Raw genomic sequence first — 922,746 nt, 5'->3', positions numbered from 1 at the left:
GGCTTAAAAATGGCTAGATATTATGAAGAGGTTTTTTATGATTAAAGGGGTTATTTTTGATTTGGATAATACGCTTTATGATGATAGAATTTACATTTACGAGATGTTTAAAATTTTTGCTAAAAGATATGAAATTTCATTTGAAAAAATGAAAGAAATTTTCACGGATGAGATGAGATTAAAAAGTATCGATATTTTTGGCGATATTCTAAAAAGACTTAATATTTATTCCAAAAAAGCACACGATGAGATGTTTGAGATATATGAAAATTTAAATTGTTTGCTATCTTTAAATGACGATAGTGTTGAAATTTTAGAATTTTTGCAAAATAGAGGCGTGAAAATGGCAATTGTAACAAATGGCGTTGTCGGTGTGCAAAAAAATAAGATTAAAGTTCTTAATGTGAAAAAATATATAAAAAATATTGTTTATGCAAGAGAATTTGGAAAAGAGTGTGAAAAACCTCATCCAAAGTCATTTTTAAAAGCAGTTGAAATGCTAAATTTAAATCCAGATGAGGTGATTTTTATAGGCGATAATCCATTAACCGATATAAAAGGGGCAAAAAGTGCTGGAATTTTGGCATATAGATTGTTAAATGGACATATGGCTCTATTTGATTGCGATGAATGTAATAATATAAAGAGTTTGCTAGAAGTGAAAAATTTAATAGGATAAAAGATGAAAAAGAAAGTTTTAGCAATCACTGGAATTCGTTCAGAATACGATATATTGTATCCTGTGCTGGAAGAGTTGCAAAACAATGAAAATTTCAGCTTAAAGCTTGTTGTGACGGGTGCTCATTTGTCTGATTGGCATGGATATAGTTTGAAAAATATTCAAGATGACGGCTTTGAAATATGCGAAAAAATCGATTATTTACTGATGACAAACAGAATTATTCAGCGTTCAAAAGGCGTTGGGCTGTTGATTTGCGCACTAACTCAAAGTGTGGAGCGAGAAGATCCAGATATTTTGCTTTTTGTAGGCGATAGAGAAGAGAGTATTGCAACTTGCATTGTTGGTAATTATATGGGCAAATTGGTCGCGCATATTGGAGGAGGCGATGTTGTATTTGGCAATGCTGATGATCCTATTCGAATGGCTTGCAGCAAATTGGCACATATTCATTTTACTACCGCACAGGAATATGCAAATAATTTAAAAAAACTGGGCGAAGAGGAATTTCGAATCTGTTTTAGTGGAAATCCTGCGTTAAATAATATTCTTAAAACTAAAACATTGAGCAAAAAAGAGATTGAGAAATTTTTGCAATTTGAAATTTCTGATTATATTGTTGTTTTGCAACACCCTTTATCATCGGAAATTAGCAGTGCTTATGAGCAAATGAGTGTTACAATCAAGGCTGTAAGCGAATTTGCAAGAGAGAAAAATTTGCAAGTTGTAGGCATATATCCAAATACAGATCCGGGATCATATGATATTTTAAGAGCAATTAAAGAAAATTCAAATCAAAATGTGCAGTTTTTTAAAACCTTGCCACGAAAAATTTTCGTAAATTTGATGAGAAATGCAAAAGCTTTGGTAGGAAATTCAAGTATGGGAATTTTAGAAGCCCCGCTTTATAAACTCCCTGTTGTCAATGTAGGAAATAGACAAAAAGGGCGATTAAATGCGGGAAATGTAGAATTTGTTTCGCATAATATTAATGAAATCAAAAATGCTTTGCAAAAGGCTTGTTTTGATGAAAATTATAGGCAATTTGTAGCAAAACTAATCAATCCTTACGGAGATGGATATGCACATAAAAAGATTGTGGAATTTCTAAGTAAGGTTGATTTAAGTGATAAAAAATGGTATGTTAAAGAAAAATTGGTATGAATAAAATTTTAGTTATTAGTGTTCATCCTGACGATGAGACTCTTGGTTGTGGCGGAACATTGCTAAAACATAAAAAAAATGGCGATGAAATTTATTGGCTTATTTGCACACGGATGAATCAAAATAATATTTATTATAAAACAAGACAGCAAGAGATTAAGGCGGTCGAAAATGCTTATAAATTTGATGGTGTTTATAATCTTTGTTTAGAAACAGCAAGAGTTGATGAATATCCAATGACTCAATTAATAGAGAAAATTTCTGCCATTATTTGCGAGATAAAGCCAAATATAGTTTATTTGCCATTTTTGGGTGATGTGCATTCAGATCATAGAAAAATTTTTGAAGCGTCATTTAGCTGCTTGAAAACTTTTCGGTATTCTTTTGTCAAGAAAATATATATGATGGAGATTGTAAGCGAAACGGAATTTGCACCTGCTTTAACACACAGTAGCTTTATTCCTAATGTTTTTAGCAATATTGATCAATTTTTTGAAAAAAAGTGTGAAATTTTAAGAATATATTCCAGCGAAATAAAGGATTTTCCATTTCCAAGAAGTATAGAAAATGTAGAAGCGTTGGCCAAATTTAGAGGCTCAATGTGCTCAGCTAAATTTGCTGAGAGTTTTATGTTATTAAAGGAAATTTTATGATTAATGCTGATGATATGAGCTTAAAAGCCGATTGCACTATAAAACAAGCGTTAAAAGTTATCAATAAAGGTGCGTCAAAGATCGCTATAATTGTGGATGAGAAAAAGAGATTGATTGGCACTTTAACTGATGGAGATATAAGAAGAGCGCTTTTAAATGGAGCAGATTTAGATAGCCCAATTGAGCCAATATTTTATAAAAATCCTACTTTTGCAAGAGTTGGCGATTCGCAAGAACAAATTTTAAAACTTGCACTTTCAAAACATCTATATCAAATACCTATAATTGATGAAAATGGCACTCTACTTGGTCTAAAAAAGATTGAAGAGCTTGTAAAACCCAAAAACAAAATAAATCAAGTGATTTTGATGGTTGGAGGACTTGGAAGCAGACTTAGGCCGCTAACAGAGAGTATTCCAAAACCTATGCTTAAAGTCGGTTCAAAGCCGATTTTGCAAATTATAATAGAGAGATTTGTTAAGCAAGGCTATACAAATATAACGCTTTGCACAGGATATAAAAGCGAAGTGATTGAAGATTTTTTCCAAAATGGCGAGAAATTCGGTGCAAAGATTGATTATGTCAAAGAAGATAAGCGACTGGGTACAGCAGGAGCACTTGGAATTTTAAAATATATACCAAAAGAGCCATTTTTCGTGATGAATGGCGATATTTTAAGCGAGGTAAATTTTGATTCAATGCTTGAAAAACATATGAAAAAAAATGCACTAGCAACAATGGGAACGAGAGAATTTGAGTATCAGGTGCCTTATGGAGTGATTGAGGAAAAAGATGATTATATTATTCAAATAAGCGAAAAGCCGTTGGAAAAATATTGTGTGAGCGCTGGAATTTACATTTTAGATCCAAAATGTCTATCTTTCGTGGATAAAAATAGTTATCTTGATATGCCAAATCTCTTTTTAAAGCTGATTAATGAAAATTTAAAAACTTCTGTGTATAAAATCGACGGATATTGGATTGATATTGGACGACACGAAGAGTATGAAAGGGCTAATATCGATGTATAAAAATAGAACTTTTTTAGCCATAATTCCTGCTAGAAGTGGAAGCAAGGGCTTGGTTGGTAAAAACATTAAAATTTTATGCCAAAAACCGCTTATAGCGTGGAGTATTGAAGCAGGAAAAAAGAGTAAATATTTAGATGAGATTGTTCTTAGCACAAATAGCCGGGAGATTGCTCAAATTGCCAATAAATTTGGAGCAAAAACACCTTTTTTAAGACCTGAAAATTTATCACAAGATGATTCTACAACATTTGATGCATTAAAACATACTATTTTGTTTTACAAAAATGAACTTGGCAAAGAATTTGATTATACCGTGCTTTTAGAACCCACTTCGCCTTTAAGAACAGCTGATGATATTGATAAAGCTATTGAAATTTTAGTAAATAGCGATATTGCAGATTCTATTGTAGGTGTTTGCAAGACAGAAAGCCAACATCCCGCTTTTTTGGTTAAAAAAGACGATAAAGGCTTTATTAGCGGATATGAAAACAAAGATATGAAAGTGCTTAGAAGACAAGATATCGATGATGTCTATTTTTTCGAAGGCACGATCTATGTATCAAAAACTGATGTTTTGTTAGAAAAAAAGAGTTTTTATCATGAAAAAACATTGGGATATGAGGTTGAAAAATTTAAATCGTTAGAGATCGATGATATTGATGATTTTATCATGGTTGAAGCGTTGATGAAAGCAAAAGGATACAAATGAGATATCAAGAAAGATTGTTAAAGGCAATTCCAGGCGGTGCGCACACATATTCAAGAGGTTATGATCAATTTCCAAGCAATGCACCTGAAATTTTAAAACGTGGCAAAGGTGCGTATGTGTATGATCACAACGATAATGAACTTTTAGATTATGCAATGGCACTTAGAGCTGTAAATATCGGTTATAGCGATGAAAGAGTTAATAAAGCTGCAATCAAACAGATTGAAAATGGCAATAATCTTAGCAGACCGTCGCTAATCGAGCTTGAAGCGGCTGAAACTTTCATAGATATGATTGATTGTGTGGATATGGTTAAATTCACCAAAAATGGCTCAACAGCTACTAGTGCAGCGGTAAAACTAAGTAGAGCTTATACGGGTAGAAATTTGATTGCCAGATGTTTTGAAAATCCGTTTTTTAGTTACGATGATTGGTTTATAGGAAGCACTGTTGTTAAGCGTGGTGTTCCAAAAAATATTCAAGATGACACTTTATTGTTTAATTATAATAATATTGAGTCGTTAGAAATGCTTTTTAATAAACACAAAGATAAAATAGCTTGTGTGATTTTAGAACCCGCATCTACACATCATCCAGAAAATAATTTTTTGCAGCAGGTTAGAGAAATTTGCACTAAATTTGGTGCTGTGTTGATTTTTGATGAGATGATTACAGGTTTTAGATGGCACATTAAAGGGGCTCAGCACTATTATTCGGTGAAGCCTGATTTATGCACATTTGGCAAAGCTATGGCAAACGGTTTTTCGGTAGCGGCAATTGGCGGAAAAAGAGAGATAATGCAACTTGGCAGCATTGAGTTTAAAGGCACTGAGAGAGTATTTTTACTATCGACTACGCATGGAGCCGAGATGAGCTCACTTGGGGCTTTTGTAGAAACGATGAAAATTTTAAAAAAAGATAATGTAATCGATCATATGTGGAAATTTGGTAAAAAGCTTATGGATATGTTAAACGCTTTATCAAAAGATTTCGGTTTAGAGAAAAATTTTGTAGTAAGTGGAATTGAGTGCAGTCCATATTTTTTGACATTTGATAGAAAGGGCGAAATTTCCTTGGAGCTTAGAACCATTTTCATTCAAGAGATGATAAAATCAAAGGTTTTAATGCCATACATAGCATTATCACATTCGCACGGCGAAAAAGAGTTAGAAATCACCGAAAACGCTGCGATAAAAGCGCTTGAAATTTACAAAAAAGCGTTAAATGAGGGTTATGAAAAATATCTTATGGGTGAAGCAATTAAGCCTGTGTTTAGAAAATTTAATTAAAGGAGAAAATATGCAACATTTTGACGAGTATCAAAAATTTTTGAAAGCTAATGCAAAGCAGAATGATTTGTATTATAGAAAATCAGCTATCACAAAAACGGAGCAACAAAAATTTTTAGAAAAGTTACTATCAAATAACAAGCATTTTTCAGGCAAGTTAGAGATAGCGGATATTGCTTGTGGGGGGGGGGGGGGGGAGTTTGAGTTATTGGCTTAGCAAGAAAAACGCATTATCAAATTTCACATTGGTCGATTATTTAGAGGATGCAATATCCATATCAAAAGAGATAAACCGTGAAAATTCGGATAGATTTTCTTTTTATGTTGGAAATATATATGACTTAAAGATTGATAAAAAATTTGATTTTGTATTTTGTTGGCAAGCTTTAATGTGTTTGGATAGAGCCGAAAAAGCTTTAAATGAGCTTATCGATATAACCAAAGATGGTGGATTTATATATATTAGTTCGCTTTTTAATGTAGATTTTGATGTTGATATATATTCAAGATGTTTGGATCACACGACACCAGCAGGTAGAGAAAATGTTTATTGTAACTACAACACATATTCTCTTAAAACAATTTCTAATTGGCTTGAAAATAAAGTGAGCCATTTTAAGGTGCATAAATTTGATACAAATGTAGATTTTGACTACAAAGGCAGAGGTCTTGGGACTTTTTGTGAAAAAATTTTAAAAAACAAAAGTGTTCAAAGGATACAAATTTCGGGTGGAATGCTGATGAATTGGGGAATTTTAGAAATTCAAAAATAGTAGATTAAGGAGGCAAATTGAGCATAGAAATCATACGGCTAAAAGATGATGAAAAATTGTTTTTTATAAGGTGGAATGAGTATTTAAATAGCCATCATTGTAGCGTAAAATTTATGCCAAAATATATTGAAATTTTGAAATTTGCTTCAAATTTGCTTATTCGTGATGAAAGCTTCGTAGTGATACAAAACAATAGCTGTGCGGGAATTTGCTTTTTACCGATAGAAAAAAATCAAAACTTGATTCAAATTTCCCTGGGGGGGGCTTTAGTTTTGCACCACTTGGAGAATCAAAGAAAATTTATGATCTTATCTTCGCTGAAATTTTTGAAATTTCAAAGAGATTAAATGTGAGTAAGATTATGTTTTGCATTGATATGCTTGCTTATACGATGCGTTTTAATTTGCTTATAAAATATGGATTTATAGACACAAGTGCCAATACTTGCGTGGCAAAACTTGATGAAAGCAAAGAAAATCGTTGGCGAGAGATAAAAGGAAATTACAAAACTTTAATCAACAGGGTTTTAAAAAATAGCGATTTTGAAATTGTTATAATGAATGATAAAAACCAAGATTACGCAATTCATGAAAATTACAGACTGCTTCATGAGAAATGTTCAGGTAGACAAACCAGAGGTAAAATGAGTTTTGATAGACAATATGAGCTTTTAAAAGATGGATTTGCGACTATAATTGCTTTGAAATTTAAAGGGAAATTTATTGGAATGTGCTATTTTATGCACCATTTTGATAGCGTTGTATATTTTAGCGGTGCCGATGATCCAGATTATAATGATAAAAAACTTACCATTTATCATCCGATTTTATGGAGTGCGAATGAGTATTTTTCAAAGCTTGGATATAAGGTTATGGAATTTGGCCAGCCTTGCGAATATAGCGAGATTGTAGGATTTATGAATTATTGCGATACAAAGCAGACAAATATAGGATATTTTAAGCGTGGAATGGGTGCAAAAATGGTAAGTTTTTACAAGGCAATCAAATATTTTGATCAAAATTTACTATTAAATGATATTGAAAATTTCAAAAATATTGTCGCAAAAGGAGTTGAATGATTTTAGAGTATGATAATGTAACACTTATAAGCTATGATGAAGAGATAAATAATATTAGTCTTAGAGATAAATATTACTCGTGGCTTATGGATAGTGATGTGAATATTTTTTTTGGCTCTCATAATTTAAATAGTTATGAAAGCAAAGAAGCGTTAATGAATGCTTCGTTTGAGCGATTTACAAAAAAAGAGTGTCAAGGATTTTTTGTCAAAAATAGTGATGAATTTGTAGGAACTGTGCGAGTTTCGGTTGATTTTAAAAATAGATATTCAGATATTGGTATAATGATAGGAGAGAAAAATCTTTGGGGGCAGGGGATTGGAACAAAGGCATTTAAAATTGCTACACGATATGCATTTGAAAACTTAAAACTCCACTGCGTCTCAGCTGCAACGCTTGAAATCAATGCTAGAATGAAAAGAGTCTTTGAAAAACTGGGTTTTAAACATGATGGATTGTTAAGGGATGTTGTGATTATCAATGATAATTTTGTTAGTAATAATAAATATTCAATACTTGAAAATGAGTATGAAGCATTAAAAAATATCTGGTTTGGGTAGGAAAAATGTTAAAAGATAAAGTTATAGTAATAACAGGCGGAGCAGGAAAGCTTGGAAAAGAATTTGTAAAATCTGTTGCGATGAATGAAGCAGTGGCAATTATTGCTGATATTGACGAAAATTTGGCAATCAATGTAAAAAATAACATTTTAAAAGAGATTGAAAATGTGAAAAATGATAGTAAAACAGAGCCAAAAACTGCTAAAATTGACACAATAAAGCTTGATATAACTTCAAAAGATAGTTTGAATCTAGCTATTGAAACATTGCATAATAAATATAAGAAGATTGATGCATTGGTCAATAATGCTTATCCAAGAACGAAAAATTGGGGCAAAAAAGCGTTTTTTGAGCTAGATTATGATGATATTGCAAAAAATTTGAGTATGCATTTGGGTGGATATATTTTAACTTCGCAAGAATTTGCAAGATATTTTAAGAATCAAGGCTTTGGCAATATTGTTTCCATTTCGTCGATTATGGGTGTTTATGCGCCGAAATTTGAAAACTATATTGGCACAAATATGCAAAGTCCAATCGAATATAGTGTCATAAAAGCGGGAATTATTCATATGAGCAGATATTTGGGGAAGTTTTTAAAAGATACAGGAATTCGCTCAAATGTGATAGCTCCCGGGGGAATTTTAGAAAATCAGCCTGAGAGCTTTTTAAAGGCGTATAGGAAATGTTGTGTTAGCAAAGGTATGCTTGATGCAAAGGATTTATGCGGAACGCTAATATATCTTTTAAGTGATTTAAGTGAGTTTGTGAGCGGTCAAACAATCATAGTTGATGATGGCTGGGGATTGTAAGAAGTTGTAAAAGGTGTTGAAATTTAGCTGATTTTATGACGATTTATTCTGCTTTCAAAAGTGTGAACTTTAAAAATTTAAATTTTTAAAGCTTTTTTAATTTATGGAAATTTAATGAAATTCATATAAATTTCATAGCGATTTTAAAAGTTTTAAATATCGCTGTTTTGTTTTACCATCAAAAACTTTATCTCTTGCCATTTTGTTCCAATCATCGCTAAAATCGATATTTGTGTCGATTAATTTTTTAATGGTTTCTTTGGTTAAATTTCTATCATATAAATTCCACATTGATTTATACAGCTTAAAAAACTCAATACTGTCATCGCCCCAAAACCATAAATTCAAGGTTTTTACTCCACAAAAAATCGCCCAAATAGCCGTGCTTGAATTGCCATGTATAAAAATATCGCCAATTGGTAAAAAGTCCATCAAATTTTCATCAGCAATTACACAAGGAAATTTCTGCTGCCAATGTGCGTAATTTGCAATATTCATCACAGGATGTAGAGAGATGATGAGTTGGATATTGTTTTGAATAATTGAGTTGATAATAAACTCATTATCAGCCAAACATTCATCAAAACTAGAGCAACCATGCTCATAAAGTTGTTGAGCTGCGAAAATGGCAATTTTTCTATCATCAAGATGATATTTTTGCTTAAATTTCTCTTTGATGGTAAATCTGTTTTGGTAAGATTTATGGAGATTATCCAAATTGATATCGCCTAAAATTTCAACTTTTTTCATATCAATTTCTTTTACTTTTGAGTAGTGAAATTTGGTAATTTCATTATCCAAGATTACAATATCATTCGTGCCACATCCTGTAAAAAATGGATTTTTACTAAGAAATTTATGATATGAGTATTGAGCTTGAATGATAAAAGCTGGAAAATAAAAATGCTCTTCATATTTTTGTGTACCGTAGTTTGAAAATTTTTTGAAAGTATAGTTTTGATATTTACAAAGATTCGATTTTTCCCAATATTTTGAATTATGAAACATTGGCAAAGTGTAATATCCTGAAAGATATAGATATGGTAAAATTATAGGAATATTATGCTTTTTAGCAAAAATTATGCTACCTATAAAGTAGCGAAAGGTTCTATCATCATGCGGTATTAACGCTTTGAAATGATGCTTTTTATAGATTTTAGAGGTGATTTTATGCTCATTTATAAAATAGCCGATATGAACATATTTTAATGCTATTTGAGCTAAGCTAAATTTTACATATTTTGATAAAAAGGTTTGCATTTTTGATAGTATTTTAAAGCTCAAATTTGCTTTATCGGCAAAATATATTTTAGCAAAGCTTTGCGTATCGGTTTGCTCTATTTTTTTGAAATTTTTGGATGTTGTAAGGATTAAAATTTCAAACTCTTTTGATAGAAATTTTATGAGCGGATAGAAATTTTTTATTCTATCGGGATGGAAACAAAAAAGTATTGTTTGCTTCATAATAATTTTTCTATCTCTTTTTCTATTAATTTACACGAATTATATTTTAAATTTTCAAACATTATTTTTTTAATTTTCTCTCTTTCTTTTTTATACCCGTCATTTTGTAAATTTTTAAGTATTAGTTCTTCTAATTCAACTTGATTATATGCTTTATCACCCGGAGAATAAGAAAAGTAGTCCAAGCAAGTTCCACCTTCGCTTAAAACCCATTCATCGTAATCATATGGAAAAAATACAATTGGTTTATCTACAAACAAAAAGTCAAAATACATAGAACTATAATCAGCAATCATCATATCACAATATGGCATTATTGGATAAATATCCATATTTGCTGGATAAATAATAATATTTTCAAAATTCCTATCTTTTGCTTTGTATGTATTTAAATCATCTCGTAATTTTTCTGCTATAAACGGGTGCATTTTTATGATAAATTTTATATTTTCTAATTTGCAAAATTTATCAAGAATTTCATAATCAAGCGGGTTTTTATTAAAAGTATTTGCTCTGTGCGTTGGGGTGTATATGATATATCTAAACTTATGAGTTTTAATGTCATTTAGTAAATTTAAATCTACATTGAAAATTTCACATTTAAACTTTCTTAAAATATCATTTCTAGGGTATCCAGAAGTTATTATTTTTTCATAATTATAAAATTTTGAAAAGCTATATTTACTTACAAAATGTGAAGTAGAAAGCATTAAAGAGTATTTTATAACTTTATAATCCGCTAAAATTCCTAATGTTTCTATAGTAATACCATGCCATAACTGAACACATTTTCCTATTTTCAGTGCTTTTATAAGAAACGGAGCTGTAGGTGTTTGATCTATCACTTTGACTTTACAACTAAGAGCTTGTTCTACAAATTCTTCACTATCGCACCATATTACATCAAATCCTGCTTTTTTATACAACTCATAATCTCTTTTGTTATAGGTGGCTAAATGGATTTTTAAGTGTGAGTTTTGTAGAAAATATAAATATAAATATTTGATATTTAAATCAATGAATTGAAAACCTATAAATAAAATTTCATCTTTTAATTTTGGTATTTTTTCATCTAAAATTTTTGATACACGCACAAATGGTAGCTCTTGTGGCGTGCTATTAAGCTTGTATTCTTTATACTTGTTTAAATATGCACATAAAATTTTATCTTTTGAAATTTTATGTATACAATAGTCATATATTTCTTTTTCGTGATTAGATGAATAAATCACAATATAATCAAATTCTTTTACATCATCTAAATTTATGCTAGAAATCCCATGTAAGCACTTTTTACTTGTATCTATGAATCCCAAAATCTCAACGTTTTCTATTTTTAAATAACTTTTAAATGCTATACTAGAATCAGAAAGTGGATAAATGTATATTTTTTTATTTTTTAGACTGTTTAAATTTATCATTGTTTTTTATAAACAAAGAAATGGCAAGTTTTTAAACTCACATCGACAAATTTTTTTACAATTTCATCTAAAAGCATAGGATTTGCCTTGATTTCATCTCTTTTTTTATCTCCAAATACGTTAAAAAACTTATTTAAATGATACATATTATAGCCGTAATTTCTGTATGATTTTATAAAATAAGGTTTAAAAATTCCAGTTTCGTAAAACTTAAAATTTCTATAATATGCCACATAGTTTTTGGATTTATAATCCTCTTCGCCAATAATTTTAGTGCTTTCACGCATTAACAAATACCCCCCCCCATTTAGCAAATTTAAGAGCTTTTCAAACATTAGCTCAACATCGCATTCTGGTGAATACATAAACATATCACTTGCAAAAACAAAGTCATATTTTTGGTTTTCTTCAAAAGCGTTTTTGCGCTCAAATTTTAAGTTTTTTGTCTTATTTTCGGCGATATTTTTTTCTATGCACTTTTTAGACATATCTACACCCTTTACGCTTTTAAAAATACTTGCTAAAAATCTACTAGTATCGCCATTTCCACAACCAAGTTCTAAGGCTGTATTTTTGTTTTTGCAATGTTTATTTATTATATTTTTAATAAGTTTGCATTCATATGGAAATCTAAGTTCGCGTATTTTTACATCATCTGTAATATATCCACCATCGGCGTAGTTTTCATAAGCTTTTTGCCAAAAACTATTTATTATAAATTTCTCCGTTTCTGTTGTATCTATTGTTTGGCTATCAAAATATAGATGAATTTTATCTTGTAATGTCTTGTATTCGCTATCTAGAGATTTTTTTAACTCATCTATCTCATCTATTCGCTTTTTTGCTTCTATTAGTTCTTTATTTATATTATCCATTATTTTGTCCGTATATATAAATATATTGAGATCTTTGCTCGTGAAGTGGAAAATTTTTGCTATATTTTTCTATTAGTAATGGATTTTTTAAAAACTCTTCTTGGAGTTGTGGAAATGCATTGAAAAGTTTTTTTCTATAGTAAAGCAAATAGCTATGAGAACGAAATTTTCCTACAAAAAAGTCTTTAAAAATTCCTCGTGTGTAGAAATCTTTATTTCTATAATACGCTACATAATGTCTTGATTTGTGATACTCTTTACCGCTATTTTTCACGCTTTCTCTCATAAGCAATACCCCCCCCCCGGATTTATAATACTTAAAAATCCTTCGAAAATAGCTTTTAAATTTTTATCTTGAGAATACATCATAATGTCACTTGCAAAAACTAGATTATATCCGGAGCCGCTTATATATTTTTTAGCATTTTTTGCATCATCGCAAAAGTATTTAACATTTTTCAATTTGTTATTTTTATTTGCAACATTTACGCCATTTTTTGATAAATCAATACCAATTACATTTTTAAATTTTTTAGCTAAAATTTCTGTAATGATCCCATTTCCGCAACCTATCTCAAGAGCAGTATCAAAGTTATTGCAATATTTTTGCAAAATTTTTGGAAAAAATATTTCGTAATAAAGCTTATAAGCTTTTTGAAAATATGTTGGAGTTTTGTTTTTATAAGAATTTTGCCAATATCTATTTATTATGTAGTTTTCACACTCATCTGTATCATAAATACTATCTAGATAAAGATGAATTTCATCAATTAAAGCAGTTTTTTTATCTTTCAATCTTTCTAAAATTTTCTCTTTATCTTTTAAATTTTCATCTAAAATTTCTATAACTTCGTTTGAAATATCACTGTTTTTAGTAAAATTTTCTATTAATTCATCTATTTTAAAACTAAGTTCGATTTTATTTATTAGTTCTTGATTTAGCTTATCCATTTTTGTCCTTTAAATAGTTTTGAATTCTTTCATAATCTTCTATATAATCAACTTCTGCCCAAAATACACCCTTAATATCCTTGATAAAAACCGGTTTTTTATTTATATTTCTATAAAACACATCTTCCCACCAATAACCGTGTTTTTGTTCGCTTATGAGTTTATCTAAATTTTGCTTGAAAAAACATATATCTTTTTTTGAAATTTTTGCAATACCTACATATTCGCCACTAGTTTCATCTTCATTTAATTCTTTGCCATATTTTGTTAGCTTACCATCTTGCCAAGCAAATTTATAATCAGCTTCTTTAATACGCGTAGAATCAGCTAAGAAAAGCGGACTTTCATCGCTGTTAAGTAAAATTTCTAGTCCTTTTTTCTCTATAAAAACATCAGCATTCATCAAAATCAAATCATCGTTTTCATCTAAAAAATCCTTTGCAAAATATGCAGAAGCTATTGAATTTGTGATATCATAAAAATTATTTTTAAAATGAGTAAATTTAAATCCATCAAGTGCTTTTAAAATATAATTTTGTGCGTATCCTGTAACAATGCCAATATCTTTTATATCAAGTTTATTTAACAATTCAAAAGTGTAGCGTATTAGTGGTTTGTTTTTGATATAAACACAACATTTTGGCTGTCCGCTTAAATGCCTTGAAATTCTACTTCCAATGCCTGCTGCCATAAGTAAAACTCTCATTTTTTTCCTTTAAAATATTCATTTAAGCATTCGATTAAAAATTTCATATCTTTTTTACTTAAATTTCCTAAATGTCCAACTCTTATTAATTTTTCTTTTAAATTTCCTCCACTTGGTGTAAGAGTTACATTATATAGTTTTTCAAATTTTTTAACAAATTCAAAAGCACTTTCTTGATTAGTTATTTCTACTGCACTCATTGCATTTGATGGAAATTTAGAGTAAAGTTTTAGTGGTAAATCTTTTATATGATTTCTAAAATACTTAGCTAAATTACTAGCTTTTTTATTAAAATACAATATACCTTTTTTATCTATCTCTCTTAATCTTTCAAGTAGCTGATAAATAATACAAATAGGCGGAGTAAATGGAGTTTGACCTCGTTTTATATCGTTTAGATAATTTTTAAAATCCATATAAAAGCTATCGCAAGGTATTAAATTTTCTATATAATTTTTGCTAAGTATGATTATACAAAGCCCAGGAGGTAGTGCTAAACCTTTGTTAGAGCTTATGATAATGGCATCTATTTGCTGTTTTGTCATATCTATTTCATCTGCCATAAATGCAGATATTGCATCTACGCAAAAAAGCATTTTATTTTTTTTGCAAAACTCACCAATGCTTTTTAGATCATATGCTCTACCTATAGTAGTTTCGTGAGCATTTGTAAATAATGCTTTACAATTTTTATCTATTGTATCAAAATTTATATTTTCATCTAATCTTAATTTAATCTCACTGAAATTTATACTTTTTTGTTTGCAAATTTTGGCAAATCGTTCGCCAAATCCACCACCGTTTATTATAGAGGCTTTTTGGTTTTTCTCTATTATATTTATGAGTGTTGCTTCCATGCCCAAAGTACCGCTACCACCTATAAACACAACATCACTGCCATTTGGAGCATTTAGTAATTTTAAAATCAGTTTTTTGCATTCAAACATAATTTTTGAAAATTCGCCATTTCTAAAATACATTGGTTGAGTCGAACCTATTTTTAACACTTTTTTGCTCATCATTACGGGACCTGGTGTAAAAAGTAGTTTTTTCATTGTTTTAATACCTCTATAATCCTTTGACTAGATTTGTCATCTTTAAATTTAAACAATTTATCTGCCAAAATTTTTCTCTTATCTTTAAAATCATCATTGCCGTTTAATGTTTTAATTATTTTTTCGTGTAGCTCTATTTGATTAAAAGCTTTTTCTCCAGGGCTGTAATCATCAAACTCATAAATATATCCGTGAGCCATTTTTGAGCATTTTCCATGGTCATAAAGATAAAATAAAAGCGGTTTGTTTAAAAGTAAAAAATCATAATAAACAGAAGAGTAATCCCCTGCCAAAATATCTGCAAATTTAAGTAATGGATATATATCTCCTTGTGCGTCATGAAATAAAATATGATGAAATTTAGCACTTTTTAAAAACTCATCACAATGCGAATATACAAACGGATGAAATTTAATGATGAAAAATATATCATTTTTTATTAAAAAACTATCTAATAAATCAAAGTCAAGATTTAAATTTTCAATCTGTGTTTTTTGTGAGTTAAAATCGCTTTCTCTCCAAGTTGGCATATATATGATGATTTTTTTATTATTTTGTTTTGTTTCTTTTATAAAATTAAATAGTTTTTTGTCTGTAAATATAAGATCTTTTTCATCATATTTTTCTTTTAATAAAATGTCATTTCTAGGATATCCTAAATCTAAAAAATTTTTTGCTAAAAAAACTTTACTAAAACCGGTTTTGCTTACAAATTCGCTTGTCGATAAAAAATAATCGTATGTGATATCTGTTAGTAAATTCATATGTTCTAATGGGATTCCATGCCACATTTGCAGTGTTTTTTGGTTTTTTGATTTTAAATTTAATATATGCGAGTTATTGCCTTGATCAACTATGATAAATTTTGCTTTTGCAAGTTTTATATATGCTTGCATACTATCTAGTTTTAATGCTTTAAATCCTTTTTGTTTTAACTCATATATCTGGCTTTTGTTATTTGAGAGCATAAAGCAATCAATGTTTTTATCACACATTGTAAGATAAAGAAATTTATTATTTCCATTAATAAAATTTTTAGATATAAATACATAACTACGTCTTGAAAAATTATCATAAAATTTAGCTAAGTTTTTGAAAATAAATTCTCTAAAAAATTGACTTAAATGGGATATTTTTTCAAATTTAATTTTAAAGTAATTTAAGAAAACATACTCATTATCTATATTTTTAACTTTTAGAATTCTTTTTTTTACGCTTTTATAGTCTTTGTATATATCTTCAAAATGATTTGGAGAATGTATCAAAATATAATCAAATTTACTATTTTTAATATCATCAAATTTAAATATATCTTTACCTATTTGATTTTTATCTATAAAGCCTAAAAATTCTGCATTTTTATATTTGTCTAATAGTTTTTTTCGTAAAACATCACTTGTTTTTGAATACGGAGATATATAAATTTTTTTATTTTGAAACAAAAATAACCTTTAAATTTTTATTGCATTATGCTAAAACAATATCGTTAAAAAATAAAAATACTTTAATTATTTAAGAAAAAATAAAAATTAATTTTATTTTTCATATTCCTGCTCTTTGTATAACTTCATACATTATCTCAGCTCTAACCCAATCTTCCATAGTATCGATATCTTGCACGAGATAGCGTGGTAAGATGATAGGAATGCTATCTTTTCCAAAGAAAATATCTGATGAGGTTTTCTTAAGGTTAGTCCAGTAAAATTGTCCAGCATCTTGATAAGCTGGTTCTAAATCCTGACTTCGTGAGCTAAAATACTCTTTAAAAAACATTTCACATCTCTCATCTTGTGTTATTTTAAATGTTCGCTGAATTGGAAAAGGCATAGAAGTGCATGAAAACGCACTACAAGCGTCGGAATTTTTGAGTTTTTCATAAGCAATTTTAAGATATTTTAGTTGTAAAAATGGCGTTGTTGCATACATTGTGCAGACAAAATCCACATTTTTCCCCTGTTGTTTTAAGAAATTTAAGGCGTGTGTTGTAGCATATCCTGATGGTGTAAAATCATCGCTTAATTCTTTTGGACGCATAAAAGGCACACTTGCACCGAAATTTATGGCAACTTGTGAAATTTCTTTATCGTCTGTAGAGACTATTACCTCATCAAAAAGTTTTGAGTTTATGGCGTTTTTTATACTATAAGCAATGATAGGCTGTCCGTGAAAATTTTTAATATTTTTCTTTGGTATCCGCTTGCTTCCGCCCCTAGCAGGGATTATACATACATTCATTTTTAACCCAACGCAAAAACAAACTAAACTTTAGCGATTTGAATACCACCCCAAGCTATCACAGCAGCAAAACCGATTAGCAAAATTAGAGATACATATAACATTATAGCATTCCTTTCATTTGTTTCAAAATAATAACAGAATGAACCAATAAACACATAAAAATAATAGCCAAAATAATTATAGCCAAAGAAATTGAAAAATTTCCAAAGCCACTATTTTTATCAAAATTTACAAAAAACATAACCAATCAAACCAGCATTTAAAATTATTAAAGTTGTTAAAAACGGTTTAATAAAATCTAGTTTAATTTTTAAAAATTCCCAATTATATTTTCTGTCATCACTCATTTAAATTAACTTTTTTTATTGAAATTAAATCGAAAATTTGTTAAAAATCAACAAACAATGAAAGTTATAATCATACTTTCATTGTTTATTTTGCATTGTTGATCAAATTTCTAAACCTTAAATTTCCCAAGCTCATTATCAAGTTTAGAAGTCATATTTGATAGATGTTCACTAGCACTTGCTATCTCTTCAACACTTCTAGCATTTGCACTAGCAATTGAATCAACTTCTTTTACTTTATCCATAATCTTTTTAATACTATCAGAAACTTCTTTATACTCTTTTATACTATTTAAGTTAGAGTTAATGCTTTCTTGAATGATAATAGTATTTTTACTTACTACATCTTCTAAGCTTTTAGCATTTTCAGAAACATCTGTTATATTTTTAGTAGATTCTTCCATTTGAGAGCTTGCATCATTAACTGATTGAACTACTAAATTTATAGTTGTATTTATCTCATCTAAACTCTTTTGAGTTTTTTCTGCCAGTTTTCTAACTTCATCAGCAACTACAGCAAATCCTCTTCCTGCTTCTCCTGCTCTTGCAGCTTCAATAGCAGCATTTAATGCTAAAAGATTTGTTTGATCTGATATATCATTTATAACAGTTAAAACAGTTTTAACTTCTTCAGTGTTTCTACTTGTTTGATTTAGTTTTTGAGATAGTTCAATTTCTTTTTGAGCAATACCGCTTAATATATAGTTTAGTTTTACCATATCATTTTTTATAGATTCAAGACTATCATTTGCTTTTGATAACTCTTTTGAATTTGTTTCAGCATTTTCAACTGATACACTAATATCTTGTATTATCTTTTCGCCATCTTTTGTTACGTTATTTACTACAGCACTCTCTTCTTCAACTTTTTTACCAACTGCAAGTGAAGTTTGAGATAGTTCATTTGCAACAGAAGCGTTTTCAGAACTTGTTGCTTTTGAATTTACTATGAGTGTTTGAATTTTTTGTATAAATGTATTTACATCTTTGCCAATCTTAGCTATTTCATCTTTTCCTGTTATATTAACTCTTTTTGTTAAATCACCCTCTCCAACTGCTAAATCTTTTATCATTAGTCCTAAGCGGTTTAGGGGTTTGAAAAGAATAAATAATAAAAATATAATTACAGCTAAAGATATAATTATAAACACAACACTTAATATAAGTAAGCTTCTAAATGTTGCATCTATTTCTTTATAAGCCGTCTTTTCAGATATTGCAGCAGCAACTTTCCATCCTGTTTTTTCTAGTGTATTATATACCATAATTTTTTCTTGATTAGCTAGAGAATAATGAATTATACCTTTACTATTTGCATATATCTCATTTATGGTTGATTTTAGCTCAGGATAAGTTTGTGCTAGTTTTTTGCCAACCACTTTTTCATCAGGATAGCCCAAAACTAAACCATTTTTATCTAAGAAATACAGCCCACCGCCTTCTATTTTATTTTCTTTAGAAATTTTTACTAATCTATCGAGTTTTATATCTGTTCCAACAACGCCTATAAATTTACCATCTTTTATTATAGGAGCTGTTATTGATATCACAAAAACATTTAATTCTTCATCAATATATGGGTCTATTATTATTGATTTATTTGCTGATTTGGTTTTTGTATACCAAGCTTTTTGGGCTGGTTTATAACTTTCATCAGGAATCCAACCAGAGCCATCAATCATCTTGTTATTTTCATAAGCAGCATACACATCGTGTGAGCCTGTTGCATCCATGCCTGCATTTAAAAATCTCATAATCTCATCTGTTTGATTACTATCAAATTTAGCTATTTGCTTAGCAAGAGCTTGTGTTGTATTGCTTATAGAACCTAACCAATCATCAAGCTCATTAATACGAGTAAGAACATTTGAATTTAGTTATTTGCTGTCATATGTTCTTTTGTATTTGAATAGCTAAGAAAACTAAATATTCCATAGCCAAGTATAAGTAAAACGCTTATAGTGGCATAAATTTTTTGTTTGAAACCCATTTAAAACCCTTTTTTAATGATTATTACAATATTTTATTATAGCAAAAAATAAGCATATAATGCAAATTCTTATTCTATAACATTTGGAAAATCAAATACTATTTTGCCATTTTTTATAGTTTTAACTGCACTACCTTTTAATTTTTTGCCAAAAAGAGGAGAATTTGTAGATTTTGATTTGTTTAAATTTTCATCATAGATATATTCTAAATTTGGATCTATTATAGTAATATCGGCTAAGAAATTTGGAGCTATTTTCCCTTTGTTTTTTATACGCAAAATTTTAGCAGCATTAGTGCTAGTAAGCTCTACAAATTTTTGCATACTAATCACACCTTCTTCAACTAATTTTAAAGTAAGCGGAATTAGCGTTTGAAGCCCAAGTATGCCAAAAGGAGCTTTATCAAATTCTATAAATTTATCGTCCCAACTATGTGGTGCGTGATCTGTTGCTATGACATCTATCAAGCCACTTTTTAAACCATTTTTAATACTAATTATATCTTCATTTGTGCGAAGTGGAGGAGACATTTTAAAGGCAGTATTATAGTCGTAAAGCTCTTCTTCACTAAAAGTAAAGTGATGAGGTGTAACTTCACAGGTTACATTTATACCCTCATTTTTAGCCATTTGTATAAGTTTTAGCGACCAAGCAGAACTCACATGAGCCACATGGATATGACCGCCTGTTAATTTTGCAAGAAGCAAATCCCTTGATATCATTATCTCTTCTTGCTCTTTTGGCATACCTTTTAATCCAAGTTTAGCTGCAACTTTGCCTTCATTCATAACGCCATGCCTACAAAGTGAGCAATCTTCAGAGTGATTTATGACAAAAGATCCAAAGTGCGCCGAGTATTCAAGAGCTGAGCGCATAACTAAGCTACTGCTAACCGGCAATCCATCGTCGCTAAATGCAACCGCTCCAGCTTCTATCATATCGCCCATTTCTACTATCGCATCGCCATTAAAACCTTTTGATATGGCGCCTATTGGAAGCAAGTCTATGAGTCCTCTTGCTTTAGCTTTTGCTATCATTTGTCTTGTAATGGATGCGTTGTCATTTATGGGCGTTGTGTTTGCCATACACATAGCCGTAGTTACGCCACCAGCAATAGCTGTTTCAGAGCAACTTATAATGTCGTCTTTGTATTCCTGCCCGGGGTCTCTAAAATGAGTATGCATATCAATTAGCCCAGGCACAACAAAAAGTCCGCTTGCGTCTATGGTTTTATCAGCTATTTTTTCTTCATTTGTGATTTGAGATATAATCTCGTCTTCTAGTAATATATTGGCTTTTATTGTCTCATCGCTATTTACTATAACTGCATTTTTTATAAGGGTTTTCATCATTTGCCTTTGTATCTGTTTTGATCAAGTGTGCTAAGTATAGCCATTCTTATAGCAACGCCGTTTTCAACTTGGTTTAAAATATGTGAAAATCTTTTATCATCGGCTACATTGCTATCAACTTCAACGCCGCGGTTTATCGGTCCTGGATGAAGTATCATAAGACCATCTTTTGCGTGTTGCATTTTTTTCTTTGTTAATCCAAAATATTTTGAATACTCTCTAATGGATGGAAATTTAGCACTTCCATCTTGTCTTTCGAGCTGAATTCTAAGCATTATTAAAACATCGCTTCTCTCAATAGCTTCTTCCATACTTTTGCAAATTTGGCAGCCTAGTGCTTCCATGCCTTGAGGCATCATTATAGGAGGGGCGAAAATTTTTAATTTTATGCCAAGTGTTTGCATCGCCCAAATGTTTGATCTTGCAACTCTACTATGGAAAACATCGCCTATTATGGCTACTGTTAAATTATCTAAATTTCCTCTTTGTTCTCTTATAGTATAAAGATCAAGAAGTGCTTGTGATGGGTGTTCGTTTAATCCATCTCCTGCATTTACTACGCAAACATCGGTATTTTCTGCTATAAACTTAGCTACGCCAGAGCAATCATGACGCACTACGAAAATATCACTTCTCATAGCTTCAAGGTTTTTTATAGTATCAATTAGTGTTTCACCCTTTTTGGTGCTACTATTTGAGCCTACGAAATTTATAGCGTCCGCTCCAAGTCTTTTCGCGGCTATTTCAAAAGAGGTTCTAGTTCGCGTTGAGTTTTCAAAAAAAACATTTATAACTGTTTTTCCAACAAGCAAATTATCTTTTTTATTTGGTTGTTTGTTTAAATTTTTAAATTTATCAGCTAAATTTAAAAAAGAAAATATATCTTCTTTTGTAAGGTTTTGTGTGCTTATGAGATCTTTTTGTGTGTAGGTCATTTTTAACCTCGTAAAATGGATTTAGCAATTTTATTATATTTCTGCTTAAAAAAATTTTAAGTTTATAAATTTATTAAATTTGATACAATTAAACTAATTGATAAATTTAAATTTACTAAAAGGATTAACTATGATAAATGAAAAAAGATTTAAAGAGAATTTTGATGAAATTTCTAAATTTGGTGCTTTAGATGGTGGCGGTTTAACTAGACTTGCTTTTAGTAATGAGGATAAAAATGCAAGAGAATTTTTAATAAATTTGATGAAAAATGCTGGATTAAAAGTAAGGATAGATACAGTTGGAAATATTTTTGCTAAATTTGATAATGTTATAGATCCAAATTTACCTGCAGTAAGCGTTGGATCGCATATAGATAGTGTTCCAAAGGGTGGATTTTATGATGGAACTTTGGGCGTTATGGCAGGACTTGAGGCTATTATGAGTATAAAAGAAAGTGGCATTAAAATTAAAAGACCACTTGAGCTTATAGTTTTTGTTTGTGAAGAATCGAGTAGATTTAAAATGGCAACAATTGGAAGTAAAATAGTAAGTGGAAAACTTAGTCTTGATAGAGTTAAAGAATTAAAAGATGATAATGAAATTTCAGTTTTTCAAGCTATGAAAAATTTCGGTTTAATGCCTGAAAATTTACAAAAATCTATTTTAAAAGATAACACATATAAAAGTTATATAGAACTTCATATAGAGCAAGGTAGAGTGCTTGAGCAAAAAGGTTTTAGTGTTGGCATAGTTACTGGTATAGCAGCACCGATTCGTTTTGAGCTAAATATAAAAGCAAGAGCCGATCATAGTGGTGCAACACCTATGGATATGAGAAATGATGCTTTAATTGCGGCTAGTCATATCATTTTAAAAGCACAAGAACTTGCAAAAAAAGAAAAAACAGCAGTAGCGACTGTTGGATATATAAGAGTAATTCCTGGGGCTTTAAATGTAGTTCCAGGAGAAGTTGTAATGGGTGTTGACATTAGAGATATAGACGAATTAACATTAGGCTTGGTAAATGAAAATTTAAGAGCTTATATAAAAAGTTTGTCTAAAGAGTTAAATTTTAGTTATGATATCAAAGAATTAGCATATGACAAACCTGTAAAACTTGATGATGATATGATAAATTTACTTTATGAAAATGCAAAAAACTTAGAAATAAATTCGCTTAAAATGCCAAGTGGAGCAGGGCATGATGCTATGCATTTAAAAGGCATTGCAAAGAGTGTTGGAATGATTTTTGTTCCTTGTAAAGATGGTATAAGTCATAACATAAATGAGAGCATAAATTTTGAAGATGCTATAAAAGGGGCAAAAATACTAGAAAAAACAATGTTAGATCTAGCTAGTGAGTGAAATTGTGTTTTATAAAATTTGATTGTAAATATTATATAATATTTCATAGTTTTTGCAATTTTATTTTAAATATTATTTTTAGAATTTTTGAATAATTTAATATTTTATTTCATTGTTTAAAAATTCTATTCTTAAAAACTCTTTTAAACCTTCTTTTGATAAACTATTTTCTGCAAGTTTTATAACGATGTTTTCCATTTTTTTAAAATAATCTTTATTAAAGTTAATTCCATTTAATTTAGCAAAATACATAACTTATATGAATTGCTGTTCTTTTATTTCCATCTAAAAATGGATGAAATTTTACACAAGCAAAAATTAAATGTGTAATTTTGTCTATAAAATTTGGATGAAAATCATCATTTTGAATTTAATCTAATGCCGAAATTAAATAACTAATGCTTTGTTTGTTATATCCTTTTATGCCGCCAATTTCATCAATGATTGAATTATGAATTTTTTCTACAAAATAAATGTCAAAATATTGCATTATTTATCTTTTAGTCTTTTAAAGACAGCCCTAATTTCTGGATCTTTTAATTCTTGCAAACTTTCTTGATATAATTTATCAAGGACATCTTTACTTGCCATTTTTGATTTAAGATTATTAGCGGTTTTTAATAAAATTTGAGCTATTTCAATCAAATCTTCCCTATCATTTGGTAATTCAAAATGAAAAGTTGTTGTATTCACAAATACTCCTTAATATTTTTGTAACTTTAATATCATTTAAAGTTACAAATATTATATAGCTATAGTTTTAATGAGTATCAAAAATTTTTTGAATTTCATTTGTGTTTTGAGTTTTGCTTAATGCTAGCATTAGCAATACTCGTGCTTTTTGCGGATTAAGGTTATCAGCTGTAATAAAGTTAAATTTTTTATCATTAATTACCGAGTTTTGACTAGTTGAACCACTTCCAACCCTTGAGCTTCTTACGACTGCTATTGCGTTTTTGCTAGCTTTAGCTAAAGCATCCCAAACTATTTTTGATGGATTTCCATTTCCCATACCAGCAAGAATTATACCCTTTGATCCGCTATCAATTGCAGTTTTTATAAATTTATCACTATCTCCTGCGTAAGCATAGATGATATCAACTTGTGGTAGTTTATCTAGTTTCATAATGTCAAAATCTGAATTTATTGTATGTTTTTTATTAAATTCGCTTGTAAATTCTACTTTTGCGTAATTAACTGAGCCTATTTTACCAAAATTCAGTGATTTAAAAGTTGCAACATCGCTTGTATTTGTTTTGGTAACATCCCTAGCTTGGTGAATTTCATTATTCATAACAACCATAACTCCTCTTGCAAAACTATTTTTATCGCTTGCAACACCAACAGCATTGTATAAATTTAAAACCCCATCAGCACTCATGGCTGTTGCTGGTCTCATAGCACCAACCAATACAACAGGTTTTTTGCTTTTTATTGTTAAATTTAAAAAATACGCCGTTTCTTCCATAGTATCTGTTCCGTGAGTTACCACAATCCCATCAACATCGTCTCTATTTAGTAGTGTATTTATTTTTTTAGCAAGATTTAGCCAAATTTCTGGATTCATATTTGTAGATGGTATATTTATAAATTGTTCACCTTTTACATTTGCTAAATTTTTTATTTCAGGAACGGCACTTATTAGCTGTTCTACGCCTATGGTTCCGGCTTTGTATTCTTTGTCGGTATTGCTTTTAGCAACTCCTGCTATAGTGCCACCAGTTGCTAGTATATAGACATTTGGTTTTGCAAAACCACCAACGCATAATAATAAAATAAGTAGAAATTTACGCATTTGTCATCCTTTTGTTTTTATGTTATAGCATATGGTTGGATTATATTATATAAAAATTAAAAAAATCTTAATTTTAAAAATATTACTTTTATTTAAGATTTAAAACTATATAATGAGTTAAATAGTCAATAAAAAAGGAGGAATGAGATGGATAAGATTGCAAATATGGTTTTAAGTTTAAAAGATGAAATGATTAAAACTCGTAGATTTTTTCATTCACATCCAGAGACTGGTTTTTTTACTTTTTTTACTACAGCTGTTATTGCAGATAAGTTAAGCAAACTTGGTTATAAACTAAAAATGGGTAGAGAGGTTGTAAAGCCTGATGCTAGGCAAGGTCTTGGCACAAAAGAGGCATGCAAAGAAGCTATAAAAAGAGCAAAAAATTTGCTAAACGATAATCAAATCAAATACCTAGATGTTATGGAAGATGGTTTAACTGGCTTAGTGGCTGAGATTGATACTGGCAGAAGTGGAAAACTTGTCGCATTTAGATTTGATATAGATGGCGTTGATGTTACTGAAAGTAACGATGATAATCATAGACCATTTAAAGAAGGTTTTTGTTCTGATATAAAAGGAATTACTCATGCTTGCGGTCATGATTCTCACATTACTATGGGACTAACTTTAGCAAAATTAATAGCTGAGAATTTAGATGATTTTAGCGGTAAATTTAGGTTTATTTTCCAAACAGCAGAAGAGGGCACAAGAGGAGCTGTAGCTATGGAAAAAGCTGGTGTTTGTGATGGCATAGATTTCTTACTTGGTGCTCATATGGGATTTCAAGCCGATAAAATAGGATCTATAATTTGTGGCGGCAATAAACTTCTAGCTACAACTAAATTTGATGTAACGATAAATGGAGTTTCTGCTCACGCAGCAGGAGCACCACAAGATGGTAAAAACGCTCTTCTTGCAGCTTCACAGATGGCCCTTAATATGCACGGAATTACTCGTCATTCTAGCGGTGTAACTCGTGTAAATGTCGGTGTTTTGCGTGCAGGAGAAGGTAGAAATGTAATAGCGCCAAACGGGTATTTAGCTTGTGAAACAAGGGGCGAAACAACTGAACTTAATGAATTTATGTTTGCTAGATGTAAAGATATCATAAAGGGTGTAAGTGAAATTTATGGAGTTAGCAGTGATATAAAAATCACAGGTGGCACAGCAGGTGGCGATACAGATAAAGAAGTAAGTAGTATGATTTATGAACTTGCTAAAACTTCGCCTTTTATCACTGGAGAGATTATAAAAGAAAAAGATTTTGGTGCTTGTGAAGATTTTGCTCATTTTATGCATAGTGTTCAAAAAAATGGTGGAAAAAGTGGATATATGATGATAGGAACAGATCTTAAAGCGGGTCATCATAACTCTAAATTTGATATAAATGAAGACTCTATGCTTGCTGGAGTTGATATGTTTTTAAGAGCTAGTTATAAGCTAAATTCAAAATAAGGGAAACATTATGAAAAGAGCTTTGCTTTTTAGTGCTTCAAGTTACCAAGATAGCGGATATCTCAGGCATTGTAAAAATCCTATAAAAGATTTTTTAGGCGATGATTATAAAGAAGAGATTCTTTTTATCCCATATGCTGGTGTTAGAAGGACAAATGATGAGTATGAAGAAAAGGTAATAGATAGATTAAAAACTAAAAATATTAAGTCTATTCACCGCTATGAGGATAAAAAAGCAGCCATAAGAGGGGCTAAAACTATCGCAGTTGGTGGTGGAAATACCTTTATGCTTATGCATGAGCTTTATAAATTTGATTTACTTGATGAGATAAGAGACGCTGTGGAAAATGGGGCAAATTATTTTGGTTGGTCAGCCGGTGCAAATATAGCTGGAAAAACTATGATGACGACAAATGATATGCCTATAATTATGCCAAAAAGCTTTGATACACTAGGAATTTTTCCATATCAGATAAATCCGCATTTCATAAGCGGCAAAATTTCTGGACACAATGGAGAAAGCAGAGAAGAAAGGTTGGAAGAGTTTTTGATAGCAAATCCTAGCGAGATAATCTATGCTTTACCGGAAGGAACTTGGCTTGAGATAAATAATGGTGAGTGTAAAATTTGTGGTTTAGCAGAAGAAATTTATAAATTTGAGTATCAAAAAGATGTTCAAATTTTAAAAGTTGGTGAGAAATTTAAAATTTAATAATTTAAAATAAAAGGAGTTTTTATGGAGTCTTTAAAACTATTTTTATCGCTTGTTGGTATATTTGCAGTTGTTTTCCTGCTTATTAAAAAACGCGATACAAAGACTGTTTTAATAGGTGTTGGATTGATACTTTGTGTGATTTGTTTGCAGCCAATGAGCGCATTTGCGGCTTTTACAAAATCAATGACAAATGCAAATTTGATAAAGGCAATATGTGCTAGTATGGGTTTTGCCTATGTTATGAAAGTTACAAAATGCGATCAGCATTTAGTGGCTGTTCTTACAAAACCTATTAAAAACTTGGGATTTTTTTTAATTCCATTAGCTACAATTTTGACATATTTTATAAATATTGCCATTCCATCAGCTGCTGGGTGTTCTGCTGCTGTTGGTGCAACTTTGATACCGCTTTTGATGGCTTCAGGCGTTCGCCCTTCTATGGCTGCAGCTTCAGTTCTTGCTGGAACTTTTGGTTCAGTTTTAAGTCCAGGAGCTTCACATAATATTTATGTAACGGATTTGGTTGTAAAGTCTGGGAATGCAGCTTATACAGTTCAAGATGTTATAAAGGTTCAGATGCCTAATGCCTTTGTTTCTCTTGTAATAGTTGTTATTTGTATTTCTTTAATGGCGATAATTTTAAAAGATTATGATAAAACCAAAGATTATACAATTAAAACTAATGGTAAAGACGATGCAATTAATAAAGCTAATCCTCTTTATGCTTTGATGCCTATAATTCCACTTGCAATTTTGGTAATTGGTGGAACAGACTTAAGTGATACTCAGTTTTTAAAATGGACAAAGATGGGCGTTGCTGAAGCAATGATTTTGGGTGCTATTATATCTATTTTTGCTACATGGACAGATCCTCAAAAAATCACAAAAGAGTTTTTTAATGGTATGGGAAGTGCATATGCGGAAATAATGGGTATTATTATAGCTGCTGGTGTTTTTGTTGCTGGACTTAAGGCTTGTGGAGCTATAGATTGGGTTATAGAGTTTTTAAAACATGAACAAACTTATGTTAAATTTGGTGGAACTTTTATACCATTTATCATGGGTGTTGTTACAGGATCAGGTGATGCTGCAACTATGGCGTTTAATACCGCCATTACAGTTCATGCAGCTGATCTTGGTTTTGCACAAGATAAACTCGGAATGGCAGCTGAGATAGCAGGAAGCCTTGGAAGAAGCGCTTCTCCGATAGCTGGAGCTTGTATAGTTTGTGCAGGAATTGCAATGGCAAATCCAGTCGAACTTGCAAAAAGAACATTTTTAGGAATGCTTATTTCAACAGCTGTTATAGCATTTTTTATACTTTAAAAAGGATAAATTTTGGATATAGTGCAGAGATTTTTGAACTATACAAAGATAAATACTACTACAAATAGACAAAATGGTGCAGATGGCGTAATGCCATCTAATCTTGCTGAACTAGAACTTGCTAAGCTTATAAAAAGTGAATTAGAGAATTTGGGTATAAAAAATATTAGCTTAAATGAAAAATCTATTTTGATAGCAAAAATCCCAACAAATTCTAAAAAATCTCTGCCAAGCATCGCATTTTTTGCTCATCTTGATACCAGTGCAGAACAAAGCGGAGATACAAAAGCAAAGATAGTTTCAAATTATCAAGGTGGCGATATAGCTTTAAATGATAAAATCAGTTTAAAGGTAAGTGAAAATGCTGAACTAAAAAATTATATCGGAGATGACATCATAACAACTGATGGCACTAGTTTGCTTGGAGCTGACGATAAGGCGGCTATTGCTGCTATTGTGGATATGGCTGAGTATTTTTGCTTAAATCAAGATATAGAGCATGGAGAGATAGTAATATGCTTTTTACCAGATGAAGAGCAGGGCTTAAGAGGGGCAAAAGCTCTTGATGCAAAAGATATCGGTGCTGATTTCGGTTATTGTTTGGATTGTTGCGAAATAGGCGAGTTTATATATGAAAACTGGAATGCCGGGGATTGCGAGATAGAATTTACTGGTGTTTCAGCTCATCCAATGAATGCCAAAGGTAAGCTCATAAACTCTCTTTTGATGGCTCACAAGTTTATTTCACTTTTACCAAGTGGGGAAGCACCAGAATATACGCAAAATAAAGAAGGGTATTTTTGGGTAAAAGGGTTAAGTGGGAATAGTGCCAAAACTATTTTAAAATTAGATATTAGAGAGTTTGATGAAGCCAAGTATTATCAAAGAATGCAATTTTTGCAAACTATGGCTGATTATTTTAACAAAATTTATGACAATAGAGTAAAAATTACTTTAAATGATAGATACAAAAATGTTTTTAATTATCTAAGTTTAGATCATATGGCTATAAATTTGCCGCTTCAAGCTTTTAAAAATTTAGGAATATCGCCAAAGATAAAGCCTATGCGTGGTGGATATGATGGTGCTGTAATTTCTCAAAAAGGAATTGCTACTCCAAATTTATTTACAGGCGGACATAATTTTCACTCTATTTACGAGTATTTACCTGTAAATTCTCTAAAAATGGCTAGTGAAGTTATAAAAGAGATTGTAAAGTTAGCTGCTAATGGATAAAATTTATTATTTATAATGAAATTATTAAATTTATAAAATAATGTTTAAATATTGTTATATTTTTGTTTCCTAGTAAATTTGCTAAATTTGTATAAATTTGGTATAATTATATATTTAAATTTACTAGGAGAATAAATGGCAAATTTAGATACTACAGCTTTCCAAAAAGAGGTTGATGAAAATGCTTTTTTAGTTTCAAAAACTGATACACAAGGTCGCATAACATATTGCAATGAGCCTTTTTTAAAGATAGTTGCAACAACTGAGAAAAATTTGCTTGGCAAACCTCACAACATAATAAGACACCCAGATATGCCAAGAGTTGTTTTTAAAATTTTGTGGGAGCATATAACAAAGCAAAATGAAGTTTTTGCTTATGTCAAAAATAGAAGTTTTGATAATTCTTATTACTGGGTTTTTGCAAATATCACAGCCTCAGTTGATCAAAGTGGAAAAACTATAGGTTATTACTCTGTTAGAAGAAAGCCAAACAAAAAAGCATTAGATATCATAATTCCTCTTTATAAAGAGCTTTTAAATGCTGAAAAATCTGGCGGAATGGAAGAATCGCAAAAGCTTTTGGATAGCATACTTGCACAAAAAAAATTAAACTATGATGAGTTTGTAAATAACCTACAAAGACTATAAAGGAAAAATATGTTTTTTAAGAAAATACCTTATTATGGTGAAATTTTAAATGTTATAGAATCAGCTAGAAATGGCATTTTAGAGCCTAGGATAACAGGTATTGATCAAAAAGAACCAATGGCAAAGATAGCAAATGGAATAAATGATGTTTTAGATCAAATGGAAGCTTTGCAAAGAGAGATGTCAACTTGCGTAGATCACGCAAATAAGGGTATAACATATAGAAATATTTTTCAAGATGGATTTAGGGGACTTTTTAAGAAAAATGCCATTTTTATGAAAGATGGAATTGATGGAATTACTGCTGGTATAAAAGGTAAAACTAGGGGCATTTTATCTGAGAAATTTGAGCAACTTGGAAATGGAAATAAAGGAATAGATGATATTCAAAAAGATTTAAATTTAAGTATAAAAGAGCTTAGCGATATGGCAAATATAGCCGATGATACTGCAAATAATGCAAATAAAACTATGGTTGATTTAGATAGCTTAAATAAAAATGTAATCTCTCTTACAGATCTTATAAATAACTCTACTCAAGAAATACGCGCTTTGGCAACTAAAACAAATGAAATTTCAACTATCATAGAGCTGATACAAGATATCGCAGAACAGACAAATTTACTATCTTTAAATGCTGCCATTGAAGCTGCAAGAGCAGGTGAGGCTGGTAGAGGATTTGCTGTGGTTGCTGATGAGGTTAGAAAATTAGCTGAAAATACTCAAAATGCTATAGTCGAGATTGGTTCTAGTATAAAAGAGTTGCAAGAAAAAACAAATGGTTTAAATGAAAATGCCTCTAAGATAGATAAAATAGCACAAAATGCTAATGAAAGTGTTGGTAAATTTAAAGACACGATGGATAAATTCAATGTAGATGCTAACAAAACATCGAAAAATTCAAGATATGTCGAGGATAAGATTCTTAGTATAATAGCAAAAATTTCTCACATAATTTATAAGGTAAAGGCGTATTCTAGTGTAGTAAATGAATCAGATAAATTAGATGAATTACAAAGCATTTCTAATAGCATAAAAGCGTGGTATTTTCAAGATTGTAAAGATAAATTTGGTAATACTGAAACTTATGTAAAACTACAAACTCCTATAGAGAATTTTATCTCTTTAATAGATCAAAATTTAAATGATGCTAAAAACGGATATAGTGATAAAAACATAAATATGTTTGTAGATAAATTTGAAAAAGTTGAAGCTCTAAATAGCGAAATATTTAAACTTTATAATCAAATGGTAGAAGAAAAAACTCATGGTTAATTTTTATCTCTTTTTCTTTAATGTAATATAAAATCTATTTTCCTAGGCTAAATTTTACCATTGTTTTAGCAAGATCAAGTGTTGCATCTACAAATAAATCTTTTTTCTTGCAATATGGTAGAAGTAGAGGTATTTCGGTACAAGCCGCAATATATACATCTGCTTGTATGCAATCAATAGTATCATTAAAAAGTTTAACATACTCAGTAGTTTTATTTGCTTTTACGCCTTTATATATACAATCCATTATATTTTGCATATTTTCATTACTTATTTTAACACATTCATATCCAGCAGAAATTAGATTATCTTCATAAATTTTAGCCTTTGTTGTGCCTGTTGTGGCAATAACTGCTATTTTTTTAGCATTTGGAAATTCAACCTTTATAGAATCTACTGCATTTTTTGCGATGTGGACTAAATTTATACCAGTTTCATCTACTAATTTTTTTGCAAAAAAATGAGCGGTATTACAAGCCATACATATAGCTTCGCACCCAGCTTGTTTTAGTCTCAATGCGCTTTCTTTTAGATATGGGTATGGATTTTCTTTGTTATCAAGTATGTATGCAGTTCTATCTGGAATTTGAGGGTAATTATCTATAACGATTGGGATATTATCTTGATCTTTGTTAGCGTTTGTTAGCTTAACTATCTTTTCATAAATATCTATCGTTGCAAGTGGCCCCATGCCACCGATGATACCAATTCGTTTCATTTTAATGAACTTTTTAAGGGAGAGTTACCTCCCCTTAAATTTTAAAGTAAAACAGGTGCTAGTATAAAACCAAATGCAACAGAAAATGCAATGGCTAAAATACCAGGTAAGAAGAATGGGTGATTAAATACATATTTACCAATTCTTGTTGTTCCAGTATCATCCATTTGAACAGCACCTAAAAGTGTAGGGTATGTCGGCAAAACAAACAAAGCTGAAACAGCAGCAAATGAAGCTACTAATATGTAAGCATCTCCGTTATTTGTAGCACTCATTCCAAGAGCGACAATTACTGTTGGGATTAACGCTTTTGCAGTTGCTGCTTGTGAGTATAAAAGCATACTAGCAAAAAATAGCGCAACAGATAGTAAAGCAGGATACTCTTTAACTAAGTTTCCAGCAAAGTCCTTTATCTCTTGTGTGTGATTTGAAACAAAAGTATCGCCAAGCCATGCAACTCCAAGAACACAAATGCAAGCAGTCATACCACTTCTAAATGTGCTTTGAAGAGGAACTTTGTTGATGTCAATCTTACAAAACATAACAATTAATGCACCAATTGTTAGCATTATACTCATAATAGCACCATCTCTTGGTAATTTAACATTTTCTATCAATGCAAATTGCGGGCTAATGGCTGATGCATAAAAAACAACTACAATAACACCAATTAAGAAAATAATTACGGATGTTTTTGCACCTTTTGGAAGTTCTTTATAGCTTCCTTCCATTTTAGGAGCTTCTATTAAGCCTTTGTTTAACCTATCAAGATAAACCGGATCACTATCAAGTTTTAAATTCCAAAATAAGTTCATTATAAGTGCAGTTACCATGCAACCTAAAAATGTTGTAGGAATCCAAATTGCAAGTAAAATAGGATATGAAATTCCTAGTCCACCAAGTGCTTTATCTCCAGCCATAAATATAACAGCGGCAGACACTGGACTTGCAGTGATGGCAATTTGTGAAGCAACAACGCCAATGCTAAGTGGAACAGATGGTTTAATATTTTGACCTTTAGCAACTTCTGTAATAACTGGTATCATAGAAAATGCAGTGTGTCCAGTTCCAGCAAAGATTGTCAAAAAGTATGTAACTGTCGGTGCTAAAAAATTTATATATTTTGGATTTTTACGCAAAATTTTCTCAGCTATTTGAACCAAATAGTCTAAACCCCCGGCAACTTGCATAGCACCAATTGCTGAGATAACAGAAGCTATGATTAAAATAACATCCCAAGGAATACTTCCAGCTTTTAATCCAAGCCCAACTGATAAAATTATAACGCCAATTCCGCCAGCATAACCTATGCCTATTCCTCCAAGTTTTACACCTAAAATATCGCTCCAAGTAAGACGATAATTTCTAAAATAAGTGAAACATCCATTATTTATTTCTCCTTTTAAAAGCACGAAATTTAAATTTCGTGCCATATATTAATAATTATTTACCTGTATGATCCATATGTGGATTTAACATACTTTTTGGATCTAAAAGTTTATCAACTTCCTCTTTTGTTAAAAGTCCTCTTTCAATCGCAATATCTCCAACAGATTTTCCTGTTTTCAATGCTTCTTTTGCAATACTTGCTGAGTTTTCATAACCAATAACCGGATTAAATGCTGTTACTATACCAACTGATCCAAGAACTGATTTTAAGCAAGCTTCTGGTTTAGCTTCTAAGTGTTTGATTGCTTTATCAGCAAGTGTATTCATAGCATTTTCAAGTATTGTTATAGAGTTAAACAATCCATAAGCAATACCAGGCTCAAATGCATTTAACTCAAATTCACCTCTTTCAGAGCAAAGCATTATAGTTACATCGTTTCCTATAACTTCATAGCAAGCTTCGCCTACAACTTCACAAATTACAGGATTTACCTTTCCTGGCATAATTGAACTACCTGGTTGCATTTTTGGAAGCTCAATTTCACCTAATCCGCATCTTGGACCTGAGTTCATTAATCTTAAGTCGTTTGCAATTTTGCTTAGTCTAACCGCAGCTGTTTTTAAAGCCCCACTTACTTGTACAAAATCTGCTGTATCTTGTGTAGCAGCTATGAAATCATCAGCCGGTTTAAATTCGCTTCCTACTATTTCAGTTAGTTTTTTATGAACTACTTTTTTATAATCAGGATGGCAGTTAATACCTGTTCCTATAGCCGTTGCACCCATATTTAAGTATGACATATACTCTCTTGCTTTTGTGATTTGTTCTATACTACTTTTTATGTAAGTTGAAAATGCGTTAAATGTATTGCCAAGAGTTGTAGGAACAGCGTCTTCTAGCTCTGTTCTTCCCATCTTAATCATATCTTTATAATCTTTTGCTTTTTTATCTAGTTCGTCTTGCAAATGTTTCATAGCATTAAGAAGATCTGTTAATTTTGCATAAGCTGCTACTTTTATGGAGCTTGGATAAGTATCGTTTGTGCTTTGACCTAAGTTTGTATGATCGTTTGGATGAAGATATTTATACTCACCTTTTTTATGTCCCATACTTTCTAGTGCAACATTTGTGATAACTTCATTGGCATTCATATTTGTAGAGGTTCCAGCTCCACCTTGAATCATATCAACTACGAATTGATCACTAAATTCACCAGCTATTATTCTATCTGCAGCTTTAGCTATCGCATCGGCTTTATTGGCATCTAAGACTCCAACTTCTTTATTTGCTAAAGCTGCTGCTTTTTTAATTTGAGCAAAAGCTTTTACAAAAAATGGATAATCTCCAAATGTTCTTCCTGTCATATGGAAGTTATCAACTGCTCTAAAAGTTTGAACTCCATAATAAAACTTGTCATCGATTTCTAGTTCACCTATGAAATCGTGCTCTTTTCTTGTTGCCACGGTTTTCTCCTTGTATTAGTTTTGTTTATGTGTGAATTATACATCATAAAATATAAATATAAAATTAAAGAATTGATTTGAATTATTTAAGATTTTATAAGAAAGTAACAGTATTATAATCGTATGTAAATTCTAAATTTAGAACTATGATAGAAGAAAATATTATAATTTTTTATAACAATACAATTAATATGCTTAAAATAAACATAATATTTATAAGTAATTTTGTAGATATTTTAAATACTAATTACCCAAATTTTGGGTAATTAGTTTAAAAGGCAGTTTAGTCAAAATTTAAATTTTTAACTTTTTCATCTATTTTTAATAATTCAGCAGAAGGCTTACTAGCTGTTGGAGCTTTATGTGAAGTAATTTGCTCAGGAGTTGCAGGCTTATCAGCTATTTTTGTTAAATTTATGCTTACGCCATATTTTGAAAGTGCGTTTGCTAAATCAATTTGACCTTGTCTTGCGTATTCTTGGCATTGACCTATTATCCTAGCTGCTTCTTCTGGTGCATGGAATCCATAACTATTTTCACTAAATGCAAAATCCCATCTGATGTGAGCTTTTCTATGCATTTTTAGCGCATCTTTTAATACTTCACTAATAGCAGCTTTTTGCTCATCTGGATTTAAATTTACAAATTCAGAATGTTTAGCAAGTTCCCCTCTACCTGTTTTAATGTCTGCAATAAGTGATAAAAGAGAGTTTTCGCAATTTCTTAATTCATGAGCGTGGCGATTTTGTATAAATTCAATTCTACTAATAAGCTCTTTTTCATCTTGCATATGACAAGTTTTACAGCTTGCTGTGATATTTGCATAAGGGGTTTGAACCGTGTGATTTGTAACTTTCATAGCACCAACTCTTTCATAAGGCATATGGCAATCTGCACAACTTACGCCATTTCTTGCGTGAATTCCTGATGAGCTAAGTTCTGCTTCAGGATGTTGCATTTTTATTATAGATGCATCTGTTTGTTTGTGTTTATAATCAAATTTAAAACTTCCATTTTCAAAAGCTTCATCATAGTATTCATCAAACATTTCTATTTTAAATGGTTTGTCTTTTGGCCATTTTGACCATGGGAAAGTTAGAGTTGAGTCTTTTCCTTGGAAGTAGTATTCGACATGACATTGCATACAAACATAGCTTCTCATCTCAGCCCTGGTTGCTTTTAAGCCGGTTTTTACATCAGCTTCATAGCCTCTTTGAACCATTGCATTTACAAATGCAGGTCTTGTAACCCTTAAACTCATATCATCAGGATTATGACAATCAGCACAGCTACTTCCTAAATGTGAGCCTTTGATTGCATCTTCGCCGTGTTTGTTTGCAACCATTTTCATAACATCAAAGTATGGCATTGAGTTCATTTTTGTCCAAGCTGCTTTTTTTATCGCACCATTTTCTTTATCTACATCAAAAAAGCCCATTGGTCTATTTGCTGCTTCAACCGGATTTTCACTTAAATGATAATCAGGGTCATTTATGATAGCTGTTAAATGTCCTGTATGACAGTTAACACAGGCGCCTGGCTGCCCTTTAAATTTAGGAAGACCATGAGAGTTTAAATACCCTTTATCGTTTCTTTTTGTTTCTATTTGATCTATTTGTGAGTAGTAATGCAATCTTGGTCTATTGTAATCAACTGCAAAAGCATATCCATCCCAAAAAACAGTTGCAGCTGGCCATCTTATAAGTTTGCTATATGGCATAGAACCGGCAAACGGTGTCTCAAAGTTGATATCTCTCATAGCTATAAAACTATCAAATTGTGAAGGAAAATTTTTGCCCCATTTTTCTATATCTGGATCTAAGTCGCTAACTTTATGAAGCATCATAGGGTATTGTCTTTCTTCTGCTTTTTTCTCGCCAATATCTGCAAAAAGAGCAAACATAGCACCGCCTAATATAACTGCGATTAAAAACGCAATTGTAAAAAGTATTCCATTTTTTTTCATTTTATCTCCTAAATTTTTTATTAGTAATTGTGTGCATGACCAGCTGATCTATGGCAACTTACGCAGTTAAGCGGCTCATTTCCAGGAGCATCTGCTTTCATAGTTGCATCTATAGAATGTGCGGCATACTCTTTGTGACATGACATACAGTTGTTTTGTATGATTTTCTTGCTTTTTGGTGTTGCACTAAAAGAAACAGGATTATCTTTAAATGTAACAGCGTATCCGTGATGAAGCCCACTTTCTGCTTTCATCATCCATTTTCCTATGAAATCATGCGGAACATGACAATCATTACAGGTTGCGACATGTTGATGTCCACCTTTCATCCAGCTTTCATATACTTGATTCATAACATGGCAGTTTTTACAGGCTGCTGGATCATTACTCATATATGAAAATCCTTTGGCATACACAAATGTAAAAAGCCCATGTCCTATAACCACTCCAAAACTTATAACAAGAATTAAAATGGCAAAAAAAGATGGGCAGTTTTTGATTTTTTCTACTATACTCAAAAAACCTCCTTTGTAGATTTTTATTAATTTTGTATTGTATTATAATTTATTATAAAATTAATTGATATTAATCAATATTTTTTAAATTTAAACAACTAACAATGTAAATTTGCGATTAAATACAATATTTATAACAAAAATTGTAAAATTATAGTTTTTATTTTTAAGGAATTTAATGTTTCGTTCGTTTTTTGCAAATAAAAAGTGGTTATTCTGGTCTTATGGCGGTGGATTATTGCTTGTAATTCTTCTTTATGCACAAGTTCAGTGTAATGTAATGATAAATGAATGGTATAAAGACTTTTATGATATGATGCAAAATATCTCTAAACATACTATTGATGAGTATTGGGCACAGGTTAGAAGGTTTTTGTATATTGCAATGCCGTATGTTATAATCGCTACTTTGACTCAGTATTTTACAAGCATATACACTTTTAAGTGGCGTGAAGCTATGACATTTGATTATATAAATGAGTGGAGGGGTATAAAAAAAGATATAGAAGGCTCATCACAGCGTATTCAAGAAGATATTTATAGATTTGCAAAAATTGTAGAAAGCTTAGGTCTTATTTTTATAAAAGCTGTTATGACTTTAATAGCTTTTTTGCCTATACTTTGGCATTTAAGCGATGGACTTAATCTTCCCATATTTGGAGATACAAAAGGTTCTTTGGTTTGGCTTGCTTTGATTGTCTCAATTGGCGGTATAGTCGTATCTTGGTTTGTTGGTATCAAACTTCCAGGACTTGAATATAATAACCAAAAAGTAGAAGCAGCATTTAGAAAAGAGCTTGTTTATGCAGAAGATGATAAGAAAAATTATGGAGATATAAGCACATTAACCGAGCTTTTTACCGGACTTAGATTTAATTACCATAGGTTATTTTTGCATTATGGATATTTTAATATTTGGCTTTATTCTTTTGAGCAATTCATGGTTATAGTTCCACATCTTTTTATGGGAACTTCGCTTTTTAGCGGTGCTATAACTCTTGGTATTTTGATACAAGTTTCAAATGCGTTTTCGCAAGTTAGAGAAAGTTTTTCTATATTAGTAAGAAATTGGACAACTATAACAGAATTAAGGTCAATTCATAAAAGGCTTAAAGAATTTGAGTATAATATCAATTATAAACGATAATTTAATAAAAAATATTTGCTAAAGCTTTAAAATGTTAAAATATGAAAATTTGAAAATTTTAGGAACAAAATTATGAAAAAACTTATCATTGTTTTGCCATTTTTGATTTTATTATTTGTCGGATGCAGTAGTTCTACCAGTGCTGGAATGGTTGGTAGTGATAGAAAACAGTTATTTTTAATAAGCGAAAATGAGATGAATCAAGGTGCTAATCAAGCTTACTCAAAAGTTCTTCAAGATGCAAAATCAAAAAATGTATTGAACAATAATAATCTTACAACAAAAAGAGTAAGAGGTATAGCAAATAATTTAATATCTCAAGTTGGAGTTTTTAGGAAAGATGCGTTAAATTGGGATTGGCAAGTAAATGTTATAAATCAACCGATTTTAAATGCATGGTGTATGCCTGGTGGAAAAATAGTTGTTTATGATGGAATCATTACAAAGCTAAATTTGGATGATGATGAACTTGCTGCAATTATAGGTCATGAGATGTCTCATGCACTAAGAGAACATAGTAGAGAACAAGCAAGCAGGGATAGGATAAAACAACTTGGAATTTTTGCTATATCTCAATTTAGTGGAATTGGCGGAAATTTAGCAAATGTTGCAGCCCAGTATACTTTTGTCTTACCTTTTTCAAGGGAAAATGAAGTTGAAGCCGATAGAATGGGCATAGAACTTGCTGCAAGGGCTGGATATGATCCAAATGGTGCTGTTAGGTTGTGGCAAAAAATGGTTGCGGCTAGTAGCTCATCTCAGCCAGAGTTTTTATCAACTCATCCATCTCCGCAAAGCAGGATAGAGGATTTAAAAATAATAGCTAAAAAAATAGAGCCAATTTATAAGGCTAATAAAAGATGATAATATGTCAAAAATAAATAAATTTGTTATAACAAACCCAGAGTTATGTGTAGCTTGTAATGCTTGTATGAAAACTTGCGTAAAAAATGCTTATATCAGAGGAAGACTAGCTAAAAGTAGATTAGATGTTTTAACGCTTGATAGTGGGAAAATGCCAAATCAATGTAGGCAGTGTGATGATGCACCATGTGCAAATGTATGCCCAACTTCAACTCTTCGCATAGTAAATAACTGCGTTGAGGTTCATGAAGAACTTTGTATAGGTTGTAAGCTTTGTACTATAGCCTGTCCTTATGGGGCTATAGAAATAAATGGCGAAATTCAGCCATCTATCAAAGATGAGGCAGAGGTAAATTTGGAAGTTGGCTGTGTTAGTGGTTTAAAAAGTATAGCTTTAAAATGTGATTTGTGTAGTGGAAGAGATGATGGTCCAGCGTGTGTGGAAATTTGTCCAAAAGGGGCTTTAGTTTTTGTAGATCCTATAAACGCTGAGGCCAAATTTGGTAAAAAATTAAAAGCCGATATGAGTGGGTTTTTAAAGAAAATACTTCCGGATATTGATATACAAAATATACCAGTGGTAGAGCCAAAAAAGCCTAAGGTTGTAAAAGAAGCAACTGAAAATAAACCAGAAGAGCCTACTAAAAACAATAATGGAGAAAACTAATGCAAAATATATATTTACTACTTTTTTGTATTTCTATAGTATCGATTTTACTATATAAAAAACCATTATTATCTCAAAAAATAGGCTTTTTTGCAACAGCTTTAGTAACACTGTATGGTGCGATATATTTTTTTATAAATTTAAATCAAGTTATGAGTTTCGAACTTTGTGGAAAATTCATATCAAATCCCAAATTTAGACTAGAACCGCTTGGAAATTTCTTTAGTTTTGTTATATGCTTGATATCTTTTGCTGTATCGTTATATAGTATAGAATATGCTAAAAGTTATGTAAAAAAAGCAAATTTAGCGGTATTTACATCTTTATATAGTGCTTTTGTGTTATCAATGCTTTTGGTTGTAGCCAGTGATGGAGTTTTTTCATTTATGCTTTTATGGGAGCTAATGACGCTGATTTCTGCATTTTTGATTATGATAAATGAACAAAAAGATTCTTCAAGAAGTGTTATGATATATCTTGGTATATCTCAAATAGGTGCATTTTGTTTGATGATGGCACTTATTATAATGGGAAGTTTGGCTGGAACTTTCGAGTTTTCTAAATTTGGAAATTTAGAATTATCAACTTTTTCTTGTTTTGGTATTTTTATTTTACTTTTTATAGGATGTGCTTCAAAAGCCGGTCTTTGGCCTTTTCATGTTTGGCTTCCTTTAGCTCATCCAGCAGCACCATCAAACATCTCTGCTTTAATGAGCGGAATTATGATAAAAGTTCCGCTTTTTGCATTTATTAAATTTACATTAATGCTTCCTATATCAACTTATTTTGCATATATGTTAATATTTTTTGGAGCCATAGGCGCTGTTTTTAGTGTATTATATGCTGTATTTTCAAACTATTATAAAGTAGTTACTGCTTATAGTTCATCAGAAAATATCGGTATAATTTTTCTAGGTATTGGGGTAAGTTATTATGGGATTAGCCAAAATTTACCTTATGTAACTTTGATTGGTTTGATAGGTGTGCTTTTTCATATATTAAACCATAGTGTTTTTAAGTCACTTATATTTATGCTTTGTGGAAATATCTACCATGCAACGCATTCAAAAGATATGAATGATCTTGGCGGTCTTGGTAAAAAAATGCCAGTTAGTGCAACACTGTTTTTTATAGCCACACTTTGTGTTTGTGCAGTGCCGCCATTTAATGGCTTTGCAAGTGAGTGGATAATATATAAAAGTTTTATAGCAAGCGGTGCAAATAATGGCATTGGAGTTAGGTTTTTCTCAATGCTTGGTATAGTTGGATTGGGTATTGCTGGAGCACTTGCTATAATGGCATTTTCTAAAACTTTTGGAGTGATATTTTTAGGGTATGCCAGAAATGAAAATATAGCTCAAAATGCAAGAGAAGTTGGCAAGATAATGCTTTTTCCGCTTATACTTTTAGCCATTATAGCGATTTGTCTAGGTGTATTTATGATAGATGTTGTAAAAATACTTTTAGATGTTGTGGATTTTAGTATAAATTTAGGTGTAGAAAATTTATCAACAAAAGATTTTGTATTATTGCCGCTATTTTTAGTAGTATTATCTATATTTTGCATAATCCCATTTTTGCTTTTTGTGATATTAAAAGCAAACAATTCCCCACATAGAATATGCAAACCATGGGCTTGTGGTTTTATTTATAATAAATCAATGCAAACAAACTCAGATTCATTTACAGGAGATCTTAAAAAAGCACTTAGATTTTTATTTAAAAATAAGCGTGAAATTGAGATGGACGGATACTTTTCTAGGGTTAAATACACAAGTAAAATGTATGATTTAATATGGGATAATGCATATAATCCTGTTATTAAATTTTGTGTATTAGTAGCTGATAAGATCGGTATATTTCAAAATGGCAGAACAAATTTATATGCTGTTTATATACTCTTGTATCTTTGTTTGATGGTTGTTTTTGTGTATCACTATTTGTAAGGAAAAATATGGATTTTTTATTAATACTTTTACAACTTTTTAGTGCATTTTTAGTAGCGCCTTTATTTGATGGAATAGCTAGGAAACTTAGGGCTAAATTTCAATCCCGTATAGGACCAAATATCTTTCAAACATATTATGATATTTTAAAGTTGGCAAAAAGGGGCAGAACAAAACCAGAATGCTCAAGTTTGATATATCAAATTTCACCATATTTACTCTTTTTATCAAGCGCAATGATGTTTTGTTTATTGCCTGTTACTTATGGAGCTGATTCATATTTTGCCCGTATTTCAGATGTTTTGCTTTTTATATATCTTGCAGCTATGTTTAGATTTATTTTTATAATATCTGGTATAGATACTGGAAATGCTTTTGGGGCAGTTGGTTCAAGCAGAGAAGCTACCATTGGGGTATATTCTGAATGCATAGTTATAATGTGTCTTATTGTTGTAATGCTTGGCATTGGAACTTCAAATTTAGTAGAAATTTCAAATGCGATTAGAGCTGGTGAGTATGGATATTTCATACCATCTTTTGCTATAGCTTCAACTGCATTTATATGGATGATGTATGTTGAAACAGGCAGAAAACCTTATGATTTAGCAGAAGCAGAGCAAGAACTTCAAGAAGGAGTTTTAGGCGAATACAGCGGAAAAGACCTTTCTATAATGGGACTTTCTTTAATGCTTAAGCAGTTTAGTATGCTCGGGCTTTTTCTTGTTATTTTTGAGCCTTGGAATTTTGATAATCCGATATTAGCTCTGATAGTTTTTATATTGGAGATTGGAATTTTATATGTTTTAGTTGTTTTTATAGATAACTTTGGACCAAGATTTACTATGAGTAAGGGTGTGAGAAAAACTCTTATTTTTCCATTTGCGATAGCTTGTAGTGCTATTTTTTGTTTTATACTTGGAGTTTAGAATGGTAAATTTAATAAATATTTTAGCCATATTAATGATGATAACGAGCTTTTGTGTATTTAGCTTAAGAAAATATAATCAAAGTATAAAAATGTATGCTTTTCAAACGCTTATACTTGTTAGTATATTTGTATGTTTATATTTTAAATACGATGCAAAAGAACTTATAATATGGGCAATAACAGCATTTTTTATAAAAGTAGTTTTTGTTCCATGGTTTTTACTAAGACTTGTTAAAAGAATTGGCGTTATAAATGAAGTTGAGCCAGTGGGTGGATTTTTTATATCGCCAATCATCGCTCTTAGTTTTTCTTTGGCAGTTTCTATGATGTTATATAAGGTTTTCATGGAGTTTTCTATATTTAAAGAAAGTATTTCTATGTTTGGAGCATCTTTTATATTTATGATAGGCGTTTTTGGTTTTATACTAAGAAATTCTTTTATAAAGCAGATTTTGTCTTATTGTTTATTTGAAAATGGAATTCATCTTAGTCTAGCGCTTATGGCGTATAATGCCCATGAGATAGTTGAAGTTGGGATTTTAACAGATGCTGTATTTGCAGTCGTAATAATGGGAATTTTGGCTAAGAGGTATTACAAAATATATGAAACGCTTGATACATCTAAAGCTATAAATTTAAAAGGTTGATAAATGAATATTTTAGTTTTGATTTTGATTTTACCAGTGATATTTGGTGTAACTATGTTTTTTTCGCCTTTAAATTTTAAAGTTTTACAAAATTTACATATAGCATTTAATACTTTGATATCGGCTTTTTTATTATGTGCGGTTGGACTTGTTGTAAAAAATGACTATATTTCTTATTTTAATGAGTTTTTATTTTTAGATTCTCTTGGAGCTATATTTTTATCTTTGATTGCAATAACTGGCTTTTTAGTTAATCTTTACATGAGCTCATATATGAAATGGGAGATTGAAGCTGAGCATATAACATTACGCCAGTTAAAAAACTACTTTTCACTTACTTTTATTTTTACTTTCACAATGACTTTAAGTGTAGTTTGTAACAATATCGCATTTATGTGGGCAGCTATTGAGGCAACAACTCTATCTTCTGTATTTTTAGTTGCTGTAAATAAAGATAAAAAATCAACTGAAAGTGGATATAAATACATAGTAATATGCAGTATAGGACTAGCATTTGCACTTTATGCGACAATTTTGCTTTATTGTGCTGGCAACAATAACATTAGCGGCGATAGTATGCTTTTTACAAATTTACTTGAAAATGCTGAAAATTTAAATCAAGACGCACTTAAACTTATTTTTATATTTGCATTAATTGGCTTTGGAACAAAAGCCGGTCTTGTCCCAACTCATACTTGGCTTCCAGATGTCCATGCACAAGGGCCTGCACCAACTTCTGCTTTGTTATCTGGAATTTTATTAAAATGTGCAATGCTTGGTCTCATAAAGTATTATGCAATTGTTGGAAAAGGCATTGGATTTGATTTCGTGCAAACTATAATGGTTGTTTCTGGTCTTATTACACTTTTTGTTGCAGGATTTTTTCTTATACGTCAACACGATGTAAAAAGAATGTTTGCTTATCACTCTATAGTTCATATGGGCGTTATCGCATTTGGTCTTGGAGTGGGTAGTTTTATAGGTATATTTGCAGCTATTTTTCACTGCATGGCACATAGTTTTACAAAGGCTTTAGCGTTTTGCGTAACTGGAAATATGGCAAAAATTTATGGAACAAAAGATATGACTAAGATGGGCTCGATGATAAAAATAGCTCCACTTACAACTGTTTTGTTTGGTATATCAATATGCTCTTTGGTTGGTGTACCAGGATTTGCTATTTTTGTTAGTGAGTTTTGGATATTTAAAGCAGCTGCTTTAAATTCGCAATACATTTTAATGATTCTTTTTGCGATTGCTTTAGCTATTATTTTTATTGCAGATTTTTCGCACTTTTTTCTAGCTAGTTTTGGTAAGGTAAATGGCGAGGTAAAATATGCAAAAGAGATGACATTGGCTGAAAATTTACCACTTATTTTACTTGCTTTGCTAGTAATATCTTTTGGTATATGGCAGTTCGATGTTTTTATAGAACTAATAAATAACAGCGTAAAAATAATAATGCGTTAAGGAAATTTGATGAAATGTGATAAATTTATACAAGCACTAGAAACAAGAGTAAAAATTTTAGAGGTAACAAGACAATGCGAAGATCAAGTTACTGCTTTGGTAGAACTTAATGATTTGCCAGAAGCTGTTAGATTTATGTATTATGATATGGGCGGTTATCTTTCAACAATGGTTGCAAATGATGAGAGGTCTATAAACAAAAACTACGCTTTATATTATGCTCTTTCTATCGAGGGCGGAAAAATGAGCGATGAAGACGAAATAGCACAAGATGAGAAATGTTTTGTAACTATAAAAGCTTTAGTGCCACCTGAAAATCCAACTTATCCAAGTGTAACTCCATTTGTTCCAGCTTGTGTTTGGTATGAAAGAGAAGCTTATGATATGTTTGGGCTTGTTGCCGAGGGACTTCCTGATAAAAGAAGACTTGTTTTAAGCGATGATTGGCCAAATGATCTTTTTCCGCTTAGAAAAGATTCTATGGATTATAGATACAGACCTGATATGTTGGAACATCAAAATGAACCAGAATACGAGTTTTTAAGACCACAAGGTGCAAATGTTACTGATATTCCTCTTGGTCCGCTTCATGTTACGGCTGATGAACCAGGGCATTTTAGACTTTTTTGTGATGGAGATATGATAGTAGATGCTGATTATAGGTTGTTTTATCAACATCGCGGTATGGAAAAACTAGCAGAAAATAGAATGAATTATGATCAAATGGGTTATCTTGCCGAGAGAGTTTGTGGAATTTGTGGTTACGCACATGCAATAGCGTGTATTGAAGCTGCTGAAAAAGCTATAAATTTAGAAATTCCAGCTCGTGCTCAAGCTATAAGAGTTATATGTTCTGAGATAGAAAGACTTCATTCTCATCTTTTAAATATAGGCTTAGCCTGTGAGGTAACAGGAAACTATACGGCTTTTATGCATATATTTAGAATTCGTGAGTATTCTATGAAATTAGCAGAACTTGTAACTGGCGGTAGAAAAACTTATGGTAGTGTTGTAATGGGTGGTTTAAGACGCGACATAACTGGTGTAGAAATAAAAGAAAGCCTTAAAATTTTACAAACCATAGATACTCAAGTTGATGAAATTTGGGATGCTGTAATGGATGATAAAAGGCAGATAAAACGCTGGAAAGGTGTTGGTATACTTGATAAGCAAATAGCAAGAGATTTTTCAGCAGTTGGTCCAAATATAAGAGGAAGTGGCATAAAAAGAGACACCAGATACGATCATCCATATGATTTTTTTAAGAAAATTAAATTTGATGTAGCAGTTGAGCATGGTGGAGATGTTCTTTCAAGGCTTACTGTTAGATATAAAGAGCTAAAAAGCTCAGTTAGTATAATACGCCAGTGTTTTGAGCTAATGCCGCAAACTGCTATTATTGAAGATCCTAAACTTAGAATAAAACCTGAAAATTATGCACTAGCTTATGTTGAGGCACCAAGGGGTGAAAATGTTCATTGGATTATGCAAGGAAGTGCTCAAAAGGTGTATCGTTGGAGATGTAGGGCTGCAACTTATAACAATTGGCCAAGTTTGAGATTTCAGTTTCATGGGAATACAATAGCAGATGCTGCTCTTATAGTCTGTAGTTTGGATCCTTGTTATTCTTGCACAGAAAGAATAACTTTAGTAGATATAAAAACACATAAAACAAAGATTTTGACAAACAAAGATTTAAAAGAATTTTGTAAAACTTTAAAAAATAATCCTTTAAAGGATTTAAGATGATGAAACTTCTTGATATAACAGAAAAATATGGAAAAAGCACTCATAAATATCCATTTGAACCATATGAAGTAGCAAATAATTTTCGCGGAAGACCGCTTTATAAGTATGAGATTTGCATAGGTTGTGCAGCTTGCGGTATAGCTTGTCCGCCAAATGCTATAACCATAAAACTCAATAATGATAAAACAAAATTGATATGGGAATTTAATTGTGCTAGGTGTATATTTTGTGGTCGTTGCGATGAGGTTTGTCCAACTGGAGCTATAAGGCTTAGTGATGAGTTTGAATTGGCTGTTAAATTTGATAAATCAGCTTTAATTCAAAGAGGTGAACTTGAAGTAGAGTGTTGTGAAAAATGCGGTAAAGTTTTTAGCACAAAAAGACTTGTTGAGTATAGTTTTTTAAGACTTAGTAAAGCAAATTTAACACCAAAAAGGTTAGAAGATGCAAAAATGTATTTACACATATGTCCAGAATGTAAAAAAAATATGACTGTTGATAATTTTACTAAAACAAATGGAGCAGAGGTAAAATGAAAATTTATGAAGTTCCTCAAAATATAAAAGATGCAAATGCTCTTGAAGATAAATTAAAACTTCTTAAAATAATTGGTAGAAGTTTTAGCGTTTTTAGGATAGATTGTGGTAGTTGCAATGGCTGTGAAATAGAAACATTTGCTGCAATTACGCCTATGTGGGATCCTGAGAGATTTGGTTTTAAGCTAGTTGCAAATCCAAGACATGCAGATATTTTGCTATGTTCTGGTCCTGTTACAAGGCAGATGTATTACCCGCTTTTGCGAGCTTATGAGGCTGCTCCTGATCCAAAACTTGTAGTCGCTCTTGGTGCTTGTGGTTCAAGTGGCGGTATATTTTATGATTGTTATAGTGTTTTAAGCGGCGTTGATAAGATAATTCCTGTTGATGTTTATATACCAGGCTGTCCGCCACATCCTGCTAGTATTATTTATGGCTTAACTTCGGCTCTTGGTGTAATGGATCAAAAACTAAAAAAAATTAGTTTTGAAAAAGAAGAAAAAATGCCTTTAATTGTTGAAGATTCTGTGCTTGATAATATACTTTTTGAAAGAGATTTGTTGGTTCATGCAAAAAGGTTGATGAGTTATATTTTTGGTAGAAAGCTTTATGATAAGTATTTAGATGCTATAAAAGATAGTAAAGACCCAAAAGATCCAAAAGAAACAAAAAAATCTATCATAAAAGCAATGCAAAACGAAGAAGATCCTAGATATGCTGAGTGCTTGGGTATATTGCACAATGAAGTTTATATAAAATACATATCTTGCGAAGATGAAGACAAAATAGAGCTAAATAGTGCATTTGGTGCAGAAAAATGGTAGAAGTTCATAAACTTACAAAAAGACATCTTGATGGAGAAAAGATAAATACTAGTAAAGCTTCTCAGATAAAAATTTTTTCTACATGCATAGGACATGGTGTTGGAACTATAGATTTTAGTGAAAAAATTTTAGAAATAAGCGATGAGGAATATGAAAAAATTTTAAATTCGCCAAATGAATACATTAAATTTAAGATAGGAAATTTAAGTAGATATTTTGAAATTGAAATTTTTCCTGAACATGCTAAAAGACTTGTTGAAAATATGATAGATTGTAAATTTAAAGAAATTTTATCAAATTTACATGAAGGTTATTTGGTTTTAAGAAAAGATTTTGTTGGTATAAAACATACAAATTCTGGTTTTTAATTGCTAAATATTTTGTTTTAAATTTCTAAAATAAGTATAAATTATAAAAAATTTGATATAATAGTCGAAATTTTTTCAAAAAGGATGTTTAATTGGACCCCGAACACTCGGTTTTAATGTTAATATTAGCTGGAGTATTCATACTTATGAATGCTTTTTTTGTTCTTTCTGAGTTTGCTATAGTAAAAGTTCGTAAAACACGCTTAGAAGAACTTATAAAAAACAAAAACTCAAATGCAAAACTTGCCTATGAAATAACTAGATCTTTAGATACATATTTAAGTGCTACGCAGCTTGGTATTACTCTTAGCTCACTTGCCTTAGGTTGGATTGGTGAACCAGCAGTTTCAAGACTTATAGAAGGACCTCTTAAGGAATATTTTGGATTAGAAGGCGTGGTGGTTCATAGCGCTTCTTTTATTATCGCATTTACATTTATCACACTTTGCCATGTAGTTCTTGGCGAACTTGTTCCAAAATCAATAGCAATAGCACAAGCAGAAAAAGCTACTTTGTTTGTTGCAAAACCTCTACATATGTTTTGGATTGTTTTTTCTCCTGTTATCAAAATTTTTGATTTTTGCTCTAGTGTTATACTTAGAATTCTTGGCGTTAGAAGACCAAAAGAAAATGAAATAGCACATTCTGAAGAAGAGATAAAAAGTATCGTTAGTGAGAGTTTTAAAGGCGGTGTTATAGACTCAATGGAGAGCGAGATTATAAAAAATGCGTTTGATTTTAGTGATACTGTTGCAAAGGAGATAATGACGCCTAGAAAAGATATGGTTTGTTTAAATAAACAGAAAAGCTATGAAGAAAATTTAAAGGCAATAGCTGAGTTTAAATACACTCGCTATCCATATATAGATGGTAGCAAAGATGTAGTTTTGGGAATGATACATGTTAGAGATATTTTGCAAAAAGGCATCATTCCAAACAATAAAATTGACTTTGATTCTATAGTTAGAAAATTTCTTATCGTTCCAGAAAGCTCATCTATATCAAAAATTTTAGTTATGATGAATAAAGAAAGAATTTCGGCATCTTTAGTTATCGATGAGTATGGCGGAACTGCTGGGCTTCTTACAATGGAAGATATTATTGAAGAGTTAGTTGGCGATATAAACGATGAGCATGATGATAAAAATTTAAATTATAAAAAAATTAGCGATGAGATTTATGAATTTAACGGAAGATATGAGATTGAAGATATAGAAGAGTTGCTAGATATTAAGTTTGATGATGATTTAGAACAACTTACGATAGGCGGATATGTAACAAGCTTATTTGAAAGATTGCCTATGGTTGGTGATAAAATAGAAGATATTAATTGTATGTATGAGATAACAAAAATGGAACAAAACAGCGTAAAAACTGTAAAAGTTACTAAAAAAATTTATGAAGATGATGAGGATAATTAATAGTATCCCAAGCACAAAGTATCTGAAATTTTGATACGCTTTTCAAATGGAGTAGGTGAGAAAAATTTGCATTTTTCTATGTATATTATGAAGTTATAGTTTAAATTTAAATCATCATAAAATTTTTTTAAATTTACAAATTTAATTCCAGATATTTCGGATATTTCAAGCATATCATAAATTTTAGATCCATTTGATTTTGTTAAATGAGAACTTGGCAATCCAGTAAAAGAACAAAATGTACTAGAAAGCACAAGCCCATCTAAATTTGTGCATTTTTGTACCGCACTTATGTATTTTTGCGGTATACTCTCTTTTAGTAAAAAAGAAACTCTTGAGTTTTCAAATTTTCCTACCACTATATTTTTCCAAAAAAGATAAGCATTTGATGATATGTTGGCTATCTTTGAAAATTCTGTATTTAATATATATCCATTTAGAAAATTATTTGGTGCTATTGTGATTTTTAACATTTTATTCCTTAAAGATTTAATAATTTTACAAGATATGTCATTAAATTTGTTTGAAATTATATTTATAAATAAATGATAAAATCAAATAAAATCTAATTAATAAGGAGCTTGTTATGGATATAAAAAATGCTATAAAATTTAGACATGCTTGTAAAATTTTTGATGAAAATAAAAAGATAAAAGCTGAGGATTTTGATTCTATAATAGAATCAGCAAGACTTAGTCCATCTTCTTTGGGGATGGAACACTGGGATTTATTGCTAGTTGAAAATAAAGAAATCAGGGAAAAATTAAAAATTGAATGCTGGAATCAAGCTCAGATTACAACTGCTTCGCATCTACTGGTAGTTTATGCAAAAATTTCAGATCTCAAACCAGGAAGTGAATATATAAAAGATATGATTTCAAGAAGAGTTGATAAAAACAGAGAACAACACGAACAATATATAACTAAAATTGAAGGTTTTATAAAAAGCAATGTTGGTCTTAGCGATGATAAAATATTTGCTTGGAGCAAAGCCCAGTGTTTTCTTGCGTGTGAAAATATGATGTTAATGGCAGCAACCTTGGGCATAGATAGTTGCCCGATAGAAGGTTGGTTTAGTGAAGAAAATTTACATAAAATTTTAAACAATAACTCAAAAGATAGGCGTATAGCTATGTTGCTTACTTTTGGATATAGACTAAATCAACAAAAACCAAAAATTCGTAGAAGTAAAGATGAAATTTTAAGCATTGTTTAATGTTGAGAGTTTAAAATTATGCAGATATGTATAATAAATTAAATATAAATTTGTATTTTAAAAAATTTTAAAATACAAATTTTCTACATTTTTCAACAATAATTTTATAAATTTATAATTTCTCTACTTTTTTCAGCTCCCTTTAAGCAATATTTCTATACAATTCAATTTCCGCTTCACAGAAAAACCTTTTAATCCTAAAAGATCTTTTTTTGTTGTTAAGTGTGTTTTTTAAATTAATATTGTTAAACATTTTTAGTCAATCTTTGAAATCTAAACAAGTGATCGATTGAGCCATCTACTTTTAGGCTTTCTTTGGAAAGTAAAAAGTAGTAAAAAATATAATTATTAATAATAAAGATTAAAAATCAAATTATTAAAAAATAAAAAGTTTTTAGATTAAAACTTCATAGTTATAGTTAGTGATTTACTTAAAGTTGTTAGGTTTAATTAAACCTTAATTTTATGATTTATTTAAAGCGTAGCTTTTAATAAATCTTTATAACTTTAGGTGGGTCAAGGGAGTGTTTACACTCCCTGTCGCAAAGATTAGCTTTGCTAATCTGCGAAGTAAATATGGAGAGTTTGATCCTGGCTCAGAGTGAACGCTGGCGGCGTGCCTAATACATGCAAGTCGAACGATGAAGTCCTAGCTTGCTAGGATGGATTAGTGGCGCACGGGTGAGTAATGTATAGCTAATCTGCCCCATAGAGAGGAACAACACTTAGAAATGAGTGCTAATACCTCATACTCCAATTATACATAAGTTTAATTGGGAAATGTAGCTCTTAATAATATATATCAAAGATAATTTATAAATAAAAAGTTATAAATATAACAATAAGCTTTTTTGAAGCTTTATATTAATAAAGCGAAAAAAAAGCAAAGCAGTTAGATTTAATAAATTTTTATAGCATTTAAAAATACAAAAGACTTAATTTTTAAATCTAAATATAAATTATTACTAATATTTTTAATAGTCATTTAGAAATATCTTAATATATATTATTAAGAGCTTTCGCTATGGGATGAGGCTATATTGTATCAGCTAGTTGGTAAGGTAATGGCTTACCAAGGCTATGACGCATAACTGGTCTGAGAGGATGATCAGTCACACTGGAACTGAGACACGGTCCAGACTCCTACGGGAGGCAGCAGTAGGGAATATTGCTCAATGGGGGAAACCCTGAAGCAGCAACGCCGCGTGGAGGATGACACTTTTCGGAGCGTAAACTCCTTTTCTTTGGGAAGAATAATGACGGTACCAAAGGAATAAGCACCGGCTAACTCCGTGCCAGCAGCCGCGGTAATACGGAGGGTGCAAGCGTTACTCGGAATCACTGGGCGTAAAGGACGCGTAGGTGGATAGATAAGTCTCTTGTGAAATCTAGTAGCTTAACTACTAAACTGCTTGGGAAACTATCTATCTAGAGTAAGGGAGAGGCAGATGGAATTCTTGGTGTAGGGGTAAAATCCGTAGATATCAAGAGGAATACTTATTGCGAAGGCGATCTGCTAGAACTTAACTGACACTAATGCGTGAAAGCGTGGGGAGCAAACAGGATTAGATACCCTGGTAGTCCACGCCCTAAACGATGTATACTGGTTGTTGCTGTGCTAGTCATGGCAGTAATCCACCTAACGGATTAAGTATACCGCCTGGGGAGTACGGTCGCAAGATTAAAACTCAAAGGAATAGACGGGGACCCGCACAAGCGGTGGAGCATGTGGTTTAATTCGAAGATACGCGAAGAACCTTACCCGGACTTGATATCTAACAAATCATCTAGAGATAGAAGAGTGTCTGCTTGCAGAAATGTTAAGACAGGTGCTGCACGGCTGTCGTCAGCTCGTGTCGTGAGATGTTGGGTTAAGTCCCGCAACGAGCGCAACCCACGTGTTTAGTTGCTAACAGTTAGGCTGAGCACTCTAAACAGACTGCCTTCGTAAGGAGGAGGAAGGTGTGGACGACGTCAAGTCATCATGGCCCTTATGTCCGGGGCGACACACGTGCTACAATGGCATATACAATAAGACGCAATATCGCGAGATGGAGCAAATCTATAAAATATGTCCCAGTTCGGATTGGAGTCTGCAACTCGACTCCATGAAGCCGGAATCGCTAGTAATCGTAGATCAGCCATGCTACGGTGAATACGTTCCCGGGTCTTGTACTCACCGCCCGTCACACCATGGGAGTTGATTTCACTCGAAGCCCAAATACCAAATTGGTTATGGTCCACAGTGGAATCAGCGACTGGGGTGAAGTCGTAACAAGGTAACCGTAGGAGAACCTGCGGTTGGATCACCTCCTTTCTAGAGTACAATGAATATTTCTCACAAAATATTCATCAAAGGAAAATTTTAGATTAGTATATAAACTAATCTACTCAATCATCCTTGTTTAGTTTTCAGAGATTGATGTTAATAAAGATATATAGTGCTAAAAAGAAATTATATAATTTAGATTTTACTTAAATAAAAAATAAAAGAATAATTTATTTTATTGTTTAAAGCTATCTAAAACAGAATATGTGAGCTTTATTCCGTTATCTATTCTCAGTTTTGCATAATATGTATTGGGGAATTAGCTCAGCTGGGAGAGTGTGGGCTTTGCACAATAAAAAGCAAACTGCTTTGCTTTTTAAGTGATTACTGTTGTGAGCAGAGCGAACCAGTAAGCATACTGCGTGCAATTTAGTTTATTTGCATAATAATATATATAAAGACGGGGAATTAGCTCAGCTGGGAGAGCGCCTGCTTTGCACGCAGGAGGTCAGCGGTTCGATCCCGCTATTCTCCACCATTCAGATAACATAATTAATCAAATATCCGTTATCCGTAAAGGGCCTATAGCTCAGCTGGTTAGAGTGCACCCCTGATAAGGGTGAGGTCATAAGTTCAAGTCTTATTAGGCCCACCATTATATCATTAATTAATTTTTTTAGTGCATTGTTGTAATAAAAATGTTTATCATAATAAATATAAATTTAAACTAAGCTTACTTTTAGTTAAGAGCTTAAATACATAAGTCATTAGCTAAAACATTATGGTTTTTATCAAGTAAGTTTATTTTAGATTTTATAATCTAAATGTTATTTAATTTACCATTGTTAAAAGTCACAAACAAGTTTTAATAAAATAAAACAATTTTACAGGACCTTGTTAAAGCTTTAATTATATTGATTACAAAAAAGCAAGCTTTTAGATTTATCTGTTATCTAAATTTAAAAGTTTAAAGATTATGTCACGGTATATAAAGAGTTAAAACTTATCTTTATATATTATTAATCTCTTTCCGTCTTAAATCATATATAATTAAACATTGTAAAATAATTAAATTTAAGCTTTGCTATTTAATTAATAGATAAAGTTTTAAATTAAGATATTAACTATAAAATCAAATTTAAATCTTTTTACAAAAAAGTAGAAAAGTATTAATATAACTATTTTATCTTTAACAAGGAAGTGATGCAAATTAGAATATAAAAACAAAATTCTAAAAATACTTTGCAAGAGCAATAAAACATAAATTATTAATAAAATTATTTGCGAATACACCTTAATTTATGATTTATTTAAAGCGTAGCTTTTAATAAATCTTTATAACTTTAGGTGGGTCAAGGGAGTGTTTACACTTCCTTTCGTAAAGAGCAGCTTTGTTGCTCTTCGAAGTCAAAGTAATAAAAAGGTAAGCTACTAAGAGCAAATGGTGGATGCCTTGGCTGGTAGAGGCGATGAAGGACGTACTAGACTGCGATAAGCTATGGGGAGCTGTCAAGAAGCTTTGATCCATAGATTTCCGAATGGGGCAACCCAGTGTATAGTGATATACACTACCTATATGGAGCGAACGTGGGGAATTGAAACATCTTAGTACCCACAGGAAAAGAAATCAAAAGAGATTACGCTAGTAGCGGCGAGCGAACGCGTAAGAGGGCAAACCACTAGTTTACTAGTGGGGTTGTAGGACTGCATAAAAGACTAAAACATGATAGTAAAACAATCTGGAAAGATTGAGCATAGAGGGTGATACTCCCGTATACGAAATCATCTTTTTACTTAGCAGTATCCTGAGTAGGGCGAGGCACGTGAAACCTTGTCTGAATCTGGGAAGACCACTTTCCAACCCTAAATACTACTACTAGACCGATAGTGCACAAGTACCGTGAGGGAAAGGTGAAAAGAACTGAGGTGATCAGAGTGAAATAGAACCTGAAACCATTTGCTTACAATCATTCAGAGCACGATTCTTTATGACGTGTGATGGACTGCCTTTTGCATAATGAGCCTGCGAGTTGTGGTGTCTGGCAAGGTTAAGGAAACCCGGAGCCGTAGCGAAAGCGAGTCTTAATAGGGCGTTTAGTCAGATGCTGCAGACCCGAAACGATGTGATCTATCCATGAGCAGGTTGAAACCGGTGTAAAAACCGGCGGAGGACCGAACCCGCTGACGTTGAAAAGTCTTGGGATGACTTGTGGATAGGGGTGAAAGGCCAATCAAACATCGTGATAGCTGGTTCTCTCCGAAATATATTGAGGTATAGCGTTGTGTCGTAACTATAAGGGGTAGAGCACTGAATGGGCTAGGGCGTATACCAATGTACCAAACCCTATCAAACTCCGAATACTTATAGTGTAATCACAGCAGTCAGGCGGCGAGTGATAAAATCCGTCGTCAAGAGGGGAACAACCCAGACTACCGACTAAGGTCCCCAAATCTTATTTAAGTGGAAAACGATGTGAAGTTACTGAAACAACCAGGAGGTTGGCTTAGAAGCAGCCATCCTTTAAAGATAGCGTAATAGCTCACTGGTCTAGTGATTTTGCGCGGAAAATATAACGGGGCTAAAATAAGTACCGAAGTCGTAGGCTTGATTTATCAAGCGGTAGGAGAGCGTTGCATTCAGCGTTGAAGGTGTACCGGTAAGGAGCGCTGGAGCGGATGCAAGTGAGCATGCAGGCATGAGTAGCGATAATTAATGTGAGAATCATTAACGCCGTAAACCCAAGGTTTCCTACGCGATGCTCGTCATCGTAGGGTTAGTCGGGTCCTAAGCAAAGTCCGAAAGGGGTATGCGATGGAAAATTGGTTAATATTCCAATACCTTTGATTATGTGCGATGGAAGGACGCTTAAAGCTAGTGGGGCTAACTGATGGAATAGTTAGTCTAAGGATGTAGGTTGAGTTATAGGCAAATCCGTAACTCTTTATCTGAAATCTTAAAGGCTTACAAAACTCTTCGGAGTAGCGTAAGAACCCATGATGCTATCGAGCCAAGAAAAGTTTCTAAGTTTAGTAATCAAAGCCCGTACCGTAAACCGACACAGGTGGGTGGGATGAGTATTCTAAGGCGCGTGGAAGAACTCTCTTTAAGGAACTCTGCAAAATAGCACCGTATCTTCGGTATAAGGTGTGCCTACCAGGGTGTTAAAGCCCTAGAGGTTACAACAAAGAGTCCCTCCCGACTGTTTACCAAAAACACAGCACTCTGCTAACTCGTAAGAGGATGTATAGGGTGTGACGCCTGCCCGGTGCTCGAAGGTTAATTGATGGGGTTAGCATTAGCGAAGCTCTTGATCGAAGCCCGAGTAAACGGCGGCCGTAACTATAACGGTCCTAAGGTAGCGAAATTCCTTGTCGATTAAATATCGACCTGCATGAATGGCGTAACGAGATGGGAGCTGTCTCAAAGAGGGATCCAGTGAAATTGTAGTGGAGGTGAAAATTCCTCCTACCCGCGGCAAGACGGAAAGACCCCGTGGACCTTTACTATAGCTTGACACTGCTACTTGGATAAAAATGCGCAGGATAGGTGGGAGGCTTTGATCCATAGATTTTGGTTTATGGTGAGCCATTGTTGAGATACCACTCTTTTTTATTTGGGTAGCTAACTAGCATGAGTTATCCTCATGTAGGACAATGTCTGGTGGGTAGTTTGACTGGGGCGGTCGCCTCCCAAAATGTAACGGAGGCTTACAAAGGTTAGTTCAGAACGGTTGGAAATCGTTCGTAGAGTATAAAGGCATAAACTAGCTTAACTGTGAGGCATACAAGCCGAGCAGAGACGAAAGTCGGTCTTAGTGATCCGGTGGTTCTGTGTGGAAGGGCCATCGCTCAAAGGATAAAAGGTACCCCGGGGATAACAGGCTGATCTCCCCCAAGAGCTCACATCGACGGGGAGGTTTGGCACCTCGATGTCGGCTCATCGCATCCTGGGGCTGGAGCAGGTCCCAAGGGTATGGCTGTTCGCCATTTAAAGCGGTACGCGAGCTGGGTTCAGAACGTCGTGAGACAGTTCGGTCCCTATCTGCCGTGGGCGTAAGAAGATTGAGGAGAGTTGACCCTAGTACGAGAGGACCGGGTCGAACCAACCACTGGTGTATGGGTTGTTCTGCCAAGAGCATCGCCCAGTAGCTAAGTTGGGATGTGATAAGAGCTGAAAGCATCTAAGCTCGAAGCCAACTCCAAGATGAATCTTCTTTTAAGAGCTCTTATAGACTATAAGTTTGATAGGCTGGATGTGTAAGTGATGTAAGTCATTTAGCTGACCAGTACTAATAGCTCGTTTGCTTATCTTTAATATTTTTGTTTGTCTTTTTTCTACTAAACGGCGTCAGATCGTTCTGCGGTCATTACCTTTATGGTAACTCCCTTGAACTTATTTGTCTTCCTTGTTTAGCGAAAAAATACCTCCAAAAATACATAATAACTATACAAATAAATAGTTAAAATTAAGCATCACTTCCTTGTTAAGGATAAAATTTAATAATGATTTAGCTTAGTGTAAGAACAATTGTATAAAAGCTTGATTAGATTTTTGCATTCATTACCATTAAGGTAACTCACTTAAAACTAATCAACATTTTATAAGCCTTACATCTAATCACAAATCAAGTTATACTAGAAAGATATAGAAGTGAAATATCTTTTAATCCTTAATAAGTAAAAAGTTTTACATATTAAAACTTAGACTTTTAACAATTTATTTAACAGTGTTTAATAAGAATACTTTAATAGTCTATATTATATACGACTATTTTTAATTTAGATAAGGAAAGCGAATAATAAAAATAAATGAGCATACTTTATAGCGTATGTGAATGAGTTTTTTATGAGCTTGATGTAAGTATAAATTAAAAAGAGAAAGTATTTTTATTTAACACTGCTTTGTGGCTATACAGATATGGAAACGCCTTGCCCCATCTCGAACCAAGAAGCTAAGCATATCATGGCTGATGATACTCTCCCTTACTGGGATGTGGAAAAGTAAGTCGCTGCAAAGCGTGTTAATAATTATTCTACAAATATTTCTTAATTTTATCCACATTTATTTATATTAAAATGATTAAATGAATTTAATATTTCTTTATATGATAATTCGTATTTAAATTAAATATAATTTACTTTTATTACTGTTTGTTTCAAGATTGTTTTATTGATTATAAATAATTATAAATTATATAATATTTATAAATTTATAATTATCTTTTATAGTATTTATAACTTTAAATTTATTTATAGTATTTAATACTAATATATTAAATTTAAATATATGATATAAATAGTTGGTTGGATATTTTTTATAAATGCATTATTCTTGTATAATAAATTTATTTATAGTATTTAATTACTAATATATTAAATTTAAATATATGATATAAAATAGTTGTTATTTTTAGTAAAATCAATTAGTATAAATTTAATCTTTTAAGAACCACTATAAAAATATCTTGCTAGTGATATATCTTTTTTATTCATAATATATAGCGACATTTAAAATGAGGAATATATTCCATTTAATGCGTTTTTAAATCTACATATAAATTAGTCTAAATATATAATAAAATTATAGGTATTTTTATAAAAGTTTGTTTATATAAGAGTAATTACAAGTAAAAACCACATAAATACCCATCAAAACAAAACAATAGTTTTTAATAAAAATATAAATTAAAATAAATTTAATCTTTTAAGTTTATATATTTTTATTAGTGCTTTATTGTAAAGTTTAAAGTTTTATATCTTTGTCATTATAAAACTATATGTATTATTTTATCTTGTATGATTACTCCTACAAAAACATTTATAAAATATCTTTTTAAATTTAGATTATTTTATCTTTTTATTAAAATCTTTTTCATACATATATTTTATCTTGGTGTTTGTATAAAAATAAATTTTAAAATTAGTGTTGTTGTTTATAGTGTAAATTTATAGTTGGTAGTGTGTTGGGATGTGGTATTATATTTCTTTATATGTTTTTAGTGTGGAAATTATGAAGTGTCATTTGAATTTATTTTTATAAATATACCGATATTACGCACTTTGTTTGTTATAAATTTATGTAAATATTTTTTATGGTTTTTTAAGCATTTTTTCATAATGTCTGAAATATTTTCTTTTTAGTATTGGCTACTTTGGTTTCGGCTATAAGTTTATTTGCACTTGATATAAACAAAGCAAGTGTGGAGGATTTAGAAAAGATAAAAGGTATAAGCAAAGAAAAAGCAGAAGCTATAGTTAAATATAGACAAGAAAAAGGTGGGATTAAAAACATCAATGAGCTTAAAAATGTAAAAGGCGTTGGAGAACAAAGTATTTTAAATATAAAAAATAATGTTGTTGATAAAAAAGCTTCAAACAAACATAAAAAAATAGATAAAAAAACAAAAAAGGACAAAAAAAAGTTAGCAAAAAATCCGACAAAATTTTACATAAAACTACAAAAAAGTAGATAAAATTAAATTTATAGCACTATTTAGCTTTATAAATAGTGCTTTTATTTTTAAATAAATATTTTTCACACAAAGTAAATAAAAATTCATAAATTTAAAATTACAAATTTATTTTTATTTGTTAATCTTTACATATAAATTTATAAAATTTTAAGCATAAAAAATGATTTTTTATGTTATCATTCATTTACCAAAAAATTTTTTAAGGAGATTTCTATGAAATTAACTAAACTTAGTTTAGCGGTTATGATTGCACTAGGTGCATTTTCTGTATCAGCTTCAGCTATCCCACTAGAAGATGCTATAAAAGATGTTGATGTTAGCGGATATTTAAGATATCGTTATACACATGATGATGAAGAACATTCTGAAGATCAATCAACAGGTACTCATGAATATAAAGCAATCGTAAACTTTAAAGCTGCTTTAGATGATAATTTCTTTGCAGTTGTTGGTTTGCAGTATCTATCTAAAGATGGTTCTGGTGATCAACATGATCAAAATAACTGGAATGCTCAAAGCGATGATAATGGTAATAATGAATTTAGAGTTAGACAAGCATTGTTAGGATATACAATAGGCAATACTACTATCATGGCTGGTCGTCAAGAAGTTGGTGCATTTTTCACTGATGATATGATAGGCGATGGTATCAAAATTCTTAACCAAGACATAGAAGGCTTAACTCTTGCAGCTATTGCATTTGATAACCTAGATAATGATGATGATATTGGAACTTTAGATTATAAAACTAATGAACACAATTTGTATGGTGTAGCAGCGATAGGTTCTTATGATCCTGTTGCATTCCAACTATGGTATGCATCACTTATAGATGTAGCTGATCTTTTTGCAGCTGAGTTAGCACTTAACTTTGATTTAGACCCAGTAACACTTGGTATAAAAGCACAATACGCTTTCTCATCAGTTGACGGTGATTTAGAAAACTTAACAAATGGAGCTGCTGATGACGGTCAATTCTATGCTGGTGAGTTAACTGTAGAAGTAGCTGGCTTTGATGCAAGTGCTGGTTATATATATTATGAAGCAGATTCAAAAGATAAAGTTGGCGTAATCTCTTATGAAGATCAAGGCTCATTTATAAGCCCAGGTGAAGAGCTACTTGATTATACTTTAATTTCTGGTGAAAATCAATTCTGGTTTGTTACAGCTGGATATACATTCTTTGATAAGTTTAGAATTGGTGGAGAGTATATAGATGGTAAAAACGAAACAAATGTAGGCGATCAAGATCAAACTGAATGGGTTGCTAGAGCTGATTACAAGTATAGTAAAAATCTTAAATTTAAAACATGGTACTCACAAGTTAATTACGATGGACGCGGTGTAGATTACGATGATAATAGATTTAGATTTGAGGCTAAATACTCATTTTAATTTTATGATGAGCGAACTTTCGCTCATCTTTTTTTCTTAAATTTCTAAACTTTTTCTTTCATTTTTTACAATACTAGCCAACAAAAACATAAAATTTTAACAATAAAAATATGATATAATTATAAAAATAATTTAATAAAAGGATATTTATGTTTTTGAATTCTAAAAAATCTCAAAATTCCACCGAGTTAGAACTGTTAAAAAAAGAAAATGATTTACTAAAAACTGAAATAGAAAATTTGAAATATAAACTAAATAGTTGCGAGACAAATAAAGATAGTACAAAAGTAGTAGATAACACTAAACAAAAGGCATTAGATCTCCTTATAGCAAGTTACTCAGATGGTATAAATTTCTTACAAGGAACCATGGAAGAAAATCTTGTTATGTTAAATAGTATGAATGAGTTAAACAACGAAACTTTTAGTAAAACTAAAATTCTTACAGAGGAAATAAGTTATATAAATGAGTCTATGCAAAAAGTTGAAGCAACTAGTGGCGAGCTTCAAAATAGCTCTCATTCATTAAACGAAAGCGTTGGTGCCATAGTAGAGATTATAAATTTGATAAAAGATATATCCGATCAAACAAACCTTCTTGCACTAAATGCTGCCATCGAAGCAGCAAGAGCTGGTGAACATGGTAGAGGATTTGCTGTGGTTGCTGATGAAGTTAGAAAACTAGCTGAAAGAACACAAAAAGCAACCGGTGAAGTTGAAGTGAATATAAATCAACTAAAACAAAACTCTAATACAATGTATGAGATGAGTGAGAAATTTAGAGAGCTTTCTGGAAATGTTACTCAAAGACTTGATGAGTTTCATAAAAATATAGAAGATGTAAATAACAACACAAACGATACTATAAATAAAGCTACAAATATTACTAATGAGATTAGTATAAGTAATGGCAAGATAGATCATATCAACTTAAAACTTAGTGCTTATAAAGCGTTTTTATACAACGATATACAACAGATTCCGGACCATACAAGCTGTAAATTTGGAAAATGGTTTGGCGAACAAGTTAGAGCTATATTAAAAGATAATCATGACATAGTAAAAAAAGTAGCATTCCAACACGAAAATGTCCATAATGGTCTTTTAAAGGCTGTAAATATATTTGCAAACGAGGCATCTAAAAATAAGGAAGAGGGTATAAAGATTATGGAAGATGTTGAAAATTCAAGTAAAGTTGGATTTGAAATGCTTTTAAATGCAGTTAAAAAAGTAAGAAAATAATTATTTATATTTAAATTTAAGTTTTATATGGTTATTATCATAACTTGTGATAAATTTTATAAAAATAAAACTATTTTGGAGAAAAAGTATGGATATTTATAGTAAGCTTCTTGGTGGAGTTATAATGGATGTTACAGATGTACAGCAAGCAAAAATAGCACAAGATGCTGGTGCTGTTGCTGTTATGGCACTTGAAAGAGTTCCTGCTGATATAAGAGCAGCTGGCGGTGTATCTAGGATGAGTGATCCAAAAATGATAGAAGATATCATGAAAGCTGTAAGCATTCCAGTGATGGCAAAAGTTAGGATAGGTCATTTTGTAGAAGCTCAAGTTTTAGAGAGTTTGGGTATAGATTTTATAGATGAGTCTGAGGTTTTAAGTCCCGCTGATGATGCTAATCATATAGATAAAAAAATATTTAAAACACCTTTTGTTTGTGGTGCTAGAAATTTAGGCGAAGCATTAAGGCGTGTTAGTGAAGGTGCTAAAATGATACGAACAAAAGGTGAAGCTGGAACAGGTGATGTTGTCCAAGCTGTTAAACACTTAAGACAAATAATGGGCGAAATATCGCATGTAGCTGCCTTGAGTGAGGATGAATTATATAGTGCTGCAAAAGAGTATGGTGCTAGTATAGAGCTTATTAGATATGTTTATGAAAATAAAAAACTTCCAGTTTTAAATTTTTCAGCAGGCGGTGTTGCAACTCCAGCAGATGCTGCACTTATGAGACAACTTGGGGCAGAGGGCGTATTTGTAGGAAGCGGTATATTTAAATCAGGTAATCCTGCAAAAAGGGCAAATGCTATAGTTAAAGCTGTGGCGAATTATAATAATCCAGACGTTATACTGGAAGTTTCTAAGGAACTTGGTGAAGCTATGGTTGGCATAAACGAGGAAGAAATTAAGACTATTATGTCTTTAAGATAATTATCATGCAAGCTTAGGCTTGCATAATTTTTGTTTAAAATACTAAATTATAAATAATAACTACAATTAAAATACTTTTACATGATGAATTTTAATGTATTTGATTTTTTAAGCTTAAAATTATATTATTTAAGCTTTGTTTTGATAACATTAAACTTTTAATTTTAAAAAATATGGATATTTGTTTATGAATGATAAATTTAGTCGCATAGGGTTTATTTTAGCTGTTGCTGGAAGTGCTGTAGGGCTTGGAAATGCTTGGAAATTTCCGACATTGGTTGGACAAAACGGCGGAAGTGCATTTGTGTGCTTGTATCTTTTGCTTACACTTTGCGTTGGATTTGTTATATTTTTAGCAGAGCTTAGCATTGGAAAATTAAGCGGGAAAGATCCCGTAAATGCATATAAGGCTTTAAGCAGTGAAAAAAGTTCTTGGAAATTTGTTGGCTTTAGTATGCTTGGTGCGATTTTGATAGTTAGTTTTTATAGTATTATTATCGGTTGGACTGTTTATTATGTGTATTTGAGTTTTTTTTCGCTTCCAAGCGATATACAAAGCAGCAAAATTGTTTTTGAAAATTTACTTACAAATGGCTTATTTTCTCAATTTATTAGTTTTAGTATAGTTTTTGTTTGCATTTTTCTTGTTGTTTCAAGAGGTGTAAAAAACGGCATAGAAAAATTAAATGTTTGGATGATGCCAACACTTTTTATCATACTTGTCTTAATGCTAATTTACTCATTTACAATGAATGGATTTATGGATGCTTTTAAATTTCTGTTTTTACCAGATTTTAGCAAACTTGGCGTGAGTGCTGTTTTACAAGCTTTGGGTCTAGCATTTTTTAGCCTTTCTATAGGTGCAGGTTCTGTTATAACTTATAGTGCTAGTTTGAATGATAATACAAATTTCGTTTCTAGCACTTTATACATTATACTTATAAATATTTTAATCGGTCTTATGATGGGGCTTGTTGTATTTACTTTCATTTTTGAGTTTAATGCCGATGTTTCACAAGGTCCAGGACTTATATTTATATCTTTAACTACGCTTTTTGCAAAACTTGGGATAATTGGAAATATTTTAGCGATAATGTTTTTTATAGCACTGTTTTTTGCTGGATTAACAAGTGCTGTTTCTATGGTAGAACCATTTGCTTTTTATCTTATTAATACTTACAAAATGCAAAGAAAAAATGCACTTATTTTAATAGGTCTCATAGTTTATTTGCTTTCTAGTATGTGTATTTTGTCTTATTATACCGCTACGAGTGATAAATTTAGCTTTTTTGATATGAGTTTTTTTGATATTTTGGATTATTTAGCGTCTAATATAATAATGCCTCTTGGTGGATTTTTCGCTGCGATTTTTGTAGGTTATGTTATCAAAAGAGATACAATAAAGAAATTTTTGGGAAAATACTTAAAAGGTGTGTATTTTGAAATTTGGTATTTCTTTTTAAGATTTGTTTCGCCTTTTGCTGTTATTGTGATAATGGCTTATGAGCTGTTTTTCAAAAAAATGATAGGATAAAATATGAATGAGAAATTTAGTCGCATAGGGTTTATTTTAGCTGTTGCAGGAAGTGCTGTAGGACTTGGAAATGCTTGGAAATTTCCAACTTTGGTCGGACAAAACGGCGGAAGTGCATTTATACTTTTGTATCTTATCTTAACGCTTAGTGTGAGTTTTGTGATATTTTTAGCAGAAATTGTAATAGGTAGATTATCAGAAAGCGATGCAGTAAATGCATTTAGAAAACTAGCTCCAAACAATAAGGAAAAATGGAAATTTGCTGGATTTTTTATGATAGGGGCTTTGCTTATTTACTCTTTTTATTCGGTTGTTATGGGCTGGATTTTAAAATACACAGTTACTATCGTAGTTTATTTGCCAAAAAATATCGATGAGAGTGGGGCTACATTTAATGCTTTACTTGGTAATGATTTTTTTGTATCTTTTATATGCTTTACGATTTGCTCTTTGGTTTCATTTTATATAGTTTCAAAAGGTGTAAAAAATGGCATAGAAAAACTAAATGTTTGGATGATGCCAGCACTTTTTATATTGCTTTTGCTTATGGTTGCTTATTCGCTTAGTTATGATGGATTTTTAAAAAGCTTGTCATTTTTGTTGGTTCCAGATTTTTCGGCTTTAAATAAAGATAGTGTTTTATCTGCACTTGGACTTGCATTTTTTACACTTTCTCTTGGCGTAACAACGATAATAACATACGCTGCAAGTTTGCCAGAAAAAACAAATATATTAACATCGAGTTTGAGTATAGTTTTTATAAACATTTTAATAGGTATAATGATGGGACTTGTTGTTTTTACATTTATATTTGAGTTTAATGCAGATCCATCGCAACAAGGTCCTGGACTTATTTTCATCTCTTTGACCGTGCTTTTTGCAAAACTTGGAATAATTGGAAATATTTTAGCTTTTGCATTTTTCCTTTCTTTGCTTTTTGCTGCTATAACTTCTGCTATATCGATGATAGAGCCAAGCATATATTATCTTGTAAATTCTCACAATATGACGCGTAAAAATGCAATTATTGCTATTTTTATATTTACATATATTTTGGGTGTTTTTTGTATTTTAGGGTATTATAGTAAAACGGCTGATGTTTTTAGCTTATTTGGAAAGAGTTTTTTTGATATATTAGATTATTTAACATCAAATATCATGATGCCATTAAGCGGCATAGTAACTTCTATATTTGTTGGATTTGTAATGAAAAAAGGTCCGATTGAGATTTTGTTAAGACCTTATATGGGAAAAAAACTTTTTAATATTTGGTATGTTTTGCTTAGATATGTTGCACCCTTTGCAGTGCTTGTTATAATGATAAATCAAGTGTTTTTTTCTTAGCCATGAATGATAAATTTACTCGTTTAGGTTTTATACTCTCAGTTGCAGGCGGTGCTGTAGGACTTGGCAATGCTTGGAAATTTCCAACTTTAGTAGGACAAAACGGCGGTTTTGCCTTTGTATTGTTATATCTTGTGCTTACTTTGAGCATAGGTTTTAGTATATTTTTAGCAGAAATGGCTATGGGAAGGCTTAGCGGAAAAGATCCGGTAAATTCGTATAAAAACTTAGCTCCGTCGCATTTAAAAAACTGGAAATATGCCGGTTTTACAATGCTTGGTGGAATTTTTGTTTTGTCTTTTTATCTTGTGATAATGGGATGGGTCATAAGATACATTTTTATATCTTTTAGTGCCCTACCTCAAGATATAGAGACATCTGGCAAACTTTTTGGCAATTTTATAACAAATGATTTGAATGGAAATTTGTTTTTTTATTTTTTAGCCTTTTTTAGCACTTTAGCAGTAGTTTCAAAAGGTATAAAAAGCGGCATAGAAAAACTAAATGTTTATGTAATGCCAACTCTTTTTATACTGCTTTTAGCAATGCTTATTTACTCATTTAGTATGGAAGGTTTTAGCAAGGCTTTTGTTTTTCTTTTTAAGCCAGATTTTTCTAAAATAACTTTTGATGTCGTTTTGACGGCTCTTGGACTTGCGTTTTTTACACTTTGTGTTGGCATCGGATGTATTACAACTTACGCAGCTTCTCTAGAAGATGATACAAATTTAGTAAAAAGTTCCATTAGTATAGTTTTTATAAATATTTTAATCGGTCTTATGATGGGGCTTATAGTTTTTACATTTGTTTTTGAATTTAACGCAGATCCATCTACTCAGGGTGCGGGACTTGTTTTTGTTAGTTTGATGACACTTTTTGCAAAAATTGGCATAATTGGAAATGTCTTAGCGGTAACTTTTTTCGTGTCATTGTATTTTGCAGGAATCACAAGTGCAGTTTCTATGATAGAGCCGTTTGTGTTTTATCTAATAAACGAATATAAAATTTCTCGCCTTAAAGCTTTAAGTTTTTGTGGTGTTTTGATTATATTTTTAAGCACTTTGTGTATTTTATCTATGCACTCTTCTTTTGGTGCTAAATTTACATTTTTTGATAAAAGTTTCTTTGATATTTTGGATTTTGTTAGTTCAAATTTAATGCTACCTTTGGGTGCATTTTTAACTGCAATTTTTGTTGGCTATATAATGGATAAAAATAAAATTTATAATCTATATAAAAAAGATATGAGTGGATTTTGGTTTAAAATTTGGTATAACTTTTTAAGATATATTGCACCAGTTTGCGTTGTTGTTATAGTTGTAAAACAGATATTTTTTAGCTAAATAATAACAACTTCTGTTTGAAGCAAAACACCAAATTTCTCGTAAGTTAGCTTTTTTGCCAGATTGATAAGGTGCATTGCTTCTTCATACGATCCGCCACCATAGTTGATTAAAAAATTTGCGTGTTTTTCGCTAAAACCGCAATTTCCGTATCTATAGCCTTTTAATCCAGAAAGTTCTATCAGTCTTCCTGCACTATCGTTTGGAGGATTTTTAAAACAACTTCCAAAACTATATCCTTTTGGTTGATTTGATCTTTTTGATGCTATATTTTTGCAAATTTCGTTATCAAATCCACTAATAGCATTAAAATTTGCTTCAAAAATGATACCCTTTATATCGCTTTTTCTATATTCAAATTTGATATCATCTTTGTTAAAAATGCTTAAATTTGTTTTTAAATTTATTAGATTATCGGATATATTGTATCCACAAAGTCCAGCATTCATTATAAGAAGTCCGCCAAGAGTTCCAGGGATCCCAGCTAAAAACTCAAAACCTTTGATGTTGTGTTGTTTTGTAAAATTGTAAATTTTAGCACTTTTGGTTTTTGCTCCAATTCTTAAAATACCATTTTCAAATTTAATAAAATTAAATTTATTATCTAAAATTCCGAGTTTTGGTGGATTTGGCGATACTAAAATATTATTTGCACCGCCTATCATAATGCCGCTAAATTTAGATTTTTCATCTACTATTTCAACTTCGCAAGTAGAGCCTATACGAACAGAGCTAAATTTAGAAAAGTCGATTATTTTTTTCAAAATATAAACTTAGGTATGAAGTTAAACATATTTGTAGTAAAGTCTATCATCATATTCATCATCCAAGGCATTGTAAATACGATAACAATAACAACTAAAATTATTTTCGGTACAAAACTTAGCGTCATTTCATTTATTTGCGTGGTTGCTTGAAAAATACTTATGGTAAGACCGGCTATAAGACCGGCTAAAAGCATGGGAAGCGATAGATATAAAGCTATTTTAAATGTTTCTATTCCAAGTTTTATGAGTGTTGATTCCATATTTACGAGTTCCTAATATTTTCATAATCTGTTGGTATTAAATAATCATTTATATCTATTAGCTTATGGAAAAAATTAGCCCTAAAACCAAGCTCAAAAAGCTTATTTGCTGCTTTTAGTTGAAGTTCATTCATGCTAATAGACTCGGCATTTGCATAAAGACCAAGATATTTTTCAAGTTTTATCTCATCAACTCTTATCATATTTCTTTGCATTAACATGGATGATAATGTTTTTGCATTATCGTGGGCTACTTTTACAGCTTTTGTAAGCGTTTTTTCGCACTCTATAGCATCAACTAGCGGCATACTTCTTCTTAAAGCCATACAACCTAAAGGAAAAGGCAAATTTCCGCCACTTAGTTCATTCCAAATATCCCAAAGTTCTCTTTCAACACAAAGTGAGCTATCAAATTCTAAAATACTTTCATGTATCAAAACTCCAGCGTCAACTTCGCCATTTAAAACTGCATTTTCTATATCTAAAAAATTCTTATAAATAATTTTTGCTTGTGGGTATGCTATGCGAAAAATAAGTGCATTGCTTGTATTTTCTCCACTTAATGCAACCTTGAAGTTTTTCTTTAAGCTAACACCTTTTTTCTTTATAAGTTTTGGTCCATATCCATCTCCAAAACTTACAGCACATCTTAACATTGCATAATCATCGGCTATTTTTGGATACAAGCCAAAACTAATAGCTGTCGCATCATATGTTCCTTTGATAGCTTCAACATTTAATGTTTCTATATCAAGAGCTATATTTTTAAAGCTAAGCGTTTTGCTAGTAACCCAGCCAAATTTGATAGCCATATACATAAAAATATCATCAGCATCTGGAGAGTGTGCTACACTTATGTTTTTTTTCAAAATCAGTCCTTTTTATAAGATTTTACCATAAAAAGTCATAAAAATAAATAAGGTAAAATTAGAAATATTTTTTTATAGAAGCTTTATAAATTTATAAAAATTTATTTTTCTTGACTTTTGAAAATTATTTTTATATAATTGCAACTTTCTTAGTTGTTTTATGGTCGCTTAGCTCAGTTGGTAGAGCGCCACCCTTACAAGGTGGATGTCATAAGTTCGAGTCTTATAGCGACCACCATATCATTATATTAGGTGCAGCGGTAGTTCAGCTGGTTAGAATGCCGCCCTGTCACGGCGGAGGTCGCGAGTTCGAGCCTCGTCCGCTGCGCCACTACAAGTCTCGTTAGCTCAGCTGGTAGAGCATATCACTCTTAATGATGTGGCCGTAGGTTCGAACCCTACACGGGACACTCGGCTCCTTCGTCTAATGGTTAGGACGCTGGCCTCTCACGCCTGCAATACGAGTTCGAATCTCGTAGGAGTCACCATTTGATAAAATCCATACGTTAAAATAAATCACATGTTTGATTAAATTTAGTTTATACTTATTTAAGCTTAATAATAAAAAAAAATGTTAAAATATTGCATTATATATTAAAATAAGAAAGTTTATTATGATTAGTGATGAGAAAATACTTATAGTAGATGACAATAAAACTTTGGCTAAACTTATAGCTAGAAAAATGCAAAGTATTGTTGGTTTGAGTGTTGATGTTGCATATGATTTTGCTGAGGCTAGAGATTTAATGGATGATAATAAAAACTACTTTCTAGCACTGCTTGATTTAAATTTACCAGATGCTCCTTATGGCGAAATAGTTGATTATGCTATATCAAAAGGTATCTTGGTTATAGTTTTAACCGGAAGCACAGATGAGGAAACTAAAAAAACATTTATAGAAAAAAATATAGTTGATTATGTTTATAAGGGTGATAAACATAATGTTGATTATATTTTTGATACAGTAAATAGACTTTATAGAAACAGAAAGTATAAAGTTATGGTTGTTGATGATTCAATTCCTACTAGAAATATGATGAAAACCATTTTATCATCTCAACTTTTTAAGGTTTTTGCAGCAGCTCATGGCGAAGAAGCTATGGCGTATTTTGAGGACAACCCTGATATCAAATTGGTTTTAACTGATTATAATATGCCAGTAATGAATGGAATGGAGCTTACGCAAAATCTTAGAGAAAAACATGATAAAAACTCATTAATAATTCTAGCATTAACAAGCGAAAGTTCGGTTGCATCAGATTTTCTTAAGCGTGGTGCAAATGACTTTATCACAAAACCATTTAGCAAAGATGAGCTTGTTTGCAGGATAAATAACAACCTTGATGCTATGGAAAATATCTATAAGATTCTTGATCTTGCAAATAAAGATTTTTTAACAGGACTTTATAATAGAAGATATTTTTATGATGATATGGATAAATATAGACATGATTTTCCACTTCAAAGCTTTGCTGTATCTATGATAGATATTGATCATTTTAAAAAAGTAAATGATACCTATGGGCACGATGTTGGAGATGTAGTTATAAAAACTTTGGCAAAAGTTTTACTAAACAATACAAAAGGAAGTGATCTTGTATCAAGATTTGGCGGAGAAGAGTTTTGTGTTGTTTTAAGAAATATAACTAAAGAAGACGCTGCAAAAATGTTTGTTAAGATTCGTGCAGCCGTAGCTAACGAGTTGGTAAAAATCAAAGATTATGAGATAAGATTTACAATTTCAATCGGTTTTTGTATGAATGATGATAATTTAGATATTGATGAGCTTTTAGATAAGGCAGATGAGGCTTTATATAGAGCCAAAGAGGGTGGAAGAAATAGGGTAGAAATGGCATGATAATAGACACGCATTGTCATTTGGATGATGAATCTTTTGATAAAGATTTAGATGCTGTTATACAAAAAGCCTTTAATAATGGTGTAAAAAGTGTGATAATACCGGGAGCTGATTTACAAGATTTGCCAAAAGCAAGAGATATTGCTCATAGATATGAAAATGTATTTTTTGCAGCAGGAATTCATCCTTATCATATAGATAATTTTGATATTGAAATTTTAAAGGAATTTTTAAAAGATAGTAAATGTATAGCTGTTGGTGAATGCGGTTTGGATTATTTTAGATTGCCAAAAGATGAGCAAGAAAAAGAAAATATAAAGTCATTGCAAAAGCGATATTTTGGCTATCAAATAGAACTTGCAATGGATTTAAACAAACCTTTGATTATACATGCAAGAGAGGCTAATGAAGATATTTACCAAACTTTGCTAAAATACAAAGTTGATTTTAAAAAGGTGGTTTTACATTGTTTTAATGCTTCTTTATTATTGCTATCTTTAGCAAAATATGGAGCCTATTTTGGTATAGGTGGCGTTTTAACATTTAAAAATGCTAAAAATTTGGTTAAAATTTTAAGCGATATTCCACTTGAAAATTTATTAATAGAAACAGATGCCCCTTATTTGACACCAGAGCCTCATAGAGGGACTAGAAATGAGCCAGTTTATACTAAATATGTAGCTAGTAAAATGGCTGAAATTTTAAATATGGATGTAAATGAGATAGAAGAAATTACGACTAAAAATTCAAAAAAACTATTTAAAGAGTTAAATAGTGTGGTATAAGGAGAATCATGAGACGCATAATGGCTGTACTATTATGTTTTATTTTTACAACTCAACTTTTTGGCTATGCTAAAAGTAGTTATATAAATCAAATCAAAGTTCTTAAAGAATTAGATATTGATACAAGATATGCAAGCGATCCGATATTTTTATCGATTAAAGAAAATATCACTACAAGCGATAAAAAGGAATTTATAGATATTATCCAAGATGGATATAGTTATATACCAATGCTTAAAAAAATCATAGATGAAGCAGATATTCCCCACTCATTTTTATATCTTGCAATGGTGGAATCGGGTCTTTCCAATCATGCAAAATCAAATGCAAGTGCTGTTGGTATGTGGCAGTTTATGCAAGAAACTGCAAGGCTTTATGGATTAAAAATAGACAAATATGTAGATGAAAGAAAAGATCCAATAGCTGCTACAAAAGCTGCAATTTCATATCTAAAAGATTTAAAAGGTAAATTTGGTAAATGGTATTTAGCAGCCATAGCTTATAACTGTGGCGAAGGTAGGCTTGGAAGAGCCATAAAAACAGCTGGAAGCGATGATTTAACAACACTTCTAGATCCGCAAAAAAAATATCTTCCATTAGAAACAAGAATGTTTATAAGAAAAATTCTCTCAGCTGCTTATATAGCGGAGGACAATGACTTTATAATTTCAAATAATTCAGCTTTATTAAATAGACCAAATAAAATAAATGTTACCAAGGTTATTGTTCCTGGCGGAACACCATTATCGCAGATAAGTGATAGTATCGGGCTTAGTTTAAATAAAATGAAAATTTACAACCCTCATTTAAAAAACGATATTACTCCGCCAAATACAAAAAATTACTATGTTTATATACCTGCAAATAAACAAGGGCTTTTTGCTAATAACTTTGATCCTAAAAAACAAATCAAAAAAAATATATATGTAGTAAAAAATGGCGATACTATTAGCGGTATAGCAAGTAGATTTAATACAGATTCTAGGACGATAAAAGACATTAATTCTTTAAAAACAGATAAATTATCTATAAATCAAGAGTTGATAGTGCCTGCTTTGGCAGTTAAAAATGCAAAAGAAATTTCTAAAAAAAATTATATTATACAAAAAGGTGATACGCTTTCTGGCATAGCTCAAAAATTTTCAGTTAGCGTAAAAAATTTAAAAAGTGTGAATAATATAGCTAGTTCAAATTTACGCATTGGAGAAAAAATTGTTATACCATAAATACTCGCTTATAAGCATAGTTATATGTCTAGTGTTTAGCGGGTGTTCCATGGGTGCACCTATTGTTTCGCCATCTAGAAATGATGGAGGAGTTATTATTAACTCACCAAATATGCATAGAGCTACCATGAGACCATATAAGGTTAATGGAAAAACATATTATCCGACTATTGTAAATGTTGGGGACATAGCAAGCGGTATTGCTAGTTGGTATGGACCTGATTTTCATGGTAAAAAAACATCCAATGGCGAAATTTATAATATGTATTCAATGACCGCAGCACATAAAACTTTGCCGATGAATACTGTTGTAAGAGTTACAAATTTAAGCAATTCTAAAGAGGTAGTCGTTAGGATAAATGATAGAGGACCTTTTGTTCAAAATAGGATTATAGATCTTTCCAAGAGTGCTGCAAGTAAGATAAATATGATAGCAACAGGCACTGCTCCTGTAAAAGTTGAAGTTATAGGATTTAACGGAGCTGTCAATACTGCATCTAAGTCCGTACCTGTTAGCTTTGAGGGCGGAAATTTTATGGTTCAAATTGGTGCATTTAGAAACATAGAAGGTGCAAGAGTATATGAGAGAAATTATCATGGTTCTGATGGATATAAAACGGTTGTAAAAACATATCGATTAGATAATAAGCCTATCCATAGAGTATTTTTAACTGGATTTAGAAGCGAAGATGAAGCGAGAGATTATGCAAAATCAGGCAAGATAGATGGAGCTTTTATAGTTAGAGAGTAGTATAAAATGATACAAAAATCAAGAAAAACCAAAGAAACAGATATAAGTATAGAACTTGAAATTTATGGGACTGGTAAGCATGATATAGACACTGGTATAGGTTTTTTTGATCATATGCTTAGTTCTTTTGCAAAACACTCTTTATTTGACCTTAAAATCAAAGCTAATGGTGATTTGAATGTTGATTTTCATCATACTGTTGAAGATGTAGGAATTTTGCTTGGAGAATGCCTAAAAGATAGTATTTATCCTCTTAATGGCGTAGAAAGATTTGGCGATAGTATAATAACCATGGATGAAGCTGCCATTAGTGTTGCTATTGATCTTTGCAATAGATTTTATTTAGTGTATGAAAGTATTGATAGTGGCAAAGTAGGCGATTTTGATATAGAGCTTGTTTGTGAGTTTTTTAGATCATTTAGTTTAAATGCTAGTATAAATTTACATATAGTAAAGCTAAGAGGAAGTAATTCTCATCATATCATAGAAGCTAGTTTTAAAGCCGTTGGTGTTGCATTAAGAAGGGCTTTGGTTAAAAACTCTAGAGTTGAAATTCCAAGCACAAAAGGCGTTTTATGATAGAGATTGTTTTTTTAGATGTTGATGGTTGTTTGACAGATGGAAAGATAATATATTCTCCACACGGCGAAATAAAAGAATTTGATGTAAAAGATGGTTTTGGCATAGAGGGCTGGTTAAAGCTGGGTAAAAAAGTAGCAATCATAACAAAAAGAAATTCTCCAAGAGTTGAAGAAAGAGCACGAGATCTTAAGATTAGTTATGTTTTTCAAGGTGTAAAAGATAAGCTAAAAACAGCTGAAGAAATTTTAAAAAAAGAAAATTTAAGTCTAGAAAATGCAGCTGCTATAGGCGATGATTATAATGATCAAGTTTTGTTAAGTAAAGTTAAAAGAAGTTTTAAGCCAAACGATGCTACAAATGGACTTCTTGTTCAAACTACTTTAACTCACAATGGTGGCAATGGTGCCATAAGAGAGATGATAGAAATATTAATGAAAGAAAATGGCATTTTTGAAGATTGGGTTAAAGTGTGGTAATAAAAATATTTTATTTTGTCATAGCACTTTTTAGTGTTTCAATGGCTCTTATTGCTTTTCAAAGTCCGTATTTAAAACAAATTTCTAAAATTGAAGTAGGCATTGCTGATATGCAAATGAATGGAGTTAAAAACTACGAGATAAATTCCAGCGGTATAAACGGACTTTATGAGGCAACAAAAGCTCTTAGAATAAATGACGATGATTATTTTTATGATTTCAAAGGAAAAATTCTAAGGGATGATACTGTGCATAATCTTCGTTCAGATGAAGGGATTTACAAGAAAGATGAGATTGTTTTCAAAAAAAATGCTTTTTATGAAAATAGCAATAATTTAAATTTTTCATCCCAAGAGATTATTTATGATATCAAAAATGGAATTGTAAAAAGCGATGTTGATTTTGTCGCCACACAAAATAAGGATAAAATTATCGGCAAAAGTGTAAAATACGATACCAAAAATAAGCAAATTTATGCAAAGGGTGTGCATTCATGGATAAATTTAAAATAAAAATCGCTTTTTTTACTATTTTGTTTTCTTCTATACTGTTTGCAGAACAAGTTGAGGTAACTGCTGACAATTTCTTTGCAGATGAGAAGAATTTTTATAGCGATTTAAAAGGAAATGTTGTTGTAAAAAAGGGCGATTACGATACGCTTTGGGCAGATAGCGTTAGAATAACATTTAATGAAAAAAAAGAACCCATCAAATACTTTGCCAAAGGCAATGCTAAATTTAAAGTTTTAGTAAATGAAAAACACTACGATGGAAATGCTGATGAACTAACCTATATACCTCAAAAACAGCTTTACATCATGGATGGAAAAGCTTATTTGCATGAAGAAGAAACCGATAAAAAGGTTTATGGTAATATCATAGAAGTAAATCAGATAAATGGAACTTATGAAGTAAAAAGTAAAGATAAAAAGCCAGTTAGAATGATTTTTCAAGTTGAGGATAAAAAGTGATAAAAGTAGCTGATGCTAAATTTATAACTTCATGTGTAAATTTAGAAAGCTCTCCTGAATTTTCTACAAGTGAAATTGTATTTTTAGGGCGTTCAAATGTTGGCAAAAGCAGTTTTATAAATGCTATTGCTTGCAACAAATCTTTAGCAAAAAGTTCATCAACTCCAGGTAAAACTAGACTTATAAATTTTTTCGATATTACATTTATGGATTTACAAGATAAATTCAGCCTTATTTTCGTAGATTTACCAGGATTTGGTTACGCAAAAGTTTCTAAAAAAGAGCAAGAAATTTGGAAAAAAAACTTAGATAAATTTTTAAATTTTAGAACCCAAATAAGACTTTTTGTCCATCTTATAGACTCAAGGCATATTGGTTTGGAATCTGATATAAATTTAAAAAATTATATAAATAAATTTAAAAGAGCTGATCAAGAATTCATAACATTTTATACTAAATGCGATAAATTAAATCAAAGTGAAAAAAGTGCTATTTTAAAATATGATAAAAATGCACATTTAGTATCTGTTTTAAAAGGCATTGGCATAGATGAAGCTAGGCAAATCATCGTAGATAGGAGCTTAAATTTGTGATTTTTTATAAAAAAGCTCTTTTAAAAGATATTTCTAGTATGCAAGATCTTGTTAAAATCGAAGTTGAAAAAGGCATTATACTTCCAAGAAATAAAGATGAAGTAGCAACAAATATCCGCTCTTACACTTTATGTTTTGAAGATGATACTTTGGCTGGATATGGTGCTTTACATATTCATAGTGATTTTTTAGCAGAAGTTAGAAGTTTGGTAGTATCTAAAGATTATAGAAATAGAGGTGTTGGTAGTGAAATTGTAAAAAAACTTTTAGCAGAAGCGAAATTTTATGGTGTAAAAAATGTTATGACGCTTACTTATAGAGATAAGTTTTTTATAAATTTAGGTTTTAAAATTATAGATAAATCAGAAATTCCTATGCAAAAAATTTGGGCTGATTGTATAAAATGTAAGCATTTTCCTATATGCGACGAAATAGCACTTATTTATCAAATATAAAATATATAATAAGTGTTTTAACACTTTTTTTATATCAAGTTTTTACCGTAATTATGCCATTACCACCGCTTATAGGCGTTGTTTTTTGTTATATGATAGTTATGCTTTTAAAAAAAGAAAAAACCCTTGGTAATCTTGGTAAAGATTGGTATGTTTGCATACTTTATCTGTTTTTTGTAGAGCAAATTCACGGATTTTACCTTTTTTCTATATTGATAGCATTTTTGCTTTTTTATAATTTTTTATTAGACTGGTTGCTAATAAATATGAAATATAGATCATTGATTTTAGTTGTAATAACGACTGGATCATATATTTGCATACTTTTAATAAATGAACTTTTTGCATATATGCAAAATAGCCAAGATTTTTTAAACTTTAACAAAGAGTATTTTGTTTTTATTGGTATAGAATCTTTTATATCTATATTTTTATTTCGTGAGAAAATATTATGAGAATGCGTCTTATTTTTGGGATAATTACTATTTTTTGGATTATTTTGCTTACGAGAATTTACTATTTATCTATAAAATCAAATAAATATTATGAAGAAATAGCAGAACAAAATGCAGTAAAAACTGAACTAATAGCACCAGTTAGAGGCAATATTTATGATATAAAAGGTAGACCCCTTGCTGTAAATAGACTTGGCTTTTCTATATCTATAAAACCGCATATAAGTAATAAAGAAGAGATTTTAGATGATGAGATAAATGCTATAGTTTCTTTATTTGGTGATTTAAATGCTACGAAAATCAAAAAAGATTATAAAAAAAATGATTCCCCTTATAATCAAGATTTTATAGAAGTTGTAGATTTTATAGATTATGATGCGATGCTTCCACACTTTGCCAAATTAGTTCTAAGGCATAATTTGCTTATAAAGCCGGCTTCGAAGCGACACTATCCTAATGATAACATAGCTTCACATGTTATAGGATATGTTGGTAGAGCAAATTTGGATGATTACAATAACGATCCTATGACAAAACTTACAAACTACACAGGTAGAAATGGTGTAGAAAGGTATTATAACTCTGTATTGCAAGGAATAAACGGAGAAAGAAAGACAAAGGTTACCGCACTAAATAAAGAAGTTGAGGAAATTTCATATACAAAGCCAAGAAGCCAAGATATAAAGCTTACAATAGATCTTGATTTGCAAAAATACATATATGAAAATTTTGAACATAGAGCCGGTGCTATAATTGTTATGGATTTAAATGATGGAGCTATTTTATCGGCAGTAAGTTTTCCAGAATACAATCTAAATCCTTTTGTAACTGGAATTAGTTATGAGCAGTGGAATAATATAGTAAATAGTCTAGATCACCCCTTTACAAATAAGTTGGTAAATGGTCTTTATCCACCAGCATCAACTATAAAAATGGCTAGTGCAATGGCATTTTTAGATAGTGGAAAAATGACAAAAGATGATGGATTTTTTTGTAGTGGAAGTTTTGAGTTAGGTGGGCGTAAATTTAGATGCTGGAAGAGTTCTGGACATGGATTTGTGAATTTAAATGATGCGATAAAATATAGTTGCGATGATTATTTTTACAAAGGAAGCTTTAAAGTTGGTATAGATGAAATGGTGCCTATATATGAAAAATTTGGTTTTGGTTACAAAACTAATGTTGATTTGCCAAACGAATTTGTTGGAACTGTGCCTAGTAGAAGTTGGAAAAAGCAAAAAACAGGGGAGAGCTGGTATCAAGGCGATACGCTTATTACATCTATTGGACAGGGTAGTTTTCTTGTAACTCCTATGCAAATGGCTAAATTTATAGGAGCGCTTGCAACAAATAAAAATATAACGCCTCATTTCTTAGATTCTATAGATGGACAAAAAGTCAAATTTGAAGTTACTGATTTATTTATAGATCCTAAAAAAATACAAAATTTATCGTATGTTAAAAAGGCTATGAAAGATGTTGCAAATAGCGAAGGTGGAACTGCTCTTAGGGTTTTATCTCAAAGTAATGTAACTCTTGGAACAAAAACGGGAACAGCTCAAGTTGTGGGTATTCCACAAAGCGAAAAAGTTCGTATGAAAGAAGCCGATATGGAATACTATCAAAGGTCTCACGCTTGGATGACAACATTTGGACCTTACGAAGAGCCAAAATACGCGGTAATTGTCTTAGTAGAACATGGTCAAAGTGGCGGTAGAGCAGGTGGACCAATAACTGTTAAAATATTTAATAAACTAGTAGAAATGGGTTATATAGATAAGAAATTTTTAAAGCAAAATCAAAAAAAATAGATTTAATTTTTATCTTTTATAGGATTAAAACAAATTTTAGGATAAAATAATAAGTCTTAATATAAAAATTTAGGAAAAGAATATGGATATAAGAAAAGAATTTTTGGATTATTTTAAAAATAAAGGACATGAGGTTATACCTAGCTCACCTCTAGTTCCAGATGATGCAACACTTCTTTTTACAAATGCAGGAATGGTGCCTTTTAAGAGTATTTTTACAGGCGAGGTGCCTAGACCAAATCCGCCAATTCGTACAAGTTGTCAAACATGCATAAGAGCAGGCGGAAAGCATAATGATTTGGATAATGTAGGATATACTGCAAGACACCATACTTTTTTTGAAATGCTTGGAAATTTTAGCTTTGGAGAGTATTTTAAGAATGAAGTTATACCATATGCTTGGGAATTTATAACAGAAGTTTTAAAACTTCCAAAAGAAAAACTCTATGTTACTGTCCATGAAAAAGATGATGAAGCTTATGAAATTTGGTCTAAATATATCCAAAAAGATAGAATTTATAAATTTGGCGATAAAGATAACTTTTGGGCTATGGGAGAAACCGGACCGTGTGGACCTTGTAGCGAGATTTTTTATGATCAAGGGCGAGAGCATTTTAATACGAGCGAAGATTATATGGGTGGAGATGGCGATAGATTTTTAGAAATTTGGAACCTTGTTTTTATGCAATTTGAACGCTCAAGTGATGGCTCTTTAAAACCGCTTCCAAAACCAAGCATAGATACAGGTATGGGCTTAGAGAGAATTACTGCTATTAAAGAAGGAGTATTTAGCAACTACGATACATCGATATTTATGCCTATTATAAATGAAGTTGCAAAGTTATGTTCTAAAAAATACGAGTATAAAAGTGGAGCAAGTTATAGGGTTATAAGCGATCACATAAGATCTGTTGTATTTTTGCTAGCTCAAGGCGTAAATTTTGATAAAGAGGGAAGAGGATATGTTTTAAGAAGAATATTAAGAAGGGCATTAAGGCACGGATATCTTCTTGGTATAAAAGAGCCTTTTATGTATAAACTCGTAGATATTGTTGTTAAGCTTATGGGAGAGCATTATTCATACTTAAAAGATAAAAGCGAAATTGTAAAAGAACAGATAAAACTCGAAGAAGAGAGATTTTTAAGCACTATAGCATCTGGTCTTGAGCTGTTTAATGATGAATTAAAAAATACTAAAAATATTTTTAGTGGCGAAGTTGCATTTAAACTATACGACACTTATGGTTTTCCGCTAGATCTTACTATAGATATGCTAAGAGAAAAAAACATTAGTGTTGATGAGAAAAAATTTGATGAGCTTATGAGCGAACAACGCAAAAAAGCCAAAGCTAGTTGGAAAGGTAGTGGTGATAAGGCTATAGAAAGCGGAGATTTTAAAGTATTGCTTGAGAAATTTGGAGAAAACGAATTTGTTGGTTATGAAAAAACGATAAATAAAACAGAAATTTTAGCACTACTTGATGAAAATTTTAAATTGATAGATGAATTAAAACCAAACACAAGCGGTTGGATTATGCTTAAGCAAACACCATTTTACGCACAAAGTGGCGGACAATGCGGTGACAAAGGAATTATAAATAATCAAAATGAAGTTATTGACACTCAAAAATTCTTTGGGTTAAATTTAAGTTTTGTTAATTCAAAAAATACTCTTAAAGTTGGAGATGAGGTGGAGTGCAAGGTTGATGTAATAAGAGATGAAATAGCAAGACATCATAGTGCAACACATCTTCTTCACGCAGCATTAAAAAAAGTTTTAGGTAGCCATGTTACACAAGCTGGAAGTAGCGTGGAAGCTAATAGGCTTAGGTTTGATTTTTCTCACTCAAAAGCTATGAGTAGCGAAGAAATAAGACAAGTTGAGGATATGGTAAATTTAGTTATATCCAGTAAAGAGGATGTAAAAACCGAGATTATGGATTTAGAGGATGCTAAAAATAGCGGCGCTACAGCTCTTTTTGGTGAAAAATATGATCAAAAAGTAAGAGTTTTAAGTATAGGAAATTTTAGCAAGGAGCTTTGCGGTGGAACTCATGTTAAAAATGTCAGTGAAATAGGCATGTTTTTAATATTAAAAGAAAGCGGAGTAAGTTCTGGAGTAAGAAGAATAGAAGCTGTGTGTTCAAAAAGTGCTTTTGAGTTCATTAAAAATTTAAGAAAAGACTATTCAGAGGTTTGCGAAACGCTAAAAACAAGTTCTCCTATAATTTCCATAGAAAAATTAAAAGACGAAATAAAATCATTAAAATCACAAATAAGTGCAATGTCAAATTCAAGCGCCTTAGTTATCGATGATATAAATGGCGTAAAAGTTGTTGTTAGCGATTTTGAAGGCGATATAAAAGAAAAAATAGATGAAGTAAAAAACAGATATGAAAAAGTTGTAATTTTACTTGGAAATAAAAAAGATGATAAGATAAATTTAGCAGCCGGTGTTAAAAATGCTCCGATAAAAGCTGGAGAGCTTGTTAGAAATGTTGCTAAAATTTTGGGCGGCGGCGGCGGCGGTCGTGATGATTTTGCAACTGCCGGTGGAAAAGATATATTAAAGATTAATGATGCTTATGAGTATGCAAAATCTTTTATAAAAGAGAAATTAAATTGATAGATATAGCCTTTGCAAAATTAGAAAATATAGCTCCTTTTTTGCATATTTTGTCAGTTGCTATTTTTTTGGGTGTAAATATAAATGGATGGCTTGGTGCTAAATTTGTTTTTAGACGATTTGTTATAAATGAGGATAACGTGGATCTTGTTTTTTGTGCTATTGAAAAATTTGCTATAATTGTGTGTTTGTCTATGTTGATAATTTTATTAAGCGGATTTTTTTTAATTAATAACAATGTATTAAAAATGGCAGATCCTATGCTCGAAGCTATCATAGCTACGAAATTTGCAATTTTTTTATTTGTTTTAATAAATTTATGTTATATGGCTTTTAGGTTTAAAAAATCGCTTAATGCGAAAAAACGGCAAGATTATTTAGAAGTAAGAGAAAATTTGGTTATCATTTTTAGATATTTCACTCCATTAAATATTGTTTGTATGTGTTTTGCGATATTTTTGGGAATAAATTTTAGGAATTTATAGATGTTAACGCTTGCATCTTCATCTCAAACAAGAGCTGAAATTTTAAGGGCAAATGGTATTAGTTTTAATCAAATAAAATTAAATTTTAAAGAAGAAGTAGAGCGTGTTGGCACTCCTTCAAAATATGTTTTAGATGTTGTAAAATCCAAACAAAAAGAATTTTTTGATATTTATCCAGATATGCAAAATGTTTTGTTTGCTGATAGCATAGTTAGCATTGAAGATAAAATTTTTGGTAAAGCAAAATATGAAAAAGATGCTCTAGATATGCTTCTTGCGCAAAGTGGAAACATTGTGAGTGTTTTTAGTGCAATGCTGTTTTGCTCTCAAAAATTTGAGATGATTAGTGTAAATGAGACTAAATTTGAATTTTTGAAATTTGAAGAAAATGATTTAAATTTTTATTTACAAAGTAATGAGTGGCAAGGAAAAGCAGGGGCTATGATGATAGAAGGATTTAATAAAAAATATATAAAAAGTTACTCTGGTTATTTAAGTAATGCAAGAGGGCTTTGTGTGGAAATTTTAAAGGCATTTTTATGAGATATATTTTTGGAATTTTATTTGCTTGTTTTGTGGCTTTGGCTTTATTTCTTGGAAAATTATATAGTGATATTCACTTTGAGGCATATAGCATAATTGATTATAATCCAAGATTAACTACTCAAATTTATGATAGAAACGGCGAACTTATAGCAAATGTATTTGATGATGAAAATAGATTGTATGTGGATTATAAAGATATACCCGGTAGAATCATAGAAGCACTTGTTGCGATAGAAGATACATCTTTTTTTGAACACGGGGGTATAAATATAGAAGCTATTTTTAGGGCTTTGATAAAAGATATAAAAGCCATGAAATTAGTTGAGGGTGCATCAACAATTACTCAACAGCTTATAAAGAATGTCGCACTTAGTCCAGAAAAAAAGATTATAAGAAAAATAAAAGAAGCAGTTCTTGCATATGAAGTAGAAAACAAGCTTACAAAAGAGCAAATTTTAGAAAGATATCTAAATCATGTTTATTTTGGGCACGGGTATTATGGTATCAAAACTGCTGCAAATGGGTATTTTAGAAAAACTTTAGATGAACTAACATTAAAAGAAATTTCAATGCTTGTTGGTATGCCAAAAGCACCAAGTGCGTATGATCCAACAAAACATATGGATTTAGCTCTTTCTCGCGCCAATAGTGTAGTTAGTAGGATGTATGATTTGGGTTGGATAAACAAAAATGAGTATGAGATAGCTTTGGCAGAAGAACCTAAGGTATATGATGATACGCTCAGTAAAAATAGAGCACCTTATGTTGTTGATGAAGTTATAAAAGAAGCGTCGCTTTATTTTTCAGATATACGAACTGGCGGTTATATCATACAAACGAGCATTGATTTACAAGCTCAAGATAAGGCAGTAGAGGCGTTAAGATTTGGTTATAATGAAATTTTAAAAAGAGATAAAGATGCAAATAGTACTGTTTTAAATGGTGCATTAATAGCAACTCATCCACAAAGTGGCGATATATTGGCTTTGGTTGGCGGAGTTGATTATAATAAAAGCAACTATAATCGTGCCACTCAAGCTACTAGACAGCTTGGTTCTAGTTTTAAACCTTTTATTTATCAATTAGCTTTAAATTTAGGATATTCGCCTATGAGTAAGATTCCTGATGTGGCAAGAGTTTTTGAAAATGCAAATGCTGGTGAAGATTGGACTCCTAAAAATTATGGTAACAAATATAAAGGATTTATAACTTTAAAAGAGGCTTTGAGGGATTCAAGAAACTTAGCAACTATAAATTTACTAAACCAAATAGGTTTAGATGTAGCGTATCAAAAACTTACAGAACTTGGTTTTAGCGGTATATCTCAAGATTTATCAATAGCTCTTGGTAGTTTTGGTGTATCGCCTCTAGAAGCTTCCAAATTTTATTCTATGTTTCCAAATTTAGGAGAGATTGTTGAACCAAAACTGATTAGAAAAGTTACAAATAAATTTGGTATAACTAAAATTTATGATTCAAAAAGAGCTTTTATAATGGAACCTGAACAAGCATATCTTATGGTTGATATGCTTAAAACTGTTGTAAATGAAGGAACAGGTAGAAGAGCAAGAGTTGATGGAGTAGAAATAGGCGGTAAAACGGGAACTACAAATAACAATGTAGATGCTTGGTTTTGCGGATTTGCACCAGAGCTTGCTGTGATGGTTTGGTATGGAAATGATAACAATACTCCAATGAAAAAATTCGAAGGTGGAGCTAGAACTTCTGGACCTGTATTTAAAAAATTTGTTGAGGATTACAAAAAATTAAATCCAGATATGAAAACTAAGTTTGTAAAACCAGATGGTGTAAAAAGTATGATGTATCAAGGAAAGGAAGAATTTTATACAGATAAGTCTCCTCTTCCAAATTCATCTCAAATGGATAACTTGAATATGCAAGAAAGCGAAGGATTGATATTTTAAAGTAATATATAAAGCTCTTTTAAGGCTTTTTTATCTATTATTTTTATTGTTTCTTTTTGTATTTCTATTAGTTTGCTTTTTTTAAATTTAGATAGAATTCTAGACAGTGTTTCTGGGGTGATGTTTAGCATTGTTGCTATTTGTATATTTTTAAGCATTGAAAAAATTTCCAAATTTTCTACTAACTGTTTTGCAACTTTGGCTTCTGCATTGAGTATTATTTCGTTGTGTATAACCTCATTCATTATTTTGAGTTTTTGACTAAGTGATTTTATCATACCTAAAGATATATTTTCATCGCTTAAACACTCTTTTTTAAAAAAATCAAATTCTATTTTTACTACTTCAGAATTAGCCGCAAATTTAGCACTAGCAGGATAAGGAATTCCTTCTAAAGTTGCAATTTCTGCTATGAATGATGGTGCTAAAATATTATGCAAAAAAATTTCACTTCCATTTTGCTTGGTTTTAAAAATCCGTATTTCGCCTTTTATAAGAAGGTGAAGCCATTTTGGCTCCTCTCCTTCTATAAAAAGCAAATCTCCATTTTTATATTTTTTGATAATACTTGCATTTTCTATTTTTTTAATTTTTTGTTTATCAACATATTTAAAAAAAGATATTTTTTCTAGCATTATTTTTTCAACAAATCCCTTATTTCTGTCAGTAAAACTATATCTTCTTTTGGTGCTGGTTGTGTGTTTTCTTTTTTCTCATCTTGTTTTCTTATTTTATTCATAGCTTTTATTGCTATAAAAATTGCAAATGCTATAATTAAAAAATCAATTATGGTTTGTATGAATGAGCCGTAATTTAGCGTAACAGCAGGCGCTGTTCCAACAGCTTCTTTTAAAACAATATTCATATGACTAAAATTTACTCCCCCTGTTAATATCCCCATAACAGGCATTATCACATCTGAAACCAAAGATGAAACAATTTTTCCAAATGCTGCACCTATCACTACACCAACTGCCATATCAACAACATTGCCTTTCATGGCAAATTCTTTAAATTCCTTTATAAAACTCATTTTTTTCCTTTATTTTTGAGATCTTTTTTGAACTTCTTTTATAAAATACTTAGCATTTTCAACAGGGATATCTGGTAAAATTCCGTGCCCAAGATTAAATATGTGAGGTCTGTTTTTCATAATACATAAAATTTCATCAATGCCTTGCGAAATACTTTCTTTGCTATAAAGTCTGCATGGCTCCATATTTCCTTGAAGTGTAAATTTAGAAGATAGTGTATCCCTAGCGTTTTTTAAAGGCGTGCTCCAATCAACGCCAAAAACATCAAAATTTCCATCAATTTTTTCTAAATAACCGCTAATGCCTTTTGGAAATACAATTACGGCAATATGCGGATATTTTTGTTTAATATAAGAAGCTATTTCGTTTATGTATTTAAAGCCAAATTCAAAATATTTATCCATTTCAAGAGCATTTGCCCAGCTATCGAAAATTTGTACAGCATTTGCACCAGCTTTTATCTGTTCTTCTAAATATAATTTTAAAACTTCTGTTAATTGTGATAAAATTTTATGTAAAAACTCAGGATTTGTGTATAAAAGTTTTTTGCATATGTTATAAGTTTTGCTGCCTTTACCCTCTATCATATAAGTTGCAATTGTCCAAGGAGCACCGCAAAATCCTATCAAAGCTTTATCTTTAGGTAGTTTTTCTCTAGTTAACTTTATAGCATCATAAACATAATTTAGATTTTTTATAGCTTTTTGTGAATCTAATTTGTTTAAATCCTCATTAGTTTGTATTCTTTTTTCAAAAACAGGACCTTCGCCACTTATAAAATTTAAATCCATGCCCATTTCAAGCGGAATAACTAAAATATCGCTAAAAATGATTGCAGCATCAACTCCTAGCATATCAACTGGTTGAAGCGTAACTTCACTGGCTTTTTTATAATCTTTGCATAGGGATAAGAAATCACCAGCTTCTTTTCTAACTTTCATGTATTCTGGTAGGTATCTACCCGCTTGTCTCATCATCCAAATAGGAGTATATGGGGTTGGTTTTTTAAAGCAAGCATCTATAAAAATCATATTTCACCTTTTTTAATTTTATTATACTTGTTTTTGATAAATTTAATATATTATTGTGTTGATATTCTATAAGAATTTAGAGCTGATTAAAATTAATTCCACCAAATTTAAGCAAAGCACTTCCCCAAGTAAATCCACCTCCAAAAGCATCTAAAAGTAGTAAATTTCCATTTTGGATTTTGCCTTCTTCATAAGCATCGTTTATCGCCATAGGAATCGAAGCTGCACTTGTATTGCCGTATTTATGAACAGTTATAATGCTTTTTTCATCATTTATATTAAGCTTATCTTTAACTGCTTGAATTATTCTTAAATTTGCTTGATGAGGTATGAAAAAATCAATATCATCACTTGTAAGATTGTTTTTTTCTAAAATATTTATAACATCATTTGTTAGTGTATTTACCGCAACTTTAAATACTTCGTTTCCTTTCATATGAATGAAATTTAATCTATTTTGTATGGTATTTGGATTTGCTGGATTTAAACTCCCGCAACCTGGAATCATTAAAAGCTCTCTTTTTGAGCCATCACTTCCTAAATGAACATCTATAATCTCGTTTTCATCTCTAGCTGATATGACAGCAGCCCCTGCACCATCGCCAAATAAAATGCAAGTTGTTCTATCGCTCCAGTCTATAAACGAACTAATTTTTTCAGCACCAATTATCAAGATATTTTTTGCACAATTGCTTTGTATAAAAGATTTTGCTATGTTTAATAGATATATAAAACCTGAGCAAGCTGCACTTATATCAAAAGCTGGAATGTTTATCAAGCCAAGCTTTGATGCTATCACGCAAGCGGTTGATGGCATACAAAGATAATCTGGCGTAAAAGTAGCACAAATTAACATATCTATATCTTTTATGTCAAGTCCAGAGCGATTTACTGCGATTTTTGCAGCTTCATATCCAAGATCAGATGTAGACATATTTTTAGCAATTCTGCGTTCTTTTATACCAGTTCTTTTTGTTATCCACTCATCGCTGGTTTCAACCATTTTTTCTAAATCAAAATTATTTAGGATTGTATTTGGAGCATAAGCCCCTATAGATATCATTGAGGCTTTTTTCATATTGTATTATTGCTTTGCGAAATAAGCAAGTTCATTTTCTATAGTGTTATTTATCTTAGAATCTGAAAATTTAATTGCTTGAAATATAGCATTTTTTATAGCCTTTGGGCTGCTTTTGCCGTGGCTTATAATAACGCAGTTTTTAACACCGATTAAAGGTGCACCGCCATATTCGTCATAATCAACTAATCTTTTAATATTTTTAAACACTTTTTTCATTAAAAATGCACCTATTATAGATATGAAAGATTCTTTGATATTTGTTTTAATGATTTTAGTCATAGCACTAGCTACGCCTTCGCTTGTTTTAAGCACTAAGTTACCGATAAATCCATCGCAAACCACAACATCTACACTTCCATCAAAAATTTGTCCGCCTTCAACATTTCCGATAAAAGAATCAAGGTTTTTTAAAAGCAAAAAAGCTTCTTTTGTTACATCATTTCCCTTACTTTCTTCTTCTCCGTTGCTTAAAAGACCTATTTTTGGTGATTGTATCCCTAAAATCTCTTTAGCGTAAGCTTCGCCCATTACGGCAAATTGAAAAAGATGTTCTGCTTTGCAATCAACATTAGCTCCAACATCAAGCATAAGCGTTTTTTTATTGTTTTGACTTGGCATAAGTGTTGCTATAGCAGGTCTAAGAACATTTTTTAACCTACCTATCCTAAGTGTTGCTAAGCTCATTGTAGCTCCACTATGTCCAGCTGAAACAACTCCGTCGCATTCGCCATTTTTTAAGAGCTCTATAGCTTTATATATGGTAGTTTCTTTGTTTTTTATGGCATCAGTTGCATGACTTGCCATAGAAAACATCTCATTTGCTTGAATATAAGTAATATTATTTGAAAAACGATCCGGTATCATTTTTTCAATTTCTTGTCTATCGCCAACTAAAATGGCATTAAAACTTTTTTCTTCTAAAGCTTGTAAAACACCATTTATAATTGGCTCACAACCAAAATCACCGCCCATTGCATCGATAGCAACACGAACCATATATTAGTATTCTCCCGTTGTTTTGTTTGCTCTATGTGGTATTTTCCAACTGCCGTCTTTATCTTTAACGGGAATTGGAAGATTTACCTTATAGTGAGTTCTGCGTTTTGCTGCACGAGTTTTACTCACTCTTCTTTTAGGTACTGCCATTTTTTATCTCCTTTACTAAATTTTACATTTTTCACAGTAAAAACAGTCGCTTTTATATGACTCTATTTCACTGGTTATTATCTCATCTAAATTTATATTTCCATCAAAAAACTCAATGACATCATCAAGTTTTCCATCTTCGTCTTTATAGTATCCATTGCTTAAAATTAAACTCAAATCATAATCTAAACGAAGCATTATGTCATCACCGCATCTACTACATATATACGGTAAATTGCCTTTTATATGGGCATCACAATTTACTAAATTTGCACCAATTTTCTTTAAATTTCCGCTTAATTTTATATCTTCTTTTTTAAATTCAAACGGATAATCGTTTTTATTTATTGTAGAAAATGCAATTTTCATTATTTTTTTAGCAAATCTCTCTATTTGAAAAGAAAAATGATATTTCTATAGCGGCATTTTCTAAACTATCGCTTCCATGAACTGCATTTGCATCTATACTATCTGCAAAATCAGCTCTAATTGTTCCATTTTCAGCTTTTTTAGGATCAGTTGCTCCCATTAATTCTCTATTTTTAGCAACAGCATTTTCTCCTTCTAAAACCATAACAACAACTGGACCGCTTGTCATAAATTTAACAAGCTCGCCATAAAAAGGTCTATCTTTATGAACTATATAAAAATTTTTAGCATCTTCTTCGCTAAGTTTAAGTTTTTTTGCTGCTGCAATCCTTAAACCATTGCTTTCAAATCTATCAATAATTTTACCAATAACACCTTTTTTAACTGCGTCAGGTTTTATAATAGATAAGGTTTTTTGCATGTTTATCCTTTAATTACAATAAAAAATAATTTTAAAGATTATATCAAAAAAAAGTAAAAAATAAAAGTAGGCTCATTTTATGCCTACTTTTTGATAATTATGAAAGATTATTGAACTACAGGAGTAGAACCATTTCTCATATCTGCAGATATTTCACTTCTGCTAGGTTGACCATCAACTGGTGCATCCCAAACTATACAGCCGTCTGTTGGACATGCTGATGCACAGGCTGGTTGATCATTGTGACCTACGCACTCTACACATTTATCTGGATATACATAATAAATATCTTCACCTTTTGGGTTATCGCTATCATCAACTATAGCTTCAACTGGACACTCATCTATGCAAGAGCCACAAGCTATGCATATATCAGTAATTTTTACCGCCATTTTTTCTCCTTAATAATAATTTATATGGGTTTATAACTATACCAAAAATATATTAAATTTGATATAAATAATGTGAAATAGTTGTAAATTTTATATACTATGAAAATTTATAAGTAAACTTACAGATAAACTGGCTAAAATTCACAGATTTTTATTTTAATGTATCTCAAGGAAAATTTATGACAAGTTCAACACAATACAATTTTAGATTAAAAGACTCACTTTTAGGGGCACAATTTTTATTTGTTGCTTTTGGAGCTTTGGTTTTGATGCCGATTTTAACGGGGCTAGATACAAGCGTTGCTCTTTTTACAGCTGGAATTGGAACTCTTATTTTTCAATTTGTTTGTCGCAAAAAAATCGTTCCTATTTTTTTGGCATCAAGCTTTGCTTTTATTGCACCAATTAGTTTTGGTATATCCAAATGGGGATTAAGTGCTACAATGGGAGCTGTATTTTTTGCAGGACTTGCATATAGTGCTTTTAGTTTTGTTGTGAAGTATAAGGGCTATGAGTTTATACAAAAGATTTTACCTCCAATAGTTGTTGGTCCTGTTATAATGACAATAGGTCTTGTCCTTAGTCCAGCTGCTGTAAGTATGGCAACTCCATCAGGAGAGGCACTAAAAATATATCAAATTTTAAATCCAAATTTTAGCACAAATGATGCTATGATTATAGCTGGAGTTTCTCTTTTGGTAACTCTTATGTGTATAGTTTTTGCAAAAGGTATGTTAAAACTCATTCCAATTTTGTGTGGCATAGCAGCTGGATATATAATGTCTATGTTTTATGGGATTATTGATTTTTCTGTTGTAAAAAATGCCCCTTGGTTCAGTGTGCCAAATTTTGTATTTCCTACATTTCATCTTGATGCTATTTTGTATATGATACCTGTTATAATTGCCCCCATAATTGAGCATATTGGCAATGTTATAGCAATTAGCAATGTTACAAAAGAAGATTTTACCAAAAATCCAGGACTTGAAAAAACTCTTCTTGGTGATGGTATTGCAACTAGCGTGGCAGCACTTCTTGCAGGACCACCTTGTACAACTTATGCCGAAGTAACAGGAGCTGTTCGCTTAACTAGAGCTTTTAATCCTGCTATTATGACATGGTCTGCGATAGTAGCAATAATGTTAGCTTTTGTAGGAAAGCTTGGGGCATTGATATCTAGTGTGCCTTCTTGTGTTTTAGGTGGCATTATGATACTGCTTTTTGGAATAATAGCAAGTGTTGGCATGGAAAGTCTTATAAAAAACAAGGTTGATATGGATAATCCAAGAAATATGATTATAATAGCTCTTGTTTTAGTTCCTGCGCTTGGCGGTATGGTGCTTGATTTAGGTTTTGCTAGTTTTTCTCAAATCGGACTTGGGGCTATTATCGGAGTTGTTTTAAATTTAGTTTTACCTCATAAAAAAGTTCAAGATTAGTAAATTTGCGTTTTAACGCAAATTTACTCTACATACAATATATAATCTTCATACCCCATATCTTTCATCTTTTCAACAGGAATAAACTCCAAACTAGCACCATTTATACAATATCTTAGTCCACCTTTTTCTTTTATACCATCATCAAAAACATGCCCAAGATGGGAATTACCGAGTTTAGAACTAACTTCTGTTCTTTGCATTCCATGAGTTAAATCTTCATTGTATTTTATGACATCTGTAGTTATTGGTTTTGAAAAACTCGGCCAGCCGCACCCTGCATCAAATTTGTCTTTAGAGCTAAAAAGAGGTTGTTTTGTTACAATATCTACATATATGCCTTTTTTATTAAATTTATCAAATTTAGAACTAAATGGCACTTCTGTTTGTTTATACTGCGTAACATTGTATTGCAGTTCACTTAAAGAGTTTTTTATCTCATCTTGACTTGGTTTTTTAAATTTACCAGCATAAAGAGGTTTTGAAGATAAACTTAAATTTATATGACAATATCCGCTAGGATTTTTATCCAAATAATCTTGATGGTAATCTTCTGCTAGTATAAAATTTTCAAGTTTTTGAACTTCTACTGCTATTTTTTCTTGGTATTTTCTTTGCTCTTGATTAATAAAGTCTATTATATATTTTTTCATACTTTCGTCAGTGTAGTAAATTCCGCTTCTATACTGTCTTCCGATATCATTTCCTTGTTTGTTTATGGATATGGGGTCTATAATTCTAAAATAATGAGCCAAAATTTCAATCAAACTAATAACATTTTCATCAAATTTAATTTTTAATGTTTCTGCGTGATCGCTTTTTGATAATTCTTGATATGAAGTTTGTGAAGTTTTTCCATTTGCATAACCGACATCTGTTTGCAAAATCCCCGGTATTTTTTTAAAATATCCTTCCATTCCCCAAAAGCAACCTCCTGCTAGGTATATTTCTTTTTGGTTTTGCATATTTTCTCCTTTGATTTCTTTTGCATTTGCAATTAGCATAAAAAATATGCCAAAAACTAATAATATTTTTTTCATATTTACTCCTTTAAGTAAGCAAATTTGCGATAAATTTTAAATTAAAACTATTAATAAAGAAGATGAGTTTTGTAAATAGTGGCGAATTTGCCACCATTTTAGTTTATTCTTTAACTGTTTTGTATCCGTGAGATATAAGTTTATCCATACCACCTTTTAAATTTGTTACATCGTTTATACCATTTTCTTGTAACAATTTAGCAGCCATTTCGCCCCTTCTACCACTTTTACAAATTACATAGATCGGTCTAGATAAATTTATCCTACTAGCTTTTACTTTTTCTATAAAGTTTTCATCTATGGTTTTTCTATCGTCTTTTGTAAGAGAGATTTTATAAGCACCTTTGATAGTTCCAGTATCCTTCCATTCAGCTGGTGTTCTAGTGTCTATTATCTGCATATCTTCTGTGATATTTGATGGTTCCATATCTAATTGTTTAACTCCTGCGTTTAAAGATATTATAGCTGCGAATAAAAAAATTAAAATTTTTTTCATCCATTTTCTCCTTTTAAAAATATTTTGAAAATTATATCATAGTGCGTATTAAAAATTTCGCAATACTATGTTTAATTTTGTGAGTATTTTGTTTTTATCTATAACTCTTTTTTGTGGTGGAAGTTTGGTAAAATTATGATTTGTTTGTAAAAAGTTTTGTAAATAATAGTTATTTTTATATCCTAAATTTTCAAGATATTGTGCCATTTGAGAAATATCATTTTCGTTTATAAAATCAGTATGAATTGTCGTTCTAACTTCAAATTTAAAGTCAATTTTTATGAGATATTGCAGTGTTTTTTCAAATTTATAATATAAATTTGATTTTGTAATTTCTTTAAATATATCAATGTGTGCTTTAAAATCAAGCGCAATGTAATCTATAAGATTTTCATCCAAGGCTTGTTTTATGATGTCTAAATTTGTGCCGTTTGTATCAACTTTAAGCTTATAACCTAGGTTTTTAACATTTCTACAAAGTGTTAAAAAATCTCTACAAAGCGTGCATTCACCGCCACTAAACACAACTCCGCTTAATTTTCCAACTCTTGATTTTAAAAAATTTAAAAACTCATCATTTGTTATTTTGCCTTGATTTAAAACCGCATCTATGTTGTAGCAGTAGATACAACGCATATTGCATCTACCAAACCAAACTATACAAGCAAGTTCGTCTTGATAGTCTGTTGTGGTAAATTTAGTAATTTCATAAATTTGATTCATAATTTATGCTGTTTTTTGTTCCTTTTTATCGCATTTTTCTACGAATTGAACACGCTCTTTATGCTCTCCTTTTTTACCTAAATTAAAGCTCTCAACCGGTCTTAAATATCCCATAACTCTTGTATAAACTACACATTTTGTTCTTTTTGATTCTAACTCTTTTGGAAATTCCATTTTATGCTCCTTTTTGATTTTTTTTATATTCATTTAGTAACTCTTCATCACAATACGGGCAGTATTCATGCTCTCCAGAAATATATCCGTGCTTATGACAAACGCTAAATATCGGGGTTATTGTAATATAAGGAAGTTTGTAATTTGTTACTATATTTTTTACAAGCATTTTACAAGCCTCAGCCGAACTTAACTTTTCTTTCATATATAAGTGAAAAACGGTTCCGCCTGTGTAGCTTGATTGAAGTTCATCTTGCAAATCAAGTGCTTCAAACGGATCGTCTCCAAAATACGCAGGAAGTTGTGTCGAGTTTGTATAATAAATATTATCGCCACTTCCAGCTTGCAATATATCATCATATCTTTTTTTATCTTCTTTTGCAAAGCGATAAGTTGTCCCCTCAGCAGGAGTTGCTTCGAGATTATAAAGATTTCCCGTGCTTTCTTGAAAAGAGCGGATTTTGTCTCTTAAATGTTCTATAATTTCAGTAGCAAATTTAACTCCAAATTTAGTTGCAATGTTTTCTTTATCATTGCTAAAATTTCTTATCATTTCATTTGCGCCATTTATACCTATGGTGCTAAAATGGTTGTTGAAATTTTTAAGATATCTTGCTGTGTATGGATAAAGCCCTCTATCATACATTTCTTTTATAAATTTACGCTTTTTCTCAAGTGTGCTTTTTGCAAGTTCTAAAAGCTTATCTAAATTTTCATAAAGTGCCTTTTTATCATTTTTATAAAGATAGCCAAGACGGGCTAAATTTATCGTTACAACGCCAATTGATCCAGTCATTTCAGCTGAACCAAAAAGTCCCCCACCTCTTTTTAGCAGTTCTCTTAAATCGAGTTGAAGTCTGCAACACATTGAGCGGACTGCACCTGGTTTATAGGCTTTTTCATTTTCTATTTTGTTTCCATTTTCATCTATGATATATTGGCTTCCGATAAAATTTTGAAAGTAACTCGAGCCCATTTTAGCAGTATTTTCAAACAACACTTTAGCCACTGGGCTATCCCAGTCAAAATCTTGTGTTAAATTTACAGTTGGTATAGGAAAAGTAAAAGGTTGAGAGCATTTATCTCCTTTTGTTAAAACCTCATAAAATGCTATGTTTATGCGATCCATTTCGCTTTGAAAATCGCCATAAGTCATATCGATTAATTTATCTCTGCCTCGTTCTTTTGCTTTTTTTATAAGAATTTCATCATCTAAGCCTTTAAAAAGATGTTCGTTTTGGCTTGTTGGAATTTGATCTTTTAAGTCATCTGGACAAGTTAAATCTATCGTAACATTTGTAAATGGACTTTGCCCCCATCTTGCTGGCACATTTAGATTGAAAACAAAACTAGTAATAGCTTTTTTTATCTCTCTATCTGTTAAATTATCTCTAAAAACATAAGGTGCAAGATATGTATCAAAACTTGAAAATGCCTGTGCTCCTGCCCATTCGCTTTGTAAAATTCCAAGAAAATTTGCCATTTGATAAAGTGCTTCTCTAAAATGATGAGGTGATTTGCTTTCAACTCTTCCTCTAACGCCATTAAAACCTTCGTTTAACAATGCTCTTAAGCTCCATCCTGCACAATATCCAGTAAGGCAGTCTAAATCGTGGATATGATAATCCCCATTTCTATGAGCTAATCCCTCTTCTTTGCTATAAACACTATCAAGCCAGTAGTTTGCTATGACTTTTCCAGCGGTGTTGTTTATAAGCCCTGCGTTTGAGTAGCTTGCGTTTGAATTTGCTAAAATTCTCCAATCATGTTTTCCTATATATTCGTTTATGGTTTGAGTTGAGTTTATGTATGTTGTGTCTTCATTTAATCCTAAAATTTGCTCTCTTTGCATTTTATGAGTATGGCGATATAGCATAAAACTTTTTAAAACATTGAAATGTTGGCGTTCAAATAGCTTTTTTTCTATCAAATCTTGTATATCTTCAACCGCTGTTATCTCTTTTGATGCTATTTCATCGATAACGCCGTAAAATACTTTTTTATCATACTCTTCATTTTCGCTTTCAAATGCTTTTTTTATAGCATCTTCTATCTTGTATGATAAAAATAGCTCTTCTTTTCCATCTCTTTTTAAAATTTTTTTCATTATGTAACCTCAAAATTGTGATTTTGGATTATATCATTTGTGAAGTTTAAACTTACTTAAACAAATTTAGAGTTAAACGATATAAATTATCAATAAAAATAAAAAAGTTATATTTTAAAGGTTTTTTTATAAATATATTTAATATACTAAATTAAGGGATTTTATAAATAAAAATTAAAATTTATCTAGCAAAAATATAAAATAAATAAATTAATATAATTTTTTAAGATTATTTGTTAAATTTATGAGCATTTTATAATCTTACTGTTTAGATATTTTATTTGCTTTATTGCTAATTTGCTATGTAAGATTTTAATTTATTTTAAAACAAATAGATTTTTTATACAACATAGTATATAAATTTGGAAAGTTATATTTGGTAGCTTAGAGATTTATTTTTTTTGGTATTGCTTAGCCATTAACAGCAGCATATTTTGCTATTCAATTAGCCATAATATCGAAGGCCATTATTTACAATATCAAAGCTTTTAAATCATAAAGACATAAAACAAACGATGAGATATGCAAAGCTAAACAAAGATAACGAACTTAATGAAGTTATAAAAATATTTAATCAAATTTAGCTATCATAAAACTAATTTTTATATAATTAAATAAAAAAAGGGGCGGTAATGCAAAGCATAATAATACAGGCAAATAAGGGCTTTTTAGATGAAGCCATAAAACTGCTTAAAAACTTAGCAAAAGAACAAAACCAAGAGTTAAATATAAATGAGTATTTAGGCGATTATTTAGAACATAATTTACCGATTTTAAGCGATGATGAAATTTACAACGAAGTGAAAAAAAGAAGTAAAGCTATACACAGCAGAAGGGCTAAGCTTTTAAGCCACGATGAAGTAAAGCAAAGCATTAAAAATCACATTTTAGGGCTTTAAATTTGCTAGTTTATACATAGCAGTTTTATGGTGAGCTAGAAAGCATAACGGACTTTATAAAAAAAGATAGTATAAATAGAGCCTTAAAATTTAGTGATGATTTATTTCTAAAACTTGAAAACATTCCATATTATCCGTTAGCTTATCCAAAATATAAAGATGATGAAAATGTAAGAAAACTAATTTTTAAAGGTTATGTAATACCATTTGAAATTTTAAAAGACGATATTTATATTTTAGGCATTTTTAAAAATAATTTATGGACTGGAAAAAAGAGCTAAATTTAAAGTTGCTACTTTAAGTTAAAAATAGAGTAAATGGTGTCAAGAGAGAGACTTGAACTCTCGACCTCCGGCTTATGAGACCAGCGCTCTAACCAGCTGAGCTACCTTGACACACAATAAATAAATAGAATTGACGATTTTATCAAACATAAGCTTATAAATTTATAAATTATTTTGATTATTGCTTCAAAATTTACAAATTTAAAAAATTTAATATATTTTCATACCAAAAAACCGAAGTTTTTAACTAAATATTAAGCTAAATATAATAAAATTACTAAATTTTGACACTAGGTAAAATATGAATAAATTTATGCAAGTTTTAAAAGATATCAACGAACTTATAGTTTTTAAGCACTCTGTATTTGTGTTGCCATTCATTTTTATGTCAATGATTGTGGCTTCTAAGATAGATAATGGCACAATGTGGTTTGGCATAAAACTTTTTATATTAGGAACGCTTTGTGCTGTAACTGCAAGAAATTTTGCGATGGCTACAAATAGATATCTTGATGAGGATATAGATAGACCAAATCCCAGATGTGCAAATAGACCAAGTGTTGATGGAAGAATTGGCAAAAAAAATTTAATTATTTTTATAGTTTTTAACGCCTTTGCTTTTATTTTTATAGCATACTTCATAAATGATTTAGCATTTAAACTCTCCTTTCCTATACTTATAGCACTTGGCGGATATTCTTTTTTTAAACGATTTAGTTCGCTTGCTCATGTGGTTTTGGGACTTTGTGAAGGATTAGCACCCATTGCTGGAGTTGTTGCTGTAAGTGCTGATATACCACTTTGGAGCGTTTTGCTTTGTTTTGGCGTATCATTTTGGGTTGCTGGATTTGATGTGCTTTATTCGCTTCAAGATATTGATTATGACAAAAAAACCGGACTTTTTAGCATACCATCAAGATATGGAGTAGAGGCTTCTATGTTTATATCTGCTATGTTTCACTTTATAACTATTATATTTTGGTTATTGTTTGCATGGTCTGCTAATCTTGGCGGATGGGCGTATTTTGGTATCATTTTGAGTGCTTTTATACTTTTTAAAGAGCATCAGATTGTAAGAAAAGATTTTAGCAAGATAGATAAAGCATTTTTCACACTAAATGGATATCTTGGCATAATGTTGTTTATTTTTATTTGGATAGATTTATGGACGATGTAAGATTAGTAGACGCTTTTTTTGATATCAAATTTGATAAATTTGAAAAAAATAAAACAGCATTTATGGAAGAATTTGATACCTTATCAAAAGATAGTATTGATCCGATAAATGAGTGGATTAGACATCAAAAAGCAAATGGTAATGCCGATGAAACTGATAAAATTTTGCTAAAACTTATTGTAGAATTACATAAAAAAGTAGATATGCTTTATAAAAAATTAGACGGAAATCACGCCGATACTTATTTAAATTTAACCGATAAAAGTCATATAATTTCTATAGGATATGGATATTTTAAGATAAAAGATGAAAAATTTGATATAAATAATAAATATTATGGCAGGATATTTTTGCCAGTATTTCCTAAAAGAGAAGTTCCTGTAGTATTTATAGCAAAAAGCAAAAGTATAGCTAGCATTGATAAAATGAGCTTTAGCGATGAAAAAGATTGGGATAGTTATGTCTCTCAAAGAGAGCGAGAGTTAATACGCGAAATGAAAGGCGTTGTATGATAGAAATCACAGCATTTATAGCATTTGGCATTGTTTTGCTAATAGTTATAGCACTTTCTTATATGAAAGATTCTGAAATGACTAGAAAATTTTCAAAATATGAAAAAATTTTAGATAGTTTAATGAAAGAAAACCATGCTATAAAAAAACAACTTCAAACTCTTGAAATAACAGCTTCGTTGCCCAAAGAAACTGAAGATTTACAAAATATCGAAGAAAGACTTGCATTAAAAATACAATCTGAGATAAATGATAAAATCATACCCGTGATTAACTCTATACAAAACATAGAACAAGCTATAGAAAATTTTCAATCAGAGCAACAAGATAGAATTTACGATCTTGAAGAAAGAACAAAAAGTATAACTAAAATTTCTCCGCCAAACAATGGAAGCGATGAAGAAAAAATAGTATCACTTTATAATAACGGATTAAGCGTTGAGAGTATTGCGAAAGATTTACAATTAAGTGTAGGCAAAGTAAATTTGATACTAAAAATCAGAGGTCTTTTGCGTACATAAATTAGGAAAATTATGATAGATAAATATGGAAGAAAAATAAATTATTTAAGAGTTTCAGTTACTAGTAGGTGTAATTTTAGATGCAAATATTGTATGCCTACAAAGCCATTTGAGTGGCAGCCAAAAGAGAATTTACTTAGTTTTGAAGAGTTGTTTTTGTTTGTAAAAGTAGCCATAGATGAGGGTATTGATAAGATAAGGATAACTGGCGGTGAACCTCTTGTTAGGCAAGATGTGGATAAATTTATAGCTATGATAAATGACTATAAAAAAGGACTTGATCTTGCAATGACTACAAACGGGTATTTTTTAAAAGATAAAGCAGCCCTACTTAAAAATGCTGGATTAAAAAGGTTAAATATTTCGCTTGATACACTAAATCCCAAAAAAGCTAAATTTATATCACAAAAAGATATCTTAGGCAATGTTTTGCAAGGTATAGAAGCTGGAGTTGAAAATGGTTTTCAAATCAAGTTAAATACAGTTGCATTAAAAGGAATAAATGATGATGAATTGATTGATTTAATCAATTTTGCTAAATCAAAAAATGCTCAAATAAGATTTATAGAATATATGGAAAATACACACGGAAGCAGCGAGATAAATGGTTTAGATAAAAATGAGATTTTAAACATAATTTCTAAAAAACATTTTATAAAAGAACTTCAAAAAGAACCAAATTCGCCATCTTCACTTTTTGAGTTAGAAGATGGTTATAAGTTTGGTATAATCGCACCCCATAAACACGACTTTTGCCAAAGCTGCAATCGTATTAGATTAAGTGCTGAGGGCTTGCTTATACCTTGTTTGTATTTTGATGATGCACTTAGCATAAAAAAAGCTGTTAAAGATAGAGATATAGTCGCTGCTAGCGAGATTTTACGAAATGTTATAAACAATAAGCCAGAAAAAAATAAGTGGGGCGAAGATACTAATGAAATTTCAAATCGTGCTTTTTACGAGACGGGCGGTTAATGTTAAGCTTAGTTGAGAGTTTTATAAGTATCCAAGGCGAGGGCAAATACTCTGGAAAATACGCACTTTTTGTAAGATTTGCTGGGTGCAACCTTAGATGCACAGGCTTTGGTGTAAATTTAAAATCCCTAAAAACAGGTGAAATTTTAGTAGGTTGTGATACCATAAAAGCTGTTGAAACTTCGCATTTTTCATATCAAAATATTTCAAATTTACAAGAGCTACTAAATCTAAGTGTTGCAAAAATTCCAATAAATTTAAAACCTATTGTAGTAATTACTGGTGGCGAGCCATTAATTCATCATAAAAATCATATTTTTTGTGAATTTATAAATTATCTTCTTAATCATAAATTTGAAGTGCATTTTGAGACAAATGGCAGTGTTTTTGTTGATTTTGATAAATTTAGCTTTTTAAAAAGTTGTATTTTTTGTGTAAGTATAAAGCTATCAAATAGTGGAGAAATCAGGCAAAATCGTATAAATTTAGATGCTCTTAGAGCTATAAAGAAAAATGCAAAAGATAGTTTTTATAAATTTGTTTTAAATGCAAAAGATATATCAAATTTAAGTAAAGAGATAAAAGAAATTTTAGACATTGTGCCAAATGAAGTTTATTGTATGCCAATGGGTGCAACACAAACTGAGATTATTTCAAACGCAGCCAAAGTTTGTGATTTTTGTATAAAAAATGGGTATAATTACACAGACAGGCTTCATATCAGGCTTTGGAATGATAAAGAGGGAGTTTAATGATAATAAGAAAGATATTTGATTTTGAAAATGCTCACATTGTAAGATTTTGTAGTTCAAAAAGATGTAAGACAAGCATACACGGGCATTCTTATAAATGCGAGGTTTTGCTTGAGTCAAATTTTTTAGACAATGCTGGTATGGTTTATGATTTTGGATTAATGAAAGATGGCATAAAAACTATTGTAGATAGCTTTGATCATGCAACTACGCTTTATAACAAAGATGATGAAAATTATATAAAAGATATGAAAAAACATTCAAAAAGATGGATAGAAATACCGCAAAATCCAAGTGCAGAGCAGTTTTGCAGGATATTTTTTGTGCTAATTGACAAACTTTTATCGCTAAGTTTAATGAATAATGGAGAGAAAAATGTTAAACTTCATAGCATTATAGTTCACGAAACTGCAACTAGCTACGCGCAGTGTTTTAGAGATGATGCATATAATGAAAATATGGGTAAAATAGAGCTTGAAGATATTAAATTTTCGCCAGATATAATCGATGAATGGGAAGATAAATTATTGTTTGAAAAGATTAAAGCTGGTAAAATTATACAAACAAAAAAAGAGTGCTAAATGAGAAAAATATTTTTATTTCTTATGTTTATATTTTTTTTAACCGCTTGTAGTGATGAGCCAAAGGAAATTATGGATAGAAATTTTACGGATCCGCCAAGTGATGTTCCAATTGGCATTAATGAAAATAAGCCAAATATAGATTTGCAAAATCCACCAGAGCCAGTAGCAGAGCAGTAATGGAGCTTTTTTATACAACAAGCTATAAAATGCATATTGGTTTTATTTGCGTGATTTTAGTCGCCATATTTGTTCATTTTTTGCTTATAAATTATAAAGTAGGCGATGTCAGATACGCCATTAGGCTTCGCAATTTTTTCCCATTTTACTATACAATGCTTACGCTTATAGCTTTAAGCGGTTTTAACATGGCTTCTGTGCTTAAATTTGATATCAGCTATAATTCTTATATTATGATTTTATCAGTTTTTTTGCTTATTGGACTTGGGATTTACGAGTTTAAAATGTTAAAAAAAACAATAAAAACAAAAAGTTTTATCGAGTTTAGAAAAAAGGCAAATATAAAAGTCTGTTTAGATTTGCTCATAATATTATTTGCGAGTGTGATTTAATGCAGTTTTTATACTCAAATGATGCTTGTAATGATAGTATAATCATAAAAGACGATCAATTTTTACATCTAAAAGCAAGAAGAGTAAAGATTGGCGATGAAATAAACATTAGAAATTTAAAAGATGAGTTAAATTATGTTTATGAAATTTCTCAAATTTCCAAAAAAAATATGCTTTTAAATTTAAAAAGCTCTCAAAAAGTTTCAAATTTAGTATCAAATCTAAGCATAGCTTGGAGTATAGTTGATATAAAAATAGTAGAAAAAACTTTGCCGTATTTAAATGAAATGGGGTTAAAAAAGCTTATTTTGGTTTATGCTGAATTTTCTCAAAAAAATTTCAAATTTGACATAAACAGATGTGAAAGAATTTTGATATCATCTTGTGAGCAATGTGGCAGAAATTTACCCCTAGAAATAGAAATTTATCCTAGTATTGAAAAAATGCTTGAAAAATATAAAAATATCACAAGGATTGATTTTAATGGGGAAAGTTTAAATTTACAAAAAGATATAAACGAGATACTATTTATCGGTCCAGAAGGTGGTTTTTCAAAAAATGATATAGAAAAAATTCCAAAAAGTCATTCGCTAAATTCAAATTTCATTTTGCGTTCACAAACTGCTATTATAGGCATTGTAGGAAAGCTGCTTTTATAAATTTGATTTTTTATTAAATTTATTATATAATAAAAGCTTTGAAAAAATGATACCCTAAGGAAATTATACAATGAAAAAAGAAATACACCCTGAATATGTTGAATGCAAAGTTACTTGTGCTTGTGGAAACAGCTTTACTACTATGTCAAATAAAAGCGAGATGAGAGTAGATATTTGCTCGGCTTGTCACCCATTCTTTACAGGCAGCGAGAAGATAGTTGATTCTGCTGGTAGAGTTGATAAGTTTAAGAAAAAATATAACATGAAATAATGCTCTATTTTGTTCCTACTCCAATAGGCAATTTAGATGACATTTCATCTCACGCTTTGGATATTTTGAAAAGGTGTGAGATTTTAATCTGCGAAGATACTCGTGTTAGCAAATCTTTAATCAATTTACTAAATCAAAAATATCAAATTTCCATCTCTCCTGATAGATTTTATTCACTTCATACGCATAATAGTGATGAGTTTTTTAGAAATGTAAATATTGATATATTTGACAAAATTTGTGTCTATGTGAGCGATGCTGGAATGCCATGCATTAGTGATCCTGGAATTGAACTTGTTAAATTTGCTCAAAAAAATTCTATACCTTATGAAGTGATAAGTGGCTCAAATGCTGCTCTTTTAGCTGTTGCAGCGAGCGGTATGGTTGAAAAAGAATGGATATTTATAGGTTTTTTACCAAATACATCAAGAAATAGAATTGTCGCTTTACAAAATACACTAAATTTACCTTATCCAAGCGTTATATATGAATCCCCGCAAAGAATTTTTTCACTTATTGAAGATATATCAAAAATAGACCCAAATAGAGAAATTTTTGCTATCAAAGAAGCCACAAAAAAATTTGAAACCAAATTTAAAGGTATTGCTATAAATTTACTAAATGATTTAAAAAATGCAAATTTAAAAGGCGAATGGTGCATTGTTGTAAATGGTAGTGATGGCATTACTCATTCAAACATAACTCAAGATGATATTTTAAGTCTTAATATAGCTCCAAAAATCAAAGCAAAACTTCTTTCTAAAATAACTGGCGAAAACGCAAAAAAAATATATGAAAAAATAATAAAATAAGCTATTTTTTACACATTTTTAGGTAATATTTAATCCATGATTATTTATGGAAAACAGCTTTTTTTACATATTTTAAGCAATAAAAAAGATATAATAAAATGTGTTTATTTGGCAAAAGAGTGCGATAAAGGTATCTTTAATCAAATAATTAAAGCAAATTTAGAAGTAAAAAGAGCGGATTTTAAAAAAGCTCAAGCATTAGCTAGAGGCGGGAATCATCAAGGTTTTTTGGCTGAAGTTGAGGATTTTGTTTTTTGTGATATATCAGAAGTTAAAAAATTTGACAAGATAGTGATTTTATACGGACTTAGCGATGTTGGAAATATAGGTGCCATCATAAGAACTGCTTATGCTCTTGGTATGCAAGCTGTTGTGATAGTATCAAAAAGTGTAGCCATGGAAGGTATTATTAGAACAAGTAGCGGTGCAGCTTATGAAATACCTATTTGTGTTTGTAAAGATGGGCTTAGTTTGATAAATGAGCTAAAACAGAGCGGATTTAGTGTTTATTCTACCGCAAGTGGCGGAGAAGATGTTAAAAATATTAAATTTGAAACAAAAACAGCATTGATTATGGGGAGTGAAGGTGAGGGAATCCCAAAAAAAGTTATATCAAAATCTGATAAATGCCTTGGGATTTGTATGAAAAATAGTTTTGATTCTCTAAATGTAAGTGCAGCTTTTGCAATAATATGCTATAGGATTATGAATGAATAACATAAATATGTTAAAAGAAATAGGCTTAAAAGAGGTAGCTAGAAAAACTCACATTGAGTTAAAATACTTAGAAGCAATTATGGAAAAAGATTTTCAAGCTTTATGTAGGAAAAATGTTAAAGGTTATGTGAAAATCTTGTCTAGAGAGTATGATATAGATTTTGAAAGTTGGATGAAAGAGTATGAAGAATACTCTCTTGCAAATACTCAAGATATATCTCAAACACCTTTTGTTTCGCCAAAAATTCCAGCATATAGGCAAAAAGATAAGTCTAACTCAACTTCTTTAATGATTTTTATAGTTATTTTGGTTGTGTTTTTAGCATGGTTTTTTGATGCTGCAAAATATCTAAGCATGATACCAAATATGTTAAACGATGAAAACAGAAGCGTTGTTTATTCAGATTCAAAAGTTGTAGAAAATGTAGAAAAAACTATCATAGACGATAATAATACCAAAAATATAATTGAAGTAAATGCTAGTTTAGTCGATGAAAATTTAACAATTTTTGATAAAAATAGCTCCACTTTGGTAAATTTAGATGAGAATATATCTTTAAATTCTATAGAAAATAGTATAAAAAAAGATGAAAATGCATCAAATTTAGATAAAAATAGTTCTTTTGCTAGTATGATTTCAAGCAAAATGCAAAAAGTTATTATAAAACCACAAAAATCCATTTGGATAGGCACAATAAATCTTGATAATGGTGCTAAAAAAACGATTACTACAAATAAAGATTATGAAGTGGATATGAGTAAACCACAACTTATTTTAACAGGGCATGGCGATTTTAGTATTGATATTGATGGTGAAAACAGACCATCGGGTACTAGTGTTTCTACTAGATTTTTAGTTAAAGATGGAGAGTTTAAGTCTATTAGTGCTGATGAATTTATGAGTATGAATAAAGGTAAAGCGTGGTAAAAAAGTTCATTTTTTTTGTAAGCATTTTATTTTTGTCTATTTATGCTTATGCAACCGATGTTACGATTAGATTTACGCTAGATACTAAAGCAACGCCGCTGTTTGCAAGACAAATTAATGACAGCTTAGAAAGTCTAGGATATAGTTTTGTTTTAATCAAAAATTTTCAAAACTCACAAAATGGCTCGGTTTTAGAAGTTTTTTTAGAAACTAATCATCCTTTTGATGGAACAGCTTTGTTAAATGAGCTAAAAAAACGCAATATTATCATATTGGATAGTAAAACAAGCAATGGATATTATCTGTATTCTTTAAGTTTATCAAAAAGTATTTTGCAAACTAATCAATATGAAAAAAATAAATTAATCGAACTTCAAAGACCACTTGAAGATTATGTGGTTGATATAAGAAATTCTCAAAGCATAGAAATAATGGCAAAACCAGGAGATAACTGGTTTGTTAATGTTAAAATTTTAGATGAAGATATGAATTTGATATCTGCTCAAACAAGGGATAAGCCTCTTAGGTCATTTACTTTGCCAATACCGCAAAATGCTTATTATATAGTTATAAGCGATGCAAAAAATTTAGAAAATATAAAGCGTGGATTAAATATTTATATTCATTCAAGATAATAAAGGAAAAAATATGTTTGATGAAATTCGTTTTAATAGAATAGAAAGACTTCCAAACTATGTTTTTGCTGAAGTTAATGAAATCAAGATGGCTGCTCGTAGAAATGGCGAGGATATTATAGATTTTTCCATGGGAAATCCTTCTGGTAGAACACCTGATCACATTGTTCAAAAACTTTGCGAAAGTGCATTGAAAGATAAAACTCATGGATATTCTGTTAGTCAGGGAATTTATAAGCTTAGATTAGCTTGTTCAAACTGGTATAAAAGAAGTTATGATGTTGATTTAGACCCACAAACAGAGATAGTCGCTACCATGGGAAGCAAAGAGGGCTTCGTGCATCTAGTTACTGCGATAATTAATCCAGGCGATGTTGCCGTTGTACCAGATCCTGCTTATCCTATACACACTCAAGCATTTATAATTGCTGGTGGTAATGTTGCTAAAATGCCTCTTATTTATACTGATGATTTAAAACTTGATGAAGATAAATTTTTTCAAGATTTGCAAAAAACTTTTGATGAAAGCATACCAAAACCAAAATATGTTGTTGTAAATTTTCCTCACAATCCAACTACTGTCACTGTTGAAAAAAGTTTCTATGAAAGACTTGTGGCTATGGCTAAAAAAGAGAGATTTTATATCATTAGTGATATTGCATATGCTGAGCTTGCATTTGATGGATATAAAGCCCCTTCTATTTTTGAGGTCGATGGCGCTAAAGATGTGGCAGTTGAGGCTTATACTCTTTCAAAAACTTATAATATGGCAGGTTGGAGAGTCGGATTTATTTGTGGAAATAAAAAATTAATTGCCGCTCTTAAAAAAATAAAATCATGGCTAGATTATGGTATGTTTACGCCTATTCAGGTTGCTGCAACTGTGGCTCTTGATGGACCGCAAGAGTGCGTGGAAGAGATAAGAGAACAATATATAAAAAGAAGAGATGTTTTGCTTGAAGCGTTTGATAATGCTGGTTGGAGTATGCAAAAACCTAGAGCATCTATGTTTGTATGGGCAAAAATCCCACAAAATCTTAATTTAAAAAGTATGGAATTTTCAAAAGAGCTTATTACAAAAGCAGGGGTTGCAGTAAGCCCAGGGATTGGTTTTGGTGTAGCTGGTGATGATTATGTTAGAATTGCACTTATAGAAAATGAAAATAGAATTCGTCAAGCTGCAAGAAATGTAAAAAAATATTTTAAAGAACTTCTATGAATGTAGCAATACTTGGTGTTGGAACAGTTGGCTGTGAGGTTGCCAATACTCTTATAAAAAATAAGCAAGTTATATCTGCTAGAGCAGGAGTTGAAATCACCCCTGTTATCGGTGTAGTTAAAAATTTAGATAAAAATAGAAATGTAAATATACCTTTAAGTGATGACTTAAATGCCGTTATAGCTAGAGATGATATAGATGTTTTTGTGGAATTAATGGGCGGCATAGATGAGCCTTATAATATAATTAGTAAAATTTTAAAAAACAAAAAGCCGGTTGTTACGGCAAATAAAGCAATGCTTGCTTATCACAGATATAAGCTTCAAAATTTAGCAGGAGATACTCATTTTGGTTATGAGGCTAGTGTTGCTGGTGGGATACCTATTATAAAAGTTTTAAGAGAAGGACTTAGTGCTAATCATATACAAAAAATTGTAGGCATAATGAATGGAACTAGTAATTATATACTTACAAATATGATGCAAAAAGGTTTTCATTTTGATGAAATACTTAAAAAAGCACAAGAATTAGGATACGCAGAAGCGGATCCAACTTTCGATATAGGTGGATTTGACGCAGCTCATAAGCTTTTGATACTAGCAAGCATTGCTTATGGAGTTCATGGCGATCCAGAAGATATTTTGATAGAAGGTATAGAAAATATAACTCTTGATGATATTTATTTTGCAAATGAGTTTGAGTTTGTGATAAAATTAATCTGCGTTGCAAAAAGAAATGGCAATAATGTTGAGCTTAGAGTTCATCCAGCTTTAATTGATAAAAACAATATGATTGCCAAAGTTGATGGCGTTATGAATGGTGTTAGTGTTTTTGGAGATGTTGTTGGAGAGACTATGTATTATGGTCCAGGAGCCGGTGGAAAGGCAACTGCAAGTGCAGTTATAAGTGATCTTATAGATATAGCTACAAATAGTTCAAGACCTATGCTAGGGTATAAAAAATCTCTAGAGGGTGTAAATTTAAAACTCATAGATAGTAATGATATAAGAACGAAATATTATTTTAGATTAAAAGTTGAGGATAATATAGGCGTTTTAGCAAAAATAACAAATATTATGAGCCAAAACAATCTCTCAATAGACACATTTTTACAAAAGCCAAAAAAAGAAGATGAAGATGTTGCAACGCTATTTTTTATAACTCATACTAGTTTGGAAAGAGATGTTAAAAAAGTTTTTTCAATTTTAGAAAAAGAAAGCTATATCAAAGCTAAACCATTTATGATTAGGATAGAAAGTTAGCTTGGGACTAAAAGAGTATATTTTTGGTTTTGATAGTGAAGATAATGCTGTTAGTTTTTTAAAAAAAGAGTCTTTTGATATAGTTTGTAGAAATTATAAAACAAAAGTTGGTGAGATAGATATAATCGCTAAAAAAGATGATATCTATCATTTTATTGAAGTAAAAGCTACAGCTGGCAACTATGAGGCTTTATATCGCATTACTAAAAGTAAATATAATAAAATTTTAAAGGCTATAAATTTATATATACAAAAACATAATATTGCTAATGATTTTCAAGTTGATGTGATAATAATACAGAAAAATCAAATAGATTTTATACAAAATGTTAGTGTTTGATTTAATATTTTTTTAGTATAATGGCATACAAATAAATTTAGGAGAAAATAATGGGAAAATACATAGAATTAGATGCTTCAAATTTTGATGAAGTAAAAAGTGGTGTTGCTTTAGTTGATTTTTGGGCTCCGTGGTGCGGACCTTGCAGGATGCTTGCTCCAGTTATAGAAGAGTTGGCTGCTGATTTTGAAGGAAAAGCTAAAGTTTGTAAAGTAAATACTGATGAAGCTCAAGATTTGGCTGCTCAATATGGCATAAGATCAATCCCTACAATACTATTTTTCAAAGATGGTGAATTAAAAGATCAAGTTATAGGAGCACAATCAAAACAAGCTTTAAGCGATAAGCTAAACGCACTATTGTAATTTAGGTTTTAGATATGCTTGATTTGGCAATTATTGGTGGAGGACCAGCTGGGCTTAGTGCAGGACTCTATGCAACTCGCGGTGGGCTAAAAAATGTTATTATGTTTGACAAAGGAATGCCCGGAGGTCAGATAACATCTAGTTCTGAGCTAGAGAATTATCCAGGAGTCGCACAAGTTCAAAACGGAATGGATTTTATGACACCTTGGATAGAGCAGTCTCAACGTTTTGGGCTAAAGCACGAAATGGCTTTAGTTGAAAGAGTAATCAAAAACGATGACAAAACATTTAGCGTTATTTTAGAGGGCAATAAAGAAGTAAAAGCTAAAACTGTGATTGTTTGTACTGGTGCTGTTCCTAAAAAAGTTGGTTGTAAGGGCGAAGATGAGTTTTTTGGCAGAGGCGTAAGCACATGTGCAACTTGCGATGGTTTTTTTTATAAAAATAAAGAAGTAGTTGTAGTTGGTGGCGGAGATACGGCATTAGAAGAAGCACTTTACTTAGCAAATATATGTTCAAAAGTTTATCTAGTTCATAGAAGAGATGCTTTTAGAGCCGCGCCAGTTACTGTGGAAAAAGTAAAGAAAAATCAAAAAATAGAGTTAGTTTTAAATGGCGTTGTTGATGAGATAAAAGGCGATAAAAGCGGCGTTACAGATGTCATTGTTAAATTTAATGATGGAAAAACTAGAGATATAAAAGTTCCTGGTATTTTTACCTTTGTTGGACTTAATGTAAATAATGATGTTTTAAAGCAAACTGATGGATCTTATCTATGTGATATAAGTAAAAATAACGAAGTTATAGTGGATTTGAAAATGAAAACATCCATCGAGGGTCTGTTTGCTGCTGGCGATATCAGAATAGATGCTCCTCGTCAAGTTGTGTGTGCTGCAAGTGACGGTGCTATAGCTGGACTTGGTGCGATTTCATACATAGAAATGCTTCATTAAAAAATTTACTAAAACAGCTATAAAAAAGTTGTTTTAGTAAAACACTTAAATTTAATTTTTATAATTTTCAATAAAACTTCATTATCTTTTAATTATGGTTTATAAATTTGTTATTTATAATATGCTACAATCATACAAATTTATTAGGAGAGAATATGCAAAACAAAGTAATATCAATGTTTTATGAGTTAAAAGATGCAAATACAAAAGATATTTTAGAATCCAATTTTAATCATCAAGAGATATCGTTTCTTACAGGCAGAGGTCATATTATCGAGGCTTTAGAAAAAGAAGTTTGTAAAATGGGCATAGGCGAAGAAAAACTTATAAACATAAAAGCAGTTGACGCAGCTGGAGAATATGATGATAAGGCACTTCAAGAGATAGATAAAGAGCAATTTGCCGGTATAGATTTACATGAAGGCATGGAGCTTTTTGGAGAAGGAGAGGACGGCACAACTGCTAGAGTTATTGTAAAAAATATAGGCGAAAAAACAGTGATAGTTGATTTTAATCATCCATACGCTGGCAAGGATTTGGAATTTAATGTAAAAATTACTGATATTAGAGATGCTACGGAGGATGAAATTTTAACAGGTAATGTTGCTAATGCTCATGTTTGTTCTTGTGGCGGACATAGCCATGAAAAAGATCACAAATGTTGTGGCGGCGGACATCATCACGAACACGAATGCTGCGGTGGTCACCATCATGAAAAAGACCATGAATGCTGCGGCGGACATAAACACGATAAATAATTTTTAGGTATTTTTATGGATAAAATAGGATTTATTTTCCCAGGACAAGGCTCTCAAAAACCGGGAATGGGCTTTGATATATATGAAGAATTTAGTGTAGCAAGAGAACTTTTAGACACTAGCAGTGATTTATGTAAGATAGATTTTAAAAAATTGCTTTTTAGTGAAAATGAAAATTTAAATATAAGCGAATTTACACAACCTGCTATTGTGCTCAATTCATTTATGATATTACTTGCTTTGCAAGAGCGACTAAATTTAAAACAAAGCCTTGGTTTGGGACATTCTTTAGGAGAATTTGCTGCTCTTGGTGCAAATGGCGCAATAGAGTTAAGAGAAGTTATAAGATTGGTAAATTTGCGTGGTAAATTTATGCAAGAAGCTTGTTCTGGTAAAGATGCCTCAATGATGGTTGTTTTGGATTTAGATGATGAAAAGGTAGAGCAAATTTGCGATAATGCTAGGAAAGATGGAGCACAAATTTGGGCAGCTAACTACAACTGCAATGGACAAATAGTAATAGCTGGATTAAAAAAAGACCTTGCAAATGCTGAAACTGTTTTCAAAGAAGCTGGAGCAAAAAGAGCAATGCTTTTAAATATGAGTGTTGCCAGCCATTGTCCAATTTTAAATTTAGCTTGTGATAAATTAGTAAATGAGATAGAGCCAATCATAAAAAATAGTTTTTTAAAAGTTATTTCAAATGTTAGCTCTAAGTCTTATAATACAAAAAATGAAGCCCTTGTTTTGCTAAAAGAGCAATTAGTAAAACCAGTTTTATACAAACAAAGTATACAAAATATAGAAAACGAAGTAGATTTTTTTGTAGAAATTGGATCTAGTGTTTTAAAAGGAATGAATAAAAAAATCACACAAAAGCCAACTTATGCTATTTTTGATATAAAATCGCTTGATGAATTTTGTAAAATAATGGAGGAGAAATAAGTGAAAATAGCTATTCTTGGAGCAATGGAGGAGGAAATTTTTCCATTATTGCAAACGCTTAAATATGATGTAATTTCTCATGGTAATAATAAATTTTATATAGCAAACTATAAAAATCACGAATTAATTATTGCTTATTCTAAAATAGGCAAAGTAAATTCATCTCTAAGTGCAACCATAATGATAGAAAAATTTGGGGCTGAAATTTTGCTTTTTACAGGTGTTGCAGGAGCTTTAAATGAAGATTTGAAAATAGGCGATATACTTTATGCTACATCACTTGTTCAGCATGATTTGGATATAACGGCTTTTGGTCATCCATATGGATATGTTCCAGGAATTGATGTTTTTTCTAAAAGCGATGTTAGACTAAATGCACTAGCAAACGATGTTGCTAGGAAACTTGGGATAAATTTAATGAGTGGAATTATAGCAAGTGGGGATCAGTTTGTATGCAGTAAAGAAAGAAAAGAGTGGATAAAAGAAACATTTAAAGCTGATGCAGTAGAGATGGAGGGTGCATCAGTTGCTCTTGTTTGTGTATCGCTTGGGGTACCATTTTTTATACTTCGTGCTATAAGTGATGAGGCTAGCGGTGGAGCTGAATTTGATTTTGATAAATTTTTAGTTGAGAGTGCGAAAAATAGTGCAGATTTTATTTTAAAAATGGTTGACATGATATGATTGAAATTTCAAAAAATCTTTTGAGACAAGTTGGTAGAACAAATGCAAAATACAGTATGTTTGAAGACGGAGATAAGATTTTACTTGGATTAAGTGGTGGCAAAGATAGTTTGGCATTAGCTCATATAATGAAGCATTTTTGTAGCGTTAGTCCAGTAAAATGGGAATTTAAGGCTGTAACGCTAAGCTATGGAATGGGTGAAGATTTTTCATATCTTATAAATCATTGTAAAGAGCATGGGATTGAACATGAGATTATAGATAGTTCTATATTTGAAATTTCAAAAGATAAAATACGCAAAAATTCAAGCTTTTGTAGTTTTTTTTCAAGAATGAGAAGAGGGCATCTTTATACTTATGCATTAAATGGCGGATACAATAAACTTGCAATTGCTCATCATTTAGATGATGCAGCAGAGAGTTTTTTTATGAATTTTACATACAATGGTGCTTTAAGAACTCTTGCTCCAAAATACACAGCTAAAAATGGTTTAGTGCTCATAAGACCACTTATAGAAGTAAGAGAGAGACAGCTTAGAGATAATGCTATTAGAAATTCACTTCAAGTTATAGGAGATGAGGCTTGTCCTGCTATGAGATTTGATGTAAAAATGCCGCACGCAAGATATGAAACAAAACAACTTCTTTCAAATTTAGAAAAAGAAAATCCAAAATTTTTTACTAGTTTAAAGACAGCTTTTACAAATATACATAAAGAAACTTTTTTTGAATAAATCCCCGTATTTAGGGGATTTGTCATATTAGTTGTTGCAACTACAACTACAACCGCAGCTTCCGCTTCCATTTAAAGATTTTTTGATAGCTTCATAATCAGGCTCTGTTGTAACTTCTGAAACTAACTCTTTGTGAATTATTTTGCCATCTTTCCCAACTACAAATATTGCTCTAGCACAAAGTCCAGCTAACGGACCATCTTTCATCAAAATACCATATGCATTTGCAAAATCTTTATTTCTAAAATCACTTCCAACTGTTAGATTTTCTATGCCTTCAGTTGAGCAAAATCTACCCATAGCAAAAGGAAGATCCATTGATATAACTGTTAATTTTACACCTTCTTGATTTGCTGCGTTTTGATTAAATTTTCTTGTTTCAGTAGCACAAACACCAGTATCTAAAGAAGGAACTGCTATCAAAATTTGCACTTTATCGCTTGATCCGCCAACTTTTATTGGCTTTAAATCTTGACCAACTACTTCAACAACTGGAGCCATATCGCCAATGCTAATATTTTCACCTTGCAAATTAACTGTTGAGCCTTGAAATGTAACTGTAGACATTTTTTCTCCTATAAAATTAAAATTTAAAAAATTTTATCAAAATAAGATGAATAAACTCTTAATATAAAATTATGATTTTTTTGTAACAACTATACTTTTGCTTAGTAAGTCGTGCAGACATAGTTTATCTTTTCTAAAAAAGCATATTAAAAGCCCAAAAATACTCATTCCTGATATTAAAAAACAAATATATCTAAAAATGGATTTTAAAAAAGACACTTTTTTTCCGCTGATTGCATCTATAAGATAGATATCTTGTGCTCTATATCCAGGAGATTGGGCTGATTTTGCAAAAAAAATGGATATTATGATACCATACATAGCCCAATCAATTGATATGGCAAGTTGATTTTGTCTAAAAGCGTCTTTTCCATCTAAAAAAATATAAGCAGTTATGTATAAAATCGGCATTGATATCAAAAACATATCTATAAAAAATGCCTTTATCCTATCTATCGGGTTTGCTATTATAACTTTTGTTTTAGACACTTAGTTTCCACGACTACCGGGTTTTATAGCAATACTGCCATTTTTGCATAAAGGGCAATTTTGTGGTTCATAAATTTCAAAATCAAAATTTCCAAGAGTGAAAAATGGCTTATCAAATGGAAGTTTGCAATTATCTTTTCTTTTGTTTTTTAAATTTGTAACTTCACAAAATCCACGATTTGCCAAAGCTGCAAATCCAACAACAATGCCGCCAAGATTTTCTATAACTTTTGCACTTTCTAATGCTGAGCCGCCAGTTGTGACGATATCTTCGCATATGATAAATTTTTCGCCTTTTTTTACCTCAAAGCCTCTTCTTAGGCACATAACTTTTTCAACTCTTTCTGTAAATATAAATCTTTTTTTGCCAGATCTTGCCAGTTCATATCCTGCCAAAATACCACCAATTGCAGGAGAGCAAACTGAGTCAAATTCTATACCATATTTTTTTATTATCAAAAAAAGTTCATCAGCTAATTTACCTGCAAGCATAGGATTTTCAAGCACTTTCGCACTTTGAAGATAAAACTCAGAGTGATTTCCGCTAGTTAGTAAAAAATGTCCTTGCAAAAATGCACCACAATCTTGATAAATTTGCTTTATATCCATAACTTATACCTTTAAAAGTTCGCTTTCTTTATCTTTTACCAGAGAATCAATCTTATTTGAATAGTTATCTGTTATCTTTTGGACTTCATCATATGCTTTTTTAATTCCATCTTCTGGAACTGATTTTTCTTTTTCTAGTTTTTTTATATCATCATTTGCGTCTTTTCTTATATTTCTAATACTAATTTTTGCTTTTTCACCCATGGCTTTTGCCTGTTTTGCGTTTTTTTCACGCTCTTCTTTTGTCATAGGAGGGAAAAATAATTTCACGCATTCTCCGTCATTATTTGGATTTACGCCTATATTTGCAGCCTGTATTGCAGCTGTTATAGTTTTTAACATAGGTTTTTCCCATGGAGTTATTGTTATTGTTGTCGCATCTGTTGCTAAAACTGTAGCTACTTGATTTAATGGCGTTGGATTGCCGTAGTAATCAACAAAAATTCCATCAACTATACTTATGTTGACTTTACCTGTTCTTAGTGTGTGAAAATCTTTTTTTAAAGCTTCTATGGCTTTATCGCTAAGATTTTTTTGATTTTCATAAATTTCATTTAACATATTTATCCTTTATGATGAAGTTTGTATTTTCTTTTTTGCCTGCTTTTAATATTATTTTAAATTTATCTTTTTTTATAGGTTTATTTAATGTGAAATTTAACGTCCCGTCTATTATATCAACATTTTTCCAACCATACCCACTTATAAAAAGTTTTGCTTTTTTTATATTTTTATCACTTAAATTAGCTTTTATATCGTCTATAAAACCATTTTTTGGAAAATTTAGCGGCTTTGTCCAATTTACATCTAAATATTCTATGGCTAACATTACATCTTGTTTTGTTTCATCATTAAAAGATGATCTATCTAATATAATATTTTTTGTTTGAGAAAAAACCGCTCCATAATTTTGAGTTAATATACATTCAAACCCATTTTCTTTTGCTATTTGATTAACCCTATTACTATAGTATCCATATGGATATGATATACATTTTGGTCTGTATCCTAGATTTTTTTCAAAAAAATTAATTGCTTTGGTAAAATCTTTTTTTATCTCGTCATTACTCATATTTACCAAATTTGCATGAGAATATCCATGTAGTTGTATATTTCCAAATTTAGATATCTCTTTTATCATATCTTTTGTCAAAAAGTCGCCATAATTGCTTTCTATAGCTTTTATATAGATAAATAAAGTAAATGGATAGTTGTATTTTTTAAAAATTTCAAGACCGTTGTTATAAAAACTTTTATAACCATCATCTATTGTAAGGACAACCCAGTTATTAGGGACTGGCTGACCGCTATTTATAGTAAGAAGCAGTTTTTCAAGCGGTACTACTTCGTAATTATGTTTTTTTAAGTATTCAAAGTTTTGTATAAGTTTTTTTGTGCTTATATTTGTACTTTGATATCTATAATCATCAAATCTATGGTAATTAAAAATATGTGCATCGCCATAAATAAAATTTACAAAAAACAGCAATACACATATATAACGCATAGTTTTACTTAGTTTGATTTGTATCTTTTGGTGTTGCTGGTACTGAATTTACAGGTACTTCTGGTATCAAGCTAGAGTTATTTTCGATATTTTTTTGTGGGGTAACAATATTTTTGCTATCAACTCTATCTAAAACTGATTTATTTGAAGTTTTATTATACATATAGCCTAAAGCAAGTGTGTTTATGATAAAAAGAACGCCAAGAAAAAAAGTAAATTTAGCCAAAAATCCAGCCGGACCTTTTGCACCAAAAAGACTTTCATTGCTTCCGCTATATGCACCAAGTCCTATAGAAGAGCTTTTTTGTAGTAATACTGTTATGGTTAGAATTATAACTATTACAAATTGAAAAATAAGCAGTATAGTTTCCACTAAATAATCCTTAAATATATAAAATTAAGGGATAGATTATATAATATTTTTAATAAAATTATGGTTAAACTTTTTTGTGATTAAAATAAGTTGGAGTATAAATTCCAACTTATTTAATTTTTTAGTCATTGTTATTAAATATACCTAAAATTTGAAGAAGTGCAACAAAAAGATTTATGATATCAAGATATAATGCAACTGCCCCAAGTATAGGAGAATCATAGTTCCCTCTTATAATGTTTTGTGTATCATAAAGTATATAAGCACTAAATAATATAGCACAAACAGAAGCTATGACTATTTGAAGCATAGGGCTTTGCATGAAAATATTTATAATCATAGCAACAAACACTACAATAAGGGTTATAAATAACATTTTGCCCATTGAACTAAAATCTTTTTTTGTATTAAATGCAAATATGCTAAGACCACCAAAAGCAACTGTTGTAAGCAAGAAAGCTTGAGTTATAACTGAGCCCATTCCAGCAGCAAGGTAAAAATTTAATGTCGGTGCTAGTGTAAAGCCAGAAACAAATGTAAATGCAAAAAGCAAAATTACTGCCAAAGTTGGATTTTTCTTAGCAAACATTAAACCTACTAAAAGACCTATTTCTAAAATAAGCATCCATAAAGAAGGTCCAACACCCATACTCATACCAACATATGCACCAGCTGTGGCTGCAAGCAGAGACGCAGCTAAAAATTGATATGTTTTTTTGATAAATTCACTTCTGCTACTTTGCAGACTTTGACTTTGCGAGTAGCTATTGCTAGCTTCATTCTCGATATAGTTTCTATCATATAAACTCATCTAAATCTCCTTTTTTATTTTTGCCCAAATTTAACCAAATTTATATAAATAAAACATAAATTGTATGTTTTAGAAACAAAAAAATTATAATATTTATCAAATTTATATTTTGCTATAATCTCTAATTTTAAATTTATACAATTATGATTAAGGAAATTTATGAACGAGCAAATTTTTATAAATAATTCACTTTTTGATGGTGTTAATGAATTTATGGAAAATGGATATTTAGAACATAAAGATCTTTTTGTAAGTTTAAGCTCAATGCAAACACCGCACACGCTTTTTATAGGTTGCTCTGATTCTAGAGTTGTGCCAAGTTTGATAACAAGTTCTAAACCAGGCGAACTTTTTGTTGTTAGAAATATTGCAAATATAGTTCCTCCTTATAGATTAAGTGATGAATTTTTGGCTACAACTTCAGCTATAGAATATGCGATAAATGTTTTTGATTTAAAAAATATTGTTATATGTGGGCATAGTAATTGCGGTGGCTGTGAAGCACTTTACTATGATAAGAGTAAATTTGAAAATATTCCAAATGTTAGAAAATGGCTTGAGATATTATCTCCTATAAAACACGCTGTATCGGAAGTTTATGGAGATAATGTCTCAAAAAGAAGCTGGGTAACAGAGAGATTAAATATAATTAACTCAATTGATAATATACTCACATTTCCTACCCTTAAAGAGAAATTTGAATCTGGCAAAATAAATATACATGGTTGGCACTATATCATAGAGACAGGAGAAATTTTCGAGTATGATTTTAATTCTAAACAATTTAAATTTATAGGTGAAAATGATAAATCAAATGATAAATAAACTTTTTGTTGTATTTTTTCTGTTTTTTATATCGCTTCATGGGGCTAGTTCAAACGAGCTTCAACAAAGTATAGATGAAACACTTTTAAGTGTGGATGAAAATGATACTAAAAAGGCTGTAGAAAAGATAGCAAGCAAGTTGGTAAATTTAAGCAAAGCTAAAAAAGATGGTAATCAAACACTTGAAATAGCAGAACTTGTAGCTCAAAAAATAGTTGATGAAAATATATCAGATATCAAAACAGATAGCAAAAAATCGTTGAGTTTTTTGGTTAATGATATTAAAAATTTAAATTATCAAATCAAAATTTTACAAGATAGAAATGCAAGCATTGATGATTTAAATAGTTTAAAAAAAGATAAAATAAAATTATTTGAAAAAATTCCATCTGCCATAACAAATCAAAAGATATCTTATGAACAACTTTTAAATTATATTGATATTAGAAAACAGATTGCTTATAAGCTAGAGAAATATCCTAAAAAATCAAAAGAATATATGGTAGCTAGGATGGATTATTATAATATAGAAATAGGAGAAATTTTTTATACAGCTTTGTTAAAAATAGAAAAAATGTATATAAATAGAAGTAGTAAAAAAGATATATCTAATGTGATTCAAAAAGCCATATTATCTTTACAAACTAAAGATTATATAGAAATAAAAGAAGTATATGAAAAACTAGATAAAGATGTATTGCTTGATATAGGAAGTAATTTTCAAGCACTTAGAATAAATCAAGAAACTTATATGGAAATATTTGATTATTTGCTTGAAAATATCTCAATTTTAGAAAGCAGTTTTGTTTTTAATTTTTTAAATTTAAAAAACACGCTTAATTACATAAACTCAAAAATAAATTTAGCGCCTTATGGCATAAATTCAGGAAAAACAATCTTTATAGTTGTCATAACGTTACTATTTTACTCTTTAAGAAGAGTGTTAGCAAAGATACTATTGTTTATTTTTGAAAAAGTATTTTTAAAACAAAAAAGCGGTTCAGAGGCACTTAGAATACAAGCTGTAAATACCATAAAAAAGCCTATGGGAATTTTGCTTATCGCATATGCGATAGATATTTGTATAGATATGGTTTATTATCCTTCTCCTGTTCCTGCTATTTTTTATAAGATATTTTCTATAACTTATATAATATTTTATGCATGGTTGATAACTGGTATACTAGACGGTTATGGGATGATACTTTTTAGCAAAATAGCTAAAAAAAGTAATAGAAAAGAGGTTATAAATTTAATTATAAAAATAGCTTATATAATGATATTTATTATAGCTATTCTTCTTATGTTAAACAGCATTGGTTTTGATGTTTCTACCATCATAGCCTCACTTGGAATTGGCGGTTTAGCCATAGCTCTTGCAACAAAAGACATAATAGCTAACTTTTTCGCATCTATAATGGTAATTTTTGATAACTCTTTTTCGCAAGGTGATTCTGTGGTAATTGGTGGCAATATAGAAGGGACTATTGTTGAAACAGGGCTTAGAAAAACAGCAATTAGAACATCTGATAACTCTCTTTTATATGTTCCAAACTCAAAAATAATAGATAGCACAATAAGAAATTGGAATAGAAGAACTGTTGGCAGACTTGTTACAATGACACTAAATATTAGTTATGAAACAACACTTTTTGATGTTGAAAAATGTATAAAAGATATAGAAAATTTGATAGTAAATCATCCACAAACATCAACTAATATAAATGATGTGGTAAATGATGAATATGATTTTTTAAAATATCGTAAAAATATGATTTCAGTAGATGATTTGGCTGGATATAAAAGTGGATATTATGTTTGGTTGGATGATTTGAATGATAGCGGAATTGTTGTAAAGATTGAATTTTTTACAATACCTATAAATAAAAATGATTATATTAAAGTAAAACAAGATATAATATTAAAAATTTTAAATATAATTGAGACAAATGGTTTAAAACTTACTACAAAATATGTAAGTTAAAATTTAAAACATAAGGACGTAATAATGTATAATGAAAATAGCGAATATAATGAAGATGAGTTTGTAGATAACGAAGATTTTGATTTTGATTACGATGAAAATAGTGGTAATGGTTCGTTTTTATATGATGAGGGTGATTATAGCTATGACGATGAGGATGAAGAAGAGGATTATTGATACAATAATTTGATTATTTAAAATATATTTATATTGTAATTAAATTATAGTTTTGATATAATATATTATTTAATTTTAAAGAGGCAAAATGTTACCTACTTGGGAAGATTCTTATAGTATAAATAACGAAAGTATAGATGCTCAGCATAAAAAACTTTTTGAACTTGCCGCTGTTGCTTATAACCTAGAAAATAAATATGTTTCAAAACAGCAAATAAAAGATGTTTTGAATGGTTTTTTTGAGTATATGAAAATTCATTTTTCAGATGAAGAAGAATATATGCTTTCCATAGGATATCCTAAATTAGATGAGCATAAAAAAATTCATAGCTATATAATTCAAAGTATGGTTCGCCTTATTAGCAAAATTCATAATACAAATGATATGAAAGAGCAGCTTAGTGTAATTGCTAAAAAATGGCTACTAGAACATATTTTGCAAGAGGATATGAAAATAGAATCTTGGAGACGAAAAGCTACTTTTGCCACTTCGCAAGAATCAAAAACTACAAAACAAGATGATAAATTTTGCTATGTTTGTTCTTGTAAAAGTCGTTTTGTTACAGCCGAGATTCATGAAAAAATCAAATGCGGAGCTAAATTTGTTTGTAAAAAATGTGGCGAAGTCATAGTTTATATGCCAAATAAAAATTAACTATTTTTTTGTATATTTTGTAAATATCTATAAATACTAGATTCTGATATTTCCATATATTTAGCAACTTTTGGTATGGAGTTTTTTACATTAAAAATACCTTTTTCGTATAGCTTTATTATACATGCTATACGCTGTTTAGGTTTTAGTTTATGTGTGTCTTGAGGGCTTATATTTAATATATTTTCTATTATTTCTTCTAAACTTTCATTTAATTGTTCAACGGCTTCTTCTATTATCACCTTTGATTCTTTTGGATCTAAATTCCCAAGTTTTAAAATTTCATTAGAAAGTGTTTCAAATTTACTCGTATCATGATTTATACACAACATTCCAACTAAATTTTCACCATTTTTTATAAATAAAGTTGATCCGGTTATATTCTGGTTTAATTTGCTTTTTGCTTTATAATTTGTTATATAATCAGTCTCTAGGTATTTTTTTGACTGCATTAACTCAAGTGCAAATCCGGTAATCGGTGAGTTTGTACTTCTTCCACTTATATGAGAATTGGATATAGCTGCGATGTTTGCTCCTGGTTTGTTGATATCATGGAGTATAACTTCATAATTGCTTCCTAGCGCTTCTGCAAGGAATTTAACGATTGATCTCTTAATTCTTCTGTCATTTTGCAACCTTTTTTTGATAAAATTATATCAAACTTTATTACAAAAAGACACATTTTTGTAAAATTTAATAAATATTTATTATATTTAATAAAAAGTAAAGGTTTAAAAAGACATAATTTAAGTCTGAAAAGCTATAGTTCTGTAAATTAGCGTATATACCGCTATTTGATTTACTATAAGTGTTTAATTTATACATAAAGGTTTAAAATATGCAAAGTAATCTTACTTGGAATAAGTTCGATAAGCGTTGGATGTTCTCTTTGTTTGGAACTGCTGTTGGCGCAGGTATTTTATACTTGCCAATTAAAGCTGGAACAGGTGGTTTTTGGCCAGTTGTAGTGATGTGTTTTATCATTTTTCCAATGGTATATTTAAGTCATAGAGCGCTTAGTCGTTTTGTTTGTCAAGCAGAAGGAAGTGATCATGATATTACTTACGCAGCTGAGGAGTATTTTGGTAGAAAGATAAGCGTATTTATATCTGTGCTTTACTTTTTTGCTATTTTTCCAATTTGTTTAGCGTATTGTGTAGGTATCACAAATACATTTGAAAGTTTTATTTTTAATCAACTTTTACCACTTTTGGATTCAAACTCAGCTATGCATACTTTCATAAGCTCAATGTATGCAACAAGTACAAATGAATTTGGAAGAGTTATAGGAAATCTTACTCCATTTTATAGAGCTATTTTTGCTTTTGTTTTAGTTAGCACATTTATGTTAATTATGCTTTTTAGCGAAGAGTTTATAACTAGAGTTTGTGAGCTTTTAGTTTATCCTTTGTGTGCTATTTTGTTAGTTTTTTCTTTGTATTTAATACCTCAGTGGAATTTTGAGAGTTTTAGTGCCATACCTGATGCTAGTAAGTTTTTTATGGTTGTTTGGTTAACACTTCCTGTTTTGGTATTTTCATTTAATCACTCTCCTGCGATTTCAACTTTTTCACTAAGTGTAAAAAGAGAGTATCCAGATAATCCAGTTGAAAAAGCAAATCAAATTTTACTAAGAACTTCTATAATGCTTTTAACTTTTGTTATGTTTTTTGTAATGAGCTGTTCTTTATCTTTAACGCCAGCTGAATTTGCTGATGCAAGAGCGCAAAATATCCCAATTCTATCATATTTTGCAAATAAACTTGATAATCCGTTGATATCTTATGGTGGTCCGGCAGTTGCATTTTTAGCTATCGCGAGTTCGTTTTTTGGGCACTATTTTGGTGCAAGAGAAGGGTGCTATGGAATAGTAAGAAAATGTGCAAAATTAAGCGGAAATGAAAATCCAAATATGAAAAAAATAGCTGTTATTTCTACTGCTGTAATGTATATAATAATGCTTTTTACAGCTTATGAAAATCCAAGCGTTTTAGGTTTCATAGAAAATTTAGGAGGACCAATTATCGCAGCTATTTTATTTATAATGCCGATGATTGCTATCTATACAGTTTCAAAACTTAAAAAGTTCCAAAACAAAGCTTTAGATGCTTTTGTTTTTATAACTGGACTTTTAACTATAATAACAGTTATTTTTACATTTTAAGGATAAAATTTGAGCAATTTAAATATTTTTAAGATAGGAGTTGGTCCATCGTCTTCTCATACTCTTGGACCACTTATTGCTGGAAATTTATTTTGCAAACTTATAGAAGATAAGCTAGATTTAATCGATAAAATCAAAATAGATTTATATGGCTCTTTGTCGCTAACTGGCAAAGGGCATTTAACTGATAAAGCTCTTTTATGGGGACTTAGTGGTTTAGAGCCAAAAACTATAAATTCATCTGCGCAAGAAGATATTAATAACAGAGCTTTGAACGATGGAGTTTTGAAACTATGTGATAAAAAACAGATATCCTTTGATTACAATAAAGATATTGTTTTTCACAAAGATTTTTTACCGCTTCATGAAAATGGTCTAGTAATTAGTGCTTATAGTAATGGTAGTTTAGTAGAAGAAAAAACATATTATTCTATCGGTGGCGGTTTTGTTATGAGTAAAGTTGAGCTTGAGATATATCTAAAAGATGGCAAAAAAGAAGAAAAATTGCCAGATGGTTTTATGAGTATAAATAATGCCAAAGATGCTTTAGAAATATGCAGTAAAAATGGATGGAATTTGGCAAAACTATCTTTAGAGTATGAGCTTCAATTCCACTCGCTTCAAGAGATAAAAGAGTATTGTTTGGAAATTTGGGATGTAATGCAAGAAGCATTTGCAGCTGGTATAAATCCAAAAAGTCTAGATTTACCAGGAAATTTAAAGCTTCATAGAAGAGCAAAAGGGCTTTACGAAAGACTTTATGCAAGCGATGATCCAATGGCTATACTTGATTATGTATCTTTATATGCTATAGCTATAGCCGAAGAAAACGCAAGTGGAGCCAAGGTAGTAACCGCTCCTACAAATGGTGCTTGTGCTGTGGTTCCAGCCGTAATGCTATATCTTAAGAATCACACCAAAATTTTTAGTGAAGAAAAAGCTATAGAGTTTTTACTAACTGCCATGCTAATAGGCTCATTTTATAAAAAAAATGCTTCTATAAGTGGTGCTGAGGCTGGTTGTCAAGCTGAGATAGGAAGTGCAAGTTCAATGGCTGCTGCTGCTATGGCAACTGTTAGTGGCGGAAGTGCTATCGTAGCTTGTAGTGCTGCTGAAATAGCAATGGAACACCATTTAGGTCTTACTTGTGATCCTGTTGATGGACTTGTGCAAATTCCTTGTATAGAAAGAAATGCTTTTGGTGCTATAAAAGCGATTTCTGCTGCTAAAATGTCACTAACAAGAAAAAGCACACCTAGAGTTGGACTTGATGATGTTATAAAGACTATGTATGAAACTGGTAAAGATATGAACTCAAAATACCGCGAAACATCTCTTGGCGGTCTTGCTATAAATGTTAAAAGTGTTTGCTAGACACTTTTTTAGATAAAAGAAGCATTTTGCTTCTTTTATCTTTTTAAGCTTCAATCTAATAAAAAATAATTTTGGAACATATTTTGCTTTTATACTTTTAATAAAATTATATAAAAGGATAAAACTATGATGAGATCACTTTGGTCCGGAGTATCTGGACTTGGAGCACACCAAATAGCAATGGATGTTGAAGGACACAACATAGCAAATGTTAGTACGACAGGATATAAATACTCAAGAGCAAATTTTGAAGATATGATGAGTCAAACATCTAAGATTGCAACAGGTCCTCAAGGCGATCTTGGAGGTACAAATAGTATGCAAGTTGGGCTTGGAACAAGTGTTACAAGTGTTACAAAAATTTTTAAACAAGGCTCAGTTCAAACTACAGAAAAATTAACAGATGTTGCTATACAAGGCGATGGATTTTTTATAGTTAGTGGCGATGGCGGCTATACTCAAAAATATACTAGAAATGGCGACTTTCTTTTTGATAAATATGGAAATTTTGTTAATAATGCTGGTTATATTGTGCAAGGTTGGATGAGAGATGAAGAAACAGGCAAAATAGATTCAACAAGTCAAGTGAAAAATATAATTGTAAAACCCGATCTTACAATGCCAGCAAAGGCAACAACTAAGCTTGATATAGCAGCTACTCTAAATACTGGAGATAATATAGGTGATGAAAAAATTCCTATTTATGAGTTAGATTCATTTCGTGGATATACAGATAGAAATGGTGATGGAAAGGCTGAAGGCAAAGCTGAATTACATGATGAAAATATAGACGATGCTTTTAAAAATACCAAAAATAGCGATTATAAATTAGTAGAAAAAGCAGTAGATATGGGCATACTTCACAATCAAAAAGGACAAGCTTATAATCTAAGAGAGGGTCAAGGTATATGGGTTAGTTATGCCACAGCTAAAACGCAACCAATTGATATAGATGCTATTGATCCCGTAAATGGTTCTGGTTTTGATGTAACTATAAATGAAACACAAATAAAAGGAACAGTAAATAGTATAGCAGATCTTGCAAGGCTTATAAATGGGCATTCTCAAGAAACTGGGGTTAAAGCTGTGGTGATAAATGGTTCTCAAATACAACTAGCAAACCAAAATGATTTAGGAACTACAGATAAAACAAAAAATATCAAAATTACAGATGTTAACGAAGGTCTTGGTATAGAGGAAAACAAGATTATAACAGCTTATCAATATAAATACACAACTGCACAAATTGGCACATATAAAGATCCAAAAGCAGATCCAAAATTGCCATCAAGCACTATAGCTGCTGGAAAAGATGCTTATGATGATAAAGCGGAAAGATTTTTTCATTCTACGGACGACTTAAGACACGCTATGCAAGAAGATGCTAGAGTAAATGTTGATTATAATGGAGAAGATGGAAAAACCGATGATGATAAAAATATGGGAGTAGAAGTATCTGTAAACAAAGAAGGTCAGTTTGAAATAAAAAATAAATTTACAGATAATCCTGATAAGTCGGGTAAAGCAATGAATTTATATATAACAGGTTTAACAGATCCTGCAAATAATATAGGAGAAAATATAAGATTTACAGAAGTTATGTCTCCAATGAGGGGAGCATTAAATGCAAACGATTATCCAAAGACTACTCAAGCCAGTTATATATCGGCTCATAGCACCACAACTCCTATTTATGATTCTCTTGGCGGAACAAAAGATATAAAATTTGACTTTATTAAGGAAGGTTATGCTGATAATGGCGGAACTAGATGGAAAATTATTATTCAAGTACCAGAACCAGCAAAAATAAACTTTTCTAGCAATACAACGCTTCCATCAAATTTGGTTGTAGGCGAAGTTACATTTAATCCAGATGGAACACTTGCAACATATTATCCTACTAGCATTCAATATAGTTCAAATAACGGTTCTATTGGAGGACAACCGATTTTATTAGATCTTGGAACAGCCGGTGATTCAGATGGTCTTGTGGCTCATGATGCAAAATCACATACCAAATTTTTTACTCAAGATGGTTATAAGGGCGGAGATTTAGATGGTATAAAGATAGATGAATCTGGAACTATCATAGGTAGCTTTACAAATGGTCGCAGTCTTGGTCTTGCTAAGATTGCTATGGCTAAATTTATAAATAATGAGGGTCTAACAAGCGAGGGCGGAACTCTATTTTCCGTTTCTCCAAACTCAGGGGAAGCTATCATAGGTGAGGCTATAACTGCAGGTAGAGGAAAAATTCAATCAAGTGCGTTAGAGATGAGTAATGTTGATTTAAGTAGGGCTTTGACAAATCTTATTGTTATACAAAGAGGTTTCCAAGCAAGTTCTAAAACCATCACTACAAGTGATCAAATGTTAAATACCTTACTTCAATTAAAACAATAATCTAATATCATAAATATAAAAGGGATTGCCAAAAGGCTATCCCTTTTTGTTATTTTATAAAATCTTTTAGTGTGTATTCTCTCAAAATATTTAAATTTGTAACAGAAATTCTTTAGCTTTTTGGTAATCTTGCGGTGTGTTGATGTTAAAAAACTCATTATTATTTTTAAAATATAATGTTTTTGCATTGCATTTTTGTCTTAAAAAGCCTATTTTGTGTATATTGTTTTCATATAATTCTTTTGCAATACTAGCAACTTTTGAATGAAAAAATCCACATAAAGAGTGCGTAAATTCATCATCTCTTGGGTTTATTATGTCTGAATTTTGCAAATTTTCATAAAGCAAATTTATAGTTTGTATGCTTATAAAGGGCATATCTGCTGGAACTATGAAAATATACTCATCTTTAAAATTTGAAAGTATTTGCCATAGTGCTCCCATTGGAGAAAAGTTTTCAAATTTATCTTCTATGGTTTTAAATTTATCTGAAAATTTATGGTTTTTTGAGCTGATATAAATGTTTTGAAAAATTTTATCAAATTTGCTTACTTCAAAATCAACTAAAGTTTCAAATTCCCCAAAAGGAAGCTTTGTTTTATCGCTTCCCATTCTTGAGCTTTTTCCACCTGCTAATATAACGCAATGTTTAAACATTTTTACAAATCTCTTGGATCTGCTATTTTCCCTGCTATTGCAGAAGCTGCGGCAACTGCTGAGTTTGCAAGGTAAATTTCGCTAGTTCTATCGCCCATTCTACCTATGAAATTTCTGTTTGTTGTAGCAACGCAGCGTTCATTTTTAGCTAAAATACCCATATACCCACCAAGACATGCTCCACATGTTGGATTGCTTACTAATGCTCCAGCGTTTATAAAAATTTCTATTAGCCCTTCTTTTTCTGCTTCTCTTGCGATTTGTTGTGTTGCTGGAGTTATGATAAGTCTTGTTTTTTGTGCGACTTTTTTTCCTTTTAAGATTTGTGCGGCTATCCTTAAATCGCTTAAGCGACCATTTGTACAGCTTCCAATGAAAACTTGATCTACACTTAGATTATCTTTTTTTGCAACGCTTATGCTTTTGCCATTGCTTGGCAAATGCGGATATGCTACTATTGGTTCAAGTTTGCTTACATCTATGTTTAAAATTTTTTCGTATACGGCGTCTTTATCCGAGTAGAAAAATTTTGGCTCTCTTGCTAAATTTTTATCTTTTAAAAATTCTTTTGTTATATTATCAGCTGCGATAATTCCATTTTTTGCTCCAGCTTCTATAGCCATATTGCAAAGCGAAAATCTATCATCCATACTTAGCTCTTTTATACTATCGCCACAAAACTCTAATGTTTTATAAAGTGCCCCATCAACGCCAATTTGTCTTATAACTTCAAGTATGAGATCTTTTCCATAAACGAATTTTGGTAACTTTGCGCTAAAAATAACTTTTATACTAGATGGAATTCTAAACCAATTTTTACCACTAATCATTGCAAATGCAATGTCGGTTGAGCCCATGCCTGTTGAAAATGCACCAAGTGCACCGTGCGTACAGGTGTGTGAATCGGCTCCTATTATAACATCTCCTGGCACAACTAAACCTTTTTGTGGCAAAAGAGCGTGTTCAATACCCATATCTTTTTCATCAAAAAAGTTTTTAAGATTGTGTTTGTAAGCAAAGTCTCTATTTATTTTTGCTTGATTTGCTGAGGCTATATCTTTTGGCGGTATGAAGTGGTCTAATACTATGCTAAAACCATCTGGGTTTGCAAGTTTTTTTGCACCGCTTTTTTCAAAAGCTTTTATTGAAATTGGCGTTGTTATATCGTTTCCTATAACCATATCTATGGGGCATTCTATGATTTGTCCCGCATAAACTTCATAACCTACATGATCTGAAAATATTTTTTCTGTGATTGTTTGTGGCATAGCATTTCCTTGTAAATTTTAATAAGATTGTATCAAAAAACGGCTAAATTTGCTATAATGAATGTTATGAAGTATTCAAATTTAACACAGATTGCAAGTTTTCTTACTAAATTTAAAAAAATAACAAAGATAAAAAGAATTCAAGATAATATTATATTTATCAGATTTGATAATAATTTTGAACTCATTTTTGATTTAAGTAAAGATATTTCTAGTATATATCAAAATCCAAATTTAATCTTTCAAAAAGAATACAAAGCTCCTTTTGATACTATTTTGAAAAAGCGTTTTACCGGGGCTGATATAGTAGATATTTTTGTGCCAAAAAATAATAGAATTTTAGTTTTTAAAACAATTTATAGCGGTTCATATAAAGCATTAAAAAGCTATCTTGTTATGGAATTTACAGGTCGCTTTACAAATGTCATAATAACTGATGAAAATGATATTATTTTAGAAGCATTAAGGCACCATGAAAATGATTTTAGATCAATAAAAGTTGGTAAAAAATTGCTACCACTTGAACCATTTTTGATAAAAGAAAAATCATGTGAAAAGATAGAGAATTTCGATGATTTTTTTAAAAACGAGTTTTCCAAAATAGTTGATAATAAATTTAGTCAAATTAAGCAGATAAAAATTTCTCAGATTAGTAAAAAGATAGAAAATTTACTTGGTAGTTTAAATGAGCTGGAAAATAAAGATGATTTGTTGGCTCAAAGTGAAATTTATAGCAAAAACGCTACACTTCTTTTGGCAAATTTAAGTATGTTAAATGATTATGATAGAAATATAAATTTAATAGATTTTAATGGCAAGGTTGTATCCTTAAATTTAGAAGAAAGTCCAAAAAATAGTGCAAATTCATTTTGGAACAGATCAAAAAAGCTAAAGCAAAAAGCCCAGGGCATTGATATAGAAAGAAAAAATTTAAATGAAAAAATAGCTTTTTATGAAAATTTGCTTTCGCTTATAAACTCAGCAAAATCAGTAGTAGAGCTTGAGATAATTTATCCAAAAGCAAAAAATGTAAAAAAAGTTGATACAATGTCTTTAGATGTGCAAAATTTCTATATCGATGAGTTTAAAATAAGTGTTGGTAAAAATCAAAAAGGCAATGCGAATTTACTAAAAAATGCATCAAAAAATGATTTTTGGTTTCATTTAAAAGATATTCCAAGTGCCCATGTTATAGTAAAAACAAACAAAAAAATAATGAGCGATGAAGTTATATATTTTGCTGGTCAGATATGTGTAAATTTTAGCACTAAAAATCCAGGAAATTATCAAGTTGATTATACAAAAAGAGAAAATGTAAAAATCATCAAAGATTCTCATGTAAATTATATCAATTATAAGACGATATACATAAATAAGGAGTAGTTTTATAAAGGAGTTAAAATGCCTGTATCAGCGATAGGAAGCACAATATATGTAAATCAAAATATGGGAGTTGCAGCTTCAACTCAAAACGATTTTCAAGCAAGACTTGATGCACAAAATTTAGCTATGCTTGAAGCAACAAATAAAGATAAAAAAGAAGTTGAAGAAGTTAGACCCGCTGAAGAGATATATAAAATAGATCCAGAGCGTGAGCATGAAAAAAAACACGCTGATGCACAAGAAGAAGCTCAAGAAGAGGCACAAAAAACTCAAAATAAGGATGAAAATAAAGAAGAAAACGACCTAGAAGAAGAGTTAGATGATTCTATAGAAGGACAAATTTTAGATATAAAAATATAAGTAAATTTTAGCTATAATTTACAAAAAGGAGAGTTATGAATAGTAAAATTTACACAGGAATCATTCTTTTTGCTTTACTGATTTTAGTATGCGTTTTAGATATTTTTATTATAAATTTTTTATTGTTTGGTGTAGTTATTTACTTTGCTTTTTTAGAATCTTTAAAACTTTTTGATATTAAAAACAGAAATTTAGTCTATTTGGCATTAGCTTTTTATCTTTTTGTCTTTATTTTTAGCTCAAATGATGAAGTAAATTTTATATCTCCAAAACTAATTGGTTGTTATATGCTAGTTTTAGCTTCGTTTGTGGCTTATTTTAAGGTGGAAAATTTAAAAATACTATATCCATTTTTATATCCACTTGCACCATTTCTTATAATGTTTGATATATATATTTCCTTTGGTATAAATTATATATTTTATATGCTATTTACAGCTATTGTATGCGATAGTGGTGCGTATTTTGTAGGTAAAAAATTTGGTAAAACATCTTTTTCTAAGAGCTCTCCAAATAAAACCTTAGAAGGCGTTATGGGCGGAGTTGTTCTTGCTAGTATTGGTGGAGCTTTGATTTCATATAATTTGTTTGATTTTGTGTTTATTAAAGCCATTTTGGTTAGTTTTTTAATAGCCATTTTTGGAGTATTTGGCGATCTTTTTGAAAGTTATATAAAGCGGATTGCTGGTGTAAAAGATAGTGGGGATATTTTCCCAGGTCATGGTGGAATGTTAGATAGGATTGATGCGTATTTGTTTGCTAGTGTTGCAATGTATTTGGTTTTAGTATGATTATACTTGGTTCAACTGGAAGCATAGGCACAAATGCTTTAAATTTAGCAAGAAAACATAATATAAAAATTTCAGCCTTAAGTTGTGCTAAAAATTATAAAATTCTAAATAAGCAAATAGATGAATTTAAGCCCAAATTTGTCTGCATAGAAGATAAAAATTTAAAATCTTTCGTTAATCATGATAAAGTTTTTTGTGGCAAAGATGGCTTACTGGATATGATAAATGAATGTGATGATGATATAGCTATAAATTCTATAGTTGGTTTTGCAGGACTTATGCCAAGTTATACTTTGCAAAAAAGTGGTAAAAAACTAGCACTAGCAAATAAAGAAAGCTTAGTAGCCGGCGGTAAATTTTTAGATGCATTAGCTATAAATCCTATAGATAGCGAACATTTTGGACTTAAATTTTTGCTTAGTTGTCCACATAAGATAAAAGAACTTGTCATAACTGCAAGCGGAGGTGCGTTTTATAAAACTCCATTAAAAGCTTTAAAAAATGTTACGCCAAGTGACGCACTAAAACATCCAAACTGGGATATGGGTGCTAAGATAACTATAGATAGTGCAACTATGGCAAATAAACTTTTTGAAGTTATGGAAGCTTTTTGGCTTTTTGGCATAAAAAATATAAATGCCATAATAGAGCCAAATTCTATTATCCACGCCCTAGTTAATTTTAAAGATGGCTCAACTACAGCTCATATATCAAAAACAGATATGATTTTAGCCATAGCTCATGCTATTTTTGAAGATAAAGTTCCGCAAGTTTTAGAAAATGTTGATTTGCTAAAACTAAAAAGCATTAAATTTAAAAAAATAAATTTTAAAAAATATCCAATATTTTCGCTAAAAGATGAGGTTTTAAAAAATCCAGATTTAGGTGTTATTATAAATGGGGCAAATGAAATCGGTGTTTATGCATTTTTGGATAAAAAATGTTCTTTTTTGGATATTTCAAAGGTTATTTTTAATTCGCTTGATAAATTTACAAATATTAAAACAAACAATATAGAAGATGTGGTTTTTTTAGACAGTGAAGTTAGAAAATTTGCGAAAGAAAACTTACAAAAAAGATGATATTGTAATTTTCGCTAGGTTTTGCAAAAAAGTCTTGCTTTGATCGTTTATTGGTATTATGGTATCGCAATGCTTGATAGGGATAAGTAATTTATTTTTAAATTTTCTTATTAGTTAGTGTTTTTAAATCATCGCTTTTAAATATCGTTTTAGCAAATTCTAAATTTTGTTGATTATTTTCTAAGATATTTTTAATTAATTTTTTTAATATTCTATTTTAAAATTTCAAGACTGAGTGTCTATGAAAGTAGGTCAAAGTTTGGTTAAATTAAATCTTTATTTTTATCCACACTTACGCATTAGTGTAAAATCCATCATTTCTAGTTTAAAATTTCTATTTTAAATATCTAAATTATCTTACAAGTAATACGCTCATCTTTGATACTAAATTTCTTGTAAAAGTATTATTTTTATTTTCAACGATATTTATGCATTTAATTATTAAAATTCACACATATTTAAATTAATTATCTTAAAGTTGTATAATTGGCGTGAGTAAGTTTAAATTTAAAATGAAAATTTTTATAAATAGTTAAAAACTAGCTTTATAATATTTTAAAAGGAGAATTTTGACACAAGAAAATATTGCTAAAATGAATAATTTTAGTCAAAATAAAACACCATTTATCGCACTTTTGAGCTACGATGAGCCTGAAAATGATATAGTTTGCAAACTTAGTGAGGCTAAAAATTTTGGCGTGAAATTTAAATTTAACGCCAAAAAAAAGCGAACAATTTCATATAAAATGAAAAAATTCTCGTTGAAATTTAAAGCTTACAAAACTGCCTTTAACAAGGTGCAAAAATATATGCGTTTAGGGCATTGCTATCTTGCTAATTTGTGCTTTGCAACGCCATTTCACACAAATTTAAGCCCTAAAACAATCTATAAACACTCGACCGCTCCGCTTAAAATTATGTTAAAAAACCGCTTTATTTGCTTTACTCCAGAGCTTTTTGTCAAAATCAAAAATCGCAAAATTTCAACCTATCCGATGAAAGGCACAATTGACGCCAAAATCCCAATGGCACGCGAAATTTTGCTAAATGACAAAAAAGAGTTGTCTGAGCAAGCAATGATAACTGATCTTATGCGAAATGACTTAAATATGGTCTCTAGTGCAGTGCAAGTGGAAAAATTTCGCTATTTTAGCAAGATTAAAACAAAACGAGGCGAAATTTTACAAACAAGCACTAAAATTTCAGGGCGTCTAAGTGAGCATTTTTCACAAAATTTTGGTGATTTGTTTGAGAAAATTTTACCAGCTGGCTCTATTACTGGTGCCCCAAAAATGCGAGTTTGCGAGATTTTACGCGAAGTTGAGTGTGAAAAAAGAGGTTTTTATACTGGTGTTTTTGTGCATTTTGATGGACGAGTTTTGCGAAGTTTTGTTTTGATTAGATTTGTTGAAATTTCGCCAAGTGGTTTGAAATTTTTTAGTGGCGGTGGAATTACACTTGAAAGCACCGCAAGAAAGGAGTTTGATGAGCTTATCAAAAAAGCCTATTTTACTTTTTGAGACAATAAAAGTGCAAAATTTTGAGGCTAAAAATTTGGAATTTCACATAAAAAGAGCTCAAAACTCAGTTCGCGAAAACTTGAAATTTGACTTTAATGAAGTGATAAAAGTGCCTAATAATGGACTTTTTAGAACAAAAATTATCTATGATGAGCTTGGGAATTTTATAAGTAGTGAAAATTTTAGCTACAAAGCTAGAAATTTTAGTAGTTTCAAGGTTTTAAAAAGCAAAATTTCTTACGAGAGAAAATTTTTAGATCGAAGCGAGATTAATGAACTTTTCTTGCAAAAAGGCGATTGTAGTGATATTATTGTGGATAAAAATGGTGTTTTAACGGACACTTCAATAGCAAATATCGCAATTTTTTTGCATGGCATTTGGATAACACCAAAATCGCCACTTTTAAAAGGCACAACTCGCGAGAGACTTTTGCAAATCGGCTTTTTAAAGGAACTAGATTTCGGCATAAGCGAGCTTTTAAAGGCTGATAAATTCGCAATCTTAAATGCAATGTTAGGATTTTTTGAAATCAAAAATGCAAAATTTGAAATTAACTAAATTTTAAAATCCCCTCATTGCGAGAAAATTTTCTAGGCAAATTTTAGTGATAATCCATATCTTTAACAAAAATTTATTTATAAACTTTACAAAATTTTATATGGATTGTTTTGATTTTACTTTGCAAATCTCGCAATGACACAGTATTTACTGCAAACACAAATTAAATTTTAAAAAATTCTCTAAATTTTTGTCATACTTTGTAAAAATAGCTTTTTTGATAAAACTAAATGCCACAAGCTGGAAATTTTGCGAGAGATTGTCGAAATTAACCATCTAGTCTTTGCTAAAATTTCAAAATCATACTAAATTTATAGATAAAAAATTAGGCATTAAATTTTATAAAATAGCAAAAGATAGGCTTAAATTTAAAAAGCTATTTTTAATAACAATATCTAAAAACGCAAAATAGTATATTTTAAATTTACATGCCAAAATCTTTTGCATAAACCAAAATTAAGTATATTAAAATAACCAAAAGACAGCGGACATTTTCGCTACTATTTTCTCTAATTTTATTTTAATATACATTTAAAACCAAATTTAAATTACTCAAAATTTGGTTTTATTAAATTTACCCAATTAGCTATTCTTTCATCTGTTTTATCGTTTTCATTATCTATATCTAGTGCAAGTCCTATAAATTTATTATCTATAACAGCACTGCTTTCATCAAAATTATATTCGCTAGTATCGGTTTGCCCAACTATATTTGCTCCTTTTTCTTTAAAAGTTTCATATAATATTCCCATTGCATTGCAAAATGTATCACTATAGCTTTGTGAATCTCCAGTGCCAAAAAAGGCTGTTGTTTTACCATTAATCTCTAGGCTATCAAAATCAAAACTCTCCCAATCATCTTGAAGTTCCCCGTCATTCCAGGTTGATGAGCCAATTATCAATTTATCAAAAGCATTTATATCACTAGGCTTGATATCGCTTACATTTACTACTTTGCATTCAAGCCCTAGTTCATTTGCGATTTTGTTTGCAACATCTTCTGTATTACCAAGAGTTGAGCCATAAATTATTCCTATCATCTTTTTTCCTTTATTTTAAGATTTGTAAGTGTATATGGCACTATTTTTACGCCCATATAATCACTATTTTGTGCTTTTATTTCTATATGTTTTCTAAAACTTAAATTTCGCGGACAAACTATATATAAATTTTGTAAATTCTGATCTTTTTTTATATCCAAAGCCTTGGCAATATCACATTTTAAAGAATTTAAATTATTTATATCAACTTTTTTATAATTTGTCATTATGCCTAATTTTTCATCTCCATTTTCTATAATTATCAAAGAATTTTTGCAATACACTTTTTTATCTGCATTTTTTGATACAATTTTTCCATGAACAAAATCTCTAAATATTAAATCGAAATTATATTCATTGTGTATAAGTTCTGAGTAAATTTGTGCAGCTTTTAATTTTGGTAAACCAATTGTATTTTTTAATTTTTTGAAATTTTTGGTTTTATATGCTTGTATTATCAAATTTGATTGCAAGCATATATCTTTTGCTTGCGTAAATTTTAGATTTTTTGGATACAAAAGATCATTGGCGTAATGCTCCAAACTTTCCTTTAAGGTTGCAAATTTTGTATAATAAGCCGGCACTTTGCTTTGTGTGGCATAATTATACAAAAAAAGTTTATCACTCATTGCAGTTCTCGCATTCTTTGTTTAAACCAAAGATTTTACAATATTCGCAATAAACATGACTTACGCTTCTTTTTGCACAAACTACTGGAATTTTGCGTTTTTTTGCTTCAGATTTTATTTTTTTCATAGTGTTATGATTTAAAAAACTCGTAAGCATTACCACACAATCTGTTTTAGTTGGAATTGGTTTTCTATTTACTCTGTTTTCATTTCTTGCATCCCAGTGTTCTATCTTATCTGCTCCTAAGTTGTTTAAAACAGCTTTTATTGGCGTTATTTCGTCTGCACCAACTACCAAAACTGACATTTTATCTCCTTTGTATTTGATAATCGTTATTATAAAATACAAAAACTAAATTTATAATTAAACTGATAATAAATATCAAATAACTAAATTATAGCTATTTGCCTAAATGTGATATAATCAAAATAAAAATTTGGATGATATTTTTATGAAAAAGCTATTAGTATCGTGCTTAGAGCCTTCTGCAAATTTGCATTTTAAAGAGGTTTTGAAGTATTTAGAAAATTATGAATTAAAAGGTATTTTTGACCCTAAATTTGGAAATCCTTATATGAGAAGTGAAGAGTTTTCGGCAATGGGTTTTGTAGAAATTGTGCCGCTTATCTTTAAAGCAAAAAAAGCTATCAAAGAGATGGTAAAGCTTGCTAAAGAATGTGATCATGTGTTGTTAATTGATTCGCCTGCTTTTAATATTCCTTTAGCAAAAGCTATAAAAGAAGCCGAAATAAAAACTAAAATAACATACTACATTTTGCCACAAGTTTGGGCATGGAAGCCAAAAAGAGTTAAAAAAGTTGAAGCATATTGCGATAACTTGGCTTCTATTTTACCTTTTGACAATCAGTTTTATACTCGCAGTATTTATGTGGGACATCCGCTTTTAGATGAGATAAATGTGTTTAAAGATAAAGATAAACATTGTAATCAAATAGCATTTTTACCGGGTTCTAGAAGATCTGAAATAAAGCGTTTAATGCCTATTTTTAAAGAGTGTGCAAAAAGTATAAAGTCTAAAAAAGTTCTTTGTGTGCCGCATTTTTACGAAAATAAAGTTGATGAAATTTATGGCGATGTGAGCGAGTTTAGTGTCCAAAGTGGCACTACTGAGATTTTGAAAAATAGCGATTTTGCATTTATTTGCTCTGGAACAGCAACGCTTGAATCAGCACTCATAGGCACTCCTTTTGTGTTGTGCTACAAAGCAAAATCTATAGACGTTTTTATAGCAAAACTTTTTGTAAAGCTAAATCACATTGGGCTTGCAAATATATTTTTTGATTTTATGGGAAAAGAGCAGCTAAATGACGAGTTTATCCAAGATGAAGTAAATGCTAGAAATTTATTAAATTCTTATAAAAATTACAATTTAGATAAATTTATAACAGCATCTAAAGAATTAAGGGAATATTTGCAAAATGGAAGTGCAAAAAATGTAGCAAATTTGATAAATACTTAAAATTTTAAAATCAAATGATATAATAAAACTAAAAAAGGAAAAATTATGACAGAACCAATGACTGCATATGGTTATGAGAAAATTACAGCAGAACTTAAAGATTTAAAAAATGTTCAAAGACCACAAATTGTAAAAGAAATAGACATAGCAAGAAGCCACGGCGATTTAAAAGAAAATGCAGAATATCATGCAGCAAAAGAAAAACAAGCTTTTATAGATGCAAAGATTGCAGAACTTAGCGACATTATAAGTAGAGCAAATGTTATAGATCCTAGCACGTATTCACATGATAGCATTAAATTTGGCTCAAGTGTTAGAATTTTGGATGTAGAAACTGAGCTTGAAAAACATTATACGATAGTTGGCATTAGTGAAAGTGATATTTCTAAAGGATTGATATCCATAAATACTCCTTTAGCAAAACAGCTAATTGGTAAAAAAGAAGGCGATGAGATAACACTTCATTTGCCAAATGGAACAAGCGATGTAGAGATTTTAGAAGTTTGTTATAAGCCTATAAAATTTGAGGATTAAAAATGAAATTTAGAGCTGGTATTATCGGAGTTAGTGGTTATACTGGATTAGAGCTTATTAAAATTTTGCTAAATCATCCAAATTTTGAAATTTCTTATTTGGCTGCTTCTAGTGCTAGTAAAACAGATGAAATTTTTCCACTACTTGATGGCATTTTAGATATGGATATAGAAGTAGCAGATCCAAAGATAGTTGCAAAAAAATGTGATATAGTTTTTTTAGCTCTTCCGCACGAAAAATCTATGTATTTTACCAAAGAGCTTTTATCTTTTAAAGATGTAAAAGTTGTGGATTTATCGGCTGATTATAGGCTTAGTTTAGAGCTTTATGAGAAAAATTATACAGCTCACATTGATAAAGATGGCTTAAAACAAGCGGTTTATGGTTTGGTTGAATTAAATAAAGAAAAGATAAAAACTGCTAGAATAGTTGCAAATCCTGGTTGTTATCCTATTGCTTCGCTTTTAGCCATAGCACCTTTTATAAATTTTATAGATACTAAATTTGGAGTTATAATAGATGCAAAAAGCGGCGTAAGTGGGGCTGGAAAAAGCCTTAAAACTACAAGTCATTTTTGCTCTGTTAATGAAAATATCAATGCCTATAATCCTTTTAAACATAGACATGCAGATGAGATAAAAGAGCGTATTGAAATGCTTTTAAATTCTCAAATTTCGCTTCATTTCATCCCCCATCTTGTCCCGATTACAAGGGGAATGCTTGTAAGTGTTTATGTGAATTTAAAACAAGACATAGACGAAAAAGAAATTTTAAGAGAGTTTTATAAAAACGCACCATTTATTAGGGTAAAAAATGAACCAGTTGTCGTAAAAAATGTAGTTGGAACGCATTTTTGCGATATTTTTGCACAAAAACATGAAAATTTACTTTTTATAAACTCAGCCATAGATAATTTACTAAAAGGTGCAAGCTCTCAAGCTATTGCTAATGCAAATTTAATGTTTGGATTTGATGAAAGTCTTGGACTTCCAAAAATCGCATATGGATTATGAGATAAAAGATGGAGCTATTTTTGTAGCAGATGTTCACATAAATAGTTCAAGAAAGGAATTTATCCGTGTTTTAGAAGATATTTATAGTGGCAAGATAAAGACTAAACAGCTTTTTTTGCTTGGAGATATTTTTGATTTTCTTTCCGATTATGCCGATTTTACCCAGAGTTTTTATGTTTATGAGATAAATTTGATAAATGAAATTTCAAAAACTACTCAAATATTTTTTTTCGAAGGAAATCATGATTTTAATCTTAAAAGAATATTTCCAAATGTTGTAGTTTTTGATATATATTCTCAGCCTGTAAAGTTTAAAGATATCAATAAAAACGATGTTTTGATTGCGCATGGTGATAAGTTTTTACCATTTGTAAGTGCTTATTTGCTTTTAATTCTTAGAAATAAATATTTTTTGACTTTTTTAAATTTTATTGATAGAAAGATTAAATTTAAGATATCAAAATCTATTTTAAAAAGTCAAAATAGTAAAAATTTAGCATATAAAATTAATGATTTTAAATCCGTTTTAATACCTAAAATTCATCATTATAATGCAAATTTAATTATCGAAGGACACTATCATCAAGGCGAAGAACTGATTATTGAAAATAAAAGATATATAAATTTATCTAGTTTTGCGTGTGACCAAAGATACTTTATAGTAGAATACGACTCAAACAAACAATTAAATCTAAGGGGCCATAATGTTTGATAATAGTTCTAAAATGGGCTCTAGTGAGATGGAGCTTGTTGATTTTCGAATCATGAAACAAGGCGAAAAAGGTCCTTATGAGGGAATTTATGGCGTTAATGTAGCCAAAGTTCGTGAAATCATAAAGATGCCAAATCTCACCGAGTTACCTGGAGTTCCAGAATATATAGATGGAATTTTTGATCTAAGAGGTGTTGTTATACCTGTTGTAAACCTTTCAAAATGGATGAATGTAAAAGTTCCAGATGATCTCAAGATAAAACCAAGAGTAATTATCACTGAATTTAGTGATATTCTTATAGGTTTTATAGTTCATGAAGCTAAGAGAATTCGTAGAATTAGTTGGGAAAATATAGAACCTGCAAGTTTTTCATCAGAAGGCGGTGCTTTTGAAAAAGGTAAGATTACAGGTGTTACCAAGATAGAAAATGATGAAGTTTTGCTTATACTAGACCTTGAAAGCATAGTTGAAGAGCTTGGCATATATTCTCCAAAAATGAACTTTAATATAGAAAAAAGAGATATGCTGGATGGATTGTGCTTAATTTTAGATGATAGTTCAACTGCTAGAAAACTTTTAAGAGATTCACTTGAAAAAATGGGTCTTAAAGTAATTGAAGCTAAAGATGGCGTAGATGGTATACAAAAGATGGAAGATCTTTATGAGGCTTATGGGGATGATTTAGAAAAAAATCTCAAAATCATAGTTAGTGATATAGAGATGCCTTTAATGGATGGATATCATTTTGCTTCAAAATTAAAAAATAACGATAAGTTTAAAAATATACCAATTATTTTTAACTCTTCATTAAATAATGAGCAAAGTATTGCTCAAGGTGAGCAAGCCGGTGCTGATGCTTATTTGACTAAATTTGATGCTACTATTCTTTGTAAAGAAGTTTTAAGAGTAGTAAATAAACATAAAAATACTGCTAAATAGGAGAAAACAATGGATGATATGCAAGAAATATTAGAAGATTTTCTCGTTGAAGCATTTGAGCTAGTTGAACAAATAGATCACGATCTTGTAGAGCTTGAGGCTAATCCTGAGGATTTAGAGCTTTTAAATAGAATTTTCCGAGTTGCGCATACAGTAAAAGGTAGTTCGTCTTTTTTAAATTTTGATATATTAACAAGACTTACTCATCATATGGAGGATGTTTTAAATAAAGCTAGAAGAGGCGAGTTAAAAATAACTCCAGATGTTATGGATGTTGTTTTAGAATCAGTTGATGATATGAAAAATCTTTTAGGATCTATTAGAGATAATGGAAATGATACTGCAATAGGACTTGATATAACTGATGTTTGCTCTAGATTGGATCAAATTTCGGGTGGAGATGGTTCTGCTCCAGTGTCTCCTAAAAAAGAGGAAGAAAAACCAAAAGAAGAAGAAAAGGTAGAAGAGCCTGCAAAAGAGGAGCCAGAAGAAGAAGTGGATGTAAATTCTCTTAGTGAATCTGAAGTTGAAGCCGAGATAGAAAGACTTCTTAAAGTTAGAAAGGAAGAAGATAAAGCTAGAAGAGCTCAGAAAAAGGATAATCCTGCTCCAGCTCCTAAGCCAAAACCAGCTCCTAAGCCAGAGAATAAAGACTCTGATTCAAAAGCTGTAGCAGCAAGTAGTTCTACTCAAATGGAACAAACAATTAGAGTTGAAGTTAAAAGACTAGATAATCTAATGAGTCTTATTGGGGAGCTTGTATTAGGCAAAAATAGACTTATTAAGATTTATGAAGATGTAAGTGAAAGATATGACGGAGAGCAATTTTTAGAGGAGTTAAACCAAGTAGTTGCGGCACTTTCTATAGTAACAACTGATATTCAGCTTGCTGTTATGAAAACAAGAATGCTTCCTATAGCAAAAGTATTTAATAAATTCCCTAGAATGGTAAGGGATTTAAGCAGGGATTTGAATAAACAAATAGATTTAGAAATAAGCGGCGAAGAAACAGAGCTTGATAAATCAATAGTTGAAGTTATTGGCGATCCTTTAGTTCACATAATTAGAAATTCTTGCGATCACGGTATAGAAAGCCCAGAAGCTCGTTTGGCAGCTGGTAAACCAGAAAAAGGTGTCATTCAGTTAAAAGCTTATAGCGAAGGCAATAATATAGTTGTAGAAATAGCCGATGATGGTAAAGGAATGGATCCTGATGTATTAAAAGCAAAATGTATGGAAAAAGGATTGATTACAGAAAGAGAAGCCGATGCTATGAGTAACAAAGAAGCATTTGGTCTTATCTTTAAGCCAGGATTTTCAACAGCAGCGCAAGTTACTAATGTTTCAGGAAGAGGCGTTGGAATGGATGTTGTTAAAACCAACATCGAGAAATTAAACGGTATCATAGATATAGATAGTGAATTTGGGCGAGGAACTGTTTTAAAACTAAAAATTCCTCTTACTTTAGCGATTATTCAATCATTACTTGTTGGTTCACAAGAAGAAACATATGCACTTCCTTTGGCTAGTGTTTTAGAAACAGTTCGTGTACCTCTTGACGATATTTATACAATTGAGGGTAAAAATGTTTTAAGACTTAGAGATGAGGTTATATCTCTTGTTAGACTTTCTGATTTATTTAATGTTAAAAAAGTATTTGATGGCGGAGAGCAAACCTATGTAGTTGTCATAGGTGTAGTGGAGAGTAAGATAGGTATCATTGTAGATAATTTAATAGGACAAGAAGAGGTTGTTATTAAGTCTTTAGGTAACTATTTACAAAATATCAAAGGAATAGCAGGGGCAACCATTAGAGGTGATGGTAAGGTAACTCTTATTGTGGATGTTGGAACTATAATGGATATGGCTAAAGATATTAAAATAGACATAAAAGCTGATATTGAAAGTAGCTCTGAAGCTTCTAAAAAAGAAAAACCAAGTGATTATGTTGTTTTAGTAGTAGATGATTCTAAGATGGATAGAAATATTATGAAAAAATCACTTGAACCAATTGGTGTTAGCATTATAGAAGCGGCAAACGGAGTTGATGCATTAAATATTATAAAGACTAGTGAAAAAGTTATTGATGCTGTGCTTATAGATATTGAGATGCCTAGAATGGATGGTTATACTCTTGCTGGTGAGATTAGAAAATATTCTAAATACAAATTCTTACCTCTTATTGCTGTTACTTCAAGAACAAGTAAAACCGATAGACTAAGAGGTGTTGAGGTTGGCATGACTGAGTATATAACAAAGCCATATTCTTCTGAATATTTAGAAAATGTTGTTAGAAAAAACTTAAATATGGAGTAGAGCTATGAGTGATAAATTAAATCAAGTTTTACAGAAACAAAAGAAACAAATAACTGATCCTGCTCAAATAGACAGAGAAGATGAGGTTATACAATTAGTTGGCTTTATAGTTGGGCAAGAAGAGTATGCTGTTCCTATATTAGATATAAAAGAAATTATAAAACCTCTTGATTATACCAGAGTTCCAAGTGTGCCAGATTATATTTTAGGAGTTTTTAATCTTAGAGGAACCGTAATTCCTCTTATAGATTTAAGAATTAAATTTAATTTACCACCTACAAAAGCTACTGATCATACTCGTTTTATCATTATGAAAAATGAAGAAGATATGGCTGGCTTTTTGATAGATAGTTTAACTCAAGCTATAAGAATTAAAAAAAATAGAATAGATACCCCACCAGAAACTCTTTTAAAAGAAAAAGGTGGAATGATATATGGAATAGGAAAAAGAGATAATAATATCTTAACGATATTAAAAGTTGATTCACTTTTAAAGCGTGAGTTTTAGTATGATAAAGCTTTGTGTATGTGATTTTGATTCTACATTAATGGATGGGGAAACAATAACATATTTTGCACAAGCTGTTGGAGCTAGTAAGGAAGTTGGAGATATTACAAAAGAAGCAATGGCTGGTAAAATAGACTTTTATGAAAGTTTTACAAAAAGAGCTTCTTTTTTGAAAGGTATGAAGGAAGATGAGGCAAAAAAAATAGCTTCAAATCTTCCTTTCATAACAGGAGCAAGAGAACTTATCTCGTATCTAAAATCAAAAGGTATAAAGGTTGTAGTTTTTAGTGGCGGGTATCATTTAGCTACAGATATAGCCAAAGAAAAATTAGGTTTTGATGCAAGTTTTGCAAACTATCTTCAAGTAAAAGATGGCATTATTACCGGAAAAGCTGGCGGAGAAATGATGTTTGGATACTCAAAAGGTGTCATGTTAAAAGAGCTTAAATCTTTGATGAATTTACAAAAAGATGAAGTTATGTGTGTTGGAGATGGTGCAAATGATTTATCTATGTTTAAAGAAGCTGGGCTTACATTTGCTTTTTGTGCGAATGAAATTTTAAGAAAAGAAGCAACGCATTGCATTGATATAAAAGATTTGCGAGAAATCATTAAATTTATTAAATAAAAGGTATTTTGTGTATAAAAATAACAATATCAATTTTTCACTATGGTGCGATTTTTTGCAAAGAGATTTTATAAATGGTGAGTTTAAAGAACTTATATCTTCAGACACTATAAATGGTGCTACTAGTAATCCTACGATATTTAAAAATGCTTTTTGCAATTCTAGTGATTATGAAAATGTCATAAAAAGTTGCAAATTTAAACACCCAAAAACTGTTTATGAGATTTTAGCCACACAAGATATAAGACTTGCTGCAGAAAAATTGCTGAAAAATTATGCAAATAATGATGATGGATTTGTTAGTATAGAAGTCGATCCTTGTCTATACGATGATGCCGAGGGTAGCTTTAAAGAGGGTAAAAATTTATATTCTACAATAGGTATGCCAAATGTTATGATTAAAATTCCAGCCACAAAAGCCGGATTTGAGGCTATGAATGAACTTATGAAAAAAGGAATAAATATAAATGCAACTCTTGTATTTTCGCCACAACAAGCACTGGATTGTTTGGATTCTTTTGAAAATGCAACTAACGAGTTTATAAAAAGATTTCCCAAAGCCAATCTTCCACAAGCTGTTATAAGTGTTTTTGTAAGTAGATTTGATAGGCTTTTAGATACTAAAATGAGTGAAAAATCACTGCCAACTTCTCAAATAGGCATAATGAACGCATCAAAAATTTACAATACAATACAAAAGAAAAATTTACCAAATGTTAAAACACTTTTTGCAAGCACAGGTGTAAAAGGAGATAGTTTGCATAAGGCTTATTATGTAAAAGAACTTTTGTATAAAAATTCAATAAATACAGCACCTCTTGAAACTATCAAAGCTTTTGGAGATGTTCATTTTGAAGAAAAAAGCCCATTGAGTGATGATAGTATAGATAAATTTTTTGATGTTGTAAAAAAAGCTGATATAGATATGACTAAAGTTTATAAAGATCTTTTAAACGATGGCATATCATCTTTTGTAAAATCATTTGAAGATATTATGAGTGATTTAAAGAAAAAAATATAGGCTAGCAATGAGCAGTAAATTTGTTGATATAAATGAACTAGATTATAAACAAAGAGATAGGCTTAATGTTTATTTGAAAAAATTAGTTAGTGACAATGGAAGTGATCTTCATTTTAAATCAGGTTCGGTTGTAAGAGGGAGATTTAATGGAAAAATTAAACCAATGTCAGATGAAATTTTTTCACAAAAAGATGGATTAACGCTTGCCAAAGAACTGCTTAGAACCCGTTTTGACGAACTTGTTGAAAAAAAAAGTGTGGATTTTACGTATACGATAAATGAAGATTATAGGTTTCGTGTAAATATATTTTTTCAAATGGATGGAGTGTCAGCTGTTTTTAGAACTATACCAAAAATTCTACCAACTATAGAAAAATTGGATTTGCCGCCTGTTGTAAAAGACATTTGCGATAATATAAAAAGAGGAATCATACTAGTTACTGGAGCTACGGGAAGCGGCAAAACAACAACTTTGGCTAGTATTATCAATAGAATAAATAAGCAAGATAGTTCGCATATAATTACAATTGAAGATCCAATAGAATTTGTTTATAAAGATGATAAGTGTATAGTAAATCAACGCTCAATAGGTCAAGATGCTACGAGTTTTAAAGATGCGCTAAGGGCTGCACTAAGAGAAGATCCAGATGTTATTTTGGTTGGCGAGATGAGAGATTTAGAAACAATAGAAATAGCTATAAATGCAGCTGAAACCGGTCATCTTGTTTTATCAACGCTTCATACTTTGGACGCAAAAGAAACTATAAATCGTGTTATATCGATGTTTCCTATAGAAGAACAAGAAAGAATAAGAATGAGCTTTGCTTCGGTTTTAGGGGCTATAATATCACAAAGACTTATACCAACAAAAGACTCTAAAAGAGTTGCCGCTGTTGAAATTCTTATAAATAATCATCGTGTAAAAGAAAAAATTCTTGATAAAAAAGATCAAGAAATTTATGATGTTATAAAAGAAAGCAAAAATACTCTTGGAATGCAAACTTTTGATCAGCATTTACTTGATCTGTTTAACGCTGGAGTTATAACAGAAGAATCAGCTTTAGAAAATTCTACAAAAAGAGATAATCTTAAAATTTTACTTAAAAATGCAAAACTTGCTAAAGTTAGTTCTAATTTATATACGAATGATAAAGAATCTATTAAAGAAGCTTATGAAAAAGCTGGATATTCTCTTCCTAAAATAAAATCAACTTCTGATGATTAAAAATTAAATTTATAAAATATTAAATGTTTTTTAGATAGAATCATAGTTTATTTTTATTTTATATCAAGGAAAAATGATGTTAGAAGGTATTGTTAGAGAGAGTATCGATAAAAAGTCTACTAAGACTTTAAGAAGAGATGGTTATCTAATTGCCAATATTTATGGCAAGGGATTAGAAAATATTAACGCGGCTTTTAAAGTAAATGATTTTATAAAAGAGCTTCGTTCTAAAGATAAGCTTGCCTTTGAAGTAAAAGTTGGCTCTAAAACTTTGAAAGTTGTTGTTGTTGATTATCAAAAACATCCAGTTACTAATGAGCTTAAACATGTTGATTTAAAAGTTGTTTTAGACGGCGTTGAGTCAAAATACTTAATACCTATAAAAATTTCAGGAACACCGATAGGTCTTAAAAATAAAGGTGTTTTGGTAAATTATAAAAGAAAACTAGCTGTTAAATGTGTTGGTGAAAATTTACCAAATTCATTTGATTTAGATGTAAGTGATCTTGATGTTAATGATAATATTTTAGTTAAAGATGTTAAAATTCCTGATGGTGTTACTATGCTAGAAAGTGCTAATATCGCAATAGTTGGAGTAACAACAGCTAATTAAGGATAAATTTTGATCTTAATAGCAGGACTTGGAAATCCGGGTATTGAGTATGCTAATACAAGGCATAATATAGGATTTATGGTAATAGATGCTATTTTAGATGAATTAGATTGCGAAAAGATATCAAATACAAAATTTAAAGGCGAACTTTATAAAAAAGGTTCGCTTCTTTTTTTAAAACCTATGACTTTTATGAACCTTTCTGGGCAAAGCGTAAGTGCTGTTAAAAATTTTTATAAAATAGATAGAGTAATTGTTATACATGATGATTTGGATCTTAAGCTTGGAAGGCTTAAATTTAAAAATGGTGGAAGCAGTGGTGGACACAACGGCATTAAATCAATAGACACATCCATAGGAATAAATTACGATAGGATTAGAGTTGGAATAGGAAGTGAGCTTAAAAAAGACACAATAGATTTTGTTTTGGGAAAATTTTCTCAAAAAGAACAAGAGTGTGTAAAAAAGATTATTTCCATAACAAAAGATGCCGTTTTAGAGTTTGTTAATCAAGATATAGATAAAATATCTCAAAAATACTCTTCAAAAAAAGGCTTTTGCGATTGAAAATTTATGCTAAACATATAGCTTATGTATATTTTAAATATTTTTTGATTATATTTATAGCTTTAGAGCTATTTTATGCCGGTATAGATATTTTAACAAATTTAAAAAGATTTCCAGAAAGTGCAAATTTACAGCTTATATACTTTTTTCTTACAACTTTGATTGCCCTAAATTATATTTTACCACTTAGTCTTGTTTTTGCTTTTATTGCTACATATTTTAATATGATAAGAAATAATGAACTTGTAAGTTTTTATGCTCTTGGTATAGATAAAAATAGGGTTATCATGCCTACTTTTTTAGTAGCATTGATTGTTACTTGTAGCTATATAGCTTTAAATTTTACAAATTTTACCTACATAAAAGAGTATAGAAAAAACATCGCATCATCATCTTTTATGCCTCAAAATTTAGATGAAAAATTTGTAAAGTATGATGGAAAATATATTTATATAAGTAGGTTAAATCCTATAACTAATGATGCTAAGATTATTAATATTTTTGATGTAAATGATACAAAGCTTTTAAGCATAGTTTCTGCTAGTAGCGGTAAATTTGATGGAAAAATATGGAATTTAGAGGATGTAAATATAACAAATTTACCATCAAATTTAGAATTTATGGCAAAAGGTTTTGAAGTGCAACATTTAGAAAATTTAGAAACACTTAAAAAATTTAGACCAAAAACTATAGAAAATATTTATGAAAGCGACACACCGTATTCCATAAATGACGCACTAGATGCGATAAAAACATTTAAAAATGAAGGTATAAATATAAACTCACTCAAAGTTTCTTTGTATAATTCCATATTTTTTCCTCTTTTTGCACCTATAATGGTGCTTATATTTTACTACTTTTTACCATCTACATATAGGTTTTTCAATCTTGCTTTGCTTGGTTTTATTTTTGTTGTTGCAACGCTTTGTTGTTGGGGAGTATTGTATGTTTTGATTAGATTTTCTCAAAATGGCGTTATACTTGCAGAACTAGGCGTAGTTTTACCTATATTTTTACTATTTTTATTTGCCATAAAACTTTATTTTTCAAATCGTTAAAACTCTTTTTTATATAAAATTAAGTATAATCTCTAAATTTAAAAAGGGTAATTATGGATTTTATAAATTTAGCAAAAGTTTACAAAACACCGCTTTATGTCTATGATTTTGATATGATTGAGCAAAAGTATCTTTCTTTAAAAAACTCTTTTAGTGCTAGAAAGTCGTTACTTTGTTATGCTGTAAAAGCAAATTCAAATTTAAGTGTGCTTAAATTTTTGGCTAATCTTGGAGCTGGATTTGATTGTGTTTCTATAGGTGAGGTAAAAAGAGCATTATTAGCTGGTGCAAAAAACTATCAGATAATTTTTAGTGGCGTTGGAAAAAATGATGATGAAATAAAAGAAGCACTAAATTTAGACATACTTATGTTAAATTTAGAAAGTGAAGCTGAGTTTTATAGAGTTGAAAAAATAGCCCAAGAACTTGGTAAAAAGGCTAGAATTTCAGTTAGAGTAAATCCAAATATAGATCCAAAAACTCATCCTTATATTTCAACTGGATTAAATGAAAATAAATTTGGTGTTGAGATAGAAGTTGCAAAAAAGATATATCTAAAAGCTAAATCTTCGCCTTTTATAGAGCCAATTGGGATTCATTTTCATATCGGTTCACAATTAACCGATATTAAGCCAATTTATGATGCTTGTAATGTTGTTTCAAAGCTTTTAAGGGAGTTAATAGCACTTGAAATAGACATAAGATTTTTTGATGTAGGTGGTGGCATAGGCATAGTTTATGATAATGAAATTACCATAAAACCTTATGATTACGCACAAGCCATACTTAGCACACTTAGTGGACTTGATGTTACTGTGGTGTGTGAGCCTGGACGATATATCGTTGGAGAAAGTGGATATTTTGTAAGTTCTGTATTGTATGAAAAAGTAAATAAAACAAAGAGATTTATTATAGTTGATGGTGCTATGAATGATCTTGTAAGACCTAGTTTGTATAATGCTTATCACAAAGTTACTCACATATCTTTAGAAAATAAAAATGAAGAGAAGAGTGTTTGTGATATAGTTGGACCAATTTGCGAAAGCGGAGATTTTCTTGCTAAGAGTGTAGAAATTAGCAAAACAAATAGAGGCGATTTGCTTGTTTTTAGTTCAGCTGGTGCATATGGATTTAGTATGTCGAGTAATTATAATACTAGAAACAGGGCAGCAGAAGTTGGAATTTATAATGGCAAAGATAAGCTCATAAGAAAAAGAGAGAGTTTTGAGTATCAAATAGCATTAGAAAAAGAGTGTTTATAGAAGGAAAAAATGCAAAATATTGATGATTTACGCTCACAAATTGATAAATTAGATGATCAAATATTAGAATGTTTAAATCAAAGAATGACCCATGTTAAAAAAATTGGCGAGTTAAAAAAATCAAGCGGAACAAATATATATAGACCAGAACGCGAAAAAGCAATTTTAAGCCGTTTGTATAATCAAAATAGCGGTCCTTTAAACAAAGAAGCAATTGAAGCAATTTATTTTGAAATTTTTGGTGTTTCTAGAAATTTAGAAATGCCTCAAAGGGTTGCTTTTTTGGGTCCTGATGGAACATATTCACATCAAGCTGCTGAAAGTAGGTTTGGTGCAATGAGTTCTTATACGCCACTTGCTACGATTGATGCTGTTTTTACAGAGATTATCAACAAAGAAGCAAAATACGGAGTTGTTCCAGTTGAAAACAATACAGAAGGTGCAGTTGGGCTTACTCTTGATTGTTTGGGTAAATTTGATACTATAAAAATAGTATCAGAACTTTATATGGATATCCACCACTCTTTTGTTAGTTTAAATGAAAATTTTAAAAAAATAAATAAAATTTATTCTCACCCACAAGCTTATAATCAATGTTTAAAATTTTTAGAAAGCCATAATCTAAGCGATGTAGAATTTATCCCTTCAAAATCTACTGCAATGGCAGCAAAGATGGCTTTAGAAGATGAAAATAGTGCGGCAATTTGCTCAAAAATAGCAGCTAAAATTTACAATATCCCAGCTATTTTTGAGACCATAGAAGATAATTGTGCAAACAAAACTAGATTTTTAATTTTAAGCGATTTTAAGGCACTTCGCGGTGAACACAATAAAACTTCTATTTTAGTTAATGCAGATCATAGACCAGGCGGACTTGTTGATTTGCTTTCGATATTTAGAAACGAGGATATAAATTTAACAAAACTTGAAAGTAGACCTATGAAAAATAAAGATTTTAAAACTATATTTTTTATAGATTTTGAGGGATATATAGATGATGATAGGGTTCAAAGTGCTTTTGATCTTGCATTAAAAAGGGGTCATGACATTAAGTGGCTTGGAAGTTATATAAATGGAGAAATACAGTGAAATTTAATAAACATTTGCAAAATATATCAAACTATGAAGCAGGAAAACCAATAGAACTTGTTGTAAGGGAATTTGGCGTAAAAAATGACGATGTTTTAAAATTAGCTAGTAATGAAAATCCTTTAGGATGTTCCAAAAAAGTTCAAAGAGCTATCAAAGATTGTGCTAAAAATGCAAGTCTTTATCCTGATGATAGTATGTTTGAACTAAAAGAAAAACTTGCCAAAAAATATGAAGTTAAAACCCAAAATATCATAATAGGCTCAGGAAGTGATCAGACTATTGAGTTTGCAATGCATGCTAAAGCAAATGAAAATAGTGCTATTTTAGTTGCAGGAACAACTTTTGCAATGTATGAAATTTATGCTTCTCATGTTGGTGCGAAAGTCTATAAAACAAACTCTAAAAATCATAATTTAGCTGAGTTCGAAGAGCTTTATAATAAACATAAAGAAGAAATTTCTATAATATTTCTTTGCATTCCAAACAATCCGCTTGGAGAGTGTTTGGATGCTAAAGATGTTTATGATTTTATATCTAAAATAGACGAAGATACCTTGGTTGTTATTGATGGAGCTTATCAGGAGTTTGCTAGTTTTAAAGATAGCAATAAACACATAAATGTAAAAAAACTCATAAATGATTTTAAAAATACAATGTATATGGGAACTTTTTCAAAAGCATATGGACTTGGTGGAATGAGGGTTGGATATGCCGTGTCTTCACAAAGTATTATAAAAGAGTTATCTAAATTAAGAGTTCCTTTTAACATAACTACGCTTAGTTTAAAAGCTGCAATTGTGGCATTGGACGATGATAAATTTATACAAAAGACTCTTAAAAATAATTTTTCTCAAATGAAAAAATTTGAGAAATTTGCACTCAAACACGGGATTGATTATATAAAAAGTTACACAAATTTTATAACTTATATTTTCAAAGACAAAAATGCTACAGAAATTTCACAAAACTTGTTAAAAAAAGGTATAATTTTAAGAGATTTAAAAAATTATGGAATGAATGCTATTAGAATTACTATTGGCAAACCAAAAGATAATATTAGAGTTTTTAAAGAATTAGAAAAATTAATTTAAGTAAAGCGTATATATGGATTTTAAAGCTATTGTAAATCAGATTGGAAAATTATATCAAAATCTTACTTTAAGACAAAGAATAGTAGCTGCAGGCTCTATCGTTGTAGTTATAGGATTTTTGGTATTTTTAAGTATATACAAATCATCTCAAAGTAGTAATACTTATGATGGATATAGTGTTTTATTTGAAAATATTTCTCCAAGTGATTCTGCACTTATTCTTCAGCAGTTAAATGCAGACAAAGTTCCATATAAACTTCATAATGAAAGCACTATTTTAGTTCCTAATGATAAAGTTTATCAAGAAAGAATAGCAATTGCTAGTCTTGGTATCCCAAAAGATAGTAAGGTTGGTTTTGAAATTTTTGATAAACAACAATTTGGTGCAACAGATGAAGAGCAAAGAGTAAAATATCAAAGGGCATTAGAAGGCGAACTTGCAAGGACTATTGAAGGTTTAGCACCCATAGAAGCAGCAACTGTTCATATAGCTTTGCCAAAAGATAGTGTTTTTACTAAGCGTCAAGTTCAACCATCAGCTTCTGTGCTTTTAAATGTAAGACAAAATTCAAAACTTACCAGCAAACAGATATCTGGTATAAAAAATTTAATCGCAGCTTCGGTTCCAAATTTAAATGCAGAAAATGTTAAGCTTGTAGATCAAGATGGAACCCCTCTTGGTATTGAAGAAGGGGTAATAGACGATGAACTTATTTCTAAACAAATAAAATATAAAAAAGATTTTGAAAGTTCTTATGAGAGAAAAATAATAAATGTTTTATCCCCCATAGTTGGTGGAGATAATAAAGTCGTAGCAAAAGTTACAATCGATTTTGATTTTGCTAGAGAAGATTCTCAAAGTGAAGTTTATGATCCAAACTCAGTTGCTAGAAGTGAGCAAAATATAGAAGAAAAAAGAGAGGGAAAAGCACCAAAAGAAGTTGGAGGAGTTCCAGGAGCAGTTAGTAATATAGGTCCAGTAGAAGGTTTGGAAGACAATCAAAAAACAGAACTTTATACAAAGAGTTCAGCTACTACAAATTATGAAATTTCTAAAAAAATTACTAAAGTTTTAGGAGAATTTGCCACTATAAAAAGAGTAAGTGTAGCTGTTGTTGTTGATGGAAAATATGAGTATAAAAAAGATGAAAATGGAAATCCAACCAAAGAAATAGAATATGTTTCTTTACCTCAAAATGAACTAACTGCTATAAATAATATAGTAAAACAAGCAGTTGGTTATAATCAAGAAAGAGGAGATGAGGTTACAGTTAGTAATTTTCAGTTTAAAGAGCCAACTACAACTAAAACGCCGGCAAATACAATCGCTAGATTTTATGAGTTATACTTAAGTCCTTTTACTGCGCTTGTAAAATATCTATTGGCTGCTTTAGTTCTTTATATTTTTTACAAAAAAATTATTGTTCCATTTTCCGAAAAAATGCTTGAAGAACAGATTGAAGAATATGAGCCTACCAAAGAAGATTTGGGTCTAATGGATATACAAGAAGACACAGAAGATACTTTAGAGAAGTTTAAAGCTGCAAAACAAAAAGTTGAAGAACAACTTGGATTAAGAGATGGAAATCTTAACGAAGAGGAGCTAAAATATGATATACTTCTTGAGAAAATGCAAACTATTGTAAGCTCTAAATCCGAAGAGATTGCTACATTGCTTCAAGAGTTGGTAAATAATGATGGGGAAATCATGTCTTCTATAAGTAAGGATACTTGATGGTAAAACTCACTGAACAACAAAAGGCTTTGTATAATGACCTTTCTATGGCTGAAAAAATAGCGATTTTATTAATTCAACTTGGCGAGGAGCCAACTGCTCTTATTTTTTCACATATGGAAATAGAAACTATAACTGAAATTTCTAGATATATAGCAACTTCTAAAAGTATTGATAGGCAAATAGCTGCGGCTGTTTTAGAGGAATTTTATGCTTTAATGCAATCAAATCAATATATGAAAACAGGCGGTATAGAGTATGCAAAAGAGATACTTTATAAAACCTTTGGTCCTGAAATAGCACAAAAAATTCTTGATAAACTTTCTAAAAGCATGGAATCAACGAAATCATTTTCATATCTTGAAAAGATTAAACCACAGCAAATTGCTGATTTTATCACAAAAGAACATCCTCAAACGATAGCTTTAATTTTGGCTCATATGGATGTAACAAGTGCTGCTGAGACGCTTAATTATTTTGATGATGAATTAAGAGGCGAGGTGGTTTTAAGAATGGCAAATTTAGGCGATATCAGCCCATCTGTGATAAAAAGAGTTTCAACTGTATTAGAAAGCAAACTAGCCTCTCTTACATCTTATAAAGTTGAAGTTGGTGGTCCAAGAGCTGTTGCTGAGGTATTAAATAGACTTGGACAAAAAGCAAGCAAAACTACTATTGAAAAGATTGAGCAAGCAGATACAGAACTTGCTTCAACCATCAAAGATCTTATGTTTACATTTGAAGATATTACAAATCTTAATGCAAATGCTATAAGAGAAATTTTAAAAGTTGTTGATAAGAAAATTTTAATGATAGGGCTTAAAGGTTCTGGTGAAGCTTTAAAAGAAAAATTCCTTCAAAATATGAGTCAAAGAGCAAGTGAAGCGTTTCTTGAAGAGATGGGATTTTTAGGTGCAGTTAGACTTAAAGATGTTGAAGAAGCTCAAAGAAAAGTTGTAGAACAAGTTCAAGTTTTAGCTTCTCAAGGTGTGTTCCAAATAGGCGAACAAGATGAGATGATAGAATGATATCAAATACAGTAATTTCAAATTCAGTTGCACCATCGCATAATATCGAATCATATAGATTTAAAGTTATTGGATCAAATTTAGAAGAAGAGCAAAAAACAAGTAACAAAAAAGAAGAAAATAGTGAAAATATAGCCCCAATAGAGAGCAAAACTATACAAAATGAAGAGATTGTAGAAGTTAGTTCTCAAACAGAAAATACGCCAAAACAAAACCCATTAGAAGAAGCTCATAGTAGCTTTATAGAAGAGCTTTTGAAGAGAACAGATGAGCTTAGTGGAAATATTATAAAACTTCAAATGCAAATAGAAAATCAAGAAAAAGAATTTGAAAAAAGACTTGATAGTGAAATTTCAAGGGCTAAAGAAGATGCACAAAAAGAAGGTTATGAAAAAGCAAAATCAGAATTTGACATTAAATTTGATGAACTTAATGCAAAATATCTAAGTTCTATCTCAAAACTTGAAAGCGAATGTCAAAATTTACAAAATTTTTTGACTACAAATGAAAATGAACTAAGCTTAGCTGCTATTGACATAGCAAAAGAAGTTATACAAAAAGAGGTAAATGCAAACTCATCTGTAGTCGCACAAAATCTTGCAAAAGCTCTTATGAAAGATATAAAAGATGCTACTCATATAGAGTTAAAGGTAAATCCAAAAGATTTTGAGTTAATGCAAAATTTAGCCAAAGAAGATGCGAAGATAAAAATAACTTCAGATGATGCGATTAGTCCCGGCGGAGTTGTCCTTTTAAGCGATGTTGGAAATTTAGATGCTACGCTTCAAAATAGATTAATGAATGTAAAAAAGATAATTGGTGATTAGTTATGATAGAAAATTTTAAAAATTTAAACACAGAAGAGTTAGAAGAATTAGCATTTGATATAAGAAAAAAAATAGTTGAAGTAGTTAGTAAAAATGGTGGTCATCTAAGCTCAAATTTGGGTGCTGTAGAACTTACTTTGGCAATGCATTATGTTTTTGATCCAAGTATAAATCCTTTTATTTTTGATGTAAGTCATCAAAGTTATACACATAAACTTCTTACTAGAAATTGGAGTGAGTTTGAAACATTAAGACAATTTGGCGGCATTAGCGGCTACACAAAACCAAGTGAAAGTAATAAAGACTATTTCATAGCAGGTCATAGTTCAACTTCTATATCTTTAGTTGTTGGAGTCTGTAAAGCAATAAAACTAAAAAAAGAATTTAAACTCCCAATAGCACTCATAGGAGATGGTGCTTTAAGTGGCGGCATGGCTTATGAGGCATTAAATGAGCTAGGAGATAGAAAATATCCCTGTGTTATTATACTAAATGATAACGAAATGAGTATAAGTAAGCCAATAGGAGCACTTAGTAAATATCTTTCTCAGATGATGGCAGGGCAGTTTTATCAGAAATTTAAAGGTCGCATAAATCAGCTTTTAAGCTATGTGCCGCAAGGTGCTGCTTATATGGCTAAGAAATTTGAAGAGGGTTTTAGGCTTATAACTCCTGGTATGTTTTTTGAAGAACTTGGACTTGAATACATCGGACCAGTTGATGGACATAATCTAAAAGATTTGATTTCTGCCCTAGAAGTTGCTAAAAGTATGAATAAGCCAGTTATAGTTCATGCTCAAACTTTAAAAGGCAAAGGATACGAAAAAGCCGAGGGGCATTATGAAAATTGGCATGGTGTCGGACCTTTTGATATACAAAGCGGTGAGTTTATAAAAAAAGAATCAAATAAAAATGCAACAAAAATTTATAGTGAAAATTTGATGGATCTTGCCTTAAAACATGATAATGTAGTAGGAGTTACCGCTGCTATGCCAACAGGAACTGGGCTTGAGCCTTTGATACAGAGATTTCCTGATAGATTTTGGGATGTAGCCATAGCAGAGCAACACGCAGTAACTTCAATGTCAGCTATGGCAAAAGAAGGTTTTAAGCCATATATCACGATATATTCTACATTTTTGCAGCGTGCTTATGATCAGATTATACATGATTGTGCTATTTTAAATACAAATGTTGTTTTTGCAATAGACAGAGCTGGAATTGTCGGAGAAGATGGCGAAACTCATCAAGGTGCTTTTGATATAAGCTATCTAAATGCTATCCCAAATATAACGATTTTTGCACCAAGAGATGAAAAAAGCTTTAAATTTGTTATTGATTATTCATATGAGCATAAAGGCGTTTGTGCGTTTAGATATCCGCGTGGAGCTTTTATTTTGCAAGATGAATTTGAGCCTAAAAAGATACAGTATGCCAAAGGCGAAATTTTATGCAACGGAAATTCAAATGTAGCTTTTATAGGCTATGGTAATGGTGTTGGAAAAGCTTACAAGGTAGCACAAAATTTAAAAAACGAATTTAAACCAACGCTAGTAGATCTTGTTTTTGCAAAGCCTCTTGATAAAGAGCTTTTGGTAAATTTAGCACAAAATCATAAAATTTGGTATATTTTTAGCGATAGTGCAAAAAGTGGAGGTATCGGCTCAATTTTGGCAACATTTTTACAAGAAAATGAAATAAAAGATGTCTGTATAGTTAGTTTTGAGTATGATGATAAATTTATAACTCATGGCAATACAAATTTAGTGGAAAAATCATTGCAAATAGATGTGGAGTCACTGTCTACAAAAATTCTAAAAGAAAAAAAATATCAACTAATATAAACTTCTTTTAAATAAAATAATATATAATAATTTCAAAAAATTTAAGGAGATGCTATGGATCACATTTCATTATTGAAAAAATTTGATTTAAAGGCAACACCACAAAGACTTTGTGTTTTGAGTGTTTTAAGTGAGCATAAACACCCAAATATAGATGAGCTTTATGAAAGCATTAAAAACTATTATCCATCTATATCTTTGGCAACTGTTTATAAAAATTTAGCAACACTTATGGATAAAGGCTTGGTAGTTGAGGTTAATATGCCAAATCAAAAAACAAAATATGATATCTATGAATATCCGCATATTCATATAGTTTGTGAAAATTGCGGTCATGTTGAAGATATGATTTTTGAAGATGGATCAATGGAAAATTTTCAAAAAAATTTGGAGCAAAAGCTTTCAAATTTTGTAGAAAAGTTTAATGTAGTAGCTAGTGTAAAAACTTGCAAACATTGTTCTTGATTTGATATTTTAAGCACTATTTTGCTAAAATTAATCAAAATTTTGCAAGGATAGTGCTGTGGTTCTAGAAATAGAGCGTAAATTTCTTATAGATAGCGAAATTATTTTAGATGAGTTTACGCTTGATGATATAAATTTTCAACTTTTAAAAGTTGAGCAATTCTACACGCAAATAACTAAATTTGATGAAAGAAGATATCGAAAAAGCTCTAAGAGTTACTTTTTTACATACAAAAAAGGCAAAGGTATTTCAAGAGTTGAAAACGAACATGAAATAACCAAAAAAGAGTTTAAACGAGCAAAAGAGCTTATGCTTGGAAGCCTTATTAGTAAAGATAGATATCTTTTTAAAATAAATAATTTACCTTGCAATATAGACATTTATAGTGGCGATTTATCAGGGCTTATTGTTTTGGAAATAGAGTTTCTTACTATAGATGACGCTAATAATTTTAAAATTCCAAATTTTTTACAAAAACATATTTTAAAAGAGATTACTTATGAAGATGAGTATAAAAATAAAAATTTAGCTCTTTTTGGAAATCCTGATGCTGGTTTTGATGTAGAAAAAAGTATGGATATTTTAGATAAAGTAAGCCCACTTCTTCAAAATTTAGTTTTTCCAGACAGTATTAATGCAATGGATGGTGTAAGAGTTAGTTTTTATTATCTTTTTAAATTGATACAGCATTATAAAAATGATTATTTAAAAACATTTAATGATGAATCAATGCATCAATTTAGAGTAAATTTAAGAAAAAGTAGATCACTTTTAAAGCTTATAGGCTCTGTTTTTGATCAAGATATTACTAAGCATTTTTGCGATGAGTTTAAAAAACTAGCAAATTCTACAAATAAGATTAGAGATATCGATGTTTTTTTAAATTTTATAGATAATTCAGATGAATATGAGACCCATAAGGCCATTTTGAGAAATAGTAAAAATAGGCAAATTACCCAGTTTAAACAAATTTTAGAAGATAGTGAAATTTTATTTGAAGAGTGGAGTATGCTGCTAAGAGAAAATAGTGATTTTTATAAAGGTATAAATCACGATAAAAAACTAAAAAAACTTGTATCAAAAGCTCTTAGAATTCAAATGGTGAAGTTGCAAAAAAGACTATTTAATCTTAATAGCGATTGCAAAAATTCGTATTTTCATAAAATTAGAATAGAATTTAAGAAATTCAGATATTTAGCTGATATGTATAAGAGTTTTTATAAGGATGAGAAGTTATTAAATTGTATTTTAAAATCAAAAGAAGCACAAGAGCTTTTTGGAAATCTTCAAGATAGAGATGTTTGGTTATCGATGATAGACGAATTAGAAAATCACGATAATAACGATTTATCTGAGTTAAAATCTAAATTTAAAAAAGATATTATAAATTTAAGAGATGAAATACTTAGAAAAAAAGACAAACTTAGAAAAAGATTTTTAAAAAGTTCAAAGATAATTAAAATTTACACATAAAGAAAGTTAATGGAAAAGCAAAAAGAAATCGTTGAAATGTTTAATGAAATAGCACCAACTTATGATAAAGCAAATAGAGTCATAAGTTTTGGTATAGATACAAGTTGGCGTAAAAATGCGTGTAAGATAGTGTTAAAAAAAATAGATAAAAAAGATATAAATATCATAGATGTTGCTTGTGGAACTGGCGATATGATGGGTATCTGGGAAGATATTTCTAAGAAATTTGGTATTAAAATAAACGATATGATTGGCATTGATCCAAGTGTTGGAATGCTTAATGTAGCAAAAAATAAATTTCCAAATTATAAATTTATAACAGCAAAAGCCGATGATACTACACTTGATTCAAATTTTGGAGATATTTTAAGCATAAGTTATGGTATAAGAAATGTAGTTCAAAGAAAAGAAGCTTTAAGCGAGTTTAATAGAGTTTTAAAAAGTGGCGGCTATCTTGTAGTTTTGGAATTTACTAAAAGAAAACATGGTGGTTTGATACCATTTTTTAGAGATTTTTATATAGCAAATATTTTGCCTACGCTTGGTGGAATGATATCTAAAAATAAAAAAGCATATGAGTATCTTCCAAATTCAATCAGCAATTTTTTAGATAAAGAGAGCTTCAAAGATGAGCTTAGTGAGGCTGGTTTTGAGTTAGAGCTTACAAAAGGGTATAGTTTTGATGTTTGCACTCTTTTTGTTGCTAAAAAGATAAAAGATATATAAAATGCTTAGCGTTAGCGAGTTAAACGAGCAGGCAAAATCGCTTCTTGAAACCAACTTTTCATCTATAGAAGTTGAGGGCGAAATTTCAAGACTAACAAGACACTCATCAGGTCATTGGTATTTTACTCTAAAAGACGAAAAAGCCAGCATTTCTGCAACGATGTTTAAATTTGATAATGTAAAAGTAAAATTTACTCCAATTGAGGGTATAAAAATTGTAGCTAGTGGTAAGATTACGCTGTTTTCGCCAAGCGGCACATATCAAATAAATTTAAAATCTATGCGTCCAAGCGGCGAGGGTGAGTTAGAACTTGCTTTTAAACAGCTAAAAGATAAACTAGAAAAAGAGGGTTTATTTGATATTTCTCATAAAAAACCACTTCCAAAATATCCAAAGAAAATAGCGATAATAACATCAAAAACAAGTGCTGCACTTCAAGATATGCTAAAAATTGCAAAAAGTAGATGGCAATTCGTAAAAATAAGCGTATTTGATTCTTTAACTCAGGGCGAAAATGCACCAAATGATCTCATAAAAGCTCTCATGAAAGCTGATAGTATAGGATATGATACTCTTATAATTGCAAGAGGTGGTGGGAGTAGAGAGGATCTTTGGTGTTTTAATGATGAGGGCTTAGCAAGGTGTATTTATGCACTAAAAACACCTATTATAAGTGCTATCGGACATGAGATTGATTTTAGCATAAGCGATTTTGTAAGCGATCATAGAAGTCCAACGCCAAGTGCTGCTATGATGGATCTGCTTCCAAGTATTGATGAAATTATGCAACTACTTGATAAAAAAGAGGATGTGTTAGAAAATCTTATAAATTATAAATTGCAAAATGCCATTTCGCTACTTAATCTAAAAAAAAGCTTATTTTTAAACTCAAATTTAAAACAAAAACTATCTATATATAATCAAAATTTAGAACATATTAAATTTAAGCTGAAAAATTTTATAAATATGAATATTTCTAATTCATTAAATAAGATTGAAAATTTACAAAATATTTTTAAAGAAAAAGAGAATTTTTTTGCTAAAACAAAAAATTTAGTAGAAATACGAAAAAACGGCGAACTTATGTCTTTAGAAGAACTTAAAAAAGATGACATTATAACTATTTATTCGCAAAATTTCTCAAAAGATGCAAAAATAATAAATTAAATTTGGAGGATTGATTATGAGGGCTTTAAATTTTAATGCAGGACCAAGTTGTATTCCCTTAGAAGTTTTAGAATATGCGAAAAATGAATTTAGCGATTTTAATGGATGTGGCAGTTCTATAATGGAACTTAGCCATAGAAGCAAAACATTTGAGCAAGTTTTAGACTCAGCCATATCAAATGTAAAAGAGCTTTATAATATAAGTGATGATTTTGCTGTGTTATTTTTACAAGGTGGTGGTAGTTTGCAGTTTGCACAAGTTCCTATGAATTTATATAATGGCGGTGTTGCCCAGTATGTAGATACTGGCACTTGGACTAGTAAAGCTATAAAAGAAGCACAAATTCAAGGCATAAACTGCGAAGTTGTAGCAACTAGCGAGGATGCTAAATTTAACTATATTCCAAAATTTAGTTTTAGCGACAATGCTGATTATGCGTATATTTGCTCAAATAATACAATTCATGGAACACAATACCAAGAACTTCCAAAGACAAAGTGTCCGCTAGTTGTGGATAGTTCAAGCGATCTTTTAAGCAGGGATGTTGATTTTAGCAATATCGGGCTTTTTTTTGGAGGAGCTCAAAAAAATGCAGGACCATCTGGCGTAACTCTTGTTATAATTAGAAAAGATTTAGCAGATCGCGTAAAATCTAGTGTTCCAACTATGCTTCGCTACTTAACTCATATTAAAAATAATTCACTTTACAATACGCCAAATACATTTGGAATTTATATGTTTGATCTTGTTACAAAGTGGATTAAAAAACAGGGCGGTTTGGCAAAAATAAATGAGTATAATGTTAAAAAAGCAAGTGTATTGTATGAATTTATAGACGCAAATAGCGATTTTTACAAGCCTTTTGCAAGAAAAAATTCTAGATCTTTAATGAATGTTACATTTAATCTAAAAAGTGAAGAGTTAGAAAAAAGATTTGTAGAGATGTCTCAAAAAGAAAATATGATAGGCTTAAAAGGTCATAGGAGTTTAGGCGGCATAAGAGCGTCTATATATAATGCTGTTAGTTTAGAAGATGTAAAAGCTCTAGTTTCATTTATGGATGAGTTTGCTAGGAAAAACGGATAAAATCTTTTGCAAAAAGTGGCAGAGCTAGAAAGTTAAAACCTTGATTTTCTAAATTTGTGCTAAATTCAAGCAAGCTTGCAAATGCGTTTTGTGTGAGCTTGCACTCCACTACACAGCCGTTTTGGTTGAAAGTTTTGTTTGTAATTTGTAAATTTTCTTTCTCAAAAAAATACTCAAATTTGCGTGTTAGAATAAATGGTATGAAAAATATACAATCATCTTTTATCTCAAAAGGTATCAAATTTGCACCATTTATAGCCAAATTTACACTTGTTGAATATGCTCTTACTAAACCGCCAGTTCCAAGCTTTATACCGCCAAAATATCTTACTACAAAAACACCGCAGTTTATTAAATTTGCTCCACGCAAAGCATTTAGGCTAGGTGGGCCACTTGTTCCTTTTGGCTCACCATCATCACTTTGATTTTCTACGATTTGAAAAAATTCATTATAATGTCTATATGCCCAAACTATATGAACGGCTTTTGGATGTTCTAATTTTAGTTTTTCATGGAGTGTTTTAAATTCATCAAACGGGCATAGATAGGAGATAAAAGTGGATTTTTTTATCTCCTGCTTTGCTGTGAAAATTTCATTTATGGATTGCAAATACGATTTTACTCTTTTCTATCTTTTGCATCAGCTGTAAATAGCTGTTTATCCATAAGTTTAAAGTCATTTATAAATTTTTGTCCCTCATCGCTTGTTATCCAATTTGCAAATTCTTTTGCATTTTCCTCGTCGGCTTTAGGACATTTTTCCGGATTTACATTTATAACTGAGTAGAAATTTTTAAGATTATTATCGCCTTCGTTTAGAAGTACAAGTGGTGGATTTCCTTTATGTTGTGCTTCGTATTTTATGAAAGTTCCACGATCTGTTAATGTTACACCCTTTTGTTCTGCTGCTATATTTATAGTTGCGAGCATACCTTGACCGGTTTGTTTATACCAAGACTCTTTTTCTGGGACATTTGATATAGATTTTTTCCATATATCTAGCTCTTTATTGTGTGTTCCGCTCTTATCGCCTCTGCTATAAAAAGGAATTTTATCTTTTTGTATAATTTCAAAAACCTCTTTTAAGCTTTTGCCTTTAAATTTATCTACTAAAGATTTATCGCCTATTAGCACATAATCATTATACATAACCGGTTTTCTATCAACACCATAGCCATCTTTTACAAACTCTTTTTCTAATTTTGGCGAATGAACAAAAAGCACATCAACATCGCAGTTTTTACCCATTTCAAGAGCTTTTCCTGTGCCAACTGCTGTCCATTTTAAATCAACACCTGTTTTTGCTTTATAGATAGGATACAAAGCATCTAGCAAACCTGTGTCATCTGTGCTTGTTGTGGTTGCCATAACTAGATTATTATCTTTTGCATAGAGCGAACCAGCCATAAGCATAGCGATACCAAATGTTAAAATTTTACTTTTCATATACATCCTTTTAATAAAATTTTTAAAATTGTATCATTTGCTTATAAATGCATAGACAACAAATATGTATTTTAAGCATATTTTTGTTAAACTTAAAATAAAAATTAAGGCAGTATTTTGGGTTTTATATTAGATGGTATCGTGCAGGCTTTTGTTTTGCTTTATAGTGGAAACGAAGAGACATATTCGGCCATAAATGCAACTCTTATAACTTCTAGTATCTCTATAGTTTTTTCATTGCTTATAGGTATGCCAATAGGCTTTTGTTTGGGATTTTACAAATTTAAAGGTGCTAAAACTTTAAAACTTCTTAGTGATACAGCTCTAGCTATGCCAACAGTTGCTATCGGGCTTATCTTATATGCTTTTATATCAAGTAGAGGTCCTTTTGGTTTTATGGGTCTTTTATTTACACTAAAAGCTGTAATTTTGGGGCAAATTTTCTTATCTTTACCAATTATCATTTCGCTAACTGCAAGTGTTGTAGAAAATATGGATAAAAAGCATCTATTAACCATAAAAAGTTATCAATTAAGTTCTTTTAAGCAAGTTTTAACCGTGCTTTACGAACTTAGATACTCTTTGATGGTTGTAGTTGCTACTGCTTATGGCAGAATAGTAGCTGAAGTTGGTGTAGCTATGATGGTTGGTGGAAACATTAAATGGTTTACAAGAACCATAACAACAGCAGTTTCACTAGAGACAAATAAAGGCGAGTTTGCTATGGGAATAGCTCTTAGTATGGTGCTTATCGCTATGGCTTTTGGTGTAAATTTAGCCATACATGCTTTTAAAAGATTTGATAAATGATACTAAAAAATATAACTCAAATTTATAAAAATCAAAAAGTTTTAAATATTTCAAATTTAAATATAAATGAAAGCAATATTACCGGACTTCTTGGTTCAAATGGAAGTGGCAAAAGCACACTTTTACGCATACTTTCGCACATAGAAAATCCAGTTAGTGGCGAAATAAAAAGTAACCTTGATAAAAAAGATATATCCATTCTTTTGCCAGAGCCGATGCTTTTAAAAAGAAGCGTAAAACAAAATTTCATTTTTGCACTAAAAGCTTATGATGACATCAAAGATAGCTATGATGAGAGAATTTCTATGGCTCTTAGTATGGTTGGACTTGATTCTAGCTTTTTAAACAAAAAACATTATGAGTTAAGCAGCGGACAGACAACAAGACTTGCTTTTGCGATTCTTATCGCTACAAGGCGTAAATTTATGCTTTTAGATGAACCGACAAACAGCATAGATCTTATGTCTTCTAAGCTTTTTGCAAAATCTATAAAAACATTAAATAAAGATTATGGATGTGGATTTGTAATAGCAAGTCACGATGAAAAATGGCTTAGTGAAATTTGCGATGAAAATGTGTTTTTGTATAAAGGAAGTGTTAGTAAATTTGAGCTTAAAAATATTTTTAATTGCGAAAATTCTCTTATAAATTTTGGTTCAAATTTAAATATAACTTTACCAGATGATTTTAAAAATGCATCAAAAGTCGCACTAAATCCTGCTAAAATAATCATAACTAAGGATAATTTGTCTTATGAAGGTTTTTTGCACTCGCTTTCTGTTATAAGCAATAAAAGATTTTTAATAAAGATAAAATTTGGAGATTATCTTTTAAAAACGGTTGTAAAAATACAAGACTTTCCAAATTTAAAAGTTGGTGATAAAATTAATTTTTATATAGATAAAAGTGGCTTTTTGGCACTAGAATAAAGGAAAATGATGAAAATAGCATTAAGTATCGCAGGATCTGATAGTGGCGGTGGTGCTGGTATTCAAGCTGATTTAAAAACTTTTGAGGAACTTGGAGTTTTTGGAACGAGTGTTATAACGGCAATTACGGCACAAAATACACTTGGAGTAAGTCATATTTATGAGGTAAGTTTGCAAAGTATAGAAGAGCAGCTAAAAGCTGTTTTATCGGATTTAAGGCCAAATGCCATAAAAACTGGAATGCTTTTTGATAGTAATATTATAAATTTAGTTTATGAGAATTTAAAAAATCAAAATATCCCGCTTGTTTGTGATTGTGTAATGGTGGCAAAAGGTGGAGCGAAGCTTTTAAAAGACTATGCTATAAGTGCTTTGATTTCTAAGCTTATACCGATTTGTGAGCTAATCACGCCAAATATCCCTGAGGCTGAAATTATTTCAAATTTTAAAATAACAGATGAAAAAGATATGATAAAAGCTGGATTAAATATCCAAAAAATTGGCGTTAAAAGTGTGTTGATGAAAGGCGGTCATTTAAGTAGCAATGATGCTTTTGATATCTTAATAGATGAAGATAAAATTTATAAATTAACATCGCCAAGAATAGATACAAAAAATACCCATGGAACTGGTTGTACTTACTCAGCTGCTATAACTGCGAGTTTGGCTGATGGTTTGAATATGCTAAAAAGTGCCATTAGAGCAAAAGCTTTTGTGTATGAAGCTATAAAAAATGATTTGCATTTAGGTAGTGGACATGGGCCCACAAATCACTTTGCTTATGTTAAAAATGGACAAAAAAACACTGAAATAAAAGTTGAAAATTTATAAAGGATACAAGTTTGATAATAAAAGAAGATAAGAAAAAAGTTCGCAATGCACTTTTTATGAATATTGTTCTTAGTGTTGTTGGTTTAGTGGTTTTTATATTGGAGTATGGAAACATAGGCTTATTTGTGTTTTTAGTTGGTTTAGTTGGTGTATTTTTTTGTGCCAAGAAAATGCTGTTTAGTAATAATTTTTTGAGAGTTGATGAAGATGGATTTTTTATAAAAAATGGCAAAAAAGAGCAGAAATTTAACTTCAAAGATATAGAAAAAATAGGCATAAAAACAATAGAAAAAAATAAAAATATACAGGTTTTAAATTTTGTTTTTAATAAAAATTATAAGATAGAGGATAAATTTAGCTTTTTAAGGTTTTATAATGACAAAGAAGCGACTTTACCAAACATATATGAAAAATCATTTTATGAGATTGAGAAAATTTTAAGAGATAAATTTAGAGAGTTTGTATGAATATTTTTTAAAACTTTTCTAATTAATTTTGAAAATTCATTAATTTTGACTCTTTTAAATCTTTTGGTAAATAATCCAACCAATTTTCTAATCCTTTAATTTGATTTTCGCTTAATGTGTAATTTTTTCTTAAATAAGATATTAAGCTAGTAATAAATTTAACTCCATTTGTCTTTTGATTTTGCTCTAAATAGTTTAGCGTTCGTTTTAATATAAACTCATAAGCATAACATGTTCTTAGATTATATAAGGACAGTTTGCTGTTTCTTTGTTTAGCTCTTTTTTCTATGTTTATTATGTGATTTATATCTTTATCATCAAGATTGCCATCTCTTATATATTTATCATAATATTTTTTGAGTGGTTCATAAGATAGGTTATATTCAATAAGTTTTTCTTGCCTAAGAATTATATATGTAATAGCATTTGATTTATCATGGTTAAATTTATTTCTATTTCCAGTGTGAGTTTTATTTATAGAATTTTCATTTGCAGTCATAGATATTAAAGATGTTGTAAGATCTGGTATTTTAGATAAATCCACATTTAAATATTTATCTACGTAATATTTACTTGCATAATATGTATTTCCATTATCATCTTTTAAATAGTATGCTTTCCCTGAAGTTAATTTTTTGCCATAGTGATATGATTTTGTATATTCTGGCACAAAATCTTTTTTTACTACTATCATTTGTTTTCCTTAAATATATTAAAATTATATTGCAGTTTTATTTTATATATTTCAAATGTAAATTTTCATAATAATTAGGCGTATTCCGCCTAATTTAAACCTCATATCTTTCGCCAGGCTTCATCTCTATCATTTCCCAAGGTAAGCCTTGTATCATTAGCTCATCCATAAATGGTTTTGCATCAAATTCTTCCATATTAAACACACCTTTACCGCTCCATTTTTTTGTAGCTATCATTTTAGCTCCTATCATAGCAGGAACTCCTGTTGTATAACTAACTCCTTGAGCTCCAGTTTCAGCGTAACACTCTTGGTGGTCGCAGACATTATAGATATAAACTTGTCTTTCTTTGCCATCTTTTATACCACGAATTACGCAGCCTATGTTAGTTTTACCTTTTGTTCTTGCTCCTAGGCTTGCAGGATCTGGTAAAAGTGTCTTTAAAAACTGAATCGGAACTATTTTCATGCCATTGTGCTCAACTTCGTCAATTCTAAGCATTCCTACATTTTCAAGGCATTTCATATGCGTTAAATAACTTTGCCCAAATGTCATAAAAAAGCGGATTTGTTTAAGTCCTTTTATGTTTTTGCTAAGGCTTTCTAGCTCTTCGTGATAAAGTAAATAACTATCTTTCACGCCAACTTTAGGATAATCCCATTTAAACATTATCTCCATAGGTTTTGTCTCAACCCAGCCTTTTTCTTTTTGCCAGTAGCGTCCATTTGCTGAAACTTCGCGTAAATTTATCTCTGGATTAAAGTTTGTTGCAAATGCGTATCCATGGTCTCCTGCGTTGCAGTCTAAGATATCAATGTAGTTGATTTCATCAAAAAGGTATTGTGATGCATAAGCACAAAAAACATTTGTTACCCCTGGATCAAAACCGCTTCCAAGTAATCCCATAATGCCAGCTTTTTTAAACTCATCATCTTTTGCCCATTGTAATTTGTACTCAAATTTAGCCTCATCAGGATGCTCGTAGTTTGCTGTATCTATATAGTGAATTTTAGCTTTTATACACGCATCCATTAGTGTTAAATCTTGATATGGAAGTGCTACATTTAGCAAAATTTCGGCACCTGTTTTTTTTATGAGTTCTACAACAGCGTTTGTATCATCAGCGTCAATCGCAGCTGTATCTATCATAACTCCTAAACGCTCTTTTATAAATTTAGCTATCTCATCGCACTTGCTTTTTGTTCTACTTGCTAGGGTGATTTTAGTAAAAGTTTCTTTATTCATCGCAGCTTTTATGGTTGCAACTCTGCTAACTCCACCAGCTCCGATTATTAGTAAATTTGACATTTTAACTCCTTTAAATTTAAAAAGCATTTTAACAAATTTATATTAAAGCTTGGAAACTTTTTAAGACATTAATAAAAATTTATTATTTTTTCTTTTAAATTTGGACAAAAATGGTGCAAATAATGCACCATAAAACTAAATTTATTTTTCCCAAATTCCAGTTTTTATTTTTTCTTTTAAATTTGGATATTTATTTATATCAAATTCCGGATTCTTACCAGCTTTTACCTGCTCTTCAAAGTCTTTTAAAAGCAAAAATGCAGCAGGAGAGAGAAGCAAAATACTAATTAAGTTCGTAAATGCCATAATTCCCATAGAAGCATCAGCCATATTCCATACTAGCGGTAGTTCTTGTATAGAGCCAAAATAAACCATAGCTAAAACCAATATTCTAAATGATATCATTATAAATTTATTATTTTTTATGAATTGAACATTGCTTTCAGCATACGCATAATTTCCGACAATTGATGAAAAACAAAATAGAAGTATTATAATGGCTAAAAAAGAAGAACCATAACTTCCTATCCCAGCTTCTAACGCCATTTGTGTAAGCTCCGCTCCTGTTGCGTCTGTTGTTCCATAAACACCACTTAGAAGTATGATAAATGCGGTGCATGAACAAATTATTATAGTATCTACAAATACTCCAAGCATTTGTATTAACCCTTGATTTGCAGGATGATAAGCATCGCTTGCTGCTGCGGCATTTGGAACAGAGCCCATACCAGCTTCATTTGAAAAAAGACCTCTTTTAATTCCTTGCATCATAGAAACCGTAAATACGCCAATAGCTCCTCCGCCAGCAGCTTTAAAATTAAATGCTTCTGATACTATAAGATAGATAACTTTTGGAACCATAGTTATATTTGTTATAATCATATAAATAACTGCTAAAAGATATAAAATAGCCATTATGGGAACGATTTTCTCTGCAACTTTGGCAACTCTTTTTATTCCACCAAATATGATAGGTGCAACTATCAAAACTAATCCTATGCCAACATACTGCGCATTCCATCCCCATGCTTTATGTGTAGCTGCAACCATTGTATTTGATTGAACTGCATTGAAAACAAAGCCAAATGCCAAGATTAAACTTAGTGCAAATACAATACCAAGCCATTTTTGTCCAAGCCCAATTGTTATGTAATATGCCGGTCCACCGCGGTAACTACCATCTTTATTTTGAACTTTGTAAAGCTGACCTAGGCTTGATTCTATAAATGCGGAACTCATTCCGATTAATGCGGTTATCCACATCCAAAAAATAGCCCCAGGACCGCCTATAACTAAAGCTATGGCAACGCCTGCTATATTTCCAGTACCAACTCTACTAGCTAGTCCTGTGGCAAAGGCTTGAAATGGGCTAATAGCATCATCTGATGCCCTTTTGCCAACTTTCATTCTAATCATACTTTCTTTAAAATGTCGAAATTGAACAAATTTAGTTTTTAGTGTAAAATAAATTCCCGCTCCAAGCAAGACATATACAAGTATAGTCCATATATATGCATTTATTGTATCTACAACCAATTTAAGAATTTCAATCATAAGTCCCCTTAATAACTATATTTTAAAACATAATTTTAATAAAATTATAATAAACATTTTATTTTATATAGTATTTATAGTTTCAAATTTATAAATATTTAATTTTATAAAAAGCTATAATTATAAATATATCTAAATTACCATGAGTTTAAAATCTAATTTTATAATATTATTGTATTTTGATTATCAATTTTTAAGGGCTAATTTAATATAATAAATATCATTAAGTAATGAGGATAAGATGTTAAGCTTACAAAAAATAAAACCACTTACTAAAAAGTTTTTAGAAGATTCAAATTTTACTTGGCATACAGACCCAGATAACACACCATATATAAGTGATGAGATTGTTGGAGTTAGCCAGAGTGAAGCAAATGCTTACTATGAAGCTGCAAATGAGCTTTATGATATGTTTGTAGCCGGTGCAGAATATGTCATAGAAAATAATCTTTTTCATGAGTTAGGAATTCCATTTAATCTTATAGACATCATAAAAGATAGCTGGAGTAATGATGTTCATTGGCATTTATATGGTAGATTTGACTTTGCTGGGGGACTTGATGGAAAGCCAATAAAACTACTCGAATTTAACGCAGATACTCCAACTTCACTTTTTGAAACTACTATTATTCAATGGGCAATGTTAAAATATAATAGTATGAATGAAATGGAGCAGTTTAACGACATTTACGAGGCTATAAAAGAGAATTTTAAAAGATTAATAACTCTTAGTGATGATACGAGCGAATTTAGCAAATATTATGATGGATGGAAAATACTTTTTAGCTCAATTGCTGGAAGCAATGAAGATGAACAGACCGTGAAGTTGCTACAAAATATGGCCGATGAGGCTGGATTTCATACTAAATTTGCTTATGTTGATGAGGTTGGATTTAGCGATGAAGAAGGCATATTTTTAGGAGATGAGGGGTTTGAGTATTGGTTTAAATTAATTCCTTGGGAAGAAATAGCGATAAATGAAGGAGAACTTGCACTCATACTAAAAAATATTATAAAAAATCAAAAAGCTATCATTTTAAATCCTGCTTATACTTTACTTTTTCAAAGTAAGGCTATGATGAAGATTTTGTGGGATTTGTATCCTAATCATCCACTTTTACTTGAAACATCTTTTGAGCCACTAAACAAAAAACAAGTAGCAAAGCCATTTTTAGGCAGAGAGGGTGCAAATATAAGCATTTTAGATGAAAATGCTAAAGTTATAGAAAGTAAAGATGGGGATTATGCTAATCAAAACAAAATTTATCAAGAATTTTATGAGTTAAATAAAGATGAAAAAGATCAAAACTATCAAGCCGGTCTGTTTTTCGCTTATGAGGGGTGTGGGCTTGGTTTTAGAAGAGGTGGTAATATCATAGATAATTACTCAAAATTTGTAGGACATTTTATAAAGGAGTAAAGATGAAGATAGTATGTTTAGACGCTGATACTCTTGGTGATATTGACTTGAGTAAATTTAATGATTTTGGTGAATTTGTTACATATGGCATAACATCTGATAGCCAAAGGCTAGAAAGATTAAAAGATGCTGATATTGTTTTGACAAATAAAGTTATTATCGATAAATATATAATGGATAATACTAACTTAAAACTTATTTGTGTTACTGCAACCGGAACAAACAATATTGATATGGAGTATGCAAAAACTAAAGGCATAGCTGTAAAAAATGTAGCAGGATACTCTACAAATGCAGTCGTTCAGCAAGTATTTGCTTCGCTTTTTTATCTAACAAATAAAATGAGATATTATGATGATTGGGTAAAATCAGGCGAATGGATAAAAAGTCCGATTTTTACAAATGTTTCTAAAAATATTTATGAGATCAATCCAAAAAGATTTGGTGTTATAGGTCTTGGAACTATTGGTTTGCAAGTTGCTAGGATTGCAAAAGCTTTTGGTTGCGATGTTGTGTATTATTCAACTAGCGGCAAAAACAACTCTACTGAGTTTCCTAGTGTTAGTTTAGACGCACTTTTAAAAACTTGCGATATAGTTTCTATACATTGTGCATTAAATGATAAAACCAAAAATTTAATAGATACAAATGAGTTAGAAAAGTTAAAAGATGGTGCTATTATAATGAATTTTGGAAGAGGCGGTATCGTAAATGAAACAGCTTTATCTAAAATACTAGATGAAAGAGAAATTTATGCAGCACTAGATGTATTAGAAAAAGAGCCGATGAGTGCAGATAATCCATTTATAAAAGTAAAAAATAGAGATAGATTTGTGATAACTCCGCACATAGCTTGGGCTACTTATGATGCTAGAGTAAAACTTATGGATTTAGTTTATAAAAATATACAAGATTTTTTAAAGGCATAAAATGGCAAGCGAACATAGTTTTGATGTGAGTGCTAGTGTTGATATGATGGAAGTTAAAAATGCTATAGAGATATCTAAAAAAGAGATTGCTTCTAGGTATGATTTTAAGGGAGTTGTAGCTGAGATAAATTTAAATGAAAAAGATAAAACCATAACTCTTTTAACATCAAGTGACAATAAAATAGACGCTCTTAAAGATATTTTGATATCAAAACTCATAAAAAGAGATATACCATCAAGTGCATTAAAAGATGGTAAAAAAGAGAGTGCAAGTGGTTCAAATGTTCGTTTAGTTATGTCTATAAATGATACTATAGATCAAGAAAATGCTAAAAAAATCACAAAAGTTATAAAAGATTCTAAACTTAAAGTAAATTCATCTATAAGGGGCGATGAAATACGCGTTGTTGGGAAATCTATAGATGATTTGCAAGAGTGTATAAGATTGATTCGCTCGCTAAATTTAGAACTTCCTATAAGTTTTAAAAATCTTAAATAGCTTTAGTTTTATACTCTTATTAAAGATGTATTTTAGTTTAAATTTATAATAAAATATTAAAATACATCTAAAATTATTTTAAAAATTTAGAAGGTAAAGAATGGGATTTATGAATATAGGTAAAGAGTTTGCTATAAATTATGCTCACAATAAAATGCAAAAAGCACTTTATAATGGGCTAAATATCGATATGCTAGACAAACCTTTACAAAAGACTCCAAAAGAAAATATTAATTATATGCTTTATATGCATGTGCCATTTTGTCACACATTTTGTCCATATTGCTCTTTTCACAAATATCGCTATGATGAAGAAGTATCAAAAAAGTATTTTATAAATTTAAGAAAAGAGATGCAAACTATAAAAGATAAAGGTTTTGATTTTAGCTCTTTGTATGTTGGTGGCGGAACTACTCTTATAAATGAAGATGAGCTTTTAAAAACTCTTGAAATGGCTAAACAACTTTTTAACATAAAAACAGTTTCTTGCGAGAGCGATCCAAGCCATATTTCGCCACAAAGTTTGCAAAAATTTGTAGGTATCATAGATAGACTTAGTGTTGGAGTGCAGAGTTTTGATAATGAAATATTAAAAAAAGTCGCAAGATATGAAAAATTTGGCTCAAAAGATGTTTTGATTGAAAAGCTAAATAAGGCAGTTGGAATTTTGCCGATTCTTAGCATAGATTTGATATTTAATTTACCTTTTCAAACTGAGGAAATTTTAAGAGAAGATATAAGGATTGTAAAAAGCATAAATCCAGAGCAATTTACATTTTATCCACTTATGAAATCGCCCCTTACTAGAGATTCCATCGCAAAAACACTTGGTGTTAGCAATGAAGATAATGAGTATAAGTTTTATAAGATTATTTGTGAGGAATTTAAAGATTTGCACAAAAGCAATGCATGGGCGTTTTCAAAACAAAAATATGATATGAATGATGAATATGTTGGTTCAAACCACGAGTATGTGGGTATTGGCAGCGGTGCTTTTAGTTTTTTAAACGGAGAACTTTTGATAAATGCTTTTGATTTAAATGATTATGGTAATTTTATAAACTCAAATACTCAGCCGGTTATAGCAAAATGCAGTTTTAATAAAAAAGATAAGATAAGATATCTGTTTTTAACAGAGCTGTTTGATGGAAGTATAAATATAAGTAAATTTAACAAAGCAAACGATACTTTCTTAACAAAAGAGCTTTTTATGGAGTTATTTCTTTTAAAACTTGTAAATGCTATATATGAAAAAGATGGAATGATTTATGTTACAGAATTTGGAAGTTACTTATGTTTGGTTTTAATGAAAGAATTTTATACCGGTATGGATAAAGTTAGAGCAACTTTTAAAGATAACAATAAAATAAAAAATGTAAAAACTCTAAGGATAATGGAACAAGCTGACGCTCCTATACAAAATGTCGCAAATGTTTAATGCGACATTTTTAAATCCAAGTTACAACTTCGTTTAGATTTTTTCTTAGTTTTGGTTTATCGCTTGTTGGGCTACCGTATCCAAGGGCAATTAATAAAACAGTGTTAAAAGTATCGTTAAATTTAAAAAACTCATTTGCTTTTTTGACATCAAATCCGCCTATAATGCAACTTTGAACGCCTTTAGAATAAGCGATATTTACTAAATTTGCACAAGCTAAATAGCATTGAAGTGCTGAGTAATGATTTATCTCTTCTTTGCTCATAGTATGAAATCTTTGTCCAAAAATATCCAAAACTTTTTTAAATTTTTCTTTATCTTGCTGTTTTCTAGCTATTATATTTTGCAAATACTCATCTTTTTGCTTAATATCGTTTCTTGAAACTATTGCAATGATATGGGAGGAATTTTTCACATGCTCTTGATCTTTTGCGATTTTTCCTAGCTCAAGTATATCATCTTGTTTGCTAACTACCATAAAATGCCACGGCTCTAAACCAAGAGAGCTTGGAGATAGTCTTGTAAGATCTAAAATTTCGTTTATTAGCTTATCGTCTATTTTTCTTTTTTCAAAAACTCTACAAGAATATCTTTGTTGAATGATTTCATCTATAGTCATTTAATATCCTTTTTTATTATTGTTTTTGTAATTTTATCATAAATAAAACAATAAAAAGAAGCCGTTTTATACTAAATTGAGCAAATTTTATGTAAAATAAACAACATTATCTATTTAGGAAAGTTATATGCTTGGAATGAGTTTTTCTGAAATTTTAGTTATAGCTTTGATTGCCGTTTTGGTTTTAGGACCAGATAAGTTACCAAAAGCAATGGTAGAGATAGCTAAATTTTTAAAATTTTTTAAAAAGAGTATAAATGATGCAAAAGCTAGTTTTGATCAAGAGATTAAGATAGCTGAGTTAAAAGCTGATGCACAAAAATATAAAGACAGCTTAAATGACGCAAAAAACAAAGTTAGAAAAAAACTTACATTTGAAGAGCTTGAAGAGTTGAAAAACGGCGTAAAAGATATATCTGATGAATTTAATAGTGCTAAAAATATAGTAAATGAAAATGTTGCAAATTTATCAAATTTACAAGAAAATACGACAAATTTAAAATCACAAGATAAAAAAGAGGATTAAGTATGTTTGAAGATCTTAAACCTCATTTAATAGAACTTAGAAAAAGATTGTTTATAAGCTGTTCGTCCATTTTTGTAATGTTTTTTGTATGTTTTTCGTTTTGGAACCCGATCCTTTCTTGGATGACTGCGCCATTAGTTAAAATTTTGCCCCAAGGCAGTGATATTATATTTACTCAGGTTCAAGAGCCGTTTTTTACAGCTATGAAAGTTTCGTTTTTTGCAGGACTTGTAGTTTCTATGCCTATAATTTTTTGGCAATTTTGGCTTTTTGTATCCCCTGGTCTTTATGATAATGAGAAAAAATATGTCTTGCCATTTGTTTTTTTTGCTACGTTTTTCTTTATAGCAGGATCTAGTTTTTGTTACTATGTGGTAATACCGATAGGGTTTAAATTTCTTATAAATTTTGGCGGACAACTTTTTACAGCACTTCCTAGCATTGGCGAATATGTCGGATTTTTTACAAAACTAATTGTTGCATTTGGGATATCTTTTGAACTGCCTGTTGTTACATTTTTCTTAGCAAAAATTGGTCTTGTTGATTATAAAGCTTTGCTTGGATTTTTTAGATATGCAATTATTATAATATTTGTTTTTGCAGCTATTGTTACACCGCCAGATGTTATAAGTCAAATTCTTATGGCTCTACCGCTTGTTTTATTGTATGTTCTTTCTATACTTGTTGTAAAATGGACATGTAAAACTACTCAAAACGAGACTGCTGATGATGAACAAAAAGATGGTGAAAATTTAGATGATTGATTTATTAAAAACATCTAGTTATGATTATTTTTTGCCACAAGAGTTTATAGCAAAAGAGCCAGTTTTACCAAGAGAAAATGCGAAAATGCTTGTTTATGATAGAAAAAAAGACACTATTTTGCATAAACATGTAAAGGATTTGCCAGAAATTTTGCCAGAGTGTTCTATTGTTTTTAATGATACAAAGGTTGTAAAAGCAAGGGCTTATGGTGTAAAAAGTAGCGGCGGAAAAGTAGAAATACTTCTTAATGCACCGCTTATAAATGGAAATTTTGGTGCGTATATCAAAGGTAGGGTAAAAGTTGGTAGTGAGATTGCATTAAGCGATAGCTTTAAATTTATAGTTAAATCACTTTTTGATGATGGTTTGAGAGAAGTTGAGTTTTATTTGAAAGATAAAAAATTAAATACAACTGAAGTTTTTAATGAGATGGATTGTATAGGGCATGTGCCTATCCCTCCATACATCAAAAGAGATGATAATAAAAATGACGAAATTTGGTATCAAAGTATTTTTGCAAAATACCAAGGTGCTGTTGCGGCTCCAACTGCATCTTTGCATTTTAGTAGTGAGCTTGTTGATAAGCTTAAAATAAACTACGATATTTACACACTTACTTTACATGTTGGAGCAGGAACTTTTAAGGGTATAGAAAGCGAGGATATAACAAAACATAAAATGCACGAAGAGTGGTATCATCTTCCGCAAAATACTATAAATTTGATAAACTCAACGGATAAAATTTTAGGCATTGGAACAACTGTTACTAGGGTGATTGAGGATTTTGCTAGAAATGGTAGGAGTAGTGGGGTTTGTGAGTTATTTTTAAATCCTTTTAATAAACCAATTAGACAAGATTATCTTCTTACAAATTTCCACCTTCCAAAATCAACTCTTATAATGCTGGTTTGTAGTTTTATAGGGTTTGAAAAAACTATGGAAATTTATGATATAGCCATAAAAAATAACTATAGATTTTATTCTTATGGTGATTGTATGTTAGTTTTATAGGAGCAAGTAAGATGCGTTATGTGTTTGTATTATTTACAAGTTTTGTTATGCTTTTTAGCGAAGAAAATGTATCTTTGCAAATTGTAGATAATTATATAGATATTTTTTATCTAGTTTTTATGACATTTTGCTTCATTGTCCTTGTATTTATGGTTAAATTTTTAAAAAATGAATTTAAAAAAATAAATGATATTAAAGCAGAAAATAAAACAAATTCCAGCATAAAAAATGAGAATTTTTTAGCATCTAATAATGAAAATATTTTTAATTTAAATTTTCAACAAAGAAAATATGCCATAAATAAAACAGTATCAAACATAAATATATTCTCAAGATTAAGTCACGCTTCTAGGGCTATTTTTGATTGTTCTTTTAAAAACAGATCTGTTGTAATCTTTGATTTTGATGATAGTCTTGATAAAAAATACAATGTTAATTCACAATGTTTTATACAATCTCTTGTATCTTGTATAAAGTTTTTTTACAAGAATTTAAAGAAAATACAATAATTGTAGAGTTTTTTCCTATAAGTCAAGGAGCTAGTGCTGTAAATTTTGAGTTAAAGATATCTTCAAATTCTATTTTAGATATTGATTTGTATGAAAAATTAAAATTTATTATTCACAAAAAAAATATGCTAAACATTGGTAGATTTAAATTTATTTATGAAATGAATAAATATATAGATCAGCTAGGCTGGAGTGTTAAATGTGAAAATGTAAATAATTTTAGTATATGTTTTAATGGGTTTTTAAAACTAGGATATAACGATGATGATACAAATAAAACTTATAGTGATAAATTTAAAAATTTAAGCTCTGTATTGTTATGTAATAATTTAACATTAAAAAATATTATCATAAAACAAGTAGAAAAATTTCATATGGATATTAAGCCTTGTGAGAATTGGGAAATTTTAAACGAACATATAAAAAGTAGGATATATTTACCTGCTATAGTTTTTATTTATATTGATGATTATAACGGCATTAGCGATGAAATGTATCAAAGTTTGCAAGAAAATAAAAAGAAAAAGAATTTTGTCATTGTATTTTTCATAGGCAATAGAAATCAGATAAATCGTGATTTGCAAATAGGCGATTTTTTTATAACTTCGCCATATACAATAAATACTTTAAAAAATGTTTTAGATTTATCTTACGGGGGGGGGGTAAAAGAGGAAAAATTATATTTTAGTGTTTAATAATAGAAAATTTAACTAGATATTTTGTAGTAAAATATATGGTAATTTATAATTTATTTTATATATCTTATATCTAGTTGATTGTATTATTTATTTTTTTAATGTTATATCTAATACAATAAAGTTTATATGAAATTTCTCATATTAAAGACATAAAATAAGATAATTTTTGTATAACTGTTTGAATTAATTTTGGATTTTTACTATGTTTATTGTATAGAGGAAATTAGGTTTTTGATATAGTTCAAATAAGAAAGATGGAGTATTGTCAGATTTAACAAAATTTATAAAATCAAGTTCGATTTATTTTTTTGGAAGTATTTTAAATAAACTCATAGCTTTTTTTATGCTTCCTTTGTATACTAAATATCTAAGTCCTAGTGATTACGGTGAGTATGATTTAAGCTTGGTTTATGTAAATCTTTTTATAGGTATATGTTTTATAGATATTTATATAGCAGTTATGAAATTTTTGCTTGATGATAGCTATAAAAATATAAAAAATTACAAAGAAAAAGTTTTATTTGCTGGGTTTATTGTTTTTTTGATTTGTTTAATTTTTTATATATTTAGCTTTTATATGTTTTTAAATATTTTAAATGTTAAATTTATGAATTCGCTCATTATATTAGGGATTATAATGTATATTCATACTATATATAGTTATATTTGTAGAGCTTATGGATTAAATTACATATTTGTATTTAGCGGAGTATTGTCTACTATAATTGGGGTTATTTTAAATTTAATTTTTTTAATACATTTTAAATTAGGCTATATTTCTTTAATATACGCTTCTATCATAAGTATTATTTTTGCTATTTTAATGATGGAAATAAATGTAAAAGTTTTTTTAAAGTTAAGGATTGGTTTTGGGGATTTTACCTTTGTAAAACCGATGTTTTATTACTCTATTCCTTTGATTTCTCTTGCATTTAGCTACTGGTTTGCTGAGTTTTATGGTAAATTTTGTATTTATAAAAGTATAGGCCTAACAGAAAATGGATATTATGCTATTGCTTTAAAATTTTCTATGCTTTTAATGCTTTTGATAAATTGTTTTAAAATGGCTTGGCAAGAAGTAAATTTCTCAAAAATTTTAGATCAAAATTTAATGGGCAAGTATTATACAAAAGCTATTAATGAGTATATTAAATTTTTATTATTTGGTTCTAGTTTTTTAATAATTGCAATTAAAATTATATTTCCATTTATAGTAAATAGTAGCTATTATGAGGCTTTTATCTATATCCCAGCTTGTTTGATGGTTTGTATTTGTGTTGGGGTTTATGAGTTTATATCAAATATTATAAATAAGATTAATTATAATAAATATCTACCTAAAATAAGCTTTATTTATTTATTTATAAATATAATTTTTGTGACTTTTATGGTAGAAAAAATAGGCATTTTTGCTATTATTTTTGCATTTATTTTAGAATATATAGTTGCTTGTGCAATGCTTATAATTTTGATTAAAAAAGAATTTATAATAAAAATAAGATTTATAAACATTTTATATATTTTAATATTTATAATTACTTCTTATGCGTGCTATGTTTCAAATTTAGTTTTTATAGCTATAAATTTCTTTTTCTTAGTGCTTTTTTATGCTTATGTTTATAAAGATATACTAAAAAATAAAAAGAGAGTTTTATGAAAAAAATCAATATTTTATGCGTTATAGGTCTTATGAATACAGGAGGAGTAGAAAGTGTTATGATGAATTATTATGAAAGATTTGATAAAACTAAATTTAGTATCACTTTTTTAACATCAAGTAACTCCAAGGATATACCTTATGGGTGGCTAGATAAAAATGGTATAGAGATAATTGTAGTTGATGTGTTTAAAAATAAAATCAAGACATTTTTTACATTTATAGAAATTTTTAAAAGACTTAATATAGATATTATTCACTCTAATGTTTCAAATTTATTTATATTTTTAGCTGCTTTTTTGTGTCGTGTAAAAGTTAGAGTAATTCATTCACATCTTTTCATGGAAAATAAATATAAAACAATAAAAAATAAAATAAATATATATACCACTAATCATCTTGCAACTACTTATATAGCATGTGGTAAAGCAGCTGGCAGAGATATGTTTGCAAATAAGGACTTTACTTATGTAAAAAACGCCATAAATATAAATAAATTTATTTTTAATGCCAAAGAAAAATATGAAATTAGTAAAAAACTAAATTTAGACGGCATGATTGTATTTGGATGTGTAGCTAGATTTGAAGAGCAAAAAAATCATAAATTTCTTCTTCAAGTCTTTAATTGTATAAATCACTATATTCAAAATTCGCATTTGCTTTTAGTAGGAGATGGAATTTTAAGACAAGATTTAGAAAAACAAGCAAAAGAGTTAAATTTAATACAGAATATAAGTTTTGTAGGAAATGTTGTAAATCCAGAAATTTATTATAGTGCGATGGATTGTTTTTTACTTACAAGCTTTTTTGAGGGTTTTCCAGTTGTCTTAGTAGAGGCTCAAACAAACGGTTTAAAATGCTTTGTAAGTGATAAAGTTTCACGAGAGGTTAAAATTTTAGATAGTTTTGAGTTTGTATCGCTTAATTACGATTCTAAATTTTGGGCTAAAAAAATATTATTTTCATATAAAACAACTAAATTTAAAAGATATGAGAATTCGGTTGAAAAGATAAAGCAGCAAGGTTTTGATATAGACATTGAGTCTAAAAGATTGCAAGATTTATATTTGGAGTTGATAAAATGAACAATTACAATGTTTTTATAATTGTTACAATTTATAATGTTAAAAATACATTCAAATTATGAAGTATTTTAAATAATTATAAAATTTATGAAAAAGTGGGGTAAAAATATGCATTTTAAAATCATTGTTGTGATTTCTACAATTAATTTAAAAGATTACAAAGAATTAGTAAAGAGAATGAATTTACAAACTGATTGCATTATTATAAATCAAACAAATTATGATAAAAAGGAAAAATATAAATTTGATGATTTTAACATAAAAATTATTTCTGTTAATAAAAAAGGTCTTAGCAAAAGTAGAAATTTGGGTTTTGAATATATTAAAGATTCTGATATAGTTTATTTTGCAGATGATAACTTTGTTTTTTGTGATAACTATAAGCAGAAAATAGTTAATGCTTATACAAAATTTAAATATTTGGACGGTATTTGTTTTAGCGTAAAAAGAGGTAATTTATTAAAAAAATTAAACGGAAAATTAAACTATCTTAATTCATTTAAAATTTTTACTCCACAAATAACTTTTAAAACTAATTTTTTAATGAACAATAATATTAAATTTGATGAAAGATTTGGAAGCGGAAGCAGATTTGGAAGTGGAGAGGAAAATATACTTTTATTTGAATGTTTAGATAAAAAAGCTAATATATATGGAAGTGATGAAGTTTTAGGAATAAAAACAGATTTTCGCCCATCAACTTGGTTTAATGGTTATAATAGAGATTTTTTGTTTAATCGCGGAGCTATTTTTACTAGAATGAGTAAAAAATACTCTTTTTTGTTAATACTGCAATTTTCTATTCGCAAATATAAGTTATATTCAAAAGAAAATATTGGATTTTTTGAAGCTTTAAAACATATGTTAAAAGGCAGAAAATATTTTTTGGAGTTGGACAGTGAATGATTTGGTTTCAGTAATTATGCCATCTTATGGTTCGGAAAAATTCATAGAAGAGGCTATAAAATCAGTTTTGTTTCAGACTTATGATAATTACGAACTTATCATAATAGACGATTGTTCGCCAGATAATTCGAATAAGATTATAGAAGAATATATAAAAAAATATAATAAAATAAAATTTATAAAATTAGAAAAGAATTCTGGTTCGGCTATTGCTAGAAATAAAGGGATAAAAGCCGCAAAAGGTAGATACATAGCTTTTTTAGATGCCGATGATTTATGGTTATCAAATAAATTAGAAGCTCAAGTAAAATTTATGCAAGATAATAATTTGGTTTTTACCTACTCATCTTATAACCTTATAGATGAAAAAGGTGAGTATTTGGGTAAGTTTACAATAAAGCCTAAAATTTCTTACAATTCTATACTTAAAACTTGCGATATAGGCTGCTCAACAGCTATATATGATACTAAAAAACTTAGTAAAATTTATATGCCATTAGATGCTCATAAAAGAGAAGATTATGCTACTTGGTTAAAGATATTAAAATTAGTAAATAATACTAATGGTTTGTTAGATATAACAGCATCTTATAGATTATATAATAAATCACTTTCTTCTAATAAGTTTCATATGGCTATTTGTCAATGGAAAATTTATAGGAAATTTGAAAAATTAAATTTATTAACAAGCACATATTATTTTTTAAATTATGCTTTAAATGGCTTTTTAAAGTATAAAAAAACAAATAAATAGTTTACATAAATACCTAAAATTTACTAAAACAAATCCACTTAGTTTTAAATTCCTCCTGAAATTATCTGTGAAATATATGGATTTATACCTATATTTAAGCATATTTTTAAAGTTATAAAATTTAGAGTGCAAGCCATAAGCATAGAGACTATAAATTTTATAAACTCTACTTTGCTTTTAGATTTGCTCTTAAAAGTAAAAACTTTATTCATCACATAAGAAAAAAACTATACCAACCAAATACCCACTTAAATTTGAAATCTCTGGGCTTACACCTAAAAACATAAGCCCAAAAATTATACCAAAACCAACAATCGTGTTTAAAACTCCAACTAATAGGTATTTAATTAATTTTGTATCTAGCATTATTTAAATTCAATTACAAAACAATTATTATCATATTTGGTTATTTTATGCATAGCTGTATCCATACTATCAACTATTTTATTTGTATCATTAAAGCAAGATTTATAGTAATAATTTCCTTTTAATCCAAGAATCCTAAAGTTATTTATAGTTGTCCAAACCCAACTAGGTCTTAAATTTTGAAATTTGAGTGAATTTATAATAGGAAAGCTTTTCTTACTATTTTCAGTTACAGGAGAATTACCCACACCTTTTATAATTTGGACACTAAATTTACCATCAATCGGGGCTAGTTTATTCAAATCACTATACATAAGTTTAATTCTTATTTGAGAATACTCTTCTTGAGCTCTTAAAGCATTACCGTATGAATTTGCCTGAATTATCAAAAAATAAGCACTAAAGCATACAAAAATTTTAGATAAATTTATAAATTTAAAATTTAAAGAGTATATAAAAATAATAGCAACCACAACTCCTATACCATTATAAGCCCTTGTTGCTGTAAGTGGCTTTTCTAAAATCAAATAAGCCCCTTGACTTAATGAGACACTTAAAATTATAAAAGCAAAGCCCAAGCTTAAGGCGTTAAATTTATTTATTTTTGCTTTTTTAAAGATAGATATTAAGAAAAACAAAACTAAAATATAAAAAATATATTCAAATGTTGTATCATTTATAACTTCTTGGTATCTTGATAAATTATGTTTTATATTATTTAAAAAACCTTGCATTAAGTTTTCTTTTATTGCTCCACTAGATACATAACCATTAACTTCTGTAAGAATTATAAATTTATAGATAAACATAGAGACTGCATAGGATATAGCAAATAAAAAGCTATTTTTAACAATATTAATTTTCTTATTTTTATTTATAAACATTATCAAAATTACAAACATCGAGAGTATTAAATATACAGAATTTGCACTCTGGTAGGTATTTAAAGTTATTAAAACCGATAGAACCGAAACTATAAAAAATGTAAATTTCTTTTTTAAAAATAAAAATGGAATTATCGGCGAAATCAAAGCAAGTGCCATAAATGGACTATCAAATTTATAGCTCATATTTTCTAAGAAAAACGGACTAAGCCCAAGTGGAATTGAGGCCAATAAGCCAAAATAACTCTGTTTTTTATTTATAATTTTTACAAGCACCATTGAACCAAATGATAAAAGAGCCATTGCAATTAGCTGAGTAATTGGTGAAATATCTGTATTTCTATGTAAATTTAAATGAATAAGTTTTGATAAATTTTCACTTAAGTATCTTGAAAAATTTAAAAATCCAATATAGCCATCTTGGGCTCTTCCTAAATCATCTATATAATAAACATCAGCTAAAATCAGCCCAAAATACCCCAAAAAATAGATAAAATAAACAAACCCAAAATATTTCCAAAAATCTTTTTCACCAAAGAAATTTCGCCAAACAGTTATAAAATATATCCACTCACTTTTTAAAAATTTAGTTATTTTAAAGCTCTTTAATTTCGCTACAACATAGTCTGTATCAATAGTTATTTTCATTTCTTATCCTTAGAATTATCTAAAATTTCATCTATTATATAGTGTGGTCTTTTCTTAACTTCTTCGTAAATTCTAGCTATATACTCTCCAACCACTCCTAAAACTATGAGTTCAATGCCACCTAAAAATAGCATGATAGTTATAAGTGAAGGATATCCTATCAAAGTATCTAAAACTATATAAATTCCATAAATTCCAGCAATCAAGCTTATAATAAGCCCAACCCAAAAAGCAAGTTTAAGTGGCTTTGTAGAAAAGCTAATTATTCCTTCTACTGCGTATTTAAAAAGTCCTAAAAAAACTCCAGCTAGTTTCGACAGCTGCTCTTTTTTCATACTCATACTCTAAGCAAACTCTATCAAAACCAACCCACTCAAACATCATTTTGCTAAATCTATGGTATTCATTCATTTTAACTAGCTCATCAACCACAACCCTATCCATAAGTCTAAAATCTCTAACGCCTGATTCTAATTTCACATCTGATAGTAAATTTGAGATTTTATTAGTTTTTCATCGGTTCTTTTATTTCTCTTTGCATAAATAATTTTAGCTTCTTTATTAAACCAAATTTGATACATCTTTTTTATCAAATTTGGCGGGTCTTGCAAATCAACATCCATTAAAACTACAGCTTTTCCTTTTGATGCTTTTAAACCAGCTAAAATTCCAGCCTCTTTGCCAAAGTTCCTAGCAAATTTGATTAAATTTACATTTTTGTCTAAATTTCTAAGAGTTTTTACAGTTTCGCTAGTCCTGTCTTTACTGCCATCATCTATAAATATAAACTCATAAGTTAAACTTTTATCTATTTTATCTTTGATTTCATTTATAACTTTGATAACTTCATCGTAAAAAATTGATATGCTTTTTTCTTCGTTAAAGCACGGAACGATTATCGAGAGAGAAAAGACGACTGTACCGAATTATTGGATAAATTTGCATATTTAAATCCCTTTTCTTTTTATCATAATTGCTATAGTTTTAAATATAGTTTTTATTTCAAGCCATAGCGACCAGTGTTTTATGTAGTATAAATCATACATTAGTTTTTGCTTGGTATCATAAATATTTGCACCATATGGATAATTTACTTGTGCCCACCCAGTTATACCAGGTTTTACTATATGGCGTTCATTATAATACGGAATTTCTTTTTCATATTCTTTTACGAGTATACTCCATTCTGCTCTTGGGCCTATTAAGTGCATATCGCCTTTTAAGACATTTATAGCTTGTGGAATTTCATCAACTCTAGTTTTTCTCAAAATCTTACCAAAAGGAAAAATTCTATCGTCATTTCCTTTAGTGTATTTTTCAAAGTATGAGTTTTTATGCATAGTTCTAAATTTATAACATTTAAAAGTTTTTAAGTTTTTACCAACCCTATCTTGCAAAAAATATATCTCTCCAGGACTTTCTTCTTCTATTTTTTTCTTTACATAAAATTTTAAGAAAAAATTTATACTATATAAAATCCCACCACATACCAAGTCTACACATCTTTTTATACTATACTCAAATGTATTATATGGTTTTATATCCATTAAAAATTCCAAATTTTTACTATCATCTGGAATGTACAATTTTTCTAAATGTCTTTCTAAAAGTTTTTGTATAGATATGATGTGTAAAGGTTTTCTTCTATATCTAAATTGTAATAGAGTTAAAAATTTTATCATCTTTTTATCTATATCATAATCGCTATTTATGACTAAATATTTATAGTATTTATCTTTTAATAAATTTTTAATTTCTTTTCTGGTTATAGCAGAGCTTTCTCTAGTAGCATAGTATTTTAAAAATTTTATATCTTTGAATTTTTTATTTAGTTTTTTTAACTCAAGTTCATTAAATTTATACTTATCTCCAAGAATTATCAAGACTAAGCCTAGTTTATAAAGTCATTCATAAAAATTATCAATGTAGCAAAGGCGAGATTAACTCATCGCCTTGTTTAAAATTTCTTCAGCTTTTTTTACATCTTCGAAATTTTTAACTTTAACCCATTTGTTTGGCTCAAGCATTTTATATGTTTCAAAGAAATTTTTTATTTTATTTAGTGTCGCTTTTGGTAAATCATCAATAGATTTTATATCATCATATCTTGGATCTATCTTGCTAACAGGCACTGCTAAAAGCTTTTCATCCATCCCCGCTTCATCTTCCATCACAAGAACTCCTATCAAACGGCAAGGTATCACACTTCCTGCTTGAAGCGGATATTCGTTTAATACAAGTATATCAGCAGGATCGCCATCATCTGCTAGAGTATTTGGCACAAAGCCATAGTTTGCTGGATAAAACATAGCCGAGTATAAAACTCTATCAACGCAAACTGCACCGCTGTCCTTGTCTATTTCGTATTTTATGTTTGAACCATAAGGTATCTCTATAACAGCATTTATCTTATCTGGATTTGATCCTGGTTTTATTTTTGAAATATCCATTTTATTTTTATTCCTTTAAATTTACATTTTTTTCATTATTTGAGATACTATTATCTCATTTATTTCGCTAACTATCTCTTCTATGGTTCTTTCACCATTTACCGTGTAAAAAACGCTTTGAGATTTATAAAAATCTCGTATCTCGTCTATAGGTTCAAGATAAACTCTCATTCTATTTTTAAACACCTCTTCATTATCATCAGCACCTCTTGCTCTTCCTAGCACTCTTTCTTTTGCAATCTCTTCGCTAACTTCAACTTCTATAACAGAATTTAGTTTTATTTCCCCATCTGTTTTTATAACTTTATCAAGCTCTTTCATCTGCTCTACGCTTCTTGGATATCCATCTATTAAGATAAAATCTTTTGGAGATTTTTTTATAGCAGAAACTATTGTGTTTATAACTACATTTAAAGGAACTAGATTCCCGTTGCTTATATAGCCATCTATCTCTTTTCCAAGTTCGCTTCCACTTGCAACCTCGGCTCTTAAAAGATCTCCAGTTGAGTAGTGCTCTACGCTTTGATTCATCTTTGCTATCAAGCTAGCATCTGTTGTTTTGCCGCTTCCTGGTGCTCCAATGATTAAAAATAAATTTTTCATTTATTATCCTTTTTGTTTAATTTTAATCCAAGTTCACGCAACTGCTCGCTCGTAACTACGCTAGGTGCTTTTGTTAAAGGACATTGTGCTTTTTGTGTCTTAGGAAATGCTATAACTTCACGGATACTATTTGATTTTGTAACAAGCATCATAAGTCTATCAAAACCTATCGCAATACCACCATGTGGAGGAGCACCAAAACTTAATGCATCAAGCAAGAAGCCAAATTTCTCTTTTTGCTCATCTGGTGATATTTTTAGTAGATTAAATACTTTTTCTTGTATGTCGGCTTTGTGAATTCTTATGCTTCCGCCACCAAGTTCTATACCATTTAATACAACATCATAAGCTATCGATGTGATATCTTCGATATCTTCTTCATCCACATTGTTTGGCATTGTAAATGGATGGTGCATTGCTGAGTAAGAGCCATCATCGTTTTGTTCAAACATAGGGAAATCAACAACCCATAGAAATTCTAGTTTATTTTTGTCTATAAGTCCAAGTTGATCAGCTAAAAATAATCTAAATCTTCCCATATAATCAAGAACTATCTTTTTCTTTCCTGCTCCAAAAAATACTACATCGCCAACTTTTAGTTCACATCTTTTCATAATCTCATCAAGATCACTTTGTTCAAAGAATTTAACAAGCGGACCTTTTAAGCCATCTTCTTTAACCTGGAAAAATGCTAGTCCTTGTGCTCCAAATTTACGCACAAATTCTTCAAATCCTTGCATTTGCCTTTTGCTAAAAATATTATCGCCATTTTCTACTTTTATTGCTTTTATGCGATTTTTCTTTTTGTCTTTTGCTAGAGAGCTAAAAATTTCGTTATTTGATCTTTCAAAGATATCATCTACATCAACAAGAGGCATATCAAATCTAAGATCTGGTTTATCACTACCATAGGTTTCAGTTGCAACTTTATATGTCATCTTTCTAAATGGTGTTTGTATATCATAGCCACATGATTTGAATATATCTTTTAAAACAGCTTCGCCAACTTTCATTACATCTTCTTGTGTATTAAAGCTCATTTCTATGTCTATTTGAGTAAATTCAGGCTGACGATCTGCCCTTAAATCCTCATCTCTAAAACATTTTGCTATTTGAAAATATTTATCAAACCCAGAACACATTAAAAGCTGTTTGAAAAGTTGCGGACTTTGCGGAAGTGCATAAAACTCACCTGGATGAACTCTGCTTGGAACAAGGTAATCTCTCGCACCTTCTGGCGTAGCACGAGTTAATATCGGTGTTTCAACTTCTACAAAACCAAGTCTATCAAGAGAATTTCTTGCAGCTATTGCAGCACTTGAACGCATTTTAAATTTATTAAAACTCTCAGTCGTTCTAAGATCTAAAAATCTGTATTTAAGCCTTGTTTCTTCTCCGACATTGCTATCTCCTATAACAAACGGAAGTGGCGCACTTGGATTTTCGACTATAAGTTTAGTTACTATAACTTCTATTTCACCTGTTTTTAGCTTCGGATTTGCCAACCCTTCGCCTCTTGCTCTAACTTTTCCTTTTGCTCTTAAAACAAACTCATTTCTAACACTATTTGCTATTTCGTAAGATTCTTTACTATCTGCTGGATCGCAAACAAGCTGCAAAAGTCCGCTTCTATCTCTTAAATCTATAAAGATAACTCCGCCATGATCACGGTATGAATTTACCCAACCGCAAACATCGACCTCTTTTCCGATGTCATCTCTTGATAAATCGGTACAATAATGACTTCTCATTAAGATTCCTTTTTATTTTATAAAACTAGTTATTATATTAAAACTTTGCTTTTACTTAGATAAGTTTATAAATTTTTATGTTAAAATTGATTTTATGGAAAAAGAAAAAATTAATCATAAAAATATAAAAAATATTGGCATTGTTGCAAAAAATCATGAAGATATAAAACAAAATATAAATCATATTTCACAAATTTTAAATTTATATGGTGTAAATACTATACTTGAAACCGAGAGCGCAAAATTATTAAATTTAAAAGGACAAAGCTTATTAAAACTAGCTAAAACTTGCGATATGATAATCTCCCTTGGTGGCGATGGCACACTACTTGGCGTTTGTAGAAAAATAGTAGATTTTAATACTCCAATTATAGGAATTTATGCTGGAAATTTAGGATTCTTAACAGATGTTAATATGGCAAATACAAAAGAATTTTTTGCTGATTTTTTTGATGGTAAATTTGAAGTTCAGCGTCCATATTTACTTGATATTAATTTAAAAAAAGATGAAAAAATTCTAAATAAAATTGCATTTAATGATGTAGTTTTGGTTCGCTCAAAGATAAAATCTATAGCAAAAATCGATGCTTTTTTGCACGATAAACATTTTAATTCATATTTTGGCGATGGCGTTATCGTAAGTTCTCCCATAGGCTCAACTGCTTATAATATGAGTGCAGGAGGATCTATAATTTATCCACTTTGCAATGTTTTTAGTATCACGCCAATATGTTCTCACTCGCTAACCCAACGCTCTTTGATACTTCCAAAAGAAGCAGAAATTTCGTTTAAAAGTAGAGATAATGTCGTTGTTGTAATAGATGGACAAGATGTTTATGAGATGAGTGATTATGATGAGGTTAGTGTAAAATTAAGTGATAAAAGAGTAAATTTGATAAAAAGCGTTAAAGCTGATTATTTTGACATTTTAAAAGAAAAGCTAAGATGGGGTCATAATGATTGAGAGATTGTATATAAAAGATTGTTTAACATTTAATGAAGTTGATCTTAAATTTAGTAGTGGTTTAAATGTTTTTACAGGCGTAAGCGGTGCTGGAAAGTCCGTGCTTTTTAACGCATTTTTAGGTGTATTTGGTCTAAAAGATAGTGAAGCAAAATTAGCTGAAGCAAATGTTGATTATAAATTTGATATGATGGAGTTTGGATTAGAAAATGATGAAATAAACTCTTTTAAGATGTTAAAAGATAAAAGCGTGAGATTTTTCATAAACTCACAACTTGTTTCAAAAAAAAATGTAGCTAGCATTGCAAAAGAACATATAAAATATCTAAATGCGAAAGAAAATGGCGAATTTGAAAATGATAAATTGCTTGAAGTGTTAGACACTATTTGTATAAAAAAAGACTTAAAATACAAAGAAATTCTAGCAAATTTTAAAGTAAATTACGAAGAGTATTCAAAAATTTTAAAAGAGTTAAACAAGATAGAACTTGAAGAAAGTAAAATAGAAGAGTTAAAAGAGTTTGCTAAATTTGAGATATCTAAGATAGATGAAATTTCGCCAAAAATAGGCGAATATGATGAGCTTATGGAAATCAAAAAAAAGCTTAGTAAAAAAGATAAGATAATAGAGTTTTGGAACAAGGCTGAGAATATTTTTAATTACGAAAGTGCTGTTGTTGAAGCGCTTAGATTAAGCGATAAAGATAGTGCGTTTTTTGAAGATAGTATGAATGAACTTAGAAATATTAAAGAGAGTTTAAATTTAAATGAACTTGATGATATTGATATAGAGCATATTTTAGATAGGATTGAGTTATTAAGCTCTTTAAATCGCAGATATGGAAGTATAGAAGAAGCTTTAAATGTGCTTGAAAAGCGAAAACAAGAGTTGGCTCATTATGAAGATATTAGCTTTGAAAAAGAAAATCTTCAAAAAAAATTAAAGAGTGCAAAAAATGTAGTTGATGAGTTGGCATTGCAAATTTCTAAAGCTAGAAAATCTAGTTTAGATGAGTTTGTAAGTGTTTTAAATGATTTTTTATCAAAGCTTTATATGAATGAAGTTAGCGTAAGTATAGAGCAAAAAGAGCTTGATGATAGCGGATTAGATGAAGTTTTGATAGAGCATAGCGGGGTTGATATAAAAAAGCTTAGTAGCGGTGAAACAAATCGTTTAAGGCTTGCCTTTATTGCTCTTAGATGTGTTGTTACAAAAAAAGGAGATGGTGTTATTTTGCTTGATGAAATAGATGCAAATTTAAGCGGAAAAGAAGCTATGAGTATAGCAAATGTGCTAAATGAGCTATCTTGTTTTTATCAGATTTTTGCAATCTCTCATCAGCCGCAACTTTCAAGCAGAGCAGATACACATTTTGTTGTAGAAAAAAATGGCGAAATTTCAAGCGTTTATGAGATAAAAGACGATGAAAAAGCAAAAGAGTTAGCTAGAATGATAAGTGGCGAAAATATAAGCAAAGAAGCTATGGATTTTGCTGCAAAAATGCTTAATGAGAAATAGGTATAAAAAGAAGTTTTGATATCTCTTTTGATATTAAATCCTCAAAATCATTCATAGCTTCTTTAGTGTCATTATAGTTGCTTGAGTAGTCTAAATTTGTGGTGAAAGTTTTTGATTTATCATTGTTATTTTTAATTTGTATAAGCAAACTTGAGCTAGCTTCATATAAGTTACTAAATGATGTATCAAAATTATCGTTTTTTGTTATATTACCCAAAACATATCCAACTTCTATCTCCTTTTGTCTATATCCGTGATTACCAAATCCAATGCCAACATTTACATATCCTCCGCTTGTTTTTGGTATCGGTGTTTGTTTAAAGTAATTTATAGTAAGTTTTATATCTATGCTAGAATTATTTTCATTTGATAGAGTAAGTCCATTGTTTTGTAAGGCTTGTATTATTTTTTTATCAAGAGAGCTAAAAGTTCCGCTATAATTATCAAATTTAATGTTGAAATTTCTGTTTTTTGGGATAATGTCGATATCAAATTTATTTGTATAAATAATCTCGGATCCAATTAAACTAGAAAATACAAATAATACAATAAAGCAAATTTTTAGCATTAAAATTCTAGGAAATGAAGTATCTGATTGCTTATCTTATCTGCAAATTTAGCCATTATCGTGCTTGTTGAGTATACACCTCTATCGCTTTGTAAATTTAAATTTGTTGAGTAATCCCGTAAATTTTTTAGTTTTATAAGTAAAGAAACTTGTGCTTCATAAATGTAGCTTGTATCGTTATACTCATATGGATTGTCATAATCATAAAAATGTCCGAAACCACCATAAAATCTCCTCATACCAAAACCAAAACCCATATAAACATTTGGATCTTTTACATATATCCTTTTAAAGTCAGTTAAATCGCCATAAATTGCATAATCACTACTAGTTGGATCTTGCGATATCTCATATCCATTGTTTTGCAGCGTGTATTCTATGTTTTTTGTTATATTGTTTTCAACATTTATAGAATTATTAAATTTAATATAAACTTTTTTACCCTCAGGTTTTTGTGTTATTATTAAAGGCTCAGTAGTTTTTAAATGCACAGTAGGGGTTGTCGATGCACAAGCTGTAAAAAATAGTAATAAAAAAAACAAATAAATAGTCTTTTTCATATCGGTTTCCCTTATTTTATAAAATAATTCCCATCAAAACTTAAAAGCGAGTATTTTCTCTCGTTTCCTAAAGCATTTATTAGTTCATCTATCTCTAAAAATTCCAAACTATCTGCATCTATATATTTACAGACCTCATCTTTACTCATATTTGCACTTATCAACTCTTCTTTTGTAGGTGTATCTATGCCATAAACATCTGGAAATTTTATCTCAGGTGCAGCAATTCTCATATGTATCTCTTTTGCTCCAGCTTGTCTTAAAAGTTCAACTATCTTTTTAGAGGTTGTTCCTCTGACTATACTATCGTCTATTACTATAATTTTTTTATCTTTTAAAACAGAAGTCATAGGATTTAGCTTTAGTTTTACTTTTAAATTTCTCATAGCTTGTGTTGGCTCTATAAATGTTCTTCCGACATAGTGATTTCTAACGATTGCCATTTCAAATCTTATGCCGCTTTCTTGAGAATATCCAAGTGCAGCTGGAACGCCACTATCTGGGACAGGTATTACAAGATCTGCGTCAATTTTAGATTTTTTAGCAAGTGTTTTGCCAAGTTTAATTCTTGTTTCATAAACATTTTTGCCATCTATCATGCTATCTGGTCTTGCAAAATAAATATACTCAAAAGCACATATTCTAGGATCTGTTTCCTCAAAAAGTTGTATACTTTTAAATTTATCACATCCTTCTTCAAAGATTATCATTTCCCCTGGTTTTACATCTCTTATAAATTTAGCTCCAACTAAATCAAATGCACAAGTTTCGCTAGCTACTATATATCCGCCATCTTTCAATCTTCCTATGCTAAGGGGTCTAACGCCGTATCTATCTCTAATGGCAAAAAGTTTTGATCTGCTCATTATAAGCAGACAATATGCACCTACGATTTTATTTATAGCTTCAACTATTCGTTCTTGCAGATGGTTTTCCTTACTTCTTGCTATAAGATGAAGTATGTTTTCTGTATCCATATGTGATTGAAATATCGAACCTTCGTTAATAAGAGCATTTCTAACTTCATCTTTGTTTGTTAAATTTCCATTATGCACAATTGAAATTTCCCCCAAAGAATAGTTTGCAAACACAGGCTGTGCATCAGCATAAGATTCACCTCCTGCAGTGCTATATCTATTGTGTCCGATAGCCATTTTACCAATTAATTTATTTATATTTTCTTGATTAAAAACATCAGTAACTAAGCCTTTATTTTTTATGGTAGTTATGTGATGGTTATTGTTTGCACTAATACCTGTTGCCTCTTGACCGCGATGTTGCATAGCAAAAAGAGCGTAATAGGCTGTTTTTGATGCGTGATTTGAGTTTATCACTCCAACTATTGCACACATATTTATATCCCCAAACAATCATTTATGGTATAAAGACCATTTTTTTGCTCACTTACCCAAAGTGCCGCTTTTATAGCACCATTTGCAAATGTCGCTCTACTTGTTGCTGTATGAGAAATTTCTATAAACTCACCATCGTTATAAAATCCAATGGTGTGTTTTCCAACTATATCGCCGCCCCTTAAAGACATAACAGCTATCTCATCTTTGCTTCTTTCTCCAACCATTCCGTTTCTACCTGTAACCATAACATCTTTTAAATTTAAATCTCTTGCACTTGCTACACTTTTTGCAAGTGTTAGTGCTGTGCCGCTTGGTGCGTCTTTTTTATGATGATGATGCATTTCTGTTATTTCTATATCAAAATCTCTTAATGCTTTGGAGGCAAGATATGCTAGTTTGTTTGTTATTGCTACGCCTAAACTCATATTTGTAGCATATAAAATCGGCATCATATTGCTTGCTGTTTTAAGCAAGTTTTCGCCATCTTCTCCAAGTCCAGTTGTACCCATACAAATTGGTTTTGGATTTGTTCTTGCGTAATTTAGTAAATTTATAGCACCATCTTTTATTGTAAAATCAATCACAACATCGCAATTTTCAAAAAAAGTTTTAAAATCATCCGTTATTACGCACTTTGGCTCATAATTTAGTGGTTCTATAGTGTAAATAGAGCTAACTTTTGCCTTAGTGTTATTTTTTAGGCATTCAAAAATCATTGTCCCCATCTTTCCACTACCGCCGTAGATACCAATGTTTATCATAATTTTTCCTTAAAATAAATATGTTAAAGAGTATATCAAATTTTGGCTTTTAAAATTATATATTTTATACAAAATTAAAGCTATTTTGATAAAATCTAGCTTATGGAAAAATTAGCTATGCTTAGAAAGTTGTATTATTATAAGGCGTTTGGCTTTAAGTATATAAATGAAAATATGCTAAAAGATGGAAGTATTAAGACTTCTTTTTTAAATGTTGATAGTATATCAAATATAAAATCTCAAGTTTTAAATTGCTCTTTATGCACACTTTGTAAAAGTAGAAAAAATGCTCTTTTTTCTTTTGGTTCAAAAAATGCTAAAGTTTTTTTTGTATCAGATTCCCCAAGTATTGCAGATGATTTAAGGGGCGAGCTTTTTAGTGGGAAAAGCGGAAAATTTTTTTTAGATTGTTTAAAAAAAACAATTGGGGATGGGGAATTTTATTTTTCAAATATCATAAAATGCAAAATAAGTGGCGATGAAGTGCCAAATATAGAGTATTTTCAGAAGTGTAGTCCATACATTATGCAAGAAATTGATATAATAGCTCCAAAAATAATAGTTACTTTAGGCTCTTTAGCTTTTAATCTTATAACAAATGATTTTGGAGAGAGTGTAAATTTTGATAGTTTAAGGGGAAGTGTTTTTAAATTTAAAAACACTTTATTGATGCCGACATATTCGCCTTACTGGATTATCACAAATCCAAGCAAGATGGATGAGTTTATGTTGGATTTAGATAAAATTAAAGAGTTTATATGAAAAAAATAGTCATAATTTTGATGCTGATGGTATCTTTTTTGATTGCAAAAAAAGAAGAGATAAAGTCTTTTATACCTCCTGTTAGCGAAGAGTGGATAAATTTAGAAATAGAGCCTTGTGATGACAAATGCTTAAAAAAGCTTATAGATGAAAACATGCTCGCTAGTTTTTTATCTAGATTTGAGGGCTCAAAAGATGCTCAGTTAAATAAAATTTATGCAACATATGTAACAAAAAGTATCTCAAAAGAACCTTTTAATATGCCTGCTGATTTTGATCAAACAACCATAGCTGTGATAATTCCGCAAAAGGTTATAAAAAGTTATTCAATTATCGTAAATAATGCCATTTTATCATACATAATAAGGCAAAATGCTAATTTAAATGTGAAGTTTTTTTTGATAGGTGATGAGAGTAGTTCTTCTATATCAAGTGCAACAAATGCTATAAAATCTCAAAATATTAAGTTTATAATAGCTCCAATGACAGCAAATGGTGTTAGAAATTTAGCTCAAAATATACAAAATGATATTCTTGTTTTTGTTCCAACGATACACAAAAAAGCCGTAGGCGAAATGGATTCTAATTTCATTTTTGGTGGTATAGATTATGAAGCACAAATTTCTAAACTTTTAATGTATGCAAATTCCAATGTTGCTACTTTTTCAGATGGAAGTAGTCTTGGAAATATGCTAGATGGATATGTTAATAATCTAAGTGGCGGCGTTATATATGGTTCTATAATGCAAAGTGGAAATTTGGATTTAAAACGCGAAATTTCTGGAAATTCAAGACTTAAAAACTCAAGCGTGTTTTTTAATGTTCCTATGGTAAAAGCAGCTCTTCTTGCATCTCAGTTAAAAATTTATAACGCAGATACTTACGCACTCTTATCAACGCAGATAAATTATGATCCTATGCTTTTAAATTTTGCTCAGTATTCTGATATAAAAAATATGTATTTAGCTACATCTATAACTTCGGTAGATCAAAATTTAGAAAGTATAAATAGCATTTTAAAACAAGCTTTGAAATATGATTGGATTGCTTACTCTACAAGTGTTGGTATGGATTATATTTATAGTTTGATAAATCCTAGTGCAAATAAAATATTTAATGAAAATATAGTAAATTCTCAAGTTGTTTATGATACTTTGATTTACAAAACAACGCCTTATGGTTTTGAGTTAGCTACTCAGCCAAATTTAGAGCAAAATGGCGTAAGCCAATAATTTTATATCAGTTTTGTTGATATAAAATTAAAAATATTTTCAGGTATTTTGCTAGGTTTTCCATTATTTACAAATGCTAATTTTATTTGTGCTTCAAATAAAATTTCATTTAAACTACATTCTTTTATAGATGCTATTTTGTAAATTTTATGCTCTATTATGCAACTTGCTTTTTTGCTCTCTTTTACTTTGGTTGTTATTTCTATAGTATCGCCAAATTTAGCCGGAGATATGTATTTTGCATTTATTTGGCTAACTACGAAAAAACCATCTTTTGTAAAAGGAGCTAAATTTTCTTTTAAGAAACACTCACTTCTTGCTCTTTCGCAAAATTTTATATAATTTGCATGATAAACAATGCCGCCAGCATCAGTATCTTCATAATATATTCGTATTTTCATTTTGTCTTCCTAATATATCTTTGTATTTTTCTCTAAAATGTCCATTTCTTGTCATCACAAAAGATTTTTCATAAAATATAAGCAAAACTATGGAAATACCAGTAGCTAGTGCAAAAATTATAGAAATTGTTGTATATGCGTTGTCAAAAATTTCTAAAAGATAATGGATTTTTTCATTTTCGTCTTTTGAGCGCATAAATATAAATATTGCAAGTATTGTTTTATATGCTTGAATTCCAGGAATCATTGGTAAAAGCGATGGAAAAGCTATAACTTCTATCGGGGTTTTTAGTTTTTTTGCAAAATATACAGCAAATAAACCAATACTAATTGAACCAACTAGCGTCGCACCTGCATAATTTAGTATATTGGTTTCTAGTAGTGTAAGTCTTAGTGCGTATCCAAGTCCACCAAGCAAAGCACAATATAAAAGTATTCTTTTTGGTGGATTGTTTGCATAAGAAAAACCAAGACCCGCAATAGCTGCAAAAATGACATCTATCATAAAAGTAGTTAAACTCATAATAATCCCAAATTTGAAATGCCTAAAGTTATGTAAATTCCAACACTCATACATAGTATTAAAATAGCTGCATTTACAGCTCTACTTATACCTATAAGCACATTTTGGTCAAGTATATCAAACATTGAATTTAGTATTACAATACCGGGAAAAAGATAGAGTATGCTGGCACTTATCGCAGGTGTAGGTGTTTTGCTTAGATCAAAATCTGTCGCTAAATAGGCAATAAAAGATGATATAAAAGAGCAGATTATGTATGTTACTCTTATATCCATATTTTTCTTATTTAAAAAATGTCTTATACTAACACCAGCCATTGTGCCAATTATTACAAAAAATATACTCCAAATATCTCCACCAAAAAGCTTACAAAATGCCCCAAATGCCGCACTTATAAAAATTATAGAAAGCCCAAATTTAGTACCTTTTGTTTTTAAGATTTCTTTATATATTTTTTTAGCTTCATCAAGAGTAAGATTTTCATCTTTTATAGACCAACTTAATGCACTAAGTTCTGATATCATACTTAAATTTATGGAATGTTGGGTTATATCTTTTACATAAGTTCTTCTATTTTCGTAATCATCTATATCTGTTACACTTATAGATATGTGCTTTAAAAGAACAAATATAGATGCGTCATATCCGTAATACGCGGCTATTCTTTTTACACATCTACTAACTCTTGAGTTATAGCTACCAACTGATATCATTGTAGATGCATAATCTGCAAGAAAATTTATAAGTTCTAATATATTTTGTTTCATTTGGCTAATTATATAAAAAATTTAGTTAAAGAAATTTTATTTAATGACGATGTAAATTTAAGTTAGCAAAAAGGAGAGAATTATGAAAGTAGAAAATGCGTCTTTTTACGATAAAATTTTTGTTAATTCAGATAAAATTAAACAAAATCCTATAAAAGAAGGTTCAAAAACCGAAGAATCTAAAAAACCAAAAGATCCTACAGCGGAAATTTGGAATAAAATAGAAAAGTTAAAAAAACAACTATCAAATTTACAAGCAATGATAGCAAAATTATCTTCAAATAAAGATGAAGCAAGCAAAGAGCTTGTAGCTCAGCTAAACGCACAATGCGGTCAAATAAATGCTCAAATTTTAGCTTTGTTTGAACAGCTTTTAAAAGGAAATGTAAAAGTTTAATTTGTATTTGCAAGGAAAATACTTGCAAATATTATTATTTCATTTTGTTAAATGGTCCGTATTTGTGCTCTTTATCGCTAAATTTATCATCATGAGGACCAACATCCGTATCGATAGCTTTTACTCTTCTATCTGGAAAATCTAAATCCCTACCTTTTTTAATAGGGCGTTTTTGAGAGTTGATATAAGCTGCTACATCAAAAGCTTCCTCGTCTGTCAAAATAGCATTAAATTGAGGCATATTTTGTTTTATAAATTGTGCCGCTTTTATCATTCTATACATTCCAGCACCTGTATTGTAACTATCATTACCCCAAAGTGGCGGATAAATGTAATAATCCCCATTTGCTACATCTGGATTTTGCGAACCTTCGCCATTTTGTCCATGACAAGCTACGCAGTGAGTTTGAAATAAAACTTCACCTTTTTTTGGATCAGCTGCTCTGCTTATAAGTTTTACGCTATTTAAACCTTGTCCTTCCACTTTTGCACCTACTTGCACACCACTGCTTAAATAGTGCATATATGTAACAATTGCTCTCATTTCTGGCGAGTTTAATGGCAAAACTTTACCATTCATACTTCTTTGCATACAGCCATTTATCCTATCTTCTATGCTTACTATTTTATCGCCTCTTGCGTTGTATTGTGGAAATCTAGCAGTAATTCCTACAAAACCAGCTGAATATACCTTAGTTCCAGCATTTGCATGGCAGCTATTGCAAGATAAGTGATTTCCTGCTAATCTTTTTTCTTTATCTTTGGCATCTGGACCTATGTATTTGTGAGTTTGGGTTAGAATTTTGTATCCGAGTATGACATTTTTGCCATAAGGCGAATTGGGAAGTTTTGTCTCATCTAAGATACCATTTTCGTCAATTGCCGGCGGAAGTTGCCATTTGGCAGTTGGCAAGTCTATGCCGGTTAGTTGTTTTTGCTTGTCTAGTTTAGCATCAAAACCAAATGTTAGGCTAGTAAGCAAAAGCGGTATTGTTAAGATATGAAAATATTTCATACTAATCTCCTTTTGTGTTAAAATATTTGAAAAAATATACTATTAACTTCTATAAAAATTAATAAGTAATAAAATTATATTTAGTTATTTAGTTATTTAGTTTATATTTAATAATATTTTTGCATGCCTTATGTCATTTAAATATATTGCAAAATCTTTTTTGATACAATAAGCAAAAATTTATAAAGGCAAAACATTGAAAATTATACTTACGCAAAACGATATAATAAATTTAAAAATTTTTATGCTAACAAAAAGCAAAACAGCGAAAAAACAGCGTTTGATAAGCTATTATGCGATACCATTTGAGTTTATTTTGGTTGGAATTTTTATAGATGGTATATTTAAAGTTGCTCCGATTGTGTCAATAATATCAGTAATTCTTGCAATTTTATGGATGATTGTTTATCCAAAATTGTATAAAAAAATGCAAGATGGACACATCAAAAATGCAAAAGAGACTAAATTTGCTGATACTATTATGAATTTTAAAGCAGATGAAAATTTCATATCTTTTAGTGTGGGTGAGCCAAAACCTAATGAAAAATTTGAAACAAAACACTTAAAAACCATAGAAGAAAGTAAAAATAATTACTTTCTTGGTTTTAAAAACTCTCTTTACATAGTGCTACCAAAAAATGATGAAACACTTAAAGAAATTAAAAATATATCTTCAAATTTACATATAAATTTAGAAAATATAGAGTTATAACCACTCTTGCTTTGATGAGTTTTCATCAACTTCGTTGCCAATCTCATCGTAAAGTTTAGCATAATAAACAACAAATTCTTTTGCATTTTTATTTATTGGTAGATATACACCATTTTCTAATATGCAAAATTTATTTAAAAACTCACTTGCATCAATTTTTTCATAATAAATTTTAGCCAAAGTTTCATAGTTTTGCAAACATAAGGTTTTAAATTTTTCATAAGAATTGTTACTAAAATTAACACTTAATTTATCATTTTCAAAACTTAATGCATTGCTTTGAAAAAGCAAACTTAAATGTATCAATCCTTCGCAGTAATAAGGCTTAACTTCATCGACTTTTTGCCATGCTATTAAACCGACACTTCTTTTTATAAGCTCGTTAAATACCGGCATTTTGAGTTCTTCTTTTTCGTGAAAAAAGAAATTTACTAATCCGCCAGTTGTCGCTTTATACTCTTCGATAAGTTTAAAAAGACCATTTTTATTCATAGAATTTTCTGTATCATTATCTATGAAAAATATATGCCCAAACTCGTGTCCTATCGTGCTTACTTCATAAACTTTTCGCCAAATTTCAGGCTTTTTAAATAAAATTTCTCTTCCATAATCTAAAAATTTCTTTTCAAATATTATTGAGCTTAGTTTCATAAATGGTTTTGCTTTTGAGCTCTCATATACAAAATTTACAAAAGCAAATATTTTTTTACCGCATTTATTGCTAACAAACTCATCATTTGGAACAACTTGAGCACTAAAAAGCCCGTTCATTTCAGCTCCGTAATAAATCATAGGAGTTGAGATATAAAGTTGGGTTTTATCTATATTTGAAACTACATTTTGATACATTTTTGGATTTTGTGCATTTATATTTTTATAAACTTTATCAAAACTTTCTAAAATTTCTTTTTTAAATTTATTTTCATCAAAAGATGAACTTTCTTTTAGCCTTACATCCCATTCTAAGGCAACTGCGTGAGTATAAGCATCTTCGTAGTATTCAAGCGGATGTCCAACTTGCAAATCGCCTTTTACATCCATCCAAGCAATCTCTGCTTCTTGCCACGATGATATAACTTTATCATCATCAGTTTGCAAAAATGCTTCTTTTAATTTTTCAAAATATTTTACATAACTTGCATGTTCTGGTGTTTTGCTAACTTTGTTTAGATTATGTATAGTTTCGTCAAAAGCTTCTTCTAAATTAAACTCACCAAAAAATATAGAATATGGCACAAATTTTACGCTCTCGTTTTCAAATAATGCAACCCCATAGCTTCTATCGCAAGTTAAGCCGTCATTTGAAATTTGATAAAGTTTATTTTCTTTTATAAATTCATAAGGATTTTGAATTTTAGAAAACAATTCACTATTTTTATCTACTACAATTTCTTGCCATTTTTTTTGCATTTCATTAAATATTATACCGATATTATGAACGTTTTTAAGTAAATTTAAATTAAAATCATCTAGTATATTTGCTTTATTAATTTTCTCAATTAACTCTTCGTGCAAATTAGTATGAATTTGTGCAGTAAATTCATACATTTCATCTCTATATTTTAAAATTTTTTGATTGTCTTTATGGACTTTTTTTAGTTCTATTAAAAGCGGGTCTGGTTTTAAATCTACTATTCGCCTTAATATGGCTATTTTTTGAGATTTTTCGCCGCTAAATTTACAAATTTCAAGAGCTTTTTTTATGATATCGCTATCTAAATCATCATATAAACCATTTAGCTTTTTGTTGTTTTCATTTACCAAATTTAGCAATTCTTTATAATTATTCATGTTTTATCCTTTAAAAAATTGTGATTATATAGTTCAAAATTTAATATATTTTCGCAAATTTAACCATGGATAAAGATAATTGAAGTAAAATATCACATGCTAATACAAAAAATTATCAAGTTCTATTTAGATGGATTTAAAAGTATGAGACTAGGCAAAACGCTTTGGCTTGTTATACTTATAAAACTTTTTGTCATAATTTTTATTTTAAAAATCTTCTTTTTTTCTGATACGATAAATACGAAATTTCATAACAAAGAAGACAGAATAGATTTTATTTATGAAAATATCACAAAGGAAATAAAATGATCGATTTAAGTTCTGTTGATTACTCAAGAGCCCAGTTTGCCTTGACAGCACTTTATCATTTTTTGTTTGTTCCATTAACTCTTGGACTTTCTTTTATCATAGCTTTTATGGAAACAATTTATGTTAAAACTGGCAATGAAGAGTGGAAAAGAATAACTCAATTTTGGTTAAGACTTTTTGCTGTAAATTTTGCTATTGGTGTCGCAACTGGCATAATAATGGAATTTGAGTTTGGAACAAACTGGGCGAATTACTCTTGGTTTGTTGGAGATATATTTGGCGCACCTCTTGCTGCTGAGGGGCTTTTTGCATTTTTTTTAGAAGCTACATTTTTTGCTGTTATGTTTTTTGGATGGAATAAAGTTAGTAAAAAATTTCATCTTTTATCAACTTGGATGGTTGCAATAGGCTCAAATTTGAGTGCTTTTTGGATACTTGTTGCAAATGGATGGATGCAAAATCCAGTTGGAACAATGTTTAATCCAGATATGGCAAGACACGAAATGATAAATTTTTTACAAATTGCGTTATCTCCAACAGGTATATCTAAATTTTTACACACTGTTGGTGGCGGATATATCACTTCAGCGCTTTTTGTGCTAGGCATTAGTGCGTATTTTATGCTGAAAAACAAACACTTTGTAATGGCTAAAAAAAGTTTCATAGTTGCTGCTAGTTTTGGATTTTTAAGTTCACTTTTTGTGCTTTATAGTGGCGATGAAAGTGCTTATCAGGTTGCACAAAAACAACCAATGAAACTTGCAGCTATGGAAGGACTTTATAAAGGAGAGGTTAATGCCGGAATTGTAGCTATGGGTATTTTAAATCCAAATAAGCAAATAGGAGATGATGAAAACTCTTTTTTACTTGAGATACAAGCACCGTATCTTCTTGGACTTATGGCAACAAGAGGTATAAATAACTTTACTCCAGGTATTGAGGATTTGGTTTTTGGAAATGAAAAATTTGGCATAGAGTCTGCTCAAAGCAAGATTAGTAGCGGCAAAATTGCCCTACAAGCACTAAGCGATTATAAAAAAGCAAAGGATGATAACAATAGCGATTTAATGCTTAAAAATAAAGATTTGCTTGATAAAAATATGAAAAATTTCGGATATGGATATTTTGATAATCCAAAAGATATAGTTCCGCCAATAGCACTTACTTTTTATAGTTTTCATATAATGGTAGCACTTGGTAGCTTTTTCATACTATTATTTTTTGTAACTTTGTATTTATCTATGGCAAATGAGATTGAGAAATTTAGGAAAATTCTTTGGATTTGTGTATTTAGCATTCCTCTTGGTTATATTGCTTGTGAGGCTGGTTGGATAGTTGCTGAGGTCGGAAGACAACCTTGGGCTATACAGGATTTAATGCCAGTTGGCATAGCTGCTACAAATTTAGCATCTACGAATATAATGATATCATTTTGGCTATTTGCAGTTCTTTTTACAGCACTTTTCATAGCGGAAATAAAAATTATGTTAAAACAGATAAAGATAGGATTTTAAAATGTATGAAACATATCAACTTTATTGGTGGTTTATAGTTAGTTTGCTTGCTGGAATTTTTGTATTTATGATGTTTGTTCAAGGCGGTCAAACTTTGATTTTTTGTTTGAGCGAAAATGAACTTCACAAAGATATGATTGTTAATTCAATTGGCAAAAAATGGGAACTTACATTTACAACACTTGTAATGTTTGGTGGAGCTTGTTTTGCTGCTTTTCCGTTATTTTATGCAACTAGTTTTGGTGGTGGGTATTGGATTTGGATGGCTATACTTTTTTGTTTTATAATCCAAGCTGTTGCATATGAGTATAGAAAAAAACCTCATAATTTTTTGGGTCAAAAAACTTATGAAATTTTTCTTTTGATAAATGGAAGTGTTGGTGTATTTTTGATAGGTTTGATGCTTAGCACGTTTTTTAGCGGGAATGAATTTAAACTAAATGAGACAAATTTTGTGCTTTGGCAAAATTCACTCCGCGGACTTGAGATATTTAAAAATCCATTTAATTATATTTTAGGAATTACGCTTGTTTTTTCATCTAGGGTTGGCGGAAATTTATATCTTATGAATAATATAGACGATGAGTATTTAAATGCTAAATTTAGAAAATCGCTTAAAGTAAATTTTATAATATTTTTACTGTTTTTTATTTTATTTTTGCTTTGGATTTTTACAAAAGATGGTTTTATGATGGGTGAAGATGGTATTGTTGTGATGAAAAAATATCAATATATTTTAAATTTTATAAATACACCGATACTTTTAGTAACATTTGTTTTGGGCTTGATACTAGTTTCTTATGGGATATATAAAGCACTTTTTGCAAAAAGTAACAAAGGAATATTTTTCTATGGACTAGGTATTGTTATGGCAGTAACTTCTTTGTTTTTTAGTTTGGGATTGAGTGGAAATTTGTTTTATCCATCTTATACACACTTACAAAGTTCATTAAGCATATATAATTCAAGTTCTAGTCTTTATACGCTTAGAGTAATGAGTGTTATTTCTGTTTTTATACCTTTTGTTTTAGCTTATATTATCTATGTTTGGAGAGCTATGGATAAGGTTAAGCTAACTAGCAAAGAGATACAAAATGATGAGCATATTTACTAAGGAAATAAAATGACAAAATCTATAATAATGCTGATAATTTGGTTTATTTTTATATTTTTAAGTTATAAATTTGTAAAACTAAATATAAAAGAAACACAAAGAAGGCTAAAAGAAGACGAAAATAAATAATTATTTTTTAATCCATGATATTAAAATCTCAACCTAAAATGGTTGAGATTTGTTTTTTTAAGTTAAGAAAAAGTATGTGTATAGTGTTATAATTGCTATACAAAAGGTATTTAAAACTCCACCAGCTTTTAACATCTGCTTTTGCGATATATAACCTGTTCCAAAAACGATAGCATTTGGCGGTGTCGCAACCGGAAGCATAAATGCACAACTTGCACCAACTCCTATAACTACAACAAGAGATTCTTTTGGCAAACCAAGCTCTGTTGCTATGGTTGCAAATATAGGCACTAAAAGTGCAGCTGAGGCAGTATTGCTTGTAAATTCAGTAAGCACAAGTATAAATATAGCAGTGACTAATATAACTACAAAAAGTGGCACTGTTCCAAACAGTTTAGATACTTCTAAGCCAAGGACTGCTGATGCACCTGAATTTTTAAGCACCATACTTAATGCAAGTCCACCACCAAAAAGCATTAAAATACCCCAGTCTGTTCCATGGGCTATTTCTTTCCATTTTGCAAGACCAAGCACTCCGATGGCACTAGCTGCAACTAATGCAACTAAGGCATCTGTGATTTTCATTCCCAAAAGTGTGCTTAAATTTTTTGAAAAAATCCAAAAAAATGCAGTTAGTCCAAACACCACTAAAGTTAAAATTCTTTTTTGTGTCCAAGGAATGTGATCAACTTTATCAACTTGTATTGTTGTATTTAAATTTGGTTTAAATACAACATATAAAACTATAAGCATTGTTGGAAATATGATTAACATCAAAGGTATTCCTATCTTCATCCAATCTGTAAAGCTATATCCAAGAGCTGATGAAACTATGGCATTTGGAGGTGAACCAACGATAGTTCCAAGTCCGCCAATACTTGCTGAAAATGCTATGGCTAAAAGTACAAATGTAAATGTATTTCTATCTTTCTCTTCATCTAAATTTGATAAAATTCCAATTGCTAAAGGTAACATCATAGCAGCAGTTGCTGTATTTGATATCCACATAGAAAGTCCTGCCGTGGCAACGCATATCGCAATAACTGCATAGCCTAAATTTGAGCCTGACATAGAAATGATTTTAGAAGCTATTTTTTTATCAATTTTTTGTATATGAAGAGCAGTTGCTAAGGCAAAACCGCCAAAGAAAAGAAATATAGTTGGATCTGCAAAATTTGTTAAAATTGTTTTTATGGATAAATCACTTAGTGTTCCATCTTTAGCAACATTTTGTATACCAAGGATTATGGTTAATACAGGCACCATAAGTGCTGTTATAGTTATATGTACAGCTTCACTAAGCCATAGTACTGCTATGAATACAAGCAAACATAAGCCTTTTTTTGCATTAACATCATAAGGCATAACATAAAAAAGTATCATAGATACAATAGCTGCAATTGCTATAATAATCCATGACTTTTTGTTTTGATGCCAAAAGCTAGTTGCTTGTTCTAGCTCTTCTTCATTTGTTTGAAATTCCTCCATATTTACATCTGCCATTTTACCTCCTTAAAAATTAATTTTAATAGCCAAATTATATCTTAATTGATGTATAAAAAATTAATTTTTTAATGTAAAAGATAAATAATTTTATCTAAAATAATAAAATTGTAACCATATGTAACTTTATTGATTTAAATTTGTATAAAATTAAGCAATATTTAAAAAATATCTGTAAATTTATAAAATAAATTTATAAAAATATATGTTACAAAATGTGATATTTTTATTTAAAAATATCAAAATATATATTAATTTTTTATTTTTTTTAGCTCTTTTGGGGTACAATTACTCATATGTTGTTAAAAATGATATTGTAGTAAAGTTATAAACTGCTATTAGTTTAAAAAATATACAGTATTTTAAACAAAAATATAGCAAAATACACAAAATAAATATTGGAGATGAATATAATGAAAGAGATGCATTATGAAGTTGTTGTAGTTGGCGGTGGAATTTCTGGCTCTGCCTTGGTATATTTGCTTTCAAGATATACAAATATAAAAAGCATTGCTTTGGTTGAAAAATACGAGGGGGTGTCTACTTTAAATTCAAAAGGAACTGGCAACTCTCAGACTATACATTCTGGAGACATAGAGACAAATTACACTTACGAAAAAGCTAAAAAAGTCAAAAAAACTGCAGATATGATAGTAAAATATGGTCTTCAACACGGCTATAATGAGCAGTTTATGTTTAAGCATCAAAAATTTGCCATGGGAGTTGGCGAAGAAGAAGTTGAATCTATCAAACAAAGATATGATGAGCTTAAGAAGATATATCCTTATTTGGAATTTTACGATAGAGATAGATTAAAGCAAATAGAACCAAAAGTTGTTTTTGATGAAAATAGCAATGTTAGAAAAGATAATGTTGCTGACATAGGAACTCTTGATGGTGCTTATACAACTGTTGATTTTGGCGCTATGTCAAATTCATTTGTAGATAATGCTAAAAAAGAGAACTCAAAACATGTAGATGTCTATCTAAATTCCGAAGTAAAAAGAATCAATCAAGTTGGCAATAAGTTTTATATAAATACTATTAATAATCTTTCAATAAGTGCTGATTTTGTAGTTGTAAATGCTGGTGCACACTCTTTATATTTGGCCCATAAAATGGGCTATGGAATGGATATGGGAACTTTGCCGATGGCAGGAAGTTATTATTTAACTAAGAAAAAATTATTAAATGGTAAAGTTTATATGATTCAAAATCCAAAGCTTCCTTTTGCGGCATTGCATGGAGACCCTGATATTTTAGCAGATGGATGCACTCGTTTTGGACCAACTGCTATTCCTATGCCAAAATTAGAGAGATTTCATGGTTCAAAAAGTATTTTAGAATCATTATCGGCTCTGAACTTAGGTATGGATACCATTAGCGTTTTTTGGGATTTATTAAAAGATAGTGATATTAGAAATTATTTATTTAGAAATATAGCTTTTGAGATGCCTATTTTAGGAAAAAAACTTTTTGTAAAAGATGCTAGAAAGATTGTTCCTAGTTTGAGAGAAGATGATATTTACTATGCAAAAGGTTTTGGCGGCATTAGACCACAAGTAATTGATAAGAAAAACAAAACTCTTATGCTTGGAGAGGCATCAATTGATACAAAAAAAGGCATTATTTTTAATATGACGCCAAGTCCCGGTGCTACAAGTTGTCTTGGAAATGGCGTAAAAGATGCAAAAAAAGTGTGTGAGTTTTTAAATAAATCTTTTGATGAAGCTAAATTTGAATCCGAATTAGGATAATAATATATCTAAAATGTTTCTTTAAATTTGTATAATTTGAAAAAAGGAAAATTATGTTTAAAAAAACAAAAATAGTAGCAACACTGGGTCCATCAAGCGATAATAAACAGACTATACTAGAGATGGTAAAAAACGGCGTAAATGTATTTAGATTAAATTTTTCTCACGGAACTCACGAATATCATAAAAAAAATTTAGATATTGTAAGGGAAGTTGAAAAAGAATTAGGCATTAGGATAGGCGTTCTTCAAGACATCAGCGGTCCAAAGATACGCATAGGAAAATTAGAAAATACTTTTACATTAAAAATAGGCGATCATATAGTTTTTAAAAAAGAAGAAATTCTTGGAAAACAGATAATGGAAAATCGCTATGAGACATGTATAAATCATCCTGAAATTTTAGATATGTTAAAACTTGGTGAATATATTTATCTTTATGATGGCGCTGTTAGAGCAAAAGTTATTAAGGTTGGTGAATATGTCGAAACCATAATAGAAAACGATGGTGTTATCACATCTAATAAAGGTGTAAATTTCCCAAATACAAGGATAAATGTAGATATTATAACTCCAAAAGATAAGCTAGATATGGAGTGGGGTGCTAAAAATGGTGTAAATTTTGTAGCTATTTCTTTTGTCCAAAATGCCAATGATGTTATAAAAGCTAGAAAGATATTATCGGATTTTAACTCAGATGCAAAGTTATATGCTAAGATAGAAAAATTTGATGCAGTTGAAAATATTGATGAAATTTTGGAAATTTGTGATGGTATAATGGTAGCAAGAGGCGATCTTGGCATAGAAGTTCCGTTTTATGAGGTGCCAAATATACAAAAAATGCTCATAGCAAAAGCAAATAATATGAATAAACCAGTTATCACAGCAACTCAAATGATGCTTTCTATGACAGAGCATGACAGAGCAACAAGAGCTGAAATAAGCGATGTTGCTAATGCTGTATTAGATGGAACGGATGCTGTTATGCTTAGTGAAGAAAGTGCCATTGGAAAGCACCCGCCACTTGTTGTAAAAGCTATGGCAAATACTATTAGAGAAACAGAAAAACTTTATCCTTATAATAAATTTGATAAATTTAGCTTTTTTGATGAAACAGATATGATAGCATCAAGTGCATCTAAACTTGCTACAAACATAGGAGCATGCGGCATACTTTCTATAACTGGATCTGGAAAATCAGCTATAAAAATGTCAAGAAATAGACCAAAGATGGATATTTTAGCCATAGCCCATGATGAGCAAACTGCACATTCTTTATGTATGGTTTGGGGTGTTGAGCCTATATTGGTAAAAGATAAAATCAAAGTTGATGACCTTATAACCAGCATTATAAAAGATGGATTAAAGAAACATTTAATAAGCGATGAATGCACTTATGTAATGACTGCAGGTTTGCAAACTGGAGTAGAAGGAAGCACGAATTATATACGCATTATCAAAAAAGATCAGATTGATTATTATAAAAATTTATAATTTAATAAAATTATAATTTATTTTGGTTATGTATTTAAATAAGCCTAAAAAACATTTTGCTTTTAGGCTTATTAATAGTATTAAAATTTGTATATAAATTTAACGCTACTTTACAAATTATAGTTAAGTATAATAATGTATTTTAAGTTTTTACCATCTTTAAATTTGTTCATAGCTTTAGGCGTAACATTAAAAGCGTCTCAACTTCAACTTTTTGCTCGCCATCTTTTCAAGATGGCTTATGATTAAATCATACTAATAATATAATTTCTCTAGTGATAAATAAGAACAAGCAATCACCACATATTTAGGCGTAGAATTTTAGTTTTTACAAAATGCTTCTAAATAAATAATTTTTTACATTCATAAAATCTTTATTTACAGAGATGATTTTAGTAAAATTTTACACCTAAATTTTTATAAAATCAAAAACTTTTTTATATGATTTTGAATAAATTTCATTTAAATACATCGCTATCATAAATCATTTAAATATCACTTATGAAAAGTAATTTTTGAAGCTTGCATTTATTAGTATTAAAATAAGAGACTTAGTTATTTTTAGAAAATTTTTACCATATCTTTATCTAGCGAAATATTTTATAATAAATATAAACTTAAAAATTTATATTTATTATAAAATTTAAAAATTTATAGATAAATATCACTGATAACTCACATATAAAATGATATTATTTCATATAAAGAATAAATATAGATGTTTTAAATAAAAATAGCTTTAATTTATTCTTAATCTTAATTATAAAGGATATTTCATGAACCATAATGATTCAAGAAGAAAGTTTATCAAACTTGCAGGTGTTGGCGTAGGTGCTAGTATGCTAGGTGCATCAAATTTAATGGCTAAACCAATTGATGTAAAAGATGTTAAATTTGATGAAGAATATGATGTTGTTGTTATAGGAACAGGTTTTGCCGGACTTGCAGCAGCAGCAAAAGCAGCAGAAAAAGGTTTAAGTGTTCTTGTGATTGAGAAAATGGGTAGAGTTGGTGGAAATTCAACCATAAATGGTGGCGGAATGGCAGTTCCAAACAATCCTATTCAAAAAGAAAGAAATATTAAAGATTCAAAAGAAATTTTTATCAAAGATTGCTTAAAAGCGGGACTTGGCATTAATCATGTTGAATTACTTGAAACAATAGTAGATAGAGCAGCTGATTCTGTATCTTTTGCAGAAAAATGCGGTGCAAAATTCCAGCACGAACTATCATGGTTTGGCGGTCACTCAGTCCCTAGAACAATTGTTACTGAAAATAATAGCGGCTCAGGAATAATCATCCCTATGTCAAAATATGTTGAAGAAAATGAAAAATGCAAACTTTACAAAAGAACAAAATTTGATGAGTTTGTGCTTGATGAAGCTGGTAGAGTTGTAGGAATAAAAGCTAGAGTTGAGTATAGATTTGATTCAAAATTATTTAATGATGATAAAGAAAACAAAAGTGGCGAAGTTAAATATTTTGGTGCAAAAAAAGGTGTTGTATTAGCATCAGGCGGTTTTGGTATGGATAAATTTTATAGAAAATTACAAGATCCAAGAATTCCTGATGATATGGATTCTACAAATCATCCAGGAGCAACTGCTGGTGCTATGGCTAAAGCATTTGAAATCGGAGCTTGCCCAGTTCAAGTAGATTGGATTCAATTTGGTCCATGGGCTAGTCCAGATGAGAGAGGTTTTGGAGTGGCTCCGATTTTAACTCAACAAGGTTTATTTAAATACGGGATGGCTGTTGATGTAAAAACAGGAAAGCGTTTTATGAATGAGCTTGCTGATAGAAAAACAAGAGCTGACGCTGAATTTGTAATACTAAGAAAAGATCCTAAGGCTAACCCAGTTGCGATAGGAACCCAAAACACATTTGGTCCTGAAATTAAAAATGTAATCCAAAAAGGCTTAGATAGTGGCGTTATGAAAAAATACAACACACTTGATGAGGTTGCTATTGCTTATAAAATTCCAGCTGCTGCTTTAAAAGAAAGTGTTAAAAAATACAACGACGGAGTTAAAGCCGGAAAAGATGAGTTTGGCAAACCTGTTGAACAATTCAAAGGCGAGTGCATAAATGAAAGCGGTCCGTTTTATTGCATACGCTTAACTCCAAAACCACATCACACAATGGGCGGTGTTAAAATTAATACTAAAGCACAAGTTATTTCTATGGATACACAAGAACCAATCCCTGGACTTTATGCAGCAGGTGAGGTTACAGGCGGAACACACGGAGCTAGCAGACTTGGAAGTGTGGCAATTACTGATTGTTTAGTATTTGGAATGATAGCTGGAGAAAATATATAAATTTTAAGTTGCCCAAATTTAGGGCAACTGATCTAAGGAGAATAAATGAGTTTGAAAATTAAATTTGCTACGTGCATTTTACTATTTTTTGCTTGTTTTTCTTATGCTGAGGATAACGCTTCAAAAAGCTCTTATAAACAACATATAAAAGAACTAGTTGAGAAATACCCAATAAAACCACATCACGCAAAGCTTTATTTTGATTGTATGCATTGTCATACAAATCAAATCCTGAGAAATTTAAAAACCCAGGAGATAAGGGCTGTTTATCTTGTCATAAAAGCAAAGAGCATATGGCGCAAAGAACCAAATTTATGGATACTTTAAAAGCAAATCCGCACAATTCCGTTCATGACGGGCCAAATTTGTATTGTGATGAGTGCCATATGGAGCATAAAAAATCGGTAAATATGTGCGATGAGTGCCACGAGGCTGAAGTTAAACATTGGATGAAGGTTACGCCATGAAAAAGAAAATATTTTATTTTATTTTGATAGGTTTAATAATCGGTGTTATGGGCTCATATACAACAACAATCGCTCTTACTAAAACAAGTAGTGATAAATTTTGTGTTGTGTGTCATGAAATGGATCCGATGGTTGCATCATATAGACATGATGTTCATGGCGGTAAAGGGGATTTAGGTTTTAAGGCTCAGTGTGTTGATTGTCACTTACCGCACGATTCTTTGGTTAATTACATTTATACTAAGGCTAAAAACGGAGTAGTTGAAGGATACATCCATTTTTTTAAAGATGTTGATCAAATAAATTGGTTAGAAAATAGAAAAAATAGATTAAGATTTGTATTTGATGACGGTTGTGTTAAATGTCATCAAAATATTTATGAGAATTCAAAACTATCACCTAAGGGTCTTGAAATGCATGCACATTATAAAAAAGTTAAATCCGAAGGTAAAGAGATAGGTTGTGCAAGTTGTCATTTAGAGGTTGGACATAAAAATTTAAGAAGTGTGTTAAATTACTATGCCAAAGAACCTGAGTATGAAATTTATAAAGATAAACCAAAAATGCTTGAAGAAAAAGATAAAATTGTAAAAGAATTAAGTGAGCAAAAATAATGTAGATTAGACAAAGGAGTATAAAATGAAAGTTTGTTTGATGAGAATAGACTCTAAGATGACAGAAGTTTTAAGTTTTATTTCAAAAACATTTAAAATTTCATTTTACTCTTTTGATGCGTTTTTTGATATACCCATAATTTTAGATCACAAAATTCGCTATGATGCTTTTGTGCTAAATATTGACGATGATTATAAAAGTAGGATTGAGTTTGTAAAATCTTTAAAAGAAAGCTCAATTCAAGCATCTGTTATAGTAATTTTAAATGAGATAAGTGCCGATTTGATAAAAGAACTTTATTGTATCGGGTGCGATGATTTTATTTTAAAAACCAATGAAATAACTTCAGATGCCGCACAAATTCTTTTTAAAATTTTAACTAAGTATAATAAATCTCTTATTTATCATATAAAAAAGGGTGTTTATTTTAATGTTGATTTATCATGTCTTTTTGTTGGAAAAAATGAAATTTATCTTGGGCGAAAAGAGTCTAAGCTTTTAGAAATTTTACTTAGACATCGAAGAAAAGTTGTTACTATGAACCAAATAGAAATTTTTGTTTGGGGCAATGAAATTCCTAGAGATGAAGCTTTTCGCTCTCTTGTAAGACAATTAAGATCAAAAGTTCCCTTTGAAATAAAAAATGTTAAGGGAATTGGATATAAAATTCCATAATACTCTTTTTATATTAAAATACTAAAATTTTCAAACCATATTTATTTTAATTTATGCTGTAAATTAAAATAAAAGCGTTTATAAAATCATTTTATTATAAATAAGTAAGGTCTTAACATAACTTATAAATTTATTAAAAGCTTATCTCTTTTATATCCGCAACTCTTAAAAATGCTTTGTAAATTTGACCTATGATAGCTATTCTATTTGATTTTATAGACTGATTTTCTACATTTATCATAACATTATCAAAGAAGTCATCTATATGATTTTTAAGGTCAAAAAGCGAGTTGAGGTATTTTTTATAATCTTGCTCGTTGGTATTTATTTTTTTGAATTCACTATGAAGATTTTTTTCAGCATCTAACTCAAATAAATTTGTATCAACTTCCACTATTTGCTCATTTTTGATAATATTTGCAAGTCTTTTAAAAGTATCAAATTTATCCTTAAAACTTTCATCTTTACTTATCTCATCAAGTGCTTTTATGGCATTATCAAGTTTTTTGATATCTCTTTGACCGCTATTTATACAAGCTTTTATGATAGATGTATTTGCATCATACATTGTTATCATTCTATCAAATATAAAATCAATTAGAGTGTTTATATCAAATTTAGCATAATTTGGCGATATTTCTTTTAAAATGGCATTTATATCAAAACTTAATTTTTCATTTAAAATTATTCTTAAAACCCCATTTGCTGCTCTTCTTAGTGCATAAGGGTCTTTATTTCCGGTTGGAATTTTGTTTATGCTAAAAAGTGCCATTAGCGTGTCAAGTTTGCAAGAAAGCGAAACTAAAGCTGAAAACAGATTGCTTGGAAGCTCGCTATTTTCGCCTGTTGGCAGATACTGCTCTTTTATGGCTGTGCAAACTAGCTCGTGTTCGCCGGCATTTTTTGCATAATATCCACCCATAATACCTTGAAGTTCGCTAAATTCACCTACCATTAAACTAACAAGATCTGTTTTGCTTAGCATTATTGATCTTTCTAAAAGTTCATTTATATTTGAAATATTAAATTTACTAAGTTCATCTTTGTATAAATTTGCTAGAATTTGTGCTAATTTTGCTTCGCTTTTTTCTTTTTGCTCTATGCTTCCAAGCTCTTTCATATACACAACATTTTCTAGCATTTTTGAATCAAATTTTGTTTTTAGATCGCTTTGCCAAAAAAACATTGCATCGCTAAGCCTTGCTCTTAAAACCTTTTCATTTCCTTTTATGATAAGTGAATAATCATCGCTAATGGCGTTACTAACTACGATAAATCCGTTTAATAATTTACCATCTTTAAAAACAGGAAAATATCTTTGATTTACTTTCATAGAAGTTATGATAACTTCACTTGGAACATCTAAAAACTCATTTTCAAATTTACCAAGAAGTGCAGTTGGATACTCTGTTATAGCGACAACTTCGCTTAAAAGTTCATTATCTATTTGTATTTTTATGTCGTGTTTTTGCTCTAAATTTCTAAACTCTGATAAAATTTTATTCTTTCTATCTTCTTCTTTAAGTATTATTCCGTTTTGAGATATTTTATTAAAGTATTCATCGATGCTATTAAATTTAATCTTATCATATCCATATGCTTTGTGTGGAAAAAATGCTTTCTCGCTTTGTATGCCAAATACACTCATTGCAACATTTTCATCTCCAAGCATACAAATTATAGATGTTACCGGTCTTATAAACTCAAACTCGCCATTTCCCCAACGCATAGATTTGCCAAAATTTAAAGATGATAAAAATTTATTTATCATTTCTCCTAAAATTTCTTTAGAGTTTTTACCTATTTTTTCTTCTTCGTAGTATAAAACTTCTTTTGCGTTTATTTCTTTAAATTTAAGCTCATTTTCACTAATACCGCATTTATTTGCAAAACTAAGAGCAGCTTTAGCCCAAACTCCATCTTTTTGTGCAACATTTTTTGGTGCACCAATGTTTTGTATAATGCTATTTGGCTGTTTGCTTAAAAACTCATTGTGAAAAAATACAAGTCTTCTTGGTGTGTAAAAAAACTCAAATTTGGTTTTTAGGTTGTATTCTTCTAAGATTTTTCCCCATTTTGTTTTTATATTTGGAAGTTCTTTTAAAAATGGTATTGCTGGTAATTCTTCAACTCCAATTTCAATCAGTAATTTCATCTTTTTTCCTATCTTTTATAATTTTATTTATCTCATCTCTTTTTTTGTTTTTTTCATTCATCTGTTTGTTAAATCCAATTATCATAAATGTCATAAAAATGCAAAATGCTGTTATGATGATAAAATCTATCATTTTATGATAAGTTCCTTTTGACCTTTATAATTCCAAAATAACGCTTCTTTGAAATCCAAGCCGTCATTTAACTTTTTAGAGCGTGAAAAAAGTTTGATTTTTCCAAACTTGGTGTGTAAATATCCACTTTTTACATCGCCAACTATATTTGTTATGATATCGCCGCTTCTTGCTGTGTTTATATTTTTAAAATCAATTTTATATTTATCTATATCTGTAATTTTATCATAAGAATTGATAATTTTTGCACTAGTTATCTCAAAATTTCCATCATAAATTTCGCTTTTATAGGCTATCAAATCATAAATTTTACCAACATCAACCACTGCATTTTTGTCAAAAACAAATACGCTTTCTCCTTGTCCTTGAGAAATCACATATCCAACTTCATCTTTGTAGATTACAGTTGCTTTTTGTATGAGTGTTTTGGTATCAATTTGTTGATTTTTATAAATTTCATTTATAGTTTTTGTCACTAAATCAATACTTGTTTTTTCGCTATTTATGCTAAAACAAAGTGGCAAATGATCTGAAATTTCAAAGTAATTAATACTAGCTTTGCAAATCCCAAAACTTCCTTTTTTGTAGTATGGCGAGTTTTGAAAAAAGCTTTGTGATAACAAGACATGATCTATCGCACGATTGCTTTTATGTGAAATTTGTAAATTTTTTGGTATTTCATCCCAAAGGTTTGTAAATTTATTTATTCTTATAATATCGTTTAATAAAAAATTATCTCCCAAGTCGCTGTTAAAATCACCTAGTAAAATTAGATTTTTTTTGCCTTTTTTGATTGTTTCATTTACAGCCTGATAAAGTGTTGTAGCAGCGGATCTACGATCTTTTATGGGATTTTTAGCGGCTGGAAAGTGGTTTATAAATATACTAAACTCACTATCATCAAATTTAAAATCTGCTCTTAAAATATCTCTTGTTTTTACGCTTTTTACGGCATAGTTTTTTGTGCCTAAAATTTCTATTTTAGACATAACTCCAACTCCAAAAGGCGAAGTTTTATCTTTTGTAAATTTATAGAATTTATAACCACTTTGTTTTGCTAAATCTTGCAAAGTTGAGTAGTTTTCAACTTCTTGTAGTGCAATGATATCTGGGTTTATTTTTTTTATAGTCCCACTTAAATTTGAGAGTTTTTCTTGATATTTTTTTGTATTCCAAGAAGATTTTTTGATATTAAAGTCATAATATTCTGTTCCATCAAATTTATCATCAAAAAGATTTTCTACATTATAAGTTGCGATTTTTAGCTCACTTGAATATAAAAAAACAAACGATATTATAATTAAAAATATTTTTTTCATTTTCTAAACTCGAAATTTTTTATATTTTGTCTAATCGCCTCATAAGCTATTATCCCAACACTCATTGCTAAATTTAAACTTCTACCGCTTTCCCCCATTGGTATTGTTATAGCGTTTTTCCAGTTTTTTTTCATAAAATCCATTGGCAGCCCTGTGCTTTCACCACCAAAAAATATAAAATCGCCAGTTTTAAATTTAGCATCATAGTATAGTTTATCTGTCTTTGTGGTTGCAAAGTGAAATTTATCAAAGTCGCTGTTTGTGTTTAAAAAATCATCTAAACTTTCCCATATTGTAGGGTTTAGCTTTTTCCAGTAATCAAGCCCGGCTCTCCTTACAGCTTTTTCGTCAATATCAAAAATAGTTGGTTTTATGATGTGTAAATTTAGATTTGCATTTACACAAAGTCTGCCTATCGCACCGGTATTTTGTGGAATTTGTGGATGAACTAAAACTATATTAAACATTTAGAAAATTACTGTTTTGTTGTTATAAACAAAAATTCTATCATCAAACACAAGGTCAAGTGCTGCAGCAAGGACATTTCTTTCGATATTTCTACCTACTTTTTGCATATCTTGCCAACTCATCTCATGATTTACTCTTGCTACATCTTGAGTTATTATTGGTCCTTCATCAAGGTCGTTATTTACAAAATGCGAAGTTGCACCAATTATCTTAACTCCTCTTTCGTAAGCTTGTTTGTAGGGATTTGCCCCTATAAATGCAGGCAAGAAAGAGTGATGAATGTTTATGATTTTATTTTCGTAAGCCTTTACAAAATTTGGGGATAGTATTCTCATATATTTTGCTAAAACCATATAATCAAAACTAAATTTACTAAGTAAGTTTAAAATATCTTGCTCATGATCTTCTCTTTTTGTGCCGTTGCTCTCAACGCAATAAAACTTAATGCCAAATTTCTCTACAAGTTCTCTTAAATCATCGTGATTTGCAATTACAGCCAAAATATTCGCATTTAACTCACCGCTACTGTGTTTTATTAGCATATCGCCCAAACAATGGGTTTCTTTTGTAGCTAGTATAACTATGTCTTTTTTGCTAGATTTTTTTAAAACTATATTTGCTTCGCTGCCAAGCATTGCACTAAGTGTGCCGCAAAATGCAGTTTCATCTATACTTTTTTCGCAGTCTATTTCGGCTCTATAAAAAAATTTATTAACTTCATGATCGACAAATTCATGATTTTTTGCTATGTTTAATCCAAATTTAAATATAGTATCAGATATTCTATATATCAATCCTTTTTGGTCTTTGCAGTCGATTTTTAGTATGTATTTTTCCATCATTTTAACCTCTTAACAAAAGGTTTATTTTATCAAAATTTCACTTTTAAGTAGTTTAATTGTTTTTAGTTAAAAACTCATCTATCATCTTAAGTTTTCTTCTTTTTATCTCTTTGCCGATATTTTCGCCACTAAACCCATCTTTTATAACATCGCTTGAAGATATATCTGTTTTAAAAGTATTATCATAAATTCCTAGATTTTTTGCTATACTTACAAGTTCTTTCGTATCTAATCCAAGCCAGTTAGAAAGCGGCATTTCAAGGCTAGTTATAAGAAGATCTTTTTTTGTTGGATTTGCAAAAAATGGCTCATTTAGTATTTTTTTATATTGAAAAGATAAATTTAAATGTTTTAAAAGTTTTGATTTATTGCATTTTGTTATATTTGAAAATTTATATAAAAAATACATCTGGTTATTAACAAGCTGAAACCCATCATTTAAATTTTGACAAATTTTTTCAAATTCGTTTTTTGTTATTTCTATACCAAAAACAATCGAACAAAGATTAAGTTCATAGAGGTACTTAAATGCTTTTTCTTGAAACTTTCCTTTAAACATTTTTATAATTTCAAGGCGAATTCTATCTTTGCTAAGATCGTTTAAATCAATATTTTTCATAATTTCAAAGCTGTTTTTATCTATGGTTAGATTAAATCTTGATACAAACTGGATAGCTCTTAAAACCCTAAGGCTATCTTCTTTAAAACTATTTTCATCAATGATTTTTAAAATTTTATTTTCTAAATCATTTTTTCCACCCCAAAAATCCAAAAGTTTTCCATCAAATATATTTAGCATAAGAGAATTTATAGTAAAATCGCGTCTTTTTGAAGCTAGTTTTTCATCATTGCAAATACTAACTTCAAAAGCTTTGTGACCACGACCTATCTTAGTTTCAGTCCTTGGAAGAGAAATATCGATATTTTTATATTTATAAACAAAATAGCTTTTACCAACGCCAACTGCACCGATTTTTTGCATTAAAAGTTCAAATTTATCTTTAGAAATATCATAAACTTCTATATCATAATCGCTATTTTTAATATTAAGCAGTTTGTCTCTAACGCTGCCGCCAACAAAGTATGCTCTATTTGTGTATGGTTTTAGAAAATTAATAACTTCTTTTAACTCGCTATTTTCGCAATTCATCTAGTCTATTTTCGATACTAGCAAGCAAAAACTCTAAAAATTTTATTGTTAAATCTAGCCTTAAACTTATATCGCCTTTTGTGTTTTCGTTTAAGCCTTCAAATAACACTAAAATTCTCTCTTTTGTATTTTGTAAAAAAATCTGCTCTTTTGTGTTATTATCGCCATCTATTTGATTAAGCTCTTGTTTGATTTGTGCTATATTGTGTGCATTATCATCAACTTTTTGCTCACTTTTATATATTTGCTGTTCTCTTTCTTGCTCTAACTCTGCGCTGATTTCATAAGCTACGCTTTTTGCTAAGTCTTCTAGTTTCATATCTTTATCAACCATCTTTTAAATTCGTTTATCTCTTCATCAGTTTTTAAATTTACAAAAAAATCAAGCATATACTCATTTACATCTTTATATTTTTTTCTAAGCCCGGAAATTCTGCGTATTGCATTTGTTGCATCTTTGTTATGTGGATCTGATTTTAATATATTTTTATATACTAAAAGTGCATCATCTTTAAGACCTTGGGACTCATAAATAAGAGCCTCTGTTATGGTATTATTTCTCATATCTTGTTACATAATCAGCTATAATGCTGCCTATTTCACTGGTTGTGCATATTTCTTTAGCACCAAATGCTGCTAAATCTTTTGTTCTATAGCCATCTTTTAAAGTTTGTTTTACAGCATTTTCTATACATTTTGCTGCATCTTCTTCATTAAAAGCATATCTTAGCATTAAAGCCGCACTTAGGATAGTTGCCATTGGATTTGCTATACCTTGATTTGCTATATCGGGTGCACTTCCATGAATCGGTTCGTAAATGCCAACTTTACCACCTATACTAGCACTTGGCAAAAGTCCGATAGAACCACAAATCATACTTGCTTCATCACTTAAAATATCGCCAAATAGGTTTTCTGTTAAAATCACATCAAATTGTTTTGGATCTCTAATGATTTGCATTGCAGCATTATCAACATACATAAAACTTAGTTTTACATCCGTATAATCCTTTGCTGCTTCATTTACAACTTCACGCCATAAAGAGCTTGTTTCAAGGACATTTGCTTTATCAACAAGACATAAGCTTTTTTTTCTTTTTTGTGCTATTTCAAAGCCTATTTTTGCTATTCTTTGTATCTCTTGTTTTGAATAAATCATAGTGTTATATGCTTTACCACTCTCTTGTTTTCTTGGTTCGCCAAAATATATTCCGCCGGTTAATTCTCTAACAACTATAAAATCAACGCCTTCTACAACTTCTTTTTTTAAATTTGAGGCGTCTATTAACTCATCAAAAATTGTCGCAGGTCTTAAATTTGCAAAAACTTCTAAATTTTTTCTAAGTTTTAAAAGCCCACTTTCTGGTCTTTTATCACGCGGTAGATTGTCCCATTTTTCTCCGCCAATTGCACCAAAAAGCACAGCATCGCTACTTAATGCTTTTTGCAAAGTTTCATCTGGAAGTGGTTCACCAAATATATCATAAGCAGCCCCACCCATTTGACAATACTCATAATTAAACTCTATATCAAATTTCCCACTTATAGCATCTAGTACTTTTATAGATTCATCTATGATTTCAGGTCCTATTCCATCACCTTTTATTACGCAAATATTGTATCTTTTCATAAATTAACCTCAATTTTATTTTATTAAATCTTTAGCATACTCTATCAAGCCACCGCAGTTTAAAAGCTTTTGCATAAACTCTGGAATTGGCTTAAATTCATATGTTTTTTTGGTAGTTAAGTTTTCAATCATTCCATCATTTAAATTAATTTTGATTTCATCGGCTTCATTTATCTCATCTGCATTAGCAATTTCTAGTATCAAAAGACCAGTGTTGAAACTATTTCTATAAAAAATTCTTGCGAAAGATTTTGCTATAACGCAGTTTATACCTGCTGCTTTTAATGCAAGAGGGGCGTGTTCTCTGCTACTTCCACATCCAAAATTCTCTCCAGCTACTATAAAATCGCCTTTTGAAATTTTAGATGAGAAATCATAAATAGCATCTTCCATTATGTGTTTAGCTAAGATACTTTCATCTGAAGTATTTAGGTATCTTGCTGCTATTATTATATCTGTATCTATGTTGTCTCCGAATTTCCAAACTTTGCCTTGCATAAAACTACCTTTTTTTAAATTTATATATTCTATCAGAAATTTGTTTTTAAAATAATAAAATTTACCAAAATATCATCCATAAAGCAACTATGCTAAGAAGAATAGCCGAAAGTTTTTGAACTATTGATATGTATTTTGTGATAAACTTTTTTAAAAAAGTTCCTCCAAGCGCATAAACCGAAAATGAAAAAAATTCTATGCATAAAATTATAAAAATGAGTAAAAACATTTTTGCGTTAAAAGGATTGGATTTGTCTAAAAATGGCGGTAAAAGAGCTGCAAGAAATATCCAAGCTTTAGGATTTGTAATGCATGCTATAAAGCCTTGCATAAAAAGTTCTTTCGCATTTAGTATGTGTGTAACTTTGCTATCTTTGATTTTAGAAGTGGATATAAAAATTTTAAAAGCAAGATACAATATATAAATTCCGCCACAAACTTTTATAATCTCAAAAATAAAAGGTTTTTTAATTATAATAATTCCTATGCTTGTTGCGCTTAAAAACGCCACTATTCCAAGGGCTAAAACAGAACCGCTTATCATAAAAAGTGTTTTTTTATAGCCTATTAAAATCCCATAATTTAGAGCTAAAGTCATATTTATACCAGGTAAAAATGATGCCATAAGAAAATTTGATACAAAAAGTAACCAATCCATCAAAAATCCTTTATAATTATGGAAAAATCCCATAATTATATTTTAACTTTCTTTAAATAATTTAAAAGCTATATTTTTAGTTCGCGAGTTGATATCTTTATCTTTTTGAGTTGCTTTTATTTTTGTTACATATTTTTCTAAAAGATCATGGCTGTTTATTTTAAGCTTATTTTGAGCTGGCACAACTTGTGTATATTCTCCATCTTCTTTAAGTTCATAAGCTAAAACATTATCTCTTAGTTGAATGTGTAAAATCTCTTGTAAAGTATTTTTATGTTTTTGTTCATAAATAGGTGTCATAAGTTCAAAGCGACGCTCCAAATTTCTTGGCATCCAATCAGCGCTAGATATGTAAAATTCTGGATTTGAGTGTTTAAAATAAAATATCCTTGCGTGTTCAAGGTATTTACCGATAATAGAGCGAACTCTTATATTTTCACTTAAATCTTTTACTCCTGGTTTTAAGCAACAAATTCCGCGTATTATGAGATCTATCTTAACTCCTGCACTACTTGCATCATAAAGTGCATCTATCATATCACTATCAACAAGTGCATTCATTTTTGCTATGATTACACCTTCACTTCCTTTGTCTTTTTCATTTTTTATCATTTCAAGTAGTCTTGATTTGATTTGCATTGGCGACATAGAAAGACTATTTAAAGTTCTATTTTTGCTATATCCAGACAAGATATGAAAGAAGTCTGTGGAATCTTTTGCAAATTCTTCTTTTGTGGTAAAATAACTAATATCTGTATAAATTTTAGCACTTCCGCCATTGTAGTTTCCGGTTCCAAAATGCATATAAAATTTAAGTTTGCCATTTTGTTGGCGTATGATTTGAGTAACTTTTGCATGTACTTTAAATCCAGCAATTCCGTATATCACATGTGCACCTGAGTTTTCAAGAGCTTTTGCCCAATGAAGATTGTTTTCTTCATCAAATCTAGCTTTTAATTCAACCATAACAGTAACTTGTTTGCCATCGCTTGCTGCATCTATTAGCGACTGAACTATTGGCGAGTTTTTTTCAACCCTATAAAGCGTCATTCTTATGGATATTACTTTTGGATCTTTTGATGCTTCTTTTATAAGAGTTGCCACTGGATCAAAACTTTCATAAGGTTGATATGTCAAAACATCGGTTTTATCAAGAGTATCAAAAATGGATACATTTTCATCAAATGGCTGTAATACTTTTGGTGTGTAAAGTGGCAAACCAAGATGTAAGAAGTTTTTATTGCCAACTATTTGCCAAAGTGAATCAAGTGTTAATGGTATGGAGTATTCATATATATCTTTTTTGAAAATTTTCATATGTAAATTTAAAAATTCTAAAATTTCAGGATCGGCATTAGCTTCTATTTGAAGTCTTACAAAAGCACCTTTTCTGCGAAGTTTTAATCCTTGTTCTAATATCATCATAAAATCATCAGCTTCTTCTTCTTCTATTACAATATCTGCGTTTCTTGTGACTTTAAATGTTGCTGAGCTAATGATTTTATATCCTGGGAAAATCTCTTCGGCATGTTTTCTAACTATGCTTTCTATTGGCACATAAGTAGCGTCATCTGCTTCAAAAAATCTCGGAATTACTCTTGGAATCCTTATCATTCCAAATTTAACATGATCACTATGTTCTGGATCAATGATTTTTACAGCTAAAGAAAAACTAAGGTTGTTTAGATGAGGAAATGGGTGTGTTGAATCAACCGCAATAGGGACAATAACTGGCATTATGTTTGAGAAAAAATACTCATCTGCTTTTTGTTTTAAATTTGCGTTTAACTCATCATAATTTTTTATAAAAAGACCATTTTTAGAAAGTTCTTTTGTAATATTTTTATAGTGGTTTTCAAGGGTAATTTTTTCATTTTTAAGATATTCTCTTATCTCTCTTAACTGATCAATTGGTGCCATTCCATCGTTGCCGCTTACTACAACTCCAGCTACAAAAAGTTGTTTTAAACCAGCTATTCTAATCATATAAAACTCATCTAAATTTGTTGTATAAATAGCTATAAATTTAAGTTTTTCCATTAATGGGATATTTTTATCACATTGAGATAAAACCCTTGAGTTAAATCTAAGCCAAGAAAGCTCTCTATTTATATAATCACTTTTGTCTTTTGCCATAATTTTATTCCTCATAGATAAATTTCATAGTTTGCATTTTACCTAGTTTTTGCTTGATAAAAGTTTTATTTGATTAAAATGTTTCTAAAATGTAGTTTTAAATTTTTCTTAGTTTTGCAATCTCATCACGAAGTGCCGCTGCTTTTTCAAACTCAAGCCTAGAAGCAGCTTCCATCATCTGTTTTCTAAGCTCTTTTACTATTTTAGCTCTCTGGCTTGCTGGCATTTTTTCGCTATTTTTGCTAACTCTGTAAATTTCTGCTCCATCTTCTATTTTTAAGCTCTCTTCGATGTTTCTTGTAGCACTTTTTGGTGTGATATTGTTAGCTTTATTATACTCATCTTGAAGCTTTCGTCTTTTCTCTGTTGTATCAATGGCTTCTTTCATAGATTTTGTTATTTTTTTACAAAACATCACAACTTCGCCGTTTAAATTTCTAGCAGCTCTTCCTATGGTTTGTATAAGGCTTGTTGTAGAGCGTAAAAAACCTTCTTTGTCTGCGTCCATTATTGCAATTAAAGAAACTTCTGGCAGATCAAGTCCCTCTCGGAGTAAATTTATACCTATTAGCATATCATAATTTCCGCTTCTTAAACCTCTTATCAGCTCGTTTCTCTCAATAGCATCTATATCTGAGTGCATGTATTTTACTTTAAGTCCAAGTTCCAAGTAGTATTTTGTAAGCTCTTCTGCCATTTTTTTGGTTAAAACTGTTACTAGAATTCTATCGCCTCTTTGAATTACCTCTTTTGCCATATCATAAAGAATTTCTACTTGATTATCGCTATCTTTTAGTGTGATTTTTGGATCAAGAAGTCCAGTTGGTCTCATAATTTGATGAAATACATTTTTTCCGCTTAGTTCTAACTCATACTCATTTGGTGTAGCTGAAACAAATAGAAATTTAGCCTTTTTTGATATAAACTCATCAAATTTCAAAGGGCGGTTATCAAGAGCTGAGGGAAGTCTAAAACCATACTCTACAAGAGTTTCTTTTCTACTTCTATCTCCTGCATACATACCGCGAAACTGGGGCAAACTTACATGGCTTTCATCAATTATAACAAGATAATCATCAAAGTTTATCTCATAATAATCAAAAAGTGTGTATGGTGTTTCACCAGGTTTTTGTCCTGTTAAATAACGAGCATAGTTTTCAACACCTTTTGTCGACCCTGTTGAGCTTAGCATTTCAAGATCAAACTCGACTCTTTGTTTTAATCTCGCATACTCTACAACCTTACCTTCTTTTTGAAAATACTCAAGCCTATCTTCAAGCTCAGCTTCAATGCCTTTTATAGCCTCTTTTAGTCTATCCATACCAACTATAAACTGACTTGTTGGATAGAGTATAAATTTCTTAACCTCTTTTGTTTTTTTGTTTTCTAGCACATCAAAATGATACATATAATCTAGCTCATCTCCAAAAAACTCAAGCCTCAATGCTTCATCGTTATGGTAAGCTGGGTAAATATCTATAGTATCGCCATTTACTCTAAAATCACCTCTATCAAAGTAAGTATCATTTCTTTTATATCCCATTTCAACCAGTTTTAAAAGTAATTTTTTTTGACTTAAACTTTTTCCTAGTTCAAAATACATAACCATACCTTGATACTCTTTTGGATTTCCAAGACCATAGTTTGCAGAAACCGAGGCAATTGTTATAACATCATCATAGCTTAAAAGTGAAGCTGTCGCACTTAGTCTTAGACGCTCTAACTCTTCATTTACTGAGCTGTCTTTTTCTATGAAAAGATCGCTCCTTGGTATATAAGCTTCTGGTTGATAATAATCATAATAGCTTATAAAATACTCTACATGATTTTTTGGAAAAAATCCCTTAAATTCACTATAAAGTTGTGCTGCTAAGCTTTTATTGTGCGTCATTATAAGAGCTGGCATATCTAAATTTTTAATGATATTTGCCATACTAAAAGTTTTGCCACTTCCAGTAACACCAAGCAAAGTTTGAAATTTATTTCCTGCTTTGATAGATTTTACAATGCCGTCTATTGCGTTTTGCTGGTCTTTGTTTGGAGAAAATTTACTATAAATTTCAAAATTTTTCACTTACTTTCCTTATTATAAAGCTTTTTATGTTACAATTATAAGATTATATCACAAAGTGAGGTTAAGAATGCTTGAAAATGACAATATACTAAATGGTTTAACAAGTAAAGTTAATGAGCTATTAAATAAATATGATGAGATGTGCAAAGAAAACGAAAGGCTTAGAAATGAGCTTGTAAGCGTAAAAGCACAAAATGAAGCAAAATCAAATCAGATAGAAAGATTAGAAGCTGATTTAAAAGATAAAAATATCGAATCAGATGATGTTATCAAAAAGATAGAAGCAGTTCTTGGTAAATGAAAAAAATAGTCATATCGGTAAATTCTCGTGATTATACAATCACATTAGAAGATGAATTTGCTGTGGCTTTTGAAAGAGATATGCAAATTTTTCTTGATGGCAAAAAGACATTTTCGGTTAAAGATTTACTAACTGCATTTGTGCAAAAGTGTCAAGAAAACTACTTTCAAGATAGAGAGTTAAAAGAGCTTATAAAAAATATAAGCGATGAGTTAAAAAATGACAAGGATTATGAATGAAAAAAGGTTTTTCTTTAATAGAGCTTATTTTTGTTATAGTGATTTTGGGAATTTTAGCTGGTGTTGCCGTGCCAAGACTTACAGCAACTAGAGATGATGCACAAATAGCAAAACTTAAATCAGATGTAGCGGCTATCCAAAGTGGTTTAACCTTGGAGCGTAGCACAAGAATGATGAGAGGCGATATGAGTTGGCCTGCTGCACTTAATACAAAAAAAGACAACACTGGTGCTGAAAAGGATTGCGGTAGCCCATTTTGTGCTGTTACGCAAAATGCTATAAAAGGTGCTTGGAACACAAACGATGGCTTAAAATATGAGTTTAAATTTAACAAGAGCACAACTTTAAATTTTGTTTATGATAAAGACAATGGAACTTTTGATTGTTCTGATGAAAAATGCAAAGGCTATTTACATTAAATTTCTAAGGCTGAGTTTTGTTTTATTATGAAGTAGCTATATTAGGCTCAGCCTTAAATCCGCTGACATATGAAAGCAAAAACGAGTTTTTAGATGGCGATATAGTAAATATAAATTTACGAAACAAAAGCTCTCTTGGTGTGATAATACAAGAGGTTAAAAAACCATCTTTTAAAACTCTACCAATAAGCTCAAAAAGCAATCTTAAATTTACACAACTTCAGATAAACTTGGCTAAATTTATATCGTATTATTATTCGAGTTTTCTTGGTGTAAGTTATGATTTGTTTGAGCCTTATAGTGAATTTAAAAATACAAATTTATATATACAAAAAACTCCAAATTTAAATGAAATTCAAAAAAAAGCTTTTGAATTTATAGATAAACACGATGTTTCGCTGCTTTTTGGAGATACTGGAAGCGGCAAGAGTGAAGTGTATATAAGTCACATAGCAAAGGCTATAAATTCTGGCAAAACTGCACTTTTTTTGATGCCAGAAATTTCTCTTACTCCACAAATGCAAAAAAGATTAAAGCAGTATTTTGGAGATAGTGTAGGGGTTTGGCACTCAAAAATTAATAAAAATAAAAAGGCTCAAATTTTATCAAAACTTCAAAATGGAGAGATCAAATTAATCGCTGGAGCTAGATCTGCTCTGTTTTTACCATTTAATAATCTTGGATTAGTTATAGTTGATGAAGAGCACGATGATAGCTATAAATCATCATCAAATCCACATTATAACGCTAGAGATTTAGCTATCTATATATCTAAATTTGGAGTTAAAGTTATATTAGGTTCTGCAACACCTTGTATAACAACTATACAAAAGCAGCCGTATTTTCGTATGAAAGGCACATTTTTTAAGAGCAAAAAAGAGTATATTTTTGATGATAATGAGACATCAATTAGTGAAGTTATCATAGAAAATATCGCAAAATGCTTGGAGCGCAAAAAACAAATTGTTGTGTTTTTACCAACTAGGGCAAATTTTAAATTTATAACTTGTAAAAGTTGTTTTAGCACGATAAAATGCCCATATTGTTCAGTTTCCATGAGTTATCATAAAAGAGAAAATATGCTTAAATGTCATTATTGTGGCTATGCTACTAAAGTGCCTAAAATTTGTGATAAATGCGGTGGCGATATGTTAGAGGCAAAAAAAATCGGCACAAGTGAAGTTTTAATCAAACTTAGTGAAATTTTTCCAGAGGCTAAAATTGCTAAATTTGATAGAGATGAGATAACTACTCAAAAAAAATTAGAAAACATTCTAAAAGATTTTAATGATAAAAAAATTGACATTTTAGTTGGCACACAGATGTTAAGCAAGGGGCATGATTATCATAATGTCGAGCTTGCTGTTATTTTAGGGCTTGATGAGTATTTAGAATATAGCGATTTTAGGGCTAGGGAAAAAACGCTTGCTTTAGCAATGCAGGTTGCAGGCAGAGCAGGAAGATTGGAGTATGGAAAAGTTATATTTCAGACAAAAAAAATAGATTTTTTTAAAAAATTTATAAGTGATTATGACTCTTTTATAAATGAAGAAATTACATTTAGAGATCCGTTATATCCGCCATTTAGCAAACTTATGCGTATAAATATATTATCTAAAAAAGATGAGGAAGCAAATTTTATATGTTTAGAATGTGTGAAAATTTTAGAAAAATTTCTTATAAAAATGGATGATTTTGAGATAATAGGATATGGCAAATCCCCAATAGAGCTTATAGCGTCAAAATTTAGATACAACATACTTTTAAGAGCAAAATCACATAAACCACTCATAAAAATTTCAAGTTTATTACAAAATAAAAATATAGATATAGACATTGATCCGATAAATTTTAGCTAATTTACTAGCTTTTAAGTAGAAGTTTTGTAGAATGATTTACATTTTTTTTAGGGTTGCTAATGAGAATATTATTTATTTTTTTACTACTTATAACATTTGCTTTTTGTGAAAATGAATCAAATTTAGAAGAACTTACTTGGCCAAATGGCGAAACATTTACCAATTTTTTGGAAAATAATTCTTTGCCTCTTAAACTTTATTATAACTCTTCAAAAGAAGATCAAGAGCTTTTAAGCGAGATTTCATCAGGAACAAGTTTTCAAATTTTAAGAGATGATGAAAATATGATTTCGCAAGTTTTGATACCAATAAATGAAGAGCTTCAAATACATATTTATAAAAACAAAGAAAATTTATATGAATTAGAGTTTATACCTATAATTTACAATGAAGAAAGTCAAGTTTTAAGCATAAAAATTCAAACCTCCCCATATCAAGATATTATAAACGAAACAAATAATAAAATTCTAGCAGACGCTTTTATAAATGTTTTTAGGAAAAGTGTCGATTTTACGAAGTTAAAAAAGGGCGATAGTCTTGTTATAGCCTATACTCAAAAAAGAAGACTTGGTAGGGTTTTTGGCTATCCTGAGATATCTTTAGCTATGATAGAAACAGGTGGCAAAAAATACACACTATTTTTATTTGAGGGAAAATACTATGATGAGAGCGGTAAGACAAATGAGACTTTATTTCTTATAAAACCTGTAAAAAATGCAAGAATATCATCTAGATTTACTAAAAAAAGATTTCATCCGATACTAAAACGCTACAGAGCCCATCTTGGCGTTGATTATGCTGCACCAAAAGGAACTCCGATAATGGCAGCTGGCAATGGAAAAGTTAAATTTGTTGGAACAAAAGGTGGATATGGTAAAACGCTAATTATATCTCATGATTATGGCTATGAAACTCTTTATGCACATTTAAACGGTTTTGCTAAAAATATAAAAAGAGGAAAAAAGGTAAAACAAGGAGAGATTGTTGCTTATATAGGAAATACCGGAATGTCAACAGGCCCACACCTTCACTTTGGACTTTATGCTGGTAAACAAGCAATAGATCCAGAAAAAGTTGTTAAGATACAAAGAGATTTGTTTAAAGGAAAGACAAAAGAGCAGTTCCTTGCTTTGGTTAAAGATGGTAAAAAAATTATAGATGAGCATTTGCAAAATCCTAAAAATCCACAAAAAGAAGAGGATTTTAGTAACTTTATGACTCTTTAAGGAGTATTGATGAGTGAAGAACTACAGATTGCTAAAGAGCAGCTTGATTCGCATTTTGAAGAAGAGCTGGAAGATGAACTCAGTAGCACCGATATAGCAGAATACCTTAAAACCATAAAGAAAAATGATGATGAACAATATGAGGAGTATTTAGAAAAACTTGACCCAGAAGTGTTGGGTGAAGTTGCTATGGAGATGCCAGATCACATGATAAAAGATGTGATCGAAATACTTCCAAAAGATAAAGTGGTAGAAGCTATTGAAGAGCTTGAGAGTGATGATCAAGTAGAGCTTTTAAAATATATAAAAGACATAGATGATAAAAAAGCTAGAGAGCTTTTTAATGAGTTAGATGAAGAAGATCAAGCTGACATACTAAAACTTTCTATATATGAAGAAAATGAAGCCGGTGCGTATATGCAAACCGAGCTTTTTAGTGCAAGATCTGATGAGAGTTTAGAAAGTGCCATCCAAAGGCTCAAAAAACTAAAAGAAGAGGGTGAACTAGAAGACATTTATCAACTTTTTGTAGTTGATGAAGAAAATAAACTAAAATACTCTATCCCGCTTTATGATCTTATAACTTGTAATTTTAAAGATACGATAGGGGACATAGTTAAAAACGCCCCAGAAGATGAATATAAACCACACTTTGCACTAGATAGTGATAATATAGAAGATGTTGCTACCGATTTTCAAGAGTTTGACCTTAGTGTTTTACCTATCATAAATAGTAGCGGTGTTTTAGTCGGTAGAATAACAACTGATGATATTCATGATTTTATACAAGAAAGTGCGACCGAACAAATTTATAATCTTGCTGGTCTTGATGATGAAGCAGAAGAGGAAGATGACACTATATATAAAGCTGGTTTATCAAGAGCTTCATGGTTATTTTTAAATTTAGGAACCGCTCTTTTATCTTCTTTTGTCATAAGTTTTTTTGATGCTACAATAGAGTCTTTTGTAGCACTTGCTATATTAATGCCAATAGTAAGTGCAATGGGCGGAAATGCTGGCACTCAAGCACTTACTGTAACAGTTAGAAAATTAGCTCTTGGAGAGATAGAGTTTAGTGATGCAAAATATGTTTTAAAAAGAGAGATTAGCATAGCTGTAATTAATAGCATTATTTTTGGCATCCTTCTTGGCATAGTATCTGCTGTATGGTTTAAGACGCCTATGCTTGGAGTTGTTATATGTAGTGCTATGATTATAAATTTATCTTTATCTGGATTTTTTGGCGCGATAATACCAATGACACTTAAAAAATTAAAAATAGATCCAGCTGTTGGCTCATCAGTGTTACTTACAACTTTTACTGATATTATAGGTTTTTTAAGCTTTTTAGGACTTGCAACATGGATACTAATATAACAAATTTTAAAATAACTAGCTTGAAAAGTGATAAATTTATAAAACTATTTAGTGTTGAATTTACTCAAAATGGCGTAAATAGAACTTGGGATTGCATAGATATACACGATAGTGTTTCTGTATTGCTTTATCATAAAAGTAAAAATGCGTTTTTGCTTGTAAAGCAGTTTCGTCCGCCACTTTGGCACTATCAAATGAAAAATGGTATCAAAAGTGATGAGCCTGGTTTTTCGTATGAATTATGCTCTGGCATAATGGATAAAGGCATAGATGCGAAACAAACAGCCATTGAAGAAGTTGAAGAAGAAACTGGATTTAGGGTAAGTAATTTGCAACATATCATTACAACTTACGCATCGTTTGGCGTTTCATCAAATAAACAAAGTCTGTTTTTTGCTTTTATTGATGATGATATGAAAGTATCAAATGGCGGCGGTATTGATGATGAAAGCATAGAGTTGGTTTATATAGAGAAAAATAAAGCTATGAGTTTTGCTTATGATGAAAGCAAGGCAAAAGCGGCTAGTTTGATATTTGCTTTTATGTGGTTTTTTGAAAATAATATGAAAAGTGCTTGATTTGTTTTTTTGATATTTTTTCGAAATATTTAATTTCAAGGAATGAAAATGTTTATCAAAAAAAACAAAAATTTTTTAAGAAAAATTGGAATTTGAAAAACTTCAAAAAGAAAATTCTGAGTTAAAAGCACAAAATTTAGAGTTAAAAGAGCAAATTTCTAATTTTAAAGAACAGCTTTCTAAAACTAAACAAGATGATGATTTGGATAATTTTAAAAAAGAAATATCTAAATCAATGCTTACTAACAAAAGACAATATATCTATCATTCAAGGCGATTTAGCTAAAAATGTCGAAGATATCATTGAAATTAGAAATAATGCTGAGCAAACTGGTATAAATAGTTCTGAAATAGAGAATTTTACTAATTCCATAATGGCAACTTTTGAGCATATTTCTCAAACTTCAAACGAAACCTTGATGGATTCAGAAAATTTACATAAAGTTGTTGATGAAATTTCGCATGTAGTAGATTTGATAAAAGATATATAAGATCAGACAAATTTGCTTGCATTAAATGCTGCCATAGAAGCTGCAAGAGCAGGGGAGGCCGGAAGAGGCTTTGCTGTGGTAGCAGATGAGGTTAGAAAACTAGCTGAAAAAACACAAAGTGCTACAAGCGAAGTTGAGGTTAATATAAATCTTTTAAAGCAAAAATCAAATGAAATTTCTAAAGATAGCAGTAAAGTTTCTGGAATTATAAATGAATCAAGTTCTAAAATGGTGGATTTTAAGTCAAAATTTGCTATTTATATCTCAAATTCTAGAAATCTTATGGATAATGCTATAAAAAGTTTTCAAATTTTAGCAAAACTAGATCATGCTCTTTTTAAAATAAACGGCTATGGAAAAATTTTAACAGATAATGTTGAATTAATGAGTGATCATCAAAATTGTCGTCTTGGAAAATGGTATAGTGGTATTGGCAAGGATGTTTATGGCAAACTGCCTTCATTTGTAAAAATAGAAAATCCTCATAAAAATGTGCATGATTTGATAAATGAATCATTAGAGTTGTATGCCAAGAAAGAAAATTTTAATCAAATTATTTTAAATTTACAAAATGCAGAAATTCAAACAAAAGAGCCGTTTAAATATTTTAATGAACTAATCAAAGAAAATGAAAAGATAAATAGCCTATAAATAGGCTATTTTCTAATGTAAGAAATGGCGAATTCCCGTAAAATACATAGCTATACCAGCTTCATTTGCAGCTTTTATAACTTCATCATCACGGATTGATCCACCTGGTTGGATAACTGTTTTTACACCAACTTTTGCTGCTATATCAATGCTATCTCTAAATGGGAAAAACGCTTCACTTGCAAGTGTGCATCCTTGTAAATCAAGCCCCATATCTTTAGCTTTGGCAACAGCAGCTCTTGCTGCATCTACTCTACTTGTCATACCCATACCGATTGCTACCATTGCACTATCTTTTACATAAACAACGCAGTTTGATTTTGTAAGAGCGGCTATTTTCCACGCCATTTGCATATCGGTAAATTCACTTTGATTAGCTTCTCTAGTAGTAACGCATTTGGCATTTTTTACTTCATCGTCTTTAACAAAATCACGCTCTTGATAGACAAATCCGCCATCTACATGTTTAAAATCAAATGTTTCGTCGTTTCTTTCTAGGAATTTATTTTCTTGCGTGAAAATTTTGGTTCTTTTTTTATCGCTAAAAACCTCTAATGCTTCATCTGTTACATTTGCTGCGATAATAACTTCCATAAAAGTGCCTTTTTCGTGAAGTTTTAATGCAAGTTCTTTATCTAGTGTGCCATTTATCGCTATAACACCACCATAAGCCGATACGGGGTCGCATTTTAGAGCCTCTATGTAGCTTTGAAGTAAATTTTCTTTTATGGCAAAACCGCAAGGATTTGCATGTTTGCAAATAGCAACAGCTGGTGCATCTCCAAAGCTAGTTGCAAGCATTAAAGCTCCGTGAATATCGGTAAGATTGTTAAAACTAGCCTCACCTTTTAAGGCTTTAAAATTTTGAGTAAAATGGTTGTCAAACTCGTATAAAGCCCCTTTTTGATGAGGATTTTCGCCATATCTTGTATCAAATACTTTTGAGCCAGTTATGAATTTTTTAGCACCAAAGCCTGAGTTAAATCTTTTATTCATATAATTTGCTATCATAGCGTCATAACTAGCGGTATGCTCGTAAGCTTTTATCATAAGGTCTCTTCTAAATTCGTAATCAACACTGCCAGTTTTTAGCATATTTATAATGTTTTCATAATCAAGTATATCTGTAACTATCAAAACATCTTTGAAATTTTTAGCAGCACTTCTAACCATAGTTGGTCCGCCGATATCTATATTTTCTATAATCTCTTCAAAATCATCGGTTCTAGCTATGGTTGCTTTAAATGGATATAAATTTACACATACTAAATCTATGCCAAGAACCCCGAATTCCCCCGCTTGTTTTACATGATTTTCATTGTATCTTTTGTATAAAATTCCGCCATGAATTTTTGGATGAAGAGTTTTAACTCTGCCTTCAAACATTTCTGGGCTTTTTGTAAAATCGCTAACTTCTACGGCTTTTATACCATTTTCTTTTAAAAGCTTATATGTGCCACCTGTGCTTAAAATTTCATAACCTAGGTTTTCGAGTTCTTTTGCAAACTCAACTATACCATCTTTGTCGCTAACGCTAAGCAATGCTCTCATTTTTACTCCTTTATTAAATTTAAATCATTTATTTTTTTTAAAATATTTTTTTTATCAAAATCTATTTCGTCTTTTCTTTTTAAGCTCATATTTATAAATTCTTTTTCTTTTTCTATGCCTATAAAATTTCTATTTAGTAAATTTGCCGCAATACCAGTTGTGCTACTTCCACTAAATGGATCTAAAATCAAACTATTTTCATAACTAGCCATTAAAATAAGTCTAATAAGCAAAGCAAGTGGTTTTTGTGTAGGGTGTTTGCCATTAGTTTTTTCCCAAGGGGCAATAGCTGGAAACGCCCAAACATCTTTCATCTGCTTATTATCATTTATTTTTTTCATAAGTTCATAATTGAAAATATGTTTGTGTTTTTGGCTTTTTCTAGCCCAAATAATTTGCTCGGTTGAGTGCGTAAGATAGCGACAACTAAAATTTGGTGGCGGATTTGTCTTTTGCCAAGTTATGATATTTAGGATTTTATAATCTAACTTTTGAAGCATTCGTCCGATAGAAAAGATATTATGATAAGTTCCGCTTATCATAATTGAACCATTATTATTTAGTTTTTCTTTTGCTAATTTTAGCCATTTGTAATTAAATTTATCAATATCGTCAACATCTTTATCCCATTCGCCTTTATTTACACTAACTATTTTGCCGCTTTGAATACTTAGTCCATCATTTGATAAAAAATAAGGCGGATCTGCAAAAATAAGATCAAATTTTTTGTCAAGATTTGGTAAAATCTCGAAAGTATCGCCTTGATAAATAGTAAATTTTTTATCGTTACTGATAAAATTATTAAATTTCACTTTTTACCTTTTCTATGAAATGATTTAAATTTGATAAATTATAAATTTCAATGCTTTTATAGGCTTCTTCTAATTTATTTTTAGCACTTAACCAACCAAGTCCATCGGTTATCCATACGAATCTAAAATTTGGATATATAGAGATTCTTTTAGAGATCTCTATATATGACCTTGCAACTTCATTTAGTTTTGATCCGCCAGTGTTATAGAAGTTTACCTCAACTAAATAGTTGACTTTATCTGCATATACTACAAAATCGAAAATTTTTTTATCTGTAGTTGTTTGTATGTTTAAGTTATTAGTACTAACTTCGCTATCAAAATTTAAGTTATTTTGCTTAAAAATACTACCTATTAAATTTGCAAAATTTTTACCACCTCTATTTTTTCTAGCATTTGTATCAAGTCCAATCTCAATACCAAAAACATAATCATTTAAATTTGTAATTTTAGAATTAATAAAAATTTCACTAAGCCCTGTTTGGCAAAAAAACTCATAAATTTGATTAGGATCTTTAAAATAAGTATTTAATTTTATAAATTCTGCATCATTGTTTATTAAAACAGTATTACCATCTCTTACGGCAATCAGTAAATTTAATACTGAAAAACAATCTTTATTTTCAAAAAACAACTCATTTATAGCTTCTTTTAAATTATATTTACCCAAAAGATAATTTAAGCTATGAAGTTTCATTGAAATTTTATTTACATTTGTACAACATTTTTCAAAATCTACAAAAAAAGATAAATTTGCATTTGTTTTTTGTAAAGAATTTAAAAAATCTTCAAATTTTTGTTCGTTAATTATTCTCATATATTTTTCCTTAAAATATAAAGATGCTCTTTTACATAAATATCTCTGCTGTTTAAATTTCTGCTAGCGCGAAATGCGTTGTATTCTTGCTCTAAAATTTTTACTTTTCCAAATTTTTTAAGAGTATTTATAAATTCATCTTTTGAAATAATTCCTTCGTTATTATAAGAAACTAAAATAAATTTCGCTTTTAGATGTTTTATAAGATCGCAAAAAGCCTCTTTTGCTACTGCTTTTTTGTTGTAATTACTTCTATTCCAGTCTTTTGGTATTCCTGAAATTTCAGAAATTTCTTGTGGTTTTTGATAAGACGCTATTAAATTTAGCATAAAATAATTTGAGCCATATGGATGTTGATTGTAAGGCGGATCTATGTAGCAAAGATCAAAACTATCGAGCTCTTTTGCTAGAGTATTTGCATCTTTTTGATAAACATTAAAATCACAACTAAAATTTGAAAAAATCGGCTTTATAAGATGCATTTTATAGCAAATTCGCTTAAGTGCGTTTTCGCCCATTCCTCCAAATTTACCAACACCATTTTTATCTTTATAAAAACCCTTAAAAACGCCGCTTGTATTTGTGTGATTGCTTGCAAGGTATAAAAGTGGTGCTAAGAAAAATTTATGCATATCATTAGGAAGTTTTGATATTTCGCTTCTTGTGGTATCTATGAAATTTGCATTATATTGAGTATAAAAAACTCTTTCGCCTTTTGTGATAAAATCATCGTTTTTTGGTGCATAAAGCTCACTTATAAATCCTGGTTGTAAATTTTCTTTTATTTTTTTATTTAGTATTTTAAAATTTATGTCTATATCTTTTTGTAGTTCTAAATTTACATTTGTTAAATAACACTCATTTATGATTTTTGAGTAAAGTTCTAAATCATTTGCAACTAAAAAATTAGAGTGTGCCTTTAAAAACCTAGCAACTATGCCGCTTCCGCTAAATATATCAACGCAACTTAGTTTTTTTTTGTTAAGCTCGTTTTTTGCTATATTTATGCCGCTTTCTATAAAATTTAAAAGCGATCTTTTATTTCCAAGATATGTTATGATTTGATCTGTTAAAAAGCTATTGTTTTCTATGGTTTTTTTCATTGCTTATGTATCTTTTTTAAGCTTTCATAAGCTTCGTTTATCTCTTGAAGTTTTTTTGTGCCATTTTGTACGGCTTCATCATTTTCACCTTTTCCCATTAATATATCTGGGTGGTATTTTTTAGCAAGCTCTCTGTATGCTTTTTTAATATCGTTAAAATCAGTGTTTTTATCCACTCCTAAAATTTCATAAGGAGATTTTTTGGAGTTTTCTTTTGCATTTTTATTTGTAAAACTTCTATCAAAACTGCTAATTATCTGTTTTAATATGTCTTGATTTATACTAAAACCATCTGCTATTTTTGTAATTATTTTTATCTCATCATCAGTTATTTCGCCATCAACATAAACTATATTTAGTAGTGAATATATCTTTTGCATACATTCAACTTCGCTAAGATTAAATTTGATTTTATATTCTAATGCTAGTTTGAATGTGTTGCTAAGATCCATTTTTTGAGCATTGAAAACTCTTTTTAAATTCTCTCTTGTTGTATTTGAACCATTTAGTGCATTTGTGATATCTGTGAGAATTTGGCTTACTAAATTTGCCTCTTTTGCACTTACTCTGCCATCGCTTTTTGTTATTTTAGCTAAAAGTGATACGATATAAACAGCTTCTTCGTAACTAAATTTTCTTTTATTTTGCTGATAAGTAAAGTTTTTTGTTCCACCAGCTATAAGCCAAAAAGCGAAAAATACAGCACCTATAAAAAGAAGTAAATTCACTCCTAATCCTCTTTTGTCACTATTTTTGCAAACTCATTAAAATAAATTTCTTGTATATCTTTTAAATTTTTATTTATATCATTTAGCCTAAATTTATCTTTACAAGTTATTCCTATTTTTGTTATTTTTACGCCAAATTCTTTTGCTAAATTGATAAATTTATCATCATTTTTTGCACAAACTATCGCTCTTGAAAAACTTTCATCAAAGATAAATTTATCATCATTAAATTCTATTTTAGCATCAATTCCGATATTTGAAACACAACTCATTTTGGCTAAACTCATCGCAATTCCGCCTATACCAACAGAGTTTGCACACTCAAGAAGTTCAAGTTCATTTGCTTTTATTACAAGATTCCATAAAGCTTTTTCTTGATTATAATCTAGTTCGCAAAGTTCGCCATTTACTTCATTATAAAGTGTTTTCATATACAGCGAACCAGCGAAATTACCTTTTGTTTCGCCTAGTAAATACACGCTTTTTTCTATGTTTTGAAAAACAGATGGGAGTAGATTATTTGCATTTTTATTTACCCCAACTGTTACTATAGCTGGAGTTGGTTGTATGCTAATGCCATCTGTTTCATTATACAAACTAACATTTCCGCTTACAACAGGCGTATTTAGCTCTTTACAAGCTTCTTTTATACCCTCACAACCTTGTGCAAACTGCCACATAACTTCTTCATTTAAGGGATTTCCATAGTTTAGACAATCTGTTATCGCAAGAGGTGTTGCACCGCTCATCGCTACTTTTCTACCAGCTGTTGCAACCGCTGCTGCTGCTCCTATTTTTGGATTGATATAGTTATATCTTGTGTTGCACTCCATTGCCATAGATATACCAGCTCCATTTTCTTTAACTCTTAGTGCTGCTGCTCCTAAAAATCCTGGTTTTTTTATGCAGTTTGTGCCGACATTTGCATCGTATTGATCGTAAATAAAAGATTTGTTTAAGATATGTGGATCTTTTAAAAGCATATCAAAAGCTGTATTGTTGTCTATATTTTTTAAATTTGAAAAATCTATTTTTTTGATATTTTCTAGATACTGCGGTTTTTTTGTTGGACGATCAAGAATCGGAGCAGCTTCGCTTAATGGATTTATAGGTATAATTCCTGCTAACTCTCCTTTCCAAAAAAGCTCCATATTTCCGCTGTTTGTAACTTCTCCTATAACCTCAGCGTCTAAGTCCCATTTGGCAAATATGGCTTTTATCTTATCTTCATAGCCTTTTTTAGCACAAATTAGCATTCTTTCCTGGGATTCGCTAAGCATTAATTCATAAGGTGTCATACCGGTTTCACGCATTGGAACTTTATCAAGGTATAGTTTCATACCGCTTCCGCTTCTTCCTGCCATTTCAAAGCTAGAACTTGTAAGACCAGCTGCACCCATATCTTGGATTCCTATGATATAATCAGTTTTGAAAAGCTCCAAACAAGCTTCCATCAAAAGTTTTTCTGCAAAAGGATCTCCAACTTGAACTGTTGGACGAAGGGATTTGTTTGTTTCGTTAAAGCTATCACTAGCCATAACTGCACCACCAAGTCCATCTCTACCAGTTTTTGATCCAACATAAATTACAGGATTTCCGATACCTTCTGCTTTTCCATAAAAAATTTCATCACTTTTGCAAATTCCAAGAGCAAATGCATTTACAAGTATATTTCCATTAAAGCTCTCATCAAAACTAACTTCGCCACCAATAGTAGGAATTCCCATACAATTTCCATAATGAGCTATCCCGCTTACTACACCTTTAACCAGATATCTTTGGTGTTTGCTCGTATTGTCTTGAGATGATATATTTCCAAAGCGTAAAGAGTTCATATTTGCTTCAACTCTTGCACCCATTGTAAAAATATCTCTTAAAATACCGCCAACTCCTGTTGCAGCACCTTGAAATGGCTCAATAAAACTAGGATGATTGTGACTTTCCATTTTGAAAATTGCAGCCATTCCGTTACCTATATCTATAACGCCTGCATTTTCACCTGGACCTTGAATAACCCAAGGAGCTTTGGTTGGAAAACCATTTAGATATTTTTTACTAGATTTATAAGAACAATGCTCGCTCCACATTGCAGAAAATATGCCAAGTTCGAGAAAATTTGGCTCACGACCTAATATTTCTAAAATTTTTTTATACTCATCATCACTAATTTTGTGTGCTTTAATGGTATTTTGATCCATAGAATTCCTTTTGAATTTTTTAAAAATTATAACTAAAAGTTGCTTATAAATTTAGAAACTTCAATTTATTTGCCTAAGCAAAAATTACTAAACATTTCATCTAATATCTCACTTCTTTCAAATGGTTTTGTTATAGAAGAAATGCTCATAATCGCTTCATTTATCTCAAATGCAAAAAGCTCAAGTTCAAATTCATTTAAAAGCTCTTTTGCATTTTTTAAAGAATTTAGTGTATTTTTACTAGATATTATTTGGCGGTTTGAACTAAGCATAAGCCCATCGTAATTTTTAGTATTTAAATATATTTCTAAATTTTTTAAAATGTCATCAGTGTTTGCTTTTGCAGATATTTTTATGGGATTTTTTAGCTCTAAATCAAATTTGAACTCTAAATCATTTTTATTTAATACATTTAAAATTTCTTTACCAGATTTTTTGCAAATTTCCAAAATTTCCATATCTTCTTTATCGCTTTTTTTGCTACTATCAAAAACGGCTATGATGATATCTGCTTCATTTGCTGCGTTTATAGAGTGCGATATCCCTATGTTTTCTATATTATCATCGCTATTTCTAATGCCTGCTGTGTCTATTATTTTTACTAAATGGGTACCTATTTTTATACTTTCTTGTATAGTATCACGCGTGGTTCCTGCTATATCGCTTGTTATAGCACGATTAAATTTAAGCATAGAGTTTAAAATAGAGCTTTTTCCTACATTTGGCTTGCCTATAATGGCTATTTTAAAGCCATCTATCAAGCCTTGTCTTTGTTCGCTAATGTTTATAATTTGGGTTAATTTTTCTATATTTTTGTTTAATAAATTCATAGTTTGAGTAAGAATTTCTGGTGGTAAATCATCTTCTGCATAATCAATGCAAGTCTCAACATATGCCAAAGTTTTAGTAAGTTCATTTCTTAAAGAATCTACAAATTCCTTAAGTTCGCCATGCATAGTTCTTGCTAGTATTTTAATAGCGTTTTGGCTTTTTGCATTTATCATACTTTGGATATTTTCAGCTTTGCTTAAATCCATTTTATCATTTAAAAACGCTCTTTTGCTAAACTCACCAGGACTAGCAAGTCTTGCTCCAAGACTTATAAGTTCATTTACTATTGTGTCAGCTATAACGATTCCACCATGCATTTGAAACTCGATTACATCTTCTCCAGTAAAGCTATATGGAGCTTTAAAGTATATAACTATACCTTCGTCTATAAATTCTCCATTGGATAAAAAAATATCGCATAGTGTAGCGTGTCTTGGTTTTAGATTTTTATTTTTTGTAAGTTTTGCAGCTAGACTTAGAGAATTTGATCCGCTAAGCCTAACTATGCAAACCGCACCAACTCCATAAGCGGTTGCGATTGCAGTAATTGTATCATTCATGTTTTTTTATAAAATCATTTACAACTATAAATTTACCATTATTAGATGTTTTTATGCCGACATATTTTTCTGGAAATTTCGCTCTGAGTTGTTCTAGTGCAATTTTTATAAGAACTCCATCTAAAATTTTAGTTTGAGCATAGCCATTTTTTTCTACTCTTTGAATTACGCTTTGAGTATAAATGGAAATTCTCTCTTCTTGTGTTTTTAAAAACTCAGCTATTTCAAGTCTTATAGAAAGGTTAAATTTATTGTTTATCCAGTTAAAAAGTAGATATGATAATGCTTTATACCTATATCCTTCTTTTCCTATTAAAAGTGCAGCATCTTCTCCGTCTAAATTTATAAGCACACAATCTTTGCTATATTCACTAACTTCTATTTTATTTATGTTAAAGCAGTTATTTGAAAATAGTAGCTCAAGACCTTTTTTTATTTCATTAATAGTTTCTAATGGTATGTTTTTTCTATCTTGTTTTAAATTTGATCTGTTTTCTTCGTCTGCATTTTTAGAAATGTTATAAAAATTATCAACCAAAGAATTTACTTTATCTTTATCTATAGAAGTTTTGCTTTCAGTATGATTTTTTGTTTTTTTATCACTATTTTTAACTTCATTATTTAAATTTTCTACATTTGCATTTGTGGCGGTATCTTGGTTGGTTTTTATGGATTTTTTCTTATGATTTTTTCTTTTTTCATTACTAAATTCTTTTGTATGTTTTTGTGTAGATTTGTGGTTTTCTTTATTGTTTTGTTTTTCGTTTTTATTTATGGCTTCTATGATAGCTGATTTTTTAAAAAAGCCAAAAAAACCGCTATTTGAATTTTGTAAAATATTATACTCTAAATCTAGTATAGAACAATTAAGTTCCAAAGAAGCTTTACTTATGGCTTCTTGTAAAGTTGGAGCTTCAAATTTTTTCATGTTTTGCCTCCGCAATTTCCTTTTGTTTTTGTTTTTTAAATATAGCATTTACAGTAAGCTGCTGTATAATTGAACAAACATTATTTATAAACCAATATAGCGTTAGTCCAGCAGGGAAAGTTATAAAGAAAAATGTAAAAATTAGTGGTAAAAATTTCATAATTTTTTCTTGCATAGGATCTGTGAAATTTGTAGGTGTAAATTTTTGTTGTAAAAACATAGTTGCACCCATAAGTATCGGTAGTATGTAGTATGGATCTTTTATAGCAAGATCATTTATCCATAATATCCACTCAGCTCCTTTTAGCTCAATTGCGTTTAATAATACCCTATAAATTGCAAAGAATATTGGAATTTGAAGCAATATCGGCAGACATCCACCCATTGGGTTTGCACCATTTTTCCTATATAATTCCATCATATGAGTTTGCATTTTTTGTGGATCGCCTTTGTATTTGGCTTGAATTTCTTTTATCTTAGGGGCGATATCTTTTAGTTTATTCATAGAAACCATGCCCTTAAATGTCAAAGGAAATAAAATAACTCTTATGGTAAGAGTCATGGCAACTATTGCCCAACCCCAGTTACCTAAAAATCCATGTAAGAAATTTAAAAATGAAAAAAGAGGTTTTGCTAAAAATGTAAACCAGCCATATTCGATAACATCTAAAAGCTCTTTGTCGATATTTTTCAACAAATCATGTGCCTTAGGTCCTATGAAGCCATTTAAAGAAATGCTATTATCAGCTGAAATAAATATAGTACCATTTTTTGATGCATCTGCATTTATGGCTAAATTTAAACCTTTGTTAAAATCATAAAATAGTGTTGTATAGTATCTATCAGATGCTGCTGCTATGAAGGCATTTTGAAATCTTTCATCGCCTTTTGCATCTCCATCTTGAATGTCAACTAAGCTACCATCGTTTTGTTTTATCATTAATCCATGGACTGTATAGCCATCAACTGCAACATTTGGTCTAAATCCTGGTGTTATAAAGAAATTCGCTGGATTGCTTAAGGTTATATCTACTGTGTAGTTTCCATTTGGGCTAAAAGTTATTTTTTTAGTTAATGTAAGAGTTCCAAGATTTTGTGTTAAGATTACACTCTGTTTTTCATCTTTTAAATCTATATGTGTTTTATCTGCAGTGTAATGGTTGCTAAATGCTAGATTATTTAAATTTGTATCACTAAATCTTACTTCCAAAGGATATGGCTCTTTTGTTATAAGTTCAAGTTTGCTACCATCTTCTGCTATGTATTTTTTTTCATTTAGAGAAAATTTAGATATTCTACCAAGTGCATCAATATGTGCTTGAAAATATTTGCCATCTATAGTTGTTAAAATTTCAAGTTCTTGCTTTGGTGCTGGGTTTGGACTATTTTCAGCATTTAAAACAGGAGCTTGTTTTTCTTGTAAGATAGTAGTATTTGTGCTATTTAACTCTTGCGTTATAGGTTGTTTTGGTGGAAAAAAATACCAATATACTCCAAAAAATAAAACCGATAAACAAATCGCGATAAACATTCTTTTTTGTGGGGATAAATCATCTAACACTTATTTTTCCTTTGTATTTTTGAAGTTCTTTATTATATAAAATTTATTTTTTTTATAAGGAACTAGCCAAAATTTAAAATTATTTTTATTGTTTCTTATAATAATAGAAACATTTTTTATCTCTTTTTTTATAATTGGATGGTCAAATCCACCTTTAAAAAGCTGATTGCATCTTAAAATTCTTAAAATAGTATTGATAAGAGCAATCAAAAAAAAATTATATTTAAATTCCAAATATGCATACTCAGAACATGTTGGATAATATCTGCAAGTTTTTGGGAAAATAGGAGAAATCCATTTTTGATAAAATTTAATAAAATAGATGAAAATATGATTCATTTTGTTAATGCCTCAAGTTTTTTAAACGACCATTTTAAATTTTTTTTAATTTGTAAAAATGGAATTTCATTTAGACCAGGTTTTGCTATTATTACATATATACCATTTTTTAAGGTATCTGATATATCAGCAAAAGCAGCTCTTATAACTCTTTTTGTTCTATTTCTTATAACCGCACAACCAACTTTTTTATTTGCAACAACTGCAAATTTATTAAACTCAGTGCCTAAATATAGCACAACCATACACTCACAATGCCATTTCTTAGCATTTTTATAAACATCAGAAAACTCAGATGTTTTGCTTAGTGAACTAAATTTTTTCAAACAGATAGTCTTTTTCTTCCTTTTGCTCTTCTAGCATTTATAATTTTACGACCATTTTTTGTTTTCATTCTAGCTCTAAATCCGTGAGTTCTAACCCTAGGAAGTTTATGTGGTTGATATGTTCTTTTCATAATATTGTCCCTTTTTAAAATTAAATTAAGCTGTTATTCTATCTAAAATATACTTAAAAAAGCTTTTATTTATTTTATGAGCTATAAAATGTGATATTTTAAATTTGGAACACTAATTGCTTTGTTATAGTTTAAATAATATTTTTAGGATTGAGTATGCAAAATGGTTATTACCAAGTAACAGGAGCCATGGTCACTCAGTTTAACAGACTTGATGTGATATCAAATAATCTTGCTAATACAAATACTATAGGATTTAAAAGAGATGATGTCGTAATAGGTGATTTTGAGAGAATATTCAAAGAAACTAGAGATATTTTACCTCTTGATAATCACACAAAGCAAGCGGCTAAATTTCTAAATAGAACTATTGATAGAGTTCCTCAGGTTAGTGAGCAATATGTTGATTTTTCTCAAGGACCATTAAAGCACAGTTCTAACCCATTAGATATTTCTATGGGTAGAAAAGATCTGTTTTTTTTAGTAGAAACTGATAATGGCGTAAGGCTTACTAAAAATGGTGCTTTTAACATAGATAATAATGGAAATTTAGTTACAAAAGAAGGATATAATGTTCTTCCAAGTACATATTTTACAGCAAATACAAATGAAATAAAAATACTACAGAATACAGAAGTTACGATAGATAAAAACGGTAATGTTTATTCTGGTCAAAACTTGATATCAAGGCTTTTTGTAGCTCAACCAAGAGAGATTAGAGATTTAACAAAAGAGGGCGATAATCTTTATATTTTAGATAAATTAGAAGATTTGAGCGATGTAGATAATAGCGGTGCAGTTTTGCAAGGATATGCTCAAATGTCAAATATAAATCCAGTTACAGAGATGGTTGGTCTTATACAAACAAATAGGCTTGTTGATGCATATCAAAAAGTTATGACTTCACATATGAATGATTTAAACCAAGATGCTATACAAAAATTAGCATCAACTAAAGCTTAATATAAAAGGATAAATTATGATGAGATCACTTTATACCGCAGCAACTGGTATGATAGCACAACAAACACAAATAGATACAACTTCACATAATATTGCAAATGTTAATACGATAGGTTATAAGAAAAACAGAGCTGAATTTGCTGATCTTATGTATCAAACTATGACTTATGCAGGCACTCCTACAAGCACAACAACAATGAGTCCAACTGGAATAGAAGTTGGTCTTGGTGTAAGACCTACGGCTATTACAAAACTTCATGGACAAGGTTATTTTAAAGAAACAGGAAATAATCTAGATATGGTAATAGCTGGAAATGGATTTTTTCAACTCCAATTACCAGATGGAACAACTGCTTATACTAGAAATGGTGCTTTTAAGCTTGATGGAGATGGAAATATTGTAAATTCAGACGGATATATGTTAAATCCAAATTTAGTTATACCGCCAGATGCTATGCAAATATCAGTTGGTGTTGATGGAACCGTTTCTGTTTTGCAGCCAGGCAATCAAGAGATGACTCAAATTGGACAAATAGAACTTGCAACATTTGTAAATCCAAGCGGACTTCATTCTATGGGAGATAATAATTTTCTTGAAACAGCTGCAAGCGGCGCTCCTATAGTTGGTGTTGCAGGAACAGAAGGTATTGGGCAGATTAAACAAGGTTTTGTAGAAATGAGTAATGTCCAGCTTGTTGAAGAGATGACAGATCTTATTACCGGACAAAGAGCATATGAAGCAAACTCAAAAGCAATTACAACAAGTGATGAAATGCTCCAAATCGTAAATGGCTTAAAGAGATAGAGTTAAGATGATTTTTGTTGCAATTATACTTTTTTTGATAGTTATAATTTTTATAGTTGATGCTGTTTTTTATCCAAATGATAGTGTTATAGATCAAAATAGATCTACTTTTTATGAAAAAAATGTTAGCGAAGATTATGATTCTATAAAATATTTTAACGAACACATAAAGAAAAGATAAGTAATTTATACTCACTTTGATTTTAGATAATTTTTATTATGTTAAAAATTTATGATATAATAAATTTTATATTTAAATCAAAGGAGAAAAAAGATGAAAAGAAGAGATGCTTTAAAAGTTATCGCTCTTAGCGGTGTTGCGGTTAGTATTGCTGGTGCTTATGATAAAGCACTTATTGTAAATAAAGAAGATATGAAATTACAAGATCCTAAAAATCCAAATGAATTTGAATATAAACATCTTCCAGAAATTTCTATAAAAGATAAAGATAAAAAAGGCTATACGCTTATTGAGATAACAGTAGGTCAAAAAGATATCATACATCCAAGTGATGCAGACCACTGGATATATAAGATAGAATTATATGCAGACGATAAACTTGTGGGTTATACAGAGCTTGAACCTGTTATTTCAAGAGGATATTATAGTACCAGAGTTAAACTTGATGGAGTTAAAGAGCTTAAATCAACAGCTTGCTGTAATCTTCACGGAAATTATACTGCTACTAAAATCTTATAAAATCGGAGCTAAATGCTCCGATATGACTACAAAATTTACTACGATTAAAATATAAACCTTTAAAAATAATATTAAATCATTTTTTTGATATAATTTCATTTTAAAAAAAGGAAAAATTATGGATAGAGTATTTTTAAGCCCACCAAATATGGGTGGAAATGAATTTGAATATGTCAAAAAAGTTTTTGAAAGCAACTACATAGCTCCTCTTGGAGAGTATGTGAATAAATTTGAAGATAGTGTAAAAAACTACACAAAAGCAAAACAAGCCTTAGCTTTGAATGCCGGAACTGCAGCACTTCATTTGGCATTAAGGGTTTTGGGTATAAAAGATGGCGATGTAGTTTTGGCATCAAGTTTTACTTTTATGGCTTCTGTTAATCCGATAATGTATGAAAGATGTGAGCCTATTTTTATCGATTCAGATAAGAGTTGGAATTTAAGTCCAGAACTTCTTAAAAAAGCTATAAAAACGTCGCATAAAAAACCAAAAGCACTTATAATAACTCATCTTTATGGACAAGCTGCTAAGATGGATGAAATAGTTCAAATTTGTAATGAAAACGATATTATTCTTATAGAAGATGCAGCAGAAGCACTTGGTGGATTTTATAAAGGTAATGCACTTGGAACTATTGGTAAATTTGGCGCATTGAGTTTTAATGGAAATAAAATAATAACAACTGGCGGTGGCGGTATGCTTATATCAAACGATGAAAAGTTGTTAAACAAAGCAAGATATTATAGCACTCAAGCAAGAGAGCCTCTTGTTCATTATGAACATTTAGATTATGGATATAATTATAGATTAAGCAATGTTCTTGGTGCTATCGGCGTTGGGCAAATGGAAGTTTTAGAAAGCAGGGTTGAAAGAAAAAGAGAGATTTTTGATTTATATTCAAAACTTTTAAGTTCGCTAGATGTAGAGTTTATGCCAGAAGTTGAGGGAAGCAGAGGAAATAGATGGCTTACAACATTGTTATTTAAAAACAAAAACGATCATTTAAAAGTTATTGAAGCACTTTCAAAAGAAGATATAGAAAGTAGACCGCTTTGGAAACCAATGCATATGCAACCAGTATTTCAAGGCAAGAGTTGTGTAATTGACGGAACTAGCGAAGATTATTTTAGTAGAGGAATTTGTCTTCCAAGCGGTAGTAATATGAGTGATGAGAGTGTAAATAGAGTGTGTGAAATAATCAAAAGGTCTATATAATGTTTTTAAAACCTAGTAAATTTAAAAGAGTTACATTTTTTTTATTTGCTGATATATTAGTTTTTGCTATATCTATATATGTGGCTTTTTTACTTCGTTTTAGTGGCGATATACCAAGCGATTTTTTCAAAGGTATGATTCTTAGCGGAATTTGTTTGATTGTACTCAAAGTGATATTTTTAGCTCTATATAAAATTTACATGGTGCCTTGGAGATTTTTTGGGCTATATGAAGCTAGGAAAATATTTTATTCGCATATTCTTGCTGGAGCTGTTTTTGCTATTATATTCTTTTTCTTTGCAGATATATTTAATCCATTTCCAAGAAGCGTTATTATAATAGACGCAACGGTGTCTTATTTAATTTTAAGTGGAGTAAGAATTTCTAAAAGAATGTTTTTAGAAAGACAAAAAAACAGCAATAATGAACCTTGTGTTGTTGTTGGTGCTACAAGCAAAACAATGCATATATTAAAAGGAATTAGGCAACAGTATATAAATTATTATGTGGTTGGTATAGTAGATGCTAGGACTGATCTTGTAGGAACTTACTATGAAAACCATTTAGTAAATTCAAAAGATAAAATCAAAGATATGGTAAAAGAATATAATCTAAAAACAGCTATCATAGCTTTAGCTCTAAGACCAGAAGAACTCAAAGAACTTTATGATGAGTTAATTGATTACGGAATAACTGAAGTTAAGATATTTTCTTTGCTTGAAAACGGACAAGACAATATCAAAGATATTTCCATAGAAGATTTACTTGCTAGAAAACCAAAAGATCTTGATTTAAATAAAATTGAAGAGTTTATAAAAGATAAAGTTGTTATGGTAACTGGAGCTGGTGGAACAATAGGAAGCGAGATTTGCAAGCAGTGTTTAAAATTTGGTGCTAATAGGCTTATAATGGTTGATCATAGCGAATACAACCTTTATAAAATAGATCAAATTACAAATGATAATAGAAATGTCTTAAAAATGTTAAATATAGTTTTTAAGGATAAATTAGAAGAAATTTTTAAAGAATACAAGCCAGATTTAGTTGTCCATGCTGCTGCTTATAAACATGTGCCTCTTTGTGAGTTTAATCCTCATTCTGCAATAATCAATAATATTATTGGCACTAAAAATGTTATAGATCTTTCTAAAAAATATGAAGTTTCAAAAGTTGTTTTAATTTCAACTGATAAAGCTGTTCGTCCTACAAACATAATGGGTACAACAAAAAGAATTTGTGAGCTTTACTCGCTTAATTCAAATGAGAGTGGAAAAACTGAGATTGTCGCTGTTAGATTTGGAAATGTTCTTGGAAGTAGCGGTTCTGTAATACCTAAATTTAAAGAACTAATTGCTCAAAATAAACCTCTTACTGTTACTCATCCTGATATTGTAAGGTATTTTATGCTTGTTAGCGAAGCCTGTCAGCTCGTGCTTCAAGCAGCAGCTATTGCAAAAGGTGGCGAGTTATTTGTTCTTGATATGGGTGAGCCTGTTAAGATAGTAGATCTTGCTAAAAAGATGCTTCAACTTTCAAATAAGCAAAATTTAGGCGTAGAATTTGTGGGTTTAAGACCTGGCGAAAAACTATATGAAGAGTTGCTGGTTGATAAAAGCGATAAACAGACTTGTTATGAATCCATTTTTGTAACACATTCTGAAAAGTATGATATGAATCTTTTAAATACTCAGATATTACAGCTTTTAGAGCAAAAAAATGAAGAAGGAATTGTTAGTATTTTAAAACAGATTGTGCCAGAGTTTAATAGAACATCAAATAAAAAAGATAGTGTTGATTAATGACAGGAATTATTGATTATGGTGCAGGAAATTTACAAAGTGTTAGAAATGCTTTGGATTTTTTAGGGCAAAAATGTGAGATTATAAATGATCCAAATTTAGTGTGTAAATTTGACAAGATCATACTTCCTGGTGTTGGTGCTTTTGGTGATGCAATGCAAAAACTAAGAGCAAATAATCTTGATGAAAGTATAAAAGAATTTATAAAAAGCGGAAAGCCATTTTTGGGAATTTGTCTTGGCATGCAACTTTTATTTGAAAAAAGCGATGAGTTTGGAGAAAATTTAGGACTTGGTGTTATAAAAGGCGAAGTTATTAGATTTGATGAAAATAAATTTGATAAAAAATTGAAAATTCCGCATGTTGGTTGGAATTGTGTAAATTTTAAAAAAAGTAGTGCAATAACTAAAAATTTGAACTCAAGCATATATTTTTATTTTGTTCATAGCTATCATGTTGTGCCAAAAGAAGATTGTGTTTTAGCTACAAGTGAATATGGATACGAGTTTGTAAGTGCAATTTGTAAAGATAATGTCATAGCTTTTCAACCTCATCCAGAAAAGAGCCATAAAAATGGTATATTAATATTTAAAAATTTTATGGAGATGTAAATGGAGATACTACCAGCAATTGATTTAAAAAATGGGCTTTGTGTTAGACTTAGTAAAGGCGATATAAATAGTGCCAAAATATATTCTAATGAACCTTGGGAATTAGCAAAAGAATTTGAAGATATGGGTGCAAAGTGGCTTCATATCGTTGATTTAGACGGTGCTTTTGTTGGAGAATCTATAAATTTTAAAACAATAGAAAAAATTATATCTAACACAAATTTAAAAGTAGAAGTTGGTGGTGGTATTAGAAACGAAGATGCAATTATAAGATATAAAAATGTAGGTGTAGATAGATTTATTTTGGGTTCAATTGCTATAAAAGATAAAGAATTTGTAGCTAAAATGACAAAAAAATACAAAATTGCAGTCGGAATAGATGCAAAAAATGGAATAGTTGCTATTGAGGGCTGGGCTAAGCTAAGTAGTAAAAAAGCAATTGATCTTGCAAGCGAATATTCTAAATGCGGAGTAGATGCCATAATATGCACTGACATTAGCAAAGATGGAATGCTTAGTGGCGTAAATGTTAAATTTAGTGAAGAAATTGCCGATATAAGCGGAATAAAAACTATTGCAAGTGGCGGTGTAAGAGATATAAATGATATTATATCGCTTAAAAATAGTGGCAAGATTTATGGCGTCATAGTTGGCAAAGCGTATTATGAAAAAACTTTAAATTTAAAAGAAGCGTTTAAAATCAACATTTAATTAATTATGATAGTATTTAATAAAGTTTTGTTAAATAAAAATTTGTTACAATTACCACAAACATTTGAAAGGATAAAGTTGTGAAACTCTTAGTTGTAGACGATAGCTCGACAATGCGAAGAATTATAAAAAACACCCTTGGTAGACTCGGACATAAAGATGTTTTAGAGGCAGAACATGGTGTCGAGGCTTGGGATATTTTAAGTAAAACACCTGATATTAATGTGCTTATAACAGATTGGAATATGCCAGAAATGAACGGACTTGAGCTTGTTAAAAAAGTTAGGGCTGAACAAAAATATGTTGATATGCCGATAATTATGGTTACAACAGAAGGTGGAAAAGCAGAAGTTATTACAGCTTTAAAAGCGGGAGTAAATAACTATATTGTAAAACCTTTCACACCTCAGGTTTTAAAAGAGAAGCTAGAAGATGTTCTTGGGTAATGAAAGATCATTTTTTTGAATTAAGTATAAAATCTAGTCTGTATTTTGAACTTTTTTCAGATTTTATTTTTTCTTTAGGTATAACTTGTATAGAACAAAAAGATGATTGTTTGATAATAAGATCCGAAGAAAATTTAGATGATGTGCTTTGGGGCATTAAAGAATATGCAAAGCGTCTTGAAGAGATATATAATAAAAAAATAGTAATAGAATCTAAATTAGAAAAAAAAGAAAATATTGATTGGATAAAAAAATATCAAGATAGTGTTCAGCCTATACAAATAGGCGATTTTTATATAAGACCTAGTTGGGAAAAGCCTAAAAATAGTCTTTTGGATATTATTATAGATCCAGCACTTGCTTTTGGTTCTGGACATCATGAAAGCACTGCAACTTGCATTCAACTAATACAAAAATACACAAAAGATACTAAAACAGCACTTGATGTTGGATGTGGAAGTGGTATTTTAAGTATTATCATGTCTAAATTGGGACTTAGTGTAGATGGTTGCGATACAGACGAGCAAGCTATACAAAGCACTTTGTCTAATGCTAGAAAAAATGGCGTTAGTCTTAATAATCTTTGGTGTGGATCTATATCAAATTTAGAAAAAAAATATGATTTTGTTGTTGCAAATATCATAGCTGATGTGATTTTTGTATTAAAGAATGATTTAAAAAAAGCGATTAATAAAGACGGATATCTTTTACTATCTGGTATCTTAAATAAATATGACGGTAGAATAAAAGATAGCTTTAGTGATTTAACATTGCTAGAACATGAAAAACTAAATGAATGGTCTAGTTTTATATTTAAAAAATAATTCTAAGGAACAGTAGTGAATAATAACGATAATAAAAATAATGGAAATAATTTTTTTAATAAAAACCCAATACTAGTTTTTGCAATATTTGCTATAGTATTAGTAACGGTTTTTAGGGGATTTTCAGAAAGTGGCGTAGGATTTGGACAACAAGGTGCTTCTACAAAAAATATAGCTTACTCAGAATTTAAAAATCTTATAAAAAATAAAAATATAAGCGAAGTTGCGATAGGTAATACAACTATAAAAGGTGTATCTTCATCAAACGGTATGAAAATAGTTTATGTTGCAAAAAAAGTAAATGACAATACTCTAATCACCTTGCTTGAAGAAAATGGAATTCCATATGGTGCATATAGTGAGACAAATTGGCTAAGTGATATACTTTTTTCTTGGGTAATTCCTATATTTATATTTTTTGGTATATGGATGTTTCTTGCAAGTCGTATGCAAAAAAATATGGGAAATGGAATTTTGGGTATCGGGAGTAGTAAAAAGCTTGTTAGTTCAGAAAAGCCAAAAGTTAAATTTAATGATGTAGCGGGCGTTGAAGAAGCAAAAGAAGAGGTAAAAGAAATAGTTGATTTTCTTAAATTTCCAGATAGATACATCTCTCTTGGTGCTAAAATTCCAAAGGGTGTTTTATTAGTAGGACCTCCAGGAACTGGTAAAACTTTACTTGCAAAAGCTGTTGCGGGAGAAGCAAATGTTCCATTTTTTTCAGTTTCTGGCTCCAGTTTTATAGAGATGTTTGTCGGCGTTGGTGCTAGTAGGGTTAGAGATCTTTTTGAAAACGCAAAAAAAGAAGCTCCGGCAATTGTTTTTATAGATGAGATTGATGCTATAGGTAAAAGTAGGGCTGCAAATGGCTTTAATGGCGGAAATGATGAAAGAGAGCAAACACTAAATCAACTTTTAGCTGAGATGGATGGATTTAGTTCAGATTCAAGCCCTGTTATAGTTTTAGCAGCTACTAATAGACCAGAGGTTTTAGATGCTGCACTTCTTAGACCGGGTCGTTTTGATAGACAAGTATTAGTAGATAAGCCTGATTTTGAAGGAAGGGTTGCTATACTTAAAACACATAGTAAAGATATAAAACTTTCAAGCGATGTTGATTTAGAAGCACTAGCTAGATTAACTGCCGGTCTTGCTGGAGCAGATTTAGCAAATATTATAAATGAAGCTGCACTTCTTGCTGGGAGAAATGCTAGCCCAAGTGTTAATCAACAAAATTTAGTAGAAGCTGTAGAGCGGGCAATAGCCGGACTTGAGAAAAAATCTCGCCGAATAAATGCAAAAGAGAAAAGAATAGTAGCTTATCATGAGTGTGGGCATGCTCTTATATCTGAAGTTACAAAAGGTGCTGAAAAAGTTACAAAAGTTTCTATAATTCCAAGAGGATTAGCTGCACTTGGTTATACATTAAATACCCCTGAAGAAAATAAATTTCTTATGCAGCGTCATGAACTAATAGCAAGAGTTGATGTGCTTCTTGGTGGTAGAGCAGCAGAGCAAGTATTTATAAAAGAAATTTCAACTGGTGCTAGTAATGATTTAGAAAGAGCAACAGATATTATAAAAGCTATGGTTTCTATGTATGGAATGAGTGATATTGCTGGTCTTATGGTTTTAGAAAAACAAAGAAATGTATTTTTAAATGGCGGACAAAGTTTAAAGGATTATAGCGATGATATGGCTAAAAAGCTTGATGATTTCGTAAAAGAGACATTAAATGAGAGATTTGAAGAAGTCCTAAAAACTTTGCAAACTTATAGTGGTGCTATAGAAAATATGGTAAGTGCGTTATATGAAACAGAAACCATAACAGGAGAGCAAGTTAGAGAAATTATTAAAAAATACGAAGAAGAAAATTCTCTTCCAAGCAGATTAAATATCTCTAATAAAGATGAAAAAGAAGAGATTGAAGTATGAAAGAAAATAGCAATAAGCCACAAATTATATATATCTTGCCAAATTTATTCACAGCAGCAAGTGCGTTTGTTGGAATTATAAGCATTATTTCTGCGGCAAATGGTCATTATGGTAAAGCGATACTTTATATAATTTTGTCTTTATTGCTAGATGGTCTTGATGGAAGAGTTGCAAGACTTACGCACACTACATCTAAATTTGGTTTAGAGTTTGATAGTTTAGCTGATATAATAGCCTTTGGAGTTGCTCCTGCAATGCTGTTTTATTTCACATATGGTCATAGTTTTGGTAAATTTGGCTCTTTAGTGGCAAGTATGTTTGTTGTTTTTGGTGCCATTAGACTTGCAAGATTTAATGTAACTACTGGAACTTATGAACCAAGCGTTTTTATAGGTCTTCCAATACCAACTGCAGCAGTTGTAACCTCTGTTTGGATTGCTTTTTACCTAGAGTATTCTTTTATGAAAGGTTATGAATGGTTGTTAATTTTTGTTATTAGTGGTCTTGCACTTTTAATGGTTAGCAATGTTAGATATCCGAGTTTTAAAAAGATTGATTATCAAAAGGCAAATTTTTTAAAAGTGTTAGTATGGCTTTTGTTAGTATTTTTTCTTTTATATTTATATCCATTAGAGTTTGCTTTCATTGTAACAAGTGGATATGTTTTATATGGCATAATAAGAGCGATTTATAATATTTATAGAGCTAAATTTCCAAGAAATATTTAAAATATTTATATTAAAATATTTTAAATAACTTAAAAAGGTAAAAAATGAATGATGATAAAATTATAATTTTTGATACCACTTTAAGAGACGGCGAGCAAAGCCCTGGTGCTTCAATGAATACTGAAGAGAAAATTCAAATAGCTCTTCAGCTTGAAAAACTTGGTGTGGATGTTATAGAAGCTGGTTTTGCTGCTGCAAGTAGCGGAGATTTTAATGCAATAGAACTTATCTCAAAAGAGGTTGATAAAATACGAGTTTGCTCTCTTGCAAGATCTGTTGAAAAAGACATAAAGTCCGCTGCTATGGCTATATCAAAAGCTAAAAATCAAAGAATTCATACATTTATAGCTACAAGTCCCATACACATGGAGTATAAATTAAAATTAAAACCAGATGAAGTTATAAAAAAAGCCGTAAATGCTGTAACTTATGCTAAAACATTTGTGGATGATATTGAGTTTAGTTGCGAAGACGCAAGTAGAAGTGAAATATCATTTATGAAAGAGATAGTTGGTGCTGTAATTCAAGCTGGAGCCACAACTATAAATTTACCAGATACTGTTGGATACAGACTTCCTGATGAGCTAGCTGATATGATAAAACAAATGAGTGATTTTATAGGAAAAAGAGCTATAGTTTCTGTACATAATCATAATGATTTGGGGCTTGGTGTTGCAAATACTTTAGCTTGTTTAAAAGCTGGTGCAAGGCAGGTTGAATGCACTATAAATGGACTTGGTGAAAGGGCTGGAAATGCGGCACTTGAAGAGATAGTTATGAATATCAAAACAAGAAAAGATATATTTGAGCCATTTTATACAGATATTATAACTAAAGAAATTTATACTACAAGCAGGCTTGTTGCTAGTATTACCGGCATTGAGCCACAGCCAAATAAAGCCATAGTTGGTAAAAATGCTTTTTCTCATGAAAGCGGAATTCATCAAGATGGTGTTTTAAAACATGCTCAAACTTATGAGATTATGTCTCCAAAAGACATCGGCATAGAAGATGATAACTCTATAGTTCTTGGTAAGCATAGCGGAAGACATGCATTTAAAGATAAACTTTTAAATTTAGGTTATGATTTAAATGACGAAGAATTGAATAGAGCTTTTTCTAAATTTAAAGATTTGGCAGATAAGAAAAAAGATATATTTGATGATGATTTAAGGGCTTTGGTTGCAAATGAGATAACAAAAATTCCTAAATCTTATGAAATTATTGCTCTTAGTTCAAATTCTTGCAATAAAGCCCATGCAAGTGCTTCTATAACAATAAAACATAATGATGAAATAATAAGTGAATCAGCTCTTGGAAATGGTGCTGTTGATGCGATATTTAAAGTAATTGATAGAATTTCAAATATAGATGGTGTTTTAAAAGATTATCAAGTTGATGCAGTTTCACAAGGAAAAGATGCACTTGCTAAAGTTGTTGTAAAAGTAGAATTTGATGGAAAAAAAGCTGTAATTGGTCATGGGCTTGATGTTGATACAATGATGGCTACTGCAAAGGCATATATTGGTGCTTTAAATAGCTATCTTATAATGAAATAAATTTTTAAATAAAAAAGATAAAAAGTGGATATTGATATAGTTCTTTTATCTGAGTATATCGGTATAGCCTCAGCTGCTCTTAGCGGGTTTTATTTTGGCGTTTCAAAGAAATGTGATTTTTTGGGTATTTTTATATCCTCTTTTTTAACAGCCCTTGGTGGCGGTATTTTAAGAGATATCACAGTCGGTCGTCCGCTTTACTCTTTTACTCATTATATGCCGTGTTCTATTGTAATAGTCGTTATGACTCTCGCAATTGTTTTAAAACTTCATAAAAATGATAGGATAAAAACACATGCCGCTTTTGTTTTTACAGATGCCATAGATGTGGTTGCGTTTTCTATAGTCGGTTCTATAGTTGCTATAGAGTATAGTTATAATGTATTTGGTGTGATAGCCATTGGGTTTATAAACGGAGTTTGTGGCGGTCTTTTAAGGGATATTGTTTTAAATGAAGTTCCTTGGTTTTTGCTAAGCGGACTTTATGGAAGTGTTGCTATACTCATAAGTGCGATATATTATTTGCTTCATTTAATAGGAATAGATAATAATATCATAACATTTATCTGTCTTTTATCTTTTGGGATAGCATTTAGAATGTTAGCGTATTATAGGCAATGGAATTTAGGAACATTGGAGTAAAAATGAATTTGATGAATTTATTTAATAGAGCTAATATTAGCTTTGTATGTGGAAAAGGTGCTAAGCTTTATGATGACAAATATAACCAATATATAGATTTTGGCTCAGGCATTGGGGTTTGTTCTTTGGGGCATTCTCATAAAAAGCTTATTTCAACTATACAAAATCAAGCCAAAAATATTATCCATAGTTCAAATTTATATCATATAAAAACGCAAGAAAAACTTGCAAAACTCATAAGCGATACGCTTGGATACAAAACATACGCATTTTTTTGTAATAGCGGTTGTGAGGCAAATGAATGTGCTATAAAATACGCTAGAAAATATGGCTATGTTAAATTTAAAAAGCATAAATTCGAAATACTAACGCTGAGTAATTCGTTTCATGGAAGAACATTAGCTACGCTAAAAGCAAACGGTCAAGATAAGTTTCATCCTGATTGCTTTTCGCCATATCCTGAGGGATTTAAATTTTTTGATAGCATTGATGAGATTATAAAAAATATCAGTGAAAATACAGTTGGAGTTATGATTGAACTTGTGCAAGGTGAGGGTGGCATAAAAGCACTTGATAAATCAGAAGTTCAAAGATTAGCCAAAGTTTTAAAAGAGAAAAATTTACTTTTGATAACTGATGAAGTTCAGTGTGGCATGTATAGAACTGGCGAGTTTGTTACATCTAAACATTATGGCATTAAACCAGATGTTATAACATTTGCAAAAGGATTAGCTGGTGGTGTGCCAATAGGAGCTTGTGTTGTAAGAGAGGATATATTTGAGCTAGGAGATCATGGAAGTACTTTTGGCGGAAATTTCTTAGCAACTTCTGCTGGATTATGCGTTTTAAAAGAGTTAAATAAACTTAAAAAAAGCTCAAAACTAGACCATACTATCAGCGAGTTTAACGATGGGCTTAGTATTTTTGTATCAAAATACCCTAAAATTTTTAAAGAAAAAACAGGTCTTGGACTCATGCTTGGTTTAAAAGTAAATGATGGAGTTGATTTTAGTAAAATTTATGATTTATGTATCAAAAACAAACTTCTTATTTTAAAATCAGGCAAAGATATTTTGCGTTTTTTACCGCCTTTAAATATAAGTAAAAAAGAGATAAAAGAAGGTTTTAAAAGATTTAAAAAAGCACTTGATGAATATGAAATTTAGCGAATATTTCGAAATTTGGTTAAATCATAATTATTATAAAAGTGGTGTAAATGTAGGAAAAAATGGAGATTTTTACACCTCTGTGAGCGTTGGGTCTATCTTTGGTCTAACTCTTGGAAAATATTTTATAAATTTGGTAAAAAATGATCAAATCAATCAAAATTGTAACATTATAGAAATAGGTGCAAATGATGGTAGTATGATGGTTGATTTTATACAAGGTCTATATAGTTTTGATAAAAACATTTTAGAGGGTTTAAAATTTCACATTATAGAACCACATGAAAATTTAAGGAAAATACAGCAACTTAAATTTAAACAAAGTTTTGAAGATAAAATAACTATACATCATCATTTAAATTTAAAAGAGTGTAGTTTTGAAAATGCATTTTTTATGAGTAATGAGCTTTTAGATACTTTTGCATGTGAAGTTATCAAAGATAATAAAATGTTATATGTTAATGATGATGATTTAAGGTTTGAAAAAATAGACGAACAAACTTTGCTTTTATTAAATAAATTTGATATACAAAATGGTGAAATACCTATAAATTTAGAGAATTTTATAAAGGAAATTTATAACTCATCTAAAAAATGTTGGTTTTTAACTGCTGATTATGGCGATATGAATAACACTCAAAAATCCGCACTTAGAGTTTATAAAAACCATCAAGTTTATAATTTTTTTGAACTTTCAAATTTAAAAGATTTTTTTGGCATCAGTGATATAACTTATGATGTAAATTTTAAGCTTATAAAAAAAGTATTTGAAAATACTGGTTTTAAAATGGTTAAATTTGACAAACAAGGTGCTTGGCTTATAAATGCTGGCATTATGGATATAGTAAAAGAAATAGAACAAAATGCAGGATTTAGGGCTTATCAAAACGCTATATCACAGGTTAAATATCTTGTAGATCCTCGTGTTATGGGAGATAGATTTAAAATAATTGAGTTTAAAAAGGATTAGGTGTGAAATTTATAACTTTTAAAGAAAATGAAACTATTTTTCTTGGGGTTTTGGGAAAAGATGGATCTGTTTTTAAATTTAAAGAAGCAAATGTAAATTTTAGTGATATGCATGATTTTATAGTAAATCACTCTTCAAAAGATATGCAAAATTTAAAAGATTTATCAACTAAAAGTGGCGGAATAAATATAAATAAAATAAAGCTTTTAGCACCCATTAATCCGCGTCAAGATGTGATATGTCTTGGTATAAACTATATGGATCATGCAAGAGAAAGTTATAAATTTAAAAATTTAAACTTTGATGGCAAACGCGAATACGCTGTGTATTTTTCAAAAAGAGTAAATGAAGCCATTGGAAGTGGCGATGTTATATGCTCTCATAGTGATATTACTTCTCAGCTTGATTATGAAGTAGAACTCGGAGTTATCATATCAAAAGATGCAAAAAATGTTGATATAAAAAATGCAAAAGATTACATCTTTGGCTATACAATCATAAATGACATTAGTGCTAGAGATTTGCAAAATCGCCATAAGCAGTTTTATTTTGGTAAAAGTCTTGATTTCTCTTGCCCAATGGGTCCAATGATAATTAGTGCTGATGAGATAGATAGTTCAAATTTAGATATAAAATGCTTTGTAAATGATGAGCTTAGGCAGAGCTCAAATACAAAATATATGATATTTAATGAAAGTTTTGTCATATCTGAGCTTAGTCAAGGTATGAAATTAAAAGCAGGAAGTGTTGTATCTATGGGCACTCCAAGTGGTGTTGGTATGGGATTTAATCCGCCTAAGTTTTTAAAAAGTGGCGATAAAATAAGATGTGAAATACAAGGTATTGGCGTTTTAGAAAATGAAATTTTATAATAAATTTAAAATTTTCTTGTAATATTAAAAAATATTAAAATTAAGGAATAAAATGAAATTTAGTGGAAAAAATGTTTTAGTAACAGGTGGTAGCAAAGGTATAGGCGCGCAGATATGCAGAGTTTTAGCAAGTTTTAATTTAAAAGTATGGATAAATTATCGCTCAAATCCGGATATCGCAGATGCTTTAGCAGAAGAAATTCGCTCAAATGGTGGCGAGGCAGCTGTAATAAAATTTGATGCATCAAATGAAGAAGAGTTTATAAATGCTATAAATGTTATTATACAAAGTGATGGCGAACTAAGTTATCTTGTAAATAATGCCGGTATTACAAATGATAAACTAGCACTTCGTATGAAGTTGGAGGATTTTACAAGTGTGATAGATGCAAATTTAACCTCTGCATTTATTGGTTCAAGAGAAGCATTAAAAGTAATGAGTAAAAAACGCTTTGGTGCTGTTGTAAATATCGCTTCTATTGTTGGTGAGATGGGAAATGCTGGTCAGGTTAATTATTCTGCAAGTAAAGGCGGTATGATAGCAATGTCAAAAAGTTTTGCCAAAGAAGGTGCGAGTAGAAATGTTCGTTTTAATTGTATTACGCCTGGTTTTATAGAAACTGATATGACAAATAAACTTAGCGATGATATCAAAAAATCATATACAGATGCAGTTGCTTTAAAAAGATTTGGAAGCACAACCGATGTTGCAAACGGCGTTGCATTTTTGTTAAGCGATTATTCATCATATATAACAGGAGATGTTTTAAAAATAAATGGCGGGCTTTATATGTAGTTTTTAAGCTAAAATATTTTATAATTATATTTTAATTTTTATAAGGAGCTGTAAATGGCAGTATTTGAAGATGTAAGAGATGTGGTTGTAGAGCAACTTAGCGTTAGTCCTGAAAGCGTAAAGCTTGAGTCTAAAATAATAGAAGATTTAGGCGCTGATTCTCTAGATGTTGTTGAATTGGTAATGGCTTTAGAGGAGAAATTTGATGTTTCTATCCCTGATAGTGATGCTGAAAAATTACTTAGCATTCAAGATGTTGTAACATATATAGAAAATCTAAATAAATAGTTATAATTTTTTAAGGATATACATTGAAAAGAGTTGTTATAACAGGCATCGGGATGATAAATGCATTAGGACTTGATAAAGATAGTGCGTTTAAAGCTATATGTGAAGGCAAAAGCGGTGTTGATAGAATTACTCAATTTGATGTTACAGATTTTCCTGTTCAAATTGCAGCAGAGATTAAAAATTTTGATCCTTTAAGCGTAGTAGATCCAAAAGAAGTTAAAAAATTAGATAGATTTATTCAACTTGGCATCAAAGCAGCAAAAGATGCTATGAATGATGCTAAATTTGAAAGCTATGATGGTGAAAATTTTGGTGTTTGTTCCGCTGCTGGTATAGGAGGGCTTCCAAATATTGAGAAAAACTCAAATACATGTTTAGAAAAAGGACCAAGAAGAATATCTGCATTTTTTATACCATCGGCACTAGTAAATATGCTAGGTGGAGTTATTTCTATAAATCATTCTTTAAAAGGTCCAAATTTATCATGTGTTACCGCTTGTGCTGCTGGCACTCATGCTATCAGCGAAGCTGCAAAATCTATAATGTTAGGTTGTGCTGATAAAATGCTTGTTATTGGAGCTGAATCTGCTATATGCCCTGTTGGCATAGGTGGATTTGCAGCTATGAAAGCACTTTCAACTAGAAACGATAGCCCACAAACTGCTTCAAGACCATTTGATAAAGACAGAGATGGTTTTGTTATGGGAGAGGGTGCTGCTGCTTTGGTATTAGAAAGCTATGAAGATGCCATTGCTAGAGGAGCTAAGATTTATGCAGAGTTAGTAGGATTTGGTGAAAGCGGAGATGCTCATCATATAACCTCTCCGGTAGTAGATGGACCTACTAGAGCTATGAAAAAAGCATTAAATATGGCAGGAAATATCAATATAGATTATATTAATGCACATGGCACCTCAACATCTATAAATGATAAAAATGAAACGGCTGCATTAAAGCAAATTTTTGGTTCAAAAGTTCCTCCTGTTAGTTCAACAAAAGGTCAAACTGGACATTGTTTAGGTGCTGCTGGAGCAATTGAAGCCGTAATTTGTTTAATGGCTATGCAAGAAGGCACTATTCCTCCCACTATAAATTATACAACACCTGATGAAGAATGTGATTTAGACTATGTTCCAAATAAAGCAAGAAAAGCCGAATTAAAAGCAGTAATGAGCAATTCATTCGGTTTTGGTGGAACTAATGGCTCTTTGATTTTTAAAAGATTGGATTAAAATTGGCTAATTATCTAGATTTTGAAAAAAATATCAAACAACTTGATGAGAGTATAGCCGCAGCTAAGATAAAAGGTGACACTCACGCTGTTGAAATTTTAGGTAAAAATTTAGAAAAAGAAATTTCAAAAACATATAAAAATTTAAACGAATTTCAACGTTTAAGCCTTGCTAGGCATCCCGATAGACCTTATGCATTAGATTATATAAGAGCTTTACTAACAGATTCATATGAACTCCATGGAGATAGAGCTTATAGAGATGACCCAGCAATTGTTTGCTATGTTGGATATATTGCAGAGCAAAAAGTTATGGTAATAGGCGAACAAAAAGGAAGAGGGACTAAGAATAAACTAAAAAGAAATTTTGGGATGCCTCATCCTGAGGGTTATAGAAAAGCTTTAAGATTTGCTAAAATGGCTGAAAAGTTCTCTTTGCCTGTTGTATTTTTAATAGACACTCCTGGTGCATATCCTGGGATTGGAGCTGAAGAGAGAGGACAAAGTGAGGCTATAGCTAGAAATTTGTTTGCTCTAAGCGATATCGCTACACCAACGATAGCTATAGTTATTGGCGAGGGAGGAAGCGGCGGTGCTTTAGCAATAGGTGTTGTAGATAGACTTGCCATGCTTACCAATTCAGTGTTTTCAGTGATTTCGCCCGAGGGTTGTGCTGCTATTCTTTGGAATGATCCATTAAAAAACGAAATAGCAACTAAAGCAATGAAAATAACAGCAGATGATTTAATGGAATTAAATTTGATAGATGATGTTATAAAAGAGCCTATAAATGGTGCTCATAGGGATAAAGATGGAGCCGCCAAAGCTATTGGGGCTTATGTATTAAATACATTAGATGAGCTTTATAATCTTCCAAAAGATGAACTTTTAAAAAACAGAATGAATAAAATTTTAAAAATAGGTGCTTTTAAAGAAAATTAAATTTGTTTTTAAAATACTTGACATTTAAATTATGATTAGATATAATTACATTTCGTTTTATGATATTGGGGTATAGCCAAGCGGTAAGGCAACTGGTTTTGGTCCAGTCATTCAGAGGTTCGAATCCTCTTACCCCATCCACTAGTAGTCTAGTAAAGTTAGATTTTATCGCAGAGTAGAGCAGTGGTAGCTCGTCGGGCTCATAACCCGAAGGTCGGCGGTTCAAATCCGTCCTCTGCAACCAAATTTAATATTTATAATATGAATATATTTTATCTTTCTTTTATATTTTTCCTATTTGAGATTATTGATATTTATTTAGTTAAAAGTGAAAATTTTTTAGATATTATTCAAGAATATATAAAAAATTATACAAAATTTCCCATTTTATTTTTAATGTCAAAAGGAAATTTTATATTACTTTGTTTTATTATATTTGCACTAAATGTAAATAATTTTATTATGATAAGCCTATTTATAGTTTATTTTTTAGATATTTATATGAATATTTCCATTATAGACAAAGTTTTAAATGGTAAAAATTTAGGTATTTATAAAGATATATTTATTGTAAATCCAAAAATTAGTAAAAAATCTAGATTGATAATAAGTTGTTGCACTACAATTTTATTTTACACTGGTATTTCTTGACAATTTTTAAAAATTTAACTAGAATAATAGTTTTAAAAAACTACTTTTATTCTTTTTTGTGATTCTACGCAAAATTTAAAGAGGAACGATGGAAAATGGCAAAAAACAGCATCAAAGGACACACATTCCTGTTGATGGCTACAAGATAGAGGATTTAAGACTTTTAGATATTAAAAGTTTGGTTGATATAGCTGAAGAGATTGGAGTTGAAAATCCGCGAGAATTTAGAAGACAAGAACTATGCTTTGAAATACTAAAAGCCCAAACCAAACAGGGTGGCTTTATACTATTTACCGGAATTCTTGAGATTACAAATGATGGTTATGGATTTTTAAGGGCAATGGATGCAAATTTTAGCGATACTGCCAATGATGCTTATGTTAGTCAGTCTCAAATTCGCAAATTTGCTCTTAGGGTTGGGGATATAGTTACAGGTCAAGTTAGAGAGCCAAAAGATCAAGAGAAATATTATGCTTTATTAAAAATAGAAGCAGTTAATTATATGCCTTTGCAAGAAGCTAAAGATAGACCCCTTTTTGATAATCTAACACCGCTTTTTCCTACTAAAAAAATAGTTTTAGAGTATGAATCTTCAAAATTAACAGGAAGGGTTTTAGATCTTTTTACTCCTATTGGAAAAGGACAACGCGGATTGATAGTAGCACCTCCAAGAAGTGGTAAAACAGAATTAATGAAAGAATTAGCCCATGGTATTGCTATAAACCATCCAGAGGTTCATTTAATGGTTCTTTTGGTTGATGAAAGACCAGAAGAAGTTACAGATATGCAAAGATGTGTAAAAGGCGAGGTTTATAGTTCAACTTTTGATCAGCCTGCGATAAATCATGTAAGAGTTGCGGAGCTTGTTATAGAAAAAGCAAAGCGTTTGGTTGAGATGAAAAAAGATGTCATTATACTTCTTGATTCTATAACCAGACTGGCAAGAGCGTATAACACAGTAACTCCTTCAAGTGGTAAAGTTTTAACAGGTGGCGTGGATGCAAATGCACTTCATAAGCCAAAAAGATTTTTTGGTGCAGCTAGAAATATAGAAGAAGGCGGTAGTCTTACTATCGTGGCAACAGCACTCATAGATACCGGTTCAAGAATGGATGAAGTTATATTTGAAGAGTTTAAAGGAACTGGAAATAGTGAAATAGTTCTTGATAGAAATATATCTGATAGAAGAATTTATCCGGCTATAGATATTTTAAAAAGCGGAACTAGAAAAGAAGAACTTTTACAAGGTCCAGATAATTTACAAAGAATTTGGATTATACGAAGCGCAATGTCAAGTATGGATGATGTGGAAGCTCTTAAATTTTTATATTCTAAAATGCTTAAAACTAAAAATAATGAAGAGCTTTTAGCTGTAATGAATGATTAAAGATTATTGATAAACATCAAAATATACTTTGATGTTTAGGTCTTTGTCTCCTGAATACACGGCAAGTTCATATCTCATTACACTAATAACACAAGCACTAAGCGTGACTGTTGCCATATGTTTTAAACCAACACTTTTTAAATTTGCCTTAATTGTTCCCATATCCATATTTACACCATTAAATCTCACATTTAAATCTTTGATATCACTATCAAGTCCAGAAATTGATAAATCAAGCGGCGTCATTACTTGTATTGGTCTAGGACTAAGAGATATTTCAATTTCTTTTGAGTTATAAGTCGCTTTGCAAGGATGTTCTGATAAATTACACTCTAAAGGTTCTAAGTTTTTAGATATTTGATCTTTTGAAATTATATTATTTTGGTTTTTTTCAAAAGATATATTTGATAAAACAATTCCAAGTATAAGAGCTATTGTTATAATTATTATAACTATTTTTTTATTCATTTTTTATCCCCACATCTATAAATTTCCACTATTATAGCAAAATAAAACTATATTTATATAGATATATAAAGAGATTTATTATGAATGGTGTGTTAAAATATAATTTTATTTTATTTTGAGGAAAATTGTTGGCATTAGCACTTAAATATAGACCCAGTAACTTTGATGGATTGATAGGACAAGAACAGGTAGTAAAAAGTTTAAAAAATGCTCTTGATACACAAAGATTGGGTCATGCGTATCTTTTTTCTGGACTTAGAGGAAGTGGTAAAACATCAACTGCAAGAATTTTTGCAAAAGCTATGGTTTGTTCTGAGGGGCCTAGCTCTATGCCTTGCGAAATTTGTGATAATTGTAAAATGGCAAATGAAAATCGCCACATTGATATCATAGAGATGGATGCTGCAAGCCATAGGAAAATAGATGATATAAGGGATCTTATAGAACAAACTAGATATAAACCAGCTATAGCAAGATTTAAAATTTTTATCATAGATGAAGTTCATATGCTTACAAAAGAAGCTTTTAACGCTCTTTTAAAAACTCTTGAAGAGCCACCTGAGTATGTTAAATTTATACTTGCTACAACAGATCCGTTAAAATTGCCCCTTACTATCATATCGCGAACGCAGCATTTTAGATTTAGACCTATAAATAAAAACGAAATAGTAAAACACCTGCAGTTTATTTTAAGTAGTGAAAATATAAAATATGAAGACGGCGTTCTTCAAATACTTGCAAGATCTGGAAGCGGTTCTCTTAGAGATACACTGACTTTACTTGATCAAGCTATAATATTTACAAACTCAAATTTAACAAAAGCATCTGTTTCTTCTATGCTTGGACTTTTAGACCCAGATAAAATAGAAAAAATTTTTGAAACTATACTTAAAAACGACAAAAACGAGTTAATAAATCTTGCAAAAGAACTTGAAGGATATGAAACTCAAAATATAATAGATGAGATGATTGTTAATCTAAAAGATAAATTTTTAAATAAAGATAGCAGATATTCTTTGTTGCTTTGTGAAAGATTTTTTAAAATTCTATCAAAATCAAAAACTATGCTTAGTGTGGATGTAGATGACAATTTTGTTTTGCTTTTGATGTTTTTTATGATGATGGAAGCTACAAATTTAAAGAGTATAGATGAGATGATAAGCTCTTTAGAAAAAGATAAATTAAATACTTTAGATACTTCTACGCCAGTAAGTTTTGATAAACCTAAGAAAGCACATTATGATGAATTTTTAAAAAATTTATACGATAGAAGTTATGAACTTGGAAAATGCTTTGATGTATGCATAGAGTTTGTAAAATTTGAAAGCAATATAATGTTTTTAAACTCAAGTGCCAGTGGCGAAAACCAAGATATTCTTCGTAAAAGTTCGTCTGTCATAATGAAAGTTTTAAGACAAACTTTCGATAAAGAAACCAAAATAAAAATAGATTCTTATACAAAAGAAGAAAATATCCAAAAAAATGACAAAAATATAGAAAATGTAAATTTAAAAAACGAAACCAATGAAGAAATACAAACGCAAAATTCTTTAAATGAATTAAAGACTTCTGATATAAAAATTGATGATAATCAAAGTCTAAATTTAAACAAAAACAAAGAAGATGAAAATATATCTTATATGAACAGACTTTTTGGAGATCCGCAAATACAAAACACATAAGCTAGATAAGTAGGTTTTACTTATCTAATTTTTTCATTTTTTTACAACCATCACTATCACCTCTAAAACAAATGGTTGTATATATATTTTTTGCTATTTCTAAGTCTTTTGGAATTTCGCCTTTACCTTTTTCAAATATTTCAGCCATCAAAAAACATGACTTTATCTCATAAAGACCGCAAGCATAGTTGAAATATTCAAGTGCTGTTTTTATGTCGTCTTTTTTATAAAAGAAATCACCTGCTTTTGTGCAAGAAAATTTATCACCCTTTTTGCATGTTTGATCATAAATTTGTAAAGCTTTTATCTCATCTTTTATGTTAGATTGTGTTGCTGTTTCATAAACATTTGCAAGTTTAATGCAAGATGAAAAAAAGTTTTGTTTGCAAGAAATATCATAATATTTTATAGCTATATCGTATTTTCCTAAAGCATTTGCACTATCGCCCGCTTGTTCGCATACTTGTGGATTTTGTGAATTATCGCAAGAGGTTTTTAAAATTTCTAACTTATAGGTTTGGGCTTCTATCTGTTTTTGTGTTAATGGGGATTTATCTGCTGTGTTTTTTTTATAATTTCTATCATTTAAGTTTTTAGAAGTTGATGCGCAACCAATAAAAATAAATGATAAAAGTATAGAAAAAATTATATTTTTTTTCATTTTTTCTCCTTTTTAAATTTTATGAGTTATATAGTATGTTTCTTTATTTTCTACTTTTTGAATGGCTATTTTGTATTTATCAGACCAATTTTCTATCATATTAATGATATCTTCTTTTGTATTTTGTGGTGATTTTTCATATTTTATTTTAAAATAATCATATGAATTTGACATTGTTATATAACTAAGATAAGTTTTTAATTTGTCATTTAACTCTACTATATGTTGTAGTTCTTTATCTGTTAAATCGCATTTTGATAGTATTCTTTTAATCTTTTCTATGCTCGCATCATTTTGCGTGTAACCTAGTTGAACTAAAACTGCTTCGTAATTCATATTTTTCTCCTTTATTTATTGCTTTTTTGTGCTATAAGCACATCTTCGATAACTTTTTTTATATCTCCATCTAATATAGCATCGGTTTGCGAATATGCTATATTAGATCTGACATCTTTTACTTGTTGATAAGGAAATAACACATAAGAGCGTATTTGGTGCCCCCAACCTATATCGCTTTTTTGGGATGAATTTTCAGTATTTTGTTTTTCCAGCTCTAATTCGTAAAGTCTAGATTGCAATACTTTTAGTGCCGTTGCTTTATTTTTGTGCTGACTTCTATCGTTTTGACATTGAACTACTATTCCTGTTGGAATGTGTGTAATTCTAACCGCACTTTCTGTTTTATTTACATGCTGCCCTCCAGCACCGCTTGCTCTATAATAATCAAATCTTATATCTTTTTCTTCTATATCAATTTGTATATCATCATCTAACTCTGGGCTTACCATCACAGAACTAAAACTTGTGTGTCTTCGTCCTGCACTATCAAAAGGACTTGTGCGAACAAGTCTATGTATGCCGTTTTCTGCTTTTAGGTATCCATAAGCGTTTTCGCCGCGCACAATAAAGCTTACATCTTTAAGGCCAGCTTCTTCACCTTCTTGAAAATCTAGTGTTTCGACTTTATATCCCATTCTTTCAGAAAATCTCAAATACATTCTATAAAGCATACTTGCCCAGTCATTGCTTTCTGTTCCACCAGCTCCTGGATGAATGCTAACTATCGCGTTTTTACCATCATCTTCGCTACTTAACATCATTTGAATTTCAAAATTTGTTATTAAATTTTCCAAATTTGAAGATTCTTCAAATAAAGAATTGATAGTTTCGTGATCGTTTTCATCTTGTGCCAATTCAAAAATATCCTTAGCGTCATATAGGCCATTTTTTGCTTTTTCATAACTAGATAAAATATTGCTTAGTTTTGTTTTTTCTTTATTTAAAGCACCGGCTTTTTTTGCATCGCTCCAAAGTGATGGATCTTTTTGCAATTCTTCTATCTCATCTATACGCTCTTGTGCCTTAGTGGGATTTATTATAGATATTATATTTTCTATTTTGTTTTTTAAATTTTTTAGAAGTTCCATATATTCATAACTGTCCAAATTTTTACTCCGTTACAATTTTTCTTTTTATTCGTGGCGATAGCTTTACTAAAATTTCATAATTTATTGTGTTAAAAAAGTTAGCCCATTTTGTAACATCTTTAAAAATACAAATTTTTTCTCCGCTATCTTCGCAGCTAAAACTATCCATAGACATTTTGCCAAGTAGTTTTTTACCATTTTCTATAAAAAGTTCGCCATTTCCATTATATCTAAAAAGACCATCTGCGTATCCTAAATCGTAAGTAGCGATATTTATATCTTCTTTAGCACAAAATTTCGCTCCATAACCCACACAACAACCCTTTTTTAAAACTCTTTTACTAACTCTATTTGCCCATAAACTAAGTATCGGTTTTAAATTTAATGTATCACAAAATTCATTATATCCATATAAAGATATGCCAACTCTTATAAAATCATCATCAATTTTCTCGGCTCTATTTGTAGCAGCTGAGTTGTGAGAGTGAAAAACTAAATTTTCATATCCAAATTTACAAGCTACGGCTTTTAAACTTTTTTTTGATTTTTCATATACCATTTTTTGTGCAAAATAATCACTGCCGATTTCATCAGCAGATCTAAAATGCGTGTATGCACCAAGAAGTTTTAAATTTCTTTTTTTGGCAATTTTACAAGCAAGTTCAAAATCTTTTTGCAAAATCCCATTTCTATGCATCAATGTATCGATAGCAAAATGAATTTTTGAGTTTTCTTTTATTATCTCAAGTGCCGATAAATCATTTATGGCATATGTAAAGTCTATATTTTCATTTCCGTTTGGTATATGTGAAAGCACCAATATATCATCAAAAAATTCTTTTATATCGTTAGCTTCATCTATACTTCTTACACAAGCATAACGCACACCTAAATTTGCTAGTTCTTTTGCCATTAAAACTAAACCATGTCCATAAGCATTGTCTTTTAAAACTGCTATGATTTTCCTAACACTTCCTATTTTGGTTGAAATTTGCGAAACATTATGTTTTAAATTATTTAAATTTATTAAAATTTCAGACATTTTAAAACTACTGTTCTAAAATAATTTTCATTTTACCATCTTTTATCATAGCATATAGAGTTTTTTGACCTTGAAATTTATGACTAGGTGCTTCGTAATGCTCCATAAAAGCTATTCTAAATATTTTTTTGCCTTGCGAGTTTGGATATGGGGATATTTCATAATCACTAAATACAATTTTTTTACTCTCTTTTTTGTCAAATATCCTTTTTTTCATGACTTTAAAATCATCAAATTTCATACCATCATATCTAACAAAACTATCATCATAAAAGTTTAAATATTTGTCTATATCGCTAATAGTCCAAGCTTGTTTCCAAAAAAATATATCTCTTAAAAGTATAGCAATATCATCTTTTGAAGCCTTTGCTTCACCTGATTCTGATATAAGAGCTATTGCTCTTGATGTTTGCTTTTGCATAAGTTCATCAAATTCTAAAAGCAAATCGTTTTTAAGTGCCACACAACCTTCTGTCGTAAGCTCGTTTTTTCTATTTCCATCACTTGGAAATCCGTGTATCCATATGCCGCCACCTGTTTTTCCAAGTATTTTATCATATAAATTTGGATAAGATAGAGAAAAAGCTATTGGTCCATAATAATCGCTTGGCGGAGTAAATCTTCTTGTAACTTCATACGCACCAACTGGCGTTTTTAAATCACCTTCTTTAAATTTATCGCCAAGTTCCCCGGTAATGATATCTTGATGAAAAATATTTGTAAGATTTCCATCCTCATATGTATACATACTCATTTTTTTACCGACTTTGTCTACCGTTATTATGGTTGTATTATTATCATAATAACCATATTTTACATCTATATCTTTTATTGTATCTATCCAAAAATTTGATTTTTTGATATTTTCATCTAATATCTTTTTTACAGCTTCTATGCCATCTTCAAGATAAATTTGCTCTAAACTTTTTGAATATAATAAGCCAATAAACAAAACAACAAAAAGAACTATTTTTTTCAAAACAATACTCCAAAATTTTTGATTTAAAATAAAAATAATTTGTGATTATATTAAATTTTTTCTTAAAATCTAAATTTATAGTATATAAATTTATATTTAACATTTGATTATATAATTAACTTTGCATTTAAATTTTTTAAGGATAGTAAATGAAAAAAATATTTTTATCAACTATAGTTAGCGGAATGATGTTTGCGTATGCAGCAGATATTGATGTAAGCAATGCTTATGCAAAAGCTACGCCGCCAAATGCTAAAAATAGCGGTGCGTTTATGTTAATTAAAAATAATACCGATAAAGATATAGCTTTGGTTTCGGCTACAAATAGTCTTAGTGATGTTACAGAACTTCATACACATATAGAAGAAAATGGTATGAAAAAAATGATTCAAGTACCAAAAATAGACATTAAAGCTAACTCGACAACAGAGTTGAAGCCAGGTGGTTTACATGTAATGTTTATAGGTATTAAAAAACCAATGGTAGTTGGAGAAAATGTAAAAATGACACTTACTTTTGATAATGGACAAACAGTTACATTAGATAAAGTTCCTGTTAAGGAAATTAAACCTATTAAAATGCATTAAAAATAAAAAGGGTTCATTGTGAAAAACATTCTTACATATATAGCTTTGGCGGTTGTTATATTTGCTATTAGTTTTGGTGTCTCAAATATACTAAAAGATAAAAACAAGTATGATTTTAGTGCTCAAAGTATCGATGGTAAAGTAACAATGGGCTCTTTTGATGGAAAATATAAGATATTTTATTTTGGTTATACTTTTTGTCCAGATGTTTGTCCTACCACTTTAACACTTGTTTCTACTGCTTTAGAAAATAATCCAAAAAAAGATGAAATTATGATTGTCTTTGTAACGCTTGATCCTCAAAGAGATAAAGTTAAAGAAACTGATGAGTTTGTGAAGTATTTTTACCCCAACTCAGTTGGTATTGTAGTAGATAATCTTGATAAAATGACATCAAATTTCGGTGTTAAATACCAAATAGTAGATCTTAAAGACTCTCAAATGCAATATTCTGTGGCACATAGTTCTGCAATTTATCTTTTTGATAAAGATGGAAATTTTGTAAAAGAAGTAACAAATTTAACAATGCAAGAAATAAAATCTTCCATAGAAGAGCTTTTAAAACACTAAAAAATCATTGTATTTCCTAAAATTTTATCTATAAATGCCCAAAATTTAGGAAATTTAGTATATTTTTTTAAAAAACTATTGAATATTCCTTAAAAACATTGTAAAATATGTGGTATTAATTTCTTTTAAGGAGTCATCATGACAAAAGCGGATTTCATTCAAAAGGTTGCTGAAAAAGCAGAATTAACAAAAAAAGATACAACAGCTGCATTAGACGCTGTTTTAGAAAGCTTAACAGAGGTACTTTCTAAAGGCGAAAGCATGACTTTTGTAGGTTTTGGTACTTTTAGTGTATCAGAAAGAGCTGCTAGAACTATAAAAGTTCCAGGAACACAAAAAGAGATGAAAATAGCTGCTAGAAATACAGTTAAATTCAAAGTTGGTAAAAAACTTAAAGAGTCAGTTGCAAATGGTGGAAAAACAAAAGCACCTGCTAAAGGCAAGAAAAAATAATTAATTATTTACAAAATGGATGTTTATAAACATCCATTTTGCTTGTTAATGCTCTTTATGAAATAAAATAAGGAGATATAGTGCAAATATACACATCTTTTACACCAAATAATCCTTACGAAAATAATTATAATAAAAACAAAAATGAACTCTCGCAAGAAGAAAAACTACAAGTTGCAAAACTTCAAAAGCGAGATAGTGAAGTAAAAGCACACGAGGCGGCACATCTTGCAAGTGGAGCCGGTCTTATAAGAGGACTAAATTATAGTTATGAAAAAGGTCCAGATGGCAAGCAGTATGCTGTTGGTGGCGAGGTTATGCTTGATACTAGTAAAGGCAAAACTCCGCAAGAAACTATTCAAAAAAGTGAGCAGATAAAAAGGGCAGCCTTAGCGCCATCTAATCCAAGTTCTGCTGATTTAAAAATAGCTGCAAATGCTGAGGCTATGAAAAACAATGCACAATCTGAACTTAGAAAAGAGCTTATCGATACAAAAGTAAAATTTAGCTCAAAAAATCCTTTAAAAATATACAATGATACAGAAATTCCAAATATTTTAGGTTTATTTTAAAATTTAATACAATTATATTTAAATTATTTTCATTAACAGTAATTTAAAAAATATTTATTTATTTATAGTAAATTTTGCCAATATTTCTTACTCTTATAATTCAAGGAAATTCATGAATAACAAATTTATATCTATTTTTATTCTTATATCTTTTTGTTTAAATTTTCTGTATGCGACTGATAATAATAGTTCAAATGCTTTGTCATCTCAAAATCAAGAACTAGCAGAAAATATATCAAAGATGGTTGATGCAAATTTAACCCAAGATAATCAAAATCAAGAACTTGTTAATATAATAGCCCAAAAAATAGTTGATGATAATACAACTGAAGAGTCCGAAGATACGCTCAAAAATACACTTTTTGAATTTGTAGATGAGTTAATTGGTATAAATAAACAAATAGATATATTAAAATGGCAAAATGATCAAAACTCAACCGAAGATGAAGTACAAAAATTAACTAATACTAAAACAGATTTATTAAATAAAATTCCATCAGCCATAACAAATCAAAAATTTCCATTAAGTTTTATAGAAAAATATATTGAGGAGAAAAAAAAATTAACAAGAGATTATAAAAAATACAAAAACAATACTAAAAGTGAGCAATTTATTAAAACTGCAATCAAGCTTTATACAACAGAACTTAGTGAGATTTTTTATTCTACATTGATAAAAATTGAAAAAATGTTCATTGAAGGAACTAATCAATCTGAATTAAAGGATATCATAGAAAAATCACTATTGAATATAAAAACTAACAATTTTACTAAAATAAAAATTTTAGAAAATGACATTGATAATAATGCTCAAGAACTTTATAAGGAAGATTTTTATATTTATGAACTGCATAAAAAGACATATGAAGAAATATTTGAATTTTTACTTTCAAATACAAATCTTCTTGCTAGTAATATGTTTTTTACAAGTCTAAATTTAAAAGGATTTATAAAATTTATAAATCAAAGAAGTCCTTTTGATGTAGAAACCATAAATAGTGGAAAAGTTGTTTTAATATCTGTGATTATGCTGTTTTTCTTTTCTCTTAGAAAATCATTTGCAAATATTATATATTTTATTTTTACTATTTTTTCAAAAAACAAAGATCATAAAGATAATGTAAAAAAAGAAGTTGTTGATATCATTAAAAAGCCTATGGGATTTTTACTCCTTGCCTATGGCGTTGATATTAGTATGAGTATATTTTTCTATCCATCGCCCGTTCCTATTAAATTTGCTAGTGGGTTAAATATAGTCTATATTCTCCTTTATGCTTGGTTGGTAACTAGTGTTATGGATGGTTATGGCGTAATGATAATAGGCCATCTTGCAAAAAAAGGTGGAAAGAAAGAGATTTTAAATTTATTTATAAAAGTAATCTATATAATAGTAATAATTATAGCAATTTTGCTTATTTTAAGTTCTCTTGGATTTAATGTATCGGCTTTTGTCGCTTCTCTTGGTATAGGAGGTTTGGCTATAGCTCTTGCAACAAAAGATATCATAGCTAACTTTTTTGCCTCAATAATGCTTATACTTGATAATACATTTTCTCAAGGAGATTGGATAGTTTGTGGAAATGTAGAAGGAACAGTTGTAGAAACTGGACTTAGAAAAACTACTATTAGAACATTTGACAACGCTCTTGTTTTTGTTCCAAATTCAAAAATAATGGATAATAGTGTTAAAAACTGGGATAGACGTAAAGTTGGAAGGCAAATCAAGATGTATTTGAGTATAGATTATAGCACTACTCCTAATCAAATTAAAGCTTGTATAGCAGATATAAAAGATATGCTAACAAATCATCCTGGTATAGCAGTACCTGTGGAAACAACAAGTTCAAAAGAAATATTTAAATATGGAAGAAGCATGGTTTCTGTTGATGATTTAGCTGGATATAAAAATAATCTTTTTGTTGTATTGGATGAATTTAGTGAATCATCTATAAATATCATGATATATTGCTTTTCAAAAAGCGTTGTTTGGGCAGAGTTTTTATCAGTTAAAGAAGATGTTATGTTAAAGATAATGGATATCTTAGAAAAACATCATGTAAAATTCGCTTTTCCAACTAGAAGCATTTATTTAGAAAATGCAAAAGATTTAAGGGGCTAGTTTAAATTTAAAACAGAATATTCTGCTTTAAATTTATCTACCAACCCATATTTGTTTTTATTTCTTTAAGTGCGTTAATTCTATCTTGTGTGCTTGGATGGGTTCTAAAAAGAGATGAAAGGCTATTTTTTAAACCATTAAAAGGATTTATTATAAACATATGAGCACTTTGCGGTGTTGCGTTTTGTAACATAGCACCACTTCTTGCATAATTTTCTAGTTTGCTAAGAGCATCTATCAAACCTTGCGGATTTTGCGTTAGCATAGCTGCACCTTTGTCTGCTGCGTATTCTCTGCTTCTTGATATACTCATTTGAATTATCGTAGCAACTATAGGCATAATTATAGCTAGAACTAACATCAAAATAGGGTTTCCTCTGTTTTCTCCATCTTTGTTTCCACCCATCATTGCTCCAAATTGTACGAAATTTGCAAGCATTGCTATAGCTCCTGCAAAAACTGCTGCAATAGAGCCGGTTAATATATCATAATGCTTAACATGACTCATCTCATGAGCTAGCACAGCTTGTATTTCTTTTTCATTAAGTAAATTTAAAAGCCCCTCAGTTACTGCAACTACGGCATTTGATGGATTTCTTCCAGTTGCAAAAGCATTTGGTGTATTATCTGGTATAATGCAAACTTTTGGCATAGGAGTACCAGCTTTAGCAGCTAAATTTCGCACGATTTGATAAAGTCCGCTTGCGTTTGATTGATCAACTTCTATTGCATTGTAATGTTTTAATACTATTTTATCGCTAAAAAAGTAGCTAAAAATATTTGTAGCACAAGCTATCAAAAATGCTATTATCATACCTTGTTCTCCGCCTATGGAGTATCCCACAAATATAAAAAGCAGCATTAAAGCCACCATTAAAAAAGTTGTTTTAAAAATTTCCATTTTTTATCGCCCTCCTATAAATTACAGCATCAATTCTAAGCTTTATAGCCCTTAAAATGTCGTTCTTGTCATTTACTATCATAGCTATTTTGCTATCAAAAAGATAGTATGTTGCCAAATTTTGTATTTCATGTATTATGTTTTCATTTTTTATAATTATAAATTTAGCACCGAGTGCATTTGCCATAATTGCTTCATAACTATCATTTACTATTAGAGAGAATTTGAGATTTGAGTTTAATGCAAGTTGTATATTTTTTTCATCATAATCAAATACAATATGCTCATGCAAATTACTAGGATTTTTTGTGTAAGTAAGAGGCTCGTAATTTATAAGTCTATCACCAATTATCTGCATTTTGCTCCTTTTTTATACACTCTTTGCATATGTATTTACCATCTTTTAAAACAGTATCTTTAAGCTCTACAAAAGTTGAACATTTTTCGCATTCTACAAAATTTTCTATACTTGCATTTTTTTTCTTTTTTTTTGTGTTATTTTCTACATTTTTTCTTTGCATTTTAAAAAATAAAATATATATAATAAACAAAATGGCTAAAAGTGCTAAAATTTTTACTAACATAATTTTTCCATAAATAGATAATTTCTTACTCCGTCATTAAATATTTTGGTATTTAAATCTTGAATTTCGTCTTCTACACTACTTCCTTTGTAAAAAAGGAATTTTGTATTTTCATCATAGAAACCATTGCAAATTTGAAGTAAATCTTTGGTTTTCATAACTGCTCTTGATGTTATAAAATCGGCTATAAATTTTTTGCAACTCTCAATTTTAGCATTATAAACTATAATATTTTCTAAATTTAAAGCCACTTTTACATAGTTTAAAAATGACGATTTTTTCGTATGTGGTTCATATAAGCTCCATTTGCAATCTTTTAAAATAAGCGCTAAAAAAATTGCAGGAAAGCCAGCACCACTTCCTATATCAATAGCATTTTTAGGATAGAAATTTAAAAATTCTAAAGGTTTTATGCTATCTTCTATGACATCATCAATGTTTTTGTATGTTGTAAAACTATGAATTGTGTTAAATTTATATAGTATTTCTTTAAATTTATCACACTTTTCATAAAAATTATCAGGTATATCAATCATCAAGCATATGCCCCATTTTTTCCTGTTTTACTTTTAGATATTTTTCGTTGTATTTGTTTGATTTGATAATTATTGGCACTCTTTTTACAACTTCTACGCATTTTAATCCCATCAGTTTTTGGGGATTATTTGTGAGTAAATTTATTTTTTTTATGCCATAGTGTTTTAGTATAAAATCCACTATCTCATATGTTCTTTCATCTGCTTTAAATCCTAGCTGATGATTTGCCTCAATTGTATCATAGCCTTTATCTTGCAAAGAATATGCGTTTATTTTATTTAATAATCCTATATTTCGTCCTTCTTGTCTAAGATAAATTACCATGCCAGTATTTTCGTATATGTATTTTAAACTAGCTGCCAACTGATCTCCGCAGTCGCATTTAAGGCTTCCAAGCGCATCTCCAGTTAAGCATTCTGAGTGAATTCTTACATTTAAAATATCCCCAAAAGGCTCTTTAAATATAACTAAATGCTCTTTTTTGCCTTCTTTAAAAGATTGAACTTTAAACATACCAAAATGTGATGGTAGGTTAGCTATTTGTGAAATTTCTATTTGCATAAAACATCCTATTATTTTTTTGAGACATTATAATACACTAAATAATATAATATATAAATTATGTTATTTAAATTTTTATTAGATATTTAATGCAATTATGATAAACTAATAGACATTTTACGAAAAAGGATAAACCATGTTTAAGAGATTTAGAAGATTAAGACTTACTGCTCAGATGCGAGATTTAGTTAGGCAAACTTATCTAAGTGGCAGTGATTTTATTTATCCTCTTTTTGTAGTTGAGGGTAAAAATATAAAAAATGAAATATCATCAATGCCTGGTGTTTATCAAATGAGTTTAGATGAAATTTTAAAAGAGTGTTCTGTTGTTGTAAATTTAGGCATAAAAGCTATTATGCTATTTGGAATTCCTAGTCTAAAAGATAGCATAGGAAGCGATGCTTTAAGTAATGATGGAATTATAGCTAAAAGTTTAAGATCTATAAAAGATAAATTTCCAAATCTTATAGTCATAACAGATCTTTGTTTTTGTGAATATACAGATCACGGACACTGCGGTATAATGGATCATGTTCATGGCACTGTTGATAATGATGCCACACTAGATATTTCTGCGAAACAAGCTTTGATACACGCTGAAAATGGTGCAGATATGATAGCTCCAAGTGGAATGATGGATGGGATTATAGAAACACTCCGCTTTGCTCTTGATGATGGAGGATATGAAAATCTACCTATAATGGCATATTCAACTAAATTTGCTAGTGCTTATTATGGACCTTTTAGAGATGTTGCTGAAAGCACTCCAAAAGCTGGCGATAGAAAGTCGTATCAAATGGATCCAGCAAATAGATTAGAGGCTATAAATGAAAGTTTAGAAGATGAAGCACAAGGTGCGGATATACTTATGATAAAACCAGCTTTGGCTTATTTGGATCTTATAAGGGATTTAAGAGATAGAACTCTTCTTCCGATATGTGCTTATAATGTAAGCGGAGAATACGCACTTTTAAAAGCTGGAGCAAAGCTTGGTGTGATAGATTATGATAAGGTTATGATGGAGACATTGCTTGGTATGAAAAGAGCAGGTGCTGATATGATTATAACTTATCATGCAAAAGAAGCTTGTGAAATTTTGCAAAAAGCTTAAATTTAAGTAGTTTGAAAGAAAGATATGAGGCATTTTTTAACAATTAATGATTTTAGTAAAGATGAAATTTTAGAAATTTTAGAAATTTCAAAAAATATAAAAAAAGAAGCCAAGAAAAAAGAGTATAAGCCTTATTTAAAGGATCAAGTTTTAGCTATGATTTTTGAGAAAAGCTCAACTAGAACTAGAATAAGCTTTGAAGTTGGCATTTACCAACTTGGAGGGAAAGGTCTGTTTTTAAGCTCAAAAGATATACAGCTTGGAAGAGGTGAGCCAGTAAAAGATACAGCAAGAGTAATAGGGCGAATGTGTGATATGATAATGGCTAGGGTTTATAAGCAAAGCGACTTAGAAGATCTTGCTAAATTTTCAGGTGTTCCTGTGATAAATGGACTTAGTGATGATTTTCATCCCGTGCAAATAATGGCTGATTATATGACTATGCTTGAGCTTGGTGTGAGTGGAAAAGTTGCATATATAGGGGATGGAAATAACATTGCAAACTCATGGTTAATGCTTGCATCAAAATTAGGTTTAGAACTTAGCATGGCAACACCAAATGGCTATGAACCGCCAAAAAATGTAGTTAATATTGCCTTAGAAAATGCTAAAAAAAGTGGTGCAAAAATTTGTATAAATAATAACATAAAAGAAGCCATTAATGGTGCAAATGTAGTAATTACCGACACTTGGGTTTCTATGGGACAAGAAGAAGAAAAACAAAAGCGTATAAAAGATTTTAGTGGTTTTATGGTTGATGAAAATTTAATGAAATTAGCAAATAAAAATGCCATATTTATGCACTGTTTGCCTGCATATCGCGGATATGAAGTTAGCGAGGAAGTTTTTGAAAAACACGCAGATGAGATATTTTTAGAAGCAGAAAATAGACTTCATGCGCAAAAAGGTGTAATGGTATGGCTTGATAAACATAGGAATGTTAAATGAGTGAAAAAAATCCATATAAAAAAATACAAGAAATAAGTAGTGAGCTTGGACTAAAAAGTAGTGAGCAGACGATAGTTGAAATTTTGCCAACAGATAATCCAACTGAGCGTTTTTTAACGCTAAAAAATGGCTCTTGGGAAGGTGCAGAGCCTTGGTTTGCTATAGACGAAAAACAAAATTTACATACAATGGTATCTGTAAAATCGCTAAGTGAGCTTATAAAAGCTTATCAAAGGGCACAAAAGGAGAATTTTGATTTAAGGCTTGAAAAAAGTATTTATAGGCATGTTCCAATTGATTTTGGAGATGTTTGGGTTGTTGCTATGGATGAGATAAAAAACATAGCAATGAGTAAAAAAAATGAGAAAAAAATCAATATAGATTTAGATAAACTCATAGACAAGATAAAAAAACAGCATCCAAATTTATTTGTTGATATTGATAGATTTATCCAAAAGGAGGGCATATGATAGATTTTGATGCTTATGCAAAATACTCAAAACCAGGTCCAAGATATACAAGCTATCCAACCGCACTTGAGTTTAGCGAGAATTTTAGTTATGATGAGTATATAAAAGAACTATTAAATCAAGACTCAAAAACGCCTCTTTCTTTATATTTTCATATGCCATTTTGTAGATCTGCATGTTACTTTTGTGGTTGCAATGTGATTTATACAAGCAAAACAGATAAAATGGATAGATATATAGATTATGTATCTAAAGAAATGGAAATTTTAAGTAAATTTGTAGATACATCAAGAGTTGTAACGCAAATGCATTTTGGTGGTGGAACTCCAACTTATTTTAATGCAAAGCAGCTTGAAAAACATATAAAAAATATCAAAAAGCATTTTAAAAACTTTAGTGAAGATGCTGAGATTAGCTGTGAGATAGATCCGAGATATTTAAATGAAGAGCAGCTTAAAGTTATGGTTGAAAATGGATTTAATCGTATAAGTTATGGCGTTCAAGATTTTGATGAAAAAGTTCAAAAAGAGATTCATAGAATTCAACCTTTTGAAATGACAAAAAATGCTGTTGATATGGCAAGAAAAAATGGTATAAAATCTATAAATATGGATCTTATTTATGGGCTTCCTTATCAAAGCTTGGAAAGTTTTAAGAAAACGCTTGAAACATCATTAAAACTTGATACAGATAGATATGCTATTTTTAATTACGCACATCTTCCTTGGCTTAAAAAATCTATGCGTAAATTTGATGAAACCACCATTGCTCAACCAAAAGAGAAACTAGAAATTTTAAAATTTACTCATGATTTTTTAACTTCCAATGGCTATAAAATGATAGGAATGGATCATTATGCAAAAGAAAATGACGAGCTTTTTAAAGCTTTAAATAATGGAACTTTGCATAGGAATTTCCAAGGTTATACTACAAAAGGCGGGGCTGATCTTATAGGTATAGGTCTAACAAGTATAGGTGAGGGCATTAGGCATTATGCACAAAATTATAAAGAAATGAGCGAGTATGAAAAAGCCATAGATGAAAATAAACTTCCTTTTTTCAAAGGAGTTTTATTAAACCAAGAAGACATTCTTAGAAAAAGCGTTATAATGGGTCTTATGAGTAATTTTATGGTAAATATAAAAGATATTGAAAATAAATTTAATATAAACTTTTTTGATCATTTTAAAAGTTCTTTATCTAAATTAGATAGTTTAAAAGATTTTATAGATATTTCACCAAATTTTATTAAAGTAACTCCAACTGGAACGCTACTTATAAGAAATATAGCAATGTGTTTTGATGAGTATATGGATAAAAATGTCGGCGAAAAAAGATTTTCTAAAACGGTTTGATAAAAGGTTTGAAGGTGGGCAGTTTTGATTTCGAAGAAATTAGCACTAAATGTGTAAAATGCGGTAAATGTATACAGGTTTGCACTATTTATGGCATTAACAAAGACGAAGTAACTTCTCCTAGAGGATATTTAGATCTTCTTGGTGCTTGTAATAATGGTAGTTTAAAATTAGATAAAAATTTAAAAAATATTTTTGAGAGCTGTTTTTTATGTACAAATTGCGTTGATGTATGCCCTGGTTCTCTTAGGACTGATAGTGCTATAGAAAATATTCGCTATGAGATAGCTAAAACACATGGCGTAGCACTATATAAAAAAGCAGCATTTTGGTTGTTAGGGCATAGAAAAATACTTGATATTTGTGCGAGACTTGGCTATGTATTTCAAAGTTGTGCTTTTAAAATACATAAAGATAGCGAATTTGGAAATACAATGAAAGCACGCTTTAGCATACCTATGCTTAAAAAAGAACGAACACTTCCAACTGCAAGCAAAAAAAGTTTTATGAATTCACATGAAGAATTTATAAATAATGGCGGAGAAAAAACGATTGGTCTTTTTATTGGATGTATGGGTAATTATGCTTATACAAACATTGGCGAGAGTGTTTTAAAGATTGCCAAAGAGTTAAAAATAAATGTTCATCTTATGAAAAAACAGGCTTGTTGCGGTGCTGCGGCTTATTTTACAGGATGCTTTAAAGAAGTTGAGAAAGCTGCAAAGTTTAATATACCTTATTTTGAAAAAATGCTTGAGAGTTTAGATGCCATAATAATACCAGAAGCTACATGTTCTGCAATGATAAAAATAGACTATATACATTTTTTCCATGATGATAAAAATTGGCAAGAAAGAGCAAAAAAAGTTAGCCAAAAGATATTTTTAGCAACAGAGTATTTTGATAAATTTACAAATTTAGGAGAAATTTTATCTAAAAAAGCTAAGATGAATAAAACTTTAACTTATCATGATCCTTGTCATGCTAGAAAAATGCAAGGAGTTTTTAAAGAGCCAAGAAATTTGCTTTCTAAAAATTATGATTTCATAGAAATAGACGATCAAAGCTCATGTTGCGGATTTGGTGGTGTTACTATGCAAACTGCGAAATATCATTTAAGCAGGGAAGTTGGTATAAAAAGAGCAGAGCAAATAAATAAAACAAATGCGAGTATAGTAAGTGCCGAATGCAGTGCTTGCAGAATGCAGCTTAGTAACGCACTAAATTTAATAGACTCAAAAACTAAATTTAAAAATCCAATTGAACTTATAGCTGAGGTATTGTGATTGCAAAGAGCATTTTTTATAGAAGAAGGACCAAGTAAAAGCATTGTAAGTGACAATGAAATCAGTGCAAGATATAGTGGTAAATACAGCGAATACGAAATCAAACCATCTAAAAATATGCCCGGATTTTATATAATCAAAGACAAAGTAAAAAATCGTGATAGCTCTGATCTCATAAATTCAAAAATACAAAAAATTATTTTTAGTGATTGTGTTAAAAGTTTTAATGATATTGAGCAAAGCGTGTCTAAATTTTCGCAAATTCAAGAAAATATAACCAAAGGTCTTGAAAATATAATATCTAAAAAACCTCATAAAGATATTTTTAGTATAGAAGAAACAAAAGAAGAAAATGTGAGTGAGAGTAAAAAAGATGAAGAAGAAATTCTTGATGAAAATATAGATATTGCGGAAATTTTAGAAGATGATAAATTAGAAGATATAAATTTACTTGAATGTGAAAATATTATATCTAATGCTAACGATATATGTAATGAAAACGATAGTTTTGATTTGAATTATGATGAGTTTATAAATTTAGATGAATTAAAGCAACTTGATGAAGAGTGCGAAAATATAGATAAAGATTGTATAGATATGGAAAATTTTTCTTATGATGATTTTTATGATAATACAAATAAAAAACCATTTGGGAAAAATGTTATTATCAAAGCAATGATAGTAAATAGTATAATCATAAGTGTAAATGGCTATGATGAGAAAAATGATAAGATGATTTTTGATGTTTCAAAAATTCCTATGAGTGTGGATTATCGATATGCAATATCAAAAAATACACTTGAGATAAAAATATCTGGTTTTTTAAATTTACAAGATGCAAGAGAATTAATGGATAGTTTTGAGTATAGTTTTGTTAGCTGCGGTAAAAACATAAAAGTTATTATAAACGATGTTTTGGCTTATGATGAGTTTTTCTAGCCCTAATTAAGGCTAGAAATATTTTAATGTTTTTTATATTCAATTTTACTTTTTTCTAAATTTACATCGCCTTCTTTTGGTCCTACATATAGTTGTCTTGGGCGAACAATTTTTATAGTCTCTTGTTGTTTTAGCTCCATCCACTGAGTTATCCAACCAGGAGTTCTTCCTATTACAAAGATAACAGCAAACATATTTGTAGGTATTTTTAGTGCTTTTAGCATAAGTCCTGAGTTAAAATCAACATTAGGATATAAATTTCTACTTATAAAATACTCATCTTCAAGAGCTATTTTTTCTATCCTATTTGCTATTTTGATTAAATTTGAATCAATACCTATTTCATCTATAAGCTCATCTCTTAGTTTTTTAAGAACCTTTGCCCTTGGATCATAGTTTTTATAAACCCTGTGTCCAAAGCCCATTAATCTAAATGGATCGTCTTTGTCTTTTGCTTTTTTAATGTATTTATCTACATTATCCACACTTCCTATCATTTCTAGTTGTCTTACAACGCTTTCGTTTGCACCACCATGTGCATGCCCCCAAAGAGCACCAATTCCAGCACTTATACATGAGTATGGATGAGAGTGTGTTGAGCCAACAGTTCTAACTGTTGTTGTGGATGCATTTTGCTCATGGTCTATATGAAGCATCAAGATGGTATCTAGTGCTTTTATTTCAATTGGTTTTAAATCAACATGTGAATGAGGAAAAGATCTCATCATATATAAGAAATTTTCTGTAAATCCGCGATCCAAATCAGGATAAATAAGAGGATAACCCATAGAGTGTCTGTAGTAAAATGCAGCAAGAGTAGGCATTTTTGCGATAATTCTAATCGCAAGTTCCATGTATTCCTTTGGATCATCAAAATTCATATCTCTTGAATAATATGTGCTAAGTGTTGCCACACAAGCTTGCAATACAGCCATAGGATGAGCTTTATCTGGAAAAGCATCAAATAGTCTTATCATCTTTTCATTTATAAAAGATCTTGTTTTTAACTCTTGTCTAAAATCATCAAGTTCATTTGTATTTGGTAGTTTTTTAAATAACAATAAATACGCAACATCTAAGAAAATTTTGTTTTCTGCTAACCAAGCTATATCATAACCACGATGTTTTAATATGCTTTTTTCACCATCTATAAATGTTATATCAGAGCGACACATAGCAGTAGAGGTATATCCTCTATCAAATGTAAACATACCAGTATTTTTATGTAAGGCTGAAATATCTATCACCGAAGGACCAAGAGTTCCATCAAGTATAGGAAACTCATAACTTTTTCCATTTCTGTTATCAGTTAATGTAACTGTATTAGAACCGCTCATTATTTCTCCTTTATTCATTTTTTAAGTTATTGTATCAAAAAAATAACTATTAAAGTTAATGATAAATTATTAATTTTAAAATTTATACTATTTTTTATAAGACATTATTAGCTTGATTGCATTAAGGGCTATTATGGCACTAAGTAAGCTTGCTAAGATAAGTCCGGAATATTCATCATAGTTTATATATTTTGATTTATAGCCTATAGTAGCAGTTGCTACAAGCAGTGTTAGCGGCATTGAGTGAGAAAAAGATATCAATATACTATTTTTAAAACCTATAAATTTAAAAAATGCTATAGATGATACAAATCGTAACATAATTAGAGCAATTGATACTATTATTGCATATTCTACAATATCTACCGATAACAATGATTCTAATTTAAAAGTTGAGCCAAGATGTATAAAAAATACAGGAACTAAAAAGCCATATCCAACGCTAGATAGCTTTTGAGTGAGATCTTTTTTGTGATCAAAAAATGTTGCTATAAAAATGCCGGCTACAAATGCACCAAATGCTATTTCCATTTTTAACCACAACATCACGGAAATTATGCTAAAAAATAGAGCCATACAAAGCCTTATGTCTTGCTCTTCTTTGTCATTTTGTGGCATTAATATAACTTTTATTTTTGGAAACCACCAAAACAACACATCTGTAAATTTATAAATAGCAACACATAAAAGTAAAAATGCTATCAAATAACCTATGCTTGAATACAGCTGTATTCCCATTCCAAATTCTAAATAAGAACTTAAAAATGTCAAAAGAGCTATAGAAATTATTTCTCCGATGGAGCCAATTAGCATTGATATATTTAGCCACTCTTCGTTTTTGCCATAGTCTTTATATAAAGTAGATAAAAGTCCAACACTCATTATAGGAAGTATGATTAAAAAAAGTATATTAAGATTAAATCCAAAAGTTGTGGTTACAGAAATTACATATAGTATAAAAAGATATGCAAAAGTCTTTTTTAATATATCTTTATCGGCATTTAAAAATACTTTTAAATTTACTTCACTTCCTGCTAAAAACATTAAAAAGTAAAAGCCAACATTTGCTACAAGTTTTAGCATATCATTATCATTTATAAGTCCAAAATATCCAGCTATAGCCCCAAGAATTATTTCAACTGAAGCTATTGGCATTTTTGAAATTTTAGAAAAAAACGGAGATGAAATTATTATAAAAGCCAGCGTTAAAAGAAGTAGTAGTGTTGTAATTCCAAACTCAAACATTAATCTTCACCTAGAAAAAATTCTGTTTTTGTCCAGTCTTTGCTTTTTATGTCTTTTTGAAATTTAAATACTTTAAAATTTAACTTCTCATCGCATTCAACGAGTGCAAATTCATGTAAAGGTTTTTTTCTAGCACAAATTTCACCTGAATTTAAATAAAGTATATTTTGCGTTACAAAAGCTGTAAAATAGTGTGTATGCCCATAAATATTTATATTTGTATCTTTTGTTAGATACATTGGGTAGTGCATAAGATTAATTGTGAGATTTTTAAACTTAAATTTATATGGCTCTTCGTAAAGATAAAATTCATTTTGATATTTTTTTAATGATTCATCATTATTTCCAAGAACAGCAACATACGGAATATGAGAATTTCTAAGGTGTTTTAATGTATCAAGTTCCACTATATCTCCTGCGTGTATCAAAATATCTACTTTTTGAGATTTTAAGATATCTATAGCTTCAAGTGCGATATCGCTTCTTTTATGAGAATCCGATATTATCCCTATTTTAGCCATTCATCTCTCTTTTAAATTTACATTCTGGACACTGCTCAAATTTACCGCTTTTTAGTTCTTTTATGACTAAATTTGCTTTGCCGCATTGTGGGCAAATTTCATTTGTAGGTTCGTATTTGCTTATAAAATTACAATTTGGGTAGTTCGAGCACCCAAAAAATTTACCTCTTTTTGATATTCTTACAACTATATCGCCACCACATTTTGGACAAGATACTCCTATCTTTTGCGGTTCTTTTTTAGGCTGTGTATCGTTTTTTAAATTTCTTGAATATTTGCATTTTGGAAAATTCAAACAAGCTATAAACTCGCCATATCTGCCTTTTCTTTTTACTAATTCCCCTCCGCATTCAGGGCATTTTTCGTTTATAGGTATGGCTATTTTTCTACTTTTTATATTAGTTTTTCCTTTTTCAATGCTATCCATAAAAGGGTAATAAAAATCAGATAAAATTTGCTGCCAATCGCTTTTTTCTTCGGCAATTTCATCTAGTTTGGTTTCCATTTTTGATGTAAATTCGCTATCTACTATGTTTTTAAAATGTTCTTCTAAAACTTCTGTTATGCTAAATGCAATTTCTGTTGGTACGAGCTGTTTTTTTTCTATATTTACATAATTTCTTGAAGTTAAAAGTGATATGGTTGGTGCGTAAGTTGAAGGTCTTCCGATACCAAGCGCTTCAAGTTTTTTGATAAGCCCAGCTTCAGAATATCTTGCAGGTGGCTCTGTTTGTTTTTTTTCATCTTTTATATTTTGTATTATCATTTCGTCATTAAGATTTAAATTTGGCAAAATTTTATCTTTATCTAGATCTCCATAAATTTTGTAAAATCCATCAAAAAGCAGTTTTCTACCACTTAGCTTAAACTCAGTCTTTTTTGAAGAAATTATAACTGTTGCGTTTTCAAAAATAGCGGATGTCATTTGAGATGCTAAAAATTTATTGTATATAAGAGTATAGAGTTTTAACGCATCTTTATCAAGGTACTTTTCTGCAATTTGAGGCGTAAAATCCGTATTTGTCGGTCTTATAGCCTCGTGAGCTTCTTGTGCTCCTTTTGCTTTTGTTGTATAAATATTTGCCTTGCTTGGAAGATATTTTTCATCATAATTATTTTTGATATGCTTTCTTGCCATTGCAATTGCTTCTTTTGCTATATTTAGTGAGTCTGTTCTCATATAAGTAATAACGCCGTGAAATCCACTATCAGTTTGAACGCCTTCATATAAATTTTGAGCTATCATCATAGTTTTTTTAGGGCTAAAACCTAGGGATGAGCTAGCACTTTGTTGAAGAGTTGATGTCATAAAAGGCGGTTGTGGAGAAATTTTTCTTTCTTTTGTGGAAATGTCGGTTATGTTAAATTTCTCTTCTTTTATTGTATTTACGATATATTTTGCTTTTGCTTCGCTTTGTATGGTAAGTTTTTCTATCTTTTCGTTTTCAAATTTGACAAGCTCAGCTTCTAAATCTTTTTTAAATTTAGTTTGAATTTCATAGTATGTTATCGGTTTAAAGGCTTTAATTTCTCTTTCTCTATCCACAATTAGTTTAAGAGTGGCACTTTGAACTCTTCCTGCGCTTAGACCCTTTTGAATTTTTTGATTTAAAAGAGGACTTAGTTTGTATCCAACTATCCTATCAAGAAGTCTTCTTGCTTGCTGTGCGTTTACGCTATCCATATCTATATGTCTAGGATTTTTTATCGCTTCATTTATAGCATTTTTTGTAATTTCGTGAAAAACTATTCTTGGCAAACTTTGCGGGTCTTTGCCTATAGCATTTGCTATATGAAAGGCTATGGCTTCACCCTCTCTATCTTCGTCGGTTGCAAGATAAATGTTATCTGCTTTTTTTGATAACTCTTTTATATCTTTAACAAGTGCCGAGTGATCTTTGCTTATTTTGTATTCTGGTGTAAATTTATTTTCTTCTATTTTTATGCCAAAGGTTGTTTTTGGAAGATCTCTAATATGCCCTTTTGAGGCTATAACTTCGTAATCTTTCCCTAAAAAATTTTTTATCGTTTTTGCTTTTGCTGGAGATTCTACGATTATTAAATTTTTCATTATTTAAACCTTTTAGACTAAATTTGTAATGGGGCTTATTCTACAAGAAAGTAGCTTAAATTTAAGACATAAAAGCCGATTTAGTAGCTGTTATAAGCTATTTTAAATAAGGCAATCTTTATATTTTGATAAAATTTCATAAATTTTAGAAGCTACAAATTTAGCATCATTCATACTCATCATTTGATGGCATGGAATGCTAAGTTCAGATTTATAAAACTCATCTGCATTTTTAAGCTTTATCTCGCCATATCTTTTTTTATAAAAATCAAACTCATAAGTTGGCTTATAATGTACCTGCACACCAATACCGGCTTTGTGAAGTTCTTCATAAATATCTTGTTTTTGACACCATAAGTTTTGATTTAGTAAAATTGGATAAAGATGTCTTGTGGATTTTTTGTTTTGAGGTATTTTTATAGTGGTGAAAAACTTAGAATTTTCAAATTTTTCATCATAAAATTTAGCAATATTTTCTCTTTTTTGAAGCATACTATCAAGCTTTTTAAGCTGCGAAAGCCCAAGAGCACATGCGACATCACTTAGTCTATAGTTATATCCAAGCAGATTCATTTCGCTATTCCAAGCTTGTTTTTTGCTTATACCATGACTTCTATATAATCTTGCTAAGTTTGCGATATTTTCATCATTTGTACAAAGACATCCACCTTCAAAAGTAGTTATTGGTTTTATAGCATGAAAACTAAAAATGGTTATATCTGCTTTTGAGCCAACTTTATTACCATTGATTTGGCTACCAAAAGCATGAGAAGCATCATCTAATACTTTTATATTGTATTTTTTGGCAATATCTAGTATTTTATCCATTTCTACAACATTTCCACCAAAATCAACAGGAGTTATAACTTTTGTTTTTGGAGATATTAAATTTTCTATCTTATTTTCATCTATATTTCCATCAAATTTAATATCGCAAAATTTTACATCTCCGCCACACATTAAAGCTGCATTTGAAGTAGCTGCAAATGTTATAGGAGTTGTTATAATTTCATCGCCTTTTTTTAGTCCAAGACATAGATATCCCACATGCAGTGCAGAAGTCGCTGAGTTCATTACAACTGCGTATTTAACGCCTATATAATCACATATTGCTTTTTCAAACTCATCAACTCTTCGCCCACATGTTATTATGTCATCTTTTAATGCATCCAAAACAGCACTAATGTCGTTTCCATCTATTAATTGTCTGCTATATGGTATCATTTTATTATTTTCAAAAGTTCTTCTTTGGTAAGCCATTTTTCATTTGTATTAGATGTGTAATCAAAGCCTATTTTAACTCTTTTGCCTTTTTCTTTTAGTTCGTTTGTGCTAAAATCTACTTTTCTAAAAGTATCTATGGATGGTTGTATAACATAATGGTCATCAAATTCAAGCACAAGATGTGAATCATCTCTTGATATCATTGCTTCGTGCAATTTTTCTCCTGGTCTTATGCCTATAATTTTTATTTTCAAATTTGGAGCCATAGTTTTTGCTAAATCTATTATTTTCATAGATGGAATTTTTGGAACAAAAATTTCTCCACCTTTCATCCTATAAAAATTTTTGATTACAAAATTTACACCTTCTTCAAGAGTTATCCAAAATCTTGTCATATGTTCATCTGTTACTGGTAGTTCTTTTGCACCATTTGCTATAAGTTTTTTAAAAAGTGGTACAACTGAGCCTTTTGATGCTATTACATTTCCATATCTTACTACGCTATATTGAGTTTTTTTGTTTCCTACTATATTGTTTGCTGCTGTGAAAAGTTTATCACTTGCGAGTTTGGTTGCTCCGTATAAATTTATAGGATTTGATGCTTTATCTGTTGAGAGTGCTATGACTTTTTTAACACCACATTCTAAGCTAGCATCTATCACATTTTGAGCACCCATTATATTTGTTTTTATGCATTCCATCGGGTTGTATTCTGCTATGGGAACATGTTTCATAGCAGCTGCGTGTATAACAAAATCAACATCATTCATGGCAGTTTTTAGTCTATTTACATCCCTAACATCCCCAATAAAATATCTCATACAAGAATCTTTAAATATTTGAGACATTTCATAATGTTTTTGTTCATCTCTTGAGTAAATAATAATTTTTTTGGGTTTATATTTGTTTAGTAAAATTTCTGTAAATTTAACACCAAATGTTCCTGTACCACCAGTTATTAAAATAGACTTGCCATCAAACATTTTTACCCCTTATTTTTTAGTATTTTAGGAAGAGTTATGCCAGTTTGATTTTGGTATTTGCCTTTTTTATCATCATAGCTTATTTCGCACTTTTCATCACCTTGCAAAAACAGAACTTGTGCAATACCTTCGTTTGCATAAATTTTAGCTGGAAGTGGAGTTGTATTTGATATTTCTATAGTTATATGCCCTTTAAAACCTGGTTCAAATGGAGTAACATTGACTATTATTCCACATCTTGCATATGTGCTTTTCCCAAGGCAAATTGCTAGGACATCTTTTGGCATATTAAAATATTCAACGGTTCTTGCAAGAGCAAATGAGTTTGGTGGAACTATGCAAATATCTCCAACAAAATCAACTACATTTTTTTCATCAAAATTTTTTGGATCTACAACAGTTCCGCCAATATTTGTAAAAATTTTAAATTCCCTTGCTACTCTTATATCATATCCATAACTTGAAAGCCCATAACTTACGACGCCTATGCCAACATTTTGCTCACAAAAAGGCTCAATCATATTATGTTTTAAACTTTGTTCTCTTATCCATTTATCGCTTTTTAAACCCATATTTTTCCTTTGTATTTTATGATTATATCAAAATTTAAGTAAAATTAAATAAAAATTATATGTTATAATACCACTTTATTTAAATATGTATAAAATTTAGATACAATAAAATTAAATTTATTTAGGAGACATTTAATGAAAAAAGAAGAGATAGAAGAGTTGATGAAATTTTTTGAGAGTATAAATATAGGTAGAGTAAAGATTAAAAGAGATGATTTTGAAATAGAATTAGAAAAAATGCCAAATGAAAATCAATGTTGTCCAACATCTACAACTATAATACAATCTCCACAACAACCAACTCCAATGCAAATTGCTCCATCAAATGCAATCTCAGAAAAAGGAGTATCAAAAGATACCATTAATTCGCCGATGGTTGGAACATTTTATATAGCTCCAAGTCCTGGTGCGGCACCATTTGTAAAAATTGGTCAAAGTGTTAGAAAAGATGATGTTATAGGCATAGTAGAAGCTATGAAAATAATGAATGAGATAGAAGCTGAATTTGATTGCAAAATAACTGAAATTTTAGTAGCTGATGGACAGCCTGTTGAGTTTGGAATGCCACTATTTACAGTGGAGAAATTATAATGAAAATCAAAAGAATACTTATAGCAAATCGTGGAGAAATAGCACTTAGAGCTCTTAGAACTATCCAAGAAATGGGTAAAGAAGCTATCGTTGTGCATTCAACAGCTGATAAAGATGCACTTTATGTAAAATACGCTGATGCAAGTATATGTATAGGGGCTCCAAGAAGTAGTGATAGCTATCTAAATATCCCAGCTATTTTAAGTGCAGCAGAGATAAGTGAGGCTGATGCTATATTTCCGGGATATGGATTTTTAAGTGAAAATCAAAATTTTGTTGAAATTTGCCAAAAACATAATATAAAATTTATAGGACCTAGCGTTGAAGCGATGTCTTTAATGAGCGATAAAAGCAAAGCAAAACAAGTTATGCAAAGAGCTGGAGTACCGGTAGTTCCAGGTAGTGATGGTGAAATAACTGATATGAGTGTTGCAAAAAAATTAGCAAAAGAAATAGGCTATCCTGTGATATTAAAAGCTGCAGCTGGCGGTGGTGGACGCGGAATGCGTGTAGTTGAAAAAGAAGAGGATTTAGAAAAGAATTTTTGGGCAGCAGAAAGTGAAGCTATGAGTGCATTTGGCGATGGAAGTATGTATATGGAAAAATATATTTCAAATCCAAGGCATATTGAAGTTCAAATTTTAGCAGACGAACATGGAAATGCAGTTCATATAGGAGAAAGAGACTGCTCTATGCAGCGTCGCCATCAAAAACTTATAGAAGAAAGCCCCGCATCTTTGCTAGATGAAACAACTAGAAAAAAACTTCATCAAACAGCTATAACAGCCACTAAAGCTATAGGATATTGCGGGGCTGGAACTTTTGAGTTTTTATATGATCAAAAAAGTAAAGAGTTTTATTTTATAGAGATGAATACGAGACTTCAAGTTGAACACTGCGTAAGTGAAATGGTAAGTGGGCTTGATCTTATAGAGTGGATGATACGCATAGCTGAGGGCGAAAAGCTATTATCTCAAGATGAGATAAATCTTAGCGGACATGCATTAGAGTGCAGAATAACCGCAGAAGATCCAAAAAGTTTTGTTCCAAATCCTGGTAAAATTATAAAATATATAGCACCAGGTGGTAGAAATGTAAGGATGGATAGTTATATTTATGAAGGTTATAGCGTTCTTCCTTATTATGATTCTATGATTGGAAAATTAATTGTATATGAAAAAGATAGAAATAGAGCAATAGCAAAAATGAGAGTTGCTTTGGATGAACTTGTGATACAAGGGATTAAAACAACAAAAGATTTTCATAGAACTATGATGGATAATCTTGATTTTATTAACAATAAATATGATACAAATTATCTATCAAAGCATTAATATTTGATATTTATTGATTAAAGTCAAGAAAATTTATAAATTTACTATTTTTTCTTGACTTTATAAATTTTTTTAGTTAAAATAACATTTCGTTTTTGCAATTTTTATGATTGTAGCGGGGTGTAGCGCAGTCTGGTTAGCGCATCTGGTTTGGGACCAGAGGGCCGAAGGTTCGAATCCTTTCACCCCGACCATTTTATGGTGAGTTTAGCTCAGTTGGTAGAGCATCAGATTGTGGTCCTGAGGGTCGTGGGTTCGATCCCCACAATTCACCCCACTTTCATTGGCGCTCGTGGCTCAACTGGATAGAGCAACAGACTTCGGATCTGTAGGTTGAAGGTTCGATTCCTTTCGAGCGTACCACCATTGTTTTTAAGCGCTCATAGCTCAGCTGGATAGAGCAACGCCCTTCTAAGGCGTAGGCCAGAGGTTCGAATCCTCTTGAGCGTACCATTTAAATTGTGCGGATGTGGTGAAATTGGCAGACACGCCAGACTTAGGATCTGGTGCCTCACGGCGTGAAGGTTCAAGTCCTTTCATCCGCACCATTTATTTTTTATCACATATTTTATTTTGCTATATTTTAATTTCTATATAAACTACAACTAAATTTAAATAATTATTATGCAATTCTTTGTTTTGATATTACAAAATTTATAATAATAGATTGTTATAGTTAAATATTATATATTTTAAAGATTGATAAATTATAGTAACTATCATAGTTTTACAAGATATTCACTACACTGATACTATTATAATTTTAAAAAAACTACAAAGTATTATCGGTAAAATCAAGCGATAGAATTATAGAAAATGATTTAATATGGAATTTTGCATAAATGAGATAATATGGCATAAATTTTTCTATTTTGAGCATAATCTCTAAAATTAATTCTTTAAATTCAGAAATAAAAGTATATTTAAGAATTTATTGAACTTACAAAATTATAAAAAACGGTATCGGTAATTTAAATTTAAAAAGGCTGATAAGCAAAATTTATCTAGAAATTTAGGGTACCATAATTTTTTTAAATTCAAAAACTCTATTTCAAAATTACACGAGCAAAAAGTTTAGATGAGTTTTTATATAAAGAGCATTATGATTTTTTATATGATAGTTTTGGTTTAGTTAAAATTTTGACTGAAATTTTTTAAGCTTAATTTAGATGATGAGTTAAATGAAGCTAAAATTTTAAATGACGAAAGAAGAAAATTTAAAAACTGCTACGCTTATATGGATACGAATTTAGATATGAAAAATATTTTTCATAAAGATTATTTGCATTCAGTATCAAGCTATAAAGATTATGAAAAAATAATTAAGCCTAAAAATAAGGATTTGTGTTTTAGCATATATTACGCAAATGAAAACATGTCAAAAAACAATAAGTCTTTAGAAATAGAGTGCAAAAACAAAGATGAAATTTTTAGAAATAGTTTTTTGAAATCTAAATTTATACCAAATATTGATTTGAGTTTAGAAAATTTTGATGAGTTTTATGAAAAGCGTAAAGAATTATTTATAAATAAATTAAAAGAAATATTAATTTAAGTTATTAAATGGCTTAAATTTTGTATTTTAAAAATGTGATTTTTGGATTAGTAATTGTTGTTAAATACTTATTAAAATTCTAACCAAAATTTAGGTTAGAATTTTAAGCAAAAGGCACTAAATTTATAAAATTTAGCACAATTAAACAGGATAAACTCTTATATTTGGACTTAAATTTTCTTGCAATACATTTTCTATCGCATAAAGTGTTCCGCTTGTTCCGCTTGCACATCCGCTACAAGCACCAAGATATCTTATATAAATGTCTGTTTTTCCATCATTTTCGGTTTTTACATCAAGTATTTCTAAATTTCCGCCATCAAACTGCAACATTGGGCGTATTTCATCATCTATCACGCTTTCTATGGCTTTAAATTTACCAATAGTATTTAGCTCTTCAAAGCTCATATCATTTGTACCGCCACTTACTTTTGCATCAGCGATAGCTTGTAGCTGTTCTTTTTGCATTTCAGCTCTTGTTTGTGTCAAAATATCTACCAAGTGATACTCTCTTTTTTCATGTCCTCCATGCTTTACACAGCTTTTACAAAATGCACCAGCTTTTGTAAATTGAGTTATCTCCTCAACTGTTTTTAAATCATTTAATCTTATAACTTCTTTTATAGTTCCAAGACTTACTCTAGCACATTCACATACTATTATTTCATCTTCAAAATGCTCCGGATCTACGCCTTTATACTGTGCAGCAGCAGCTTTTATGACATCATATGCCATAACAGAGCAGTGCATTTTTTGAGGTGGAACGGCTGGAGTATTTGGATCATCACGCATAGCCTTTTCAACATCAATATTTGTTATCTTTACAGCTTCATCTACGGTTTTTCCTATGCAAAGTTCAGCCATTGTATCGCTACTTGCTATAGCAGTGCCACATCCAAAGCTTTTAAATTTTGAATCCATTATTTTATCTGTCTTTTCATCAACAAGCCAATAAAGCCTCACTGCATCGCCACAGCTCTCAGCTCCAAAGTCGGCTATGATAAGTTTATAGCCTTTTTTGTTTGCTTCTTCTTGTGTAATTTCCCCCATAAATTTGGGATTATTCATCCTATCTTGAACTTTTTTAGAATACTCTTCCCAGATAGAGCCACCGATAAGTTGATTTTTTGCCATTTTATTTTCCTTAAATTATTTTTTTATATTATAAGCGAATGTGGATGAAATCCCTCTTAGTCTATGAATCGCTTTTGTGATATGCTCTATGGCATATTCTATCTCTTCAAGTGTGTTAAATCTACTTAAAGATAGCCTTAGAGCCGTATGGGCTAACTCTTTATCAGCACCTATTGCTTCCATGATTGGGTTACTCTCAAGGGTTACACTTGCACAAGCTGAACCAGTTGAAGCACCAATTCCTGCTTGATTTAAATCCCAAAGCATTGCCTCTCCTTCAGCACCTTTTATAGAAGCTAGTATGGTATTTGGAACCCTTTTATCTCTATTTCCAACAACCGTAACATCACTTATTTTAAGAAGTGCATCTTCTAGTGTATCTCTTAGTTTCCTAACATGCGAGTTTTCAAAATCTATAAATTTATTGCAGTTTTCAAGAGCTTGTCCCATGGCTACTATGCCTGCTACATTTAAAGTTCCGCTTCTTCTACCGCCCATATGTTCTCCACCATGAAGAAGTGGTGTGAGTTTTATGCCATCTTTTATATAAAGTCCGCCAATTCCTTTTGGTCCATGAAATTTATGTGCTGAAAAGCTCATAAAATCAACATCCACATCTCTTACATCTACTTTTAATTTTCCCACAGCTTGAGTTGCATCTGCGTGAAATAAAACACCTCTTTCATGAGCTATTTGCGCAAGTTCTTTTATGGGAAAAATCATTCCTGTTTCATTATTTGCCCACATTATGCTAACAAGCGCTGTTTTATCAGTTATTGCATCTTTTAAATCATTTGGATTTACTAATCCTTGATTATCTACTGGAAGCTCAATTATATCTACACCAAGAGATTCTAAGAATTTACAGGCAGCTAAAACAGCAGGATGTTCTACTGAGCTTGTGATAATGCTATTTTTGTCATTATCAAAAATTTTATCAAAATAAATACCTTTTATAACCCAGTTTATGCTCTCTGTTGCACAACTTGTTACTACTATGTCATCACTATCTTTTGCATTTATACCAGAATATAGCTGATCCATAGCTTTTCTAAGAGCTTTGTGGGTATTAGTTCCAAAGCTATGAAGAGAGTTTGGATTACCATAAAAACCATTTTCTTCCAAGAAAGGTTTCATGGCTTCATAAGCCTCAGGATCTAGCATAGTTGTTGCATTGTTATCCAAATATACTTTCATATTTTTTATTCCTTTTTTATTTAGGATAATTTTTATCCTTTTTTACAGAGGATATTATATCAAATTTACTAAATTTTAGTTTAAAAAGATGTAAATAATTTAAAAATGTTTAAAATAAATTATTCTTTATATTTTTAAAATTATAATTTGTTATAATACGGCTTAAATTTAATACAAAAAGAGATATTTATGATTGTTATAAAAACTATCAAAGAGTTGCAAGAATTTCTTGAAACATCTAGTAGAAACATAGGTTTAGTGCCTACAATGGGTGCTTTGCATGACGGACATGTCAGTCTTATAAAAAAGTGTGTGAGTGAAAATGAAGTTAGTATAGTTTCTATATTTGTAAATCCGGCTCAGTTTTTGCCAGAAGAGGATTTTGATAAATATCCCAAAAAAGAAGAAGCGGATATAAAAATTTGTGAAATGCTTGGAGTTAGCGTAGTTTTTATGCCAAATAAAAACGAGATGTATTTTGAAAATGAACCACTTATAAAAGCACCGGAGCATTTATCAACTATCTTGGAGGGAAAAACAAGACCAGGGCATTTTGATGGTGTTTTAAGAGTGCTTAATAAATTTTTTAATCTTATAAAACCAAAAAATGCCTATTTTGGTAAAAAAGACACACAGCAGCTCATAATAGTTCAAAATATGGTAAAAACTTTTTTTATGGATATTAACATAATTCCTTGTGATATAATTCGTGCAAACGATGGACTTGCGCTTAGTTCAAGAAATACGTATTTAAATGATGATGAGCTTTGTATGGCTCTTAAGCTTTCTCGCTCATTAGTAAAAGCTACAAATTTAATACAACAAGGCGAGTTAAATTCACAAAATATAAAAACTCAAATGCTTCAGATTTTAGAACCATTAAAAGTTGATTATGTTGCTATAACTGATAAAAACTTAGCTGAGGTTCAAAAAATAGAACTTGGAAATACGATAATCTTGGTTGCTGTTTATATTGGTCAAACTCGTCTTATAGATAACATTTGGTTATAAAAATGTCAAAACTTTATCTTGTTTCTTTGGGGTGCAATAAAAATTTAGTTGATAGCGAAATAATGCTTGGAAGATTAAAAAATTACGAACTTACTCAAGATCCAAGCCAAGCTGATGTTATGATAGTAAATACATGTGGTTTTATAAATAGTGCAAAAGAAGAGAGTATTAATACTATTTTAGAGCTTGCTAGTCATAAAAAAGAAAACTCAGTTTTAGTTGTAACTGGATGTTTGATGCAGCGTTACAAAGAAGATCTTATGAGAGAGCTTCCTGAGGTTGATATATTTAGCGGGGTTGGGGATTATGATAAGATTGATGAGATTATTTTAAAAAAGCAGAGCATTTTTAGTCCAAAAACTTACTTACAAAAAAATGAAAAAAGAGTTATCAGTGGCTCAAATTTCCATGCTTATATAAAGATATCAGAAGGATGTAATCAAAAATGTAGTTTTTGTGCTATACCTACTTTTAAAGGCAAGCTAAAAAGTCGTAGTTTAGATGATATAGTAAATGAAGTTAAAGAGCTTTGTGAAAATGGGTATTATGATTTTAGTTTTATAGCTCAAGATACCAGCAGTTTTAATAAAGATAATGGCGTTAGTGATGGACTTATCGAGCTTATAGATAGAATTGAGAAAATAGATGGCGTAAGATTTGCAAGGATACTCTATCTTTATCCAACCACGACAAGCGATGCTCTCATAAAACGCATAATATCTTCTAATGTATTTGTAAATTACTTTGATATGCCTATACAGCATATTAGCGATGATATGCTTAAAATAATGAAAAGAGGTGCAAACAAAACTCGCATAAAAGAACTTTTAAATTTGATGAGTAGTGCCAAAAATTCTTTTTTAAGAACTGGCATTATAGTAGGGCATCCTGGCGAAAAACAGAGTGATTTTGATGAGTTGTGCGAGTTTTTAAGTGAGTTTAAATTTGATAGAATTTCGGTTTTTGCTTACTCTAAAGAAGAAGATACAAATTCTTTTAGTATGGAGCAAATTCCAAACAATATAATTGTAAAAAGATTAAATAAAATTGAAAAAATAGTCAATAATATCATTTCACAAAATTTCAAAAATGAAATTGGCAAAGAAATTTTGTGTGAAATAAATGGTGTAAGTAGCGAAGGCGAGATGTTTTATGGTGCTAAAAATGTTATCTGGGATAAAGACATAGATGGCGAAATTTTGATAAATGATAGTACTCTTAAAAATTTGCAAACAGGCAAAGTTTATAAATGTAAAATAACTGATGCTACAAATGATAAGTTAATTGGGGAAATTTTGGATATTGCTTAAAAATATAGATATCTTAAAAAATGAAAAAAATTTACTCGCATTTTCTCACGGCAGTGATAGCACAGCACTTTTTTATATATTAGAAAATGCTAGTATAAATTTTGATCTTGCTTTTGTAAATTACAAAACCAGAAAACAAAGCGATGAAGAAGAAAACTCTGCAAGAGAGTTGGCGGATAAATTTAATAAAAAAATATTTATAAAAGTTGTAAAACTTGATTTGCAAAGTAGTTCAAATTTCGAAAAACACGCCAGAGATATAAGATGGAATTTTTTCGAAGAACTTGCACTTAAATTTGGTTATAAAAATATCATAACAGCTCATCAATTAAACGATAAATTTGAGTGGTTTTTAATGCAATTTAGCAAAGGTGCTGGATTAAATGAGCTTCTTGGTATGCAAAAGATAGATAAAAAAGAGCATTTTAATATCATAAGACCGCTTTTGGATGTGTCAAAACAAGAAATTTTGAACTTTTTAAAAGACAATAATATACATTTTTTTCATGATAGTTCTAATGATAATGTTAAATTTAAAAGAAATTTTATCAGATCAAAATTTAGTGATGAGTTTATAAAACTTTATGCAAATGGATTAAAAAAAAGTTTTTGTATATTACAAAATGATGCAAAAAATTTAAAAAGTGAGCTTGTTTTTAGAAAATATGATCTTTTTATAATAAAAAATGATGAGTGTTTTTTAAGAGGAATTGATAAATGTTTAAAAAAACTTGGTTATGTAATTAGTGAAAATCAAAGGAAAAACATAACTCAAAGTTGCGTTATAGGAGGTAAATTTGCAATATGCAAAAATGAAAAATACATTTTTATCTGCCCTTTTTTAAGTGTTAAAATGGATAAAAAATTTAAAGAGATTTGCAGAGTTTTAAGAGTGCCAAGTAAAATAAGACCTTATTTATTTGCTAAAGAAATAAATCCAAACAATTTAAAAAATTTTCTATAAAATCTTTATAATTATTTTACACCATAAATTCTAATGTTAAAAGTTGTATTTATAAGATTTCCTTGGCTTTTCATATTTATTGGAAAATCAACTTTGACAACATTATCATAAGTTTTAAGATCATCTAAGAAATTATAAAATTTAGAAGGCGTATTCATAGCACTTGTAACATTTAATTCGTATCTGTAAAATTCATCATTTTCATCTGTTTTTGGAAGCTCGTTTAAATTTACATTGTCAAAATATTTACTAGCAAATGCAATAAAAGAAATTTCGTTAAATTTATTATTCAATGATTTTAGCGTAAATTCGTTTGTTTTTTCTATATTGTTTAATTCGCTAAGAGTATTTTCAAAGTTTTTTTGAATTTTTAAAAGTGCGTGTTGACTAGAAGCATAAGTTGCTTCTATTTGCCTATATTCCTTTATATTTGGCACTATAAATGAAAAAATCATAACAGCACAAATGACTAAAAAAATTACAATATATATAAGTAGTTTAACTATATCTATATCTTCAATGCTTCTATCGTTCATCATATATCCCATAATCATCGATTTTGTTGGTATTTACGAAATTTAACCAACCATTTTTTGTTTGATAAAAAGTGGTATTTGATGTAGTAAAAATCGATTTTAGCGGAACGGCTAAAAGCATTTCAAATACATTTTTTGTTGGTGTTACACCTTTTATAATAAGCGTTGTTTTATCCATATATACTTCATCTAAAGTTATACTATCTGGAACAAGATCAAATAAATTTTTTATACTTTGTTTTAGTATTAAATTTGTAGCATATATGCTATTTGCTGCATTTTTTTGTTTTGTAAGAGTTGTGATTTGTTGTTCGCTTTGATGAATTTTATCTATAGTCTCTGCATATTTGCTATTCATCTGCTTTGTTTTTTCGCTTAGAGTGTTGTTTTGATATTTTATAAATAAATTTGATGATACAAGTGCTATAAAAACAAATACAATAAATCCTATCCAAATTCTAGAAAATAATGAAAATATCGGTTTTTTCTTCGGCTTTATTAGACTATATGTCATATGTTTATCTCTTTTATCATAAGGTTATTCATAATTTCTATTGTATTTATATCATAATTTTCTATTTTCAAAAGTAGTTGTGATTCTATGTAGCTTAAAAATGTTTTACTCATTTTTGTGTTGTTAAAAAATACAATTTTTTCTAAAAATTTAGCATCATAAAGACTATTTGAATAATACTCATCTATAGCACTTACTATGTATTCATATGCTTTCATATCTCTACCGAATATAGAAATAGAATTTGCTAGATTTCTATCTTCCAAGCTATTTATATCTTGAAAATCAAGATCTTTTATGTCATCAAATTTATCAAGAGATTCTAATTTTTCAAAGCTGTTTAGTTCTTTTTCATTTGAAAGCAGCTCATCTATTTGAGATGTATCGACTTGTTGTAGATCCCTTTCATCTTCTTCTATTTCATCTGTTGTTGATGTTATAAAAAAGCTCCAAATTTCATCTTATCTTTTTCAAAAATTGCAAGTGCTAGTGAATTTATGTGATTATAAACATAAAGAGTAGTGCCTTGAGAAAAGCCTATTTGTTGAAGCTGTCTGTATAAAAGTGCAAATGGTGAATATAAAAGATCAACTTGCAAATTTCCAAGTATATTTTTTGCAAGTTTCATTTCCATATAATTTGCATAAATTGACCAATTTGATGGCATATTTATGATTTTTACTTTATTTGGATCTACTCCATAATTTATATATGCATTAGTGTTTGTAGTAGGCAAAGCGCCTTGTGACATATAGTCAAAAAATAGAGCTATATAGATATAAGAACACTCTTTTTCATATTTTTTTATATATTCTATGGCTCTTATATTTGCTTTATTATTTTCTAAATGTTCAAAGCTTGTTTCTATTCTTTTGGCTATTTTTCCGTTTTTTAATATCACGCCATAAATTTTGCACTCTTTTGCTTCTACTATTATGCTTACAAACAGATTAGAAAAGAATTTTCTTATTGAAAATGACATAATTATCCTATTTTGTTATTAACTGTATATATTATCAAAAATGACTTTAAATTTAAATTTATTTCTTTATTCTTTGTTTATTTGAGACATTTTTTTTTGTAAAAATTCTTTTGCTTCATCCATTTTCATTCCGGTTATGTAAAATGGTTCGCTTAAAATGTAATTTATAGTGCTAAATGGTTTTGGTAAAATCATCTTATCCCAACTATTAAATCGCCAAAAACTACTTGCTTCATAGCTTAAAATTTGTATTGGTGTATTCTTTTTTTGTGGAATTATAACTGTGCCATCGCTGATTGAATGTCTTGGACCTCTTGGTCCATCTGGAGTTATTAGTATGTCAATGCCACTATCAATATCTTTAAAAGATTGTATTAAAACTCTAGCTCCACCTTTTGATGTGCTGCCGCGAATCGCTCCTATGTTAAATCTTTTTATAACTCTTGTGATTATTTCGCCATCTTTGTGATCGCTTATTATGACATTTGTTTGTCTTTCTTTACTCCACCAATGTTTTTTTACAAAAGGCATCATTGCAAGTCTATCGTGCCAAAACATCAAAAAGCAAGTTTTATCGCTAAGTTTTGTATCTGAGTATGTTTTTTTGCAAGTAAGAAATATCATTTTTATAAGTATAAAAATGATAAATTCTGATAAAAAAATCAAAAATTCTGATTTTTTATTGGACTTTGCCATTTAAAACCATTCTTTTTGGATTGGTTATTAAGACATCTTTTGTTAAACCAAGAAGCTCCTCACTTCCATCAACTTCAACCAAAAAGTTATTAAAACTTCTGCCTGCTACTTTGCCACCGCTTCTTAACTCATCAAAATACACTTTGTGGGTTTTATCTTTTTGAGCTAAAACTATTTCATCTAGGATTTCATTTCCGTAGTCTTGTAGAGTTGTAAGGCGATTTGATGCTATGCTTTCTTCTATAAATTTATCTTTCATATTGGCAGCCACTGTAAGTGGGCGAGGGCTAAATTTAAAAGAGAAAATTTGCTCAAATCTCACTTCTCTCATAACATCAAGCGTATCTTCAAAATCTTTATCACTTTCTCCTGGAAATGCTACAATTATATCAGTGCTTATGGTTACATCTTTACAAAGTGAGCGAATTTTCATAGCTCTATTTAAGTACCATTCTTTTGTATAACCCCTTTTCATAGCTTTTAAAATTTCAGTTGAACCGCTTTGAAGCGGCATATGTATGGATTTGCAAATTTTTTCATTATTTACAAAAACATCAATGAATTTATCATCCATATGTAAAGGATGAGGGCTAGTAAAACGAATTCTTTCTATCCCATTTATATCGCTAATTTTTTTTAAAAGATCGCTAAAATTAATTTTTTCATGAGAACTAGAAAATCTTTTACCATAGTTATTTACATTTTGTCCTAATAAAAACACCTCTTTTGCGCCACCATCGGCAGCTTTTTTGATCTCATTTAGTATAATTTGTGAAGGTATAGAAAGTTCATCACCTCTGGTTTGTGGAACTATGCAATATGTGCATTTTTTATCACAACCTATCATTATATTTACATAAGTTTTATAAGGTGAGCTTCTGTATGAGTTAAAATCATATGTGGTTTCATCATTGTTTATGTCTATGCTTATAAATTTAGGTTTTTTTATAGCTTGTGAAATTTTTGAAACATTTCTAGCTCCTAAAACAAAATCAACATAAGGAGCTTTTTTAAAAATTTCATCTCCTAAATGACTTGCCGTGCAACCACAAACTCCTATTTTTGCATTAGGTTTCTTTTCTTTTACGAAAGCCCCTATCTCGCTAAAGAGTTTATGAACGGGTTTTTCTCTAACAGAACAAGTATTTATAAGTATAAGATCAGCTAGTGAAATGTCTTGTGTAAGGGTGTATTCATCTTGAAGTTCTGCTATGATATGCTCACTATCACGCACATTCATAGCACAACCAAGTGTTTTTATATACAAAAGTTTACTCAAAGTATATGCACCTCGTACATATAATCATTTTCACTAAGACCGTATTTTACGGTTCTGTGATACACACTAAAGCCTTTTTTTTCAAAATATTCCACAAAAGCCAACATATCTTTATGTGAATTTTCTTTATCTAAATAAAAAATTTTTTGTCCAACTTTTTGGATATCTTCTTCTATTTTGGTTATAGAAATGACTTTTGGTTTACCATTTATTTCACTTCTAGCTAGTTTTAACTCCATTTTTTGCCTTTCATACTTTTTAGAACTAAAGAGTATATCAGTTTTTGACTAAAAATGCTATTAAACTAAATGAAAGAGTAAAAATTGTATAATTATCAGTCTTACTAATATTTAAATCCCAATTAGATTTATTACTGTTAGATAAAAAAGAAAATAAAAGGATATAAATTTGGAAAAAATTGTAGATATAATCGAATCTATCGCAAATGAAAAAAAATTACAAATACAAGATGTTAAAGAGCGGGTTGTAACTGCTATTACAAATACTGCTAAAAAAATTTATGGATATGAGTTTGGATATGATGTAAAGTTTGATTCTGTTAGTAAAACCGTCAAATTATATCAAAAAATTTTGATTCTTGATAATGAAGATGAGAGGTTAAAAGAAGAGTGTAAAAATTTCATTTCTTTAAATGATGCTAAACAAATAGATTCTAGTTTAGAAATAGGTGATGCGCTAACTTATGAACTTAGTTTTGATAATCTTGGTAGAACTGCTGCTGGAATACTATCAAAAGAGCTTGATTATCATATACAAAAACTAATAGAAGAGAAAATTTTTGATAAATATAAACAAAAAATAGGAAAAATAATATTTGGTGTTGTAACTCATATAGATAGTGATGAAAATACATTTATAGAAGTTGATGATATAAAAGCTATTATGCCTAGAAAAAATCGTATAAAAGGTGAAAAATTTAAAGTAGGAAGCGTTGTAAAAGCTGTTATAAAAAATGTTTATATGGATAAAATTTATGGTGTTAAAGTTGAGATTTCAAGAACAACGCCTAAATTTTTAGAAGCTCTTTTAAGTGCTGAGGTTCCTGAAATAAAGGATGGTTCAGTTATCATTCAAGCAAGTTCTAGAATTCCAGGCGAGAGAGCTAAAATCGCGGTTACTTCATCATCTCCAAATGTTGATCCAGTTGGTGCAACAGTTGGAACAAAGGGTGTTAGAATAAATGCGGTAAGCAGTGAGTTAAATGGTGAAAATATAGATGTTATAGAATTTGCTGCTCAGCCTGAAATTTTTATATCTCGTGCAATGAGTCCAGCTATAGTAAGTTCTGTAAAGATAGATGATAAAAAGGCTATAGTGTCTTTAGTTAGCGAACAAAAGAGCAAGGCTATCGGAAAAAGCGGTATAAATATCCGTTTGGCTTCGATGTTGACTGGTTATGAAATAGAGTTAAATGAAATTGTAAAAAATGCTAATACTACAACAAGTATTGAAGATAATGTTGATGTTAAGAAAAGTAACGATTTAACAGATCTTAAAAAGCTTTTTGGAGATTTATAAATTTAAGTCCTAAAAAAGGACTTAAATTTACTAACAACTATAACAAGTTTTAAACTCAAACACAGTTGGTCTTTTTTCATAAGGCCAAACTTGGCTTTTAAATTTATAATGCTGATAAGCTTCAACAAATTTATCATCCATGATAGGAGATAAATATGCATTATCTCGGATTAAAGCTTCTAGCGAACCGCGTAAAGTGTGTGGAAACTGCTCGATTCCTCTTTGTCTTATCTCATCAAGAGTTAATTTAAATAAATTTTCATCCATTGGTCCAACTGGCTCTGTTTTGTTTTTAATGCCATCAAGTCCAGCCATAAGCATACTAGCAAATGCTAAATACGGACAAGAAGTGCTATCTGGGAAACGCATCTCGGCTCTTACGGAGTTTTCACCGCTACCATAAGGAATTCTAACTGATGCTGAGCGATTTTGTGATGAATAGGTTAAAATGCTTGGTGCTTCAAACCCAGGAATTAATCTTTTATAACTATTTGTGCTTGGATTTGTAAAAGCAGCTACGCTTCTTGCATGACCCAAAACTCCACCTATATACCATCTTGCAATATCGCTTAAATTTGCGTAGTTTCCTTCTTTATAAAATAAGTTTTTGCCATCTTTCCAAATAGATTGATGAACATGCATACCGCTACCATTATCTCCGTGTATAGGTTTTGGCATAAAAGTAGCTGTTTTGCCATTTAAATGAGCCACCATTTTTACAATATATTTGTAAATTTGAACATTATCAGCAGCTTCAACTAGGGTTGAGTATTTAACTCCGATTTCACCCTGTGCTTGTGCAACTTCATGATGAACAACAAATACTTCAAGCCCAACTTGCTCTAAAACTTGAACCATTTCAGCTCTTAAATCAACCATACTATCAACTGGTTGAACTGGAAAATATCCGCCTTTTCTACCTGGTCTATGACCCGAGTTGTATCCATCTTGATAATCTTTTCCACCATTCCAGCCGCCTTCTTCGCTGTCTATTCTATACATAGCACAATTCATAGAATCTATTATTTTTACATCATCAAATACAAAAAATTCGTTTTCTGGACCAAAGAAACAAGTATCGCCTATACCGCTTTCTTTTAGATATTTCTCAGCTTTTTTAGCAATAGATCTTGGACATTTTGCATAAAATTCATTTTTGTAAATATCATAAACATCGCAAATTACAACTATTGTAACATCAGCTGTGAACGGATCTAAAAATGCAGTTTCAATATCTGGAATTAATACCATATCTGATTTTTCAATAGGCTGCCAAGCGTCAAAACTACTTGCATCAAATGATATTCCTTTATGAAAATCTTTAGATAATCTTTTATAATTATAAGAAACATGATGCCAAGTTCCTTTTAAATCAGTAAAACGAAAATCAACAAAAGCTACTTCGTTTTCGTTACAAAATGAGTAAAACTCCTCAATATTGTTTACAAATTTGCCCATTTTTTTTATTTCTCCTTAAAAATTTATTTCGTATTGTATCATACAAAACATAAGAATTAAATTTAAAACTCAACAAAATTTCTATCTCTATTTTTAAAGATGGCAGCTTTTGTATAGCCGAATTTTTTAGCTTTTGCCACAGCTCTTTCGGAATTTAAACCAACTTGATTTTTAGCATGAGCATCTGAGCCAAAAGTTATTGGTATATCAAGTTCTGCCATTTGTTTTAAAATTTCATCGCTAGGATAAAGTTCGTTTACCGGCTTTCTATATCCAGAAAGATTAAGCTCAACTACCATATCAGCTTTTTTTATGGCTTTTAATGCATTTTGTGATAAAATTTTTATATCTTTTGTTGGCTTAAAATTAAATACTTTTATAAGATCAATGTGTCCAACTATATCAAATAATCCTGATTTTGCCATATTTTCTATACCAAGAAAATATTTTTCATAAATTTCATCTATATTTTTATTTTTGTATTCCCCTATATATTCAGGATTGTCAAACCCCCAAGAATCTAGAAAATGAACTGAACCTATGAGATAATCGCATTTTGATTGTAAAACACAATCTTGCATAAAATTTGGTAAAAAATCCACCTCATATCCTAGTAAAATATCTATTTTATCTTTAAATATATCTTTTAATTTTAAAACATCTTGCTCGTATTTTTTCATATCTTCAAATTTCATTCTATATTCTTCATCAAATTTCATGGGAGCATGATCAGAAAAGCCAAAAAATTTTGTTTTATTTTTTATGGCTTGCAAAATATATTCTTCCATACTATCTTTTGCGTGATTGCATAAAACGGTGTGATTGTGTAGATCAGCTATCATTTTATCTCCTAATTTTTGAGTGTCGTTTTGTATTTTACAACTAAATTTTATACATTAAACAAATATTTCAGCAAATTTTTAATATAATATGAAAAGATTTTGCATTTAGGAGTTTTTTATGACGCAAGAAGAACTAGACGCTCTTATGTCCGGCGGACTTGATGATGTATCGCTTATGGATGAAGAAACAAAAGATGATATTGGAGATAATATCGATGAAGAAAATATAGTTGATGAGAATGAGCAAAAAGATAGCAAAAATGATGACGGGTTAAATAGCGAAGAAGCCAAAAATTACAAGATTAGCTCAACATCGGCTTGGCCACCACCACCACCAACAGAAGATCATAAAATGGTTAAACAGCTTGATGATGTTACAAAAGATTCTGAAGTAAAAGCCACTGAAATGTTTGATAAGCTTGAAACTATCACAAATTTTTGTGCAGATGCTGAAAATTCTGGAAATAGCATTATAGAAGGACTTGATTATAATATAGAATTATTTACAACGCTTTGTGAAAAATTTCCAAATGTTGAAACATTTAAAGAAGCTTTAGAAAAAAACAATAATCTTAAAGCCGATACAGAATCAGCTATTAGTAATTTACAGATGGGGCAAGATGAGATTATGATGATTATGGATATGATGCAGTATCAAGATATACATAGACAAAAAATAGAGCGTGTTATAAATGTGATGAGAGCACTTAGCAAATATATGAGTAGCTTGTTTGAAGGCTCTATAGATGATGAAAAGCGTGTAGGTTCTGCTATACACATTCAAGGAGATACAGAAACAGAAAATGTCGTTAGTAATGAAGATATAGAAGCACTTATTGAGAGTTTAACTAAAAAATGATAATACCCGAGCTGTTAAGTCCTGCTGGAAATCTCTCAAAGCTAAAAATAGCTCTTGAATATGGTGCCGATGCTGTATATGGCGGAATTTCAACTTTTTCTTTAAGAAGTAGGGCTGGAAGAGAATTTGATAAAGATAGCTTTTATGAGGGTATCAAATTTACTCATAAAAAAGGTAAGAAATTTTATGCAACAATGAATGCTTTTCCTTTTAACTCACAGCTTAAAAATTTAAAAACCTATATAGAGCTTTTAGTTGAGATGGGTGTTGATGCTTTTATAGTCGCTACTCCTGGCGTTATTTCTTTGATAAAAGAGATTTCTAATAAGGTTGAGATTCATCTTTCAACTCAAGCAAATGTTATGAACTATTTAGATGCTAAAATGTATTATGAAATGGGCGTAAGTAGGATAGTGGCAGCTAGGGAGATGAGTTTAAAAGATGCTGTTAAGATAAGAGAGGAAATTCCTAATCTTGAAATAGAGATATTTTGTCACGGCTCCATGTGTTTTGCTTATAGTGGAAGATGCCTTATAAGTGCGGTTCAAAGTGGGCGTCTTAGCAACCGCGGAAGTTGTGCGAATGATTGCAGATTTGAGTATGAGCTTTATGCAAAAAACAAAGATAATTCAGCACTTTTTAGGCTAAATGAGGATGAAACTGGAACTTATATATTTAACTCAAAAGATCTAAATTTAGCTTCTTATATAGAAAACATCATTAAAACAAATAGCATAGATAGTTTAAAGATAGAAGGAAGAACAAAGAGCGAATACTATGTTGCTTGTGCAACAAAAGCTTATAGAATGGCTATAGATGATGCATTGAGCGGGAAATTTGATGATAAAAAATACCAAAACGAGCTTAATACTTTAAAAAGTAGAGGTTTTATGGATGGATATATAGTTCATAAACCTTACGATAGAGATGATTCACAAAATTTTAACTCAAATCTTGAAGATGGCACAAAAGAAGTGCACGCTATAAGCGAAGATGGTGAGTTTTTTAAGACAAAAGGCAAGATAAAGCTTGGAAATAAGTATGAAATTTTTATGCCACTTGGTTCAAAATTAGAAGAAGTTGATAATGAGTTTGGAAAAGTTTATCTTGAAAATAGCGCATATTTTGTTGAATTTAAAAAACTTATTAGCTCTAAAGGTAAAGAATTTGATGAAATTCATAGCGGTAATGAAAACGAGATAAAGCTTCCTGTTAAATTACCTAAGTTTAGTTTTTTACGAAAGGAAATTGATGAAAAGTGATATTAAATTTGTATCCATTATCATGGGTAGTAAAAGCGATTACGAGATAGTAAGTGAGTGTGCTAAGATTTTTGATAAATTTGATATTTTATATGAAATGATTGTTAGCTCAGCCCATAGAAGTCCAAAAAGAACAATGGATTATGTAATAAATGCTGAGAAAAAAGGCTCGCAAGTATTTATCTGTGCTGCTGGAATGGCTGCACATTTAGCAGGAGTTGTTGCAGCTCATACTACAAAACCAGTAATTGGTATACCTATGAGTGGAAGTGCATTAAATGGCGTAGATGCATTGTATTCTACCGTTCAAATGCCAGGAGGAATTCCTGTTGCTAGTGTTGCTATAGGTAAAGCTGGTGCTACAAATGCCGCATATTTGGCTATGCAAATTTTGGCACTTAGTGATGAAGATCTTGCAACAAAGTTAAAAAAAGATAGAGAAGCTAAAAGCAAAAAAGTCGAAGAAGATTCTTCTAGCATAGAAAAATTACTTTAAGGATAATATATGCAAACATATCTTGAGATTGATGAGTTTTGTAAGCTTGTTCATTTAGACCGCGAAGTTATAGAAAATATGATCGAAAAAGGAACACTAAATTCAAAAGAGGAAAATGGTGTTGTTTATATAGAAGCATCGCAAGGCACAATGAGCATAATCCCTTCAGATATGCAAACACCGGTTACGCAAAATACTTCTTTACCAGGCGAGAGTTTTGTAGAAAAAACCATAGGGACTATTTTAAATTTACACGAAAAAGTATTGGATGCAAAAGATGAAACGCTAAGTTCTTTAAGAAATGAAAATAAATTTTTAAAAGATGCGATTTGTTCTATGCAAGAGCTTTATGATGAAGATAGAAAAACGGTTGAGCTTTTATCAACTCAGTTAAAAAACTCTCAACAAGAAGTTGAGTTTTTAAAGCGTAAATACAAACTTATGTGGAATAAAGCAGTAGATAATTTTAAAGAAAAGTAATTTATGCGTTTTGTGGAAATTTTAGAAGAATTTGAAATTTATGGATTTAGTGCAAAAACTTCAAATTTAGATGAAACAAAATCGCCAAAAATAGCACCGCTGTGGGACAAATTTCTACAAAACTATGATGGTAAAAGTGAAATTTATTGTACTTATAGTGATTATGAAAGTGATGTAAATGGAGAATATATTTTTTGTATAGGCACCAAATCACAATCTTCTTTAAATTTAAAGATATCAAAAGTTAATAGCGGTAAATACATAGTTTTTGATTCTAAATTTAACAATGGAAATGATACTTTAAATACTTGGAAGCAAATTTGGAGTTTTTTTGAAAGTTCAAATTTAATAAGGGCTTACAAAACAGACTTTGAACGATATTTTGATGGAAATTTAGAAATTTATATAGGGATAAAATGAATGACATTTTCAGAGATTATTTTAACATTACAAAAATATTGGCATGAGCAAGGTTGTTTGATAGTTCAACCTTATGATATGCCAGCAGGAGCTGGAACCTATCATCAAGCTACATTTTTACGCTCTTTGGGGCAAAAACCATGGAATGTAGCTTATGTTGCACCATCTCGTCGCCCAACAGATGGAAGATATGGCGAAAATCCAAATAGACTTGGAAGTTATTATCAGTTTCAAGTTATTATGAAGCCAAATCCTGCAAATCTTCAAGAGTTATATCTAAAAAGCTTAGAAGTTTTAGGACTTGATCTTAAAAAACATGATATAAGATTTATAGAAGATAACTGGGAGAGTCCAACGCTTGGTGCTTGGGGTCTTGGTTGGGAAGTTTGGCTTGATGGTATGGAAGTTACGCAATTTACATATTTTCAACAAGTTGGAGGAATTGCTTGCGAAAAAATAAGTGGCGAAGTTACTTATGGTTTAGAACGCCTTGCGATGTATCTTCAAGATGTGGATAATGTCTATGATATCATTTGGGATGACAATAAAGGAAATATCGTAACATATGGCGATGTTCACAAAAGAAGCGAATATGAGTTTAGTGTGTATAACTTTGAAGTTGCTGATACAAAAATGCTTTTTTCGCATTTTGATAGTTATTTTAATGAGTGTAAAAATGCACTTAGTAAAGGTATAGCTCTTCCTGCGTATGATTATTGTATGCTTGCTGCACATACATTTAATGTTTTAGATGCAAGGGGTGTTATAAGTGTAACACAAAGACAAGAGTATATATTAAAAATTAGAGAATTGGCAAAGTCTTGTGCATTAGTGTATTTAGAAAATGAAAATAGAGCAAATTTATAGTATTTTAGATGATATAGCACCATTTTGCGATCAAGAAAAATGGGATAATTCTGGACTTCAAATAGGCTCAATGAAAAGCGAATTTGATGAGATTTATCTAAGTTTGGATATAGATAGCAATATGATTGATGAGTTGAGTGAAAACTCACTTCTTATAACTCATCATCCGCTTATATTTGGTGGATTAAAAAGTATAAATACCGCTTTATATCCATCAAATATCATCAAAAAAATGCTAACAAAAAATATATCTTTGATATCTATGCATACAAATTTTGATAAGTATGTTTTAAATAAATTTGTAGCAACTGAAATTTTAGGCTATAAGATAAATAAAATAGAAGATTTTGTGATATTTTTGGATATAAATTCAAGTTTTGATGAGCTTTTGGAAGATGTTGCAAAAAAGCTAAATTTAAAAAATGTTAAATTTGTAAAAGCAAATCAAAATGTTTCAAAAGTTGGATTTTGCACAGGAAGTGGCTCTGAACTTATAAAAGATATATATGTAGATTGTTTTATAACAGGCGATATAAAATACCACACAGCTTTAGAGTGTTATGAAAATAGTATATCTTTAATAGACATAGGTCATTATGAAAGTGAGCGGTATTTTGGGTATTGTCTAAAGGAGCTATTGCAAAAAAAGCAAATTAAGAGTATAATTAAAAATTCAATTAATCCATTTAACTACTACGAAGGAAAATTATGAACATATATTTACAACAGCTAGTTGAACTTTCTAAAATAGATGCTCAAATCGATAGTTTTGAACCAAGACTTAAAAAGGCACAAAAAGAACTTGCTAAAAAACAGGATGAGCAAAAGGCTATAGATGAGAAAATAGAAAATATAATATCTGAAATAAAAGATATAAATTCTCAACAATCACAAACAAATATTCACATAGCTGAATTTGCCGCAAAAATAAAAGAGATATCTAAAAAATCATCTCAAATAAAAACAGATAGAGAAAGTAAAGCTTTAAAAATAGAAGAAGATGTTACAAAAGAGCAGCTTGATGCCGCAAATGACGATATGCAAAAATATGAAAAACTTATAGAAAATAGAAATGCGCTAAAAGATGAGCTTGAAATACAGAAAAAAGAAATTTTAAAAGAGATAGAGAGCTTAGAAAATAATTCAAAAGATGAGATAGAAGCTATAGAAAAAGATAGAAAAAAAGTGTATGATAAAAAAGATAAGTTAATTAGTAAAATGAATCAAAAAATACTATCTTTTTATGAAAAAGTCCGTAAATGGGCTGGAAACACTTCTGTTGTCCAGGTTAAAAAACAGGCTTGTTACGGATGTTTTATGAAAATAAATGATAAAACTTACGCCTCTGTTTTAAAAGGTGATGATATAATAACTTGCCCTCATTGCGGTAGAATACTTTATGTAAATGAAGCAAATGACGCTGCTGTGGATGTAGAGCAAATAAAAGAAAATAAACCAAAAAAAGTATCATCTAAGGCAAAAGCTCAAGAAGATATACAAGAGTAGTAAGAAACCTTGTGATATACTCTTTTTTTACTTTTATAATTTGGATAGTTTGTGCTCCATTTTTGTTCGTGCTGTCTTTTAAAAAAAAGTATCAAAAGAGTATACCGGCTAGATTTTTTTTGTATAAAAACGCTTCATTAAAAAATTCAGATATACATTTTCATATGTGTAGCTATGGCGAGATTAATGCTTGTGCACCACTTTTAAAAGAGTTTAAAAATTTATCCATAACAACCATAACAAATACCGGGTATGAACTAGCAAAAAATTTCAGTTCAAATTTAGCCTTTTTGCCTTATGAAATGTTTTTACCTTTTTGGCTCAATAAAAGTAAAGTTGTAGTTATATTTGAAGCTGAGCTTTGGCTAAATTTAGTAAGAAGTGCTAAGAAAAACGGATCTTATGTGATTTTGCTAAACGCTCGCATAAGCGATAAATCGTATAACAGATATTTAAAAGCAAGGTTTTACTATAAAAAAGTGTTTGAGTGTATTGACCTTGTTTTGGCTCAAAGCGAGAATGATAAAAAGAGATTAGAAAAGCTTTGTGCTAAAAATGTGCAAGTTGTGGGAAATATAAAAAGTGCGAATTTAACAGCTCCTTCAAAAATATATAATAAGTTTAATGAAAAGTTGATTTGTATAGCAAGTACGCATGAAGGCGAAGAAGAGTTGATATTAAATAATTTAGAATTAAAAGAAAATGAAAGTATTATCCTGGCTCCAAGACATCCAGAGAGATTTGATAAAGTTGATAAATTTCTTTCTTCTTGGGTGAAAGATAGAAATTTAAGTTATGAGAAATTTTCTCAAAACTTAGGCTTAAAATCACGCTGTATTTTGCTAGACGCTTTAGGAGAGCTTATAAATTTTTATAATATTTGTGATATAGTCATTCTTGGCGGTAGTTTTATAAAAGGTATCGGTGGGCACAATCCTATAGAAGTTGCACAGTTTGAAAAAATTCTTATAAATGGTAAATTTATAGAGAATCAAAAAGCACTTTTTAGTAGTGTTGAAAATGTCTATTTTTGGGATGCTGATGATATTAATGTCAAAATTCATCAAAATTTAAAATCTAGTCGCATAAAAAATAGATGTGATTTAAATTTGATAAAAAATATAATAACAGAAAAGATTGAAAATGGAAAAAGCTTATAAACTTCTTGCGTTGCAAGAAAAAATCTCAAACAACGAAGCAAAGGCTCTTATCGATAATGGTCTTGTAAGCGTTGGTGGAAAAAAAATAGTTGTAGCCAGAGGAGAGCTTAGCGAAAAAAGTGTTTTTAATATTTTAAAAGTTGCTAAGCCAAAAGTTATTTTTGAAGATGAAAATATAATAGCGATAAATAAGCCACCATTTACAATAAGCGAGAAAATTGCAAAAGATTTTAAATTTACGCTTTTAAATAGGCTAGATAAAGACACAAGCGGCGTATTGCTTCTTTATAAAAATGAAGAATTTGGCAAAATCGCTATTAATGAGTTTAAAAATATGCGGGTTAAAAAAACATATATCGCGATGGTAAAAGGCATAATTAGCGAAGAGTTGCATATAGATAATCCGATAATAACTATCAAAGGCAAGGGTGGGGCGTATTCTAAAATTTCGCCTCAAGGTAAAAGCGCCATTAGTGATATTTATCCATTTATGATAAGTGGCAAAAAATCAATAGTTAGAGTTGATATTAAAACTGGCAGAACACATCAAATAAGAGTTCATCTTGCAAATTTAGGATATCCAGTTATAGGCGATGAAAAATATGGTAAAAATAGTTCAAAAAGAATGTTTTTACACTCTTATAAAACTGAAATTTTAGATTATAAATTTATAGCAGAATTAGACAATAGTTTTAATGAATTTGGCTTTGAAATTCCCAAAATATTAAATTTTTAACTTTTATAAAATACTTAAATATTAAATCTTATTTTAAGTGTTTTGAGAATTAAGCCTCAAAATATTTAATTTGTGGTTAAATTTAGAATTATTCTAAATTATTAATCATATACTGTAGCTTAAAATTATTTTTACTTTGCAATTATATATAGCAAAATCTGTAAATTGAAAATATAAAATAATACATATTTAATTTATTGATTTATAAAAATTTGTGATATAATATATAATTATCTGCACTAGGTTAGTGTTACAATTCTTCTTAATCAAAAGGAAAATCATGAGAGTTGCTGTTATTCCTGTAATAGCTGGACTTGCAATAGGAGCAATAGCTTCTTTGCTTGCATATTTTGGAAATCCTGGTAATATGGGTTTTTGTGGCGCTTGTTTTTTAAGAGATATAAGCGGTGCAATAGGTCTTCATAGAGCTAGTATAGTCCAGTATATAAGACCTGAAATTATTGGCTTGGTTTTTGGTGCTTTTATCTCATCTATGTTTTTTAAGGAATTTCGTCCTCGCGGAGGTTCTTCGCCTTTAATGAGATTTTTTCTTGGGGTTTTTGCTTCCATTGGTGCACTTGTATTTTTAGGTTGTCCATGGAGGGCTTGGATAAGATTAGGCGGTGGAGATCTTAGTGCAATAGCTGGTATTGTAGGACTTTTTGTTGGTATATTTATAGCTAGTATATTTTTAAAAAATGGCTATAGTCTTGGAAAGAGCAAGAATGTTTCTAAGCTTGAATCTCTTTTAATTCCTATTTTTATGTTGGTTTTATTTGTTTTTCTTGTAACAAAATTTAGTTTTGGTGAAAATTTACCTATATTTTTCTCACAAAAAGGACCTGGCAGTAATCACGCAAATATTGTTATATCTATCATTGCTGGATTGATAATTGGAGTTTTAACTCAAAGATCAAGATTTTGCACGATAGCAGCTTTTAGAGATACAATTTTATTTAAAGATACACATCTATTACAAGGAGTTTTAGCTTTATTTGTTGGTGTTTTTGTTATGAATTTAATTTTAGGACAATTTCATCTAGGATTTACAAATCAGCCAATTGCACATAATGATATTGTATGGAATTTTCTAAGTATGGTTCTTTGTGGTTTGGCATTTGCATTAGCTGGAGGGTGTCCAGGAAGACAACTAACACTTAGCGGAGAAGGAGATAGTGATGCTGGAATTTTTGTTATTGGAATGATTGTAGGAGCTGCATTTTCGCATAATTTTGCCCTAGCTTCATCTGGAGCTGGAGTTAGTGTATTTGGTCCTTATATGGTTATAATAGGTCTTTTATTTTGTTTAATTTTAGGATTTTTTGCAAAGGAGAGATAGTGAAATTAGATGCAACCGGACTTTCATGTCCAACACCTGTAATACTATTAAAAAATGAGTTTGATAAGGGAGAAAAAGAAATAGAGCTTATTGTTGATTGTGGGGCAGCACAAGAAAATACAAAAAGGTTAGCTTTAAGTTATGGTTATTCTATATTAGGCGAAGATAATAAAAATGGTGTTATTACTATTAAATTAGTGAAAAAATGATTTATTTAGATAATGCCGCTACATCTTTTCCAAAGCCGGAATGTGTAAAAACAGCTTTAGTGGATTTTTTGGAAAATTATGGTGCAAATGCTGGTAGAAGCGGACATACAATGTCTATTGAAGCTGGTAAAATCATATTTGACGCAAGAGAAAAATTAGCAAATTTACTCGGACTCAAAAATCCTCTAAATGTTGTTTTTACTTATAATGCAACACACTCTTTAAATTTGGCTATTAATGGAATTGTTAAAGAAGGTGATATCGTAGTAACTTCGCCATTTGAGCATAATTCTGTAAAAAGAGTGCTAAATTTTTTACAAAATAAAAAGAAGATAATAGTAAAAATTCTTGAAGTTGATAAATTCGGACACATTATAAACTATGAAGAAACTCTAAAAGGTGCAAAATTAATATGCTTAATGCATGCAAATAATGTAAGCGGTGCGATTTTTCCAATAAAAGACATATTTAAAGTAGCAAAAAAACTAGGTGTTATAACTTTGCTTGATGGAGCCCAAAGCATAGGTATAGTTGATGTTAATATAAAAGATGATTTTATAGATATTTTGTGTGCAAGCGGTCACAAAGGGCTTTTTGGCATACAAGGAACTGGAGTTTTGGCTATAAATGATGATTTTGAAATAAGTTCTATAACTCCTTTTATGCAAGGTGGAACAGGTAGTAAATCTGAGCTTGAAATTCAACCTATGTTTATGCCAGATATGCTAGAAAGCGGAACTCAAAATGGTCATGGTATAGCAAGTATAAATGCTGGAATTGATTTTATAAATAAAATCGGTATCAAAAATATTTTTTCTCACGAAATTATGTTAAAAGAGTATCTTCTTAAAGAAATTTCAAAAATAGATGATTTGATAATTTTAAAAACACCAAATGATTATAAAAACATATCAAATTTAAGTATTATCTCAAAATCTATGTGTATTTCTGATTTGGCAAACAGGCTTGATGATAATGGATTTTTAACTAGGGCTTCTTTGCATTGCAATCCTGGTACACATAAATTTTATTCTACTTATCCAGACGGTGCTTTAAGAATATCTCCAGGATTTTTTAACACCATAGAAGAGCTTGAAAAACTGATAGAAACATTAAAAAAGATTTTAACAAAAACATAAAATAATCTATTTTTAAAAAGATATTTTGTAAAATGTTTTTGCAAGAGTAATCATACAAGGTATTATAATGACAAGCGGATATATAACATTCCCAACAAGTGCTGGGGCTTTCGCAACTGAGAAAATTTTGCGTGCTAATGATATAAAAGTTAAACTCATATCAACACCTAGATTTTTATCAAGTAGTTGTGGCGTTAGTGCGTATTTTTGCGGGGCTAATGTTGAGGATGTGTATAAAATATTGCAAGAATACGACTTAGAGTTTAACATAAAAGAGTATGTTGATGAATATATAGAAAAAAGGATGCACTAGGCACCCCTTTTATTCGTTTATAATGTCATTTAGTGTTTTACTAGGACGCATAATTTGACTCATTTTTTCATCATCAAATTTATAATATCCTCCGACATCTACGCTGCTTCCTTGAACTTTTGATAGCTCATCTAGTATCTTTTCTTCATTATCTTGAAGGCTTTTTGCCATATTTTTAAATTTACAAGATAGTTCTTTTCCATTTTTTGCTAAGCTTAAAGCCCAGTAAAGTGCCAAATAAAAATGACTTCCTCTATTGTCAAGCTCACCTACATTTTTCTTTGGCGATTTATCATTTTTAAGGAGCATTGATATTGCCTCTTCAAGTGTGTTAGAAAGTATAAGTGCGTTATTTGTATTTTTTACTCTATAAAGATGATCAAGAGAAGCGCTTAATGCTAAAAATTCTCCCAAGCTATCCCATCTTAAATGATTTTCTTCTATTAGTTGGCTAGCTATTTTTGGAGCACTTCCGCCAGCTCCAGTTTCAAACATACCACCACCTTGCAAAAGTGGCACAACTGAAAGCATTTTCGCACTTGTCCCAAGTTCTAATATAGGAAAAAGATCTGTTAAATAATCCCTTAAAACATTTCCCGTTACGCTTATGACATCTTTACCTTTTCTGATGATTTCTAGTGTTAATTTAGCTGCATCTTGTGGGGCTAAAATTTCCAAATCAAGCCCATTTGTGTCAAGCTCTTTAAGATATTTTTTTACTTGATTTATCATTATATTGTCGTGAGCTCTTTTTTCATCTAACCAAAAAATAGTTTTGGATTTTGTTATTTGAGCTCTATTTGCTGCTAGTTCGACCCAGTTTTTTATGGCATCATCTTTTGCTTGGCACATTCTAAAAATGTCGCCTTTGCAAACTTCAAATTTAAATATTTCCCTGTTTTTATCATCGCTTACTATTATAGTTCCGTCATTTTGCATTATGAAAGTTTTATCATGGCTTCCGTATTCTTCAGCTTTTTTTGCCATTAATCCTATGTTAGAAACTGAGCCGATTTTTGCAGGGTCTAGCTTGCCATGTTCTTTTAAATTTTCTATTACGCTTTCATAAAGTGTAGCGTATGTTTTATCTGGAATTACTGCCATACAATCATCTGCTTTGCCATCTTTATCCCACATTTTGCCGCCATTTCTTATCATTGCTGCCATTGAAGCATCAACTATGATATCGCTTGGAACATGTAAATTTGTTATACCTTTATCACTATCTACCATAGCTATTCTTGGATTGTTATTGTAAATTTGAACTAGTTTGGGTTTAATTTTATCTTTTAAATTTGAGTTTTCTAGCTTGTTTTCAAGATCTTTTAAGCCATCTTTTTCATTAAATTTAAGCTTGCTTATTTCATCTTTAAACTCATTAAATAGTTCTTTAAAATACACACGCACAGCGTGTCCAAATATTACCGGATCGCTTATTTTCATCATTGTAGCTTTTAAATGTATAGAAAAAATGATATCGTTTTTTTTGGCTTCATCAATGCATTGTTTTATAAAATCTTCTAGTTTATTTACGCTCATAAAAGTTGCATCAACTATCTCATTTTTTTGTATGGACAAATTTTGTTTTAAAGTAGATTTTTCGCCATTTTTAGATATAAACTCTACTTTTAAATTTGCTGCTTCATCAAAAAGGTGTGATTTTTCATTTGAATAAAAATCGCCATCATTCATATATCTTACGCAGGTTTTACTGCTTTTATCCCACGAGCCAACTTTGTGTGGAAATTCTTTTGCATAGTCTTTTACTGCTTTTACGCTTCTTCTATCGGAATTTCCTTGTCTAAGCACCGGATTAACTGCACTTCCTAAAACTTTTGCGTATATTTCATTGATCTCTTTTTCGTCATCATTTTTAGGATTAGTTGGATATAGCGGAACATTTATACCCTTTTTTCTTAACTCATCTATGGCGGCATTTAGTTGTGGAATTGAAGCTGAGATGTTTGGAAGCTTGATTATATTTGCAAATTTATCATTTGTAGAATCCCCAAGTATTTCTAAGTAATCCGGAATTCCTTGATCTGGCTTTAAATCTTGTGAAAAATTTGCCATAATCCTTCCTGCTAAAGATATATCTGATAAGGATATACTAATGCCGGCTTCATTTAAAAATTTCTTTATAATTGGGTATAAAGAAAATGTAGCCATAGCCGGGGCTTCATCGGTGTAAGTGTAGACAATATCGCTCATAATTTACTCCTTTTTTTAAATTGTTATTATTTTATCATTATTATATTAAACAAAAATTTTTTCAAAATTAAATTTGATTATTTTCTTTGTCTATTTATAACATTTATATGCTCTTTATATGTTTTTGAAAATATATGCTTTTTATTTTTCTTATCTAAAACAAAATACAAATAATCGCTTTTTGATGGGAAAATAGCTGCTTTTATGCTATCAAAACTAACAGTACAAATAGGAATTTCTGGCAATCCTTCGTATAGATATGTATTAAATTTACTAGTGTCTGATTTTATCCTATCTGCTGTTATTACATCGTGAGAGTAAATTCCGTAATTTAGCGTTCCATCCATTTGAAGCTTCATATTTTTTTTAAGTCTATTGTATATAACAGACGATACAAGCGGCATTTCTTCAGAATTTGCTGCTTCTTTTTGTATTATTGATGCTACTACCAAATACTCTATCCAGCTAGTTTTGTTAAAGTTGCCAAATATTTTTTCACTTATTTTTTTATGTTGATTTTTAGATGTGTTGATAAGATAATAAATAAGGTGTCTTTCGCTAATACCTTTTGGAATTTTATATGTTTCAGGCACCAAAAAACCTTCTGTAAGTGGAGCGTTTTTGAGATATTCTTTATATAAAGTATCAAAGTTTAAATTTAGTTGTTTTGATAGTAAATTTAAAAATACAACAGTTGTTTCGCCCGGTATAAGCGTGATTTCATTCATAGCTGCTTTTGCTGTTGTAAGTTTGTATAAGAAATCGTATTTGCTAAGCTTTGTCTCGCCGATATCTATCCAGCCTGATTGAGGTTGCCCAATCATGGCTAAAAAAAATTTATCTATTTTGCTTAGATTGAAATTTCTGTCTTGTAAATATGTTATAATCGTGCTTATACTACCTTGCGGTAAAAATACAACTTTGCTTGTATATACTGGTCTGCTAAGGTAGAGTAGTAAAAAAAGGAAAACTATGAGAACAATTTCTAGCATTTTTAAAAAAATAACCATTTTTTTTATTGTTCTTTTGTTTGCCATATTTGTCCTTTTTTATTTTCTGAAAAGTGGTATAAATATCCAAAATTTGGATTTCAAAACTTTTCATATTGGTCAATTATATATAAAATTAGATAAAAAACTTATTTTAGCCACAAAAGATATACAAATAAATACTCAAAACAATGATAAAGATTTTTCAAGCGACATAGATATATTAAATTTAACAAGAAAAATAAATCTATTAAATTCATTATTTTCTAGCATTGTTGTAGAAAATTTGCATTATGGTGATTTGAAATTTGATATGGTTTTTCAAGATGGTCTGTTTTTTGTAGATATGCCATATGTTAGATTAAATGCTTCTTTTGATACAAAAGGCGATAAAATCATAATAGATACAAAAGAGGTAGCTCTTAAAGATTTTAATGCAACTATTTGTGGTACAGGAGTGCTTGATGGCAAAAGTTATGATTATGATTTCAAGGGAACATTTGTTTCGCATGAGGTAAATGGTGATTTGAGATTAAGAGTGCAAAAAAATAAGCTATATTATAATTTTTCAAATGTTTATGCAACTTCTTTAAAAGGCCTTATGAGAGAGATAGAAGAGAATAAATGGATAGATAAAGAGGTAAAAGAGTGGATATATGGTCATATTATAGCTAGAGAATATTTTATACAAAATCTTAGCGGTATGATGGATTTGAAAAATAAAAATATGCATTTTGATTACATAGAAGGAAGTGCAAATGCTAAAGATTTAAAAATAAAATTTGATAAGAGTGTAAAAGAAGTTAATGTAGATGATGTAAATATTAGTTTAAAAAACGGAGTTTTATCTTTTGTTTTAAACAATCCAAAATACTACGATAAATCACTGGATGGCTCAAGCGTAGCTATAAATGATTTATTTGGCAATAATACAAATATAGACATAAATATAAAAACAGATTCTTTGCTTGATGAAAAAGTCCAAGATATACTAAAAGCTTATGATATAAATATTCCAATAATTCAAAAAAAAGGTGAATTAAAAACAGATTTATATCTAAATATAACTTTTAAAAACTTGCTAACTAAAGCTAGCGGTGTATTTGAGCTTAAAAATGCAGATATAAACATATCCAAATCGCCGTTTTTTAGTAAGTATGCCAAAATAATCCTAGAAAATAACTCTTTAGTTAGAATTGAAAATTCTCATCTATCAAATAGTTTTTTAGATGCTAAAAATTTAAATGGAGATATATATATAGATAAAAATAGTGCTAAATTTGAAGCTATTTGCAACCTAGATATAAAAGCAAATGAAAAAAATTCCATAGTAAAATTTGAACAAAAACCACTTCATATAGATATGAATTTTGAAAAAAACGCAACAATTTTAGATATAAATGAGTTAAATACTAAGATTATTTTATCTGATTTAAATTTAATAAATATACAAAGTTTATCAGATGTAGTGCAATATAGCTCGCTTTTAAATGATATAGGTATAAAAAGTGGCAGTAATTTGGATATAAAAACCAAAGATTTTGAAGATTTTGATATAAGTGCTCAAAATGTAATTTTTGATGTTCCGTTTATTAAAAAAGATGGCACAAAATACGATATGGATAGTTTTAAATTTATAGTATCAAAAGATTATGTAAAAGGTTATTCAAAAAGTGATTTTTTTAATTTTTCATATAAAAAAGATTTGTTGGATATAAATTTAAAAAATCTTGATTTTATATACCAAGATAGTGCAAATAACGATGAAAATAGTTCTGATGAATTACCCGTTCACATCAATGCACAAAATTCAAATTTGATTTTGCTTGATCTTAATAAAACTATACCATTTGATAGCTATAGTGGCGATATAAAAGGTAAAAATATAGAGCTTTTAGCTAAAAAAGATAACGGAAATTTCCATTTAATATCAAATAATGATAAGCTTATTTTGAATGCTACTAAATTAAATGGAGAATTTTTAAATTCCTTGTTTGGTTCTAAAAGTTTTGAAGGTGGTAAATTTGATTTGCATTTGCTTGGCAGAAATGTAAAAAACTATAATGCCGAGATTATTCTAAAAGACACATATTTAAAAGATTATATATTTTATCATCAACTTCTTACATTTTTAAACACAATTCCTTCGTTGCTAGTTTTTAAAACTCCTGATTTTAATTCAGATGGATTTACCGTAAATAGTGGCAAAATTTACATTAATAGAAATGGCGATATACTGAATTTTAAAGCCATAAATTTAACTGGAACCAGTGCTGACATAGGCGGGCGAGGCATTATAAATTTAGGTAATAAACAAATAGATATAGATTTAGAATTAAAACTTTTAAAAGACGCAAGTAGTATTATAAATAAAATCCCGCTTGTAAATCAGATTATACTAGGAAAGGAAAGAACAATATCAACAGTTATAAAAATAAGTGGAACTATGGATGAGCCAAAGTATTCAACTCAAATTCTGCAAGACACATTATTAACGCCGTTTAATATAATAAAAAATACCTTAGAATTGCCGTTTGTATTGTTTGAATAGCTTTATAATATACTTAAAAATTCATCTTTTAAAAATGGTTTAATTTCGCTAAATTTAAAAAACGCTTCTATGATTCCAGCAGAAAAAGGACCGATCTCATAAGGATTATACACAAAAGTAATGCCATAAGGAGATATTGAAAAATTCTTTGAAATTTCAAGATCGTTTTGTTTTATATATGCATAAACTTTTACTTTATCCCAAATCATAGAAATTAAGTTTTGATCATGGACATCTTTTAAAATGTCGCTTAATTCAAGTTTTTTTTCTTTATAATTAACTTCATATTGTTTGCTTGTATTATCGTGAGCACCGCCGCTATAAAAATATTCATCTGTTAAAAATACGGTCAAATTGCCTTTTTTATAGTAGATATTTTCTAAATTGTTATTATATCTTATAAAAGTAGGGCTGTTAAAATTTACATTATTTGATGCAAAAAATTCGTTATACCAATTTGACAATTCATCTAAATAGCTATTTTTTAATAAATTTGCCATCTTAAATCGCATTTGAGAAGAGTTTTGATCTTTAAAATCTATAGCATCATAAACAAAGCTTTTTTTAAATATAAAATCTCGTTGAGAGATTTGTTCGAAATTTGCTTTTGCTGTTATCATTATAAGAGAATACTTTTTATCAAGAGAGGCATTTATATCTTGTGTTGTGTTATTTAGCTTAATTACGCCTTCAAAACGATCATTTATAACATTTGCTTTTACTGATATATTTTTGGTTTTGATATTAAAAATAGTTTTATTTTCGTCTTCTTTTGGCGTAACATCTGAAAAAGTATATACATTTCCTTGTGTAAAAATATGCCCATAATATTTGTTATTTTTACCATCTAAATTGTTATTTTTATCATAATAATTTATGTAAATTTGGGTTGAATTTGTCTCATCGCTACAATTATTATCTTTATATATAAAGCTATATCCATCTTCAATTGTGATATTTTCATAAGCAAATGATAAATTTATAAATATTAAAAGTAATGCAAATATATTTTTCATTTTTTGTATTATAACCTTAATGTGTAAAAATGTGAATTATACAAAAAAATGTGTTAAAAAGGTTTTAAAATTTAAACATTTTAAAATTTTTAAAGTTGTTTTTTTGAGGGTTTTAAACTAATAATTTTTAAAATAAATTTAATTTATAAATTGTTATAATGGTTATCAAAATTAATATCAAGGAAAATATTGCGTTCTACTATAGTTCTACTCTTTTTACTAATCATTTTGAGCTTTTTTTCTATTTTTATAGGTGTTTTAGATGTAGATATGAAAGGAATTTTAAATGGAGAGCATCTTGAAGTGCTTTTTGTATCTAGGTTGCCAAGGCTTTTAGCTATTATTCTTAGCGGTATAGCATTAAGTGTTGCAGGTCTTATAATGCAACAGCTTTGTCAAAATAATTTTGTATCACCAACAACTGGCGGAACTATAGCTTCAGCCCAGTTTGGCATACTTTTAGCTCTTATTTTTATTCCAAGCTCAACTATATTTCAAAGAGCCATTTTTGCCTTTGCAACGGCTATGATTGGGACTTGGATATATGTAGCTTTTATACAAGCTATTAAATTTAAAGATGCGGTTATGGTGGCTCTTGTTGGTATAATGTTTGGTTATGTAATTGGCGGCATTACAAATTATTTTGCGTTTAGATATGATATGGTTCAAGCACTTTCAACTTGGATTACGGGTAGTTTTTCTCTTATTATAAAAGGAAGATATGAGATACTTTATCTTGCTTTGCCTCTTGTTGTTTTGGCTTTTATTTTTGCTAATTATTTTAATATAGTCGGAATGGGTAAAGATTTTTCAAAAAATTTAGGAGTAAATTATAATGTAGTGCTATTTTTAGGACTTAGTTTATCAGCTATGCTAACAGCTTCTGTTGTTGTGGTAGTAGGCTCTATATCATACATAGGATTGATAGTTCCAAATTTAATTAGAATGTTTAAAGGAGATAAATTACAAGGAACTATAGTTGATACAGCTTTATTTGGTGCTGTTTTTGTTTTGATTTGCGATATTTTAGGAAGAGTTATAATGTCGCCTTATGAATTACCAATAGAGCTTATTTCCGGTATTTTAGGAAGTATTATTTTTATAGTTCTTATAATTATAAAATTAAATGGCGGAAAATTTAACATAATTGCTTTTGCAAATTCTTGCTTTAGTCAAATTAGCATAAAAAAGGATAAGTCTTGAAAAGTATGTCATCTTCGTTAAAGCTTATCATTTTGCTGGTTTTAAGCATTTTTTCATCTATTTTTTTTATGTTTTATAATGTTAATTTTAAATTTTTTGAATTTGCTATGAGTATAAGAGTGCCAAAATTACTAGCTATGCTTTTGTGTGCATACTGTATAGGTGTTGCAACGCTAATATTTCAAACTATTATAAAAAATACCATTGTTACACCATGCCTTCTTGGTATGAACTCACTATATTTGCTTATACATACTGCAGCAGTGTTTTTTCTTGGAAGTAGTAGTTTTTTAGTTGTAAATAAATTTGTAAATTTTGCTATAGATCTTGTTTTGATGGCTTTTATTGCTACTTTTGTATATAGTTATCTTTTTAAAATAACTCGTTATAATGTTCTTTATGTTTTGCTTGCTGGAACCGTTATGTCTACATTTTTCTTATCTTTTCAAAATTCAATAGTTAGAATTATGGATCCAAATGAATACGATACTTTGCTTAGTTCACTTGTAGCTAGTTTTAATAATGTAAATAGCGATATTTTATTTATGGCAATTGTTATAACCGCTATTTTGAGCTTTATTTATTATAAAGATTTAACTCTTTTAGATGTGCTTAGCTTAGGGAAAGAACAGGCTATAAATTTAGGTGTGGATTATGATAAAAGCATAAAAAGACTTTTGCTTGGTATAACGCTTTTTATAGCTGTTGCTACTGCTCTTGTTGGTCCTATATCGTTTCTTGGGCTTATTATAGCAAATCTTTCAAGAGGTCTTTTTAAAACTTATAAACATAGTTATTTAATACTTGGAAGTATATTATTTGGCGTTATTATACTGGTGATTGCTCAAAGCATTACCGAACATGTTTTTGTTTTAAGTGTGCCAATATCAGTTTTTATAAGTGTAATAGGCGGACTTTATTTTATGTATTTGTTGATAATAAGTAAGGGAAAATTATGAAAATATTAAATTTATCAAAATCGTATTTCGATAAAACCGTAGTTGATGATGTGAGTATTGATATACCAAAAGGAAAGATTACATCATTTATAGGACCAAATGGAGCTGGTAAATCAACTGTGATGAGTATGATTTCTAGGCTTATATCAAAAGATGAGGGAATAATTGAGTTTAAAGGAAAGGATATATCAAAATGGAAAAGTAGAGATATCGCAAAACATCTGGCTATACTTTCTCAAACTAATAATATAAATATAAAGCTTAGCGTAAAAGAGCTTGTAAGTTTTGGAAGATTTCCATATAGTGGCAGTAGGCTGACTAAAGAAGATCTTCAAAAAGTAGATGAAGCAATTTCATCAATGGAGCTTTATGATTTATCTGATAAATATATAGATGAACTTAGCGGAGGGCAAAAACAAAGAGCTTTCATAGCTATGGTTATAGCGCAAGATACCGAGTATGTTTTACTTGATGAGCCTACAAATAATCTTGATATTTATCACTCTATACAAACTATGAAAAATATATCATATTTGTCAAAAAATATGGGAAAAACCATCATAATGGTTCTTCATGAGCTAAATTTAGCGGCATATTATAGCGATTATATATGCTCTTTTAAAGATGGGAAAGTAGCTAAGTTTGGAAAAGTAGATGAGGTAATGACAAAACAAAATTTATCTGAACTTTATAATGTTGATTTTGAAATATTTGATATAAAGGGTAGACCTTTATGTGTTTATTGTTAAAGGAGAAAAAATGTTAAAAATATCTAAAAAAGTTGCCATCATTAGTTTGATAGCTTTATTTGCATATAGTTTAAATGCTAAGGAAATTGAGATTGTTAGTCTTAATGCCGCGAGTCAAAAAACAACCATAAAAGTCCCACAAAATCCTAAAAGAGTAGCAGTTGCTGATATGGCTTCACTTGATACTATCGATGCTCTTGGATTTGGCTCAAATGTAGTTGGCTTAACAAAAGCCCAAAAAGTGTATTATCTAGGCAAATACAATGATGATAAGAATATCAAAAATATCGGGAGTGTAAAAGAGGTGGATTTAGAAGCTTTGATGAGTAGTGAGCCAGATATTATATTTATAGGAACTAGACTTGCTTCGCAATATGATAAGCTTTCTAAAATAGCTCCAGTTGTATATCTTGGCATAGACTATAAAAACGGGACTTTTAATAGCGTAAGAGAGAATGTAAATACAATTTCAAAAATATTTGGTGTAGAGAATTTTGCAAATGATAAATTTAATAAATTTGAAAAAAGGTTGAAAGATATTAAAGAAAAAGCAAGTGGAAAAACTGCTATATTAGGGCTTGTTAGCAGTTCTAGCTTTAATACACTTGGAAATGAAAAAAGATGTGCGATGATAACAACTGATGCAGGTTTTGAAAATGTTGTTTTAGATGCCAAAACAACGCATGGTAATGATTCTTCTTTTGAGCTTGTTTTAAAACTAAATCCTGATTATATATTTGTGCTTGATAGAGATAGTGCTATATCAAAAAAAGGTGCAAAACTTGCAAAAAGTGTTATGGATAATGAGCTTATAAATAAAACAAAAGCCCATAAAAATGGTAACATATTTTATTTAAATCCAAGTGTGTGGTATTTAAGTGAGGGCGGTATAACTGCTATGGATTTAATGATAAAAGATTTAGAAGAAGCACTAAGATATCCATAATATTTAACAATCAATTAAAACAAAATATCAATATAAAATTTTTGCTAGTAAATTTTATGACTAGCAAAAATTTGTACTAAATGAGATTATAACACTCCACCCTTCATAAATATTTTATAAATTATATAATGAATGTAATTATCAATATTTATTAGTATTTAAGTTAATATAGTATAAACTTCCGGCTAATAAAAAATATATATTTTTTATTTTTTAAATAATTTTACAAGGATAAAGATGAAAAAGAAAAGTTTTTCAATCATAGCAACATTTTTTTTAGTTGGAAATGTTTTTGCTCAAGATAAGGTAAGCCTTGATACTATCGAGGTTAGCAGTTCGGTTACAAACAATCAAAATGTAGATGCATACAAAGTAAATGTTAGAAATGCTACTTTAATCAAAGATGTTTTAAGAGATATACCAGGTGTTTATATGAGCGGAACAAATGGTTATAATCAAAAAATATATATGCGCGGTATGAATGATAGAGGTTTAAATGTAACAATTGATGGTGCTAGACAAAAAGGAAATACCTTTCATCATAACGCAGACTTGCTGATAGATCCATCAATCATAAAATCAGTAGATGTTGGAATTGGTGTTCATAGTGTTGTTGGAACAAGTGGCGCTATGGGTGGTAGTGTTGCTTTTAAAACAGTTGATGCTGCTGATTTGCTTGAAGACGATGAGATAATAGGGGCTAAATTAAATATGGGCTATGCCTCAAATAATGATTCTTTTTCGCAAGGCATAACTTTGTATGGTGCTGATGAAGATAGAATGTTTGACTTTTTGGGTTATTTTAACCATAGAGGTTATGATTTTGGAGAAGATGGCGATGGAAGAAAAATAGGCGGAGATGGAGATGATTATAATTATTTATTAAAACTAGGTGCGAGGCTTGGGGATTATGGTAGATTAGAGGGTAGTTACGAGCATATGGAGTATAAAGGAAACTATCCAATGAAAGCTGAATGGCCAGGCGGTATAGATAATAAAACAGGTCTTAGAAATTTAAAAGAAAGTGAATATTTAAGAGATACATTTACTTTAAATTATACATATAATCCAAATGACTATGTTGATTTAGATATCAATGCTTATTATACAGATCATAACCTTGATATGACAAAAAATGATAAATTTGGTATAAATACAGGTGTTGAAACATTTGGTACAAAAGTTATAAATAAAACCAAATTTGAAACAGGCTCACTAGATCATACGCTAGTTTATGGTACTGAATACTACACATCATCATCTTATAATGATACAAAAAGAAATCCAAAAGCCGCAAAAACAACAGGAAATTCCATAGGCGTGCCTGATGATGAAACAACGAGTTTATCGCTATTTATAGAAGATCAAATGAGATATGGAGGACTTACCATAGTTCCTGGTGTTAGGTTTGATTACTATGAACTAGAAACAATTGGCGGTAAAAAAGGTGATCCAAATGGTAGATCAAACTATGACTGGGATGAGGTATCGCCAGCTATTCTTGTAGATTATCAAACAGAATTTGGTCTTGGTATGTATGCAAGTTATGCTAAGCTTTTCCGTGGTCCAGATGTATATGAGGGTATAAGACTAAATGATAAAAATGCAAAAGCTGCTTATGATGCACCACTAGATGCAGAAACTGGCGATGCTTATGAAGTAGGCTTAAGATATATGGCTGATATAAGCGATAACTCTCATATAAGTTTAAGTGCGAAATATTTTTATACTGATTATGAAAACTTAATAGCAGAAATGTCAGAGCCAGGTAGTGCTTATTCTACTAGACTAAATACCGGAGATGCTACAATAAAAGGTTATGAGTTAGCTGCTAAGCTATTTATAGAAAATTTAACTCTTGGCGCTAGTTACTCATCTCAAAATACTGATTATGATGTTGCAGAACTTGCTAAAAAAGCGGGTAGAGGAGGCAAATCAGTTTATGGCTCAACTCTAGCATATGGAGATACCGGAGATAAGATAACTTTTAATGCCGAGTATTTTGTTTCACCATTGGATATGTTTATAGGTTGGAATACTATAGCATTTACTGGAATAGATGAGTATAAAGATGGAACGGATCAAAAGATTGATAAACCAGGATATGCAGTTCATGATGTGTATGCTACTTGGGTTCCTAATAGTGGTAAATTTAAAGGACTTGAGTTAAATTTCGGGGTTTATAATATATTTGATAAAACATATGCTTCGCACAATCAAAGAACGCTTGATTTCTCTTCAGCTAAAGTTGGAGGTATTGATTGGGAAGAAGGAAGAAATATTAAGTTAAATGTAAGTTATAAATTCTAATAATATATTAAGTAAGTTTTACTAATTTTATGCCCCGCTTTCCAAAGGGGCATATTTAAATTTAAAGGAAATGGATGGAATTTTTAAAAGAGTATCTTGATTATTTTATCATAGGACTTCTTGGTTTTATGAGTTTTTTAGTTATGCTTTATACGGTTGAGAGGTTGTATTTTTATTCTAAGGTTAAATTTGAGGATTATGACAGCGCTGATGAGTTAGAAATAGCACTTACAAAGAATTTAACTTTAATGTATATTATATATTCAAATGCTCCTTATATAGGCTTGTTAGGAACTGTTATAGGCATAATAATAACTTTTTATGAGATGGGTTTAGCAGGAGGTGTTGATGCAAGTGCTGTAATGGTGGGTATGAGTTTAGCGCTAAAAGCAACTGCTATGGGTTTGATAGTCGCAATTCCAACACTTATGATATATAACGCTTTTGGTAGAAAAGTTGATGTTATTCTTACAAGGTATAACAATAGATGAAAAGAAACAGCATTAAAAAAGATGGTCTTAATGTTATACCTTTAATAGACATTATGCTAGTGCTTTTATGTATGGTTTTAAGCATATCAACATTCATTGCTCAAGGAAATATAAATATAGATTTGCCAAAGTCAAAAAGTGGAAGTTTAGAAAAAGATACAGACATTATAACTATTTCTATAGACTCAAATAGCACTATTTATCTAAATGATAAAATTCTCTCTCAAGAAGAGTTTCAAAAAGAGCTAAGCAGTATAGATAGACAAACTCCTATTATCTTAAAAAGTGATAAAGATGCTAAATTTGAAAGTTTTGTTAGAGTTATAGATATTTTAAAGTTAAATAAACATGAAAATTTTAAAATCGCAACGCAAGTTAGAGATTAATGGTTTTTTTATAGGTTTTATAGTTAGTGGTTTATTTCATATATGCCTTATTTATACTATTTTATTTTATAAACCAGATATAAAAAAAGTAAATCCTATAAATATAACTAAGATTGATTTAGAGTTTTTTGAAATAGGCGGTGGGTTAAATGACGCTCCTCCTGTAAAAAATGTTGAACCTATAGAGCAAGTTGAAGATGTAGAGATTGCAAAAGAGGTAGTAGAACCTAAAGAAGAGATAGTCGAAGTTGTAAAAGAGGTTGAAGAAATCATTAAAGAAAAAGAGATTGTTGAGGTTGTTAAAAAAGAAAAGATAGACAAGGTTATAAAAAAAGAAAAACCAAAACCGGTTAAAAAACAAAAAAAAGTTCAACAACAAAATAAAAAAGTAGAAAATAAACAAATAAATGAGCAAAAAGAAACTGCAAATAGCGGATATAATGCCTATAATCCAAACTCAAATAAAATAGCTTCAAGTGCTATTACCGGGGAAAATACAACTCAAAGTTTAAGTGCTAACGAAAAAGCAGATATCGGTGCTCAAATTCAAGCTATCATAGCAAAAGAAGCACAAAAAAACTATCCAAGAGCCGCTAGAAGGATGAGAAAACAAGGTGTTGCAGTTATTGAATTTACATATCATAAAAATGGCGATGTTGCAAATTTAAAGGTTGCTAAATCTTCGGGGCATAAAATTTTAGATGATACGGTTTTATCTGTTATAAACAAAGTTAAGCATAAATTTCCAAAGATAAAAGCTGATACTACTTTTGAAGTGCCGATTAAATTTACGCTTAGATAGTTTTATAATTAATATGGTACGCCCTAGAGAATTCGAATCTCTGACCTTTTGAACCGCAATCAAATGCTCTATCCAGCTGAGCTAAGGGCGCATAAATATAAACAGAATGCGTATTATATCAAATTTATTCTTAAATTTAACAAATTGGTTTAAGAATTTAAGTATTTTTTTTATTTTAGATATTTTATGATATTATAACAGCTATAATTAATTAATAAATTTAAGGTAGGAGATGATAAAGAAAATACTTATAGCAAATCGTGGTGAAATAGCGGTTCGCATTGTTAGGGCTTGCAAGGATTTACATATGGACTCTGTTGCTATTTTTACTGAGCCTGATAGAGAGTGTTTGCATGTAAAAATTGCAGATGAGACAATTTGTATGGGCAAAGATCCTATAAAGGGGTATTTGGATGCAAAAGCTATAGTAAAAGCCGCAAAAGAGTGCGGGGCTGATGCTATACATCCAGGATATGGATTTTTAAGTGAAAATTATGAGTTTGCAAAAGAAGTTGAAGACGCAGGACTTATATTTATAGGACCAAGTCCTGATGTTATAAGGAAAATGGGAAATAAAAATATCGCTAGATATCTTATGAAAAAAAATGGAATTCCGGTTGTTCCTGGTACTGAGCCATTAAATCACGAAGATATGCAAACCATAAAAGAGTATGCTAGAAAGATAGGCTATCCTGTTATATTAAAAGCAAGCGGCGGCGGCGGAGGTCGTGGCATAAGGGAAGTTTGGGATGAAAGCAATATGGAAAATGCCTATGAGTCTTGCAAAAGAGAGGCTTTAAAATACTTCAATAATGATGAAGTTTTTATGGAAAAATTAGTTGTAAATCCAAGACACATTGAGTTTCAAATTTTGGGGGATAACTACGGAAATATTATACATTTATGTGAAAGAGATTGCTCAATCCAAAGAAGACATCAAAAGATTATAGAAATCGCACCTTGTCCAACTATAAGTGAAAATTTGCGTAAAGTTATGGGTGTTGCGGCTGTTTCTGCTGCTAAGGCGGTAAATTATTCAAATGTTGGAACGGTGGAATTTTTACTTGATGATTATAATAATTTTTATTTTATGGAGATGAATACAAGAATTCAAGTAGAGCATGGCATAACAGAGGAAATAACAGGCGTTGATCTCATAGTTAGGCAAATACGCATTGCAAATGGAGAAATTTTAGAACTTGAACAAAGTGATATAAAACCGCAAGGTTTTGCTATAGAAGCTAGAATTACAGCTGAAGATGTTTGGAAAAACTTTACACCAGCACTTGGAAGTATTAAAGAGTATTATCCAGCTCTTGGGCCATCTGTTCGTGTCGATAGTCATATATATAAGGATTATTCTATACCGCCATTTTACGACTCACTTCTTGCGAAGCTTATGGTTACTTCAAGTAGTTATGATTTGGCTGTAAATAAGTTAGAGCGTGCTTTAGATGAATTTACTATAAAAGGTGTTAAAACAATCATACCATTTTTGCTAACAATATCAAAAAGAAGAGAATTTAGAAGAGGGTTTTTTGATACTTCGTATGTTGAGAAAAACTTAGAATCTATTTTAGAAAACACAATAGATGAAGAAAATAAAAATAAAGATGAGCTAATAGCGGTTATAGGGGCAGCTTTAAAAAAGCATAGGAGTGATAATGAATGATTTTTTTGATAGTTTAAAAGAGATTAGAAAAGAGTTGCAAAAAGATGTAAATTTAGTACCAAAAAAGACAAAAAAACCAAGACAAAATCCAAATAGAGATGAATTTAAAGATATTTTCAAAGATGAAGATGACTTAAAAAGTCATCAAGATAAATTAGACGACTTAAAAGACGAGTTTTTAAAATACGCAGGATATAACAACATAAAAAAGATATGATAAGCATTGATTTTTGCACACTTAGTTCACCTTGTCCATATCTTGAAGCCAAAGCCTCAAGAAGTGCCTATAAATATGTTTTTGATGCTAGTTTTGATTTAAACTCAACACTAACTCAACATGGATATAGGCGTTTTGGAAGATATTATTCAAAGCCTATATGTGAAAATTGCAATGAATGTATTAGTATAAGAATAGATGCTAAAAATTTTAATTTTACAAAGAGTGCAAAAAAGGCAATAAAACGCAATAAAAATACACTTTCTTACATTTCAGCACCACTTTGTGATGATGAGCATTTAAGGCTTTATAGTAAATATCATATGTATATGAGCAGCAAAAAAGATTGGAAATTTTACGAGCTTAGTTATCAAAAATATTATGAACTTTATGTAGATGGAGCAGGGGAATTTGGTAAAGAAATTTCTTACTATGATGGCGAAAAACTTATTTGTGTAGATTTGATAGATTTTATAAACGATGGCATAAGTTCGATTTATTGCTATTATGATCCTGATTATTCTTGGTACAGCTTGGGTAAATTTTCACTTCTTAGGCAAATAATATTAGCAAAAGTAAATAATCTTCGTTGGATTTATCTAGGTTTTTATGTGAAAGATTGTCCAAGTTTGGCTTATAAGGGGGAATATACCCCTTTTGAAAGCTTAAAAGAGTATGTAGAAATAAATAAAGAGTGTGTTTGGGAGTAATGCAAAAATAATTTTATATTATATTTTGATTAAAATCAATAAAATAGGACAAGTATTATGTTAAAATCCTAAAAATTAAAATAAAAAGGATTTTAGATGAGTGAAAATTTTAAAGATTGGAATTTGATTGAAGTTTTTGGTTCTAACGTTGATTTTTATGAAAAAATTGAAAATGGTATCAGGTTTATCGGATTTGATAGCACAGCCCTAACTCCTCCTGGACCAATGGTAAACGCGATGGCTGGCTTAAATTTGATAAAAGATAAATTTACAAAACTAATTATGATAAATCATAAATTTCCAGTGGGACTTATTCCAAAAATAAGTTATGAATTTGATTATGAAAAAGAAGATTTAAAAAGTGGTTTTGTTAAGATTATTTTTAGTTTAAAAGAGGGAGTAACGCCAAAAACTTACGATATAAATCAAGTTTGTCACGGTTAAAATATGATGATAAAAACTTTTGTGCCTCCATTTAAACTTGTCGGCGGATATTTAATACTAGGTTTAAGCTATCTTTTTTTGAGTATTTTTGTTTATTTTAATGTAGACTTTAGCTCATTTTTATCTTTCCATACTGCTTCATTTTTTCATATTTATTTGGTTGGTTTTGTAATTAGTGTTATAATTGGAGCACTTTATCAGTTAACTTCTGTTATTCTTGAAAAGGATTTTTATAGCATAAAGTTTGCTTTTTTAAATTTTATATTTTATGCATTTTCCATAGTTTTGTTTTCTTATGGAATGTTTATTGAAAATATTGCTTTTATGTATTCTGGAGGTATAGTTTTATTTTTAAGCATAGTATTTTTTTGTATTAGTTATTTACTAAGTTTTAAAAATGCTAAAGTAAAAAATTATGCATATTTAACATTTTTTGTAGGCGGTTTTTTCTTATTAATTGGTGTGTTAACTGGATTTTTTTTACTTTTGGCAGTAAGTGGAAGTATAAATCTAGATATAGAAGTTTTATTTTATTATCATATTTATTTTGTCTTAGGATTTATATATTTAATCATTCTAGGTGCATCAAGTGTGCTAATACCTATGTTTACACTATCTCATAAAAATAGTTTTTTATGCTACAAAATATCTTTTGTTGTGTTTTTATGTATTGGTGTTAACTTAACTTTTAGTTTAAAATTGGCTGAAATATTTTTATATATCAGCTTAGCTTTTTTTGTAGTTCAAGTTATTTTAATACTTAAAAATAGGGTTAGGAGGAATTATGATTATTGGAACTTAAATATAATATTTAGTTTTTTGTTTTTATTTCTAGCCATAGTTCTTTATTTATATGAAAAAAATAGTTTTGTTTTTGCTTTAACGTATGGGTTTTTATATGCTTTTATAGTGGGACATCTTTATAAAATAGTGCCTTTTTTGGTTTGGTATCATTATGTTTCGCCTTTTGTTGGCAAGAAAAAAGTTCCTATGCTAGAAGATATGATAAATAAGAATTTGGCCTACATTTCTCTATTTTTTAATATTTTTTCAGTTTTTTTGGCTGTTTTAAATTTAAAATATATGGTAGCATTATTTCTTTTTATGAGCGTTATATGTGTAATTATCAATATGGTAAATATTTTTAAATATATAAAATTTAGTTGAGATAGATATGAATAAAATTGATGAAATTTATGAAAATTTAAAAAGCGTAGTTGACCCAGAAATTGGTTTTGATATCGTATCATTAGGGCTTATATATGAAGTTTTATTTGATAATGAAAAAGCAAAAATTGTCATGACTTTATCTACAAAATCTTGCCCTTTGCATGAACTTATACTAACTTGGGTAAATGATGCTGTTTTAAAAACAATTGGTGTAAAAGAGTGCGAAATCGAACTAGTTTGGGAGCCAGCTTGGAGTATAGAAATGGCTAGTGATTATGTTAAAAAGGCTTTGAAAGTTTAGTTTTGTTGTATATTTAAATTTATAATATAAAAAATATGTCAAATTGGAACGCTATTTGCTTTAGTGATTATGTAATTTTGCGATGGAGAGCTTTTATGAATGTAATTCAAACTTTAGAGTCTATTTCTATAAATACAGATGATAGCAGCGTGTTTTCTCAGCTACAATCAATGATTAAGAAAAATTTTAAAAAAAGTGTTGGCAATAAAGGTAAAATAATATCTTTTTATGATGAGAGCGAGAAAGTTCAAAGAAAGTATTTCTTTAAATTTTTACAAAATATGTATAAAAAATACCATAATAAAAGTTTTGATTTTAAGATGAGCGAATTTTCTACTATAAAATTAAGCTTAATCCAGCAAAATACACTCAAATCAGTGGTCTTAATAGAGGCAAATTTTAAAAATAGCGAAGTAACTTTAAATATAAAAAATAGTGATAATTTTTTCATTTCTTATATAAATCAATGTTGCAATGAGTGGGGAATTAAATTTGATAAATTTGAAAATATCATTACACTAAATATACAAAATGAAGAATCTCTAGATATGCTTGATATGTTTTTTAACACAAAAGAGATATTTAATTATACAATAGATTGCAATTATGATGAAAAATCTTTTGCTAAATTTAAAAAAGAGATTAAAGTTAGACAATCAAGTAAATTTATAAAAAGATTTAAAGCACTTGCAAATTTGCTAGAAGAGTATTTTGAAATTTTGGGTTGCGAAAAGACAGATGATAGCGAGACTGTTAGATCTAGTTATTTAAGTCTTATAAAGCTTTATCATCCAGATAGACATCAAAACAAACCTGTGGAAATTCAAAACTCATATAGAGAAAAATTTGAAAATATTCAAAAAGCATATGATGCATTGAAACCATACTTTAAAGAGCAAGAAAACTTCATTAGTGCGTGATAGCGTAGAGCTTTTTTCTTTGGCTAGAAGAGCCTATATTTAGAGATTTTCTATATTTTGTGATAGTTCTTCTAACTAAATTTACATCAAATTCTTTTTGAGCCATTTCGAGTAGGGCAAGATCGCTGAGTGGTTTTTTCTTGTTTTCGCTTAGGATTGCGTTTTGTATAAATTCTTTTATAGCGACATTTGAAACCTCTTCGCTAGCTGCTCCTGCAAAAAATAACTTTAATGGCACAGTTCCTCTAGGAGAAGATAAAAATTTATTTGTTATAGCACGAGATATGGTAGATGGATTTCTTCCTAAATCAACGGCAATATCTTTAAGCCTCATTGGTTTTATATCTCCACCTATAAAATAATCGTATTGATATTCTATAATCATAAGTCCTATTTTATAAAGTGTGGATTTACGCATTTCAAGTGCGTCTATTAAATCTAACCCCTCTTTTATACGAGAGCTTATAAACTCATTGTCGTTATTTATATATTCATTTTCTATAACTATCTTTGGGTAATAATCATCATTTATACTAACTTGTATGCCATCGCTTGAGCTTGTAACTATAATATCTGAAATTGCCTGCATTTGATTTTCTAGATATTCAATAGCTGGGGGATTTTTAAATTTTTTTATTATATTCATGGCTTGCGAATATCTAGTTAAATTTACAAATTCTTCAAGATTTTCAAAATTTTCTATAAGTTTTGTGCAAATATCATAAAGCTCACTATCTATTTGCATATCTTCAAGTTGAAATAAAAAACTTTCTTTGTAGTTTCTAGCACCAACCCCAGTTGGCTCAAGTAGGCTAAATCTAGCTCTTATGTTTTCTATTTCGTCTTTTGAATACTCTTTATAAATTTCGCTATCTTCTTCAAAATATCCTTCGTTATTTATGCATTCTATGATTTTATAAGCAATATTTTGTGATTTTTGAGTAGGAAAAAGCGGCTTGTTTATCTGTTCATAAAGTTTTTCATATAAGCTTTTTTCATATATACAAAGGGATTCTATATTGTCTGTTGTGGAGTTTTTAGTATTTGTGGAAAAAAAAGTTTTTTTTCTTATAGATTTTGGATTTGCTTCTATGCTTACAAAAGGGTTTCCGCTAACTAATGGCTCAAGAGTTTCTTTTAAATCTTCGCTGCTTGCTTGTAAAATTGGCAACCAGCTTTGTAGTGTGTGATTTAGCTTTGCTTTTGGTCCAAGAGTTTGGCTTTGACGAAGCATATCTATAAGAGTTTAAACTCTGTTCCTAGATAGTAAGTTCTAACCATTTCATTGTTGGCAACTTCTTGTGATGATCCGCTTGCTAGTAGTGAGCCATCTTTTATGACATAAGCTCTAGAGCATATCGCAAGTGTTTCTCTAACATTGTGATCTGTTATTAAAATGCCTATATTAAGTTTTCTTAAATCTTTAATGATATTTTGAATATCAGCAACTGCAATAGGATCAACCCCAGCAAAAGGCTCATCAAGTAGTAGGAATTTAGGCGTTATCATGAGAGATCTGGCTATTTCACATCTTCTACGCTCCCCGCCACTTAGACTAATGCCTTTTCTATTGCGAATTGGCTCAATGTTTAAAAGCTCTAACATTTCATCAACTTTTTTTGGTATTAGTTTGTCATTTTTCTTATATGTAACTTCGGCAGCTAGCATAAGATTTTCTTCTACGCTTAGATCTTTAAAAATACTGCTTTCTTGTGGCAAATAGCCAATGCCAAGTTTTGCTCTTTTATGAAGTGGAATTTTAGTAATATCTAAATCATCTAAAAAAATATTACCACTGCTTGGGGGTATTAGACCACAAATCATATAAAATGTTGTTGTTTTTCCAGCTCCATTTGGGCCAAGAAGTCCAACAACTTCGCCACTTTTTACGCTAAGAGATATATCTTTTATAATGTTAGATTTTTTTATAGTTTTTTGCAGATTTTTTATCTCTAATTTATGCACGAACTACCTCATATTTTCTTTTGTCTTCAAAAGGAGTGATTGTTATTTTTATATAATTTAGAGAATTTTCATTAAGTAAATTTTCTAAGCTTTTATCCGCCCATTCTACTACATGCAAACCATCTTCAAATAAATTTTCAAAAAGACCAGTTTCTAAAAGCTTTTTTGTGCCATCATTGTATATATCATAATGGTATAAAATATCGTCATAACTTTGCATGATATTAAAAGTTGGAGATGTAATCTCGTCTGTAATTTCTAAATTTAGTGCTATTTTTTTAGTTAGCGTTGTTTTACCGCTTGCTAAATTTCCACATAATAAAATTATGCCCTCTTTTGGAAGCTTTTTAACAAAATCATCTAATTCATCTAATGATAAAATGTAAGTTTTCATATCTTTTTTATAAACTCGCTTTGTAAATTTTTTGGTATATTTTTTGTTATTGGTATGGCTAAAACTTCGTATTCGTCAGTTTTTGTGATAAATTTAATAGAAATTTTATCACCAACTTTCACATCTTTTGAAGCTTTAGCTACCATACCATTTATGCTTACGACACCACTTCTACACATATCTTCGCTTATTGTTCTGCGTTTAGTGATATTTACCGCATTTAAAAATTTATCAACTCTCATAGATATATTTTAACAAAAAAATGTAAAATTTTCTATGAAAAATTGCATATATCATAAGTTTATTTGCAAAATAAGGAATTTTTAATAAAATTGTGTAGGTTTTCTTGGAAGTATTGAAGATATTAGTTTTCTACCGATATTACTTTGAAAAGTTTGTTTATTGTTTAGTTCTAAATTTTCTATTATTTTACCATCATCAAGCAGTATTACTCTATCACACATCATTTTAACAATTCTCATATCGTGGGTTATTATTATAAAACTAAATTTTCTTTTCATTTCGTTTATTAAATTTATTATTTCTTTTTGTAGGATTATATCAAGAGAAGATGTTGCCTCATCTAAAATGATGATTTTTGGTGATATTGCCATAGCTCTTGCTATGCAGACCCTTTGTGCCATTCCGCCGCTTAAAAAGGATACTTTTGTATCTAGGCTTATATCAAGATGAACTTTTTTTAGTAAATTTGTTACTATTTTTTTCTTTTCATTTTTTGTAAATTTACTAAGATAATCAAGTGGTTCGCTTATAGCTTCGAAGATATTTAATGCAGGATTTAATGCTGAGATACTATCTTGAAATACTATTTGAACTTTCTTGTAAAATTCTCTTTTTTGGCTTAACGTTTTTAAATTTACTTTTTTATCTTCAAGATAAATCTCCCCATTATCTTGTTTTGTAATGTTACAAATAATCTTAGCAATTGTGCTTTTACCGCTACCGCTTTGTCCAAGGAGTGCTAATGCTTCTTTTTCATGCAGGCTAAAAGATATATCCTTTAATACTTTATTTGGTTTTGTTGATTTAAAAAATGAGAAAGATTTATATGTTTTTGAGATATTTTTTAATTCTAGAATTTTATTCATATTGTCTCTTTATATAAATTTAAATGCGCATTCATTAACTCTTTTGTTATGTCATGCCTTGGATTTTCAAAAATTTCTTTTACGCTGTTTTCTTCTACTATCTTACCTTCATCTATAACAAAAACTTTATTAGCTATTTTAGCTACTACTCCAAAATCATGTGTTATTAACAAAATTCCTATATTTTTTTGTCTTGCAAGGTCTGATAAAATTTCTAAAATCGTGCTTTGGACTATTAAATCAAGATCCGTTGTGCACTCATCTGCTACTAAAAATGGTGTATCTTGAAGCAAAGCAAGGGCTATCATAGCTCTTTGGAGCATTCCGCCGCTCATCTCAAAAGGGTATAAATTTGCTATATCTTTTTGTAGTTTAACTGTTTGTAGGGCTTGATAAATTTCATCTTTATTGAATTTTTTATTATTTGCTTTTTGTGTTTCTTTTGCATGTCCCATTATTGTTTTTGTTGGATGAAACGCTGAAGCTGGATTTTGCATTATGTAGCTTATGTATCTATGTGTTTTCAACTCTTTTAAATTTGTGTTATTTATATAAAAATCTCCGCTCATATTTAGATTTTTTGGTAAAAAACCAAGAAGAGCACTTGAACTAAGTGTTTTTCCACTTCCGCTTTTGCCAACAAGAGCTACTATTTCTCCACTATTTATAGATAGGTTTAAATTTGAAACGATATTTTTATCATTATTTTTTATATTTAAGTTTGAAATTTTAAGGCTTTTCATGAATTTCCACCGAAACATCTAGTCTATCGCGCAACATATCTCCAAGCATATTAAATACAAAAACGGTTATAAATAGTGCAAGTCCTGGATATAATATAAGCTCACTATGAGAAAAAATATACTCTTTTGCATCACTTATCATGATTCCCCATTCGGGAGTTGGAGCTTTTACCCCAAGACCTAAAAAACTAAGTCCTGATATGTGAAGCATTATATGACCTATATCAAGAGTTGCGAGCACAAAGCATTGAGAGATAATTGGTTTTATCATATTTTTACTAAAATTTTGAGTTATACTTGCTCCGCTTATTTTGCTTATCAAAACATACTCTTTTGATTTTAGTGATAAAACTAAACTTCTTATTATTCTTGCATACCAAGCCCAGTGTGTTAGAGCTATGGCAATAATGACATTAGTAAGACCGGTTCCTAAAATTCCAACTAAAAATAGAGCTAAAACAACTGTTGGAAAACTTAAAAACATATCACAAATTCTCATCAATAAATTATCTATTTTTCCGCCTACAAAACCGCTTAATCCGCCTATTATTATACCTAATGCCAGTATGAAAAATAGTGTTATAAAAGCTGATTTTAATGATAAAGAACTACCGGCTATCAGTCTTGAAAATTGATCTCTTCCAAGATGATCGCAACCTAGTAAATGATCTTTTGAAATAGGTGCAAATTTAAGAGATAAATCTACTAAATTTGGATCATGTGGTGCGAGATATAAACCAAAAAACATTATAAAAATTATGAAAATTGCTAAAAATATAGTTATATAGTGGATTATTTTCATTTTTAAACCATACCTTTTTTAACCCTAGGATCTATAAAAGCATAGAGTATATCAATTATCAAATTTAAAATAATAAAAATAAAACTCATCATAATTATAAAACATTGAATAACTGGATAGTCGTTATTTGATATCGCATTTACAGCATATCTCCCAATACCTGGATAAGCAAAGATATTTTCTATAATAAGAGCCCCTCCTATAAGCTCTCCTATGTGCATTCCAAGTGTTGTTACTATGGGAAGTAAAGAAATTTTAAAGATATAATTTATATAAATTTGATAGTTTTTTAAACCTCTTGATTTGGCATATATGATATATCTTTTGTTTTTATTTTCTAGCATATTTGCTCGAATTAATCTTATATTTATTGCAATTGACATAAAAGATATTGCAATTGCTGGCATAATCATATGCGAAAAAGAACCTATGCCAAATGGCGGAAGCAAATCTAATTTTACTGAAAAAATAACTATAAGCATAAGTCCTAGCCAAAAATTTGGCGTACACACCCCAAGATAAGATATGATTCTAGTAAAATAATCAAAATAACTATCTTTGTAAATGGCGCTTATAATTCCAAGTGGAATTGATATAACAAGTGTTAAAAAAAGTGCAAAGGCGGCTAATTTTAGTGTTGATGGGAGATAATAAAGCATATCGGCTGCAACATCTCTTTTTGTTAAAAATGATGAGCCAAAATCCAGCATTATTGCCTGTTTTATCCATATGAAATATTGAGTAAGTATAGGTTTATCTAGCCCAAGAGCTGCTTTGGCACTAGCTATAGCATCATCAGTTGGTGTTATACCAGATGCTACAAGGTAGCTTAAAACAGCGTCTGTGCCATTTAATCTAAGTAGAGCAAATATAAATATACTTACTACAAATAGCAAAGGAAATAGATAAAGTATTCTTTTTGTAATAAATTTAATCATTTTGCGAAAAATATCTTATCAAATTGAATATTGTCTTTTAAAATAGAAATTTCAATACCATCAATTTTTTTATTAGATACTACCGTATTTACTTCATATGTTATTGGGATATAAACGGCTTGTTCGTGAAGTGTGGTTAAAATTTCTTTTACTAACTTTTCACTTTCTTTTTCATCTATTGTTTTTAACATAAGTGAAATTTGATCATCTATTTGTTGTTTGTTTTTAAGACCAAGTTGTGCTTGATAATCAGCATGAGAAGGTGCTCTCATAGAGGCTAAAAAACTTTGTGGATCATAAGGTGCTCCCCAAGTTGCATTAAATATAAGACTAAATTCGCCAGTCCTTTGTTTTTTAAAGAAAATCGTTTTTTCATCTGCTTTTAAATCAAGTAATATTCCTATATTTTTAAGTTCAGATTGTAAAACTTCTCCTATAGATTTTTGAGAAGCATCGCTTCCTATATATGATAGTTCTAGTTTTAACGCTTTGCCATCTTTATATCTTATGCCGTCATCTTTTAGCTTCCAACCGCTTTTTTCAAGAAGTTCATTTGCTTTTTTTGTATTAAATTCATAAGGTTTGGCATCTATATGAGTAAGTTTGTTTGTAGGCGAAAAAAGAAAATCCGCTTTTTGTTGTATGTTAAAAAACACTTGCTTCATGATAGCGTCTTTGTCTACTGCCATATTTATAGCTTTTCTTATATTTATGTCGTTGGTTGGAAATTTATTAGAATTTATAGCTATGGCTGTTGTTATAAGCGGTTTTGATATCATTGTGTTAAATTTTTTGTCTTTTTGCATTAAAGCAAAACTATCGAGTGAAATTTGACCTTTGCCATAGATAAGATCTATATCTCCGGTTTTTAAAGCTATAAATTTTGTATTTGGATCTGGTATAACTTTGGCAATAATTTTTTCATAAGATGGTTTTTTACCATAATATCTATCATTTCTTTCAAATACATCATTAACTCCAAGTTTGCTACTAACTAGTTTCCAAGGACCAGTTCCAATAGGAGCTTTTATACCATCTTTTGTAGAGCCGTTTATCATTGCACTTGGAGCTATAAAACGATAAGGTCTTATTAGTGAAAGTTCATTTAAAGTCAAAGAGTAAGCATTTTTTAGTTTTAATTGTATTGTATAATCATCTATTTTATCGCACTCAAGGAGTATGTTTGAGAGTTCTAGCCATTTGTGCCTATCTTTATTTTGATTTATTGCATCAAAATTTGCTTTTACGGCATTTGCGTCAAATTTTTCGCCATTTGAAAAAACAATATCTTGTCTTAAGTAAAAAGTGTAAGTTTTGCCATCCTTGCTTATATCCCAAGATTTAGCTAACCAAGGCTGAATACTTCCATCTTCTGCATATCTTACTAATGACTCATAAACCATATTTTGTGCAAACATTTCGTTTGGACTATAAAGATGCGGATTTAAAGGACCGACATTTTTAGATGTCGCAAAATTCAGCGTTTGAGCAACTAAGAAATTTATACATATGATAAAAATAGTTATATATCTCATAATACTTCCTTATTTTGATATTATTAATATTTACTTAGTAACATAAAATATTATGATATCAAATAAAGTATTATTTTTATCTTAAATTTACTTTTTAGTTTATTTATATTTACAATAGACCAACTTTCTTTTCATCTCCAAATGCTGAAATTTGCTCTCTTTTTATCGTGCTGATAAAATCTTCCATACAAAATATCGCATCTTCTTTTGTTGCGACTTTTAGAGCCGTATTTTTAAGAACTAATACTATTTGAGCACCGCTTAATTCATATTTTGCAAGCTCTTTTATATCAAAGTTTATTTCAAAACTTGCATTTTCTGGTAAAATTTTTCTCCAAATGCTAAGTCTTTCTTCATAATTTGGTTTTTTAAACTCTATTTTATAATCAAATCTTCTTGAAAATGCACTATCTAGGCTTTGCATAAAGTTTGTTGTTGCTATTAAAACACCTTCAAATCTCTCAATTTGCTCTAAAAATATATTTTGCATCTGATTGTGCATTTTTTCAGCACCGCTTCCACTACCTTCTATTCTTGTAGATAAAAATTGATCTGCTTCGTTTAGTAGTAAAACTGGTTCGCTATTTGATTTTTTGCATATTTCTTTATATGTGTCAAATATTTTCCTAACATTTTGTTCGCTTTCTCCGACATATTTTGATAATATTTTTGAGCAATCAAAGTGTAAAACCTGTTTTTTCAAGCTTTTTGCTAAAGATATAGCTGACATTGTTTTTCCAGTTCCAGCAGGACCATAAAATATAACTTTTACATCTACATTTTTTCTTTTTTTTATCCCCCAAGAATTTAGTCTTGATATAACTTTTTTATCCATTTGACGCATAATATGTTCTAAAAGCTCTTTTGTTTTATCATTTAAAACTACATCATTTATATCTGTTTTTGGATCTATTAGCTCGAAAATATCTTGATCTTTTACAATACTTTCTAGTTTTATTTTTTTATTTTGCTGTTTGTTTTGTGGTCTCATAATCTCTTGAAGAGTGTCTTCGTTTATAAAAAAACTTCTACTTATATTTCCTGATAAATTTAAAATTTCATCATAGTCTATAAGAGAATTTTGTATAAGCTTTGAGCTTTCTTCTAAAAGTGAGCGGTTTTTTATCTTTTCAAATTCATTTTCACTTACCAAAGAAAGCAAAGTATTCATATCTCTTAAAATTTCATATTCGCCAGAGTATTCTTCTTTTAAAATTGCCAAAAAAATTATTTTTTCTTTATGAGAGAGCATATTTTCCTTAAAAATTTGCTCTACATTTAGAGTTATTTTGCTTATTTTTATACGCTCTGCTATGCGGGTTTCTAAATTTTTTATATGATTTATTATTCTGTTTTTAGCATCTCCTCCTTGAGATATGAGTGAGAGTTTATAATACAAATCTATACATAAAAACTGATCTTTTAAGTATTCTAAATGATCCTCGTAAGCTGTTAAATCTGGTATATCATGAGTAATGCTACCATCTTCTAGCAGTTTTAGAAATGACTGCGAAAGAGAAATTTCTGTATGAAGAATCGACAAAAGTCCCATTTGTTTTGAAATATTATCTGTTTTAAATATGTTAAAACCTTGTATTATCCAGCCTAAATCAAGCAAAGACTTTATATCTTTTATATGCGATAAATGTTCATAATTTTTATCTCCATAAATTTCAACCAAAATGTCATACACGCTATTTTGTGCATTTCCGCTTATATAAGCTTTTGTCATATGTTTTAGGATTAAAGACTCATCATGTGAGCATTTTATAAGCTTTGTTAATTCACACTCTTTTGTTGTAGAAGTTAAAAATTCTTGTAAATATTTCATTAAAAATTATACCTAAAAGTTAAATTTGCTATCTGTGCATCTGCGTTATTTATCGTTCCTTGTGCTGTACCTATATAATTTCCTGTATATGAATTTACTTCTTGATCGGTTCTTTGCATATATAAGTAAGCAAGAGCAACTTCGAATTTTGGACTAAATTTATAGTTTAATCCTGTTGAATATATATAAGATTTTGAATTTGGAAGCTCAAAATTCATTTTATCACTATGGGCTGGATTTTCATCTATGGCAAAACCAGCCATTAGTCTTAGTTTGGTGGTTGCATCAAATGCTACACCAAATCTATAAGTGCTTGAATCATCCCAGTTTCTTTGAGACGGATCATCAAATATTTTTTTTGCCATAGCATTTGGCATCTTTTTGTCGTAATTAAAATCAAGCTCTTTAAAATCAGACCAATAAGTTCTCTCATAAGCAAACATATAAGTAAATGCGTTATAGTTATAAGCTATGGCTAAAACTAGATTTGCTGGAAGCGGAAGAGTGATTTTTGCTGGTGTGTTCATACTTGCATTGCCAAATTTAAAATCACCATCCCCTTTTACGGTTAAATCAACTTTTGATCTATATGTTGCGGATAAACTGAGATCTTCTATAGGTTTATATGTTATGCCTAAGTTGTATCCATAGTCTATACTATCGCCTTGCAATTTTCTACTAAAATGCGTAGTGCCATTTTCTACTGTTCCATCTGAATATAAAGCTCTTAATCCTAAACCAAGCGATATTTGATCGCTTAGTCTATATGCAATGCTTGGATTTACTTCAAGAATTTTAAGATCAAATTTTTTACTAGTTGCTGCTGGATAGGGATCATCCCATCTCATTTGAACTCCAGCCGGAACTGTAGTTGAAAGACCAAATCTAACATTTGGAATATATTCTGGCGACATAAAATATAGTTGTGGAGCAACTGTGCTATAGTTTTGTGATTTTGTGCTATATGTTCCTGGCACGCTTGATTTGTTCTTAAAACTTGTTTTTCCTAAGTGAAAATACGACAAACCGGCTTCAAAACTATGCCAAATATCTGGCATAAACATCATATTTGCTGGGTTATAATAAACTGCGTCAGCACCGAAGCTTTTAGCGTAGTTTGATCCAGCAAGTGCGACAGAATCGGCACTTTGCTCTGGAATTTTGTATCCAGCTGCGTTTAATACGCCGGTTATACAAACTGGTAAAATAATTAAGTTTATTTTTTTCATTTATCTCCTAATTTTCTAAGTAAATTTATCTCTTTATCCCAAATAGTATCATCAATAGTTTCTAAAATAAGTGGAATATTATCACTCATATCATCTTGCATTAAATTTGAAAATCCATCAAGTCCGATAGTTCCTTTGCCTATGCTCTCATGTCTATCTTTTTTACTTCCAAGTTTGGTTTTGGAATCGTTTATATGCATACCTTTTAGAAATTTTTTGCCAATTACTTTATCAAATTCATCAAAAGTTTTTTTATACTCACTTTTACTTCTTATGTCATAACCTGCAGAAAAAAGATGACATGTATCTATGCAAATACCGATACGCTCTTTGTCTATGCAATTTTGCACCAAATAAGCAAGATGAGAAAAATCAAAACCTAAATTTGAACCTTGTCCTGCTGTATTTTCTATGACTAAAGTAACATTTTGTGTATTTTGCAAAAGATAATTTATAGAATTTGATATGTTTTCAAGGCATTCATCTGCGCTTATCTCGTTTAAGTGCGATCCTGGATGAAAATTTATCAGTTTTAAGCCAAGTAAATTTACTCTATTTATCTCATCTAAAAAAGAATCTATACTTTTTTGTCTTTTAAGTGGATCATTTGAGCCTAAATTTATAAGATAGCTATTATGAACCAAAACATGCTCTGGCGATATTTCTGCTTTTTGCAAGTTATTTTTAAACTCACTTATATTTTTATTATCTAATGGCTTTGCACTCCATTGTCGTTGATTTTTAACAAACATTCCAAAAGCATTTGCACCTATATTCATGGCGTTTATTGGAGCATTTTCAACCCCACCTGCTATACTTACATGAGCTCCTATAAATTTCACTTTATTAACCTTAAAACTATTGTAATACCATTTTTTGTATCTTTAAAGATAGATTTGTTGTTACAAAGTTCGTATTTTATAGAATTTTTGCTTATATTTTGTTTGAATCCGCAATCTGTTTTTATTAAGCTTTCTTTTTCGTAAATTGGTTTTTGATTTATGATATCGCTTAAAAAATTATCATAATGAGCATCTAAAAGATATTTTTTGTTAAAATCTATTTTATTGCTACAAGCCGAGTTTATGCAAATTTTATCTTTTATGTCAAGCTTTAATATGCTAACTCCTGAGTTATAAATTTGCAGTGTTGTGTAGTTGTTGTAATGATGGATAAAACCAGCGTCGCTTATCTTAAGATTTGGAGAATTTATAGTAAAAAAAACTGATGATGAAGCTTGTGGTATATTTTTTATGGAACAAGCTGTAAAAAAAATAGAAATTATGATTAATATTATTTTTTTCAAATTTTATATCCTTTTATTTAAATTTAAGATAAATCTTTGTATAATTCAAACTTCATTCAATTTAACTTGGCCCCTTCGTCTAACGGTTAGGACATCGCCCTTTCACGGCGGTAACACGAGTTCGAATCTCGTAGGGGTCACCAATACCAACTCCCGCTAAGTTTATTTTATTAAATTTTCTCTTCTTTTGTATCTTGTATATCTAAGCTAACTTTTGAGCTTTGTGCTTTGTTGTCTTGGAATACATACTCGATATTTTTAGCACCAAAGCTATTTGCAATTGCATTTAGTGTATCTGTTGCGGATTTGTGAATTTTGGTTTCAAGATCTTTTATCATTGATAGCGATATAGATTTTACTTCATTTTTCGCCTCATCTATAAGTTTATTTTTATCTTCTTCGCTAAAACTAACACCCAAAAGACCATTTATAGAATCAGGCAACAAAAATGGTAAAAATTTAGAGTTTTTCTCATCATAAATTTTCATATCAGTTATGGAGTATTTATACTTACAAGGTGGCATAGTTATCTTGTATTTGCCATTTTGTATATTTTCTATGTTAAATTCATCGCTTCTTAAATCATAAATAAAATTTATCTCAAAGCCAAATATGATTGCAATTTGCTTTTGAGAAAGCGACCAGCCAAATAAAGGTTTCCAGAGTTTTCCATTCATAGCATCTGCTTTTTTTGTAACTATTTCTTTGCTAATAATTTGAAAAACATTTAGCTCACCTATGCTTCTAAAATTTGTTATTTCAGATGTAATGTCTGGTTTTGAAACATTGCTTAATGTTTTTATTTCTTTTGCTTGTCTATATACAAAAGTTAGTGTTAAAACAAGTAAAAAAGTTATGATAAGTGTTAAAATTTCCATTTTTTCCCTTTTAATATTTTTGTGTAAATTCGTATCCAGCTTCGTGCAATTTGGTTGCAACAAGTTCTTGGTGAGCTTTACCTTTTGTTTCAAGCGTGATTGAAATTCTAGCATCACCATAATCAAGTTCGGTTGAAAATCTATCATAATCAATCTTGATTATATTTGCATTTGCTTGTCTAAGAATATCTGTAAGTCCCATTAGAGCACCAGGTTTATCAACAAGAGTTACGCTTATATACATTTTTCTATAAGATTTTATAAGACCTTTTTCTATGATTATATTTAGCATTTGAACATCTATATTTCCACCACTTAAAATTATTCCGATGTTACTGCCTTTTTTGTATTTAAACTTATCGCTCATTAATGCCGCAACTCCAGCTGCACCAGCTCCTTCGACTATGATTTTTTGCTCTTCAAGCAGATAAAGTATCGCATTTGCAATCTCTTCATCATCAACTTGAACAAACTCATCAACACACTCTAAAATGTGTTTTAGTGTTACACTGCTTGCATCTCTAACTGCTATGCCATCTGCAATAGTTCTAACGCTTTTTGAATTGATTTGTTTTTTTGATTTAAAGCTATCAAACATTGCGGGAGCACCCTTTGCTCCAACTGCTATAACTTTTATTTTAGGATTTATTTGCTTAACGCAACTCGCAACACCGCTTGCAAGCCCACCGCCACCAACAGGAAGAACCAACATATCTAGGTCACTAACCTCTTCAAGCATTTCTAAAGCGATAGTTCCTTGTCCTGCTTCAACAAATTCATCATCAAACGGGTGAATAAAAACTAGTCCATTTTCTTTTGCATATTCTTGTGCATAAGCATATGCTTCATCGAAATTATCGCCTTTTAGTATCACTTCAGCACCAAGAGATTTTGTCCCGCTAACTTTAAGAAGAGGGGTTGCTTCTGGCATCACAATAACTGCTCTTGCGTTAAAGCTTTTTGCACTGATTGCCACACCTTGAGCGTGATTTCCTGCACTTGCAGCAATAACGCCTTTTGCCATTTCATCTTTTGTAAGATTTGCTATTTTATTGTAAGCACCTCTGATTTTATAAGCTCCTGTTCTTTGAAGATTTTCTTTTTTTAAATATATATTTGCTTCGTATATTTGGCTTAATTTTGGAGCTATTGCACACGGAGTTTTATTTATAAATTTATCAATAGTTCTTTTTGCTTGTATTATTTTGTTCAAACTTACCATTTTATTGCCCTTTTATTAGTTTGTGTTCTATCATAATGCATTTATCTTGTATAAAATTTATCCCTTTTTCTTTGGCTATTTGTGATGCTTCATAGTTTGTTATTCCAAGTTGAAGCCAAAGAGTTTTTATGTTGTGTTGTATGCACTTTTGTAGTAAATTTTTTGCATACACTCCTTTTCTAAACATAACAACTATGTCTATTTTGGTATTTATATCATCTAAATCTCTATATACTTTTTGATTTAAGATTGTATCAAATTTAGGATAAATTGGAAAAATATTAAATTTTTGCTCTAATAAATACTTGCCAATCATATTACTTGCCTTGCTTTCATCTGGCGAAAGCCCTACTATTGCTATATTTTTAGCACTATTTAAAATTTGTTTTATATCCATATTTTTCCCTTTTTAAGTAGGAAATTCTATCATATTAAAATTAATTTAATTTTAGCAAATTATGATTTATAGATATAAATTATAAAAAGATATTTTTTTGTTTTAAATTTTCAATACACTCTTGTAAATATGATTTATCGTGTTCGATATAGATTGGATGAGGCAAGGTTGATGGAATTTCTAATGTCAGATAGGGAGTAGATTTTTTACCACGATATCTTGGATCTAGCCATTTTTTGTCTATACGATAACCCCTTAATGTCATTTCTTTCATTATCAAAGAGTGATATAAAAACAGCTTATTTGGATTATGTCTAAACACATAGTCTACGGTAGAGTGTTTTTTGCCCCAGCCATTTCCTCTTAATGCACAACATTCTCGGTGCTGTCCTAAAAGTTGAGCTCTTGGTAAAATAGGTATTAGCTCTTCGTGCCAAAGTCTCATTTATTTATCTTTTTATAATAATCAAAAATGCTTGTGTTTTGCAAATACTCATTTGGATACATAATAAGAAGTTGTTCTAAGAAGCAAAAAATCTCGATATTATGTATTTTGGAGAGTTTGTATTCACTAAGTAGAAAGAAAAATTTATTCTTCTCATTTGATTTAGCTTGTTTTTTAAAATAGCCCCAAATATGCTTAGAAGAGTTTAATATTTGGGATTTATCTTCTTTTAAATTTAAAGCTAAGGAAATTTTATTTTTTAAAATTTCTAAATTTACATCATCTGATTTAAGATACTCTCTTATTTCATTGTAGATTTTTTGCGATTTGCTTAATACTAAATACTTTTGTGTTGCCCAAAGTTTTTCGCATTCTTTTTTCATGATTTAAGAATAACTCCGCATTCTATATGATCTGTGTTTGCAAATTGATCAAATATAGCAAATTTCGTAATCTTGTGGGTTTTTAATAGTTTTAAAATATCTCTTTTTAGTGTGTTTGGATTGCATGAGATATAAACTATATTTTTAAATTTAGCTGCAAATTCGCATACTTCATCACTAAGTCCAGCTCGTGGCGGATCAACTAAAAGATGAGAAAAATTAAATTCATTTAAGCTTATATCTTTTAGTCTTTTAAACTCTCTTCCGTTAAAAGCTTCTATCAATTCATTTGCATCAAGCCTAACAAAGTGTATGTTATTTGTGCTGTTTAATTCGCAATTTGTTATGGCATTTGCTATGGATTTTTTAGAAATTTCAGTAGCTAGAACTTTTTTAAATTTAAATGAAATTGGTATAGTAAAATTTCCATGCCCACAATACATTTCTAATAAATCTTTACCATCTTTAATGCAGTTGATTGCCCAAGAAATCATTTTTTGATTTACTATTTTGTTTGGTTGTAAAAACGCACCTTCGCTTATGATATATAAAAATTTTTTACCATTGATAATTAGTTCTTCTTTTAGATTTTCGCCATTAAATGAAAGTTTTTTCTTTCTAGATCTTGCTATAATGGATATATTTAGAGTATTTGATAACTTTTCTAGTTCATCTTTGATAAGAAAAATATCTTTATGATATAGTAAAACTACTTGTGTTTGAAATTTAGTTGTTAGAAACTCAGCTCCAAAAAGTTTTGTTCTTAGGCTTTCGTTTTGATTTATAATCTCAAGTAATCTTGGCATTAAATTAGCTATTTTTTCATCAACTTTTGGACATTCATCTATGAGAACAAAACGCGTCTGTTTGCCATTCATTGCGTATTTTGCTCTGTTTTCATCATGATATATGCTAAACTCAGATCTTATTCTATATCCACTTGGCAATGATGAGAAAACTTCTATCTCATCATTATAAATTTCATTAAAAATATTTTTTATAGTTGCAAGTTTATCAACAAGTTGTTTTTTGTAAGGTTCATTTTTAGTACAACTTCCGCATATTCCGAAGTATTTGCAATCCAAATTACACCTTTTTACCAACAAATCTTACTATAAGTATAACGCTTAAAGAGCCTAGCAGCAAAGTTATCCATACATTAAGTCCAAGAGCTGTTATTATGTATGAAAATATGCTTATTATACAAACTGTTATCGCATAAGGAAATTGCGTAGAGATATGTTTTATTAAATCACAATTTGAGCCCATTGAAGAGAGTATGCTCGTATCTGATATCGGAGAGCAGTGATCTCCAAATATAGCTCCTGTTAAAACTGCACTAATGTTTAAAATCATATATCCATGAAGTATTTCATTTTCAAATCCGCTTGCATTTCCAATACCAGCAGCCAAAGGCACAGCCAAAGGCATTAAAATACCCATAGTTCCATAGCTAGTTCCCGTTGAAAAAGATATAAAGCTGCCTAATATAAAAATAAACACAGGAAGTATAAAATTAGGCGTATGATCGCTTAATACCATAACAAGATAAGCAGATGTTCCAAGTTCTTTTATAACTGAGCTTAGAGACCACGCTAAAAGAAGTATAACTATGGTTATTATCATACTTTGCCAACCTTTTATCCATGTGTCAATTGCTTCTTGTATGCTAAAAATTTTTCTATATATTCCCATAAAAATAGCAACTATAGATGCAAAAAGAGCTGCTTGAAAAAGCACTATTGAGGCATCTGCTGCACCAAAAGTTTCTCTAAATGCAAGCAGGCTAAAAGGCGCATCTTTAACTTTTTGTAAAATTTCGCCTTCTAAGGCACTTAAGCCGTTTATATAAAATCCCACAAATGAACCTATCATTAAAATAAGCACTGGAACTAATGCATTGGATATTTTAAGTTCTATACCGCTTTTTGCTTCTAGTGTTTGATCGTCTATATTTGCTATTTTATACTCTTTTGAGTCTATTAAACCTTGTTTTGCTTTTCTTTCTGCTTTTAACATAGGACCAAAATCTCTACCAAAATACGCTATACAAAATACAAAAAACAGCATAAAGATATTGTAAAATCTATATGGCAATGTTTGAATAAATATAGAAAATGCATTGATATTTGTAATTCCTATGATAGAATATGCATCTTTTATAAGAGAAATTTCAAGTCCAACCCATGTCGAAACTACCGCTATTCCAGTAACCGGTGCTGCAGTTGAGTCTATGATAAATGCTAACTTTTCTCTTGAAATTTTAAATTTATCAGTAACAGGACGCATAATAGGACCTACTATGAGAGAGTTTGCGTAATCATCAAAAAATACAAAAAGCCCCATTAACCATGTCGAAATTTGCACAGAACATCTATTTTTAGATTTTTTGCTAAGCCAAATTGCCATAGCTTTTGTGCCGCCCATTTTTGTAATAAGTGCTATAAGTCCGCCTATACATAAAACTTGTAGCATAATTCCGGCATTCCATTTATCAGCCATTGAGTTAACAATTCTTATTGCTATATCTCCAAAAGCACTCATAAATGAGCTTATGGCTGAATTATTGTTTAAAGCGAGTAAATATCCACCACTAAAAACACCAATAAACAAAGATAATATAACATTTTTTGTTATAAATGCGAGTCCTATGGCAAGTAGTGGCGGTAGTAGTGTCCAAGAACCATAAATTTCTGCATTTGCATGTGTATCGGCTAGTAAAAGCATTGGAAATAAGAACATCAAAAGAGCTCTCATGTGTAACCTTTTATTTAAAATACAATCCATGATTTTATAAAAATAATGTTTTAAAAAAGTTTAATTTTAAAAATTATATATAAATTTATAAAAGTGGCGATATTATTTTACATATATGATCTCTAAGTTTTTGCAAAACACCATATCTTTTTAGGTCGCTAAGGGATATTTTTTTACAATATTTCATATCTTCATAGAATTTATCTTTTAACTCTTGTGATATTTTTTTATCATAAAAAATAGTATTTATTTCATAATTTATATTAAAACTTCTATTGTCAAAATTGCAAGTTCCTATCGTGCTTAAATCATCATCGCATATCAAAACTTTACTATGTAAAAATCCATTTGTATAAATGTAAATTTCAATTCCAGCCAAAAGAAGCTCTTCGTAATATGTTTTTGATACCCAAGCCATTATTTTATGATCCGGTTTTTGTGCTATCATAATTTTTACTTTTTTTGATGAAAGAGAGGCGATTTTAAGTTGATTTAAAATGCTGTCAGTTGGTATAAAATACGGCGTTTGAATTAAAATTTCATTTTTGGTTTCAGTTATCATTTTTGTGTATAAAAATTTCAAATTTGGATAGTTGCTATCAGGACCGCTTGAACTAACTTGGGCTATGTATTTCGTTTCTGTTTTATTTTTTAATTTTGCTTTAATATCGTTTTGTATGTTTTTTAAGTCAAATTTACCTCCACTATTTAACCAATCTGTTATAAATATAACAAGATAATACACAAAAATATTTCCCTTTAGGCGTATATTTGTATCTCGCCAATTATCATAATCATTTCCGCCATTTATATATTGATCTGCTAAATTCATACCGCCAGTATGAACAATGTCATTGTCTATAATTGTCATTTTTCTATGGTTTCTATAGTTTAGTTTTAGTATAGATGTTTTGATATCTAAAAAATACAAAAACTCCACTCCTGCTTGTTTTAGTTCGTTTCTATAAGCTTTGCTTATGGTTCTAAATGATCCAAGCCCATCAAAAATAAGTTTTATTTCTAAGCCTTCTTTTGCTTTTTTTACTAAAATATCTTTTATTCTAGTTCCAAGTTTGTCTGAATGCCATATATAATATTGCATATAAATTGATTTTTTAGCATTTAAAATATCATTAATAAGTGAACTAAAAGCGTCTTTTCCGTTATAATAAATTTTATATGATCTATTTCCTTCTACAGGAAGCGTTTTTTCAGAGTTATACAATAAATTTATGACAGATCTGTTTTTCTCAGAAATATTATCATTTGTTTGAAATTTTTCTAAATTTTGTATAGAGTTTTTAGAAAATATATTTATACTATCATATTTGCTAAAATTAGCATTTAATATAGATATAAGATCTTGTTTATTTGATTTTAATTGTTTATTTATAAATTTTCTTTGTCTCCAATTTATACCAAAAAGCAGATATGCAATTATACCAACTATTGGTACAAATGTAATTGCTAAAAGCCAAGCTGTTGTATCGCTCGATGCTTTATTTGACAGAAGGATTGATATTGCAAAAATTAACCAAATAATAAAATATATATTATTAAAAGAAATTATCAAATTTATAAAATTTTCCATTTATTCTCCTTAAGATTTATTTTACAACATTAGATATAATAAATTTATGAACTATGATTTACATATACATTCAAATTTTTCTGATGGCAAAGCTAGTATTAGAGAAATTTTAAGTAAAGCCAAAGAGCTAAATATCGGTATTTCTATAACAGATCACAATGAGTTAAGAGGCAGTATTATCGCTTCAAAGATAGCTAAAAAACTTAACATACCTTTTATTATAGGCGTTGAGCTTGGCACGAAAGAGGGTAAAGAAATGCTACTTTATTTTAAAGATGAGTGTTATGCAAAAAAATTTTATGAAAATGAGATAAAACCATTTAAAACTTCCAGGATGACGCGTATAAATCGCTATATGAGTGAGTTTTTAAGTGCTGATTTAAAAATAAAATATAATATTTTTTTAGCTATTATTCCACACCCTTTTGGAGTACTTTATAAAAATATTTATAACGATATGCCGCTTGGAGAAAAAATGATAGAATTTTGTGATGGTATAGAGTGTATAAATGCCTCTCAAAGCTCTAAATCAAACACTCTTTCTAAAATTCTTTGTGCTCAAAAACAAAAACTAGCTTTTGCATCAAGCGATGCACATCTTATAAAAAATATAGGAAAACTTAGTACAAATATAACTTTTGATAAATATAACATTTTAAAAACCGATATTTCTCACAATAATTACAAAGATGATTTTTTAACATTAATCCAAAGTTTGTATCAAATTTCGAAGATAAATTTAAACTATTTTTTAAAAGATAAGATAAATTAATATTTTTGATTTTACAATTTCAAATCATTACAATTTGTCAAATATAAATACTTTTTTATATTTTATGTGATAAAATCATAAAATTTATTTAGGATTGATATGAAAAGATTAGCAGTTGCATTTTCAGGACCTTCAAATAGCGGTAAAACTACTCTTATAACTAAAGTTGCAAAAATTTTTTTAGATGAGAAACTAAAAGTTGTAGTTATCAAACACGATCCAGCTAATAAGGCTAAATTTGATGTTGAGGGCAAAGATAGTTATAAATTTTATCAAATCGGTGCTGATGTTGTTGTGCTTAGCCCAACAAGAAGCACATATTTTTCACAAGAAAAAAAAGATTTAGATGATGTTATAAGAATGCTTGGGGATTTTGATATTTTGATAGTTGAGGGGCTAAAAACTCTGCCTTTACCAAGAATATCTGTTTTTAGAGATAAAATAGATGATAGTTATTTGTCTTTTTCAGATGCAATTGCAACAAATGGCATAAAATTCGATACAAATTTGCCAAATTTAGATATAAATAATCCAGTGCAAATTTGCAAATGGATAAAAAATAACGCAAAAAAAGTTTAAAAAAGATAAGGAAAAAATATGCAAGAAATTTTTGAAACTATAAAAAAAGCTGCAATCCGTATAAGCGATGCTTTAAAATACTCAGATCTTGGCTATACACATAATCAAAACTCAACAGGCGATACTCAGCTAAAATTAGATGTAATGAGCGATAATATCATAACCGAAGAGTTTTCAAAGATAAATGTAAAAGCTTTAGTAAGTGAAGAAAAAGATGAAGCATTAACTTTAAATGAAGATGGCAAATTTATAGTTGCTTATGATCCTCTTGATGGAAGTTCTTTAGTTGATGTAAATTTCGCAGTTGGGTCTATTTTTGGGATTTATGAAAATGAAATTTCACCAAAAACACTAAAAGCTGCAGCTTATACGATATACGGACCTAGATTAGAGCTTGTTATAGCAAGTGATAAAGTAAGGCTTTATAGACTTGATAGAAATAATGAGTTTGTTTTTATAAAAGATTTACTCCTTAGCCAAAAAGGCAAACTAAATGCAACAGGGGCAACACAAAAAGGTTGGAGTGATACGCATAGAAATTTCATCAAATCACTATTTGATGAAGGATATAGATTAAGATATAGTGGTGCTATGGTTAGTGATTTGCACCAAATTTTGCTAAAAGGTGGCGGACTTTTTAGCTATCCATCGACAAGCGATACGTCAAATGGTAAGCTTAGACTTACTTTTGAAGTTTTACCATTTGCTTTTATATATGAAAAAGCTGGTGGAAAAACAAGCGATGGAAAAAATGATTCTTTATTAAATTTAGAAGTTTTAGCTATCCATCAAACAACTCCATGTTTTTTTGGATCAAGTTATGAGATAAATAAAATGCACGAGTATTATGGAAAATAAAGTATGAGCGAACAAGATAATATCCAAAAAGATAGTTATGATATCGCTTTTGAAAATAAGCTTAAATTACTAAAAGAGTGCCAAAATTCGAAAAATATTGATAGTTGTATGAAATGCGATAAAATCTTTGAGTGTCAAACTAGAAAAGATTATGTTGATGCAACATATCAAAGTATGATAAAAGGACAAAGCGGCGGCTTTGATTTTTAGGAGAAAAAATGGAAAAAAGATATATAACAACACCAATTTATTATGTAAATGACATTCCTCATATAGGACATGCTTATACTACGATAGTTTGTGATACAATGGCTAGATTTTATAGACTTCAAGGATATGATACATATTTTTTAACAGGAACTGATGAGCATGGTCAAAAGATAGAACAAGCTGCATCTAAAAAAGGCTTTACGCCAAAAGAATATGCGGATGATATAAGTGCTAAATTTAGAAATTTATGGGATTATTTTGAGATAAGTTATGATCATTTCATAAGAACAACAGATGATTATCACAAACAAACTGTGCAAAATGCTTTTGAGAAAATGTATAAAAAAGGCGATATATACAAAGGCGAATACGAAGGGTATTATTGTGTTAGCTGTGAGTCTTTTTTCACACAAACACAACTTTTGGATGATGAATGCTGTCCTGATTGTGGTAAAAAAACAAGCATTGTTAAAGAAGAAAGTTACTTTTTTAAACTCTCAAAATATCAAGATAAGCTTTTAAAATGGTATGAAGAAAACGAAGATTGCATAATACCAAAAAATAAAAAAAATGAGATTATTAATTTTGTAAAAAGTGGATTAAAAGATCTTTCTATCACAAGAACTAGCTTTGATTGGGGTATAAAACTTCCTGCAAGCTTGAATGATGATAAGCATGTTATGTATGTTTGGCTAGATGCCTTGCTAAATTATCTCTCAGCTCTTGGATATACGCTTGGTAGCGAGAAAATGGGTTATTGGGATCACACTTTGCATGTTGTAGGTAAAGATATACTTAGATTTCATGCGGTTTATTGGCCTGCATTTTTAATGAGTCTTGAATTACCTTTGCCAAAGCATATAGCAGCACATGGTTGGTGGACAAGAGATGGTGTAAAGATGAGTAAATCCTTGGGAAATGTTGTAAATCCTAAAGAAGTTGCCGATGCATATGGAAAAGAGTGTTTTAGGTACTTTTTGTTAAGAGAAGTTCCATTTGGTCAAGATGGAGACTTTTCGCAAAAAGCACTGATAGATAGGATAAATAGTGATCTTTCAAATGAGCTTGGGAATTTACTAAGCAGGATTGTTGGAATGAGCTCAAAATATAGTGATTACGAGATAAATTCAAAAGATGTTTTGAAATTTTATAAAAATGAGCTTTATAGTGTGGATTGTTTTATAAATAATGCAATATCGGCATTAAATGAGGTGGCTACAAACAGATATCTAGAAGAGCTTTGGAAGATACTTTCTGTTGCAAATGGCGTGATAGCAAAATACGAACCTTGGAATTTGATAAAAAACTCTAAAAATGATGAAGCACTTGCTCTTGTGGCTTTGTGTGCAAATTTGCTTACAAAAGTTGCTATTTTGCTTTATCCTGCAATGCCAAAAAGTGCTAGCAAAATAGCCGAAATTCTAGATTTTGAGATAAATAATAAAACTTATGAAAGTGTTATAAAAGAAAAAAATCTTTTAAATTTTAAAGCACAAAAAACGAATCCACTTTTTGTAAAAGTAGAAAATGAACTTTTAAAACGACCAGAAGTAAAACAAGAAGAACTCCCTCAAAAACAAGATAATGATATACAAATAGATGATTTTAAAAAATGTGTTATTAAAGTAGGAACCATTTTGGAATGCGAAAATATAGAAGGCAGTGAAAAACTGCTTAAATTTAGCATTGATCTTGGCGAAGACAAGCCAAGACAGATAATATCAGGTATAGCAAAATATTATAATCCTTTGGATTTAATCGGCAAACAAATTTGCGTTTTAGCAAATTTAAAACCAAGAAAAATTTTTAAACATATTTCAGAAGGTATGATACTGAGTGCAGAAGATGGCAGACTAACACTTCTTAGTGTTGCAAATAAAGTAAAAAATGGTGCGATAATAGGATGAATATAATAAATCTTTGTGGTCTTTTAAACGCTGATTTGCTAAATAAACCAAAAATTTCGGCTATAAATAGTTTTTGTTTTGATTTAAAAGATTGCAAAGATCAATGTGCTTTTATCTGTATAAATAGTAGCGATGATGACATAGCTGAAGCCATAGAGCGAGGTGCTTATGCCATAATTTGCGAACACGATACTATGGTGCAAAACGATGAGATTGCCATAATGAAAGTTGGTAGTCTAAAAATTGCTTTAACTAGACTTATACGCTTTGTTGCGTGTTATAAAAAGCTTAAATTTGCGATTTTAAATACCATTCAATACGCCGCTATTTGCAAATTTTCACTAGATAAAAAAGCAAAGATACTAAAAAGTGATTTTAAAAAGCGTTTTTTGGATATAATGAATGCAAATGATGAGGATCTATTTTTTAGCGATGATGAGAAGTTGTTGCAAAAAACTACGGCTTTTTATGATACTGTTTTTAGTGATGATGACGCACAAAATATAACAGAAAATTCTATTTTTTATTTGAGTTTTGTTTGCGATGATGTATATTATCAAAATATAATTTATCCCAAAGTTTTTCTTAGGCATTTAACTGGGCTTATAAAATATCTAAACAAATTAGAAATTTCTTTTAAATTACCAAAAGATTTAGGCATAGAAGGACATTTTGATCCTATATTTGTAGATAAATTTTATAATATAAAGTCTTTTGGCGATAGTTACAGAGCTTTTATTATTGAGAATGATTTAAGTTTATTTGAGATTGAAGCAAATTTTTTAAGGTCTAAATTTAATGATAATATCATAATTTGTGCATCTTATAATTTGCAAACAAACATCCAAATAGATTTTCGTTTTACATCATTAAATGCTTTGCAAAATTTAAATAATTTTCATTACGCTTTGGTTTTTTGTGAAAAAAACGAACTAATAGATTCTTTAAATCAAAAAAAAGATCAAGAAACACTTTTTTAATCTAAATTTATCCTTATATATAAAATAGTATAATGTGCTAATGCTAATTTTAGGAGGATACTATGAATAAAACAGCTTTTATAACAGGTGCAACTTCGGGTTTTGGTGAGGCTATCGCTAGGCTTTTAGCTAAAAATGGATATAAATTAGTGCTCGTAGCAAGAAGAGAAGATAGACTAAAGACTTTATCTGATGAGATTGGTAAAGACAATGTGCATATTATATCGCTTGATATTTGCGATAAAGATAGCGTTTTTAAGGCTATTAAAGATATCCCACAAAATTTTTTAGATATAGAAATTTTGGTAAATAACGCAGGTCTAGCTCTTGGTCAAGAGAGTTTTATAGATGCATCGATTGAGGATTTTGAGACTATGATTGATACAAATATAAAAGGTCTTATTTATATCACAAAAGCGATATTACCTATAATGAAACAAAGAAAAAGCGGATATATCTTTAACTTAGGCTCTGTTGCTGGAAACTGGCCATATAGCGGCGGAAATGTTTATGGTGCAACAAAAGCTTTTGTAAAACAGCTAAGCTTTAACCTTAGAAATGATTTAAAGGGTACAAATATCAGAGTTACAAACATAGAGCCGGGTATTGCAAAAACAGAGTTTAGTTTAGTGAGATTTAAAGGCGATAAATCAAAAGCAGATAGTGTGTATGAAAACACAGGGTTTTTAAGGGCTGAAGATATTGCTACAATAGTATTAAATTGCATAAATATGCCAAAAAATGTAAATATAAATTCGCTTGAAGTAATGGCTACAACGCAAACTTGGGCTGGATTTTTCTTTGAAAAAAAATAGTTTAAGGAGTTTTTACTCCTTAAAGCATTTTTAATACTTTGACAACTTCGCCCTTTTTTAGACCATCTTTTTTTTCTAACGGACAAATTAGTAGTGCTGCGTTATTGTTTAGATTATTTATTATCGCACTTGAACCGCTTTTTTTACCTTCTAAATTTGCAAAAACTTTACCATCTTTAAAAGTTATATTGCAAGCAGTAAATTCTAAAAATTCGGTCTTTTTAACATAATCTTGGCTTAAAATAGCTTCAATTTCATTTTCTTCTTTTATGCAAAAAAGCTCGTTTATCAAAACTCTTACATACAACACGCACATTACCATAGCTGAGTATGGAAATCCTGGAAGTGCAAATATGTATTTATCATTAAATTTGGCTATTTTTATGTGTCTTCCAGGTTTTATAGCTGCCCCATCTACTAATATTTCACAATTTTCTTTGAGCGATGATTTTACAAAATCATAATCCCCAACACTCACTCCGCCTGTAGTGATTAGCATATCGCAACTTTTTATGCCATTTATGATAGCTTCTTTTACTAGATTTTTTTCATCTTTTATTATTGGTAAAATAACAGCTTCACACCCCATAAGTTCTAACATAGATGCTATTGCTATGTGATTTGAGCTATGAATTTGTGCTGGTGTTTGAAGTGCTTCTCCAAGATCTCTTATCTCGCTTCCTGTTGCCAAAACTCCGACTTTTGGTTTCATAAAAACAGATATATGAAACTCTCCAAGCTCAGCAAGAAGTGCTATTTCAGAATAACTAAGTTTTGTTCCTTTTCTTATCAAAATATCATCTTTTTTGTAACTTTCGCCTATTTTTCTTACAGCAAAACCTTTTTTTACGCCTTGATTTATAAAAATATACCCATCTTTGACATCTACATTTTCTATAGGTATTAGTGTATCGCTATTTTTACACATAAGTGAGCCTGTAAATGTTTTTATGCACTCGCCATCTTTTAAGCCTATATTCATAGGATTTGTTCCAGCTGGAATATCTCCTAAAATTTTTAGCTTTCCATCGGATAGATCGCTAAATTTACAAGCATATCCGTCCATTGCTGAAGTTTCATACTGCGGGTAGTTTTCTTTGGCAATTATATCTACTGCTAATATTCTATTTAGTGCAGAAGTTATGGCAACTTTTTGTATTTTCTCACAAGGTTTTATAGAGTTTTTTAGTGTCTTTAAGGTCTCTTCGTATGATTTAAATTTCATTTTATTCCTTAGCTTAAAAGTCCAGCATTGCTTAAGTTATGTGATCTTTCTTTTGCATAGATTCTTTTGCCATTTATAACATCATATTTCCAAATAGGAGCATTTGCTTTAAAATCTTCTACAAAATCGTTTATAAGTTTTAAGGCTATTTTTCGTTGTTTGCTCACAACGCCGCTCATATAAGAGCATTCGTGAATTTTGACATCTCCAAGAGAGTGTGCAAAAAGTAAATAAGTGCCACATTTTGCAGCATCTTTTACCCAGTTTTCATACCAAGATTGTAAAATCGGTTTGTATATATCAAAGCTTAGTGCGGATATACCGCCTTCATCTCTTACTATACCGCTAAATGTTATCAATGCACCACAATTTGCATTCTTAAATTTATCATACCAAGTTTTATAAATTTGCAAACTATCCAAACTTCCTTGGTAAATTTCCATATTTGTTAAAATTTCTTGCATATTATCCACCACAAACTGGAGGTAAAATAGATATTTTATCGCCATCTTTTAAATTTATATCCAAAGAGCTTATCATTTTATCATTTAGTGCAACTCCTGATATTTCAAGCCATTGTTTTAGATTTTCATATTTTGCCAAAACTTCTTTTAACTCTTTTAAATTTTTTACATCCAAAGATAATTTTTCGTGTCCTATAGGTCCTAAAAATTCAACTTCTACCATAACTTACTCCAATTTAAATTTAAATATTTTAACTAAAATTTCTAAATTTTTGCATAATTTAAAAAAGAGATATTATTTATCTTATTTTGTTATAATTCATAAATTTAAAATTACACAAGGATAAAATATGGCAAATGGTACGATTATATATGCTTCAAAAGCTGGTGCAACTAAAGCAGTTAGTGAAATTATAGCAAAAGAGCTTGATTTTGACATTTTAAATGCAAAAGAGCTTACATCTGAAGTTTTTAGTGAGTATGATAATTTTATTTTTGCGTCTTCAACTTACGGAGATGGGGCTTTAAATCCTGATTGGAAAGATAAATTAGATATCTTAGAAGATGCAAATTTAGAGTCAAAAACTATAGCACTTGTAGGCATTGGAAATCAAGAAAGACACGGAGAGCATTTTTGTGGCGGTATGGCTGAGTTTTTAGAAAAGATAAAAGGTGCAAATGTTATAGGGCAAACAGAGCTTAATGGTTATAAATTTAATAATTCTGAGTTTTTCAAAGACGGTAAATTTTTTGGTTTAGCTGTTGATTTTAAGGGCGATGAAAATTATCAAAAAAGAGTTCTTGATTGGGTAAATGATATAAAGGTTAAATTTAAAGGATAAAATCCTTTAAATTTTGTATGATTGCAACTATAAAATATATTAAACTATATTAAACTATATTAAACTATATTAAACTATATTAAACTATATTAAACTATATTAAACTATATTTATTTTTATTGTTGCAATCTTTTTAAACACTAATACTCATACAAAAACGCTTTTAAGCCAGTAGGCTCTGCTTGCTCGACTTCTTTATGTACATTTATTTGATGGCTTTATATTTACATCTCTACCAAAAACATAACTTTGTTCATCTACAACAGCTTTGTAAGCTTTATTTAGTTTTAAAGCACGCTCCGCACTTGGCATTAAAAGATAACTAATGTCATTTTTCAAAATTTCCATAGCCTTTGGTTTTAACTTCCAGCTTCTATCCATTTTAGCCCCAGGATTAGCTTGATTTATCTCATACTCTTTTTCTATCATCTTTTGATTTTTTCTCCAACCATCCATAAAGAATTTATCCATTATCTCTGTATTTCCTCTAAACTCATCACCGGCGTTATTTAGTGCCAAATATTTAGCGTATTCTCCTTCGCCATCTTTAAGCACCATATCTTTTATGCCAGAAAAGTCTTTTTGCAACCAGTGAAACCAGCCATTTTGAAACTCATCATTTTCAAATTTACGCTGAAAAACAAATGTTGAATCAGCCGTTGCTGCGATATTTGAGTGACATCCCATACAAAATAGAGTCTCTTCATAATTTTGCGGCCTAAGTTCTCCAAATTTATCTTCAATAAATCCTTGAAAAAACCAACCACGCTCATTATTTAGCCCAGTTTCCACGTTTCCAACATATTGATCTGTCCTATCAGGAAAATCGCTCTTTTCTTTTATAACACCAGCTCCAGTATCTGAGAGATCGCCATAAGTTTGCCAGTATTTTTTAACGCCGTATCTTAGCTCTTTCATTCTTTTTGCCATATCTGTTTTATCATTATTTACATCTATATATCTAACAGAGTGTAAAAACTCAGTCCCGACAGGATAAAGACCAGGAGCGATAAATACTTTGTTTTCAATGAGTAAATTTTTAGCAAGTCCAACATAATTCATACTAAAATTTGAAAGTTTATCTGTTTTAATGTCATAATCAGGCTTATTCCATTTAAAAAATATCTCATTTGCCGTGTCAAATTTACCATTTTGGTTTAAATCAACGCCGTATTTACTCTCATCTATCGCAAATGTTTTTATGCTTTTTTGCTTTATCAAACTCTCAACTATAAGTAAATTTATCTTATAAATTTCAAGATCAAATTTACCGCTCTCATCTGTGGCAAAAATTTTTGGAAGGCGGATTAAAACATCATCCGTGTTTCCATTTGTAGGCCAAAAAGTCCCTAAAAATGGATAGTATCCAAATGCTCTCCAAAGAGTATATCCGCCATCTTTTGTCCTATCAAAGCCCTCATTATCAAAGTTATACTCACAATCAGGTATATAGCCATCCCATTTACCATTTTTATTATAATCCCAGTTTTTGTCTAAATTTTTAAGCTTTTTAGCTAAGATTATTTCGCCGTTTTCATCTTTATAATTATCGCTTCTAACATATTTTAAAATTTCATCATCGCTGATTTTAGCGATATCTTTACTTCTATCTACAAATAAATTTGTAAAAGGATTTTTAGTTGCAGGAGCTGGAAAATCATAACTTTCTTGAACATCATAATCCTCATAAGTAAAATTTGGCTCTTTATTTAAGCTATGACAAGTAAAGCAAGGATTTGATACGATTTTTGGATTTTTCTCATCAATGGTTTTTGTATAGCACTGCGATGAAACATAAGAGTGATTTGCGTTGATAATCTCTTTACTGGTAATATTAATTTCCAATGCAAAAGCATTAATAAAAAGCAAATTTAGTAAAACTAAACTTTTTCTCATAAGATCCCCTTTTTTAAATTTATAAAAGCCCACTTTTTAAAGGTGGGCTTTTTGTGAAATATTTGTATAAAATAACTATTTTGTTATAACAGGAAGTGGTCCGATATATCCAGTATAAGCTCTTGAATCACTTGGATTTGAAAGTTTATCTTCATCGCTCTCTCCATAAGGGTGTTGCACAACTGCCATTATATAGCCAAAGCCAGCGATATTGTTGTAGTAGTAAGGTGATGTTGTTTCACTTCCATAAGGTGTTGTAAAAATTCTAGTTAGCTTATCTTCTGCAATGTTGTATGACCAAATAGCGTCATTTTGATGACCATCGCCTGTATCTTCTCCGATGATTAATGTGCCAGTATTATTTATATAAGTAACATTATCAGGATTTGCTAAGCCATTTAAATCACAGGTATTTAGCTTATCGCCTGCACTGCTATACTTGCCTGAAACCATACCTTTCATTACACTTGGAACAAATTTTGAGCCTATTTTTTCATCTTCTACTAAGCTTAGTCTATAAACAGTTCCACAAGTATTGTGCGGAAGTCTTATGTGATCAAATCCCTTAACATCATATTTATTGCTATCTTTGCCTTTTGACTTAAAGCTTTCCATACCTTTATTTATCTCACTCATTCCTATATAAACTTCATTTAGATTATTGTTGTAAGTTATGCCTTCCATTTTTCTAAACTCAGTTGTAGCCCCTTTTATCGCTGCAACTCTTCTAGTTTCTAGTCTTGAAGCTACTTTTTCCATACCATCTTTTAGTTTTATACACTCAGGTGGTGTTTCTTGGTTTGAATCAGCATTTGCCTTAGTTGGAGTAAATCCAGCTGGACAACTATCATCTTTAAACTCAGCTACTTCAAACATATCGCTAAATTTAACATTATCTTTGATAGCTTTTTGGATTTCATTGTTTGAGGCATGACCTAAATCCATCCACTCTAAATTTGCAGTTCCGCCGTTTTTATCATCTATTTGATTCCATTTAGTAGCATATAAAGTTCCAGCACTCAAATCCCCTGCCTTATCAGCTATAAACATAAATAGCCCGACATTTGTGCCATCATCACTTAAAAACACGGTTTTATTATCAGGCATTACATAAGCTAACTCGTGAGCAAATCTACCCATAGAGTAGTGTTTTGTAACTTCAGCGTCGCCTTTATCGCTAACTATTTTTATCTCAGGTGTCCATCCGTAAGCATAAGGATTAAGTTTAGTTAAATCCCCGCCAAAATACTCGCCCATTAAGTTATAGTATTCACCGCCATCGCCGTCAGATTTGATAGTTCTTGCATCTGGCTCATACTCTTCGCTTCCTAAATGAGTCCCCCACGGCGTAACTGATCCAGCACATGGAACCCATAAACCACCAAATTTAGAAAAATCTATATTTCTAGTATTTACAGCTATTAATTTTCCATTCTTATCTTGTCTTAACTCTGTTACATACATAGCAGCCGGTCTTGTCTCAAAGTGAGAAACCATAAAAATTTTATCGCCGTAAGTTAAAAGTGATGAGAAGTCATTATCATTTGAAATTCTAGGACTTCCATCTTTTGTTGTGATAAGCTTGCCATTTGTGTCATACAAAGCACCAAACACACCATCGCCTACTTTATCACCTGAACGCATTATGACATTGTAGCCTATTTTATACTCTTTATCATTAACTTTTACACTACTGCTTGCTCTTACTTCTCTTTTTTGGGCATCTGTTTTAGGAACTGAAACTTCGCTAAATTCAATGCTGGTTAAATTATCAGCACCAAATGACACACAAACCGTAGCAGCAACTATTGAAATGACTTTTTTCATTTGTATTTCCTTGTATTGATAAGATGTTTTGAATTATATATCCTAAAAACAACATCAGGGAAACATTTATTTAAATTTGATTGTTTATTTAAAAAATGCTAATATTTTGTAAATTTATATAAAGGAGATTTTATGAGTGGTATGTTTTTATTTTGCGCTCTTATAATCGCTATTTTTGTAATTATTTATATGATAGCAAAACTAAACATTCATGCATTTTTATCTTTGATGTGTGTGTCACTAGTGCTAGCTATAGTAGTAGGAATTCCTTTGGGAAAAATCCCAAGTATTATAGGATCTGGTTTTAGTTCCATTTTTTCTAGCATAGGTATAGTTATAATTTTAGGTGCTCTTATTGGCACAATACTTGAAAAAACTGGAGCTGCATTAAAACTTGCTGATATGGTTATAAATTTTGTTGGTGAAAAAAGACCAAATTTAGCAATGATGATAATGGGTTGGGTTGTTGGAATTCCAGTATTTTGTGATAGCGGATATGTAGTTTTAAATCCTATTAGAAAAGCTATATCTCAAAAGATATTAAGCTCAAATCCGCTTGGTATGGCTGTTGCATTAAGTGGCGGACAATTCCCCCAACACCAGGACCAATAGCAGCTGCTGGAGCTTTAGGAGCTGGAGAAAACTTACTAATGGTTATTTTAGTTGGTGTATTAGTAAGCATTCCTATACTTTTTGTTTTATACTTTTTTTCTAAATTTATAGATAAAAAAGTATTTTTACAAGAAGATAAGCAAGAACTTATAAAAACTTATGATGAATTAAAAAGTGAATTTAAACAACTTCCTAGTGGTTTTAGCGTGATTATGCCAATACTTGCACCTATACTTTTTATGGCACTTGGCTCGCTTGCTGCAATTTTAAAAATAGATGGATTTTTGGGCGATATTTTTAAATTTTTGGGAGCTCCTATCATAGCACTTGGCATTGGTGTTTTATTTGGTGTGTATCAGCTTTATGAGACTAAAAAACTTAGTGAGTTTAATGAAATAACCCAAGAGAGTTTAAAGGTTGTTGGACCTATCATTTTTATAACTGCTGCTGGTGGAGTTCTTGGTAAAGTTATATCCGAGGCTGGTTTTGTTAATTTTATAAAAGAAAATGCACTTTATATAAGTTCTATGGGGATATTTTTTCCATTTATTATCGCTGCTATTTTAAAAACAGCTCAAGGCTCATCAACTGTTGCTATTATTACAACTGCTTCTATTTTAGGTTCATATCTTGATCCAAATTCAGTTATGAGTGTTTTGGGATTTAGCACAAGTATGAGTGCGGCACTTTGTGTAATGGCGATAGGTTGTGGAGCAATGTGTGTTTCTCATGCAAATGATAGTTACTTTTGGGTTGTAACAAATTTTAGCTCTATGGATACAACAAGGGGTTACAAAACTCAAACTTTAATGACATTTGTTATAGCCATAGCTGGTATTATAAGTGTTTATATTTTTAGCTTATTTTTGATGTAAGGTTTGTATGGAAAAAGTCGTTATTGCTATTGATTCATTTAAAGGATGTATGAGTTCTCTTGAGGCTGGACTTGCTATAAAAGATGGTATAAAAGAGTTTTGCGATGAGGTTGTGGTTATCCCTATAGCTGATGGTGGAGAAGGAAGCGTTGAGGCTATGAAAGATGCTTTGGGCGCTAAATTTACACATATTTATACTTTTGATCCATTATTGCGTAAAGTAAAGGCAAGTTATGCTTTTAATGAAAATTTAGCTATAATGGAAATGGCAAGTTCTTGCGGTTTGGCACTACTAAAAGATGAAGAGAAAAATCCAAATAAAACCTCTACTTATGGTCTTGGTATTATGATAAAAGATGCCATAAAAAAAGGCATAAGAGAGTTTATCATAGGAATAGGCGGAAGTGCTACAAATGACGCTGGTAGCGGTATGCTTGAAGCGCTTGGTTTTGAATTTTTTGATAATGATGGCAAAAAACTTAAAATGTGTGGCGAAAGCTTATCAAAAGTAAGTTTTATAAGCTCAAAAAATTCTTTAAGTGAATTAAATGAGTGCAAATTTAATATAGCTTGTGATGTTATAAATCCACTATATGGCACAAATGGTGCTGCTTATGTCTATGCTAGACAAAAAGGAGCAGATGATGATATGATAAAGTTTTTAGATAACTCTCTTAAAAATTTTGCGGATATAACATATAAATTTAATGGAAGCGATTTTTCAAATTTACAAGGTGCTGGTGCAGCAGGTGGTCTTGGATTTGGATTTGTAAGTTTTTTAAAAGCGAAGTTAATGCCAGGTTTTGATATCATCTCAAATGCTGTAAATTTAGAAAAATATATAAAAGATTCAAATTTGGTAATAACTGGCGAAGGAAGAATTGATTTTCAAAGCACGATGGGCAAAACCCCAACAAAAGTTGCAAGTATTGCTAAGAAGTACTCTAAAAAAGTTATAGCTTTTGGCGGAGCAATAAGTGATGATGTAAAAGGGTTAAACGATGTTATTGATGCGTATTTTTGCATACAGCAAGGAGCGATTTGTCTTAAAGAAGCGATGAGAAAAGAAGTTGCGATGAAAAATCTAAAAAATATATCAAATCAAGTTATGAGACTTTTAGTCTAAGACCCTAAATGGGTCTTAGATTTATTTTACAAGTTCTAAAGTAGCTGATGCTATGGCAAACTCTTCGTCGGTTGGAACTATCAATGTTCTTACTTTTGCATCTTTTGTGCTTATATCTCTTATTTCGCCACTTCTAATGCTATTTTTTTCTTTATCTATTGCTATTCCTAAGCTTTGCATATTTTCACAAATAGCTTCTCTTGCAAGGTTGTCGTTTTCGCCAATTCCTGCTGTAAATATTATTGCATCAACTCTGCTTAATGCTGCATAATACGCTCCGACATATTTTTTAATGCGGTAGCAAAACATATCAAAAGCTAACTTTGCTTTTTCATCTGTTTTCATTTTTTCTTCCACATCTCTCATATCATTTGTGCCACAAATTCCATAAAGTCCGCTTTTTTTATTCATTATGGTATCCATCTCTTCAACTTCTATATTTGCTACTCTTTTTAGATAAGGAAGTATAGCAGGATCTATGTCGCCACATCTTGTACCCATCATAAGTCCTTCAAGTGGAGTTAGTCCCATAGATGTATCAAAGCATTTTCCGTCTTTTATAGCACTAGCACTAGCCCCGTTTCCTAAGTGTAGTGTTATGCAGTTAAAATTATTTATATCAATGCCCATAAATTTAGCACCAGCTTTGCTTACATATTCGTGAGATGTGCCATGAGCTCCGTATTTTCTAATCTTGTATTTCTCGCAGTATTCATATGGCAGTGCATACATATAAGAGCTTTTTGGCATAGTTTGATGAAATGCTGTATCAAAAACAACTACATTTTTCACATTTGGCGCTTTTTTCATAACGCTTCTTATGCCTATTGCGTGAGCTGGGTTATGAAGTGGGGCAAGTGGGATGATATCTTCTATATCTTGTATAACTTTTTCAGTAACTAGTGTCGGTTTAAAATATTTACTTCCACCATGAACTACCCTATGTCCAATTCCGCCAAGCTCTCCAAAATCACTCATTATACCGCTTTTTTTGAAAAGCTCTTCCATAACTTCAAGACCTTGAGCATGATCTTTTATAGCGTTAGTTGATTCAAACACTTCTTTGTTTTTTTCAACTTTTAGTTTTGCGTAAGATGATTGTTCGCCTATTTTTTCTACCAAACCACTTGCGATAACACTTTTATCGTCCATTTCAAAAAGTTTAAATTTGATAGAACTACTTCCTAGATTTAAAACTAATATTTTCATTAAATTTCCTTTGCTTGAATAGCTGTTATTAAAATTGTATTTACTATATCTTCTACTAAACATCCGCGACTTAAATCATTAACTGGTTTTTTAAGCCCTTGCAAAATAGGACCAATTGCAACTGCTCCTGATGTTCTTTGAACTGCCTTATAGCATATATTTCCACAATTAAGATTAGGGAAAATAAATACATTTGCCCTCCCGGCTACTTTTGAGTTAGGCATTTTTTTCTTAGCTACTATCTCATCAAATGCTGCATCAAATTGAAGCGGTCCATCTACACTATCTTTTAGCTCACTATCTTTTGCTAATTTTGTCGCTCTTTTTATAAAATCAACATCTTCTCCGCTTCCGCTTTCTCCAGTTGAGTAACTAAGCATAGCTATCTTTGGATCAAGTCCGAAATCTCTAGCAGTTTTTGCACTTGATATAGCTATGCCGGCAAGTTGTTCTTCTGTTGGATTTGGCGTAATTGCACAATCTGCAAACACTACAACTTCATTTTCTAAACACATCAAAAATGCACCACTTACGGTTGATACTCCCGGTTTCATTTTGATTGTTTGAAGTGCAGGGCGTATGGTTTCAGCTGTGGTTGTGCTAGCACCACTTACCATACCACTTGCATATCCACTATAAACTAGCATTGTACTAAAGTAAGTTCTATCTTTTACTAGTTTTTGAGCTTCTTCTAGTTTCATACCTTTTGCTTTTCTTAACTCATAAAGTGTATTTGCAAATTCTTCAAGATATTCGTTGTTTTGTGGATCAATTATCTTTACATCTTTTAAATTTAAACCAAGTTTTTGAGCATTAGCTGAAATTTCATCATTTTTACCTAGAAGTATTAAATTTACTGCTTTGCTTTTTAAAATTATGCAAGCTGCTTTTAATATTCTCTCATCATCACTTTCTGGTAAAACTATCGTGCTATTTGCATTTTTTGCCATTTTGTATAATCGTGTTTCAAAGTTAAGAGGTGTAATGATATTTTTTTTCGTTTTCAAGCACTCTTCTAACTTTGAGTTTAGTTCTTTTAAATCTGTTAAATTTATAACAGATAAACCTTTGTTTTCGGCGTTATTTTTAAAAAATGTTTTTTTAAATTCGCATTTACTTAAATTTATTATAGGTAAGTTTAAATTTCTTGCTATTTCTAAATTTAAAAAACAGAAATTTTCATTTGCAACAACAGCCAAAGCACTATTTTGAGCTTTTTTGTCAAATTCTTCAATAATACTCTTTAAAAGCTCATTTTTTTGGTTGTTTAAGAGTAACTCTTTAGCTTTTTCTTCGCTAAAAACCGCACCGTTTTTATCACAAATCGGATAAAAACACTCAATATTTGTTGGTAAGTTTTGTATATCGTTTTGATTATCTGTTATGAGATAAAAACTATTTTCACACATACTTACACTCCTTTCTTTGTTATTTTGGAACTTTATTTGCTTACAATTTATTATAACATAAAATAAATTATTATAACATAAAATAAAATATTCTAAGGTTTTATATGAAAAAAAATATAATTTTATTTTCTAGCTTAGCTATTATACTCTCTGGATGCACATATACAGTTGATCCAAAAATATCGATGGAGCCACCTGTTTATGTAGAGCAACTCCCTCCAAAACAAGTAGGCAATGAGATACAGCATGCCGGAAGTCTTTTTGGAAGAGGTGAAAATCCAATTTTTTCTGACAGAAAAGCTATGAATGTAAATGATTTGGTTACAGTTGTAATAAGTGAAAAAACAAATCAAAGCTCAAATGGTAAAAAAACTACTTCAAAAAACTCCACAACAGCATTATCTGGCGGAATTATAACAGCTGGTTCGCCACTATCTAGTGTAACAGATCAAATAAATAAATTTGGAAATATAGGCTTTAAAGGCGGTAGTGAAACTGCTTATAGCGGTGATGGAACAAACACCAGAACAGAAGCATTTAACACAACTATATCAGCAAGGATAGTAAAAGTTTTAAATAATGGAAATTATTTTATAGAAGGAAATAGGGAATTACTAATAAACGGCGAAAAGCAGATTATCCAGCTTAGTGGCGTTATAAGACCTTATGATATATCAAGCAACAATGAGATTGATTCAAGATATATTGCTGATGCTAAAATTTCTTATAAAACAGAAGGCGATATAAATAAAGCGATAACAAAACCTTGGGGAACAAAGCTTTTAGAGGGAATTTGGCCGTTTTAGTTGCCAAATTCTCTAGTCCTTTCTAGTGCATCTTTTGCTCTGCTATATTCTTTTTTATCAACAAATATTTTTGCTACATTTCTACAAGCAAATTCTATGTCGTTTTTACAAGCCATAGAATAAAATTTAATAGCTTCGTCTATGTCATAATTTTCGCTATTTTCATACATATAACCAGCGTTTGCACATCCTTCAAAACTACCATATTCACATGAAAGTTTATAAAATTTTAAAGCTTGTATATCGTTTTTGTTTGTGCCATCTCCGCTTTCAAACATCATACCTGTATTATCACATCCTACTGCATTTTTAAGCTCACAAGCTTTTTTATAGTATTTAAATGCCGCTTTATAATTTTGCGTTACGCCCAAAGCTTTGTCATAATAAAAGCCAACAAAAACACACGCAGTGCTATCACCTAAATCACAAGCTTTTTCAAAGTAATTCATACTTTTGCTTAAATCCATCTCAACGCCGTCTGCTTCTTTATATATGCTTCCTAAATTTAAACACGCCCAAGCATCGTTTTTGTTACATTGAATTTCAAAAAGTTTTTTTGCTTTATCGTATTCTCCTGCATTAAAAAAATCAAGAGCATTTTTGGTTAAATTTTCATCATTTTTTGCATATGTTAAGCTTAATAATACAAATATTATCATAAAGTATCTATGCATATTTTATCCTTATTTTCGGTAATTGTGTTTCAAAAATAAACAATATTATAGCATAATTGCTAAAACTGAATATATATTTTACATATATAAACTAGTTCAAATATTAATAAAGATATAATATAAAAATTTTTGTAAAAGGTTGTATTAGTGAAAGAGATAACAGGCTCACAAATGATAATAGAAGCTTTGCATTTAGAAGATGTAAAAGTTGTGTTTGGATATCCTGGTGGTGCTGCACTAAACATTTATGATGAAATTTATAAACAAAATTATTTTAAGCATATTTTAGTAAGGCACGAGCAAGCGGCTGTTGTGGCTGCAGATGGTTATGCAAGAGCAACTGGTAAAGTTGGAGTTGCTGTTGTAACAAGTGGTCCTGGCATTACAAATGCACTTACTGGCATTGCAACTGCATATATGGATTCTATACCTATAATTATAATAAGTGGTCAAGTTAGTTCAAATTTAATAGGCACTGATGCCTTTCAAGAAATAGATGCTATCGGGATGAGTAGACCTTGTGTAAAACATAATTTTCTTGTAAAAAATATACAAGATTTACCTAGAATATTAAAAGAGGCTTTTTACATAGCAAAAAGCGGTAGACCTGGTCCTGTTCATATTGATATTGCAAAAGATGTAACGGCTGCAAAAGCTGTTTTTAAATATCCATCGTCTATAAATATGCTAACATATAAACCTACTTATAAGGGTCATTTAGGACAGATAAAAAAAGCCGCAGAATTGATACTTGATGCAAAAAAACCACTATTTTACATAGGTGGCGGTGTGGTTAGTTCAAATGCGAGTGAGATTGTGAGAGAACTTGTTGAGTTTACAAATATACCAGCAGTTGAAACTATAATGGCACTTGGCGTTTTAAGCTGTGAGGATAAAAATTTTATCAAAATGGCTGGAATGCATGGAAGTTATGCGGCAAATATGGCTTTGAGCGAATGTGATTTGTTAATTTGTCTTGGAGCTAGATTTGATGATAGAATCACTGGAAACACAAAAGAATTTGCAAAATATGCAACAATTATCCATATAGATATAGATCCAAGTTCTATTTCTAAGATTATTCATGCCCATTATCCAATAGTTGGGGATATAAATATGGTTGTTGCACAACTACTTGAAGAGCTTAAAAAAGAAAAAATAAAAAGTTTTAAAGATTGGCATAGCACCATAAAAACTTATGATAAATTACATCCTTTGACATATAAAGATAGCAAAGAATCTATAAAACCACAATGGGTTATAGAAGAGAGTGCAAAAATACTTGGCGATAATGTTATTGTTTCAACAGATGTCGGTCAACATCAGATGTGGGTTGCACAATTTTATCCTTTTAAAGAGCCAAGAAAACTTTTAACAAGCGGTGGACTTGGAACTATGGGATATGGTTTTCCTGCTGCAATTGGTGCAAAAGTTGCTTTTAAAGACGCTACTGTTGTAAATTTCAGTGGAGATGGATCTATTTTGATGAATATTCAAGAGCTTGCAACTGCAAATGAGTATGGTATTCCTGTTATAAATATCATTTTAAATAATGGCTTTTTGGGTATGGTTAGGCAGTGGCAAAGTATGTTTTATGAAGAGCGTTTTTCATCTACAAATTTACAAAATCTTGCTCCTGATTTTGTTAAATTGGCACAAGCTTTTGGTGGAAAAGGTTATAAATGTGAGAGTAAAGACGAGTTTAGACAAGCTTTAAAAGATGCTGTTAAGTCAAATAAAGTATGCATTATAGACGTTAGCGTAGATAGATTCGAAGATGTTTTGCCTATGGTTCCAGCTGGCGGTGCAATTTATAATATGATACTAGAATAGGTGGTATTTATGAACGAGAGAAGAGTAATTTCTGTAATAGTTTTAAACGAGCATGGTGTGTTAGCTAGGATTGCAGGACTTTTTGCTGGAAGAGGGTATAATATAGATAGCCTTACTGTCGCTCCACAACCAGATAGTCAGTTTTCAAGAGTTAGCATAGTTACTAGTTGCGATGAAAGAGTTTTTGAACAACTTGTAAAACAACTTCATAAACTTATACCTACATATAAAGTTATAGAAACTGATAATTTTAGTGAAAAAGAACTGGTTTTAGTAAAAATTCCGATAAAAGAAGATTTTAGCGGTTTAGATGCAATTTTAAAATCATATAATGGCATAGTTGCAAATGCAAACGAACAGTATATAATCGTAATGGCTTGTGATGATGCAGTAAGAATAGATTGTTTCATAAAAGTTATGAAAAAATACAGCCCGATTCAAATTGTTCGTGGCGGTTCAGTTTTGATGGAGATGTAAATGAAACTTAGTAAAATAGTAAAAATTTTAGATTTAAAAGTAGATCTAAAAGAAGATATTGAAATTCGCTCTTGTGCTTCGCTTTTGGATGCTAAGAGTGATAATTTAAGCTATTGTGATGGAGCAAAAAATCAAGATGATATAGCTAAAAGTAGTGCAGGGGTGATACTTGTTAGTAAAGATTTGGCACGCTTAGTTCCTCAAAACTCACAAGCTTTAATATGCGAAAATCCTCATCTTGCTTTTGCGATTTTAAGCAAAGAGTTTTCAAATCCTCTTTTTTATCCAAAATCAAGCTCTTTTATAGATGAGAGTGCAAACATTATGCCAAATGTTTATATAGGTTCAAATTCAAAAATAGGAAAAAGCACCATAATGCACGGAGCTTATATAGGCGATAATGTTGTTATAGGCGATAAATGTATAATACACCCAAATGTTGTAATTTATAATAACACTATCATAGGTAATTCTTGTCATATACTTGCAAATGCTGTGATTGGAAGTGATGGTTTTGGTTATGCTCACAAAAAAGATGGCAGTCATGTGAAAATTTATCATAACGGAAATGTGATTTTAGAAGATGAGGTGGAAATAGGTGCTGGAACTACGATAGATAGAGCTGTTTTTGGCTCAACTATTATAAAAAAATGCACCAAAATAGACAATCTTGTTCAAATAGGTCATAACTGCGAACTTGGGGAGAATTGCATTATTGTTTCTCAAACAGGACTTGCAGGATCAACAATACTTGGTAGAAATGTTGTAATGGGCGGTCAAAGTGGAAGTGGCGGGCATGTCAAAGTTGGTGATTTTGCACAAATTGCTGCTAGAACAGGAGTATCTAAAAATTTAGAAGGCTTTAAAAAATACGCAGGTCATCCTATACTTGAACTTAGCGAATGGTTAAAGTTAAATGCAAAAATTATGAGGTTTTTTAAAAAATAGTAATTTATGAAAATAACCATTTTTCCAATAGTTGCAAGTTTGGTTTTTATTTTCATAAATTTATATGTTTATAAAAGATTTTTTGGAAAAATTCATGTTTTTTCTAGCAAAAAATACTATGTTTTTGTTTTAATAATTTGTATTTTAGAAGCACTTTTTTTCTTTAATCTAAGAGTTAATTTTTTAAATCAAACCATGCAAAACTTTACGGCTTTGCTTATAGGTATTAGTTTTATTGCTTTTAGTTATGTTTTGATTTATGATATATTTTACATTTTGTTTAAATTTTTTAAATTTAAACAAAGTATTAGAAAAGATATAAAAAAATTCTTTGATATTGTATTTATTATTGCAATGTTTGTTGGTGTTTTTGTGGGTACATATAATGCTATTTTTAGACTTAATGTAAAAAATATAGACATAATTTTGCCAAATTTAAAACAAGATTTAAAACTCATTCAGATTAGTGATATTCATATAGGTGGGTTTTTAGATGATAATTTTTTAAAAAATATTGTAAATAAGGTTAATGAATTAAATCCAGATATAGTTGTAATAACTGGGGATTTGATAGATTTTGATCCAAAATTAGCCAAAGAAAAGCTTGCGTCCATAAATGATATAAAATCAAAATTTGGGACTTATTTTGTTGTTGGAAATCATGAATATTATGTTGGTATCAAAGAAAGTTTGGAGAATTTAAGCAGACTAAATATGCATATTTTACAAAATGAATCCATTGAGGTTGGCGGTGTAAATTTAGTAGGAGTTTATGATTACTTAGGCTATAAAATAGGGGAGTATGAGCCTAATTTTAGCAAGGCTATAAAAGATATAAATGAAAGTTTGCCCGTTATTTTACTAGCTCATCAGCCAAGAATTATAGTGCAATTAAACAAAAATGAGCTTTCAAGGCTAGATTTGATTTTATGTGGGCATACTCATGGGGGTCAGATTTTTCCATTTCATTTTTTGGTAAAAATGGTAAATTCTTATCTATACGGACTTTATGAAAAAGATAATGCTAAGATTTATGTAACATCTGGAACTGGATTTTGGGGGCTACCTATAAGACTTTTATCATCATCTGAGATAGTAAATTTTAATTTAAAGGGTAAAAAATGAGAAAAATAATATCACAAATTTTTGGTTATATTGCGGCTGTAAATTTTGGCTTTTTGCAAAAATACATAAATAAATTTTATATAAATTTATTTAAAATAGATATGAGCGAGTTTAAAAATTATGATGAGTATAAAAGTTTAAACGAACTTTTTACTAGAAAATTATTAAAACAAAGAAGTTTTAGTCTCAATGATGTAGATTTTATAAGCCCAAGTGACGGACTTTGTTTGGAATGTGGCACTAGCAACAATAGCACTGCTTTGAGTATAAAAGGCAGAAGTTATGATATAAAAAAACTTCTTAATATGAGTTATGAAGATGTGGAGTTTGATTATATAAATATATATCTTTCGCCAAAAAATTATCATTGCTATCACTCTCCTTGCGATATGCAAATTTTAAGTGCTTTATATATTCCTGGGGATTTAAAAAGTGTAAATCAAAAATCTTTAATGCGTTTTGATGGTGTTTATGAGACAAACGAAAGAGTTGTTTTAACTTGCAGATATAATGATAATTTTACATTTTGGTTAGTTTTTGTGGGTGCTTTGAATGTAGGTAAAATGAAATTTCTTTTTGATGATAGGATTCAAACAAATGCAAAATATATGGATAAGACACTTTATGAGTATGAAAATATATTTTTTAAAAAGGGCGATATGCTTGGGAATTTTGAGCTTGGTTCAACCATAGTCGTGCTAGCAAAAAGCGGCAAGATGAAACTTAGTATAAAAGCTGGCGATGAGATAAAATTTGGAGATACTATAGCTAAAATTCTATGATACAGGCACTGCCACTTTTGTAAGTTTTGTGAATTTTACTCCTTTTAAACCGGCTATTTCGTTGCTAAATTTTTCTATATCTTTAGCCTCGCCTTTAAGACATATAGTTTCTAAGCAGTTATCGTGGTTTATATGAATGTGTGTGGTGCAAGTGATATTTACTTTTGCATCGTGTTCTATTTGCATCATTTTTGATAAAACATCGTTTTGATGGTGGTTATAAACAATGGTTAAAACTGCTATTAGTTCATCATTTGCTTCTTGCCAAATATCTTTTATGATCTGTTCTCTTATAAGATCTCTTATAAACTCGCTTCTTGAAGCATAACTCTTATTTTCTACTTTTTTATCTAGTTCATCTAGTAAATTTTCTGGCAAAGAAACACTAAATCTTATTATTTTTTCCATTTTAATTCCTATTGTGTAATAAATTTGTCTTATATTGTATTATTTTTATCTTTAAAATGGCTTAAATACCAGTGCATCTGCCCAAGTGCAATAGAGCTATCATTTGGTGGAAATTTTGGTATATGATAGGTTAAATTTGTTTTTTTAAGAAGTTTTGTTGTTGCTTTTAGTAAAGTTTTATTTTGAAAAACGCCACCACTAAAACAAATTTCAAGATTGTATTTTAAAGATATTTCTGCTATTAAGTTACTAAAAGCGTTTATGAAAGCTGTTGCGGCTACTTTTTTATCATCTTTTAGTGCATTTATTAGTGCAGTTTTATAGCAAATTTCATCATTAATTATCTCAAATTTATAGCTTACATCTAAATTTTCATCATATAACGCTTCTAATTGCATTCCAGACTGCCCTTCATAACTTATTTCATTTATGCCACAAATTATACTAGCAAAAGCGTCAAATAGCCTTCCAACTGAAGTTGTAAGAGGGGAATTTATGTTTTTATCATATATTTTTTTTAAATTTATTAGTTTCATTTGGTCAAATTTAGATAAAAAGTTATTAGCAATGTCTTGTAAATTTTCACTTAAAATCAAGCTATAAGCAATTTGCCAAATATTTTTTATAGCATTTTCTCCGCCAAGAAGTTTAAATTCTTTAAAATGCAAAATTCTTTTTAAATTTCCATTTTTATGTAAAAATATCTCTCCGCCCCATATTTTATTATCTTCTCCATATCCAGTTCCATCAAAACAAAATGCTAAAAAATCCTTTTTTTCTAACTTAAACTCAAACATATTTGCATATACATGAGCTTTGTGGTGTTGGAGTTTTTTTACATTAAATCCTAGTTTTTCAAAATATTTTGTATGTAAAAATTGTGGGTGTAAATCGCCTATAATTTCATCAAATTTTATATCATAAGTTTTGATAAACATATCAAGAAGCGAGGAAAATCGCTCGAAAGTTGATACATTTTTAAGATCTCCAATATACGGAGAGATGAAAAGTTGAGAGTTTTTGTATATAACAAATTGATTTTTTAGCTCACCTCCAAGGGCTAAAATCATTTTTTCGTGAGTTAAATTTGTGCTAATTGTTTGCGGATTTACTCCTCTACTTGTGCGTAAAAACATAGTTTGATTATCAATGACTTGTAAAATACTATCATCTCCTGGATTTAGTATATCTCTGTCGTTATCAAGATATAAATCAAATACATCACCTAATTTTGATAACAGATCGTTTTCATTGTATATTATCGGCTCACCGCTTATATTTGCACTTGTTGCGATAATCGGATTTTTAAAATATTCAAAAAGCAATAAATGAACGCCCGTATTTGCTAAAAAAATACCAACTTTATTTAAATTTGGAGCAAGTATTTGAGGCAAATGGCTGTCTTTTTTTAAATTTAAGATAACAATAGGTTTTAAATTTGAATCAAGTTCTATTTCTTCTAAAGCGTTTATATTTGCGAAATTTTTAGCCATATTTAAATCTTTGCACATTATTGCAAAAGGCTTAAATGGGCGTTGTTTTCTAACTCTAAGTTCTTTTATGGCATTTTGATTTAAAGCATCAACGCATAGATGAAATCCGCTTAATCCTTTTATAGCTATGATTTTTCCATCTTGCAAGGCTTTTGCTACTAATTTTATAGCATCATTTCCGCTTTTTAAAATATTTCCATTTTTATCTTTTAGATATAATCTTGGGCCACATTTTGGACATGCTATTGGCTGAGCGTGATAACGCCTATTGAGTGGATTTGTGTATTCGCTTTCGCAAAATTCGCACATTTTAAATTTACTCATAGTGGTGTTAATTCTATCATATGGTAAATCTTTTATTATCGATATTCTTGGACCACAGTTTGTGCAGTTTATAAAAGGGTAATGATATCTTGGGTTATTTTTATCATAAAATTCAGCCTTACATTCATCACATATCGCAAAATCAGGTAGAATCGCAGATATCTTTTTTGCAGATTTTGAAGCAATTATGCTAAATTTAGTAAAATATTTATGAAATGTTTTTATTTTTTTTACGCTATGAATTTTACAAAGCGGCGGAAGAGAAGAGTAAAAAATTTCAAAAAATTTATCTATCTCATCTTTGTTAGCTTGAAGCGTTAGTTTTACGCCCTCGCTATCGTTATAAACTTCTCCTTTTAAGCATAAATCCATAGCTATTTTATACACAAAAGGTCTAAATCCAACTCCTTGAACTAAGCCCCTTATATCAAATTCATAGCATAACTGGGAGTTCGTCATCAAAACTCATATTTAGATGTAATTTGCATAATGCACAAAATGATTTGCATTCTAAAAAAGAGCCTAATATATCTATATCAAAAATATCATATTCATCTTTTGCGGTTGTAAAAAGTTCGTTGATAAACATTACAAAAGATTCAATATATCCGAAACTTAGCGTTTTGTCATCAACTCCTGCTAATTTAAAACTCATACCGCTTTTTATAAATTTTATATAATCAAATTTAATGTTTTCTATGAGTTTATAATCAATCATAGGTCCTTTTTTTCCGCTATAAGCATCAGCGTTTTGTAAGATATTTAAATCAAATCCTAAAATATTTTTAATTATCTCAAAAAGTGTAAAAAAGTTTTTATTTCCTTTTATTTTGCCACTTGGCAACGAAAATTGCTCTTTAAAGTTTTTAATAAGTTTTGTTCCTGTTTCATCTTGTTTTATGGATTCAATAATTTTTTCATAAGTATCTGGTATGTTTATTTGAAGTAAATTTATGCTATTTGAATCATCTAGTATAAGAAATTTATCATCACAATGTTTATTTAGTAAAACTAGTAAATTTTGTTTTGATAAAATGCCTTTTTTATTTATATTCATAGCATAAATCAACAACTCCGGATGATCTTGTTTTGAAGAATTTAGCATATCTTGAATTTTTTTGTTTAGATAATAAGTTGAAGATAAAACAACTTGAGAATTTTCTAAGATATTTACTTTAAATGGCTCAATGGTTTTATTTAGCATATGAATACTAAAAAATAGTATATTTATTTTATGAGCTTGATCGCATAAAACATATGTAAAAAGATCCCTTGCTCCTTTTACCCAGAAATTATATGGTGAGTTTTCGTGATTTTTTCTATAAATTGCATTTATTCTAAGATTTATCATAGGTTTTTCAAAGCTAGCTAATGCAAACTGAGCTTTATCGTCAGCTATAAAAATTTTTGTGATTTCTTTTAAATTTGTCGGCATTAAAAAATCACTATCAAAGCTTACCCCATTATTTATCTCAAATGTACCAAAAGCATCTTGAAGAACTATTTTTTGCGAGTTTTTAAGAGCGTTTAAACAAAATTCTAAAAGCATATAAAAGTTATTTTCATCAACATTTATAAATTTATTATCCATAAAAACAGAAATTTCGCTTAATATATCAAATTCATTTTTTGAAATTTGCGATGAGTCGTTGTATAACTGAGCGACTTTTGGAGTTATGTTTGGATATTTTTGTATCTCAAAAACTTCACCTTGTTTTAAATCTTCGCAAACTTCAACTTTAAAGTCTTTTAAAAATATAAAATGTGGAATTTTTGGCATACACTCATCATTGAAAGCTAAAATATCATTTTCATCGCCATTTGTGAAAAATATAACTTTATTATCTTCTTCATAAAAAGCTGTTTTTATGTTGTATTGTTTTGCATAAAAATTTAAAAAATAACTCAAAATATGGTTCGAGCTTTTGTATAAAAATTCATATTTTAAAATCATAACTCACCTTTAGAAAATAAATTTGCTATATCTTGTATATTTTTGTTATCTTTTTTTATTATATCAAATTTAAACTCATCTTTTAGATATTTTAGTATAGTTTTTTGGGCTAAATTTACACCATCTTTTATTTCACTAGATATTTCAAAGCTCAAAGGGACTATGCGTTTTGGTATAATACCCACAATCTTAGTTTTAGGAATATCTCCCATAAGTTCCATATATTGAAGCGTTTGAAGCATTTCTACTTCATGAGCCGAACCACTCCAATTTATCTTTTTAGGCATATCATCGTAATCAAAAAAATAAACATCTCCGATATTTCCATCTTTTGCATCTATGCAGTCTATGACGATAACATAGTCATATTTTACTATTATGGGGATAAGTTGCATTGCAAGTGTTCCGCCATCTATAAAAGTGATGGTGTGAGTATCTGATCTAAAAGTGTAGTTTTTTTCTAAAAGTTTACAAAGATGAACCCCGATTCCTTCATCGGAGAACATCACATTTCCTATACCAAGTATTAAAATATTCACTAGTGGTTGTTTTCTTGTGGGAATTTATAACCACTTATAATGGCATCCATTGCACCATTTTTACCTTTTACAGCATTAAATATAGCCATATAAACATGTGCAAGAACAAAAATCATAATTACCCACATACAAATATGGTGGATTTCTCTTACATTTGCAAGACCGCCCATCCAAACTTCAACAACTCTCATAGGCTCATAAAATAACCCTCCAAGTCCTTCGTGATAAACATGAACATATAAAACCATTCCAGTTAAGCATATCACAAACATTACTATATAAAATAGCAAATATGAAGCAAATTGAAGTGGGTTATAAACACCTTTTATATGAGGATGTTCTCCTAAGAATAGATAGTATTTAATTTGTTCTATCCATATTTTTATATTAAAAAAATCCCCAATACTTGCTAATTCTTTTCTACTTTGTTTGTCAAATACAAATAAATAGAGTTTAAAGAAAAGCACCGCAATAAGTACAAAAGCTGCTATCATATGCACAGCTCTCCATTTTGCATTCATAAAGATTACAGGTTCATTTGTTACAACTGGACTTACAAAAACATAAGCTATATAAAATCCACTAACTACAAGCAAGACTATACTTAATGCTCTTATCCAGTGAGTAAGTCTGTATCCGATGGAGAACTCATACTCAGCAATATGTTTTGCGTCATTTTTCATAGATTGCTCCTTATAAACTTGGATTTACTTTATACTCGCTTATTTCATTTCCTTTTGTATCCATTACATGAACTGCACAAGCAATACATGGATCATATGAGTGAATTTTGCGAATAATCTCTAAAGGTTGAGTTAAGTCAGCTATTTTTAAACCAATCAAACAAGCTTCATAACTTCCCATTCCACCATTAGCATCTTTTGGAGAGGCATTCCAAGTAGAAGGAACAACTGCTTGCCAGTTTTTGATAACACCTTTTTCTATTCTACACCAATGGCTCAAAGTTCCTCTAGGTACATGACCGATATATCTACCTTTATATTCTTTGCTTGTGTCTATTGTGTATTTTGCACAAGTTTCGGTGTCGCCTGATTTTATATTTGCAATTAAGTTATTTAGTGCTATTAAGCCATTATCTGCTATAACTTTTGCTTCTATCATGCGACAAGCAGTTCTTCCAAGAGTTGATAAGACAGCAGTTAATGGAAGACCGGTGTCTGCTAAAAACTTATCAACCACAGGAACAACATATTTATTTCCTTTTGCGTAGTTTACAACGATATTTGCCAAAGGTCCAACTTGCATAGGTTTACCACCATATCTTGGTGCTTTTATCCAAGAGTATTTACCAGAGGTATCAAGAACTTTTGTATTAACCATCTCGCCTTTTGCATTTAATGTTTTTTCATCTTTAAATCCTGTATAATTAGGCTCTTGCTCACCATCATAAGGATGAAGAGGTTTATCGTTTTTATACCAAGAATGTGTTGCTTCTTCAGTGATTTTACTTTCATCTAACTCTTCAACTTTGCTTAAATCGCCATTCTTAATAATACCACTTTCAAACAACCATTCATTTTGTGATAGTTGGAATTCTTGATGTGTCCATAAATTTGCTACCCCAACATCATTTAGAACACTTGGTTCATTTGCATAAGCTTTTCCAGCCATTACAAGGTCTGGATAATAAGCTCTATCAACGAAATCTTTAACTTCATTAAATTTAGTCATATACTCACCAAGTCTAGCAGGACTTAATATATCCATAACACAAGTTACACCTCCAACTGTTAAGCTTTGAGGGTGGGGCTGTTTTGCTCCAAAGATCGCCATCATTTGAGCAGCTGTTCTTTGAACTCTTAAGCACTCTAAATAGTGGCTTAGAGCTATTAAATTTTGCTCTGGTGTTAGATGATAAGTTTTGTGCCCATAGTAAGCATTTGCGAATGGTCCAAGATTTCCTTTATCAACAAAAGTTTTCACTTTTGCTTGAACAGCTTTTAGATGATCTGCTCCACATGCATAAGGAAAATCTGTGTATTTAAAAGCTTCATCTTGTGCTTTAAAAGGATCTGCACTTAAAGCACTTACAATATCAACAAAATCAAGTGCATGAAGTTGATAAAAATGAACAATGTGATCGTGAAAAAATAAAGCATTATTCATGAGAGTTCTCGTTAAAACAGCATTTAGCGGTGGAGTTATACCAAGGGCATTTTCAACTGCCATTATACCAGCTTTATAGTGAGAAAATGTGCAAACTCCACAAATTCTTTGCATTAAAAAACCTGCATCTCTTGGATCTCTACCTTTTACTATTGTCTCAAGCCCTCTCCAAAGTGTTGAGCTACTAAAGGCATCTGTTACTACATTGTTATCATCTACCATAACTTCTACTCTAAGATGACCTTCTATTCTTGTTATAGGATCTACTACTATTCTTTTACTCATGTTATTTCCTTATTTTTATTTCTTAAATGAAGCAATGGCTGCATGAGCCGCTATAGCAACACCTGCGATAGCCAAAATTCCTATACCTATCTTATCAGCTGTAGCATCAGCTCCTAAACCACCAAAAGTTGTATTATAAAGTCTATCTCCAAGAGGAACTTCAAATGGACCCATTTCATCCCAGAAATTTGGCTCAGAGCATCCTATACAGCCATGTCCTGCTTGTATAGGCCAGCTTGTATGAGAGTTAAATCTTTCTCTTGAGCAGTTGTTAAAAGTATAAGGACCTTTGCAGCCAACTTTATATAAGCAATAACCATCTTTTGCACCCTGATCGCCAAAATGTTGAACAAATTCGCCAGCATCAAAATGACCTCTTCTTTCGCAAAGATCGTGAATTCTTAACCCATAAGCCCATTTTGGTCTATTGTAAGCATCTAAGCTAGGTAAGGTTCCAAAAAGTAGATAATTTAAAACATTTCCAACTATATTTTTCTCACTTGGTGGGCATCCTGGTACATTTATAACAGGTTTATTTGTTATTTTGCTTAAAGGTTGAGCATTTGTTGGGTTTGGATGAGCAGCTTGAACATGTTCCTATGGCAAATATAGCTAAAGCATTTTCGCTTGCGTGTCTGCAATGCTGTGCTCCTGTTGTTCCAACAGGTCCTACCGTTAGATAAAATTCGCTTGAACCCTCAGGAATTCCACCTTCAACCATAAGGACATATTTACCTTTATATTTTTCTATGGCACTTTCTAAATTTTCTTCGGCTTGCCACCCACTTGCTGACATTATAGTTTCATGATATTCAAGTGAAATGTAGTCAAATATAAGACTATCTATAGTAGGTGCATCTGTTCTTAATAGGCTTTCGCTACATCCTGTGCATTCTGCCATATGTAACCAAATAACTGGTAATCTATCTGCTAGTTCAGCAGCTTTTGCAACCTGAGGTATAAAGGATGTAGGAAGCGACAACATGGCAGTCATTGTTCCAGCCCATTTCATAAAATCCCTTCTGCTAAATCCATGCTCTTTTAATTTTTGCATAATAGAGCCATTATGCATTTTTGGCATATTTTGAACTTCATTCAATCTAGCACTGATTTGTGAGACAAGATCCTCTTGTTTCATGAACTCTCCTTTGTAAATTTTGTATTTTATTTTTTAATATTAACAAATGCATATTTATATAAGATTATATAAATATGCAATATTAGTTAGTTTACAACTATTCGATTTAAAAATAACTTTTATAATTAAATTAAATTTAAAAAAGCAAATTACTTTTAAGTAATAATATTTATTAAATTTTTTTATTACGAAATATAAATTTAGTGCATTTTTTTAGAATTTTTATATGGATTTTCTATGAATAACTATAATACCAAATATTATATTGTATATTGCGTTAATATGTAGAAATTTATGACAATCACACACTATAAAATTTATCTTAGCAAGAAGCTAACAAGCATATATGATAGGACAAAAGCTATTATAAAATATACGCACTTTAAAATATTATTTTATTCATTTTTAAATCCTATTTTTTATTAAATTTCTATAATATCCATAGTTTTATTAAACATAAATTAATTTATGTTTAATAGTGCGAATATAAAAAACAAGATATAAAACCAAAGTTTAACTTTTTTCCAATAGCTTATGTTGTATTTTGTAAGTCATTTTAATGCGTGGATGCCCTAAGAGGATTCGAACCTCTGTTAGCTGATCCAGAGTCAGCAGTTCTACCGCTAAACTATAGGGCAAAAAGAAAGTTTGATTATAAATCAAATAAACATAAATTTAGCTAAATTTCTTTTATGTGTTGCAAAAAATCTTTTGCAGTTATAAAACCTACTATCTGTTTGTTTTTTAATTCAACTCCATCTTTAAAAAATATAAGAGCAGGGGGACCATAAACTGCAAATTCTTTCATCATTTCTTTGTTGTCATTATTACTATTTGTAACATCTATTTTTACAAGTTCAAATTCAAAAAGTTTTTTCTTAACTTCATCGTCTTGAAAAACATTTTCTAACTCTTTACAATTTACACACCAAGTTGCCCAAAAATCTATCATAACTGGCTTTTTTGAGCTATGAATTATATCTTTTAGTTCTTTTAAATTTTTAGCATATTTAAAAGAAATTTCTTTATTGTCCATTGTGTTGTTATTTTTTTGAGAAATAATATTTTGTAATGGTTTTGATACATCTGTTGCACCACTTGCAAATCCTGTAATTAGCAAAGTGGAGTAGATAAATACAAAAATACAAATAGATTTTTTAAATTTCATAAAAGTGCTTTTTGCTCTATCAAAACCTCCCATGAAAATAGTAAAAAATATCCCAATGACACCATAAATGAGCATTGTCATATTTTGATTTATTATTCTTGATAACATCCATGCAGCCATTATTAGCATTATAAAACCAAATAATTTATTAATTTCTTCCATCCAAATTCCTGGTTTTGGAAGAAATCTTTTTCCACCAAGACCTATTAGAAGCAATGGAATTCCCATGGCAAAGCTCATTACAAAAAGAGCTAGCCCCCCAAGAAGTATATTTCCACTTTGAGCTATGAAAAGAAGTGCTCCGGCAAGTGGTGCTGCTATACAAGGTCCTACTATCAAGGCTGATAAAAATCCCATAATGACTACGCCAAAAAAACCTGTTTTATTTTCAGTTTTTGAGTTTATGAAATTTTGAATAAAAAGAGGCATTTGAAATTTAAAAACGCCAAACATTGAAAGAGCAAAAAATACAAAAATAAGACTAAAAGATATGATAACAAACGGAATTTGAAGTATCCCTTGTATACCCATACCAAAAAGACTTGCTAACACACCTGCTATGGTGTATGCTATACTCATTGAAAATACATAAACTAGGCTTATTATAAAACTATGTTTTTTGCCAACATCCCCTTTTGATACAATTATGCTTGAAAGTATTGGAATCATAGGCAAAATGCAAGGTGTTAAAGCAAGCAGTAAGCCGTATCCAAAAAATGTAATCAAACTAACAAAAACGCTGTTTTTTGATAAATTGCCAGCTATATTTTGATGGTTTGATGAGTTGCCTGATTTATCGGTTTTTATATCTTTTGGAGTTGAAAATTGCTTTAAGTCTATTTGAGATGTAGAAATTTCATAAATATTTGCATTTTTTTTAACATCTATCTTTTTTGCCAAAGGTTCATAACAAAAGCCATCATAAGCACACCCTAAGTAATCAACTCTTAGTGAAAACTCATCTAAATTATTAATCAATCCAAGTGGAATTAAAACATCAAATTTTCCGCTGTAAATTTGATAATTTTTATATTGTTTGCTTTGTGGAAAATTTAAAAACTCGGTTATATCTTTGTCTTGCGAAAGTAATTTTATCTTGATTTTATCGCTATAAAGGTATGCTTTTTTATCTATATTAAATTCTAAATTTAAAGCAATATTATCTAGCATTTTAGCTTGTATATCAAAAACATTATTTATATTTGCAAATAAAAAACTACAACTAAAAAAAAGAAAAAATATTATCTTATTAAACATTAAAAATTCCAATTTATTATATAAGTTATTGCATTATACTAAAACTTAATTAAGATTTTATTTATAATGTTATAAAATTGTTAGAGTATTTATACAAAAAAGGATATGATATGTCTAATGAAGAAAAAAAAGAAAACAGAAAAAAAGAGAAAAAGGAAAAGAAAAAAGCATATGAAAAAGAGCTTAAAGATCTTCAAGTAGAGCTTTTAAAAATGCAATATTATGTAAAAAAAGAGGGTTTGAAACTTCTTATCATAATGGAAGGGCGTGATGCTGCTGGAAAAGGCGGAACTATAAAAAGGATAACAGAGCATCTAAATCCTAGAGGATGTAGAGTTGTAGCTCTTCAAAAGCCTAGCGACATAGAAACAACTCAATGGTATTTTCAAAGATATGTTGCTCATTTGCCAAGTGCAGGAGAGATTGTTATCTTTGATCGCTCTTGGTACAATAGAGCTATGGTGGAGCCTGTTATGGGATTTTGTACACAAGAAGAACATAGAGATTTCTTGCAAGAAGTGCCTGGGTTTGAAAATCTTTTAAGTAAATCCGGGATTAAGATTTTTAAATTTTTCTTATCTATAAATAAAGAAGCACAAGCCAAAAGATTTAAAAGCAGAAGAACTAATCCGCTAAAAAGATTTAAAATATCGCCTGTTGATGATATGGCTCAAGATTTTTGGAATAAGTATTCAATGGCTCAAGGTAGTATGTTTTTACAAACCGATACAGATATAAATCCGTGGATTGTTATAGATTCAAATAATAAAAAACAAGCTAGATTAAATACTATAAAATCAATATTAAATAAAATAGATTACGAAGATAAATGCTCTAAAGATAAATTAAAAGTTGATACGCAAAAAGTAAGAACCGCCGCGGATGAATTAAAAGTAATAGAAGAAGCCATAAAGAAAATAAAAGTTATTTTATAGGGTCTCTTCGGGTTTTGGCATCAAGGACGCTGTTTTGCTAAAATTTATAAGATCATAAGTAGTTTTGATATTATCTGGTATGAAATTTAAACAGTGCTGGAAAATTTTTGTAGCAGATATTGTATCGCTCATCGCTCTATGATGGGCGTTGTTTATGTTTAGAATTTCTTTTAGATGTTCAAGACCATATTTTTTTGATGATATCGTTCTTTTTGCAAGTTCGATTGTGCAAAGCTTTGGATTTAAAAGTATTCCAAGTCCAATTTTACTTAGACTATTACTTATAAAATTGTAATCAAATCTGACATTATGTGCTATAAATACAGAGTCTTGCAAAAAAATCTTAAATTTTTCTAATGCAATTTTTAAATTTGGCGCGTCTTTTAAATCGTTTGTAAAAATTCCTGTTAATTGTGTAATATTTTCTGGTATAAATGGTGCATAAATTAGCGTTTCAAAAGTATCTATGATTTTTGAATTTTGTAGTTTTACAGCACCAATTTCTATAATCTGTCCATCTTTCATACTGCCATTTGTTTCTATATCTACAATGCAAAATATTTGATCTTTAATCAATGTATGCTTAAAGACCGGAATAACTCTATTTATGTAGTCTTTTTTTAAATTTAGCCCAAGTGTTCTCCATTCGCATAAATTTTTTACATTTATTATCTCGTTTATCTCTTTGATGTTGCTTGCTATATTTACAAAATCTTTGTAATAAAGTGGATTTGTTATAAAAAATTTAATAAAAGCCTCTAGCTGCAATTTTTATATCTTTAATGAATTAATCGATGTCTTATAATCATTTGATGAAAATATATAATTTCCAGCTACAACTATATCAGCCCCAGCTATTTCTATGTCTGCTATGTTTAATCCATTTATACCACCATCAACTTCTATCATGCATTTTATGTTATTTTTATCTATCATATCTCTTAAAGTAGATATTTTTTTAAGAACAAGAGGCATAAATTTCTGTCCGCCAAAACCAGGATTTACACTCATTAAAAGCACTATATCAACACTATGAATTATATGCTCTAACATAGAAACTGGAGTATGTGGATTTAGAACTATTCCAGGGCTAATTCCGTGATCTCTAATGTATTCAATCATTCTTAAAGGGTGTTTTTCTTCTTCTATGTGAAATGTTATAAATTTTGGTTTTATGTCTAAAAAAAGATCTACAAAAAATTTAACATTTTTTACCATTAAGTGTATATCAAGCGGCACACTTGAAGCTTTTGCCGCAGCTTTCACAACACTAGGTCCTATTGTTAAATTTGGTACAAAATGACCATCCATAACATCTATATGTAAAAGATCAGCCCCAGCTTCACAAACCTTTGTTATATCACTGCTTAAATTTCCAAAATTAGCCGAGAGAATACTTGGTGCTACATACATTATTTTCCTTTATTTGCTTAAAAATATAATACAACTTTTTCCATTTATATCAAGTTCTAGAAAAGCACCTTTGCTTTTATTTGCTTCAAATTCCTTGATATTTGTTATGCTTCTTGACATAGTGATTTCTACTTTTTGTTTTTTTTCATTAAACATCAAAAGTATATTTTCGCCTATTATATCCATAAATTCAGCTAATGCTACTGCTATATCATTTCTTTCATTTTGATTTTCATCTAGTAAAACTTTACAAATTTCTTTGGCACAATCTTCGCTTGTGCATAATAGCAATTTTCCGTCAATATCACCATAAAATGCTATATATGCACCTATGTAATCTTCAAAACCTTTTGAGCTAAATGGTGTCAATGATGCTTGTTTTTTTGTAATTTGTGTTTTTAAAATAGAAGATATCGATGAACTTATAATGCTTATTATATTTGGTAGTGTTTCTATTAAATTTTTACCAATGTTGTTTATTTTATTGCTAAGCATTCCTGCACCGCCACTTATCGTTCTTTCATCATTGTAAAAATCATCCATTGAGTCATAAACTAAAATTCCGCCATCTTCAAGCTCATTTTTTAGGGCTTGGGTTATATTTTTTATATTGCAAATTGCTATTACAACGCCATATTCTGCACTTAAGACAGAAAGACTTGCTAAAAAAGCTGTTCCATATACATTAAAAGATGATATATTTGTTCCATCGAAAATAAAATATTTAAACCCAACTTTAATTAAATTCTCATAATATTTTTTATCAAAATTTTCAGCAAAACTAGAATCTAAATACCCATTAAGATTATACACAACAACATTATCTTTTATATATATTTGTGTATTTTTTTCATAATTCATAATATGCGTCATACTCAAAATATAGTCAAAATCTTTTTGCATATTTTTAAAATCATCACTATTTTTCGCTATATAAGCATCGTGCCCTTTTTGAGCAAGACTTAGGGCTATTTTGGCATTTTGCTTTTGGCTATCTGTATATATTAAAACCTTTTTTTTATTTTCGTTTGATTTATCATAAAAAAGCATTCCTACTTCAAGTGTTTCAAATAAAGAATAATTTATACTTTGATCAGACATATCAAAAAAAGATTTAAACATTTTTTCATTATAGTCACAAAGTCCTATGCTGATTTTTAGCTCTTCTTTTATATTTTGCAATGTGTTTATTATATTGTTAAATCCGATTTTATTAAAAAAAATTACTTTTTTAAATGAAATAAATACACAAACTGGCATTTTTTCTTTTAGATAAAGCATATCGTTAGAGTCTATTATGGTTTTTGACATAGCGCCATCAACAAAACCGATGGGAGAAAAAATAGCGACGCTATTTTTTAATACAGGGGTCATATTTTCACTTTCTTTAATAAATTTGTTTCGTATTTTACCTATAAAATCTTTTAAATTAAATAAATTTATAAAAATAAATTTAAGTAAATATTTTGTTTATTATGATATAATTACAAGTTTATTTTATGAGATTAAGGAAAAACTATGTCAAAAAGATGTGCAATAACAGGAAAAGGTCCTATGGTTGGAAATAGCGTAAGCCATGCTAACAATAAAAGCAAAAGAAGATTTATGCCAAATTTACGCTCTATCCGTGTTACTTTAGAAGATGGAACAACTAGAAGAATTAAAGTTGCCGCTTCTACTATTAGAACTATGAAAAAACATTCAAAATAATAAAATAAATTTAAAAGAGGAGTAGATGTCTTTGCTAGAAAAGATAAAAAAATTCCTCAATTGGTCTGATTCTTCAAAGCCAGAAGTAGATTTAAATACAGAACTATACGAACAACTACGCTTTTTTCGTCTTCCGTTGATAGCAGTTATCCTAATGCTTATGTTTGGGGCATTGGGATATGTTGTTATCAACGATTTTTCTTTGATAGATGGGATTTATCAAGCTGGTATGACCTTTACAACGGTTGGTTTTACAGAGGTTGATTATATATCGCCAGCTGGAAGACTCTTTACAATAGCACTTATTTTTACCGGATTTGCTGTTTTTTCATTTTCTATAGGTCTTGTTATAGAGGTGTTAAAAAAGGGATCACTTATAAATGTTTTTAAGGAAAGAAAGATGATAAATGATATAGCTAGATTAAAAAAACATTTTGTTATTTGTTATCACAATAACTATACTATAGAACTTACAAAGCAGTTTAGAGAAAACCACATACCTTTTGTTGTGGTTGATGAAAGAGATGATTTGGGAGATTTGGCAGAAAAGTATAAGTATCCTTACTATATAAAAGCTGCGCCACACACAGAAATTGCTCTTAAAAAGACACATTTTTCAAGCGCAAAGGGGCTAATTGCTCTTAGTGAAAATATAGCTGATAATATAGCAATTATTACAACAGCAAGGTTGTATGAAAAAGAGCTTGGTAGAGAAGAGTATTTTATAATGAGTACGGCAAACAACGAGGACGACACCGTAAAACTTAAAAAACTTGGGGCAAATTCTGTTGTAACGCCAACCAAACTAGTCGCACAAAGGCTTAGTGCTGTAAGTGTTAGACCCGATATGGAAAATATGCTTGAAGAGTTTTTGTATAAAAAAGGCTCACCTATAGATATAGAAGAGATTGTGGTGCCTGATTATTCTTGGGTTAGATTTAAAAGACTAAAAGATACGCATTTAAAAGAGTTAACAAGTGCAAATATAGTAGGTATAAAAGATCCAAATAATAAATTTATGCCTATGCCAAAAGATGATATTTTAATAGGAACTGACTCTAAACTTCTTGTAATAGGTACAGCAGATGGTATAAGGATGACTAAAAGAGTCATAAGAAGCAAATATATGCCAGAGGAGTTAAAATATGTTTGATATAATTTCTTTAAAAAACGGACTTGAAAATGTAGATGGTTTTTACTTTGGTGGAGTAAATGCTGGTTTTAAAAAAGATTCAAATGATTTAGGATTTATAAGAAGCGACGAAGCTTATGATGTAAGTGCTGTTTTTACTAGTAATAAATTTAAAGCAGCTCCTATTAGGCATTTTTTAAGCTATCCAAAAAATTTTAAAACAAATTTTATACTTTTAAACTCAAAAAACGCGAATGCCATGACAGGACAAAATGGAATTGATGATATAAATTTTATTTTTGAAAGTTTATCACAAAAGATAAATTTGATAAATCCTATAATGAGTTCAACTGGTGTTATAGGATATAGACTAGATACTGAAAAAATCATATCTGCATTTGATAAAATGGATTTTAACTCAAAAGATAGCAATGGCGTAGCTAGTGCTATTATGACAACAGATAGTTTTAAAAAAGAGCTTGCTTTTAGAGTTGAGCTTGAAAATGGTGGATATTTTAATATTGCTGCTATTTGCAAAGGTGCAGGTATGATAAATCCGGCTTTTGCAACTATGCTTTGTTTTATACTAACAGATGCAAATATTCCAAAAGAAGATATGGATGAAATTTTATTTGGTAGCGTTAAGCATAGCTTTAATGCTATTAGTGTAGATGGCGATACATCCACAAACGATACTTTAATGTTGCTTACTTCAAGAAAAACTGAATTTTATGATAAAGCAGCTTTTAGAGAAGTTATAAATTTGATAACAAAACAGATGGCATTATATCTTGTTCAAGATGGAGAAGGCTCAAAAAAAGTTGTATCATTTGGTGTAAGTGGGGCAAAAAATGATGAAGAAGCAGAAATTGCTGCAAAAGCTCTTTCAAATTCACTTCTTGTAAAAACTGCGATTTTTGGAGAAGATCCAAATTGGGGAAGAATAGCTTCAACCATAGGTGCTAGTAAAGTAGAGTGCAAAGAAGAAAATTTAGTTATAAAATATGATGAAGTTATCGTTTTTAACAAGGATTTGCCGCAGTTAGATGAGCAAAGAGAAAATTTAGCTCATAATATAATGAAAAAACCAAGTTACAAAATAAGCTGCGATTTAGGAATAGGGGAAGGTAAATTTGAAGCTTATGGATGCGATTTGGGTCATAAATATGTAGATATAAACTCAGATTATAGATCATAATAAAAGTAGTTTTAAGTCTTGAATAGATAAAATGTTAAACAAATAACAATTTTATTTTAAGGAGATATTATGTTTCATGAGTATAGGGAGCTTATAACTGAGCTAAAAAACAAAGATGCACATTTTGCAAAAATTTTTGATCGTCATAATGATCTTGATCAAAAGATCAAAGATGTGACAGAGGGCAGAGAACATATGGATAATCTTGAACTTGATAAACTTAAAAAAGAGAAACTTCTTTTAAAAGATGAAGCATATGCAATTCTTTCTAATTATGAAAAGGAAAATAAGTAATTGTTGTTTTTGGGTAGGTAAGTCCTACCCTTAAATTTATTTATCGTTTTGATTAAGGAAATTTTTTGGATAAGATAAAAGTAGCTATTGTTGGTTTTGAAGACATAACAAAGAGTTATTATAGTGATCTTAGGCGTTCTGATTATTTTGAGCTTGTTGGAATTTCTAAACAAGATAGTTCAAAAAATTTACCGGATATAAAAGCTCAAATATATCAAAGCGTAGACGAGTTATATTCGTATCACTCTCCAGAAGCACTTATTATAACTACTCCTGCTAATATACATAAAAAAACTTTTTTGCAATGTCAAAAGTATGCTAAAAATTTTTTAATACATGCACCATTATCTACCAATATGGGAGAGATAAATGAAATGGCTTACATTGCAAAAGAAAATAATCTAAAGGTTTGCATTGGTTATAACACTAGATTTAATCCAACCATCATATCACTAAAACAGGCTTTAAAAAAAGAAGAGCAAATTTATAGTATAAATATCATACATTCTTCTACTTACCCTAAAGATACTTTTGGTGGTATAAAAATGTCTATTACAATGAGTGATTTAGATCTTATAAGGTATATTACTTCATCGGAAATATCAGAGTTTTGTGTATCTACAAATAGTATAAAAGATAAAGACATAGAAGATGTTTTATGTGCTAAAACAAAAACAACAAATGGAATAATTTGTAGCATAACCAACTCATGGAATTATAAAATAGATAGATTTTGTATAGAAATTTCTTGCTCTAGCGGGCATTATATGGCTGATTTAGTTGCATTTAACCTTAGAAAAATGGATGATAAGGGGCTTATAAATTTAAGAGTTGATAATGAAGATATGTCAATTAGGTTTCAAAATAGTGAATTTTTTAAATATTGTATGAGTGGCGATATAGGAAATTTAGTTAGTATAAATGATGCTATAGCAATATCGAAAGTAATTTTATGAAAAAAGTTTTATTTCTTTTAAATATGGGCGGTCCTTCAAATTTAGATGAAGTTTGTGTATTTTTAAAAAATATGTTTAATGATAAATATATAATAAGTGTAAAAAGTAATCTTCTTAGAAAATTTATAGCTTATATGATAGTTAGTTTTAGAAAAAAAGAAGCTAAAAAAAACTATGAGATGATAGATGGCAAATCTCCTATTTGTGATATTACTTCAAGTCTTGTTAAAAAACTTAAAAATAGTGATTATGAAGTTGATTTTATAATGAACTATACTCCACCTTTTGCTAAAGATGCGCTAAAAAAATACAAAGATGCAGATGAGTTTATTTTGCTTCCGCTTTATCCTCATCATTCTAGCACTACAATTTTATCAAGTATTGATGATGTTAAATTTGCTATGAGAGAACTTGGATTAAATCAAAAAATAACGCAAATTCCATATTTTTACGAAAATAATCTTTATAATGATGTAATTTTAAATTTAATTATAGAAAAAATAAAATCTAAAAATTTAAATCCACAAGATATTGTGTTGATATTTTCTGCACACTCTTTGCCTATAAAGATAATACAAAATGGTGATTTATATGAAAAACACATACAAGATCATGTTTGTATATTATCTAAAAAACTTCAAGAAAACGGTGTTATTTTTAAAGATATAAAGCTTGCATATCAGTCAAAATTAGGTCCTGTTGAATGGCTTGGTCCAAATATAGTTGATGTTATGAAAGAAATAACCCATAAAAAAGTCATAGTTTTTCCAATCGCATTTTGTATAGATAACTCAGAAACAATTTTTGAGATAGATATAGAATATAAAAAGCTTTCAAAAGAGCTAAATTATGAGTTTTTTGATGTTATTGAGTGTCCAAATGATAGAGATGATTTTGCAAAATTTATAGACACTACAACAAGGAATACTTTTTGCTTATAAAATAGTACCTTAGTTAAAGGAGAATTTATGAAAATAGAAGATATAAATTCCATAATATCTACATTAGGTACTGTGGCAAATAGTGCTAGAATTGGTGATTTTGATCAAGAGTTATCTAAAGCTCTAGTGTCTCAAAATCAAAAACTATCTGATGATTCAAAGATAGGCAGTGTTGAAGAGTTTCGAGATAAGCTTACAAAGTATGGTTCTTATGCTTTTTTAAATATTCTTAATGCTGAAAAAATAAATGAAAAAATTGAACAAAAAAGACAAGAGCTAAAAGAGTTGTTGGGACTCAATGATACTAAAAATCTCAGCAAAGATAAGATTGCTGATTTAAATAAGATTTTAGAAGATTCGCTTGATGATTATAAAAAAGAGTTGTTAGCTAAACTTCAAAATAATGCAATTTTAGAAAAAGCCCAAAATATTAATTCTAAAAATAACTTATCAAATTTTACTTTATCTGATTTGATAAGTTTAGTTTGAATTTATATACTAGGTATGAGTTGCTGTTCTTGTATTAAGAGCTCTACAATGCTTTTAAATATAGGAATGGCACTTTGTGAGGCATAAATCTTACCTTCTTTTGGTTCTCTTACAAAAACCCCTATAGTATAATTGTGTCCAAATTTATCATCCGCAAATCCAAAAAATGAAGCATTATAAAGACTTTTTGAGTATCCTCCGCCAACAGCTATACGAGAAGTTCCAGTTTTTCCGCCTATATTTAAACCCTCTATATCAGCTTTTTTACCAGTTCCATCCTTAACAACTCTAACTAGTATATTTTTCATTCTTTTTGCAACATCTTCACTTAAAATTTGCTCTTGTGGTGGAATAGGCCTTCCTTTGTATAATTTTCCATCTTTTTGCAAATTTGATACTAGTTGCGGTGTTACAAGATAACCATTGTTATTAAAAACAGCATAAGCTCTTAGAAGTTGCAAAAATGTAGTTTGTATGCCATAACCATAACTTGCAGTTCCTCTATAAATTTCAGAATTTAGCTCTGATAAGCTCGGTATTATCCCTCTTTGTTCGTAAGGTAAATCTATGCCAGATCTTTTTGTAAATCCAAATTTTATGAAATTCATATAAAGTTCTTCGCCAGATATTCTTTTTGATAGCTCAACCATTCCTATATTTGAAGAGTATATTATAACCTCTTCAGCACTCATACTTTTTGCAGGATGGCTGTCTCTTATAGTGCTTTTACCATGTTTATATACACCATTGTGTGTATCAATTGTTTCTAGCGGATTTACCTTGTTTGCGGATAATAAATACGCAAAAACAATAGGCTTTATAACAGAACCTGGTTCATATGCGTATTCGCTAGAAGTCGAGTTTAATGCTCTATAATTTTCTTTTTTGATGTTTGATGGATTATATCTATTTGTAGTAGCAAGTGCTAACATTTCGCCAGTTTTACTATCCATTATTCCTGCAACTATCTCTCTAGCCTCTATGTCTTTCATCATAGTATCTAAAATATGCTCGGTCATTTTTTGTAGTTTTAGAGATACATTTAATATCACATTATATCCATCTATTCTTTGTCCAAGATCATTTGGTTTATCTATTATTATATTATTGCTTAAATCTCTTGAACCCACAATCTGAGCGTCTTTTATAGATGCTAAATAATCATCATAGTATTTTTCTATACCTTTTACACCCTCTCTTTTTATAATTCCATTTTTTATCACTTCTTTTACATAGCCTATTGATGGCGTTAGGCTATCTTGTGCCATATAAACTCTATACTCTCCTTTTTCTATGATACCCATTGCTTGTGCATCGTATTTTCTACCATTATCATCAACAAAAGGTATAAAAACTGAGTTTGTTGAAAAAAATCTTCCAAGTTCTTTTAGATGTGCTGCAGTTTTTGAGGATATGTTTTTTGATAATACAACATATCCTTTTTTACTATTTATAATTTTTTTTATTTTGTTTGGATTATCATCTGTGTATATAGAATAAAGTTGTATAAACAGATCTTTTTTATCTGGATTTAGACTTCTTGTATCAATTTTTACATCAAAAATTTTTTGAGTAGTCGCAACTCTAAAACCATCTTTTGATATTATATCGCCTCTTATGGATGTATCAGAATCGCTTGCTATACGACCTACTATACGCCTATCAAGAGTTGCTCTATAAAAAAACACTACAAGAAGTATTAGAAAAGCTGCTAAGACAAGCAAGAAAACGATAGTTATTTTTGATTGTCTAGCTATCATTATAATTGTGTTCTTGATATCTCTTTATATGCGCTTAATGCCTTATTTCTTATTTCTAACATTAATTTCATGCTTGTTTCTGCTTTGCTTATAGCAAGGGCTGCTTGATGTAAATCTTTTACTTCCCCTGTTGCAAGATTTGCTAAAGCTTTATCTGCATTTACTTGAACTTCATTTAACTCTTTTAATGAATTATCAAGCATTTTAGAAAATTCTCCATTGCTTGATGAAGTTTTATTTAAATTTTTATCGCCTATGTGTGTATTAAGATCTATTTTATTTATATTATTCATAGTTTATTATCCTTTTAATAAATCTATCGCACTTTGTGTTATGCTTTTTGTTGTTTGGAAAGCTGACACATTTGCTTGATACGCTCTTGTTGCTTCTATAAGATCAGACATTTCGATAACTGGATTTATATTTGGATATGCAACATATCCTCTTGTATTTGCATCCGGATGAGATGGGTCATATTTCATTATAAAATCCTTATCGTCTCTTACTATCTTATCAACTACTACACTCATGATAGATGGATCGCCATTTTTTGGTGAGTCTGAATCATCAAGTGGATTTGAGTATTCTAACATATTATGGCTTTTTTTAATCTGATTATTTAGTTCTTTGTTAAAATCAAATGCTTTAAATATAACTTCTCTTCTTCTATAAGGACCACCTTCTGCTGTTCTTGTGGTTTGAGAGTTAGCTATATTTGAGCTAATCACATTCATTCTAAATCTTTGTGCACTAAGACCGTATCCGCTTATATCAAAATCACTTAAATATGCCATAATTTATCCTTAAATTTTACCGCTTGCTTCGATTACTGCCTTAAATATCGCACCACTTTTACTAAGTGCGGCATCTATAGCACTTATCATCATTGCATTTTTACTCATTTCTGAAGTTTCTACATCTAAGTCAACCGTGTTTGCATCATTTCTAGCCATATGACCATCTCTTAGATAAATTGTTCCAAAACTATTTTTTGGAAAATCAACTCTTGGAAAATGGGCGTCGTTTGTCTGAGCTAATTGCAATATTTGATTTTGTTTATTGTTATATATTTCTTCAACTTTTTCTTTTAAAGCAGATTCAAAATCAACATCTCTTGCTTTATAAAAAGGTGTGCTTACATTTGCTAGATTGCTAGATATGAGCTGATTTCTTAAATTTCTACCAGATAATGCTTGTTCTAAAAGTGGTTTTGCTTTAGTCGTATTTATTCCTGCAAACATATTAATCCTTTTTATTTTATAGGTTACAAGCAAATTTCGTTCCAAAATTGATTATTGAATAAACTTAGAATACAATAATTATTTTTTTTGGTTTAAATGTTTGCAGTATCCATTTATGTATTCAAAACCAGAATATAAAGTTAGTCCAACCGCTATCCATAGTAAAATAGATCCGCCATACCAATTCATACATAAAAAACCTATTGCTATCATTTGAAAAACAGTTTTTACTTTTCCAGTCATAGAAGCAGCTACTTTCACGCCATCGCTTGCCAGAAAAACTCTAAAGCCTGTTATGAAAAACTCTCTTACTAATATCAAATAAACAGCCCATGGATTTGCTCTGCCTATCATCATAAGACCCATAAATGCAGCTAATGTTAACATTTTATCTGCTAATGGATCAATTATTTCTCCTAGTTTCGTTGTTTGTTTCCAATTTCTTGCTATATAACCATCAAAAAAATCAGTAATAGATGCTATAACAAAAACAAGTGTAGCAAAATAATTTAACCAGCTTATGTGAATAGTTGGATTTTTTATCTCAAGAAGTATATAAAACATAAGTGGTGCAAGGAAAATCCTTGCAAAAGCTAAAATATTCGGTATGTTTAACATATTATTTAAATGTTGTTCCGCCGTCTATTATCAATGTATGCCCAGTTACCCAACTAGCATCTTTTGAGCATAAAAACAGACATGCTCCAGCTAAATCTTCTGGTTGACCCATTCTACCAAGTGGGCTAAGTTTGGCTGTAATATCTCTTACTTCTTCATAATTTGTAAATGCTTTTAAAGCATCTGTATCTATTGGTCCACCGCTAACTGCATTTACTCTGATGTTTTTTTCTCCAAGCTCGGTTGCTGCATATCTTACCATTGCTTCAACCGCTGCTTTACAAGTTCCATGACCTGAATAATTCTCTATAAAAACTCTATTTCCAGTTGAGCTTATGGATATTATTGATCCGCCACCAACTTTTTCCATCCTTTTTGCAGCTTCTTGTGCACCAACTACAAAAGCATTGACTGTTGCTGTAAAAATATTATTTATGCCTCTTGGCTTTAATTTCATAAATTTAGTATATCCTCCAGCAACTGCACGCCCTGAAATTATAGCATTTGAGATAAAAAAATCTACTCTATCAAAATCTTCATCAATTTTTAAAAAAAGCTCTTTATATGTTTCTGGTTCTAGTATGTTTAACGCATAACATCTTGCTTTTATATTATATTCTTTTTCTAACTCTTTTACTTGTGTTTGTGCTAACTCTTCATTAGAATTGTAAGTAAAAGCTATGTTTGCACCAGCTTTAGCAAATTTAAGTAGTATGGCTCTGCCAATTCCTCTAGTTCCACCGCTTATAACTAGTGTTTTACCTTTGTAAAAATTATCCATTAAAATCCTTTTATATCATATTGTTTCATAATATTTTCAATTTTTTTCATATTTTCATTACTAGGTTCACAAAGTGGCAATCTATACTCAAGCACAGGTATCAATCCTGCTATAAACATAGAAGCTTTTATTGGTATTGGATTGCTTTCACAAAACATTATTTTATTTATGTTATATAGCTTATCATTTATAGCTTTTGCTTTTGAAAATTGTTCATCTAACGCAAAATGAGTAAGTTTAGCTGTGTAATCTGGTAATAAATTTGAAGTTACAGAAATTACGCCTTTGCCGCCATTGCTTAAAATTGGATAATTTATTGCATCTTCTCCGCTCATAACAACCATATTTGGTTCATGTGCTAGTAAATCAACGCATTTATCTATATTTCCACTAGCTTCTTTAACGCCATAAATATTTTGGCAATCATTAAATAGTCTTATAGCAGTATTAGTTTGTATATCACAGCCAGTTCTTCCTGGAACATTATATAATAAAACTGGTATATCTACATTTTTTGAAATTTCGCTATAATGCCTATAAAGCCCTTCTTGTGTAGGTTTATTATAATAAGGTGCAACAGAAAGTATACCATCTACACCTTGCTCTTGAGCAAATTTAGCCAACGATATAGCCTCATGTGTTGCATTGCTTCCAGCACCTGCTAAAACTTTAGTATTTGTTCCTTTGCATATTTCAACTGCAATTTCAATGCAAGCTCTGTGTTCATCATGAGTTAGTGTTGCACTCTCGCCAGTTGTTCCAGCAGGAACAACGCAATCAATGCCATTTTCTATCTGTCTTTTTATAAGTTTGGCATAGGTTTCCTCATCTATTTTCCCATTTTTAAAAGGAGTAATTATGGCGGTCATTGCACCTATTAATACTTTTTTGCTCACTTGTTGTCCTTTCTTAAAATTACTGTTGTTGATGTATGCTTGACAAAATATTTTTGTGCACATTCTTGCAACATTTTAGAATCTAATGCCTCAATTTTACTCTCTAAGTTTAAAAGTGGCTCTAAATCACCTTTTGCTATATAACTACCATAAAGAGAACTAACTTTACTAGCACTTTGAAGAGAGTAGATAAGTTCTGCTTTTATACTATTTTTGATTTTGGTAAAATCATCTTTGCTTATTGTATCATTTTTTGTTTTTTCTATCAATAAATTTATCTCTTTTTCTACAAGTTCTGCTTTGATTTCATTGTTGCAAATTGCTATTATTATAAAAAGACTCTCATCAATATTGTCCATATTGTAAGCATAAATTTGATTTACTAGTTTTTTTTCATCTACTAAAACTCTTTGTAAAAGTGAGCTTTTTCCGTTACTTAAATACTCACTTAATCCTTCTAGGCAAACGCTATCTTCGTGATTAAAAGGTGGGATTTTATAAGCTATTGCTATCATCTCAACATCACTTTGCTTTGTTAGATAGATTGTTTTTGCACCATCTTGTAATGGTTCTTTACATATTGTGGTTGGTATTTTTGATCTGTTTTTTATGCGTTCAAAATATTTTTTACTTAAATCAAAAACACTTTTTTTGTCTATATCGCCACTTACTATTAAAAACGCATTTTGGGGTTGATAAAAAGTAGAGTGAAAGTTTTTAATATCTGTTATATCCCAGTTTTGTATATCATCGTAAAATCCGATTGGCGTCCAATGGTATGGATGATGTAAAAAAGCGTGATTAAAAAGCCTAAAATATAGATATCCCATAGGCGTATTATCGGTGCTCCATCTTCTTTCTTCTAAAACAACATCTCTTTCTGGCTGAAATTCTCTATCTTTTAAATTTAAATTTTCCATAAGTTCACTAAAAAGATATAGAGATTTTTCTAAATTTTGCTTTGAGCATTTTATAAAATAGTGTGTATAATCAAAACCGGTTGATGCATTATCAATTCCGCCAAAGCTTTTTACTATTTCATCAAATTCGCCAGCTTTTAAGTTTTTAGTTGATTTAAAATTTAAATGTTCTAGCATATGAGCTATTCCGCTTTTTCCCATTATCTCGTTTCTTGAACCAACTTTATAAAATATATCAACACTTATCACATTTGAGCCCATATTTACAGGTATGTGATAAATTTCCATTTTATTTTTTAGTATTTTTTTATTAAATTTATTAAGCATAATATCCCTTTATTTTAAATTTACTCCGACTGCTTGCGATATATTTTCATATCCATCTTTTTTTATCATTTCTGCAAGTTTTGAGTTTATGTTATAGCAAATTCTAGGTCCATTATATATAAAAGCTGTGTAAATTTGAACTAAATTTGCTCCAAGTTTAATTCTCTCATAAGCTTCATCTGCGTTATTTATGCCACCAGAACTAATGAGTATAGTTTTACCAAAAAGCTCTTTTGCAAGTTCTTTTAAAAGTGTTTTTGATCTGTTTTTTAGAAGTTGTCCACTAATGCCTCCAAAATTTTTAGCATTTTTACTTAGAGAGTAATCAATGGTTGTATTTGTGAGTATTATTCCATTTGCTCCATTTTTTATAGCAGTTGTGCATATTTGCAAACTTTTTTCTATACTCATATCAGGAGATATTTTTAAGATAATTGGCTTGCTTGTTAGCGGTTTTATGGCTAAAAACAGATCATTTATAAAGCTTTCTTCTTGTAAGTCTCTTAAATTTGGCGTATTTGGCGAACTTATGTTTATGACAAAAGAATCGCTAATTTCGCTAAAAATTTTAACTAAATTTATATAATCATTTATAGCCTCAGCATTTGGTGTTATTTTGTTTTTGCCTATATTGCAAAAAATCGGTATCTCAAATGGATAAATATCTTCAATCCTATTTTTTATAACCACTGAGCCATCATTGTTAAATCCCATTGCATTTTGAATGCTTTCTTCTTCTATAAGTCTAAATAATCTTGGTTTAGCATTTCCACTTTGTGGTTTTGGGGTTAGTGTGCCATATTCAATATGCCCGTAACCAAGTGCAAAAAGAGATTTTATCATAGTTGCATTTTTATCAAATCCGCCTGCAATACCAATTGGATTTGGAAAATTTAGTCCAAATATATTTTGATTTAAAATTTCATTTTTATAGGTAAAATTTTTTTTGAGTATATTTAAAGCAAATGGAAATTTTGATGCTGATTTTAAGCCTATTTCTGCTATATGGTGTGCGGTTTCTGGATCAAATTTGAAAAATATATTTTTTATAGTATTATATTGCATTAATTTTCCTTATCCGTGATAATGGTTCCTTTTAAATTTTTATATATTTCACAACTATTTGAAAGCTCTTTATCATTACCAAAAGCTACTATTTTACCATTGCTTACAACTGCTATTTTATCCGCATCTTCTACCGTGCTCATTCTATGGGCTATAACAAATATTATTTTATTATTTGAGAGATTTCTTATGATATTTGTTATAACTTTTTCGCTTTCATTATCTAATGCACTTGTTGCTTCATCAAAAATTAAAATTTGAGGATTATCATAAAGTGCTCTTGCTATTGTTATTCTTTGTCTTTGTCCGCCACTTAAATTTGTTCCAAATTCGTTTAGTATCGTTTCTATGCCATTTTCTAAGTTATTTACAAACTCTAAGGCATTTGCCATTTTTAGAGCATCTATAACTTTTTGCTTATCAAAATCGTTTCCATAACATACATTTTTTGCAACAGTATCGTTTAATATATAAGCACGCTGCGAAACAAAGCCTATATTTTTTCTAAGAGACTTTATGTCAAATTCTGCTATGTTTTGATCATTTACTAAAATGTCGCCTTTTATAGGGTCATAAAATCTCATAAGTAAATTTATGATAGATGTTTTTCCGCCACCACTTTTACCAACTATTGCTATGAGTTCGCCTTTTTTTACTATCAAATTTACGCCATTTAATACAACTTTGTCTTTATATTTTAAATAAACATTATTAAAAGATATTGTGTTTATATCTTGTGGAAATTCTTCTTTTCCGCTTAGTATGTTAGGGTGTTTGTCTATTAGCTCAAAAGTTCTTTCGCTTGCTGCTATGGCATCTTGCATACTGTTGTGCAGTTTGGAAATTCTTTTTAGTGGTGTGTATAGCATAAAAAGTGCTGTTAGAAAGGAAAAAAAGCTTCCTACACTTAAAGTTCCATCAATTACTTCTTTTCCGCCAAATATAATAACTACGGAAATTCCAATCGAGCCGAGAGTTTCCATTATAGGGCTAACGATTTCTCCTATTTTTACACTTTTTAAATTTAGTTTGAAAAATTTATCATTTTCTTTTGAAAATCTATTTAATTCATAATCCTCAGCATTTTTTGATTTAATGATTTCTATATTTGTAAAAATTTCGTTTAAACACGAGCTAATATCGGATGTTTTTTCCTGAGAAGATCTTGAAATTTTCCTCATTTTTTTAGCAAGTTTGGATATAGGAAAAACCGCAAGAGGCATTATAATTAGTGCAAAAAATGATAATTCTAAACTTTGATAAAGCACAACGCACAAAAGCCCAATAATAGTTATAACTTCTCTTATAAACTCAGGAATCATAGAAGATACAACGCTTCTTATTCTCTCAATATCATTTATATTTCTACTTACGAGCTCCCCAACTCTATACTGGCTAAAAAATTCCATATCTAGTCTAAGTAAATTTCCAAGCAGTTTTTCTCTGAATCTCCTAACGGTATCTTGCCCGATATATGCCGTATAGTAAGCTTGCATATAAGTTCCAAGGCTTTTTATAAAATAAATTGCGATAATTGCATAAGGCAAAATGTATAACATATCTTCGTTTTTTTCTACAAAAATTTTATCTAAAACGGGCTTTACAAGATACGCAGAAATCGCAGAACCAGCTGCAGCCATAATCATGCCTAAGATAGCCAATGAAAACTGAGGTACATAGTCTTTAAAATATGGTAAAAATCTTTTAAAAATATCCCTTATGCCATTCATAGCTTTTCCCAAATAGTTCCATTTGGTGTATCCATAATGGAAATTCCTAAATCCATTAAATTATCTCTTATCTCATCTGCTTTTTGATAATTTTTTTCTTTTTTTGCTTCATTTCTTTGTGTTATTAAATTTAAAATATTTTCTCTTGTTTTATCATCCACACCAAATTGAAAATACTCGGTGGTATCAACTTGCAAAATACCTAAAATTTCGCTAGCAAAATTTAAATTTGCTAAAACTATTGCTTTATAGTTTTTATCTTTTGGGTTTTTATCTAGATATTCGTTTGCTGAGCTTACCATCATATCAAGTGTTGCAAGCCCAAGAGATGAGTTTAAATCATCACTTAGTGCTTTTAAAAGCTCTATTTTAAATTTCTCATCAACCATGCTAGGCTTTACATCTAAAACTCTCTTTTTTAATCTGTAGATTTTATCTAACCTTTTTTTGCTTGCAAGTAAATCTTGCAAGTTATAGTTAAAATTTGCTCTATAATGAGTGCTTATTAAATAAAATCGCAAAACTTCCCCACATACGATATTTAGAGCGTCTTTTATAAAAAAACTATTTCCAAGAGATTTACTCATCTTTTCATTATTTATTTGCACAAAGCCGTTATGCATCCAGTATTTTGCCAAGTTTTTATGCTCAGCACATCTGCATTGTGCTGCTTCGTTTTCATGGTGTGGGAAAAGCAGATCCATACCGCCTGCGTGAATGTCTATGAGTGTTTCATTATCATAAGCAAGGTGTTTTTTTATCATTGCAACACACTCTGTATGCCATCCCGGTCTTCCTTTGCCAAAAGGACTTTCATACCATTTTTCATCAAATTTCCATAGAACAAAGTCTTTTTCATTTTTTTTATTTTCATTTGAGCTAACTCTTGCTATATTATCTTCACTATCGTTTTTATGGCTTAAAGATAGATAATCTTTATCTTTTGATGTATCAAAATATACGCCATCATTTAGTATATAAGCTGAATTATTTTTTATCAAAAGTTCTATGTATGATATGATTTCATCTAAATTTTGTGTAGCTTTTGGCTCAAAATCTGCTCTTAATACATTTAATTTATCCATATCATCAAGATATCTTTGTATATAAAAAGATGTTATTTCTTCTAAACTTTTACCACTTTCATCCATCTTTTTTAAAATTTTATCATCAATATCTGTGAAGTTTTTTACAAATTTAACTTTATATCCAAGCGATATAAAAACTCTTCTTAAAAGATCAAAACTAACGCTACTTTTTGCATGTCCCAAATGTGCGTCATCATAAACGGTTGGACCGCACACATACATTCTAACTTCACCATCTTTGATTGGTTTGAATTCAACTTTTTTCTTTTTGGCACTATCGTATATAACCATCTATAAAACCCTTAAAAACTAATAATATCAATATTTCTAACACGCAAAGTGCAAAAATGATTAAAATTTTTTTAGCACTTATTATAGCCAAAAAATTATTAAACGAAAAAATCTTAATATTCATAAAAAGCAGATAAAACGCCGAAATAGAGCTAGCAAGTGCAAGTCCAGCAGCACCAAGAGGTTTTATCAGTAAAAGGCAGAAAACCAAATTTATTAAAAGACTATATATGGATATTTTTGCTGCCAATTTTTGCTGCATTTTTGCATACAGCCATAAAGAAAAAAGTTTTGCTAATCCAAAAGCAATAAGTCCAATCATAAACATACTAAGAACTTGAGCACATTCTTTGGTATTTTGTGAATTAAATTCGCCTCTTTCAAATAAAAGCCAAGTAATTTCATAGCTAAGCATTATGCCGCCAATGCTAGAAAAAAGTAAAAATGCAAGCAAAAAATGAAACGATTTGCTCATTAAATTTAGTGCATTTTCATATGAATTTGCTTTGATTTGTCTGCTAATTTTTGGAAAAACAGCTGTTGTTAAGGCTACGGCAAAAAGAGAGTAGGGGAGTTGAAAAATTCTATTTGCATAATACAAATAGCTAATGCTACCAGTTGCCAAAAAACTAGCAAACCAAGTATCTATAAAAGCACCAATTTGTGCTGAAGATGAGCCTATAACTCCATGATAAAAATTTTTCCAAAAACCATCAGTTTTAGCTCTAAGCCCTTTTTTAAATTTAATAAAACCACCTTGTAAAATACGCAGCATTTTTATGTGTTTAAGTGCTATTATGTGGGTTAGCATCTGTAAAAATCCGCCAATAACCACGCCATAACTTAGATAATATGCCGCAGTTTTTTGGTCATTTCCATAAGATAGCAATAGTGCACAAATCATAGAAATATTAAGAAGTGCAGTTGAAAAAGCAGTTGTTGCAAAATGCCCTTTGTATTGGAGCATAGAAGCAAAAAGAGTTACTAAAAATATAAAACTTAAATACCAGAAATTTATCTTTACAAGCGGAACTGCTAAATTTATCATATTTTCATCAAAACCTATAGCTAAAGCCTTTGTAAAAAGTGGAGCAAAAAGCATAACTGTAAGGCTTAAAAGTAGGATAAAACATAGAAATTTAAGTAAAATTTCTATGCTAAAAAGCCCCTTTTTATTTGTTGATACAAAATTTGGTAAAAAAGCCTGAGTAAATGCACCTTCGCCAAAAAGTCTTCTAAAAAGATTTGGCAATTTAAACGCTATAAAAAATATATCACTCCATACGCTAGCACCTAAAATCGCAGCTGTTAGCATATCTCTTAAAAAGCCTAAAATTCTTGAAAATAGTATACCAAAGCTGTTTGTAAAAAAATGTTTTAGCATTATTTTTTTTGTAAAATAACAGCAGCTATGGCAAAACCACCATCGTGGCTTATGCTTAAGTTTGCGTTTTGTATATCAAAATTTGATTTAATTTTTTGAGCTATTTTTAAAAATGGAGCACCATTGCTATCTTTGTAAATTTCAACATCGTGAAAAGAAAACTCCTTGCTTATACCACAACCTAAAGCTTTAGCAAAAGCTTCTTTTGCGGCAAAAAAACCAGCTATAGTGGCTTCACTTTTTGCTATGTTTATCTCATCTTTATTTAAGAATTTATATAAAAACTTATCACCATATTTTAGTTTTAAATCAGATATCCTTTTTATGGCAATGATATCTATTCCTATCATTGAATGATAAAATCCGTGAAATATACATTTTTTATATAGCCATCTGTTAAAATTTCATTTATTTTCCCAACTATTTCATCTTTTAATCGCTCTTTACCCTTTGTTGTGCTGATTTCTTCGATGGTTTTAGATGAAAGTGAGCGTATGACAATATCTCTTATTATGGACTTTTTCTTATCCATTTCTGGTGTTAGAGTTTCTATGCTAAGTTCAAAATCTATTGAAGTTTTAAGGTATCTAGAGCCGCTTTCGCTGAGTAAATTTACAACAAATTGATCCATTGGATACATTACGCCAATATTCATAAAATCGCTGTATCTTACAGATGTATTTGGCTTTGGTGCTGGTTGTGTTTTGTGTGAATCCGCTTTTGTCTTTGCTGGTACTTCTTGCTCTGGATGAGAAGATAGCATAAGTCCAACAATAACTCCTAGCACAAGCAAAATCACAAAAGATAATGCTATTACTATTATTAAAATTACTTTTTTGCTACCACCCTTTTTTTCTTTTTTCTCTTCTTTTTCTTCTTCAGCCATCATAATTCCTTAAATTTTTATTTAATTTTGACATTATATCTAAAAATATTTAAACAATCATTTTGTATTTTTATAATGGTGTTTAAAATAGCCCTTATATAAAGCGTTTTGTTGATATCAAATTAAAATTCTTCTGGATGATCTAGGGCATATCTAAATTTAGTCAAATCAACTTTTTTATCCCATATTGAAACAATTAAACAGCCAACGGCATTACCGCATAGATTTCCAACAGCACGCATTTCGCTCATAAATTTATCAACTCCAAGCAAAACAGCAACTGTTGCTACTGGTATGACATCTAGTGCAGAAAGTGTTCCTGCTAAGATAATAAACCCTGATCCAGTAACACCTACTGCACCTTTACTTGTAATCATCAAAATAAGCAGCGTCATAAGTAGATGCATAAATGATAAATCAATGTTAAAAGCTTGTGCAAGAAAAATAACACTCATTGCTAAATATATATTTGTACAATCTAGATTAAACGAGTAGCCAGTTGGTATTATTAATCCAACCGAACCTCTTTGAATTCCTGCTTTTTCTAGTTTTTGCATAAGTGGGGCAAGTGCGGTTTCGCTTGAGCTTGTGGCAAAAACTATAAGAACTTCTTTTGAGATAAAACGCATAAATTTAAATATATTAATTTTTGCAAAGTAACAAATGATGCCAAGTATTCCAAAAATAAACAAACAACAAGAAAATAGCATAACAAGAAGCAAGTTTATCATGCCCCATAGTGTATTTAATCCAAAATGACCGATTAGATAAGCCATTGCCGAAAATGCAGCAATTGGACTAAACCACATAAAAATGCTTAGGATTTTAAGCACAATGTGCTGCAAACTGATAATTGGTTTCATGATAATATCTTTGTGCTTGTGCGATAAAAACGATATAATAACAGCAGTTACAATAGCCATAAATAGCACTTGAATGGTATTTCCGGTAATAAAAGGTGTAATTGGGTCAGATGGTACAGCACCTTTTAAAATATGCCAAATTTCATTAAACATATTTTCTATTGGGCTTGCATTTGGATCTAGGGCAATATTTTTTGATTGAGTTATAAATTTATCAACACCCTTGGTATCCAAATCCTCTATCTTTAAGTTCATTCCAGACCCTGGTTGTAAAATTTTTGGGACAGCTATGCCAATTGCAAGGGCAAGAGTTGAAACAACTTCAAAATATATGAAAGCTTTTAATCCAATCGAACCAAGCTCTTTTAGGCTATGAAGCCCGGCTATACCAGAGACTATGGTTAGAAAAATTATAGGACCTATCATCATTTTAAGTACTTTTATAAATATTACCGCACCTTGTTTTACTGTGTGTGATTCTGCTAGTGGGGGATTTATTATACCAAGTAATATACCAGCAATTATCCCAAATACAACCCAAAAAGCTAAATTAGTTAATAGTTTTATGGTGCGAGATTTTTTTGTGAGTGTTTTCATTTCTTTCCTAATTAACATATAATCTACATAAAGTATTTTTAAATTTTATTTATATATTAAATTTATTATTTATAATAAAATAATAAAAAATATACGGGTAGTAATATACATTGTTTTTTCTTAATTTTATATTATTTAAAGTTATCGTTTTATTGTATTTTATAAAGTAAAATTATTTTATATATAGAAATATTTAAAGTATTTAGACTCTAATTTATAAGCATTTTTGGTATTTTCATAGCAAATAACGATGTATTGGTTGGCTTATAAATATATAAATAAAAGTAGTTTTTTAATTAAAGAATAAATTTAGAAAATGTGTAATTTTGTAAATACTTTATTTGATAAAAGCTTGTTTTACTATGTGTTTTGATTAAAATATAATTGCTTGATATAAAATAACTTTGATTGTTTTTATTTATATGGAGATAATAAATGGTGGTCAGAGGCAGAATCGAACTGCCGACACGCAGATTTTCAGTCTGCTGCTCTACCGACTGAGCTATCTAACCACGAAAAAGAATTATAATTATATCTTGGTATTTATTAAAATTTGTTTAATTATACTAAATTTTTATATTTTTTTGTAATCTAGTATAAATTTGACCTTTTTCAAGGTCAAATTTATCATTTTGTAAAAGCATATTTTAATACATCTCTTATATGTTTAACTGGTTGTATATCTATAGCTTTTTTAACTTCATCTGGTATTTCATCTAAGTCTCTATCATAGTTTTTTTGAGGAATTAGAGCTAATTTTACACCAGCTTTATGGGCTGCAATTAATTTTTCTTTTAAACCGCCTATTGGCAATACATCGCCGCTTAATGTTATTTCTCCTGTCATTGCAACATCTGATCTTATTTTTTGGTTTGTAAAAATAGAAGCAATTGCTGTTGCTATAGTTATTCCAGCACTTGGACCATCTTTTGGAGTTGCACCTTCTGGGACATGTAGATGAAGGTCGTATTTGTGGTAAATTTCATCATCATTTTTTTCATCTTGTGTTTTTGGAATAAGATTTTTTGGAACTTTTAGATATTTTTCGTCTATTAAAACTTTTACAACACTATATGCAATTTGAGCCGATTCTTTCATAACATCGCCAAGTTGCCCTGTTAATTGAAGTAGTCCTTTACCGCGTATTTTTATAGCTTCTATTTTAAGAACATCCCCGCCAACGCTCGTCCAAGCAAGACCATTTACTATACCAACTTGTGGAGCTCTTTTGATCTCATCTATCTCAAAAATTTTCTTTTCTAAATACTCTTTAACTTTTGCTTTTGTTATAGTTGTTTTTTTAATCTCATTGTCGCTTAAAACTATATTTTTGGCTACTTTTCTTAGAATATCTGCTATTTTTCTTCTTAAATTTCTAACACCACTCTCTCTTGTGTATTCACTTATGATAAGTTCTATCGCGTCATTTTGAAAAATTACCTCTTTTGTGCTTAGAGCATGTTTTTGTATTTCTTGTGGTATTAAGTATTTTTTGGCTATTTCAAATTTTTCTTGCGGTGTATAGGAGCTAAGAAAAATAAACTCCATTCTATCTCTAAGGGCTGGTGGTATCATACTCACATCATTTGCTGTGGCTATAAATATAATTTTGCTAAGATCTATGTCAAAATTTAGATAATAATCTCTAAATTTAGAATTTTGCTCAGGATCTAAAATTTCAAGCATTACAGCACTTGGATCACCCCTATGTCCGCTTCCTATCTTGTCTATCTCATCTAAAACCATTACAGGATTCATCTGTTTTGCTTCTATAAGACCTTGAACTATCCTACCAGGCATTGCACCTATGTAGGTTCTTCTATGCCCTCTAAGCTCATTTACATCTTCTAATCCACCAAGAGCTACGCGTATAAGCTCTCTTTTTAATGCTTTTGCTATTGAGTTTGCAAGGCTAGTTTTACCAACGCCAGGAGGCCCTGCAAAGCATATTATGGCACCATTATTTAGTTTATTGTCGCTTTTTCTTTTTTCTATGAGCTCTCTTAGTGCGAAATACTCTTCTATTCTCTCTTTTGGTTTTTTTAAAGAGTAGTGGTCTTTATTTAGCTGTTTTGAGACTTGTGCTATGCTGGATTTTTGTTTTGAGATTTTTTCAAAAGGCACTTCAAGTGTCCAGTCAAGGTAGCTTTGCACCATTCCAGCATCGGCCGAATCTGGATGAAGGCGAGCTAGTTTGTCTATTTGTTTTTTTATCTCTTTATAAGCCTCAGTTGATATAAATTTCTTTTTAGTTTCTAACTTTTTCTTGTATTCTTGAATTTCTTCTTCTTTGCTATTATCTGTGCCTAATTCTTCTTGAATTTGTTTTAGTTGTTCTTTTAAAAAATACTCTTTATTTACTTTTTCTATACGAGAATGAACTTTGCTTTTGATATCTTTTTCTATCTTATGGGATTTTATCTCTTCTGTTATATAATCAATCAGTCTTAAAGCTTTTTTTTCAAATTTAGTTTCTATAAAAAACTCATAAGCCAAATCTTTTTTTAATCTAAGAGAGCTTGATATAAGGTCGCAAATCCTTATGGGATCTATATTTTCTTCTATGGCTTTAAGAAGTTCTGGTGGAAAGTAACTTATAAATTTGTTTAGCGTTTTTACTTTTTCTATAAGTGTATTCATAAGTGCTTCAACCTTATTTGGCTCAGGCAAAATCTCTTCTATGGCATCAACTTCAGCTATCAATGGCGTTTTTTGTATTTGTTTAATTATGCGACCTTTTTGAATACCTTGAAAAAGTATTTTTACTCTTCCATCAGGAATGGTAGAGCGTCTCATGATATTTCCTATAACACCACAATCAAAAATATCATCGAAGTCTCTACTACCATCATTTTGAGGCTTGGTTGTAGTTATAAGTATAGGTTTAGAGTTTTCTTGTGCGTAATTTATAGCTTCTATATTTTCATTATCTTCTATAAAAATTGGCGTAATCATAAAAGGATATAAAAAAAGACTATCTTCTACTAAAACAGATATTTGCATTGGCAAACTTTCAATCTTGCTTATCATATTTTCTCCTATTCAAAAATGCTTCTATACCACGGAAGTGTTGGTGGTATTAAATTTGTATCTTTATAAGGGGAATTATTTATCTTTTCTTTATAAATTTCAGCAGATATATCTCTACCAGTTCTTTCATATAAATCTGCTATTTGTAGATCTAAATAGTGTGTAGCAAGATTAAATTTAAGCAACATTGTCTCGGCTAATGGTCTATACATTGAGTTTGGATATTTGTATAAAAAATTTTGTATTTGAGCAGTTGTATCATCCATTAGTTTTTGATTTCTATTTGGTCTTATAAATGAGTCGAAATTTGCTTTCATTTTTAAAAACTCTGCATATTCTGTCTTTTTATAATCCCCGTATTTTTTTATATATTCATCCAAATAGTAGTTTGCAAGCAGATACTCTTCATCTTCCATATGTGCTTGTGCTAAAATTATTAAAATAGTTTCTAGCAGTGGCGAAGCGACATGTTCGCTTTGCATGGATGTATAGTGCTTATCGGCACTTTCTAAGTCTCTATCCCTAATATCTTTTATTATCAGAGAATACCACGCATCTGGGGATAAGTTGTAAATTTCATCAGATTTTGTTGAGCATGCAGTCATTACAAACGCAATTAATATCGCAATAATATATTTATATGATATTTTCATATAGCAATTTCCTTATAAAATAAATTCTTGGCATAATTTTACACTTTTTTATTTTATTTGTTTATAAAAAAGGGATATTTATATGCTTTTTGATAAAAAAATGATAGAATAACATAATAATATAAATTTATAAGGAGAGTATCATGATTTTTGATATAAAAAGTCCTATATTGGGTTTTGAACAGATAAAAAAGGCTAAGATTGTTCAGATAGATGATTTTTTTGCAAGATTGGAAAGCCAGGATGATAAAACAACTTTTACACTAATAAATCCTTATGGATTTAGAGATTATGCTTTTGAAATTCCGGATTATTATATAAAACTTATGGATATAAAAGATGATAGCGAACTTAGAGTTTATGTTATAGTTGCACTTAATTCACCACTTGAAGAATCAACTATGAATTTCGTTGCCCCTATAGTTTGTAATATGACAAATAATACCATTTCTCAAGTTATACTTGATACAGTTGGTTATCCTCAATACAAACAAGCTGATAGGATAGCTAACTATATAAATAAAGACAACTAAATTTATGGAAGAAATTTTTATACTTGGTAATGGAGCTATGGCGACTGCTATGGCTTTTGGATTAAAAGATAAATATAGCATTGTTTTGGTTGGCAGAAACAGACAAAAATTAGAAAATTTAGCAAAACAAGGCTTTAAAACAGAGCTTTATGGAGATAAATTTGATATAAATAATAAATTTATAATACTAGCTTTTAAACCTTACGCTCTTGATAGTGTTAGTCAAATTTTAAGCGGAAAAGCTGATTTGATTATAAGTGTTTTGGCTACATCTTCTCTTGAAGAGATAAAAAATCAAATTTCTTCAAATAGATATATAAAAGCTATGCCAAATATAGCGGCTAAATTTAAATCTTCCATAACTCCTTTTTTCTCAAAAGATTGCCAAAATGAAGATGAGGTTATTTTATCTACATTTGGTGAAATTTGTAGAGTCGATAGTGAAGATGAGCTAAATATGGCAATGGCGATAAGTGGCTGTGCACCGGCGTATTTGGCTTTGGTTGCTGAAGCTATGGCTTGTGGTTGTGTTAGTAAAGGGCTTAAAAAAGATATAGCTCATAGTATTACCGCTGGTGTTTTTAAAAGTATATCAGCCCTGCTAAAAGAATCTCATCCAGCTCTTATAAAAGAGTCTGTTTGCTCGCCTGCTGGAACTACTATAGAAGGTGTTAATGTCTTAGAGGAGCATTCAGTAAGATCTGCTTTTATAAAAGCTATCAAAGCAAGTATAGATAAAGCGAGTAAATAAATTTATATTTTAATAAAAAATGGTAAGCTTTATTTAAAGCTTACCAAATTTACTATTTTTTGTAGTTTTCAGATTCTATCTATACCTTTTTTGATACTATCTAAATCTGTTGCATAAGACATTCTAAAATATCCATCTAATCCAAATCCTATGCCTGGAACTACCGCTACTTTAGCTTCACTTAACATATCTTTGCAAAATTTCATAGAATCTTTTTCTATCTCACTACAATTTACAAATATATAAAAAGCCCCATCTGGCTTTAATGCTTTTAATCCTTTTATATCATTTATTGCTTTTACAGCGTAGTCTCTTCGTTTTTTGTATGCTTTATTCATTTTTTCTACATCTTCGTTTGATTCGCCAAGTAATCCAGGAATTGCCCCTGCTTGAACAATAGAACTTATATTTGATGTACTTTGACTTTGTATAGATTTAACAGCTTTTGTAAGCTCTGGAATTTTACAAGCCATATAGCCAAATCTCCATCCTGGCATTGCACCGCATTTGCTAAGTCCATTTATAGTTATTGTGCGTTTTAACATATCTTCACTTATACTTGCTGTTGCGCAAAATTCTCCATCAAATACTAATTTTTCATAAATTTCATCACTGATTACAACTATATTTGTATCTTTTAAAATTTCAGCAAATTGGCTTAATTCTTCTTTTGTGTATATTGAACCTGTTGGGTTACTTGGAGAATTTAGTATGAGTAATTTGCTTTTTGGCGTAATAGCGTTTTTTAGTTGCCCAGCTGTAATCTTAAATTTACTACTCTCATCTGTATTTATAATCACTGGTGTTCCGCCTGCAAATTTAACTATTTCAGGATAACTTACCCAGTAAGGTGCTGGTATGATAACTTCATCGCCTTGCTCTATCATAGCTTGAATTATATTGAAAATGGAGTGTTTAGCACCAATATTTGTTATTATCTCATTTGTTTCATATTCTAAATTATTGTCTTTTTTGAGTTTTGTTTTTATAGCTTGTAAAACTTCAGGAGTTCCTGGTACTGGAGTGTATTTTGAACAACCTTGTGATAAAGCAACTTTTACGGCACTTTTTATTATCTCTGGTGTATCAAAGTCTGGTTCTCCTGCACTCAAACTTATAACATCTATGCCATTAGCTTTCATTTCTTTTGCTTTTGCACTTATTGCCATTGTTACAGATTCTTTAATAGATTTAGCTCTATTTGTGAGATTTATATTCATTAGATATCCTTTATGAAATCAATGTAGTAAATTTAAAACATAATTATTATACTATTTTTTTCTTGTTTTAATCATAAAGTATATACTTGAAAATAAACATAAGATATATCCAAAAAACTCACTTCCTTCTTGAACTATATTTTTGACAATATTTGCATAATTATTTGGTAATAATAAATTCCAAAACATAGTTGTTCCAAATAATCTTGAAAATACTAGTATTGTTAAAAGTCCAGATATCATCATGCCAAAATATGGTAAGTTTTTATAGTATTCAAAGCCATTTAAAAGTTTATTTTTATCCCTAAAAGCAAGTATTGTGCCAGTAATAGTTGTTATAATAGCAAAATAAAACCAAGAACCATGATGCAATATATCAAATAAGAAATCAAGCTCTCTTATTAACATACACATAAAAAATGATCCTATAAGTATGCAAATGTGTTTTAAAATATATATTTGTTTTGCCATATAAAAATATATACAAATAATAATAAAAAGTATTATTTCTTGTGAAATTCCAATAAAAGAATATTCACTTGCTATATCGTTTATATCTTCAATGTTGATATTAGCGTATGATACAAGCATTATGGTAAGTAAAATAAAACTCATTATTAAAAATATTAAAATATGTTTTATTAAATTCATAAATTTAACCCTTTTTTTAAAACTTTTTAATTTTTAATAATATATTTTTTATATAACTCTTCTAAAGCCTTATCTTTTGATAATATATCTTCGTTGTCTTTTTGTAAAATTTCTTCAATTATTGAAATTCTTTTTACAATATATTCAAATAGCTCTTTGTTTATATTTGGAATTTTGTTATGAGAAAGTGGTGTTTTATCACAACCTCCAAGTACTGTAGCGGGAATTCCAACAGCAGTACAATTTGGTGGAACATTTTTTACTACAACGGAATTTGCTCCTATTTTAGAGTTTTTTCCTATTGTGATATTTCCTAAAATTTTAGCTCCAGCACCAACTACAACGCCTTCTTTTAAGGTAGGATGGCGTTTTCCTCTATCTAGGCTAACGCCACCTAAAGTTACGCCTTGATATAACAATACTCTATTGCCAATTTCGGCAGTTTCTCCTATAACAATTCCAGTTGCGTGGTCTAAAAAAACTCTTCTTCCTACTTTTGCAGCAGGGTGAATATCAACTCCTGTGAAAAATCTTGAAATTCCAGCCATTACTCTAGCTAATCTTTTAAATCCTTTGGTATGAAAAAAATGTGCAAAACGATGGTTTATAATAGCCCAAACCCCAGGATAGTTAAAAAATATCTCTAACAAGCTATTAAAAGCCGGATCTTGCCTTTTTGGTTCTAAAAAATCTTCTTTTATAATATTTAAAAATTCCATGTCTCAACCTATGGTTTTTAGGTATCCGTTATCATTTAAAAATAGATATAATTCACCTAAAATATGTTTTTTTTGTTTTTCATCAACAAGCTCTGATTTTTCAATTCTCTCATTTAATGTGTCTCTTATCTCATAAACATCATAATCCATATCTTCTAAAATGTCAAGAACTGATTGTGATTCTAGCACATCTGATATCTCATAACCACCATTTTCTTTTAGCGTTATCGTGGCTTCAGTTGGATGGGTAAAAAGATTATGACTCATTCCTAAAACTTCTTGATAGGCACCAACTAAGAAAAATCCTAGATAATAGTTTTCGTTTTGTATATCAATATCGTGTAAGAAAAGTTGATTTTTATCTATATCAAAAGGGATTTCTCCATCACTATCACAGGTTATATCCCAAATAGAAGCCGATCTGGTTGGGCGTTCGTCAAGTTTTTCAAGAGGCATTATTGGAAAATGCTGTTTTAATCCCCAAAAATCAGGTAAAGATTGAAATAACGAAAAATTTACAAGATATCGCTCTTGGACTTCATTTTGTATTTTTGATAAATCACTAAAATTTTGTTTATTTCCAAGCATTGCAACTGCTTTTTTCATTATAAGATTTGCAAGTATTTCCGCATTTGATCTATCTTGCAAATCCGCATATCCTAAATCAAATAGTGTTAAAACGCTTTCCATATGAGCTATTGAGTCGTGAAGATATTCAAGAGCATTTGTTGGTTTTATGTTTTGATATAAATCATAAAGCTCTGTTATAAGCGGAGGATTTGTTTTTTTAAGACATATTTTATCCTCTGAGTACTCTTGTGAAAATAGCTCCAAAACAGGTGCAACTAAAACAGCGTGATTTGCAGAGACATATCTGCCAGATTCTATAAATATATTTGGTTCTTCAACTTTTTTTTGATTTGATATTGTTTTTAGTAAAAATACAACATCGTTTGCATACTCTCTTAAAGTATAGTTTCTAAGAGAGTTTTCTTTCATTTGTGAGTATTCGACAGCTAATCCACCGCCCAAATTTATAGCTTTTAGGTTTTTTGCCCCCATTTTTCTAAGTTCTGCATATATATTTCCAGCTTCAGTTAAGGCTTTTTTAAGAGGATGAATTTCGTTTATTTGAGAACCTATATGAAAATGTATCATTGTAAATTTATCAAGTAAATTTGCCTCTTTTAATAAATTCATAGCTTCTATTAGCTCTGTTGATGTTAATCCAAATTTAGAATTAATGCCGGCACTTTTTGCCCAAGCACCGCTTCCAGAGCTGTGAAGTCTTATTCTAAGACCGATATTTGGTTTTGGCTTAAATCTCTCTTTGGCAGTTTCAATTATCCCTTTTAATTCACTTAACCCTTCAATGGTAAGAGTTATATTATGCCCCATTTCTGCTGCAATAAAACCTATATTTATTAGCTCTTTATCTTTAAAACCATTTACTGTAATTGGTGCTTCGAAGTTATTATAAGCCATTGCTAATAAAAGCTCAGCTTTGCTTCCAGCTTCTAGCCCGTATTTATAGGGATTTCCTATCTTAACTAAGTTTTTTACAAAACCTGGATATTGATTTACTTTAAGCGGATAAACTGCACTAAAATTGCCATTGTAATCAAATTCTTTTATGGCTCTTTGGAAATTTGAATAAATTTCAACTATTTGCTTTTTTATAAGATGTGGAAACCTAAGCAATATCGGTCCCCTTATGCCATCTTGCCTAATATCGTTTATCATATCTATCAAAGCTGGTTTAAAATCTGTATTTAAGCAGACTCTACCGCCGCCATCTATTGTAAAATTTGAATTACCCCAAATGCTAAGACCATAATCATTCATAAATTTGCCTTTAATTCTTGTTTTATATCTGAAATTTTGATCTTTTTATCTTGTTTATTTTGTAAATTTTTATACCAAATTTCGCTGTTTTTCGCTTCATCTTCTCCTACGCACAAAAACACATTAGCATTTATATTGTCAGCGTTTTTTAAGTGTTTTGTTGCATTTTTTGCCTCATAAGATATTTCTACTTCATATTCATCTCTTAAATTTAAGCAAAGATTGTAAATTTGATCTATAAATTTATCATCCAAAGCACATAAATATATTTTTTTTCTTTGTATTTTGTAGTCTTTGGAAGATAAAATTTCCATTATTCTTTCTATGCCAAGGGCAAATCCTACGCCATATGTCGGTTTTCCGCCTAAAAACTCAACTAAATTATCATATCTTCCGCCACCCAAAACCGCACTTTGTGAGCCTATTTCATCACTAACAAACTCAAAAGCTGTTTTTGTATAATAATCAAGTCCACGCACAAGTTTTGGATCTATTTCAAATTTAATGCCATTTTTTGTTAAAATTTCTTGTAGTTTTTTAAATTCGCTTTCGCACTCTTTGCTTAGATTATTTATAATAAGCGGTGCATTTTTTAAAACTTCCTTGCAATGATCAACTTTACAATCTAAAACTCTTATTGGGTTTGTTTGTATGCGTCTTTTGCAATCCTCGCAAAGTTCATCTTGTATATTATTTAGAAAAGTAACAAGTTTATTTTTATATTCAGGCATACAATTTTTATCGCCTAGCGAGTTTATTTTTAGGGTTGTTTTTATGCCTAATTTTTGCAATATTTTAGCACCTATTATGATAACACTAGCATCTTCATAAATGCTATTTTCTCCAAAGCATTCTATACCAAACTGATGAAATTCTCTCAAACGCCCTTTTTGTGGTCTTTCGTATCTAAACATACTTCCGTGATAGAAATATCTTTTAACGCCACTTGTTTTATCAAATTTATGTTCTATAAAAGCTCTAACAACGCCCGCGGTTCCTTCTGGTCTTAAACAAACATCATTTCCGCCTTTGTCTGTAAATTCATACATTTCTTTGCCAACGATATCGCTACTCTCGCCAACACTTCTTTTAAAAAGAGAAGTGTTTTCAAGTTTTGGTGTCTCAATAAAACTATATCCAAAATTTAAAGCCACACTTTCGCAAATTTCCACAATATGTTTGTAAATTTGGGCTTTTTCGTTTAGTATATCATTCATACCTCTAAGTGCTTTAATCATTTATAAACTCCAAAATTTGTTTATGGATAGTTTGTATATCAAGAGTTGAATCAATGCTTAAAACATTAAAGTTGCTATTTTTAAATAAAATTTCCATATAGTGCTCAACTCTTTTTAAGTATTCTAATCCTCTTTTTTCAATGTTATCTAAATTTCTTAAATTAAGTCTATTTTCTAAAATATCAAAATTTGCTTTTAAAAATATAAATTTATCTCCAAAATCATTATCTAATGCAAATTCATTAAATTCTATAAGTTTTTCTATATCAAGCGCTGGATCGTTTGCCATAGCATAAGCAATTCCAGATATAAAGCCTCTATCACTAAAAATCATTTTATTTTTATTTGGTTTTATAATCTCATCATAATGTTGTGCTCTATCTGCTAAAAATAGTAAAAGTTCAGATTTGTAGGATATTTTACCACTATTTTGTAATAAAAACTCTCTTATTTTGTTTCCAAAATTTGTTCCACCTGGCTCTTTTGTGATTATGGCATCTTTGTAAATATCTGCTAAAAGCGATATTTGAGTGCTTTTGCCAACTCCATCAATTCCTTCTATAGTTACTAACATTTTTCATCCAACATATGTAAAATTTCTTTTGGCACTACGCTTGAAACATCGCCACCATGTAAAAAAATAGATCTAACCACCGAGCTGCTTACAAATGCGTATTTTAAAGATGGCATTAGATAAATTGTCTCTATGTTGCTCCATAGTGCGGTATTTGCATATCCCATTTGTAGTTCGTATTCAAAATCACTAACAGCCCTAAGTCCCCTTATGACTGTGTTTATACCGTTTTCTTTGGCAAAATCAACTAGTAGATTATCAAAGCCAACTACTTTTATATTTTTTATTTCTTTAGTGGCTATTTTTGTCATCTCAATGCGTTTTTCTAAGCTAAAATATGGTTTTTTATTCTCAGATAATGCAACTGCGATTATAACTTCATCAAAGAGTTTTTTAGCTCTTTGGATAACATCTAAATGACCATTTGTTATAGGGTCAAATGTCCCTGGATATATACATGATTTAAACATCTTATTTGCTACCTAAAAAATAAATCGTAATTTTATCTAAAATTTTATTATACATTAATTTATCTCCATTTTTTATATAAATTATGCTCAAAATTTAAGCTATCAAGCCATTTTCCAACAAAAAAGTTTTCTAAGTCATCAAGCGATTTAATATCTGAATAATTTGCATAAACAGGCGGTGCTATCATAACTCCAATGGATGATAACATAGCCATTTGATTTAGAGATATATAAGAAAGCGGCATTTCTCTAACGCCTAAGATAAGTTGCTTTTTTTCTTTTATGGCAACTGCTGCTGATCTTGTGATAAGATTATCGCTTATGCCTGATGTAATTTTGCCTAAAGTATTTATAGAACATGGTGCAATTATTGTTTTTGAAATACCAAAAGAACCGCTTGAAACAGGTGCTCCTAAGTCTTTGTTATCAAAAAATGTAATATTTTTAAATTTACTTTTATCAAGAACCGAATTATTTTCTATATTTAAAATATCCTTAGCATTTTGACTAATTACTGCAAAAATTTCTAAATTATTTGGTAAATTTAAAAGCAGTTTAATTCCTAAATTTACGCCACTTGCACCGCTTATGCAAACTAATACCTTCATTGTATCAATACTCCATTTTTTGATATAATTTTAGCATTAAAAAGTTTTCCGTCATTTGTTCTTACTCTTATAATATCTCCTATAACGCCGCTATCTAGGGCTCTAACTTCTACATTTACGCTTAGAGCATTATCTATAAAAATACCATTTATGGTTGAGTTTTTTTTAACATCCGCCATTATGCCAAATTGTCTTGATGTTAAAACACTTCCTCGTTTAATTTTTTGTTTTGATACTATATTTTTTTGCGGTATATCGCTTAGTGCATTTATTTTATAATCTTTTAAATCAATATATTCATATCTATAATCACTGATATTTAAAACATGTTTCGCGTTTATATCCTTTGTTGCGATAAAAGCTCCGATTTTGGCATCTAGTGTGTATTTAAAAAATAAAATTTTTCTGTTATTTGTATCATTTTTTTTTCTTAAAAAAAGTATAAATTTGCCATTTTCATTTCGTATATCTGTGATTTTTATATTATCAATATCGTATAAAAAAAGATCATTTGGAAGTTTGGTTTGTGGTGTTATATCAAAATTATTTATCTTTAAATCTCCATAATTTTTGTAAATTTCTTTTAAAACGCTGTTTTTAACTATATCCATAAAGGAACAATCAAGCTTAAATTCGACAATTCCGCCGCTAAAATCTCTATATTTTATACCATTTTTTACAAGCTCTAGTCTTATTATTTCGCTATTAACGCTAGTTTGGTTTAGATCAAAAAGCAAAGCAGTATCTTTGGGATCTTCTGTTATATCATAAAGCATAACGAAATTTGAGTTTATGCAGTATTGTGGTAAAATTTTTACATTTGCAAAACAAATAAGTGGGATAATTGTAAGTAATATAATTTTTTTCATCACAATGTATATTTTATTATTTGTATCTCATCGCCACTTTCTAGTTTTAAATTTTGTTCATTTGATAAGCAAATAGCATTATTTAAAGTAAGTGGTTTTATCATTCCTGATCCGTAGTTTTCCAAATATGGCGTGAAAACACCATCATTGTAATTGCCTAGTATTATATTTGTTCTTTGCGGTTTTAATTTTATAGTATTTGAAATTTTAGTGTTGATAGTTTTGTGTTTAAAATCCGCTTGTGCGTTCATTTTTTTAAGAGCCGGGATTAGTATTAAAAAACAGGTAAAAAATGCTGCCATGGGATTTCCCGGAAGTATAAAAACAAATTTATCATCTTTTATAAATACTTTTACAGGACCGCCTGGTTTTAAATTTAATCTATCAAAAATTTCTTTATATCCTAAGCCTAAAAGTGCTTCTTTCATAAAGTCTTTATCGCCCTTACTAGCTCCTCCTGAGCAAATTAAAACATCATAATTTAAATTTGATAAAAAAGCTTTTTTTGTATCTTCTAAAGAGTCTTTTATAATGCCCTTATAAACACTTTTAAATCCATTATAATTAAGTAAAGATGCGATTGCACTTGCATTTACATTGTAAATTTGCTCACTACTTGCATTTTCCCAAACTTCTACAAGTTCATCTCCGCTTGAAAAAAGTGCTATACTTGGCTTTGAAAAAACTAAAATTTCATTTATACCTTGACTTGCTAAAAGCATTATTTCACTTGGAGTTATTTTTGTGCCTTTTTTTAGTAAAATTTCTCCACTTTTTATCTCTTCGCCTTTGTATCTAAAAGCATTGTTTTTCTTTGTTTTTTCATCTATAAAAAGTTTATTATCTTTTATAATGGCATCTTCAAGGCGAACTATGGTGTCTGTATTTTTTGGCATTATTGCACCAGTCATTATGCGAATTGCTTCGTTTTTAGCTGCATGGTATTGTGTTTTATCTCCGGCGAAAATGGTTATTTGCGAGATGTTTAAAGGGTTATCTTTATCATCAAATTTAAAAGCATATCCATCAAGAGCACTGTTGTCAAAGCATGGAAGATCTTTTGATGCGTAGATATCTTTTGCTAAAACTTTACCTAAAGATGAGGCAATGTTTGTGTATTCATTTTTAGTGCAAGTATTTATTTTTGAAAAAAGTAAATTTAGCCCATCATTATAGTTCATTTTATTCCTCTAATCTTTTAATTTTCGCACCAAGTTTAGATAGTTTTGCCTCAAGCTTTTCATAGCCTCTATCTAGGTGATAAATTCTATGAACTCTTGTAGTTCCATTTGCAACAAGCCCAGCTAGAACAAGGGCTGAACTTGCCCTTAAATCAGTCGCCATTACATCAGTTGCGTTTAGTTTTATGCCACCATTTATCGTTGCAATATGAGCATTTAGTTTTATATCTGCTCCCATTCTTAAAAGTTCGCTTACATGCATAAATCTGTTTTCAAAAAGTCTTTCATCAATTACGCTAGTTCCATTTGCAACAAGACAAAGTGCCATAAATTGGGTTTGCATATCTGTTGGAAAGCCAGGATATTCGCTTGTTATAATTTCTATGGGTTTTATTTTTTTTGCTGGTAATATAGTTATGCAATCCCCGTCTATTTTTATGCCATATCCCATACTCTCAAATTTATCCAACACCGCTACTAGATGGTTTGGATTTACATTTTTTACGGTAATTTGTGAATTTGTTATGGCTCCTGCACACAAATAAGTTCCAGCTTCTATCCTATCTGGTATAACATTTATTTCCTTTATATCAAGTAGTTTTCCACTGCTTCCTTTTATGATAAGCTCACTTGTGCCAATACCCTTTATATCAACTCCACTTTGTGATAAAATCTCACAAAGTGCTACAACTTCCGGCTCTTTTGCTGCATTTATGATTTTTGTTGTTCCGTTTGCAAGAGCTGCTGCCATTATGATATTTTCGCTTCCAGTGACAGTTATTTTATCAAAAATAATATTTGCACCTTTTAGTCCATCTTTTGGTGTAGTAGCTACAACATATCCCTCTTTTATCTCTATTTTTGCACCCATCTTTTCCAATGCACTTAGGTGTAAGTCTATCGGTCTTTGACCTATGGCACAACCACCTGGAAGCGAAACTTCACAATGATGAAATCTTGCAAGAAGTGGTCCTAGAACTAAGATAGAAGCTCTCATTTTTCTAACGATATCATATGTTGCTTTTGTTGAATTTATCGTAGTTGTGTCTATTTTAACTTGGTGTGATTTTATAAATTTACAAGATGAGCCTAAATTTTCAAGTAGTTTGCATATAGTTTTTATATCTTCAACTTCTGGTATGTTTTTTATATTTACAGGTTTTTTCGAAAGTATTGAACAAGCTATGGAAGGTAAGGCTGCATTTTTTGCACCACATATTTTTACTTCGCCGCTTAATTTATACCCACCTTTTATCGATAATAGATACATATTTAACCTTGATTTTGATTTTTGCCATTGTAGCTAAAATTTGCTTAACTTTTTAAATTTTTATTTAAATTACTGACTTTTAATGATATAATAAAAAATTCCAAAAAATTTTTTACAGGTTTATTTATGAATACAAAAAAATTTATAGTATTTTTAGTGAGTTTGATTTTTTTTGTAGGATGTTCTACCAAAACAGATGTAGCACAAAATGATTTTTATGATATTTATAATGATGAAAATTTAACAGATATAAAAGAAGATTTTCAATCTCAACTTGTATTGCAAGATGACAAAACGGAGGAATTTTCAATTCCAAATGCAGATAAATATCCTTATGATTTAGTTAAGCTACTAGATAGATATTTAAATACAAAAGCAGGTGGCGATTGTTCTGGCTTTGTATCACTCATAAATGGTAGATATGATAATTTATATTTTGATGAAAATGAATTAAATTCTTACTACTCAAATCATAGAAAATCCCAGGCTATGTATAATTTGTATAAATATAATGAAAAAATATCTTTAAAAAATCCTAAAGTAGGGGATTTGATATTTTTTTCAAATACATCTACAAAAAAATCCATAAAGTCTGTAAATCCTAAAAATGTCACACATGTTGGAATTATAAGGGGTGTAAATAAAGATGGAACTATAAAATTTATTCACTTTGCAAGCGGCAAAAATATGTATGGATATATGAACTTAAGAGATAAAAATACACATATTAGGGATAATAAAGTTATAAATAGTTATATAACTAGATGTTCTAATGCTTCTTGTCTTACTTCAAATAGATTTATAGGATATGGAAAGTTAAATTAAGTCTATTTTTGTAAAATTAAACTATGAATAAAAAATTATATTTCTCTTCATTTATCATTGCAATAAACTGCCTTGTGTATTTTTTACACTATTTTGTGTTTAATACTAATAAATTTGGTATATTGTTTGGTCTTAATTCCCTTTGCATATATTATGGTTTTTACTGGCAACTTTTAACCTCTATGTTTTTACATGGATCATTGATGCATTTAGCTATGAATATGGTTGTTTTGTATCAGTTTGGATCCATACTTGAGCGGTTTTTAGGCGGGATTAAATTTATACTTATTTATCTGCTTGGTGGAATTATTACAAATTTATTAAGTCTTGTTTATATATGGTATAACGGGTATTATAATGGTATAGATATAAATACAATTGGAGCAAGTGGTGCTATATGTGTTTTGCTTGGATTTATGGCTTTTATAGATAGATATAATGCAAAAGGACTTTTTATAGCTTTGATTTTGATGAGTTTTGCACCGCTTTTAATGGGTATAAATGTAGCTTGGTATGCACATTTGCTTGGATTTGGCATAGGGTATTTAAGTGGTAAAATAGTTAGGAAATATTAGATGTTTTTTGATAAGTTAGAAGATATTTTATTTCAAAGCAATCCAGCAGAAAAAATTTCCAAATTTAAAAGCTTTTATGATGAGTTTAAATTTGGAAATTTAGAATTTGAAAAAAAATTCATACCAAAAACCCTGGTTGTGCCTAGTTATGCTTCATTTTGTGATGTAAAATCTATGCGTGAAATGAAGATAAAATATCCAAAAGAAAAAAAACTTGCCGCATTTGTGCATTCTATAGCACATATAGAATACAGTGCCATAGATATAGCTTTAGATGCTGCGTATAGATTTGCAAATTTGCCTTATGAGTATTATTTAGACTGGCTTGAAGTTGCAGATGATGAGATTAGGCATTTTGAAATGATTTGTGAGTATTTGCAAGATTTGGGCTATAAATACTCTGATTTTGCCGTTCATAATGGTCTTTTTATAGCTATGCAAAAAACAGAAAATTCTTTTATAAATAGAATGGCGCTTCTTCCAAGATATATGGAAGCAAACGGACTTGATGCAAATATGCATATGGAGAGCAAAGTTTCTAAAAATAGCGATAAAAAACTTACACGCATTTTAAACACAATACTTGATGAAGAAATTTCTCATGTAAAAAAAGGAGATAAGTGGTTTAAATTTGCGTGCAAACAAAATAATCTTAATCTTGATATTTATATAAATATAGTAAAATCTCTCTATCCTAATGCGTTTAAACAAAAAAGAGAGTTAAATATAAATGCAAGGCTAAAAGCTGGGTTTAGCAAATCTGAAATAGAGCAAATAATGAACTTAATGGAGCAAAAATGAAAAAGGTATATTTTATAAGACACGCAAAATCATTGAATAATTATGATTGCAAAGATATAGATAGAAGCATAAATCAAAAAGGCGAAAAACATATAAAATTTATGGCAAATTTGCTAAAAGATAAAGGTATTATGCCAGATATTATAATTTCTAGCAGTGCAAAAAGAGCGTTTCAAACTGCTAAGATTATTTCCGATATTGTGGGATTTCAAAGCCAAATAGTTCAAAAAAAAGAGCTTTATGATTCATCTTTGAGTGATTTTTTGCAAGTATTTCATGAAATTGATGATAAATTTAAATCAGTATTTATCATAGCTCACAATCCTTGTATATCTGAGATATGCGAACTTCTAAGCAACTCAGTGATAGATCATATGCCAACTAGTTCTATTTTTTGTATAGAGTTTGAGCAAGATTGCTTTAAAAATATACAAAACCATAGTGGAAAAGTTCTATTTTTTGATTATCCAAAATTGCATAAAAATAAATAAATTTAACATTTTATTCACATTAATTATATAAAATTACTTTCTAAATTTTTAAATTTATAAGCGGTGTATATGAAAAAAACTATCAAATATATTATTTTGTTTGCTATTTTAATAGCTGTTGGATATGGAATTTATGCTAAATTTATAAAAAAAGAAGAAAAAATTGAGTTTATAACTACAAATGTAAAAAGAGGCGATATAGTTAAAAGCGTAGAAGCAACAGGCAAAATTTATCCAAAAGATAGCGTTGATCTTGGTGCTCAAGTTTCAGGACAGATAAAAAAACTATATGTTGAGATTGGCGATATAGTGAAAAAAGGCGATATGATTGCTGAAATTGATGATATAAAGCAAAAAAATAAGATAGATGACTTAAAAGCTTCTCTTAATATATATAAGGCGAAATTAAACTCAGCAAATATAGCAAAAGAAGTAGCTGAAAATAAATATAAAAGAGAGTTAGATTTATACAAAGCAAATGCAACTTCAAAAGAAAATTTAGAAAAGACAAAAGATGAATTAAGTTTGGCTAAAGCAAGCCTAACCGAAATTCAAGAGCAGATTAAACAAACCGAAATTTCGCTTTATACTGCTCAAACTGATTTAGGTTACACAAAAATAGTTTCTTCTCTTGATGGAGTTGTGATATCAATACCTGTTAAAGAAGGCCAGACTGTAAATGCCGCACAAACAACTCCTACTATAGCAAAAATTGCTGATTTAAATACATTAGAAGTAAGAGTTGAAGTTCCAGAAGGCGATATAAATAGTGTTAAAATCGGGCAAAAAGTAAAATTTGGAACTCTTGGAGATATAAATTTAGATTATAATGCAACTATATCAAGTATAGATCCTGCAGATAAAACATATAGTGATGAAAATTCTGATATAAAAGGCAGTTCTGCTTCCGTAAATAGCTCAAATGCCGCTGTGTATTATTATGCAAAATATTATATAGAAAATGATAATAATTATTTTAAAATAGGCATGACTATAGAAAATTCAATTATTATAAATAATGCCAAAAATGTTTTAATGGTTCCTTCCATAACTATAAAAAATGATGAAAATTCGCATTTTGTTTTATTAAAAGATGAACAAAATGATGTAAAAAAAGTTGGCGTCGAAGTAGGTCTTAGTGATGGTATAAATACACAGATAATATCTGGATTAAAAGAAGGTGATGAGGTTATAACAAACAAGCTTAGTGCTAAAGAGTTGGAAAATTTAATTGAAAATAGAAAAATGAGAATAAGGTAAAATTTGAGTTTATTAAAACTTGTTAATATTTGTAAAAATTTTGGAACAGCCAAAAATCCAACAAAAGTTTTAAAAAATATAAGCTTAGAAATAAATAGTGGAGAATTTATCGCTATAATTGGTCAATCTGGCTCAGGAAAATCAACACTTATGAATATTTTAGGTTGCCTTGATATCCCAAGTAGTGGCGAATATTATATAGATAATAATCTTATATCAAATTTTGACAAAGATAAATTAGCACTTTTAAGAAGAAAAAAATTTGGCTTTATTTTTCAAAGATACAATCTTCTTTCTGGTATCAATGCTACCGAAAATGTAGCACTTCCTGCTGTTTATGCTGGTATTAATTATGATAAAAGAATCAAAAGAGCAAAAGAGCTTTTAGAAAATTTAAATCTTTCTCATAGGCTAAATTACTATCCAAGTGAGCTTAGTGGCGGACAACAACAGCGTATAAGCATAGCAAGATCGCTTATGAATGGTGGAGAGATTATTTTAGCTGATGAGCCAACTGGTGCACTTGATTCTAAAAGCGGAGAACTTGTTTTAAAAATACTTGAAGATTTGCATAAAATCGGTCACACTATCATACTTGTAACGCATGATTTAGGGGTTGCAAATCACGCAAAAAGAATTATAGAAATAAAAGATGGCGAGATTATAAAAGATGAAAATAAAAGTAAAAATGAAAATTATATTGTTAAAAAGATTGATAAAATAGAAGTTAAGAATTCTTTATTTGCCATAAAAGATATGTTTGTTGAGTCCTTTAAAATGGCAGTTGGTGCCATTTTATCGCATAAGTTAAGATCGCTTCTTACTATGCTTGGCATTATAATAGGCATAGCATCCGTTGTTTCTGTGGTTGCCATTGGCAAAGGTTCTCAAGAAAAGATTTTAGCTGATATTAATGCAATGGGAACAAACACAATAACTATTTTTCCTGGTAAAAGTTTTGGCGATATGAGAGCAAATAATGTTAAAACTCTAAGTATTAGTGACGCAAGGCTTTTAGATAAGCAGAGTTATGTAATGAGCGTTACGCCAAATACCTCTACAAATGGAACTTTAACTTTTCAAAATCTCTCTTATACTGGCTCACTTCTCGGCGGAAATGAACAGAGTATAAATGTAAATGGTTTAAAATTAGAAGATGGAAGATTTTTAGATAAAAATGATGTTATAAACAATGCTTCTGTTGTAGTTATAGATAGTAATACAAAAAACAATTTTTTTCCAAACTCAAATCCAATTGGCAAAGTTTTGCTTTTTAATAAACAGCCATTAAAGATTATTGGAGTTTTGAAACCAAATGATACTTTTGGAAACACTGAAACACTTCGTATTTACTCGCCATATACTACTGTTATAAATAAAATAACAGGAGATAGAAATATAAACTCAATTACCATAAGAATAAAAGATAATGTAAATATGCAATTAGCACAAGTTGCCATCACTGAATTAATATCTACAAAGCATGGAAAACAGGATTTTTTTATAAGAAATTCAGATAGCATACGACAAACCGTAGAAAGTGCAACAGGGACTATGAGAATTCTTATATCCGCAATTGCTCTTATCTCACTTATTGTTGGCGGAATAGGAGTTATGAATATAATGCTTGTTTCTGTTACTGAGCGAACAAAAGAAATCGGGCTTAAAATGGCAATAGGTGCCAAAAGTAGAGACATACTTATGCAGTTTTTGGTTGAAGCTGTTTTGATATGTGTAATAGGCGGTATTTTTGGCTTAATACTATCTTTTATAATAGGCTTTATTTTTATGTATTTTGTATCTACTTTTGCTATGACTTATTCTATGGTTTCTATTGTGATATCGCTCATATCTTCTATGTTTATAGGCATTATTTTTGGTTTTATGCCTGCAAAAAATGCAGCAAATTTAAACCCAATAGATGCACTCTCAAGGGAATAAAATGAGAAATTTAATAATAATTTTTATGATTATTTTTAGCGGTTGTGCTATGAAAAAGTATGATTTTACTTCGCCTATCGGAGATGTAAATGAGAGTTATTATGAGCAAAATTTATCTTGGTGGGAAGGTTATGATAATGCTTTGCTAAACAAAACTATGAAAACAATACTTGAAAATAATCTTGATTTAAAAAATAGTAATTTAAATATAGAAAAATTTATAGCATATCTTGGTCTATCAAGAGCGGATTTGTTACCAACTTTTGGTGCAAGCTACAATGCGTCCGCAAATAAAAATATAGATGAAAATTCAAATAGCGATATAAATTTTAAAAGTTCATTAAATGTATCTTATGAAGTTGATTTGTTTGGTAAATTTATGGATAAATACAAAAAATCAGTTTTTTTGCTAAATGCCTCAAAACTTGATTTAAACGCACTTGATCTTAGTATAAAAAGTGATAGTGTTAGCACATTTTTTAACCTAATGTATCTACAAAACGCTAAAGATAAAATTTATAAAATGAAGCAAAATTATGAGAAATTAAAAGAAATTATAGTGGCTAAATTTAATTATGGAAGAGCCGATAAACTAGAGGTTGAACAGATAAATCAGGCATTATTGCAATCAGATGAAAAAATATTAAACATAAATACGCAAATTTACACAATCCAAGAAAAGTTAAAAAACTTAATGTATATGCAAAATTTACCAAATTTAAAAAATTATAATATTTTTGATGTAAAGCTTCTTGGTATATCAAAAGAAATTCCTATCGAAATTCTCTCAAATCGTCCAGATATAAAATCAGCAGAACTTAATTTAAAGGCTACATTTTATAATTATAAATATACTTTTAAAAGTCTGTATCCAAACATTACGCTAGGCGCATCTCTTAGCTCAAATGAGCAAAAATTTGATGATAGTTTTAAATTTAGTTTTTTAGGTGGAAATATACAAATAACACTTCCTTTTTTAGATTATGCCAGGGTTAAAAATAATATTAAAGTTTCTGAGGTTGAGTATGAAATGGCTAAAAATGACTTTTTAAAGAAGTTAAATAGTGCGATAAATGAATTTTATAGAGCATTTTTAGACTATGAAAATTATAAGTTTAAGTTTGAAAATACTAGCGAAATTTTAAATCACAGCATAAATATCACAAAATATTATCAAATACGATATGATAATGGCAAAAACGAACTATATGATTTAATAAATGCTAAAAATACAGAGTTAAATTATGAACTAAATTTACTATATGATAAATATATTTTACTTCAAAATGAAAATTTGATATACAAAATAGTAGGTGGCAAAATTTAAAAAATAATTTCATAAAAGAAAAATATTTTGATACAATTATATGTATGATTATTAAATTTAGGAACTAATATGAGAGCTTTATTTTTGATATTTTTATCATCCGTTTTGATGTTTTCTAAAGTTTTAGATGACAACAAGATTAGTTGTGATGAAATAAAAGCGTATAAAGATGAAATTTTTTCAAATTTAGATATAGATTTTTTAAATACACAAATCGATTTTAACTGCGAAAATTCTTTATTAAATTTAGATTTTTTAAATAAATTATTTGATATTAGTAAAGAAATAAGGGGTGATAGGTTAAATTGTAAAGGTGTTATGTATAATGCAAAGCAAAAAGAGTTTAAATTTCTTCTTTTAAAAGCCGGTGTTGCACCTGAGATTTACGCAAAAACATTAAATGATGAAAGCGGCAAAATTGCTGATGATAATAGAGCTTATTTTAGATTTTGGGCTTATAATAGTATAGGAAATTTTGAGTTATTTAACAATTTTTGGAAAGAGTATAATGCAAATATGTCAAATCTTGTCTCTTTTTATAAAAAAAGAGGCATAGATGAAGGAAGTGCTATATTTTATGCAACAAAAGTTATGAATGACTTTTTAAATTTCTCAGTTGGGGATTTTTCATATACAATAATGGAAAAAGTTCCTGATATTACTGATTTTGAAAAGCGTATATCAAATCCAAATTTTGATTTATATGCTTTGCAAGAAACTCTTTTTAAAGATAAATATTCGCAAAGTGAACTCAGCAATGCTTTAAATATAGCTCTTTTGCACGAAAAAAGTATTGATTTTTTAGAAGAACTTATAAAAATGGGTGCAAAAATAAATGAAGGAAGCGAATCATCACTGTTTTTTGCTCTAAGAAATATAAATAACATTAAATTTTTACTTAAAAATGGAGCAGATATTAACTATAAAAATACATTTGGAAAAACTCCTATTTTTTATACTGTTGGCTTTAATGATTTAAATACAACAAAATTTCTAGTGCAAAATGGTGCTGATATAAATGCAACATATATAAGTAAAAATGAGAAATTTGCAATAAATTCAAATATAGGAATGGTAACACTGCCTTTTTATCAAAATTTATGTGATTTAGAACACACATCTAGAACTCTTTTTATGCATGCTGCACAACATTCAAATGTAGAAATGTTAAAATTTTTAATGCAAAGTGGAGCCGATATAAACGCAGTAGATGACCTTGGTTACAATGCTTTGGATTATGCCAAATTAGGAAAAAAGAGCGAAAATATAAAATTTTTAGAAAATTTGAAGTAAAAATATAGATATATTTAGCTTAAATTTTTATAAATTTAATTAAAATTTATTAAAAAATAAATATAATAACTTAATTTATAAAACATTGCTTATTTTTATTAAATTCATATATACTTACAATAACTAAATACTTAATAAAGGAGTATCATGAATATTCATGAATATCAAGCTAAAGAGCTTCTTGGTGATTTTGGTATAAATGTAGCCAAAGGTAAGATTGCGTTTAATCCAAATGAAGCTCTTAATGCTGCAAAAGAAATAGGTGGAAATGTTTGGGCTATAAAAGCTCAAATTCATGCAGGTGGTAGAGGTCTTGGCGGAGGTGTAAAGATCGCTAAAAATTTAGATGAAGTTGAAAAATATGCAAATGACATCATAGGTATGAATCTTGTTACAGCTCAAACTGGCAAAGAGGGTAAACTTGTTAAAAAGGTTTATGTAGAGCAAGGCACAGATATAGCTAAGGAGTTTTATTTAAGTTTTACATTTGATAGAAAGAGTGAAAAAATAGGGCTTATAGCTTCAGCTGAAGGCGGAATGAGTATAGAAGAAGTTTCTCATAAAAATCCAGAGCTTATAAAAAGCATTTTGATAGATCCACAAATTGGACTTTGTGATTTTCATTCTATGGAAGTTGCTTCTTTTTTGAAATTTGACAAAGATTTAAGTATTAAATTTTCAAATTTGCTTACAAAACTTTATAAATTGTACATAGATACTGATGCAAATTTAGTTGAAATAAATCCACTTGTTTTAACTGCTCAAAACGAATTTATTCCTCTTGATGCTAAAATGGGATTTGATGATAGTGCAATGTATAGACAAGAAAAAATAGCTAAAATGCGTGATTTAGACGAAGAAGAACCAAGCGAAGTTGAGGCTAAAAACTATGGTTTAAGTTATGTAAAGCTTGATGGAAATATAGGTTGTATGGTAAATGGTGCTGGTCTTGCTATGGGAACTATGGATACTATAAATTCAGTTGGCGGAAAACCGGCAAATTTTCTAGATGTTGGTGGTGGAGCGAGCCCTGAGACTGTTGCTAAAGCTTTTGAGATTATACTTAGAGATAAAAATGTAAAAGCGATATTTGTAAATATTTTTGGCGGTATTGTAAGATGTGATAGAATAGCAAATGGCATTTTAGAAGCTACAAAATTAACAAAAGTAAATGTTCCTGTTGTAGTAAGACTTGATGGAACAAACGCAAAAGAAGCAATGGAAATTTTAAAAAGTGCAAATATAGAAAATATCATCTCGGTTGATGGTCTTGAAGATGGTGCAAAAATGGCAATTAAGCTAGCAAAGGAAGGTGAATAATGAGCATTTTGGTAAATAAAAATACAAAAGTTATAGTTCAAGGTTTTACTGGCAAAGAAGGTACTTTTCACTCTGAGCAATGCTTAGCTTATGGTACAAATATAGTTGGCGGAGTTACGCCTTTTAAGGGTGGACAAACCCATCTTGGAAAACCGGTTTTTAATACCGTTAAAGAAGCTGTTGATGCAACTAAAGCTGAGGTTTCTTTGATATTTGTTCCTGCTAAATTTGTTGCAGATGGTATCATAGAGGCTGCAAATGCCGGTATAAAATTAGCAATTGTTATAACAGAACACACTCCTGTTAATGATATGATTAGAGCAAAGAACTATGCAAATAAGTGTGGCATGATGATGATAGGTCCAAATTGTCCAGGCATTATAAGTTCAGATGAATGTAAGCTTGGCATTATGCCAGGAATGGTATTTAAAAAAGCAAAAACAAATATAGGTCTTATTTCAAAATCAGGAACTCTAACTTATGAGGGTGCAAATCAAATCATAAATGAGGGTTATGGCATATCAACAGCTGTTGGTATAGGCGGAGATAGCATTATAGGTTTAACTTATAGTGAGCTTTTACCTATGTTTGAAAAAGATGAAGAAACAAAAGCTATTGTTATGATAGGTGAGATTGGTGGAAATTTAGAAATTCAAGCTTGCGAGATAATAAAATCACAAATAACAAAACCAGTTATTGCTTTTATAGCCGGTCAATCTGCACCAAAAGGCAAGAGAATGGGGCATGCCGGTGCAATTATAAGTGGCGAAGATAGCACCGCAAAAGGAAAAATGAAAGCTTTAAGTGATGTTGGTGTTCATGTTGTGGAGAGTCCAGCACACATAGGCTCTAAGTTAAAAGAGATACTTGGTTAAAGGAAAATAAATGGATAATGAAAATAGACCTGTTTGGGTTGATGAGTCAAGATGTAAAGCGTGTAATATATGCGTTAGTTACTGTCCTAGTGGCACAATTGCTATGAGAGAAGAAGTTTCTGCGATTAGTGGCACAATGATAGAAGTTATTGATCCTGACTCATGTATTGGGTGTAGAGAGTGTGAAAATCATTGCCCAGATTTTGCAATTTTTGTTGCAGATAAAGGTTTTAAATTTGCTAAACTTACAGAGGAATCAAAACAAAGAGCGGCACAAATTAAAGCAAATAACTATCAAAAATTGCAAGGAGAACTAGCATGAGAGAGCTTATAACAACAGGAAATGCTTTGGTCGCACAAGCAGCAATTGAGTGTGGCTGTAAATTTTTTGGTGGTTATCCTATAACTCCATCAAGTGAAATTGCTCATGAGATGAGTCGATTGTTGCCAAAAAATGGCGGACATTTTATACAAATGGAAGATGAAATTTCTGGTATAAGCGTAGCTCTTGGTGCTTCGATGAGCGGAACTAAAGCAATGACTGCAAGTAGCGGACCTGGAATTTCTTTAAAAGCTGAGCAAATAGGTCTTGGTTTTATTGCTGAAATTCCTTTGGTTGTTGTCGATGTTATGAGGGGTGGTCCTTCTACTGGATTGCCAACTAGAGTAGCACAAGGCGATATAATGCAGACTAAAAATCCTACTCATGGCGATTTTGCTAGTATTACATTGGCACCTAGTAGTTTAGATGAAATTTATTCTCAGACAATTAAGGCTTTTAATCTTGCAGAACGCTTTATGACTCCTGTTTTTTTACTTTTAGATGAAACTATAGGTCATATGCAAGGAAGAACGTTTATTCCAGATCTTAAGGATATTAAAATAATAAAAAGAATAGAGTTTAGTGGCGATCCTAAAGAGTATTATCCATATAATGCCAAAGAAGATGAACCTGCAACGCTAAATCCATTTTTTAAAGGATATCATTATCATATAACGGGTCTTCATCACGGCATAACTGGATTTCCTACAGAAGATGGTTCCATAGTTGATTATAATATAAAAAGACTATTTAATAAAATCAATGCGCATAAAGATGAGATAATAGAATACGAAGAGTATATGTTAGATGATGCAGATATTTGTATAATAGCATATGGAAGTGTGTCTCTTAGTGTAAAAGTAGCTATAGAAGAGTTAAGAAAACAAGGAAAAAGAGTTGGTCTTTTTAAACCAATTACGCTTTGGCCAAGTCCTGAAGAAAAATTAAAAGAAATAGGGACTAAATTTAAAAATGTATTAGTTGCTGAGCTAAATATGGGTCAATACTACGGAGAAATAAAAAAATGTATGCTAAGAGATGATATACAAACACTTCTTAAAGCAAATGGAAGACCTATTTCGCCAAGTGAAATTATACAAAAAGTTATGGAGTTTTAAAATGGCAATTGATTATAATAAATATTTAAGGGCAAATAAAATGCCGACATTATGGTGTTGGGGATGCGGCGATGGAGTTATTTTAAAAACTATCATAAGAGCCATACATGAACTTGGTTGGAATATGGATGATGTTTGCATAGTAAGTGGTATAGGCTGCTCTGGAAGGCTTAGTTCTTATGTGGATTGCAATACCGTTCATACAACTCATGGTAGAGCTATTGCTTATGCAACTGGTATAAAACTTGCAAATCCAAATAAACATGTTATAGTTGTAACAGGCGATGGAGATGGTTTGGCAATAGGCGGAAATCACACTATTCATGGGTGTAGGAGAAATATAGGACTTAATCATATTTTGATAAATAACTTTATTTATGGTCTTACAAATTCTCAAACAAGCCCTACAACCCCACAAGGTTTTTGGACTGTAACAGCACAATATGGCAATATAGACCCCCATTTTGATGCCGCAAAGCTTGCAATTGCAGCAGGAGCGACATTTGTAGCAAGAGAGAGTGTATTAAATACAAATAGGCTTGAAAAAACGCTTATAAAAGGGTTTGAGCATGATGGATATAGCTTTTTTGATATTTTCTCAAACTGCCATATAAATTTAGGTAGAAAAAATAAAATGGGTGAAGCTACAAAAATGTTAGAATGGCTTGATAGTAAAATAGTAAATAAAGTAAAATATGATCAAATGAGCGAAGAAGAGAGAAAAGATTTATATCCTACTGGTATATTGCATGAAGATAATTCTCGCATAGAGTATAGCAAGGCATATGATCAAGTTATTAAAGCCGCTCAAGACGGAACTGCTATAGATTGGGAGATGATAAAATGAGACGCAATTTAAGGTTTGTTGGTGTTGGTGGTCAAGGTGTAATTCTTGCTGGAGAGATATTATCATCTGCTAAAATTGAAGATGGTGGATATGGAGTAAAAGCATCTACTTACACATCTCAGGTTAGGGGTGGTCCAACCAAAGTTGATATACTGCTTGATGAAGAGCCTATACTCTATCCTTATGCAAATGACGGAGAAATAGAATTTATGCTTGCTACTGCACAAGTTAGCTATGATGCTTTTAAAGATGGTGTCAAACAAGGCGGCATAATAGTAATAGAGCCAAATTTAGTAAAACCAACAGATGAAGACAAAGAAAGATATAAAATTTATGAGATACCTATCATTTCTATAGCTAAAGATGAAGTTGGTAATGTTATAACTCAAAGTGTAATTGCTTTAGGTCTGGCAGTTGGCTTTACAAATGTTATGGATAAAGATGTTGTTAGAGAAAAGATGATAGCAAGTGTTCCTAAAAAATTCCAAGAACTAAATTTAAAAGCGTATGATTTGGGATTAAAATACTCCAAAGTATTATAATATTTTTAGTATAGACAAAATATTTTTTGTCTATACTATTTTATTTTTCTCTTTATATATTTTATTCTTTTTTTTATTTTATTTATTTCACTAAAAAAGTTCGAGTAAAAACTTTTGTAAAAATCAACAAATTTACTATTTCTATTTACATATATAACTGAAAATACCTGTTATAGTTCCATTTTTTCTTTACTTGTAAGCTTTTGCATTACTCTTTTAGTCCTTTTTTTATTTTTGATAACACATACATAATATCTTCTTTTTCAAGTTCGCAAAGCATTTCAAAAGCTGCTTGAACTGCTTGTGGTTTTGAGTTTCCAAGTCTCCAATCTTGATATGTTCTCATAGACACATTAAGTTTTTTAGCCATTTGTGCATGCGAAATTTTTTTACCCATATATTTTGATTCTACTGCGTTATGCAACAGGTTAAAGATATCATTTGTTTGAATCATCTAGAAATTATACAGATTATATTATTAAATATGCATTAAATATTATATAAATTTATATATTTTGTATAAATATAATATAAAATACATTATAAATAATTTTAATAGTATTAAATATAATATATTTAGTTATTATTATACGAAAAAAATTATAATATATACATTATTTTGCATTTAGTCATATTTACTAAATAAAATTAAATATATTTTATTAGGTTAAAATACTTGACAAATAACCACTCAATGTTGTATAATATCACTAGCAATTAAAGTTAGAGAGTGCTAGATAATGAAAATAAATAAAAGAGATTTTATACTTGAATCCATTATAAAGTCGTATCTAAGCGACAATACTCCAGTTGGCTCAAATGAGTTGTGCTTAAAGATTAATGAAAGTATTCCGCCATCTACGATTAGAGTTTATTTTAAAAAACTTAGCGACGAGGGAGCTATAACACAACTTCATATTAGCGGAGGTAGAATCCCTACGGTTTGTGCTATGAATGAATATTGGAAAAGTATATTAAATTTAGATGAATCGCTTGTTATAAATGATAAGCATGCACTCAGTTTTTTGATTAAAAATTTTGGAATTTATTGCATAATTTTTGAAAATAAAAAACAAATTCTAAAAGATGTTGTTAATTATAGAGATAAATTTATTATACTTGATTTTGATGGCGAAGAACTGGTTTTAAAATTTAATATCAAAATATATAAACTTTTATTAAATTTAGTTGGCATTGATTTGGATGAATTAGAAAAATTCTGTATGCAAATAGGAGCTAGTGAGCTTAGAAAAAAAATAAATCAACTAAAAACATCTAAAATTTTATTTAGAGATAATGAATTTATGCTATTTGATATTTTTAAAGATGACAAGTTTAAATTTATGCTTGATTGCAATATTTTAAAATATATAAAAAACAGTATTTATATTATACCAAATGGAAATGAAGGTTTTATGGCAATTAAAAGAAATGTTATTTTTGAAGATGAAAAATCTACAATGATATGTTTAGGAAGTGTTTATAATGATTATGATAAATTTTTTGAAAACTTAAAGGATGTGGCATGAATGAAGAAAAATTAGAACGAGAAAACACGCAAAATTTAGATGAAAATTTAAATTTTAATGATGATGAAAATATAAGTTTTGAAAATCTTGAAAAAGAAGATATTAAAGATGAGCAAGTAGTTGAAAATGATGAATTAGCCGAGTTAAAGGCTAAATTTATAAGAACTGTTGCAGACTTTGAAAATATTAAAAAAAGAATGGAAAAAGAAAAAATTGTAGCAGTTGAGTTTGCAAATGAAGGCTTTGCGAGGGATTTACTTCCTGTTTTAGATGCTCTTGAAATGGCTATAAAAATGGATGTATCTCAAAATGAACTTGCCAAGAACATAAAAGATGGAGTTGAAATGACAATATCTTTATTTATGAAAAACTTTGAAAAATATGGTATTACGCCTATAAAAACAGATAGTAAATTTAATCCAGAGCTTCATAATGCTATAAACATTATAGAAGTAGAAGGTAAAGAAAGTGGTGATATAGTAGAGGTTTATCAAAAAGGATATAAATACAAAGATAGGATTTTAAGACCATCTATGGTTGTAGTTGTAAAATAAATTTAAAAATTAATGAAAGGTTAAAAAATGGGAAAAGTTATAGGAATAGATTTAGGAACAACAAATTCGTGTGTTGCTATTTATGAGCATGGAGAAAGTAAAGTTATACCAAACAAAGAAGGTAAAAACACAACTCCTTCTGTGGTTGCTTTTACAGATAAGGGTGAAATTTTAGTTGGAGATACAGCAAAAAGACAAGCTGTTACAAACCCTAAAAAGACTATTTATTCTATAAAAAGGATAATGGGTCTTATGATGAATGAGCCAAATGCAAAAGAGGCAAAAAACAGGCTTCCTTATGCAATTGTAGATAGAAATGGTGCTTGCGCTATAGATATAGATGGCAAAATTTACACTCCTCAAGAGATTTCTGCTAAAGTTTTAATGAAACTAAAAGAAGACGCAGAAAGCTATTTGGGAGAAAAAGTTGTAGATGCGGTTATCACAGTTCCAGCGTATTTTAATGATAGTCAAAGAAAAGCTACAAAAGAAGCAGGAACTATCGCAGGGCTTAATGTTTTAAGAATAGTTAACGAGCCAACTGCAGCCGCACTTGCTTATGGATTAGATAAAAAAACAGCCGAGAAAATAGTTGTTTATGATTTGGGCGGTGGAACATTTGATGTTACTGTGCTTGAAACTGGAGATAATGTTGTTGAGGTTCTTTCAACTGGCGGTAATGCGTTTTTAGGCGGTGATGATTTTGATAATAAACTGATAGATTTTTTAGTTAGCGAGTTTAAAAGTGAGAGCGGAATAGATTTAAAAAGTGATGTTATGGCACTTCAAAGATTAAAAGAAGCAGCTGAAAATGCTAAAAAAGAGCTTTCAAGTGCGATGGAAACAACTATAAATTTACCATTTATTACAGCTGATGCAACTGGCCCAAAACACCTTACAAAAACTATAACAAGAGCTAAATTTGAAAGCATGATTGATTCTTTGGTTGCTGAGACAATTACAACTTTAAATAAAGTTGTAAAAGAGGCTGGTTTAGATAAATCAGATGTAAAAGAAGTAGTTATGGTTGGTGGCTCAACTCGTGTTCCATTAGTTCAAGATGAAGTTAAAAAAGCATTTGGAAAAGATCTTAACAAATCTGTAAATCCTGATGAAGTTGTCGCAATTGGTGCTGCTATTCAAGGCGCTGTTATAAAAGGAGATGTAAAAGATGTTTTACTTCTTGATGTTACGCCGTTAAGTCTTGGTATCGAAACTTTGGGCGGTGTTATGACAAAAGTTATAGAAAAAGGAACTACAATTCCAACTAAAAAATCCCAAGTTTTCTCAACTGCAGATGATAATCAAAGCGCTGTTACAATCCATGTTTTACAAGGCGAGAGAGAATTTAGTAGAGATAATAAATCTTTAGGACAATTCAACCTTGAGGGCATTCCACCTGCACCAAGAGGCGTTCCGCAAATAGAAGTTGAGTTTGATATAGACGCAAATGGTATCTTAACTGTTTCAGCTAAAGATAAAGCAACAGGCAAAGCACAAAATATCACTATATCTGGCTCAAGCGGTCTTAGCGAAGAAGAGATAAATAAAATGGTAAATGACGCAGAGGCTCACAAAGAAGAGGATAAAAAACGTAAAGAATCAGTTGAAGCTAGAAATAACGCTGATGCCCTAGCTCATCAAACTCAAAAAAGTTTAGATGAGCTTGGTGAAAAAATTCCAGCTGAAGATAGAGCAAAAATCGAAGCAGCTTTAAATGATCTTAAAGAAACTTTAAAAGATGAAAATGCTTCAAAAGATCAAATTGATGCAAAAGTTAAAGCATTAAGCGAGGTTAGTCATAAGCTTGCCGAGAGTATGTATAAAAACAAAGACAATTCAAATAACCAATCATCAGATAAAACAGATAAAAAAGATGATGATGTTATAGACGCAGAAGTTGAATAAAATTTTTCAAGGGAGCTTTCCCTTGAAATTTATATTTGTTACCTTATTTTATAAATTTACTCATTAAATTCAATTTTTAACTATTTTTAAATGAAACTTCTTGACAACTGGGGGGGGGGAGATAGTGTATAATAAAAATTAAAAATTTATTAACAAAAAGGATAAAAAATGTTAACTAAATTTAAAATATTAACTCAAATGTTACTTATCAATCTTGGGCTAGTTTTTATTGTTCTTATAGCACTTATTGCAATATCATCAAACAGGGTTTATAGCATAAGTTCGCAAGATATGGATGAGTTGATGATGACTAAATCACAAGAAATTTCAAAAGCTACAACAGCTATTTTAAATACGCCAGTAAATGTTGCAAAAACACTTTCAAATGCAGTTTCTATACCAATATCTCAAAATAACCCACTTAGACCACAAGAGATAGAAAATTTACTTTTAGAAACATTAAAATCATATCCTGAATTAGTTGGAGCTTGGTTTCATGCAGATAATGGCAAATACTACCCTATAGATGAGTTAAAAGCTGGCGACATAACTCATACAAAATATGGCGATTACGCAGTCTATGCTACAAGAAGCGGGAGTGATGTTAAGCTAGATAAAGCAAGTGATGAATTTAGAAGTGATGATTTTTACTCTCGTGCGAAATCACTTCGTCAACCAATAGTTACTGAGCCATATTTTTATGAGATAAATGCTCAAAAAGTTATGATTACAACTTTTTCTGTGCCAATAGAGCTAAACGGCGAGTTCATTGGCGTTATAGGTTGTGATATATCACTTGAAGAATTAAACAAAAATTTAGCACAAACAAAAATTTTAGAAAGCGGTTTTGTGTCTATAATATCACAAGAAGGAAATTTCGTAACTCATAAAAATAAAGAAATGCTAGGAAAATCACTTGAAACAGCAGATGATGAATTAGTACAAGTAAGAAAAATTCTAGAAAATGGCAAACATACGAAAGTAACATACCACTCAGATGTACGAAATCGTGATATGATAACTGATGTTACGCCGATTAAAATAAGAGATATAGATACAACTTGGGCAACAATGGTTGTAACTATGAAAGATGAAAGAGTAAAAGAAGTAGAAAAACTCAGAAATAATATGATTATTTTGGGATTAGTGTTTTTAATACTGCTTTGTATCCCGATATTTTATACTCAAAACACTTATCAAAAAGAATTACTATCACTGCAAATGGTCTTGAAATTTTCTTTGATTTCTTGAAACATAAAACAAAAGATGTAGCTAAATTTAATGCAAAGGGTAATGATGAAATTTGCATAATGCAAAAATTATTAGACGACGATATTGAGGCTACAAAACAAAACATCCAAGCTGAAAAAATATTCATCCAAAAAGCTGATGAGTTTATTGAAGGAATAAAAGATGGTGATTTTACATTTGAGTTTAGTAATGCTCAAACTAATAATCCTGCTTTAAATACTTTAAAAGGTAAATTTATAGATTTAGAAAAAGTATTAAGTGAAAAAATTGCTAAAAATGGAGTAAAACTTTTAGATCTTCTTGATGCTTACTCTAAACATGATTTCACTCAAAGACTTGATGATGATGCAGCTGTTGCATCACATAGTAATAATCTAGGCAATGAAATATCAAATATGCTTAAACAAAATCTATCTCAAGCAGAAAGCTTACAACAAAAATCAGATCTATTATCTAAAGCAGTAGATCAAATAACAGCTTCAGCTAAAAAACAAGCCAGTTCACTTGAAGAAAGTGCAGCTGCTGTTGAAGAGATGAGTAGTTCAATGAACTCAATTAATCAAAAAACAACAGAAGTTATAGCTCAAAGTGAAGAGATTAAAAATGTTATAACTATTATAAAAGATATATCAGAGCAAACTAACCTTCTAGCACTTAATGCTGCTATAGAAGCAGCAAGAGCTGGAGAAGCAGGAAGAGGATTTGCTGTTGTTGCTGATGAAGTTAGAAAACTAGCAGAAAAAACTGGTAAGTCATTAACTGAAATAGAAGCTAATGTAAATGTTTTAACTCAATCAATAAATGAGATGAGTGAAAGTATTAGAGAACAAACTGAAGCAATATCTATGATAAATAACTCTGTAGCTGATGTAGATGCTTTAACAAAAGAAAATGTTAATATTGCTAATAATACATTTACTATCACAAAAGAACTTGATACTATGTCTAAAGATATAGTTGATAGTGTAAGGAAGAATAAGTTTTAATTATAAATTTAGATGTTAGAGAAAACTCTAACATCTAAGTGTTTATACTAAATTTAAATCACTAAAAGCTTTTTTTAATTTCTTATACAATTTTTCAAAATCAACTCCAGCTACTCTAGTTTCACTTATGGTTGTGATAAATATGACATATAGAATTTTAGAATTTGAAATTTGGAAATAAACTGCATTTTAAATACTTTGTTTTTGTTTATCAAAAATTAATTTTATTGATAAACAAATATGCTATAATTCACAAAAATTTTTAAGGATGATTAATGACAAAAAGAGCTTTTGGAGAGTGGGAAGAGCAAGAGCTTATAATGCTTTCTTTACCTCATGAAAATAGCGATTGGAATGAGTATTTAGATGAAATTTTACTTTCATATGAAAATTTTGTAAAAGCTATTATTCCTTATCAAAAAGTTCTTTTGGTAGCCCCAAATTCAAATATTTTTGAGCAAAGATTTTCTAAATTTAATAATGTTGATTTTATGCAAATTTCTACAAATGACACTTGGATTAGAGATTATGGTGCTATAGATATTATGAATGGCGATAAAATTATAAGTTATGATTTTAAATTTAACGCTTGGGGCAATAAATTTAATTCTAGTCTTGATAATAATGTAAATAAAATTCTTTTTGAGAATTATTTTAAAACCGAGTTAAAAGAGATTAATCTTATACTTGAAGGAGGCAGTATAGATTTTAACGGAAATGGTGTAATGCTTACAACAAAAGAGTGTTTATTAAACAAGAATAGAAATAGTTCTATGGGTAAAGATGAGCTTGATATAGAGCTTAAAAATATTTTTGGCTTACAGCAAATTATTTGGCTTGAAAATGGATTTATAGATGGTGACGATACCGATTCTCATGTAGATACTTTGGCTAGATTTATAGATGAAGATACCATTGCTTACTCAATTAGTGAAAATCCAAATGACAATGAATATAAGGCACTTTTAGATATGCAAAGGGAGTTAAGAAAAACTGAATTTACGCTAATTCCATTACCGTTACCACAGCCTAAATTTTATAATGGTAAAAAACTAGGTGCAACTTATGCAAATTTTGTTTTTATAAATGAAGCTTTGATAGTGCCAACTTATAATGATAAAAATGATGAAATTGTTATAAATACACTTAAAAAAGCGTTGCCGGGTAGAAAAATTATAGGTGTTGATGCAACTGTATTTATAAGACAAAATGGCTCTTTACACTGTTCTTCTCAAAATAGATTTTTAGGAAAAAGATAAAAGATGAGTGCTGAGAAATTAGAAAAAACAGCTCCTATTGTAGCTGGAACAACCGCTGTTTTGCTAGCCATTATAAAACTAATTGCGGGACTTATGAGCGGTTCTATTTCTGTTTTAAGCTCAGCAATTGACTCAATGCTTGATTGTTTGATTTCTGGATTTAACTACTTTGCGCTTAGAAAATCAAAACAAGGGCCAGATGATAAATTTAATTTTGGTTATGGCAAATTAGAAGCATTGGTAGCACTTTTAGAAGGTGCATTTATAATCGGTATTGGTATATTTATCTGTATTCAAAGTATCCAAAAGTTTTATGCTAAAAACCATGATTTTAATATCGATGTTGGTTTATATGTGATGATTTTATCATTTGTAATTACAGGTATTTTAATACTTTATCTTAATTTTGTTTCTAAAAAAAGTGGCAATCTTATCATCAAAACAGATGCCTTGCATTATCAAACTGATTTTTTGACAAATTTAGCAATTATAATTACTTTAATAATTATCAAATTTACAGGTCTTACGATAATAGATGCTATTTTTGGTATCATTGTAAGTATCTACATAGTATTTAGCGCTATAAAAATCATAAAAGAAGGCATTTATACTCTTCTTGATGGTGCTATAGATGAAAATATAGTAGATGATATAACTAAATTTATTATTTCAAGAGACGATGTTACTGATTTTCATGATTTAAGAACAAGAAAAAGTGCAAAAACCTGTTTTTTTTATATACATATGGTTTTTCATCCAGGAATTTCACTTTCAAAAGCACATGCTATAGGCGATGAAGTGGAGCATTATATACAAACAAAATACGATAGTTATTCATGGATTATAAATTTACATTTTGATCCAATAGATGATTCAAATTAGCAATAAATAAAAAGGTTTAAAAATGTCAAAAATATTAAAAGTTGGTATCATTTCACACGAGTATTGCGGTAGTAAAACTGCGACTATAGAAAAAACAGTTTCTCTTATAGAGCAAGTTGTAAAAAATGGTGCAAATTTGGTTGTTTTGCAAGAGCTTCATCAAGGAGCTTATTTTTGTCAAAGTGAAAATGTAGATTTTTTTGATTTGGCAAATGATTATGAAAGTGATGTGACTTTTTGGTCAAATGTTGCAAGGGAGTATAAAATAGTTTTGGTAACCTCTCTTTTTGAAAAACGCTCAGCTGGAATTTATCACAATAGTGCCGTTGTTTTTGATAGTGATGGAAAAATAGCTGGAAAATATAGAAAAATGCATATACCAGATGATCCAAATTTCTATGAAAAGTTTTATTTTACGCCAGGAGATCTTGGTTATAATGCAATACAAACAAGTGTTGGAAAATTAGGAGTTTTAGTATGTTGGGATCAGTGGTATCCTGAAGCTGCTAGACTTATGTGTTTAAGTGGTGCAGAAATTTTGATATATCCGACTGCAATTGGTTGGTTTGATAATGATACGGATGATGAGAAAAAACGTCAACTTGATGCATGGATAGCAGTTCAAAGAGGTCATGCTGTAGCAAATGGAGTTCCAGTAGTTACGGTAAATCGAGTTGGCTTTGAAAGCGATGGAAAAGATAGTGGAATTAGGTTTTGGGGAAATAGCTTTGCTTTTGGTCCGCAAGGAGAGGAGCTATTTAGTTCAAATAGCACAGATGAGCTTTCAAGTGTAGTTGAAATAGATATGATAAGATCTGAAAATGTGCGTAGGTGGTGGCCGTTTTTAAGAGATAGAAGAATTGATAGTTACTTTAATATAACAAAGCGTTTTGTGGATTGATTGTTTTAATAATTGCTTAAGCTTAAAATTGTAGAATTGCTTTTTATTTACTACAAAATTACGCAAGGAAATTATTTGACAACTTTTGTAAAAAAAATATTTAAAAGTGAAACAACCGGCGGTGTATTGCTACTTATTGCTACTATTTTAGCTCTAATTTTTCAAAATTCATCTTTGACGCATAATTTTTATCATTTTGTTTTAGAATTTCCTGTAGTTATTGGTGTTGGCGATTATGTATTAGATAAACCATTTGAATTTTGGGTAAATGATGCCTTGATGGCTATATTTTTCTTTTCTATTGGCTTAGAGTTAAAAAGAGAGATGATAGAGGGTCAATTAAGACATTTTTCACAAGTATTTTTACCAAGTTTTGCCGCTCTTGGGGGAGTTATTTTTCCTGCTATTATTTTTAGTATCATAAACTGGGGCAATGAGTTTGCTATGCGTGGGTGGGCTATACCAACAGCAACAGATATTGCTTTTGCAGTCGGCGTTCTTGCTATTTTGGGCAAAAGAATTCCATCAAGTCTTAAGATTTTTATCTTAACACTTGCCATAATGGATGACTTATGTGCTATAGTCATAATTGCACTTTTTTATTCTACTAGCCTTAATTTTGCTTTTTTAATTGGTGCTTTGGTATGTACTCTTATACTTATATTGATATCAAAAAAAGGTGTTAATAGTAAGGGTATATTTATTTTATTTAGTATTATTCTTTGGATTTGTGTATTAAACTCTGGAGTTCATGCAACTATAGCTGGAGTTATAGCAGGATTTACAATACCAATTTATAATGAAAATAACGGCACTTCAATGTTAAAAGAGATGGAACACTCTCTTTCTATACCTGTAAATTTCCTTATTTTGCCGATATTTGCGTTTGTGAATGCCGGGATAAATTTACAAGGCATGTCATTAAATTATCTTTTAAGTCCTGTTCCATTAGGTATTTTTGCCGGATTATTTTTTGGAAAGCAATTTGGAGTATTTTTATTTAGCTACATAGTTATTAAACTTAAATTTGCAACATTACCGCAAAATGCTACTTGGAAACAATTATATAGTATAGCAATAATATGTGGCATTGGTTTTACAATGGCACTTTTTGTTGCTAATCTTGCTTATCTACCAGATCCTTTAAGATATCATCAAACTGATAAATTGGCCATTTTGCTTGCCTCTGTTGTATCTGGTGTAGTTGGTTATATAGTAGCTAGAGTTTTTGGTAACAATCCAGACGGTTCTCCCAAAAATCATAAATAAAATTATTTAGCCTTTGATATTTCAAAGGCTTTTTTAACTTCTTTTAAGTCAATTTTAAATATAATCGATTTTCTGATTAAAAAATTAATGATGAAAGGAAGTAATGTGCCAACCATAAATCAATTGGTTAGAAAAGGACGCAAGAAAATTACTGAGAAATCAAAATCTCCTGCGTTGAAAGATTGTCCTCAAAGGAGAGGAGTTTGCACGAGAGTTTATACTACAACTCCTAAAAAACCAAACTCAGCTCTTAGAAAAGTTGCCAAAGTAAGACTTACTAGTGGCTTTGAAGTAATTAGCTATATAGGTGGTGAAGGACACAACCTACAAGAACACTCAATAGTACTTGTTCGTGGCGGTCGTGTTAAAGACTTACCTGGTGTTAAATATCATATAGTTCGTGGAGCTCTTGATACTGCTGGAGTTGCTAAAAGAACTGTTTCTAGATCTAAATACGGCGCTAAACGCCCAAAAGATAGCAAATAATAAATATTAGTTTATTTTAACAGACTTACTATTTTTTTGAGTAATGTTTGAGTAAAATTTAATCACAAATTTGAAGGAATAAAAATGAGAAGAAGAAAAGCCCTTGTTAGGGAAGTTATGCCAGATCCAATTTATGGCAGCAAAATCATTACTAAATTCATAAATTCATTAATGTACGATGGTAAAAAGGCAGTTGCAACTGAGATTATGTATGGTGCTATTGCTCTTATAGACAAAAAAGGTGGCGAAGTTAAAGGTATAGATGTTTTTAACAATGCTATTGAAAATGTAAAACCTGTTATGGAGGTTAAATCACGCCGTGTCGGTGGTGCTACATATCAAGTTCCAATAGAAGTTCGTCCTGCTAGACAACAAGCTTTAGCAATTCGTTGGTTGATTTCGTTTTCAAGAAAAAGAAGCGAAAGAACTATGATAGAAAAATTAGCTTACGAGCTAATGGATGCTGCAAATTCAAAAGGTGCTTCATTTAAGAAAAAAGAAGATACTTATAAAATGGCTGAGGCAAATAAAGCATTTGCTCATTACCGCTGGTAATAAGGAGAAATAATGGCAAGAAAAACACCTTTTCACATGGTTAGAAATATAGGTATTGCAGCTCACATTGATGCGGGAAAAACAACAACAAGTGAGAGAATACTATTTTTTACGGGAATAAGTCATAAAATAGGCGAAACTCATGAGGGTACAGCCACAATGGACTGGATGGATCAAGAAAAAGAGCGTGGTATAACAATTACTTCTGCTGCGACAACATGTTTTTGGAAAAATCATCAGATTAATCTTATAGACACCCCAGGCCACGTTGATTTTACAATCGAAGTTGAAAGATCAATGAGAGTTTTAGATGGTGCTGTTGCTGTATTTTGTGCTGTTGGTGGCGTGCAACCACAAAGTGAAACAGTTTGGAGACAAGCGAATAAATACCGTGTTCCAAGAATAGTTTTCGTAAATAAAATGGACAGAGTTGGGGCAAATTTTTATAATGTTGAACAACAAATAAAAGATAGATTAAAAGCTAATCCTATTCCTATCCAAATTCCAATTGGTGCTGAGGATGATTTTAAGGGAGTAGTTGATCTTGTAAGAATGGTAGCTTATGTTTGGGAAGATGATAAGGTACCAACAAATTATGTTGAAAAAGAAATTCCAGCAGAATTAAAAGAAAAAGCCGAAGAATATCGTGCTAAGATGATAGAATCTGTTTGTGAAACAGATGATAAGCTTTTAGAGAAATTTTTTGGCGGTGAAGAGTTAAGTGAAGCAGAAATAAAAGAAGGTATAAAAAAAGGTTGTTTGAGTCTTAGTTTAGTTCCAATGCTTTGTGGAACTGCTTTTAAAAATAAAGGTGTTCAACCGCTTCTTGATGCGGTAGTTGAATATCTACCAGCTCCAGATGAAGTTGCTGATATAAAAGGTGTTTATGAAAATGGAGAAGAAGTAACTGTTCCTTCAACAGATGATGGAGAGTTTGCTGGACTTGGATTTAAGATTATGACAGATCCTTTTGTAGGTCAACTTACTTTCGTTCGTGTTTATCGTGGTAAACTTGAAAGTGGAAGCTATGTATATAATACGGTTAAAAACACAAAAGAGAGAATTGGTAGAATTTTAAGAATGCACTCAAATAAGCGTGAAGAGATAAAAGAGCTTTATGCTGGTGAGATAGGTGCTATAGTTGGCTTAAAAGATACTTTAACTGGAGATACACTAGCTAGTGAAAAAGATAAAGTTATTTTAGAGAGAATGGAATTCCCTGATCCTGTTATTAGTGTTGCAGTTGAGCCAAAAACAAAAGCAGACCAAGAAAAAATGGGTATAGCTCTTCAAAAGCTTGCTCAAGAAGATCCAAGTTTTAGAGTTGGAACAGATGAAGAAAGCGGCCAAACAATCATATCTGGTATGGGTGAGTTGCATCTTGAAATCATAGTAGATAGAATGTTAAGAGAATTTAAAGTTGAGGCTGAAGTTGGTAAACCGCAAGTTGCTTATAGAGAGACTATAAGAAAAACAGTTGAACAAGAGTATAAATATGCAAAACAATCTGGTGGTCGCGGTCAGTATGGACATGTATATCTTCGCCTTGAGCCAATGGAGCCAGGTAGTGGATATGAGTTTGTAAATGAGATTAAAGGCGGTGTTGTTCCAAAAGAGTATATTCCAGCTGTTGATAAAGGTTGCCAAGAAGCTATGCAAGGCGGTGTTTTAGCTGGATATCCAGTTGAAGATGTTAAAGTTTCACTATTTGATGGAAGTTATCATGAGGTTGACTCTTCTGAAATGGCATTTAAACTTGCTGCATCAATGGGCTTTAAAGAGGGTGCTAGAAAAGCAGGTGCGGTTATACTAGAGCCTATTATGAAAGTTGAGATAGAAACTCCTGAAGAGTATATGGGTGATGTTATAGGAGATATAAATAAACGCCGCGGTCAAGTAAATAACATGGGTGAACGCGGAGGAAATAAGATTATAGATGCATTCTGCCCACTTTCAGAGATGTTTGGATACTCAACAGATTTAAGAAGCCAAACTCAAGGTCGTGCTACATATTCAATGGAATTTGACCATTATGATGAAGTTCCTAAAAATGTTAGTGAAGAAATCATTAAAAAAAGAAATGGTTAAATAATCGTGTCAAAGGATTTTTTAAATCCTTTGACTTTTAAACTCAAATATACATTTTAAATATTTTGTCCTCATAGCTCAGCTGGATAGAGCACAAAATTCCTAATTTTGAGGCCGTGAGTTCGAATCTCGCTGAGGACATATTTTATATTCATTTAATACATATCCTGTTGCATATATATTTGTAATATTAAGATTTAATTTTCTTCTTAAATTTCCTACTAAATTTTGTATTGTTATTTTTGTAACATATTGTGTATTATAAACACATTCTTCTATCATTTCAAATGTAACTATAGATCCTAAATTTGCACTAAATAGAATAATTAGTTTATGCATTATTGGGCTTAAAAAAATTTCGTTTTTATTTTCGAATATTTTCTCGGTTTTTAAATCTATACTTATTTGTTTTGTTAGTTTTGTAAGTTTTTTATCATTGTTTTTAAATATAAGTATTATATTATCTAATATAGCACTAAATTTTATTGGTTTAAATAAAATCATAGAACTTCCGCCATTAAATTCATTTAAAAATTTAATATAAACTTGTCTTTTGCTGGCTAAAAATATGAATTGTTGATTTTTATTCATATTAATTATAGGAGATAAATTTATACTTGATACATAATCTAAATCTAAAATTATAATGTCAATATTTGTGTTTGAATTTAAAAAAGCTTCAATAAAATTATCTCTATTTTTGATAAGTAAATTGTTAAATTTATTTCTATTTTGTTTTGCTTTCTCAATTGTTTTTTTGCAATCAACAACTAATATTAAATTTAAATTTTTTAAATTTACCAATTTATTTCCTTTATTTCGGTTAGTATTTTACAATATTTAAGTTTAATATAAGCATAATAATGAAAACTAGATGAAAATGTATGTTATGATATATTTTTATTATCAACAAAAAAGGATTATTTGTATGAATAGACGAAATTTTTTAAAAGCAGCAGGTGTTACGGGTGCTGTATTATCTACAAATCCGCTTTTAGCAGGCGAAAAAAAGCTAAAAAGCATTCCGACTGCTTCAAATGTAGGGGCATTTTTTGGAGAAGTTGATGAAAGTGGAAAATTAGTAAAAATTACTCCACAAATTTCAGATAAAGATCCTAAAATTCCTTGGAGCGAGGCGTGGATAGATAGAGTTTATAATCCTACTAGGATAAAGTATCCATGCGTAAGAAAAAGTTATCTTGAAGCAAAAGGCATAAAAGCAAACTCAAAGCCAGAACTTCGCGGCAAAGAAGAGTTTGTTAGAGTTAGCTGGGATGAAGCGATTAAGTTAGTTTTAGAAAAACTTCAAAGCGTAAAACCAGATGAAATTTATAATGCAAGTTATGGTGGATGGGGTCATCCAGGACTTCTTCATAACTGTTCTGCAACTGCAGGAAGATTTTTTAATACAGTAATTGGTGGTGCAATTACTATGGATGGCGAGCATAGTAACGGTGCAGCTGGTAAAGTAAATACAACTATAGTTGGAGATTTAGAAGTTTATTCACTTCAAACAGCTCATGAAGTTATACTAGATAACACTCAAGTATATGTTATGTGGGGTGCTGATATTTTAAAATGTAATCAAATTGATTTTAAGGTTGCAAACAGAGCAAATAACCCATACTATGATAAATACGCAAAATCAAAAATAAAATTTATTACAATTGATCCACAACTTACGCCAATTGCCAAAAAATTAAATGCAAAGTGGATCAAAATCCGCCCAAATACTGATGTAGCTTTGATGTTGGGTATGATGCACTATCTTTATACTTCAAATCAATACGATAAAAATTTCATCCAAAATTATACTTATGGTTTTGATAAATTCTTACCTTATTTACTAGGAAAAACAGAAGATAAAGTAGAAAAAACACCTGCTTGGGCTAGTAAAATTACAGGCGTTGAAGAAAGTGTTATAAAAGCTCTAGCGGATACTTTTGTAAAAAATAGAACATTTTTAGCAGGAAACTGGGCTATGCAAAGAGCTCATCACGGCGAACAAGCAGACTGGACTTTGATGGTTTTAGCTGCTTTTATAGGACAAATCGGGCTTCCTGGTGGAGGATTTGGTTTTTCTATGCACTACTCAGGTGGTGGTCAAGCATCAAGTGGAGTTATGCTTCCAGCAGGTCTTCCGCAAGGCAAAAATAAAGTTAGAGCTAAAATCCCGGCTTCAAGGATAAGTGAAGCCATTTTAAATCCAGGCAAAAAAATCAAATTTAAAGGTGGCGAATTAACATATCCAAATGTTAAGATTTTTTATAATGTAGGTGCAAATACTTTGGGGCATCAGCCAGATGCAAATTCTTTAATTAAAGCTTTAAGAACTTTGGATACCGTGATAGTTCATGAGCCTTGGTGGACACCAACTGCTAAGATGGCTGATATAGTTTTACCGGCTACAACTACGCTAGAAAGAGATGATATAAGCTATGGTGGAAGTTATTCGCAAGATTATGTTTATGCTATGAGAAAAGTTATCGAGCCGCTTTATGAGGCAAGAGATGACTATGATGTTTTTGAAGAAATGGCAAAAATGGTTGGCGTTAGAGAACACCGTAAATTTACAGGTGGGAAAACAAAAATGGAGAGAATTCAAGGCTTTTACGATAGAAGTGATTGCCCAAATTATATGAGTTTTGAAGAGTTTTGGGAAAAAGGATTTTTAAGCTTTACTCCTGATGAGAGTGCTTATAAGTATGTAAGACATGCTGATTTTAGGGCTGATCCTATAAACAATAAACTAAGAACCGAAACAGGCAAACTTCAAATTTTTTCTGATAAATTTGATAGCTATAAACTAGATGATTTTAAAGGTCATCCAATTTGGCTAGAGCCTGATGAGTGGCTGGGTGATAAAGAAAAAACAAAAGAATTTCCATTCCATGTAGTAAGTCCACATCCAACTTATAGAATTCACTCTCAACTTGATAATTGTTTTGTAAGAAAACTTTATAAGGTAGGCAATAGAGAGCCAGTTTTAATAAATAGCAATGATGCTAAAAAGTTAGGCATTAAAAATGGAGATACTGTCGAAGTGTTTAATAATCGCGGTAGTTTATTAGCTGGGGCTGTTGTAAGTGATGATATAATGAGCGGAGTTATTTCTATCCAAGAAGGTGTTTGGTATGATCCTGAGAGTTTGGATAATCCAAGATGTAACGCAGGTCATGTAAATGTTTTAACAAATTCTATTTCAACTTCAACAATGGCACAAGCTACAACTGCAAATACTTGCCTAGCAAATATCAAAAAAGTTGATGTTAAGCCTTATAAGGGCATAAAACTACCGGTGGTAAAAGGAGCGTAGTATGAAAAAAACAATATTTTTATTAGCGATTTTAAGTAGCTTAGCTTTTGGAAAAAATATGTGGATTTATAACATAACAACAGATTTAATAGATCCAAAAACAAATGAAGTTGTAGGTAAAATTTATGAAGGAACCCCTGTAAAGCTTATAAAAAATCAAGGAGAATTATCTTTGATAGAAGTAAATGGTGTTACAAGTAGTGCAGATAAGAGTGTTTTAGTTTATAAAAATGATAAAAATACAAATACTCCACTATCAAGCTTTTTAAAACTTGATAATGCTACTGCAAAAAACGGAGATAAATTTTTGGTAAAAAGTTCAGATTTGGTTGATAGAGAATATCCAGCGTGGGAAGAAATAGAATTAGTTTATTATGATACTTGTACAAGTTGCCATGCAGGACATCATCCAAGCGAGCATTTAATGAATGAGTGGGATGCTTATTTATCAGCTATGCAGTATTTTGCAAAGATAAATGATGAAGAAAAATCTAGAATTTTAAGATTTTTAGAATCTCATGCAAAAGATGGATTTGCAAAAGAAGAAGAGTAGATTTAGGGCTAAATTTAGCCCTAAATTTATTTAAAATTTAATTTTTACAAGCCTATAAAGCGGGTCATATCTAAATGTTATCAAATTTTGTAAAATCCCAAATATACACATAAAAGTTATAAAACTACTGCCTCCATAGCTAAAAAACGGAAGCGGAATTCCAACAACTGGTGCAAACCCTATAGTCATTGATACATTTACTCCAACATAAATAAAAATCATCGAAGCTAGTCCAACTGACATAACTATGGTAAAATAATCTTTTTTTCTCCAATACACTATACTAAAAAGATGAATTATAAGCAAAAAATAAATTAGCATAAGTGCAGTTCCACCGATAAATCCAAATCTTTCTATGGTGTATGCAAATATAAAATCGCTTGTTGCAATTGGTAAAAATTTAAATTTTGTCTGTGTTACTTCGTCTTTTGGTTTACCGTTTATCCCGCCGCTTCCTATTGCTATGATTGATTGTTTTACTTGATAACTTGGTTCTTTTGATATAAAATCTGTTATACGTTTTTTTTGATAATCATGAAGATTTTCATATATTATTGGTGATAAAATTCCTGCAATTACAATGAGCGATATCCATATCTTTTTATTTACTCCAACTACGAAAAGTATACTGTATCCAACTAAAAATAGTATAAGTGCAGTCCCTAAATCAGGCTCTTTTAAAATTAAAACAAATGGTAAAATTATATAAAAACTTATTTTTATAAAATCTTTTAAACCATACCCATCTTCTTCTGGCGGCTTTTGCTTTATTATATATGCTAACATCAATAAAAATGCAGGCTTCATAATTTCGCTAGGTTGTATTGTAAAATGAACAAATGGAATTTCCAGCCATCTTTGTGCACCAAGCTTACTAACTCCAATTATATCAACACTAAAAAGTAAAATTATATTTACCCAATAAACTAGCGGTATCAACCACTCAAGTTTTTTAATGGGAATTAAAAAAAATAGCATAAAACACATAGCTCCAATGCCAAAATATACAAGTTGTTTGCTAGCTAACATATCATTTGCGTCTGAAACTAGTATATAAGATAAAATTATTATTGGTATTATTAAAATTACTTGAATATAATCAAAATGTGTTAAAATACGCTTGTCAAGTCTTATCAAATTTTGCCTTTTTTGGCAAATTATACCATAAAGAGAGTTATAGTGAAAGAAATTTATGCAACAATTAATGATGAAAGATTAGATATTTTTTTATCTCGTGTTTTAGATATATCTAGAAATCAAATTACAAATTTGATAAAAAATGCAAATGTAAAAGTAAATGATATTTTGGTTTTAAAACCATCTTTTAAAATAGAAGAAAATGATAAAATAAACATAAATTTTCCGCAAAAACAAGATATTATCTCAGATATAAAAGTAGATTTTGATATAGAGGTTATTTATGAAGATGATGATTTGCTTGTGATAAACAAACCGCCAAATTTGGTCGTTCACTCGGCTCCAAGTGTAAAAGAGCATACTTTGGTTGATTGGTTGGTTCAACGAAAAACTTTGCTTTCAAATATAAATGGAGAAAATAGACCAGGTATTGTTCATAGATTAGATAAAGGAACAAGTGGCGTTATGGTTGTTGCAAAAAACAACATTGCTCATGAAAAACTAAGCTTACAACTTCGAGATAAAACAATGGGTAGAATTTATCTAGCACTTTGTGATTATGCATTAAAAGAAAATTGTATAGTTGAAAAGCCAATTGGTAGAAATCCATCAAATAGGCTTAAAAAAGGCATTGTAGAAAATGGAAGATATGCAAAAAGTGCATTTGTAAATGTATTTAGTAATGGAAATATAAATTTAATAGCAGCAAAATTATTTACCGGTAGAACTCACCAAATAAGAGTTCATTTAAGCTCAATATCAAGGCATATTTTAGGCGATAATTTATACGGATTTAAGAGCGATAATGATAAAATAAGCAGAGTAATGCTTCATGCATTTGAAATTTATTTTATCCATCCAAGCACAAATTTACCTATGAGTTTTTGTGCTAGTTTGTATAGTGATTTTTTAGATTTAATTAAAATTGACAAGGAGTTTTTAGATGAAAATTTGCAAATACCTAATATCAGGAATTTGTTTTGCGATATTTCTAAATGGGTGTGCCACAAAAGTACCAAATAGCACAAATCCTAATCTACCGGTAGTTGAAAATATAAAAACTATAAGCGATATGACAGAAATTGCTTTTGAATGGTCATCTCTTGGTAGCAATGAAAATATAGAAGGATTTTATTTATATAGAAAAGATAGTAATTCTAATGGTTTTAATATAGTCGCAAATATAAAAGATAGATATGCCACTCATTATGTCGATACCCAGTTATCTCCTGAAAGAACATATGATTATATGATGAAATCATATGATGCTTCAAATAACGCTTCTAGTCAAAGCGAGATTGTCAGTGTTAGAACGCAAAATTTAATAGAATCTGTTCCATTTGCTCAAACTATACAAGGTTTGCCAAATAGAGTTAAAGTTCTTTGGAGACCACATCCTGATTTAAGAGTTGATAGCTATATAATAGAAAGAAGCGAAGTTGGCAGCGATAGTTGGAAACAAATAGCTGAGATAAAAGGTAGATTAAATGCAGAATATATCGACAAAAAAGTTGATGCCGGTAGATCTTATAAATATAGAATTAGCGTAAAAACTACTTCTGGTATAATATCAAGACCAAGCGAAATTTTTAACGCTCAAACCAAACCAAAGCCATATCCAGTTACAGGGCTAAACGCAACAAATTCAGAACCTAAAAAAATAGTTCTTAATTGGGATTCTAATACAAACGAAGATTTTTCGCATTATAATGTTTATGCTAAAAGTAGTAAATTATTACCATATAAGCTAATTGCTAGTACAAAAACAAATTCTTATACAGATTTGGTAAATGAAAATGGTGCCACAAAAACATATGTAGTAACAGCTGTTGATACAACTGATTTAGAAAGCGATAAACAGCCTCAAGGCGTTGTTGGAAGCACACTATCTGCTCCAAAAAGCCCAGTTTTTACAAGGGCTGATTATACTGGTGGTGCAGTTATGTTAGCTTGGGATCCAAAAGACGATAAAACCGTGAGTTATGTTTTAAAAAAAAGTAGTAGTGATAAAGAGAGTATTTTTGAGCTAAGCGATACAACTTATGCAGATAGCGATTTAACGATAGGTGAAACATATAAATATAAGATTATTGGGATTGATGAGTATGGAATAAACTCTCAAGAATCTGATGAAGTTACTATTTTGGCTAAATAGATGCCAAATTTTGTTGCCAGTTCTATAAATAAACCTAAATTTCCTTTTGTTATACACGATATTAATTTTTTGTGGAGTGCAAAAAGTAAATTTGATGATATTGTTTTAGTTAAAATTGAAAATGAAGAGTTTTTCATAACGATAAAAAAAAGAAAAAATGACTTTGTATTAAAAGGCGAAAAGATTACTAGACCAGCAAAAGTTGGACTTTTGCAAAAAGCACTGAGTGTTTTTAAAGACGAGTTTTGTAAAGATATATTAAGCGATACAATAGCTATTAAAAAAAATAGATTAGTAAAACAAACCCCGCTTTTAGTTGATGAAGAGTGTCTTTTAAATTTTCTTGATACAATAAAATTTAAAAAGATTTTTATAGAAATTGGCTTTGGATCAGGTAGGCATTTGCTTTATCAAGCTAGAAAAAACGAAGATACTTTGGTAATTGGTATAGAAGTTTATAAGCCTTGCATAGAACAAGTTGCAAAGCTTGCAATGGTTGAAAATTTAAATAACATTTTGCTTTTAAATTCGGATGCTAGAATTATTTTTTCTTTGATTAAAACTGGCAGTATAGACAAAGTTTTTATGCATTTTCCGGTTCCTTGGGAAAAAGCAGAACATAGAAGAGTTATATCTGAAAATTTTGCAAAAGAAACTAAAAGAATTTTAAAACAAAATGGTAAATTTGAATTAAGAAGTGATGACAGGGATTATATTGATTTTAGTATAAAACATTTTCTAAATTTACCTCATTCAAATTTAGAAATACAAAAAGATATAAATTTGCAAATTAGCAGCAAATACGAAGATAGATGGAAAAAACAGCAAAAAAATATATATGATATGTTTTTTACAAATTTAGAAAAAAATGTTTTTGAAGATATAAAATTTGATATGGATTTTGATGGAAAGTATGATATTTTGGCTATAAAAAATAGTTTTAAAAATATAACTATAAAAAAAGAAAGTTATTTTGTGCATTTAGAAAATTGTTATGAAAAATCAGATGATGAAATTTTAATAAAACTTTCTTTGGGTGCATTTTATAAACCAGAACATTGCTATATTTTTATTAGTTCTAAAAAATGTGAATATTTTATAAAAAAACCACTAGCAACAAAGGAAAATTTTATGGCACATATGGCTTTAAAGGAGTTTTTAAAAAAATGCCACATCCTATAATAAAAACAGAAAATTTACTTCTTGGTTACGAAAAAGATGATATTGTTATAAATAGTGCAAATTTAGAGATATTTCCGAATGATTTTGTTTTTATAACAGGACAAAGCGGAAGTGGAAAATCCACAATATTAAAGTCTTTTTATGGAGAAATGGTTCCTAAAAAAGGTATGTTAAATGTTTGTATGTATGATTTAAACAGTATCAATAAATCAAATTTGAATGCATTAAGACGAAAAATAGGCATTATATTTCAAAACTACCGCCTTATAAACGAGTGGAGTGTTGAGCAAAATGTTATGTTGCCACTTATCATAAAAGGTTTTTCTAAAAATACTTGTAAAAAACAGAGCACAAAGCTTTTAAATCATGTGAATATGCTACACAAAGCCGATAAATATCCTTTTGAATTAAGTGGCGGAGAGCAGCAAAGAGTTGCTATGGCTAGAGCGTTAGCTCATAATCCTATGCTTATTTTATGCGATGAACCAACCGGAAATTTAGATGATTATTCAAGCGATATTATATGGAGTTTGTTAAGATCGGCAAGAGAGATGCTTGGCGCTACTATCATCGTTGTAACCCACCGCATACCATCACTTTTACGAATGCAATATAGACACTTTACTATAGAAAAAGGAAATGTTAATGAAATCTTTTAAAAGTAATATGAGTGTGTTTTTGCCTTTATTTATCTTGCTTTTTTCATTTGAATTTTCTTTTAATGCAAAAAATATAGTAAAAAATTATGAAATGGCTATGAATAAAGATTATAACATCATAGTTGTATCTAAAAATGATATAAATGAGACTATACTTAAAAAAGAAATTTATACATTTCAATCAGCTAATAAACTAACTACTGATTCGATACTAGATAAATTAAAAGAAGATATATCTTCAAAAAATTTATCTATTTTAAAAAACTCACTTCCAAATTTTTATTCTATAAAGTTAAATGCTTTTCCTAGTACAAAATATATGAATGAAGTTAAAAGTAAGCTTTTAAAAATAGACGGAGTTACTAGAGTTGAAACTTTTTCTAAAACTCACGATAAGATATATAAATTTCTTTTGATTTCTAAGTATTTTTCATATATTTTTACATCTTTAATAACGCTAATAGGCTTGATGCTTATATATAAACAGATGAAAATTTGGATATATGAACACAGGGAAAGAATAGATATAATGTCTCTTTTTGGGGCTGCTTTTTGGCTAAAAGGAGGTAGTTTATATAAAATGGTTTTTATTAGCTCTTTGCTTTCTAGTGCATTTGTTATACTATTTTTTGTAATTATTTTTAATCTAGAAAGTGTTAAAAACGCATTTTTTGAACTTGCCATTATGCTTCCTGAGATAAACATACTTCATGATTTTTCTATCCTTTTTGGTATATCATTGGCACTTACATTAATTGCTGTAAGTTTTGTTATGATAAAAACATCTAGGTCTAGTGTATGAAAAAAGCTATATTTCTTTTTTTTGCTGTTTTTATCTGTTTTTGTGGGGCTGCAACTTCAACAAAAGATAAAATTGCAGATAAATCAAATACCCTTAAATCAACACAAGAGTTAGAAAAATCTCTTAATAAAAAATTAGAAGAACTTGCAAGTGATATCGTAGTTGGCGAAAAAAATATAGCATTAACAGATGATCAGATTAAAAAATTAGAAAATCAAGTTGAAGAGTTAAAACAAAAATCAACTCTTGAATTAAGCGAACTTGATAAACTTACAAAACAAAACTCAGATCTTATACGTAGTAAGCAAAATATGGAAGAAATGATGATTCGCATAATTGCAGAAAATTTCTCTTTTGATTTACTTTCCGGAGATGATATAGAAGAGAGCGAAGAAAGTATCATAAGTAGGGAAATAGTTTCAAATTTAAGCAAAGATATGAAATCTAAATTTGAACAACTTGCAAAAAATTATGAGGAAACTACAAATTTAATAAAAACTCAAAATTCAAAGATAAACAATATAAAAAATAGCCTAAAAGAGTATGAAGATAAAAAAAACGAACTTACAATAACAAGAAAAAAACGCTCAGACGCACTTGAAAAATCAAAAAAAGATAAAGATATATATCTTTCTAGACTTACAAAACTTCAAGCACAGCAAGATGAACTTAGAAAAACTCTTGAGAAGTTAAAAATTTTAAGTGCAAAAGAAGATGAAGAAAAAAAGAGAAAACAAGCAAAAGAGAGTTTAAAATCATCAAAATCTAAAAACTCATCAGATAATGATATTAGAATAGTTGGTTCAAGTTATAAAAAAGGCAATGTTAAAAAATACACCGGATCAAAAACTATATCACCGCTTGAAAATTTCACAGTAAAACAGAAATTTGGTAATTATGTTGACTCCGTTTATAACATTAAGATATTTAATGAATCAGTAGTTCTTTCTTCAAATGAACCAAATGCGAAAGTAAGAAGTGTTCTTGCTGGAAGAGTTGTTTTTGCAAAAAATACAAGTGTTTTAGATAATGTTGTGATAATTGAAAATCCAAACGGTATACATACGATATATGCACATCTTTCTCAAATAGCCCCTACTATAAGTGTTGGCAGTAAAGTTTCCAAAGGTTATACGATAGGAAGAGTTAAAAGAGATTTGACATTTGAAGTTACCCAACAAAATTATCATATTGATCCTCTTGAAATGATTTCTTTTTAAATTATATAAATTTAAACCATTTTTTGATAAAATTAAAGGTTAATTAGGAGTAAAAAATGGATAAGAAAAAAAGAATACTTGTTAAATTTTCAGGTGAAGCACTTGCTGGAACAACTGGTTTTGGTATAGATGTTTCTATACTTAAACAAATTTCACTACAGATTAAAGAGCTTGTTTTAAACGATATTGAAGTTAGCATAGTAATTGGCGGAGGCAATATCATAAGAGGTGTAAGTGCCTCGGCTGGCGGCATTATAAAAAGAGCAAGCGGAGATCATATGGGTATGCTTGCAACTGTAATAAATGCAATTGCTATGAGAGAAGCTTTAGAAAATGCAGGAATGGATGTTAGAGTTCAAAGTGCAATAAAAATGGAAGCGATATGTGAAACTTTCATTTTAGGTAGAGCTCAAAGACATTTAGAAAAAGGTCGTGTTGTTATCTTTGCAGCAGGAACGGGTAATCCATTTTTTACAACGGATACCGCAGCAACTCTAAGGGCTATAGAAATAGAAGCGGATCTTATAATAAAAGCCACAAAAGTAAATGGTGTATATGATAAAGATCCAAACAAATATGAAGAAGCGAAGTTGCTAAATGTTTTAAGTTATGAAGATGCAATGAAAGATAACATTAAAGTTATGGACGATACTGCCATTGCTTTAGCAAAAGACAATAACTTGCCAATAGTAGTATGTAATATGTTTAAAGATGGAAATTTGCTTAAAATTACAAATGGTGATTTTAGTGAGTGTTCTATTGTAAGAAATTTAAATCAGGAGATATAATGAGAACAGAACAAATAGTTTCAAAAGCACTTTTAAATTTTGATGGAGATAGATACAAGCTTTCACTTGCCGTTGCAAAAAGAGCAAAAGCTCTTTCTATGGGAGCAGCTCCACTTATAGAAACTGACACTAGAAAAATGAAATTTACAGATATTGCTATCATGGAAATAGCTGATGGAAAAGTTAAAATAGAGGCGAGCGTTGAAGCAAAAAAATAGCGGACTGTTTTTAGGAGATCTTTTAGAAGAATTGTCTAATTGTAAAGATCTTGATTGCGCTAAATCAATACTATTTAGCTTTTGTACCACAAGCGATAAAGTAAAAGAAGCTGTTGAGTTTTGCATAAAAGCACATGATGGGCAAACTAGAAAGAGTGGCGAACCCTATGCTGTACATCCTATATTAGTAAGTACTATAGTTGCTTATATGGGCGGCGAAGAAAGTATGGTGCTTTCTGCTTTGCTTCACGATGTTATAGAAGATACTTGTTGTGAATTTGAACAGATAAAAGCTAAATTTGGACTAGAAGTTGCAAATTTAGTAGAAGGACTTACAAAAATAGTAGAAATAAGAGATGATCAACTCATAGATGCTAATTCAAATGAAAGAATGGCTAGATCTGCTCTTAGTTTTAGAAAAATGCTTTTAGTATCCATTCAAGATGTTAGAGTTTTGGTTATTAAGCTTTGCGATAGACTTCATAATATGTCTACAATCGATGCATTAGCTCCAGAAAAACAGATAAGAATAAGTGAAGAAACTCTTATGGTTTATGCGCCTATTGCACATAGGTTAGGAATTTCTTCTATAAAAAATTTACTAGAAGACATGAGTTTTAAACATGTTTTACCAAATGAATACGCTAAAATAGACGGCTTTATTAATAAATTTAAACAACAACTCCAGTTAAAACTAAATAGTTTTAGCGATGGATTATCTGAAATTTTGCTTAAAAACGGCTTTGGCGAAAATGATTTTATGATAGAAAAAAGATTGAAGCACTATTATTCTATATATTTAAAAATGCAAAGAAAAGGAATTTCTATAGAAGAAGTTTTAGATCTTTTAGCTGTTAGAATTTTGGTTAATGAGCCAAAAGATTGTTATTTAGCCCTAGGTTGTCTTCATACAAATTTTAGCCCTTTGATATCTAGATTTAAAGACTATATCGCACTTCCTAAGCAAAATGGATATCAGACCATCCATACAACTCTTTTTGTTGATAAAGCTATAATTGAGGCTCAAATTAGAACTTTTGATATGCATAAAACAGCAGAATACGGAGTTGCGGCACATTGGAAATATAAAGATGGCGATAAACTTCCAAAACCACATCTTGAGTGGCTTGGTGATATATCTACTACAAATCAAGAAGATGAAAACCCAGAAGAGCTTTATGAATACGCAAAAGATAGCTTATATGTAGAAGATATAAATGTTTTATCGCCAAAAGGCGAGATTATAACCCTTCCAAGAGGTGCAACTGCACTTGATTTTGCATATGAAATACACAGCGAAGTTGGTCTTCACGCAAAAGAAGCATATATAAACAAAAGTAGAGTTCCGCTTCTTGCTGAGCTAAAAAATGGCGATTTTGTAAAAATAGTAACAGATGAAACTCCAAGATATAGATGTTCTTGGTTAAATAATGTAAAAACAGGTAAAGCAAAAGCTGCCATTAGAGGATTTTGTAAGCAAAAAATAAAAGATATAAATAATTTTGTGGCTATTAATATACTTTGTGCTACATTTAATACAAAAAAAAGAAACATTTTAAGATGGATAGAAAATGAAAATTTGGGAAAAAAGGTTTTTAAGGTTGCAAGCGATTCTGTATTTTTTCAAGATGTTGTAAATGCTTTAAAAAAATACCCAAGACAAAATATGACATTTTCTTTAAATTTTGGCAACAAATACGAGATAAAAAAACAAAAATTTGATAATATAGTTGTTTATTCTAACTATAAAATAAATGATGTAGAGTTTGATTATTGCTGTAATCCAAAAAGAGGGGATGATATAATAGGTTTTAGAAACTCTCATAGCGTTATAGTCCATCATAAACTTTGCGAAAGAGCAGCAAAGCTTATGCAAAGCGGAAAAGAGATGATTTTTGTAAAATGGACTAGAAATGCACCTCTTAGATACAAAATAATAGCTAGTTTAGAAAATAAAAGAGGTTCATTAGCTTCATTTTTAACATTTCTTGTTAAAATGCAAGTTGATTTAGTTACAATCACATTAAAAGAAAGCTACGACAAACAGGCCGATTTTTTCGAACTTACTATAGAAGTTAATGAAAATATGGATGTAAATGATATAAGGGATAAAATTAAAGATAGATATAAGATAGTTGAGTTTATATCGCTTAAAGATGCTTATTCTGAGTGAAAAAAAGGGGTAATATTATGAATATACAAGAAATTATACAAGAGTTAAAAAGAGGTGTTGCAGAAATAATTGATATGGAGCGCATAGAGTTCTTGATAAAAAGATTTTATGATAAAAATGAGAATTTTTATGTGAAAATAGGTCTTGATCCAACTGCGCCTGATTTACATCTAGGGCATACAGTTGTTCTTCAAAAAATGGCATTTTTACAAAAACACGGCGCTATAATTCAGTTTTTAATAGGCGATTTTACTGCTCAAATAGGCGATCCAAGCGGAAAAAGTGAAACTAGAAAAAAGCTTGATGTAAAAACTGTGCTTAAAAATGCTAAAACTTATGAAGAGCAAGTTTTTAAAATTTTAGATTCAAGTAAAACTGAGATTAAATTTAATTCAAATTGGATAAATGATATTGGTGCTAGCGGTATGATAGAGCTTGCTAGCACTTTTAGTGTTGCTAGAATGCTTGAAAGAGAAGATTTTACAAAAAGATTTAAAAGCGGCATAAGTATATCTATAAGCGAATTTTTATATCCACTTTTACAAGGATATGATAGCGTTGAGATGAAAAGCGACATAGAAATGGGCGGAACTGATCAGAAATTCAATCTTTTGATGGGTAGAACTTTACAAAGAATTTATAATATCGGAAAAGAACAAGCCATCATTATGATGCCTTTACTAGAGGGTTTAGATGGTGTAAATAAGATGAGTAAAAGTCTTGGAAATTACATTGGGATTACAGAAGATCCAAATACTATGTATGGCAAACTTTTAAGTATAAGTGATGATTTAATGTGGAGATATTATGAGCTTTTAAGTGAAAAAAGCATATCTCAAATACAAGAAATCAAAAATGGCGTAAAAAATGGCAATATCCATCCAAAAAATGCAAAAGAGGCTTTAGCTTTAGAAATAACATCTAAATATCATGGCGAAAAAGCTGCAAATTTGGCAAAAATAGAGTTTGATAATGTTCATAGTAAGAATGAAATTCCAACTGAAATTCAAAGCTTTACAATAAAAGAAAATCCAGTTTGGATAGTTAAAGCTTTAGTTGAGTGTAAAATGTGTGCTACAAATAGTGAAGCAAGAAGAAAAATTGCAGAAAATGCAGTAAGTATAAATCAAAGTAAAATTTCAGATGATAAAATGGAGCTTAATGCTGGCGAGTATGTATTACAAATAGGCAAAAAAAGTTTTGCTAAATTAAAGGTTGTATAATGAGTTTTTCGAGCTTAAAAATAGGAAAATATGAGATAAAATTTCCGATAATTCAAGGTGGAATGGGGCTTGGTATAAGCTGGGATAAACTTGCTGGAAATGTTAGTTTAAATGGAGGTCTTGGTGTAATAAGCTCTGTTGGAACAGGATACTATGAAAATAAAGCTTATATTGATAAAGAGATAAACTCAAAACCATATAATAGTGAAAATTTTTATTCATCTAAAGCCTTAAAAAAGATTATAGAAAATGCTAGAAAAATTTGCGGAAATTTACCTCTTGGCGTAAATGTAATGTGTGCTGCAAATGATTATGAAAGAATTGTTAAAGATGCTTGCGATGGAGGGGTAAATGTTATAATTTCAGGAGCAGGTCTTCCTACAAATTTACCAGAATTTACTAAAGATTTTGCTCATGTTGCTTTAGTGCCAATTGTATCTTCAGCAAAAGCATTAAAGATAATTTGCAAAAGATGGAGTGGAAGATACAATAAAATTCCAGACGCTGTTGTTTTAGAAGGTCCAAAAAGCGGAGGTCATCAAGGTTTTACTTATGAGCAATGCATTGATCCTGAGTATCAATTAGAAAAACTTATACCTCAAGTTAAAGAAGAGATAAAAAATTGGGGAGATTTTCCTTTGATAGCAGCTGGCGGTATTTGGGATAAAAAAGATATAGAAAATGCTATAAGTCTTGGTGCAAATGGCGTGCAAATGGCAACAAGATTTATTGGCACTCATGAGTGCGATGCCCATATTAATTTTAAAGAGACTATATTAAATGCAAAGCAAGAGGATATAGAGCTCATAAAATCTCCTGTTGGATACCCGGCAAGAGGCATTAGAACAAATCTTTTAAATTTAGTAGATAAAAGAATTGGTCCAAAAATACAATGTATTAGCAACTGCGTTGCACCTTGTCATAGAGGCGTTGAGTCAAAAAAAGTAGGGTATTGTATAGCAGATAGACTTTATGATGCATATGCCGGTGTTAAAGAAACCGGGCTGTTTTTTACAGGTGCTAACGGGTATAAATTAAAAGAGATAATAAGCGTAAAAGAGCTATTTAAAAAGTTAATAGATGGTGAAAATTCTTAAAATAGTATCTATACTATGCTTTAGTTTTTGTTTGTGTTTTGGCGCATTTGCTGATGATATAAAAGCTTTTGATACTAAATTTGATTCTTCGTCAGAAAGTATAAAGCTAAAATATTATCACTCTATGAAAAATATCTATATTCAATCAATCATAAAAGATGATAAAAATTTAAAGATTGATGCATTAAAAAGATTGATTACAAGTTCTAAGGCATTAGGTATGGATTATGCAGATTATGAAAAAGAACTTGCTAGTCTTGGTATTAGTGATGAAAAAAAACAAGCGGTTTTTGAAAATAAAAAGCAAAATATAGTTAAAAAAGTAGAAAAAAAATCCAAAGATGATGATAAGCCAGATACTATATTAAGACTTTTAGAGGTAGCTAAGATTGATAATGCTATAAGATTAAAATTTAATAGACCTCCGCTGAGTAAAGAAGTTAAAGAGTTTAATTTAAACAATAAAACCACAAATCGTTTTGTTATGGATTTTAGTGGGATTTTGATTGGAAAATCAAGAAATATTGAAAATTATATAAATGATGAAGTTCGTGTGGCACAATTTGACAAGCAAACCCTAAGAGTTGTTTTTAGCGATAGAAATAAAGTTGAGTATAATATATCTAGAAAAGATAATTATATATTTATAACATCAAATAAAAAAATTACCACCAATTCATCAAAAGATAATAAGGCAAAAGCAAAAGTAGTCACTCAAAAAAAAACAAACAGTTCTGCAAAGACAGAAAAAAAACAGACTGCATCATCTAAAATAAAAAGATCTTCAAAACTTATAGTTTTAGACGCAGGACATGGTGGAAAGGACTCAGGAGCTGTTGGAAATGGATTTTATGAGAAAAATATAGTTTTGCAAGTTGCATTAAAAACAGGTAAAATTCTTAAAAATATGGGTTATGAAGTAGCTTATACAAGAACTAATGATAAATTTATAAATCTTAGAGATAGAACAAATCTTGCTAATGACAAAGCTGCAAGTTTGTTTATATCAATACATGCAAATGCTGCACCAAACTCTAAAAAAGCAAAATCAATGAATGGTGTTGAGACATTTTTCTTAAGTCCTGCAAGAAGTGAGCGAAGTATGAATGCAGCTGCGTTGGAAAACAAATCCGATATAGAAGAGATGAATCACTTTTCAAAAATGACTTTTTTAAATTTCTTAAATAGAGAAAAAATTATCTCATCAAACAAACTTGCAATAGATATCCAATCAAATATATTAAGTTCTCTTAAAACAAAATACAAAGTAAGTGATGGCGGTGTTAGAGAAGCACCATTTTGGGTTTTGGTTGGAGCTTTAATGCCGGCTGTTTTAGTTGAAATTGGATACATCACTCATCCAACAGAAGGTAAAAGACTTGCAAATGATGCGTATCAAGATGCTTTGGCAAAAGGTATAGCAAAGGGTATAGAGGATTATTTTATAAAAACTTCTTTATAATATTAATTTTTAAATGTTTTTATATATAATCATAAATTTAATACACTAAAAAGATATAAAATGATAGAAGTTAAAAATTTAATTAAATATTACGGCGATATAAAAGTTATAAATGATGTTAGTTTTAGTGTAAAACAAGGCGAGATTTTTGCCCTTGTTGGACATAGTGGGGCTGGTAAAAGCACTTTGCTTAGGTGTTTAAACGGACTAGAAAGTTATCAAAATGGAAGTGTAAAGATAGATAACAAAGAGATAAAAGAGCTAAAAGAAGAAGAGCTTCGCAAATTTAGAAAAGATGTTGGTATGATATTTCAATATTTTGCGTTAATGAGTAGAAAAACTGTGTTTGAAAATATCGCAACGCCGCTTGTTTTTTGGAAATATGACAAAGATTATATAAAAAAAAGAGTAAATGAACTTTTAGATATCGTTGGATTAGAGCATAAAATGAACTCATATCCTAAAGAGCTTAGTGGTGGACAAAAGCAAAGAGTTGCCATAGCTAGGGCTTTAGCATTAAATCCTAAAATTTTACTTAGTGATGAAGCAACTTCCGCACTTGATCCAAATACTACAAAACAAATTTTAGAACTTTTAAAAGATATAAACTCAAAATTTGGCATAACTATAATCATAGTTACACATGAAATGGAAGTTGTAAAAACAATCGCACATAATGCTATTTTACTAAAAGATGGAGTTATTACAAATAAAGGTAAGGTTCATGAACTGTTTTTAAAACCTGATGAGAATATGCGAGAGTTTTTAGGCGAAGAGATGATTTTACCAGATAGTGGTATAAATATAGCACTTTACTTTCCAAAAGAAGTAGCATTTGAATGCGTGATAACATCAATGGCAAGAGAACTTGATGTAAATTTTAATATCGTTTGGGGCAAAATCGAGCAGTTAAGCGACTTAGTTTTAGGACATTTAGTTATAAATGTTGAGCCGCAGCACAAAGAAAAAGTTGTAAATTTCATCAAAAAAACAGGTGTTTTATGGGAAATTTTAGAGTAAATTTTGATATCAACTTCGACTTTATAATGATTAAAAAATTAAATAGATAAGGCATTAAATGAAAAAAACTATGATATTTTTAAGTATAATTTTAGCCCTATTTTTCTTATATCCGTTTTTTGCGGGCGAGAGCATTTTTGAGAGCATGGATACAGCATTTTTTAAAGATGAGCCGTTTTTTGGAGCTCTTTTTGATAGCTTTGGAGTTAGTTTAAAAGAAATTTTAGGTGATAAAACTTATCAAATTGCTATTGATATTTTACTAGTTGCAACTTGGGAAACTTTATATATGAGCATTACTTCAACATTTTTTGCTTCCATCATAGGAATTGCACTGGCTATAATTCTTGTTTTAACTAGACAAAATGGATTAATGGAAAATGCAAAAGTATATTTTGTTCTTGACATAATAGTAAATACGCTTAGAAGTTTTCCTTTTATAATACTCATCATAGTTCTTTTTCCGCTTGTTCGCCTTATAATTGGCACAAGTATAGGAACAGACGCTGCTATCGTGCCACTTACTATAGGCACAGCTCCTTTTATGGCAAGACTTATAGAAAATGCTTTAATAGAAGTTGATAGTGGTATAGTTGAAGCTGCAAAAAGTTTTGGTGCTAGTAAAATGCAAATAATTTTTAGAGTTATTTTAGTTGAAGCAGTTCCAACTCTTATAAATGTTATAACTTTAAGCATAATAGTAGTTATCGGTTTTTCTGCTATGGCTGGAACTCTTGGTGGCGGAGGACTTGGTGATGTTGCTATAAGATATGGTTTTCAAAGATTTAGAGCAGACATAATGACATACACTGTTATTATACTTATAGTAATGGTTCAAATTTTCCAAAGTATGGGGGATTTGATTTATAAAAAAGTAAAAAGATAGTATATTTATATAAATTTAAGAATAAATTTATTACAATCATAAAATTATTTTTAAAAAGGAGATATTATGAAATCAGATATGTCTGACATGTATGAAATGTGTCGTTGTTTAGCCATGCGTTGTCGAAAGACTTTTTAGTCAAACACTTAAAATTCCTTTAAGTGTTTGAGATTTTAAACATTTAAAGGAATTTTATGAAAAGATTATTTCTTATTCTGTTTATAGTCTCAAATTTAAGTTTATATGCACAAAAATTAGCTGTTGGCACTTTGCCTATTTCTCATGGTCATATTATAGAGTTTATAAAACCACTAAGTTTTGATATAGAAATAAAAGAATTTAATGACTATTTTATATCAAACTACGCTCTTGAAAATGGCGAGATATATTTGCATTTTGGTATAGGTCTTCCTTATATGAAAGAATTTAATCCAAAAAATACTACGCATATATTTCCATTAGATATTGTTATTATAAATATGAATTATGTTCTAGGAGTAAATTTAAATCCAAAAAGAGATACTCTTGCCTTAAAAGATAGAGAAAATACTCATGTAAATTATCTTATAGTAAAAGAATGTAGTGAAAATTTACAAAGCTAAAGAATTTATAAAAATACAATATAATTAGTATATTTTAAAGGAGAAAAATATGAAAAAAATCGTTTTTAGTTTAGTTTTATCGTTTTTAGTAGCCGGTTTTGCCAATGCTGCTGAAAAAATAGTAGTTGGTGCCACACCTGTGCCTCACGCTGAAATTCTAGAAGTTATCAAGCCCGAACTTGCAAAAGCTGGATATGATTTGGATATAAAAATATTTAATGATTATGTTATACCAAATGTTGCAACAGATAGTGGCGAGTTAGATGCAAACTTTTTTCAACATTTGCCTTATTTAGAGGAATTTAACAAAAATAAAGGCACAAAATTAGTTAGCACAGCTTCTGTTCATATAGAGCCAATGGGTGTTTATAGTAAAAAGATAAAAGATTTAAATGAGCTTAAAAAAGGTGCAAAAGTTAGTATCCCAAATGATCCTACAAATGAGAGTAGAGCTTTGGATGTTTTAGCAACTGCCGGACTTATCGAGCTAAGTAATGCGACTTTAAAAACGCCACTTGATATAACCAAAAATCCTAAAAATCTTAAATTTATAGAGATAGAAGCAGCTAGTCTTCCTAGAACGCTTGATGATGTTGATATATCAGTTATTAATACAAATTATGCACTTAGCGTAGGTTTAAATCCTAAAAAAGATGCCCTAGCTTTAGAAAGCAAGGATAGTCCTTATGCAAATATAGTTGTGGTTAATGAAAAAAACATTGATAGCAAAAAAACCAAAGCGTTAAATCAAGCTATACAAAGCGAAGCTGTGAAAAAATTCATAGATGAAAAATATAAAGGTGCGATAATTCCTGCTTTTTAACTTCATATAGATAGTCATTTTTTTGACTATCTATTTAAATTCCAATCATTTATCATTATTAACTACAATCTCGTTTTATTTTTTAAAATGAGGTAGTATGTGAAAAACAAAGAATCCGGTCTTATTATGATAATTTCGGCACTTTTTGTTGCGTTTTATAACTTTACATTTTTTACAAATGTTGCATCTGTTTATAATATAAGAGAAAATTTTATATATTTTATTTCTATGGTTGTAATTCTTTTTTCGTTTAGTGTTTTCTTTTTTACTCTTTTTAGCTCAAGATACACAACAAAACCTATACTTATTTTTGTGATTTTAGTTTCATCTATGGCGGCTTATTTTATGGATAATTATAACATTGTTATTGACGATACAATGCTTACAAATGTTTTTCAAACAAACACCTCAGAAACTGCTGATTTGCTTAGTATAAAGTTATTTTTATACATTATATTTTTAGGCATAATTCCATCTATTTTTATTTATAAATTTGATATAAATTATTCAAATTTTAAAACTTTACTTTTTTCAAAGTTAAAAATTTTAAGCATTTTTTTGATTATCATAGTTGTAACTATGCTTAGTTTTTCTAAATTTTATACATCTTTTTTTAGAGAACACAAGCCTTTAAGATATAGCATAAATCCATTTTATTGGATTTATAGTGTAGGGGATTTTAGCGCTAAAACTTTGAAAAGTGGCAATAATAATTTTGTAAAATTAGGTAAGGATGCAAAGATAATAGAAACAAATCAAAATGATAAAAATGATGAGAAAAAAGAGCTCATCATAGTTGTTGTTGGAGAAGCTGCTAGAGCCGATCATTTTAGTTTAAATGGCTATGAAAGGCAGACAAACCCGCTTTTAAGTCAAGAAAACATTATAAATTTTCCAAATTTTACAAGTTGTGGCACAAGCACGGCAGTTTCTGTGCCTTGTATGTTTTCTGCTTTAGGGCGTGATGATTTTGATATAGAAGAAGCTAAAAATCAAGATAATGTTTTAGATATTTTATCTAGGGCTGGAGTTGAGGTTTTATGGATAGATAATAACTCTGATTCAAAAAATGTCGCAACTAGAATGCAGTATGAGAATTTTAAAACTAATCAAAATAACAAAATTTGCGATGATGAAGAGTGTCGTGATATCGGAATGCTTGACGGGCTTGATAAATTTATAGATAAAAATAAAAACAAAGATATCTTAATAGTGCTTCATCAAATGGGAAATCACGGACCAGCTTATTTTAAAAGATATCCAAAAGAATTTGAGAAATTTACTCCAGTTTGCAATAGTAATGATTTTCAAGAATGCGATCAACAAAGCATAATAAATGCCTATGATAACGCTATTTTATATACTGATTATTTTTTAAGCGAGGTTATAAAATTTTCTAAAAAATACTCAAAAACGTATGAAAATGCTGTGATTTATATGAGTGATCATGGCGAAAGTTTAGGTGAAAATAATATCTATTTACATGGTTTGCCATATGCCATAGCTCCACAAACTCAAAAACATGTGCCAGCTTTTATATGGCTTGGCGATGGTTTTTTTGATGTTGATAGTAAAAAACTTAAAGAAAAGGCTAAAAACGGAGAGTTTTCACAAGACTATTTATTTCATACTTTGCTTAGTATTTTTGAAGTTCAAAGCGAAATTTATGATAAAAATTTGGATATATTAGATGGTGTCAAAAAATAGCATTTTTATAACAAGTTTTTTGCTAGTTTTAGTAATTTTACTATTTGAATACACAGATATAGACATTATGGTTCAAAATCATTTTTATGATATCAAAAATGGTTGGCTAGTTGATAGAAACGATAAAATTTTATATTTTATTTTTTATAGCGGTGTTAAAAAAGCTATTGTAATTTTTGGTGTTATTTTGTCTTTTATAGCAGTTTTTTATAAAAAATTAAAGCTAAATTTAGCAAATTTGCTCATAGTTTTGTTATCTTTATACATAGTTCCTTCAACTGTTAGTTTATTAAAAAAACAGACAAATATGCCTTGTCCTGTCGATCTTGAAATATATGGCGGAAGTTATCCGGATATAGGATTGTTTGAACGATATCCAAAAGAATCAAATTTTAAAAGAATATCTTGTTATCCAGCAGGACATGCAAGTGGTGGATTTTCGTTGCTTTCTCTTGTGTTTTATGCAAGAAAAAAAGAACAAAAGCGGTTGTTTTTGTTCTAGCTCTTACCTTAGGTTGGACAATGGGACTATATAAGATGATGATAGGAGATCACTTTTTAAGCCACACCATTGTCTCAATGCTAATGGCATGGCTTGAAATTTTGATAATTTCTAAACTAGTTTATAAGAAATTTAATAAACTTAGTTTTGATTATCCAAAAAATCAACCGCAAATTTAACAGCTTTTGGGCAAATTTTAGAAAAAAGATTTTGATTTATTATCTCTTTTAATTCATCTTTTTTACTCAAATCATATCCTAGTATATCTTTGCATTCAAGGCTTTTAAACTCGTTTATAAATTTTTTATCAAATTTAGCTTTTAAATCTTTTGCATTTTTGCATTTTAGTCCTATTGCCATATAAGCCCCAACTACGGCACCACAAGTTTTTCCACAATACATTCCACCCTCAAAACATGTGCTAATGTTTTTTATCATTTCTGTTGATAAACAATCGCCGCAAATTTGATTTAGCACTATTTGCGTGCAGTTTTGCCCACATCCAAAAGCAGTTCTAGCTTCTTCTTCTGTCATTTTTTTCTCCTTTTATTTTTCTAATGCACCACCACAGCTAGATCCAGCGCCGGCAACGCATCCAAGGCAGTGTTGTTTTAAAATGATTTTATTACTAACTTTGCTAATGTTTTGTAAATTCTCATTTAAGCAAAGCCCTAGCATTTGATTGAAATCGCAATTGTAAATTTTCCCATCAAAACCAACTGAAATTTGATTTTTACACATTAAATTTGAGATATTTGTTTCGTTAAAATTATTTTCTAAAAGCCTCATATATTCATCAAATTTACCATTTTTTTCTAGTTCATTTTTAAATCTACCAATTGGCATATTTGTTATGGTAAAAAGATGGCTAAAAACTATGCCGTAGTTTTCTAAAAGCGTTTTTTTATAATCTTTTTCGAGCTCATTTTGATTTCCAGGTAAAAATGCACCACCTGGATTATAAACTAAATTTAGCTCCAAATTTTTACCATATCCTAGCGAATTTAGCTTTTTTAAAATTTTTATAGATTTTTGAAAAACTCCATTTCCACGCTGTTTATCGACATTTTCTTTTGTATAACAAGGAAGACTTGCGATAAGAGTTATGTTGTTTTGTGCGTAAAACTCAGGCAAATGCTCATACTCTTTTGTATCAAGGATAGTTAAATTTGTTCTAACGATGATTTTTTTCGCAAAATTTTTTAAATTTTCTATGATATAGATAAAATTATCATTCATTTCAGGTGCACCACCTGTTAAATCCAGCGTTTGAAAGTTATTTTCTTTAAAAGTTTTTATGACTAAATCCGCTGTTTTTTTATCCATCGTATTTACGCCTTTTGGATTTGCTTCAACATGGCAGTGATGGCACGCAAGATTACATAAATTTCCTAAATTCACTTGCATAATTTTAAATTTATCCACACTTAAATCACTTTTTAAAAACTCATCTACTCTCAAAATACACTCCTTTTATAAAATTTAAACTTCATTATGTTTTTTAGATAGTTTTTGCTCGGTGTTTCGCAAATTCCTAAAAACTCACTTGTTAAATGTTTTACATTTTTTATGCCATTTTTTTGAAAATTTCCAGCACAAGTTGCACAGTAAGTATAGACATTTTCGGCATTTTTTTCTTTTATAATTTCTATGCCATTTTGATATATTTTTGGCTCATATTTTTTTGCAAGACCGCCCATTCCACAACAATTTACCTTTTTAAAGGTGTTTTCAAATATTATATATTTTTTAAAATTATCAAATATTTCTTTTGTAAATTTATCAGGACAGGGAAAAAAGAGATTGATTTTTTCTTCTATGATTGACATAAGCCCAAGTTCTTCGAGTTTTGAGTAAATGCTTGAAATTTTTATGTCATCAAATTTATGGTGATTTTTAAAAAAATAATAACAATTCGGACACGCTGTGATGATTTTTTTAACGTCTTTTTTATCAAAAAGTTCTCTAAGATGATTTTTTGTTTTGTTAAATTTTAAATTTGCTTCATAAAGCGGTTTTCCGCAGCAATCAATACTAAAATCAATTCCGTATTTTGCTAAAAGTTTTATCAAATACTCAGTTGTTTTTGGGAAATATCCAGGAAAATTACATCCAAAAAACATAATTTCTTTGCTTTGCTTTTCTGAGTTGTTTGCGTAAATATATGGCGATTTAAACGGACTTTGTTTAGTGAAATTTAAGTAGCTAAATTTCTTTGGTTTTTGTTTTCTAAGATACAAAGAAATTTCTACTCCGTCTATATCAGCAGGACAAACTTGCGTACAAATGTCGCACAAAAAACAGCTATAAGCTAAATCTGGACGATTATAAAAATCAGCTAAATTTAACTCATATTTGGTTAAAAATTCGCATTTTTTAGTGCAAGCCGAGCAGTTTATGCAGTTTTGTAAATTTCTAGGAATTTGCATTATAAAACCTTATGATTTTTTCTTGTTTTACGCCCAGTTTAAACATAAGTCTGCAAAGCTGCATTTTTATCATAGTTTTGATTATCCCATTGCTTACAAAACGACGCGAACTCGTCATTATAGTGCCATTTGTATTTGTAAATTTAAACCATTTTTTCTTAGCTCTTAAACTAAAATCATAATCCTCCATTATCTCAATTTCCCTAAATCCACCAAGAGTATAAAAAATTTCTTTTTTCATAAACATTCCTTGATCGCCAAATGCGATACCGCCAAGTTTAAGTCGTAAATTTGACATAAAAGCACATATTTTCATCAAAAATTTGTCGTTATCAAATTTTATTTTAAACGCACCAAGTAGATTTGTTTTTAAAAAATTTTCAATCTTTAAAATGCTGTTTTTCTCTATTTTGCTATCTGCGTGCAAAAACCAGATGATGTCAAATTTAGCGTGTTTTACGCCATAATTCATCTGAGCGGCTCTGCCTTTTTTACATCTAAAAAGTTCAAAGCTTAGCGTATTGTAGTTTTGCTTATCGCCACTTACTATTATGATTTCAAACTCGCCTTTTAAATTTTCGAATTGTTTTAAAAATTGATTTAAATTTCTTTCTTGATAAACTGGCACTATGATGCTAACCATTTTTTTAAATTTCCTATGAATTCGCTACTTAGATAATATTTAATTTTTTCATACGAAGGACTTTTTATGCCAGAAGTTTTGCTTTGTGCGTATGCAAACGCACACCAAGAAAAGCCGCGAAATAGGGTAAATTTATAGTATTTTTTAAATAATTTTTCACCGAAATTTAAAATTTTGCTATATTCGTTTAAAAATATATCTATTTGTTTTTCACTCAAAATAGTGTCACTTTTAAAAAATGTAGTTGTTGGAACTAGAAAATGTGCTAAATCCTGTTCTTTATCGCCTATTAGCGGCTTTTCCCAATCTATTATATATGAGTTTTTCCCTATAATGAAATTTGAGTTATTTAGCTCAGTATTTATCACGCTTTTGCTTGTTATGTCATCATTTAATCCCATACTTTTTAAACTAGTTTTAAAAGTATTAAGCATATTTAAAATTTCATCATCTTTGTCTTTGAAATTTTCATACACGCTTGACATTTTTTTGCACTCATCAAACATAGCTAAAAACGGCTTATTTGCCACTTTTAAATTTGATTTATCTGATTTAAAAGAGTGAAGTTTTGAGAGCAAATTAGCAGCTATTTTTAAATCTGTTTCATAGTTTAGCACTCTCCCATTTAAATACTCCATACTAAATCCGCCAAGTGGTAAAAATACGCTTTTATCAAAAAATTCATAAACTTTTGGAGTTATATTTAATGGCTCTAAAAATTTAATAGCGTTGTATTCGTAAAGACTGGGATTTTTGACATCTATTTGTGAGCCCATTTTGATTCTTAGCACTTTTTTAATGCCTTTTGTTTCGTATATGAAATTTGCATTATATTCGCCTTGTGCTAAAAATTTAGTTTTGCTATTTGTTATATAGTCGGCTATATCGCCCATTGTATCGATATCTGAAATTTCTGGCGTTAAACCATAGCTTAAATTTTTATCATTTAAAATTTCAATTGTATTTTTTAAAACACTATTTGTGCTAAATTTTTCTAACTTAAAAATATCGTCTCTTGAGCTTTTTAGCCCTATTAAAGAGTATCCGCCGTCATTACTTGGCGATAATACGACATTTTTATTATCCAAAATATCAAATGCTAAATTTAAGATATCTTTGTTTAAATTTATCAAATCAGAACCTATTAAGATGACTTTTTTATATCCTAAATTTAACACTTCTCTTAGTGCATTTGACATTTTTTCGCCTATATTTTCGCCTTGCTGTTTTTTAGTGTCAAAATTTTCAAACTCATACTCCCCATCAAGGTATATGAAAATTTTTACATCAACGCTAGATAAAATTTCTAAATTTTTTTTGATTAAATAATTTTGTAAATTTGCAGCATCATCTTTACTCATAAAAGAATACAACCGAGTTTTACAAAAGCCCGAAATAGGAGCTTTTGTAAATAAAATGACAGCGTTTGTCATTTAACTAGATTGTAGTTATAGTTTTTAACGCCATCTGCATTAAAGACATTTTTAATGCCTTTTTCTTCGAGTTTTTTAGCAGCTTGACCGCTTTGTTTTCCTGTGTTGCAGTAAAAAATGATTTTTTTGCCATTAAGGCTTTTAAATTTATCCATATTTGCATCAATGTCAGCCAAAGGAATGTTTAATGCACCATCTATATGACCTGCATCAAATTGATCTTTTATCCTAACATCTATGATAACGCTATCTGGATTACTCATCTCTTTGACAACCTCATCGCCTTTTAGGTATTGTGAGCTTAATTTTGTAGAGTCTCCGCCACCACACGCAACAAAAAACACAGCAGTAATTGCTAAAATTAGAGTTTTTAAACTTTTCATAAAAGTTCCTTGAATTTAGTAAAGACAACCTGTCCTCTAAAAGCGTAAGTATAGCGAATAATGTATTAATTTATATTAAGATTTGTAATATAAAACAAAAAAATATTAAATATTAAGAAATTTTATTTGTATATGATAGTCGCCTAGTAAATCATTATTTTTAAGTTTATTTAAAAAATCAAAAATTATTTTCTATTATTATCTCTTGAATTGTTTTCTCTCCTTTGGTGTAGGCGATTGCACTTATAATATCTCTTTCATTTATGTGCACATTTTCGATATTATGACTATATATGCTTGACTTCGCATTGTTCTTTGCTAAGTTCATTTTTATATTTATCACGCAGGACTAAACTCTTTTCTAAACTATGTACTTCTGGATATGTCATATTTTATTCCTTTAAATTATATTGTGATAAATTTACTCTACAATCTCTATCTAAATTTTGCTTCAAGCTTTTTAGATTTGTTTTGATTAGAGCTTCTAATCTCCAAGGCTTAAGCTGAGAAGCTTCTATGCAAGCCATTATCATATTTTCTTTTGATATAAGGTTTAAGTCTATATCCAGCATTTTTTGCAAGTTGGTTTATAAATATTCTTTGAGTGCGTCCGTTACCTTCGCGGAATGGGTGAAGAGCGTTAAGTTCCATCATAAAATTTGCAGTATTTTTTGCAAATTGATTTAAATCTTTAGAGTTTTTTAAATAATTTTGTTCTTTTAATTCATCAAAAATTATCTTAGAGTATTTTTTAATTTCGTTACCAGGAACAAAATGTTGATTTCCTTTTAGAAATGCACCTTGTAATCCAATATCTGCTCTATCAAATCCAGCAAAGACATATACATATTTAAAAATGAACTTATGAATATCTTTTAAGTGTTGATAGTCAAAATTTCCTTTGATAGGATTAATATCCAAATCGTTGATTTTTTGTATGGTAATAATCCGCTCAAGTCTATTTAATTCTTTTAAATTTTTTGCACCAACTAAATTTGAAGCTAAAAGTTGTCTATCAAATTCGTTTTTAGGAATGCCATTATCCATAAAATTCAATATTTTATCTATCACAATACGCCCCATTCTTTTTTATACTGGGATATAATTTCATCTGCTGTTATCTCTCTTTTTTGTACTCTGATCATATTTAAAATATCTCTTTCATTGGCATACATACTTTCAATAGCAAAGTTGTGTATTGTAGAGTTTATGCTATTGTATTGCTAAGCTCTCTTCTAAACTATGCACTTCTGGATATGTCATATTTTATTCCTTTAAATTATATTGCGATAAATTTACTCTACAATCTCTATCTAAATTTTGCTTAAAGCTTTTAATTTTATAATTTTTCAAGTTCATTGTTATTTACAAGGTTTAAAAACGCACTTTATAATCCTATTTCCATTATATTATTTCCAGCCCAATCAAAATTTCATTAATGGTATTGAGCTTCAATTTTAGTAGCTTTTAAAGTTATTATTCTTTTTCTTTTGCTTAATTCTATTAAATTTATTGAACCAACTAAATTTAATCTAAAAGTTGCATATCAAAATCATTTTTAGGGATACCATCATCTAAAAATTTCAAAACTTTGTTAAACATTTACACCCCATTCTTTTTTATATTCAGCGATGATTTCATCGGGTGTTTTTTCTTGTTTATCCACTTTTATGAGATTGATGACATCTTCTTCATTTGCCAGCATATTCTCAATAGCAAATCCGCAAATAATAGATTTATTTTGCTCATATTGCTCTTTAGTTAAATCATCTTTATATTTATTAAGTATTGCTAAACTCTCTTCTAAACTATATACTTCTGGATATGTCATTTTGAGCTCCTTTTAAATATATTTGATATTATATCAAATATATAAATTAAATATTTATTTAAATAGTATATTTTATCTGCAACTCAACAAGAAACCATAGTTTCTGTAAATTAAAGATGAATTTTAAAACTAGCTTTTTGTGGTTTTTTAAAATATTTTAAATTAAATTAGTATTTTTGTTAAAATATAACTTCATTTTAGTCATTAAATAAAGTTAGTTTTTATAATTTGGATATGGTTTGTTTTATTTAAAATCTTTTTTATTAAATATTATTTTAAATTTTTTTACGCCGAGCATAGATAGTAAAGTTGCGATAACTGCTATACATATCGATATAAAAAGACCTTTTGTATTTCCTGAATTTGCACCGATATTTACATAAATTGGAGTCCAAGGTAAAAATCCTAAAAACGAACTTAGTATGTAGCTTTTAAAACTTATTTTACATATGGCTGGTGCGTAATTTAGTGCGTTATATGGGATTATAGGTAGCAATCTTAAAGCAAAAAAAGATATAAAAAGGTTTTTGTTACTTAAATGTTGTAGTTTTTTTAAAAAATTTGGATATTTTATATCTTTACCTAAAAATTTAGCTATATAAAACATTAAAGCACAATTTATCATAGCTCCGATAATAGTATAAACACTTCCCAAAAATAGCCCAAAAAATGCACCTGAAACAACAGCTAAAACAAAAACAGGAAAGAAAAATATAGGTAAGATTGCAAAGCAAAGCAAAAATGCTAAATTTGCAAAAATACCAAAATTTTGTATAAATTCCCTAATACTTTGAGCACTTATAAAGAAAAATGGCACAAAACTTAAGATTAGTATGAAGCTAATTATTGCTAGTTTTGTTGTATTTTTTCTCATAAATACTTTTTGCTATGTAGATGATTATGCTTATGGCAAACAAAAGCATAAGTGAAATAAAGATAAGTTTAGCCCCACCACTAAAATTTCCACCAAAATAGCTATAAACAAGAGTTGCTGGGAGTTGCCCGATTCCAGTGGCTATGAAAAAAGATTTGAATTTCATATTTGTAAGACCTGCTGCGTAGCTAATGAGATCAAAACTTACAAATGGAAGAAGCCTGCACACTAAGATAGTATGCTCTCCATACCTCGCAAAGTATGCATCCGAGCTATCAAGCACTTTTTTGCTTACTATTTTTTCAACAGCGTCTCTTCCAAGATATTTTGCTATAAAAAAACAAAGTGCTGCTCCAGCCATAGCAGAAGTCCAAGAAAGTGCCGCTCCGCCAATCCATCCAAAGATTGCTGCGTTTGAAAGAGTTATCAAAAACTGAGGAATGGGTGCTAAAACAGCTGCTAATACCATTAAAACAAAACTTACTATGGCTGCAGTTTTGCCGTAACTTCTTAAAAATTCTATAACTTTTTCTATACTAAGAGAACTTAATACAGCTACACTTTTGTTTATCCAAGTGTTTATACTAGGGATAAAAAAGTAGATTAAAAGGCATATAAAAATGGCTAAAAGTGTGAAAATTTGTGATTTTTTCATAAAAATTTCCTAAATATTGTCATAAGATAAACTATCTTCTATAATCTTAGGATTTTAACTTATTGTTAGTTAAAAATAATTTAATTTTTTGTATTAAAAATATTTATAATATATTTATAAAAATAATCACTTTTTAAATTTTATTATTTTTGAAATTTAGCTTTTAATAAAAAATAAAGTATCACGCTAATTCCGCCACCAGAAATTCCAAGCAATGCTATCATTATTTGATACCTTATGGCAACCAAAGGATCGACGCCTGAGATGATTTGTCCTGTCATCATTCCAGGAAGTGAAACTATGCCAACTGCAAGAAGTGAGTTAATTTGCGGTATAAAAGAGGCTTTGAAAGCTATATTTCTAGCGTTTTCAAAACTCTCATTTCTAGTTATTTCCTTTTCAAATCTCTCGATAGCTAGACTTAGCACATTCATAGTATTTGAAAAAACCATTCCGGCTATTGGTATGACATATTTTGGTTCATAAAAATATTTAATTCCTAAAATTGAGTATATTATGATAAAAAGATTTAGCGATGATGATATAAAAGTAGCTATCAGTATGAAAGAGTAGTTTTTTAAGCTTTTATTTTGTGTGTTTCTTAAAATGATTATCGTTGCACAAATTAACATAAAAAGCAAAATTACTCCGCCTAAAAATATATTTTTATTAGTAAAAATTAACACCAAAATATAACCAATGGCAACTAATTGAATTATCATTCTTAATGTTGCGTATGGAATTTCTACTAAATTTTTAGTCCATTTGTAGTAAAAAAAGCACACAAAACTAAGCGGGATTAGCATTATAGCTAAATTTATTAATGAAATTTTAATCATATTAAATTATACAAATAAAATATTAATAAAATAATAAATAATAAACCAAACACATTTTTTCGAAGTTTATGCAAATATGTAAAAAGGTAACACGCTTTATAATATATTTCACACTAAAAAGAGTATTTTTAAATACAAATTTGATTAAATAATAGTAAAAATATTTTAAATTTATAAATTTAAATGCGAAATTACGGCTTTTAAATATTAAATTAAACTTTTCTTTTATTTAATATTAATTTGTTATTTTTAGATTTTTTAACACAAATTGCGTATAAAATGAAGCAATAAAAGTCATAAAGGAATTTGCATGAAATATATTGTAGATTTAAATAGTGATATCGGCGAAAGCTTTGGTGCTTATAAAATGGGTATGGATGATGAGATAATGAAATATGTAACAAGTGTAAATATAGCTTGTGGTTTTCATGCAGGAGATCCTATGGTTATGGATTTAACTGTTAAAATGGCTAAAGAACTTAATGTTTCAATAGGTGCTCATCCAGGTTTTCCTGATTTAATGGGCTTTGGTAGGAGAAAAATATCTATAACTCCAAAAGAAGCGGCTAATTACATTATATATCAAACTGGTGCAATTAGTGCATTTGCTAAATTTTATGGTTTAAAATTACAACATATGAAAATGCATGGCGGTCTTTATAATATGGTTTGTGGCGATGAAACATTGGCAACTGCCATAGTTGAAGCTATGGCTAGATATGATGAAAATTTAATTTTATTGGTTTTAAGTAAAAGTATTATTGTTGATATAGCTTGTAAAAAAGGATTAAGGGTAGCTTGTGAAGTGTTTGCGGATCGCGGATATAATGATGATGGAACTTTGGTAAATAGAGCACTTCCAGGAGCTTTTATAACAGATGAAAATATCGTAGTTGATCGTATAAAAAGAATGATAATTGAGAGCAAGGTTAAAAGTGTAAATGGAAAAGATATAGACATTCTTGCTCATAGTGTTTGTGTGCATGGGGATAATCAAAAAGCGGTTTTGTTTGCAAAAAATTTAAAAGAAGGCTTGCAAAAAGAAGGTATTGAAATTTCACCATTAAAAGAGTGGTTAAAATAGATAAGGAGAATGAAATGTCATCTGTTATTGTAAAAAATGGAAGCTTGTCTGTATTGATAGGTGCTGCATTTTTAATGGCTACTAGTTCAGTTGGACCCGGTTTTATGACACAAACTGCGAAATTTACAGAAGATTTTGGACCTAGTTTTGGTTTTATAATATTAATTTCAATCATCATATCTTTTGTTGCTCAGATAAATATTTGGCGTATTATAACTATGTCAAAGCTAAGAGGGCAAGACATAGCAAATAAGGTTTTTCCAGGGCTTGGATATGTTATATCCATTTTAGTTGCTGCTGGTGGTTTTGCTTTTAATATAGGAAATATTGGCGGTGCAGCTATTGGAATAAAAGCAATGACAAACATTGATATAACGACATCTTCGGCACTTGCCGGTATTTTTGGAATTTTGGTTTTTTCTTTTCCTAGGGCAAAAAATGCTATGGATAATTTTGCAAAAATTTTCGGTGCTCTTATGATAATTCTTATAGCTTATGTTGCTATTATTACGCAGCCGCCTGTTGTTGAGGCTATGAAGCAAACTATAGTGCCTGATAAAATCTCAGTTATAGCTATAATAACTCTTGCAGGCGGAACTGTTGGCGGGTATATTACTTTTGCTGGCGGACATAGGCTTATAGATGCTGGAATTTGCGGCACAAAACATCTTAAAGATGTAAATTTAGCTGCAACTCTTGGCATTGTTGTCGATCTTGCTGTTAGAGTGCTTTTGTTTTTAGCTGTTCTTGGTGTTGTAAGCAAAGGATTGATGCTAGATCCAAAAGATCCAGCCGGTTCAGCTTTTAGACATGCTTCTGGTAATATTGGTTATTTGATATTTGGAGCAGTGTTTTTTATGGCGGCTATAACTTCTGTTGTTGGTGCTGCTTATACATCTGTTTCATTTTTAAAAACACTTTTTAAATTTGTAGAAAAATATGAAAGATTTACCATTATAGCTTTTATTGTTGCTTCAACTCTAATGCTTATTTTTATAAGAAAACCCGCTAAAATGCTTGTTTTGGTTGGTGCATTAAATGGATTAATTTTACCAATAACTCTTGGTGCTATGCTTTTTGCTGTAGATAAAAAAGAGATAATGAATGAATATGTTCATCCAAAGTATCTAACTGTGCTTGGTTGGATTGTTGTGGCAATTACTGCTTATCTTGGCATTATTTCTCTTAGTAGTTTAAACAAACTCTGGATGTGAGATGAGCAGCATCAAATTTTTTCCAATAGCCGGTGTTGGTGTTATGATAAAGTTTGGAGACATTATAGATACTAAGATAAATTTTATTATAAGAAATGTGGCTCAAAAAATATCTAAAATACACGGAGTAATTGAGATTATACCAAGTTATATCGATCTTTGCATTTACTATGACCCAAGTAAAATTTTATATGAAGAAATTTGTATGATTGCGGATAATTTAGCTAAGGAATGCAAAGATTTAAAAGATAATCAAAATGTAAATTTAGTTGAGATTCCTGTTTGTTATTGTGAAGAGTTTGCACTTGATAAGGAAAGCGTTATATCTCATACTAAGCTTGATTGGGATGAGATAGTTAAAATTCACACTTCTAAAAATTATTTAGTTTATATGATGGGATTTATGCCAGGATTTTGTTATCTTGGCGGTATGGATGAGCGTATAAATATTCCTAGACTTAAAATCCCTAGAGAAAAAATACCAAAAGGAAGCGTTGGATTAGGCGGAAGTCAAACCGGTATTTATCCATGGGCTAGTCCTGGAGGTTGGAAAATCATCGGCAAGACACCCATAAAAATGTATGATGTTGATAGAAAAAATCCATCTGTTGTTGAAGCAGGGGATTATATAAAATTTAAAACTATAAATTTAGATGAATTTCAATACATACAAAATCAAGTTGAAAACTCAAATTATGAAATAATAAAAAGGCAAATATAGTGATTAGGATAAAAAATGCCGGACTTTTATCTAGTATTCAGGATTTTGGTAGAATCGGTTTTAAGAAATTTGGAATGCCAACAGCCGGAGTAATGGATAAATTTGCTTATGTTGTATCGCAATTTTTAGTACAAAATGATGAATTTGATGGAGTAATAGAAACAACCATAGTTGGTGTTGAGATAGAATTTTTTGAAGATATGATTATCTGTGTTACTGGAGCTCAAAATGAACTTTTTATCAATGGAGATAAAAAAGAGTTATGGAAGGCTCATTTGGTAAATCAAGGGGATGTGCTGTTATTAAAAAATGCTACAAATGGTGCTAGAAATTATATAGCATTTTCTAAAAAAATGTCTCTTAAAAAGATCAATAGCTCACTTAGCACATATTTAAAATCAAATATAGGCGGTTTTCATGGAAGAGCATTGCAAAATGACGATGAGATAGAATTTGAGCAAAATTATAAAATTTATAAACCAATAAATTTGCCTAAAAATTTTATACCTTTATATAAGCAAAAAGAGAGCATAAAAGTAGTTTTAGGCCCAGAAAAAGATGCTTTTAGTGATAAAGGAATATATACTTTTTTAAACTCAACTTACAATATAACGCAAAGTTGCGATAGAATGGGATACAGACTTAGTGGAGAAAAAATAGAGCATAAAAATGGAGCAGATATCATTTCAAATGCTGTATTTTTTGGATCTATTCAAGTTCCAAATAGCGGAGAACCTATCATACTTATGGCTGATGCCCAAACAACTGGCGGTTATACAAAAATAGCTACAATTTTACCAAGCGAGCTGCCTAAAGTAGGGCAGTTAAAAGGTGGAGATAAGATAAGTTTTGTTGAGGTTAGCAATGAAGAAGCACAAGATATAGAGATAAAATATCAAAAATATATTTATGAGTTGCAACAGATATTAAAAAAACAGATATCGATTTATGATATTAAGGTAAATGGGGTATCTTATAATGTAGTTGTTGAGGATAAAAATAGTTGTAAATTTCAAAAATTATAAAGTTAGTATAAATTATTTTTTTAAAATGCTATCAATCTCTTTGCTTTGCCCAAGTCTATAAAGTGCAAAATCATATTTTATAGGATCATTTTTATCAAATTGTCTTAATTTTTGAGTTAGTTCCATAACGGCTTTGAAATCATAGCTTTTTCTACTTATAAGCCCAAGTTTTAGTGCAACTTTGTGAGTATGAGTGTCAAGCGGTATCAAAAGATATCTTTTATCAATGCTTTTAAAAAGTCCAAGATCGATATCGCTACTTCTAATCATCCATCTTAAAAACATATTGTATCTTTTGTATGGTGAAATCGGGGTTTGAAAAACTGAACCAAAATAAAAATTATATCCAAAAGATCTATAATCATTTAGTGAATATATAAATTTCATAAGTTCATTTAAGCCATCTATGATCTCACCTGATTTTTTCATCCCATTTGCTACAATCTCTTCGATATTGCCATCTTGTTTTAATCTTTTGTGTGTTATAAAAATCTCTTTTACATCTATAATGCTTTGAAATCTGTATTTATGCGAAGTGTAAAATTTACTTATTTCTTCATCGCTTTCATCAAGTAAATCAAAATTTAGCGAGTTTAGAAATTTAACTATCATTTTTGCATTACCATAAGCAAATAGTGCACATATTAGTGCAATATTTGGCTCTTTATATTTTCTAGCAACTTGCAATGGATCTGCAAAAGCTAATAAATTCTCATCACAATTTTTTAAATTTGCGTGAAAATCTAGTAAATTTTTTAAATCAATCATTGTTTTAAAGTAAGCAATGTGTCAAGCATTTTTTCTACTGTTGTGATTATTTTTGCACTTGCACCATAGCTTGATTGAAATCTAATTAAATTTGTAAGTTCTTCATTCATACTTACTCCGCTAATTGATTGAAACTCTTGAAGAGCTGTTGTATATAAAGCTTTATTTGTTTCATGTGCGTTGTTGTTTGTTTCAGTTTGAGCTGCTATTTGCGTAGTTAAAAATCTATAAAAACCTTCTATTGTTTCTTCTTTTCCAAACGAGTTTTTGCCATTAAATTCAAGCTTCTTATATTGAAGTTGAACAATCTCATTTGCTACTTCGTTATTACCATCAATTGGCGCTTTAAATCCTTGAAGTTTTACAGGATCATCGCTTAATACGCTATTTACTCTTATGTTTTTTGAGCTATTTCCGTCAAAAAATCTATTTAAACCAACAACTCCTGGAAAATTTGTCCCATTATCTTCAAAAGATATAAAATATTCATCGTTATTAAATTTAGGATTTATAGATAGTTGCCCTAAATTTTTATCATCATGATATATATATGATGCACTAAAATAATCATCAACATCATTTAGCGAGTTTTTGTCTTTATTATCATCTGAGTTTGTATTAAACTGAGTTACTATGGAATTTGAGTCTAAACCGCTATTCATAGCTGTAGTTCTATTTATCTCTATAGTTTTTCTAGCTACTTCTTTTCCTTGTTTATCATAAACTACAACATCAAATGTTCCTTCTTTGATAGTATCATCAAAATTTATAAGAGAATTTTCAGGTTTTAAGAAACTTAAATCATTTGAATTTACTTTATTTTGAGCTGATTTTGCATAAATATTGTTTGTTTGGGTTATTAATGTTTTGGCAAAAGTATCTAGGTTATTTATATAGCTTTGAATTGTTCCATCGCTTGTTTGACCAGTAGATGCGTCTATATACCTACCTCTAAGCTCAAGTTCAGCTCCTATTTGTCCGCCTGTTATACTTGGCATTATGTTTATAAGCCTACCGTCTTGTCTTTCATAATAAATCGCTTGAAAATCGCTAGCGGCACTTTCGCTTTTTAAAACAAGTGGGTGAAATGCAGTTCCTTCAACTATACCAAATCCACCTAAATTTAAACTATAATCTTGTCCCATATCTGTGATATTTCTATCTATAGCGGTATTGCTTTCAAGAGAACCTTTAAATGCTGTTATATTTACTAATTTTGCCATAGCTCTTTCAAGTTGATCTCTTTTATCTCTAAGATCATTTGCATTATTGCCTTTTATTGATTCTATTCTGGCAATCTCTCCATTTATATCAGCTATTTGTTGTCCTAGACGATTAAATTCTTCTACATTTATTTTTAGCTGATCATTTACAGTTTTTTTCATTTTATATAGTTCATCTGATGCTTTTCTTATATTCTCGCTTAGGGTTTGTGTTAGTTGGATAAGGTTGATTTTTTGCGAACCATCTGACGATTTTGATGCAAAATTATTCCAAGCATTAAAGTAATTTTCTAAATCTTTTAGTATACCAACATCTTTTAAATCCGGAAATCTTTGTGTTATTTCTTGTAAGATATCTTGTTTATAGCCAGTATAAGAAAGAGCACTTTCTGAATTTTTTAATCTATTATATGAAAATTCATCATGTATTCTTATAATCTGATCTACTTGTGTTCCGTTTCCAACATCGCCTGGTATATTGTGAAAAGGTTCTTTGGCCGTTTGAACAACTCTTTGTCTTGTGTAGCTTTCATTATCTATATTTGAAATATTATGACCAGTTGTGGTTATTTGCATCTCAGCGGCATTTAAGCCAGAAACCCCGATTGCTAAAGTGTCAAATATTGCCATTTTAAACCCTTAATTTAAAATTAGAGTTAAAAATTTGTTTGCCTTTTTTGTTATACCCTTCTGATTTTTCTCCAAAAATCTTGTTTGCAAGAGAGTCATAATACTCTTTTATTACTATAACATATCTTGAATACTCTCTATTTTTATTTTGTAAGAGAGTAAGAGAGTCTTTAAGTTCGGCTAACTTGTTTTTATCCTCTTCATCCAAAATGCTAGCAAGATCTGTTCCACTTTTTTCTTCTAACATTTTAAGAAGTTCTTTATCAAGAGTTATTTTAGAGTTTTCAAATTTTTTTATAAGCTCTGTTTTGATTTTTACACTTTGTTCTACTTCTTCGTGTCTAGCGTTTTTTATATTTTCTATGTCAGTTTGAGTTATTTCTATGAGTTGATTTAGTGATGAAATAGCTTCATCTAGGTATTGTTTTATCATTTTTAGTCCTTTAAAGCACAAAGGACTAAAAATTAAAATAGTTCGTTAGCTACTGCCTTTGCTGTTTTGTTTAAATCTATTTTATAAGTTCCATCTGCTATGGCTTTTGCTATTTTGCTAACTTTACTATCACTCTCAGCACTTTGAGCTGTTGTTTTTAAATTTTGTATCTTTTTATCGTCATTTTTAATTTTATTAAGCGAAGAATCAGTTACGAAACTCGCACCTACCGAATTAATCATTTTTTATCCTTTATAGTTAGAACTTGATTGCTAACTATATCGGCATTATTTAATTTTTATTAAGACCTTTCTTTTAAAAAATTAAATAACATATCGCTAAATCCAAAACCACCACTTAATGCTTTACTCATTGCGTCATTATACATTGAGTTATAAATCTTGTCTCCAGCATCTTTTGAGAAAAGTGGATTTTCGTTTTTGATAGATAAATCAAGAACGGTTTTTACTAAAAAAGATTCAAAAGCATCAGTTTGCTCTCTTAGTGCCTTTTCATCAAATCTAGGTCTGTTTTGAGTTATCAATTTATCATTTACTGCATTGTATGCATTTAATGCCATAGAGTTGTCTATATTCATTACATAATCTCCAAATCTGCGTGTATCGCACCAACTTCTTTTAAATTTTGTAAAATTGCTATTATGTCTTTTGGTGTTGCACCTAGTCTATTTAAAGCTCTTGTTACATTTGCAACAGTTGTTTTTTGTGTTCCTATATTTAGCGTATTCATAGCACCATCTATAGATGTTTCTCCGCCAAGATCTATTACATTTGCTGCTGTATTTTCAGGTGCTGGATTGTAACTTTGTGGTTCTATCTTTAAAGTTATGCCACCATGAGATATAATAACAGGATCAACTGTTATATTTACTCCACTTACTATGGTTCCTGTTCTTTCATTTATCACTATTTTTTCTTGTGGTTTATAATCAACTTCGGTTTGTAAAATTTGAGATAAAAAATCAACCATACTGGCACCTTCTGGTTTCATCAATCTTATCGTTCTTGGATCTGTTGCAACAGCTACTTCTCCATAAACTCTATTTATAGCATTTTGAACAGTTGTTGCACTATTGAAATTTGTAGTTTTTAGGCTAAGATCTGCAAAGTTTTGATTATATATGTCATATAAAACTTCTTTTTCTACTAAAGCACCTTGAGAAACTACGGCAACTGTTGGATGATTTCCAGCTGCGTTATTGCCAGTTCCTTCATTTTTCCCGCCTATGCTTACAGAACCTTGTGCTATAGCGTAGATATCTCCATCAACACCTTTTAATGCTGTCATAAGCAGTGTTCCGCCTTGCAAACTTTTAGCATCACCAAGAGAAGATATGACTATGTTTATTTTATCTCCTTGTCTGGCAAAAGCTGGAAGTGAGGCTGTAACCATAACGGCTGCTGTATTTTTTGATTTTATATCATCTTGATTTATTTTCATACCAACTGTTTGAAGCATATTTGATATAGACTGAAGCGTAAATTCGGAAGTAGTGCCATCTCCAGTGCCTTTTAAGCCTACAACCAAACCATATCCTATGAGTTGGTTTTCTCTTACCCCTACAACATTTGCTATATCGCCTATTTTTGCTGCATTTAAGAAATTACAAGCAAAAAACGCTATAAACATATATTTCATAAACCTCATCATAATATCCTTAAATAAATGAAATTTAGAAACGATGAAGCAATAAGTGTTCCAAATATTAAATTTTTAAATGTAGTAACTAAGCGAGCTTTTTCCAAATTTACGAGTTTTGTCTAATTTAAATTTACCCAAAATATCTGGCATTTTTAAAGTGCTAATGTGCTCTATGGCTATAAGATAAATTTTATTGTTTTTGACATTTTTTATCATATTAAAAACATTATCATAAATTTCTTCAAATCCATCTCTTATATCAAAAGGCGGATCTATGTATAATATAATCTCATCTTTTATATTTGCTATTATCTTTGGAAGTTCGATAAAACAATCTCCATTAACTGGCATTAGGTTTTTTTCATCTATGCTTTTCATATTTGATTTTGTTATTTCAAAAGCTGATTTGTCTTTTTCTATGGCGATACAAATTTTAGCATAGTTGCTATAAGCTTCTATTGCCATTAAAGCACTTCCTCCAAAGCACTCTACAAAAACTTTACCATAAAGTTCATTTCTAATAGTGTCAAAAAAAGAGCCTTTTAGTATGTTTTTAGTGCTTCTTGTCGTTTTTAAGCTTGGAAGAAGTAGTTTTCTTCCTTTAAATTTACCGCTTGATATAGTTGTAAAAAGTTTATTTTTTGAGTTCATTTTTTATCAGTTCTGTTAAGTCTATTTTAAATTTATTAAGCAAATCATTTAGTCTATCTTCAAAACTACTTGGAATATACTCTATATTTTCTTGATGTTTTATTTGCATAGCAGAGTAAAAATCTTCTATTGTATAAATTAACTCTTGTTTATTAAAAGGAAATTTAAGATATGGCGAGTTTTTACCTATAATAAAAACTGGTTTATTTGTATCTAGTTTTTTGTCACTTATTATAAAATCACAATCTTTTCTTCTAGAGGCAAATTTACCAAGAAATAACATCATTGATTTTTGCAGCAAAATACATTCACATTCAAAAGATATTTTCATAACTCCCTCCAAAATATTTTCTTATTTTAACTAAAAAAATAAAATTTAGTATGCCAAGCTAAATAAATTATACTTTTTGTCGATATACTCATCAAAGAAAATAATTTTAAGGAGAAAATTATGGAGATATATGATGTAGCTTCAAGACAAATGGATAGCTCTATTTCTTTATCTCAAACTCAAAATAGTACAAAATCAGTGTTATTTGAAAAATCTGATTTGAGTAGTAGTTTTAATGAAGAGTTAAATCAAAAAAGGTCTTTATCAAATGAAGAGATAAATAAGATTGCAGATCGCTTAAATAAACAGATGGAGTCTTTGCAGACAAATATAAGATTTGCCTATAATGAGGAGATAAGTTCTCTTTATGTAAATGTTTTAGAAAAAAATACTGGAGAAGTTATAAGAAAAATTCCTACAGAAAGTATGATGAAACTAAGCGAACATTTTAAAGAAATTATAGGTTTGTTAATGGATAAGAAAGGATAAATTATGCCAGCCATAAAATCACTCGGAATAGGAAGTCAGGTTTTAACAGGGGATATAATCGACAAGTTAAAAGCTGCTGATGTAAAGGCACAAATAGATCCTATTGGTAAAAATATCACAGATAATACCACTAAACAAAAAGATATAACAACTATTTCTACACTCCTGTCATCTTTGAAAACATCAGTATCAGCCCTAGGAAATGAGACAACATACCTTAAAAGAAAAGCAAGTGTTAATGGGGATAGTGCTAATGTAAATGTTTCTTCTGGTGTTAATTTGCATGATTTTAATTTAGATGTAAAACAGTTAGCTCAAAATGATGTTTATCAAACTTCTAAATTTGGAAGCGAAAATGACATAGTTTCTGGTGGTGGAAAGCTTTTTGATGATGGAAGTTTTACTATAGCTTTAGGAAGCGGTAGTAACAAAAAAGAATTTAAAATAAATATAAAACAATCAGATACTTACGAAGATTTAGCTAATGAGATAAATAGGGCAACAAATGGTGCTGTGAGTGCCAAAATTTTAAATGTAGGAGAAGGCAAGTCTCAGCTTATAATACAATCAAAAGATTCTGGATTAGATAATGCTTTATCATTTAGTGCTACAAAAACTAAAGATACAAATGGAAGCCAAATAGATGATCCAAATTCTTTAAAAATACTTTCTGCTCTTGGTCTTGGAAACGAGATGGTAGATAAACTTGATGAAAACTCTCAGCCAATTCTTGATAGCTCTGGTAATAAAGTTCAAATAACACAGCTTGAAGCAAACCATATACAAAAAGCACAAAATGCTGAATTTACATATAATGGCGTTAATATGTCAAGACAAAGTAATAAATTTGATGATATTACAGCAGGTGTTGAAATTACTTTAAAAGAGACTGGGAAAACTAGTGTTAGTATAAATAACGATACTGAAAATATAATTAGTGAGATAGAAAATCTTGTAAAATCATATAATGAACTTATGAATAATCTTAGCGCCTCTACTGATTATAATGAACAAACTGGAATGGGCGGTGTTTTACAAGGTATTAATGAAATTACTACTATAAAATCAAGTATTAACAAAGTTTTATTTGAAGCTGTAAATACAGGTAGAAGTGTTACAGAAATTTCGCAAGATAAAAATGGTAATGAGATAAAAAATATCTATAATGCACTAAATACAGTGTCTGACTTTGGTATAAGTTTGAGTGAAGATGGTCTTTTGAAATTTGATAAAACAAAATTTAATAAAATGGCAGAAGAGGATTTTGACTATGTTGAGAAATTTTTCGTAGGAGATATGAGCCATTCTAAAATATCTTATATTTCAAAAGATATATCAGGCGGTGCTATTTATGTTTCTAGCGGAGCTTTAAAAATAGGCGATAAAGAAATTTTATTTAAAACAGATGCCTCTAATACACAAGAACAAAATGCCCTTGCTCTTTTAGACGCTATCAACAAAGCTGATATAAAAGGCTTAAAAGCTGAATTAAATGATACTAAAACCGGTGTTAATTTAACAAGGCAAGATGGTGGTTCTATAGAAATAACTGGTAGAGATGATGTGCTTAAAGCTTTGGGATTAGAAAAAGTAAGCATACATGCTACTTCTAATGAAAATAAAGGCGTATTTGCTAAACTAACAGATACGCTAAATGGCATGGTTGGTAAAGAAGGAACGATAACAAAGCTTTCGGATTCTTTAACTAAAGACAATAAAAGACTTAGCGATGAAAGAATAGATACACAAAAAAAGATAGATGAAAGATATGAGAGAATGGAAATGCAATTTGCTCAATACGATGCCATTATAGGTAAATTAAACAGACAGTTTTCAGCACTTCAAAGTATGATAGATGCAGAACTTGCAAATAAATAAAAAGGAAAGTAAAATGCAAAATAATTTAGCATATTCTGCTTATATGCAAAATAGCGTAGGAATAGAATCTCCAAAAAAATTAATAGAAATGCTTTATGAGGGGATACTTAAATTTGTTTATAGGACAAAAAAAGCTATAGATGATGATGATATAGAAGCAAAAGTTTATAATATAAATAGGGCAAATGCGATATTTTTTGAACTTATAAACTCACTTGATTATAATCAAGGCGACGTTGCACATTATTTAGCCGGTCTTTATACAAGAGAGATTCAACTTCTTACGCAAGCAAATTTAACAAATGAAAAAGCTAATCTTGATGAAGTAATTCATGTTGTAAAAGAGCTTTTAGAAGCATGGAAGGAAGTTACTAAAGAAGATGAGTTGGCTTGATAATTTTAAAATTGCCATAGCAAATAAAGATAGTGAAAAAATTTTACTTCTTATAGACAGTATGCCATCAAATTTTAAGACAGTTGATGATATGCTGTCTGCTCTTAGCCTTACAAAAGAGGCTTTAAATTTAATAAATTTTAAAAAAGACTCTTTGGCAAATGATATAAAAAAGTTAAAAAGCGTTAGAAAATATGCTGATTATTATCAATAACAAGTTTTTAAATTTAGTATTGATATTTTTTATATTTTGATTTAAAATATAACTCTTTTTTATACATAATTAATAAGGATAAAAATGAAAAAGATTATTTTTACACTTTTAATATCACTTTTATTTTGTGGATGTAGCTTTTTTACAGATACTCAAAAAGAGCTTTTAGAAAATAAAATAGTAGTATTATCTGATAATTTTTATGATGATTTTAAACTTATAAATACAGCACATAAGCTCAGAGATGACGGATTAACAGAAATTGAAGTTATTTTTGTAAATATGGCAGATAAAAATATAAAAATTGCTTATAAAATAGACTGGTTTGATAAAGATAATTTTTTGGTAGATATTCTTATGTCTAAATGGGAAATTGTAAATGTAGAGTCCATGAAAAATTTAGTTATAAGAGGAGTTTCGCCATCTACAAAAGCAATAAATTATCAAGTAAGGATAATGTATCCCAAAAATGATGATATAAAATAAATAAAAATTTAAAATCAAAAATACAATAATTTTTATATTATTGTATTTTTTACTCTATCTTACTTGTCCATTTCCTAATACCTGATATTTGTATGTAGTTAGTTCATTTAGTCCCATTGGACCTCTTGCGTGAAGTTTGTTTGTGCTAATTCCAATTTCTGCTCCAAATCCAAACTCACCGCCATCGCTAAATCTTGTTGATGTATTTACATACACACAAGCACTATCTACTAAATTTAAAAATTTTTGTATATTTTCTTCGTTTTTAGATATTATAACCTCAGAATGAGACGAGCTAAATTTTTCTATATGAGCTATAGCTTCATCTATACTTGAAACAACTTTTAAATTTACTGCGTAGTCTAAATATTCTGTGTCAAAGTCCTTGTTTGTAGCTTTTTCGCAATTTATAAATTTAGCAGTTTGATTGCAACCTTTTATATGTATTTTTAGCTCATCAAATTTAGTTTTTAACATAGGTAAAAATTTATCAGCTATGTTTTTATGAATTAGTATTGTCTCAATGCTATTGCAAGCTGATGGTTTTGAAAATTTTGCATTTACACATATATCTAAAGCTTTTTTTAAATCAGCAAATTCATCAACATAAGCGTGGCAAAGCCCTTTGTCGTGTTTTATAACTGGTATTTTTGATGTATTACTTACCATTTTTACCAAATTTTCTCCGCCTCTTGGTATGATAAGATCTATGTATTTATCCATTTTTAAAAATTTTTTAACATCTTGCCTTGAGATATTAAGATAACTAATGCATTCTGCTGGGATGTTAAATTTTTCTAAAGATTTGTGTAGTGCTTTAATGATTGCCAAATTTGAATTTAGTGCTTCTTTTCCGCCTTTTAATAGGCAAACATTTGAGCTTTTTAGACACAAAGATGCAACTTCAGCAGTAACATTTGGACGAGATTCATAAATTATGCCAATTACGCCGATAGGTATAGAAACTTTGTTTATTTTTAAGCCAGCATAATTTATCCAACCGCTTAAAACATTGCCTATTGGATCTTGTAAATTTGCTACTATTTTTAGTGAATTTGCTATATCGTTTATCCGTTTTTCATCTAGCATTAATCTATCTTGCATAGCCTTGCTAAGCGAAATTGCGTTTTGCATATCGATTTTATTTGCACTTAATATATCTTTTTTGGATTTTGATATTTCCTCGCTCATATCAAGTATGACATTTTTTTTTGTTTGAGGGTTTAGTTCAAGTAGTGTTTTTGATGTTTGTCTTGCTTTTTTGATTGTGTCTATCATAATATTTTCTCTTTTAATCAAATTTAAACTAAAAAATTGGTATATTTTAACATTTAAAACTTAATATTTTGGAGAGTAAATTTGAAAACTATTTATGATGTTGTTGTAATTGGCGGAGGCCCTTGTGGAATAGCTTCGGTTGTTGAGTCAAAAAAGATGGGATTTGAAAATGTTTTGCTTTTAGAAAAAGGCGATAACCACTCTCAAACGATTAGAAAATTTTATAAAGACAATAAAAGAGTAGATAAAGAGTATAAAAATATGCCTTCGGTTGTTGTTGGAAATATTCCTTTTGAAACATCCATAAAAGAAGATGTTTTGGATTATTTTGATAAACTTCTTGAAGAAGAAAAAGTAGATACAGTTTTTAATATAGAGGTTGAAAAAGTTCAAAAAATTGGAGATATTTTTCATGTTGTAACGCCAAGCATTACTTATGAGGCTAAAAATGTTGTTGTAGCAATAGGTAAAATGGGCAGACCAAATAAGCCTGATTATAAAATCCCACCTTCTTTAAATTCAGTTGTAAATTTTAATTTAAATTCTTGTTCTGATAATGAAAAGATCATGGTTGTAGGTGGCGGAAATTCGGCTGCTGAGTATGCAATAGAGCTTAGTAAAACAAATGTTGTTATACTTTGTTATAGAAAAAGCACATTTACAAGACTTAATGATATCAACGAAAAAGAGCTTCTTGATTTAGCAGAGCAAAATAAACTAAATTTAAAACTTGGCATTGATATAACCGAACTAGAAAATGAAAATAACAAAATAAAAGTTAAATTTAGTGATGGATCATATGAAATTTACGATAGGATTATTTATGCGATAGGTGGCTCAACTCCAATAGATTTTTTACAAAGATGTTCAATTAAAGTAAATGAGAATTCTCAACCAATCGTAGATGAGAATTTAATGACAAATATACCAGGTCTTTATGTTGGCGGAGATATAGTTACTAAAAATGGCGGTTCTATCGTATTTGCATTAAATCATGCTCATAATATAATAAGTCATATAAAATCTAAAATGTAGTTTATTTGGAGAACTTTGGTGAGATTTTTGCTAACTTTTTTAACTTTACTTGCTGCAAGTTTATTTGGAGCAATTTGTTATGTATTTTACGATACAAAAATCTCGCAAGTCTCTGTAAAAGAAAATATCCAAACAAACCACAACGAGCTTAAATTTAGCGATTTACCGCTTAGTATTCAAAAAGATTATATAAATAAAAACGACCTTTCTGAGTATGGGGACTACATAACGCCTTATTCTTACGCACTAAATTTTGAAATAAATAGCAATGATGGAGAAGTTGTGGGGAGCAATGATGAGCTTAAAGCTCAAATCATAGCGCTTAGAAATCACAATAAACTTTTATATATAGACAACATAGATTTGGCAAACAAAAACTGGGAAGCGATATTAAGGCTTAGAGATCAAAAAAAAGATATGGAAAATGAAAAAAAAGAATTTTTAGATAAAAATTTAAAACTTTTAAGACAAGCGCAAGATCAACACTATAAGAATATAGACGAACTTACAAAAAGGCTAAATGATGTTCAGCTTTCTAGTATGCAAAATTCTAAAATTTATGAGCAAAAGATAGTAGAGTTAAAAAATGAGATAGAAATAGCTCAAAAGATTTTACGCGATAAAGAGGTAGAATTTAGTCAAAAACTTTCAAATATAACAAGCAAAGAAAAACAAAACAACTCATCTCTTAGTCAAAAAAATAGTTATCTTTTAGAGCAACTTGAAGAGCTTAAGTCTAAGAATGCACAAAATTTAGAACTTCTGGCAAAACAAGCAAAAGAAATCGACAAGCAAAAACTAGAGTTAAAACAAACTATTGATTTAAAAGATACTCAGATAAATGATATTTTAAGCAAACATACTATGAGTATTGCTGATTTGGAGAAAAAAAATAAAATAGATCTTTCTGATTTGAGAACTGAGTTTGAAAAACAAAAAGATAAATTTATAAAAGATTTGGAATCAAAAGAAGAAGAGATTAAAAATCTTGGTAAAATCGCATTAGAAGAAAAGCAAAGTTATACAAATCAAATTTCTGGACTTGAAGACAGACTAGCTAAAACGCTTGTAGAAAATAAAAATTTAAAGGATAAAAGTTTAGAAAAAAAGTATCTTAGTATGCTTAGAGAGCAAAATTTAACTATATCTAATTTGCAAAATGAGTTAAAAAAGATAAATGATAAAAATGAAAGTTTGATTATATCAAATCTTGAAGAGCGTATTAAGCTTAAAGATAATCAAATTTTATCTTTAAATCAAAAAATGGATAAATTTAAAGATGACAATAAAACTACAAAAGGTATAATTGATAAAAATTATAAACTTCTAAATGAAAAAATCGCATCATTGCAAAATGAAAAAACTTCTTTGCAAAATTCTTTAAACGCTACTATAAATAAGTTAAACGATGAGATAAAGAATTTAAAAGAGGAGAATTCAGCTAAAGCATTAAACTCAAATTTAGCTTTAAACTATGGCTTAAAAACTAGAAAATATGAAGATAAGATAAAAACTTTAACTCAAAAGCTAAATGATATAAAAGACGAAAAACAAAATTCTATCAATTTAAAAAAAGAAAACGATAAACTAAAAGCTAAGCTTGAAAATTTAAATAAAACCAAAAAAGGTAATTTTGAAATAGAGGTTATAAAAAGCGATAAAGATAGCCTAGCCCTAAAAGAAAAAAATCAAGAGCTACTTTCTGATATAAATAAGTTAAAAAATCAACTTCTTAACAGCGAAAAACTTCTTTTGGATGTTATAAATGAAAACGAAAAACTAAGAATCAATAGAATTTCAAGTACTCAAACAAGCGACATTATAGCAAAATATGAAAAAAGCTTGCAAAGCATAAAAGAACTTGAGATAGAAAATGGAAAATTAAGGCACGATATACTTTCATTAGATAAAAATAGCATAGAAAAAATCGCTCCTAAAAAAGCCGTTAATATAGATTCTATATCGTGTGAGGATTTGAACTCAAAAAATCAACCAAGCGTAATGTGTAAAAACTTAGTAAGTGAATTTTTACAAAAATATAATTCTAATTTTTCTTTTGTAGTCATTCCTATAAACAGTTCAAGCTCGGTAAAAGCAGTATCTCAAAAACTTCGAAATAGTGGCATTAGCAATGTAGATAAAATTAGTAATTACGCTTTAGGATGAAAAAGCAGAAGTTGGAGCAGGGTTGATAAGAGATGAGTTTGGGGATTTTTCTAGGATATCTTATGCAAATGAAATCATAACAAAGCCAAATAAACAAGGTTTTGTGATAAAAGTATATAGATGAAACTTTTTCAAGAAAAAGATGGATATCGCTACAACAGCGATACGGTAATGCTTTATAATTTTATAAAAAAGCTAAAAGGCAATGTTTTAGATGTTGGTTGTGGATGTGGTATTTTAGGGCTTTTGTTAAAACGAGACTTTGAAAAAATTTCTTTAAGCATGATAGATATATTGGAAAAAAATATAGAACTATCTATCAAAAATGCCAATGAAAACAATATCAAAGCAGATATTATTAATGGCAATTTTTTAGATATGAATGGAGATGTTAAATTTGATTATATTGTTTCAAATCCACCATTTTACCACGACGGAGTTATAAAAAGTAAAAATTTACACAAAAACTTTTCTAGATATAGTTCTAACTTAAATTTGCAAAATTTTTTAGAAAAAAGTTTTCAACTTTTAAAACCAAATGGAACTTTGATTTTTTGCTATGACGCAAAGCGAATTAATGAGATATTTTTTTTGCTTCGTAATCTTAAATTTAACACAAATAAGGTACAATTCGTGCATCCAAAAGCTACAAAAAATTCAAAGCTTGTTTTGATTGAGGCGAGAAAAAATTCTAAGAGTTTATGTGAAATTTTACCGCCAATTTTTGTAAATTGCGATGATGGTTATAGTCCTTTGGCAAAGGAAATATTTGCAAAAGCTGATTTGTTGAGCGTGGATTATGAGTAAGTTTGATTTTACTTTTGATAGTGGTGCTTGCAAAAAGTGCGGAGGAAAGTGCTGCACGGGAGAAAGCGGCTATATATGGATAAGTAAAGATGAAATTTTTGCATTGTGTAAGCATTTAAACACTAGCTTCGATGATTTTAAACATAATTATTTAATAAAAGTTGGTTTTAAATTTAGTCTAAAAGAGAAAAATTATAACAATGGAAAAGCTTGTATATTTTTTGATGAAGAGAATTTAAACTGCTCGATTTACGATTTTCGTCCAAATCAGTGTAAAACTTTTCCTTTTTGGAGTCATTTTAAAAATAATTTTGATGAATTGGAGAGAGAATGTATTGGTGTAAAAAAATTGTCTTGATATTTGTATTGTGCGTAAATGCATTTTGTTTTAATCTAGACAAAAAAGATACACAAAGATTTAATTTAATGCAAGCATTTTTATATGAAAATAGCGGAAATTTTGATGAAGCCAAATCTTTACTTCTTGATTTGTACAAACAAACAAATGAAAAAATATATTTAAAAGAGTCTATCAAGATAGCTTTTGTAAATAAATCTAGTGATTTTGCAGAGCTTTTAAAAAAGGGTAGGATTGTTTTAAAAAATGACCCCGATTTTATAAGGATAGATGTTTCTGATATGCTCCTAAGGGGCAGATTTGATCTAGCAAAGATAAAATTACTTGATCTTGTAAAAAAAGATAAAGATGCCAAGAATTACTCTATGCTTGGTATGATTTATATATATGAGCAAGATTATGAAGCTTCTTTAAAGTATTTAAAAAAAGCTTATGAGTTAGAAAATATTGAAAAAAATTTAATGCCAATTGTTGAGGTTTTAGATAAAAATTTATTTAAAACAAAAGAAGCTATTAGTATTTTACGAGATTATATAGATAAAAATGGCTGTAGTGTTGAGATTTGTGAAGCTGCTGGATTGCTATATCTTAAAAGTAATGATTCTAAAAAAGCTATAGAAATTTATGAAAAATTATATGAAGATTCTTTAGATGAGAGATATTTGCAGACAATTATACAAATTTTTGCAGTAGAAAAAGAGTATGAAAAGGCTGTAAAATATCTTGAGAAAAAATATCCCCAAAATGATATCTTAGTAGATCTTTATGCTAAACTTGGTAGATTTAATGATGCGTATAATTTTGCAAAACATAAATTTGAAAATTTAAAAGAACCTATTTATCAAGCAAGAATGGCTATTTATAAGTATGAAGATAGCAAAAATAAACTAAATCAAAATATTTTAAACGAAGTTGTTAATAACTTTGAAAAATCCGTGTATTTAGTAAATGATCCGATTTTTTATAACTATTATGGTTATTTACTCATAGATCATGATATAGATGCTAAGAAAGGATTAGAACTAGCTAAAAAAGCTTATGAACTTGATCCAGAATCGTTTTATATAGTTGATTCAATAGCTTGGGGTGAGTATAAAGTAGGCGATTGCAAAGCCGCAAAAAACACTATATCTAAAATCATCAATAATGAAGATTTTATAAACTCTCCAGAAGCAAAAGAACATATAAAATTTATAGATGAATGCTTAAAAAAAGGGGCAAAATGATACTAGATGAGATTATACAAAAAACAAAAGAAGATTTAGAAATTCAAAAAAAAGAGTTGCCTTTTGATATTTTAAGTAGAACTATTTTTAATGTAAGAAATATCCAACGAGATGTAAAAAAAGCCCTTAAATCAACTAATGATGAGCCGTTTAGACTAATTTGTGAAGTCAAAAAAGCAAGCCCTAGCAAAGGTATAATAAGGGAAAATTTCGACCCAGTTGATATAGCTAGTATATATCAAAAAAATGGTGCAAATGCATTATCTATATTAACTGAACCGCATTTTTTTAAAGGAAATTTAGAGTATCTTTCACTTATAAGAAAATACACAAGCATACCGCTTTTAAGAAAAGATTTTATAGTAGATGAATACCAAGTTTTACAAGCTTACTTATATGGTGCTGATTTTATACTGCTTATTGCAAAGGCTCTTGATAAAAAAGAGTTGAAAAAACTTGTAGAACTAGCTTTTAGCCTTGGTATTGAAGTATTACTCGAAGCTCATGATAAAGAAGATATCACAAAGGCCATTTTTGCTGGTGTAAATATAATAGGTATAAATCATAGAGATTTACAAACTTTTGATATGCATATGGATCTTTGTGAAAAGCTAATACCTATGATTCCAAATGGTAAAATCATTGTAGCAGAAAGCGGTCTTAGCTCTCATGAAGGGCTGGTAAATTTAAATAAAATTGGCGTGGATGCCTTTTTGATAGGCGAATATTTTATGAGACAAGATGATATAGCTAAGGCTATTAAATATATGAAAGGTTAGATATGAACCATTTAAATGCACCTTGGAGGTCTGAGTATTTTGAGACAAAAAGTGATGATTGTGTTTTTTGTAATATAGTAAAAAATCCTCAAAAAGATGATGAATTTGGTGTGCTTTTTAGAGCAAAACACTGCTTTGGTGTTATGAATCTTTATCCATATTCTCCTGGGCATTTTATGGTAATTCCGTATGAACACATAGATAACATAGGGTGTTTAGATGATGAAACTTGGTTTGAAATGAGTTTGTATGTAAAATTAGGAGTTAAAATTTTAAAAGAAGCATTAAATGCAACTGGTGTAAATATAGGTATGAATTTAGGTGCTGACGCTGGGGCTGGGATTTGTGAGCATGTGCATTATCATTTAGTTCCAAGATGGAAAGGTGATACAAATTTTATCACAACCATAAGTGAAACTAGAGTAGCTGGAGTTGATTTTGAAAAATTGTATAAGAAATTAAAAAAAGCTTTTAGTGATTTAAATTTAGTATAAACACTTAGATGTTAGAGTTTTCTCTAACATCTAAATTTATAATTAAAACTTATTCTTCCTTACACTATCAACTATATCTTTAGACATAGTATCAAGTTCTTTTGTGATAGTAAATGTATTATTAGCAATATTAACATTTTCTTTTGTTAAAGCATCTACATCAGCTACAGAGTTATTTATCATAGATATTGCTTCAGTTTGTTCTCTAATACTTTCACTCATCTCATTTATTGATTGAGTTAAAACATTTACATTAGCTTCTATTTCAGTTAATGACTTACCAGTTTTTTCTGCTAGTTTTCTAACTTCATCAGCAACAACAGCAAATCCTCTTCCTGCTTCTCCAGCTCTTGCTGCTTCTATAGCAGCATTAAGTGCTAGAAGGTTAGTTTGCTCTGATATATCTTTTATAATAGTTATAACATTTTTAATCTCTTCACTTTGAGCTATAACTTCTGTTGTTTTTTGATTAATTGAGTTCATTGAACTACTCATCTCTTCAACAGCAGCTGCACTTTCTTCAAGTGAACTGGCTTGTTTTTTAGCTGAAGCTGTTATTTGATCTACTGCTTTAGATAATAGATCTGATTTTTGTTGTAAGCTTTCTGCTTGAGATAGATTTTGTTTAAGCATATTTGATATTTCATTGCCTAGATTATTAACATTCTTAGACATAATTCCATTATCATTTAATTTAGCTGTGAAATCTTTATTTGCATAAGAGTTTAATAAATCTAATAAATCATGTGCATTTGAAGCAATTCTTTCTTTTAATACAACTTGAAGTTCTTTAAATGTATTTTTTAGTTCATTTAAAGCAGGATTACTACTATTTGCTTCAAATGATGCTAAGAAGTCTCCTTCTTTTATCTTATCTACAAATGTATCAGCTTGCTTGATAAATATCTCTTCATCAGATAAATTCTTTTTAGTTTTTTCTATGTTTTCATTAATAGCTTTTGCCATAGCTCCAAATTCATCTTTAGTTTTTACATTTATTGTATTAGCATCTTTTGTTTCGTGATTGATAAATTTAAATACATTGTTTAGACCTGATTGGATGATGGAGATTGGTTTTAAGGCTTGTTTTATGATTATTATAACTACGATTATTAGTATGATTATAAAAATACTAAACATAGTAATTTGAGCATTTGTTATTTTTGAGAGTTCATTTTGAAATTCTTCCTCATCCGCTATTAAACACAAATTCCACGTAGTTATAGGGTCTTTTTTGCAAATAGCCACTCTTTCTTTTCCATTTAAGTCATAATGAGCAATGCCGCCATTTTCTCCGCTTAAACTTTGTTTTATTGCATTTTCTATCTCTGGAATTTGTTTTCCTATTAAATCTTTATTTGGATGAACAAGCATTGTATTATCAAAATCTGTTATAACTATATCTGTTGTTTTGGTTACTTTTATTTTAGAAACTTCATTTTGAAAATCATCTAGAAAAATATTTGCACCTATTACACCTACTATTTTACCATTTGAAAATACTGGAGCAAATGCTGTTGTTGTAAGTTTTTTGGTTGTTATATCCTCGTATGGTTTTGAAAATCCCGGTTTTTGTGTTTCCATGGCTGATTTGAACCACTCTCTTGTTCTACCATCAAAATTGTTTATAACAAATGCATTATTATTTTTAATTAGGTCTGTTTTGATGGTTTTGCCATCTTGAGCATAGCCTAAAAATAGTGCTTCGTATGGCGAAGTTGAAAATGCTTTTTGCAGTTCATACATTGCAGAATGCTCTTGAATATAAGCTTTGTTTTTTCCTATCTCCTCTGCAAATTTGGATACTATGGAAAGTCTGCTTGTAAAGTATTCATCTACATAAAAAGTAGCAGTATCTAGGTTTGTTTTTCTTGTATTGTCATATAGATACACCACTGTATTTTTTGTTGAATTATAGTTGATTACAAAAAATACGCCAAGACCTACTATAACGCAAGCAACTATCAATAGCGTTAATTTTTGTGAAAGGCTCTTCATCCCCCCCGTATTGAAATTATAAAGTTTATATTACAATTATAATCATTAAAATATAGTTAAAGTTAATTTTCAATATATCTTTTAAGTATTATCATTGCACTTAAACTATCTAGTTTTCCATCTTTTTTCTTATGATTTATAACGGCAAAATCGCTAGCTTCCTTGCTTGAAAAACTCTCATCAATAAAAATTATCTCACCATCAAAATATATTAAATTTACAAAGTGTTTTATGCGTCTAGTCATCTCATCTTCGCTACTTCCGCCAAGTGGGATACCAACAACAAGTTTTTTTGCTTTATAATCTTGTAGTAACTGACTTATTTCTTTTGAAGCTTGATTGCGATTTTTGCGTATGACTGCGTTTAGTGGCAAAACTACTCCATTTTCATAAGATATGGCAACTCCTATTCTTTTTAAGCCAACATCTATAGCTACTATCATTTCACACTCACGCTAAAACCATTTATACTGATTTTTCCAAGTAGTTCGTATTCGTAAATTTTGCTTCCAAATTTATTTAAGCACTCTGTTAAATTTGAATTATTTTTTATAAAATCTAGCATTTCGTCTTTTTGCAAATTTTCTTGTAAGTTATCGCCAAATTTCTTTCCAAATTCGTCAAAATCATCTAAAAGTATCGCATCTTTTTGTTTTAGTAGCAAATTTGTACCTTTGCTTTCATCTATCCTTTGAGGAAAAACAAATATAGGAATTCCTAAATCTTTGGCTATTTTAGCACTTGAAAGTGAGCCACTAGCGATATCGCCCTGAGCTATGACAACGGCTTTACTAAGTGCGACAACTATACGATTTCTCTCTAAAAAACGATGTTTAAATGGCGGCTCATCTGGCTCATACTCACTTAAAACAAGTGAATTTTCATACATTTGATTTATTAAATTTGAATTTGTTTTTGGATAAATGATATTTAAACCATTTGCAAAAACAGCTATGGTGTTTGGAAAAGCGGCTTTGTGTGCTGTTATATCGCATCCAATCGCACCGCCGCTTACTACGCAAATGCCATATTTTTTAAGATTTAAGCATAAATTTGATATCAAATTTTTAGTATAAAATGATATTTTTCTTGAACCAACGACTGCAATTTTTGGCATTTGCAACAAATCGGTATTGCCTTTATAGTATAGCGTTTTAGGTGGATTTTTTAGTCTTAAAAGATCTTGCGGGATTTTATCTAATATATCCATAAATTTCCTTATATAGTCTATCTACATACACAACTTCTACATCTTTTAACATATCTATGTTTTTATTTATAGTTTTTAGAGTTATATCGTGTGGATGACCTATGGCTATGGCGTAACCTCTTTTTTTTGCTATATTTATAGCATCTTTGAGTTGCGTTTTTATTTCTATTTCAGAGTGAATATTATCTAAAAAAACATCCCTAGATAGATATGGCATATTGTATTTTTTACTTATATCTTTAACTTTGCTTTTTGCTATTGTTTTGCTATCAAGAAGCACAATATCTTGGGATTTTAAAATACTCATAAGTTTATCTAAAGCTTGAGTGTTTGATGTAAATTCGCTTCCGGTATGGTTGTTTAGAAATTTAAGCTTTGGAAAATCTTTTTTTATTTTTTTTATCCTTTTTAACATCAGGTCTTTACTATCTGTTATATGCATAGTATTTGGTTCTTCATTTTTATAATTAATCGCACTCATTGGTAGATGAATCATATAAAAACTAAATTTATTTGCAATTTGAGCTGTATTTGGAGTATTTGTTGATACTGGAAATATAGATGGAGTAATTTTTAATTTTATTTTTTTGATAAGCTCTGCTTGTGTAAAAGTTGAAACATCATCTATTATAATTGCAAGAAGTGGTTTTTTGCCTCTTCTATCTAGCGTTTTTGCCGTTGTATCATAAATTGCTTTTTGTGATTTCTTTTCTAAATCCTCATCTTCGTATTTTTTTTGGCTATCTATAATACTAATTTGTTTTGATATATTTTTATCTATTGTGTTGTTTTCATCTTTTATTTGTGTGCTTTGGTTTGCATCTAAAAGTTTAAAAAATTCACTTAAATTTTGCTCTGCTAACTCTTGTTCTTGGATTTTTTGATATGGTATGTTTGTTTGGTATTTTGGATAATTAGTGTTTTGCTGTGTGTGTTTTTCTTTTGCTAAAACTTCTTTTTTCTTATAAATAATTTGATCTGTTTTTGGGTTGGTTTGATTGTTTGAAGTTAAAATTTGTTGCGTAGTTGTTATATTTTTATCTTCGATATTTTTTTGTGAATTTATTGCTATACCATAAATGGCCGCAAAAAAAACTAATATTATAAAAACGCAGAAAATATACCATTTAAAAGTGTGCATTTTAGCACACTTTTTTGAAGATTTTTTTTTATTCAAAATATTAGTTTTTAGATTGATCTATTAATTTACCGCTTTTTATCCAAGGCATCATAGATCTAAGTTTTTCGCCTGTTTTATTTAAAAGAGAACTTTGAGACATTTTTCTTTCGGCATTCATTCTTGCATAACCTGCTTTTTTCTCTAAGATAAAATCTTTTGCAAATTTGCCATTTTGTATCTCTTTTAAAATTTCTTTCATAGCTTTTTTGCTCTCTTCGTTGATAACTCTTGGACCACTTACATAATCGCCGTATTCAGCAGTATTTGATATAGAATATCTCATATCGGCCATTCCGCCTTGATATATCAAATCAACTATAAGTTTCATTTCGTGTAAGCACTCAAAATATGCCATTTCTGGTTCATATCCAGCTTCAACAAGAGTTTCAAAACCTGCATTTATAAGCGAACAAAGTCCTCCGCATAAAACAGCTTGTTCTCCAAAAAGATCAGTTTCTGTTTCGTCTTTAAAAGTTGTTTCTATTATACCGCTTCTTCCGCCACCTATAGCGCAAGCATAGCTTAATGCTAGCTCTCTTGCTTTGCCAGATGCATTTTGTTCAACTGCTATAAGATCTGGAATTCCGCCACCTTTTACAAATTCGCTTCTTACAGTGTGTCCTGGTGCTTTAGGTGCTATCATTATACAATCAATTCCATCTGGTGCTTTTATTTGACCAAAATGAACATTAAATCCATGAGCAAATGCTATGGCACTTCCTTGTTTTAAATTTGGTTTTATCTCTTTTTCAAAAATTTCACTTTGATGTTCATCTGGTGTTAGTATCATGATAATATCAGCTTCTTTTGTAGCCTCGCTAACGCTTAAAACTTTAAAGCCTTTTGCTTCAGCTTTTGCCCAACTTTTTCCATCTTTTTTAAGTCCAACGATAACCTCTACACCACTATCTCTAAGGTTTTCAGCGTGTGCATGACCTTGTGAGCCAAAGCCTATCATTGCAACTTTTTTACTTCTTATAAGGGATAAATCACAATCTTTATCATAAAATACATTTACAGCCATATGAAATCCTTTTTTAAAAAATTTGAAATTTGATTATAGTTAAATCTAGTTAATAAACTACTGAATTTACTCTTCAAAAAATATATCGCTTCTTAGTCTTATTAATGATAAAAAGCCTAGTGTTGCACTTTGTTCTCTTATGTAGTTTCTATTGCCTTTTAGAAAAAATCTTTCTACCATAATATTTCCATCTTTTGAGCCAGATCCTATAAATACAGTTCCAACCGGTTTTTCTTTGCTTCCGCCATCTGGACCTGCTATACCGCTAATTGCTATAGCAAAATTAGCCCCACTTGCTACCAAAGCTCCTCTTATCATTTCTTCGACACACTGAGAGCTAACAGCACCATAAGTTTGAAGAGTTGCATCTTTAACTCCAAGCCAAGTGGATTTTATCTCATTTGCATAAGTTACCAAAGAGCCATCAAATGCAGATGATACACCGCTATAAGATCCAAATTTAGCAGCAAGTAAACCACAAGAACAACTCTCTGCAAATGTTATCTTTAACCCTTTTTTTATAAGTGTATTTGCGATGTGTTGTATAGGATCTTTTTGGAGAATTATCTTTTGTGAAAAAAGATTTTTAGCACTTTGCAAAAAACCGTCTATTTGACCAAATTTATTTTCTATGGCTTTAACTATAGTCCAGTTTGCAACCATTTGACTTAAATTTATATTTATATCATATGTTTTTGCTAATGGTTCAAGCAATATTTTGGCACTTTCACTATCTAAATCAAATATAGAAAAATAAGCAAAATTTCTTTCAAATTTACTTAAAAATGGAGGCAAATCTTGAGTTGGATTTGCATTTATTAAATTTACTTCTGCGTTGTTTATCTTTAAAACAAAGCTTCCGTTTGAAAATTTGCTAACTTTGCTTGGAACCAACATTTCATCTTTTAACTCTAAAATATCGCTTGTAAGAGTTGCAAGGACTTTGCTTGCGATATGGTAGTTATCGTCTGTTGTAAAAATGGTTAGTATATCATAAGCAAAAGTGTAATGTTCTATGTTAAAAGGTAGATTTTTGTCATTTTTATTTATATAATTTATGACGCCTTTTTCTCCAAAATAATCTTCGTATTTTTCATATATATATGCTAAAAACGAACTATTTAGTATGATATCTTCGCCAATAATTAAAATTCCATGTTGCATAATTAACCTTTCGCTAAATTTCTAATTATCATTGAAATTTGATTTAGTTCAGTATTGTTGTAAATTATATTATCAAAGTAGTTTTTATGTTTTTCTAAAATGCTTTTTTTATCGTCTATCATCAATACTGTTTTTATGTGAGTATTTGCGTTTTCGTCCGGATTTGATAGTAATTTTTCTATATCGTCTAAATTTAATTTTGGTAAATTTATATCTATGATTAATACATCATAAGAAATTTCTTTTATAAGTTTTTTAAATGTATTTAAACTTGTAGCGACATCTATATTTTCAAAAAATTCTTGGAATTTATTTTTCATCAAATTATTATCAAGAATAGATTTTTTAACTATCAAAATATCTTTTTTATTTACATTACTGCTTTTTGTATAATGAGCGGTAATGGTTTGTCTTAACTGCATATTTGGTATGATTTTATGTTGCGGTATGAGTTTGTTTAATAATCTTGAAAGAGTATTGATTTTTAATGGTTGAGATATTAAATCATCAAAGCCATTTCCATAAATACTTTCATCATTTCTTTTTATGATATTATCTGTAATTGCTATGATTGGAGAGTGATTTATAGCATTTTCTTTTTCAAATTCTATGATACTTTTTATGCCATGTTCATCTATTTGCATCGTAGGATCTAGTTGTATAAAAATTACTTCATAAGATAGTTGAGTATATTCAGAAATAAGTTCTTTTATGGATGTAACTATGGTAGTTTGTATATACAAATAAGATAACATATATTTTATAAGTTTTTGCATAGTAACATCAGTTGTCAAAACTAAAGCTTTTGCGTTAAATTTATCATCTATTTTTTCTATTTTATTGCTTATAATGTAGTTTGGATTTGATTTTTTAACGGACATTATGTTTTGTAATGTTTTATCTATATAAGTTAATTTTATAGGTTCATCTATGTAGAAAATATTTTGATTCATATCTTCTTCTTTTACAGAGTTTAAAATATAGTAATTTACACTAATGATTATAGGTTTATTAAATTTTATTTTTAATTCCATATAATCATCAAAACGAATAAAGATAATATCAAAATCAAAATATTGTGGCTTGAGTTTTTCTACATTAGAGAAAAACTCGCAATCAACTCCAAGACTGCGTAAATAAATTTCTAAAATTTTATTAAATTCTTCACTTTTTGATTCTATAACTGCTATTTTTAAGCTATATTGATTTAACGGCACATTTATATTGGTATCTTTTAAATTTATGATAAAATCAAATGTATTTCCAGTTTTTGAGTTATTTTTAAATATAAGCTCTCCGCCTAGTAAAGTGGCTAATTTTTTAGATATACCAAGTCCTAAATTTAAATATTTTTTTTCATATTCCTCTTTGTTTATTGAGGTTTCTATAAAAATTTGATCAATTTTTTCTATATTTATATTTCCACCATTATCTTCAACGCTAAATTTTATTTTAACTTCATTTTTAACATTACAATCCATTTTTATTACGCGTAAGATTACTTTCCCGCCATCGTGTGTAAATTTAATGGCATTATCTAGTAGGTTTATCAAAATTTCTTTTATTTTTACTAAATCGCCATTTATGTAGCTTGAAAGTTTTGGGTCTATGAAAACATAAAATTCGATATTTTTATCTGAGGCTAAAAGCACAAAAATTTGTGCAGTGTTTTCAAATTCTTTTATTGGTAGAAAATCTATATTTTTAATTAAAACTTGATTGTTTTCTATATTTTTGGTCTCTTTTATATTTTTTGCTATTTGAAAAATATTTTTTGCATTTTCTTTTATGTTTTTGGTTATGACATTTTTATATCTTTTTTCTATCAAATCTATATAGCTAATTATGCCTTGTAATGGAGCTTGTATCTCATGAGCGATATTTACTAGAAGATCTGTTTTTATTTGATTTGCTTTTTTAAGAGAGCTTATAGAGTAAGCCATATTTTTTATGGATTTATCTATGTTTAAAAACGCATATTGTATATTTTTCTTAGAATTAAATTTAAAATTTATTTTTTCGTCTAAATAGCCTTTTTGTTTTAGTGTATCAAGCGTATATCTGAAATATTTCATAATTTGATTTCGTCTATTAAGACTTATTATCAGTTCTATAAAAAATACACCGCATAGCACAAGCATAAGAATATAAATTTTAATGTCATTTTCAAGGAATTCTTCGTATTGTTGCAATTGTGTTGATATATTTTGATAAGCTATGTCGTTATATTGATATAATATAGATAATTTATCGTCAGTTTTTTCAGTCCATTTTCTATATGGTGTTTTAAATTCTGCATTTTGTGCTTCAAATAATATATTTAGTTTTAATTCAGAGCATATTTGAAATAAATCATTTAGTTCGTCATTTGGATCTATATTTAACATTTGTGCTTTTGAATTAGTTGACATTAGTATAAATGGATTTACATTTGTATTTGCATAAGCTATTTCTAGCCAAAATTGTTTTTGATTTTTTGATATTGGTGTGTTTGTAATCAAAATATTATTTATATAGTCTCTTTGCAGGTTTGTCGTGGTAATAATATCTTGAGAAAATATAATGTAATTTATAAATGAATTTATATTTAGTGGGGCATTATAGTTTAAAAGAGTTGTAAGTTTTTCTAAAATTTCTTTGTTTAGATATCTATATATTTCTAGATAAGGTGCGTATAAATGCTCAAAATTATCTAGTTTTGGATTTTGTCTTATTTTGCTCGTTTTTGTTAAAAATATATTTATATTTTCGCTTAAATTTTCTCCATAAGCGTATTGTATAAGTCTATTTGTTTTTTGTATTTGATTTGTAAAAATTTCTACATTAAAACTATTTGTTTTATCTAGGGTTAAGACACCCATTTGAGCTTCTTTTTCTATAGCTGTTTTTAATTGTTTTAATGTAGAATACTCCTTTAGAGTTGTTTTCATTTCATCGTTTTGTTTAAGTTTTTCATAAGTACTATATATGAAATATGAAAAAATAATTGCTAAAACAAGTAATGGTATGCTAGTTACAATTTTAAATGTATTTTTCATGCTAAATAAATTTATCCTTGAAATTTATATTAAAGCATATTCTACCAAAAATTATCAAAAACTCTTTTTAATTTATCGGGTAATATTTACCCGATAAATGTATTTTTATGAATTATAAACATCCTTGCTTAATGTTTTTAGTCCTTTGTCTGTTGCTATACTGGCAATCATTCCGCCAGATACATTTGTAGCTGTTCTTACCATATCAATGATTGGATCAATTGCTAAAATAGTTGCAAGAAGTGCGAAATTGTTTTCTAAGCCAAGACCTGTTATAACAACGGAAAGTGCCATTATAGCAATTCCTGGAATTCCTGCTATGCCAAATGAAGCTATTACGCTTAATATCACTATCATTGCAATGTATTCAAAAGTTATATTTACCCCAAGTGCATTTAGTAAAAACACAGCGGCACTTCCAGTATAAAAACCAGCACATCCATTCATTCCAATCGTTGTTGAGATACTTGCCACAAAAGATGCATTGCTTGAGCTTACGCCAAATTTATTTGTAAGTGTTGATATTGTCATTGGAAGTGTCCCAGATGAGCTTCTTGATGTAAAAGCCATTATTAGCGTTGGCAGGGCTTTTTGAAAATATTTTATAGGATTTAAGCCATTTAGCAAAAGAACAATAGTGTGCATACTAAGTGTTAAAATAGCTGCTATATAGCATAAAACAATATAATCAAGTGCAGAAATAATCGCATCAAATCCGTTTTCTAAAAATGTATTTGCTATCATTACAACAACTACATAAGGTAAAAATGATATGACTTTTTTGGTTATTTGCATAATGATTTTATAAATAAAATCTATCAAATTTCTAAAAATATCAAAATTTTTTATATTTTCATCTTTTTTTGCTAGAATATTTGCACCAAATGCTATAAATAAAGAAAATATAACTACGCCAAGAACATTTGTATTTGCCATAGCTGAGATTATATTGCTTGGTATAAAGTCCAGTATAACTTCATTTAGAGGCTTAACTTCTTTTATAATTTTTGTAGTAGTTTGATTTATCGTTCCTGAGCCTACTTGCATAACAATAGCCAAAGTTATACCGATGAGCGAAGCAATGGCTGTTGTTATCATCAGATAAGAAAAAGATATGCCAAAGATATTTTTAAATTTGACATTTTGATCCAAATTTATGATAACCCTTATAATGCCAAAAAATATTATAGGAATGATTAAGAGCTTTAAAAAGCTTATAAACATAACTATTATAAATTTAAACCACACATAAATTTCATAAAGTGGTCTTAGGTTAGTAGAATCTTTTAAAGATAATATATTTTGATGTGGAAAATTTGCTAAATATAAGCATGAATACCCAAGTAAGATTCCAAAAATTAAAGATAAAGCCATAATCTTGCCGTTACTTACTCCTGCATTTTTCAACACTTTTAACAGATAAAATATAAATGCTAAAGCAAAAAGTCCAAGTAGAGTGTAAATGCTAGATATGTTAAAAAAATTAACAAAAAAACTATACATAAAAGTCCTTTTAAATTTGAAATTTAAAATATATAATAATAATATATTAAATATTTTAAAAAAAGTTATTATACAATATTTTTGATATTATAGCAATACTTTTAAATATATAAATATTATATATTTTTAATTTTATTAGCTACTTTAATATTTGTAAGGGATTTTATCTCTTCAAAACTAGCTTCATATATTTTATCAAACGAGCCATAATAATTTAGTAATTTTTTTATACTTCCATCGCTTATTCCAAGATTTTTCATCTTTGAGCTATTTAAATCCATTTTTCTTTTTGTTTTTTGATGAAATGAAATGGCAAATCTATGGGCTTCATCGCGTAGTTTTTGAATGAATTGCAAAATTTTACTATTTGTTTCAAATTTAAAAACTCCGCTTTTTGTGTAAATTTTATCTTTTGCGTTTCCTTTTGCGCGGTGAGCTTTAGCGTCTATTTTTTCTTTTGAAATAGCAATCACATCTACATTTGCACCACTACTTTGGATTATTAAACTAGCTAAATCCAGCAAAGCTTGTCCGCCATCAATTATCCATAAATCTGGCGGGTTTAGTTTATCAAATCTTTTAGCTCTTAGCGTTAAAAACTCATTCATTTGATCATAATCGTTTTTGCTTTGTAAATGCGCGTGTCTATAGGCATCTTTTATAAAATGATCCAATTCAAAACTTACCATAGAGCCAACATTTGCAACACCTTGCATATGCGAGTTATCAAAAATTTCTATTCTAAAAGGAGTATTGTTTAAATCAAAAGTTTGTTTTATGTCATTTAAAAGCTCATAATTGCTATTTTTCAAATGTTTTTGAATTTGTAAATCGCAGTTTTTATACGCAATGTCGCAAATTTTTCTTTTTTCGCCTATTTTTGGAGTTTGGATCTTAAATTTAACCATATGTCTTTTGCTTAAAATTTCAGCTACCAACTCTTTATCTTCAAAATCCTCATATGTGTAAATTTTAGTAGAGTTTATCGGGCTTTCTTTTGGATAAGCTTCTATTATAATTTGTTTATAAAGTTCATTTATCTCATTAATACTCGCATTTTCAACCATTGAAATAATATGTCTTGAGTTGCTTATTTTGCCATTTCTTATATTAAATATTACAGAGCAAACTATATTTTTATCAGCTTTTATGGCAATTACATCGAAGTCTTCTAATTTAGCCAAATCAACCTCTACTTTTATTTGCATATCTTTTATGGTTTGGATTTGATCACGCACTATAGCTGCTTCTTCGTAGTTTTCGTTATTTGCATAATTTATCATTAAATTTTGTAAAAATGGCACAAGAGACGCTGGATTTTGCATATCTTTTATGGCATCATCTACTATTTTAGAGTATTGTTCTTGCGAAATTTTATTTTCACAAGGTGCATTACAACGCTTTATTTGATAAAAAAGACAAGCTTTTTTACCTTTTATACACGATTTTTTTTGAACAAGTGGAAATTTAAGATACAAAGCATTTAAAATTTCTTTACTACCTTTAAAATATGGACCAAAATACCTTACATTTTTACCTTTTATAACTTTTCTTGTTATTTCAAAACGCGGAAAATCCAAACTTAAATCTATATAAATATAAGGATATGTTTTATCATCTCTTAGTAAAATGTTGTATTTTGGCTTAAGTTGTTTTATAAATGAGTTTTCTAATATCAGTGCGTCGCTTTCAGAATCTGTTATGATGTATTCTAAATGCACGCTTTGACTTATCATCCTGGCTATACGCATACTAAGGCGTGGGCTTGGGGATAGAGCTGGGCTAAAACTAAAATAACTTCTTACTCTATTTTTTAAATTTTTTGCCTTACCTACATAAAGAAGTTTTCCATCTTTATCAAAATACTCATAAACACCTGGATTTTTAGGAAGAGCTAAAATGTCATCTATAAGCATTTTTTAGTTCTTCTTTAATGTTTTGATAAATTTTGTGTATTTCTTGCGATGTGGCTAAATTTTCAAACTCGCCACAAGATAAATGCGAGTAATCTTTTTTTATTTTTATGATTTTTTCTTCTTTTTTTGGTTTTTTTATGATGATTTCTATCTTTTTAATATTTGATAAAGTGCTATTTTTGTTTATTTCGCAGTATTTTTTTAATAAGTTTTTTATTTGATTTATACTACTATCACTATTTAATTCTTGCTTATATGCAGGATGTAAAACAACTATATACATAATTTCATCTTTGCAAAATGTGTTGTTTATAATGCTATTTTTGGATTTTCCAAGAAGAGATATAAACTCTTTTGCTTCTTTGAATTTTTTTAATTTGCTATAAGAAGGAGTGTTTGACATATGAGTAATAATTTCTTTAACGCTTTTCATAAGGTTATTTTAGCATTTTTTTTATTAATTTTATTTGCAGCTTGCGGTTATAAAGCACCGCCTTTTTATTCCACAGATTCTTCTAATGATGTAAATAAAACGAATGAAAATTTTATATCAAATCACGATACGATAACAAAATAAAATTTAATATAAAAATAAATAAGTTTAAATTTGATACAATTGTGCTTGGTTAAATTTAGATTAAACAAATAGGAATTTTTATGAAAACAGCAGATATTATAGTTTTAGACTTTGGTTCGCAATATACTCAACTCATTGCTAGAAGATTGCGTGAAAATGGTGTATATGCAGAACTTTTGCCATTTAATGCAAGTATTAGTGATATAAAAGCAAAGTCGCCAAAAGGTATTATTTTAAGTGGTGGACCAGCTAGTGTTTATGCTAGCGATGCTTATTTTTGCGATGATGAGTTATTTTCTTTAGGTTTGCCAATTTTAGGAATTTGTTATGGAATGCAGCTTATTGCTCATAAATTTGGCGCAAGTGTGGTTGCTGCGTCGCATAAGGAGTATGGTAAGGCAAATTTAAAATTTAAAAAAGATCATGATTTATTTAAGCAAACAGATGATGAGCAAATAGTATGGATGAGTCATTCTGATAAGGTTGAAAATTTGCCAGATGGCTTTGAAACGATAGCAACTAGCGATAATTCTCCGTTTTGTGCGTTTGGAAATGAAAAAGAGAGAATTTATGCTTTGCAATTTCATCCAGAAGTAGCACATTCGCACTTTGGCGATAAAATTTTAAAGAATTTTGCAAAATACATTTGTGGATGCGAAAGCACTTGGAATATGGGAAGTTTTGCTAAAACTCAGTGTGAAACAATAAAAGCAAAAGTTGGAAATGATAAAGTTTTGTGTGCTGTTAGTGGCGGAGTTGATAGTTCTGTGGTTGCTGCACTTCTTGCTCACGCTGTGCCGCAAAATTTGATTGTTGTTTTTGTTGATAATGGACTTTTAAGAACAGATGAGGCAAAGCAAGTAGAGGCTACATTTAAACTAAAATTAGGCGTTGATCTTATAAGTATAGACGCGAGTAAGTTGTTTTTAGAAAGATTAGAAGGTGTGAGTGATCCAGAGCAAAAAAGAAAGATAATAGGCAATACTTTCATAGAAGTTTTTGATAAAGAAGCAAAAAAACATGAAAATGTAAAATATCTCGCTCAAGGCACACTTTATACTGATATCATTGAAAGTAGCGTAGTTGGATCTAGTAAGACCATAAAATCTCATCATAATGTTGGCGGTCTTCCAAAGGATATGAAATTTGAGTTAATTGAGCCATTAAGAGAGATTTTTAAAGATGAAGTTAGAAAACTTGGGATAGAGCTTGGTTTAAGCCCAGATTTAGTTTATCGCCATCCTTTCCCAGGACCAGGACTAGCTATACGCATAATGGGCGATGTTACAAAAGATAGGCTAGAACTTCTTAGAAAAGCAGATGTAATCTTGCGAGATGAACTTAAATCAAGTGGTTGGTATAATAAAACTTGGCAGGCATTTTGTGTGCTTTTAAATGTAAATTCGGTTGGAGTTATGGGCGATAATAGAACTTATGAAAATGCAGTTTGCATTCGCGTGGTTGATGCAAGTGATGGAATGACTGCAAGTTTTTCAAGACTTCCTTATGATTTGTTAGAAAATATAAGTCGTAGAATTATAAACGAAGTTGATGGAATTAACCGCGTAGTGTATGACATTTCAAGCAAACCACCTGCAACGATTGAGTGGGAGTAGTTAAAAACAGGCTCTAAAGCCTTATAACTAGCCATTTTGTGATTGGTGTGCTTGCGAAATGCTTGCAAATTTTAGAAATTGGTCACCTGAAGAATAATTTTCAAGGAATACAAAAAGCAACTAAGAGAAAAATCCTAGTTGCTTTTTTGTTTTTTATCATTTATAAGTTTAATACTGCTTTCATAGAAACTGCCAACAAATCTGTGGCGATTGTTTTAGCAACTTCTAATGTAAACGGCAGAGCTTTATCTTTAATTATCTTCTTGACATTATTCCATGTAGTATCTTCTCTAATTTTATCTAAAAATCATGTCCTTCCCAAGTTAATGAACCAACTGAAAAAAGTATAATGAGTTATCAGCATACTGAGCATTATAGTAATCAATCAATCCAGCTTCATTTAAAATTTTACAATGATAATCAATTTGTAAATTATCATAATTTTCTAGTTCAAGATTTGACAATGCCGTATCAATATATTGTTATTCGATTTTAAATAAAATTTTTCTGCATAAGTCCATATCTCTTTTCAAACTTAATACCTCCTGCATTACTTATAAAATTTTGTCGTTTTAACGATTCCGTTTTTATAGCAAATTATTTTCTTTCAAATACTCAATTCTCTTTTTTAGAATTTCATCTCTTGAAAGTTCCTCAAACTCTTTCTGTGTTAATGGGAGAGAATAATATTCTACAGACTTATTTTTCATAGAATCAAATTGTTCTTTTGTAATAGAGTAAGACTCCAAGTCAAACAGATTATCAGACAATTCTTTTAGAATATTACATACGTCAGCATTAAAAGCGTGTTCTTTATCATTACCATAGAACACAAGCTTAACATTCCATTTATTTTCATCGGTTTCAATGTCATTATTGGAGAATTTATCTTCAACAATTATTTCAAATCCGATTTCTTTTTTCATTGCCAGTTCATACATAAATAATACAAAATCTCTCATGCTTGAAAGACCGAAAGCATAGACACTTCTTCCAGCAAGCCAATCTAAAGATACTTTGCATTTATCGGCAATATCTATCAGCACATCTATTGTAGGATTATTTTTACCATTTTCATAAGCAGACATTGACGGTTGAGGTATTCCTAAAAATTCTGCAAACTCCTTTTGTGTTTTTTTATTTATAGAACGAAGATATTTCAATCGTTCTGATACAGTTTTATTATTCATATTATAATCTCTTATATTTATTATATCTTATTATATCAAATTGTATACTAAAAATAAAGAGAAATTCTGATAAAAATTATAAATAACTATTGACTTATATTGTATAAATCAGTATACTAATATATATCGCAAATTAAAATAAACGAGAAAGGAGGAAAAATATGAGAAAAATGTATGTTTATGCTGAAGAAGTCAGCAAAGATTGGGGGAGTTTCAAAACCTAAGGCATACAAAATGATAAAAGAATTAAATGAGAGAATGTTAAAAGGCAATCCAAATCTGATAGTGATTGCAGGCAAGGTTAATCGAAAATTTTATAAAGAAAACTATTATGGACAATCGAAAGAAGTGTAGGAGGTGGTACTGTGTCAGCAAGCAAGGATAAAGAAAGAGGTACCTGGAAAATTTATTTGAGGTATGTTGATTGGCAAGGAGTAAAACAAATCCATACAAAACAAGGTTTAATACTTTGATCGATAAGAAATTTAATGATTCTGTGCTTATAGAGTTACTAAATTGTTTTGAAACACGAGATGATAAAAGGATTGAAGAACTTGTTACAGATGAGGCTACAATACCAACTATCTTTGAATATATTTTGGGAATAATATGGTATAAAGTAAGTGAAAGACAGGGTAATATTTTGGACTTCATGAAGTTATCGTTAGAAGCTAATTTATTGGCTAAGACACATGCGGCCGGAGGTTATGCAGACATTATATATGAATATGAAGCGTGTACCTCTTATCCAAAACATTCATTATTGCTTGAAGCAACCCTTGCAGATGGAAATAATCAAAGAAGAATGGAAATGGAACCTGTTTCAAGACATTTAGGTGATTATAGGATAAGATATAATAATCCGTTTGATTATAGCTTATTTGTTAGTACACATTTAGATAAAAATGTGATTTCAGATTTTAGGTATAGAAAGATAATACCATATACCAAAGATGAAGAAACTATCACAGGTATGAAGATTATTTCAATAGATACAGATTCTCTTAAGAAGATAATTGAAAATAAAGTTAAGTACAAGTATCTGTATGAAGTATTTGATAAATACCATGAAATGCCATTAGAGACTGTAGATTGGCATGATGGGATGATAAAAGAGGCTACTGGGGAGTATAAAGCATAGTGGATATAATGGAGAAGGAGATATTATGATTACAAAGATTGAAAAAATAGAAAATTTGGGAATATATAAAAATTTCAATTCTTCTAAAATTAATGAATTTAAACGATATAATCTAATATACGGATGGAATGGTTCAGGTAAAAGCACATTATCGAGATTGTTTAATTCGTTAAATGGAAAGAATATTGCTGAAATATATAATGGCTTTAAAATTTCGATTTGTATAGATGGTACAGTATACGCTGAAAATCAGTTTCCTATATCAACTGAATCTATAAAAGTATTTAACGATGACTTTATAAATGAAAATATTGATTGGAATGGAATTTTAAAAAGTATATTGTTGTTAGACGAAAAAAATATTAAGGAAATGGAGTCATATAATTTATTAAAAAATGAATTATATGGAGATGGAAGTGCTGTAGGGATATTAAAGGAAATTGAAAATAAAGAAAAAGAATTACAAGATAAAGAAAAAGAATTACAGAAAATCTTAACTAATATTGGTAAAAATGTAAAAAATAATTTTCAATTATTAGATACGACAGATAGTTATTATATGAATTATGATAAAAGAAAAGTTTTATCACTAATTGAAGATCAAAATAACCCTATATCTAAGAATGATTTAATTAGAAATGATGAGTTAGATAGTGTAATCAAAAAAGCAAGACCAATAAAAAAAGATGCTATTACAAAGAAGATAGAGATTTTAAATATAGATAATATTCGAAAGGAAATTCAAAAAACTAGTGAATTAATTGATAGAACTGTAACTTCAAGAGTAATAGAAGAATTAAAAAATAATTCTCAGTTATCAGCTTGGGTCGAAAATGGTTTAAATTTACATAAAACCGAACATAGAAAAATATGTGCGTTTTGTGGTTCTAGTATTAGTAATGAAAGAATAGAAAAGCTAGATGCTCATTTTAGCAATGCATTAAGCAAGTTAAACTCAGAGATTGCCTTATCTATATATAGTTGGGAGTCCTTAAAAATTAATGCAGATATATTTTTAATAGATGAAAATGATTTTTATGATGAATTATTAGAGCAAGTGAAAGAGCAAAATTCTCAGTTTAGGAAGATTTCACAATTAGCCAACAAAGAGATAGAAGTTTATATTGAAGTCTTAAAAGAAAAACAGAAAAAGCCTTTTGAAAAACTTGGGAATACATTTGAAGTAGATAAATTAATTAATTCTTTTAATGAATTGAATTTGGTAATAAATAAAATAAAGGCATATATTGACATACATAATGAGAAAGTAGCTAATTTCGATGCCGTTATAAGAGACGCTAAAAAGCGTATTGAACGACATTATATTCAAGAACAAATTGAACAGTTGCAGTATAATGACAAAAAAGTGAAACTACAACAGTTTAAGGATAGTTTGGAAAAAATAAAAGAATCGTGCGATAAAAAGAAAACAAAATATGCAGCACTAGAAAATAAGCTATCCAATGAAACTTTAGGAGCTGAGGAATTTAATAAAAAGCTTGAAAAATTTCTGGGCTATGGAGAGATAACTATAGAATTTGATAAAGATGAAAAAGGATATAAAATCTATAGAAATGGTAGAGAGGAAGCAAAGAACTTAAGTGAAGGAGAAAAAACGGCGATAGCATTTATTTATTTCATAACAAAAATTAAGGAAAATGGGCAAAAAATAGAAGATACTATTCTTGTAATTGATGATCCAATCTCTAGTTTTGATTCAAATAAACTTTTTTCTGCATATGCATACATGAAGTCTGAATGTGATAAAGCAAAACAATTATTTGTATTGACACATAATTATAATTTCTTTTCACTAGTATTTAGATGGTTTGATAGAAAACATATTAAAGTTGATGATAAAAAATGTCCTAATTACAGTATATATAGAATTGAAAATAAATTTGAAAATGGAGTGAGATTTGCTTTTTTAAATGATGGTGGTGAAGGTCTAAAACAAGCGACTGAATATGACTATATTTTCAATACGGTATATTCTTTGAAAGATAAAACTTTATCGAAACAAGAAATGATTTTTTGTGGGAATGTTGCAAGAAAACTTGTTGAATCATTTTTGAGTTTTAAATTTCCAAAGCAACGAGCAGATTTAATGTCACTACTAAATGCTGCTTTGCCAGGACAAGATAATGATATAATTAGAGAAAGAATATATAAATTTATAAACATATATTCTCATGAAAAAAAGATTAATGTTCTTGAAGGATTAGATACTGAAGTTTTAGATGCTAGTAGTCAAACAGTAATAAATGATATTTTAAAAATGGTAAAAGAGCTAGATGAAAGACATTATAATGCAATGGTTGAAAAAGTGGAAAAAGAATTGGCAGATTAATTTATTTAGTTTAATGTTCCGTGCTTGCAATATGCTTGCAAAAAATCGGATAAACAGAAATAAATTATATAATAAGGCTAAATTTTATAATAAAAACATTGATTTTATGCTATTTATACGAAACGATATCAATGGACATATCGAGTGTGGGAGGGGGTAGTAAAAACAGCCTCTAAAGCCTTATAAACGATTTTTTTGTGAGTGTTGTGTTTGCTATAAAAACTAAAAAAATAATGATTTGATTGATTATTGAGTAAATTTTGATTGATACTTTTAAATAATTGTATTTTTTAGAATTAAAGCTAAGAAGCAAAAGATTAGAGAATTAGTTAAAAATTCATAAAATTTACTCTTTTTTAGTTTGATGTATATTAATAAATACTACTTTGCAATATCTAATAAATGTATATAGCAAAAATTTTTAATAATAAATTATAACATTAAATAAGATTATTTTAAACTTGCAAAGATTCTAAAATGATTTTTATTTTGATATAATTTCTATATAGAAATTATATTTTAAAGGAAAATAATGGATTTAAAAACATCTCTTGTAGATTTGCAATGTGAAATGGTTGCGGAAAAAAATTTAGTAAATCCTAAACAAATTACTTGGTTGCAATATGATATTTTATATCAATTAAAAAAATAAAGGGGAGATTTTACCATCAAATTTAAGTATTTTACTTGGAATATCGCGAACTAAAATTTCAAAAGCATTAAAAGGGTTGAAAGCTAAAGGATATATACAACAATTTCCAAATAAATTTGATGGAAGAGAATTATATACTTCTATTACTAAAGAAGGTAAAGTTTTACTAGATGATATTTCGGCTAAGCATACCACACTTCATCAAACAGCATTAAAAATTTTTTCTAAAGAAGAGCAAGAAGCGTTTGCCTATTTATCAAATAAACTATCAGGCAAATTGCGTATGGCTAGGATAAAAACAGATGAATAATTTTATAGTTATAAAAAATGCAGCCACAAATAATCTCAAGCATATTTCGGTAAAAGTCCCAAAATATAAAATAATTGCAGTTACAGGTATTTCTGGATCTGGAAAATCTTCTTTTGTATTTGATACGATTGCAAGTGAATCACAGAGATTATTAAACGAAACTTATTCCACTTATATTCAAAATTTATTGCCTAAATATAAAAACCCTATAGTTGATTTAATTTCTAATCTTCCTGTTTCTTTGGTTATTAATCAAAAAAGATTACAAGGTAATTCAAGATCAACAGTAGGGACAGTTACAGACATATATTCAGATTTAAGACTTTTGTATTCAAGGATTGTTAAGCCTTTTATCGGTTACTCTATGAAGTATTCATTTAATAATCCTCAGGGGATGTGCAAGAATTGTCAAGGATTAGGAGTTTTAAAGTCTATAGATGTCAAAAAATTAATTGACTTTAATAAGTCATTAAATGATAGTGCAATAGAGTTTCCAACATTTCAAAATGGTGGTTGGAGATTAACAGGATATACAGAATCTGGATTTTTTGATAATGATAAGATAATAAGAGACTATACGAAAAATGAACTAGATTTACTTTTATATTCACCTGAAATCAAACCTGAAAATCCTACGAAAAACTGGCATAAAACGGCAAAATATCTTGGAGTAATTCCAAGAATTACGAATGCCTTTGTCAATGTGGAAAATGCAAAATACAAAAATGATTTATATCATTTTTTAGATAGCATTGATGACGAAAGTGTATCCATTGTCATTAATGAATTAAAAACAAAATTGAGGGGTTTATCTCTTGTGGGGCTAGACTACCTAAAATTAAATCAACCAACAAGCACTTTATCAGGTGGTGAAGCTCAAAGAATTAAAATGGTTAAGTATTTAAACAGTGCTTTATCGGATGTGCTTTATATATTTGATGAACCAAGCGTAGGTCTTTACCCCCAAGATATTAAAGATATTACTAATATTTTTAAAGAAATAAAAAATAAGGGCAATACGGTTTTGTTTATTGATCATGATTTAGACATGATTAGGGTATGCGATGAAGTAATTAACTTTGGCGAAGGAGCTGGGACTCACGGCGGTAAAGTGACTTTTCAAGGCTAATTTAAAGATTTGTTAAGGTCAAATACAGTTACAGCTAAAGCATTTTAAAAAACATTCTATAATACAAGAAAAGAAGCAGTTCTTAAAATATTATGAACTTGTCAATGTATCAAAGCATAATTTAAAAAATATCTCTGTAAAAATTCCACAAAATGCCATTACAGCAGTAACAGGAGTTGCGGGATCTGGAAAAAGCACATTAATAAGAGAAGTTTTTGTAAATAGCTATCCAAAATCAACAATTTTAGATCAAAGTATGCCACAAGCTTCTAGTCGCTCTAATATTGCTACTTATTTAAAAATTTATGATGAAATTAAAAAAGTTTTTAGTAAAGAAAATCATGTTGATATATCACTCTTTTCTATGATGGGAAAAGGAGCTTGTCCTTTATGTAAAGGAAAAGGTGTTGCGAAGCTTGATTTAGCTTATCTTGGAGATTTTGAAGAAATTTGCGAAAAATGCCAAGGAAAGAGATTTAATGACAAAGCACTGTCATACCTATATAGAGGTAAAAATATAAGCGAAATATTTGATCTAACTGCCCAAGAAGCCAAAGAGGTATTTTTTGATAACGACTTGATAAAACACGCATTACAAAGCGTTATTAAAGCTAATTTATCCTATATAAAACTTGGACAAACGCTTGACTCATATTCTGGTGGTGAACTTCAAAGATTAAAGATATCACAAATGCTATTAAATCATACATCAAGAATTATTATTTTAGATGAACCTACAACAGAGTTACATGAAGCCGACATTAGTAATTTATTGATACTTATTCGTGAATTAGCAAGAAAAGGAAATACAGTAATAATTATAGAGCATAATTTATCTGTTATTGCTCAAGCAGATTGGATTATCGATCTTGGTCTAAAAGGAGGAAAAATGGGAGGAAATTTATTATTCCAAGGATATCCAATTGATTTTATTAAATGTCAAGATTCTTTTACTGCAAGTCACTTAAGAAGATTTTTGAAAAAACAATAAAACCCGTATAAATTTTTAAAATATTATTTACGACTTAAAAAATAATCATTTCATATCACAATGTTTTAAAAAATTTAATAAAGAATTATGTTAAGTTGGATATATATTTAATTGACGATATTTAATAAACTTGATAAAATAGTGCTTTTATTTTATTATAAGGTGGTTTTTTGGATTATTTAATTTTTATTTTGGTTTTTTGTGTTTTTATTTTAAGGCTATATTTTTTAAAAATTTCTAAGAAAAATGAGAAAAATATTTTGGAAAATGGTGGAAAAGAGTATGGTGTAAATAATACAAAAGCCATAACCATAGTTCATGTTATGTTTTATCTTTTTTGTTTATTTGAAGCTATTGTAAGAGAGGTAAAATTAGATATAGTTAGTTGTATTGGTTTGGGATTACTACTATTTGCATTTTTTATGTTGTATTATATAGTAAATTATTTATTAAAAGATATTTGGACAGTTAAGCTGATGATAGCTAAAAATCACAAATATAATCCACATTTTCTTTTTAGAACAATAAAGCATCCAAACTATTATCTAAATATTTTTCCAGAACTTGTAGGACTTTCAATGCTTTGTCATGCTAGTGTATCGTTTATTATTTTAGCTCCAATTTATCTTATAATTATATACATAAGAATAAAAGAAGAAGATAATTTGATAAAAAATGTAATCATACCAAACGGTATAAAAGAATTTTGATTTTATTATAAAACTTGGTTTTTAATTGATGAAATTTATAAATGAAGTAGTAAAATGATATATCTAGTTTCTCATACAAAATTTAATGATAATAGTGTTAAACATTTGCAAGTTTGTGAGATAAAATTTCATAAATTTAGTGTAGATTTAAGTAAATTTGACGCGCTAGTTTTAACTTCTAAAAACTCAGTTAAAGCCCTTAAATTTAACTTAATAAATTTAGCAAATTTAGAAGTTTTTAGTATAGGCGAAGGTACCACAAAAGAGGCGTTAAATTTTGGATTTACTAAAATTTATACAGCCAAAAATGCTCACGGAAATGAGTTTGCAAATGAAATCGCACGGCTTTTAAAAAGTAAAAAAACTCTTTTTTTAAAAGCAAAAGAAGTTGTATCTGATGTTTTTGGAATTTTGAAAAATGGCGGTGTAAATTTAATAGAAATAATAGCCTACGAAAATGTTTTTTTAAATTTACCAAACGAGTTAAAACCGCCTAAAAACAGCATTATTATTTTTACATCCCCGTCTAATGTTGATGGGTTTTTAAGAAATTTTGAACTAGATCTTAGTTATAAAATCATAGCAATAGGCAAAAAAACAGCAATAAGTCTGAAAAATTTCCCAAATATCATTGTTAGTAAAACGCAAAGCATAGAAAATTGTATAGAAATTGCAAAAAATTTAGCGTAAATTCTAAATTTATATACACATTGGCTGTAAATTTAAGTATTGTTTTGTTATAATTTAATCGCCTGAACGAAGCGTCAGTATTTTTGAGGGTCCAACACATAAGTATGGCGATGATGTACTTAGTTCGTGTGATGTGGTTTTGTTTGAGCTTTTTTGAAAGTAAGAGATTGCAACCTGTAGAACTAGTCTAGTTGCAAGTTTGGCTTTTTAGGGCCGACCATTTATAACAACGCTCGTTTGGGTATTTTATTTTGGAGACAATATTTGAAAATTTTGATAATTGGAAGTGGTGGCAGAGAATACGCCATTGCTATAAAACTTCTTGAAAACAAAGATAACTCACTCTTCTTCGCACCTGGAAATGGTGCTACAAATAACCTAGGAACAAATTTAGATATAAAAGATTTTGAAAAGTTGGCTGATTTTTGTGAGCAAAACAAGATAGATTTAACAATCGTTGGTCCAGAAGATCCCCTTACAAATGGTATTGTGGATGTATTTAAAAAAAGAAATTTAGTTATATTTGGTCCAAGTAAAAATGCTGCAAAACTTGAAGGTAGCAAAGTTTATATGAAAAATTTCCTTAAGAAATATAACATTAAAACAGCTAGATTTTTAAGCTCAAACGATAAAGATGAAATTTGTAAGTTTATAGATACTTTGGGTGATAAAGTTGTTGTAAAAGCTGATGGACTTTGTGCTGGAAAAGGCGTTATCATAGCAAATTCTCACGATGAGGCAAAAAAAGAAGCTCTTGATATGCTTAGTGGAAAAAGCTTTGGAGAAGCTGGAAAAAATGTAGTTATAGAAGAGTTTTTAGACGGATATGAGCTTAGTTTTTTTGCTATTTGTGATGGTAAAAACTTTGTAAGTTTGCCTTTTGCACAAGATCATAAAAAACTTAATGATGGAGATATGGGTCCAAATACCGGCGGAATGGGTGCTTATGCACCAAGCCCACTAGCCAATGATAATCTTTTAAAAAGAGTTGAAAACGAGATAGTAAGAGTTACGCTTGATGGTATGATACAAGAAAATGCACCATTTTGCGGTGTTTTGTTTGTAGGTCTTATGATTGTTAATAATGAACCATATGTGCTTGAATACAATGTTCGTTTTGGTGATCCAGAATGTGAAGTTTTGATGCCGCTAATAAAAGGCGATTTGGCTGGTATTTTAAAAGATGCAAGTTTGGGTAAATTAACTAATATAGAGCTTTATAATAAATTTAGCGTTGGCGTTGTAATGGCTAGTGAAAATTATCCTTTTGCTTCTTCGCCAAAACAAGAAATTAGTGTAGAAAATATACCAAATGACACACATATTTGTTATGCTGGAGTTAGTTTGGAAGATAAAAAACTATATGCAAATGGTGGTAGGGTTTTGGTTTGTGTTGGCAGTGGAGATAACATAAAAGAAGCACAGGAAAAAGCTTATATGCTTTGCCAAAATGTCAAATTTAAAGGTGCAAAATTTAGAAAAGATATCGCATATCAGGCATTAAAATGAGTGATGATGTATTAAAAAAACTAAATACAGAGGGCATTGATATAGCACCGATGAACAAAAGATTTTTATCTTATGCCATTGATGAAGTTTTACTTAGTTTGCTTTTTGTAATAATTTATTGGGATTCTTTTACTGTAAGTAATGATTTTGAACAAACATTGGAGATGGTTTCATCCATGAGTCTTCAGCTTGTGCTTTTAAAAGTGGTTTATCAGTCATTTTTCATATGGTATTATGGTGCAACTATAGGTAAAATAATTTGTAAAATAGTATGCATTGATGTTGTTATGCTTTCAAAGCCAAAATTAAGCGCAGCTATTTTAAGAGCGATTTTTAGAATAGTCAGTGAGAGTTTTTTATACTTAGGGTTTGTTTGGGCCTTGGGAAATGAACTAAGACAAACTTGGCATGATAAAATTGCAAAAACAGTGGTGATAAATGCGTATTAAAAAGATTATTTTTTTTCTTTGCGTGCTTTCTACGATTTCGTATTGTAAAATTGAAAATATGGAACTTTTAGCAGATGAAGTAACCAAAGAAGGAAATACAACTATAGCAAATGGTAATGTTTTGGTTTTCTCGCAAAGTTATCTTGCTACTGCCGATAAAGCTATGTATCACGATGACGATAATTCCAGTATAGAGCTTTTTGGTAATGTAAATTTTATGACAAAAGATGGCTATATTAGCAGGTCATCTTACACAAAACTTTATTTAGAAAATAATAACATAACTTCGGATGCTTCTTTTATGATGAATAAGCAAAATGAAGTTTGGATACAAAGCGATAATGCTTGTGATGATAAAGAATATTATAACACAAGCGGTTCTGTTGTATCAAGTTGTAATGTTAATGATCCTGATTGGTCTATTAAATTTACAAGCGGTATGATGAACAAAGAAAGTAAGTATTTACATCTTTTTAACCCTAGATTTTACATAGGAAGTGTTCCTATTTTTTATCTGCCGTATTTTGGATTTCCAACAGATAAAACTAGAAGAACTGGACTTTTGATCCCAAGTGTGGGGTATAAGCAAAAAGAAGGATTGTTTTATAGACAACCTATATATTTCGCACCGCAAGATAGATGGGATTTAGAGTTAGATCCCCAGATTAGAACAAATAGAGGTTCTGGAATTTATGGAACATTTAGATTTGTTGATTCTATGGATTCAAGAGGAAGTATTACAACCGGTATTTTTAAAGAAAAGAAATCTTATCAAGAAGAGCAAAATCTAAAAAACGATTCTCATAAAGGTTTTGAGTTAAAGTATGAAAGGGATAAATTAGCAAAATATTTGCTAGATGATAGCTATAAAGAGGGACTTTGGATAGATTATACTTCTTTAAGAGATGTTGAGTATCTAAAACTTCAAAATACAGGGTCCGATAACGACTATGATGATTCTTTGGTAACTTCTAGATTAAATTATTTTCTTTCTAAAGATAATCACTATATAGGTCTTTATGGTAGATATTATGTGGATTTATATGAACTAGCATCAAAAGGAAATAATGACAAAACAGTTCAAGAACTTCCTACCATACAATATCATAAATTTGTAGATTCGCTTTTTATTCCAAAACTTCTTTATTCTGCTGATTTGATGTATCATAGATATGATAGAGATATAGGAACAACTGCAAATCAAGTTGAGTTTAATCTGCCAGTAACTTGGAGCACAGATTTGATGGATGAGTATTTGAAATTTGTAGTTAAAGAAAATTTATACACCACAAAGGTTAATTACTCAAAAAACAAAACTATCATAGATAATCAGCTTGAAGATGTAAAAGATAATGATTATATAAACACATACACTCAATTTGCTTTATCTACAGAGCTTTCCAAAGCTTATAGTAACTTTTTTCATACTATAAATTTTGCAATTGATTATGTAATTCCAGGGTATGAAAAAAATGGTATAGATAAAAAAATATATAATGGATATGGCGATTTATCAAATATTAATCTGTTTAATAGATATTTAGAAGATAATTTTGTAACTAGCATGGATGAAAAGTATTTAGATGAAACTTCATCTGCTAGTATGGTTCAGTATTTTTACAACAAAGATGGCAGAAAAGTGCTAAGACATAGCGTTGAGAGCGGTTATAATATAGATAAAGATAAATATCTAAATTTAAAGCATCGTGTATCTATTTTCCCTTATTCAAATTTATCGCTGCACAATAAATTTGAATATGATTTTAATGAAGATATATTTGAAAAAATACAAAGCACGATTAATTATTCACACTCTATCGTATCACTAGGACTTTGGCATAACTATGAAAATAAAGGAAAGCGTAAAAATACTCAGAAATATGATAAAGAAGAGTATTTTGGTGCAACTGGCTTAGTTAATATAAATAGATATTATTCTGTTTTTGGTAGCTTTGGATATGATTTTGAAAATGACTATACAAAAACATGGAGTGCTGGGTTAAACTATAGAAGAAAATGCTGGGGATATACTATTAAATTTAAAGAAGATTTAGAGCCTGAGTTTACAAGTGCAGGTCCAGGAATGGAGAAGAAAAAGGCTGTGTATTTGTATTTTGATTTTTATCCAATTGGTAGCGTTGGTTATGATTATTCTACAACGCAGTATAGTGGCAATCAATGATTGCTTTAGAAGAGCTTCAATTTGAAAATCAAATTGAAGCGGCAAAAAAAATCATAGAAATTTTGCCAAGTGATTTGGTTTTTAATGATTATTTGATGGTTTGTTCATCACTAGAGTCTGTTATAGTTGCAGATATTGTCGCAAAAGAGCTTAAAGTAAGTTATGAGATTATGTTTTGCGAATCCATTTATGCACCATATAATAGCGAATGTGCGATAGGTATGGTAAGTGAAACACAAGAGATAGTTTTGCATGAAAATTTGATAAAATCTTTTGGCATAACGCTTGGTTATGTTTTTGGGGAGGCACATAGGAAATACGAAGAAAAAATTTTAAAAAATGTTTATAAATTTAGAAAAGGAAATTTATTAGGTGAATTAGCAAATAAAAACATTTTGCTTATTGACGAAGGTTGCGAAACTGGACTTACTGCTGAAATTTGTGTAAAAACTTTGTTAAATGAAGGAGTAAAATCTATAACTTATCTTACACCTCTTATTTCAACTGATATCGCCGATGAGCTAAATGTTTTAGTGGATAAGGTTTATGCCGTTCATAAAATTGCTAATTTTGTTAGTGTGGATTTTTATTATAAAAATAAAATTATTTCAAGTCCAGAAATTATAGTTTCTATACTAGAAGAAAGTCCATATTATTTGCCACTTCAAAAAGGAGATAAGAGTGCAAGTTAAAATAGAAATAAATAATCAAAATGAAATTTTTGATGTAGATAAAGTTGCAAAGCAAGCAGCCGGTGCTGTTTTAATGAGAGTAAAAAACACGGTTATACTAGCTACTGTTGCTAGAGAAGATTCACAAGTTGAAGATGATTTTTTGCCTTTAACTGTGCAATATATAGAAAAACAATACGCAGCTGGGCGAATTCCTGGCGGATATGTAAAAAGAGAGACAAAACCTGGTGATTTTGAAATATTAACATCTAGGATAATAGATAGAAGTTTAAGACCGCTTTTTCCAAAAGGTTATGCTTATCCTACGCAAATTGTAGTTTATGTTCTTTCAGCAGATCCTGAAGTTGATTTGCAAGTTGTGAGCTTAAATGCTGCTAGTATCGCACTTTATTTAAGCGATATACCTGTTTCAATGCCAGTTTGTGGCGTTAGGGTTGGTTGCATAGATGATAAATTTGTGATAAATCCTAGCAATAGCGATCTTAATAATTCTACTTTGGATTTGTATGTAGCTGGATTAAAAGATGAACTTTTAATGATAGAGATGAGAAGCTTACCAACAATTGGCGATAACAATAATTTATCAAAAGATTTATCTGATCTTGTTATAAATCAAAATATGAATGAATTTAGTGAAGATAGAATGGTTGAGGCAATTGAGTTTGCAAGAGCTGCCATACTAAAAGGCAGTAATGCTTATGAAGAGGCTTTTTTAAATTTAAAAAAAGAAGATGCAAATCTTGATTTAAAACCAGAGATAGAAAATGAAAGTATAGCTGTTTATATAGATGAATTTTATAAAAATGATGTAAAAGATGCCATAAATAAAATGGCTAAAAGCGAAAGAGCTAGTGAGCTTGATGCAATAGCAAAAACTATATCAGAAGATGAAACTGCTGTAAATGAGGGCTGGGATCTTAAAGTTATACAAAATTTTCTTGGTAAATACAAAAGAAAAATCATAAGAGATCAGATTATAAATGAGCATAAAAGAGCCGATGGCAGGGGATTAAAAGATGTTAGACCTATTAGCATAGAAACCAACATACTTCCTAATGCACATGGAAGCTGTCTTTTTACAAGAGGTCAAACTCAAGCTCTTGTTGTAGCTACGCTTGGTTCAGATAGCGATGCCCAGATGAGTGAAATACTTACTCAAAAAGGGGCTGTTGCCGAGAGATTTATGTTTAATTATAATTTTCCTGGATTTTGTGTTGGCGAAGCAAGTCCATTAAGAAGCCCTGGAAGAAGAGAATTGGGGCATGGAAATTTAGCTAAAAGAGCATTAGCTCCTAGCATACAAGAAACTTCTCCATATACAATAAGAGTTGTAAGTGAAATTTTAGAAAGTAATGGCTCTAGCTCTATGGCTAGTGTTTGCGGCGGATCTCTTTGTATGAGAGCAGCTGGTGTTGATACTATAAAATTAGTTGCCGGTGTTGCTATGGGTCTTGTATTTGAGGACGATAAATACGCTATTTTAACTGATATAATGGGACTTGAAGATCATGATGGCGATATGGATTTTAAAGTTGCAGGATCGATTGATGGGATAACCGCTTTGCAGATGGATATAAAGCTTGGCGGTATTAGTTTAGATGTATTAAGACAGGCTCTTTATCAAGCAAAAGAGGGCAGGGAACATATCTTAAATTTAATGGAAAATGCAAATGATCAGATTGTTGTAAATGAAGATATTTTGCCTAAATTTGAACTTTTTAGCATAGATCCAAGCAAAATTGTAGATATTATAGGTCAAGCTGGAAAAACTATAAAAGAGATTATAGAAAAATTTGCAGTTAGCGTTGATTTAGATAGAGAAAAAGGCGAAGTTAAGATAGCTGGAGATGTTAAGAAAAACGTAGATGCCGCAAAAGATTATATAATAGAAATAGTTTCTAAAGATAAAAATCAAAAAAGAAGACAAAATTCTCAACACAAAAAAGAGACTATCAAATTTGAAATAGGGGAAGAGTTTGATGGGGAAGTTAAAAATATTTTAGATTTTGGTGCATTTATCTCTTTAAGGGATAATGTTGATGGACTTTTACATATATCAAAAATAAAAAACCCGCTTAATGTTGGAGATAAGATAAGAGTAAAAGTAGACGAACAAAAAGGTAGCAAAATCTCTCTTGATTTAGCTGAGTAAATTACATAAGACAGAAAAGAATTAACTCTTTTCTGTTTGTATAATTTAAATTTGGGCTATATATTCTATCTCTACTAGAACATCTTTTGGTAAATTTGCTATGCCAACAGTGCTTCTTGCGGGTTTTATTTCGCCTTTAAAATAGCTTGCATAAATTTCATTTACTTTTGCAAAATCACTTATATTTTTTAAAAAAATTGTAGTTTTTACTATATTGTCTAATGATGAACCAGCTTCTTGTAAAACACAGGATATATTTTTCATAACTTGATGAGTTTGATTAACTACATCATCACTTAAAAGTTCGCCATCTTTTGTAAGAGGAATTTGTCCAGAGCCAAATATAAAACCATTTGAGATAACTGCTTGCGAATATGGGCCGATTGCCTCAGGTGCATTTTTTGTTGAAATTTTTTTCATATTTTCTCCTAAAATAAAATTTGTAAATTATATCATTATTAATAATATATGTTTTTTAAATAATAAAATTTTTATAAATTAACATAAAAGCAAATCCTATTAAAATAATTGCAGCTATATAAGATAATTTACTTGCCATGCTATCACTTATAAATTTTCTGTTTTTATAAACAAATAGTGGCATTAGTGAAATCCAAGAAAATATAGCCATAATTAAACCACAAATAAGCGCTACATTTGCTGATTTATCACTACTGATAGTTGCTATGCTTAGCCAAAAGCCTATCGTATAAGGATTGCTTATAGTTAGTAAAAAGCCTTTTAAAAAAGTTTTTGGCTTTGATTTAAATTTGATATTTTTAAAAGATATACTTTGCTTTGCGTTTTTTATGATTGCATAAGATATGTAAAATAAAAAAATCGCTCCAAATATACTTAAAGATTTTAGTATGATTGGTGTATTTAAGAAATTTAAAACACCATAATTTAAAAGAAGTAAATAAAAAACATCGGCAAACATAGCACCCATTCCAAACAAAAGTGCATAAGAGTAAGATTTTATGGCATAAGACATTATTAAAATATTTACTGGACCTATTGGAACGGCAGCTCCATATCCTAGTAGGATTCCTTGAAATAAAAAATTAATCAAGATATTAAATCTTTTTTGGGCTCACCTAAATAGTAGCCTTGAAATTCATCTATGTCAAGATCCACACATATATCAAAAACCTCTTTTGATTTCACAAACTCTGCTATTGTTTTTATTTTTAAATCTTTCGCAAATGCAACAATTGCTCTTGTTATGACATATGAGTTTCTATCTTTATCTATATCTTTTATTATTGAACCATCTATTTTTAAATAATCTGGCATTAATTTTAACAAATAAGCAAAATTGCTATATCCGCTTCCAAAGTCATCTATTGCTATTTTAGCACCCATTCTTTTTACTCTTTTAATAAAATTTTCAATTCTTACTATATTTTCTATATTTTCATCTTCTAGTATTTCAAAAACAACTCTATTTCCTATGTCATATTCGCTAAGTTTTTCTATTATAAAAGAACTTATAACTCCATCTATCATATCTGTTTTTGATATGTTTAAAGATATTATTGTATTTGGATGTTTTTTGAGAGTTTGAAATGTTTTATCTATAAGTATCATTTCTATCTCAGCATATCTTTTTGTTTTTTTGGAAATTTCTAAAAAAACAGCAGGACTTATGATGCCCTCTGTATCATTAACAATTCTTACTAAAGATTCATATTTTATAATATTTTTGTTTTTATCGAAAATTGGTTGAAAATATGGCATTACTTCATTATTATATATGGCTTTATTTATTATATATGATTTTGAAATACTTGTTTTAAAATCTATTATTTGATCTATTTGCTTAAAGTAGCAAACATAGTCTTTGTTAAGATTTTTTGCCATTTTTAAAGCTGTAAATGCTTTGGCTAATGTATTTTCAGACTCAAGAGCTAGTCCCATGGTTATATGTAGCTCTACTGAATAATCTAGGGTATTTTTAGAAGTGGTTATATTAAAAATTTTGCCTTTTAGTTTTGCAATCAAATCTTGTGCAATATTTTCATATTTTTCTATGTCAAATGGCAAATCTTCTAAAAGCGCAAACTGATCGCCTGTAAGTCTATATAGTTTTAGGTTGTATTGTTTTGAAAAATCTTTTAGAATTTTTGATAACTCTTTTAAAAGTTCATCGCATACCGTTTTTCCAAAATAATCATTCATTATCTTAAAATCATCAATATCTATAACTATAATTTTTGGCATTTGCATATCTTTTAGGTCCCTATATATAGCTGTTTTATTTGAAAGACCGGTTAGGGAATCTACATAAAGTTTTTGTTCTAATTCTTTGTTTTTATTATTTAGCTCTATATTTTTTTTTGTTTACTTCATTTTGCATTTTTATTATAAAGCTTAGATAAAATTTATATAGTAAATATATGGTTAATATAGATATTGTTAGCATTATTAGACTAATAATAAGATTTGATTTTATGCTATCTATGATCCAATATTTGAAATTATGTTTTTTTGCAATATTACCCTCTAACATATTCACTATATCAAATCCTATAACCAAATCACTACTGATTTTTTTGAAATAGACTATTTTTTTTATATATTTTGATATATCTTGAAATTTATAAATTTCATTTTCTTTTATAGCAGCATTGTATTCATCTAAGCCAATTAATGTGTATTTACTGCTAGATAGGGTTGTATTTTTTAATTCAGGATATCTGGAACTATAGTATATGATAGGCTCTTGTGAATTTTTAGAGCCAATTACCCATAAAGATTTAGAGTTATTTTGTGCATATTTATCAAAATCAAATTCCAAAGGATTATCATATTTTTTTAAATTAAATTCTATTTTATCTATAGTTTCTTTTAAATCTAAAAAACTGGCTTCTGTTTTAAAATCATCGTCTAAATAGTATTTGGATAAGAAAAATAAAATATTTATCGGGATTATAAAAATAAATAGTATAATGAGTATTTCTATAAATTTTCGCTTAATAGTTTTTGTTTTTAAATTATATATGTTTTCATGTTGCATTATTTAAACCCTAAATTATTATTGTATTAGTAATATTATACTTTTTTAAAGTAAATTTGCATTTTATAATCTTACTATTTTTGCTCCAAAACCACCTAAATTTGGCGGTGCATCAAAAAACTCTTTTACGCTTGGATGATCTTTTAAAAATTCTTTTACAGCATAAGCTAGTTTTCCAGTGCCTATGCCGTGTTTTATAACAACTTCATCAAAACCAACAAGCAAACTATCTGAAATAAACTTATCAACTTTTTGTAAAGCAACTTCAGCTCTAAGTCCGTGTAAATCAAGTATCATACTTGCATTTTTTGGCTTTTGTATGTTTAAATTTAGCTTTGGTTGTTGCATTTTGGCTTGATTTCCGCTTGGTTTTATGGAATTTAGCGAAACTCTTAATTTTATGCCATCGCTTAAAATAGTAACTTCATTTTTGTTTATGGATATTATTTCGCCTTTGATATTGTTATATTTTACCCTATCTCCAATGCTAAATTTATGTTCGCTTTTGCTCTGCTTTGGAAGCTCTATGGCTTTTTTTAGATCATTTGCTCTGTTTATGCTTCTTTGTTTATCTTTTGTATCTTTTAAATTTATAGTTTTTTTGGCTTCATTTATAGCTTTAAAATACTCAATTTCAAGTTTATTTATTTTATTTTGTAAAATTTCATCATTTTTCTCTTGCTGGTCTTTTAAATTTGATATAAGTCTGTCTAGTTTTTGCGATTTTATCTCATTTTGTATGATTTTTTCTTTAAGTTCATTTTGTGTATTTATAGCTTGAGAAATGGCTAAATTTAAATTTTCCTTATCTTCGCCATAAGCTTTTTTAGCCTCACTTACTAAGTTTTGACTTATGCCGTAGCGAAGCGCAGTTTCAAATGCATAACTTTTACCTATAACGCCTTTTAAAAACTCAAATTTAGGTGAGCGTTTTTCTTCATCATATAGTGCTGCAACTAGCTCTACATCGCTATTTTTACTAAGTAACATTGCTAAGCGTTTATGGTGCGTTGTAATTACCATTTTCATATCATTTTGCATAAGTTTGTTTATCATTACGCTATAAAGACTTGCGGCTTCTTCAAAATCTGTTCCAAGCTCTATTTCATCAACCCCTATGAGGATGGATTTTTGAGAAAAAAGTTTAGAAAATTTAAGCATTCTGCCTGCAAATGTAGATATATCATTTTTGACATTTTGTGGATCTTCGATGATTGTATCAAAGTTTTTAAATGTGCCTATTTTTGATTTATCACTATTTATACTCATAGGAAGAAGATATTTTGCAAGCAAGCTTGCTGTTATAATGGATTTTAAGAGCATACTTTTTCCGCCCGCATTTACTCCTGTGATTAGTAGCACTTTACCGCAAAACTCAACGCTTACTCGCTTTGGATTTTTTAGGGCAGGGTGTGCAAATTCGCTTAAAATAATATCTTTGGAGCTATCTGGTAAAACAAAGCTCAAATCATAGCTTTTTGCCATCATTGCTCTTGCGCTAAGAGCATCAAAAGTATCGAAAGTTTGATTTATAAATTTCAAAAACAGATAATTTTTATGCAAAATAGAACTAATTTTGACACAATGTTCGTAAATTATCTCTTCTTTTTTATCTAGTATTTCGCTTTGTTCGTTTTTTAACTTGCTTATATTTGTTGGAAAAATATAAAAAAATCCGCCGCTACTTCTTCCTACAACACTACCTTTAATAGCGTGATTAAATCCACCTCTTAAAAGAAGTGTTTCGCTATCATTTATGTAGTGAATTTGCGTATCAACAAGATACGGCGTTAAACTTTTTGAGTAAATTAGTTTTTTAAGTTCGCTGTTTATCTGCTCTTTTTTGATTTTATAAGCTTCTTTTAGATTGGCAAATCTCTCATCTAATTCATCTTTAAACTCGCCATTTTTATCAAATTTATCTGGCAAATCTTTTAAATTTTGAGGTATTTCTATCTTTTGTAGCCATTCATCAAGCTTTGGTTCAAATTTGAGTTTTTTTAGATACTCAAAATATCCTATTATCTTTGCAAATTCATAAATTTCGCTTATATGAAGCGTGGCTTGTTTGGTAAGTCTTAAAAGAGCATCATCTAAATTTGTTACATTTGGAGGTGCGTTAAATTCGCTATTTGATAAGATTAGTATCTTTTCGTAATTAAGCTTACTATCGCCTTGTAAAAAAAGTGGCTTTGGTCTTGATAAAAATGAGTTAAAATGTTCAATGTAATTTTGCAAATCCAGTGTTTTGAAAATTTCTTCATTCATCTATTTTGCAATCCTTGATATTTATAATCACGCCTTTTAAATTTACAAACTCATTTTTTGGTATGAATGTCGAAGTTCCAAACTCGTAGTTAAAACCGCTTTTATTTACATCATAAATCCCACATTTTAAAATTTTACCTTGGTTAAATTGCGTAACTAAACTCGTTTTTTCTTTGCTGATAGTTGAAATTTTGCTCTCATATATAAATATACAAATGCAGATAAAAAACACAACTAGCGTTGAGATAAGTTTTGATTTTTTGCTAAGTTTTTCATCGTTTATGCTATAAATAATTATGGCAACTACTATAATAATTAAAATTAAGATAAATCTCATATTTCTCCTCTTAATTGGTAAGTTATATCACCAGCTCCAAAGCCTATTACCAAGCCTTCATCCATTCGGTGTTTTACATCAAATTCATCATTAAAAGTTATAGCTCCATCTTCATTAAAAACTCTTTTTGCAAAATTTGGTCTTAATTCTTTAAATTCTTTTTTTAAATTTATTCCATTATCGGCTTCTCCGCCTGAATAAACAGGAAGTATCACGATATCATCCACTCCTTCAAAGCATGTTTTAAAGCTTTGTAAATTTGCTTTTAATCTTGTAAATCTATGCGGCTGCCAAATAACGGTTATTTGAGAAATTCCAAGCATATTAGCATACTCTTTTGCACTTTTTAGAGTTGCTTTTATCTCAGTTGGATGATGACCATAATCATCTATTAAAATAAAGTCTTTACTGGCTTTTAGTATATCAAAACGCTTTTTTATGCCTTTGTATTTGGCTAAATTTTCTCTTATGCTCTCAAGCCCAACTTCGCAGTTTGCTGCAAGTATGGCAAGGGAAGCATCTATAGCGATATGTTCCCCTATGCCAAAAACTTCAAATGTGCCTAAATTTTTAAGATTAAAACTCATGTATGGTTCGTAATTTCTTAAAACCATTTTTGAATCCGTTATATCTTTACTTGGATATAGTTTTATGCAGTCCATTTTTAGCGTAGATAAAAACTCATCTTCAGCATTTATCACTCTAACTTTTGCTCTTTGTAAAAAACCAGTATAAGCTGCGTAAAATTTATCCAAATCATAATCGTAATGCTCCATATGCTCAGGCTCAGCATTTGTTACAACTGCTAAATACGGGTTTGAGTTTAAAAAACTACTATCGCTTTCATCTGCTTCAAAAATGACATTTTCGCTTTCAAAATATTTCATATTTGAGCCAAATTGCTTTGATATAGCACCAATTATAACAGAGCCATCAACTAAACTTGCAAGCATTGAAGAAGTTGTGCTTTTGCCGTGTGCTCCAGCAACCGAAAAAACTCTTTTATCATTTAGTATAAATGGTAATATCTCTTTTCTTGATAGACATTTTATGCCTTTTTCTTTGGCTGCGATTAGTTCTGTATTTTCAGGTTTTATAGCAGCTGAATAAACTACCATATCTTGATCTTGTATGATATCAGCACTATGGGGCGTTATAACGCGAATTCCTTCGTTTCTTAAATCTATTATAGTTTGTGTTTCTTTAATATCTGAACCGCTTATTATAAAATTTTTTTCTTTTAAAAATCTAGCAATTGCAGAAATTCCGATACCGCCTATGCCTATAAAATGAACTTTTTGCATAAAATTTCCTAAAACTTTTTTGGCAATAATTGTAACCAAAAATGACTTAATGTTTTATCTTTAAATTTAGTGTGATATAATTTACTTATCATTTAAAGGAGTTTTTGGGTGTATAAAAATAAAATTTTAGTTTTGGGTGCTGGGTATGCTGGGTTATCTTTTTTAAAAAATTTGACAGCTATAAAAGTATTAACAATTGCGAAATAACACTAATAAATACAAATTCATATCATTATCATAGTGCACTTTTGCATAAGGTTGCAAGTGGAGAATGTGATAGTAGGGCGATTTATAATCTAAAAGATGTGATAGACGAAAAGATAAATTTGGTTGTAGATAGTGTAGTTGATATCAAAAAAGATAAAGTTGTAACAAAAAATGGCGAGTATAAGTTTGATTATCTAGTTATAGCACTTGGTTACAGTATAGAAGATTTTGGTATCCAAGGCGTAAAAAAACTTCCCTCTTTAAGTAGCTATGAAGAGGCTTTGGAGATAAAAAAAGATATATATCAAAAACTTGATAATTATAAATTTACAAACGATAAAAAAGATTTAAGTTTTATAATTTGTGGCGCTGGATTAAGCGGCGTTGAGCTTGCTGGTTCTTTGTTAAATGAGCTTAAAAAATATGCAAAAAAAATAAATGTAGATGAAAATGAGCTTAATATATGCATTGTTGAAGCACTTCCTTACATACTGCCAATTTATGATGAAAAACTTAGGGATATGGCAAAAAGAAAACTTGAGCGTATGGGTGTAAAAGTGTATTTAAACTCAAAAATACTATCTGTTTCAAATGATAGCATAGTTGTAGAAAATTTAGGAGAAATTAAAGCAAATACGATTATTTGGACTGCTGGAACTAGGGGAAATGATTTGATTAAAAATTTGGATTTCAAGCAGATTAGAACAAGAATAGAAGTAGATGAGTTTCTTAATCCTATAGGTTTTGAAAAAAATGTTTATGCTATAGGCGATAGTTCTGCTTTTATTTTAAAAAACTCTAAACCTCATATACAAAGTGCACAAATAAGCCTTAAAATGGGGAAATATGTAGCTAAAAGTATCCAAGCTAAATTAAATGGAGAAAAAGATATTGAGAAATTTAGTTTTAAATCTCTTGGAAGTGTTTGTTCTATAGGAGATGATTATGCACTTGGAGAGGTTTTGGGCTTTAAAGTAAGTGGGTATTTTGGTCATATAATGAAAATTTTAATAGAGCGAAAATGGGATTTTATACTGGATAATCTAAGAGGATTTTTCAAAAATATCTAAATTTTAAAATTATAAATAAGTAAAATTATATTTTATAAATTTATGATGTGTAATAATTATAAATTTAAGGAAAGGTTAAAATTTGTTACAAAAAGATAATGTAATTTGTGGAGATTGTATTGAAATTTTAAAAACAATACCTTCAAATTATGTGGATTTGATATTTGCTGATCCGCCGTATTTTATGCAAACAGATGGCGAGCTTTTACGAAATAATGGAGAAGTATTTAGTGGTGTAGATGATGAATGGGATAAATTTAATGATTTTGAGCACTATGATGAGTTTTGTACTAGTTGGCTAAAAGAGTGTAAAAGGGTATTAAAGAAAAATGGCTCTATATGGGTTATTGGCTCGTTTCAAAATATTTATAGATTGGGATATATAATGCAAAATTTGGGATTTTGGATTTTAAACGATGTTATTTGGTCAAAAACAAATCCTGTGCCAAATTTTCGAGGGACTAGATTTTGCAATTCTCATGAAACTTTGCTGTGGTGTTCAAAAAGTAAAAACTCAACTTATACTTTTAACTATAAAACAATGAAGCATTTAAACAACGATAAACAAGAAAAAAGCGTTTGGGATATAGGTCTTTGCATTGGCAATGAAAGATTAAAGGGTATTGATGGTAAAAAGCTTCACTCAACACAAAAACCAGAAAAATTACTAGAAAAAATAATACTATCAAGCTCAAAACCAGGTGATATAATTTTAGATCCATTTTTTGGGACAGGGACTACTGGTGTAATTGCTAAAAAATTTGATAGACATTATATTGGGATTGAGAAAGATGAAATTTATGTAAAAGCTTCAAAAAATAGAATCTCAAATGTAAAAAAAGAGATTAATGATATAAGTCTTGGAAAACTAGAAGTAAAACCGCCTCGTGTTAGTTTAAAAGAACTTCTAAAAGTTGGCTTTTTGAAGGAAAATGAAAAATTTTATAATAAAAATCGTGAATTTATTTGCACTTTGTTTGGAGATAAAGTTAATGATAAAAGTGAAATTTTAAGTATACATAAAATGGCAGCAAAACATTTAAATAGAAGCAATTGTAATGGTTGGTCTTATTTTTACATTTTAGAAAATGAAAAGTTAGTAAGTATTGATGAATTAAGATATAAGTATGAAAGGGAATTTAGATGTTAAATTTGGATGATATTTTATTAAGTTCTATAAAAAAATTAATAAAAAATTCAACTAGTGACAAAAAATTTAAAGTTATCATAAATAAACATAAAAATAAGCTTCATTTTATACCTTTTGAGTATAGAGTTTTGGGTGGAATATTACAAAGTATGAATATTCAATTTGGAAATTTTATAGAAGAGTTAATGTGTGGTCTTGTAAAAAATAGTGGTTATGAAATTTTAACAAAATATAGTGGTAAAAAAAGTAATAATTTTAAAATCTCAAATAAAATAGACAATTTGATTGATACTTACATCACAAACGCACAGACTAAAACTAATTTTGATATTTTAAAAGAATTTCGGACTTTACAATATCAAATTTTAAATGATAAAAGTATTGAAACTATTAATTTAAGACACGATATTGATTTGCTTTTTAAAGATAAAAATAACAAAATTTACTATCTTGAAATTAAATATAATGACGATCACGATACTGGTAAATTTATGGATATAAATAGAAAATTTATAAAAACTTATGCTTATTTAGTAAGAGAATTAAACCAAGATATAAAGCCAATTTTATTTTATTTTAACAATAAAAAGATGAAAGGAAATATCTATTTGGATGAGAATTTGAGTATTTATAGAGGTAAGAGATTTTTTGATGAATTTTTAAATTTTGATTATGAAGATTTAAAAAACAAATTGGAAAATGTCTCTAGCAGTAAAGAAAATATTGAAATTTTTAATAATTTATATAAAAATATAATGAAATTAAACAAAAATAATTTAAATATTTAGAAATTTTTATAATTTTTTAATTAAAAGAATTATATTTAAATTTACATTTATTTTTTATAGAAAATCTAAATATATAATCAAAATAAAAAAGGTTAGATATGATTAGATTTTTTATGTTTGTAATGCTTTCTTTTAGTTTGGTTTTTTCTAGTGAGCTAGAAAATGATAATTCTGTGATAGTTGGTAAGCTTGAAAATGGTCTTACTTACTATATAAAACAGAACAAAACTCCGCAAAATTCAGCTCTTATTTATCTAAATGTCGCAGCAGGATCTATAAATGAAAAAGAAAACGAGCAAGGTCTCGCACACTTTGTAGAACATATGGTGTTTAATGGAACAAAGGATTTTGATAAAAATAGTCTTATAAGTGAGCTTGAGAAACTTGGTGTTAAATTTGGTGCAGATTTAAATGCTGCAACAAGTTTTGATAATACCTTTTATAAGTTAGAGATAAATTCATCAAAACAAAATTTACAAAGCGGTTTTAAAGTGCTAGAAAATATGGCTCATTATGCACTTTTTAACGAAGATGAACTTCAAAAAGAAAAAGGCATCATTATAGAAGAAGATAGAATGAGAAAAGATAGCTCTGAGCGTATTTTCAAACAAAGTATGCCTTATATTTATAAAGATAGCATATATTTAAACAGGCTTCCTATAGGAAAAATGGATATTGTAAAAAGTGCAACTCCTGAAATTATGCGAGAGTTTTATACTAGAAATTACCAGCCAAAGCTTATGAGTTTGATAGTAGTTGGGGATTTTGATGTTGATGAGGTAAAAAAACTTATAAGTGAAAATTTTTCAGATATTAAAAATACTAAAGAAATTCCAAATGTAGATAAAAGTATGGGTTTTTGGGATAAATTTGTAGTTTTTAACTCACATGATAGTGAGGTTACAAATGAGAGTATAAGAGTGTATTTTGAAGGGAAAGCAAATGTAATAAAAGATAAAAATAGCTATAAAGAGTATATTATAAAAAGGTATTTTACAAAGCTTTTTTCACAAATGAGTTCAAATTTAGCACAAAAAGGCTTGATAACAAACGATATTTATTTTTATGATTATAATCTTTTTGATCAAAAATCACTAAATGTTTTTACTCAAAGAGTTGTTTCAAATGATTATATAGGTGGAGTAAAAAATATATTTTCTTTGATAAATAAAGTTAAAAAAGATGGTTTTGATAAATCGTATTTTGAAGCGGCAAAGAGTGATTTTTTATCATTAAATGAGATGAAATTTAAAAAGAGTCAAACTCAAAGCTCAAAAGAGTATTTGATGGATATACTAAATTTCGTTCAAAATGGTGATATTTTTCTCTCTCCAAAAGATGATTACGAGATAACAAAAGAGCTTTTAAATGATATTACGCTAGATGAAATAAATGCCAAATTTAAAGGTATGGTTGAAAAAAATGGTGTTATGGTTGAGTTTTTAACAAAAGATAAGTTTAATTTTGATGAGAAAAATATAAAAGCCATTAGAGAAATAAAACCCATGAAAGTTGATTTTTCTGTAAATTTACCAAATTCTTTGGATGTTGGCGAGTTAAAAAGTGTTAAATTTGTAGATAAAAAGATTGATAAAAGCGGCGTTATAAAATATAGTTTTGAAAATGGCATAAATGTTTATTATAAGCCAAATGAGAAGCAAAAAAACAAAATGACATATATTTTTAGCTCAAAAGGTGGTTTTAGCAACCTTGAGAGTGTTAAATTTCCTGCAATGAGCGTAGATATATCAAATGGAAGCGGCGTCGGTAAATACAGCGATTTTGAGATAAATGTTATAACAAAAGGACAAATGTTTAGTTTGAATAAATTTATAAATGAAACTTCAAGAGGATACAAGGGGGAGAGCTCTAAAGATGATTTTGAAAATATGTTAAAAATGCTTGTTTTGGATATAAAATCGCCAAAACTTAGTGATGAGTTTGCTAAAAGATTTAAAATAAAATCATTAGATGCATTAAATAAAAATAGCTCCAATCCAATGTATAATTTTTTAAAAAAATACAATCAAAAATACTATAACAACAACGAAAAAAAGAGCTTTTTGAATGCAGATGATATAAATAAATTTGATATAAATAATGGTAGAGAATTTATTAAATTTAACTACTCAAATCCTTATAATTTTAACTTAATAGTAAGTGGCGATATGAGTGAGAGTAAATTTGAAGAGCTAATAAACAAATATATCGGATCAATGGATACAAAAACAAGTGTTGCAAATATTAAAGATGATGGGATAAGAGCTGTAAAAAATGGCTTTTTTGAAGATTTTTCATCTAATGATGAAAGAAGTTTGGTTCAAATTAAATTTACAAACAACGATATCAAATTTAGCCCACAAAAAGATATCATTTTTGATGCAGCTTCAAGTATATTAAGCAATATTTTAAGAGAAAATATAAGAGAAAAGGATAGCGAGGTTTACTCCATCAGTGCAGCTTATGATTTAAATAAACTGCCATATGCTAGATCTATTGGCATTATAAACTACTCTTCATCGCCAAATAATGCTAAACTTATAGTTGAAAAATCTAAAGATATTATAAAAAAATATCAAAAAGAGTTTGTTGATGAAGTGTATTTGCAAAATTATAAAAAATCAGCCATTATATCACTTCAAAAAAATATGGACAAATCTTCATTTTTAATAAACCATATAAATCAAGCGGTTATAAATGATGAACAAATTTTAAGCTACGATGATATGGCTAAAATCATAAACTCGGTAACTTTGCAAGATATCAAAACTGCATTAAATGAGCTTTTTGATACAAATAAAATGTTTGTTGGTATATTTTCTCCCAAAAAGTAGTTTTTAAATTTATATTTATCTAGCATAAATATAAATTTTATTGATAGATGATTTGAAAATATTAATTTATTTATAAAAATTTATTTCAATTCATCTAACATTTTAATTACTTCGGTTTGGTCAAATTTGCCCTGATTTAGTAAAATAAGTTTTGAAATTTTTATAAAATCTTTTGTTATATCCCACGCTATCGAGCTGTCATTCATTAGAGAAGTTGCCATAGATGAGGTTATTTTCTCATTATTTAAAAGATTATTTATAGCATCAAATGAGTTATCGTTGCGCGATTTTTTAAGTGATTTTAATGCTATTAAATGTTCTTTTGCTTCATCTAAACTATCGTTAAGTAAAATTTCATTTGTTAGTTTTAGTGTTTTTGTTAAATTTAGCCTTAGCAAGTCGTATTTTGACTTGATAAATTCATTATCGTGGTTTATAAAATAATAGATATTTTTATGTATTAATTCCATATTTTTAAGCGTATTAGCAAGATATAAACATACTTTTCTAATAGCCATAAAATACTCGCTAAATTTCTGTGTTTTATCAAAGTTTTGCGCTTTAGTGCTAAAATCAATAATCTCATTATAAATTGGCTTAAAGCGTTGCGCATAAAGTTCTTTAAAGTCAATTTTGATTGGTGTTTGGCGAAGTTTTATTATCTCGTCTGGTTGATTGTTGTTAATATCGTTTGATGAGATGCTTATGCTTTTTGCAAGGATTGTATATGTGTTTTTTACAAGATGTCTAATCTCTTCATTTATAAGTTTTTTTGAACTCTCAATAGATATTAAAGCGTCTTGATTTAAATATATGGCTTTATCTATTTGATTTCTATGATAATCTTTTTGTTTGATGAGTTTTTCAAGTAAATTTACAAATTGCTTTGCAAATGGAGCAAAAATTATCATAATAAGAAAGTTAAAATATGTGTGAAAAAGCGAGAGTTTAAGCATATAATCATTGTTTTTGATACCAAAAAATTTAGCACTAATATCTACAATATTAACAAAAGGATTAAAAAGTATTATTGCTATAATTGCTACAACAATATTTACAATGACATGACCCAGCATAAGACGCTTGCCATTTGTATTTGCGTTTAGTGAGCCAATTATCGCCATTATGGTGCTACCAACATTTGAGCCGATTGCTATAGCTAATGCATTTTCATAGACTATTTGGTTATTTGCAAGTGCGGCAAGTGTTAGCATAAGTGTTGCGTGTGAGCTTTGCATAAGGGCTGTTATAAGTGTGCCAACTATGACATAAATAACTACGCCTTTAAGACCAGCAATTGAATATTTTGCCAAGTCTATATTCTCTTTTGTGTTTTCAAATCCGCTTTTCATATACATAATGGCTATTAAGATAAGACCAATGCTAATTAAGAAACAACCGATACCTTTTATAGCATTTTCACGCATTATGGTAAAAATGACACCAAATATAACAATTGGCATTGCATAGTTTGCGATATCTATTTTAAGTCCTACCCCGGCAATTAGCCAAGCACCAGTAGTTGTGCCAATGTTTGTCCCAAATATCACAAAAAGTCCAGAAAGAAGCGTTATGAGTTCTGCACTTAAAAATGAAATACAAAGAACAGTAACAAGACCGCTTGATTGCATTATTGCCGTGCTAATAAGTCCAAAAAGAAAGCTTGTGGTATTGTTTTTTGTAGCTTTTTTAAGAAAAATTTCAAGCCAACTACCAGTCATCATCTTAAAGCTGTTTGATAAAACTTCAAGAGAGTATAAAAATAGACATATTCCAAAGCAGATGGTAAGGAAATTTTTATTATTAAAAATTAGCATAAAAAACACTACTAATACAGAATAATTAAAAAATTTCTTTACCACACTTTATCCTTTTGGTGTAAATTTTAATATTAGTTATTTAAAATTTGCTTAAAAATAAATTTAAATGATAAATAAAGCTTTACACATAATTTTGAAAATATGTTAAAAGTGCTTGTTTTAGGCATAAAACCACAAAATTTAGTATGATTTAATATATCAACCGCATTAAGCGAGTTTTTATACAAATAGCGTTTATTTTAAATTTTAAATAGCTATATATTAAAATGTAATTATTAAGTTTTAAACTTAAACCCGCTAAAAGCTCTATTTTATAGCATAAAAAATACATTTTTGTGTAAAAATTTGTATTTAATCTTAATAATGTATTTTAGAAAAATATTTTTAAGTTTAATTTTTGTATAATAAAACACAAAAGTTTGGGCGTTTGTTTGGCATTATGCTCATTTGGTACTCTAAATGCTGCTGAGAATCTTGAAGAAGCTCTTGTAAATGGAAAGTTAAAAACAGAGTTAAAGGCTGCGTATGTAGATCAGACAAACGATGGAAGTCCTTATAATAATGAAAATATGCTTACAACTGGCATAGAAATGTCATATGTAACAGACCCTCTTTATGGTTTTAGGATTGGTTTGACAGGACAGGGCAATGCATCGCCTCTTAATGATGATCAAAATTCAAAACAAATGAATAGAGCAGAGTGGTGGGCTACTGGATTTGTTCTATCTGAGGCGTATTTGGGATATACTTTTGATAAAACTGATATTAAAGCAGGTCGTCAGTATGTAAATATGCCACTTGTTAGTGGAAACTATACTCGTGCTTTTAAAGAAGCATTTGAAGGTGTTAGTGTATATAATAACAATTTACCAGATACTGAGATTCAAGCTGGTTGGTTTTATAAATTTCAAGGTAGAACAAATGCCGTTATGTCAGCAGATAGTGATAAAGATGGTAGAGCACCTGTGTTTAAAGATAGGGTAGTTCTTGGAGGCGTTAGTCCATATGCAAGAGAATTTGATAATATTTTTACTATAGCTGCCATAAATAAATCTATACAAGATACAACATTTACAGGATCATATGCTCGTGTAACAAATTTTGCTTCTGGTAATGGTAATGGGGATGTAAATTTATTTTTTGGAGAAGTTAATTACATAGTTCCTTTGGATATGCTTAAGTTAGTTTTTGACGCTAGGTATAACGGCTCAAGAGTAGATGGTGAGTTTGATAAAGAGAATTTTGATGGCGATATGTTAGGACTTAGAGCTGGATTTAAGGATTTTTACGGCTTTAGCTTGTATTATGCATACACAACTGTTAGCGATAAAGATTCTACTATCATAAGCGTTGGAAATGGTGGAAATACATATACATTTCTTCCTATAAGAGGACCTTTTGTTTATTCTAATCAAGCAGGTATGGATACTCATAAAATTTTACTTGAGTATAATTTTGCTCAAGTTGGCGTAGATGGTCTTAAAGCCGCATTTCACTATGTAAATGGTGAGCAAGATAGTAAAAACAATAGAACAAACAAAGATGTTGATATAAAAGGTTGGGCTACTGTTGTAAATTACGCTGTAAAACAAGTTAAGGGATTAAGTGCTGCTGTATTTTATTCTGAATTGGAAAAAGATCCAAACAAAAGCGATGAAAAAACTACAGAGCAAGATGAAATTTGGTTAAGAGTATCTTATAAATTTGATGTGCTTTAATGTTTTTTTGTGATTTTTAAAACTAAGATTAATTAAAATAATTATAACTCTAAATAATGCCAAGTTTTTAAACAAGTAAATTTGGCATTATTATAAAATTTATTTTTATAAATTTAATTCATTAAAATTATAAAAGTAAATTTATATTAAATTAAAAATATAAAATAATTATTTTATAGTAGCATTTTTTAATGATAAATTTGATAAAACTACTCAAATTTAATATTTGATTTGAAATCCATTGCAAAGCCAATTTAAAAAAATATTTATGAGGTTTTGTATTGTATATTTCATACTTTTTGCTATTTGGCATAGTTATGAATTTCGCTTTGATTTATTAGTAAATTTATAAAGCAATAAATTTCAAACATCTTTGGACTAAATTTTATTAGTGAGTCCATAATTAAATTTAAATAAAAAATAAAATGATTATTATTATACATATTAAGATATTTTTAATAACATAAAAGATAAAATATTTACTAGATATTAACTATTTTTGGGTTTTGAATGTTAAAAATTATTTTTTGTTTTATTTTTGCTTTGTCGTTGCTTTATTCTAACGAAAGGCAAATCCAACAAAGAGAATTTGTAAATGAACAGCAACATTTAAAGCAACTTCAAGAAAATATGCCAAACTCAAACATAAATTTACAACCAAAAAGCAAGCATGAGAAATTTTCACTTATTTTAAACGAAAAACCTTGTTTTGTAATAAATGATATCAATTTAACCGGCAAAAACAAAGATAATTTTTCAGACCGCCTAAAAAAAGTACTTAAAAAGGTAAAATTTCAAAAAGGGCAGTGTCTTGGTAAGAAGAGTATAGCCATTTTACACTCTGCTTTTAGTAATGAGATAATATCTAGCGGACTTATAACTACAAGCGTGATAATCCCTAATCAAAACATAAAAACAGAAAAAACATTAACATTTGAAGTGCTTGAAGGAAAAATAGATCAAATACTTATAAATGAAAGCAATAACACAACTGATAAAATTTCCGCATTTATGGCATTTGGCGGTAATGTTAGTAGTGATGATTTAAATTTACGAGATATTGAGCAGGCTCTTGAAGTTTTTCAAAACTCATCAAATGCACAAGTTGGCGTAGAACTCATCCCTTCTTTAAAACCAAATTTTACAAATATTAATATCACTAAACAAAAATCTTTCCCTATAATAGCTCAACTTAGCTTCGATAACTCAGGCTCAGACGCTACTGGCAAGTATAAGGGTGATGCGAGTGTACAAGGCTTAAATTTATTAGGACTTAATGAAATTTTATATCTATCATACACTAAAAATATATTTAGAGGCGAACATCAAAGAGTAAATAACGAGAGTGAAAATGGTGGCAATGATAGTATTTATTATGGTTTTACTCTGCCATTTGGTAGAATTTCACTTGATTTTAACGAATACAAATATAATTATGATCAAGCCATAGCTGGAGCATATGGTGTTTATAAATATAGTGGAGAAAGTAAAAATAGAAATTTAACGCTAAATTATTTGTATCATCGTAATCAAATCTCAAAAAATAGCATATATCTTCGTCTTTGGGAGAGAGAAAATAAAAATTTCATACAAGATTACGAGTTGGATAACCAAAGACGAAAAACAGCTGGATATGAGATAGGGTTAAATTCGCAGTTTTATATAGGAAATGGATCTATTGTACTTGGCGCCTCTTATAAAAAAGGCACAGGTGCTAGAGGATCACTAAGAGCACTAGAAGAGGATTATAACGGCGGAACTAGCAGGTTTGAAAAATATATTTTAAATTTTGGCTTTCGCAAATCATCTAGCAACATACCTTTAACATATGATTTAAAATTTCAAGCTATGTATAATGGCACTCCTTTAACTATGCAAGAGCGTATAAGTCTAGGAGGATATTATACTATTCGTGGATTTGATGGTGAGATGAGCTTAGTTGGAGATAGAGGGTTTTTAATCCGCAATACCCTAGAATACGACTATATAAATAATCATAAGACATATTTTGCATTTGATATTGGTAATGTAACGCCACAAGCTGGTTTACATGATTCAAAAAATGCTTTAGCTGGCGTGGGTATTGGATTAAAAGGGAATTTTAAACCAAGTGGCTCTCTTGGATATGATATCTTTGTTGGTAAAGCACTAAGTAAACCGGAATATTTTGAGACCGATAAAGTAGCTTTAAACTTTGGTCTAACATACACATTTTAAGGATACGCTTTGAATAATAAAAACAATTCATTAAATAATAAACCTCTCTTTCATAAAGTATTAACCAAAAATCTATCTTTTTATAATTTTTTAAATATTAAAAAGCCTAAATTCATAAATTTAAAAACTTTAAACCAACCTCTATCCATCCTAATCTCTTTATCCCTTATATCCCCAAACCCAATCCTAGCTAATATTATAGCTGATATTAATGCTCCCAAACATAATCAGCCAACTATTTTAAAAACTCCAAACAATGCAGTTTTAATAGATATAACCAAGCCTAACAATAATGGTATATCTATGAATGAATACTCTAAATTTGATGCATCTAAAGATGGAACTATTTTAAATAACTCAATGGTTGGAAGCGATACCATAACAGCTGGTTATATTCATGCAAATCCACACCTTAGCAAGAGTTCAGCTAAGCTTATAGTAAATAAAGTAAATTCTAATGAAAAAAGCATTTTAACCGGTAATATAGAAATAGCAGGAGATAAGGCTGATTTAATCATAGCAAATCCAAGTGGTATAAATATAGATGGAACTCACTTTATAAACTCTAAATCTACAACACTAACAACTGGAAATATAGAGTATGAAAATGGTGGTATTAAAAATATAGCAGTTAATAAAGGTGAAATTTTAATTACTTCTAGAGGTTTAAAAGATGAGAGCAATTATTTAAATATCCTAACGCATAGTGCAAAGATAAATGCAAGCATTCATGCTAATGAGATAAATATCATAACTGGAGATAATACTATTAACAAAGATGGTAGTATCTTATCAAATAATGAAAACAGTATAAAAACTTCAAAATTTTCTATAGACAGCTCATCTCTTGGCGGAATGTATGCTAATAAAATAAAGCTAGTAGGCACCAAGAATGGTATTGGTGTAAATAATAAAGGTAAAATAGTAGCAAGTAATTTTATAGAAATAAGTTCTAATGGAGATTTGATTAATAGTGGTGATATAATCTCTAATAAAAAGATAGAAATTAAAGCCAAAGAGATAATAAATGAAGGATATTTAGTATCAAATTCATCCCTAAGTTTAAAAGCAAAAAATATAGATAATGACTCCTTAATATCTTCTGCTATTTTAGATATAAAGTCAAACAGCATAAAAAATAATGACACATTAGAAAGCATAAAGCTAGATCTGCAAACTAAATTTTTATCAAATGAGGGTCTGATTTATAATTACTACTTTGCAACTATTAATAGCGATAGTATTATAAATAAAGGTAAAATTTATGCTAATAATTTAGAAATTTATAACACTTATGATTTTATAAATTTAAACTCACTTATAAAAGCAAATAATCATTTAGAAATTTATACAAATAACTTTATTTCAACCAATTCTAATTTTTTATCTAAAGATGGAGTTTTATTATCAAACAATACAAATATTATAAACTCAAATTTGTATAACACTCACATCTATACAAAACTATTTTTTAACAAAAATAGTAAATTTGAAAACTTAAATATCATTGATAAAGTTTTAAAAACAAATAGCAATTTATTTATAGAAATTTTTCAAGATAACTTAAACATTAAAGAAAAAGAGGAAATTTTAAGCAAATTTATGACCTCTTATGCAAAAAATTTTGGTTATAGCGATGAGATAAATGTAGTTTTATTAAATACTTATGAAATAGGAGCAAATAACTCTCAATTTTTAGGAAATTTTAATACCGCTACTCCAAATTCCATTTATATAAATTTAGCATATATAAATAATCCAGTAAAACTAACCAAAGCTTTAGGACATGAGCTTTATCATTTAATTAGTTTTTCTAAAGGTAATTTTATACCAAATGATAAAGAACAAGATATATTAGCAAATCATCAAGGATATCTACTAACTTACTATCTGAATGAAAGCTTAAAAGATAAAAAACCACTATATAAGTATCAAGATACAAAAGCAAATAGTTATGATAAAAAAGTATTATATAATGAAGAGTTTTTTAACGAACTAGATAAATACTCCAGTGATAATGTAGCACCAGTTGTAATATCTTTAGGTGCAAGAGTTGTCCAAGCTACTTTTAGATCATCTTTTGTTAAAAAAATATCTAAAGAAGCTATAGATAAATTAACAAAATCATTTATTCAAAAATGTGTTCAATGTCATGATTTCGATCATGGCGATGGTTTGGGAAGAGCTAGAACCGGACCATTGCTTAAGTATGATCTATCTAAAGCATTAGAAAAAGATGAATATCACAGTAAGTTTATGAAAAAAGTTTTTATAAAAGCTGGTATTAAATTTAATAATAGTGATTTGATAGAGCATAGAGGTGTTGTAAACGTAGGGCCAGTTACGATCGAAGGCGATGGAGGTAAAAAACTAAAAGCTGGGGATAATGCTAAAAAGCAAGTTAAAAACAAAACAAATAATAAAATAACTTCATCTCCAGGAAATAACCAAAATCAAATAAAAAAACTATTTGATAAAAAAAATAAAGCAGGTGCTATAACTATAGCTGGTAAAACATACTTAGCAGATCCTACAAATAAAGGCGGTGCTAAGGTATTTAAAAATGTACCAGATAAAGATGTATTTAAATTCTTTAAAGATACAGCAGGAGTTAAGGAGATGCCAAAAGCTCAAAAAGTGTTTGATAAAAAAAGCGGAAAATTTAAAGGTGAGATATATATAATTAAAAAAGATGGCGTTGATTATATTTTGCGAGATTTTGCAACACAAAAATCAAAAGATGGGAGTGTCTTTAGCTGGACTTTGCAAATAAAAGAATTACCTAATACAAAAAATAACATAGAATTAAAATTTAAGTGAGCATCAAAATGGGTATAAATTTTTTAAATTCTAATATTTTTACAAAAGAACAAATAGATGTGATTTATAATGAAAATCTAGGATACTGGGTTAATTGTTTATATGGATGGGGAAATGAATTCTTTTCAGAACAACTAGAAAGAAAATTAACATATGAAGAAGAGGCTGAAGTATTTCTAGCTCTATTTAAAAGAATGATAGATGATGGACTTATATTAGCAATATCGCCAACTAAAGATGCGCCAGAAAAAGAGATAGATGGACTTAGTGTATGGGATGTATCATCAGATAAAATGATAGAGTATATAAGAAGTGTTTTTCCAAAAGATATAATACATTTAAAAGGTTTGGAGGACACAGATACAGCATATATTAAATTTTGGTATGAAGATTGCCCTGAAATTTATTGGGTAGATAAAGAGACGGGTAAAATTTTTTTAGATTGAAGAAACTTTTCTAAATTAGCGGAACAAGATAGCTATAAAAATCAAATCCGGAAATGCAAAATTTTATGAAAAAATATGAAATAAAATTTGAGTAGTCTTTGACAGGAGATAGCACCATGAAAGAATTTTTAATAAACCCACATATGTTCACGCAAGAACACATAGAATATATTTTAGAATATTATTTCGGATATTGGGTTGATGCATTGTATGGCTTAGGAAATGAATTATTCGCTAAAGACCTAGGAAGAAAAATAACTTATGAAGAAGAAGCTGAGATATTTCTAGCTCTATTTAAAAGAATGATAGATGATGGACTTATTTTAGCTCATGCCCCACTTGGAGAACCAAAAAAAGAACTACAAGGAGATCAGTTTTGGGATGTATCATCTGATAAAATGATAGAGTATATAAGAAGTGAGTTTCCTTCAGATTTAAAATATCTAGATGGCGTAGATGATGAAAATGATGAATGGGGTAAATTTTGGTATGAAAGAAGTATTAAAATTCGCTGGGTAGATAAAGATACAGGACAAATTTATTAATAAATAATAGTAAAATCAATTATTTAAGATATAATTTAAAATCTAAATTATCTAATGGCAATAAGCCAAAATGGACTATGGATTTTAAACCAAACAAATCAAGTCCAGAAATGAAAGATTTTATGAAAAAATATGAATTAAAATTTGAATAAAGAAGAAGTAATGCTTAGTAATATAAAAATAACAGATGATTTATTAAATAGAATATATGAGTATTCTTATGGTTCTTGGATAAGCATTTTGCATTATAATTGGTGGGGGGATGAGTTGTTTTTTGATAGACTATTAAGCCAAGAAGAAGAAAATGAACTCTTTCTTGCAGTTTTAAAACGTCTTTTAGATGAAGGACTTATTGTGCTATATCCACCAAGCGATTTAGTAAAAAAAGACGAGTTTGTATCTACTAGAATGGATATAGATGGATATGGAATATGGGACATATCATCCAATGAAGCTATAGAATATATTAGAAAACATATGCCATTAGACCCAGACTACTCAGATGATGATACAATTCCATACTGGTTTGGAAATTATTGTCCTAGAATAGGCTGGGTTGATAAAGATACAGGTAAAATAGAGATGGGTTGGTAGTAGTAAAATATACAAATAAAGGCGGTGTTAAGGTATTTAAAAATGTACCAGATAAAGATGTATTTAAATTCTTTAAAGATACAGCAGGAGTTAAAGAGATGCCAAAAGCTAGAAAAACAACTACTGAAGTCACAAGAAACGGTAAAAAAATAAAAGAAAAAATAACCATCTATACAGTAGACACAGGTAAAGGTAAAATAAATTTAAGACATAATTCAAACTCTTTACTATCTAATGGCAAATCAGCTAGATGGACAATGGAAGTTCCTATTGGAACAGATTCAAAAGGCAAAATCATAACAAGGGAGTTAAAATTTGAATAATTTTACAGATAAACAAAAAGAGATAATAAAAAGAATTTCTCATAATGTGTATAAAGATGCTTATGGTTGCTGGATAGGTATTGTTTATCATAGTGATTATGAGGATTTTGATTGGTTAGAAGAAAATGAACTCTTTCTTGCAGTTTTAAAACGTCTTTTAGATGAAGGACTTATTGTGCTATATCCACCAAGCGATTTAGTAAAAAAAGACGAGTTTGTATCTACTAGAATGGATATAGATGGATATGGAATATGGGACATATCATCCAATGAAGCTATAGAATATATTAGAAAACATATGCCATTAGACCCAGACTACTCAGATGATGATACAATTCCATACTGGTTTGGAAATTATTGTCCTAGAATAGGCTGGGTTGATAAAGATACAGGTAAAATAGAGATGGGCTGGTAGTAAGCCAAAATGGACTTTTGAAATCAAAGATGCGAAAGGAATTAAAGATGGAACAGAACTCAAATTCAAATAAATTACTCATTAATAGTAAAATGTTTAGTGATGAACAAATAGAAGAAATATATGATTGGGCTTTTTCAAATTGGGTAAGTTCTTTATATGGTTGGGGAAATGAATTATTCGCTAAAGACCTAGGAAGAAAAATAACTTATGAAGAAGAAGCTGAGATATTTCTAGCTCTATTTAAAAGAATGATAGATGATGGACTTATTTTAGCTCATGCCCCACTTGGAGAACCAAAAAAAGAACTACAAGGAGATCAGTTTTGGGATGTATCATCTGATAAAATGATAGAGTATATAAGAAGTGAGTTTCCTTCAGATTTAAAATATCTAGATGGCGTAGATGATGAAAATGATGAATGGGGTAAATTTTGGTATGAAAGAAGTATTAAAATTCGCTGGGTAGATAAAGATACAGGACAAATTTATTAATAAATAATAGTAAAATCAATTATTTAAGATATAATTTAAAATCTAAATTATCTAATGGCAATAAGCCAAAATGGACTATGGATATTAAATTGATTGATAAAAGTAAAGTAAGTAATTATGAAATCAAATTTGAGTAATATAGAAAAATATATTTTTAATAAAAAAGATGATATTTTTAAAGAATTGTATAATTCTTGGATAGATCAGATTCCTTGGTATTTATCTACTATTATAAACAATAAATATGTCTATAAGTCTTTTTTTATTCTTTTAGAAATATGGGCATATGAAAACAAAATAGTTTTTTTCCCACCAGAAGAATTTTATAATAAAAACTTAAAAAAATATATAACGCCTATAAGGATAAATCAAGGATATCAAATTTGGGACATTCCTATTAAAGATGTAATATATTATATGCGTAAAAAAATTCCAAAAAAGCTCTATATGGTATTTAATCAAAAAATGAGCGATGGTTATTGTTTTAGTAATTTTTGTCCAAGAATTGGGTGGGTTAGTAAAAATGGTAAAATCGAGTTTGATTTTGAGTAAGGTTATTGTTAAAAATCTATTTTTTACATCAAACTTACAAGATGGCAGTAAGCCAAAATGGACTATGGATTTTAAACCAAATAAATCAAGTCCAGAAATGAAAGATTTTATGAGAAAGTATGAATTAAAATTTGAATAAAGAAGAAGTAATGCTTAGTAATATAAAAATAACAGATGATTTATTAAATAGAATATATGAGTATTCTTATGGTTCTTGGATAAGCATTTTGCATTATAATTGGTGGGGGGATGAGTTGTTTTTTGATAGACTATTAAGCCAAGAAGAGGAAAATGAACTTTTTTTTATAATTTTAAAAGCCTTATTAGATGAAGGATTTGCTTTTCTTTTTCCTCCAGAGGAATTTTATAAAGAAAAAATCGAAGATTACATCACACCTATACAAATTAAGCAAAATTTTAGAATATGGGACATATCATCCAATGAAGCTATAGAATATATTAGAAAACATATGCCATTAGACCCAGACTACTCAGATGATGATACAATTCCATACTGGTTTGGAAATTATTGTCCTAGAATAGGCTGGGTTGATAAAGATACAGGTAAAATAGAGATGGGTTGGTAGTAGTAAAATATACAAATAAAGGCGGTGTTAAGGTATTTAAAAATGTACCAGATAAAGATGTATTTAAATTCTTTAAAGATACAGCAGGAGTTAAGGAGATGCCAAAAATAGAAAAAGTGTTTGATAAAAAAACTGGTAAATTTGTAGGAAATAGATACACTATACATAACAAACAAGGAAAATTTAATTTAAGAGATTTTTCTAAATCAAACTTACAAGATGGTAGTAAGCCAAAATGGACTATGGATTTTAAACCAAATAAATCAAGTCCAGAAATGAAAGATTTTATGAGAAAGTATGAATTTAAGTTTGAATAAAAATTTAGTTTGAAAGGAATAGTTGTGAAAGAGTTATTAATAAATTCTAATATGTTTACAAAAGAACATATAGAATATGTTTTGGAATATTATTTTGGATATTGGGTAGATGCATTGTATGGCTTAGGAGATGAATTATTTGCCAAAGACCTAGGAAGAAAAATAACTTATGAAGAAGAAGCTGAGATATTTCTAGCTCTATTTAAAAGAATGATAGATGATGGACTTATTTTAGCTCATTCTCCTATGAAAGATGAGCCTGAAAAAGAACTACAAGGAGATCAGTTTTGGGATGTATCATCTGATAAAATGATAGAGTATATAAGAAGTGAGTTTCCTTCAGATTTAAAATATCTAAATGGAGCGGATGATGAAAACGATGAGTGGGGTAAATCTGAATGGGGTAAATTTTGGTACGGAAATTGCCCACATATTCGCTGGGGCTGGGTAGATAAAGATACAGGACAAATTTATTAATAAATAATAGCTAAGTAAATTTAAAAAGATAATTATAAAAAGGTGGCTTTTTTGAGTTTAATAAAGGATATAAAAATTTTAAAGACCAATACATGGAGCTCCATATTTAAAACAACAATTGGAGATAAAATTATGCATAGTTCATTAAAATGAGCAAAAATGAAAAAAGACCATTTAATAGAATTTTTATCATCAACAATTGAAGAAGATGCGATAATAAGTAGAATTTATAATTTTTTCCATAATGAATGGAAATATTCATTAGATGAATTAAACGAAATTATAAATTTTGGAATAGCAAATGGAGATTTATTTATAGAAAATGTTAATGATATTAACATACATTATGATAGAGTAGATTGGCGATTAGATAATACATATCAAGAAATAGTTATGATAGATATTTATAAATATATGCCATTACTATTTTCATCAAATCCAGTTATTCCAAAGGAGTATGAGAAATTTATTACAAATTAAATTTAATTTTTTAGATAATTAAAAACTAAAAGGAATTACAATAAATGAAAACAGATAAAATTTGTGAAAAATATTCAAAAGAAAATATATCCATAAACACTTGGATAGAAGATGATATATTTTTTATAAAAGGAGATTCAAAAACTTTAATGTTTTTAGCTGACTTAATAAAAGCACAAGCCAAAGAGACGAGAAACGATAATATTTGTATAGGAAAAAGCGTTGCCGGAAGTAAATTCTTTTCTAAAAAAGCTAAATTTGGAATTTTGATACAAAATACAGATAGTAAAATATAAATTCACCTAACAAATTAAAGTTTGCCAAAATGAAGAAAATGAAATTTTTTAATTTAGAATGGATTAAGGGCGATATTTTAGATATAGAATATGACAAAAGACAAAAAGAGTATGATAATTATATACATAGTATTAAAAATAGTACAAATATTATAATTAGGCATTTTTGCGATATTAATTTTAATGACGCAAAAATTGTTAAGATTAATAATAAAAATAAGAGCTTATTTGTAAAATTTTATATAGGCGACTTACAAAACGGATATTATGAATTAAATGTAAATTTTATAGTTTCTAAAGATTTTAGTTTGCATAAAAATATAACTAAAAAAGAGATAATCACAAGTGAAGTTATCTATGAAAATAAAATATTTTATTTTTTATTTATTTTAAATGATTTTAAGGAATATTGTATAGAGTTTTTAGATATAAAAGATTTAAAATTTCATAAAATAAAAGAGAATTTATATTTAAATTTAAACAAAGAAAAATTATGAAAAAAGACCATTTAATAGAATTTTTATCATCAACAATTGAAGAAGATGCGATAATAAGTAGAATTTATAATTTATTTCATAATGAATGGAAATATTCATTAGATGAATTAAACGAAATTATAAATTTTGGAATAGAAAACGGAGATTTGTTGATAGAAAATGTTAATGATATTAACATACATTATGACAGAGTAGATTGGCGATTAGATAATATATATCAAGAAATAGTTATGATAGATATTTATAAATATATGCCATTGCTATTTTCATCAAATCCAGTTATTCCAAAGGAGTATGAGAAATTTATTACAAATTAAATTTAATGTTTGGGATAATTGAAAATTAAAGGTAGTTATGATAAGAATGGGAAACGTTTAAGGGATTAATAATGAAAAATTTACCTTTATTAAAAATATTAGAAGATAGCAGTTTGATCGAAAATCATTTTCCGGAGTTACTTATGGATGATATTGATGAAGCACTTGAAAGTATGAGACTAAATTATAATCAGACTTTGCTTAGTAATTTTGAGATGATTTTAAGCAAAGATGATGAAAGAATTAAGCTCTTATCTGATAGATACTATATGAGCTTACAAGAGTGTAAATTTATAAATTTTATTGAGGAAGTTTTTTTGGATAATGATAAGAAGTGTATTATAAAAACTGATTTTTTCAACATGAATTATGATACTTTTTTATCATATCTAAATAGTGGTATAGATATAAAATTTCAGTATATTTTACTTCACCAATATATAAATTTTCATAATATAAAAAGTGAGTATTTTATGATAAAAGATGTTGAATTACTTAAACTTTTTATAACTTTTATATTAAAAGAGCAGTGGATTAGTCATTTTTTTATTTTTCCAAAAAATGAAATTTGTTTAATAAGCAATTATGACCAACTTTTTCCAATATTTTTTAAAAATAAATTTATAATAGAAAAATACAGCAAAATAGCCAAAAAATGTGGAGTATATTTAATATAAACAAAAAATTACGGTAGATAAAAATGAAAAAATCGTTGAATTTAATAATAGTGATTTGATAGGGTATAGAGGTGTTGTAAATGTAGGACCTATTACAACTGAAGGCGATGGAAGTAAAAAACTAAAAGCTGGAATTTATCATTATGAAACGCCGCCAAAAGATATAAACGATATATTCCCAAATGCAAAAAATGTTGGTAGTAAAAGTCAAAGAAAAAGATGGATTGATGAGAAAAATGGAAATATTTACGAATGGGACTATCAGCATGGAGATATAGAAATTTATAATAAACGCGGAATACATCAAGGCTCAATTAATCATAAAACAAAAAAAGAAAAACCAGCTGTGAAAGGAAGAAAAACTAATGTCTAAAATAAAACATTGTTGCCATAAAATGAGACAAGCTTTAAAATTTAATTGTGATATTCATAAAAATAAATATGAATGTCCAGATGCATTATTTTCATATTCGCCAAAATTTGACGAGTATGGCATTATTATTCATGATGGTGGAGAAAGCGAAATTTTAATAAAATTTTGCCCTTTTTGTGGTGCAAAACTCCCACCATCTAAGAGAAATAAATGGTTTAATTTAATGGATAGGCTTGGAGTTGATATCCATAATGATAAAATACCAAAAATTTACTTGGATTATGGTTGGTGGCTTAAGTAACAACAATAGAGTGTTTAAAAAAGGCTGGAATTATTTTGAGTGAGAAATCAAAGATGCGAAAGGAATTAAAGATGGAACAGAACTCAAATTCAAATAAATTACTCATTAATAGTAAAATGTTTAGTGATGAACAAATAGAAGAAATATATGATTGGGCTTTTTCAAATTGGGTAAGTTCTTTATATGGTTGGGGAAAAGAATTATTCGCTAAAGACCTAGGAAGAAAAATAACTTATGAAGAAGAAGCTGAGATATTTCTAGCTCTATTTAAAAGAATGATAGATGATGGACTTATTTTAGCTCATTCTCCTATAAAAGATGAACCTGAAAAAGAACTACAAGGAGATCAGTTTTGGGATGTATCATCTGATAAAATGATAGAGTATATAAGAAGTGAGTTTCCTTCAGATTTAAAATATCTAAATGGAGCGGATGATGAAAACGATGAGTGGGGTAAATCTGAATGGGGTAAATTTTGGTACGGAAATTGCCCACATATTCGCTGGGTAGATAAAGATACAGGACAAATTTATTAATAAATCATAGCTAAGTAAATTTAAAAAGATAACTATAAAAAGGTGGCTTTTTTGAGTTTAATAAAGGATATAAAAATTTTAAAGACCAATACATGGAGCTCCATATTTAAAACAACAATTGGAAGTAAAAAAGTACGCATACCACTTAAATAAAGGAAAATTATGAAAAAAGAACATTTAATAGAATTGTTAGCGTCTTCAATAGAAGGAGATGGAATTATATCTGTGGTTTTTAATTTTTTCCATAATGAGTGGAAATATTCATTAGATGAATTAAACGAAATAATAAATTTTGGCATCAAAAATTGGGATTTAGTTATAGAAAATGTAAAAGACACAACTATACACTATGATACGATAGATTGGCGTTTAGACAATGTTTATCAAGAAATTGTAATGGTAGATATCTATAAATATATGCCACTACTATTTTCAGAAAATCCAGTTGTTCCTAAAGAGTATGAAAAATTTATAACGGAATAAATAGTGATGCTTAAATTTTTAAATTTAATCTTTCTAGCTACATTGTTATTATCATCAAATTTACTACTAACTGAAGCTATAATAGATGAAGATAAAGGAGCCAATAAAGGATATAACTTAGCTACTTCATCTGAAGTTTATAATAGACAACTTCATAAAGATGAAGAAGAATTTTTAAACAAGCATAGTAAAGAGTTTAAATCATATTATGAAACACAAACTGGAAAAACATTAACAGACAGCGAAGCTAAAAGCTTACTATTTCTATCTGGTAGATATATTGTAGATGCAAAAGAAAATGGTACATTTAATATATTAAATTTCTTTGGTAAAACAGACTTTAGCAAAGATGAACTAAACACAGGAATAAACTTTATATATCAAAAGTCACAAGGATTAAAATTCATAGACCATTACAAAGAAAACTTTACACCAACTAATTTCTTTAGTGTAACAGATGAACAATTTTATAATCACAGCTACAATCCAAACACTCCACAAGGTTTAAGTGATATGAGTTTTATGTTTATACCTATGGGGAAAACTGGTAAATTTAACAAAAATATTGAAGTAAATATTATAACAGACAACAAAGCTAAAAAAATATTTGGAACACGAGAAGGGCATATTATAGACACACCACAAAATAGAGAACTTTTGATAAATGTTGCAAATGATACAAAATTAGTTTTAGGTAAAGATAAATTTGGCAATACATGGAGTGCAAAACTTTTAGATAACGGAGAGCAGGTTTGGACGCAAACTAGAAATGGACAAATTATCAACGGCGGAATAAATAAAACACCAAAAAATTTTAATTCAGAAACTGGTCTATCATCGCCAATAAGACCGAATTGGAAATAAATATGAAAAAATATTTAACTATAAATGAAGCATATATTTACTCATATAAATTTTTAAGTGATTTGTATTTTCAGAATTTAGATGATGATTTGGGTGGATTTTTAGGTGGAATGTCGCCAGAAATTTGGATTGGTGAAAACGCTGGTGATGAAGATTTATATAATCAATGGATTATAAGTGCTAGTAAAATTTCAAATTCTACAAAACTTACCTTAAAAGAAAGTTTTTTAATAATGATAAAATTTTTAAATATTCAATATGAATTATTTGATGAAATATGGGCTAAGAATTTATCTAATGAAATTGCAAGTAATAAAAAATATTTTAAAAAATGGATAAAATTTGAAGTATAAATTTCTAAGACAAAATATCTCAAACATATTTAAATTTATACTTATTTTATCATTAAGTATAAACCCATTACTAGCAAATTTATATTTACCAGCAAACCATAACTATCTAGATACCAAAATAACCTCCAAAGGCTTTTTATCTAAAAAAACAACATATACTCAAAATGCAAGATGTGTTTATGGAATTTAACAAACAGAGACGATAATCCCAAAATAGTTATAGACTGGGTTATATTATCGGTAAAGAGTATTGTAAAGATAAAAAAGCTTGGATTTTATCTTTTTAGGAATTTTACTTGAAAATATTATTATTTTAATTTTAGCTACTCTATTTATACAAGATAACTTAAAAAATATTCAAATGCTATCCCAAACCATAATTAATCTTTAAAAGATAGACAAGTAGCTAAGAAAAAAATAAAGTGGTGGGTTCAGTAGGACTCGAACCTACGACCATCCGGTTATGAGCCGGATGCTCTAACCAACTGAGCTATGAACCCAATCAAAATAAGGATATAATCCTACATAATTTTAGCTTTAAAATAGCTAAAATTATCATAAATGTTGTTTTAGTTTGTGATATTGAATTAATCCTATAACAAGTAAAAGCGGAAGTAGTGCCTCTCCACCTTCTTCTATCAGCGATAACAAAATTCTAGTATTTTCTTCTAAATAATAACCTGTAGATTTGTGGTAATTACTAGGAAAACGATCTGCAATTTTTGATATAATGCCAATTCCACCAAACATAGCTATGGTCCAATATAAAGTATCAAATTTAAAAAAGCCTTTTATTATTTTTACCAAATATTTTTTTAAGAGGTATATTATAACTGATAGTAATATAATGATTAAACAAAATGATAAAATTTTTTCAATTATAGGATTGTTTGGATTTGTAAAAAATCTTATTTTAAATGCCGTTGTATCAGTAGAAGTTAAGTAGTGTTGTATACCCATCTCTCTTAAAAGAGCACAGGTCAATAAAAATACATAACAATAAAAATCAATTAAATGATCGTTAAAATCTTTTTTATAATAAAAAATAGCAAAAAACGCAATCACATAACAAACATATGTTATATAATCAAGGCCACCGCCCTCATCATAAAAAAATAATATATCTGATGATAAAATGCTTAATATAAACATAGATATCAAAAAAATAATCATAAAAATTGGAGCAAAAAACGGACTTAAAAAAAATTTTTTCATAAATAAATACTTGAATCTAAGACTATCTTTAGTGACAAGTTATACGCTCTAACCAACTGAGCTATGAACCCACTTAGTAAATTAGAAAATGTATTTTATATAAAAGTAATTTAAATTTAGCTTTAATAATAAAAATATTATTAAATTTATAAAAATAGTTTTGGATTTTCTTTTTTTATATATTCTATAACTTCTATAATCTCATCAACGCCCTCGGCTTTGCTGTCTTTTAAAATATCATCGATATTTTCAACATAAATTTTAACTGCTTCTTGAAGATTATCTTTTTTTACTCCAGCATAATACAAAAGCCCTTCTAGTAAAACACTAATTTCATACATTAGTTCATCTTGCGAAATTTCCGTATCTTGATTTTTCATTTTTCTTCCTTATTTTGAGTAGTTTTTTTAAAAATGTGATCTTTTATTTGATTTTTTATATTTTCATAATCAAAACTATCTTTAAAAGCTGCAAATAAACCACCGCTTGCATTTTTATGACCACCTCCGTTAAAAAGTTCAGCCGCCATTGCACTTACATCTATTTTGTTATTTGCTCTTAGACTTATTGTTTTTTTAGAGCTTACATCCATAAAAAAATCAAATTCAGGATTTGCTACTAAAAAGTCATTTCCTATCACAGAAGTATTTCCGATATTATGCGTTAATATGCCTTTAAATTCTCTGTAATTTATACTAAATTTATCCTTTTGGTTTGAGAGATTTTTTACTATGAAATTTGAAATCATATTGCTAAGAGTATCGTTTGTTTTGTCAAAAAAATACTCTTTTTTTATTTTGTGTGTATCATCATCTAAATTTATATGTGCATTTTGTGACCACATATATTCATTTGCCTTTTGTAGTAAGAAAAATATATATTCATTTGATTTGTCTTGAAACATAACTTTATTTATCTCTTTTGAATTTGCTACAAGGTTTAAACATACTTTTCCAAACTCAAAATATTTATCATCTTTTAACCATATATCAACTGCATTTACCATTTTACAATACTCGTGTAAGTTTTCTTTTTGTCCATACATAGATGCAAAAAAATCATATGTTATAAGCGTTGCACATCTGGAGTTGTCAAGATAATACCACTTAAATTTCTGTGAGCATTCTAAACCGCTTTGATGGTGATCTAGTAAAAAAAGCTTTGCATTTTTATCTTTTATTAAATTTTCAAAATCTTCGCATTGTTTAAGCGTTAAATTTAAATCAGTGATTAAAATTATAGATTTTTCATCATCAAGCAAATTTACTATTTGATTAAATTTTTCATCTATTTCTTTTCCATAATTTGAGTTAAAAAATGTAATATCATTAAAGTAAGCTTTTGTTACAATTTGTGCTGAGTATCCATCTAAATCTGTATGTGAGAGGTGAAAAAATTTCATTATCATCCTTATAAGTTTTCTATATTTATCACGCCAAGAGTTTCAAAAGGTGTATTTGGCGAAATTTCGGCAAAGCTAAGCACAACTATATCTATGCCAAACTGAGAGCAGATATCTGAGATAAATTTTCTTATAGAAGATTCTACACAAAGCACCATATTGTTTTGCGTTATAGGTTTTTTATCTCTTTGATCTCTAAGGGCTGTTACTACGGCACTAGTTTGTGCTACATTTAACATTAGATTATAGCTTCCATCTTTTAACTGAAGAGCATCTATAAGTTTTTGTTGATCTGCAGAGTTTAGTATGTAGAAATTTAGCTGTCCGTTTTCATCGCTATACATTGATGTTATAACTCTTGAAAGAGATTTTCTAACATATTCTATTAGCATATCAAGGTTTTTAGTGTATTCTGCCATATCTCCGATAGCTTCAAGTATGCTTAACATATCTTTTATAGGAATATTATCTTTTAAAAGAGATTTTAGGATTTTTTGTATCAGTCCGACACTTGCAACCCTTAGCGTATCATCTACAAGAACTGGATAATCTTCTTTTAATTTATCTAGGATATTTTGAGTTTCTTGCCTTGTTAAAAGCTCAGATGCGTTTTGTCTTACAAGTTCGCTCATATGTGTTGATATAACTGCTGCTGGTTCTATTGGTATATAGCCTTTTACCATTGCATCTTCTTTAGCACTAGCATCTATCCAAAGTGCGTCATATCCAAAAGCTGGTTCTTTTGTAGGAATCCCTTCTATCTCCTCGCTTACCATCCCATCACTCATTGCCATAAATTTATCAGGATAAACTTCGCTACTTCCTATAACTATACCTTTTAATTTAAAATTATAAACATTTGGCGGAAGTTGCAAATTATCTCTGATACGTATTTTTGGCATCAAAAATCCAAGATCATTTGCTATATTTCTTCTCATAGATCTAATTCTTTCTATAAGATCGCTATCTGCTAATTTAAGTAGTCCATACCCCAAATCAAGTTCTAAAATTTCTAATTTTAGTATATCGTTTATGCGTTTTTCTTCCTCTTTTGCTATCTCTTCTTCGCTTTTTTTAGGCGGTTTTGTAGCTGCTGCGTCTTGTTGTTGTGCTTTTTGCTTCATTTCTTCTTTTTTCTTAGGTGTTAGCAAAAGTGGAGCTTCGCCTTTTGATCTTCTCATCAAATATCCCATTCCAAGGAAAATACACCCAATGAAGCCCAAAGAAAATGTTGGAAGTCCTGGGACTAGTGCAAAAATGACTAGTATAAAGCCAACTATAAACATAGTTCTATACTCGCCAAGAAGTTGTTTTAAAACACCTTCTGCAAAGTTATCATCATCTTTGCTAGCTCTTGTTATAATAATAGCAGTAGCTGTTGAAGTGATAAGACCAGGAATTTGACTTACTAGCCCATCTCCTATCGTTAGTATAGTATATGTTGATGCAGCATCAGCCATAGTTAAGTCATGTTGAAAAGTTCCTATCAAAAAACCACCAACTATATTTACTATAGTGATGATAATACCAGCAACTGCATCGCCTTTTATAAATTTACTAGAACCATCCATTGCTCCATAAAAGTTTGCTTCTCCAATAATTTCTTGCCTTCTTTTTCTAGCTGTTTGTTCGTCGATCAAACCGGCATTTAGATCTGCATCTATTGCCATCTGTTTTCCTGGCATTGCATCAAGTGTAAATCTTGCTTGAACTTCACTAACTCTAGTTGATCCTTTTGTTACAACCATAAAATTTATAAGCACAAGTATCGTAAAAACTATGATACCAATTACATAATTTCCACCAACTACAAATTGCCCAAAACTTGAGATAATCTCACTTACGGCATCTGGACCATGATGACCCTTGCTTAATATCATTCTAGTTGTAGCGATATTTAAAGAAAGTCTAAAAAGAGTGATAAGTAAAATTAGTGTTGGAAATGTAGTAAGATCAGTTGGTTTTGGTATATAAATCGAAATAAGTATAATCAAAACTGATAAAGATATGGAAAGTGCTAAGAAAAAATCAAGCACCATGCTTGGAAGCGGAACTATGATGATTGCTATAATCGATATGATTAAAGCAACTATAGAAAGGCTTTTCATCTTTACAATCGGCTCTAAAAAAGGAGCTATTAGAGTTATTATATTATTTTTTGATTTAGCCAAATTTATCTACTTTTGCATAATATCTTTTAATGTTATTTTTTTTAAAAAATCATCTACAATGTTTTGAAGTTTGCTAAAAATAGGCCAAATAGTGCAAATATCACCATTTTGATTATGACAATTTTCTATATCTCCAGAACATTCAAAAACATTTGTAGGGCGTTTTTCCGCATACTCTATAATACTTGCTATCGTTATTTGTTTTGGATCTTTAGCTAACAAAAAACCGCCATTTATTCCACGAGTAGATTTTAAAACACCATTTTTTGCAAGATTTTGTAAAATTTTTGCTAAAAAACTTTTTGATATATTTAATTCTTTTGATATATTTTCTACATCTTTTGGATTATTTGATTTTGCAAGTAAAATCAAAGATAAAAGTGCATATTCGCTAGCCTTTGTAAAAAGCATGATACTCCTTTGAAATCTTCAAGGAAGTATTTTAGCTTGTTTTTACTATAATTTATATTAAACGGCTCTGTATTTTACATAATTCAGCATAATTTTAAGTTCTTTAGGTATAATCAAAGTTTAATTTTACCAATCAGGAGGTCTAAAATGGCTTTGGATTCGGCTACAAAAGCAGAAATAGTTGCAAAATTTGCTAGAAAAAGTGGTGATACAGGTTCACCAGAAGTTCAAATCGCACTTCTTACAAAAAGGATAAGCGATTTAACTGAGCATTTGAAAATTTATAAAAAAGATTTCAGTTCTCGCCTTGGTCTTTTAAAAATGGTAGGACAAAGAAAGCGTCTTATGAAATATTTTAAAGGCAAAGATTATAATGCTTATATTAAACTTATTGAAGAATTAGGTTTAAAAGACAAATAATTTTCCCCGTTTTTACGGGGTTATTTTATATAAATATATCCACAAAATCTTCCTGTTATTTTATCTCTTCTATATGAAAAATAGTTTTTATCGCAATGTGTGCAAATCTCACTTATCGTGTAATCTTTTAGTCCGATTTCGTTTATCTCACTAAGCAGTGCTTTGTTCATATAAAAATTTCCATCTTTTTTAAATTTATTAAATTTTTCAAGATTTAAATTTCCTATCTCATAACATTTTCCTTGAATGTGCGGACCAACTATTAGTTTTAAATCATCTATTTTGCATTCAAATTTAGCTATCATTTTTTGAATTACTTTTGTTAGTAAATTTGCACAAATTCCAGCTCTTCCTAAATGCACGGCTGATATAATTTGTTTTGATTTATCAAATAGTAGCACCGGCATACAATCTGCTACCATAACACATAAAACTACATTTTTTAAATTTGTGATTATTGCATCGCAAGTTGGAGTTGGGTAGGGGATTTTATCTATGATGCAAATATTATCTGAATGAATTTGATCCATAAATACCAAATTTTCACTTTTAAAACCTAATTTATTTGCAAAAATTTTTCTATTTTGTATAACTAAATTTTCATCATCATTTACATGTAGTCCTAAATTTAAACTACTATAATTTCTATTTGATACACCGCCTTTAGTATCGCTAAAGCCGTAAAATACACTCATTAATAAATACTCATTATTTTATCTATATCATCCCAAGTAGCGGTATTTTTATTAGATATTATTTTATAAATATATCTTGCAAACATATCAGTTTCTATATTTACTTTTCTACCGATACTAAAAGTGCCAAAGAGAGTGTCTCTCATAGTTATTGGTATTACGCATATTCTTATTGAATCTTGCATAGTTTGAGCTATGGTAAGGCTAACTCCGTCTATGGCTATACTTCCTTGTGAAGAGGTAAATTTCATAAGTTCTTGTGGAAGTTTTATAAAAAAATCTGTTCCATTTGAGTTTTTATTGATAGCATAAATTTCTCCAATGCCATCTATATGACCTTGTAATAAATGTCCGTCAATACTATCTCCAAGCTTCATTGCCGGTTCTAAATGAACTTTGTCTTTGTAATTTTGCAAGGCTAACATTTTTTTACTTTGTGAGCTTATTTCTACACTAAATCCGTCATTAGATACTTTCACAACACTAAGGCAAGCCCCGTTTATAGATATACTATCTCCCAAATTTGGTTTTAAATTTGATTTTACATCTAATATATCGCCGTTAAAACTTGTAACTTTGCCTATTTCTCTTATTAATCCATTAAACATCTTAGCTTCTTACGGCTGATCCAAGATCCCACATAGGCATAAAAATTCCAAGTGCAAGCAATACAACCATAGCAGCTATCGCAAGTATTAATATCGGCTCTATATAGCTTGATATATTTTCTATAATATCATCAAATTTAGTTTTATAATAAGCTGTTACTTTTTCCATCATTCCTTCTAAATTACCGCCTAATTCACCAGCTTTTATCATTTGAACTAACATACTTTCATAAAGTTCTGTCTCTTTTATACTTTGAGTAAAATTCTTTCCATTTTGTATAGATGTGCTAACAGAAGATAGTTTTTTGTTTATATAAAAATTTGGAATAGTCATAGTAGCTGTATTTAGTGCTTTAGATATAGGAATACCAGCATTAATAAGCTCTCCAAAAATCAAGTTAAATCTATACATGCTAGAATAAAATAGTATATTTTTAATAAGATAAACTTTATTTATTATAAATGTATCAAAATATGCTCTAAATTTATCGTTTGTTTTGTATTGGTGTTTTGCAAATACAAAAGCCAAAAATAATGCAGCAAGTATGAAAATACCATAATTACTAAGGACATATTCAATTTTTAAAAGAAGTATGGTTGGAAGTGGTAAATTTGCACCAAGTTCGTCAAATATAGCTTTAAATTTTGGAACTATTACTAACATTAAAAAAGTAAAAGCTCCGGCTATAGCAATTATAACAATAGTAGGGTATCTTAAAGCCTTTTTGACATTTTGTTTATTTTTCCAAACATCATCTAGTATATTTGCTAGATTATTTAAAGATTCTGCTAATTTACCAGTATTTTCTCCAAGTCTTATCATAGCAATAACTATATCTCCAACTTGATCTTTGTATTTTTCCATGGAATCTGCAAAATTCTGTCCATTATCTAGCATTTCATTAACAGATGCAAAAATATTTTTTAATTTTTTATCTTCACTAGAAGCTACTATTTCTTTTATTGAGTCTGTGATAGGAATACCAGCATTTATCATAACGGCTAATTGTCTTATAGATGCAATCAAATTTGGTGTTTTTACCTTTGATCCTGATATAAAATTAAGTATTTTATCTTTGCCTTCTTCAAATTGAACGGATAATGAAGTTGATTTTATTTCGCCTATTTTTGTTATAGTTCCACTTTTTTTGGCTATATTTATAGCTTGAGCTCTATTTTCTGCACTTAGTTTTATCTTATTTTTTTTATTGTTTTTAATGTATTCTACTTCATATATTTTCATGTTTTAGCAACCCTTAAAATTTCTTCGTATGTTGTTATTCCTTTAGCTGCTCTTAAAATTCCATCGTGGAACATATCTATAAATCCTTCTTCGTATGCTATATGCTTTAAATCATCTTTTGAAGCATTTGATGCAATCAAACTAGACATTTTATCGCTTATCGGTAAAATTTCGCTTATCATTTCTCTTCCAAGATACCCTGTTTGTGAACAGTGTTCGCAACCTATATTTTTATAAAATTGATAATTTTGTGGAAGGTATTTTTCTATAGATTTTAATGTAGTATCTGGTAAATTTATAGGTTGTTTGCAATGAGGACATAATTTTCTAACAAGCCTTTGAGCTTCTATGCCTATTATGGATCCACTTATCAAATAAGGCTCTATCCCCATATCTATAACTCTTGGAATAGCAGATATTGCATCATTTGTGTGTAATGTGGAAAAAACTAAATGCCCTGTTAGTGCTGATTGTATAGCTATCCTAAGTGTTTCTTGATCTCTAATCTCGCCTATCATTATGATATCTGGATCTTGTCTTAATATCGATCTTAAAGCCGAAGCAAAAGATAGTCCAACTTTTTCATTTACATGAACTTGTTGAATCATATTTAGCTGGTATTCAACTGGATCTTCGACCGTGATTATTTTTGTTGTTATGCTTTTTAAGTCATTTAGTGCAGCGTATAATGTAGTTGTTTTACCGCTACCAGTTGGTCCAGTTACAAGTATAATGCCATAAGGCGATTTCATAGCATTATTAAATTTGGATAAATTTTGAGGATGCATTCCTAGATTATCTAGACTAATTATAACTTTTGATTTATCAAGTATCCTTAAAACTATACTTTCACCATTTAAAACAGGCAAAGTTGAGATACGAAAATCATACTCTTTGTCTAAAATTTGGGCTGAAAATCTGCCATCTTGCGGTTTTCTTCTTTCTGCTATATCCATGTTTGAAAGTAGTTTCATGCGAGATACCATAGGTGGATAAATATCTTTATCAAATATAAAAAGTTCTGTTAGCATTCCATCTATACGGCTTCTTACTATACAATTTGTTTCTGTTGGCTCTATATGTATATCGCTTGCTCTTGATGTTATTGATGTTTTTAAAATAATTTCAATCAGTCTTAATATACCACTAGCATTTGTGCTATCATCATTTGCAGAACTTGAGATTTCTTTTCTTATTTCGTTTATAATACCTTTTATATTTTCATTTAATTCTGCTTTGTTTAAATATTTATCTATTTGTGTTGGATCTGCTACTACTATTTTAAGTAGTTTTCTGTTGAAAAGATGTTGTATCGCATCTTGTGAATTTATATCAAAAGGGTTTTTAAAAGCAACATAGACATTTATTTCATCTTCTTTTATTGGCATGGCACCAAATTTTTTTAGCTGAGATAAATTTGTTTTTTCTGATATTCTATAGTCTATATCAATGCTATCTAGATTATAAAAAGTAAATTTAAATCTATTTGAGACTATTTTTAAAAATTCTTTTATATCTTGAGTAAAATCATTACCGATATTACCTATGTCTATTCTTTGTCTTCTGTATAGTTCAACTAAAACATTTATAAAATCGTCTTTGCTTATATATTCGGTTATAATATGCTCAAAATTATCACTGTTTTCTAGTTTGACAAAAATTTCTTCTTGCTGAGATTGCGAGATTTTTTCATCTTTTATAAGTTGATTTATAAGTGTTTGATAACTCTCTTTCATTTAAAGCCTCCTAAATATAAAGCTATAATGAATTATAGCTTTATATAATTACTGATTGATTAAAGATTTGGAAAAACCTAATTCCCTTACTGTTTCTTGAACTGGAGTGCTTGTAGTTTCTATGATTCTTGGTGTAACTAAAAATATTAACTCAGTTGTGCTAACTTTATCTCTTGTACTACTAAAAAGATTTCCTATATATGGCAAATCACCCAAAAAAGGAACTTTTGTGTTATCTTTACCTTTTGTTTCTCCTATAAGACCGCCTATGATAACTGTATCGCCGTTATTTACTTGAACTACAGTAGAAAGTTTTTTTTGCAATGTATCAGGAGCTATAACTCTAGGTTCTAAATTTCCTTGATATGCGTTGTCTTGGTCGTATTTAAAGTTACTTAAAGATGGGTTGATTCTAAGCATTATTTTATTATCATCACTAATAGAAGGTAAGATATTTAATAAAATTCCTATAAAAACAGAATACTGTTTCCAAGTAAAATTAGTTCTTCCTCCTATAGTATTATCGTTTGTTGATTCTTCTTGAACTCTATAATTTATATTATCTCCAACTGTTATCAAAGCTTGTTGGTTATTTAGAGTCATAACTTTTGGACTAGATACTACTTTTGTTCTCCCTTTTGTTTCTAGGAAATTTAAAACGCCATCAAGGTTAAAATTTACATTTGCGCCTATTCGCCAAGCACCATTTGATTGGCTAGATTTTAGACCAAGAAATGTGTCCCACGCCCAAGTTCCAGCTTCGCTTAATATACCATTGTCATATTTTGGACCTTTTGTTATAACTGGTCTTTCATTTCTATTTCCCCAAGTGTATCCGCTTGGTTTTGTTGGGTCATTTCCTAAATATGAATTAAATCCTATTTGGAATTTACTCCAATCAACTCCTTTTTTATACTCATTTTCTAGCTCAACAGATATAATATTAACATCCAATATGACTTGTTTTTTAAGTCTTTGCTGCATAAGTTTTATATACTTTTCTATTCTATCTAGTTGAGACTTTGTACCAGTTACGGTTATGAGTCCTGCATTTTGATTTACAATAGGCATTGGTGCTTTTATACTTTCTGATCCATTATTTAAAACAGCTAAAAGCTCAGCTTGTAAATTTGCCCAAAAATCAAATTTTTCTGTTGTTTTTATAGAGTTATCTAGGTTTTCCAAGTTATTATTACTGCTATTATTGACTTTATCTTCTTCTCCAACTTCAACCGGAGCTGAGTCAACAGAAGCTTTTATAACAGCAGTTCCTTCTCTTATTGAAGTAATGTAGTCTATTTTGAATGTTTTTGTATCTAGTGATGAAATTTTTAAAATATTTTTATCAAAATTATAATTAATATTTTTTTCTGCAAGAAGTAAATTAAAAATTTGATCTAGTTTTAAATTTTTTATATTTATACCAGAAACTTCATTATTTAGCAACATAGTTGCATTCTGGTCTTTTGTGATTATACTAAAATTACACATATCTGAAAACTGGTTTAAAATTTCATTTAATGTTACTTTTTTGCTTACTTTTAGGTTAAAAAGCCTGTTTTCGCAATTTGCATATAATGAAGTTGTCATAAATAAAACGCAAACTATATATATCAATTTATTTTTTTTAATTATGTGAGATAATGACATTCTCGTTTCCTTTTACTAAATTTAAAATTAAAGTTTCACTATTTTTAGTGAGTTTGACACTATTTTTTAGTATAGCATTTAATTTGTATCCTCTAACATCATCGCCAACGCTATACCAAGTATTATTTATTTTTGCTCTGTTGTTTAATATAGCATACAAAGCGTATTCTGGCTCTTGCTCTACATTTACGGATGGTTGATCATAAGTAGTTATGGGTGTATTTTTTATACTTATAAATGGATCTACGGACTTGCTTAGCTCTTCATTACTAAGGCCTTTTCTAGCCTTATCTAAAGAGTTGAAAAGCCCCTCGTAATGCTTTATCATATCTGATATTTGATCGTTTTGAGCACCAAATGAAAAAGATAAACCAAGGATTAAAAATATAAAAATATTTACTATTTTTTTCATGTTAATATTTTACTCCCCATACAGAAATATCTATTTTGCCGCTAAGATTGTTTTGTGTGGCTACTATATCCATTTTATGAATATCTACTATAAGTTTTGATTCTTCTATGGAATTTATAAACTCTAAAATATTATCAAATTTACCTTCTAAATCTATGCTTATATTTAAAGCTTGTTCTATTTTTTGTGGAGTTAGCATTTTAAATTCATTTTTTATTTTTTGTATTTTTATGCTGTTTTCATTTGCTAAATTTGTAATTGTGTTTAAAAATATAGTCCAATTTTGTTCATTAAATAGTAAATAAGATAACTTTGTTAATTTATCGTCAAAATATTTGTTTGCATCTTTTATGCTTTGTAAATTTTGTTTTGAGTTATTAAGAGCCGATATTTTTTGATTTACTAAAAAATTATCATCATTATTTTGAGAAACACTTTTTAGATATTGGTTTGTATTTGTTAGGTTTTTGTATGTAGCATTATAGTTTTTTTGAGCATCTTCTATCTCATAAATAGAAGAGTCAAAAAGCAATATGTAAAAAATAAAAGCAACAATTAAAAAAACTCCCATAAATATCAAAGAAGTTTCATTTTTTGTTTTTAGAGAAAAATAGTCATCAATCTTATCTATATATGATATTTTATTCACTGATTTATCCTTATAGTAACATTGCTTTCATATGTTCTTGTATCGTTTTCATCTAATGCAATTTGTTTTGTAGATACTGAATATGATTTTGTTTTGCTTATTTCTTTTATAAGCTCTGTTAATTTCGTATCGCTATCGCTTCTTATAGTAACTGTTAGATTGTTATCTGTATTTTTTATCTGATAGACTTTTGTATTGTATTTGTTGATAAGTATTGATAGATTGTGTAATGCAATACTTTTCATAGGATAATTTTCTTTTTTATTATATAGTTCGTTTAGTAGCTTTTTTCTAAATTCTAGCTTTTCGTTTTCTGCTTGTATTATTTTATCAACATCGTCTTGCTCTTTTGCAATTGCGGCTAGTTGTATTTCTATCTGTCTTTTTTTAGCATCTTTGATCAAAAGCTCTTCTTTCATATATTTTGTTTGTAAATTTAAGACAAAAGCACTTATATAATTATAAACAGGAACACCAGTAGAAAGTAAAATGGCTACTAATATCGTTAATATAAGCTTTCCTGAGTCTCTTTGAAAAAGAGGCGGTGGTCTTAAAAATGTCGAGAAGTTAAACTCATCATCCTTATGTTCGATGTAGTCTTGTGCTGTTAAAAACATAAGATTATGAAAAATGTTTAATTTTAATGTTTTTGAATTTATTGTTATATCAAAAGAAAAATCATTAGTTTTTATTTCTGTTATATTTTCTACCAATTCGTTAAATTTCGGTATATTTCCTATATCTGTGTATATATAGATATTGTTAATAGAGATATTTTGCATTCTAGATATATTTTTTGTGAGATCTGACATATAATAAATCATATCTTCAAAAATTTGATGTAAATTTTCATCACTATTATTTAGTCCATCTTGCATAAGAGTTTGAAAAAATGATTCTTCATTAATTCTGCTTGCATTTAATTCTGCATATTTTTCGCTTAAATATCTTAAAGAATATCTAAAAGATCTAGAGTGAATATATTCTGCGTTGTTATATATAGTTAAAAAAGCTTCGTTTTTCATCATAACTATAAAACAATCACAACTGCTACTTGGCAAAATATTTTTAGTATATAAGGATTTTACTAAAAGTGGTGCATATGCGATATAATCTATATATTTCTTTTTATCAACAATCTTTGAAAATATAGTATTTAGTTTTGAGTTTTCTATGACAAATATATTAAAAATTCTAACATCTTGACTGTTTGTATTTAAAACTTCCGTATAGGAAATTTTATACTCTTCGTTTGGATCTAAATTCTGTTCTTCATATGCTTTTATAGTTATAGTGTTTGCTATGTCTTCTTCTGGAGTAGAACTTGGAATTTCTATGATAGTGTTTGCTTTTGCTTCGTTATAGGGTAAATAAGATATATAAAAGTCATTTTTTTCGGGCGGCTGCAACAAGTCATGCATGCTAGCTCTGTTTTCTTTAAAACTAAACGCAGTATTTTCTGCAACATCAATAGTTATTATATGTTTATTTGTGTTTTCTTTTTTTAGCATTATTCCAAACTTTATTTTTATTAACTTTCTATGATATTATATCAAAAAAAAATAAAACTTAACATATAAAAATAAAAATTTAACTATATTAAATTTTTTATTAAATTTATATTTTTTGTCCAGTTTTTTATTATATGTATATTTAAATTTATAAATACTTTTTTTTGTAAAAAGTTAGATATTGTCTTTCTTGATGTTATTCCTATGCGCTTTGAAGTTTCGCCATTTTTACCGATTAATATGGATTTATGACTTTTTGTATCAGTATATATGGTGGCATAAATTTCAATTATATCGTTTTTTTCTATAATCTTATCAATCTTCACATCACTACCATAAGGCACTTCATCGCTTACATTTTCATACACAGCTTCTAAGATAAGATCTCTTATAATATCTTTTTGGTTATTTGTGCTGATTATTTGCGGATCATAGTAGTATTCATGAGTTGGCAAAAATTTACATATCTCATCTAGTATCAATTTTTTAAAAATTTGTTTTTTTGTATTAATCGGGATTAGGGATAAAAATTCATTTTGGTATTTTTGATACTCTGTTATTTTTTGTAATATCTTTTTATCATTGGCTTCATCTATTTTGGTTAATACTAATATATGCGGATTTTTTCGCTCAAGTGATAAAAACTTTTCATAGTTTTGCAATGAATCATGAATGCATGCAAGAAATAGTATCAAATCACAATCACCTATCATTTTTTTAGCTTCATCTATCATAAAAGAATTTAGCGTTTTGTTGCTTTCATGAAGTCCTGGAGTATCTGTGAAAATAATCTGGTTATTTTCATGCATTACAATTCCGCTTATTTTGCGTCTTGTTGCATTTATTTTATGAGAAACCATAGCTATTTTCTCGTTTAAAAGATAGTTAAGCAGGCTACTTTTACCGGAATTTGTTCTGCCAACTAAGCTTACAAAGCCGCTTTTCAAAGTATATACCTTGCCAAATCTTCATTTTCACAAATATCTTGCAGTTTTTCTTCTACCATTTCTTTTGTTATGATAACTGATTTTCCTTTGTATTCATCGGCTTCAAAGCTTATATCCTCAAGAACTTTTTCTATAACAGTATGTAGCCTTCTTGCACCAATATCTTCTATTTTGTTATTTGCATTTGCTGCTATTTTTGCTATAGCTTTTATGGCATCATCGTCAAATTTAAGCTCAACATCTTCTGTTTTTAATAGCGAAATGTATTGTTTTAAAAGAGAATTTTTTGGTTTTGTTAATATATCATAAAGTGCGTCTTCGTCCAAACTATCAAGTTCTACTCTAAGCGGAAATCTGCCTTGAAGTTCGGGTATCAAATCACTTGGTTTGCTTATATGAAATGCTCCAGCAGCTATAAAAAGTATATGATCTGTGTTTAAAATACCAAATTTAGTATTTACACTAGAGCCTTCAACTATAGGTAGTAAATCTCTTTGAACGCCTTCTTTACTTGGATCTTGACGATTTGAATTTGAGCTTGAAACTGCTACTTTATCTATCTCATCTATAAAGATAATACCTTCGTTTGCTGCTCTTTTTATAGCTTCTATTTTTATGCTTTCCATATCTAGTATTTTATCACTAGCTTCGTTTTTAAGTGCTATTTTAGCATCCTTTACTTTCATATCTTTTTTAACTTTTTTACTGCTTATTCCTATAACTTTTATAAAATTTTCTTGTATTGATGCCATTTCTGGCGGAAGAGACGCATCTGGTTGAACTGTGCTTTCACTAACCTCTATTTCGATATCTAAATCATCGAGTTTTCCGTTTTTAAATTTTTCAAGCATTTTATCATAGCTTATTTTATAATCATTTTGTTTTTCTTCGCTAGCTCCTTTTGGAAGTGGGGGAAGAAGTTTTTCTATGATTTTATTTTCTATATATTCACTTATCTTATCGGCATTTTTTTCTATGTGTTCATGTTTTACTAAATTTACTGCTGCGGCTGCTAAATCCCTTACCATGGATTCTACATCTCTACCTACAAAGCCAACTTCAGTGTATTTACTAGCTTCTATTTTTATAAAAGGTAGTGCAAGCATTTTTGATAATCTTCTTGCAATTTCAGTTTTTCCTACTCCGGTTGAGCCTATCATAAGTATGTTTTTTGGGATTATATCATCTTGAAGTTCTTTTGGAAGTTGCATTCTTCTATATCTATTTCTAAGTGCAACTGCTATGGTTTTTTTCGCATTTTTTTGTCCGATTATGTATTGATCCAAAAACTCAACAGTTTGCTTTGGCGTGTAAATCATTATTTTTCATCCTTGATTGTAAAAGTTTTTATGTTATTGTTTGTATAAATGCAAATTTCTCCAGCTATTTTTAAACTCTCTTTTACAAGCTCTTCCTCATCTAAATTTGCAAATTTATCTAGTGCTCTAGCTGCTGAGAGTGCATAATTTCCACCGCTTCCTATAGCTGCTAATTTCTCATCATCAGGAACTACAACATCTCCGTTTCCGCTTAGTAAAAATATGTTTTTTCTATCAACTACAAGCATCATAGCTTCTAGTTTTCTAAGATATTTATCTTTTCTCCACTCTTTACTAAAATTTATTACAGCTTTTTCAAGTTCGCCTTTTGCTGAGTCTAAGCATTGTTCAAACATATCAAAAAGATTAAATGCATCAGCAGTGCTTCCAGCAAACCCAGCAAGAACGCTTTTGTTTTTGCCTATTTGCCTTATTTTTGTTGCACTACCTTTTAAAACCGTATTTCCAAAAGTAACTTGCCCATCTCCTCCAACAACAGAGCAATTTTTACCTTTATAAGCAAGTATTGTTGTAGCGTGAAACACCTATTCGCCCTCCACATTGACTTTTAAATTTGCACTTATAGAATTACCTAATTTTACTTTTATATCATAAATCCCAGTGCTTTTTATATGTTCACTTATATCAAAACTTTTTTTATCTATTTTGTATTTGTGCTGTTCATCAAGTGCATTTGCTATCTCATCTTTTGTAACAGAGCCAAATAAAGACCCATTTTCTCCAATAGGTTTTTTTATAGTTAGCGTGATTTTTTCAATCTCATTTTTTAGTTTATTAGCACTTTCAATCTCGTATCTTAATTCTTCGGCTTTTCTTTTTTGATCGGCTTCATATTTTCTTAAAACCTCTGTGGTTGCAGCCTTTGCAAAACCTTTTGCTATCAAAAAATTATTACCATATCCATCTTTTACTTCTTTTATTTCTCCTGCTTTTCCAAGAGATTTCACATCTTTTATCAGTAAAACTTTCATAAAATAATCCTTTTTGTTAAATTTTTCTTCCGTTTTTTCCAGCTATTATAAATCTTAAAGCGTTTAATTTTATAAATCCATTTGCATCTTTTTGATCAAAAACAACATCTTCTTCAAAAGTTGAAAATTCTGTATTAAACAAGCTATCATTTTTACTTTCTCTGCCTATTATGGTAACATTTCCTTTATATAATTCAAGTTTTACGACACCATTTACATGTTTTTGACTTTCGTTTATAAGTGCTTGAAGCATTTTTCTTTCTGGTGAAAACCAATAACCATTATAGATAAGTTCTGCATATTTTGGCATTATTTCGTCTTTTAAATGTGCAGCACCGCTGTCTAAAGTAAGACTTTCAATAGCTCTGTGAGCTTTTAGCATAATTGTGCCACCTGGTGTTTCATAGCAGCCTCTTGATTTCATACCAACATATCTATTTTCAACTAAATCAAGTCTGCCAATTCCATGTTTAGCACCAAGTTCGTTTAATGTTTCTAAAATTTCATGTGCTTTCATTTTTTTGCCATTGATCGCAATAGGATCGCCATTTTCATACTCTATAGTTATAGTTTCACTTTCATTTGGAGCATCTTTTGGACTATTTGTCCATCTCCACATATCATTTTCTGGTTTTGCAGCAGGATCTTCTAAAACAAGACCTTCATAAGATATGTGAAGTAAATTTGCATCCATTGAATATGGAGATTTTCCTGGTTTTTTGCTTATATCTATGCCATTTTTTTGTGCATAATCAAGAAGTTTTTCACGACTATTTAAATCCCATTCTCTCCATGGAGCAATTATTTTGATATCTGGATTTAGTGCATACGCACCAAGTTCAAATCTAACTTGATCATTTCCTTTTCCGGTTGCACCATGGCTGATCGCATCGGCTCCTGTTTTTTTTGCTATTTCTATTAGTTTTTTTGTGATAAGAGGTCTAGCAATTGATGTTCCAAGTAAGTATTCGCCCTCATAAACTGTATTTGCTCTAAACATCGGAAATACATACTCTTTTGCAAATTCTTCCCTTAAATCTTCTACAAAAATATTTTCATGTTTTATACCAAGTTTCATAGCTTTATTTTTTACAGGCTCTAAATCCTCTTTTTGTCCGATGTCTGCTGTAAAAGTAACAACTTCGCATCCATAATTATCGCCTAGCCATTTTAAAATAATGCTAGTATCAAGTCCGCCAGAATAAGCTAAAACTACTTTTTTAATATTTTTTGACATGAAAAACCCCTTGAAATAATTTATAATGAAGTAGTATTTTATCTAAAATATATTAAATTTATTTTTAACTTAACATCGCATAAATATTGTTTTTATTTTAGTTTGATTAAAATTTTTAGTCGTTTTAATGTAATATTTATTAAATTTTGTATAAAATATTAGATTTTAATTCTTGCATAGGAGAGAATATTCATGAGTGCTATAAAAGAACTGAATTCACAGTTAGAAGAGTTATTTAAAGAAAATGAAAAAGAAGGGTATATAACATTTGAGAAATTAATTAGACTTTTTGATAAAGCACCAAATATGAGCATTGCAAAAAAAATAGAATCTTTGAGTAAAACTTATAAAGTAAAACTTATAAGTGCAGCTCAAGTTGCAAAAATGAAAAATTTAGAAGATGCTAAAAAAGCAGAAGCACAAAGACAAAAGATTCAAAGTGAAAGTTTGGAAGAGGAATTTAATCTATCAAATGAAAATGATCTTTTGGAATGGAGTAGATCGGATAGCCCTGTTAGAATGTATCTTCGCGAAATGGGTCAAATTTCACTTCTTAGTAAAGATGAAGAGATAGAAATAAGCAAAAAAATAGAACTTGGAGAAGATATAATCATAGATGCATTTTGTTCTGTTCCTTTTTTGATAGATTTTATTTTAGAGTATAAAGATCCTCTCATTAATAGAGAAAGAAGAGTAAAAGAGCTTTTTAAAAGTTTTGATAATGATAAAATAGGCGAAGATGATGACGAAGAAGATGTTATAGATGACGAAGATGATGAAGAATTTGATAGTGATGACGAAGAAGGTGTAAAAAAAGAACTTCCTAAAAAATTTGATAAAAGGGCTTTGAAAGTAACAGAGAGCTTTAAAGCACTTGAAAAAGCTAAAAAAGATTGGCTAAAAATAATTGCAAAACAAGAAAAAACAGTAGAAGAAGCTGATGATTTATTATCAAAACTTTCAATTAGCTTTAAAAAGAAAATTTTAAAAGAAAAACTTATGGATTTAGGCCCTACAAGTAAGCTTATAACAGAGATTGTAAAATCTATGGAAACAGCTTTAAAGAGTGATGATGAGTTTGATAAAGAGTTAAAAAGACTTGAATACAAACTTCCTATGTTTAGTGCAGAACTCAAAAAAAATCATAAATCAATACTAAAAGATATCACTAAACTTTCAAAAGAAGATATAGCTGCTAGAGTTCCAGAAACTACAATGGTTTCAACTTATGTTGAGATAAAAAAACTTTTTTTAACAAAAGAGGCTAGCAAACAAGGTTTTAACCTAGATCCAAAACTTCTTAAAGAAATTTTAGAACAGATAAAACGAGGTAAAAATATATCAGATGAAGCAAAAGGAAGAATGGCTAGGTCAAATTTGCGTCTTGTTGTAAGTATAGCAAAAAGATATACAAACCGCGGTCTTCCGTTTCTTGACCTCATACAAGAGGGAAATATCGGTCTTATGAAAGCTGTTGATAAATTTGAATACAAAAAGGGTTATAAATTTTCAACTTATGCTACTTGGTGGATAAGACAAGCGATTTCTAGGGCAATTGCGGATCAAGCAAGAACTATAAGAATTCCTATACATATGATAGAAACTATAAATCGCATAAATAAAATAAATAGAAAATACCTACAAGAAACAGGCAAAGAGCCAGATGTTCAAACTATAGCCAAAGAAGTTGGACTTAGTGTTGATAAAGTAAAACAAGTTATAAAAATCACAAAAGAACCAATAAGCTTAGAAGCACCAATCGGAAATGAAGATGATGGTAAATTTGGGGATTTTGTAGAAGATAGAGGCTCACTTTCGCCTATGGAAGAGATTTTAAAGGGCGATTTGCAAGAACAAATTGATGAAGTTTTAGATCAATTAAATGATAGAGAAAGATCTGTTATTAGAATGCGTTTTGGACTTATGGAAGATGAGAGTGATAGAACTCTTGAGGAAATAGGCAAAGAGCTTAATGTAACAAGAGAGCGTGTTAGGCAGATAGAAAGTTCAGCCATAAAAAAACTAAAACATCCAAAAGTTGGTAGAAAACTTAAAAACTACATGGAAAGCTAATTATTTAAAAGCAATGATATGAAACATAGACAAACTTGGAGTTCTCAATTTACTTATATTCTAGCAGTTGCTGGTGCAACTGTTGGTTTTGGTTGTACTTGGCGTTTTCCATACCTTACAGGATTAAATGGTGGTGGAGCTTATGTGCTAGTTTTTTGTATAGCAATGATTTTAATCGGTATCCCAATGATACTTGTTGAAAATGCCATAGGTAGAAGACTTCGTGTAAATGCAGTTGATGCTTTTGGCGGTCAAGCAAATGGTAAAAATATATCTAAGCTCTGGAAGATAGCTGGATATATGGGTTTGCTTGGTGCATTTGGAATTATGGCTTACTATATGGTTATAGGTGGTTGGGTTTTAGAGTATATTTATTCTATAATTTTTGGAGACTTTAATCTATCAAATGGAGTTATTAGCAAAGAGCTAACCATAGATTTTTATGAAAAAAATATAGTTAGCAATCCATTTGCCATAACTATATCTACTACTATTTTTGTTTTGATAAACTTTTTTATACTTAAATTTGGAGCTGTAAGAGGTATAGAAAATGCGGCAAAAATTCTTATGCCAATTCTGTTTTTGCTTATGATTGTTATGGTTTTAAGAAATATAACTTTAGATGGTGCGATGGATGGCATTAAATTTTATTTAACACCTGATTTTTCAAAAATCACATTAAAACTTTTTGTGGATGTTTTAGGTCAGGTATTTTTCGCACTTTCTTTAGGTTTTGGTGTTATGATAACAATGTCTAGCTATCTAAAAAAAGACATAGATCTTATAAAAACATCTGTAGCAACAGGTATTTTAAATACAGTTATAGCAGTTGTTGCTGGTTTTATGATATTTCCGTCTTTATTTAGTTTTGGGCTTTCGCCTGATAGTGGACCAAGTTTGGTTTTCAAAAGTTTGCCTATTGTGTTTTCAAATATGATTTTTAGTAATTTCTTTGCTGTTGCATTTTTTTCACTTTTAATGATAGCAGCACTTACTACATCTTTGCCTATTTATGAGGTTTTGATTACTTCTATTTGTGAAAAAACAAAAATTTCAAGAAATAACTCTATTGCTTTAGTTTTGGGCGGAATTTTTGTATTTGGAAATTTGCCATCATTAATGGCTACAAATATTTTAGATGATATAAGTATATTTGGAAAAAATATATTTGACGCGTTTGATACCATAAGTGCGACGATATTTTTTATTTTAACATCTCTTTTGTGTGCCATTTTTGTTGGTTGGGTTTTAAAAGATGAGGCTAAAGCAGAAGTTTTGCTTGGTACAAAATTTAGCTTAAGAGTTGTTAATATTTGGTTTTTTTATATTAAATTTATTATACCTATTTTGATAATTATTGTATTTTTTAGCAGTTTTTATGATAACTTTTTAAAATGATTTTAAAACTATTTATCAAATTTAGATAGGATTGCCTAAAAAATGGAGAAAAATAGTGATTTTTACTTTAATTTTTATATACATTACATATACGATTTATAAAATTTATCTTTCAACTTTAGAGATAAATTTTATAAAAGAAAATATTAACAAAAATCCAGTGGTTCTTAATGAGTATGATTATAAAAGAGCTGGAAATACTGCTATAATAAATCAAAAATTTTCTATAATAGAGAGTATTTATTCGTTTGTATTGATAATGTTTTGGCTTTTTGTTGGACTAAATATCTTAAATATATTCATAAAAGATCATAGCTCAATTTTGGGCGGAACACTTTATATTTTATCTTTTTTGATAATTAGCAGTTTGCTTACTTTACCACTTGAAATTTATAGAACTTTTGTAAAGGATAAAAAACTAGGATTTTCGAAAACAACGCCAATGCTTTTTGCAAAAGACAATATAAAATCACTTCTTTTACTTATTGTTTTTGGCGGGCTTTTTATTGCTATGATATTATGGTGTTTTAAAACACTTGGCTCTTCTTGGTGGATATGGGCATTTGTAGCTAGTTTTGTGATTTTACTCATTATTCAGCTTATTTATCCTACTTTAATAGCACCTATTTTTAATAAGATAAAACCATTGCAAGATGAAAATTTAAGTTCATCTATAAATTCACTTTTACAAAGTTGTGGATTTAAAAGTAAGGGTGTTTTTGTCTTGGATGCTAGCAAAAGAGACGCTAGATTAAATGCATACTTTGGTGGTCTTGGCTCTACAAAAAGAGTTGTTTTGTTTGATACTCTTATTGCAAAATTATCAAAAGAGGAAATTTTAGCTGTTTTAGGACACGAACTTGGGCATTTCAAACACAAAGATATATTAAAAATGCTTACAATTTCTTGTTTTATGATTTTTGTTATGTTTTTTGTTTTTTCTCATATTCCAAATTCTATTATAAACTCACTTGGTATTGTTGATGACGGAGTTGGAATTATAATAGTATTTTTACTTTTTTCGCCTGTATTATCAGCTATCTTTGAGCCAATCATATCAAAACTTAGTAGAAATAATGAGTTTAATGCAGATGAATTTGGTGCAAATATGAAAAGTAAAAACGATATGATAAATGCACTTAAAAAACTTGGTAGTGAAAACAAAGCTTTTCCTATATCGCATAAACTTTACTCTGCTATTTATCACTCTCATCCAACGCTTTATGAACGCATAAGTAGGCTAGAGAGTTGAAAATTTCAGAACTTTTGAAAATAGGCGAGAATTTAACAGATTCTAGTTTTGTAGCAAAAGAACTTATGAAATTTCATACAAAATTGAGTTTTGAAGAGATTTTTTTAAATTCAAATACAATTATAAAAGACGAAGATGGTTATATAAAACTCATAAAAAGATATGCTAATGGCGAACCGTTAGAATATATAACTAATAGTTGCGAGTTTTATGGTTTAAATTTTTTTGTTAAAAAAGGTGTTTTGATACCTAGATTTGAAACGGAAATTTTGATACAAAAAGCTATAAATTTACTCTCAAATATAAACTCACCTAGAATTTGTGAGATAGGTTTTGGATCTGGCATTATATCTATAATCCTTGCAAAAAACCTTAAAAATGCTAGTATTATCGCAACAGATATCAGTAAAATAGCACTTGAAGTTGCCATTTGTAATGCAAAAACTCATGGTGTAAATGTTGAGTTTGTAAATACATCTTTGCTTGATAGAATTAATGGAAATTTTGATTTTGTTATATCAAATCCGCCTTATATATCAAACTCATACAAACTTGATAAATGGGTTTTAAATGAGCCAAAAGAAGCTCTAATTGGAGGCGAAATTGGAGATGAAATTTTGCATAAAATTATAGAAATTTCAGCAAATAGGACAAATTTTTTAGCTTGTGAAATGGGCTATGATCAGAAAAAATCTTTACAAGAAAAGCTAATAAAATTTGGATTTAAAGCTGAGTTTTATAAAGATTTGGCTGGATTTGATAGAGGATTTGTTGCAAGGAGAGAAAATGTTTGAAATAAGAGAGATAAAAGAAAATGAGTTTGATGAGTTGTTGATACTTATAGACGAACTTGCAGAGTATGAAAATCTTAGCGATGGGATAAAATTTAATAAAATTGAGTTTAAAAAAAATATATTTGAAAAAAATTATGCAAAGTGTTTAGTTTGTATGATAGATGATAAAATGGTAGCTTGTGCTTTTTATTTTATTACATTTTCAACTTTTTTAGGTAAAGGTGGTATTTTTTTAGAAGATCTTTATGTTAGAGAAGAGTATAGAAAAATGGGTATTGCAACCAAGATTTTTGAAAAACTTATACAAATTTGTAAAGATAATGGATTTGGTAGGATTGATTGGGATTGCCTTAATACAAATGAACTTGGCATAAATTTTTATGAAAAATTAGGTGCAAAACATTTAAAAATATGGAGAAAATATAGGCTTTGTGAAGATGATTTTGACAACTTGTTAAACAAAGGAAAAAAATGAAATTTTTAAATATATATCTTTTTTTATTGGCTATGGTTATAGGAATTGAAGTGTCAATTGGTGCATTTTTAGCTCCAGTTATATTTTTCCCGCAAAATATAATAGGCGAGGGCGTTTTAACGCATTTTCAAAGCGGACAATTGATGAGTAATATTTTCGTGAAATACAACTATGTTTTGCTTTGCGTGAGTGCTGTAAGTTTTATTTATGAGATCATAAATTTAAAATTTGATAGTAGTTTTTATAAGAAAGTATCATCATTTGCACTTAGTTTTATTATACTAGTTTTGGCTTTATCTTTTGTGTTTTATTTCACAGAATATATTTTGCAAGCTCAAAAAATAGGAGTAGAAGCTACTCAAAATGAGCAGTTTAAACAAATTCATAGTGCAAGCGAACTTGTAATGAAAATAATGATGATAGCACAGGTTATATTGTTTTTTATAAAATTTCCATGTTTATCTTGCATATCTAAAAAGTGCTAATTTTTACTGAGCTGTATGTTGTCTTTGGCTAAATGAAGTTTTTCAAATATCTCTTCTAAAAGTTTTTGTTCATCTTCATTTAGCTTAATTTTTTCTTTTTTTAAAAGTATTTTTACCACTTCTTCATTTTTTAACAAATCATTGTCAAATTTTATGGCGTTTTGAACTATTTTCATTACAATAGGATTTTTTAAATTTCTATAATCCATATTTACTTTTCTTTCTTTCTTTTGTTATAAAGCTTTATATAAATTTGAAGTATGTCTATAGCTGCTGGAGTAATGCCACTTATCTCACTTGCTGCAAAAAGCGTAGGAGGAGTGAATTTTTCCAGCTTTTCAACTACTTCATTACTAAGCCCAGAAACACTTCTAAAATCAAAATTATCTGGAATTTTTATATTTACCATATCTTTCATACGCTCTACTTCTTTTTTTTGTATATTTATATAAAAATAATACTTCGCTTCTGTTAAAATTTGTTCCAAACTTTCTTCATCTAAATCTTCAAAAAATTTGTCTAATTTTTTTAATTTCTCAAGCGTAAATGTTTTTCTGGCAACTATTTTTTGAAGAGATATTTTATCGTTGATTTTTTCTTCGTCTATGCTTTGCAAAAAGTTATTTATCTCATTTGTAGGTGTTATTATTTTATTTGTAAGGATATTTAAACCTTGTTCTAAATTTTGTTTTAAACGCAGTGTTTTTTGATATGTTTCATCATCTATCAAGCCCAGTTCATATCCGTATGAATGGAGTCTAAGATGAGCGTTATCTTCTCTTAAAAGCAAGCGATATTCCGCTCTGCTTGTAAACATTCTATATGGCTCTTTTGTGCCTTTTGTTACCAAATCATCAATCAAAACACCTATATACGCCTCATCTCTTCTTAAAACTAAAGCATCTTTATCCATCAAAGCCAAAGAAGCGTTTATTCCAGCCATTAAACCTTGTGCGGCTGCCTCTTCGTATCCAGTTGTTCCGTTTATCTGTCCTGCTAGATAAAGTCCTTTTATCTTTTTAGTCTCAAGTGTGTGTGTTAGTTCTAGCGGATCTACATAATCATATTCTATAGCATATCCATGTCTTACAATTACCGCATTTTCAAAGCCTTTGACAGAGCGAAGCATAGAAACTTGCACATCATAAGGAAGACTTGTTGAAAAGCCATTTATGTAGTACTCTGTGGCTTCTTTTGTTTGTGGCTCTATGAAAAGATGGTGCCTTTCTTTGTTTGCAAAACGATTTATTTTATCTTCTATGCTAGGGCAATATCTTGGGCCAACACCTTCGATTTGACCGGTAAAAAGCGGAGCTCTATCAAAATTTGAGCGAATTATATCGTGCGTGATTTGGTTTGTATAAGCTATATAACAAGGAAGTTGTGTTGGATTAAAATTTTTAGTTCTAAAACTAAAAGGTTTTGTTTTTTCATCGCCGCATTGTTTTTCTAACACAGAAAAATCTATGCTTGAGGCTAATACTCTAGGGCAAGTTCCTGTTTTTAACCTACCCATATTTAATCCAAGTGATTTTAATGAGCTTGAAAGTGATGTTGAAGCTAGCTCACCAACTCTTCCTGCTTTTAGTTTATTAAATCCAACATGTATAAGTCCGTTTAAGAAAGTTCCGGTAGTTATAATCAGTTTTGATGAATTATATATATTATCAAGATGAGTTTTTACGCCTATTATTTCATTATTTTTAGTTAAAATTTGGGTTGCTATCTCTTGAGTTATGGATAAATTTGGAGTGCTTAAAAGTAAATTTCTCATATAAACTCTATATCTATCCATATCTATTTGAGCTCTTGAGCCTCTAACTGCCGGTCCTTTGCTTTCATTTAATACTCTAAATTGAATGCCGCATTTATCTGTTGTAAGTCCCATAATTCCGCCAAGTGCATCAATTTCTTTTACAAGATGTCCTTTTGCAAGTCCGCCTATTGCAGGATTGCAACTTGCCGCACCAATTTGTTCTGCTAAAATAGTTATAAGAAGAGTTTTTTTGCCCATATTTGCAGCAACCATACTAGCTTCTATCCCAGCATGACCGCCACCAACAACAATTACATCATAATCCATAAAATTTTCCTTATTTAAAAAGCTTAGATTATACTATAAAATTTATTAAATTTACATCCAGTCTAAAACTTGATTTATTTCTTTTGCTATGAAAGTTTTTATTGTGCTATTAGATGTTGTTTTTAGTGGGACTATAGCATTTTTAAATTTTTGTATACTTGCTTCTTTTAGCCTTATATCTAAGTTATAAACATCTCTTATTTCCCCATTTAAACTAACTTCTCCTATAAAAATAGTTTCTTTACTTATTGGTCTGTTTTTAAAGCTACTAACTATCGCAGCAACCACGGCAAGATCTGCTGCGGTTTCATTTATCTTAACTCCGCCTATAACATTTATAAAAACATCATAATGCCCCAAAGGAAGCTCTATTTTTCTCTCAAGCAAAGCTAGTATCATATCAAGTCTGTTTCTATCATATCCTGTTGAGCTTCTTTTTGGGTATGAACTTTCGCAAACCAAAGCTTGAATTTCTACGACTAATGGGCGAGAGCCCTCCATTATGACGGTTACTGCACTTCCGCTTATTGCTTTACCTCTTGTAAAAAATTTACTTGCGATGTTTTTTGCAGGTATTAAACCATTTTGACTCATTTCAAAAATTCCAACTTCGCTAGTTGATCCAAATCTATTTTTAAATCCTCTTAAAATTCTAAGTTCTTTACTCGCATCTCCTTCAAAATACAAAACTACATCAACCATATGTTCTAGCACCCTTGGACCCGCAATGCTACCTTCTTTTGTTATATGTCCGATTATAAAAATGCATATATTTTTTTCTTTTGCTATACGCATAAGTTCAAATGTAATCTCTCTTACTTGTGAAACGCTTCCAGGAGCTGAGCTTATATTTTCACTATAAAGTGTTTGTATGCTATCAACTACGATAATTTTATATTCTTTATTTGCTAGTTCAGATTTGATATTTTCAAGGCAAATTTCTGTTAATAAAAATAGATTTTTATTTATTGCATTAAGCCTATCTGCTCGCATTTTAATCTGACTTTCGCTTTCTTCGCCGCTTATATATAAAACATTTCTATCATTTTTGCTTAAATTTGAAGCTATTTTTAAAAGTAGGGTTGATTTTCCAATCCCAGGACTTCCGCCAATAAGCACCAAAGAACCTTCTACAACACCGCCACCTAAAACCAAATCAAGCTCTTCATCTTCTGTGCTAAGTCTTGAAATTTTTTCTATCTCAACTTCACTGATAGGTTTTGCTTTTGAAGTGCTAATGTGAATTTTAGAAATTTCCTTTAAGGCTTTTATTTGATCTGCTTTTAACTCTACAAAACTATTAAAAGCACCACATTCTGGGCATTTTCCAAGCCATCTGTTTTGTTGATTGCCACAATGCTCACACTCAAATATCGTTGTTTTTGTTTTTGCCATTTTGTTTTCTTTATATTTTGGATTAATAAATTTTATCAATATTTTATTAACTTTTCAATAAAATATTGATTTTAAAATACAAATTAATAAGGATTAACAATGGGTTTTAAACAAAAAGTTTATTTGACAATAGGCACATTGCTTATTTTAGGATATGGAATTTTTAGCTTTGTTAGTTACACAAATAGTGCAAATATACTACATGATAATATCGAAGAGCAGCTTAAAGCAAAAGTTAGTGATAGCGTAGGTATAGTTTCTCATTTGATAGAAAATCGAGTTATACAACTAAATTCAGTGCTTGATACATTTAATGAGTTGCCTTATATTGATAATGATATAGTATTAAGGATACTCAAAGGTTCAGCTAAAAGTTCTGGTGTAGTAACGATGTATATGGGATTAGAAGATGGGCGATATTTTGATTCTACTGATTGGGTTCCTGATGCTAGTTACAATTTTAAAACACGAGATTGGTATGTAAATGCGAAAAAAGCAAATAAAGTTGTTGTTTCTAGTGCTTATGCTGATACACTAACTAAAAAAATGACGGTTACTGTTTCTGCGCCATATAGTAAAAATGGTAAATTTATGGGTGTTTTGGCTATAGATATTGCCTTAGATAATATTTCAAATCTTGCAAAATCTTTTAAATTAAAAGGTGCTAGTGCCAGATATTTAGACTCAGATGGAATGATTATTGGTTATGCAGACGAAAATGAAGTTGGTAAGAAATTTGAAGAAGTTTTACCAAATTTTTCTTATATGGTAAAAGAATTCTATGCAAAAGATAAAGGCACATTTTCTTATCAAATTGATGGACGCGATAAAATCCTATTTTTCGATACAGAACCGCTTAGTCAATGGGTAGTAATTGTAGCAATTGATATAGATACTGCTTATGAAAAAGTAACTAGTTTGGGTAAAATCTTAGGAATTCTATCAATTGTTTTCATTGTTTTAACTCTGGGCATAGTTATCTTGGTTTTGGCATTTTTATTCAAACCCCTAAACCGCTTAGGACTAATGATAAAAGATTTAGCAGTTGGAGAGGGTGATTTAACAAAAAGAGTTAATATAACAGGAAAAGATGAAATAGCTAAGATTGGCAAAGATGTAAATACATTTATACAAAAAATTCAAACACTCATAGTAAATTCAAAAGCAACAAGTTCTGAAAACGCTTCTGTTGCAAATGAACTATCTCAAACTTCACTTGCAGTTGGTAAAAAAGTTGAAGAAGAGAGTGCTGTAGTAAATAACGTAACAAAAGATGGCGAAAAGATAATACAAGATATTAGTGTATCAGTTGAAAATGCTGAAACAAATTCAAAAGAGTTAATATAACAGGAAAAGATGAAATAGCTAAGATTGGCAAAGATGTAAATACATTTATACAAAAAATTCAAACACTCATAGTAAATTCAAAAGCAACAAGTTCTGAAAACGCTTCTGTTGCAAATGAACTATCTCAAACTTCACTTGCAGTTGGTAAAAAGTTGAAGAAGAGAGTGCTGTAGTAAATAACGTAACAAAAGATGGCGAAAAGATAATACAAGATATTAGTGTATCAGTTGAAAATGCTGAAACAAATTCAAAAGAGTTATCAAAAGCAAATGATAGTCTTGAATCTATAAAAAATGATATGGTAAAACTAAACTATATATTAAGCGGTATTGCTCAAAAAGAAATTGAACTATCTCAAAAACTAAATCAAACAAGTAGAAACACTGAAGAAGTTAAAACTGTTTTAACTGTTATAAATGATATATCAGATCAAACAAATCTTTTAGCATTAAATGCTGCTATTGAAGCTGCAAGAGCAGGAGAAGCAGGAAGAGGATTTGCTGTAGTTGCTGATGAAGTTAGAAAACTGGCAGAAAAAACTCAAAAGAGTTTAGATGAGATAAATACAACTATAAATTTAGTAGTTCAATCAGTTAATGATGCAAGCTCTCAAATGGAAGAATCTACTAAAAATATAACAGATGTTTCTGAAAATGCTAAAAGCTTAGAAGATGTAGTAAGTAAAAATACTATTATCATTCAAGAAAGCATTAACTCTAACTTAAATAGTATAAAAGAGTATAAAGAAGTTTCTGATAGTATTAAAAAGATTATGGATAAAGTAAAAGAAGTTGATTCAATTGCTAGTGCAAATGCTAGAAGTGTTGAAGAGATAGCAAGTGCTAGTGAACATCTATCAAATATGACTTCTAAACTTGATAATGAGCTTGGGAAATTTAAGGTTTAATAAAATATAAAATATATGTGGCTTTTATTTAGCCACATATAATGAATTATTTTTTGGAATTTTTTCTTCAAGCATTTCATCAAAAATATTAAAAAGTTCTATAGTATGTTTTTCTGCTTCTTTGAAATTGTTTATAATTTGACTTTTATTTTCTTGATTTGAAAAATCTTTTATAGATTTATTGATTAATTCGTGAACCATTTTGTGAGGTGTTTCTATTTTTCTAAATGCTTTTGTATCTCCAAAGTTCTCTTTTCCGTTTGTGCAAGCCCATTTTCCAAGACGACAATGTAAATGATCACTTAATTGATTTAAATTCTCAGATAAAATTTCTCCATATCCGCCAACTTTAAATAAAACATGATCAAGTTTAACTAAAGTAATAAAAATTTTATACATAATCTCCATAGCATCACTGCTTATAATTTTTGAATCATTATTTAATTCTTTAAATTTATTATAAAATTTTTCTATATTTGTATTTGATTCTATTACAGTTTCTTGGACAGATTGGCTGTGTGTAAACATTTCATTTGTGCTTTGTTTTAAAATATTTATGTTTAATTCAACCTCACTTGTTGCTTTTTGTGTTCTTTCAGCCAGTTTTCTAACTTCATCAGCAACTACGGCAAATCCTCTTCCAGCTTCTCCAGCCCTTGCAGCTTCAATAGCAGCATTTAGTGCTAAAAGATTTGTTTGATCTGATATATCTTTTATTAAATTTACAACTGTTGAAATTTCATCAACAACTTTATGCAATTTATCTGCGATAGAATGTGCTTCATTTGATGAACTTGAAATTTGTTCTAATGATGATACAACGCTTTTAAATACATCTGATAACTCATGTATGTCATTAGAAATTTCTTTACTTTTTTGGTCAATTTCTTTAGCATTTTCTAAATTTGATTCCATATCTTTTTGAACAATTTTGACATTATTAAATGTCATATCTTGAAGAGATTTGGAAATTTGTGCTTTTATGGATTCATCTTGGTTTGTTTTTTTAGTATCGCTTTGCTCTGCTACTTGTGCTTTTAATGCAGAATTTTCATCACATAACTCTTTTAAGAAGCTCTATTTCTTTGTTTAGTTTTTTAACTACATTTTTTTCAAACATTGTTCGACCCCCCCCCCCATTTTTATATAAATTTATTAATAAGTTACAAAAATGAAATTATATCTATGTTAAAATTATATTATTCTTAAATTTAATATTTTATATTTTATCAAATATTAAGTATAATTAAAAACAATATTGATTAAATTTAATATAATTTTAATATTAATAAATATAAAATAACAGATTATTTTCAAAAATGGAGAAGCCTATGACAAAGATTAGTAAAAAGCAGTTTTTGGTTATATCGCTTATGTTATTTTCAATGTTTTTTGGAGCAGGAAATTTTATATTTCCCCCAATGCTTGGAAAAGAAGCTGGTGTAAATGTATATGAAGCAATTTTGTTTTTTTGTATTACTGGTGTAGCTCTTCCTGTTCTTGGGATAGCAGCTGTTGCAAAAAGCCATAGCATGGATAACTTGGTAAGAAGAGTAGATCCGTATTTTGCGATGATTTTTACTATTTTAATTTATATTACCATAGGACCAGCTTTTGCTATACCAAGAGCTGCAAATATGCCATTTGAAGTTACTATAGCCCCATTTATATCTACTGAGAATCAATCAATTGGGCTTTTTGTTTATACTCTTATATATTTTATAATAAACTATTTGATATGCATAAATCCTAGTAAAATGGTTGAAATGCTTGGAAAAATACTAACACCGCTTATGTTAATTTTGATTGTTTTTCTATTCATATCAAATATTATTAATCCTATAGGGGAATTTGGACCCGCTGTTGGAAAATATGCATCGCATCCTATCGCATCTGGATTTTTAGCAGGTTATGAGACTATGGACGCTCTTGCTTCATTAGTTTTTGGTATAGTTGTGATTAATGCTATAAAAAATCTTGGATTAACAAACAATAGAGTAATAGTAAAATCAACTATCAAATCAGGAATTTTAGCCGGTGCCATACTAATGTCTATTTATATGATGCTTGCATATATTGGTGCTAGCACATCTTCGTTGTTTCCAGATGTGAAAAATGGTGCAGCTTTGCTTTCTAATATCACAAATCAGCTTTTTGGTGGGTTTGGAGTGTTTGTTTTGGGAACTATATTTTTACTAGCTTGTATAACTACAACGGTTGGACTTATATCATCAGCTAGTGAATTTTTCTCGGGTTTAGTTAAAAATACAAGCTATAAATTTTGGGTTATAACTTGGTCTTTCCTTAGTTTTTGTGTTGCAAATGTAGGCTTAAATGCTCTTTTAACATATAGCATACCTGTATTAATAGCTCTATATCCAATAACCATAGTTTTAATAATCTTAGCTTTGATTAATAACTTTATAAACTCATCTAAGCTTATTTATAGAACTTGTGTTTATGTTGCTGTGATAATGGGGATTGTAAATGGATTTGATGCAGCTGGTATAAAAATTCCTATGATTTCTGAAGTTTTTGCAAAAATACCTTTTTATGATATAGGTCTTGGTTGGATAATACCAGAAATTTTATGCCTTATGATAACTTATATAATTCATCTTTTTAGAAAAAAGGATGGAATTTAGTAAAAATTCAAGAGAGTTATACTCTCTTGAATTATTCAAATATACTTTCTAATATAGAATCAACAAAATCTTGTGCCCTAAACTCTAAGATGTCATCTTGTTTTTCGCCTGTTCCTATGTAAAGTATAGGAAGCTCTAGCTCTCTTGCTATGCTAAAAAGTGCCCCGCCTTTAGGAGTTCCATCGAGCTTTGTTATAATTACGCCATCAAGTTTTATTATCTCGTTAAATGCTTTTGCTTGAGAAAAACCGGCAGTTCCTTGAGTGCCATCTAAAACTAAAATTTTTCTATGTGGTGCTGATTGCATAGCCTTAGAGCTAATTCTGACAATTTTTTCAAGTTCATTTGCTAGGTTTTTCTTATTTTGTAGTCTTCCTGCTGTATCAATTAAAACATTATCAATTTTTTTTGCTATTGCAGAGCTTATAGTATCGTAAGCAACTGCAGCAGGATCGTGACCTTGTGCAGAAAACACTATAGGGATATTTATTTTATTTGCCCATAATTTTAACTGCTCAACCGCTCCTGCTCTAAATGTATCACAAGCTCCAAGCATAACTTTTTTGCCATTATTTTTATATAAATTTGCAAGTTTTGCTATAGTTGTTGTTTTTCCAGCCCCATTTACACCAAGTATTAGTTCTACAAAAGGTATTGCATTTTTCTCTTCTTGTTTTGGGTATAAAAAATATGTAAGCATAACTCTTTTTAAGTCATCTCTTTTTACCATATCATTTGGCGGCAGGTAGTAAATAATTTCTTCTACTATAGAGTAATCAACATCAGCTTCAAGTAACATATCTTCTAAAACTTCTTTTGAAATTATTTTATTTTTTGGTTTTGCGCTATTGATTGCACTAAATGTTTTTTTAAGAAAGTCAAGCATTATAATAAAACCTTATTTATATCCGAAATCAACATTTCTCTTGGAACAAGACCAAGATATCTTGATATATATTTTCCATTTTTATCATAAAGTATAGTGTATGGGACGCCGTTTATTCCGCCAATTGCGTTACTAAAAAAGAAATTTGACTCACCGCTAGATATTTCGTAATTTATGTTGTTTTGTTTTATAAATTCATTCACTTCTTCTTGTGTTTTTTCTTCCATTAAAACACCAACAATCATAAGATTATCTTTAAACATATTTTGTATTTCATTGAGATGGGGGATTTCTGCTTTACAAGGTGGGCACCAAGTCGTAAAAAATGTAAAAAGTATAGCTTTATCGTTATTTTCTATTTTAAATCCATCTTCATTTTTTTGCATTGATAGAAGTTTTTTATTTTGTAAATTTAATAAAAAAGGTGCAGTATAATCTTGTTCTATCATCGCCGTTTGGTTGTCTTCTTTTAAATTTGAGTTTTGCTTATCATCTTGTGTTTTTTTCTCACATCCATAAAAAAATATAACGCAAATTAATGTTATAATTAAAAATCTTAATTTCATATAGTAAGTTCCTCATTGTTTTTTTTGGAATTATTATATTATAAAGTAAATAAAATGTGTGTTAAAAAAGATAAAAATAGTTTGAGAAAATCTATAAAGCAAGATTTGTCTAAAAGAGTTAAAATTAGTGCAAAATCTACCCATTATAGAATGTTTGGAAATCTTTTGAATTTAATAAATTTTATTTGTGCTAAACGAATTTTAATTTTTTTGCCTTTACAAAGTGAGCCAAATTTATACAAAATAATGAGATATATGCGTAGAAAATATGAATTATATGTTCCGTTTATGTTAAGTAAAAGTTTAAAAATGGTAAAATTAAGACAGCCAATACATATTAAGCGTTTTGGTGTCAAAGAACCAAATTTTTCAAATGCTTATACAAAAAAAATAGATCTGGCTATAGTCCCTGTCGTTGGGGTTGATATGGATTTTGCTAGAATAGGACATGGAAAGGGATTTTACGATATGTTTTTTTCAAATTTAAATTATCGCCCAATCATAGTTTTTATAAGCATAAGCAACTATTTTGTTAATTACCGTGTATGTGAAAAACACGATATAAAATGTGATTTTTATTTAACCCCTACTAAAATTTATTCTAAAAGAGGATTTAATGATAGATATTTTAATAGGTTTAGGAGCAGGTGTAATCGGAGCAGGCGGAGGTTATTTAGTAGCTAAAAAGATAAATGATGCTAGTCATGAGATATATATAGTTCAAGCTAAAGAAAAAGCAAAGGCTATAGAAAAAGAAGCTGAAAAAAAGCTAATGGAATCTGATCTTAAGGTTCAAAAGGCTGAGTTTGAGGCTAGAAAAAATTATGAAGATAAAAGTTATAAACTTCAAAAAGAATACAGTCTAAAATTTGATGATATTGCTAAAAAAGAGAGTATTTTGCAAAGCGAACAGCAAATTTTAAAAAATACCAAATCTGATTTTGAAAAAGAAAAGCAAAATTTAGAGAAACTCAAAGAAGAAAATTTAAGTCTAAAGAAAATTTATGAAGAAAAATTAGCTCAATCTTTGCAAATTCTTGAGCGTGCTGCTGGAATGACGCAAGAAGAAGCACGATATAATATATTAAAACAAGTTGAAGAAAAAAGCAGAGCAGATATCGCCCATATAGTAAGAAAACACGAAGAAGAGGCTAAAAAAGAGTCAAAAAGAAGAGTAAATTATATATTAGCTCAGGCTACTACGCGTTTTGCCGGAGAATTTGCTGCTGAGAGACTTATAAATGTTGTAAATATAAAAAATGATGAACTAAAAGGTAGAATCATAGGAAAAGAGGGTAGAAATATTAAAACTTTAGAGATGGTTTTAGGTGTTGATGTTATCATTGATGATACTCCTCATGCCATAGTTTTAAGTAGTTTTAATCTTTATAGAAGAGCAATAGCAACCAAAGTTATAGAGCTTTTAGTTGAAGATGGTAGGATTCAGCCTGCTAGAATAGAGGATATTTATAAAAAAGTTTTTGATGAATTTGAACAAAGTGTGCAAGAAGAGGGCGAAAATATAGTTATGGACCTTGGTTTAAATGGCATACATCCAGAGATAGTAAAACTTATAGGTAAGCTTAAATTTAGGGCAAGCTACGGACAAAATGCTCTTTCTCATAGCTTAGAAGTTGCACATTTAGCTGGCATAATAGCTGCTGAAACAGGCGGGGATGAAAAGCTTGCTAAAAGAGCTGGGCTTTTGCATGATATAGGTAAGGCTTTAACGCACGAATATGAAGGAAGTCATGTTGATTTAGGGGCTGAGATTTGTAAAAGATACAAAGAACACGATGTTGTCATAAATGCTATTTATGCTCACCATGGGCATGAGGAAGCAACTAGTATTGAAAGTGCGGCAGTTTGTACAGCAGATGTACTAAGTGCAGCAAGACCTGGTGCTAGAAGAGAAGTTTTGGAATCTTTCTTAAAAAGAGTTGAAGCTATAGAAGAAATAGCTAAAGGAAAACACGGCATAAAACAGGCTTACGCCATAAATGCTGGTCGCGAAATAAGAGTTATAGCAAATGCAAAACTTATAAATGATGATGAAGCAGTGCTTATGGCAAAAGAGATAGCTGATGAAATTCACGAAAAAGTTCAATACCCTGGTGAAATAAAAGTTAATGTTATACGAGAAATTAGGGCGGTAAATTATGCTAAATAAATCATTTTTTTTAAACAAAATACTGCTTTTTTTATTTTTTATAACACCGCTTTTTGCAAATAATGAGTTGTTGTTAAATGCATCGAATTCTTATGTTTTGGTAATGAAAGAAAATCAAAATGCACCAGTAAAACAGCTTTATGCTCAAGCTAAGGCAATAGTTATATTTCCAAAGCTTACTAAAATAGGCTTTATAGTAGGCGGAATGGGCGGAAGTGGTGTTATGGTTATCAAAAACGGTAATGAAATTTCTCATATAGAAAATGTAAAAATAGGTGGCGGAAGTCTTGGGCTTCAAATTGGATATGATAGTAGTTCCCTTGTTTTATTCATTTTAAAAGATAGTATAGTAAATGATATATTAAATTCAAAATTTACAATAAGTTCTGATATTTCAGTTTCTTTTGGAGATTTTGGGAAAAAATATAGCAGAGTTAGTGATATTAAATTTACTAATGATATTTATGCTTACGCTAATAATAGTGGATTTTTTGCAGGAGCTAGCTTTAGTGGAGCGATTATTGGCTTAGGCGATAAATTTAGTTATTCAAAAGATTCTTATGCATACTCATCTTTGATAAAAGCTTTTTTGAAATTCTAAGGTGTAAAAATGCAAGATATGTTAACTTCTTTATCTACATATGGATATTTTATTTTATTTTTCTACTCTCTTGGCGGCGGCATGGTTGCTATTATAGCAGCTGGAGTGCTTAGTAGTGTTGGCAAAATGGATATAACTTTAAGTATATTTATAGCAATTCTTGGCAATATAATAGGAGATAGTATTATTTTTTATCTTAGTAGATACAATAAAAAAGAATTTTTACCATACCTAAAAAAGCAAAGGCGAAATGTGGCACTTTCACAAATTTTATTTAAAAAATATGGCAGTTTTATAATAGTTGTTAAAAAATATATTTATGGTATAAAGACAATTATACCTATTGCTATTGCTTTTACAAAATATCCATTTTATAAATTTACTATTTTTAATATAATTGGTTCTATTGTATGGGGAATTAGTTTGGGATTGCTAAGTTATTTTATGGGAGATTATCTGATACAATCTTATGAAAAACTAAAAGAATATCCTTGGGTAATGCCACTTATAATATTTGTTATTTTTGGGCTAATTATATTTTATTTTAAACAAACTACTAAAAAAAGGGCTTAATTTATCTTTTTTAAAATTTAAAGTTAAAATTTACTATTTATTTTTTTGTAAAATCAAATAAATTTAAAATAAGAATAAATATGCAAGTAAAAAGTAGATTTACAGGATTAGAGCAATGCACTAGAGTAATCCAAGAACAATTTAACAAAGAGCATATTGATGATAGCTCATTTGCTATAATGTGCTTAGCTAAGCCAGCTGTAATGGCTTATTTAGAAAAGATAGCTATGATATTAGAAACAAAAGATGTTTTATATGCTATTAAAGAAGAAAAATTTGACTTTGATATATCAAAAGATAAAATTCAAGCCCTTAAAAATTTAATCCAGACTCTCAGATAAATCAACACATAGAAAATAAATATAAAAGAGATTAAAGATGGATTAGATGCATTATATCTTATTGGCGATATGGCTAATGAGTTGATATAGAAATTGTTATAAAGGAGCATAAATGCGTTATATACTTAGGATTTGTGGTATTAGCTTTAGTAACAACTTTAAAAAGCTTGAGGATGCTGGAATTATATCCTATATATCTGAAAAAGGAGATGATTTTGATTACTTTAAAAAACTATTAAATGTAACAAACTATTGGGGTGGAGTTATATTCTTACAACCATGTACTTGAACAAAGATATTGTTTGGGCTTTTTGTTAAATAATCATAGTGATGAGTTTTTGGTTGATGAAAGACATGCCGATTTATGGCTAACAGATGAAATAAGACAAAATATTAATAGTAGCAATGATTGGTTTAATTTTTTTATACAATATAGAGGTAAAGGTTGTGAAATATATCAAACTTATATAGGAGATATAAAGCGATTAAATCTTGGAGTAGAAGTAAAAAAACGCGAGGGAATTACACTCTCTAATATTCAAATTTAGTCGAATATTTTTCTGTATCATAATTTTTTATTAAAATTTCTCATTAAAATCATAAATTTTTAAAATGCTTAAATTTACATCTTGATATAGACAACAATTTAAGCATTTTAAAAATATTTTAATATTTATAATTTCTTTGAATTTTTAAATAGTTTTTATTGTTATTAATTCATTGTTTGATATAATGCCTTTAAATCCTAAAAGATTTTTATATTTCTTTATTGTGAATTTTTTCTTTAAAATAATCATCTATATTAAAGTAATATTCACCACTTCTACTTCTATATGTAATCATACTTTTATCAAATTTATCAAGGCTACTTATACCCATTATTTCCATTATTGTTTTTAAACTATCTAGCAGTCTATTGTGATAATTTGCAATGTGTTCTGACTTTTCATTTATAAGATACGAAAATCTTTTTTTCTTATCTTGCGTTGCCATGCCAACAGGACAAGTGTGTTTTCCAGCACCTGCACAAACTCTAGCTCTAATGCATCCGCCACTCATCATAAAGCCTCTTGCAATTCCAGTCAAATCGGCTCCTAAACATAATACTATGGCGACATCATCTGGTGTTAGAATTTTGCTACTAGCTATGATTTTCATATCATCCCTTAATGAAGCATCTTTTAACTCTTTATCTACTATATATAGTGCGTGTGCTATGCTTAGTCCAACAGATTCCATTAGTTCTAGCGGAGCAGCACCGCTTCCGCCATCACCACCATCAATGCTTATAAAATCTGGAAGCATTTTTCCATCTTTTTTGCGATTAGCTAAATTTTGGCACATTTTTTTAATTTCATTAATGTCTGAAACAACTATCTTAAATCCAACTGGCTTATCTGAAAGTTTTTTTAGTTTTTCGATAAAATCAAACAATTCATCATATGTTTTTGCATATGGAAATCTATTTGGACTAAAAAGATCAACGCCTTGAGGAACACCACGATAATAAGAAATTTCTGGCGAAATTTTAGTTCCTAGTAGCTTTCCTCCTGTTTGCTTTGCACCTTGAGCTATTTTTATTTCAGTTGCTTTACAAAATTTCATTACTTTTTGATATCTAAGTTCATCAAAGTTGCCATTTTCATCTCTTACGCCATATAATCCTGAGCCAATTTGAAATATTATATCTGCCACATCATCTGGTACATTTTGTGGAAATGCTTCTATAGGAGCATCCCAGTTTATTCTATAAAATTTAAGACTCTCTTTGTCTAAAACAAAGCTATCTTTGGCTTTACCTTTTAATGCCAAATCTTTATATTTTCTTGAAGCAACGGTGTGGTTAAATAGCTTTTTATATAAATGATAGATTTTTTTAGCACTTTCATCCGGATTTATTACTTCTAAATATTTTTCTCTCTCTAGTGTTAGTTTGTGCTTAAAAAAATAGTTGCTAGTAAGCGAACCCTCGCCTATATTGATAGGAAATTTGCCCTTTATTGCACCAAGGGAAAAAGCTCTTGTTGCTTCTGGGCTTAAGGCACCATCGCTCATTGCTGATCTAACAATGACAGATTTTGTTACAAATGGTATTTTGCAATCTTTATTTCCTATATTAACACTAAAATTATTGCTAACTTCATTTTTGTTTAAAACGCTTGATGAGTGTTTTAGCATAAATCTACTTCCGTCATATGCTTTTGAAACACTAAAAGACATAAGTAGATTATCTCCTTTTGCAGCTTTATAGACCCAATTTATCTTATCTCTAGATTCATAAAAATTTTCTTCGGCAAAATATTGCCTAAGCGGCTCTCTTAAAATTTCAAAAATATATCTAAATCTAGCAATAACAGGATAATTTATAAGTAGAGCCGATTTCCTTTGAACATATCTATCATAGACAAAAAGCATTGCTATATATAAAAGAATGATAAAAAATAAAATTTGTAAAATAATCATCATAATATTCCTTAAAAATAGTATCTTTAAATTAATATATAATTATATTGTAATAACATTTATTTCACCTAAAAAATAAATTCTAATTTCCCCCACAACCCCTTACTTTTTTCAGCTCCCTTTAAGCAATATTTCTATACAATTCAATTTCCGCTTCACAGAAAAACCTTTTAATCCTAAAAGATCTTTTTTTGTTGTTAAGTGTGTTTTTTAAATTAATATTGTTAAACATTTTTAGTCAATCTTTGAAATCTAAACAAGTGATCGATTGAGCCATCTACTTTTAGGCTTTCTTTGGAAAGTAAAAAGTAGTAAAAAATATAATTATTAATAATAAAGATTAAAAATCAAATTATTAAAAAATAAAAAGTTTTTAGATTAAAACTTCATAGTTATAGTTAGTGATTTACTTAAAGTTGTTAGGTTTAATTAAACCTTAATTTTATGATTTATTTAAAGCGTAGCTTTTAATAAATCTTTATAACTTTAGGTGGGTCAAGGGAGTGTTTACACTCCCTGTCGCAAAGATTAGCTTTGCTAATCTGCGAAGTAAATATGGAGAGTTTGATCCTGGCTCAGAGTGAACGCTGGCGGCGTGCCTAATACATGCAAGTCGAACGATGAAGTCCTAGCTTGCTAGGATGGATTAGTGGCGCACGGGTGAGTAATGTATAGCTAATCTGCCCCATAGAGAGGAACAACACTTAGAAATGAGTGCTAATACCTCATACTCCAATTATACATAAGTTTAATTGGGAAATGTAGCTCTTAATAATATATATCAAAGATAATTTATAAATAAAAAGTTATAAATATAACAATAAGCTTTTTTGAAGCTTTATATTAATAAAGCGAAAAAAAAGCAAAGCAGTTAGATTTAATAAATTTTTATAGCATTTAAAAATACAAAAGACTTAATTTTTAAATCTAAATATAAATTATTACTAATATTTTTAATAGTCATTTAGAAATATCTTAATATATATTATTAAGAGCTTTCGCTATGGGATGAGGCTATATTGTATCAGCTAGTTGGTAAGGTAATGGCTTACCAAGGCTATGACGCATAACTGGTCTGAGAGGATGATCAGTCACACTGGAACTGAGACACGGTCCAGACTCCTACGGGAGGCAGCAGTAGGGAATATTGCTCAATGGGGGAAACCCTGAAGCAGCAACGCCGCGTGGAGGATGACACTTTTCGGAGCGTAAACTCCTTTTCTTTGGGAAGAATAATGACGGTACCAAAGGAATAAGCACCGGCTAACTCCGTGCCAGCAGCCGCGGTAATACGGAGGGTGCAAGCGTTACTCGGAATCACTGGGCGTAAAGGACGCGTAGGTGGATAGATAAGTCTCTTGTGAAATCTAGTAGCTTAACTACTAAACTGCTTGGGAAACTATCTATCTAGAGTAAGGGAGAGGCAGATGGAATTCTTGGTGTAGGGGTAAAATCCGTAGATATCAAGAGGAATACTTATTGCGAAGGCGATCTGCTAGAACTTAACTGACACTAATGCGTGAAAGCGTGGGGAGCAAACAGGATTAGATACCCTGGTAGTCCACGCCCTAAACGATGTATACTGGTTGTTGCTGTGCTAGTCATGGCAGTAATCCACCTAACGGATTAAGTATACCGCCTGGGGAGTACGGTCGCAAGATTAAAACTCAAAGGAATAGACGGGGACCCGCACAAGCGGTGGAGCATGTGGTTTAATTCGAAGATACGCGAAGAACCTTACCCGGACTTGATATCTAACAAATCATCTAGAGATAGAAGAGTGTCTGCTTGCAGAAATGTTAAGACAGGTGCTGCACGGCTGTCGTCAGCTCGTGTCGTGAGATGTTGGGTTAAGTCCCGCAACGAGCGCAACCCACGTGTTTAGTTGCTAACAGTTAGGCTGAGCACTCTAAACAGACTGCCTTCGTAAGGAGGAGGAAGGTGTGGACGACGTCAAGTCATCATGGCCCTTATGTCCGGGGCGACACACGTGCTACAATGGCATATACAATAAGACGCAATATCGCGAGATGGAGCAAATCTATAAAATATGTCCCAGTTCGGATTGGAGTCTGCAACTCGACTCCATGAAGCCGGAATCGCTAGTAATCGTAGATCAGCCATGCTACGGTGAATACGTTCCCGGGTCTTGTACTCACCGCCCGTCACACCATGGGAGTTGATTTCACTCGAAGCCCAAATACCAAATTGGTTATGGTCCACAGTGGAATCAGCGACTGGGGTGAAGTCGTAACAAGGTAACCGTAGGAGAACCTGCGGTTGGATCACCTCCTTTCTAGAGTACAATGAATATTTCTCACAAAATATTCATCAAAGGAAAATTTTAGATTAGTATATAAACTAATCTACTCAATCATCCTTGTTTAGTTTTCAGAGATTGATGTTAATAAAGATATATAGTGCTAAAAAGAAATTATATAATTTAGATTTTACTTAAATAAAAAATAAAAGAATAATTTATTTTATTGTTTAAAGCTATCTAAAACAGAATATGTGAGCTTTATTCCGTTATCTATTCTCAGTTTTGCATAATATGTATTGGGGAATTAGCTCAGCTGGGAGAGTGTGGGCTTTGCACAATAAAAAGCAAACTGCTTTGCTTTTTAAGTGATTACTGTTGTGAGCAGAGCGAACCAGTAAGCATACTGCGTGCAATTTAGTTTATTTGCATAATAATATATATAAAGACGGGGAATTAGCTCAGCTGGGAGAGCGCCTGCTTTGCACGCAGGAGGTCAGCGGTTCGATCCCGCTATTCTCCACCATTCAGATAACATAATTAATCAAATATCCGTTATCCGTAAAGGGCCTATAGCTCAGCTGGTTAGAGTGCACCCCTGATAAGGGTGAGGTCATAAGTTCAAGTCTTATTAGGCCCACCATTATATCATTAATTAATTTTTTTAGTGCATTGTTGTAATAAAAATGTTTATCATATTTATATGCTTTAATTTTATCTCGTAAATAATTTATAATTCCAAATAAAAAATATTTCTATTTTATCTCCTTAAGTAAATTTCATCATATTTATATAAATAATTAAATTTAATCTATAGTTTTATATTTTTTACTGATTAAATATTAAAAAGTAGTAATGTATTAATCGTAATGCAGGGCTCTAAATACGGTGTAAAATATTATAAAGGTTTAGCCATGATGGATAAAAAACTAGCGAAATTTGTAGGTATATGCATGGGCGAATCATACCAGCTGGGCATTTAGAAAATCAAGCAGATAAAATAATAAATGCAAAAACTATGGCTCAAAAGAAAGCTGCTGCAACTTGGCAAAGCAAAGCATACAATGGTAGAAGCGATAAGCTAGCGTCAAACTTTGGCTTACCGCCATATCATTTTCGTTGTCGCACGGAGGTTGTGCCTGTGTGGGTGGAGGGTGTTGAAATAGATGGTGTAAAGATGAAAAACACTTCGCCACTAAGCAGGGATGAGAGCTTAAAGCACATTGATAAAATGGGAGTGGAGAGAGTTTGGAAAAAATCAAACACTCACATAAAAGATAAACATCAAATAAAACCCAGTGAGGCAATAAAAGCATTAAATAGTATAACAAAAATAGCACCAAATAAAGAAAAACCGCTATATACAAATGCAGTCAGTCAAAATGGCTATTTTATAGTATTTGATGGCGAAAAGCTAGTCAGCATGTATAAGCCTTCAAGAAATTTAAATGAATATTTTAAAGGCAACTCTAAAACGCTAGAGCAAGAAATTATTCATCTACGCTTTTGAAATAGTGATATTCTCCATCTTCATCTACTTTGGATGGTTCATCATTTTTAAACCATTCATCTATTATACAATCAGTATATTCGTCTAATTTTTCATTGTTGATATATTTTCCTTGAAATTCATCCTTATATATTGGTTCCCATGCTACGATTAGAAAATCATTATTGTAGCTCCATTTTCTCATTTCTTTTAGCAAGTCTTTTGTTGCTTCGATGTTTATTTGTCTCATTTATACTCCTTATACATTTTTTATTTATTTTTATGCTGTAATTATACATAAAAAATTAGCTATTGTCAAGAGTAAAATACATTTATATTGTATTTTTTTAAAATAAAATACATTTTTAATTAAGTTTTTGCTTTTTTATGATAAAATAAATAAAAAACAAGGAATAAAATGAAAATAAAAGACTTTGAAAAAAAGCTAGATGATATTGGTATAACAAAAAAAGACTTTGCTAATATTGTTGGTGCTGCGTATAATGGTATTATAAACTGGAATTCAAAAGGAGAAACACCAAAATGGGTGGATAGCTGGATGGATAATTATATAGAAGCTAAAAAATATAATATAATAAAGAATACAGTGTTAGACATAGAAGAAGAAAAATAATTTTAAATTTTCATGTTTTAAAAATTCTCATTTTTTGCATTTTTGGATAAATTATGGTGAAAAATGAGAAAATCTTTAACAATTTTCGTGAGATATATCATTGGACTAGAAAAAAAGCAAGTGGAAAAAGATATGTGCAAATGCGGAATCAGACAAAGATTTGAAAAATAAGCTCTAAGCACTAACACAACGGAAAAAAATAGCAAATACTGAGAATGATGTCGGTGTGGGTTGAGTGCGTGGGATTTTTAGAAAAAATCAGCCCATTTTTGCATTTTATTGTAGTTTATATTTTTTGTTTAAATATCAAAAAAAAATGGTTAAATTATTTATTTTAACTAGCAAAAAATAATAATACATAAGATTAAAATAAGAATAATGAGTTATTTAAGCTTAAAAAGCTATTTTTGTATCAAAATGCTTAAGTTTTATTACAAAAACTACTTCAAGATATATGTTTATACCAAAAAAAAAGGGGGGGGGGTTTCTATATAGGATCTAAAGCCATTAATAGCGATGAGCTTAGCGATGCCAGGGCTAGAGGGGAGCAGATGGTATCAAAACAAAGTGAATTTAGTGATGTGGCAGGAGAAGATATAAACGGTGATAACTTTGTGATGAAAGATGGCAGTAAAGCTAGGGAGCTAGGGGTAGAGTTGCCCCCTGCTCTACACTCAGATCTAGATAAAAATACCTACCCTGACGGGGCTGGTGCAAAAGCACATTCCCTAGCTACTAATGAAAGTATACCACAAAAAACTAAATCACAGATTATAGATGATATAAGCGACGATAACTTTGTGATGAGAGAAGCCTCACAAGAACCACAAAGAAATATTATGCAAACATTTACGCCCGACGAATGGATAAACAAACTTTCAGAGATTTTACCCGGTGAATGGGTGGAAAATTTAACAAAACTAGCCAAAAAACACCCCGAAATGTTTAAAAGCGAAGCAGATGTTTTTAGAGTGATAAAAGAAATTAAAGACAATCCTACGCATTTTTTTAAAAATTATGATGATGAAGTTGCTTTAATGGGGAAAAATATAGATGATAAATTTGCAAACATTGGGATAAAAAAAGAAAACGGTGAGATAATACACGCAAATAAAAATAAAACTAAAGATTTAGAGAGATTACAACGCAGAAATAACGAAATGCTGACAGGGACGCCACTTCCTGCAACCACTCAAAGCAAAGCTTCTATGGGAGGCGATTTATTACAGCATTCCGATAAAAATATTGTAACACAAAAAGCTACAAATGAAGTTTTATTGAAAAATGACTTTGAAAACATAAAAACTTTTGATGATGTTAAAAATAACTTTTTAGCAGATATGAAACTAAAAGATGATGATATAACACTTCAAAACACTAAAAAGACTTGGAGTGATGAGTTATATGGCAAAAAAGATAGCACTGCTTTAAAGATAAATGGCAAAAAAGTGCCGCTTTCTGAAGTAGAACAATATGCACTAAAAAATGAGATAGATCCTATCAAAAAAGAGATTTTAAAAAAAGAGATCATTTATGAAAAACTAAAAGATGATTTCACAAAAAAACAAAAAGAGTTAAGTAAAATCAAAAATGAAAAAGATTTGCAAAAAGCAAATATAGAGTTAAAAGATATGGCAAAAAACATAAAAGAATTTGAGTTAAAAAATATGAATGATGATGGAAAAATAATAAGTGATTTGGAGATATGCTAATGAAATGTCCTGGAAAAATTACAAAAGAAAAAACAGACAGCGTTTTTGATACTTTTAAAAATATAAGCGATAAATACGATAACTTCATAGATGATTTGTGGCAAAAAGGAGCTGATAAGCTAAGAGAAGGCGAAGAAAAACTAGCAAATAATAGCCCTAGGGCAAAAGAGTGGCTAAGTTTGCGTTCATATACAAAAGAATTAGATGAGCTAATATATGATTTTAAAACCACAAAATCTGCAATATATTCAAAGGTAAATAGCATTAAAGACGCACTTAGCTCACTAAGTAAAGATGATAATGCACAGCTCGTAAAAGCACTTGATGGAATGATAAAAAAAGATGAGTTAAGTGAGCATTTAAAGGATACTTATACAAAAATAAGAGCCATAATAGACAAAAATGCGAGTGATCTAGTCGAAGCTGGTGCGTTAAAAAGTGAAAATGTGATACAAGACTATATAAAACACTACTTTCATAAATCAGTGCAAGATAAAAGAAATGCGATGAAAATAGCTCATAATAAGCTTTTTGCTAGAAAAAATCTAACAGATGATGAAAAAATAGCTCTTGGTATGCTTGAAGATGGGGATTTTGCAATAGCAAATACGATAAAAGAGCAAAAAGAACAACTACTCATAGCAAATACTCTAAAAAGTATCGCCGATAAATTTGGCAAAGACGAGATGTTTGATGGTGCAATAAGAGTAAGTGATGAGAGTGTTGGTGGCGGGATATATAAATATGGTGCTTTGGCTGGTAAATATGTGGATGAAAGTCTTTATAAAGCACTAATTGAAGGAGATGTGTTAAAAAACGAACTTCACTGGTTTAATGAAAGCTATTTCCAACTAATAGACCGCATAAAAGTAAATGTAGATGTAAAAATATTTTGAAGCATTTTTTATATTTAATATCAAATTTATAGTAAATTGATAAATTTTTTAAATTCATCGCCTCTTTGTGCGTATGAACTAAACTGATCTAAACTAGCACAAGCAGGGCTTAGCAGACCAACTTCATTCTCTTTTTTCATAGTTTTAGATATCTCTTTTACAGCTATATCTAAAAATTCACATTTAAAAGCTTTTAAGTTAAATTTAGCCGATAAATTTATAATTTTATTTGTATTTGAGCCTATGGCGTAAATTACAGCATTTTGTTTGCTCAAAATTTCGAAAATTTCACTTAAATCCACGCCTTTATCATCGCCACCAATTATTGCATGAATTTTAAATTCTTTGTATCGTTTAAAAGCTTGCAAGGCTGCGTCGATATTCGTAGCTTTTGTATCATTTACCCAAAGTCTGCCAAACTTATCTTTAATTTCTTCTAATTTATTTGGTTCTATTATAAAATTATTTAAAAATTCAAAATCTGCTTTATCAAAAAGTATTTTTTCTATACAAAGTGCCATTAAAGCGTCCATTAAAAATGGTGTTTTAAAGGTTAAATTTTTACTTTCTACGCCACAAATTTTCTCTAAATCTTTTTCGTCTTCGTAGTATAAAATTTGTGCCAAACTTTCAATGCCTTTGTATTTTTTAGGCAAAATTGCAACAGAACCTTCTTTCATAGATAAAACTGGTTTTAACTTGGCTTTTTCATACTCTTGCATACTTCCGTGCCAACTTATATGATCTGGCGTAATTGGTAACAAAACATATACATTAGGTGAAGCAAGCTTTGTATAATGAAGCGTAAAAGAACTTGTTTCTAAAATCCATATTTTTGCATTTTTGTTTAATGTAGCAAGTGGATTTCCTACATTTCCGCCCATATCTGAGCCATATTTTTCTAGTAAAAACTGAGTCATTTTTGTAGTAGTTGTTTTGCCATTTGTTCCACTTATCCATACGCTTACTGGCATAATATCTTTAAAATAATCATATTCACTTATTAAATTTCTAGCATTTTTAACTAAATTATGAGTAGGCGGAAATCCCGGACTCGGAATTTCAAGCTTACTTTTTGATGCGTCAAATTTATCTGTTGGTAAAAGCAAATTTCTATATTCGTCTTGAGAAATTTCCTTAAACTTATCATCATAAATATCCCACCCACCAGTTTTTGCGAGTGCTTTTGTAGTTAGTGCGTATCCAAATAGTGATTTTTTCATTATCTAAGCTTTAATGCAGTAAGTGCAACTAAATTTGCAAGTAGGGCAATTAGCCAAAATCTAATTATTATTTTGTTTTCAACCCAACCTTTTATCTCAAAATGATGGTGTATTGGAGCCATTAAAAATATACGTTTTTTAAATATTTTAAAGCTTCCAACTTGCAATATCACAGAAACCGTTTCCATTACAAAAACAAATCCTATGATTATTAGCAAAAACTCATTTTTACTCATAATACCAACAAGTCCTATGAATGAACCCATGCTAAGACTCCCACTATCCCCCATAAAAACCTCAGCTGGATAGCAATTAAACCATAAAAATCCTATCAAAGCACCCATTAATGCACAAGTAACTATGATAACCTCTCCAAGACCTTGAATACTTGGCAAAAATAGATAATTGCTAAAAACTATGTGTCCGCTAAGATATGAAAATACGCTTAGGCTTAAAAGTGCAAATATGCTAGGAACCGTTGCAAGTCCATCAAGTCCATCTGTTAAATTTACAGCATTTGAACTTGCGACTATTACAACTACCCAAAAAACAACTGAAAAGAACTCTATATTTAATATAGGGTATTTGTAAAATGGTATGAAAAGTTCCGTATTTGCACCATTTGTAAACAGCACAATGCTTACCACAAAAGCAAAAAGTATTTGAAGTGTAAATTTACCTTTTGGTGTTAAGCCAGCGTGATTGCTGTTTTTTATGATCTTATTATAATCATCAATGAAGCCTATAGAACAAAATAAAAATAGACATAAAATAGAAGCTATTACATAAAAATTATCAAGTCTTGCACAAAGTAAACTAGCAATTATGGTTGAAAATATAAAAACAAGTCCACCCATGGTCGGAGTTTTATTTTTTGTTTGGTGTGTTTTTGGTGCAAGTTCATATATAGGCTGATCTGCATGTTTTTGTTTTGCCCATCTTATAAATTTAGGCATAAAAAAGATTGTAAAAACAAAAGCTATAAAAAAAGCAAATCCGGCTCTAACTGTGGTGTATTGGAATAAATTTATATTTAAAAATGTATATAAATAATAAAACATAATAACCTTTATTGATAAAAAGTTAAATTTTAGTATAATAATGCTAAAAAATAATTAAATTTTATAAAGAAAAAAGCAATGAATCAAAAAACAATTTTAATAATAACAGATGGTATAGGATTTAATCCTAAAAACAAATTTAATGCGTTTGCAAATGCTAAAAAACCTACTTATGATTATCTTTTTAAAAATGTTCCAAATTCTCTTTTAAAAACAAGCGGCAAGAGTGTAGGTCTTCCCGATGGACAGATGGGAAATAGCGAAGTAGGGCATATGACAATAGGAAGTGGTAGAGTTTTATATCAAAATTTAGTAAAGATAAATATGGCTATAGAAGATGGATCGTTAAAACAAAATACTGCTTTAAATTTGATAGCAAAAAAATGCAAAAGAGTGCATATTATAGGTCTTTATAGTGATGGCGGTGTCCATGGTATGGATAATCATTTCGATGAGATAGCTAGTATTTATGAAAGTTTTGGACTTGAAGTATGGGAACATGCAATAACAGATGGTAGGGATGTCTCTCCAACAAGTGGGGCTAAATTTATAAAAAAATTAGAGCAAAAGCAGAGTAAAAATAAAAAAATAGCCACGATTTGTGGCAGGTTTTATGCAATGGATAGAGATAAAAGATGGGATAGAGTGCAAAAAGCCTATGAAAATATGATTTTTGTTAATAATCATTCAAATTTATCGCCAAGTAAATATTTAGAAAAATCATATGAAAACAATATCACAGATGAGTTTATAGAGCCAGCAAGTTTTAATGGTTTTGATGGCATAAAAAAAGATGATGGGGTTGTGTTTATAAATTTTAGAAATGATAGAGCAAGGGAAATTTGCTCAGCTCTAGCTTATGAAAATTTTAGCGAATTTAAAAGAGAATTTGTGGTTAAAAACTTAATAACTATGACAAATTACGATGATAGTTTTGATTTTGAAGTTATTTTTGATAAAGATGATATCAAAGATACATTAAGCGAGATTATATCCAAAAATGGTCTTAGACAATTTCATTGTGCAGAAACGGAAAAATACGCACATGTGACATTCTTTTTTAATGGTGGAAAAGAAGATGTTTTGCCAAATGAAACTAGAATTTTAGTTCCTAGTCCAAAGGTTAAAACATATGATGAAATGCCGCAAATGAGTGCTTATGAAGTTTGTGAAGCTACGCTAAAAGCTATAAAAGATGGATTTGATTTTATAGTTGTAAATTTTGCAAATGGTGATATGGTTGGTCACACTGGAAATTATGAAGCATCTATAAAAGCTGTTGAAGCTGTTGATGAGTGCTTAGGAAAGATAATTAAACTTGCAAAAGAACAAAATTATGCTTATGTGCAAATAAGTGATCATGGTAATTGCGAAGCTATAAAAGATAAAAATTTAAATACCCTTACAAACCATACAACTTTTGATGTATTTTGTTTCATTTTAGCAAATGGAGTAAAAACTGTAAAAAACGGCGGCTTAAGTAATGTCGCACCAAGTATTCTTAAAATAATGGGAATTACTTGCCCAAAAGTTATGGATGAGCCTCTTATATAGCTGGTAAAATAATGCCAAAATATATTAGTGCTTTAAGTGTTATTAAAACACTAAGCCCAGCAAAAAATCCAGCTAACATATCATCTCCCATTACTCCCAAACCGCCTTTTACCTCTCTATCTATGCGTCCTATAACAGATGGTTTATAAATATCAAAAAGTCTAAAATAAATAATACCAAGTATAAAACCAAACAAAGAAAGACCACACATTGATAAAGTTAGCCAAATACCTGCAACTTCATCTATAACTATGCAAGAATTATCATGAGAATTTGTCTCTTTTTCATATTCTTTTATCGGATTAATAGCAGCAACAAATACTAGAATAGATAAAAGAGCTAGTGTATTAGCACCTAAAAATTTAAGTATAAAATACGCTACCACAGCTCCAGCCAGTGTTCCAAAAGTTCCTGGTGCAAAAGGTACTAAACCGCTATAAAAAAATGTAAGAAATAGTTTTCTCATATAATAATCCTTAGTTCATTATTGGTGTTTGATAAAGCTTCATAAGTGCTATATAAAAATCTTTTTCATCGTGTTTTTCTAAAATACCCTTGTTTGCAAATAAATTATCGTAAATTTTTTGTATATCTTTAAATCTATTTGGAAAAAGCTCACTTAGTATGAGTGCTGAAATGTCACTTCTCATAAGGATAGATGGCGGCATAATTCCATTATAAAGCAAATCTCTTAAAGTTTTTGTGCGATATTTTATATGATGATGTGCACCATGCGGGCAACTTCTTGTGCTAACTAAACATTTACACTCATTGCAATATACAAACTCTGGCATAACGATGATTTCTATATTTAATTCTTTTTTATATATATCTAAGGCTGTATGTGGTGTATTGCCATCATAAAACATACCTATACCACCATGATTTTGTCCAACTACAAGTTTATTTGCACCAAAATTATGCGCTGCAATGCACTCTAATGCTGGATCTACATGATCTTTGAAAAAAAATGTATTTTCAAAAGCTACTATTTCTATTTTATCTGCCGGTAGATATTTTCTTGCAAAATATTTTAGTGTTTTTACTCTTAAATCAAACTCAAGTTTATCTTCTGATAAAGTTCTTATTAAAAATATTATTACAAGATCTGCCTTGTCTATCATGATTCTTATAAGTCTTTCGTGGGCTCTATGAATCGGATTTGCCCTTAGCATAACTGCACTGATTTTTTTAAGATTGTTATTTTTGATTTTTTTAAAAATTTTATCTTTTGTCTCTTCTAGTGAGGTATCAAATACCCGTATTTCACCACTTACTGCGTATTTTCCATATTTTAAATTTTTATTTGCTTTAAGTGTATCTACTAAAAATATCGACTTATCGGCTATTTCTTTTTTTGTTTTATACACACTTTCTACTTTTATATACCCTACTTTTTTATCATTTAAAACAAGCTCTAGCGTATCTTTGCTTTTTAAATTTTGCAATTCATCTTCACACCCACTTGGCGCAAAAACATAAGTAAATGGACTTGGTTCATCTTTAAATTTACCGCTTATAGCAATTTTTGCCTCATCTTCATTCATTAGCTTAGTAAATTTACCTAAAATTCCGTTTTCTATGAGTGATAGTATGCCATACTCAGTTTTATTTATATTTATGGATTTATTTTTGGATTCCATATTTTTTTCTCTTTTCCCATAATGATTTTCTTGACATTCCTAGTTTTTTTGCAAGGTCTGTATCACTATATTTATTTTGATATTTTGATATAGCAAGTTTTGTGTAATCATCAATGCTTAAAATTTCATTTATATCTAAATTACTATCTTCTACGGGTATATCTATGATTTGACAATCTGCTTTTTCAAGTAAATTTGTAGTTGATATAATTACTTGTTTTTTTGCACAAATTTCTAAAACTTCCATCTTTTCTTTATCTTTTAAAGATTGAAAATTTATTAGATATAACAAATTTTTACCAATACGACTTTTAAGCTTTTCTAAAGAGTTGTTGTTTTTTAAATCAATTTGCTCAAAAGCTATATCTAAATTTATTGTATAAAATAGCGCAAAACTATCTGAGTTTTGAGTTTTTATACTGCGAATTAAAACAGGTAGTTTTAGTTTTTTTAATTCATGTTCTTTTAAATATGGTGATATTAAATTATTTTTAAAATAATTTTTATATGTTGTATTTAGCATTTTTAGTTTGTGATAATTTATAAAATACTCTATTTTTCTAATAAGTTCTTCCATTATGAAAGGTTTTTGTATATAATCATGTGCTCCAAGTTCTATTGGTCTTAAAACAGTATCATTGCTAATATATGTTATCATTATTATGATAATTGAGTCTTTGTTTTCTGTTATAATTTGCTCAAATTTTTTATTTGAAAAACTTGTTGATAATAAAATTATATCAAAAAATTCATTTTTATCATAATCATTTTCGCTTTCTAAAATTTTACATTCAAACCCAAATTTACTGAGTTTCGAAGCTATGCTTTGTGCTAAATATATCTCATTTTCTACTATTAAAACTTTCATACTTTGTCCAATCAAAAAATTTTAAATTTACATTTGCTAATGCTGCAATCCCTTCTTTTTTTCCTATAAATCCTAAATGTTCTGTTGTTGTTGCTTTGATATTAACTCTATTTTGTGTTAAATTTAAAGTATTTGCTATATTTTTTTCCATTTTATCTTTATAAGATGATAGTTTTGGCTCTTGTGCTATTATAGTTATGTCTAAATTTATAATCTCAAATCCAACTTTTTTTATCATAGTATTTGCGATATCTAAAAGCTTTATTGAGCTTATATCTTTAAATTTATCATTATTATCTGGAAAAAGCTCCCCAATATCTCCTAAAGATGCTGCTCCGAGCATAGCATCAATTAATGCATGAATTCCAACATCTCCATCAGAATGAGCTATTATGCCTTTTTCATGTGGTATTTTTTCTCCACAAATCACTAATGTTTTATCATTATTTTGGCTAAATTTATGCACATCAAATCCATTTCCACTAAATATATCGTTTGATGGTTTTGGCAAATTTAAGTTTAGCAAATCATCATAATATGTTATTTTATTTGCGTCTTTATTTCCCTCAACATACCAAATTTTGCCGCCAACTGCTTTTATGGCTGAGCTATCATCTGTGTATATTGTGTCGCTTTGCAAAGCTTTTTTTAGCATACTTGTTTTTGATAATTGCGGCGTTTGAATGAGTTTTAATTTTTCTCTATTTATGCTTTCTTCTTCAAAATATACAGTATCGCTAACTTTTAGAGCCGGAACAACGCAATCAGCGTTATTTAATCCTTCAATAAGTTTTAAAAATAGTTCTCTACTAATGCAAGGTCTTGCTATATCAGTTACCAAAACAAATTCGCTATTTACTTGATCTAGTGCGTTTTTTAATGAATCTTGTCTAGTTTCGCCACCTTTTATAAATTTAAAATTATTTGTAAATTTACTCATATATTCGCATTCATTGCTTACTATAAAAACATCTTTAAAAGGGTAAAAATTACATAAATTTTGAGTTGCATATAGCCAAAGAGGAGTATCGTTTAGCCTTATCCACTGCTTTTTTACAGGTAGAGCAAATCTACTTGATGAGCCTGCGCCAAGCATTATTAAAGATATATCAAGCATTATCATTCCTTTATATATTAACAAATAATTATTATACATTACAAAAGCTGTTTTTTAGCTTTTTATTGATATATTTGATAGTTATTTTTTTATAGGAAAATGTATATGCGAGATACTAAAAATACTTTTGGAAAAACACAGCTTTATTACGCTAAAAACGGCATAATAACTGATGAAATGAAATATGTTGCAAAAGCTGAAAGCTTGGATGAAAATTTAGTTATGCAAGAAATTGCAAAAGGTTCTTTGATAATACCTGCAAATATCAATCATGCCCATTTAAAACCAATTGGTATAGGCGTTGCAACAAAATGCAAAGTAAATGCAAATATCGGCTCATCTAGTTTAGCTAGCAATATAGATGAAGAGGTTGAAAAACTTAATATTTCTATAAAATACGGAGCGGATACTGTTATGGATCTTTCAACTGGTGGCGATTTAAACGCTATTAGAGAAGCTATCATAAAAGCATCATCAGTTCCAATAGGCACGGTTCCAATGTATCAAATCATCCACGATGTTGGAAATATTGAAAATTTAGATATAAAAACTATGCTTAATGTCATAGAAAATCAAGCAAAGCAGGGCGTTAGTTATTTTACTATACATGCTGGGTTTAAGCTAGAATTTATGCCACTTGTTTCAAAAAGAAAGATGGGTATAGTAAGTAGAGGAGGAAGCTTGATGGCATCGTGGATGATGCACTATCACAAAGAAAATCCATTTTATACCGCTTTTGATGAAATTTGTGAAATATGTGCTAAATATGATGTTTCGTTATCTCTTGGAGATAGTTTGCGTCCAGGCTGTCTTTATGATGCTAGTGATGAGGCTCAAATTAGTGAATTAAAAGTTTTAGGTGAGCTTGCAAAAAGAGCTTATGAAAAAGATGTTCAAGTTATGATAGAAGGTCCTGGTCACATTCCGTTAAATCAAATTGAGTATAATGTCAAGTTAGAGCAAGAGCTTTGCAATAATGCACCATTTTATGTTCTTGGTCCACTTGTTAGCGATATTGGTGCTGGGTATGATCATATCACAAGTGCGATTGGCGGTGCATTGGCAGCATATCATGGCGTTAGTATGCTTTGTTATGTTACGCCAAAAGAACATTTAGGTTTGCCAAATGCAAAAGATGTTAGAGAGGGGCTTATTGCTCATAAAATAGCAGCACACGCAGCAGATATAGCACGAAATAGAGTAGGTGCTATACAAAGAGATCATGCTATGAGTGATGCTAGGTATAATTTTGATTGGAATAAACAGTTTGAACTTGCGTTAGATCCAGATAGAGCAAGAGAGTATCATGATGAATCTCTTCCTCAAGATGTATTTAAAGAAGCTGAGTTTTGTTCAATGTGTGGACCAAAATTTTGTGCTTATAAGATAAGCAAAGAGATAGCAAAAAAAGAGTGCAAGGAGTATCCAAATGGATAAAAATGAAATTTTAGAAAAGTTAAAACAGGTTATTTATCCTGGTTTTGAAAAAAGTATAGTTGATTTTGGTTTTGTAAAAGAGATTAAAACTGATGATAGTATTAGTATAAATTTGCAAATAGTATCATCAAATCCAGAAGTTGCAGACAAAATAAGAAATGATATAAAAGCACTTTTAGGAGAAGTTGTTATAAATATAGCTCAACCAGAAATTCCAAAAGAGCAAAGCAACACAAGAAGTGGTAAAAACTTAGCACCACAAATCAAAAGTTTTGTAATGGTAAGTAGTGGAAAAGGTGGTGTTGGCAAAAGCACAACTACGCTAAATTTAGCTATATCTTTAGCAAAACTCGGTAAAAAAGTTGGTCTTATGGACGCAGATATTTATGGTCCAAATATACCAAGAATGCTTGGTGTTGAAAATGAAAAACCATATGCCATTGGTAATAAAATAGAACCGATTAAAACTCATGGCATAGAGATGATAAGCATGGGAAATTTAATGGACAGTGGCTCTGCTTTGATATGGAGAGGTGCTATGATTATGAAAGTTATAGATCAACTCTTAAGAGATGTTGCTTGGGGTGATTTAGATGTGCTTTTATTTGATATGCCTCCAGGAACAGGAGATGCACAAATCAGTCTTGCTCAAAGCGTGCCAGTAACTGCTGGAATTTGCGTAACAACTCCACAAACTGTTGCACTTGATGATAGTGCTAGAGCTCTTGATATGTTTGAAAAACTTCATATTCCTATAGCTGGAGTTATAGAAAATATGAGTGGTTTTATAGCACCAGATACTGGAAAAGAATATGATATATTTGGAAAAGGCGGTGCAAAAAAACTATGCGAAAGATATAAAACTGAAATTCTCTCAGAAATTCCAATAGAACCATCCATAAGAGAGGGTGGAGATAGTGGAAAACCTATAAGTTTTTATGAGCCAAATTCAGTAAGTGCTAAAAGATATTTAGATGGAGCTGAGAAGCTTATAAAAATTATAGAAGATATAAACTCCAAAGGCGGAGCAGACAACTCTGCAATTCAACCCGATATGAGCGGTAAAGCACACTGTCATTAGTATAAAATGAGCTTTTGTGCTCATTTTATAAATTTATTTAAAATTAGGAAATTTTATGCAAACAGAAATAGAACTAAAAAAATCCGGTAAGATATCTCGTCTTACAAATAAAACTTTTAAATTTGATGATAGGATAAAAGACGGCTTTTTTTCGGCTAATTATTTTTTGAAAACAAATAAAATCATTAAAGAAAATTTGCCAAATCAAAATGTAACCCAACAATGGTTTTGCAGAAAGGATGAATATACTTTATGTGGTATAGACGAAGCTATAGCAATTTTACAAACTTTTGCAAATAGTCCTCAAAATTTAAAAATTCTCGCATTAAATGATGGAGATATAGTCAAAGGATACGAGCCTGTTTTAAAAGTTAGTGGAAAATATGAGGATTTTGGTTTTTTAGAAAATATCATAGATGCAACTTTGGCAAGAAGAAGTTCTGTTTGCACAAATGTGAGTGAAGTTTTAAAAGCAGCAAATGGAAAAATAGTTTTTTCTATGGCAGATAGACAAGATGACATTTTAACACAAATTGGCGATGGATACGCTACTTTTATAGCTGGTATAAATAAAGTTTCAACTGACGCACAAGGTTTATGGTGGGATGGAAAAGGTATGGGAACTATGCCGCACGCACTTATACAAATGTGTAAAGGAGACATCGTAAAAGCATGTGAAATTTATGCAAAAACATTTCCAGATGAAAAAATAACAGCTTTGGTTGATTATAATAACGATGTAATTAACGATGCATTAAAAGCGGCAAGTGTTTTGGGAGATAGACTTTATGCTGTTAGAGCTGATACTTCAAAAAATTTGATAGATAAATATTTTAACGATAAAGATACGAGCGGTTTTGATCCGCATGGAGTTTGCAAAGAGTTGGTATTTGCTTTAAGAAAAGCTTTAGATGAAAATGGTTTTTCTTATGTTAAGATAGTGGTAAGTTCGTCTTTTACGCCCAAAATTATCAAAGAATTTGAAGATGTGAGTACACCTGTTGATATGTATGGAGTTGGAACATATACTGTTATAAACCAAACTTGCGGATTTACAGCTGATTTGGTAGAATTAAACGGAAAAGAAGAAGCTAAATACGGCAGACATAATTTTAAAAGCAATAGACTAAAAGAAGTGAAGCTAAATTCTAGATAAAATGCTCCACTCTTTTATAAGTCTTTCTAAAGAGTATCTAGCATTTGCTGGGCTAGTTGAGGCAAGAGGATAGTTTTGTATAAAAGTATCTTTTAAAATGTATTTTTTATATAAAGACGAGGCTTTGCTACCATTTGTAAATATGTGCGAAATATTGCTATTTTTTAAAATTTGATTTATGTCATTTGTTTTTAAATTTGTTATAGTTGAGTCGCTTGAACCTTTTATATCGCAACTCTTTACTATATCCCATAAAGCGATATTATGGTTACATAGTAGCGATTTTTTATCATCTAAGCTTGCTGGTTCTTTTTCATCAAATACAAAGCTTAATACTTTCCAAAATCTATTTTGTTTATTAGCATAGAAAAATTCATTTTGCCTTGAAATAACTGATGGAAAACTTCCAAGTATGAGGATTTTTGAATGTTTGTTAAAAAATGGAGAAATGTTGTTTATCATATTGTTTTTTTGCCCTAAAAAGGGCAAAATTATCACAAAGTATCGTGGATGATATCTTCTATGCTTTTTGTACATAGTAAAAACGGAGGTATTTCAAATATAGTTCTAGCACCACTTTGACCTGATTTTTGAAGTCTAAAAGCAGCTCTTGCATATGCGACCATAACACTTGATGTAAACTCAGGATTTGAATCAAGTTTTAAAGAAAACTCCATAACATGATTATTTTCTAAATTTTTTCCAGTTTTACCGCCCCTAAAAACATTTCCGCCGTGCGGTAAATTTGCGTGATTTTTATCTAGCTCATCTTTAGTTATAAAATTTACAGTTGTATCATAATCACTAAAATAATTTGGCATAGAAACTATCTCTTTCTCAACTCTTTTTCTTTCGCTTTGCGTATCGTTTTCTAGCACTACAAAACACTCTCTTGTGTGTTTTTGTCTTGTTGTATAATCTCCAAATTTAGCATTTCTTACATCATCTAGAATTTTTTGTGAAGGAATTGTGTATTGTCTTGCATCCGCAACACCAGAGATTCTACGAATTGCATCTGAATGTCCTTGCGAAACACCTTTTCCCCAAAAAGTATAATCTTTTCCTTGAGGTAATACGCTTTGCATTATAAGTCTATTTAGAGAAAAAAGCCCCGGATCCCAGCCGATAGAAATAATGCCTATTTTTGAGCTTTTTTTAGCAATTTTATCTACATTTTTATAATGTTCTAGCGTTTTTGCGTGAGTATCAAAACTATCAATGATGTTAAAACTCTCGACAAATTTCGGACTTTGCTCCATTAAATCATTTGCACTTCCGCCACATAAAATCAAAACATCTATTTTATCTTTCATATCAAAGCATTCATCTTGATTATAAACTTTAGAGTTAAAAAGAGTTTTTATGCTTTTTGGATCACGCCTTGTAAAAATGCCTACAAGCTCCATATCATCTGTTTTTTGTAAAGCTGTTTCAACTCCACGACCTAAATTTCCGTAACCAACTATGCCTATTTTTATCTTTTGCATTTTATTCCTTAAATAAAGATTGATTTGAATTATATATTTTTTTTGCTTTTATTTTTTTAAATTTAACTCATAAAGTTTTGCTTCTTTTAAAAATGCGTAAAAAGCATTTATCATTGAAGTTATAAAGCCTTTTTTGCCATCAAAAAATGATCGTCTTAAAATGTAAGATTTGAAAAATACGAGTGGAAAAATAAAAATTAGCTTTAAAAAATTTGGCTTTTTGCCTTTTTCAAAATCACGCTGGGCTCTAAGGCTTGAATAATTATTATTTTTCATAACAAGTTCTTTTATAAATTTATCACTAAAATGATGAATTGAGTGTTTGCTTTTTGTTACTTTGCCGTTGATTGAAATTTGTGCGTGAACTCCTAGATTTCTATACTCTCCACAGCTTTTCTTAAAAAATCTAATGTGAGTATTTTTACGAACAAAAGGCGAACAAATTCGCCCCAAAGAATACTCATGAAATTTTATATCAAGCCCATCATATTCGCTTTGTTTCATAAAATTTTCAATTTCAGTTTTAAGCTCAGCTGTAATTTCCTCATCCGCGTCTAAATTTAACACCCATTCATTTTTACAAAGTGAAAATGCATAGTTTTTCTGTAAACCTTCGCCTTGCCAGTCGTGGTGATAAATTTTATCTGTAAATTTTGCCGCAATTTCAAGCGTTTTATCCTTACTTCCGCTATCTACAACTATGATTTCATCAAAATCCGCAACAGATTTTAACATTCGCTCTATATGTTTTTCTTCATCCTGACAAATCACATAAACAGACGCTTTTATCATAATTTATTCCTTATTTTCTTAAATTTTAGCCAAAAGTCAAAAAAACTCTCAGTGCCAAGAATTCCTATTCGCTTGATTTTAAGCCTATTTTCACCAGATTTAAAAACTCCACGCTTAACAATCACAGCATTTTTAAAACCGCATTTCCCAGTTATTTGTAAGATTTTTTCGTCATATTTTCCATATGGATAAGCAAAACTCTCGCAAATTTTACCTGTGATTTTTTCAACCTCTTTTTTGGAATTTTCTATTTCTATCCTAGCTTGTTCAAGCGGTATTTGAAGCAAATTCGCGTGATTTATCGTATGTGAACCAAACTCTACAATATCGCTCATTTTAGTGATTTGTTCGCTACTAAGCATAGCTGAAAGATGCGTTGTATTTGACTTTTCCCAGTGATTTTCCTTTTGATTAGGAATTAAAAAAATCGTGGCTTTTGCACCATATTTTTTTAAAATTTCATAGGCATTTGTGAAATTATCAGCATATCCGTCATCAAAAGTTATACAAACTGCTTTCTTGGGCATATTTTCCGATAATTCGCAAAGTTCAGAGAGGGTATAAAATTTATAACCATTTTTTGCAATCCAAGCAATTTGTTTTTCAAAATCTTTTGGTAAAACTCGCCATTTATCAAATTTATCGCCGAAATGTCGTTCTATCGAATGATACATTAAAACTCTTGCGTGATTATCGCTTATGCAAACTCGCCACCAGTTATACCGAAGTGAAAATGCCACTAAAATTATAAACAAAAAAATACAGACAAAAATCATAAAGAATTCCACATTGAGTTAAAGTAAAGCTAGATGATATCATAATTTGCTTTATTGTTTTATAAAATGAATTACGATAGAATTAAAATCTAGGAGTTGTAAATGTTAGAACTTAAAGAAATCTTAGATAGTGGTTGGTATCGCGATTGCTATGTGCACCCAAATGATAAAAACAAAATGTTAAAAGTTCAAAAAGATGGCAAAGATGAGCTTTTGTTAGTTGATTTGCAAAATTACAAAAAGATTTTAGCTCTATGTGTGGAAATTCAGAAATTCTTACCAAAAATTGAAAATGAATTAATTCAAACAGATAAAGGAAAAGCCCTTATTTGCGAGATTATAAGAGACGATAATTCACAAATCAGCCAAAATTTAGAAGTTTATATACAAAATCACACTTTAAGTAAAAATTTAGCTACTCAAATCGATATATTTTTAAAACTTATAAGAAAATACAATATAAATCTTTTTGATATTATAAATATGAAAAATTTCTTAGTGCAAATCAAAAACGGCGAAGAAAATCTGTTTTTTATAGATTTTAAAAGACTAAATAGCACCGACAAAGAAAATAATTTTTGTTTTAAATTGCCATTTATATCAAAATTTAAACTTTTTAGACGCTCTTTAAGACTTAAAAAACGACTCGGAATTAAGAAAATTTTAGCTGAAAATTAAAAAATTTAACTTTTAAAAGTCAGATTTAAAAGATCCTAATCTTTAACTTTTGCAAATCTTCCAACACCTAAAATCGTAAACTTATCACTATTTTTTATAAAATTTGGAGAAATTTCGCTCACGCCATTTGTGATTAAAATATTTTTTAGCATTTTCTAAAATATAAATAATTTACTTTAATTAAACTTTCATACGCTTTTATATATTTATTTGCTACATTTTCTATGCTGTATTTTTGTGAATTTTCTTTTATTTTTTCAAATTTAGTTTTGTAAAAATCATAATTTTCATAAACTTCATCTAGTTTTCTAGCAACAATTTCATCATCGTTTTGTACTATAAAATCGTCTCCTAAAACTTCCTTATGATTTGCAGTATCGAGTGCAAAAACCATTTTACCATAATAAATCCCTTCAATCAAAGCCAAAGAAAAATCCTCTAATCTTGAAAACAAAACTTGTAAATTTGAACTATTTATGTAATCCCAAGGATTATCTACATAGCCTACGAGTTTTATTTTATTTTCTAAATTTAGAGATTTTATCAAATTTTTAAGCTCATTTTCATAAACACCTTGACCTAAAATATACAATTTAAAATCAAACCTAACTTTACTTAAAGCCCTAATGGCAAGTTGAAAGTTTTTATGCTCTTCAAGTCTTCCGACGCCAACTATATTAAAATCGCTTTCATTTAAAATTTTATTTGGAGTTTTAAAACAAATTCCATTTGGTATCAAAATGTTCCTACCCCCCCCCATTTGCTTGTTTACAAAGCAACAAAGTTTCTGGAGAAATTCCAACACACAAATCAGCAAGTTTCATTTTTTTTCTTAAAAAACCAGTTGTGTTTTGTAAAAACAAGTGGGATTTTACGCTTTAAAAATACCTGCATATATTTGCTAATTTCTAAAAATTTAGTATTGCGTGTGTGAATTATATCTGGTTTTATTTGTTTTATAATTCTTGCTAATTTATATAAATAAAAAGGATTAAAACGATTTTTATTCGTTGGAATTTCTATAAAATTTACTCTTTTGTCTAAATAATCAGTAATAACTTCGCCATTAAAACCATTTTTATTACATAGTAAATACACTTCATTTTTTTACTCATTTCATTGCATAAATCAACGCAAACTTTCTCAGTTCCGGCAAATTCTGTAAGATATAAAATATGTATAATTTTCATCCAATTTCCTTTATTAAGCTTTCATAAGCTTTTAAATATTTTTCAGTCATTTTTTCTATACTAAAATCATCTTTTTTAGCCTTGATTTTAGAAAAAATTTCCACAAATTTATCGTAATTTTCATAAATTTCATTTAGCTTTTCACTTAAATTTGAAGTTTTAAAAATAAGCTCATTTGGTAAAATTTTAGTGCAAATTCCGGTATTTGTAGAAATTAAAAGTGGCGAATAATAAATCCCATCAATCGCAACAAGTCCAAAAGGCTCTATATGTGAAGCAATAATTTGCAAATCAGAGCTTGCTAAAACAGTTGCAATATCATCACTAAAGCCACAAAATCTTACTTTATTATTTAAATTTAACTCATTTACTAAGTTTTTTAACTCCTGCCCATATTCTCCACAACCATAAATATCAAGTAAAAAATCAAATTTTACATTTGATAAAGCTTTGATAATATCTTGATGACCTTTTTCAGGACTTAACCTACCAGATGAGATTATATGAAATTTATCTATTTTTTTTACTATTTTTGGCATTTTATAAGCCATACCATTTTCTATTAAAATTGTATGTTTTGGTAAAATTTTAAAAGCATCATCTAAAATGGCAACACATAAATCAGCATATTTATAGTGTTTTTTAGACCTTAAATCATGTTTTGTAGCAATGAGCGGAATTTTTTATTTAAAAAAATTTTGCAATTATGAATAATTTCTATAACTTTAGTATTGTGTGCATGAATTATATCTGGTGAAATTTTTTTAATTAGTTTTGCGGTTTTATATAAAAAAATGGATTATAGTAATTTTTTTCAAAGTCAAATTCTATAAATTTTACATTTTCGCTTAAATATGCTGTAATATCTTTGTTTAAAAGCAAAATTACTTCGTTATTTTTACTCATTTCATTGCATAAATCAACACAAACTTTTTCAGTTCCAGCAAACTGCACCCAGTGAAGTGTCTGTAAAATTTTCAAATTCTCTCTCCGTTTTTATATACAAACTCACTCCACTCATAATTTTGGCTTATATTAAATAAAACTTCAAGCATAAATTTACTTACTCTTGCGGCATTTGCTATTTTAAATGTTTTTTCTCGCCCATTTTTTGAGATTTCTTGCCATTCTTTGCTTTGTAAAATTTGCAAAATTTTATCAAAACAATCGTTTGGATTTTTAAAATAAATAATCTCCTTATCAGTCTCATAAAGCTTCTCAAAGCCTTTTATCATTGGGCTAAAAACACAAACTCCACACCCTAAAAACTGTGCCATCCTATCACTTGCTCCAAGCAGTTTATTTGATTTTTCACACTCTAAATCATCATCTCTATTAAAATTTATAGCGATTTTGCTTTCATTTATAGCTCTAAAAAAATCAAATCCGAAAATAGGTTCATTTCCCAAACTTGCATAAATTTTATGTTTTAAGCTATTTTTTTTACAAAATTCATCAAGCAAAGTAGCAAATTTATAGCGGTTATCTTCCTTGTAATCCCTTGCGATATAGATAATATCATTTGACTTTTGTAAATTTAAATCCACCTCAAAAGCAGGGTCTGAAATATTTGGAAAAAATGAAAAAATAGTATCTTTAAATTTAGTAGAAAATTCTTTTAAACGAAGAGCATTAGCATAAAAAAACACATCAATTATCTTAAATTTTTCAAAAAATTCAGCTTTTTCTTTAAGGTGATCTACATACCACATAGCAATTTTTATATTTGGCAAAGCTTTTTTTATCTCTAAAAGAGTTTCATTTGCAATTTTTTCGGCTTTTGTGATAAGTAAAACATCGGCATTTATATTTTTACAAATATTTATGAGTTTTTGATTCATATTTTTTAATCCGCTATTTTTAATACCAAAAATTCTTAAACTTCTCTCCCAGTCTCTATAACTAAAATCATAAACAAAATGCCCATTTTGATGAAGTCCGTGGCTGATTTTTCGCTCTAAACCATAAAAGAAATTTCCATCATCATATTCGTTAAAAATTCCACAATGAACTATTCTCATAAAATACCTTTATAATACTCTTTTAAATTTGATATGTAATTATAAAAATCTAAATTTTTTCTAGCATTTTTATGCAAATCTCTAAATTTAGCTCTGTAAATTTCATAATTTTTATGAATTTCGTCTATTTTTTCACTCAAATTTTCATAAAAAAACTCACAGTTTAAGACTTCATCTATTCCGCCAACTTTTGATGATATTAAAACATTTGAGTAAAATAGTCCTTCTATTAAGATTAGTGGAAAACCTTCTTTTCTTGAACTAATGACTTGTAAATGAGAATTTGCTAAAATCTCAGCGATATCATCTCTATGCCCTAAAAGCTTTACTTTTTGATTTAAATTTAGCTCATTTATGAGTTTTTCTAAACTATCTTTTTCTTTTCCACTACCAACAATTTGCAAAATAAAGTCAAATTTAAGCTTACTTGCTTCATTTATCAAAATGTCAAAACCTTTTATGAAATCAAGTCTGCCAACAGCTGTTATTGTAAATTTTTGTGGTAAATTTGGTGTAACATTTTTAGCTTTTATGCCAAAATATATAATCTTGCTTCTATTTTTTATACTTCTTGCAACTTTATTCGAAACAGCAATGACATTTTTCACTCTGTTAAAAATTTTACCTTTTCTATCATTATGTTTTGTTGATACAAATTTAAAATCATAAAATTTACTTAAAATATAGCAAATTTGAGTAGCTTTACTTCCGTGTGTATGAATGATATCATAATTTTTTATGATTTTTAAAACTTCCATGTATAAAAATGGATTATATCTTTTATCGTAACTTTTATACTCATAAATCTTAACTCTTTTGTCAAATTTATCTAAGAATTTTGCTCCTTTTGGTAGTATCAAACTAACTTCATCGTTTTTGCAAAGCTCGTTTAATGTTTGAAGTATGATATTTTCAACTCCACCAAAGATATTTGAGCAAGAAAAATAACAAATTTTCATCTACTTCTTCCTTTTTTAATTTTTAGTATAAAATGAAGCAAATTTCCACGACCACTTATCATAAGGCGTGGAATTTCAAAATTTGAGTATTTACTTCTTACAACATCCGGTGTTGTTGTAGTGGCAAATTTGTAGCCTGAATTTTTTGCCAAAATAATGTCATTTTTATCATAAAACCCAAAAGGATAAGCAAAACTTTTGCAAGTTATACCAAATTTTTCTTCTATTAAAGATTTTGAGTTTTTAATTTCCATCTCTTTTTCTTTTAAGCTTAAAGATGGTAAATTTGCGTGATTTAGCGTATGCGAGCCAATTTCTATAAAACCACTTTCTATCATCATTTTAACTTCATCATCGCTTAACATCTCTTCAGCATTTAACTCTGGGCTTGGTTTTTTCAGATCTTTATCGCTTGCCCAGTTGTTATCAAAGCGGTTGCAAACTATAAAAATAGTAGCTTTAAAACCATATTTTTTAAGAAGCGGCAAAGCGTTTGTAAAGTTATCTTTGTATCCATCATCAAAAGTTATTACAACCGATTTTGGCTCTAAATTTGGCGAAAGCTCACTTAAAAAATAGCTTTTAAAACCATTTTTTTTAAGCCAAATGAGTTGTTTTTCAAAGCTTTTTGGGCTAACTCTTAGGCGGTTAAATTTGCTTTTGTTTTTTGGGAGATGATTTGCTATCATATGATACATCAAAACTCTTGGAATTTTATAATCAATGTCTTTTAGCCACCATTTAAGGCGAATAGAAAAAATCACAAAACAAATGATGGCTAAAAAAATAGATATAAAAATCAGTGTTTGCAAAAACTTTCCTTAAATTTATCACTATAAACTAAAAATAAAAACATACTTACATAACTAAAAAGCTCTTTTGAGTCAAACACGCTAAAATCAAACTGAGTTATAACTATAAAATATGTAAGTAGTGGTAAGTATATAAAATTTTTACTTTTTAGTATCTCAAAAAACACAACTAAAACGGCACTTATCCATACAATAAGACCAAAAATACCGGTAAATAGTAAAATTTCTATGGTTGAGTTATGAACTCCTGTGTGAAGTGCGATATCTGGTGGCAAATCAAGACTTCTCCAGACACTATTGCCATGACCAAAAAATGGCTGATTTATAATTTGACTTAAAGCGTATTTCCATAACTCAGTTCGGTAACTTGAATAACCTTCTAAAAGTTGATTAAATCTAGTTTGAAAGCTATCAACATTTAAATAAATCAAAACCAAAGCAACTATAAATAAAATCGCTGCAATAAAAAATCTCTTATCAAATTTTTTAAAATTTAGTGCTAAGAAAATCAAAAATGCCACTCCACTAGCCACCCAGCCAGATCTTGAAAATGAAAAAATCATACAAAAGCCATAAATCGCTAACAAAATAAAACCAAAGAGTAAATTTTTTCTAAGTATAAATAGAGAAAAAACTACACTTGCACTCATCATAAGTCCCATTGCATTGCGATTATTAAGAGGTCCAGTAAGTCCAACGGAAGCAGTAATTATTTTAGGATCTAAAACTGCTTCAAATATTCCATTAAGTGCTAAAATCATAGTTCCAAACAAAAGCATAAAGATTATCTCTTTTTTACTAAAAAATTTTAAACTATAAAAATATGCCAAAGCTATAAAAACAAAAGCGTATCTATATATAAAAGAAAGCGTATTTTTCCACGAATCTTTTGTTAAAAGCTCTAAATTTAGCAGATTTGAGAGAAACATACTTAAAATTATAAGCCCTACAAAAAAGCTTAATATCTTAGTTTTCTTAAAATTTTCTTTTAAAATAAAATAATTTTTATAATACACAAAATGCCATATACAAAAAACCAATAATAAAATAGTTGAAATTTGATAAATAGAATTTTTAAAAGGCACACTACAAAGCCACACAAAAAGCAAAAACTTAAAAGCAAATTTGGTTTTATCAGCTTTTAAGCTCAAAATATACTCATTCATTTAAACTAACTCCTTGTAAATTTGCAAGGTTTGATTATACATTTTTTCTACTGAGAATTTGCTTTTTATATAGGAAAATCCATCAAATTTAAGCTCTTTTGCCATTAATATTTTTTGGCTTAACTCTTTTTCATCAAGTGGCTCAAAAAAGTAACCATTTACGCCTTCTATTATGATATCTTTTACGCCTCCGTGATTACTTGCAACAACTGGCGTATTTAGCGAAATCGCTTCAGCCACGCTCCTACCAAAACTCTCAGGCTTAATCGAAGCACTCACTACAACATCGCTAAGTGCGTAAATTTCAGCGATTTTGCTAATACTGCCTGTAAAAATTACTTTTTTTTCTAAATCTAGCTTACAAACCAAAACTTTTAAAAACTCAAAATATTTTTGTCTTTTTTTATGCACACCGCCAACAACTAAAAGCTTGGCATTTGGTAAAAATTTAAGTGCTTTTATGATAGTTTCTATATTTTTTAAATTTGTTATTCGCCCAACACAAGATATGATAAAATCATCTTTTGCTAAATTAAATTTCGTCCTTAAAATTTCACCATTAAAATTTGAAGGATTAAAATCACTAAAATCTACGCCTCTAAAAATCACTGAAATTTTAGTCTCATCTGCGTGAAAATTTTTTAAAATATACTCTTTTACGCAGTTACTTGGAACTATTATTTTATCAGATTTTACCATTATAAAACTATAAAAATTCACTGAATTTAGCCCATGCACCGTGCTTATGATATTTAAATTTAAGCCTTTTTTAGCAAAAAACACAAGCCACGCAGGAACACGGCTTCTTACATGAACTATATCAGGCTTTAACTCTTTTAAAATTTTACGAAGTTTAAAAATTCGTGAGATGAGGGTAAAAATATTTTTAGAACATACATCAAATTTAATGTGATTTTTAAGCTCTTTTTCAAGCTTTCCGCCATTTGAAATTACATAACTTTTAATCCCATCTTTATCTAAAAGCTTGGAAATATCTACTGCTCCACGCTCTACACCACCTTCGTTTAACTCTGGTAATAACTGCACTACTAACATAAATTTATACTTTCTAAAACTTTTTTTAAATTAAATTTTTTTGTCTGTTTTAATCTGGCGTTGCTATCATAAATTTGAACTAAATTTAACTCTTTTAAATTTAGTAAAAACTCATCAAATTTTGAAGTTTTATTTTTACAAAGCTCCAAAATACACACATTCGCACTTCCATTACAAACCGCTTCACTTATCATAGAAACGCTATCTTGGGTTATAAAAACAAACTCACTTTTATGAGTAAAATCATAAATTGGATTTATTTTATTTTCACTAAACCAAACACTAAAACTAAAATTTCGTTTTTTAAGCTCGTTTTCTAGCCATTTTGGAGTGCGTGGAGAAGTGGTTATCATACACTCATAATCACTAAATTTAGACATAATTTCATCTATTTTATTTAAAATATCAGGTAATATTTTGTAAATTTTATTTTCTCCACCTATTATAAAAGAAATAGCCTTTTTTTGTGGTGTATAAAATTCTTTTTTTTCTAAAAAATTTAAATTTACAGGTAAAACTACCAAATTTAAAAGCTCTTTTTTAGCATCATTTTTAGTTGCAAAAATATAACTAAAATCTTTTCTAAAACCCTTTGGCATCATCAAAGCTATGTTTTTAATTCCATTTTTTTTTGCGTAGTATTTATTTGCATAGTAAGTAGTTGATCCAGCCGAAACAACCAAGTCATAGCCACTTTTAAGCTCACACTCAAAAATATTCTTATAAATTCTTAAAAAATCTAAAATATAGCTTAAAATTTTTAAAAATTTGTTTTTAAATTTAATACTAGTTATTTCAAATTCAAACCCTAACAAACGGCAAAATGCTACGCTTTGACTTTCGTGTCCTACTCTTTTATCGCTTATAATTAAAGCTTTCATTAATTTAATTTCCAGCGATTATGCATCCAAAACCACTGCTCTGGGCTTTGTTTAATGATATCTTCATAAATTTCATTGCAAGTTTTAGTAATTAGCTTTATATCTTCTTCTTTATCGCCACTTAAGTTTAGATTAGGGAATTCTTTTACAACAATTTCATATTTGCCATTTTTAAGTCTTCTTGCAAAGATTGGAATTATTTTTGGATGATATTTTAAATAAAGTGAACCAACAGTTTTTGCAGTGTAGCATTCACGCCCAAAAAATGGAACTAAAATACTATTGTTTAATTTTAAATCCGTTAGAATTCCAACAATTTCGCCTTTTTTTAAAGCTTTTACAATCTTATTCATTGCTTCATCTTTATAAGCAAATTTGTTTCCAAACTCATCGCGAAAAGGTATAGTGATATTTTTTTCTATTAAGGTATTATTTCCCTCTCTTGAAATAACAAGTTGCGGAAAGCCGATTTTAGCGACATATTTAGTTAAAATTTCCCAGTTTCCAAAGTGTGCAGTGAAAAATAAAATGCCATTTTTTCCATTATTTAAAGTATTTTTTATCAAATCTTCATATTTTTGTGGCTCATCAAAAAGGCTTTCTAATTCAATTTTTTTATTTACTAAAAGTAAACAATCAGCAGTAGTTTTTCCTAAGCTTATAAAAGTTTCTTTTGTTAAATTTTTAATCTCATCTTCATTTAAATCTTTAAAAGCATAAGATAAATTTGAAATAGCCAAATTTCTGCGCGACTTTAATGTATAGAAAAAAAGTATTGAAATTTTATCTAAAAGCACATAAACAAAACGATTTGGGATGATTTTTGCTATTTTAATCAAAAGCAAAACCAAAAAATACTCAAATTTTTCTCTCAAATTTTCTCCTTCAATCAAGTAATTATAGCTATTTTAATTAAAAAATTGATAAAATAACGCAATTTAAAAATTTGGAGCAAATATGACAAAAATCGCAGTTATAGGATTAGGATATGTTGGACTTCCATTAGCAGTAGCATTTTCAAATAAATTTGAAGTTATAGGATATGATATAAATAAAGATAGGATAAAAGAGCTACAAAATGGATCTGATAAAACACTTGAGATAAATGATGATGAATTAAAAAACTCACTTAAAAATGGTATAAAATTTAGCTCAAATTTAGATGATTTAAAAGAGTGCAACTTTTTTATAATCGCCGTTCCAACGCCTGTTGATAAAAATAATCGTCCTGATTTAACGCCACTTTTAAAAGCAAGTCAGAGTGTGGCAAATGTGCTTAAAAAAGGAGATATCGTAGTTTATGAAAGCACGGTTTATCCAGGAGCAACAGAAGAAGAGTGTGTGCCAGTTTTAGAAAAATACTCAAATTTGAAATTTAATCAAGACTTTTTTTGTGGATATTCACCAGAGCGTATAAATCCAGGTGATAAAGAGCATACCATTACAAAAATCAAAAAAATTACATCTGGTTCTACGCCACAAACTGCAGATAAAGTTGATGAAACTTATTCAAGTATAATCGAAGTTGGCACTTTTAAAGCAAGCAGCATTAAAGTTGCAGAAGCAGCAAAAGTTATAGAAAACACGCAAAGAGATATAAATATAGCCTTTGTAAACGAACTTGCTATGATTTTTGAAAAAATAGGCATTGATACAAATGAAGTTTTAAAAGCAGCTGGAACAAAATGGAATTTCTTAAAATTTAGCCCAGGTCTTGTTGGTGGGCATTGTATAGGAGTTGATCCATATTATTTAACGCATAAAGCCCAAGAACTTGGCTATCATCCTGAAATCATTCTAGCTGGAAGACGCATAAATGACAATATGGGAAAATATGTCGCAAACCGAGTAGTAAAACTAATGATAAAGCATGACAAAAAGATAAATAATGCAAATGTTTTGGTTCTTGGCATAACTTTTAAGGAAAACTGCACCGACATAAGAAACTCAAGGGTAATTGATGTTATAAATGAGTTAAAAGATTTTGGCTGCGTTGTTGATGTATTTGATCCGTGGGCTGATAAAAACGATGTTTTAAGAGAATATAATATAAATTTGTTAGATAAATTTGATTTAGAAAAATACGAAGCCATAATCTTGGCAGTTGCCCATAATGAGTTTAAAAATCTTGATTTAAACAGCGTAAATGCTGTAACTTTTGATATAAAAGGTGTTTTAGAAAAAGCAGATGAGAGGCTTTAAACAAAATGATATGTGTTTTTGATTGTGAGACAATTCCAGATAGTGATAGTTTAAGAAAAGCTTATGGATATGAAGGAGACGATAAAGAAGTTGCAAATTTAGCCTTTTTAGCTCAAAAAGAAAAAACCGGAAGTGAATTTTTGCCTGTAAATTTTCATAAAGTTGTAGCAATCAGTGCTGTTTTAGCCGATGATTTTGGTAAATTTATAAGGGTAAATACAATTTCAGGTAGTAATGAGAAAGAAAAAATTAGTGATTTTATTAATTTTATAAATAAAAAAAATCCCCGTTTAGCTAGCTTTAATGGGCGTGGATTTGATCTTCCTATGCTTATGATTAGGGCTATGAAATACAACATTCAAGCCCCGGCTTATTTTGAAATAAATAATAAAGAATTTAACAAAACTAAATGGGAAAATTATAGAAGTAGATATGATGGAGTTTTTCATCTAGATTTGCTAGATCATATTAGTGATTTTAGGGCAGTTAGTGGATTAAGCTTGGATATGCTTTGTAAAACTTTAAATTTACCAGGCAAATACGATACTCACGGGGATCAAGTAACTGAGCTTTTTTATGATGATAAACTTGATGAAATTTATCAATATTGCGAAAGCGACACATTAAATACATACTGGCTGTTTTTAAAATATGAACTTTTAAGAGGAAACATTACTATACAAGATTATGCAAACAACATATCTACAATGAGTGAGTATTTGCAAAAAGAAAAACAGGGCATGAGTTATACTGCCGTTTTTAAAGAGTATATAAATGATGAGTTAAAAAGAGTTAAAAACGATGCTTAGAGTTTGCATTTTATTGATTTTTTTTATAAATTTTATAAATGCACAAAGCAGACAAATAATGCTTTTAAGCGAGTATGATGATGAAAATTTAAGCAACTGGTATATAAGCGAAAAGCTAGATGGAGTTAGGGGTGTTTGGGATGGTAAAGAGTTAAAATCAAGAAATGGGTATAAATTTGCCTATCCTTCAAATTTCACGGCTTGTTTTCCAAATTTCGCACTTGATGGTGAGCTTTATACAAAAAGAGGGGATTTTGAAAATATCTCTTCTATAACATCAAAAAGTGAAACTAACAACGGCTGGAAAGAGATAAAATTTTACATTTTTGATATACCAGATATGAATGTAAGTTTTGATAAAAAATATCAAAAAATGCAAGAAATTGCCAATAAATGTGAAAACATAAAGGCAATAGAGCAAAGAGTTGCAAAAAATAATGATGAAGTTTTTAAATTTTTAGATGATATAGTAAAAAATGGCGGAGAAGGAGTTGTAGCAAGAGAGACAAATTTAATATACGAAAATACCCGTTCAAACAAAATTTTAAAACTTAAAAAATTTAAAGATAGTGAGTGCAAAGTTTTAAAAATAAATAAAGGAAACGGAAAGTATAAAAATGCGATGGGTTCTCTTGATTGTAAAGACATAAAAACTGGCGTTATTTTTAAAATAGGTTCTGGTTTTAGCGATGAGTTGCGTAAAAATCCACCACAAATAAATCAAATCATAACATACAAATATCAAAATTTAACTAAAAATAAAAAACCAAGATTTCCGGTATTTTTACGATTTAGAAACGAAATTTAAGGAGAAAAAATGAAAATTTTAATAACTGGTGGAGCTGGATATATAGGCTCTCATGTAACAAAAGCACTTTTAGAGCAGACAAAACACGAAATTTGTATCATAGATAATCTTTGCAAAGGTTCAATGAAAGCCATAAACTCGCTAAAAACCATAAGAGAATTTGAGTTTATAGAAATGAGCTTAGAAGATTTAGAAGATCTTGATGGACTCTTTGCCAAGTCAAAATTTGATGCTATTATTGATTTTGCGGCATTTATAGAGGTTTTTGAAAGTACGCAATTGCCACTTAAATACTATGAAAACAATACTAGCAATGTTATAAATTTAGCAAATTTATGCCTAAAATACGGTGTAAATATATTTTTATTTAGTTCAACTGCCGCTGTTTATGGAGAGCCAAAAAATGGCGAAGTTACAGAAGAAACAGGGCAAAAACCAATAAATCCTTATGGTAGAAGCAAGTTGATGAGCGAGTGGATTTTAAAAGATACAGCACTTGCAAATCCAAATTTTAAATACGGAATTATGAGATATTTTAATGTTGCTGGTGCAAGTAGTGATGGAATGCTCGGACAAAACTATCCAAATGCAACACACCTTATAAAAGTTGCCACTCAAACTATACTTGGAAAAAGAGAAAAAATGTCTATTTTTGGCGATGATTATGATACAGAAGATGGAACTTGCATAAGGGATTATATACATATAGAGGATTTAGCTGATGCACATTTGAGCGTTTTGGATTATGTTAGTAAAAATGGAAGTTCTATTTTTAATGTAGGATATGGTAGAGGATTTAGCGTAAAAGAAGTAGTAAATACTGCTAAAGAGGTAAGCGGTGTTGATTTTAAGGCCCAAATCGCTCCAAGAAGAGATGGCGATCCTGCTATGCTTATAGCAAATAGTGATAAATTAAGAAAATTAACTAACTGGAAACCAAAGAAAGATGACTTAAAACTTATCATCTCTTCAGCTCTTGCTTGGGAAGGAAAATGAAAATTTTACTGATTTTTTGCCTATTTTTAACGACGCTGTTTTGGGGTATTTCCCCAAATCCTAAATATGGGCAAAAAAAAGAGATATTAAAATTAGATAGTAAAAACGAATATCTAATTCAAGTTAAATTTGGTAAAAATTTAGAACTTGATTGTAATCATCATTGTTTTACTGATTTAAATTTAGACAAAAAAACTCTTATTGGTTATGATTACTACGAATTAAGTGGAAACACCGATATGGCTTACGGAAATGTTAAAAAAACTACTAAATTTGTAGAATTTGATTCAAATTTAATCCTACCTTATAACTCAAATTTAGAAAAATCTTTATATTTCAAAAGATTTTAGTATGAAATTTGAAATTTACAGACTTATAAAATAAAATGGGCATAAATTTAATAAGCAGCATTATAGTTTTTATCGTCCAAATGGGCATAAATTTTTTCTTAACACCATTTATTTTAAAAAGCTTGGGAAATGAAGCTTTTGGCTTTTTAAATTTAGCAAATAGCATAGTAAGTTATGGTTATATTTTAAGTGTGGCTATAAACTCCGTAGCTGGGCGTTTTGTAGCATTAGAATACCATAAATTAAATAGCATTAGAGCCAATTACTACTTTTCAACTGTTGTTATTGTAAATATATTTTTTACTATTTTGGTTGCTATTTTATCCGTTATTTTTACTTTAAATTTGGAATTTTTCTTAAACATATCACAAAATTTAACTAGTGATGTAAAGCTTATGTTTTTAGTATATTTTTTAAATTTTTGCTTAGGTCTTTTTAATACAATCTTTACAATCACCGCTTTTGTAAAAAATAAAATTTATATCATATCTATTAGAAATGCGATTTCTAGCATTATATTTGGTCTTAGCATTATATTGTTTTTTTATTTTTTTTCACCAAAACTATATTATGTTGCAATTTGTGCTTTGATTTCTAGTTTTTTTGTATTTTTTAGCACTGTTAGTATTTCAAAAAAAATCGCCCCAGATATCAAATTTAACATTTCAAATTTTAGTTTTAAAATGGTAAAAAAACTTCTAAATTCAGGCATATGGAATAGTTTTAATGCTCTAAATAGGGTGCTTTTAACAGGACTTGATCTGCTTATTTGTAATCTTTTTATATCGCCTGTAGCTATGGGAATTTTATCTGTATCAAAAACCGGACCACTTATAATTGAGTCTTTTGTCGCTACTATTTGTTCTACTTTTTTTCCAAAACTTGTTGAGATTTATTCTAAAAAAAATATTACCGCCCTTATAAGTGAGACCAAATTTTACATAAAAGTTGTAGCTTTTATCATAACTACGCCGTGTGTTATTTTTGTTATTTTGGGGATAGATTTTTTTACTTTATGGCTAAATTTTAAAGAAAAAAGTGAAATTTTAGAAATATACCAGCTTTGTATGATTTCACTAGTTCCTATCATTTTTATCTCTTATGTTTTTGTTTTGTTTAACATTGATAGTGTTACAAATAAGCTTAAAAGACCAGCTATGGCGAATTTAGTGCTAGGAATTAGCACGATTTTATCTCAAATTTTGATTTTAAAATACACTGAATTTGGGCTTTTTGGTATTGTTATCGTAGCTGCTGTGCTTTATAGTTTGAGAATTTTGATTTTTGATATTATAAATGCGAGTTTGAATTTAAGCTTAAACATCTTTACTTTTTATAAACCCATTTTTATAAATATAGCTATTTTTGCTATTTTTTTGATTATTTTTTATTTTTTTAAAAAATTTATTTCCATAAATTCTTGGTTAGATTTTATCAAATTTACAACTATATTTTTATTATTTGGATATACTTTAAACTTCATAATATTGTTTAACAAAAGTGAAAAATCCATTATTTTAAATAAAATTTTTATGAAATTTAAAAGGACAAAGAATTGAAATATGAAATTTATCTCATATCTTTAAAAAAAGATAAAAAAAGAAGGGAATTTTTAAAGAATGAATTTCCTAAATTTTATGATAAATTTAAACTTATAGAAGCTATAGATGGGCGTGAATTTGATGCTTTAAGTTATTATAAAAATATAGCACCGACATTTTATAAAGCGGGTAAAATTTTAAGTCCAGCTGAAGTAGGGTGTGCTTTAAGTCATAAGTTAGTTTATGAGACTTTTTTAAAAAGCAACAACGATATCGCACTTATTTTTGAAGATGATATTATTGGCGATGATGAAATGATAGAAAAAGTGGAGAGTTTTTTGGAAATTTTACCTAAAAATTCTCTTATGATTTGCGGTGGTCAAGATAGCTATAGTGCATTTGCAAAAAATATAAAAGATGAACTTTTTTTAGTAAATGACCTATCTAAGGGGTGTTTTACAAGAGCTTGCTGCTATGCTCTAGATAAAATAGCTGCTAAAAAAATTTTAGATTTACAAAATGATTATTTGTATGTTGCTGATGATTGGACTAGGCTTTTAGCAGACATTAAGCTCTGTTTTTGTGATATTTTTTCACATCCAAAAGATTTAAGTAGTAGCAATATACAAAGCGAGAGAGATTTTGCTAAAATTAAAATAAGCCTTGCTAAGAGATATGAAATTTTAAAATACATACTCAAAACTCGCATTATATCGCTATTTAGTGATTATAAAAAAATCACAAAGGGAAAATAGTGAAAATTTGTTTTATAATCTCTACGCTTTCAAAAGGTGGAGCTGAGAGAGTAATGAGTGTCTTAGCAAATCATTTGAGTAAAGAATTTGATATTACCATTTTTAAATTTGACTCTATGCCACCATTTTATGATATTTTGCCAGATGTTAAGGTTGTGAGTGCAAATTTGAGTGTTGAGAATTTAGGTTTTTTTAAAAATTTAACAAAAAGATTTGAGAAATTCATCGTTTTAAGGAAATTTTTAAAAGAAAATAAATTTGATGCTGTGATTAGTTTTTTGGATTATATGAATATTTTGACACTTTTAGCAAATAAAGATCAAAGAATTTTTATAAGCGAACACACAAATCATAGCTTTTTAAAATCAAAAATTTGGAAAATTTTAAAGCGACTAACATATCCAAAATCAGAGGCATTGTCTGTTTTAACGAGTTATGATTTGCTTTATTATAAAAAATTTGTAAAAAATGTTGAGATTATACAAAATCCTATGTTTGAGTTTCAAAAAAGAGATTTAAAAAAAGAAAATATCATTTTAGCTGCTGGTAGATTAGAAATTTTTAAAGGTGTTGATGTTTTTTTAAAATCGCTTAGTTTGATTGATAAAAATTTGCTTAAAAACTGGAAAATTATAATAGCAGGAGATGGAGTTTTAAGAGATGAATTAGAAAATTTAGCAAAAGAGCTAAATTTAAAAGTTGAATTTTTGGGATTTGTAAAAGATATACAAACTTACTATGAAAAATCAAAGATAGTTGTTGTAACTAGTAGAGCCGAGGGGTTTTGCAATATACTTATGGAAAGTATATTTTTTGATTGTGCAAGAATTTCTACTGATTGTATAGCAGGACCAAGTGAGCTTATAAAAGATAATTTTGATGGTTATTTATGCGAAGTTGATGATGAAAATATGATAGCAAATAGATTAGAAAATTTGATGAAAGATGAAGATTTAAGAGATAAATTTGTGCAAAATGCAAATCTTAGAAGAGATGATTTTTTAGTAGAAAATATAGGAAAAAAATGGATAAATTTGATAAAAGCCTAATAAGCATTATAGTTCCTGTTTATAATGTTGAAGATTATCTAAAAGAGTGCTTAAATTCCATCATAAACCAAACTTATAAAAATTTGGAAATTTTACTTATAGATGATGGTTCAAGCGATAAAAGTGGCGAAATTTGCGATGAGTTTGCAAAAAATGATAGTCGCATAAAAGTTTTTCACAAGCAAAATGGTGGTCAAAGTAGTGCTAGAAATTTAGGTCTTGATAAATCAAAAGGGGATTTTATAAGTTTTGTTGATAGCGATGATGTGTTGGGAGAAAATTTCATACAAAAACTTTATGATATGGCAAGTAAATTTCAAACAAAAATGAGTATGATAAGCTTTCAAGCATTTAGTCAAAATCGACTAAATACCGATATAGCACAAACAAATAGCTCTGAAAAGATTTTAAGTTCAAAAGAGCTTTTAAAGGCAATTTGCACGGCTCATCTTTCTTTTTCGCCATGTATTTTTTTATATAAAAGAGAAATTTTTGATGATTTGCGTTTTCCTGAGGGTAGAATTTACGAAGATATTTTCATATCTTTTGATGTTATACATAAAGCTCAAAACATAGCTTATAGCGATACAAAATACTACTTTTACCGCATTAGAGAAGGCTCAACCGTGCATTCATTTAGTCAAAAAAACTTAATAGCTGTTGATAGTGTGCAAAGATTTACAAATTTGATTAAGCAAAATTATAAAGAGCTTACAAACGAAGCTAATTACGCACTTTGTTCGTCTATGTTTGATACAAGTATTGGTATCTTAAGAAGCAAATCAAGCGAGTTTTATCCTAAAATTTATGAATTTTCTAATCTTATCAAAAAAAAACTATTTAGTGTTTTTATGGTAAAAACAAAATATTTTAAAAAAAAGATTTTGATTATACTTTTAGCCATTCATCCGCTTTTATTAAAGGTAGTTTTTAAAATTTACAAAGGCTTGAGATGAAAATTTTATTTGTCATAGCAGCTCTTAGAAATGGTGGAGCAGAGCGGGTGCTTCAAGTTTTAGCAAATTATTTCATAAAAAATAGTGAAGTTTGCATAGCTATTTTAGAAAAAGATGATGGACTTTATAAATTTGATAAGTCTGTAAAATTTATAAATTTAAATGTTTATGAAAATAGTAGTAAATTTGATAAATATATAAAATTAAGAAAATGTTTTAAAAATGAAAATCCAGATGTCATAATAAGCTTTATAGACTGGACAAACGTAGCTTGCGCTATAGCAAATTTTGGGCTAAACTATAAACTCATAGCAACAGAGCATAATTCTCATGAATTTTTACAAAGCAAAATTTTTACTTTTATAAGAAATGTAGCTTACAGGCGAGTTGATGCATTAACACTGCTTACAAAAAGTGATTTAAATTACTACTCAAAATTTGTAAAAAATTGCGTCATAATGTATAATCCATTTTTCGCAGATTTTCCAGAAATATCAGAAAAAGAAAATATAATTTTAAGCGTAGCAAGACTTGAAAAAGTAAAAGGTTACGATGTTTTTTTTGACGCTCTTTCAAAAACAGATAAAAGCTTACTCAAAGATTACCGCATTTTAATAGCAGGAGATGGCTCTTTAAGAGATGTTTTAGAAAAAAAAGCTAAAAAACTAAGCTTAAATATCGAATTTTTAGGTCATATAACAGATATAAAAGAAATTTATAAAAAAGCTAAAATTTTTGTGCTTGCTTCATATAGTGAAGGACTTTCAAATGTGCTAATAGAAAGTGCATTTTATGAATGTGTTAGGATTTCTAGCAAAACAGCTGGGGGAGTTGAGCTTATAGAAGATGGCAAAACTGGATTTTTATTTGATATAGGAAATAGCGATGAACTTGCTAAAAAACTTGAAATGGCTATACTAAAAGAGGATTTAGGCAAATTAATAATTAAAAATACAAAAGCTACTTTAGAAAATTTTAAAACTGAAAATATAACAAAAAAATGGGAAAACCTTATAGAAAATTTGGTGGAGAAAAAATGAAAAAAATAGCTGTTTTTATCTATTCTATGGCTGGTGGTGGGGCTGAGAGAGTTGTAAGTAATTTGCTAGGTGAGCTTATAAAAAAATACGAAGTTCATTTAATTATTATGAATGATAGGTTGTATTATGATATACCAAATGAAGTAAATACTCATTTTATAGAAAAATCCGCACCATTTGAAAATGGCATAAAAAAATTATTAAAACTTCCATTTTTGGGCTTAAAATATAAAAAACTTTGTAATAAACTTGGAATTGACATACATTTTGTATGGATGAATCGCCCTTGTTACATTGCTGGTTTTGCTAGAATTTTTGGATTAAAAGGAGCTATGATATTTAACGAATGCTCAACACCATCAGTGCTTTATAAAGAAAAAAATTTAAAATCATTTATAAGTAAAACTTTGCTTAAATTTTTGTATCCAAAAGCTGATTTAATAATGCCAAATTCACTTGGAAATTTGATTGATTTAGAGCAAAATTTTGGTATAAAAAAAGACAAAATGTGGGTTTTATATAATGCTATTGATATGCAAACCATAACCAAACTTTCAAATGAAGAAATAGATAAAAATCTCAATAAACCATTTTTTTTAAGCGTTGGTAGGCTTGATAGTGGTAAAAATCATTCTCTTTTAATAAGAGCTTTTTCTAAACTTAAAAATGATAAATTTGATTTGGTTATATTAGGAGAGGGTGTATTAAAAAACGAACTTCAAAACCTTATAAAAGAGTTAAATTTAGAAAATAGGGTGCATTTAATGGGCTTTGAAAAAAATCCTTATAAATATATGAGCAAATGTTATGCTTTTGTATTTGTTAGTCTTTTTGAGGGCTTTTCAAATGCTTTGATAGAAGCACTTGCGTGCGGAAAATTTATCATATCAAGCGATCATAAAAGTGGTGCAAGGGAGCTTTTAGGCGATGACGAATGGGGTGTGTTGGTTCCTGTTAATGATGAGCTTTCTACACAAAATGCTATGCAAAAAGCAATAGATGATGAGAGTTTTGTTAAAACTTATGAGCAAAAAGCTAAAACAAGGGCTATGTTTTTTGATAAAGTTAAAATCACAAATGAGTTAATCCAAAAAATAGAAGAAACTCATAAAAATATGGCTTAAATAAATGTTATTTATATATCTATTATATAAAATAAGATAAAATTGTAGTTTTCTTTGGGATAAATTTTTGTAAAAACAAGGTTTTGTATGTCAAATTTTAATTTCGCTAAATTTCTAAATAAATTACCTAGACTTTCTAAACATACTATTTTAATGATTGTTTTAGCTGTTTGTTTTGGGATATTTTGCAGATTTTACTGGGTAGTTTGGGCTAGTGCTTATCCGCATTTTATATGGAATGATCAGCTTATGATAAGCACAAATGACGGATATGCATTTGCTGAGGGCACAAGAGATATGATAGCTGGTTTTCATCAACCAAACGATCTTTCTTACTATGGCTCATCTCTTTCGACGCTTAGCATGTGGTTATATAACATTTTGCCATTTTCATTAGAAACTATACTTTTGTATATGAGTACATTTTTATCTCCACTCTTAGCTGTGCCTTTGATACTTATAGGTAAAGAACTAAACGCTTCAAAAGCGGGTTTTATAGCTGCACTTCTAGCTATTATTGCAAATAGTTATTATAATAGAACAATGAGTGGATATTACGATACGGATATGCTAAATATCACTCTTCCTATGATGGTTTTTTGGAGCATAACAAGACTTGTTCAAAGAAAAGAGAGAGTAAATTTAATATTTATTCCGGTTTTTATGGCGATATATGGATGGTGGTATCCATCTTCTTACTCACTATTACTTGCCATGATTGGAATGTTTTTTTTATATACCATTGTTTTTGAAAGATACGAAAAACTAAACTATGAAGCTATGGTTTTTATGATTTTAGCAATCACAAGCTTTTCTATACAAATTAAATTTATTATAGTTATTGTTTTGTATGCTTTAATCTATTTTTACCAAAGATTTTTTGATAAAAAAGTAATATTTGCATTAATTATGGCTTCGTTAATATGCTTTATATGGCTTGGCGGGCTAAACCCTATACTTTTTAACATTAAATTTTATATATTTAGAGACATTGCAGATAGCGGTGATGCTGTTTTTAAATTTTTCAATGTAAATCAAACAATAAGAGAAAGTTCTGCGATAGATTTTAACACAGTTGTAACTAGGATTAGCGGGCATTTAATAGTATTTTTGGTATCTATTATAGGATATATTTTATTTATAAAAAACAATAAAATTTTACTACTAACTTTACCGATTCTGTTTTTGGGTCTTATGTCATTTAAAAGTGGTTTAAGATTTACAATATACTCAGTTCCAGTAATGGCTCTTGGTTTTGGCTATTTTGTTATGTATTGTTTTGCAAAAATAGATATAAAAGATCGTTTTTTAGGTTATGTGTTTTTATTTGTTGTAACATTTAGTGCATTATATCCATCTTTAAAACATATTTATGATTATAAAGTATTTCCTGTTTTTACACATAGCGAAGTTGAAAGTTTGGATAATTTAAAAAATATTGCAAAAAGAGAAGATTATGTGCTTTCTTGGTGGGATTATGGTTATCCGATCAGATATTATTCAGATGTAAAAACTCTCATAGATGGAGGAAAACATCTTGGAAGTGATAACTTCGCCGTTAGCTTTGCACTTGGAAGCGATCAAAATAGCTCTGCAAATATGGCAAGATTAGAAGTTGAATATACAGAAAAAAATTATGAAGAAAAATTTGGATTAAATTTAAAAAAGATGATGAAAGATTATAATGCTACAAATGTTAATGAGTTTTTATTATCATTAAAAGATGAAAATTTAACTCTGCCAAAGCAAACAAGAGATATTTATTACTATTTACCAGATAGAATGATATACATATATCCGATAGTGCTAGATTTTTCTAGACTTGATTTGACAACAGGGCAAGAATTTGCCCAGCCGTTTTTTATGGTTAGTGAGAGATTTTCAGCTACAAATGATAATCAAATAATGTTAAATAACAATGTCATATTAAGTAATGATGGCACTAAATTATCGATAAATGGCAACTCTTATAGTGTAAATACATATGTTGAAACAAGTTATGATCAAAACGAAAAATTAAATGTAAATTATTTTAACATAGATCCAAATAGCAATTTTTATGTGATTTTTATGAAAGATTATTTGAGAATTTTGGTTTTAGATAAAACTTTGTATGATAGTGCGTATATTCAACTTTTTGTATTAGAAAATTATGATAAAAATTTATTTGAACCAGTGATTTTAAACGGATCAACTAAAATTTATAAACTCAAAAAATGATAAAATTACTTTTAAATTTAAAGGTTGTTAAGTATGGCTAAAATCGGTTTTTTATCTCATTCTGATATGAGTATTTATTATTTTAGAGCTCCAATTATGCGTGAATTAAAAAGGCTTGGACACGAAGTTATAGCCATCGAGCCATACGGAGCTTATACAAAGCCTATACAAGAAGAATTTAAAACAATTATATATGAGATAGACAAAGCTAGTTTAAATCCACTAAAAGTTAAAAAAGACACACAAAATTTAGCTTCTATTTTATCAACTCTAAATTTAGATATGCTTCAAACTGCGGCACATAAAAGCAATGTTTTTGGAACTTTTGCAGCAAAAAAAGCTGGTATAAAAGTTGTTTTAAATTTAGTAGAAGGTCTTGGAAGCTTTTATATAGATAATGATATTAAGTCAAAAATTGTAAGATTTACCATAGAAATGCTGTATAAAAAATCATTTGCTCTAAGTAACGGAACTATTTTTGTAAATGATAGCGACCCTGATTATATGATAAAACACAATATAATAAAAAAAGATAAAGTAAAAAGAATAAAAAGCGTTGGTGTGAATGCAAATGAATTTAATCCAAATTTAGTAACTAAGTATGATTTTAAAACTGATAAAAAAATAGTTTTGATGATGGGTAGGGCACTTTGGCATAAGGGCATAAGGGAATTTTATGAAGCCGCAAAGATTTTAAAAGATAGAAGCGATACTAAATTTGTCTTTGTTGGAGATGGATATGAGGGAAATAAAAGTAGTGCTGATAAATCTTTTTTAAATAACCAAAATGTCTTGTGGATAAAATGGAGTGATAGAGTAAAAGAGCTATTAAAAGGCACTTATATCTATGTTTTACCAAGCTATAAAGAGGGTTTTCCAAGAACGGTTTTAGAAGCTATGAGTATGAGTTTGCCTTGTGTTGTAAGCAATGTCAGTGGTTGCAATGAAGCTATCAAAGATGGATATAATGGGCTAATTTGCAATGTTAAAGATAGTAAAGATTTAGCAAACAAGATAGAAACTTTACTAGATAATGAAAATTTAGCAAAACAAATGGGGCAAAATGGTAGAAATTTAGTGCTTGAAAAATACGATCAAAACATTATAACCAAGCAATATATAGAGTATTATAGGAATTTTTTAGATGTATAGGCTATTTTTTAAAAGATTTTTTGATATCGTCGGCTCAGTTTTTCTTATAATTTTAACATCGCCAATAATGTTAATAACATATATAATTATCAAAAAAAATATAAGTAAAAATGCTATTTTTACACAATCTCGCCCAGGTTTAAATGAAAAAATTTTTAAAATTTATAAATTTAAAACAATGAGTGATGAAAAAGACTCAAACGGAGAGCTTTTGCCAGATGATATGCGTTTAAATAGTTGTGGCAAAAAAATTCGCTCTTTAAGCCTAGATGAATTACCGCAACTTTTTAATGTATTAAAAGGAGATATGAGTTTCATTGGCCCTAGACCGCTTTTGATAGAATATCTAAATATCTACAACGATGAACAAAAACTTAGACACAATGTCCGCCCAGGTATCACGGGACTTGCACAAGTTAATGGTAGAAACGCGATTTCTTGGGCTAAAAAATTTGAATATGATGTTTATTATGCTAAAAATTTAAGCTTTTTTTTAGATATAAAAATAGCACTTTTAACCATAAAAAAAGTTATAATTAAAGATGGTATAAGTAAAGAAGGTATGGCTACAACGGAAAAATTTAATGGACAAAACTAAAAATATTTATATATATGGCTCAAGCGGACATGGCAAAGTTGTCGCAGACATAGCAAGATCTTGTGGATATGAAAATATCATTTTTTTAGATGATGCAAGTGATAATAAATTTAACTCAAACTTAGAAAAATTTGATATCATAATTGCTATAGGAGATAATAAAACTCGCCAAAAATTGCAAGAAAAAGTGCAAGAAAGCGGTTTTGATGTAGTAAATTTAATACATCCAAGTGCCATAATTTCACCCAGTGTTAAGTTAAAAACAGGAATTGTAATAATGCCAAATGTAGTAATAAATGCAGATGCTATCATTGGAAACGGCGTTATTTTAAATACAGGTTGTGTGGTTGAGCATGATTGCATTATAGGAGATTTTGCTCATCTTAGTCCAAATGCAAGTCTAGCAGGCGGAGTAAAAGTTGGCAAATTTACTCATATAGGAATAGGCTCTAGCGTCATACAAAAAATTAATATAGGCGATAATACAACAATAGGAGCTGGAAGCGTTGTTGTGCGAGATATAGCTCATAATGTAGTGTCTGTTGGAATTCCAGCTAAAATTATAAAAGAAAAAATATGAAGATAATAAAAGCAAAAAAAATACTAAATTTTGAAAATGCTTTTAAAATTTTGCAAGATAAAGCCATAGCTTTTGAAAAAACCATAATACAAATTGATGATTTTGAAAAACTTAAAAACAAATACAAAAACGCAACCATCATAGATTGCTCAAATGATATAATAGCACCAGGTTTTATAAATACTCACACTCATTTAGAGTTTAGCTCAAATAAAACTTCCCTTGTTTATGGAGATTTTTTAAAATGGGTCGAAAGTATCGTAAAATCTAGAGATAATTTAAGCAAAGAAGCAAATGACAAACTTATAGAAAAAACTATAAAATCTATGATGAAAAGTGGTGTTTGCACGATAGGTGAAATTTCAAGTTTTGGTATAGATTTGGAAATTTGTGCAAACTCACAAGCTAGAATTGTATTTTTTAATGAAATTTTAGGTGCGAGTGATAAAATTTGTGATGATAATTGGGATAAATTTATAAAAAGATTTAATGCTAGTGTAAAATACAAAAATGATAAATTTATACCAGCCATTTCGGTTCATTCGCCATATTCTACACATCCGATACTTACAAAAAAAGCGTGCGAATTTGCTAAAAACAACTCTCTTTTAATGTCTGCGCATTTCTTAGAAAGCAATCATGAAAAAATTTGGCTAACAAAAGGTAGTGGCGGATTTAAAAAATGGCTTTTAAATTTCAACAAAAATCTAGAGCCTATGTATAATATAGATAGTTTTTTAAAATATTTTAAAGATATAAAAACACTCTTCACACACTGTGTTTATGTGGATGATTTTTCTAAATTTGATAAAAAAATGCACTCTATAACGCATTGCGCCTTTTCAAATAGACTTCTTAGCAAAAAAACACTAAATTTAAAAAAATTAATTTTAAGTGGAATTAAACTAAATATCGGCACAGACGGACTTAGCTCAAATATAAGTTTAAATTTTTTTGATGAACTAAGAGCAAATTTGCTAATACACGATAGTTTTGATTTACATAAATTGGCTGAAATTTTATGGATAAGTTCGACAATAAACGCAGCAAATGCGCTAAATTTAAACAGCGGCTTAATTAGTGTTGGAAGATTAGCTGATATTGCTGTTTATGAAAATTTAAAGTGCGAAGATAGTGAACTTCTACTTCAACTTATCTTACAAACAAAAGAGGCAAAAAAACTTTTCATAGGAGGAGATGAATGCAGTTTTTAAAGGCTATCCAAAGCATAAAGCAATTAGACATTAAATATGAATATTAACAATGTGTCTAATAATAATAAGCTTTAATCAAAATATATCAAAAAATCTTTCTTTGGATGATTATATGAGATTAAATAAGCAAGATAAAGCCAAAGCTTATGATCGTTTTGTATCTCCTTTAAGTGGATATACAAGAGATGAAAAACCAGAAATTAGTATCTGGGGAAAGCTTATGGGGTTTGATAAAAATTTTACAACAAAACAAATTAGGGAGCTAAAAGATTTTATTGATTCTAGTAAAGTTTTAGGTATTGACTTAAAATTTCCAGTCTCTTTAGATAAAGCTACATTAGATAAAAATGGACAAATAGTCTCAAAGCCATATTATGTAGATGAATTTATGCAAAAATTTAACTCTATAAGTTTAAAAAAACTACTTGTAGGAGAAACAAGTTTAGAAATTTTTGATAAAAATTTAAGTATAGATGAATTGGCAATTTATGCATTAAAAGAAAGGTTTAACCTTGTTTTATCAAAAGATGATGCAAAAAATGCCATTTCAATATTAGATAAATTAAAAGAAGAAACACAAGAATATAATCCAAAAGAAGAATCAAAGACAAATTTTAAACCTATTGAAGCAGTAAGCATTAAAGAAGCTCTAAAAGACGAAGCTACCAGTGAATTAAGAGAGCTTTATAAAATCATTAAACAAGAATTTGATAACGGCAAAGAAACATTTGATATTTTAGAAAAAATTGCGAAAATTAGAATAAATAAATTAGCGTAATTAAGTAAAAAATTTATAAACTTTTCATAGGAGGAGATGAATGCAGTTTTTAAAGGCTATTTTTGCACCTATTAGATGGATTTTTGAATTTATAAACAAATATTTTAAAACATTTGTTTTTTTATTTATTGTTTATCTAGTGTTTTATAGTGGAGAAAATAAAGACATAACAAACGCAAATCTAAAAGAGATATCATTGCAAGGTGCGATAATATCAAGTTTTGATATATTAAAAGAGATTAAAGACGCACAAGATGATGAAAATATAAAAGGCGTTTTGTTCATAGTTGATAGTCCAGGCGGTGCATTAAGTCCGAGTGTAGAGATATCACTAGCCATAAAATCACTAAACCAAACAAAACCTGTTTTAGTTTATGCAACAGGAACTATGGCAAGTGGAAGTTATCTAAGCAGTATTTGGGCTAGTAAAATTTATGCAAATCCAGGTAGTTTTATAGGCTCAATTGGCGTTATTATGCAAGGATTTAATATAAGCGAATTAGCAAAAAAAGTTGGCGTTAGCGATCAGACGATAAGTGCGGGAGAATACAAGCAAAGCGGCACAATTATGCGTGAATGGAATCAAAAAGAAAAAGCAGCACTTCAAGAATTGGTGGATAAAAGCTATAATTTTTTTGTTAATGAGGTTGCAAATGCTAGAAAATTAGATATAAATAAAAAAGATGAGTGGGCGAATGCTAGAGTTTTTTTAGGGGCTGACGCACTAAAACTTGGGCTTATAGATAAAATTTCAAGCTATTATGAAGCAAGGAATGAACTTGCAAAAATGAGTGGGGTTAGTAATCCATCTTGGAAAGAAAAATCAAATTATGATAAATTTATAGACTCACTTTCAAAACAAAGCACAAAATTAATGATGGATATCTTAGCTCCACGCATTATGTGAATTAAATTTTTAAACTAACACAAAATCTTTTTGGAGAGTTTTTTATACAAATCTCTCCATCATGAGCTTTTATTATCTGTTTGCAAAGGCTTAATCCTAGCCCATTTCCTTTTAATTTTGTTGTTTTAAATGGCTCAAAAAGTATATTGTCGTCTTCTATGGCAACACCGCTATCATACACTTCAAACTCATAAGTGGTATTAGTTTTATAAAAATTTATCTCAACTTTTCCACTATCGTTATCATCACTTTCTATAGCATCAATTGCATTAAAAATTAAATTTTGAAATACCATAGAAAGCAAGTCTTTATCGCCAACATAAGGACAACTTTCAAATTTAAATTCAAATGATATATCTTTTGAATATGTGTATAATTTAACAACATCTTCACACTCGTTTTTTAAAGAAATTAGATCAAATTTATATTTGTTTGGCACAACACCTTTTGTAAAAAGCAGTGTTGCTTTTATGATACGCTCAACTCTCCAAATAGCCTTTTGCATCTCTTCTAATATCGGTTTATTTTTATCATCAATTCTTTTTAAAAGAGTTGATGAAAGTAGGGCAATTGAACCTATTGGGTTTCTTATCTCATGAGCAAGATGAGCTGAAACTTGCCCCATAGATGCTAGCCTTTCGCTTCTTTTTTCATTTGTTATATCATTTGCAGAGATTATAGTTTTGTCATCTTTTTGTTTTATAATAACTTGAAAATATGACGCTTTTAAATTTATTTCTTGCCTTGGTTCTTTTAAATTTATAAGTTCAAGCAAAAATCCCAAACTCTCAGCTTCGCTATTTTGCAAAAATACACTTCCATCTTGATTTATAACCCAAAGGGCAGTTGGAAGTGCTTCTACTATGCTTTTTATAAAACTTTGCAAACTAATATATGATTCATTTAACGCTTTATACTCTTTTTCTATCAAATAAGTTTGTTCTATAAGATTTTCTAAACTATTTTTTATATCTTTGTTGTTATTCATAGCAATTCCTTAAAATTTTCTATACTAAAAAGTGTAATATTTTCATTTTTTTCTTTTAAAAGCTCATTGCTAAAACCACTTTTTGAAATCAAAACTATTTTTGCTGGTTTTATGCCAAGTTTATCGCATTTTTTAAGTAAAACATTTATAACATTTTTACAAATTTTTTTATTTTTATATTTTACTTCGCCAACTATATAGCCAATTTTGGATTTTATAAATATATCTATCTCGATATCTTTATCCCAGTAACTTACTATCTCAAATGGTGGGATTTTAAGCCTACTTGCTATGATTTCTTTAGCAAGAAGTTCAAATGGCAAACTTGCGTAATTATCAAAATCTTCCATTATAATTTCCATCATCAAATCATATTTACCAAGCTCTATTAATTTTAAATTTGGCTCTATAAATCTAAACCAAAATCTTGTAAAATTATTTTTAAAATGGAGTTTATCCTGTATGGTGTATCTTCTTAGTTCTTTTTTTATCTTTTCTTTTTTATCTTTTATGATAGGTTTTTCGCTACTTTTTTCTATGTAAATAAGATCACTAAATAAAATATTTGTATAGATAATATGAGCTAATCCTCTTGGAAAAAGCTTAAAAACATAGTTTTGTTTTCTATCGTTTTTGGATAACTTATAAAGTGCTTTTGATATAAGTTTTTGATGTTTGCTATCAAAATAAAATCTTTTTTTTAGCTCATCAACTTTATATAAAATTTCATATCTAATAGCCTCAAATACATCATAATACTTTGGAGTTATTTCATATGCATCAAATACAAAATGAAATTCTATCAAAGAATATATATCTAAATGTTTATGTGTTTGATAAGTGGATTTTAAAGTATAAATTTTCATACTCCTTTCGTGTATTTTAACATATTTTTGTTATAATTTTGCAATTTTTAAAAAGATTGGAAAAGATATTGACTTTTGAAGATTTAAAAAAAGATATTATTTTAAAAGATGGAATTTATTATTTTGATTTTACGGCCTCCGGACTTGCTTGTAAAAGCGTAGAAGAGCAAATTTCATCGATACTTTTAACATATGCAAACACACACTCTGAATGTTCAAGTTGTGCAAGAACCACAACACAGCATTATGAAAAAGCCAGAAGAGAGCTTAAAAAACTACTTGAGTTAAATGATGAATTTTACCTTATGCCTTGTGGATACGGCTCAAGCGGGGCTATGAAAAAATTTCAAGAATTGCTTGGAATTTATATTCCACCAATGCTAAGAAATAGACTAAATCTAAAAAATAGCGACATAAAAAATATACCTCTTTTTATAGTTGGCCCTTATGAACATCATTCAAATGAAGTGAGTGCGAGATTGGCACTTTGTGAGTGTGTTAGAATAAAATTTGATAATAATAAAAATGTCGATATGAATATGCTTGAAGATGTGCTTAAAAAAAATCAAAATAGAGAGATAATTGCGAGTTTTAATGTCTCTTCAAATGTTACTGGAATTTTTAGTAACTATAAAGAAATATATAGGCTTGTTAAAAAATACAACGGCATTTTGGCTCTTGATAGCTCTACTTATAGCCCATATGGAAATTTAGATTGTAATTTTTATGATGCTATGTTTTTATCTCCTCATAAATTAATAGGAGGCATTGGAAGCTCTGGTTTGCTTATAATAAAAAAAGAACTTTGCAAAAGCAATCTTCCAACTTTTGCAGGAGGCGGCACTGTTTCATATGTAAGTAGAATTTCGCAAAGTTTTATTCATGATAAAGAGCAACTAGAGCAGGGCGGAACACCTGGTATAATACAGCTTATAAGGGCTCATCTTGCTTATAGGATAAGAAATCAGTTAGGATTTGAAAATATAAAAAATAAAGAGTTAGAACTTAAAAGTTATTTTGAGCCAAAATTTGAAAGTATAAAAAATATCATTACATATTATCCAAAAAATCAATCACGATTGCCTATTTATTCTTTTAATTTTAAAGATAAATCTCCTTATGATATAACAGAAATTTTAAGCAATAAATTTGGCATCCAAGCAAGAGCAGGGTGTGCTTGTGCTGGTCCATATGGTCATGATTTATTAAATTTACAAGATGATGGATATTTTAAAGAGCGTCCCGGCTTTGTTAGGATAGGATTACATTACACGCACAATAAAGATGATCTGGATTATTTACTTGGTGCTTTAAATGATATTTCTAATTATTAGCCTTTTTTTGATATAATCTTACTTTTTAAATTTAAAAAAGGATTTACTGTATGAAAAAAATTTTACATATTGCCTCTTTGTTGCTTTTATCAAACATTGTTTTTGCTGCAGAAACTTATGTTATAGAAGCTAAAGGTGAATTTGGAAAAGAGCTTCAAAATTTGATACAAAAATATGCTAAAGATCAAAATGTAAGCATAAACACTTATGAACGCTCACAAGCACCGGCATCTACTGGCGGCGGGATTAGTTTTGGTGTAAATACAAACTATGCATACGATGTTAATAGGGGAGAAGAGCTATATAAAGCAAACTGTTTTAGCTGTCATGGAGAAAAAGGCACAAAAAGAGCTATGGGAACATCTAAGAAATTAAGCCAAATAAGTGCAGAAGAGATAGAATCTTCTTTTAGAGCCTATCAAGTAGATAGCGATCATGGCGGAAATTATAGAGATCTTATGAGACCAGTTGCATTTAAAACTTCAAATCCAGAACTTGGTTCTATAATCGCTTATCTAAAAGGTCCAAATGCTTTGCAAAAAAGTGGTGCAAAAAACGAAAATAAAGATATACAAACAACGCCTACTCCACAAGGAAGTTATTTAAAATAAACTTTGAATATTTTTCAGTCAAAGCGAATTTAAATTTTGATATAATACCTTAAAATTTATTAAATTTTAAGGTATAAAATGAAAAATATTAAACTTATATCACATCCATTAATTGAACATAAACTAAGTTTTTTAAGAGATAAAAACACAGATCCTTTTCAGTTTCGCTTATTAGTTGATGAGATAACTTATTTGATGTTGTTTGAAGCTTGTAGTGATTTTGAACTAAAAGACACAACTATAAAAACTCCAATTTGCGAAACAAAATCAAAAAAACTAAAAACAAAAGTAACTATTTGTCCTATTTTAAGAGCTGCACTTGGTATGCTAGATGGTGTATTTAGGCTTATTCCAGATGCTAGTGTTGGTTTTTTAGGATTTCAAAGAAATGAAAAAACATTACAAGCTGAATTTTACTACTCAAAATTGCCAAAAGATGTTGAAAAAAATATAGTCATCATAATAGATCCTATGTTTGCAACAGGTTCTACTGCTATAAGTGCAGTTAAGCACTTAAAAGAGCAAGGCGTTAAAGACATTAAATTTATATCTTTAATAGCAGCACCGCAAGGAATTGAGAAATTTAGCAAAATTTATCCAGATGTTGATGTTTATTTGGCAGCTATTGATGAAAAATTAAACGAAAAAGGTTACATAGTTCCTGGACTTGGCGATGCTGGAGATAGGATATTTAATACATTATAAAAAGGATAAAAAATGCCACTTTTAGATAGTTTTAAAGTTGATCACACAAAAATGAATGCACCAGGAGTTAGGCTTGCTAAAACAATGAAAACGCCAAAAGGTGATGATATAAGTGTTTTTGATCTTAGATTTTGCAAACCAAATGTAGATATTTTGCCACCAAAAGGAATGCATACATTAGAGCATCTTTTTGCAGGTTTTATGAGAGAGCATTTAAATTCAAATAGTGTTGAAATTATAGATATTTCGCCTATGGGATGTAGAACTGGCTTTTATATGAGTCTTATAGGCATACCTTGTGAAGAAGAAGTTATAAATGCTTGGAGTAAAAGTATGAAAGATGTTTTAGATGTAAAAACACAAAATGATATACCCGAGCTAAACAAATATCAATGCGGTAGCTACGAAATGCACTCTCTTAGTGAGGCAAAAAATATCGCAAAAAATATTTTAGATGCAAAAATTTGCATTATAAATAACGAAGAAATTAAACTAAATATCATTTAAATTTAGTTTAATTTATAAATGAATTATTTTAATTACAATATTTATTTATATTGTAATTAAAATACCCAAAATAAACTACATTTCATTTAAATAAGTTCTGTTTTTATTACACTACAATTTAAAATTAAGAATACTTTTGATAAGATAATGGTTTATAAAAAATTAATATAAGGTAAAAATTTGTTTAAGTTAAACACAATTAATAAAAAAATTATCATTAGTATGGTTATTGTTCTTTTTGTAAGCTTTTTTATTCTTTTTATTATGATACAAAGAGAGTTTTATAATTTTACTAGAAATGCTAGTGAGGATAACTTAAATATGTTAAGTATGTCCATATATCAAACAGTAAAAACATCTATGAATACAGGAGATCCAGCCATCATAGAAAAAACTGTAAATGAAGCTAGTAGTATAAAAGGTGTTGAAAATTTAAACATATACCCATCAAAAGCAGTTATAGAAACTTTTGGATTAAAAGAAATTGTATTAAATGATGAAATAATAAAAAATCAGTTTATCAAGCCAAATAATCTAAATTTACAATCCGAAGATGATAATGGAAGCTCTCATTTAAGGCTTGTAAGACCATTTTTGGCAAAAGATGAGTGTCTTATGTGTCATACATCTTCTAAAAAAGGAGATGTTTTAGGGGTTATGGATTTATCATATTCTTATGATAAAATAGATGATGATATAGCAAAAAACTCATATAAATTTATATTAATAATATTAATAGCTTTTGTTATCACAATAGCCATTTTGATTTTTGTTTTGAAAAAAGTTGTTATAAAACCGATACTAGAACTTCTTAGTAAGGCAAAAAATTTATCAAGTGGAAATGGCGATTTAAGTGCTAGAATAAGTATAAAAAGTAGTGATGAAATAGGGCAGAGTTGCCAAAATATAAACTCTTTTATATCCAGCATCCAAAAAATCATTTCTACTGCCAAAACTAGTGCAAAAGATGTAGAAGATCAAACATTATTGTTAAATGATAGTTCAAATACTCTACTTGTTAGCTCAAATAAAGGAAGAGAGCAGAGCAAAGCATCATATGATATAGCTAAAAATATAGATGAAACTCTAGTTACTTCATCAAAGCTTGCAAAAAAAGCAGATAAACTAAATAAAGATTCATTAAATGAGTTATCAAATATGTTAAATTTACTCTTGGTAGTAAATAATCACATAAACCTAGCAAGTTTAAAAGAACAAGACATATCAAATAGCTTGCAAGTCATAGTTTCTCAAACAAATGATATGAAAAATATAATAGATATAATAAGCGATATCGCAGAGCAAACTGAGTTGTTAGCACTTAATGCTGCCATAGAAGCTGCTCGTGCCGGAAGCGAGGGTAGAGGGTTTGCGGTAGTTGCTGATGAAGTTAGAAAATTAGCCGAAAAAACGCAAGAATCCATAATAAATATAAATACAAATACACAAAGTATCATAAAAAATATCAATTCGCTTTATTCATCGTTACAGGAAAATGTAGATGGAATGAATAAATTAAATGAAAATGCAAATGAGCTATCATCTAAAGCTAAAATATCTGAACAAACTACTCAAAATGCCATAGAGATAGCAAAAGAAATAGAATCAAAGATTATAGAAATATCATCTTTTATAAAAGAGTTTTTACAAGAAGCTAAAAATTCGGTTGAAATAAGCAACAAAAATCAAGCCATTTCAAAACAACTAGTTGATATAGCAAACAAACTAAACTTAGTAACTAAAAATTTAGAAGATGATTTAAATAAATTTAGCGTTTAGCTAAGTTAAGCCAAAATTTCATCAACTATTATTTTGGCTCCATTTTTTTCTATAATATTTGCTAATCCGCTAGAAATTTTGGCTAAATTTATATTGTCAATGTGTCGTAAAACAGTGTTTTTATCTACATTTTTTTGCTCTATTAAAACACAAAGATTTTTTTCATATAAAAACTTGGCATTATAAAACTGATGGTTTTTAGCGGCAAATGGAAAAGGTATAAAAATACAAGGAAGCCTGTTTGCACAAAGTTCCCAAAGCGAACTTGCCCCAGCTCTACTTATGCAAAGATCTGCTTTTTTCATACTTTCTTCTATATTTTTGGAAAAAGCAAAAACTTCAGCTTCTACTCCAAGTTTTTCGTATTTTTGTTTTATTTCATCAAATTCTCTCAAGCCACACTGATGGATTATTTTTATATTTTTTTCTTTTAGGCTTAAAGCTAATTCTAATGCTAGAGAATTTATAAATTTAGCCCCCTGAGAGCCGCCTAAAAACATTATAGTTTTTAGCTCATTTCGCACTCTTGCGGATTCAAAAAACTTCAAATTTACAGGATAACTATAAAATTTACCCTCATAAGAACTAAAAAACTTTTTGGCAAATTTTTTTATAAATTTATTTAACTTTCCAGTAACTGCGTTTTGCTCGTGTATATAAATTTCTTTTTTTGTTAAAATTCCAGCAAATGCAGCAGGAGCGGCACTATATCCACCAACACAAACTATTTTTTTTATGCTATGCTCTCTAAAAATACTCATACATTTAAATGAAAGTTTTATAGTATTTAATAAAGAAAAAAGCTTAGAAAAGCCTTTTTTATCCACAACTCCACTACTTGGTAAAAAATATTTATGCCTAAAACCATTGTCATTTTCAAACCAAAGTTTATCTTGTCCGTTTTGCGAACCTATAAAAATAGTTTTTTCGCCTCTTTTATTTAACTCTTCGCAAAGAGTTTTAGCTATAATCAAATGCCCGCCAGTTCCGCCACCGCTAATTGCTATCATCTCTAACCTTTTTTGAAGTTTTCTTTGCAAGCATCAAAACCATTCCAATACCAATACTTGTTGCAAGAAGTGAGCTACCCCCATAGCTTAAAAATGGCACAGGAATTCCTTTAAGCGGGATTATAGAGCTTACACCATAAGAGTTTATTATAAAAGCTGTAAAAATCATAAGAGCAATACCCAAAGAAAATAGATGATAAACCTTATTTTCGCTTCTTGCAGAAATTTTAAGTATCAAAAATATAACTATAAACATTAAAAAAGCAATAAAGCTAAAACCAACAAATCCTATCTCTTCGCTAATCCCAGCAAGCACAAAGTCTGTATGAACATCTGGCAAAAAACCAAGTTTATAACTTCCAAAACCAAAACCTTGTCCGTAAATAGAGCCATATTTGATAGCATTTAGTGAATTTGCAACTTGTCCGGTTTGCTCTAATACAACTTCCACTCTTAAATGACTGGCCAAATCATCAGGCAAAAACTTTAAAAAAATATCTTGAGCATAAGCCCACCAGTTTATTATACGATTAAGCCTATGGCTTGTGGATAATATCGCAACAACTGCAACTCCAATAGAAAGGATAAAACCCATCATAAAAAGCTTGAAACTAGTTCCTGCAAAAAGTGCCAAAAATATAAGTATAACGGCTAAAACGGCAATTTGTCCGAGATCATTTTGCATAAAAGCTATTAAAAATACATAAAATAAAAATAAAAGTATGTAAGGTATCAAAATTTTTATCTCGGTTTTAAAGCTTTTTTTACTACCATCAATCTTTCTTGAAAAACTCCATGCAAGACAATATATAAAACCTATTTTAAAAAATTCAACAGGTGATATGGCAAAAAATGGAGTATGAATCCATCTTTTTGCACCATTTACAACTCTAGCGATAGAAGAGGGCATAAAAGGCATCGAAATCATTAAAATAGTAAAAATTATAAAAAATAAAACTCCTATCCTAAAAAGCCACTTATCTGGATCAAGCCTAGATAAAAACCACATTATAAATATAGATAAACTTCCAGCTACAAACTGCCTTAATAAAAAGTGATACATCGGGTAATCATTTCTTGCAACAAAATATATAGGCAAAGAAAAAGAAAAAATTATACCTATTGTAATAAGCAAAGAGCAAACATAAAAAAGTGATCTATCTGGACTCAAATTTAAAACCTACATAGTAAAATGAATTTGATATTTTATATAAATTTAACTTTATTTTATATTTATTGTTCATTTAAATCTTCTGCAATTTTTGCTGCTAATTTTAGCTTTTGTGAGTCAAAATGGGTATAAATTCTAGATGTATTTAAACTAGCATGTCCCAAAGCTTCTTGTATCAAAACTAAGTCTTTTTGTTTTTTATAAAGCATTGTAGCAAAAGTGTGGCGAAGCATATGAGCGCCATTTTTTTCTTTTCTAATGCCGGCTTTAAATAAAATTTGCTCTACAATCCTACTTACATAAGCTTGTGTTAAACGACCGCCATTTTTATTTATAAAAAGAAAACCTTCTTTGTTGTTATAATTTGTTTCAAGTAAATTTAAATACTCACTTATCAAGTGTTGTTTTATCATAACAATGCGGTATTTATTGCCTTTGCCTCTTATCCTTATGACAAAAAGATCGCCATCTTCTACGATATCTTTTCTTTTTAAATTTAAAGCCTCACTAACCCTAATTCCAGTAAATAAAATAAGTTTTATGATACATCTGTTTCTAGGGGTATTTGTTTTAAAATCACTCTCATCGATTGCATTTAAAAATCTTTTGGCTTCATCTTCGCTCATATATTCAGGCAGTTTATTGCCACTATTTCCACTAATACCACCCCAGTTTTTAAGCTCTATATCAAAAATATGAGCAGAGCCATTTTCTTCATTTTGTTTATCTAAAAAACTAAAAAAATTTATAACGCTTATCCTATAGTTTTTTTTACTAGCATCGCTTAATGCTCCTGTTGCACTTGCTAGAATTTCACTTAATAACTCTTCATCAATCTGTTTTAAACTATCTAAATTGTAAATCAAAAGTTGTTCATATATCTTTTTAAGTGGATTAAAATAAGTATTTACGCCGCCAATGCCAGCATTTCTTGCTTTTTTTACAAGCCCATCAAGCTCGTGTATATTTTCAACACCTTTTGTAAGAGAGTAATTTACTGATGCTAAAGCTTTTTGATCCCTTAAGTCTTTATTAGAAAGAGAGCTTATCTTAAATTTAACATATCTTGTAAGCCAAAAGAGTAGGGATGAGTTAAAATCCTCTTTGCAATCTAATTTAAACTTCATAAAACACCTTGTTAAATTTAAACAATATTATACATTAAATATCTTTAAATTTGTTTTGAAAAGTGCATAGAAATTTATCTTATATGATATCAGTATTTTAATACATTTTATTTTACTATTTATAATTAGATAAAAGGTAAAATCGTAACTTATTTTATATTTTATATTGAAAACTATAATTTTCAAACTTTTTTATATTTGTAAATTTACTCTCTTTTGATAATTTTCAAAGCTCTTATTTTAGGTAAATTTGAAACTTTACTTTTTGAATTATAAAAACTTATCCATATAAATTTAATGTTAATAATATGTATAAAATAATTTAAATAAATTTAAGATTGGAGAATTTATTTACTAAATTTTTGATAAAATGCTTCGAAAAATTTAAGGAATTTGTTTGAATAAAATTACTACTCTTAGATGGTTTGATATTTTAATCATCACTTTTATTATGTTTTTTCTCGCGATTTATAGCTCAACTTTGCAGTATTTTGCCCTATCAAATGAAATGGTTAGTTTAGATGAAAATTTAAGTTTTTCACCAAGTGATAACTATATAGCCATTTTAACTGAATTTTTCTATCTAGTTTTAGTTTATTTTTATCTTAAATTTAGGAAATTTGATTTTAGTGTTTTCACAAATAGGATTAAATTTAACCTAAAAGCTCTATTTCAAGGTATTTTAATTTTTATTTTTATAGCTACTATTTTTGATTTATATTTTATTTTAATTAGTTGTTTTTTGGAGCCTATTAATTTAAAAGCTGATGCTGTAAATTTAGTTAAATTTGATATGTCTATCATTTTGTTTGCTTTGATAAATGGTTTTTTTGAAGAGATTTTTTTCTTAGGAATTTGCCTTTTTGTTAAAAAAGAGTATATTAAATTTGCTTTTTTATATAGCTTAATTATTAGATTTAGTTTTCACACTTATCAAGGAGTTGAAACAGCTTTTGTAATAGGATTTGTTTTAGGATATATCTTTTATCTTTTATATGGCAGGATTAAAAATTTGGTTCCATTTTTTGTAGCCCACTCTATTGGTGATATGATAGGAGTATCAATGTGGTTTTTTATGCTTTTAAACTAATTAATAAACTTTTAGCCTACCCTACCCGCCAAAATATATATTTTACTTTTAAAATTTAAAAAACTTAAATAAATACAAAAATAGAAAAACCCTTGCTAGTCTAAAACAACAGATTCATCGTTATTTATATTTTAGTTGTATAAAAATATTTTTGTTTCTTGGCGGGGCATCGATTTGTTATAAAATATCTTAAATAATTTCTTTTATCATCACTCTTTAAAAATGAAGTATTTTACTCTAGTGCTTGAAAATAAGATACTTTTATCTTAATATGATAAATTATTTTATCTTTTATTACTCATTTCTAAGAGTTTGCAAAACATCGACTTGTGTTGCTTTTTTTGCAGGATAATACGATGAAACAGCTACTATTATTATGGCTCCAACAACTATCATAACAAAATCCAAAATAGAAAGCTCCATAGGTAATTTTGAACTTCCATAAACATCTGCTGGCAAATTTACTATATCAAAACTTCCAAGCAACCAAACTCCAAAAAGTCCCAGTAAAACGCCTATGATTATACCTCCGCCCCCTATTACACTACCAAGAAAAAAAAAGCTTTTTTTTATCTCAGATTTACTTGCGCCAAGAGCTAAAAGAAGAGCGATTTCTTGCCTTCTATTCATAACTGTCATAAGAAGAGAACTTATTATGTTTAAAGAAGCAACTAGTATTATAAGCATTAAAACTATAAAAAGTGCCCTCTTTTCAAGCTTTAGGGCTGAAAAAAAGTTGCCATTTTGCTCCCACCAACCTATAGCCCTTGCATTTTGAGGAAGTTGTGATTTTATAGTTTTTATATCATTAAATGGATCTTTTGAATAAACATGAATTCCATCATAAATTCCACTTTCATATCCTAAAACTTTTTGCAAAGCTTGATTTGTAACATACACATAGCTTTTATCATACGCTATAAGACCTGATCTAAATGTTGATTTTACATCAAACCTTTTTATCTTTGGCATGATAGAAAATCCACCAGCATCGGCTTTGGTAAAAATTAGCGTGATTTTATCATTTTGCGATAATAAAAACATATCACTAAGCCCTTTACCTATAAGTGCATCAAATTCGTCAAATTTTATATCTTTTATAGCATCATTTACAACTTTATTTATATCTTTTTCGTATTTGAAATCTACGCCAAATACTGCAACCCCTTCTAGTCTATCGCCGTATTTTGCAACACCTTGAGTTGTGATATATGGACTAAATTTGAGATTTGTAAATTTACTTCTTAACTCATTGACATTTTCATCATTTATACCGCCTTTTGTAAGGCTAATTATAGTTATGGGATAATTCATGGTAAAAAGTTTTCTCTCAAATTCTTTATCAAAACCATTCATTATAGCCATTGCTATTATTAACACCATAAGCCCTATAGCAACACCAAGAAAAGCGAGTAATGCACTAAGCATTATAAAAGGCTGGGTTTTATCAAATCTTAAATATTTAAAAACAAGATATTTTACCATTAAGCAAAAAGACCTTTTTTAGGACCACTTTTTCCACAACAATCTTTATATTTTTTGCCGCTTCCACAAGGGCAAGGCTCATTTCTGCGAATTTTTCTTTCTTTATTTACAATTGGCTGTCTTTTTGAGTTAGTTTCTTGCTGTTCTTCGTCTTTATTAAATTTGATATCTTCATTTTTTTCTTCAAGTTTTCTCAATGCTTCTTCTGCTTCTATATCTTCTCTTGTTTTAAACTGAACTATTTGAAGAGATTTTATGCTATCAAATTTAAGCCTATTAACAAGCTCCATAAAAAGATTATAACTCTCTTTTTTATACTCTACTAAAGGATCTTTATGATTATATCCTCTCAAACCTATGCCAGTTTTTAGAACATCCATTTGATACAAATGTTCTCTCCAAGCTGTATCAACAACTTGCAAATAAAGCACTTTTTCTATATGTTTTCTTTGCTCCATATCAATAAAGCTCATTTTTGCTTCATAAGATTGTTCTAAAATTTCATTTATTTTTTGAGCTAAATCATCATAATCAAGTCCCAACAAATCTTCTTTTTGTATATGTGTGCCACAATCATTTTCTATTATACTTACAACACCATCTATATCAAAATTATCTTTTATGCTTCCATGGAAAATTTCTAAGTTATCTAAAACATTGGCTATATACTCTGATCTGTTTAATTTTATTTTATCACTTAAATCATAGTTTTCATCAAGAAGTTCATTCCTATATCTATATATGGTTTTTCTTTGTTCATTTGCAACATCATCATATTCTAATATATGTTTTCTTGACTCAAAATGCAAACTTTCAACTTTCTTTTGAGCATTTTCAACAGCTCTTGTAACCATTTTTGATTCTATATGTTCTCCATCTTTGATACCAAGTCTTTCCATGATGTTTTTTATCTTATCACTTCCAAAAATTCTAAGCAAATTATCTTCTAAGCTTAGATAAAACCTGCTCTCTCCCGGATCACCTTGACGACCGGAACGACCTCGAAGTTGATTATCTATCCTTCTACTTTCATGCCTTTCTGTTCCTATGATATAAAGTCCGCCAAGAGCTTTTATTTCGTCACTTATCTTAATATCAACACCGCGTCCTGCCATATTTGTAGCTATAGTTACAGCACCTTTTGCACCTGCATCCATTATAATCTCGGCTTCTTTTTCATGGTTTTTAGCATTTAAAACTGAGTGAGGAATTTTCGCTTTAACCAAAAGTTCATGAAGTTTTTCACTTTTTTCAATAGAAGCAGTTCCTACTAAAACCGGCTGCCCGTTTGAATTTGCCCTTCTTATCTCTTTTATAACTGCTTCAAATTTCTCTCTTTCTGTTTTATAAATAAGGTCATTTTGATCTTTTCTTATAACAGGCACATTTGTCGGAATGGATATAACATCTAATCCATAAATTTGAGAAAACTCAGTAGCTTCGGTTTGTGCTGTTCCTGTCATGCCAGAAAGTTTTTCATAAAGTCTAAAATAATTTTGAAAAGTAATATCAGCTAAAGTTTGGCTTTCTTCTTGAATTTTAACACTCTCTTTTGCTTCTAGTGCTTGATGAAGACCCTCGCTATAACGCCTCCCCTCACTAAGTCTTCCTGTAAATTCATCAACTATTACTATTTCCCCGTTTCTTACTACATAATCAACATCTTTGTGAAATATATTATGAGCTTTTAATGCTTGATCTAAATGATGGCTTAAGATTGCATTATCTAAACTATAAAGATTTTCTACCCCAAAAAGTTTTTCTGCTTTTGTAATGCCTTCTTCTGTTATCATTACGGTTTTGTTTTTTTCATCTATAGTAAAATCCCCAGTTGCTTTTTCCTCTGGAGTTTTGGGAGCTTCGCCCCTTATCATTTGTTTTGCAACTTCATTTGCCCTTATATATCCATCTAAAGTTCTATTTGTTGGACCAGATATTATTAGCGGTGTTCTTGCTTCATCTATTAAAATACTATCAACTTCATCAACTATTACAAAATTGTGTTCTCTTTGGACTTTTTGATCTGCTGAAAATTTCATATTATCACGGAGATAATCAAAACCAAACTCGTTATTTGTTCCATAAGTTATATCAGCACCATAAGCTTCTTGCCTACTTTTGTCATCGTGAATACTATTTAATACAACACCAACACTAAGCCCCAAAAAGTTATATAAAACACCCATTTGCTGTGCGTCTCTTTTGGCAAGATAATCATTTACAGTAACAACATGAACGCCCTTGCCACTCATTGCATTTAAAACAACAGGAAGTGTAGCCACCAAAGTCTTACCCTCGCCTGTTTTCATCTCAGCAATCTTTCCGTCATTTAAAACCATGCCTCCGATGAGTTGAACATCAAAATGCCTCATATTTAAAACTCTTTTTGATGATTCTCTAACTATGGCAAAAACATCATTTAAAACTTCATTTTGAGTTTTTTTACCATTTTTTATATCTTCTCTTAAAGCATTAAAAGTTGATTTTAGCTCATCATCGCTATAATTTTGATATTTTGATTCTAAAGCATTAATGGCTTTTATCTTTGAAAAATATTTTTTTACTTCTCTATCATTTTTTGTTCCAAAAACTTTTCTAATTGCTGAAATCATTATATAAACACCTTTTTTTAAATTTAAGCTAATATTCTATCATAGTTTATTTTATTTATTGTTTAATTTTTAATGATAGTATTTGCTTCAAATTTAAAAGGCATCTACAATGAAAAAAATATCTATCTTATTTGTATTTTGTGCTATGGTTTTTGCAAATGATCTTGATTTTATGAGCTTAAAAAGCGACTTTATACAAACAGTAACAAGTGGTAAAGCAAAGATTATTTATAAAGGAAGCTTTAGTGCAACAGATGATAATAAAGCTGTTTGGAACTACATAGAACCAACAAATAAAACGATATATTTTGGTTATGATAAAGTTATGATTGTTGAACCTGATTTAGAGCAAGTTATAGTTTCAAGCTTAAAAGATAGTCCAAATTTAACTAAAATTTTAAAAAGTGCAAAAAAAATATCAGCAGATGAATATCAAGCAATCCACGATGGAATAACTTATAAAGTTAAATTTCAAAACTCACTTCCAAGCGTTATCACATATAAAGATAAATTAGATAATTTTGTAGAAATAAAGCTAAGCAATACACAAAAAGATATTTCTATAGATAGGAATGATTTTATTCCAAATATTCCAGATAACTACGATATAGTTAAAAATTAATTTTCTCCAAAATCCTTACCGAAATTTGGATCTTTGGTGATATCATATTCTTTTAAATTTGGACTTTGTGTGCTATTACCGCCATTGTAAAATTCGCTTTGATTTGGTTTTTGTTCTAAATTTTGTATAGTTTGAGGTGGATTATGCGGTTGTTTATTTTCCATAGTTTTACAAATGTCAGTTGATCTAATAGCAGCTATTATCTCATCCATACTTGGCTCGCTTATGGTTTTTAATTCTATGATATACATGGCTTCTAAATCAACATTATATCGCTTTCTAGCGTATTCTAAAACCATATTTTTAAAGTTTTCTTTACCTTTGGAAGTCATTATATCTTCTACAAAATAGCTACTTATGATAACATTTATACTATCTAAAATTTTACCTTTATTTTCCATCAGATCTCTTCCTATAAGTTCAACACTCAAAGAAACTTTTCTAATGTTGTTTTTTCCAGCTTTTGAGTATAAATTTGTTTCAAAATTTTCTATATTTATCCCCTCGCTAAAACTAAAAGACAAAAAAACTAAAAGGCAAAATAAAACTTTCATAATAACTCCTATAAATTTATAAAGCTATTTTTTGCATAAAAATTAGCAACTTCGGAATTTATTGTAGCATTTTTTTTAATATAATTTTCAAAGTTTTCACTTCTATTAAAAATTATTTTTAAATTTTTTGGATTACTAGAGCGAGAAAGTGCCACATAAAGCTGTCCTGAGACAAAAATTTTATCAAGATTACAAGTAAGATTATTTATACTCATTCCTTGTGATTTGTGTATAGTTATAGCATAAGCTAATTTGAAAGGAAACTGAAAATAACTGGCTCTTACATTTTCTTTCATTTCATTACCATCAAAGGCATATTCACTTAAATCATATTTTTGCCTAATGATATCTATGGTATTTCCATTTTCCATCAAAACTTTAACAAAATCTATAGTATCGTAATTTTTAATGATATCAACTATCTCGCCTCTTTGACCATTAAAAAACTCACCCCATTTATTTGTAGTAAATATGATTTTTGCACCTATTTTTATTTTTAACTCATCTGTTATATTTAGGTTATTTATCCACTTTTGCAATATATTTTCATTTAAATTTTCATCGTAAATTTCAAAATAACCGCTAGAGATTTCAAGCTGAGAATCAATGCTTTGAAGTTTTATCATATTTAGTTTATCAACTTCGGCATTAGTCCCAAAAAGCACACTTGAATCATCGTAATTTATATTATTTTTTAAAAAAGATTTGAGATAAATTATCTCATTAACCCCGACATTTCCAACTCTTAGCTTTGAAAGAAAATCATAAAATATTTTATCATCTGTTCTTTTTGAGCCACAAAGTTCGATATTTACTAAATTTAAATTATTCCAAGCATTGGATGAAAAAGCGTAAGTTAAATCAAAAAGGGTATTTAATGATTGCTTTTTCACTGGCGGAAGTTGATAAAAATCTCCAACTAATATAAACTTACCATTAAATTCGCTATTTGCAATGCGATAATAAATAAGTTCCATAATATCGGCTGAAACCATAGAAATTTCATCTATAACTATAAGATCACAACTCTTTAAAATTTCATTTAATTCTTTTAATTTCTGTTTATTTTTCTTATCATAAATTTTTAACTCTTCATAATTTGAACAAATTCCTATCTTAAAAAAACTATGAAGAGTAACTCCACCTATGCCAACTGCACTTATACCGGTGCTTCCAAGTACTATAACTTTTTTTGAGTTTTTTTGATAATGTTTTATAATTTCTAAAACCAAATAACTCTTTCCAACACCACCACCACCCGTTAAAAACAGATTTGATGTTTTTAAAATTTCTAAAACTTTATCTAACAAAACTTATCCAAATTTACTAAACTAAATTTATAAACTAGATTTTATATCATCTAAAACTAAACTAAATATTTTTTGCATTTTTTCTAAAAACTCTTTTGAGTTTGCTTCAAATCTAGTAACTAAAACAGGAGTGGTATTTGACGCTCTTACTAACGCCCAGCCTTCATCAAAATGAACTCTTATGCCATCTATTTCTATAAGTTCTTTTATCGGCGGAAGATCTTTTAAGCCACTTTTTATTTTATCTTTTAAAATTTCTATGATTTTAAATTTATTCTCTTCGCTTGTTTTTACTTTTATTTCATCTGTACTATAAAGTTTTGGTAGTTTATCAAGTTCATCATCTAAATTATACCCAAGATAAACAAGTTCTAAAACCCTCATCATAGCATACATTGCATCATCAAAACCAAAATATCTCTCTTTGAAAAATATATGCCCGCTAACTTCGGCTGCTAAATCTATGTTTAGCTCTTTCATAGCTTTTTTTATGTTACTATGCCCAGTTTTTCCTATGAAGCTTTTGCCTATTTTGTCTATATAATCAAACATAATCTTAGAGCATTTTACCTCTCCTAAAACTCTTGGATTTTTCATATTTAGAGTAAAAAGACAAGCAAGCTCATCTCCTTTGATATCTCTAATTGGCGTTAAAACTGCAACTCTATCAGCATCTCCATCGAAAGCTATACCTAAATTTAAGTTATTTTCTGACATATATTTTTTTACATCTTTTAAATTTTCTTGTATAGTTGGATCTGGATGGTGATTTGGGAAATTTCCATCTGGTTTTTCATAAAGAATAGTTGAGTTTAAATTTAATCTTTTACAAATTTCACCAAGAGTTATACCGGCAGCTCCATTTGCACAATCGGCCACAAAAGGAATTTTAAAGTCTTTTAAATGAGAAAATTCTTTTACAAAGAAATTTATATATTCACTTAAAATATCGTATTTTTCTATATTTGCATCTATTTTTATATCTTTATCTAAATTTTGATTTAAAGCATCGATTACCAAGTTTTTAAGATATTGCAAATCTTTGCCAAAATAACTATCTTTAAAAATTGTAATCTTAAATCCATTGTATTCTTTTGGATTATGAGATCCTGTTATCATAATATTTGCATCAAATTTTTCACTAAAAACGCTAAAATAACCAACAGGTGTTGGAGCCATTCCTATATCAAAAATTTTTATATCATTTTTTTTAAGCCCGCTAACAAGCCAAGAAAAAAGATCATTTCTGCTAAGTCTTGCATCATATCCTATACTTAGCGTTTTTACACCTTTTTCTTGCATGATTTTACCGAGTTTTAACCCTATTAACTTAACACAGCTCTCATTTAAATCATCATTAAATACGCCTCTTATATCGTATTCTCTAAAAATTTGATCTATCATAATTTTCCTTTTATAAAATAATTTGTAATCATATTTAAATTTTGATAAATAATTGATAAAAAGGATAATTTATACTATTTTTTAGCACTTATATATATAAAGTGCTAAAAAATACTTGACAAATATAAAAATATTTAGTATAATACGCTCAACTTAATTAAATAAATAAAATAAAGGAGAATAAAATGAAAGTTACAAATTACAGCCCGTTGTTTAGTTTAAATCCGTTTGAAGATGGATTTTTTTCTATGGTAAATAGAAGTGAAAACTTCAAACCTATGGTAAATTTAAGAGAAGATGAAAAAGGTTATAACATAGAAGTTGATCTTCCTGGAATTAAAAAAGAAGATGTAAATATAGAATTAAATGATGGTATTTTGAAAATATCTGGCGAAAGAAAATTTAAAAGCGAACAAAAAGATGAAAAATATCACAAAACAGAGAGTTTTTTTGGTAAATTTGAAAGAAGTTTTAGTATATCAAAAGATATAGATACTGCCAACATTCAAGCAAAACAAGAAGATGGTGTGCTAGAGATTTTCTTGCCAAAAGCTGAAATTACATCTCAAAGTAAAAAAATAGAAATTAAATAAACTCAAAGCTATCTCTTTTTGGGATAGCTTTTAAAATCCGTGAAGTCTTTTTAAATCATCGTCTATAGGTTTTTTCTCGCCAGCCTTATTTACACTTACATATACAACTTCTGCCGTAGTTACTGGAACGCAAATTGTTGTATTTTCTTTAGTTAATCTTTGAACAACTACTTTTACAACTGTTGTTATAGAAGTTCTACCGACACTAACTACTTTTGCATAGCAACTAACGATATCGCCTATATAAACAGGCTCATTAAAAACAGCTTCTTTCATAGAAATAGTAACAACTCTCTCAGGTGCCAACTCTCTTGCTGCTATAGCTCCAGCTAAATCTATCTGAGACATAATCCATCCGCCAAATATATTTCCAGCTGGATTCGTATCGCTTGGCATTGCAACTATTTTTATTTTTGGTTCTCCCATATTTTTCATTATTTATATCCTTATTTAAAAATTTCGTGAAAATATACTATTAAAAATTTAATATTTTATTAAAATAATTTATAATTTAAAACTATTTTTTAGTTTTTTAGATAAACTTACTTCTAAATTTAAAATAAGGTTTTATATGAAAAAAGCACTTTTATGCATAGGAAATAGCCTAAGAGGTGATGATGGAATAGCTTTATATTTAGGAAAATTAGTAGAAAAAGAACTAAAAGATTGGAAAGTATTTTATGGCGAAGATGTGCCAGAAAATGAGTTTGAAGCTATTAGAAATTTCGCTCCAGATATTTTAGTAGTAGCTGATGCTATGAGTGGTTTTAAAGAAGGTGTAAGCGAATTTTTAGATATTAGCGATGAAAAAACATATATATATTCAACGCATAATCTGCCTGCTCCAGTTTTACTGAGCTATCTTAGAACAATATGCTTAAAAACTATATTTTTAGGTATTTCAGTCCTTCTTGAAAATGTTTTAGACTTTAAAGAAGGACTTAGTAAAAATGCCTTGCACTCGGCAAATTTGGCTCTAGATAAAATTAAATTATTAGATAAAGAACTAAAATAGCCCTTTTAAAATACCTTTAATCGCATCTTTTGCCACATCTTTTGATGAGGCATTTTGATCTAAATTTGTAGTATTATTAGTATCTACACTATTTGTACCAAAAAGTTTATCTAACCCCTTGTTAAGTTTTCTTGAGAATTTTGACTTTAAATACTGCGAACTTACATTATATTTAGGCTCTTTTGTAGTTCCTGTTATATCTATAGATATATCTGTTTTTTCTATATTTCCCCTTACTGGTATATAAATTTTAGATGTAATTAAATTTATATTTCCATCATCTATATTAAATGAACCTTTACTTTTTTTACCGCTTTTTCCGCTATTTCCAATCCATGCATCAAAATTTACAATATTGCTTTTTATAGTTCCGTTTACATCAGTCTTATCAAAAACAGCTGCTTCAAAACTACCTTGACTTAAAGCTTTTAATATATTTATAAACTCATTACTAGCTATCGCACCATCATTTATATCTAAAGAAAAGCTTCCATAAGCTTTGTTTAAATCATAGTTAAAACTAGCATTTCCAATGCCATCATATATATGTTTATATCCTAGCATATCTGTTAGTTTTTTCATATCAAAATTTTTAAAATTTGAAGTTAGTATCAAGGCGTCAAAACCAGTTTTGTTAAAATTGTCATTTTTTATATCTATTTTTAAATTTCCATTAAGAAAATTTGAAGTTAATGATGTTAAAAATTTTCCATTTTGTATAGTTGTACTTCCATTTGCAACAAAATTTCCTTTTAATTTTGTATTTGTTAAAAATGATAATTCATTTAAATCAGAAATATTTAAAGTATAATCTGAGCTAACTTCACCATTTTTTATAGTTGTATTTTTTATATCAAATTTTGCAATTTTACTATCTAAATTTGCTTTTGCTTTTATAGCGTCATCTTTTTTATCAAAATTCATATCAAAATTATATGTTAGATTGTTTGGAAAATTTTTACCAGTTATGCTATCTAGTTGTGTTTTATTTAAAAGAGCTTCTTTTATATTTGCAGCTCCGCTTACATCGTTAAAGCTTATATTTGAGCTTATGTCTGCATTTATTTTTCCGCTAGATAAATTTGGTTGATTTAGCATTTTTAAAACTTTTGACAAACTAACATCTTTAAGCTTGATTTGCAAATTTTCATCTTTTACATTTGCTTTTATATCTCCATCTAAACCTAAAACTTTTGCATCAAAAAGTGATAATTTTTTATCTTCTATACTAATAGCACCAAGTATGTCTAAATTTCCAATCAATTTTTGTTTAGTAAATGGTTCAAGCTTGGAAAGATCATTTAATTTTATATCAAAATCACTATCTATATGTTTTGTTTTTAAATTTATAGTTGTGTTTTTAGCACTTGCTTCTAAATTTAAATTTGAGTTTAAATATGTTTTAGCATTTATAGTTTCGCCTTGCATTTTTAACTCGCTAATGCCGCTTAGCATAGTATTTTGAGGCAAAGATATATTTAAATCATTTTTAAAAACTTTTTCGTTCAATCTTATATCTTTTGCATTTATGGTAGCTTTACCTTGTGCGTTTTGAATATCTGCATTTATATCAACACTACCAAAGGCATATAATGGCTGTTTGGCAAGAGGTAAGGCTTTGGCTAAATTTAATCCATTTGCATCTATTTTTAAAGTATATGGCTTCATATCTATGATATTTGCCATTATTTTTACATCACTATCTAAAAATTTTCCACTTGCATTTGCGTTGAAATTATTTATATTTCCACTTACTTTACCATATAAATTCATATTTTCATTAAGCTCAAGTCCAAAGCTTTTTAAATTTTTTATATCTACTTTATATTCAACATCAAAACTTCTTGAAAATATAGAATAAGGTCCATTTAAATTTAAAAATATCTCTTTATTTATATCGCCTTTTAAATTTAAATCAGAAAAACCGATCCTAAATGTTTCAAATTTTACATCATATCCGCTCTTTTCTTTTATCATTTTCTCAACATATGGTTTGATTATATTATTTCCTGTGCTAGAAAATAAAAACATAATTAGAAGTATTAACAAAGCGATAACGCTACCTAAAATCAAAAATATTTTTTTCATATTTACCCTTTAATTTAATGATTTATATCATATAACTTTAGTGTATATGACTAAAATTATATGATAATTTTTTATTTAGCTATTGACATTTCACAAAAATTATCATATAATTTCATCACTCAAAGTAAAAGAGTGCTAATAAATTTATTTTAACAAAGGAAACGAAATGAAATTCAAACCACTCGGTAAACGTGTTTTAATAGAACGCGTAGAAGAAACAAACACAACTGCTACAGGTATCATTATACCCGATAATGCTAAAGAAAAACCTTTAAGCGGAAAAGTAATTGCTGTTAGCAAAGAAGTTGATGGTGTAGAAGAAGGTGATAAAGTTGTATTCGCAAAATATGGCGGAACCGAGATAACTTTAGATGATAAAAAATATTTAGTTTTAAGCATTGATGATGTTTTAGGTATTATAAAATAAGGAGAAAAAGATGGCAAAAGAGATAATTTTTTCAGATGACGCAAGAAATAGACTTTATGATGGTGTAAAAAAACTTAATGACGCAGTTAAAGTAACAATGGGGCCAAGAGGTAGAAATGTGCTTATACAAAAAAGCTTTGGCGCTCCAGCTATTACAAAAGATGGCGTTAGCGTTGCAAAAGAGATAGAGCTAAAAGATACTATAGAAAATATGGGTGCAGGTCTTGTAAAAGAAGTAGCAAACAAAACAAATGATCAAGCAGGAGATGGCACAACAACTGCGACAGTTTTAGCTCACTCTATATTCAAAGAAGGTCTTAGAAATATAACAGCTGGTGCAAATCCAATCGAAGTAAAAAGAGGTATGGACAAAGTTGCTGAGGCAATCATAGCTGAGCTTAAAAATATGTCAAAAAAAGTAAAAGATAAAAAAGAGATAGCACAAGTTGCTACAATTTCTGCAAATTCAGATGAGGCTGTTGGATCACTTATAGCTGATGCTATGGAAAAAGTTGGTAAAGATGGCGTTATAACAGTTGAAGAAGCGAAATCAATCAATGATGAGCTAAATGTTGTTGAGGGTATGCAATTTGATAGAGGATATTTAAGCCCGTATTTCATTACAAACTCAGAAAAAATGACAGTTGAGCTAAGCAATCCATATATATTGCTTTTTGATAAAAAGATAACAAATTTAAAAGATTTACTACCTGTTTTAGAGCAAGTTCAAAAATCAGGAAAACCGCTTCTTATAATAGCTGAAGATATCGAGGGTGAAGCACTTGCTACACTAGTTGTAAACAAACTTAGAGGTGTTTTAAATATATCTGCCGTAAAAGCTCCTGGTTTTGGCGATAGAAGAAAAGCAATGCTTGAAGATATAGCTATCTTAACAGGCGGAGAAGTAGTTAGCGAAGAGCTTGGAAGAACACTTGAAAGTGCGGGCATTAGCGATCTTGGTGAAGCTGATAGAGTTGTAATAGACAAAGACAACACAACTATAGTAAATGGTAAAGGCGAAAAAGCTTCAATTGATGCAAGAATTAATCAAATAAAAGCTCAAATTGCTGAAACAACAAGCGATTATGATAGAGAAAAATTACAAGAAAGATTAGCAAAACTTAGCGGTGGTGTTGCTGTTATAAAAGTTGGTGCAGCAACTGAAACAGAGATGAAAGAGAAAAAAGACCGCGTTGATGACGCACTAAGTGCAACAAAAGCAGCCGTTGAAGAAGGTATAGTAATTGGTGGCGGTGCAGCTATCATAAAAGCTGGATCAAAAATCAATCTAAATTTAAGCGGCGATGAAGCAATAGGTGCTGATATAGTAAAAAGAGCTCTTCGTGCCCCACTTAGACAAATAGCAGAAAATGCTGGTTTTGATGCTGGCGTTGTAGCAAATGCAGTTGAGATAAATAAAGATGAAAACTACGGCTTTGATGCAGCAAAAGGCGAGTATGTAAATATGTTTGAAGCAGGAATTATAGATCCTGTAAAAGTTGCTAGAGTTGCTTTACAAAATGCGGTTAGTGTTGCAAGTTTACTTCTTACAACAGAAGCAACAGTTAGCGATATAAAAGAAGACAAACCAGCTATGCCTGATATGAGTGGTATGAGTGGAATGGGCGGTATGGGTGGTATGATGTAATTCCACCACGCCTTTTTAAGCATCTCTTAAATATAGAGATGCTTAAATTTACTATGAACTCATCACTTAAAATTTTAATCTTTTTTACACTAATATCTTTTGTATTTACTTTTGATGAATTAAATTGCATTGCCTTTTTGCTGTATTTTACCCTATTTTTACTAGTATTTGGTTATGAAATTTTTTCTTATAATATTATCAAAAAAAGATTTTTAAACTACGCAATATTTAGAAAAAACAGCAAAATAAAACCTTTTTTAAGCGGAAATTTAAGCCATAGCGTATCATCTTTTATAAAAGCTCTGTTTTTTACAACTATACTGATTATAAACTTTTCAAATATAAATAATTATATTTTTTTGTATATTTTTATTGCCCTGCCCTTGATTTTTATAATCACCAAATTTATAGTTATGAAAAAACTAATGCGTGAGTTTAGGATGGCAAATTATAGCCTTAAAAAAGTTATCATATATATTTCAAGCACTATTTCAACTATTGTTTTTATGATATTTTTTATAAATTTTGTGATGTATAAAAATGTAAATTTATCCGAAATTTTTATACTAAAAACAATGAATACTCAATGCATTTTGATAAATGAAATATTAGCAGTAAATAGTTTCATAGAAAATATACAAAATTTTTTATACACAACAATACAAAAACAATTTGCGAAAATAATAGTTTTAATCATTTTGAGTTTTAATTATTTTGTATTTTTTATGGCAATTATGCATATTTATTCGTTTTTATTTACAAAAAAAGATAAGAAAAATAGCTTTAAATTTGGATACTTTTTACAAACTATTTTTGTTTTGGCATTTGGTGTTTTGATATTTTTTCTAGCATCATTTTTAAATCAAAATTATGAAAATAAACTTAAAAGCGAACAAATCATACTAAATTTAAAAAATAAAATAAATAGTGCAATAAGTCAAAATTTGACAAATACTAAAAATGCAATAGACATTTATATAGATGAAATTTATGAGCTTAGCGTAGATAAAGCTGTTACAAATATAGCTGATTTTGAATATGCTTGGTATAGTGATTATGTAAAGCTTTATTATGGTGCTATTGATAAAAACGCATCAATTTTTTATAAAAATAAATTTTATGATATTATTAAAAGTAGCTTTCCTGTAAATTTAAATGAAAATATAACAAATATAATTTTATTAAATTTAGATAATTTAAAAAAAGATATAAGCAATATTGCAAATGAAAACGCCATAAAATACGATACGACAAAAATTATATCTATTATAGATATGCAAAGTTATGAATTAAAATTTGGAATAAATTCCGTTTTAACATTAGGCGGAATAACTGCTCTCAAAACTGGGGCAAAACTCGCCGCAAAAAGTGGAGCAAAGTTAGCGTTAAAAAGTGGAGCTAGTCTTAGTGCCGGAACAAGTGGAGCTATTTGTGGTCCAGCTAGCGTAGTTTGCGTTCCTTTGCTAGCTATAACCACTTGGTTTGGTTTTGATTATGTTATATCAAAAGCCGATGAGAGCTTAAATAGAGAAGAATTTGAAACTGAATTAAAAGCAGAATTAATGAATCAAAAAGAAAATTTTAAAGCCCTGCTTTATCAAAACATAGATGAGTTATATTTTAAATTTAGATAATTAATTTTTTTAAATTTGATGACTTTTTAATGAATAAACTTTTTTGTTAATATTACAATCAAACTACTAAATCTTATAGCAAAAAATTATAAGATTTTAAAATACACAAATAAAACATAATTATTATAAAAATAACTACATAAAACACTATTTAAGACTAAGTAAGATAAAATTTAGTATGATTAAATTTTTGAAAGTAAATATATGGAAAATATTTTTTTAGAATCTTATGATATTTTTAAGTTATATCCAAATAATAGTGGCAAAATTTTCAATGAATTTCTAAATAACAATAAAAAATATCATGTAACCCGCTGTTATTATTCAATTATGGTTGAAAATATATTTTTAACATATTCTCATTTAGTGATTTATGAGACTTGCCTTTATATTTTATTTTCACAAAATAAGCTTAAAAATGGCGATTTTACTTTTAAGATTAAAAAATCAGATCTTGTAAAAAAATTTAAAACAAATATCACAAAAACAGCAGTTGATACAATAAAAAGATTTCATGAACTAAAAGATGTAAAAATAACAATTTTTGTTAAAGATAAAATCCAAGATGAGATGAGTATTATAGATTATATAAGTATTTCAAAGCCTCAAAAATACGCAGATATACCAGATGAAGTAGAAATAAGACTAAACTCAACATTTTTAAATTTATACCAGTGTGCTTACCTTGATAAAATTGAGTATTTAAATAGTTTTAGTGAAGAACAAGGTAGTTTTATAAGATATTTTATGCAACATCAATTAAATGGTGGCACAAAAATAGAAGCAATAATTGATAAAATGAGAATAATGGACTATATCCCACTAAGCAGAAAGAAAAAATTCAAAGATGAAATTTCAAACTTAAATTTCTACTACAAAAATGAAAAATATGTGGTAAAGGATGGGTTTGTGATTTTAGAAAATATACAAGGCAAAATTTATCAAAATCAAAATGCCTTTATCTGTCTGTTTAGCATAATAAATCAAGAATTAAACAAAAATTTAAGCAAAAAAATAACTTTAAATAATGAAAATTTAAAACCTTATTTTGAGCGTTTTGGAAAATTTCAATCATGTGATATTTTATTTAGAATGCTAAATAATATGGAACTTTTACTAAATAAATCGGTAAATTTTGATACAAACGATAGTGAAGTGATTTGCTTTTCTCACTTTTTTGAAAGCATAGTTTTTATAAATAAACAAGATTTTAAAATATGTATAAATTTAACACAAAAAGGATTTGAATACATCTTATCTAAAAAAGCAAATTTAGACCTTTGGGATGTAGAGTCTAAAGATTATGGACTTACATCGTATCCACTAGAAGAAAATTGTAAAATTTAATCTTTTAAACCTTATATAAAAACTCCAAAAATTAATTTTTTTCAAAAATCTATAAATTTCTATTTATATTTTTTATTTGCTTTTTTTATTTTAATATTAAAATTTACTTAAAAATATAAAAAATTATATAAAATAATATTTTTTAAACGGTATATTTAAATAAAATAGTATTTTTTTATAAATAAATACTATTTTTTAAGTTTATTTTAAATAAAAAATAATATTATACTTTAAATGAATAATTAATAATATAAATTAAATCTCATTTAAGGAGTAGAAATGGAATTCTTACAATTAGTCTTGCTTTTAATAGCATCTTTGATTATTTATTTTAAACCAGAAAAGGAGCGTCTAGCAGTTGCTTGTGGTTTTGTTGCATGCTTAATACTTGTGGTGCTTGAGTTTTATGTTAATGCTTGGGTTGTTGTGCCTATTGGAAATTTTTAGGAGTTAAAAAATGTTTGATTATGAGAAAAAATTTTTTAATCAAATGAGCGTAGCTGTAATTTTACTTATGGCACTACCTGTTGGAATTGCTTGTATTATTCTTGGCTTTGGTATGGGTGATAGTCCTTGTATAATGTGCTGGGCTGAGAGAATTACGATGATAGTTATCGCATTTATTGGCTTACTTATCGTTAGATATGGATTTAAAGTCTCATATTTTGCAGCTTTAATATTTATGGCTTGTTGGGGACTGTTTAACGGATTTATACATTACACTGTAGATGGAACTTTTGGTGGATATTTGGATATAAAGCAAGGTTTTGGTCTTGAAATTTTAGGGGCCCATACTCAATTTTGGGTAATTGTTGTAAATTTTTGTGTTTTGCTATTTTTAGGTTTGATTTTTATTTTAAATAGCAAGCATATCGCTGAAATTATGAAAAAAAGCGCAGATAACGAGTATGAAAAAGAGTTAAAAAATCTTTTTTTAGGAAAAGTTGCCAACATTGTATTTATTGTAATTATTGCTTTTAACTCTATTCAAGCTTTTGTGACATCAGGAGTTCCGCCTTATCTTGCTTCAAGCACACCTGCAAGGATGAGTTTGGACAGTGATAAATGGTTTTGGGAAAAAGATCACTGGGAAAGTACATTTGACTTTAGATTTGACTGGAACCCAGAACTTCCAGATTTGCCTGAATAATGGTGATTTAAGGAGAGATTATGAAAAAATTATTTTATTTAATTTGCATTGTAAGTTTTAGTTTTGGATTTGAGTTTGATTTAAGTAGTCAAAACTCACCCTTAAAAGGAGTTACGGCTTTAAATCCTGCTGTTTTAGAAATAAGCATAAATTTAGAAAACGATAATGCTATTTTAGGAGCTGATTATGATAGTGCTACAAAGCAATTTGCCGTAGTTAGCAAAGAAAATGAATTTTATATCACTGATGAAAATTTCAAGCCTTTAAGGTATGCCAAACATGATAGACATTTTATGCTAGAAATGGAAAAAACCGTAGGGGCAACTTGGTGTAAAGGTGCTGTTGGGATGATAAGCTATAATAAAAGTTTTGTTATTTACGAACCGATTGATATAAATGATAAAAAGGAGCAAAATGAGCAGTGGAAACATCTTTTAAAAGGCTATGATAAGTGGAAACTTAAAGAAAAAAATAGATTTTTTACTCTTAGAGCGAAGCAGCAATATATTTTGGACTTTGATTATGATGAGAGCAAAAATATATTTTTAAGTGCGAGTGTGCCAAATGATGTGAGAGATTATTGGAGTGTTGCTGTTTTTGACGGCGATGATAAAATGATACTTGAAGAGTATATACCAAAAATAGGAGGAAATTTAAGCATTGATGAAAATAGAAATTTGGGCGAATTTTATATAGTTGGCGTGGATATTTTGGATGATTGTGCATATTTGCTAAGCAAAAACTACTCTACTATTTTAAAACTTGATATTAATAGCAAGAGTTTAATTGATGCTTATAGTTTTGCAAATGTTCCAAATCCTGTTGCTTTAAGCATTAAAGACAATAAATTTTATATATTTTCAAGAAATAATAAAGAAAATAAAGTTTATATCTTTGATATGAAATAAGGATAAAAATTATGCAAAGAAGAGAATTTTTAAAGCAAACCGGAGTTTTAGCTATTGCTAGCGGAACTCCAAATTTGTTTGCTATGGAGCAGTTTGAAGTCGATTTTAAACCTAAAATTCACAGCAAAAAAGATACAACTTATCACTACTTAACCTGTCCTAGGAATTGTCGTGATGCTTGTTCAATCGTAGCAGAGGTTGTAGATGGAAAAATGGTTGCTATGAAAGGAAATCCAAAACACCCTTTAACACAAGGAAGCGTTTGTGTTAAAGGACACACCTATCCAATGCACCTTTATAATGCAGATAGAATTATGCATCCAATGAAAAGAGTTGGAAAAAAAGGCGAAGGAAAGTGGGAAAAAATTAGCTGGGATCAAGCTTTAAAAGAGATTGCCGCAAAACTAACTAAAATAAAAGAGGAATTTGGCGGTGAAGCTTTAACCGAGTTTGTATATTCAGGAAATGAAGGGCATATTTCAAAAACAATAGCACCTGGAAATTTCTTTGAAAAATATGGCGCTACAAGGCTTGTTAGAAATCCTTGCGATTGGCCTAGATACGCAGGAACTCCTAGCGTTCTTGGAACTGATTATTCAAAAGATGCATTAGAAATCGATGAATCAGATATGTATATTAGCTGGGGTTCAAATGAGTCAAATACAGCCGTGCATTGGATAAGATTTGCTCATCGTGTTAAAAAAAGAGGTGGAAAAATCATTGTAATAAATCCAATTAGAATCCCTCTTGCAAATCAAGCTGATATGTTTATACAAATCAAACCATCAAGTGATCCTGCTTTTTGTTTGGCTGTGTGTAAATTTATCATCGAAGAAGATCTTTATGATCATGAATTTGTTGAGAAATATACAATGGGCTTTGATGAGTTAGTTAAAGAGTGCTCATTATATACATATTTAGAACTTGCAAATATGTGCGGGGTTAGTGTTGATGAGATTAAAGTTTTTGCAAGACTTTATGCAAAAGCAAAAAATCCAGCCATTATGCATGGCGATGGCGGACAAAGACATTATAATGGTGCAAGACTTGTTAGAGCGGTTACATTTTTGCCTGTGCTGGTTGGTGCTTTAACTAAGCAAGGCGGAGGTTTATTTTGGGCGTATGTGCATGTAAGCGGGTGCTTTAATTTTGAAAATTGTATGCCTGATTTATCGCCAAAAGATGAGTTTGGTAACAAAATAGAAAGGCAAAGAGTAAGTTATGTGGAATTTGGAAAAGGTATCCAAAAAGAAGGTGCAACTTGCCTTGGTAAGCCTGTAAATGTGCCTATTAAAGCTTGCATAAATTACAACTCAAATTTGATGACAACAGCACCAAATACAAATTTAATTAAAAAAAGAATTATAGAAGATGATTTCTTTTTAGTTGTAATTGATCCATATAATACAGATACTTGCGACTGGGCTGATTATGTTTTACCAGGAGTTACATTTATGGAGAGCGAAGATATACAAAATGATCAAATTTCAGGATATGTTTGTTATAACGCTCAGGCTGTAAAACCACTTGGCGAAGCTAAGACAAATTTGGAATTTTTCAACGCTCTTGCAAAAGCTATGGGCTATACAGAAGAGTGTTTTGACTGGGATAGTGAGACTGTTTGTAGGAAATTTTTAGATACTAAGTTTGCAAAAAGTCAAAATATAACTTATGAAAAACTAAAAGCCACAGGTCAAATTAAACCATTTAGAACCCCTGAAACGATGAAAGAGTTACATCCACACTATCCATACGCACCAAAAGATAATTTAACTTTTGGCACCCAGAGTGGAAAATGCGAGCTTTATTCCAAGAAATTTAAAGATGCAGGATACCATCCTGTTATTGATCTTGGAACTGATAAGGATTATTATGAAAAGCATTATGGTAAAGAATATGTAAAAAAATATCCACTATTTTTCATGACTCCTGGAAGCCAGCTTCAAGATAATACAAACTGGGGAAGTATGCCTTATATCGTAAAAAGAATGGTTAGAAACGGCGAAGCGATGATTTTCATGACAAAAGAAGATATGGATGATCGTGGCATAAAAGATGGCGATATTGTAGAGGTTGCAAACGAAAAAGGAACGGCGATATTTTGCGTCGTAGAGTCAAACGAGATGAAGCCTGGTTTAACTTATGCATGGCGACATGTTTGGGCAAAAGCCACAAATTCAAAAACAGTTGCAAATATTTTGTGTTCTGATGGAATCAGCGATTTAGGCGATGGCTCAACGTATGCGGCTAATTTCGTTGAAGTTAAAAAGCATAATTAGAGGTGTAAGATGAAAAAATTAGGATTTTTATTTGATCAAAATTTTTGTATAGGTTGTAAAGCTTGTGAAGTATCTTGTCAAGTCTATCACAATCAAGATCCAGACATAAATTGGCGTAAAGTTGATAGAATAAGCATTCATGAGCATGGAATTAGTAAGGATGTATATTTTTCTCATTCTTGTCATCACTGCGACAATCCTGCTTGTTTGCATGTTTGTCCTGTTAGAGCTTATAAAAAGCTTGATAATGGCGTTGTTGAGCCACTACACGATAGATGCATAGGGTGTGGATATTGTATCTTGGCATGTCCATATAGTGCTATAACAAAAGGCAAAGATAAAAAAGCACAAAAATGCAATCTTTGCTCTGAAAAACTAGAAAGAGGCGAAGAACCAGCTTGCGTTGAGGGCTGTCCTGTTGGGGTTTTAAGATTAGTCCCAAGTGATGTTTGTGATAGTGCCGGTATGCAAAAAGAGATGGTAGGGTTTGTGCATAGTTTTACTAAGCCAAATATTAGATTTTATCCAAGAATCAAAAGTGCAAATTTCACAAAATAAGGATAAAAGATGAACGAATTTTTAGCCAAAAATTTATCCAATAGTTTGATTATGGAAGATATGTGTAGAAGGCTATTTTTGTTTGAATTTAATCAAGAAAATTTAGAAGAAATTTTAGATATTTCTACAAATTTAAGCGAACCTCAAATAAATCATCCATTTATTAGCGAACTAAAAAAGGCTAAAAAAGATAGCAAGTATTTAAACGAAGCAAGGTGGGAATTTAATAGACTTTTTGTAGGTCCTACGCGTCCAAAAGCTGTGCCGTATGAATCAGTTTATTTTGATTATCACACAATGTTTGGCGAAAAAACTATGCAGGTTAGAGAATTTTACACAAAGGCTGGAATAAAAATCAAAGATGATAAATTTCCTGATGATTTTATAGGATTTGAGTTTGAATATCTCTATTTTATGAGTTATAAAGCGATTAATTCTAGCAATGATGAAATTATCAAGGAAAAAAGCGATTTTTTACACTCTCACCCTTTAAATTGGTTTGATCAATTCACAAAACTTTGCATTGATGAATCAAGGCTGGAAATTTGGCGAGAATTTGCAAAATTTGTGAGATTGTATCTAGAAAATGAAATTAAAATTTTAAACAAAATTTTAAAACGAAGTTAAAGGATTAAAAATGGAGCAAACAACTTGGGGATGGCTGATAGTCATATATCTATTTTTAGGAGGTCTTGGAAGTGGTGCTTTTTTATGCTCAGTTTTAGCATATAAAGGCTATTTGGGTAGTTTAGATGAGAAATTTTATAAATTTGGGTTTTTCTTAGCTCCTGTTGCTGTGATTGCAGGAACGATTTTACTTTTGCTTGATTTAGCACCAAGTGCGGCTATAAATCCACTTGCTATCATCAAGCTTTATTCTCATCCTACATCTATGATGAGTTTGGGAACATATTTGCTGACATTTTTTATAATTGTCAGTGCGTTGGTGCTATTTTGGCTTAAAAATAAAAAAGCTTTAAATGATAGAGTTTTGTTTTTAGGTTCATTGTTGGCATTAGGAGTTATGGGCTATACTGGACTTTTACTATACGCTGTAAAAGCAATTCCACTTTGGGCTAGCGTTTGGGTTCCGATAATTTTTACTATCTCAGCCATATCAACAGGACTTAGTGCAAATTCGGCATATAGTCTAAACAAAGATAGTGAATTAACTCACGAAGTGCATACTTTGCATAATGTTTTAATTATTTTAGAAATTGTTGCTATTATATTTTTATTTGCATCTGTTTCTAGCGAGTTATCAGGTTTGAAAAGTATAACTAAAATTATGTCAGGTTCGTTGGCATTTGTGTTTTGGATAGGATTTATCCTAGTTGGTTTGTTGCTTCCACTTATTGGTGGAAGTAAATATATAATGAAAGCTAAAAATTCACAAGCGGTTGTTGAAGTAAAAAGCTGTGTTTATAGTGAATATGCTATTTTAATCGGCGGTTTTTGTCTTAGAGTGTTTGTTATTTTTGGAGCATTTTATATATTTTAGTTTAAACAAAGTTAGGTATAATTGCCTAACTTTGTTTTGAGGGAAATTTGTGAAATTTAAGGATTATAAAGCTAGTATTGATCCAAATAGTGATATATTTCATGGGCAAGAGTTGCTTTATAAGAATTTTTTTATACTATCTTTTAATGAATTTTTAAAATTAACAAATAGCAAAATTTGGGAGCTTAGTGTTGATGATGAAAGTTTAAATTCATACCCAAATTTTATGCAAAAACATCCACTTTGTATTTCTTGTAAAAAATATAAAAACAATGCATTTGGGTTTAGAATTTGTTGTGAAAACAAAATAAATGGTTTTGGATATAGGCTTTTTATAAAGGCTGATGAAAGGCATAGAGATTTTTTCAGTGATGATTCTTTAAGTGATGATATGGCATTAATTTTAAAAACAAAATATTTAAGTGAATTTGATAGTATCTCAATGTGTGGCTGGTGGATAACAGATATTTGGAGAGAACTTTTTAAAATAAGCGATGAAAGTGATAGTGAGTTTTTTATAAATGATATAATATCTCATCAATACACAAAAGATATGCTTAATATAAACGATAAATTATTAAAACTCCAAAATTCAGGCGAATTTGATACATTGATAAATTCTATAAAAAACTCTTTAAAATCTATTAAAAATTAGCTTTATATGCCATTATATTGTATTACAAGTCAGCATACTTATTAGTATAAATATCCCACAAGTTAACAGTAGAACTATGGTTGCTAATTTTAATTGATGGCCATTAAGTAGCCATCAAATACTAGAATTTATACTCAAAATCTAAGCGAAAAGTCCTACCAGGTGCAGGAGATAGACTCATATTATTTGCATCTATGTAGTATCTATTTGTTAAATTATCAATAGCAGCTGATATAGTTAAGCTATCATTTGGCTTATAACTTGCATATAAATCAACTATACTATGACTATCCCACTGGGCACTATAAGTTTCGCTTACTTCTGAAGACGAATCAAAAATAGATACAAACCTTTTTGAGTAGTAGCTAAGTCTAGCACCCATATCAAGGGCATTATTAAAAAGTCTTGTTCCAATGGTTGTAAAAAGCGTTGTTTTTGGCGGAACTGCATTTGCTAAATTACTACCGCTTATTCCACCCCTAAAGCACTCTTTATCACCATCTTTTAAGCTTGTGCCACTTTTGCAAAATTTAGTATCTAAGTATCTAGTTAAGCCTAAATTTGTATAAAATCCACCAGTATCGAAGTATAAAGAACTTTCCAATCCTCTAAACAGAGCACTTTTGATATTTGTAGTTTGTTGAAAATCGCTTTTTAAAATATTAGTCCTTGTTAAATAATCTTTTGTGTAATTGTTAAAAAACGCAAATTTAACCCCAAAAACATTATTAAATCCATATAAATTTTCAAACAATAAATTCGTTCCAATCTCAAAATTATGCTGCCTTTCTGGTTTTAATTTTACAAAGCCACCATCTGAGTAGTTTTGCTGGCTCCAACCTTTTGAAGCTTGAAAAAGACTAGGATTTCTCACAGCTTGAGCGTATTTTATATAAAATGAAATTTCATCTATTGGCTTATATGTAAGCATAAAAGCGGGGCTTATAGCATTATTTTTTAACTCAGGGGTGTAGATATTGATATATCTTGTTTCTATATGAGGAGTTGGATGAATGACTAATTTTTGTTCTTGTTTTACTAATGGCATATAATCCTTAATTGTAGTATTTATATACCTAAGTCCGGCATCAGCTATAAGTTTATCTGTAATCTCATAATTTGCCCATAAAAATACACTTTTTTCATCTCTTTTTGCATGTCTTTCAAAAAGTGGTCCGCTTGAATTTGCTGGGTAGTTTTTTGCTTTTATTCTATCATCTTTATCTTTTGGCTGAGTAAATTTTTCATAACTATAAGATACTCCATAGTTTAAGCTAAGCGGTCTATCAAAAAGTATTAAATTTGTTGTGTTTTCTAAACCAATTCCTTTTTGGTGCGAGATGATAAAATAGGCATATCTACTATCATGCGATGTATGAAAACTACTCTCATTTAGCTCTATTTGATCTTCTACAAAGGGCATAAAAAATGAAGTATCATTTTTAGTATAGTAAGTATTTAATTTTAAATTTATATATTCATTTGGGTTATATTTATATGCCGAACTAAAAGTATCAACTTCAACTTCATTTCCCTCTCCTTGCAAAGCCCCATCACTTCTTATACTTGTTTGACTTGGCATAAGTTCGCCAAATTTACTTCTATATCCTAAATAAGATATATTAAATGCGTGATAGTCGTTATAGAGATTTAATTTAGCTAAATATGATTTATTTTCCTGAAATGTATTTAAAACCTCTTCGCCGCTTCTAAAATATGTATATCCGGGATTTTCATGAAATTTAAGTTTTCCTAAAATCACATCTTCATCATAAGTGCCATATCTTATATAAGGTCCATAGTGATATACTTCATCTTTGTTTATGCCGACTGTAAAGTCCTCTTCTTTATGTTTTTCAATACCTGAAATTTTAGTATTATTTCCATGCTTGCCAGCAAAATAGTTGCCTTGATATTTTCTAGCATAAGCTAAGACAATATCAGCATTTTCCCATTTTTTGGCAAAAGCCACACTTCCATTCCAGCTATCTCCTAAATTTTGAAATAAATTTCCATTTTGATAGTTTGCAGGGGTATCATATGTCTGTTCTTTACATTTACCACTATCATTTGTTAAACACTTATCCACCCATTTTGTTCTATATCCACCTCTTTGATATAAAGGAGGCTTTTTTCTAGTGTTTGACATAGTTCCGCCTCTTATTCTTAAACCCCAGTCTTTATCATCTTTAATTACGTCTTTATAGTTAATTGTTGATAGTCTTACCACTCCTCCTGTTGCACCAACTCCATCTCCTGCAAATGAAACCCCTTTTTCTATCTCTACTTGGCTTATCAAGTCAGGATCAAGGTAAGTTCTAGTGCTAGATCCTGCGTATCCTTGCCAAGATGGAATTGACTGAAGTGCTCCATCGATGTAAATAGGAACTCTATTTTCATTTTGAATTCCTCTAATATTTACTGTTATTGCACCACTATTTCGTTTATTTGTAACCATGACTCCAGGAATTCCACTTAAAAAATCTCCAACCGAACTACCTCTAAATCTAGTTATATCTTGATTATCTAGATATGAAAATGAGCCAGTTTTTAAGTAGGATTTTAAATTTGATTTACCATGATATGGCATTTGATTTGCCGATACATCAAGTGTATCAAATACAATCTCTTCGCCATAAGCACATCCAAAAATAGTTAGTAGTGCTACTTTATATAAAGTATTTACCTGTTTGTGCATTATTTTCCTTTTGTTAAATTTAAGTTATCAAAAACGAATTATAAAGCAATGTATATTAAAAATATATTAATAATAATCATTATCAATATAATAATTAATTTGTATTAACTAAAATTTGACATAAAAATTTATGTAAATATACCCCACCCTCCAATAAAAGCAATTATTTTTATAAATTTAAGAAAATGCATTGTGGTATTTAGCATCCCTTTTAGTAATGAAAATTTATAAAATACAAATTTTAATATTTTTAAAAATTTGAAAACAGTCTGTTGTTTTGATTATCGAACTATAAGTTTTATAAAAAACTATTTTTGGTTAAGAGTAAAAATTTAATAATTATAGCTATAAATTTTACAAAATTTATAGCTATAATTTATGTATTTAAATATGTATTATTGAAAGAATTCTGGTCTGTATTCAAAATGCATTGTATCAAAATGCTCCCATCTGCCACCCCAAATAAATCCATATTTTTCAAAAATATCAACTATCTCTTTTGGTATAGAATTTTCATATAAGCCAGTTTTACTCCACTGCCAATAATGCGAATAATTTGTGTTTATATCTATTGCTATGCCCCAACTATGAGAACTTAGATTATTTGAGTTTAATATTTTTCTATAATTATAAGTTCCTGATGGATTGTTTAGATATTTTAATAGCTCTGGTCTATTTTTTACAAGCAAATCCAAATCATCTGAAACATTTTGAATAGCCTTTGCTGCACCATTTTGCTTATTAAATTTGAATTTTTTATTTACACTATTTTTAAGCCAGATTATATCTACTAAATTTTTTTCTACTTCTTGTTTATTTTTACCATAAATTTTTCCAAAAAATTCTTCATTTCTAAATCTTCCAGCATCGTTTAAATTTTTACCTACAGCAGAAAAACCAAAATAAGGCAAAGCTAACATATCAAAAACACTAGGATTATCTAAAAGCTCATCAAAGTTTTTATTTGTTTTATCATCTTTAAAAGACATTTTAGAACCATCTTTAAACATAATCTCGTTTCCTTTTATAGTTACACCATAATTTTGCGAGATAATATCGTTTTTTGACTTGGCTACTACATTCATAGAAGTGATTTTTGAAAGAAGAAGACTTTTTTCATCTATATCATCTCTATCTTTTCCTATATCAAGCTCTGTTATGGCAATCTGAGATATTAACGCTCTTGAGTTATCTTTTGTTTTTATGCCCCAAGCGTCATGAATGGCAACGGGCTTATCATCTACATTTCCGGCATAAAGCATAACATGCCCTGGCATATAAAATATAGTTAAAAATGGAACGGCGTATTTTTTTATAACATTAAGTTTTTCTTCATTACTCATATTTTTTAAATTTATAACATACCCTATTTTGCCTTGTTGCTTCGAATTTCTTGGAAGCCAAAGCCCAAAAGTAGCAAAAAGATCTTTTATAAACAAAGAACAATCTCTATAATACCCAAAACCGCCCCATCCATAAGGCTCTCCCAAAACACTGCTTATAGCATATTTTAAATTTTTACTATTAAATTTAGCAGGAAATTTAACAACTTTATCTTTTGAAATGTAAAACTCATTTTGTCTATTTTGCGTAAAAACTTTACCCATATAATGCGTTGCATTTTCATCATTAGCTCTTAAAACCGCACCCATTCTAGCTTCAAACAAAAAATTGCCAAATTTATCATAAACAGGAGTATCATCTACCAAAACAGATATAAAATTTGAGTTTTTTATCTCATTTTTTTCACTCTCATTTATATACCTAATATCTCTTGCATCTATCCAGCCCCATAAAGCGTCACTTTCTACCAAAACCCACGCTCTATCTTTTGAATAATGAGAAACAAAAACAGGCGAATCTATGTGTAGAACTGATGATTGAAGATAATCAAACGGATAACCCTCCCCTGCTTTATTAAAGCTAAGAAATATCGGCTCACTTGTAGGTAAATTTCTAACAAGAGTATTTTTTGTAGTAATTGCTAACCTTGATACGCTTTTATAAGCCTCTTTGTTTGCGTTATCGTGAATTTTCTCAAACCACTTATCGGAAATTTTATGTCTATTTGGAGAATAGTATTTTTTATTTATACTATTTTTATAAGATAATCCCCAAAGAGCTTCATCTACCGGTAAATTTATAAAAGTTTTATCTAAAACATTATCTCTTTTTTGTATAAAATTATGGTTTATAAAATAACTGCTAAAATCATATGAATTTAAAGAATTTACATTCTGATTTATATTTAATTTTAGCAAACTAAGCTCATCTATGTTGCAAGTTTCGCAAATTTGAGACAATGGCTGAGTGTTTTTAACTTCTTGATTTTTAGCACAAGATACTAAAAAAAATGCACAAGATATGGATATTAATATATTTTTAAATTTTTTCATTTTTTTCCTTTAAAAAATAGATTTTATCAAAAAATATAAAATATAGTATTTTTTTTGACAAAAAAAACTTTTTTGATTACAATTTGCAAAAAACAATACAAGGAAAGATATGTTAGAAGTTAATTCTCTTAGTATGAAATTTGGAACTCAAATTTTGTTTGAAGATGTAAATTTAAAACTAAATAGAGGCAACAGATATGGTCTTATTGGTGCAAATGGAGCCGGAAAATCAACATTTTTAAAAATTCTCTCTGGTGATGTTGATTATAGTAGCGGCGATATCATCATAGAAAATGGTCTTAAAACCGGTACCTTGGGGCAAGATCAATTTGCTTTTGAAAATTTCACTATAAAAGATGCGGTTTTGTATGGAAACAAAAGGCTTTATAATGCTATGAAAGAAAAAGAAAGGCTTTATATGAGTGAAGAATTTACCGATGAGATAAATGAAAAACTAAGCAAACTTGAAATAATTACAGCAGAAGAAGACCCTACATATGAATGTGAAACAAGAATAGAGAAAATTTTAAGCTCTCTTGGATTAAATAACTATGATAAACTTATGAGTGAGCTTGAAAACTCTGATAAATTTAAGGTTTTATTAGCTCAAGTGCTTTTTCCAAAACCAGATATTTTGTTTTTAGATGAGCCTACAAATAATCTTGATTTAAGTGCGATTTCATGGCTAGAAAATGAACTAAATAGACACGAGGGAACTATGGTGGTTATAAGCCACGATAGGCACTTTTTAAATAGAGTTTGCACACATATACTTGATGTTGATTTCAAAAAAATTCGTGAATTTAGTGGAAACTATGATGATTGGTATATAGCAGCAAATCTTATCAAAAAACAAGCTCAAATGCAAAGAGAGAAAAAGCTTAAAGAAAAAGAAGATTTGGATAAATTTATAGCAAGATTTAGTGCAAATGCAAGTAAAGCAAAACAAGCTACAAGTCGCCAAAAACAGCTTGAAAAGCTAAATATCGAAGATATTGCAGTTTCAAGCAGAAGAGAGCCTAGCATTTTGTTTAAATTAAACAGAGAAATAGGTAATGAAATCTTGGAATTAACAAATATAAATAAAAAATTTGGCGATAAAGTAATTTTTAATAATTTTAACTTAAAGCTAAAAAAGGGGGATAAAATAGCAGTTATCGGGCACAATGGTGTTGGAAAAACTACACTTTGTAAAATCATTATGAAAGAAATACTCCCAGATAGCGGAAATGTCCATATAGGTGCAACCATAGAGACAGGATATTTTGCACAAGATACAAATAATAAAATTAAAGGAGAATTAAAACTTTATGAGTATTTGCAAGACTCTAAAAACAAGGATTTAGATGAGATTAGAAAATGTCTTGGAAGAATGCTTTTTAGTGGTGATGAGCAAGAAAAAAGTGTTGGGGATTTAAGCGGTGGCGAAAAACATAGAGTAATGCTAAGCAAACTTATGCTGATAAAACCAAATTTACTCATACTCGATGAGCCAAATAATCACCTTGATTTAGAAGCCATTATTGCTCTTGGAGAAGCACTTTATAACTACACCGGAAATGTGATTTGTGTTAGCCATGATAGAGAGTTAATAGACGCATTTGCAAATAGGATAATAGAGATAAAAGATAATGGCGAGATAACTGACTTTAAAGGAACTTATGAAGAGTATATGGAATCCCAAATACTCTAAATTTGAGCCAGCTTTGGCTCAAATTTTGTATCAAAAAATAAAACAATCCATAATTTTATATATTAATTTTATATTTAAATTTTTTAAAATTTATTAATATTACATTAATAAATAAATTAATTTTATTTTCAAATATATACTTAACATATTTTAGATTAAAATTAACAAATAAGCATTTATGTTTATATTTTAAACTAAAAAGGTGGATTATCAATGGAATGGAAACAAGTATATGACCCCATTGGGAATATTTGGATCAGTGCCGGTGTAGCATCGCTACCTATCATTTTGTTTTTTGTATCACTTGTGGTACTAAAATTAAAAGGCTGGAAAGCAGCTTTATTTACAGTGCTTTTAAGTTCTTTTATCGCGGTGTTTGTTTATAAAATGCCAGTAGTTATGGTATTTTTAAGCTTCTCTCAAGGCTTTATGAATGGTCTTTGGCCAATAGCTTGGATTATTCTAGCGGCTATATTCTTATATAAGCTATCCGTAAAATCAGGATACTTTGAATATCTTAAATCAAGTGTTATAGCTATAACTCCCGATCACAGAATACAAGTTATCCTTATTGCTTACTGTTTTGGTGCATTTTTAGAAGGTGCTATAGGTTTTGGCGGTCCTGTTGCTATAACAGCTGCACTGCTTATGGGTCTTGGTCTTAGACCTCTTTATGCTGCTGGACTTTGTATGATAGCAAATACCGCTCCTGTTGCTTTTGGTGCTGTTGGAATTCCAATTATCGCAATGTCTCACGCAGTTGGAGTTGATCCGGTGTCAGTTGGAGCTATGGTTGGTAGAATTTTGCCTCCTGTAACACTATTTGTTCCATTTTTTATAGTATTTTTAATGGATGGCATGAAAGGCGTAAAGGAAACTTTTCCGGCTATAGCAGTTGCATCAGTATCATTTGCCATAACTCAATACATAACATCAAATAGCGTAGGACCAGAGCTTCCAGATATAACATCTGCGATTGTATCTCTTGTTTGTACAACACTATTTTTAAGAGTATGGCATGTAAAAAATGTATTTAGAGTTAAAGGTGCTGATGAATATACTGAAACAAACCTATCAACAAAACAGATACTTCTTGCTTGGATACCATTTATTTTCTTAATCATAACTGTTGTACTATGGACACTACCTATTGTAAAAAATTCATTAGCATTTTCTACATTTAACATAAGTATGCCTTATATAAATGGAACTATGATTCAAACAGCTCCTATCGTTTTAGAAGATACATCTATAAAATCTGTATTTAAATTTGACTTACTAGGCTCAGTTGGAACGGCTATATTTTTTGCTGCGATTTTAACTATTTTTGCGCTGAAAATTAAACCAAAAATGGCAGTAAAAGCAGCTAGCGAAACAGTAAGAGAGATGTTTGTTCCTGTTATAAATATAGGTCTAGTTGTTGCTTATGCATATATTGCAAAAAATAGCGCTCAAGCTGCTACTATGGGACTTGCTTTATCACATACAGGAGACGCTTTTGCATTCTTTTCCCCAATCATAGGTTGGCTTGGCGTATTCTTAACAGGCTCTGATACAAGTTCAAATTTACTATTTGGGCCATTACAACAAGTTACAGCTAATCAACTTAACGTACCTGATATAATGTTTTTGGCAGCAAACTCAGTTGGTGGAGTTGTTGGTAAAATGATAAGTCCTCAAAGTATAGCAGTTGCTTGTGCGGCTGTTGGATTAGTTGGAAGAGAAAGTGAGTTGTTTAGATTTACTGTTAAATACTCAATATTCTTTATAATAGCAATAGGCGTGATTTGTTATATAATAACACACTTCTTGCCTTTTATTATACCTGCTTAACTTATTAAATTCTAGATACTTTAAGTATCTAGAATTTGTTTTATCAATACAAAATTACATGCATTATTTGTGAACCATGGACACCTATTACAAGTTGTAATTCTATATCACTAGTTCTTGATGGACCTGAAATGAAAATAGTATTTGTTGGAAGTCTTCCATCTTGCTCTTTGATTTTATTTAATGCTTCACTTAGACTTTTTACAATATTTTCTTTTTTTAGTAAAGCTATGCATACTCTTGGAGTTAAACTTAGAGTTCTTGGCTGCTCTTTAGACGCACTTATACAAAGTACTCCATGCGAACTAACGCCAAATCTAGCTTGTATTATAGAAACATCGTATTCAAAAATTTTCTCTTTAAATTCTTCTATATTTTTGTTAAATTCAAATTTATTCTCTATATTTAAACTATTTATATCAATAGGCAAATTTGATGGATAAATTAGATTTTTAACACCTTCATTTTCTATAATCGTGTTTATCTCAGAAGCTATATCAGAAGTATTCTCGTGCAAAATAGATTTATTTTCTACAATTCTATTTTTAAATTCACTAAACATATCAACATCATCTTTTATAAAGCTTACTGGATCTTTTGTAATCTCTGGAACAAAATCTTTTATACCACAACTATTTTTTAATTTTTCTAGAATCTCTTCTCTACTACTCATATTGCACTCCTTGTACTTTTGATATATTTTCATTTAAATTATAGTCAAATTCAAAAAGATCTCTATATGCAAACCAGTTTTTCAAAACAGGTAATTTTCCACCATTTTTATGTATAAAATTATTAAAATTTATAGCCATTCCAGCTGCTTTTCTAAATACAAAACCATGAGTTGCTGCAAATGTAAATCCTTTGAAAATCATTTTTTCATACCCATTATGAACAACTTTTTCTGAACCATATGGAGGATTTTTACCTTGACCTATTTTATCTCTACGAAGTTTTCTTATTATATCTGCAAGAGGTATTTTAACGGGACAAACCTCAGAACATCTTCCACAAAGCGAACATAATGTCAAAACATCATCGTGTTTATCTAAACCAAAAATTTGCGGGCTTATAACCTCGCCTATTGGTCCTGGATATACACTTTGATAACTATGACCACCTATCTTGTCATAAACTGGACAAAAGTTCATACAAGTTCCACATCTTATACATCTTAATGCTTCATAATACTCTTCATGAGCAAGCATATCTGTTCTATGATTGTCAAATAATATTATATGACACTCTTTTGGACCATCAAGCTCCCCTTCTCTTCTTGGACCACAAATAATATTATTATAATTTGCTATAAATTGCCCTGTAGCAGATGGTGTTAATAATCCAACTAAAGTAGCGGCATCTTCTATAGTATCAACAACTTTTTCTATACCGCAAACGCTAATTAAAACATCTGGCATAGTGTTACACATTCTACCATTTCCTTCGTTTTCAACTAGCCAAATAGCACCCTCTTTTGCTATTAAAAAATTTCCACCAGTTAATCCTATTTTGAGTTTTTTAAATTTCTCACGCATATAGTCTCTTGCTATAGCATTTAATTTCACAGGATCGCTTTCTTTTGGAGCCCCAAGTTTGTCATGAAAAATCTCGCCTATCTCATAACGATTTTTATGAATTGCAGGAACAACTATATGAACTGGCTTATCATCTATTAATTGTATGATAACTTCGCCAAGGTCTGTTTCTAGAGCTGTCATTCCTTTTTCTTGTAAATAATGGTTTAATCCAATTTCTTCACTAGCCATTGTTTTTTGTTTTAAAATAGTATCTAGACCTTTTTCTTTCATAATATCATGAACCATTTCACAGGCCTCATCCCCATTTTTTGCCCAATGAACTATATAACCATTTTTCTTGGCATTTTCTTCAAATTCCAAAACTCTATCGTAAAGTGAATTTAATGTTTTATTTTTTGATTTTTTGCCTATTTCTCTTTGTTTTTCCCAATGATTAAATCTATTTTGAGTGATTTTTTGTTTGTTTTTTTGAAGTGCATGCATTGCATTTGATAAATTTTCTCTTAATTGAGGATTATTTAACTCGTGATCTACTATTTTTTTGTGATTCATAGAGCCTCTCCTTTTAATCTTTTATCTATAAAATCATATAAATGAATAGGTTTAACATCGACATTATGCCTACTCATTGCTCCGGCTATATTCATTAAACAACCCCCATCTGCAGAAATCACATATTTACAGCCGCTATTTTTTATATCTTTTATTTTTTCTAGTACCATAGCATTTGAAATTTCTGGCTCTTTTACAGCAAAAGTGCCACCAAAACCACAACATTCTTCTTCATATTCAAGTTCAACAAGTTCTACATTTTTTAATCTTCTTATAAGATTTTTTGAACTTTCTATGCTTTTTCCAACTCTTAAAGCATGGCAGTTTGTGTGCCATGTTACTTTAATAGGCTCACCTTTATCTTCGTATTTTACATCTAAAACCTGATCAAGATAATTACCAAATTCACAAATTCTAGAACAAAAATCTTTTACTTTATCAAAATTTGAATCATCCTTAAAAAGATCTAAATAATCATGCTTCATCATACCAGTACAAGATCCGCTTGGAACTAATATCGGATAATCGCCTTTAAAAAGTTCAACATTATAAAGAGCAATTTTTTTTGTCTCTTCAAAATAGCCCGTATTATAAGATGGTTGCCCACAACATGTCTGATCTTTTTTATAAATCACCTCTACGCCCTCTCTTCTTAGCAAAGAAACAGCACTCATAACTGTTTTTCCCATCATGGCAGTGCCAAGACAAGTAGCAAAAAGATAAACCTTTTTACCCATATTCGCTCCTAAAATTAAAATTGTTATTAACTGATTTTACCAAAATAACCTAAAAATAACTTTCTTGTTTAATATTAGTTTTAAAATAATAATATATATTTATAATACATTAAAAATTATGGAATAATGGGCTTTGTATTTTGATATAAATTTAATATGGACTTTTATAAAAATAGCATAAGTGTAATTTTAAAAAATTTAAAAAGTTAAAATTATTCTATCCTCTAGAAAATTTAATAATCTCTTTAGCAAGTTCTAGCGTTGGATCCATAAATTTTTTGTCTGTTTTTATAAGTGGTAAAAATATTGGCAGTTCCGTACAAGCAGCTAAAAAGAGATCTGCTTCTAAGCTATTTACAATCTCTTCAAAAAGATTAGTGTATTTGGCAACTTTTCCAGCTTTAACACCATCATAAATACACGACATAAGTTTTTCTTGTATTTGATTGGATAATTTCACGCTATTTAGCCCATTTTGATTTAATTCTTTTTCATAAATTCCAGTGCTAATTGTGACATTAGTTGCTAAAACGCATATATTTTTTACATTTTTGGCATCTTTGAGTATTGAATTTACCGTGATTTTTGGCATATCTAAAACTTTTACGCCAGTTTGTTTAATAATATCATCTACAAAATAATGAGCGGTATTACAAGCCAAACATATAGCCTCACAACCTGCATTTTTTAACCTATTAGCACTTTGAATTAAACCTGGAAGTGGGTTTGGTTTAGTATGATCTAATATATAAGATGGTCTATCTGGAATTATTGTGTTATTGTCTATGACAAGCGGGATATTGTCTTGGTCGCATTTAGCATCTGCTAATTTTATTATCTTTTCATATAAATCAATTGTCGCTAAAGGACCCATGCCACCAATGATACCAACTCTTTTCATATTTTCTCCATTTTTATAAATCAAGTTTGCTTTTTAAATTTTATAATACAAAAACTATAAATTTAATTTCATATTGTTTTAATTTTATAATCTTGAAATTTTACTATTTTATTTATTTATTTAAATTTAAATTTTAATGATAGTTATAGCCAAATTTCAATATTTATTAAAATTTGGCTATATATTTTGTATGAAAATTAAAATGCAAATATGGTTTATTTTGATTTGATATTTTTAAATGCATCTACACTATCAAGCTGTTCCCATGGATAGTCTTTATGTCCAACTTGACCATTAGCTGCAACTTTTGCGTATAAAAATGTATCCTTACTAGGCTTATCAAGTCCAAATTTATTTGTAATCCATTTTGGAGTTAAAGGAAAATTTTGCATTACAAAATCTGATAACATATCATCATCTATACCATCTGCGTAAGTTCCCATTGTATCAACACTGATAGAAGTTGGTTTTGCTATACCTATAGCGTAGCTTAGTTGAACTATGCATTTTTTAGCAAGCCCAGCAGCGACAATATTTTTAGCTATATATCTTGCCGCATAAAGTCCGCTTCTATCTACCTTTGTATAATCCTTAGAACTTTGTGCTCCTCCGCCAATTGGTGCATATCCGCCAAAACTATCTACTATTAGTTTTCTACCAGTTAAACCACTATCATGTAAAGAGCTATGATTAACATACCTTCCTGTTGGATTTATATAAATAGTAGTTTTATCTTTATCATATAAGTGTTTTGGAAGTCCGGCTGTGTCTATCAACTCACTAACTATCTTTCTAACCTCTTCTATACCCATAGTTTCTACACTTGGCACAGAAACAACAATAGTGTGAATTTTTTGCGGTTTGCAATTTTCAAAATTACTTTTATTACCATAATCAAGTGTAACTTGTGTTTTTATATCAACACCAAATTTATCAGGATTTGTTTTTGCAAATTTATAAACTTTATCACATAAATCTCTTGCATAAGTTATCGCTGCTGGCATAAATTCTTTTGTTTCATTTGTAGCAAAACCAAACATTATTCCTTGATCACCTGCTCCTATTTCACCTTCTTTTTGATCTACACCTTGATTTATATCAGGACTTTGTTGATTTAAAAGCACATGAACTTCTATATCATCTGGATGTAAACATTGCTCTTTAGTAAAGTTTTGATTACCAGTATAGCCTATTTTGTGAAGTGTATTTTTAACGATATTTTCGTATTCTTTAAAGCTAAATTTAGCCTTAGAGCTTATCTCTCCGCCTATTACGATATGTTTTCCAGCTACAAAAACTTCACTTGCAACTCTACTATCTTTATCTTTCATCAAAATAGCATCTACTATGCTATCTGCTATGATATCTGCACATTTATCTGGATGACCCGGACTTACTACTTCACTAGTAAAAAGATACATAATTTTGTCCTTATTAATTTATTTAAAAATCCTTAATTTTAACAATTATATTTTAATACAAGCTTAATGTTATCTATAAATTATAAATTTTTAAATGTATTTTTGATAAAGTTATGATTTAATTTTTATTTTAGGAAATATTATGCCAACATTGCACGAACTTTTTAAATCTTATACAGAAAAAAACATAGTTATAAGAATTCTCATAGGAATGTTTCTAGGCATAATTTTAGCTCTAAGTGCAAAATATAGCGATATAACTTTTTTAAAAAACTTTGTAAATTTTTCAAAACTTTTAGGGGATCTTTTTATAACTTCATTAAAAAGCGTAGCACCTATTTTAGTTTTTATATTAGTGGCAAATTCAATACTTTCTAAAAATTTTTCAAATACAAAAGGTTTAAAAAAAGTGATACAACTTTATCTTTTAGGCACTTTTTTTGGAGGTTTAACTGGAGTTGTATTTTCTTATCTTTTTCCAATAACACTAAATTTAAACATACCAGCTAATATTAACATACAAAATCCTAGTAGTTTGATTGCTGTTTTTCAAAATTTGCTTTTTAAAATGATTGATAATCCAATAAATGCATTAATCAATGCAAATTATATAGGAATTTTATCTTGGGCAATAATTTTAGGAATTATGCTTAGAAAATCAAACCAAAGCACAAAACACCTATTTGGCGATCTTGCGGATGCTATCACAAAGATAGTTAAATTTGTTATACAATTTGCACCATTTGGTATATTTGGTCTTGTTTGTATAAGCGTATATACCACAGGATTAGATGTTTTGCTAAGCTATGGAAAACTCATACTTCTTTTAGTTTTTGCAATGCTATTTTTAGCTCTTATCATAAATCCTCTTATAGTTTGGCTATATACACGAAAAAATCCTTATCCATTAGTTTTTTTCTGCCTTAAAGAAAGTGGGATAACAGCGTTTTTTACGAGAAGTTCAGCCGCAAATATACCAGTAAATTTAGCTTTATCAAAAAAACTAAATTTAGATGAAGAGCTATATCCTATATCAATACCACTTGGTGCAAATATAAATATGGGAGGAGCTTCTGTTGTAATTGCTATTATGTCGCTTTGTGCTGCTTTTAGTCTTGGACTAAAGCCTGATTTTGCAAGTGCTGTTTTATTATGTCTTGTTGCTACTATAGGGGCTTGTGGTGCTAGCGGTGTTGCAGGAGGATCGCTTATGCTTATCCCGCTTGCATGTTCATTGTTTGGAATAAGTGATGATATTGCTATGCAAGTTATAGCAATTGGCTTTATCATAGGCGTTATACAAGATAGTTTAGAAACTGCTATAAATAGCTCAACAGATATTTTATTTACAGCCGTTGCATCTTATGCTACAGCAACTAAATATTAATGATTTAGTTTAAAAATCTAAAATTTTAGCCACATAAATGGCTAAAATTTAACTTTTCCTTTTTTCACTTACATAGATATCGCCTACCACTCCATCAGAGATATCTAAACTAACTTCATAACCTTTCCACTCAAAATCATTACCATCAACTCCCTTGGATGCAACTTTTCTAATCTCATTTAAACTTTTATCATTTATGTCTATGCCTAACAATTCCTTAAAATACAGATCCCATGCAGCACTTTGTTGCCTACAAACAGCTACCCCTCTTTTATAAAATTCAGCTAGTCTTTTTTCTTCTGCAATTTTATCCATTTTCAATAAATTTTTCTTATCTTCATCGCTTAGCTTGATATCTTTGTCATCTACTTTTATATAGCCCTTTTCTACTGCTCTTAAAACCGCTGCAAAATCTTCAAAATGTATAGTAGAATTTAACCCAGTTTTTATGTTTTTGAGTTTGAAACTTCTAACATCTCTTTTGCTCTAGAAGAAAATTCTATAGTATCTTTTATGCCTTGTTTTATAAGTGCTTTATCTTTGTTAAAAAATTTATAAAAACTGATGTTGTTTTGAAAGTTGTTTAAATTTGTTATTTTTATTTCAAACTCCTATTTTATAACAAATTAACATTTTATAAATTTAATTTAAATTATGATTTTTTGCATTTTTTTGGTAAAATATATACTATTTTAAAATTACTCAAAGTTAGGGATTTATGGTTTGGAAATTAGAATATATATTTAAAAACAAAAAAGACTTGGAAAGTTTTAGTAAAAATTTAGAAAAAGAGTGCAAAGATTTTAAATCAAATTTTGAAAATAACCTATCAAATTTAAAAGAAAATGAGTTTTTAAAAGCTATAATTACATACGAAAATATACTTGAAAAAATCACAAAGATAGAAAGCTATACATTTTTATGTTTTGCAAAAGACAACAATGAAAGTTCATTTTATGCAAAATATGAAGATATATGCTCAAAATTACAAGAAAATTTACTCTTTTTTGAGATAGAATTTAATGAACTGGATGAAAAAAAACAATCTGAATTTATTAAATTTTGCACAAAATATAGCTACTATTTATCAAATTTATTAAAACAAAAAGCTCATCAGTTAAGCAAAAAAGAAGAAAGGATAATGCTTAGAACAAAAAATATCGGTGTAAACGCATTTTCAAGGCTTTTTGATGAAACTTTTACAAGCTTAAATTTCAAATTTAATGGTGAAAATTTAAAAGAAGAAGAAATTTTAAGCAAACTTAGTGATAATGATAGAAATATTAGAAAAAAAGCCTCTCTTACACTTAGCAAAAAACTAAAAGAAAACTCGAAACTTCTTACTTACATATATAATATGATAAGAAAAAATAGCGCATTAGAATGCGAACTAAGAAACTATAAATATCCAGAAGAGATGATGCATGAGTATAATCAAATAAGTAAAATAAGTGTTGATAATCTCATAAATTCAGCACAAAACAGCTTTAATTTAGTGCATGATTTTTATAAGAAAAAACGAGAAATTTTAGGATACAAAACACTTTATGATTATGATAGATACGCACCGCTGCAAGATAATGGCAAATATGATTATGAAAAATCAAAAAGTATAGTCTTAAAAGCTTTTGAAAACTTTAATCCAAAATTTGCTAGCATCGCAAAACACGCACTAGAAAATGGCTTTGTAGATGTAATGCCAAGTAAAACCAAGATAAGTGGAGCATTTTCACACTCTGTTACAACTGATGCTCATCCATATGTTCTTTTAAATCACACAAACAAATTAAGAGATCTTTTTACAATGGCTCACGAACTTGGGCATTTGATTCATCAAAAACTTGCTTATAGTGTAGGATTTTTAAACTCACAAACACCACTTACCACGGCCGAAACTGCTTCTGTTTTTTGCGAAATGATTGTATTTGATTACATAAAAAAAGATTTAAAAGGCGAAGAAAAGTTATCTTTATATGCTTCAAAACTAGAAGATATATTTGCAACACTTTATAGGCAGATAAATTTTACTACATTTGAAAGAGAAATTCATGCAAAAAAAGATGAATTAAGCACAGACGAGATTAACCAAATTTGGCTAAAAGAATCAAAAAAAATGTTTGGAAATAGTTTAAAACTAAATGAATATTATAGCCTTTGGTGGAGTTATATACCACATTTTATCCATACGCCATTTTACTGCTATTCTTATGCTTATGCACAGCTTTTAGTTCTTGCACTGTTTGGTTTGTATAAAAGTGGTAAATGTAAAAATTTCATAGAGTTATATACTGAATTTTTAAGCAGCGGTGGAAGTATGGAACCAAGAGAGCTTATAGGTAAATTTAATCTTGATATTAACAATGAAAATTTTTGGCAAATAGGTATAAATGAGATAAAAAAACTTGTAAATGAATTCAAAGGTATAAAATGTTAGACGAACTACTAGATAATGATGGTTTTAGAATTTTAATGAAAATGCATGTTTATGAGTGCATAGAGTTGTTACTACAAAATGACATAAGATTTTCTATACTTGCGAATATGCCTTATGTTAAATTTGATCCACCACTTCCAAACGAGATAATGGCAAATATGCCAATGCCAGTTGTTCTTTTTACGCTAGATGGATATACTTACGAAAGCACAAAACTAACACAAAATTATATAACTTTTGAAGCTGGTTTTGGGGCTGATAATTTTGCATCTTTTGTAAAAATTCCACTTGGTGCAATAGTTCAAATTTTGGTAGAAAACAGCCCTATTTTAGTAAATTTTTCTATACATAAAGAAAATTCTACTGAGAGCAAAACCAAAGAATCAATGGCTATGTTTTTATCAAATCCACAAAATAGAGAACTATTTAAGAAAAAATAAATTTATAAATAAAGATTATCATGGATAAAATTTTTCAAAACCTAAATGAAGAGCAACAAAAAGCAGTTAAACACATAGATGGTCCTATGCTTATTTTAGCTGGAGCTGGTAGCGGCAAAACAAAAACCATAACTTCAAGACTAGCTTATCTTATATCTGTAGTTGGCATAGCCCCATCAAATACACTAACATTAACATTTACAAATAAAGCGGCAAATGAGATGAAAAATAGAGCTTTAAATATGCTAGAAAAAAGCACTATATCGTCTCCGCCGCTACTTTGCACATTTCATAAATTTGGATTGTTATTTTTAAAATTTCACATATCAAGACTTGATAGAAAAAACAACTTTGTCATAATAGATACAAATGATAAAAAAAGAATCTTAAAAAGTTTTGAAAGCGACATTCCTACGCCTATTTTAGGAAGCGAAATTTCAAAATACAAAAATACTCTTTTAAGTGTTAATGATGTTAAAAAAAATACATCTACGCTTTTAAACGGAAAAGAAAATGATTTTTATGCTAAAGTTGCTAGTATTTATGAAAGATATGAAAATTATCTAAAAGACAACAATTTAGTAGATTTTGATGACCTTTTAATGCTTACTTATAAAATTTTAGATAGTGATGACAAACTAGCAAATGAAATCTCACAAAGATACCAATATATCATGGTTGATGAATATCAAGATACAAATGATTTACAATTAAAATTATTACAAAAGCTCTGCAAAACCCACAATAATATATGCGTGGTTGGCGATGATGATCAGAGTATTTATGGATGGCGTGGAACAAAAATAGAAAATATTTTAAATTTCAAAGACCAATTTGATAATGTAAAAATCGTAAAATTAGAACAAAATTATCGCTCAACTGCATCTATACTAAAAGCTGCAAATGAACTGATTGAGCATAATAGAAACCGCCTTGGCAAAAAATTAATCAGCACAAAACAAGAGGGCAATGATATAACTATATTTAATTGCGATGATGAAAGTGTAGAATCAAGCAAAATTGCAACTAAGATAAAAGAGCTTCTAAACTCTGGTGTAGAGGCAAAAGATATAGCGATATTATATAGGATAAACGCTCTTTCTCGCTCATTAGAAGAAGGATTAAATAGAGAAAATATCCATTATAAAATGGTTGGTGGAGTTAAATTTTATGAAAGAACAGAGATAAAAGATATCATAAGCTATTTAAGACTTGCAATAAATCAAAATGATGATTTTTCTTTAGAGCGTATTATAAATCGCCCAAAAAGAGGTCTTGGAAAAGTAACTATAGGCAAGATACAAAAAGTTGCATTTGATAATAAAACATCTATATATCAAGCTATAAACAATATAAAAAGTGATGATGTTGGCAAAAAAAACTTAAACACGCTTTTAGAATTATCTTCAAATTTAGAAGAATTATCGCATTTTGATGGAATTTATGATCTTATTAATATGCTAGAAACTAAATTTGGCATAAAAAAATTTTATGAAGATATGCCAGATGGAGCAGAAAGAGTTGCAAATATCGATGAGTTTTATGCACTACTTAGAGATCAAGCAATGAATGATGATGAGTTTGAATTAGAAGAGTTTTTAAATGAAATTTCTCTTCAAAGCGATCAAGATAGCATAAATGAAGAAAGTATTTCTATAATGAGTATTCACGCTAGCAAAGGTTTAGAATTTAAATATCTTTTTGTAATAGGACTTGAAGAGGGATTTTTCCCGTTAATTGGCGATGGAAGCGATATAGAAGAAGAGCGAAGACTTGCTTATGTTGCGATAACTAGAGCAAAAGAACATCTTACTTTAAGCCATGCAGAATCTAGATTTTACAAAGGAAAAAGAGAAAGACTTAAAAAAAGTAGATTTTTAAGTGAAGCTGGTCTTTGCGAGGGCTCTTTACAAATAGAACAACAAAAAGAATTTAAAAAAGGTGATTTGATTAAACATAAAATTTTTGGCATAGGAAGAATTGTAGAAATAACCAAAGTAAATCAAGATTTTAAGCTCAAAATAAACTTTGGCGGCATAACTCGCGAGATAATGTCAAATTTCGTGGAAAAAGCAGTATGAATGCACTTTTTGTTGCAAATAAGCCAAGAGGTATTAGTTCAAATTTCTTTTTAAGAAAAATCAAAAGAAAATATGGCGTTAAAAAAGCTGGATTTTCTGGCACACTTGATCCTTTTGCAAGTGGATGTCTTATTGTTGCATTCGGGCAATACACTAAACTTTTTAACTATTTAGACAAAACGCCAAAAACATACATTGCTACAATGTGGCTTGGTGCGTATTGTGAAAGTTTAGATGATGAAAATATCACAAGCGTTAAGGACACACTTCCTTTTCATCAAAGTGTATTTAATATAATTAAAAACTCACTTCTTGGCGATATAGTATACACGCCGCCAAAATATAGTGCAAAAAAGATTAATGGGAAAAGAGCTTATGATTTGGCTAGAAATGGGATTGAGTTTGATATCAAACAAAGCACAATGCATATTTATGAGTGTGAAATTTTATCATATTCTCATCCATTTTTAACATTTAAAATAGCAGTTGATGAAGGCTCTTATATAAGATCTTATGCACAGCTGTTTGCACAAAAACTAGGCATTCAAGCAACGCTTAGTGCATTAAAAAGAGTTAGTGAGGGTAAATTCGTATATCAAAATGAAAAAATGCTAAACCCGATTCATTTTTTAAATTTAGAAAAAAATGTGTATAATGGAGATGTTTTAGATATAAGTTTAGGCAAAAAACTAAATATCGAAAATTTTTTTAAAAAAGAAAATGGCAAATATTTAATAGATTTTGATGATTTTTTTAGTATTATAGAGATAAAAAATCAAGATGTAAAATATTGTTTAAATAAGGTAGAAAAATGTTAATACTTTCAAGAAAAGAAGACGAGATTATAAAATTAGGAAACGATGTAACTATCAAAATAGTTTCAATCGCTAAAGGCGGTGTTAAAGTTGGCATAGACGCACCAAAAGATATGATGATTTTAAGAGGCGAATTAGCAAACGATGTAACACGAGAAAACATTCAAGCAAGCAAGCAAAGCCACGAAAATTTAAGCAAACTTAGCGAAAAACTAAAAAAATGAGATCATACGCAAAGCTTAATGTATTTTTAAAAATTACAGGTTTTAGGGGTAATTACCACGAAATTTCCTCTAGATTTATATTATTTGAAAATCTTTTTGATGAAATTGAGTTTGTAAAAACTAGCGAGAATGATAAATTTGAAATAGACGCAAATATAAATATACAAGATAATATCATTAAAAAAACCTATGAAAAACTATGCTTGTGTGGATATAAAAATAAACTTGATGAGTTTTTTAAATTTCATAAAGTCAAACTGATTAAAAATATACCAATGGGTAGCGGACTTGGCGGAGGAAGCTCAAATGCCGCTACTTTTTTAAGACTTGCAAATAAGGAAATTAATCTAGGAATTTGTGATGAATCGCTTATGCAAATAGGCTCACAAATAGGTGCTGATGTTGCATTTTTCATAAGCGGATTTAAAAGTGCTAATGTTAGCGGGATTGGAGAAAACATAAAAGAATTTATAGATGAGATTCCAAATTTAGAAGTTTTTACACCAAATTTATTTTGCTCAACAAAAGATGTTTATGAGAAATTTAGAAGCGATTTTAGCGGTAAATTTGATATAAATTTAGCTAAAAATTTAGAAAATTTAAGCTCAAAAAAAATTTTACAAATTTATAAAAATACACAATTAAATGATCTTTTAGAGCCTTGTAAAAAACTTTATTCTTTAAGTTTAAAAGAAAATGAATTTTTAAGTGGTAGCGGCAGTAGCTACTTTTTAGTGAGTTAATATGCAAAAAGATTTAGCAAAAAATAAAAAAGCATTTCATGATTTTAGCATCATTGAAACTTACGAAGCTGGGATTGTTCTAAAAGGTAGTGAAGTTAAGGCTTTAAGGGCTGGTAAAGTAAATTTAAAAGATAGTTTTGTCCGCATTATAAAAGGCGAACTTTTTTTATTAAATGCACACATAAGTCATTTACAAACCACAAATACTCATTTCAAACCAAACGAAAGAGCACCAAGAAAACTTTTAATGCACAAAAAACAGATAGATAAACTCTTGGGTCAAGTTAGCACAAGTGGCTACACAATTGTTGTTTTATCGCTTTATCTAAACTCAAAAAATATAGTTAAAGCTAGCATTGCTCTTGCAAAAGGTAAAAATTTACACGACAAAAGAGAAACTTTAAAGAAAAAAGAAGCAGACAGGGAGGCAAGAGCAGCTATGAAAAATTTTATATAAATTTAAAAAATAGTGCTTTTGAATTAGCTCATTTATTTTAATATTTTTATCAAAAATTTACATTGCAAATGTATAATATGTGTATATTTTAAGGAGAGTTATATGAAAAAACTTATTTTAGCAATAACTTTGGTTATATTTTTTATAGGTTGTCAAAACCAAGAATCAACAAATAATGCTCAAGCAAATGCACCAAAACAGATAAAAGTTGGCGAAGAAATAACGCTAAATAGTGTTTTTGATTCGAATATAACTATAGTTAGAACGCAAAATGGGTTTAAACTAAAAGATAGCAACAAAATAATAATGTTTGATATATTTGGGACATTTTGTGAGCCGTGTCGTGCAGAAGCTTCAAATCTTATGGATTATCAACTAAAAAATAGCAATGATATGATGATGATAGGTCTAATTCATTTTGAAAATATCACAGACAAAGAGATAATTGAAAATTTTTCTAAAAAATACAATGCATACTACTTCATAACTAACTCAGATAGAAATGCGGATATAATAGATCAAATTTTAAAAGATATTGATTATAAAGATGCACTGCAAATTCCATTTAAAGTTGTCTTAAAAGATGGAAAATATCAAAAGTTAAGCGATAATTTGCATAAAAACAGCAAAGAAATGAAAAATTTCTACCTAGGCTATGTAACAGTTCCTTTATTGCAAAATGATTTAGAGAGAATCAAAAATGCCTCAAATTAATGAAAAAATAGAACAAGATATTAAATTTAAAGAACCAAATTTATATAAAATCTTACTTTTAAACGATGATGTGACTAGTATGGATTTTGTTGTGCAAGTTTTGATGGATATTTTTCATCATGAAGCCTCAGTTGCAGTAGATTTGATGCTAAAAGTGCATAATGAAGGAAGTGCAGTTTGCGGAATATATACAAAAGAAATTGCACTATCAAAACAAAATGAAGTAAGTATTGCGGCAAAAAACGCATCATATCCATTGCAAACTATTTTAGAAGAGGAGTAGATGTGTTAGATACAAAATTTAGTTTTTTGATTCAAAAAGCTGGAGAACTTGCATATAAAAACGCTCACGAATATGTAACTTGTCAGCATGTTTTATACACTCTAATAAGAACTGATGATGATATAAGAACACTTCTTTTAAATGCAGGTATTTCAAATTTAGATAGTTTAACAAAAAATTTAGAAAACTACATAGCAACAACACCTGTATTAAAATCTCAACGCCAACCAAGCGTAACACAACATCTAAGCACGATAATAAAAAATGCAAATTTAGAAGAAAATAAAGATAATATTTATGGATCTAGAAATTTTATTTTAGATATTATAAAAGATAAAGATTTAGGTATGAGCGAACTTTTAGTGCACCATGGCGCAAATTTAAACCTTATTGAAGATATGATTAATACAAAAAATACACAAAAGGACAATTCAAACATTTCTCTTTATGCTATAAACCTAAACGAACTTGCAAAAGACGGCAAGATAGATCCGCTTATAAGAAGAGATAACGAACTTGCAAGAATGGTGCAAATTTTAAGTCGTCGCAAGAAAAATAATCCAATACTAGTAGGTGAAGCTGGAGTTGGAAAAACAGCTATAGTAGAAGGGCTTGCATTAAATATAGTAAATGGAAATGTCGCAGAAAAATTAAAAAACTCAACCATCTACGCTCTTGATATAGGAGCTATGATTTCAGGCACAAAATATAGAGGTGATTTTGAAAAAAGACTAAAAGACACCATAAGCGAAATAGAACAAATAGATGGTGCGATAGTTTTCATAGATGAAATTCACACTATAGTAGGAGCTGGAGCGAGTGGCGGTGGAAGCTTGGATATGTCAAATTTATTAAAACCATCTTTAGCAAGCGGTAAAATATGCTGCATTGGAGCTACAACATACTCTGAGTATAGAAATTTTACAAAAGATAAAGCACTTAGTAGAAGATTTTCAAAAATAGATATAAATGAGCCAAGCATAGAAGATAGTGTTGAAATTTTAAATGGGATTAAAAAATATTATGAAGATTTTCATGGCGTTTCATATCCAAAAGAAATTTTAAAACAAAGCGTAATTTTAGCTAAAAAATATATGAGTGATAAATTCTTACCAGATAGTGCAGTTGATATTATAGATGAAGTTGGAGCTACTTTAAATTTAGCTGGTAAAAAAATAGTTACCAAAAAAGCATTAAATGAAATTATAAGCAAGGCTACTGGTATAGCAAATTTAAATACAAACGAAAATCAAACTGATTTGATTAAAAATTTAAAACGAAATCTTAAAAAACAAATTTTTGGTCAAGATGAAGCAATTAATGCTTTAGTTAAAGCCATAACTCGCTCTTATGCTGGCCTTAAAAATCCAAACTCTCCAACTGGTGTATTTTTATTTACAGGACCAAGCGGAGTTGGTAAAAGCGAACTTGCGATAACTCTAGCAAAAGAATTAAACATACATTTTGAGAGATTTGATATGAGTGAATATATGGAAAAACACGCAGTTGCAAAGCTTATAGGCTCCCCTCCTGGATATGTTGGCTTTGAAGAAGGAGGCATTCTTACAAATGCGATAAAGAAAAATCCATATAGCGTTGTGCTTTTTGATGAGGTAGAAAAAGCAGATAGTGATATGCTAAATATATTTTTACAAATTTTTGATAATGGGATATTAACTGATAATAGCGGCAATAAAACTGATTTTAAAAATACAATTATTATTATGACATCAAATTTAGGAACAAAAGAACCAAATCAGATGGGATTTAAAAAAGACGATAGTATAAAAACAACAAGTGCTATAAAAAACTTTTTTGCTCCTGAGTTTAGAAATAGGATTGATAAGATTATAAATTTTGCACATTTAAATGATGAAATATTAGATAGCATAGTGTTAAAAGAATTAAATTTAATATCACAAACACTAAAAGACAAAAATGTAGTTATAAAAGCAGACAAAAAAGCAAGAGAATTTATATATAAAAAAGGCTATAGCCAAGAATTTGGTGCAAGAAATATAAAAAGAGTGATAAGCGAAGAAATTTTAGACATATTAAGCGAAGAAATTCTTTTTGGGAAACTAAAAAGTGGCGGAAATGCTGTAATTACCTTAAAAAATGAAAATTTAAGCTTTAAATTTAACTAATGGACTACATTTTTCCAAATGCCCTAAACGCTCCTGTTTCAGACCCGATGGCATATGGAGGCGATTTAAGCAAAGAATGCTTAATGAGTGCTTATAGCAATGGCATATTTCCTTGGTTTTTAATAGAAAAAATGCCAGTTTGGTTTTCTCCAGATCCAAGATGTGTGCTGTATCCGAATGATTTTAGATTACACAAAAGTTTGAAATCTTATATAAAAAAATATAATGTAAAATTTGATAAAAACACTAAAGAATTTATAAATTTTTGCAGACAAGAAAGACTAAAAAAAGATCAAACTTGGATAACAAAGGAATTTGTAAAAGCATATTCATCTTTAGTGGATGATGGTATTGTTCATAGCGTGGAAGTGTATGAAAATGATATTTTAGTTGGTGGATTATATGGGCTCATAATAGGCAAAATGTTTTGTGGAGAAAGTATGGTTTCATCTAGCAAAAATGCATCCAAAGTAGCACTTTACCATCTTTGTAAAGCACTAAATAATTTTGATTTTCTAATCGATTGTCAAGTTACAAATCCTCATCTTATATTTATGGGTGCAAAAGAAATACCAAGAAGCGAATATTTACAAATTTTATCTATCAAAAAAACACAAAAAAGCGGATTTGATAAATTTGGAAATTTAATTTAGATTTTACTTTTTATACCGAGTTTTTGAGCTAATTTAGTAAGACCAAGTTTAGTTCCAGAACTTACCATTATCTTTGCCATTTGTTTGTATTTATCTCTTTCATAGCAAGTTTTGGGGCATTTTCTACATTTTGGTTTTTCTTCATGAGGACAATTTTGCAACCTTTGATACACATATAAAACCAATTCTTCGCATTCTTTGCAAAGATTATATTTTATAGATGTATGTAAATTTTCATTTTTATAAATTAAACTTAGTTCTTTTGCATTTTTTACTTCATTTTTATGCTTATCGTCGCAATAAATTTGAATAAATTTAACTGCAGTGGAAATCTGTTCTATAAATTTATCATTGCTCATACAAACTTGCTTCCCTGTAAGCTTTTATGGCTCTTTGATAATCCTCTTTGCAGTCTATACCGATACTTGTTGTAAAAATTTCTAGCATAGATATTTTTTTACAATTTTGCAAGGCACGAAGCTGTTCAAGTTTTTCTGTATTTTCAAGAAAAGATGGCAAAAAAGAACAAAATTCTCTAAGAGTTGCAACGCTATATGCATAAATTCCGATATGAGCCTTATAAAGCTCGCACTCATTCCTTGGATAAGGTATAAGTGAGCGAGAAAAATACATAGCATCGAAATTCTCATCGATAACAACTTTTACTAAATTTGGATCTTTTGCCTCATCTTTAGAGACCATTTTAAAGCAACTTGCCATAAAAGAACCCCGCTCTATCTTTTGGCTTGCAAATTTTTTAAATTTTAGTAAATTTGATATCTCAAAAAAAGGCTCATCAGCTTGGACATTTATGATAAGCTCACTATCTTTAAGCCCCATTTTATTTACTGCTTCATTTATCCTATCTGTTCCGCTTTGATGATTTATATCTGTCATAACGGCATCAAATCCGTGTTCTTTTGCTATATTATAAACTTTCTCATCATCAACAGCTATTAAGACACTATCTATTTTTGACGCATTGTTTGCAGTGGCTATAAACATAGGCACTCCAAAAATATCAAGTAAAATCTTATCTTTTAGTCTAGTTGAATTAAGTCTTGCTGGTATTACTATCATGATTTTATCCATTTTATTATTGTATTTTTTATCTCACTTTGATCTACAACATCACTATGATTTATCTTGTCATCAAAAAGCGTTAAAATGCTTTTTGGTATCTTTGCATCAAACTCTTTTGCAAGTTTTATCATCTGTTTTTTCTCATCTATTATATTTTCATTTTTGATAGCTTTTATCATTGATGGAGTAAATTTAACCCATTGTGCCGTAGAAGTTATAACATTAATCTTATCTTTTTGAACCATTTTAAAACAAGTTGCAGTGTGAGGATCTATTAAATTAGAATCTTTTGCACACTCTTTTATGAACTTTGCACACTCTTCATCTGTGCAAAAATCTGCCATAAAATCATTTTGCAACTCTTTTAATTCATCTTTACTTAGCTCATAAAATTTATTTTTATTTAAACTATCCATAAGCTCTTTTGTTCGCACTGAACCAAATTTATCGAAAAGCAGTCTTTCTACATTTGAACTAATTAATATATCCATAGCTGGACTCATAGTTTTTATAAGCTTTTTGTTCCTTAAATCATAAACTCCTGTGTTGAAAAACTCAGTTAGTATATTGTTTGAATTTGAGGCTATTTTTATCATGCCAATTTTAGCACCCATTTTTTTGGCATAATACGCACCCAAAGCATTACCAAAATTGCCACTTGGCACGATTATATCTATACTTTCATCATCTTTGATTTTTTTACTAAAAAGCAAATATGCATAAACATATAAATGATATAAAATTTGAAATAAAATTCTCCCAAAATTTACAGAATTAGCAGCACTTAAATTTAAATTTTCTTTTAAAAGCTGTTCTTTAAAATCTTCATCATTTAAAAGAGTTTTTAAAGCTCTTTGAGCATCATCAAAATTACCCTTTATGCCAATAACTTTTAAATTTTTACCCTTAGATGTTACCATTTGAAGTCTTTGAACTTCGCTTGTTCCATCAATTGGATACAGGCAAACTACTTTTACATTTTTTGACTTCTCAAATGTATTTAGCGTAGCAGGTCCGGTATCTCCGCTAGTTGCACACATTATAAGATATTTTTCAAATCTATCTTTAGCAAGCTCATCTAAAATTTTGCCAAAAGGTTGAAGTGCCATATCTTTAAAAGCCCTTGTTGGACCATGAAAAAGTTCATTTATATAAAGATTTTTTGATATTTTTTTAATTTTTATAGGCGAGTTTTCATCATCAAAATTCCTATATCTTTTTATAGCTTTTTTAAAACTATTTATATCAAGGTCAAAACTAAATTTTTCTATAACTTTTAACGCAAATTCCTCATAACTTCGCTCTTTTTTAAAAAATTTACTACTTATTTTTGGCAAATCCTTTGGTGCAAAAAGCCCACCATAAACACTGCTTGGGCTTAAAAGTGCATCACTAAATTTACAACACTGAGCTTCATCGCCCTGTTTTAAGCGAGTTGTAGTTAATATCATATTTTCTCCTTTTATCCTATCATACTTCCTATACCAACATCTGTAAATAACTCAAGAAGTATGGAGTGCGTAATTTTTCCATTTATAATATGTGCTTTTTCAACACCATTTTCGATGCATTCAACGCAAGAAAGTGCCTTAGGTATCATACCGCCACTTATAGTACCATCATCAATAAGTCTTTTTATGTCATCTTTATTTAATTTACTAATTAATTTTTGATTTTTATCCAAGATGCCAGAAATATCGCTTAAAAATACAACTTTACTAGCATGTAAGGCTTTAGCTATTTCACATGCACATAAATCTGCATTTACATTATATCCATTAACACTATTTTCATCTCCAGCTGCAATTGGCGAGATTACAGGCATTATACCTAAATTTAAAAGATCATTTATGGCACTAGCATTTACATCAGTTATTTTTCCAACAAAACCTAAATTATCCATATCAAGGGCTTTTGCTTTAAATAAACCAAGATCTTTGCCGCTTATTCCTATAGATTTTGCACCATGAAAATTTAGTAAATTTGTAAGTTCTTTATTTATATTTCCGCAAAGCACCATTTCTGCTACTTCTAATACTTCTAGCGATGTTTTTCTAATGCCATTTACAAATTCACTTTGGATATTTGTTTTTTGTAAAAACTCGTTTATTTTTTTGCCGCCTCCATGAACTATAACAACTTTTATGCCAACAATTTGAAGCAGCACCATATCTCTCGCAAACTCTTGTTTAAACTCTGGTTTTATCTGAGTAGAACCACCAAATTTTACTACTATAATTTTATCTCTAAATTTTTGGATATAAGGAAGTGCCGAAAGTATGATTTCTGCTGTTTTGATACTTGTGTGCAAGGAGAACCTCTTAATATTTTTATTTTAATTTTATCTAAAACGAACTAAATTTACTATCAAAGACATAATTATAAAGCGTTTTTGCAAATTTTTGACTAATAGTAGTTTCTAAAACTATTATTGAAGTAGGCAAATTAAAACTCTCAATTTTTACAAAATCTTTCATAGTAATAAGAAGCGTTGTGGCTTGATACTTTTGCAATAAATTTAAAAGTTCATTTTTATTAAAATCATAATGATCTGGATAAAACTCCATACCTACGCATTTATCAAAATGCTCTTTTAATCTATGCGGATTTGCTATAGCTGTAACTAAAAGCATTTTATCGCTTGGATTTATAATTTTACTATTTTTTATAATATCTGAATTTTGTGGTATAAAATTTGCAAATTTATAAAAAAAAGTTGGATATCTATAAGCACCGCTTGGAAAAGTAAATGAAAAAAATGGCTCTATCTGCGGCTTAAGCAAAATATCAAATTTATTTATATCAAATTTAGAAAATCCATCATCAAAAATAATTAACTTCGCTCCGTATTTTTTAGCCATATCAATACCAAATTTCCTATCCTCGCTAACTATAACATTTGCTTTAAACTTAGCATATTCCATAGCTTCATCGCCACTTTTTATAACATCTAAAAAAATTTCTCCATCATTTGCAACCAGCAAACAGCCGCTTGACTTTCTTTTATAACCTCTCAGAATGATAAAAGTTTTGATTTGTGGGGCAAATAACTCATAAATAGCTTTAACAAGTGGCGTTTTTCCACTACCGCCGACGATTATATTTCCAACACTTATAATTTTTATATCAAAATTTTTTGGTTTAAAACAGAGCTTTTTTATACAAACCAAAAATCCATAAATAAAGCTAAATGGCAGCAAAATTATGGATAAAAATATATCAAATAAATTTGGTCTATAAAAATATCTATTTATCCATAAATGTATTTTTTGTCTACACACGAGATTTTGCTGTTTTTAAAATGCTACTGCAAATATACTCAATCTCTTCGTTTTTCAAATCAGAATAAATAGGCAAAGACAGAACAGTTTGATATGTCTTCAGTGCAGATGGAAATGCATTTACTTTTAAATTATATTTATTTTTATAATAACTTAAAAGATTTAAAGGAACATAATGAAGAGCTGTGCTTATACCAAGATCTGCTAAATCTCTAGCAAAACTATCTCTATTTTTATCGACTTTTATTATGTATTGAGAATAAGTATGTTCGCCATTATTTACAGGAATTTCTATATGCGGACAATCTTTTAAATTTTGATTATAAATAGACGCTATTTCTATTCTTTTTTTGATAAACATATCAACTTTTTGAAACTGAGCCAAACAAAAAGCAGCATCTAGTGTATTAAGGTTATATTTTGTGCCTATGTCTATGACATCGTAAATATAGCCAAGATTATCATTTTTACCACCATTGTTTATTATTCCATGATTTCTTAAAAGTAAAGCTCTTTTGGCTATATCATCATCATTTGTTACCATAAAACCAGCACTTGCAACACTAATATTAAACTGTGAATTTATTCTAAAACAAGATATCTTAGAACTCATACTTCCTATTTTTTTACCTTTATATGTCGCACCAAGAGCATTAGTTGCATCATCTATTATATATATTTCATGCTTATTAGCTATATCATAAATTTCTTCCATATCTGCAGATTGGCCAGCCATATGAGTTATAAATGCACATTTTAGTTTTTTACTTTTATTTGCCTTAATAACTTCTTCAAATTTCTGAGGGTTGATATTAAAATCATCTTCTTTTATATCAACAAAAATAGGTTCTGCATCAAAATGTCTTATAACTTCAGCGATATTTGGAAATGAATTTACAGAACAAATTATTTTATCGCCTCTTTTGATATCCATGGCACAAAGTGCAAGATGTTTTGCAGATGTACCATTATTAGTAGAAATAACATGCTTTACACCAAAATATTTTTTTATACTATTTTCAAAATCAAGAACCATATCAACACTATTTGGATTTTCTAATGCTTGTTTTATAAGCTCTTTTTCTTTGTCATCTATTTGAGGTCTAAAAAAATCTATTTTTTCCATATTTTCCCTTTGCATTTTTAATGTATTTTAGCAATCTTAGGAGGATGCAACTTAAAACTATTTTTATTTACTAAATGTAAAACTCTATCTACTAAATTTTTATCAAATTTATTATACAAATCTGCTTTGTTTATGCCATTTTTACTTATATCTTTTAAAACAGTGTCTAAATCACTATAATTATATCCAAGATCAGATTCATCGCATTGATTTTCCCATAAATCGGCACTTGGCTTTTTTTCAATGAATGTTTTATCAATTTTTAGAAATTTTGCAAACTCAAAAATATCGCTTTTAAATATTTCGCCAATTGGATTTATAGCACAAGCCATATCGCCAAATATAGTTCCATATCCTAGCATTAACTCACTTTTATTTGAAGTTCCTACAACAAATCCACTAATCTTAGCAGAATAATCATAAAGCAAACTCATCCGGATTCTAGCACAGAGATTGCCTAATCTAATGTTATTTAAATTTTCATCTATGCTTACTTTATAAGCTTGCAAAATAGGTTCTATCGATATAATTTTATAATTTATACCAAGCATTTTGCATAGATTAATGCCATCTTCTAAATTTTTTGCATTAGAAATTTTTGTTGGCAAAAGCAAAGCGTATGTATTTTTTGTAGATACTTGCGCACATAAAGTAGCGACTATTGCAGAATCCAAACCACCGCTAACACCAATTATAAAATTCTTAGCAGTATTTAAATTTGATTCTAAAAAATTTAATATCTTACTATGTATATCCGAATAATTACCCATTTCAATCTTTAATAATATAAATTTATGAATTCTACTGATTTTTATATTAAAAATTCTTTTAATATTGCAAAAAAGAATATTAAAATAAAAATTTAAGATAAAATATTATAATTGTAACAAAAAAGGACTAAAAATGGAAGTTTTGGCAAAAGAATGCGGCAGATATCAAACCAACTGCTACATATTATCTTTAAATAACAAAGAAATAATTATAGATCCAGGCGAAAATGCTTTTTCATGGGTAATTAATAATGTAAAAAATCCACTTGCAATCCTAAATACTCACGGGCATTTTGACCATATTTATAATAATTTTGAATTAAAAAATAAATTTAATATACCTATTTATGCACCAAAAGATGATGTTTTTATGATAGAAAATGATTTTTTAGGAATTGGTTATAATCCTAGTAAAGTTGACATAAAAATAAGCAATGAAGATCTATTCATTGTAGGCGATTTTAAAATAAAATTTCACCACTTTCCAGGTCATACACCAGGATGCTCGATGATAGAGATAGGTGATTATTTATTTAGCGGAGATTTTTTATTTTATCGTTCTATTGGAAGATATGATTTTCCATACTCAAGTAAAGAAGATATGAAAAACAGTCTAAAAAAATGTTTAAAAATACAAAAAGATTTTATACTTTTGCCAGGTCATGGAATACCATCAACACTAAAAGAAGAGCAAAATAATATCACAACATGGATAAATAGGCTTTAATCTTCTTTGTCATTATTTTTAGTTGCTTTTTTGGTTAATTTTTCTTTTATCCTTAAAACATGATCTTCTAATATTAAAATCTGATAAACTGCATCAAAAATCTTTATATCTTTTATAGTTCCAACAACCCTAACCTCTCTTTTTTTACTCTCTTCAAAATTTGAAGTTGCTACAAAATCAATCACATCGCCAAGCTTAGGATGTGCTAAAAAACTTATTTTAACACCAATAGTAACTAAATATTTTTCATTTATTGCAGCATAAGCACAATAATTTGCAGCCATAAATAAAAATGATACATCTATCAAATTTTCATTATCTATTTTCATATCCATATTCGTATTTAAAATACTTTTTGCACTATTTTTATCTATTTCAACGATATATCCGCACAGACTTGATTTTATAATACATTCAAATTTTAAATCACCTCTTATAACTTCCCATTTTTCCATTAATTCAGAAGTTTGATCATCGTTTTCTAAATTTTCTATATCACTTGACATATCTTTCCTTTATATACTAAGCTTTATATAAGCTCTAAGCGGTGCCGGGTAGCCTTCTACTGTAAAATTTTTATCTTTATTGTTTAAAAAATTACCCAAACTTTCACCATCAATCCAGCTTGTTTTTCTCTGTTCATTTTCATCTGTTTTTTTTGTTGCAAGTATTGTAAAATCTTTAAATTTAGCCCTTTGACACCAATTTTGCAAAGCCTTTATACTTGGTATAAAATATATATTTGGTATCTTAGAGTAAGTTTTGTTAGGGCAAAGAGCTATTTCTTTATCACTATTGATAATCATAGTGTCTAAAAATAATTCACCATTTGGATTTAATGATAATTTAAGATCTTTCAAGCATTTTATCGGATCGCTTCTATGATACAAAACACCTAAACAAAAAAGAGTGTCAAATTTATGCTCGTAGTAAGGCAAATGCTCTACCCCTAAAAGCTCAAAGTGTATGTTGCTGTTAATAAAATGATTTATAAATTTAAATTGCAAATACGCCCTAATGCCAGGATCAAAACCTACTAATTTTGCCGGATTGTAATTTAACATTCTAAAAAGATAATAGCCATTATTGCAACCTATATCCTCAACAACTTTACCTTGTAAATTTAAAAATGGCTTTAGAATATTAAATTTAATGAAACTTTGCCATTCAGAATCTATAAAAGTTTGAAAAATATCAAAAGGTCCTTTTCTCCAAGGCTTTAAACTTAAAGCCGTTTCATAAACTAAATTTTTAGTGTTATCATCGATATCTGCTGAAATTTCTATAACATCATCAAATTTACACTCAGCTTCTATGATGGGCAAATTTGATATATTACTAATATTTTTTTTATAAATTTCAAGATTGAGTTCATTTAATTTTTCTTTTCTTATCTCTTCAAGATTCATTTATCTACCAATCAATAATATTTTGTGGACATTGTTTTTGATAAGTCCCAGTTGCGTCATAATACTCTTTGCAATCATTGTAGTATCTAGTAGAAACACCTCTTTCATTAAACCACAAACAACCGCTTAAAAAAAATAAAACAAATATTAATATAATTACATTTTTCATAGCTTAATTTTATCATATTTTAAATCAAAATAAAAGCCAGATTAAAATAAAATTTTTACGAGTATAGCAACCCAAATACACACACAAAGGCATATTGATAAGAATACAGCACAACTGCCTATATCCTTTGTTTCTTTGGCTAATATATGATAATCTTTTGTAACAAGATCTATACATCTTTCTATAGCTGAATTTATACATTCTGTTATAAAAATAAGAAATATAGGCAAAATAAGTAAAATTTTATGTAATATATCTGTTTTTAAAAACAGGGCTATAATGATAAAAATAGAGCCTAAAAATAGTTCTATTCTAAAAGAAGTTTCGCTCTTTAACATACAATAAACACCACTTAATGCATATTTTGTATTTTTAAAAAAATTATACTTTGGTTTCATATATTATTTATACCTTTTACATAACTAAAAAAAATCTGCATAATTTCAACTTTTTGATAGATATTGTATCATAAAATCTTATACAACATTACCTTCATCCATTCTAGGACTATTAATTAGCATAGTTTAAATTTATCATAATATCATTTTTGATACTAAAAGTCCTCTTACATCAATAACTAAACATAATTTTCCAATGCGATATTACTTATTATTACAGCGTAACAACCAAATAAATAGCGAGTAATTTATTTATTTTGTAAGAAAAAATACTTTTACGCTTATTGCTTTACCCAAAACCACTATATTTCATAATGTATTACCTATTTTGTGAAAAAATCATATTACTAAATTTATATGTGGTAATAATATTATCTTATATGATTATTCTTACAAAAACATTTTACAAAATATCCTTTAAATTTAGGTTATTTTTATGTTTTTGTTAAAACCTTTTTCGTGCCTGTATATTACATTTAATTTAAAAAACAGGCAACAAAAATACCAATTTTTACCAACAAATGCCATTTCCCCACTATATTCTACTTTTAAAAATTTAAATACAATTCAAATTTAGACCATAACATACTTATATTTATTAAAATTTTTTTCTAAATTTAGTCCATAAAATTTAAAAATATTAATAAATATAAGCTTGACTTTATTTTTTTGTAAAATAAAACGCAAATTTTATTAATAAATTATGTTAGCAAAATTGAAATTTTGTTTATTTGGTTTAGTTGCCGCATTTTTATTAAATGGATGTGCCAATACAATATTTAGCTGGGAAAAAGAAATATCTAATATAGATGTTAAAATTCTAGATATAAAACAGATAGATGATAAAAATGTTATGATTAAAGTAAGTTATTTAAGTAATTTTGCAGAAAATATTACTCAGACTAGTAAAGCTTATGAGTTTAAGCCAAGTTGTAATGAAAAGTACTTTTCAGGAGCTGTTAAATATATTGTTAAAATTCAACTTGTGAATGATTTGAAATCATAAAAACATAAGACAACACACTTGGCTTTTCCAAAAAACTCATTTGGCAAATTTAATATATTCAATCAGCTTTAGTTTAAACCCATCCCCACAACCATAAACATCATAAAGATGAGTTTTGCTTTAAAACAATCCCATTCTAATATAATATAATATTAGCAAAATTTAAAATTATAAATTTACAATAATCTCTTTATAATCATAAAAGCATTATAAAGAGATTATTAACCATTACTTATCCTTCTTCTCTTCTTTTTTATCTTTATCTTTATTAGCTTTATCTACACTCATACTATTTTATTATCTTTATAAATCTTATCGCCTATACCTTTTACTTTTTTTATGTCTTCAATGCTATTAAATTTATTAGCTTTTCTATACTCTATGATAGCCTCTGCTTTAGACTCTCCAACACCTTTTAATGTCATAAGTTCATCTTTAGAAGCTGTATTTAAATCTATAGCTCCAAATACATATGTACAAACAAGTACCAATAATAAAAGTAACTTTTTCATATATTTTCCTTTAAATTTAGTATATTTTTTATCTTATATATAATTATTAATTAATAATATAAAAACATTACATTTATATTTTAAGTATTAAAATAAGTTATAGAGTAAAAAAATAAAACTTAATAATAAATATAAAAATGACACTTCATAATTTCCACACTAAAAACATATAAAGAAATATAATACCACATCCCAACACACTACCAACTATAAATTTACACTATAAACAACAACACTAATTTTAAAATTTATTTTTATACAAACACCAAGATAAAATATATGTATGAAAAAGATTTTAATAAAAAGATAAAATAATCTAAATTTAAAAAGATATTTTATAAATGTTTTTGTAGGAGTAATCATACAAGATAAAATAATACATATAGTTTTATAATGACAAAGATATAAAACTTTAAACTTTACAATAAAGCACTAATAAAAATATATAAACTTAAAAGATTAAATTTATTTTAATTTATATTTTTATTAAAAACTATTGTTTTGTTTTGATGGGTATTTATGTGGTTTTTACTTGTAATTACTCTTATATAAACAAACTTTTATAAAAATACCTATAATTTTATTATATATTTAGACTAATTTATATGTAGATTTAAAAACGCATTAAATGGAATATATTCCTCATTTTAAATGTCGCTATATATTATGAATAAAAAAGATATATCACTAGCAAGATATTTTTATAGTGGTTCTTAAAAGATTAAATTTATACTAATTGATTTTACTAAAAATAACAACTATTTTATATCATATATTTAAATTTAATATATTAGTAATTAAATACTATAAATAAATTTATTATACAAGAATAATGCATTTATAAAAAATATCCAACCAACTATTTTATATCATATATTTAAATTTAATATATTAGTATTAAATACTATAAATAAATTTAAAGTTATAAATACTATAAAAGATAATTATAAATTTATAAATATTATATAATTTATAATTATTTATAATCAATAAAACAATCTTGAAACAAACAGTAATAAAAGTAAATTATATTTAATTTAAATACGAATTATCATATAAAGAAATATTAAATTCATTTAATCATTTTAATATAAATAAATGTGGATAAAATTAAGAAATATTTGTAGAATAATTATTAACACGCTTTGCAGCGACTTACTTTTCCACATCCCAGTAAGGGAGAGTATCATCAGCCATGATATGCTTAGCTTCTTGGTTCGAGATGGGGCAAGGCGTTTCCATATCTGTATAGCCACAAAGCAGTGTTAAATAAAAATACTTTCTCTTTTTAATTTATACTTACATCAAGCTCATAAAAAACTCATTCACATACGCTATAAAGTATGCTCATTTATTTTTATTATTCGCTTTCCTTATCTAAATTAAAAATAGTCGTATATAATATAGACTATTAAAGTATTCTTATTAAACACTGTTAAATAAATTGTTAAAAGTCTAAGTTTTAATATGTAAAACTTTTTACTTATTAAGGATTAAAAGATATTTCACTTCTATATCTTTCTAGTATAACTTGATTTGTGATTAGATGTAAGGCTTATAAAATGTTGATTAGTTTTAAGTGAGTTACCTTAATGGTAATGAATGCAAAAATCTAATCAAGCTTTTATACAATTGTTCTTACACTAAGCTAAATCATTATTAAATTTTATCCTTAACAAGGAAGTGATGCTTAATTTTAACTATTTATTTGTATAGTTATTATGTATTTTTGGAGGTATTTTTTCGCTAAACAAGGAAGACAAATAAGTTCAAGGGAGTTACCATAAAGGTAATGACCGCAGAACGATCTGACGCCGTTTAGTAGAAAAAAGACAAACAAAAATATTAAAGATAAGCAAACGAGCTATTAGTACTGGTCAGCTAAATGACTTACATCACTTACACATCCAGCCTATCAAACTTATAGTCTATAAGAGCTCTTAAAAGAAGATTCATCTTGGAGTTGGCTTCGAGCTTAGATGCTTTCAGCTCTTATCACATCCCAACTTAGCTACTGGGCGATGCTCTTGGCAGAACAACCCATACACCAGTGGTTGGTTCGACCCGGTCCTCTCGTACTAGGGTCAACTCTCCTCAATCTTCTTACGCCCACGGCAGATAGGGACCGAACTGTCTCACGACGTTCTGAACCCAGCTCGCGTACCGCTTTAAATGGCGAACAGCCATACCCTTGGGACCTGCTCCAGCCCAGGATGCGATGAGCCGACATCGAGGTGCCAAACCTCCCCGTCGATGTGAGCTCTTGGGGGAGATCAGCCTGTTATCCCCGGGGTACCTTTTATCCTTTGAGCGATGGCCCTTCCACACAGAACCACCGGATCACTAAGACCGACTTTCGTCTCTGCTCGGCTTGTATGCCTCACAGTTAAGCTAGTTTATGCCTTTATACTCTACGAACGATTTCCAACCGTTCTGAACTAACCTTTGTAAGCCTCCGTTACATTTTGGGAGGCGACCGCCCCAGTCAAACTACCCACCAGACATTGTCCTACATGAGGATAACTCATGCTAGTTAGCTACCCAAATAAAAAAGAGTGGTATCTCAACAATGGCTCACCATAAACCAAAATCTATGGATCAAAGCCTCCCACCTATCCTGCGCATTTTTATCCAAGTAGCAGTGTCAAGCTATAGTAAAGGTCCACGGGGTCTTTCCGTCTTGCCGCGGGTAGGAGGAATTTTCACCTCCACTACAATTTCACTGGATCCCTCTTTGAGACAGCTCCCATCTCGTTACGCCATTCATGCAGGTCGATATTTAATCGACAAGGAATTTCGCTACCTTAGGACCGTTATAGTTACGGCCGCCGTTTACTCGGGCTTCGATCAAGAGCTTCGCTAATGCTAACCCCATCAATTAACCTTCGAGCACCGGGCAGGCGTCACACCCTATACATCCTCTTACGAGTTAGCAGAGTGCTGTGTTTTTGGTAAACAGTCGGGAGGGACTCTTTGTTGTAACCTCTAGGGCTTTAACACCCTGGTAGGCACACCTTATACCGAAGATACGGTGCTATTTTGCAGAGTTCCTTAAAGAGAGTTCTTCCACGCGCCTTAGAATACTCATCCCACCCACCTGTGTCGGTTTACGGTACGGGCTTTGATTACTAAACTTAGAAACTTTTCTTGGCTCGATAGCATCATGGGTTCTTACGCTACTCCGAAGAGTTTTGTAAGCCTTTAAGATTTCAGATAAAGAGTTACGGATTTGCCTATAACTCAACCTACATCCTTAGACTAACTATTCCATCAGTTAGCCCCACTAGCTTTAAGCGTCCTTCCATCGCACATAATCAAAGGTATTGGAATATTAACCAATTTTCCATCGCATACCCCTTTCGGACTTTGCTTAGGACCCGACTAACCCTACGATGACGAGCATCGCGTAGGAAACCTTGGGTTTACGGCGTTAATGATTCTCACATTAATTATCGCTACTCATGCCTGCATGCTCACTTGCATCCGCTCCAGCGCTCCTTACCGGTACACCTTCAACGCTGAATGCAACGCTCTCCTACCGCTTGATAAATCAAGCCTACGACTTCGGTACTTATTTTAGCCCCGTTATATTTTCCGCGCAAAATCACTAGACCAGTGAGCTATTACGCTATCTTTAAAGGATGGCTGCTTCTAAGCCAACCTCCTGGTTGTTTCAGTAACTTCACATCGTTTTCCACTTAAATAAGATTTGGGGACCTTAGTCGGTAGTCTGGGTTGTTCCCCTCTTGACGACGGATTTTATCACTCGCCGCCTGACTGCTGTGATTACACTATAAGTATTCGGAGTTTGATAGGGTTTGGTACATTGGTATACGCCCTAGCCCATTCAGTGCTCTACCCCTTATAGTTACGACACAACGCTATACCTCAATATATTTCGGAGAGAACCAGCTATCACGATGTTTGATTGGCCTTTCACCCCTATCCACAAGTCATCCCAAGACTTTTCAACGTCAGCGGGTTCGGTCCTCCGCCGGTTTTTACACCGGTTTCAACCTGCTCATGGATAGATCACATCGTTTCGGGTCTGCAGCATCTGACTAAACGCCCTATTAAGACTCGCTTTCGCTACGGCTCCGGGTTTCCTTAACCTTGCCAGACACCACAACTCGCAGGCTCATTATGCAAAAGGCAGTCCATCACACGTCATAAAGAATCGTGCTCTGAATGATTGTAAGCAAATGGTTTCAGGTTCTATTTCACTCTGATCACCTCAGTTCTTTTCACCTTTCCCTCACGGTACTTGTGCACTATCGGTCTAGTAGTAGTATTTAGGGTTGGAAAGTGGTCTTCCCAGATTCAGACAAGGTTTCACGTGCCTCGCCCTACTCAGGATACTGCTAAGTAAAAAGATGATTTCGTATACGGGAGTATCACCCTCTATGCTCAATCTTTCCAGATTGTTTTACTATCATGTTTTAGTCTTTTATGCAGTCCTACAACCCCACTAGTAAACTAGTGGTTTGCCCTCTTACGCGTTCGCTCGCCGCTACTAGCGTAATCTCTTTTGATTTCTTTTCCTGTGGGTACTAAGATGTTTCAATTCCCCACGTTCGCTCCATATAGGTAGTGTATATCACTATACACTGGGTTGCCCCATTCGGAAATCTATGGATCAAAGCTTCTTGACAGCTCCCCATAGCTTATCGCAGTCTAGTACGTCCTTCATCGCCTCTACCAGCCAAGGCATCCACCATTTGCTCTTAGTAGCTTACCTTTTTATTACTTTGACTTCGAAGAGCAACAAAGCTGCTCTTTACGAAAGGAAGTGTAAACACTCCCTTGACCCACCTAAAGTTATAAAGATTTATTAAAAGCTACGCTTTAAATAAATCATAAATTAAGGTGTATTCGCAAATAATTTTATTAATAATTTATGTTTTATTGCTCTTGCAAAGTATTTTTAGAATTTTGTTTTTATATTCTAATTTGCATCACTTCCTTGTTAAAGATAAAATAGTTATATTAATACTTTTCTACTTTTTTGTAAAAAGATTTAAATTTGATTTTATAGTTAATATCTTAATTTAAAACTTTATCTATTAATTAAATAGCAAAGCTTAAATTTAATTATTTTACAATGTTTAATTATATATGATTTAAGACGGAAAGAGATTAATAATATATAAAGATAAGTTTTAACTCTTTATATACCGTGACATAATCTTTAAACTTTTAAATTTAGATAACAGATAAATCTAAAAGCTTGCTTTTTTGTAATCAATATAATTAAAGCTTTAACAAGGTCCTGTAAAATTGTTTTATTTTATTAAAACTTGTTTGTGACTTTTAACAATGGTAAATTAAATAACATGCTTCAACAAAAGCGAAATGGTATTTTACAGAAATAAACTTAAAAATAGATAAAATATAAAGATTTTTTGAAAAAATATAAATTTAAACAAAAATTTGACTACCTTAATATAGAATTTTGAAAATACAATATTAATTCTATGAAATGAAAGGTTTTTCAATGCTTACAATACAAAGCAAAATTCCATCAAAAAATTTACAAATTTATAAAGGTTTATCAAAACTGATTCAGGGATTTTTTTACTCAAATTTACCTGAAATTGAACACATTGGATATAAACATAGTAGCGGAAAAGTTTTCAAAAAAACAAATTTTTGCTTTACTCTTAAAAATGGACTTTTGCACATCAAATTTAGTGCTTTGGAAAAAGAACTAGAAGAAATGGTAGCTGTATCCTTACTTAAAAATGGCTTAAAACTTGGCGAAATTCACTTGGTTGATACTGCGATAAATTTAAGTGAGCACATAACGGATGAAACGGATTTAAATTTAAAAGGATATGTTGTTTGCAACGTAAAAGGACTTTTAGATAGAAAAATCTATCTCGAGCCAGCTGACTCAAGACATTTAGACATTATGACAAACAACTTACTTCAAAAATATGAAACTTTTTACGGTAAAGCTTATGATAGCAAGCTTAAAATAGAGCTTTTATGGCAAGATTTTGAGAGATTTCGCAAATTTTACTATGGAAATAATAAAAACTATATGAAAGCTTGGCTTGGAGTTTGGAATATAAAAGCCAATAACAACTTAATAAATCTAGCCCTTTCTACTGGGCTTGGAAGTGGCGTTATGAGCTATGGATGTGGCTTTGTGGAAAAAGTTTAGCAAGGCTTTTTAATGATATAATAAGAATTTCAAAACCTAAAAGGTTGCCTTGCATAAAAAATTATAGCAAAAGAAATATTTTATGTCAAAATGTCTAATTATATATTAAGATAAAATTTGACAAGAAAGCTGTTTTTTGCTACAATTTACAAAATGCAAAAAGGAAGAAATAATGAGTGATATTACAAAAACTTTTTATGACATAGGGAGCGTCTATAAAAGCGATGAAGCCATCATAAAAAATGATGCCTATAAATATAGCAAAATCAAAACTTATCTTGTTGACATAGAATCAAAAGAGATAATTCCTAGTCTTAATGTTTCAAAAGATGACTTAATTATCACTCGTTTTGGCGTTGGGTCAAATTCGGGAAATCTTTTTCCAAACCAATTTTTTGATAAAAATACACATTTAAATTTAGATAAATTTATAAAAGGTATTTTAACTGCTTGCAAAAATTTATTATCAAAATTTAGTGATGGCTTTGATGATGTAGATTGCGATCAATATAAAATTCTAACTATATTAAAAAGTATAGATGAAGAATTTTTTAAAGATAAAATAGATGCAATTTCAAAATTAGAAGAATACAAAGAAAAAGGTGAAAAAACAGCAACATATTTAGCCTTATCTTATAAACAAAAACCTATTTCTTCATATTTTCAAGATACATATATAAGTCATATTTCTAAAACTGAAGATTTAAATATTTATGGATATGATATGATAGAAAACAGTAAAGGAATTGGAGGAGATGCAAATTTAGCATTTTGTTCCGTAAATGAACTTCCTACTAACTTACAATATGTAAAACCTAGACTTTTACCACTTAACCCAGAAAATGCACAAATTGTTAAAATCGGCTATGATACTATGGATAAAAAACTATCTCATAATTTTTATGGTCTTAGAATGGCCATTTTACCAACATTTTTAACAAATGATGAAAATATTTCAAAAGAGATTTTAGAAATTTTAGAAAAAACTACAAATGGTGATATAAACAGTATTAAAGACGGCGAAGAGAAGATTGACTTAACTCTAGAAAATAGTGGACTTTCTTTAAAAGATTATCCTGTTTTAGCAACTATTTTATTTTATGAGAAAATAAATGCTGCTGTAAATTTATTTTTAGTTATTGATGATATTTTGCCATCTTACATAACTCATATTGCAAAAAATCTCGCCAAATATAAAATAAAAGCTTTTAGTTCAAAAAAAGATCCAAAAGATATAATTTATCTACAAAAGCTTTTTAATGACAACTTAGAAATTATGCAAATTTTACTTACTGATAAAATTATAAAATTAGATATATTGCTTACCAAACTATCAAATTTAATAGTTTTTGGTAGTAATAATAAAACTTATTTTAACAATGTCGAATGGGATAAATATTTTAATGATTACTACAACAATAGAAGCATAGAAAGGATAGAAAAATATATAAATTTCTTTAATGATATAGGTAAAATAAAATTTAATCTAAGAAAGGATGTAGATGTGGAAAATTTATCACTAGATGAAAAATTAAATTCGCTAATAGCAAATAGTAGCTTTTTACAAAATCCAAATTTAAAAAGTGCATATCTGCTTGGTATGCTATCAGCAGCCACGATAAACTGGCAATTTGGAGTATCTAAAAAAAGCTCTTACGCTAACTGGCTAAATAATATAGGTGTTATAAACAGATCAAGTCTTGAAAAAATTTATAAAAAATGCGATGAAACTATTAGAAAAGTTTCGTCCACATCTGGTACTATAAGTGGCACAGAAAAGATAAATTTAATCAAAGATAAGCTTTTTGAAACACTACCAGAGGCTGTAACAAGTAGCGAGATAGTAAAAAGTTCGCACATTACGATAGCTTTTGCAATGGGTGGGAGTGATTTCAATAAACATATAAAAGATAAAAAAGGAGAAAATGATGCTTAAAAAAGAGATTTTATTTCTTTGGGATGGTGAAAATTTTAATCCAAACGGAGATATGCTAAATGATAATGCTCCTAGAATGGATGAAGAAACAGGCTTAGCAGAAGCTACTGATGTTAGAATAAAAAGAACAATAAGAGATGAAATAATTAGAGAAAATCCGGATCAAATTTTTATAAAAACTTATGAAGATAAAGATGGAAAAATACTAGATGCAAAAACAGCAATGAGAGAAGAAACTAAGCTAAATATAGATATCAAAAAAGCAAATAAAGATGAAATCATGGAAGCCATTTTATCAAATTTCATCGATATTCGTGCTTTTGGTGGGGTATTGCCAATTTCTGATAATAAAGAAAAAGAAGTTAAAACAAAAAGTGTAAGCTTTACTGGCCCAGTTCAGTTTAGAATCTCAAAATCTTTACATAAAGTTTCAGTAAAACATATAAAAGGTGCTGGTGCGTTTGCAAGCGGAAGCGATAAAGATGCAAAAACATTTAGAGAAGAGTCTTTTTTAGACTACGCATTTTTTGCAACTTATGGAATTTTTGATAACAATAATGCTAAAAATACAAATTTTAGCGAAGATGATGCTAAAAAAATTCTAAAAGCTCTTTGGAATGGAACTAAAAATCTAACAACTCGCACAAAAATGGGACAAATTCCTAGATTTTTACTAATCATATCTTATAAGAACAATACCTTTACAGGAGATCTAAACAACTTAGTTTCTATAAATTCGCAAAAAGAAGATGAGGCAATAAGAAGTATAAAAGATTTTAAAATCAATTTTTCAAATTTAAAAGAAAAGCTTGAACTATATAAAAATGATATAGAAAAGATTGAATTCATCAGCGATTTTAATTTTAAAAATTTAAATGAAGATGAATTTGATAAAAGCTGGGTAGAAATAGATGTTAATAGCCTTTGATTTATGGGGAGATTATGCACATTTTAGTCATCCTGCGACAATTTATTCATCTCTTACTTATCCAGTGCCACCAAAAACAGCCATAATGGGTCTTTTGGGAGCTGTAATAGGATTAAAAGAGTATGGAGAGCTTGGGGGCTTAAAATATAGCGTTAAACTAAATACACCATTAAAGAAAAAAACGATGATTTTTAATGGTATAAAAATGGCTCTAAGTTCTAGTATGAAATTAACTGATGGCTACCAGGATGCATCTCAAAAAAAACAGTTTTATAAAGAGCTAGTTTGTGAGCCAAACTACACTATTTATCTAAATTTAGGAAATTTAGATAAATGCTTTCAAGATCAAATTTATAAAAATATCAAAGAGCATAAAAGCGTCTATGCACCATATCTTGGCATAAATTTTTGTCTAGCTGACTTTAAATTTAAAGAGATTAAAAACTTTAACAAATTAGAAGATGAAAAAATCTATGTTTCTAGCTTTGTTTTAGAAAAAGATTTTATCTTCCAAAAGGATAATTTTAACGCCAAGCTCGCATCTTACACCATGCCTTGCGATGTAGAAAATGGTAGAATCTTTAAAGAGTTTAAAAACTTCATCATAGAAATAAACTTAGGCAAACTTCTTGCTAAAAATAGTGGCGAAATTTACGAAATTAATGGAGAAAGACTCTATTTTGTTTGATGAATTTTTCTCTCATCCAAATAAAATCTTCATAAATCACATTCTAGGAATGCTTTATGAAAACGATACCGCACTAGAAAAAATGGTTAAAATTTATCACGATATTGCAAAGCTTAAAAACAATTTTCAAATTTACATAAGAGATAAATCAAAAGCAAAAAATAAAGAGCACTCTTTACTAAGTGGATACTTTTTTGTTTCAAATAGCGACTTTGATGAGTTAGATACGCTTTTTGGATTTTTAACAATAATTTCTCATCACGCGTATATAAAAGATTTTTATTCCTTAAAAGATCCAAACAAAAACTTTGGTGAATGCTACCAAAACAGCATTGAGTTTAGCTTTGCAAATGAAGTTATAAAAAATGCAAAAACTTTTAGTAAATTTAAAGATATTAAATTTGATAATATACACGAAAAAGCTAAAAAATTATCAAGATATTTATTATTGTCCGAATTTAAGCATAAATTTAGTTATGATGATTTTATAGATTTCAAATCTCTTTACTCAAATTTGATCTTTAATGACAAATTTGAAGCAATTTTTAGCTCTAAATTTACTCCTTCAAAGCCCATTCAATTAAAACCGCTTGAAAAATATATAGAAAATTTAGTAAAAGATGAAGATAAAAATCTACCTGAAAATAAAAAAAGAGAAGATTTTAGGCAATTTGTTTTATCTAATTTTGATAAAAACCACTCTTTATATACCTTAACAGCTCCAACAGGCTATGGTAAAACGCTAACTGCACTAAATTTCGCTCTTAAATTTAAAAAAGAAAGAGTTATTTTTTCTCTTCCTTTCACATCTATAATCGACCAAACTTATGACATCATCTCAAAAATTTACCCTCATTTAGAAGTGCAAAAAATCCACCATAAAACCACAATTCAAGATGATAAAAATGAAGATATAGATTTAGATAGCGATAGATATTCAAAAGTTAAATTTATGCTAAACTCATTTAGTGCTGATATAAATATCACAACAATGTATCAGCTAATTTATGCTATATTTGGCAACTCAAACAAAGACAATGTGAAATTTCACAGCCTTAAAAATAGCGTCATCATAGTTGATGAAGCCCAAGCTTTGCCATATAAATTTAGACAAGATTTTATTAAACTTTGTGAAATTATTTCAGAAAAATTAAACTCTGTTTTTATACTTATGTCAGCAACAATGCCAGTTATCAATAGCCCTAAATTTAAAGAAATTTCAAACCTAAACTATTTTAAACATCAAAATAGATATAAAATAAAATATTTAGATAAAAACGAAGATGAACTCATAAGACAAATCAAGCTAGCCAGCAAAGATAAGCACACTCTTGTTGTTGTAAATACTATCAAAAAAGCTCAAGAACTCTACTTTAAATTTAAAGATGAATTTCAAGCCTACTCAATAAATGGTTATATGACTGATGATCATAAATTGCAAATCATATGTGATATTAAAAAGCAACTCAAAAACAAAAATAATAAATCTAAAAAAATACTTCTCATTTCTACACAATCCATTGAAGCTGGTGTGGATCTTAGCTTTGAAGTTGGTTTTAGAGAAATAAGTCCAATTAGCTCTATCATACAAACAGCGGGCAGGATAAATAGAAGTGGGGAATTTGGAGGCGGTGTTTTATATGTTTTTGATAGCATTAGTAAATTTGAGTCTTTGATATATGGAGATTTGCAAAATATAAGCGGTAGCATCTTTAAAATCTTAAAACAAAAAGAGGTAAAAGAGAGTGAGATTTTAGAATTTTCTAATATTTATTTTGAGAAAATTCACACATTATTAGAAAATTTATACCTTAAAGACAGTATGGCAAAACTTAAATTTGAGACCATAAATGGCAAAATAGATGAAATTATGAAAGAAAATAGATATAAAAAGCTTATTATTGTAGAACCAAAGCCTAATTTTATTTCGGATTTAGAACAAGAATTTTTTAATTATAAAAATAATGATGAGTTTAAAATCAAAGAATTTAGAAACAATATCATTAAAAAAATTATAAAACATGGCGTCAATATAAGCCAAAATGATATTAAAAATTTTGGCACTCGCCTAGAAAAAGTAAAATTTTGTGATATTTCTTACTTGCCTTTTAACGCACCAGAATATGATAAAAATGTAGGAATTTTAAAAGCTAGCTCCGATAAAATGATATTTTTATGACTTTTTTAAAAGAAGAGATCACAGGAACTTTGGTAAATTATTACACAACTTGCAAAAGAGAAGCTTGGCTGTATTCCAGAAAAATTCACGCACGCCAAGATGATGAAAATATGCTAATGGGAAAAGCCTTAGCTGAGTTAAGGGAAAATTTACACGATTTTCCATACTCAAACCTCAAATTTGACAAAGTCGCAAAGCAAAGTGGTCACTACATCATAACCGAATATAAAAAATCTTTAAAAAACGAAAACGCCGCTAAAATGCAGCTTCTTTTTTATATCTACACTCTTAAAAACGCTTTAAATTTAAAGAAAATTTATGGAAAAGTAATAAGTGGTAAAAAAGTTATCGCCGTTGATGATAGCGATGGGAATTTTAAGCTTATGAGAGAGCTTTTGGATGAGATGAGTGAGTTTTTAAGCCTTAAAACCCCACCAAAAGCAGCTAAATGTAAATTTTGTAAAAATTGTGCTTACAATGACTACTGTTTTTAGGGAAAATTCATGTATATAATTTTGTTTTATGACATCTCAAATAGCGAAGAAAAAGAGAAAAATAACGCAAACCGCGTAAGAAAACTTGTAGAAAAATATATTCCAAGAGTGCAGTTTAGCGTCTATGAAGGTGAGATTAGGCAAAGTGACTACAAAAAGCTAACCGCTCAGCTCAAAAAGCTAATACATGCCGAATTTGACTCTATCATCATCTATAAATTTGATAAGCAAAGCTACACTAAACGTGAAGTTATGGGCATAGATAAAAATGAACCACTTTTTAGTTAAAGGAGATTTATGAAGACAGATAGAACGCATTTTTTACTAAGCAGTGGAAAACTTTATAGAAAAGATAACAATATCTATTTTGATAAATATGATGAAGATGGCTTAATTTTAAACACAAAAATCCTACCCATAAACGCTATAAATGAAATTTATATCCTTGGAAAAGTGGAACTTGATACCTATGCTATGGCGTTTTTAAGCACGAATAATATCTTGCTTCATATATTTAGCCAGCATGGAAGTTTTCGTGGAAATTTCTATCCAAACTCACCAAATTCGGTAAATAAAAGTGGCTTTGTGCTCTTAAATCAAGTAAGAACTTTTGACGATGAGATAAAAAGGGTTGCAATCGCTAAAGAAATAACCAAAGCTAGGATGATAAACTCTATAAACAACTGCACGAAAAGAGGTGTTAAATTTGAAGGAGATGAGCATCTTAAAGCTCTAAAAAATGCCCAAAATATAGCTAGTGTTATGGCGTGTGAAGGAGCTTTTGCAAAGGAATATTTTACAAAATGGAACGAAATCATAAAAAATCAAAAAAGCTTTAAATTTATCACTCGTTCAAAACGCCCACCAACTGATAAAATCAACACTTTTATAAGCTATGTAAATACTAGAATTTATAATGTTTGTTTAAGCGAGATTTATAAAACTGAGCTTGATCCAAGAATTTCGTTTTTGCACGAGCCAAATTATAGATCGCTTAGCCTGCATCTTGATTTGGCTGAGATTTTTAAGCCTATTTTAGGGGATAATTTGATTTTTAATATGCTAAACAAGGATGAAATCACAGCAAAAGACTTTAAAACTGATGCTGGAAGGATAAGATTTACAAACGAAGCAGTGCAAAAAATAGAGTTAAATATGATAAAAACCCTTACTTCGCAGGTAAAATTTGAAAATCAGCTTCTAACTTACAGGCAGATAATTAGGCGTGAGGCAAATCAGATAAAAAAGTGTATTTGTGAGAATTATCCCTATGAAGGGTATGTTGATTAGTTTTATTGTGCGTAAGGGAAATTTTGTATTTTTTGAGGATTAGTTTTTAAAGCTAAATTTGGAATTATAAATTTTGGTTGGCATTTTGGTAGCGGTCAAACTTTTTTTAAAGCTAAATTTAAGTTTATACGAATGCCTATATTTAGCTATTTTGTTTTATAGACATAGCTTTTATAAGCGGCTTTTAAGCTGGATATATTTATAATAATCTGCAATGGCTGCCGATATATGATGATTTGGTTGCTGTTAAAATTTGATCCTATGGATTTTGAAACCTCAAATATGGTAAATAGTTTTGATAATCATTGGTGTTAAAATTTGATCCTATGGATTTTGAAACATATAACCAAAAAGGAATTTACAAAACTTGTAAAGTTAAAATTTGATCCTATGGATTTTGAAACCTGGTGTTGGGATGGCAACTGGCTCAAAAACCGCTTGTTAAAATTTGATCCTATGGATTTTGAAACAATTTGAAGTTGGAAAAAAAATACCCATTGAAGTAGGTTAAAATTTGATCCTATGGATTTTGAAACTAATTTTCACAATGAGTATGTTGGCATAGATAAAGTTAAAATTTGATCCTATGGATTTTGAAACAATACTACAGCTTCTTTGTATGATAGCTTTGCAATGTTAAAATTTGATCCTATGGATTTTGAAACTGAGCTACATAAAGAATACGATCTAGGGCTAGAAGAGTTAAAATTTGATCCTATGGATTTTGAAACGAAATCTGTTGTCAGTCTATAAACGAGATTAAGGGTTAAAATTTGATCCTATGGATTTTGAAACTGCGATTAAATAGTGCATAATGTCTTTTTGTGCTAAAGTTAAAATTTGATCCTATGGATTTTGAAACCGATGATAGTTATATAGATGATGAAACTCCTAAATTTGGTTAAAATTTGATCCTATGGATTTTGAAACGATTATTTAGCTGCTTTTCTAAATTACCACTAATTGTTAAAATTTGATCCTATGGATTTTGAAACCTAAGTGTTCCAAACTCATGCTTAGTTCTCGATATCGTTAAAATTTGATCCTATGGATTTTGAAACTCGATATGCAAGAAAATATAAAAACAGCTAGGCAAAACGTTAAAATTTGATCCTATGGATTTTGAAACTAGCCATACCATCTATTACATTTATGGTTCTTTTGGGTTAAAATTTGATCCTATGGATTTTGAAACACTTATCACTCATTTTCCCGCTATCTTTTCTTGAGTTAAAATTTGATCCTATGGATTTTGAAACTTAGAAAAATAAGGAGGATAAAATGATAGAGATGGTTAAAATTTGATCCTATGGATTTTGAAACACTTATCACTCATTTTCCCGCTATCTTTTCTTGAGTTAAAATTTGATCCTATGGATTTTGAAACTTAGAAAAATAAGGAGGATAAAATGATAGAGATGGTTAAAATTTGATCCTATGGATTTTGAAACCTAGCACTTCGCTTTCTAAACTCATAAGTGTTCCAGTTAAAATTTGATCCTATGGATTTTGAAACATGTCATTAGAAAATGTATTAAACTCATCATTTATCGTTAAAATTTGATCCTATGGATTTTGAAACATGAGATGAAATTAGAAAATTATAAAGATAGATCAAAGTTAAAATTTGATCCTATGGATTTTGAAACTATAAAGAGCAAAAAGAAGTAAAAAATGGCTTGAGTTAAAATTTGATCCTATGGATTTTGAAACTAGATTCTGATGTATCCTCTTTTGTTGAATGGTTAACGTTAAAATTTGATCCTATGGATTTTGAAACGATATTCAAAACTGGGATTTTTGGGTTGGTATAGAGTTAAAATTTGATCCTATGGATTTTGAAACATAACTTTGTTTTTAGCATATTTCTTTCTCCATCCAGGTTAAAATTTGATCCTATGGATTTTGAAACTTAATTTGGTTGTAAAACATGATTTAGATATTAAGGTTAAAATTTGATCCTATGGATTTTGAAACCAATAAAAGCCGGTTGGAATATACCAGCCGTTTTAAGTTAAAATTTGATCCTATGGATTTTGAAACGCTACAAAAAACGAAATACTTTTAAAAATACTTGAGTTAAAATTTGATCCTATGGATTTTGAAACAGTTCTCAAGAAGCTATGTTAAATGTAGTATCAAAGTTAAAATTTGATCCTATGGATTTTGAAACACTATTTCAACTATTGTTTTTATGATATTTTTTAGTTAAAATTTGATCCTATGGATTTTGAAACTTTAATAAAAGGCAATTATGTTGCCCCCCCCCGACAGTTAAAATTTGATCCTATGGATTTTGAAACTTTCGCCATAACTAAAATTTAAAGTATGCCCAACAAGGTTAAAATTTGATCCTATGGATTTTGAAACTACGCCACAACAAAAAAAGGTATTTTTTGAGAACAGTTAAAATTTGATCCTATGGATTTTGAAACGGTTGTAGTTCAAGGAACAAAGAAGAGTTTTTAAAGTTAAAATTTGATCCTATGGATTTTGAAACTCGCTAGAATTATATTTTTCACCAGCCCAAATAGGTTAAAATTTGATCCTATGGATTTTGAAACCTTCCATAAAGCTAGATAATGCCGTGCTTTGCTCTTGGTTAAAATTTGATCCTATGGATTTTGAAACTGGAGATGTATCCAAAAAAGCCCTATCCAACATGAGTTAAAATTTGATCCTATGGATTTTGAAACAAGGAAGATGATTAACTAAAATTGAAAGAGTAGGTATGTTAAAATTTGATCCTATGGATTTTGAAACTAATATGTTCTTTTTCTTCTTGTGTGTATGGTAAAGTTAAAATTTGATCCTATGGATTTTGAAACAAGCTTCATCACTTAAATAATCGTGAACTACAACGGGTTAAAATTTACCCTATAGGATTTTTAAATCCAGCAATCTTTGCGGTAATAGTATCAGACGACATTCAAAATGGGGATATATAATCAAAAATAGTAAAAATCCCATTTTAAATGCAAATTTAAAACATTTAAACACTTTTTAAGCCAATTAACATCTCTTATCAACCCTACAAATTTACCTATTATTTGACACTCACATTCATAATATCTAACAGGTGTATATAAAGGATTATAAGATACTAGCATAAGCTCATTTTCTTGTTTATAGCACTCTTTTATTACAAGTCCATCTGGTGTATTGATAGCATAAATGCTTCCATCTTTGTATATTATATCAATAGCTATAATGCATAAGTCGCTTTCCATGATATGAGGTTCCATACTATAACCCATACAAGAGATTATATCAACTTGATGTATAGTGCCACAATTACTAATTTTTTGAGTATTTTTTTATCTATTATTACTTCATCAAGCTCATTTTCATCATTATATTCTCCACTATCAAGACTAGCTTTTAAGCTAGACATACGCAGTGTTTTATATCTTTTTTCTGATAATTCTAAGCTCTTGTTTTATTGACTATAGAAGAAAAGATTAATTGAGAATTGAACGCTTTGATAAAAAATCCATTATTTCTTTATATGGCACAGAGTTTCTAAATTTCATTCCAGCGTAAGCATTAGGATTTATGTCAAGCTTCCTACATCTTTTATGTTCTTTTTGCCTTCTGTTGTAAGTATATCTTTTAAGTCTTTCATTTATTTCATTTATAAATCCATTTTAAGCTCTTTTATTTTAAAATAAAAGCCAAAATTTACTTAAAATTTAAAAGCTATAATTATATTATAATATCAAAAATACAAAATGCGTAAATTTTATTTTTTAGCTTATTTGTATTGCTTTTACAACTTATAGTGAATTTAAAACCAAAGGTGTAAAAAATCCAAGAAAATTCAGAAAATACAAAGATAGAAATTGATACCTGAGTGCTTTTTCTAGATCCGCTACTTTCTTTCTTACCAACAATGAAAACTTTTCTATTGAGCCGATCAGGTGTGGCACTAGCAGTCCCACCATCGCCAATATGTTTAAAAGTTTCAACTTCTCCAGCCATAACACCAGCTATTTTAGCATAATCGCCATCACTTGCAACAATGCTAACTGTTAAAGGTGTTAAACCGTTAATTCTTTGTTTTAACATTTCTTTTCCTTTCCCTTATAGGTTTTTGTAGTATGTTTTATAAAACATTGTAATGATAAGACATTATAAAAAGAGTTGTAGCATAATATAAAAAGACATTCATTTTATGGGTATTTTAAAATATATAATGCGAAAACATTTTATAAAAATTAATCAATTTTAATAAAATATAAGATTATATCTGATTTATTTTTCCTACGGGTAAATTTATGAAAGGTTGAAAGTGGTTAGATTTGCACCTGTCAAGGCTAGAAGCCTTGCAGGTGCAAACAGGGGCAACGAGAAAGAGTGGCAAAGATTTTTAAATAGATAAGTATAAAGGGTTTGAAAGTAACTAAAATAGTAAGCTTCTTTTGGTGTATAAGTCTATAAAGTCATAAAGTCCCGCTAATTTTGAGTTTATTTTGCTTTGAAACTTTGGTTTTACGCTTCTTATCAAGGGGGAAGCCCCCTTGATAAACCCCCAAAAAGAAATCTAAAAAAGTTGTAAAAAATAATATCTATTATATTTTTATCTAATATAAGTTAAAAATTAGTTTCATCATTTTTTTTTAATTAAACTTATAAGTTTATCGTATTTTAAAGATTTTTCATAATGAAAAAACCAACTATCAAGCCAAGATGGAAAAGGCTTATTTTCACCATTCCAATTGTTTACAGTTCCATATGGCAAATTTAATATTTTTGCTAAATTCTTTTTAGAAATTCTAAGTTCTTTCAAATGATTGTCAAAATCTAATTTAGTCATTTTAACCTTATATATTTTTAAAATTTTAAATAAGTATAACATATTGTTATAAAAAATGCAAATATTATAGTAAATAGTTATTTATTTAAGAATAAAATAAGTAATTATTTGTTATAATTTTAATATAAAAAATAATAAATCATTATTTTAATAAAAAAGAATACAAGATGAAAAATCTAAAATAACTATAATAATATTTGTTCGATAAATAAAAAAGATGATAGTTAGGGCGTGGGCAAAGTTAACCCTCCCCTCCCCACTTTTTTTAAATTCAAGCTTCAAGAGTTTCCATGTTTGAAATGGTTGCGACAAGGTAGTCATATTCTTTTTGAAAATTAGTTATAGAAATAATAGCCCTAGAGTTAAACTCCTCACCGAAAGTTTTATAAGTTATTTCACCCATAACTATATAAATTTCACCTACCTTTAATTGATTAGACATTTATAGAAATAGAATGTTCATTCCCACCAGAAAGAGACTGATAAGTTAAAAAATATCTATCATCCCACTTTTCAGGTTGTCCGAATTCATCTAAAATAGGTTGTTTATCTTTATCAAGTTTAACCTTACCATCAACTTTGTTAATTTTTAAAACTCTTATCTTTTGTTTAAAAGAATTAATGTTTTGAGAAGCTATTTCATAAAATTTTGCCATAGCTTTTATATTTTCATTTGTGTTAAGTGCTTCTGTTACTTTTGCCATTTTTTATCCTTTATTTGTTTATTATTTTTGTATGAATTACCAATCACCCGGTAAAAACTATCTTTTGTTATGCCACAATGTTTTACAAAATCTTTTTTATTTATATATACTCCCTTGAAATATTTTGATTTATTTAATTCTTTTAAAAATGTTTTTAAAATTTTGTATTCTGCTAAGCTGATTTGATACATTGATAATTATCTTCTTTGAAATAAGTTTTTAAATACCTAATAATCGCACACATAACAGCAACAATAGCAACTTTTTTATGCTTACCATTAGCAATTAATCTGTTGTATTTTTCTTTAAAATAATCATTAAAACGAATACAACTAAGTGAATTCATAAATAAAATACGCCTTATATTAGTAGAATCTCTTTTAGTAATACTTTGACTTTTTTTGACACTTACACCACTTTCAAAAATACGAGGACTAAGACCTAAATAGCTAATAATTTGCTTTGCATTTTTATCACGATTAAAATGCAATACAGGAAATAAAACTATTGCCAAATCTTTACCAATACCTTTATTCTTTAAAATTTCATCACTTTCAGGAATAAGAGTTTTTAAAATAGAATAATTAATATCCCTTAATTTTTTATGTAAAGACTTTATATAATTTAAAAATTGTTTTAAGTAGTCTTTTAATTCATCATCATTTACATCCTTTTGAGAATGAATAAAATTTTTAACTTGCGTATTCATTTTTTGAAGAAGAAGTAAAGTAGATGAGTAACTTTTTAAAAGTTTATATTCTTTAGAAAATGTGTCAGGAAACAAAGTATAACTAAAAGTTCTTGAATAAACAGCAAGTGCATAACTATCGCTTAAATCAGTTTTTATATTATTTAAATGCCTAATGAATAAACTTGATTTAGCAGGATTTAAAACACTATATTTAATTTTTAATCTAGATAATGTTTTTTGTAAAATAATATGATAGTTTGAAGTAGATTCAAAGCAAACAATTAATTCATTTGATTGAAATGATTGAAAGTAACTTTTAATCATATTTGAAGTATTCGGAATAACTTCAAATTTAGGCTTAATATTTTCTTTATCTTGAAGAAAACAAATATCTAATTTATCTTTTGATACGTCTATACCACAGAAAAAACTTTCATAATAAACCCTTTATAGAAAAATTTAGTTAAAGTTCTTACTTGTATTCAGGATAATTTATAATAAAATTTCCTTAGATTTTTAATCAAACTTTTAACCCTTTTTAGCCATAATCTTTAACACTGTTTTAAAAAACAAAATAAATGTTCGAGCTTAAAAAGGAATTTTATAAAAGGTATCATACAAGAAATTAAGCGATGCCATTTTTGGATGATAAACATAATACAATAGAAATTTTAATTTATTAAAGAAACCAACCATAAATAAAAAGGAATAATAGACAAAATAAAATAAGGAGCAAAAATGACTATTTTAAAACAAATAAATGAGCTATTGCCAGTAGCCAAAATTTCTAAAACTCCTATTTTAACAAAAGATGATATACTAGAGTATTTATCGCAAATAAAACCACTCCTTAAAAAAGATGGCATTAAAGAAATAGGCTTATTTGGAAGTTATGCTATTGGAGAAGAAGAAGCAAACTCAGATGTTGATTTGGTAATTCTTGCAGAAAAAGAGTTTCTAGATAGACTAAAAGGGATAGATTGCATCTTATATTTTGAAAATTTAAGAGAAAAAATATCTAGAGATTTAAATAAATCAGTTGATTTAGTAAAAGTTTTTTCAAAAGAAAAATTAAATCATAATATTTTAAAGGATGCTATTTATGTATAGCAAAAAACACTTAACAGACTAAAAGAAGCAAACTCTAAAAAATAGGAAAATAAAAATTTTTAAAAAGTAAATATCAAATAAAAACATTTTTAAAATCTAGATGAAATTATACTTTTAATTTATTAAATAAAAATTATTATATTAAATCCAAAATTATAAATTTTTACTTTAATGGTTAAATTTTAATATTTAAAAACTCATCTCTTTGTTTTTTAATTTCCAAACGCTTTTGCTCTTCTCTTTTTTCTTGTATTTTCTTTAAAAGTTCTTCAAACCAATCATTAGCATATCCAAAAGCGTTACTACTCTTTTTAACAGATATAGAGTTATCAAAAGTTGGAGCACTTATCCCCATTCCTTTATAAGGAACTCCGCCAATATTTTCATTTTTATCGCTTAGAGAAAAAACTGATCCGGTAGTGTTTGAACTTACTATATTTGAGCCCATTTTTATCTTGTGATTTGCATCAAGTGAGCTATACTCTCTTTTTATAAGTCCAAAAATTTTTGCTCTATAATCTGAATCATTTGCCATTTTTTGTAAATTTTTATCATCAATATATAAAAGATGTTGCCAATTTATCGGGTCGCTTGGATCACTAGATGTAAATTGATATTTTGGAAATTCTTTATTTATCTCTTTTTTTAATTCTTCAATCGATATACTTCCATCATTTTTAAATTTATTTTCATAGATTTTTGTTTGATTTTCTCCATATTTTACGAGAGATTTGCTAAAATCTTGCAAAGATGAGTAAATTTCCGGCAAATTTATACTGCTATTTGGTAAATTTGAAAAATTAGAACTTATCATTTTATCTCCTATAAATCAATTTATATGCAAATCGGCAAAAAAGATTTATTTAAAAATTATTATAAAAAATTTTATTTAGATAAAGTCCATTTGGCGAAAATGGTATTCTAGTATAAGCTTGTAGTTTATAGCTATTTTCAATCATTTTACCATCATTTAAAACTTTAAAAGAATTTGATAGCATAAGTCTTATTTGTGAGCGTAAAAAACCATTTGCTTTAAATGTAATAATGCTTAAATTATCTTTTCTAAAAGCTCTTGCAAAATATACAGTTCTTACGCTTGATTTCGCACTACTTCCTGCTTTCATATAGTTTTTAAAATCATGCTCGCCAACAAAAACTTGCAAAATATCATTTAGTTTTTCTATATCAAATTTAGGCATAAAATGGCAGTATTTGGATAAAAAGGGGCTAAATTTACTATGATTTATCACATATCTATAACTCCTAGCAATGGCATCAAAACGGACATTGAAATTATCATTTACAAGCATAATTTTTTTAATATGCATTTTTGGATGTAAATGACGATTTATGAGCTCACAAAGTCTTTTTTTATCATTAAAATAATCATTTTCGCAAGACACGACCGAGCATTGATTTAAAGCATGAACTCCTTTATCGGTTCTAGAGCTTGAAACCACTTTATCAAAAATTCCGACATGACAAAGTGCTTTTTGCAAGTAGTTTTCTACGCTATTTTCATGAGGTTGGCGTTGCGAACCGCAAAACTCACTTCCATCGTAACTATAAATAAAAAGAAGCTTCATATCCTTAATATCTACTTAAAATTTTAATCTTAAAAGAAAAAATAGATGCAAGAAGCGTAACTATAAAAATAAGAGGAATAGCTATAAATGGCTGTTTAACAAGTATCATTAAAGCAGCAAAATAAAAAAACAAGACACCAAATATACCAAAATATATAAATCCTTTTTCATATCTATAAGTTACTATCCCAAAAGTAAGTGCAAAATACACACTTGCAAGTGGAAAAATAGAAACTAATACATTTATCGTAAAATCTTTTTTGCGTTTATCATCACTTAGTGCTTGTTTCCAGTAATCAATTATACTAACAACTTCTTTTGATTTATCTTGTTGCTTGCTTCTTATAATCATATTGTCAAATTTAGTAGCATGTATTACATTAGATGCTATATCATAACTATATCCATCTATTAATTTTAGCTCTATTGTGCCATTAAAGTTATTTATGTAACCTGTTTTTGCCATTAAAACCCTATCGTTACTATCGCTGTTTTTTGGATTATATAGTATCAAATTTTCATACACGGTTGTATTTTGATCCATTGATTGGTTTTCTATATACACCATCCAATCAGAAAATTTTTGACCAAATTGTGAAGCTTTGATATTAAGCTGTGCATCATTTAGTTTATGTCCGATAAAATTATCGCTCAACTCCTCAGCAATTGGTATCATTATAAGAGAAGTTCCAAGCAAAAGTATGCTTACAAAAGCAGATAATATAGCAAAAAACTTTCCTATCTGTCTAGTTGGATATCCTAATGTAAAAATCACTATACTCTCGTTTTCTTTTGAGAGTTTAAAAAAACTTATAGCTAATGATACAAAAAAACCTATCGGAATAGTAAAAAGTAAAATTTGTGGAAGCAAAAACATATAAAGTCTAGCTAGTTCAAAAAATGTTATGCTTACATAAGATGTTATTCTTGAAATTTGTATAAAAAATACAATAGAAACTATTATAAAAAGTGTTGCGAAAAGCGAAGCAAAGCTACTTAAAAAATTTGTTAAAAGATACCTATTTACTCTATTCATACCATAACCAAATCATAAATTTTGAATATAATTATAATATAACGAAATTAAATTTATAATTTCACTTTTAAAAATATATGTAAAAATTAAACCTAAAAATAAAAATGGTATCATCGCAAGCTCTATATCACTCTGTTTTTTGACTAAAATAAAATACATAAAAAAAGGCAGCATAAAAATACAAGCCAAAACAATAGCAATTATTCCCATTTTTATGCCCAAAATCGCTCCAATAATAGCAATTATGATAGTATCTGCATCACCCATAACTTCTATGTTATCATAAATTTTACACCTGTTTTTTATAACACTAACCGTAGTTTTTATAATTATAATCGCACCTGCTAATATCAAAGAATCAACAAAAAATGTCCCATATAAATTTAAATTTATCAAATGATACGCAATCAAATCTCTATCATAATTTGATAAAATAGCAAAAATATAAGCAAAAAATAGCAAATTTTCAGGAACCATTTTTATCTTAAAATCAATAACGCTTAGGCAAAAAAGTATTATAAAACAAACTCCGAGCATCAAAGAGTTAAAAATTTCATAAACATAAAAATATGCTAAAACCATTAAAATTCCACTAACAAACTCAACTAAAGGATAAACAAAACCAATCTTATTTTTACAAAATGCACATTTGCCGCGTAAAAATATCCAAGAAATTATAGGTATATTGTGATAAAATTTAAGCTTTTTATTGCATTTTGGACAATGCGAAGATGGAAAAACAACGCTTTGTTTTAATGGAATTCTATAAATCAAAACATTTCCAAATGAACCAATTACAGCCCCAAATATGAAAAATAATACCCAAACCACTATAATCCACCAAATCTTCTATGTTTTTTCTCAAATTTCTTAACCATAATATCAAGCTCTTTTGAATTAAAATCAGGCCAAAATGTATCTGTAAATTCAAGCTCTGCATAACTGGCTTCCCAAAGCATAAAATTTGATAATCTTATTTCTCCACCTGTTCTTATAAGCAAATCAACATCGCCATAACTTGCACTATCTATCGTTTTTGAAATATTTTCTTCATTTATCTCATCATTTGCTAAAACTAGTTTCTTACAAGCCCTAACTATCTCATCTCTACCGCCATAATTTAGCGCTAAAACTAAATTTAAACTTGCACCTTCTTTTGTTAATTCTTTTAAATTTAAAATTTCGTTTAATAAATCACTATCAAAAACTGATATATCGCCTATAGTATCAAATTTAATATCATTTTTGATTAGTTTTTCTCGCTGCTTTATAATAAATTTTTTAAGCAATTTCATAAGAAAATCTACTTCATTTTTAGGTCTTTTCCAATTTTCTGTGCTAAATGCATAAAGACTAAGAGTTTGTATGCCATTTTTAGCACAATACATTGCTATATCATCCACAACCTCAGCACCCTTTTCGTGCCCGTTTATTCTCATTAAAGAACGCTCTTTTGCCCATCTCCCATTCCCATCCATTATTATTGCTAAATGCTTAAGTGTATTCAATAAATTTAACCTTTAAAATCAACAAAATTTATGCTTTTTTTCCAAAGCATATTAAAATTTGAATCTATTTTTATCTCTACATCAAAAAAACTTTTGAGTAAAGAAGCCACAGTAGAATATGGCGTTTTTATGCTAATTAATCTCTGTTTTTGATATAAAAACAAAAGCGGCGCGTAATTTAAAAATATAAGATAAATTTGCATCATATTGCCGCTTTTTTTAAGCTGAAAAAGTTGCGGAAAGCCTTCATAAACAAATGGTATATGAATGACATTTTCACTAAGTGCCATAAAAATATCACTCCACAAATCAAAATTAGCTTTATTTTTAGAGCTAATTAGCATATTTATGCAAAGTTCATAAAAAGAACTTAAACTTTTTTCATAAATTATTTTTTCTATAATACTTGATCCATTTTCAAGCAAATAGCCTATATTTGGTTTTTCTATTAAGTTGCTAACAGATATTAAATTTCCATTTTGAGAAATCTCGCCCCAATACTCACCGCCAACATTAAGATTTTTCATACTTTTTGTGCTTAATGTTTTGTTTCCAAACCTAAGCAAGTAGCGATTATAAGAGGTTTTTTCTAGTACTTTTATATTTAATGGTAGTGAATTATTAAGGATTATAGAGCTCATAAACTTTTAACCAAATTTGCAATTTTTAAAGCTATATTTTCTTTATTATCGTAATTTAAAAGCGTAGAATTTGTAGGTGTTATAAACTCAATTTGCGTAGAATCTGAGCCAAATTTGACATTATCGTTTAAAACATTTAAACAAACTGCATCTAAGTGTTTATTTTTTAGCATATCTTTTGCATTTTGCTTGGCAGTTTTTTCATCTACTTCCATTTTAAAGCCTATTTTTTTGCAAGAAACTTTTAAATTTGACAAAATATCATCATTCTTAACAAGCTCTAAACTAAATTTATCCCCAAAAACATCTTTTTTTACCTTGCCACTAAATTTTTGTTTTGGCACATAATCACTAATAGCAGCAGCCATTACCAAAATATCTTTATCTTGCAAATTTTCTTTATCTAAAATAGTTTTTAACTCAAAAGAATTTTTAAATTTAGTAAATTTATAAGGCACTTTAAAACCAACACTACTAATAAAATGAACATTCCCACCAAGCATATAAAACGCATCACTTAAAGCCTTTGACATTTTTCCGCTTGAAAAATTTGTAATAGCTCTAACATCATCTATATTTTCATATGTAGCGCCGCCTGTTATAACAACTTTTTTATCTTTAAAAAACTCATCTTCAAAAATTGCTCTTTTTACAGCATAAATTATATCTTCAATATCAGCCAATGCGCCTTTTCCATAATCCCCACAAGCTAGAATTTTACAAACAGGCTCGACTATCTTAACGCCATTTTCTTTTAAAATTTCTAAACTTTTTTTAGTAGAAAAATGCTCTAGCATTGCATTGTTTGCAGCTGGAGCTATTATGGTTTTTACACTACTTGCTGCGATTAATGTATCCATAAAAACAGATCCACCTATGCCATTAGCAAGACTATTTATAGTATTTGCACTAGCAGGAGCTATCAAAACAAGATCCATTTTTGCATATTGTATATGATTAAGCCCATCAACCCAATTTTCACTATGAGAACAAAGCACTTTATGATTGCAAAGTGCTTCAAAGCTAACAATATTTGCAAACTTCAAAGCCCCATCGCTAAGCATTACATAAACATCAGCCCCAAGCTTTCTTAATGCTGATAAAATTTCATAAGCCTTGTAAAAACTAACACTGCCACAAACACAAAGTAGTATTTTTTTATTTTTTAGCATCTTTTTTTCCAAAAAATTTATAAAAAAATCCCTCTTTATTTATCTGCCTTCCTCTGCTTATAACAAGACATCCACTTTTTACATTTTGAGTTACGGTTGAGCCAGCAGCTATCAAAACATTATCTTCTACACTAAGCGGTGCAACAAGCTGTGTATCACTTCCGATAAATACATTTTTGCCTATATTAGTCTTATATTTTGACTTGCCGTCATAATTGCAAGTTATGGTTCCACACCCTACATTTGTGCCACTATCTATATCACAATCTCCAAGATAGCTTAAATGCCCTGCTTTAACTCCATTTAAATTTGCTTTTTTTAGTTCTACGAAATTTCCAATGTGTGTATTTTTAACATCATTTCCAGGTCTAAGATGAGCCATAGGTCCTATGTCGGAGTTTTCAACAACGCTATCTTCTATAACCGACGAACTTTTTATAATACTATTTTTTATGATGCTTTTTCCTATGATGCTTACATTTTCTTCTAAAGTGCATTCGCCTTCAAATTTAGCCCTGCTATCTATATAAATAGTTTGCGGCAATCTCATATAAACACCATTTTTCATAAGTTTTTCTTTTATCATATCTTGCATTATATTCTCAGCTTGTGATAATGCAAATTTATCGTTTATGCCCATAAAATTTCGTTCTACTACATTTACTGCAACACATTTTAAACCCATATTTTTAGCTATTTTTATGCTATCTGTTAAATAATACTCATTTTGTGCATTTTTATTATCAATTTTTGGTAAAATTTGTTTTAAAACTTGCGTATTAAAGCAATAACACCCAGCATTTACCGCTTTTACCATTTTTTGTTCATCGTTAGCATCTTTTTGTTCTACAATGCACTCTATTTCACCATTTTTACTTATAACTCTGCCATAACCAAAAGGATCTTGTGCCTCAAATGTACTAAGTGCAATATCGCAATCCTCAGATATAAGTTTTTTTAAATCATCACTTTGCATCAAAGGCATATCACCACACAAAATAAGTGTTTTTTTACTATCAAGTTTTACATCAAAAAGTGCACCGGCAGTTCCTGGAAATTCATCAACATTTTGTCGATAAATTTTTATATTTGGAAATTTTTTTAAAACCAACTCTTTTATCTCATCAAATTGATAATTTAAAACCACGCTTATATCATTGCTTATCTCATAACTGCGTTCTATTACATGATAAATCATAGGTTTTCCTGAAATCTCAAAAAGGACTTTTGCCTTGTTTGATTTCATTCTAGTTCCAAAACCAGCCGCTAAAATCACAACACAAACATCACTCATAAAAAGCCTTAATTTTTAAATTTATGCATTATTGTAACCAAATTTAACTAATATTTTAAGAAATTTTACTATTTTAAACATAAAAATTAATAGATAATTTTAACTTAATATAAAAAATGTTAGTATTTCATAAAAAATTATAAACAAAAGGGCAAAAAAATATGTCTAAAAAATTTATAGATGTCATGGATACTACTTTTAGAGATGGTTTTCAATCTGTTTTTGGTGCTAGAGTTTTGATGAAGGATTTTTTTCCTGCTCTAAGTGCGGCAAAAGATGCTGGGATTACTCACTTTGAGTTTGGTGGAGGAGCTAGATTTCAAAGCTTATATTTTTATCTAAACGAAGATGCTTTTGAAATGATGGATAAATTCCGTGAAATTGTAGGAGATGAAGCAAATTTACAAACTCTAAGTCGCGGTGTAAATACAGTAACGCTTGATACAGGAAGCAGAGAAATAGTCGATCTTCATGCAAAGCTTTTTGCAAAGCATGGAACAACAACTATTAGAAATTTTGATGCATTAAATGATGTTGAAAATTTAAAATATAGTGGTGAGAGGATAATGGCTCATGGACTAAAACACGAAGTTGTAGTTACTATGATGGATCTTCCGCCAAACTGCACTGGTGCGCATGATGCAGCTTTTTATGAAAAAGTTTTAAGAGATATTTTAGATACTGGCATACCTTATACAAGTATCTGTTTTAAAGATGCTAGTGGAACAAGTAGCCCCGAGAAAGTTTATCAAACAATCAAAATGGCTAGAAAACTGCTTCCAGAAAATACACACATTAGACTTCACACACACGAAACCGCAGGAGTTAGTGTTGTTTGTTATCTAGCAGCACTTGAAGCCGGAGTTGATGGTATAGATTTAGCAGCAAGTCCAGTAAGCGGCGGAACAAGCCAACCGGATATTTTAACAATGCTTCATGCTATTAAAGGTAAAAATTATGATTTGGGTGGGCTTGATATAGAAAAAATACTAAAATATGAAGAAGTTTTAAAAGATAGTTTAAAAGATTACTTTTTACCGCCTGAAGCAACCAAAGTTAGCCCTATAATACCATTTTCGCCAATGCCTGGTGGGGCATTAACAGCAAATACTCAAATGATGAGAGATAATAATATTTTAGATAAATTTTCAGAAGTTATAAGAGCTATGAGAGAAGTTGTAGAAAAAGGTGGTTATGGAACTAGCGTAACGCCTGTAAGTCAATTTTATTTTCAACAAGCGTTTAATAATGTAATGTTTGGTAAATGGAAAAAAATAGCCGAAGGCTATGGTAAAATGGTGCTTGGATACTTTGGAAAAACCCCAGTTAAACCAGATGATGATATTATAAAATTAGCCTCAGAGCAACTAGGGCTAGATTTTACAACACAAAATGCCATTGATATAGCAGACGCAGACGAGACAAAAAGCTTAAAATATACACAAAAAATACTTGAAGAAAACAACATTGAAGTATCAGAAGAAAATTTATTTATAGTTGCCGCTTGTAAAGAAAAAGGTATAGCTTTCTTAAAAGGCGAAGGCAAAGTTATGGTTAGAAAGAACTCTGATATACAACAGCAAAAGAAATACACTTCAAAAAATACATCAGAAATTAGTAAATATAGCGTCAGTGTAAATGGCAATAAATACAATGTGGAAATTAGTGATGGTTTTGATAATTTTGGAGAAATAAAAAATATCTCTAAAGTAGAAGATAAGCCTAAAACTGAAACAAAAAGCAAAAGTCAAAATCAAAACTCTAGCGGAGATATATTAGCAACAGTGCCAGGAAGTGTTTTTAAAATTTTACTTAAAACAGGAGATGAAGTAAAAGCTGGACAAACAGTAATTATACTTGAAGCTATGAAAATGGAAATAGAAGTAACTTCGCCAAAAGATGGCATTATAGATGAGATTTTAATATCGCCAAGCGATACAGTAGAAAATAATCAACTCTTAGCTAGAGTTAAATAAAATAGGAGAAAGATAATGCAAGATGAGATTAAAAAGCTTGGACTTGATAATATAAAAAATATTTATCATAATCTAAGTTACGAAGAACTATTTGAACATGAAGTTAAAAATAATGAGGGAAAAGTTAGTAGTAGCAGTGTCTTTATGGTCGATACTGGTATATTTACAGGAAGAAGCCCAAAAGACAAATATTTTGTAAAACAAGATGAATCTCAAAAATACATAGCATGGGGTAAAATTAACCAACCAATTTCAAAAAACTTATTTGATAAGTTGCTTAAAAAGGCTAAACAACAACTTTCAAATACAAGTATTTATGTCCAAGATGCGTATTGTGGAGCAAGTGATGCAAGCAAAAAAAAGGTTAGATTTATCACTCAAATTGCTTGGCAAGCACATTTTGTAAAAAATATGTTTATACGCCCAAAAAATACTGAATTAGAAAATTTCAACCCCGATTTTGTAGTTTATAATGCTTGCAAATGCTCAAACGAAGATTACAAAGAAGATGGCTTAAATAGTGAAGTTTTTGTAATTTTTAACATAGAAGAAAATATAGCTGTAATAGGTGGAACTTGGTATGGCGGAGAGATGAAAAAGGGTATTTTTTCTATGATGAATTATTGGCTTCCATTAGAGGGAAAACTTTCTATGCACTGCTCTGCAAATATAGGAAAAAATAATGATACTGCTCTGTTTTTCGGGCTTAGCGGAACAGGAAAAACAACTCTTTCTACAGATCCAAACAGATTTTTGATAGGCGATGATGAGCATGGTTGGGATGATGAAGGTATATTTAATTTTGAAGGCGGATGTTATGCAAAATGCATAAATTTAAGCAAAGAAAATGAACCAGAAATTTATAATGCTATCAAAAGAAATGCTTTGCTTGAAAATGTAGTCGCAGATGAAAACGGAAATGTTGATTTTAATGACGGATCAAAAACAGAAAATACAAGAGTTAGTTATCCGATAGAACATATACAAAACAGACAAGAAAACTCAAAAGGCGGACATCCAAAAAACATAATCTTCTTAACAGCAGATGCGTTTGGTGTTTTACCACCTGTTGCAAAACTTACAAAAGAACAAGCGATGTATTATTTTCTAAGTGGATATACCGCAAAAGTTGCCGGAACAGAAAGAGGTATAACTGAACCAGTGGCAACTTTTAGTGCATGCTTTGGCGAAGCATTTTTACCACTTCATCCAACTGTTTATGCAAAACTTCTTGGAGAAAAGATAGATAAACACGGAGTAAAAGTTTATCTTGTTAATACAGGTTGGAGTGGTGGTGCTTATGGCGTTGGCAAAAGAATGAGTATAAAAGCAACAAGAGCTTGTATAAATGCGATATTAGATGGTAATATAGAAAAAAGCGAGTTTGAAAACTTTGATGATTTTAACATTTCTATACCAAAACAGCTTGATGGTGTTGAAACAACTTTATTAAATCCTATAAATAGCTGGAAAGATAAAAATGAGTTTATAAAAACTAGAAAAAAACTAGCAAAAATGTTTGTAGAAAACTTCAATAGATACAAGGATGTGAAAGCTGGAGTTGAGTTTGCAAAAGCTGGGCCAAGTATCTGATAAAATCCATATGGCTTACTATTTTTTTAAGTAAGCCGTATTTTTAATTCCTCTAAATTTTCATAAATTTCTAAAATATAAATAAAATTTAATATTTAAAAAAATTGATTTATATGAATTTAAAATAAATTTATATATAATTCAAAAATTTATTTTAAACAGCTTAGGAGAAAATTTATGCTGATGCGTAGCTTAATTTTACATAAAACATAAAATTAAAAGAAAGGATTTAAAATGAATAATTTTTCGAACTTACTAAATACTTACAAAATATTTTTCATAATGCGCCGCTTGGCGTTTTAACCACTTACTATAATTTAATAAACTTAATTTCAATAACATTATTTAAAAATTTACATTAAAGGGAGAATAATATGCAAAATTCGGTGATTTCTTATCCTAGAATAGGTGCAAAAAGAGAGTTAAAATTTGGAGTTGAAAAATATTTTAAAGATGAAATTAGTCAAACAGAACTTTTAGATTTGGCTAAAAATTTACGCAAAACACACTGGTTGAGTCAAAAAAATGCCGGTATTGACTTTATAAGTTCAAATGATTTTTCATTTTATGACAATATCCTTGATTGTGCTAATACTTTTAATGTTATTAGTGATAAATATAAAAAACTAAATCTCAATGAAATAGATGAATATTTTGCACAAGCAAGAGGCTATCAAGGTAAAAACGGAGATGAAAAAGCTCTTGCAATGAAAAAATGGTTTAATACAAACTATCATTATTTGGTTCCAGAATGCGATAATACAAACATATCTGTAAATGATACAAAAATCATAAGCCAATACAAAGAAGCAAAAGAGTTAGGAATTGAAACAAAACCTGTTATTAGCGGTATTTTCACATTTTATAAGCTTATAAATTTTAAAAATGAAGATATAAAGCTAAAAGTAAAAGACAAACTTAAAAAGGCTTATACAGAGCTTTTAAACAACTTAGAAAAATCTAGTGTAAAACTAGTTCAATTCGATGAGCCATATTTAGTAAGTGATTTAAATCAAGATGATATATCTTTGTTTAAAGAATTTTATGAGGAAATTTTAAACAATAAAAACTCTGTAAAGATATTGCTACAAACATATTTTGGAGATGTTAGAGATATTTATGTTGATTTAATAAACTTAAATTTTGATGCGATAGGACTTGATTTTATAGAGGGTAAAAAAAGTTTAGAGTTATTAAAAAAATATAATTTTCCAGACAATATTACACTATTTGCAGGAGTAGTAAATGGTAAAAATATTTATAAAAATAACTATGAAAAAACTATAAATTTACTAAAAGAGATACAAAAATATGCAAAAAATGTCGTTATAAACACATCTTGTTCGCTTTTGCATGTGCCTTATACAACGCAAAATGAAACAAATTTAGATGAAAAATACTTAGAACATTTTTCATTTGCGATAGAAAAATTACAAGAGTTAAAAGATTTAAAAGAGATTATCAACTCAAATCAAATATCAAGCCACGCTGCTTTTGTATCAAACAAAAATTTATTTCAAAAAGAGACAAACAGAACAAACCAAAGCGTTCAAAGCAGGATTAAAAATCTTAAAGATAGCGATTTTGTGAGATTACCGGAATTTTCACAAAGAGAAAAATTACAAAAACAATCGTTAAATTTACCACTCTTGCCTACAACCACTATAGGTTCTTTCCCTCAAACACCAGATATTCGCTCAAACCGCTTGGCATATAAAAAGGGAGAAATTTCGGCTCAAAATTATCTAACTTTTCATCAATTAAAAATAAAAGAGTGTATAGAACTACAAGAAGAAATTGGACTTGATGTGTTAGTTCACGGCGAATCTGAAAGAAATGATATGGTTGAGTATTTCGGGCAAAGTTTAGATGGATTTTTATTTACAACAAATGGCTGGGTGCAAAGCTATGGTACTCGTTGTGTTAAACCGCCTCTTATTTGGGGTGATGTAAGCAGAAACAAGCCAATAACTGTCTCATGGGCAAAATATGCTCAAAGTTTAAGCGAAAAATATGTCAAAGGTATGCTAACAGGACCTGTAACGATACTAAACTGGTCTTTTCCAAGAGAAGATATTAGCCTAAAAGATAGCACTCTTCAAATCGCATTAGCAATAAGAGATGAAGTTTTGGATTTAGAAAAAGAAGGAATTAAAATTATCCAAATAGATGAAGCTGCATTAAGAGAAAAACTACCTCTTAGAAAAAGCGATTGGCATAGCGAGTATCTTGATTGGGCAATACCTGCGTTTAATCTAGTCCATAGCGGAGTAAAACCAGAAACTCAAATTCATACACATATGTGTTATAGCGAATTTAGAGATATCATAAAAGAAATAGACGCAATGGATGCAGATGTGATATCATTTGAAGCAGCAAGATCAAATTTAGAGCTACTTGATACATTAAAAAAAGTAAATTTCAAAACTCAAGTAGGTCCTGGTATTTATGATATACATAGCCCAAGAGTGCCTAGTGTTGAAGAGTTAAAAAGTGTGATTACAAAAATATTAGAAAAATTACCAAAAGAAAAAGTTTGGATAAATCCAGATTGCGGATTAAAAACCAGAGGCTATAAAGAAGTAGTGGCTAGTCTTAAAAATTTGGTAAGTGCAACAAAACAAATTAGGGGGTAATATGACCCTCTCTTTTGAAATTTTTCCACCTCGTAAAAACGATAATGTTGAAAAAATTTATGATACATTAGAAGCATTAAAGGATTTAGATCCGGATTTTATAAGCGTAACTTTTGGTGCAGCTGGTTCTAAAAATTCAACAAATACTTTAGATATTGCAACTCTTGTAAAAGATAAATACAAGACAAAAAGTATAGTTCATTTGCCTTGTATTCACAAAAATAAAGATGAAATTTTACAAATTTTGCAAGAGTGTAAAAAGCGTGGATTAAATGATATTTTGGCTCTAAGAGGTGATGAAGTAGAAAATGAAAAAGTAAGCGAAGATTTTTCATATGCAAGCGACTTAGTTAAATTTATAAAACAAAATGGAAATTTTACGATATATGGTGCTTGTTATCCGGAAAAACATAAAAATTCAAAAGATTTTGTAGAAGATATAAAAAATCTTAAAATTAAAGTTGATGCCGGAGTTAGCACGCTTTTAACGCAGTTATTTTTTGATAATGAAGATTTTTATAAATTTAGACAAAATTGTGATTTAGCAAATATAAATGCGAAAATTTGTGCTGGAATTATGCCTGTTACAAATAAGCGTCAAATTTTGAAAATAACTTCACTTTGTGGAGCAAAAATACCACCTAAATTTGTTAGAATTTTAGATAAATATCAAGATGATGAAAAAGCTATGTTTGATGCTGGAATTGCATACGCGATAGATCAAATTGTAGATTTAGTAACTTATGGAGTTGATGGAATTCATCTTTATACTATGAATAATGCAAAAGTAGCTATAAAAATTTATGATGCTATAAAATCTCTTTTTCAAAGAGAGATAAAGTAGTTTGTTTGTAAATTTATACAAGATTTAGTTTTAAACTTATAAACTAAATCTTGTATTTAATAAAACTATTTTATAACAAGACCCCTATATACGCCTCTTCTATTTATCCAAACAAGAACTTTATCGCCGTCGTTTTCTTTCATAACAGAGTTAAAATCTTCTATATTTTTAATATTTTTATCACCAACTTGTATAATCAAATCCCCATTCATAAAGCCTAAATTTTCAGCTTTAGAATCAGATTTAACATCAGTTACTAAAACACCGCTTGCATCGCTTGGGATACGATATTTGGCACGATATTCATCTGTTAAATTTACAATACTAAGTCCTTCTAATATAGAATTTGAGCTAAAACCAGCTTTTGCTCCAGAATTAGAAGCAGAATCATTCATATTTGCTAATTTCAGTTTAGTGGTATATTCTTTACCCATTCTTTCATATTTTATGTCTATTTTCGTATTTGGATCTAGTGAGCCGATTAAATTTGTAAGAGTTGATGCATCTTTTATATCTTTATCATTTACTTTTATTATCAAATCGCCTCTTTTTAATCCGGCTTTATCACCGGGCATATCTTTTTCTACGCTAGATATCAAGGCTCCTTCTTTATTTTTATATACTTCTTTTTGATCGCTTGTTAAATTTGATATCATTACACCTATATATCCACGATCTATCTTTCCATCAACGATAAGTCTTTGTGCGATATTTTTTACCATATTTGAAGGTATTGCAAATCCTATGCCGTTATTATCGCCATTTCTACTAAGTATTGCTGAGTTTATACCAACCAAAGCACCTCTACTATCAACCAGAGCTCCACCAGAATTACCAGGATTTATAGAAGCATCAGTTTGAATGAAATTTTCGTATTGATTTAAGCCAATATTATTTTTATTTAAAGCAGAGACTATTCCTTGAGTGATAGTTCCTCCAACTCCAAAAGGATTTCCAACAGCAAATACAACATCGCCTTCCATTAAATAAGATGAATCAGCAAAAGATATAGCTTTTAAATCTTTTGCTTCTATTTTAATAACAGCAAGATCGGTTTTAGCATCAGCACCTATAACTTTTGCTTTATACTCGTTATTTCCATACATTGTTGTTACTACTATCTCATCAGCATCGGCAATTACATGATTATTTGTAACAATATATCCATCACTTGAAATTATAACTCCACTTCCCAAAGAAGAGGTGCTTCTATTTCTCTCTTGCGGGATACCAAAATTAAATCCAAAAAATTCCTTTAAAAATGGATCATTAAACATATGAGAAAACGGCATATTTCCATTATCTTTTATAGTTTTTTTAGTAGAGATATTTACAACTGATTGTTTAACATCTTTTACAGAATCATGATATGAAAGTATGGTATTTGGATTATATCCTGGTTCAACTCTATCTGGAGATGGGGAAGCTTCATTAAATTTTATATTTCCTGCATTTAAAATACAAGCGGTCACAAGTGATAAAAAAATAGTTTTTTTCATTTATTTCTTTCCTTATCTTTAATTTTATTTTTTAAAATTATATTTTATGAAAGTTAATGTTTAATATGCTGATTGTAAATGAAATTTCACTTTTTAATCTATAATACTTGATTGACATAGACTAAAGTTTTATGATATAATATATATTAAGAAAAATATACAAAAGGATTTAAAATTGAGTAATAGCTTATATGAAACACTAGGTGTAGATAAATCAGCATCTAGCGAAGAAATAAAAAAAGCATATAGAAGACTTGCTAGAAAATATCATCCAGATATAAATAAAGATCCTAAAGCCGAAGATAAATTTAAAGAAATCAATGCAGCTTATGAAATTTTAAGTGATGAATCCAAAAGAAAACAATACGATATGCATGGGGATTCTATGTTTGGCGGACAAAGTTTCCATGATTTTACACAAAATCAAGATTTGGGAAATTTAGATGAAATTTTAAGAAATATATTTGGCGGTGCCTTTGGCTCAAGAAGTTCTAGCGGATTTGGAGGAAATAGCTTTAGCTCTTTTAGTTCTTATAATGGATTTGGGGCTGATTTAGACACTCAAGCTAAGATAAAAATACCATTTGATGTAGCTGTAATGGGCGGAGAAAAACAGATAAATATAGGTGGCGAAAGCATTAAAATTCGCATTCCTGCTGGCATAAATAGCGGAGAAAAACTCAGGGTAAAAGGAAAAGGTAGAAGCATAGGTGGTCAAAGAGGAGATCTTATACTAAATGTTGCTGTAGAATCTAGTAGCGAGTATGAAAGAAATGGGGATGATTTAACAAAAGAGTTAAATATATCTCTAAAAACTGCACTTTTTGGAAATAAAGTAGATGTTCAAACATACAAAAAACCAGTTAGTATAAAAATATCTCCAAACACAAAACCTAATCAAAAAATAAGATTAAAAGGATATGGGGTGCAAAATAGAAAAAGTGGCATTTATGGGGATTTATATCTAAAAGTAAATGTTGTTTTACCAGATATCTCAAATTTAGATGATAATCTGGTAGAACTTATGAAAGAAAAATTACCACAATAAAGGCAAAATATGAATACACATTATGACGAACCAGTATATTTAATAAGCGTAGTTGCAAAAGTTTTAAATATCCATCCACAAACTTTAAGACAATACGAAAAAGAAGGGCTTGTTTGTCCAAACAGAACTGATGGCAAGATGCGACTTTATTCAGAAAGAGATATAGATCAAATTAAGACAATTCTGAGATTAACAAGAGACATGGGGATAAATTTAGCAGGCGTTGATGTTGTTTTAAGGCTCAAAAAGCAGATGGAAGAGATGGAAAGAGCTTTAGATAATTTAAATGAAGAATTACAAAGATTAAATAATATAAATAAAACATCTAATAAAAAATCTTTAGTAAAGGCAAAAAATAATTTTGATATAATATTTTACAAAGATAATGACTAAATTTAAGGCATAATTTTGGAAGAAAACCTAATCATAATCGGCGTACTTTTTTTAGCTAGTATATTTTTTAGCAAAATTTCAGATAAGTATGGAATTCCAGCTCTTATAGTATTTTTATGTGTTGGAATGCTAGCTGGAAGCGATGGTATATTAGGTCTTCCTTTTGATGATACTAAATTTGCAGCTTTAGTTGGAAATTTGGCTCTTATTTTTATACTATTTGCAGGCGGATTTGATACAAATATAAAATCCGTTGCCCCAATACTTAAAGTTTCCATAGTTCTAGCAACTCTTGGAGTTGTTATAACCGCTATTGTATTAGGATTATTCATCTATCTTCTTTTAGGTTGGAGTTTGCTTGAAAGCTTTTTACTTGGTGCCATTATAAGCTCAACTGACGCAGCTGCGGTATTTGCCATACTTAGATCAAGAGGTATAAAACTAAAAAACAATCTTGGTGAGCTTTTAGAATTTGAAAGTAGAAGCAATGATCCAATGGCAATATTTTTAACCATGACTATAATTGGTATTATAAGTGCATCACAAACACCAACTGCAGGAAATATAGCCATAGAACTTGCTATGCAATTTTTTATAGGTGGAGTTGTTGGATATGCTTGTGGATGCTCTTTGCCAAGCATTTTAAACAAAATTCAACTTAGCTCATGGGGATTTTACCCTATTTTGGTTCTCGGATTTGTTTGTTTGGTTTTTGGAATTACTACAAAAATAGGTGGAAATGGCTATATAGCTGTATATGTTATGGGAATTTTTGCAAATAGACGAGAATATGTATATAAAAAGAATTTAGTTGGTTTTTTTGACGGTGTAGCTTGGATAATGCAAATTTTCGTATTTTTAACTCTTGGATTATTAGTTTTTCCAAGTTCTTTACCAAGCGTCACTCTTATGGCGGCACTTATCGCTCTTTTTCTCACTTTTGTCGCAAGACCAATCAGCGTGTTTATAGGCACTATTTTTACTAAATTTAGTATCAAAGAAAAAACATTTATATCGTGGGTTGGACTTAGAGGCGTTGTTCCTGTTATATTATCCACCTATCCTCTTAGTGCAAACATAAATCATGCAGAGGATATGTTTAATATAGTTTTTGTTATAGTCTTCATTTCTGTTTTAATACAAGGTTCTACCATATCAAAAGCTGCTACAATACTTGGCGTAAGATTAGAAGAAAATAAAAAAGAAGAAGTAAAAGAACCTTCCATTAAAAACCAAATTTTTTATCAATCCATTAGGCAATTTTCAATAGAAGAAGATTCTAAAATAATTGGAAAAAACCTAGCCGAGCTGGAATTACCAGAAAATTTCTATGTAGTTCTTTCTGTAAGAGATGGAAAATACATAAAAGTTACAGGATCTTATCTTTTTAAAGCAAATGACTTGCTTTTGATAGTTTGTAAAGATGAAGATTTTTATACAAAAATACTTAAAGATTATGGATTTATAGCGTAGCATTTATTTTATATTAAAAGCTATTTTGTTATCCTTATAGTTAAAAATTTAAAAAGGGAGTTTTATGAAAAAAATAGTTTTTTTACTATCAGCTTTTGCTATTATGTTATCAGCTGCTAATAATAAGGCAAATGAGTTACAAACAAAATGCGATAATAACGATTTAGAAGCTTGTAGCGATCTTGGATTTTTATATAGTGAGGGTTTAGAAATAAATGGTGATGATAAAAAAGCCATAGAACTATTTACAAAAGCTTGCGAAGGTGGTTATGCTAGAGGTTGTGCTGAGCTTGGAGTAATGTATGAAGGCGGTTTTGGCGTTCAAAAAGATACTAAAAAAGCTATCTCTTTGTATGAAAAAGCTTGTAAAAACGAATATCTAAAAAGTTGCAATTACCTTGGGACAATGTATGCATCACAAAAAGATTATGATAAAGCAAAAGATTTATTTATAAAATCTTGTGATAAAGGTAACGCTATGGGATGTTTTAGTATCGCTACGCTTTACCATAATGCAAAAGGCTTTAAAAATGATATAAATATGGCTATGAAGTATTATAAAAAAGCTTGCGATTTAAAAGACGAAATAGCTTGCGTTCAATATGAAAATTTAAAAGAGAAAAAATAACTTGGAACAAACAGATAAATTTAAAAGAGTAAAATACATAAGATCTCTTGAAAAATTTGTAAAATCAATCGTTGGAATAATAAAAAGAGATGATTTTGATGAAAATTTATTTAAACAAAGAGTTGAAAAAAGTTTTGAAATTTTAAAGAAAGTCGAGCCCGTGTATCTTGATCAATCCTATACAAAAGGATTGGTTGAGTTTGTAAATTTATCTTTAAGTAGCACAAATAAAGATGAGCTTTTAAAATCATTTAATCAACTAGAAAAGATAAAAAATCTAAAATATAAAAAAGAAAAACACAAAAAGAGCTTTAATGAGTATGAATACTAAAACAATTATATTTGATATGGATGGAACAATTATAGATAGCTCAGAAGCTATCTGTGTTACTATAAATCAAACAAGACGAAATATCGGACTAAAAACCGATTTACAAAAAGAATTTATTTTAAAAACAATTAACTCACTAGATAAAAATATGATAAAAGAGTTCTTTAAATTAGAAAATCCAACAAATAAAATGATGCAAGATTTTCAAAAAGATTTTGACAAAAACTACAATATTTATGCTAAAAAATATGAATGTGTTGATGAAATACTTGATTTTTGTATATCTAAGAAATACTTCGTAGTACTTGCAAGTAACGCTCCACAAGATAGTTTAAAAGCAATTTTAGAAAAAAATAAAATATATGATAAATTTAATTTTATCATAGGTTTTAGTAAAAATACACCCAAAAAACCAGATCCAACTATGTTAAATTTAGCCAAAGAAAAAGGTTTAAATAATACAGCAGTTTTTATAGGAGATAGTATAAAAGATGAAATGGCTGCAATAAATGCAAATATGCCTTATATAAATGTTTCATGGGGATTTGGAGAAAATAGCACTAAATTTAAAAATGCTAAGAATTCTAATGAGCTGATAAAATTTATAGAAGATATATAAATTATATAATTGTGTAATTTAAACTAATTTTTAATAAAACATTATTGTGATATAATTTAAATTTAATGTTTTAGTTAAGGTAAAAAATGAATGAAAATGATCTTTTTTGCGGAGATTTAAGAGAAAAGTTTTTTGATATTTTATTTCATGCAACACGAAATAGTGTTGAAGATGAAATACAAAATTTACTTAAAAAATACATAGCTATGGAGCATTTACTAGAACAAAATGGAATTGATCTAAAACAAGTTGATCTTTTTGAGTATGAAAATGCTAAAATTTTAGATGAAAAGTTACAAAATATGTATATGCATCTAAGTAGTGAAATTTTAACAAAAAGCATATAAAATTGTTTAAAATTTTTTGTATCTTAATCATATTTTATGTCAATCTTTTTTGTGCTTCTTTAGAATTTGCTTATGAATATAAATTTGAGTTAAAAAAAGACCAGATGGCTAGAGTTGCAGTAAGATTAAATAGCGAGGATAAGCAAAGAGAGATAGAGTATTTTAACTTTAGATGGACGCTTTATGATGCTACAAATATGATAGTTCATAGTTGGTGGAGAAAATACCCAAGACATATGAGTGTTTCATTAAGAAATGGATTAAAAGAATACGACCAGTTACTATTTGAGCCAAAAGAAAACTTTCCCAAAGACGAAGTTAGACTTTATCTTGCTTTCTTAAAATATGAAAAAGGTATAGCTACTTTTATGGTATATATCAAAGACGAAGCAAATAGAGTTGAGGTAAAATTTATTGATCCAAAAAAACCAAACAATACAAATAATCAAGGATAAAAATGGATAAAATAGATACCATAATTACAAATATGATAAAAGAGCTTGATTATGAGCCATTAAATGAAATGTTTGCAAACATAAACTCAGGCAAAAAACTAAGATCAAAACTTCTTTTAAAAATAGCCACAGAAAATGAAAATTCATTAAAGTTATGTGCTATCATAGAACTAATTCACGCAGCTAGCCTTTTGCACGATGATGTAATAGACGAAAGCTATACAAGGCGTGGAAAAGCTAGTATAAATGCAATTTATGGTGCTAAAAATGCAATAATGCTTGGAGATATTTTATATTCAAAAGGATATTTTGAACTTAGCAAATTTGATAATTTTATATCTCAAAATATATCAAACGCCGTTAGCTTGCTTAGTATAGGCGAGATAATGGATGTATCTATGGGAGAAGAATTTAATCAAAGCAAACAAAAATATCTAAAAATGATTTATTATAAAACTGCAGTTTTAATAGAAGCAACAGCTAAATGCGGGGCATATCTAGGAAAATTTGATATAGATGATTTCGCAAAATATGGCAAAAATTTAGGTATTGCTTTTCAAATTATTGATGATATACTAGATGTAACACAAGATTCAAAAACACTTGGAAAACCTGCTTTAAATGACTATAAAGAAGGAAAAACCACACTTCCTTACATATATCTTTATGAAAAACTCAATGATAAAGATAAAAAATATCTTATTTCTTTATTTAAAAAAGATTTAAAAGATGAAGAACAAAGCTGGATAAAAGAAAATTTGGCTAAATTTAACATTATAGAAAAATGCTTAAATGTAGCAAAAAATTATGGAAATGATGCTATAAATTCGGTTAAAAAATACAATATAGAAGATCTTGAAAATATAGTAAAAAGTATGATAGATAGGACATTTTAATGCATTATATGAGTATTAGTTTCACGCACAAAAATACAGATATTTGTGTTCGTGAAAAACTTTCTTTTTCAGATAATGAAAATAAAAGAAAATTTCTACAAAACATCTGTTCTAGCAAATATATAAGCGAAGCTATGGTGCTAAGTACCTGTAACAGAGTTGAGATTTTTACCAGAAGCTTAGAACATAAAGAAGCAGAAGATCTTATACTCTCACAACTTCATCAATCAAGCGGTATTGATTTAGAAGAGCTTACAACCAGAGCCGATATTTATGAAGATGAAGGATCAATACATCATCTTTTTTCAGTTGCAAGCTCACTTGATAGTTTAGTCATAGGCGAAACACAAATAGTTGGGCAACTTAAAGATGCCTTTATTTTTGCATATGAAAATGGTTTTGCAAAACTAAACATAAGTAGAGCTATGCACTATGCTTTTAAATGTGCAGCAAGTATAAGAAACTCAACTGATATATCTAAAAATCATATATCTGTTTCAAGCGTGGCTGTAGCAAAAGCCAAAGAAATTTTTGGCTCAATTGAAAATATAGAAGCTTTGATTGTCGGTGCTGGCGAAATGAGTAGGCTTGCTGGCAAACATCTAGTAGCAAGCGGAGCTAAAGTTACTATAATAAATAGAAGTTTAGAAAATGCAAAAGATTTAGCAGATGAACTTGGTATAAATGCGTCATATGATTCTATTTCAAAACTAGCACAATACATAAATAAAAACAAAATTATATTTAGTGCAACAGGGTCTTCAAATCCCGTAATAACAGACGATATGCTAGAAAATAAGGATTTTGATAGATACTTTTTTGACATAGCTGTTCCAAGAGATATTGATATAACTCCAACTGATAAAATTCATATTTTTGCTGTTGATGATTTAGATGAGATTGTCAAAAAAAACACAACCATAAGAGAAGAACAAGCACAAATTGCATACGCCTTAGTAGGAGATATGACAAATGAGTTTTTTAAATGGATACAAAGTTTATCATCAACTCCTATAATTAAAGCTTTAAGATTTAAAGCAAAAGAAGTAGCAGAAAATGAGATACAAAAAGCTATCAAAAAAGGCTACTTAAAAAATTCAGATAAAGAAGAAGCAAGAAAGCTAGTTCACCAAGTTTTTAAGGCTTTTTTACATACACCTAGTGTAAATTTAAAAGATTTGGGAAACAAGGTAGAAGCTGATGCTATAATTAGATCAGTTCAATACATATTTGATATACAAGATAAATTTAAAGAATTTAATTTTTACAAATGCGAATACGAATGGGAGAAAGATAGTGAAATTTAGCAAACTCTACGCACCTACTACAAAAGAAGCGCCAAAAGATGCAACTCTTCCTAGCCATATATTTTTATTAAGAGCTGGATTTATAGGACAAATTGGAAGCGGGCTTTATAACTTTTTGCCACTTGCTCAAATGGTAATAAATAACATCAAAAATATTATAAAAGAAGAGATGGATGAAGCTGGAGCCTTAGAAATAACTATGAGCATGGTTACACCAGCCGAACTTTGGAAGCAAAGCGGTAGATATAGTTATTATGGCAAAGAACTTTTAAGATTTAAAGATAGAAAAGAAAACGAATTTGTTCTAAGCCCAACAAACGAAGAAAGTGTTGTAAATATTGTAAAAAATAACATTACAAGTTACAAACAACTTCCACTACATCTTTATCAAATAAATACAAAATTTAGAGATGAGGCAAGACCTAGATTTGGGTTACTAAGAGGTAGAGAATTTATAATGTGTGATGGATATAGCTTTCATGCTTCAAAAGAAGATATGAAACGAGAGTTTGATCTTATGGAAAAAACATACTCAAATATCTTTACTAGACTTGGATTAAATTACAGAGCAGTTGATGCAGATAGCGGTGCAATTGGTGGAAGCGGAAGTAAAGAATTTATGGTATTAGCAGATAATGGCGAAGATGATATTTTGGTTTGCGATAATTGCAAATACGCAGCAAACATAGAAGCCGCAAAAAGAAAACCATTACAAACAACAGCAGACATGCCAGAAGCACAAATGAGTAAATTTTATACCCCAAATTTAAAAACAATAGATAAAATAGCAAATTTCTTTAAAGTTGATAAATTTTTTACGATAAAAGCTGTGATAAAAAAAGCTATTTACGAAAACGATAGCAAAATAGTGGTTTTATTTGTAAGAGGATGTGATGAAGTTCAAGAAAAGAAGGCACAAAACGCTTGTAACGCAATAGAACTCGTTGATGCTAGTGAGGAAGATATTTTAAAAGCGGGATTGGTTCCTGGATTTTGTGGTCCAGTTGGTTTAAAAAATGTAGATTTTTACATAGATAGTGAACTAAAAAATGCAAAACAAATGATTTGCGGTGCTAACGAAAAAGACTATCATATAATTGGTTTAAATATTGTAAATTTTAATGACGATAGATTCAAAGACCTAATAGCTGTAAAACAAGGAGATATATGTCCTCATTGCGGAGGCAAATTACACATCACAAAAGGTATAGAAGTTGGACACATTTTTCAACTTGGAGATAAATACTCAAGTGCAATGAATGCAACCTTTTTAGATATAAACGGAAAAGCACAGCCTTTTTATATGGGGTGTTATGGCATAGGCGTAAGTCGTTTAGTAGCCGTTATAATAGAAGCAAATCATGATGAAAAAGGTTGTATTTGGAACGAGCAAACTTCTCCTTTTAAACTAGAGATAATCATATCAAATTTAAAAGATAACTCTCAAGTAGATTTTGCAAACCAAATTTATAAAAACTGCAAAAGCCTAGACATACAAACACTTCTTGATGATAGAAACGAAAGATTTGGCGTTAAAATGAGTGAATTTGAACTTATGGGATTTCCATATGCCCTACTCATAGGCAAAAGCTTAAATGAAGGCAATGTAGAGCTAATAGAGAGAAAAACACTCAATAAAACTATAATCAAAAAAGATGAAATTTTAGACAAATTAAAAGAGATATTATGCAAAAAACATTAGCTTTTATTTATATTTTTATCGAAATTTTTATAATTTATGCATTTATAGATGAATATGGATTTTTGAAATTCTTACTAGAAATTATAATAAGTGCAGTCATTGGCTTAATGCTTATGTTTAAATTTGGATTTATAAATATGGCAAATTTAAGCTCTCCTATGCAAATGATAAGCAATTTTGGTATAAGCATTGGCGGATTTTTATTAATGTTGCCTGGGTTAATGTGCGATATAGTTGGTTTATGCGTTATAATATTTTCAGTTTTTGCAAATAAAAAGATTGATAAAAATTATAATTTTAAAAAAGATAATACAAACGAAGATATCATAGATGTTGAAGTGATAGATGAGGATAAAAAATGAAAAAATTAATCATAGCAACAAGAGGAAGTGCCTTAGCAATGTGGCAAAGCGAGTTTATACAAAGTGAGATTAAAAAAACTCATGGCATGGAAGTTGAACTTTTAAGTATGAAAACAAAAGGCGATGTTATATTAGATTCCCCTCTTGCAAAAATTGGCGGCAAAGGACTTTTTACAAAAGAGCTAGAAGAAAGCATGATTAGAGGCGAAAGTCATATAGCTGTGCATAGTTTAAAAGATGTTCCCATTGTTTTTCCAGATGGTCTTTTACTTGGTGCAATTAGCAAAAGAGAAGATGTTAGAGATGCTTTTGTTAGCGAAAATTTCAAAAATTTACAAGAACTGCCAAAAGGCTCTAGAATTGGAACAACAAGCCTTAGAAGAAGAATGCAACTTCTTATGATTCGCCCTGATTTAAATATAATCTCACTTAGAGGCAATGTAAATACCCGCTTAAAAAAGCTAAAAGAAGGTCGTTTTGATGCAATCATACTAGCCGTTGCTGGTATAAAACGACTTAATCTTAACAAAGAAATAAAATTTGTTACACCATTTGAACTTGATGAAATGATCCCTGCTATGGGACAAGGTGCCCTAGGAATAGAGGCTAAAAACTCTAATGATATCTTAGACATAATTAGCTTTATAAATGATGAAAAATCTCACATAGAAACAACTATAGAACGCGATTTTGTTACTATGTTAAACGGTGGCTGTCAAGTTCCAATAGGTATAAATGCAAATTTAAAAGGTGATGATGTAAAAATAAGGGCTGTTTTGGGATTACCTGATGGAAGCAAGTTTTTAAAAGAAACTTTGATTGTTAATAAAGATAAATACAAAACTATAGGTAAAGAATTAGCTACTAAATTTATAGAAAAAGGTGCAAAAGAGCTTTTAAAAGAAGCTGAAGTAATGGCTGAAAAACTACAATCAGAGAATATTTACTAAATTTAAAGCGTATTAAAATACATAATATTTTATGTATTTTAATACAAACATATCCTATTTTGCGTTAATCAAAATAACTCTAACTACTTCTGGGGTGACTTCACTATGCTCTCCCCAAATTTTATTTCTTTGTATAAATCTCTCAGCAATTTTAATAGATGCTTCTTTTTCATCTATACCATAATCACTAAGATGAGTTTTTACTCCAAGTGAATTGAAAAATTCCTCTATCTTATCTATGCAATTTGATGCGATTTGATCTTTATTTCCTTCTAGTTTAAATACCTCTACACCAAGTTTATAAAGTTTTTCTTTTTTATTTTTCAAATGAAGTCTGTATCTACTTGGTAAAACCACAGCCAAACTTTGAGCGTGATCTATGCCATAAAATGCAGTAAGTTCGTGTCCTATCATATGCACAGCCCAGTCTTGAATAACTCCAGCCCCTATCCAACCATTTAATCCACATGTTGCACACCAACAAATATTTGACATAACATCATAATCGCTTGGATCTGATATAGCCTTAGGTCCTTCTTCAAGCAAAGTTCTTAAAATGCCTATAGCCCACAAATCTTGCATAGGAGTGTTTATATCCCAAGTAGCGTATTGTTCCAAAGTATGAACAAATGTATCTACTATACCGTTTTGAATTTGTCTAAGTGGCAAACTTGCGGTATAACTTGGATCAATTATAGAAAATTTAGGAAAAACAAGACGACTTTTAAAAGAGAGTTTATCTTGAGTGCTTCTTCTTGATATAACACCACCATTATTCATCTCAGATCCGGTTGCAGGAAGCGTCATAACGCTTGCTAGCGGAAGTGCATTACTAGCACATTTTTTACCCTCTAATACTTCCCATTCATCGCCGTTTTCATAAAATATAAGCGATATAAACTTAGTAGCGTCTAAAACACTTCCTCCGCCAACAGATAATAAAAACTCCACGCCATTTTGCCTAGCAAAATTTCTTGCTTTTACACATGTATCAAAATCTGGATTTGCCTCTATTCCACCAAATTCTACAAAATTTAAACCATCCGTTGCATTTATAACATCATCATAAACGCCATTTTTCTTAATGCTTCCACCGCCATAGAGAAGTAAAATCTTTTTATCTTTTGGAAGAAGTGATGAAAGTCTTTTAACCTCATCTTTACCAAAAACTATCTTAGTTGGAGTATGTAGTATAAAATTATTCATATCTTATCCTTTCTTTAGGATTATACATTATAAAGATAAATTATAAATTTTCTTTTATTAAATTTACTATCTCTTTTACACTTAAAACTCTACCATAACTTAACACTTTTTCATCTATCAAAAGAGCCGGTGTACTCATAACTCCATATCCAGCTATCTTAACTAAATCTTTGATATGCTCTACTTTTTCATCCATATCAAGTTCTTTTAATGCTAAAAGTGTATTTGCTTCTAATTCATTACACTTTTTGCAACCAGTTCCAAGAATTTTTATCCTTGCATTTTCATCTAAGCTATCATTTTGATCTTGTGCTTTTTTAAATTTAAAAAACATATCATTTCCCTTTATATAAAAATTTTCTCAAAAATATTAAAAATATATCCAACCATAACTATACTAATCACACAATAACCTATAAACAAAGCTAAAAGTTTTGGCTTCATAGCTCTAGATAGCATTATCATAGATGGTAAAGAAAGCGTAGTTACTGCCATCATAAAAGATAGCACCACTCCAAGAGTTGCTCCTTTTAAATACAATGCTTCAGCTATAGGAATAACGCCAAATATGTCAGCATACATTGGCGCACCAACTAAAACAGCTAAAATTACACCAAAGAAATTATCTTTACCAAGTAAATTTTGTATAAAATCTTGTGGTATCCAATTGTGAATATAAGCGCCGATTGCAACACCGACTATTATATAAAAAAATACTTTTTTAAAAGTTTGAAATGTTTGCTCTTTTGCATAAACCACTCTATCTTTTTGGCTCATTTCAAACTCTTGTAAATTTGTATTTTGTATAGATAATATGTATTCTTGTATATATTTTTTCTCATCTAAATTTCCAAGTAAGCTTCCGCCAATCACAGCTATAATAAGCCCAACTATGACATATATCGCAGCTATTTTTAAGCCAAAAACACTGCTTAATAAAACAAGCGATCCAAGATCCACCATAGGCGAAGAAATCAAAAAAGATAAAGTTACACTAAGTGGCAAACCAGCTGAGCTAAAACCTATAAAAAGTGGTATCGATGAGCAAGAGCAAAACGGGGTTATAGTTCCAAGCAGTGCAGCTAAGATATTTGCAAAAAAGCCATTACATTTACCTAGAATTTTTTTACTTCTTTGTGGTGAAAAATAACTTTGAATATATGAAATAACAAATATCAAAAAACATAAAAGTATGGTTATTTTTAAGACATCATATATAAAAAAATGCAAACTTCCGCCAAATTTACTATCTAAATTTACATTAAAATTTAAAAGCAAATTTCTTATAAAATCACTTAGCCACTGCATACCTAAAACTTGCGTTGTAAAAAAATTATCCAAACTGTTTTTCTCCATTATTGATTGATACATTTAAATATTTCTATATAAAATAGAAAAAATACTAACTAATAGCATTTTATATCATCTAGTAAATTCTTTGCCATCTTTAAACCATCTTCATTTAAACTATAATGCATCCATTTGCCATCTTTTCTAGATTTTACAATATTAGCATCGCAAAGTATCTTCATATGATGAGAAAGAGAAGGTTGTTTTATATCTAACTCTTCAAGTAATACACACGCACATTTTTCACCACTGCATAAAATATCTAGTATTTTAAGTCTATTTGGATCACAAAAAGCTTTAAAAACCCTAGAATTATTTATAAATTTATCCAAATTTAATCCTTTTTTGGAATTATATAACACATATTGATATTTGTCAATATGATATTAAATTTTATCTCTTTCATAAATTTTTCTAATTTTTTTATCGAGTTTATAAAACGAACCAAACATAGCAGGAACTACAAGCAGTGTAAGTATAGTTGAGCTTATGAGACCGCAAATTATACAAATAGCCATAGGAGAATTCCCCTCATATCCTACACCTTTGCTAAATGCCAGTGGCAGCATGGCAAAAATCATAGCAAAAGTTGTCATCAAAATAGCCCTAAGACGAAGTTTGCCGGCTTTAAGTATAGCATCATGCAAATCTTGCCCATCATTTGCAGCTCTATTTGCAAAATCTACAACTAAAATAGCGTTTTTACCAACCATTCCAAATAGCAAAATCATTCCAATCATTACAAAAAGGCTAAAATTGTTTTGTGTTAAATAAAGCCCGATAGCTACGCCACTAAAAGCAAGCGGCATGGTTATCATTATTATTATAGGTAAAATAAAGCTCTCATATAAAGAAGCAAGAACGATATACATTAAAACCGCACTTATGACAATCGTGGCTACAAATACCTCGTTTGTATCTTCCATTAGTTCAATATAACCTGTAAATTTATACTCATAACCATCTTTTATTATTTCATCAAGCTCTTTTTTTGAATCCATAGTAACCTTGTTTAGCGGGATATTTTGTATATTTGCAGTTATTAAACTTTGTCTTTTTTTATCATAATGCAAGATATTTGCAGGAGATTTTATATCTATAAAATCCACCATAGAAGATATATAAATATCATCGTTGGAACTATTTTTTACTTGTAGTTTTTTTAAGTCATCCAAATTTTGCCTAAAATTATCATCAAGTCTCATTGAAATATCATAAGTTATGTTGTTATAAGTAAAATTTCCAACTACATTTGATGCAAATGAAAAACGAAGCACATTTGCTATATCATATGGATTTACGCCAAATTTTTTCGCTTTTTCTTTATTTAAAGTTATAGAAATTTCTACAACTTTATCATCACTACTATTTTTTATATCTACAACACCGGAAATTTGTTTAAAAATTTCTTTTGCCTTGTTTGAAAGTTCGTCTAATTTTTCAAACTCATCCCCAGTTATTACAAGTTGAACTGGCTCATCTATACCGCCATTATCAACTATCGGGATATCTGCTATCATTATATTTAAACCATCAAATTTAAGCTCATTTCTATATTTATTTATAATCTGTTTTTGTCTTAATTTTCTTTGCTTAAGCGGGACAAGTTTTACATATATTCTTGATTTATATGCCTCTTTTGCATCATTGTATCCTAACATCAAAGTGCAATACTCTACATTTTCTTTATCACTATTAATTTTTTTAAGAACATCCAAAGAGAGATTTTTCATATTTTCAAGACTAACTCTAGGATCTGCTTCGATATTTACATAAAATCCGCCATTATCTTCCATAGGCAAAAAATCCACGCCGATATTTTTAGCTAAAAATCCAGTAAATGTGATTATAATTATAGTTATAACAATAAATATGGCTTTAAATTTTAAAATCAAATTTAAAATCTTTTCATATGAGTTTTCTAAAAAAACAAAAATAAATTCAGTTTTTTTATAAAATGCACCCTCATCTGCTTTAACAAATCTTGAAGCAAGCATCGGAATTAACATCATAGAAACAAAAAACGATATAACTATACCCCCAGCTACACTTAAAGCAAATGACTCAAAATATCTACCAACAATACCATCCATAAATCCCATTGGTATAAAAACACAAAGCAAAACCGTGCTTATACCAAGAACACTAAACGATATCTCTTTTACACCATTAAATGCTACTTCTAAGGAATCTTTTGAGTCTTTTAGTTTTTTTGATATGTTTTCTATAACAACTATAGCATCATCTATAAATATACCAATGCCAAGCGTTAAAGCAACTAACGTTAAACGATTTAAATCATAACCAAGTATATAGATAATAAAAAATGTTCCTATAATAGAAACAGGAACACTTAGTGTAGCAATAATCGTTGAAGTAAAATTTCTAAGAAAGAAAAATACAATTGCCATTGTTAAAACAACACCAAAACTCATATCAAAAAATACTTGATTTATATTTTTTAAAATATTTTCTTTTTTATCAAAAGCTATTTTGTATTCAAACTCATTACCCAAAATTTGTTTTAGTGAGTCTAATTTTTTACTAACATTGTCAATGGTCTTTATAGAATTTGCCCCATTTACCTTTATGATATCAAGTAAAACACCTTCTTTACTATCCATTATCGCCATAGATTCATTATCATCAAAACTATTTTTTATGGTAGCTACATCACTTAAAAAAACTCCTGGCATTATCCTAACATTAGATAAATCCTCTAAATTCTCAGCCTCAAAATCGCCTTTTAAGTAAATTTCTGTTTTATTATCTATGATTTTCCCAAGCGGAGCTTTGAAATTGTGTGTTTTTAGTATTTTTGAGATATCATCTGCACTAAGAGAGTATTTATCAAGCTTATTAATATCTAAAAAAACTCTTATTTGCGGTTCTAAATACCCAACATCTTCTATCTTACCAACACCATCAATGTGTTCAAGGAATGGTTTTACCTTATCCTTTATAATATCCATCAAAGCTTTTTTATCATTGTGTTTAGAGTTTATAAACAAACTCATCACATGTCCGCTATCTCCTGAGAGTTTTTCTATGAGCATTTTTCCATCTATTTTTACATCACTTAGTTTATCTCTTATGTCATTTGCAGCTACTTCAATATCTTTTGAAAGTTTAAATTTAACTATAACAACACTAACATTACTATAACTAATTGATCTTATACTATCTATACCTTCTATGCTATATATCGCATCTTCTATCTTTTTACTAACTTCAGTTTCTATAAAGTGTATATCGCCGTTTGCATAAGATGTTATTTTTATTAAAGGAATTTCTATATTTGGGAAAAGATTTACTGGCATAACCCTAAGACTATAAATACCAAAAATAATTAGTGATAAAAATATCATAAGAGTTCCAACTGGTCTATTTAAAGCAAATTTAAACACTTTTATCTCTCTTTTATATTTACTTTATCTATCTCTATTTTACCTTCGCCAAAAGCTCCTGGCGTTAAATTTGTAGTATAAACTTCTGCGTAAATTTTTCTAGTTTTTTGATTAATACTAGGATAGATTATATCTATTTTACCAACTTGATCTTTTTTATCACCAACATTATAAATAAATTTTTGTCCTACCTTAACAATGTCTTTATATTTTTCATCAAAACTTAAAATTAACTTTACTTCAGGATAAGAAAACATAGCAAAAAGTGGCTGAACATTGCCACTAACACCCTCTCCTATTTCTATGTATTTAGCAGAAATTATACCATTATAAGGAGTTTTTAATACTTTTTTATCAAGCTTATCTTTTGCTTCTTTTATAGCGATTTTGGCACTATTTTCTTTTACTGCTGAGCTATCAAATTCAAATTTAGCATTTTCATAAACTTGTTTTGAAGTTACATTTTGCACATTATCAAATTTATCAAGAGTGCTTTTTGCATGTTGTTTAGATACAATTGCTAGTTTTAAATCATTTTGTGCTTTTTGAAGCATTATTAATTCGCTATCATTTTTTAGCTCTAGCAAAACATCGCCTTTTTTTACAATATCTCCGATATCTACATAAATTTTATCAACTATACCTGCACTTTGCATAGCTAACTTTGAGTTATTTTTGGCAACTACATCAAAACTAGCATATACAAAATCTTGTGCTTGTAAAATCAAACTCGTAAAAATTAACAAAAAAACTTTATCTAACAATCTCATCTAACACATCCATTCCTAAAAGATAATAATACTTTGCTTTATTTATCTCATAACTATTTTGCTCTACATTTAACCCAGCTCTAGCCTCATAAAGTCTTGAAAGAGAAGATAAAAAATCATTATAACTCATCAGACCTGCTTGATATTTTTGATTTGTGGCATCAAAACTTGAAATTGCAGCATCAAGCCTAATTTTATCTGCTTTTATTTTGGCTTTATTTAAATTTAAATTTGAAACTAAATTTTTGATATATATTTTATTTGAACGCTCTATAAAATTTTTATTTAATTCAGAAATTTTACTTTCATATTTTTTTATTTCTACTTCTTTTTTTGTTTTACCAAAGTTAAAAATATCCCATTCAAACATAGCCATTATGGCCTTATTATCGTTATCTTTGATAGTTGTTACAGGGAAATTTAATTTTTGATATCCATATATAGCACTTAAATAAAATTTTGGAAGATAACCCGAACTAGCTATATTTATCTCTTCTTTTTTTGCCAAAATTTGCTCATTTATCTTTAAAATTTCAGCATTTTGATTAGTTTCTTGAAAATTTGGCTCATTTATAGAAACATTTTGAGAAAAATCATCTAAATTTTCATTAGAAATAAGAGCAATATCGTTTTTTATCTCTTCAAGTTTTATCTCGAGTTCTAGCTTGGAGGCGATTTGCTCGTGATAAAGAGCATTTAGTGTCTCATACTCATCAACTGCGGCAAGTCCGGCTGCGTAGAATTCTTTAATCCTTTTTAAATTTTCACTTATATAATTTATCTGAGAATTTTTTGCACTTATGAGAGAGTTTATATTTTTAGCACTAAAATATAAAGTTATCATATCAAGTGCAATTTTGTTTTTAGTATCTAAAAATTGTATTTGAGATAAATTTGATAAATGTTCCAAAGATTTAAAACTAGCCTCTCTTTTGCCGCCATCATAAATCATAAAATCCACATTTAAATTTACAAATTTACTCTCGCTTGGAAGTATTTGCATAGTATCGTTATCCAAACCTATATACCCGCCTTTTAGACTGATATTTGGCATATAAGAACTTTTTGTCTTTGATAACTCATTTCTAGCATTTATGCTTTTAATATAATCAATAGTGGCGATTTCATTTTGTTGTGCTTTTATTATAATATCACTTAAATTTGCTGAAAAAAGAAGTGCTGGCACAAAAAATAGCCATAATTTCATGAGATTAGCCTATTTGTCTTAGTTTGATGTATAATTATATGAAACTTCATATAAATTATTCATAAATTTAAAGGATTACTTTGAATACTCGCTCAAAAGGTATGTTTTTGGTTATTTTTGGCGTCTTTTTAATGAGTTTTGAATCTCTCATCATAAAGGCGACAAAAAGTGATATTTTTAGTATAACAATGTATTTTGGTTTTTTTCTAGCATTATCATCATTTTTAATATCTTGAAAAAATGGCTTAAATACAGCAAAAAACTCATTTTTCATAGAAAAAACTGCTCTTTTTACGGCTGCATTTTGTATGGCTTTTGCAAATTTTTTCTTTTTTTACTCAGTAAAATATATAGGCATTACTATAACTGTTTTAATTTATGCAACCTGCCCTATTTTAACTGCGATTTTAGAAAGCATAATTTACAAAACAAAAGTCAGAAAAATGCTTTATGCAACATCTTTAATTATAATTTTTGGTCTTTTCATAGCTATAAAAGATAACATTAAATTTGATGAAATGTTAAATATATTTTTTTGTTTAATTGGTTTAATCTGTTTTAGCATAATTTATATCATACTTAGCAATAAAAAACAAGTAGATAGAAGAAGTGTAATAACACTTTGTGGTTTAATGCTGTTTTTCTTCGCGCTTCCTTTTGCAAATATAAAGATAAATTTACAAGATTTTTGTTTGTTATTTTTTATGGGATTTTTTCTAACAAGTATATCAAGGTTAGCTATAGGTTATGGAGCAATGTTTATTTTAGGAGCTGAAGTTACGCTAATATGTGTTTTAGAAAGCATACTAGCTCCGATTTGGGGTCATATAATCCTTGGCGAAATTGTAAATTTAAATATGATTATAGGCGGGGCTATAAGTATTTTCGCAATAATCTTTTATATATCAATGAAAGCTCGCTATAAGATTTCCTATCAGCAAATTCCATCCATCAACCAAAACAAAGATAAGAAGCTTAAAAGGAAGTGAGATCATAGTTGGCGGCAACATCATCATACCCATAGACATAAGCACTGAGCTAACAACCATATCTATAACTAAAAATGGAAGATAAAGCAAAAAGCCTATTTCAAATGCTGTTTTCAGTTCGCTTATAACAAACGCAGATATTGCTATGCTAAAAGGTATGTCATCAACTGTTGCTGGATTTTCTAAATTTCTTATGCGAAAAAACAGGGCTAAATCTTTTTGCCTAGTATTTCTTATCATAAAATCTTTAAAAGGTTTTGAGCCTTTTACAAATGCTTCTTGATATCCAATCTGCTCTGATAAATAAGGCTTTATACCATCATCATAGGCTTGTTTTCCAACAGGCTCCATAATAAAAAATGTTAGTATCATAGCAAGAGAAATTAGTATCGTATTTGGAGGCATTTGCTGTGTTCCCATTGCTTGTCTCATAAAAGAAAAAACAATCACAAGTCTTAAAAAACTTGTCATCATAAAAATAAGACTAGGAGCAAGAGCAAGAAGGGTTAAAACTATTAAAACATTTAAAGATGTTACAAGTTGCTGCGGTGTATCTGGTGCACTAAGGCTTAAATTTACGGTTGGTATAGTAGGCTCAGCACCAATTAAGCTAACAGCAAATATAAAAAATAGTATAACTGCTCTCAAAAAACACCTTTTAAAAATTATTCTATAATTTTAGTTAAAATTGATTAAATTTATAGTTAAATTCTTTGTATTTTTGAATTTAATAGATATAATTATCAAAAAATTATAAAGGATTTGCAATGTCTAGTATAGTTTTTCAAAAGCAGGATTTAGAGTCTTTGTTAAATCATCACATAAACATATTAAAAAGATTTACAAATGAAAATGAATCACAACATTTTCTTTGATATATTTTAAAGCACCAAAAGACTTTAAAAATAGCGATATTTTTAAAAAAAGTTTAAGATCTACAGACGCACTTTTCATAGATGATAATCACTATATCGCTATGCTAATAGGCACTGACTGGAATGGTGCATTAGAGGTTTTAAGCGGAATTCAAAGTTTTTTTGATGATTATAAATACGACAATATAGTCTGCTACCCAGATGATGGAAAAGATGGTGAAACTCTTATGAATAATTTACAAGATATAATTATAGATAATTATGGCATAGCTTTAGATATGCTAAAAATAAAAAGTTAGAAATCTATAAATTTTGCAAGGATTTCATCTGCTTGTTTGCTAAATTTATTTCCCTTTAAGTGCAGTTTACAAAACTCGACTATGGCTCCATGAAATCTAGCATAAATTTCGTTTATGCTAAGATTTTCTCCATAATAATCACATATTATTTGCATATCCATACCCTCTAACCACTCTCTAGCTTCATCGTAACTTTCAAATTCATAATTTAGTTTTGATAATATTTTTTTCGTATAATTATCAACAACCATTATATCACGCTTACAAGCATAACAAAGTATGGCATCACAACTCTCAAAACCTATTCCCTTTTGGGAAATAAGCCATTTTCTACTTACTAAATTTACAAAACTATCAAAATCTCCAAAATCTTTTAATATATTTTTGCAAAGCATATTTAATCTTTTTGATTTTACATTATGAAAACCACTTGGTTTTATAAGTTCACTTAAAAACAAAATATCACAATTTGCTATTTTTTCTAAATTTAATAAATTTGCATTTTTTAAATTTTCTAAAGAATTTTCAACATTATTCCATTTTGTATTTTGTGTTAAAATAGCACCAACTACTACTTCAAATGTTCCGTAATTTGGCCACCAGCAATCATTTACTTTAATGCCAGATTTTAAAATAGCTATAAAAAGTTCATCACTTTGCAAAAATTGCCCTTTGAATTAAAATTTCATCAATGCCATCTATTAATCTAATCTTAAAAGCATCTACAGCTTTGCCATTATCATCTGTATCAAAAACAACCATTTGAAAAGCTCTTTTGGCATTTTTATCTACACTAAAAGAGTGTTTTAAGCCAGTTAAAAAGCTTTTAATGGGTGAACTTGCCTTAAAGCCTATGATATCAAAATAATTTCCACTAAGCCCAACATCTGTTACATAAGCAGTTCCATTGTAAATTTGCAAATCATCAGTCCCAATATGAGTATGGGTTCCAAAAATAGCACTAACTTCGCCATTTAAATAGCACATCATAGCTCTTTTTTCGCTAGTTGCTTCAGCGTGAAAATCAATCAGTATATTTTTGCTTTCACTTTTTGCAATCGCTTCTTTTGCCGATAAAAAAGCGTTATTTGTAATGTTAAGCCCATAATTTCCCATCAAATTAATAACGCATAAATTTTTGTTATCTTTTTTTAAATTTATAATGCCTTTGCCACTAACGCCATCATAATGATTATAAGGGCGAAGTATCGGCATTTCATCCATCAAACCAACTATATCTTTTTGATCAAAACTATGATTTCCACCAGTTATAACATCAACGCCGCTTTTTAAAATCTCAATAGCATTTTTAGAATTTATACCAAATCCACCACTTGCATTTTCGCAGTTTGCTACAACAAAATCAAGTTTATAAGTTTTTTTAACTTCTTTAACATTTGATATAAGAATTTCCCTGCCGGGTCTTCCTATAACATCGCCTATAAAACCAACTCTCATAATCTAAATTTATACTTTACTTTCTAATAAATTTTTATATTCTATAAAAAATTGTTTTGCGGTTCTACCACTTCTAGAACCTTTTAGCATAGCAAAACTTTTTGCATTTTTTATAAGCTCTTCTTCATCATATTTATAACCTAAAAAATAGTGTTTGACTATGTTTATATACTCATCATAACTACCTTGATAAAAACTTATCCAAAGCCCAAAACGATCAGATAAAGATATCTTCTCATCAACACTATCGCCATAATGCAGCTCACCGCTTGTTACATATACATCACTATTGTCGCTTTTTTGCTCACTAACTAAATGTCTGCGATTTGATGTGGCATAGATTATTACATTTTTAGGGGCTTTTTGTATGCTTCCTTCTAAAACAGGCTTTAAAAACTTATAACTATCATCACTATTTTCAAATGAAAAATCATCACAAAATATTATAAATTTATACTTTTCATTACGGATATCATCTATAATATCAACTAAATTTTCAAGATCAGCTTTGTTTAGTTCTATAATTCTAAGATTTTTATCTTTTAGCTTCCAAAATACAGCTTTTACCAAACTTGACTTACCACAACCTCGCTCACCCCAAAGCAATGCGTGATTTGCACCATTGTCATTTATAAAATTTATAGTGTTATTTAAAAGCTTTTCTTTTTGTTCATTTATATTTATTAAATCATCTAAATTTACAACATCTATGTCACAAAGCTTAACGGCCATCAATGCATTTTTGCTTTTTCTATAAACAGCTGCGTATGTTTCATCCCAGTTCATTTACTACTCTCTTTCCTCAAATAAACCAAAACTTCATTTATAATGTCATCATCGTCTTTGCTTTTTGATTTTAGTTTTATACTCTCGCCATTTTGCTTTTTAAGAGTAATGTTTTGCTCATAATTTCCAATATAAACAAAATCTTGCTTTATAGCCATAACTTTTATAGCCATAAGTTCAATAAACTGCAATGTATAAATATCTAATCTACCAAATCTATCTTCTATCTCGCTTTGTATTTCATAAACTTCTTTTACATCGCTACACTTACTAAGCCTTCTGTAAAGTTCTAATCTCAACCTATCTTCACTTATAAAATCACTATTTAAAAATGCATTTATACTAAGTTTTAGCTCTATTTCTTTGTTTTCTTTTGCTAAATTTTGATTTAAAAGTGTGTTAATCTGCGTTTCAAGCATCCTTAAATAAAGCGAATACCCAATAGCTTCTATATGTCCGCTTTGTTCGACACCAACTAAATTTCCACCACCTCTAATCTCTAAATCGTGATATGCTAGCACAGAGCCAGCCCCTAAAAACGAGTTACTTTCAAGAGAAACTAGTCTTTTTACGCTTTGGCTACTCAAAGATAATTTATTTTCAACTAAAAAATAACAAAATCCTTGCTTATCGCTTCTTCCAACTCTTCCTCTAAGTTGATGTAAATCAGCCATACCAAAATTATTTGCATTATTTATAATGATAGTATTTACATTTGGTAAATGAATTCCACTTTCTACGATACTAGTACAAAGTAATACATCATACTCTTTATTTGCAAATTTTATCATTTCTATTTCTGTTGTTTTTGGATCTATTTTTGAATGAAGTATGAGTATTTTTAAATTTGGGATAATGCCAAGAAGTTCTTTTTTTGCACTTTCCATAGTGGCAATGTGGTTGTGTATATAAAATGTCTGTCCGCCACGCCTTAACTCTCTAGCAATGGCTTCTTTTATAATCTTTTCATCCCACTCTTTTACAAGAGTTCTTATATCTAGCCTATTTTGCGGTGGAGTTGTAAGTGTGCTATATGATTTTATGGAGCTTAGTGCCATATTTAAGCTTCTTGGGATAGGAGTTGCACTCATACTTAAAAGATGACAAGATGATGAAATTTCTTTTAATTGTTCTTTTTGTTTTACGCCAAATTTATGCTCTTCATCTATGATAATTAGCCCTAAACTTAAATCCTTTATACTTAAAAGAGCGTGAGTTCCGATACAAACGCAAGGTTTATCTGATTGAAGTTGCTTTTTAATCTCTGCTTTTTCTTTAGCACTTGTAAAACGATCAAATTTAAAAACATCTATATCAAAACCCTTAAAACGCTCTTTAAGAGTTGTGTAATGTTGGGAACTAAGAAGTGTAGTTGGAACAAAAAATAACACACTATATCCGCTTTTTATAGTTTTAAATATAGCATTCATAGCAACTTCTGTTTTTCCAAAACCGACATCGCCACTTATCAATCTATCCATTACTTTGCCACTTGCTAAATCCTTGCTTATATCATCAATTGCTTTTATTTGATCTTTTGTATATTCAAATCCAGCGCTTTGCATAAATTTAATATATTCTAAACTATCACACTCAATTTTAACACCCTTTATAAGCTCTCTTTTAGCAGCAAGTGCGATGATGTTTGAAGCTATGGCAAAAAGTTTTTGCCTAACTTTTTCTTTTATTTTAGCAAAACTTCCCTTTCCAAGTTTGTCTAAAACGGCTATATTTCCGCTTCCTGCGATGTATCTGTCTATTTTATTTAAATGCTCTACTGGAAGCAAAAGCTTATCGTTATTTTGATATATTATCGCAACAAATTCTCTTTTAGCACCCAAAATTTCAACTAACTCAAGACTCTCAAATTTACCTATACCATAATCTTCATGAACGACTAAATCTCCGCTATTTAACTCATCTAAAACAAGACTTGATTTTCTAACTCGTTTTTTCTTTTCAAATTTATTTAGCGATAAAATAATCTCATCTTTGCTTATTAAATTTACAACATAAGGTGAAATTTTTAAATTTACATTTGAAAAACAATCAAGCTCATAAGACTTAAAAATACCATCATTTTTTGATAAAATAGTAATCTTTTTATCTTTATGAAACTCCAAAAATTCTTTGCTTAGTGTAGTGTTTAGATCTTTAAAATTTTTGGCTTCTTTTATAACTGGAAGTTTTTTTAAAAACGACAAATCCGTATCTGTAATGATATCTTGTAAATTTATATCATTAGCAAGTATTACTTTAAATTTATCAAAATAATTCTCAAACCCTTCAATAGCCCAAAAACCAAGCGAATTAAGATCATTTACAAAAGCATCGCTTTGCATTTGAGATATCTTGTTTGTTACATTTTCATACTCATTCTTACTTAAATAAGCTAAAAATGGCGAAATTTCTATACTTTCAAGTTCGATCTTATCACTTTTTTGTGTGCTTGGATTATAATATCTTATGCTTTCTATCTCATCATCATTAAGAAGCACTCTAAAAGGTTTTTCTTTTCCGATACAAAAAATATCGATTATCTCACCCCTAAAACTAACCTCTGCTTCACTTTCTACTATATCAACTATGTTGTAACCAAATCTTAAAATCTCTTCTTTGAAAGAATTTAAATCTATTTTGTCTGCAAAATTCAAATTTATAGTATGAAAATGAGATTTTGATGGTAATTTGTTTAAAAGTGTTCTAATTGGGCTTATTAACAGCTTTTTTGAGCTTGATTTATAAAAACTATTTAAAACAGAAGATATTTCAAAAAGCTCTGCATTAAATGGTCTTAAATCATCTCCAAAACTTGCCCTAAAATCTGGTAATCTATAAGCCTCTATACCACAATAACTCACAACATCGCTAATAACACTTGCCTCTTTATCATCATCGCAAACTATAATATCAAAATCATTTTTTTCAAGACAAAACTCATAAATTTCACTTTGCACTATAAATAAACCTTAAAACTACACTTATTCATCATCTTTTTGTATCAAAATATCAAGTTGTCCGGTATTTTCCTCATCAACTTTTCTAACACTGCTTTTGCCCTCAAAAGTTGCTTTTGACTCTATAACAAATTCTTCTGAAATAACATTTCCATTGATACTTCCACCAGCTAAAATTTGAATACTGCCACAATCAGCATCGCCTAAAAAAATGCCACTAACTATTAATTTTTTAGCCTTCAATGTGCCTTGTATACGACCTTGATTTCCTATCACAACAACGGAGCTTGAAAAAATATCGCCCTCTAATATGCCATCAACATGGAGCATACTTTCAAAATTAAACTCACCTTTAATTTTTGCACCGCTTGAAATTACTGTTGTTTCGGTAGTTGATTCGTTATTGCCTTTATTAAAGATTGCCATGGAACCCTTCCCTCCTTTTTAAATATTTCTTCGAAATTTTTACTATCCCATTTTATGAAATTTGCCGGATCTAAAGGTTTTTGTATAAATCTAACCTCATAATGTAAATGAGGCCCAGTAGAAAGTCCGGTATTCCCACTATAACCTATAAGATCTCCCTTTTTTATAAATTGACCTTGTTTTACCACATCTTTTCTACTCATATGAGCATATCTAGTTTTAAACCCATAATTATGAACAATTACAACCAAATAACCAAAACCATTATTTGCATTATATTCAGCAAGCTCTACTACACCATCAGCAGGTGCATAAATTGGAGTTCCTATATCTGCAGCAAGGTCAATTCCTGGATGAAATTCCTTTCTTTTAAGTATAGGGTGATTTCTCCAACCAAATCTTGCACTAGTTCTTTTATAATCAATAACATCGCCGTTTGGAATTTGAGAAAATATAGCGTTCATTTGATATGTTGTAACCTTTATATCATCTATTCTTTCGCTTAAAGTTACATTATCATCAGAAGTTAGTCCAATTTGCTCTTCCATATCTGCAATCTTATCTTCTATGGCTTTAAAATCTTCGGTTCTTCTATCGAGTTGTTGTTGTATCTTTTCATTTTCTAAGATAAGTTCATGTTTGATTTTAAGCAGTTCATTTCTTTTTTTGGATAAATCTTTTGTTTGATTTGATAAAATACTAATATAAAGAATTCCAAAAATAAAAGAAAAAACCACAAAAGCAATGATATATATAACTATCTTTTTAATGAGTTTATGCATAGTTAAATGTCTTGTGCCATTAGTATCACTTATAGTTATGATAAACCTATCTTTCAAAATAGTTCCTTAAAAAATGTTCTACTAATAAAAAAGATCCAAAAACTAAATACTTTTCATCGTTTTTAACACCATTAAATTTATTCCATTTTATATCAAGCTCATCTAAGCATTGTATTATTTTTTCGCCACCAAGCTCTCTATCACTTGGATAATCCAAAATTTCAACTCTTTTTACTCTACCTTTAAAAAGCTTTAAAACTCCTTTTATATCCTTATCCAAAAAAGAGTTATACACTAAAACTATGTCATTACTTGATATATTTTCTAAAACTTTTTTAGCACAAAGTTCATTATGCCCTACATCTACAATGATATTTTCAGCTACACGCTGCATTCTTCCTTGTAAATCTAAGTTTTTTAAATTTGATAAACTTACATCTATTTTTAGAAATTTTGTAGCACTAAATGCCAATGCTAAATTTGAATACTGAAAATTTGCAAGATTAAATTTATCTATATATTTTTTTATATCATTAAAATCATTTTCATTTAACAAATCTCTTGCAAAAAATAAATTTGAGTTTTTTTGCAATGCTATATCTTTTGCTATTTTTACAGAAACATCATTCATTTCATCATTTAAAATAGCATTTTTTGCCATAGAAATCAGCTTAGTGCGAGAAATTTCCTCTAAATTATTTCCAAGCATTCCAACATGATCAAGCCCAATTGGCGTAAAAAGACAAAGCTGTTTATCAAATACATTTGTAGCGTCATACTCAGCACCCATACCAGCTTCTAAAATGACAAAATCACATTTTTCAAAAAGCGGAAGCGTTAGAAGGGTTGCGTATTCAAAATAACTTATTTTTTCTTTAATTTCATCACTTAAAATATCCCAAAGTCTTTCATGGGCATTTTGTAAATCTTCATCGCTTACTATACTATCATTTATATAAAATCTCTCGTTAAAACTAAAAATATGCGGGGATGTGTAGTGTCCTACGCTTTTATTCGCCAGTCTTAAAAGCTGGGCTAAAAACCTACCTGTGCTTCCTTTGCCATTTGTTCCAACAACATGTATAATCTGCTTATTTATAAATTTATCTTTTATAGCATTAAAAATATTTGGCATAAAAGAATGATCTATTTCTTTATAATATAGTGGCTTTTTGTTTAAAAATTTACTTAGTTTCATTATCTAGCTCAGAGACTACCTTGTTTCTACCGCTATTTTTAGCTTCATATAGAAGTTTATCTGCGGCATCTAAAAGATCTTGCGAATTTTTATGCCCAGATCTGCTTGCTATGCCACAACTTACAGTTATTGTTATTTTTTTATCCTTATAAATAAATTGAAAATTACTAACTATATTTCTTATTTTTTGGGCTACAATATAAGCTTGTTTTAAATCCAAATTTGGAAGCAAAAGAACAAATTCTTCTCCGCCATATCTACCAACAAAATCAACTTCCCTTGTATATTTTTTTAAAATTGAACCAAATGTTGAAAGTATAAGATCTCCTGCATCATGCCCATAAACATCATTTACATTTTTAAATTTATCCAAATCAAAAAAACAAACTGAGTAGTTTATACTATATCTTTTATACATTTCATCAAATTTACTAAGCTCTTGCATCAAACCTCGCCTTGTTGCAACCTTAGTAAGAAAATCTTCATTGCTCTCTTTTTTTGCCTCACTTAGTTTAGCTTCTAGCTCTTCAACTCTTGCTTTAAGAGAATTTATAACTTCTTTATCGCTTGTCATTTGTATCTGAAATTCTTCATTTTCCAAATCAAGCGCATCTGCTATGCTCATAAGTTTTTGCTTGATAATATCAAAATTATCATTTGCTAAATCAATAGAACCCAAATTTTTCTTAATATCTTTCATATTTTTAGATCTATCATTAGACATTTTAGTAGAATTTACAAGTCTTGAGTTTATAGTATCTAAAATATTATTTAAAGCCATTGCCTTATCGCTAATCTCTTCTACATCTAATTCTATGCGTCTTTTTACACAATTTTTAATATTTTTTGAAACTTGCGGTAAAGATAGAGATGATGGGTTTTGTTTTATATTTTTATTTAATATGTTAATTGTTTCATCTTTTTTATTTGAAATAGATGGAACCAAAGAAAGAAGCACAAGTTCTGCAATACTTTTCATATCAACGCTGTTTTGTTTTAAATTTACAATCACACTCTCAATATCATCAACAAATTTTGATATATCATCTGGTTTAGATATACCATGAAATTCTAACTTTTTAAAAAAGCTATCATCATAACTAGCCGCAAAATCTCTCCACTTATCACTAAGTATATTTAAGGTATTTTGATCTGTTTTTCTCTCTAAGGTTGTAATTGTTGCATTTGCTAAATTTCTCGCATCTTTATTGCCAAGTAAGATTATTGATTGTAAAATTTTCTTACAAAATATGCTAAAAGCATTTATTATAACAGCGCACTCTGTAGGCTTTGCCATATTTAATCTAGATATCAAAAACGCAAAAAGCTCATCAACTGTTTTTACATTTAGCCTTTTTACTTCTAAACTATACTGATCGCCAAGCTTTTCTATATATTTTTTTAATTTTTGACAATCTTTTGTTGATACCCCATATCTTGTGGATACTTCGCAAAAAACTTGAGCATAGTTATCTGGCGTTAAAAGTAAATGCTTGCTTTTCATCTCAAGAAGAGATTCTTTTATGATTTCACTTAATTTAGTTGACATTGTTATATGCCCTAATTGCAAGTTTAGAAATATACTCATCAAAAGATTCACTTGATGAGTTTTTAATAGCATTATATCTCTCAGTATCACTTATAATACTATCAGTAAAACGGGTATTTTTAATTTTTCCACTTATTTTGAAATCATATTCACCGCTTGTTGTTATATTAGATACACTCCCATCTTTAAAATAAGTTTTATAATTTAGTGTTAAATTTGCTTTATATGTTGTAACATAGCCGTATTGATCATACATTAAAGGTGAAAATTTTATGGATCTTATAGAGACATAAATTTTTGAATCAGCGTTTTCTTCATTTTCAGCCAAATTTTTATGAAGCCTATTTACAACTCCTTCTCTTACACTATCTTTTATATAAACACTATTTTTTGGATCAATCTTACTAATGATGACATCTACAAATACATTTTCTCCAAGCAAATCAGTGCTTATTTTTGAAATTGGTTGATATCCACAAGAAGTTATAAAAAAACAGATAAAGATAAAAAAAATATGTCTCATATAATTTCCTTATTTTATTACCAAATTTACAAGCTTTTGTTTTACATAAATTTCTTTTATGATGGTTTTTCCTTCTAACCATTTTGAAACTGAGTTTTTTGCGATACTTAAAATTTCATCTTGGGTTGCACTTGTTTTAACTTCTATTTGAGCCCTTATTTTTCCATTTACACTAACACCCAAATTTAAAGTATCTTGCACAAAAACCTCTTCACACATAACAAGTTCTTTAAAGTTCTCTCTTTTAAATAGTTCTTCACTAAGCTCGTTTGAAATATGTGGAATAATTGGCTCTAATAAATTTAATAAAATAAAATAACCTTCAGTTAAAATTTCATCGTTATCTTGTGCGTTTAATGCATTCATAGCTTCCATACAAGCAGCAATTAGTGTATTAAAAGCAAAACTTGAATTATAAACATCATAAGATTTTTTAAGTGCTTCATAAACTTTTAATCTTGCGTATTTTTGCTCTTTTGTTAATTTTGAGTGATCAAATTTAGGTATAGAAGTAGTTTTAATAACATTTTTAGATCTATCTACAAGTCTTGTTATAAATTTATAAGCACCCTCAACAGCACTATCATTCCACTCAAGCTCTTTTACAGGAGGAGCAGCAAAAAGTATAAAAAGTCTAGCAGTATCTGCACCGTATTTCTCGATAATATCATCTGGATCTACAACATTTCCTTTACTTTTACTCATTTTGGCACCATCTTTTAATACCATTCCTTGAGTTAGCAAATTAGCAAAAGGTTCATCATCCTTTAAATACCCCAAATCTCTTAAAGCTTTTTGAAAAAATCTAGCATATAAAAGATGTAAAATCGCATGTTCTATTCCACCAATATACTCATCAACACTCATCCAATAATCTACGCTTTTTTTATCAAAAGCCGCATTTTTCCAAGTCTTTTCATCACTTGCAAAACGCCCAAAATACCAACTACTCTCAAAAAATGTATCAAGAGTGTCTGTTTCTCTTGTGGCTTTTTTGCCACATTTTGGACAAATGCAATTTTTCCAAGTTGGGTGTTTATCAAGAGGATTACCCTCTCCTGTTATTTCTACATCATCGGGCAAGGTAACTGGAAGATTTTCTAAGCTCTCTGGCACTAAACCACAATAATCACAATGTATCATAGGAATAGGTGCACCCCAATATCTTTGGCGGCTCACACCCCAATCTCTTAATTTATAATTTGTAACTTTTTCTCCTATACCCATATCCTCAAATTTAATTATGATAGCATCTTTTGCGAGCTCATTATCCATGCCATTGTATTCATCAGAATTTACAAGCACTCCACCATTTTTTATATCTAAAAACTCTCCATTATATTTATCTTTGCTATCTTTTAAAGCTATGCTTTGAGTTATTTTGAGATTAAATTTAGTAGCAAATTCATAATCTCTTTCATCGTGAGCTGGGACAGCCATAACAGCACCATCTCCATACTCTATTAAAACAAAATTTGCCATCCATACTGGAATTTTCTTTTTTGTAAGCGGATGAATAACATGAAGACCTAAAAACAAACCATCTTTATCACTAGCTTGTCTATCTTTTGGACTTTGATTTAGTATATTTTTAATCTTTTTAACACTATTTTCATCTAAGATATTTTTATCTAAAAGTTTCTTTACAACTTCATGCTCTGGTGCAAGAGCTGTATAGCTCATACCATAAATAGTATCTGGTCTTGTTGTAAAAACACTAAAACCATCAATACCATCAAGGAGTTCTTTACTCTCTTTATCAAACTCAAATTTAAATTTCAAACCATCGCTTTTTCCTATCCAATTTTCTTGCATAGTTATAACTTGATTTGGCCAATGATCTTTTAATTTTTTCAAATCTTCTAAAAGCTCATTAGCATAAGATGTTATCTTTAAATAATACCCTGGCATCTGTTTTTGCACAACTTCATGACCACAACGCCAACATTTACCATCTTCTACCTGTTCATTTGCTAAAACAGTTTGATCATTTTCACACCAATTCACAACTGAACTTTTGCGGTAAATTAATCCTTTTTCATACATTTTAATGAAAAATTCTTGTTCCCATTTTGTATAAAGCGGATCCGAAGTAGCAAGAAGTCTTTTTTTAGAAAAACTAAAACCTAAACTATCTAATTCTTTTATCATATAATCAATATTTTCATAAGTCCAAGCTTTTGGATGAATATTATGTTTAATAGCAGCATTTTCAGCAGGCATTCCAAAGCTATCAAATCCTATTGGGTGCAAAACATTAAAAGATTTTTTTCTATAATACCTTGCTAATGCATCTCCAATTGAGTAGTTTCTAACATGCCCCATATGAATGCGTCCACTTGGATATGGAAACATACTTAAAATATATTTTTTTGGCAGCGTATAATCATCTTTTGGTTCAAATTCATTGTTTTCTCGCCAAATTTTCTGCCATTTTTTCTCAATATTTTTAAAATCGTAAGCCATAATATCTCCTAAAATTCGTCTATGACTTTTTGAGATTCAACCAAAACAAGCATCAACGAAAACACATTTGCTATTGCAGCACCTATAACTAAAGAATAAACTACTGTCATATTTCCACTTACTTGTATAACAGTAAAAGCAGGTATCAAGTGCAAATCTGCAACTAAAGAGCTTGCAAAAAGCTCTGTTGAAAGATCGCTTTTAATACCAGTTTTTAAAAGAGTAGAAATTAAGTTTACGCTAGCAGCAATAAATAGTGCAATCTCATTTTGATCATACAAAAAACCAGCTGTTGTGGTTAATGACATTAGCGAAAAAAATATAAATATTACTCTGCCCCAATTCATAATATCTCCTTATATAGTGCCTTTTTCATATAATGCCCGCATTCTTTCTTTTTCTTTTTTCTTTTTTAGTTTTTGATCTAAAAAATTTCTATAATCAATAACACTAAATTTAAACCACATAAGAGCTTGTGCAGCTACAAAAACAGAGCTTAGTGTTCCGGCTATAACTCCAATTAAAACAACAAAAGAAAATCCATGTATCATATCTCCACCAAAAAGATACAATACAAAAACACTTATAAATGTAGTAAATGATGTAAGAATAGTTCTTGATAAAGTTTTTGAAACAGATTCATTAATAATATAAAATATATCAGTGCTTTTACTTTCTTTTATACCCTCTCTTATTCTATCAAAAACAATAATAGTATCATTAAGAGAATAGCCAATTATAGTTAAAACAGCTGCTAATATATCTAAATTTACATCTATTTCAAAAAAAGATATAACGCCAAGAGTAATAATAACATCATGAAATTCTCCAACTATAGCAGCAAGAGCAAATTTCCACTCAAATCTAAAAGCTAGATATATTAAAATTAAAATAAGTGATATACTTAGAGCCATTATACCGCTTTTTCTTAGCTCATCTCCAACTTTTGGTCCAACTATATCAACTCTTCTTATCTCAAAATTTCCAGTATCTTTTAGTAATTCAGACATAGCTGCAGCTGGATCTTCTCCTATGGAACTACTTGAGCCAGAATATCTTATAGTTATTTCTTCTTTTGAACCAAATTCTGTCACACTAGCACCTTTTAAAGATTCTATAGTATCAAATTTCTCTCTTATTTTAGATATCGGTGCAGGTGAATCATACTTTACTTGTATAAGAGTTCCGCCTGAAAAATCTATACCATAATTAAAACCTTTTGTTGTCATAAAAAATACAGAAGCAATAATGAGTAAAAATGAAATAGCCAAAGAATAGTATCTATATGACATAAAGTCATAAATTTTGCCTTTATCAAATATTTGCATTTTCTACCTTTCTTACTTTATAGCCAAACCATAGTTTTAAATTTCCACTTTTTTCAATTTTATTTACAAAAAACTCAAACATACCATGAGTTCCTAAAATAGCTGTTAGCATAGAAGCTAATATACCTATACTCATAGTAACTGCAAATCCTTTAATAGGTCCGGTTCCATAAGCATAAAGAGCTGCACTTGTTATAAGAGTTGTTAGGTTAGAATCTATAATCGCACTCATAGCATTTTCATAACCTTTTTCTATAGCTAATCGCACACTGGCACCTGCTTGAAACATCTCTCTTATTCTTTCATTTATTATAACATTCGCATCTACTGCCATACCAACTGTTAAGACAATTCCTGCCATACCAGGAAGAGTTAGAGTTGCTCCAAAAAATGACATAGTGGCAATAAGTAGTAAAATATTTGTAATAAGAGCTATATTTGCAAAAATACCAGCTATCATATAATACCATGCCATAAATAATATAACTAATATAGAAGCACCATAAAGAGCTACCATAGCTTTATCTATACTATCTTGACCTAAGCTTGGTCCTATACTTCTTTTTTCAAGAACATGCACAGGAGCAAGAAGAGCACCGCTTCTTAGTGCAATTGCTAAGTCATTTGCCTCTTCAACACTAAATCTTCCGCTTATTTGACCACTACCGCCACCTATTCTTTCATTTATAACAGGAGCTGAATAGACTTTATTATCAAGCACTATGGCAAGTCTATTTCCAACATTAGCACCAGTAAAATCGCCAAATATTCTAGCACCTTCAGAATTTAATGTAAAATTTATTATAGGCATATTATTTCTTTGATCAAAAGCAACTTTTGCATCTATAAGCATAGATCCATCAAGTATAGGAATTTCTTTTATGAGATATTTAAATTGTTCATTTTTAACATCACTTAAAACTATATCGCCATAAGCTCTTGCGTCTTTTTGAGTTATACTTTGAGCTAAATTTTGCCTTTTTTCATCAAGAGCCATAAGCTGTAAGTGAGCCGATTTTGCTATAAGTTCTCTTGCTCTTTCTTCATCTTGGGCTGTTTTTATACCAGGAAGCTCAACAAGAATTTTCTCTTCGCCCTGTTTTGCAACAGTTGGCTCAGCAAGACCAAACATATCAAGTCTATTTCTTATGGTTTCAACAGCTTGATCTATAGCAAATTTAGCAGTTGCAGCTTTTTCTTCTTCGGTTAAATTTATAGTATAATCCTTACTTCCTTTTTTTATATCAAGACCTTTTATACTTTTAAGCATAGTATCTATTTTAACTTGCTCTTGCTCATCTATGATAGAAAAATACAAATTATCTTCATTCATCTTAAATTTATCTACTAAAATTTCTTCTTTTGTCAAATAATAATTTACACTAGAAGCAATAGACTTCATTTTAGAGTTTATTGTCTCGTTTGTATCAACACCAAGAAGCATATATAAACCGCCTTTAAGATCTAACCCAAGATTTATTTTTGGTCCAGTTGTTAAAAAATTTAATATAGAAGAATTTGCTGTTTTATTATCATCTACATAAGAACTTAAAAATGTTGGCATACAAAAAAATAGGCTAAAAATAGTTGCTATAGTAAAAATAATTAGTCTATATGTTATTTTTGACTTAGAACCGCTAGGACTACGCATCTAATTTCTTTGCAACAAAAGCTCTATCAAGTCTAACAATTACATCATCATTAAGTTTAACTTTGATAAAATCATCTTCTGGTTTTACAACTTCACAAACAAATCCACCATTTGTTATGATTTTATCGCCTTTAGATAGCGATTCTATCATGGCTTTATGTGCCTTAGCTTGTTTTTGTTGAGGTCTTATAACCAAAAAATAAAATATCGCAAAAAGCACGATAAGAGGTAACAATGAAGCAAAAAATTCGTTATTCATTTTTTTCCTTTGTAAAATTTTTTTTAAGAACATATTTTAACACTAAAATTATAATAAAAGGCTTTGTTAATGCAATTCTTATATCAAATTTAATATTTTTAGCATATTTTGACAATATTTTTGCAAATTTTATCAGTCCATTTTTATTTATTTTAGGATTTTATCTACTTTTAAAAAGCAAAAAAGAGGTATTTTTTCAAACTGGATTATGGGTTGGGATTTTATGGTTTTATTGGATTAGCTTTAGCTTGATTTATTATGATTTTGGTTTTTTTATACCACTTGAGATATTTGGAATTTCTATAGTTTATGCACTTATATTTTTATTTATAGGATCTTTTTCAAATTTATTTATAAGAGCTATTTTATTATTAATAATCAAATTTATTCACCCACTTGGTTTTGATTGGTTAAATTTTGAAGTTATGCTAGTTGAAGGTATTTTTGATCCAAGTATAAGAGGACTTGGTGTGATTTTGCTAAGCATAATTATATTTATAAAATTTAAAAAGCTTAAATTTATAGCTCCATTTTTACTCATTTTTGGCTTGCAATTTACACAAAATGAGTCTAAATTTCTACCATTTGATATAAAACTCACTCAAACAGATGTAAGTCAAGATATAAAATGGGAAAAAACTCACGCACAAAATATTATAAATGAAAATATAGTTTTGATAGATAAAGCTATGATAGAAAAAAAAGATGTAGTAGTTTTACCAGAAAATGCTTTTCCTTTGTTTTTAAATTTAGAGCCAAATTTGCTAAAACTTCTAAAAGAAAGATCGCATAATATTACAATAATCACTGGGGCTTTAGCATACGAAAATCAAAAATCATACAACTCAACTTATGTTTTTAAAAATGGAGAATTTTCAAGATATGATAAATTTATTTTGGTTCCATTTGGAGAAGAAATACCTCTTCCAAAATTTATCAAAGAGCCTATTAACAAAATTTTTTTTAATGGAGCAATGGATTTTAGCAAAGCAAATAACTATAGTGATTACGATATAAATGGCGTAAAAATACGCAACGCAATATGTTATGAAGCAACAAGAAGCGAAACCTATGAAAAATCCCCAAATTTTATAATAGCAATAAGTAATAATGCTTGGTTTACTCCATCAATTCAACCAATGCTTCAACATTTAATAATAAAATATTATGCAACAAAAAATAACACAACTATATATCATAGTGCAAATGGAAGCAAAAGCGAAATAATCGCACCTAAAAAGCTCTGGATAAATGAGCTTTTAGATGCTTTGAATAATAATTAAATTTGTTTAAATGGTGCTTGACCCTGTTTATAAAAATCATTTCCATCGCAATCAATTGCAACAATAGCTGGAAAATCTACAACTTCAAGCCTTGCAACCGCCTCTGGTCCAAGTTCGGGATAGGCTAAAACTTCATATTTTTTAATACTTTGACTAATTAACGCACCAGTTCCACCAATTGCAACCATATAAACCACGCAATTTTTTTTCATACTCTCAACCACTGCATCACTTCTATAGCCTTTTCCTATCATGCCACTAACGCCTAAATCTAGCATAGTAGGAGTATATTTATCCATTCTACCGCTTGTTGTTGGTCCTGCTGAACCTATCGCATTTCCAGGAATTGCTGGCGTTGGCCCAACATAGTAAATCACTTGATTTTTAAAATCAAGCGGAAGTTTTTCACCCCTTGCCAAAGCTTCTGTTAATGCTTTGTGAGCAGCATCCCTTGCAGCTATAATATAACCGCTTATAAGAACATTATCTCCAGCTTTTAAGGTTTTTACAACATCTTTATCAAAAGGTGCGGTTATTCTTTTTACATCTGACATAATAATCTCCTTACAATTCAAATTCAGCATGTCTTGCTGCATGACAATTTATATTTATAGCCACAGGAAGACCAGCTATATGAGTTGGATACCATTCTACATTTACTTTTAAAGCCGTAGTTGTACCACCAAGTCCTTGAGGTCCAACACCTGTTTTGTTAGCAAGCTCTAAAAGCTCTTCTTCAAATTTAGCATATCTTTCATCACTATTTTTACTATCAACAGATCTTGCAGCTGCAAATTTAGCTAAAAGTGCAGCTTTTTCCATAGTTCCACCAATTCCTACACCTATTACCATAGGAGGACAGGCATTTGGACCTGCTAGTTTAACAGCTTCTAAAAATACTTTTTTAACACCCTCTATACCATCAGCAGGGACAAGCATTTTAAGCACACTTTTATTCTCACTTCCAAAACCTTTCGGTGCTAATTTTATTTTAAAAACATCGCCTTTAACTATCCTTGTGTGGATAATAGCAGGGGTGTTATTACCTGTATTTTTTCTTTCAAATAAAGGATCATTTACAACCGATTTTCTAAGATAACCATCAATATATCCTTTTGAAACGCCTTCATTTATAGCATCTTCGATATATCCGCCCTCAACTTTTACATCTTGACCAATTTCTAAAAATACAACACTCATTCCAGTATCTTGACACAAAGCAACGCCAGTGTTAGCCGAAATTTCAGAATTTTGTATAATTTTTTCTATTATACTTTTTCCAAGAGGAGATTTTTCACTCTCTTTTGCCTTTAAAAAAGCTTCTTTCATATCAGGTGTAACGATACAGCAAGCTTCTTTGCATAACTTTGCAACATTTTCTACAATGTCATTATATTTAACTACTTTCATATTTTTCCTTTCTTTTAAATCAAAAGTCACGATAAAAACTATCATGACTTTTCAATATTAAAGATAACCATACATTTTAGCTAAAACATAGCCAGCAACACACGCAGTAAATACTCCTATTAATCCTGGAAGAATAAAACTATGATTGATAACATATTTTCCTATTTTTGTTGTTCCACTCCTATCAAACTGAATAGCAGCAAGATCGCTTGGATATGTTGGAAGTATGTAATAACCATAATTAGCCGCAGCAAACGCAATAACAATACCAGGATCAACTCCTATACTTAAAGCAAGTGGAACAAATGTAGCAACTGATGCTGCTTGAGAGTTTAGAAATTTACTAATTAAAATACCAATGATAATATAAGCCCATGGGAAAGCCTTTAGCCACTCACCTAAAGTTGCCGTCAAAAGATCCATATGAGCTTTAAACATAGTATCAGCCATCCATGAAATTCCATATATAGCAACTAATGCTATCATACCGCTTTGAAAAATCTCATTTTTTGAAATCTTAGATGATTTAATTCCTGAAACTATCATTATAATGGCCGCTGCTAAAAGCATAAAAATTTGTATAACAGGAGTCATTCCAAGTGGTTTCATAACACCTTTTGCATTAGGCCATGCAGGGCGAAGTTCATCAAAATATCCTACAAGTGCAACAATTGCAATTGCAGCTAGAAATATCCACATACAAACCCAATTTATTGTTGGAAGTTTTTTATCTAAAACAGTAGCAGTTTCACCATAAATATATTTTTTAAGATCAGAATTCTTAATTTTTTCTTGAAATTCTTCATCTTTATCTAAATCTTTTCCTCTAAACATTGACCAAAAGCCTATTGCAAAAACACCTATTAAAGTAGCTGGTATGGTGAGTTTTATTAAATCAACATAACTAGTAAATCCATCAATTATTACGCCACGATTTAAAATAATAGTAACCATAGAAACACCTACAACAGAAACAGGGCTTGCTATAACAGCTAATTGCGATGAAACTGTTGTAGCAGCTAATGGTCTTTCTGGTCTAACACCACTTTTAATAGCGATATCGTATATAATTGGTAGCAATGTATAAACAGTATGTCCTGTTCCGCATAGTATAGTAAGAATCCAGCCAATAACAGGAGCTAGAATACATATATGTTTTGGATTATTTCTCAAAACTTTTTCAGAAATCTGCAACATAACATCAAGCCCACCGCTTGCTTGCAATGTAGCACTTGCTACAACTACAGCCAATATCGTAAGAATAACATCAGTAGCAGGCTTTCCTGGTTGCAAGTTAAACCCAAAAACAAGTATTATTAATCCAATACCACCTAAAATACCAAGTGCCATACCACCCTTTTTGGCACCATAAAAATAAACAACCAAGCACAACAATTAATTGTATTATAAATTGTGCGCTTTCTCCTAAGCTAGACAACATAATATTCGCTCCCTATTTATTATAAAATATTTCATAATTATTCTATCATTTTATAAATTAAAAAAATCTTTAAATTTATAAAATAATACAATTTATTTATAATAAAATTATATTATATTTAATTAAACTATATTTTATGAAATAAATTATCGTATTAAAACAAAATATATTAAGTGTTTTTAAAGCAAAATAATAAGATAATTATAGCTAAATAAAATTTAAATTTAAGGGACAATATGAATATTTTTATAAACTATGGAAAATATGAAAAATTAGATTTAAATATAAACGAACAAAATTTAATAGGAATATATGAACCAAACTTAGTTGATAAATTTGATGAAAATGAAGCTATAAACAATGGCTTAAAAAATCCATTAAATCAAAAATCATTTGATAATTTTATAGATACAAAAGATAAAATTGTTATTATAGTAAACGATGGAACAAGACCAACTCCAACAGCTAAAATACTAAGTCAAATTTATCCAAAAATCAAAAATAAAAATAAAGTATTTATAATAGCAAATGGCTGCCACAGAGATCCAACCGAAGACGAATATGAAATGATTTTTTCAAAAGAAATTTATAAAGAGTTAAAACAAAAAAACGAAATTCACAGCCATAATGCAAAATTAGATAAAATGGTATATTTAGGTGAATCAAAAAATAAAACTCAAATGTATTTAAACGAAATAGTAGCAAATGCAAAAAAAGTTATAGTAATAGGCTCTGTTGAACCACATTATTTTGCAGGATACACAGGCGGAAGAAAATCATTTTTGCCTGGAACTGCGTCATATGAAACAATAACACAAAATCATAAATTGGCTCTTAGTCATGATGCAAAAGCTTTAAAACTTGATGGAAATCCAGTCCATGAAGATATGGTTGATGCGATGAAAGTTTTAAAAAATATAGATATTTTTGCAATAATGAGCGTTTTAGATAGAGAACATGAAATTTATTATGTCAGCACTGGAGATTTAAACGATTCATTTTATGATTGTATAAAAAAAGCAGATGAGGTTTTTTGTGTAAATATACCACAAAAAGCAGATATTGTAATATCTGTGGCACCATATCCAATGGATGTTGATTTATATCAATCTCAAAAAGCTATGGATAATGGAAAATTGGCCGTTAAAGATGGTGGTATATTAATAACAGTAGCAAAATGCAGAACCGGAATTGGACCTAAACCATTTTTTGATTTGATGGCTTCACAACCAACTGCGCAAAAAGTACTAGAAAAAATAAAACAAGAATACAAGCTTGGATACCATAAAGCTGCTAAAATGGCAGAAATTTCACTATATGCAAAAACTTGGGCTATTACCGATTTGAGTGATGAAGAGATGAAATCAGTCCATTTTAAACCATATCACAACTTACAAAAAGCTATGAACGACGCTTTTAAAGAACTTGGGAATGATGCCAAGGTTATAATTTTGCCAGCTGGCTCTATGACTGTTCCTAAAATATGAATATTTTATACTACGATTGTAATTCTGGCATAAGTGGGGATATGAATGTTGGTGCTATGCTTGAACTTGGCGTTAGCTTTGAAATTTTACAAAATGAACTTTCAAAGCTAAATTTGAATGATGAGTTTAAAATATCACACAAAAAAGTGATTAAATGCGACATAAGTGCAACTAAATTTGATGTTATTTGCACCAAGCAGTATACAAATCCAAGAACTTTTAGAGAGATAAAAAACATAATACTAAACTCATCTTTATCTGATTTTGTAAAAGAAAAATCCATTGATATTTTTAAGATTATAGCAGGTGCTGAGGCAAAAGTTCATAATATGAATTTAGAAGATATTCATTTTCATGAAATAGGAGCAATAGATTCAATAGTTGATATAGTCGCTTGTGGAATATGTTTGGAACAATTACAAGTTGATGAAATTTATAGTTCTCATATAGAACTTGGTGGTGGAGTTATACAATGCGAACATGGGGTTTTAAACGCACCAGCTCCTGCAACTTGTGAAATATTAAAAAATATTCCAATAAGTTTAGGAAAAACAAATTTTGAACTCACAACTCCAACTGGTGCTGCTATAATAAAGTCTTTGGTTAAAAATTTTAATCAAATACAAAATTTTGAAATTCAAAAAATAGGATATGGTGCTGGAAAAAAGGATTTAAATTTCCCAAATTTATTAAGAATAATGCTGTGTAAAAAAGATACAAATCAAATTTATCAAACTATAATAGAAACAAATGTTGATGATATGAGTGGAGAAGATTTTTCATATGTATATGAAAAACTTTTAAATGGCGGTGCTTTGGATGTTTTTAGTAACGCCATTTTTATGAAAAAAGGAAGAATTGGCTTTAAACTTTCCGTGCTATGCAACAATAAAGATGTGAAAAAATTAAAAGATATTATATTTAATCATACCTCATCTATAGGAACCAGAGAGTATCAGATAAAAAAAACTGAATTAAAAAGAGAAATTTTACAAATTTCTACAAAATATGGGAAAATTAATATTAAAGTATCAAAAATAGATGAAAAAAATTATAGAATAAAACCGGAATTTGATGATTGCAAAAAAGCAGCCATAAACCACAATGTTCCAATAAGTAAAATCAAAGAAGAAATTCTAAATGAATATAGAAAAATTAGAAAATCTTAAACAAAATATCTCAAATTTAGAAAATTTAATAGTCGCTTTTTCAGGCGGAGTTGATAGTTCGTTTTTATCAAAAGTAGCAAGCGATCTGCTTGGAAAAAAATTTCTAGCTATAACCATTGATACTATGTATATGTCACGTAGAGAAATAAACGAAGCCATTAATTTTGCAAAAAAATATAAAATTAATCACAAAATTGTAAAAATAAAAAATATAAAAAGTATAGAAAATAATCCTAAAAATAGATGTTATTTGTGCAAAAAAGAGATTTTCTTAACACTGCTAAACAAAGCTTGTGAGCTTGGTTTTTCCAATATAGCAGATGGCACAAACAAGGATGATTTAAACGAATATAGACCGGGCTTGAAAGTCATAAAAGAGCTTGGAATTTTATCGCCATTAAAAGAGTTTAGTAAATTAGAAATAAGAGAATTTTCTAAAATACTAAATTTAGAAACTTACAACAAACCATCATCACCATGTCTTTTAACAAGAATGCCACACGATTATAAATTTAGCACAATAGAGATAAATTCAATTGAAAATATTGAAAATTTACTTAAAAAAAGTGGATATAAAGAAGTAAGAGCTAGGTTTGATGGGAAAGATATAAAAATTGAAATGCCATATAATCAAATGGCTGTGTTTATACAAGATAGAAATTTTAAAAATATAATTAAATCGATAAATAATTTTATAGAAAATGGTCAAATTTTGCTTGATTTAAAAGGTATGAGAGGAGAAATATTATTTTGAATAAAGAAAAAATATTAAAATTAATAAACGATATAAAAAATGATAATATAAGCAGTGATGAAGTGATAAAAATTCTTAAAAATTACCCATTTCATGATATTGGTTGCGCCAAAATAGATAAACAAAGAGTGCTCAGAAATGGTAATTCTGAAATTATTTATGGGGCTCAAAAAACTAAGGATGAAATTTTAGCAATAACAAAAAATATGAACGATGAAAATATATTAATAACAAGAAGTAATGTTGAGGTTTTTAATGAACTAAAAAATCATCATAAAAATATTAAATTTAATGACAGAGGCAAAATAATAACTATCATAAACAAAGAAATAAAACAAACAAAGAGCTATATAGCAATAGTTTCAGCAGGGGCATCTGATAGTTTTGTAGTTGAAGAAGCCTATGAAACAGCGATTTTTCTAGGAAATAAAGCCATAAAAATCATAGATGTTGGAGTTGCTGGAATCAACAGACTTTTTCTAAAACTTGATGAGATACAAAAAGCAAAAGTTTTAATAGTTGTAGCTGGAATGGAAGGGGCTTTGCCAAGTGTTATTGCGGGACTTGTTAATTCTCCCATAATAGCAGTTCCTACAAGTGTTGGTTATGGAGCGAATTTTAGAGGAATTTCTGCTTTGTTATCAATGCTAAATAGTTGCTCAAATGGAATCAGCGTTGTAAATATAGATAATGGTTTTGGCGCTGCATATAATGCAAGCATAATCAATCATATGTAAATTTATAATAAAAAATAAGAAACACAATAAAAATTAATTAGTATATTTATCTTATTAATTGAAATTTATTGCTAATATAATTAAATAATTTAAATCATATTTTTGATGTATTTTTTATAGCTTCAAAAAGTATTTCTTTTGTTTTTCTTGTGTGAGATATTGACTCATAAAGTAATTTTTCTAAATCTTTATTTTTGTAAGCTTGGATGATTTTTTTATGCTCATTATTTGATATACTTATATGCTTATTGTTGTATGATAATGATAAAGAAACATATGGTATTGATGAAGTCATTAAATCTTCAACAATACTAAAAATTCTTCTTCCAGATTGATTTTCCCAAAAACATTTATGAAATTCAGCATTTAGTATTGCCCATTTGTTTAAGTCAGAACACTTTTCAATCTCAGATTGTATATCTATAGCTTTTTTGAAATTTTTTTCATCATAACTTTTAAAAGCATCTTTCATAATTTTTTCTTCTAACAAAATTCTAAGTTCATAAATATCATTAGCATCTTTGTAACATAACTCTTTTACTATTGCACCTTTATATGGATCAAAATTTATAAATCCTTTTGCTGCTAAAATTTTTAAAGCTTCTCTTACTGGAGTTGCACTTACGCTAAATTTTTGAGAAATTTCATTTTGTCTAAGCCTATCTCCTGTTTTTATTTTTCCACTTAAAATATCTTTACTTAAATTATCAACTATAAAATCAGTAGTTGTTCTGGGTCTTTCGCTATACATACACACATCCTAATTATATTTTGTATAGCGAAATTATACTATATATAATGAAAATATAAAATACTTATATTAAATTATTAAAATTTTCAAATTCATCTTTTATTTCTTTTAAATCCATTTTATTTGAAATTAAAACCATAAGCAACAATCTAGCCTTTATTGCAGATAGCCATCCAGACATAATACAACCTTGATTTATCAAATCAATTTCTGAACCTTTATACCCATATGTTTTTGTAGCACAAATCCCAGTTTCTGCTCTTGATGCTATTACTATCGGTAAATTTATATCCTTTATTATATCTGACATATCATAAGATACATGTCCGGCACCAACTCCATTTATAATAATTCCATCGAACTTAGCATCAGTTAATAACCTAATTGTTCGTGCATCATTGTCTATACAACTTGTAATAATTTCTATTTTTGGAAAGATAGAATCATTAAATTTATAAATTTTTCTATTACCAGCATGAGTTATATATTTTACGCAATTTTCTACTACAACACCTTGAATTCCTGCATTTATAGATATAAATGTTTGTATAGAAAAAGTATTACTTTTATGAACCCATTTTGCACTATGGATAGTATCATTTAATACAACTAATACACCCCTATTTTTACTTTCTTCGCTTAAAGCAGTAAGAACACTAGCATATATATTTCCTGCTCCATCTGGACTAATATTATCTGGATTTCTCATTGCCCCAGTTATGATTAATGGAATTTCTTCATCCCATATTAAATTTAAGAAAAATGCACTTTCTTCAATAGTATCTGTTCCTTGCGTTATAATAACTCCATTTGCACCACTTTTAATTTGTTCTTTTGCCCATTTAAAAATCTCCAATAAATGCTTGATTTTTAAACTTCCGCTTGGTAAAGAAAGAATGGTTTTGGCATGTATTTGTGCTATTTGTTTTAATGATGGAATGACATTTACTAAGTCATCTGCACCAAAAGTAGGTATTGCACCATTATTATTTCCATTTGAACTCATACAAATTGTTCCGCCTAATGCACCTATTGAAATTTTAGGCTTAATCATTTTTTTCTCCTTTAGTTTTAATATTTTTTTGTATTGTAACATATTTTATTATTTTTTATATAATATATTAAATATTATATATAATTTTTAAAATTTTATTGTATAATGCCAAATATTTAAAGTACATTTCAAAGGAGTAAAAATGTTAGTTGCAGCACAATGTGTTATGATTTTCACACTTTTATTGATGATTAGCGGAAAAACTCCACTATACACAACAGCAATAGTTGGATCTGCGATTAGTGCAATAGTAGCTGGTTTTCCTATTACTGGTGCAAAAGATGTTGTTTCTCTAACATCACTGATTAATAGTAGTTTAAATCCAGTTATAGCTGATATGACTGGTATTTTAATGTTTATAGGTGTTATGCAAGCAAGCGGTTTTATGGATGTTATAATTTTTAGTATAGTTAGACTTGGTAATAAATTAGGTGGTGGTGCTGGTGTAGCGACTGCAGGTGGAATCTCGGCTGGTGTTATAGGTATGCTGACTGGATTTACACAGCCAGCAATAACTGCCGTAATTACAGGAACAGCCTCTACAAAACTTGGCGTAGATCCAAATAAATCTGCTGGGATTCATGGTCATGCTGGAATTTTAGGTAACTATGGTGGTTTTACACATCCAACACAAGTTGCAGTAGTTGCTGTATCTAATATCGGATTTGGTATGATAAATGTTATAGGAACTATAATTAGTCTTTGTGTTTTTGCTTGTGCTTTTATAAGACAAAAAAGACAACAAAAACGGGATGGAATTTTTATTTCAGATGAAGATAAGAAAAAAATTGCAAAAGAATTTTAAAACAGTTCAAATAATATAAAGCTTTTTTACCTTTTGTAATACTTTTTATGGGATTTATAGCTGGCTTTCCAGTATTTATAGTCGGTATAACAAGTGCAATAATTACAATTTTACTATCTATATTGACTTTTAAAAAAGGTGAAAAAGATATGTTAGAAGGTGTTAGCAAAATAGCAACACCCCTTGTTGCAACAATAGGATTTTTATTTATGAGTGGAGTTATAGACAAAATAGGATTAGCTAATTTAATAGGTGAAATTTTTACACCTATGTTAACTTACGCCTCACTTCAAAGTATGCTTTTAGTATCCGCTCTTGCTGGTTTTGTAACACAAAGCAACGCTGCATCAGTTGCTATAAATATACCATTTTTACAAGCAGCACTTGCTTTAGATACTACTACACCATTAGGACTTGCAGTTATGGCTGCCGGCGGTAGTGCTATGACACAATATTATCTAACTGGAGGTCCTGTAGCTGCACTTGCTACTGTTATACCAGTTATTCCAAATTCTGATTTAAAAACAGCAAATAAATTTCAAAGACCCAATATGATTTTTGGATTATTCATACTATTTATTGCGTCACTAGTCTTTTCTATTCTATAAAATTTTAATATTTGGTGATTAATCTAAATCGCCAAATTAAATTATAATCTTTATATCAATATTTCTAAATTCTATTTTATCATTTATAATAGATATGAAAAAGCCAATTTTTATAATTATTGATAAATATATAAAATAAATATTTATTAGTATATAATAATTTTTATTTAAAAAAATACTTTTTAAATAAAATAATCTTTACTTTGTCGCAATAGTTCTCGATACCAAATAATGCTAATACTTCATATAACTATCTCATACAAAATAATTTCACAATAAAATTTATCAATTTTAAATTTATTGAGAATTTTATTTATGGAATTTGACTTAAATTTCATAAATTTTTTATAAAACTAATAATTTATCATTCATAATTTAACTAACAAATTTAAATAATAAAAAAATATTATGTTTTTTATAATATAAAATATCATAGCAATGAACCATGATATTTTATAAGAGGAGAGTTAAAAGAATTTAATCCATATTATATCTAGTATAGGCAGGTCTATCTAAATCTTGAGCTATATCAAATTCATCATATCCGCCACTAACTTTTAATCTTAGCAAACTTTCTGGTTTTTTAATTTCAGCTTCAGATGGTTTTAATTCTTCGTTTTTACCTTTAAAACCAGTTGCTATTATAGTAACTTCAACTTTATTATCTACTACATTTGAATCAGTTGTTGTTCCAAATATAATTATAGCATCTTCATCAGCAGCTTCATGAACCAAATTCATTGCAGCAGTTATCTCAAAAAGTGAGCATTGTGGACCAATTTTAAAATGCACAAGAACGCCAACTGCACCATCTATAGATGAATTATCTAAAAGAGGAGATGATATGGCTTCTTTTATAGCTTCATTTGCGGCATCTTCTCCATCGCTAACACCAACACCAATGATGGCTAATCCTCTATTTGACATAACTTTTCTAACATCTGCAAAGTCAACATTTACATCACTTTCACCATGTTCTAATATAACAGAATACATACCACAAACAGCTTTAGCTAAAACACTATCAACCATTTTAAAGCAATCTTTTAAACTAGCTTTTTTATCAACCAATCCAAGTAGTTTTTCATTTGGTATGATAATAACGGAATTACACTCTTTTTTAAATTCTTCAATACCATTTAAAGCTATTGTTTTACGCTTTTTGCCCTCAAAAGGAAATGGAGTTGTTACAACACCTATGGTTAATGCATTGATTTCTTGGGCAATACTTGCTATTATAGGAGCTGCACCAGTTCCAGTTCCTCCACCAAAACCAGCTGCTATAAAAACTATATCAGAATATTCTAATGCACTTTTTATCTCATCTCTACTTTCTTCGGCCGAATTTTTTCCAACATCTGGAGTCATTCCAGCACCAAGACCTCTTGTAAGCTTTTCTCCAAGTTGAATTTTAGTTTTAGCAAATGATCCATCTAAAGCTTGTGCATCAGTATTTGCAACTATTAAATCAACTTGCTCTACATTTGCCCCCTCTCTTATAATATGATTTATCATATTACCGCCGCCGCCGCCAACACCTATAACCTTAATCTTAGCTCCGTATGTTTTTTTATTTTCTTCAACAGTAAAATTGCCCATATGTAATTCTCCTCTAAAAAATTTGTCCAAGTTTTTGCCAAATTTTAGCAAATATGTTAAGTTCCATCTCTTCTTTTGGTAAGCCTATGTCCGGATGTCCTTTTTTTAAACCGCTTAAAACACCGCTTTTGTCTTCTTTTATGTTTTTAATTTCATTTTCATTTTTATCATTATCTTTAGTAAATTTAGAAAAATCGTTGTTGTTATTTTCATATTCAAAATTTGAAATATCAAATTTTGAACTCTTTGCGTTATTTAAAGACGCATTAAATTCACCTTTATATCTCATATTTCCATTTGAATCTATCTCATATGGCGTAAATTGACCAGCTCCATACATACATAAACCAATGGCACAAGAATTTTCAGGATCTCTTAAAACTTCAACTAATCCAGAAAGCTCTCTTGGTTTTGCCATTCTAACAGGCATATTATTAAACACAGCACAAGCAAGTTCATAAATTCCGTCTAATTTTGTCATACCACCAGTTAATACAATTCCAGCACTTGCAAGATTTTTCAAATTTGTTTTTTCAAGCATTTTGGCAAGTATCATTAAGGTTTCTTCAGCTCTTGCATAAATAACTTTTTCAATAACATTTAAAGAAACTTCATGCATTGATTGTTCATTTGCAAGAACTGGAAGCTCTATAATATCACTTCCTTGAAGTTTTAAATCTCTATATTTTAGTTTAACATTTTCAGCATTTACCATAGGCGTATGAAGAGCCACGGAAAGATCTGTTGTAATATTTACAGAACCAACACTCAAAAATTCATTTGATCTTATTGAATTTCCAGAATGAATAACCATATTACAAGTTGCACCGCCCATATCTATAAGAACTGCACCAAGTTCTTTTTCATCTTTATTTAAAGTTGCTATTGAAGATGCATAACCAGATAATACTATATTATCAACAGCAATTCCCGCATTTTCTATAACTTTTTTAAGATTTGCAAGAGTTCCAACTTGAACTAAAATTATATGCGTTGAAACTTCCAATCTAGATCCACACATACCAAGTGGATCTTCTATATCATTTTGTTCTTCAACTTTAAAATTATATGGCAAAACATGTAATTTCTCATAATTTGGAGGAATTGTAGCATTATACATAGCTGTTTTAATGGCTCTACTTATTTGATTTATACCTATATTTGAACCATTTGCGTTATTTTTTTCATTTTTATCACTTTTTGTATTGCTTATTGTTATAACACCAACACTATCTACGCTTTTTACATAAGCACCACTAACAGAAACCACAACCTTATCACACTGTGCACCAGATATCAAAGATGCTTGTTCGTAAGCTTGTTTGATAGACTTTGAGGCTAGCTCTATGTTTGTTATTACACCTTTTTTTATGCCCTCAGAAGGTGCTTTGCCAATGCCTGTAATTTTTAGTTCATTATCACTGTTTAACTCGGCACTAACAGCTCTTATATGAACTGAGCCAATATCTAGCCCTAATATCGTCATAATATACTACCTTTTATAATATTGTTCAATTTTATAACGTTTTAACAACGAGCTTACAAGATCTGAATTTAACTCATCATTTATCAAACTATTTGAACTTTGTGTTAGCATATCTTTATACTCAACTAACTTGTTATTGTTAAGCAAATTTTGTTCCAAAATTTCGTATACTATAGCTTTTTTATCTAAAAGAATATAACCTTTTTTGTTAGTTTGTTCAAATAACTGTGAAACAAAAATTTGAAACTCACTCTCAGTAATATTATCAAAACTTTTTTTCGTATCTCTACTTATAAAACCAATATCTTTTCCAGAAAAATTCTCTAAAGATTTTTTTGCTTTATCTTCTAAACTTTTCTTTGTTATTTTTGCCATGTATATATCCATAGTATCGTTTCTTGCATCTTCATAAGTTTTAGGCTTTGGCAAATTTACTTTTTCAACTTTAGCTATTAAATAACCATTATCATATTCAAATGGTTTTAATATATCGTTAGCTTTTGCATTTTCTAACTCTACAACAGGAAAAGTTGCATTACTTTCTTTTACAAGTAAGTTTTGATTAGCAATATTTGTATCTTTTTTAAACTCAACATATTTTTCTAGAGCTATTTTTCTAGTTTCTTTCATATTGTAATCTTGTTTAACACTATCTTTCACTTCTTTATACTCTAATATTTTATCATTAATATCTCTATAGTTTCCTCTATTTTCATCATAGAATGCAAGTAGTTCAGTTTCATTTAAATCAACATTTATACTAGGAATATAAAGAGCTTTGAGCTCATAACTTTTCTCTGTTTGAAATTTATTTTTATTTTCTTCCCAAGTTTTTTTAAGTCCTTCTTCATTTATGCTAACATTTTTATCTGGCGTTACAACATCTATAGCCACCCTATCTTGCATAAAAAAAGAAGAAGCTAACATTTCAATATCATCTTTTGATGATGGGATATTTAATGCATTAAATAGTTTTTGCAATAATATTGTCTTTTTTAAACTCTCTTCAAATTTTGCTGGTTTAATACCATTTGTTTTAAGTATATTCTCGTAAAGAGATCTATCAAAAACACCATCTTTTTGAAAATTTACATCTTTTATTATACTATTAGCTATATCTTTTTCGCTCACTCTTATACCTATATCATCAGCATAATTTAAAAGCAAACTTTCTTGTATTAAATTTTGCAAAGCAATGTTGTCAAGACCCATCTGCTCTGCTTGTTCTTTTGTAAATTTCCCATCAAACATATTGTTATAATAATTGTAAAAATTAGAATACCTTTGTTGAAATTCTTCTATACTAACAGTTCTATGACCTACTTTTGCAACAGATTTTGATCTATCTGAATTAAAATCATAAGCACCCCAACCAACAAAACCAGCACCAACAAAAGCTATAGTACTTATCCATATAGTAACAACCAGATATTTCTTATTTTTTTGCATCCATGTTATCATAATAAATTTTTCCCTTTACTAACAAATACAAATAATCAATTCAATATTTTATATAATTTAGTGTTTAAAAAAGCTTAAATTCGGCATTATATTTTAAAATATTTAAACTTTTTTACTAACAAGAAAGTTAGTTAAATTTTACTTAAATTTAATAACTTACAACTATTTTCAAGTACTGCTATATTTTTTGCAAGCTCATATATAGTCCTGCCATAGCAAAATATTCCATAACCTTTTATAACTATGACATTTGTATTTTTTTCTATCATATATCTATAAATTTCAATGCTAGCTCTTTCATACCAATCATCAAACTGCTTTGGATCGTAAATTTCAATGTTATTAAAATTTATAGCACCATAGTAATCTTTTGGGACTATAGCACTATTATTTAAACTATAAGCTATTACATTTGGCGGCATTGCATAACATACATATTTTGCCTCATAAATGTTTTTATATATATTGTAGTGAGTATAACTATCAATACTTGCTTCATTCCATCTATAGTCTTTTTGTGATGTTAAAATAATCAAATCATCTTTTCGCAAACTATCAAAAACTGCATTTTTTTTATTTATTATAAATTTATCTTGCTCTAATCTTGCAGAAATTGAACCATGGAAAATCCCTAAAAAACCTTTTCTAAACATAGAAAGCGACATTTTTTGAATTTCTTCTAAATAGTAATCAAAATACATTTTTAACCTTATTTAACTTTAATTTGATATTATACTACATTTATTTTACTTATTTAGGTTTTAAATTTGAAAATTCCTCATATTCCTGTTTTAAAAGATGAAATTTTATCTTTTTTTTCTAACATTAAAAACGGTATTATTTTAGACTGCACACTTGGATATGGCGGACACAGCGAGGCTTTACTTAAAACTTGCAAAGATATAAAGATTATTGCTTGTGATCGAGACATAGAAGCTATAAATTTCTCACTAAATAGACTTGAGCCATACAAACATAGAGTTGATATACATAAAGATACATACTCAAATATACTAAATTATATTAAGCAAGACGATATACATAATGTTAAAGGAATTTTGGCAGATATTGGCGTTTCATCATTACAACTTGATAAAAATTCAAGAGGTTTTGGATTAAATAGTGATATTTTAGATATGAGAATGGATAGTGATTTAAGTATGAGTGCTTATGATGTTGTAAATTCGTATTCTTTCGAAGATTTAAGTGATATTTTATATAAATTTGGAGAACTTAATAACGCAAGAAAAATTGCTCAAGCTATAATCAATCAAAGAAAAATTTCAAATATAACCTCAGCAAAAAATTTAGCAAATTTAGTAAATAAATTTAAGATTAAAGGCAGAAATATAGACACCGCTATTTTGGTTTTTCAAGCCATAAGAATAGAGGTAAATAAAGAACTCGATGAACTAGAAAATTTACTAAATAACATTGAAAAAAGTAACATAAATGAGTGTTTTTTGGCTATAATAACATTTCATTCACTAGAAGATAGGATAGTTAAAAACAAATTTAAGCAATGGTCAAAAAGCTGTATTTGTCCAGAATTTGTTTTAAAATGTGAATGCGGAAATAATCACAACATTGGATACTTGCTAAACAAAAAACCAATAGTGGCGTCACACAATGAGTTAAAAGAAAATTCTCGTAGTTCTAGTGCAAAATTAAGAGTGTTTTATATAAACAGAGGAAAAAATGAACGACAAAAATGACAATATCCAAGATAAACAAACTCTATTAGAAGCAAATAGGATATCAAATTTACAGCAAAATGGCATAAATTTTAAAGATTTTATTATAGTTATTCTTGGGATGTTTGTTTTATTATTGATATTTTTAATGAAAATAGGCATAACAAATAAAGTTTATTATATAAGCAGAGACATATCAGAGATAAACAGCAAAATAGAAGTTTTAAAAGAAGAAAATAGAGAACTTAACTCAACCCTGCAAGCAATTAAATTTAAAAATCAGATATTAAACCCGCTATCAATACCATAAAATCAAGATTTGGAAATCTTACTCATAACATATTTTTGCATATCTCTTCTTTGAATTTCTTCTTTTAGTGCGTTATTATAAATTTCTTCTACTTTTTTAGAATATTTTTCATATGGAAAAAATGGAAAATGATTTTCCCAAGCTTTTTTTATAAGAACCAAACTTATATTTTTTCTAGCCCAAATTTTAAACACATCAAAACAAAAAACCATACCAATCGTGCTAATAACTACAATTATTATAAGTAAATGAAAATTTAAAGTTGTAAAAAATTTATGCATTAGTAAAGTAACAAAAAGTAACACAAAGATAGTAAAAAGTGCAAACAAACCATACAATGATGTATATTTAAATCTAAAATTTAGCTTTGATGGATCTATGAGCATATTTTCGTTGTATAAAGAATTTGCCTCTAAAAGATCCAAAAAAAGAACTGGTTTTTTAGATACTAAAAAAACATTTTTTAATATAAAAGTTTTGATTTTGCTAAACATTTTTTATAAAGCCTTATTAAATTTTGATACTACGCTAAAACTATAGCAAAAAAATCGTAACAAATAGTTTAAAATTTGATACAATGATAAAAAAACAAAAAGGATAATCAATGTTTAGTGAAAATATAGTTTTTTTAAATGGCGAATTTGTGGATAAAAATGAAGCTAAAATTAGCGTTTTTGATAGAGGTTTTATATTTGGCGATGGGGTTTATGAAGTAGTTCCGATAGTAAATTCTAAACTAGTAGATAAAGCGGCTTTTTGGGAAAGATTTGAAAATTCTATGAAATCAATAGAATTAAAACTTCCTTATACAAAAGATGAATTTGAAGATAGTGTATTAAAACAACTTATAGAAAAAAATAATATACAAGAAGGTGGAATATACATACAAATCACAAGAGGCGTAGCACAAAGAGAATTTTATTTTGTTAAAAATTTAAAACCGACAGTAATGGCTTATATCTTTAAAGCAAATGTTTTAGAAAATGAATTAACTAAAACCGGCATAGAAACGATAAGTGTTCCTGATATAAGATGGAAAAAAAGAAATATCAAATCAATCTCGCTACTTGGTCAGTGTATAGCAAAAGAACTTGCACATAAAGCCGGAGTTTATGAATGCTTTATGACTGAAAACGGACATGTTACAGAATGCTCTAGTTCAAGTGCTTTTATCATCAAAAACGATACTCTTATAACAAAAGCACTTTCAAATGAAATTTTACCTGGTATAAGAAGAGCCAAAATAATCAACATAGCAAAAAATATAGGACTTAGTGTAGAAGAAAGGAATTTCACTATGCAAGAAGTATATGAAGCAGATGAAGTGTTTATAAGTGCTGCTACGATTATATTATTACCTGTTATAAAAGCTGACGATAAGCTTATAAATGATGGAAAAACAGGTAAATATACTATAAAATTAAGAGAAATTTACGCACAAGCATTAAAAGAAGAAGCCGGAGTAATGTAAAAATTCATTCAAAAAATTCTCTTATATCGCACTTAAAAAGCTTTGAAAGTTTTAAAAGATGAAGAAGATTAAATCTTTTTGAGTGTGCATTATTTTCCATGTTTGCATAAAAGCCACTTGATGCTTGACCTATGCTTAAAGCAGTTTCAAGTTAGCTAAAACCTTTTTCAATTCTTTTCTTTTTTACATTATTTGCTATATTTTTAAAAAATTCTTCATTTTCTTTTTCTGTTGTTATATTATGCAAATTTACAAAGCGTAAATATTAATTCAAAACAACTTAAGCTTTTTATTTAAGCTATATGTTATTTTTAAAGTTTTTTACAAATCTAATAAATAAGCATTTTTTTATTTTTATTTATAAAAACAATAGAAAAAACATTACAATAGTTAAATAATTAAAAATATGTTACAAAAAGTAGTATACTAAAAAATAAAACCAAAAAACATATCGCTTTAAAATTATTTTTATTTTTAATTAAATTATTTACAACTTAACATTTTATAATTTAGTTTATTGATATTTTGATTTTTTATTTAATATTTAGTATTATCTTAATTTGAAGTTTATGAATTTTGTTTGAAATCTTCAAAAATTTTATTTGATTTTATGGATAATTTATATTTATCTAACATGGAAATATAAAGAGATAAAAACCATCATATTTAAGCAAATCTCCTCTAAAGTAGTTGTATTTTTAAGCCGTAAATTTTCATAGTGTTTAAGTAAATCCATATCATAATTTTTAAATAACATAGATATCAAAATAATATCTTCTTTATCTCTGCTATAACTATCAACCAGTTTATCAGAAAATCTATATTCATCTAATTATAAATTCCTTTAATGCAGTTCCACTAGCTATATATAGTCAAATTTGACTTTTAGCAAGTAAATTTATTAAGTTTATATAAATTTAAAAACTCCAATTTCTACTCCTTATTTAATATGAGCTATCAATATATAAAATTTATCAAGAAATCAAGACATTTTTTAAATATCTATAATTAAAATCTCTCTTTGAGTTTTAATTGCTTTTCTTTTACTCTATTGCCCCAATAAAGATAAATCTCTTATCATAAAAGTTAAATTTTGAAAAATAGCATCAAATATAATATTTGTTATTAATTTTTTATATATAGTATTTCTGGCGTAAGTGTTGTATTTTTCCAATAACATTTATTTATTATTTCCAAGGCTATATCTTTTTTGTCCATTTATCACTATTGGTTTTCATAATTAATAATACAAAAATCATATTTATTTTAATATAAAATTTGAAAAGAGCACAATAAAAGCTTTATAAATCAGCTTTTACACTGGTAATATTAATATAATTAATCAAAACAAAAGGAAATATTGTATAGAATTAAAACTTGCGAAGTTTTAAGTAGGGGTAATGATCCGAACTAACTTTAGCTTTTTATGGAGGTATAGTATGAAAAAGATAGTTTTTCTACTTGTTGCATTAACTGGTTTTGCATTTGCAGCTGATGGCGAGATGATTAGATCATATTCTGTTTTAGCTGCTGGCTTAGGCTTAGGTATCGCTGCTTTAGGTGGTGCTATAGGTATGGGAAATACAGCTGCTGCTACCATTTCTGGAACAGCTAGAAACCCAGGAATTGGCGGTAAATTAACAACAACTATGTTTATTGCTCTTGCGATGATTGAAGCACAAGTTATTTATGCTTTGGTTGTTGCACTTATAATCCTTTATGCTAACCCGCTACTAGGCTAGTATTTACTTCCCGCAAATTTGCGGGAAAATCTATTTTGTGCGATCATGGTGGAATTGGTAGACACGCTATCTTGAGGGGGTAGTGCACTCCGTGTGTGCGAGTTCAAATCTCGCTGATCGCACCATATCAAACTTCTTTATCGTTTAATATCATATATAGTTTTAGTGTTGATAGGAAAAAAGTAACAATTGCAGGTCCTAATATGATTCCCCAAAATCCAAAAGTTGATATTCCTGCAAACATAGAGAAAAATATCAGCAATTCATTTATATTTGCAGGTTTTTCTACCATTTTTTTGTTTATAAAAGCTATTATTAGAGGTTTTATAAAGTTATCTGCTATTGTTGATATAACAACAATACTATAAACCAATATAACAATACCGCCAACCAAATTACCTTGAGTCATTTCAAAAATAGTAATAGGGACATAAACAAGTGCACCACCAACTACTGGTATGAGTGAAGCAAATGCAAACAAAACGCCAGTAAGCAGCGGATTATAACCATATACACTAGAAATTATCGCAAAAAGTGAGCCTTGTAAAACAACATTGATGATAGTTGAATATATAACAACACTCATTGTATTGGCAAGCTCTGAAAATATAAAATCCAAATCATTTTTTTCCATTGGCATTATATCTTTTATAAATTTAATCAAAAAAGGACCGTATAAATTTGCAAAAAAGTAAAATACAACAATAAGTCCCATATCTATAACGAAATTTGCACTAGATTTGCCTATAATACCTATATAATCTATAGATTTACTAATTAGTGCTTTTATGTCTATACTAGAAATGAATGCCTTTATTCTTGGCTCTAAAAAAGAAAAACTATCCGGCAAATTAGAACTAAAATTTTTAATATTTTCTATAATAGCCGAAATATTATTCATATCTATCTCACTAGCGTGTTTTGCTAAAGAAATAACAGCATAAATAAGCGGAACTAAGAAAAATACACACAATAATATTGTTATAAGAATAGCCGAAATGATCTTTTTTCCATTTGTTATTTTTATAATCTTTTGTTCCAAACTAGCAGTAGAAACAGCCATCAAAACACCTATAGCTATAGTGAGCAAAAATGACTTAAAAAGATACAACACACAGCAAGATACAAATAGTATAATTGCTATAAAAAATTTATTATTTGTTGTTTTCATCAAAAAGACCTTGTATATGTTTTATGCCAAAAAAAGATAGAGTTTTTGCACTAGCTATCCTACCTTTTGCAGTTCTTTGTATATATCCATTTGCTAACAAATATGGTTCTATAACATCTTCGACCGTTCTTTCATCTTCACTAAGCGCCGCTGATATAGTGCCAAGACCTATTGGTTTATTGGATGAAGCTAAGACATTTAAATATTTAATATCTTTTTCATCAAAACCAATATCGTTTATACCAAGGGCATTAAGGGCTTCTTTTGCTCTACTTTCAGTTATTTCATCTTCATGATTAACCTCAGCAAAATCCCTAATACGCTTTAACAATCTCAAGGCTATTCTAGGTGTACCGCGAGATCTTTTTGCTATTTCAAGAGCAGCTTTTTCATCACATATTTTATCTAATTTCAAAGAAGCACTTTGTATGATTTTGCAAAGCTCACTATCTTTATAAAACTGCAACCTAAAATCCATACCAAACCTATCTCTAAGAGGAGCAGATATCATTCCAGCTCGAGTTGTTGCTCCTATGAGAGTAAATTTTGGTATATCTATTTTTATAGTTTGAGCAGCAGGACCTGAGCCTATAATGATATCAAGTCTAAAATCCTCCATTGCTGGATATAAAATTTCTTCTATTGCAGGAGACAACCGATGAATTTCATCAATAAAAAGCACATCGCCTAACTGCAAATTTGTAAGAATTGCAGCCAAATCTCCGCTTTTTTCTATAGTAGGAGCAGAAACCATTTTTATATTTGAGTTCATTTCATTTGCTATTATACAAGCAAGAGTAGTTTTACCTAAACCAGGAGGACCATAAAAAAGCACATGATCTAAAGATTCTTCTCTTTTTTGAGCTGCTTTTATAAAAACTTTTAAATTTCCTTTTATTTTTTCTTGACCGACATAATTATCAAAAGAAGTTGGTCTAAGAGAGCTCTCATATTCGCTTTCAAAAGTTGTTTTTTCTATCTCTACTATTCTATCCATTTATCTCTTCTATTTTTTATATGATTTTTTAAAAAATCATCCCCGGAAAGTTCTTTTTCGTATTTACAACCTTGTTTATGACCTAATTCACAACCTTTTTTAAAATACTCTATTGCTTTTGTAAAATCTCTTTTTACGCTAAAGCCATTAGCATACATTCCGCCAACATTTGTACATCCCATAGCATTTAACAGCTTACAACCTTTTTCATAATATTCATAAGCTTTGTTAAGACTTTGTGTAACTCCTTGTGCATTTTCATACTGAAAACCCGCACTCGTACAAGAATAACCATCTCCTAATTCACAAGCTTTTTCAAAATTTTTTAAGGCTTGCGCTAAATCATCTTTGCTAGATTTACCACCTTTATATTGAGATATAGCTAAATTTTTACAACCCAAAGTATCATTTAAATCACAAGCTTTTTTATATAAACTCATAGCCTTTTTCTCATCTTTTTTATAACCCAAATCATCATTATCAAAAATAAAGCCTAAATTTGTGCAACTTTGTGCATCTTTGTTATCACATAATTTACTCCAAATATCATGTGCTTCTTTAAATTTGCCCTTATTGTAGTATTCGTAAGCTTTATCAAATTCATTTTGATTTTTTAAACCATCAAAAGCAACCAAATCAATTGCAAACATTAAAAACAAACTTACGATAATACTGATTTTCATAATATTTCCTTTATTTATTATATTCAAAATTTTCACTTGGAAAAAGCGAATTTTTCACTTCATCTTTGTATGATTTAACAGCTTGTTTAACTAAAGTCGCACCATTTAAATACTGCTTTACAAATTTTGGTTTAAACTCTTCAAATAAACCAAGCATATCAGACCACGCTAAAACCTGCCCATCAACATGCAAACCGCTTCCTATACCTATTACAGGAACTGGGACTTGTTTTGAAATTTCAGCCGCAACGCTACTTAAAGTTCCCTCCAAGACAAAACAAAAAACACCGGCTTCACATATAGCAAAAGCATCATCTAAAAGAGCGTTTAGCCCATTTTCGCCTCGCCCTTTTATCTTATAACCGCCTTCTAATCTAACTTTTTGAGGCATAAGTCCTATATGCCCTACTACACTTATACCATTATCACAAAGTGCTTTTATATGTTCTGATATATTTTTGCCGCCTTCTATTTTTACGGCATCACAAGATGCTTCCTTATACATTCTAATGGCATTTTTCACAGTTTGTTTTACATTTGTTGTACTACCAAATGGCATATCAGTAACTATAAAACTATTTTTAGCACCATTTTTTACAGCTTTTGTATGATAAATCATTTCATCTACCGTTGCATTAATAGTGTCATTTTCGCCTTTAAAACTCATATTTAAACTATCGCCAATCAAAATCATATCAGCAAATTCGTCAAACAATCTTGCAAAAAGTGCATCATAAGCAGTTATCATTACTATTTTTTCTCTGTTTTTTTTAGAAACAATATCAGCTATACTAAGTTTTTTCACATTTTCTCCACGATAAATTATTCAAAATTATTTTATCAAAAAATAACTATAATAGCACTGAAATAACCTAATCATTAATTCTATTTTTTGATAAAAACAAAACTATAAATTTAACTATATTTCTAAATTTTATACTATGAAGACAAACTCCGCCTATAAAACCTACAAAACTACCAAATATTATATCTTCAAGTCTAGTTACTATCAAATCAGTTGCATTGCCACTTATTACGCCATTTATCTCGGCCATATAAACAGTAAGCGGTGTGATAAAAATAGCAGCAATCCCATAATTTCTCACTACGCTAAATTCTATTAAAAAAGTTAAAACAGCTATAAGAATAGCTATTTCATAACTATTTAAATACACAGATAACAAAAAATATGTCAAAATTATACCTAAACAAGTCCCCAAAATCCTGTGTATCTGCCTTGTCCATTTACTTTTTAATGTCATTCCTTGAAGTATAGCTAAAGTTGAAATAGGCACCCAATAAGGTTTATCAAAACCTATAAAATCAGCTAAAAATACACTAAGACTTACAAATACTCCAAGTATAACAGAATCTAATACGACATCATCAAACCCATCGTATTCAATTTTAGGTATTGGCTCTGGTTTTATAAATTTAACAGTGCTTAATCCATATAAAAATGATACAAAACACGCCCAAATTGTTCCGAGCATAAAATAACCACTAATTTGTATCAAAGCTTCTGTTTTAAATGGCATAAAAGCTGCAAGTGTAGCTATCATCATAAAAAAGAAATTTCCAGGAGTTGGTAATTTATAAAATCTTACTATCATTGTTGTTATAGTAGTTATTATGCCCAAAATAAGTGGAAGCAATGATGGATTAATGTGAGAAAAACTACCAAATACAAAAGACACAATCATACCAAAACTACAAGCCATAAGAACTACCATTCTATGATGAATAGGAGTTTTTAATGTGTATAAAAATACAAGACCTGCCAAAGAAGCTACAGTAGCTTGTGCCATATGTCCAGATATAGCACCTATAAAAAGTGGTCCTGAGGTTGATATCGCCGTACTAAGAGGCATATGCCAAGGACGATCTGTTTGATTGATTTTAAATAAATTGTTTATCTCATAAAATATTTTTTTTAAAATTTGCAACTATTTTCCTTAAATTTATTAATAATTTTGAAGATAAATTCCTAAATATGATAATTTTGTGATATACTAACATATATTTTTATATAAAATTTAAAATAATATAAGGTAACATTTTATCATAATAATGATACACTAAAAACTTAATCAAGACTCCAAGGAGTAAAAAGTGGGAATATTAAAAACCATAGAAATAGACTACGATAGTGATTTAGTGGAAGAATTTTTATCTCATTACGGTCTGATGTGTGAACTTATGGAACCTTTGATTATCAATCTAGAAAGAGAAGATTTATATAAAGATAGCGTAAATGAGCTATTTAGAATTTTTCACAACATTAAATCATCAGCTTCTTATATGAGACTAGATACTATAACTAAATTAGCAGAAATATGCGAAGATGTCATGGAAGAAGCAAGAATACTAAAAGGTCCGGCAAATATAGAATTTACAGATTGGCTACTTTTAGTAAGCGATCAATTTACCTCTTTTTCAAATGATATAAATAATGACAAAGAGTATTTTAGTATTTTAAATCCAAAAATAATAGCAATACCACAAAAGCTTGACATTTAAAGATTTTTATAGTATATTTTGCGAAATTTTATGGGGATGACTTGGCTTCGACAGGAGTAGATTGCCCATGGTTGCATGTCGCTTTGGATATAGCGTATAAAATCCAAACTAAATTTAAACGCAAATAACGTTAAATTCGCTCCTGCTTACGCTAAAGCTGCGTAGGTTCAGTTGAGCCTTGCATTGTGCTGATACTATTTAGGCACAAAAGCGAGTAATTTTAAATAGTGTAGTTCAAATGTCTGACAAACATTTGTGCGAATTTTTTGTCTTAGTTTAAAAGAAAGTTTTGGAAAGTGAGCTCTTTTAAATGAAAATTTCACTTTTGCTAAACATGTAGATGCCTTGAGTGTTTATTTTTGGACTGCGGTTCGATCCCGCACATCTCCACCATTATTCGAAAAATCATCATCTAAAAAATAACAAAACCCCTGAATTCTCACACATTTAAAAATCATGCAAATACTGGATTAATCTAGTTTTAAGCCTTTTTATGCTTAAAAAAAGTTTATATCAAAGTTTATATGATTATTTAACTTTTTTACTAAAACTTTTATAAAATACTAAACTATATATTATCACAGAACTTAATAAGTTAGCAATATTACAAATTTAATTAATTATCAAATTAATAAGTAAAATATTAAATTTTATAATGATTTTAATATCCTAAAAATAGACAAATAGCAATAATAATAAAAACAGCTCCTATAACAAGAATTTTATTATCATTGTCTATATATCTTTTTATATCTATATATCCATTTGAAACATCATTCAAATAATACAAAAAACCATTTTTTGTATATACTGAACTAAAAAACTTTTATAAATTTTATAATGAAAACGAACATAAATAATTATCAAAACTATTAAAAATAATAAAGTTAACATTATTTATCCTTAATTTGCAATGTATCGAAAAAATATATTATTATTTATTATAATAACATAAAAAAGTAATTTATAAACTAATATAAAATAATGGTGTCCTGCGTTGGATTCGAACCAACGGCCCCCTCATTAAAAGTGAGATGCTCTACCGACTGAGCTAGCAAGACAAAAGAAGTGGCGCAGCGGACGAGGCTCGAACTCGCGACCTCCGCCGTGACAGGGCGGCATTCTAACCAGCTGAACTACCGCTGCACCTAATATAATGATATGGTGGTCGCTATAAGACTCGAACTTATGACATCCACCTTGTAAGGGTGGCGCTCTACCAACTGAGCTAAGCGACCAAATGGCGACCCTTGCAAGATTTGAACTTACGTTATTACAAAGAGATTGTAATGTCCTGAGCCACTAGACGAAAGGGTCAAATCACAAAGTAACGCACTTTATATAAATGGTGTCCTGCGTTGGATTCGAACCAACGGCCCCCTCATTAATTAAAAGTGAGATGCTCTACCGACTGAGCTAGCAAGACTTTTTAAAAAAACGAAATTGTATTATATACAAATATTGATATTTTGTCAAGAAAAATACAAAATTTTTATATGTTAATAAAATTGATACAAAAATCTACATTTTATTAACAAAAAATATAGATTTATAAACAAAATTAAAATATAACAAATTTATTTGCAAATTTATGATAGAATTAACAGAAATTTATATAGAAAGTTTAGTTATGGCTATATCATCAGTAGATAAAAAGATTGTGGACTTACCCAATAAACCTAAAATAAAAATGTTTGTTTGGAATGAAACTTTTGAAACCGGTATTGATATAGTAGATAAACAACATAAACATCTAGTTGATTTGATAAATAATATAGCAGAACACATAAATTTATCAACACTTGATTTTAAAGATATGAATTTTTTCTTGCAAGAAGTTATCGACTACACCATTTACCACTTTAATGATGAAGAAAAACTTATGAAGAAAGTTAAAATAAATAAAGATTTTTTCTCAAATCATAAAAAAAATCATAACACATTTATATATACAGTTAAGGAATTAGCTTCATCTATAAATGAAGAAAATATGCTTATGAATGCAAAAGCTCTTTTAGATTTTTTGATTAATTGGCTTGCGTTTCATATACTTGGTCAAGATAAAATATTTGGAGCACAATATCATATGATAAAAGATGGCTTAACGCCAGATGAAGCTTATGAAAAACTTATGAAAGATATAGATAATAAAACTGAGCCCCTGGTTCACTCACTAACAACTCTTTTTAGTATTTTAACAGATAGAAATCAAGAGCTTACAGAACTTAAAAATAATCTTGAAGAAAAAGTAAAAGAAAAAACAAAAGAACTTGTAGATAAAAATATAAAATTAGAATACCTTTCACAAACAGATCAACTTACAGAGTTAAAAAATAGACGCTTTGGAATGGAAGTAATAAAAAAATTGTATGAAGAAATAAATGATAATAATCCATTAAGTGTTATTATGATCGATGCTGATAATTTTAAATGCGTAAATGATGAATTTGGACATAATATAGGTGATAAGGTATTAATAGCTCTTTCAAAAACATTAAAAGACAATATAAGAACCGATGATATAGTTTGTAGACTTGGCGGTGATGAATTTTTGATAATCTGTCCATATACAAATAAAAGTGGCGCATTAACATTAGCAAAACATCTTCTTTCAATTATAAAAAATATGAAGATAATGGTTGGAACAAGAAACTCAAAAAAAGTTTATTGGCAAAGCAGTGCTAGTTTAGGAGTTGCTAGCAGTGAAGATAACATAAAATCTTTTCAAGATTTAATAAAAATAGCAGATATAAAAATGTATGAGGCTAAAAATAATGGAAAGAATTGTGTAAGATAAAAACCTAACTTGCTACAAGTTAGGTTTTATAATTTTATTTATCTAAGCAAATTTGCTATTTGATTTTGTGCATTTTGCAAATTAAATGCTGAAGCATAAGCTCCTGAGTTTATAAGCAAATTAGCCTGATTAAAATCATTTACATTTTTAGCTATATCATTATTTTGCAGGTTGCTTTCGCTTGCTTGAATATTTACATTTGTATTCATAGCTACATTTACACCACTCATTATACCATTTTGTGCTGAACCAATATCACTTCTAAGAGAGTTTATACTACTCATAAAATCTTGAATGCTTTGCTGATTATTTACATCTATTGTGCCAAAACTTGGTGCATTTAAAGATATACTTGCATTTCCATTACCAGTAACAAATTCCATGCTTCCACTAAAAACATTTTTACCATTAAAACTTGCACTAGAAACAGCATCTTTCATAGAATTAACTAAAGCATTTGCTTCATTTTGAATCATTTTCTTTTGGTCGCTATTTAAAGCAGCACTATTCATAGAAACTGAAAGCTCATTTATCCTATCGGCACTTTTAGTGATATTGCTTAAAGCACCATCTGCAATTTGAAGTATCCCTATGGCATCATTTGCATTTGCAACACCCTGCTCTATTGATGAACTCTGGGTTCTAAGTGAGTCAGCTATGCTCATACTAGCACCATCTGTGCTAGAAATAGCCCTATTAGCAACTACAGCTTCTAATGCTTTGTTTGCATTGTTTTGAGCTTGATTTAAATAGTAATTTCCGTTTGCCGAGTTTGTATTTAAACTATTTATCTGCATAACATCTCCTTTGTTTGCATTTTTGATAATTATACCACAATTAAATAAACTTATTGTTTATTAAATCTTAATTCTACTGATTTTTTATGAGCTCCAAGTCCCTCAGCTTCTGCAAGAACCATACAGGCTTCACTTAATTCATCTATACCATTTTTACTAATTGATATGATTGAGCTTTTCTTAACAAAATTACTCACACTAAGTGGAGAAAAAAATCTGGCACTCCCTCCAGTTGGCAAAGTATGATTTGGTCCTGCTAAATAATCACCCATTGCTTCGGGCGTATTGTGCCCTAAAAATATAGCTCCAGCGTGTTTTATCTTATGTAAATAATCAAATGCATTATCAGTTGCTATCTCAAGGTGTTCAACTGCTAATTCATTCATAAGAAAAACAGCTTCGCACATATCTTTTGCAACGATTATAGCAGCTTTATTTTCTATGCTAACTCTTGCAATTTTTTCTCTTTGCAATGTTGGTAAAACGGTATTTATTTCATCTTTGATTAAATTTGCAAATTTCTCATCATCAGTTATAAGAAAACTACTTGCTATCTCATCGTGTTCAGCCTGGGAAAGCAAATCAATAGCTATATGTTTGTAATTTGCACTATTATCAGCTAAAACGCCTATCTCACTTGGTCCTGCAATCATATCAATATTTACATCCCCAAAAACAAGTTTTTTAGCAGTTGCTACATATATATTTCCAGGACCTGTTATAACATCTACTTTTTTTATACTTTGTGTTCCATACGCCATAGCCCCAATTGCCGAAGCACCGCCAACTTTATATGCATTTTTAATGCCAAGTAGATACATAGTAGCTAAAAGCAAGTTATTTACACTGCCATTTACAGCAGGAGTGCAAATGGTTATCTCTTTTACTCCAGCAACTATTGCAGGAATTGCATTCATTAAAAGCGAACTAGGATACGCCGCTTTTCCGCCAGGTATATAAAGCCCAGCCCTATCAACTGGTGTAACTTTTTGACCCAAAATTGTGCCATTTTCTTCAAAACTAAGCCAAGTTTTTTCAATCTGTTTTTCATGATAAGATTTTATCCTATCATATGCAATTTTTAATGCTTTTTTTAAATTCTCATCTAAAGAATTATATGCGTTTTTCATTTCATCATTCGAAATTTTTAGAGCATTTGTAGCATCCCATTTGTCAAATTTAGCAATCTGTTCTACTAAAGCCTCATCGCCTCTTTTTTTTATATCATCTATTATGTCTTTAACAACTGGTATAACACTGCTCATATCGTTATCTGATCTATGAACTAATTTGTCAAACTCACTTTGAAAGTTTTTATCTGTTGATTTTAGTATTTTCATAATAAGTCCTTTTTGTAATAATTATACTATAAATTTGAAATACCTTTATACTTATAACGCTCCAGTTGGCTTATATTGCCTATAATTCCACCTTGATGTATATAAAGAATTGGATTTTTAAATTTATCCAAATTTGAAAAAAGAGTTAAAAATCCAACCGGATCATAAATTAAATCAAATTCTATTTTTGTTTCATCAAGCAACTCTTTGTAAATTTCATAAAGTTCTTTTTTGATATCTCCAAAAGTATATTTTTTAGGAGGATTTAAAATTTGAACCTTAGAGCTTGGATCAAGTTCATAAATTTGCTCTTTTAAATAATTTGTATCGCCAACGCAAGGTGTGGTAAAAACATTAAATTTTATATTTTTTGATAGATACGCTGCACTTGCACCAGTTCCGCTTGGTAGAAAAATATCAAATTTAATGTTTTGTTTTTTAGAAAAATTATCTATAAACTCGGCTTGTTTTATAAAGCCAAATTCAGCTTCTTTTTGGGCTACACCCTCTTTTATAAAAAGTGTTTTTGTATCAACTAAATTTTTTGCAAAATTTTCTCTATCTTTATCCACAAAATATTTCATACCATTTTCAATGGCAAATTTAAAGTTTCCAACGGGATTTTCTTTTAGTTTGTTGCCGATATGATCGCATACATAAATAAAATCTAAATTATGTCTTTTTGCAAAAACACTTATGCTATACATTGCATTTGACTGATTTGAACCATAGCTTACTATTTTATCAAATTTACTAATGTCACAATGTAAAAAATACTCTAACTTTCTAGCTTTATTTCCATTAAAATCGCCATCAATCAAATCATCTCTTAAAATGAAAAAATCAATATTTCTAAAAGAAATTTTATCAATTCTAGTTATTTTTAAGCTCCAAAAATTTCTCTATCTCTTCCATAGCTTCTTTGTTTGAGATGGAAAATTTTATTTCTATTCTTCTTGAAGCAGCTTTATCTTCCACTCCATCTTTTTTAATTGTATCTAAAAAACTTCTTCCACTTGCTACAAGATATTTTTGTAAATTCTTGTCATTATTCCAAGTGTATATAAATTTCATAACCTCATAAGCTCTTTTTTGAGATAAATCAAGATTGTAAAGATAGCCACCATCACTATCTGTATGCCCTTCTATCATAATTTGATCGATATTTGGACGAATTTCATCACTGAGCAAAACATTAAGATATTTTTGCAATGTATTTTTTAAATACTCTTTTGAATCTTCTTTAAGATTCCATGAAGCCACATCAAAAAGTACTGATGATGGAAGAGATATAGCTCCACTATTTTTGTCTATTTTAATGTCATTTCCAAGCTCTTTTTGCAAAGTTTCTATAACTTTTACTCTTATGCCGCTTAAACTTTTTACTTTTTGTTTTGTAACATTAAAATCGCTATAAAGCTCATTATATTTAACATCCTTATCGGCAATAACACTTTGTAAATTTGAAATCTCATTTTGAAGCATAATTACAGTTGAGTTAAGATCATTAAGTGTTAGGTTTGCATCTTGTAATTCTTGCTTAAATGTCAAATTTGAGCTTTCAAGTTTAGTAGCATTTGATTCTAAATCAATAAGTCTTGCACTAATCCACTCGTTTAAAATTTCTAGTTGTTTATTTTGGTCTTGTGCCGCATTTAAATTTTGCAATACATCGCTAAGAATTTTCTGTTTTTTTTCAAGCTCTTTATTGCTAAGTTCTAACTTTTGTTCTTTTAAAATTAAATTTTGTTTAAGAACGCTTAAATCCTGTTTTGCAAAGAAATATCTAATAAAAATAGCCCCCAAAACAAGAATAAATACAAAAAGTAATCCAGCCATCAAATCAGCATAAGCTATCCAAAAATTACTATTTGTATCATTATGAGAGTTTTTTACTTTCATTTACTACTTTCTTGGGACATATCTTCATCTAATTTGTTAATTTTATCTAGAACTTTATTAACCTCTTCATCTAATTTATCAACATTTTTCTTATATTCGCCAATCATCTCTTGACTATTTGTATCATAAATATCAGAATTTTCTTTCTCAAAAACTTCTTTAAAAGATTTCATTCCCTCAAAAATGCTCTTTTGAAAACCTTCCATAGATATCTTTTGCTTATCTAAAATGTTTTCGCTAAATTTATTTAATGAAAGATTAAATTTATAAATATTTTCTTCAAAAGTAGATATGATTTTTTCTATCTTGCTCAATCTATCTTCGGAAAGATCGTGCAATCTAGTATATTGTTTAGAAAAATCAAGTTGTAATTCTTTGAGATTTGAACTAAATGCATGAAGTATGTTTAGCATTTCTGCGTGAACTTTTACTATATCTTTTTGATCTCTTTGCGAGCGAAGAAGCATATCTGAAGTATGTTTTATATGTTCTGAGCTAAGTTTGACCGCTTTTTCTTCTGTAAGAAGAATATTTTTAAATGTTTCAAATTTTTTCTCAACAGAATTATTTAATTCATTAAAAAACTCTTGATTTGCAACATAACCGAAAATAACCCCTATTTTATCAAAATGTTTTAAACTCTCACTTAGATATCTCTGTTCTATATCTTCTTTTGTCCAAAAAAATCCGCTTGTATCGTTTCTAAGCCTATTTATAATTTTCTCAAATCTACTCATACCATATTTTTCAAAAAACAACCACCATAATGCAAGGAAAATACCATAAATAGATATATAAAATGCAGTTCCAACACCGCTAAGAAGCCCTGAAATTTCTATTTCTAAATTACCAAAATTCTCAGTTTCAAATTTTGGCATAGAAATAGCAATACTAATAAATGTCCCAAGAATTCCAAGCATTGGAAAAACAACTGCTCCAACAGATGCAAAATGCTCATTTCTTGCATGTCTTGAATGGTTTTCTACAAATTCATCAAAACCGGCATTTGATCTTTTTTCACCAGCTATTGTAAGTAAATTTTTTATGATGTATTTTCTTAAATCTTTTTTAAATTCATCAAGTTGATGTTCGAAAATACTGCATCCAAGTTCTGCGCTATGTCTTGCAAAAATCAAAGATACAATATAAATAACACCCATCATAATTACAGTATGCAAACCAACTTCAAAATTTATGTATTTAAAATATCCTAATAAAAAAACAATATAAAAAATCGTAGGCAAAACTATAATTTTAAAATAAACCAATCTAGTTTGACTAGCCTGAATTTCACTTAAATTTAACTCGGAAAATGCATCATTTTTCAAATCCATAGAATTACCTTAATTTTTATTGACACAATTTAAATTTTCGTAAGCCACACTAAGTCTTTTTATAACGCTTTCTTCGGCACATCTTAGCCATTTTCTAGGATCGTAATATTTTTTATTTGGCTTATCTTCGCCATCTGGATTGCCGATTTGACCTTGTAAATAAGCTCTATTTTCAAGTTCGTATTCTCTTACGCCATCCCAAAATGCCCACTGAGTATCTGTGTCTATATTCATTTTAACAACGCCATATCTTACAGCGTCTTTTATGTCTCTTATCTCACTTCCGCTTCCACCATGAAAAACAAATTTAACAGGTTTGTCATCTTTTAAATTTAATTTTTCTTTTAGATATTTTTGAGAATTAGATAAAATCTCAGGTCTTAAAACAACATTTCCCGGTTTATAAACACCATGAACATTACCAAAACTAGCAGCTATACTAAAAGCATCTCCTACCTTAGAAAGTCTTTCATACGCCAAAGCTACATCTTTTGGCTGTGTATATAAAAGTGCATTGTCAACGCTAGTATTATCAACACCATCTTCTTCGCCACCAGTTACTCCAAGTTCAATTTCTATTGCAACACCAAGTTCTTTAAAAATTTTAAAATATTCTTCACAAGTTGTTAAATTTTCATCTAAACTTTCTTCGCTTAAATCAAGCATATGAGAGCTAAAAAGTGGTTTTTTATGCCTAGAAAAATATATTTTATTTGCCTCAACTAAACCATCTATCCAAGGAAGTAGTTTTCTTGCAGCATGATCTGTATGCAAAATAACTGGAATCCCATAATGCTCAGATAAAATATGAACATGTTTTGCTCCTGCAATCCCGCCTATCACACTGGCATTTGGACACCCTTTTCCTGCATAAAAACTAGCCCCTCCATTTGAAAATTGGATAATAACGGGCGAATTAACTTTCTTAGCTGTTTCTAAAACCGCATTTATAGAGTTGCTACCAACCACATTTACAGCAGGAATCGCAAAGCCATTTTCTTTAGCATAATCATATAGTTTAACAACATCATTACCAAATAACACACCTGGTTTTACTATATCTAAAACGCCCATTTTATCGCCTTTTATTTAGAATAAGTTATTTTTGCTTTTTGTTTTAAATCTTGAATCTTACCTTGCATTTTGCCTTTGAATTGTTGTAATTTAAGCGAATTTTCTATTTCATCTTTTACATCATTATAAGGTATTGTTCCTTCTGGTCTTTCATCTTCTTTTAATATAACATGATAACCAAATTGTGATTTTACTGGATTTTTAGTAAGTTCGCCTTTTTTAAGACTTTCTACAGCATCAGCAAAAGGTTTTACCATCTTTGATTTCTCAAACCAACCAAGCTCTCCGCCTTGTCTTGCACTTCCACCATCTATTGATTTTTCTTTAGCAAGCTCTGCAAATTTATTTTCTAAATCTTTACCTTTAAATGCTTGTAATGATTTTATAGCGTCTTTTGCTCCTTTTTCATTATCTAGGGCAAATAATATATGTTTAGCTTTTGATTGTCCAGGTCTTTTAAAAAGTCTATCTTTGTTTGTATCATAAAATTTTTTAATATCTGCGTCACTAACTTTTATACCATCAAAAATCTTTTTCATATAAATATCAGCCATTACTTTTTCTTCTAAATTTTTTAAAGATTTTGTATATTCAGGCTCTTTTTGAATACCGGTTTTTTTAGCATCATCTACTATAAGTTTATATTCTATTGCTTGATCAATAAGTTGTTTTTTATGCTCTGGTGACATTTTATTTAATTGTATACCAGGGATTGCCTCAAGTTCTTCAGATGTAATATCTTGACCATTAACAGTTGCTAAAACTGCTGCATTTAAACTAATAGCCGTAGCTAAACTAAGTGTTGTAAAAACTAATTTTTTCATAAATTTTCCTTTATTTTTTGTTTTAAATAAACATTTTTAATTATATCATAAAACAAATTTATCATTTATAAATAAAACTTAATTTTTTTAAACAAAATTAATCAATATTTAGATAAACTTAAATTTATGAATAAAAAAGATATTTTAACAATAAAATCTCGTCTTATAGAAAATTATAAAGATGCAAAAAGCGAACTTAAATTTAATAACCTTTATGAACTCATAGTATGCGTTATGCTCTCGGCACAATGCACTGATAAAAGGGTAAATTTAATAACTCCTAGTTTGTTTGAAAATTATCCAGATGTCATATCGCTTTCAAAAGCAAATTTAAATAGTCTTAAAACAATCATAAATTCATGTAGTTTTTTTAACAACAAAGCTTCAAATTTAATAAAAATGGCAAAAAATGTGGTTGAAAATTTTAACTCAGAAATTCCATTAAACGAAAAAGACTTAATGAGTTTAGAGGGTGTTGGACAAAAAACAGCACATGTTGTATTGCTTGAGTGGCAAAATGAAAATGTAATGGCTGTTGATACGCATGTTTTTAGGGTTGCTCATAGACTAAATTTAAGCAAGGCAAAAACCCCACAAAACACAGAACTTGATCTTACAAGATTATTTAAAACTGATCTTAATAAACTTCATCAAGCTATGGTGCTTTTTGGAAGATATGTTTGTAAAGCCATAAAACCGCAATGTGATAAATGCATTTTAAACGATATTTGCAAAAGTAAAGATAAAAACATTTAAGGAGGAAGTAATGAAAAAAGTTATGGATTATTTTAAAGAAATTTGTGCGATTCCACACGCTAGTTTTCAAACAGATGAATTAAAAGAATATTTGTTAAAACATTGTGAGAAGTGTGGTTTTGAGACCAAAGTTGATGAAGCTGGAAACATTTATGCTATAAAAGGCGATCCAAAAATATGTCTGCAAAGCCATTATGATATGGTATGTGTTGGAGATGCACCAAATTTAGTTTTAGAGCAAAAAGATGGATTTTTAAGTGCAAAAAACTCAAGCTTAGGAGCAGACAATGGAATCGGTGTTGCGATAAGTATGGTTATGATGGAAGAGTTTAAAAATTTAGAAGTTATTTTTACAAACAATGAAGAAGTTGGACTTTGGGGAGCTGCTAAATTTAACTATAAAATAAAAAGCGGTAAAATTTTAAACCTTGATAGCGAAGAAGATGATAGAGTTTCCATAGGTTGTGCAGGAAGCGTGGATATGTATGCAAACAAAATTATCAAAAAAATACCTTACAACGGATTTGTTTATGAGCTTAATTTAAGTGGTTTTCCAGGCGGTCATAGTGGCACACAAATAGACCAAAACATACCAAATGCAATAAAATTTCTAGTTAAATTTATAAAAGAAAATAACGGAAAGATATCTAAATTTGATGGTGGCGAAAGAAGAAACTCAATTGCAGCAAATGCTAGTGCAATAGCGGTTTTTGATACAGAGATAAAAAACACGCCAGAATATATAAAAGCAAATTTAATTGGAAAACAAGAGTGCGAAATTTATAATTTTAGTGATGAGTTACTAAATATGCTTGTGCTTTTTTCACAAGGCGTTAGAAGTTATAATAAAGAGTTAAAAATACCAGGAGATAGTATAAATTTATCAACTGCAAAAGAAAAAGATGATAAATTTGAAGTGTTGTTTTTTGCAAGATCAATGAGTAAAAACGGCTTGGAAAATAGCAAATTTGAAACAAAAACTCTATGTGAGTGCTTTGGTTTTGATTTTAAATCCCAAAACCAAACAACGCCTTGGAATCCTCAAGTAAACGAATTTAGTGAAATTGTATTAAAAGCCCTTAAAAAATACTCACCAAATGCCAAATTTGCAGCAGTTCATGCTGGTCTTGAATGTGGTGTTTTTATAGGCAAAGATGAGAGTTTGCTTGCAACTTCCATAGGACCAAATATATTTAATCCTCATAGCATAAACGAAAAAGTAGAATTAAAATCGGTTGATATTATAGAAAAAGCAGTTAGAGATATATTAAAAGATATCGGTGCATAAAATTTACCTTATGGATTATCCATAAGGTAAAAAATAATCTAAACATTAAATCTAAAGTGCATTACATCGCCATCGGCTACTATATATTCTTTACCCTCTAATCTTAACTTTCCAGCCTCTTTTGCACCACTTTCGCCTTTATAAGTGATAAAATCATCATAACTTATAACTTCGGCTTTTATAAAACCTTTTTCAAAATCATTATGTATAACAGAGGCTGCTTTTGGTGCCTTCCAACCATTTGTGATAGTCCAAGCCCTAACTTCTTGAACTCCAGCTGTAAAATAGTTTATTAAATTTAATTTTCTAAAAGCTGTTCTAATAATTTGATTTAATCCACTAATTTCGCCACCAATTGATTCTAAAAACTCAATAGCCTCTTCATCTTCAAGTCCTATCATATCTTCTTCTATTTTAGAACAAATTTTTACAACTTCATGACCGCTTTTTGCAGCATATTCTCTAACATTTTTTACATATTTATTGTCTTCTACAATAGCATCTTCATCAACATTTGCAACATAAATAACTTCTTTTCCGGAAAGAAGTCTTAACTCTTTATTTAAAGATATAAAAACTTCATCATCTTTTTTATCAAAAGACGATGCATTTTTTCCATTATTTAAATGTTCTATCAGTTCATTTGCTATACCAAGAGATTCTTTTGCACCTTTTTGACCGCTTTTTGCGTCTTTTTCTAATCTAGTTATTTTTTTACTAAGTTGTTCAATATCTGCTAAAATAAGTTCTGTTTCTATAATGCCAATATCTCTTATAGGATCTATGCTTCCTTCAACATGAGTGATATTTTCGTTTTCAAAACATCTTAACATATGCAATATAACTTCAACTTCTCTGATATTTGAAAGAAATTTATTACCAAGTCCCTCGCCTTTACTTGCACCCTTTACAAGACCGGCAATATCTACAAATTCCACCATAGAATGAACTATGCGATTTGGATTTACTATCTTTGCAAGTTCATTTAGTCTAAAATCAGGCACAGGAACTACGGCTTTATTTGGCTCAATAGTACAAAAAGGATAGTTTGCAGCCTCAGCATTTTGTGCTTTTGTAAGAGCATTGAAAGTTGTTGATTTTCCAACATTTGGAAGTCCTACTATGCCAACACCAAGTCCCATTATATCTCCTTTGCCAACTCTTGCATAAAATACAGATTCATTCTAACTCCAGCTCCACTTGCACCAAAAGTATTGTATCCCCAAGCTTTTTCAACATAAGCAGGTCCAGCAATATCAAGATGAATCCACTTATCTTTATACTCATCTTTTATAAATTTATCTAAAAATAGTCCTGCAGTGATTGATCCGCCATATCTACTAGATGCGTTATTACTCACATCTGCGATATTGCTTTTTATAAGCTCGCTTAGGTACGCATTAAAATCTAGCACCGTTGCAAGCTCTCCGCTTTTTTTTATAAGTGTTTTAAATTTATACTTTAATTCATCGTTGTTGCCTAAAATTCCACTAGTATATTCCCCAAGTCCAACAACGCAGGCTCCGGTTAATGTAGCCATATCTATAAGTATATCTGGTTTAAAATCTTGAGCGTAACTAAGACAATCAGCCAAAACAAGCCTACCCTCGGCATCGGTATTTCTTACTTCTATGCTTACACCGCTTCTTGATATCAAGACATCATCTGGCTTAAATGAATTTCCACCTATCATATTTTCAGTTGCACCTAAAATAGCGTGAATTTCAAATGGTAGTTCAAGCTCACTTGCACCTTTTATAATCCCAAGTGTCGCAGCTGCACCACTTTTATCACTCTTCATAGTAACCATATAATCACTTGGTTTTAAGCTAAGCCCTCCACTATCATATGTTAAACCTTTACCAACAAAAATAATTCTTTTAAGAGGTTTTTTTGGTTTATAAATTAAATGTATGAGACGAGGAGGATTTGTGCTTGAGCGATTTACCGCTAAAAAAGCATTCATTTTTTCTTTTTTCAAAAAGCTTTCATCAAACACATTGCACTCAACATTTTTTAAAGTTTTTGCAAGAGTTTTCGCATCTTCTGCCATTTTGATAGGGGTGTAAATTTCAGGGATTTCATTTACTATATCTTTTGTGAAATTTACAGCTTTTGCCATTATAAGACCATGAGAAATACCATCTTCAACTTCATCTTTTGTTATTTTTTTGTCATTATACTCATCATTGGAAAAAATAATTTTATTCAAAGTAACGCTTTTTTTATCGCTTTTATATTTATCAAAAGTATGGCTTGATAGTTCAAACCCCTCAACTATACTTTGCACGCTCATTTTTATGCACTTACTAGCATATATTGCTATTTTTGCACTTTTTATATTTAAATTTTTAAGCACATTAAAAGCTTTGGCACAAGCCACTCTTAACTCATCATATTCAATACTTTTAAGACCTATATATAATCTTTTTTTGTCATTTAAAAATAGCTCCGAATCGCCTTTATAATTAAAAAATTTAAACTCATTATTATCTTGTATAAATTTATGTTTTAAGTTTTTATCTATTATAAAAATAATTTCAATATCAGCTTTTATAGATGTAATACTTTTATTTTCAAATTGAAATTGCATTTTTTCTATACTTCCTTTCGTTTAAAATTTTTGCTTCTATTTTTTTCATAGTGTAAAAAAAACCAACGACTATGAGTAGTATTATAGGAACAGCAAAATACCACTTAGATTCTATAAATGTTACCATATCCCAAATTTGCTGACCAAAATACCAAGCTAAAGTTATGGTAAATGCTGCCCAAATCCAAGCACTTATTAAATTTATAAAAGCAAATTTTTTTGCATTATATCTTGTTATGCCTATACTCATAGGTATAATAGTTCTAAATCCATACATATATCTTTGTAAAAAAATCACAGGCCAACCATATTTTTGAAGAAGTAAGTGAGCAACTGCAAATTTGCGCCTTTGAGAGTGAAGTTTTTTAGTTATATATTTTTTATTGTATCTTCCTATATAAAAATAAATTTGATCCCCCATAAAGCCACCAATTCCTGCTATAAAAATAGCAAGACCTAAATTTACATGTCCTTCATGAGCTAGTATCCCACCAAGTATTAAGGCAAGTTCTCCTTCTAAAATACACCAAAAAAATAGTATCAAATATGCATATTGATGATATTCTAGCATTATCTCTTTTAGATAATTCTCCATACCTATACCTCTAATACGCTATAAACATTAACCATATTTTTTAAATCCTCGCTTCCGCCCAAATCAAGAAGATCTATCAAAAAGCACGCTTCTATGCAACTTCCGCCAGCTTGTTTTATCAAATCAACAGATGCTTTTGCTGTTCCACCAGTTGCTATAAGATCGTCTATTAGCAATACTCTTGCGTTTTTTATCCCGCCAAAAGCATCAACATGAATTTCTATCTCATCAACACCATACTCCAATGAATACTTTTGAGAGATAGTCATATAGGGAAGTTTTTTAGGTTTTCTGATTGGTACAAAGCCTATTTTAAGTCTTGCACAAAGTGCTGCAGCAAAGATAAAGCCTCTACTTTCTATGCCGGCTATAAAATCAATATTTTTATCATTATATCTACTGCTTAAGTGATCTAACAAAAGATTAAATGCGTCTTTATTGTTTAATAGTGTAGTAATATCTTTAAAAACAACTCCAGGTTTTGGGAAATCCTTAACATCTCTTATACTATCAAGAAGATATTGTTTGCTTTTTTTATCCAGATCTTTCATAAATTTTTCCTTATAATAATGCTTCTATTTTACCTTCTAATTCTCTTATTCTGTGTCTTAATTTGTCATTTTCTATGCGGTATTGAGAATTTCTAGTTCTTAGAGAAACAACATCTGCTTTTACTTTATTTAACTCTTCTGTAAGTATGTCTATATTGCCCAAAGAACGTTGAAGCTGAACCTGAAGTTTTCTTATAAGAAGTTCAGTATCATCGATATTGCTTTTCATAAAATCTTTTATAGAAGATTCTTTTTTAAGAAGTGAACGAAAATAATACGCCTTTACAAAAAGATAAATACAAGCACATATTAAAAAAGTCAAAACAACCCAATTTGTAAACATAATCAAACCTTTAACTTATCTATTCGGCGTTGATGTCTTCCACCTTCAAATTCGGTAGAAAAGAAAGTTTCAACTATATCTTTTATCTCGCCAATGCCTAAAATTCTACCGCCAAAAGCAAGAACATTAGCATCATTATGAAGTCTTGAAAGTTTTGCAGTATAAGTGTCGTGACATAATGCACACCTAATATGATTGTGTCTATTTGCGGCAATTGAAATTCCTATCCCACTACCACAAATCAAAACTCCATAAATTTCACTATCTGTTATTTTTAGACTAAGAAGTTTAGCAAAATCTGGATAATCCACGCTTACATCAGCATTATCACATCCTAAATCAACTACATTATAGCTAAGTTTTAAGAGTAAATTTTTAGTATATTCTTTAGCCTCAAACCCAGCATGATCACTTGCTATAAAAATTTCTTTTATTTTCATTAATACTACCCGATAGATAAAGTTTTTTATTATAGCACTTGTTGTTTTAATGCTTAATTAAGAAAATAAAAATCAGGATAATTTTATCTAACTTCTATTGTTATGCTATTTAGTTTTTTATTTGAAATTTCATAATACTCTTTACCATTATAATATCCGATATTTTTATATCCAGTTAAAACTTCTCTTTGCGTTGCATTATCACAATTATTTTTTGATTTCATATTTCCCTGAACTTTATTTCCGGCATAACCGCCAGCCGTAGCACCTACTATAGTAGCTATTGTTTTTCCTGTTCCACCGCCTATTTGATTGCCTAAAACACCACCAGCTACACCGCCTATTACAGTTCCTAAAATATTATTTTCATCAGAAAAACCGCTCGTATCACAATTTGGGTTAGATGCTTGTTTTTCATAAAGAGGAATTACTTTTGTAACATCAATTTGTATTGTTTTTGCAAAACCTAAAACACAAAAGCATGTTAAAATACAAAATATCTTTTTCATCTTTCATCCTTTAAAATTATATTTGTGGCGATTATACATTTAATTTATAAATATTTTTACAAACAATCATCAAAAATATCCCTATGAAGAATTTCTTCTAAAATAACAGTAGCGTATGAACCTTTTGGCAAATAAAAGCTTAAACTAAATTGCGCCATATCTTCGTTGTATTTATATTCTAAAGTATCAAGATAACTCCAAGCAAATCTTCTTGTTCCGTTAAGTTTATCCATAAATTTAGTAGTCTCATAAAAAATTTCATCTTCTAAGTGTTTTGCCAAACCTTTGGCTTGTATGGTTTTACCTCCAAAAATAAGCCCCATACTCGTTATATCTCTTTTAGCAAATCTTTCAAGCTCATTTTGTAAATCCTCACAAATAAAACATTTACCAAATGGATAATGCCCTAAAACTTCGCCCTCAAAAAGCTTATAAAACTGGGTTTGATTTTTTAAATTTTTAATAACATCTTTATCAAATTTATAAATATCTGCAATCTCTTTTTGGCTAAACTCGGAACAAAATTTTGAAATTTCAACTCTTTTAGACAACCAAGAATTAAAAAGATCGCTTTGATATGCCGAAATCATAAGTTTTGAAATTTTAGGATTTTTTATCTTTTTTTCTCCGCTTAATATCGCCCTGCCCTCGTTTGCATTATCGCCAAATTTACCAAATCTTTGATAACCAAAATAATTTGCAAAACCTATCTTATCAAGAGTAGTAAGTGCATTTGAGAGTTTTTGTGCTTCTATTGGATTTACTTTTTTTAGTTTTATAAAAAAATTATTTCCTTTTAAATGCCCTATTCTAAGCTTGTTGTTATGACAATTTAAACTTAATACTTTCATCTTTTCATGCGAAAAATTTTCTAATGTTTTTTCAAATTTTCTAGGCATTGATATAAACTGAGTTGTCATCCCCTCTTTATCTTTTAATCCGGCATAACCAAAATCTCGCATTTTTACGCCACTTACTTCGCTCAATAAATGCAAAGCATCATAAGTTGTAAGATCTTTTTTTTGAATTTCAACTATGAGATGTTCTCCATCACCGCTCCACTCATAAAGAGGCACTTCTCTAACAACAAAATCGCTTGAATTTTTAGAAAAATATGCATTTATAGGCGAATGATTCAATATATATATCTTATTAAAAATGTTCTGTTTTTCCATATCTTTTATATCTTCCTTTTATAACTTTTGCAAATGGCGTTACTTTTATCCTAGCTTTTTTAGCCTCATTTAAAACTCTATTTAATTTTCTTTTTTCTACACTAAAAAGTATCTCATACTCTTCGCCACTTCTTAATTCAAATTTACTAAGTTTTTTAATAAATTTAAAATTTACACCATTTATATCAGCCAAACGCTCTAAATCTCTACTTAAACCATCGCTTATATCCATAGCTGCATTTATAAATTTACTAGATTTATAAAAAAACTTATCTCTTAAAATAGGCTTAAAAAATCTTGATTTAAAGTTGGGTTTTCCAAGTCTTTGAAGTATTTGTAAGGATTTTAAAGATGATCCAAGCTTACCCGTAAAGCACAAAATATCTCCTATTTTAAGATTTTTTCTCATAGTTGGCTTTGAAATAAGCTCTCCTATCATGGTTACAGATATACTAAGCAAATCACTACTTATCGTATCTCCGCCTATTATCTCTATATTAAATTCCCTACAAGCCTTGTTAAATCCATCATAAAGAGCATTTATATCGTCTTTTTTTATATTTTTGGGAACACTAAGTCCTATTAAAGCATATTTTGGCAAAGCATTCATAACTATGATATCAGAAATATTTACAATCATTGATTTATACGCAATTTCCTTATGACTTAGCCAACCTCTTTTAAAGTGTGAATTTTCGCAAAACAAATCTTTGGCATAAACTAAATTCCCAACAACAGCACAATCATCGCCTATAAATTTACTTTTAAAATGAGATATTATAAATTTTTCTTTATCCATAGTTTGATATTTTATAAAAAAATTATTTAAACATGGCTTCATAAAATCAATTTAAGTTAAATTTGAATAAAATCATATAAAAAAAGGATAAATATGATTGAAGTTTATATGTTTAGATTTGATGCTAAAAAAGATATATTAAGATACTATAAGCCTTATGAATTTAAAGACATATATTTTACTACTTTAAAAGAAATGTTTGAAGAGATAAAAAAACAAGATCCTTACTTTGAATTTGATAATACAACTCATGTAAAAATCTCAAATATCTGTGTAAATATAAACGAAAATATTCAAAACATTATAAGTCATTTTGGAAAAAGCATAACCATAGAACCACTTAGCACTCTTAGAGTTTATAAAGATTTAAAAATAAATGATGATGATTTTATGGCTCATTTTGATAAATTTTCTCCATTTTGCGACAAAGAAGATTTTGAATTTTATAAAAGTTTGCAATGGCTATACTATGCATCTCCATTAAGAGCTTATAAAGATGATTATATAGCAGAAAGTGCATTTGTATTTGTAAATGAAATGATAAAAAAATATCCACAAAAACAAAAAGAGTTTTTAAAAATCATAAACAATTGCGAAAACGGAATTTATCATCACATAGATATATCAAAATATATATTTAACGATGTTTTAAATGTAGAAAATATCATACATACACTAAAACAACGCCTAAAAGAATCATCGTTATATCTCGAAATAAAACCACCACATATTACAAGCTCAAATTTCATACATCAAAATGAAAAGGAGTGTTTATCGACTGAGAAAAAAGATTTTAAACATAAACTTAATGATTTTAATATAGCAGTATACTCGCAAAAAAAAGATGATATCTTTAAATTTACAAAAATGCTAGGTGCAAAAAATATAAACTTTGATATGGATAAATTTCCAGATATATCAAATATATTAAGCTTGGAGCCACAAATGGCTTATAATATAGCAGGGGATATAATGCTTGATGCAATAGATAATGGTGCTGATTTTATGGTAGTAAATGATGAAATTAGTTTTTATCTTTTTGATACTTGCTCTAAAAAACTTCAAGCTCAAACAAACAGAGAATTTGGGAACTTTTATGTATTAAGCTTAAAAGAACTATATGAGATATGTTTTGGCGATAATATACCAAATTCTATAAAAACACACAAATTAAAAGTTTGGCTTATATAAAGTGTGTGGATTTACCACACACAAAAGTAATTTTACTCATTTAGAAATTTCTTTAAATCGGTTTTAGTGTCGCTACTTATTAAAGTTATATTAAATTTTTCAACCAAGAAATTTAAAATTTTATCGTTAAAAAACTCAGGTAAAGATGGACCTATATGGACATTTTTTATACCAAGATATAAAAGTGCCATTAAAATTATCACGGCTTTTTGCTCCATCCACATTAGCACTATTGAAACTGGCAAATCATTTATCTCTATACCAGTTGCCTCGCTTAGTGCAAGTGCTATTTTAACAGCACCATTACTATCATTACATTGTCCTAAGTCAATATATCTTGGAATGTTTGTTCCTTCAATCACACCAAAATCAATATCATTAAAACGGAATTTTCCACAACTTGAAGTTAAAATAATGCAGTCTTTTGGAAGCGATATTGCAAGCTCTCTATAATAATCTCTTCCTTTTCCAGGTGCATCACAACCTGCTATTACAAAAAAGCGGCGAATTTTACCATCTTTTAAAGCTTCTAAAATTTCTCCTGCCATAGGTAATATAGCTTTATAATGTCCGCCTGTTATAACATATTCATCACTATCAAAACCAGTTATTTCAGGAAGCGATAAAGCTTTTTTGATTAAAGGCGAAAAATCATCATTTTGTATATGTGTAACACCATTTGTTCCAGCTATAGAGTATCCAAAAAGCCTATGTGCATATTCACAGTTGCTTCTAAGTGGCACAATACAGTTTGTTGTCATTAAAATAGCACCTTTAAACTCATTAAAAAGTTTAGTTTGATCAAACCATGATTTACCAATATTTCCTTTTAAATGTTTATATTTTCTAAGCTCTGGATATCCGTGTGCCGGGAGCATTTCTGAGTGAGTGTAGATATTTATGCCTTTTCCTGCAGTTTGTTTTAAAAGCTCATTTAGCGCAAAAAGATTGTGTCCGCTAACTAAAATTGCTTTACCGCTAGCTTTGTTTTGAGTAACTTTTACAGGACTTGGGATACCAAAAGTAGTTGTGTGGGCACTACTTAAAATATCCATCACTTTTACACCAGCTTCACCAACTTTTAAAACTTGCGCGATATGCTCATCAAAGTTAAAATTTGAGTTTGTAAGCGTAAAATAAAGTGTATCAGCTATCACATCATCAACTTCTTTTGTACTAAATCCTAGTTCGTTTGCATGGTGGCGATAAGCACTCATACCTTTTAGCCCAAAAATCATCATATCTTGCAAATTTGCTAGTGTACTATCTTTGCCACACGTTCCCGTGCTTTGACCTTTTGAGCCACATCCTCCGGGTGCACTCATCTCACATTGATGACAAAACATCTCTAAATTTTCTTTACTCATCATAATATCCTTTTTAAAAACTTATGATGGTATTTTAGAGTAAATTACTCTTTAATTCCATGATTGATATCAATCATTAAAAAAATCATTCAAATACTATTTTAGGCGTGTTTTACCCAAAAATTTCAAATTTATAAAACAATTCTTTATCATCTTCTATGATATTTTTATTTATTAAATTTTCTATAACATCTTTAGAGCAGTTAGTCTCTTTTGGCCAAGCTCTCTCATAGTTATCGATTTTTGATTTTGAAGTTGCATCTATGCATATTTGCTCACCATCTATAAAAATGTCTCTTAGGGCGTCTATATTGTTTGTAACTCTCCAAACACTCATATAAAGATTTTGGATATTTGCATTTTCATCAAAAAAAATTAAAATTTTAAAATATTCTTTGAGTTTATTTAGCTTTTCAAAGCTTTTTTTAACAACATCAACTTTGTTGTAATTTATAAAACATATAGGATTTTTTGTATCTGTGAAATATTGTTTTAAATTTAAAATATTTTCATCTTCCTTTGCAAACAAAGCAAGAAGGTCATTGTCATTTAAAGTATTTACACCGTTTGGATTTAAATTTATAGTTGCATCAATAGCTAATTTCCCGCCAAAACAAGAGTTTGGACTAGCATGATCAAGTTGGTCGCAAACTCCCTCACTAAATATAAGACTTTTTGAACTTATGCGATTTAAAATATACTTCGCAAGTTCGCCAAAATTTTCTAGCTTTGGTGCTTTTTCATCTACAAAAATTGCGTGTTTTACAAAACTCATCTGTCCAACACCCCAAAATGTATGCATCATCTGTTTAGCGTGAGCTGGATACAAGCAGTTCATTTTAGCAAGTATTAAGTTATGAAAAACTCCATTTTCCGGCATTTTATAATCAATCAGTTCTGGAGCTGTGGTTTTAAAAAGCGGTAAAAATATCCTTTCTGTTGCATAGCCCATATATTTATCTTCCAAAGGTGGCTTACCAACAACAGTAGCGTGAAAAATGGGATCTTCTTTATGAGTTATAGCTCTTACTTCCATAACAGGAAATGGCTCAACTGGCGTATAAAATCCGGTATGATCACCAAATGGTCCTTCTAACTCAAAATTTTCAGTATCTACAAATCCTTCTATAACATAATCAACATCATGTGGGATATAAATATCATTTGTTAAGCTTTTTACTAATTTAGCAGGTGTTTTTCTTATAAAACCATAAAGCAAAAGCTCAAAAATATCTTTTGGAAGCGGGGCTTGTCCGCACCAAATATACAAAGGATCGCCTCCTATTGCAACACTTACTGGCATTTTAACTCCGGCTTTTTTATATTCTTTATAAAAATTTGCACCATCTTTATGAATTTGCCAATGCATTCCAAGTCTATTTTTATCATAAACCTGCAGACGATACATTCCTAAATTTTGAGTTTCTCCATTTAGAGTTTTTGTATAAACTTGACCCATTGTGATAAAATGTCCACCATCAAGTTCCCAAGTTTTGAGTATGGGAAGCGAAAAAAGATCCACTTTACCATCTAAATGTTTTATCTTTTGGCACTCTCCCTCACCTTTTAATCTTTTTGTAAAAACATTTTTTAAGCTTATTAAGTAAGAAAGAAAATGGATTTTCTCCATTAAACCTTGTGGTTTTTTTGGTTTTAAAAGATCACTTATCTCACTAGCAATCTGATCTGGACTTTTACCCAAAATAAGTTCCAAAGCTTCAAAACTGCCAAATATATTTGTAAGAACTGGTGGAAAAATAGTACCGTTTTTATCAACTGGGTTTGTAAATAAAAGTGCTTTTGAATCATCTTTTTTTACTTCTAAGTAACTAATATGGGCTATTTCTCTATCTATATCAACTTTATCTTCTATAACTTTTAAAAGACCGGCTTTTTTGAACTTTTCTATCCAGTATTGCATAAATATACCTTTTTTAGTTTTAGGCACAATTTTAACACATAATCTTTAATTTATTATTATTTAAAAATCTCATATTTGTAAATTTACAAATATGAGAAAAAGACTAAACTTTGAAAGTTGAAAGTTTTGAATCTAAATTTGAGCTTATCTTGTTTAAAGTATCTATTTGACTATTCATATCTTCAACAGCCATATCTGTTTTTGCGTTGTTTTTTACAACTTCATTTAGTTTTAAAATATCGTTATAAATTCCATCGATAGAAAGTTTAAAATTCTTAGCCAACTCATCATTTTCTTTTATTGTAATGTTAAGTTCATTTGAAACATTGTTGATTGTATTTATGATATTTTCCGATTTACTCATAACTCCAGCAAATGATGCGCTATTTTGCTCTATAGTTTTACTTGATTCATTTATGCTTGCTATAACAGCACTTACTTTTTCATTTATATTATCAAGTGAAGCTTGGGTATTTTCAGCTAAATTTCTAACCTCATCGGCAACCACTGCAAATCCTCTTCCTGCTTCACCAGCCCTAGCTGCTTCAATGGCTGCATTTAATGATAATAAATTTGTTTGATCTGCAATATCACTTATGATTTCTAAAACTTGTTTTATCTCATTTGCTTGATTTTTTAGTTCTATAAATTTAGCCGTTGCTTCATTTTCATTTTGAGAAACCAAATTTATATCATTAGAAAACTGCTTCATAAGTGTATTCATATTTGAAACATCTTTGTTTAATTCTAAAAATTTATTTGAAATTTCATTCATAGATTGCGTATTTGCATTCATAGAATCTAAGCTTTGATTTATGTATTTTGAACTCTCGTTTAGTGAATTTGAGTTAAGCTCTACTACGGTTTTTGTTTCATTTGATATATTAGATAAATTCTTACAAATGTCTGAATTTTTTGATGAACTATCTTTTATAGACGCAACAATACCACCAACTTTTTCTATAAAGCCGTTAAATTCACGAGCAACATTTCCTATCTCATCTTTTGATGATATTTTTACCCTCTTAGTTAAATCGCCATCATCACTATTTAGTTCTTTTGCTTGATTATATAATACATTTAGGTTATTTGTTATTACAAATTTACTAAGCAAACTTGTAGCGATAATCAAGATAATAGTAACCACTAAAATAGCTATATAAAATATAAAATTTAACTCATTTACATCAGCTTCAAAGTCGCTAATAGGAGCAAATGCTGTGATATCCCAAGAATATTCATCAAATCTATGTTTAGAAAATATATATCCGTCTTTAGGTTCAAAGCTATTTACTATGTTTTTTATATTGCCATTTGGCATTTTGCGTTCTATGGCGTATTGTCCTGTTTTTGCTACTTTTGAATTTATGAAATGTTTTTTGATAGTTTCTAAGCCATCAGTAAAATCAAATCCTATAAAACTTGCACCGATAATTTTTTTATTTGTATTGTAGATAGGGGAATATCCAACCACATAATTTCTTCCAAAAAGATTGGCTAAACCGAAGTAATCTTCTCCATTCATTAAAGACTTGTAAGCTTGAGTATTTGTGTCTAGTTTAGTTCCATAAACTCGTTCACCATTTTCGTTTTTAAGAGAAGTTGTAACCCTTACGAACCCCCCCCCATTATCGTCTAATACAAAAATTGTAGCAACACTTGATGATGCTTTTGTAAAGTTATCTACTATTTCAAAATTTTCTATAACACTTTTATCATTCATAAGCATATCTGGGACATTTACACCCTTAACATTTAGTGTTAATGATGGATTTAATTCAAATTCTCCCAAAGTAGATTTAAATGAATTAAACATACCCTTAGCTAATGATAGATTATTTTTGTGAAATATATCTAAGATACCTATTGTTTGTTCAAGTGTTGTATCTATGGAATTTTGAAAATCTGCTTTTTTGTTTTCAAATATTATACTTTTATAATACGCCGAAAACGCAAACATACACAACACAACTATACCAGCAATTGCGATATTTAGCTTAACTCCTATTTTCATTTTAACCCTTTAATGATAAAAATTTATAAATTTGGAGTTATAATTTTAACAAAATTAAATTTATATAATATAGATATATTTAAATTAGATTTATTTTTTAAGAATTATCATTTAATAATATCTCTTTGACCTTTTGAATTTGGGGCTGTTAAAACACCCATATTTTCAAGTTGTTCTATGATAGTTGCAGCTCTATTGTAACCTATCCTAAGTCTTCTTTGTATATAACTAATAGAAGTTTTTTCTTCACTAAGAACGATATTTTTTGCTTCTTCATAAAGCTCATCGAGTTCACCATCTACCACACCAGAACCACCGCTTAGTCCAGAAGAATCATCATCACTATCTTTTAGAAATTTATCATCATAAACAACTTCTTGTTGTTCTTTTAAAAACTCAACTACTTTTTCTATCTCTTCTTCACTGGCAAAAGGTGCATGAAGCCTTATAAGTCCAGTGCTTGATGGCGGAGTAAAAAGCATATCGCCCCTACCCAATAAACTCTCAGCTCCCATTTGATCTAGTATAACTTTACTATCTATTTTTTGACCAACTCTATAACTTATACGAGATGGTAAATTTGCTTTTATAAGTCCAGTTACTACATCAACACTTGGTCTTTGTGTTGCAACTATGAGATGAATTCCACTTGCTCTTGCCATTTGTGCAAGTCTGCCTATATAAAACTCTACATCTTTTCCACTTGTCATCATCAAATCCGCAAGCTCGTCTATGATAACCACTATATAAGGAAAAATTTCTCCGCCTGTTTTTTTAATCTTGTCATTATAATTTTCTATATTTTTGGTTCTTGTATGGCTCATGATTTTATACCTACGTTCCATCTCATTTACCAAATTTGATAAAGCTGTGATAGCCTGTTTTGCTTGAGTTATTACAGGTGTTAAAAGATGTGGTATGTCATTGTAGATAGAAAATTCAAGCATCTTTGGATCTATCATTATAAGGCGTAAAGTTTTTGGGCTATTTCTATACAGCAAACTAAGAAGCATAGCATTTATACCAACACTTTTTCCACTTCCAGTTGTTCCAGCTATAAGAAGATGTGGTAATTTTTTAAGATCTGTTACAAAAGGATCTCCAACTATATCTTTACCAAGTGCTATAGTAAGAGGGCTAGAAGCATCTTTAAATATATCACTTTGTAAAATTTCTTTAAGATATATAGTTTGTATGTTATCATTTGGAATTTCTATACCAACTACATCTTTACCAGGAATTGGAGCTTGTATGCGAATAGTTTTAGCTTTAAGTGCCATTGCCAAATCATCTTGAAGCGTTAAAATTTTGCTAACTTTTATATGTGCTGCTGGTTTAAATTCAAATGTCGTAACAACAGGTCCACTATAAGTTCTAACGACATCTCCGTCTATCTTAAATCTTTTTAATTTATCTAAAAGATCAGAAATTTTACTATCGATTTCAGCTTCATTGATGCTTTGTGTTTTTTTAGGAGGATCTTTTAAAAAACTAAGCGGAGGCAAAGAGAAATCATTTGGTTTTTCCACATTACCTTTTTCAAGCTCATCAAGAAGTTTTTTATTTTCAGCTACTTCATTTACAAGTTCTACATTTTTTATAGTTTTTGAAGTTTTTTTCTCTTCTTTTTGAGATAAATCTTTTTCTGTTTGCTCCTCTTCTTTTAAACTGCTTTCATCTAAAATTTCACTAGTGTCATCTACACAAACAAACTCATCATCGCTTTTAACTTCATTTACAATCTCGCATTCTTTATTATTATTTTGCTTTATATGTGGCTGTTTTAATTTTGTTTTGTTATCTTGTTTTAAGCCTTTTACAGGCTCTATAAAAGCATTTTTAAATATCACTACTATATTTTCTTCAAAAATAAGCACAAGCGAAATGATAAATATCATTATATTAAATACCACACCGCCTATTGTTCCAACAAAATCCCTAAGTCCAAGCATAGAGTAATAGCCTATCACACCAACTTTATATGGATCTTTTATAAAATTTCCTTGAAAAAGCAAAAATGAGAAAAATAGCAACAAAATACCTATAATAAGTTCAAAAAATCTAAGATTAAATCCTTTGAAATTTTTACGAAAATATATAGCAAGAACTATAAGTAAAAACGGATATATATAACAAATTAGCCCAAAAAGTTTGTAGTTGTATTTGCCGATGATATTGCCAAATATCCCAACAAATGAAGAATCAGGCAATATCGTAGCTACGCCAAAAAATATCAAAAAACAAACTACAAAAGTTAATACACTCTCTCTTAAAATAATCAATCCTTTTTTAATAAAAGATGGATTATAACAAATTTTTCATTACATATAATTTAACAAACTAAGTTGTTGTATCTTTGCACTTGCTTGAAGCATTGCTTGATAAGAAAGTATATGTTGTGTCATTTTCATATATGTTTCAGCATAATCAGCACCTATTAGCTCATTTTTTATATCAGAAACATTTACTTTCATAAATTGAGCTCTAGTTTGAGTTGCTTCAAGTGAGTTTGTCATAGAACCCAGTTTTGTTTGACTTTTTATAACATGATCGCTTATATGATCTATCCTTTTTAAAGCTCCTTGAATTCCAGCATTTCTAGGATCATCACTATTAGTATCTGATCTATAATAACCAAATCTAACAGCCTTTATCATCTCATCTAAATCATTAAATATATCATTACTTGGCTCATCTATCGTAATTGCATTATTTGCTGAAAATGTAAAATTTGGACCCCTCGTAGTTGTCCCAACTGCTGTAAAGTTTCCACCATTTGGGTCATACAAACTTAATTTTATTTTACTTGTAGCATCTGTCATATCTTTTATATCAATTCTACCCTTATAATCCATACTAACCTCAACGCTACCTTTTGTATTATCTATAGCTTTATTGTATTCATCAAATGTAGCCCCATCAGCTGGTATATTATCACTTACAGCCATTGCTATAATGTCGTTTAGTTGTTTAAATGTTACTTCTTCTACTGGAGTTTGCATTCCTTGCAAATCTCCAAAATTTTTTGGTAATTTGTTATTTTTCCACTCTCCGTGATAAATAGGAGTTGTACTATCGATTCCATCTCCTTTAAAATTTACCTTTGCATTATCTTTATCTGTAAAATCAAGTGTTATGGTATATTCTTTACCAGATTTTGAACTAACTTTCATTTCTAACTTTGAACCAACCATCTCTCCTGCTGCAACTTCACTAAGTTTGGTTGTATCTTTTGCAAAACTACTATCTGAGTTTAAAGTTTGAGATATAGTTCCAGTAACATGGCTCCCGTTATTTTGAAATCTAACTTTATCGTAATCAAAAGCATTTGTTTTAGCCCCAGTGCTATCTGTATAATTACTGGTTATAAACTCCGTTATTAAAAGATGATTTTTAGGATCGTTTTTTAACTGTTCTAATTCTTCTAATGTGTTTGCATTACCGGCTATTCCGCTAGTTCCTGCCGGTATAACATTTACATCATCACTTTGCTGAGTAGCTGCTACCATATAAAAATCAATCGCTTGGTTTCCCTTTTTCAAATCAACAATATTTATCTGACCATCTTTATTTAAATAAACATCTACTACTTTGTTATTTTTAGTATTACCAAACTCTTCGCCTATCTTATCCATCAAATCTTGCATACTAGCATCTGAAGTCATTTCAAATTTTGCATTAAAACTCTCATTGTTTGGCTTTACACCTTGAAGATAAAAAACAGTATTTTGATATTTATTTTTATCTGTAAAATCCATGACAGTTTCTAGCTTCCTATCTACTTTATAATCTTTTCCAATCAAATGCATTATTTTACTGTCTGCTGTTAAATGTTTTATATTTTCATCGTCGCTTTTATCAGTAAGTTTAATGTTTGTTGTGATATGTTTAGAATAATCACTATCTGTTCCATAAAAGATAGTTTCTCCTGGTATATTGTAAGCTAGGGTTGTATGAGAGCCAACAACTGCTTTTACCTCTTCATTATTTCCCATATATGCGTTATTTTGACCAATTGGTTTTGTTGTTACACTTGAACCTGAAAATAGATACTGACCATTTATTGATGTATTTGCTATATCAACAAGGAAATTTTTGATACCTTGAAGCTCATCTGCTAAAGCACCGAGCGAAGTGGAAGAATGTGATTCGTTTCCAGCTTGTATAAGTTTTACTTTAAAATTTTCTAGCTGTTTTACAAATTCCTGAAGAGCTTTATCTGAATTTTTTGAGTAATGAATGGCCTTTTTTGCTGCCTCAGAAACTTGATCTATAGTTGAAATTTCATAATCAAGTCTAACGCCATCAACATAAACACTACTATCATCGTATGAATTTTGTATCTCTAAACCACTTGTTAATTTAGCGTTAAATTTATTTATCGCACTAGCGCTATTTTGATAGTTTCTTAGCACTTCTGTATTTGTTAATTGATTTGTAATTCTCATATTTCATCCTTGTAAATACAACTTAATATAAGTTAAGCAATTTTAGTTCCAAAATATTTTCACTATTTTTTATATCGACATAAATTTTAAAAAATTTATTTTGATATAATAACTTCAAAGGACAAGCCATGATAAAAATTCTGTTTTCGCCAAGCGAAACCAAAACGACACTATCTAAACAAAAATTTATAAGCAAAAAGTCTTTTATATTTGAAGAACTTTTTGATAAGAGAAAATTTGTCATAGACAAATATAGCGAATTTATAAATACTGCTAGTGATGAAAAATTATCAAAAATGTTTGGTTTAAAAAAACTTGATGATATAAATCAGTTAAAAAATGACATCTATAAACAAGGTGTCATAAAAGCGGTTTTAAGATATAGTGGTGTTGCTTACGACGCATTAAGATACAAAAATTTAGATAAAAAATGCCAAAAATATATAGATGATAATGTCTTTGTTTTTTCAAATTTATTTGGATTTATAAGACTAGGAGATGAGATACCAAACTATAAAATAAAACAAGGCGAAAAGATAGGAGATTTTAGAGTTGAAAAATTTTACAATGAAGAATTTTCACCATCAATAGATAAATTTTTAGAAAATAGCGAAATAATAGACCTTAGAGCTAGTTTTTATGAAAATTTTTATACTATAAAACAACCTTATATTACATTTAAATTTATAAAAAATGGCAAAGTTGTAAGCCATTTTGCAAAGCATTATAGAGGAGAAACTCTAAGGCAAATTGCTATAGCAAATTTACAAAATCTAAATGAGCTAGGTAAGATAAATTTCCAAAACCTACAACTAATAGATATCAAAAAAATTAAACACAAAGAAGAATATCTGTTTGAAATTTTATAAATTTAAACAAACTTTTATATCTTTTAAAGTAAAATCATAATTTACTTTTTAAAAAGCCCGAGTGGTGAAACTGGTAGACGCGCTAGACTCAAAATCTAGTAAGGGCAACCTTGTGTCGGTTCAAGTCCGACCTCGGGCACCATTTTAATTTAGATTAGTTCAGACAAGCAATTTTCAAGCTTAAACATAACATCATCATTAAATTCGCTAAAAGAAAATACATCCTTGCAAAAACAATCATTTCCATCGCTTGGATTACAATACTCTTTTAAAGCATTCATATACCCTGCTCTTATACATACTTGATTATTTTCAAGCATTCTTGCAGCACCAAATATAAACGCACCCATATCACAAGAAATTTTCAAATTAGCTTTTCTAGCACTTCTTATCCATGATAAAAAAATATCATCATATCTTAAAGACATAGCACCAATACCACTAGGAACGGCAACTATATCATATCCATCAAGAGACTCAGAGTGGATATCTGGCAATATTTTTAATCCAAACTCGTCTATTATCTCATATTTTAAAGCACAACAATCAACACTCAAAGAAGCTATATCTGTTCTCTTAAAAAACTCATAAATTTGAGAAAAAGAGAGTAAACTCATCTTATCATACATGATAATTGCTACTTTCATAAAAATCCTTTTTTATATGCATTCTATATAAATTTATTTGAATTTGTAATAAAATTATAGATTATTGATATAAAAATTAATTTTTGTTTATAATAATTATATATGATTAATAAAATTTATTAATAAAGGATAAAAAATGAAAAAAATGCTCCTAGCTTTTATTACAACAGCTTTCTTTGCAAGCTCTGCATTATTTGCTGCTCAATACAGCCTAGATAATGCACACACATCTGTTGGTTTTAAAATCAAACATATGCAAATTTCAAATGTAAAAGGCGATTTTACTGATTTTAATGCGTTAATTGATTTTGATGAATCAAAAAAACAACCACTTAAAATGGATGCAGTTATAAAAATAACATCTATAGACACAGGTACACAAAAAAGAGATGATCATTTAAGAAGTGCTGAATACTTTGATGCTAACAAATTTCCTGATATGAAATTTGTTATGAAAGAATTTATAGCAGATGGAAGCGACGAGGGAAAAATAAAAGGCGATTTGACTATAAAAAATATAACAAAACCTGTAACTTTGGACTATGAGTTTGGCGGTATCACAAAAGATTCAAATGGTAAAAACAAAATAGGCTTTTCTTTAGAAGGCAAGATAGATAGAACAGAATTTGGAGTTGGCGAAAAATCAGTAATGCTTGGCGATGAAGTAAAAATTCAAGTAGAAGTAGAAGCTGTAGAAAAATAACTTAAAAATTTAAAATCTATGGCAAAAAGCTGTCGTAGATTTTAAATTTAATATCATTTAATATATTCATTTTTTCTTTTGTTGCTAAAATTTCATCTAAATTTATATCGCAACTTTGTATATTTTCTTTTTCATCAAAACTCATAAGTTCCTCGCCAAGCGGATTTACAAGCATTGAGTGTCCGCTTAAAATACCTCCATATACTCCCCCACAAGCACAAGATGAACATATAAAAATTTGATTTTCTATCGCTCTTGCTTTTATCAATGTTTGCAAATGATTTTTCCTGCTAAGTGGCCACTGGGCTGGTAAAAAAACGATACTAACGCCATTTAAAGCAGCTATTCTAAATATCTCCGGAAATCTCAAATCATAACATATAAAACAACTACATTTAATGCCATCTATGTAAAAATAACTTATTTTATCGCCATTTTCAAAGTAATTATGCTCTTTTGATGGAGTAAAAAGGTGTATTTTGTCATACTCGTTTATAACATTTCCATTTCTATCAAAGCTATAATTTGTATTGTAAATTTTGTTATTTTTTAAATTTATAACACTTCCAGCTACGATATTTACGCTATATTTTTTAGCAAATTCTCCAAAAATTTCTTTTGATTTTTCGCCATTTTTATCAGCAAGATTATATAAATTTTCTTTTGGAAAAAAGCCCAAATTTAGCGTTTCAGGCAAAACTATGACATCTGGTTTGACATTCATTGCATCTTGCATTTTATTAACTATATTATGATAATTTTTATCGCTTTTACCCATAATTATATCAGTTTGAATTATGCAAATTCGTAATTTTTTCAAGATAAATTTTCCTTAAACTCTAAAACTTCAAAATACTCATTTTCTAGCTTTTCAAGCTGTTTTTTATAATATTCAAGCTCATTATATAGTTTTTCAAGCCCTATTTCTTGATAAATTTGAGGCGTAGATAGTGCATGATTTAGCTCTTTTATCTTGTTTTCTATATTTTCTATCAAAGCAGGATGTTCTTCTAAAATTTTATTTTGCTTATAACTAAGTTTTACTGCGTTTGATTTTTGCTTTTGTTTTACCTCTTCATTTTGTAAATTTGATGAAATCTCATCTATCTCTTTTAACTCATCTTCATATTCTAAATACTCACTATAAGCCATATGAGTTTGATTTATAGTGCCATCTTCAAAAACCCAAAGTTTAGTTGATAACTTATCTACAAAATATCTATCATGACTTACTATTATAACTGCACCTGTAAAATTTAGCAAATAATCTTCAAGTATATTTATGGTAGCAATATCAAGATCGTTTGTAGGCTCATCAAGGATTAAACATTCGTATTCTTTTGTGAAAAGTTTAGCCAGTGCTAAGCGGTTTTTTTCTCCACCACTTAATGTACTAACTGGCTGATCTAAAAATTCTTTAGGAAACAAAAAATTTTTAAGATACCCAAAAACATGCATAAAATGACCCTTTACCATTATGTGATCGCCACCATTTGGGCAAAAATTTTCTATCAAACTTTTATCTTCATCTATATTTCGCCTTGTTTGATCAAAATATCCTATATTTATATCTCCTCTTTTTATCTCTCCGCTATCTAGTTCAAGTTCTCCTAAAAGTAGCTTTAAAAGTGTGCTTTTACCGCTTCCATTTCTACCAACTATGCCTATTCTCTCACCTTGTAAAACTCTAGTACTAAAATCATCTATAAGGTTTTTTCCGCCAAGAGTTTTTGAGATATTTTTGCATTCAAAAAGCATTTTTTTGCGGTTTTGGCTAGAGCTTTGATTAAAATTTTGAGTAGCTCTTTGAAGCTCAAGTTTAACCTTTCGTATTATGCCAGGATTTTTCTTTGCCTCTTCTCTCATAGCAAAAACACGCTGTTTTCTACCTTCATTTCTTTTAAGTCTTGCTTTTACGCCTCTTCTTAACCACTCTTCTTCGCTTTTTAGCTGTTTTAAAAGAGTTTCATGAGTTTTTGCTAAAGATTCAAGTATTTCTTGTTTTTTAATCAAATAATTACTATATCCACCACTAAAACTTGTGATTTTACCATCTTCTATCTCCACAACCCTAGTTGCAACCTTATCTATAAAATATCTATCATGAGAGATAAATACTATAGTTTGATTTGAGTTAAGAAGCATATCTTCTAAAAATTTAACCATATAAACATCAAGATGATTTGTAGGTTCATCAAGTAGCATTACATCAGGTTTTTTTAGTATCAATGCGCCAAGTGCAGCACGCCTTATCTCGCCACCACTTAGGCTCATTATAGATCTATCTTCAAATTCTTTTAGTTTAAAATTTTCAAGCACTCTTTGAATTTTATTTTCTATATTCCAACCATCTTTGCTTTCTATAAATTTCATAAGCATATCAGCGGTTGCTAAAAATTCTTTATTATTTGGATTTTCTGATATCAGATGTAAAGTTTTTTCATACTCTTTTCTAGCTTCAAAAATTTCATCTAACTCTTTTTTTAAAACTTCTTTTATGCTCATATTTTCATCAAAAGTTGGGTTTTGAGAAAACATCTGTATATTTATACCATTTTGAGTTATAACTCTACCATCATCAAGGCTGTAAATAGAACACAATATTTTCATAAGAGTGGATTTTCCGCCACCATTTTTGCCTATTATTGCTATTCTTTCTTTATCATTTATACTAAAATTTATCGCATCTAAAATAACTTTTGAACCAAATTTTTTACTTCCGTCTATAATGTCGATTATCGCCACTTATTTACCTTATTTAAATTTAAAACATTGTATAAAAAAAGCACTAAATTTGCACTAAATTTAGCTTTATTGAATAATTAAACATATTTTAGATAAAATACATAAATTTAGGAGCGCCTTATGAAACAACTCATAGCAGTAATTGATGATGAAGAAGACATTATAGATTTATTAGAATACAATCTTCAAAAAGCTGGTTATGAAGTAGTAGGATTTTTAAATACTACAAAGGTAGAAAAGTTTTTAAACGAAGAAAATGTTGATCTTCTTATAGTAGATAGAAATTTAAAAGGTATAGAAGGAAGTGATTTTGTAAGGGAATTAAGAGCAAAAAACTACACTATTCCAGTTATCTTTCTTAGTGCAAAAACAACCAATAATGAAAAATTACAAGGATTTGACGCTGGTGGAGATGATTACATAACAAAACCTTTTAATATAGAAGAACTTATCGCCCGCATAAAAGCTCTTCTTAAAAGAACTTCAAAAAACTCCAAAATATACGAGCATAGAGATATTTTCATAGATACTCAAAGTAGAGAAATTTTAATTGAAAATAAACATATTGAGCTTACCAAACTTGAACTAAATTTACTAATAGAGCTTATCAAAAATAAAAATGTAGTTTTAAGCAGAGATTACCTACTTCAAACTATATGGGATGGCGAAAATACCAACGATAAAACAGTAAATATAGCCATTAAAAGACTAAGAGAAAAAATAGATCCGAATAAAAATAAAAATTATATCAAATCCATCCGCGGCGAGGGGTATATTTTGTGCTAAAAATAAATCATCTTTTTTTAGCTAATTTTTTCATCATTTTTCTTATCACATTTGGAACATATACATTTTTTTCATACAAGACCCAAAAAGATACTACGGAAATTTCACAGCAACAAAAAATTACAAATATTTCCAAAATTCTAAATCACGAAAGCTTAAATTTAAATCAAGAATTTATAGATTATATATCAGCACAAACAAAGCTAAATATAGGAATTTTCGATAAGGAAAACTCGCCTATTGTATTAAGCGATAAAAGCTTAAAAGATATAGTTTTTATAAAAGAATTAAAAACCGCAGAGATATTTGAATTTTTAAATCCAAATTCCAAACAAATGCTTGGATTTTATTTGCAAAACAAAAAATACAACATATTAATTACCTCAGAAAAAAAGCAAACAAAAACAGATATGAGTCTTTTTACAAAGAAAGGTTTTAACATAGCTTCTATATGTTTTATAGTTCTTTTTATCATATATAAAATTTTTCAAACGCACATAGAAAAAGAGATATATAAAATAATTGACTTTTTAAGCAATATTTCACAAAGCAATTACAATGTAGCTCTAGAAAACACAAAAAGTACCGACCTAAAACTATTATATGATAGTTTAAATTTAACAAAAGAAAAATTACAAGAAAAGGATAAAAAAAATAGAAAAAAATCAGCCAAAATTCGCTTTAGAAATATGCAACTTGAAGCAATTTTAAGCTCAATATCACACGAGTTTAAAAACCCAATTGCGATAATTCAAGCTAGTATTCAAACTATACAAAATGATCCAAATATGGACATAGCAACAAAAAATAAATTTACAAACAAGATAGAAAAAAACTGCATAAAACTAACAAATCTTATAGATAGATTAAAAATAAATTTAGAAGATGAAGAGATAAATATAAAAAAGACGGATTTTGATATATCTCAACTTGCAAAAGAAGTAACTCAAAGTCTGCAAGAAAAATATCAAAATAGAAATATAATTATAAATAGCGATAATAACAGCATTATGAATGCAGATAAAACTATGATAGAGCAAGTTATAGCAAATTTAGTAGAAAATGCACTTAAATACTCAAAAGACGATATTTTAATAGAGATAAAAAATGGTAAATTTATGGTTATTGACAAAGGGATAGGCATACCACAAGATGAGATAAAACTCGTCACAAAGAAATTTTACCGCGTAAATAAAAACAACTGGAATAACTCTTTTGGATTGGGGCTTTACATAGTTAAATTTATGCTTAAACTTCACGATATTTCATTAATCATACTAAGTAAAGAAGGTGTTGGCTCTCAAATAGGCTTTAAATTTAAACTTTTTTGATAAAATTAGCTCTTACCTCATTTTTACGGATGAAACTTGAAAACTTTTTCTCTTAGCAAATTAGCTTTTCCAATCTATCTTGATATGATTTTAAAGCTTGCAACTATAATCATAAATACATATATGATAAGCCTTATAGATGTAAATTTAGTTGGAGCTATGGGAGCTGGAAATCAAATTTTTAGCCTTTTTGTAACTGTGTTTAGTTTTTTAGCTGTTGGGTGCTCTGTTTTTGTAGCTCAAGCACTCGGGGCAAATTTGAAACTAATTGCACTAAAAGCAACTCATATAAGTATATCTTTTAATGCTCTGCTTGGCTTAATTTGTGGCATTTTGGTTTTTATTTTCTCAAAAGAAATACTTCATCTTTTAAACATCCCAGACATACTTTTAGTAGATGCGACACATTATTTAAGGGCATTATCTGTTGTATTTTTCATAGATGCCATAGCCATACTAATATCAACTATAATTAGGGTTTATGGCTATACAATGCATATTTTAGTAGTTTCTATCATAATAAATTTAATAACCATTATAGGAAACGCTATAGTTTTATTCGAGCCTTTTGGTATGCCTCATCTTGGGCTACTTGGAGTTGGAATTTCAACAGCTTTTGGTAGATTTATCGGTATTTTTATGCTGTGTTTTGTGTTATTTGGGATAATAGGACTTAAATTTTATTTTGCAATGCTTTTTAAATTTAAACTCTCTATACTGCAAAAAATACTCTCAGTTGGTATGCCAAGTGCTGGCGAAAATCTGCTTTGGATAGGTCAGTATCTAGTTGCTTTTAGTTTTGTAGCAAGTATGGGCGAAAATTCGCTAAGCGTTCAGACTATATACTTTCAAATTTCGGCTTTTATATTTTTTGGAGGAAGTGCCATAAGTATAGCAAACGAAGTCATAGTAGGAAGGCTTGTTGGATCAAATGAGCTAAATTTAGCATACAAAAAAGCATTTCTTGCACTTAAAGTTGGTATTTTTAGCACGGCGATATTTTTGTGTATAGTTTTGTTAGCAAAAGAATTTATAATGAATCTATACCACTTAAATGACGAGCTAAAAAATATAATGAGACCACTATTTTATCTAAGCCTTGTTTTAGAGCTTGGCAGAACTTTAAATATCGTGATGGTAAATTCTCTTCGTGCAAGTGGTGACGCAAAATTTCCTTTTTTAATGGGGATAATTTTTATGTGGGGAGTTTCTTTGCCTGTTGGATATTTTCTTGGAATCTATATGCAAATGGGAATTTTAGGAGTTTGGATTGGTTTTGCTTGTGATGAATGGCTAAGAGGACTTGCAAATACCTATAGATGGAAAAGTAAAAAATGGCAAAACAAAAGACTTGTATAAATTTTCATAACTTTGAAATTTTCATAACGATAAAAAAGATAAAATACGCACGACTTAAAGTTAGTAAAACTGGCGAAATTTCGCTTAATATCCCCTATAATTTCAATGAAAATTTAGTCTATGAAATGCTAAACAAACACAAAGAGTGGCTAGAAAAAACTTTATCAAAAATAAAATCAAATCTTTTACCAAAGGATAAAATTAGCTTTTTAGGTGAAATTTATAACCTTAAATTTGATGAAAATACTAAAAAAACAGAGTTTATAAAAGACACTTTAATAACCAAAAATGAAGCAAATTTAGAAAAATTTCTAAAACAAAAAGCTATAGAAATTTTTACGCATTATATAAATTTATACAAACCACATATCAAAAAACCCATAAACCGCATTTGCATACGCAAAATGTCGACGCGTTGGGGAAGTTGCAATACCAAAAAAGGTTATATAAATTTAAATTTAAATTTGATTTTTAAAGATGCGGATTTGATAGAGTATGTCATCTTACACGAGCTAACGCACCTAATATATCCACATCATAAAAAAGAATTTTATGAATTTATAAAAAATCTAATGATCGATTATAAAGATAGAGAGAAAAGATTAAGATAGCTTTGTTTTTAAAACTACTTATACTCTACGCTATCGCCTATCATCATTGCACCTTGATAAAATAGATCTGGGATACTTTTGTTGATTGACTTTTCTTTTAAGATATTTCTACCCAAATTCATCTCATCACTTATCCCCATATAGCCCAAAAAAGTAGTAAAAGTATCAAGCGATGAACCATAATTTTGCACTATTTTTGTGCCATTTATATCATCATCCAAAATCGTAAAAAATAGTTTAAAATCTCCCATTTTTTCATCACTCATTCCATCAACGACACTATAAGGCAACAAATGATCGCTTTGCATAACTATGATTGTATTTTTGGAGTATTTTGAAGCCCTGATTTTATTTACAAACTCTCCAATCAAAAAGTCAGTGCATTTAGCAGCATTTAGCATAGAATTTGAGCCATCAAGGTATTTTAAATTTTCACATTTTTTTGAGATAAAGCCACTTGGAACATGCATTCCTACATTTAATACAACTTGCAAAAACTTATCCTTACTTTGAGAAAGTCTTAAAAAGTCATCAAAGGCAAACTCAAACATTTCATCATCATCCACGCCCCACTCGTTTAAGCTTTTCGCACCTCTTTTTAAGAGCTCTTCTTTGCCTTGCATTTCATCATACTTCATATATTCTAAAAACCCTCTTGTGTTTTGAAACTCTAAACTAGCACCTTTTATAAAATAAGTATAATACCCTAGCTTTTTTAAAAGCTCATTTGCACAAATCATATTTGAGTTTTTAAAATTTGGTTTAGCTCCCATTAAATCTGTATATTTTTCTTTTTTTTCGCCATATATTGTAACAGAGTAAGGATAACCACACGCACTTGCAAAAAGTCCCTCTAATGTAATACTAGCACCATTATTTATTTGATTTATATTAGAAAATTCAAGTCTATTTGATAAAGCATTGATATTTGGCGTTAAGTTTTCAAATTTAGTAGTGAAATTTCTACTAAAACTCTCCAAATAAATATAAACTATATTTTTATTTTTTAAAGGTTTTTGAAAAACTGGCTTTTTATAAATTTCACTAAATTTCTTAATAAAAGCTGGATGATACTGAAAGTTTAAGATTATATACATTTGCAAAAGCGAGTTTGTAAGCGGATTAAAACAAATGGCTAAAACCACGGAAATTCCCCACAAAATATTTGCAAATTTAAAACTCTTTTTAAAAGAATTAACTCTTTTACAAACTATAACACTAAATAAAACAGTAGCAAAAACAAGGGCTAAAATAAATAAAATCTGTTTATAAAAACTTAAAAGTGGTGCTCCTTTAATGCTAATTAAAAAGATATTTAAATTTCCAAAATTTAAGTAACTTCCAGTGTAGTGAAACAATAAGACATTAAAAATACTAACTAAGCAAAATAAAAAGCAAAAAGCAACCCCAAAAATCTTAATAAATTTATGTTTTACAAAAAATAAAAATAGTAAAGATAAGATAAAAAACGAAATTGAAATCATTTAATTTTCCATAAATTTTGCTTTTAAATTAACAAAATTTCTAAACAAGATTGTGTAATCTTTAAAAATCAAATTCCCTGCCTTGCTATATTTTGTATCTATTTTTGCAATTATCTAAATTAAAACTTTGAAATCATCTAAACCAATTATTATAATAAAACTTACCTTAAATTCCATTGCGTAATACACAAATTTAAAGTAATAATTTAAAAGAAATTTAGTATAATGAAAGCAAAAAAAGGAAAAATATGATTATAACCATACCAAATGCAGACGCAAGTTTGATTGCTATGTTAAATGCTATAAATCAAAAGTTAACTAAGTCTTATAAGATTATCACAAATCCATCAAATGAGCTTTTAGAAGCTATAAAACAAAGTGATGAAATTATAAAAAATCCTAGTAAATTTAAATTTTACACAAACATTGATAAGCTTTTTGATGAGCTAGAAAATGACTAAATTTAAAGTCGCATATACAAAAAACTTCAAAAAATCTTTTAAAAAAATAAAACACGATAAAGACTTAGTAAATGAGTTAAAAAAAGTCGTCAATATGTTAACAAATGGTGAAATTTTAGATAAAAGATATAAAAATCATAGCATATAAAAACCACGAAGAATGCCATATAAGACCTGATTTTTTACTAATTTATAGAAAAGAAAATAAGATTTTAGTATTAACTCTTGTTGATTTAGGAAGTCATAGTGAGCTTTTTGATTAGTTTTTTATAAAATAAAATTTTGTAAGTAACTTTAAGGATTTACAGCAATATATTTGTGCTAAAATAGCGGTTGCTAAACTCCTCCATAATCACAAAAAACAAAAATTTCCCTCACATTGATTAGATTAATTAGAAGTAGTAAAATTTAATTTTAGTCAAAATAAATTAAAATATTGATTTTTATAAATTTAAATAAATTTAGAAAAATTTGAAACTTTTATACAAAAATATTTAGGAATTCTTATAGAAAAAGGATTTTATATTTTAAATTTAAAAAGCCCCTTAAAAAGGGGCTTGTAGTGTTTATAAAATTTCTAATAATAAATTAGAATTTAACACCCATTCCACTTACTGCAAACTCTCCTAAATTACTTTCAACATTGCCTATTACGGCAGCTTTGCTACTCGTTTTAGCAGTTGTGACACCTGAATAACTAAATTTACCTTTTAAAATCTTATCAATTGATCCCATACTATGAATTTTTTTACACATAGGTTTGTCGGTATTTAGAGCTGTAACTGCTATATAAGCTGGTTTACCACTATTAACTACAGTTTCATTTATAGGATTTTCTTTATGTAATACAACTTTAAGACAATCAATTCCAGCTGCTGCCAAATTTCCTTGTGCACCATCGCCATCATCAGCACCCTTTTGTGTTGCTGTAAGTTGAACATTTGTCATTTGCGATAACTCACTAGAAAAAGCCCCTTGGGAAGTATAATAAGCACCTAAATCACTTATAATAGTTGAAAGATTTGTAGCTGCTTTTACAGCCTCAGCATCATCTCTAGTTGCTGAAAGTCTTGGGATAGCAACTGCTGCTAAAATACCTAAAATAACGATCACGAAGATCAACTCAATCATAGTAAAACCTTTTTTCATGGTTTTCTCCTTAATATAAATTTCATCTTACATACTCTTATATAAAATGCTCAGCAATTGTATTACAAATGTGATGAAAGTTTGCTTAAATTTATCTAAAAATTAAGCAAAAAAGTGTATAATCACACACAAATATGATTTAAGGAATTTAAAATGAAAAAACTTTTACTCATAGCCACATTTTTAGTTAGTTTTTTAAACGCTGATATAGTTCAAAACCAAAGAGTATATGCAGCTACAAATTTATTGCAAGATTTTGCAATTGATAAAAAAATAACTCCAAATAGTAAAAATATGAAAAATGTAAGAGCCATAGCGATTATACCTGGACTTGAAAAAGGTGGTGCGGTGCTATCTTTTCAAGGTGGAAAAGGAATTTTTGTGATGAAAAATCACGATCACACTTGGTCTTCTCCTCTGTTTTTTGACTATAGAGGTGCTGGACTTGGTTTGCAACTTGGATATCAATCAAGCGATGTTATAATGCTATTTTACACATCAAGATCATTTAAAAACTTTTTTGACTCTCAAATAACACTAGAAGCAAATGCAAATGCAACTTTTGTAAATGGAGTTGGAAGTGGCTATAAAAACGAGATGGGAGAACTTGCAACATATATAAGAAGTAGTAGTGATAATAAAGGTGTATTTGTAGGAGCAAGTATCGATAGTGCTATGATGAGAATAAACAATCAAGATACAAACGACTACTATGAGAGAATGTATGATTATGAGGATATACTAAATAACTCTCCAAAAGAGTCAGTTCAAACAAAGGCTCTTAAGAAAATTTTAGAAAAATACTTCGGAACAGAACATAATTTCAGATAAATTTGAGATAGCTTAAAGCTATCTCTAAAAAACTCTTGCTTAATCTAAAAACTTGCGTGTAAATTCTAGTTTATTTTAAACGCCGATAAATGGCTTTATTGATAAAAGCGTTGTATCTTTTAAATGCAAAATGCTTTAGCGACGAAATTTCCTATATAACAAAAAGTTAGGCACAATAAAACATTTAAAAAGATATTTATACATAACTTCATAAATTCGCCATTTTGTAAATATATAAAATTTTCGTAACTAAATGTGGAAAATGTGCTAAGTCCACCCAAAATTCCAACAATTATGAAATTTTTTAAATTTGATGATATAAGAAAACTTAGAAAAAATCCTATAAAAAATGAAGATATTAAATTTACTATAAAAGTAGAAAAATAAAAGTATGTTGGCAAAAGCTTAATGCATAAAATACCAACATAAAATCTAAGCACAGCGCCTATAAAACCGCCAAATCCAACAGCAAAAAATGAAGCTATATTCATATATTTTTATTTAAACACTCTTGCATTTTTACCCTAGTTTTTTCAAGCCAATTTTCATCGCTAGTATCAACTTTATCAAGAGCTATAACTTTTATAGTTCCTTTGCTTAACTTAAAACCTTGACTATCCATAATTTTTCTAGTATTTACAAGAACGATGGGTTGGACGCTTAAGCTTAGTTTTTGAGTTAAAACCTTAGCACCAGTTTGAAATTTAAGAAGTTTATCTCCCCTACTCCTTGTTCCTTCTGGAAATATAGCTATGATTCTACCATCATTTAATCTATCTTTTACATCTTTTAAAAGCCCTACTATAGATCTTGGATTTTTACGATCAATTGGTATCATTTTTGGTAGTTTTAAAATAAGCCCTATTATGGGAATTTCCCCTATTTCTTTTTTGGCAATCCAGCTTAAATTTCTTGGATAAATACTTTCTAAAACTATGATATCAAGCAAACTTTGATGATTCATCAAAATCATATTTGCACTATTGTCAAAACTACCATGAAAATCTATTTTAATGCCTATAAAAGCGAGTTGAAATTTAGCCCAAATGAGTCTTATTTTATGATTATGTTTTCTAAATATACTCATTAGTAGTATAACCAATAACACAGAGAGAATAAACTCAACACTATAAATAAAAGCTCTAATTTTTAACCAAAGTTTCACTTTTTACCCATCCTATTTGATCATCTTTCATAAGGATTTTTTTATAATCATCTTTGCTACCAAGTATCTTTACGCTTTCATTATTTTTTGATATATAAAAAATAGTAGATCTTTCTGTTGGGATAATCTGAACATTTGAGTTTGCCATAAGTGTTGCTTTACCAAAAGGATTATAGCTATAAATGGCAATTGCTATAAAAAGAACGCTTAAAACAAGCATATAATACTTTCTTTTCCACACAAACATAGCAGCAAAGAAAAGTATCAAAGAATACACAAGCAAATCTTTATAAAATTTAAACTCGCTTTCTTGTGGATTTAATCCTATTTGAGTGCTTATATCATCGCCTTCAACTTCAACTTTCAAAGAGAAGTTCTCAAATTTCTTTGATTTTGTATTGTAGTAGTTAAAATCCAAGCTTTTTAAAGCAGGGTCAAATGTTACAAAATAAAATGCACTTTGATTGCTATAATCGCCTTTTATAGAATCAACGCCTTGCTTTATTATGTGTTTATTGTTTAAATGAAAAAGCGACAAATCGCCGTTTTTTACTCTTGCTTCAACAACCATTATGTAATTTTTATCATCAAAATGACTTGTTTTATACTTCAAAATCTTCAAATCGTCTGCAACTATTTGCGAGAAATTTGAATTTGTATTTAATATGCTTATCTTTGGAAATTGCGGAGATATAGAAGCAGACTGATAAAATTCGCCATTTTTATTTAAAGTTAGTTTTAAGTTTATGTTAGAATTTGAGCTATTTTTTATCACAGACCAAATTGTAGCTTTATACTTGCCATTTCCTACATCAATCCACTCAAAATTAGGATTTAAAATTTCTAAATTTGATGATGTTGTTATGTCTGTATGCATAGATATATCTATATTATCGCTAATATCTGCGATAACATCAAATTTAAAAATCTCATTTTGCAATACGCTTTTTGGCATATTTAATACATTTAAATTTATTTTAACTGGTTCAACTTTTTCGTAAATTTGTTCATCTTTTAAATTTAAATTTACCTCATCAGTTGGAGCTACGCTTTGCATCTCTTCTACGCTAATTTGATTATTTTGGTTGTTTTGTTGCGTTTTTTTATCTGCCTGTGAATCTTTTTGTGTAGATTTAAAAAGATCTAAAATTTTTGTATCTTTTTCATCCTTTTGAGTATTTTCTTTAGATAACGCCTCATTAAACATATCAAATACACTAGGTTCGCCAAAAAGAGTTGATATGAAAAGTATAGATACTAAAAAAAATCTCAATATAAGAGTCCTTTTAGCATATTTATACCATCTTCACTTCCTAGAATCTTTTCTACGGCTCTTTCAGGATGGGGCATAAGACCAAAAATCTTTTTATTTTTATCACAAATTCCAGCAATATCATCAACTGATCCATTTGGATTTAGCGAATTTCCAAACTCATCGCAGTATTTAAGCAAAACTTGCTCGTTATCATACATAGCTTTTAAGCTATATTCATCAACAAAATAATTTCCCTCGCCGTGTGCTATAGGAATATTTAAAATATCATTAATGTTAAATTTAGAAAGAAATTTATTTGAATTACTAACAACTCTAAGATAATGAAACTTAGATATGAAAGAAAGACCTATATTTCTATTCATTGCTCCATCTAAAAGCTTTAACTCTAGTAACATTTGAAAGCCATTGCAAATTCCTAAAACATAACCACCTTTTTTAGCATGTTCTACAACAGCTTTCATAATAGGACTAAATTTAGCAATAGCTGCAGTTCTTAGATAATCTCCGTAACTAAATCCACCAGGTAAAACTACCAAATCAGCATTTATGCTATCTTCTTTATGCCACAAAATTTCAGTTTGACAATCTAGTTTATCAAAAGCGTATTTTGTGTCTCTCTCGCAGTTTGTGCCTGGGAAATTTATAATGGCTACTTTCATAATACTATCTCATAATCTTCTATAACTGTATTTGCAAGCAGTTCTTCGCACATTTTTTCTATATCTTTTTTGATATCGTTTTCATCTGCTTCTTTTACATCTAAAACTATTTGCTTGCCAATCCTAACACTATTTATGCTATCAAAACCAAGAGAGGCAAGAGCATGCTCTACTGCCTTGCCTTGTGGATCTAAAACTCCGCTTTTTAATCTTACATTTACAACTACTTTCATTACAAACCTTAAGATAAAATTCTTCTCAAAACTTCTTCATAAGCGACTTTTACATTGCCAATGTTTTGTCTAAATCTATCTTTGTCTAGTTTTTCATTTGTTGTAGCATCCCAAAAACGACAACTATCTGGACTTATTTCATCAGCCAAAAGGATATTTCCATCTTTATCTACACCTAGTTCTATCTTAAAATCAACTAATTTAAGATTTTTTTCTTCAAAAAATTTAAATAGTATTGAGTTAATTTTTCTAGCTATTGATTTTAATTTTTCCAAATCATCTTGAGTTTTTACGGCGCCAAGTATTATACAATGCTCATCATTTAGTATCGGATCGCCCAAATCATCGTCTTTATAACAAAACTCAACTAAAGAAAATGGAAGCACTGTGCCTTCTTTTATACCAAGTCTTTTTGTAAGAGAGCCTGTGGCTATATTTCTTACAATAATTTCAAGTGGAACTATTTGACATTTTCTAACAACTTGTTCAGTATCGCTTATAGTCTCAACAAGAGCTGTTTTTATACCGTTTGATTCAAGAAGTTTAAAAAGCTGTGTGCTTATTTTATTATTTAACGCACCTTTACCACTCTCGCTTGATTTTTTTTCACCATTAAAAGCAGTTAAATCATCTTTAAATTCAGCTATCAAATAATCCTGGTCTTCATTAACAGACCACATTTTTTTACCTTTTCCCTCGTAAATCATATCTTTTTTTGTGATTTTCATTTTTAATCTCCTTTCCTTAATGATTAATTTGTATATTTTGAATTTTAATAGTATCTATAGCAGTTTTAAGCTGTATATCTTCCATAACCTGAGTTTTTGTTATCATATCTTTTTTATCTTCTTCTGTTTTATTATCGGTTTTATCTGATTTCTCAACTTTTTCAAGCTCACTTTGTAAATGTTGTTTTAAATCACTCTCTTTTATGTTAAAATCAAACTCTTTTCTTGGAACAGCTCCAGGATAAACTACAAGATCTGGTTTTACACCAACAGCTTGTATAGTTCTGCCACTTGGCAGATAATACCTTGCTATAGTAAGCCTTATAGCTTCTGATTTACCAAGAGGCATTACCATTTGAACGCTACTTTTTCCAAATGTATTTTCACCTATAATAATAGCTCTTTTATGATCTTGAAGCGAACCGCTTACAATCTCGCTTGCACTTGCACTTCCACCATTTACTAAAACAGCAAGAGGTGTGTCTGTTATTTTTTTAGAAGCTTTTGCATTAAAAATCACATTTTCATTGGAATTTCTGCCTTTTTGAGAAACTATAACCCCATCTTTTACAAACACATTTGTAAGATTTACAGCCTGATCTAAAAGCCCGCCAGGATTATTTCTAAGGTCTAAAACAATTCCTTTTACTTTTGGATACTTTTTAACTGCTTCTACGACTTTTTTTTCTACATTTTGATCAAAATTCGAAACTCTTATGTAAAGTATATTTTCATCTTCTATCATTTTAGCTTTAACAGAATCAACTTTTATAATATCTCTTGTTATCTTAACTTCAATCGGTTTTGGCTCACCTTTTCTAACAAGCGTAAGAGTTATGTCTGTTTTTGGTTCGCCACGCATTTTTTTAACGGCTTCTTCTAAATTTGTATTTATAGTAGAATTTCCATCTATCATTAAAATAACATCACCAGCTTTTACACCAGCTTTATAAGCAGGTGTATCATCAATAGGGGCAATAACCGTAAGTGCACCATCTTTCATACCAACTGTTATGCCAAGTCCGCCAAACTCGCCACTCGTTTGAACTTGCATATCTTTGTATGATTTTTCATCAAGATAACCAGAGTGTGCATCTAAATTTGATAAAAGCCCAGAAATAGATTTATCTATGATATCGCTTAAATTTAAATCATCTACATAATAGTTTTCAACTATAGACATTACTTTTGTCATTTTTGCCAAAGATTCTGTATTTTTAATAATAACGCTATCTTCTTTTGCAAAAAGCTCTGTTATGCATAATACAAAAAATACTATAGCTCCAACCAAGCTCAACCTTAAACCATCTTTTGAAAATTTCAACTTTAATACTCCTAGCTCTATTTTAAAACAATATTTTAGTCTTAATTCCCTAAAAAAGATATAAAAATATTTTTATTTTTACTATTTTAATTTAAAAAAATTATGCATAGTTAAAAATATTTATTAAATAAACTTGACATTATTAGACTAAAATTATATAATATCAGCATTATAAATATAAAAGGATTAAAAATGGCGAATGTATTTGAAATTCTAACAGATCAAATGAGAACAAATTTAGAAAATAGCGTAGGTTTAGCACTTCATAGCAAAAATAGCGAAGTTAAAGTTATCCACCTGCTTTGGAATTTGGTAGTTGATTCAAATTCGATTTTAAATCAAATTTTTAATAAACTAAATATATCAAAACAAGCCGTAGAACTTGATATAAAAAGCTTAATACAAAATTTGCCTACATCTTCAAATGTAACAAAAGAAAACATAAAAATAAGCTCAGAACTTGTTAATTCTTTTGAAAACGCAAGAGGCTATATGGCAAATTTAGGCGATAGCTTTATAGCTGTTGATACTTGGATTTTAGCAAATTTAAACAACTCTCCTATAAAAGATGTATTATCAAAATTTGCAGATTTAACAGATATAAAAAAAGAACTTGATTTAATAAGAGGAGATAGAAAAATAGACTCTCAAACCAGCGATGATACCCTTGATAGTCTTGCTAAATTTGGTATAGACATAACACAAAAGGCTAGTGAAGGAAAACTTGATCCTGTTATAGGGCGAGATGAAGAAATTCAAAGAATGATGCAAATTCTCATAAGAAAAACTAAAAATAACCCTATATTACTTGGCGAGCCAGGTGTTGGTAAAACTGCGATAGTAGAGGGTTTTGCACAAATGATAGTAAAAAAGGAAGTTCCAACAAGCCTTGCAAACAAACGCGTTGTAGCACTTGATATGAGTGCGTTAATCGCTGGTGCAAAATACAGAGGTGAGTTTGAAGATAGGCTAAAAGCTGTGATAAATGAGGTTATCAAAGCTAAAAACATTATACTTTTTATAGATGAAATTCACACCATAGTAGGAGCTGGTGCAAGCGAGGGATCAATGGACGCTGCAAATATACTAAAACCAGCCCTTGCAAGAGGCGAACTTCATACCATAGGTGCAACAACTCTAAAAGAATATAGAAAATATTTTGAAAAAGATGCCGCCCTTCAAAGAAGATTTCAGCCTGTAAATGTACCTGAGCCAACTGTGAATGAAGCATTGCAAATTTTACGCGGCATAAAAGAAAAACTAGAAGTTCATCATAATGTTACAATAACAGACAGTGCTTTGGTTTCAGCCGCAAAACTAAGCAATAGATATATAAGTGGAAGATTTTTACCGGATAAAGCAATAGATCTCATAGATGAAGCAGCAGCAGAGCTTAAAATGCAAATAGAAAGTGAGCCTTATGAACTAGCAAAGGTTAAGCGAGATATAATGACACTTCAAGTTGAAAATGAAGCTTTAAAAATGGAAAACAATCCAAAAAACGATGAAAGATTAGCAGAAATTCAAAAAGAGATAGCAAATTTAAATGAAAAGAAAAATGCATTAAATTCACAATTTGAAAACGAAAAAGCCGTTTTTGATGAAATTTCATCATCTAAAAAAAGTATAGACTCACTAAAAAATGAAGCAAATTTAGCAAAAAGAAATGGCGAATTAAACAAAGCTGCAGAGATAGAATATGGCAAAATTCCAGAAGCACAAGCTAAGATAAAAGAACTTGAAGAAAAATGGGAACATATGAAAGAAAACGGCACTTTGCTAAAAAACCAAGTTGATGAAGATTTAGTAGCTGGAATTTTAAGCAAATGGACCGGTATAGATGTATCAAAAATGCTTACAAGCGATAAAGAAAAATATCTAAATGTTGATAAATATCTAAAACAGAGCGTTGTTGGTCAAGATGAAGCTATTTTTGCTCTTTCAAGAGCTATTAAAAGAAATAAAGCTGGTCTTTCTAATGAAAATCGCCCAATAGGTAGTTTCCTTTTTCTAGGGCCAACAGGCGTTGGAAAAACACAGAGCGCAAAAGCTTTGGCTAAATTTTTATTTGATGATGAAAAAGCTTTGATCCGTTTTGATATGAGCGAATATATGGAAAAACACAGCGTTTCACGACTACTTGGTGCACCTCCTGGATATGTTGGATATGATGAGGGCGGACAACTTAGTGAAGCGGTTAGAAGAAGACCTTATAGTGTGTTACTTTTTGATGAGATAGAAAAAGCCCATAAAGATGTTTTTAATATTTTGCTTGGAATATTAGATGATGGTAGAGCAACTGACAATAAGGGTGTTACGGTTGATTTTAAAAATACAATCATTATACTCACATCAAACATAGGCTCAAATTTCATAATGGATTTACAAGGAGACGATAGAGATAAAGCTATAAAAAATGAGTTAAAAAACTACTTTAAGCCGGAATTTTTAAATAGGCTTGATGATATAATAATATTTAACCCACTAAGCGAGGACAATCTAATTGATATTGTAGATATAATGTTTAAATCTTTAGAAAAAACGCTAGAAAATCGCTCAATCAAATCAAGCATTACAAATGATGCAAAAAAACTAATTGCCTCAGCTGGATACGATAGGGATTATGGCGCAAGACCATTAAGAAGAGCTCTTTATGATTTGGTAGAAGATGAAATAGCTGAGAAAATTTTAAAAGATGAGATAAGAAGCGGCGATGAGATTATCATAGATGCAAAAGGCGAAGATATAATCATAAAAAAAGTGTGAATATATGGTAAGTAGCATAGATTTAGGATCAAATACGCTTAGAATTTGCGTTATGGATGAAAATAAAAATATCGTTAGCTCAAGCGAGGCTATAGTTGGCTCAGCAAGAAATTTAAAAAAAGATGGAAAACTCGATAATGAAGCAAAAAAGCGTATAATGTCAGCACTTGAGAAATTTACACATAAATATGATCTTTGCAAAAGCAAGGCAGTTGCAACTGAAGCTTTTAGAATGGCAAGTGATAGTGATGAGTTTTTTAGGGAAATTTATGCCAAATTTGGCATTAAATTTGAAATAATTTCAGGCGAAAGCGAGGCAAAACTTACCGCACTTGCCATAAAAAATAGATTAGAAAAACTTCAAATTTATGATAAAAATGCACTTTTTATAGATTTGGGTGGCGGAAGCAGCGAGATATCTTTTGGGGATAATTTTAAGAGTTTTAAATTTGGTATAGTTACATTTTTTAATGAGTTTAATTCTTTAGAAAAAATGCAAGAAAATGCTGATTGTGTCGTAAAAAATGCTACTAAATTTATACAAAAATTCAATTTTGACAAAGTTGTTTTAACCTCTGGAGTTCCTACAACTTTGGCTGCATTAAAGCTTAAAATGGATTATCAAAGTTATGATGCAAATTTAGTAAATGGAACAAAATTAAGCTACGAAGAGATAAAAAACGCTATCAATGAAATATCACTTTTAGATGTAAATTTGGCAACAAAACTGCTAGGAAAAGATAGGCAAATTCTTATGATAGCTGGATGTATTTTACTTACAAATATGCTTAAAAATTTTAAAGATAGAGAATTTATAGTCATAGATGATGGGCTTAGAGAAGGAGTTTGCTTATATCAACTTGCAAAACGCTAATAGCAATTTTAGATTTTTGTAGTATAATCCTTGCTTAACTAAAGGAAGTATAATATGAAAAAATCGTATTTTATAACAGCAACAGGTACAGATGTAGGAAAAACATTTTTTACTACGCTGCTATTAGCTAAATTTATATCTCTAGGGATAAATACAAGAGCTATAAAGCCAATTGAAACAGGCTTTGAAAGTAGCGAGGAAATACCGCAAACTAGCGATATAACCTCATATATGAGCGTTGATAAAAATAACTGTTTTATGCCAGTTTATACTTTTAAATATCCAGCTTCTCCGGATTTTGCAGCAAATTTAGAAAAAAGTAGTATTGACATAAATAAAGTTTATGATTATTGTATAAAACATATGCAAAGCTCAGATATTACGCTTATTGAGGGAGCTGGTGGTATTTTGGTACCGCTTAATAAAGAACAAAATTTCTCCCACCTTATCAAAATGCTAGGAATTAGTGTAATTTTAGTGGTTGAAAATAAACTTGGAGCCCTAAATAATGCTATTTTAAATATTGAATTTTGTCAAAATAATGGCATAGATATAGCTTGCATTGTTATGAATAAAACAAATTTAAATGATAAAATCGCTATTAGTAATATAAATTTCATAAAAGAAAAATACGATATTGCACTAATAACAATACCATATATCCAAAACAAAACATTCAACACACTCGTAAAAGAGGTAGATTTTAGTGAGTTTTTAAACGATTTAAACATTCAAAATGATGAGTATAAATTTGATAGTAAATTTGATAAAAATCATCTTTGGCACCCATATACTTCTATGTTAGAGCCGCTAAAAACATATTTTGTTAATTATGCTTACGATAAACATATCTTTACAAATCAAGGCAAACTACTAGATGCTATGAGTTCATGGTGGGCTGTGTGGCATGGTTACAATAAAGAAAATATCAACAAGGCTGCAATTTCACAAATAAATAAATTTTCTCATGTGATGTTTGGCGGAATTACGCACGAACCTGCCATAAATTTAGGCAAAAAACTAATTGAAATATTGCCATCAAGTTTAGAACACATTTTTTATAGCGACTCAGGTTCAGTTAGCGTAGAAGTTGCCATAAAAATGGCACTTCAATATCAGTATAACAAAAACCCTAAGAAAACAAAAATTTTAACCCCTTTTGGAGGTTATCATGGCGACACTTTTGGAGCTATGAGCGTTTGCGACCCGATAAATGGTATGCACTCACTTTTTAAAAATACACTTGCAAAACAGATATTTTTTGAAAAACCAAAATGTGCTTATGATGAGCAGTTTAAAGAGAGTTTCTTAGATGATTTAAAAATAAAACTAAAAGAGCATAAAGATGAAATAGCTGCTATCATACTTGAGCCTATAGTTCAAGGTGCCGGTGGAATGCGGTTTTACAATAAAAAATATCTTAAATTTATAAGAGATATTTGCGATAAAGAAGATATTGTTTTGATATTTGATGAAATTGCAACTGGTTTTGGTAGAACCGGGGAAATGTTTGCTATGGATTTAGCAAAAGTAACGCCTGATATAGTATGTCTTGGAAAAGCTATAACAGCCGGATTTATGAGCTTTGGCGTAACCATAGCAAATAAAAAAATAGCTCATGGAGTATCAGAAAATAATCTACCTTTTATGCATGGACCAACATTTATGGCAAATGCGATGGCTTGCAGCGTGGCACTAGAAAGTATCAATACTCTGCTTAACTCAAATTGGAAAGAAAATGTGCGAAATATAAGCATATGGCTAAAAAATTCTCTTGAAAAATGCAAAGAATTTGATATAGTAAAAGATGTTAGAGTTCTTGGAGCAATCGGTGTTGTTGAGCTAAAAACAGATGTAAATATGGAACGCATTCAAGAATTTTTTGTTAAAGAAGGTGTTTGGTTAAGACCTTTTGGAAAGCTAATTTACACAATGCCGCACTTTAACTTCGATAAAAACGATATAGAAAAAATTTCTAATGCTATTTATAAATGTATAAAAGAAGGAGCTTATTTATGATTTTACGATATTTGAAATTTTATAAAAAAGATTAAAAACTTCATCTCTTTTTACGATATAGCTAGTTTTATTTGCTATAAGATGGGCTGAGCTATCCATTATAGTTTCAGCCACTTTAAGACCATTTTGCTTCATCGTAGCTCCAGTTTCAACAACATCCACTATAATATCAGCAAGTCCGACAAGTGGGGCTAATTCAATAGATCCATAAAGTTTGATTATATTTGCAGCAATTGCTTTTTTAGCAAAATATGTTTTTGATATATTTGGCATTTTTGTCGCTACTTTTATCTCAGGAAGCGAGTAATCAAGCTCTTCATTTTGTCTTATACCAACACAAACCCTGCATTTTCCGATACCTAAATCCAAAAGCCTAACAACTTCTGGTTTATGCTCCTCTAACACATCAAGACCAACAACGCCAATATCCGCAGCCCCGTTTGTAACATAAACCGGAATATCTTGATTTCTTACCATAAGAAATTTAAAATTTCCTTTTTGAAGTATAAGTTTTCTGTCTTCAAATAAAAAATCATCGCTAAAAATTTCGCTAAAAATTTTCAAAGTGTCATCAGCGATTCTACCCTTTGGAAGTGCAACTGTTAACATTACAATCCTTTTTCTTTTATAATTTTTAACATTCCTCGAAATGAAGCGGTTTTATCATATATAGCTTTGTCAAAAAATTTTATAAAAAACTCGCCGTCACCACCTGTAAAAAATATCTTTTTACCTTTTGACATATATTCCACGATTAAAACTATAGGCAATATTGTGCCGTAACTAACAGCATTTAATGTATTTTGAGGAAAAGAATCCAAACTTATTTGCGTATTTAATCCAACATTAAGCCTTGGAGAAATTGAACTATAAGCCTTTTGTAAAAAAGAAAGACCCGGAAGTATAGTACCGCCAAGATGAACGCCTTGATACATAATATCTATAGTAATAGCACTTCCAGCATCAACAATAGCTCCATCGCTTATAGCATAGCAATTTGCTATCCTATCCACACCAAGTCCAACATAATCACACTCTAACTCGAAATATGGTTCTAAGTCTATAAAATTTGAATTTGAACTAATTTTATCTTTTACAGACTCATTAACATTTATAATATACACTTTTTCTTTTGGCACATAAGACATAAAGTTAGCTATATCCATACTACTTATCTTGCCATCATCAAAAAAATTTGCGTTTGTATTTCCAACATTACACAAAAGCATAACTTTTCCAACCTTTTTGTTTAAATGCATTTAAAGTTTTTGAGCAAATATCAGAGTTATAAAAACATATAAGTTTTTTAATATTTACGCCAGTTTTAGTGCAAATTTGAAAATGCAATTCTTCTATAAATTCAAACTCTTTTAACAAAAATCTACTTTTAGCATTTCTGATTAAAACTATAGTATAAAAACTCTTAGTATCTACACCATAATAGCACTTATATGTTCTTTTTTTTGTAAATTTAGAAAGGTCAATATCTTTTAAATTTTTTAAAAGTATCTTTTTATCTTCAAAAAGCTTACAAATTTCTTTTTCCATGATTATTATTTTATTTCTAAATATCTATCATCGTAATATATGCCATCTTTAGATACAAAACTTCTATTTTCAACCTCATCATCTAGTTTGTAAATTTCTGAATTTTCCAAATTTTCATCAATTTTTATGATATGTCCATTTTTTTCAAGAGCATATAAAAAACCATTTTTTACAGCTACATTTGAAAATATAGCAAATGGAAAATCTTTGCTTTTTATTCTTCTTAAATCCAAATCGGCTTTGATTATATTTCCATCTTTTTCAAAAATAAAAACATTGTTATTATATATTTTGATATTTTTTATTTCCCCTCTATGATTTGTTGTTATAGTTGGACTTATCATAATTATTTTTGTTGCAGTTGCAGCAAACATTCTATCTCCTACAACATCTAAATATATAATATTGTTAAAAAACGGCTCATTGCTAACAACAACATCTCTTATGATTCTTCCGCTTTGTTTTTCTACAACAATAATTTTTCCATCAAGTGTTGGGAAAATTATAAGAGAGCTCATAAAATATGGAGGTGCCATACGAGAATCTTGTGCATATGCTATACTAGATTTATAATCTAACAAAGTTTCATTTGTATTTATATTTATTAGCTGTATGTCATTTTCAGAGCTAAGAGTAGCAAGTAATTCCCCATCAGTTGCAGCACTAACTATAGCAACTGGAAATTTTTTAGAAAATATAGTTTTACCATTATTATCTATAACATAAATTTCGCCATTAAGTTTTGATATGATGAAAGTATCATTTGTATGGTCTAACAGGGATACATCTTTTGAAACTTTTAAATTTTTTTCAATACCATTTAAACTAATAACAGTTCCATCTTCTAAGATAGCCCCATTAATACTTGTTGAGACTATTTCTGATGACAATTGAGATGTAAATTTCATTTCACCAGTAACATTTTCTGGCTCAAAATATTGTCTTTTTGTTGTACATCCTGATATAAAAAATGCACATACAAATACTATTAATAATAAATTTTTTTTCATTTTTGTGTTCCATTATAGTGTTTTAAATTTTTTATAATTTTTTGTAAGTTTGAATCCATTGGAATTTTTGAAAACTCTATGTCTGCCTTTCCAAAATCACCATTTTTTATAAACTCAAAACCTTTTAGCAGTGCTGCGTAATTAAGTAGTAGGGTATCATTGTTTTTATTGGTTTTAAATTTAGCCAAATCAATCAAAAATGGGTCAACACCTTTTAAATTTTTTAGCTCTTCTAAATTTGAGCTACTATTTGTATCAGATAAAATATACATTGCATACAAAGATGGTGCTTTTTCTTTTAATAGTTCTTTATCGCCTTTTTGCTCTTTATTTTGAAAAAGCCTATTATAAGCTTCATTTGCACTAATTATATCTGATTCTTTTTTGTATTCAACAAATTTATATATAACAAAAGCACTAAGTGCCACAACTAATATTATGATTATAGATTTAAAATACTTATGAAAAAATCTCTCGCCTTTTATCATATTTTCCAAAAACTGCTCTTCGGAGCTAATTTCTGATTTTATGGACTGTAAATTATCTTTTAAAGCCAATGTCTAATCCTTGCTAATAAAAATTTTGGCTTAATTGTAGCATAAATAATTTTAAAACAGCCCTAAGTTAAAGATAAATGTGTTATAATAATTTCAATTTTTTAATATTTAAGGTAAAATATGACTATAAATGACTCTTTATTTACTAAGATAGAGAAACTAAGCTCTCTTAAAATAAGCGATGATAAACGCCAAGAAATATCAAAACAACTCACTGAAATTGTATCTTTTGTAGAAAATTTAAACGAACTTGATTTAGATAGCGTAGAGCAAACAGTAAATAATATAAACAATGGATTAATACTAAGAAATGACGAACCTAAAAATGATCAAGATACAATAGAAATTATACTAAAAAATAACCCAAATAGTGATGGCAATTTTTTTGTTGTACCAAAAATCATAGAGTAAAAGGATAGTATTTGGAAGAAAAACTCAGCTTAGACTTTGATGTTGAAACACTTTTAAGAACAGTTGTGGCTCATAGAGCAAGTGATTTGCATTTAGTATCTAATAGTGAACCACAAATTAGAGTTGATGGGACATTAAAACCTCTAGATTTACAAGTATTAAATGGAAAAGATATACAGCACCTTTGCTATACATTAATTTCAGATGAACAAAGAAGCATACTTGAAGAGCAAAAAGAGCTTGATTTTGCCATAGAACTTCCTAATATAGGTAGATTTAGAGGTAATTATTATTATACCGGAAATGGTAATATGGCAGCAGCCTTTCGTATAATTCCATTAGAAATACCTTCTTTAGATGATATTAAGGCACCAAACATTTTAAAAGATGTCATCAAAAGAGAAAAAGGACTTATCTTAGTTAGTGGTCCAACAGGATCTGGAAAATCCACCACACTAGCAGCTATGTTAAATGAGATAAATTTAAAATATAGAAAACATATAATAACTATAGAAGATCCAGTTGAGTTTATACATAAAAACAAAAGATCTGTTTTTTCACTTAGAAATATTGGCACAGATACACATAATTATAAAAATGCTTTAAAATACGCCCTAAGACAAGATCCAGATGTCATTCTAATAGGCGAGCTCAGAGATGAAGAAACTATTTCCATAGCTATAACAGCAGCTGAATCTGGGCATCTAGTCCTTGGAACACTTCACACAAACTCAGCTATGCAGACAATAAACAGAATAATAGATAGCTTTGAAGCTGGGAAACAAGCTCAAATTAGAAGTATGCTTTCTATATCGCTTACGGCTGTAATATCTCAAGCATTGATACCAAAAATTGGCGAAGGTAGAGCTGTTTGCCATGAGATACTTATAAATAACTCAGCTATTTCAAATTTGATTAGAGAAAATAAAATTCATCAAATTTATTCTCAAATGCAACTAGGTCAAATCGAAAGCGGAATGGTAACACAAACTCAAAATATGATAAAATTATTAAAAGCAAGAGAAATATCAAAAGAGATAGCTTTGAGATACTCAACAAGCCCAAATGAACTAAAAGCATTAATGGAAAATATATGAGCGTAGTTAATTGGTTTGATGCAATAATACTTGGTATAATTATACTAGTTGGCATAAAAGGTGCTATAAATGGTCTTATAAAAGAAATTTTTGGACTAATCGGTATAATAGGCGGTATTATATTTGCCACTAGATTTGATGGCGCACAAGAACTTATAAGCACATATTTGTATCAAACAGACAATAAACAAATGCTATCATTTATAGCTTTTATAGCCTCATTTATAGTTTTTTGGTTAGCTTGTTTGATAGTTGGAAATATACTTACAAAATTTCTAAGAGCAAGCGCTTTAGGCTTTTTTGATAGACTTGGCGGTCTGGTATTTGGTTGTGCTAAAGTTTTTTTGATATTTTCTGTAATATTTGTTGTTATTGCAAATATATATGTGTTAAATTCAAAAATAGAACCAATTCTTAGAGGAAGTGTAGTATATGAAACAATGCTTGAATGCGGAAAATGGATAATGAACATAAATATAGACAAAATAAAAGATGATTTTAATGTTAAGATACAAAATTTAGATGATCAAAATTTAACTCTAGATGATAATATAAGTTTGTATGATCAAAACCTAACTAAGGAGAAATAATGTTGATAGAAAATATAGAATACGACACGCTTATTGACAATTTCAAAAAAATTTTAAAGGAAAATGGTCTTAAATTTACAAAACAAAGAGAAATTTTAGTAAAAACTCTTTATAAATCCGATGAACACTTTACGCCAGAAAATATATATTTGCTCATAAAAGAAAAATACCCTGAATTAAACTTAGGTATAGCTACTGTTTATAGGACTTTAAATTTATTAGAAGAAGCTGAAATGGTAACTACAATTACTTTTGGCTCACAAGGTAAGAAATTTGAACTTGCTACAAAACCACACCATGATCATATGATATGCAAACATTGCGGTCTTATAATAGAATTTGAAGATGCAGCCATAGAAAAAAGACAAATTGCTATAGCAAAAGAGCACGGATTTGAACTCACAGGTCATATTATGCAGCTATATGGGATATGCAAAAACTGCCAAAAAAAGAGAGGTAATAAGTGATTTTTGATACACAATTTGAAGAACAAAGAATACAAAAAATAAAAGACATAAATGATATCGGTATAAATCCATATCCACATTTTTTAAAAAAAGATATAAATATAAGCGAATTTAAAAGTAAATTTGCTCACATAAAAAATACAGAAGAAAAAAGAGAGAGTGAAGAAAACTCAGTTACATTAGCTGGAAGAGTAAAACTAAAAAGAGTTGCCGGAAAATCAACTTTTGCAAACATCGAAGATCAAAGCGGAAATATTCAGATATATTTTTCAAGAGATAGTATTGGCGAGGAAAAATACTCTTTTAGTAAAAAAAATATAGAAGTTGGAGATATAATAACAGTAAAAGGCTATGCATTTATAACTAAAACCGGAGAATTTAGCTTACATGCCAGTGATATAACTTTAGCTTCAAAAAGTATATCGCCGCTTCCAGAGAAATTTCATGGTTTAACAGATAAAGAAATGCGATATCGCCAAAGATATCTTGATATGATAATGAACTCAGAAGTAAGGGAAACTTTTGAAAAAAGATCTTTTATTATTAAGATAATTAGAAGATTTTTTGAAGAAAGAGGTTTTTTGGAAGTTGAAACACCTATGATGCACCCTATAGCAGGTGGAGCTAATGCAAAACCTTTTATAACTCATCACAATGCCTTAGATGTGGATAGATACTTAAAAATAGCACCTGAATTATACTTAAAAAGGCTAGTTGTCGGTGGAATGGAAGCCGTTTTTGAGATAAATCGCTGTTTTAGAAATGAAGGTATGGATTTAACACATAATCCTGAGTTTACTAGCATTGAGTTTTACTGGGCTTGGCACGATTATTTTGAAGTAATGGATTTAACAGAAGAGCTATTTAAAGAGCTTTTGGATAAATTAAATCTAGAAAAAATTATAAAATTTGATGGAAGAGATATTGACTTTTCAAAACCTTTTGCAAGAATTAAGTATCTTGATGCACTTAGTGATATTGGCGGAATTTCAAAAGAAATTATAAATGATAAAGAACAGATATTAGCAAAACTAAAACAAGATGGATTTGAAGCAAATGATAAACTTGATTTAGGACACTTACAAGCTGAGCTTTTTGATAACTATGTAGAAGATAAACTTATAAATCCAACATTTATAATTGATTTTCCAATATCCATTAGCCCTCTTTCAAGAAGAAGCGATAAAGATTCAAATATTGCAGAAAGATTTGAACTTTTCATAGCAGGAAGAGAGCTTGCAAATGCATTCAATGAGCTTAATGACCCACTTGATCAATACAATAGATTTAAAGCTCAAATTGATGCAAAAAATGCTGGCGATGATGAAGCTCACGAGATGGATGAAGATTATGTAAAAGCACTAGGTTATGCTATGCCGCCAACAGCTGGTTGGGGGCTTGGAATTGATAGACTTGTTATGTTGTTGCTAGATAAAGTATCTATAAGAGATGTTATACTTTTTCCAGCAATGAAACCAATAAAAAATTTAGATTCAGATTTACAAAAGGAGCAATAATGTCAAATTTAGAGCAATTTGATAAAGAAATTTTCGATCTTGCAAATAAAGAGTTAAAAAGACAGACTTATGGGTTGGAGATGATAGCTAGTGAAAACTTCACATATCCAGATGTTATGGAAGTTATGGGTTCGATATTTACAAACAAATACGCCGAAGGATACCCAGGAAAGAGATATTATGGTGGTTGTGAATTTGTAGATGGCGTCGAAGAAATAGCCATAGAAAGATGTAAAAAACTTTTTAATTGCAAATTTGCAAATGTTCAACCAAACTCAGGAAGTCAAGCAAATCAAGGAGTTTACGGAGCACTTTTAAAACCAGGTGACAAAATCCTAGGAATGGATTTAAGTCATGGCGGACATTTAACTCATGGAGCAAAAGTTTCAAGTAGCGGAAAATACTATGAAAGCTTTTTTTATGGCGTTGAATTAGATGGAAGAATAAATTATGATAAAGTCCAAGAAATAGCACAAATTGTTAAACCAAAAATGATAGTTTGTGGTGCAAGTGCGTATGCAAGAGAGATTGATTTTGCTAAATTTAGAAGTATTGCAGATAGCGTTGGTGCGTATCTTTTTGCGGATGTTGCACATATTGCAGGTCTAGTTGTAGCAGGAGAACACCAAAGTCCATTTCCGCATTGTCATGTTGTAAGCTCAACAACTCATAAAACTTTACGAGGTCCAAGAGGCGGTATAATTATGACAAATGATGAAGAGATTGCAAAAAAGGTAAACTCAAGCATATTCCCTGGAATTCAAGGTGGACCACTTATGCATGTTATAGCAGCAAAAGCAGTTGGCTTCAAACACAATCTTAGCGATGAATGGAAAGTATATGCAAAACAAGTAAAAGCAAATGCTAAAATGCTTGGCGATGTAATGATGAAAAGAGGATATGATTTAGTAAGTGGCGGAACAGACAATCACTTAATCTTGGTAAGCTTTTTAAATAAATCTTTTAGCGGAAAAGACGCTGATCATGCTTTAGGAAATGCTGGAATTACAGTAAATAAAAATACAGTTCCAGGAGAAACAAGAAGTCCATTTATAACAAGTGGTATTCGTATAGGAAGCCCTGCTCTAACAGCAAGAGGAATGAAAGAAAAAGAGTTTGAGTTTATAGCAAATAAAATAGCCGATGTTTTAGATGATATAACAAACGAATCTTTGCAACAAAATATAAGAAAAGAGCTAGAAGAATTGGCTTCTAAATTTATAATATATGACAAGGCTATGTTTTAATGCAAACAATAGATCTTGCACTTATAAAGATAATAAAAGACCATTATTATATAAAAAGAGATACGATAGTTCAAAAAACAGAATATAAAGGTAGAGTATTTTTTGATAAATTTGAGCGTATTGATGAACCACTTGATTTTAATATCATGCAAAAACATTTAAATAATGAAATCACAGTAGCTCATTCTTTGGTAAATAAATTTAATAAAGTTGAAAATATAGTCTTTGATTATAACGGCAGAATGCCAGATAGATTTTGGCACAGAGCTCAGCTTCTTTTTAGAGAAGAAGGCTATATGAATTTTACAGCTTATACTACAAAGACGCCAGGGCATCTACACCTTTATATACACAAAGGACATACTACTTTTGAAGAAGGTTGTCAGATTGCAAATAGGCTTTCTATGCTCTTAAATGCTAAAATGATGAAAGAGTGGAAAGTTTTTCCAACTCTTGATGTTCCTAAAGAATTTAATATACTTACACTGCCTTATGAGCTTTATCAAAAAGAACGCGGAGCTTCTTGGGCTAAGCATATGTAAAAAGGAGAAAATATGGAAGAAAACAACGAATTAAAAGACTTAGTTTTAGATGACAAAGATGATGGTTCAAATTCTCGTAAAATGAGAAAATTGCTGATTATAATAGCTTCTTTAGTTATTTTATTTTTAATAATTCTTTTTGTTATGAAAATGTTAAATAGCTCAGATAATACAGCACAAAATGATGGTAGAGTTATTATACCTCCTGAGATTGAAACAGTTCAAAAAAGCGAACCAAATGATACTATTTTTGAACAAGTTCCAATATTACAAGATGAAAATTCATCTCAAAAACAAAGTTTTGAAGATATTGTTAAAAATTTAAAAGAAAAAGAAGAATTAAGACAACAAGCAACTATAAACAACAAAGATTCATTACCAACACAACCGGTAGTCCAAAAAGAAGAATCTCCTAAAACACAAGAAACTAAAAAAGATGTAGCTACAAAAACAACAGACACTAAAACAGAAAATAAACCAACCACTAAAAAAGACACAACAGCTACAACTAAAACCGAGGCAAAAAAAGATACTAAACCTATAAAACAATCAGTTAGCATAAACAACAAAAAAACAACAAATACTTCAAAAAGTGCTTCTAATGCTAGTGGAGTAAGTGCTGGAACATATATACAAGTTGCATCGGTAACCAAAGTAAATACAAATACCGAACTTTTTAAGAAATTAAAAAATAACGGATATGATTACAAGGTTTATGAAACAACGATAAATGGTAAAAAAATAAACAAAATTTTAGTTGGATCATATGATAATGCCAAAGTAGATGGTGCCTTGAAAGATATACGATCTAAAATAAATCCAAACGCATTTATATTTAGAGTAAAATAATGGATATTTACGCTATATTTGGAAATCCAGTAGATCACTCAATATCTCCTAGACTCCACAATATAGCCTTTTATGATTTAAATATAGATGCGGTTTATACAAGAGTTTGCTTAAATGATGGCTCAAAACTTATAGAAACTTTCAAATCTTTAAATTTATGTGGAGCAAATATAACAGTTCCACATAAAGAAATAGCTCTATTACAATGCGATGAGCTTGATAAAATCGCAAAAGCTATAGGCTCAGTAAATACCATTGTTAAACGCTCAAATAAAATCATAGGTTACAACACTGATGCTCCTGGATTTTTGCTATCTATAAAATCTTTTGAAAATTTAAAAAAAGTCCTTATCATAGGTGCTGGCGGGACCGCAAAAGCTATATCTTACATACTAAAAACAAAAAATATACAAGTTGATATAGTAAATAGAAGCAAAGAAAAATTAGCTAAATTCAGTGATTTAAACTGCTTTACTTGGGATGATTTTAAAATATCAAAGTATGATTTAGTGATAAATACAACAAGTGCCGGATTAAAAGAAGATATTTTGCCTGTGCCAAAAGAACTTTTAGAACCAACTATAAAACAAAGCAGGTATGCTTACGATGTTATTTACAATAAACAAACTCCATTTTTAAATTTATGCAAAAAAAATGAAATAACACACAAAGATGGATTAGATATGTTACTTTATCAAGCTGTTTTAGCTTTTAATATATTTAATGATGGCAAGCTAAACAATGAAAAAGTAGAAAAATCTATGAGAAAAGTATTGAATTAATGGGATTATAATAAAATTATAGCCCCATTTTATTTGGATTTAGTATATTATTTGGATCAAATGCCTTTTTTATAGTTCTAAAAAGTTCCATTTCAGCATTGCTAAAAGCTAGTTTCATATATGGTGCTTTACTTAGCCCTATTCCATGCTCTCCGCTAAGCGTTCCACCAAGCTCTATTGTAACTTTAAATATCTCTTCTATAGCAGCATAACCCCTTTTAACCTCATCTTCATTATCTTTATTTACCATCACATTTGTATGAACATTGCCATCGCCAGTATGCCCAAAACAAGGTATTGTTAAATCATATTTTTTAGAAATTTCATAAATTTTAGACAAAAGCTCTGGTAGTTTTGATCTAGGAACTGTTATGTCTTCATTTAATTTCAAACTTCCATAGCAAGTTATAGCTTGAGAACAATTTCTTCTAGCAAACCACAAATCAGCACTCTGTTCTTCATTTTTTGCTATTTTAAAATCTATGCAACCATTTTTACTAAAAACTTCATTTATAACTTTTAAATCATTATCAAGCAAAACTTCTAAATTTCCATCAACATCAGCTATAAGTATAGCTCCCGCTTCTTTTGGCAACCCTTTATTAAATTTATTCTCAACAGCTCTTATACTCAAATTATCTAAAAATTCCATAGCAACAGGAGTAACACCAGCTGCCATTGTTTTATAAACTGCCCTCATTGCGTCATCAACACTTTTAAATACACCCATTGCAGTTTTTTTAAATTTTGGCTTTGCGATAAGCTTTAGCGTAATTTCAGTAATCACAGCCAAAGTCCCCTCGCTTGCTATTAAAATTCCAGCGGTATTATACCCAGCTACATCTTTTATAGTGCGTTTGCCACATCTTATAATGTCTCCATTTGGCAAAACTGCCCTTAAAGCCATAACGAAATCTTTTGTTATGCCATATTTTGCGGCTCTCATCCCTCCGGCATTTTCACTCACATTTCCGCCTATTGTAGAATAATTTTCACTAGCTGGATCTGGCGGATAAAAAAGCCCTACTTTACCCGCTTCTTTTTGAAGATTGATATTTATACATCCAGGTTGAACAACTGCTACCATATTTTCCATATCAATTTCTAAAATTTTATTCATATGCTTTTCAAAAGCTAAAATTATCCCACCTTCATGAGCTAAAGCTCCTCCAGTAAATCCGCTACCTGCACCGCGAGGAATAATTATAATTTTATTTTCATTACAATACTTTAAAATTTTGCTTACATCTTCTTCATTTCTTGGAAACAAAACTCCATCTGGCATATATCTTTTTTTAGTCGCGTCGTAACAATACGCAACTCTATGAGCCTCATCAAAATATGCGTTTTCATCTCCAAGTAAATCTAAAAAATATTTCTTTTGTAAATTAGTTATCATTTTTACTCTTTCAATAAACTTCTATAATAAGCATCATAGTTATTGATCTGTCCACTTGAAAAATCCCAAAAAACAGTATCAATCTTGCCAACTCTTGAATAAAAAGGTAAATTATAATAACCTATATGACCACTATTAAACCTTTTTATAACCTTAAAACTTCCGCAATCTACAAAAACACTCTCATTTTCTAATGCAAAAAATATAAGACCTGCTAAATTTTTATTACACATCTTTCTAAAATCATCTCTGCTTGGATTTGGCTTAAATTCATAGTTTAGATAAGAAGCTACTATATCTGGATGTATAAAAGTTAATCTTGTAAAACTATTTGTAACCTCATCATAAATCTCTTTATTTGGAGCTACTATTAAAGATCTAGAATATAAAAAATTCAATTTCACATGATCTCCAGCCTCAGGTAAAACTCCTGGAAGTGGTAGTGCATTTTGTTCTAGCATAGAAAAAAGTTCAAACTGAATTTTAGCAGTTTGACCATTTTTTTCTACAACACTAGCTCTAGCTATAATGCTTTCATTATGAGAATCAAAACTATGTATCACAACGCCGCTACTACCTACAACAAAATCATCACTATCGGCAATAGTTCCGTAACCATCCTTTACATCTAGCAAAGTTAAATCAACTTCTTTCATAAAAAAATCAGCACCAAATATAAAATTTACGCACAAAATAAGCAAAACTAAAATTTTTTTCAAATTTTTCTCCTAAATAGCATTTTGTATATTATATCTTATTTACTATAAATATTAAAACAAAATATAAAATTCTTAACCTACTTGTTTTATTATATATTATGGAAAATTATGCTATATTTAGCTCATAATTATAAAACTAAAAAAAGGATAAAAATGTATAAATTTATGTTTTTTTTTCTTATGTTTTTTTTAACATCTATAAATAGCTTTGCAATAGGATTAAAAGGAATTTATTATACAAAAGATCCATATTGCGCAGATAGAGAAGAACTTAAAACAACAATAGATCCAACTATAAATTTTTCTTGGGACAACAAACCAATATGTGCTCCCTTTGACGGTATTGGCTCAACAAATGCTGTAAAGAGAAATGACAATTGGGGTATTGTGTGGAGCAGATATATTAATATACCAGAAAATAAACAATTAATAATTAATCGAGGAACTGTAACCACAAGAGTGGCAGTAGATGAAAATACAAAATTTGATACAAATTCGCGTGGTTGTGGTCATCCTTTAGACAAGTCAGGCGCTTGGTCTTATAATAGTGCATGGGGTCCAAATACTAAAAATGGAGTTAAATTAGATAAACTAAGTCCAGGATTACATAAAATTAAAATTTATACATTTGTAGGAGCACCTGCTTGTAATGATAGATATTTTAGTTTAATGTTTAAAGATGTAGATCCAAACATTCCTAATGAACCTGTCCCAACAGAAAACTTATTCCCATATAAAATAGCAGAAGCATCATTTGAAAAAAATTTTTACTCACTAAATGAACCAAGCACAGGTAGCGAAATTATAGAAATCCCTATAAATTTAAGCACTCAACTAAAAGATGATATAACAATTAAATTTAATGTTCAAGATGAAACAGCAAAAAACAACATAGACTATAAAATTTTAAACGATACCATTACAATACCAAAAAACGAAACAAAAGCGATATTAAAAGTAGAAATTTTAAAAAATTACAACAATACCAATACTAGAAAAACATTTAATATCCAAATCTCACAAATAACACCATCAAAATCTATAGAAAGCACAACAGACGAAGAAATAGGAGCAATTTTAAAACAACCATATGATTCAACAAGAATAGAAATAGTCAGTAAGATGGGTGTAGGAGAATGTATAAAAGAAGATCCGCAAGATAAGTCTCCAGCAGGATTTGGATGGAAAAGAATAAGTGCTTATACATCAGCTGGAAAATATTCTCCTTACAATGATTACGATGCAATGGTGGATAAGCTGGATATAAAAATTGATTGGAATACAGAAGCAAGAAACAACGGCACAAAAAGACTTACTATAAATCACGGTGGACCAAGTAAGATTGGAGGGATAGCAAATATTAGTTTAGGAGAAAATGGTAAGGGTATAAATATTTCAAAAAGTAAAACCATTATAGAGTTTGATTATTATGCTTGGGGTGGAGAAAAACAGCCCAATACTTATTATATCGGAGAGAGAATACTGCCAAAAGTTGGAATTGCAACAGAGATACAAGAGAATGGCGGTATTGGAATGGCTGTTATTTTATATGATGCTAGCATAGATAAACCAAGACTAGCTAATGCTGATTCTATAGACATTCTAGCAGGCATGGGTTATTTATCTAAAAATACAAAATTTACAAATGGCTTACTAGCAATAGGCTTGCATCAAGCACAAGATTTCGCACAAAATGCTAATGGTCTAAGTGGCGGTCAAAATAATCTTTCTAACTCTATAACCATAAGAGGATCTGTAAATCAAAATGCACCATTTATAACAAGTAAGCAAACATACAAACTAGGCGATGGTAATCCAAAAACAGATGATTATCATGCTGGGAGATTTAAAATAACACTTGATTCTACCACAGGAAATACACTTATAAGCGTAAGCAGAGATGATAAAATAATTATAGACAAACAAGATATAACATCTTATTTGCCAAAATCTGGAAAATTTAAAGTAGCTTTTGCGGCTTCAACAAAAAGATATGGATACTCAAATGTTCATCAAATTGCAAATGTAAGCATAAAATCAACTGATTGTGGCTCATCAAAGCAAGAGACATATACGCTAAAAGTTGTAGAAAGACAATTTGCCGAAGCCCACAAAGCAAATAAAGCAAAATACGATTTTAACTGGCTTTGGAACAGCCCCCTTAGGACAAAAATAGCAGGCGGTGCACCGCTCAAACCTTATGAAAAAAATAGTAATAAAATCGGGTATGAATACTGCGTAATAGGTGCCAAAGTAGAAGCAGGAAATGCATACCCGTCTACTCAATCACAAAATGTATATGTAACTTACAACAAAATAGATGATAAAGAACTTCTTAAATATAAACTAGGCAATAAATTTAATGAAGATGATTTAAACAATCTATATTCTAATGAGCAAAATCTTACAACAGGAAACTTGCCGATAAATAATGTTGAAAAAGAAGAATTAGTATATTCTAATGGCAAAGATAACTTGAAGCTAACAACAGATCCGAATGATGTTACCGCAGCTTGTTTTGTTTTGCATAAGAATTTTACATCCAACAATATAACAAGTCATATGTATTTTAACGCTTATGATTTATCTATAAAATCAGAAGATATTTTAAAAGGTATAAAAAGCTCAAACAATCCATTTGCTATAAAACCGGCTGGATTTTATATGACTTTCGAAGAAATAGATTATACAAATTTTCCACAAAGAACACCAAAGCTGGCAATAAAACCAAATAAAGACTACACGAAAGAACTAATAAAAACAGATGACAATAACAAAATAAATATGCCTATTAAATTTTTTATAAACGATGCAAATGTAAGCATATTAGATAGCACAACTATACTAAATTCCAGCAGTATTTATAAAATAAATGCCACACCTATAGCTTTAAATATATCAAATAAACAAGGTGACAAATATACATACACATTAGCAAACGCAAAAAATACAAACTATTATAATCTCATAGAAACCACATATAAAACACAGCCATTTCACAACTTCACGCTTTTAAGAGCCATAACAAACAACTCTATGAATTGCAAAAATGATGAAAATTTATCTTTAGGAAAAGATAGCACTATTGATCCTGATATCCTAAGAATAACTTTTAGAGATAGTCAAATAAAATATCAAAATCAAACAGACAGTGTAAAAGAAAATTTAAAAATAAATGGGATATTGATAAATGATAGTGAAGATTTATATCTTAAATATGACAATGTTATGAAATTTGAAAATTTACTCAAAGATCCATACTGGACAGCTATAAATTTCATAAATATTTACAAGAATAATAAAAACAAATTAACTGCTGAAGAAAAAATAGCCTTATCTCAAAACTTAAAAAATTATGGTTATCAATGCAGACCGGATATAGCTGATCAAGATGCATCTAAAGATTTTGTGATAAATAATGAATTTGCAGATGAGCTTGTAGATTGTAGCATACAAGCATTAAATCCAAAATATATTGAATTTATTCCAAACAATTTTGATATATATGTAACTAGAATTTTAAATCAAAGCAATATAAACAAAGAGTCATTAAAAGGCGGTTTTACATACTACAATGACTTAATGCAAGATGTAAATAAAACGTATAATAACAAAAGTCCAAAAATAAACATAGAAAATCAAATGAGTGCAAAACTTCAGCTAATCATAGCTGCATCTGATGGAAATGGAAATTCTTATCCTAACTTTACAAATAGTTGCTATGCAAAAGATATAATTTTAAATTTAAGTTATATTGGGGATAGAAATTTTAAATATAAAGACAATATCCAAAACAATGATGTAAAAACGCTTTCTTCAAAAGAAACATCACTAATGAAAAATGCCATAACAGCATTTAACGCAACTTATGATAATTACAAAGAAAATACTCATTTAGAAAAAGTTATAAACCAAAAAGATGAATTTAAAAACTACATTAAATATAAAGAAGAAAATTTACTATCAAAAGATATAAGGGATATGCTAACAGAAGAAAGTATACCTTTAGATAAACAAAAATTCCTAGATACTGATAAAATTTCTTTTAATGTGGTTGGCTTTTATAATCAAAAAAGCTCACAAAATTTTTGTAAAGACACAAACACAACAGAAAAATGTTTCATAAAAATAATCTCGCCATATACAACTGATACAGATATAAATGAAGATAAAAAGAGAAATTTTAATATAGATAGAAATTCATATAAAACAACTGATGTAAAAAGAAATGATGTAAAGTGGGATGAATTTACTTTTGCAGACAAAACAAATGATAAATTTGATGATAAAAGTGCTTTAGTGCAAATAAGCAAAAATTTCTTTAATGATAGCATTGAATTTATAGACAAAGATTACAAAAAACAACCTCTTAAAAGAACTGGAGCAACTTCAGTTATGATAGGATTTAACCTAGAAAGAAACGAAAATCCTATGAATCCTACAAAAATTTTTATAAGAGATTTTATCCCAAATTCACTTTGGCTTGTATCTGATGAAAATAGACTAGAAATTAAAGATAAAAATATAGAAAATCCTTTTAATATGCCTACAAACATTAATATCCATTATTATAACCACGACGATAATGAAAGTGCACTGTTTTACTACGGAAGTGCTTATGCAAAAGATGTAAAAGGATTACGAAGTGGCGTGAAAAACAGCGTATATTACACAACATATTGCACACAAAATTGCGATATATTTGATATAAACACAAGCTATAATAACACAGTGCCAATTATATTAGATTGGTATAAAACGCCTGATTATGTACCAGCAAACAAAGGACAAGTTAATGGCGATATTTATGAATTTAAAGCAACAAATAGCAGTGAAACTAGAACAAAAACAGATACAGATAAAAGTGATATATACTATCCGTTAGATAAAAAAGATTTTACGCACAATATAATAATAAAATCCGATAATAATAATGTAAAAGATGACACAATAACACTTAAAACGCCAACATATCTTAAACATCATGAGAAATTTAATGTAGAGTTTATGAAAGACAATGAAAACCTATGGTTTGGAGATGGTTCTGTGGGTTCAGTTGAGAGTGACGAAGGCAGAAATAGTGTCGGTAAAGTATTAGGAACGAAAGATACAGACGATGAAAAAAAATTTGATAAAAATTTAAATAAAAACTCAAATAGGATATTTTGGTAATGAAAAGAGCTTTTTCTATAATAGAAGTGGTTTTAGCCATAGTTATAATGGGATTAAGTATGATTGCTATACCGACCATAATCTCACAAAGCACTATTTCAAATTTACATGCATTAAAACAAGAAGCCATACTTTCATCTAAAATGCAAATGCATTTAATGTTTTCTATGCCTTGGGATAGTAATTCTATGGACGAAACAGATATATTTCCTAGAGTTACATTAACAAATAGCACAGCAGAAGGTTTAAAAAATGCTATAAAAGAAGATGGAGATTTTACACAAGATTACGAAAATAACAAAACTAGACAAAATTTACCAATTAATGCTTACATAAATAAACAAGCAAGCATTCCAGCTTTTAGTGCAAATTTTGATGGATTAGACCATCTTCATAATTATGAAACTGAGTTAAATATAGAAAATCCAACCGATCAAAGAGGCGTTAGAGATATTATAATTCCTATAAAAACTATATTTAAAGTTAGCTATGTGGATGATAATTTGAAAGATGATAGCTATATAGATGATAAAAATATTAAATTTAACTTTAACGTACCACAAGCAAAAGATACTACAAATATCAAACAAATAGAACTACATACTTGTTTTATAGAAAATGTAAAAACTGGCGAATGCACAAACGATGATACAAACATAATCCTAAGAGCTTATAGCTCAAATGTCGCACCATCGCATATCATAACAAGAGAGATAAATTAACATATGAAAAAAGCATTTACTTTAGTAGAAGTTGTATTTGTAATAGTTATAATGGCAATTTTAGCTTTAATTAGCTCAGATTTACTAGCAAATGTATATAAAAACTATATACACACTCGCTCTATAAATGAGCTTGAGTATAAAACAGATATAGCTTTAGAACAAATCTCAAAAAGGCTAAGCCATAGACTAAAAGGATCTGAAATAGCAAGACTTGTTGAAAAAGAGAGCGACAAACTTACAGATACAATACTATCTATAAAAGATGATAGACCAGAAGATGATAAAAAATACGCACTAGAATGGATAGGCAAATCATATGAAACTCAAATTTTAACTCACAAAACAGACAACAAGGTTGGCTGGAGTGGTGTTTCTGACTTAAATTTTACCAAGCCAACCGCATTAAATGAAACAACTTTCACATCTCCTGGTTCTAAATTTGATGAAACTTTTAAAAATACTTTAAAAAATGTGTATTCTGATAAATTTGGTATATTTTTTATAACAAATCAAAAACCAGATATAAAAAAAGATTTTGGATATAAAGACAAATTGCATAATAAAATAGCTTCAGGAGAGATAAAAGATGATGATAATATCACTATAATAATTCCAGATGGCATGAATGAAGTAAGTGATATGTATTATCTTTTAAATACAGCTTATGCGGTAGTTCCAGAAAAAACACAAGATTATGGAGAAAAAAATAAAAATCAAAAAAGCGGTGAAAATATTTTTGATTTATATCTTTACTATGGTTATCAACCTTGGGAAGATATAAATCACGACAAAGCTCAAAAAAGCTTACTAGCACAAAATGTTAGTCTGTTTAAATTTACACAAACACAAAGCGGAGTTATAGTTATGAAATTATGTATGAGAACTCTTGATACAGACGAGATAGACTTTACAGTTTGTAAAACAAAGGCGGTTTATTAATGAAAAAAGGTTTTGCACTTATTACTGCAGTAATTTTTGTTGTATTAATAGCAACTATAGGGATGCTTAGTTTATCCATAGCATCAAATAGCGTAAAAAATAGCTCAGATATTTACCTAAGAGAAGAAGCTGAACTTTTAGCCATAAGTGCAGCAGAACATGCTATCTTAGCCATACAAGCTCATAATTTTAATCAAAATTGCATAAATAAAATAACCTCAACATATCCAGATGACAAACATCCACAATATAATATAAATGTAAGTATAAGATATATAGGAAATAATCTCCCAAATGATTGCGAAACAGCATATAATGGCGATATAAATATATTTTATGATGACAAGAATAATCCAATAAATGACAAATATCAAGTTGCTATCATTGATATTGTAGTAAAAACTTCAGAAAATATAACAAATGAGCCAATAACATTTCACAGAAGAATTACTCAGCCGCTAAATTTTACAAAGATAGCTATCAAACCAAAGCCAATCAATAAAAATACCCCGTAATTTTTCTAAATTTTATGATATAATCAAATATATTAAATTTAAAGGAGTGTAAATATGAATATAAGCATAGTAGGAAGACAATTTGAGCTTACCAAACCCATAAAAGACTATATAGAAAATGCATTTGAATCGCTAGAAAAATACAATCTTGATATCATTGCTATAAGATGCGTTATATCAGCAGATGAAAAGAAAAATAAAAGAGGCTTCAATGTAGATTTTGCTATAAATTTAGCAAGAAAAGATACAATCGTTATATCTCAAAAAGATAAGGATTTATACGCAGCTATTGATCTTGCAAGCGAGAGAGCATCAAAAGTTTTAAGAAGAGAACACGATAAAATAACAACTCATAAAAACAAAGATGACCAAAAAGCAAGTGTGGCACAAGTAAGCGAAGAAAAGATAGAAGATACAGATGAAATAGTTCCAATAGATCTTGAATTATACAAACCATTAGAGATAGAAGAGGCTCTAGAAAAACTAAAAAATAGCACTGATCAGTTCTTTGTATTTAACGATATGGATGCAAAATTAAGAGTAATATATAAAAGAAAAGATGGTAAATTTGGATTATACTAAGATATATTAGAGTTTGTATATGCAAACTCTAAATTTGATTATAAAAATAAGCTATTTACGCTTTCGTTATTATAAACTCTTCTTATAACTTCAGCAAAAAGCGGTGCAGCTGAAAGAATCTTTATCTTATCGCAATCTTGTTTTAAAGGTATTGTATCTGTTATAACCAGTTCATCTAACTCGCCTTTTTGCAATCTCTCATAAGCAGGTCCACTAAGAACAGCATGCGTACAAAAAGCCATTACGCTCGTTGCACCACGAGCTTTAAGAGCAGAAGCTGCCTTTACGATAGTTCCAGCAGTATCTATCATATCATCTACTAAAATGACATCTTTGCCATTTACATCCCCTATTATATTCATAACTTCACTTTCATTTGCTTTTTCGCGACGCTTATCAACTATAACTATATCCAAATTTAAGTTTTTTGCTAGTGCTCTTGCTCTGGCAACACCGCCTATATCAGGACTTGCTACTATTGGATTTTTAAAATGTTTATTTTTAACATATTCTGTAAACAAAATAGAACCATATAAGTTATCAACCGGTATATCAAAAAAACCTTGAATTTGTCCAGCGTGCAAATCCATAGTTACAACTCTACTTATGCCAGCTGCTTGCATCATATTTGCAACAAGTTTTGCTGTAATTGGCACTCTAGGAGCGGCTTTTCTATCCTGTCTCGCATAGCCAAAATAAGGCACAATAGCAGTTATAGAATTTGCACTACTTCTTCTTAGTGCATCTGTTAAAACCAAAAGTTCCATTAAATTCACATTTACAGGACTACAAGTTGGCTGTATAACAAACACATCCTTACCCCTTACACTTTCACCAACTTGCACACTTATCTCGCCATCACTAAATTTTTTTATATTAGCTTCACTCAAAGGCAAAGAAAGGTATTTTGAAATCTTTTTAGAAAACTCTAAATTCGCATTGCCAGAAAAAATTTTATAACCGTGCATTTCTACCTTCTATAAATTAAAATTAAGTGAAATTCTAACATAATTTTACTTAATTAAATTTTTATTAAATTTGTTCTTTAAATTCATCAAATTCATTAAGAATTTTTTCAGCTTTTTTTGAATCTTTATCATGCATAGAATTAAAATAATTTACAATCATGATAACCAAACTAGAAATTATAAATCCTGGAAATAACTCATATATATATTGACTAAATCCAAAAGATATCCATATAATAACACTAAATCCACCAGCTATCATACCACTTAATGCAGAAATTGTAGTAGTTTTACTAGAATATAGTGCAAAAAGCAGTGCCGGGCCAAAACTAGCACCAAAACCAGCCCACGCATATCCAACAACTTTTAATACAGTATCATCAAGCATAAATGCTATAAATGTGGCAACAATACCTATCAAAATAACAGCCAACCGGCTTATAAGAGTTTTAGATTTGTCACTTAAATCTTTTTGATAAAATTGAAATAAAAAATCTTGCGTAGCAGAACTAGAACAAACCAAAAGCTGACTAGAAATAGTACTCATAACAGCAGCAAGTACTGCTGAAATAATAACACCAACTATAAATGGATGGAAAAGAGTAGAACCAAGCTCCAACAATACAGTCTCTGAATCTTGCAAAGTAATCCCATTGGAAGAAAAATACACAAAACCAATAAGCCCACTAGCAATAGCTCCAATCAAGCCTATTATCATCCAAGAAATTCCTACAAATCTTGCTCTTGCAATCTCATCTATGCTTCTTATTGCCATAAAACGAACTATGATATGCGGCTGCCCAAAATATCCAAGCCCCCAGGCAAGAAGACCAATGATACCTAAAAAGCTCTGCCCTTCAAATATATTTAAATGATTTAATCCAATCTCCGAGCTATATTTTTTAACCTCTCCTATAAATGAACTGCCATCTGGTATATTTATGTTAAAATAAGCAACACTTGGTATTAAAACAAGTATAGCAAACATAAGAACTCCTTGAAAGGCATCTGTCTCACAAACAGCCTTAAATCCACCAAAAAATGTATAAACCACAACAACAAAAAGTGTAAATATAGCCCCAAAAGCAAAATTGATACCAAAAAAACTTTCAAATGTTTTTCCACCAGCTATAATCCCACTACTAACATAAAGAGTGTAAAATACTAAGATTATAATTCCAGATACAAATCTTATTGTTTTTGTATTATCTCTAAATCTATTTTCGAAAAAATCAGGTATAGTAGAACTATCTCCAGCAACCTCAGTATATACTCTAAGTCTTTTTGCTAAAATTTTATAATTCGCCCATGCACCGATACTTAATCCTATGGCTATCCATATATTACAAAGTCCAGTTGCATACAAAACCCCAGGAAGACCTAAAATCATCCATCCGCTCATATCAGAAGCTCCAGCTGAAAGAGCTGTTAAAACTGGGCCTAAACCACGATTATCTAAGATAAATTCGTCAACCCCCGCGTCTTTATTGTAATTTCTTTTTCCTATATAAATAAGAATACCTAAGTAAATAACAATAGCTAAATATATATAAAAATCATCCATATTTCTCCTTTTTTGTATTTAATTTTTGACAGCTATATTTATACTATCAAAATAAAAGTTAAATTTTTCTTTATGATAAAATTTACTATTTACTTGAAAACAAGATAAATTAAGCAAAATAATATTAAATTTATTGTAGTCTTTTGTTTTATATTTTATTTTTCAAAAAGGTATAAATAATTGAATGAAAAAATTTTAAAATTTATTGTTTTTATGCTTATAGCTACACTAGGTGTATACTTTACATATCCAGATGAAATTAGTAGCGACCAAGCATTAAGTTATTTAGAGAGCTACAATACAACGCTCATACTTACAATTGGTGGAATTACCATAGGTATAGTTTTAGGTTTTATTTTAGCTTTTTTAAAATTTATAAATATAAAAATACTAAGTTTTATTATAGATGAGTATATAGACATAATAAGAGGAACACCTGTTTTAATACAACTTATGGTTTTTAGCTTTGTTGTGTTTGCCACTTGGAGCAACAATATATATGCAGCCATTATAGCTCTTGGGTTAAATAGCTCAGCCTATGTTGCTGAAATAGTAAGATCTGGTATAAATGGCGTTGATAACGGACAGATGGAAGCCGCAAGAGCTATGGGGCTAGACTATAAAACTTCTATGAAAGAGATAATTTTTCCGCAAGCTATAAAAAATATACTTCCAGCACTTGCAAATGAGTTTATATCACTTTTCAAAGAAACTTCTGTTGTTGGAATGATAGGAATTTTTGATTTAACCATGAATGCACAAAGCTTACAAGCTACGCTTTTTACAGCAAAACCGATACTTTTTGCTGCGGTAATTTACTATATAAGCGTTAAGATATTTTCTTTTTTAGCAAAAATGCTAGAAACAAGGTTAAATAAAAATGATTAAAATAGAAAATCTTTGTAAAAAATATGGAAATTTATCAGTTTTAAACAATATATCAACAGATATAAAAAAAGGTGAAGTTGTAGCCATAATAGGTCCAAGTGGTGGTGGAAAAAGTACATTTTTAAGATGCATAAACAAGCTTGAAGAGCCAGATAGTGGGCATATATTTATTAAAAATCAAGATATAACATTAAAAAGTACAAATATAAACAAAATAAGACAAAAAGTTAGTATGGTTTTTCAACACTTTAACCTTTTTGCAAACAAAAGTGTTTTATCAAATTTAACCCTAGCTCCGATAAAAGCAGGAATTTATAGTAAAGAAGAAGCACAAAGTAAGGCAATAGAGCTATTAAGGAAAGTTGGTCTTGAAGATAAAAAAGATGAATTTC

927 protein-coding genes, 29 tRNA genes, 6 rRNA genes, 1 other RNA gene, 21 pseudogenes and 1 CRISPR repeat array (2 of these 985 running past the window's edge) are annotated in these 922,746 nt (G+C 29.5%); of the genes and pseudogenes, 546 read left to right on the top strand and 438 right to left on the bottom strand.

The genetic code is table 11. The annotated features are described in order from the left end of the window. The 12 genes from CSPT_RS07995 to ptmA form a co-directional block, all read left to right on the top strand. Positions 1-45, top strand: the 3' portion of a protein-coding gene (locus tag CSPT_RS07995) for an ATP-grasp domain-containing protein (RefSeq protein WP_201261374.1). Its footprint begins 846 nt before the window's first position; only the last 45 of its 891 coding nucleotides appear in the window; the start codon falls outside the window, past its left edge; the stop codon is at positions 43-45. Continuing rightward, on the top strand, positions 38-679 hold the full coding sequence (locus CSPT_RS07990; protein ID WP_161492226.1) for an HAD family hydrolase: 642 nt from the start codon (positions 38-40) through the stop codon (positions 677-679). Before CSPT_RS07995 ends, CSPT_RS07990 begins: the two co-directional genes overlap by 8 nt. 3 nt (positions 680-682) lie before the next feature. Further along, positions 683-1,843, top strand: a complete 1,161-nt coding sequence (neuC, locus tag CSPT_RS07985; RefSeq protein WP_089183106.1) for a UDP-N-acetylglucosamine 2-epimerase — start codon at positions 683-685, stop codon at positions 1,841-1,843. Then, positions 1,840-2,496 carry a PIG-L deacetylase family protein gene (locus CSPT_RS07980; RefSeq protein WP_033916742.1) on the top strand — a complete coding sequence of 219 codons (657 nt, stop codon included), beginning with the start codon at positions 1,840-1,842 and terminating at the stop codon, positions 2,494-2,496. Before neuC ends, CSPT_RS07980 begins: the two co-directional genes overlap by 4 nt. Then, positions 2,493-3,527, top strand: a complete 1,035-nt coding sequence (locus tag CSPT_RS07975; RefSeq protein ID WP_089183105.1) for a nucleotidyltransferase family protein — start codon at positions 2,493-2,495, stop codon at positions 3,525-3,527. Before CSPT_RS07980 ends, CSPT_RS07975 begins: the two co-directional genes overlap by 4 nt. Then, a complete protein-coding gene (locus CSPT_RS07970) occupies positions 3,502-4,236 on the top strand; it encodes an acylneuraminate cytidylyltransferase family protein (RefSeq protein WP_235610060.1) in 735 nt (244 codons plus the stop codon). The genes CSPT_RS07975 and CSPT_RS07970 overlap by 26 nt, the downstream gene beginning before the upstream one ends. Beyond that, complete coding sequence (locus CSPT_RS07965) at positions 4,233-5,525, top strand: glutamate-1-semialdehyde 2,1-aminomutase (RefSeq protein ID WP_089183103.1); 1,293 nt, start codon at positions 4,233-4,235, stop codon at positions 5,523-5,525. The genes CSPT_RS07970 and CSPT_RS07965 overlap by 4 nt, the downstream gene beginning before the upstream one ends. A gap of 10 nt (positions 5,526-5,535) precedes the next feature. Further along, positions 5,536-5,742 carry a hypothetical protein gene (locus tag CSPT_RS07960; protein WP_149051363.1) on the top strand — a complete coding sequence of 69 codons (207 nt, stop codon included), beginning with the start codon at positions 5,536-5,538 and terminating at the stop codon, positions 5,740-5,742. Next, positions 5,726-6,298 (top strand): class I SAM-dependent methyltransferase, encoded by a 573-nt coding sequence (locus CSPT_RS07955; RefSeq protein WP_161492225.1) that lies wholly within the window; start codon positions 5,726-5,728, stop codon positions 6,296-6,298. The genes CSPT_RS07960 and CSPT_RS07955 overlap by 17 nt, the downstream gene beginning before the upstream one ends. Before the next feature lie 208 nt (positions 6,299-6,506). After that, positions 6,507-7,376, top strand: coding sequence for a GNAT family N-acetyltransferase (locus CSPT_RS07950; protein ID WP_143297562.1), 870 nt, complete (start codon positions 6,507-6,509; stop codon positions 7,374-7,376). Continuing rightward, positions 7,373-7,936, top strand: a complete 564-nt coding sequence (locus CSPT_RS07945) for a GNAT family N-acetyltransferase (protein ID WP_089183098.1) — start codon at positions 7,373-7,375, stop codon at positions 7,934-7,936. Before CSPT_RS07950 ends, CSPT_RS07945 begins: the two co-directional genes overlap by 4 nt. Before the next feature lie 5 nt (positions 7,937-7,941). After that, a complete protein-coding gene (gene ptmA, locus CSPT_RS07940) occupies positions 7,942-8,748 on the top strand; it encodes a flagellin modification protein PtmA (RefSeq protein ID WP_089183097.1) in 807 nt (268 codons plus the stop codon). A gap of 132 nt (positions 8,749-8,880) precedes the next feature. On the opposite strand, the gene CSPT_RS07935 is transcribed toward ptmA, so the two are convergent. The 14 genes and pseudogenes from CSPT_RS07935 to CSPT_RS07880 all read right to left on the bottom strand — a co-directional run bounded on the left by CSPT_RS07935 (position 8,881) and on the right by CSPT_RS07880 (position 22,083). Beyond that, a complete protein-coding gene (locus tag CSPT_RS07935; RefSeq protein WP_089183096.1) occupies positions 8,881-10,212 on the bottom strand; it encodes a hypothetical protein in 1,332 nt (443 codons plus the stop codon). Continuing rightward, positions 10,209-11,528, bottom strand: a complete 1,320-nt coding sequence (locus CSPT_RS07930) for a CDP-glycerol glycerophosphotransferase family protein (protein ID WP_161492224.1) — start codon at positions 11,526-11,528, stop codon at positions 10,209-10,211. Before CSPT_RS07930 ends, CSPT_RS07935 begins: the two co-directional genes overlap by 4 nt. Positions 11,529-11,629: 101 nt before the next feature. Next, on the bottom strand, positions 11,630-12,508 hold the full coding sequence (locus CSPT_RS07925) for a class I SAM-dependent methyltransferase (protein ID WP_149051361.1): 879 nt from the start codon (positions 12,506-12,508) through the stop codon (positions 11,630-11,632). Continuing rightward, positions 12,501-12,794 carry a hypothetical protein gene (locus CSPT_RS07920; RefSeq protein ID WP_143297540.1) on the bottom strand — a complete coding sequence of 98 codons (294 nt, stop codon included), beginning with the start codon at positions 12,792-12,794 and terminating at the stop codon, positions 12,501-12,503. The genes CSPT_RS07925 and CSPT_RS07920 overlap by 8 nt, the downstream gene beginning before the upstream one ends. After that, positions 12,791-13,459, bottom strand: coding sequence for a class I SAM-dependent methyltransferase (locus CSPT_RS07915; RefSeq protein ID WP_149051360.1), 669 nt, complete (start codon positions 13,457-13,459; stop codon positions 12,791-12,793). The genes CSPT_RS07920 and CSPT_RS07915 overlap by 4 nt, the downstream gene beginning before the upstream one ends. Next, complete coding sequence (locus tag CSPT_RS07910; RefSeq protein ID WP_089183090.1) at positions 13,452-14,165, bottom strand: phosphocholine cytidylyltransferase family protein; 714 nt, start codon at positions 14,163-14,165, stop codon at positions 13,452-13,454. Before CSPT_RS07910 ends, CSPT_RS07915 begins: the two co-directional genes overlap by 8 nt. Next, complete coding sequence (locus CSPT_RS07905) at positions 14,162-15,220, bottom strand: pyridoxal-phosphate-dependent aminotransferase family protein (RefSeq protein ID WP_089183089.1); 1,059 nt, start codon at positions 15,218-15,220, stop codon at positions 14,162-14,164. Before CSPT_RS07905 ends, CSPT_RS07910 begins: the two co-directional genes overlap by 4 nt. Then, positions 15,217-16,662: a CDP-glycerol glycerophosphotransferase family protein gene (locus tag CSPT_RS07900; protein ID WP_089183088.1), complete on the bottom strand. Its 1,446-nt coding sequence runs from the start codon at positions 16,660-16,662 to the stop codon at positions 15,217-15,219. The genes CSPT_RS07905 and CSPT_RS07900 overlap by 4 nt, the downstream gene beginning before the upstream one ends. 100 nt (positions 16,663-16,762) lie before the next feature. Beyond that, positions 16,763-17,455: a pseudaminic acid cytidylyltransferase gene (gene pseF / locus CSPT_RS07895; RefSeq protein WP_089183087.1), complete on the bottom strand. Its 693-nt coding sequence runs from the start codon at positions 17,453-17,455 to the stop codon at positions 16,763-16,765. 103 nt (positions 17,456-17,558) lie between these two features. Next, positions 17,559-17,699, bottom strand: coding sequence for a hypothetical protein (locus tag CSPT_RS09190; RefSeq protein WP_211354935.1), 141 nt, complete (start codon positions 17,697-17,699; stop codon positions 17,559-17,561). A 216-nt stretch (positions 17,700-17,915) separates the two neighbouring features. Then, positions 17,916-18,956 carry a methyl-accepting chemotaxis protein gene (locus CSPT_RS09555; RefSeq protein ID WP_501162103.1) on the bottom strand — a complete coding sequence of 347 codons (1,041 nt, stop codon included), beginning with the start codon at positions 18,954-18,956 and terminating at the stop codon, positions 17,916-17,918. 51 nt (positions 18,957-19,007) lie between these two features. Then, positions 19,008-19,664, bottom strand: a pseudogene (locus CSPT_RS09550) (PDC sensor domain-containing protein); the annotation flags it as partial. Between the two features lie 200 nt (positions 19,665-19,864). Next, positions 19,865-21,145 carry a dihydroorotase gene (locus CSPT_RS07885; protein WP_089183085.1) on the bottom strand — a complete coding sequence of 427 codons (1,281 nt, stop codon included), beginning with the start codon at positions 21,143-21,145 and terminating at the stop codon, positions 19,865-19,867. Next, positions 21,145-22,083 carry an aspartate carbamoyltransferase catalytic subunit gene (locus tag CSPT_RS07880; RefSeq protein ID WP_089183084.1) on the bottom strand — a complete coding sequence of 313 codons (939 nt, stop codon included), beginning with the start codon at positions 22,081-22,083 and terminating at the stop codon, positions 21,145-21,147. Before CSPT_RS07880 ends, CSPT_RS07885 begins: the two co-directional genes overlap by 1 nt. 130 nt (positions 22,084-22,213) lie before the next feature. Between CSPT_RS07880 and CSPT_RS07875 the strand changes: the two genes are divergently transcribed. Further along, entirely contained in the window at positions 22,214-23,449 is a 1,236-nt protein-coding gene (locus CSPT_RS07875) for a M20 family metallo-hydrolase (protein ID WP_089183083.1), read from the top strand. Positions 23,450-23,687: 238 nt separating this feature from the next. On the opposite strand, the gene CSPT_RS09290 is transcribed toward CSPT_RS07875, so the two are convergent. From CSPT_RS09290 to CSPT_RS07860, 3 genes are all read right to left on the bottom strand, one after another. Next, a complete protein-coding gene (locus CSPT_RS09290) occupies positions 23,688-23,768 on the bottom strand; it encodes a Fic family protein (protein WP_235610110.1) in 81 nt (26 codons plus the stop codon). Positions 23,769-23,938: 170 nt separating this feature from the next. Continuing rightward, positions 23,939-24,142, bottom strand: coding sequence for a hypothetical protein (locus CSPT_RS07865; protein ID WP_089183082.1), 204 nt, complete (start codon positions 24,140-24,142; stop codon positions 23,939-23,941). Positions 24,143-24,209: 67 nt separating this feature from the next. After that, positions 24,210-25,244 carry a type II asparaginase gene (locus CSPT_RS07860; RefSeq protein ID WP_089183081.1) on the bottom strand — a complete coding sequence of 345 codons (1,035 nt, stop codon included), beginning with the start codon at positions 25,242-25,244 and terminating at the stop codon, positions 24,210-24,212. Between the two features lie 147 nt (positions 25,245-25,391). Here CSPT_RS07860 and CSPT_RS07855 point away from each other — a divergent pair, with 147 nt between their 5' ends. The 6 genes from CSPT_RS07855 to CSPT_RS07830 all read left to right on the top strand — a co-directional run bounded on the left by CSPT_RS07855 (position 25,392) and on the right by CSPT_RS07830 (position 31,902). Beyond that, positions 25,392-26,702: an amidohydrolase gene (locus CSPT_RS07855; protein ID WP_089183080.1), complete on the top strand. Its 1,311-nt coding sequence runs from the start codon at positions 25,392-25,394 to the stop codon at positions 26,700-26,702. A gap of 10 nt (positions 26,703-26,712) precedes the next feature. Continuing rightward, positions 26,713-27,414, top strand: a complete 702-nt coding sequence (gene pepE, locus CSPT_RS07850) for a dipeptidase PepE (protein ID WP_089183079.1) — start codon at positions 26,713-26,715, stop codon at positions 27,412-27,414. Between the two features lie 24 nt (positions 27,415-27,438). Next, positions 27,439-28,743: a C4-dicarboxylate transporter DcuC gene (dcuC, locus tag CSPT_RS07845; RefSeq protein WP_089183078.1), complete on the top strand. Its 1,305-nt coding sequence runs from the start codon at positions 27,439-27,441 to the stop codon at positions 28,741-28,743. 12 nt (positions 28,744-28,755) lie between these two features. Further along, complete coding sequence (gene pepT / locus CSPT_RS07840; protein ID WP_089183077.1) at positions 28,756-29,979, top strand: peptidase T; 1,224 nt, start codon at positions 28,756-28,758, stop codon at positions 29,977-29,979. Between the two features lie 135 nt (positions 29,980-30,114). Then, on the top strand, positions 30,115-30,627 hold the full coding sequence (locus tag CSPT_RS07835) for a PAS domain-containing protein (RefSeq protein WP_089183076.1): 513 nt from the start codon (positions 30,115-30,117) through the stop codon (positions 30,625-30,627). 9 nt (positions 30,628-30,636) lie between these two features. After that, positions 30,637-31,902 carry a methyl-accepting chemotaxis protein gene (locus CSPT_RS07830; protein WP_089183075.1) on the top strand — a complete coding sequence of 422 codons (1,266 nt, stop codon included), beginning with the start codon at positions 30,637-30,639 and terminating at the stop codon, positions 31,900-31,902. A 34-nt stretch (positions 31,903-31,936) separates the two neighbouring features. Here the strand turns inward: CSPT_RS07830 and cuyB (CSPT_RS07825) are convergent, their stop codons facing one another. From cuyB (CSPT_RS07825) to nrfH, 5 genes and pseudogenes are all read right to left on the bottom strand, one after another. After that, positions 31,937-32,620 (bottom strand): cysteate racemase, encoded by a 684-nt coding sequence (gene cuyB, locus CSPT_RS07825; RefSeq protein ID WP_089183074.1) that lies wholly within the window; start codon positions 32,618-32,620, stop codon positions 31,937-31,939. 41 nt (positions 32,621-32,661) lie between these two features. Further along, positions 32,662-34,007, bottom strand: a pseudogene (locus CSPT_RS07820) (anaerobic C4-dicarboxylate transporter). A gap of 56 nt (positions 34,008-34,063) precedes the next feature. Then, positions 34,064-35,473 carry an aspartate ammonia-lyase gene (locus CSPT_RS07815; protein ID WP_089183072.1) on the bottom strand — a complete coding sequence of 470 codons (1,410 nt, stop codon included), beginning with the start codon at positions 35,471-35,473 and terminating at the stop codon, positions 34,064-34,066. Between the two features lie 283 nt (positions 35,474-35,756). Next, a complete protein-coding gene (locus CSPT_RS07810; protein ID WP_089183071.1) occupies positions 35,757-37,439 on the bottom strand; it encodes an ammonia-forming cytochrome c nitrite reductase subunit c552 in 1,683 nt (560 codons plus the stop codon). A 20-nt stretch (positions 37,440-37,459) separates the two neighbouring features. Continuing rightward, positions 37,460-37,957 (bottom strand): cytochrome c nitrite reductase small subunit, encoded by a 498-nt coding sequence (nrfH, locus tag CSPT_RS07805; RefSeq protein WP_089183070.1) that lies wholly within the window; start codon positions 37,955-37,957, stop codon positions 37,460-37,462. A 175-nt stretch (positions 37,958-38,132) separates the two neighbouring features. On the opposite strand from nrfH, the gene CSPT_RS07800 reads away from it, so the two are divergent. The 12 genes from CSPT_RS07800 (at position 38,133) to CSPT_RS07745 (ending at position 50,521) form a co-directional block, all read left to right on the top strand. Beyond that, complete coding sequence (locus tag CSPT_RS07800) at positions 38,133-39,101, top strand: putative transporter (RefSeq protein WP_089183069.1); 969 nt, start codon at positions 38,133-38,135, stop codon at positions 39,099-39,101. 72 nt (positions 39,102-39,173) lie between these two features. Beyond that, on the top strand, positions 39,174-39,965 hold the full coding sequence (locus CSPT_RS07795) for a M48 family metallopeptidase (RefSeq protein ID WP_089183068.1): 792 nt from the start codon (positions 39,174-39,176) through the stop codon (positions 39,963-39,965). Positions 39,966-39,969: 4 nt separating this feature from the next. Next, a complete protein-coding gene (locus CSPT_RS07790; protein ID WP_089183067.1) occupies positions 39,970-40,632 on the top strand; it encodes a 4Fe-4S dicluster domain-containing protein in 663 nt (220 codons plus the stop codon). Next, complete coding sequence (locus CSPT_RS07785; protein WP_089183066.1) at positions 40,632-42,578, top strand: proton-conducting transporter transmembrane domain-containing protein; 1,947 nt, start codon at positions 40,632-40,634, stop codon at positions 42,576-42,578. The genes CSPT_RS07790 and CSPT_RS07785 overlap by 1 nt, the downstream gene beginning before the upstream one ends. An 8-nt stretch (positions 42,579-42,586) precedes the next feature. Continuing rightward, positions 42,587-43,504: a respiratory chain complex I subunit 1 family protein gene (locus CSPT_RS07780; protein WP_089183065.1), complete on the top strand. Its 918-nt coding sequence runs from the start codon at positions 42,587-42,589 to the stop codon at positions 43,502-43,504. Between the two features lies 1 nt (position 43,505). Further along, on the top strand, positions 43,506-44,153 hold the full coding sequence (hyfE, locus tag CSPT_RS07775; protein ID WP_033916786.1) for a hydrogenase 4 membrane subunit: 648 nt from the start codon (positions 43,506-43,508) through the stop codon (positions 44,151-44,153). Positions 44,154-44,156: 3 nt separating this feature from the next. Beyond that, a complete protein-coding gene (locus CSPT_RS07770) occupies positions 44,157-45,623 on the top strand; it encodes a proton-conducting transporter transmembrane domain-containing protein (protein ID WP_089183064.1) in 1,467 nt (488 codons plus the stop codon). A gap of 9 nt (positions 45,624-45,632) precedes the next feature. Next, positions 45,633-47,372 (top strand): hydrogenase large subunit, encoded by a 1,740-nt coding sequence (locus CSPT_RS07765; RefSeq protein WP_089188630.1) that lies wholly within the window; start codon positions 45,633-45,635, stop codon positions 47,370-47,372. After that, positions 47,369-47,908: a formate hydrogenlyase complex iron-sulfur subunit gene (locus CSPT_RS07760; RefSeq protein ID WP_089183062.1), complete on the top strand. Its 540-nt coding sequence runs from the start codon at positions 47,369-47,371 to the stop codon at positions 47,906-47,908. Before CSPT_RS07765 ends, CSPT_RS07760 begins: the two co-directional genes overlap by 4 nt. Continuing rightward, on the top strand, positions 47,905-48,732 hold the full coding sequence (locus tag CSPT_RS07755) for an NADH-quinone oxidoreductase subunit B family protein (protein ID WP_089183061.1): 828 nt from the start codon (positions 47,905-47,907) through the stop codon (positions 48,730-48,732). Before CSPT_RS07760 ends, CSPT_RS07755 begins: the two co-directional genes overlap by 4 nt. Further along, the gene (locus CSPT_RS07750) at positions 48,726-49,100 is read left to right on the top strand and encodes a formate hydrogenlyase maturation HycH family protein (protein ID WP_089183060.1); all 375 of its coding nucleotides are present in this window, start codon (positions 48,726-48,728) and stop codon (positions 49,098-49,100) included. Before CSPT_RS07755 ends, CSPT_RS07750 begins: the two co-directional genes overlap by 7 nt. 116 nt (positions 49,101-49,216) lie before the next feature. Continuing rightward, positions 49,217-50,521 carry a hemolysin family protein gene (locus tag CSPT_RS07745; RefSeq protein ID WP_089183059.1) on the top strand — a complete coding sequence of 435 codons (1,305 nt, stop codon included), beginning with the start codon at positions 49,217-49,219 and terminating at the stop codon, positions 50,519-50,521. Here CSPT_RS07745 and cheQ read toward each other — a convergent pair. Next, a complete protein-coding gene (gene cheQ / locus CSPT_RS07740; protein WP_089183058.1) occupies positions 50,518-50,994 on the bottom strand; it encodes a cheVAW transcriptional regulator CheQ in 477 nt (158 codons plus the stop codon). The two genes, CSPT_RS07745 and cheQ, sit on opposite strands and share 4 nt — an antisense overlap. Before the next feature lie 113 nt (positions 50,995-51,107). On the opposite strand from cheQ, the gene CSPT_RS07735 reads away from it, so the two are divergent. The 13 genes and pseudogenes from CSPT_RS07735 to CSPT_RS07675 all read left to right on the top strand — a co-directional run bounded on the left by CSPT_RS07735 (position 51,108) and on the right by CSPT_RS07675 (position 68,267). After that, positions 51,108-51,737, top strand: coding sequence for an NAD(P)H-dependent oxidoreductase (locus tag CSPT_RS07735; protein WP_089183057.1), 630 nt, complete (start codon positions 51,108-51,110; stop codon positions 51,735-51,737). A 573-nt stretch (positions 51,738-52,310) separates the two neighbouring features. Next, positions 52,311-54,054 (top strand): 16S ribosomal RNA (locus CSPT_RS07730). Positions 54,055-54,468: 414 nt separating this feature from the next. Next, positions 54,469-54,544, top strand: a tRNA-Ala gene (locus CSPT_RS07725). Positions 54,545-54,584: 40 nt separating this feature from the next. Further along, a tRNA-Ile gene (locus tag CSPT_RS07720) sits at positions 54,585-54,661 on the top strand. A 766-nt stretch (positions 54,662-55,427) separates the two neighbouring features. Continuing rightward, positions 55,428-58,319 (top strand): 23S ribosomal RNA (locus CSPT_RS07715). 587 nt (positions 58,320-58,906) lie between these two features. Next, a 5S ribosomal RNA gene (gene rrf, locus CSPT_RS07710) occupies positions 58,907-59,024 on the top strand. A gap of 1,125 nt (positions 59,025-60,149) precedes the next feature. Next, complete coding sequence (locus CSPT_RS07705) at positions 60,150-60,479, top strand: ComEA family DNA-binding protein (RefSeq protein WP_161492223.1); 330 nt, start codon at positions 60,150-60,152, stop codon at positions 60,477-60,479. Between the two features lie 213 nt (positions 60,480-60,692). Then, positions 60,693-61,874, top strand: coding sequence for a major outer membrane protein (locus CSPT_RS07700; protein WP_089183055.1), 1,182 nt, complete (start codon positions 60,693-60,695; stop codon positions 61,872-61,874). A gap of 545 nt (positions 61,875-62,419) precedes the next feature. After that, positions 62,420-63,115, top strand: a pseudogene (locus CSPT_RS09525) (methyl-accepting chemotaxis protein); the annotation flags it as partial. Positions 63,116-63,203: 88 nt separating this feature from the next. After that, complete coding sequence (pdxS, locus tag CSPT_RS07690; protein WP_089183053.1) at positions 63,204-64,046, top strand: pyridoxal 5'-phosphate synthase lyase subunit PdxS; 843 nt, start codon at positions 63,204-63,206, stop codon at positions 64,044-64,046. A 187-nt stretch (positions 64,047-64,233) separates the two neighbouring features. Further along, complete coding sequence (locus CSPT_RS07685; RefSeq protein WP_089183052.1) at positions 64,234-65,580, top strand: sodium-dependent transporter; 1,347 nt, start codon at positions 64,234-64,236, stop codon at positions 65,578-65,580. A 3-nt stretch (positions 65,581-65,583) separates the two neighbouring features. Further along, on the top strand, positions 65,584-66,924 hold the full coding sequence (locus CSPT_RS07680) for a sodium-dependent transporter (protein WP_089183051.1): 1,341 nt from the start codon (positions 65,584-65,586) through the stop codon (positions 66,922-66,924). Positions 66,925-66,926: 2 nt separating this feature from the next. After that, positions 66,927-68,267, top strand: a complete 1,341-nt coding sequence (locus CSPT_RS07675) for a sodium-dependent transporter (RefSeq protein ID WP_089183050.1) — start codon at positions 66,927-66,929, stop codon at positions 68,265-68,267. Here CSPT_RS07675 and CSPT_RS07670 read toward each other — a convergent pair. From CSPT_RS07670 to CSPT_RS07660, 3 genes are read right to left on the bottom strand one after another with little or no spacing between them, the layout of a single operon-like run. Next, positions 68,264-69,031 (bottom strand): UDP-N-acetylmuramate dehydrogenase, encoded by a 768-nt coding sequence (locus CSPT_RS07670; RefSeq protein WP_235610059.1) that lies wholly within the window; start codon positions 69,029-69,031, stop codon positions 68,264-68,266. The genes CSPT_RS07675 and CSPT_RS07670 overlap by 4 nt on opposite strands. Further along, positions 69,028-69,294 (bottom strand): flagellar biosynthesis protein FliQ, encoded by a 267-nt coding sequence (gene fliQ / locus CSPT_RS07665; protein ID WP_089183048.1) that lies wholly within the window; start codon positions 69,292-69,294, stop codon positions 69,028-69,030. The genes CSPT_RS07670 and fliQ overlap by 4 nt, the downstream gene beginning before the upstream one ends. A 2-nt stretch (positions 69,295-69,296) precedes the next feature. Next, positions 69,297-70,163, bottom strand: a complete 867-nt coding sequence (locus CSPT_RS07660) for a menaquinone biosynthesis family protein (protein ID WP_089183047.1) — start codon at positions 70,161-70,163, stop codon at positions 69,297-69,299. 162 nt (positions 70,164-70,325) lie between these two features. Here CSPT_RS07660 and CSPT_RS07655 point away from each other — a divergent pair. The 20 genes from CSPT_RS07655 (at position 70,326) to CSPT_RS07565 (ending at position 85,708) form a co-directional block, all read left to right on the top strand. Next, a tRNA-Val gene (locus CSPT_RS07655) sits at positions 70,326-70,401 on the top strand. A gap of 16 nt (positions 70,402-70,417) precedes the next feature. Further along, positions 70,418-70,494 (top strand) — tRNA-Asp (locus CSPT_RS07650). Between the two features lie 6 nt (positions 70,495-70,500). Next, positions 70,501-70,573: transfer RNA gene (locus CSPT_RS07645), tRNA-Lys, on the top strand. 3 nt (positions 70,574-70,576) lie between these two features. Next, a tRNA-Glu gene (locus CSPT_RS07640) sits at positions 70,577-70,651 on the top strand. Positions 70,652-70,777: 126 nt separating this feature from the next. Then, a complete protein-coding gene (locus tag CSPT_RS07635) occupies positions 70,778-72,022 on the top strand; it encodes a GGDEF domain-containing response regulator (RefSeq protein WP_089183046.1) in 1,245 nt (414 codons plus the stop codon). Beyond that, entirely contained in the window at positions 72,019-72,807 is a 789-nt protein-coding gene (locus tag CSPT_RS07630) for a TatD family hydrolase (protein WP_089183045.1), read from the top strand. Before CSPT_RS07635 ends, CSPT_RS07630 begins: the two co-directional genes overlap by 4 nt. A gap of 8 nt (positions 72,808-72,815) precedes the next feature. Next, the gene (locus CSPT_RS07625) at positions 72,816-74,033 is read left to right on the top strand and encodes a lytic transglycosylase domain-containing protein (RefSeq protein WP_089183044.1); all 1,218 of its coding nucleotides are present in this window, start codon (positions 72,816-72,818) and stop codon (positions 74,031-74,033) included. A gap of 49 nt (positions 74,034-74,082) precedes the next feature. Continuing rightward, complete coding sequence (locus CSPT_RS09185) at positions 74,083-74,784, top strand: septal ring lytic transglycosylase RlpA family protein (protein WP_115636366.1); 702 nt, start codon at positions 74,083-74,085, stop codon at positions 74,782-74,784. Between the two features lie 6 nt (positions 74,785-74,790). Then, on the top strand, positions 74,791-75,363 hold the full coding sequence (hisB, locus tag CSPT_RS09180; protein WP_115636327.1) for an imidazoleglycerol-phosphate dehydratase HisB: 573 nt from the start codon (positions 74,791-74,793) through the stop codon (positions 75,361-75,363). After that, on the top strand, positions 75,360-75,842 hold the full coding sequence (locus CSPT_RS07615; protein WP_089183043.1) for a KdsC family phosphatase: 483 nt from the start codon (positions 75,360-75,362) through the stop codon (positions 75,840-75,842). The genes hisB and CSPT_RS07615 overlap by 4 nt, the downstream gene beginning before the upstream one ends. Then, on the top strand, positions 75,836-76,354 hold the full coding sequence (gene lptC, locus CSPT_RS07610; RefSeq protein WP_089183042.1) for an LPS export ABC transporter periplasmic protein LptC: 519 nt from the start codon (positions 75,836-75,838) through the stop codon (positions 76,352-76,354). Before CSPT_RS07615 ends, lptC begins: the two co-directional genes overlap by 7 nt. Continuing rightward, positions 76,336-76,812 (top strand): LptA/OstA family protein, encoded by a 477-nt coding sequence (locus CSPT_RS07605; RefSeq protein ID WP_089183041.1) that lies wholly within the window; start codon positions 76,336-76,338, stop codon positions 76,810-76,812. Before lptC ends, CSPT_RS07605 begins: the two co-directional genes overlap by 19 nt. Next, positions 76,809-77,405, top strand: coding sequence for a ribosome biogenesis GTP-binding protein YihA/YsxC (gene yihA, locus CSPT_RS07600; protein ID WP_089183040.1), 597 nt, complete (start codon positions 76,809-76,811; stop codon positions 77,403-77,405). Before CSPT_RS07605 ends, yihA begins: the two co-directional genes overlap by 4 nt. Then, on the top strand, positions 77,402-77,860 hold the full coding sequence (locus tag CSPT_RS07595) for an N-acetyltransferase (RefSeq protein ID WP_089183039.1): 459 nt from the start codon (positions 77,402-77,404) through the stop codon (positions 77,858-77,860). Before yihA ends, CSPT_RS07595 begins: the two co-directional genes overlap by 4 nt. A gap of 53 nt (positions 77,861-77,913) precedes the next feature. Further along, positions 77,914-78,315 (top strand): hypothetical protein, encoded by a 402-nt coding sequence (locus tag CSPT_RS07590; RefSeq protein WP_143297539.1) that lies wholly within the window; start codon positions 77,914-77,916, stop codon positions 78,313-78,315. Further along, positions 78,312-80,126: a penicillin-binding protein 2 gene (gene mrdA / locus CSPT_RS07585; RefSeq protein WP_089183037.1), complete on the top strand. Its 1,815-nt coding sequence runs from the start codon at positions 78,312-78,314 to the stop codon at positions 80,124-80,126. Before CSPT_RS07590 ends, mrdA begins: the two co-directional genes overlap by 4 nt. Before the next feature lie 82 nt (positions 80,127-80,208). Then, complete coding sequence (gene alaS / locus CSPT_RS07580) at positions 80,209-82,752, top strand: alanine--tRNA ligase (protein WP_089183036.1); 2,544 nt, start codon at positions 80,209-80,211, stop codon at positions 82,750-82,752. Further along, complete coding sequence (locus tag CSPT_RS07575) at positions 82,749-83,237, top strand: hypothetical protein (protein WP_089183035.1); 489 nt, start codon at positions 82,749-82,751, stop codon at positions 83,235-83,237. Before alaS ends, CSPT_RS07575 begins: the two co-directional genes overlap by 4 nt. Further along, on the top strand, positions 83,238-83,780 hold the full coding sequence (maf, locus tag CSPT_RS07570) for a septum formation inhibitor Maf (RefSeq protein ID WP_089183034.1): 543 nt from the start codon (positions 83,238-83,240) through the stop codon (positions 83,778-83,780). Next, positions 83,777-85,708, top strand: coding sequence for a transglycosylase domain-containing protein (locus CSPT_RS07565; RefSeq protein WP_089183033.1), 1,932 nt, complete (start codon positions 83,777-83,779; stop codon positions 85,706-85,708). The genes maf and CSPT_RS07565 overlap by 4 nt, the downstream gene beginning before the upstream one ends. Here the strand turns inward: CSPT_RS07565 and CSPT_RS07560 are convergent. From CSPT_RS07560 to CSPT_RS07520, 9 genes are all read right to left on the bottom strand, one after another. Continuing rightward, entirely contained in the window at positions 85,705-86,343 is a 639-nt protein-coding gene (locus tag CSPT_RS07560) for a Crp/Fnr family transcriptional regulator (protein WP_089183032.1), read from the bottom strand. The two genes, CSPT_RS07565 and CSPT_RS07560, sit on opposite strands and share 4 nt — an antisense overlap. Beyond that, on the bottom strand, positions 86,343-86,741 hold the full coding sequence (gene mscL / locus CSPT_RS07555) for a large-conductance mechanosensitive channel protein MscL (protein ID WP_089183031.1): 399 nt from the start codon (positions 86,739-86,741) through the stop codon (positions 86,343-86,345). The genes CSPT_RS07560 and mscL overlap by 1 nt, the downstream gene beginning before the upstream one ends. 9 nt (positions 86,742-86,750) lie before the next feature. Continuing rightward, positions 86,751-87,773 carry a uroporphyrinogen decarboxylase gene (gene hemE / locus CSPT_RS07550; protein ID WP_089183030.1) on the bottom strand — a complete coding sequence of 341 codons (1,023 nt, stop codon included), beginning with the start codon at positions 87,771-87,773 and terminating at the stop codon, positions 86,751-86,753. A 76-nt stretch (positions 87,774-87,849) separates the two neighbouring features. After that, positions 87,850-88,851, bottom strand: coding sequence for a beta-ketoacyl-ACP synthase III (locus tag CSPT_RS07545; protein WP_089183029.1), 1,002 nt, complete (start codon positions 88,849-88,851; stop codon positions 87,850-87,852). Between the two features lie 6 nt (positions 88,852-88,857). Next, complete coding sequence (gene plsX, locus CSPT_RS07540; RefSeq protein ID WP_089183028.1) at positions 88,858-89,850, bottom strand: phosphate acyltransferase PlsX; 993 nt, start codon at positions 89,848-89,850, stop codon at positions 88,858-88,860. A 3-nt stretch (positions 89,851-89,853) separates the two neighbouring features. Beyond that, positions 89,854-90,000, bottom strand: a complete 147-nt coding sequence (rpmF, locus tag CSPT_RS07535) for a 50S ribosomal protein L32 (protein ID WP_033916337.1) — start codon at positions 89,998-90,000, stop codon at positions 89,854-89,856. 15 nt (positions 90,001-90,015) lie between these two features. Further along, entirely contained in the window at positions 90,016-90,369 is a 354-nt protein-coding gene (locus tag CSPT_RS07530) for a DUF177 domain-containing protein (protein WP_089183027.1), read from the bottom strand. A gap of 7 nt (positions 90,370-90,376) precedes the next feature. Further along, the gene (gene ndk, locus CSPT_RS07525) at positions 90,377-90,790 is read right to left on the bottom strand and encodes a nucleoside-diphosphate kinase (RefSeq protein WP_089183026.1); all 414 of its coding nucleotides are present in this window, start codon (positions 90,788-90,790) and stop codon (positions 90,377-90,379) included. Between the two features lie 107 nt (positions 90,791-90,897). Then, entirely contained in the window at positions 90,898-91,182 is a 285-nt protein-coding gene (locus tag CSPT_RS07520) for a DUF362 domain-containing protein (RefSeq protein WP_089183025.1), read from the bottom strand. A gap of 179 nt (positions 91,183-91,361) precedes the next feature. On the opposite strand from CSPT_RS07520, the gene CSPT_RS07515 reads away from it, so the two are divergent. Then, entirely contained in the window at positions 91,362-92,621 is a 1,260-nt protein-coding gene (locus CSPT_RS07515; protein WP_089183024.1) for a uracil-xanthine permease family protein, read from the top strand. A gap of 23 nt (positions 92,622-92,644) precedes the next feature. On the opposite strand, the gene msrB is transcribed toward CSPT_RS07515, so the two are convergent. From msrB to CSPT_RS07490, 5 genes are all read right to left on the bottom strand, one after another. After that, on the bottom strand, positions 92,645-93,661 hold the full coding sequence (msrB, locus tag CSPT_RS07510; RefSeq protein WP_089183023.1) for a peptide-methionine (R)-S-oxide reductase MsrB: 1,017 nt from the start codon (positions 93,659-93,661) through the stop codon (positions 92,645-92,647). Positions 93,662-93,764: 103 nt separating this feature from the next. Beyond that, on the bottom strand, positions 93,765-94,157 hold the full coding sequence (locus CSPT_RS07505) for a rhodanese-like domain-containing protein (protein ID WP_089183022.1): 393 nt from the start codon (positions 94,155-94,157) through the stop codon (positions 93,765-93,767). A 48-nt stretch (positions 94,158-94,205) separates the two neighbouring features. After that, positions 94,206-94,880 (bottom strand): anaerobic ribonucleoside-triphosphate reductase activating protein, encoded by a 675-nt coding sequence (locus CSPT_RS07500; RefSeq protein ID WP_089183021.1) that lies wholly within the window; start codon positions 94,878-94,880, stop codon positions 94,206-94,208. A 3-nt stretch (positions 94,881-94,883) separates the two neighbouring features. Then, positions 94,884-95,054 carry an anaerobic ribonucleoside-triphosphate reductase gene (gene nrdD / locus CSPT_RS09360; RefSeq protein ID WP_033916329.1) on the bottom strand — a complete coding sequence of 57 codons (171 nt, stop codon included), beginning with the start codon at positions 95,052-95,054 and terminating at the stop codon, positions 94,884-94,886. 1 nt (position 95,055) lies between these two features. Further along, positions 95,056-97,161: a ribonucleoside triphosphate reductase gene (locus tag CSPT_RS07490; protein ID WP_089183020.1), complete on the bottom strand. Its 2,106-nt coding sequence runs from the start codon at positions 97,159-97,161 to the stop codon at positions 95,056-95,058. Positions 97,162-97,793: 632 nt separating this feature from the next. Here CSPT_RS07490 and CSPT_RS07485 point away from each other — a divergent pair. Further along, positions 97,794-98,060 carry a hypothetical protein gene (locus CSPT_RS07485; protein WP_089183019.1) on the top strand — a complete coding sequence of 89 codons (267 nt, stop codon included), beginning with the start codon at positions 97,794-97,796 and terminating at the stop codon, positions 98,058-98,060. A gap of 44 nt (positions 98,061-98,104) precedes the next feature. After that, positions 98,105-98,341: a type II toxin-antitoxin system RelE/ParE family toxin gene (locus CSPT_RS07480; RefSeq protein WP_089183346.1), complete on the top strand. Its 237-nt coding sequence runs from the start codon at positions 98,105-98,107 to the stop codon at positions 98,339-98,341. Positions 98,342-98,378: 37 nt separating this feature from the next. Here the strand turns inward: CSPT_RS07480 and CSPT_RS07475 are convergent. Beyond that, positions 98,379-98,455 (bottom strand) — tRNA-Met (locus tag CSPT_RS07475). Between the two features lie 190 nt (positions 98,456-98,645). Here CSPT_RS07475 and mqnP point away from each other — a divergent pair. The 23 genes from mqnP to CSPT_RS07360 all read left to right on the top strand — a co-directional run bounded on the left by mqnP (position 98,646) and on the right by CSPT_RS07360 (position 114,716). Continuing rightward, entirely contained in the window at positions 98,646-99,521 is an 876-nt protein-coding gene (mqnP, locus tag CSPT_RS07470) for a menaquinone biosynthesis prenyltransferase MqnP (protein ID WP_089183018.1), read from the top strand. Further along, positions 99,509-100,033, top strand: a complete 525-nt coding sequence (locus CSPT_RS07465) for a hypothetical protein (RefSeq protein WP_089183017.1) — start codon at positions 99,509-99,511, stop codon at positions 100,031-100,033. The genes mqnP and CSPT_RS07465 overlap by 13 nt, the downstream gene beginning before the upstream one ends. Continuing rightward, the gene (locus CSPT_RS07460) at positions 100,030-100,554 is read left to right on the top strand and encodes a hypothetical protein (RefSeq protein ID WP_089183016.1); all 525 of its coding nucleotides are present in this window, start codon (positions 100,030-100,032) and stop codon (positions 100,552-100,554) included. The genes CSPT_RS07465 and CSPT_RS07460 overlap by 4 nt, the downstream gene beginning before the upstream one ends. A 9-nt stretch (positions 100,555-100,563) precedes the next feature. Then, complete coding sequence (gene moaA / locus CSPT_RS07455; protein WP_089183015.1) at positions 100,564-101,529, top strand: GTP 3',8-cyclase MoaA; 966 nt, start codon at positions 100,564-100,566, stop codon at positions 101,527-101,529. Then, positions 101,529-102,281: a 7-carboxy-7-deazaguanine synthase QueE gene (locus CSPT_RS07450; RefSeq protein ID WP_089183014.1), complete on the top strand. Its 753-nt coding sequence runs from the start codon at positions 101,529-101,531 to the stop codon at positions 102,279-102,281. Before moaA ends, CSPT_RS07450 begins: the two co-directional genes overlap by 1 nt. After that, on the top strand, positions 102,281-102,862 hold the full coding sequence (locus CSPT_RS07445) for a 6-pyruvoyl trahydropterin synthase family protein (RefSeq protein ID WP_089183013.1): 582 nt from the start codon (positions 102,281-102,283) through the stop codon (positions 102,860-102,862). Before CSPT_RS07450 ends, CSPT_RS07445 begins: the two co-directional genes overlap by 1 nt. Continuing rightward, positions 102,863-103,042, top strand: a complete 180-nt coding sequence (locus tag CSPT_RS07440) for a lipoprotein (RefSeq protein WP_089183012.1) — start codon at positions 102,863-102,865, stop codon at positions 103,040-103,042. A 29-nt stretch (positions 103,043-103,071) separates the two neighbouring features. Further along, positions 103,072-103,434 carry a hypothetical protein gene (locus CSPT_RS07435; RefSeq protein ID WP_211354933.1) on the top strand — a complete coding sequence of 121 codons (363 nt, stop codon included), beginning with the start codon at positions 103,072-103,074 and terminating at the stop codon, positions 103,432-103,434. Next, positions 103,434-104,093, top strand: a complete 660-nt coding sequence (locus CSPT_RS07430) for a 16S rRNA (uracil(1498)-N(3))-methyltransferase (RefSeq protein ID WP_089183010.1) — start codon at positions 103,434-103,436, stop codon at positions 104,091-104,093. The genes CSPT_RS07435 and CSPT_RS07430 overlap by 1 nt, the downstream gene beginning before the upstream one ends. 70 nt (positions 104,094-104,163) lie before the next feature. After that, complete coding sequence (gene rpmE, locus CSPT_RS07425; protein ID WP_033916318.1) at positions 104,164-104,364, top strand: 50S ribosomal protein L31; 201 nt, start codon at positions 104,164-104,166, stop codon at positions 104,362-104,364. Then, a complete protein-coding gene (rsmI, locus tag CSPT_RS07420; protein WP_089183009.1) occupies positions 104,364-105,176 on the top strand; it encodes a 16S rRNA (cytidine(1402)-2'-O)-methyltransferase in 813 nt (270 codons plus the stop codon). The genes rpmE and rsmI overlap by 1 nt, the downstream gene beginning before the upstream one ends. Before the next feature lie 36 nt (positions 105,177-105,212). Continuing rightward, entirely contained in the window at positions 105,213-105,893 is a 681-nt protein-coding gene (gene rlmB, locus CSPT_RS07415; protein ID WP_089183008.1) for a 23S rRNA (guanosine(2251)-2'-O)-methyltransferase RlmB, read from the top strand. Beyond that, the gene (locus CSPT_RS07410; protein WP_089183007.1) at positions 105,886-106,821 is read left to right on the top strand and encodes a helix-turn-helix domain-containing protein; all 936 of its coding nucleotides are present in this window, start codon (positions 105,886-105,888) and stop codon (positions 106,819-106,821) included. The genes rlmB and CSPT_RS07410 overlap by 8 nt, the downstream gene beginning before the upstream one ends. Further along, on the top strand, positions 106,815-107,456 hold the full coding sequence (locus CSPT_RS07405) for a hypothetical protein (RefSeq protein WP_089183006.1): 642 nt from the start codon (positions 106,815-106,817) through the stop codon (positions 107,454-107,456). Before CSPT_RS07410 ends, CSPT_RS07405 begins: the two co-directional genes overlap by 7 nt. A gap of 13 nt (positions 107,457-107,469) precedes the next feature. After that, a complete protein-coding gene (locus tag CSPT_RS07400) occupies positions 107,470-108,675 on the top strand; it encodes an LL-diaminopimelate aminotransferase (protein ID WP_089183005.1) in 1,206 nt (401 codons plus the stop codon). Then, positions 108,672-109,937: a homoserine dehydrogenase gene (locus CSPT_RS07395; RefSeq protein ID WP_089183004.1), complete on the top strand. Its 1,266-nt coding sequence runs from the start codon at positions 108,672-108,674 to the stop codon at positions 109,935-109,937. Before CSPT_RS07400 ends, CSPT_RS07395 begins: the two co-directional genes overlap by 4 nt. Position 109,938: 1 nt before the next feature. Then, positions 109,939-110,277 (top strand): YraN family protein, encoded by a 339-nt coding sequence (locus CSPT_RS07390; RefSeq protein WP_089183003.1) that lies wholly within the window; start codon positions 109,939-109,941, stop codon positions 110,275-110,277. A 50-nt stretch (positions 110,278-110,327) separates the two neighbouring features. Next, entirely contained in the window at positions 110,328-110,642 is a 315-nt protein-coding gene (gene trxA, locus CSPT_RS07385) for a thioredoxin (RefSeq protein ID WP_033916312.1), read from the top strand. A gap of 14 nt (positions 110,643-110,656) precedes the next feature. Next, positions 110,657-111,595 carry a thioredoxin-disulfide reductase gene (gene trxB / locus CSPT_RS07380; RefSeq protein ID WP_089183002.1) on the top strand — a complete coding sequence of 313 codons (939 nt, stop codon included), beginning with the start codon at positions 110,657-110,659 and terminating at the stop codon, positions 111,593-111,595. Positions 111,596-111,750: 155 nt separating this feature from the next. Continuing rightward, complete coding sequence (locus tag CSPT_RS07375) at positions 111,751-112,353, top strand: FKBP-type peptidyl-prolyl cis-trans isomerase (protein WP_089183001.1); 603 nt, start codon at positions 111,751-111,753, stop codon at positions 112,351-112,353. Positions 112,354-112,368: 15 nt separating this feature from the next. After that, the gene (fabD, locus tag CSPT_RS07370; RefSeq protein WP_089183000.1) at positions 112,369-113,298 is read left to right on the top strand and encodes an ACP S-malonyltransferase; all 930 of its coding nucleotides are present in this window, start codon (positions 112,369-112,371) and stop codon (positions 113,296-113,298) included. Further along, complete coding sequence (locus CSPT_RS07365) at positions 113,299-113,982, top strand: 5'-methylthioadenosine/adenosylhomocysteine nucleosidase (RefSeq protein WP_089182999.1); 684 nt, start codon at positions 113,299-113,301, stop codon at positions 113,980-113,982. Next, positions 113,979-114,716 carry a tRNA 2-thiocytidine biosynthesis TtcA family protein gene (locus tag CSPT_RS07360; RefSeq protein ID WP_089182998.1) on the top strand — a complete coding sequence of 246 codons (738 nt, stop codon included), beginning with the start codon at positions 113,979-113,981 and terminating at the stop codon, positions 114,714-114,716. Before CSPT_RS07365 ends, CSPT_RS07360 begins: the two co-directional genes overlap by 4 nt. Positions 114,717-114,743: 27 nt before the next feature. Here CSPT_RS07360 and tpx read toward each other — a convergent pair whose 3' ends face one another. From tpx to CSPT_RS07325, 7 genes are all read right to left on the bottom strand, one after another. Then, positions 114,744-115,283 (bottom strand): thiol peroxidase, encoded by a 540-nt coding sequence (tpx, locus tag CSPT_RS07355; protein WP_089182997.1) that lies wholly within the window; start codon positions 115,281-115,283, stop codon positions 114,744-114,746. Between the two features lie 69 nt (positions 115,284-115,352). Then, on the bottom strand, positions 115,353-115,772 hold the full coding sequence (locus CSPT_RS07350; RefSeq protein WP_089182996.1) for an RDD family protein: 420 nt from the start codon (positions 115,770-115,772) through the stop codon (positions 115,353-115,355). Beyond that, a complete protein-coding gene (pyrE, locus tag CSPT_RS07345) occupies positions 115,773-116,381 on the bottom strand; it encodes an orotate phosphoribosyltransferase (RefSeq protein ID WP_089182995.1) in 609 nt (202 codons plus the stop codon). It abuts the gene before it with no gap. A gap of 3 nt (positions 116,382-116,384) precedes the next feature. After that, positions 116,385-116,942 (bottom strand): ribosome recycling factor, encoded by a 558-nt coding sequence (frr, locus tag CSPT_RS07340; RefSeq protein ID WP_089182994.1) that lies wholly within the window; start codon positions 116,940-116,942, stop codon positions 116,385-116,387. Beyond that, positions 116,932-117,888 (bottom strand): polysaccharide deacetylase family protein, encoded by a 957-nt coding sequence (locus tag CSPT_RS07335; RefSeq protein WP_089182993.1) that lies wholly within the window; start codon positions 117,886-117,888, stop codon positions 116,932-116,934. Before CSPT_RS07335 ends, frr begins: the two co-directional genes overlap by 11 nt. A gap of 4 nt (positions 117,889-117,892) precedes the next feature. Further along, on the bottom strand, positions 117,893-118,261 hold the full coding sequence (gene secG, locus CSPT_RS07330; protein WP_089182992.1) for a preprotein translocase subunit SecG: 369 nt from the start codon (positions 118,259-118,261) through the stop codon (positions 117,893-117,895). A gap of 121 nt (positions 118,262-118,382) precedes the next feature. After that, entirely contained in the window at positions 118,383-119,072 is a 690-nt protein-coding gene (locus CSPT_RS07325) for a Bax inhibitor-1/YccA family protein (protein WP_089182991.1), read from the bottom strand. Positions 119,073-119,231: 159 nt separating this feature from the next. Here CSPT_RS07325 and CSPT_RS07320 point away from each other — a divergent pair, with 159 nt between their 5' ends. The 4 genes from CSPT_RS07320 to CSPT_RS07310 all read left to right on the top strand — a co-directional run bounded on the left by CSPT_RS07320 (position 119,232) and on the right by CSPT_RS07310 (position 122,713). Next, positions 119,232-119,897, top strand: a complete 666-nt coding sequence (locus CSPT_RS07320) for a carbonic anhydrase (RefSeq protein WP_089182990.1) — start codon at positions 119,232-119,234, stop codon at positions 119,895-119,897. After that, entirely contained in the window at positions 119,887-121,881 is a 1,995-nt protein-coding gene (locus CSPT_RS07315) for a mechanosensitive ion channel family protein (RefSeq protein WP_170228717.1), read from the top strand. The genes CSPT_RS07320 and CSPT_RS07315 overlap by 11 nt, the downstream gene beginning before the upstream one ends. Before the next feature lie 24 nt (positions 121,882-121,905). Continuing rightward, positions 121,906-122,058: a hypothetical protein gene (locus CSPT_RS09095; RefSeq protein WP_161492196.1), complete on the top strand. Its 153-nt coding sequence runs from the start codon at positions 121,906-121,908 to the stop codon at positions 122,056-122,058. An 88-nt stretch (positions 122,059-122,146) separates the two neighbouring features. Continuing rightward, positions 122,147-122,713, top strand: a complete 567-nt coding sequence (locus CSPT_RS07310) for a bacteriohemerythrin (protein WP_089182988.1) — start codon at positions 122,147-122,149, stop codon at positions 122,711-122,713. On the opposite strand, the gene CSPT_RS07305 is transcribed toward CSPT_RS07310, so the two are convergent. Then, a complete protein-coding gene (locus tag CSPT_RS07305; RefSeq protein WP_089182987.1) occupies positions 122,710-123,348 on the bottom strand; it encodes a helix-turn-helix transcriptional regulator in 639 nt (212 codons plus the stop codon). The two genes, CSPT_RS07310 and CSPT_RS07305, sit on opposite strands and share 4 nt — an antisense overlap. A gap of 203 nt (positions 123,349-123,551) precedes the next feature. On the opposite strand from CSPT_RS07305, the gene CSPT_RS07300 reads away from it, so the two are divergent. From CSPT_RS07300 to flgE, 3 genes are all read left to right on the top strand, one after another. Then, positions 123,552-124,877 carry an aromatic amino acid transport family protein gene (locus CSPT_RS07300; RefSeq protein ID WP_089182986.1) on the top strand — a complete coding sequence of 442 codons (1,326 nt, stop codon included), beginning with the start codon at positions 123,552-123,554 and terminating at the stop codon, positions 124,875-124,877. A 9-nt stretch (positions 124,878-124,886) separates the two neighbouring features. Further along, a complete protein-coding gene (locus CSPT_RS07295) occupies positions 124,887-126,251 on the top strand; it encodes an L-serine ammonia-lyase (RefSeq protein WP_089182985.1) in 1,365 nt (454 codons plus the stop codon). 126 nt (positions 126,252-126,377) lie between these two features. Continuing rightward, entirely contained in the window at positions 126,378-128,654 is a 2,277-nt protein-coding gene (flgE, locus tag CSPT_RS07290; protein ID WP_089182984.1) for a flagellar hook protein FlgE, read from the top strand. 90 nt (positions 128,655-128,744) lie between these two features. On the opposite strand, the gene CSPT_RS07285 is transcribed toward flgE, so the two are convergent. After that, positions 128,745-129,311, bottom strand: coding sequence for a molybdenum cofactor guanylyltransferase (locus CSPT_RS07285; RefSeq protein ID WP_089182983.1), 567 nt, complete (start codon positions 129,309-129,311; stop codon positions 128,745-128,747). Between the two features lie 2 nt (positions 129,312-129,313). Beyond that, the gene (gene leuC, locus CSPT_RS07280) at positions 129,314-130,579 is read right to left on the bottom strand and encodes a 3-isopropylmalate dehydratase large subunit (RefSeq protein ID WP_089182982.1); all 1,266 of its coding nucleotides are present in this window, start codon (positions 130,577-130,579) and stop codon (positions 129,314-129,316) included. A gap of 27 nt (positions 130,580-130,606) precedes the next feature. Here leuC and CSPT_RS07275 point away from each other — a divergent pair, with 27 nt between their 5' ends. The 6 genes from CSPT_RS07275 (at position 130,607) to CSPT_RS07250 (ending at position 136,274) form a co-directional block, all read left to right on the top strand. Then, positions 130,607-131,962 carry an NFACT RNA binding domain-containing protein gene (locus CSPT_RS07275; RefSeq protein WP_369692102.1) on the top strand — a complete coding sequence of 452 codons (1,356 nt, stop codon included), beginning with the start codon at positions 130,607-130,609 and terminating at the stop codon, positions 131,960-131,962. Positions 131,963-131,980: 18 nt separating this feature from the next. Continuing rightward, positions 131,981-132,322, top strand: coding sequence for a hypothetical protein (locus CSPT_RS07270; protein WP_089182980.1), 342 nt, complete (start codon positions 131,981-131,983; stop codon positions 132,320-132,322). Positions 132,323-132,357: 35 nt separating this feature from the next. Next, positions 132,358-133,113 (top strand): phosphatidate cytidylyltransferase, encoded by a 756-nt coding sequence (locus CSPT_RS07265; RefSeq protein ID WP_089182979.1) that lies wholly within the window; start codon positions 132,358-132,360, stop codon positions 133,111-133,113. Further along, positions 133,110-134,195 (top strand): 1-deoxy-D-xylulose-5-phosphate reductoisomerase, encoded by a 1,086-nt coding sequence (dxr, locus tag CSPT_RS07260; RefSeq protein WP_089182978.1) that lies wholly within the window; start codon positions 133,110-133,112, stop codon positions 134,193-134,195. The genes CSPT_RS07265 and dxr overlap by 4 nt, the downstream gene beginning before the upstream one ends. 569 nt (positions 134,196-134,764) lie before the next feature. Beyond that, the gene (locus CSPT_RS07255) at positions 134,765-135,715 is read left to right on the top strand and encodes an aminodeoxychorismate synthase component I (RefSeq protein WP_235610058.1); all 951 of its coding nucleotides are present in this window, start codon (positions 134,765-134,767) and stop codon (positions 135,713-135,715) included. Next, positions 135,681-136,274, top strand: a complete 594-nt coding sequence (locus CSPT_RS07250) for an aminotransferase class IV (RefSeq protein WP_089182977.1) — start codon at positions 135,681-135,683, stop codon at positions 136,272-136,274. The genes CSPT_RS07255 and CSPT_RS07250 overlap by 35 nt, the downstream gene beginning before the upstream one ends. A 548-nt stretch (positions 136,275-136,822) precedes the next feature. Here CSPT_RS07250 and fldA read toward each other — a convergent pair. The 3 genes from fldA to CSPT_RS07235 are packed head-to-tail and all read right to left on the bottom strand — an operon-like array spanning position 136,823 to position 138,250. Further along, complete coding sequence (gene fldA, locus CSPT_RS07245) at positions 136,823-137,314, bottom strand: flavodoxin FldA (protein WP_089182976.1); 492 nt, start codon at positions 137,312-137,314, stop codon at positions 136,823-136,825. Continuing rightward, on the bottom strand, positions 137,311-137,943 hold the full coding sequence (locus tag CSPT_RS07240) for a hypothetical protein (protein WP_089182975.1): 633 nt from the start codon (positions 137,941-137,943) through the stop codon (positions 137,311-137,313). The genes fldA and CSPT_RS07240 overlap by 4 nt, the downstream gene beginning before the upstream one ends. Further along, the gene (locus CSPT_RS07235; protein WP_089182974.1) at positions 137,936-138,250 is read right to left on the bottom strand and encodes a DUF2325 domain-containing protein; all 315 of its coding nucleotides are present in this window, start codon (positions 138,248-138,250) and stop codon (positions 137,936-137,938) included. The genes CSPT_RS07240 and CSPT_RS07235 overlap by 8 nt, the downstream gene beginning before the upstream one ends. 145 nt (positions 138,251-138,395) lie before the next feature. Between CSPT_RS07235 and lpxB the strand changes: the two genes are divergently transcribed. From lpxB to serC, 25 genes are all read left to right on the top strand, one after another. Beyond that, a complete protein-coding gene (gene lpxB / locus CSPT_RS07230; protein ID WP_089182973.1) occupies positions 138,396-139,424 on the top strand; it encodes a lipid-A-disaccharide synthase in 1,029 nt (342 codons plus the stop codon). Between the two features lie 45 nt (positions 139,425-139,469). Beyond that, positions 139,470-139,958, top strand: a complete 489-nt coding sequence (gene greA / locus CSPT_RS07225) for a transcription elongation factor GreA (RefSeq protein WP_089182972.1) — start codon at positions 139,470-139,472, stop codon at positions 139,956-139,958. Positions 139,959-139,960: 2 nt separating this feature from the next. Beyond that, the gene (gene argC / locus CSPT_RS07220) at positions 139,961-140,971 is read left to right on the top strand and encodes an N-acetyl-gamma-glutamyl-phosphate reductase (RefSeq protein ID WP_089182971.1); all 1,011 of its coding nucleotides are present in this window, start codon (positions 139,961-139,963) and stop codon (positions 140,969-140,971) included. Continuing rightward, the gene (locus CSPT_RS07215) at positions 140,961-141,683 is read left to right on the top strand and encodes a UDP-2,3-diacylglucosamine diphosphatase (RefSeq protein WP_089182970.1); all 723 of its coding nucleotides are present in this window, start codon (positions 140,961-140,963) and stop codon (positions 141,681-141,683) included. Before argC ends, CSPT_RS07215 begins: the two co-directional genes overlap by 11 nt. After that, positions 141,676-142,623, top strand: coding sequence for a chemotaxis protein CheV (locus CSPT_RS07210; protein ID WP_089182969.1), 948 nt, complete (start codon positions 141,676-141,678; stop codon positions 142,621-142,623). The genes CSPT_RS07215 and CSPT_RS07210 overlap by 8 nt, the downstream gene beginning before the upstream one ends. Before the next feature lie 9 nt (positions 142,624-142,632). Next, on the top strand, positions 142,633-144,939 hold the full coding sequence (locus CSPT_RS07205; RefSeq protein ID WP_089182968.1) for a hybrid sensor histidine kinase/response regulator: 2,307 nt from the start codon (positions 142,633-142,635) through the stop codon (positions 144,937-144,939). 4 nt (positions 144,940-144,943) lie between these two features. After that, entirely contained in the window at positions 144,944-145,447 is a 504-nt protein-coding gene (locus CSPT_RS07200) for a chemotaxis protein CheW (RefSeq protein ID WP_089182967.1), read from the top strand. A 1-nt stretch (position 145,448) separates the two neighbouring features. Then, positions 145,449-146,075 (top strand): phosphoserine phosphatase SerB, encoded by a 627-nt coding sequence (serB, locus tag CSPT_RS07195; protein WP_089182966.1) that lies wholly within the window; start codon positions 145,449-145,451, stop codon positions 146,073-146,075. Positions 146,076-146,085: 10 nt separating this feature from the next. Next, complete coding sequence (locus CSPT_RS07190; RefSeq protein WP_089182965.1) at positions 146,086-147,096, top strand: transaldolase; 1,011 nt, start codon at positions 146,086-146,088, stop codon at positions 147,094-147,096. Between the two features lie 7 nt (positions 147,097-147,103). Beyond that, positions 147,104-148,321, top strand: a complete 1,218-nt coding sequence (locus CSPT_RS07185) for a type IV pilus twitching motility protein PilT (protein WP_089182964.1) — start codon at positions 147,104-147,106, stop codon at positions 148,319-148,321. Between the two features lie 76 nt (positions 148,322-148,397). After that, complete coding sequence (locus CSPT_RS07180; RefSeq protein WP_089182963.1) at positions 148,398-148,934, top strand: 50S ribosomal protein L25/general stress protein Ctc; 537 nt, start codon at positions 148,398-148,400, stop codon at positions 148,932-148,934. A gap of 9 nt (positions 148,935-148,943) precedes the next feature. Continuing rightward, on the top strand, positions 148,944-149,501 hold the full coding sequence (pth, locus tag CSPT_RS07175; protein WP_089182962.1) for an aminoacyl-tRNA hydrolase: 558 nt from the start codon (positions 148,944-148,946) through the stop codon (positions 149,499-149,501). Beyond that, entirely contained in the window at positions 149,498-150,559 is a 1,062-nt protein-coding gene (locus CSPT_RS07170; RefSeq protein ID WP_089182961.1) for an LptF/LptG family permease, read from the top strand. The genes pth and CSPT_RS07170 overlap by 4 nt, the downstream gene beginning before the upstream one ends. A 53-nt stretch (positions 150,560-150,612) precedes the next feature. Then, positions 150,613-151,821, top strand: coding sequence for a diaminopimelate decarboxylase (gene lysA, locus CSPT_RS07165; protein WP_089182960.1), 1,209 nt, complete (start codon positions 150,613-150,615; stop codon positions 151,819-151,821). 9 nt (positions 151,822-151,830) lie between these two features. Beyond that, entirely contained in the window at positions 151,831-152,910 is a 1,080-nt protein-coding gene (gene pheA, locus CSPT_RS07160) for a prephenate dehydratase (RefSeq protein ID WP_089182959.1), read from the top strand. After that, positions 152,907-154,004 (top strand): histidinol-phosphate transaminase, encoded by a 1,098-nt coding sequence (hisC, locus tag CSPT_RS07155; protein ID WP_089182958.1) that lies wholly within the window; start codon positions 152,907-152,909, stop codon positions 154,002-154,004. The genes pheA and hisC overlap by 4 nt, the downstream gene beginning before the upstream one ends. Positions 154,005-154,017: 13 nt before the next feature. Then, entirely contained in the window at positions 154,018-155,739 is a 1,722-nt protein-coding gene (gene fliF, locus CSPT_RS07150; RefSeq protein WP_089182957.1) for a flagellar basal-body MS-ring/collar protein FliF, read from the top strand. Further along, a complete protein-coding gene (gene fliG / locus CSPT_RS07145) occupies positions 155,739-156,767 on the top strand; it encodes a flagellar motor switch protein FliG (protein ID WP_089182956.1) in 1,029 nt (342 codons plus the stop codon). The genes fliF and fliG overlap by 1 nt, the downstream gene beginning before the upstream one ends. Then, positions 156,764-157,594 (top strand): flagellar assembly protein FliH, encoded by an 831-nt coding sequence (gene fliH, locus CSPT_RS07140; protein ID WP_089182955.1) that lies wholly within the window; start codon positions 156,764-156,766, stop codon positions 157,592-157,594. The genes fliG and fliH overlap by 4 nt, the downstream gene beginning before the upstream one ends. 2 nt (positions 157,595-157,596) lie before the next feature. Further along, positions 157,597-159,438 carry a 1-deoxy-D-xylulose-5-phosphate synthase gene (dxs, locus tag CSPT_RS07135; RefSeq protein ID WP_089182954.1) on the top strand — a complete coding sequence of 614 codons (1,842 nt, stop codon included), beginning with the start codon at positions 157,597-157,599 and terminating at the stop codon, positions 159,436-159,438. Between the two features lie 54 nt (positions 159,439-159,492). After that, positions 159,493-159,903, top strand: coding sequence for a Fur family transcriptional regulator (locus CSPT_RS07130; RefSeq protein ID WP_089182953.1), 411 nt, complete (start codon positions 159,493-159,495; stop codon positions 159,901-159,903). Positions 159,904-159,961: 58 nt separating this feature from the next. Next, on the top strand, positions 159,962-161,377 hold the full coding sequence (locus CSPT_RS07125) for a CYTH and CHAD domain-containing protein (protein ID WP_089182952.1): 1,416 nt from the start codon (positions 159,962-159,964) through the stop codon (positions 161,375-161,377). A gap of 9 nt (positions 161,378-161,386) precedes the next feature. Beyond that, entirely contained in the window at positions 161,387-162,103 is a 717-nt protein-coding gene (gene ubiE / locus CSPT_RS07120; protein ID WP_089182951.1) for a bifunctional demethylmenaquinone methyltransferase/2-methoxy-6-polyprenyl-1,4-benzoquinol methylase UbiE, read from the top strand. Between the two features lies 1 nt (position 162,104). Next, the gene (gene xseA / locus CSPT_RS07115; protein WP_089182950.1) at positions 162,105-163,271 is read left to right on the top strand and encodes an exodeoxyribonuclease VII large subunit; all 1,167 of its coding nucleotides are present in this window, start codon (positions 162,105-162,107) and stop codon (positions 163,269-163,271) included. 16 nt (positions 163,272-163,287) lie between these two features. Then, complete coding sequence (gene serC / locus CSPT_RS07110) at positions 163,288-164,358, top strand: phosphoserine transaminase (RefSeq protein ID WP_170228716.1); 1,071 nt, start codon at positions 163,288-163,290, stop codon at positions 164,356-164,358. Here serC and CSPT_RS07105 read toward each other — a convergent pair. Together CSPT_RS07105 and tupA are read right to left on the bottom strand one after the other, a co-directional pair. After that, a complete protein-coding gene (locus tag CSPT_RS07105) occupies positions 164,342-164,968 on the bottom strand; it encodes an IMPACT family protein (protein WP_089182949.1) in 627 nt (208 codons plus the stop codon). The genes serC and CSPT_RS07105 overlap by 17 nt on opposite strands. Before the next feature lie 8 nt (positions 164,969-164,976). After that, positions 164,977-165,804, bottom strand: coding sequence for a tungstate ABC transporter substrate-binding protein TupA (gene tupA, locus CSPT_RS07100; protein ID WP_089182948.1), 828 nt, complete (start codon positions 165,802-165,804; stop codon positions 164,977-164,979). A 117-nt stretch (positions 165,805-165,921) separates the two neighbouring features. Between tupA and tupB the strand changes: the two genes are divergently transcribed. Genes tupB through CSPT_RS07080 form a run of 4 tightly spaced genes read left to right on the top strand, consistent with a single transcriptional unit; the run spans position 165,922 to position 168,841 of the window. Further along, the gene (gene tupB, locus CSPT_RS07095) at positions 165,922-166,614 is read left to right on the top strand and encodes a tungstate ABC transporter permease TupB (protein ID WP_089182947.1); all 693 of its coding nucleotides are present in this window, start codon (positions 165,922-165,924) and stop codon (positions 166,612-166,614) included. Further along, entirely contained in the window at positions 166,611-167,543 is a 933-nt protein-coding gene (gene tupC, locus CSPT_RS07090) for a tungstate ABC transporter ATP-binding protein TupC (protein ID WP_089182946.1), read from the top strand. The genes tupB and tupC overlap by 4 nt, the downstream gene beginning before the upstream one ends. A gap of 9 nt (positions 167,544-167,552) precedes the next feature. Next, positions 167,553-168,374 (top strand): bifunctional hydroxymethylpyrimidine kinase/phosphomethylpyrimidine kinase, encoded by an 822-nt coding sequence (thiD, locus tag CSPT_RS07085; protein WP_181892281.1) that lies wholly within the window; start codon positions 167,553-167,555, stop codon positions 168,372-168,374. A gap of 11 nt (positions 168,375-168,385) precedes the next feature. Beyond that, positions 168,386-168,841 (top strand): hypothetical protein, encoded by a 456-nt coding sequence (locus tag CSPT_RS07080; protein ID WP_089182944.1) that lies wholly within the window; start codon positions 168,386-168,388, stop codon positions 168,839-168,841. Between the two features lie 22 nt (positions 168,842-168,863). Here CSPT_RS07080 and CSPT_RS07075 read toward each other — a convergent pair whose 3' ends face one another. The 3 genes from CSPT_RS07075 to CSPT_RS07065 form a co-directional block, all read right to left on the bottom strand. Further along, positions 168,864-169,535, bottom strand: a complete 672-nt coding sequence (locus CSPT_RS07075; RefSeq protein ID WP_089182943.1) for a hypothetical protein — start codon at positions 169,533-169,535, stop codon at positions 168,864-168,866. Between the two features lie 94 nt (positions 169,536-169,629). Beyond that, on the bottom strand, positions 169,630-170,844 hold the full coding sequence (locus tag CSPT_RS07070; protein WP_089182942.1) for a saccharopine dehydrogenase family protein: 1,215 nt from the start codon (positions 170,842-170,844) through the stop codon (positions 169,630-169,632). 141 nt (positions 170,845-170,985) lie between these two features. Beyond that, positions 170,986-172,398: an alanine/glycine:cation symporter family protein gene (locus tag CSPT_RS07065; RefSeq protein ID WP_089182941.1), complete on the bottom strand. Its 1,413-nt coding sequence runs from the start codon at positions 172,396-172,398 to the stop codon at positions 170,986-170,988. A 241-nt stretch (positions 172,399-172,639) separates the two neighbouring features. On the opposite strand from CSPT_RS07065, the gene CSPT_RS07060 reads away from it, so the two are divergent. From CSPT_RS07060 to CSPT_RS07045, 4 genes are all read left to right on the top strand, one after another. Continuing rightward, on the top strand, positions 172,640-173,818 hold the full coding sequence (locus tag CSPT_RS07060; protein ID WP_089182940.1) for a glutathionylspermidine synthase family protein: 1,179 nt from the start codon (positions 172,640-172,642) through the stop codon (positions 173,816-173,818). Between the two features lie 2 nt (positions 173,819-173,820). Continuing rightward, the gene (locus CSPT_RS07055) at positions 173,821-174,747 is read left to right on the top strand and encodes a D-2-hydroxyacid dehydrogenase (RefSeq protein WP_089182939.1); all 927 of its coding nucleotides are present in this window, start codon (positions 173,821-173,823) and stop codon (positions 174,745-174,747) included. 1 nt (position 174,748) lies between these two features. Further along, positions 174,749-175,246 (top strand): YajQ family cyclic di-GMP-binding protein, encoded by a 498-nt coding sequence (locus CSPT_RS07050; RefSeq protein ID WP_089182938.1) that lies wholly within the window; start codon positions 174,749-174,751, stop codon positions 175,244-175,246. Positions 175,247-175,355: 109 nt separating this feature from the next. Beyond that, entirely contained in the window at positions 175,356-176,684 is a 1,329-nt protein-coding gene (locus CSPT_RS07045; protein ID WP_181892293.1) for a coproporphyrinogen III oxidase family protein, read from the top strand. A gap of 10 nt (positions 176,685-176,694) precedes the next feature. Here CSPT_RS07045 and CSPT_RS07040 read toward each other — a convergent pair whose 3' ends face one another. Beyond that, on the bottom strand, positions 176,695-177,303 hold the full coding sequence (locus CSPT_RS07040; RefSeq protein ID WP_089182936.1) for a nitroreductase family protein: 609 nt from the start codon (positions 177,301-177,303) through the stop codon (positions 176,695-176,697). A gap of 127 nt (positions 177,304-177,430) precedes the next feature. Between CSPT_RS07040 and tatB the strand changes: the two genes are divergently transcribed. The 9 genes from tatB (at position 177,431) to CSPT_RS06995 (ending at position 185,214) form a co-directional block, all read left to right on the top strand. Then, the gene (gene tatB / locus CSPT_RS07035) at positions 177,431-177,829 is read left to right on the top strand and encodes a Sec-independent protein translocase protein TatB (RefSeq protein WP_089182935.1); all 399 of its coding nucleotides are present in this window, start codon (positions 177,431-177,433) and stop codon (positions 177,827-177,829) included. 2 nt (positions 177,830-177,831) lie between these two features. Further along, a complete protein-coding gene (tatC, locus tag CSPT_RS07030) occupies positions 177,832-178,593 on the top strand; it encodes a twin-arginine translocase subunit TatC (protein WP_089182934.1) in 762 nt (253 codons plus the stop codon). Then, a complete protein-coding gene (gene queA, locus CSPT_RS07025; RefSeq protein WP_089182933.1) occupies positions 178,586-179,605 on the top strand; it encodes a tRNA preQ1(34) S-adenosylmethionine ribosyltransferase-isomerase QueA in 1,020 nt (339 codons plus the stop codon). The genes tatC and queA overlap by 8 nt, the downstream gene beginning before the upstream one ends. An 11-nt stretch (positions 179,606-179,616) precedes the next feature. Then, positions 179,617-180,114, top strand: coding sequence for a hypothetical protein (locus CSPT_RS07020; protein WP_143297538.1), 498 nt, complete (start codon positions 179,617-179,619; stop codon positions 180,112-180,114). Next, positions 180,072-180,809 carry a hypothetical protein gene (locus tag CSPT_RS07015; protein WP_089182931.1) on the top strand — a complete coding sequence of 246 codons (738 nt, stop codon included), beginning with the start codon at positions 180,072-180,074 and terminating at the stop codon, positions 180,807-180,809. Before CSPT_RS07020 ends, CSPT_RS07015 begins: the two co-directional genes overlap by 43 nt. Before the next feature lie 265 nt (positions 180,810-181,074). Further along, a complete protein-coding gene (locus CSPT_RS07010; RefSeq protein ID WP_089182930.1) occupies positions 181,075-182,469 on the top strand; it encodes a lipopolysaccharide biosynthesis protein in 1,395 nt (464 codons plus the stop codon). Continuing rightward, a complete protein-coding gene (locus tag CSPT_RS07005; RefSeq protein ID WP_089182929.1) occupies positions 182,466-183,554 on the top strand; it encodes a glycosyltransferase in 1,089 nt (362 codons plus the stop codon). Before CSPT_RS07010 ends, CSPT_RS07005 begins: the two co-directional genes overlap by 4 nt. Before the next feature lie 87 nt (positions 183,555-183,641). Beyond that, complete coding sequence (locus CSPT_RS07000) at positions 183,642-184,460, top strand: glycosyltransferase family protein (protein ID WP_149051358.1); 819 nt, start codon at positions 183,642-183,644, stop codon at positions 184,458-184,460. Further along, the gene (locus CSPT_RS06995) at positions 184,453-185,214 is read left to right on the top strand and encodes a glycosyltransferase family 2 protein (protein ID WP_201261373.1); all 762 of its coding nucleotides are present in this window, start codon (positions 184,453-184,455) and stop codon (positions 185,212-185,214) included. The genes CSPT_RS07000 and CSPT_RS06995 overlap by 8 nt, the downstream gene beginning before the upstream one ends. Positions 185,215-185,258: 44 nt before the next feature. Here the strand turns inward: CSPT_RS06995 and CSPT_RS06990 are convergent, their stop codons facing one another. Genes CSPT_RS06990 through aspS form a run of 10 tightly spaced genes read right to left on the bottom strand, consistent with a single transcriptional unit; the run spans position 185,259 to position 191,916 of the window. Then, the gene (locus tag CSPT_RS06990) at positions 185,259-185,426 is read right to left on the bottom strand and encodes a GtrA family protein (protein ID WP_249041595.1); all 168 of its coding nucleotides are present in this window, start codon (positions 185,424-185,426) and stop codon (positions 185,259-185,261) included. After that, entirely contained in the window at positions 185,419-185,580 is a 162-nt protein-coding gene (locus CSPT_RS09355) for a GtrA family protein (RefSeq protein WP_249041596.1), read from the bottom strand. Before CSPT_RS09355 ends, CSPT_RS06990 begins: the two co-directional genes overlap by 8 nt. Next, positions 185,580-187,112, bottom strand: a complete 1,533-nt coding sequence (locus CSPT_RS06985) for a glucosyltransferase domain-containing protein (RefSeq protein ID WP_089182927.1) — start codon at positions 187,110-187,112, stop codon at positions 185,580-185,582. The genes CSPT_RS09355 and CSPT_RS06985 overlap by 1 nt, the downstream gene beginning before the upstream one ends. After that, positions 187,109-187,447 (bottom strand): hypothetical protein, encoded by a 339-nt coding sequence (locus tag CSPT_RS09175; RefSeq protein WP_201261372.1) that lies wholly within the window; start codon positions 187,445-187,447, stop codon positions 187,109-187,111. The genes CSPT_RS06985 and CSPT_RS09175 overlap by 4 nt, the downstream gene beginning before the upstream one ends. Beyond that, a complete protein-coding gene (locus CSPT_RS09170) occupies positions 187,395-187,592 on the bottom strand; it encodes a glycosyltransferase family protein (protein WP_201261371.1) in 198 nt (65 codons plus the stop codon). The genes CSPT_RS09175 and CSPT_RS09170 overlap by 53 nt, the downstream gene beginning before the upstream one ends. Next, positions 187,589-188,008, bottom strand: coding sequence for a glycosyltransferase (locus CSPT_RS09165; protein WP_255410850.1), 420 nt, complete (start codon positions 188,006-188,008; stop codon positions 187,589-187,591). Before CSPT_RS09165 ends, CSPT_RS09170 begins: the two co-directional genes overlap by 4 nt. A gap of 51 nt (positions 188,009-188,059) precedes the next feature. After that, entirely contained in the window at positions 188,060-188,995 is a 936-nt protein-coding gene (locus CSPT_RS06975) for a sugar transferase (RefSeq protein WP_089182926.1), read from the bottom strand. A 57-nt stretch (positions 188,996-189,052) separates the two neighbouring features. Continuing rightward, on the bottom strand, positions 189,053-189,562 hold the full coding sequence (gene ppa, locus CSPT_RS06970) for an inorganic diphosphatase (RefSeq protein ID WP_089182925.1): 510 nt from the start codon (positions 189,560-189,562) through the stop codon (positions 189,053-189,055). A gap of 21 nt (positions 189,563-189,583) precedes the next feature. Next, the gene (locus tag CSPT_RS06965; RefSeq protein WP_089182924.1) at positions 189,584-190,165 is read right to left on the bottom strand and encodes an adenylate kinase; all 582 of its coding nucleotides are present in this window, start codon (positions 190,163-190,165) and stop codon (positions 189,584-189,586) included. After that, positions 190,162-191,916: an aspartate--tRNA ligase gene (gene aspS, locus CSPT_RS06960; protein ID WP_089182923.1), complete on the bottom strand. Its 1,755-nt coding sequence runs from the start codon at positions 191,914-191,916 to the stop codon at positions 190,162-190,164. Before aspS ends, CSPT_RS06965 begins: the two co-directional genes overlap by 4 nt. A 94-nt stretch (positions 191,917-192,010) precedes the next feature. On the opposite strand from aspS, the gene CSPT_RS06955 reads away from it, so the two are divergent. Next, positions 192,011-192,880, top strand: coding sequence for an NAD(+) kinase (locus CSPT_RS06955; RefSeq protein WP_089182922.1), 870 nt, complete (start codon positions 192,011-192,013; stop codon positions 192,878-192,880). Then, positions 192,873-194,399, top strand: coding sequence for a DNA repair protein RecN (locus CSPT_RS06950; protein WP_089182921.1), 1,527 nt, complete (start codon positions 192,873-192,875; stop codon positions 194,397-194,399). The genes CSPT_RS06955 and CSPT_RS06950 overlap by 8 nt, the downstream gene beginning before the upstream one ends. On the opposite strand, the gene CSPT_RS06945 is transcribed toward CSPT_RS06950, so the two are convergent. The 4 genes from CSPT_RS06945 to dapB are packed head-to-tail and all read right to left on the bottom strand — an operon-like array spanning position 194,386 to position 197,643. Next, positions 194,386-194,967, bottom strand: a complete 582-nt coding sequence (locus CSPT_RS06945; protein WP_089182920.1) for a hypothetical protein — start codon at positions 194,965-194,967, stop codon at positions 194,386-194,388. The genes CSPT_RS06950 and CSPT_RS06945 overlap by 14 nt on opposite strands. Next, positions 194,967-195,527 carry a hypothetical protein gene (locus CSPT_RS06940; protein ID WP_089182919.1) on the bottom strand — a complete coding sequence of 187 codons (561 nt, stop codon included), beginning with the start codon at positions 195,525-195,527 and terminating at the stop codon, positions 194,967-194,969. The genes CSPT_RS06945 and CSPT_RS06940 overlap by 1 nt, the downstream gene beginning before the upstream one ends. An 11-nt stretch (positions 195,528-195,538) precedes the next feature. After that, on the bottom strand, positions 195,539-196,879 hold the full coding sequence (gene purF, locus CSPT_RS06935) for an amidophosphoribosyltransferase (protein ID WP_089182918.1): 1,341 nt from the start codon (positions 196,877-196,879) through the stop codon (positions 195,539-195,541). A 2-nt stretch (positions 196,880-196,881) separates the two neighbouring features. After that, a complete protein-coding gene (dapB, locus tag CSPT_RS06930) occupies positions 196,882-197,643 on the bottom strand; it encodes a 4-hydroxy-tetrahydrodipicolinate reductase (RefSeq protein WP_089182917.1) in 762 nt (253 codons plus the stop codon). A gap of 102 nt (positions 197,644-197,745) precedes the next feature. On the opposite strand from dapB, the gene CSPT_RS06925 reads away from it, so the two are divergent. Together CSPT_RS06925 and CSPT_RS06920 are read left to right on the top strand one after the other, a co-directional pair. Beyond that, complete coding sequence (locus tag CSPT_RS06925; protein WP_089182916.1) at positions 197,746-198,405, top strand: uracil-DNA glycosylase; 660 nt, start codon at positions 197,746-197,748, stop codon at positions 198,403-198,405. Continuing rightward, complete coding sequence (locus tag CSPT_RS06920; protein WP_089182915.1) at positions 198,402-199,637, top strand: hypothetical protein; 1,236 nt, start codon at positions 198,402-198,404, stop codon at positions 199,635-199,637. Before CSPT_RS06925 ends, CSPT_RS06920 begins: the two co-directional genes overlap by 4 nt. Before the next feature lie 2 nt (positions 199,638-199,639). On the opposite strand, the gene CSPT_RS06915 is transcribed toward CSPT_RS06920, so the two are convergent. Genes CSPT_RS06915 through CSPT_RS06905 form a run of 3 tightly spaced genes read right to left on the bottom strand, consistent with a single transcriptional unit; the run spans position 199,640 to position 201,328 of the window. Continuing rightward, complete coding sequence (locus CSPT_RS06915; protein ID WP_089182914.1) at positions 199,640-200,038, bottom strand: YbgC/FadM family acyl-CoA thioesterase; 399 nt, start codon at positions 200,036-200,038, stop codon at positions 199,640-199,642. Beyond that, positions 200,016-200,561, bottom strand: coding sequence for a threonine/serine exporter family protein (locus tag CSPT_RS06910; protein ID WP_089182913.1), 546 nt, complete (start codon positions 200,559-200,561; stop codon positions 200,016-200,018). Before CSPT_RS06910 ends, CSPT_RS06915 begins: the two co-directional genes overlap by 23 nt. Continuing rightward, entirely contained in the window at positions 200,558-201,328 is a 771-nt protein-coding gene (locus tag CSPT_RS06905) for a threonine/serine exporter family protein (RefSeq protein ID WP_089182912.1), read from the bottom strand. The genes CSPT_RS06910 and CSPT_RS06905 overlap by 4 nt, the downstream gene beginning before the upstream one ends. Before the next feature lie 82 nt (positions 201,329-201,410). Here CSPT_RS06905 and CSPT_RS06900 point away from each other — a divergent pair, with 82 nt between their 5' ends. Continuing rightward, positions 201,411-201,725 carry a hypothetical protein gene (locus tag CSPT_RS06900; protein ID WP_089182911.1) on the top strand — a complete coding sequence of 105 codons (315 nt, stop codon included), beginning with the start codon at positions 201,411-201,413 and terminating at the stop codon, positions 201,723-201,725. 34 nt (positions 201,726-201,759) lie between these two features. On the opposite strand, the gene CSPT_RS06895 is transcribed toward CSPT_RS06900, so the two are convergent. Continuing rightward, on the bottom strand, positions 201,760-202,740 hold the full coding sequence (locus CSPT_RS06895; protein WP_089182910.1) for a c-type cytochrome: 981 nt from the start codon (positions 202,738-202,740) through the stop codon (positions 201,760-201,762). Positions 202,741-202,936: 196 nt separating this feature from the next. Here CSPT_RS06895 and CSPT_RS06890 point away from each other — a divergent pair, with 196 nt between their 5' ends. Further along, positions 202,937-203,452 carry a hypothetical protein gene (locus CSPT_RS06890; RefSeq protein ID WP_089182909.1) on the top strand — a complete coding sequence of 172 codons (516 nt, stop codon included), beginning with the start codon at positions 202,937-202,939 and terminating at the stop codon, positions 203,450-203,452. Here CSPT_RS06890 and ciaB read toward each other — a convergent pair. After that, positions 203,447-205,243: an invasion protein CiaB gene (gene ciaB, locus CSPT_RS06885; protein WP_089182908.1), complete on the bottom strand. Its 1,797-nt coding sequence runs from the start codon at positions 205,241-205,243 to the stop codon at positions 203,447-203,449. The two genes, CSPT_RS06890 and ciaB, sit on opposite strands and share 6 nt — an antisense overlap. A 96-nt stretch (positions 205,244-205,339) precedes the next feature. On the opposite strand from ciaB, the gene CSPT_RS06880 reads away from it, so the two are divergent. Genes CSPT_RS06880 through cydB form a run of 3 tightly spaced genes read left to right on the top strand, consistent with a single transcriptional unit; the run spans position 205,340 to position 208,180 of the window. Beyond that, positions 205,340-205,552 (top strand): DUF4492 domain-containing protein, encoded by a 213-nt coding sequence (locus CSPT_RS06880; RefSeq protein ID WP_089182907.1) that lies wholly within the window; start codon positions 205,340-205,342, stop codon positions 205,550-205,552. Further along, positions 205,549-207,066: a cytochrome ubiquinol oxidase subunit I gene (locus tag CSPT_RS06875; RefSeq protein WP_089182906.1), complete on the top strand. Its 1,518-nt coding sequence runs from the start codon at positions 205,549-205,551 to the stop codon at positions 207,064-207,066. The genes CSPT_RS06880 and CSPT_RS06875 overlap by 4 nt, the downstream gene beginning before the upstream one ends. A 1-nt stretch (position 207,067) precedes the next feature. Beyond that, positions 207,068-208,180, top strand: a complete 1,113-nt coding sequence (gene cydB, locus CSPT_RS06870; protein WP_089182905.1) for a cytochrome d ubiquinol oxidase subunit II — start codon at positions 207,068-207,070, stop codon at positions 208,178-208,180. A 186-nt stretch (positions 208,181-208,366) separates the two neighbouring features. Here cydB and CSPT_RS06865 read toward each other — a convergent pair whose 3' ends face one another. After that, complete coding sequence (locus tag CSPT_RS06865) at positions 208,367-209,797, bottom strand: SLC13 family permease (protein ID WP_089183342.1); 1,431 nt, start codon at positions 209,795-209,797, stop codon at positions 208,367-208,369. A gap of 428 nt (positions 209,798-210,225) precedes the next feature. On the opposite strand from CSPT_RS06865, the gene CSPT_RS06860 reads away from it, so the two are divergent. The 6 genes and pseudogenes from CSPT_RS06860 to CSPT_RS06835 all read left to right on the top strand — a co-directional run bounded on the left by CSPT_RS06860 (position 210,226) and on the right by CSPT_RS06835 (position 217,140). Beyond that, positions 210,226-211,569 carry an FAD-dependent oxidoreductase gene (locus CSPT_RS06860; RefSeq protein ID WP_149051357.1) on the top strand — a complete coding sequence of 448 codons (1,344 nt, stop codon included), beginning with the start codon at positions 210,226-210,228 and terminating at the stop codon, positions 211,567-211,569. A 53-nt stretch (positions 211,570-211,622) separates the two neighbouring features. Next, a complete protein-coding gene (gene pyk, locus CSPT_RS06855; RefSeq protein WP_089182903.1) occupies positions 211,623-213,062 on the top strand; it encodes a pyruvate kinase in 1,440 nt (479 codons plus the stop codon). A gap of 776 nt (positions 213,063-213,838) precedes the next feature. Then, entirely contained in the window at positions 213,839-215,383 is a 1,545-nt protein-coding gene (locus CSPT_RS06850; protein ID WP_089182902.1) for a flavocytochrome c, read from the top strand. A 45-nt stretch (positions 215,384-215,428) separates the two neighbouring features. Then, a pseudogene (locus CSPT_RS06845) lies at positions 215,429-215,850 on the top strand (cytochrome c3 family protein). Continuing rightward, on the top strand, positions 215,847-216,464 hold the full coding sequence (locus tag CSPT_RS06840; protein WP_089182901.1) for a cytochrome c3 family protein: 618 nt from the start codon (positions 215,847-215,849) through the stop codon (positions 216,462-216,464). Before CSPT_RS06845 ends, CSPT_RS06840 begins: the two are co-directional and overlap by 4 nt. A 25-nt stretch (positions 216,465-216,489) precedes the next feature. After that, positions 216,490-217,140: a winged helix-turn-helix domain-containing protein gene (locus CSPT_RS06835; protein WP_089182900.1), complete on the top strand. Its 651-nt coding sequence runs from the start codon at positions 216,490-216,492 to the stop codon at positions 217,138-217,140. 133 nt (positions 217,141-217,273) lie between these two features. Here the strand turns inward: CSPT_RS06835 and glyS are convergent, their stop codons facing one another. From glyS to uvrB, 13 genes are all read right to left on the bottom strand, one after another. Further along, on the bottom strand, positions 217,274-219,295 hold the full coding sequence (glyS, locus tag CSPT_RS06830) for a glycine--tRNA ligase subunit beta (protein WP_089182899.1): 2,022 nt from the start codon (positions 219,293-219,295) through the stop codon (positions 217,274-217,276). After that, positions 219,279-219,428, bottom strand: coding sequence for a hypothetical protein (locus CSPT_RS09090; protein WP_170228715.1), 150 nt, complete (start codon positions 219,426-219,428; stop codon positions 219,279-219,281). Before CSPT_RS09090 ends, glyS begins: the two co-directional genes overlap by 17 nt. After that, the gene (locus CSPT_RS06825) at positions 219,425-220,747 is read right to left on the bottom strand and encodes an endonuclease/exonuclease/phosphatase family protein (RefSeq protein WP_089182898.1); all 1,323 of its coding nucleotides are present in this window, start codon (positions 220,745-220,747) and stop codon (positions 219,425-219,427) included. Before CSPT_RS06825 ends, CSPT_RS09090 begins: the two co-directional genes overlap by 4 nt. After that, positions 220,744-221,214 (bottom strand): tRNA (cytidine(34)-2'-O)-methyltransferase, encoded by a 471-nt coding sequence (locus CSPT_RS06820; protein ID WP_089182897.1) that lies wholly within the window; start codon positions 221,212-221,214, stop codon positions 220,744-220,746. Before CSPT_RS06820 ends, CSPT_RS06825 begins: the two co-directional genes overlap by 4 nt. Then, complete coding sequence (purU, locus tag CSPT_RS06815) at positions 221,215-222,054, bottom strand: formyltetrahydrofolate deformylase (protein ID WP_089182896.1); 840 nt, start codon at positions 222,052-222,054, stop codon at positions 221,215-221,217. 55 nt (positions 222,055-222,109) lie between these two features. Continuing rightward, positions 222,110-223,207: a tRNA nucleotidyltransferase/poly(A) polymerase-related protein gene (locus tag CSPT_RS06810; protein ID WP_089182895.1), complete on the bottom strand. Its 1,098-nt coding sequence runs from the start codon at positions 223,205-223,207 to the stop codon at positions 222,110-222,112. Further along, positions 223,191-223,526, bottom strand: a complete 336-nt coding sequence (locus CSPT_RS06805) for a CiaD-like domain-containing protein (RefSeq protein ID WP_089183341.1) — start codon at positions 223,524-223,526, stop codon at positions 223,191-223,193. Before CSPT_RS06805 ends, CSPT_RS06810 begins: the two co-directional genes overlap by 17 nt. Continuing rightward, the gene (locus CSPT_RS06800) at positions 223,523-223,771 is read right to left on the bottom strand and encodes a hypothetical protein (RefSeq protein WP_033916103.1); all 249 of its coding nucleotides are present in this window, start codon (positions 223,769-223,771) and stop codon (positions 223,523-223,525) included. Before CSPT_RS06800 ends, CSPT_RS06805 begins: the two co-directional genes overlap by 4 nt. Next, the gene (leuB, locus tag CSPT_RS06795) at positions 223,761-224,837 is read right to left on the bottom strand and encodes a 3-isopropylmalate dehydrogenase (RefSeq protein ID WP_089182894.1); all 1,077 of its coding nucleotides are present in this window, start codon (positions 224,835-224,837) and stop codon (positions 223,761-223,763) included. Before leuB ends, CSPT_RS06800 begins: the two co-directional genes overlap by 11 nt. A 15-nt stretch (positions 224,838-224,852) precedes the next feature. Further along, on the bottom strand, positions 224,853-225,335 hold the full coding sequence (locus CSPT_RS06790; protein ID WP_089182893.1) for a 3-isopropylmalate dehydratase small subunit: 483 nt from the start codon (positions 225,333-225,335) through the stop codon (positions 224,853-224,855). 61 nt (positions 225,336-225,396) lie between these two features. Next, positions 225,397-225,993 carry a LysE family translocator gene (locus CSPT_RS06785; RefSeq protein WP_161492091.1) on the bottom strand — a complete coding sequence of 199 codons (597 nt, stop codon included), beginning with the start codon at positions 225,991-225,993 and terminating at the stop codon, positions 225,397-225,399. 42 nt (positions 225,994-226,035) lie between these two features. After that, positions 226,036-228,129: an RNA degradosome polyphosphate kinase gene (locus CSPT_RS06780; RefSeq protein WP_089182891.1), complete on the bottom strand. Its 2,094-nt coding sequence runs from the start codon at positions 228,127-228,129 to the stop codon at positions 226,036-226,038. A gap of 97 nt (positions 228,130-228,226) precedes the next feature. Next, positions 228,227-230,203, bottom strand: a complete 1,977-nt coding sequence (gene uvrB, locus CSPT_RS06775; RefSeq protein ID WP_089182890.1) for an excinuclease ABC subunit UvrB — start codon at positions 230,201-230,203, stop codon at positions 228,227-228,229. Positions 230,204-230,270: 67 nt separating this feature from the next. Between uvrB and CSPT_RS06770 the strand changes: the two genes are divergently transcribed. From CSPT_RS06770 to CSPT_RS09380, 11 genes and pseudogenes are all read left to right on the top strand, one after another. Then, the gene (locus CSPT_RS06770) at positions 230,271-230,504 is read left to right on the top strand and encodes a coiled-coil domain-containing protein (RefSeq protein ID WP_089182889.1); all 234 of its coding nucleotides are present in this window, start codon (positions 230,271-230,273) and stop codon (positions 230,502-230,504) included. Next, entirely contained in the window at positions 230,501-230,743 is a 243-nt protein-coding gene (locus CSPT_RS06765) for a hypothetical protein (RefSeq protein WP_089182888.1), read from the top strand. Before CSPT_RS06770 ends, CSPT_RS06765 begins: the two co-directional genes overlap by 4 nt. Further along, positions 230,740-231,162: a type II secretion system protein gene (locus CSPT_RS06760; RefSeq protein WP_089182887.1), complete on the top strand. Its 423-nt coding sequence runs from the start codon at positions 230,740-230,742 to the stop codon at positions 231,160-231,162. The genes CSPT_RS06765 and CSPT_RS06760 overlap by 4 nt, the downstream gene beginning before the upstream one ends. Before the next feature lie 17 nt (positions 231,163-231,179). After that, positions 231,180-233,021, top strand: a complete 1,842-nt coding sequence (locus CSPT_RS06755; RefSeq protein WP_089182886.1) for a primosomal protein N' — start codon at positions 231,180-231,182, stop codon at positions 233,019-233,021. A gap of 59 nt (positions 233,022-233,080) precedes the next feature. Next, positions 233,081-234,247, top strand: a complete 1,167-nt coding sequence (locus tag CSPT_RS06750) for a peptidoglycan DD-metalloendopeptidase family protein (protein WP_181892277.1) — start codon at positions 233,081-233,083, stop codon at positions 234,245-234,247. A gap of 9 nt (positions 234,248-234,256) precedes the next feature. Then, positions 234,257-235,624 carry a magnesium transporter gene (gene mgtE / locus CSPT_RS06745; protein ID WP_089182884.1) on the top strand — a complete coding sequence of 456 codons (1,368 nt, stop codon included), beginning with the start codon at positions 234,257-234,259 and terminating at the stop codon, positions 235,622-235,624. Further along, complete coding sequence (locus CSPT_RS06740; protein ID WP_089182883.1) at positions 235,609-236,202, top strand: NUDIX domain-containing protein; 594 nt, start codon at positions 235,609-235,611, stop codon at positions 236,200-236,202. Before mgtE ends, CSPT_RS06740 begins: the two co-directional genes overlap by 16 nt. Before the next feature lie 85 nt (positions 236,203-236,287). Further along, positions 236,288-236,488, top strand: a complete 201-nt coding sequence (locus tag CSPT_RS09520; RefSeq protein WP_143297558.1) for a hypothetical protein — start codon at positions 236,288-236,290, stop codon at positions 236,486-236,488. Further along, positions 236,397-236,693 (top strand): hypothetical protein, encoded by a 297-nt coding sequence (locus tag CSPT_RS06735; protein WP_089182882.1) that lies wholly within the window; start codon positions 236,397-236,399, stop codon positions 236,691-236,693. The genes CSPT_RS09520 and CSPT_RS06735 overlap by 92 nt, the downstream gene beginning before the upstream one ends. Continuing rightward, positions 236,676-236,885, top strand: a pseudogene (locus CSPT_RS09515) (methyl-accepting chemotaxis protein); the annotation flags it as partial. The gene CSPT_RS06735 and the pseudogene CSPT_RS09515, both read left to right, overlap by 18 nt. Positions 236,886-236,921: 36 nt before the next feature. Then, complete coding sequence (locus CSPT_RS09380) at positions 236,922-237,344, top strand: CZB domain-containing protein (RefSeq protein ID WP_149051366.1); 423 nt, start codon at positions 236,922-236,924, stop codon at positions 237,342-237,344. 12 nt (positions 237,345-237,356) lie between these two features. On the opposite strand, the gene purH is transcribed toward CSPT_RS09380, so the two are convergent. From purH to rpmH, 12 genes are all read right to left on the bottom strand, one after another. After that, on the bottom strand, positions 237,357-238,895 hold the full coding sequence (gene purH / locus CSPT_RS06725) for a bifunctional phosphoribosylaminoimidazolecarboxamide formyltransferase/IMP cyclohydrolase (RefSeq protein ID WP_089182880.1): 1,539 nt from the start codon (positions 238,893-238,895) through the stop codon (positions 237,357-237,359). A 2-nt stretch (positions 238,896-238,897) separates the two neighbouring features. Further along, a complete protein-coding gene (locus CSPT_RS06720; RefSeq protein ID WP_089182879.1) occupies positions 238,898-239,707 on the bottom strand; it encodes a DNA-methyltransferase in 810 nt (269 codons plus the stop codon). After that, the gene (locus CSPT_RS06715; protein ID WP_374188418.1) at positions 239,697-240,518 is read right to left on the bottom strand and encodes a type II restriction endonuclease; all 822 of its coding nucleotides are present in this window, start codon (positions 240,516-240,518) and stop codon (positions 239,697-239,699) included. Before CSPT_RS06715 ends, CSPT_RS06720 begins: the two co-directional genes overlap by 11 nt. 2 nt (positions 240,519-240,520) lie before the next feature. After that, positions 240,521-241,627: a DNA adenine methylase gene (locus tag CSPT_RS06710; protein WP_089182877.1), complete on the bottom strand. Its 1,107-nt coding sequence runs from the start codon at positions 241,625-241,627 to the stop codon at positions 240,521-240,523. Next, positions 241,624-242,355: a DnaJ domain-containing protein gene (locus CSPT_RS06705; protein ID WP_089182876.1), complete on the bottom strand. Its 732-nt coding sequence runs from the start codon at positions 242,353-242,355 to the stop codon at positions 241,624-241,626. The genes CSPT_RS06710 and CSPT_RS06705 overlap by 4 nt, the downstream gene beginning before the upstream one ends. 2 nt (positions 242,356-242,357) lie before the next feature. Then, positions 242,358-244,553, bottom strand: coding sequence for a phosphoribosylformylglycinamidine synthase subunit PurL (purL, locus tag CSPT_RS06700; protein WP_089182875.1), 2,196 nt, complete (start codon positions 244,551-244,553; stop codon positions 242,358-242,360). Between the two features lie 65 nt (positions 244,554-244,618). Next, the gene (gene mnmE / locus CSPT_RS06695; RefSeq protein ID WP_089182874.1) at positions 244,619-245,944 is read right to left on the bottom strand and encodes a tRNA uridine-5-carboxymethylaminomethyl(34) synthesis GTPase MnmE; all 1,326 of its coding nucleotides are present in this window, start codon (positions 245,942-245,944) and stop codon (positions 244,619-244,621) included. Then, positions 245,937-246,872 carry a Jag N-terminal domain-containing protein gene (locus tag CSPT_RS06690; protein WP_089182873.1) on the bottom strand — a complete coding sequence of 312 codons (936 nt, stop codon included), beginning with the start codon at positions 246,870-246,872 and terminating at the stop codon, positions 245,937-245,939. Before CSPT_RS06690 ends, mnmE begins: the two co-directional genes overlap by 8 nt. Further along, complete coding sequence (gene yidC, locus CSPT_RS06685) at positions 246,859-248,403, bottom strand: membrane protein insertase YidC (RefSeq protein ID WP_235610104.1); 1,545 nt, start codon at positions 248,401-248,403, stop codon at positions 246,859-246,861. The genes CSPT_RS06690 and yidC overlap by 14 nt, the downstream gene beginning before the upstream one ends. A 30-nt stretch (positions 248,404-248,433) precedes the next feature. Then, positions 248,434-248,772, bottom strand: coding sequence for a membrane protein insertion efficiency factor YidD (gene yidD / locus CSPT_RS06680; RefSeq protein WP_089182871.1), 339 nt, complete (start codon positions 248,770-248,772; stop codon positions 248,434-248,436). After that, the gene (rnpA, locus tag CSPT_RS06675) at positions 248,769-249,098 is read right to left on the bottom strand and encodes a ribonuclease P protein component (protein ID WP_089182870.1); all 330 of its coding nucleotides are present in this window, start codon (positions 249,096-249,098) and stop codon (positions 248,769-248,771) included. Before rnpA ends, yidD begins: the two co-directional genes overlap by 4 nt. Next, positions 249,095-249,229: a 50S ribosomal protein L34 gene (gene rpmH / locus CSPT_RS06670; protein WP_089182869.1), complete on the bottom strand. Its 135-nt coding sequence runs from the start codon at positions 249,227-249,229 to the stop codon at positions 249,095-249,097. Before rpmH ends, rnpA begins: the two co-directional genes overlap by 4 nt. Before the next feature lie 156 nt (positions 249,230-249,385). On the opposite strand from rpmH, the gene CSPT_RS06665 reads away from it, so the two are divergent. The 25 genes from CSPT_RS06665 (at position 249,386) to rho (ending at position 270,474) form a co-directional block, all read left to right on the top strand. Beyond that, entirely contained in the window at positions 249,386-250,192 is an 807-nt protein-coding gene (locus tag CSPT_RS06665) for a flagellar hook-basal body protein (protein ID WP_089182868.1), read from the top strand. Positions 250,193-250,208: 16 nt separating this feature from the next. Then, entirely contained in the window at positions 250,209-250,997 is a 789-nt protein-coding gene (gene flgG / locus CSPT_RS06660; protein WP_089182867.1) for a flagellar basal-body rod protein FlgG, read from the top strand. Between the two features lie 7 nt (positions 250,998-251,004). Continuing rightward, the gene (locus tag CSPT_RS09080; RefSeq protein ID WP_161492090.1) at positions 251,005-251,178 is read left to right on the top strand and encodes a hypothetical protein; all 174 of its coding nucleotides are present in this window, start codon (positions 251,005-251,007) and stop codon (positions 251,176-251,178) included. Positions 251,179-251,271: 93 nt separating this feature from the next. Beyond that, the gene (locus CSPT_RS06655) at positions 251,272-251,697 is read left to right on the top strand and encodes a desulfoferrodoxin family protein (RefSeq protein WP_089182866.1); all 426 of its coding nucleotides are present in this window, start codon (positions 251,272-251,274) and stop codon (positions 251,695-251,697) included. Between the two features lie 118 nt (positions 251,698-251,815). Further along, entirely contained in the window at positions 251,816-252,913 is a 1,098-nt protein-coding gene (gene pglE, locus CSPT_RS06650) for a UDP-N-acetylbacillosamine transaminase (protein WP_089182865.1), read from the top strand. Next, positions 252,913-254,712, top strand: coding sequence for a UDP-N-acetylglucosamine 4,6-dehydratase (configuration-retaining) (gene pglF, locus CSPT_RS06645; protein WP_089182864.1), 1,800 nt, complete (start codon positions 252,913-252,915; stop codon positions 254,710-254,712). Before pglE ends, pglF begins: the two co-directional genes overlap by 1 nt. Further along, complete coding sequence (gene hisH / locus CSPT_RS06640; RefSeq protein WP_089182863.1) at positions 254,712-255,323, top strand: imidazole glycerol phosphate synthase subunit HisH; 612 nt, start codon at positions 254,712-254,714, stop codon at positions 255,321-255,323. Before pglF ends, hisH begins: the two co-directional genes overlap by 1 nt. Next, complete coding sequence (gene hisA / locus CSPT_RS06635; RefSeq protein WP_089182862.1) at positions 255,324-256,034, top strand: 1-(5-phosphoribosyl)-5-[(5-phosphoribosylamino)methylideneamino]imidazole-4-carboxamide isomerase; 711 nt, start codon at positions 255,324-255,326, stop codon at positions 256,032-256,034. A gap of 80 nt (positions 256,035-256,114) precedes the next feature. After that, positions 256,115-256,480 (top strand): chemotaxis response regulator CheY, encoded by a 366-nt coding sequence (locus CSPT_RS06630; protein ID WP_089182861.1) that lies wholly within the window; start codon positions 256,115-256,117, stop codon positions 256,478-256,480. Further along, the gene (locus CSPT_RS06625) at positions 256,480-257,304 is read left to right on the top strand and encodes a 50S ribosomal protein L11 methyltransferase (RefSeq protein WP_089182860.1); all 825 of its coding nucleotides are present in this window, start codon (positions 256,480-256,482) and stop codon (positions 257,302-257,304) included. Before CSPT_RS06630 ends, CSPT_RS06625 begins: the two co-directional genes overlap by 1 nt. Positions 257,305-257,319: 15 nt before the next feature. Further along, positions 257,320-259,239: an ATP-dependent zinc metalloprotease FtsH gene (gene ftsH, locus CSPT_RS06620; protein WP_089182859.1), complete on the top strand. Its 1,920-nt coding sequence runs from the start codon at positions 257,320-257,322 to the stop codon at positions 259,237-259,239. Further along, entirely contained in the window at positions 259,236-259,967 is a 732-nt protein-coding gene (gene pssA, locus CSPT_RS06615; RefSeq protein WP_089182858.1) for a CDP-diacylglycerol--serine O-phosphatidyltransferase, read from the top strand. Before ftsH ends, pssA begins: the two co-directional genes overlap by 4 nt. A gap of 44 nt (positions 259,968-260,011) precedes the next feature. Beyond that, entirely contained in the window at positions 260,012-261,526 is a 1,515-nt protein-coding gene (locus CSPT_RS06610) for a 2-isopropylmalate synthase (protein ID WP_089182857.1), read from the top strand. A gap of 30 nt (positions 261,527-261,556) precedes the next feature. Then, positions 261,557-262,168, top strand: coding sequence for a trimeric intracellular cation channel family protein (locus CSPT_RS06605; protein ID WP_089183340.1), 612 nt, complete (start codon positions 261,557-261,559; stop codon positions 262,166-262,168). A 2-nt stretch (positions 262,169-262,170) separates the two neighbouring features. Then, complete coding sequence (locus tag CSPT_RS06600) at positions 262,171-263,334, top strand: aspartate aminotransferase family protein (protein ID WP_089182856.1); 1,164 nt, start codon at positions 262,171-262,173, stop codon at positions 263,332-263,334. Further along, positions 263,318-264,304, top strand: a complete 987-nt coding sequence (locus CSPT_RS06595; RefSeq protein WP_089182855.1) for an SAM-dependent methyltransferase — start codon at positions 263,318-263,320, stop codon at positions 264,302-264,304. Before CSPT_RS06600 ends, CSPT_RS06595 begins: the two co-directional genes overlap by 17 nt. Before the next feature lie 2 nt (positions 264,305-264,306). Next, entirely contained in the window at positions 264,307-265,176 is an 870-nt protein-coding gene (locus tag CSPT_RS06590) for a fumarylacetoacetate hydrolase family protein (RefSeq protein ID WP_089182854.1), read from the top strand. Positions 265,177-265,228: 52 nt separating this feature from the next. Further along, complete coding sequence (gene fabG / locus CSPT_RS06585; RefSeq protein ID WP_089182853.1) at positions 265,229-265,972, top strand: 3-oxoacyl-ACP reductase FabG; 744 nt, start codon at positions 265,229-265,231, stop codon at positions 265,970-265,972. Between the two features lie 54 nt (positions 265,973-266,026). Further along, entirely contained in the window at positions 266,027-266,260 is a 234-nt protein-coding gene (acpP, locus tag CSPT_RS06580; RefSeq protein ID WP_033916139.1) for an acyl carrier protein, read from the top strand. A gap of 23 nt (positions 266,261-266,283) precedes the next feature. Continuing rightward, a complete protein-coding gene (locus tag CSPT_RS06575; RefSeq protein ID WP_089182852.1) occupies positions 266,284-267,495 on the top strand; it encodes a beta-ketoacyl-ACP synthase II in 1,212 nt (403 codons plus the stop codon). Between the two features lie 2 nt (positions 267,496-267,497). Then, the gene (locus tag CSPT_RS06570) at positions 267,498-268,436 is read left to right on the top strand and encodes an acetyl-CoA carboxylase carboxyltransferase subunit alpha (RefSeq protein WP_089182851.1); all 939 of its coding nucleotides are present in this window, start codon (positions 267,498-267,500) and stop codon (positions 268,434-268,436) included. A 66-nt stretch (positions 268,437-268,502) separates the two neighbouring features. Next, positions 268,503-268,577, top strand: a tRNA-Gln gene (locus CSPT_RS06565). A 28-nt stretch (positions 268,578-268,605) separates the two neighbouring features. Further along, positions 268,606-268,680, top strand: a tRNA-Met gene (locus CSPT_RS06560). 257 nt (positions 268,681-268,937) lie between these two features. Beyond that, positions 268,938-269,087 carry a hypothetical protein gene (locus CSPT_RS09160; protein WP_170246147.1) on the top strand — a complete coding sequence of 50 codons (150 nt, stop codon included), beginning with the start codon at positions 268,938-268,940 and terminating at the stop codon, positions 269,085-269,087. A gap of 88 nt (positions 269,088-269,175) precedes the next feature. Continuing rightward, positions 269,176-270,474: a transcription termination factor Rho gene (rho, locus tag CSPT_RS06550; protein WP_089182849.1), complete on the top strand. Its 1,299-nt coding sequence runs from the start codon at positions 269,176-269,178 to the stop codon at positions 270,472-270,474. A gap of 3 nt (positions 270,475-270,477) precedes the next feature. Here rho and CSPT_RS06545 read toward each other — a convergent pair whose 3' ends face one another. Continuing rightward, positions 270,478-270,942: a hypothetical protein gene (locus tag CSPT_RS06545; RefSeq protein WP_089182848.1), complete on the bottom strand. Its 465-nt coding sequence runs from the start codon at positions 270,940-270,942 to the stop codon at positions 270,478-270,480. Between the two features lie 125 nt (positions 270,943-271,067). On the opposite strand from CSPT_RS06545, the gene CSPT_RS06540 reads away from it, so the two are divergent. Then, on the top strand, positions 271,068-272,624 hold the full coding sequence (locus CSPT_RS06540; RefSeq protein WP_089182847.1) for a DNA polymerase III subunit gamma/tau: 1,557 nt from the start codon (positions 271,068-271,070) through the stop codon (positions 272,622-272,624). Between the two features lie 16 nt (positions 272,625-272,640). Here CSPT_RS06540 and CSPT_RS06535 read toward each other — a convergent pair whose 3' ends face one another. The 5 genes from CSPT_RS06535 to CSPT_RS06515 are packed head-to-tail and all read right to left on the bottom strand — an operon-like array spanning position 272,641 to position 276,733. Then, on the bottom strand, positions 272,641-273,285 hold the full coding sequence (locus tag CSPT_RS06535) for a tetratricopeptide repeat protein (RefSeq protein ID WP_089182846.1): 645 nt from the start codon (positions 273,283-273,285) through the stop codon (positions 272,641-272,643). 12 nt (positions 273,286-273,297) lie between these two features. Then, positions 273,298-273,621, bottom strand: a complete 324-nt coding sequence (locus CSPT_RS06530) for a type II secretion system protein (RefSeq protein ID WP_089182845.1) — start codon at positions 273,619-273,621, stop codon at positions 273,298-273,300. A gap of 11 nt (positions 273,622-273,632) precedes the next feature. Beyond that, positions 273,633-274,730 (bottom strand): peptide chain release factor 2, encoded by a 1,098-nt coding sequence (prfB, locus tag CSPT_RS06525; protein WP_089182844.1) that lies wholly within the window; start codon positions 274,728-274,730, stop codon positions 273,633-273,635. Positions 274,731-274,734: 4 nt separating this feature from the next. Continuing rightward, positions 274,735-275,754 carry an alanine racemase gene (locus tag CSPT_RS06520; RefSeq protein WP_089182843.1) on the bottom strand — a complete coding sequence of 340 codons (1,020 nt, stop codon included), beginning with the start codon at positions 275,752-275,754 and terminating at the stop codon, positions 274,735-274,737. Positions 275,755-275,761: 7 nt separating this feature from the next. Further along, positions 275,762-276,733 (bottom strand): L,D-transpeptidase family protein, encoded by a 972-nt coding sequence (locus tag CSPT_RS06515; protein ID WP_089182842.1) that lies wholly within the window; start codon positions 276,731-276,733, stop codon positions 275,762-275,764. Positions 276,734-276,882: 149 nt separating this feature from the next. Here CSPT_RS06515 and CSPT_RS06510 point away from each other — a divergent pair, with 149 nt between their 5' ends. The 5 genes from CSPT_RS06510 (at position 276,883) to CSPT_RS06490 (ending at position 281,034) form a co-directional block, all read left to right on the top strand. Further along, a complete protein-coding gene (locus tag CSPT_RS06510; protein ID WP_181892276.1) occupies positions 276,883-277,320 on the top strand; it encodes a copper chaperone PCu(A)C in 438 nt (145 codons plus the stop codon). Positions 277,321-277,338: 18 nt separating this feature from the next. Further along, positions 277,339-277,890: an SCO family protein gene (locus CSPT_RS06505; RefSeq protein WP_089182841.1), complete on the top strand. Its 552-nt coding sequence runs from the start codon at positions 277,339-277,341 to the stop codon at positions 277,888-277,890. Between the two features lie 138 nt (positions 277,891-278,028). Then, entirely contained in the window at positions 278,029-278,343 is a 315-nt protein-coding gene (locus CSPT_RS06500; protein ID WP_033916166.1) for an HU family DNA-binding protein, read from the top strand. 80 nt (positions 278,344-278,423) lie between these two features. Further along, the gene (locus CSPT_RS06495; RefSeq protein WP_170228714.1) at positions 278,424-278,915 is read left to right on the top strand and encodes a putative metalloprotease CJM1_0395 family protein; all 492 of its coding nucleotides are present in this window, start codon (positions 278,424-278,426) and stop codon (positions 278,913-278,915) included. A gap of 112 nt (positions 278,916-279,027) precedes the next feature. Continuing rightward, positions 279,028-281,034: a mechanosensitive ion channel domain-containing protein gene (locus tag CSPT_RS06490; RefSeq protein WP_089182839.1), complete on the top strand. Its 2,007-nt coding sequence runs from the start codon at positions 279,028-279,030 to the stop codon at positions 281,032-281,034. Positions 281,035-281,071: 37 nt separating this feature from the next. Here CSPT_RS06490 and htpX read toward each other — a convergent pair whose 3' ends face one another. From htpX to ribA, 5 genes are read right to left on the bottom strand one after another with little or no spacing between them, the layout of a single operon-like run. Next, entirely contained in the window at positions 281,072-281,935 is an 864-nt protein-coding gene (htpX, locus tag CSPT_RS06485) for a zinc metalloprotease HtpX (protein ID WP_089182838.1), read from the bottom strand. Beyond that, complete coding sequence (locus tag CSPT_RS06480; RefSeq protein WP_089182837.1) at positions 281,922-282,293, bottom strand: hypothetical protein; 372 nt, start codon at positions 282,291-282,293, stop codon at positions 281,922-281,924. The genes htpX and CSPT_RS06480 overlap by 14 nt, the downstream gene beginning before the upstream one ends. Then, positions 282,277-282,519, bottom strand: a complete 243-nt coding sequence (locus CSPT_RS06475; RefSeq protein ID WP_089182836.1) for a PP0621 family protein — start codon at positions 282,517-282,519, stop codon at positions 282,277-282,279. Before CSPT_RS06475 ends, CSPT_RS06480 begins: the two co-directional genes overlap by 17 nt. After that, the gene (gene rsmG / locus CSPT_RS06470; protein WP_089183338.1) at positions 282,513-283,055 is read right to left on the bottom strand and encodes a 16S rRNA (guanine(527)-N(7))-methyltransferase RsmG; all 543 of its coding nucleotides are present in this window, start codon (positions 283,053-283,055) and stop codon (positions 282,513-282,515) included. The genes CSPT_RS06475 and rsmG overlap by 7 nt, the downstream gene beginning before the upstream one ends. Further along, positions 283,048-283,617: a GTP cyclohydrolase II gene (gene ribA, locus CSPT_RS06465; RefSeq protein ID WP_089182835.1), complete on the bottom strand. Its 570-nt coding sequence runs from the start codon at positions 283,615-283,617 to the stop codon at positions 283,048-283,050. Before ribA ends, rsmG begins: the two co-directional genes overlap by 8 nt. Before the next feature lie 136 nt (positions 283,618-283,753). Between ribA and hemB the strand changes: the two genes are divergently transcribed. Genes hemB through CSPT_RS06435 form a run of 6 tightly spaced genes read left to right on the top strand, consistent with a single transcriptional unit; the run spans position 283,754 to position 289,726 of the window. After that, positions 283,754-284,728, top strand: coding sequence for a porphobilinogen synthase (hemB, locus tag CSPT_RS06460; RefSeq protein WP_089182834.1), 975 nt, complete (start codon positions 283,754-283,756; stop codon positions 284,726-284,728). 24 nt (positions 284,729-284,752) lie between these two features. Then, positions 284,753-285,676 (top strand): ornithine carbamoyltransferase, encoded by a 924-nt coding sequence (gene argF, locus CSPT_RS06455; protein WP_089182833.1) that lies wholly within the window; start codon positions 284,753-284,755, stop codon positions 285,674-285,676. Next, entirely contained in the window at positions 285,673-286,146 is a 474-nt protein-coding gene (locus CSPT_RS06450; protein ID WP_089182832.1) for a DUF2603 domain-containing protein, read from the top strand. Before argF ends, CSPT_RS06450 begins: the two co-directional genes overlap by 4 nt. Beyond that, entirely contained in the window at positions 286,143-287,501 is a 1,359-nt protein-coding gene (gene hemN, locus CSPT_RS06445) for an oxygen-independent coproporphyrinogen III oxidase (RefSeq protein ID WP_089182831.1), read from the top strand. Before CSPT_RS06450 ends, hemN begins: the two co-directional genes overlap by 4 nt. Positions 287,502-287,515: 14 nt before the next feature. Further along, on the top strand, positions 287,516-288,787 hold the full coding sequence (locus CSPT_RS06440) for a (Fe-S)-binding protein (protein WP_089182830.1): 1,272 nt from the start codon (positions 287,516-287,518) through the stop codon (positions 288,785-288,787). Next, positions 288,788-289,726, top strand: coding sequence for a DUF5416 family protein (locus CSPT_RS06435; RefSeq protein ID WP_089182829.1), 939 nt, complete (start codon positions 288,788-288,790; stop codon positions 289,724-289,726). Positions 289,727-289,749: 23 nt separating this feature from the next. Here the strand turns inward: CSPT_RS06435 and CSPT_RS06430 are convergent, their stop codons facing one another. The 7 genes from CSPT_RS06430 to dcd form a co-directional block, all read right to left on the bottom strand. Next, positions 289,750-291,063 carry a citrate synthase gene (locus CSPT_RS06430; RefSeq protein WP_089182828.1) on the bottom strand — a complete coding sequence of 438 codons (1,314 nt, stop codon included), beginning with the start codon at positions 291,061-291,063 and terminating at the stop codon, positions 289,750-289,752. A gap of 87 nt (positions 291,064-291,150) precedes the next feature. Next, the gene (locus CSPT_RS06425) at positions 291,151-292,308 is read right to left on the bottom strand and encodes a cation:proton antiporter (RefSeq protein WP_089182827.1); all 1,158 of its coding nucleotides are present in this window, start codon (positions 292,306-292,308) and stop codon (positions 291,151-291,153) included. Then, a complete protein-coding gene (locus CSPT_RS06420) occupies positions 292,308-292,829 on the bottom strand; it encodes a metallophosphoesterase family protein (RefSeq protein ID WP_089182826.1) in 522 nt (173 codons plus the stop codon). The genes CSPT_RS06425 and CSPT_RS06420 overlap by 1 nt, the downstream gene beginning before the upstream one ends. Then, positions 292,822-294,900, bottom strand: coding sequence for a type I DNA topoisomerase (gene topA, locus CSPT_RS06415; RefSeq protein ID WP_089182825.1), 2,079 nt, complete (start codon positions 294,898-294,900; stop codon positions 292,822-292,824). The genes CSPT_RS06420 and topA overlap by 8 nt, the downstream gene beginning before the upstream one ends. Positions 294,901-295,002: 102 nt before the next feature. After that, complete coding sequence (pseC, locus tag CSPT_RS06410) at positions 295,003-296,124, bottom strand: UDP-4-amino-4,6-dideoxy-N-acetyl-beta-L-altrosamine transaminase (RefSeq protein ID WP_089183337.1); 1,122 nt, start codon at positions 296,122-296,124, stop codon at positions 295,003-295,005. Further along, positions 296,121-297,107 carry a UDP-N-acetylglucosamine 4,6-dehydratase (inverting) gene (pseB, locus tag CSPT_RS06405; protein ID WP_089182824.1) on the bottom strand — a complete coding sequence of 329 codons (987 nt, stop codon included), beginning with the start codon at positions 297,105-297,107 and terminating at the stop codon, positions 296,121-296,123. Before pseB ends, pseC begins: the two co-directional genes overlap by 4 nt. Positions 297,108-297,109: 2 nt before the next feature. Beyond that, complete coding sequence (dcd, locus tag CSPT_RS06400; protein ID WP_089182823.1) at positions 297,110-297,679, bottom strand: dCTP deaminase; 570 nt, start codon at positions 297,677-297,679, stop codon at positions 297,110-297,112. A gap of 135 nt (positions 297,680-297,814) precedes the next feature. Between dcd and accB the strand changes: the two genes are divergently transcribed. From accB to CSPT_RS06360, 8 genes are all read left to right on the top strand, one after another. Then, entirely contained in the window at positions 297,815-298,270 is a 456-nt protein-coding gene (gene accB, locus CSPT_RS06395; RefSeq protein ID WP_089182822.1) for an acetyl-CoA carboxylase biotin carboxyl carrier protein, read from the top strand. Next, entirely contained in the window at positions 298,270-299,604 is a 1,335-nt protein-coding gene (locus CSPT_RS06390; protein ID WP_089182821.1) for an acetyl-CoA carboxylase biotin carboxylase subunit, read from the top strand. The genes accB and CSPT_RS06390 overlap by 1 nt, the downstream gene beginning before the upstream one ends. Before the next feature lie 116 nt (positions 299,605-299,720). Beyond that, positions 299,721-299,798: transfer RNA gene (locus tag CSPT_RS06385), tRNA-Pro, on the top strand. Positions 299,799-299,805: 7 nt separating this feature from the next. After that, positions 299,806-299,881, top strand: a tRNA-His gene (locus CSPT_RS06380). Between the two features lie 9 nt (positions 299,882-299,890). Further along, positions 299,891-299,967, top strand: a tRNA-Arg gene (locus tag CSPT_RS06375). Between the two features lie 13 nt (positions 299,968-299,980). Next, positions 299,981-300,057, top strand: a tRNA-Arg gene (locus CSPT_RS06370). Positions 300,058-300,067: 10 nt separating this feature from the next. Continuing rightward, positions 300,068-300,152, top strand: a tRNA-Leu gene (locus CSPT_RS06365). 707 nt (positions 300,153-300,859) lie between these two features. Continuing rightward, on the top strand, positions 300,860-301,159 hold the full coding sequence (locus tag CSPT_RS06360) for a hypothetical protein (protein WP_089182820.1): 300 nt from the start codon (positions 300,860-300,862) through the stop codon (positions 301,157-301,159). Positions 301,160-301,300: 141 nt separating this feature from the next. Here CSPT_RS06360 and CSPT_RS06355 read toward each other — a convergent pair whose 3' ends face one another. Beyond that, a complete protein-coding gene (locus tag CSPT_RS06355; protein WP_089182819.1) occupies positions 301,301-302,293 on the bottom strand; it encodes an iron-sulfur cluster assembly scaffold protein in 993 nt (330 codons plus the stop codon). Between the two features lie 15 nt (positions 302,294-302,308). Beyond that, complete coding sequence (locus CSPT_RS06350; RefSeq protein WP_089182818.1) at positions 302,309-303,490, bottom strand: NifS family cysteine desulfurase; 1,182 nt, start codon at positions 303,488-303,490, stop codon at positions 302,309-302,311. 189 nt (positions 303,491-303,679) lie between these two features. Here CSPT_RS06350 and panC point away from each other — a divergent pair, with 189 nt between their 5' ends. From panC to tilS, 3 genes are read left to right on the top strand one after another with little or no spacing between them, the layout of a single operon-like run. Then, entirely contained in the window at positions 303,680-304,501 is an 822-nt protein-coding gene (panC, locus tag CSPT_RS06345) for a pantoate--beta-alanine ligase (protein ID WP_089182817.1), read from the top strand. A 2-nt stretch (positions 304,502-304,503) separates the two neighbouring features. Then, on the top strand, positions 304,504-305,811 hold the full coding sequence (gene rimO / locus CSPT_RS06340; protein WP_089183335.1) for a 30S ribosomal protein S12 methylthiotransferase RimO: 1,308 nt from the start codon (positions 304,504-304,506) through the stop codon (positions 305,809-305,811). Next, the gene (gene tilS, locus CSPT_RS06335; protein WP_309543844.1) at positions 305,804-306,775 is read left to right on the top strand and encodes a tRNA lysidine(34) synthetase TilS; all 972 of its coding nucleotides are present in this window, start codon (positions 305,804-305,806) and stop codon (positions 306,773-306,775) included. Before rimO ends, tilS begins: the two co-directional genes overlap by 8 nt. An 11-nt stretch (positions 306,776-306,786) precedes the next feature. Here tilS and CSPT_RS06330 read toward each other — a convergent pair whose 3' ends face one another. The 7 genes from CSPT_RS06330 to CSPT_RS06300 all read right to left on the bottom strand — a co-directional run bounded on the left by CSPT_RS06330 (position 306,787) and on the right by CSPT_RS06300 (position 311,021). Continuing rightward, positions 306,787-307,311: a hypothetical protein gene (locus CSPT_RS06330; RefSeq protein WP_089182816.1), complete on the bottom strand. Its 525-nt coding sequence runs from the start codon at positions 307,309-307,311 to the stop codon at positions 306,787-306,789. Continuing rightward, positions 307,301-307,825 (bottom strand): PilN family protein, encoded by a 525-nt coding sequence (locus tag CSPT_RS06325; RefSeq protein ID WP_089182815.1) that lies wholly within the window; start codon positions 307,823-307,825, stop codon positions 307,301-307,303. Before CSPT_RS06325 ends, CSPT_RS06330 begins: the two co-directional genes overlap by 11 nt. Further along, positions 307,822-308,244, bottom strand: coding sequence for a DUF8341 domain-containing protein (locus CSPT_RS09545; RefSeq protein ID WP_501162102.1), 423 nt, complete (start codon positions 308,242-308,244; stop codon positions 307,822-307,824). Before CSPT_RS09545 ends, CSPT_RS06325 begins: the two co-directional genes overlap by 4 nt. A gap of 17 nt (positions 308,245-308,261) precedes the next feature. Then, entirely contained in the window at positions 308,262-308,807 is a 546-nt protein-coding gene (locus CSPT_RS06315) for a DUF8569 domain-containing protein (protein ID WP_089182813.1), read from the bottom strand. Between the two features lie 66 nt (positions 308,808-308,873). Continuing rightward, a complete protein-coding gene (locus CSPT_RS06310; RefSeq protein WP_089182812.1) occupies positions 308,874-309,503 on the bottom strand; it encodes a lysophospholipid acyltransferase family protein in 630 nt (209 codons plus the stop codon). Then, a complete protein-coding gene (miaB, locus tag CSPT_RS06305) occupies positions 309,487-310,782 on the bottom strand; it encodes a tRNA (N6-isopentenyl adenosine(37)-C2)-methylthiotransferase MiaB (RefSeq protein ID WP_089182811.1) in 1,296 nt (431 codons plus the stop codon). The genes CSPT_RS06310 and miaB overlap by 17 nt, the downstream gene beginning before the upstream one ends. After that, positions 310,779-311,021, bottom strand: a complete 243-nt coding sequence (locus CSPT_RS06300; protein WP_089182810.1) for an HP0268 family nuclease — start codon at positions 311,019-311,021, stop codon at positions 310,779-310,781. The genes miaB and CSPT_RS06300 overlap by 4 nt, the downstream gene beginning before the upstream one ends. A 169-nt stretch (positions 311,022-311,190) precedes the next feature. On the opposite strand from CSPT_RS06300, the gene nusA reads away from it, so the two are divergent. Next, positions 311,191-312,321, top strand: coding sequence for a transcription termination factor NusA (nusA, locus tag CSPT_RS06295; RefSeq protein WP_089182809.1), 1,131 nt, complete (start codon positions 311,191-311,193; stop codon positions 312,319-312,321). A 30-nt stretch (positions 312,322-312,351) separates the two neighbouring features. Here nusA and glnA read toward each other — a convergent pair whose 3' ends face one another. Beyond that, entirely contained in the window at positions 312,352-313,779 is a 1,428-nt protein-coding gene (glnA, locus tag CSPT_RS06290) for a type I glutamate--ammonia ligase (protein WP_089182808.1), read from the bottom strand. A 62-nt stretch (positions 313,780-313,841) separates the two neighbouring features. After that, on the bottom strand, positions 313,842-314,621 hold the full coding sequence (locus CSPT_RS06285; RefSeq protein ID WP_089182807.1) for a histidinol-phosphatase: 780 nt from the start codon (positions 314,619-314,621) through the stop codon (positions 313,842-313,844). 118 nt (positions 314,622-314,739) lie between these two features. Between CSPT_RS06285 and CSPT_RS06280 the strand changes: the two genes are divergently transcribed. The 14 genes and pseudogenes from CSPT_RS06280 to CSPT_RS06215 all read left to right on the top strand — a co-directional run bounded on the left by CSPT_RS06280 (position 314,740) and on the right by CSPT_RS06215 (position 325,407). Then, complete coding sequence (locus CSPT_RS06280) at positions 314,740-315,480, top strand: chemotaxis protein (protein ID WP_089182806.1); 741 nt, start codon at positions 314,740-314,742, stop codon at positions 315,478-315,480. Next, positions 315,477-316,742 (top strand): peptidase U32 family protein, encoded by a 1,266-nt coding sequence (locus CSPT_RS06275; protein ID WP_089182805.1) that lies wholly within the window; start codon positions 315,477-315,479, stop codon positions 316,740-316,742. The genes CSPT_RS06280 and CSPT_RS06275 overlap by 4 nt, the downstream gene beginning before the upstream one ends. 1 nt (position 316,743) lies before the next feature. Continuing rightward, positions 316,744-317,238 (top strand): 5-(carboxyamino)imidazole ribonucleotide mutase, encoded by a 495-nt coding sequence (gene purE, locus CSPT_RS06270; RefSeq protein WP_089183334.1) that lies wholly within the window; start codon positions 316,744-316,746, stop codon positions 317,236-317,238. Between the two features lie 9 nt (positions 317,239-317,247). Next, entirely contained in the window at positions 317,248-317,718 is a 471-nt protein-coding gene (locus CSPT_RS06265) for a DUF3972 domain-containing protein (protein ID WP_089182804.1), read from the top strand. 3 nt (positions 317,719-317,721) lie between these two features. Then, on the top strand, positions 317,722-318,138 hold the full coding sequence (locus tag CSPT_RS06260; RefSeq protein WP_228568620.1) for a GyrI-like domain-containing protein: 417 nt from the start codon (positions 317,722-317,724) through the stop codon (positions 318,136-318,138). After that, positions 318,139-319,005, top strand: coding sequence for a glycine--tRNA ligase subunit alpha (gene glyQ, locus CSPT_RS06255; RefSeq protein ID WP_089182803.1), 867 nt, complete (start codon positions 318,139-318,141; stop codon positions 319,003-319,005). Continuing rightward, on the top strand, positions 318,983-319,717 hold the full coding sequence (locus CSPT_RS06250; protein ID WP_089182802.1) for a Nif3-like dinuclear metal center hexameric protein: 735 nt from the start codon (positions 318,983-318,985) through the stop codon (positions 319,715-319,717). The genes glyQ and CSPT_RS06250 overlap by 23 nt, the downstream gene beginning before the upstream one ends. Then, positions 319,714-320,406, top strand: a pseudogene (locus CSPT_RS06245) (zinc ribbon domain-containing protein); the annotation flags it as partial. The gene CSPT_RS06250 and the pseudogene CSPT_RS06245, both read left to right, overlap by 4 nt. A 116-nt stretch (positions 320,407-320,522) precedes the next feature. After that, positions 320,523-321,671: a lipid IV(A) 3-deoxy-D-manno-octulosonic acid transferase gene (gene waaA, locus CSPT_RS06240; RefSeq protein ID WP_089182800.1), complete on the top strand. Its 1,149-nt coding sequence runs from the start codon at positions 320,523-320,525 to the stop codon at positions 321,669-321,671. Next, complete coding sequence (locus tag CSPT_RS06235; RefSeq protein ID WP_181892275.1) at positions 321,655-322,407, top strand: pseudouridine synthase family protein; 753 nt, start codon at positions 321,655-321,657, stop codon at positions 322,405-322,407. Before waaA ends, CSPT_RS06235 begins: the two co-directional genes overlap by 17 nt. A gap of 280 nt (positions 322,408-322,687) precedes the next feature. Then, positions 322,688-323,746 (top strand): YedE family putative selenium transporter, encoded by a 1,059-nt coding sequence (gene yedE / locus CSPT_RS06230; RefSeq protein ID WP_089182798.1) that lies wholly within the window; start codon positions 322,688-322,690, stop codon positions 323,744-323,746. After that, positions 323,746-323,955 carry a sulfurtransferase TusA family protein gene (locus CSPT_RS06225; RefSeq protein ID WP_201260271.1) on the top strand — a complete coding sequence of 70 codons (210 nt, stop codon included), beginning with the start codon at positions 323,746-323,748 and terminating at the stop codon, positions 323,953-323,955. The genes yedE and CSPT_RS06225 overlap by 1 nt, the downstream gene beginning before the upstream one ends. Beyond that, positions 323,952-325,094 (top strand): aminotransferase class V-fold PLP-dependent enzyme, encoded by a 1,143-nt coding sequence (locus CSPT_RS06220; RefSeq protein WP_089182797.1) that lies wholly within the window; start codon positions 323,952-323,954, stop codon positions 325,092-325,094. Before CSPT_RS06225 ends, CSPT_RS06220 begins: the two co-directional genes overlap by 4 nt. A 67-nt stretch (positions 325,095-325,161) precedes the next feature. Then, positions 325,162-325,407 (top strand): putative Se/S carrier protein, encoded by a 246-nt coding sequence (locus CSPT_RS06215; protein ID WP_033915964.1) that lies wholly within the window; start codon positions 325,162-325,164, stop codon positions 325,405-325,407. Positions 325,408-325,416: 9 nt separating this feature from the next. Here the strand turns inward: CSPT_RS06215 and CSPT_RS06210 are convergent, their stop codons facing one another. Next, positions 325,417-327,618 (bottom strand): NADP-dependent isocitrate dehydrogenase, encoded by a 2,202-nt coding sequence (locus CSPT_RS06210; RefSeq protein WP_089182796.1) that lies wholly within the window; start codon positions 327,616-327,618, stop codon positions 325,417-325,419. Positions 327,619-327,695: 77 nt separating this feature from the next. Continuing rightward, positions 327,696-328,655, bottom strand: coding sequence for an endolytic transglycosylase MltG (gene mltG / locus CSPT_RS06205; protein WP_089182795.1), 960 nt, complete (start codon positions 328,653-328,655; stop codon positions 327,696-327,698). A gap of 46 nt (positions 328,656-328,701) precedes the next feature. Between mltG and CSPT_RS06200 the strand changes: the two genes are divergently transcribed. Further along, entirely contained in the window at positions 328,702-331,158 is a 2,457-nt protein-coding gene (locus CSPT_RS06200; protein WP_161492221.1) for a YhdP family protein, read from the top strand. Between the two features lie 2 nt (positions 331,159-331,160). Here CSPT_RS06200 and CSPT_RS09265 read toward each other — a convergent pair whose 3' ends face one another. Then, positions 331,161-332,174: an RsiV family protein gene (locus tag CSPT_RS09265; protein ID WP_235610054.1), complete on the bottom strand. Its 1,014-nt coding sequence runs from the start codon at positions 332,172-332,174 to the stop codon at positions 331,161-331,163. A gap of 189 nt (positions 332,175-332,363) precedes the next feature. Here CSPT_RS09265 and CSPT_RS06190 point away from each other — a divergent pair, with 189 nt between their 5' ends. The 8 genes from CSPT_RS06190 (at position 332,364) to CSPT_RS06155 (ending at position 340,020) form a co-directional block, all read left to right on the top strand. Beyond that, positions 332,364-333,377 (top strand): ABC transporter permease, encoded by a 1,014-nt coding sequence (locus tag CSPT_RS06190; protein WP_201261370.1) that lies wholly within the window; start codon positions 332,364-332,366, stop codon positions 333,375-333,377. A gap of 5 nt (positions 333,378-333,382) precedes the next feature. Next, entirely contained in the window at positions 333,383-334,336 is a 954-nt protein-coding gene (locus CSPT_RS06185) for an iron chelate uptake ABC transporter family permease subunit (protein WP_089183329.1), read from the top strand. Further along, positions 334,333-335,085: an iron ABC transporter ATP-binding protein gene (locus tag CSPT_RS06180; RefSeq protein WP_089182793.1), complete on the top strand. Its 753-nt coding sequence runs from the start codon at positions 334,333-334,335 to the stop codon at positions 335,083-335,085. The genes CSPT_RS06185 and CSPT_RS06180 overlap by 4 nt, the downstream gene beginning before the upstream one ends. 10 nt (positions 335,086-335,095) lie before the next feature. Then, the gene (locus tag CSPT_RS06175) at positions 335,096-336,031 is read left to right on the top strand and encodes a siderophore ABC transporter substrate-binding protein (protein ID WP_089182792.1); all 936 of its coding nucleotides are present in this window, start codon (positions 335,096-335,098) and stop codon (positions 336,029-336,031) included. A 237-nt stretch (positions 336,032-336,268) separates the two neighbouring features. Continuing rightward, positions 336,269-338,341: a TonB-dependent receptor domain-containing protein gene (locus CSPT_RS06170; RefSeq protein ID WP_089182791.1), complete on the top strand. Its 2,073-nt coding sequence runs from the start codon at positions 336,269-336,271 to the stop codon at positions 338,339-338,341. A 74-nt stretch (positions 338,342-338,415) separates the two neighbouring features. Then, positions 338,416-338,832, top strand: a complete 417-nt coding sequence (exbB, locus tag CSPT_RS06165) for a TonB-system energizer ExbB (protein ID WP_089182790.1) — start codon at positions 338,416-338,418, stop codon at positions 338,830-338,832. Continuing rightward, positions 338,829-339,218 (top strand): TonB system transport protein ExbD, encoded by a 390-nt coding sequence (gene exbD / locus CSPT_RS06160; protein ID WP_089182789.1) that lies wholly within the window; start codon positions 338,829-338,831, stop codon positions 339,216-339,218. Before exbB ends, exbD begins: the two co-directional genes overlap by 4 nt. Beyond that, positions 339,181-340,020 carry an energy transducer TonB family protein gene (locus CSPT_RS06155; RefSeq protein ID WP_089182788.1) on the top strand — a complete coding sequence of 280 codons (840 nt, stop codon included), beginning with the start codon at positions 339,181-339,183 and terminating at the stop codon, positions 340,018-340,020. Before exbD ends, CSPT_RS06155 begins: the two co-directional genes overlap by 38 nt. A gap of 14 nt (positions 340,021-340,034) precedes the next feature. On the opposite strand, the gene CSPT_RS06150 is transcribed toward CSPT_RS06155, so the two are convergent. After that, positions 340,035-340,111: transfer RNA gene (locus tag CSPT_RS06150), tRNA-Arg, on the bottom strand. 141 nt (positions 340,112-340,252) lie between these two features. Here CSPT_RS06150 and CSPT_RS06145 point away from each other — a divergent pair. From CSPT_RS06145 to CSPT_RS06115, 7 genes are all read left to right on the top strand, one after another. Next, positions 340,253-341,692 (top strand): acetyl-CoA carboxylase subunit A, encoded by a 1,440-nt coding sequence (locus tag CSPT_RS06145; protein ID WP_089182787.1) that lies wholly within the window; start codon positions 340,253-340,255, stop codon positions 341,690-341,692. Next, complete coding sequence (locus CSPT_RS06140; RefSeq protein WP_089182786.1) at positions 341,685-341,909, top strand: hypothetical protein; 225 nt, start codon at positions 341,685-341,687, stop codon at positions 341,907-341,909. Before CSPT_RS06145 ends, CSPT_RS06140 begins: the two co-directional genes overlap by 8 nt. Further along, complete coding sequence (locus CSPT_RS06135) at positions 341,906-342,619, top strand: arginyltransferase (RefSeq protein ID WP_089182785.1); 714 nt, start codon at positions 341,906-341,908, stop codon at positions 342,617-342,619. The genes CSPT_RS06140 and CSPT_RS06135 overlap by 4 nt, the downstream gene beginning before the upstream one ends. 96 nt (positions 342,620-342,715) lie before the next feature. Beyond that, a complete protein-coding gene (locus tag CSPT_RS06130) occupies positions 342,716-343,063 on the top strand; it encodes a hypothetical protein (protein ID WP_089182784.1) in 348 nt (115 codons plus the stop codon). Between the two features lie 3 nt (positions 343,064-343,066). Continuing rightward, positions 343,067-344,230: a hypothetical protein gene (locus tag CSPT_RS06125; protein WP_033915954.1), complete on the top strand. Its 1,164-nt coding sequence runs from the start codon at positions 343,067-343,069 to the stop codon at positions 344,228-344,230. 7 nt (positions 344,231-344,237) lie between these two features. Then, a complete protein-coding gene (locus CSPT_RS06120) occupies positions 344,238-344,534 on the top strand; it encodes a metal-sulfur cluster assembly factor (protein WP_033915953.1) in 297 nt (98 codons plus the stop codon). Between the two features lie 95 nt (positions 344,535-344,629). Continuing rightward, entirely contained in the window at positions 344,630-345,454 is an 825-nt protein-coding gene (locus CSPT_RS06115) for an adenylosuccinate lyase (RefSeq protein ID WP_161492220.1), read from the top strand. Here CSPT_RS06115 and CSPT_RS06110 read toward each other — a convergent pair. The 13 genes from CSPT_RS06110 to CSPT_RS06050 form a co-directional block, all read right to left on the bottom strand. After that, positions 345,444-346,688, bottom strand: coding sequence for an RNA polymerase factor sigma-54 (locus CSPT_RS06110; RefSeq protein WP_089182782.1), 1,245 nt, complete (start codon positions 346,686-346,688; stop codon positions 345,444-345,446). The two genes, CSPT_RS06115 and CSPT_RS06110, sit on opposite strands and share 11 nt — an antisense overlap. A 2-nt stretch (positions 346,689-346,690) precedes the next feature. Beyond that, positions 346,691-347,419, bottom strand: coding sequence for an LPS export ABC transporter ATP-binding protein (gene lptB / locus CSPT_RS06105; protein WP_089182781.1), 729 nt, complete (start codon positions 347,417-347,419; stop codon positions 346,691-346,693). After that, positions 347,412-347,813, bottom strand: a complete 402-nt coding sequence (tsaE, locus tag CSPT_RS06100) for a tRNA (adenosine(37)-N6)-threonylcarbamoyltransferase complex ATPase subunit type 1 TsaE (protein ID WP_089182780.1) — start codon at positions 347,811-347,813, stop codon at positions 347,412-347,414. Before tsaE ends, lptB begins: the two co-directional genes overlap by 8 nt. After that, positions 347,810-348,055, bottom strand: coding sequence for an RNA-binding S4 domain-containing protein (locus CSPT_RS06095; RefSeq protein ID WP_089182779.1), 246 nt, complete (start codon positions 348,053-348,055; stop codon positions 347,810-347,812). The genes tsaE and CSPT_RS06095 overlap by 4 nt, the downstream gene beginning before the upstream one ends. An 81-nt stretch (positions 348,056-348,136) precedes the next feature. After that, positions 348,137-348,922, bottom strand: coding sequence for an ABC transporter ATP-binding protein (locus CSPT_RS06090; protein WP_089182778.1), 786 nt, complete (start codon positions 348,920-348,922; stop codon positions 348,137-348,139). Further along, on the bottom strand, positions 348,919-349,665 hold the full coding sequence (locus CSPT_RS06085) for an ABC transporter ATP-binding protein (protein WP_161492219.1): 747 nt from the start codon (positions 349,663-349,665) through the stop codon (positions 348,919-348,921). Before CSPT_RS06085 ends, CSPT_RS06090 begins: the two co-directional genes overlap by 4 nt. Next, positions 349,652-350,467 carry a nickel ABC transporter permease subunit NikC gene (nikC, locus tag CSPT_RS06080; RefSeq protein ID WP_089182776.1) on the bottom strand — a complete coding sequence of 272 codons (816 nt, stop codon included), beginning with the start codon at positions 350,465-350,467 and terminating at the stop codon, positions 349,652-349,654. Before nikC ends, CSPT_RS06085 begins: the two co-directional genes overlap by 14 nt. 2 nt (positions 350,468-350,469) lie before the next feature. After that, positions 350,470-351,405, bottom strand: coding sequence for an ABC transporter permease subunit (locus CSPT_RS06075; protein ID WP_089182775.1), 936 nt, complete (start codon positions 351,403-351,405; stop codon positions 350,470-350,472). Then, positions 351,402-352,940 (bottom strand): nickel ABC transporter substrate-binding protein, encoded by a 1,539-nt coding sequence (gene nikA / locus CSPT_RS06070; protein ID WP_089182774.1) that lies wholly within the window; start codon positions 352,938-352,940, stop codon positions 351,402-351,404. Before nikA ends, CSPT_RS06075 begins: the two co-directional genes overlap by 4 nt. A 109-nt stretch (positions 352,941-353,049) precedes the next feature. Further along, complete coding sequence (locus CSPT_RS06065; protein ID WP_089182773.1) at positions 353,050-354,771, bottom strand: ATP-binding protein; 1,722 nt, start codon at positions 354,769-354,771, stop codon at positions 353,050-353,052. Further along, positions 354,771-356,000 (bottom strand): OmpP1/FadL family transporter, encoded by a 1,230-nt coding sequence (locus CSPT_RS06060; RefSeq protein WP_089182772.1) that lies wholly within the window; start codon positions 355,998-356,000, stop codon positions 354,771-354,773. Before CSPT_RS06060 ends, CSPT_RS06065 begins: the two co-directional genes overlap by 1 nt. Continuing rightward, complete coding sequence (gene nfo, locus CSPT_RS06055; RefSeq protein ID WP_089182771.1) at positions 355,997-356,842, bottom strand: deoxyribonuclease IV; 846 nt, start codon at positions 356,840-356,842, stop codon at positions 355,997-355,999. Before nfo ends, CSPT_RS06060 begins: the two co-directional genes overlap by 4 nt. After that, positions 356,839-357,306, bottom strand: a complete 468-nt coding sequence (locus CSPT_RS06050) for a hypothetical protein (protein ID WP_089182770.1) — start codon at positions 357,304-357,306, stop codon at positions 356,839-356,841. The genes nfo and CSPT_RS06050 overlap by 4 nt, the downstream gene beginning before the upstream one ends. Before the next feature lie 68 nt (positions 357,307-357,374). Here CSPT_RS06050 and CSPT_RS06045 point away from each other — a divergent pair. Beyond that, a tRNA-Glu gene (locus CSPT_RS06045) sits at positions 357,375-357,449 on the top strand. A gap of 27 nt (positions 357,450-357,476) precedes the next feature. Here the strand turns inward: CSPT_RS06045 and CSPT_RS06040 are convergent. From CSPT_RS06040 to cls, 8 genes are all read right to left on the bottom strand, one after another. Further along, positions 357,477-358,184: a DUF4230 domain-containing protein gene (locus CSPT_RS06040; RefSeq protein ID WP_089182769.1), complete on the bottom strand. Its 708-nt coding sequence runs from the start codon at positions 358,182-358,184 to the stop codon at positions 357,477-357,479. A 10-nt stretch (positions 358,185-358,194) separates the two neighbouring features. Beyond that, positions 358,195-359,406, bottom strand: a complete 1,212-nt coding sequence (gene ilvA / locus CSPT_RS06035) for a threonine ammonia-lyase (RefSeq protein WP_089182768.1) — start codon at positions 359,404-359,406, stop codon at positions 358,195-358,197. Position 359,407: 1 nt separating this feature from the next. Further along, a complete protein-coding gene (locus CSPT_RS06030) occupies positions 359,408-359,803 on the bottom strand; it encodes a CoA-binding protein (RefSeq protein ID WP_089182767.1) in 396 nt (131 codons plus the stop codon). 79 nt (positions 359,804-359,882) lie between these two features. Next, positions 359,883-360,248: a TIGR02328 family protein gene (locus tag CSPT_RS06025; protein WP_089182766.1), complete on the bottom strand. Its 366-nt coding sequence runs from the start codon at positions 360,246-360,248 to the stop codon at positions 359,883-359,885. Then, a complete protein-coding gene (locus tag CSPT_RS06020) occupies positions 360,245-360,631 on the bottom strand; it encodes a DUF1722 domain-containing protein (protein ID WP_089182765.1) in 387 nt (128 codons plus the stop codon). The genes CSPT_RS06025 and CSPT_RS06020 overlap by 4 nt, the downstream gene beginning before the upstream one ends. Next, a complete protein-coding gene (trmA, locus tag CSPT_RS06015; protein WP_089182764.1) occupies positions 360,628-361,716 on the bottom strand; it encodes a tRNA (uridine(54)-C5)-methyltransferase TrmA in 1,089 nt (362 codons plus the stop codon). The genes CSPT_RS06020 and trmA overlap by 4 nt, the downstream gene beginning before the upstream one ends. A 1-nt stretch (position 361,717) precedes the next feature. Further along, entirely contained in the window at positions 361,718-363,373 is a 1,656-nt protein-coding gene (locus CSPT_RS06010) for a Na+/H+ antiporter NhaC family protein (RefSeq protein WP_235610102.1), read from the bottom strand. 100 nt (positions 363,374-363,473) lie between these two features. Further along, the gene (cls, locus tag CSPT_RS06005; RefSeq protein ID WP_089182762.1) at positions 363,474-364,979 is read right to left on the bottom strand and encodes a cardiolipin synthase; all 1,506 of its coding nucleotides are present in this window, start codon (positions 364,977-364,979) and stop codon (positions 363,474-363,476) included. Between the two features lie 46 nt (positions 364,980-365,025). Here cls and CSPT_RS06000 point away from each other — a divergent pair, with 46 nt between their 5' ends. The 7 genes from CSPT_RS06000 to CSPT_RS05970 all read left to right on the top strand — a co-directional run bounded on the left by CSPT_RS06000 (position 365,026) and on the right by CSPT_RS05970 (position 371,100). After that, on the top strand, positions 365,026-365,751 hold the full coding sequence (locus CSPT_RS06000; RefSeq protein WP_089182761.1) for a PHP domain-containing protein: 726 nt from the start codon (positions 365,026-365,028) through the stop codon (positions 365,749-365,751). A 99-nt stretch (positions 365,752-365,850) separates the two neighbouring features. Continuing rightward, positions 365,851-366,330: a molybdopterin-guanine dinucleotide biosynthesis protein B gene (gene mobB, locus CSPT_RS05995; protein WP_089182760.1), complete on the top strand. Its 480-nt coding sequence runs from the start codon at positions 365,851-365,853 to the stop codon at positions 366,328-366,330. A gap of 18 nt (positions 366,331-366,348) precedes the next feature. Further along, entirely contained in the window at positions 366,349-367,188 is an 840-nt protein-coding gene (locus tag CSPT_RS05990) for a class 1 fructose-bisphosphatase (RefSeq protein ID WP_089182759.1), read from the top strand. Positions 367,189-367,191: 3 nt separating this feature from the next. After that, positions 367,192-367,398, top strand: a complete 207-nt coding sequence (locus CSPT_RS05985) for a hypothetical protein (protein WP_089182758.1) — start codon at positions 367,192-367,194, stop codon at positions 367,396-367,398. A gap of 8 nt (positions 367,399-367,406) precedes the next feature. Beyond that, positions 367,407-369,305, top strand: a complete 1,899-nt coding sequence (gene metG / locus CSPT_RS05980; RefSeq protein ID WP_089182757.1) for a methionine--tRNA ligase — start codon at positions 367,407-367,409, stop codon at positions 369,303-369,305. Then, complete coding sequence (locus tag CSPT_RS05975) at positions 369,302-370,285, top strand: hypothetical protein (protein WP_089182756.1); 984 nt, start codon at positions 369,302-369,304, stop codon at positions 370,283-370,285. The genes metG and CSPT_RS05975 overlap by 4 nt, the downstream gene beginning before the upstream one ends. 62 nt (positions 370,286-370,347) lie before the next feature. Beyond that, the gene (locus tag CSPT_RS05970; protein WP_089182755.1) at positions 370,348-371,100 is read left to right on the top strand and encodes an SDR family NAD(P)-dependent oxidoreductase; all 753 of its coding nucleotides are present in this window, start codon (positions 370,348-370,350) and stop codon (positions 371,098-371,100) included. 19 nt (positions 371,101-371,119) lie between these two features. Here CSPT_RS05970 and CSPT_RS05965 read toward each other — a convergent pair whose 3' ends face one another. Genes CSPT_RS05965 through CSPT_RS05955 form a run of 3 tightly spaced genes read right to left on the bottom strand, consistent with a single transcriptional unit; the run spans position 371,120 to position 373,012 of the window. Further along, positions 371,120-372,325, bottom strand: coding sequence for a molybdopterin molybdotransferase MoeA (locus CSPT_RS05965; RefSeq protein ID WP_089182754.1), 1,206 nt, complete (start codon positions 372,323-372,325; stop codon positions 371,120-371,122). Positions 372,326-372,333: 8 nt separating this feature from the next. Continuing rightward, positions 372,334-372,768 carry a molybdopterin synthase catalytic subunit gene (locus CSPT_RS05960; RefSeq protein WP_089183328.1) on the bottom strand — a complete coding sequence of 145 codons (435 nt, stop codon included), beginning with the start codon at positions 372,766-372,768 and terminating at the stop codon, positions 372,334-372,336. 22 nt (positions 372,769-372,790) lie between these two features. After that, positions 372,791-373,012, bottom strand: a complete 222-nt coding sequence (locus CSPT_RS05955; RefSeq protein ID WP_089182753.1) for a MoaD/ThiS family protein — start codon at positions 373,010-373,012, stop codon at positions 372,791-372,793. A gap of 127 nt (positions 373,013-373,139) precedes the next feature. Between CSPT_RS05955 and CSPT_RS05950 the strand changes: the two genes are divergently transcribed. Continuing rightward, positions 373,140-373,631 (top strand): flavodoxin domain-containing protein, encoded by a 492-nt coding sequence (locus CSPT_RS05950; RefSeq protein ID WP_089182752.1) that lies wholly within the window; start codon positions 373,140-373,142, stop codon positions 373,629-373,631. A gap of 195 nt (positions 373,632-373,826) precedes the next feature. Here CSPT_RS05950 and CSPT_RS05945 read toward each other — a convergent pair whose 3' ends face one another. Continuing rightward, complete coding sequence (locus CSPT_RS05945) at positions 373,827-375,527, bottom strand: Aq_1262 family (lipo)protein (protein WP_235610053.1); 1,701 nt, start codon at positions 375,525-375,527, stop codon at positions 373,827-373,829. Between the two features lie 75 nt (positions 375,528-375,602). Then, complete coding sequence (locus CSPT_RS05940) at positions 375,603-377,354, bottom strand: PhoX family protein (protein ID WP_089182751.1); 1,752 nt, start codon at positions 377,352-377,354, stop codon at positions 375,603-375,605. A gap of 132 nt (positions 377,355-377,486) precedes the next feature. On the opposite strand from CSPT_RS05940, the pseudogene CSPT_RS05935 reads away from it, so the two are divergent. Beyond that, positions 377,487-378,841 (top strand): annotated as a pseudogene (locus tag CSPT_RS05935) (GntP family permease). A gap of 7 nt (positions 378,842-378,848) precedes the next feature. Further along, the gene (locus CSPT_RS05930; protein WP_089182750.1) at positions 378,849-379,967 is read left to right on the top strand and encodes a glycerate kinase family protein; all 1,119 of its coding nucleotides are present in this window, start codon (positions 378,849-378,851) and stop codon (positions 379,965-379,967) included. A gap of 21 nt (positions 379,968-379,988) precedes the next feature. Here CSPT_RS05930 and CSPT_RS05925 read toward each other — a convergent pair whose 3' ends face one another. Together CSPT_RS05925 and pta are read right to left on the bottom strand one after the other, a co-directional pair. Then, positions 379,989-381,176, bottom strand: a complete 1,188-nt coding sequence (locus CSPT_RS05925) for an acetate kinase (protein ID WP_089182749.1) — start codon at positions 381,174-381,176, stop codon at positions 379,989-379,991. Then, positions 381,176-382,585 (bottom strand): phosphate acetyltransferase, encoded by a 1,410-nt coding sequence (pta, locus tag CSPT_RS05920; protein WP_089182748.1) that lies wholly within the window; start codon positions 382,583-382,585, stop codon positions 381,176-381,178. The genes CSPT_RS05925 and pta overlap by 1 nt, the downstream gene beginning before the upstream one ends. Positions 382,586-382,689: 104 nt before the next feature. Here pta and flgH point away from each other — a divergent pair, with 104 nt between their 5' ends. Beyond that, positions 382,690-383,391 (top strand): flagellar basal body L-ring protein FlgH, encoded by a 702-nt coding sequence (gene flgH / locus CSPT_RS05915; RefSeq protein WP_089182747.1) that lies wholly within the window; start codon positions 382,690-382,692, stop codon positions 383,389-383,391. On the opposite strand, the gene CSPT_RS05910 is transcribed toward flgH, so the two are convergent. Further along, positions 383,388-384,065, bottom strand: a complete 678-nt coding sequence (locus tag CSPT_RS05910; protein ID WP_089182746.1) for a tetratricopeptide repeat protein — start codon at positions 384,063-384,065, stop codon at positions 383,388-383,390. The two genes, flgH and CSPT_RS05910, sit on opposite strands and share 4 nt — an antisense overlap. 147 nt (positions 384,066-384,212) lie before the next feature. Here CSPT_RS05910 and CSPT_RS05905 point away from each other — a divergent pair, with 147 nt between their 5' ends. Genes CSPT_RS05905 through CSPT_RS05885 form a run of 5 tightly spaced genes read left to right on the top strand, consistent with a single transcriptional unit; the run spans position 384,213 to position 389,230 of the window. Continuing rightward, the gene (locus CSPT_RS05905) at positions 384,213-385,898 is read left to right on the top strand and encodes an acetolactate synthase large subunit (protein ID WP_089182745.1); all 1,686 of its coding nucleotides are present in this window, start codon (positions 384,213-384,215) and stop codon (positions 385,896-385,898) included. Between the two features lie 9 nt (positions 385,899-385,907). Further along, positions 385,908-386,375: an acetolactate synthase small subunit gene (gene ilvN / locus CSPT_RS05900; protein WP_033915915.1), complete on the top strand. Its 468-nt coding sequence runs from the start codon at positions 385,908-385,910 to the stop codon at positions 386,373-386,375. Next, complete coding sequence (gene lpxD / locus CSPT_RS05895) at positions 386,376-387,323, top strand: UDP-3-O-(3-hydroxymyristoyl)glucosamine N-acyltransferase (protein WP_089182744.1); 948 nt, start codon at positions 386,376-386,378, stop codon at positions 387,321-387,323. It begins immediately after the preceding gene. Positions 387,324-387,329: 6 nt separating this feature from the next. Next, positions 387,330-388,448, top strand: coding sequence for a metallophosphoesterase (locus CSPT_RS05890; RefSeq protein ID WP_089182743.1), 1,119 nt, complete (start codon positions 387,330-387,332; stop codon positions 388,446-388,448). After that, on the top strand, positions 388,445-389,230 hold the full coding sequence (locus tag CSPT_RS05885) for a phosphatidylserine decarboxylase (RefSeq protein ID WP_089182742.1): 786 nt from the start codon (positions 388,445-388,447) through the stop codon (positions 389,228-389,230). Before CSPT_RS05890 ends, CSPT_RS05885 begins: the two co-directional genes overlap by 4 nt. Here the strand turns inward: CSPT_RS05885 and nikR are convergent. From nikR to dsbD, 9 genes and pseudogenes are all read right to left on the bottom strand, one after another. After that, positions 389,225-389,638, bottom strand: a complete 414-nt coding sequence (nikR, locus tag CSPT_RS05880; protein WP_089182741.1) for a nickel-responsive transcriptional regulator NikR — start codon at positions 389,636-389,638, stop codon at positions 389,225-389,227. The genes CSPT_RS05885 and nikR overlap by 6 nt on opposite strands. A 29-nt stretch (positions 389,639-389,667) precedes the next feature. Beyond that, complete coding sequence (gene hypF, locus CSPT_RS05875; protein WP_089182740.1) at positions 389,668-391,914, bottom strand: carbamoyltransferase HypF; 2,247 nt, start codon at positions 391,912-391,914, stop codon at positions 389,668-389,670. Further along, positions 391,889-393,364, bottom strand: a complete 1,476-nt coding sequence (locus CSPT_RS05870; protein ID WP_149051355.1) for a hypothetical protein — start codon at positions 393,362-393,364, stop codon at positions 391,889-391,891. The genes hypF and CSPT_RS05870 overlap by 26 nt, the downstream gene beginning before the upstream one ends. Before the next feature lie 41 nt (positions 393,365-393,405). Further along, positions 393,406-393,948, bottom strand: coding sequence for a HyaD/HybD family hydrogenase maturation endopeptidase (locus tag CSPT_RS05865; protein ID WP_089182738.1), 543 nt, complete (start codon positions 393,946-393,948; stop codon positions 393,406-393,408). Further along, positions 393,948-394,631 carry a Ni/Fe-hydrogenase, b-type cytochrome subunit gene (gene cybH / locus CSPT_RS05860; RefSeq protein ID WP_089182737.1) on the bottom strand — a complete coding sequence of 228 codons (684 nt, stop codon included), beginning with the start codon at positions 394,629-394,631 and terminating at the stop codon, positions 393,948-393,950. The genes CSPT_RS05865 and cybH overlap by 1 nt, the downstream gene beginning before the upstream one ends. Positions 394,632-394,641: 10 nt before the next feature. Beyond that, positions 394,642-396,360 carry a nickel-dependent hydrogenase large subunit gene (locus CSPT_RS05855; RefSeq protein WP_089182736.1) on the bottom strand — a complete coding sequence of 573 codons (1,719 nt, stop codon included), beginning with the start codon at positions 396,358-396,360 and terminating at the stop codon, positions 394,642-394,644. 15 nt (positions 396,361-396,375) lie between these two features. Beyond that, positions 396,376-397,498: pseudogene (locus tag CSPT_RS05850) on the bottom strand (hydrogenase small subunit). A gap of 564 nt (positions 397,499-398,062) precedes the next feature. Next, a tRNA-Gln gene (locus tag CSPT_RS05845) sits at positions 398,063-398,136 on the bottom strand. 41 nt (positions 398,137-398,177) lie between these two features. Beyond that, positions 398,178-399,923 carry a protein-disulfide reductase DsbD gene (dsbD, locus tag CSPT_RS05840; RefSeq protein ID WP_089182735.1) on the bottom strand — a complete coding sequence of 582 codons (1,746 nt, stop codon included), beginning with the start codon at positions 399,921-399,923 and terminating at the stop codon, positions 398,178-398,180. Between the two features lie 110 nt (positions 399,924-400,033). On the opposite strand from dsbD, the gene ppk2 reads away from it, so the two are divergent. Further along, positions 400,034-400,858 (top strand): polyphosphate kinase 2, encoded by an 825-nt coding sequence (ppk2, locus tag CSPT_RS05835; protein WP_149051354.1) that lies wholly within the window; start codon positions 400,034-400,036, stop codon positions 400,856-400,858. Here the strand turns inward: ppk2 and CSPT_RS05830 are convergent. The 3 genes from CSPT_RS05830 to CSPT_RS05820 are packed head-to-tail and all read right to left on the bottom strand — an operon-like array spanning position 400,853 to position 403,645. Then, a complete protein-coding gene (locus CSPT_RS05830) occupies positions 400,853-401,626 on the bottom strand; it encodes a 3'-5' exonuclease (RefSeq protein ID WP_089182733.1) in 774 nt (257 codons plus the stop codon). The genes ppk2 and CSPT_RS05830 overlap by 6 nt on opposite strands. Positions 401,627-401,629: 3 nt before the next feature. Beyond that, positions 401,630-402,271 (bottom strand): ribulose-phosphate 3-epimerase, encoded by a 642-nt coding sequence (rpe, locus tag CSPT_RS05825; protein WP_089182732.1) that lies wholly within the window; start codon positions 402,269-402,271, stop codon positions 401,630-401,632. 9 nt (positions 402,272-402,280) lie between these two features. Further along, positions 402,281-403,645: a chemotaxis protein CheX gene (locus tag CSPT_RS05820; protein WP_089182731.1), complete on the bottom strand. Its 1,365-nt coding sequence runs from the start codon at positions 403,643-403,645 to the stop codon at positions 402,281-402,283. 144 nt (positions 403,646-403,789) lie between these two features. Here CSPT_RS05820 and rpmB point away from each other — a divergent pair, with 144 nt between their 5' ends. The 7 genes from rpmB (at position 403,790) to CSPT_RS05785 (ending at position 408,991) form a co-directional block, all read left to right on the top strand. After that, entirely contained in the window at positions 403,790-403,981 is a 192-nt protein-coding gene (gene rpmB / locus CSPT_RS05815; protein WP_033915900.1) for a 50S ribosomal protein L28, read from the top strand. A 25-nt stretch (positions 403,982-404,006) separates the two neighbouring features. Next, complete coding sequence (locus CSPT_RS05810; RefSeq protein WP_089182730.1) at positions 404,007-405,134, top strand: potassium channel family protein; 1,128 nt, start codon at positions 404,007-404,009, stop codon at positions 405,132-405,134. Then, a complete protein-coding gene (argJ, locus tag CSPT_RS05805) occupies positions 405,127-406,311 on the top strand; it encodes a bifunctional glutamate N-acetyltransferase/amino-acid acetyltransferase ArgJ (RefSeq protein WP_089182729.1) in 1,185 nt (394 codons plus the stop codon). The genes CSPT_RS05810 and argJ overlap by 8 nt, the downstream gene beginning before the upstream one ends. Positions 406,312-406,380: 69 nt before the next feature. After that, entirely contained in the window at positions 406,381-406,605 is a 225-nt protein-coding gene (locus CSPT_RS05800) for an HP1242/YdcH family protein (protein WP_089182728.1), read from the top strand. Between the two features lie 65 nt (positions 406,606-406,670). After that, a complete protein-coding gene (locus CSPT_RS05795; RefSeq protein ID WP_089182727.1) occupies positions 406,671-407,561 on the top strand; it encodes a Gfo/Idh/MocA family protein in 891 nt (296 codons plus the stop codon). Beyond that, a complete protein-coding gene (gene hemH, locus CSPT_RS05790) occupies positions 407,558-408,502 on the top strand; it encodes a ferrochelatase (protein WP_089182726.1) in 945 nt (314 codons plus the stop codon). The genes CSPT_RS05795 and hemH overlap by 4 nt, the downstream gene beginning before the upstream one ends. Positions 408,503-408,529: 27 nt before the next feature. Continuing rightward, positions 408,530-408,991, top strand: a complete 462-nt coding sequence (locus tag CSPT_RS05785) for a hypothetical protein (protein ID WP_089182725.1) — start codon at positions 408,530-408,532, stop codon at positions 408,989-408,991. Between the two features lie 2 nt (positions 408,992-408,993). Here the strand turns inward: CSPT_RS05785 and CSPT_RS05780 are convergent, their stop codons facing one another. The 18 genes from CSPT_RS05780 to CSPT_RS05695 all read right to left on the bottom strand — a co-directional run bounded on the left by CSPT_RS05780 (position 408,994) and on the right by CSPT_RS05695 (position 427,121). Then, positions 408,994-410,751, bottom strand: coding sequence for a peptidoglycan D,D-transpeptidase FtsI family protein (locus tag CSPT_RS05780; protein WP_089182724.1), 1,758 nt, complete (start codon positions 410,749-410,751; stop codon positions 408,994-408,996). After that, a complete protein-coding gene (gene fliE / locus CSPT_RS05775; protein ID WP_089182723.1) occupies positions 410,751-411,044 on the bottom strand; it encodes a flagellar hook-basal body complex protein FliE in 294 nt (97 codons plus the stop codon). Before fliE ends, CSPT_RS05780 begins: the two co-directional genes overlap by 1 nt. Positions 411,045-411,050: 6 nt before the next feature. Then, on the bottom strand, positions 411,051-411,545 hold the full coding sequence (gene flgC, locus CSPT_RS05770; protein WP_089182722.1) for a flagellar basal body rod protein FlgC: 495 nt from the start codon (positions 411,543-411,545) through the stop codon (positions 411,051-411,053). Positions 411,546-411,554: 9 nt separating this feature from the next. Next, entirely contained in the window at positions 411,555-411,992 is a 438-nt protein-coding gene (flgB, locus tag CSPT_RS05765) for a flagellar basal body rod protein FlgB (protein ID WP_089182721.1), read from the bottom strand. 78 nt (positions 411,993-412,070) lie between these two features. Further along, positions 412,071-412,610 carry a CDP-diacylglycerol--glycerol-3-phosphate 3-phosphatidyltransferase gene (gene pgsA, locus CSPT_RS05760; protein ID WP_033915891.1) on the bottom strand — a complete coding sequence of 180 codons (540 nt, stop codon included), beginning with the start codon at positions 412,608-412,610 and terminating at the stop codon, positions 412,071-412,073. Between the two features lies 1 nt (position 412,611). Then, positions 412,612-413,391: an enoyl-ACP reductase gene (locus tag CSPT_RS05755; RefSeq protein WP_089182720.1), complete on the bottom strand. Its 780-nt coding sequence runs from the start codon at positions 413,389-413,391 to the stop codon at positions 412,612-412,614. Beyond that, complete coding sequence (dapA, locus tag CSPT_RS05750) at positions 413,391-414,260, bottom strand: 4-hydroxy-tetrahydrodipicolinate synthase (RefSeq protein ID WP_374188419.1); 870 nt, start codon at positions 414,258-414,260, stop codon at positions 413,391-413,393. Before dapA ends, CSPT_RS05755 begins: the two co-directional genes overlap by 1 nt. A gap of 23 nt (positions 414,261-414,283) precedes the next feature. Beyond that, the gene (locus tag CSPT_RS05745; RefSeq protein ID WP_089182718.1) at positions 414,284-415,534 is read right to left on the bottom strand and encodes a M16 family metallopeptidase; all 1,251 of its coding nucleotides are present in this window, start codon (positions 415,532-415,534) and stop codon (positions 414,284-414,286) included. A 9-nt stretch (positions 415,535-415,543) separates the two neighbouring features. Beyond that, entirely contained in the window at positions 415,544-416,599 is a 1,056-nt protein-coding gene (locus tag CSPT_RS05740; protein ID WP_089182717.1) for a quinone-dependent dihydroorotate dehydrogenase, read from the bottom strand. After that, positions 416,599-418,329: an ABC transporter ATP-binding protein gene (locus tag CSPT_RS05735; protein WP_089183327.1), complete on the bottom strand. Its 1,731-nt coding sequence runs from the start codon at positions 418,327-418,329 to the stop codon at positions 416,599-416,601. The genes CSPT_RS05740 and CSPT_RS05735 overlap by 1 nt, the downstream gene beginning before the upstream one ends. Beyond that, on the bottom strand, positions 418,326-419,708 hold the full coding sequence (gene cysS / locus CSPT_RS05730) for a cysteine--tRNA ligase (protein WP_089182716.1): 1,383 nt from the start codon (positions 419,706-419,708) through the stop codon (positions 418,326-418,328). The genes CSPT_RS05735 and cysS overlap by 4 nt, the downstream gene beginning before the upstream one ends. After that, a complete protein-coding gene (murJ, locus tag CSPT_RS05725; protein ID WP_089182715.1) occupies positions 419,692-421,092 on the bottom strand; it encodes a murein biosynthesis integral membrane protein MurJ in 1,401 nt (466 codons plus the stop codon). The genes cysS and murJ overlap by 17 nt, the downstream gene beginning before the upstream one ends. Then, positions 421,092-421,442 (bottom strand): holo-ACP synthase, encoded by a 351-nt coding sequence (gene acpS, locus CSPT_RS05720; protein WP_089182714.1) that lies wholly within the window; start codon positions 421,440-421,442, stop codon positions 421,092-421,094. The genes murJ and acpS overlap by 1 nt, the downstream gene beginning before the upstream one ends. Then, positions 421,439-421,981 (bottom strand): flagellar basal body-associated protein FliL, encoded by a 543-nt coding sequence (gene fliL / locus CSPT_RS05715; RefSeq protein WP_089182713.1) that lies wholly within the window; start codon positions 421,979-421,981, stop codon positions 421,439-421,441. Before fliL ends, acpS begins: the two co-directional genes overlap by 4 nt. Positions 421,982-422,100: 119 nt before the next feature. Beyond that, positions 422,101-423,438 carry a cation:dicarboxylate symporter family transporter gene (locus CSPT_RS05710; protein WP_089182712.1) on the bottom strand — a complete coding sequence of 446 codons (1,338 nt, stop codon included), beginning with the start codon at positions 423,436-423,438 and terminating at the stop codon, positions 422,101-422,103. 436 nt (positions 423,439-423,874) lie between these two features. Next, positions 423,875-423,950: transfer RNA gene (locus CSPT_RS05705), tRNA-Phe, on the bottom strand. A gap of 115 nt (positions 423,951-424,065) precedes the next feature. After that, on the bottom strand, positions 424,066-426,468 hold the full coding sequence (gene lon / locus CSPT_RS05700) for an endopeptidase La (RefSeq protein ID WP_235610052.1): 2,403 nt from the start codon (positions 426,466-426,468) through the stop codon (positions 424,066-424,068). Between the two features lie 8 nt (positions 426,469-426,476). Then, on the bottom strand, positions 426,477-427,121 hold the full coding sequence (locus CSPT_RS05695; RefSeq protein WP_089182711.1) for an outer membrane protein assembly factor BamD: 645 nt from the start codon (positions 427,119-427,121) through the stop codon (positions 426,477-426,479). Positions 427,122-427,264: 143 nt separating this feature from the next. Here CSPT_RS05695 and fliW point away from each other — a divergent pair, with 143 nt between their 5' ends. Further along, on the top strand, positions 427,265-427,654 hold the full coding sequence (gene fliW / locus CSPT_RS05690; protein ID WP_089182710.1) for a flagellar assembly protein FliW: 390 nt from the start codon (positions 427,265-427,267) through the stop codon (positions 427,652-427,654). Positions 427,655-427,658: 4 nt separating this feature from the next. Beyond that, positions 427,659-428,405, top strand: a complete 747-nt coding sequence (locus tag CSPT_RS05685) for a pyrroline-5-carboxylate reductase (protein WP_089182709.1) — start codon at positions 427,659-427,661, stop codon at positions 428,403-428,405. A 68-nt stretch (positions 428,406-428,473) separates the two neighbouring features. On the opposite strand, the gene CSPT_RS05680 is transcribed toward CSPT_RS05685, so the two are convergent. Genes CSPT_RS05680 through murA form a run of 11 tightly spaced genes read right to left on the bottom strand, consistent with a single transcriptional unit; the run spans position 428,474 to position 439,050 of the window. After that, the gene (locus CSPT_RS05680; protein WP_089182708.1) at positions 428,474-429,625 is read right to left on the bottom strand and encodes a pyridoxal phosphate-dependent aminotransferase; all 1,152 of its coding nucleotides are present in this window, start codon (positions 429,623-429,625) and stop codon (positions 428,474-428,476) included. Between the two features lie 51 nt (positions 429,626-429,676). Further along, on the bottom strand, positions 429,677-430,276 hold the full coding sequence (locus CSPT_RS05675) for a hypothetical protein (protein ID WP_089182707.1): 600 nt from the start codon (positions 430,274-430,276) through the stop codon (positions 429,677-429,679). Positions 430,277-430,302: 26 nt separating this feature from the next. Then, positions 430,303-430,995: a serine O-acetyltransferase gene (cysE, locus tag CSPT_RS05670; RefSeq protein ID WP_089182706.1), complete on the bottom strand. Its 693-nt coding sequence runs from the start codon at positions 430,993-430,995 to the stop codon at positions 430,303-430,305. 3 nt (positions 430,996-430,998) lie between these two features. Further along, the gene (gene speA / locus CSPT_RS05665) at positions 430,999-432,840 is read right to left on the bottom strand and encodes a biosynthetic arginine decarboxylase (protein WP_089182705.1); all 1,842 of its coding nucleotides are present in this window, start codon (positions 432,838-432,840) and stop codon (positions 430,999-431,001) included. Next, a complete protein-coding gene (gene hisS / locus CSPT_RS05660) occupies positions 432,837-434,078 on the bottom strand; it encodes a histidine--tRNA ligase (protein WP_089182704.1) in 1,242 nt (413 codons plus the stop codon). Before hisS ends, speA begins: the two co-directional genes overlap by 4 nt. Continuing rightward, positions 434,071-434,652 carry a dTMP kinase gene (tmk, locus tag CSPT_RS05655; RefSeq protein WP_089182703.1) on the bottom strand — a complete coding sequence of 194 codons (582 nt, stop codon included), beginning with the start codon at positions 434,650-434,652 and terminating at the stop codon, positions 434,071-434,073. Before tmk ends, hisS begins: the two co-directional genes overlap by 8 nt. Then, entirely contained in the window at positions 434,646-435,122 is a 477-nt protein-coding gene (gene coaD, locus CSPT_RS05650; RefSeq protein WP_089182702.1) for a pantetheine-phosphate adenylyltransferase, read from the bottom strand. Before coaD ends, tmk begins: the two co-directional genes overlap by 7 nt. A 59-nt stretch (positions 435,123-435,181) precedes the next feature. Further along, positions 435,182-435,730 (bottom strand): UbiX family flavin prenyltransferase, encoded by a 549-nt coding sequence (locus CSPT_RS05645; RefSeq protein ID WP_089182701.1) that lies wholly within the window; start codon positions 435,728-435,730, stop codon positions 435,182-435,184. Further along, entirely contained in the window at positions 435,727-436,599 is an 873-nt protein-coding gene (flgA, locus tag CSPT_RS05640) for a flagellar basal body P-ring formation chaperone FlgA (RefSeq protein ID WP_089182700.1), read from the bottom strand. Before flgA ends, CSPT_RS05645 begins: the two co-directional genes overlap by 4 nt. Further along, a complete protein-coding gene (locus tag CSPT_RS05635) occupies positions 436,599-437,780 on the bottom strand; it encodes a molybdopterin molybdotransferase MoeA (protein ID WP_089182699.1) in 1,182 nt (393 codons plus the stop codon). The genes flgA and CSPT_RS05635 overlap by 1 nt, the downstream gene beginning before the upstream one ends. 1 nt (position 437,781) lies before the next feature. Beyond that, a complete protein-coding gene (gene murA / locus CSPT_RS05630; RefSeq protein ID WP_089182698.1) occupies positions 437,782-439,050 on the bottom strand; it encodes a UDP-N-acetylglucosamine 1-carboxyvinyltransferase in 1,269 nt (422 codons plus the stop codon). Positions 439,051-439,176: 126 nt separating this feature from the next. Between murA and CSPT_RS05625 the strand changes: the two genes are divergently transcribed. The 14 genes from CSPT_RS05625 (at position 439,177) to CSPT_RS05565 (ending at position 452,587) form a co-directional block, all read left to right on the top strand. Next, a complete protein-coding gene (locus CSPT_RS05625; RefSeq protein WP_089182697.1) occupies positions 439,177-439,875 on the top strand; it encodes a CHAP domain-containing protein in 699 nt (232 codons plus the stop codon). Positions 439,876-439,898: 23 nt separating this feature from the next. After that, on the top strand, positions 439,899-440,450 hold the full coding sequence (locus tag CSPT_RS05620; RefSeq protein WP_089182696.1) for a rhomboid family intramembrane serine protease: 552 nt from the start codon (positions 439,899-439,901) through the stop codon (positions 440,448-440,450). After that, complete coding sequence (locus CSPT_RS05615; RefSeq protein ID WP_089182695.1) at positions 440,451-441,251, top strand: ferritin-like domain-containing protein; 801 nt, start codon at positions 440,451-440,453, stop codon at positions 441,249-441,251. Next, on the top strand, positions 441,248-441,742 hold the full coding sequence (locus CSPT_RS05610) for a SixA phosphatase family protein (RefSeq protein ID WP_089182694.1): 495 nt from the start codon (positions 441,248-441,250) through the stop codon (positions 441,740-441,742). Before CSPT_RS05615 ends, CSPT_RS05610 begins: the two co-directional genes overlap by 4 nt. Before the next feature lie 69 nt (positions 441,743-441,811). Next, the gene (locus tag CSPT_RS09155; protein ID WP_115636340.1) at positions 441,812-443,002 is read left to right on the top strand and encodes an efflux RND transporter periplasmic adaptor subunit; all 1,191 of its coding nucleotides are present in this window, start codon (positions 441,812-441,814) and stop codon (positions 443,000-443,002) included. A gap of 3 nt (positions 443,003-443,005) precedes the next feature. Then, positions 443,006-444,943 (top strand): MacB family efflux pump subunit, encoded by a 1,938-nt coding sequence (locus tag CSPT_RS09150; protein WP_115636341.1) that lies wholly within the window; start codon positions 443,006-443,008, stop codon positions 444,941-444,943. A 1-nt stretch (position 444,944) separates the two neighbouring features. Then, entirely contained in the window at positions 444,945-446,270 is a 1,326-nt protein-coding gene (locus CSPT_RS05600) for a TolC family protein (protein ID WP_161492218.1), read from the top strand. Positions 446,271-446,339: 69 nt separating this feature from the next. Then, positions 446,340-447,563 carry an ankyrin repeat domain-containing protein gene (locus CSPT_RS05595; protein ID WP_089182692.1) on the top strand — a complete coding sequence of 408 codons (1,224 nt, stop codon included), beginning with the start codon at positions 446,340-446,342 and terminating at the stop codon, positions 447,561-447,563. Between the two features lie 147 nt (positions 447,564-447,710). Continuing rightward, positions 447,711-448,883, top strand: coding sequence for an ADP-forming succinate--CoA ligase subunit beta (gene sucC / locus CSPT_RS05590; protein WP_089182691.1), 1,173 nt, complete (start codon positions 447,711-447,713; stop codon positions 448,881-448,883). Further along, positions 448,883-449,758: a succinate--CoA ligase subunit alpha gene (gene sucD, locus CSPT_RS05585; protein ID WP_089182690.1), complete on the top strand. Its 876-nt coding sequence runs from the start codon at positions 448,883-448,885 to the stop codon at positions 449,756-449,758. The genes sucC and sucD overlap by 1 nt, the downstream gene beginning before the upstream one ends. Positions 449,759-449,768: 10 nt before the next feature. Next, a complete protein-coding gene (locus CSPT_RS05580) occupies positions 449,769-450,080 on the top strand; it encodes a 4Fe-4S binding protein (protein WP_089182689.1) in 312 nt (103 codons plus the stop codon). After that, a complete protein-coding gene (locus CSPT_RS05575; protein ID WP_089182688.1) occupies positions 450,077-451,198 on the top strand; it encodes a 2-oxoglutarate synthase subunit alpha in 1,122 nt (373 codons plus the stop codon). The genes CSPT_RS05580 and CSPT_RS05575 overlap by 4 nt, the downstream gene beginning before the upstream one ends. A gap of 1 nt (position 451,199) precedes the next feature. After that, positions 451,200-452,045 carry a 2-oxoglutarate ferredoxin oxidoreductase subunit beta gene (locus CSPT_RS05570; RefSeq protein ID WP_089182687.1) on the top strand — a complete coding sequence of 282 codons (846 nt, stop codon included), beginning with the start codon at positions 451,200-451,202 and terminating at the stop codon, positions 452,043-452,045. Beyond that, positions 452,042-452,587, top strand: a complete 546-nt coding sequence (locus CSPT_RS05565) for a 2-oxoglutarate:acceptor oxidoreductase subunit OorC (RefSeq protein ID WP_089182686.1) — start codon at positions 452,042-452,044, stop codon at positions 452,585-452,587. Before CSPT_RS05570 ends, CSPT_RS05565 begins: the two co-directional genes overlap by 4 nt. Before the next feature lie 208 nt (positions 452,588-452,795). Here the strand turns inward: CSPT_RS05565 and CSPT_RS05560 are convergent, their stop codons facing one another. After that, entirely contained in the window at positions 452,796-453,041 is a 246-nt protein-coding gene (locus CSPT_RS05560; protein WP_033915852.1) for a helix-turn-helix domain-containing protein, read from the bottom strand. Between the two features lie 286 nt (positions 453,042-453,327). Here CSPT_RS05560 and CSPT_RS05555 point away from each other — a divergent pair, with 286 nt between their 5' ends. From CSPT_RS05555 to CSPT_RS05495, 13 genes and pseudogenes are all read left to right on the top strand, one after another. Then, complete coding sequence (locus tag CSPT_RS05555) at positions 453,328-454,116, top strand: HrcA family transcriptional regulator (protein WP_089182685.1); 789 nt, start codon at positions 453,328-453,330, stop codon at positions 454,114-454,116. Then, complete coding sequence (locus tag CSPT_RS05550; protein ID WP_089182684.1) at positions 454,113-454,670, top strand: nucleotide exchange factor GrpE; 558 nt, start codon at positions 454,113-454,115, stop codon at positions 454,668-454,670. Before CSPT_RS05555 ends, CSPT_RS05550 begins: the two co-directional genes overlap by 4 nt. 27 nt (positions 454,671-454,697) lie before the next feature. Next, positions 454,698-456,578, top strand: a complete 1,881-nt coding sequence (dnaK, locus tag CSPT_RS05545) for a molecular chaperone DnaK (RefSeq protein WP_089182683.1) — start codon at positions 454,698-454,700, stop codon at positions 456,576-456,578. A gap of 168 nt (positions 456,579-456,746) precedes the next feature. Then, a complete protein-coding gene (locus CSPT_RS05540) occupies positions 456,747-457,829 on the top strand; it encodes a PDC sensor domain-containing protein (RefSeq protein WP_089182682.1) in 1,083 nt (360 codons plus the stop codon). A gap of 551 nt (positions 457,830-458,380) precedes the next feature. Then, positions 458,381-458,815 (top strand): annotated as a pseudogene (locus CSPT_RS09510) (methyl-accepting chemotaxis protein); the annotation flags it as partial. A 275-nt stretch (positions 458,816-459,090) separates the two neighbouring features. After that, complete coding sequence (locus CSPT_RS05530; RefSeq protein WP_089182681.1) at positions 459,091-460,074, top strand: agmatine deiminase family protein; 984 nt, start codon at positions 459,091-459,093, stop codon at positions 460,072-460,074. A gap of 3 nt (positions 460,075-460,077) precedes the next feature. After that, positions 460,078-460,956 carry a cation diffusion facilitator family transporter gene (locus tag CSPT_RS05525; RefSeq protein ID WP_089182680.1) on the top strand — a complete coding sequence of 293 codons (879 nt, stop codon included), beginning with the start codon at positions 460,078-460,080 and terminating at the stop codon, positions 460,954-460,956. Positions 460,957-460,978: 22 nt separating this feature from the next. Beyond that, complete coding sequence (locus CSPT_RS05520) at positions 460,979-461,857, top strand: carbon-nitrogen hydrolase (RefSeq protein ID WP_089182679.1); 879 nt, start codon at positions 460,979-460,981, stop codon at positions 461,855-461,857. 75 nt (positions 461,858-461,932) lie between these two features. Then, positions 461,933-463,126, top strand: coding sequence for a Na+/H+ antiporter NhaA (gene nhaA / locus CSPT_RS05515; protein ID WP_089182678.1), 1,194 nt, complete (start codon positions 461,933-461,935; stop codon positions 463,124-463,126). A 105-nt stretch (positions 463,127-463,231) separates the two neighbouring features. Beyond that, positions 463,232-463,612 (top strand): 30S ribosomal protein S12, encoded by a 381-nt coding sequence (rpsL, locus tag CSPT_RS05510; protein WP_033916220.1) that lies wholly within the window; start codon positions 463,232-463,234, stop codon positions 463,610-463,612. Positions 463,613-463,696: 84 nt separating this feature from the next. Beyond that, positions 463,697-464,167: a 30S ribosomal protein S7 gene (rpsG, locus tag CSPT_RS05505; RefSeq protein ID WP_033916219.1), complete on the top strand. Its 471-nt coding sequence runs from the start codon at positions 463,697-463,699 to the stop codon at positions 464,165-464,167. 12 nt (positions 464,168-464,179) lie between these two features. Then, positions 464,180-466,255, top strand: coding sequence for an elongation factor G (fusA, locus tag CSPT_RS05500; protein ID WP_033916218.1), 2,076 nt, complete (start codon positions 464,180-464,182; stop codon positions 466,253-466,255). Positions 466,256-466,322: 67 nt separating this feature from the next. After that, positions 466,323-466,396: transfer RNA gene (locus CSPT_RS05495), tRNA-Arg, on the top strand. Here the strand turns inward: CSPT_RS05495 and CSPT_RS09350 are convergent. Further along, complete coding sequence (locus CSPT_RS09350) at positions 466,358-466,759, bottom strand: winged helix-turn-helix domain-containing protein (protein WP_255410848.1); 402 nt, start codon at positions 466,757-466,759, stop codon at positions 466,358-466,360. The two genes, CSPT_RS05495 and CSPT_RS09350, sit on opposite strands and share 39 nt — an antisense overlap. 418 nt (positions 466,760-467,177) lie before the next feature. Between CSPT_RS09350 and CSPT_RS05485 the strand changes: the two genes are divergently transcribed. Together CSPT_RS05485 and CSPT_RS05480 are read left to right on the top strand one after the other, a co-directional pair. Next, positions 467,178-469,571 carry a molybdopterin-dependent oxidoreductase gene (locus tag CSPT_RS05485; protein WP_089183323.1) on the top strand — a complete coding sequence of 798 codons (2,394 nt, stop codon included), beginning with the start codon at positions 467,178-467,180 and terminating at the stop codon, positions 469,569-469,571. Between the two features lies 1 nt (position 469,572). Beyond that, the gene (locus CSPT_RS05480; RefSeq protein WP_089182677.1) at positions 469,573-470,124 is read left to right on the top strand and encodes a hypothetical protein; all 552 of its coding nucleotides are present in this window, start codon (positions 469,573-469,575) and stop codon (positions 470,122-470,124) included. Between the two features lie 30 nt (positions 470,125-470,154). On the opposite strand, the gene CSPT_RS05475 is transcribed toward CSPT_RS05480, so the two are convergent. Next, a complete protein-coding gene (locus CSPT_RS05475) occupies positions 470,155-471,261 on the bottom strand; it encodes an FtsW/RodA/SpoVE family cell cycle protein (RefSeq protein ID WP_089182676.1) in 1,107 nt (368 codons plus the stop codon). A gap of 39 nt (positions 471,262-471,300) precedes the next feature. Between CSPT_RS05475 and CSPT_RS05470 the strand changes: the two genes are divergently transcribed. From CSPT_RS05470 to CSPT_RS05380, 19 genes and pseudogenes are all read left to right on the top strand, one after another. Beyond that, a complete protein-coding gene (locus CSPT_RS05470; RefSeq protein WP_089183322.1) occupies positions 471,301-472,284 on the top strand; it encodes an RluA family pseudouridine synthase in 984 nt (327 codons plus the stop codon). Beyond that, positions 472,205-473,416 (top strand): fibronectin type III domain-containing protein, encoded by a 1,212-nt coding sequence (locus CSPT_RS05465; RefSeq protein WP_089182675.1) that lies wholly within the window; start codon positions 472,205-472,207, stop codon positions 473,414-473,416. The genes CSPT_RS05470 and CSPT_RS05465 overlap by 80 nt, the downstream gene beginning before the upstream one ends. Next, entirely contained in the window at positions 473,417-474,598 is a 1,182-nt protein-coding gene (gene trmB / locus CSPT_RS05460; protein ID WP_089182674.1) for a tRNA (guanosine(46)-N7)-methyltransferase TrmB, read from the top strand. It begins immediately after the preceding gene. Continuing rightward, positions 474,583-475,257, top strand: coding sequence for a cell division ATP-binding protein FtsE (locus CSPT_RS05455; protein ID WP_089182673.1), 675 nt, complete (start codon positions 474,583-474,585; stop codon positions 475,255-475,257). Before trmB ends, CSPT_RS05455 begins: the two co-directional genes overlap by 16 nt. After that, a complete protein-coding gene (locus CSPT_RS05450; RefSeq protein WP_089182672.1) occupies positions 475,244-476,059 on the top strand; it encodes a cell division FtsX domain-containing protein in 816 nt (271 codons plus the stop codon). The genes CSPT_RS05455 and CSPT_RS05450 overlap by 14 nt, the downstream gene beginning before the upstream one ends. Further along, positions 476,056-477,279, top strand: coding sequence for a murein hydrolase activator EnvC family protein (locus CSPT_RS05445; RefSeq protein ID WP_089182671.1), 1,224 nt, complete (start codon positions 476,056-476,058; stop codon positions 477,277-477,279). Before CSPT_RS05450 ends, CSPT_RS05445 begins: the two co-directional genes overlap by 4 nt. A 56-nt stretch (positions 477,280-477,335) precedes the next feature. Beyond that, positions 477,336-478,067, top strand: a complete 732-nt coding sequence (pyrH, locus tag CSPT_RS05440) for a UMP kinase (RefSeq protein WP_089182670.1) — start codon at positions 477,336-477,338, stop codon at positions 478,065-478,067. Next, entirely contained in the window at positions 478,067-478,285 is a 219-nt protein-coding gene (locus CSPT_RS05435; protein ID WP_033916209.1) for a DNA-directed RNA polymerase subunit omega, read from the top strand. The genes pyrH and CSPT_RS05435 overlap by 1 nt, the downstream gene beginning before the upstream one ends. Next, positions 478,269-480,458 (top strand): RelA/SpoT family protein, encoded by a 2,190-nt coding sequence (locus tag CSPT_RS05430; RefSeq protein WP_089182669.1) that lies wholly within the window; start codon positions 478,269-478,271, stop codon positions 480,456-480,458. The genes CSPT_RS05435 and CSPT_RS05430 overlap by 17 nt, the downstream gene beginning before the upstream one ends. 17 nt (positions 480,459-480,475) lie before the next feature. Further along, positions 480,476-481,681, top strand: coding sequence for a tyrosine--tRNA ligase (gene tyrS, locus CSPT_RS05425; protein WP_089182668.1), 1,206 nt, complete (start codon positions 480,476-480,478; stop codon positions 481,679-481,681). After that, complete coding sequence (locus CSPT_RS05420) at positions 481,681-482,778, top strand: nitronate monooxygenase (protein WP_089182667.1); 1,098 nt, start codon at positions 481,681-481,683, stop codon at positions 482,776-482,778. Before tyrS ends, CSPT_RS05420 begins: the two co-directional genes overlap by 1 nt. Before the next feature lie 547 nt (positions 482,779-483,325). Beyond that, positions 483,326-484,240 (top strand): annotated as a pseudogene (locus tag CSPT_RS09505) (N-acetylmuramoyl-L-alanine amidase family protein); the annotation flags it as partial. A gap of 60 nt (positions 484,241-484,300) precedes the next feature. After that, complete coding sequence (locus CSPT_RS05410; protein WP_089182665.1) at positions 484,301-485,260, top strand: methionine ABC transporter ATP-binding protein; 960 nt, start codon at positions 484,301-484,303, stop codon at positions 485,258-485,260. A gap of 58 nt (positions 485,261-485,318) precedes the next feature. Next, the gene (locus CSPT_RS05405) at positions 485,319-486,146 is read left to right on the top strand and encodes a methionine ABC transporter permease (RefSeq protein ID WP_089182664.1); all 828 of its coding nucleotides are present in this window, start codon (positions 485,319-485,321) and stop codon (positions 486,144-486,146) included. Between the two features lie 194 nt (positions 486,147-486,340). After that, positions 486,341-486,748, top strand: a complete 408-nt coding sequence (locus tag CSPT_RS05400; protein ID WP_089182663.1) for a MetQ/NlpA family ABC transporter substrate-binding protein — start codon at positions 486,341-486,343, stop codon at positions 486,746-486,748. Positions 486,749-486,797: 49 nt separating this feature from the next. Then, positions 486,798-487,571, top strand: a complete 774-nt coding sequence (locus CSPT_RS05395) for a MetQ/NlpA family ABC transporter substrate-binding protein (RefSeq protein ID WP_089182662.1) — start codon at positions 486,798-486,800, stop codon at positions 487,569-487,571. A 99-nt stretch (positions 487,572-487,670) separates the two neighbouring features. Beyond that, positions 487,671-489,278, top strand: coding sequence for a phosphoethanolamine transferase (locus tag CSPT_RS05390; protein WP_309543846.1), 1,608 nt, complete (start codon positions 487,671-487,673; stop codon positions 489,276-489,278). Beyond that, positions 489,262-489,780, top strand: a complete 519-nt coding sequence (locus CSPT_RS05385) for a phosphatase PAP2 family protein (protein WP_089182661.1) — start codon at positions 489,262-489,264, stop codon at positions 489,778-489,780. The genes CSPT_RS05390 and CSPT_RS05385 overlap by 17 nt, the downstream gene beginning before the upstream one ends. After that, on the top strand, positions 489,684-489,959 hold the full coding sequence (locus tag CSPT_RS05380) for a phosphatase PAP2 family protein (protein WP_161492217.1): 276 nt from the start codon (positions 489,684-489,686) through the stop codon (positions 489,957-489,959). Before CSPT_RS05385 ends, CSPT_RS05380 begins: the two co-directional genes overlap by 97 nt. On the opposite strand, the gene CSPT_RS05375 is transcribed toward CSPT_RS05380, so the two are convergent. The 12 genes and pseudogenes from CSPT_RS05375 to CSPT_RS05315 all read right to left on the bottom strand — a co-directional run bounded on the left by CSPT_RS05375 (position 489,922) and on the right by CSPT_RS05315 (position 498,867). Beyond that, positions 489,922-490,314 carry a C-GCAxxG-C-C family protein gene (locus CSPT_RS05375; RefSeq protein ID WP_089182659.1) on the bottom strand — a complete coding sequence of 131 codons (393 nt, stop codon included), beginning with the start codon at positions 490,312-490,314 and terminating at the stop codon, positions 489,922-489,924. The two genes, CSPT_RS05380 and CSPT_RS05375, sit on opposite strands and share 38 nt — an antisense overlap. Before the next feature lie 12 nt (positions 490,315-490,326). Further along, positions 490,327-491,241, bottom strand: a complete 915-nt coding sequence (gene arsS, locus CSPT_RS05370) for an arsenosugar biosynthesis radical SAM (seleno)protein ArsS (RefSeq protein WP_235610050.1) — start codon at positions 491,239-491,241, stop codon at positions 490,327-490,329. Further along, positions 491,238-492,209, bottom strand: coding sequence for a heterodisulfide reductase-related iron-sulfur binding cluster (locus CSPT_RS05365; RefSeq protein ID WP_089182658.1), 972 nt, complete (start codon positions 492,207-492,209; stop codon positions 491,238-491,240). The genes arsS and CSPT_RS05365 overlap by 4 nt, the downstream gene beginning before the upstream one ends. After that, positions 492,196-492,852 (bottom strand): TIGR04283 family arsenosugar biosynthesis glycosyltransferase, encoded by a 657-nt coding sequence (locus CSPT_RS05360; protein ID WP_089182657.1) that lies wholly within the window; start codon positions 492,850-492,852, stop codon positions 492,196-492,198. The genes CSPT_RS05365 and CSPT_RS05360 overlap by 14 nt, the downstream gene beginning before the upstream one ends. Beyond that, positions 492,837-494,285 (bottom strand): TIGR04282 family arsenosugar biosynthesis glycosyltransferase, encoded by a 1,449-nt coding sequence (locus CSPT_RS05355; RefSeq protein ID WP_089182656.1) that lies wholly within the window; start codon positions 494,283-494,285, stop codon positions 492,837-492,839. The genes CSPT_RS05360 and CSPT_RS05355 overlap by 16 nt, the downstream gene beginning before the upstream one ends. Beyond that, positions 494,282-494,668 (bottom strand): rhodanese-like domain-containing protein, encoded by a 387-nt coding sequence (locus tag CSPT_RS05350; RefSeq protein ID WP_089182655.1) that lies wholly within the window; start codon positions 494,666-494,668, stop codon positions 494,282-494,284. The genes CSPT_RS05355 and CSPT_RS05350 overlap by 4 nt, the downstream gene beginning before the upstream one ends. A 392-nt stretch (positions 494,669-495,060) precedes the next feature. Then, positions 495,061-495,739: pseudogene (locus CSPT_RS05340) on the bottom strand (Fic/DOC family protein). Beyond that, positions 495,736-495,931, bottom strand: a pseudogene (locus CSPT_RS09500) (hypothetical protein). Before CSPT_RS09500 ends, CSPT_RS05340 begins: the two co-directional pseudogenes overlap by 4 nt. 331 nt (positions 495,932-496,262) lie before the next feature. Further along, positions 496,263-496,499, bottom strand: a complete 237-nt coding sequence (locus tag CSPT_RS05330; RefSeq protein ID WP_089182654.1) for a hypothetical protein — start codon at positions 496,497-496,499, stop codon at positions 496,263-496,265. Positions 496,500-496,743: 244 nt separating this feature from the next. Beyond that, positions 496,744-497,373: a TVP38/TMEM64 family protein gene (locus CSPT_RS05325; RefSeq protein WP_089182653.1), complete on the bottom strand. Its 630-nt coding sequence runs from the start codon at positions 497,371-497,373 to the stop codon at positions 496,744-496,746. Further along, entirely contained in the window at positions 497,339-498,028 is a 690-nt protein-coding gene (locus tag CSPT_RS05320; protein WP_089182652.1) for a TVP38/TMEM64 family protein, read from the bottom strand. The genes CSPT_RS05325 and CSPT_RS05320 overlap by 35 nt, the downstream gene beginning before the upstream one ends. Positions 498,029-498,171: 143 nt before the next feature. Further along, complete coding sequence (locus tag CSPT_RS05315) at positions 498,172-498,867, bottom strand: ABC transporter permease (protein ID WP_089182651.1); 696 nt, start codon at positions 498,865-498,867, stop codon at positions 498,172-498,174. Between the two features lie 310 nt (positions 498,868-499,177). On the opposite strand from CSPT_RS05315, the gene CSPT_RS05310 reads away from it, so the two are divergent. Genes CSPT_RS05310 through CSPT_RS05295 form a run of 4 tightly spaced genes read left to right on the top strand, consistent with a single transcriptional unit; the run spans position 499,178 to position 502,911 of the window. Continuing rightward, complete coding sequence (locus CSPT_RS05310; protein ID WP_089182650.1) at positions 499,178-499,951, top strand: LamB/YcsF family protein; 774 nt, start codon at positions 499,178-499,180, stop codon at positions 499,949-499,951. A gap of 14 nt (positions 499,952-499,965) precedes the next feature. Continuing rightward, positions 499,966-501,165, top strand: a complete 1,200-nt coding sequence (locus CSPT_RS05305) for an NRAMP family divalent metal transporter (protein ID WP_089182649.1) — start codon at positions 499,966-499,968, stop codon at positions 501,163-501,165. 1 nt (position 501,166) lies between these two features. Next, positions 501,167-501,886: a 5-oxoprolinase subunit PxpB gene (gene pxpB / locus CSPT_RS05300; RefSeq protein WP_089182648.1), complete on the top strand. Its 720-nt coding sequence runs from the start codon at positions 501,167-501,169 to the stop codon at positions 501,884-501,886. Next, complete coding sequence (locus CSPT_RS05295; protein ID WP_161492216.1) at positions 501,886-502,911, top strand: 5-oxoprolinase subunit C family protein; 1,026 nt, start codon at positions 501,886-501,888, stop codon at positions 502,909-502,911. Before pxpB ends, CSPT_RS05295 begins: the two co-directional genes overlap by 1 nt. 12 nt (positions 502,912-502,923) lie before the next feature. Here CSPT_RS05295 and CSPT_RS05290 read toward each other — a convergent pair whose 3' ends face one another. From CSPT_RS05290 to CSPT_RS05255, 8 genes are all read right to left on the bottom strand, one after another. Next, complete coding sequence (locus CSPT_RS05290) at positions 502,924-503,679, bottom strand: TIGR02757 family protein (protein ID WP_181892274.1); 756 nt, start codon at positions 503,677-503,679, stop codon at positions 502,924-502,926. Further along, positions 503,676-505,532 carry a flagellar hook-associated protein FlgK gene (flgK, locus tag CSPT_RS05285; RefSeq protein ID WP_089182646.1) on the bottom strand — a complete coding sequence of 619 codons (1,857 nt, stop codon included), beginning with the start codon at positions 505,530-505,532 and terminating at the stop codon, positions 503,676-503,678. Before flgK ends, CSPT_RS05290 begins: the two co-directional genes overlap by 4 nt. A 1-nt stretch (position 505,533) precedes the next feature. Beyond that, positions 505,534-505,965 (bottom strand): flagellar export chaperone FlgN, encoded by a 432-nt coding sequence (gene flgN, locus CSPT_RS05280; protein ID WP_089182645.1) that lies wholly within the window; start codon positions 505,963-505,965, stop codon positions 505,534-505,536. A gap of 32 nt (positions 505,966-505,997) precedes the next feature. Further along, positions 505,998-506,207 (bottom strand): flagellar biosynthesis anti-sigma factor FlgM, encoded by a 210-nt coding sequence (locus CSPT_RS05275; protein ID WP_089182644.1) that lies wholly within the window; start codon positions 506,205-506,207, stop codon positions 505,998-506,000. Positions 506,208-506,266: 59 nt separating this feature from the next. Continuing rightward, positions 506,267-506,563 carry a rod-binding protein gene (locus tag CSPT_RS05270; protein ID WP_089182643.1) on the bottom strand — a complete coding sequence of 99 codons (297 nt, stop codon included), beginning with the start codon at positions 506,561-506,563 and terminating at the stop codon, positions 506,267-506,269. Continuing rightward, complete coding sequence (locus tag CSPT_RS05265) at positions 506,563-507,636, bottom strand: flagellar basal body P-ring protein FlgI (RefSeq protein ID WP_089182642.1); 1,074 nt, start codon at positions 507,634-507,636, stop codon at positions 506,563-506,565. The genes CSPT_RS05270 and CSPT_RS05265 overlap by 1 nt, the downstream gene beginning before the upstream one ends. 63 nt (positions 507,637-507,699) lie before the next feature. Next, positions 507,700-508,278 (bottom strand): RsmD family RNA methyltransferase, encoded by a 579-nt coding sequence (locus CSPT_RS05260; RefSeq protein ID WP_089182641.1) that lies wholly within the window; start codon positions 508,276-508,278, stop codon positions 507,700-507,702. After that, positions 508,262-508,609 carry an ornithine carbamoyltransferase gene (locus tag CSPT_RS05255; protein ID WP_089182640.1) on the bottom strand — a complete coding sequence of 116 codons (348 nt, stop codon included), beginning with the start codon at positions 508,607-508,609 and terminating at the stop codon, positions 508,262-508,264. Before CSPT_RS05255 ends, CSPT_RS05260 begins: the two co-directional genes overlap by 17 nt. Positions 508,610-508,729: 120 nt before the next feature. Between CSPT_RS05255 and CSPT_RS05250 the strand changes: the two genes are divergently transcribed. From CSPT_RS05250 to CSPT_RS05230, 5 genes are all read left to right on the top strand, one after another. Further along, positions 508,730-509,098, top strand: a complete 369-nt coding sequence (locus CSPT_RS05250) for a flagellar protein FlaG (RefSeq protein WP_089182639.1) — start codon at positions 508,730-508,732, stop codon at positions 509,096-509,098. Between the two features lie 3 nt (positions 509,099-509,101). After that, positions 509,102-510,976 (top strand): flagellar filament capping protein FliD, encoded by a 1,875-nt coding sequence (gene fliD, locus CSPT_RS05245; RefSeq protein WP_089182638.1) that lies wholly within the window; start codon positions 509,102-509,104, stop codon positions 510,974-510,976. A 13-nt stretch (positions 510,977-510,989) separates the two neighbouring features. Next, on the top strand, positions 510,990-511,370 hold the full coding sequence (gene fliS, locus CSPT_RS05240) for a flagellar export chaperone FliS (protein WP_033916027.1): 381 nt from the start codon (positions 510,990-510,992) through the stop codon (positions 511,368-511,370). Then, the gene (locus CSPT_RS05235; protein ID WP_089182637.1) at positions 511,357-511,584 is read left to right on the top strand and encodes a hypothetical protein; all 228 of its coding nucleotides are present in this window, start codon (positions 511,357-511,359) and stop codon (positions 511,582-511,584) included. The genes fliS and CSPT_RS05235 overlap by 14 nt, the downstream gene beginning before the upstream one ends. Positions 511,585-511,668: 84 nt before the next feature. After that, a complete protein-coding gene (locus tag CSPT_RS05230) occupies positions 511,669-512,070 on the top strand; it encodes a DUF1425 domain-containing protein (protein ID WP_089182636.1) in 402 nt (133 codons plus the stop codon). Positions 512,071-512,124: 54 nt separating this feature from the next. On the opposite strand, the gene CSPT_RS05225 is transcribed toward CSPT_RS05230, so the two are convergent. Continuing rightward, positions 512,125-513,348, bottom strand: a complete 1,224-nt coding sequence (locus CSPT_RS05225; RefSeq protein ID WP_089182635.1) for a glutamate-5-semialdehyde dehydrogenase — start codon at positions 513,346-513,348, stop codon at positions 512,125-512,127. 81 nt (positions 513,349-513,429) lie between these two features. On the opposite strand from CSPT_RS05225, the gene CSPT_RS05220 reads away from it, so the two are divergent. The 7 genes from CSPT_RS05220 to CSPT_RS05190 all read left to right on the top strand — a co-directional run bounded on the left by CSPT_RS05220 (position 513,430) and on the right by CSPT_RS05190 (position 520,213). Further along, complete coding sequence (locus CSPT_RS05220) at positions 513,430-514,383, top strand: NAD(P)-binding domain-containing protein (protein WP_089182634.1); 954 nt, start codon at positions 513,430-513,432, stop codon at positions 514,381-514,383. A gap of 18 nt (positions 514,384-514,401) precedes the next feature. Further along, on the top strand, positions 514,402-516,549 hold the full coding sequence (locus CSPT_RS05215; protein ID WP_089182633.1) for a coiled-coil domain-containing protein: 2,148 nt from the start codon (positions 514,402-514,404) through the stop codon (positions 516,547-516,549). A 120-nt stretch (positions 516,550-516,669) separates the two neighbouring features. Then, positions 516,670-517,356 (top strand): tRNA1(Val) (adenine(37)-N6)-methyltransferase, encoded by a 687-nt coding sequence (locus CSPT_RS05210; RefSeq protein ID WP_089182632.1) that lies wholly within the window; start codon positions 516,670-516,672, stop codon positions 517,354-517,356. Further along, a complete protein-coding gene (locus CSPT_RS05205; protein WP_089182631.1) occupies positions 517,349-517,714 on the top strand; it encodes a YkgJ family cysteine cluster protein in 366 nt (121 codons plus the stop codon). Before CSPT_RS05210 ends, CSPT_RS05205 begins: the two co-directional genes overlap by 8 nt. Beyond that, the gene (locus tag CSPT_RS05200; protein WP_089182630.1) at positions 517,687-518,940 is read left to right on the top strand and encodes a tetratricopeptide repeat protein; all 1,254 of its coding nucleotides are present in this window, start codon (positions 517,687-517,689) and stop codon (positions 518,938-518,940) included. Before CSPT_RS05205 ends, CSPT_RS05200 begins: the two co-directional genes overlap by 28 nt. Continuing rightward, positions 518,937-519,719 (top strand): indole-3-glycerol phosphate synthase TrpC, encoded by a 783-nt coding sequence (gene trpC, locus CSPT_RS05195; RefSeq protein ID WP_089182629.1) that lies wholly within the window; start codon positions 518,937-518,939, stop codon positions 519,717-519,719. Before CSPT_RS05200 ends, trpC begins: the two co-directional genes overlap by 4 nt. Positions 519,720-519,721: 2 nt before the next feature. Then, positions 519,722-520,213 (top strand): HIT family protein, encoded by a 492-nt coding sequence (locus CSPT_RS05190; protein WP_089182628.1) that lies wholly within the window; start codon positions 519,722-519,724, stop codon positions 520,211-520,213. Positions 520,214-520,255: 42 nt separating this feature from the next. On the opposite strand, the pseudogene CSPT_RS09495 reads toward CSPT_RS05190, so the two are convergent. The 11 genes and pseudogenes from CSPT_RS09495 to CSPT_RS05140 all read right to left on the bottom strand — a co-directional run. After that, positions 520,256-520,657, bottom strand: a pseudogene (locus CSPT_RS09495) (methyl-accepting chemotaxis protein); the annotation flags it as partial. Between the two features lie 741 nt (positions 520,658-521,398). Further along, positions 521,399-522,211, bottom strand: a pseudogene (locus CSPT_RS09490) (cache domain-containing protein); the annotation flags it as partial. A 62-nt stretch (positions 522,212-522,273) separates the two neighbouring features. Beyond that, on the bottom strand, positions 522,274-522,654 hold the full coding sequence (ruvX, locus tag CSPT_RS05180; protein WP_089182626.1) for a Holliday junction resolvase RuvX: 381 nt from the start codon (positions 522,652-522,654) through the stop codon (positions 522,274-522,276). Next, positions 522,651-523,421, bottom strand: a complete 771-nt coding sequence (dprA, locus tag CSPT_RS05175; protein WP_089182625.1) for a DNA-processing protein DprA — start codon at positions 523,419-523,421, stop codon at positions 522,651-522,653. The genes ruvX and dprA overlap by 4 nt, the downstream gene beginning before the upstream one ends. Further along, positions 523,405-524,562: a divergent polysaccharide deacetylase family protein gene (locus CSPT_RS05170; RefSeq protein ID WP_143297535.1), complete on the bottom strand. Its 1,158-nt coding sequence runs from the start codon at positions 524,560-524,562 to the stop codon at positions 523,405-523,407. The genes dprA and CSPT_RS05170 overlap by 17 nt, the downstream gene beginning before the upstream one ends. Before the next feature lie 40 nt (positions 524,563-524,602). Continuing rightward, the gene (gene ilvC, locus CSPT_RS05165) at positions 524,603-525,625 is read right to left on the bottom strand and encodes a ketol-acid reductoisomerase (protein WP_089182623.1); all 1,023 of its coding nucleotides are present in this window, start codon (positions 525,623-525,625) and stop codon (positions 524,603-524,605) included. 66 nt (positions 525,626-525,691) lie between these two features. Beyond that, a complete protein-coding gene (locus CSPT_RS05160; RefSeq protein ID WP_089182622.1) occupies positions 525,692-526,789 on the bottom strand; it encodes a CinA family protein in 1,098 nt (365 codons plus the stop codon). Positions 526,790-526,791: 2 nt separating this feature from the next. Further along, positions 526,792-529,827, bottom strand: coding sequence for an ATP-binding protein (locus CSPT_RS05155; protein ID WP_089182621.1), 3,036 nt, complete (start codon positions 529,825-529,827; stop codon positions 526,792-526,794). Positions 529,828-529,932: 105 nt separating this feature from the next. After that, the gene (locus CSPT_RS05150; protein WP_089182620.1) at positions 529,933-531,330 is read right to left on the bottom strand and encodes a cation:dicarboxylate symporter family transporter; all 1,398 of its coding nucleotides are present in this window, start codon (positions 531,328-531,330) and stop codon (positions 529,933-529,935) included. Positions 531,331-531,446: 116 nt separating this feature from the next. Continuing rightward, a complete protein-coding gene (uvrC, locus tag CSPT_RS05145) occupies positions 531,447-533,246 on the bottom strand; it encodes an excinuclease ABC subunit UvrC (RefSeq protein WP_089182619.1) in 1,800 nt (599 codons plus the stop codon). Further along, on the bottom strand, positions 533,233-533,679 hold the full coding sequence (locus tag CSPT_RS05140; protein ID WP_149051353.1) for a hypothetical protein: 447 nt from the start codon (positions 533,677-533,679) through the stop codon (positions 533,233-533,235). The genes uvrC and CSPT_RS05140 overlap by 14 nt, the downstream gene beginning before the upstream one ends. Positions 533,680-533,903: 224 nt before the next feature. Between CSPT_RS05140 and guaA the strand changes: the two genes are divergently transcribed. Together guaA and CSPT_RS09070 are read left to right on the top strand one after the other, a co-directional pair. Further along, positions 533,904-535,439 (top strand): glutamine-hydrolyzing GMP synthase, encoded by a 1,536-nt coding sequence (gene guaA, locus CSPT_RS05135; protein WP_089182617.1) that lies wholly within the window; start codon positions 533,904-533,906, stop codon positions 535,437-535,439. A 38-nt stretch (positions 535,440-535,477) separates the two neighbouring features. Then, positions 535,478-535,789, top strand: a complete 312-nt coding sequence (locus CSPT_RS09070) for a hypothetical protein (protein ID WP_161492215.1) — start codon at positions 535,478-535,480, stop codon at positions 535,787-535,789. Here CSPT_RS09070 and CSPT_RS09540 read toward each other — a convergent pair. Both CSPT_RS09540 and CSPT_RS05125 read right to left on the bottom strand, forming a co-directional pair. Continuing rightward, positions 535,763-535,903, bottom strand: coding sequence for a DUF2513 domain-containing protein (locus CSPT_RS09540; protein ID WP_472297450.1), 141 nt, complete (start codon positions 535,901-535,903; stop codon positions 535,763-535,765). The genes CSPT_RS09070 and CSPT_RS09540 overlap by 27 nt on opposite strands. A gap of 123 nt (positions 535,904-536,026) precedes the next feature. Next, positions 536,027-536,629 carry a helix-turn-helix domain-containing protein gene (locus tag CSPT_RS05125; protein ID WP_089182616.1) on the bottom strand — a complete coding sequence of 201 codons (603 nt, stop codon included), beginning with the start codon at positions 536,627-536,629 and terminating at the stop codon, positions 536,027-536,029. Between the two features lie 424 nt (positions 536,630-537,053). Between CSPT_RS05125 and CSPT_RS05110 the strand changes: the two genes are divergently transcribed. From CSPT_RS05110 to CSPT_RS05055, 12 genes are all read left to right on the top strand, one after another. After that, positions 537,054-537,770, top strand: a complete 717-nt coding sequence (locus CSPT_RS05110; protein ID WP_201261369.1) for an AlwI family type II restriction endonuclease — start codon at positions 537,054-537,056, stop codon at positions 537,768-537,770. A gap of 25 nt (positions 537,771-537,795) precedes the next feature. Further along, positions 537,796-540,120 (top strand): AAA family ATPase, encoded by a 2,325-nt coding sequence (locus tag CSPT_RS05105; RefSeq protein ID WP_089182615.1) that lies wholly within the window; start codon positions 537,796-537,798, stop codon positions 540,118-540,120. Positions 540,121-540,848: 728 nt separating this feature from the next. Then, a complete protein-coding gene (locus CSPT_RS05095; protein WP_220271879.1) occupies positions 540,849-541,082 on the top strand; it encodes a winged helix DNA-binding protein in 234 nt (77 codons plus the stop codon). Beyond that, positions 541,075-542,211 (top strand): excinuclease ABC subunit UvrA, encoded by a 1,137-nt coding sequence (locus CSPT_RS09145; RefSeq protein WP_201261368.1) that lies wholly within the window; start codon positions 541,075-541,077, stop codon positions 542,209-542,211. Before CSPT_RS05095 ends, CSPT_RS09145 begins: the two co-directional genes overlap by 8 nt. Before the next feature lie 157 nt (positions 542,212-542,368). Further along, on the top strand, positions 542,369-543,202 hold the full coding sequence (locus CSPT_RS09140) for an ATP-binding cassette domain-containing protein (protein WP_235610100.1): 834 nt from the start codon (positions 542,369-542,371) through the stop codon (positions 543,200-543,202). Positions 543,203-543,372: 170 nt separating this feature from the next. Further along, positions 543,373-543,912 (top strand): isoprenylcysteine carboxylmethyltransferase family protein, encoded by a 540-nt coding sequence (locus CSPT_RS05085; protein WP_089182613.1) that lies wholly within the window; start codon positions 543,373-543,375, stop codon positions 543,910-543,912. A gap of 54 nt (positions 543,913-543,966) precedes the next feature. Then, a complete protein-coding gene (locus CSPT_RS05080) occupies positions 543,967-544,602 on the top strand; it encodes a uroporphyrinogen-III synthase (protein WP_089182612.1) in 636 nt (211 codons plus the stop codon). Positions 544,603-544,866: 264 nt separating this feature from the next. Beyond that, the gene (purD, locus tag CSPT_RS05075) at positions 544,867-546,111 is read left to right on the top strand and encodes a phosphoribosylamine--glycine ligase (protein ID WP_089182611.1); all 1,245 of its coding nucleotides are present in this window, start codon (positions 544,867-544,869) and stop codon (positions 546,109-546,111) included. Beyond that, on the top strand, positions 546,108-546,560 hold the full coding sequence (locus CSPT_RS05070; RefSeq protein ID WP_089182610.1) for an RDD family protein: 453 nt from the start codon (positions 546,108-546,110) through the stop codon (positions 546,558-546,560). Before purD ends, CSPT_RS05070 begins: the two co-directional genes overlap by 4 nt. 58 nt (positions 546,561-546,618) lie before the next feature. Next, positions 546,619-548,742 (top strand): LPS-assembly protein LptD, encoded by a 2,124-nt coding sequence (locus tag CSPT_RS05065; protein WP_249040767.1) that lies wholly within the window; start codon positions 546,619-546,621, stop codon positions 548,740-548,742. After that, positions 548,739-549,434 (top strand): phosphoribosyltransferase, encoded by a 696-nt coding sequence (locus CSPT_RS05060; protein ID WP_089182608.1) that lies wholly within the window; start codon positions 548,739-548,741, stop codon positions 549,432-549,434. The genes CSPT_RS05065 and CSPT_RS05060 overlap by 4 nt, the downstream gene beginning before the upstream one ends. After that, positions 549,424-551,586 (top strand): polyribonucleotide nucleotidyltransferase, encoded by a 2,163-nt coding sequence (locus CSPT_RS05055; RefSeq protein WP_089182607.1) that lies wholly within the window; start codon positions 549,424-549,426, stop codon positions 551,584-551,586. Before CSPT_RS05060 ends, CSPT_RS05055 begins: the two co-directional genes overlap by 11 nt. Positions 551,587-551,631: 45 nt before the next feature. Here the strand turns inward: CSPT_RS05055 and CSPT_RS05050 are convergent, their stop codons facing one another. From CSPT_RS05050 to murC, 7 genes are all read right to left on the bottom strand, one after another. Next, positions 551,632-552,006, bottom strand: coding sequence for a RidA family protein (locus CSPT_RS05050; protein ID WP_089182606.1), 375 nt, complete (start codon positions 552,004-552,006; stop codon positions 551,632-551,634). Positions 552,007-552,061: 55 nt separating this feature from the next. Beyond that, on the bottom strand, positions 552,062-552,658 hold the full coding sequence (locus CSPT_RS05045; protein WP_235610047.1) for a LysE family translocator: 597 nt from the start codon (positions 552,656-552,658) through the stop codon (positions 552,062-552,064). Beyond that, complete coding sequence (locus CSPT_RS05040; protein ID WP_255410846.1) at positions 552,655-553,917, bottom strand: EAL domain-containing protein; 1,263 nt, start codon at positions 553,915-553,917, stop codon at positions 552,655-552,657. Before CSPT_RS05040 ends, CSPT_RS05045 begins: the two co-directional genes overlap by 4 nt. Beyond that, on the bottom strand, positions 553,904-554,605 hold the full coding sequence (locus CSPT_RS05035; protein ID WP_089182604.1) for a hypothetical protein: 702 nt from the start codon (positions 554,603-554,605) through the stop codon (positions 553,904-553,906). Before CSPT_RS05035 ends, CSPT_RS05040 begins: the two co-directional genes overlap by 14 nt. A 63-nt stretch (positions 554,606-554,668) precedes the next feature. After that, positions 554,669-556,873, bottom strand: coding sequence for an endonuclease MutS2 (locus tag CSPT_RS05030; protein ID WP_089182603.1), 2,205 nt, complete (start codon positions 556,871-556,873; stop codon positions 554,669-554,671). Next, positions 556,866-557,210, bottom strand: a complete 345-nt coding sequence (locus CSPT_RS05025) for a hypothetical protein (protein WP_089182602.1) — start codon at positions 557,208-557,210, stop codon at positions 556,866-556,868. Before CSPT_RS05025 ends, CSPT_RS05030 begins: the two co-directional genes overlap by 8 nt. Next, positions 557,207-558,514 carry a UDP-N-acetylmuramate--L-alanine ligase gene (murC, locus tag CSPT_RS05020; RefSeq protein ID WP_089182601.1) on the bottom strand — a complete coding sequence of 436 codons (1,308 nt, stop codon included), beginning with the start codon at positions 558,512-558,514 and terminating at the stop codon, positions 557,207-557,209. Before murC ends, CSPT_RS05025 begins: the two co-directional genes overlap by 4 nt. A gap of 155 nt (positions 558,515-558,669) precedes the next feature. Between murC and CSPT_RS05015 the strand changes: the two genes are divergently transcribed. The 4 genes from CSPT_RS05015 (at position 558,670) to CSPT_RS05000 (ending at position 564,563) form a co-directional block, all read left to right on the top strand. Beyond that, positions 558,670-559,791, top strand: coding sequence for an NAD(P)/FAD-dependent oxidoreductase (locus CSPT_RS05015; protein WP_089182600.1), 1,122 nt, complete (start codon positions 558,670-558,672; stop codon positions 559,789-559,791). A gap of 82 nt (positions 559,792-559,873) precedes the next feature. Continuing rightward, positions 559,874-560,941: a DNA-methyltransferase gene (locus CSPT_RS05010; RefSeq protein ID WP_089182599.1), complete on the top strand. Its 1,068-nt coding sequence runs from the start codon at positions 559,874-559,876 to the stop codon at positions 560,939-560,941. Beyond that, positions 560,935-561,729, top strand: a complete 795-nt coding sequence (locus CSPT_RS05005; protein WP_089182598.1) for a HinfI family type II restriction enzyme — start codon at positions 560,935-560,937, stop codon at positions 561,727-561,729. The genes CSPT_RS05010 and CSPT_RS05005 overlap by 7 nt, the downstream gene beginning before the upstream one ends. Before the next feature lie 98 nt (positions 561,730-561,827). After that, positions 561,828-564,563, top strand: coding sequence for a M16 family metallopeptidase (locus CSPT_RS05000; RefSeq protein WP_089182597.1), 2,736 nt, complete (start codon positions 561,828-561,830; stop codon positions 564,561-564,563). Between the two features lie 80 nt (positions 564,564-564,643). Here CSPT_RS05000 and CSPT_RS04995 read toward each other — a convergent pair whose 3' ends face one another. Beyond that, positions 564,644-566,425 carry a Na/Pi cotransporter family protein gene (locus CSPT_RS04995; RefSeq protein ID WP_089182596.1) on the bottom strand — a complete coding sequence of 594 codons (1,782 nt, stop codon included), beginning with the start codon at positions 566,423-566,425 and terminating at the stop codon, positions 564,644-564,646. A gap of 389 nt (positions 566,426-566,814) precedes the next feature. On the opposite strand from CSPT_RS04995, the gene CSPT_RS04990 reads away from it, so the two are divergent. From CSPT_RS04990 to CSPT_RS04870, 26 genes are all read left to right on the top strand, one after another. Beyond that, complete coding sequence (locus CSPT_RS04990; RefSeq protein WP_235610045.1) at positions 566,815-568,101, top strand: OprD family outer membrane porin; 1,287 nt, start codon at positions 566,815-566,817, stop codon at positions 568,099-568,101. Positions 568,102-568,611: 510 nt separating this feature from the next. Further along, positions 568,612-570,318, top strand: a complete 1,707-nt coding sequence (locus CSPT_RS04985; RefSeq protein WP_089182594.1) for a ShlB/FhaC/HecB family hemolysin secretion/activation protein — start codon at positions 568,612-568,614, stop codon at positions 570,316-570,318. A gap of 9 nt (positions 570,319-570,327) precedes the next feature. After that, positions 570,328-573,138, top strand: coding sequence for a filamentous hemagglutinin N-terminal domain-containing protein (locus CSPT_RS04980; RefSeq protein WP_089182593.1), 2,811 nt, complete (start codon positions 570,328-570,330; stop codon positions 573,136-573,138). An 8-nt stretch (positions 573,139-573,146) separates the two neighbouring features. Next, the gene (locus CSPT_RS04975; RefSeq protein ID WP_089182592.1) at positions 573,147-573,584 is read left to right on the top strand and encodes a hypothetical protein; all 438 of its coding nucleotides are present in this window, start codon (positions 573,147-573,149) and stop codon (positions 573,582-573,584) included. A 116-nt stretch (positions 573,585-573,700) separates the two neighbouring features. Beyond that, entirely contained in the window at positions 573,701-574,129 is a 429-nt protein-coding gene (locus CSPT_RS04970; RefSeq protein WP_089182591.1) for a hypothetical protein, read from the top strand. 144 nt (positions 574,130-574,273) lie between these two features. After that, positions 574,274-574,723, top strand: coding sequence for a hypothetical protein (locus CSPT_RS04965; RefSeq protein ID WP_143297533.1), 450 nt, complete (start codon positions 574,274-574,276; stop codon positions 574,721-574,723). Then, positions 574,717-575,046 carry a hypothetical protein gene (locus CSPT_RS04960; RefSeq protein WP_089182589.1) on the top strand — a complete coding sequence of 110 codons (330 nt, stop codon included), beginning with the start codon at positions 574,717-574,719 and terminating at the stop codon, positions 575,044-575,046. The genes CSPT_RS04965 and CSPT_RS04960 overlap by 7 nt, the downstream gene beginning before the upstream one ends. After that, positions 575,039-575,461, top strand: a complete 423-nt coding sequence (locus tag CSPT_RS04955; protein ID WP_033916661.1) for a hypothetical protein — start codon at positions 575,039-575,041, stop codon at positions 575,459-575,461. Before CSPT_RS04960 ends, CSPT_RS04955 begins: the two co-directional genes overlap by 8 nt. Positions 575,462-575,508: 47 nt before the next feature. After that, on the top strand, positions 575,509-575,955 hold the full coding sequence (locus tag CSPT_RS04950) for a hypothetical protein (RefSeq protein WP_089182588.1): 447 nt from the start codon (positions 575,509-575,511) through the stop codon (positions 575,953-575,955). Between the two features lie 117 nt (positions 575,956-576,072). Continuing rightward, positions 576,073-576,507: a hypothetical protein gene (locus CSPT_RS04945; protein ID WP_089182587.1), complete on the top strand. Its 435-nt coding sequence runs from the start codon at positions 576,073-576,075 to the stop codon at positions 576,505-576,507. Further along, on the top strand, positions 576,500-576,646 hold the full coding sequence (locus CSPT_RS09065; protein ID WP_161492214.1) for a hypothetical protein: 147 nt from the start codon (positions 576,500-576,502) through the stop codon (positions 576,644-576,646). The genes CSPT_RS04945 and CSPT_RS09065 overlap by 8 nt, the downstream gene beginning before the upstream one ends. Next, on the top strand, positions 576,639-577,094 hold the full coding sequence (locus CSPT_RS04940) for a hypothetical protein (RefSeq protein WP_089182586.1): 456 nt from the start codon (positions 576,639-576,641) through the stop codon (positions 577,092-577,094). Before CSPT_RS09065 ends, CSPT_RS04940 begins: the two co-directional genes overlap by 8 nt. Then, positions 577,088-577,411: a hypothetical protein gene (locus CSPT_RS04935; protein WP_089182585.1), complete on the top strand. Its 324-nt coding sequence runs from the start codon at positions 577,088-577,090 to the stop codon at positions 577,409-577,411. Before CSPT_RS04940 ends, CSPT_RS04935 begins: the two co-directional genes overlap by 7 nt. A 24-nt stretch (positions 577,412-577,435) precedes the next feature. Further along, positions 577,436-577,888, top strand: coding sequence for a hypothetical protein (locus CSPT_RS04930; RefSeq protein ID WP_089182584.1), 453 nt, complete (start codon positions 577,436-577,438; stop codon positions 577,886-577,888). Between the two features lie 159 nt (positions 577,889-578,047). Continuing rightward, complete coding sequence (locus CSPT_RS04925) at positions 578,048-578,368, top strand: hypothetical protein (RefSeq protein ID WP_089182583.1); 321 nt, start codon at positions 578,048-578,050, stop codon at positions 578,366-578,368. A gap of 44 nt (positions 578,369-578,412) precedes the next feature. Next, complete coding sequence (locus tag CSPT_RS04920; RefSeq protein ID WP_089182582.1) at positions 578,413-578,664, top strand: hypothetical protein; 252 nt, start codon at positions 578,413-578,415, stop codon at positions 578,662-578,664. A 38-nt stretch (positions 578,665-578,702) separates the two neighbouring features. Then, entirely contained in the window at positions 578,703-579,161 is a 459-nt protein-coding gene (locus tag CSPT_RS04915; protein ID WP_089182581.1) for a hypothetical protein, read from the top strand. After that, positions 579,158-579,478 carry a hypothetical protein gene (locus CSPT_RS04910; RefSeq protein ID WP_089182580.1) on the top strand — a complete coding sequence of 107 codons (321 nt, stop codon included), beginning with the start codon at positions 579,158-579,160 and terminating at the stop codon, positions 579,476-579,478. Before CSPT_RS04915 ends, CSPT_RS04910 begins: the two co-directional genes overlap by 4 nt. 71 nt (positions 579,479-579,549) lie before the next feature. Beyond that, the gene (locus CSPT_RS04905) at positions 579,550-580,155 is read left to right on the top strand and encodes a hypothetical protein (protein ID WP_089182579.1); all 606 of its coding nucleotides are present in this window, start codon (positions 579,550-579,552) and stop codon (positions 580,153-580,155) included. A gap of 55 nt (positions 580,156-580,210) precedes the next feature. Then, a complete protein-coding gene (locus CSPT_RS04900; protein WP_235610044.1) occupies positions 580,211-580,528 on the top strand; it encodes a colicin E3/pyocin S6 family cytotoxin in 318 nt (105 codons plus the stop codon). After that, positions 580,521-580,829 carry a DUF6980 family protein gene (locus CSPT_RS04895; protein WP_089182577.1) on the top strand — a complete coding sequence of 103 codons (309 nt, stop codon included), beginning with the start codon at positions 580,521-580,523 and terminating at the stop codon, positions 580,827-580,829. The genes CSPT_RS04900 and CSPT_RS04895 overlap by 8 nt, the downstream gene beginning before the upstream one ends. A gap of 71 nt (positions 580,830-580,900) precedes the next feature. Further along, positions 580,901-581,365: a hypothetical protein gene (locus tag CSPT_RS04890; protein WP_089182576.1), complete on the top strand. Its 465-nt coding sequence runs from the start codon at positions 580,901-580,903 to the stop codon at positions 581,363-581,365. A 162-nt stretch (positions 581,366-581,527) separates the two neighbouring features. Further along, the gene (locus CSPT_RS04885; protein ID WP_089182575.1) at positions 581,528-581,848 is read left to right on the top strand and encodes a hypothetical protein; all 321 of its coding nucleotides are present in this window, start codon (positions 581,528-581,530) and stop codon (positions 581,846-581,848) included. Between the two features lie 6 nt (positions 581,849-581,854). Beyond that, complete coding sequence (locus tag CSPT_RS04880) at positions 581,855-582,712, top strand: hypothetical protein (protein WP_089182574.1); 858 nt, start codon at positions 581,855-581,857, stop codon at positions 582,710-582,712. Positions 582,713-582,714: 2 nt separating this feature from the next. Continuing rightward, entirely contained in the window at positions 582,715-583,065 is a 351-nt protein-coding gene (locus CSPT_RS04875; protein ID WP_089182573.1) for a hypothetical protein, read from the top strand. Beyond that, entirely contained in the window at positions 583,055-583,255 is a 201-nt protein-coding gene (locus tag CSPT_RS04870; protein ID WP_089182572.1) for a hypothetical protein, read from the top strand. Before CSPT_RS04875 ends, CSPT_RS04870 begins: the two co-directional genes overlap by 11 nt. A gap of 233 nt (positions 583,256-583,488) precedes the next feature. Here CSPT_RS04870 and CSPT_RS04865 read toward each other — a convergent pair. From CSPT_RS04865 to CSPT_RS04840, 6 genes are all read right to left on the bottom strand, one after another. Beyond that, positions 583,489-583,565 (bottom strand) — tRNA-Ile (locus CSPT_RS04865). Between the two features lie 55 nt (positions 583,566-583,620). After that, complete coding sequence (locus tag CSPT_RS04860) at positions 583,621-584,280, bottom strand: hypothetical protein (RefSeq protein ID WP_089182571.1); 660 nt, start codon at positions 584,278-584,280, stop codon at positions 583,621-583,623. A gap of 146 nt (positions 584,281-584,426) precedes the next feature. Next, on the bottom strand, positions 584,427-584,660 hold the full coding sequence (locus CSPT_RS04855; RefSeq protein ID WP_033916649.1) for a hypothetical protein: 234 nt from the start codon (positions 584,658-584,660) through the stop codon (positions 584,427-584,429). Continuing rightward, positions 584,657-585,682 (bottom strand): DHH family phosphoesterase, encoded by a 1,026-nt coding sequence (locus tag CSPT_RS04850; protein ID WP_089182570.1) that lies wholly within the window; start codon positions 585,680-585,682, stop codon positions 584,657-584,659. The genes CSPT_RS04855 and CSPT_RS04850 overlap by 4 nt, the downstream gene beginning before the upstream one ends. An 8-nt stretch (positions 585,683-585,690) precedes the next feature. Next, positions 585,691-587,790, bottom strand: a complete 2,100-nt coding sequence (flhA, locus tag CSPT_RS04845; RefSeq protein ID WP_235610098.1) for a flagellar biosynthesis protein FlhA — start codon at positions 587,788-587,790, stop codon at positions 585,691-585,693. A gap of 69 nt (positions 587,791-587,859) precedes the next feature. Further along, positions 587,860-588,264, bottom strand: a complete 405-nt coding sequence (locus CSPT_RS04840; RefSeq protein WP_089182568.1) for an Rrf2 family transcriptional regulator — start codon at positions 588,262-588,264, stop codon at positions 587,860-587,862. A gap of 147 nt (positions 588,265-588,411) precedes the next feature. Between CSPT_RS04840 and rpsO the strand changes: the two genes are divergently transcribed. Further along, entirely contained in the window at positions 588,412-588,684 is a 273-nt protein-coding gene (gene rpsO, locus CSPT_RS04835) for a 30S ribosomal protein S15 (protein WP_089182567.1), read from the top strand. 20 nt (positions 588,685-588,704) lie between these two features. On the opposite strand, the gene pgeF is transcribed toward rpsO, so the two are convergent. The 13 genes from pgeF to CSPT_RS04770 form a co-directional block, all read right to left on the bottom strand. Beyond that, positions 588,705-589,379 (bottom strand): peptidoglycan editing factor PgeF, encoded by a 675-nt coding sequence (gene pgeF, locus CSPT_RS04830; RefSeq protein WP_089182566.1) that lies wholly within the window; start codon positions 589,377-589,379, stop codon positions 588,705-588,707. Then, the gene (gene ribE, locus CSPT_RS04825) at positions 589,379-589,987 is read right to left on the bottom strand and encodes a riboflavin synthase (protein ID WP_089182565.1); all 609 of its coding nucleotides are present in this window, start codon (positions 589,985-589,987) and stop codon (positions 589,379-589,381) included. The genes pgeF and ribE overlap by 1 nt, the downstream gene beginning before the upstream one ends. 1 nt (position 589,988) lies before the next feature. Next, the gene (locus tag CSPT_RS04820) at positions 589,989-591,230 is read right to left on the bottom strand and encodes a type II secretion system F family protein (protein ID WP_089182564.1); all 1,242 of its coding nucleotides are present in this window, start codon (positions 591,228-591,230) and stop codon (positions 589,989-589,991) included. Next, on the bottom strand, positions 591,227-592,966 hold the full coding sequence (locus CSPT_RS04815) for a GspE/PulE family protein (RefSeq protein ID WP_089182563.1): 1,740 nt from the start codon (positions 592,964-592,966) through the stop codon (positions 591,227-591,229). Before CSPT_RS04815 ends, CSPT_RS04820 begins: the two co-directional genes overlap by 4 nt. A gap of 48 nt (positions 592,967-593,014) precedes the next feature. Continuing rightward, positions 593,015-594,616: a pilus (MSHA type) biogenesis protein MshL gene (mshL, locus tag CSPT_RS04810; protein WP_089182562.1), complete on the bottom strand. Its 1,602-nt coding sequence runs from the start codon at positions 594,614-594,616 to the stop codon at positions 593,015-593,017. Further along, positions 594,594-595,028: a hypothetical protein gene (locus tag CSPT_RS04805; RefSeq protein WP_089182561.1), complete on the bottom strand. Its 435-nt coding sequence runs from the start codon at positions 595,026-595,028 to the stop codon at positions 594,594-594,596. The genes mshL and CSPT_RS04805 overlap by 23 nt, the downstream gene beginning before the upstream one ends. 1 nt (position 595,029) lies before the next feature. Continuing rightward, on the bottom strand, positions 595,030-595,677 hold the full coding sequence (locus CSPT_RS04800; RefSeq protein WP_089182560.1) for a type 4a pilus biogenesis protein PilO: 648 nt from the start codon (positions 595,675-595,677) through the stop codon (positions 595,030-595,032). Then, on the bottom strand, positions 595,674-597,188 hold the full coding sequence (locus CSPT_RS04795; RefSeq protein ID WP_089182559.1) for a hypothetical protein: 1,515 nt from the start codon (positions 597,186-597,188) through the stop codon (positions 595,674-595,676). The genes CSPT_RS04800 and CSPT_RS04795 overlap by 4 nt, the downstream gene beginning before the upstream one ends. Positions 597,189-597,271: 83 nt before the next feature. Continuing rightward, complete coding sequence (era, locus tag CSPT_RS04790; protein WP_089182558.1) at positions 597,272-598,135, bottom strand: GTPase Era; 864 nt, start codon at positions 598,133-598,135, stop codon at positions 597,272-597,274. Further along, complete coding sequence (gene hslU / locus CSPT_RS04785) at positions 598,132-599,454, bottom strand: ATP-dependent protease ATPase subunit HslU (RefSeq protein ID WP_089182557.1); 1,323 nt, start codon at positions 599,452-599,454, stop codon at positions 598,132-598,134. Before hslU ends, era begins: the two co-directional genes overlap by 4 nt. Then, complete coding sequence (gene hslV, locus CSPT_RS04780; protein ID WP_089182556.1) at positions 599,454-599,999, bottom strand: ATP-dependent protease subunit HslV; 546 nt, start codon at positions 599,997-599,999, stop codon at positions 599,454-599,456. Before hslV ends, hslU begins: the two co-directional genes overlap by 1 nt. Next, positions 600,000-600,446 carry a 50S ribosomal protein L9 gene (gene rplI / locus CSPT_RS04775; protein ID WP_089182555.1) on the bottom strand — a complete coding sequence of 149 codons (447 nt, stop codon included), beginning with the start codon at positions 600,444-600,446 and terminating at the stop codon, positions 600,000-600,002. A gap of 16 nt (positions 600,447-600,462) precedes the next feature. Next, the gene (locus CSPT_RS04770; RefSeq protein ID WP_089182554.1) at positions 600,463-601,683 is read right to left on the bottom strand and encodes an argininosuccinate synthase; all 1,221 of its coding nucleotides are present in this window, start codon (positions 601,681-601,683) and stop codon (positions 600,463-600,465) included. A gap of 192 nt (positions 601,684-601,875) precedes the next feature. On the opposite strand from CSPT_RS04770, the gene rpoD reads away from it, so the two are divergent. The 6 genes from rpoD to CSPT_RS04740 are packed head-to-tail and all read left to right on the top strand — an operon-like array spanning position 601,876 to position 608,160. Further along, entirely contained in the window at positions 601,876-603,756 is a 1,881-nt protein-coding gene (gene rpoD, locus CSPT_RS04765; RefSeq protein WP_089182553.1) for an RNA polymerase sigma factor RpoD, read from the top strand. Between the two features lie 18 nt (positions 603,757-603,774). Then, positions 603,775-605,154, top strand: coding sequence for a sodium-dependent transporter (locus tag CSPT_RS04760; RefSeq protein ID WP_089182552.1), 1,380 nt, complete (start codon positions 603,775-603,777; stop codon positions 605,152-605,154). A gap of 55 nt (positions 605,155-605,209) precedes the next feature. After that, positions 605,210-606,406 (top strand): M48 family metallopeptidase, encoded by a 1,197-nt coding sequence (locus tag CSPT_RS04755; protein WP_089182551.1) that lies wholly within the window; start codon positions 605,210-605,212, stop codon positions 606,404-606,406. Beyond that, the gene (gene prmC, locus CSPT_RS04750; protein WP_089182550.1) at positions 606,403-607,200 is read left to right on the top strand and encodes a peptide chain release factor N(5)-glutamine methyltransferase; all 798 of its coding nucleotides are present in this window, start codon (positions 606,403-606,405) and stop codon (positions 607,198-607,200) included. Before CSPT_RS04755 ends, prmC begins: the two co-directional genes overlap by 4 nt. After that, the gene (locus CSPT_RS04745; protein WP_089182549.1) at positions 607,193-607,675 is read left to right on the top strand and encodes a GNAT family N-acetyltransferase; all 483 of its coding nucleotides are present in this window, start codon (positions 607,193-607,195) and stop codon (positions 607,673-607,675) included. The genes prmC and CSPT_RS04745 overlap by 8 nt, the downstream gene beginning before the upstream one ends. Further along, entirely contained in the window at positions 607,672-608,160 is a 489-nt protein-coding gene (locus CSPT_RS04740; RefSeq protein ID WP_089182548.1) for a DUF4149 domain-containing protein, read from the top strand. Before CSPT_RS04745 ends, CSPT_RS04740 begins: the two co-directional genes overlap by 4 nt. On the opposite strand, the gene CSPT_RS04735 is transcribed toward CSPT_RS04740, so the two are convergent. The 3 genes from CSPT_RS04735 to radA are packed head-to-tail and all read right to left on the bottom strand — an operon-like array spanning position 608,157 to position 611,638. Next, positions 608,157-608,369, bottom strand: coding sequence for a hypothetical protein (locus tag CSPT_RS04735; protein ID WP_089182547.1), 213 nt, complete (start codon positions 608,367-608,369; stop codon positions 608,157-608,159). The two genes, CSPT_RS04740 and CSPT_RS04735, sit on opposite strands and share 4 nt — an antisense overlap. Positions 608,370-608,371: 2 nt before the next feature. Next, the gene (mnmG, locus tag CSPT_RS04730) at positions 608,372-610,243 is read right to left on the bottom strand and encodes a tRNA uridine-5-carboxymethylaminomethyl(34) synthesis enzyme MnmG (RefSeq protein WP_089182546.1); all 1,872 of its coding nucleotides are present in this window, start codon (positions 610,241-610,243) and stop codon (positions 608,372-608,374) included. Between the two features lie 51 nt (positions 610,244-610,294). Then, positions 610,295-611,638, bottom strand: coding sequence for a DNA repair protein RadA (gene radA, locus CSPT_RS04725; RefSeq protein ID WP_089182545.1), 1,344 nt, complete (start codon positions 611,636-611,638; stop codon positions 610,295-610,297). Positions 611,639-611,737: 99 nt separating this feature from the next. Here radA and CSPT_RS04720 point away from each other — a divergent pair, with 99 nt between their 5' ends. After that, a complete protein-coding gene (locus CSPT_RS04720; protein WP_089182544.1) occupies positions 611,738-612,985 on the top strand; it encodes a methyl-accepting chemotaxis protein in 1,248 nt (415 codons plus the stop codon). A gap of 409 nt (positions 612,986-613,394) precedes the next feature. Next, positions 613,395-613,892 (top strand): annotated as a pseudogene (locus CSPT_RS04715) (methyl-accepting chemotaxis protein); the annotation flags it as partial. Positions 613,893-613,916: 24 nt separating this feature from the next. Here the strand turns inward: CSPT_RS04715 and CSPT_RS09485 are convergent. Together CSPT_RS09485 and CSPT_RS09480 are read right to left on the bottom strand one after the other, a co-directional pair. Further along, complete coding sequence (locus CSPT_RS09485) at positions 613,917-614,291, bottom strand: CZB domain-containing protein (protein ID WP_418229785.1); 375 nt, start codon at positions 614,289-614,291, stop codon at positions 613,917-613,919. 60 nt (positions 614,292-614,351) lie between these two features. Further along, positions 614,352-614,609 (bottom strand): annotated as a pseudogene (locus tag CSPT_RS09480) (methyl-accepting chemotaxis protein); the annotation flags it as partial. Positions 614,610-615,223: 614 nt separating this feature from the next. Between CSPT_RS09480 and brnQ the strand changes: the two are divergent. Beyond that, the gene (gene brnQ, locus CSPT_RS04705; protein WP_235610043.1) at positions 615,224-616,537 is read left to right on the top strand and encodes a branched-chain amino acid transport system II carrier protein; all 1,314 of its coding nucleotides are present in this window, start codon (positions 615,224-615,226) and stop codon (positions 616,535-616,537) included. Positions 616,538-616,568: 31 nt separating this feature from the next. On the opposite strand, the gene ftsY is transcribed toward brnQ, so the two are convergent. Both ftsY and CSPT_RS04695 read right to left on the bottom strand, forming a co-directional pair. Then, a complete protein-coding gene (gene ftsY / locus CSPT_RS04700) occupies positions 616,569-617,423 on the bottom strand; it encodes a signal recognition particle-docking protein FtsY (RefSeq protein ID WP_089182540.1) in 855 nt (284 codons plus the stop codon). After that, positions 617,423-617,989, bottom strand: a complete 567-nt coding sequence (locus CSPT_RS04695; protein WP_089182539.1) for a TlpA family protein disulfide reductase — start codon at positions 617,987-617,989, stop codon at positions 617,423-617,425. The genes ftsY and CSPT_RS04695 overlap by 1 nt, the downstream gene beginning before the upstream one ends. 54 nt (positions 617,990-618,043) lie before the next feature. Here CSPT_RS04695 and CSPT_RS04690 point away from each other — a divergent pair, with 54 nt between their 5' ends. The 7 genes from CSPT_RS04690 to CSPT_RS04665 all read left to right on the top strand — a co-directional run bounded on the left by CSPT_RS04690 (position 618,044) and on the right by CSPT_RS04665 (position 622,222). Continuing rightward, positions 618,044-618,673 carry a 5-formyltetrahydrofolate cyclo-ligase gene (locus CSPT_RS04690; protein WP_089182538.1) on the top strand — a complete coding sequence of 210 codons (630 nt, stop codon included), beginning with the start codon at positions 618,044-618,046 and terminating at the stop codon, positions 618,671-618,673. Further along, positions 618,606-620,159, top strand: a complete 1,554-nt coding sequence (rny, locus tag CSPT_RS04685; RefSeq protein WP_089182537.1) for a ribonuclease Y — start codon at positions 618,606-618,608, stop codon at positions 620,157-620,159. The genes CSPT_RS04690 and rny overlap by 68 nt, the downstream gene beginning before the upstream one ends. Further along, positions 620,149-620,760 carry a lipid-binding SYLF domain-containing protein gene (locus CSPT_RS04680; protein ID WP_089182536.1) on the top strand — a complete coding sequence of 204 codons (612 nt, stop codon included), beginning with the start codon at positions 620,149-620,151 and terminating at the stop codon, positions 620,758-620,760. The genes rny and CSPT_RS04680 overlap by 11 nt, the downstream gene beginning before the upstream one ends. A gap of 9 nt (positions 620,761-620,769) precedes the next feature. Beyond that, complete coding sequence (locus tag CSPT_RS04675) at positions 620,770-621,333, top strand: DedA family protein (RefSeq protein WP_089182535.1); 564 nt, start codon at positions 620,770-620,772, stop codon at positions 621,331-621,333. An 80-nt stretch (positions 621,334-621,413) separates the two neighbouring features. Further along, the gene (locus CSPT_RS04670; protein WP_089182534.1) at positions 621,414-621,674 is read left to right on the top strand and encodes a hypothetical protein; all 261 of its coding nucleotides are present in this window, start codon (positions 621,414-621,416) and stop codon (positions 621,672-621,674) included. A 112-nt stretch (positions 621,675-621,786) separates the two neighbouring features. Next, positions 621,787-621,963 (top strand): hypothetical protein, encoded by a 177-nt coding sequence (locus CSPT_RS09060; protein ID WP_161492213.1) that lies wholly within the window; start codon positions 621,787-621,789, stop codon positions 621,961-621,963. A 13-nt stretch (positions 621,964-621,976) separates the two neighbouring features. Continuing rightward, on the top strand, positions 621,977-622,222 hold the full coding sequence (locus CSPT_RS04665) for a hypothetical protein (RefSeq protein WP_089182533.1): 246 nt from the start codon (positions 621,977-621,979) through the stop codon (positions 622,220-622,222). A 208-nt stretch (positions 622,223-622,430) separates the two neighbouring features. On the opposite strand, the gene CSPT_RS04660 is transcribed toward CSPT_RS04665, so the two are convergent. After that, positions 622,431-624,140: an FMN-binding glutamate synthase family protein gene (locus CSPT_RS04660; protein ID WP_089182532.1), complete on the bottom strand. Its 1,710-nt coding sequence runs from the start codon at positions 624,138-624,140 to the stop codon at positions 622,431-622,433. 549 nt (positions 624,141-624,689) lie between these two features. Between CSPT_RS04660 and CSPT_RS04655 the strand changes: the two genes are divergently transcribed. From CSPT_RS04655 to CSPT_RS04640, 4 genes are all read left to right on the top strand, one after another. Then, positions 624,690-626,433, top strand: a 16S ribosomal RNA gene (locus CSPT_RS04655). 414 nt (positions 626,434-626,847) lie between these two features. Beyond that, positions 626,848-626,923 (top strand) — tRNA-Ala (locus tag CSPT_RS04650). A gap of 40 nt (positions 626,924-626,963) precedes the next feature. After that, positions 626,964-627,040: transfer RNA gene (locus CSPT_RS04645), tRNA-Ile, on the top strand. A gap of 306 nt (positions 627,041-627,346) precedes the next feature. Continuing rightward, positions 627,347-627,907, top strand: coding sequence for a hypothetical protein (locus CSPT_RS04640; protein WP_089182531.1), 561 nt, complete (start codon positions 627,347-627,349; stop codon positions 627,905-627,907). Here the strand turns inward: CSPT_RS04640 and CSPT_RS04635 are convergent. Further along, positions 627,888-628,136 (bottom strand): hypothetical protein, encoded by a 249-nt coding sequence (locus CSPT_RS04635; RefSeq protein WP_089182530.1) that lies wholly within the window; start codon positions 628,134-628,136, stop codon positions 627,888-627,890. The two genes, CSPT_RS04640 and CSPT_RS04635, sit on opposite strands and share 20 nt — an antisense overlap. Before the next feature lie 168 nt (positions 628,137-628,304). On the opposite strand from CSPT_RS04635, the gene CSPT_RS04630 reads away from it, so the two are divergent. The 3 genes from CSPT_RS04630 (at position 628,305) to CSPT_RS04620 (ending at position 631,128) form a co-directional block, all read left to right on the top strand. After that, positions 628,305-628,520, top strand: a complete 216-nt coding sequence (locus tag CSPT_RS04630; protein ID WP_089182529.1) for a hypothetical protein — start codon at positions 628,305-628,307, stop codon at positions 628,518-628,520. A gap of 551 nt (positions 628,521-629,071) precedes the next feature. Then, positions 629,072-630,232, top strand: coding sequence for a hypothetical protein (locus CSPT_RS04625; protein WP_149051352.1), 1,161 nt, complete (start codon positions 629,072-629,074; stop codon positions 630,230-630,232). Continuing rightward, entirely contained in the window at positions 630,232-631,128 is an 897-nt protein-coding gene (locus CSPT_RS04620) for a hypothetical protein (protein ID WP_089182527.1), read from the top strand. The genes CSPT_RS04625 and CSPT_RS04620 overlap by 1 nt, the downstream gene beginning before the upstream one ends. Positions 631,129-631,154: 26 nt before the next feature. Here the strand turns inward: CSPT_RS04620 and murD are convergent, their stop codons facing one another. Beyond that, a complete protein-coding gene (gene murD / locus CSPT_RS04615; RefSeq protein WP_089182526.1) occupies positions 631,155-632,351 on the bottom strand; it encodes a UDP-N-acetylmuramoyl-L-alanine--D-glutamate ligase in 1,197 nt (398 codons plus the stop codon). Then, positions 632,351-633,412 carry a phospho-N-acetylmuramoyl-pentapeptide-transferase gene (gene mraY / locus CSPT_RS04610; protein ID WP_089182525.1) on the bottom strand — a complete coding sequence of 354 codons (1,062 nt, stop codon included), beginning with the start codon at positions 633,410-633,412 and terminating at the stop codon, positions 632,351-632,353. Before mraY ends, murD begins: the two co-directional genes overlap by 1 nt. Before the next feature lie 78 nt (positions 633,413-633,490). Here mraY and gpmI point away from each other — a divergent pair, with 78 nt between their 5' ends. Beyond that, the gene (gene gpmI, locus CSPT_RS04605) at positions 633,491-634,966 is read left to right on the top strand and encodes a 2,3-bisphosphoglycerate-independent phosphoglycerate mutase (RefSeq protein WP_089182524.1); all 1,476 of its coding nucleotides are present in this window, start codon (positions 633,491-633,493) and stop codon (positions 634,964-634,966) included. Here the strand turns inward: gpmI and CSPT_RS04600 are convergent. From CSPT_RS04600 to CSPT_RS04585, 4 genes are read right to left on the bottom strand one after another with little or no spacing between them, the layout of a single operon-like run. Further along, entirely contained in the window at positions 634,959-635,432 is a 474-nt protein-coding gene (locus CSPT_RS04600; protein ID WP_089182523.1) for a phosphatidylglycerophosphatase A family protein, read from the bottom strand. The genes gpmI and CSPT_RS04600 overlap by 8 nt on opposite strands. 10 nt (positions 635,433-635,442) lie before the next feature. After that, positions 635,443-636,609, bottom strand: a complete 1,167-nt coding sequence (locus CSPT_RS04595) for a sulfate adenylyltransferase (RefSeq protein WP_235610042.1) — start codon at positions 636,607-636,609, stop codon at positions 635,443-635,445. After that, on the bottom strand, positions 636,593-637,477 hold the full coding sequence (locus CSPT_RS04590) for a response regulator (protein ID WP_089182522.1): 885 nt from the start codon (positions 637,475-637,477) through the stop codon (positions 636,593-636,595). Before CSPT_RS04590 ends, CSPT_RS04595 begins: the two co-directional genes overlap by 17 nt. Continuing rightward, positions 637,452-638,594: a bifunctional 2-C-methyl-D-erythritol 4-phosphate cytidylyltransferase/2-C-methyl-D-erythritol 2,4-cyclodiphosphate synthase gene (locus tag CSPT_RS04585; protein ID WP_089182521.1), complete on the bottom strand. Its 1,143-nt coding sequence runs from the start codon at positions 638,592-638,594 to the stop codon at positions 637,452-637,454. Before CSPT_RS04585 ends, CSPT_RS04590 begins: the two co-directional genes overlap by 26 nt. Before the next feature lie 105 nt (positions 638,595-638,699). On the opposite strand from CSPT_RS04585, the gene thiC reads away from it, so the two are divergent. From thiC to CSPT_RS04570, 3 genes are read left to right on the top strand one after another with little or no spacing between them, the layout of a single operon-like run. Further along, complete coding sequence (gene thiC / locus CSPT_RS04580) at positions 638,700-640,031, top strand: phosphomethylpyrimidine synthase ThiC (protein ID WP_374188410.1); 1,332 nt, start codon at positions 638,700-638,702, stop codon at positions 640,029-640,031. Beyond that, positions 640,024-641,112 carry an Mrp/NBP35 family ATP-binding protein gene (locus CSPT_RS04575; RefSeq protein ID WP_089182519.1) on the top strand — a complete coding sequence of 363 codons (1,089 nt, stop codon included), beginning with the start codon at positions 640,024-640,026 and terminating at the stop codon, positions 641,110-641,112. The genes thiC and CSPT_RS04575 overlap by 8 nt, the downstream gene beginning before the upstream one ends. Before the next feature lie 55 nt (positions 641,113-641,167). Beyond that, positions 641,168-642,268, top strand: a complete 1,101-nt coding sequence (locus CSPT_RS04570; RefSeq protein ID WP_089182518.1) for a nicotinate phosphoribosyltransferase — start codon at positions 641,168-641,170, stop codon at positions 642,266-642,268. Here the strand turns inward: CSPT_RS04570 and CSPT_RS04565 are convergent. From CSPT_RS04565 to CSPT_RS04550, 4 genes are read right to left on the bottom strand one after another with little or no spacing between them, the layout of a single operon-like run. Further along, positions 642,254-642,730 (bottom strand): DNA-deoxyinosine glycosylase, encoded by a 477-nt coding sequence (locus CSPT_RS04565; protein WP_089183316.1) that lies wholly within the window; start codon positions 642,728-642,730, stop codon positions 642,254-642,256. The two genes, CSPT_RS04570 and CSPT_RS04565, sit on opposite strands and share 15 nt — an antisense overlap. Positions 642,731-642,762: 32 nt before the next feature. Next, positions 642,763-643,755, bottom strand: a complete 993-nt coding sequence (locus CSPT_RS04560) for a diaminopimelate dehydrogenase (protein WP_089182517.1) — start codon at positions 643,753-643,755, stop codon at positions 642,763-642,765. Between the two features lie 48 nt (positions 643,756-643,803). After that, positions 643,804-644,547 carry a glycosyltransferase family 2 protein gene (locus CSPT_RS04555; protein ID WP_089182516.1) on the bottom strand — a complete coding sequence of 248 codons (744 nt, stop codon included), beginning with the start codon at positions 644,545-644,547 and terminating at the stop codon, positions 643,804-643,806. Further along, complete coding sequence (locus CSPT_RS04550; protein ID WP_089182515.1) at positions 644,544-645,323, bottom strand: polysaccharide deacetylase family protein; 780 nt, start codon at positions 645,321-645,323, stop codon at positions 644,544-644,546. The genes CSPT_RS04555 and CSPT_RS04550 overlap by 4 nt, the downstream gene beginning before the upstream one ends. Before the next feature lie 102 nt (positions 645,324-645,425). Here CSPT_RS04550 and CSPT_RS04545 point away from each other — a divergent pair, with 102 nt between their 5' ends. Then, a complete protein-coding gene (locus CSPT_RS04545; RefSeq protein ID WP_089182514.1) occupies positions 645,426-646,001 on the top strand; it encodes a YrbL family protein in 576 nt (191 codons plus the stop codon). A 145-nt stretch (positions 646,002-646,146) separates the two neighbouring features. On the opposite strand, the gene CSPT_RS04540 is transcribed toward CSPT_RS04545, so the two are convergent. The 12 genes from CSPT_RS04540 to CSPT_RS04485 form a co-directional block, all read right to left on the bottom strand. Then, entirely contained in the window at positions 646,147-646,761 is a 615-nt protein-coding gene (locus tag CSPT_RS04540; protein WP_089182513.1) for a glycosyltransferase, read from the bottom strand. A 50-nt stretch (positions 646,762-646,811) separates the two neighbouring features. Further along, positions 646,812-647,099 carry a glycosyltransferase family 4 protein gene (locus CSPT_RS09415; RefSeq protein ID WP_089182512.1) on the bottom strand — a complete coding sequence of 96 codons (288 nt, stop codon included), beginning with the start codon at positions 647,097-647,099 and terminating at the stop codon, positions 646,812-646,814. Then, entirely contained in the window at positions 647,042-647,191 is a 150-nt protein-coding gene (locus CSPT_RS09055; protein WP_170228712.1) for a hypothetical protein, read from the bottom strand. Before CSPT_RS09055 ends, CSPT_RS09415 begins: the two co-directional genes overlap by 58 nt. Further along, positions 647,188-647,730 (bottom strand): glycosyltransferase, encoded by a 543-nt coding sequence (locus CSPT_RS04530; protein WP_161492212.1) that lies wholly within the window; start codon positions 647,728-647,730, stop codon positions 647,188-647,190. Before CSPT_RS04530 ends, CSPT_RS09055 begins: the two co-directional genes overlap by 4 nt. A gap of 229 nt (positions 647,731-647,959) precedes the next feature. Further along, entirely contained in the window at positions 647,960-648,172 is a 213-nt protein-coding gene (locus CSPT_RS04520) for a hypothetical protein (RefSeq protein ID WP_089182510.1), read from the bottom strand. Further along, positions 648,169-649,212: a glycosyltransferase family protein gene (locus tag CSPT_RS04515; protein WP_089182509.1), complete on the bottom strand. Its 1,044-nt coding sequence runs from the start codon at positions 649,210-649,212 to the stop codon at positions 648,169-648,171. Before CSPT_RS04515 ends, CSPT_RS04520 begins: the two co-directional genes overlap by 4 nt. Further along, complete coding sequence (locus tag CSPT_RS04510; RefSeq protein WP_089182508.1) at positions 649,209-650,171, bottom strand: glycosyltransferase; 963 nt, start codon at positions 650,169-650,171, stop codon at positions 649,209-649,211. Before CSPT_RS04510 ends, CSPT_RS04515 begins: the two co-directional genes overlap by 4 nt. Continuing rightward, positions 650,168-650,983 (bottom strand): polysaccharide deacetylase family protein, encoded by an 816-nt coding sequence (locus CSPT_RS04505; RefSeq protein ID WP_089182507.1) that lies wholly within the window; start codon positions 650,981-650,983, stop codon positions 650,168-650,170. The genes CSPT_RS04510 and CSPT_RS04505 overlap by 4 nt, the downstream gene beginning before the upstream one ends. Then, on the bottom strand, positions 650,971-652,149 hold the full coding sequence (locus tag CSPT_RS04500; RefSeq protein WP_089182506.1) for an O-antigen ligase family protein: 1,179 nt from the start codon (positions 652,147-652,149) through the stop codon (positions 650,971-650,973). Before CSPT_RS04500 ends, CSPT_RS04505 begins: the two co-directional genes overlap by 13 nt. Continuing rightward, positions 652,150-653,205 (bottom strand): glycosyltransferase family 4 protein, encoded by a 1,056-nt coding sequence (locus CSPT_RS04495; protein WP_089182505.1) that lies wholly within the window; start codon positions 653,203-653,205, stop codon positions 652,150-652,152. Continuing rightward, positions 653,199-654,086, bottom strand: a complete 888-nt coding sequence (locus CSPT_RS04490; RefSeq protein WP_235610041.1) for an ELM1/GtrOC1 family putative glycosyltransferase — start codon at positions 654,084-654,086, stop codon at positions 653,199-653,201. The genes CSPT_RS04495 and CSPT_RS04490 overlap by 7 nt, the downstream gene beginning before the upstream one ends. Further along, on the bottom strand, positions 654,086-654,961 hold the full coding sequence (locus CSPT_RS04485; RefSeq protein WP_089182503.1) for a lysophospholipid acyltransferase family protein: 876 nt from the start codon (positions 654,959-654,961) through the stop codon (positions 654,086-654,088). The genes CSPT_RS04490 and CSPT_RS04485 overlap by 1 nt, the downstream gene beginning before the upstream one ends. Positions 654,962-655,043: 82 nt before the next feature. On the opposite strand from CSPT_RS04485, the gene CSPT_RS04480 reads away from it, so the two are divergent. The 18 genes from CSPT_RS04480 (at position 655,044) to sppA (ending at position 673,165) form a co-directional block, all read left to right on the top strand. Then, positions 655,044-656,288, top strand: a complete 1,245-nt coding sequence (locus tag CSPT_RS04480) for a nucleotide sugar dehydrogenase (RefSeq protein WP_089182502.1) — start codon at positions 655,044-655,046, stop codon at positions 656,286-656,288. A 5-nt stretch (positions 656,289-656,293) separates the two neighbouring features. Continuing rightward, a complete protein-coding gene (locus CSPT_RS04475) occupies positions 656,294-657,097 on the top strand; it encodes a 3'-5' exonuclease (RefSeq protein ID WP_089182501.1) in 804 nt (267 codons plus the stop codon). Further along, entirely contained in the window at positions 657,090-657,905 is an 816-nt protein-coding gene (locus tag CSPT_RS04470) for a DNA ligase (RefSeq protein ID WP_089182500.1), read from the top strand. The genes CSPT_RS04475 and CSPT_RS04470 overlap by 8 nt, the downstream gene beginning before the upstream one ends. A gap of 9 nt (positions 657,906-657,914) precedes the next feature. After that, the gene (galE, locus tag CSPT_RS04465; RefSeq protein WP_089182499.1) at positions 657,915-658,901 is read left to right on the top strand and encodes a UDP-glucose 4-epimerase GalE; all 987 of its coding nucleotides are present in this window, start codon (positions 657,915-657,917) and stop codon (positions 658,899-658,901) included. Next, positions 658,898-659,251, top strand: coding sequence for an ecotin family protein (locus CSPT_RS04460; RefSeq protein ID WP_089182498.1), 354 nt, complete (start codon positions 658,898-658,900; stop codon positions 659,249-659,251). The genes galE and CSPT_RS04460 overlap by 4 nt, the downstream gene beginning before the upstream one ends. A gap of 35 nt (positions 659,252-659,286) precedes the next feature. Further along, positions 659,287-660,810 carry an MATE family efflux transporter gene (locus CSPT_RS04455; protein WP_089182497.1) on the top strand — a complete coding sequence of 508 codons (1,524 nt, stop codon included), beginning with the start codon at positions 659,287-659,289 and terminating at the stop codon, positions 660,808-660,810. Next, positions 660,807-661,547, top strand: a complete 741-nt coding sequence (locus tag CSPT_RS04450; RefSeq protein WP_089182496.1) for a glycosyltransferase family 25 protein — start codon at positions 660,807-660,809, stop codon at positions 661,545-661,547. The genes CSPT_RS04455 and CSPT_RS04450 overlap by 4 nt, the downstream gene beginning before the upstream one ends. Then, positions 661,547-662,596, top strand: coding sequence for a glycosyltransferase family 4 protein (locus CSPT_RS04445; RefSeq protein ID WP_089182495.1), 1,050 nt, complete (start codon positions 661,547-661,549; stop codon positions 662,594-662,596). Before CSPT_RS04450 ends, CSPT_RS04445 begins: the two co-directional genes overlap by 1 nt. Next, on the top strand, positions 662,572-663,552 hold the full coding sequence (locus CSPT_RS04440; protein ID WP_089182494.1) for a glycosyltransferase family 2 protein: 981 nt from the start codon (positions 662,572-662,574) through the stop codon (positions 663,550-663,552). Before CSPT_RS04445 ends, CSPT_RS04440 begins: the two co-directional genes overlap by 25 nt. After that, a complete protein-coding gene (locus tag CSPT_RS04435; RefSeq protein WP_089182493.1) occupies positions 663,549-664,592 on the top strand; it encodes a glycosyltransferase in 1,044 nt (347 codons plus the stop codon). Before CSPT_RS04440 ends, CSPT_RS04435 begins: the two co-directional genes overlap by 4 nt. After that, positions 664,589-665,716, top strand: coding sequence for an N-acetylgalactosamine-N,N'-diacetylbacillosaminyl-diphospho-undecaprenol 4-alpha-N-acetylgalactosaminyltransferase (gene pglJ, locus CSPT_RS04430; RefSeq protein WP_089182492.1), 1,128 nt, complete (start codon positions 664,589-664,591; stop codon positions 665,714-665,716). The genes CSPT_RS04435 and pglJ overlap by 4 nt, the downstream gene beginning before the upstream one ends. A gap of 153 nt (positions 665,717-665,869) precedes the next feature. Then, positions 665,870-667,936: an STT3 domain-containing protein gene (locus tag CSPT_RS04425; RefSeq protein ID WP_374188422.1), complete on the top strand. Its 2,067-nt coding sequence runs from the start codon at positions 665,870-665,872 to the stop codon at positions 667,934-667,936. Between the two features lie 33 nt (positions 667,937-667,969). Next, on the top strand, positions 667,970-669,088 hold the full coding sequence (pglA, locus tag CSPT_RS04420; protein WP_089182490.1) for a N,N'-diacetylbacillosaminyl-diphospho-undecaprenol alpha-1,3-N-acetylgalactosaminyltransferase: 1,119 nt from the start codon (positions 667,970-667,972) through the stop codon (positions 669,086-669,088). Next, positions 669,081-669,686, top strand: a complete 606-nt coding sequence (pglC, locus tag CSPT_RS04415) for an undecaprenyl phosphate N,N'-diacetylbacillosamine 1-phosphate transferase (protein WP_089182489.1) — start codon at positions 669,081-669,083, stop codon at positions 669,684-669,686. The genes pglA and pglC overlap by 8 nt, the downstream gene beginning before the upstream one ends. Next, on the top strand, positions 669,673-670,266 hold the full coding sequence (gene pglD / locus CSPT_RS04410) for a UDP-N-acetylbacillosamine N-acetyltransferase (RefSeq protein WP_089182488.1): 594 nt from the start codon (positions 669,673-669,675) through the stop codon (positions 670,264-670,266). The genes pglC and pglD overlap by 14 nt, the downstream gene beginning before the upstream one ends. Further along, positions 670,263-671,480, top strand: a complete 1,218-nt coding sequence (gene mqnF / locus CSPT_RS04405) for an aminofutalosine deaminase family hydrolase (protein ID WP_089182487.1) — start codon at positions 670,263-670,265, stop codon at positions 671,478-671,480. The genes pglD and mqnF overlap by 4 nt, the downstream gene beginning before the upstream one ends. A 112-nt stretch (positions 671,481-671,592) precedes the next feature. Beyond that, positions 671,593-672,258 carry a Cj0814-related protein gene (locus CSPT_RS04400; protein WP_089182486.1) on the top strand — a complete coding sequence of 222 codons (666 nt, stop codon included), beginning with the start codon at positions 671,593-671,595 and terminating at the stop codon, positions 672,256-672,258. 40 nt (positions 672,259-672,298) lie between these two features. Next, positions 672,299-673,165, top strand: a complete 867-nt coding sequence (gene sppA / locus CSPT_RS04395) for a signal peptide peptidase SppA (RefSeq protein WP_089182485.1) — start codon at positions 672,299-672,301, stop codon at positions 673,163-673,165. A 1-nt stretch (position 673,166) separates the two neighbouring features. Here the strand turns inward: sppA and CSPT_RS04390 are convergent, their stop codons facing one another. Together CSPT_RS04390 and CSPT_RS04385 are read right to left on the bottom strand one after the other, a co-directional pair. Beyond that, positions 673,167-674,153 carry a sensor histidine kinase gene (locus CSPT_RS04390; protein ID WP_089182484.1) on the bottom strand — a complete coding sequence of 329 codons (987 nt, stop codon included), beginning with the start codon at positions 674,151-674,153 and terminating at the stop codon, positions 673,167-673,169. Beyond that, positions 674,150-675,019 (bottom strand): DUF234 domain-containing protein, encoded by an 870-nt coding sequence (locus CSPT_RS04385; RefSeq protein ID WP_089182483.1) that lies wholly within the window; start codon positions 675,017-675,019, stop codon positions 674,150-674,152. The genes CSPT_RS04390 and CSPT_RS04385 overlap by 4 nt, the downstream gene beginning before the upstream one ends. A gap of 68 nt (positions 675,020-675,087) precedes the next feature. Between CSPT_RS04385 and CSPT_RS04380 the strand changes: the two genes are divergently transcribed. The 6 genes and pseudogenes from CSPT_RS04380 to CSPT_RS09470 form a co-directional block, all read left to right on the top strand. Next, the gene (locus CSPT_RS04380; RefSeq protein ID WP_089182482.1) at positions 675,088-676,353 is read left to right on the top strand and encodes an aminotransferase class V-fold PLP-dependent enzyme; all 1,266 of its coding nucleotides are present in this window, start codon (positions 675,088-675,090) and stop codon (positions 676,351-676,353) included. A gap of 50 nt (positions 676,354-676,403) precedes the next feature. Further along, positions 676,404-676,964, top strand: a complete 561-nt coding sequence (locus CSPT_RS04375; protein WP_089182481.1) for a c-type cytochrome — start codon at positions 676,404-676,406, stop codon at positions 676,962-676,964. Between the two features lie 78 nt (positions 676,965-677,042). Further along, positions 677,043-677,669 carry a uracil phosphoribosyltransferase gene (upp, locus tag CSPT_RS04370; RefSeq protein ID WP_089182480.1) on the top strand — a complete coding sequence of 209 codons (627 nt, stop codon included), beginning with the start codon at positions 677,043-677,045 and terminating at the stop codon, positions 677,667-677,669. Between the two features lie 12 nt (positions 677,670-677,681). After that, the gene (gene luxS, locus CSPT_RS04365; protein WP_089182479.1) at positions 677,682-678,176 is read left to right on the top strand and encodes an S-ribosylhomocysteine lyase; all 495 of its coding nucleotides are present in this window, start codon (positions 677,682-677,684) and stop codon (positions 678,174-678,176) included. 222 nt (positions 678,177-678,398) lie between these two features. Beyond that, positions 678,399-679,097, top strand: a pseudogene (locus tag CSPT_RS09475) (HAMP domain-containing protein); the annotation flags it as partial. Positions 679,098-679,424: 327 nt separating this feature from the next. Continuing rightward, positions 679,425-679,955 (top strand): annotated as a pseudogene (locus CSPT_RS09470) (methyl-accepting chemotaxis protein); the annotation flags it as partial. A 5-nt stretch (positions 679,956-679,960) separates the two neighbouring features. Here CSPT_RS09470 and murG read toward each other — a convergent pair. The 3 genes from murG to CSPT_RS04345 form a co-directional block, all read right to left on the bottom strand. Beyond that, the gene (murG, locus tag CSPT_RS04355) at positions 679,961-680,965 is read right to left on the bottom strand and encodes an undecaprenyldiphospho-muramoylpentapeptide beta-N-acetylglucosaminyltransferase (protein WP_089182477.1); all 1,005 of its coding nucleotides are present in this window, start codon (positions 680,963-680,965) and stop codon (positions 679,961-679,963) included. Further along, positions 680,952-682,136 (bottom strand): FtsW/RodA/SpoVE family cell cycle protein, encoded by a 1,185-nt coding sequence (locus tag CSPT_RS04350; RefSeq protein WP_089182476.1) that lies wholly within the window; start codon positions 682,134-682,136, stop codon positions 680,952-680,954. The genes murG and CSPT_RS04350 overlap by 14 nt, the downstream gene beginning before the upstream one ends. A 62-nt stretch (positions 682,137-682,198) precedes the next feature. Then, on the bottom strand, positions 682,199-683,263 hold the full coding sequence (locus CSPT_RS04345; protein WP_089182475.1) for a tyrosine-type recombinase/integrase: 1,065 nt from the start codon (positions 683,261-683,263) through the stop codon (positions 682,199-682,201). A 397-nt stretch (positions 683,264-683,660) separates the two neighbouring features. On the opposite strand from CSPT_RS04345, the gene CSPT_RS04340 reads away from it, so the two are divergent. Next, complete coding sequence (locus CSPT_RS04340) at positions 683,661-684,353, top strand: CPBP family intramembrane glutamic endopeptidase (protein WP_201261379.1); 693 nt, start codon at positions 683,661-683,663, stop codon at positions 684,351-684,353. Between the two features lie 294 nt (positions 684,354-684,647). Here CSPT_RS04340 and CSPT_RS04335 read toward each other — a convergent pair whose 3' ends face one another. Continuing rightward, a complete protein-coding gene (locus tag CSPT_RS04335) occupies positions 684,648-685,838 on the bottom strand; it encodes an ABC transporter permease (RefSeq protein WP_089182474.1) in 1,191 nt (396 codons plus the stop codon). Beyond that, positions 685,838-688,450: a preprotein translocase subunit SecA gene (gene secA / locus CSPT_RS04330; protein WP_089182473.1), complete on the bottom strand. Its 2,613-nt coding sequence runs from the start codon at positions 688,448-688,450 to the stop codon at positions 685,838-685,840. Before secA ends, CSPT_RS04335 begins: the two co-directional genes overlap by 1 nt. Before the next feature lie 109 nt (positions 688,451-688,559). Between secA and lolA the strand changes: the two genes are divergently transcribed. Beyond that, positions 688,560-689,072: a LolA-like outer membrane lipoprotein chaperone gene (gene lolA, locus CSPT_RS04325; protein WP_089182472.1), complete on the top strand. Its 513-nt coding sequence runs from the start codon at positions 688,560-688,562 to the stop codon at positions 689,070-689,072. Here the strand turns inward: lolA and CSPT_RS04320 are convergent. The 3 genes from CSPT_RS04320 to CSPT_RS04310 are packed head-to-tail and all read right to left on the bottom strand — an operon-like array spanning position 689,069 to position 692,340. Further along, a complete protein-coding gene (locus CSPT_RS04320; RefSeq protein WP_089182471.1) occupies positions 689,069-689,626 on the bottom strand; it encodes a flagellar basal body-associated FliL family protein in 558 nt (185 codons plus the stop codon). The two genes, lolA and CSPT_RS04320, sit on opposite strands and share 4 nt — an antisense overlap. Positions 689,627-689,634: 8 nt before the next feature. Then, positions 689,635-690,936, bottom strand: a complete 1,302-nt coding sequence (locus tag CSPT_RS04315) for an ATP-dependent DNA helicase (RefSeq protein ID WP_089182470.1) — start codon at positions 690,934-690,936, stop codon at positions 689,635-689,637. 27 nt (positions 690,937-690,963) lie between these two features. After that, positions 690,964-692,340, bottom strand: a complete 1,377-nt coding sequence (locus CSPT_RS04310; protein ID WP_089182469.1) for a phosphomannomutase/phosphoglucomutase — start codon at positions 692,338-692,340, stop codon at positions 690,964-690,966. 185 nt (positions 692,341-692,525) lie between these two features. Here CSPT_RS04310 and CSPT_RS04305 point away from each other — a divergent pair, with 185 nt between their 5' ends. After that, positions 692,526-692,933 carry an Hsp20/alpha crystallin family protein gene (locus CSPT_RS04305; protein WP_089182468.1) on the top strand — a complete coding sequence of 136 codons (408 nt, stop codon included), beginning with the start codon at positions 692,526-692,528 and terminating at the stop codon, positions 692,931-692,933. 30 nt (positions 692,934-692,963) lie between these two features. Here the strand turns inward: CSPT_RS04305 and CSPT_RS04300 are convergent, their stop codons facing one another. Next, positions 692,964-693,368: an acyl-CoA thioesterase gene (locus CSPT_RS04300; RefSeq protein WP_089182467.1), complete on the bottom strand. Its 405-nt coding sequence runs from the start codon at positions 693,366-693,368 to the stop codon at positions 692,964-692,966. Positions 693,369-693,504: 136 nt separating this feature from the next. Between CSPT_RS04300 and CSPT_RS04295 the strand changes: the two genes are divergently transcribed. Beyond that, the gene (locus CSPT_RS04295; protein WP_089182466.1) at positions 693,505-693,948 is read left to right on the top strand and encodes a hydrogenase maturation protease; all 444 of its coding nucleotides are present in this window, start codon (positions 693,505-693,507) and stop codon (positions 693,946-693,948) included. Here CSPT_RS04295 and CSPT_RS04290 read toward each other — a convergent pair. Then, the gene (locus CSPT_RS04290; protein ID WP_089182465.1) at positions 693,940-696,036 is read right to left on the bottom strand and encodes an AsmA family protein; all 2,097 of its coding nucleotides are present in this window, start codon (positions 696,034-696,036) and stop codon (positions 693,940-693,942) included. The genes CSPT_RS04295 and CSPT_RS04290 overlap by 9 nt on opposite strands. A gap of 166 nt (positions 696,037-696,202) precedes the next feature. Between CSPT_RS04290 and groES the strand changes: the two genes are divergently transcribed. From groES to CSPT_RS04235, 12 genes are all read left to right on the top strand, one after another. Continuing rightward, a complete protein-coding gene (groES, locus tag CSPT_RS04285) occupies positions 696,203-696,463 on the top strand; it encodes a co-chaperone GroES (RefSeq protein ID WP_089182464.1) in 261 nt (86 codons plus the stop codon). 10 nt (positions 696,464-696,473) lie between these two features. Further along, a complete protein-coding gene (gene groL / locus CSPT_RS04280) occupies positions 696,474-698,111 on the top strand; it encodes a chaperonin GroEL (protein WP_089182463.1) in 1,638 nt (545 codons plus the stop codon). A 38-nt stretch (positions 698,112-698,149) separates the two neighbouring features. Continuing rightward, on the top strand, positions 698,150-699,745 hold the full coding sequence (locus CSPT_RS04275) for a hypothetical protein (protein WP_143297532.1): 1,596 nt from the start codon (positions 698,150-698,152) through the stop codon (positions 699,743-699,745). Between the two features lie 204 nt (positions 699,746-699,949). Continuing rightward, complete coding sequence (locus CSPT_RS04270) at positions 699,950-701,092, top strand: hypothetical protein (protein WP_089182461.1); 1,143 nt, start codon at positions 699,950-699,952, stop codon at positions 701,090-701,092. A gap of 279 nt (positions 701,093-701,371) precedes the next feature. Next, positions 701,372-701,539, top strand: a complete 168-nt coding sequence (locus CSPT_RS09050; protein WP_170228711.1) for a hypothetical protein — start codon at positions 701,372-701,374, stop codon at positions 701,537-701,539. Positions 701,540-701,549: 10 nt separating this feature from the next. Further along, a complete protein-coding gene (locus CSPT_RS04265; protein ID WP_089182460.1) occupies positions 701,550-702,242 on the top strand; it encodes a disulfide bond formation protein B in 693 nt (230 codons plus the stop codon). Between the two features lie 20 nt (positions 702,243-702,262). Beyond that, positions 702,263-703,150, top strand: a complete 888-nt coding sequence (locus CSPT_RS04260; RefSeq protein WP_089182459.1) for a hypothetical protein — start codon at positions 702,263-702,265, stop codon at positions 703,148-703,150. Positions 703,151-703,161: 11 nt separating this feature from the next. Then, entirely contained in the window at positions 703,162-705,429 is a 2,268-nt protein-coding gene (locus tag CSPT_RS04255) for a molybdopterin-containing oxidoreductase family protein (RefSeq protein WP_089182458.1), read from the top strand. A 9-nt stretch (positions 705,430-705,438) separates the two neighbouring features. Then, positions 705,439-705,987 (top strand): 4Fe-4S dicluster domain-containing protein, encoded by a 549-nt coding sequence (locus tag CSPT_RS04250; protein WP_089182457.1) that lies wholly within the window; start codon positions 705,439-705,441, stop codon positions 705,985-705,987. 9 nt (positions 705,988-705,996) lie between these two features. Then, positions 705,997-706,614 carry a TorD/DmsD family molecular chaperone gene (locus CSPT_RS04245; RefSeq protein WP_089182456.1) on the top strand — a complete coding sequence of 206 codons (618 nt, stop codon included), beginning with the start codon at positions 705,997-705,999 and terminating at the stop codon, positions 706,612-706,614. A 10-nt stretch (positions 706,615-706,624) separates the two neighbouring features. Continuing rightward, positions 706,625-707,488, top strand: coding sequence for an NrfD/PsrC family molybdoenzyme membrane anchor subunit (nrfD, locus tag CSPT_RS04240; protein ID WP_089182455.1), 864 nt, complete (start codon positions 706,625-706,627; stop codon positions 707,486-707,488). Positions 707,489-707,537: 49 nt separating this feature from the next. Continuing rightward, positions 707,538-708,143 (top strand): hypothetical protein, encoded by a 606-nt coding sequence (locus CSPT_RS04235; RefSeq protein WP_089182454.1) that lies wholly within the window; start codon positions 707,538-707,540, stop codon positions 708,141-708,143. Between the two features lie 121 nt (positions 708,144-708,264). On the opposite strand, the gene CSPT_RS04230 is transcribed toward CSPT_RS04235, so the two are convergent. Beyond that, positions 708,265-710,841: a TonB-dependent receptor domain-containing protein gene (locus CSPT_RS04230; RefSeq protein WP_089182453.1), complete on the bottom strand. Its 2,577-nt coding sequence runs from the start codon at positions 710,839-710,841 to the stop codon at positions 708,265-708,267. Positions 710,842-711,236: 395 nt separating this feature from the next. After that, positions 711,237-713,237, bottom strand: a complete 2,001-nt coding sequence (locus CSPT_RS04225) for a bifunctional C40 family peptidase/M15 family metallopeptidase (protein WP_089182452.1) — start codon at positions 713,235-713,237, stop codon at positions 711,237-711,239. A 109-nt stretch (positions 713,238-713,346) separates the two neighbouring features. On the opposite strand from CSPT_RS04225, the gene CSPT_RS04220 reads away from it, so the two are divergent. Continuing rightward, the gene (locus CSPT_RS04220) at positions 713,347-714,930 is read left to right on the top strand and encodes an ABC-F family ATP-binding cassette domain-containing protein (RefSeq protein ID WP_089182451.1); all 1,584 of its coding nucleotides are present in this window, start codon (positions 713,347-713,349) and stop codon (positions 714,928-714,930) included. Between the two features lie 213 nt (positions 714,931-715,143). Then, positions 715,144-716,763, top strand: coding sequence for a lactate permease LctP family transporter (locus tag CSPT_RS04215; RefSeq protein WP_089182450.1), 1,620 nt, complete (start codon positions 715,144-715,146; stop codon positions 716,761-716,763). Positions 716,764-716,806: 43 nt separating this feature from the next. Here the strand turns inward: CSPT_RS04215 and CSPT_RS04210 are convergent, their stop codons facing one another. The 5 genes from CSPT_RS04210 to metK all read right to left on the bottom strand — a co-directional run bounded on the left by CSPT_RS04210 (position 716,807) and on the right by metK (position 721,912). Continuing rightward, positions 716,807-717,436: a LutC/YkgG family protein gene (locus tag CSPT_RS04210; protein WP_089182449.1), complete on the bottom strand. Its 630-nt coding sequence runs from the start codon at positions 717,434-717,436 to the stop codon at positions 716,807-716,809. Next, positions 717,429-718,853, bottom strand: a complete 1,425-nt coding sequence (locus CSPT_RS04205; RefSeq protein ID WP_089182448.1) for a LutB/LldF family L-lactate oxidation iron-sulfur protein — start codon at positions 718,851-718,853, stop codon at positions 717,429-717,431. The genes CSPT_RS04210 and CSPT_RS04205 overlap by 8 nt, the downstream gene beginning before the upstream one ends. Next, a complete protein-coding gene (locus CSPT_RS04200) occupies positions 718,850-719,590 on the bottom strand; it encodes a (Fe-S)-binding protein (protein ID WP_089182447.1) in 741 nt (246 codons plus the stop codon). Before CSPT_RS04200 ends, CSPT_RS04205 begins: the two co-directional genes overlap by 4 nt. Positions 719,591-719,807: 217 nt before the next feature. Continuing rightward, on the bottom strand, positions 719,808-720,491 hold the full coding sequence (cuyB, locus tag CSPT_RS04195; protein WP_089182446.1) for a cysteate racemase: 684 nt from the start codon (positions 720,489-720,491) through the stop codon (positions 719,808-719,810). 215 nt (positions 720,492-720,706) lie between these two features. Further along, positions 720,707-721,912, bottom strand: coding sequence for a methionine adenosyltransferase (metK, locus tag CSPT_RS04190; protein ID WP_089182445.1), 1,206 nt, complete (start codon positions 721,910-721,912; stop codon positions 720,707-720,709). Positions 721,913-722,054: 142 nt separating this feature from the next. Between metK and sstT the strand changes: the two genes are divergently transcribed. Next, the gene (gene sstT / locus CSPT_RS04185; protein WP_089182444.1) at positions 722,055-723,299 is read left to right on the top strand and encodes a serine/threonine transporter SstT; all 1,245 of its coding nucleotides are present in this window, start codon (positions 722,055-722,057) and stop codon (positions 723,297-723,299) included. A gap of 48 nt (positions 723,300-723,347) precedes the next feature. Here sstT and CSPT_RS04180 read toward each other — a convergent pair whose 3' ends face one another. Continuing rightward, positions 723,348-723,614: a hypothetical protein gene (locus CSPT_RS04180; RefSeq protein ID WP_143297531.1), complete on the bottom strand. Its 267-nt coding sequence runs from the start codon at positions 723,612-723,614 to the stop codon at positions 723,348-723,350. Positions 723,615-724,017: 403 nt separating this feature from the next. Between CSPT_RS04180 and CSPT_RS04175 the strand changes: the two genes are divergently transcribed. From CSPT_RS04175 to aat, 11 genes are all read left to right on the top strand, one after another. After that, positions 724,018-725,733: a M3 family oligoendopeptidase gene (locus tag CSPT_RS04175; RefSeq protein WP_089182442.1), complete on the top strand. Its 1,716-nt coding sequence runs from the start codon at positions 724,018-724,020 to the stop codon at positions 725,731-725,733. Then, entirely contained in the window at positions 725,727-726,173 is a 447-nt protein-coding gene (locus CSPT_RS04170) for a hypothetical protein (RefSeq protein WP_089182441.1), read from the top strand. The genes CSPT_RS04175 and CSPT_RS04170 overlap by 7 nt, the downstream gene beginning before the upstream one ends. Positions 726,174-726,193: 20 nt before the next feature. Next, a complete protein-coding gene (locus tag CSPT_RS04165) occupies positions 726,194-728,254 on the top strand; it encodes an ATP-dependent helicase (RefSeq protein WP_089182440.1) in 2,061 nt (686 codons plus the stop codon). Further along, a complete protein-coding gene (gene truB / locus CSPT_RS04160; protein WP_089182439.1) occupies positions 728,251-729,072 on the top strand; it encodes a tRNA pseudouridine(55) synthase TruB in 822 nt (273 codons plus the stop codon). The genes CSPT_RS04165 and truB overlap by 4 nt, the downstream gene beginning before the upstream one ends. Further along, the gene (gene csrA, locus CSPT_RS04155) at positions 729,066-729,293 is read left to right on the top strand and encodes a carbon storage regulator CsrA (RefSeq protein ID WP_089182438.1); all 228 of its coding nucleotides are present in this window, start codon (positions 729,066-729,068) and stop codon (positions 729,291-729,293) included. The genes truB and csrA overlap by 7 nt, the downstream gene beginning before the upstream one ends. Then, positions 729,290-730,036, top strand: a complete 747-nt coding sequence (locus CSPT_RS04150) for a 4-(cytidine 5'-diphospho)-2-C-methyl-D-erythritol kinase (protein ID WP_089182437.1) — start codon at positions 729,290-729,292, stop codon at positions 730,034-730,036. The genes csrA and CSPT_RS04150 overlap by 4 nt, the downstream gene beginning before the upstream one ends. Position 730,037: 1 nt before the next feature. Next, on the top strand, positions 730,038-730,493 hold the full coding sequence (gene smpB / locus CSPT_RS04145; RefSeq protein WP_089182436.1) for an SsrA-binding protein SmpB: 456 nt from the start codon (positions 730,038-730,040) through the stop codon (positions 730,491-730,493). A 102-nt stretch (positions 730,494-730,595) separates the two neighbouring features. Beyond that, a complete protein-coding gene (locus tag CSPT_RS04140; protein ID WP_089182435.1) occupies positions 730,596-731,207 on the top strand; it encodes a thioredoxin domain-containing protein in 612 nt (203 codons plus the stop codon). After that, the gene (locus tag CSPT_RS04135; protein WP_089182434.1) at positions 731,194-731,490 is read left to right on the top strand and encodes an ATP-dependent Clp protease adaptor ClpS; all 297 of its coding nucleotides are present in this window, start codon (positions 731,194-731,196) and stop codon (positions 731,488-731,490) included. The genes CSPT_RS04140 and CSPT_RS04135 overlap by 14 nt, the downstream gene beginning before the upstream one ends. A gap of 2 nt (positions 731,491-731,492) precedes the next feature. Beyond that, entirely contained in the window at positions 731,493-733,637 is a 2,145-nt protein-coding gene (locus CSPT_RS04130; RefSeq protein ID WP_089182433.1) for an AAA family ATPase, read from the top strand. Next, on the top strand, positions 733,637-734,290 hold the full coding sequence (aat, locus tag CSPT_RS04125; protein ID WP_089182432.1) for a leucyl/phenylalanyl-tRNA--protein transferase: 654 nt from the start codon (positions 733,637-733,639) through the stop codon (positions 734,288-734,290). Before CSPT_RS04130 ends, aat begins: the two co-directional genes overlap by 1 nt. Here the strand turns inward: aat and CSPT_RS04120 are convergent. The 7 genes from CSPT_RS04120 to CSPT_RS04090 are packed head-to-tail and all read right to left on the bottom strand — an operon-like array spanning position 734,287 to position 740,550. Further along, complete coding sequence (locus CSPT_RS04120; RefSeq protein WP_089182431.1) at positions 734,287-734,649, bottom strand: nitrous oxide-stimulated promoter family protein; 363 nt, start codon at positions 734,647-734,649, stop codon at positions 734,287-734,289. The genes aat and CSPT_RS04120 overlap by 4 nt on opposite strands. Next, positions 734,639-735,370 carry a 3-deoxy-manno-octulosonate cytidylyltransferase gene (gene kdsB / locus CSPT_RS04115; protein WP_089182430.1) on the bottom strand — a complete coding sequence of 244 codons (732 nt, stop codon included), beginning with the start codon at positions 735,368-735,370 and terminating at the stop codon, positions 734,639-734,641. Before kdsB ends, CSPT_RS04120 begins: the two co-directional genes overlap by 11 nt. Then, positions 735,367-736,824 carry a threonine synthase gene (thrC, locus tag CSPT_RS04110; protein WP_089182429.1) on the bottom strand — a complete coding sequence of 486 codons (1,458 nt, stop codon included), beginning with the start codon at positions 736,822-736,824 and terminating at the stop codon, positions 735,367-735,369. The genes kdsB and thrC overlap by 4 nt, the downstream gene beginning before the upstream one ends. A gap of 11 nt (positions 736,825-736,835) precedes the next feature. Further along, positions 736,836-737,684, bottom strand: a complete 849-nt coding sequence (gene argB, locus CSPT_RS04105; RefSeq protein ID WP_089182428.1) for an acetylglutamate kinase — start codon at positions 737,682-737,684, stop codon at positions 736,836-736,838. 34 nt (positions 737,685-737,718) lie between these two features. Further along, on the bottom strand, positions 737,719-738,654 hold the full coding sequence (locus CSPT_RS04100; RefSeq protein ID WP_089182427.1) for a tetraacyldisaccharide 4'-kinase: 936 nt from the start codon (positions 738,652-738,654) through the stop codon (positions 737,719-737,721). Further along, positions 738,647-739,780: a DegT/DnrJ/EryC1/StrS family aminotransferase gene (locus CSPT_RS04095; protein WP_089182426.1), complete on the bottom strand. Its 1,134-nt coding sequence runs from the start codon at positions 739,778-739,780 to the stop codon at positions 738,647-738,649. The genes CSPT_RS04100 and CSPT_RS04095 overlap by 8 nt, the downstream gene beginning before the upstream one ends. Positions 739,781-739,797: 17 nt before the next feature. Then, the gene (locus CSPT_RS04090) at positions 739,798-740,550 is read right to left on the bottom strand and encodes an NAD+ synthase (RefSeq protein ID WP_089182425.1); all 753 of its coding nucleotides are present in this window, start codon (positions 740,548-740,550) and stop codon (positions 739,798-739,800) included. A 133-nt stretch (positions 740,551-740,683) separates the two neighbouring features. On the opposite strand from CSPT_RS04090, the gene CSPT_RS04085 reads away from it, so the two are divergent. Beyond that, complete coding sequence (locus CSPT_RS04085; RefSeq protein WP_089182424.1) at positions 740,684-741,277, top strand: MBL fold metallo-hydrolase; 594 nt, start codon at positions 740,684-740,686, stop codon at positions 741,275-741,277. Here CSPT_RS04085 and CSPT_RS04080 read toward each other — a convergent pair. Genes CSPT_RS04080 through CSPT_RS04070 form a run of 4 tightly spaced genes read right to left on the bottom strand, consistent with a single transcriptional unit; the run spans position 741,274 to position 743,253 of the window. Continuing rightward, a complete protein-coding gene (locus CSPT_RS04080; RefSeq protein WP_089182423.1) occupies positions 741,274-741,783 on the bottom strand; it encodes a hypothetical protein in 510 nt (169 codons plus the stop codon). The genes CSPT_RS04085 and CSPT_RS04080 overlap by 4 nt on opposite strands. Positions 741,784-741,792: 9 nt before the next feature. Then, positions 741,793-742,686 (bottom strand): tRNA 5-methoxyuridine(34)/uridine 5-oxyacetic acid(34) synthase CmoB, encoded by an 894-nt coding sequence (gene cmoB / locus CSPT_RS04075; protein WP_089182422.1) that lies wholly within the window; start codon positions 742,684-742,686, stop codon positions 741,793-741,795. 4 nt (positions 742,687-742,690) lie between these two features. Continuing rightward, positions 742,691-742,855: a hypothetical protein gene (locus tag CSPT_RS09045; protein WP_170228710.1), complete on the bottom strand. Its 165-nt coding sequence runs from the start codon at positions 742,853-742,855 to the stop codon at positions 742,691-742,693. 41 nt (positions 742,856-742,896) lie between these two features. Next, positions 742,897-743,253, bottom strand: coding sequence for a diacylglycerol kinase (locus tag CSPT_RS04070; protein WP_089182421.1), 357 nt, complete (start codon positions 743,251-743,253; stop codon positions 742,897-742,899). A gap of 715 nt (positions 743,254-743,968) precedes the next feature. On the opposite strand from CSPT_RS04070, the gene CSPT_RS04065 reads away from it, so the two are divergent. Further along, positions 743,969-744,259, top strand: a complete 291-nt coding sequence (locus CSPT_RS04065; protein ID WP_115616013.1) for a hypothetical protein — start codon at positions 743,969-743,971, stop codon at positions 744,257-744,259. A 284-nt stretch (positions 744,260-744,543) separates the two neighbouring features. Here CSPT_RS04065 and CSPT_RS04060 read toward each other — a convergent pair whose 3' ends face one another. The 3 genes from CSPT_RS04060 to CSPT_RS04050 all read right to left on the bottom strand — a co-directional run bounded on the left by CSPT_RS04060 (position 744,544) and on the right by CSPT_RS04050 (position 749,509). Then, positions 744,544-744,771 carry a ComEA family DNA-binding protein gene (locus tag CSPT_RS04060; RefSeq protein WP_149051351.1) on the bottom strand — a complete coding sequence of 76 codons (228 nt, stop codon included), beginning with the start codon at positions 744,769-744,771 and terminating at the stop codon, positions 744,544-744,546. Positions 744,772-745,913: 1,142 nt separating this feature from the next. After that, positions 745,914-746,031 (bottom strand): 5S ribosomal RNA (rrf, locus tag CSPT_RS04055). 587 nt (positions 746,032-746,618) lie between these two features. Next, positions 746,619-749,509: ribosomal RNA gene (locus CSPT_RS04050) — 23S ribosomal RNA — on the bottom strand. Positions 749,510-750,265: 756 nt separating this feature from the next. On the opposite strand from CSPT_RS04050, the gene CSPT_RS04045 reads away from it, so the two are divergent. From CSPT_RS04045 to cas1, 8 genes are all read left to right on the top strand, one after another. Then, entirely contained in the window at positions 750,266-750,937 is a 672-nt protein-coding gene (locus CSPT_RS04045) for a CRISPR-associated endoribonuclease Cas6 (RefSeq protein ID WP_089182419.1), read from the top strand. Between the two features lie 172 nt (positions 750,938-751,109). Then, a complete protein-coding gene (locus CSPT_RS04040) occupies positions 751,110-752,873 on the top strand; it encodes a TM1802 family CRISPR-associated protein (RefSeq protein WP_089182418.1) in 1,764 nt (587 codons plus the stop codon). Beyond that, positions 752,866-753,801 (top strand): type I-B CRISPR-associated protein Cas7/Csh2, encoded by a 936-nt coding sequence (gene cas7b / locus CSPT_RS04035; protein ID WP_089182417.1) that lies wholly within the window; start codon positions 752,866-752,868, stop codon positions 753,799-753,801. Before CSPT_RS04040 ends, cas7b begins: the two co-directional genes overlap by 8 nt. Next, positions 753,785-754,489 carry a CRISPR-associated protein Cas5 gene (gene cas5, locus CSPT_RS04030; protein WP_089182416.1) on the top strand — a complete coding sequence of 235 codons (705 nt, stop codon included), beginning with the start codon at positions 753,785-753,787 and terminating at the stop codon, positions 754,487-754,489. The genes cas7b and cas5 overlap by 17 nt, the downstream gene beginning before the upstream one ends. After that, positions 754,464-756,668, top strand: a complete 2,205-nt coding sequence (gene cas3, locus CSPT_RS04025) for a CRISPR-associated helicase Cas3' (protein WP_089182415.1) — start codon at positions 754,464-754,466, stop codon at positions 756,666-756,668. The genes cas5 and cas3 overlap by 26 nt, the downstream gene beginning before the upstream one ends. Further along, positions 756,665-757,162, top strand: a complete 498-nt coding sequence (locus tag CSPT_RS04020) for a Dna2/Cas4 domain-containing protein (RefSeq protein WP_089182414.1) — start codon at positions 756,665-756,667, stop codon at positions 757,160-757,162. The genes cas3 and CSPT_RS04020 overlap by 4 nt, the downstream gene beginning before the upstream one ends. Positions 757,163-757,171: 9 nt before the next feature. Continuing rightward, complete coding sequence (gene cas2 / locus CSPT_RS04015) at positions 757,172-757,450, top strand: CRISPR-associated endonuclease Cas2 (RefSeq protein WP_089182413.1); 279 nt, start codon at positions 757,172-757,174, stop codon at positions 757,448-757,450. 9 nt (positions 757,451-757,459) lie between these two features. Then, positions 757,460-758,452: a CRISPR-associated endonuclease Cas1 gene (gene cas1 / locus CSPT_RS04010; protein ID WP_089182412.1), complete on the top strand. Its 993-nt coding sequence runs from the start codon at positions 757,460-757,462 to the stop codon at positions 758,450-758,452. A 245-nt stretch (positions 758,453-758,697) separates the two neighbouring features. Then, a CRISPR array of direct repeats spans positions 758,698-761,280; the repeat unit is 30 nt; unit sequence GTTAAAATTTGATCCTATGGATTTTGAAAC. A 120-nt stretch (positions 761,281-761,400) separates the two neighbouring features. Here cas1 and CSPT_RS04005 read toward each other — a convergent pair. From CSPT_RS04005 to CSPT_RS03985, 6 genes are all read right to left on the bottom strand, one after another. Continuing rightward, entirely contained in the window at positions 761,401-761,682 is a 282-nt protein-coding gene (locus tag CSPT_RS04005) for a LexA family protein (protein WP_161492211.1), read from the bottom strand. Positions 761,683-761,717: 35 nt separating this feature from the next. Then, entirely contained in the window at positions 761,718-761,846 is a 129-nt protein-coding gene (locus CSPT_RS09345; RefSeq protein WP_255410839.1) for a hypothetical protein, read from the bottom strand. Between the two features lie 311 nt (positions 761,847-762,157). After that, the gene (locus tag CSPT_RS04000; RefSeq protein ID WP_089182410.1) at positions 762,158-762,520 is read right to left on the bottom strand and encodes a hypothetical protein; all 363 of its coding nucleotides are present in this window, start codon (positions 762,518-762,520) and stop codon (positions 762,158-762,160) included. Between the two features lie 541 nt (positions 762,521-763,061). Beyond that, positions 763,062-763,268, bottom strand: a complete 207-nt coding sequence (locus tag CSPT_RS03995) for a transcriptional regulator (RefSeq protein WP_089182409.1) — start codon at positions 763,266-763,268, stop codon at positions 763,062-763,064. Positions 763,269-763,702: 434 nt separating this feature from the next. Next, positions 763,703-763,972, bottom strand: coding sequence for a hypothetical protein (locus CSPT_RS03990; protein ID WP_089182408.1), 270 nt, complete (start codon positions 763,970-763,972; stop codon positions 763,703-763,705). A 172-nt stretch (positions 763,973-764,144) separates the two neighbouring features. After that, on the bottom strand, positions 764,145-765,080 hold the full coding sequence (locus CSPT_RS03985; RefSeq protein ID WP_089182406.1) for a transposase: 936 nt from the start codon (positions 765,078-765,080) through the stop codon (positions 764,145-764,147). A 321-nt stretch (positions 765,081-765,401) separates the two neighbouring features. Between CSPT_RS03985 and CSPT_RS03980 the strand changes: the two genes are divergently transcribed. Beyond that, positions 765,402-765,773: a nucleotidyltransferase family protein gene (locus CSPT_RS03980; protein ID WP_089182405.1), complete on the top strand. Its 372-nt coding sequence runs from the start codon at positions 765,402-765,404 to the stop codon at positions 765,771-765,773. Positions 765,774-765,948: 175 nt separating this feature from the next. Here the strand turns inward: CSPT_RS03980 and CSPT_RS03975 are convergent, their stop codons facing one another. From CSPT_RS03975 to glmU, 8 genes are read right to left on the bottom strand one after another with little or no spacing between them, the layout of a single operon-like run. Next, positions 765,949-766,587: a hypothetical protein gene (locus CSPT_RS03975; RefSeq protein ID WP_089182404.1), complete on the bottom strand. Its 639-nt coding sequence runs from the start codon at positions 766,585-766,587 to the stop codon at positions 765,949-765,951. Positions 766,588-766,636: 49 nt separating this feature from the next. Beyond that, positions 766,637-767,359: a tRNA pseudouridine(38-40) synthase TruA gene (gene truA / locus CSPT_RS03970; protein WP_089182403.1), complete on the bottom strand. Its 723-nt coding sequence runs from the start codon at positions 767,357-767,359 to the stop codon at positions 766,637-766,639. Positions 767,360-767,363: 4 nt separating this feature from the next. Continuing rightward, positions 767,364-768,395, bottom strand: coding sequence for an LptF/LptG family permease (locus CSPT_RS03965; protein WP_089182402.1), 1,032 nt, complete (start codon positions 768,393-768,395; stop codon positions 767,364-767,366). 12 nt (positions 768,396-768,407) lie between these two features. Beyond that, a complete protein-coding gene (locus CSPT_RS03960) occupies positions 768,408-769,226 on the bottom strand; it encodes a prepilin peptidase (protein ID WP_235610087.1) in 819 nt (272 codons plus the stop codon). After that, positions 769,226-769,903 carry a polyprenyl diphosphate synthase gene (gene uppS, locus CSPT_RS03955; RefSeq protein ID WP_089182400.1) on the bottom strand — a complete coding sequence of 226 codons (678 nt, stop codon included), beginning with the start codon at positions 769,901-769,903 and terminating at the stop codon, positions 769,226-769,228. The genes CSPT_RS03960 and uppS overlap by 1 nt, the downstream gene beginning before the upstream one ends. A 5-nt stretch (positions 769,904-769,908) precedes the next feature. Then, positions 769,909-770,544, bottom strand: a complete 636-nt coding sequence (locus tag CSPT_RS03950; RefSeq protein ID WP_089182399.1) for a hypothetical protein — start codon at positions 770,542-770,544, stop codon at positions 769,909-769,911. Further along, positions 770,541-771,716 carry a bifunctional phosphopantothenoylcysteine decarboxylase/phosphopantothenate--cysteine ligase CoaBC gene (gene coaBC / locus CSPT_RS03945; RefSeq protein ID WP_089183314.1) on the bottom strand — a complete coding sequence of 392 codons (1,176 nt, stop codon included), beginning with the start codon at positions 771,714-771,716 and terminating at the stop codon, positions 770,541-770,543. Before coaBC ends, CSPT_RS03950 begins: the two co-directional genes overlap by 4 nt. Next, entirely contained in the window at positions 771,703-773,010 is a 1,308-nt protein-coding gene (glmU, locus tag CSPT_RS03940) for a bifunctional UDP-N-acetylglucosamine diphosphorylase/glucosamine-1-phosphate N-acetyltransferase GlmU (RefSeq protein WP_089182398.1), read from the bottom strand. Before glmU ends, coaBC begins: the two co-directional genes overlap by 14 nt. 161 nt (positions 773,011-773,171) lie before the next feature. Here glmU and CSPT_RS03935 point away from each other — a divergent pair, with 161 nt between their 5' ends. The 4 genes from CSPT_RS03935 (at position 773,172) to metF (ending at position 780,059) form a co-directional block, all read left to right on the top strand. Then, positions 773,172-774,986, top strand: coding sequence for a biotin/lipoyl-containing protein (locus CSPT_RS03935; protein ID WP_089182397.1), 1,815 nt, complete (start codon positions 773,172-773,174; stop codon positions 774,984-774,986). 15 nt (positions 774,987-775,001) lie between these two features. Beyond that, on the top strand, positions 775,002-776,579 hold the full coding sequence (pckA, locus tag CSPT_RS03930; protein WP_089182396.1) for a phosphoenolpyruvate carboxykinase (ATP): 1,578 nt from the start codon (positions 775,002-775,004) through the stop codon (positions 776,577-776,579). Between the two features lie 374 nt (positions 776,580-776,953). Further along, positions 776,954-779,215 carry a 5-methyltetrahydropteroyltriglutamate--homocysteine S-methyltransferase gene (metE, locus tag CSPT_RS03925; protein ID WP_089182395.1) on the top strand — a complete coding sequence of 754 codons (2,262 nt, stop codon included), beginning with the start codon at positions 776,954-776,956 and terminating at the stop codon, positions 779,213-779,215. Position 779,216: 1 nt separating this feature from the next. After that, the gene (gene metF, locus CSPT_RS03920) at positions 779,217-780,059 is read left to right on the top strand and encodes a methylenetetrahydrofolate reductase [NAD(P)H] (protein ID WP_089182394.1); all 843 of its coding nucleotides are present in this window, start codon (positions 779,217-779,219) and stop codon (positions 780,057-780,059) included. A gap of 65 nt (positions 780,060-780,124) precedes the next feature. Here metF and CSPT_RS03915 read toward each other — a convergent pair whose 3' ends face one another. Next, positions 780,125-781,558: a Do family serine endopeptidase gene (locus CSPT_RS03915; RefSeq protein ID WP_089182393.1), complete on the bottom strand. Its 1,434-nt coding sequence runs from the start codon at positions 781,556-781,558 to the stop codon at positions 780,125-780,127. Between the two features lie 175 nt (positions 781,559-781,733). Between CSPT_RS03915 and CSPT_RS03910 the strand changes: the two genes are divergently transcribed. From CSPT_RS03910 to hemC, 13 genes are all read left to right on the top strand, one after another. After that, a complete protein-coding gene (locus CSPT_RS03910) occupies positions 781,734-782,606 on the top strand; it encodes a DnaJ C-terminal domain-containing protein (RefSeq protein ID WP_089182392.1) in 873 nt (290 codons plus the stop codon). A 9-nt stretch (positions 782,607-782,615) separates the two neighbouring features. Further along, positions 782,616-782,999: a heat shock protein transcriptional repressor HspR gene (locus CSPT_RS03905; RefSeq protein ID WP_089182391.1), complete on the top strand. Its 384-nt coding sequence runs from the start codon at positions 782,616-782,618 to the stop codon at positions 782,997-782,999. A 15-nt stretch (positions 783,000-783,014) separates the two neighbouring features. After that, the gene (locus CSPT_RS03900) at positions 783,015-784,472 is read left to right on the top strand and encodes a potassium/proton antiporter (protein WP_089182390.1); all 1,458 of its coding nucleotides are present in this window, start codon (positions 783,015-783,017) and stop codon (positions 784,470-784,472) included. Between the two features lie 64 nt (positions 784,473-784,536). Next, entirely contained in the window at positions 784,537-785,100 is a 564-nt protein-coding gene (locus CSPT_RS03895) for a tetratricopeptide repeat protein (protein WP_089182389.1), read from the top strand. Between the two features lies 1 nt (position 785,101). Further along, positions 785,102-785,431 (top strand): hypothetical protein, encoded by a 330-nt coding sequence (locus CSPT_RS03890; RefSeq protein ID WP_089182388.1) that lies wholly within the window; start codon positions 785,102-785,104, stop codon positions 785,429-785,431. After that, positions 785,421-786,050, top strand: a complete 630-nt coding sequence (locus CSPT_RS03885) for an HAD family hydrolase (protein ID WP_089183313.1) — start codon at positions 785,421-785,423, stop codon at positions 786,048-786,050. The genes CSPT_RS03890 and CSPT_RS03885 overlap by 11 nt, the downstream gene beginning before the upstream one ends. Before the next feature lie 86 nt (positions 786,051-786,136). Further along, positions 786,137-786,397, top strand: coding sequence for a DUF2018 family protein (locus CSPT_RS03880; RefSeq protein WP_089182387.1), 261 nt, complete (start codon positions 786,137-786,139; stop codon positions 786,395-786,397). 2 nt (positions 786,398-786,399) lie between these two features. Then, positions 786,400-786,852, top strand: coding sequence for a hypothetical protein (locus CSPT_RS03875; protein ID WP_089182386.1), 453 nt, complete (start codon positions 786,400-786,402; stop codon positions 786,850-786,852). A gap of 2 nt (positions 786,853-786,854) precedes the next feature. Then, on the top strand, positions 786,855-787,748 hold the full coding sequence (locus CSPT_RS03870) for a polyprenyl synthetase family protein (RefSeq protein ID WP_089182385.1): 894 nt from the start codon (positions 786,855-786,857) through the stop codon (positions 787,746-787,748). Then, positions 787,748-789,055, top strand: coding sequence for a glutamyl-tRNA reductase (gene hemA / locus CSPT_RS03865; RefSeq protein ID WP_089182384.1), 1,308 nt, complete (start codon positions 787,748-787,750; stop codon positions 789,053-789,055). Before CSPT_RS03870 ends, hemA begins: the two co-directional genes overlap by 1 nt. Next, positions 789,045-790,757, top strand: coding sequence for a proline--tRNA ligase (locus CSPT_RS03860; RefSeq protein ID WP_089182383.1), 1,713 nt, complete (start codon positions 789,045-789,047; stop codon positions 790,755-790,757). Before hemA ends, CSPT_RS03860 begins: the two co-directional genes overlap by 11 nt. Continuing rightward, on the top strand, positions 790,742-791,119 hold the full coding sequence (locus tag CSPT_RS03855; RefSeq protein WP_089182382.1) for an FxsA family protein: 378 nt from the start codon (positions 790,742-790,744) through the stop codon (positions 791,117-791,119). The genes CSPT_RS03860 and CSPT_RS03855 overlap by 16 nt, the downstream gene beginning before the upstream one ends. Next, complete coding sequence (hemC, locus tag CSPT_RS03850) at positions 791,116-792,069, top strand: hydroxymethylbilane synthase (protein WP_089182381.1); 954 nt, start codon at positions 791,116-791,118, stop codon at positions 792,067-792,069. The genes CSPT_RS03855 and hemC overlap by 4 nt, the downstream gene beginning before the upstream one ends. A gap of 54 nt (positions 792,070-792,123) precedes the next feature. Here hemC and CSPT_RS03845 read toward each other — a convergent pair whose 3' ends face one another. The 8 genes from CSPT_RS03845 to CSPT_RS03810 all read right to left on the bottom strand — a co-directional run bounded on the left by CSPT_RS03845 (position 792,124) and on the right by CSPT_RS03810 (position 800,283). Further along, positions 792,124-793,275: an iron-containing alcohol dehydrogenase gene (locus CSPT_RS03845; protein ID WP_089182380.1), complete on the bottom strand. Its 1,152-nt coding sequence runs from the start codon at positions 793,273-793,275 to the stop codon at positions 792,124-792,126. A 40-nt stretch (positions 793,276-793,315) separates the two neighbouring features. After that, complete coding sequence (locus CSPT_RS03840; protein ID WP_089182379.1) at positions 793,316-793,609, bottom strand: thioredoxin family protein; 294 nt, start codon at positions 793,607-793,609, stop codon at positions 793,316-793,318. 11 nt (positions 793,610-793,620) lie between these two features. After that, the gene (locus CSPT_RS03835; RefSeq protein WP_235610086.1) at positions 793,621-794,616 is read right to left on the bottom strand and encodes a permease; all 996 of its coding nucleotides are present in this window, start codon (positions 794,614-794,616) and stop codon (positions 793,621-793,623) included. A 65-nt stretch (positions 794,617-794,681) separates the two neighbouring features. Next, the gene (locus tag CSPT_RS09340) at positions 794,682-794,957 is read right to left on the bottom strand and encodes an ArsR/SmtB family transcription factor (RefSeq protein WP_089182378.1); all 276 of its coding nucleotides are present in this window, start codon (positions 794,955-794,957) and stop codon (positions 794,682-794,684) included. A gap of 54 nt (positions 794,958-795,011) precedes the next feature. Continuing rightward, positions 795,012-798,032 (bottom strand): efflux RND transporter permease subunit, encoded by a 3,021-nt coding sequence (locus CSPT_RS03825; protein WP_089182377.1) that lies wholly within the window; start codon positions 798,030-798,032, stop codon positions 795,012-795,014. Between the two features lie 2 nt (positions 798,033-798,034). Further along, on the bottom strand, positions 798,035-798,802 hold the full coding sequence (locus CSPT_RS03820) for an efflux RND transporter periplasmic adaptor subunit (protein WP_089182376.1): 768 nt from the start codon (positions 798,800-798,802) through the stop codon (positions 798,035-798,037). Continuing rightward, a complete protein-coding gene (locus CSPT_RS03815; protein ID WP_089182375.1) occupies positions 798,786-800,009 on the bottom strand; it encodes a TolC family protein in 1,224 nt (407 codons plus the stop codon). Before CSPT_RS03815 ends, CSPT_RS03820 begins: the two co-directional genes overlap by 17 nt. A gap of 67 nt (positions 800,010-800,076) precedes the next feature. Continuing rightward, entirely contained in the window at positions 800,077-800,283 is a 207-nt protein-coding gene (locus CSPT_RS03810; protein WP_089182374.1) for a hypothetical protein, read from the bottom strand. Between CSPT_RS03810 and CSPT_RS03805 the strand changes: the two genes are divergently transcribed. Continuing rightward, positions 800,282-800,998: a DMT family transporter gene (locus CSPT_RS03805; protein ID WP_255410845.1), complete on the top strand. Its 717-nt coding sequence runs from the start codon at positions 800,282-800,284 to the stop codon at positions 800,996-800,998. The two genes, CSPT_RS03810 and CSPT_RS03805, sit on opposite strands and share 2 nt — an antisense overlap. Here CSPT_RS03805 and fliP read toward each other — a convergent pair. Then, positions 800,915-801,646 (bottom strand): flagellar type III secretion system pore protein FliP, encoded by a 732-nt coding sequence (gene fliP, locus CSPT_RS03800; protein ID WP_089182372.1) that lies wholly within the window; start codon positions 801,644-801,646, stop codon positions 800,915-800,917. The two genes, CSPT_RS03805 and fliP, sit on opposite strands and share 84 nt — an antisense overlap. Positions 801,647-801,869: 223 nt before the next feature. On the opposite strand from fliP, the gene CSPT_RS03795 reads away from it, so the two are divergent. Continuing rightward, the gene (locus CSPT_RS03795; protein WP_089182371.1) at positions 801,870-802,172 is read left to right on the top strand and encodes a hypothetical protein; all 303 of its coding nucleotides are present in this window, start codon (positions 801,870-801,872) and stop codon (positions 802,170-802,172) included. Here CSPT_RS03795 and CSPT_RS03790 read toward each other — a convergent pair. Genes CSPT_RS03790 through yajC form a run of 14 tightly spaced genes read right to left on the bottom strand, consistent with a single transcriptional unit; the run spans position 802,169 to position 817,555 of the window. Continuing rightward, a complete protein-coding gene (locus CSPT_RS03790; protein ID WP_089182370.1) occupies positions 802,169-802,834 on the bottom strand; it encodes a 3-methyladenine DNA glycosylase in 666 nt (221 codons plus the stop codon). The two genes, CSPT_RS03795 and CSPT_RS03790, sit on opposite strands and share 4 nt — an antisense overlap. After that, on the bottom strand, positions 802,824-803,630 hold the full coding sequence (locus CSPT_RS03785; protein ID WP_089182369.1) for a TIGR00282 family metallophosphoesterase: 807 nt from the start codon (positions 803,628-803,630) through the stop codon (positions 802,824-802,826). Before CSPT_RS03785 ends, CSPT_RS03790 begins: the two co-directional genes overlap by 11 nt. A gap of 9 nt (positions 803,631-803,639) precedes the next feature. After that, positions 803,640-804,416, bottom strand: a complete 777-nt coding sequence (locus tag CSPT_RS03780) for an ATP-binding protein (protein ID WP_089182368.1) — start codon at positions 804,414-804,416, stop codon at positions 803,640-803,642. Next, positions 804,413-807,373 carry a transcription-repair coupling factor gene (mfd, locus tag CSPT_RS03775; protein WP_089182367.1) on the bottom strand — a complete coding sequence of 987 codons (2,961 nt, stop codon included), beginning with the start codon at positions 807,371-807,373 and terminating at the stop codon, positions 804,413-804,415. The genes CSPT_RS03780 and mfd overlap by 4 nt, the downstream gene beginning before the upstream one ends. 24 nt (positions 807,374-807,397) lie before the next feature. Beyond that, positions 807,398-807,799 carry a bactofilin family protein gene (locus CSPT_RS03770; protein WP_089182366.1) on the bottom strand — a complete coding sequence of 134 codons (402 nt, stop codon included), beginning with the start codon at positions 807,797-807,799 and terminating at the stop codon, positions 807,398-807,400. Further along, the gene (locus tag CSPT_RS03765; RefSeq protein ID WP_235610096.1) at positions 807,748-808,641 is read right to left on the bottom strand and encodes a M23 family metallopeptidase; all 894 of its coding nucleotides are present in this window, start codon (positions 808,639-808,641) and stop codon (positions 807,748-807,750) included. The genes CSPT_RS03770 and CSPT_RS03765 overlap by 52 nt, the downstream gene beginning before the upstream one ends. Then, complete coding sequence (locus CSPT_RS03760) at positions 808,628-809,716, bottom strand: folylpolyglutamate synthase family protein (RefSeq protein ID WP_369692103.1); 1,089 nt, start codon at positions 809,714-809,716, stop codon at positions 808,628-808,630. The genes CSPT_RS03765 and CSPT_RS03760 overlap by 14 nt, the downstream gene beginning before the upstream one ends. 49 nt (positions 809,717-809,765) lie before the next feature. After that, positions 809,766-811,328, bottom strand: coding sequence for a diguanylate cyclase (locus CSPT_RS03755; protein ID WP_161492210.1), 1,563 nt, complete (start codon positions 811,326-811,328; stop codon positions 809,766-809,768). Next, positions 811,318-811,851 carry an LPS assembly lipoprotein LptE gene (lptE, locus tag CSPT_RS03750; RefSeq protein WP_089182362.1) on the bottom strand — a complete coding sequence of 178 codons (534 nt, stop codon included), beginning with the start codon at positions 811,849-811,851 and terminating at the stop codon, positions 811,318-811,320. Before lptE ends, CSPT_RS03755 begins: the two co-directional genes overlap by 11 nt. A 9-nt stretch (positions 811,852-811,860) precedes the next feature. Then, the gene (gene leuS, locus CSPT_RS03745; protein ID WP_089182361.1) at positions 811,861-814,317 is read right to left on the bottom strand and encodes a leucine--tRNA ligase; all 2,457 of its coding nucleotides are present in this window, start codon (positions 814,315-814,317) and stop codon (positions 811,861-811,863) included. Between the two features lie 8 nt (positions 814,318-814,325). Continuing rightward, positions 814,326-814,664 (bottom strand): DUF6394 family protein, encoded by a 339-nt coding sequence (locus tag CSPT_RS03740; protein ID WP_089182360.1) that lies wholly within the window; start codon positions 814,662-814,664, stop codon positions 814,326-814,328. Positions 814,665-814,673: 9 nt separating this feature from the next. Then, positions 814,674-815,645 carry a protein translocase subunit SecF gene (gene secF / locus CSPT_RS03735; protein ID WP_089182359.1) on the bottom strand — a complete coding sequence of 324 codons (972 nt, stop codon included), beginning with the start codon at positions 815,643-815,645 and terminating at the stop codon, positions 814,674-814,676. Beyond that, positions 815,632-817,296, bottom strand: coding sequence for a protein translocase subunit SecD (secD, locus tag CSPT_RS03730; protein WP_089182358.1), 1,665 nt, complete (start codon positions 817,294-817,296; stop codon positions 815,632-815,634). The genes secF and secD overlap by 14 nt, the downstream gene beginning before the upstream one ends. Then, positions 817,289-817,555, bottom strand: coding sequence for a preprotein translocase subunit YajC (yajC, locus tag CSPT_RS03725; RefSeq protein WP_033915774.1), 267 nt, complete (start codon positions 817,553-817,555; stop codon positions 817,289-817,291). The genes secD and yajC overlap by 8 nt, the downstream gene beginning before the upstream one ends. Here yajC and CSPT_RS03720 point away from each other — a divergent pair. Further along, positions 817,531-818,838: an apolipoprotein N-acyltransferase gene (locus tag CSPT_RS03720; RefSeq protein WP_089182357.1), complete on the top strand. Its 1,308-nt coding sequence runs from the start codon at positions 817,531-817,533 to the stop codon at positions 818,836-818,838. The two genes, yajC and CSPT_RS03720, sit on opposite strands and share 25 nt — an antisense overlap. Here CSPT_RS03720 and CSPT_RS03715 read toward each other — a convergent pair. The 3 genes and pseudogenes from CSPT_RS03715 to CSPT_RS03705 all read right to left on the bottom strand — a co-directional run bounded on the left by CSPT_RS03715 (position 818,835) and on the right by CSPT_RS03705 (position 821,689). Next, the gene (locus CSPT_RS03715) at positions 818,835-819,392 is read right to left on the bottom strand and encodes a Fe-S-containing hydro-lyase (protein ID WP_089182356.1); all 558 of its coding nucleotides are present in this window, start codon (positions 819,390-819,392) and stop codon (positions 818,835-818,837) included. The two genes, CSPT_RS03720 and CSPT_RS03715, sit on opposite strands and share 4 nt — an antisense overlap. A gap of 10 nt (positions 819,393-819,402) precedes the next feature. Beyond that, entirely contained in the window at positions 819,403-820,248 is an 846-nt protein-coding gene (locus tag CSPT_RS03710) for a fumarate hydratase (protein ID WP_089182355.1), read from the bottom strand. 57 nt (positions 820,249-820,305) lie between these two features. Then, positions 820,306-821,689 (bottom strand): annotated as a pseudogene (locus CSPT_RS03705) (anaerobic C4-dicarboxylate transporter). A 236-nt stretch (positions 821,690-821,925) separates the two neighbouring features. Between CSPT_RS03705 and CSPT_RS03700 the strand changes: the two are divergent. Genes CSPT_RS03700 through larB form a run of 4 tightly spaced genes read left to right on the top strand, consistent with a single transcriptional unit; the run spans position 821,926 to position 825,836 of the window. Further along, positions 821,926-823,176, top strand: a complete 1,251-nt coding sequence (locus CSPT_RS03700) for a lactate racemase domain-containing protein (RefSeq protein ID WP_089182354.1) — start codon at positions 821,926-821,928, stop codon at positions 823,174-823,176. Further along, on the top strand, positions 823,173-824,345 hold the full coding sequence (gene larC / locus CSPT_RS03695) for a nickel pincer cofactor biosynthesis protein LarC (protein ID WP_089182353.1): 1,173 nt from the start codon (positions 823,173-823,175) through the stop codon (positions 824,343-824,345). The genes CSPT_RS03700 and larC overlap by 4 nt, the downstream gene beginning before the upstream one ends. After that, positions 824,317-825,099, top strand: coding sequence for an ATP-dependent sacrificial sulfur transferase LarE (gene larE, locus CSPT_RS03690; RefSeq protein ID WP_309543854.1), 783 nt, complete (start codon positions 824,317-824,319; stop codon positions 825,097-825,099). The genes larC and larE overlap by 29 nt, the downstream gene beginning before the upstream one ends. Continuing rightward, entirely contained in the window at positions 825,096-825,836 is a 741-nt protein-coding gene (gene larB, locus CSPT_RS03685) for a nickel pincer cofactor biosynthesis protein LarB (protein ID WP_089182352.1), read from the top strand. The genes larE and larB overlap by 4 nt, the downstream gene beginning before the upstream one ends. A gap of 94 nt (positions 825,837-825,930) precedes the next feature. Here larB and CSPT_RS03680 read toward each other — a convergent pair whose 3' ends face one another. After that, positions 825,931-826,587 carry a GntR family transcriptional regulator gene (locus tag CSPT_RS03680; protein ID WP_089182351.1) on the bottom strand — a complete coding sequence of 219 codons (657 nt, stop codon included), beginning with the start codon at positions 826,585-826,587 and terminating at the stop codon, positions 825,931-825,933. A 64-nt stretch (positions 826,588-826,651) separates the two neighbouring features. Continuing rightward, complete coding sequence (locus tag CSPT_RS03675) at positions 826,652-827,641, bottom strand: asparaginase (RefSeq protein WP_089182350.1); 990 nt, start codon at positions 827,639-827,641, stop codon at positions 826,652-826,654. Between the two features lie 142 nt (positions 827,642-827,783). Between CSPT_RS03675 and CSPT_RS09250 the strand changes: the two genes are divergently transcribed. Next, positions 827,784-828,446 (top strand): hypothetical protein, encoded by a 663-nt coding sequence (locus CSPT_RS09250; RefSeq protein WP_235610085.1) that lies wholly within the window; start codon positions 827,784-827,786, stop codon positions 828,444-828,446. Between the two features lie 47 nt (positions 828,447-828,493). Then, positions 828,494-829,054: a hypothetical protein gene (locus CSPT_RS09245; protein WP_235610084.1), complete on the top strand. Its 561-nt coding sequence runs from the start codon at positions 828,494-828,496 to the stop codon at positions 829,052-829,054. A 477-nt stretch (positions 829,055-829,531) separates the two neighbouring features. Here the strand turns inward: CSPT_RS09245 and ftsZ are convergent, their stop codons facing one another. From ftsZ to CSPT_RS03650, 4 genes are all read right to left on the bottom strand, one after another. Then, complete coding sequence (gene ftsZ, locus CSPT_RS03665) at positions 829,532-830,653, bottom strand: cell division protein FtsZ (RefSeq protein WP_089183309.1); 1,122 nt, start codon at positions 830,651-830,653, stop codon at positions 829,532-829,534. Between the two features lie 13 nt (positions 830,654-830,666). Beyond that, positions 830,667-832,139: a cell division protein FtsA gene (ftsA, locus tag CSPT_RS03660; RefSeq protein WP_089182349.1), complete on the bottom strand. Its 1,473-nt coding sequence runs from the start codon at positions 832,137-832,139 to the stop codon at positions 830,667-830,669. Positions 832,140-832,145: 6 nt separating this feature from the next. Continuing rightward, the gene (locus tag CSPT_RS03655; RefSeq protein WP_089182348.1) at positions 832,146-833,600 is read right to left on the bottom strand and encodes a peptidylprolyl isomerase; all 1,455 of its coding nucleotides are present in this window, start codon (positions 833,598-833,600) and stop codon (positions 832,146-832,148) included. Positions 833,601-833,731: 131 nt separating this feature from the next. Continuing rightward, complete coding sequence (locus tag CSPT_RS03650) at positions 833,732-834,301, bottom strand: class II aldolase and adducin N-terminal domain-containing protein (protein WP_089182347.1); 570 nt, start codon at positions 834,299-834,301, stop codon at positions 833,732-833,734. A 66-nt stretch (positions 834,302-834,367) separates the two neighbouring features. On the opposite strand from CSPT_RS03650, the gene rsmH reads away from it, so the two are divergent. Both rsmH and CSPT_RS03640 read left to right on the top strand, forming a co-directional pair. Beyond that, complete coding sequence (gene rsmH / locus CSPT_RS03645) at positions 834,368-835,315, top strand: 16S rRNA (cytosine(1402)-N(4))-methyltransferase RsmH (RefSeq protein WP_089182346.1); 948 nt, start codon at positions 834,368-834,370, stop codon at positions 835,313-835,315. Then, a complete protein-coding gene (locus CSPT_RS03640; RefSeq protein WP_089182345.1) occupies positions 835,299-835,604 on the top strand; it encodes a hypothetical protein in 306 nt (101 codons plus the stop codon). The genes rsmH and CSPT_RS03640 overlap by 17 nt, the downstream gene beginning before the upstream one ends. Before the next feature lie 2 nt (positions 835,605-835,606). On the opposite strand, the gene CSPT_RS03635 is transcribed toward CSPT_RS03640, so the two are convergent. Beyond that, positions 835,607-836,098, bottom strand: coding sequence for a hypothetical protein (locus CSPT_RS03635; protein WP_089182344.1), 492 nt, complete (start codon positions 836,096-836,098; stop codon positions 835,607-835,609). A gap of 110 nt (positions 836,099-836,208) precedes the next feature. On the opposite strand from CSPT_RS03635, the gene CSPT_RS03630 reads away from it, so the two are divergent. The 3 genes from CSPT_RS03630 to CSPT_RS03615 all read left to right on the top strand — a co-directional run bounded on the left by CSPT_RS03630 (position 836,209) and on the right by CSPT_RS03615 (position 838,942). Continuing rightward, a complete protein-coding gene (locus CSPT_RS03630) occupies positions 836,209-837,075 on the top strand; it encodes a D-amino acid aminotransferase (RefSeq protein WP_089182343.1) in 867 nt (288 codons plus the stop codon). A gap of 1,439 nt (positions 837,076-838,514) precedes the next feature. Then, positions 838,515-838,817 carry a F0F1 ATP synthase subunit C gene (locus CSPT_RS03620; RefSeq protein ID WP_033915787.1) on the top strand — a complete coding sequence of 101 codons (303 nt, stop codon included), beginning with the start codon at positions 838,515-838,517 and terminating at the stop codon, positions 838,815-838,817. 39 nt (positions 838,818-838,856) lie between these two features. Next, a tRNA-Leu gene (locus tag CSPT_RS03615) sits at positions 838,857-838,942 on the top strand. Positions 838,943-838,944: 2 nt separating this feature from the next. Here CSPT_RS03615 and CSPT_RS03610 read toward each other — a convergent pair. The 5 genes from CSPT_RS03610 to CSPT_RS03590 form a co-directional block, all read right to left on the bottom strand. Next, the gene (locus CSPT_RS03610) at positions 838,945-839,988 is read right to left on the bottom strand and encodes an AI-2E family transporter (protein ID WP_089182342.1); all 1,044 of its coding nucleotides are present in this window, start codon (positions 839,986-839,988) and stop codon (positions 838,945-838,947) included. Next, complete coding sequence (ruvB, locus tag CSPT_RS03605) at positions 839,972-840,985, bottom strand: Holliday junction branch migration DNA helicase RuvB (protein ID WP_089182341.1); 1,014 nt, start codon at positions 840,983-840,985, stop codon at positions 839,972-839,974. The genes CSPT_RS03610 and ruvB overlap by 17 nt, the downstream gene beginning before the upstream one ends. Continuing rightward, positions 840,973-841,668 (bottom strand): tetratricopeptide repeat protein, encoded by a 696-nt coding sequence (locus CSPT_RS03600; protein WP_089182340.1) that lies wholly within the window; start codon positions 841,666-841,668, stop codon positions 840,973-840,975. The genes ruvB and CSPT_RS03600 overlap by 13 nt, the downstream gene beginning before the upstream one ends. Positions 841,669-841,678: 10 nt before the next feature. Further along, a complete protein-coding gene (gene panB, locus CSPT_RS03595; protein ID WP_089182339.1) occupies positions 841,679-842,473 on the bottom strand; it encodes a 3-methyl-2-oxobutanoate hydroxymethyltransferase in 795 nt (264 codons plus the stop codon). A gap of 67 nt (positions 842,474-842,540) precedes the next feature. Beyond that, complete coding sequence (locus CSPT_RS03590; RefSeq protein WP_089182338.1) at positions 842,541-843,614, bottom strand: FUSC family protein; 1,074 nt, start codon at positions 843,612-843,614, stop codon at positions 842,541-842,543. 166 nt (positions 843,615-843,780) lie between these two features. On the opposite strand from CSPT_RS03590, the gene CSPT_RS03585 reads away from it, so the two are divergent. Both CSPT_RS03585 and ssrA read left to right on the top strand, forming a co-directional pair. Then, the gene (locus tag CSPT_RS03585; protein WP_089182337.1) at positions 843,781-844,188 is read left to right on the top strand and encodes an Hpt domain-containing protein; all 408 of its coding nucleotides are present in this window, start codon (positions 843,781-843,783) and stop codon (positions 844,186-844,188) included. 32 nt (positions 844,189-844,220) lie between these two features. Further along, positions 844,221-844,581: a transfer-messenger RNA gene (gene ssrA / locus CSPT_RS03580) on the top strand. A gap of 592 nt (positions 844,582-845,173) precedes the next feature. On the opposite strand, the gene CSPT_RS03575 is transcribed toward ssrA, so the two are convergent. The 5 genes from CSPT_RS03575 to CSPT_RS03555 form a co-directional block, all read right to left on the bottom strand. Then, positions 845,174-845,249, bottom strand: a tRNA-Lys gene (locus CSPT_RS03575). A gap of 8 nt (positions 845,250-845,257) precedes the next feature. Continuing rightward, positions 845,258-845,334 (bottom strand) — tRNA-Asp (locus CSPT_RS03570). 16 nt (positions 845,335-845,350) lie between these two features. Next, a tRNA-Val gene (locus CSPT_RS03565) sits at positions 845,351-845,426 on the bottom strand. 3 nt (positions 845,427-845,429) lie between these two features. Next, positions 845,430-845,505: transfer RNA gene (locus tag CSPT_RS03560), tRNA-Glu, on the bottom strand. A 29-nt stretch (positions 845,506-845,534) separates the two neighbouring features. Continuing rightward, positions 845,535-845,614, bottom strand: a tRNA-OTHER gene (locus CSPT_RS03555). Between the two features lie 165 nt (positions 845,615-845,779). Between CSPT_RS03555 and CSPT_RS03550 the strand changes: the two genes are divergently transcribed. Continuing rightward, positions 845,780-846,985 (top strand): GGDEF domain-containing protein, encoded by a 1,206-nt coding sequence (locus CSPT_RS03550; RefSeq protein ID WP_089182336.1) that lies wholly within the window; start codon positions 845,780-845,782, stop codon positions 846,983-846,985. Between the two features lie 38 nt (positions 846,986-847,023). On the opposite strand, the gene CSPT_RS03545 is transcribed toward CSPT_RS03550, so the two are convergent. Genes CSPT_RS03545 through CSPT_RS03515 form a run of 7 tightly spaced genes read right to left on the bottom strand, consistent with a single transcriptional unit; the run spans position 847,024 to position 854,256 of the window. Continuing rightward, a complete protein-coding gene (locus tag CSPT_RS03545; RefSeq protein ID WP_089182335.1) occupies positions 847,024-847,782 on the bottom strand; it encodes a flagellin in 759 nt (252 codons plus the stop codon). A gap of 50 nt (positions 847,783-847,832) precedes the next feature. Then, complete coding sequence (gene hisD, locus CSPT_RS03540; protein WP_089182334.1) at positions 847,833-849,122, bottom strand: histidinol dehydrogenase; 1,290 nt, start codon at positions 849,120-849,122, stop codon at positions 847,833-847,835. Positions 849,123-849,148: 26 nt separating this feature from the next. After that, positions 849,149-849,943: a 1-aminocyclopropane-1-carboxylate deaminase gene (locus CSPT_RS03535; protein ID WP_235610083.1), complete on the bottom strand. Its 795-nt coding sequence runs from the start codon at positions 849,941-849,943 to the stop codon at positions 849,149-849,151. A 52-nt stretch (positions 849,944-849,995) separates the two neighbouring features. Beyond that, positions 849,996-851,024 carry an OmpA family protein gene (locus CSPT_RS03530; RefSeq protein WP_089182332.1) on the bottom strand — a complete coding sequence of 343 codons (1,029 nt, stop codon included), beginning with the start codon at positions 851,022-851,024 and terminating at the stop codon, positions 849,996-849,998. After that, positions 851,021-852,358 carry a MotA/TolQ/ExbB proton channel family protein gene (locus tag CSPT_RS03525; RefSeq protein WP_089182331.1) on the bottom strand — a complete coding sequence of 446 codons (1,338 nt, stop codon included), beginning with the start codon at positions 852,356-852,358 and terminating at the stop codon, positions 851,021-851,023. Before CSPT_RS03525 ends, CSPT_RS03530 begins: the two co-directional genes overlap by 4 nt. Before the next feature lie 9 nt (positions 852,359-852,367). Then, the gene (gene fbaA, locus CSPT_RS03520) at positions 852,368-853,432 is read right to left on the bottom strand and encodes a class II fructose-bisphosphate aldolase (RefSeq protein WP_089182330.1); all 1,065 of its coding nucleotides are present in this window, start codon (positions 853,430-853,432) and stop codon (positions 852,368-852,370) included. An 11-nt stretch (positions 853,433-853,443) separates the two neighbouring features. Continuing rightward, a complete protein-coding gene (locus CSPT_RS03515) occupies positions 853,444-854,256 on the bottom strand; it encodes a peptidylprolyl isomerase (protein WP_089182329.1) in 813 nt (270 codons plus the stop codon). A 126-nt stretch (positions 854,257-854,382) separates the two neighbouring features. Here CSPT_RS03515 and nth point away from each other — a divergent pair, with 126 nt between their 5' ends. After that, positions 854,383-855,012: an endonuclease III gene (nth, locus tag CSPT_RS03510; RefSeq protein ID WP_089182328.1), complete on the top strand. Its 630-nt coding sequence runs from the start codon at positions 854,383-854,385 to the stop codon at positions 855,010-855,012. A gap of 10 nt (positions 855,013-855,022) precedes the next feature. Then, complete coding sequence (locus CSPT_RS03505; RefSeq protein ID WP_089182327.1) at positions 855,023-856,300, top strand: M28 family peptidase; 1,278 nt, start codon at positions 855,023-855,025, stop codon at positions 856,298-856,300. A 38-nt stretch (positions 856,301-856,338) separates the two neighbouring features. Here the strand turns inward: CSPT_RS03505 and ychF are convergent, their stop codons facing one another. The 9 genes from ychF to CSPT_RS03460 form a co-directional block, all read right to left on the bottom strand. Further along, on the bottom strand, positions 856,339-857,442 hold the full coding sequence (gene ychF, locus CSPT_RS03500; protein WP_089182326.1) for a redox-regulated ATPase YchF: 1,104 nt from the start codon (positions 857,440-857,442) through the stop codon (positions 856,339-856,341). Further along, complete coding sequence (locus CSPT_RS03495; RefSeq protein ID WP_089182325.1) at positions 857,442-858,893, bottom strand: leucyl aminopeptidase; 1,452 nt, start codon at positions 858,891-858,893, stop codon at positions 857,442-857,444. Before CSPT_RS03495 ends, ychF begins: the two co-directional genes overlap by 1 nt. Next, positions 858,877-859,488 carry a DedA family protein gene (locus tag CSPT_RS03490; RefSeq protein ID WP_089182324.1) on the bottom strand — a complete coding sequence of 204 codons (612 nt, stop codon included), beginning with the start codon at positions 859,486-859,488 and terminating at the stop codon, positions 858,877-858,879. Before CSPT_RS03490 ends, CSPT_RS03495 begins: the two co-directional genes overlap by 17 nt. Positions 859,489-859,490: 2 nt before the next feature. After that, positions 859,491-860,039: an adenine phosphoribosyltransferase gene (locus CSPT_RS03485; protein ID WP_089182323.1), complete on the bottom strand. Its 549-nt coding sequence runs from the start codon at positions 860,037-860,039 to the stop codon at positions 859,491-859,493. A gap of 10 nt (positions 860,040-860,049) precedes the next feature. Further along, positions 860,050-860,382 (bottom strand): hypothetical protein, encoded by a 333-nt coding sequence (locus tag CSPT_RS03480; RefSeq protein ID WP_089182322.1) that lies wholly within the window; start codon positions 860,380-860,382, stop codon positions 860,050-860,052. 2 nt (positions 860,383-860,384) lie between these two features. Beyond that, the gene (rpiB, locus tag CSPT_RS03475; protein ID WP_089182321.1) at positions 860,385-860,822 is read right to left on the bottom strand and encodes a ribose 5-phosphate isomerase B; all 438 of its coding nucleotides are present in this window, start codon (positions 860,820-860,822) and stop codon (positions 860,385-860,387) included. An 83-nt stretch (positions 860,823-860,905) separates the two neighbouring features. Then, the gene (locus tag CSPT_RS03470; protein WP_089182320.1) at positions 860,906-861,331 is read right to left on the bottom strand and encodes a glycine zipper 2TM domain-containing protein; all 426 of its coding nucleotides are present in this window, start codon (positions 861,329-861,331) and stop codon (positions 860,906-860,908) included. A 56-nt stretch (positions 861,332-861,387) separates the two neighbouring features. Next, positions 861,388-862,506, bottom strand: coding sequence for a tRNA pseudouridine(13) synthase TruD (gene truD / locus CSPT_RS03465; protein ID WP_089182319.1), 1,119 nt, complete (start codon positions 862,504-862,506; stop codon positions 861,388-861,390). Next, complete coding sequence (locus CSPT_RS03460) at positions 862,484-863,305, bottom strand: thiamine-phosphate kinase (protein ID WP_089183308.1); 822 nt, start codon at positions 863,303-863,305, stop codon at positions 862,484-862,486. The genes truD and CSPT_RS03460 overlap by 23 nt, the downstream gene beginning before the upstream one ends. Before the next feature lie 93 nt (positions 863,306-863,398). Here CSPT_RS03460 and CSPT_RS03455 point away from each other — a divergent pair, with 93 nt between their 5' ends. Beyond that, entirely contained in the window at positions 863,399-864,496 is a 1,098-nt protein-coding gene (locus tag CSPT_RS03455; RefSeq protein WP_089182318.1) for a DUF5644 domain-containing protein, read from the top strand. Positions 864,497-864,528: 32 nt separating this feature from the next. Here the strand turns inward: CSPT_RS03455 and hcp are convergent, their stop codons facing one another. The 6 genes and pseudogenes from hcp to CSPT_RS03430 form a co-directional block, all read right to left on the bottom strand. After that, on the bottom strand, positions 864,529-865,863 hold the full coding sequence (hcp, locus tag CSPT_RS03450) for a hydroxylamine reductase (protein WP_089182317.1): 1,335 nt from the start codon (positions 865,861-865,863) through the stop codon (positions 864,529-864,531). Between the two features lie 112 nt (positions 865,864-865,975). Further along, positions 865,976-867,784 (bottom strand): menaquinone biosynthesis decarboxylase, encoded by a 1,809-nt coding sequence (locus CSPT_RS03445; RefSeq protein WP_089182316.1) that lies wholly within the window; start codon positions 867,782-867,784, stop codon positions 865,976-865,978. Between the two features lie 103 nt (positions 867,785-867,887). Beyond that, positions 867,888-868,397, bottom strand: a pseudogene (locus CSPT_RS09465) (methyl-accepting chemotaxis protein); the annotation flags it as partial. A 354-nt stretch (positions 868,398-868,751) separates the two neighbouring features. Beyond that, positions 868,752-869,744, bottom strand: a pseudogene (locus CSPT_RS09460) (Cache 3/Cache 2 fusion domain-containing protein); the annotation flags it as partial. A 161-nt stretch (positions 869,745-869,905) separates the two neighbouring features. Next, positions 869,906-872,008, bottom strand: a complete 2,103-nt coding sequence (locus tag CSPT_RS03435; protein WP_418229783.1) for a DNA translocase FtsK — start codon at positions 872,006-872,008, stop codon at positions 869,906-869,908. Positions 872,009-872,119: 111 nt separating this feature from the next. Beyond that, positions 872,120-874,246, bottom strand: a complete 2,127-nt coding sequence (locus tag CSPT_RS03430) for a flagellin N-terminal helical domain-containing protein (RefSeq protein WP_089182313.1) — start codon at positions 874,244-874,246, stop codon at positions 872,120-872,122. A gap of 128 nt (positions 874,247-874,374) precedes the next feature. Between CSPT_RS03430 and CSPT_RS03425 the strand changes: the two genes are divergently transcribed. Next, positions 874,375-875,115 (top strand): YaaA family protein, encoded by a 741-nt coding sequence (locus tag CSPT_RS03425; protein ID WP_089182312.1) that lies wholly within the window; start codon positions 874,375-874,377, stop codon positions 875,113-875,115. Between the two features lie 55 nt (positions 875,116-875,170). Continuing rightward, positions 875,171-875,257: transfer RNA gene (locus CSPT_RS03420), tRNA-Leu, on the top strand. Positions 875,258-875,264: 7 nt separating this feature from the next. Here the strand turns inward: CSPT_RS03420 and CSPT_RS03415 are convergent. Next, positions 875,265-875,762, bottom strand: coding sequence for a helix-turn-helix domain-containing protein (locus CSPT_RS03415; protein ID WP_089182311.1), 498 nt, complete (start codon positions 875,760-875,762; stop codon positions 875,265-875,267). Positions 875,763-875,898: 136 nt separating this feature from the next. Here CSPT_RS03415 and CSPT_RS03410 point away from each other — a divergent pair, with 136 nt between their 5' ends. After that, positions 875,899-876,465 (top strand): YceI family protein, encoded by a 567-nt coding sequence (locus CSPT_RS03410; RefSeq protein ID WP_089182310.1) that lies wholly within the window; start codon positions 875,899-875,901, stop codon positions 876,463-876,465. Between the two features lie 16 nt (positions 876,466-876,481). Here the strand turns inward: CSPT_RS03410 and CSPT_RS03405 are convergent, their stop codons facing one another. Together CSPT_RS03405 and CSPT_RS03400 are read right to left on the bottom strand one after the other, a co-directional pair. Further along, on the bottom strand, positions 876,482-877,285 hold the full coding sequence (locus CSPT_RS03405; RefSeq protein WP_089182309.1) for a carbon-nitrogen family hydrolase: 804 nt from the start codon (positions 877,283-877,285) through the stop codon (positions 876,482-876,484). Next, positions 877,282-879,210 (bottom strand): ABC-F family ATP-binding cassette domain-containing protein, encoded by a 1,929-nt coding sequence (locus CSPT_RS03400; protein WP_089182308.1) that lies wholly within the window; start codon positions 879,208-879,210, stop codon positions 877,282-877,284. The genes CSPT_RS03405 and CSPT_RS03400 overlap by 4 nt, the downstream gene beginning before the upstream one ends. A 120-nt stretch (positions 879,211-879,330) precedes the next feature. On the opposite strand from CSPT_RS03400, the gene CSPT_RS03395 reads away from it, so the two are divergent. Genes CSPT_RS03395 through CSPT_RS03380 form a run of 4 tightly spaced genes read left to right on the top strand, consistent with a single transcriptional unit; the run spans position 879,331 to position 883,297 of the window. Next, positions 879,331-879,996, top strand: a complete 666-nt coding sequence (locus tag CSPT_RS03395) for a response regulator transcription factor (protein WP_089182307.1) — start codon at positions 879,331-879,333, stop codon at positions 879,994-879,996. Beyond that, positions 879,990-881,327 carry a sensor histidine kinase gene (locus CSPT_RS03390; protein ID WP_089182306.1) on the top strand — a complete coding sequence of 446 codons (1,338 nt, stop codon included), beginning with the start codon at positions 879,990-879,992 and terminating at the stop codon, positions 881,325-881,327. The genes CSPT_RS03395 and CSPT_RS03390 overlap by 7 nt, the downstream gene beginning before the upstream one ends. 36 nt (positions 881,328-881,363) lie before the next feature. Next, positions 881,364-882,686 carry an MATE family efflux transporter gene (locus tag CSPT_RS03385; protein WP_255410832.1) on the top strand — a complete coding sequence of 441 codons (1,323 nt, stop codon included), beginning with the start codon at positions 881,364-881,366 and terminating at the stop codon, positions 882,684-882,686. Next, positions 882,662-883,297 (top strand): M48 family metallopeptidase, encoded by a 636-nt coding sequence (locus CSPT_RS03380; protein ID WP_089182305.1) that lies wholly within the window; start codon positions 882,662-882,664, stop codon positions 883,295-883,297. Before CSPT_RS03385 ends, CSPT_RS03380 begins: the two co-directional genes overlap by 25 nt. Positions 883,298-883,311: 14 nt before the next feature. On the opposite strand, the gene CSPT_RS03375 is transcribed toward CSPT_RS03380, so the two are convergent. Beyond that, positions 883,312-884,781: a sulfatase-like hydrolase/transferase gene (locus CSPT_RS03375; protein WP_089182304.1), complete on the bottom strand. Its 1,470-nt coding sequence runs from the start codon at positions 884,779-884,781 to the stop codon at positions 883,312-883,314. Positions 884,782-885,029: 248 nt separating this feature from the next. On the opposite strand from CSPT_RS03375, the gene CSPT_RS03370 reads away from it, so the two are divergent. From CSPT_RS03370 to CSPT_RS09410, 3 genes are read left to right on the top strand one after another with little or no spacing between them, the layout of a single operon-like run. Next, the gene (locus CSPT_RS03370) at positions 885,030-885,242 is read left to right on the top strand and encodes a hypothetical protein (RefSeq protein WP_033915554.1); all 213 of its coding nucleotides are present in this window, start codon (positions 885,030-885,032) and stop codon (positions 885,240-885,242) included. Then, positions 885,235-885,390 (top strand): type II toxin-antitoxin system mRNA interferase toxin, RelE/StbE family, encoded by a 156-nt coding sequence (locus CSPT_RS09335; protein WP_089182303.1) that lies wholly within the window; start codon positions 885,235-885,237, stop codon positions 885,388-885,390. Before CSPT_RS03370 ends, CSPT_RS09335 begins: the two co-directional genes overlap by 8 nt. After that, entirely contained in the window at positions 885,362-885,505 is a 144-nt protein-coding gene (locus CSPT_RS09410) for a type II toxin-antitoxin system mRNA interferase toxin, RelE/StbE family (RefSeq protein ID WP_089183306.1), read from the top strand. Before CSPT_RS09335 ends, CSPT_RS09410 begins: the two co-directional genes overlap by 29 nt. 325 nt (positions 885,506-885,830) lie before the next feature. On the opposite strand, the gene CSPT_RS09375 is transcribed toward CSPT_RS09410, so the two are convergent. Further along, positions 885,831-886,391, bottom strand: coding sequence for a type II secretion system protein (locus tag CSPT_RS09375; protein WP_089182302.1), 561 nt, complete (start codon positions 886,389-886,391; stop codon positions 885,831-885,833). Positions 886,392-886,544: 153 nt separating this feature from the next. Between CSPT_RS09375 and CSPT_RS03350 the strand changes: the two genes are divergently transcribed. Next, on the top strand, positions 886,545-887,222 hold the full coding sequence (locus CSPT_RS03350) for a lipid-binding SYLF domain-containing protein (RefSeq protein WP_089182301.1): 678 nt from the start codon (positions 886,545-886,547) through the stop codon (positions 887,220-887,222). Between the two features lie 119 nt (positions 887,223-887,341). On the opposite strand, the gene CSPT_RS03345 is transcribed toward CSPT_RS03350, so the two are convergent. Genes CSPT_RS03345 through CSPT_RS03315 form a run of 7 tightly spaced genes read right to left on the bottom strand, consistent with a single transcriptional unit; the run spans position 887,342 to position 892,607 of the window. Then, positions 887,342-887,713: a fluoride efflux transporter FluC gene (locus CSPT_RS03345; RefSeq protein ID WP_089182300.1), complete on the bottom strand. Its 372-nt coding sequence runs from the start codon at positions 887,711-887,713 to the stop codon at positions 887,342-887,344. Continuing rightward, on the bottom strand, positions 887,710-888,387 hold the full coding sequence (locus tag CSPT_RS03340; RefSeq protein WP_235610082.1) for a lysophospholipid acyltransferase family protein: 678 nt from the start codon (positions 888,385-888,387) through the stop codon (positions 887,710-887,712). The genes CSPT_RS03345 and CSPT_RS03340 overlap by 4 nt, the downstream gene beginning before the upstream one ends. Then, positions 888,365-889,660, bottom strand: coding sequence for a hypothetical protein (locus CSPT_RS03335; protein WP_089182299.1), 1,296 nt, complete (start codon positions 889,658-889,660; stop codon positions 888,365-888,367). Before CSPT_RS03335 ends, CSPT_RS03340 begins: the two co-directional genes overlap by 23 nt. Further along, entirely contained in the window at positions 889,657-890,322 is a 666-nt protein-coding gene (gene purQ / locus CSPT_RS03330) for a phosphoribosylformylglycinamidine synthase subunit PurQ (RefSeq protein ID WP_089182298.1), read from the bottom strand. The genes CSPT_RS03335 and purQ overlap by 4 nt, the downstream gene beginning before the upstream one ends. Beyond that, the gene (gene purS, locus CSPT_RS03325; RefSeq protein WP_089182297.1) at positions 890,319-890,555 is read right to left on the bottom strand and encodes a phosphoribosylformylglycinamidine synthase subunit PurS; all 237 of its coding nucleotides are present in this window, start codon (positions 890,553-890,555) and stop codon (positions 890,319-890,321) included. Before purS ends, purQ begins: the two co-directional genes overlap by 4 nt. 8 nt (positions 890,556-890,563) lie before the next feature. Continuing rightward, positions 890,564-891,283, bottom strand: coding sequence for a phosphoribosylaminoimidazolesuccinocarboxamide synthase (gene purC, locus CSPT_RS03320; RefSeq protein ID WP_267254467.1), 720 nt, complete (start codon positions 891,281-891,283; stop codon positions 890,564-890,566). Positions 891,284-891,299: 16 nt separating this feature from the next. Beyond that, complete coding sequence (locus tag CSPT_RS03315; RefSeq protein WP_235610081.1) at positions 891,300-892,607, bottom strand: S41 family peptidase; 1,308 nt, start codon at positions 892,605-892,607, stop codon at positions 891,300-891,302. Between the two features lie 192 nt (positions 892,608-892,799). Here CSPT_RS03315 and CSPT_RS03310 point away from each other — a divergent pair, with 192 nt between their 5' ends. From CSPT_RS03310 to bioA, 3 genes are read left to right on the top strand one after another with little or no spacing between them, the layout of a single operon-like run. Continuing rightward, a complete protein-coding gene (locus CSPT_RS03310) occupies positions 892,800-895,373 on the top strand; it encodes an ATP-dependent Clp protease ATP-binding subunit (protein WP_089182296.1) in 2,574 nt (857 codons plus the stop codon). 4 nt (positions 895,374-895,377) lie between these two features. Continuing rightward, complete coding sequence (locus CSPT_RS03305; RefSeq protein WP_089182295.1) at positions 895,378-896,247, top strand: Ppx/GppA phosphatase family protein; 870 nt, start codon at positions 895,378-895,380, stop codon at positions 896,245-896,247. A gap of 54 nt (positions 896,248-896,301) precedes the next feature. After that, entirely contained in the window at positions 896,302-898,266 is a 1,965-nt protein-coding gene (bioA, locus tag CSPT_RS03300; RefSeq protein ID WP_089182294.1) for an adenosylmethionine--8-amino-7-oxononanoate transaminase, read from the top strand. On the opposite strand, the gene hisG is transcribed toward bioA, so the two are convergent. Genes hisG through CSPT_RS03275 form a run of 5 tightly spaced genes read right to left on the bottom strand, consistent with a single transcriptional unit; the run spans position 898,261 to position 901,381 of the window. Beyond that, on the bottom strand, positions 898,261-898,875 hold the full coding sequence (hisG, locus tag CSPT_RS03295; RefSeq protein WP_089182293.1) for an ATP phosphoribosyltransferase: 615 nt from the start codon (positions 898,873-898,875) through the stop codon (positions 898,261-898,263). The genes bioA and hisG overlap by 6 nt on opposite strands. Then, positions 898,875-899,495, bottom strand: coding sequence for a type III pantothenate kinase (locus tag CSPT_RS03290; protein WP_089182292.1), 621 nt, complete (start codon positions 899,493-899,495; stop codon positions 898,875-898,877). The genes hisG and CSPT_RS03290 overlap by 1 nt, the downstream gene beginning before the upstream one ends. Continuing rightward, on the bottom strand, positions 899,482-899,814 hold the full coding sequence (locus CSPT_RS03285) for a hypothetical protein (protein ID WP_089182291.1): 333 nt from the start codon (positions 899,812-899,814) through the stop codon (positions 899,482-899,484). The genes CSPT_RS03290 and CSPT_RS03285 overlap by 14 nt, the downstream gene beginning before the upstream one ends. Positions 899,815-899,819: 5 nt before the next feature. Then, positions 899,820-900,824, bottom strand: coding sequence for an L-seryl-tRNA selenium transferase (locus CSPT_RS03280; RefSeq protein ID WP_089182290.1), 1,005 nt, complete (start codon positions 900,822-900,824; stop codon positions 899,820-899,822). Then, positions 900,821-901,381 (bottom strand): hypothetical protein, encoded by a 561-nt coding sequence (locus CSPT_RS03275; protein WP_089182289.1) that lies wholly within the window; start codon positions 901,379-901,381, stop codon positions 900,821-900,823. The genes CSPT_RS03280 and CSPT_RS03275 overlap by 4 nt, the downstream gene beginning before the upstream one ends. A gap of 120 nt (positions 901,382-901,501) precedes the next feature. Here CSPT_RS03275 and gatC point away from each other — a divergent pair, with 120 nt between their 5' ends. The 9 genes from gatC to CSPT_RS03230 are packed head-to-tail and all read left to right on the top strand — an operon-like array spanning position 901,502 to position 908,883. Continuing rightward, positions 901,502-901,792, top strand: a complete 291-nt coding sequence (gene gatC, locus CSPT_RS03270; protein WP_089182288.1) for an Asp-tRNA(Asn)/Glu-tRNA(Gln) amidotransferase subunit GatC — start codon at positions 901,502-901,504, stop codon at positions 901,790-901,792. Positions 901,793-901,803: 11 nt separating this feature from the next. Next, positions 901,804-902,889, top strand: coding sequence for a type IV pilus twitching motility protein PilT (locus CSPT_RS03265; RefSeq protein WP_089182287.1), 1,086 nt, complete (start codon positions 901,804-901,806; stop codon positions 902,887-902,889). Further along, on the top strand, positions 902,886-903,479 hold the full coding sequence (locus CSPT_RS03260; RefSeq protein ID WP_089182286.1) for a CvpA family protein: 594 nt from the start codon (positions 902,886-902,888) through the stop codon (positions 903,477-903,479). The genes CSPT_RS03265 and CSPT_RS03260 overlap by 4 nt, the downstream gene beginning before the upstream one ends. Beyond that, a complete protein-coding gene (locus CSPT_RS03255; protein ID WP_181892287.1) occupies positions 903,479-903,946 on the top strand; it encodes a Fur family transcriptional regulator in 468 nt (155 codons plus the stop codon). Before CSPT_RS03260 ends, CSPT_RS03255 begins: the two co-directional genes overlap by 1 nt. After that, positions 903,946-905,463: a lysine--tRNA ligase gene (gene lysS / locus CSPT_RS03250; protein WP_181892299.1), complete on the top strand. Its 1,518-nt coding sequence runs from the start codon at positions 903,946-903,948 to the stop codon at positions 905,461-905,463. The genes CSPT_RS03255 and lysS overlap by 1 nt, the downstream gene beginning before the upstream one ends. Beyond that, the gene (locus CSPT_RS03245) at positions 905,463-906,710 is read left to right on the top strand and encodes a serine hydroxymethyltransferase (protein ID WP_033915576.1); all 1,248 of its coding nucleotides are present in this window, start codon (positions 905,463-905,465) and stop codon (positions 906,708-906,710) included. Before lysS ends, CSPT_RS03245 begins: the two co-directional genes overlap by 1 nt. Further along, entirely contained in the window at positions 906,710-907,252 is a 543-nt protein-coding gene (locus CSPT_RS03240) for a DUF1882 domain-containing protein (protein WP_089182284.1), read from the top strand. Before CSPT_RS03245 ends, CSPT_RS03240 begins: the two co-directional genes overlap by 1 nt. Before the next feature lie 12 nt (positions 907,253-907,264). Then, positions 907,265-908,101 (top strand): SPOR domain-containing protein, encoded by an 837-nt coding sequence (locus tag CSPT_RS03235; protein WP_089182283.1) that lies wholly within the window; start codon positions 907,265-907,267, stop codon positions 908,099-908,101. Further along, the gene (locus tag CSPT_RS03230; protein WP_089182282.1) at positions 908,101-908,883 is read left to right on the top strand and encodes a shikimate dehydrogenase; all 783 of its coding nucleotides are present in this window, start codon (positions 908,101-908,103) and stop codon (positions 908,881-908,883) included. The genes CSPT_RS03235 and CSPT_RS03230 overlap by 1 nt, the downstream gene beginning before the upstream one ends. A gap of 16 nt (positions 908,884-908,899) precedes the next feature. Here CSPT_RS03230 and CSPT_RS03225 read toward each other — a convergent pair whose 3' ends face one another. Both CSPT_RS03225 and CSPT_RS03220 read right to left on the bottom strand, forming a co-directional pair. Further along, a complete protein-coding gene (locus CSPT_RS03225; protein WP_089182281.1) occupies positions 908,900-910,282 on the bottom strand; it encodes an FAD-linked oxidase C-terminal domain-containing protein in 1,383 nt (460 codons plus the stop codon). A gap of 2 nt (positions 910,283-910,284) precedes the next feature. Beyond that, the gene (locus CSPT_RS03220) at positions 910,285-911,001 is read right to left on the bottom strand and encodes a plasminogen-binding N-terminal domain-containing protein (RefSeq protein WP_089182280.1); all 717 of its coding nucleotides are present in this window, start codon (positions 910,999-911,001) and stop codon (positions 910,285-910,287) included. Positions 911,002-911,154: 153 nt separating this feature from the next. Here CSPT_RS03220 and CSPT_RS03215 point away from each other — a divergent pair, with 153 nt between their 5' ends. Genes CSPT_RS03215 through hpf form a run of 5 tightly spaced genes read left to right on the top strand, consistent with a single transcriptional unit; the run spans position 911,155 to position 918,934 of the window. Beyond that, entirely contained in the window at positions 911,155-916,173 is a 5,019-nt protein-coding gene (locus tag CSPT_RS03215) for a hypothetical protein (RefSeq protein ID WP_143297551.1), read from the top strand. Beyond that, positions 916,173-916,895, top strand: coding sequence for a type II secretion system protein (locus CSPT_RS03210; protein WP_089182278.1), 723 nt, complete (start codon positions 916,173-916,175; stop codon positions 916,893-916,895). Before CSPT_RS03215 ends, CSPT_RS03210 begins: the two co-directional genes overlap by 1 nt. A 3-nt stretch (positions 916,896-916,898) precedes the next feature. Beyond that, positions 916,899-917,837, top strand: a complete 939-nt coding sequence (locus CSPT_RS03205; RefSeq protein ID WP_089182277.1) for a PulJ/GspJ family protein — start codon at positions 916,899-916,901, stop codon at positions 917,835-917,837. Continuing rightward, positions 917,837-918,352: a hypothetical protein gene (locus CSPT_RS03200; protein ID WP_089182276.1), complete on the top strand. Its 516-nt coding sequence runs from the start codon at positions 917,837-917,839 to the stop codon at positions 918,350-918,352. Before CSPT_RS03205 ends, CSPT_RS03200 begins: the two co-directional genes overlap by 1 nt. A 54-nt stretch (positions 918,353-918,406) precedes the next feature. After that, positions 918,407-918,934, top strand: coding sequence for a ribosome hibernation-promoting factor, HPF/YfiA family (hpf, locus tag CSPT_RS03195; RefSeq protein WP_089182275.1), 528 nt, complete (start codon positions 918,407-918,409; stop codon positions 918,932-918,934). Between the two features lie 38 nt (positions 918,935-918,972). On the opposite strand, the gene CSPT_RS03190 is transcribed toward hpf, so the two are convergent. Continuing rightward, on the bottom strand, positions 918,973-919,902 hold the full coding sequence (locus tag CSPT_RS03190; RefSeq protein ID WP_089182274.1) for a ribose-phosphate pyrophosphokinase: 930 nt from the start codon (positions 919,900-919,902) through the stop codon (positions 918,973-918,975). 64 nt (positions 919,903-919,966) lie between these two features. Further along, entirely contained in the window at positions 919,967-921,466 is a 1,500-nt protein-coding gene (putP, locus tag CSPT_RS03185; protein ID WP_089182273.1) for a sodium/proline symporter PutP, read from the bottom strand. Between the two features lie 180 nt (positions 921,467-921,646). Between putP and CSPT_RS03180 the strand changes: the two genes are divergently transcribed. Together CSPT_RS03180 and CSPT_RS03175 are read left to right on the top strand one after the other, a co-directional pair. After that, positions 921,647-922,354: an amino acid ABC transporter permease gene (locus CSPT_RS03180; RefSeq protein WP_228568550.1), complete on the top strand. Its 708-nt coding sequence runs from the start codon at positions 921,647-921,649 to the stop codon at positions 922,352-922,354. Next, positions 922,347-922,746, top strand: the 5' portion of a protein-coding gene (locus CSPT_RS03175; protein WP_089182272.1) for an amino acid ABC transporter ATP-binding protein. The gene runs 329 nt beyond the window's last position; the window shows 400 of its 729 coding nt (coding positions 1-400); the start codon lies at positions 922,347-922,349; its stop codon lies off the right edge, out of view. Before CSPT_RS03180 ends, CSPT_RS03175 begins: the two co-directional genes overlap by 8 nt.

This window comes from Campylobacter sputorum subsp. sputorum (assembly GCF_008245005.1).
In the GTDB taxonomy this organism is placed as follows: Bacteria; Campylobacterota; Campylobacteria; order Campylobacterales; family Campylobacteraceae; genus Campylobacter_F; species Campylobacter_F sputorum.
This window is presented reverse-complemented; position numbering and strand designations above follow the sequence as displayed.

Excerpts from the sequence above, each read along its gene's own strand:
- CSPT_RS07990 (WP_161492226.1), top strand. The coding sequence starts at position 38 with ATGATTAAAGGGGTTATTTTTGATTTGGATAATACGCTTTATGATGAT.
- neuC (WP_089183106.1), top strand. The coding sequence starts at position 683 with ATGAAAAAGAAAGTTTTAGCAATCACTGGAATTCGTTCAGAATACGAT.
- CSPT_RS07980 (WP_033916742.1), top strand. The coding sequence starts at position 1,840 with ATGAATAAAATTTTAGTTATTAGTGTTCATCCTGACGATGAGACTCTT.
- CSPT_RS07975 (WP_089183105.1), top strand. The coding sequence starts at position 2,493 with ATGATTAATGCTGATGATATGAGCTTAAAAGCCGATTGCACTATAAAA.
- CSPT_RS07970 (WP_235610060.1), top strand. The coding sequence starts at position 3,502 with ATGAAAGGGCTAATATCGATGTATAAAAATAGAACTTTTTTAGCCATA.
- CSPT_RS07965 (WP_089183103.1), top strand. The coding sequence starts at position 4,233 with ATGAGATATCAAGAAAGATTGTTAAAGGCAATTCCAGGCGGTGCGCAC.
- CSPT_RS07960 (WP_149051363.1), top strand. The coding sequence starts at position 5,536 with ATGCAACATTTTGACGAGTATCAAAAATTTTTGAAAGCTAATGCAAAG.
- CSPT_RS07945 (WP_089183098.1), top strand. The coding sequence starts at position 7,373 with ATGATTTTAGAGTATGATAATGTAACACTTATAAGCTATGATGAAGAG.
- ptmA (WP_089183097.1), top strand. The coding sequence starts at position 7,942 with ATGTTAAAAGATAAAGTTATAGTAATAACAGGCGGAGCAGGAAAGCTT.
- CSPT_RS07935 (WP_089183096.1), bottom strand. The coding sequence starts at position 10,212 with ATGAAGCAAACAATACTTTTTTGTTTCCATCCCGATAGAATAAAAAAT.
- CSPT_RS07925 (WP_149051361.1), bottom strand. The coding sequence starts at position 12,508 with ATGGATAATATAAATAAAGAACTAATAGAAGCAAAAAAGCGAATAGAT.
- CSPT_RS07920 (WP_143297540.1), bottom strand. The coding sequence starts at position 12,794 with ATGAGAGAAAGCGTGAAAAATAGCGGTAAAGAGTATCACAAATCAAGA.
- CSPT_RS07915 (WP_149051360.1), bottom strand. The coding sequence starts at position 13,459 with ATGGATAAGCTAAATCAAGAACTAATAAATAAAATCGAACTTAGTTTT.
- CSPT_RS07910 (WP_089183090.1), bottom strand. The coding sequence starts at position 14,165 with ATGAGAGTTTTACTTATGGCAGCAGGCATTGGAAGTAGAATTTCAAGG.
- CSPT_RS07905 (WP_089183089.1), bottom strand. The coding sequence starts at position 15,220 with ATGAAAAAACTACTTTTTACACCAGGTCCCGTAATGATGAGCAAAAAA.
- pseF (WP_089183087.1), bottom strand. The coding sequence starts at position 17,455 with ATGAATGTATGTATAATCCCTGCTAGGGGCGGAAGCAAGCGGATACCA.
- CSPT_RS09190 (WP_211354935.1), bottom strand. The coding sequence starts at position 17,699 with ATGTTTTTTGTAAATTTTGATAAAAATAGTGGCTTTGGAAATTTTTCA.
- CSPT_RS07885 (WP_089183085.1), bottom strand. The coding sequence starts at position 21,145 with ATGAAAACCCTTATAAAAAATGCAGTTATAGTAAATAGCGATGAGACA.
- CSPT_RS07880 (WP_089183084.1), bottom strand. The coding sequence starts at position 22,083 with ATGACCTACACACAAAAAGATCTCATAAGCACACAAAACCTTACAAAA.
- CSPT_RS07875 (WP_089183083.1), top strand. The coding sequence starts at position 22,214 with ATGATAAATGAAAAAAGATTTAAAGAGAATTTTGATGAAATTTCTAAA.
- CSPT_RS07860 (WP_089183081.1), bottom strand. The coding sequence starts at position 25,244 with ATGCGTAAATTTCTACTTATTTTATTATTATGCGTTGGTGGTTTTGCA.
- CSPT_RS07855 (WP_089183080.1), top strand. The coding sequence starts at position 25,392 with ATGGATAAGATTGCAAATATGGTTTTAAGTTTAAAAGATGAAATGATT.
- pepE (WP_089183079.1), top strand. The coding sequence starts at position 26,713 with ATGAAAAGAGCTTTGCTTTTTAGTGCTTCAAGTTACCAAGATAGCGGA.
- dcuC (WP_089183078.1), top strand. The coding sequence starts at position 27,439 with ATGGAGTCTTTAAAACTATTTTTATCGCTTGTTGGTATATTTGCAGTT.
- CSPT_RS07835 (WP_089183076.1), top strand. The coding sequence starts at position 30,115 with ATGGCAAATTTAGATACTACAGCTTTCCAAAAAGAGGTTGATGAAAAT.
- CSPT_RS07830 (WP_089183075.1), top strand. The coding sequence starts at position 30,637 with ATGTTTTTTAAGAAAATACCTTATTATGGTGAAATTTTAAATGTTATA.
- cuyB (WP_089183074.1), bottom strand. The coding sequence starts at position 32,620 with ATGAAACGAATTGGTATCATCGGTGGCATGGGGCCACTTGCAACGATA.
- CSPT_RS07810 (WP_089183071.1), bottom strand. The coding sequence starts at position 37,439 with ATGAAAAAAAATGGAATACTTTTTACAATTGCGTTTTTAATCGCAGTT.
- CSPT_RS07800 (WP_089183069.1), top strand. The coding sequence starts at position 38,133 with ATGTTTCGTTCGTTTTTTGCAAATAAAAAGTGGTTATTCTGGTCTTAT.
- CSPT_RS07795 (WP_089183068.1), top strand. The coding sequence starts at position 39,174 with ATGAAAAAACTTATCATTGTTTTGCCATTTTTGATTTTATTATTTGTC.
- CSPT_RS07790 (WP_089183067.1), top strand. The coding sequence starts at position 39,970 with ATGTCAAAAATAAATAAATTTGTTATAACAAACCCAGAGTTATGTGTA.
- CSPT_RS07785 (WP_089183066.1), top strand. The coding sequence starts at position 40,632 with ATGCAAAATATATATTTACTACTTTTTTGTATTTCTATAGTATCGATT.
- CSPT_RS07780 (WP_089183065.1), top strand. The coding sequence starts at position 42,587 with ATGGATTTTTTATTAATACTTTTACAACTTTTTAGTGCATTTTTAGTA.
- hyfE (WP_033916786.1), top strand. The coding sequence starts at position 43,506 with ATGGTAAATTTAATAAATATTTTAGCCATATTAATGATGATAACGAGC.
- CSPT_RS07770 (WP_089183064.1), top strand. The coding sequence starts at position 44,157 with ATGAATATTTTAGTTTTGATTTTGATTTTACCAGTGATATTTGGTGTA.
- CSPT_RS07765 (WP_089188630.1), top strand. The coding sequence starts at position 45,633 with ATGAAATGTGATAAATTTATACAAGCACTAGAAACAAGAGTAAAAATT.
- CSPT_RS07760 (WP_089183062.1), top strand. The coding sequence starts at position 47,369 with ATGATGAAACTTCTTGATATAACAGAAAAATATGGAAAAAGCACTCAT.
- CSPT_RS07755 (WP_089183061.1), top strand. The coding sequence starts at position 47,905 with ATGAAAATTTATGAAGTTCCTCAAAATATAAAAGATGCAAATGCTCTT.
- CSPT_RS07750 (WP_089183060.1), top strand. The coding sequence starts at position 48,726 with ATGGTAGAAGTTCATAAACTTACAAAAAGACATCTTGATGGAGAAAAG.
- CSPT_RS07745 (WP_089183059.1), top strand. The coding sequence starts at position 49,217 with ATGTTAATATTAGCTGGAGTATTCATACTTATGAATGCTTTTTTTGTT.
- cheQ (WP_089183058.1), bottom strand. The coding sequence starts at position 50,994 with ATGTTAAAAATCACAATAGCACCAAATAATTTTCTAAATGGATATATA.
- CSPT_RS07735 (WP_089183057.1), top strand. The coding sequence starts at position 51,108 with ATGGATATAAAAAATGCTATAAAATTTAGACATGCTTGTAAAATTTTT.
- CSPT_RS07700 (WP_089183055.1), top strand. The coding sequence starts at position 60,693 with ATGAAATTAACTAAACTTAGTTTAGCGGTTATGATTGCACTAGGTGCA.
- pdxS (WP_089183053.1), top strand. The coding sequence starts at position 63,204 with ATGGATATTTATAGTAAGCTTCTTGGTGGAGTTATAATGGATGTTACA.
- CSPT_RS07685 (WP_089183052.1), top strand. The coding sequence starts at position 64,234 with ATGAATGATAAATTTAGTCGCATAGGGTTTATTTTAGCTGTTGCTGGA.
- CSPT_RS07680 (WP_089183051.1), top strand. The coding sequence starts at position 65,584 with ATGAATGAGAAATTTAGTCGCATAGGGTTTATTTTAGCTGTTGCAGGA.
- CSPT_RS07675 (WP_089183050.1), top strand. The coding sequence starts at position 66,927 with ATGAATGATAAATTTACTCGTTTAGGTTTTATACTCTCAGTTGCAGGC.
- fliQ (WP_089183048.1), bottom strand. The coding sequence starts at position 69,294 with ATGGAATCAACACTCATAAAACTTGGAATAGAAACATTTAAAATAGCT.
- CSPT_RS07635 (WP_089183046.1), top strand. The coding sequence starts at position 70,778 with ATGATTAGTGATGAGAAAATACTTATAGTAGATGACAATAAAACTTTG.
- CSPT_RS07630 (WP_089183045.1), top strand. The coding sequence starts at position 72,019 with ATGATAATAGACACGCATTGTCATTTGGATGATGAATCTTTTGATAAA.
- CSPT_RS07625 (WP_089183044.1), top strand. The coding sequence starts at position 72,816 with ATGAGACGCATAATGGCTGTACTATTATGTTTTATTTTTACAACTCAA.
- CSPT_RS09185 (WP_115636366.1), top strand. The coding sequence starts at position 74,083 with ATGGGTGCACCTATTGTTTCGCCATCTAGAAATGATGGAGGAGTTATT.
- hisB (WP_115636327.1), top strand. The coding sequence starts at position 74,791 with ATGATACAAAAATCAAGAAAAACCAAAGAAACAGATATAAGTATAGAA.
- CSPT_RS07615 (WP_089183043.1), top strand. The coding sequence starts at position 75,360 with ATGATAGAGATTGTTTTTTTAGATGTTGATGGTTGTTTGACAGATGGA.
- CSPT_RS07605 (WP_089183041.1), top strand. The coding sequence starts at position 76,336 with ATGGATAAATTTAAAATAAAAATCGCTTTTTTTACTATTTTGTTTTCT.
- CSPT_RS07590 (WP_143297539.1), top strand. The coding sequence starts at position 77,914 with ATGCCATTACCACCGCTTATAGGCGTTGTTTTTTGTTATATGATAGTT.
- mrdA (WP_089183037.1), top strand. The coding sequence starts at position 78,312 with ATGAGAATGCGTCTTATTTTTGGGATAATTACTATTTTTTGGATTATT.
- alaS (WP_089183036.1), top strand. The coding sequence starts at position 80,209 with ATGGATATAAGAAAAGAATTTTTGGATTATTTTAAAAATAAAGGACAT.
- maf (WP_089183034.1), top strand. The coding sequence starts at position 83,238 with ATGTTAACGCTTGCATCTTCATCTCAAACAAGAGCTGAAATTTTAAGG.
- CSPT_RS07565 (WP_089183033.1), top strand. The coding sequence starts at position 83,777 with ATGAGATATATTTTTGGAATTTTATTTGCTTGTTTTGTGGCTTTGGCT.
- CSPT_RS07560 (WP_089183032.1), bottom strand. The coding sequence starts at position 86,343 with ATGCTAGAAAAAATATCTTTTTTTAAATATGTTGATAAACAAAAAATT.
- mscL (WP_089183031.1), bottom strand. The coding sequence starts at position 86,741 with ATGAGTTTTATAAAGGAATTTAAAGAATTTGCCATGAAAGGCAATGTT.
- hemE (WP_089183030.1), bottom strand. The coding sequence starts at position 87,773 with ATGATTTTTATAGATGCTTGCTTTAAAAAACCAACCCCATATACTCCT.
- CSPT_RS07545 (WP_089183029.1), bottom strand. The coding sequence starts at position 88,851 with ATGAAAAAAGCCTCAATGATATCTATAGGGGCTTATGCTCCAAATACA.
- plsX (WP_089183028.1), bottom strand. The coding sequence starts at position 89,850 with ATGGTTCGTGTTGCTATCGATGCAATGGGCGGTGATTTTGGTTGTGAG.
- rpmF (WP_033916337.1), bottom strand. The coding sequence starts at position 90,000 with ATGGCAGTACCTAAAAGAAGAGTGAGTAAAACTCGTGCAGCAAAACGC.
- CSPT_RS07530 (WP_089183027.1), bottom strand. The coding sequence starts at position 90,369 with ATGAAAATTGCATTTTCTACAATAAATAAAAACGATTATCCGTTTGAA.
- ndk (WP_089183026.1), bottom strand. The coding sequence starts at position 90,790 with ATGCAAAAAACCTTATCTATTATAAAACCTGACGCAGTTAAAAAAGGT.
- CSPT_RS07520 (WP_089183025.1), bottom strand. The coding sequence starts at position 91,182 with ATGGCGGTAAAAATTACTGATATATGCATAGCTTGTGGCTCTTGCATA.
- CSPT_RS07515 (WP_089183024.1), top strand. The coding sequence starts at position 91,362 with ATGACAAGTTCAACACAATACAATTTTAGATTAAAAGACTCACTTTTA.
- msrB (WP_089183023.1), bottom strand. The coding sequence starts at position 93,661 with ATGAAAAAAATATTATTAGTTTTTGGCATATTTTTTATGCTAATTGCA.
- CSPT_RS07505 (WP_089183022.1), bottom strand. The coding sequence starts at position 94,157 with ATGAAAAAAATTTTAATTTTTTTATTCGCAGCTATAATATCTTTAAAC.
- CSPT_RS07500 (WP_089183021.1), bottom strand. The coding sequence starts at position 94,880 with ATGAATCAAATTTATGAAATTACTAAATTTACCACAACAGACTATCAA.
- nrdD (WP_033916329.1), bottom strand. The coding sequence starts at position 95,054 with ATGGAATTTCCAAAAGAGTTAGAATCAAAAAGAACAAAATGTGTAGTT.
- CSPT_RS07490 (WP_089183020.1), bottom strand. The coding sequence starts at position 97,161 with ATGAAAAAAATTTTAAAAAGAGATGGAAAAGAAGAGCTATTTTTATCA.
- CSPT_RS07485 (WP_089183019.1), top strand. The coding sequence starts at position 97,794 with ATGCAAAGCATAATAATACAGGCAAATAAGGGCTTTTTAGATGAAGCC.
- mqnP (WP_089183018.1), top strand. The coding sequence starts at position 98,646 with ATGAATAAATTTATGCAAGTTTTAAAAGATATCAACGAACTTATAGTT.
- CSPT_RS07465 (WP_089183017.1), top strand. The coding sequence starts at position 99,509 with ATGGACGATGTAAGATTAGTAGACGCTTTTTTTGATATCAAATTTGAT.
- CSPT_RS07460 (WP_089183016.1), top strand. The coding sequence starts at position 100,030 with ATGATAGAAATCACAGCATTTATAGCATTTGGCATTGTTTTGCTAATA.
- CSPT_RS07450 (WP_089183014.1), top strand. The coding sequence starts at position 101,529 with ATGTTAAGCTTAGTTGAGAGTTTTATAAGTATCCAAGGCGAGGGCAAA.
- CSPT_RS07445 (WP_089183013.1), top strand. The coding sequence starts at position 102,281 with ATGATAATAAGAAAGATATTTGATTTTGAAAATGCTCACATTGTAAGA.
- CSPT_RS07440 (WP_089183012.1), top strand. The coding sequence starts at position 102,863 with ATGAGAAAAATATTTTTATTTCTTATGTTTATATTTTTTTTAACCGCT.
- CSPT_RS07435 (WP_211354933.1), top strand. The coding sequence starts at position 103,072 with ATGCATATTGGTTTTATTTGCGTGATTTTAGTCGCCATATTTGTTCAT.
- CSPT_RS07430 (WP_089183010.1), top strand. The coding sequence starts at position 103,434 with ATGCAGTTTTTATACTCAAATGATGCTTGTAATGATAGTATAATCATA.
- rpmE (WP_033916318.1), top strand. The coding sequence starts at position 104,164 with ATGAAAAAAGAAATACACCCTGAATATGTTGAATGCAAAGTTACTTGT.
- rsmI (WP_089183009.1), top strand. The coding sequence starts at position 104,364 with ATGCTCTATTTTGTTCCTACTCCAATAGGCAATTTAGATGACATTTCA.
- rlmB (WP_089183008.1), top strand. The coding sequence starts at position 105,213 with ATGATTATTTATGGAAAACAGCTTTTTTTACATATTTTAAGCAATAAA.
- CSPT_RS07410 (WP_089183007.1), top strand. The coding sequence starts at position 105,886 with ATGAATAACATAAATATGTTAAAAGAAATAGGCTTAAAAGAGGTAGCT.
- CSPT_RS07400 (WP_089183005.1), top strand. The coding sequence starts at position 107,470 with ATGTTTGATGAAATTCGTTTTAATAGAATAGAAAGACTTCCAAACTAT.
- CSPT_RS07395 (WP_089183004.1), top strand. The coding sequence starts at position 108,672 with ATGAATGTAGCAATACTTGGTGTTGGAACAGTTGGCTGTGAGGTTGCC.
- trxA (WP_033916312.1), top strand. The coding sequence starts at position 110,328 with ATGGGAAAATACATAGAATTAGATGCTTCAAATTTTGATGAAGTAAAA.
- trxB (WP_089183002.1), top strand. The coding sequence starts at position 110,657 with ATGCTTGATTTGGCAATTATTGGTGGAGGACCAGCTGGGCTTAGTGCA.
- CSPT_RS07375 (WP_089183001.1), top strand. The coding sequence starts at position 111,751 with ATGCAAAACAAAGTAATATCAATGTTTTATGAGTTAAAAGATGCAAAT.
- fabD (WP_089183000.1), top strand. The coding sequence starts at position 112,369 with ATGGATAAAATAGGATTTATTTTCCCAGGACAAGGCTCTCAAAAACCG.
- CSPT_RS07360 (WP_089182998.1), top strand. The coding sequence starts at position 113,979 with ATGATTGAAATTTCAAAAAATCTTTTGAGACAAGTTGGTAGAACAAAT.
- tpx (WP_089182997.1), bottom strand. The coding sequence starts at position 115,283 with ATGTCTACAGTTACATTTCAAGGCTCAACAGTTAATTTGCAAGGTGAA.
- pyrE (WP_089182995.1), bottom strand. The coding sequence starts at position 116,381 with ATGGATATAAAGCAAATTTATCAAGATTGTGGTGCATTTTTGCAAGGA.
- frr (WP_089182994.1), bottom strand. The coding sequence starts at position 116,942 with ATGTTAAATGAAATTTATGAAAATCAAAAAAATCTTAGCGATAAAGCC.
- CSPT_RS07335 (WP_089182993.1), bottom strand. The coding sequence starts at position 117,888 with ATGCGTTATATATGTGTATTGCTGTTTTTTGTAAATTTTATTTATGGC.
- CSPT_RS07325 (WP_089182991.1), bottom strand. The coding sequence starts at position 119,072 with ATGAGTTTATATGATAGAAACTATATCGAGAATGAAGCTAGCAATAGC.
- CSPT_RS07320 (WP_089182990.1), top strand. The coding sequence starts at position 119,232 with ATGAACGAGCAAATTTTTATAAATAATTCACTTTTTGATGGTGTTAAT.
- CSPT_RS07315 (WP_170228717.1), top strand. The coding sequence starts at position 119,887 with ATGATAAATAAACTTTTTGTTGTATTTTTTCTGTTTTTTATATCGCTT.
- CSPT_RS09095 (WP_161492196.1), top strand. The coding sequence starts at position 121,906 with ATGTATAATGAAAATAGCGAATATAATGAAGATGAGTTTGTAGATAAC.
- CSPT_RS07310 (WP_089182988.1), top strand. The coding sequence starts at position 122,147 with ATGTTACCTACTTGGGAAGATTCTTATAGTATAAATAACGAAAGTATA.
- CSPT_RS07300 (WP_089182986.1), top strand. The coding sequence starts at position 123,552 with ATGCAAAGTAATCTTACTTGGAATAAGTTCGATAAGCGTTGGATGTTC.
- flgE (WP_089182984.1), top strand. The coding sequence starts at position 126,378 with ATGATGAGATCACTTTGGTCCGGAGTATCTGGACTTGGAGCACACCAA.
- CSPT_RS07285 (WP_089182983.1), bottom strand. The coding sequence starts at position 129,311 with ATGTTTAAACATTGCGTTATATTAGCAGGTGGAAAAAGCTCAAGAATG.
- leuC (WP_089182982.1), bottom strand. The coding sequence starts at position 130,579 with ATGCCACAAACAATCACAGAAAAAATATTTTCAGATCATGTAGGTTAT.
- CSPT_RS07270 (WP_089182980.1), top strand. The coding sequence starts at position 131,981 with ATGCCTGTATCAGCGATAGGAAGCACAATATATGTAAATCAAAATATG.
- CSPT_RS07265 (WP_089182979.1), top strand. The coding sequence starts at position 132,358 with ATGAATAGTAAAATTTACACAGGAATCATTCTTTTTGCTTTACTGATT.
- dxr (WP_089182978.1), top strand. The coding sequence starts at position 133,110 with ATGATTATACTTGGTTCAACTGGAAGCATAGGCACAAATGCTTTAAAT.
- CSPT_RS07250 (WP_089182977.1), top strand. The coding sequence starts at position 135,681 with ATGAGCTTATCAAAAAAGCCTATTTTACTTTTTGAGACAATAAAAGTG.
- fldA (WP_089182976.1), bottom strand. The coding sequence starts at position 137,314 with ATGATAGGAATAATTTATGGCTCAACTCTTGGTAATACAGAAGATGTT.
- CSPT_RS07240 (WP_089182975.1), bottom strand. The coding sequence starts at position 137,943 with ATGAGTGATAAACTTTTTTTGTATAATTATGCCACACAAAGCAAAGTG.
- CSPT_RS07235 (WP_089182974.1), bottom strand. The coding sequence starts at position 138,250 with ATGTCAGTTTTGGTAGTTGGTGCAGACGAAATAACGCCAATAAAAGCT.
- lpxB (WP_089182973.1), top strand. The coding sequence starts at position 138,396 with ATGAAAAAGCTATTAGTATCGTGCTTAGAGCCTTCTGCAAATTTGCAT.
- greA (WP_089182972.1), top strand. The coding sequence starts at position 139,470 with ATGACAGAACCAATGACTGCATATGGTTATGAGAAAATTACAGCAGAA.
- argC (WP_089182971.1), top strand. The coding sequence starts at position 139,961 with ATGAAATTTAGAGCTGGTATTATCGGAGTTAGTGGTTATACTGGATTA.
- CSPT_RS07215 (WP_089182970.1), top strand. The coding sequence starts at position 140,961 with ATGGATTATGAGATAAAAGATGGAGCTATTTTTGTAGCAGATGTTCAC.
- CSPT_RS07210 (WP_089182969.1), top strand. The coding sequence starts at position 141,676 with ATGTTTGATAATAGTTCTAAAATGGGCTCTAGTGAGATGGAGCTTGTT.
- CSPT_RS07205 (WP_089182968.1), top strand. The coding sequence starts at position 142,633 with ATGGATGATATGCAAGAAATATTAGAAGATTTTCTCGTTGAAGCATTT.
- CSPT_RS07200 (WP_089182967.1), top strand. The coding sequence starts at position 144,944 with ATGAGTGATAAATTAAATCAAGTTTTACAGAAACAAAAGAAACAAATA.
- serB (WP_089182966.1), top strand. The coding sequence starts at position 145,449 with ATGATAAAGCTTTGTGTATGTGATTTTGATTCTACATTAATGGATGGG.
- CSPT_RS07185 (WP_089182964.1), top strand. The coding sequence starts at position 147,104 with ATGAGCAGTAAATTTGTTGATATAAATGAACTAGATTATAAACAAAGA.
- CSPT_RS07180 (WP_089182963.1), top strand. The coding sequence starts at position 148,398 with ATGTTAGAAGGTATTGTTAGAGAGAGTATCGATAAAAAGTCTACTAAG.
- lysA (WP_089182960.1), top strand. The coding sequence starts at position 150,613 with ATGGATTTTATAAATTTAGCAAAAGTTTACAAAACACCGCTTTATGTC.
- pheA (WP_089182959.1), top strand. The coding sequence starts at position 151,831 with ATGCAAAATATTGATGATTTACGCTCACAAATTGATAAATTAGATGAT.
- fliF (WP_089182957.1), top strand. The coding sequence starts at position 154,018 with ATGGATTTTAAAGCTATTGTAAATCAGATTGGAAAATTATATCAAAAT.
- fliG (WP_089182956.1), top strand. The coding sequence starts at position 155,739 with ATGGTAAAACTCACTGAACAACAAAAGGCTTTGTATAATGACCTTTCT.
- fliH (WP_089182955.1), top strand. The coding sequence starts at position 156,764 with ATGATATCAAATACAGTAATTTCAAATTCAGTTGCACCATCGCATAAT.
- dxs (WP_089182954.1), top strand. The coding sequence starts at position 157,597 with ATGATAGAAAATTTTAAAAATTTAAACACAGAAGAGTTAGAAGAATTA.
- CSPT_RS07130 (WP_089182953.1), top strand. The coding sequence starts at position 159,493 with ATGGATCACATTTCATTATTGAAAAAATTTGATTTAAAGGCAACACCA.
- ubiE (WP_089182951.1), top strand. The coding sequence starts at position 161,387 with ATGGAAAAGCAAAAAGAAATCGTTGAAATGTTTAATGAAATAGCACCA.
- xseA (WP_089182950.1), top strand. The coding sequence starts at position 162,105 with ATGCTTAGCGTTAGCGAGTTAAACGAGCAGGCAAAATCGCTTCTTGAA.
- serC (WP_170228716.1), top strand. The coding sequence starts at position 163,288 with ATGAGGGCTTTAAATTTTAATGCAGGACCAAGTTGTATTCCCTTAGAA.
- tupA (WP_089182948.1), bottom strand. The coding sequence starts at position 165,804 with ATGAAAAGTAAAATTTTAACATTTGGTATCGCTATGCTTATGGCTGGT.
- tupC (WP_089182946.1), top strand. The coding sequence starts at position 166,611 with ATGATACTAAAAAATATAACTCAAATTTATAAAAATCAAAAAGTTTTA.
- thiD (WP_181892281.1), top strand. The coding sequence starts at position 167,553 with ATGAAAATAGCATTAAGTATCGCAGGATCTGATAGTGGCGGTGGTGCT.
- CSPT_RS07075 (WP_089182943.1), bottom strand. The coding sequence starts at position 169,535 with ATGATAGTAGTAAAAAAAGATTTTGTGCCAGAATATACAAAATCATAT.
- CSPT_RS07070 (WP_089182942.1), bottom strand. The coding sequence starts at position 170,844 with ATGTCAAATTTACTAATAATCGGAGCTGGTGGAGTTAGCAGAGTTGCA.
- CSPT_RS07065 (WP_089182941.1), bottom strand. The coding sequence starts at position 172,398 with ATGATTGAAATTCTTAAATTGGTTGTAGATACAATAAATGCATATATA.
- CSPT_RS07060 (WP_089182940.1), top strand. The coding sequence starts at position 172,640 with ATGTTAAGCTTACAAAAAATAAAACCACTTACTAAAAAGTTTTTAGAA.
- CSPT_RS07055 (WP_089182939.1), top strand. The coding sequence starts at position 173,821 with ATGAAGATAGTATGTTTAGACGCTGATACTCTTGGTGATATTGACTTG.
- CSPT_RS07050 (WP_089182938.1), top strand. The coding sequence starts at position 174,749 with ATGGCAAGCGAACATAGTTTTGATGTGAGTGCTAGTGTTGATATGATG.
- CSPT_RS07045 (WP_181892293.1), top strand. The coding sequence starts at position 175,356 with ATGAATATAGGTAAAGAGTTTGCTATAAATTATGCTCACAATAAAATG.
- CSPT_RS07040 (WP_089182936.1), bottom strand. The coding sequence starts at position 177,303 with ATGACTATAGATGAAATCATTCAACAAAGATATTCTTGTAGAGTTTTT.
- tatB (WP_089182935.1), top strand. The coding sequence starts at position 177,431 with ATGCTTGGAATGAGTTTTTCTGAAATTTTAGTTATAGCTTTGATTGCC.
- tatC (WP_089182934.1), top strand. The coding sequence starts at position 177,832 with ATGTTTGAAGATCTTAAACCTCATTTAATAGAACTTAGAAAAAGATTG.
- queA (WP_089182933.1), top strand. The coding sequence starts at position 178,586 with ATGATTGATTTATTAAAAACATCTAGTTATGATTATTTTTTGCCACAA.
- CSPT_RS07020 (WP_143297538.1), top strand. The coding sequence starts at position 179,617 with ATGCGTTATGTGTTTGTATTATTTACAAGTTTTGTTATGCTTTTTAGC.
- CSPT_RS07005 (WP_089182929.1), top strand. The coding sequence starts at position 182,466 with ATGAAAAAAATCAATATTTTATGCGTTATAGGTCTTATGAATACAGGA.
- CSPT_RS07000 (WP_149051358.1), top strand. The coding sequence starts at position 183,642 with ATGAAAAAGTGGGGTAAAAATATGCATTTTAAAATCATTGTTGTGATT.
- CSPT_RS06990 (WP_249041595.1), bottom strand. The coding sequence starts at position 185,426 with ATGAATAAAGTTTTTACTTTTAAGAGCAAATCTAAAAGCAAAGTAGAG.
- CSPT_RS09355 (WP_249041596.1), bottom strand. The coding sequence starts at position 185,580 with ATGCTAGATACAAAATTAATTAAATACCTATTAGTTGGAGTTTTAAAC.
- CSPT_RS06985 (WP_089182927.1), bottom strand. The coding sequence starts at position 187,112 with ATGAAAATAACTATTGATACAGACTATGTTGTAGCGAAATTAAAGAGC.
- CSPT_RS09175 (WP_201261372.1), bottom strand. The coding sequence starts at position 187,447 with ATGAAAAAAGAGCAGCTGTCGAAACTAGCTGGAGTTTTTTTAGGACTT.
- ppa (WP_089182925.1), bottom strand. The coding sequence starts at position 189,562 with ATGGATATTTCAAAAATAAAACCAGGATCAAATCCAGATAAGATAAAT.
- CSPT_RS06965 (WP_089182924.1), bottom strand. The coding sequence starts at position 190,165 with ATGAAAAATTTATTTTTAATCATTGGAGCACCAGGAAGCGGCAAAACA.
- aspS (WP_089182923.1), bottom strand. The coding sequence starts at position 191,916 with ATGAGAAGTCATTATTGTACCGATTTATCAAGAGATGACATCGGAAAA.
- CSPT_RS06955 (WP_089182922.1), top strand. The coding sequence starts at position 192,011 with ATGGAAAAAGAAAAAATTAATCATAAAAATATAAAAAATATTGGCATT.
- CSPT_RS06950 (WP_089182921.1), top strand. The coding sequence starts at position 192,873 with ATGATTGAGAGATTGTATATAAAAGATTGTTTAACATTTAATGAAGTT.
- CSPT_RS06945 (WP_089182920.1), bottom strand. The coding sequence starts at position 194,967 with ATGCTAAAAATTTGCTTTATTGTATTATTTGTATTTTCTAGTTTAATT.
- CSPT_RS06940 (WP_089182919.1), bottom strand. The coding sequence starts at position 195,527 with ATGAAAAAGACTATTTATTTGTTTTTTTTATTACTATTTTTTACAGCT.
- purF (WP_089182918.1), bottom strand. The coding sequence starts at position 196,879 with ATGTGTGCAATAGTTGGAGTGATAAACTCAAATCACGCATCAAAAACA.
- dapB (WP_089182917.1), bottom strand. The coding sequence starts at position 197,643 with ATGATAAACATTGGTATCTACGGCGGTAGTGGAAAGATGGGGACAATG.
- CSPT_RS06925 (WP_089182916.1), top strand. The coding sequence starts at position 197,746 with ATGGAAAAATTAGCTATGCTTAGAAAGTTGTATTATTATAAGGCGTTT.
- CSPT_RS06920 (WP_089182915.1), top strand. The coding sequence starts at position 198,402 with ATGAAAAAAATAGTCATAATTTTGATGCTGATGGTATCTTTTTTGATT.
- CSPT_RS06915 (WP_089182914.1), bottom strand. The coding sequence starts at position 200,038 with ATGAAAATACGAATATATTATGAAGATACTGATGCTGGCGGCATTGTT.
- CSPT_RS06910 (WP_089182913.1), bottom strand. The coding sequence starts at position 200,561 with ATGAGTTTAACTACTTTTATGATAGATGTCATTTTTGCAGCTATTGCG.
- CSPT_RS06905 (WP_089182912.1), bottom strand. The coding sequence starts at position 201,328 with ATGAAACAAAATATATTAGAACTTATAAATTTTCTTGCAGATTATGCA.
- CSPT_RS06900 (WP_089182911.1), top strand. The coding sequence starts at position 201,411 with ATGAAAGTAGAAAATGCGTCTTTTTACGATAAAATTTTTGTTAATTCA.
- CSPT_RS06895 (WP_089182910.1), bottom strand. The coding sequence starts at position 202,740 with ATGAAATATTTTCATATCTTAACAATACCGCTTTTGCTTACTAGCCTA.
- ciaB (WP_089182908.1), bottom strand. The coding sequence starts at position 205,243 with ATGAATAATTATAAAGAATTGCTAAATTTGGTAAATGAAAACAACAAA.
- CSPT_RS06880 (WP_089182907.1), top strand. The coding sequence starts at position 205,340 with ATGCTAATACAAAAAATTATCAAGTTCTATTTAGATGGATTTAAAAGT.
- CSPT_RS06875 (WP_089182906.1), top strand. The coding sequence starts at position 205,549 with ATGATCGATTTAAGTTCTGTTGATTACTCAAGAGCCCAGTTTGCCTTG.
- cydB (WP_089182905.1), top strand. The coding sequence starts at position 207,068 with ATGTATGAAACATATCAACTTTATTGGTGGTTTATAGTTAGTTTGCTT.
- CSPT_RS06865 (WP_089183342.1), bottom strand. The coding sequence starts at position 209,797 with ATGGAGGAATTTCAAACAAATGAAGAAGAGCTAGAACAAGCAACTAGC.
- CSPT_RS06860 (WP_149051357.1), top strand. The coding sequence starts at position 210,226 with ATGAAAGAGATGCATTATGAAGTTGTTGTAGTTGGCGGTGGAATTTCT.
- pyk (WP_089182903.1), top strand. The coding sequence starts at position 211,623 with ATGTTTAAAAAAACAAAAATAGTAGCAACACTGGGTCCATCAAGCGAT.
- CSPT_RS06850 (WP_089182902.1), top strand. The coding sequence starts at position 213,839 with ATGAACCATAATGATTCAAGAAGAAAGTTTATCAAACTTGCAGGTGTT.
- CSPT_RS06840 (WP_089182901.1), top strand. The coding sequence starts at position 215,847 with ATGAAAAAGAAAATATTTTATTTTATTTTGATAGGTTTAATAATCGGT.
- CSPT_RS06835 (WP_089182900.1), top strand. The coding sequence starts at position 216,490 with ATGAAAGTTTGTTTGATGAGAATAGACTCTAAGATGACAGAAGTTTTA.
- glyS (WP_089182899.1), bottom strand. The coding sequence starts at position 219,295 with ATGAAATTACTGATTGAAATTGGAGTTGAAGAATTACCAGCAATACCA.
- CSPT_RS09090 (WP_170228715.1), bottom strand. The coding sequence starts at position 219,428 with ATGATAGATTTTATCATCATAACAGCATTTTGCATTTTTATGACATTT.
- CSPT_RS06825 (WP_089182898.1), bottom strand. The coding sequence starts at position 220,747 with ATGAAAAAAATATTTTTAATTATAATATCGTTTGTTTTTTTATATTCA.
- CSPT_RS06820 (WP_089182897.1), bottom strand. The coding sequence starts at position 221,214 with ATGTTTAATATAGTTTTAGTTCATCCACAAATTCCACAAAATACCGGT.
- purU (WP_089182896.1), bottom strand. The coding sequence starts at position 222,054 with ATGGAAAAATACATACTAAAAATCGACTGCAAAGACCAAAAAGGATTG.
- CSPT_RS06810 (WP_089182895.1), bottom strand. The coding sequence starts at position 223,207 with ATGAATTGCGAAAATAGCGAGTTAAAAGAAGTTATTAATTTTCTAAAA.
- CSPT_RS06805 (WP_089183341.1), bottom strand. The coding sequence starts at position 223,526 with ATGAAACTAGAAGACTTAGCAAAAAGCGTAGCTTATGAAATCAGCGCA.
- CSPT_RS06800 (WP_033916103.1), bottom strand. The coding sequence starts at position 223,771 with ATGAGAAATAATACCATAACAGAGGCTCTTATTTATGAGTCCCAAGGT.
- leuB (WP_089182894.1), bottom strand. The coding sequence starts at position 224,837 with ATGAAAAGATACAATATTTGCGTAATAAAAGGTGATGGAATAGGACCT.
- CSPT_RS06790 (WP_089182893.1), bottom strand. The coding sequence starts at position 225,335 with ATGCAAGGCAAAGTTTGGAAATTCGGAGACAACATAGATACAGATATA.
- CSPT_RS06785 (WP_161492091.1), bottom strand. The coding sequence starts at position 225,993 with ATGGATTGGTTACTTTTTGTATCAAATTTTCTTATGGCATCATTTTTA.
- CSPT_RS06780 (WP_089182891.1), bottom strand. The coding sequence starts at position 228,129 with ATGGCAAAAGACAAAAGTGATTATATAAATAGAGAGCTTTCTTGGCTT.
- CSPT_RS06770 (WP_089182889.1), top strand. The coding sequence starts at position 230,271 with ATGCTTGAAAATGACAATATACTAAATGGTTTAACAAGTAAAGTTAAT.
- CSPT_RS06765 (WP_089182888.1), top strand. The coding sequence starts at position 230,501 with ATGAAAAAAATAGTCATATCGGTAAATTCTCGTGATTATACAATCACA.
- CSPT_RS06760 (WP_089182887.1), top strand. The coding sequence starts at position 230,740 with ATGAAAAAAGGTTTTTCTTTAATAGAGCTTATTTTTGTTATAGTGATT.
- CSPT_RS06750 (WP_181892277.1), top strand. The coding sequence starts at position 233,081 with ATGAGAATATTATTTATTTTTTTACTACTTATAACATTTGCTTTTTGT.
- mgtE (WP_089182884.1), top strand. The coding sequence starts at position 234,257 with ATGAGTGAAGAACTACAGATTGCTAAAGAGCAGCTTGATTCGCATTTT.
- CSPT_RS06740 (WP_089182883.1), top strand. The coding sequence starts at position 235,609 with ATGGATACTAATATAACAAATTTTAAAATAACTAGCTTGAAAAGTGAT.
- CSPT_RS06735 (WP_089182882.1), top strand. The coding sequence starts at position 236,397 with ATGATGATTTGGATAATTTTAAAAAAGAAATATCTAAATCAATGCTTA.
- CSPT_RS09380 (WP_149051366.1), top strand. The coding sequence starts at position 236,922 with ATGGTGGATTTTAAGTCAAAATTTGCTATTTATATCTCAAATTCTAGA.
- purH (WP_089182880.1), bottom strand. The coding sequence starts at position 238,895 with ATGAGAGCATTGCTTAGCGTTAGCGACAAAGATGGTATAGTTGAGTTT.
- CSPT_RS06710 (WP_089182877.1), bottom strand. The coding sequence starts at position 241,627 with ATGAAAAAAACCATAGAAAACAATAGCTTTTTAACAGATCAAATCATA.
- purL (WP_089182875.1), bottom strand. The coding sequence starts at position 244,553 with ATGGATCAAAATACCATTAAAGCACACAAAATTAGTGATGATGAGTAT.
- mnmE (WP_089182874.1), bottom strand. The coding sequence starts at position 245,944 with ATGAATGATACAATTACTGCAATCGCAACCGCTTATGGAGTTGGTGCG.
- CSPT_RS06690 (WP_089182873.1), bottom strand. The coding sequence starts at position 246,872 with ATGAAAAAATTTGAAGCTCCAACTTTACAAGAAGCCATAAGTAAAGCT.
- yidC (WP_235610104.1), bottom strand. The coding sequence starts at position 248,403 with ATGTTTATCGCGATTTGTTTATCGGTTTTATTTTTTGGAGTATATTGG.
- yidD (WP_089182871.1), bottom strand. The coding sequence starts at position 248,772 with ATGAATCATATTTTCATCTATTTTATTAAATTTTATCAAAAATGGATT.
- rpmH (WP_089182869.1), bottom strand. The coding sequence starts at position 249,229 with ATGAAAAGAACATATCAACCACATAAACTTCCTAGGGTTAGAACTCAC.
- CSPT_RS06665 (WP_089182868.1), top strand. The coding sequence starts at position 249,386 with ATGCAAAATGGTTATTACCAAGTAACAGGAGCCATGGTCACTCAGTTT.
- flgG (WP_089182867.1), top strand. The coding sequence starts at position 250,209 with ATGATGAGATCACTTTATACCGCAGCAACTGGTATGATAGCACAACAA.
- CSPT_RS09080 (WP_161492090.1), top strand. The coding sequence starts at position 251,005 with ATGATTTTTGTTGCAATTATACTTTTTTTGATAGTTATAATTTTTATA.
- CSPT_RS06655 (WP_089182866.1), top strand. The coding sequence starts at position 251,272 with ATGAAAAGAAGAGATGCTTTAAAAGTTATCGCTCTTAGCGGTGTTGCG.
- pglE (WP_089182865.1), top strand. The coding sequence starts at position 251,816 with ATGGATAGAGTATTTTTAAGCCCACCAAATATGGGTGGAAATGAATTT.
- pglF (WP_089182864.1), top strand. The coding sequence starts at position 252,913 with ATGTTTTTAAAACCTAGTAAATTTAAAAGAGTTACATTTTTTTTATTT.
- hisH (WP_089182863.1), top strand. The coding sequence starts at position 254,712 with ATGACAGGAATTATTGATTATGGTGCAGGAAATTTACAAAGTGTTAGA.
- hisA (WP_089182862.1), top strand. The coding sequence starts at position 255,324 with ATGGAGATACTACCAGCAATTGATTTAAAAAATGGGCTTTGTGTTAGA.
- CSPT_RS06625 (WP_089182860.1), top strand. The coding sequence starts at position 256,480 with ATGAAAGATCATTTTTTTGAATTAAGTATAAAATCTAGTCTGTATTTT.
- pssA (WP_089182858.1), top strand. The coding sequence starts at position 259,236 with ATGAAAGAAAATAGCAATAAGCCACAAATTATATATATCTTGCCAAAT.
- CSPT_RS06610 (WP_089182857.1), top strand. The coding sequence starts at position 260,012 with ATGAATGATGATAAAATTATAATTTTTGATACCACTTTAAGAGACGGC.
- CSPT_RS06600 (WP_089182856.1), top strand. The coding sequence starts at position 262,171 with ATGAATTTGATGAATTTATTTAATAGAGCTAATATTAGCTTTGTATGT.
- CSPT_RS06595 (WP_089182855.1), top strand. The coding sequence starts at position 263,318 with ATGAATATGAAATTTAGCGAATATTTCGAAATTTGGTTAAATCATAAT.
- fabG (WP_089182853.1), top strand. The coding sequence starts at position 265,229 with ATGAAATTTAGTGGAAAAAATGTTTTAGTAACAGGTGGTAGCAAAGGT.
- acpP (WP_033916139.1), top strand. The coding sequence starts at position 266,027 with ATGGCAGTATTTGAAGATGTAAGAGATGTGGTTGTAGAGCAACTTAGC.
- CSPT_RS09160 (WP_170246147.1), top strand. The coding sequence starts at position 268,938 with ATGAATATTTCCATTATAGACAAAGTTTTAAATGGTAAAAATTTAGGT.
- rho (WP_089182849.1), top strand. The coding sequence starts at position 269,176 with ATGGAAAATGGCAAAAAACAGCATCAAAGGACACACATTCCTGTTGAT.
- CSPT_RS06545 (WP_089182848.1), bottom strand. The coding sequence starts at position 270,942 with ATGAATAAAAAAATAGTTATAATAATTATAACAATAGCTCTTATACTT.
- CSPT_RS06535 (WP_089182846.1), bottom strand. The coding sequence starts at position 273,285 with ATGAAAAAAAATATAATTTTTTCTATACTTTTATCATTTATTTTTATT.
- CSPT_RS06530 (WP_089182845.1), bottom strand. The coding sequence starts at position 273,621 with ATGAATTACGAAGCAGTTTTAGTTCAACTAGGTTACACGCAAAATGAT.
- CSPT_RS06520 (WP_089182843.1), bottom strand. The coding sequence starts at position 275,754 with ATGTCTGAAATTTTAATAAATTTAAATAATTTAAAACATAATGTTTCG.
- CSPT_RS06510 (WP_181892276.1), top strand. The coding sequence starts at position 276,883 with ATGAAAAAAATATTTTTATCAACTATAGTTAGCGGAATGATGTTTGCG.
- CSPT_RS06500 (WP_033916166.1), top strand. The coding sequence starts at position 278,029 with ATGACAAAAGCGGATTTCATTCAAAAGGTTGCTGAAAAAGCAGAATTA.
- CSPT_RS06490 (WP_089182839.1), top strand. The coding sequence starts at position 279,028 with ATGAATAACAAATTTATATCTATTTTTATTCTTATATCTTTTTGTTTA.
- htpX (WP_089182838.1), bottom strand. The coding sequence starts at position 281,935 with ATGGAAATTTTTAAAACAACTTTTTTAATGGTGGCTTTAATGCTGCTT.
- CSPT_RS06480 (WP_089182837.1), bottom strand. The coding sequence starts at position 282,293 with ATGCAGATAATTGGTGATAGACTTATAAATTACGAGCCTCTTACTTAC.
- CSPT_RS06475 (WP_089182836.1), bottom strand. The coding sequence starts at position 282,519 with ATGTTAGTAAAAATTTTAGCACTTTTAGCCATTTTGTTTATTATATAT.
- rsmG (WP_089183338.1), bottom strand. The coding sequence starts at position 283,055 with ATGATTGATATACCTGATAATTTTTATGAAAAGTGTGATAAATTTAAA.
- ribA (WP_089182835.1), bottom strand. The coding sequence starts at position 283,617 with ATGCAAATAGAAATTTCACAAATAGCTAACCTACCATCACATTTTGGT.
- hemB (WP_089182834.1), top strand. The coding sequence starts at position 283,754 with ATGTTTAAGAGATTTAGAAGATTAAGACTTACTGCTCAGATGCGAGAT.
- argF (WP_089182833.1), top strand. The coding sequence starts at position 284,753 with ATGAGGCATTTTTTAACAATTAATGATTTTAGTAAAGATGAAATTTTA.
- CSPT_RS06450 (WP_089182832.1), top strand. The coding sequence starts at position 285,673 with ATGAGTGAAAAAAATCCATATAAAAAAATACAAGAAATAAGTAGTGAG.
- hemN (WP_089182831.1), top strand. The coding sequence starts at position 286,143 with ATGATAGATTTTGATGCTTATGCAAAATACTCAAAACCAGGTCCAAGA.
- CSPT_RS06430 (WP_089182828.1), bottom strand. The coding sequence starts at position 291,063 with ATGAGCGGTTCTAATACAGTTACATTAACTGATAACAGAAATGGAAAA.
- CSPT_RS06425 (WP_089182827.1), bottom strand. The coding sequence starts at position 292,308 with ATGTTTGAGTTTGGAATTACAACACTACTACTTCTTTTAACGCTGGCT.
- CSPT_RS06420 (WP_089182826.1), bottom strand. The coding sequence starts at position 292,829 with ATGGCTAAAATAGGGATAATATCGGATTCTCATAAAAGAAGCGATATC.
- topA (WP_089182825.1), bottom strand. The coding sequence starts at position 294,900 with ATGAAAAATTTAATAATCGTAGAATCTCCAGCAAAAGCAAAAACGATA.
- pseC (WP_089183337.1), bottom strand. The coding sequence starts at position 296,124 with ATGATACCATATAGCAGACAATTAATAGATGGAAACGACATTAGTGCT.
- pseB (WP_089182824.1), bottom strand. The coding sequence starts at position 297,107 with ATGTTTGATGGCAAGTCTATTTTAATAACTGGTGGTACAGGAACATTT.
- dcd (WP_089182823.1), bottom strand. The coding sequence starts at position 297,679 with ATGGGTTTAAAAAGCGATAAATGGATAAGAGAACAAAGTTTAAAACAT.
- accB (WP_089182822.1), top strand. The coding sequence starts at position 297,815 with ATGAAAAAAGAAGAGATAGAAGAGTTGATGAAATTTTTTGAGAGTATA.
- CSPT_RS06390 (WP_089182821.1), top strand. The coding sequence starts at position 298,270 with ATGAAAATCAAAAGAATACTTATAGCAAATCGTGGAGAAATAGCACTT.
- CSPT_RS06360 (WP_089182820.1), top strand. The coding sequence starts at position 300,860 with ATGAAAAATATTTTTCATAAAGATTATTTGCATTCAGTATCAAGCTAT.
- CSPT_RS06355 (WP_089182819.1), bottom strand. The coding sequence starts at position 302,293 with ATGGCAAAAAATCAACTTATCGGTGGCTCTATCTGGGAAGAGTATTCT.
- CSPT_RS06350 (WP_089182818.1), bottom strand. The coding sequence starts at position 303,490 with ATGAAAGTATATTTGGATAACAATGCAACAACTATGCTAGATCCTGAG.
- panC (WP_089182817.1), top strand. The coding sequence starts at position 303,680 with ATGATTGTTATAAAAACTATCAAAGAGTTGCAAGAATTTCTTGAAACA.
- rimO (WP_089183335.1), top strand. The coding sequence starts at position 304,504 with ATGTCAAAACTTTATCTTGTTTCTTTGGGGTGCAATAAAAATTTAGTT.
- CSPT_RS06330 (WP_089182816.1), bottom strand. The coding sequence starts at position 307,311 with ATGAACGATAGAAGCATTGAAGATATAGATATAGTTAAACTACTTATA.
- CSPT_RS06325 (WP_089182815.1), bottom strand. The coding sequence starts at position 307,825 with ATGACATATAGTCTAATAAAGCCGAAGAAAAAACCGATATTTTCATTA.
- CSPT_RS06315 (WP_089182813.1), bottom strand. The coding sequence starts at position 308,807 with ATGTCATTTTCAATAAGAAAATTCTTTTCTAATCTGTTTGTAAGCATA.
- CSPT_RS06310 (WP_089182812.1), bottom strand. The coding sequence starts at position 309,503 with ATGGCAAAGTCCAATAAAAAATCAGAATTTTTGATTTTTTTATCAGAA.
- CSPT_RS06300 (WP_089182810.1), bottom strand. The coding sequence starts at position 311,021 with ATGGAGTTAAAACTAGCTAGAAGTGAAATAAATGGTAAACCAAAAGTC.
- glnA (WP_089182808.1), bottom strand. The coding sequence starts at position 313,779 with ATGGGCAAATTTGTAAACAATATTGAGGAGTTTTACTCATTTTGTAAC.
- CSPT_RS06285 (WP_089182807.1), bottom strand. The coding sequence starts at position 314,621 with ATGATAGCTGATCTACACAATCACACCGTTTTATGCAATCACGCAAAA.
- CSPT_RS06280 (WP_089182806.1), top strand. The coding sequence starts at position 314,740 with ATGACGCAAGAAGAACTAGACGCTCTTATGTCCGGCGGACTTGATGAT.
- CSPT_RS06275 (WP_089182805.1), top strand. The coding sequence starts at position 315,477 with ATGATAATACCCGAGCTGTTAAGTCCTGCTGGAAATCTCTCAAAGCTA.
- CSPT_RS06265 (WP_089182804.1), top strand. The coding sequence starts at position 317,248 with ATGCAAACATATCTTGAGATTGATGAGTTTTGTAAGCTTGTTCATTTA.
- CSPT_RS06260 (WP_228568620.1), top strand. The coding sequence starts at position 317,722 with ATGCGTTTTGTGGAAATTTTAGAAGAATTTGAAATTTATGGATTTAGT.
- glyQ (WP_089182803.1), top strand. The coding sequence starts at position 318,139 with ATGACATTTTCAGAGATTATTTTAACATTACAAAAATATTGGCATGAG.
- CSPT_RS06250 (WP_089182802.1), top strand. The coding sequence starts at position 318,983 with ATGAAAATAGAGCAAATTTATAGTATTTTAGATGATATAGCACCATTT.
- CSPT_RS06235 (WP_181892275.1), top strand. The coding sequence starts at position 321,655 with ATGGAAAAAGCTTATAAACTTCTTGCGTTGCAAGAAAAAATCTCAAAC.
- yedE (WP_089182798.1), top strand. The coding sequence starts at position 322,688 with ATGAGAGTTGCTGTTATTCCTGTAATAGCTGGACTTGCAATAGGAGCA.
- CSPT_RS06220 (WP_089182797.1), top strand. The coding sequence starts at position 323,952 with ATGATTTATTTAGATAATGCCGCTACATCTTTTCCAAAGCCGGAATGT.
- CSPT_RS06215 (WP_033915964.1), top strand. The coding sequence starts at position 325,162 with ATGACAAGCGGATATATAACATTCCCAACAAGTGCTGGGGCTTTCGCA.
- CSPT_RS06210 (WP_089182796.1), bottom strand. The coding sequence starts at position 327,618 with ATGAGCGATATTGTCTACACTTACACCGATGAAGCCCCGGCTATGGCT.
- mltG (WP_089182795.1), bottom strand. The coding sequence starts at position 328,655 with ATGGCAAACAAAAGAACAATAAAAAAAATGGTTATTTTTTTAAAAATG.
- CSPT_RS09265 (WP_235610054.1), bottom strand. The coding sequence starts at position 332,174 with ATGAAAAATATATTTGCATTACTTTTAATATTTATAAATTTATCATTT.
- CSPT_RS06185 (WP_089183329.1), top strand. The coding sequence starts at position 333,383 with ATGTCATCTTCGTTAAAGCTTATCATTTTGCTGGTTTTAAGCATTTTT.
- CSPT_RS06180 (WP_089182793.1), top strand. The coding sequence starts at position 334,333 with ATGAAAATATTAAATTTATCAAAATCGTATTTCGATAAAACCGTAGTT.
- CSPT_RS06175 (WP_089182792.1), top strand. The coding sequence starts at position 335,096 with ATGTTAAAAATATCTAAAAAAGTTGCCATCATTAGTTTGATAGCTTTA.
- CSPT_RS06170 (WP_089182791.1), top strand. The coding sequence starts at position 336,269 with ATGAAAAAGAAAAGTTTTTCAATCATAGCAACATTTTTTTTAGTTGGA.
- exbB (WP_089182790.1), top strand. The coding sequence starts at position 338,416 with ATGGAATTTTTAAAAGAGTATCTTGATTATTTTATCATAGGACTTCTT.
- exbD (WP_089182789.1), top strand. The coding sequence starts at position 338,829 with ATGAAAAGAAACAGCATTAAAAAAGATGGTCTTAATGTTATACCTTTA.
- CSPT_RS06155 (WP_089182788.1), top strand. The coding sequence starts at position 339,181 with ATGAAAATTTTAAAATCGCAACGCAAGTTAGAGATTAATGGTTTTTTT.
- CSPT_RS06145 (WP_089182787.1), top strand. The coding sequence starts at position 340,253 with ATGATAAAGAAAATACTTATAGCAAATCGTGGTGAAATAGCGGTTCGC.
- CSPT_RS06140 (WP_089182786.1), top strand. The coding sequence starts at position 341,685 with ATGAATGATTTTTTTGATAGTTTAAAAGAGATTAGAAAAGAGTTGCAA.
- CSPT_RS06135 (WP_089182785.1), top strand. The coding sequence starts at position 341,906 with ATGATAAGCATTGATTTTTGCACACTTAGTTCACCTTGTCCATATCTT.
- CSPT_RS06130 (WP_089182784.1), top strand. The coding sequence starts at position 342,716 with ATGAGTGAAAATTTTAAAGATTGGAATTTGATTGAAGTTTTTGGTTCT.
- CSPT_RS06125 (WP_033915954.1), top strand. The coding sequence starts at position 343,067 with ATGATGATAAAAACTTTTGTGCCTCCATTTAAACTTGTCGGCGGATAT.
- CSPT_RS06120 (WP_033915953.1), top strand. The coding sequence starts at position 344,238 with ATGAATAAAATTGATGAAATTTATGAAAATTTAAAAAGCGTAGTTGAC.
- CSPT_RS06115 (WP_161492220.1), top strand. The coding sequence starts at position 344,630 with ATGAATGTAATTCAAACTTTAGAGTCTATTTCTATAAATACAGATGAT.
- CSPT_RS06110 (WP_089182782.1), bottom strand. The coding sequence starts at position 346,688 with ATGCTTCGTCAAAGCCAAACTCTTGGACCAAAAGCAAAGCTAAATCAC.
- tsaE (WP_089182780.1), bottom strand. The coding sequence starts at position 347,813 with ATGAAAACTTACATTTTATCATTAGATGAATTAGATGATTTTGTTAAA.
- CSPT_RS06095 (WP_089182779.1), bottom strand. The coding sequence starts at position 348,055 with ATGAGAGTTGATAAATTTTTAAATGCGGTAAATATCACTAAACGCAGA.
- CSPT_RS06090 (WP_089182778.1), bottom strand. The coding sequence starts at position 348,922 with ATGAATAAAATTCTAGAATTAAAAAATATCTCAAAAACATATAAATCT.
- CSPT_RS06085 (WP_161492219.1), bottom strand. The coding sequence starts at position 349,665 with ATGAAAAGCCTTAAAATTTCAAACTTAAATATAAAAAATAATGATAAA.
- nikC (WP_089182776.1), bottom strand. The coding sequence starts at position 350,467 with ATGAAAATAATCCACTATATAACTATATTTTTAGCAATTTTCATAATT.
- CSPT_RS06075 (WP_089182775.1), bottom strand. The coding sequence starts at position 351,405 with ATGATTAAATTTATTACAAAAAGAATACTTTATCTATTTCCTTTGCTA.
- nikA (WP_089182774.1), bottom strand. The coding sequence starts at position 352,940 with ATGAGATATATAACTATTTTTATCATATGTATAAATTTCTTAGTTGCT.
- CSPT_RS06065 (WP_089182773.1), bottom strand. The coding sequence starts at position 354,771 with ATGAAATATTTACAAGAATTTTTAACTTCTACAACAAAAGAGTGTGAA.
- CSPT_RS06060 (WP_089182772.1), bottom strand. The coding sequence starts at position 356,000 with ATGAAAAAAATAAACTTAATTATTTTACCAGTTTGTATAACCGGCGTA.
- CSPT_RS06040 (WP_089182769.1), bottom strand. The coding sequence starts at position 358,184 with ATGGAAATTTTAACACTTATCATAACTTTTTTACTTGTTTTAACACTA.
- ilvA (WP_089182768.1), bottom strand. The coding sequence starts at position 359,406 with ATGGTAAGTTTGAACAAAATAATACAAGCAAAAAGAACTATTGATAAA.
- CSPT_RS06030 (WP_089182767.1), bottom strand. The coding sequence starts at position 359,803 with ATGGATATAAAACAAATTTTAAATAGTGCTAAAAATATAGCAATAGTA.
- CSPT_RS06025 (WP_089182766.1), bottom strand. The coding sequence starts at position 360,248 with ATGAGACTTTGGCACGAAGAGCTAATACCTATTTTACCAAGAGCTCAA.
- CSPT_RS06020 (WP_089182765.1), bottom strand. The coding sequence starts at position 360,631 with ATGAAAAAAGAATGCGAAAAACTTTGGGCAACACAAAAGTATTTAGTA.
- CSPT_RS06010 (WP_235610102.1), bottom strand. The coding sequence starts at position 363,373 with ATGTTCTTATTTCCAATGCTTTTACTAGCCGATACACATGCAAATGCA.
- cls (WP_089182762.1), bottom strand. The coding sequence starts at position 364,979 with ATGGAAAATTTTATAAATTTGATAATTTCTTTTAATAATATATATTTT.
- CSPT_RS06000 (WP_089182761.1), top strand. The coding sequence starts at position 365,026 with ATGAACTATGATTTACATATACATTCAAATTTTTCTGATGGCAAAGCT.
- mobB (WP_089182760.1), top strand. The coding sequence starts at position 365,851 with ATGAAAAGATTAGCAGTTGCATTTTCAGGACCTTCAAATAGCGGTAAA.
- CSPT_RS05990 (WP_089182759.1), top strand. The coding sequence starts at position 366,349 with ATGCAAGAAATTTTTGAAACTATAAAAAAAGCTGCAATCCGTATAAGC.
- CSPT_RS05985 (WP_089182758.1), top strand. The coding sequence starts at position 367,192 with ATGAGCGAACAAGATAATATCCAAAAAGATAGTTATGATATCGCTTTT.
- metG (WP_089182757.1), top strand. The coding sequence starts at position 367,407 with ATGGAAAAAAGATATATAACAACACCAATTTATTATGTAAATGACATT.
- CSPT_RS05975 (WP_089182756.1), top strand. The coding sequence starts at position 369,302 with ATGAATATAATAAATCTTTGTGGTCTTTTAAACGCTGATTTGCTAAAT.
- CSPT_RS05970 (WP_089182755.1), top strand. The coding sequence starts at position 370,348 with ATGAATAAAACAGCTTTTATAACAGGTGCAACTTCGGGTTTTGGTGAG.
- CSPT_RS05965 (WP_089182754.1), bottom strand. The coding sequence starts at position 372,325 with ATGAAATTTAAATCATACGAAGAGACCTTAAAGACACTAAAAAACTCT.
- CSPT_RS05960 (WP_089183328.1), bottom strand. The coding sequence starts at position 372,768 with ATGGAAATTTACCAAGGAAGTTTGGATAGTTTGCAAATTTATAAAACT.
- CSPT_RS05955 (WP_089182753.1), bottom strand. The coding sequence starts at position 373,012 with ATGGTAGAAGTTGAATTTTTAGGACCTATAGGACACGAAAAATTATCT.
- CSPT_RS05950 (WP_089182752.1), top strand. The coding sequence starts at position 373,140 with ATGGCAAATGGTACGATTATATATGCTTCAAAAGCTGGTGCAACTAAA.
- CSPT_RS05945 (WP_235610053.1), bottom strand. The coding sequence starts at position 375,527 with ATGAGAAAAAGTTTAGTTTTACTAAATTTGCTTTTTATTAATGCTTTT.
- CSPT_RS05940 (WP_089182751.1), bottom strand. The coding sequence starts at position 377,354 with ATGAAAAAAGTCATTTCAATAGTTGCTGCTACGGTTTGTGTGTCATTT.
- CSPT_RS05930 (WP_089182750.1), top strand. The coding sequence starts at position 378,849 with ATGGAAAAAGTCGTTATTGCTATTGATTCATTTAAAGGATGTATGAGT.
- CSPT_RS05925 (WP_089182749.1), bottom strand. The coding sequence starts at position 381,176 with ATGAAAATATTAGTTTTAAATCTAGGAAGTAGTTCTATCAAATTTAAA.
- pta (WP_089182748.1), bottom strand. The coding sequence starts at position 382,585 with ATGTGTGAAAATAGTTTTTATCTCATAACAGATAATCAAAACGATATA.
- flgH (WP_089182747.1), top strand. The coding sequence starts at position 382,690 with ATGAAAAAAAATATAATTTTATTTTCTAGCTTAGCTATTATACTCTCT.
- CSPT_RS05910 (WP_089182746.1), bottom strand. The coding sequence starts at position 384,065 with ATGCATAGATACTTTATGATAATATTTGTATTATTAAGCTTAACATAT.
- ilvN (WP_033915915.1), top strand. The coding sequence starts at position 385,908 with ATGAACGAGAGAAGAGTAATTTCTGTAATAGTTTTAAACGAGCATGGT.
- lpxD (WP_089182744.1), top strand. The coding sequence starts at position 386,376 with ATGAAACTTAGTAAAATAGTAAAAATTTTAGATTTAAAAGTAGATCTA.
- CSPT_RS05890 (WP_089182743.1), top strand. The coding sequence starts at position 387,330 with ATGAAAATAACCATTTTTCCAATAGTTGCAAGTTTGGTTTTTATTTTC.
- CSPT_RS05885 (WP_089182742.1), top strand. The coding sequence starts at position 388,445 with ATGAGAAAAATAATATCACAAATTTTTGGTTATATTGCGGCTGTAAAT.
- nikR (WP_089182741.1), bottom strand. The coding sequence starts at position 389,638 with ATGGAAAAAATAATAAGATTTAGTGTTTCTTTGCCAGAAAATTTACTA.
- hypF (WP_089182740.1), bottom strand. The coding sequence starts at position 391,914 with ATGACGAACTCCCAGTTATGCTATGAATTTGATATAAGGGGCTTAGTT.
- cybH (WP_089182737.1), bottom strand. The coding sequence starts at position 394,631 with ATGAAAAATGACGCAAAACATATTGCTGAGTATGAGTTCTCCATCGGA.
- CSPT_RS05855 (WP_089182736.1), bottom strand. The coding sequence starts at position 396,360 with ATGAGTAAAAGAATAGTAGTAGATCCTATAACAAGAATAGAAGGTCAT.
- dsbD (WP_089182735.1), bottom strand. The coding sequence starts at position 399,923 with ATGTTTAATAAGATAATATTTTTTCTTTTTTTTAGTTGTAGTTTTTTA.
- ppk2 (WP_149051354.1), top strand. The coding sequence starts at position 400,034 with ATGTCTAATGAAGAAAAAAAAGAAAACAGAAAAAAAGAGAAAAAGGAA.
- rpe (WP_089182732.1), bottom strand. The coding sequence starts at position 402,271 with ATGTATGTAGCACCAAGTATTCTCTCGGCTAATTTTGGAAATTTAAGC.
- CSPT_RS05820 (WP_089182731.1), bottom strand. The coding sequence starts at position 403,645 with ATGACCCCTGTATTAAAAAATAGCGTCGCTATTTTTTCTCCCATCGGT.
- rpmB (WP_033915900.1), top strand. The coding sequence starts at position 403,790 with ATGTCAAAAAGATGTGCAATAACAGGAAAAGGTCCTATGGTTGGAAAT.
- CSPT_RS05810 (WP_089182730.1), top strand. The coding sequence starts at position 404,007 with ATGTCTTTGCTAGAAAAGATAAAAAAATTCCTCAATTGGTCTGATTCT.
- argJ (WP_089182729.1), top strand. The coding sequence starts at position 405,127 with ATGTTTGATATAATTTCTTTAAAAAACGGACTTGAAAATGTAGATGGT.
- CSPT_RS05800 (WP_089182728.1), top strand. The coding sequence starts at position 406,381 with ATGTTTCATGAGTATAGGGAGCTTATAACTGAGCTAAAAAACAAAGAT.
- hemH (WP_089182726.1), top strand. The coding sequence starts at position 407,558 with ATGAAAAAAGTTTTATTTCTTTTAAATATGGGCGGTCCTTCAAATTTA.
- CSPT_RS05785 (WP_089182725.1), top strand. The coding sequence starts at position 408,530 with ATGAAAATAGAAGATATAAATTCCATAATATCTACATTAGGTACTGTG.
- CSPT_RS05780 (WP_089182724.1), bottom strand. The coding sequence starts at position 410,751 with ATGATAGCTAGACAATCAAAAATAACTATCGTTTTCTTGCTTGTCTTA.
- fliE (WP_089182723.1), bottom strand. The coding sequence starts at position 411,044 with ATGAATAATATAAATAAAATAGATCTTAATACACACATAGGCGATAAA.
- flgC (WP_089182722.1), bottom strand. The coding sequence starts at position 411,545 with ATGGCATATTTAAGTGATTTTGATATAAGCGGATACGGTCTTAGTGCA.
- flgB (WP_089182721.1), bottom strand. The coding sequence starts at position 411,992 with ATGTTTGCAGGAATAAATACGACTAAAGCAAAACCACTTTTAGAACAA.
- pgsA (WP_033915891.1), bottom strand. The coding sequence starts at position 412,610 with ATGTTAAACATACCGAATATTTTAGCTTTTGCAAGGATTTTCCTTGCA.
- CSPT_RS05755 (WP_089182720.1), bottom strand. The coding sequence starts at position 413,391 with ATGGATAATTTTTACAAAGGTAAAACACTAGTTATAAGCGGTGGAACT.
- dapA (WP_374188419.1), bottom strand. The coding sequence starts at position 414,260 with ATGACCGCCATAATTACTCCTTTTAAAAATGGGAAAATAGATGAGGAA.
- CSPT_RS05745 (WP_089182718.1), bottom strand. The coding sequence starts at position 415,534 with ATGCTTAATAAATTTAATAAAAAAATACTAAAAAATAAAATGGAAATT.
- CSPT_RS05740 (WP_089182717.1), bottom strand. The coding sequence starts at position 416,599 with ATGCAATATAATACTATAAAAAATATATTTTTCAAATTTGATCCAGAA.
- CSPT_RS05735 (WP_089183327.1), bottom strand. The coding sequence starts at position 418,329 with ATGAATGGCATAAGGGATATTTTTAAAAGATTTTTACCATATTTTAAA.
- cysS (WP_089182716.1), bottom strand. The coding sequence starts at position 419,708 with ATGGTTATATACGATAGTGCCAAAAAGAAAAAAGTTGAATTCAAACCA.
- murJ (WP_089182715.1), bottom strand. The coding sequence starts at position 421,092 with ATGCTAAAACATTTTTTTACAAACAGCTTTGGTATACTATTTTCAAGA.
- acpS (WP_089182714.1), bottom strand. The coding sequence starts at position 421,442 with ATGATAGGAATAGATATCATTGCCATAAAAAGGATATCTGATTTAAAA.
- fliL (WP_089182713.1), bottom strand. The coding sequence starts at position 421,981 with ATGATGGCTGAAGAAGAAAAAGAAGAGAAAAAAGAAAAAAAGGGTGGT.
- CSPT_RS05710 (WP_089182712.1), bottom strand. The coding sequence starts at position 423,438 with ATGAAAACACTCACAAAAAAATCTCGCACCATAAAACTATTAACTAAT.
- lon (WP_235610052.1), bottom strand. The coding sequence starts at position 426,468 with ATGATAAGCAAGATTGAAAGTTTGCCAATGCAAATATCTGTTTTAGTA.
- CSPT_RS05695 (WP_089182711.1), bottom strand. The coding sequence starts at position 427,121 with ATGAAAATATCATATAAATATATTATTGCGATATTAATTGCGTTTGTA.
- fliW (WP_089182710.1), top strand. The coding sequence starts at position 427,265 with ATGATTTTTGATATAAAAAGTCCTATATTGGGTTTTGAACAGATAAAA.
- CSPT_RS05685 (WP_089182709.1), top strand. The coding sequence starts at position 427,659 with ATGGAAGAAATTTTTATACTTGGTAATGGAGCTATGGCGACTGCTATG.
- CSPT_RS05680 (WP_089182708.1), bottom strand. The coding sequence starts at position 429,625 with ATGAATATAAATCTCACAAATAGAGCTAAATCTATTAAAGAATCTGTA.
- CSPT_RS05675 (WP_089182707.1), bottom strand. The coding sequence starts at position 430,276 with ATGAATTTAATAAAACATATTTTAATATTTTTAATAATGAGTTTTATT.
- cysE (WP_089182706.1), bottom strand. The coding sequence starts at position 430,995 with ATGGAATTTTTAAATATTATAAAAGAAGATTTTTTAGAACCAAAAAGG.
- speA (WP_089182705.1), bottom strand. The coding sequence starts at position 432,840 with ATGAATGATTATGGTCTTAGCATTTGGGGTAATTCAAATTTTACAATA.
- hisS (WP_089182704.1), bottom strand. The coding sequence starts at position 434,078 with ATGATTAAAGCACTTAGAGGTATGAATGATATACTAAACGAAAAAGCC.
- tmk (WP_089182703.1), bottom strand. The coding sequence starts at position 434,652 with ATGTTAGTAACTATAGAAGGAATTGATGGAGTTGGCAAAAGCACTCAA.
- coaD (WP_089182702.1), bottom strand. The coding sequence starts at position 435,122 with ATGTTTAAATCATGTATATATCCAGGGACATTTGACCCTATAACAAAT.
- CSPT_RS05645 (WP_089182701.1), bottom strand. The coding sequence starts at position 435,730 with ATGAAGGTATTAGTTTGCATAAGCGGTGCAAGTGGCGTAAATTTAGGA.
- flgA (WP_089182700.1), bottom strand. The coding sequence starts at position 436,599 with ATGAAAAAAATTATATTACTTACAATTATCCCACTTATTTGTTTTGCA.
- CSPT_RS05635 (WP_089182699.1), bottom strand. The coding sequence starts at position 437,780 with ATGAACTATAATGATGGGCTAAATTTACTTTTTTCAAAAATAAATACT.
- murA (WP_089182698.1), bottom strand. The coding sequence starts at position 439,050 with ATGTATCTATTATCGATAAAAGGTGGGTATAAATTAAGCGGCGAAGTA.
- CSPT_RS05625 (WP_089182697.1), top strand. The coding sequence starts at position 439,177 with ATGAATACAAAAAAATTTATAGTATTTTTAGTGAGTTTGATTTTTTTT.
- CSPT_RS05620 (WP_089182696.1), top strand. The coding sequence starts at position 439,899 with ATGAATAAAAAATTATATTTCTCTTCATTTATCATTGCAATAAACTGC.
- CSPT_RS05615 (WP_089182695.1), top strand. The coding sequence starts at position 440,451 with ATGTTTTTTGATAAGTTAGAAGATATTTTATTTCAAAGCAATCCAGCA.
- CSPT_RS05610 (WP_089182694.1), top strand. The coding sequence starts at position 441,248 with ATGAAAAAGGTATATTTTATAAGACACGCAAAATCATTGAATAATTAT.
- CSPT_RS09155 (WP_115636340.1), top strand. The coding sequence starts at position 441,812 with ATGAAAAAAACTATCAAATATATTATTTTGTTTGCTATTTTAATAGCT.
- CSPT_RS05600 (WP_161492218.1), top strand. The coding sequence starts at position 444,945 with ATGAGAAATTTAATAATAATTTTTATGATTATTTTTAGCGGTTGTGCT.
- CSPT_RS05595 (WP_089182692.1), top strand. The coding sequence starts at position 446,340 with ATGAGAGCTTTATTTTTGATATTTTTATCATCCGTTTTGATGTTTTCT.
- sucC (WP_089182691.1), top strand. The coding sequence starts at position 447,711 with ATGAATATTCATGAATATCAAGCTAAAGAGCTTCTTGGTGATTTTGGT.
- sucD (WP_089182690.1), top strand. The coding sequence starts at position 448,883 with ATGAGCATTTTGGTAAATAAAAATACAAAAGTTATAGTTCAAGGTTTT.
- CSPT_RS05580 (WP_089182689.1), top strand. The coding sequence starts at position 449,769 with ATGGATAATGAAAATAGACCTGTTTGGGTTGATGAGTCAAGATGTAAA.
- CSPT_RS05575 (WP_089182688.1), top strand. The coding sequence starts at position 450,077 with ATGAGAGAGCTTATAACAACAGGAAATGCTTTGGTCGCACAAGCAGCA.
- CSPT_RS05570 (WP_089182687.1), top strand. The coding sequence starts at position 451,200 with ATGGCAATTGATTATAATAAATATTTAAGGGCAAATAAAATGCCGACA.
- CSPT_RS05565 (WP_089182686.1), top strand. The coding sequence starts at position 452,042 with ATGAGACGCAATTTAAGGTTTGTTGGTGTTGGTGGTCAAGGTGTAATT.
- CSPT_RS05560 (WP_033915852.1), bottom strand. The coding sequence starts at position 453,041 with ATGATTCAAACAAATGATATCTTTAACCTGTTGCATAACGCAGTAGAA.
- CSPT_RS05555 (WP_089182685.1), top strand. The coding sequence starts at position 453,328 with ATGAAAATAAATAAAAGAGATTTTATACTTGAATCCATTATAAAGTCG.
- CSPT_RS05550 (WP_089182684.1), top strand. The coding sequence starts at position 454,113 with ATGAATGAAGAAAAATTAGAACGAGAAAACACGCAAAATTTAGATGAA.
- dnaK (WP_089182683.1), top strand. The coding sequence starts at position 454,698 with ATGGGAAAAGTTATAGGAATAGATTTAGGAACAACAAATTCGTGTGTT.
- CSPT_RS05540 (WP_089182682.1), top strand. The coding sequence starts at position 456,747 with ATGTTAACTAAATTTAAAATATTAACTCAAATGTTACTTATCAATCTT.
- CSPT_RS05530 (WP_089182681.1), top strand. The coding sequence starts at position 459,091 with ATGACAAAAAGAGCTTTTGGAGAGTGGGAAGAGCAAGAGCTTATAATG.
- CSPT_RS05525 (WP_089182680.1), top strand. The coding sequence starts at position 460,078 with ATGAGTGCTGAGAAATTAGAAAAAACAGCTCCTATTGTAGCTGGAACA.
- CSPT_RS05520 (WP_089182679.1), top strand. The coding sequence starts at position 460,979 with ATGTCAAAAATATTAAAAGTTGGTATCATTTCACACGAGTATTGCGGT.
- rpsG (WP_033916219.1), top strand. The coding sequence starts at position 463,697 with ATGAGAAGAAGAAAAGCCCTTGTTAGGGAAGTTATGCCAGATCCAATT.
- fusA (WP_033916218.1), top strand. The coding sequence starts at position 464,180 with ATGGCAAGAAAAACACCTTTTCACATGGTTAGAAATATAGGTATTGCA.
- CSPT_RS09350 (WP_255410848.1), bottom strand. The coding sequence starts at position 466,759 with ATGATTTTATTTAAACCAATAAAATTTAGTGCTATATTAGATAATATA.
- CSPT_RS05480 (WP_089182677.1), top strand. The coding sequence starts at position 469,573 with ATGAAAAAAACAATATTTTTATTAGCGATTTTAAGTAGCTTAGCTTTT.
- CSPT_RS05465 (WP_089182675.1), top strand. The coding sequence starts at position 472,205 with ATGAAAATTTGCAAATACCTAATATCAGGAATTTGTTTTGCGATATTT.
- trmB (WP_089182674.1), top strand. The coding sequence starts at position 473,417 with ATGCCAAATTTTGTTGCCAGTTCTATAAATAAACCTAAATTTCCTTTT.
- CSPT_RS05455 (WP_089182673.1), top strand. The coding sequence starts at position 474,583 with ATGCCACATCCTATAATAAAAACAGAAAATTTACTTCTTGGTTACGAA.
- CSPT_RS05450 (WP_089182672.1), top strand. The coding sequence starts at position 475,244 with ATGAAATCTTTTAAAAGTAATATGAGTGTGTTTTTGCCTTTATTTATC.
- CSPT_RS05445 (WP_089182671.1), top strand. The coding sequence starts at position 476,056 with ATGAAAAAAGCTATATTTCTTTTTTTTGCTGTTTTTATCTGTTTTTGT.
- pyrH (WP_089182670.1), top strand. The coding sequence starts at position 477,336 with ATGGATAAGAAAAAAAGAATACTTGTTAAATTTTCAGGTGAAGCACTT.
- CSPT_RS05435 (WP_033916209.1), top strand. The coding sequence starts at position 478,067 with ATGAGAACAGAACAAATAGTTTCAAAAGCACTTTTAAATTTTGATGGA.
- tyrS (WP_089182668.1), top strand. The coding sequence starts at position 480,476 with ATGAATATACAAGAAATTATACAAGAGTTAAAAAGAGGTGTTGCAGAA.
- CSPT_RS05420 (WP_089182667.1), top strand. The coding sequence starts at position 481,681 with ATGAGTTTTTCGAGCTTAAAAATAGGAAAATATGAGATAAAATTTCCG.
- CSPT_RS05410 (WP_089182665.1), top strand. The coding sequence starts at position 484,301 with ATGATAGAAGTTAAAAATTTAATTAAATATTACGGCGATATAAAAGTT.
- CSPT_RS05405 (WP_089182664.1), top strand. The coding sequence starts at position 485,319 with ATGAAAAAAACTATGATATTTTTAAGTATAATTTTAGCCCTATTTTTC.
- CSPT_RS05400 (WP_089182663.1), top strand. The coding sequence starts at position 486,341 with ATGAAAAGATTATTTCTTATTCTGTTTATAGTCTCAAATTTAAGTTTA.
- CSPT_RS05395 (WP_089182662.1), top strand. The coding sequence starts at position 486,798 with ATGAAAAAAATCGTTTTTAGTTTAGTTTTATCGTTTTTAGTAGCCGGT.
- CSPT_RS05385 (WP_089182661.1), top strand. The coding sequence starts at position 489,262 with ATGGTGTCAAAAAATAGCATTTTTATAACAAGTTTTTTGCTAGTTTTA.
- CSPT_RS05375 (WP_089182659.1), bottom strand. The coding sequence starts at position 490,314 with ATGACAGAAGAAGAAGCTAGAACTGCTTTTGGATGTGGGCAAAACTGC.
- CSPT_RS05365 (WP_089182658.1), bottom strand. The coding sequence starts at position 492,209 with ATGCAAATTCCTAGAAATTTACAAAACTGCATAAACTGCTCGGCTTGC.
- CSPT_RS05360 (WP_089182657.1), bottom strand. The coding sequence starts at position 492,852 with ATGGTTAGCATCATAGTGCCAGTTTATCAAGAAAGAAATTTAAATCAA.
- CSPT_RS05355 (WP_089182656.1), bottom strand. The coding sequence starts at position 494,285 with ATGACAAACGCTGTCATTTTATTTACAAAAGCTCCTATTTCGGGCTTT.
- CSPT_RS05350 (WP_089182655.1), bottom strand. The coding sequence starts at position 494,668 with ATGAAAAGTTTAAAAACTCTAATTTTAGCAATTACTGCTGTGTTTTTT.
- CSPT_RS05330 (WP_089182654.1), bottom strand. The coding sequence starts at position 496,499 with ATGACATATCCAGAAGTATATAGTTTAGAAGAGAGTTTAGCAATACTT.
- CSPT_RS05325 (WP_089182653.1), bottom strand. The coding sequence starts at position 497,373 with ATGAGAAAAAATACAACAAAACTAGCAATAATTAGCTTCATACTAATC.
- CSPT_RS05320 (WP_089182652.1), bottom strand. The coding sequence starts at position 498,028 with ATGAAAAAATCACAAATTTTCACACTTTTAGCCATTTTTATATGCCTT.
- CSPT_RS05315 (WP_089182651.1), bottom strand. The coding sequence starts at position 498,867 with ATGATTAAAATTTCATTAATAAATTTAGCTATAATGCTAATCCCGCTT.
- CSPT_RS05310 (WP_089182650.1), top strand. The coding sequence starts at position 499,178 with ATGAAATATATTGTAGATTTAAATAGTGATATCGGCGAAAGCTTTGGT.
- CSPT_RS05305 (WP_089182649.1), top strand. The coding sequence starts at position 499,966 with ATGTCATCTGTTATTGTAAAAAATGGAAGCTTGTCTGTATTGATAGGT.
- pxpB (WP_089182648.1), top strand. The coding sequence starts at position 501,167 with ATGAGCAGCATCAAATTTTTTCCAATAGCCGGTGTTGGTGTTATGATA.
- CSPT_RS05290 (WP_181892274.1), bottom strand. The coding sequence starts at position 503,679 with ATGATTGATTTAAAAAATTTACTAGATTTTCACGCAAATTTAAAAAAT.
- flgK (WP_089182646.1), bottom strand. The coding sequence starts at position 505,532 with ATGGCAATATTTGACACTTTAGCAATCGGGGTTTCTGGCTTAAATGCC.
- flgN (WP_089182645.1), bottom strand. The coding sequence starts at position 505,965 with ATGATAAAACAATACCTAGATGAAGCTATTTCATCACTAAATCAACTC.
- CSPT_RS05275 (WP_089182644.1), bottom strand. The coding sequence starts at position 506,207 with ATGATTAATTCGGTAGGTGCGAGTTTCGTAACTGATTCTTCGCTTAAT.
- CSPT_RS05270 (WP_089182643.1), bottom strand. The coding sequence starts at position 506,563 with ATGAATATAGACAACTCTATGGCATTAAATGCATACAATGCAGTAAAT.
- CSPT_RS05265 (WP_089182642.1), bottom strand. The coding sequence starts at position 507,636 with ATGATGAGGTTTATGAAATATATGTTTATAGCGTTTTTTGCTTGTAAT.
- CSPT_RS05260 (WP_089182641.1), bottom strand. The coding sequence starts at position 508,278 with ATGAACTCAAAAAATAAACTTTTTACAACTATATCAAGCGGTAAATTT.
- CSPT_RS05255 (WP_089182640.1), bottom strand. The coding sequence starts at position 508,609 with ATGAAAATATCTTTTGAATGTGAATGTATTTTGCTGCAAAAATCAATG.
- CSPT_RS05250 (WP_089182639.1), top strand. The coding sequence starts at position 508,730 with ATGGAGATATATGATGTAGCTTCAAGACAAATGGATAGCTCTATTTCT.
- fliD (WP_089182638.1), top strand. The coding sequence starts at position 509,102 with ATGCCAGCCATAAAATCACTCGGAATAGGAAGTCAGGTTTTAACAGGG.
- fliS (WP_033916027.1), top strand. The coding sequence starts at position 510,990 with ATGCAAAATAATTTAGCATATTCTGCTTATATGCAAAATAGCGTAGGA.
- CSPT_RS05235 (WP_089182637.1), top strand. The coding sequence starts at position 511,357 with ATGAGTTGGCTTGATAATTTTAAAATTGCCATAGCAAATAAAGATAGT.
- CSPT_RS05230 (WP_089182636.1), top strand. The coding sequence starts at position 511,669 with ATGAAAAAGATTATTTTTACACTTTTAATATCACTTTTATTTTGTGGA.
- CSPT_RS05225 (WP_089182635.1), bottom strand. The coding sequence starts at position 513,348 with ATGATAGACACAATCAAAAAAGCAAGACAAACATCAAAAACACTACTT.
- CSPT_RS05210 (WP_089182632.1), top strand. The coding sequence starts at position 516,670 with ATGAAACTTTTTCAAGAAAAAGATGGATATCGCTACAACAGCGATACG.
- CSPT_RS05205 (WP_089182631.1), top strand. The coding sequence starts at position 517,349 with ATGAGTAAGTTTGATTTTACTTTTGATAGTGGTGCTTGCAAAAAGTGC.
- CSPT_RS05200 (WP_089182630.1), top strand. The coding sequence starts at position 517,687 with ATGTATTGGTGTAAAAAAATTGTCTTGATATTTGTATTGTGCGTAAAT.
- trpC (WP_089182629.1), top strand. The coding sequence starts at position 518,937 with ATGATACTAGATGAGATTATACAAAAAACAAAAGAAGATTTAGAAATT.
- CSPT_RS05190 (WP_089182628.1), top strand. The coding sequence starts at position 519,722 with ATGAACCATTTAAATGCACCTTGGAGGTCTGAGTATTTTGAGACAAAA.
- ruvX (WP_089182626.1), bottom strand. The coding sequence starts at position 522,654 with ATGATAGTAGCTATAGATGTTGGCTTAAAAAGAATAGGAGTTGCCATA.
- dprA (WP_089182625.1), bottom strand. The coding sequence starts at position 523,421 with ATGGATATATTAGATAAAATCCCGCAAGATCTTTTAAGACTAAAAAAT.
- CSPT_RS05170 (WP_143297535.1), bottom strand. The coding sequence starts at position 524,562 with ATGCACACTTTTAAATGGTATATTTTCTGCGTTTTTATAATATTAGTT.
- ilvC (WP_089182623.1), bottom strand. The coding sequence starts at position 525,625 with ATGGCTGTAAATGTATTTTATGATAAAGATTGTGATTTATCCCTTATA.
- CSPT_RS05160 (WP_089182622.1), bottom strand. The coding sequence starts at position 526,789 with ATGCAACATGGAATTTTAATTATTGGCGAAGATATCATACTAAATAGT.
- CSPT_RS05155 (WP_089182621.1), bottom strand. The coding sequence starts at position 529,827 with ATGAAAAATACATTTAAAATTGTAACTAGCATACCATTACTTGTTTTA.
- CSPT_RS05150 (WP_089182620.1), bottom strand. The coding sequence starts at position 531,330 with ATGTATAGTTTTTTTGTTAATTTTTTTAACATATCTAGCATTTACACT.
- uvrC (WP_089182619.1), bottom strand. The coding sequence starts at position 533,246 with ATGCTTATAGATGACATTTTAGCTCTTCCTAAAAATCCAGGTGTTTAT.
- CSPT_RS05140 (WP_149051353.1), bottom strand. The coding sequence starts at position 533,679 with ATGAAAAGCGTTAAAGAAATTATTACTCATATGTCAAACACTCCTTCT.
- guaA (WP_089182617.1), top strand. The coding sequence starts at position 533,904 with ATGAAAACAGCAGATATTATAGTTTTAGACTTTGGTTCGCAATATACT.
- CSPT_RS05125 (WP_089182616.1), bottom strand. The coding sequence starts at position 536,629 with ATGAATAATAAAACTGTATCAGAACGATTGAAATATCTTCGTTCTATA.
- CSPT_RS05105 (WP_089182615.1), top strand. The coding sequence starts at position 537,796 with ATGATTACAAAGATTGAAAAAATAGAAAATTTGGGAATATATAAAAAT.
- CSPT_RS09145 (WP_201261368.1), top strand. The coding sequence starts at position 541,075 with ATGAATAATTTTATAGTTATAAAAAATGCAGCCACAAATAATCTCAAG.
- CSPT_RS05080 (WP_089182612.1), top strand. The coding sequence starts at position 543,967 with ATGATATATCTAGTTTCTCATACAAAATTTAATGATAATAGTGTTAAA.
- CSPT_RS05070 (WP_089182610.1), top strand. The coding sequence starts at position 546,108 with ATGAGTGATGATGTATTAAAAAAACTAAATACAGAGGGCATTGATATA.
- CSPT_RS05065 (WP_249040767.1), top strand. The coding sequence starts at position 546,619 with ATGGAACTTTTAGCAGATGAAGTAACCAAAGAAGGAAATACAACTATA.
- CSPT_RS05060 (WP_089182608.1), top strand. The coding sequence starts at position 548,739 with ATGATTGCTTTAGAAGAGCTTCAATTTGAAAATCAAATTGAAGCGGCA.
- CSPT_RS05050 (WP_089182606.1), bottom strand. The coding sequence starts at position 552,006 with ATGAAAAAAATTTCAACAAAAAATGCACCTGAGGCAATCGGCCCATAT.
- CSPT_RS05035 (WP_089182604.1), bottom strand. The coding sequence starts at position 554,605 with ATGCAACATGAAAACATATATAATTTAAAAACAAAAACTATTAAGCGA.
- CSPT_RS05030 (WP_089182603.1), bottom strand. The coding sequence starts at position 556,873 with ATGAATGAAGAAATTTTCAAAACACTGGATTTGCAAAATTACATTGAA.
- CSPT_RS05025 (WP_089182602.1), bottom strand. The coding sequence starts at position 557,210 with ATGAGATTTATCTTAATTTTAATTATTATAGTAGTTGCCATAATTATT.
- murC (WP_089182601.1), bottom strand. The coding sequence starts at position 558,514 with ATGCAAAAAGTTCATTTTATAGGCATAGGCGGTATCGGAATTTCTGCA.
- CSPT_RS05005 (WP_089182598.1), top strand. The coding sequence starts at position 560,935 with ATGTTAAATTTGGATGATATTTTATTAAGTTCTATAAAAAAATTAATA.
- CSPT_RS05000 (WP_089182597.1), top strand. The coding sequence starts at position 561,828 with ATGATTAGATTTTTTATGTTTGTAATGCTTTCTTTTAGTTTGGTTTTT.
- CSPT_RS04985 (WP_089182594.1), top strand. The coding sequence starts at position 568,612 with ATGTTAAAAATTATTTTTTGTTTTATTTTTGCTTTGTCGTTGCTTTAT.
- CSPT_RS04975 (WP_089182592.1), top strand. The coding sequence starts at position 573,147 with ATGGGTATAAATTTTTTAAATTCTAATATTTTTACAAAAGAACAAATA.
- CSPT_RS04970 (WP_089182591.1), top strand. The coding sequence starts at position 573,701 with ATGAAAGAATTTTTAATAAACCCACATATGTTCACGCAAGAACACATA.
- CSPT_RS04950 (WP_089182588.1), top strand. The coding sequence starts at position 575,509 with ATGGAACAGAACTCAAATTCAAATAAATTACTCATTAATAGTAAAATG.
- CSPT_RS04945 (WP_089182587.1), top strand. The coding sequence starts at position 576,073 with ATGAAATCAAATTTGAGTAATATAGAAAAATATATTTTTAATAAAAAA.
- CSPT_RS04925 (WP_089182583.1), top strand. The coding sequence starts at position 578,048 with ATGAAAAAAGACCATTTAATAGAATTTTTATCATCAACAATTGAAGAA.
- CSPT_RS04920 (WP_089182582.1), top strand. The coding sequence starts at position 578,413 with ATGAAAACAGATAAAATTTGTGAAAAATATTCAAAAGAAAATATATCC.
- CSPT_RS04915 (WP_089182581.1), top strand. The coding sequence starts at position 578,703 with ATGAAATTTTTTAATTTAGAATGGATTAAGGGCGATATTTTAGATATA.
- CSPT_RS04910 (WP_089182580.1), top strand. The coding sequence starts at position 579,158 with ATGAAAAAAGACCATTTAATAGAATTTTTATCATCAACAATTGAAGAA.
- CSPT_RS04905 (WP_089182579.1), top strand. The coding sequence starts at position 579,550 with ATGAAAAATTTACCTTTATTAAAAATATTAGAAGATAGCAGTTTGATC.
- CSPT_RS04895 (WP_089182577.1), top strand. The coding sequence starts at position 580,521 with ATGTCTAAAATAAAACATTGTTGCCATAAAATGAGACAAGCTTTAAAA.
- CSPT_RS04890 (WP_089182576.1), top strand. The coding sequence starts at position 580,901 with ATGGAACAGAACTCAAATTCAAATAAATTACTCATTAATAGTAAAATG.
- CSPT_RS04885 (WP_089182575.1), top strand. The coding sequence starts at position 581,528 with ATGAAAAAAGAACATTTAATAGAATTGTTAGCGTCTTCAATAGAAGGA.
- CSPT_RS04880 (WP_089182574.1), top strand. The coding sequence starts at position 581,855 with ATGCTTAAATTTTTAAATTTAATCTTTCTAGCTACATTGTTATTATCA.
- CSPT_RS04875 (WP_089182573.1), top strand. The coding sequence starts at position 582,715 with ATGAAAAAATATTTAACTATAAATGAAGCATATATTTACTCATATAAA.
- CSPT_RS04860 (WP_089182571.1), bottom strand. The coding sequence starts at position 584,280 with ATGAAAAAATTTTTTTTAAGTCCGTTTTTTGCTCCAATTTTTATGATT.
- CSPT_RS04855 (WP_033916649.1), bottom strand. The coding sequence starts at position 584,660 with ATGAAAAATCAAGATACGGAAATTTCGCAAGATGAACTAATGTATGAA.
- CSPT_RS04850 (WP_089182570.1), bottom strand. The coding sequence starts at position 585,682 with ATGAAATTTTTTCACCTCTCACATACAGATTTAGATGGATACTCAGCA.
- flhA (WP_235610098.1), bottom strand. The coding sequence starts at position 587,790 with ATGAAAAGCCTTTCTATAGTTGCTTTAATCATATCGATTATAGCAATC.
- CSPT_RS04840 (WP_089182568.1), bottom strand. The coding sequence starts at position 588,264 with ATGCTTTTTACAAAGGCTAGCGAATATGCACTTTTATCTTTGATTTTA.
- rpsO (WP_089182567.1), top strand. The coding sequence starts at position 588,412 with ATGGCTTTGGATTCGGCTACAAAAGCAGAAATAGTTGCAAAATTTGCT.
- pgeF (WP_089182566.1), bottom strand. The coding sequence starts at position 589,379 with ATGAGTGTATTTTACGGCTTTAGCGATACTAAAGGCGGTGTATCAAAT.
- ribE (WP_089182565.1), bottom strand. The coding sequence starts at position 589,987 with ATGTTTAATGGATTAATAAGAGAAATAGGCAAAGTTACAAGTTTTAAC.
- CSPT_RS04820 (WP_089182564.1), bottom strand. The coding sequence starts at position 591,230 with ATGAAAATATATGAAGTAGAATACATTAAAAACAATAAAAAAAATAAG.
- CSPT_RS04815 (WP_089182563.1), bottom strand. The coding sequence starts at position 592,966 with ATGAAAGAGAGTTATCAAACACTTATAAATCAACTTATAAAAGATGAA.
- mshL (WP_089182562.1), bottom strand. The coding sequence starts at position 594,616 with ATGTCATTATCTCACATAATTAAAAAAAATAAATTGATATATATAGTT.
- CSPT_RS04805 (WP_089182561.1), bottom strand. The coding sequence starts at position 595,028 with ATGAAAAAAATAGTAAATATTTTTATATTTTTAATCCTTGGTTTATCT.
- CSPT_RS04795 (WP_089182559.1), bottom strand. The coding sequence starts at position 597,188 with ATGCTAAAAAAAGAAAACACAAATAAACATATAATAACTATTGATGTT.
- hslU (WP_089182557.1), bottom strand. The coding sequence starts at position 599,454 with ATGATTTACACGCCAAAGCAAACTGTTGAGTTTTTGGATCAATACATA.
- rplI (WP_089182555.1), bottom strand. The coding sequence starts at position 600,446 with ATGAAAGTTTTACTGATAAAAGATGTGAAATCTCTTGGAAAAGCAGGA.
- CSPT_RS04770 (WP_089182554.1), bottom strand. The coding sequence starts at position 601,683 with ATGTCAAAAAATATTAAAAAAGTAGTTTTAGCTTATTCTGGCGGACTT.
- rpoD (WP_089182553.1), top strand. The coding sequence starts at position 601,876 with ATGAGTGCTATAAAAGAACTGAATTCACAGTTAGAAGAGTTATTTAAA.
- CSPT_RS04760 (WP_089182552.1), top strand. The coding sequence starts at position 603,775 with ATGAAACATAGACAAACTTGGAGTTCTCAATTTACTTATATTCTAGCA.
- CSPT_RS04745 (WP_089182549.1), top strand. The coding sequence starts at position 607,193 with ATGTTTGAAATAAGAGAGATAAAAGAAAATGAGTTTGATGAGTTGTTG.
- CSPT_RS04740 (WP_089182548.1), top strand. The coding sequence starts at position 607,672 with ATGAAATTTTTAAATATATATCTTTTTTTATTGGCTATGGTTATAGGA.
- CSPT_RS04735 (WP_089182547.1), bottom strand. The coding sequence starts at position 608,369 with ATGGATTATAGAAATTTAAAAAATCCTATTGTAATGAAAATAGTTCAA.
- mnmG (WP_089182546.1), bottom strand. The coding sequence starts at position 610,243 with ATGGATTATGATGTAATTGTTGTTGGTGGCGGTCATGCTGGGATAGAA.
- radA (WP_089182545.1), bottom strand. The coding sequence starts at position 611,638 with ATGGCAAAAACAAAAACAACGATATTTGAGTGTGAGCATTGTGGCAAT.
- CSPT_RS04720 (WP_089182544.1), top strand. The coding sequence starts at position 611,738 with ATGGGTTTTAAACAAAAAGTTTATTTGACAATAGGCACATTGCTTATT.
- CSPT_RS09485 (WP_418229785.1), bottom strand. The coding sequence starts at position 614,291 with ATGTATAAAATTTTTATTACTTTAGTTAAACTTGATCATGTTTTATTT.
- brnQ (WP_235610043.1), top strand. The coding sequence starts at position 615,224 with ATGACAAAGATTAGTAAAAAGCAGTTTTTGGTTATATCGCTTATGTTA.
- ftsY (WP_089182540.1), bottom strand. The coding sequence starts at position 617,423 with ATGCTTGACTTTCTTAAAAAAACATTTAGTGCAATCAATAGCGCAAAA.
- CSPT_RS04695 (WP_089182539.1), bottom strand. The coding sequence starts at position 617,989 with ATGAAATTAAGATTTTTAATTATAACATTAATTTGCGTTATATTTTTT.
- CSPT_RS04690 (WP_089182538.1), top strand. The coding sequence starts at position 618,044 with ATGTGTGTTAAAAAAGATAAAAATAGTTTGAGAAAATCTATAAAGCAA.
- rny (WP_089182537.1), top strand. The coding sequence starts at position 618,606 with ATGATAGATATTTTAATAGGTTTAGGAGCAGGTGTAATCGGAGCAGGC.
- CSPT_RS04680 (WP_089182536.1), top strand. The coding sequence starts at position 620,149 with ATGCTAAATAAATCATTTTTTTTAAACAAAATACTGCTTTTTTTATTT.
- CSPT_RS04675 (WP_089182535.1), top strand. The coding sequence starts at position 620,770 with ATGCAAGATATGTTAACTTCTTTATCTACATATGGATATTTTATTTTA.
- CSPT_RS04670 (WP_089182534.1), top strand. The coding sequence starts at position 621,414 with ATGCAAGTAAAAAGTAGATTTACAGGATTAGAGCAATGCACTAGAGTA.
- CSPT_RS09060 (WP_161492213.1), top strand. The coding sequence starts at position 621,787 with ATGCGTTATATACTTAGGATTTGTGGTATTAGCTTTAGTAACAACTTT.
- CSPT_RS04660 (WP_089182532.1), bottom strand. The coding sequence starts at position 624,140 with ATGATGATTATTTTACAAATTTTATTTTTTATCATTCTTTTATATATA.
- CSPT_RS04640 (WP_089182531.1), top strand. The coding sequence starts at position 627,347 with ATGCATGGGCGAATCATACCAGCTGGGCATTTAGAAAATCAAGCAGAT.
- CSPT_RS04635 (WP_089182530.1), bottom strand. The coding sequence starts at position 628,136 with ATGAGACAAATAAACATCGAAGCAACAAAAGACTTGCTAAAAGAAATG.
- CSPT_RS04630 (WP_089182529.1), top strand. The coding sequence starts at position 628,305 with ATGAAAATAAAAGACTTTGAAAAAAAGCTAGATGATATTGGTATAACA.
- CSPT_RS04625 (WP_149051352.1), top strand. The coding sequence starts at position 629,072 with ATGGTATCAAAACAAAGTGAATTTAGTGATGTGGCAGGAGAAGATATA.
- CSPT_RS04620 (WP_089182527.1), top strand. The coding sequence starts at position 630,232 with ATGAAATGTCCTGGAAAAATTACAAAAGAAAAAACAGACAGCGTTTTT.
- murD (WP_089182526.1), bottom strand. The coding sequence starts at position 632,351 with ATGAAAAAATCACTATTTGGATACGCACTAACTACAAAAGCACTCGCA.
- mraY (WP_089182525.1), bottom strand. The coding sequence starts at position 633,412 with ATGTTTTATTATTTATATACATTTTTAAATATAAATTTATTCCAATAC.
- gpmI (WP_089182524.1), top strand. The coding sequence starts at position 633,491 with ATGAATCAAAAAACAATTTTAATAATAACAGATGGTATAGGATTTAAT.
- CSPT_RS04600 (WP_089182523.1), bottom strand. The coding sequence starts at position 635,432 with ATGAGAAAACTATTTCTTACATTTTTTTATAGCGGTTTAGTACCTTTT.
- CSPT_RS04595 (WP_235610042.1), bottom strand. The coding sequence starts at position 636,609 with ATGGAATCCAAAAATAAATCCATAAATATAAATAAAACTGAGTATGGC.
- CSPT_RS04590 (WP_089182522.1), bottom strand. The coding sequence starts at position 637,477 with ATGAAAGTTTTAATAGTAGAAAATGAGATATATTTAGCACAAAGCATA.
- CSPT_RS04585 (WP_089182521.1), bottom strand. The coding sequence starts at position 638,594 with ATGCTTGATATATCTTTAATAATGCTTGGCGCAGGCTCATCAAGTAGA.
- thiC (WP_374188410.1), top strand. The coding sequence starts at position 638,700 with ATGCGAGATACTAAAAATACTTTTGGAAAAACACAGCTTTATTACGCT.
- CSPT_RS04575 (WP_089182519.1), top strand. The coding sequence starts at position 640,024 with ATGGATAAAAATGAAATTTTAGAAAAGTTAAAACAGGTTATTTATCCT.
- CSPT_RS04570 (WP_089182518.1), top strand. The coding sequence starts at position 641,168 with ATGCAAACAGAAATAGAACTAAAAAAATCCGGTAAGATATCTCGTCTT.
- CSPT_RS04565 (WP_089183316.1), bottom strand. The coding sequence starts at position 642,730 with ATGATAAACAACATTTCTCCATTTTTTAACAAACATTCAAAAATCCTC.
- CSPT_RS04560 (WP_089182517.1), bottom strand. The coding sequence starts at position 643,755 with ATGCAAAAGATAAAAATAGGCATAGTTGGTTACGGAAATTTAGGTCGT.
- CSPT_RS04555 (WP_089182516.1), bottom strand. The coding sequence starts at position 644,547 with ATGATAAAAGCGTCTGTTTATGTGATTTGTCAGGATGAAGAAAAACAT.
- CSPT_RS04550 (WP_089182515.1), bottom strand. The coding sequence starts at position 645,323 with ATGATTTTTGTCTGTATTTTTTTGTTTATAATTTTAGTGGCATTTTCA.
- CSPT_RS04545 (WP_089182514.1), top strand. The coding sequence starts at position 645,426 with ATGTTAGAACTTAAAGAAATCTTAGATAGTGGTTGGTATCGCGATTGC.
- CSPT_RS04540 (WP_089182513.1), bottom strand. The coding sequence starts at position 646,761 with ATGGGGGGGGGTAGGAACATTTTGATACCAAATGGAATTTGTTTTAAA.
- CSPT_RS09055 (WP_170228712.1), bottom strand. The coding sequence starts at position 647,191 with ATGAAAATTATACATATTTTATATCTTACAGAATTTGCCGGAACTGAG.
- CSPT_RS04530 (WP_161492212.1), bottom strand. The coding sequence starts at position 647,730 with ATGCCAAAAATAGTAAAAAAAATAGATAAATTTCATATAATCTCATCT.
- CSPT_RS04515 (WP_089182509.1), bottom strand. The coding sequence starts at position 649,212 with ATGAGAATAGTTCATTGTGGAATTTTTAACGAATATGATGATGGAAAT.
- CSPT_RS04510 (WP_089182508.1), bottom strand. The coding sequence starts at position 650,171 with ATGAAAATTTGTTATTTTTCTTGCTCAAATATCTTTGGTGGAGTTGAA.
- CSPT_RS04500 (WP_089182506.1), bottom strand. The coding sequence starts at position 652,149 with ATGAATGAGTATATTTTGAGCTTAAAAGCTGATAAAACCAAATTTGCT.
- CSPT_RS04495 (WP_089182505.1), bottom strand. The coding sequence starts at position 653,205 with ATGTTAGTAGTGCAGTTATTACCAGAGTTAAACGAAGGTGGTGTAGAG.
- CSPT_RS04490 (WP_235610041.1), bottom strand. The coding sequence starts at position 654,086 with ATGAAAGCTTTAATTATAAGCGATAAAAGAGTAGGACACGAAAGTCAA.
- CSPT_RS04480 (WP_089182502.1), top strand. The coding sequence starts at position 655,044 with ATGACAAAAATCGCAGTTATAGGATTAGGATATGTTGGACTTCCATTA.
- CSPT_RS04475 (WP_089182501.1), top strand. The coding sequence starts at position 656,294 with ATGATATGTGTTTTTGATTGTGAGACAATTCCAGATAGTGATAGTTTA.
- CSPT_RS04470 (WP_089182500.1), top strand. The coding sequence starts at position 657,090 with ATGCTTAGAGTTTGCATTTTATTGATTTTTTTTATAAATTTTATAAAT.
- galE (WP_089182499.1), top strand. The coding sequence starts at position 657,915 with ATGAAAATTTTAATAACTGGTGGAGCTGGATATATAGGCTCTCATGTA.
- CSPT_RS04460 (WP_089182498.1), top strand. The coding sequence starts at position 658,898 with ATGAAAATTTTACTGATTTTTTGCCTATTTTTAACGACGCTGTTTTGG.
- CSPT_RS04455 (WP_089182497.1), top strand. The coding sequence starts at position 659,287 with ATGGGCATAAATTTAATAAGCAGCATTATAGTTTTTATCGTCCAAATG.
- CSPT_RS04440 (WP_089182494.1), top strand. The coding sequence starts at position 662,572 with ATGGATAAATTTGATAAAAGCCTAATAAGCATTATAGTTCCTGTTTAT.
- CSPT_RS04435 (WP_089182493.1), top strand. The coding sequence starts at position 663,549 with ATGAAAATTTTATTTGTCATAGCAGCTCTTAGAAATGGTGGAGCAGAG.
- pglJ (WP_089182492.1), top strand. The coding sequence starts at position 664,589 with ATGAAAAAAATAGCTGTTTTTATCTATTCTATGGCTGGTGGTGGGGCT.
- CSPT_RS04425 (WP_374188422.1), top strand. The coding sequence starts at position 665,870 with ATGATTGTTTTAGCTGTTTGTTTTGGGATATTTTGCAGATTTTACTGG.
- pglA (WP_089182490.1), top strand. The coding sequence starts at position 667,970 with ATGGCTAAAATCGGTTTTTTATCTCATTCTGATATGAGTATTTATTAT.
- pglC (WP_089182489.1), top strand. The coding sequence starts at position 669,081 with ATGTATAGGCTATTTTTTAAAAGATTTTTTGATATCGTCGGCTCAGTT.
- pglD (WP_089182488.1), top strand. The coding sequence starts at position 669,673 with ATGGACAAAACTAAAAATATTTATATATATGGCTCAAGCGGACATGGC.
- mqnF (WP_089182487.1), top strand. The coding sequence starts at position 670,263 with ATGAAGATAATAAAAGCAAAAAAAATACTAAATTTTGAAAATGCTTTT.
- CSPT_RS04400 (WP_089182486.1), top strand. The coding sequence starts at position 671,593 with ATGAGATTAAATAAGCAAGATAAAGCCAAAGCTTATGATCGTTTTGTA.
- sppA (WP_089182485.1), top strand. The coding sequence starts at position 672,299 with ATGCAGTTTTTAAAGGCTATTTTTGCACCTATTAGATGGATTTTTGAA.
- CSPT_RS04390 (WP_089182484.1), bottom strand. The coding sequence starts at position 674,153 with ATGAATAACAACAAAGATATAAAAAATAGTTTAGAAAATCTTATAGAA.
- CSPT_RS04385 (WP_089182483.1), bottom strand. The coding sequence starts at position 675,019 with ATGAAAATTTATACTTTAAAATCCACTTATCAAACACATAAACATTTA.
- CSPT_RS04375 (WP_089182481.1), top strand. The coding sequence starts at position 676,404 with ATGAAAAAAATTTTACATATTGCCTCTTTGTTGCTTTTATCAAACATT.
- upp (WP_089182480.1), top strand. The coding sequence starts at position 677,043 with ATGAAAAATATTAAACTTATATCACATCCATTAATTGAACATAAACTA.
- luxS (WP_089182479.1), top strand. The coding sequence starts at position 677,682 with ATGCCACTTTTAGATAGTTTTAAAGTTGATCACACAAAAATGAATGCA.
- murG (WP_089182477.1), bottom strand. The coding sequence starts at position 680,965 with ATGATAGCAATTAGCGGTGGCGGAACTGGCGGGCATTTGATTATAGCT.
- CSPT_RS04345 (WP_089182475.1), bottom strand. The coding sequence starts at position 683,263 with ATGAAGTTTAAATTAGATTGCAAAGAGGATTTTAACTCATCCCTACTC.
- CSPT_RS04335 (WP_089182474.1), bottom strand. The coding sequence starts at position 685,838 with ATGGTAAAATATCTTGTTTTTAAATATTTAAGATTTGATAAAACCCAG.
- secA (WP_089182473.1), bottom strand. The coding sequence starts at position 688,450 with ATGATTTCAGCAATTAGAAAAGTTTTTGGAACAAAAAATGATAGAGAA.
- lolA (WP_089182472.1), top strand. The coding sequence starts at position 688,560 with ATGAAAAAAATATCTATCTTATTTGTATTTTGTGCTATGGTTTTTGCA.
- CSPT_RS04320 (WP_089182471.1), bottom strand. The coding sequence starts at position 689,626 with ATGAAAGTTTTATTTTGCCTTTTAGTTTTTTTGTCTTTTAGTTTTAGC.
- CSPT_RS04310 (WP_089182469.1), bottom strand. The coding sequence starts at position 692,340 with ATGATAGATCAAATTTTTAGAGAATACGATATAAGAGGCGTATTTAAT.
- CSPT_RS04305 (WP_089182468.1), top strand. The coding sequence starts at position 692,526 with ATGAAAGTTACAAATTACAGCCCGTTGTTTAGTTTAAATCCGTTTGAA.
- CSPT_RS04300 (WP_089182467.1), bottom strand. The coding sequence starts at position 693,368 with ATGAAAAATATGGGAGAACCAAAAATAAAAATAGTTGCAATGCCAAGC.
- CSPT_RS04295 (WP_089182466.1), top strand. The coding sequence starts at position 693,505 with ATGAAAAAAGCACTTTTATGCATAGGAAATAGCCTAAGAGGTGATGAT.
- CSPT_RS04290 (WP_089182465.1), bottom strand. The coding sequence starts at position 696,036 with ATGAAAAAAATATTTTTGATTTTAGGTAGCGTTATCGCTTTGTTAATA.
- groES (WP_089182464.1), top strand. The coding sequence starts at position 696,203 with ATGAAATTCAAACCACTCGGTAAACGTGTTTTAATAGAACGCGTAGAA.
- groL (WP_089182463.1), top strand. The coding sequence starts at position 696,474 with ATGGCAAAAGAGATAATTTTTTCAGATGACGCAAGAAATAGACTTTAT.
- CSPT_RS04275 (WP_143297532.1), top strand. The coding sequence starts at position 698,150 with ATGCTTAAATTTACTATGAACTCATCACTTAAAATTTTAATCTTTTTT.
- CSPT_RS04270 (WP_089182461.1), top strand. The coding sequence starts at position 699,950 with ATGGAAAATATTTTTTTAGAATCTTATGATATTTTTAAGTTATATCCA.
- CSPT_RS09050 (WP_170228711.1), top strand. The coding sequence starts at position 701,372 with ATGGAATTCTTACAATTAGTCTTGCTTTTAATAGCATCTTTGATTATT.
- CSPT_RS04265 (WP_089182460.1), top strand. The coding sequence starts at position 701,550 with ATGTTTGATTATGAGAAAAAATTTTTTAATCAAATGAGCGTAGCTGTA.
- CSPT_RS04260 (WP_089182459.1), top strand. The coding sequence starts at position 702,263 with ATGAAAAAATTATTTTATTTAATTTGCATTGTAAGTTTTAGTTTTGGA.
- CSPT_RS04255 (WP_089182458.1), top strand. The coding sequence starts at position 703,162 with ATGCAAAGAAGAGAATTTTTAAAGCAAACCGGAGTTTTAGCTATTGCT.
- CSPT_RS04250 (WP_089182457.1), top strand. The coding sequence starts at position 705,439 with ATGAAAAAATTAGGATTTTTATTTGATCAAAATTTTTGTATAGGTTGT.
- CSPT_RS04245 (WP_089182456.1), top strand. The coding sequence starts at position 705,997 with ATGAACGAATTTTTAGCCAAAAATTTATCCAATAGTTTGATTATGGAA.
- nrfD (WP_089182455.1), top strand. The coding sequence starts at position 706,625 with ATGGAGCAAACAACTTGGGGATGGCTGATAGTCATATATCTATTTTTA.
- CSPT_RS04230 (WP_089182453.1), bottom strand. The coding sequence starts at position 710,841 with ATGCACAAACAGGTAAATACTTTATATAAAGTAGCACTACTAACTATT.
- CSPT_RS04225 (WP_089182452.1), bottom strand. The coding sequence starts at position 713,237 with ATGAAAAAATTTAAAAATATATTAATATCCATATCTTGTGCATTTTTT.
- CSPT_RS04220 (WP_089182451.1), top strand. The coding sequence starts at position 713,347 with ATGTTAGAAGTTAATTCTCTTAGTATGAAATTTGGAACTCAAATTTTG.
- CSPT_RS04215 (WP_089182450.1), top strand. The coding sequence starts at position 715,144 with ATGGAATGGAAACAAGTATATGACCCCATTGGGAATATTTGGATCAGT.
- CSPT_RS04210 (WP_089182449.1), bottom strand. The coding sequence starts at position 717,436 with ATGAGTAGTAGAGAAGAGATTCTAGAAAAATTAAAAAATAGTTGTGGT.
- CSPT_RS04205 (WP_089182448.1), bottom strand. The coding sequence starts at position 718,853 with ATGAATCACAAAAAAATAGTAGATCACGAGTTAAATAATCCTCAATTA.
- CSPT_RS04200 (WP_089182447.1), bottom strand. The coding sequence starts at position 719,590 with ATGGGTAAAAAGGTTTATCTTTTTGCTACTTGTCTTGGCACTGCCATG.
- cuyB (WP_089182446.1), bottom strand. The coding sequence starts at position 720,491 with ATGAAAAGAGTTGGTATCATTGGTGGCATGGGTCCTTTAGCGACAATT.
- metK (WP_089182445.1), bottom strand. The coding sequence starts at position 721,912 with ATGTATCTTTTTACTAGTGAAGTAGTAAGTCCGGGTCATCCAGATAAA.
- sstT (WP_089182444.1), top strand. The coding sequence starts at position 722,055 with ATGCCAACATTGCACGAACTTTTTAAATCTTATACAGAAAAAAACATA.
- CSPT_RS04180 (WP_143297531.1), bottom strand. The coding sequence starts at position 723,614 with ATGGATAAAATTGCAGAAGAAAAAAGACTAGCTGAATTTTATAAAAGA.
- CSPT_RS04175 (WP_089182442.1), top strand. The coding sequence starts at position 724,018 with ATGGTTTGGAAATTAGAATATATATTTAAAAACAAAAAAGACTTGGAA.
- CSPT_RS04170 (WP_089182441.1), top strand. The coding sequence starts at position 725,727 with ATGTTAGACGAACTACTAGATAATGATGGTTTTAGAATTTTAATGAAA.
- CSPT_RS04165 (WP_089182440.1), top strand. The coding sequence starts at position 726,194 with ATGGATAAAATTTTTCAAAACCTAAATGAAGAGCAACAAAAAGCAGTT.
- truB (WP_089182439.1), top strand. The coding sequence starts at position 728,251 with ATGAATGCACTTTTTGTTGCAAATAAGCCAAGAGGTATTAGTTCAAAT.
- csrA (WP_089182438.1), top strand. The coding sequence starts at position 729,066 with ATGTTAATACTTTCAAGAAAAGAAGACGAGATTATAAAATTAGGAAAC.
- CSPT_RS04150 (WP_089182437.1), top strand. The coding sequence starts at position 729,290 with ATGAGATCATACGCAAAGCTTAATGTATTTTTAAAAATTACAGGTTTT.
- smpB (WP_089182436.1), top strand. The coding sequence starts at position 730,038 with ATGCAAAAAGATTTAGCAAAAAATAAAAAAGCATTTCATGATTTTAGC.
- CSPT_RS04140 (WP_089182435.1), top strand. The coding sequence starts at position 730,596 with ATGAAAAAACTTATTTTAGCAATAACTTTGGTTATATTTTTTATAGGT.
- CSPT_RS04135 (WP_089182434.1), top strand. The coding sequence starts at position 731,194 with ATGCCTCAAATTAATGAAAAAATAGAACAAGATATTAAATTTAAAGAA.
- aat (WP_089182432.1), top strand. The coding sequence starts at position 733,637 with ATGGACTACATTTTTCCAAATGCCCTAAACGCTCCTGTTTCAGACCCG.
- CSPT_RS04120 (WP_089182431.1), bottom strand. The coding sequence starts at position 734,649 with ATGAGCAATGATAAATTTATAGAACAGATTTCCACTGCAGTTAAATTT.
- kdsB (WP_089182430.1), bottom strand. The coding sequence starts at position 735,370 with ATGATAGTAATACCAGCAAGACTTAATTCAACTAGACTAAAAGATAAG.
- thrC (WP_089182429.1), bottom strand. The coding sequence starts at position 736,824 with ATGATATTAACTACAACTCGCTTAAAACAGGGCGATGAAGCTCAGTGT.
- CSPT_RS04095 (WP_089182426.1), bottom strand. The coding sequence starts at position 739,780 with ATGGAAAAAATAGATTTTTTTAGACCTCAAATAGATGACAAAGAAAAA.
- CSPT_RS04090 (WP_089182425.1), bottom strand. The coding sequence starts at position 740,550 with ATGGGTAATTATTCGGATATACATAGTAAGATATTAAATTTTTTAGAA.
- CSPT_RS04085 (WP_089182424.1), top strand. The coding sequence starts at position 740,684 with ATGGAAGTTTTGGCAAAAGAATGCGGCAGATATCAAACCAACTGCTAC.
- CSPT_RS04080 (WP_089182423.1), bottom strand. The coding sequence starts at position 741,783 with ATGTCAAGTGATATAGAAAATTTAGAAAACGATGATCAAACTTCTGAA.
- cmoB (WP_089182422.1), bottom strand. The coding sequence starts at position 742,686 with ATGAATCTTGAAGAGATAAGAAAAGAAAAATTAAATGAACTCAATCTT.
- CSPT_RS09045 (WP_170228710.1), bottom strand. The coding sequence starts at position 742,855 with ATGAAAAATGTAATTATATTAATATTTGTTTTATTTTTTTTAAGCGGT.
- CSPT_RS04070 (WP_089182421.1), bottom strand. The coding sequence starts at position 743,253 with ATGAAACCAAAGTATAATTTTTTTAAAAATACAAAATATGCATTAAGT.
- CSPT_RS04060 (WP_149051351.1), bottom strand. The coding sequence starts at position 744,771 with ATGAAAAAGTTACTTTTATTATTGGTACTTGTTTGTACATATGTATTT.
- CSPT_RS04045 (WP_089182419.1), top strand. The coding sequence starts at position 750,266 with ATGCTTACAATACAAAGCAAAATTCCATCAAAAAATTTACAAATTTAT.
- CSPT_RS04040 (WP_089182418.1), top strand. The coding sequence starts at position 751,110 with ATGAGTGATATTACAAAAACTTTTTATGACATAGGGAGCGTCTATAAA.
- cas7b (WP_089182417.1), top strand. The coding sequence starts at position 752,866 with ATGCTTAAAAAAGAGATTTTATTTCTTTGGGATGGTGAAAATTTTAAT.
- cas5 (WP_089182416.1), top strand. The coding sequence starts at position 753,785 with ATGTTAATAGCCTTTGATTTATGGGGAGATTATGCACATTTTAGTCAT.
- cas3 (WP_089182415.1), top strand. The coding sequence starts at position 754,464 with ATGGAGAAAGACTCTATTTTGTTTGATGAATTTTTCTCTCATCCAAAT.
- CSPT_RS04020 (WP_089182414.1), top strand. The coding sequence starts at position 756,665 with ATGACTTTTTTAAAAGAAGAGATCACAGGAACTTTGGTAAATTATTAC.
- cas2 (WP_089182413.1), top strand. The coding sequence starts at position 757,172 with ATGTATATAATTTTGTTTTATGACATCTCAAATAGCGAAGAAAAAGAG.
- cas1 (WP_089182412.1), top strand. The coding sequence starts at position 757,460 with ATGAAGACAGATAGAACGCATTTTTTACTAAGCAGTGGAAAACTTTAT.
- CSPT_RS04005 (WP_161492211.1), bottom strand. The coding sequence starts at position 761,682 with ATGGAAAGCGACTTATGCATTATAGCTATTGATATAATATACAAAGAT.
- CSPT_RS09345 (WP_255410839.1), bottom strand. The coding sequence starts at position 761,846 with ATGTCTAGCTTAAAAGCTAGTCTTGATAGTGGAGAATATAATGATGAA.
- CSPT_RS04000 (WP_089182410.1), bottom strand. The coding sequence starts at position 762,520 with ATGTTAAAACAAAGAATTAACGGTTTAACACCTTTAACAGTTAGCATT.
- CSPT_RS03995 (WP_089182409.1), bottom strand. The coding sequence starts at position 763,268 with ATGACTAAATTAGATTTTGACAATCATTTGAAAGAACTTAGAATTTCT.
- CSPT_RS03990 (WP_089182408.1), bottom strand. The coding sequence starts at position 763,972 with ATGGCAAAAGTAACAGAAGCACTTAACACAAATGAAAATATAAAAGCT.
- CSPT_RS03980 (WP_089182405.1), top strand. The coding sequence starts at position 765,402 with ATGACTATTTTAAAACAAATAAATGAGCTATTGCCAGTAGCCAAAATT.
- CSPT_RS03975 (WP_089182404.1), bottom strand. The coding sequence starts at position 766,587 with ATGATAAGTTCTAATTTTTCAAATTTACCAAATAGCAGTATAAATTTG.
- truA (WP_089182403.1), bottom strand. The coding sequence starts at position 767,359 with ATGAAGCTTCTTTTTATTTATAGTTACGATGGAAGTGAGTTTTGCGGT.
- CSPT_RS03965 (WP_089182402.1), bottom strand. The coding sequence starts at position 768,395 with ATGAATAGAGTAAATAGGTATCTTTTAACAAATTTTTTAAGTAGCTTT.
- CSPT_RS03950 (WP_089182399.1), bottom strand. The coding sequence starts at position 770,544 with ATGAGCTCTATAATCCTTAATAATTCACTACCATTAAATATAAAAGTA.
- coaBC (WP_089183314.1), bottom strand. The coding sequence starts at position 771,716 with ATGCTAAAAAATAAAAAAATACTACTTTGTGTTTGTGGCAGTGTTAGT.
- glmU (WP_089182398.1), bottom strand. The coding sequence starts at position 773,010 with ATGAGTGATGTTTGTGTTGTGATTTTAGCGGCTGGTTTTGGAACTAGA.
- CSPT_RS03935 (WP_089182397.1), top strand. The coding sequence starts at position 773,172 with ATGTCTAAAAAATTTATAGATGTCATGGATACTACTTTTAGAGATGGT.
- pckA (WP_089182396.1), top strand. The coding sequence starts at position 775,002 with ATGCAAGATGAGATTAAAAAGCTTGGACTTGATAATATAAAAAATATT.
- metE (WP_089182395.1), top strand. The coding sequence starts at position 776,954 with ATGCAAAATTCGGTGATTTCTTATCCTAGAATAGGTGCAAAAAGAGAG.
- metF (WP_089182394.1), top strand. The coding sequence starts at position 779,217 with ATGACCCTCTCTTTTGAAATTTTTCCACCTCGTAAAAACGATAATGTT.
- CSPT_RS03915 (WP_089182393.1), bottom strand. The coding sequence starts at position 781,558 with ATGAAAAAAACTATTTTTTTATCACTTGTGACCGCTTGTATTTTAAAT.
- CSPT_RS03905 (WP_089182391.1), top strand. The coding sequence starts at position 782,616 with ATGAATACACATTATGACGAACCAGTATATTTAATAAGCGTAGTTGCA.
- CSPT_RS03895 (WP_089182389.1), top strand. The coding sequence starts at position 784,537 with ATGAAAAAAATAGTTTTTTTACTATCAGCTTTTGCTATTATGTTATCA.
- CSPT_RS03885 (WP_089183313.1), top strand. The coding sequence starts at position 785,421 with ATGAATACTAAAACAATTATATTTGATATGGATGGAACAATTATAGAT.
- CSPT_RS03880 (WP_089182387.1), top strand. The coding sequence starts at position 786,137 with ATGAATGAAAATGATCTTTTTTGCGGAGATTTAAGAGAAAAGTTTTTT.
- CSPT_RS03870 (WP_089182385.1), top strand. The coding sequence starts at position 786,855 with ATGGATAAAATAGATACCATAATTACAAATATGATAAAAGAGCTTGAT.
- hemA (WP_089182384.1), top strand. The coding sequence starts at position 787,748 with ATGCATTATATGAGTATTAGTTTCACGCACAAAAATACAGATATTTGT.
- CSPT_RS03855 (WP_089182382.1), top strand. The coding sequence starts at position 790,742 with ATGCAAAAAACATTAGCTTTTATTTATATTTTTATCGAAATTTTTATA.
- hemC (WP_089182381.1), top strand. The coding sequence starts at position 791,116 with ATGAAAAAATTAATCATAGCAACAAGAGGAAGTGCCTTAGCAATGTGG.
- CSPT_RS03845 (WP_089182380.1), bottom strand. The coding sequence starts at position 793,275 with ATGAATAATTTTATACTACATACTCCAACTAAGATAGTTTTTGGTAAA.
- CSPT_RS03840 (WP_089182379.1), bottom strand. The coding sequence starts at position 793,609 with ATGTTTTTTAAATTTAAAAAAGCACAAGATCAAAATGATAGCTTAGAT.
- CSPT_RS03820 (WP_089182376.1), bottom strand. The coding sequence starts at position 798,802 with ATGAGATTGTTAGATAAAGTTTTTTTGTTAATTTTTACGAGTTTGATT.
- CSPT_RS03815 (WP_089182375.1), bottom strand. The coding sequence starts at position 800,009 with ATGAAATTATGGCTATTTTTTGTGCCAGCACTTCTTTTTTCAGCAAAT.
- CSPT_RS03810 (WP_089182374.1), bottom strand. The coding sequence starts at position 800,283 with ATGAAAAATGAGTTTTTTGCTGTATTTAAGCCATTTTTTCAAGATATT.
- CSPT_RS03785 (WP_089182369.1), bottom strand. The coding sequence starts at position 803,630 with ATGAGAGTTGGTTTTATAGGCGATGTTATAGGAAGACCCGGCAGGGAA.
- CSPT_RS03780 (WP_089182368.1), bottom strand. The coding sequence starts at position 804,416 with ATGAACTGGGATGAAACATACGCAGCTGTTTATAGAAAAAGCAAAAAT.
- CSPT_RS03770 (WP_089182366.1), bottom strand. The coding sequence starts at position 807,799 with ATGGCAATCTTTAATAAAGGCAATAACGAATCAACTACCGAAACAACA.
- CSPT_RS03760 (WP_369692103.1), bottom strand. The coding sequence starts at position 809,716 with ATGCCAAATATTTTTAATGCTATAAAAGATAAATTTATAAATAAGCAG.
- CSPT_RS03755 (WP_161492210.1), bottom strand. The coding sequence starts at position 811,328 with ATGTCAACTAAATTAAGTGAAATCATAAAAGAATCTCTTCTTGAGATG.
- lptE (WP_089182362.1), bottom strand. The coding sequence starts at position 811,851 with ATGAGACATATTTTTTTTATCTTTATCTGTTTTTTTATAACTTCTTGT.
- leuS (WP_089182361.1), bottom strand. The coding sequence starts at position 814,317 with ATGGCTTACGATTTTAAAAATATTGAGAAAAAATGGCAGAAAATTTGG.
- CSPT_RS03740 (WP_089182360.1), bottom strand. The coding sequence starts at position 814,664 with ATGAATTGGGGCAGAGTAATATTTATATTTTTTTCGCTAATGTCATTA.
- secF (WP_089182359.1), bottom strand. The coding sequence starts at position 815,645 with ATGCAAATATTTGATAAAGGCAAAATTTATGACTTTATGTCATATAGA.
- secD (WP_089182358.1), bottom strand. The coding sequence starts at position 817,296 with ATGCGTAGTCCTAGCGGTTCTAAGTCAAAAATAACATATAGACTAATT.
- CSPT_RS03720 (WP_089182357.1), top strand. The coding sequence starts at position 817,531 with ATGAAGCAAAAAATTCGTTATTCATTTTTTTCCTTTGTAAAATTTTTT.
- yajC (WP_033915774.1), bottom strand. The coding sequence starts at position 817,555 with ATGAATAACGAATTTTTTGCTTCATTGTTACCTCTTATCGTGCTTTTT.
- CSPT_RS03715 (WP_089182356.1), bottom strand. The coding sequence starts at position 819,392 with ATGTCAGATGTAAAAAGAATAACCGCACCTTTTGATAAAGATGTTGTA.
- CSPT_RS03710 (WP_089182355.1), bottom strand. The coding sequence starts at position 820,248 with ATGAAAGTAGTTAAATATAATGACATTGTAGAAAATGTTGCAAAGTTA.
- CSPT_RS03700 (WP_089182354.1), top strand. The coding sequence starts at position 821,926 with ATGAATATTTTTATAAACTATGGAAAATATGAAAAATTAGATTTAAAT.
- larC (WP_089182353.1), top strand. The coding sequence starts at position 823,173 with ATGAATATTTTATACTACGATTGTAATTCTGGCATAAGTGGGGATATG.
- larE (WP_309543854.1), top strand. The coding sequence starts at position 824,317 with ATGAATATAGAAAAATTAGAAAATCTTAAACAAAATATCTCAAATTTA.
- CSPT_RS03680 (WP_089182351.1), bottom strand. The coding sequence starts at position 826,587 with ATGTATAGCGAAAGACCCAGAACAACTACTGATTTTATAGTTGATAAT.
- CSPT_RS03675 (WP_089182350.1), bottom strand. The coding sequence starts at position 827,641 with ATGATTAAGCCTAAAATTTCAATAGGTGCATTAGGCGGAACAATTTGT.
- CSPT_RS09250 (WP_235610085.1), top strand. The coding sequence starts at position 827,784 with ATGTTAGTTGCAGCACAATGTGTTATGATTTTCACACTTTTATTGATG.
- CSPT_RS09245 (WP_235610084.1), top strand. The coding sequence starts at position 828,494 with ATGGGATTTATAGCTGGCTTTCCAGTATTTATAGTCGGTATAACAAGT.
- ftsZ (WP_089183309.1), bottom strand. The coding sequence starts at position 830,653 with ATGGGCAATTTTACTGTTGAAGAAAATAAAAAAACATACGGAGCTAAG.
- ftsA (WP_089182349.1), bottom strand. The coding sequence starts at position 832,139 with ATGACGATATTAGGGCTAGATATTGGCTCAGTTCATATAAGAGCTGTT.
- CSPT_RS03655 (WP_089182348.1), bottom strand. The coding sequence starts at position 833,600 with ATGATAACATGGATGCAAAAAAATAAGAAATATCTGGTTGTTACTATA.
- CSPT_RS03650 (WP_089182347.1), bottom strand. The coding sequence starts at position 834,301 with ATGTATTTTGATTACTATTTAGAAGAAATTCAAAAAATGTCGCTTTCT.
- CSPT_RS03640 (WP_089182345.1), top strand. The coding sequence starts at position 835,299 with ATGAACGACAAAAATGACAATATCCAAGATAAACAAACTCTATTAGAA.
- CSPT_RS03635 (WP_089182344.1), bottom strand. The coding sequence starts at position 836,098 with ATGTTTAGCAAAATCAAAACTTTTATATTAAAAAATGTTTTTTTAGTA.
- CSPT_RS03630 (WP_089182343.1), top strand. The coding sequence starts at position 836,209 with ATGTTTAGTGAAAATATAGTTTTTTTAAATGGCGAATTTGTGGATAAA.
- CSPT_RS03620 (WP_033915787.1), top strand. The coding sequence starts at position 838,515 with ATGAAAAAGATAGTTTTTCTACTTGTTGCATTAACTGGTTTTGCATTT.
- CSPT_RS03610 (WP_089182342.1), bottom strand. The coding sequence starts at position 839,988 with ATGAAAACAACAAATAATAAATTTTTTATAGCAATTATACTATTTGTA.
- ruvB (WP_089182341.1), bottom strand. The coding sequence starts at position 840,985 with ATGGATAGAATAGTAGAGATAGAAAAAACAACTTTTGAAAGCGAATAT.
- CSPT_RS03600 (WP_089182340.1), bottom strand. The coding sequence starts at position 841,668 with ATGAAAATCAGTATTATCGTAAGTTTGTTTTTAATGTTTGCAATTGAT.
- CSPT_RS03550 (WP_089182336.1), top strand. The coding sequence starts at position 845,780 with ATGATAGAATTAACAGAAATTTATATAGAAAGTTTAGTTATGGCTATA.
- CSPT_RS03545 (WP_089182335.1), bottom strand. The coding sequence starts at position 847,782 with ATGCAGATAAATAGTTTAAATACAAACTCGGCAAACGGAAATTACTAT.
- hisD (WP_089182334.1), bottom strand. The coding sequence starts at position 849,122 with ATGAAAATACTAAAATCAACAGATAAAAACTTTCAAAGTGAGTTTGAC.
- CSPT_RS03530 (WP_089182332.1), bottom strand. The coding sequence starts at position 851,024 with ATGAAAGTAAAAAACTCTCATAATGATACAAATAGTAATTTTTGGATA.
- CSPT_RS03525 (WP_089182331.1), bottom strand. The coding sequence starts at position 852,358 with ATGGATTTGAAAAATGATGCATTTTCCGAGTTAAATTTAAGTGAAATT.
- fbaA (WP_089182330.1), bottom strand. The coding sequence starts at position 853,432 with ATGGGCGTTTTAGATATAGTAAAACCAGGTGTGTTATTTGGTAATGAT.
- CSPT_RS03515 (WP_089182329.1), bottom strand. The coding sequence starts at position 854,256 with ATGAAAAAATTAGTTTTTACAACACTTAGTTTAGCTACGGCTATTAGT.
- nth (WP_089182328.1), top strand. The coding sequence starts at position 854,383 with ATGAATAAAAAAGATATTTTAACAATAAAATCTCGTCTTATAGAAAAT.
- CSPT_RS03505 (WP_089182327.1), top strand. The coding sequence starts at position 855,023 with ATGAAAAAAGTTATGGATTATTTTAAAGAAATTTGTGCGATTCCACAC.
- ychF (WP_089182326.1), bottom strand. The coding sequence starts at position 857,442 with ATGGGACTTGGTGTTGGCATAGTAGGACTTCCAAATGTTGGAAAATCA.
- CSPT_RS03495 (WP_089182325.1), bottom strand. The coding sequence starts at position 858,893 with ATGCAATTTCAATTTGAAAATAAAAGTATTACATCTATAAAAGCTGAT.
- CSPT_RS03490 (WP_089182324.1), bottom strand. The coding sequence starts at position 859,488 with ATGGAGAATTATCTAAAAGAGATAATGCTAGAATATCATCAATATGCA.
- CSPT_RS03485 (WP_089182323.1), bottom strand. The coding sequence starts at position 860,039 with ATGAAAGATCTGGATAAAAAAAGCAAACAATATCTTCTTGATAGTATA.
- CSPT_RS03480 (WP_089182322.1), bottom strand. The coding sequence starts at position 860,382 with ATGTTTACAAATTGGGTTGTTTTGACTTTTTTAATATGTGCTTGTATT.
- rpiB (WP_089182321.1), bottom strand. The coding sequence starts at position 860,822 with ATGAAAATAAAAGAAATTTTTATAGCAAGTGATCATGCTGGGTTTGAG.
- CSPT_RS03470 (WP_089182320.1), bottom strand. The coding sequence starts at position 861,331 with ATGAAAAAGATATTTTGTATTTTAACATGCTTTTGTGTTTTAGGTTTT.
- truD (WP_089182319.1), bottom strand. The coding sequence starts at position 862,506 with ATGGAAAAACAGAACATTTTTAATAAGATATATATATTGAATCATTCG.
- CSPT_RS03460 (WP_089183308.1), bottom strand. The coding sequence starts at position 863,305 with ATGGATAAAGAAAAATTTATAATATCTCATTTTAAAAGTAAATTTATA.
- CSPT_RS03455 (WP_089182318.1), top strand. The coding sequence starts at position 863,399 with ATGATTGAAGTTTATATGTTTAGATTTGATGCTAAAAAAGATATATTA.
- hcp (WP_089182317.1), bottom strand. The coding sequence starts at position 865,863 with ATGAGTAAAGAAAATTTAGAGATGTTTTGTCATCAATGTGAGATGAGT.
- CSPT_RS03445 (WP_089182316.1), bottom strand. The coding sequence starts at position 867,784 with ATGCAATACTGGATAGAAAAGTTCAAAAAAGCCGGTCTTTTAAAAGTT.
- CSPT_RS03430 (WP_089182313.1), bottom strand. The coding sequence starts at position 874,246 with ATGAGAATTACAAATCAATTAACAAATACAGAAGTGCTAAGAAACTAT.
- CSPT_RS03425 (WP_089182312.1), top strand. The coding sequence starts at position 874,375 with ATGATAAAAATTCTGTTTTCGCCAAGCGAAACCAAAACGACACTATCT.
- CSPT_RS03415 (WP_089182311.1), bottom strand. The coding sequence starts at position 875,762 with ATGAAAGTAGCAATTATCATGTATGATAAGATGAGTTTACTCTCTTTT.
- CSPT_RS03410 (WP_089182310.1), top strand. The coding sequence starts at position 875,899 with ATGAAAAAAATGCTCCTAGCTTTTATTACAACAGCTTTCTTTGCAAGC.
- CSPT_RS03395 (WP_089182307.1), top strand. The coding sequence starts at position 879,331 with ATGAAACAACTCATAGCAGTAATTGATGATGAAGAAGACATTATAGAT.
- CSPT_RS03380 (WP_089182305.1), top strand. The coding sequence starts at position 882,662 with ATGGCAAAACAAAAGACTTGTATAAATTTTCATAACTTTGAAATTTTC.
- CSPT_RS03375 (WP_089182304.1), bottom strand. The coding sequence starts at position 884,781 with ATGATTTCAATTTCGTTTTTTATCTTATCTTTACTATTTTTATTTTTT.
- CSPT_RS03370 (WP_033915554.1), top strand. The coding sequence starts at position 885,030 with ATGATTATAACCATACCAAATGCAGACGCAAGTTTGATTGCTATGTTA.
- CSPT_RS09335 (WP_089182303.1), top strand. The coding sequence starts at position 885,235 with ATGACTAAATTTAAAGTCGCATATACAAAAAACTTCAAAAAATCTTTT.
- CSPT_RS09375 (WP_089182302.1), bottom strand. The coding sequence starts at position 886,391 with ATGAAAAAAGGTTTTACTATGATTGAGTTGATCTTCGTGATCGTTATT.
- CSPT_RS03350 (WP_089182301.1), top strand. The coding sequence starts at position 886,545 with ATGAAAAAACTTTTACTCATAGCCACATTTTTAGTTAGTTTTTTAAAC.
- CSPT_RS03345 (WP_089182300.1), bottom strand. The coding sequence starts at position 887,713 with ATGAATATAGCTTCATTTTTTGCTGTTGGATTTGGCGGTTTTATAGGC.
- purQ (WP_089182298.1), bottom strand. The coding sequence starts at position 890,322 with ATGAAAGTAGCCATTATAAATTTCCCAGGCACAAACTGCGAGAGAGAC.
- purS (WP_089182297.1), bottom strand. The coding sequence starts at position 890,555 with ATGAAAGTAGTTGTAAATGTAAGATTAAAAAGCGGAGTTTTAGATCCA.
- purC (WP_267254467.1), bottom strand. The coding sequence starts at position 891,283 with ATGAAAATCACAAAAAAAGATATGATTTACGAGGGAAAAGGTAAAAAA.
- CSPT_RS03310 (WP_089182296.1), top strand. The coding sequence starts at position 892,800 with ATGGCGAATGTATTTGAAATTCTAACAGATCAAATGAGAACAAATTTA.
- CSPT_RS03305 (WP_089182295.1), top strand. The coding sequence starts at position 895,378 with ATGGTAAGTAGCATAGATTTAGGATCAAATACGCTTAGAATTTGCGTT.
- bioA (WP_089182294.1), top strand. The coding sequence starts at position 896,302 with ATGAAAAAATCGTATTTTATAACAGCAACAGGTACAGATGTAGGAAAA.
- hisG (WP_089182293.1), bottom strand. The coding sequence starts at position 898,875 with ATGTTAACAGTTGCACTTCCAAAGGGTAGAATCGCTGATGACACTTTG.
- CSPT_RS03290 (WP_089182292.1), bottom strand. The coding sequence starts at position 899,495 with ATGCTTTTGTGTAATGTTGGAAATACAAACGCAAATTTTTTTGATGAT.
- CSPT_RS03285 (WP_089182291.1), bottom strand. The coding sequence starts at position 899,814 with ATGGAAAAAGAAATTTGTAAGCTTTTTGAAGATAAAAAGATACTTTTA.
- CSPT_RS03280 (WP_089182290.1), bottom strand. The coding sequence starts at position 900,824 with ATGAAAAAAAATTTATTATTAATAGTATTTGTATGTGCATTTTTTATA.
- gatC (WP_089182288.1), top strand. The coding sequence starts at position 901,502 with ATGACTATAAATGACTCTTTATTTACTAAGATAGAGAAACTAAGCTCT.
- CSPT_RS03260 (WP_089182286.1), top strand. The coding sequence starts at position 902,886 with ATGAGCGTAGTTAATTGGTTTGATGCAATAATACTTGGTATAATTATA.
- CSPT_RS03255 (WP_181892287.1), top strand. The coding sequence starts at position 903,479 with ATGTTGATAGAAAATATAGAATACGACACGCTTATTGACAATTTCAAA.
- CSPT_RS03245 (WP_033915576.1), top strand. The coding sequence starts at position 905,463 with ATGTCAAATTTAGAGCAATTTGATAAAGAAATTTTCGATCTTGCAAAT.
- CSPT_RS03240 (WP_089182284.1), top strand. The coding sequence starts at position 906,710 with ATGCAAACAATAGATCTTGCACTTATAAAGATAATAAAAGACCATTAT.
- CSPT_RS03235 (WP_089182283.1), top strand. The coding sequence starts at position 907,265 with ATGGAAGAAAACAACGAATTAAAAGACTTAGTTTTAGATGACAAAGAT.
- CSPT_RS03230 (WP_089182282.1), top strand. The coding sequence starts at position 908,101 with ATGGATATTTACGCTATATTTGGAAATCCAGTAGATCACTCAATATCT.
- CSPT_RS03225 (WP_089182281.1), bottom strand. The coding sequence starts at position 910,282 with ATGATAACTAATTTACAAAAGAAATATTTTTTAGATTTACTTGGAGAT.
- CSPT_RS03215 (WP_143297551.1), top strand. The coding sequence starts at position 911,155 with ATGTATAAATTTATGTTTTTTTTTCTTATGTTTTTTTTAACATCTATA.
- CSPT_RS03210 (WP_089182278.1), top strand. The coding sequence starts at position 916,173 with ATGAAAAGAGCTTTTTCTATAATAGAAGTGGTTTTAGCCATAGTTATA.
- CSPT_RS03205 (WP_089182277.1), top strand. The coding sequence starts at position 916,899 with ATGAAAAAAGCATTTACTTTAGTAGAAGTTGTATTTGTAATAGTTATA.
- CSPT_RS03200 (WP_089182276.1), top strand. The coding sequence starts at position 917,837 with ATGAAAAAAGGTTTTGCACTTATTACTGCAGTAATTTTTGTTGTATTA.
- hpf (WP_089182275.1), top strand. The coding sequence starts at position 918,407 with ATGAATATAAGCATAGTAGGAAGACAATTTGAGCTTACCAAACCCATA.
- CSPT_RS03190 (WP_089182274.1), bottom strand. The coding sequence starts at position 919,902 with ATGCACGGTTATAAAATTTTTTCTGGCAATGCGAATTTAGAGTTTTCT.
- putP (WP_089182273.1), bottom strand. The coding sequence starts at position 921,466 with ATGGATGATTTTTATATATATTTAGCTATTGTTATTTACTTAGGTATT.